847 protein-coding genes, 16 tRNA genes, 1 other RNA gene, 5 pseudogenes and 1 riboswitch (2 of these 870 running past the window's edge) are annotated in these 912,343 nt (G+C 64.4%); of the genes and pseudogenes, 390 read left to right on the top strand and 479 right to left on the bottom strand.

Going from position 1 to position 912,343, the window contains the following annotated elements; translation table 11 throughout:
* The 16 genes from nuoL to gyrA all read left to right on the top strand — a co-directional run.
* Window positions 1-745, top strand: the 3' end of a protein-coding gene (nuoL, locus tag AC0L58_RS08360) for an NADH-quinone oxidoreductase subunit L (protein WP_473688462.1). Its footprint begins 1,343 nt before the window's first position; only the last 745 of its 2,088 coding nucleotides appear in the window; its start codon lies off the left edge, out of view; the stop codon is at window positions 743-745.
* A gap of 14 nt (window positions 746-759) precedes the next feature.
* Window positions 760-2,265: a complex I subunit 4 family protein gene (locus AC0L58_RS08355; RefSeq protein ID WP_473688461.1), complete on the top strand. Its 1,506-nt coding sequence runs from the start codon at window positions 760-762 to the stop codon at window positions 2,263-2,265.
* Between the two features lie 12 nt (window positions 2,266-2,277).
* The gene (gene nuoN / locus AC0L58_RS08350) at window positions 2,278-3,732 is read left to right on the top strand and encodes an NADH-quinone oxidoreductase subunit NuoN (protein WP_473688460.1); all 1,455 of its coding nucleotides are present in this window, start codon (window positions 2,278-2,280) and stop codon (window positions 3,730-3,732) included.
* Window positions 3,733-3,839: 107 nt separating this feature from the next.
* A tRNA-Met gene (locus AC0L58_RS08345) sits at window positions 3,840-3,916 on the top strand.
* Between the two features lie 183 nt (window positions 3,917-4,099).
* A complete protein-coding gene (locus AC0L58_RS08340) occupies window positions 4,100-4,651 on the top strand; it encodes a ribosome maturation factor RimP (RefSeq protein ID WP_473688459.1) in 552 nt (183 codons plus the stop codon).
* 184 nt (window positions 4,652-4,835) lie between these two features.
* Window positions 4,836-6,341, top strand: coding sequence for a transcription termination factor NusA (nusA, locus tag AC0L58_RS08335; RefSeq protein ID WP_473688458.1), 1,506 nt, complete (start codon window positions 4,836-4,838; stop codon window positions 6,339-6,341).
* A 132-nt stretch (window positions 6,342-6,473) separates the two neighbouring features.
* The gene (infB, locus tag AC0L58_RS08330) at window positions 6,474-9,248 is read left to right on the top strand and encodes a translation initiation factor IF-2 (RefSeq protein WP_473688457.1); all 2,775 of its coding nucleotides are present in this window, start codon (window positions 6,474-6,476) and stop codon (window positions 9,246-9,248) included.
* 104 nt (window positions 9,249-9,352) lie between these two features.
* A complete protein-coding gene (gene rbfA, locus AC0L58_RS08325; RefSeq protein WP_473688456.1) occupies window positions 9,353-9,736 on the top strand; it encodes a 30S ribosome-binding factor RbfA in 384 nt (127 codons plus the stop codon).
* Between the two features lie 25 nt (window positions 9,737-9,761).
* Window positions 9,762-10,688 (top strand): tRNA pseudouridine(55) synthase TruB, encoded by a 927-nt coding sequence (gene truB, locus AC0L58_RS08320; RefSeq protein ID WP_473688455.1) that lies wholly within the window; start codon window positions 9,762-9,764, stop codon window positions 10,686-10,688.
* Between the two features lie 166 nt (window positions 10,689-10,854).
* Window positions 10,855-11,124, top strand: a complete 270-nt coding sequence (rpsO, locus tag AC0L58_RS08315; RefSeq protein ID WP_473688454.1) for a 30S ribosomal protein S15 — start codon at window positions 10,855-10,857, stop codon at window positions 11,122-11,124.
* An 83-nt stretch (window positions 11,125-11,207) separates the two neighbouring features.
* Entirely contained in the window at window positions 11,208-13,313 is a 2,106-nt protein-coding gene (gene pnp, locus AC0L58_RS08310; RefSeq protein WP_473688453.1) for a polyribonucleotide nucleotidyltransferase, read from the top strand.
* Between the two features lie 277 nt (window positions 13,314-13,590).
* Window positions 13,591-14,673, top strand: coding sequence for a poly(R)-hydroxyalkanoic acid synthase subunit PhaE (locus AC0L58_RS08305; protein WP_473688452.1), 1,083 nt, complete (start codon window positions 13,591-13,593; stop codon window positions 14,671-14,673).
* A gap of 12 nt (window positions 14,674-14,685) precedes the next feature.
* The gene (locus AC0L58_RS08300) at window positions 14,686-15,753 is read left to right on the top strand and encodes a class III poly(R)-hydroxyalkanoic acid synthase subunit PhaC (RefSeq protein WP_473688451.1); all 1,068 of its coding nucleotides are present in this window, start codon (window positions 14,686-14,688) and stop codon (window positions 15,751-15,753) included.
* Between the two features lie 51 nt (window positions 15,754-15,804).
* The gene (mtnA, locus tag AC0L58_RS08295) at window positions 15,805-16,824 is read left to right on the top strand and encodes an S-methyl-5-thioribose-1-phosphate isomerase (protein WP_473688450.1); all 1,020 of its coding nucleotides are present in this window, start codon (window positions 15,805-15,807) and stop codon (window positions 16,822-16,824) included.
* Entirely contained in the window at window positions 16,818-17,231 is a 414-nt protein-coding gene (locus AC0L58_RS08290) for a GtrA family protein (protein WP_473688449.1), read from the top strand. Before mtnA ends, AC0L58_RS08290 begins: the two co-directional genes overlap by 7 nt.
* A 138-nt stretch (window positions 17,232-17,369) precedes the next feature.
* On the top strand, window positions 17,370-19,994 hold the full coding sequence (gene gyrA, locus AC0L58_RS08285; RefSeq protein WP_473688448.1) for a DNA gyrase subunit A: 2,625 nt from the start codon (window positions 17,370-17,372) through the stop codon (window positions 19,992-19,994).
* A 99-nt stretch (window positions 19,995-20,093) separates the two neighbouring features.
* Here the strand turns inward: gyrA and hflD are convergent, their stop codons facing one another.
* The 3 genes from hflD to AC0L58_RS08270 are packed head-to-tail and all read right to left on the bottom strand — an operon-like array spanning window position 20,094 to window position 22,358.
* Window positions 20,094-20,717: a high frequency lysogenization protein HflD gene (hflD, locus tag AC0L58_RS08280; protein ID WP_473688644.1), complete on the bottom strand. Its 624-nt coding sequence runs from the start codon at window positions 20,715-20,717 to the stop codon at window positions 20,094-20,096.
* A gap of 10 nt (window positions 20,718-20,727) precedes the next feature.
* Window positions 20,728-21,876 carry a tRNA 2-thiouridine(34) synthase MnmA gene (gene mnmA / locus AC0L58_RS08275; RefSeq protein WP_473688447.1) on the bottom strand — a complete coding sequence of 383 codons (1,149 nt, stop codon included), beginning with the start codon at window positions 21,874-21,876 and terminating at the stop codon, window positions 20,728-20,730.
* Entirely contained in the window at window positions 21,873-22,358 is a 486-nt protein-coding gene (locus AC0L58_RS08270; protein ID WP_473688446.1) for an NUDIX hydrolase, read from the bottom strand. Before AC0L58_RS08270 ends, mnmA begins: the two co-directional genes overlap by 4 nt.
* 116 nt (window positions 22,359-22,474) lie before the next feature.
* On the opposite strand from AC0L58_RS08270, the gene clpS reads away from it, so the two are divergent.
* Window positions 22,475-22,801, top strand: coding sequence for an ATP-dependent Clp protease adapter ClpS (gene clpS / locus AC0L58_RS08265; protein WP_473688445.1), 327 nt, complete (start codon window positions 22,475-22,477; stop codon window positions 22,799-22,801).
* Between the two features lie 66 nt (window positions 22,802-22,867).
* Window positions 22,868-25,138, top strand: coding sequence for an ATP-dependent Clp protease ATP-binding subunit ClpA (gene clpA / locus AC0L58_RS08260; protein ID WP_473688444.1), 2,271 nt, complete (start codon window positions 22,868-22,870; stop codon window positions 25,136-25,138).
* A 109-nt stretch (window positions 25,139-25,247) separates the two neighbouring features.
* Here clpA and infA read toward each other — a convergent pair whose 3' ends face one another.
* Both infA and AC0L58_RS08250 read right to left on the bottom strand, forming a co-directional pair.
* Window positions 25,248-25,466, bottom strand: coding sequence for a translation initiation factor IF-1 (infA, locus tag AC0L58_RS08255; protein WP_007081871.1), 219 nt, complete (start codon window positions 25,464-25,466; stop codon window positions 25,248-25,250).
* Window positions 25,467-25,565: 99 nt separating this feature from the next.
* Entirely contained in the window at window positions 25,566-25,841 is a 276-nt protein-coding gene (locus AC0L58_RS08250; RefSeq protein WP_473688443.1) for a polyhydroxyalkanoic acid system family protein, read from the bottom strand.
* An 83-nt stretch (window positions 25,842-25,924) separates the two neighbouring features.
* Here AC0L58_RS08250 and AC0L58_RS08245 point away from each other — a divergent pair, with 83 nt between their 5' ends.
* From AC0L58_RS08245 to AC0L58_RS08200, 10 genes are all read left to right on the top strand, one after another.
* Window positions 25,925-26,692 carry an FHA domain-containing protein gene (locus tag AC0L58_RS08245; protein ID WP_473688642.1) on the top strand — a complete coding sequence of 256 codons (768 nt, stop codon included), beginning with the start codon at window positions 25,925-25,927 and terminating at the stop codon, window positions 26,690-26,692.
* Window positions 26,693-26,773: 81 nt separating this feature from the next.
* Window positions 26,774-27,859, top strand: coding sequence for a 3-phosphoserine/phosphohydroxythreonine transaminase (gene serC, locus AC0L58_RS08240; protein ID WP_473688442.1), 1,086 nt, complete (start codon window positions 26,774-26,776; stop codon window positions 27,857-27,859).
* A 74-nt stretch (window positions 27,860-27,933) separates the two neighbouring features.
* Window positions 27,934-29,022, top strand: coding sequence for a prephenate dehydratase (gene pheA / locus AC0L58_RS08235; RefSeq protein ID WP_473688441.1), 1,089 nt, complete (start codon window positions 27,934-27,936; stop codon window positions 29,020-29,022).
* A complete protein-coding gene (gene aroA / locus AC0L58_RS08230; RefSeq protein ID WP_473688440.1) occupies window positions 29,019-30,329 on the top strand; it encodes a 3-phosphoshikimate 1-carboxyvinyltransferase in 1,311 nt (436 codons plus the stop codon). Before pheA ends, aroA begins: the two co-directional genes overlap by 4 nt.
* Before the next feature lie 64 nt (window positions 30,330-30,393).
* Entirely contained in the window at window positions 30,394-31,173 is a 780-nt protein-coding gene (gene kdsB, locus AC0L58_RS08225; RefSeq protein ID WP_473688439.1) for a 3-deoxy-manno-octulosonate cytidylyltransferase, read from the top strand.
* 47 nt (window positions 31,174-31,220) lie between these two features.
* Window positions 31,221-33,062 carry an excinuclease ABC subunit UvrC gene (gene uvrC / locus AC0L58_RS08220; protein WP_473688438.1) on the top strand — a complete coding sequence of 614 codons (1,842 nt, stop codon included), beginning with the start codon at window positions 31,221-31,223 and terminating at the stop codon, window positions 33,060-33,062.
* Window positions 33,063-33,134: 72 nt separating this feature from the next.
* Entirely contained in the window at window positions 33,135-33,746 is a 612-nt protein-coding gene (gene pgsA / locus AC0L58_RS08215) for a CDP-diacylglycerol--glycerol-3-phosphate 3-phosphatidyltransferase (RefSeq protein WP_473688437.1), read from the top strand.
* Window positions 33,747-33,826: 80 nt separating this feature from the next.
* Window positions 33,827-33,902 (top strand) — tRNA-Gly (locus tag AC0L58_RS08210).
* 140 nt (window positions 33,903-34,042) lie between these two features.
* A tRNA-Gly gene (locus tag AC0L58_RS08205) sits at window positions 34,043-34,118 on the top strand.
* Window positions 34,119-34,232: 114 nt separating this feature from the next.
* Window positions 34,233-34,306 (top strand) — tRNA-Cys (locus AC0L58_RS08200).
* 155 nt (window positions 34,307-34,461) lie between these two features.
* On the opposite strand, the gene AC0L58_RS08195 is transcribed toward AC0L58_RS08200, so the two are convergent.
* From AC0L58_RS08195 to AC0L58_RS08175, 5 genes are all read right to left on the bottom strand, one after another.
* Window positions 34,462-34,548: transfer RNA gene (locus AC0L58_RS08195), tRNA-Leu, on the bottom strand.
* Between the two features lie 55 nt (window positions 34,549-34,603).
* Entirely contained in the window at window positions 34,604-35,836 is a 1,233-nt protein-coding gene (locus tag AC0L58_RS08190) for a TraB/GumN family protein (RefSeq protein ID WP_473688436.1), read from the bottom strand.
* Between the two features lie 71 nt (window positions 35,837-35,907).
* Window positions 35,908-36,798 (bottom strand): carbon-nitrogen hydrolase, encoded by an 891-nt coding sequence (locus AC0L58_RS08185; RefSeq protein WP_473688435.1) that lies wholly within the window; start codon window positions 36,796-36,798, stop codon window positions 35,908-35,910.
* A gap of 50 nt (window positions 36,799-36,848) precedes the next feature.
* Window positions 36,849-37,883 (bottom strand): agmatine deiminase family protein, encoded by a 1,035-nt coding sequence (locus AC0L58_RS08180; protein ID WP_473688434.1) that lies wholly within the window; start codon window positions 37,881-37,883, stop codon window positions 36,849-36,851.
* 107 nt (window positions 37,884-37,990) lie between these two features.
* A complete protein-coding gene (locus tag AC0L58_RS08175; protein WP_473688433.1) occupies window positions 37,991-38,350 on the bottom strand; it encodes a hypothetical protein in 360 nt (119 codons plus the stop codon).
* A gap of 204 nt (window positions 38,351-38,554) precedes the next feature.
* Between AC0L58_RS08175 and abc-f the strand changes: the two genes are divergently transcribed.
* The 6 genes from abc-f (at window position 38,555) to prfB (ending at window position 46,756) form a co-directional block, all read left to right on the top strand.
* A complete protein-coding gene (gene abc-f, locus AC0L58_RS08170; protein ID WP_473688432.1) occupies window positions 38,555-40,498 on the top strand; it encodes a ribosomal protection-like ABC-F family protein in 1,944 nt (647 codons plus the stop codon).
* Window positions 40,495-41,418, top strand: coding sequence for a phosphoglycerate mutase (locus tag AC0L58_RS08165; protein WP_473688431.1), 924 nt, complete (start codon window positions 40,495-40,497; stop codon window positions 41,416-41,418). Before abc-f ends, AC0L58_RS08165 begins: the two co-directional genes overlap by 4 nt.
* Window positions 41,415-43,127 carry a single-stranded-DNA-specific exonuclease RecJ gene (gene recJ, locus AC0L58_RS08160; protein WP_473688430.1) on the top strand — a complete coding sequence of 571 codons (1,713 nt, stop codon included), beginning with the start codon at window positions 41,415-41,417 and terminating at the stop codon, window positions 43,125-43,127. Before AC0L58_RS08165 ends, recJ begins: the two co-directional genes overlap by 4 nt.
* Window positions 43,128-43,194: 67 nt before the next feature.
* Complete coding sequence (locus AC0L58_RS08155; protein ID WP_473688429.1) at window positions 43,195-43,560, top strand: SpoIIAA family protein; 366 nt, start codon at window positions 43,195-43,197, stop codon at window positions 43,558-43,560.
* A 335-nt stretch (window positions 43,561-43,895) separates the two neighbouring features.
* Window positions 43,896-45,563 carry an asparagine synthase B gene (asnB, locus tag AC0L58_RS08150; RefSeq protein WP_473688428.1) on the top strand — a complete coding sequence of 556 codons (1,668 nt, stop codon included), beginning with the start codon at window positions 43,896-43,898 and terminating at the stop codon, window positions 45,561-45,563.
* 67 nt (window positions 45,564-45,630) lie between these two features.
* Window positions 45,631-46,756 (top strand): peptide chain release factor 2 gene (gene prfB / locus AC0L58_RS08145; protein ID WP_473688427.1). Its coding sequence is split into 2 segments (ribosomal slippage): window positions 45,631-45,705 and window positions 45,707-46,756, totalling 1,125 coding nucleotides; the frame shifts between segments, so codons are not numbered across the junction.
* Between the two features lie 51 nt (window positions 46,757-46,807).
* Here the strand turns inward: prfB and AC0L58_RS08140 are convergent.
* On the bottom strand, window positions 46,808-47,596 hold the full coding sequence (locus AC0L58_RS08140) for a hypothetical protein (protein ID WP_473688426.1): 789 nt from the start codon (window positions 47,594-47,596) through the stop codon (window positions 46,808-46,810).
* Window positions 47,597-47,808: 212 nt separating this feature from the next.
* On the opposite strand from AC0L58_RS08140, the gene lysS reads away from it, so the two are divergent.
* The 7 genes from lysS to AC0L58_RS08105 all read left to right on the top strand — a co-directional run bounded on the left by lysS (window position 47,809) and on the right by AC0L58_RS08105 (window position 55,608).
* Complete coding sequence (gene lysS / locus AC0L58_RS08135; protein ID WP_473688425.1) at window positions 47,809-49,365, top strand: lysine--tRNA ligase; 1,557 nt, start codon at window positions 47,809-47,811, stop codon at window positions 49,363-49,365.
* Window positions 49,366-49,367: 2 nt separating this feature from the next.
* A complete protein-coding gene (locus AC0L58_RS08130; RefSeq protein WP_473688424.1) occupies window positions 49,368-49,856 on the top strand; it encodes a PaaI family thioesterase in 489 nt (162 codons plus the stop codon).
* A gap of 52 nt (window positions 49,857-49,908) precedes the next feature.
* Window positions 49,909-50,211, top strand: a complete 303-nt coding sequence (locus tag AC0L58_RS08125; RefSeq protein ID WP_473688423.1) for a YciI family protein — start codon at window positions 49,909-49,911, stop codon at window positions 50,209-50,211.
* Window positions 50,208-50,465 (top strand): BolA family protein, encoded by a 258-nt coding sequence (locus tag AC0L58_RS08120; RefSeq protein ID WP_473688422.1) that lies wholly within the window; start codon window positions 50,208-50,210, stop codon window positions 50,463-50,465. The genes AC0L58_RS08125 and AC0L58_RS08120 overlap by 4 nt, the downstream gene beginning before the upstream one ends.
* A gap of 137 nt (window positions 50,466-50,602) precedes the next feature.
* Entirely contained in the window at window positions 50,603-54,112 is a 3,510-nt protein-coding gene (gene smc / locus AC0L58_RS08115; protein WP_473688421.1) for a chromosome segregation protein SMC, read from the top strand.
* Between the two features lie 11 nt (window positions 54,113-54,123).
* Window positions 54,124-55,083, top strand: a complete 960-nt coding sequence (gene zipA / locus AC0L58_RS08110; protein WP_473688420.1) for a cell division protein ZipA — start codon at window positions 54,124-54,126, stop codon at window positions 55,081-55,083.
* 57 nt (window positions 55,084-55,140) lie between these two features.
* A complete protein-coding gene (locus tag AC0L58_RS08105; RefSeq protein WP_473688419.1) occupies window positions 55,141-55,608 on the top strand; it encodes a hypothetical protein in 468 nt (155 codons plus the stop codon).
* Between the two features lie 90 nt (window positions 55,609-55,698).
* Here AC0L58_RS08105 and AC0L58_RS08100 read toward each other — a convergent pair whose 3' ends face one another.
* The 8 genes from AC0L58_RS08100 to folD all read right to left on the bottom strand — a co-directional run bounded on the left by AC0L58_RS08100 (window position 55,699) and on the right by folD (window position 63,333).
* The gene (locus tag AC0L58_RS08100) at window positions 55,699-55,983 is read right to left on the bottom strand and encodes a HigA family addiction module antitoxin (protein ID WP_473688418.1); all 285 of its coding nucleotides are present in this window, start codon (window positions 55,981-55,983) and stop codon (window positions 55,699-55,701) included.
* A 14-nt stretch (window positions 55,984-55,997) separates the two neighbouring features.
* Entirely contained in the window at window positions 55,998-56,276 is a 279-nt protein-coding gene (locus AC0L58_RS08095) for a type II toxin-antitoxin system RelE/ParE family toxin (RefSeq protein ID WP_473688416.1), read from the bottom strand.
* Between the two features lie 307 nt (window positions 56,277-56,583).
* A complete protein-coding gene (locus tag AC0L58_RS08090; protein WP_473688414.1) occupies window positions 56,584-58,251 on the bottom strand; it encodes an MFS transporter in 1,668 nt (555 codons plus the stop codon).
* Between the two features lie 57 nt (window positions 58,252-58,308).
* Window positions 58,309-58,554 carry a hexameric tyrosine-coordinated heme protein gene (locus tag AC0L58_RS08085; RefSeq protein WP_473688412.1) on the bottom strand — a complete coding sequence of 82 codons (246 nt, stop codon included), beginning with the start codon at window positions 58,552-58,554 and terminating at the stop codon, window positions 58,309-58,311.
* 83 nt (window positions 58,555-58,637) lie between these two features.
* On the bottom strand, window positions 58,638-59,126 hold the full coding sequence (tadA, locus tag AC0L58_RS08080; protein ID WP_473688410.1) for a tRNA adenosine(34) deaminase TadA: 489 nt from the start codon (window positions 59,124-59,126) through the stop codon (window positions 58,638-58,640).
* Window positions 59,127-59,205: 79 nt separating this feature from the next.
* Complete coding sequence (guaA, locus tag AC0L58_RS08075; RefSeq protein ID WP_473688408.1) at window positions 59,206-60,810, bottom strand: glutamine-hydrolyzing GMP synthase; 1,605 nt, start codon at window positions 60,808-60,810, stop codon at window positions 59,206-59,208.
* A 113-nt stretch (window positions 60,811-60,923) separates the two neighbouring features.
* The gene (gene guaB, locus AC0L58_RS08070; RefSeq protein ID WP_473688406.1) at window positions 60,924-62,381 is read right to left on the bottom strand and encodes an IMP dehydrogenase; all 1,458 of its coding nucleotides are present in this window, start codon (window positions 62,379-62,381) and stop codon (window positions 60,924-60,926) included.
* Window positions 62,382-62,463: 82 nt separating this feature from the next.
* Window positions 62,464-63,333 carry a bifunctional methylenetetrahydrofolate dehydrogenase/methenyltetrahydrofolate cyclohydrolase FolD gene (folD, locus tag AC0L58_RS08065; protein ID WP_473688404.1) on the bottom strand — a complete coding sequence of 290 codons (870 nt, stop codon included), beginning with the start codon at window positions 63,331-63,333 and terminating at the stop codon, window positions 62,464-62,466.
* A 68-nt stretch (window positions 63,334-63,401) separates the two neighbouring features.
* Here folD and AC0L58_RS08060 point away from each other — a divergent pair, with 68 nt between their 5' ends.
* The gene (locus AC0L58_RS08060) at window positions 63,402-63,971 is read left to right on the top strand and encodes a GNAT family N-acetyltransferase (protein WP_473688402.1); all 570 of its coding nucleotides are present in this window, start codon (window positions 63,402-63,404) and stop codon (window positions 63,969-63,971) included.
* Between the two features lie 28 nt (window positions 63,972-63,999).
* On the opposite strand, the gene der is transcribed toward AC0L58_RS08060, so the two are convergent.
* The 7 genes from der to ndk all read right to left on the bottom strand — a co-directional run bounded on the left by der (window position 64,000) and on the right by ndk (window position 70,743).
* On the bottom strand, window positions 64,000-65,403 hold the full coding sequence (der, locus tag AC0L58_RS08055) for a ribosome biogenesis GTPase Der (RefSeq protein ID WP_473688400.1): 1,404 nt from the start codon (window positions 65,401-65,403) through the stop codon (window positions 64,000-64,002).
* Window positions 65,404-65,424: 21 nt separating this feature from the next.
* Window positions 65,425-66,621 (bottom strand): outer membrane protein assembly factor BamB, encoded by a 1,197-nt coding sequence (gene bamB / locus AC0L58_RS08050; protein WP_473688398.1) that lies wholly within the window; start codon window positions 66,619-66,621, stop codon window positions 65,425-65,427.
* Window positions 66,618-67,268 (bottom strand): YfgM family protein, encoded by a 651-nt coding sequence (locus AC0L58_RS08045; RefSeq protein ID WP_473688396.1) that lies wholly within the window; start codon window positions 67,266-67,268, stop codon window positions 66,618-66,620. Before AC0L58_RS08045 ends, bamB begins: the two co-directional genes overlap by 4 nt.
* A 146-nt stretch (window positions 67,269-67,414) precedes the next feature.
* On the bottom strand, window positions 67,415-68,410 hold the full coding sequence (locus tag AC0L58_RS08040) for a RodZ domain-containing protein (protein ID WP_473688394.1): 996 nt from the start codon (window positions 68,408-68,410) through the stop codon (window positions 67,415-67,417).
* A complete protein-coding gene (gene pilW / locus AC0L58_RS08035) occupies window positions 68,407-69,195 on the bottom strand; it encodes a type IV pilus biogenesis/stability protein PilW (protein WP_473688392.1) in 789 nt (262 codons plus the stop codon). The genes AC0L58_RS08040 and pilW overlap by 4 nt, the downstream gene beginning before the upstream one ends.
* On the bottom strand, window positions 69,185-70,315 hold the full coding sequence (gene rlmN / locus AC0L58_RS08030) for a dual-specificity RNA methyltransferase RlmN (RefSeq protein ID WP_473688390.1): 1,131 nt from the start codon (window positions 70,313-70,315) through the stop codon (window positions 69,185-69,187). The genes pilW and rlmN overlap by 11 nt, the downstream gene beginning before the upstream one ends.
* A 2-nt stretch (window positions 70,316-70,317) precedes the next feature.
* Window positions 70,318-70,743 (bottom strand): nucleoside-diphosphate kinase, encoded by a 426-nt coding sequence (ndk, locus tag AC0L58_RS08025; protein ID WP_473688388.1) that lies wholly within the window; start codon window positions 70,741-70,743, stop codon window positions 70,318-70,320.
* A 236-nt stretch (window positions 70,744-70,979) separates the two neighbouring features.
* On the opposite strand from ndk, the gene AC0L58_RS08020 reads away from it, so the two are divergent.
* The 3 genes from AC0L58_RS08020 to AC0L58_RS08010 all read left to right on the top strand — a co-directional run bounded on the left by AC0L58_RS08020 (window position 70,980) and on the right by AC0L58_RS08010 (window position 75,415).
* A complete protein-coding gene (locus AC0L58_RS08020) occupies window positions 70,980-71,594 on the top strand; it encodes a TetR/AcrR family transcriptional regulator (RefSeq protein ID WP_473688386.1) in 615 nt (204 codons plus the stop codon).
* Between the two features lie 76 nt (window positions 71,595-71,670).
* Window positions 71,671-74,058, top strand: coding sequence for a 3-hydroxyacyl-CoA dehydrogenase/enoyl-CoA hydratase family protein (locus AC0L58_RS08015; protein ID WP_473688384.1), 2,388 nt, complete (start codon window positions 71,671-71,673; stop codon window positions 74,056-74,058).
* Window positions 74,059-74,209: 151 nt separating this feature from the next.
* Window positions 74,210-75,415, top strand: coding sequence for an acetyl-CoA C-acyltransferase (locus AC0L58_RS08010; RefSeq protein ID WP_473688382.1), 1,206 nt, complete (start codon window positions 74,210-74,212; stop codon window positions 75,413-75,415).
* A gap of 90 nt (window positions 75,416-75,505) precedes the next feature.
* Here AC0L58_RS08010 and AC0L58_RS08005 read toward each other — a convergent pair whose 3' ends face one another.
* Window positions 75,506-75,856 (bottom strand): carboxymuconolactone decarboxylase family protein, encoded by a 351-nt coding sequence (locus AC0L58_RS08005; protein WP_473688380.1) that lies wholly within the window; start codon window positions 75,854-75,856, stop codon window positions 75,506-75,508.
* A gap of 238 nt (window positions 75,857-76,094) precedes the next feature.
* Here AC0L58_RS08005 and AC0L58_RS08000 point away from each other — a divergent pair, with 238 nt between their 5' ends.
* The 6 genes from AC0L58_RS08000 (at window position 76,095) to AC0L58_RS07975 (ending at window position 82,877) form a co-directional block, all read left to right on the top strand.
* Window positions 76,095-77,534: an amidohydrolase gene (locus AC0L58_RS08000; protein ID WP_473688377.1), complete on the top strand. Its 1,440-nt coding sequence runs from the start codon at window positions 76,095-76,097 to the stop codon at window positions 77,532-77,534.
* Window positions 77,531-78,889 carry an amidohydrolase family protein gene (locus AC0L58_RS07995; RefSeq protein ID WP_473688374.1) on the top strand — a complete coding sequence of 453 codons (1,359 nt, stop codon included), beginning with the start codon at window positions 77,531-77,533 and terminating at the stop codon, window positions 78,887-78,889. The genes AC0L58_RS08000 and AC0L58_RS07995 overlap by 4 nt, the downstream gene beginning before the upstream one ends.
* 258 nt (window positions 78,890-79,147) lie before the next feature.
* On the top strand, window positions 79,148-80,023 hold the full coding sequence (locus AC0L58_RS07990; RefSeq protein ID WP_473688372.1) for a formate/nitrite transporter family protein: 876 nt from the start codon (window positions 79,148-79,150) through the stop codon (window positions 80,021-80,023).
* Between the two features lie 112 nt (window positions 80,024-80,135).
* Entirely contained in the window at window positions 80,136-81,002 is an 867-nt protein-coding gene (locus AC0L58_RS07985; RefSeq protein WP_473688370.1) for an aldo/keto reductase, read from the top strand.
* A gap of 147 nt (window positions 81,003-81,149) precedes the next feature.
* Window positions 81,150-81,851, top strand: coding sequence for a pirin family protein (locus AC0L58_RS07980; protein ID WP_473688368.1), 702 nt, complete (start codon window positions 81,150-81,152; stop codon window positions 81,849-81,851).
* Window positions 81,852-81,878: 27 nt separating this feature from the next.
* Window positions 81,879-82,877, top strand: coding sequence for an NAD(P)H-quinone oxidoreductase (locus tag AC0L58_RS07975; protein WP_473688640.1), 999 nt, complete (start codon window positions 81,879-81,881; stop codon window positions 82,875-82,877).
* 206 nt (window positions 82,878-83,083) lie between these two features.
* On the opposite strand, the gene AC0L58_RS07970 is transcribed toward AC0L58_RS07975, so the two are convergent.
* From AC0L58_RS07970 to AC0L58_RS07945, 6 genes are all read right to left on the bottom strand, one after another.
* Window positions 83,084-84,850, bottom strand: a complete 1,767-nt coding sequence (locus AC0L58_RS07970; RefSeq protein ID WP_473688366.1) for a GmrSD restriction endonuclease domain-containing protein — start codon at window positions 84,848-84,850, stop codon at window positions 83,084-83,086.
* Between the two features lie 112 nt (window positions 84,851-84,962).
* Window positions 84,963-87,509 (bottom strand): DEAD/DEAH box helicase family protein, encoded by a 2,547-nt coding sequence (locus tag AC0L58_RS07965; RefSeq protein ID WP_473688364.1) that lies wholly within the window; start codon window positions 87,507-87,509, stop codon window positions 84,963-84,965.
* Window positions 87,506-89,125: an Eco57I restriction-modification methylase domain-containing protein gene (locus tag AC0L58_RS07960; protein ID WP_473688362.1), complete on the bottom strand. Its 1,620-nt coding sequence runs from the start codon at window positions 89,123-89,125 to the stop codon at window positions 87,506-87,508. The genes AC0L58_RS07965 and AC0L58_RS07960 overlap by 4 nt, the downstream gene beginning before the upstream one ends.
* Window positions 89,126-89,127: 2 nt before the next feature.
* On the bottom strand, window positions 89,128-89,826 hold the full coding sequence (locus AC0L58_RS07955) for a hypothetical protein (RefSeq protein WP_473688360.1): 699 nt from the start codon (window positions 89,824-89,826) through the stop codon (window positions 89,128-89,130).
* Between the two features lie 488 nt (window positions 89,827-90,314).
* The gene (locus AC0L58_RS07950) at window positions 90,315-91,145 is read right to left on the bottom strand and encodes an ABC transporter ATP-binding protein (protein ID WP_473688358.1); all 831 of its coding nucleotides are present in this window, start codon (window positions 91,143-91,145) and stop codon (window positions 90,315-90,317) included.
* A gap of 73 nt (window positions 91,146-91,218) precedes the next feature.
* The gene (locus AC0L58_RS07945; protein ID WP_473688356.1) at window positions 91,219-92,352 is read right to left on the bottom strand and encodes a hypothetical protein; all 1,134 of its coding nucleotides are present in this window, start codon (window positions 92,350-92,352) and stop codon (window positions 91,219-91,221) included.
* Window positions 92,353-92,705: 353 nt separating this feature from the next.
* Here AC0L58_RS07945 and AC0L58_RS07940 point away from each other — a divergent pair, with 353 nt between their 5' ends.
* The 5 genes from AC0L58_RS07940 to AC0L58_RS07920 all read left to right on the top strand — a co-directional run bounded on the left by AC0L58_RS07940 (window position 92,706) and on the right by AC0L58_RS07920 (window position 97,609).
* Window positions 92,706-95,129: a DEAD/DEAH box helicase gene (locus AC0L58_RS07940; RefSeq protein ID WP_473688354.1), complete on the top strand. Its 2,424-nt coding sequence runs from the start codon at window positions 92,706-92,708 to the stop codon at window positions 95,127-95,129.
* Entirely contained in the window at window positions 95,126-95,992 is an 867-nt protein-coding gene (locus AC0L58_RS07935) for a ribonuclease H-like domain-containing protein (RefSeq protein WP_473688352.1), read from the top strand. Before AC0L58_RS07940 ends, AC0L58_RS07935 begins: the two co-directional genes overlap by 4 nt.
* Before the next feature lie 85 nt (window positions 95,993-96,077).
* On the top strand, window positions 96,078-96,506 hold the full coding sequence (locus tag AC0L58_RS07930; protein WP_473688350.1) for an Sbal_3080 family lipoprotein: 429 nt from the start codon (window positions 96,078-96,080) through the stop codon (window positions 96,504-96,506).
* Window positions 96,507-96,608: 102 nt separating this feature from the next.
* Complete coding sequence (locus AC0L58_RS07925; protein WP_473688348.1) at window positions 96,609-97,172, top strand: cold shock domain-containing protein; 564 nt, start codon at window positions 96,609-96,611, stop codon at window positions 97,170-97,172.
* A gap of 98 nt (window positions 97,173-97,270) precedes the next feature.
* Window positions 97,271-97,609, top strand: coding sequence for a TfoX/Sxy family protein (locus tag AC0L58_RS07920; protein ID WP_473688346.1), 339 nt, complete (start codon window positions 97,271-97,273; stop codon window positions 97,607-97,609).
* Window positions 97,610-98,662: 1,053 nt separating this feature from the next.
* On the opposite strand, the gene AC0L58_RS07915 is transcribed toward AC0L58_RS07920, so the two are convergent.
* The 7 genes from AC0L58_RS07915 to amaB form a co-directional block, all read right to left on the bottom strand.
* On the bottom strand, window positions 98,663-100,114 hold the full coding sequence (locus tag AC0L58_RS07915; protein WP_473688344.1) for a pyridoxal phosphate-dependent decarboxylase family protein: 1,452 nt from the start codon (window positions 100,112-100,114) through the stop codon (window positions 98,663-98,665).
* 73 nt (window positions 100,115-100,187) lie between these two features.
* Entirely contained in the window at window positions 100,188-100,694 is a 507-nt protein-coding gene (locus tag AC0L58_RS07910) for a redoxin domain-containing protein (RefSeq protein ID WP_473688342.1), read from the bottom strand.
* An 81-nt stretch (window positions 100,695-100,775) separates the two neighbouring features.
* Entirely contained in the window at window positions 100,776-101,804 is a 1,029-nt protein-coding gene (gene murB, locus AC0L58_RS07905; RefSeq protein ID WP_473688638.1) for a UDP-N-acetylmuramate dehydrogenase, read from the bottom strand.
* Window positions 101,805-101,835: 31 nt separating this feature from the next.
* The gene (locus tag AC0L58_RS07900) at window positions 101,836-102,894 is read right to left on the bottom strand and encodes a quinone-dependent dihydroorotate dehydrogenase (protein WP_473688340.1); all 1,059 of its coding nucleotides are present in this window, start codon (window positions 102,892-102,894) and stop codon (window positions 101,836-101,838) included.
* 108 nt (window positions 102,895-103,002) lie between these two features.
* Window positions 103,003-103,779: an SDR family NAD(P)-dependent oxidoreductase gene (locus AC0L58_RS07895; RefSeq protein WP_473688338.1), complete on the bottom strand. Its 777-nt coding sequence runs from the start codon at window positions 103,777-103,779 to the stop codon at window positions 103,003-103,005.
* A gap of 10 nt (window positions 103,780-103,789) precedes the next feature.
* On the bottom strand, window positions 103,790-104,083 hold the full coding sequence (locus tag AC0L58_RS07890; protein WP_473688336.1) for a DUF4190 domain-containing protein: 294 nt from the start codon (window positions 104,081-104,083) through the stop codon (window positions 103,790-103,792).
* Window positions 104,084-104,187: 104 nt separating this feature from the next.
* Window positions 104,188-105,723 (bottom strand): L-piperidine-6-carboxylate dehydrogenase, encoded by a 1,536-nt coding sequence (amaB, locus tag AC0L58_RS07885; protein ID WP_473688334.1) that lies wholly within the window; start codon window positions 105,721-105,723, stop codon window positions 104,188-104,190.
* Window positions 105,724-105,873: 150 nt separating this feature from the next.
* Here amaB and AC0L58_RS07880 point away from each other — a divergent pair.
* Window positions 105,874-105,950, top strand: a tRNA-Arg gene (locus tag AC0L58_RS07880).
* A gap of 62 nt (window positions 105,951-106,012) precedes the next feature.
* Here the strand turns inward: AC0L58_RS07880 and AC0L58_RS07875 are convergent.
* Window positions 106,013-107,572, bottom strand: coding sequence for a protein adenylyltransferase SelO (locus tag AC0L58_RS07875; protein ID WP_473688332.1), 1,560 nt, complete (start codon window positions 107,570-107,572; stop codon window positions 106,013-106,015).
* Window positions 107,573-107,677: 105 nt separating this feature from the next.
* On the opposite strand from AC0L58_RS07875, the gene AC0L58_RS07870 reads away from it, so the two are divergent.
* The gene (locus AC0L58_RS07870; protein WP_473688330.1) at window positions 107,678-108,268 is read left to right on the top strand and encodes a DUF1415 domain-containing protein; all 591 of its coding nucleotides are present in this window, start codon (window positions 107,678-107,680) and stop codon (window positions 108,266-108,268) included.
* Between the two features lie 47 nt (window positions 108,269-108,315).
* Window positions 108,316-108,648, top strand: a complete 333-nt coding sequence (locus AC0L58_RS07865) for a YkgJ family cysteine cluster protein (protein ID WP_473688328.1) — start codon at window positions 108,316-108,318, stop codon at window positions 108,646-108,648.
* Window positions 108,649-108,912: 264 nt separating this feature from the next.
* Here the strand turns inward: AC0L58_RS07865 and AC0L58_RS07860 are convergent, their stop codons facing one another.
* Together AC0L58_RS07860 and AC0L58_RS07855 are read right to left on the bottom strand one after the other, a co-directional pair.
* A complete protein-coding gene (locus AC0L58_RS07860; RefSeq protein ID WP_473688326.1) occupies window positions 108,913-109,644 on the bottom strand; it encodes a pseudouridine synthase in 732 nt (243 codons plus the stop codon).
* Window positions 109,641-110,705 carry a class I SAM-dependent methyltransferase gene (locus tag AC0L58_RS07855; protein ID WP_473688324.1) on the bottom strand — a complete coding sequence of 355 codons (1,065 nt, stop codon included), beginning with the start codon at window positions 110,703-110,705 and terminating at the stop codon, window positions 109,641-109,643. The genes AC0L58_RS07860 and AC0L58_RS07855 overlap by 4 nt, the downstream gene beginning before the upstream one ends.
* 613 nt (window positions 110,706-111,318) lie before the next feature.
* Here AC0L58_RS07855 and AC0L58_RS07850 point away from each other — a divergent pair.
* The gene (locus tag AC0L58_RS07850) at window positions 111,319-111,696 is read left to right on the top strand and encodes a hypothetical protein (RefSeq protein ID WP_473688322.1); all 378 of its coding nucleotides are present in this window, start codon (window positions 111,319-111,321) and stop codon (window positions 111,694-111,696) included.
* Window positions 111,697-111,802: 106 nt separating this feature from the next.
* The gene (locus AC0L58_RS07845) at window positions 111,803-112,165 is read left to right on the top strand and encodes a VOC family protein (protein ID WP_473688320.1); all 363 of its coding nucleotides are present in this window, start codon (window positions 111,803-111,805) and stop codon (window positions 112,163-112,165) included.
* Window positions 112,166-112,250: 85 nt separating this feature from the next.
* Here AC0L58_RS07845 and AC0L58_RS07840 read toward each other — a convergent pair whose 3' ends face one another.
* From AC0L58_RS07840 to AC0L58_RS07825, 4 genes are all read right to left on the bottom strand, one after another.
* Window positions 112,251-113,057, bottom strand: coding sequence for an AcvB/VirJ family lysyl-phosphatidylglycerol hydrolase (locus tag AC0L58_RS07840; protein ID WP_473688318.1), 807 nt, complete (start codon window positions 113,055-113,057; stop codon window positions 112,251-112,253).
* Entirely contained in the window at window positions 113,054-115,663 is a 2,610-nt protein-coding gene (gene mprF, locus AC0L58_RS07835) for a bifunctional lysylphosphatidylglycerol flippase/synthetase MprF (RefSeq protein ID WP_473688316.1), read from the bottom strand. The genes AC0L58_RS07840 and mprF overlap by 4 nt, the downstream gene beginning before the upstream one ends.
* A gap of 16 nt (window positions 115,664-115,679) precedes the next feature.
* The gene (locus AC0L58_RS07830; protein WP_473688314.1) at window positions 115,680-117,683 is read right to left on the bottom strand and encodes an OPT family oligopeptide transporter; all 2,004 of its coding nucleotides are present in this window, start codon (window positions 117,681-117,683) and stop codon (window positions 115,680-115,682) included.
* Window positions 117,684-117,779: 96 nt separating this feature from the next.
* On the bottom strand, window positions 117,780-118,388 hold the full coding sequence (locus AC0L58_RS07825) for a methyltransferase (RefSeq protein ID WP_473688312.1): 609 nt from the start codon (window positions 118,386-118,388) through the stop codon (window positions 117,780-117,782).
* A gap of 132 nt (window positions 118,389-118,520) precedes the next feature.
* Between AC0L58_RS07825 and AC0L58_RS07820 the strand changes: the two genes are divergently transcribed.
* From AC0L58_RS07820 to AC0L58_RS07795, 6 genes are all read left to right on the top strand, one after another.
* Entirely contained in the window at window positions 118,521-118,808 is a 288-nt protein-coding gene (locus AC0L58_RS07820) for a hypothetical protein (RefSeq protein WP_473688310.1), read from the top strand.
* Window positions 118,809-118,915: 107 nt separating this feature from the next.
* Window positions 118,916-120,478, top strand: a complete 1,563-nt coding sequence (locus AC0L58_RS07815) for a DUF1800 domain-containing protein (protein WP_473688308.1) — start codon at window positions 118,916-118,918, stop codon at window positions 120,476-120,478.
* 32 nt (window positions 120,479-120,510) lie between these two features.
* Window positions 120,511-121,713, top strand: coding sequence for a DUF1501 domain-containing protein (locus AC0L58_RS07810; RefSeq protein WP_473688306.1), 1,203 nt, complete (start codon window positions 120,511-120,513; stop codon window positions 121,711-121,713).
* Window positions 121,714-122,010: 297 nt separating this feature from the next.
* Entirely contained in the window at window positions 122,011-122,958 is a 948-nt protein-coding gene (locus tag AC0L58_RS07805) for a peptidylprolyl isomerase (protein WP_473688304.1), read from the top strand.
* Window positions 122,959-123,129: 171 nt separating this feature from the next.
* Window positions 123,130-123,654 carry an FHA domain-containing protein gene (locus tag AC0L58_RS07800; protein WP_473688302.1) on the top strand — a complete coding sequence of 175 codons (525 nt, stop codon included), beginning with the start codon at window positions 123,130-123,132 and terminating at the stop codon, window positions 123,652-123,654.
* A gap of 10 nt (window positions 123,655-123,664) precedes the next feature.
* Complete coding sequence (locus AC0L58_RS07795; protein WP_473688300.1) at window positions 123,665-125,392, top strand: serine/threonine protein kinase; 1,728 nt, start codon at window positions 123,665-123,667, stop codon at window positions 125,390-125,392.
* 36 nt (window positions 125,393-125,428) lie between these two features.
* Here AC0L58_RS07795 and AC0L58_RS07790 read toward each other — a convergent pair whose 3' ends face one another.
* The 5 genes from AC0L58_RS07790 to AC0L58_RS07770 form a co-directional block, all read right to left on the bottom strand.
* Entirely contained in the window at window positions 125,429-126,391 is a 963-nt protein-coding gene (locus AC0L58_RS07790) for a LysM peptidoglycan-binding domain-containing protein (protein ID WP_473688636.1), read from the bottom strand.
* A gap of 5 nt (window positions 126,392-126,396) precedes the next feature.
* Window positions 126,397-127,212 (bottom strand): PP2C family protein-serine/threonine phosphatase, encoded by an 816-nt coding sequence (locus AC0L58_RS07785; protein WP_473688298.1) that lies wholly within the window; start codon window positions 127,210-127,212, stop codon window positions 126,397-126,399.
* A 120-nt stretch (window positions 127,213-127,332) separates the two neighbouring features.
* Complete coding sequence (locus AC0L58_RS07780) at window positions 127,333-128,052, bottom strand: phosphoadenylyl-sulfate reductase (protein ID WP_473688296.1); 720 nt, start codon at window positions 128,050-128,052, stop codon at window positions 127,333-127,335.
* Window positions 128,049-129,734, bottom strand: coding sequence for an assimilatory sulfite reductase (NADPH) hemoprotein subunit (gene cysI / locus AC0L58_RS07775; RefSeq protein ID WP_473688294.1), 1,686 nt, complete (start codon window positions 129,732-129,734; stop codon window positions 128,049-128,051). Before cysI ends, AC0L58_RS07780 begins: the two co-directional genes overlap by 4 nt.
* Window positions 129,735-129,814: 80 nt before the next feature.
* On the bottom strand, window positions 129,815-131,644 hold the full coding sequence (locus tag AC0L58_RS07770) for an assimilatory sulfite reductase (NADPH) flavoprotein subunit (RefSeq protein WP_473688292.1): 1,830 nt from the start codon (window positions 131,642-131,644) through the stop codon (window positions 129,815-129,817).
* 162 nt (window positions 131,645-131,806) lie between these two features.
* Here AC0L58_RS07770 and AC0L58_RS07765 point away from each other — a divergent pair, with 162 nt between their 5' ends.
* The 10 genes from AC0L58_RS07765 to pilH all read left to right on the top strand — a co-directional run bounded on the left by AC0L58_RS07765 (window position 131,807) and on the right by pilH (window position 143,397).
* Window positions 131,807-132,547 (top strand): sulfite exporter TauE/SafE family protein, encoded by a 741-nt coding sequence (locus AC0L58_RS07765; RefSeq protein WP_473688290.1) that lies wholly within the window; start codon window positions 131,807-131,809, stop codon window positions 132,545-132,547.
* 21 nt (window positions 132,548-132,568) lie between these two features.
* Complete coding sequence (locus AC0L58_RS07760; RefSeq protein ID WP_473688288.1) at window positions 132,569-133,765, top strand: JmjC domain-containing protein; 1,197 nt, start codon at window positions 132,569-132,571, stop codon at window positions 133,763-133,765.
* Window positions 133,762-134,715, top strand: coding sequence for a GNAT family N-acetyltransferase (locus AC0L58_RS07755; protein WP_473688286.1), 954 nt, complete (start codon window positions 133,762-133,764; stop codon window positions 134,713-134,715). Before AC0L58_RS07760 ends, AC0L58_RS07755 begins: the two co-directional genes overlap by 4 nt.
* Window positions 134,716-135,019: 304 nt before the next feature.
* Entirely contained in the window at window positions 135,020-137,860 is a 2,841-nt protein-coding gene (locus tag AC0L58_RS07750) for a 2-oxoglutarate dehydrogenase E1 component (protein ID WP_473688284.1), read from the top strand.
* 80 nt (window positions 137,861-137,940) lie between these two features.
* Window positions 137,941-139,182, top strand: coding sequence for a 2-oxoglutarate dehydrogenase complex dihydrolipoyllysine-residue succinyltransferase (gene odhB, locus AC0L58_RS07745; RefSeq protein ID WP_473688282.1), 1,242 nt, complete (start codon window positions 137,941-137,943; stop codon window positions 139,180-139,182).
* 112 nt (window positions 139,183-139,294) lie between these two features.
* A complete protein-coding gene (gene lpdA / locus AC0L58_RS07740; RefSeq protein ID WP_473688280.1) occupies window positions 139,295-140,719 on the top strand; it encodes a dihydrolipoyl dehydrogenase in 1,425 nt (474 codons plus the stop codon).
* 218 nt (window positions 140,720-140,937) lie between these two features.
* Complete coding sequence (locus AC0L58_RS07735; RefSeq protein ID WP_473688278.1) at window positions 140,938-141,534, top strand: LOG family protein; 597 nt, start codon at window positions 140,938-140,940, stop codon at window positions 141,532-141,534.
* Window positions 141,535-141,581: 47 nt separating this feature from the next.
* Window positions 141,582-141,950 carry a hypothetical protein gene (locus AC0L58_RS07730; protein WP_473688276.1) on the top strand — a complete coding sequence of 123 codons (369 nt, stop codon included), beginning with the start codon at window positions 141,582-141,584 and terminating at the stop codon, window positions 141,948-141,950.
* Between the two features lie 4 nt (window positions 141,951-141,954).
* Window positions 141,955-142,962, top strand: coding sequence for a YhdH/YhfP family quinone oxidoreductase (locus AC0L58_RS07725; protein WP_473688274.1), 1,008 nt, complete (start codon window positions 141,955-141,957; stop codon window positions 142,960-142,962).
* Window positions 142,963-143,031: 69 nt separating this feature from the next.
* Window positions 143,032-143,397 (top strand): twitching motility response regulator PilH, encoded by a 366-nt coding sequence (pilH, locus tag AC0L58_RS07720; protein ID WP_449422791.1) that lies wholly within the window; start codon window positions 143,032-143,034, stop codon window positions 143,395-143,397.
* Window positions 143,398-143,471: 74 nt separating this feature from the next.
* Here pilH and AC0L58_RS07715 read toward each other — a convergent pair whose 3' ends face one another.
* From AC0L58_RS07715 to hisS, 3 genes are all read right to left on the bottom strand, one after another.
* Complete coding sequence (locus AC0L58_RS07715) at window positions 143,472-143,870, bottom strand: DUF6165 family protein (protein ID WP_473688272.1); 399 nt, start codon at window positions 143,868-143,870, stop codon at window positions 143,472-143,474.
* Window positions 143,867-145,801, bottom strand: coding sequence for an HAL/PAL/TAL family ammonia-lyase (locus tag AC0L58_RS07710; protein WP_473688270.1), 1,935 nt, complete (start codon window positions 145,799-145,801; stop codon window positions 143,867-143,869). Before AC0L58_RS07710 ends, AC0L58_RS07715 begins: the two co-directional genes overlap by 4 nt.
* Before the next feature lie 96 nt (window positions 145,802-145,897).
* Entirely contained in the window at window positions 145,898-147,277 is a 1,380-nt protein-coding gene (hisS, locus tag AC0L58_RS07705) for a histidine--tRNA ligase (protein WP_473688268.1), read from the bottom strand.
* A 190-nt stretch (window positions 147,278-147,467) separates the two neighbouring features.
* Here hisS and AC0L58_RS07700 point away from each other — a divergent pair.
* Window positions 147,468-147,543 (top strand) — tRNA-Ala (locus AC0L58_RS07700).
* 78 nt (window positions 147,544-147,621) lie between these two features.
* Here the strand turns inward: AC0L58_RS07700 and AC0L58_RS07695 are convergent.
* The gene (locus AC0L58_RS07695; RefSeq protein ID WP_473688266.1) at window positions 147,622-148,596 is read right to left on the bottom strand and encodes an alpha/beta hydrolase; all 975 of its coding nucleotides are present in this window, start codon (window positions 148,594-148,596) and stop codon (window positions 147,622-147,624) included.
* A 395-nt stretch (window positions 148,597-148,991) separates the two neighbouring features.
* Between AC0L58_RS07695 and AC0L58_RS07690 the strand changes: the two genes are divergently transcribed.
* Window positions 148,992-150,287: an MFS transporter gene (locus AC0L58_RS07690; RefSeq protein ID WP_473688264.1), complete on the top strand. Its 1,296-nt coding sequence runs from the start codon at window positions 148,992-148,994 to the stop codon at window positions 150,285-150,287.
* 8 nt (window positions 150,288-150,295) lie between these two features.
* On the opposite strand, the gene AC0L58_RS07685 is transcribed toward AC0L58_RS07690, so the two are convergent.
* Both AC0L58_RS07685 and ssrA read right to left on the bottom strand, forming a co-directional pair.
* Window positions 150,296-150,925: an HD domain-containing protein gene (locus AC0L58_RS07685; protein WP_473688262.1), complete on the bottom strand. Its 630-nt coding sequence runs from the start codon at window positions 150,923-150,925 to the stop codon at window positions 150,296-150,298.
* 155 nt (window positions 150,926-151,080) lie between these two features.
* Window positions 151,081-151,435, bottom strand: a transfer-messenger RNA (tmRNA) gene (gene ssrA, locus AC0L58_RS07680).
* A gap of 247 nt (window positions 151,436-151,682) precedes the next feature.
* Here ssrA and AC0L58_RS07675 point away from each other — a divergent pair.
* Both AC0L58_RS07675 and AC0L58_RS07670 read left to right on the top strand, forming a co-directional pair.
* A complete protein-coding gene (locus AC0L58_RS07675; RefSeq protein ID WP_473688260.1) occupies window positions 151,683-152,006 on the top strand; it encodes a c-type cytochrome in 324 nt (107 codons plus the stop codon).
* An 18-nt stretch (window positions 152,007-152,024) separates the two neighbouring features.
* Window positions 152,025-152,378 (top strand): c-type cytochrome, encoded by a 354-nt coding sequence (locus AC0L58_RS07670; protein ID WP_473688258.1) that lies wholly within the window; start codon window positions 152,025-152,027, stop codon window positions 152,376-152,378.
* 70 nt (window positions 152,379-152,448) lie between these two features.
* Here AC0L58_RS07670 and AC0L58_RS07665 read toward each other — a convergent pair whose 3' ends face one another.
* On the bottom strand, window positions 152,449-153,057 hold the full coding sequence (locus tag AC0L58_RS07665; protein WP_473688256.1) for an NfuA family Fe-S biogenesis protein: 609 nt from the start codon (window positions 153,055-153,057) through the stop codon (window positions 152,449-152,451).
* Between the two features lie 164 nt (window positions 153,058-153,221).
* Here AC0L58_RS07665 and AC0L58_RS07660 point away from each other — a divergent pair, with 164 nt between their 5' ends.
* Complete coding sequence (locus AC0L58_RS07660; protein ID WP_473688254.1) at window positions 153,222-153,563, top strand: 4a-hydroxytetrahydrobiopterin dehydratase; 342 nt, start codon at window positions 153,222-153,224, stop codon at window positions 153,561-153,563.
* On the opposite strand, the gene AC0L58_RS07655 is transcribed toward AC0L58_RS07660, so the two are convergent.
* On the bottom strand, window positions 153,564-154,562 hold the full coding sequence (locus tag AC0L58_RS07655) for an RluA family pseudouridine synthase (RefSeq protein ID WP_473688252.1): 999 nt from the start codon (window positions 154,560-154,562) through the stop codon (window positions 153,564-153,566).
* Between the two features lie 336 nt (window positions 154,563-154,898).
* On the opposite strand from AC0L58_RS07655, the gene AC0L58_RS07650 reads away from it, so the two are divergent.
* Window positions 154,899-158,165 carry an Rne/Rng family ribonuclease gene (locus AC0L58_RS07650; protein WP_473688250.1) on the top strand — a complete coding sequence of 1,089 codons (3,267 nt, stop codon included), beginning with the start codon at window positions 154,899-154,901 and terminating at the stop codon, window positions 158,163-158,165.
* A 74-nt stretch (window positions 158,166-158,239) separates the two neighbouring features.
* Here AC0L58_RS07650 and AC0L58_RS07645 read toward each other — a convergent pair whose 3' ends face one another.
* The 4 genes from AC0L58_RS07645 to tpiA all read right to left on the bottom strand — a co-directional run bounded on the left by AC0L58_RS07645 (window position 158,240) and on the right by tpiA (window position 160,760).
* Window positions 158,240-158,893, bottom strand: a complete 654-nt coding sequence (locus AC0L58_RS07645) for a response regulator (RefSeq protein WP_473688248.1) — start codon at window positions 158,891-158,893, stop codon at window positions 158,240-158,242.
* A gap of 514 nt (window positions 158,894-159,407) precedes the next feature.
* Window positions 159,408-159,492, bottom strand: a tRNA-Leu gene (locus tag AC0L58_RS07640).
* 12 nt (window positions 159,493-159,504) lie between these two features.
* Complete coding sequence (gene secG / locus AC0L58_RS07635) at window positions 159,505-159,969, bottom strand: preprotein translocase subunit SecG (protein WP_473688246.1); 465 nt, start codon at window positions 159,967-159,969, stop codon at window positions 159,505-159,507.
* A 23-nt stretch (window positions 159,970-159,992) separates the two neighbouring features.
* Window positions 159,993-160,760 (bottom strand): triose-phosphate isomerase, encoded by a 768-nt coding sequence (tpiA, locus tag AC0L58_RS07630; protein WP_473688244.1) that lies wholly within the window; start codon window positions 160,758-160,760, stop codon window positions 159,993-159,995.
* Window positions 160,761-160,893: 133 nt separating this feature from the next.
* On the opposite strand from tpiA, the gene AC0L58_RS07625 reads away from it, so the two are divergent.
* A complete protein-coding gene (locus AC0L58_RS07625) occupies window positions 160,894-161,706 on the top strand; it encodes an SDR family NAD(P)-dependent oxidoreductase (protein ID WP_473688242.1) in 813 nt (270 codons plus the stop codon).
* A 56-nt stretch (window positions 161,707-161,762) separates the two neighbouring features.
* On the top strand, window positions 161,763-162,434 hold the full coding sequence (locus tag AC0L58_RS07620; protein ID WP_473688240.1) for a DUF6445 family protein: 672 nt from the start codon (window positions 161,763-161,765) through the stop codon (window positions 162,432-162,434).
* Window positions 162,435-162,479: 45 nt separating this feature from the next.
* Here AC0L58_RS07620 and AC0L58_RS07615 read toward each other — a convergent pair whose 3' ends face one another.
* The 4 genes from AC0L58_RS07615 to orn form a co-directional block, all read right to left on the bottom strand.
* Window positions 162,480-163,412, bottom strand: a complete 933-nt coding sequence (locus tag AC0L58_RS07615; protein WP_473688238.1) for an isopenicillin N synthase family dioxygenase — start codon at window positions 163,410-163,412, stop codon at window positions 162,480-162,482.
* Between the two features lie 100 nt (window positions 163,413-163,512).
* Window positions 163,513-164,865 carry a phosphoglucosamine mutase gene (gene glmM, locus AC0L58_RS07610; RefSeq protein WP_473688236.1) on the bottom strand — a complete coding sequence of 451 codons (1,353 nt, stop codon included), beginning with the start codon at window positions 164,863-164,865 and terminating at the stop codon, window positions 163,513-163,515.
* 51 nt (window positions 164,866-164,916) lie between these two features.
* Window positions 164,917-165,831 (bottom strand): dihydropteroate synthase, encoded by a 915-nt coding sequence (gene folP / locus AC0L58_RS07605; protein WP_473688234.1) that lies wholly within the window; start codon window positions 165,829-165,831, stop codon window positions 164,917-164,919.
* 12 nt (window positions 165,832-165,843) lie between these two features.
* Window positions 165,844-166,428: an oligoribonuclease gene (gene orn, locus AC0L58_RS07600; protein ID WP_473688232.1), complete on the bottom strand. Its 585-nt coding sequence runs from the start codon at window positions 166,426-166,428 to the stop codon at window positions 165,844-165,846.
* A 69-nt stretch (window positions 166,429-166,497) separates the two neighbouring features.
* On the opposite strand from orn, the gene sbcB reads away from it, so the two are divergent.
* A complete protein-coding gene (sbcB, locus tag AC0L58_RS07595; RefSeq protein ID WP_473688230.1) occupies window positions 166,498-167,952 on the top strand; it encodes an exodeoxyribonuclease I in 1,455 nt (484 codons plus the stop codon).
* An 80-nt stretch (window positions 167,953-168,032) separates the two neighbouring features.
* Window positions 168,033-168,719 carry a DUF2461 domain-containing protein gene (locus tag AC0L58_RS07590; RefSeq protein WP_473688228.1) on the top strand — a complete coding sequence of 229 codons (687 nt, stop codon included), beginning with the start codon at window positions 168,033-168,035 and terminating at the stop codon, window positions 168,717-168,719.
* Here AC0L58_RS07590 and AC0L58_RS07585 read toward each other — a convergent pair.
* On the bottom strand, window positions 168,661-170,019 hold the full coding sequence (locus AC0L58_RS07585; RefSeq protein WP_473688226.1) for an MFS transporter: 1,359 nt from the start codon (window positions 170,017-170,019) through the stop codon (window positions 168,661-168,663). The genes AC0L58_RS07590 and AC0L58_RS07585 overlap by 59 nt on opposite strands.
* Window positions 170,020-170,322: 303 nt before the next feature.
* Between AC0L58_RS07585 and AC0L58_RS07580 the strand changes: the two genes are divergently transcribed.
* Window positions 170,323-171,165 (top strand): hypothetical protein, encoded by an 843-nt coding sequence (locus AC0L58_RS07580; RefSeq protein WP_473688634.1) that lies wholly within the window; start codon window positions 170,323-170,325, stop codon window positions 171,163-171,165.
* A gap of 5 nt (window positions 171,166-171,170) precedes the next feature.
* Window positions 171,171-172,448 (top strand): DUF4785 domain-containing protein, encoded by a 1,278-nt coding sequence (locus AC0L58_RS07575; protein ID WP_473688224.1) that lies wholly within the window; start codon window positions 171,171-171,173, stop codon window positions 172,446-172,448.
* Between the two features lie 36 nt (window positions 172,449-172,484).
* On the opposite strand, the gene epmA is transcribed toward AC0L58_RS07575, so the two are convergent.
* The 3 genes from epmA to rnk all read right to left on the bottom strand — a co-directional run bounded on the left by epmA (window position 172,485) and on the right by rnk (window position 176,304).
* Complete coding sequence (epmA, locus tag AC0L58_RS07570; protein ID WP_473688222.1) at window positions 172,485-173,444, bottom strand: EF-P lysine aminoacylase EpmA; 960 nt, start codon at window positions 173,442-173,444, stop codon at window positions 172,485-172,487.
* Window positions 173,441-175,834, bottom strand: a complete 2,394-nt coding sequence (gene ligA, locus AC0L58_RS07565; protein ID WP_473688220.1) for an NAD-dependent DNA ligase LigA — start codon at window positions 175,832-175,834, stop codon at window positions 173,441-173,443. Before ligA ends, epmA begins: the two co-directional genes overlap by 4 nt.
* A 62-nt stretch (window positions 175,835-175,896) precedes the next feature.
* Window positions 175,897-176,304 carry a nucleoside diphosphate kinase regulator gene (rnk, locus tag AC0L58_RS07560; RefSeq protein WP_473688218.1) on the bottom strand — a complete coding sequence of 136 codons (408 nt, stop codon included), beginning with the start codon at window positions 176,302-176,304 and terminating at the stop codon, window positions 175,897-175,899.
* Window positions 176,305-176,675: 371 nt separating this feature from the next.
* Here rnk and nhaD point away from each other — a divergent pair, with 371 nt between their 5' ends.
* The 3 genes from nhaD to AC0L58_RS07545 all read left to right on the top strand — a co-directional run bounded on the left by nhaD (window position 176,676) and on the right by AC0L58_RS07545 (window position 179,826).
* Window positions 176,676-178,070, top strand: a complete 1,395-nt coding sequence (gene nhaD / locus AC0L58_RS07555) for a sodium:proton antiporter NhaD (protein WP_473688216.1) — start codon at window positions 176,676-176,678, stop codon at window positions 178,068-178,070.
* A gap of 45 nt (window positions 178,071-178,115) precedes the next feature.
* The gene (locus tag AC0L58_RS07550) at window positions 178,116-179,327 is read left to right on the top strand and encodes a cation:proton antiporter (protein ID WP_473688214.1); all 1,212 of its coding nucleotides are present in this window, start codon (window positions 178,116-178,118) and stop codon (window positions 179,325-179,327) included.
* Window positions 179,328-179,433: 106 nt separating this feature from the next.
* Window positions 179,434-179,826, top strand: coding sequence for a response regulator (locus AC0L58_RS07545; protein ID WP_473688212.1), 393 nt, complete (start codon window positions 179,434-179,436; stop codon window positions 179,824-179,826).
* 54 nt (window positions 179,827-179,880) lie between these two features.
* Here AC0L58_RS07545 and AC0L58_RS07540 read toward each other — a convergent pair whose 3' ends face one another.
* The 3 genes from AC0L58_RS07540 to AC0L58_RS07530 all read right to left on the bottom strand — a co-directional run bounded on the left by AC0L58_RS07540 (window position 179,881) and on the right by AC0L58_RS07530 (window position 183,346).
* Window positions 179,881-180,765 carry a pilin gene (locus tag AC0L58_RS07540; RefSeq protein WP_473688210.1) on the bottom strand — a complete coding sequence of 295 codons (885 nt, stop codon included), beginning with the start codon at window positions 180,763-180,765 and terminating at the stop codon, window positions 179,881-179,883.
* Between the two features lie 297 nt (window positions 180,766-181,062).
* Entirely contained in the window at window positions 181,063-182,046 is a 984-nt protein-coding gene (locus AC0L58_RS07535) for a malate dehydrogenase (RefSeq protein WP_473688208.1), read from the bottom strand.
* Window positions 182,047-182,146: 100 nt separating this feature from the next.
* Window positions 182,147-183,346 carry an aminotransferase class I/II-fold pyridoxal phosphate-dependent enzyme gene (locus AC0L58_RS07530; protein ID WP_473688206.1) on the bottom strand — a complete coding sequence of 400 codons (1,200 nt, stop codon included), beginning with the start codon at window positions 183,344-183,346 and terminating at the stop codon, window positions 182,147-182,149.
* A gap of 163 nt (window positions 183,347-183,509) precedes the next feature.
* On the opposite strand from AC0L58_RS07530, the gene AC0L58_RS07525 reads away from it, so the two are divergent.
* Window positions 183,510-183,764, top strand: coding sequence for a GlsB/YeaQ/YmgE family stress response membrane protein (locus tag AC0L58_RS07525; protein ID WP_473688204.1), 255 nt, complete (start codon window positions 183,510-183,512; stop codon window positions 183,762-183,764).
* A gap of 150 nt (window positions 183,765-183,914) precedes the next feature.
* On the opposite strand, the gene AC0L58_RS07520 is transcribed toward AC0L58_RS07525, so the two are convergent.
* Window positions 183,915-184,424 (bottom strand): peptidylprolyl isomerase, encoded by a 510-nt coding sequence (locus AC0L58_RS07520; protein ID WP_473688202.1) that lies wholly within the window; start codon window positions 184,422-184,424, stop codon window positions 183,915-183,917.
* Between the two features lie 179 nt (window positions 184,425-184,603).
* Entirely contained in the window at window positions 184,604-186,466 is a 1,863-nt protein-coding gene (locus AC0L58_RS07515) for a 3-hydroxybutyrate oligomer hydrolase family protein (protein ID WP_473688200.1), read from the bottom strand.
* A 131-nt stretch (window positions 186,467-186,597) separates the two neighbouring features.
* Between AC0L58_RS07515 and AC0L58_RS07510 the strand changes: the two genes are divergently transcribed.
* Complete coding sequence (locus tag AC0L58_RS07510; RefSeq protein WP_473688198.1) at window positions 186,598-187,257, top strand: response regulator transcription factor; 660 nt, start codon at window positions 186,598-186,600, stop codon at window positions 187,255-187,257.
* Between the two features lie 15 nt (window positions 187,258-187,272).
* Here the strand turns inward: AC0L58_RS07510 and AC0L58_RS07505 are convergent, their stop codons facing one another.
* The 5 genes from AC0L58_RS07505 to AC0L58_RS07485 form a co-directional block, all read right to left on the bottom strand.
* Window positions 187,273-188,223: a PLP-dependent cysteine synthase family protein gene (locus tag AC0L58_RS07505; RefSeq protein WP_473688196.1), complete on the bottom strand. Its 951-nt coding sequence runs from the start codon at window positions 188,221-188,223 to the stop codon at window positions 187,273-187,275.
* Window position 188,224: 1 nt separating this feature from the next.
* Complete coding sequence (locus tag AC0L58_RS07500) at window positions 188,225-188,566, bottom strand: carboxymuconolactone decarboxylase family protein (protein WP_473688194.1); 342 nt, start codon at window positions 188,564-188,566, stop codon at window positions 188,225-188,227.
* A gap of 619 nt (window positions 188,567-189,185) precedes the next feature.
* On the bottom strand, window positions 189,186-192,506 hold the full coding sequence (locus tag AC0L58_RS07495) for a PAS-domain containing protein (protein WP_473688192.1): 3,321 nt from the start codon (window positions 192,504-192,506) through the stop codon (window positions 189,186-189,188).
* A gap of 244 nt (window positions 192,507-192,750) precedes the next feature.
* Entirely contained in the window at window positions 192,751-193,785 is a 1,035-nt protein-coding gene (locus AC0L58_RS07490) for an extracellular catalytic domain type 2 short-chain-length polyhydroxyalkanoate depolymerase (RefSeq protein WP_473688190.1), read from the bottom strand.
* A 91-nt stretch (window positions 193,786-193,876) separates the two neighbouring features.
* Entirely contained in the window at window positions 193,877-196,117 is a 2,241-nt protein-coding gene (locus tag AC0L58_RS07485) for a TonB-dependent receptor (protein WP_473688188.1), read from the bottom strand.
* A gap of 166 nt (window positions 196,118-196,283) precedes the next feature.
* Here AC0L58_RS07485 and AC0L58_RS07480 point away from each other — a divergent pair, with 166 nt between their 5' ends.
* From AC0L58_RS07480 to typA, 4 genes are all read left to right on the top strand, one after another.
* Window positions 196,284-197,681 carry a GntP family permease gene (locus tag AC0L58_RS07480; RefSeq protein WP_473688186.1) on the top strand — a complete coding sequence of 466 codons (1,398 nt, stop codon included), beginning with the start codon at window positions 196,284-196,286 and terminating at the stop codon, window positions 197,679-197,681.
* A gap of 150 nt (window positions 197,682-197,831) precedes the next feature.
* Window positions 197,832-198,527 (top strand): alpha/beta fold hydrolase, encoded by a 696-nt coding sequence (locus AC0L58_RS07475; protein ID WP_473688184.1) that lies wholly within the window; start codon window positions 197,832-197,834, stop codon window positions 198,525-198,527.
* 126 nt (window positions 198,528-198,653) lie between these two features.
* Window positions 198,654-200,837 (top strand): pilin, encoded by a 2,184-nt coding sequence (locus AC0L58_RS07470; RefSeq protein WP_473688182.1) that lies wholly within the window; start codon window positions 198,654-198,656, stop codon window positions 200,835-200,837.
* 170 nt (window positions 200,838-201,007) lie between these two features.
* A complete protein-coding gene (typA, locus tag AC0L58_RS07465; RefSeq protein WP_473688180.1) occupies window positions 201,008-202,834 on the top strand; it encodes a translational GTPase TypA in 1,827 nt (608 codons plus the stop codon).
* Between the two features lie 132 nt (window positions 202,835-202,966).
* Here typA and AC0L58_RS07460 read toward each other — a convergent pair whose 3' ends face one another.
* Both AC0L58_RS07460 and AC0L58_RS07455 read right to left on the bottom strand, forming a co-directional pair.
* Window positions 202,967-203,860: a DnaJ C-terminal domain-containing protein gene (locus AC0L58_RS07460; protein ID WP_473688178.1), complete on the bottom strand. Its 894-nt coding sequence runs from the start codon at window positions 203,858-203,860 to the stop codon at window positions 202,967-202,969.
* Between the two features lie 90 nt (window positions 203,861-203,950).
* Entirely contained in the window at window positions 203,951-204,403 is a 453-nt protein-coding gene (locus AC0L58_RS07455; RefSeq protein WP_473688176.1) for an Hsp20/alpha crystallin family protein, read from the bottom strand.
* A gap of 133 nt (window positions 204,404-204,536) precedes the next feature.
* Between AC0L58_RS07455 and AC0L58_RS07450 the strand changes: the two genes are divergently transcribed.
* Window positions 204,537-205,019: a redoxin family protein gene (locus AC0L58_RS07450; RefSeq protein ID WP_473688174.1), complete on the top strand. Its 483-nt coding sequence runs from the start codon at window positions 204,537-204,539 to the stop codon at window positions 205,017-205,019.
* 71 nt (window positions 205,020-205,090) lie between these two features.
* On the top strand, window positions 205,091-205,750 hold the full coding sequence (rnt, locus tag AC0L58_RS07445) for a ribonuclease T (RefSeq protein WP_473688172.1): 660 nt from the start codon (window positions 205,091-205,093) through the stop codon (window positions 205,748-205,750).
* Between the two features lie 56 nt (window positions 205,751-205,806).
* Here rnt and AC0L58_RS07440 read toward each other — a convergent pair whose 3' ends face one another.
* The 3 genes from AC0L58_RS07440 to rnr are packed head-to-tail and all read right to left on the bottom strand — an operon-like array spanning window position 205,807 to window position 209,479.
* Window positions 205,807-206,085 (bottom strand): CBU_0592 family membrane protein, encoded by a 279-nt coding sequence (locus AC0L58_RS07440; RefSeq protein WP_473688170.1) that lies wholly within the window; start codon window positions 206,083-206,085, stop codon window positions 205,807-205,809.
* On the bottom strand, window positions 206,082-206,828 hold the full coding sequence (rlmB, locus tag AC0L58_RS07435; RefSeq protein WP_473688168.1) for a 23S rRNA (guanosine(2251)-2'-O)-methyltransferase RlmB: 747 nt from the start codon (window positions 206,826-206,828) through the stop codon (window positions 206,082-206,084). The genes AC0L58_RS07440 and rlmB overlap by 4 nt, the downstream gene beginning before the upstream one ends.
* Window positions 206,825-209,479 carry a ribonuclease R gene (gene rnr / locus AC0L58_RS07430; protein WP_473688166.1) on the bottom strand — a complete coding sequence of 885 codons (2,655 nt, stop codon included), beginning with the start codon at window positions 209,477-209,479 and terminating at the stop codon, window positions 206,825-206,827. The genes rlmB and rnr overlap by 4 nt, the downstream gene beginning before the upstream one ends.
* 131 nt (window positions 209,480-209,610) lie before the next feature.
* Between rnr and AC0L58_RS07425 the strand changes: the two genes are divergently transcribed.
* Window positions 209,611-209,697, top strand: a tRNA-Leu gene (locus AC0L58_RS07425).
* Window positions 209,698-209,823: 126 nt separating this feature from the next.
* On the opposite strand, the gene AC0L58_RS07420 is transcribed toward AC0L58_RS07425, so the two are convergent.
* Complete coding sequence (locus tag AC0L58_RS07420) at window positions 209,824-210,231, bottom strand: VOC family protein (protein WP_473688164.1); 408 nt, start codon at window positions 210,229-210,231, stop codon at window positions 209,824-209,826.
* 204 nt (window positions 210,232-210,435) lie between these two features.
* A riboswitch (glycine riboswitch) is annotated at window positions 210,436-210,546 on the top strand.
* Between the two features lie 50 nt (window positions 210,547-210,596).
* Here AC0L58_RS07420 and gcvP point away from each other — a divergent pair.
* Window positions 210,597-213,497: an aminomethyl-transferring glycine dehydrogenase gene (gene gcvP, locus AC0L58_RS07415; protein WP_473688162.1), complete on the top strand. Its 2,901-nt coding sequence runs from the start codon at window positions 210,597-210,599 to the stop codon at window positions 213,495-213,497.
* A 16-nt stretch (window positions 213,498-213,513) separates the two neighbouring features.
* Here gcvP and AC0L58_RS07410 read toward each other — a convergent pair whose 3' ends face one another.
* Window positions 213,514-214,398 carry a hypothetical protein gene (locus AC0L58_RS07410; protein WP_473688160.1) on the bottom strand — a complete coding sequence of 295 codons (885 nt, stop codon included), beginning with the start codon at window positions 214,396-214,398 and terminating at the stop codon, window positions 213,514-213,516.
* Between the two features lie 455 nt (window positions 214,399-214,853).
* Between AC0L58_RS07410 and AC0L58_RS07405 the strand changes: the two genes are divergently transcribed.
* From AC0L58_RS07405 to AC0L58_RS07390, 4 genes are all read left to right on the top strand, one after another.
* Entirely contained in the window at window positions 214,854-216,413 is a 1,560-nt protein-coding gene (locus AC0L58_RS07405; RefSeq protein WP_473688158.1) for an SDR family NAD(P)-dependent oxidoreductase, read from the top strand.
* Window positions 216,414-216,561: 148 nt separating this feature from the next.
* Complete coding sequence (ada, locus tag AC0L58_RS07400) at window positions 216,562-217,644, top strand: bifunctional DNA-binding transcriptional regulator/O6-methylguanine-DNA methyltransferase Ada (RefSeq protein ID WP_473688156.1); 1,083 nt, start codon at window positions 216,562-216,564, stop codon at window positions 217,642-217,644.
* Window positions 217,645-217,698: 54 nt separating this feature from the next.
* Complete coding sequence (alkB, locus tag AC0L58_RS07395) at window positions 217,699-218,364, top strand: DNA oxidative demethylase AlkB (RefSeq protein WP_473688154.1); 666 nt, start codon at window positions 217,699-217,701, stop codon at window positions 218,362-218,364.
* A 90-nt stretch (window positions 218,365-218,454) separates the two neighbouring features.
* Window positions 218,455-219,396: an MBL fold metallo-hydrolase gene (locus AC0L58_RS07390; RefSeq protein ID WP_473688152.1), complete on the top strand. Its 942-nt coding sequence runs from the start codon at window positions 218,455-218,457 to the stop codon at window positions 219,394-219,396.
* Window positions 219,397-219,414: 18 nt separating this feature from the next.
* Here the strand turns inward: AC0L58_RS07390 and AC0L58_RS07385 are convergent, their stop codons facing one another.
* The 10 genes from AC0L58_RS07385 to cmk form a co-directional block, all read right to left on the bottom strand.
* Window positions 219,415-219,762 carry a tRNA-binding protein gene (locus AC0L58_RS07385; protein ID WP_473688149.1) on the bottom strand — a complete coding sequence of 116 codons (348 nt, stop codon included), beginning with the start codon at window positions 219,760-219,762 and terminating at the stop codon, window positions 219,415-219,417.
* Complete coding sequence (locus AC0L58_RS07380) at window positions 219,759-221,048, bottom strand: NAD(P)/FAD-dependent oxidoreductase (protein WP_473688147.1); 1,290 nt, start codon at window positions 221,046-221,048, stop codon at window positions 219,759-219,761. The genes AC0L58_RS07385 and AC0L58_RS07380 overlap by 4 nt, the downstream gene beginning before the upstream one ends.
* A 113-nt stretch (window positions 221,049-221,161) precedes the next feature.
* Window positions 221,162-222,037 (bottom strand): UTP--glucose-1-phosphate uridylyltransferase GalU, encoded by an 876-nt coding sequence (gene galU, locus AC0L58_RS07375; RefSeq protein WP_473688145.1) that lies wholly within the window; start codon window positions 222,035-222,037, stop codon window positions 221,162-221,164.
* Complete coding sequence (locus AC0L58_RS07370) at window positions 222,034-223,932, bottom strand: polysaccharide biosynthesis protein (protein ID WP_473688143.1); 1,899 nt, start codon at window positions 223,930-223,932, stop codon at window positions 222,034-222,036. Before AC0L58_RS07370 ends, galU begins: the two co-directional genes overlap by 4 nt.
* Window positions 223,919-224,944 (bottom strand): MraY family glycosyltransferase, encoded by a 1,026-nt coding sequence (locus AC0L58_RS07365; RefSeq protein ID WP_473688632.1) that lies wholly within the window; start codon window positions 224,942-224,944, stop codon window positions 223,919-223,921. The genes AC0L58_RS07370 and AC0L58_RS07365 overlap by 14 nt, the downstream gene beginning before the upstream one ends.
* A gap of 7 nt (window positions 224,945-224,951) precedes the next feature.
* Window positions 224,952-226,124 (bottom strand): lipopolysaccharide assembly protein LapB, encoded by a 1,173-nt coding sequence (lapB, locus tag AC0L58_RS07360; RefSeq protein WP_473688141.1) that lies wholly within the window; start codon window positions 226,122-226,124, stop codon window positions 224,952-224,954.
* Window positions 226,121-226,369 carry a LapA family protein gene (locus tag AC0L58_RS07355; protein WP_473688139.1) on the bottom strand — a complete coding sequence of 83 codons (249 nt, stop codon included), beginning with the start codon at window positions 226,367-226,369 and terminating at the stop codon, window positions 226,121-226,123. The genes lapB and AC0L58_RS07355 overlap by 4 nt, the downstream gene beginning before the upstream one ends.
* A 157-nt stretch (window positions 226,370-226,526) precedes the next feature.
* Entirely contained in the window at window positions 226,527-226,826 is a 300-nt protein-coding gene (locus tag AC0L58_RS07350) for an integration host factor subunit beta (RefSeq protein ID WP_473688137.1), read from the bottom strand.
* 71 nt (window positions 226,827-226,897) lie between these two features.
* On the bottom strand, window positions 226,898-228,571 hold the full coding sequence (rpsA, locus tag AC0L58_RS07345; protein WP_473688135.1) for a 30S ribosomal protein S1: 1,674 nt from the start codon (window positions 228,569-228,571) through the stop codon (window positions 226,898-226,900).
* 178 nt (window positions 228,572-228,749) lie between these two features.
* Window positions 228,750-229,430 (bottom strand): (d)CMP kinase, encoded by a 681-nt coding sequence (cmk, locus tag AC0L58_RS07340; protein WP_473688133.1) that lies wholly within the window; start codon window positions 229,428-229,430, stop codon window positions 228,750-228,752.
* Window positions 229,431-229,544: 114 nt separating this feature from the next.
* On the opposite strand from cmk, the gene AC0L58_RS07335 reads away from it, so the two are divergent.
* The 4 genes from AC0L58_RS07335 (at window position 229,545) to ykgO (ending at window position 233,233) form a co-directional block, all read left to right on the top strand.
* The gene (locus AC0L58_RS07335; protein ID WP_473688131.1) at window positions 229,545-229,802 is read left to right on the top strand and encodes an acyl-CoA-binding protein; all 258 of its coding nucleotides are present in this window, start codon (window positions 229,545-229,547) and stop codon (window positions 229,800-229,802) included.
* An 87-nt stretch (window positions 229,803-229,889) separates the two neighbouring features.
* Entirely contained in the window at window positions 229,890-231,908 is a 2,019-nt protein-coding gene (locus tag AC0L58_RS07330) for an oxidoreductase (RefSeq protein ID WP_473688130.1), read from the top strand.
* Window positions 231,909-232,133: 225 nt separating this feature from the next.
* Entirely contained in the window at window positions 232,134-233,045 is a 912-nt protein-coding gene (locus AC0L58_RS07325; RefSeq protein WP_473688128.1) for a LysR substrate-binding domain-containing protein, read from the top strand.
* Between the two features lie 62 nt (window positions 233,046-233,107).
* Window positions 233,108-233,233, top strand: coding sequence for a type B 50S ribosomal protein L36 (gene ykgO, locus AC0L58_RS07320; RefSeq protein WP_007080705.1), 126 nt, complete (start codon window positions 233,108-233,110; stop codon window positions 233,231-233,233).
* Between the two features lie 97 nt (window positions 233,234-233,330).
* Here ykgO and greA read toward each other — a convergent pair whose 3' ends face one another.
* From greA to carA, 3 genes are read right to left on the bottom strand one after another with little or no spacing between them, the layout of a single operon-like run.
* Window positions 233,331-233,807, bottom strand: coding sequence for a transcription elongation factor GreA (greA, locus tag AC0L58_RS07315; protein ID WP_473688125.1), 477 nt, complete (start codon window positions 233,805-233,807; stop codon window positions 233,331-233,333).
* The gene (carB, locus tag AC0L58_RS07310; protein ID WP_473688123.1) at window positions 233,804-237,031 is read right to left on the bottom strand and encodes a carbamoyl-phosphate synthase large subunit; all 3,228 of its coding nucleotides are present in this window, start codon (window positions 237,029-237,031) and stop codon (window positions 233,804-233,806) included. Before carB ends, greA begins: the two co-directional genes overlap by 4 nt.
* A 1-nt stretch (window position 237,032) precedes the next feature.
* Window positions 237,033-238,160 (bottom strand): glutamine-hydrolyzing carbamoyl-phosphate synthase small subunit, encoded by a 1,128-nt coding sequence (gene carA, locus AC0L58_RS07305; RefSeq protein WP_473688121.1) that lies wholly within the window; start codon window positions 238,158-238,160, stop codon window positions 237,033-237,035.
* Between the two features lie 217 nt (window positions 238,161-238,377).
* Between carA and AC0L58_RS07300 the strand changes: the two genes are divergently transcribed.
* Complete coding sequence (locus AC0L58_RS07300) at window positions 238,378-239,073, top strand: 2OG-Fe(II) oxygenase family protein (RefSeq protein WP_473688119.1); 696 nt, start codon at window positions 238,378-238,380, stop codon at window positions 239,071-239,073.
* A 10-nt stretch (window positions 239,074-239,083) separates the two neighbouring features.
* Here the strand turns inward: AC0L58_RS07300 and dapB are convergent, their stop codons facing one another.
* From dapB to hrcA, 5 genes are all read right to left on the bottom strand, one after another.
* On the bottom strand, window positions 239,084-239,884 hold the full coding sequence (dapB, locus tag AC0L58_RS07295; protein WP_473688117.1) for a 4-hydroxy-tetrahydrodipicolinate reductase: 801 nt from the start codon (window positions 239,882-239,884) through the stop codon (window positions 239,084-239,086).
* Between the two features lie 30 nt (window positions 239,885-239,914).
* Entirely contained in the window at window positions 239,915-241,042 is a 1,128-nt protein-coding gene (dnaJ, locus tag AC0L58_RS07290; protein WP_473688116.1) for a molecular chaperone DnaJ, read from the bottom strand.
* Between the two features lie 136 nt (window positions 241,043-241,178).
* The gene (dnaK, locus tag AC0L58_RS07285; protein ID WP_473688114.1) at window positions 241,179-243,101 is read right to left on the bottom strand and encodes a molecular chaperone DnaK; all 1,923 of its coding nucleotides are present in this window, start codon (window positions 243,099-243,101) and stop codon (window positions 241,179-241,181) included.
* Window positions 243,102-243,248: 147 nt separating this feature from the next.
* Entirely contained in the window at window positions 243,249-243,782 is a 534-nt protein-coding gene (gene grpE, locus AC0L58_RS07280) for a nucleotide exchange factor GrpE (RefSeq protein WP_473688112.1), read from the bottom strand.
* A 78-nt stretch (window positions 243,783-243,860) separates the two neighbouring features.
* Entirely contained in the window at window positions 243,861-244,922 is a 1,062-nt protein-coding gene (gene hrcA / locus AC0L58_RS07275; RefSeq protein WP_473688111.1) for a heat-inducible transcriptional repressor HrcA, read from the bottom strand.
* Window positions 244,923-245,123: 201 nt separating this feature from the next.
* On the opposite strand from hrcA, the gene recN reads away from it, so the two are divergent.
* A complete protein-coding gene (gene recN, locus AC0L58_RS07270; protein ID WP_473688109.1) occupies window positions 245,124-246,797 on the top strand; it encodes a DNA repair protein RecN in 1,674 nt (557 codons plus the stop codon).
* A gap of 4 nt (window positions 246,798-246,801) precedes the next feature.
* Here recN and AC0L58_RS07265 read toward each other — a convergent pair whose 3' ends face one another.
* Window positions 246,802-247,437, bottom strand: a complete 636-nt coding sequence (locus AC0L58_RS07265) for a response regulator (RefSeq protein ID WP_473688107.1) — start codon at window positions 247,435-247,437, stop codon at window positions 246,802-246,804.
* Between the two features lie 106 nt (window positions 247,438-247,543).
* Here AC0L58_RS07265 and AC0L58_RS07260 point away from each other — a divergent pair, with 106 nt between their 5' ends.
* Window positions 247,544-249,121, top strand: a complete 1,578-nt coding sequence (locus tag AC0L58_RS07260) for an MASE1 domain-containing sensor histidine kinase (RefSeq protein WP_473688630.1) — start codon at window positions 247,544-247,546, stop codon at window positions 249,119-249,121.
* 298 nt (window positions 249,122-249,419) lie between these two features.
* Here the strand turns inward: AC0L58_RS07260 and fur are convergent, their stop codons facing one another.
* A complete protein-coding gene (fur, locus tag AC0L58_RS07255) occupies window positions 249,420-249,842 on the bottom strand; it encodes a ferric iron uptake transcriptional regulator (RefSeq protein WP_473688105.1) in 423 nt (140 codons plus the stop codon).
* Window positions 249,843-249,918: 76 nt separating this feature from the next.
* Here fur and AC0L58_RS07250 point away from each other — a divergent pair, with 76 nt between their 5' ends.
* Window positions 249,919-250,377, top strand: coding sequence for an outer membrane protein assembly factor BamE (locus tag AC0L58_RS07250; protein WP_473688103.1), 459 nt, complete (start codon window positions 249,919-249,921; stop codon window positions 250,375-250,377).
* A 49-nt stretch (window positions 250,378-250,426) separates the two neighbouring features.
* On the opposite strand, the gene AC0L58_RS07245 is transcribed toward AC0L58_RS07250, so the two are convergent.
* A complete protein-coding gene (locus AC0L58_RS07245; protein WP_473688101.1) occupies window positions 250,427-250,708 on the bottom strand; it encodes an RnfH family protein in 282 nt (93 codons plus the stop codon).
* Entirely contained in the window at window positions 250,701-251,132 is a 432-nt protein-coding gene (locus AC0L58_RS07240) for a type II toxin-antitoxin system RatA family toxin (RefSeq protein WP_473688628.1), read from the bottom strand. Before AC0L58_RS07240 ends, AC0L58_RS07245 begins: the two co-directional genes overlap by 8 nt.
* Before the next feature lie 140 nt (window positions 251,133-251,272).
* On the opposite strand from AC0L58_RS07240, the gene smpB reads away from it, so the two are divergent.
* Complete coding sequence (smpB, locus tag AC0L58_RS07235) at window positions 251,273-251,764, top strand: SsrA-binding protein SmpB (RefSeq protein ID WP_473688099.1); 492 nt, start codon at window positions 251,273-251,275, stop codon at window positions 251,762-251,764.
* A 65-nt stretch (window positions 251,765-251,829) separates the two neighbouring features.
* Here the strand turns inward: smpB and AC0L58_RS07230 are convergent, their stop codons facing one another.
* The 7 genes from AC0L58_RS07230 to AC0L58_RS07200 all read right to left on the bottom strand — a co-directional run bounded on the left by AC0L58_RS07230 (window position 251,830) and on the right by AC0L58_RS07200 (window position 260,391).
* Window positions 251,830-253,122 carry an adenylosuccinate synthase gene (locus tag AC0L58_RS07230; RefSeq protein ID WP_473688626.1) on the bottom strand — a complete coding sequence of 431 codons (1,293 nt, stop codon included), beginning with the start codon at window positions 253,120-253,122 and terminating at the stop codon, window positions 251,830-251,832.
* Window positions 253,123-253,251: 129 nt separating this feature from the next.
* Window positions 253,252-254,121: a protease modulator HflC gene (gene hflC / locus AC0L58_RS07225; protein WP_473688097.1), complete on the bottom strand. Its 870-nt coding sequence runs from the start codon at window positions 254,119-254,121 to the stop codon at window positions 253,252-253,254.
* On the bottom strand, window positions 254,121-255,191 hold the full coding sequence (hflK, locus tag AC0L58_RS07220; protein WP_473688094.1) for an FtsH protease activity modulator HflK: 1,071 nt from the start codon (window positions 255,189-255,191) through the stop codon (window positions 254,121-254,123). Before hflK ends, hflC begins: the two co-directional genes overlap by 1 nt.
* Window positions 255,192-255,360: 169 nt before the next feature.
* Complete coding sequence (gene hflX, locus AC0L58_RS07215; RefSeq protein WP_473688092.1) at window positions 255,361-256,662, bottom strand: ribosome rescue GTPase HflX; 1,302 nt, start codon at window positions 256,660-256,662, stop codon at window positions 255,361-255,363.
* Between the two features lie 57 nt (window positions 256,663-256,719).
* Window positions 256,720-257,004, bottom strand: coding sequence for an RNA chaperone Hfq (gene hfq, locus AC0L58_RS07210; protein WP_473688090.1), 285 nt, complete (start codon window positions 257,002-257,004; stop codon window positions 256,720-256,722).
* 132 nt (window positions 257,005-257,136) lie between these two features.
* Window positions 257,137-258,105 carry a tRNA (adenosine(37)-N6)-dimethylallyltransferase MiaA gene (gene miaA, locus AC0L58_RS07205; RefSeq protein ID WP_473688088.1) on the bottom strand — a complete coding sequence of 323 codons (969 nt, stop codon included), beginning with the start codon at window positions 258,103-258,105 and terminating at the stop codon, window positions 257,137-257,139.
* A 123-nt stretch (window positions 258,106-258,228) separates the two neighbouring features.
* Complete coding sequence (locus AC0L58_RS07200; RefSeq protein WP_473688086.1) at window positions 258,229-260,391, bottom strand: S46 family peptidase; 2,163 nt, start codon at window positions 260,389-260,391, stop codon at window positions 258,229-258,231.
* A gap of 270 nt (window positions 260,392-260,661) precedes the next feature.
* On the opposite strand from AC0L58_RS07200, the gene tdh reads away from it, so the two are divergent.
* Window positions 260,662-261,696: an L-threonine 3-dehydrogenase gene (gene tdh, locus AC0L58_RS07195; protein ID WP_473688084.1), complete on the top strand. Its 1,035-nt coding sequence runs from the start codon at window positions 260,662-260,664 to the stop codon at window positions 261,694-261,696.
* Between the two features lie 108 nt (window positions 261,697-261,804).
* Window positions 261,805-263,004 carry a glycine C-acetyltransferase gene (kbl, locus tag AC0L58_RS07190; RefSeq protein ID WP_473688082.1) on the top strand — a complete coding sequence of 400 codons (1,200 nt, stop codon included), beginning with the start codon at window positions 261,805-261,807 and terminating at the stop codon, window positions 263,002-263,004.
* A 79-nt stretch (window positions 263,005-263,083) separates the two neighbouring features.
* Here kbl and AC0L58_RS07185 read toward each other — a convergent pair whose 3' ends face one another.
* The 3 genes from AC0L58_RS07185 to AC0L58_RS07175 all read right to left on the bottom strand — a co-directional run bounded on the left by AC0L58_RS07185 (window position 263,084) and on the right by AC0L58_RS07175 (window position 266,938).
* Entirely contained in the window at window positions 263,084-263,785 is a 702-nt protein-coding gene (locus tag AC0L58_RS07185) for a pseudouridine synthase (RefSeq protein ID WP_473688080.1), read from the bottom strand.
* A 228-nt stretch (window positions 263,786-264,013) separates the two neighbouring features.
* A complete protein-coding gene (locus AC0L58_RS07180) occupies window positions 264,014-265,165 on the bottom strand; it encodes an OmpA family protein (protein WP_473688078.1) in 1,152 nt (383 codons plus the stop codon).
* A 321-nt stretch (window positions 265,166-265,486) separates the two neighbouring features.
* Window positions 265,487-266,938, bottom strand: coding sequence for a bifunctional 2-methylcitrate dehydratase/aconitate hydratase (locus AC0L58_RS07175; protein ID WP_473688076.1), 1,452 nt, complete (start codon window positions 266,936-266,938; stop codon window positions 265,487-265,489).
* A gap of 271 nt (window positions 266,939-267,209) precedes the next feature.
* Between AC0L58_RS07175 and AC0L58_RS07170 the strand changes: the two genes are divergently transcribed.
* The 3 genes from AC0L58_RS07170 to AC0L58_RS07160 all read left to right on the top strand — a co-directional run bounded on the left by AC0L58_RS07170 (window position 267,210) and on the right by AC0L58_RS07160 (window position 268,785).
* Window positions 267,210-267,890, top strand: coding sequence for a TerC family protein (locus AC0L58_RS07170; RefSeq protein WP_473688074.1), 681 nt, complete (start codon window positions 267,210-267,212; stop codon window positions 267,888-267,890).
* Between the two features lie 65 nt (window positions 267,891-267,955).
* Complete coding sequence (locus tag AC0L58_RS07165) at window positions 267,956-268,555, top strand: hypothetical protein (RefSeq protein ID WP_473688072.1); 600 nt, start codon at window positions 267,956-267,958, stop codon at window positions 268,553-268,555.
* On the top strand, window positions 268,555-268,785 hold the full coding sequence (locus tag AC0L58_RS07160) for a helix-turn-helix domain-containing protein (protein WP_473688070.1): 231 nt from the start codon (window positions 268,555-268,557) through the stop codon (window positions 268,783-268,785). Before AC0L58_RS07165 ends, AC0L58_RS07160 begins: the two co-directional genes overlap by 1 nt.
* 52 nt (window positions 268,786-268,837) lie before the next feature.
* Here the strand turns inward: AC0L58_RS07160 and prpC are convergent, their stop codons facing one another.
* Both prpC and prpB read right to left on the bottom strand, forming a co-directional pair.
* Entirely contained in the window at window positions 268,838-269,989 is a 1,152-nt protein-coding gene (gene prpC / locus AC0L58_RS07155; protein WP_473688068.1) for a bifunctional 2-methylcitrate synthase/citrate synthase, read from the bottom strand.
* A 62-nt stretch (window positions 269,990-270,051) separates the two neighbouring features.
* Window positions 270,052-270,942, bottom strand: a complete 891-nt coding sequence (prpB, locus tag AC0L58_RS07150) for a methylisocitrate lyase (RefSeq protein WP_473688066.1) — start codon at window positions 270,940-270,942, stop codon at window positions 270,052-270,054.
* A gap of 99 nt (window positions 270,943-271,041) precedes the next feature.
* Here prpB and AC0L58_RS07145 point away from each other — a divergent pair, with 99 nt between their 5' ends.
* From AC0L58_RS07145 to AC0L58_RS07130, 4 genes are all read left to right on the top strand, one after another.
* Window positions 271,042-272,358 carry a dicarboxylate/amino acid:cation symporter gene (locus tag AC0L58_RS07145; protein ID WP_473688064.1) on the top strand — a complete coding sequence of 439 codons (1,317 nt, stop codon included), beginning with the start codon at window positions 271,042-271,044 and terminating at the stop codon, window positions 272,356-272,358.
* Between the two features lie 166 nt (window positions 272,359-272,524).
* Window positions 272,525-273,088: an alkyl hydroperoxide reductase subunit C gene (gene ahpC, locus AC0L58_RS07140; protein ID WP_473688062.1), complete on the top strand. Its 564-nt coding sequence runs from the start codon at window positions 272,525-272,527 to the stop codon at window positions 273,086-273,088.
* Between the two features lie 190 nt (window positions 273,089-273,278).
* Window positions 273,279-274,874 carry an alkyl hydroperoxide reductase subunit F gene (gene ahpF / locus AC0L58_RS07135; RefSeq protein ID WP_473688060.1) on the top strand — a complete coding sequence of 532 codons (1,596 nt, stop codon included), beginning with the start codon at window positions 273,279-273,281 and terminating at the stop codon, window positions 274,872-274,874.
* A 102-nt stretch (window positions 274,875-274,976) separates the two neighbouring features.
* A complete protein-coding gene (locus tag AC0L58_RS07130; RefSeq protein WP_473688058.1) occupies window positions 274,977-275,801 on the top strand; it encodes an NAD-dependent protein deacetylase in 825 nt (274 codons plus the stop codon).
* Here the strand turns inward: AC0L58_RS07130 and bla are convergent, their stop codons facing one another.
* A complete protein-coding gene (bla, locus tag AC0L58_RS07125; RefSeq protein WP_473688056.1) occupies window positions 275,802-276,671 on the bottom strand; it encodes a class A beta-lactamase in 870 nt (289 codons plus the stop codon).
* Window positions 276,672-276,888: 217 nt separating this feature from the next.
* On the opposite strand from bla, the gene msrB (AC0L58_RS07120) reads away from it, so the two are divergent.
* Complete coding sequence (msrB, locus tag AC0L58_RS07120) at window positions 276,889-277,353, top strand: peptide-methionine (R)-S-oxide reductase MsrB (RefSeq protein WP_473688054.1); 465 nt, start codon at window positions 276,889-276,891, stop codon at window positions 277,351-277,353.
* Window positions 277,350-277,856 (top strand): peptide-methionine (S)-S-oxide reductase MsrA, encoded by a 507-nt coding sequence (gene msrA / locus AC0L58_RS07115; protein WP_473688052.1) that lies wholly within the window; start codon window positions 277,350-277,352, stop codon window positions 277,854-277,856. The genes msrB (AC0L58_RS07120) and msrA overlap by 4 nt, the downstream gene beginning before the upstream one ends.
* A gap of 73 nt (window positions 277,857-277,929) precedes the next feature.
* Here the strand turns inward: msrA and AC0L58_RS07110 are convergent, their stop codons facing one another.
* Window positions 277,930-278,925 (bottom strand): c-type cytochrome, encoded by a 996-nt coding sequence (locus AC0L58_RS07110; protein ID WP_473688050.1) that lies wholly within the window; start codon window positions 278,923-278,925, stop codon window positions 277,930-277,932.
* 192 nt (window positions 278,926-279,117) lie between these two features.
* Window positions 279,118-279,693 (bottom strand): TMEM175 family protein, encoded by a 576-nt coding sequence (locus tag AC0L58_RS07105; protein ID WP_473688048.1) that lies wholly within the window; start codon window positions 279,691-279,693, stop codon window positions 279,118-279,120.
* A gap of 437 nt (window positions 279,694-280,130) precedes the next feature.
* On the opposite strand from AC0L58_RS07105, the gene AC0L58_RS07100 reads away from it, so the two are divergent.
* Both AC0L58_RS07100 and AC0L58_RS07095 read left to right on the top strand, forming a co-directional pair.
* The gene (locus AC0L58_RS07100; protein WP_473688046.1) at window positions 280,131-281,057 is read left to right on the top strand and encodes an aminotransferase class IV; all 927 of its coding nucleotides are present in this window, start codon (window positions 280,131-280,133) and stop codon (window positions 281,055-281,057) included.
* Window positions 281,054-281,800 carry a sulfotransferase-like domain-containing protein gene (locus AC0L58_RS07095; RefSeq protein WP_473688044.1) on the top strand — a complete coding sequence of 249 codons (747 nt, stop codon included), beginning with the start codon at window positions 281,054-281,056 and terminating at the stop codon, window positions 281,798-281,800. The genes AC0L58_RS07100 and AC0L58_RS07095 overlap by 4 nt, the downstream gene beginning before the upstream one ends.
* Window positions 281,801-281,828: 28 nt before the next feature.
* Here AC0L58_RS07095 and AC0L58_RS07090 read toward each other — a convergent pair whose 3' ends face one another.
* Entirely contained in the window at window positions 281,829-282,845 is a 1,017-nt protein-coding gene (locus tag AC0L58_RS07090; protein ID WP_473688042.1) for a CorA family divalent cation transporter, read from the bottom strand.
* Between the two features lie 133 nt (window positions 282,846-282,978).
* A complete protein-coding gene (locus AC0L58_RS07085) occupies window positions 282,979-284,535 on the bottom strand; it encodes a winged helix-turn-helix domain-containing tetratricopeptide repeat protein (RefSeq protein ID WP_473688040.1) in 1,557 nt (518 codons plus the stop codon).
* Window positions 284,536-284,695: 160 nt separating this feature from the next.
* On the opposite strand from AC0L58_RS07085, the gene AC0L58_RS07080 reads away from it, so the two are divergent.
* The 5 genes from AC0L58_RS07080 to AC0L58_RS07060 all read left to right on the top strand — a co-directional run bounded on the left by AC0L58_RS07080 (window position 284,696) and on the right by AC0L58_RS07060 (window position 288,446).
* Window positions 284,696-284,914 (top strand): tautomerase family protein, encoded by a 219-nt coding sequence (locus AC0L58_RS07080; RefSeq protein WP_473688038.1) that lies wholly within the window; start codon window positions 284,696-284,698, stop codon window positions 284,912-284,914.
* A gap of 13 nt (window positions 284,915-284,927) precedes the next feature.
* Window positions 284,928-285,314, top strand: coding sequence for a cupin domain-containing protein (locus AC0L58_RS07075; RefSeq protein WP_473688036.1), 387 nt, complete (start codon window positions 284,928-284,930; stop codon window positions 285,312-285,314).
* 816 nt (window positions 285,315-286,130) lie between these two features.
* Entirely contained in the window at window positions 286,131-286,346 is a 216-nt protein-coding gene (locus AC0L58_RS07070; protein WP_473688034.1) for a hypothetical protein, read from the top strand.
* Entirely contained in the window at window positions 286,343-287,230 is an 888-nt protein-coding gene (locus AC0L58_RS07065) for a diguanylate cyclase domain-containing protein (RefSeq protein WP_473688032.1), read from the top strand. Before AC0L58_RS07070 ends, AC0L58_RS07065 begins: the two co-directional genes overlap by 4 nt.
* 100 nt (window positions 287,231-287,330) lie before the next feature.
* A complete protein-coding gene (locus tag AC0L58_RS07060) occupies window positions 287,331-288,446 on the top strand; it encodes a DUF1615 domain-containing protein (RefSeq protein WP_473688030.1) in 1,116 nt (371 codons plus the stop codon).
* 375 nt (window positions 288,447-288,821) lie between these two features.
* Here AC0L58_RS07060 and AC0L58_RS07055 read toward each other — a convergent pair whose 3' ends face one another.
* From AC0L58_RS07055 to hutU, 3 genes are all read right to left on the bottom strand, one after another.
* The gene (locus AC0L58_RS07055) at window positions 288,822-289,703 is read right to left on the bottom strand and encodes a pilin (RefSeq protein WP_473688028.1); all 882 of its coding nucleotides are present in this window, start codon (window positions 289,701-289,703) and stop codon (window positions 288,822-288,824) included.
* A 438-nt stretch (window positions 289,704-290,141) separates the two neighbouring features.
* Entirely contained in the window at window positions 290,142-291,062 is a 921-nt protein-coding gene (locus AC0L58_RS07050) for a restriction endonuclease (protein WP_473688025.1), read from the bottom strand.
* A 23-nt stretch (window positions 291,063-291,085) separates the two neighbouring features.
* Window positions 291,086-292,759 carry a urocanate hydratase gene (gene hutU, locus AC0L58_RS07045; RefSeq protein WP_473688624.1) on the bottom strand — a complete coding sequence of 558 codons (1,674 nt, stop codon included), beginning with the start codon at window positions 292,757-292,759 and terminating at the stop codon, window positions 291,086-291,088.
* 178 nt (window positions 292,760-292,937) lie between these two features.
* Here hutU and AC0L58_RS07040 point away from each other — a divergent pair, with 178 nt between their 5' ends.
* From AC0L58_RS07040 to AC0L58_RS07030, 3 genes are all read left to right on the top strand, one after another.
* Window positions 292,938-293,471, top strand: coding sequence for a YybH family protein (locus AC0L58_RS07040; protein WP_473688023.1), 534 nt, complete (start codon window positions 292,938-292,940; stop codon window positions 293,469-293,471).
* Between the two features lie 66 nt (window positions 293,472-293,537).
* Entirely contained in the window at window positions 293,538-295,049 is a 1,512-nt protein-coding gene (locus AC0L58_RS07035; protein ID WP_473688021.1) for a DNA-3-methyladenine glycosylase 2 family protein, read from the top strand.
* The gene (locus AC0L58_RS07030; protein ID WP_473688019.1) at window positions 295,046-295,582 is read left to right on the top strand and encodes a methylated-DNA--[protein]-cysteine S-methyltransferase; all 537 of its coding nucleotides are present in this window, start codon (window positions 295,046-295,048) and stop codon (window positions 295,580-295,582) included. Before AC0L58_RS07035 ends, AC0L58_RS07030 begins: the two co-directional genes overlap by 4 nt.
* A gap of 17 nt (window positions 295,583-295,599) precedes the next feature.
* Here AC0L58_RS07030 and AC0L58_RS07025 read toward each other — a convergent pair whose 3' ends face one another.
* The gene (locus AC0L58_RS07025; protein WP_473688017.1) at window positions 295,600-295,992 is read right to left on the bottom strand and encodes a hypothetical protein; all 393 of its coding nucleotides are present in this window, start codon (window positions 295,990-295,992) and stop codon (window positions 295,600-295,602) included.
* A gap of 57 nt (window positions 295,993-296,049) precedes the next feature.
* Here AC0L58_RS07025 and AC0L58_RS07020 point away from each other — a divergent pair, with 57 nt between their 5' ends.
* Window positions 296,050-297,315 carry an alkaline phosphatase family protein gene (locus AC0L58_RS07020; protein WP_473688015.1) on the top strand — a complete coding sequence of 422 codons (1,266 nt, stop codon included), beginning with the start codon at window positions 296,050-296,052 and terminating at the stop codon, window positions 297,313-297,315.
* A 54-nt stretch (window positions 297,316-297,369) separates the two neighbouring features.
* On the opposite strand, the gene AC0L58_RS07015 is transcribed toward AC0L58_RS07020, so the two are convergent.
* Together AC0L58_RS07015 and AC0L58_RS07010 are read right to left on the bottom strand one after the other, a co-directional pair.
* Window positions 297,370-298,635, bottom strand: coding sequence for an MFS transporter (locus AC0L58_RS07015; RefSeq protein WP_473688013.1), 1,266 nt, complete (start codon window positions 298,633-298,635; stop codon window positions 297,370-297,372).
* Window positions 298,636-298,738: 103 nt separating this feature from the next.
* A complete protein-coding gene (locus tag AC0L58_RS07010; RefSeq protein WP_473688011.1) occupies window positions 298,739-300,112 on the bottom strand; it encodes a formimidoylglutamate deiminase in 1,374 nt (457 codons plus the stop codon).
* A 91-nt stretch (window positions 300,113-300,203) separates the two neighbouring features.
* Here AC0L58_RS07010 and AC0L58_RS07005 point away from each other — a divergent pair, with 91 nt between their 5' ends.
* The 3 genes from AC0L58_RS07005 to hutI are packed head-to-tail and all read left to right on the top strand — an operon-like array spanning window position 300,204 to window position 304,566.
* Window positions 300,204-301,769: a GNAT family N-acetyltransferase gene (locus AC0L58_RS07005; RefSeq protein ID WP_473688009.1), complete on the top strand. Its 1,566-nt coding sequence runs from the start codon at window positions 300,204-300,206 to the stop codon at window positions 301,767-301,769.
* A gap of 33 nt (window positions 301,770-301,802) precedes the next feature.
* The gene (locus AC0L58_RS07000) at window positions 301,803-303,290 is read left to right on the top strand and encodes a chloride channel protein (RefSeq protein WP_473688007.1); all 1,488 of its coding nucleotides are present in this window, start codon (window positions 301,803-301,805) and stop codon (window positions 303,288-303,290) included.
* A gap of 16 nt (window positions 303,291-303,306) precedes the next feature.
* Window positions 303,307-304,566, top strand: a complete 1,260-nt coding sequence (hutI, locus tag AC0L58_RS06995) for an imidazolonepropionase (RefSeq protein ID WP_473688005.1) — start codon at window positions 303,307-303,309, stop codon at window positions 304,564-304,566.
* Here the strand turns inward: hutI and lpxK are convergent.
* The 14 genes from lpxK to AC0L58_RS06925 all read right to left on the bottom strand — a co-directional run bounded on the left by lpxK (window position 304,506) and on the right by AC0L58_RS06925 (window position 317,468).
* Entirely contained in the window at window positions 304,506-305,507 is a 1,002-nt protein-coding gene (gene lpxK / locus AC0L58_RS06990; protein WP_473688003.1) for a tetraacyldisaccharide 4'-kinase, read from the bottom strand. The genes hutI and lpxK overlap by 61 nt on opposite strands.
* Window positions 305,508-305,516: 9 nt before the next feature.
* Window positions 305,517-307,301, bottom strand: a complete 1,785-nt coding sequence (msbA, locus tag AC0L58_RS06985; RefSeq protein WP_473688001.1) for a lipid A export permease/ATP-binding protein MsbA — start codon at window positions 307,299-307,301, stop codon at window positions 305,517-305,519.
* Window positions 307,298-307,729: an ExbD/TolR family protein gene (locus AC0L58_RS06980; RefSeq protein WP_473687999.1), complete on the bottom strand. Its 432-nt coding sequence runs from the start codon at window positions 307,727-307,729 to the stop codon at window positions 307,298-307,300. Before AC0L58_RS06980 ends, msbA begins: the two co-directional genes overlap by 4 nt.
* Window positions 307,730-307,739: 10 nt before the next feature.
* On the bottom strand, window positions 307,740-308,399 hold the full coding sequence (locus AC0L58_RS06975) for a MotA/TolQ/ExbB proton channel family protein (protein ID WP_473687997.1): 660 nt from the start codon (window positions 308,397-308,399) through the stop codon (window positions 307,740-307,742).
* 99 nt (window positions 308,400-308,498) lie between these two features.
* Window positions 308,499-310,811, bottom strand: coding sequence for a DNA internalization-related competence protein ComEC/Rec2 (locus AC0L58_RS06970; RefSeq protein ID WP_473687995.1), 2,313 nt, complete (start codon window positions 310,809-310,811; stop codon window positions 308,499-308,501).
* 112 nt (window positions 310,812-310,923) lie between these two features.
* A complete protein-coding gene (gene lolD / locus AC0L58_RS06965; protein WP_473687993.1) occupies window positions 310,924-311,637 on the bottom strand; it encodes a lipoprotein-releasing ABC transporter ATP-binding protein LolD in 714 nt (237 codons plus the stop codon).
* Window positions 311,630-312,871 carry a lipoprotein-releasing ABC transporter permease subunit gene (locus AC0L58_RS06960; RefSeq protein WP_473687992.1) on the bottom strand — a complete coding sequence of 414 codons (1,242 nt, stop codon included), beginning with the start codon at window positions 312,869-312,871 and terminating at the stop codon, window positions 311,630-311,632. The genes lolD and AC0L58_RS06960 overlap by 8 nt, the downstream gene beginning before the upstream one ends.
* A gap of 96 nt (window positions 312,872-312,967) precedes the next feature.
* Window positions 312,968-313,405, bottom strand: a complete 438-nt coding sequence (locus AC0L58_RS06955) for a protein YgfX (RefSeq protein ID WP_473687990.1) — start codon at window positions 313,403-313,405, stop codon at window positions 312,968-312,970.
* Window positions 313,377-313,559, bottom strand: coding sequence for an FAD assembly factor SdhE (locus tag AC0L58_RS06950; RefSeq protein ID WP_473687988.1), 183 nt, complete (start codon window positions 313,557-313,559; stop codon window positions 313,377-313,379). The genes AC0L58_RS06955 and AC0L58_RS06950 overlap by 29 nt, the downstream gene beginning before the upstream one ends.
* 161 nt (window positions 313,560-313,720) lie before the next feature.
* Window positions 313,721-314,503 carry a succinate dehydrogenase iron-sulfur subunit gene (locus AC0L58_RS06945; protein WP_473687986.1) on the bottom strand — a complete coding sequence of 261 codons (783 nt, stop codon included), beginning with the start codon at window positions 314,501-314,503 and terminating at the stop codon, window positions 313,721-313,723.
* Between the two features lie 53 nt (window positions 314,504-314,556).
* Window positions 314,557-316,344, bottom strand: coding sequence for a succinate dehydrogenase flavoprotein subunit (sdhA, locus tag AC0L58_RS06940; RefSeq protein WP_473687984.1), 1,788 nt, complete (start codon window positions 316,342-316,344; stop codon window positions 314,557-314,559).
* Between the two features lie 24 nt (window positions 316,345-316,368).
* Window positions 316,369-316,773 (bottom strand): succinate dehydrogenase, hydrophobic membrane anchor protein, encoded by a 405-nt coding sequence (gene sdhD, locus AC0L58_RS06935; RefSeq protein ID WP_473687982.1) that lies wholly within the window; start codon window positions 316,771-316,773, stop codon window positions 316,369-316,371.
* Window positions 316,770-317,165, bottom strand: a complete 396-nt coding sequence (gene sdhC, locus AC0L58_RS06930) for a succinate dehydrogenase, cytochrome b556 subunit (protein ID WP_473687980.1) — start codon at window positions 317,163-317,165, stop codon at window positions 316,770-316,772. Before sdhC ends, sdhD begins: the two co-directional genes overlap by 4 nt.
* A 96-nt stretch (window positions 317,166-317,261) precedes the next feature.
* Window positions 317,262-317,468 carry a DUF1674 domain-containing protein gene (locus AC0L58_RS06925; RefSeq protein ID WP_473687978.1) on the bottom strand — a complete coding sequence of 69 codons (207 nt, stop codon included), beginning with the start codon at window positions 317,466-317,468 and terminating at the stop codon, window positions 317,262-317,264.
* A gap of 83 nt (window positions 317,469-317,551) precedes the next feature.
* Here AC0L58_RS06925 and ygfZ point away from each other — a divergent pair, with 83 nt between their 5' ends.
* Together ygfZ and AC0L58_RS06915 are read left to right on the top strand one after the other, a co-directional pair.
* Window positions 317,552-318,355, top strand: a complete 804-nt coding sequence (gene ygfZ, locus AC0L58_RS06920) for a CAF17-like 4Fe-4S cluster assembly/insertion protein YgfZ (RefSeq protein ID WP_473687976.1) — start codon at window positions 317,552-317,554, stop codon at window positions 318,353-318,355.
* A 474-nt stretch (window positions 318,356-318,829) separates the two neighbouring features.
* The gene (locus tag AC0L58_RS06915; RefSeq protein ID WP_473687974.1) at window positions 318,830-319,264 is read left to right on the top strand and encodes a cell wall hydrolase; all 435 of its coding nucleotides are present in this window, start codon (window positions 318,830-318,832) and stop codon (window positions 319,262-319,264) included.
* A 93-nt stretch (window positions 319,265-319,357) separates the two neighbouring features.
* Here the strand turns inward: AC0L58_RS06915 and AC0L58_RS06910 are convergent, their stop codons facing one another.
* Complete coding sequence (locus AC0L58_RS06910) at window positions 319,358-319,843, bottom strand: outer membrane lipoprotein (protein WP_473687972.1); 486 nt, start codon at window positions 319,841-319,843, stop codon at window positions 319,358-319,360.
* A 26-nt stretch (window positions 319,844-319,869) separates the two neighbouring features.
* Entirely contained in the window at window positions 319,870-320,433 is a 564-nt protein-coding gene (locus AC0L58_RS06905; RefSeq protein WP_473687970.1) for a glycine zipper 2TM domain-containing protein, read from the bottom strand.
* Between the two features lie 169 nt (window positions 320,434-320,602).
* Here AC0L58_RS06905 and AC0L58_RS06900 point away from each other — a divergent pair, with 169 nt between their 5' ends.
* The 7 genes from AC0L58_RS06900 to phbB (AC0L58_RS06870) all read left to right on the top strand — a co-directional run bounded on the left by AC0L58_RS06900 (window position 320,603) and on the right by phbB (AC0L58_RS06870) (window position 327,689).
* Window positions 320,603-321,379 (top strand): TatD family hydrolase, encoded by a 777-nt coding sequence (locus AC0L58_RS06900; RefSeq protein ID WP_473687968.1) that lies wholly within the window; start codon window positions 320,603-320,605, stop codon window positions 321,377-321,379.
* Window positions 321,380-321,449: 70 nt separating this feature from the next.
* Window positions 321,450-321,974, top strand: a complete 525-nt coding sequence (locus tag AC0L58_RS06895) for a MarR family winged helix-turn-helix transcriptional regulator (RefSeq protein ID WP_473687967.1) — start codon at window positions 321,450-321,452, stop codon at window positions 321,972-321,974.
* 11 nt (window positions 321,975-321,985) lie between these two features.
* Window positions 321,986-323,470: an efflux transporter outer membrane subunit gene (locus AC0L58_RS06890; RefSeq protein WP_473687965.1), complete on the top strand. Its 1,485-nt coding sequence runs from the start codon at window positions 321,986-321,988 to the stop codon at window positions 323,468-323,470.
* Complete coding sequence (locus AC0L58_RS06885; protein ID WP_473687963.1) at window positions 323,457-324,656, top strand: EmrA/EmrK family multidrug efflux transporter periplasmic adaptor subunit; 1,200 nt, start codon at window positions 323,457-323,459, stop codon at window positions 324,654-324,656. The genes AC0L58_RS06890 and AC0L58_RS06885 overlap by 14 nt, the downstream gene beginning before the upstream one ends.
* A gap of 16 nt (window positions 324,657-324,672) precedes the next feature.
* The gene (locus tag AC0L58_RS06880) at window positions 324,673-326,226 is read left to right on the top strand and encodes a DHA2 family efflux MFS transporter permease subunit (RefSeq protein ID WP_473687961.1); all 1,554 of its coding nucleotides are present in this window, start codon (window positions 324,673-324,675) and stop codon (window positions 326,224-326,226) included.
* Window positions 326,227-326,314: 88 nt separating this feature from the next.
* Window positions 326,315-326,815, top strand: a complete 501-nt coding sequence (gene phaR / locus AC0L58_RS06875) for a polyhydroxyalkanoate synthesis repressor PhaR (RefSeq protein ID WP_473687959.1) — start codon at window positions 326,315-326,317, stop codon at window positions 326,813-326,815.
* Between the two features lie 112 nt (window positions 326,816-326,927).
* Entirely contained in the window at window positions 326,928-327,689 is a 762-nt protein-coding gene (gene phbB / locus AC0L58_RS06870; protein ID WP_473687957.1) for an acetoacetyl-CoA reductase, read from the top strand.
* A 22-nt stretch (window positions 327,690-327,711) separates the two neighbouring features.
* Here the strand turns inward: phbB (AC0L58_RS06870) and AC0L58_RS06865 are convergent, their stop codons facing one another.
* Both AC0L58_RS06865 and AC0L58_RS06860 read right to left on the bottom strand, forming a co-directional pair.
* Window positions 327,712-327,912, bottom strand: a complete 201-nt coding sequence (locus AC0L58_RS06865) for a hypothetical protein (RefSeq protein WP_473687955.1) — start codon at window positions 327,910-327,912, stop codon at window positions 327,712-327,714.
* Entirely contained in the window at window positions 327,905-328,597 is a 693-nt protein-coding gene (locus tag AC0L58_RS06860; RefSeq protein WP_473687953.1) for a hypothetical protein, read from the bottom strand. The genes AC0L58_RS06865 and AC0L58_RS06860 overlap by 8 nt, the downstream gene beginning before the upstream one ends.
* A 229-nt stretch (window positions 328,598-328,826) precedes the next feature.
* On the opposite strand from AC0L58_RS06860, the gene AC0L58_RS06855 reads away from it, so the two are divergent.
* The 15 genes from AC0L58_RS06855 (at window position 328,827) to AC0L58_RS06785 (ending at window position 340,942) form a co-directional block, all read left to right on the top strand.
* Window positions 328,827-330,176 (top strand): peptide MFS transporter, encoded by a 1,350-nt coding sequence (locus tag AC0L58_RS06855; RefSeq protein ID WP_473687952.1) that lies wholly within the window; start codon window positions 328,827-328,829, stop codon window positions 330,174-330,176.
* 112 nt (window positions 330,177-330,288) lie between these two features.
* Complete coding sequence (locus tag AC0L58_RS06850; RefSeq protein WP_473687950.1) at window positions 330,289-331,692, top strand: FAD-dependent oxidoreductase; 1,404 nt, start codon at window positions 330,289-330,291, stop codon at window positions 331,690-331,692.
* A complete protein-coding gene (locus AC0L58_RS06845) occupies window positions 331,685-332,092 on the top strand; it encodes a DUF3293 domain-containing protein (RefSeq protein WP_473687948.1) in 408 nt (135 codons plus the stop codon). Before AC0L58_RS06850 ends, AC0L58_RS06845 begins: the two co-directional genes overlap by 8 nt.
* A gap of 61 nt (window positions 332,093-332,153) precedes the next feature.
* On the top strand, window positions 332,154-332,789 hold the full coding sequence (ccmA, locus tag AC0L58_RS06840; protein WP_473687946.1) for a cytochrome c biogenesis heme-transporting ATPase CcmA: 636 nt from the start codon (window positions 332,154-332,156) through the stop codon (window positions 332,787-332,789).
* Window positions 332,786-333,472, top strand: coding sequence for a heme exporter protein CcmB (gene ccmB / locus AC0L58_RS06835; RefSeq protein ID WP_473687944.1), 687 nt, complete (start codon window positions 332,786-332,788; stop codon window positions 333,470-333,472). Before ccmA ends, ccmB begins: the two co-directional genes overlap by 4 nt.
* A 12-nt stretch (window positions 333,473-333,484) precedes the next feature.
* Window positions 333,485-334,243, top strand: coding sequence for a heme ABC transporter permease (locus AC0L58_RS06830; protein WP_473687942.1), 759 nt, complete (start codon window positions 333,485-333,487; stop codon window positions 334,241-334,243).
* A 5-nt stretch (window positions 334,244-334,248) separates the two neighbouring features.
* Window positions 334,249-334,446, top strand: a complete 198-nt coding sequence (gene ccmD, locus AC0L58_RS06825) for a heme exporter protein CcmD (protein ID WP_473688622.1) — start codon at window positions 334,249-334,251, stop codon at window positions 334,444-334,446.
* Window positions 334,447-334,471: 25 nt separating this feature from the next.
* Entirely contained in the window at window positions 334,472-334,954 is a 483-nt protein-coding gene (gene ccmE, locus AC0L58_RS06820; protein ID WP_473687940.1) for a cytochrome c maturation protein CcmE, read from the top strand.
* Window positions 334,955-335,051: 97 nt separating this feature from the next.
* On the top strand, window positions 335,052-337,019 hold the full coding sequence (locus AC0L58_RS06815) for a heme lyase CcmF/NrfE family subunit (protein ID WP_473687938.1): 1,968 nt from the start codon (window positions 335,052-335,054) through the stop codon (window positions 337,017-337,019).
* Window positions 337,016-337,558, top strand: coding sequence for a DsbE family thiol:disulfide interchange protein (locus AC0L58_RS06810; RefSeq protein WP_473687936.1), 543 nt, complete (start codon window positions 337,016-337,018; stop codon window positions 337,556-337,558). Before AC0L58_RS06815 ends, AC0L58_RS06810 begins: the two co-directional genes overlap by 4 nt.
* On the top strand, window positions 337,558-338,037 hold the full coding sequence (locus tag AC0L58_RS06805; protein WP_473687934.1) for a cytochrome c-type biogenesis protein: 480 nt from the start codon (window positions 337,558-337,560) through the stop codon (window positions 338,035-338,037). The genes AC0L58_RS06810 and AC0L58_RS06805 overlap by 1 nt, the downstream gene beginning before the upstream one ends.
* Window positions 338,034-339,086, top strand: coding sequence for a tetratricopeptide repeat protein (locus AC0L58_RS06800; RefSeq protein ID WP_473687932.1), 1,053 nt, complete (start codon window positions 338,034-338,036; stop codon window positions 339,084-339,086). Before AC0L58_RS06805 ends, AC0L58_RS06800 begins: the two co-directional genes overlap by 4 nt.
* Window positions 339,087-339,088: 2 nt before the next feature.
* Window positions 339,089-340,219: a homoserine O-acetyltransferase MetX gene (gene metX, locus AC0L58_RS06795; RefSeq protein WP_473687930.1), complete on the top strand. Its 1,131-nt coding sequence runs from the start codon at window positions 339,089-339,091 to the stop codon at window positions 340,217-340,219.
* Between the two features lie 28 nt (window positions 340,220-340,247).
* Window positions 340,248-340,829, top strand: a complete 582-nt coding sequence (locus tag AC0L58_RS06790; RefSeq protein WP_473687928.1) for a cysteine dioxygenase family protein — start codon at window positions 340,248-340,250, stop codon at window positions 340,827-340,829.
* Between the two features lie 27 nt (window positions 340,830-340,856).
* A tRNA-Leu gene (locus AC0L58_RS06785) sits at window positions 340,857-340,942 on the top strand.
* Between the two features lie 236 nt (window positions 340,943-341,178).
* Here AC0L58_RS06785 and AC0L58_RS06780 read toward each other — a convergent pair.
* The 6 genes from AC0L58_RS06780 to AC0L58_RS06755 all read right to left on the bottom strand — a co-directional run bounded on the left by AC0L58_RS06780 (window position 341,179) and on the right by AC0L58_RS06755 (window position 353,221).
* Window positions 341,179-344,595: a type I restriction endonuclease subunit R gene (locus AC0L58_RS06780; RefSeq protein WP_473687926.1), complete on the bottom strand. Its 3,417-nt coding sequence runs from the start codon at window positions 344,593-344,595 to the stop codon at window positions 341,179-341,181.
* Window positions 344,592-346,511: an ATP-dependent nuclease gene (locus AC0L58_RS06775; protein ID WP_473687924.1), complete on the bottom strand. Its 1,920-nt coding sequence runs from the start codon at window positions 346,509-346,511 to the stop codon at window positions 344,592-344,594. Before AC0L58_RS06775 ends, AC0L58_RS06780 begins: the two co-directional genes overlap by 4 nt.
* The gene (locus tag AC0L58_RS06770) at window positions 346,508-347,740 is read right to left on the bottom strand and encodes a restriction endonuclease subunit S (protein ID WP_473687922.1); all 1,233 of its coding nucleotides are present in this window, start codon (window positions 347,738-347,740) and stop codon (window positions 346,508-346,510) included. Before AC0L58_RS06770 ends, AC0L58_RS06775 begins: the two co-directional genes overlap by 4 nt.
* The gene (locus tag AC0L58_RS06765; RefSeq protein ID WP_473687920.1) at window positions 347,737-349,851 is read right to left on the bottom strand and encodes a class I SAM-dependent DNA methyltransferase; all 2,115 of its coding nucleotides are present in this window, start codon (window positions 349,849-349,851) and stop codon (window positions 347,737-347,739) included. The genes AC0L58_RS06770 and AC0L58_RS06765 overlap by 4 nt, the downstream gene beginning before the upstream one ends.
* Before the next feature lie 3 nt (window positions 349,852-349,854).
* Window positions 349,855-350,979, bottom strand: coding sequence for a protein adenylyltransferase Fic (fic, locus tag AC0L58_RS06760; protein WP_473687918.1), 1,125 nt, complete (start codon window positions 350,977-350,979; stop codon window positions 349,855-349,857).
* Window positions 350,980-351,283: 304 nt separating this feature from the next.
* Window positions 351,284-353,221, bottom strand: coding sequence for an SUMF1/EgtB/PvdO family nonheme iron enzyme (locus tag AC0L58_RS06755; RefSeq protein WP_473687916.1), 1,938 nt, complete (start codon window positions 353,219-353,221; stop codon window positions 351,284-351,286).
* Window positions 353,222-353,320: 99 nt separating this feature from the next.
* On the opposite strand from AC0L58_RS06755, the gene rnd reads away from it, so the two are divergent.
* Together rnd and AC0L58_RS06745 are read left to right on the top strand one after the other, a co-directional pair.
* A complete protein-coding gene (gene rnd, locus AC0L58_RS06750) occupies window positions 353,321-354,433 on the top strand; it encodes a ribonuclease D (protein ID WP_473687913.1) in 1,113 nt (370 codons plus the stop codon).
* 63 nt (window positions 354,434-354,496) lie between these two features.
* A tRNA-Pro gene (locus AC0L58_RS06745) sits at window positions 354,497-354,573 on the top strand.
* A gap of 150 nt (window positions 354,574-354,723) precedes the next feature.
* Here the strand turns inward: AC0L58_RS06745 and hisIE are convergent.
* From hisIE to trpB, 19 genes are all read right to left on the bottom strand, one after another.
* Window positions 354,724-355,356, bottom strand: a complete 633-nt coding sequence (hisIE, locus tag AC0L58_RS06740) for a bifunctional phosphoribosyl-AMP cyclohydrolase/phosphoribosyl-ATP diphosphatase HisIE (protein WP_473687911.1) — start codon at window positions 355,354-355,356, stop codon at window positions 354,724-354,726.
* A gap of 59 nt (window positions 355,357-355,415) precedes the next feature.
* Window positions 355,416-356,189 carry an imidazole glycerol phosphate synthase subunit HisF gene (gene hisF, locus AC0L58_RS06735; protein ID WP_473687909.1) on the bottom strand — a complete coding sequence of 258 codons (774 nt, stop codon included), beginning with the start codon at window positions 356,187-356,189 and terminating at the stop codon, window positions 355,416-355,418.
* Entirely contained in the window at window positions 356,183-356,911 is a 729-nt protein-coding gene (gene hisA, locus AC0L58_RS06730; protein ID WP_473687907.1) for a 1-(5-phosphoribosyl)-5-[(5-phosphoribosylamino)methylideneamino]imidazole-4-carboxamide isomerase, read from the bottom strand. Before hisA ends, hisF begins: the two co-directional genes overlap by 7 nt.
* On the bottom strand, window positions 356,908-357,498 hold the full coding sequence (gene hisH / locus AC0L58_RS06725; RefSeq protein WP_473687905.1) for an imidazole glycerol phosphate synthase subunit HisH: 591 nt from the start codon (window positions 357,496-357,498) through the stop codon (window positions 356,908-356,910). Before hisH ends, hisA begins: the two co-directional genes overlap by 4 nt.
* Complete coding sequence (gene hisB / locus AC0L58_RS06720; RefSeq protein ID WP_473687903.1) at window positions 357,498-358,562, bottom strand: bifunctional histidinol-phosphatase/imidazoleglycerol-phosphate dehydratase HisB; 1,065 nt, start codon at window positions 358,560-358,562, stop codon at window positions 357,498-357,500. Before hisB ends, hisH begins: the two co-directional genes overlap by 1 nt.
* Window positions 358,559-359,620 carry a histidinol-phosphate transaminase gene (hisC, locus tag AC0L58_RS06715; protein WP_473687901.1) on the bottom strand — a complete coding sequence of 354 codons (1,062 nt, stop codon included), beginning with the start codon at window positions 359,618-359,620 and terminating at the stop codon, window positions 358,559-358,561. Before hisC ends, hisB begins: the two co-directional genes overlap by 4 nt.
* Complete coding sequence (gene hisD / locus AC0L58_RS06710) at window positions 359,617-360,924, bottom strand: histidinol dehydrogenase (RefSeq protein WP_473687899.1); 1,308 nt, start codon at window positions 360,922-360,924, stop codon at window positions 359,617-359,619. Before hisD ends, hisC begins: the two co-directional genes overlap by 4 nt.
* Before the next feature lie 13 nt (window positions 360,925-360,937).
* Complete coding sequence (gene hisG / locus AC0L58_RS06705; RefSeq protein ID WP_473687897.1) at window positions 360,938-361,831, bottom strand: ATP phosphoribosyltransferase; 894 nt, start codon at window positions 361,829-361,831, stop codon at window positions 360,938-360,940.
* Window positions 361,828-362,163, bottom strand: coding sequence for a YerC/YecD family TrpR-related protein (locus tag AC0L58_RS06700; RefSeq protein WP_473687895.1), 336 nt, complete (start codon window positions 362,161-362,163; stop codon window positions 361,828-361,830). The genes hisG and AC0L58_RS06700 overlap by 4 nt, the downstream gene beginning before the upstream one ends.
* Before the next feature lie 210 nt (window positions 362,164-362,373).
* Entirely contained in the window at window positions 362,374-362,532 is a 159-nt protein-coding gene (locus AC0L58_RS06695; protein WP_473687893.1) for a 30S ribosomal protein THX, read from the bottom strand.
* Window positions 362,533-362,596: 64 nt separating this feature from the next.
* A complete protein-coding gene (locus tag AC0L58_RS06690) occupies window positions 362,597-363,559 on the bottom strand; it encodes a cation diffusion facilitator family transporter (protein WP_473687891.1) in 963 nt (320 codons plus the stop codon).
* 88 nt (window positions 363,560-363,647) lie between these two features.
* Window positions 363,648-364,082: a MerC domain-containing protein gene (locus AC0L58_RS06685; protein ID WP_473688620.1), complete on the bottom strand. Its 435-nt coding sequence runs from the start codon at window positions 364,080-364,082 to the stop codon at window positions 363,648-363,650.
* Between the two features lie 96 nt (window positions 364,083-364,178).
* Window positions 364,179-364,667: a transcriptional repressor gene (locus tag AC0L58_RS06680; protein WP_473687889.1), complete on the bottom strand. Its 489-nt coding sequence runs from the start codon at window positions 364,665-364,667 to the stop codon at window positions 364,179-364,181.
* A 132-nt stretch (window positions 364,668-364,799) separates the two neighbouring features.
* On the bottom strand, window positions 364,800-365,078 hold the full coding sequence (locus AC0L58_RS06675; RefSeq protein ID WP_473687887.1) for a hypothetical protein: 279 nt from the start codon (window positions 365,076-365,078) through the stop codon (window positions 364,800-364,802).
* A gap of 23 nt (window positions 365,079-365,101) precedes the next feature.
* Entirely contained in the window at window positions 365,102-366,502 is a 1,401-nt protein-coding gene (gltX, locus tag AC0L58_RS06670; RefSeq protein ID WP_473687885.1) for a glutamate--tRNA ligase, read from the bottom strand.
* 83 nt (window positions 366,503-366,585) lie between these two features.
* Window positions 366,586-367,020, bottom strand: a complete 435-nt coding sequence (locus AC0L58_RS06665; RefSeq protein ID WP_473687883.1) for a DUF4399 domain-containing protein — start codon at window positions 367,018-367,020, stop codon at window positions 366,586-366,588.
* Between the two features lie 406 nt (window positions 367,021-367,426).
* Window positions 367,427-368,296, bottom strand: coding sequence for an acetyl-CoA carboxylase, carboxyltransferase subunit beta (gene accD / locus AC0L58_RS06660; protein ID WP_473687882.1), 870 nt, complete (start codon window positions 368,294-368,296; stop codon window positions 367,427-367,429).
* A gap of 46 nt (window positions 368,297-368,342) precedes the next feature.
* A complete protein-coding gene (gene trpA / locus AC0L58_RS06655) occupies window positions 368,343-369,143 on the bottom strand; it encodes a tryptophan synthase subunit alpha (RefSeq protein ID WP_473687880.1) in 801 nt (266 codons plus the stop codon).
* On the bottom strand, window positions 369,140-370,351 hold the full coding sequence (trpB, locus tag AC0L58_RS06650; RefSeq protein WP_473687878.1) for a tryptophan synthase subunit beta: 1,212 nt from the start codon (window positions 370,349-370,351) through the stop codon (window positions 369,140-369,142). Before trpB ends, trpA begins: the two co-directional genes overlap by 4 nt.
* Before the next feature lie 124 nt (window positions 370,352-370,475).
* Here trpB and AC0L58_RS06645 point away from each other — a divergent pair, with 124 nt between their 5' ends.
* The gene (locus AC0L58_RS06645) at window positions 370,476-371,369 is read left to right on the top strand and encodes a LysR family transcriptional regulator (RefSeq protein WP_473687876.1); all 894 of its coding nucleotides are present in this window, start codon (window positions 370,476-370,478) and stop codon (window positions 371,367-371,369) included.
* An 11-nt stretch (window positions 371,370-371,380) separates the two neighbouring features.
* Here the strand turns inward: AC0L58_RS06645 and AC0L58_RS06640 are convergent, their stop codons facing one another.
* The 8 genes from AC0L58_RS06640 to aroC form a co-directional block, all read right to left on the bottom strand.
* Window positions 371,381-372,385 carry a cupin-like domain-containing protein gene (locus AC0L58_RS06640; RefSeq protein WP_473687874.1) on the bottom strand — a complete coding sequence of 335 codons (1,005 nt, stop codon included), beginning with the start codon at window positions 372,383-372,385 and terminating at the stop codon, window positions 371,381-371,383.
* Window positions 372,386-372,476: 91 nt separating this feature from the next.
* Window positions 372,477-373,109 carry a phosphoribosylanthranilate isomerase gene (locus AC0L58_RS06635; RefSeq protein WP_473687872.1) on the bottom strand — a complete coding sequence of 211 codons (633 nt, stop codon included), beginning with the start codon at window positions 373,107-373,109 and terminating at the stop codon, window positions 372,477-372,479.
* Window positions 373,106-373,888 carry a tRNA pseudouridine(38-40) synthase TruA gene (truA, locus tag AC0L58_RS06630; RefSeq protein ID WP_473687869.1) on the bottom strand — a complete coding sequence of 261 codons (783 nt, stop codon included), beginning with the start codon at window positions 373,886-373,888 and terminating at the stop codon, window positions 373,106-373,108. Before truA ends, AC0L58_RS06635 begins: the two co-directional genes overlap by 4 nt.
* Before the next feature lie 96 nt (window positions 373,889-373,984).
* Complete coding sequence (locus tag AC0L58_RS06625; RefSeq protein ID WP_473687867.1) at window positions 373,985-376,330, bottom strand: motility hub landmark protein FimV; 2,346 nt, start codon at window positions 376,328-376,330, stop codon at window positions 373,985-373,987.
* Between the two features lie 172 nt (window positions 376,331-376,502).
* On the bottom strand, window positions 376,503-376,808 hold the full coding sequence (locus tag AC0L58_RS06620) for a hypothetical protein (protein WP_473687866.1): 306 nt from the start codon (window positions 376,806-376,808) through the stop codon (window positions 376,503-376,505).
* 4 nt (window positions 376,809-376,812) lie between these two features.
* On the bottom strand, window positions 376,813-377,844 hold the full coding sequence (locus tag AC0L58_RS06615; RefSeq protein WP_473687864.1) for an aspartate-semialdehyde dehydrogenase: 1,032 nt from the start codon (window positions 377,842-377,844) through the stop codon (window positions 376,813-376,815).
* Window positions 377,845-377,881: 37 nt separating this feature from the next.
* A complete protein-coding gene (locus AC0L58_RS06610; protein ID WP_473687862.1) occupies window positions 377,882-378,871 on the bottom strand; it encodes a 2-hydroxyacid dehydrogenase in 990 nt (329 codons plus the stop codon).
* Window positions 378,872-378,898: 27 nt separating this feature from the next.
* Window positions 378,899-379,987 carry a chorismate synthase gene (aroC, locus tag AC0L58_RS06605; RefSeq protein ID WP_473687860.1) on the bottom strand — a complete coding sequence of 363 codons (1,089 nt, stop codon included), beginning with the start codon at window positions 379,985-379,987 and terminating at the stop codon, window positions 378,899-378,901.
* A 211-nt stretch (window positions 379,988-380,198) separates the two neighbouring features.
* Here aroC and AC0L58_RS06600 point away from each other — a divergent pair, with 211 nt between their 5' ends.
* Genes AC0L58_RS06600 through AC0L58_RS06590 form a run of 3 tightly spaced genes read left to right on the top strand, consistent with a single transcriptional unit; the run spans window position 380,199 to window position 384,606 of the window.
* Complete coding sequence (locus tag AC0L58_RS06600; protein ID WP_473687858.1) at window positions 380,199-381,986, top strand: type IV secretory system conjugative DNA transfer family protein; 1,788 nt, start codon at window positions 380,199-380,201, stop codon at window positions 381,984-381,986.
* On the top strand, window positions 381,971-382,684 hold the full coding sequence (locus AC0L58_RS06595; protein ID WP_473687856.1) for a hypothetical protein: 714 nt from the start codon (window positions 381,971-381,973) through the stop codon (window positions 382,682-382,684). Before AC0L58_RS06600 ends, AC0L58_RS06595 begins: the two co-directional genes overlap by 16 nt.
* Entirely contained in the window at window positions 382,681-384,606 is a 1,926-nt protein-coding gene (locus AC0L58_RS06590) for a Tle-like phospholipase domain-containing protein (protein WP_473687854.1), read from the top strand. Before AC0L58_RS06595 ends, AC0L58_RS06590 begins: the two co-directional genes overlap by 4 nt.
* Window positions 384,607-384,740: 134 nt before the next feature.
* On the opposite strand, the gene AC0L58_RS06585 is transcribed toward AC0L58_RS06590, so the two are convergent.
* Window positions 384,741-385,283 carry a GNAT family N-acetyltransferase gene (locus tag AC0L58_RS06585; RefSeq protein WP_473687852.1) on the bottom strand — a complete coding sequence of 181 codons (543 nt, stop codon included), beginning with the start codon at window positions 385,281-385,283 and terminating at the stop codon, window positions 384,741-384,743.
* A gap of 3 nt (window positions 385,284-385,286) precedes the next feature.
* Window positions 385,287-386,213, bottom strand: a complete 927-nt coding sequence (gene prmB / locus AC0L58_RS06580; RefSeq protein ID WP_473687850.1) for a 50S ribosomal protein L3 N(5)-glutamine methyltransferase — start codon at window positions 386,211-386,213, stop codon at window positions 385,287-385,289.
* Between the two features lie 150 nt (window positions 386,214-386,363).
* Between prmB and asd the strand changes: the two genes are divergently transcribed.
* Window positions 386,364-387,224, top strand: a complete 861-nt coding sequence (asd, locus tag AC0L58_RS06575) for an archaetidylserine decarboxylase (RefSeq protein ID WP_473687848.1) — start codon at window positions 386,364-386,366, stop codon at window positions 387,222-387,224.
* A gap of 108 nt (window positions 387,225-387,332) precedes the next feature.
* Complete coding sequence (locus AC0L58_RS06570; RefSeq protein ID WP_473687846.1) at window positions 387,333-387,770, top strand: hypothetical protein; 438 nt, start codon at window positions 387,333-387,335, stop codon at window positions 387,768-387,770.
* A 34-nt stretch (window positions 387,771-387,804) separates the two neighbouring features.
* Here AC0L58_RS06570 and AC0L58_RS06565 read toward each other — a convergent pair whose 3' ends face one another.
* Window positions 387,805-389,274, bottom strand: a complete 1,470-nt coding sequence (locus AC0L58_RS06565) for a transglycosylase SLT domain-containing protein (RefSeq protein ID WP_473687844.1) — start codon at window positions 389,272-389,274, stop codon at window positions 387,805-387,807.
* A gap of 127 nt (window positions 389,275-389,401) precedes the next feature.
* Here AC0L58_RS06565 and AC0L58_RS06560 point away from each other — a divergent pair, with 127 nt between their 5' ends.
* The 3 genes from AC0L58_RS06560 to greB are packed head-to-tail and all read left to right on the top strand — an operon-like array spanning window position 389,402 to window position 392,667.
* Window positions 389,402-390,910, top strand: a complete 1,509-nt coding sequence (locus AC0L58_RS06560; protein ID WP_473687842.1) for a helicase HerA-like domain-containing protein — start codon at window positions 389,402-389,404, stop codon at window positions 390,908-390,910.
* Between the two features lie 9 nt (window positions 390,911-390,919).
* A complete protein-coding gene (locus tag AC0L58_RS06555) occupies window positions 390,920-392,170 on the top strand; it encodes a hypothetical protein (RefSeq protein WP_473687840.1) in 1,251 nt (416 codons plus the stop codon).
* Window positions 392,167-392,667: a transcription elongation factor GreB gene (gene greB / locus AC0L58_RS06550; RefSeq protein ID WP_473687838.1), complete on the top strand. Its 501-nt coding sequence runs from the start codon at window positions 392,167-392,169 to the stop codon at window positions 392,665-392,667. The genes AC0L58_RS06555 and greB overlap by 4 nt, the downstream gene beginning before the upstream one ends.
* Here greB and phnD read toward each other — a convergent pair.
* The 3 genes from phnD to rimO all read right to left on the bottom strand — a co-directional run bounded on the left by phnD (window position 392,658) and on the right by rimO (window position 395,994).
* A complete protein-coding gene (phnD, locus tag AC0L58_RS06545; protein WP_473687836.1) occupies window positions 392,658-393,629 on the bottom strand; it encodes a phosphate/phosphite/phosphonate ABC transporter substrate-binding protein in 972 nt (323 codons plus the stop codon). The genes greB and phnD overlap by 10 nt on opposite strands.
* Before the next feature lie 192 nt (window positions 393,630-393,821).
* Window positions 393,822-394,649, bottom strand: coding sequence for a DUF3025 domain-containing protein (locus AC0L58_RS06540; protein WP_473687834.1), 828 nt, complete (start codon window positions 394,647-394,649; stop codon window positions 393,822-393,824).
* 7 nt (window positions 394,650-394,656) lie between these two features.
* Window positions 394,657-395,994 (bottom strand): 30S ribosomal protein S12 methylthiotransferase RimO, encoded by a 1,338-nt coding sequence (gene rimO / locus AC0L58_RS06535; protein WP_473687832.1) that lies wholly within the window; start codon window positions 395,992-395,994, stop codon window positions 394,657-394,659.
* A 217-nt stretch (window positions 395,995-396,211) separates the two neighbouring features.
* Between rimO and AC0L58_RS06530 the strand changes: the two genes are divergently transcribed.
* The 8 genes from AC0L58_RS06530 to pcp are packed head-to-tail and all read left to right on the top strand — an operon-like array spanning window position 396,212 to window position 402,135.
* A complete protein-coding gene (locus AC0L58_RS06530; protein WP_473687830.1) occupies window positions 396,212-396,880 on the top strand; it encodes a dienelactone hydrolase family protein in 669 nt (222 codons plus the stop codon).
* A complete protein-coding gene (locus AC0L58_RS06525; protein ID WP_473687828.1) occupies window positions 396,877-397,299 on the top strand; it encodes an HIT domain-containing protein in 423 nt (140 codons plus the stop codon). The genes AC0L58_RS06530 and AC0L58_RS06525 overlap by 4 nt, the downstream gene beginning before the upstream one ends.
* A gap of 1 nt (window position 397,300) precedes the next feature.
* Window positions 397,301-398,008, top strand: a complete 708-nt coding sequence (pxpB, locus tag AC0L58_RS06520; RefSeq protein WP_473687826.1) for a 5-oxoprolinase subunit PxpB — start codon at window positions 397,301-397,303, stop codon at window positions 398,006-398,008.
* Window positions 398,005-399,003 carry a 5-oxoprolinase subunit C family protein gene (locus tag AC0L58_RS06515; protein WP_473687824.1) on the top strand — a complete coding sequence of 333 codons (999 nt, stop codon included), beginning with the start codon at window positions 398,005-398,007 and terminating at the stop codon, window positions 399,001-399,003. Before pxpB ends, AC0L58_RS06515 begins: the two co-directional genes overlap by 4 nt.
* Window positions 399,000-399,764: a LamB/YcsF family protein gene (locus tag AC0L58_RS06510; RefSeq protein ID WP_473687822.1), complete on the top strand. Its 765-nt coding sequence runs from the start codon at window positions 399,000-399,002 to the stop codon at window positions 399,762-399,764. The genes AC0L58_RS06515 and AC0L58_RS06510 overlap by 4 nt, the downstream gene beginning before the upstream one ends.
* A 31-nt stretch (window positions 399,765-399,795) precedes the next feature.
* Window positions 399,796-400,488: a DUF969 domain-containing protein gene (locus AC0L58_RS06505; RefSeq protein ID WP_473687820.1), complete on the top strand. Its 693-nt coding sequence runs from the start codon at window positions 399,796-399,798 to the stop codon at window positions 400,486-400,488.
* Between the two features lie 2 nt (window positions 400,489-400,490).
* Entirely contained in the window at window positions 400,491-401,459 is a 969-nt protein-coding gene (locus AC0L58_RS06500; protein ID WP_473687818.1) for a 5-oxoproline transporter, DUF979 family subunit, read from the top strand.
* Between the two features lie 19 nt (window positions 401,460-401,478).
* A complete protein-coding gene (gene pcp / locus AC0L58_RS06495) occupies window positions 401,479-402,135 on the top strand; it encodes a pyroglutamyl-peptidase I (RefSeq protein ID WP_473687816.1) in 657 nt (218 codons plus the stop codon).
* 76 nt (window positions 402,136-402,211) lie between these two features.
* On the opposite strand, the gene AC0L58_RS06490 is transcribed toward pcp, so the two are convergent.
* The 3 genes from AC0L58_RS06490 to apbC form a co-directional block, all read right to left on the bottom strand.
* A complete protein-coding gene (locus AC0L58_RS06490) occupies window positions 402,212-402,688 on the bottom strand; it encodes a hypothetical protein (RefSeq protein WP_473687814.1) in 477 nt (158 codons plus the stop codon).
* 102 nt (window positions 402,689-402,790) lie between these two features.
* Window positions 402,791-403,357 (bottom strand): dCTP deaminase, encoded by a 567-nt coding sequence (dcd, locus tag AC0L58_RS06485; protein WP_473687812.1) that lies wholly within the window; start codon window positions 403,355-403,357, stop codon window positions 402,791-402,793.
* A 105-nt stretch (window positions 403,358-403,462) separates the two neighbouring features.
* Window positions 403,463-404,557 carry an iron-sulfur cluster carrier protein ApbC gene (gene apbC, locus AC0L58_RS06480; protein ID WP_473687810.1) on the bottom strand — a complete coding sequence of 365 codons (1,095 nt, stop codon included), beginning with the start codon at window positions 404,555-404,557 and terminating at the stop codon, window positions 403,463-403,465.
* 174 nt (window positions 404,558-404,731) lie between these two features.
* Between apbC and AC0L58_RS06475 the strand changes: the two genes are divergently transcribed.
* Together AC0L58_RS06475 and metG are read left to right on the top strand one after the other, a co-directional pair.
* Window positions 404,732-405,196, top strand: coding sequence for a DUF2147 domain-containing protein (locus AC0L58_RS06475; protein WP_473687808.1), 465 nt, complete (start codon window positions 404,732-404,734; stop codon window positions 405,194-405,196).
* A gap of 130 nt (window positions 405,197-405,326) precedes the next feature.
* The gene (metG, locus tag AC0L58_RS06470; RefSeq protein ID WP_473688618.1) at window positions 405,327-407,426 is read left to right on the top strand and encodes a methionine--tRNA ligase; all 2,100 of its coding nucleotides are present in this window, start codon (window positions 405,327-405,329) and stop codon (window positions 407,424-407,426) included.
* 104 nt (window positions 407,427-407,530) lie between these two features.
* Here the strand turns inward: metG and AC0L58_RS06465 are convergent, their stop codons facing one another.
* Complete coding sequence (locus AC0L58_RS06465) at window positions 407,531-407,833, bottom strand: hypothetical protein (protein WP_473687806.1); 303 nt, start codon at window positions 407,831-407,833, stop codon at window positions 407,531-407,533.
* Window positions 407,834-407,915: 82 nt separating this feature from the next.
* Here AC0L58_RS06465 and rsxB point away from each other — a divergent pair, with 82 nt between their 5' ends.
* The 5 genes and pseudogenes from rsxB to AC0L58_RS06440 all read left to right on the top strand — a co-directional run bounded on the left by rsxB (window position 407,916) and on the right by AC0L58_RS06440 (window position 414,059).
* On the top strand, window positions 407,916-408,533 hold the full coding sequence (gene rsxB / locus AC0L58_RS06460; RefSeq protein ID WP_473687804.1) for an electron transport complex subunit RsxB: 618 nt from the start codon (window positions 407,916-407,918) through the stop codon (window positions 408,531-408,533).
* Window positions 408,530-409,168, top strand: a complete 639-nt coding sequence (nth, locus tag AC0L58_RS06455; protein ID WP_473687801.1) for an endonuclease III — start codon at window positions 408,530-408,532, stop codon at window positions 409,166-409,168. Before rsxB ends, nth begins: the two co-directional genes overlap by 4 nt.
* A 480-nt stretch (window positions 409,169-409,648) precedes the next feature.
* A pseudogene (locus tag AC0L58_RS06450) lies at window positions 409,649-410,075 on the top strand (DUF2231 domain-containing protein).
* Window positions 410,072-411,361 (top strand): annotated as a pseudogene (locus tag AC0L58_RS06445) (PQQ-dependent sugar dehydrogenase). The pseudogenes AC0L58_RS06450 and AC0L58_RS06445 overlap by 4 nt, the downstream one beginning before the upstream one ends.
* Window positions 411,362-411,887: 526 nt before the next feature.
* Window positions 411,888-414,059 carry a TonB-dependent receptor family protein gene (locus tag AC0L58_RS06440; RefSeq protein WP_473687800.1) on the top strand — a complete coding sequence of 724 codons (2,172 nt, stop codon included), beginning with the start codon at window positions 411,888-411,890 and terminating at the stop codon, window positions 414,057-414,059.
* A 437-nt stretch (window positions 414,060-414,496) separates the two neighbouring features.
* On the opposite strand, the gene AC0L58_RS06435 is transcribed toward AC0L58_RS06440, so the two are convergent.
* The gene (locus AC0L58_RS06435) at window positions 414,497-415,021 is read right to left on the bottom strand and encodes a hypothetical protein (protein WP_473687798.1); all 525 of its coding nucleotides are present in this window, start codon (window positions 415,019-415,021) and stop codon (window positions 414,497-414,499) included.
* A gap of 65 nt (window positions 415,022-415,086) precedes the next feature.
* Window positions 415,087-415,572, bottom strand: a complete 486-nt coding sequence (locus AC0L58_RS06430) for a hypothetical protein (RefSeq protein WP_473687796.1) — start codon at window positions 415,570-415,572, stop codon at window positions 415,087-415,089.
* A 95-nt stretch (window positions 415,573-415,667) separates the two neighbouring features.
* Between AC0L58_RS06430 and AC0L58_RS06425 the strand changes: the two genes are divergently transcribed.
* Window positions 415,668-416,807 carry a transposase gene (locus tag AC0L58_RS06425; RefSeq protein WP_473687794.1) on the top strand — a complete coding sequence of 380 codons (1,140 nt, stop codon included), beginning with the start codon at window positions 415,668-415,670 and terminating at the stop codon, window positions 416,805-416,807.
* A gap of 214 nt (window positions 416,808-417,021) precedes the next feature.
* Here the strand turns inward: AC0L58_RS06425 and AC0L58_RS06420 are convergent, their stop codons facing one another.
* The 3 genes from AC0L58_RS06420 to AC0L58_RS06410 form a co-directional block, all read right to left on the bottom strand.
* Window positions 417,022-417,399: a hypothetical protein gene (locus AC0L58_RS06420; protein WP_473687792.1), complete on the bottom strand. Its 378-nt coding sequence runs from the start codon at window positions 417,397-417,399 to the stop codon at window positions 417,022-417,024.
* A 73-nt stretch (window positions 417,400-417,472) separates the two neighbouring features.
* The gene (locus AC0L58_RS06415) at window positions 417,473-417,730 is read right to left on the bottom strand and encodes an Imm32 family immunity protein (protein ID WP_473687790.1); all 258 of its coding nucleotides are present in this window, start codon (window positions 417,728-417,730) and stop codon (window positions 417,473-417,475) included.
* A 260-nt stretch (window positions 417,731-417,990) separates the two neighbouring features.
* Complete coding sequence (locus AC0L58_RS06410) at window positions 417,991-418,872, bottom strand: pseudouridine synthase (RefSeq protein ID WP_473687788.1); 882 nt, start codon at window positions 418,870-418,872, stop codon at window positions 417,991-417,993.
* 64 nt (window positions 418,873-418,936) lie between these two features.
* Here AC0L58_RS06410 and AC0L58_RS06405 point away from each other — a divergent pair, with 64 nt between their 5' ends.
* Complete coding sequence (locus tag AC0L58_RS06405; RefSeq protein ID WP_473687786.1) at window positions 418,937-419,494, top strand: YaeQ family protein; 558 nt, start codon at window positions 418,937-418,939, stop codon at window positions 419,492-419,494.
* 47 nt (window positions 419,495-419,541) lie between these two features.
* On the top strand, window positions 419,542-419,976 hold the full coding sequence (locus AC0L58_RS06400) for an FKBP-type peptidyl-prolyl cis-trans isomerase (protein ID WP_473687784.1): 435 nt from the start codon (window positions 419,542-419,544) through the stop codon (window positions 419,974-419,976).
* A 58-nt stretch (window positions 419,977-420,034) separates the two neighbouring features.
* On the opposite strand, the gene AC0L58_RS06395 is transcribed toward AC0L58_RS06400, so the two are convergent.
* The gene (locus AC0L58_RS06395) at window positions 420,035-420,892 is read right to left on the bottom strand and encodes a PA4780 family RIO1-like protein kinase (RefSeq protein ID WP_473687782.1); all 858 of its coding nucleotides are present in this window, start codon (window positions 420,890-420,892) and stop codon (window positions 420,035-420,037) included.
* A 58-nt stretch (window positions 420,893-420,950) separates the two neighbouring features.
* Entirely contained in the window at window positions 420,951-421,946 is a 996-nt protein-coding gene (locus AC0L58_RS06390; RefSeq protein WP_473687780.1) for an LLM class flavin-dependent oxidoreductase, read from the bottom strand.
* 272 nt (window positions 421,947-422,218) lie between these two features.
* Between AC0L58_RS06390 and AC0L58_RS06385 the strand changes: the two genes are divergently transcribed.
* A complete protein-coding gene (locus AC0L58_RS06385) occupies window positions 422,219-423,229 on the top strand; it encodes an HDOD domain-containing protein (protein ID WP_473687778.1) in 1,011 nt (336 codons plus the stop codon).
* Between the two features lie 324 nt (window positions 423,230-423,553).
* Here AC0L58_RS06385 and AC0L58_RS06380 read toward each other — a convergent pair whose 3' ends face one another.
* From AC0L58_RS06380 to AC0L58_RS06350, 7 genes and pseudogenes are all read right to left on the bottom strand, one after another.
* Window positions 423,554-423,961 carry a hypothetical protein gene (locus AC0L58_RS06380; protein WP_473687776.1) on the bottom strand — a complete coding sequence of 136 codons (408 nt, stop codon included), beginning with the start codon at window positions 423,959-423,961 and terminating at the stop codon, window positions 423,554-423,556.
* A 35-nt stretch (window positions 423,962-423,996) separates the two neighbouring features.
* Entirely contained in the window at window positions 423,997-424,767 is a 771-nt protein-coding gene (locus AC0L58_RS06375) for a LytR/AlgR family response regulator transcription factor (protein ID WP_473687774.1), read from the bottom strand.
* Window positions 424,760-426,007, bottom strand: coding sequence for a histidine kinase (locus AC0L58_RS06370; protein ID WP_473687772.1), 1,248 nt, complete (start codon window positions 426,005-426,007; stop codon window positions 424,760-424,762). The genes AC0L58_RS06375 and AC0L58_RS06370 overlap by 8 nt, the downstream gene beginning before the upstream one ends.
* Window positions 426,008-426,155: 148 nt before the next feature.
* Window positions 426,156-426,644 carry a GNAT family N-acetyltransferase gene (locus AC0L58_RS06365; protein ID WP_473687770.1) on the bottom strand — a complete coding sequence of 163 codons (489 nt, stop codon included), beginning with the start codon at window positions 426,642-426,644 and terminating at the stop codon, window positions 426,156-426,158.
* Window positions 426,644-427,414 carry a dimethylarginine dimethylaminohydrolase family protein gene (locus AC0L58_RS06360; RefSeq protein WP_473687768.1) on the bottom strand — a complete coding sequence of 257 codons (771 nt, stop codon included), beginning with the start codon at window positions 427,412-427,414 and terminating at the stop codon, window positions 426,644-426,646. The genes AC0L58_RS06365 and AC0L58_RS06360 overlap by 1 nt, the downstream gene beginning before the upstream one ends.
* A gap of 29 nt (window positions 427,415-427,443) precedes the next feature.
* Complete coding sequence (locus AC0L58_RS06355; protein WP_473687766.1) at window positions 427,444-427,665, bottom strand: oxidoreductase-like domain-containing protein; 222 nt, start codon at window positions 427,663-427,665, stop codon at window positions 427,444-427,446.
* Between the two features lie 155 nt (window positions 427,666-427,820).
* Window positions 427,821-428,595: pseudogene (locus AC0L58_RS06350) on the bottom strand (class I SAM-dependent methyltransferase).
* Between the two features lie 174 nt (window positions 428,596-428,769).
* Here AC0L58_RS06350 and AC0L58_RS06345 point away from each other — a divergent pair.
* The 3 genes from AC0L58_RS06345 (at window position 428,770) to AC0L58_RS06335 (ending at window position 433,890) form a co-directional block, all read left to right on the top strand.
* Window positions 428,770-430,224, top strand: a complete 1,455-nt coding sequence (locus tag AC0L58_RS06345; RefSeq protein ID WP_473687764.1) for a hypothetical protein — start codon at window positions 428,770-428,772, stop codon at window positions 430,222-430,224.
* A gap of 217 nt (window positions 430,225-430,441) precedes the next feature.
* Window positions 430,442-432,751, top strand: coding sequence for a transferrin receptor-like dimerization domain-containing protein (locus AC0L58_RS06340; RefSeq protein WP_473687762.1), 2,310 nt, complete (start codon window positions 430,442-430,444; stop codon window positions 432,749-432,751).
* A 95-nt stretch (window positions 432,752-432,846) separates the two neighbouring features.
* Window positions 432,847-433,890, top strand: a complete 1,044-nt coding sequence (locus AC0L58_RS06335) for a tellurite resistance/C4-dicarboxylate transporter family protein (RefSeq protein WP_473687760.1) — start codon at window positions 432,847-432,849, stop codon at window positions 433,888-433,890.
* Between the two features lie 83 nt (window positions 433,891-433,973).
* Here the strand turns inward: AC0L58_RS06335 and AC0L58_RS06330 are convergent, their stop codons facing one another.
* The 12 genes from AC0L58_RS06330 to AC0L58_RS06275 all read right to left on the bottom strand — a co-directional run bounded on the left by AC0L58_RS06330 (window position 433,974) and on the right by AC0L58_RS06275 (window position 446,925).
* Window positions 433,974-435,266 carry a glutamate-5-semialdehyde dehydrogenase gene (locus tag AC0L58_RS06330; protein ID WP_473687758.1) on the bottom strand — a complete coding sequence of 431 codons (1,293 nt, stop codon included), beginning with the start codon at window positions 435,264-435,266 and terminating at the stop codon, window positions 433,974-433,976.
* Window positions 435,263-436,426, bottom strand: coding sequence for a glutamate 5-kinase (gene proB / locus AC0L58_RS06325; protein ID WP_473687756.1), 1,164 nt, complete (start codon window positions 436,424-436,426; stop codon window positions 435,263-435,265). The genes AC0L58_RS06330 and proB (AC0L58_RS06325) overlap by 4 nt, the downstream gene beginning before the upstream one ends.
* 121 nt (window positions 436,427-436,547) lie before the next feature.
* Window positions 436,548-437,699, bottom strand: a complete 1,152-nt coding sequence (proB, locus tag AC0L58_RS06320; RefSeq protein ID WP_473687754.1) for a glutamate 5-kinase — start codon at window positions 437,697-437,699, stop codon at window positions 436,548-436,550.
* 12 nt (window positions 437,700-437,711) lie between these two features.
* A complete protein-coding gene (gene argH, locus AC0L58_RS06315; RefSeq protein ID WP_473687752.1) occupies window positions 437,712-439,007 on the bottom strand; it encodes an argininosuccinate lyase in 1,296 nt (431 codons plus the stop codon).
* 93 nt (window positions 439,008-439,100) lie between these two features.
* Window positions 439,101-440,057, bottom strand: coding sequence for an N-acetyl-gamma-glutamyl-phosphate reductase (gene argC, locus AC0L58_RS06310; protein ID WP_473687750.1), 957 nt, complete (start codon window positions 440,055-440,057; stop codon window positions 439,101-439,103).
* Between the two features lie 4 nt (window positions 440,058-440,061).
* Window positions 440,062-441,387, bottom strand: a complete 1,326-nt coding sequence (locus tag AC0L58_RS06305; RefSeq protein ID WP_473687748.1) for an acetylglutamate kinase — start codon at window positions 441,385-441,387, stop codon at window positions 440,062-440,064.
* Between the two features lie 15 nt (window positions 441,388-441,402).
* On the bottom strand, window positions 441,403-442,527 hold the full coding sequence (locus AC0L58_RS06300; protein ID WP_473688616.1) for an acetylornithine deacetylase: 1,125 nt from the start codon (window positions 442,525-442,527) through the stop codon (window positions 441,403-441,405).
* A 38-nt stretch (window positions 442,528-442,565) separates the two neighbouring features.
* The gene (locus AC0L58_RS06295; RefSeq protein WP_473687746.1) at window positions 442,566-443,804 is read right to left on the bottom strand and encodes an argininosuccinate synthase; all 1,239 of its coding nucleotides are present in this window, start codon (window positions 443,802-443,804) and stop codon (window positions 442,566-442,568) included.
* Window positions 443,805-443,870: 66 nt separating this feature from the next.
* The gene (locus AC0L58_RS06290) at window positions 443,871-444,359 is read right to left on the bottom strand and encodes an OsmC family protein (RefSeq protein ID WP_473687744.1); all 489 of its coding nucleotides are present in this window, start codon (window positions 444,357-444,359) and stop codon (window positions 443,871-443,873) included.
* Window positions 444,356-444,976 carry an FMN-binding negative transcriptional regulator gene (locus AC0L58_RS06285; protein ID WP_473687742.1) on the bottom strand — a complete coding sequence of 207 codons (621 nt, stop codon included), beginning with the start codon at window positions 444,974-444,976 and terminating at the stop codon, window positions 444,356-444,358. Before AC0L58_RS06285 ends, AC0L58_RS06290 begins: the two co-directional genes overlap by 4 nt.
* A gap of 8 nt (window positions 444,977-444,984) precedes the next feature.
* Window positions 444,985-445,992 carry an N-acetylornithine carbamoyltransferase gene (locus tag AC0L58_RS06280; protein ID WP_473688614.1) on the bottom strand — a complete coding sequence of 336 codons (1,008 nt, stop codon included), beginning with the start codon at window positions 445,990-445,992 and terminating at the stop codon, window positions 444,985-444,987.
* A gap of 408 nt (window positions 445,993-446,400) precedes the next feature.
* Complete coding sequence (locus AC0L58_RS06275) at window positions 446,401-446,925, bottom strand: glycine zipper 2TM domain-containing protein (RefSeq protein ID WP_473687740.1); 525 nt, start codon at window positions 446,923-446,925, stop codon at window positions 446,401-446,403.
* Between the two features lie 288 nt (window positions 446,926-447,213).
* On the opposite strand from AC0L58_RS06275, the gene cysS reads away from it, so the two are divergent.
* The gene (cysS, locus tag AC0L58_RS06270) at window positions 447,214-448,587 is read left to right on the top strand and encodes a cysteine--tRNA ligase (protein ID WP_473687738.1); all 1,374 of its coding nucleotides are present in this window, start codon (window positions 447,214-447,216) and stop codon (window positions 448,585-448,587) included.
* Window positions 448,588-448,639: 52 nt separating this feature from the next.
* Entirely contained in the window at window positions 448,640-449,068 is a 429-nt protein-coding gene (locus tag AC0L58_RS06265; RefSeq protein ID WP_473687736.1) for a SufE family protein, read from the top strand.
* 92 nt (window positions 449,069-449,160) lie between these two features.
* On the opposite strand, the gene dksA is transcribed toward AC0L58_RS06265, so the two are convergent.
* On the bottom strand, window positions 449,161-449,523 hold the full coding sequence (gene dksA, locus AC0L58_RS06260) for an RNA polymerase-binding protein DksA (protein WP_473688612.1): 363 nt from the start codon (window positions 449,521-449,523) through the stop codon (window positions 449,161-449,163).
* Window positions 449,524-449,725: 202 nt separating this feature from the next.
* Between dksA and yidD the strand changes: the two genes are divergently transcribed.
* Window positions 449,726-450,769 (top strand): membrane protein insertion efficiency factor YidD, encoded by a 1,044-nt coding sequence (yidD, locus tag AC0L58_RS06255; RefSeq protein WP_473687734.1) that lies wholly within the window; start codon window positions 449,726-449,728, stop codon window positions 450,767-450,769.
* 83 nt (window positions 450,770-450,852) lie between these two features.
* Here yidD and folE2 read toward each other — a convergent pair whose 3' ends face one another.
* The 7 genes from folE2 to efp form a co-directional block, all read right to left on the bottom strand.
* Complete coding sequence (folE2, locus tag AC0L58_RS06250; protein WP_473687732.1) at window positions 450,853-451,800, bottom strand: GTP cyclohydrolase FolE2; 948 nt, start codon at window positions 451,798-451,800, stop codon at window positions 450,853-450,855.
* Between the two features lie 110 nt (window positions 451,801-451,910).
* A complete protein-coding gene (locus AC0L58_RS06245) occupies window positions 451,911-452,765 on the bottom strand; it encodes an isoprenoid biosynthesis enzyme family protein (RefSeq protein ID WP_473687730.1) in 855 nt (284 codons plus the stop codon).
* The gene (gene gph / locus AC0L58_RS06240; protein ID WP_473687728.1) at window positions 452,762-453,445 is read right to left on the bottom strand and encodes a phosphoglycolate phosphatase; all 684 of its coding nucleotides are present in this window, start codon (window positions 453,443-453,445) and stop codon (window positions 452,762-452,764) included. The genes AC0L58_RS06245 and gph overlap by 4 nt, the downstream gene beginning before the upstream one ends.
* On the bottom strand, window positions 453,442-454,158 hold the full coding sequence (ubiG, locus tag AC0L58_RS06235; RefSeq protein ID WP_473687726.1) for a bifunctional 2-polyprenyl-6-hydroxyphenol methylase/3-demethylubiquinol 3-O-methyltransferase UbiG: 717 nt from the start codon (window positions 454,156-454,158) through the stop codon (window positions 453,442-453,444). The genes gph and ubiG overlap by 4 nt, the downstream gene beginning before the upstream one ends.
* A 45-nt stretch (window positions 454,159-454,203) precedes the next feature.
* Window positions 454,204-454,458 carry a YciI family protein gene (locus tag AC0L58_RS06230; protein WP_473687724.1) on the bottom strand — a complete coding sequence of 85 codons (255 nt, stop codon included), beginning with the start codon at window positions 454,456-454,458 and terminating at the stop codon, window positions 454,204-454,206.
* A gap of 12 nt (window positions 454,459-454,470) precedes the next feature.
* Complete coding sequence (locus AC0L58_RS06225) at window positions 454,471-455,802, bottom strand: TRZ/ATZ family hydrolase (protein WP_473687722.1); 1,332 nt, start codon at window positions 455,800-455,802, stop codon at window positions 454,471-454,473.
* Between the two features lie 130 nt (window positions 455,803-455,932).
* A complete protein-coding gene (efp, locus tag AC0L58_RS06220; protein ID WP_473688610.1) occupies window positions 455,933-456,511 on the bottom strand; it encodes an elongation factor P in 579 nt (192 codons plus the stop codon).
* 88 nt (window positions 456,512-456,599) lie between these two features.
* Between efp and epmB the strand changes: the two genes are divergently transcribed.
* Both epmB and AC0L58_RS06210 read left to right on the top strand, forming a co-directional pair.
* Window positions 456,600-457,610 carry an EF-P beta-lysylation protein EpmB gene (gene epmB / locus AC0L58_RS06215; protein WP_473687720.1) on the top strand — a complete coding sequence of 337 codons (1,011 nt, stop codon included), beginning with the start codon at window positions 456,600-456,602 and terminating at the stop codon, window positions 457,608-457,610.
* 146 nt (window positions 457,611-457,756) lie between these two features.
* Window positions 457,757-459,799 carry an EAL domain-containing protein gene (locus AC0L58_RS06210; RefSeq protein ID WP_473687718.1) on the top strand — a complete coding sequence of 681 codons (2,043 nt, stop codon included), beginning with the start codon at window positions 457,757-457,759 and terminating at the stop codon, window positions 459,797-459,799.
* A 594-nt stretch (window positions 459,800-460,393) separates the two neighbouring features.
* On the opposite strand, the gene rplS is transcribed toward AC0L58_RS06210, so the two are convergent.
* From rplS to ffh, 5 genes are all read right to left on the bottom strand, one after another.
* A complete protein-coding gene (gene rplS / locus AC0L58_RS06205) occupies window positions 460,394-460,795 on the bottom strand; it encodes a 50S ribosomal protein L19 (protein WP_473687716.1) in 402 nt (133 codons plus the stop codon).
* A 45-nt stretch (window positions 460,796-460,840) separates the two neighbouring features.
* The gene (gene trmD / locus AC0L58_RS06200; protein WP_473687714.1) at window positions 460,841-461,614 is read right to left on the bottom strand and encodes a tRNA (guanosine(37)-N1)-methyltransferase TrmD; all 774 of its coding nucleotides are present in this window, start codon (window positions 461,612-461,614) and stop codon (window positions 460,841-460,843) included.
* 35 nt (window positions 461,615-461,649) lie between these two features.
* Window positions 461,650-462,165: a ribosome maturation factor RimM gene (gene rimM, locus AC0L58_RS06195; RefSeq protein WP_473687712.1), complete on the bottom strand. Its 516-nt coding sequence runs from the start codon at window positions 462,163-462,165 to the stop codon at window positions 461,650-461,652.
* A gap of 2 nt (window positions 462,166-462,167) precedes the next feature.
* Entirely contained in the window at window positions 462,168-462,431 is a 264-nt protein-coding gene (gene rpsP / locus AC0L58_RS06190) for a 30S ribosomal protein S16 (RefSeq protein ID WP_473687710.1), read from the bottom strand.
* A gap of 191 nt (window positions 462,432-462,622) precedes the next feature.
* Window positions 462,623-464,002, bottom strand: coding sequence for a signal recognition particle protein (gene ffh, locus AC0L58_RS06185; protein ID WP_473687709.1), 1,380 nt, complete (start codon window positions 464,000-464,002; stop codon window positions 462,623-462,625).
* 276 nt (window positions 464,003-464,278) lie between these two features.
* Here ffh and AC0L58_RS06180 point away from each other — a divergent pair, with 276 nt between their 5' ends.
* Entirely contained in the window at window positions 464,279-465,079 is an 801-nt protein-coding gene (locus AC0L58_RS06180) for a cytochrome C assembly family protein (protein WP_473687708.1), read from the top strand.
* Window positions 465,080-465,086: 7 nt separating this feature from the next.
* Here the strand turns inward: AC0L58_RS06180 and radA are convergent, their stop codons facing one another.
* From radA to AC0L58_RS06145, 7 genes are all read right to left on the bottom strand, one after another.
* Window positions 465,087-466,472: a DNA repair protein RadA gene (gene radA, locus AC0L58_RS06175; protein ID WP_473687706.1), complete on the bottom strand. Its 1,386-nt coding sequence runs from the start codon at window positions 466,470-466,472 to the stop codon at window positions 465,087-465,089.
* Window positions 466,473-466,553: 81 nt separating this feature from the next.
* A complete protein-coding gene (gene alr, locus AC0L58_RS06170; protein ID WP_473687704.1) occupies window positions 466,554-467,642 on the bottom strand; it encodes an alanine racemase in 1,089 nt (362 codons plus the stop codon).
* A 106-nt stretch (window positions 467,643-467,748) separates the two neighbouring features.
* Window positions 467,749-469,143, bottom strand: a complete 1,395-nt coding sequence (locus AC0L58_RS06165; protein WP_473687702.1) for a replicative DNA helicase — start codon at window positions 469,141-469,143, stop codon at window positions 467,749-467,751.
* 274 nt (window positions 469,144-469,417) lie between these two features.
* Window positions 469,418-469,867, bottom strand: coding sequence for a 50S ribosomal protein L9 (rplI, locus tag AC0L58_RS06160; RefSeq protein ID WP_473687700.1), 450 nt, complete (start codon window positions 469,865-469,867; stop codon window positions 469,418-469,420).
* A 165-nt stretch (window positions 469,868-470,032) separates the two neighbouring features.
* Complete coding sequence (rpsR, locus tag AC0L58_RS06155; RefSeq protein ID WP_007081973.1) at window positions 470,033-470,263, bottom strand: 30S ribosomal protein S18; 231 nt, start codon at window positions 470,261-470,263, stop codon at window positions 470,033-470,035.
* Between the two features lie 15 nt (window positions 470,264-470,278).
* Window positions 470,279-470,725, bottom strand: coding sequence for a 30S ribosomal protein S6 (gene rpsF, locus AC0L58_RS06150; RefSeq protein ID WP_473687697.1), 447 nt, complete (start codon window positions 470,723-470,725; stop codon window positions 470,279-470,281).
* A gap of 172 nt (window positions 470,726-470,897) precedes the next feature.
* Entirely contained in the window at window positions 470,898-471,224 is a 327-nt protein-coding gene (locus tag AC0L58_RS06145; protein ID WP_473687695.1) for a HesB/IscA family protein, read from the bottom strand.
* A 152-nt stretch (window positions 471,225-471,376) separates the two neighbouring features.
* Between AC0L58_RS06145 and asnS the strand changes: the two genes are divergently transcribed.
* From asnS to AC0L58_RS06110, 7 genes are all read left to right on the top strand, one after another.
* On the top strand, window positions 471,377-472,777 hold the full coding sequence (gene asnS / locus AC0L58_RS06140) for an asparagine--tRNA ligase (protein ID WP_473688608.1): 1,401 nt from the start codon (window positions 471,377-471,379) through the stop codon (window positions 472,775-472,777).
* A 16-nt stretch (window positions 472,778-472,793) separates the two neighbouring features.
* Window positions 472,794-473,591, top strand: a complete 798-nt coding sequence (locus AC0L58_RS06135) for a MalM family protein (protein WP_473687693.1) — start codon at window positions 472,794-472,796, stop codon at window positions 473,589-473,591.
* A complete protein-coding gene (locus tag AC0L58_RS06130; RefSeq protein WP_473687691.1) occupies window positions 473,588-473,899 on the top strand; it encodes a hypothetical protein in 312 nt (103 codons plus the stop codon). Before AC0L58_RS06135 ends, AC0L58_RS06130 begins: the two co-directional genes overlap by 4 nt.
* Window positions 473,900-474,007: 108 nt before the next feature.
* Window positions 474,008-474,796 (top strand): SDR family oxidoreductase, encoded by a 789-nt coding sequence (locus AC0L58_RS06125; RefSeq protein ID WP_473687689.1) that lies wholly within the window; start codon window positions 474,008-474,010, stop codon window positions 474,794-474,796.
* A gap of 57 nt (window positions 474,797-474,853) precedes the next feature.
* Complete coding sequence (locus AC0L58_RS06120) at window positions 474,854-476,341, top strand: aldehyde dehydrogenase (protein ID WP_473687687.1); 1,488 nt, start codon at window positions 474,854-474,856, stop codon at window positions 476,339-476,341.
* A gap of 30 nt (window positions 476,342-476,371) precedes the next feature.
* Window positions 476,372-477,037 (top strand): carbonate dehydratase, encoded by a 666-nt coding sequence (gene can, locus AC0L58_RS06115; RefSeq protein WP_473687685.1) that lies wholly within the window; start codon window positions 476,372-476,374, stop codon window positions 477,035-477,037.
* On the top strand, window positions 477,034-477,471 hold the full coding sequence (locus tag AC0L58_RS06110; protein WP_473687683.1) for a RidA family protein: 438 nt from the start codon (window positions 477,034-477,036) through the stop codon (window positions 477,469-477,471). The genes can and AC0L58_RS06110 overlap by 4 nt, the downstream gene beginning before the upstream one ends.
* Before the next feature lie 28 nt (window positions 477,472-477,499).
* On the opposite strand, the gene AC0L58_RS06105 is transcribed toward AC0L58_RS06110, so the two are convergent.
* The 3 genes from AC0L58_RS06105 to AC0L58_RS06095 all read right to left on the bottom strand — a co-directional run bounded on the left by AC0L58_RS06105 (window position 477,500) and on the right by AC0L58_RS06095 (window position 480,049).
* A complete protein-coding gene (locus tag AC0L58_RS06105; protein WP_473687681.1) occupies window positions 477,500-477,724 on the bottom strand; it encodes a hypothetical protein in 225 nt (74 codons plus the stop codon).
* 189 nt (window positions 477,725-477,913) lie between these two features.
* Window positions 477,914-478,693, bottom strand: coding sequence for an N-formylglutamate deformylase (hutG, locus tag AC0L58_RS06100; protein WP_473687679.1), 780 nt, complete (start codon window positions 478,691-478,693; stop codon window positions 477,914-477,916).
* Between the two features lie 96 nt (window positions 478,694-478,789).
* Entirely contained in the window at window positions 478,790-480,049 is a 1,260-nt protein-coding gene (locus tag AC0L58_RS06095) for an NAD(P)/FAD-dependent oxidoreductase (protein WP_473687678.1), read from the bottom strand.
* A 266-nt stretch (window positions 480,050-480,315) separates the two neighbouring features.
* Between AC0L58_RS06095 and AC0L58_RS06090 the strand changes: the two genes are divergently transcribed.
* The 4 genes from AC0L58_RS06090 to AC0L58_RS06075 all read left to right on the top strand — a co-directional run bounded on the left by AC0L58_RS06090 (window position 480,316) and on the right by AC0L58_RS06075 (window position 485,515).
* Complete coding sequence (locus AC0L58_RS06090; RefSeq protein ID WP_473687676.1) at window positions 480,316-480,816, top strand: C40 family peptidase; 501 nt, start codon at window positions 480,316-480,318, stop codon at window positions 480,814-480,816.
* Between the two features lie 316 nt (window positions 480,817-481,132).
* Window positions 481,133-482,326 carry a dsDNA nuclease domain-containing protein gene (locus AC0L58_RS06085; protein WP_473687674.1) on the top strand — a complete coding sequence of 398 codons (1,194 nt, stop codon included), beginning with the start codon at window positions 481,133-481,135 and terminating at the stop codon, window positions 482,324-482,326.
* 68 nt (window positions 482,327-482,394) lie between these two features.
* Window positions 482,395-484,077, top strand: a complete 1,683-nt coding sequence (locus AC0L58_RS06080) for a hypothetical protein (protein ID WP_473687672.1) — start codon at window positions 482,395-482,397, stop codon at window positions 484,075-484,077.
* A 52-nt stretch (window positions 484,078-484,129) separates the two neighbouring features.
* Entirely contained in the window at window positions 484,130-485,515 is a 1,386-nt protein-coding gene (locus AC0L58_RS06075; RefSeq protein WP_473687670.1) for an RES family NAD+ phosphorylase, read from the top strand.
* 155 nt (window positions 485,516-485,670) lie between these two features.
* On the opposite strand, the gene AC0L58_RS06070 is transcribed toward AC0L58_RS06075, so the two are convergent.
* Window positions 485,671-486,156, bottom strand: coding sequence for an FKBP-type peptidyl-prolyl cis-trans isomerase (locus tag AC0L58_RS06070; RefSeq protein WP_473688606.1), 486 nt, complete (start codon window positions 486,154-486,156; stop codon window positions 485,671-485,673).
* Between the two features lie 110 nt (window positions 486,157-486,266).
* Here AC0L58_RS06070 and AC0L58_RS06065 point away from each other — a divergent pair, with 110 nt between their 5' ends.
* Window positions 486,267-486,923: a class I SAM-dependent methyltransferase gene (locus AC0L58_RS06065; protein WP_473687668.1), complete on the top strand. Its 657-nt coding sequence runs from the start codon at window positions 486,267-486,269 to the stop codon at window positions 486,921-486,923.
* A 149-nt stretch (window positions 486,924-487,072) separates the two neighbouring features.
* A complete protein-coding gene (locus AC0L58_RS06060; RefSeq protein WP_473687666.1) occupies window positions 487,073-488,398 on the top strand; it encodes a DEAD/DEAH box helicase in 1,326 nt (441 codons plus the stop codon).
* A 76-nt stretch (window positions 488,399-488,474) separates the two neighbouring features.
* On the opposite strand, the gene AC0L58_RS06055 is transcribed toward AC0L58_RS06060, so the two are convergent.
* Window positions 488,475-488,984, bottom strand: a complete 510-nt coding sequence (locus tag AC0L58_RS06055) for a GNAT family N-acetyltransferase (protein WP_473687664.1) — start codon at window positions 488,982-488,984, stop codon at window positions 488,475-488,477.
* Window positions 488,985-489,016: 32 nt separating this feature from the next.
* Entirely contained in the window at window positions 489,017-489,865 is an 849-nt protein-coding gene (fghA, locus tag AC0L58_RS06050) for an S-formylglutathione hydrolase (RefSeq protein WP_473687662.1), read from the bottom strand.
* Window positions 489,866-490,023: 158 nt separating this feature from the next.
* On the opposite strand from fghA, the gene AC0L58_RS06045 reads away from it, so the two are divergent.
* A complete protein-coding gene (locus AC0L58_RS06045; RefSeq protein ID WP_473687660.1) occupies window positions 490,024-491,886 on the top strand; it encodes a DEAD/DEAH box helicase in 1,863 nt (620 codons plus the stop codon).
* A 37-nt stretch (window positions 491,887-491,923) separates the two neighbouring features.
* Here AC0L58_RS06045 and AC0L58_RS06040 read toward each other — a convergent pair whose 3' ends face one another.
* Window positions 491,924-492,310 carry a YkgJ family cysteine cluster protein gene (locus AC0L58_RS06040; protein WP_473687658.1) on the bottom strand — a complete coding sequence of 129 codons (387 nt, stop codon included), beginning with the start codon at window positions 492,308-492,310 and terminating at the stop codon, window positions 491,924-491,926.
* Window positions 492,311-492,411: 101 nt separating this feature from the next.
* Window positions 492,412-493,275, bottom strand: coding sequence for a KPN_02809 family neutral zinc metallopeptidase (gene ypfJ, locus AC0L58_RS06035; RefSeq protein ID WP_473687656.1), 864 nt, complete (start codon window positions 493,273-493,275; stop codon window positions 492,412-492,414).
* Between the two features lie 120 nt (window positions 493,276-493,395).
* Between ypfJ and AC0L58_RS06030 the strand changes: the two genes are divergently transcribed.
* Complete coding sequence (locus tag AC0L58_RS06030) at window positions 493,396-493,788, top strand: MAPEG family protein (RefSeq protein ID WP_473687654.1); 393 nt, start codon at window positions 493,396-493,398, stop codon at window positions 493,786-493,788.
* Between the two features lie 154 nt (window positions 493,789-493,942).
* Window positions 493,943-494,710, top strand: coding sequence for a lysostaphin resistance A-like protein (locus AC0L58_RS06025; RefSeq protein WP_473687652.1), 768 nt, complete (start codon window positions 493,943-493,945; stop codon window positions 494,708-494,710).
* A 2-nt stretch (window positions 494,711-494,712) separates the two neighbouring features.
* Here the strand turns inward: AC0L58_RS06025 and AC0L58_RS06020 are convergent, their stop codons facing one another.
* Complete coding sequence (locus AC0L58_RS06020; RefSeq protein ID WP_473687650.1) at window positions 494,713-495,291, bottom strand: Maf family protein; 579 nt, start codon at window positions 495,289-495,291, stop codon at window positions 494,713-494,715.
* Between the two features lie 113 nt (window positions 495,292-495,404).
* Here AC0L58_RS06020 and AC0L58_RS06015 point away from each other — a divergent pair, with 113 nt between their 5' ends.
* Window positions 495,405-497,687 (top strand): glycoside hydrolase family 3 N-terminal domain-containing protein, encoded by a 2,283-nt coding sequence (locus AC0L58_RS06015; protein ID WP_473687648.1) that lies wholly within the window; start codon window positions 495,405-495,407, stop codon window positions 497,685-497,687.
* A 176-nt stretch (window positions 497,688-497,863) separates the two neighbouring features.
* Here the strand turns inward: AC0L58_RS06015 and AC0L58_RS06010 are convergent, their stop codons facing one another.
* The 4 genes from AC0L58_RS06010 to AC0L58_RS05995 all read right to left on the bottom strand — a co-directional run bounded on the left by AC0L58_RS06010 (window position 497,864) and on the right by AC0L58_RS05995 (window position 499,969).
* Window positions 497,864-498,325: a GNAT family N-acetyltransferase gene (locus tag AC0L58_RS06010; RefSeq protein WP_473687647.1), complete on the bottom strand. Its 462-nt coding sequence runs from the start codon at window positions 498,323-498,325 to the stop codon at window positions 497,864-497,866.
* Between the two features lie 68 nt (window positions 498,326-498,393).
* Window positions 498,394-498,864, bottom strand: a complete 471-nt coding sequence (gene rlmH / locus AC0L58_RS06005) for a 23S rRNA (pseudouridine(1915)-N(3))-methyltransferase RlmH (protein WP_473687645.1) — start codon at window positions 498,862-498,864, stop codon at window positions 498,394-498,396.
* 134 nt (window positions 498,865-498,998) lie between these two features.
* Window positions 498,999-499,385, bottom strand: coding sequence for a ribosome silencing factor (rsfS, locus tag AC0L58_RS06000; RefSeq protein ID WP_473687643.1), 387 nt, complete (start codon window positions 499,383-499,385; stop codon window positions 498,999-499,001).
* 308 nt (window positions 499,386-499,693) lie between these two features.
* Entirely contained in the window at window positions 499,694-499,969 is a 276-nt protein-coding gene (locus tag AC0L58_RS05995) for a GNAT family N-acetyltransferase (RefSeq protein ID WP_473687641.1), read from the bottom strand.
* 149 nt (window positions 499,970-500,118) lie between these two features.
* Between AC0L58_RS05995 and AC0L58_RS05990 the strand changes: the two genes are divergently transcribed.
* Window positions 500,119-500,541 carry an OsmC family protein gene (locus AC0L58_RS05990; protein WP_473687639.1) on the top strand — a complete coding sequence of 141 codons (423 nt, stop codon included), beginning with the start codon at window positions 500,119-500,121 and terminating at the stop codon, window positions 500,539-500,541.
* Between the two features lie 8 nt (window positions 500,542-500,549).
* On the opposite strand, the gene AC0L58_RS05985 is transcribed toward AC0L58_RS05990, so the two are convergent.
* A complete protein-coding gene (locus tag AC0L58_RS05985) occupies window positions 500,550-501,641 on the bottom strand; it encodes a 3-deoxy-7-phosphoheptulonate synthase (RefSeq protein WP_473687637.1) in 1,092 nt (363 codons plus the stop codon).
* 239 nt (window positions 501,642-501,880) lie between these two features.
* On the opposite strand from AC0L58_RS05985, the gene AC0L58_RS05980 reads away from it, so the two are divergent.
* From AC0L58_RS05980 to AC0L58_RS05965, 4 genes are all read left to right on the top strand, one after another.
* A complete protein-coding gene (locus AC0L58_RS05980; protein WP_473687635.1) occupies window positions 501,881-502,804 on the top strand; it encodes an oxygenase MpaB family protein in 924 nt (307 codons plus the stop codon).
* A 53-nt stretch (window positions 502,805-502,857) separates the two neighbouring features.
* Entirely contained in the window at window positions 502,858-504,729 is a 1,872-nt protein-coding gene (locus tag AC0L58_RS05975) for a 3'-5' exonuclease (RefSeq protein WP_473687633.1), read from the top strand.
* 529 nt (window positions 504,730-505,258) lie between these two features.
* Entirely contained in the window at window positions 505,259-505,735 is a 477-nt protein-coding gene (locus AC0L58_RS05970) for an REP-associated tyrosine transposase (RefSeq protein WP_473687631.1), read from the top strand.
* A gap of 503 nt (window positions 505,736-506,238) precedes the next feature.
* On the top strand, window positions 506,239-506,397 hold the full coding sequence (locus AC0L58_RS05965; RefSeq protein WP_473687629.1) for a hypothetical protein: 159 nt from the start codon (window positions 506,239-506,241) through the stop codon (window positions 506,395-506,397).
* Here the strand turns inward: AC0L58_RS05965 and AC0L58_RS05960 are convergent.
* From AC0L58_RS05960 to AC0L58_RS05950, 3 genes are read right to left on the bottom strand one after another with little or no spacing between them, the layout of a single operon-like run.
* Window positions 506,384-506,956 (bottom strand): relaxation protein, encoded by a 573-nt coding sequence (locus tag AC0L58_RS05960; protein WP_473687627.1) that lies wholly within the window; start codon window positions 506,954-506,956, stop codon window positions 506,384-506,386. The two genes, AC0L58_RS05965 and AC0L58_RS05960, sit on opposite strands and share 14 nt — an antisense overlap.
* Window positions 506,957-506,988: 32 nt before the next feature.
* On the bottom strand, window positions 506,989-508,401 hold the full coding sequence (locus AC0L58_RS05955; protein ID WP_473687625.1) for a T6SS phospholipase effector Tle1-like catalytic domain-containing protein: 1,413 nt from the start codon (window positions 508,399-508,401) through the stop codon (window positions 506,989-506,991).
* Between the two features lie 15 nt (window positions 508,402-508,416).
* Entirely contained in the window at window positions 508,417-508,944 is a 528-nt protein-coding gene (locus AC0L58_RS05950; RefSeq protein WP_473687623.1) for a hypothetical protein, read from the bottom strand.
* Between the two features lie 293 nt (window positions 508,945-509,237).
* Here AC0L58_RS05950 and AC0L58_RS05945 point away from each other — a divergent pair, with 293 nt between their 5' ends.
* The 3 genes from AC0L58_RS05945 to AC0L58_RS05935 are packed head-to-tail and all read left to right on the top strand — an operon-like array spanning window position 509,238 to window position 511,392.
* Window positions 509,238-509,861: a CDP-alcohol phosphatidyltransferase family protein gene (locus AC0L58_RS05945; protein ID WP_473687621.1), complete on the top strand. Its 624-nt coding sequence runs from the start codon at window positions 509,238-509,240 to the stop codon at window positions 509,859-509,861.
* Entirely contained in the window at window positions 509,858-510,457 is a 600-nt protein-coding gene (locus AC0L58_RS05940) for a lysophospholipid acyltransferase family protein (protein ID WP_473687619.1), read from the top strand. The genes AC0L58_RS05945 and AC0L58_RS05940 overlap by 4 nt, the downstream gene beginning before the upstream one ends.
* Window positions 510,454-511,392: a phosphatidate cytidylyltransferase gene (locus AC0L58_RS05935; RefSeq protein WP_473687617.1), complete on the top strand. Its 939-nt coding sequence runs from the start codon at window positions 510,454-510,456 to the stop codon at window positions 511,390-511,392. Before AC0L58_RS05940 ends, AC0L58_RS05935 begins: the two co-directional genes overlap by 4 nt.
* On the opposite strand, the gene nadD is transcribed toward AC0L58_RS05935, so the two are convergent.
* The 8 genes from nadD to AC0L58_RS05895 form a co-directional block, all read right to left on the bottom strand.
* Entirely contained in the window at window positions 511,383-512,021 is a 639-nt protein-coding gene (nadD, locus tag AC0L58_RS05930) for a nicotinate-nucleotide adenylyltransferase (protein ID WP_473687615.1), read from the bottom strand. The two genes, AC0L58_RS05935 and nadD, sit on opposite strands and share 10 nt — an antisense overlap.
* Window positions 512,018-513,028 carry a DNA polymerase III subunit delta gene (holA, locus tag AC0L58_RS05925; RefSeq protein WP_473687613.1) on the bottom strand — a complete coding sequence of 337 codons (1,011 nt, stop codon included), beginning with the start codon at window positions 513,026-513,028 and terminating at the stop codon, window positions 512,018-512,020. Before holA ends, nadD begins: the two co-directional genes overlap by 4 nt.
* Window positions 513,028-513,570, bottom strand: coding sequence for an LPS-assembly lipoprotein LptE (locus AC0L58_RS05920; RefSeq protein ID WP_473687611.1), 543 nt, complete (start codon window positions 513,568-513,570; stop codon window positions 513,028-513,030). The genes holA and AC0L58_RS05920 overlap by 1 nt, the downstream gene beginning before the upstream one ends.
* A 5-nt stretch (window positions 513,571-513,575) precedes the next feature.
* A complete protein-coding gene (leuS, locus tag AC0L58_RS05915; protein ID WP_473687609.1) occupies window positions 513,576-516,503 on the bottom strand; it encodes a leucine--tRNA ligase in 2,928 nt (975 codons plus the stop codon).
* Window positions 516,504-516,619: 116 nt separating this feature from the next.
* On the bottom strand, window positions 516,620-517,225 hold the full coding sequence (locus AC0L58_RS05910) for a PqiC family protein (RefSeq protein WP_473687607.1): 606 nt from the start codon (window positions 517,223-517,225) through the stop codon (window positions 516,620-516,622).
* Window positions 517,222-518,907 (bottom strand): PqiB family protein, encoded by a 1,686-nt coding sequence (locus tag AC0L58_RS05905; protein WP_473687605.1) that lies wholly within the window; start codon window positions 518,905-518,907, stop codon window positions 517,222-517,224. The genes AC0L58_RS05910 and AC0L58_RS05905 overlap by 4 nt, the downstream gene beginning before the upstream one ends.
* A complete protein-coding gene (locus AC0L58_RS05900) occupies window positions 518,900-519,553 on the bottom strand; it encodes a paraquat-inducible protein A (protein ID WP_473687603.1) in 654 nt (217 codons plus the stop codon). Before AC0L58_RS05900 ends, AC0L58_RS05905 begins: the two co-directional genes overlap by 8 nt.
* Complete coding sequence (locus AC0L58_RS05895) at window positions 519,550-520,197, bottom strand: paraquat-inducible protein A (protein ID WP_473687601.1); 648 nt, start codon at window positions 520,195-520,197, stop codon at window positions 519,550-519,552. The genes AC0L58_RS05900 and AC0L58_RS05895 overlap by 4 nt, the downstream gene beginning before the upstream one ends.
* Before the next feature lie 125 nt (window positions 520,198-520,322).
* Here AC0L58_RS05895 and trxA point away from each other — a divergent pair, with 125 nt between their 5' ends.
* Both trxA and AC0L58_RS05885 read left to right on the top strand, forming a co-directional pair.
* The gene (trxA, locus tag AC0L58_RS05890; protein WP_473687599.1) at window positions 520,323-521,192 is read left to right on the top strand and encodes a thioredoxin; all 870 of its coding nucleotides are present in this window, start codon (window positions 520,323-520,325) and stop codon (window positions 521,190-521,192) included.
* A gap of 108 nt (window positions 521,193-521,300) precedes the next feature.
* The gene (locus AC0L58_RS05885; RefSeq protein ID WP_473687597.1) at window positions 521,301-521,753 is read left to right on the top strand and encodes a DUF4442 domain-containing protein; all 453 of its coding nucleotides are present in this window, start codon (window positions 521,301-521,303) and stop codon (window positions 521,751-521,753) included.
* 7 nt (window positions 521,754-521,760) lie between these two features.
* Here the strand turns inward: AC0L58_RS05885 and AC0L58_RS05880 are convergent, their stop codons facing one another.
* The 3 genes from AC0L58_RS05880 to AC0L58_RS05870 all read right to left on the bottom strand — a co-directional run bounded on the left by AC0L58_RS05880 (window position 521,761) and on the right by AC0L58_RS05870 (window position 523,493).
* Window positions 521,761-522,429 (bottom strand): hypothetical protein, encoded by a 669-nt coding sequence (locus AC0L58_RS05880; protein ID WP_473687595.1) that lies wholly within the window; start codon window positions 522,427-522,429, stop codon window positions 521,761-521,763.
* Window positions 522,430-522,431: 2 nt separating this feature from the next.
* A complete protein-coding gene (locus AC0L58_RS05875; RefSeq protein WP_473687593.1) occupies window positions 522,432-522,959 on the bottom strand; it encodes an RNA polymerase sigma factor in 528 nt (175 codons plus the stop codon).
* A 105-nt stretch (window positions 522,960-523,064) separates the two neighbouring features.
* Window positions 523,065-523,493, bottom strand: coding sequence for a MerR family transcriptional regulator (locus AC0L58_RS05870; RefSeq protein WP_473687591.1), 429 nt, complete (start codon window positions 523,491-523,493; stop codon window positions 523,065-523,067).
* Window positions 523,494-523,566: 73 nt separating this feature from the next.
* Here AC0L58_RS05870 and AC0L58_RS05865 point away from each other — a divergent pair, with 73 nt between their 5' ends.
* Together AC0L58_RS05865 and AC0L58_RS05860 are read left to right on the top strand one after the other, a co-directional pair.
* Window positions 523,567-524,397: an oxidoreductase gene (locus AC0L58_RS05865; RefSeq protein ID WP_473687589.1), complete on the top strand. Its 831-nt coding sequence runs from the start codon at window positions 523,567-523,569 to the stop codon at window positions 524,395-524,397.
* A 90-nt stretch (window positions 524,398-524,487) separates the two neighbouring features.
* Window positions 524,488-526,590 carry an alpha/beta hydrolase family protein gene (locus tag AC0L58_RS05860; RefSeq protein WP_473687587.1) on the top strand — a complete coding sequence of 701 codons (2,103 nt, stop codon included), beginning with the start codon at window positions 524,488-524,490 and terminating at the stop codon, window positions 526,588-526,590.
* Between the two features lie 111 nt (window positions 526,591-526,701).
* Here AC0L58_RS05860 and AC0L58_RS05855 read toward each other — a convergent pair whose 3' ends face one another.
* Entirely contained in the window at window positions 526,702-527,805 is a 1,104-nt protein-coding gene (locus tag AC0L58_RS05855; protein WP_473687584.1) for a hypothetical protein, read from the bottom strand.
* A 264-nt stretch (window positions 527,806-528,069) separates the two neighbouring features.
* Between AC0L58_RS05855 and AC0L58_RS05850 the strand changes: the two genes are divergently transcribed.
* Window positions 528,070-530,058, top strand: a complete 1,989-nt coding sequence (locus AC0L58_RS05850; RefSeq protein WP_473687582.1) for an alpha/beta hydrolase family protein — start codon at window positions 528,070-528,072, stop codon at window positions 530,056-530,058.
* Between the two features lie 186 nt (window positions 530,059-530,244).
* Entirely contained in the window at window positions 530,245-532,998 is a 2,754-nt protein-coding gene (locus AC0L58_RS05845; protein ID WP_473687580.1) for a M14 family zinc carboxypeptidase, read from the top strand.
* Window positions 532,999-533,116: 118 nt separating this feature from the next.
* On the opposite strand, the gene AC0L58_RS05840 is transcribed toward AC0L58_RS05845, so the two are convergent.
* From AC0L58_RS05840 to AC0L58_RS05810, 7 genes are all read right to left on the bottom strand, one after another.
* Window positions 533,117-534,790 carry a M28 family metallopeptidase gene (locus tag AC0L58_RS05840; RefSeq protein ID WP_473687578.1) on the bottom strand — a complete coding sequence of 558 codons (1,674 nt, stop codon included), beginning with the start codon at window positions 534,788-534,790 and terminating at the stop codon, window positions 533,117-533,119.
* 149 nt (window positions 534,791-534,939) lie between these two features.
* Window positions 534,940-536,718, bottom strand: a complete 1,779-nt coding sequence (locus AC0L58_RS05835) for a tetratricopeptide repeat-containing diguanylate cyclase (protein WP_473687576.1) — start codon at window positions 536,716-536,718, stop codon at window positions 534,940-534,942.
* Between the two features lie 4 nt (window positions 536,719-536,722).
* Entirely contained in the window at window positions 536,723-537,016 is a 294-nt protein-coding gene (locus AC0L58_RS05830) for a hypothetical protein (RefSeq protein ID WP_473687574.1), read from the bottom strand.
* A gap of 3 nt (window positions 537,017-537,019) precedes the next feature.
* Window positions 537,020-537,580 carry a GNAT family N-acetyltransferase gene (locus AC0L58_RS05825; RefSeq protein WP_473687572.1) on the bottom strand — a complete coding sequence of 187 codons (561 nt, stop codon included), beginning with the start codon at window positions 537,578-537,580 and terminating at the stop codon, window positions 537,020-537,022.
* Entirely contained in the window at window positions 537,564-538,412 is an 849-nt protein-coding gene (locus AC0L58_RS05820) for an SAM-dependent methyltransferase (RefSeq protein ID WP_473687570.1), read from the bottom strand. The genes AC0L58_RS05825 and AC0L58_RS05820 overlap by 17 nt, the downstream gene beginning before the upstream one ends.
* A gap of 67 nt (window positions 538,413-538,479) precedes the next feature.
* A complete protein-coding gene (locus AC0L58_RS05815; protein WP_473687568.1) occupies window positions 538,480-539,253 on the bottom strand; it encodes a slipin family protein in 774 nt (257 codons plus the stop codon).
* Between the two features lie 178 nt (window positions 539,254-539,431).
* Window positions 539,432-540,844, bottom strand: a complete 1,413-nt coding sequence (locus tag AC0L58_RS05810) for an NfeD family protein (RefSeq protein ID WP_473688604.1) — start codon at window positions 540,842-540,844, stop codon at window positions 539,432-539,434.
* Between the two features lie 135 nt (window positions 540,845-540,979).
* Between AC0L58_RS05810 and AC0L58_RS05805 the strand changes: the two genes are divergently transcribed.
* Window positions 540,980-541,429, top strand: a complete 450-nt coding sequence (locus AC0L58_RS05805) for a cupin domain-containing protein (protein WP_473687566.1) — start codon at window positions 540,980-540,982, stop codon at window positions 541,427-541,429.
* A 16-nt stretch (window positions 541,430-541,445) separates the two neighbouring features.
* Here AC0L58_RS05805 and AC0L58_RS05800 read toward each other — a convergent pair whose 3' ends face one another.
* Entirely contained in the window at window positions 541,446-542,276 is an 831-nt protein-coding gene (locus tag AC0L58_RS05800; RefSeq protein WP_473687564.1) for a DUF3014 domain-containing protein, read from the bottom strand.
* Window positions 542,277-542,549: 273 nt separating this feature from the next.
* Between AC0L58_RS05800 and AC0L58_RS05795 the strand changes: the two genes are divergently transcribed.
* Window positions 542,550-543,239, top strand: a complete 690-nt coding sequence (locus AC0L58_RS05795; protein ID WP_473687562.1) for a class I SAM-dependent methyltransferase — start codon at window positions 542,550-542,552, stop codon at window positions 543,237-543,239.
* Between the two features lie 104 nt (window positions 543,240-543,343).
* Here AC0L58_RS05795 and AC0L58_RS05790 read toward each other — a convergent pair whose 3' ends face one another.
* The gene (locus tag AC0L58_RS05790) at window positions 543,344-544,105 is read right to left on the bottom strand and encodes an ABC transporter permease (protein WP_473687560.1); all 762 of its coding nucleotides are present in this window, start codon (window positions 544,103-544,105) and stop codon (window positions 543,344-543,346) included.
* Window positions 544,102-545,028 (bottom strand): ABC transporter ATP-binding protein, encoded by a 927-nt coding sequence (locus tag AC0L58_RS05785; protein ID WP_473687558.1) that lies wholly within the window; start codon window positions 545,026-545,028, stop codon window positions 544,102-544,104. Before AC0L58_RS05785 ends, AC0L58_RS05790 begins: the two co-directional genes overlap by 4 nt.
* 188 nt (window positions 545,029-545,216) lie before the next feature.
* Between AC0L58_RS05785 and AC0L58_RS05780 the strand changes: the two genes are divergently transcribed.
* Complete coding sequence (locus tag AC0L58_RS05780; protein ID WP_473687556.1) at window positions 545,217-545,819, top strand: DsrE family protein; 603 nt, start codon at window positions 545,217-545,219, stop codon at window positions 545,817-545,819.
* Window positions 545,820-545,847: 28 nt separating this feature from the next.
* On the opposite strand, the gene AC0L58_RS05775 is transcribed toward AC0L58_RS05780, so the two are convergent.
* A complete protein-coding gene (locus tag AC0L58_RS05775; RefSeq protein ID WP_473687554.1) occupies window positions 545,848-546,537 on the bottom strand; it encodes a TrmH family RNA methyltransferase in 690 nt (229 codons plus the stop codon).
* Window positions 546,538-546,612: 75 nt separating this feature from the next.
* Here AC0L58_RS05775 and AC0L58_RS05770 point away from each other — a divergent pair, with 75 nt between their 5' ends.
* On the top strand, window positions 546,613-547,410 hold the full coding sequence (locus tag AC0L58_RS05770; RefSeq protein ID WP_473687552.1) for an alpha/beta hydrolase-fold protein: 798 nt from the start codon (window positions 546,613-546,615) through the stop codon (window positions 547,408-547,410).
* 24 nt (window positions 547,411-547,434) lie between these two features.
* Here the strand turns inward: AC0L58_RS05770 and AC0L58_RS05765 are convergent, their stop codons facing one another.
* Window positions 547,435-547,977 carry a PepSY domain-containing protein gene (locus AC0L58_RS05765; protein ID WP_473687550.1) on the bottom strand — a complete coding sequence of 181 codons (543 nt, stop codon included), beginning with the start codon at window positions 547,975-547,977 and terminating at the stop codon, window positions 547,435-547,437.
* A gap of 114 nt (window positions 547,978-548,091) precedes the next feature.
* On the opposite strand from AC0L58_RS05765, the gene AC0L58_RS05760 reads away from it, so the two are divergent.
* Genes AC0L58_RS05760 through AC0L58_RS05745 form a run of 4 tightly spaced genes read left to right on the top strand, consistent with a single transcriptional unit; the run spans window position 548,092 to window position 552,909 of the window.
* Window positions 548,092-549,303, top strand: a complete 1,212-nt coding sequence (locus AC0L58_RS05760) for an HD-GYP domain-containing protein (protein ID WP_473687548.1) — start codon at window positions 548,092-548,094, stop codon at window positions 549,301-549,303.
* A gap of 55 nt (window positions 549,304-549,358) precedes the next feature.
* The gene (locus AC0L58_RS05755) at window positions 549,359-550,600 is read left to right on the top strand and encodes a putative bifunctional diguanylate cyclase/phosphodiesterase (RefSeq protein WP_473687546.1); all 1,242 of its coding nucleotides are present in this window, start codon (window positions 549,359-549,361) and stop codon (window positions 550,598-550,600) included.
* Between the two features lie 48 nt (window positions 550,601-550,648).
* Window positions 550,649-551,422, top strand: a complete 774-nt coding sequence (locus AC0L58_RS05750; protein WP_473687544.1) for an ATP-binding cassette domain-containing protein — start codon at window positions 550,649-550,651, stop codon at window positions 551,420-551,422.
* A complete protein-coding gene (locus tag AC0L58_RS05745) occupies window positions 551,422-552,909 on the top strand; it encodes an ABC transporter permease/substrate-binding protein (protein ID WP_473688602.1) in 1,488 nt (495 codons plus the stop codon). The genes AC0L58_RS05750 and AC0L58_RS05745 overlap by 1 nt, the downstream gene beginning before the upstream one ends.
* A gap of 12 nt (window positions 552,910-552,921) precedes the next feature.
* Here AC0L58_RS05745 and AC0L58_RS05740 read toward each other — a convergent pair whose 3' ends face one another.
* Complete coding sequence (locus AC0L58_RS05740) at window positions 552,922-553,266, bottom strand: zinc ribbon domain-containing protein YjdM (RefSeq protein WP_473687542.1); 345 nt, start codon at window positions 553,264-553,266, stop codon at window positions 552,922-552,924.
* Window positions 553,267-553,397: 131 nt separating this feature from the next.
* Between AC0L58_RS05740 and AC0L58_RS05735 the strand changes: the two genes are divergently transcribed.
* Window positions 553,398-553,928 carry a protein tyrosine phosphatase family protein gene (locus AC0L58_RS05735; RefSeq protein WP_473687540.1) on the top strand — a complete coding sequence of 177 codons (531 nt, stop codon included), beginning with the start codon at window positions 553,398-553,400 and terminating at the stop codon, window positions 553,926-553,928.
* 77 nt (window positions 553,929-554,005) lie between these two features.
* Window positions 554,006-554,944 (top strand): DMT family transporter, encoded by a 939-nt coding sequence (locus AC0L58_RS05730; RefSeq protein WP_473687538.1) that lies wholly within the window; start codon window positions 554,006-554,008, stop codon window positions 554,942-554,944.
* Window positions 554,945-555,048: 104 nt separating this feature from the next.
* On the opposite strand, the gene AC0L58_RS05725 is transcribed toward AC0L58_RS05730, so the two are convergent.
* Together AC0L58_RS05725 and AC0L58_RS05720 are read right to left on the bottom strand one after the other, a co-directional pair.
* Complete coding sequence (locus AC0L58_RS05725) at window positions 555,049-556,632, bottom strand: carbohydrate-binding protein (protein WP_473687536.1); 1,584 nt, start codon at window positions 556,630-556,632, stop codon at window positions 555,049-555,051.
* Between the two features lie 580 nt (window positions 556,633-557,212).
* A complete protein-coding gene (locus tag AC0L58_RS05720; protein ID WP_473687534.1) occupies window positions 557,213-557,884 on the bottom strand; it encodes a 2'-5' RNA ligase family protein in 672 nt (223 codons plus the stop codon).
* 215 nt (window positions 557,885-558,099) lie between these two features.
* On the opposite strand from AC0L58_RS05720, the gene AC0L58_RS05715 reads away from it, so the two are divergent.
* From AC0L58_RS05715 to AC0L58_RS05690, 6 genes are all read left to right on the top strand, one after another.
* Complete coding sequence (locus tag AC0L58_RS05715; protein ID WP_473687532.1) at window positions 558,100-559,146, top strand: hypothetical protein; 1,047 nt, start codon at window positions 558,100-558,102, stop codon at window positions 559,144-559,146.
* A 122-nt stretch (window positions 559,147-559,268) separates the two neighbouring features.
* On the top strand, window positions 559,269-560,693 hold the full coding sequence (locus AC0L58_RS05710; RefSeq protein ID WP_473687530.1) for a circularly permuted type 2 ATP-grasp protein: 1,425 nt from the start codon (window positions 559,269-559,271) through the stop codon (window positions 560,691-560,693).
* Window positions 560,693-561,634, top strand: a complete 942-nt coding sequence (locus AC0L58_RS05705) for an alpha-E domain-containing protein (RefSeq protein WP_473687528.1) — start codon at window positions 560,693-560,695, stop codon at window positions 561,632-561,634. Before AC0L58_RS05710 ends, AC0L58_RS05705 begins: the two co-directional genes overlap by 1 nt.
* Window positions 561,635-561,636: 2 nt before the next feature.
* The gene (locus AC0L58_RS05700) at window positions 561,637-562,449 is read left to right on the top strand and encodes a transglutaminase family protein (protein ID WP_473687526.1); all 813 of its coding nucleotides are present in this window, start codon (window positions 561,637-561,639) and stop codon (window positions 562,447-562,449) included.
* Window positions 562,450-562,484: 35 nt separating this feature from the next.
* Window positions 562,485-563,252, top strand: coding sequence for a proteasome-type protease (locus tag AC0L58_RS05695; RefSeq protein WP_473687524.1), 768 nt, complete (start codon window positions 562,485-562,487; stop codon window positions 563,250-563,252).
* Window positions 563,253-563,383: 131 nt separating this feature from the next.
* Complete coding sequence (locus AC0L58_RS05690; RefSeq protein ID WP_473687522.1) at window positions 563,384-565,465, top strand: putative bifunctional diguanylate cyclase/phosphodiesterase; 2,082 nt, start codon at window positions 563,384-563,386, stop codon at window positions 565,463-565,465.
* 131 nt (window positions 565,466-565,596) lie between these two features.
* Here the strand turns inward: AC0L58_RS05690 and AC0L58_RS05685 are convergent, their stop codons facing one another.
* Window positions 565,597-565,863: a DksA/TraR family C4-type zinc finger protein gene (locus AC0L58_RS05685; RefSeq protein WP_473687520.1), complete on the bottom strand. Its 267-nt coding sequence runs from the start codon at window positions 565,861-565,863 to the stop codon at window positions 565,597-565,599.
* Window positions 565,864-566,164: 301 nt separating this feature from the next.
* Here AC0L58_RS05685 and AC0L58_RS05680 point away from each other — a divergent pair, with 301 nt between their 5' ends.
* From AC0L58_RS05680 to AC0L58_RS05655, 6 genes are all read left to right on the top strand, one after another.
* Window positions 566,165-567,892, top strand: a complete 1,728-nt coding sequence (locus AC0L58_RS05680; RefSeq protein ID WP_473687518.1) for an APC family permease — start codon at window positions 566,165-566,167, stop codon at window positions 567,890-567,892.
* Between the two features lie 104 nt (window positions 567,893-567,996).
* A complete protein-coding gene (locus tag AC0L58_RS05675) occupies window positions 567,997-569,757 on the top strand; it encodes an acyl-CoA dehydrogenase family protein (protein WP_473687516.1) in 1,761 nt (586 codons plus the stop codon).
* Between the two features lie 362 nt (window positions 569,758-570,119).
* The gene (locus AC0L58_RS05670; RefSeq protein WP_473687514.1) at window positions 570,120-570,665 is read left to right on the top strand and encodes a cytochrome oxidase; all 546 of its coding nucleotides are present in this window, start codon (window positions 570,120-570,122) and stop codon (window positions 570,663-570,665) included.
* 2 nt (window positions 570,666-570,667) lie between these two features.
* Window positions 570,668-572,167, top strand: a complete 1,500-nt coding sequence (locus tag AC0L58_RS05665; RefSeq protein WP_473687512.1) for a cbb3-type cytochrome c oxidase subunit I — start codon at window positions 570,668-570,670, stop codon at window positions 572,165-572,167.
* Window positions 572,139-572,756 (top strand): SCO family protein, encoded by a 618-nt coding sequence (locus AC0L58_RS05660; RefSeq protein WP_473687510.1) that lies wholly within the window; start codon window positions 572,139-572,141, stop codon window positions 572,754-572,756. Before AC0L58_RS05665 ends, AC0L58_RS05660 begins: the two co-directional genes overlap by 29 nt.
* Window positions 572,753-573,364: a hypothetical protein gene (locus AC0L58_RS05655; RefSeq protein ID WP_473687508.1), complete on the top strand. Its 612-nt coding sequence runs from the start codon at window positions 572,753-572,755 to the stop codon at window positions 573,362-573,364. The genes AC0L58_RS05660 and AC0L58_RS05655 overlap by 4 nt, the downstream gene beginning before the upstream one ends.
* A 15-nt stretch (window positions 573,365-573,379) precedes the next feature.
* Here the strand turns inward: AC0L58_RS05655 and ubiM are convergent, their stop codons facing one another.
* From ubiM to AC0L58_RS05615, 8 genes are all read right to left on the bottom strand, one after another.
* Window positions 573,380-574,621, bottom strand: coding sequence for a 5-demethoxyubiquinol-8 5-hydroxylase UbiM (gene ubiM / locus AC0L58_RS05650; RefSeq protein WP_473687506.1), 1,242 nt, complete (start codon window positions 574,619-574,621; stop codon window positions 573,380-573,382).
* A 97-nt stretch (window positions 574,622-574,718) separates the two neighbouring features.
* Window positions 574,719-574,958 carry a hypothetical protein gene (locus AC0L58_RS05645; RefSeq protein ID WP_473687504.1) on the bottom strand — a complete coding sequence of 80 codons (240 nt, stop codon included), beginning with the start codon at window positions 574,956-574,958 and terminating at the stop codon, window positions 574,719-574,721.
* A 127-nt stretch (window positions 574,959-575,085) separates the two neighbouring features.
* Window positions 575,086-576,789, bottom strand: a complete 1,704-nt coding sequence (locus AC0L58_RS05640; protein ID WP_473687502.1) for an AsmA family protein — start codon at window positions 576,787-576,789, stop codon at window positions 575,086-575,088.
* Window positions 576,790-576,902: 113 nt separating this feature from the next.
* A complete protein-coding gene (locus tag AC0L58_RS05635) occupies window positions 576,903-577,520 on the bottom strand; it encodes a glutathione S-transferase family protein (protein ID WP_473687500.1) in 618 nt (205 codons plus the stop codon).
* Window positions 577,517-578,419 carry a glutathione-dependent disulfide-bond oxidoreductase gene (gene yghU / locus AC0L58_RS05630; RefSeq protein ID WP_473687498.1) on the bottom strand — a complete coding sequence of 301 codons (903 nt, stop codon included), beginning with the start codon at window positions 578,417-578,419 and terminating at the stop codon, window positions 577,517-577,519. The genes AC0L58_RS05635 and yghU overlap by 4 nt, the downstream gene beginning before the upstream one ends.
* A 210-nt stretch (window positions 578,420-578,629) precedes the next feature.
* Window positions 578,630-580,009 carry a D-serine/D-alanine/glycine transporter gene (cycA, locus tag AC0L58_RS05625; RefSeq protein WP_473687496.1) on the bottom strand — a complete coding sequence of 460 codons (1,380 nt, stop codon included), beginning with the start codon at window positions 580,007-580,009 and terminating at the stop codon, window positions 578,630-578,632.
* Between the two features lie 285 nt (window positions 580,010-580,294).
* On the bottom strand, window positions 580,295-580,696 hold the full coding sequence (locus AC0L58_RS05620; protein ID WP_473687494.1) for a host attachment family protein: 402 nt from the start codon (window positions 580,694-580,696) through the stop codon (window positions 580,295-580,297).
* 177 nt (window positions 580,697-580,873) lie between these two features.
* Window positions 580,874-581,989: a GGDEF domain-containing protein gene (locus tag AC0L58_RS05615; RefSeq protein WP_473687492.1), complete on the bottom strand. Its 1,116-nt coding sequence runs from the start codon at window positions 581,987-581,989 to the stop codon at window positions 580,874-580,876.
* A gap of 148 nt (window positions 581,990-582,137) precedes the next feature.
* Here AC0L58_RS05615 and AC0L58_RS05610 point away from each other — a divergent pair, with 148 nt between their 5' ends.
* Window positions 582,138-582,827 carry a glutathione S-transferase family protein gene (locus AC0L58_RS05610; RefSeq protein ID WP_473687490.1) on the top strand — a complete coding sequence of 230 codons (690 nt, stop codon included), beginning with the start codon at window positions 582,138-582,140 and terminating at the stop codon, window positions 582,825-582,827.
* A 105-nt stretch (window positions 582,828-582,932) separates the two neighbouring features.
* Here the strand turns inward: AC0L58_RS05610 and AC0L58_RS05605 are convergent, their stop codons facing one another.
* The 3 genes from AC0L58_RS05605 to AC0L58_RS05595 all read right to left on the bottom strand — a co-directional run bounded on the left by AC0L58_RS05605 (window position 582,933) and on the right by AC0L58_RS05595 (window position 585,525).
* Window positions 582,933-583,094: a hypothetical protein gene (locus AC0L58_RS05605; protein ID WP_473687488.1), complete on the bottom strand. Its 162-nt coding sequence runs from the start codon at window positions 583,092-583,094 to the stop codon at window positions 582,933-582,935.
* Between the two features lie 149 nt (window positions 583,095-583,243).
* Window positions 583,244-583,939 carry a histidine phosphatase family protein gene (locus AC0L58_RS05600; protein ID WP_473687486.1) on the bottom strand — a complete coding sequence of 232 codons (696 nt, stop codon included), beginning with the start codon at window positions 583,937-583,939 and terminating at the stop codon, window positions 583,244-583,246.
* Between the two features lie 104 nt (window positions 583,940-584,043).
* Window positions 584,044-585,525, bottom strand: a complete 1,482-nt coding sequence (locus tag AC0L58_RS05595) for an amidohydrolase family protein (RefSeq protein ID WP_473687484.1) — start codon at window positions 585,523-585,525, stop codon at window positions 584,044-584,046.
* A 247-nt stretch (window positions 585,526-585,772) separates the two neighbouring features.
* Here AC0L58_RS05595 and AC0L58_RS05590 point away from each other — a divergent pair, with 247 nt between their 5' ends.
* From AC0L58_RS05590 to AC0L58_RS05565, 6 genes are all read left to right on the top strand, one after another.
* A complete protein-coding gene (locus tag AC0L58_RS05590; RefSeq protein WP_473687482.1) occupies window positions 585,773-586,165 on the top strand; it encodes a MarR family winged helix-turn-helix transcriptional regulator in 393 nt (130 codons plus the stop codon).
* 29 nt (window positions 586,166-586,194) lie between these two features.
* Complete coding sequence (locus AC0L58_RS05585; protein WP_473687480.1) at window positions 586,195-586,596, top strand: YciI family protein; 402 nt, start codon at window positions 586,195-586,197, stop codon at window positions 586,594-586,596.
* 33 nt (window positions 586,597-586,629) lie between these two features.
* Entirely contained in the window at window positions 586,630-586,764 is a 135-nt protein-coding gene (locus AC0L58_RS05580; RefSeq protein ID WP_473687478.1) for a zeta toxin family protein, read from the top strand.
* Between the two features lie 170 nt (window positions 586,765-586,934).
* On the top strand, window positions 586,935-587,279 hold the full coding sequence (locus AC0L58_RS05575) for a hypothetical protein (RefSeq protein WP_473687476.1): 345 nt from the start codon (window positions 586,935-586,937) through the stop codon (window positions 587,277-587,279).
* Entirely contained in the window at window positions 587,276-589,486 is a 2,211-nt protein-coding gene (locus AC0L58_RS05570; RefSeq protein WP_473687474.1) for a zeta toxin family protein, read from the top strand. The genes AC0L58_RS05575 and AC0L58_RS05570 overlap by 4 nt, the downstream gene beginning before the upstream one ends.
* 16 nt (window positions 589,487-589,502) lie before the next feature.
* The gene (locus tag AC0L58_RS05565; protein WP_473687472.1) at window positions 589,503-590,066 is read left to right on the top strand and encodes a hypothetical protein; all 564 of its coding nucleotides are present in this window, start codon (window positions 589,503-589,505) and stop codon (window positions 590,064-590,066) included.
* A 320-nt stretch (window positions 590,067-590,386) separates the two neighbouring features.
* Here the strand turns inward: AC0L58_RS05565 and htpG are convergent, their stop codons facing one another.
* Window positions 590,387-592,261 (bottom strand): molecular chaperone HtpG, encoded by a 1,875-nt coding sequence (gene htpG / locus AC0L58_RS05560; RefSeq protein WP_473687470.1) that lies wholly within the window; start codon window positions 592,259-592,261, stop codon window positions 590,387-590,389.
* Between the two features lie 187 nt (window positions 592,262-592,448).
* On the opposite strand from htpG, the gene gluQRS reads away from it, so the two are divergent.
* From gluQRS to AC0L58_RS05540, 4 genes and pseudogenes are all read left to right on the top strand, one after another.
* Window positions 592,449-593,315 carry a tRNA glutamyl-Q(34) synthetase GluQRS gene (gene gluQRS / locus AC0L58_RS05555; protein ID WP_473688600.1) on the top strand — a complete coding sequence of 289 codons (867 nt, stop codon included), beginning with the start codon at window positions 592,449-592,451 and terminating at the stop codon, window positions 593,313-593,315.
* A 110-nt stretch (window positions 593,316-593,425) separates the two neighbouring features.
* Window positions 593,426-594,166 carry an acetoacetyl-CoA reductase gene (gene phbB / locus AC0L58_RS05550; RefSeq protein ID WP_473688598.1) on the top strand — a complete coding sequence of 247 codons (741 nt, stop codon included), beginning with the start codon at window positions 593,426-593,428 and terminating at the stop codon, window positions 594,164-594,166.
* A gap of 51 nt (window positions 594,167-594,217) precedes the next feature.
* Window positions 594,218-595,984 (top strand): annotated as a pseudogene (locus AC0L58_RS05545) (phosphocholine-specific phospholipase C); the annotation flags it as partial.
* A gap of 94 nt (window positions 595,985-596,078) precedes the next feature.
* The gene (locus tag AC0L58_RS05540) at window positions 596,079-596,336 is read left to right on the top strand and encodes a phospholipase domain-containing protein (protein ID WP_473687468.1); all 258 of its coding nucleotides are present in this window, start codon (window positions 596,079-596,081) and stop codon (window positions 596,334-596,336) included.
* Between the two features lie 27 nt (window positions 596,337-596,363).
* Here AC0L58_RS05540 and AC0L58_RS05535 read toward each other — a convergent pair whose 3' ends face one another.
* A complete protein-coding gene (locus AC0L58_RS05535) occupies window positions 596,364-597,158 on the bottom strand; it encodes a tRNA threonylcarbamoyladenosine dehydratase (protein ID WP_473687466.1) in 795 nt (264 codons plus the stop codon).
* A gap of 109 nt (window positions 597,159-597,267) precedes the next feature.
* Between AC0L58_RS05535 and AC0L58_RS05530 the strand changes: the two genes are divergently transcribed.
* Window positions 597,268-597,657, top strand: a complete 390-nt coding sequence (locus tag AC0L58_RS05530; protein ID WP_473687464.1) for a cytochrome c — start codon at window positions 597,268-597,270, stop codon at window positions 597,655-597,657.
* A 17-nt stretch (window positions 597,658-597,674) separates the two neighbouring features.
* Here the strand turns inward: AC0L58_RS05530 and AC0L58_RS05525 are convergent, their stop codons facing one another.
* The 5 genes from AC0L58_RS05525 to AC0L58_RS05505 form a co-directional block, all read right to left on the bottom strand.
* Entirely contained in the window at window positions 597,675-597,977 is a 303-nt protein-coding gene (locus AC0L58_RS05525) for an Mpo1-like protein (protein WP_473687462.1), read from the bottom strand.
* A 132-nt stretch (window positions 597,978-598,109) separates the two neighbouring features.
* Window positions 598,110-598,982, bottom strand: coding sequence for a pirin family protein (locus AC0L58_RS05520; protein WP_473688596.1), 873 nt, complete (start codon window positions 598,980-598,982; stop codon window positions 598,110-598,112).
* A 29-nt stretch (window positions 598,983-599,011) separates the two neighbouring features.
* Window positions 599,012-600,082: an NADH:flavin oxidoreductase/NADH oxidase gene (locus AC0L58_RS05515; RefSeq protein ID WP_473687460.1), complete on the bottom strand. Its 1,071-nt coding sequence runs from the start codon at window positions 600,080-600,082 to the stop codon at window positions 599,012-599,014.
* A 53-nt stretch (window positions 600,083-600,135) separates the two neighbouring features.
* Window positions 600,136-601,056 (bottom strand): alpha/beta hydrolase family protein, encoded by a 921-nt coding sequence (locus AC0L58_RS05510; RefSeq protein ID WP_473687458.1) that lies wholly within the window; start codon window positions 601,054-601,056, stop codon window positions 600,136-600,138.
* A gap of 84 nt (window positions 601,057-601,140) precedes the next feature.
* Window positions 601,141-601,350, bottom strand: coding sequence for a cold-shock protein (locus AC0L58_RS05505; RefSeq protein ID WP_473687456.1), 210 nt, complete (start codon window positions 601,348-601,350; stop codon window positions 601,141-601,143).
* A 465-nt stretch (window positions 601,351-601,815) separates the two neighbouring features.
* Between AC0L58_RS05505 and AC0L58_RS05500 the strand changes: the two genes are divergently transcribed.
* A complete protein-coding gene (locus AC0L58_RS05500) occupies window positions 601,816-602,280 on the top strand; it encodes a hypothetical protein (protein WP_473687454.1) in 465 nt (154 codons plus the stop codon).
* Between the two features lie 3 nt (window positions 602,281-602,283).
* Here AC0L58_RS05500 and AC0L58_RS05495 read toward each other — a convergent pair whose 3' ends face one another.
* The gene (locus AC0L58_RS05495) at window positions 602,284-603,513 is read right to left on the bottom strand and encodes a winged helix-turn-helix domain-containing protein (protein ID WP_473687452.1); all 1,230 of its coding nucleotides are present in this window, start codon (window positions 603,511-603,513) and stop codon (window positions 602,284-602,286) included.
* Window positions 603,514-603,718: 205 nt separating this feature from the next.
* Between AC0L58_RS05495 and AC0L58_RS05490 the strand changes: the two genes are divergently transcribed.
* Together AC0L58_RS05490 and AC0L58_RS05485 are read left to right on the top strand one after the other, a co-directional pair.
* A complete protein-coding gene (locus AC0L58_RS05490) occupies window positions 603,719-604,081 on the top strand; it encodes a hypothetical protein (RefSeq protein ID WP_473687450.1) in 363 nt (120 codons plus the stop codon).
* A 167-nt stretch (window positions 604,082-604,248) separates the two neighbouring features.
* Window positions 604,249-605,334: a phospholipase A gene (locus AC0L58_RS05485; protein WP_473687447.1), complete on the top strand. Its 1,086-nt coding sequence runs from the start codon at window positions 604,249-604,251 to the stop codon at window positions 605,332-605,334.
* 73 nt (window positions 605,335-605,407) lie between these two features.
* On the opposite strand, the gene AC0L58_RS05480 is transcribed toward AC0L58_RS05485, so the two are convergent.
* Complete coding sequence (locus tag AC0L58_RS05480; protein ID WP_473687445.1) at window positions 605,408-605,890, bottom strand: FKBP-type peptidyl-prolyl cis-trans isomerase; 483 nt, start codon at window positions 605,888-605,890, stop codon at window positions 605,408-605,410.
* 115 nt (window positions 605,891-606,005) lie between these two features.
* Here AC0L58_RS05480 and dacB point away from each other — a divergent pair, with 115 nt between their 5' ends.
* Window positions 606,006-607,547: a D-alanyl-D-alanine carboxypeptidase/D-alanyl-D-alanine endopeptidase gene (gene dacB / locus AC0L58_RS05475; RefSeq protein WP_473687443.1), complete on the top strand. Its 1,542-nt coding sequence runs from the start codon at window positions 606,006-606,008 to the stop codon at window positions 607,545-607,547.
* A gap of 241 nt (window positions 607,548-607,788) precedes the next feature.
* On the opposite strand, the gene AC0L58_RS05470 is transcribed toward dacB, so the two are convergent.
* Window positions 607,789-608,277, bottom strand: coding sequence for a glutathione peroxidase (locus AC0L58_RS05470; RefSeq protein ID WP_473687441.1), 489 nt, complete (start codon window positions 608,275-608,277; stop codon window positions 607,789-607,791).
* 134 nt (window positions 608,278-608,411) lie between these two features.
* Here AC0L58_RS05470 and AC0L58_RS05465 point away from each other — a divergent pair, with 134 nt between their 5' ends.
* On the top strand, window positions 608,412-608,645 hold the full coding sequence (locus AC0L58_RS05465) for a hypothetical protein (RefSeq protein ID WP_473687439.1): 234 nt from the start codon (window positions 608,412-608,414) through the stop codon (window positions 608,643-608,645).
* Here AC0L58_RS05465 and pncB read toward each other — a convergent pair.
* Window positions 608,603-609,787 (bottom strand): nicotinate phosphoribosyltransferase, encoded by a 1,185-nt coding sequence (gene pncB, locus AC0L58_RS05460; protein WP_473687437.1) that lies wholly within the window; start codon window positions 609,785-609,787, stop codon window positions 608,603-608,605. The two genes, AC0L58_RS05465 and pncB, sit on opposite strands and share 43 nt — an antisense overlap.
* Before the next feature lie 379 nt (window positions 609,788-610,166).
* On the opposite strand from pncB, the gene AC0L58_RS05455 reads away from it, so the two are divergent.
* Both AC0L58_RS05455 and AC0L58_RS05450 read left to right on the top strand, forming a co-directional pair.
* Entirely contained in the window at window positions 610,167-611,003 is an 837-nt protein-coding gene (locus AC0L58_RS05455; protein ID WP_473687435.1) for a c-type cytochrome, read from the top strand.
* Window positions 611,004-611,051: 48 nt separating this feature from the next.
* Window positions 611,052-612,137 (top strand): cupin domain-containing protein, encoded by a 1,086-nt coding sequence (locus AC0L58_RS05450; protein ID WP_473687433.1) that lies wholly within the window; start codon window positions 611,052-611,054, stop codon window positions 612,135-612,137.
* Window positions 612,138-612,145: 8 nt separating this feature from the next.
* Here AC0L58_RS05450 and AC0L58_RS05445 read toward each other — a convergent pair whose 3' ends face one another.
* From AC0L58_RS05445 to AC0L58_RS05430, 4 genes are all read right to left on the bottom strand, one after another.
* Complete coding sequence (locus tag AC0L58_RS05445; RefSeq protein WP_473687432.1) at window positions 612,146-613,210, bottom strand: aminopeptidase; 1,065 nt, start codon at window positions 613,208-613,210, stop codon at window positions 612,146-612,148.
* A 78-nt stretch (window positions 613,211-613,288) separates the two neighbouring features.
* Window positions 613,289-613,774, bottom strand: a complete 486-nt coding sequence (locus AC0L58_RS05440; protein ID WP_473687430.1) for a hypothetical protein — start codon at window positions 613,772-613,774, stop codon at window positions 613,289-613,291.
* A 129-nt stretch (window positions 613,775-613,903) separates the two neighbouring features.
* Window positions 613,904-614,665, bottom strand: a complete 762-nt coding sequence (locus AC0L58_RS05435) for a histone H1-like repetitive region-containing protein (RefSeq protein ID WP_473688594.1) — start codon at window positions 614,663-614,665, stop codon at window positions 613,904-613,906.
* Window positions 614,666-614,811: 146 nt separating this feature from the next.
* Window positions 614,812-615,417, bottom strand: coding sequence for a rhomboid family intramembrane serine protease (locus tag AC0L58_RS05430; protein ID WP_473687428.1), 606 nt, complete (start codon window positions 615,415-615,417; stop codon window positions 614,812-614,814).
* A 187-nt stretch (window positions 615,418-615,604) separates the two neighbouring features.
* Here AC0L58_RS05430 and AC0L58_RS05425 point away from each other — a divergent pair, with 187 nt between their 5' ends.
* Both AC0L58_RS05425 and AC0L58_RS05420 read left to right on the top strand, forming a co-directional pair.
* On the top strand, window positions 615,605-616,486 hold the full coding sequence (locus AC0L58_RS05425) for a PhzF family phenazine biosynthesis protein (protein ID WP_473687426.1): 882 nt from the start codon (window positions 615,605-615,607) through the stop codon (window positions 616,484-616,486).
* 384 nt (window positions 616,487-616,870) lie between these two features.
* Window positions 616,871-617,686 (top strand): YiiX/YebB-like N1pC/P60 family cysteine hydrolase, encoded by an 816-nt coding sequence (locus tag AC0L58_RS05420; RefSeq protein ID WP_473687424.1) that lies wholly within the window; start codon window positions 616,871-616,873, stop codon window positions 617,684-617,686.
* A 43-nt stretch (window positions 617,687-617,729) separates the two neighbouring features.
* Here AC0L58_RS05420 and AC0L58_RS05415 read toward each other — a convergent pair whose 3' ends face one another.
* Window positions 617,730-618,908: a BaiN/RdsA family NAD(P)/FAD-dependent oxidoreductase gene (locus tag AC0L58_RS05415; RefSeq protein ID WP_473687422.1), complete on the bottom strand. Its 1,179-nt coding sequence runs from the start codon at window positions 618,906-618,908 to the stop codon at window positions 617,730-617,732.
* 105 nt (window positions 618,909-619,013) lie between these two features.
* Between AC0L58_RS05415 and AC0L58_RS05410 the strand changes: the two genes are divergently transcribed.
* Window positions 619,014-619,496: a YajQ family cyclic di-GMP-binding protein gene (locus tag AC0L58_RS05410; RefSeq protein WP_473687420.1), complete on the top strand. Its 483-nt coding sequence runs from the start codon at window positions 619,014-619,016 to the stop codon at window positions 619,494-619,496.
* Window positions 619,497-619,573: 77 nt separating this feature from the next.
* Here AC0L58_RS05410 and AC0L58_RS05405 read toward each other — a convergent pair whose 3' ends face one another.
* From AC0L58_RS05405 to ltrA, 3 genes are all read right to left on the bottom strand, one after another.
* Window positions 619,574-620,242: an NrsF family protein gene (locus AC0L58_RS05405; protein WP_473687418.1), complete on the bottom strand. Its 669-nt coding sequence runs from the start codon at window positions 620,240-620,242 to the stop codon at window positions 619,574-619,576.
* Between the two features lie 4 nt (window positions 620,243-620,246).
* The gene (locus tag AC0L58_RS05400) at window positions 620,247-620,771 is read right to left on the bottom strand and encodes an RNA polymerase sigma factor (RefSeq protein WP_473688592.1); all 525 of its coding nucleotides are present in this window, start codon (window positions 620,769-620,771) and stop codon (window positions 620,247-620,249) included.
* Window positions 620,772-620,982: 211 nt separating this feature from the next.
* A complete protein-coding gene (ltrA, locus tag AC0L58_RS05395; RefSeq protein ID WP_473683945.1) occupies window positions 620,983-622,230 on the bottom strand; it encodes a group II intron reverse transcriptase/maturase in 1,248 nt (415 codons plus the stop codon).
* Window positions 622,231-622,885: 655 nt separating this feature from the next.
* On the opposite strand from ltrA, the gene AC0L58_RS05390 reads away from it, so the two are divergent.
* The 5 genes from AC0L58_RS05390 to AC0L58_RS05370 all read left to right on the top strand — a co-directional run bounded on the left by AC0L58_RS05390 (window position 622,886) and on the right by AC0L58_RS05370 (window position 629,111).
* Window positions 622,886-624,607: a cytochrome c biogenesis protein DipZ gene (locus AC0L58_RS05390; protein ID WP_473687416.1), complete on the top strand. Its 1,722-nt coding sequence runs from the start codon at window positions 622,886-622,888 to the stop codon at window positions 624,605-624,607.
* 39 nt (window positions 624,608-624,646) lie between these two features.
* Window positions 624,647-625,249: a peptide-methionine (R)-S-oxide reductase MsrB gene (gene msrB, locus AC0L58_RS05385; protein WP_473687414.1), complete on the top strand. Its 603-nt coding sequence runs from the start codon at window positions 624,647-624,649 to the stop codon at window positions 625,247-625,249.
* 49 nt (window positions 625,250-625,298) lie between these two features.
* Window positions 625,299-626,873 (top strand): FMN-binding glutamate synthase family protein, encoded by a 1,575-nt coding sequence (locus AC0L58_RS05380; protein WP_473687412.1) that lies wholly within the window; start codon window positions 625,299-625,301, stop codon window positions 626,871-626,873.
* A gap of 153 nt (window positions 626,874-627,026) precedes the next feature.
* Entirely contained in the window at window positions 627,027-627,470 is a 444-nt protein-coding gene (gene trxC, locus AC0L58_RS05375) for a thioredoxin TrxC (RefSeq protein WP_473687410.1), read from the top strand.
* Window positions 627,471-627,605: 135 nt separating this feature from the next.
* Window positions 627,606-629,111, top strand: coding sequence for a S10 family peptidase (locus AC0L58_RS05370; protein WP_473687408.1), 1,506 nt, complete (start codon window positions 627,606-627,608; stop codon window positions 629,109-629,111).
* A 43-nt stretch (window positions 629,112-629,154) separates the two neighbouring features.
* On the opposite strand, the gene egtD is transcribed toward AC0L58_RS05370, so the two are convergent.
* The 5 genes from egtD to AC0L58_RS05345 form a co-directional block, all read right to left on the bottom strand.
* A complete protein-coding gene (gene egtD, locus AC0L58_RS05365; RefSeq protein WP_473687406.1) occupies window positions 629,155-630,144 on the bottom strand; it encodes an L-histidine N(alpha)-methyltransferase in 990 nt (329 codons plus the stop codon).
* Complete coding sequence (gene egtB, locus AC0L58_RS05360) at window positions 630,141-631,391, bottom strand: ergothioneine biosynthesis protein EgtB (RefSeq protein WP_473687404.1); 1,251 nt, start codon at window positions 631,389-631,391, stop codon at window positions 630,141-630,143. Before egtB ends, egtD begins: the two co-directional genes overlap by 4 nt.
* A 204-nt stretch (window positions 631,392-631,595) precedes the next feature.
* A complete protein-coding gene (locus tag AC0L58_RS05355; protein ID WP_473687402.1) occupies window positions 631,596-632,039 on the bottom strand; it encodes a hypothetical protein in 444 nt (147 codons plus the stop codon).
* 62 nt (window positions 632,040-632,101) lie between these two features.
* On the bottom strand, window positions 632,102-634,288 hold the full coding sequence (gene rlmKL, locus AC0L58_RS05350; protein WP_473687400.1) for a bifunctional 23S rRNA (guanine(2069)-N(7))-methyltransferase RlmK/23S rRNA (guanine(2445)-N(2))-methyltransferase RlmL: 2,187 nt from the start codon (window positions 634,286-634,288) through the stop codon (window positions 632,102-632,104).
* A complete protein-coding gene (locus tag AC0L58_RS05345) occupies window positions 634,285-634,812 on the bottom strand; it encodes an alpha/beta family hydrolase (protein ID WP_473687398.1) in 528 nt (175 codons plus the stop codon). Before AC0L58_RS05345 ends, rlmKL begins: the two co-directional genes overlap by 4 nt.
* A 103-nt stretch (window positions 634,813-634,915) precedes the next feature.
* On the opposite strand from AC0L58_RS05345, the gene AC0L58_RS05340 reads away from it, so the two are divergent.
* Genes AC0L58_RS05340 through AC0L58_RS05325 form a run of 4 tightly spaced genes read left to right on the top strand, consistent with a single transcriptional unit; the run spans window position 634,916 to window position 637,604 of the window.
* On the top strand, window positions 634,916-635,476 hold the full coding sequence (locus AC0L58_RS05340) for an N-acetylmuramoyl-L-alanine amidase (protein WP_473687396.1): 561 nt from the start codon (window positions 634,916-634,918) through the stop codon (window positions 635,474-635,476).
* Between the two features lie 55 nt (window positions 635,477-635,531).
* Window positions 635,532-636,407 carry an acyl-CoA thioesterase II gene (tesB, locus tag AC0L58_RS05335; RefSeq protein ID WP_473687394.1) on the top strand — a complete coding sequence of 292 codons (876 nt, stop codon included), beginning with the start codon at window positions 635,532-635,534 and terminating at the stop codon, window positions 636,405-636,407.
* A 41-nt stretch (window positions 636,408-636,448) separates the two neighbouring features.
* Window positions 636,449-636,841, top strand: coding sequence for a hypothetical protein (locus AC0L58_RS05330; protein WP_473687392.1), 393 nt, complete (start codon window positions 636,449-636,451; stop codon window positions 636,839-636,841).
* A 55-nt stretch (window positions 636,842-636,896) separates the two neighbouring features.
* Window positions 636,897-637,604: an arginyltransferase gene (locus tag AC0L58_RS05325; protein ID WP_473687390.1), complete on the top strand. Its 708-nt coding sequence runs from the start codon at window positions 636,897-636,899 to the stop codon at window positions 637,602-637,604.
* A 101-nt stretch (window positions 637,605-637,705) separates the two neighbouring features.
* Here the strand turns inward: AC0L58_RS05325 and AC0L58_RS05320 are convergent, their stop codons facing one another.
* From AC0L58_RS05320 to AC0L58_RS05310, 3 genes are all read right to left on the bottom strand, one after another.
* Complete coding sequence (locus AC0L58_RS05320) at window positions 637,706-639,226, bottom strand: FMN-binding glutamate synthase family protein (RefSeq protein ID WP_473687388.1); 1,521 nt, start codon at window positions 639,224-639,226, stop codon at window positions 637,706-637,708.
* Between the two features lie 69 nt (window positions 639,227-639,295).
* Window positions 639,296-640,477 carry a formate-dependent phosphoribosylglycinamide formyltransferase gene (gene purT / locus AC0L58_RS05315; RefSeq protein WP_473687386.1) on the bottom strand — a complete coding sequence of 394 codons (1,182 nt, stop codon included), beginning with the start codon at window positions 640,475-640,477 and terminating at the stop codon, window positions 639,296-639,298.
* Window positions 640,478-640,591: 114 nt separating this feature from the next.
* Window positions 640,592-640,969, bottom strand: coding sequence for a DUF423 domain-containing protein (locus AC0L58_RS05310; protein WP_473688590.1), 378 nt, complete (start codon window positions 640,967-640,969; stop codon window positions 640,592-640,594).
* Between the two features lie 82 nt (window positions 640,970-641,051).
* Between AC0L58_RS05310 and AC0L58_RS05305 the strand changes: the two genes are divergently transcribed.
* Window positions 641,052-641,666, top strand: a complete 615-nt coding sequence (locus AC0L58_RS05305) for an SCO family protein (protein WP_473687384.1) — start codon at window positions 641,052-641,054, stop codon at window positions 641,664-641,666.
* Window positions 641,663-642,139: a copper chaperone PCu(A)C gene (locus AC0L58_RS05300; RefSeq protein ID WP_473687382.1), complete on the top strand. Its 477-nt coding sequence runs from the start codon at window positions 641,663-641,665 to the stop codon at window positions 642,137-642,139. The genes AC0L58_RS05305 and AC0L58_RS05300 overlap by 4 nt, the downstream gene beginning before the upstream one ends.
* 17 nt (window positions 642,140-642,156) lie before the next feature.
* On the opposite strand, the gene AC0L58_RS05295 is transcribed toward AC0L58_RS05300, so the two are convergent.
* From AC0L58_RS05295 to AC0L58_RS05265, 7 genes are all read right to left on the bottom strand, one after another.
* Window positions 642,157-643,029, bottom strand: a complete 873-nt coding sequence (locus AC0L58_RS05295) for a cytochrome c oxidase assembly protein (protein ID WP_473687380.1) — start codon at window positions 643,027-643,029, stop codon at window positions 642,157-642,159.
* Window positions 643,030-643,150: 121 nt separating this feature from the next.
* Window positions 643,151-645,073 carry a GldG family protein gene (locus AC0L58_RS05290; protein ID WP_473687378.1) on the bottom strand — a complete coding sequence of 641 codons (1,923 nt, stop codon included), beginning with the start codon at window positions 645,071-645,073 and terminating at the stop codon, window positions 643,151-643,153.
* 12 nt (window positions 645,074-645,085) lie between these two features.
* Window positions 645,086-645,820, bottom strand: a complete 735-nt coding sequence (locus AC0L58_RS05285; RefSeq protein ID WP_473687376.1) for an ABC transporter permease subunit — start codon at window positions 645,818-645,820, stop codon at window positions 645,086-645,088.
* A complete protein-coding gene (locus AC0L58_RS05280) occupies window positions 645,817-646,758 on the bottom strand; it encodes an ABC transporter ATP-binding protein (RefSeq protein WP_473687374.1) in 942 nt (313 codons plus the stop codon). Before AC0L58_RS05280 ends, AC0L58_RS05285 begins: the two co-directional genes overlap by 4 nt.
* 189 nt (window positions 646,759-646,947) lie before the next feature.
* Window positions 646,948-648,345, bottom strand: coding sequence for an SRPBCC family protein (locus tag AC0L58_RS05275; RefSeq protein ID WP_473687372.1), 1,398 nt, complete (start codon window positions 648,343-648,345; stop codon window positions 646,948-646,950).
* Window positions 648,346-648,575: 230 nt separating this feature from the next.
* On the bottom strand, window positions 648,576-649,217 hold the full coding sequence (locus AC0L58_RS05270) for a response regulator (RefSeq protein WP_473687370.1): 642 nt from the start codon (window positions 649,215-649,217) through the stop codon (window positions 648,576-648,578).
* 105 nt (window positions 649,218-649,322) lie between these two features.
* Entirely contained in the window at window positions 649,323-650,549 is a 1,227-nt protein-coding gene (locus tag AC0L58_RS05265) for a sensor histidine kinase (protein ID WP_473687368.1), read from the bottom strand.
* A 193-nt stretch (window positions 650,550-650,742) separates the two neighbouring features.
* Here AC0L58_RS05265 and AC0L58_RS05260 point away from each other — a divergent pair, with 193 nt between their 5' ends.
* From AC0L58_RS05260 to AC0L58_RS05240, 5 genes are all read left to right on the top strand, one after another.
* Complete coding sequence (locus AC0L58_RS05260) at window positions 650,743-651,363, top strand: GNAT family N-acetyltransferase (protein ID WP_473687366.1); 621 nt, start codon at window positions 650,743-650,745, stop codon at window positions 651,361-651,363.
* Window positions 651,360-652,133 (top strand): septum site-determining protein MinC, encoded by a 774-nt coding sequence (gene minC, locus AC0L58_RS05255; RefSeq protein WP_473687364.1) that lies wholly within the window; start codon window positions 651,360-651,362, stop codon window positions 652,131-652,133. The genes AC0L58_RS05260 and minC overlap by 4 nt, the downstream gene beginning before the upstream one ends.
* A gap of 51 nt (window positions 652,134-652,184) precedes the next feature.
* On the top strand, window positions 652,185-653,000 hold the full coding sequence (gene minD, locus AC0L58_RS05250; protein WP_473687362.1) for a septum site-determining protein MinD: 816 nt from the start codon (window positions 652,185-652,187) through the stop codon (window positions 652,998-653,000).
* Between the two features lie 5 nt (window positions 653,001-653,005).
* Window positions 653,006-653,296 carry a cell division topological specificity factor MinE gene (gene minE, locus AC0L58_RS05245; RefSeq protein ID WP_473687360.1) on the top strand — a complete coding sequence of 97 codons (291 nt, stop codon included), beginning with the start codon at window positions 653,006-653,008 and terminating at the stop codon, window positions 653,294-653,296.
* 82 nt (window positions 653,297-653,378) lie between these two features.
* The gene (locus tag AC0L58_RS05240; protein ID WP_473687358.1) at window positions 653,379-653,873 is read left to right on the top strand and encodes a hypothetical protein; all 495 of its coding nucleotides are present in this window, start codon (window positions 653,379-653,381) and stop codon (window positions 653,871-653,873) included.
* 12 nt (window positions 653,874-653,885) lie between these two features.
* On the opposite strand, the gene chaB is transcribed toward AC0L58_RS05240, so the two are convergent.
* The 3 genes from chaB to AC0L58_RS05225 all read right to left on the bottom strand — a co-directional run bounded on the left by chaB (window position 653,886) and on the right by AC0L58_RS05225 (window position 655,583).
* A complete protein-coding gene (gene chaB, locus AC0L58_RS05235; protein ID WP_473688588.1) occupies window positions 653,886-654,113 on the bottom strand; it encodes a putative cation transport regulator ChaB in 228 nt (75 codons plus the stop codon).
* Window positions 654,114-654,235: 122 nt separating this feature from the next.
* Window positions 654,236-654,646 (bottom strand): carboxymuconolactone decarboxylase family protein, encoded by a 411-nt coding sequence (locus AC0L58_RS05230; protein ID WP_473688586.1) that lies wholly within the window; start codon window positions 654,644-654,646, stop codon window positions 654,236-654,238.
* A 100-nt stretch (window positions 654,647-654,746) separates the two neighbouring features.
* The gene (locus AC0L58_RS05225) at window positions 654,747-655,583 is read right to left on the bottom strand and encodes an isocitrate lyase/PEP mutase family protein (protein ID WP_473687356.1); all 837 of its coding nucleotides are present in this window, start codon (window positions 655,581-655,583) and stop codon (window positions 654,747-654,749) included.
* Window positions 655,584-655,752: 169 nt separating this feature from the next.
* Between AC0L58_RS05225 and AC0L58_RS05220 the strand changes: the two genes are divergently transcribed.
* Window positions 655,753-656,904, top strand: a complete 1,152-nt coding sequence (locus AC0L58_RS05220; RefSeq protein WP_473687354.1) for a DUF2235 domain-containing protein — start codon at window positions 655,753-655,755, stop codon at window positions 656,902-656,904.
* Window positions 656,905-656,923: 19 nt separating this feature from the next.
* On the opposite strand, the gene AC0L58_RS05215 is transcribed toward AC0L58_RS05220, so the two are convergent.
* A complete protein-coding gene (locus AC0L58_RS05215; protein ID WP_473687352.1) occupies window positions 656,924-658,192 on the bottom strand; it encodes a multidrug effflux MFS transporter in 1,269 nt (422 codons plus the stop codon).
* 357 nt (window positions 658,193-658,549) lie between these two features.
* Between AC0L58_RS05215 and crcB the strand changes: the two genes are divergently transcribed.
* From crcB to AC0L58_RS05175, 8 genes are all read left to right on the top strand, one after another.
* Window positions 658,550-658,936 carry a fluoride efflux transporter CrcB gene (gene crcB, locus AC0L58_RS05210; RefSeq protein WP_473687350.1) on the top strand — a complete coding sequence of 129 codons (387 nt, stop codon included), beginning with the start codon at window positions 658,550-658,552 and terminating at the stop codon, window positions 658,934-658,936.
* A 15-nt stretch (window positions 658,937-658,951) separates the two neighbouring features.
* Entirely contained in the window at window positions 658,952-659,290 is a 339-nt protein-coding gene (locus tag AC0L58_RS05205; protein ID WP_473687348.1) for a DUF190 domain-containing protein, read from the top strand.
* A gap of 34 nt (window positions 659,291-659,324) precedes the next feature.
* Window positions 659,325-660,443 (top strand): cyclopropane fatty acyl phospholipid synthase, encoded by a 1,119-nt coding sequence (gene cfa / locus AC0L58_RS05200; protein WP_473687346.1) that lies wholly within the window; start codon window positions 659,325-659,327, stop codon window positions 660,441-660,443.
* Window positions 660,444-660,567: 124 nt separating this feature from the next.
* The gene (locus AC0L58_RS05195) at window positions 660,568-662,964 is read left to right on the top strand and encodes a winged helix-turn-helix domain-containing protein (RefSeq protein WP_473687344.1); all 2,397 of its coding nucleotides are present in this window, start codon (window positions 660,568-660,570) and stop codon (window positions 662,962-662,964) included.
* A 187-nt stretch (window positions 662,965-663,151) separates the two neighbouring features.
* Window positions 663,152-664,093, top strand: a complete 942-nt coding sequence (locus AC0L58_RS05190; RefSeq protein ID WP_473687342.1) for a hypothetical protein — start codon at window positions 663,152-663,154, stop codon at window positions 664,091-664,093.
* 74 nt (window positions 664,094-664,167) lie between these two features.
* Window positions 664,168-664,563, top strand: a complete 396-nt coding sequence (locus tag AC0L58_RS05185) for a hypothetical protein (protein ID WP_473687340.1) — start codon at window positions 664,168-664,170, stop codon at window positions 664,561-664,563.
* A 33-nt stretch (window positions 664,564-664,596) separates the two neighbouring features.
* Entirely contained in the window at window positions 664,597-670,704 is a 6,108-nt protein-coding gene (locus AC0L58_RS05180) for a VWA domain-containing protein (RefSeq protein WP_473687338.1), read from the top strand.
* A gap of 54 nt (window positions 670,705-670,758) precedes the next feature.
* Window positions 670,759-671,250: a hypothetical protein gene (locus AC0L58_RS05175; protein ID WP_473687336.1), complete on the top strand. Its 492-nt coding sequence runs from the start codon at window positions 670,759-670,761 to the stop codon at window positions 671,248-671,250.
* A gap of 44 nt (window positions 671,251-671,294) precedes the next feature.
* Here the strand turns inward: AC0L58_RS05175 and AC0L58_RS05170 are convergent, their stop codons facing one another.
* The gene (locus AC0L58_RS05170) at window positions 671,295-671,486 is read right to left on the bottom strand and encodes a hypothetical protein (RefSeq protein ID WP_473687334.1); all 192 of its coding nucleotides are present in this window, start codon (window positions 671,484-671,486) and stop codon (window positions 671,295-671,297) included.
* Between the two features lie 41 nt (window positions 671,487-671,527).
* The gene (locus tag AC0L58_RS05165; RefSeq protein WP_473687331.1) at window positions 671,528-672,802 is read right to left on the bottom strand and encodes an MDR family MFS transporter; all 1,275 of its coding nucleotides are present in this window, start codon (window positions 672,800-672,802) and stop codon (window positions 671,528-671,530) included.
* Between the two features lie 203 nt (window positions 672,803-673,005).
* On the opposite strand from AC0L58_RS05165, the gene AC0L58_RS05160 reads away from it, so the two are divergent.
* From AC0L58_RS05160 to AC0L58_RS05140, 5 genes are all read left to right on the top strand, one after another.
* A complete protein-coding gene (locus AC0L58_RS05160) occupies window positions 673,006-673,806 on the top strand; it encodes a hypothetical protein (protein ID WP_473687329.1) in 801 nt (266 codons plus the stop codon).
* 56 nt (window positions 673,807-673,862) lie between these two features.
* On the top strand, window positions 673,863-674,720 hold the full coding sequence (locus tag AC0L58_RS05155) for a TraB/GumN family protein (RefSeq protein ID WP_473687327.1): 858 nt from the start codon (window positions 673,863-673,865) through the stop codon (window positions 674,718-674,720).
* Between the two features lie 151 nt (window positions 674,721-674,871).
* The gene (gene parC, locus AC0L58_RS05150) at window positions 674,872-677,109 is read left to right on the top strand and encodes a DNA topoisomerase IV subunit A (protein ID WP_473687325.1); all 2,238 of its coding nucleotides are present in this window, start codon (window positions 674,872-674,874) and stop codon (window positions 677,107-677,109) included.
* A 137-nt stretch (window positions 677,110-677,246) separates the two neighbouring features.
* Window positions 677,247-677,426: a hypothetical protein gene (locus tag AC0L58_RS05145; RefSeq protein WP_473687323.1), complete on the top strand. Its 180-nt coding sequence runs from the start codon at window positions 677,247-677,249 to the stop codon at window positions 677,424-677,426.
* Window positions 677,427-677,858: 432 nt separating this feature from the next.
* Window positions 677,859-678,293: a hypothetical protein gene (locus tag AC0L58_RS05140; RefSeq protein ID WP_473687321.1), complete on the top strand. Its 435-nt coding sequence runs from the start codon at window positions 677,859-677,861 to the stop codon at window positions 678,291-678,293.
* A 14-nt stretch (window positions 678,294-678,307) separates the two neighbouring features.
* Here the strand turns inward: AC0L58_RS05140 and AC0L58_RS05135 are convergent, their stop codons facing one another.
* The 3 genes from AC0L58_RS05135 to AC0L58_RS05125 are packed head-to-tail and all read right to left on the bottom strand — an operon-like array spanning window position 678,308 to window position 680,684.
* Complete coding sequence (locus AC0L58_RS05135; protein ID WP_473687319.1) at window positions 678,308-679,678, bottom strand: sensor histidine kinase; 1,371 nt, start codon at window positions 679,676-679,678, stop codon at window positions 678,308-678,310.
* Entirely contained in the window at window positions 679,675-680,337 is a 663-nt protein-coding gene (locus tag AC0L58_RS05130) for a response regulator transcription factor (RefSeq protein ID WP_473687317.1), read from the bottom strand. The genes AC0L58_RS05135 and AC0L58_RS05130 overlap by 4 nt, the downstream gene beginning before the upstream one ends.
* Window positions 680,337-680,684 (bottom strand): PepSY domain-containing protein, encoded by a 348-nt coding sequence (locus AC0L58_RS05125; protein WP_473687315.1) that lies wholly within the window; start codon window positions 680,682-680,684, stop codon window positions 680,337-680,339. The genes AC0L58_RS05130 and AC0L58_RS05125 overlap by 1 nt, the downstream gene beginning before the upstream one ends.
* A 109-nt stretch (window positions 680,685-680,793) precedes the next feature.
* On the opposite strand from AC0L58_RS05125, the gene AC0L58_RS05120 reads away from it, so the two are divergent.
* The gene (locus AC0L58_RS05120; protein WP_473687313.1) at window positions 680,794-682,839 is read left to right on the top strand and encodes a TonB-dependent receptor plug domain-containing protein; all 2,046 of its coding nucleotides are present in this window, start codon (window positions 680,794-680,796) and stop codon (window positions 682,837-682,839) included.
* Window positions 682,840-682,980: 141 nt separating this feature from the next.
* Here the strand turns inward: AC0L58_RS05120 and AC0L58_RS05115 are convergent, their stop codons facing one another.
* Window positions 682,981-683,184: a hypothetical protein gene (locus AC0L58_RS05115; protein WP_473687311.1), complete on the bottom strand. Its 204-nt coding sequence runs from the start codon at window positions 683,182-683,184 to the stop codon at window positions 682,981-682,983.
* A gap of 44 nt (window positions 683,185-683,228) precedes the next feature.
* Complete coding sequence (locus AC0L58_RS05110) at window positions 683,229-684,134, bottom strand: LysR family transcriptional regulator (RefSeq protein WP_473687309.1); 906 nt, start codon at window positions 684,132-684,134, stop codon at window positions 683,229-683,231.
* Between the two features lie 134 nt (window positions 684,135-684,268).
* Between AC0L58_RS05110 and AC0L58_RS05105 the strand changes: the two genes are divergently transcribed.
* The 3 genes from AC0L58_RS05105 to AC0L58_RS05095 all read left to right on the top strand — a co-directional run bounded on the left by AC0L58_RS05105 (window position 684,269) and on the right by AC0L58_RS05095 (window position 686,621).
* Complete coding sequence (locus AC0L58_RS05105) at window positions 684,269-684,898, top strand: NADPH-dependent F420 reductase (protein ID WP_473687307.1); 630 nt, start codon at window positions 684,269-684,271, stop codon at window positions 684,896-684,898.
* A 167-nt stretch (window positions 684,899-685,065) separates the two neighbouring features.
* On the top strand, window positions 685,066-685,800 hold the full coding sequence (locus AC0L58_RS05100) for an SDR family NAD(P)-dependent oxidoreductase (protein WP_473687305.1): 735 nt from the start codon (window positions 685,066-685,068) through the stop codon (window positions 685,798-685,800).
* Between the two features lie 65 nt (window positions 685,801-685,865).
* Window positions 685,866-686,621 carry an oxidoreductase gene (locus AC0L58_RS05095; protein WP_473687304.1) on the top strand — a complete coding sequence of 252 codons (756 nt, stop codon included), beginning with the start codon at window positions 685,866-685,868 and terminating at the stop codon, window positions 686,619-686,621.
* Between the two features lie 120 nt (window positions 686,622-686,741).
* On the opposite strand, the gene AC0L58_RS05090 is transcribed toward AC0L58_RS05095, so the two are convergent.
* The 8 genes from AC0L58_RS05090 to AC0L58_RS05055 form a co-directional block, all read right to left on the bottom strand.
* On the bottom strand, window positions 686,742-687,545 hold the full coding sequence (locus tag AC0L58_RS05090) for an inositol monophosphatase family protein (protein WP_473687302.1): 804 nt from the start codon (window positions 687,543-687,545) through the stop codon (window positions 686,742-686,744).
* Window positions 687,546-687,549: 4 nt separating this feature from the next.
* The gene (locus tag AC0L58_RS05085; RefSeq protein WP_473687300.1) at window positions 687,550-688,896 is read right to left on the bottom strand and encodes an MFS transporter; all 1,347 of its coding nucleotides are present in this window, start codon (window positions 688,894-688,896) and stop codon (window positions 687,550-687,552) included.
* Window positions 688,897-688,990: 94 nt separating this feature from the next.
* Window positions 688,991-690,487 (bottom strand): CoA-acylating methylmalonate-semialdehyde dehydrogenase, encoded by a 1,497-nt coding sequence (locus AC0L58_RS05080; RefSeq protein WP_473687298.1) that lies wholly within the window; start codon window positions 690,485-690,487, stop codon window positions 688,991-688,993.
* A gap of 3 nt (window positions 690,488-690,490) precedes the next feature.
* Window positions 690,491-691,312, bottom strand: a complete 822-nt coding sequence (gene iolB / locus AC0L58_RS05075; RefSeq protein ID WP_473687296.1) for a 5-deoxy-glucuronate isomerase — start codon at window positions 691,310-691,312, stop codon at window positions 690,491-690,493.
* On the bottom strand, window positions 691,312-692,202 hold the full coding sequence (gene iolE / locus AC0L58_RS05070; protein WP_473687294.1) for a myo-inosose-2 dehydratase: 891 nt from the start codon (window positions 692,200-692,202) through the stop codon (window positions 691,312-691,314). The genes iolB and iolE overlap by 1 nt, the downstream gene beginning before the upstream one ends.
* Entirely contained in the window at window positions 692,199-694,031 is a 1,833-nt protein-coding gene (gene iolD, locus AC0L58_RS05065; protein ID WP_473687292.1) for a 3D-(3,5/4)-trihydroxycyclohexane-1,2-dione acylhydrolase (decyclizing), read from the bottom strand. The genes iolE and iolD overlap by 4 nt, the downstream gene beginning before the upstream one ends.
* 1 nt (window position 694,032) lies before the next feature.
* A complete protein-coding gene (locus AC0L58_RS05060) occupies window positions 694,033-695,985 on the bottom strand; it encodes a bifunctional 5-dehydro-2-deoxygluconokinase/5-dehydro-2-deoxyphosphogluconate aldolase (protein ID WP_473687290.1) in 1,953 nt (650 codons plus the stop codon).
* A 72-nt stretch (window positions 695,986-696,057) separates the two neighbouring features.
* Complete coding sequence (locus tag AC0L58_RS05055; protein ID WP_473687288.1) at window positions 696,058-696,948, bottom strand: MurR/RpiR family transcriptional regulator; 891 nt, start codon at window positions 696,946-696,948, stop codon at window positions 696,058-696,060.
* Between the two features lie 144 nt (window positions 696,949-697,092).
* Here AC0L58_RS05055 and iolG (AC0L58_RS05050) point away from each other — a divergent pair, with 144 nt between their 5' ends.
* Together iolG (AC0L58_RS05050) and iolG (AC0L58_RS05045) are read left to right on the top strand one after the other, a co-directional pair.
* Complete coding sequence (gene iolG / locus AC0L58_RS05050) at window positions 697,093-698,076, top strand: inositol 2-dehydrogenase (RefSeq protein ID WP_473687286.1); 984 nt, start codon at window positions 697,093-697,095, stop codon at window positions 698,074-698,076.
* A 13-nt stretch (window positions 698,077-698,089) separates the two neighbouring features.
* A complete protein-coding gene (gene iolG, locus AC0L58_RS05045; protein WP_473687284.1) occupies window positions 698,090-699,067 on the top strand; it encodes an inositol 2-dehydrogenase in 978 nt (325 codons plus the stop codon).
* Window positions 699,068-699,230: 163 nt separating this feature from the next.
* Here the strand turns inward: iolG (AC0L58_RS05045) and AC0L58_RS05040 are convergent, their stop codons facing one another.
* Both AC0L58_RS05040 and AC0L58_RS05035 read right to left on the bottom strand, forming a co-directional pair.
* Window positions 699,231-700,562, bottom strand: a complete 1,332-nt coding sequence (locus AC0L58_RS05040) for a histidine-type phosphatase (RefSeq protein ID WP_473687282.1) — start codon at window positions 700,560-700,562, stop codon at window positions 699,231-699,233.
* A 115-nt stretch (window positions 700,563-700,677) separates the two neighbouring features.
* Window positions 700,678-703,134 carry a TonB-dependent receptor plug domain-containing protein gene (locus AC0L58_RS05035; RefSeq protein WP_473687280.1) on the bottom strand — a complete coding sequence of 819 codons (2,457 nt, stop codon included), beginning with the start codon at window positions 703,132-703,134 and terminating at the stop codon, window positions 700,678-700,680.
* 201 nt (window positions 703,135-703,335) lie between these two features.
* On the opposite strand from AC0L58_RS05035, the gene AC0L58_RS05030 reads away from it, so the two are divergent.
* The 3 genes from AC0L58_RS05030 to AC0L58_RS05020 all read left to right on the top strand — a co-directional run bounded on the left by AC0L58_RS05030 (window position 703,336) and on the right by AC0L58_RS05020 (window position 706,574).
* Complete coding sequence (locus tag AC0L58_RS05030; protein ID WP_473687277.1) at window positions 703,336-705,411, top strand: phytase; 2,076 nt, start codon at window positions 703,336-703,338, stop codon at window positions 705,409-705,411.
* 99 nt (window positions 705,412-705,510) lie between these two features.
* Window positions 705,511-705,801, top strand: a complete 291-nt coding sequence (locus AC0L58_RS05025) for a biotin--protein ligase (protein ID WP_473687275.1) — start codon at window positions 705,511-705,513, stop codon at window positions 705,799-705,801.
* Window positions 705,798-706,574, top strand: a complete 777-nt coding sequence (locus AC0L58_RS05020; protein ID WP_473687273.1) for a lipoate--protein ligase family protein — start codon at window positions 705,798-705,800, stop codon at window positions 706,572-706,574. The genes AC0L58_RS05025 and AC0L58_RS05020 overlap by 4 nt, the downstream gene beginning before the upstream one ends.
* A gap of 26 nt (window positions 706,575-706,600) precedes the next feature.
* On the opposite strand, the gene AC0L58_RS05015 is transcribed toward AC0L58_RS05020, so the two are convergent.
* A complete protein-coding gene (locus AC0L58_RS05015; protein ID WP_473687271.1) occupies window positions 706,601-707,089 on the bottom strand; it encodes an NUDIX hydrolase in 489 nt (162 codons plus the stop codon).
* A gap of 115 nt (window positions 707,090-707,204) precedes the next feature.
* Here AC0L58_RS05015 and AC0L58_RS05010 point away from each other — a divergent pair, with 115 nt between their 5' ends.
* Window positions 707,205-708,023 (top strand): phosphodiester glycosidase family protein, encoded by an 819-nt coding sequence (locus AC0L58_RS05010; RefSeq protein ID WP_473687269.1) that lies wholly within the window; start codon window positions 707,205-707,207, stop codon window positions 708,021-708,023.
* A 2-nt stretch (window positions 708,024-708,025) separates the two neighbouring features.
* Complete coding sequence (locus tag AC0L58_RS05005) at window positions 708,026-710,437, top strand: penicillin acylase family protein (RefSeq protein ID WP_473687267.1); 2,412 nt, start codon at window positions 708,026-708,028, stop codon at window positions 710,435-710,437.
* Window positions 710,438-710,494: 57 nt separating this feature from the next.
* Here AC0L58_RS05005 and dapE read toward each other — a convergent pair whose 3' ends face one another.
* From dapE to AC0L58_RS04970, 7 genes are all read right to left on the bottom strand, one after another.
* The gene (dapE, locus tag AC0L58_RS05000; RefSeq protein WP_473687265.1) at window positions 710,495-711,628 is read right to left on the bottom strand and encodes a succinyl-diaminopimelate desuccinylase; all 1,134 of its coding nucleotides are present in this window, start codon (window positions 711,626-711,628) and stop codon (window positions 710,495-710,497) included.
* Between the two features lie 209 nt (window positions 711,629-711,837).
* Complete coding sequence (locus AC0L58_RS04995; protein ID WP_473687263.1) at window positions 711,838-712,899, bottom strand: VIT1/CCC1 transporter family protein; 1,062 nt, start codon at window positions 712,897-712,899, stop codon at window positions 711,838-711,840.
* Between the two features lies 1 nt (window position 712,900).
* A complete protein-coding gene (locus tag AC0L58_RS04990; RefSeq protein WP_473687261.1) occupies window positions 712,901-713,257 on the bottom strand; it encodes a Spx/MgsR family RNA polymerase-binding regulatory protein in 357 nt (118 codons plus the stop codon).
* The gene (gene dapD / locus AC0L58_RS04985) at window positions 713,254-714,081 is read right to left on the bottom strand and encodes a 2,3,4,5-tetrahydropyridine-2,6-dicarboxylate N-succinyltransferase (protein ID WP_473687259.1); all 828 of its coding nucleotides are present in this window, start codon (window positions 714,079-714,081) and stop codon (window positions 713,254-713,256) included. Before dapD ends, AC0L58_RS04990 begins: the two co-directional genes overlap by 4 nt.
* A 145-nt stretch (window positions 714,082-714,226) precedes the next feature.
* The gene (locus tag AC0L58_RS04980) at window positions 714,227-716,827 is read right to left on the bottom strand and encodes a sensor domain-containing protein (RefSeq protein ID WP_473687257.1); all 2,601 of its coding nucleotides are present in this window, start codon (window positions 716,825-716,827) and stop codon (window positions 714,227-714,229) included.
* Between the two features lie 3 nt (window positions 716,828-716,830).
* Window positions 716,831-717,268 (bottom strand): response regulator, encoded by a 438-nt coding sequence (locus AC0L58_RS04975; RefSeq protein ID WP_473687255.1) that lies wholly within the window; start codon window positions 717,266-717,268, stop codon window positions 716,831-716,833.
* On the bottom strand, window positions 717,265-719,226 hold the full coding sequence (locus AC0L58_RS04970) for a sensor histidine kinase (protein ID WP_473687253.1): 1,962 nt from the start codon (window positions 719,224-719,226) through the stop codon (window positions 717,265-717,267). The genes AC0L58_RS04975 and AC0L58_RS04970 overlap by 4 nt, the downstream gene beginning before the upstream one ends.
* A gap of 668 nt (window positions 719,227-719,894) precedes the next feature.
* Here AC0L58_RS04970 and AC0L58_RS04965 point away from each other — a divergent pair.
* Window positions 719,895-720,449 (top strand): NADPH-dependent FMN reductase, encoded by a 555-nt coding sequence (locus tag AC0L58_RS04965; protein WP_473687251.1) that lies wholly within the window; start codon window positions 719,895-719,897, stop codon window positions 720,447-720,449.
* A gap of 153 nt (window positions 720,450-720,602) precedes the next feature.
* On the opposite strand, the gene tldD is transcribed toward AC0L58_RS04965, so the two are convergent.
* The 3 genes from tldD to rng all read right to left on the bottom strand — a co-directional run bounded on the left by tldD (window position 720,603) and on the right by rng (window position 727,633).
* The gene (gene tldD / locus AC0L58_RS04960; RefSeq protein ID WP_473687249.1) at window positions 720,603-722,042 is read right to left on the bottom strand and encodes a metalloprotease TldD; all 1,440 of its coding nucleotides are present in this window, start codon (window positions 722,040-722,042) and stop codon (window positions 720,603-720,605) included.
* Between the two features lie 104 nt (window positions 722,043-722,146).
* On the bottom strand, window positions 722,147-726,124 hold the full coding sequence (locus tag AC0L58_RS04955) for a YhdP family protein (protein WP_473688584.1): 3,978 nt from the start codon (window positions 726,122-726,124) through the stop codon (window positions 722,147-722,149).
* Window positions 726,125-726,154: 30 nt separating this feature from the next.
* The gene (rng, locus tag AC0L58_RS04950; RefSeq protein WP_473687247.1) at window positions 726,155-727,633 is read right to left on the bottom strand and encodes a ribonuclease G; all 1,479 of its coding nucleotides are present in this window, start codon (window positions 727,631-727,633) and stop codon (window positions 726,155-726,157) included.
* A 141-nt stretch (window positions 727,634-727,774) separates the two neighbouring features.
* Here rng and AC0L58_RS04945 point away from each other — a divergent pair, with 141 nt between their 5' ends.
* The gene (locus AC0L58_RS04945) at window positions 727,775-728,467 is read left to right on the top strand and encodes a Dph6-related ATP pyrophosphatase (protein WP_473687245.1); all 693 of its coding nucleotides are present in this window, start codon (window positions 727,775-727,777) and stop codon (window positions 728,465-728,467) included.
* Window positions 728,451-728,996: a mismatch-specific DNA-glycosylase gene (locus AC0L58_RS04940; RefSeq protein ID WP_473687243.1), complete on the top strand. Its 546-nt coding sequence runs from the start codon at window positions 728,451-728,453 to the stop codon at window positions 728,994-728,996. The genes AC0L58_RS04945 and AC0L58_RS04940 overlap by 17 nt, the downstream gene beginning before the upstream one ends.
* Window positions 728,997-729,067: 71 nt before the next feature.
* Here AC0L58_RS04940 and AC0L58_RS04935 read toward each other — a convergent pair whose 3' ends face one another.
* The 48 genes from AC0L58_RS04935 to AC0L58_RS04700 form a co-directional block, all read right to left on the bottom strand.
* On the bottom strand, window positions 729,068-730,357 hold the full coding sequence (locus tag AC0L58_RS04935; RefSeq protein ID WP_473687241.1) for a c-type cytochrome: 1,290 nt from the start codon (window positions 730,355-730,357) through the stop codon (window positions 729,068-729,070).
* On the bottom strand, window positions 730,354-731,103 hold the full coding sequence (locus AC0L58_RS04930; RefSeq protein ID WP_473687239.1) for a c-type cytochrome: 750 nt from the start codon (window positions 731,101-731,103) through the stop codon (window positions 730,354-730,356). The genes AC0L58_RS04935 and AC0L58_RS04930 overlap by 4 nt, the downstream gene beginning before the upstream one ends.
* A gap of 110 nt (window positions 731,104-731,213) precedes the next feature.
* Window positions 731,214-732,596 carry a class II 3-deoxy-7-phosphoheptulonate synthase gene (locus AC0L58_RS04925; RefSeq protein WP_473688582.1) on the bottom strand — a complete coding sequence of 461 codons (1,383 nt, stop codon included), beginning with the start codon at window positions 732,594-732,596 and terminating at the stop codon, window positions 731,214-731,216.
* A 14-nt stretch (window positions 732,597-732,610) separates the two neighbouring features.
* Entirely contained in the window at window positions 732,611-733,114 is a 504-nt protein-coding gene (locus tag AC0L58_RS04920; protein ID WP_473687237.1) for a disulfide bond formation protein B, read from the bottom strand.
* A 187-nt stretch (window positions 733,115-733,301) separates the two neighbouring features.
* The gene (gene rplQ / locus AC0L58_RS04915; protein WP_473687235.1) at window positions 733,302-733,685 is read right to left on the bottom strand and encodes a 50S ribosomal protein L17; all 384 of its coding nucleotides are present in this window, start codon (window positions 733,683-733,685) and stop codon (window positions 733,302-733,304) included.
* A 178-nt stretch (window positions 733,686-733,863) separates the two neighbouring features.
* Window positions 733,864-734,862: a DNA-directed RNA polymerase subunit alpha gene (locus tag AC0L58_RS04910; RefSeq protein ID WP_473687233.1), complete on the bottom strand. Its 999-nt coding sequence runs from the start codon at window positions 734,860-734,862 to the stop codon at window positions 733,864-733,866.
* 15 nt (window positions 734,863-734,877) lie between these two features.
* Window positions 734,878-735,504 (bottom strand): 30S ribosomal protein S4, encoded by a 627-nt coding sequence (rpsD, locus tag AC0L58_RS04905; protein ID WP_473687231.1) that lies wholly within the window; start codon window positions 735,502-735,504, stop codon window positions 734,878-734,880.
* Between the two features lie 74 nt (window positions 735,505-735,578).
* Window positions 735,579-735,965 carry a 30S ribosomal protein S11 gene (gene rpsK, locus AC0L58_RS04900; protein ID WP_007513384.1) on the bottom strand — a complete coding sequence of 129 codons (387 nt, stop codon included), beginning with the start codon at window positions 735,963-735,965 and terminating at the stop codon, window positions 735,579-735,581.
* A gap of 81 nt (window positions 735,966-736,046) precedes the next feature.
* The gene (gene rpsM / locus AC0L58_RS04895; RefSeq protein WP_473687229.1) at window positions 736,047-736,403 is read right to left on the bottom strand and encodes a 30S ribosomal protein S13; all 357 of its coding nucleotides are present in this window, start codon (window positions 736,401-736,403) and stop codon (window positions 736,047-736,049) included.
* Between the two features lie 126 nt (window positions 736,404-736,529).
* Window positions 736,530-737,852, bottom strand: a complete 1,323-nt coding sequence (gene secY, locus AC0L58_RS04890) for a preprotein translocase subunit SecY (RefSeq protein ID WP_473687227.1) — start codon at window positions 737,850-737,852, stop codon at window positions 736,530-736,532.
* Between the two features lie 4 nt (window positions 737,853-737,856).
* Complete coding sequence (gene rplO, locus AC0L58_RS04885) at window positions 737,857-738,294, bottom strand: 50S ribosomal protein L15 (protein ID WP_473688580.1); 438 nt, start codon at window positions 738,292-738,294, stop codon at window positions 737,857-737,859.
* On the bottom strand, window positions 738,294-738,491 hold the full coding sequence (gene rpmD / locus AC0L58_RS04880) for a 50S ribosomal protein L30 (protein ID WP_473687225.1): 198 nt from the start codon (window positions 738,489-738,491) through the stop codon (window positions 738,294-738,296). The genes rplO and rpmD overlap by 1 nt, the downstream gene beginning before the upstream one ends.
* Window positions 738,481-738,993, bottom strand: a complete 513-nt coding sequence (gene rpsE, locus AC0L58_RS04875; RefSeq protein ID WP_473687223.1) for a 30S ribosomal protein S5 — start codon at window positions 738,991-738,993, stop codon at window positions 738,481-738,483. Before rpsE ends, rpmD begins: the two co-directional genes overlap by 11 nt.
* Before the next feature lie 116 nt (window positions 738,994-739,109).
* Window positions 739,110-739,463, bottom strand: a complete 354-nt coding sequence (gene rplR / locus AC0L58_RS04870; protein ID WP_473687221.1) for a 50S ribosomal protein L18 — start codon at window positions 739,461-739,463, stop codon at window positions 739,110-739,112.
* Window positions 739,464-739,565: 102 nt separating this feature from the next.
* Complete coding sequence (gene rplF, locus AC0L58_RS04865; RefSeq protein WP_473687219.1) at window positions 739,566-740,093, bottom strand: 50S ribosomal protein L6; 528 nt, start codon at window positions 740,091-740,093, stop codon at window positions 739,566-739,568.
* An 11-nt stretch (window positions 740,094-740,104) separates the two neighbouring features.
* The gene (gene rpsH, locus AC0L58_RS04860; protein WP_473687217.1) at window positions 740,105-740,500 is read right to left on the bottom strand and encodes a 30S ribosomal protein S8; all 396 of its coding nucleotides are present in this window, start codon (window positions 740,498-740,500) and stop codon (window positions 740,105-740,107) included.
* A 221-nt stretch (window positions 740,501-740,721) separates the two neighbouring features.
* A complete protein-coding gene (gene rpsN / locus AC0L58_RS04855; protein WP_473687215.1) occupies window positions 740,722-741,027 on the bottom strand; it encodes a 30S ribosomal protein S14 in 306 nt (101 codons plus the stop codon).
* A gap of 12 nt (window positions 741,028-741,039) precedes the next feature.
* Window positions 741,040-741,582, bottom strand: coding sequence for a 50S ribosomal protein L5 (gene rplE, locus AC0L58_RS04850; RefSeq protein WP_473688578.1), 543 nt, complete (start codon window positions 741,580-741,582; stop codon window positions 741,040-741,042).
* 9 nt (window positions 741,583-741,591) lie between these two features.
* A complete protein-coding gene (rplX, locus tag AC0L58_RS04845; RefSeq protein WP_473687213.1) occupies window positions 741,592-741,906 on the bottom strand; it encodes a 50S ribosomal protein L24 in 315 nt (104 codons plus the stop codon).
* A 15-nt stretch (window positions 741,907-741,921) separates the two neighbouring features.
* Window positions 741,922-742,290, bottom strand: a complete 369-nt coding sequence (rplN, locus tag AC0L58_RS04840; RefSeq protein WP_473687211.1) for a 50S ribosomal protein L14 — start codon at window positions 742,288-742,290, stop codon at window positions 741,922-741,924.
* 15 nt (window positions 742,291-742,305) lie between these two features.
* Window positions 742,306-742,566 (bottom strand): 30S ribosomal protein S17, encoded by a 261-nt coding sequence (gene rpsQ, locus AC0L58_RS04835; RefSeq protein ID WP_473687209.1) that lies wholly within the window; start codon window positions 742,564-742,566, stop codon window positions 742,306-742,308.
* A 12-nt stretch (window positions 742,567-742,578) separates the two neighbouring features.
* Window positions 742,579-742,764 (bottom strand): 50S ribosomal protein L29, encoded by a 186-nt coding sequence (rpmC, locus tag AC0L58_RS04830; RefSeq protein ID WP_473687207.1) that lies wholly within the window; start codon window positions 742,762-742,764, stop codon window positions 742,579-742,581.
* Entirely contained in the window at window positions 742,764-743,177 is a 414-nt protein-coding gene (gene rplP, locus AC0L58_RS04825; RefSeq protein WP_473687205.1) for a 50S ribosomal protein L16, read from the bottom strand. Before rplP ends, rpmC begins: the two co-directional genes overlap by 1 nt.
* Window positions 743,178-743,188: 11 nt before the next feature.
* Entirely contained in the window at window positions 743,189-743,932 is a 744-nt protein-coding gene (gene rpsC, locus AC0L58_RS04820; protein WP_473687203.1) for a 30S ribosomal protein S3, read from the bottom strand.
* 15 nt (window positions 743,933-743,947) lie between these two features.
* Window positions 743,948-744,283: a 50S ribosomal protein L22 gene (gene rplV / locus AC0L58_RS04815; RefSeq protein ID WP_007082179.1), complete on the bottom strand. Its 336-nt coding sequence runs from the start codon at window positions 744,281-744,283 to the stop codon at window positions 743,948-743,950.
* Window positions 744,283-744,555, bottom strand: coding sequence for a 30S ribosomal protein S19 (rpsS, locus tag AC0L58_RS04810; RefSeq protein ID WP_007082178.1), 273 nt, complete (start codon window positions 744,553-744,555; stop codon window positions 744,283-744,285). The genes rplV and rpsS overlap by 1 nt, the downstream gene beginning before the upstream one ends.
* Before the next feature lie 12 nt (window positions 744,556-744,567).
* Window positions 744,568-745,392: a 50S ribosomal protein L2 gene (rplB, locus tag AC0L58_RS04805; protein WP_473687200.1), complete on the bottom strand. Its 825-nt coding sequence runs from the start codon at window positions 745,390-745,392 to the stop codon at window positions 744,568-744,570.
* A gap of 17 nt (window positions 745,393-745,409) precedes the next feature.
* Window positions 745,410-745,703 (bottom strand): 50S ribosomal protein L23, encoded by a 294-nt coding sequence (gene rplW, locus AC0L58_RS04800; RefSeq protein ID WP_473687198.1) that lies wholly within the window; start codon window positions 745,701-745,703, stop codon window positions 745,410-745,412.
* Complete coding sequence (gene rplD, locus AC0L58_RS04795) at window positions 745,700-746,302, bottom strand: 50S ribosomal protein L4 (RefSeq protein WP_473687196.1); 603 nt, start codon at window positions 746,300-746,302, stop codon at window positions 745,700-745,702. The genes rplW and rplD overlap by 4 nt, the downstream gene beginning before the upstream one ends.
* An 11-nt stretch (window positions 746,303-746,313) precedes the next feature.
* The gene (gene rplC, locus AC0L58_RS04790) at window positions 746,314-746,955 is read right to left on the bottom strand and encodes a 50S ribosomal protein L3 (RefSeq protein ID WP_473687194.1); all 642 of its coding nucleotides are present in this window, start codon (window positions 746,953-746,955) and stop codon (window positions 746,314-746,316) included.
* 20 nt (window positions 746,956-746,975) lie between these two features.
* Window positions 746,976-747,287: a 30S ribosomal protein S10 gene (gene rpsJ, locus AC0L58_RS04785; protein WP_007082173.1), complete on the bottom strand. Its 312-nt coding sequence runs from the start codon at window positions 747,285-747,287 to the stop codon at window positions 746,976-746,978.
* A 486-nt stretch (window positions 747,288-747,773) separates the two neighbouring features.
* Window positions 747,774-748,964, bottom strand: a complete 1,191-nt coding sequence (tuf, locus tag AC0L58_RS04780; RefSeq protein WP_473687174.1) for an elongation factor Tu — start codon at window positions 748,962-748,964, stop codon at window positions 747,774-747,776.
* Window positions 748,965-749,113: 149 nt separating this feature from the next.
* Entirely contained in the window at window positions 749,114-751,243 is a 2,130-nt protein-coding gene (gene fusA / locus AC0L58_RS04775) for an elongation factor G (RefSeq protein ID WP_473687192.1), read from the bottom strand.
* Window positions 751,244-751,438: 195 nt separating this feature from the next.
* A complete protein-coding gene (gene rpsG, locus AC0L58_RS04770; RefSeq protein ID WP_473687190.1) occupies window positions 751,439-751,906 on the bottom strand; it encodes a 30S ribosomal protein S7 in 468 nt (155 codons plus the stop codon).
* 129 nt (window positions 751,907-752,035) lie between these two features.
* The gene (gene rpsL / locus AC0L58_RS04765; protein WP_473687188.1) at window positions 752,036-752,410 is read right to left on the bottom strand and encodes a 30S ribosomal protein S12; all 375 of its coding nucleotides are present in this window, start codon (window positions 752,408-752,410) and stop codon (window positions 752,036-752,038) included.
* Window positions 752,411-752,587: 177 nt separating this feature from the next.
* Complete coding sequence (gene rpoC, locus AC0L58_RS04760; protein ID WP_473687186.1) at window positions 752,588-756,802, bottom strand: DNA-directed RNA polymerase subunit beta'; 4,215 nt, start codon at window positions 756,800-756,802, stop codon at window positions 752,588-752,590.
* A gap of 142 nt (window positions 756,803-756,944) precedes the next feature.
* A complete protein-coding gene (gene rpoB, locus AC0L58_RS04755; protein ID WP_473688576.1) occupies window positions 756,945-761,108 on the bottom strand; it encodes a DNA-directed RNA polymerase subunit beta in 4,164 nt (1,387 codons plus the stop codon).
* 229 nt (window positions 761,109-761,337) lie between these two features.
* Window positions 761,338-761,706, bottom strand: a complete 369-nt coding sequence (gene rplL, locus AC0L58_RS04750; protein ID WP_473687184.1) for a 50S ribosomal protein L7/L12 — start codon at window positions 761,704-761,706, stop codon at window positions 761,338-761,340.
* A 51-nt stretch (window positions 761,707-761,757) separates the two neighbouring features.
* Entirely contained in the window at window positions 761,758-762,291 is a 534-nt protein-coding gene (rplJ, locus tag AC0L58_RS04745) for a 50S ribosomal protein L10 (protein ID WP_473688574.1), read from the bottom strand.
* A 350-nt stretch (window positions 762,292-762,641) separates the two neighbouring features.
* Window positions 762,642-763,349 (bottom strand): 50S ribosomal protein L1, encoded by a 708-nt coding sequence (rplA, locus tag AC0L58_RS04740; protein ID WP_473687182.1) that lies wholly within the window; start codon window positions 763,347-763,349, stop codon window positions 762,642-762,644.
* 4 nt (window positions 763,350-763,353) lie between these two features.
* A complete protein-coding gene (rplK, locus tag AC0L58_RS04735) occupies window positions 763,354-763,782 on the bottom strand; it encodes a 50S ribosomal protein L11 (RefSeq protein ID WP_473687180.1) in 429 nt (142 codons plus the stop codon).
* A 314-nt stretch (window positions 763,783-764,096) separates the two neighbouring features.
* Window positions 764,097-764,657 (bottom strand): transcription termination/antitermination protein NusG, encoded by a 561-nt coding sequence (nusG, locus tag AC0L58_RS04730; protein ID WP_473687178.1) that lies wholly within the window; start codon window positions 764,655-764,657, stop codon window positions 764,097-764,099.
* A 7-nt stretch (window positions 764,658-764,664) separates the two neighbouring features.
* Window positions 764,665-765,060, bottom strand: a complete 396-nt coding sequence (gene secE / locus AC0L58_RS04725; protein ID WP_473687176.1) for a preprotein translocase subunit SecE — start codon at window positions 765,058-765,060, stop codon at window positions 764,665-764,667.
* Window positions 765,061-765,140: 80 nt separating this feature from the next.
* Window positions 765,141-765,216, bottom strand: a tRNA-Trp gene (locus AC0L58_RS04720).
* A gap of 104 nt (window positions 765,217-765,320) precedes the next feature.
* Complete coding sequence (tuf, locus tag AC0L58_RS04715) at window positions 765,321-766,511, bottom strand: elongation factor Tu (RefSeq protein WP_473687174.1); 1,191 nt, start codon at window positions 766,509-766,511, stop codon at window positions 765,321-765,323.
* Between the two features lie 76 nt (window positions 766,512-766,587).
* Window positions 766,588-766,663: transfer RNA gene (locus AC0L58_RS04710), tRNA-Thr, on the bottom strand.
* A gap of 41 nt (window positions 766,664-766,704) precedes the next feature.
* A tRNA-Gly gene (locus tag AC0L58_RS04705) sits at window positions 766,705-766,778 on the bottom strand.
* Between the two features lie 92 nt (window positions 766,779-766,870).
* Window positions 766,871-766,956 (bottom strand) — tRNA-Tyr (locus tag AC0L58_RS04700).
* 605 nt (window positions 766,957-767,561) lie between these two features.
* Between AC0L58_RS04700 and AC0L58_RS04695 the strand changes: the two genes are divergently transcribed.
* On the top strand, window positions 767,562-768,608 hold the full coding sequence (locus tag AC0L58_RS04695; RefSeq protein ID WP_473687172.1) for an acyltransferase family protein: 1,047 nt from the start codon (window positions 767,562-767,564) through the stop codon (window positions 768,606-768,608).
* Window positions 768,609-768,649: 41 nt separating this feature from the next.
* Here the strand turns inward: AC0L58_RS04695 and AC0L58_RS04690 are convergent, their stop codons facing one another.
* The 3 genes and pseudogenes from AC0L58_RS04690 to AC0L58_RS04680 all read right to left on the bottom strand — a co-directional run.
* Window positions 768,650-769,132: an acyl-CoA thioesterase gene (locus tag AC0L58_RS04690; RefSeq protein WP_473687170.1), complete on the bottom strand. Its 483-nt coding sequence runs from the start codon at window positions 769,130-769,132 to the stop codon at window positions 768,650-768,652.
* 109 nt (window positions 769,133-769,241) lie between these two features.
* Window positions 769,242-770,243, bottom strand: coding sequence for an isoaspartyl peptidase/L-asparaginase family protein (locus AC0L58_RS04685; protein ID WP_473688572.1), 1,002 nt, complete (start codon window positions 770,241-770,243; stop codon window positions 769,242-769,244).
* Window positions 770,244-770,690: 447 nt separating this feature from the next.
* Window positions 770,691-770,930: pseudogene (locus AC0L58_RS04680) on the bottom strand (Type 1 glutamine amidotransferase-like domain-containing protein); the annotation flags it as partial.
* 437 nt (window positions 770,931-771,367) lie between these two features.
* Between AC0L58_RS04680 and AC0L58_RS04675 the strand changes: the two are divergent.
* The 3 genes from AC0L58_RS04675 (at window position 771,368) to AC0L58_RS04665 (ending at window position 776,190) form a co-directional block, all read left to right on the top strand.
* Window positions 771,368-771,955 carry an RNA polymerase sigma factor gene (locus AC0L58_RS04675; RefSeq protein WP_473688570.1) on the top strand — a complete coding sequence of 196 codons (588 nt, stop codon included), beginning with the start codon at window positions 771,368-771,370 and terminating at the stop codon, window positions 771,953-771,955.
* A complete protein-coding gene (locus AC0L58_RS04670) occupies window positions 771,933-773,018 on the top strand; it encodes a FecR family protein (RefSeq protein ID WP_473687168.1) in 1,086 nt (361 codons plus the stop codon). The genes AC0L58_RS04675 and AC0L58_RS04670 overlap by 23 nt, the downstream gene beginning before the upstream one ends.
* Before the next feature lie 100 nt (window positions 773,019-773,118).
* Window positions 773,119-776,190, top strand: a complete 3,072-nt coding sequence (locus AC0L58_RS04665; protein ID WP_473687166.1) for a TonB-dependent receptor — start codon at window positions 773,119-773,121, stop codon at window positions 776,188-776,190.
* Window positions 776,191-776,250: 60 nt separating this feature from the next.
* On the opposite strand, the gene ychF is transcribed toward AC0L58_RS04665, so the two are convergent.
* The 8 genes from ychF to AC0L58_RS04625 all read right to left on the bottom strand — a co-directional run bounded on the left by ychF (window position 776,251) and on the right by AC0L58_RS04625 (window position 783,790).
* Complete coding sequence (gene ychF, locus AC0L58_RS04660; protein ID WP_473687164.1) at window positions 776,251-777,339, bottom strand: redox-regulated ATPase YchF; 1,089 nt, start codon at window positions 777,337-777,339, stop codon at window positions 776,251-776,253.
* 77 nt (window positions 777,340-777,416) lie between these two features.
* Window positions 777,417-778,004 (bottom strand): aminoacyl-tRNA hydrolase, encoded by a 588-nt coding sequence (gene pth, locus AC0L58_RS04655; RefSeq protein ID WP_473687162.1) that lies wholly within the window; start codon window positions 778,002-778,004, stop codon window positions 777,417-777,419.
* 54 nt (window positions 778,005-778,058) lie between these two features.
* Window positions 778,059-778,718: a 50S ribosomal protein L25/general stress protein Ctc gene (locus AC0L58_RS04650; protein WP_473687160.1), complete on the bottom strand. Its 660-nt coding sequence runs from the start codon at window positions 778,716-778,718 to the stop codon at window positions 778,059-778,061.
* Between the two features lie 156 nt (window positions 778,719-778,874).
* A complete protein-coding gene (locus AC0L58_RS04645; RefSeq protein WP_473688568.1) occupies window positions 778,875-779,816 on the bottom strand; it encodes a ribose-phosphate diphosphokinase in 942 nt (313 codons plus the stop codon).
* A 53-nt stretch (window positions 779,817-779,869) separates the two neighbouring features.
* Window positions 779,870-779,947: transfer RNA gene (locus tag AC0L58_RS04640), tRNA-Gln, on the bottom strand.
* Between the two features lie 31 nt (window positions 779,948-779,978).
* On the bottom strand, window positions 779,979-781,373 hold the full coding sequence (gene ispE / locus AC0L58_RS04635) for a 4-(cytidine 5'-diphospho)-2-C-methyl-D-erythritol kinase (RefSeq protein ID WP_473687158.1): 1,395 nt from the start codon (window positions 781,371-781,373) through the stop codon (window positions 779,979-779,981).
* 69 nt (window positions 781,374-781,442) lie between these two features.
* On the bottom strand, window positions 781,443-782,048 hold the full coding sequence (gene lolB, locus AC0L58_RS04630; protein WP_473687156.1) for a lipoprotein insertase outer membrane protein LolB: 606 nt from the start codon (window positions 782,046-782,048) through the stop codon (window positions 781,443-781,445).
* Complete coding sequence (locus tag AC0L58_RS04625; RefSeq protein WP_473687154.1) at window positions 782,045-783,790, bottom strand: tetratricopeptide repeat protein; 1,746 nt, start codon at window positions 783,788-783,790, stop codon at window positions 782,045-782,047. The genes lolB and AC0L58_RS04625 overlap by 4 nt, the downstream gene beginning before the upstream one ends.
* Window positions 783,791-783,887: 97 nt before the next feature.
* Here AC0L58_RS04625 and hemA point away from each other — a divergent pair, with 97 nt between their 5' ends.
* Together hemA and prfA are read left to right on the top strand one after the other, a co-directional pair.
* Window positions 783,888-785,159, top strand: coding sequence for a glutamyl-tRNA reductase (hemA, locus tag AC0L58_RS04620; protein ID WP_473687152.1), 1,272 nt, complete (start codon window positions 783,888-783,890; stop codon window positions 785,157-785,159).
* A 91-nt stretch (window positions 785,160-785,250) separates the two neighbouring features.
* Entirely contained in the window at window positions 785,251-786,330 is a 1,080-nt protein-coding gene (prfA, locus tag AC0L58_RS04615) for a peptide chain release factor 1 (protein WP_473687150.1), read from the top strand.
* Window positions 786,331-786,354: 24 nt separating this feature from the next.
* On the opposite strand, the gene AC0L58_RS04610 is transcribed toward prfA, so the two are convergent.
* Genes AC0L58_RS04610 through AC0L58_RS04600 form a run of 3 tightly spaced genes read right to left on the bottom strand, consistent with a single transcriptional unit; the run spans window position 786,355 to window position 788,374 of the window.
* A complete protein-coding gene (locus AC0L58_RS04610; RefSeq protein WP_473687148.1) occupies window positions 786,355-786,621 on the bottom strand; it encodes an acylphosphatase in 267 nt (88 codons plus the stop codon).
* Complete coding sequence (locus AC0L58_RS04605) at window positions 786,621-787,100, bottom strand: TlpA family protein disulfide reductase (protein ID WP_473687146.1); 480 nt, start codon at window positions 787,098-787,100, stop codon at window positions 786,621-786,623. The genes AC0L58_RS04610 and AC0L58_RS04605 overlap by 1 nt, the downstream gene beginning before the upstream one ends.
* Window positions 787,097-788,374 carry a YihY family inner membrane protein gene (locus AC0L58_RS04600; protein WP_473687144.1) on the bottom strand — a complete coding sequence of 426 codons (1,278 nt, stop codon included), beginning with the start codon at window positions 788,372-788,374 and terminating at the stop codon, window positions 787,097-787,099. Before AC0L58_RS04600 ends, AC0L58_RS04605 begins: the two co-directional genes overlap by 4 nt.
* A 96-nt stretch (window positions 788,375-788,470) precedes the next feature.
* Here AC0L58_RS04600 and wrbA point away from each other — a divergent pair, with 96 nt between their 5' ends.
* The 4 genes from wrbA to AC0L58_RS04580 all read left to right on the top strand — a co-directional run bounded on the left by wrbA (window position 788,471) and on the right by AC0L58_RS04580 (window position 792,216).
* Window positions 788,471-789,073, top strand: coding sequence for an NAD(P)H:quinone oxidoreductase (gene wrbA, locus AC0L58_RS04595; protein ID WP_473687142.1), 603 nt, complete (start codon window positions 788,471-788,473; stop codon window positions 789,071-789,073).
* Window positions 789,070-789,435 (top strand): DUF2069 domain-containing protein, encoded by a 366-nt coding sequence (locus AC0L58_RS04590; RefSeq protein ID WP_473687140.1) that lies wholly within the window; start codon window positions 789,070-789,072, stop codon window positions 789,433-789,435. The genes wrbA and AC0L58_RS04590 overlap by 4 nt, the downstream gene beginning before the upstream one ends.
* A 74-nt stretch (window positions 789,436-789,509) precedes the next feature.
* A complete protein-coding gene (locus tag AC0L58_RS04585) occupies window positions 789,510-791,150 on the top strand; it encodes an acyl-CoA dehydrogenase family protein (protein WP_473687138.1) in 1,641 nt (546 codons plus the stop codon).
* Between the two features lie 574 nt (window positions 791,151-791,724).
* Entirely contained in the window at window positions 791,725-792,216 is a 492-nt protein-coding gene (locus AC0L58_RS04580) for an asparaginase domain-containing protein (protein ID WP_473687136.1), read from the top strand.
* Between the two features lie 95 nt (window positions 792,217-792,311).
* Here the strand turns inward: AC0L58_RS04580 and AC0L58_RS04575 are convergent, their stop codons facing one another.
* Window positions 792,312-794,462: a M4 family metallopeptidase gene (locus AC0L58_RS04575; protein ID WP_473687134.1), complete on the bottom strand. Its 2,151-nt coding sequence runs from the start codon at window positions 794,460-794,462 to the stop codon at window positions 792,312-792,314.
* Window positions 794,463-794,969: 507 nt separating this feature from the next.
* Window positions 794,970-795,527: a putative Fe-S cluster assembly protein SufT gene (gene sufT / locus AC0L58_RS04570; RefSeq protein ID WP_473687132.1), complete on the bottom strand. Its 558-nt coding sequence runs from the start codon at window positions 795,525-795,527 to the stop codon at window positions 794,970-794,972.
* A gap of 213 nt (window positions 795,528-795,740) precedes the next feature.
* Here sufT and AC0L58_RS04565 point away from each other — a divergent pair, with 213 nt between their 5' ends.
* The 3 genes from AC0L58_RS04565 to AC0L58_RS04555 all read left to right on the top strand — a co-directional run bounded on the left by AC0L58_RS04565 (window position 795,741) and on the right by AC0L58_RS04555 (window position 799,438).
* Window positions 795,741-796,172: a hypothetical protein gene (locus tag AC0L58_RS04565; RefSeq protein ID WP_473687130.1), complete on the top strand. Its 432-nt coding sequence runs from the start codon at window positions 795,741-795,743 to the stop codon at window positions 796,170-796,172.
* A gap of 168 nt (window positions 796,173-796,340) precedes the next feature.
* Entirely contained in the window at window positions 796,341-797,411 is a 1,071-nt protein-coding gene (locus tag AC0L58_RS04560; RefSeq protein ID WP_473683965.1) for an IS110 family RNA-guided transposase, read from the top strand.
* Between the two features lie 956 nt (window positions 797,412-798,367).
* Window positions 798,368-799,438, top strand: a complete 1,071-nt coding sequence (locus AC0L58_RS04555; protein WP_473683965.1) for an IS110 family RNA-guided transposase — start codon at window positions 798,368-798,370, stop codon at window positions 799,436-799,438.
* Between the two features lie 504 nt (window positions 799,439-799,942).
* Here the strand turns inward: AC0L58_RS04555 and AC0L58_RS04550 are convergent.
* Together AC0L58_RS04550 and AC0L58_RS04545 are read right to left on the bottom strand one after the other, a co-directional pair.
* A complete protein-coding gene (locus AC0L58_RS04550; RefSeq protein WP_473687128.1) occupies window positions 799,943-801,424 on the bottom strand; it encodes an NAD(P)(+) transhydrogenase (Re/Si-specific) subunit beta in 1,482 nt (493 codons plus the stop codon).
* Window positions 801,424-801,729, bottom strand: a complete 306-nt coding sequence (locus AC0L58_RS04545) for an NAD(P) transhydrogenase subunit alpha part 2 (RefSeq protein WP_473687126.1) — start codon at window positions 801,727-801,729, stop codon at window positions 801,424-801,426. The genes AC0L58_RS04550 and AC0L58_RS04545 overlap by 1 nt, the downstream gene beginning before the upstream one ends.
* A gap of 198 nt (window positions 801,730-801,927) precedes the next feature.
* Here AC0L58_RS04545 and AC0L58_RS04540 point away from each other — a divergent pair, with 198 nt between their 5' ends.
* Genes AC0L58_RS04540 through AC0L58_RS04530 form a run of 3 tightly spaced genes read left to right on the top strand, consistent with a single transcriptional unit; the run spans window position 801,928 to window position 803,489 of the window.
* On the top strand, window positions 801,928-802,527 hold the full coding sequence (locus tag AC0L58_RS04540) for an RNA polymerase sigma factor (RefSeq protein WP_473687124.1): 600 nt from the start codon (window positions 801,928-801,930) through the stop codon (window positions 802,525-802,527).
* Window positions 802,524-802,934 (top strand): hypothetical protein, encoded by a 411-nt coding sequence (locus AC0L58_RS04535; protein ID WP_473687122.1) that lies wholly within the window; start codon window positions 802,524-802,526, stop codon window positions 802,932-802,934. Before AC0L58_RS04540 ends, AC0L58_RS04535 begins: the two co-directional genes overlap by 4 nt.
* Before the next feature lie 3 nt (window positions 802,935-802,937).
* Window positions 802,938-803,489, top strand: coding sequence for a DUF3106 domain-containing protein (locus AC0L58_RS04530; protein ID WP_473687120.1), 552 nt, complete (start codon window positions 802,938-802,940; stop codon window positions 803,487-803,489).
* 368 nt (window positions 803,490-803,857) lie between these two features.
* Here the strand turns inward: AC0L58_RS04530 and AC0L58_RS04525 are convergent, their stop codons facing one another.
* Window positions 803,858-804,958 carry an NAD(P) transhydrogenase subunit alpha gene (locus AC0L58_RS04525; RefSeq protein WP_473687118.1) on the bottom strand — a complete coding sequence of 367 codons (1,101 nt, stop codon included), beginning with the start codon at window positions 804,956-804,958 and terminating at the stop codon, window positions 803,858-803,860.
* A gap of 137 nt (window positions 804,959-805,095) precedes the next feature.
* Between AC0L58_RS04525 and cdd the strand changes: the two genes are divergently transcribed.
* The gene (cdd, locus tag AC0L58_RS04520) at window positions 805,096-805,521 is read left to right on the top strand and encodes a cytidine deaminase (protein WP_473687116.1); all 426 of its coding nucleotides are present in this window, start codon (window positions 805,096-805,098) and stop codon (window positions 805,519-805,521) included.
* Window positions 805,522-805,980: 459 nt separating this feature from the next.
* Here cdd and AC0L58_RS04515 read toward each other — a convergent pair whose 3' ends face one another.
* Window positions 805,981-807,051 (bottom strand): IS110 family RNA-guided transposase, encoded by a 1,071-nt coding sequence (locus tag AC0L58_RS04515; RefSeq protein ID WP_473683965.1) that lies wholly within the window; start codon window positions 807,049-807,051, stop codon window positions 805,981-805,983.
* A 281-nt stretch (window positions 807,052-807,332) separates the two neighbouring features.
* Here AC0L58_RS04515 and AC0L58_RS04510 point away from each other — a divergent pair, with 281 nt between their 5' ends.
* From AC0L58_RS04510 to AC0L58_RS04500, 3 genes are all read left to right on the top strand, one after another.
* Window positions 807,333-807,902, top strand: coding sequence for a nitroreductase family protein (locus AC0L58_RS04510; RefSeq protein ID WP_473687114.1), 570 nt, complete (start codon window positions 807,333-807,335; stop codon window positions 807,900-807,902).
* Window positions 807,890-808,804: a 5'-3' exonuclease gene (locus tag AC0L58_RS04505; RefSeq protein ID WP_473687112.1), complete on the top strand. Its 915-nt coding sequence runs from the start codon at window positions 807,890-807,892 to the stop codon at window positions 808,802-808,804. The genes AC0L58_RS04510 and AC0L58_RS04505 overlap by 13 nt, the downstream gene beginning before the upstream one ends.
* 70 nt (window positions 808,805-808,874) lie before the next feature.
* Window positions 808,875-809,441: an NUDIX hydrolase gene (locus AC0L58_RS04500; RefSeq protein WP_473687110.1), complete on the top strand. Its 567-nt coding sequence runs from the start codon at window positions 808,875-808,877 to the stop codon at window positions 809,439-809,441.
* A 42-nt stretch (window positions 809,442-809,483) separates the two neighbouring features.
* Here the strand turns inward: AC0L58_RS04500 and AC0L58_RS04495 are convergent, their stop codons facing one another.
* The 5 genes from AC0L58_RS04495 to rsmD form a co-directional block, all read right to left on the bottom strand.
* On the bottom strand, window positions 809,484-810,539 hold the full coding sequence (locus AC0L58_RS04495; protein ID WP_473687108.1) for a TMEM43 family protein: 1,056 nt from the start codon (window positions 810,537-810,539) through the stop codon (window positions 809,484-809,486).
* Between the two features lie 46 nt (window positions 810,540-810,585).
* Entirely contained in the window at window positions 810,586-810,846 is a 261-nt protein-coding gene (locus AC0L58_RS04490; protein WP_473687106.1) for a YfhL family 4Fe-4S dicluster ferredoxin, read from the bottom strand.
* A 72-nt stretch (window positions 810,847-810,918) separates the two neighbouring features.
* A complete protein-coding gene (locus AC0L58_RS04485) occupies window positions 810,919-811,419 on the bottom strand; it encodes a hypothetical protein (RefSeq protein ID WP_473687104.1) in 501 nt (166 codons plus the stop codon).
* Window positions 811,412-811,951 carry a pantetheine-phosphate adenylyltransferase gene (gene coaD, locus AC0L58_RS04480; protein ID WP_473687102.1) on the bottom strand — a complete coding sequence of 180 codons (540 nt, stop codon included), beginning with the start codon at window positions 811,949-811,951 and terminating at the stop codon, window positions 811,412-811,414. The genes AC0L58_RS04485 and coaD overlap by 8 nt, the downstream gene beginning before the upstream one ends.
* A gap of 46 nt (window positions 811,952-811,997) precedes the next feature.
* Window positions 811,998-812,579, bottom strand: coding sequence for a 16S rRNA (guanine(966)-N(2))-methyltransferase RsmD (rsmD, locus tag AC0L58_RS04475; protein ID WP_473687100.1), 582 nt, complete (start codon window positions 812,577-812,579; stop codon window positions 811,998-812,000).
* Window positions 812,580-812,653: 74 nt separating this feature from the next.
* Here rsmD and ftsY point away from each other — a divergent pair, with 74 nt between their 5' ends.
* The 5 genes from ftsY to AC0L58_RS04450 all read left to right on the top strand — a co-directional run bounded on the left by ftsY (window position 812,654) and on the right by AC0L58_RS04450 (window position 816,831).
* Entirely contained in the window at window positions 812,654-813,784 is a 1,131-nt protein-coding gene (ftsY, locus tag AC0L58_RS04470; protein ID WP_473687098.1) for a signal recognition particle-docking protein FtsY, read from the top strand.
* A 23-nt stretch (window positions 813,785-813,807) separates the two neighbouring features.
* The gene (locus AC0L58_RS04465) at window positions 813,808-814,866 is read left to right on the top strand and encodes an AsmA family protein (protein WP_473687096.1); all 1,059 of its coding nucleotides are present in this window, start codon (window positions 813,808-813,810) and stop codon (window positions 814,864-814,866) included.
* A gap of 24 nt (window positions 814,867-814,890) precedes the next feature.
* A complete protein-coding gene (mutY, locus tag AC0L58_RS04460) occupies window positions 814,891-815,955 on the top strand; it encodes an A/G-specific adenine glycosylase (RefSeq protein WP_473687094.1) in 1,065 nt (354 codons plus the stop codon).
* 175 nt (window positions 815,956-816,130) lie between these two features.
* Window positions 816,131-816,427 carry a type II toxin-antitoxin system MqsR family toxin gene (locus AC0L58_RS04455; RefSeq protein ID WP_473687092.1) on the top strand — a complete coding sequence of 99 codons (297 nt, stop codon included), beginning with the start codon at window positions 816,131-816,133 and terminating at the stop codon, window positions 816,425-816,427.
* A complete protein-coding gene (locus tag AC0L58_RS04450) occupies window positions 816,424-816,831 on the top strand; it encodes a type II toxin-antitoxin system MqsA family antitoxin (RefSeq protein WP_473687090.1) in 408 nt (135 codons plus the stop codon). Before AC0L58_RS04455 ends, AC0L58_RS04450 begins: the two co-directional genes overlap by 4 nt.
* Before the next feature lie 1,399 nt (window positions 816,832-818,230).
* On the opposite strand, the gene AC0L58_RS04445 is transcribed toward AC0L58_RS04450, so the two are convergent.
* The 4 genes from AC0L58_RS04445 to AC0L58_RS04430 all read right to left on the bottom strand — a co-directional run bounded on the left by AC0L58_RS04445 (window position 818,231) and on the right by AC0L58_RS04430 (window position 823,054).
* Window positions 818,231-819,301 (bottom strand): IS110 family RNA-guided transposase, encoded by a 1,071-nt coding sequence (locus AC0L58_RS04445; RefSeq protein WP_473683965.1) that lies wholly within the window; start codon window positions 819,299-819,301, stop codon window positions 818,231-818,233.
* A gap of 787 nt (window positions 819,302-820,088) precedes the next feature.
* Complete coding sequence (locus AC0L58_RS04440; protein ID WP_473687088.1) at window positions 820,089-822,236, bottom strand: dipeptidyl-peptidase 5; 2,148 nt, start codon at window positions 822,234-822,236, stop codon at window positions 820,089-820,091.
* A gap of 192 nt (window positions 822,237-822,428) precedes the next feature.
* Complete coding sequence (locus AC0L58_RS04435) at window positions 822,429-822,770, bottom strand: HVO_A0114 family putative DNA-binding protein (protein WP_473687086.1); 342 nt, start codon at window positions 822,768-822,770, stop codon at window positions 822,429-822,431.
* Entirely contained in the window at window positions 822,767-823,054 is a 288-nt protein-coding gene (locus AC0L58_RS04430; RefSeq protein WP_473687084.1) for a toxin-antitoxin system TumE family protein, read from the bottom strand. The genes AC0L58_RS04435 and AC0L58_RS04430 overlap by 4 nt, the downstream gene beginning before the upstream one ends.
* 352 nt (window positions 823,055-823,406) lie before the next feature.
* On the opposite strand from AC0L58_RS04430, the gene AC0L58_RS04425 reads away from it, so the two are divergent.
* Window positions 823,407-823,847 carry a helix-turn-helix domain-containing protein gene (locus tag AC0L58_RS04425; RefSeq protein ID WP_473687082.1) on the top strand — a complete coding sequence of 147 codons (441 nt, stop codon included), beginning with the start codon at window positions 823,407-823,409 and terminating at the stop codon, window positions 823,845-823,847.
* Window positions 823,840-824,535, top strand: a complete 696-nt coding sequence (locus tag AC0L58_RS04420; protein ID WP_473687080.1) for a nucleotidyl transferase AbiEii/AbiGii toxin family protein — start codon at window positions 823,840-823,842, stop codon at window positions 824,533-824,535. Before AC0L58_RS04425 ends, AC0L58_RS04420 begins: the two co-directional genes overlap by 8 nt.
* 601 nt (window positions 824,536-825,136) lie before the next feature.
* Here the strand turns inward: AC0L58_RS04420 and AC0L58_RS04415 are convergent.
* Together AC0L58_RS04415 and AC0L58_RS04410 are read right to left on the bottom strand one after the other, a co-directional pair.
* Window positions 825,137-825,904, bottom strand: a complete 768-nt coding sequence (locus AC0L58_RS04415) for a polysaccharide deacetylase family protein (RefSeq protein ID WP_473688566.1) — start codon at window positions 825,902-825,904, stop codon at window positions 825,137-825,139.
* Window positions 825,905-826,218: 314 nt separating this feature from the next.
* Window positions 826,219-826,965: a class I SAM-dependent methyltransferase gene (locus AC0L58_RS04410; protein ID WP_473687078.1), complete on the bottom strand. Its 747-nt coding sequence runs from the start codon at window positions 826,963-826,965 to the stop codon at window positions 826,219-826,221.
* Between the two features lie 118 nt (window positions 826,966-827,083).
* Between AC0L58_RS04410 and AC0L58_RS04405 the strand changes: the two genes are divergently transcribed.
* The 15 genes from AC0L58_RS04405 to AC0L58_RS04335 all read left to right on the top strand — a co-directional run bounded on the left by AC0L58_RS04405 (window position 827,084) and on the right by AC0L58_RS04335 (window position 842,811).
* Entirely contained in the window at window positions 827,084-828,436 is a 1,353-nt protein-coding gene (locus tag AC0L58_RS04405; RefSeq protein ID WP_473687076.1) for a hypothetical protein, read from the top strand.
* A 128-nt stretch (window positions 828,437-828,564) separates the two neighbouring features.
* The gene (locus AC0L58_RS04400) at window positions 828,565-829,005 is read left to right on the top strand and encodes a pilin (protein WP_473687074.1); all 441 of its coding nucleotides are present in this window, start codon (window positions 828,565-828,567) and stop codon (window positions 829,003-829,005) included.
* Between the two features lie 339 nt (window positions 829,006-829,344).
* Window positions 829,345-829,791, top strand: coding sequence for a pilin (locus AC0L58_RS04395; RefSeq protein ID WP_473687072.1), 447 nt, complete (start codon window positions 829,345-829,347; stop codon window positions 829,789-829,791).
* A 69-nt stretch (window positions 829,792-829,860) separates the two neighbouring features.
* Window positions 829,861-831,876 (top strand): tetratricopeptide repeat protein, encoded by a 2,016-nt coding sequence (locus AC0L58_RS04390; protein ID WP_473687070.1) that lies wholly within the window; start codon window positions 829,861-829,863, stop codon window positions 831,874-831,876.
* A complete protein-coding gene (locus tag AC0L58_RS04385) occupies window positions 831,876-833,834 on the top strand; it encodes a hypothetical protein (RefSeq protein WP_473687068.1) in 1,959 nt (652 codons plus the stop codon). The genes AC0L58_RS04390 and AC0L58_RS04385 overlap by 1 nt, the downstream gene beginning before the upstream one ends.
* A gap of 117 nt (window positions 833,835-833,951) precedes the next feature.
* Window positions 833,952-834,200: a FitA-like ribbon-helix-helix domain-containing protein gene (locus tag AC0L58_RS04380; RefSeq protein WP_473687066.1), complete on the top strand. Its 249-nt coding sequence runs from the start codon at window positions 833,952-833,954 to the stop codon at window positions 834,198-834,200.
* Window positions 834,197-834,625, top strand: a complete 429-nt coding sequence (locus AC0L58_RS04375; protein ID WP_473687064.1) for a PIN domain-containing protein — start codon at window positions 834,197-834,199, stop codon at window positions 834,623-834,625. Before AC0L58_RS04380 ends, AC0L58_RS04375 begins: the two co-directional genes overlap by 4 nt.
* Before the next feature lie 90 nt (window positions 834,626-834,715).
* Window positions 834,716-835,486, top strand: coding sequence for a glucose-1-phosphate cytidylyltransferase (gene rfbF, locus AC0L58_RS04370; RefSeq protein ID WP_473687061.1), 771 nt, complete (start codon window positions 834,716-834,718; stop codon window positions 835,484-835,486).
* Window positions 835,483-836,559: a CDP-glucose 4,6-dehydratase gene (rfbG, locus tag AC0L58_RS04365; RefSeq protein WP_473687059.1), complete on the top strand. Its 1,077-nt coding sequence runs from the start codon at window positions 835,483-835,485 to the stop codon at window positions 836,557-836,559. Before rfbF ends, rfbG begins: the two co-directional genes overlap by 4 nt.
* Entirely contained in the window at window positions 836,556-837,110 is a 555-nt protein-coding gene (rfbC, locus tag AC0L58_RS04360; protein ID WP_473687057.1) for a dTDP-4-dehydrorhamnose 3,5-epimerase, read from the top strand. The genes rfbG and rfbC overlap by 4 nt, the downstream gene beginning before the upstream one ends.
* The gene (locus AC0L58_RS04355; protein ID WP_473687055.1) at window positions 837,107-838,330 is read left to right on the top strand and encodes a methyltransferase domain-containing protein; all 1,224 of its coding nucleotides are present in this window, start codon (window positions 837,107-837,109) and stop codon (window positions 838,328-838,330) included. The genes rfbC and AC0L58_RS04355 overlap by 4 nt, the downstream gene beginning before the upstream one ends.
* 4 nt (window positions 838,331-838,334) lie before the next feature.
* Window positions 838,335-839,171: an NAD-dependent epimerase/dehydratase family protein gene (locus tag AC0L58_RS04350; RefSeq protein WP_473687053.1), complete on the top strand. Its 837-nt coding sequence runs from the start codon at window positions 838,335-838,337 to the stop codon at window positions 839,169-839,171.
* Window positions 839,172-839,280: 109 nt separating this feature from the next.
* Window positions 839,281-840,084, top strand: a complete 804-nt coding sequence (locus tag AC0L58_RS04345; protein WP_473687051.1) for a cephalosporin hydroxylase family protein — start codon at window positions 839,281-839,283, stop codon at window positions 840,082-840,084.
* A 10-nt stretch (window positions 840,085-840,094) separates the two neighbouring features.
* Window positions 840,095-841,594, top strand: a complete 1,500-nt coding sequence (locus AC0L58_RS04340; protein ID WP_473687049.1) for a lipopolysaccharide biosynthesis protein — start codon at window positions 840,095-840,097, stop codon at window positions 841,592-841,594.
* Between the two features lie 17 nt (window positions 841,595-841,611).
* Entirely contained in the window at window positions 841,612-842,811 is a 1,200-nt protein-coding gene (locus AC0L58_RS04335) for a glycosyltransferase family 2 protein (RefSeq protein ID WP_473687047.1), read from the top strand.
* Here the strand turns inward: AC0L58_RS04335 and AC0L58_RS04330 are convergent.
* From AC0L58_RS04330 to AC0L58_RS04315, 4 genes are read right to left on the bottom strand one after another with little or no spacing between them, the layout of a single operon-like run.
* On the bottom strand, window positions 842,801-843,919 hold the full coding sequence (locus AC0L58_RS04330) for a glycosyltransferase (protein WP_473687045.1): 1,119 nt from the start codon (window positions 843,917-843,919) through the stop codon (window positions 842,801-842,803). The two genes, AC0L58_RS04335 and AC0L58_RS04330, sit on opposite strands and share 11 nt — an antisense overlap.
* Entirely contained in the window at window positions 843,916-844,698 is a 783-nt protein-coding gene (locus AC0L58_RS04325) for a class I SAM-dependent methyltransferase (protein ID WP_473687043.1), read from the bottom strand. Before AC0L58_RS04325 ends, AC0L58_RS04330 begins: the two co-directional genes overlap by 4 nt.
* Entirely contained in the window at window positions 844,691-845,851 is a 1,161-nt protein-coding gene (locus AC0L58_RS04320; protein ID WP_473687041.1) for a glycosyltransferase family 4 protein, read from the bottom strand. The genes AC0L58_RS04325 and AC0L58_RS04320 overlap by 8 nt, the downstream gene beginning before the upstream one ends.
* Window positions 845,844-846,698, bottom strand: a complete 855-nt coding sequence (locus tag AC0L58_RS04315) for a glycosyltransferase family 2 protein (RefSeq protein WP_473687039.1) — start codon at window positions 846,696-846,698, stop codon at window positions 845,844-845,846. Before AC0L58_RS04315 ends, AC0L58_RS04320 begins: the two co-directional genes overlap by 8 nt.
* Window positions 846,699-847,184: 486 nt before the next feature.
* Here AC0L58_RS04315 and pilB point away from each other — a divergent pair, with 486 nt between their 5' ends.
* From pilB to AC0L58_RS04290, 5 genes are all read left to right on the top strand, one after another.
* Complete coding sequence (gene pilB, locus AC0L58_RS04310) at window positions 847,185-848,903, top strand: type IV-A pilus assembly ATPase PilB (protein ID WP_473687037.1); 1,719 nt, start codon at window positions 847,185-847,187, stop codon at window positions 848,901-848,903.
* Between the two features lie 145 nt (window positions 848,904-849,048).
* Window positions 849,049-850,323: a type II secretion system F family protein gene (locus AC0L58_RS04305; RefSeq protein WP_473687035.1), complete on the top strand. Its 1,275-nt coding sequence runs from the start codon at window positions 849,049-849,051 to the stop codon at window positions 850,321-850,323.
* A gap of 142 nt (window positions 850,324-850,465) precedes the next feature.
* On the top strand, window positions 850,466-851,323 hold the full coding sequence (locus AC0L58_RS04300) for a prepilin peptidase (RefSeq protein ID WP_473687033.1): 858 nt from the start codon (window positions 850,466-850,468) through the stop codon (window positions 851,321-851,323).
* A complete protein-coding gene (gene coaE, locus AC0L58_RS04295) occupies window positions 851,320-851,970 on the top strand; it encodes a dephospho-CoA kinase (protein ID WP_473687031.1) in 651 nt (216 codons plus the stop codon). The genes AC0L58_RS04300 and coaE overlap by 4 nt, the downstream gene beginning before the upstream one ends.
* A 96-nt stretch (window positions 851,971-852,066) precedes the next feature.
* On the top strand, window positions 852,067-852,594 hold the full coding sequence (locus tag AC0L58_RS04290) for an REP-associated tyrosine transposase (RefSeq protein WP_473687029.1): 528 nt from the start codon (window positions 852,067-852,069) through the stop codon (window positions 852,592-852,594).
* 716 nt (window positions 852,595-853,310) lie between these two features.
* On the opposite strand, the gene AC0L58_RS04285 is transcribed toward AC0L58_RS04290, so the two are convergent.
* The 8 genes from AC0L58_RS04285 to AC0L58_RS04250 all read right to left on the bottom strand — a co-directional run bounded on the left by AC0L58_RS04285 (window position 853,311) and on the right by AC0L58_RS04250 (window position 859,046).
* The gene (locus tag AC0L58_RS04285; RefSeq protein WP_473687027.1) at window positions 853,311-853,676 is read right to left on the bottom strand and encodes an NUDIX domain-containing protein; all 366 of its coding nucleotides are present in this window, start codon (window positions 853,674-853,676) and stop codon (window positions 853,311-853,313) included.
* Between the two features lie 38 nt (window positions 853,677-853,714).
* Window positions 853,715-854,203, bottom strand: a complete 489-nt coding sequence (locus AC0L58_RS04280; RefSeq protein ID WP_473687025.1) for a dihydrofolate reductase — start codon at window positions 854,201-854,203, stop codon at window positions 853,715-853,717.
* A 174-nt stretch (window positions 854,204-854,377) separates the two neighbouring features.
* Complete coding sequence (locus AC0L58_RS04275) at window positions 854,378-855,172, bottom strand: thymidylate synthase (protein ID WP_473687023.1); 795 nt, start codon at window positions 855,170-855,172, stop codon at window positions 854,378-854,380.
* A gap of 110 nt (window positions 855,173-855,282) precedes the next feature.
* Window positions 855,283-856,170: a prolipoprotein diacylglyceryl transferase gene (gene lgt, locus AC0L58_RS04270; protein ID WP_473687021.1), complete on the bottom strand. Its 888-nt coding sequence runs from the start codon at window positions 856,168-856,170 to the stop codon at window positions 855,283-855,285.
* A gap of 404 nt (window positions 856,171-856,574) precedes the next feature.
* The gene (locus tag AC0L58_RS04265; RefSeq protein ID WP_473687019.1) at window positions 856,575-857,078 is read right to left on the bottom strand and encodes a TPM domain-containing protein; all 504 of its coding nucleotides are present in this window, start codon (window positions 857,076-857,078) and stop codon (window positions 856,575-856,577) included.
* Between the two features lies 1 nt (window position 857,079).
* Window positions 857,080-857,955, bottom strand: coding sequence for a TPM domain-containing protein (locus AC0L58_RS04260; protein ID WP_473688564.1), 876 nt, complete (start codon window positions 857,953-857,955; stop codon window positions 857,080-857,082).
* 4 nt (window positions 857,956-857,959) lie between these two features.
* Entirely contained in the window at window positions 857,960-858,580 is a 621-nt protein-coding gene (locus AC0L58_RS04255; RefSeq protein WP_473687017.1) for a LemA family protein, read from the bottom strand.
* Between the two features lie 94 nt (window positions 858,581-858,674).
* Window positions 858,675-859,046, bottom strand: a complete 372-nt coding sequence (locus AC0L58_RS04250) for a diacylglycerol kinase (RefSeq protein ID WP_473687015.1) — start codon at window positions 859,044-859,046, stop codon at window positions 858,675-858,677.
* A 408-nt stretch (window positions 859,047-859,454) separates the two neighbouring features.
* Here AC0L58_RS04250 and AC0L58_RS04245 point away from each other — a divergent pair, with 408 nt between their 5' ends.
* Genes AC0L58_RS04245 through AC0L58_RS04235 form a run of 3 tightly spaced genes read left to right on the top strand, consistent with a single transcriptional unit; the run spans window position 859,455 to window position 862,986 of the window.
* The gene (locus tag AC0L58_RS04245) at window positions 859,455-860,999 is read left to right on the top strand and encodes a peptide MFS transporter (RefSeq protein WP_473687013.1); all 1,545 of its coding nucleotides are present in this window, start codon (window positions 859,455-859,457) and stop codon (window positions 860,997-860,999) included.
* 56 nt (window positions 861,000-861,055) lie between these two features.
* Window positions 861,056-862,399, top strand: a complete 1,344-nt coding sequence (locus tag AC0L58_RS04240) for an ATP-binding protein (RefSeq protein WP_473687011.1) — start codon at window positions 861,056-861,058, stop codon at window positions 862,397-862,399.
* Window positions 862,399-862,986: a response regulator transcription factor gene (locus tag AC0L58_RS04235; RefSeq protein ID WP_473687009.1), complete on the top strand. Its 588-nt coding sequence runs from the start codon at window positions 862,399-862,401 to the stop codon at window positions 862,984-862,986. The genes AC0L58_RS04240 and AC0L58_RS04235 overlap by 1 nt, the downstream gene beginning before the upstream one ends.
* A 220-nt stretch (window positions 862,987-863,206) precedes the next feature.
* Here AC0L58_RS04235 and AC0L58_RS04230 read toward each other — a convergent pair whose 3' ends face one another.
* From AC0L58_RS04230 to AC0L58_RS04220, 3 genes are read right to left on the bottom strand one after another with little or no spacing between them, the layout of a single operon-like run.
* On the bottom strand, window positions 863,207-864,256 hold the full coding sequence (locus AC0L58_RS04230) for an isoaspartyl peptidase/L-asparaginase family protein (RefSeq protein ID WP_473687007.1): 1,050 nt from the start codon (window positions 864,254-864,256) through the stop codon (window positions 863,207-863,209).
* A 54-nt stretch (window positions 864,257-864,310) separates the two neighbouring features.
* A complete protein-coding gene (locus AC0L58_RS04225; protein ID WP_473687005.1) occupies window positions 864,311-866,062 on the bottom strand; it encodes a M56 family metallopeptidase in 1,752 nt (583 codons plus the stop codon).
* Entirely contained in the window at window positions 866,052-866,420 is a 369-nt protein-coding gene (locus tag AC0L58_RS04220; RefSeq protein WP_473687003.1) for a BlaI/MecI/CopY family transcriptional regulator, read from the bottom strand. The genes AC0L58_RS04225 and AC0L58_RS04220 overlap by 11 nt, the downstream gene beginning before the upstream one ends.
* A gap of 169 nt (window positions 866,421-866,589) precedes the next feature.
* On the opposite strand from AC0L58_RS04220, the gene AC0L58_RS04215 reads away from it, so the two are divergent.
* A complete protein-coding gene (locus AC0L58_RS04215; RefSeq protein WP_473687000.1) occupies window positions 866,590-867,951 on the top strand; it encodes a 3-oxoacid CoA-transferase in 1,362 nt (453 codons plus the stop codon).
* 31 nt (window positions 867,952-867,982) lie between these two features.
* On the opposite strand, the gene AC0L58_RS04210 is transcribed toward AC0L58_RS04215, so the two are convergent.
* The 3 genes from AC0L58_RS04210 to AC0L58_RS04200 all read right to left on the bottom strand — a co-directional run bounded on the left by AC0L58_RS04210 (window position 867,983) and on the right by AC0L58_RS04200 (window position 870,464).
* On the bottom strand, window positions 867,983-868,996 hold the full coding sequence (locus AC0L58_RS04210; protein ID WP_473686998.1) for a sensor histidine kinase: 1,014 nt from the start codon (window positions 868,994-868,996) through the stop codon (window positions 867,983-867,985).
* Between the two features lie 19 nt (window positions 868,997-869,015).
* Complete coding sequence (locus AC0L58_RS04205; protein WP_473686996.1) at window positions 869,016-869,747, bottom strand: response regulator transcription factor; 732 nt, start codon at window positions 869,745-869,747, stop codon at window positions 869,016-869,018.
* A gap of 105 nt (window positions 869,748-869,852) precedes the next feature.
* Window positions 869,853-870,464, bottom strand: a complete 612-nt coding sequence (locus AC0L58_RS04200) for an arylesterase (protein WP_473686994.1) — start codon at window positions 870,462-870,464, stop codon at window positions 869,853-869,855.
* Here AC0L58_RS04200 and AC0L58_RS04195 point away from each other — a divergent pair.
* The 3 genes from AC0L58_RS04195 to AC0L58_RS04185 are packed head-to-tail and all read left to right on the top strand — an operon-like array spanning window position 870,463 to window position 874,811.
* On the top strand, window positions 870,463-871,155 hold the full coding sequence (locus AC0L58_RS04195) for an ABC transporter ATP-binding protein (protein ID WP_473686992.1): 693 nt from the start codon (window positions 870,463-870,465) through the stop codon (window positions 871,153-871,155). The two genes, AC0L58_RS04200 and AC0L58_RS04195, sit on opposite strands and share 2 nt — an antisense overlap.
* The gene (locus AC0L58_RS04190; protein WP_473686990.1) at window positions 871,152-873,635 is read left to right on the top strand and encodes an ABC transporter permease; all 2,484 of its coding nucleotides are present in this window, start codon (window positions 871,152-871,154) and stop codon (window positions 873,633-873,635) included. The genes AC0L58_RS04195 and AC0L58_RS04190 overlap by 4 nt, the downstream gene beginning before the upstream one ends.
* A 48-nt stretch (window positions 873,636-873,683) precedes the next feature.
* Window positions 873,684-874,811 carry an SLC13 family permease gene (locus AC0L58_RS04185; protein WP_473688562.1) on the top strand — a complete coding sequence of 376 codons (1,128 nt, stop codon included), beginning with the start codon at window positions 873,684-873,686 and terminating at the stop codon, window positions 874,809-874,811.
* Between the two features lie 138 nt (window positions 874,812-874,949).
* Here AC0L58_RS04185 and AC0L58_RS04180 read toward each other — a convergent pair whose 3' ends face one another.
* From AC0L58_RS04180 to gspN, 6 genes are all read right to left on the bottom strand, one after another.
* Window positions 874,950-875,720, bottom strand: coding sequence for a DUF4097 family beta strand repeat-containing protein (locus AC0L58_RS04180; protein WP_473686988.1), 771 nt, complete (start codon window positions 875,718-875,720; stop codon window positions 874,950-874,952).
* 91 nt (window positions 875,721-875,811) lie between these two features.
* Window positions 875,812-876,615 (bottom strand): nucleoside triphosphate pyrophosphohydrolase, encoded by an 804-nt coding sequence (mazG, locus tag AC0L58_RS04175; RefSeq protein ID WP_473686986.1) that lies wholly within the window; start codon window positions 876,613-876,615, stop codon window positions 875,812-875,814.
* 169 nt (window positions 876,616-876,784) lie between these two features.
* Complete coding sequence (cysQ, locus tag AC0L58_RS04170) at window positions 876,785-877,597, bottom strand: 3'(2'),5'-bisphosphate nucleotidase CysQ (RefSeq protein WP_473686984.1); 813 nt, start codon at window positions 877,595-877,597, stop codon at window positions 876,785-876,787.
* Window positions 877,594-878,151, bottom strand: a complete 558-nt coding sequence (gene nudE / locus AC0L58_RS04165) for an ADP compounds hydrolase NudE (RefSeq protein WP_473686982.1) — start codon at window positions 878,149-878,151, stop codon at window positions 877,594-877,596. The genes cysQ and nudE overlap by 4 nt, the downstream gene beginning before the upstream one ends.
* 23 nt (window positions 878,152-878,174) lie before the next feature.
* A complete protein-coding gene (locus AC0L58_RS04160; RefSeq protein WP_473686980.1) occupies window positions 878,175-878,951 on the bottom strand; it encodes an inositol monophosphatase family protein in 777 nt (258 codons plus the stop codon).
* Window positions 878,948-879,745, bottom strand: coding sequence for a type II secretion system protein N (gspN, locus tag AC0L58_RS04155; RefSeq protein WP_473686978.1), 798 nt, complete (start codon window positions 879,743-879,745; stop codon window positions 878,948-878,950). Before gspN ends, AC0L58_RS04160 begins: the two co-directional genes overlap by 4 nt.
* Window positions 879,746-879,810: 65 nt before the next feature.
* Between gspN and AC0L58_RS04150 the strand changes: the two genes are divergently transcribed.
* The gene (locus AC0L58_RS04150; protein WP_473686976.1) at window positions 879,811-881,175 is read left to right on the top strand and encodes an adenosylmethionine--8-amino-7-oxononanoate transaminase; all 1,365 of its coding nucleotides are present in this window, start codon (window positions 879,811-879,813) and stop codon (window positions 881,173-881,175) included.
* Between the two features lie 23 nt (window positions 881,176-881,198).
* Here AC0L58_RS04150 and AC0L58_RS04145 read toward each other — a convergent pair whose 3' ends face one another.
* A complete protein-coding gene (locus tag AC0L58_RS04145) occupies window positions 881,199-881,528 on the bottom strand; it encodes a hypothetical protein (RefSeq protein WP_473686974.1) in 330 nt (109 codons plus the stop codon).
* Window positions 881,529-881,695: 167 nt separating this feature from the next.
* On the opposite strand from AC0L58_RS04145, the gene AC0L58_RS04140 reads away from it, so the two are divergent.
* A complete protein-coding gene (locus tag AC0L58_RS04140; RefSeq protein WP_473686972.1) occupies window positions 881,696-882,433 on the top strand; it encodes a 16S rRNA (uracil(1498)-N(3))-methyltransferase in 738 nt (245 codons plus the stop codon).
* Window positions 882,434-882,627: 194 nt separating this feature from the next.
* Here the strand turns inward: AC0L58_RS04140 and AC0L58_RS04135 are convergent, their stop codons facing one another.
* The 7 genes from AC0L58_RS04135 to pilG all read right to left on the bottom strand — a co-directional run bounded on the left by AC0L58_RS04135 (window position 882,628) and on the right by pilG (window position 894,465).
* Window positions 882,628-883,161, bottom strand: a complete 534-nt coding sequence (locus AC0L58_RS04135; protein WP_473686970.1) for a chemotaxis protein CheW — start codon at window positions 883,159-883,161, stop codon at window positions 882,628-882,630.
* Window positions 883,158-884,942 carry a chemotaxis protein CheB gene (locus tag AC0L58_RS04130; RefSeq protein WP_473686968.1) on the bottom strand — a complete coding sequence of 595 codons (1,785 nt, stop codon included), beginning with the start codon at window positions 884,940-884,942 and terminating at the stop codon, window positions 883,158-883,160. The genes AC0L58_RS04135 and AC0L58_RS04130 overlap by 4 nt, the downstream gene beginning before the upstream one ends.
* Window positions 884,935-890,886: a FimL-related protein gene (locus AC0L58_RS04125; RefSeq protein ID WP_473686966.1), complete on the bottom strand. Its 5,952-nt coding sequence runs from the start codon at window positions 890,884-890,886 to the stop codon at window positions 884,935-884,937. The genes AC0L58_RS04130 and AC0L58_RS04125 overlap by 8 nt, the downstream gene beginning before the upstream one ends.
* A gap of 103 nt (window positions 890,887-890,989) precedes the next feature.
* Window positions 890,990-893,020 (bottom strand): methyl-accepting chemotaxis protein, encoded by a 2,031-nt coding sequence (locus tag AC0L58_RS04120; RefSeq protein ID WP_473686964.1) that lies wholly within the window; start codon window positions 893,018-893,020, stop codon window positions 890,990-890,992.
* A gap of 148 nt (window positions 893,021-893,168) precedes the next feature.
* Window positions 893,169-893,708: a chemotaxis protein CheW gene (locus AC0L58_RS04115; protein WP_473686962.1), complete on the bottom strand. Its 540-nt coding sequence runs from the start codon at window positions 893,706-893,708 to the stop codon at window positions 893,169-893,171.
* Window positions 893,705-894,076 (bottom strand): response regulator, encoded by a 372-nt coding sequence (locus AC0L58_RS04110; RefSeq protein ID WP_473686960.1) that lies wholly within the window; start codon window positions 894,074-894,076, stop codon window positions 893,705-893,707. The genes AC0L58_RS04115 and AC0L58_RS04110 overlap by 4 nt, the downstream gene beginning before the upstream one ends.
* A gap of 23 nt (window positions 894,077-894,099) precedes the next feature.
* The gene (gene pilG / locus AC0L58_RS04105; protein ID WP_395121350.1) at window positions 894,100-894,465 is read right to left on the bottom strand and encodes a twitching motility response regulator PilG; all 366 of its coding nucleotides are present in this window, start codon (window positions 894,463-894,465) and stop codon (window positions 894,100-894,102) included.
* 408 nt (window positions 894,466-894,873) lie between these two features.
* Between pilG and gshB the strand changes: the two genes are divergently transcribed.
* From gshB to AC0L58_RS04070, 7 genes are all read left to right on the top strand, one after another.
* Window positions 894,874-895,851, top strand: a complete 978-nt coding sequence (gshB, locus tag AC0L58_RS04100) for a glutathione synthase (protein ID WP_473686958.1) — start codon at window positions 894,874-894,876, stop codon at window positions 895,849-895,851.
* On the top strand, window positions 895,848-896,717 hold the full coding sequence (locus tag AC0L58_RS04095; RefSeq protein WP_473686956.1) for an energy transducer TonB: 870 nt from the start codon (window positions 895,848-895,850) through the stop codon (window positions 896,715-896,717). The genes gshB and AC0L58_RS04095 overlap by 4 nt, the downstream gene beginning before the upstream one ends.
* A 90-nt stretch (window positions 896,718-896,807) precedes the next feature.
* Window positions 896,808-897,377 (top strand): YqgE/AlgH family protein, encoded by a 570-nt coding sequence (locus AC0L58_RS04090; RefSeq protein ID WP_473686954.1) that lies wholly within the window; start codon window positions 896,808-896,810, stop codon window positions 897,375-897,377.
* Complete coding sequence (ruvX, locus tag AC0L58_RS04085) at window positions 897,374-897,823, top strand: Holliday junction resolvase RuvX (RefSeq protein ID WP_473686952.1); 450 nt, start codon at window positions 897,374-897,376, stop codon at window positions 897,821-897,823. The genes AC0L58_RS04090 and ruvX overlap by 4 nt, the downstream gene beginning before the upstream one ends.
* Window positions 897,824-897,856: 33 nt before the next feature.
* Window positions 897,857-898,783 (top strand): aspartate carbamoyltransferase catalytic subunit, encoded by a 927-nt coding sequence (locus AC0L58_RS04080; RefSeq protein ID WP_473686950.1) that lies wholly within the window; start codon window positions 897,857-897,859, stop codon window positions 898,781-898,783.
* A 115-nt stretch (window positions 898,784-898,898) separates the two neighbouring features.
* Window positions 898,899-900,662, top strand: a complete 1,764-nt coding sequence (locus AC0L58_RS04075; RefSeq protein ID WP_473686948.1) for a hypothetical protein — start codon at window positions 898,899-898,901, stop codon at window positions 900,660-900,662.
* Window positions 900,663-900,897: 235 nt separating this feature from the next.
* Window positions 900,898-901,302, top strand: a complete 405-nt coding sequence (locus tag AC0L58_RS04070; RefSeq protein ID WP_473686946.1) for a BON domain-containing protein — start codon at window positions 900,898-900,900, stop codon at window positions 901,300-901,302.
* Window positions 901,303-901,381: 79 nt separating this feature from the next.
* Here the strand turns inward: AC0L58_RS04070 and AC0L58_RS04065 are convergent, their stop codons facing one another.
* Window positions 901,382-902,551, bottom strand: a complete 1,170-nt coding sequence (locus AC0L58_RS04065) for a PilT/PilU family type 4a pilus ATPase (RefSeq protein ID WP_473686944.1) — start codon at window positions 902,549-902,551, stop codon at window positions 901,382-901,384.
* A gap of 110 nt (window positions 902,552-902,661) precedes the next feature.
* On the bottom strand, window positions 902,662-903,699 hold the full coding sequence (locus AC0L58_RS04060) for a type IV pilus twitching motility protein PilT (RefSeq protein WP_473688560.1): 1,038 nt from the start codon (window positions 903,697-903,699) through the stop codon (window positions 902,662-902,664).
* Window positions 903,700-904,063: 364 nt separating this feature from the next.
* Here AC0L58_RS04060 and proC point away from each other — a divergent pair, with 364 nt between their 5' ends.
* From proC to AC0L58_RS04045, 3 genes are all read left to right on the top strand, one after another.
* On the top strand, window positions 904,064-904,888 hold the full coding sequence (proC, locus tag AC0L58_RS04055) for a pyrroline-5-carboxylate reductase (RefSeq protein ID WP_473686942.1): 825 nt from the start codon (window positions 904,064-904,066) through the stop codon (window positions 904,886-904,888).
* Complete coding sequence (locus AC0L58_RS04050; protein WP_473686940.1) at window positions 904,885-905,460, top strand: YggT family protein; 576 nt, start codon at window positions 904,885-904,887, stop codon at window positions 905,458-905,460. The genes proC and AC0L58_RS04050 overlap by 4 nt, the downstream gene beginning before the upstream one ends.
* A 249-nt stretch (window positions 905,461-905,709) precedes the next feature.
* Window positions 905,710-908,634, top strand: a complete 2,925-nt coding sequence (locus tag AC0L58_RS04045; RefSeq protein WP_473686938.1) for a valine--tRNA ligase — start codon at window positions 905,710-905,712, stop codon at window positions 908,632-908,634.
* 466 nt (window positions 908,635-909,100) lie between these two features.
* On the opposite strand, the gene rimI is transcribed toward AC0L58_RS04045, so the two are convergent.
* From rimI to AC0L58_RS04030, 3 genes are read right to left on the bottom strand one after another with little or no spacing between them, the layout of a single operon-like run.
* Window positions 909,101-909,583, bottom strand: coding sequence for a ribosomal protein S18-alanine N-acetyltransferase (gene rimI, locus AC0L58_RS04040; RefSeq protein WP_473686936.1), 483 nt, complete (start codon window positions 909,581-909,583; stop codon window positions 909,101-909,103).
* 3 nt (window positions 909,584-909,586) lie between these two features.
* Window positions 909,587-910,069 (bottom strand): hypothetical protein, encoded by a 483-nt coding sequence (locus AC0L58_RS04035; RefSeq protein ID WP_473686934.1) that lies wholly within the window; start codon window positions 910,067-910,069, stop codon window positions 909,587-909,589.
* Complete coding sequence (locus AC0L58_RS04030) at window positions 910,066-910,848, bottom strand: CDP-alcohol phosphatidyltransferase family protein (protein WP_473686932.1); 783 nt, start codon at window positions 910,846-910,848, stop codon at window positions 910,066-910,068. Before AC0L58_RS04030 ends, AC0L58_RS04035 begins: the two co-directional genes overlap by 4 nt.
* Window positions 910,849-910,959: 111 nt before the next feature.
* Between AC0L58_RS04030 and AC0L58_RS04025 the strand changes: the two genes are divergently transcribed.
* Both AC0L58_RS04025 and AC0L58_RS04020 read left to right on the top strand, forming a co-directional pair.
* Complete coding sequence (locus AC0L58_RS04025) at window positions 910,960-911,385, top strand: DUF4124 domain-containing protein (RefSeq protein ID WP_473686930.1); 426 nt, start codon at window positions 910,960-910,962, stop codon at window positions 911,383-911,385.
* 189 nt (window positions 911,386-911,574) lie between these two features.
* A protein-coding gene (locus tag AC0L58_RS04020; protein WP_473688558.1) for a proline--tRNA ligase crosses the window boundary here: on the top strand, window positions 911,575-912,343 show its beginning. It continues 938 nt past the right edge of the window; the window shows 769 of its 1,707 coding nt (coding positions 1-769); the start codon lies at window positions 911,575-911,577; its stop codon lies beyond the right edge, outside the window.

Here is a 912,343-nt window from a genome sequence, read left to right as displayed (position 1 = left end):
CCAGATGTACCTGACGTTCCACGGCAAGGAGCGGTTCTCGGTGGCAGCCAGCCACGACAACGAGCACGAGGTCGCCTCCAGTGACGTCGTCTATGACGTGCACGTCTCGGCCGACTCGCACGAGGACGAACACCACAGCGGCGGCCAGCCCGGCGTTTTGCATCATGCGCCGAAGGAATCGCCGTGGGTGGTCACGGTGCCGCTGATCCTGTTGGCAATCCCGTCCTTGCTGATCGGGTACGTCACTGTCGCCCCGATGCTTTTCGGCCGGTGGTTCGGCAGTGCAATCCACGTCGACGCCGCCAACGATGTGCTTGCCGAACTGGGGCAGGAGTTCCATGGAGCGGCGGCGATGGCACTGCACGGCTTCACGCAGCTGCCGTTCCTGCTGGTCGTGGTGGCATTCGTCATCTGTACCTACGTCTACGTGTTCAACCCCGCGATGGCCGGTCGCATCAAGAGTGCGCTCAAGCCACTGTGGACCGTGCTCGACCGCAAGTACTGGGCGGACGAAGTGCAGTACGCGCTGTTTGCCCGTGGTGGCGTCAAGATGGGGCGCCTGTTCTGGAAGTTCAGCGACGCCGGTGCCATTGACGGCGTGGCGGTGAACGGGTCGGTACGCATGGTCCATCGTGGCGCGGCGCTGTTGCGGCGGCTGCAGACCGGTTATCTCTACCACTACGCATTCGCGATGATCATTGGCGTGATCGTGCTGTTTGGTGGCTATCGACTGTTCGGGAATTAGGGGAAGCAGGCTCCATGTTCAATCATCTTCTAAGCCTGCTGATCTGGCTGCCCATCATCGGCGCCGTGCCGGTATTGCTGGCTGGCTCGACCCGTCCGATGCTGGCCCGTTGGCTCGCGCTGTTGATCACCATCGTGACGTTTGTCGTCAGCCTTTGGTTGCTGCGATATGACCCGAACGGGCCGGTCCTGCAGCTGGCCGAAACGCACGTGTGGATCGCCACATGGGGTGTGCATTTCACCCTTGCCGTGGACGGCATTGCCGTCGCGCTGATCCTGATGACCACCTTTGTCGGCATCCTGGTCATTGGTGGTGCGTGGAAGGTGATCCAGAACCGCCCGCATCAATACATGGCCTGCATGCTGCTGCTGGAAGGCCTGTTGATCGGCGTGTTCTGCGCCACCGACGCGCTGGTGTTCTACGCCTTCTTCGAGGCCGTGCTGATCCCGATGTACATCCTGATCGGCATGTGGGGCGGCCCGCGGCGCGTGTATGCGACGCTGAAGCTGTTCATCTACACCTTCACCGGCTCGGTCTTCATGCTGATCGCGCTGCTGTATCTCTACCAGAAGGCGCACACCTTCGACCTCGCCACGCTGGCCGCGCTGCCGCTGACGATGAAGGAGCAGACCTGGCTGTTCTTCGGCTTCCTGATTGCATTTGCGATCAAGGTGCCGATGGTGCCGGTGCACACCTGGTTGCCCGATGCCCACGTGGAGGCGCCCACCGGCGGTTCGGTATGGCTGGCGGCGGTGATGCTGAAGATCGGCACCTACGGGATGCTGCGTTTCATCCTGCCGATCACGCCGGACGCCGGCGCGCATTTCGCGTGGATCATCATCGTCCTCAGCCTGGTCGCCATCGTTTACATCGGCTACGTCGCGCTGGTGCAGGAGGACATGAAGAAGCTGGTGGCGTATTCGTCGGTGGCTCACATGGGCTTCGTCACGCTGGGCATCTTCATGGCCTTCATGCTGGTGCGTGATACGGGCAATATCGAGATGGCAAGTCTCGGCATGCAAGGCGCCATGGTGCAGATGATTTCGCACGGCTTCGTGTCCGGCGCGATGTTCACCTGCATCGGCGTGATGTACGACCGTACCCATACGCGCCAGATCAAGGACTACGGCGGCGTCATCAACATGATGCCGTGGTTCGGGTTCTTCTACGTGCTGTTCGCGATGGCGAACTCCGGTCTGCCTGGCACCAGCGGCTTTGTCGGTGAGTTCATGGTCATCCTGGCCAGTTTCAGCGCGAGCCCGTGGATCGCCATTTTCTGTGCGTTCACCTTGATCATTGGCGCCGGCTACACCTTGTGGCTGGTCAAGCGCGTGCTGTGGGGCCCGGTCACCACCGAGCATGTGAAGAAGATGACCCCGCTTGCCGCGCGCGAGACCTGGGTGCTGATCGGATTCGCCGCTGCAGTACTGGCCATCGGCGTATGGCCGCAACCACTGATCCACCTGATGGACAGCTCGGTGGCACACCTGGTGCAGCAACTCGCCGTCCACAAGATTTAAGCAGAAGCGACCATGCCGACTCTCAATGACATCCTGACCCTGCTGCCGGAGCTCTACCTGGTGGCGGCGGTGTGCCTGATCCTGCTGCTGGACGCTTTCATGAAGCCGGAGCAGCGCCCACAGCTGCACTGGATCTCGATCGTGGTATTGCTGGTGGCGATCTACCTCGTCATCGTCGGCCAGCCCGAGCAGACCGTGACGGCCTTCAACGGCATGTTCGTCCGTGACCACGTGGCGGAGATCCTCAAGGTCTTCGCGCTCGGTATCACGGCGACCGTATTCGTGTATGCGCGGCCCTATCTGATCGATCGCAAGCTCTTCGGCGGCGAGTTTTACGCGCTGATGATCTTTGCCGCGCTGGGGGTCATGGTGATGGTATCTGCCGGCAACCTGGTCACGATTTATCTGGGCCTGGCCTTGTTGTCGCTGTCTTCCTATGCACTGGTCGCGCTGAACCGCGACGCCAGGTTGCCGCCGGAGGCGGCGATCAAGTATTTCGTGTTGAGCGCCCTGGCCGCGGGCATGCTGCTGTACGGCATGTCGATGATCTACGGTGCCTCGGGCATGGGGGGCACGCCCACGCTTGACCTCGCGCAGTTGCACAGCGTGATGTCCTATACGACGGCCCCGAATCTGTTGCTGCTCGGCCTGATATTCATGCTGGTCGGCATCGGCTTCGAGCTGGGTGTTGCGCCGTTCCACATGTGGTTGCCCGACGTGTATCACGGTGCGCCGACGCCAGTCACCACCTTCATCGCCGCGGTGTCGAAGCTGGCGGCATTCGGGCTGGCCTGGCGCCTGCTCGAGACCGGCATGGGCGACCTCACCAAGTATTGGCAGCCGATGCTGGCAGCGCTGGCCGCAGCTTCGCTGGTGCTTGGCAACCTGGTCGCCATCGTGCAGACCAACTTCAAGCGGATGATGGCGTATTCGACCATCTCGCACATGGGCTACGTGTTGCTCGGACTCTCGGCCGCCACGCCCGAAGGCTATGCGGCCGCGCTGTTCTACGTGATCTGCTACGCCCTGATGGGCCTGGCTGCTTTCGGCGTGATGCTGGCCTTGACCCGTGCCGGTTTCGAATGCGAGGAAATCTCCGACTTCAAGGGCCTGAACCAGAAGGCCCCCTGGATGGCCTTCCTGATGTTGCTGGCGATGTTTTCGCTGGCCGGCGTGCCGCCGCTGTTCGGCTTCTGGGCGAAGGTGCTGGTGCTCGAGTCGGCCATTCACGCCAACATGTTGTGGCTGGCCATCGTCGGCATCGTGGGCGCCTTCATCGGACTGTATTACTACCTTTACGTGATCAAGGTGATGTACTTCGATGACGCCGAGGAAGGCGCCGTGGTCGAAGTGAAGGCGGACCTGTCGCTGCGGGTGGTGCTGTCGATCAATGCCCTGGCATTGTTGGCGGTTGGCCTTTACTGGGGGCCGCTGCTGGGATGGTGCCAGCGTGCATTCGGCGTCTGACGCGAGCCACGGCAGTCGCTTTGGCTGCATGCGTTCAGGGGCAGGGGTTCAAGGCGCGCCAGTGCTTGCAAGAAACCAGCCATCCCGTTAAACTTCCCGGACTCTGATGCGGGGTGGAGCAGTCTGGCAGCTCGTCGGGCTCATAACCCGAAGGTCGCAGGTTCGAATCCTGCCCCCGCTACCAGATCTTTCTTGATGCAAGAAAGCCTCCTCGTGAGGCTTTTTTGTTGGCCGCAAGGATGCGCGGTGCCGCACTGCATGGCGGTGGTGGCACGCGGAAGGCTGCACGAGGAGGCACATCGGCGAGATAGGGAAATGGGCCGTCGGAGCCCATTTTTTGTTTCCGCGATCCGGTTCAGGTGAGTTGATGGATACACAGGCACTGGCACAACGATTCAGCGAGATACTGGCCGATCTGAGGCTGGAATGTCTTGGCGTGGAGTTCACCCCGTCGCAGGGGCAGAGTACGCTGCGCGTTTACGTGGAGCTGCTGGGCAGGGAAGCGCAGGATTCCGGTGTCGAGGAGGATCGTCGCGAAGTGGGCATCGAGGATTGCGAGAAGGCGAGCCGCGAGTTGTCTGCGTGGCTCGACGTGGAGGATCCGATTCCGGGTCATTACGTGCTTGAAGTGTCCTCGCCGGGTATCGATCGCCCACTGTTCACCGCGGAGCAGTTCGAGAGATCCGTCGGGCAGGAGGTGAAGGTGCTGCTGAAAATGCCGCTGGATGGGCGTCGTCGGCTGCGTGGAAAGCTGGTCTCGGTACGGGACGGACAAATCGCGCTGGAAGGCGAGGGCAAGACCTTCGAGTTCGCGCACGCCATGGTGGAAAGCGCCCGCGTGGTGCCGGATTGGGTGGCGCTGGGTTACGCGCCGCAACCAAAGCCCGGCAGCAAGCACCCCAGCCGGAAGCGTGGCTGACAAATTTGAAGAATCGGCCTTGGATGGCTGACGTTCGACTCACGCGTTCAGGACGGACGCAAGTGACATGAAGACCCCACCAGGGATGGCGGTTTTTTGATCCACGTGTTCAGGGACGGACGCAGAAAACTAACGCACACAGTCAATGTTTTGGACGCCGCCTGGCGCCTATGGAGTTGCTGCAATGAGCAAAGAGCTTTTGCTGGTCGTCGACGCGGTCGCCAATGAGAAGGGCGTGCCGGAGGAAGTGATCTTCGAGGCGATGGAAGCTGCGCTGGCGTCAGCCGCGAAGAAGCGCTATCCGGACGAAGAGCCGGATATTCGCGTGTCCATCAATCACGACACCGGCGAATACGAAACCTATAGGCGCTGGGAAATCATTGCCGATGACGGCGAGATGGAATCGCCGTCATACCAGCTGCGCCTGATGGACGCGCTGGACGAACGCGCGGATGCCCAGGTCGGCGAGTACATCGAGGAGCAGGTCGAGAACGCCGAGTTCGGGCGCATCGCTGCCCAGGCGGCCAAGCAGGTGATCGTGCAGCGCGTGCGTGAAGCAGAGCGCCAGCAGGTGGTGGATGCATTCGCCGACCGCGTTGGCGAACTGGTCACCGGCATCGTCAAACGCGTCGAGCGCGGCAACATCTACCTCGATCTGGGCAGCAACGCCGAGGCCTTCATCCCGCGCGACAAGACCATCCCGCGCGAGTCGGCCCGTGTGGGCGATCGCGTGCGAGGCTATCTCTACGAAGTGAAGTCCGAAGTGCGTGGTCCGCAGTTGTTCGTCTCGCGAGCAGCACCGGAGTTCATGATCGAGTTGTTCAAGCTGGAAGTGCCCGAAGTCGGCCAGGGATTGGTCGAGATCAAGGGATGCGCGCGTGATCCGGGCGATCGCGCCAAGATTGCCGTGCTGGCGCATGACAGCCGCACCGATCCGATCGGTGCCTGCATCGGCATGCGCGGTTCGCGCGTGCAGGCCGTGTCGAACGACCTCAATGGCGAGCGCGTCGACATCATCCTGTGGCACGAGAACCCGGCGCAGTTCGTGATCAACGCGATGGCCCCGGCCGAGGTGCAGTCGATCATCATGGACGAAGAGAAGCATTCGATGGACATCGCGGTGGCCGAGGACAAGCTGTCCCAGGCGATCGGTCGTGGTGGCCAGAACGTGCGTCTGGCGAGCAAGCTGACCGGTTGGCAGCTCAATGTGATGACGCAGGATCAGGTGACCGCCAAAAGCGAAGCGGAGCAGGAAGCGGCTCGCGTGCTGTTCATGGAGAAGCTCGAAGTCGATCAGGAAATCGCGGTGATCCTGGTGCAGGAAGGTTTCTCCAGCATCGAGGAAATCGCCTATGTACCCAGCGCCGAGCTGCTTGCGGTCGAGGGTTTCGACGAGGACATCGTCGAGGAGCTGCGTGCTCGCGCTCGCGATGCCTTGCTGACCGCAGCGCTTGCGGTCGAAGAGGGTGTCGACGAACACCAGCCGTCCGAAGAGTTGCTGGCCCTGGAAGGCATGGATGAAGCCACCGCTTATGCACTGGCCGCACGCGAGGTGAGTACCGTGGATGACCTCGCCGACCTGGCGGTGGATGATCTGATTGATATCGAAGGTATGGACGAAGAGCGGGCCGCAGCGCTCATCATGGCTGCACGTGCGCCGATGATCGCGCGTCTGGAGCAGGGCGGCTAGCCGCGTACACGGCTGCACCCCGGACGGGTGCGCCGGGAGGGCCTGAAATGGCTCTTCACCATGGATGGATGCAGTGGCGGCCATCATGCCGCACGGAATGACAAGCGCGGGAACGGCGGAGTAGAGAACAGAATGTCGGACGTGACGATCAAACAACTCGCCCAGGTATTGGGCATGCCGGTTGACAAGCTGCTGACCCAGCTTGACGAGGCGGGCATGAAATTCTCCGATCAGGAGCAGGTCATCAGCAGTACCGAGAAGGTGAAGCTGCTGGGATTCCTGCGCCGTACGCACGGCAAAAGCGAGGCTGCCACCGAAACGGGCGATGCGGCGCCGCGCCAGATCACCCTCAGGCGTCGCACCGTCGGTGAACTGAAAGTGGCCGGATCGGGTGGTCGCGGTGCGTCGGGCCCGGCCAAGACGGTGAACGTCGAGGTTCGGGCCAAGCGCACCTACGTGAAGCGCAGCGTGATCGCGGAAGAGGCCAGCGCCGAGCCCGAGCGCGAAGAGGCAATGCGCAAGCTGGAGGAGTCCAGGCAGCAGCGTGAACTGGAAGAGCGCGAGCGCCAGGAATCCGAGCAGCGCCGGGAACAGGAAGCGCAGCAGCGCGTGCTCGACGAACAGCAGCGCGAGCATGAGCAGAAGCAGGCCGACGCGGAAGCCGCATCCGAAGCGGACACCAAGGCTGAGGCGGCTGTGGCACCGGAGGAGGCTGCGCCAAGTCCGGAAGCGACTGCAGCCGATGCGGCGGGCGATGAGTCCAACGGCGTCCAGCGCATTGATCAGCGCGAACTGGGCATGATCCTGCCGCGCATCCATGAACCGCGCAAACGCGAGAAGGTGGTCAAGCCTGCCGCCGCGCCCGCGCCGACCCCGGCACCAGCACCAGCGACTACTGCCGGTGAGTCGACCCGGGGCAAGGCGAAGCATTCTCGTGATCGCGCCGATGAAATCGGCAGCAAGCAGGAACGCGAAGGCAACAAGCGTTTCGCCGGTGGCCAGATGCATCTGAGCGAAGCCGACCGCGCGCGCCGTTCGTCAAGCAGCAAGCGCGGCAAGGGTGGTCGCGGTCGCGACATGGTCTCGCGCGGAGGTGGTAGTGCCCCAAGCGGTCCACATGGGTTCTCGCGACCCACCGCGCCGGTGGTGCGTGAGGTTGTGGTCAGCGATACCAATGCCGTCACCGACCTTGCGCAGAAGATGGCGGTCAAGGGCTCGGAGGTGGTCAAGGCGCTGTTCAAGATGGGCGTGATGGCGACCATCAACCAGACCATCGATCACGACACGGCGGTGCTGGTCGTCGAGGAACTGGGGCACACGCCGGTTGCCGATAGCCAGAACAATGCCGAGGAAACGCTGGCCGCGCACACCCAGAGTGTTGAACTGGATGGCGAGAAGGTCGTTCGTCCGCCGGTCGTAACCATCATGGGACATGTCGACCACGGCAAGACATCGCTGCTGGATTACATTCGCCGCACCAAGGTGGCTTCCGGTGAAGCCGGCGGCATCACGCAGCATATTGGCGCGTATCACGTGAAAACGTCGAGGGGCGTGATCACCTTCCTGGATACGCCTGGCCATGCCGCGTTCACCTCGATGCGTGCCCGTGGCGCGCACTCCACGGACATCGTGATCCTGGTGGTGGCTGCCGACGATGGCGTGAAGCCGCAGACGATCGAGGCGGTCAAGCACGCGCGCGCAGCCAACGTGCCGTTGATCGTGGCGGTCAACAAGATGGACAAGGAAGGCGCCAATCCCGACAACGTCAAGCAGGGCCTCGTCGCGCAGGAAGTGGTGCCGGAAGATTGGGGCGGCGACGTGCAGTTCGTGCCGGTATCGGCCAAGACAGGCATGGGTATCGAGGATCTGCTCGATGCGATTTCGCTGCAGGCCGAAGTGATGGAGCTGAAGGCGGTGGCCGACGGCCGCGCCTCCGGCGTGGTGATCGAGTCGAGCCTGGATCGCGGTCGCGGTCCGGTGGCGACCGTGCTGGTGCAGCAGGGCACGCTGAAGAAGGGCGACTTTGTGGTCTGCGGCGTCGAATATGGCCGCATGCGTGCGTTGATCGACCAGAGCGGCAAGCAAGTCGCCGAAGCCGGTCCTTCGATCCCGGTGCAGGTGCTCGGCCTGTCCGGCGTCCCGGAAACCGGCGACGACTTCGTCTGCGTGGAAGACGAGCGGTTGGCACGCGAGGTGGCGCAGGAGCGTGAGCTCAAGCGCCGTGAAACGCGCATGGTCAGCAAGGCCAATCGCCTTGAGGACATCATCGCCAAGATGGGCCAGGGCGAGGAGCAGCAGACGCTCAACATCCTGGTCAAGGGCGATGTGCAGGGCTCGGTCGAGGCCTTGCGCGAATCGCTGACCCAGATCGGCAACGAACGGGTCCGGGTCAACGTGGTGGCCTCCGGCGTGGGCGGCATCACCGAATCCGACGCCACCCTGGCTGCTGCCTCCAAGGCCCTGATCATCGGCTTCAACGTGCGCGCCGATGCATCGGCTCGCAAGGTGATCGAGACCAACGGTCTGGACGTACGCTACTTCTCGATCATCTACGACGTCATCGACCAGGTGACCCAGGCGGCAACGGGCCTGCTCGGCATGGAAGTGCGTGAGGACATCATCGGCATCGCCGAAGTGCGCGAAGTGTTCCGCAGTTCCAAGTTCGGCGCCGTTGCGGGCAGCATGGTCACCGAAGGCCATGTGAAGCGCAGCAAGCCGATCCGCGTGTTGCGCGACAACGTTGTGGTGTTCGAAGGCGAACTGGAATCCCTGCGCCGCTTCAAGGATCTTGTCGACGAGGTACGCAGCGGCATGGAGTGCGGTATTGCGGTGAAGCAGTACAACGACGTCAAGCCGGGCGACCAGATCGAATGCTTCGAGCGCACTGAAGTGGCACGGACGCTGTAAAGGCGAGCAGTGAGAGGAGAGGGGTGAGAAGCGAGAGTAGGAGCTCGCTCCCCCGCGCTCTTCTCTCACTTCTCACTCCTGTTGACTCACTTCTGGTTTTTCACATGCCTTCCCGAGACTTCAAGCGTACCGACCGCATCGGCGCAGAATTGCGTCGTGAGCTCGGCCAGTTGGTGCACGCTGCGGTGCGTGATCACGGCTTGCCGTCGACCAGCGTGTCCGACGTCGAGATCACTCGCGATCTGGACTGGGCGACGGTATGGGTGACCACACTGCTGCCAGAGCAGGGTTTGCCGGCGGTCAAGGCGTTGAATGCCATGAGCCACGAGATCCGCCACGCGCTGGCGCACAGCGGCATGCGCATGCGTCGGGTGCCGGAGCTGAAATTCAAGTACGACGACTCGGTCGACAAGGGCGAACGGATCGAGGCCCTGCTGCGTGAACAGGCGCGCGACCTGAAGCCTGACGACGAGAGCGAACAGGACTGAGCCTCACGAGTCCGTTGCCGAATTGATGAATCGACGACCGCGTTTCCAGCACCGCGACCTGCACGGCATCGTGCTACTCGACAAACCACGAGGCCTGAGTTCGAATCAGGCCCTGCAGGCTGTGCGCCGTTTGTTGCGTGCTTCCAAGGGTGGTCATACCGGGGCACTCGATCCGCTGGCGACGGGCCTGTTGCCGCTGTGTTTCGGCGAAGCGACCAAACTGGCTGGAAGCCTGCTGGGTGCGCGCAAAGCCTATCTTGCCGAATGTCGGCTCGGTATCACCACCGACAGCGCCGACAGCGAGGGTGAGGTGGTCGAGCGGCGTCCGGTGCCACCGTTGGATACCGCCACCATCGAGGCCGTACTGGCCAAGCTGCGTGGGTCCATCCTGCAGGTGCCACCGATGTATTCCGCGTTGAAGCTCGATGGCGAAAGGCTCTATGTGAAGGCGCGCCGGGGTGAATCGGTCGAGCGAGCCCCACGCCGGGTGGAAGTCCATCGACTCGAACTGCTGGCGCGCGACGGCGACACCCTGCAGCTGCTGGTGGAGTGCGGTTCCGGTACTTACGTGCGCTCGCTGGCGGTCGACATCGGCGAGGATCTGGGTTGCGGCGCCCATCTGAGTGCCTTGCGGCGCACCTGGGTGGATCCGTTCCGCGTGCCGCAGATGGTGACCCTGGCCGAACTCGAACAGGCCGCCGCGCAGGGCGACGAGGCCTTGCTGGCACATCTCCTGCCGGTGGCGGCAGGATTGTGCGACTTGCCCAGCCTGAAGCTGGACGAGGCGCAAAGCATGGCCATTTCACGCGGCCAGCCGATCCAGCTCGCTGCGCCGGCTCCGGCGGGGCGATGCGCGGCTTTTGCCAGCGACGGCGCGCTGCTGGCCCTGCTTGAAGTGGACAACGAGGGCCGTGGTCGCGTCCTGCGTGGCTTCAACTTGCCGCCGGACTGACTGATTTGCCCCGAAAAGCCCCTGCGCACTTGTTGTAACACCACTCCCATCAGTAGAATAGACAAGTTATTTCAACGCTTTCACTCAACTAGGCGAAGCTTGCGCTTGCGTCATCGCGATGGCGCAAGCGCAAGCTTCGCATCGCCTTTCAAGGAAACGCATAACCATGTCCCTTACCGCAGAACAGACCAGCAAGATCATTGCTGATTTCGGCCGCGTGCCGAACGACACCGGTTCGACCGAAGTCCAGGTGGCGCTGCTGTCCGCCCGCATCGAGCATCTCACCGGCCACTTCAAGGATCACAAGCAGGATCACCATTCCCGTCGTGGCCTGCTGAAGCTGGTCAACCAGCGCAAGCGCCTGCTCAGTTATCTGAAGGATCGCGATCTTGCGCGTTACCAGACCCTGATCGAACGCCTCGGCCTGCGCCGGTAACTTCGTGCGTTCATGCATGAACGCCAGGATCAAGAAGCGCCCGTCTCCGGGCGCACTTCTCAATCAGATCAGGAATTAAACACGTGGCAAAAGTAACCAAGTCATTCCAGTACGGTAATCACGAAGTCACACTGGAGACGGGCGAAATTGCCCGCCAGGCGTCCGGTGCGGTGTTGGCCAGCATGGGCGGCACCGTGGTGCTGGTCACCGCCGTGGCTGCGACCAAGCAGAAGGAAGGCCAGGATTTCTTCCCGCTCACGGTCGACTATGTCGAGAAATTCTATTCGGCGGGTCGCATTCCCGGTGGCTTCTTCAAGCGTGAAGGACGTCCGACCGAAAAGGAGACGCTGACCTCGCGCCTGATCGATCGCCCTGTTCGCCCGCTGTTCCCGGATGACTTCAAGAACGAAGTGCAGGTGATTGCCCAGGTTGTCTCGCTGAACCCGGAAGTCGATGGCGACATCGTGGCGCTGCTCGGCGCTTCCGCCGCGCTGAGCCTGGCGGGCATCCCGTTCAAGGGTCCGATCGGCGCCGCCCGCGTGGGCTACGCCAATGGCCAGTACCTGCTGAACCCGACTGCCACCGAGCTGAAGACTTCCGATCTGGATCTGGTCGTAGCCGGCACCGCCGGTGCCGTGCTGATGGTGGAATCCGAAGCCAAGCTGCTGTCCGAGGACGTGATGCTTGGCGCGGTGATGTTCGGTCACAAGCAGATGCAGGTCGCGATTCGTGCGATCGCCGAGCTGGCAGCCGAGGCCGGCAAGCCATCCTGGGATTGGCAGGCGCCTGCGCGCGACGAGTCGCTGGTTGCTGCCGTCAAGGGCGCGGTCGGTGACCAGTTGGCGGCGGCGTTCTCGGTGCGCGACAAGCTGGAGCGTCGCGACGCGATCTCCGCGATCAAGGCCGACGTGCTGGCCAGCCTCAAGGCGCAGGCCGAAGAGAAGGGCTGGTCGACTGCCGCGATGGCCAAGGAATTCGAGGAAATCGAATACCACACCATGCGCGACAGCGTGTTGAAGACCAAGGTGCGCATCGACGGGCGCCAGCTCGACGACGTGCGGGCCATCACGGCTCGCGTCGGCGTGCTGCCGCGGACCCACGGTTCCGCCTTGTTCACCCGCGGCGAGACCCAGGCGCTGGTAGTGATCACGCTGGGCACCACGCGTGATGCGCAGATCATCGATGCGCCCGGTGGCGAGTCGAAGGACCCGTTCCTGTTCCATTACAACTTCCCGCCGTTCTCGGTGGGTGAAGCCGGTCGTTTCGGTGCGCCGAAGCGCCGCGAGATCGGCCACGGTCGCCTCGCCAAACGCGGCGTGCAGGCGGTCAAGCCGAGCATCGAGGAGTTCCCGTACGTGGTGCGCGTGGTTTCGGAAATCACCGAATCCAACGGCTCCTCGTCGATGGCGTCGGTGTGCGGTTCGTCGCTGGCGATGATGGATGCCGGTGTGCCGCTGAAGGCGCCGGTGGCCGGTATCGCCATGGGCCTGGTCAAGGAAGGCAATGACTTCGTCGTGTTGTCCGACATCCTGGGTGACGAGGATCACCTCGGCGACATGGATTTCAAGGTGGCCGGCAGCTCCGAGGGCATTTCCGCGCTGCAGATGGACATCAAGATCGACGGCATCACCGAGGAAATCATGAAGGTGGCGTTGGCCCAGGCCAAGCAGGGGCGTCTGCACATCCTCGGCGAGATGGGCAAGGCGCTTGCCGAAGCGCGCTCCGAGATGAGCGAGTTTGCCCCGCGTCTGATCACCATCAAGATCCATCCGGACAAGATCCGCGAAGTGATCGGCAAGGGCGGCGCCACGATTCGCTCGATCACCGAGGAGACCGGTACCACGATCGACATCAGCGACGACGGCACCATCATCGTCGGCTCGGTCAATCGCGAGGCAGGCGAGGCGGCGAAGAAGCGCATCGAGCAGATCGTTTCCGACGTCGAGCCGGGCCGCATCTACGAGGGCAAGGTCGCCAAGCTGATGGACTTCGGTGCATTCGTGACGATCATGCCGGGCAAGGATGGTCTGGTGCACGTGTCGCAGATCTCCGATGAGCGCGTGGAGAAGGTTTCCGACAAGCTCAAGGAAGGCGACATCGTCAAGGTCAAGGTGCTGGAAGTGGACAAGCAGGGCCGCATCCGCCTGTCGATGAAGGCCGTGACCGAAGAAGAGCGCGCCAACAGCTGAGATTCGTCTAGGCAGCAACATCGAAAAGAAGGCCCGGCTCGCGTCGGGCCTTCTTCGTTCCGGAGGCGAAGTTTTTGTGTGGTGGCGATCTGCCCGCGGCTTGTCGGACCCGGGTTGGCTGGTGTGCGAATCCGCCCGTGCAGTCCGGCGATCCACGGGGCCACGGTGGAGCGGCGCATCGTCAGGGAAGCGTGTGCGCACCCAGCCGAATGCTCGTCTCGACCACCCAGGCCTGACAGACTGCTAGGATGGAAGAACCGCTGACGAGGATAAACCGATGGCCGATCCCGCGAATGATTTCATGAAGGACTATCAGGCGCTGGCCCAACAGTCGTGGGATGCCTGGACGCGGCAATTCCAGCCGAAGCACGCAGCGAACCCGTTCGCGCCTCCATCGGCACAAGCCATGGGCGGCGATACGCTGGAACGTACACTGGCCGGCCTCAAAGGCTATTTCGACTGGATGCAGAGTGCGGCAAGCAGTGGCGTGAGCGGCGGGCCATCCAGCGACTGGCAGCAGCAGATGCAGCAGATGTTCGGCGGCTCCAGCCAGCCTTTTGCGCAGGCCTTTGGCGGTATCGACAGCGCCGGCGCCGAAAGCTTCACCCGTCAATGGCAATCCTGGTGGCAGGCGATGCAACGCAGTGGTTTCGGCGAGATGCCTGGCGCAGCCGGCCCGACGCCAGGCTTCGGGCTGGATCGCGAGCAGCAGATGAAACAGCAGGAACTGGGCATGGCCATGCTCGCTTCCATGCAGGCGTCCGCACGCTATCAGGAGCTGATCCAACGCGCCAACACACAAGGTATGCAGCGCCTGCAGGGGAAGTTGGCCGAACACGCCACACCGGGTCGCCAGATCGAATCGCTGAAGGGCCTGTACGACCTGTGGGTGGACGCTTCGGAGGAGGCTTACGCGGAGATCGCGCTGTCGGACGAGTTTCGCGATGCGTATGGCGAGATGGTCAACACCCAGATGCGTGTGCGTCAGCTGCAACAACGACAGACCGAACAGATGTGCCAGCAACTCGGCGTGCCTACGCGCAGCGAGGTCTCAAGCCTGGGGGAGCGTCTGCAGGCGTTGCGCCGCGAGTTCCGGGCCAGCCAGGCCGGTGCGTCCGAAGATCATCCCGACGAAGTCACCGGCCTGCGCCGCGAAGTGGCGGCACTGAAACGGAAGTTCGCCAACGCCAGCGCAGCCAAGCCGACGGCGCGAAAGGCCGCGCCGACCGGGTCTTCGGGGGCGGTGAAGAAAACGGCGGCCAAGAAAAAGACCGCGACCACGACGAAAACAGCGGCCAAGCGCACGCGCAAGCCTGCTGCCGCATCCAGACCCGCAACCAGCCCGCGCAAGCGCAAATAAAGGAGCTTTGCGATGCAAACCCCATTGCACATCGACCCGACCAAGGCCCTGACCGACATGGCGACATTCCAGCGCAAGCTGGCTGCCGGCATGGCCAACCTGCGCGGGATGCGTGAGCCCGAGTATGCCAACACGCCGCGCGAGCTGGTCTACAGCGAGGACAAGCTCAAGGTCTGGCATTTCACCGGGCACGGCAAGACCACGTCCAAGACGCCGCTGCTGATCGTGTATGCGCTGGTCAACACGGTGTGGATGACCGATCTGCAGGCGGACCGCTCGATGGTGCGAAACCTGCTGGAGCAGGGCGAAGACATTTACCTGATTGACTGGGGTTACCCCGACGGCGCCGACCGCTGGCTGACCCTGGATGACTACATCAATGGCTACCTTGATCGCTGCGTCGATGTTGTGCGCAAGCGGCATGATCTGGACGCGATCAACCTGCTCGGCATCTGCCAGGGAGGCGCCTTCTCGCTGTGCTACACCGCGCTGCACCCGGACAAGGTGAAGAATCTGATCACCATGGTCACGCCGGTGGATTACCACACCCCGGACAACATGCTGTCGCACTGGTGCCGCAACATGGATGTCGATCTGTTCGTCGACACCATGGGCAACATCCCTGCCGGCCTGATGAACTACGTCTACCTCACGCTGAAGCCGGTGCGGCTCAATCAGCAGAAGTACATCGGCCTGGTCGATATCCTCGACAATCCGACCGAGCTGGAGAATTTCCTGCGCATGGAACGCTGGATTTTCGATTCTCCGGACCAGGCCGGCGAGGCGTTCCGCCAATTCATCAAGGATTTCTACCAGGGCAACAAGCTGATCAAGCGCACGCTGGAAATCGGCGGCCAGCTTGTGGACCTGGGCATGATCACCCAGCCGGTGCTGAATATCTTTGCCGAACAGGATCACCTGGTGCCCCCGGATGCTTCGCGCGCCCTGGGCAAGCACGTCGGCACGACGGACTACACCCAGCTTGCGTTCAAGGGCGGCCACATCGGCATCTATGTCTCCGGACGCGCGCAACGTGAGGTCCCACCGGCGATCCATCAATGGCTGCGCCAACGCCGCTGAGCCGGCTCGCCTGCCGTGCGCAATACCGGCGCGGCAGGCGATAATGGACGGATGACCACGTCCAACGAAACCCACGACTCCATTCGCGCCGTGCAATGGCAGGGCGATCACCTGCGCCTGCTCGACCAACGCCTGCTGCCGGGCGAGGAAAGCTGGATTGCCTGTCGCGACGCTTCGGAGGTGACGACCGCCATCCGCGACCTGGTTGTCCGCGGTGCACCGGCCATCGGCATCGCCGCAGCCTGGGGTGTGGCCATGGCGGCGCAGCAAGGGGCACCGCTTGAGCCGGTGCTGATGAGCTTGCGCGCGGCGCGTCCTACCGCCGTGAACCTGATGTGGGCGCTGGACCGGATGAACAAGCGCATCGCAGCCGGTGCCGGTGTCGAGGCGCTGTTGCGCGAAGCGCAGGCGATCCAGGACGAGGATCTCGCCGCCAACCGGCACATGGGCGAGCTGGGTGCATCGCTGATCACCCCCGGGTCGGGCGTGCTGACCCATTGCAACACCGGTTCGCTGGCCACCGCCGGTTACGGCACCGCGCTTGGCGTCATTCGCGCAGGCGTCGCCGCGGGCCGGATTGCACGGGTCTACGCCGGTGAAACGCGACCGTGGCAACAAGGCGCGCGCCTGACCATGTGGGAACTGGTGCGCGACGGCATCCCGGCCCAGCTGATCGCCGACTCGGCGGCGGCGCACCTGATGAAATCCGGCGCCGTGCAGTGGGTGATCGTGGGCGCCGACCGGATCGCCGCCAACGGCGATACCGCGAACAAGATCGGCACGTATCAGCTGGCCATCGCCGCGAAGTACCACGGCGTGAAATTCATGGTGGTGGCGCCGTCCTCCACGGTCGACATGGCTACGGGTACGGGCGAGGAAATCGAGATCGAGTTGCGCGACGCCAGCGAGCTGTTGAGCACAGCCGGCCGGCGCACGGTGGTGGAGGGCGCGCAGGCCTGGAACCCGGTATTCGACGTGGCGCCGGCCGAACTGATCGACGCCATCGTCACCGAGCGCGGCGTGATCGAGCGGCCGAACAGCATCTCGATGCAGGCGATGTTCGGGTGGTAAAGCTGCCCCGCGAGGTTGCCCTGTTTGCCGTGGGCGGGCTGGGCGGCCTGGTGATCGATGCCGGCATCGTGCAAATGCTGGTCAGTTTCGGGCACTGGAATCCGTATCTGGCCCGCGTACTGTCGTTTCTGCTGGCAGCCACGTTCACCTGGTGGTGGAATCGCCGTTACACCTTTGCGGCGCGGCACAGTGGTCGCCATGCACACGCTGAATGGCTGCAGTGGATAGCGTTGATGAGCATGGGGGCGGTGGTCAATTACGGTGTTTATGCCTTGCTTTTGCTCAACTTTCCGGACCTGCACCGGTGGCCGGCGCCTGCCGCCGCGGCGGGCTCCGTGGTTGCCGCACTGGTCAATTTTTCGACAGCGCGGCGGGTGCTTTTCAGGCATCCCAAGACGGCATCGTAAGTTATTGATTTACATGCACTAAATCCTGTCGTTTTGCGCCCATTCGTGCTACAATTGACCGGTTGATTTCGGGTCGCTCGCGCATGCGCTTGAGACGCGTCGCCAGCGTCCTTTTTTAGCCCACAGGGAAGCCGCTCAATGGCAGAAACCGCCAAAGAAATCATTCGCGTCAACATCGAAGACGAGATGCGCCAGAGCTACCTCGATTACGCCATGAGCGTGATCGTGGGCCGCGCCCTCCCGGATGTCCGCGATGGCCTGAAACCCGTGCATCGGCGTGTGCTTTTCGCGATGAACGAGTTGAGCAACGCCTGGAACAAGCCATACAAGAAGTCGGCCCGCGTGGTCGGTGACGTGATCGGTAAGTACCACCCGCATGGCGACCAGTCGGTGTATGACGCCATTGTGCGCATGGCGCAGCCATTCTCGCTGCGCTACATGCTGGTCGACGGCCAGGGCAACTTCGGTTCGGTCGATGGCGACAACGCCGCGGCCATGCGTTACACCGAGGTGCGCATGTCGCGCCTCACCCACGAATTGCTGGCCGACATCGACAAGGACACCGTCGACTTCGGCTTCAACTACGACGAAAGCGAGCGCGAGCCGCTGGTACTGCCCTCGCGCGTACCAAACCTGCTGGTGAACGGTTCCGCCGGCATCGCGGTGGGCATGGCGACCAATATCCCGCCGCACAACCTCAACGAGATCATTGCCGCGACGATTGCGTTGATCGACGAGCCGGCGCTCTCGATCGACGAATTGATGCATTACATCCCGGGGCCGGACTTCCCGACCCACGGCATCATCAATGGTTCCTCCGGCATCATCGAGGCCTACCGTACTGGTCGCGGACGTATCCTGGTGCGTGCCAAGGCCGAGATAGAGACCGAGAAGAACGGCCGCGAGACGATCATCATCCATGAGCTGCCGTACCAGGTGAACAAGGCCCGGCTGATCGAGAAGATCGCCGAGCTGGTCAAGGAGAAGAAGCTCGAGGGCATCAGCGAACTGCGCGACGAGTCCGACAAGGACGGCATGCGCGTGGTCATCGAGATCCGCAAGGACGCGATGGGCGACGTGGTGCTGAACAATTTGTTCCAGCAGACCCAGCTGCAGGTCACCTTCGGCATCAACATGGTGGCCCTGCTGGATGGCCAGCCGAAGCTGCTGAACCTGAAGGACATCCTCGAAGCGTTCATCCGACATCGGCGCGAGGTGGTCACCCGCCGCACCATCTTCGAGCTGCGCAAGGCACGTGGCCGCGCGCACATACTCGAAGGTCTCACCGTGGCGCTGGCCAACATCGACGAGATGATCGAGCTGATCAAGACCTCGGCATCGCCGGCCGAGGCGCGCGAGCGCATGCTGGCCCGCAAGTGGCAGCCGGGTGTGGTCGGTGCGCTGCTGTCGGCGACCGGTGCCGATGCGTCGCGACCTGAAGACATGGATCCGCGTGATGGTCTGAAGGCCGACGGCTACCAGTTGTCCGAAGTCCAGGCGCAGGAAATCCTCGCGATGCGACTGCACCGCCTCACCGGCCTGGAGCAGGAGAAGCTTTCCGACGAGTACCGGCAGATCCTGGAAACCATCCGCGGCTTGATCGAGATTCTGGAGAATCCGAACCGCTTGCTGGAAGTGATCCGCGAAGAACTCGAGGCGATCAAGAGCGAATTTGGCGACGCCCGTCGCACCGAGATCCAGCACTCGCAGGAAGATCTCAACATGCTGGACCTGATCGCGCCGGAAGACGTCGTGGTCACCTTGTCGCACACCGGATACATCAAGCGCCAGCCCGCCAGCACCTATCGGGCGCAGCGGCGCGGCGGCAAGGGGCGTTCGGCGTCGGCGCTGAAGGACGAAGACGTCGTCGAGCAGCTGTGGGTGGTCAACACGCATGACACGCTGCTGACCTTCACCAGCACCGGCCGTGTCTACTGGCTCAAGGTGTACCAGATGCCGGAAGCGGGTCCTGGCGCACGCGGCAAGCCGATCATCAACCTGCTGCCGTTGGGCGAGGACGAGAAGGTGCAGGCGGTGTTGCCGATCCGGGAGTACACCGAGGACCGCTTCGTGTTCTTCGCCACCAAGCGCGGCACGGTCAAGAAGACTCCGTTGACCGAGTTCGCCTTCCAGCTGCAGAAGGGCAAGCAGGCGATCAAGCTGCATGACGATGATGCCCTGGTCAATGTGGAAATGACCGACGGCAACAGCGACATCCTGCTGTTCGCCTCCAACGGCAAGGTCAATCGATTCGACGAGAACACCGTGCGCTCGATGGGCCGCACCGCCGCCGGTGTGCGCGGCATGAAACTCCTCAAGGGCGCCGAGGTCGTGTCGCTGATCGTGGCCGCCGAGGGTGACATTCTCACGGCGACGGAACGCGGTTACGGCAAACGCACCGCACTTGTGGAGTTCACCAAGAAGGGACGCGGCACCCAGGGCGTGATCGGTATTCAGTGTTCCGATCGAAATGGGGCGCTGGTCGGGGCGGTACAGGTCACCGAGGCACACGAGCTGATGCTGATTTCCAACCAGGGAACCCTGGTGCGCACCCGCGTGGCGGAGGTTTCACAACTTGGCCGCAACACCCAGGGCGTCACCCTGATCAAGCTGCCTGCCGACGAGGCCCTGGTCAGCGTGATGCGGCTGGAGCCCGAAGAGGACAACGGCGACGAGAGTACGGACGGCGTCTCACCCGAGGGTGACCTGCCACCGGGTGATGCAGACCCGGAGAGCGCAGACTCCCCCGTGCTCGAAGAGTGATGCTCCGCGGTCCGGCGGCCAACCCCCGCCGGACCGAAGCGTAGGGCGGGCTATGCCCGCCGCTCTTGCGTCTCAAGAGCCGCAGGCCGCGAGCCGTCGTCAGCGATTGTCCAACGTCGAGCCCGTCAGCAACCCGCGCGCCAGCATGCTGCATTGGCGCCGGTACAGCAGGAGCTGCCATTGGCGTCCGCCGACCTGCCGCCACAGCACGGCCGAGCGCACGGCAGCCAACAGGTTCGCGCGCACTTTCTCGACGACGGCGGCCTGCTGCAGTTGCTGCGGATTGCCGCTGACCATCACCCGTGGCCGCAACGTCGACAGCGTGGAGGCGTAAAGCTCGGCCAGCCGACCGCTCACCTGCGGCGAATCCTGGCCGAAGTGCTCGACCTGGCGCTGCGCGGCAACGATGCCTTGCTGCAAGGTTTCCAGCAATTCCGGTCGTCCGGAGAGGCTGCGTTCGAGTCGCATCACGGTCACGACCATGCGCGTGATCGACATGTCGCGATCGCTTTCGTCCAGTTGGGCGATCACCTTGCGCAGGCCCAGGCGCAGATTCGATACCCCTTCATAGACCGCCACCACGGACGGAGCATCGATGCGGAAGATGCTGGCCACGCCAGCCTGCATGGCGGCGTCGTCGCAACGGCCGTCGTTGGCCAGCTGCTGCGCCAGCGCGCAGGCCTGGAACATGCCGGCCAGGGCGACCACGCGCTCCTCGTTCATGCCAAAAATTTCAAACACGGGTGTGCAATTCTCTGGTTGTGGGGGTGCCTGCAGGCATGAAGGCCGGCAGCAGGCCACCATAGGCCGCATCCGTGGCCAGGATCACGGCGCCGCCGAGACAGACTTCGCCCGCATAGAAGACCACCGATTGTCCGGGGGTCACGGCGCGTTGGGGGTCGTCAAAGCGTACATCAACGCCGCCGTCGCCGACGGATACTTCGCAGCCCTGGTCGGTCTGACGATAACGGGTGCGTGCGGTACAGCGAAACTGGTCGGCGGGCGGGGCGCCGGCGATCCAGTGCGCGGGCTCGGTTCGCAGGCGGCGGGAGTGCAGCCAGTGGTTCTCGCCGCCCTGGGCAACATACAGGACATTTGCCGGCACATCCTTGCCCACCACGAACCAGGCTTCGCCGCTGGCGCCTTGCCGACCGCCGATGCCCAGTCCGTTGCGCTGGCCCAGGGTGTAATACATCACGCCCTGGTGTTCGCCGATCAAGGTACCGTCGGGTGTGCGCATGTCGCCGGGGCGGGCAGGGATGTACTGCGACAGAAAGCTGCGGAAGTCGCGCTCGCCGATGAAGCAGATGCCGGTGGAATCTTTCTTGGCGTGCGTCGGCAAGGCCGCGCGACGGGCCAGCTCGCGGACCTCGGACTTTTCGATGCAGCCCAGCGGGAACAGCGTGGCCGCCAGCGCCTGCTGCCCCAGCGCATGCAGGAAGTAGCTCTGGTCCTTGTTGGCGTCGCGTGCGCGCAGCAAACGGTACTGGCCGTCGGTCTCGTCGACGCGCGCGTAGTGGCCCGTGGCGATCTTGTCGGCGCCCAGCGCCCTGGCTTCGTCGAGGAAGGTCTTGAACTTGATCTCGCGGTTGCACAGCACGTCGGGGTTGGGCGTACGACCGGCACGGTACTCGGCGAGGAAATGCTCGAACACGCCATCCCAGTATTCCGCCGCGAAATTGCGCGCGTGGAACGGGATCCCGAGCCGGCCGCAGACGGCCACGGCATCCTTGCGGTCGGCATCGCTGGTGCACGGTCCGCTGCGTTCGTCTTCCTCCCAGTTCTGCATGAACAGGCCTTCGACCTGATGGCCCGCCTGCTGCAGCAGCAGCGCGGCGACCGACGAGTCCACACCGCCGGAAATGCCAAGCATCACCTTCATGCCCGCAAGTCCCCGGGCAGGTAGTCCAGGCTGGACAAGGGCAGCCGCTGGCCCGCCAGCCAGGCATCGATGCTCAGCAGCACCAGCGGGCTGCGCAGGCGATCGCCCAGAGAGGCGATTTCGGCGCGAGTCAGCCACAAGGCCCGGTGAATGCCGGTGTCGAGCAGGCGAGCCGGGTCGTGGCTGACCGCCTGCGCCGCGAAGCTGAACCGGATCACCGCGTCGCCATGCTCGGTGCTGCGCCATTGCTGAACGCCGATCAGGTGCTGCAACGCCACCGTCCAACCGGTTTCCTCCAGCGTCTCGCGCACGGCCGCGTCCACGAGGCTTTCGCCATCCTCCAGATGACCTGCCGGCTGGTTGTATGCCAGCCGCCCGGCAACCTCTTCCTCGACCATCAGGTAGCGCTGACCATCCGTCACCACGCACGCCACGGTGACGTGCGGGCGCCAGACTTCACGAGGTTCCGGAGAGGCAATCATGGACGGGACTGGGCTGGAAAAGCGTCCATTGTGCCATTACCTGTTGGGATGAGTGCCGCATCCGGCTGTACCGCTGCAGCGTATACTTCGATCCATAAAAGACGTCTTGCAAAATCATGACCCACGAAAACGAACACGAGCATGACAGCGGCCGAGGGCTGGCGGTGGAAACCGCCAAACCCGAGGTGGCGCGTCCACCCTTGTTCCAGGTGCTGCTGTTGAACGATGATTTCACCCCGATGGACTTCGTGGTGGAGGTGTTGCGGAGTTTCTTCTCACTGGATCAGGAACAGGCGGTCCAGATCATGTTGCACGTGCACACCCGCGGGCGCGGCGTGTGCGGCGTGTTCACGCGGGAAGTGGCAGAAACCAAGGTAACTCACGTCAACGAGTATTCACGTTCGCATCAACACCCTTTGTTGTGCACTATGGAAAAGCTCTGACGGACCCCATTTCTTGCTCATCGCGGCACCAACAGCCGCCCAACACGCCAAGCGGAGACGATCCGAATGTTCAGCAAGGATCTGGAAGTCACCATCGGCCATTGCTACAAACAGGCCCGCGAGCAACGTCACGAGTTCATGACGGTGGAGCACCTGTTGCTGGCGTTGACCGAAAACCAGTCGGCCCTCGGCGCGCTGCGCGCATGCGGGGTCGAACTGCCGCGTCTGTCCGCCGAACTGGCGCGCATCATCAGCGAGACCGTGCCTGTGTTGCCTGCCGGCGACGAACGCGACACGCAGCCGACCCTGGGTTTCCAGCGCGTGCTGCAGCGCGCCGTCTACCACGTGCAGTCTTCCGGCCGGAAGGAAGTCACCGGCGCCAACGTGCTGGTGGCGATCTTCGGCGAAAAGGACTCCCATGCGGTGTTCTTCATGCACCAGCAGGAGATCACCCGGCTCGACGTGGTCAACTACATCTCCCACGGCATCGCCAAGATCGGCGACGAGCCGGCCGCGAGCACATCGGGCAACGAGCATGAAGGCGAGGAAGGCGCCGAGGCCAAGAGCAACCCGCTGCATGAGTTCGCCAGCAACCTCAATGAGCTGGCGCTGGAAGGCAAGATCGACCCGCTGATCGGGCGGGCGGACGAGATCGAACGCACCATCCAGGTGCTGTGCCGCCGGCGCAAGAACAACCCGCTCTATGTCGGCGAAGCCGGCGTGGGCAAGACCGCGCTCGCCGAGGGCCTGGCCAAGCGCATTGTCGATGGCGAGGTACCCGAGGTGCTGGAGAGCGCCACGATCTGGTCGCTGGATCTCGGCGCCCTGGTCGCCGGCACCAAATATCGCGGTGACTTCGAAAAGCGCCTGAAAAGCGTGATCGCGCAACTTAAGAAGCAGCCTGGTGCGATCCTCTTCATCGACGAAATCCACACCATCATCGGCGCGGGTTCGGCCTCGGGTGGCACCATGGATGCCTCGAACCTGATCAAGCCGATGCTGGCGTCGGGCGAGCTGCGCTGCATCGGTTCAACCACGTTCCAGGAATACCGCGGCGTATTCGAGAAGGACCGCGCACTGGCCCGGCGTTTCCAGAAGATCGATGTGGTCGAGCCGACCGTGGCTGACAGCATCGAGATCCTCAAGGGCCTGCGCTCGCGCTTCGAGGAGCATCACCACGTCGAATACACCAACGATGCCCTGAAAGCCGCGGTCGACCTGTCGGTGAAGCACATCCCCGACCGCCTGTTGCCGGACAAGGCAATCGACGTGATCGACGAGGCCGGTGCACGCCAACGGCTGCTGCCGGAAGATGAGCGTACCGGCATGGTCGATGTCGGCGAGGTCGAGTACATCGTGGCCAAGATGGCGCGGATTCCGGCCAAGCAGGTTTCGGCCTCCGACAAGGACGTGCTGCGCAATCTCGAACGCAACCTCAAGATGGTGGTGTTCGGCCAGGATCCGGCGATCGAGGCGCTGGCCGCGTCGATCAAGATGGCCCGTTCGGGCCTGGCCGACCCGTCCAAGCCGATCGGCTGTTTCCTGCTGGCCGGCCCCACCGGCGTGGGCAAGACCGAGGTGACCAGGCAATTGGCCATGCAGCTCGGCATCGAGATGATCCGCTTCGACATGTCCGAATACATGGAAGGGCACTCGGTGTCGCGCCTGGTCGGCGCCCCACCGGGTTACGTCGGTTTCGACCAGGGCGGTCTGCTGACCGAGGCCGTGGTGAAGCATCCGCACGCCGTGTTGCTGCTGGACGAGATCGAGAAGGCGCACCCGGACGTGTTCAACATCCTGTTGCAGGTGATGGACCGTGGCGTGCTCACCGATACCAATGGCCGCGAAGCGAACTTCAAGAACGTGGTGGTGGTGATGACCACCAACGCGGGTGCCGCAATCGCCTCCCGCCGCACCATGGGCTTCGTCGAACAGAAGCACGAATCGGACGCGATGGAGGTCATCCGCCGTATCTTCACGCCAGAGTTCCGCAACCGTCTGGACGCGATCATCCAGTTCGGCGCCCTGGATTTCGAGCACATCCTGCGCGTGGTAGACAAGTTCCTGATCGAACTGGAAAGCCAGTTGACCGAGAAGAAGGTCAACCTGGATGTCGACGCCGATGCTCGTCGCTGGCTGGCCGAGCACGGGTTCGATCCCCAGATGGGCGCACGGCCGATGGCACGCGTGATCCAGGAGAAGGTAAAGCGCGCGCTGGCCGACGAACTGCTGTTCGGCAAGCTGGTCGATGGCGGGGTCGTGCGACTCAGCGTCGTCGACGGCGAATTGAAGGTCGAGTGCAAGGCCGCTGCGAAGCTGCCTGCAATTGTCGAGTGATCGACCGAGGAGTCCCGCAGCGGGATTTCGGGCAAAGCAAAAGCGGCGCATCAGCGCCGCTTTTTGCATGTCCGGTTCGTCACCGCACGAACCCGTCTCACCAATCGCCTTATTTCATGCGGTAGGTGATGCGTCCCTTGCTCAGATCGTACGGGGTCATCTCGATCTTGACCTTGTCGCCGGTGAGAATGCGGATGTAGTGCTTGCGCATGCGACCGGAGATGTGGGCGATAACTACGTGCCCGTTTTCCAGTTGCACGCGAAACATGGTGTTGGGCAAGGTCTCCTGGACCGTGCCTTCCATTTCGATGACGTCGTCTTTGGCCATATGTTCCGGGCTTCACGCGCAGCCGTGATGGCCGCGTAAGCCGACGATTATGCCACGAACAGCGCTATGGTTAAAGAATCATCAAGCCGGGAATGGTGTTCATGCAAAGTGTTCATCCAGCTTGCGCCGGATTTCCTGCTCGATCATGCCCTTCAGCGGCGACAGCAGCATCCCCAGCTGGGCCCGCACCTGGATGGCATCGGCTTCGACCGCGATCGAACCGCTGAGGCCCGGGCGGCTGAAATCCAGGGTGTCTCCCGTCCACCGTCCGGTCATGTCGAACTTTTCCTGCATCCCTGCCGCGACCTGGTCGACCACGGCGCGAGCCTCGCTGATCGACAGTTGGTGCGGGCGGCGGATATCGATACTGGGCATGGGGCGTTTCCGGACCTAAAGATCCCATCTTAATGCCACGCGCTTGCATGGTAGAGTTTCGCGACTTGTCGACCTGGTCAGCCATGCGTATCGAATTTCCCAATGCGGCTCGTGAGGATTTCCATTGGGTACAGGCACGGTTGCGCATCGGCAGTGCCCCCGACAACGATCTGGTGCTGGCCGCCAGCCAGTCCGCTTCCAGACATTTGTGCGTCGAGCAGGACCGCCGGGGCTGGGTGCTGCGGGTGTTGCCGTCGGCGGATCGGGTGTACGTGAACGCCAGGCCCGTACGCGAACGTGCGCTATTGCGTGCCGGCGACGTGGTGAGCGTGGGCGATTGCCGCTTGTTGCTGTGCGACGACGAGAATCCGACCTTGCGCGTGCCACCCAAGGTGCCCGAAGAGGGACGTGGCACGGCAGCCCTGCGGGCGGTCGCCGGGCCACTCTCCGGTCGCGTCCTGCCGCTGCGCGACAGCCTTGAGCTTGGCCCCGAAGGGCATTACCCGTTGGGACTGGTGCAAGGCGAGGTCGTGGGGCTTCGCATAGGCTGGGATGATGGCCTGCTGATGCTCGAAGACACCTGCTGCTCGCCACGGCACCCGGTGCGCGTCAATGGCGTCGTGGTCCGGAAGGCGCCGCTGTTGCCGGGCGACCAGATTGGCGTGGCGACGCATCGCTTCGTGCTCGAAGCCCCCGGGGCCGAAACGGAACCGGAGGCTGCGCTGGACGAGCAGGCAACCGCAGATCTGCCCGAAGCGGCGGCCGGACCCACCGGTGAGGTCTGGTGGCTCATCGTCACCGCCGCGGTGCTGGCGCTTGCGATCGCGCTGGTTTTGCTGATTCGATTCTGAGCTTTTGCTCCCGGCCTGTTGACTGCTGGATGCTGCGCCGCGGCATAATGCCCGAACCAAGTCGACGGGAAGCAAGTCCACGTGAGCACAGTCTGGAACTTCAGCGCCGGTCCGGCCATGTTGCCGCAGGCAGTCCTCGAACGCGCTCGCCAGGAAATGCTGGACTGGGATGGCAGTGGCGCGTCGGTGATGGAGCAATCCCACCGCGGGAAGCGATTCATCGCCATGGCGGCGCAGGCTGGAGCCGACCTGCGCTCCTTGTTGGGCATTCCCGATGACTATGCGGTGTTGTTCCTGCAGGGCGGGGCCACCCAGCATTTCGCGCAGATCCCGATGAACCTGGCGGCCGAGGGAGAAAGCGCTGACTACATCGACAGCGGCCACTGGAGCAGCAAGGCGATCAGCGAGGCGGCGTCGTACGTGCGAGTCAATGTTGCCGCCAGCGCCAAGGCTAACGGCTATCGACGCTTGCCGCCGCGCCAGACCTGGCAGCTGGACCCCGGGGCAGCCTACGTGCACTACACCCCCAACGAGACGATCCACGGCGTGGAATTCCATGACGTGCCCGAGGTGGGCTCGGTACCACTGGTTGCCGACATGTCCTCGAACATTCTGTCTGGCCCGCTGGAGGTCAGTCGTTTCGGGCTGATCTACGCCGGCGCCCAGAAGAACATCGGGCCTTCGGGCCTGGTGGTGATGATCATCCGTCGCGATCTGCTGGCCCGACAAGGGCGGCCGATGGCGCGCATATTCCGCTACGCCGAACACGCCGCTGCCGACTCGATGCTCAATACTCCCAATACCTGGGGCTGGTACCTGGCGGGACTGACGTTTCAGTGGCTGCTGCAGCAGGGAGGGCTGGGCGTGATGGCCGAACGCAACCGGGCCAAGGCCGATCTGCTGTACCGGGCCATCGATGGCTCCGGCGGTTATTACCGCAACCCGATCGAGCCGGCCGATCGTTCGCGCATGAACGTGCCATTCACCCTGCACGACAGTGCTCTGGATGCCGCCTTCCTGCAGGAGTCCGAGGCCGCAGGGCTGATGGCGCTCAAGGGGCACAAGGCCGTCGGCGGCATGCGCGCATCGCTCTACAACGCGGTGCCCGTGGGGGCGGTTCAGGCGTTGACCGCGTTCATGCGTGATTTTGCGCAACGGCATGGTTGAGTGGCGCGACGAAACAAGACTCAGGCAAGATGCTGATACGTGAACGGACATCTTTACATCTAGGCGGCCAAACCATGAGTGACGCGAAACCACCGTTGAGCGAGATGCGCGAGCGCATCGACAGCATCGATCGGCAGATCCAGCAACTGATCTCCGAGCGCGCGAACCATGCCCGGACGGTGGCCACGGTGAAGGGCGTCGGGCTTTCCGCGATCGACTACTACCGCCCGGAGCGCGAAGCGCACGTGCTGCGCATGGTGGTGGACCGCAACCAGGGGCCGTTGTCCGATGCCGAGATGGTGCGCCTGTTCCGCGAGATCATGTCGTCCTGCCTGGCGCAGGAGGACCCGCTGAAGATCGGCTACCTGGGGCCGGAGGGCACCTTCAGCGAACAGGCCGTGCGCAAGCACTTCGGGCACGCCGCCTACGGCTTGCCGCTGGGCAGTATCGAGGAGGTATTCCAGGAGGTTGCCGCCGGGCATGCCGATTTCGGCGTGGTGCCGGTGGAGAACTCGGGACAGGGCATGATCCAGGTGACATTGGACATGTTCCTCACCGCCGATGCCACCATCTGCGGCGAGGTGGAACTGCGCGTGCACCAGTGCCTGCATTCGCTCACTGGCAAGCCGGAAGACGTCAAGCGCGTTTATGCCCACGCCCAGTCCTTGCAGCAGTGCAAGACCTGGCTGCGCATCAACCTGCCCGACGTCGAATGCATTGCGGTCGGCAGCAATGCCGAGGCAGCCCGGCTGGCGCGCCACGCCGATGACGCGGCCGCCATCGCCGGCGAAACGGCCGGCAAGATCTATGGACTCAAGACGGTGGCCGAAGGCATCGAGGATCGGGCCGACAACACGACGCGCTTCCTGGTGATCGGCCGTTCGCTGTTTCCGCCATCGGGCAACGATCGCACCTCGCTGCTGATCACCGTGAACGACAAACCGGGTGCGCTGTACGACGTGCTCAGTCCGTTTGCCAGGCACGGCGTCAGCCTGAACCGGATCGAGTCGCGCCCGGCACACACGGGCAAATGGCAATACGCGTTTTTCATCGACGTTTCCGGGCATATCGATGACGAGGGGCTGCAGGGCGCCGTGCGCGACATCGGCGAATCCGCCGCGACGATACGCGTACTGGGCTCCTATCCGGTGGCGTTGCCTTGAACGCACGGCTGGACTGGAGCAGCCGCGCCGCGGGTCCCTTGCAAGGCAGCGTGCGAGTTCCCGGCGACAAGTCGATATCGCATCGTGCCCTGATGCTGGCTGCCATTGCCGAGGGAAGCTCGCACATCCGTGGCTTCCTCGAAGGCGAGGACACGCGCGCCACGGCAGCCGTACTGGAGCAGCTCGGGGTGCGGATCGACGCGCCATCGGCGGCTGAGCGCATCGTGCACGGGGTCGGTCTGCACGGCTTGCGCGGGTCGGCGCAAGCATTGGACTGTGGCAATGCGGGCACCGGCATGCGTCTGCTGGCCGGTTTGCTGGCCGGGCAGGCGTTCGAGAGCGTACTGGTGGGTGATCCGTCGTTGTCGAAACGTCCGATGCGTCGGGTGACCGATCCGCTGACTCAGATGGGTGCGCGCATCGAAACCCGCGACGGCATGCCGCCGCTCCGGCTCCACGGAGGTTCGATGTTGCGCGGTATCCGCTACGAGCTGCCGATCGCCAGTGCCCAGGTGAAGTCCGCCGTGCTGCTGGCTGGCCTGTATGCCAGCGGTAGCACCGAAGTCATCGAGCCGCATCCGACCCGTGACTACACCGAACGCATGCTGGCGGCCTTCGGTTGGCCGATCGAATTCGAGCCGGGCAGGGCACGCCTCGACGGCGGACATCGTTTGCGTGCCACGGACATCAAGGTGCCGGCGGACTTTTCCTCGGCGGCATTTTTCCTGGTTGCCGCGAGCATCGTGCCGGGCTCGGAGCTGCGCCTGCCGGCGGCAGGTCTCAATCCGAGGCGTACCGGTCTGCTTCAGGCGCTGCGCCTGATGGGCGCGGACATCACGGTAGAGCACCAGCGCGAGGCCGGCGGCGAGCCGGTCGGCGACCTGCTCATTCGTCATGCGCCGCTGCGCGGCATCGAGGTACCCACCGAGCTGGTGCCGGACATGATCGACGAGTTCCCGGTGCTGTTCGTCGCGGCGGCGGTCGCCACCGGCCGCACGGTCATTCGCGGGGCGGCGGAGCTGCGGGTGAAGGAGTCCGATCGCATCGCCACCATGGCGTCTGGCCTGCGAGCGCTGGGCGTGGCAATCGAGGAAACGCCCGATGGCGCGATCATCGACGGTGGCCAGATTGGCGCCGGCACGGTGGAAAGCCTCACCGACCATCGCATCGCCATGAGCTTCGCCGTCGCTGGCCTGCGCGCCACGGGGCCGGTGCGGATCAATGATTGCCGCCACGTTGCCACCTCCTTTCCCGGCTTCCTGGAGCTGGCCAACGGTTGTGGTTTCGCGCTGCGGGACGGGGACTGAACCAGCCGCACCACTCGTTGTATTGTGGCCATTCAAACCCCGCATCCCGTTCAAGGACTGAAAGATGTCGCACGCGGTACCACCATTCATCGTCGCGATTCCCGCCCGGCATGGCTCGACCCGCCTGCCGGGCAAACCCCTGCGCGAAATCGCCGGCGTGCCGATGGTGGTGCGGGTGGCGCAACGTGCCTTGCAGGCGGGTGCCAGCCAGGTCGTGGTGGCCGTGGACGACTCCCGCATTGGTGATGCGCTGGCCGGGCAGGCAGGGGTGGATGTCTGCATGACCCGGCCCGATCACGCCTCGGGCAGCGATCGCCTGGCCGAATGCGCGCGTCACTACGGCTGGCCCGATGACAGCATCGTGGTGAACCTGCAGGGCGACGAACCGTTCGCACCGGCCGCCGGTATCCGGGCGGTGGCGCAAGCGCTGGCCGACGACGCCGCGCCGATGGCCACCCTGGCCACGCCGATCGTCGACGCCGAGGAATTGTTCGATCCCAACGTGGTGAAGCTGGTGCGTGCCGCCAGCGGGCACGCCCTGTACTTCAGCCGCGCCCCGGTGCCGTGGGCGCGCGACGCCTTTGCCATCGACCGGCACGCGCTGCCGTCCGGTATTCCGTTTCTGCGCCACATCGGCATCTACGCGTATCGCGCCGGTTTCCTGGATCGCTACACGAATCTTCCCCGCACGCCGCTGGAGCAGACCGAGTCGCTGGAGCAATTGCGCGTGCTGGAACATGGCCATGCGATCGCGGTGCGCCTGACGCCCGAGCCGTTCCCGCCGGGCATCGATACCGAGGCCGACCTGGAACGCGCCGAACAATGGTTGCGCTTGCACGCCTGAGCCAACATGTCGGGAAGGTCGTTGCCCTTACCCGTTAGAATGCCTCCATGCAGTCCGCGCAATCGCTCCCTTTTGACGGCAAAGCCTTCGTCCGCACACTGACTTCTTCGCCGGGCGTCTATCGTCATTTCGACGCGGCGGGCGAGCTGCTTTATGTCGGCAAGGCCGGCAACCTCAAGAAACGCGTCGGCAGCTACTTCCTGAAGCCGCGGATGGAGCCACGCATCGCGGCCATGGTGGCGCAGATTGCCCGGGTCGAGATCACGGTGACCCGCACCGAAGGCGAGGCGCTGCTGCTGGAATCGCAGCTGATCAAGTCGCTCAAGCCGCGTTACAACATCCTGCTGCGCGACGACAAGAGTTATCCCTACATCTACCTCTCCAGTGGCGAGGACTATCCGCGACTGGCGTTTCATCGCGGTGCCCGCAATCTGCCGGGTCGCTACTTCGGACCGTATCCGAGCACGCACGCCGTGCGCGAAAGCCTCAACCTGATGCAGAAGCTGTTCAAGGTGCGCCAGTGTGAGGACAGCTACTTCCGCAATCGCACGCGCCCGTGCCTGCAATACCAGATCGGCCGCTGCAGTGCGCCATGCGTGGGACTGATCAGCGTCGAGGACTATCGTGAAGACGTGCGCCACGCCGAGATGTTCCTGGAAGGAAGAGCCAACGCCGTGATCGACGAGTTGGCCGACGCGATGGAACAGGCCAGCAAGGCGTTGCAGTTCGAGCGCGCGGCGAAGCTGCGCGACCAGGTCGCCACCCTGCGCCAGTTGCAGGCCCAGCACCACGTGCAGGGCGCCAGCGCCGACATGGACGTGATCGCCTGCTGCATCGAGGCCGGCATGGCTTGCGTCAGCGTGCTGTTCTTCCGCAACGGGATCAGCCTGGGTACGCGCGATTTCTTCCCGCGGCTGCCGTTGGACGCCAGTTCGGCCGACGTGCTGGCGCAGTTCATCGCGCAGTACTACCTGGACCGGCCGGTGCCGCGTGAACTGATCCTGGGTGAGGAACTGGCCGACCAGCAGATCCTCGCCGAGTTGCTCGGCCAGCACGCCGGGCACGCGGTGGAATTGAAATCCAGCGTGCGTGGAGACCGCGCGCAGTTCCTGCAGATGGCCGAGCGCAACGCGCAGGCCTCGCTCACCGCGCGCCTGGCCAGCCGGCAGACTCTTGGCACGCGTTTCGATGATCTGCAGAAGGTGTTGGGGCTGGCGCAGCTGCCCCGACGCATCGAGTGCTTCGACATCAGCCACACGATGGGCGAACTGACGGTCGCCTCGTGCGTCGTGTTCGGGCCGGAGGGACCGGAGAAATCCCACTACCGCCGCTTCAACATCACCGGGATCACGCCGGGTGACGACTACGCGGCGATGCACCAGGCGCTGACCCGGCGCTTCCGCAAACTCGCAGAAGGCGAGGGCGCACGTCCGGATGTCCTGCTGATCGATGGTGGCGCAGGCCAGGTGGCGCAAGCCATGGATGTATTGGCTGAGTTGGCGGTCGAGGGCATCGAGGTGGTCGGGGTGGCCAAGGGACCCGGACGGCGGGCCGGGGAAGAAACCTTGGTGCTGGCGCGACTGGAAGCGGGAAGCACGGGGCGCGAGCTGCACCCCGGTTCATCCTCGCCCGCCCTGCATCTGGTCGCGGCGGTACGGGATGAGGCGCATCGCTTCGCCATCAGTGGTCATCGCAAGCGCCGCGAGAAGGCCCGCGAGCGCAGCGTGCTGGAGGATGTGCCCGGGATTGGCGCGCGCCGTCGCTCGGCCCTGCTCAAGGCGTTCGGCGGCATGCAGGGGGTGGAAGCGGCCGGCGTGGAGGAACTGATGCAGGTGAAGGGTATCGACCGCGAGCTTGCCGAACGGATCTATGCAAGCCTGCATGGCTGAACGTCAACCGAAGGACTGGCGTGGCAGCGACACGACGACGTGCGAAACTGCAACAAATAATCGGGACCCATCATGCGTATCAATTTGCCCACCTGGCTGACTCTTTTTCGCGTTGCTCTGTTGCCCGTGATGGTGGTGGTTTTCTACCTGCCATTTCGCGGTCACAACATTGCCGCCGCCATCGTGTTCATCCTCGCGGCGTTCACCGACTGGCTCGATGGCTTCCTTGCCCGGCGCATGAACCTGACTTCGGCATTCGGCGCGTTTCTCGACCCGGTTGCCGACAAGCTGATGGTGGCAGTGACACTGTTCCTGCTGGTGCAGTCCCATCCCAATACCGGCTGGTCAGGCATCCTGATGGCCGTGACTGCGGCGATCATCGTCGGCCGCGAGATCAGCGTCTCGGCCCTGCGTGAATGGATGGCTGAAATCGGGATGAGCGCGACCGTCAAGGTGGCGATGATCGGCAAACTGAAGACCGTGATGCAGATGGTGGCCCTGGTGGTGTTGATCGTGCAGCACGAGAAGGAAGCAACTGCGCTGCGGCTCTATCACATCGGCGAGGGCCTGCTGGTGATAGCGGGCATTCTGACCATCTGGTCGGGCCTGTATTACCTGCGCGCGGCCTGGCCCATGCTGCGCGGGGACGCGCCACTGAAACCCGAGGCTGGTGCTCAGCCCTGAATTGCCGCAGGATCCGGATGCAGTGGTTGTTGCAACGACTTGACGATCCCGATTCACGTATTAGAATGCGCGGCTCCGATGCGGGAATAGCTCAGTTGGTAGAGCACGACCTTGCCAAGGTCGGGGTCGCGAGTTCGAGTCTCGTTTCCCGCTCCAGAATGCCGAAAGGCCCCGGTTTGTCCGGGGCCTTTTTGTTGGTGCCCCGGTCGGGTTTCGATGCGCCACTCGCGGGCGCAAAAATCCGGACGACGACTATTCACACACAGGGACGTTCTGCTATCATTCACGGCTCCGATGCGGGAATAGCTCAGTTGGTAGAGCACGACCTTGCCAAGGTCGGGGTCGCGAGTTCGAGTCTCGTTTCCCGCTCCAGGTTTCAAGCGACAAGTGGTTTCAAGCTGCAAGCTGGAACAGAGCCTCGGGTCGCCGAGGTTTTGCTTTTTAGAGGCAACCTGCGATCATTCGGGTCGCTCATCACCAAGCAATGGCCAGGTGGCAGAGTGGTCATGCAGCGGACTGCAAATCCGCGTACGCCGGTTCGATTCCGACCTTGGCCTCCATTGCACAAGCGGCTGCAAGTCAGCCAACAGAAACCCGCCACTGGCGGGTTTTTTGTTGGGCTTGAGTGCACCACGGAAAGCTGCCGGGACGGGATGGGGCAAGCACCACTCCGATCTGGCAAATGCCTCTGGTGTGGTGGCAAGTGAGCACTTGCTGGTGCCTGGGGCGGGGGTCGAACCCGCATGGCCTTGCGGCCGAGGGATTTTAAGTCCCTTGCGTATACCAGTTTCGCCACCCAGGCATGGACTCGTTGCGCGCGACGGCTGTCGCCGGCGGCGCGAATGCTAGCACGCGATTCAGATCAGGCTCTTCACGATGTGGATGCCTGCGCTGTATTCGCCGATGAGCGTACCCACGCTGACCAGGATGAAGTTGAGCAGGGTTCGCGCGACGCGATTCTTCCACCAGCCGGTCCAGTGCACGATGTCGTCGCGCAGGCGGTCGAAGTCAGCCACGCGTGGACGACGTACCCAGGCTTCGGCCATCGCGCTGATGCCGCCGGCCGGGATGCCGGGGCGAAAGGGCTTGATCGGTGCGGCGATGAAGGCGGCGGCGATGCTCAGTGGATGGCCGCCTGCAGCCAGCGCACCCAGCGCGGCGAACCCGCCGGTGAGCAGCACCCAGGACATCAGCGCGTGGGCGCCGAGAGCGGGATTGCGATGGAACGCCCAGGCGATGGCCGCAAAGACCAGCAGCACCAGACCCACGGCCAGCCATTTCGGCCAGCGTGCCTTCGGCGGCGTCTGCGCCAGTTCGGCAACCTTCAGTGCGGGATCGTCCTGCTGCTCACGCAGCAGCGTGCACAAACCCTTGAGATGACCCGCGCCGATCACCACCAGCACACGCCGCGGTTCGCTGCTCGCGCTGCGCGAGGCTTCCTCGCGCAGGCGCGCCGTCATGAAGGCGTCGCGCTCGCCGATGAGGCTCTCGTAGAGCGGCTTCGAGCCGCTGGCGAACTCGCTGAAGGCGCTTTCCAGCAGATCACTCTGTTTGAGCTTTTCGACTTCCTCCTGGGCGATGTCCTCCCGATCGAACATGCTGGCCAGCAGCCCGCCGAGCAGACCGAAGCGCTGCCAGAAGCCCACGCTGCGCCAGGCTCGTTTGAGCGTGGTGCCTACTTCACGATCGATCAGCCACACGGGCAGCCCGCGCTCGTCGGCGCCGTCCATCGCGGCCTTCATCTCGGCGCCGGGCTGGATGCCGGACTGATCGGCCAGGCGTTTCTGGAACGTCGACAGCACCAGGCTGGCGGCGACCATGCCGGCCTTGCCCTGGCGGATCACCTGGAACAGGTCCATCTGCTTGAACGCTTCGGGATCACGCATGCCCTGGGCGCGGCTCTCGCACAGCTCCACCGCAACGGCATCGAAATGCTCGTGGGCGAGCAGGGCCTCGACCGCCTCCATGCTGGTGCGGGAGACGTGGGCGGTACCCAGAACCACGTAGTCGACCCCGTCGCGCTGGACGCGCTCGATCGGCTGACCGGCCAGGGCTGGCAGCGGGGTCACTTCGGTTTCGGGAACACTCATGCGGTCGGCGCGCCGGTCAACGGGTGGAATTCATGAATGGGGGCGAGAACGGTCGGGAACAAGCGACTGCCTCAGTCACGGAATCGCTTGAGCAGATCCGCGTAGGCGTCGATGCGCCGGTCGCGCAGGAACGGCCAGATTCGCCGCACGTGCTCGCTGCGGCCCAGATCGACCTCGGCCAGCAGCAATTCACGGCCATCGGTACCGGCGCTGGCCAGGAACTCGCCCTGCGGCCCGGTGACGAAACTCGAGCCCCAGAACTCGATGCCGGCACCCACGCCCGACGGATCGGCCTCGAACCCGGTGCGGTTGCACGAGAGCAGGGGCAGCCCGTTGGCTACGGCATGGCCGCGCTGCACGGTGATCCAGGCGTCGCGCTGACGATCCTTCTCGGCCTGGTCGTCGTTTGGATCCCAGCCGATGGCGGTCGGGTAGAACAGCAGCTCGGCGCCAGCCAGGGCCATCAGCCGAGCCGCTTCCGGGTACCACTGATCCCAGCACACCAGCACGCCAAGTCGTCCCACCGAGGTATCGATGGGTTCGAAGCCCAGGTCGCCGGGGGTGAAGTAGAACTTCTCGTAGAAGGCCGGGTCGTCGGGGATATGCATCTTTCGATACGTCCCCGCGATCGCCGCCGAGCGATCGAAGACCACCGCGGTGTTGTGGTACAGCCCGGCCGCGCGACGTTCGAACAGTGACGCGACAACGACCAGGCGCAACTCCTCGGCCAGTTTGCCGATCCGGTCGGTACCGGAGCCGGGGATGCTCTCGGCCTGGTCGAACACATCCACCGACTCGTGCTGGCAGAAGTACGGGCCGTTGTGCAGTTCCTGCAGCAGCACCAGTTCGGCCCCGGCCTCGGCGGCTTCGCGCAGGCCGGCCTCGATGGCGTCCAGGTTGGCATCGCGGCTGCCGCGATCAGTTTCCTGCAGCAGCGCGACCTTGAGCGTCTTGCGGGTCATCGGCGTGAGTCCTCGGCGATTGCCAGACCGTACAGTTTAGCCGATGCGGTTCAGCCGATTCCGACTGGGAGCTGCATGGTGATGCAGTGCAGGCTGCCGTTCTGCCAGATCAGCGGGCGGCAGGGCACCTGCACGATCTCGCGTCCGGGATGGGCCACGCCGATGATGCTGGCAGCCTCGGCATCGGCCGGGTCGCCGTAGGCAGGCACCAGCGCGGCGCCGTTGACGATCAGGTAGTTGGCGTAAGACGCGGCGAGCCGCCGACCTTCATCGAGGATGGGCCTGGGCCAGGGCAGCGGGTGCAGTCGGTAGGGCTGGCCATCGGAGGTGCGCAGCGCGGCGAGTTCTGCGGCCATGCGCTGCAGCTCGTCGTGATGCGGGTCAGCCGGGTCATCGCAGGCCTGGAACACGATGCCGTTGCCCGGGGCAAACCGCGCCAGCGTGTCGATGTGCGCGTCGGTATCGTCGCCTTCGAGGTAGCCGTGGTCCAGCCACAGGATGCGCGTGGCATGCAGACTGTCGCGCAGGATCGCGTTCATTTCCTCGCGCGACTGGTCGGGATGGCGTTGCGCCAGACAGCGCCAGGTGGTGAGGATGGTCCCGGCACCATCGCTTTCAATGCCGCCACCTTCCAGCGCCCAGTCGATGCGCTTGTGGCGGGCCCGGCCGAAGACGCCCGCTGCGGCCAAGCCTGCCACCAGCGCGTCATCCTGCTCGGCGCCGAACTTGCCGCCCCAGCCGGTGAAGCGGAAGTCGGTGAGCTGGAACGTTCCGTCCGCGGCCTTCAGCGTGACCGGGCCCGAATCGCGCAACCAAGTGTCGTCATAGGGCAGGGTGACGAATCGCACGCGCCCGGGCGCGACGTGTGCTTGTTCAAGCAACCCGGTGACATGGCGCTGCAAGGCGGTGTCCGGCACCACCACAACCAGGTGCTGGAAGCGCGTCACCGCGGCAGCCAGGGCCACGTAGGTGGTTTCCACCGATGCCAGGCGCTCGGCCCAATCGGTATCGGCATGCGGCCACGCGATCAGCACCGCGGCCTGCGGTTCCCATTCTGCGGGCAGCCGCAGCGATTGATCGGACATGGTGCAGCTTCTCACGCGGGGACGGGCTGCCAAGTGTAATGGTCAAACCCTCGGCACACGAAAACGCGGCCCGCGTCGCCACGGGCCGCGTCAGCCTGTCGTCGAAATCAATGGACGGCGGAGGGGTCGGTATTGTTGCCCGCTGGCGTGTTCAATACCGTGTGGATCACGTGGTTATGCTCGAAGTACACGATGAAATTGGCATAGTCCCAGCGATTGATCACCGGATGCTTCGCGCTGTCGCCACCGCGCGGCGCCAGTTTGCGCTGGGGCGCGCCCCAGCTCTTCTCGACCTGGCTCATGGTCAACCCGCGGCGCGGCAGGTTCATCGTCTTTTCCTGCTGCACCCGATGAATCAGCAGGCTGTCGCCATGCGTGGACTGGGCAGCGTTGGCCGCCGGTGATGCTGCAAACCCGGCAGCGATCATCATGGCGACGATCGGCAAAGTGTGTGTGAACTTGACCATGGTTCCCCTCTCCATACACGGCTGTATGCGGCGTCGTTTTACCAGACCCGGCCATGTTACGCCATGTCGGACTGCCTCGATTGCGATGGGTTCGGCATTCGACGCCAGAGCACGCCACCACCATCGATGGATCGAGAATAACCTCATCACCGTTATCATGGGCGGCTGCGGGTGCGGGTCTGCCCGGTTCGGATATGGTTTTTCATGATTTCCTTTCGACATTTTGCGTTGCGCCGAGGCAGCCGCCTGCTGCTTTCCGACATCGATCTCGTCATCCAGAGTGGCTGGCGGCTGGGCGTTACGGGGCGCAATGGCTGCGGCAAGTCCAGCCTGTTTGCCGCGCTGCAGGGGAAACTGGACGGTGATGCTGGCGAGCTGGAGATGTCCGGCAAGTTGCGACTGGCCTCGGTCGCCCAGGAGACGCCGGCCTTGCCCGACGCGGCGATCGACTACGTGCTTGCCGGCGACGAGGAACTGGCGGCCGCCCTCAACGATGAGGCCGACGCTGGCGATCGCGGTGACATGGAGGCGATGGCGAAGGCGCATCAGCGCATCGAGGAGCTGAACGGGTATGACGGCCGTGCCCGCGCCGGCCGTCTGATGCACGGCCTGGGCTTCGCGCCGGAGACGCATGAGCGTGCGGTGCAGGAGTTCTCCGGCGGCTGGCGTGGTCGTCTGAACCTGGCTCGCGCCCTGATGTGCCCCTCCGACCTGCTGCTGCTGGACGAGCCGACCAACCATCTCGACCTCGATGCCGTGCTGTGGCTGGAAGAGTGGTTGCGCCGCTACCAGGGCACCTTGCTGATCATCTCGCACGACCGCGAGTTCCTCGATGGCGTGATCACCCACACTTTGCATCTCGACGACGGCAAGGCCAGGCTGTACACCGGCAACTACAGCGCGTTCGAACGCCTGCGCGCCGAGCAGTTGCGCCAGCAGCAGATTTCGCACGAACGCGAGCAGGCCGAGCGCGCCCATCTGCAATCGTTCATCGACCGCTTCAAGGCCAAGGCGACCAAGGCCAAGCAGGCGCAATCGCGGATGAAGCGGCTGGAAAAGCTGGCCGGCACCGAGGCGGTGCGCGCCGAGCGCCCCTTCAGCTTCCACTTCGCCAAACCCGAGCGCGTACCCGATTCGATGGTGCAGCTCGAAGATGTCACGGCCGGTTACCTGGCCGACCCATCCACGCGCGGTGCCGACGAGGAGATCGCCAACGTCGTCCTTGCGGACGTGCGCTTCTCCATTGAAGCGGGCGAGCGGATCGGGTTGCTCGGCCCGAACGGCGCCGGCAAATCCACTCTGGTCAAAACCCTGGTTGGGGAGCTCGAGCCGTTCAGTGGCGAGCGCAAGGTGCACAAGGATCTGAAAATCGGCTATTTCGCCCAGCACACGGTCGAGAGCCTGCGCGAAGGTGCAAGCGCGCTCGATCATCTGATGGAACGGGCGCCGGGCGCGACGAACCAGGCGATGCGTGATTTCCTGGGCACCTGGAATTTCGCCGGCGACCGTGCATTCGAGTCAGTCGACGGTTTCTCCGGCGGTGAGCGCGCCCGCCTGGCACTGGCGCTGATCGCGTGGGACAAGCCCAACCTGCTGCTGCTCGACGAGCCCACCAACCATCTCGACCTCGACATGCGCGAGGCTCTGGCCGATGCGCTCGCCGACTTTGACGGTGCGCTGGTGCTGGTTTCGCATGATCGCCACCTGCTGGGCTTGGTCTGCGACAGTTTCTGGCGGATCGCCGACAGCGTGGTGGAGAGCTTCGATGGCGACCTGGACGACTATGCACGCTGGCTCAAGAGCCGCGGCAGCGCCAACAAGAAGGCGGCCAAGGCACAGGCCGCGGCACCCGTGACGGTAGTAAGGGAGATTCCGCCCGAGGAGCGTCGGCGCGATGCCGCTGCCCGGCGCGAGCAGGAAAAGACCTCGCGCCAGCGCGTCAAGCGGATCGAGGCGCGTACCGCCGCCATCGATGCCGAGCTGGCCGAGCTCGAGGCGAAACTGGCCGATCCCGCGACCTACAACGGGCCGACCAGCGAAATGATGCGCCTGGGTCAGCGGCAGGCCGAAGTGCGGCAGGAGAAGGAGGCGCTGGAAACCGAATGGCTGGAACTGGTCGAACAACTGGAAGCACAGGCCGCGTCATGACGGCACGCCAGGAAAAGACGCTGCATTTGTGGCTGCCGGCACGACAGGCGTTCGACCCAGGCCACCCACTGCTTGAACGCTTGCGCCGCGCCGATCGCCTGGGCGATGGAGCATCCGGCTTCCTGGAAGGGCTGGGCGAATTCTTCACGGGCGTCGATGCGCAGATGCCAGCCGCGGCGATCACCCGCGAGTTTCTGGTCGGCGACGCCGCCGACACCTGCTGGCTGTCGGCCGACCCGGCCTGGGTGCAGCCGGACATGACCGGCGCGCGCCTGCTCGCATGTGGCCAGCTGCAACTGGACATGGCCGAGGCACAGGCACTGGCCGGACCGTTGCAGCCGGTCTTCGCCGAGGCCGGCATGCAGTTGCTGGTGTCCACGCCGGACCACTGGCACGTGCAGTTGCCGCAAGCCCTGGCGCTACCCAGGTTCGATGCCCCGGAACAAGCCATGGGCGAAGATTTGTCGCAGCACCTGCCGCCGGGCGCGGAAGGCCGCCAGTGGCGCATTCTGCTCAACGATATCCAGGTCCTGCTGCATCAGCACCCGGTGAATGCCCAGCGGCGCGGGCGCGGGCTCGCGCCCGTAAACAGCCTGTGGTTGTGGGGTGGCGGCTGCTTGCCCAAGGCGATACGTGGCAAGCTGGATGGCGTCATCAGCGATGACTTGCTGCTGTGTGCGCTGGCTGCCCGCGCCCATGTCGTGCATCTGCCACGTACGGCCGAAACGGTCTCCAGCTCCGGCCGGGGTTGGCTGGTCGATTTGCAGGACCTGCCAGCCACGGAGATTGCCTCGGCCTGGTGGCCTTCGCTGCAGCCACTGTTCGAGCGCCATCCGTTGCGACTGCACTTCGGCAGCGGTGAGCGCTGGTTTTACCGGCCGTGGCATCGCTGGCGTTTCTGGCGTGGGGCAGGTCGTTGAGCGCATTGCAGCTGCGGCGTCGCGAAGCCGGCGCAGTGCCCAGTGGCTGGCCTGACTCGGTGCATCCGGTATTGCGCCAGGTCTACGCCGCTCGTGGCGTGCTGACGCCGGCGGATGCGGAACACCGGTTGGCGCGGATGCTTTCCCCGTCGGCACTGGGCGGCATCGACGAGGCTGCGACCTTGCTGCTCGAAGCCATCCGCAACGACTGGAGTATCGTGATTGCGGGTGACTATGACTGCGATGGCGCCACCGGCACCGCAGTAGCCGTGCGCGGCCTGCGCCTGCTCGGCGCACAACGGGTGAATTATGCGATACCCAATCGCTTCGTTCATGGCTACGGCCTGAGTCCGGCACTGGTGGCATCACTGCAGCCGGCACCGCAGTTGATCATCACGGTCGACAACGGGGTGGCCAGCCTTGCCGGCGTGGCGGCTGCGAAGGCGCGTGGCATCCGGGTCATCGTCACGGACCACCACCTGCCGGGCGAACAGTTGCCGGACTGCGATGCGATGGTCAATCCGAACCTGGCCGGCGACCCCTTCCCGAGCAAGATGCTGGCCGGCGTCGGCGTGATGTTCTACCTGCTGCTGGCGCTGCGCGCGAAGATGCGCGAGCAGGGCGCCTTTGCCCAAGCCGAGCCTGATTTGTCCTGCCTGCTCGATCTGGTCGCGCTGGGCACGGTGGCCGATCTGGTGCCACTGGATTTCAACAACCGCGTGCTGGTCGAGGCGGGGCTGCAGCGCATCCGCAGCGGCCGGGCCTGCGCCGGCATCACGGCACTGGTGGAGGCGGGCAAGCGCAGCCTGGCCACGCTGTGTTCCAGCGACCTGGGCTTTGCCGTGGGGCCGCGCCTGAATGCGGCGGGCAGGCTGGAGGACATGCGCCTGGGCGTAGAATGCCTGCTCACCGATGACGTGGCACGGGCGCGCGGCCATGCCGAACGGCTCGATGCGATCAACCGCGAACGACGCGAGCTGCAGGCCTCGATGGTGGCCGAAGCCGAAGTGATGGTCGCCGGGCTTGGTCATGTCGAGGCCGTGGGTGTCGCGTTGTACGAACCCTCGTGGCACGCAGGCGTGATCGGCCTGGTCGCCTCCAAACTCAAGGAACGCCTGCATCGCCCGGTGATCGCCTTCGCGCCCGCCAGCGAGGATGATCCCGACCATTTGCGCGGTTCGGCGCGCTCGATTGCGGGGTTTCACATTCGCGACGCGCTGGCGGCGATCGATGCGCGCCAGCCGGGGCTGATCGAGCGCTTCGGCGGCCATGCGATGGCGGCGGGGCTCAGCCTGAGCAAGGCGGACTATCCACGCTTCGCCGCCGCATTCGACGCCATGGCGATGGAACGGATCGCGCCCGAGCAACTGCAGGCACTGCTGTACACCGATGGCGAACTGCCGCCCGGCGCCGCCTCGCTGGATCTGGCTCGCCAGCTGCGCCATGCCGGGCCGTGGGGCCAGGCATTCCCCGAGCCGTTGTTCGACAACTGCTTCGAGTGCGCCAGCTGGAAGGTCATGGGCAGCTGCCACTTGCGCTTGCAGTTGCGCGATGCGCGCGATGGCAGCTTGCATGACGCGGTGATGTTCAACGCCTACCACGGCCAGCCGCCTCCGCCGCGGCTGCGGGCGGCTTACGAGCTGACCGTCAACGACTGGCAGGGGCGCGAAAGCCCGCGCCTGCTGCTGCGGCACATCGAGCCGGCCTGATATCGCCTGCACGCTCTTCACGTCACTTGCTCCAAACTGCGGGCAACGCCACGCATGGAGAACGCCCGTGATTGCCCAGATCGAAGGATTGCCCGCCGGTACGCTCGGCTTCCGTGCCCACGGCCAGGTCACCGCCGAAGACTACGAACGGATCGTGGTGCCGGACGTGGAGGCGGCGTTCGCACTCAATCGCAAGTTGCGGCTGTTGTATGTCACTGCCGATGATTTCACCGGTTTCGACCCGGGTGCGATGTGGAATGACGCCAAGATGGGCGCGCGTCATTTCAGCGGCTGGGATCGCGTGGCGCTGGTCACCGACGTGCCGTGGCTGCGTGGTACTGCGACGGCTTTCAGCTTTGCCATTCCGGCCGAGTTCGGCTTGTTCGAGTCCGCTGATCTGGACAAGGCAATCGACTGGATCAAGGCACCCTGAGGATTTGCGCGCAGCCACCCGAGCGCGCTTATAGCTCGAAATCACTTGCCATCGCCCCGGCAATCTGCTCAAGTGGGGCCATGTATTCCATTGCCACCCAATCGATGAGCCTCAGCGCGCTTTCCGCGTGCGGCTTCGTGTCGGCCGGCAACAACAATAATCGTGCGAACAATAACGCCAACCGTTGGCGGGCCCGCGCGTAGCTTCAAGTCTCCACGAAACAATACGCGAAGAAGGCCCGCCAAGTGCGGGCCTTCTTCGTTTTGGTGTGCGGGCATGGATGCCTGCTTTGCACCGCGATCATGGACGATTTCACAAACGAAAGGCCCAAAACCATGTGTTCGATTTTCGGAATGTTCGACCTGCAGCCGGGAGACGATCTGGCCGCACTGCGCCGGCAGGCACTGGAGCTGTCGCAGCGCCAGCGCCACCGGGGACCCGACTGGAGTGGCGTGTTCGTCGACGCCGGCGTGATCCTGGTGCATGAGCGGCTCGCCATCGTCGATCCCGCCAGCGGCGCACAGCCGCTGCGTTCACGTGACGGCGCGCTGGCGCTCGCCGTGAACGGCGAGATCTACAACCATCGCGAGCTGGCGTCGGAACTGGACTACGACTTCACCACCGGGTCGGACTGCGAGGTGATCAACGCGCTGTACCGCGAACACGGCAGCGGCTTCGTGCCGCAGCTCAGCGGCATCTTCGCGTTCGCGCTGTGGGACGGTGAGGCCGGGCGCTACCTGATCGCGCGCGACCCGATCGGCGTATGTCCGCTGTACTGGGGGCACGACGAGCAGGGACGCCTGTGCGTGGCTTCGGAGATGAAGGCGTTGGTGGGTTGGTGCGCGGACGTCACGCTGTTCCCGCCAGGCCACACCTACGACAGCGCCACCGGCAAGCTGCAGAGCTATTACGCCAAGCCATGGCGTGAGTACGCGGCGACGCGTGGGCGTGCCGTGGCGGCACCGGTCTTGCGCGAGGCCTTCGAGCAGGCGGTGCATCGGCAGTTGATGACCGACGTGCCGTACGGCGTGCTGCTGTCCGGTGGCCTGGACTCCTCCCTGGTCGCCGCCTGCGCCGCGCGGTTCGCGCGGGAACGGGTCGAGGACAACGATCGCAGCGAGGCGTGGTGGCCACGCCTGCATTCGTTCGCCATCGGTCTGGAAGGTTCGCCCGACCTGGCTGCGGCCCAGGTTGCCGCCGAGGCGCTGGGCACCGTGCATCACGGCTTCGTCTACACCTTCTGGGAAGGGCTGGATGCGTTGCCGGAGGTGATCCGCCACATCGAGACTTACGACGTCACCACCATTCGCGCGGCCACGCCGATGTACCTGCTGGCGCGTCGGATCAAGGCGATGGGGGTGAAGATGGTGCTTTCCGGCGAAGGCTCGGACGAGCTGTTCGGCGGCTACCTATATTTCCACAAGGCGCCCTCGGCCGAAGCCTTCCACGCCGAAACCGTGCGCAAGCTCGACGCGCTGCACAGCTATGACTGCCTGCGGGCCAACAAGGCGATGATGGCGTGGGGCGTGGAGGCGCGCGTGCCATTCCTGGACCTGGAATTCATCGATGTGGCGATGGGCATGGATGCCAGCCACAAGATGGCCGGGCAGGGCCGGATCGAGAAGTCCGTGCTGCGCGAGGCGTTTGACGGCGCCTTGCCCGATGCCATTCTGTGGCGGCAGAAAGAGCAGTTCAGCGACGGCGTGGGCTATGGCTGGATCGACGGACTCAAGGCGCACGCCGAGCAGCAGGTCAGCGACCGCGAGTTTGCCGCGGCGGCGGCACGTTTCCCGCTGAACACGCCGGCGACCAAGGAGGCTTACTTCTACCGGCGCATCTTCGAGCAGCATTTTCCCGGCGAAGCATGTGCGGCCACCGTGCCTGGTGGCAAATCCATCGCCTGCTCATCGCCGGCCGCACTTGCCTGGGATCCCGCCTTCGCGCATGCCGCCGACCCCTCGGGTAGGGCGGTGCGTGGGGTGCACAGCGACGCATTGGCTTGACCGGTTTGCTATCCTTGGAGACTTTACCGGGCGTCTTTTGTCGCCTGTCACCTCATTGGCACAACACATGATCGAAACCAATCCGATCCACGCGCAGATCACGGACCTCCGGGACCGGGTCGAGTCGCTTAGGGGGTATCTTTGACTACGCCACCAAGAGCGAACGCCTCGAAGAAGTAACCCGCGAGCTGGAGAATCCCTCCGTCTGGGACGACCCGGCCCGCGCGCAGGAACTGGGCCGCGAGCGCGCCCGGCTCGATACCATCGTCCACGGCATCGACCGCATGACGGCCAGTCTCACCGATGCCGACGAGCTGCTGGAAATGGCGATCGCCGCCGAGGACGACGACACCGCCAACTCGGTGCTGGACGACCTGACCAAGGTCGAGTCCGAAGTCGCCAAACTGGAATTCCAGCGGATGTTCTCCGGCCGGATGGACGCGGCCAACGCCTTCGTGGACATCCAGGCCGGTGCCGGCGGTACCGAAGCGCAAGACTGGGCCGAAATGCTGCTGCGCATGTATCTGCGCTGGTGCGAGAACCGCGGCTGGAAGACCGAGCTGATGGAAGTGTCCGGCGGCGATGTGGCCGGGATCAAGTCCGCCACCTTCCGGGTCGAGGGCGACTATGCCTACGGCTGGCTGAAAACCGAGATCGGGGTGCACCGGCTGGTACGCAAATCGCCGTTCGATTCGGACAACCGTCGCCACACCAGCTTCACCTCGGTGTTCGTGTCGCCGGAAGTCGATGACGACATCGAGATCGACATCAACCCGGCGGACCTGCGCACCGACGTGTACCGCTCCTCCGGCGCGGGTGGCCAGCACGTCAACAAGACCGAGTCGGCGGTGCGCATCACGCATATCCCGACCAACACCGTCGTGGCCTGCCAGACCGGTCGCAGCCAGCACCAGAACCGCGATACCGCGATGAAAATGCTGGCCGCCAAGCTGTACGAACTGGAAGTGCAGAAGCGCAACGTCGAAAAAGATGCGCTGGAAGCGACCAAGTCCGATATCGGCTGGGGCAGCCAGATCCGCAACTACGTACTGGACCAGAGCCGCATCAAGGATTTGCGCACCGGGATCGAACGCACCGACACGCAGAAAGTGCTGGATGGCGACCTGGATGACTTCATCGAAGCCAGCCTGAAATCCGGCCTCGAAGCCGGTTCCAAGCGCAGCGACGCCTGAGAAAAGGCCGGCCCCCGCGGCAACGCAGGGGCCGGCTTCAACAGGTTTTCGTCAAGGTGATGGTGTGGAAAGATCCGGTCGATACGCGTAGATCGTGTAGTCGTGATCCTTGATCGACGACCCGAACTCCTGCATGAGGGCTTTGGCAGCCTCCTCGGATCCGAGCGAGCTGGCCAGGATTTTCATCATCGACGGGTCCGGATCAGCCATGTCGGCATAGCTCTTCATCGGCTCCACGATGTCGACGCCGCCCCTGCCACCGATCATGTCGTCGATCGAGTAGCTGTAGGGCCATTTGGCATCGGTAACGGCTTTCTGGATCTTGTCCATCGTCGCATTGACTACCGCCCGGGTGCCGGGCTTGAACTGGTAGTGGGTGACACCGAAATAGCGGTAATCCTTGCTGGCGATCCAGTGACTGTGCTTGCTGTCTTCCTGCGACAGGTAATGTTCCATGCGTTGCACATAGGGACCGACCTGCTTTTCGAACTGCTCGCCGGCATTTTGCTGCTGTTCCCATGCCGCATTGGTGTCCAGGTCCTTCCAGTGATGATTCTCGGAGCGGACCACGTAGTGGTCGAGGTCCGAGCCGACCACGGGCTGGTAGATCTGCCAGGTGAATTTCTCACCCGCCTGCTTGCGCCAGGCCGCATGCGCCTTGAGGGCGTTCTCGAATTGCTGTGACTGGCCCTGCTTGACCCACATGATCCAGGTGGTTGCGATCGTGTCGGCTTCAGCCTTGGGCGCCGGTTTGTCCGCCGCGGTTGACGAGAGTGCAACAAACATCATGACCAGGCCCAGCATGGCTGCCAGCGCTGAGCGGAAATGGTGAACTTTCATGGTTCCCCTCCAGAGTTTGAGATGCAACAAGTACCCGCGGGGCGCCCCCTCGACACCGTGGGACGGTTAGTTTGCGCCTTTGAAAACGTGATGACCATCACTGTCTAAACAGGGTTGTTGGTGTAGGGCGAGCGCCGCCGATCCGGAATTGGGGCTTTGAGCAGGGCCGCGCCTCGAATACACTGACTGGTCTTGTGCGCATGGATATCCTGATGACGGCAACACACGATTTCGATGAAACGGGGACGGGGCCGGTGGCCGTCGAACAGGCACCTGTCGACGGCGAAAATCGCCTGATTGCCGAGCGTCGCGAAAAGCTCAAACAATTGCGTGCGCAGGGCATCGCCTTTCCCAATGACTTCAAGGTCGACAGTTTTGCGGGCGACTTGCAGGCCGAATTTGCCGACAAGGACACCCACACGGCCGAAGCGATCGAGGCGAGCGCGCGTCGCGTCAGCGTGGCTGGGCGGATCATGCTCAAGCGTGGCCAGGGCAAGGTCAGCTTCGTGCAGATCCAGGACCAGACCGGACGCATCCAGTTGTTCGTGCACCAGGGCACGCTTGGCAAGACCTACGACGCGTTCAAGAGCTGGGACGCAGGTGACATCGTGGGCGCCGAAGGGCTGCTGATGCGCACCAAGACCGGCGAGCTGTCGGTTCGGGTGGACAAGTTGCGCCTGCTGACCAAGAGCCTGCGACCGCTGCCGGACAAGTTCCATGGCCTGGCCGACGTCGAGCAGCGTTACCGGCAGCGCTATGTCGACCTGATCGTGACCGAAGAGGCCCGGCGCACCTTTGTCCAGCGCTCGAAAATCATCGGTTTCATGCGCCAGTGGCTGGAGGCTCCGCCACGACGCTTCATGGAGGTGGAAACACCCATGATGCACGTCATCCCCGGCGGCGCCACGGCGCGGCCGTTCGTCACCCATCACAACGCGTTGGACATGGCGCTGTATCTGCGAGTGGCGCCCGAGCTTTATCTGAAGCGGCTGGTGGTCGGCGGTTTCGATCGCGTGTACGAGATCAACCGCAACTTCCGCAACGAAGGCGTGTCGACCCGGCACAACCCCGAGTTCACCATGCTCGAGCTGTACCAGGCTTACGCCACGTACCACGACATCATGGACCTCACCGAGGCCGTGATCCGCGATACGGCGCTGCACGTGCTCGGCACGACCGAGCTCAGCTGGGAAGACGCCAGCATCGACGTGGGACCGGCATTCCGTCGCTGGCGGATGGAAGATGCCGTGCTGGAGCACAACCCCGAGATCAAGCGCGAGGAGCTGCGTGATCGCGAGGCGATGGCGGCCCATGCAAAGCGTGTCGGCGCGCAGGTCAAGCCCGGCTACGGTTGGGGCAAGCTGTTGCTGGAGATCTTCGAGCACACGGTCGAACACACCCTGATCCAGCCAACCTTCATCACCGATCATCCGGTCGAAGTGTCGCCTCTGGCACGCGAGAGCGACACCGACCCCGGCATCACCGATCGTTTCGAGCTCTTCATCAACGGCAGGGAACTGGCCAACGGTTTCTCCGAGTTGAACGACCCGGAAGACCAAGCCGCGCGCTTCCGCGCCCAGGTCGACGCCAAGGACGCCGGCGACGACGAGGCAATGCACTATGACGCCGACTACGTCCGCGCACTGGAAGTGGGCATGCCGCCCACCGGCGGGCTGGGCATCGGCATTGATCGCCTGGTGATGTTGCTGACCGACTCGGCCTCGATCCGCGACGTCTTGCTGTTCCCGTACATGCGGCCGGAGGCCTGAGCGTGAGCGCGCTCGCCTTGCAGGATCAGGCTGCTCCGGACGGCATCTGCTACGGCTGCGGCAGTGCTCATCCGCATGGCCTGCACATCAAGAGCCACTGGCACGACGATGGCGTGCACGTGGTGTCGACCCATGAGCCCGATGTCGATTTCCATGGCTGGCCGGGCCTGGTCTATGGCGGCCTGATCGCGATGCTGGTGGACTGTCATTCCAACTGGACCGCGATGGCCTACCACTACCGCGCCGAACATCGCGCGCCGGACAGCAAGCCACGCATCGACTGCGTCACCGGCAGCCTCGGCGTCAAGTTCCTGAAACCCACGCCGATGGGCGTGCCGCTCACGCTGAAGGCCCGTGTTGAAGGCGACGTAGGGCGCAAGACCCGGGTGCTGTGCGAGGTCTACGCGGGCGAGTTGCTCACGGCGCTCGGCGATTCGGTCTTCGTGCGTGTGGATACGGCGCAATTGGCCGAGGCAGCGCGGAACGGATGAGGGGTGCGCTGGGTTAAACTTGGCGCTTCCCTTCAAGCGTGGAGCCTGCACCATGTGGTTTGCCATCATTGCAACGGACGTCGCCGATTCGCTGGACAAGCGCAAGGGCGCCCGTCCGGCTCACATCGCGCGACTGCAGGCGTTGCTGGATGAGGGCAGGCTGTTCGTGGCGGGTGCGTTCCCGGCGATCGAGTCGGAAGACCCCGGTCCGGCCGGTTTCAGCGGCAGCTTGATCCTGGCCGAGTTCCCCTCGCAGGCCGAGGCGAAGAAATGGGCCGATGCGGATCCCTACGTGGCGGCCGGCGTCTACGCCGATGTGCAGATCAAGCCGTTCCGCAAGGCCTTGCCGGCGTGAGCCAGGCCACGCTCGAACAGATCCGCCAGCGCCTTACCCAGGCCCTGGCCCCCACCGAACTGGAAATCACCGATGAGGGCCACCGGCACGCCGGCCATGCAGGCGAGGGCAAGGGCCACTTCCACGTGCGCATCGTCAGCGCCGCGTTTGCTGGCCAGTTACCGATCCGCCGTCATCGCATGGTGTATGCGGCAGTCGATGATCTGATGGACAATGGCATCCATGCCTTGTCGATCGATGCGAAAGACAAATAATCAAAACAATCAAATATTTGAATAACCTTGTTCAACAAGAACATCATCAAGAAATGCATTGCGGCACTGTCCTGCCTTTGGCACAGTGCCTTGTCGCCCGGCTGTACGGGCCTTACTGCTGACCCGTTGAAGACCGCATGCGCCTGAGCACCATCAAACTCGCCGGTTTCAAGTCCTTCGTGGACCCGACCACCCTGCACCTGCCCAGCAACATGATCGGTGTGGTGGGCCCGAATGGCTGCGGCAAGTCCAACATCATCGACGCTATCCGTTGGGTGATGGGGGAGAGTGCGGCCAGCCGATTGCGTGGTGATTCGCTTACCGACGTGATCTTCTCCGGCTCCAACACGCGCAAGCCGGTGGGGCAGGCCACGGTCGAGCTGATCTTCGACAACGCCGACGGCTCGGTGCAGGGCGAGTACGGCCAGTACGCCGAGATCTCGGTCAAGCGCCAGGTCACCCGCGACGGCCAGTCTTCCTACTACCTGAACGGCGCACGCTGCCGCCGGCGCGATATCACCGACCTGTTCCTCGGCACCGGTCTGGGCCCGCGCAGCTACTCGATCATCGAGCAGGGGATGATCAGCCAGATCATCGAGGCGCACCCGGAAGAGCTGCGCACGCATCTGGAGGAAGCCGCTGGCATCTCCAAATACAAAGAGCGGCGCAAGGAAACCGAAAGCCGGATCAAGGCCACCCGCGAAAATCTCGACCGCGTGCGTGACGTGCGCGACGAGGTCGACAAGCAGCTGGAACACCTCAATCGCCAGGCCCGCGCGGCCGAGCGCTGGAAGCTCCTGAAGGAAGAGCAAGCACGCAAGGAAGCCGAATTGCGCGCGCTGGAATATCGCGGCCTCAAGGGTCAACACGACGATGAGGGAGCGGAGCTGTCGACCGCCGAAATCGAGATCGAGAAAGGGTTGGCCGGACAGCGCCAGATCGAGGCGCAACTGGAAGCTGTTCGCGAACGCCACACCGAGGCCAATGAACACCTCAATGCCGTGCAGGCCGAGGTCTACAAGGTCGGTGCCGAAATCGCGCGGGTCGAGCAGCAGGTACGACACAACAAGGAAAGCACCGAACGCCTGCAGCGTGTGCATGCCGACAGTGAACGCGAACATGCCGAGCTAGCCGCGCACATCGCCGCCGATCGGGAGCAGGTCGAAAGCTTGCGCCAGGCGCTGGCCGAAGGTGAGCCGCGGCTCGAGACCCTGCAGCAGATGCAGGAGGACACCGCGCAGGCGCAGCGTGATACCGAAGCCAAACTGGCCGACTGGCAGCAGCGTTGGGACAGCCACACCCGCAACGCCGGCGAATCCAACCGCGCCGCCGAGGTCGAACGCACCAAGCTCAATTATCTGGATCGCCAGGGCATCGACCTGGCGAGGCGGCGTGAGGCGCTGGAGGCCGAACAGAAAGCCACCGACGTCACCGCACTGGATGCGGCCGGCGAACAATTGCGCACCGAACACGAAACCCAGCGCGAACGGGTGGAAACCCTCGGCAACCTGCTCGACCAGCACAAGAGCAGCCACGAGAAGGTGCTCGAACAGGAGCGCCAGCTGCAGTCCACGCTGAATGAAGCCCGCTCGCAACTGCAGACGGCGCGCGGTCGACAGGCCTCGCTGGAAGCCCTGCAGCATGCCGCCCTGGGCCAGGATGAAAGTGGCGCCAGCGCATGGCTGGCCCGGCTGGGCCTGGACAACTCGCGCCGGTTGGGCGAGTCACTGCAGGTCGATGCCGGTTGGGAAACCGCAGTGGAAACGGCGCTCAGCGGACTCCTGGACGGCGTGCTGGTGGATGGCTGCCGCTCGCTCGACAGCGAACTTGGAAGCATCGAAGATGCCGACGTGGCCCTGCTGGATTCGGCCGAAGGCAGCGCCGACACGGCCGGCACCCTGGCTGCGCACGTGCGCGGGCCGGCAGCCGCCATCGCCATCCTGAGCCGGGTGCTCGTCGCGGACACGGTGCAGGAAGCCAGTCGACGGGTGGCGTCGTTGGACGCACAGTCAGCCCATCAATCGGTGATCACGCCGTCGGGCGAATGGTTGGGCCGGGGCTGGGCACGCGTGCGCAGGGCCCAGGGCAGTCAGGTCGGCGTGCTGGCGCGTGAGCGCGAATTGCGTCTGCTGGGCGAGCAGATCGCCACGCTGGAGGCCCAGCTGGAGGAATCCGCCGAGCAACTGGAGGCCTTGCGCACCAGCAAGTTCGAGACCGAGCGGGCGCGCGATGATGCCCAGCGCGAGCTGTACAACGCGCACCGTCGCCAGTCCGAGCTGGCCGGCCAGTTGCAGAGCCACCGTGGCAAGCTGGAAACCGCCCGTGCCCGCGCCGAGAAGGTCAACGCCGAGTTGTCCGACCTCGCCCATCAGCTCGATGAACTGCAAGGGCAGACCCGTGAGGCGCGTGCGCGCCTGGACGAATCGGTCGGTCTGATGGGTGACCAGGAAGACCAGCGCCGCGAGCTCGAAAACGAACGGCGAGCCTTGCTTGAGGCGCGCGAAGAGGCCCGCATGAATGCGCGTGAGGCTGCCGATCAGTCCCACTCGCTGGCGCTGTCGCTGGAGTCCAAGCGTTCGTCGCTGGCCTCGCTGGAACAGGCGCTCGGTCGCATGGACAACCAGTTGCGTCAGATCGAGGCGCGTCGTCAGGAAATCAGCGAACAGCTTGCCGCCGGTTCCGACCCGATCGCCGAACTGGAAGCCGAGCGTCAGGCCTATCTCGACCAGCGCTTGCTGGTCGACAAGCAAATGGTCGATGCACGTCGGGTGCTGGAGGATTGCGATCTCGAATTCCGCAAGCTGGAACAGCAGCGGCACCTGGCGGAGCAGGGGCTTGCCACCCTGCGCGAAAGCCTGACCGAAAAACGTCTCGCCGCGCAGGCCTTGCAACTGAGGGCCGAGCAATTGGCTGAAGCGATCCGGGCATCGGGCATGGAGCTGGAGACCCTGCTCGCTGAACTGGACGACGACATCAATGCGGACCAGTGGCGATCACAACTGGCCGAGCTTGGCCAGAAGATCGCGCGACTGGAGCCGGTCAACCTCGCCGCGATCCAGGAGCATGCCGAGCAAAGCGAGCGCAAGACCTACCTCGACAACCAGCTCACCGACCTGGTCGACGCCATGGAGACGCTGGAAGGTGCGATCAAGAAGATCGATCGCGAAACCCGCCAGCGCTTCAAGGAAACCTTCGACAAGGTCAACGCCGGTGTGCAGGAACTCTTTCCGCGCCTGTTCGGCGGCGGCCACGCCTACCTGGACCTGACCGGCGACGACCTGCTCAACACCGGCGTGACCATCATGGCGCGCCCGCCAGGCAAGCGCCCGTCCAATATTTCATTGCTGTCCGGCGGCGAGAAGGCCTTGACCGCGGTGTCGCTGGTGTTCGCCATTTTCGGCCTGAACCCGGCGCCGTTCTGCCTGCTCGACGAGGTCGACGCGCCGCTGGACGAAGCCAACGTGGGTCGTTTCTCCAGCCTGGTGCGCGAAATGAGCGAACACGTGCAATTCATCTTCATCAGCCACAACAAGGCCACCATGGAAGCGGCAACGCAATTGTGCGGCGTGACCATGCGCGAGCCCGGCGTGTCGCGACTGGTGCAGGTGGATCTGGCCGAAGCGGCTAAACTCGCTGGCGCAGCCTGAGGAGACGTTAGATGACCGTGCAACCTGTGCTTGCTCTTGCCTGGAATGCCACGATCGGCATTCCGATGTTGATCGTGGGGCTGATCGTGCTGGCCCTGATCTGGCTGTTCGGCCAGCCCCGGAAAGAGCAGGGCAAGCGACGCAGCGCGAATGAGGGCCACGGTCGCGAGCGACGTGAACCCACGGTTGGCGGTTCCAGCCTCGCCGACCAGCCCTATTTCAGCGACGAGAACCGGGCCGCCGAGCCCGAAGTCGCGTTGCCCGCCCAGGGCGAACTGGATGTGGGTTTGCGGGAGGAACTGGAACGCCTCGGTGCGACGCTCTCCGGGGAACAGGCGGCAGCGCCGAAGCCTCGCCCCGGACTGGTCGGCCACGCCGCATCGATCGTCAATGCCTTGCGCTCTCCATCTCCCGGCGAGACGACCCCATCGCAGCCACCCACCGCCAGCAAGCCGTCGGCTCCGCCCGCTGCGGAGTCCCGACCGGTGCCGCGCTCAGAGCTGGGCCGCCGCCCGGCGCAGCAGCCGGTGGAACGCATCGTGACCTTGTTTGTGGTGGCGCGCGAAGGCATGCACTTCAACGGTTCGGATCTGGTCGTGGCCGCCGAAAAGGCCGGCCTCGAATTTGGTGACATGGGCATTTATCACCGCCTGGTCGATGGCAAGCGCGAGCTGGGGCCCATCTTCAGCGTCGCCAACATGCTCAAACCCGGCAACTTCGATCTGGCCCATCTCGACGCGCTGAAAACCCCCGGGGTCAGTTTCTTCATGACCTTGCCGGCGCCATTGCCCGCGCTTGATGCCTGGGACGCCATGTTGCCGACCGCGCAACGACTGGCCGAGCTGCTGGATGGCCAGGTGCTCGATGAAGAGCGCAACGCGCTGGGGCGGCAGGGCATTGCCCATATCCGTGATCAACTGCGCGGCTGGGACCGTGACCACGAGGGCAAGGAAATCATTTTCGGCCGCTGATCGGCAATTCTTTTCGCGCGTCGGCCGCGCGAACTCGCAACCGGAGACCAGCAATCGATGGCCATACCGTTGTCGTGGAAAGTGGGCGGTAGCGTAGCCGGCCTGATCGTGGCCTTGCTGGCGTGGAACGGCGTTTCCCGATACCTCGCTGCGCGTCACGCCGATGAAATCATCCAGGAGGCCGCAAGATCCGCAGAGATGGAAGCGAAGCAGGCACAGGCGCAAGCGCGCCAGCGCCACGACCAGATAGCGGCCAACCTGCAGCAGCGACGTGAAGACCTGGCCAGCAACTACCGCCAGATAGCCGATGAGGCCCGGCAGTACCAGGCGACCCTGGCCGTACGCGAAGCGCGGGAACGAGAAGAAAAGCTCAGGATCGCGGCCAGCTACTACCTGGACGGCAACCAGAAGTGCGCGGCCGGCATCGTCATCAACCGCCAGGGTTCGAGCTTCACGAAAGCCATCGGCAAGGACGGGCAACCGATCAAGTGCCAGGGCGACAAGGCCTCTGAGCCGCTGCGGTGATGAGGTCTCACGTCCACCCGTAATTGCGCATAATGTATATTATGTCAAATTAAAGATGGTAATCAAACTGGGCACGCTGCCACGAACGCATCACGCCGCGTCCTGCAGAGATTGAACCTTGGGCTGCTTTCGCTGCGCGGCTTGAGCTAGTTCATAGTTGGCCTGCAGCGTCATCCAGAACCGTGCCGTGCTGACGCCTGCCCGCTCCAATCGAAGCGCCAGATCAGGGCTGATGCCGGCCCGGCCGTTGATGACCCGCGACAGTGTCGTGCGTGACATGCCAAGCCGCTGGGCGGCATCAGTGACCTCGATGCCGAGTGGCACCAGCACGTCTTCGCGCAGTAGCGTGCCGGGGTGCGGAGGATTCTTCATCATGGCGGTAACCTCGTTCAATGATAGTCTTGGTAGTCCACCAGCTCGACGTCCGGCCCTGCGAACCGGAACGTAACGCGCCAGTTGCCGTTCACCCACACTGACCAATGATTCTTGAGAGTCCCTTTCAGTGGATGCAGCTTGTAGCCAGGCTGATTCAGCTCGGACGGCGTCGCAGCGGCATCGAGAGCGGCCAAAATGCGACCGAGCTTGGCTGCATGCGCCGCCTGCACGCCACGAGCGGAGCCAGTCCGGTAAAGGGTTTCCAAGCCCTTGTGACGGAAACCTATGATCATGCCGAAGTGTAGCGCGTTGCGATACGCGACACAAGAAAGCGACCATTCCGCATAGCTTCAAACCCCATGAAGATTCAACGCGTTACCGAAAAAGTTGCGGGTTTTTCATTAATCCCTGCCGATTCTCAACCCGAAGACAACTACGGCCAGCAACCGGTACATGCCGCCGGCTACAACAGGCCGACTACGACTGACACCGCGAGCAGAATCCAGCCCAGTACAGCGGAACACCCTGATCCTGCGGGTGGCGATCGAAGCATTTCCGCCATGTCGTCGACGAAGATTCGGCTACACCCCTTTGACAACCCTACGGCAGCCGGGTCGGATCAATCAGCGGCTCGCGCGCTCGTTTGAAGGCCAGCGGCGCGCACTGTCGTTCGATCATGCGTCGGACGACAGGTCCATCGGGTCCGCAGTGGAGAGCCCGAATGCGTGCTGACAGAGCTGCATCGTGGTGCGTCATGCGGCTGTTGTGGCGTACGTAGTCGAGCCACGTCGGCGTTTCGTAACGTTCGATCCAGACCTCGGGATCGGCGAGATCACGCAGCAGCCTCCAGCTTCGCGCCCCGTCGCGGCGCCGTATGCGACGTCGCTCGACCATTGCGCCCAGGAACTCCACGATGTCCGCTTCGCGAATCACGTAGCCGATCGTGACCACGACCGGGCCCGTGCGTGCGTCTACCGGGACGACCGTGCTCGGTTCTTTCCACAGTCGCACCAGATCGAGATTGAGTTCCTTCGTTTGCGCTAGCGGTAGCCATCGCCCCAGCGCCGCGCAAGCGAGCATGGCGGCGGAGCCGATGAGCAGTGCCACGGTGACACTTGCGCTGTCCGCAACTTCGCCCCACAGCCAGCTTCCCGCCGCCAGCCCGCCAAAGGCCGCCATCTGGTAGATCGACAAGGCACGCGCGACGACCCAGCGTGGAGCCGACATCTGTACCGCGACGTTGAACGTGGCAAGCGCCAACAGCCACCCTGCTCCGGCCACCAGCAGCACCGCCATCGTCACCAGCAGGTGCGTGCTCACGCCGGCGATCGCCGCAGCGACAGCGAATCCGATGCTGGTCCAGCGCACGACGGCTTCGGTCGACATCAGCTGGCGCAGCCTCGCACTGAGCACGGCACCAGCCACCGCACCCACGCCGAATGCGCCCAGCAGCAGGCCATAGGTCAGTGGTCCGCCGCCGATCAGGTCTTTGGCAATCAGCGGCATCAACGCCATGAGCGCGCTGGCGGCGATACAGAACACGGCGCTGCGGACCAGGACGGTGCGGATGGCCGGCGAACCCCCGACGAAGCGAACGCCCGCGGCGACCGCGATGCCGAGCGTTTCGCGCGGCAGCGACCGCTCCTGCGGTGTCGGACGCCAACACAGGAGCACGACGATCAGCGCGATGTTGCTGATCGCGCTCACCGCAAACGCGGCGGCGGCACCCGCGGCCGCAACGATGGCACCGCCGATGGCAGGCCCTGCGCTGCGCGCCATGTTGAAGCCCATGCTGTTGAGTGCCACCGCGCCCGGCAACTCTTCGCGCGGCACCATGTCGCCCACGGAAGCCTGCCAAGCCGGCCCATTGAACGCCGTACCGCACCCCATCAGAAACGTGAAAAACAGCAGCAACCACGGCGTGATCAATCCGCTCCAGGCGCAAGCCGCCAGCGTGGCCGATACGACCAGCATGAAGATCTGCGCGCCGAGCATCACCTTGCGGCGATCGAGATTGTCGGCCACTGCCCCGGCGACCAGCGACAGCAAGGTGATCGGCAGGTACACCGATGCCAGCACCAGCGCGACCATTTCGGCAGACGGGGCAAGCGCGATCATCAGCCAGGAAGCGCCCACCGACTGGATGAGCACGCCGAGGTTGCTGACCGTGCTGGCTGCCCAGACACCACGGAACACCGGGTAACGCAACGCCGACAGCGCGGAGGGACGCCGCTGGGCGTGCGTGGAGCCGGATTCGTCTTGGGTCATTCAGGTGGGCGTCTCGGCATGGCTTGCGCTGGTTCCAACGTGGTAACAGGGTTTGCTTCAGTCCTGCTTCTGGCGCCAGTAATTGTTGGCGGCTGCAATCGTGGCAAATTCCATGGCCACCACCTGCCCGATCTGGATGAGCGCATCTGAGCTCTTGGCATAGTCCTCGCGCAACCGGTCACGCACCCCCTCGTCGGGCTGGGTTGCCTTGATCACCAGGCGCGCCATCTTCAAGGCAAGCTGGCGGCCGGCTTCCGGACTGTCGGTAATCAACGAGTTGTCGGGAATCAGGGTGACGTCCATCGAGATGCTCCTGTGCTGCCGTCGGAAAGAACGGCTCCCCATCATAGCCAACGGCGCCGCGCCCCGTTTGCGGCACGCAGCTGTCAGCGCCTGGCGCGGAAAAACTCGCGCAGCAAGCTCGCGGATTCGTCGGCCAGCAGGCCGCCGACAACTTCGATGCGATGATTGTGGCGCCCGTCGACCAGGGTATCGAACACGCTGCCGGCGGCGCCGGTCTTGGGATCGGCGGCGGCATAGACGACGCGGCCGATGCGTGCGTGGATCATCGCCATGGCGCACATCGAGCACGGCTCGAGTGTCACGTAGAGCGTGGCGCCAGTCAGGCGGTGATTGGCCAGCCGCTCGCCGGCGGCGCGCAAGGCCATCACTTCGGCGTGGGCGGTCGGGTCGTGCAAAGTGATGTTGCGGTTCCAGCCGAGGCCGATGATGAGCCCGCCCTGCACCAGCACGGCGCCCACGGGTACCTCGCCCTCAGCATCGCGTGCATGAGCGGCCAATTGCAGGGCGCGTCGCATGTACTCCACATCGCCAGCTGAGAAATCACCTGAAGTTGGCTGAATTTCTTTTGTCATTTCAATGCATTGTGACTACAACGTGAGAAGACCGGCAAGTTGCCGGTCTCCGGGCCATGCACGCAAATGATTGATTCTGCTACTCCCACTCGATCGTGGCGGGCGGCTTGCCGCTGATGTCATAAACCACGCGAGAAATACCGCGCAATTCATTGATAATCCTATTGGAAACCTTGCCGAGAAACTCGTAAGGCAAGTGGGCCCAATGGGCCGTCATGAAGTCGATGGTTTCCACCGCACGCAGCGCGATCACCCACTCGTAGGCCCGCGCGTCGCCCACCACGCCCACCGATTTCACCGGCAGGAATACGGCGAAGGCCTGGCTGGTCTTGTCGTACAGATCGGCTTTGCGCAGCTCGTCGATGAAGATGGCATCGGCGCGCGCCAGCAGCTCGGCATACTCGCGCTTCACTTCGCCAAGAATACGCACGCCCAGGCCAGGTCCGGGGAACGGATGACGGTAGACCATCGCGCGCGGCAGACCGAGTTCCACGCCGATCCGGCGCACCTCGTCCTTGAACAGCTCGCGCAACGGTTCGACCAGCTTCAGCTTCATGTGCGCAGGCAGGCCACCGACGTTGTGGTGACTCTTGATGACGTGCGCCTTGCCGGTCTTGCTGCCGGCCGATTCGATCACGTCGGGGTAGATCGTGCCTTGCGCCAGCCACTTCACCCTGCCCCCGGCGGCAATCAGTTTCTCCGATTCCTCGTCGAAGATATCCACGAACAGGCCGCCGATGATCTTGCGCTTGGCTTCCGGGTCGGCCACTCCTTCGAGTGCGTTGAAGTAGCGATCGGCGGCATCGACGCGGATCACCTTGACCCCCATGTGCTCCGCCATGGTGGCCATCACCTGGTCGCCTTCCTGCCAGCGCAGCAAACCGGTGTCGACGAACACGCAGGTCAGTCGGTCGCCGATGGCCTTGTGCAGCAAGGCAGCGACCACGGATGAGTCGACGCCGCCGGACAGCCCCAACAGGACATGATCTTCGCCAACCTGCTCGCGCACACGAGCGATCTGGTCGTCGATGATGTTGGCCGCGGTCCACAGCGTGGCGCAGTCGCAAATTTCGGTGAGGAAACGCTTCAGCAGCGCACCGCCCTGCTTCGTGTGTGTCACTTCCGGATGGAACTGCACGCCGTACCAGCGCTTTTCGGCGTTTTCCATCACGGCCACGGGGATGCGGTCGGTGCTGCCGGTCACCACGAAGCCCGGCGGCGCCACCGTGACGTGATCGCCATGGCTCATCCAGACATCGAGCTTGTGTGCGCCCGGGTGATCGCTGAGTCCTGCGAACAACTGACTTGGCGCGACCATGTCCACGCAGGCATGACCGAACTCGCGGGCGTCGGCGGCCTCGGTGGCGCCACCCAGTTGCGCCGCAAGCGTCTGCATGCCGTAGCAGATGCCCAGGATCGGCACGCCGGCATCGAATACCTGTTGTGGCGCCGTCGGTGCCCCGACCAGCGTGGTGGATTCCGGGCCACCGGACAGGATGATGCCTTTCGCGCCAAAGCCGGCAATCTCAGCCGGCTCGTGATCCCACGCCCAGATCTCGCAGTACACCCCGAGCTCGCGAATGCGCCGCGCAATCAGCTGTGTGTACTGCGCGCCGAAGTCGAGGATCAGGATCTTGTCGTTGTGAAGCCGGGATTGGGGATCGGGGATTCGGGATTCGGTCATGGCTGTGCTGCACGTAAGGAATGGTGAATCAGGAATCGGACGGGGTCGGCATCCGGTCAAAGCGGCTCGCGACTTTGACCCATCCCGAATCCCCGACCCCCAATCCCGGCACCTCAGGAATTCAGCCGGTAGTTCGGCGCTTCCTTGGTGATCTGGATGTCGTGCGGGTGCGCTTCGGTCACGCCGGCCGAGGTCACCTTCACGAACTGCGCCTGGCGCCGCACGTCCTCGATGGTGGCGGCACCGACGTAACCCATCGAGGCCCGCAGGCCGCCGATCAACTGATGGATGATGTTGCGCAATGGGCCGCGGTACGGCACACGGCCTTCGATGCCCTCGGGGACCAGCTTGTCCGCATCGGCTTCGTCCTGGAAGTAGCGATCCTTCGAGCCCAGCTGCATGGCGCCGATCGAACCCATGCCGCGATAGCTCTTGTACGAGCGCCCCTGGAACAGTTCGATTTCGCCCGGCGACTCCTCGGTACCGGCGAACATCGAGCCGAGCATCACGGTGGAAGCGCCCGCAGCGAGCGCCTTGGCGATGTCGCCCGAATAGCGGATGCCACCGTCGGCAATGAGCGGGATTTCGTCCTTGAGTGCGGTGGCGACCATGTCGATCGCGGTGATCTGCGGCACGCCGACACCGGCGACCACGCGGGTGGTGCAGATCGAGCCCGGGCCGACACCGACCTTGACCGCATCCGCACCGGCGTCGAGCAGGGCACGGGCAGCTTCGCCGGTGACGATGTTGCCGGCAACGACCTGCACCTGGCTGAAATGTTTCTTGACCCAGGCCACGCGATCAATGACGCCTTGCGAATGGCCGTGCGCCGTATCCACCACCAGTACGTCGACCCCGGCGTCGACCAGCGCCGCCACGCGCTGTTCGGTGTCGCCGCCCACGCCGACCGCCGCACCGACCATCAGCGCCTCGTGCTGATCCTTGGCGGCGTGCGGGTTGTCGCGCGCCTTCTGGATGTCCTTGACGGTGATAAGCCCGCGCAGTTGGAATTCGTCGTTGACCACCAGCACCTTCTCGATGCGGTGCTTGTGCAGCAACAGCATCACGTCGTCCTGGTTGGCGCCTTCTTTCACCGTCACCAGTTTGTCCTGACGGGTCATGATGTTGCGCACCGGGTCTTCCGGCTTGCGCTCGAAACGCAGGTCGCGACTGGTGACGATGCCGACCAGGCGATTGCCCTCCACCACCGGCACGCCGGAGATGTTGTGCGCGCGCGTCAGGCGCAGGACTTCGCTGATCGAGGTATCCGGGCCCACCGTGATCGGGCTGCGGATCACGCCGGCTTCGAACTTCTTCACCAGGCGCACTTCGGCGGCCTGCTGTTCGGCCGTCATGTTCTTGTGGATGATGCCGATGCCGCCGTTCTGCGCCATCGTGATGGCGAGGCGTGCTTCGGTCACGGTGTCCATCGCGGCGGACACGATCGGGATATTGAGACGCAGGTTGCGAGTGAATCGCGCAGTGGTATCGACGTCGCGGGGCAACACGATGGAGTGGCCTGGAACGAGGTAGACGTCGTCGTAGGTCAGGGCCTCGGCGAGAATGCGCATGAAAAAAGTCCCGCTGCAAAGAGGGAATTATACGCGCCTTGTCGTGATGCTCGCCAGATGCCCGTCGCGCCGCGCGGGAAATTCACGCGCTGCGCGCTGCTTTCTCGCGTGCCTCAGCGGCTTCCAACGTGTTTTCCATCAACGTGGCGACGGTCATCGGACCCACGCCGCCCGGTACCGGCGTGATCCAGCTCGCCCGCTCGGAGGCGGGCTCGAACTCCACGTCGCCGACCAGGCGGCCATCATCCAATCGGTTGATGCCGACATCGATCACCACCGCGCCGGGCTTGATCCATTCGCCCCGGATCAGCCCCGGTTTGCCGACCGCGACGATGACGATGTCGGCCTGGCGCACGAAACTTTCAAGGTTGCGGGTGAAACGGTGGCACGAGGTGGTGGTGCAACCGGCAATCATCAGCTCCAGCACCAGCGGGCGTCCGACATGGTTGGACACACCCACCACCACGGCGTGCTGCCCACGCACCGGACGATCGGTGTGACCAAGCAGCGTCATCACGCCGCGTGGCGTGCACGGCCGCAGGCCAAACCGGCGCAGCGCCAGTCGGCCCACGTTGATGGCCTGGAATCCGTCCACATCCTTGTCGGGGTCGATGCGGTCGACCAGTGCGTCCTCGTCGATGTGCGCCGGCAGCGGCGACTGCACCAGGATGCCGTGCACGTCCGGATCGGCATTCAGGCGATCGATCAGCGCGAACAGTTCCGCCTGCGTGGTCTCCGCCGGAAGGTCGTGGTCGAATGAGCGAAAGCCGACCTGGTGACAGGCCTTGCGCTTGTTGCGCACGTAGACCGACGAGGCTGCGTCGCTACCGACCAGGACCACCGCCAGGCCGGGCGCCGGCAAGCCCTGCTCTACCCGCGCGGCGACCCGTTGGCCGAGTTGGCCAAGCAGTTCCTGGGCGATGCGTTTGCCGTCGAGTATGCGTGCGCTCATGCTGATGCCTGACTGTGAAGTGGTGCATTATCCGGGCTGGGCCACACGCGCACAAACGGCAGGCGGGCATGGTTGCAAATGAAGCGCTGGACGACGCGATCGAGCTCCACGACGCACGGCTGCGATTGCGGCCCTGGCGCGACGACGATGCCGCGGCCCTGGTCGACGCCGTGCAGGAATCCGTGGACAGCGTCGGGCGCTGGCTGCCTTGGTGTCATGCCGATTATGGTCCCGACGAAGCGACGGCCTGGATAAGCCAATGCCGCTCCGGCTGGCAGTCCGGTGCGCATTTCGCCTTTCCGCTGTTCGACGCGAACACGGGGCACCTGCTGGGCGGCGTGGGCCTCAACCAGGTTGATCAGCTGCATCGCCGGGCCAACCTGGGTTACTGGGTGCGCCAGTCTTTCCAACGGCAGGGTCTGGCGACGTCGGCGGCGCGGCTGGTGGCCCGTTTCGGCTTCGAGCGGCTGGGTCTGATCCGGATCGAGATCGTCGTCTTGCCGGACAACGTGCCGAGTCGCGCGACCGCGACGAGGCTCGGCGCGACCTTCGAATCGATCGCGCGCAATCGGCTGTGGGTCAACGGAAAAGAGCGCGACGCGGCGATTTACGGATTGATTCCGCAAGACCTCGGTTGACCGGGACGTCGGTCAAGACGGTGCCCGGTCAGCGCGTGCGCTTGATCAACTCGCTGCGTCGCCGACGTGCCTTGTGCTGCTGTTCCTTGGTCAGCACCTTCTTGCGCCCGGCGTACGGGTTGTCGCCCTCTCGGAACACGATCCGGATCGGCGTGCCTTCCAGCTTGTAGCGTTTGCGGAAGAAGTTTTCCAGGTAGCGCTGGTAGGCCGGCGCAATGTGCTTGGTACGCGTGCCATGGATCACGATCGTCGGCGGATTGGTGCCGCCCGGGTGCGCGAAACGCAACTTGGGCGCATGACCATGTACCAGCGGCGGCTGGTAGCTTTCGTAGGCCTTTTCCAGCGTCTTGGTGAGGTCCGAGGACACCAGCACCTTGGTCGCCGAGGTATGCGCGCGCACCACCGCCCGCATCAGCTCTCGCAGGCCTGAGCCGTGCAGCGCGGAAATCTGCACCTGCTTGGCCCAGTCGACAAACACCAGCCGGCGATCGAGCGCCCGACGGCATTCGTCGCGCTGGTAGCTATCCATGTCGTCCCACTTGTTGATCGCGATGACCAGCGCCCTGCCCTCGTCCATCGCGTAGCCGATCAGGGTGAGATCCTGGTCGGCGAGGTTTTCGCGGGCATCGATCATCACCACCACCACCTGGGCGGCCGCGATCGACTGCAGCGTCTTGATCACGCTGAATTTTTCGACCGCTTCCTCGACCCGCGCCTTGCGCCTGATGCCGGCGGTGTCGATCAGGGTGTAACGTTTGCCGTCGCGTTCCAGCGGTACGCGAATCGGGTCGCGCGTGGTGCCCGCCACGTTGGACACGATCAGCCGCTCTTCGCCGAGCAGGCGATTGATCAGGGTGGACTTGCCGGCATTGGGGCGCCCGACGATCGCGACGCGGATGCTGCCGTCCTCGCCTTCGGCCTCGACGGCGCTTTCCTCATCGGCCGGCAGCATCGGCAGCGCGACCCGGAGCAGCTCGTCGGTACCGCGATTGTGCGCGGCCGACAACGGCAGCGTCGCACCGATACCGAAGGCGGAGAACTCGGCCAGCACGGCCTGTTCGTCCAGTCCGTCGGTCTTGTTGACCACCGCGATGATCGGCTTGCCGCTGCGACGCAGCTCGCCCAGGATCACGTAGTCCTGCGGCAGCAAGCCGTCGCGGGCGTCGACCACGAAGATCAGGACGTTCGCTTCCTCGATCGCCAGGCGCACCTGCCTGGCGGTGAGCACGTCCATGGCTTCCTCGACGCCCGACAAGCCGCCGGTATCGACCACCACGAACGGCCGCTCGCCACTGCGACAGATGCCGTAGTGACGATCACGGGTGACCCCGGGCATGTCGGCCACGAGTGCGTCGCGACTGCGCGTCAGTACATTGAAAAGTGTCGACTTGCCGACATTCGGACGACCGACCAAGGCGACAACGGGCAGCATGATGGGGACTTCTTCGGGGGATCAGGGCGAGGACAGGCGATAGGCGCCGATATGGCCCTTCACGTCCTCGACGTAAACAATGTCACCGACCACCAGCGGTTGCGCGCGGATCGCCTTCTTGGACAGCCGCTCGCGCGCGGCGAGCGCGCCGTCGCCGGTTTGCAGCCAATGCACGTAGCCTTCCAAGTCGCCAACCACGACGTAGTTGCCCTGCACCGCCGGTCCGGTGAGCCAGCGATGCTCAAGCGCGCTGTTCTTCCACATGTCGGCGCCGCCGCTCTTGTCGAAGGCCCACACCTGCGAGTTGGCGTCGACACCGAAAATGATGTTGTCCTTGATGGCCAGCGAGGTGAAGGTGGAGAATTCACGCGTCCAGATCGGACGGCCGCTGGGGCCATCGATGGCGACAAGCTTGCCGTTGTAGGCCGCACCGAAAAGCGTGCTGCCGTCGAGCAGGATGCTGCCGTCGGCGTCGTCCATGCGATCGATCTCGGTTCGACCCTCGCCACTGGCCATGCGCTGTTCCCACAGCTTGGTGCCGTTGTCCAGACGCAGCGCGACGAGCAGGCCATCATCGCTGCCAAAGAACACCACGCCGTTGGCCACCAGCAGGCCGCCATTACCGCGCAGGCTGAGCAGCGGTACGTTGCCCTGGTCATACACCCACTGGCGCTTGCCGGTCGAGGCATCGAGCGAATACACGCGGCCATCACCGCCGCGTACCACAACCTGGTCGCCCACGATCACCGGCGAGGCAAGCACCTGGGTATTGATATAGGCTTCCCAGCGCGGACTGCCGTCTTTCGCATTCACGCCGTAGACATGGCCATCGAGCGTGCCCACGGCAAGCAGGTCGCCGCTGACTGCCGGACCACCGGCATACATGGCGTCCTTGCGCTTCTTGTCGCCCCAGCCGAACCAGCCATGGGTGCTCGAGCTTTTCGACCACAATTTCTTGCCGCTGGTTGCGTCAATCGCCGCCAGCTTGCCGTCAGTGCTGTCGGCGTAGAGCACGCCGTCGACCACGGTCGGGCGCAGCCGGACACCGCTCTCGCCAGCACCGTCGCCCACACTGGTTTTCCACAGGCGCGTCACCTGCACGGTCGGGGTGAAGTCCTTGGCCAACGGCGTCGGCGGCTGGACGTTTTCCTTCTTGAACGAATGGCAGCCCGCAAGGGTTGCCAACGAAACCAGTGTGATCAACAGAAATCTTTTCATGCACCCTGCTTCCCGGCCACGGCCAGATCATCGATTTTCATCTGCAAGGCGCCGCGTTGCGGCGCATCCTCGCTCAGTACCGACATGGCCGTGTGATAAGCCTTGCGCGCATCGTCCTGGCGTCCAAGCTTGACCAGCACATCACCGCGGAGTTCCTGAGCCAGCCCCTGAAAGCTGTCAGCAGGCATGCGATCCAGTGTGGCCAGCGCGGCCTTGGCCTGCTTGTTTGCCAACTCGACGCGGGCGATCCGCAACATGGTCAATGCCTTCAGCGGCGCCTCTGCGGCGTGACTCTCGGCCCACTGCAGCGAGGCCTCTGCCTTGTCCAGTTGCTTGTCCTGCACCTGCTGCCGCGCGAGATCGCTTACCGCAAACACGGCATACGGCGACTTGGCGTAATCATTCTTCAGCTGCTCCGTGAGCTGCACGGCGACATCCGGCTTGCCGCTCAGCTGGGCCAACTTGGCCTGCTGGTAGAGCTGCGATGCGGCACTCTGGCTGTTGGCCTGGTGCTTCTGCCATTGCTGCCATCCGAAGATGCCGACCAGGCCGATCAGCACGCCGACGACGATCGAGACACCGTTTTCGCGCAGCCACTTCTGGACCAGCTCGCTCTGTTCGTACTTGTCGTATTCTTCAAATGCCATGCAATCACCGTTCAATAAGCCGCGCAGCCACGAGCGCAGTCCAGCGCGATAAACCAAGGGATGGGTGGATCAGGCCCACCTGATAGCCAGGCGGGCAATGCGCAAGCATAACCGAAAAGGCCGCCACGGAGCGGCCGATGATGCGATCAGAGGCTGGCCGCGGAGGCCTTGCCGTCCTGCAGTTGCATGCGGAAATGCGCGACGTTGGCACGCTTGAAATCATCGAGCCCCACTGACTGGCCGTCGATTCTGACCTGGGCGCCGCTGACGTTGCCGATGCGCACATCAAGCGGCTGGTCGCTATGGTAGGTCCTGTGGCTGCCGGCCGGCAGCAGACCATATTCCATCCGCGTGCCGTCGGCCCGGGTCACCTCCACCCAGCTGGGTGCGGTGAGCGTCAGGTTCACGCTGTGGTCACCGCTACCCGATTCGACCGCAGCGGTCGCGGGCTTGGGCAACGCCATGCTTTTTTCGCTGGTCAGGTTTGGAAACGGTGCCATCGACGCCATCAGCGGCTGATCCGCTTCGGCCGCGTTGGTCACGGCAGGCGGCAGGGTCGGCGCTTGACCGGCTTGCTTGTCGCCCTTCGTCGAAGTCGCGGTCCCCGCCACTTCCTGCTGTGCCACGGGTGCGGCATCCAGCGGCGCCAGATGACTGAGGTCGCGATCCAGCGTGCTGCGCACGCCGAACCAGACCGTGGGTACCGCGATCACCAGGGTCAGCACCACATAGGTGGCCGCCGTGGCGTAACGATCCAGCAGGAAACGCGAATGCGAAATGCCACCGCTGGCCACCAGTGGGGCCTCGATCTGCCGGATGCGATCCATCTCGACCTGGACTGAGGCCTCGTTGATGCCCAGGTAACGCCCGTACTTGCTGATGTAGCTGCCCAGGTAGATCTTGGAGTCGATGCCGTCGTGCTGATCCTGCTCCAGCTTCCGCAGCACCCGAGCGGGCAGTCTCAGCGCGCTCGCGCAGCTCTCGAGATCCAGCCCACGCGCTTCACGCGCGGCGCGCAAGCGGCTGCCGAAGCTGGGTTCGTGGCTTTCACGCACCGCTTCGTTCCGCTCGACCGGAGGGTCGGCGAATGCGTCTGCGAGGCTGGGGTTCCGTGCGGGTGTGTCGGACTGGATGGACGTCATGGGCTGCTGGTGGGTTCAAGGGCGCGTGCCTGTTCCGAATCCGGGAACTGGCTGCGCAGTCGCTTGCCGTAATTTCGGGCCCCCTCTGGGTTGCCCATGCTGGATTCGATATCGTGACCGAGCTTGAGCGATGCGGCAGTCGGCGTGCCCAGAGCGTCGAAACGCTGCAGGAATGCCCTTGCACGAAACGCGTCCTTTTTCTCGTAAAGCAGGTTCGCGAGCTGGAAGAGTGCCTCGCCATCCTTGGGATTTCGCGCGATGGCGTCACGAAAATCCGCTTCAGCGCGCGTTTTGTCGCCTGCACGCAGCTGGCAGACGCCGGCATTGGTCAGCGCGACGCCCGGCGTCGCGTAAAACGGATCCGTCACCGCCTTGCGGAAATAGGTCTCGCCCTCGGCATACTTGCCGATCGAACACAGGAACTGACCCAGGTTGTTGTCCCAGGCGCCCTTGGCGGGGTCCAACTCAACCGCCTTGCGGTAGTGTTTCTCCGCCTCGTCGAGCTTGCCGATGCGCTCGTAGATCACGGCGATGACCGTATGTGCCGGCGCATAGTTCGGGTCGAACTGCAGCGCCATCTGCAGCTTGGCCAAGGCCGTCTGCAAGTCGCCCTGGACCAGATAATGCTGTCCCAGTTCGGTGTGGACGCGGGCGGCGTCCTTTGCCTGGTCGGCCTTGGTTTCCTGCGGCAGCGGCTTGCCCAGCGAGCCGCTGTTGGTGTGCGTGGTGATGCAACCAGCCAATGGCAACAACAGGCTCAGGATCAGGACCCGGTCAAATCGCATGTATCGCTCCTTGGTCCTGCCGTTTGCGGATATCGGCGCTGCGTCGGGTGCGGTCGGCAACCTGCCCGGCCAACTGACCGCAGGCCGCGTCGATATCGTCGCCGCGGGTACGCCGCAACATGGTCAGCACGCCCGCGCCGAGCAACTTCGTCTGGAAATCGTGGATGTCCTGCGCGTCGGAGCGCTCGTAGCGCGTGCCGGGGAATGGATTGAACGGGATCAGGTTGACCTTGCAGGTGGGCAGCTTGCGCATCAGCCTGATCAGCTGGCGGGCGTGCTCGGGCTGGTCGTTGACGCCCTTCATCAAGGTGTATTCGAAGGTGATCGAGGTGCGCGGCTTGCGCGCGATCCAGCGCTGGCAGGCAGCCAGCAATTCGGCGATCGGGTAGCGCTTGTTGATCGGCATCAGTTCGGTGCGCAGGTCGTCATTGGCCGCATGCAGCGACACCGCCAACGATACGTCGATGGCATCCGACAGCTGGTCGATCAGCGGCACCATGCCAGCCGTCGACAAGGTGACGCGCTTGGCCGCGAGGCCGAAGCCGAGATCGTCGCGCATCAGCTTCATCGCGCGCACCACGTTCTCGAAGTTTGCCAGTGGCTCGCCCATGCCCATCATCACCACGTTGGTGATGCGGCGGTTTTGATGGGTGACGTTGCCGAGATACTTCGCCGCCACCCACACCTGGCCGATGATCTCGGCGGTGGAAAGGTTGCGGTTGAAGCCCTGCGCGCCGGTGGAACAGAAGCCGCAGTTCAACGCACAACCGATCTGCGATGACACGCACAGTGTGCCGCGGGTCGGCTCGGGGATGTACACCGTCTCGATCGCGTTGCCGCTGTCCATGCCCAGCAGCCATTTGTGGGTGCCGTCAGTGGAAGCCTTGTCCAGCATCGTCTTCGGCGCACCGATGGTGCAAACCTCGGTGAGCTTGGCGCGCAGCGCCTTGCCCACGTCGGTCATGTTCTCGAAGTTGTCTTCCAGGTCGTGGTAGATCCACTTCATCACCTGTTCGGCGCGATACGGCTTCTCGCCGATCTGCGTGAAGAAATCACGCAGACCCTGGCGATCGAAATCGAGCAGGTTGACCTTCTTCGAGCTGGCGACAACTTCGGACATGGTTACCTTGAAACCATATCCGTCGCGGCGAAGAAATAGGCGATCTCGCCCTTGGCGGTGTCGACGGCGTCGGAGCCATGCACGGCATTGGCATCGATCGACTCGGCGAAGTCGGCGCGGATCGTGCCCGGCGCGGCTTCCTTCGGATTGGTCGCACCCATCAGGTCGCGATGCGCGAGCACGGCGTTCTCGCCCTCGAGCACGGTGATCATCACCGGACCGGAGATCATGAACTCGACCAACGCCTTGAAAAACGGGCGCTCGCGATGAACTGCATAGAAGCCTTCGGCCTCCTGTCGCGACAGCTGCTTCATGCGCGCGGCGACGATTTTCAGGCCGGCCTTCTCGAAACGGGCATAGATTTCGCCGATGACGTTCTTGGCGACGGCATCGGGCTTGATAATGGAAAGGGTGCGCTCCAGCGCCATGGGATCTGCTCCGGCAAACGGATTTCAAGGAAAGTGATTGCGCCGGCAACTACCGGCAAAAGCAGCTAAACCTGACAAGGATTGAGGATTTAGCCCACTAAAGTCTGACAGATTCTAGCTCATACGCAAGAACCGCGCAGAGTGCAACAAACGATCGTTTGACGTGCGGGAATCGCTTCACGTATCCTCAAACGATCGTTTGAATTGTCCGATCCACTGCAGGACACCTCCTCCCCGTGAATACGACCAGTTCCACCCGGGACCGCATCCTCGGCGCCGCCGAACAATTGTTCGCCCAACGCGGTTTCGATGGCGCTTCCCTGCGGCAACTGACGGCGGCCGCCGGGGTCAATCTGGCGGCGGTCAATTACCACTTCGGTTCCAAGGAAAAGCTGGTCGAGGAAGTGTTCCGCCGCCGACTGGATGCCCTGAACGCAGGCCGGCTGGCCGCACTGGCGAAGCTCGGCGATGACCATACCGCCACACTCGAGCAAGTGCTGGATGCCTATATCCGACCTGCGCTGGAGCTCTCGCACGAGGGCAACGGCGCGCTGTTCATGCGGGTGCTGGCCCGCGCCTTCGCCGAGCACGACGACACCTTGCGGCGCTTCCTGTCCGACAACTACGGTCACGTGATGCGCCAGTTCACCGCCGAATTCGCCCGCCTGCTGCCGCATCTGGGCAAGGCCGAGCTGTACTGGCGCATCGATCTGGTCACCGGCGCGCTGACCCACGCCATGTCCGGCTTCGGCATGATCCAGCGCAAGGACGATGTCAGCCAGCAGGCCCACCGCGAGCAGACCGTGCAGCACCTGGTCCGCTTCGCGGCCGCCGGGCTCAGCCACCCCTAGATTCTTCTCACTGGCCGGTAACGGCCGACTTGCCACTCTTCATCGAGTCATCACCATCGCACCATCGGAGAAGCCAATGACTGCTGCATCCTCCCCCACCTCCGGCCTGCGCATCCGCAAGGCCGCCGTGCTGGGCGCCGGTGTCATGGGCGCGCAGATTGCCGCCCACCTGACCAACGCCGGCGTCGAGACCGTGTTGTTCGATCTGCCCGCCAAGGAAGGCCCCAAGAGCGGCATCGCGCTGAAGGCCATCGCCAACCTCGCCAAGCTGTCGCCGGCGCCGCTGGCGGACAAGGCGCTCGCTGCCTCGATCATCCCCGCCAATTACGACGAGCACCTGGATCACCTCAAGAATGTGGACCTGGTGATCGAGGCCATCGCCGAGCGGATGGACTGGAAACTCGACCTTTACAAGAAGATCGCCAGCCACCTGTCGAAGACGGCAGTCATCGCTTCCAACACCTCGGGCTTGTCGATCACCAAACTGGCCGAGGCGCTGCCCGAGGAAATGCGCCATCGTTTCTGCGGCGTGCACTTCTTCAATCCGCCGCGCTACATGCATCTGGTCGAGCTGATCCCGACCAGGCTCACCGACAAGAAGGTGCTGGACGGTCTCGAAGCCTTCCTGGTCACCACCGTCGGCAAGGGCGTGGTGATTGCCAAGGACACCCCGAACTTCATCGGCAACCGCATCGGCGTGTTCTCGATGCTGTCGGCGATGTACCACACCGACCAGTTCAAGCTCGGTTTCGACACCGTCGACGCGCTGACCGGTCCGGCGCTGGGTCGCCCCAAGAGCGCCACCTACCGCACCGCCGACGTGGTCGGCCTGGACACCATGGCCCACGTCATCAAGACCATGGCCGACACCCTGCCCGACGATCCGTGGCACAAGTACTTCAAGGCGCCGGTGTGGTTGCAGGGCCTGATCGACAAGGGCGCGCTGGGCCAGAAGACCGGCGGCGGGTTCTACAAGAAGGTCGGCAAGGACATCCAGGTGCTGGACGTGGCCAAGCAGGACTTCCGTCCGTCCGAGCAGAAGCCGTCCGATGAAGTGGCCGCGATCCTGGCGATCAAGGACCCGGCCGAGAAGTTCGGCAAGCTGCGCGCGTCCAGCGACCCGCAGGCGCAGTTCCTGTGGTCCAGCTTCCGCGACCTGTTCCATTACAGCGCCTATCACCTGGCCGACATCGCCGACACCGCGCGTGACGTGGACTTCGCGATCCGCTGGGGCTACGGCTGGAAGCTCGGCCCGTTCGAGACCTGGCAGGCCGCGGGCTGGCAGCAGATCGCCGAATGGATCAACGAAGATATCAAGTCCGGCAAGGCGATGAGCGACGCGCCCCTGCCCGCCTGGGTCACCGATGGTCGCAAGGGAGTGCATCACAAGGACGGCTCCTACTCGGCCAGCGCCAACGCCGACAAGCCGCGTTCGCAGCATCCCGTTTACAAGCGTCAACTGTTCCCCGATCCGATCCTGGGCGAGAAGTTCGATACCGGCACCACGGTGTGGGAGAACGACGGCGTGCGCCTGTGGACGCTGGGCGACGACGGCATCGGCATCCTCTCGTTCAAGACCAAGATGAACACGGTCAACGACCACGTGCTCGACGGCGTGCAACACGCGATCAAGCTGGCCGAGGAAAAACTCAAGGCGGTGGTGATCTGGCAGACCGGCGAGCCGTTCTCCGCCGGCGCGGATCTCAAGGGCGCGCTGGGCCTGCTGAAAGAAGGCAAGTTCGACGATTTCGAGAAGATGGTGACCAACTTCCAGGCCACCAGCATGGCGATCAAGCACTCGCTGGTGCCAGTCGTCTCCGCCGTACGCGGCATGGCCTTCGGCGGTGGCTGCGAGTTCCAGATGCATTCGGCCCGCACCGTCGCGGCGCTGGAAAGCTACATCGGCCTGGTCGAGGCCGGCGTGGGTCTGCTGCCTGCCGGTGGCGGGCTGCATGAACTGGCGATCCGCGCGGCCAAGGCCAACCCGGCCGATCCGTTCGAGGAGCTGAAGAAGGTGTTCGAGACCGTGGCGATGGCCAAGGTCTCGGCCAGCGCATTCGAGGCGAAGAATCTTGGCTTGCTGCGCGACAGCGACGTGGTCGTGTTCAACGCCTACGAGCTGTTGTATGTCGCCAAGCAGGTGGCCAATGCCCTGGCCGAAAGCGGCTACCGCCCACCGCTGCCTGCCAATGCGATCCCGGTCGCCGGTGATGTCGGTACCGCCACCTTCAAGGCCTCGCTGGCCAACCTGCAAGCGGGTTACTTCGCCTCGCCGCACGATGTCGACATCGCCACCCGCATCGCCGACACCCTGTGCGGCGGCGTGATCGAGCGCGGCTCGACCGTCGACGAGGAATGGCTGCTGGCACTGGAACGCAAGCACTTCGTGGAGCTGGCCAGGACCGAGAAAACCCAGGCCCGCATCGCCCACACCATGACCACCGGCAAACCGCTCAGGAACTGACCCGAACCTTCCACGCCGTCATCCCGGCGAAAGCCGGGATCCAGTGCCTCAAGCCGCAAAGCCGAAGACACTGGATGCCAGCCTCCGCTGGCATGACGATCAAAAACCAAAGCCGTCGCTGCTGCATGCGCGACGCAACGGAGCAAGAACCATGACCAAGCAAGTGCAAGACGCCTACATCGTCGCCGCCACCCGCACCCCGGTCGGCAAGGCGCCGCGCGGCGTGTTCCGCCACACCCGTCCGGACGACATGCTCGCCCACGTGATCCGTGCCGTGATGACGCAGTACCCAGGTATCGACCCGCACCGCATCGGCGACGTGGTCATCGGCTGCGCCATGCCCGAGGCCGAGCAAGGCATGAACGTGGCGCGCATCGGCGCGCTGCTGGCCGGCCTGCCCCACACCGTGCCCGGTGTCACCATCAACCGCTTCTGTTCCTCCGGCTTGCAGTCGGTGGCGATGGCGGCCGATCGCATCCGCCTGGGTCTGGACGACCTGATGCTCGCCGGCGGTACCGAGAGCATGAGCATGGTGCCGATGATGGGCCACAAGATCGCGATGAACCCCGCGATCTTCACCGACGAGAACATCGGCATCGCCTACGGCATGGGCATCACCGCCGAGAACGTGGCCAAGCAGTGGAAGGTCAGCCGCGAGCAGCAGGACGCGTTCTCGGTCGAAAGCCATCGTCGCGCCCTGGCTGCCCAGGCTGCCGGTGAATTCAATGACGAGATCACCCCGTTCCAGCTCGACGACCATTACCCGGATCTGGCCAAGCGCAGCATCAAGACCGACAGTCGGGTGATCGACCAGGACGAAGGTCCGCGCGCCGGCACCACGCTCGAGGTGCTGGCCAAGCTGCGCACCGTGTTCCGCAACGGCCAGTTCGGCGGCACCGTCACCGCCGGCAACTCCAGCCAGATGTCCGACGGTGCCGGCGCCGTGATGCTGGCCAGCGAAAAGGCGATCAAGGAATTCAACCTGCAGCCGCTGGCCCGTTTCGTCGGCTTCTCCGTCGCCGGGGTTCCGCCGGAAGTGATGGGGATTGGCCCGAAGGAAGCCATTCCCAAAGCCCTCAAGGACACCGGCATCAAGCAGGATCAGCTGGACTGGATCGAGCTCAACGAAGCCTTCGCCGCGCAGGCGCTGGCCGTGATGGGCGATCTCAAGCTCGATCCCGCCAAGGTCAACCCGCTGGGCGGCGCCATCGCGCTGGGCCATCCGCTCGGAGCCACTGGCGCGGTACGCATTGCCACCTTGGTGCACGGCATGCGCCGACGCAAGCAGAAGTACGGCATGGTCACCATGTGCATCGGCACCGGCATGGGCGCGGCGGGCATTTTCGAAGCGCTGTAAGCAAGCCTTGGCGAGAAACACGAACGGCACCGTTGCGAGACGGTGCCGTTCTTTATTCGTGCGCCTGCGCTGGAGACAGTGCGAATGCCCTCAGCTCTTTCCGCCGAACTCCTCCCATGCGCGCACGGCGTCGGCCGCATACATCAGCGAGGGGCCGCCGCCCATGTAGACCGCCACGGCCAGCGTCTCGGTGAGCTGCTCGTAGCTGGCGCCCATGCGCACCAAAGCCTTCACGTGGAAACCGATGCAACCGTCGCAGCGCCCGGCCACGCCGATCGACAGGGCCATCAGTTCCTTGTCGATGGCCGAAAGCACGCCCGGCTCCATGGCGGCCTTGGACATGGCTGAAAATCCGTCCAGCGTGCCCGGCTGCGCCGCGCGCAGGGTGCCGACGGCCTTGCTGAGGTCCTGGGTGAGTTGCTTGTACGACTTGCTGGACATCGACGTGCTCCGACTGGGGGACACCGCCAGTGTGAGCCGAATCCGGCTGCGCGCAGGCGCGTGCGACAGCGTGTCGCGGCATCCCGCGAGGCGATGCCGGAGGTGCCGCGTCAGCTGACGGGACTTTCCCCACCGTTCGCGTTACGGTTCGCGTCAAGGTTTTTCGAACCGTGGCGACGGATGTGCCGCATGATGCCGACCAGGGCCGGACTGGCATGGTGTCCACTTGGGAGCAAAGATGAAATCGTCACACTTGCGCGCGGCGATGCTCGCGACCTGCATCCTGTTCACCGCCGGCTTCGTTGCGCACGCCGCAGACACGCCACCATCGGAATTTCCGCCGGATGCGTTCCCGTCCACGTACCAGCCCCTGCCCGCGCAGACCACGCTGATCACGCACGCCATGATCTACACCGGTACCGGCGAGCGCATCGACGACGGCTCGATCCTGCTGCGTGACGGCAAGATCGCCGCGATCGGCAAGCAGGTCGAGGCGCCGGCAGGCGCGGTGGTCATCGATGCCAAGGGCAAGTACGTCACGCCCGGCCTGATCGACGTGCATTCGCACCTGGGCGTCTATCCGTCGCCCTCGGTCGCCGTGACCGGCCAGGGCAACGAGATGACGAACCCGAACACGGCGCAGGTGATGGCCGAACATTCGGTCTGGCCGCAGGACCCCGGCTTCAACACGGCCCGCGCCGGTGGCGTGACCACGCTGCAGATTCTCCCCGGCTCGGGCAACCTGATCGGCGGGCGCGGCGTGGTGCTGAAGAACGTGCCGGCAACCACCGTGCAGGCGATGAAGTTCCCGAACGCGCCCTATGGCCTGAAGATGGCCTGCGGCGAAAACCCGATGCGCGTCTACGGCAGCCGGCATCAGTTCCCCTCCACCATCATGGGCAACGTCGCCGGTTACCGGCAGGCGTTTGCCGACGCCCAGGCTTACGACCGCGAATGGAAGGCGTGGCAGGCCAAGGTCAAGGCCAAGGGCGCCGCCGAGGCCGGCTCACCACCAAAGCGCGACCTCGGCAAGGAAACGCTGGCCGAAGTGCTGGACGGCAAGATCCTGATCCAGATGCATTGCTACCGCTCCGACGAGATGGCCGCACTGCTCGATGTCGCCAAGGAGTTCAACTTCAGGATCACCGCGTTCCATCACGCCGTCGAGGCCTACAAGATTCCGAAACTGCTGGCGAAAACCGATACCTGCGCCGCGGTCTGGGCGGACTGGTGGGGCTTCAAGATGGAGGCCTGGGATGGCATTCGCGCCAACCTGGCGATGACCGACGCGGGCGGTGCCTGTGCCTTGATCCATTCCGACGATCCCAACGGCATCCAGCGCCTCAACCAGGAGGTGGCCAAGGCCTGGGCCGCGGGCCGGCAAGCCGGGCTCGGCACCAGCAAGGCGCATGCGGTGATGTGGATGACGCTGAACCCGGCCAGGGCGCTGGGTCTGGCCGACCGCATCGGTTCGCTGGAACCGGGCAAGAATGCCGACGTGGTGCTCTGGAGCGCCGACCCGTTCAGCGTGTACGCGCACACCGAAAAGGTATTCCTCGACGGCGCCGTGGTCTATGACCGCGCCGATCCAGCGCGGCAGTCGAAGTCGGACTTCATGCTCGGCAGCTTGGTGAAGCCGACCGCCACCGACGACCTGGCCGGGGAGGACGCGCCATGAAATACCTGATGATGCTGCTGGCGCTGTCCTGCGTCGCCTGCAGTCCCGCGAAGGACCCGGACAGCCATGCCGACAAGGCTGTCGTCGCCAACCACGCCGACACCGCCAGCACCGCCAGCGGAACCTATGCAATCAGCGGCGGCACGGTCTACACGCTGGGCAAGGCCGGCAAGATCGAGCACGCCACGGTGCTGATCAAGGACGGCCGGATCGCCGCCGTCGGCACCGACGTCGGGATCCCGGCCGATGCCGAGCGCATCGACGCCACCGGCAAGATCGTCACGCCCGGCATCTTCGATCCGCAGAGCCAGTTCGGCGTCGTGGAAGTCGAGGCGGTCGCTGAAACCCGCGATGCCTCGGCCGGCAAATCACGCTTCAGCGCCGCGTTCGACGTCGCCGACGCCATCAACCCGCGCTCCGTGCTGATCCCGGTCAACCGCATTGCCGGGGTCACCCGCGCGATGGTATCGCCGACCGACAGCGACGAGCACATCATCGCCGGTCGTGGCGCCATCATCGACCTGGGCTCCACCGAGGGCTTCATCCACCGCGACCCGGCCGCGATGTTCGCCACGCTCGGCGAATCCGGCGCGAAACTGGCTGGTGGTTCGCGCGCCAGCGCGCTGCTGGCGCTGCGCGAGGCGCTGCAGGACGCCCGCGACTACGCCGCCAACACCAACGCCTACGCCAGCAACAGGCGCCGCCCGTACACGCTTACCCGGCTGGATTTGGAAGCGCTGCGCCCCGTGCTGGACGGCAGCATGCCGCTGGTGATCCACGTCGAGCGCGCCAGCGATATCGAGGCGGCGCTGCGGCTGGCCCGCGACTTCAAGCTGAAACTCGTCGTCTCCGGCGGCGCCGAGGCGTGGATGGTCGCCGATCAACTGGCCAGGGCCAAGGTGCCGGTGCTGCTCAATCCGCTGGAGGACCTGCCCTCCCACTTCGAATCACTGGGTTCCACCCTGGAGAACGCCGCACGGCTGCAACAGGCCGGCGTGCTGATCGCCTTCGCCACCGGCGAAACCCACAACGCCCGCAACGTCACCCAGGCCGCCGGCAACGCCGTCGCCAACGGCCTGCCCTGGCTGGATGCGCTCAAGGCGCTGATGTTGAACCCGGCGCAGATCTACGGCATGGACAAGGACCTGGGCACACTGGAGCCAGGCAAGCTGGCCGACTTGGTGGTCTGGAACGCCGATCCGCTGGAGCTGTCCAGCGCACCGGATCAGGTCTTCATCGCCGGCCGCAAGATTCCGATGGTCAGTCGGCAAACCATGCTGCGCGATCGGTACATGCGGGCGATGCGGGACGAGGCTGCACTGCCGGCGGGATATCTGGTGCCCGCCACCAAGTGACGGCAGGCGCCAGTCGTCTGCTGAAGGGTCAGCACCGGGACGCGCCGTCGCCGGGTCGTCCGCAATGTCCCACCTGGGTGTCGTTGCGCCCGCGGCCGCCTGATCTTCACGCGGGCTTGCGCGCATTCGTTGTCTTGTGGGTACGCGCGCTTCCGCTCGATGTGCGGCAGCGTCCACGGGAGTTCGGATGTCCTCGGTCGTTCGGCCGGTTCTGGTGTCCGGCCCTGCATCGTTCAACAGACAGGTCTCGGATCACAGATGAGCGCGCCGCCCACCAAAACAGCCGACAAAGAGCCCGACGACCGGAATAAAGCCGACGGAGACGACGGTTTTGCCCTTTCGCACGACGAGAAGGTCGAGGTCGAGCGCAAGCGGCCGCCAAGGGTGGCGGTGCTGCACGAGATCATCCGCAGCAATGGCGAGCAGGAACTCAAGCGCAGCGTGAGCGCGCTGGCCTGGTCGTCACTGGCAGCCGGCTTGTCGATGGGCTTCTCGCTGCTGGCACGCGGCGTCTTGCGGCGCTATGTCGGCGACCTGCCCGGCGGCTTTCTGCTTGAATCGCTGGGTTATCCGCTGGGATTCCTTCTCGTGGTGTTGTCGCGCCAGCAACTCTTCACCGAGAACATCATGACCGCCGTGCTGCCGGTGATGACCGAGCCCACGGCCGAGAAATTCCGCTGCTTCATGCGCTTGTGGTCGGTGGTGCTGGTCGGCAACCTGGTCGGCGTCTCGCTGTTCGCGTTCGGGCTGTTGCACCTGGATCAGTTCGACGCCGCCACCGAGAAAGCCTTTGTCGAGGTCGGCGAAGAGTTGATGACCAATTCGGCCTGGCAGATGTTCACCAAGGGCATCCTGGCAGGCTGGCTGATCTCGATGATGGTGTGGATGCTGGCCGCCGCCGAGAATTCGCGCTTCATGATCATCCTCTTCACCACCTATGTCATCGCCATGGGCGACTTTACCCACATCATCGTGGGCTCGGTCGAAGCGATGTATCTGGTATTCGACGGACGCCTGGCCCTGCTCGATTGCATCACGCAGTTCGCCCTGCCGACGCTGGCCGGGAACATTGTCGGTGGGAGCCTGATCTTCGCCTTGATCAGCCACGCGCAGGTGCGCAGCGACGCCGACTGAGCGCGCGCACAACACGGCGCGCATAACACGGTACGCACGAACCGGAGACCTGCCGTGGACACGCACCGCGCTAGGCTCTCGTCTTGATCTCACTACCGCATCAGGATTCTCCATGGCCGACAAACCCGCAGCCGCTTCCGGCACGTTCTCCATTGACGGCGAGCTGACCGTCCATCGCCTTGGCTTTGGCTCCATGCGCGTCACCGGTCGCGGCATCTGGGGCGAACCGGCCGATCGCGCCGAGTGCATCCGCACCCTCCAGCGGCTGCCGGAGCTGGGCGTGGATTTCATCGACACCGCCGACGCCTACGGCCCGGATGTGGCCGAGCCGCTGCTGCGCGAAGCGCTGCATCCGTACGAGAACATGGTGATCGCGACCAAGGGCGGCCTCACCCGTTCCGGGCCGGACCAGTGGATACCGCTGGGTCGGCCGGAATACCTGATCCAGCAGGCGCACAAGAGCCTGCGGCAGTTGGGTGTGGAGCGGATCGACCTGTGGCAACTGCACCGTATCGACGACAAGGTGCCGCGCGACGAACAGTTCTCGGCGATCAAGTCGCTGCTGGATGATCGCCTCATCGCGCACGCCGGCCTCAGCGAAGTCTCGGTGGAGGACATCATCGCCGCGTCCAACCACTTCAAGGTCGCCACCGTGCAGAACCGCTTCAACCTGGTCAACCGCGCCAGCGAAGACGTGCTCGAGTATTGCGAGAAGCACGGCATCGGCTTCATTCCGTGGGCGCCACTGGATTCAGGCCACCTGGTGAAGCCTGGTTCGCTGCTGGAGAAACTGGCGAAGGAACACGATGCCTCGCCCAGCCAGCTTGCCCTGGCCTGGATGCTCAAGCGCAGCCCGGTCATGCTGCCGATTCCCGGCACCTCGAAGGTCGAACACCTGGAACAGAATGTCGCCGCCGCCAGGATCGAACTGACCGACGAACAGTTCAGCGCGCTGGACGCGGCAGGCAAGGCGGCCTAGCGTCTCGTCCGGCAGGTCGCCCCTGCCGGCGCATTCGCCGATTCGCGAACTGACTGTTTCCCTGACGTGCATTCCGTGACGCCAGGCCCGACCTCATCATGTGGTCACGCGCATGTGGCGCACGGAAAACGGAGCGGAGCACAGATCATGATTGAACGCAGAACCTTCGACAGCCTGGGCGGCGCGGACCACGGCTGGCTCAAGGCGAAACACCACTTCTCGTTTGCCGGCTATCACGACCCCAAGCGCATGGGTTGGGGCGCCCTGCGCGTGTGGAACGACGACACCATCGCCGCGGGCACCGGCTTCCCGCCGCATCCGCACGCCGACATGGAGATCATCACCTACGTGCGCGAAGGCGCGATCACCCATCGCGACAACCAGGGCAACGAAGGCCGCACCGAGGCCGGCGACGTGCAGGTGATGAGCGCGGGCAGCGGCATCACCCACTCCGAATACAACATGGAGTCGAACGCCACCCGCATCTTCCAGATCTGGATCATCCCCGACCAGCACGGCCAGCGACCCTCGTGGGGCGCGCGACCGTTCCCGAAGGGCGACCGCTCCGGGCGCTTCGTCACCCTCGCCAGCGGCACCCCCGGCGACGGCGATGCCCTGCCCCTGCGCACCGATGCGCGGGTGTCGGGGGCCACCTTGAAGGCGGGCGAGAGTATCGTCCATGCCCTGGACGCCGGCCGCTACGCCTATCTGGTGCCCTCCACCGGCATTGTCGACATCAACGGCACGCGCATCGAAACACGCGACGGTGCGGCCATCCGCGACGAGCGGGAGCTGCGCATCACCGCCGTCGAAGACGCGGAGCTGGTACTTGTCGACACGCCAGCCTGACCACACCCCGGAGCCCCCATGGCCACCATGCAAGCCATCGAAATCACCGAACCCGGCGCCGCAGACGTCCTGCAACTGACGGAGCGCGCGATCCCCCGGCCGGGTCCGGGCGAGGTGCTGATCAGGGTGGCGGCAGCCGGCGTCAATCGGCCGGACGTATCCCAGCGCCAAGGCAACTACGCCCCGCCACCCGGCGCCTCCGACCTGCCTGGGCTGGAGGTGGCCGGCGAACTGGTCGAGGGCGACATGAGCGGCGACAACCCGTTCGCCCTGGAGCGCGGCGACCCGGTGTGCGCGCTGCTCACCGGCGGCGGCTACGCCGAATACGCCGTGGTGCCGCTGCTGCAATGCCTGCCGATTCCCGGCGACCTGAGCTTGCTGGAGGCGGCCGCGCTACCGGAAAACTACTTCACCGTATGGAGCAACGTGTTCGATCGCGGCCGGCTCGGCACCGGCGCAGGCGGCAAGCCCGAATCGCTGCTGGTCCAGGGCGGCTCCAGCGGCATCGGCGTCACCGCCATCCAGCTGGCGCACGCGCTCGGCCACCGCGTCTTCGCCACTGCCGGCAACGCCGAAAAATGCGCGGCCTGCGAAAAGCTCGGCGCCCACGCCATCAACTACCGCGAGCAGGACTTCGTCGAGGAAGTGAAAAAGCACACCGACGGGCGCGGCGTGGACGTGATCCTGGACATGGTCGCCGGCGATTACATCCCGCGCGAACTGGAGCTCTTGGCCGAAGACGGCCGACTGGTGCTGATCGCCACCCTGGGCGGCAAGCTGGCCGAGATCAATGCCATGCAGATCATGCTGCGCCGACTCACCATCACCGGCTCCACCCTGCGCGCGCGACCGGTCGCGTTCAAGGCCGCATTGGCCAGGCAGCTGCATGAGCGCGTGTGGCCGCTGCTGGAATCAGGCAAGGCCAAACCGGTGATCCATCAGGTATTCCCGGCACGCGAGGCGGCCAAGGCGCATGCGCTGATGGAGAGCAGTGAGCATATCGGGAAGATCATGCTGGAGTGGTAGCTGGGTGGTGCAAACCGATCGAGTGCGCTTTCGGGATTTTCGCAACACATCAGGCGAAACTGCCAGCACGCCGCCCACCTCAAGTCACTTTTATTGTCGCTGATGCCATTTTCTGCTTACTTGGGAAATAGTGTCGGGCTGACAAGGGACAGTATCCACGCGCCGAACGGCGGTTTCCGGTCCTGGGGGTGCTGCACCTTTTCGCATTACAACAACGTCTCAAAACCACGCCGGACGATATCGGCCATCAGCTTGCGCCGCTCCACCAGAAAGTCGGCGTAGCACATCAACTGCCAGTCCACCGGCAGCGCATGCAGCTCATGCATACATTTCCAATCCTCGACGCTAAAACGAGCCTTGATCTTCGGCACATATTCAGTCGGCGGGTCGTCACTGATCTCGATGTTGTCCGGCCATTCCAGCAATGCATAGTTCGCCATCTGGTTGATGATCTTGCGGTCCTCCTCGCCTTCCTTCTGCAGCCACGCCACAGGAAACAGATGGTGCCGTTCCAGCGACTTCTTCTTGGTCTTCAGGGCGGGATCAAGCAGTTCGCTCACCTTTTTGTGCGAGAAAAGTACCGGCGCATTCAGACGGTTTTGTGCGGCAACGTAGGCGAACAACTCCGGATTGCGCGCGGACGAACTGTTCAACGCGGCCGGCAAAGTGATTGCCCAGAAGTCGCGGGTCAGCTGGTTGGTCATCAGCTCATCAAGAATTCCAATGAACTGTCCGGCATAACATACGCCCCGCAGCCGGTTAAGGTCCCCATCCATCACAGACTCCGGCGAGCTGCTGTAGCGACCGGTAAGGCTGGCGAAATAGAACCAGCGCCCGATCACCTTCTGTAGCTGGTGTTCGGGGACTTTGCACTGGGTGCGGCCGATGAGATAGAACGCGTAGGCATACACCAGCGCCATCTGCGAGGAGATCATTTCACGGCTACGGAAGCCGGCACCAATCAGCGCGCTCAGGAACTGATGCCAGCAGGTCAGATCCAGCACCTTCGCCTGCGCCTGCTGCAATACCTGAAACTGAGTGTCCCGGTGAGCAGCAGAGAACTGGCCCGTGTCCAAATCCTTGCCGCGCAGCACCTGGTACACGCTTTTCAGGCGGCCGCGTGAAAAGCCCAACGCGACCGACACACGCAGCAGTTGATCCGGGTCCGGCTCGATGAAATGATTGAACGGCGAAGCATCACTGCCGGCAGCCGGTGGCTGACGTGAAGCGCGACAAAAGTGCTCTAGTGCCGCTCTGCCCTCGTCCCAAAACACCGACAGCAGGGTCAGCAGAAAGTCGGCCTGATTGAGCTTCACACCTTCGCTGTTGATACGCACGAAAATGTCGGCCACCTGCTCCTCGTCTACGCTGGATGCGATCTCCAGTGCAGTGAACGGGTATTTCTGCAGGTCGAACAACCGGTCGAGGCTGTGGCTTATCTGTTCCTCCTCCTCATCGCTCAACGTGGTCTTGGCGCTCAGCCCCTTCAGGAACTCCTTCACCATCTTGAAGCTGGAGCTACCCGACGCCCAAAGGTCGGAAATATTCGCAATCCACTCGGGATCACGCTTGATAGCAGCATCCGCCACGTCAAAGCGACCGTCGCGTGGGCGAAAAGCGATCTCGATGCGCCGCTCGCGGTAGTCATCGTCGAGGACCTGCTTGCCACGGAACACAGCGTACAGCGACGTGAGCCGCTGCTGTCCATCCACGATGAGCCGCGAAGGCGCGGTGTGTACCTTGTTGCCCACACCGATCTGTTTGGCGCCGTTCGTCTGGGCGTTCTCCCAGAACAAAAAATAGCCAACGGGAAAGCCGCGATACATCGAGTCGAAAAGATCCCGTACTTTGGCATTGGACCACACGAATGGCCGCTGGATATCAGGCAGGCCGATGTCACCAACATCCAGGTAATGCAGCAGATTGGAAAGGTCGTAGTCCACCCGTTTGAAGCATGTCTTCATGTCGCTCATACAACCATCTCCCTGATACTTGCCCACACGCCGCGGTCCGAGATCGGAGCAGGCTCAATCGCCCCACACTTCGGATTCGAAAAAATTGGTCGTTGGCGCTTGGCCAGTGCTCTCACGCTGGCGTTTCAGGATCATCTGCAACGTGGCCGGCAACTGTCGTGTCCCAGAGGCCAAACCGTACATCATGGGGCATTGGCTTGACGGCATCGGCATAGTGCAGGCTCGCGTCCTCGAATGCCTTGAATTGGTAGATGGCTGCGTCCATGTGCTGGCGATTGAACAGGCCCAGCTTGCTCAACAGCTGGAAGTCGCTGACAGTGAGGCCAGTGACCCGCTCGAACAATGCGGAATCCAGCGACTCGATGACGTGCTTGAGCGCTTCTTCGCGGAATTCGGTGACATACATGAACACCGGGATCTTGGCGAGAAACTTCTGCAATTTCTCGCGAATCTCCTTGCGCTTCTTGGCTGTCTCTGACTGCTCTTTCCTCTGGCCTTCATCCAGTTGGCCACCCTGTTCTCGCTTCGCTTTCTTGAGGTTCTTGGTGGACGTGATGACCTGTTGGGCGTTCTCCGCCAGCGCACGGAAGTCTTCGATCTGCTCCAATGCCTGCAGCAAGTCTGGGTACTCAAGGATCGCACCCAGCGTGTGTTCGTTGACGTCAACCAGCAACGGCGAATTCCAACGGGCTGCCAGGGCGGAAGCGCCGACGCCAGCAGTGGCCCAGTCCATCACCGCCTGCGCATCCAGCTTGAGCATCTGGCCGCCCTCGAATGCGAAAATCGGCAGATAGTTGATGAGTTGGCCGACTGCCTCCGCTGGCGTGACTTCGCCGGTTCCGCCGAGGCGGACGCCGTACTCGGCGACCAGCGACAGCGCGCGGTTGGGATCAAACTCGAAGACGTAGCAGGTTTCCTTTTTGACCTGCAGATTTCCCTCGGCGTCGCGTTGTGCCCACGGCGACTGCACCCGAAATGCGGCCTGAAAATAGGACTCCGGCGATTTCAGCGAGCGCAGCATGAAGATCGCACCCCACTGGGGTACGGTCACGCCGGTCAACAACTTGCCGCAGGACAACGTGATGGAACCATGGCGCCCTTTCCCGGCAGCCGTGCCGATGGCGACTTCGACGGGCGGCAATGCGGCCGCGCCCTGACCAGCTGCGTTGCCCGCCGCGACGACGATTTCGAAATCGCTGAAAAACTTGTGTTCGTGCAACAGGTCGCGCATCGCGTAACAGGAGGCGACGTCGGCCATGTACCAGACGGTGTTCTTTACTGCATGCTCGAAATCGGGCGACTCGAAGGGAAACGGAGCCTTCTTGCCCGCCGCCAACACCTGCATCTTCATCTGCCCGGCCAGCTTGCCGCGCAGCATCTGCAGAAACTCCGATACTCGTGCCGGAACATCGAAAACACAGGCGCCCGGATCGGTCAGTTTGGCCACCGATTCCACCCGGCTCGCCTTGAAGTACTCGGTGAGGGAAAAGCCATTGAACTCGCCGTCGTCCGCCCACGCCTCCGCCTCCGAGCCCATCCGGTAGGAATACATTTCCATGCGCGGCAGTTCGCGGTAGGGGTTGGGACCGTCGGTCTGGTTCCAGTGTTCTTTTGCGGACTGCTCGTCGATGTACGTCCAGTTGAAGATCTGGTCTTCGGTGAACTCGCCATTGGTGATCGCACGGAACGGCGTGCCGGACAGGTAGAGGTAGTGTCTGGCGCTCAGGCCCAGGTCGTCATCGGTGACCTGTTCGTCCGGCTCTTCCCGCTCAGCCGTATCCGATTCGCTCGGGTCGTAAAGGTCACGGGCCGATTCGCGCCAGGCACCAAAGTGGTACTCGTCAATGACAATGGCGTCCCACTCGATCAAATGGATCGATTCGTTGTGGAACTTGATGTGGCCGTCGGCGGTGCGACCGTTGAGGTCCTGAAACGAGGCGAACCAGACCTGCGGTTCATTGGCGTCGGCCGCCTTGACCCGCTCGGGAATGGCAGTGTCGCGGTCGATGAAACGCCAACCTGCAAAATCGACGTGGTTGAGCAAGTCGTCGCGCCACGCCGCCTGCACGGCGGGCTTGTAAGTCAGCACCAACACCTTATTCCAACCCATCGCGCGGGCGAGCTGGTAACTGGTGAAGGTCTTGCCGAAACGCATTTTGGCGTTCCACAAAAACTTCGGCGCGTGACCATTGGTCGTGCCGCCTACCTCGCCTTTCGCATGACGCCGGAAGTATTCAGCGGTGCGCTCCACCGCTTGCTTCTGTTCCGGCCGCATCCTGAAAGTTTCGGTCCGGGTCGGGTCGAAAGCGGCACCGGTCCTGACCTTGTGGATCGCTGCCTTGACCTCGTCGAGCGTGGCCTCGAACCATTCACCGCCCGGTCGTTTGATGCCAGCGGCGACAAGTGCATGGTGCACGTCGTGATCACTGAACTCGCTGCCATCTTCGCGAGTGGCCGGTTCGTCAAGCAGAATGCTCACGCCTTTCAGATCCGGGTAGGCTGTTCCGAGCTGCTGCCTGATACGTGCCCGCGCGGATCGCTTCGTGGTCTGCCCGACCTTGATCAGGCCCCGTCCCGCAGTCACCGTGTGCCCTATGGTGCGCTGCCAATCCGTATCGTCCTTGCCGATTACGGTGTAGGCGTAGATGCGGTTGGTCACTCGTCCTCCTCCTCGCGCACCGGACCGGGCCGGTACTTTGCGCCGCCGGGGAGGTGGCTGGCCGGAATCGGCGAGTCGAGCGACAGGTTGACGCTGCGCGGCTTGATGGTTTTCTCGATGTAGTCGCGCTCTTCCTGCGTGAGCTTGAAACGGTCGTAAAGATCCTCGTCAGTCCAGCGGCGATTCATGTCAAGCATCGGGACGAAACGGAAGCGGTCGGGCGTTACATGCTGCGTGGTCTTGCGCTGAAGAACCAGGAAGCGCACAAACTTGGTAGCCAAGTAGTACGCGAAGTTCTCGGTTTCAGCGCGAGTATCGAACAGCCCCACAATGAAATAGGTTTGGGTGCAAGCTGAACCGGGGGCGAGCGCAATCGGTTCTCCCAGAACAACGTCTACGATGTCGCCATCGCCATCCACCGGCGTGTCTCCACTGGAGGCCATCGGCAGAATAACCTTCCAGCGACCTATCAATTCGTGATTACGCTGGATTTGGTCAGGGCGGCTGTAGCCCACTTTAGTGGCGTAGATCAGCGGAACTGCCCCAGGAAACGGAATTGACACGCTCCCTGGGTAATTCGACCGCATGGTAAGGCCAAACGGCTTTGTGACTGTACATTGAGACTCAACCCGCGCCTGCACGTCACTGACTTTGCGGATGATGCTTATCGCTCGGTTGTCCCGAACAAGCACCCCATCGCCCGCTCGAAGGTCGCGAAGCATTGTGGATCGGATTACTCCATCCACGCGTGACGAAAACTCGCAGTCGCTTACATGGTTGCGATCCCAAAGGAAGTACGACACTCCACCACGTATCTTGACCCCGGGAAAGCAGTCAAAAATCTTGGGATTGTCGACCAGCACTCGAATGCGTCGGTCAGCGATCATTTTGGCCCTGTATTCGTCGAGTCCCTTGCCGCCACTGAACCAACGCGAAGGGGTAATCATCAGAATGTACCTCGGGTCCAGGTCGATCGCCTTCGTCACGAATTGGTGATAGATCGTCGACGCGGTGGCGCCAAAGCCTTCTGTACCCACCTGATACGGCGGGTTCCCGACAATCACATCGAATTTCATGGCGGACATCTCCTTGGTCGGGTACGTCCCATGGATAAAGGCATAGGCATAATTCTCGCGTCTGTCACCGCGCTCCAGATCTTCCGGTGCACCGCATACGTTGCACCGGCCATGCTTGAACGTGTGCTCGGTAGGTATAAACGCAATATTCCCAGACTCGCTTTCGAAGCGCACAACGCTGTGTTCGCTTGATGCATCACGCGAGCAGTAAACGCTGCGGCGCGCAATCTGCCCGGTCATTTCGGTGACCGAACTGCCATAGAGCATGTGGCGAAAAATGTGCTCGCGGCGCTTTTCAAAATCGGGCTGCCACCCGGCCAGTCCGTCGAGCAGCCGCGCCGCAATTTCGCGCAGGAATACGCCGGATTTGCAGCCCGGATCGAGCCACTTGTAGTCCGGCTTCGACCATACCTCGGCAGGCAGCAGGTCGAGCATGGCGCGGGCAAGCTTGGGCGGCGTCGGCACCTCGTCATTGGACAATTGCGCGAGGCAGTCGAGAATGTCTGGGACGTGATCCTTGTGTCGCACTGTGGTCGGCATGCTCAGCCCCCCTTGCTGATGGCAGTCACCATGGTGGATCGGGTCGGCCCCGGATTGGCCGCGAGCTGGGTGTAATGCACCGGCACCTGATCGAGCTTGGGTTCCGGCTCCGGGTTGAATAGATCGGGCTCACACTTGGCCTGGGCGGAATCGTCGAGCATCGACCAGGTCCGCATGAACACGCCGCCGCGCCCCGGCTGATAGTCGATCACTTCGGTGGTCGCTGCGTCCGCGAGAAAGTCCGCGTGGATTATGTTGCTCTCCACAATGGCACGTGCCGCGGAAGCGAAGCCATCGGAAGGCGCGACAGTATTGGCATCGTTGTTGTAGTGCGAACGCAGCAACTCGATCAATCGCTGCCGGGACTCCTCCACGTTGTCGGCGCAAATATCCACGCCGTAGATGGACGCCAACGCGCGCAACAACCAATGCTCGTAGCGAGGAACCGAGCGGACCCGACTGAAGCGAACGCCGGCGAGCTTGCGCCGCAGGATTTCCTCAAGAAAGTTTCCCGAGCCACACGCGGGTTCGAGAAACTTTACATCGACCTGCCGGGTGGATGCCGCAGGAAACATGTCGGGAATGAGGTCCAGCATGGCGTTGACCTCACGCTCATGGGTATAGACCTCCGCCAAGTCGCGGACGCGTTCGCGCGTCTTGATCTGGCCCCCAGGGTGGCGCCGCGGCACGTACATATCCATCACCTGCGAATCATCCCCCAACGCTCAATCCAGCAATCTTAGCCGCAACCGTCTCACATGCCGCGACCAGGTCCGTCACGATGCGCGCCTCCACATCCAGCACGCCTTCATATTCCGCAACGTTTCGCATGTGGTGGCACTTGTCGAGCACGCGCCACACCTCCGGGCCGAGGCCTAGTGTGTGAGGCTACACCTGGAACACGATGTAGCGATGATTCGCGCGATAGCCCAGACGCCGCGATGCGGCCAGACATAGTGCATCAAAACCGGGGTCAGGTCAGAGTGCACTTTTTTGAGAAAGATGATTCACAAAGTCCACTCTGACCCCTGTTTTGCTCTGGCGGTGCCGGGCTGCAACCGGCAACCCACACGCAGCACGATAGAAACGCTGTTGGCCAAACCCGCATGGTCGTCCATTCCCCCTGATCCTTGCCAGAGCATACCGCCGCGCGGGCTTCATGGCACCGACCGGGCTCGCGCCTGAAGTCTCACGCGGGTGTCGCGGCGTAGTAGTCGCCGTGCCTGCTTACCCGGATGGATGCACCGAAAGCGGCGGAGAGTGCTGCGTCGGTGAGCAGCTCGGCCTTGCGGCCCTGCTGCAGCACCTGCCGATCGCGGAGCAGGATCAGTTGCTCGATCTCGGGCAGGATTTCCTCCACGTGGTGGGTCACCAGCAACAAGGTGGTTCCCTGCCGCGCGATCTGGCGCAGGCTCTCCAGCAGTTGTCGGCGGCTGACCATGTCGAGGCCGGCGCCTGGTTCGTCCATCAGCAGGGCGCGGGGTCGATGCACCAGGGCGCGTGCAATCAACACGCGTTGCGTTTCGCCAGTGGACAACGTGGCCATCGCCCGTCCCACCAGGTGGCTGGCCTCAATGTGCTGCAGGGCTTCCCGCGCGCGCTCACGCATCGCGGCCGTGGGCACTTGCCGGTCGGTGACGCCACGCGTGGCGAAGAAGCCGGACAGCACGGCGTCGAACACTTCCAGCGGCGGATGGCTCGCGTAGTCGCGCTGTACCGAGGGCGAAACAATGCCGAGCAGCCCGCGCAAAGCCTCGACGTGCCAGCGCTCGCGGCCGAAGATGCGCACGCTGCCGCGGCCGTCGGCACGCGCCATCGGATACAGCTCGCGCGCCACCAGTTTCACCAGGCTCGACTTGCCCGAGCCGTTGGGCCCGAGGATCGCCGTGTGCTGACCCGCGGCCACGCGCAGCGTCAGTCCGTCCAGTACGCGCTGGTCGCCGCGCATCACGCTGGCATCGTCGATTTCCAGCAAGGCTGCGTCGGGATCGGGGTGTGAAGTGGGGCTGTCGTCGCTCATGGGTGCCACCTTGCCTGCTCGGCGAGCACGCGGCAATGCGGTGGGCGGCATTATCCGGTCAGCGTCGCCCTGCTCAGCCTGTCTTCCGGGTGCGCGGTGCCCACGGCGCGGCGCGCCAGCAAGCGTAGAAATATTCGCTGAGCTGTTTGTGCACCACATGGATGGGCAGGCTGAAACCATCGCGGAAGGCGTCGTTGCGTCCGTCGACCCATGCACCGAATTTCCATGCGGACACCAGGTCCACCAGGTCGGCCGGTGGATAGGAACGTCGGATCACCAGCGCGTTGCCTTCCACCGTGGTGCCGTTGTCGGGGCTGCCCAGGATGGCCTTGTCATCGAGCTGGAAATACGAGCGCGCATGGCGCGCGGCAATTTGCCGGGCGCGCTCGCTGCCCACTTCATCGAACGCGGTGACCGTGGTCTTTCCGGGCTGGCACTGGATCGTGAGCCGATGGCTTCCGCGCCGGCCGGTCTGTCGAAGTTCCAGGGTGGGGATCGGCGAGGACAACTGCGCCGTGACGGTCAACGGAAGCTTGCCGTTGTTGGCCAGTCCGGTGGCGATAAGTCGGTCCGCCGTGATCCAGGCGATGCCGGATGCGGGGCTGCCCGCCGCCGCGGCAAGCTGGCGGGCGTCGATGCCCATGGCCGTCAGGAACGCGGTTACACGCGACGGGGTGGCGGTCGAGTTGCTGTGGGTGAGCGCATCGTGACTAAAACCCATGCGATCCCTGCCGCTGGGCGCCCATCGATACAGGCCGCCCAACCAGGCATAGACACAGGCGTCGACGCATACGGCGGTTTTGGCGGCCACGCTGGCGTGTTTCGGAAGCCGCGGCGTACCCAGGTGGGTGGCCATGCCCTGCTTGCGGAACAGACGGCCCAGCGCGATGCCCGCCGTCACGTCACCGCCGTCGCTGCTGAGATAGACGTCCGAACCGGGTGGAATGCGCCCGGATTGGACCATCGCCTGCAACCGTTGCGGCGCATGGGCGTCGATCTCGCCGTGCAGGTACACCTGGGGATGCCCGGTCATGGCGAGCGTCATGCGGTCGTTGAATATGCGGATTTTCAGCGGCCCGCGCGACATCGAATGGGCCGCCGCCTGTGCCGGTACGCCGAGCAGACCGAACCCGAGCGCCAGCACCGGAAGGATGCGCGCGGCGGCGCGAGGGCGGCACGCGTGACGGTCGGCTGGGTCGGGATGCACGCAAGGCTCCTGCTGCCAAATCGGCGAGTGTGTCAGTTCAGCGATGTCCGGTAAATGAATGCTTCGGGTGCCGGCGGCAACTGGTCCACATGATCCCGTTTCCCCTTCGTCAGCGCTGGCAGCCCTCCGGTGATGAGCGACGCTGCGGGGACAGGCCGATCCAGACCTTTGCCCGTCTTTCCGGCGAATACTGGAATCCAGCGCCTTCATGCAGTTGCGCAGGCACTGGATCGCGGCGTTCGCCGGACAACGGCTTGTTCGGACCCTGTCTGCCCAGGTTCAGGCGGCCGACGTCTCACGCGGTGAGACGACTTCCCGGCCTAATCGGGCGATACCCCCGTGGATGCCGACCGATGAATGCCCTGCCCGACCGTTACGCCACCGACGAGCTTGTATTGCGCGATCCGGGTGACGGCCGATCACTGGCCCAGCGGCTATCCAAACGCTATGCAGCGCGCATCACCGGAGCATTCGTGGTGCCCGGGCGCGAAGGCGCGTTCGCACCGTTGCCCGAGGACCTGCCCGAGGCGCTGGCCAACGCACTGCGCACGCGCGGCATCGACCAGCTCTACAGCCACCAGGCGCAGGCGTGGCATGCGGCCCGGTCTGGCGCGCACGTGGCTATCGTCACGCCCACCGCGTCGGGCAAGTCGCTGTGCTACACGCTGCCGGTGATCAGCGCGGCCATGCAGAATCGCGCGAAGGCGCTGTATCTGTTTCCGACCAAGGCGCTGGCGCAGGACCAGGTGGCCGAGCTGCTGGAGTTGAACCAGGCCGGCGAGCTGGGCGTGAAGGCGTTCACGTTCGACGGAGACACGCCGGGCGATGCGCGCCAGGCCATCCGTCTGCACGGCGACATCGTGGTCAGCAACCCGGACATGCTGCACCAGGCGATCCTGCCGCATCACACCAAGTGGGCGCAGTTCTTCGAGAACCTGCGCTATGTGGTGATCGACGAGGTGCACACCTATCGCGGCGTGTTCGGCTCGCACGTGGCCAACGTGATCCGTCGGCTGAAGCGCGTGTGCGCGTTCTACGGCGTGACGCCGCAGTTCATCCTGTGCTCGGCGACCATCGGCAACCCGCGCGAACACGCCGAGGCACTGATCGAGGACGTCGTCACCGCGATCACCGAAAGCGGCGCGCCGACCGGCGACAAGCATGTGCTGCTGTGGAACCCGCCGGTGGTCAATCCCGATCTGGGCCTGCGCGCGTCGGCGCGTTCGCAGACCAACCGGATTGCCCGGCTGGCGATCAAGTCGGGCATGAAGACGCTGGTGTTCGCACAGTCGCGCAGCATGGTCGAGGTGCTGACCAAGTACCTGAAGGACGTGTTCGACCACGATCCGCGCAAGCCGCCACGCATCCGCGCCTATCGCGGCGGTTACCTGCCGAAGGAGCGTCGCGCGGCCGAGCGGGCGATGCGTGAAGGCAGCATCGACGGCGTGGTCAGCACATCGGCGCTGGAGCTGGGCGTGGACATCGGCAGCCTCGACGTGGTGGTGCTCAACGGCTACCCCGGTTCGGTCGCCGCCACCTGGCAGCGCTTCGGGCGTGCCGGGCGGCGCCAGCAATCCGCGCTGGGCGTGCTGGTGGCCAGCTCCGATCCGCTCGATCAATACCTGGTGCGCCACCCCGAGTTCTTCCAGGACGCCACGCCGGAACACGCACGCATCCAGCCCGACCAACCGCTGATCCTGCTCGACCACATCCGCTGCGCCGCTTTCGAGCTGCCGTTCGTAGGCGACGAGATGTTCGGCACCGAGGTCGCCACGCCCTGGCTGGACCTGCTGGGCGAGGAAGGCGTACTGCATCGCGAGGGCGATCGCTGGGAATGGATCGCCGACAGTTACCCCGCCATCGCGGTGTCGCTGCGCTCGGTCGCCGATGGCAACTTCGTGGTGGTCGACCGCACCGACGGACGCCAGACCATCATCGCCGAAGTCGATTATTCCGCTGCGGCGGTGACTTTGTATGAAGGCGCGATCCACATGATCCAGTCGCTGCCCTACCAGGTCGAACGGCTGGACTGGGAAGGCCGCAAGGCCTATGTCACGCGCACCCAGGTCGATTACTACACCGACGCGATCGACTACACCAAGCTCAAGGTGCTGGACTGCTTCGACAGCTCGCACGCTGGATGCGGTCACGCCCACCACGGCGAGGTACACGTGGTGCGACGCGTGCCCGGCTACAAGAAGATCCGCTTCTACTCGCACGAAAACATCGGCTACGGCCCGGTCAACCTGCCCGACCAGGAACTCCACACCACGGCGGTGTGGTGGCAATTGCCGCAGGCGGTGCTGGAGGCCGCGTTCGAGCAGCGCCAGCAGGCGCTGGATGGTTTCCTCGGCGCCGCATACGCGTTGCACATCGTGGCCACGGTGGCGGTGATGGCCGAAGCGCGCGACCTGCAGAAATCCGTGGGCAGCGGCGACGGCGCCTGGTTTGTCAGCGCCGACCTCAGCGGCCGCGGCCAACTGCGCGGCAGCGACGGCCAGCCGGCCGCACTGGCACCGGATGCGCCGTTCACACCGACTGTGTATTTGTACGATGCGTTTCCGGGCGGCATCGGTCACAGCGAGCCGCTGTTCCAGCGCCGCGAAGATCTGGTGGCCAAGGCCGTCACCCTGATCGAGCGCTGCGATTGCCGCGCCGGCTGTCCTGCCTGCGTAGGCCCGGTGCTGGCCGCCGACGAACTGGCTGTCGACGACGCGGCCGCGGCCACGCCCAAAGCGCTGGCGCTGCGCGTGCTGGCCTTGCTGGTGGCACTGTGAGCGTGCTCGCCGAGCGGATGCGCAAGCTGCGCGCGGAAGCTGGCCGAGCTTCGGCGACGTTGGCACCTGCCCCGCCGCAACCTCCCCGCGCTACCGCCAGCGCAATCGTTCCCGCACCCCAACGGGTGCTCTCCCCGGAGCTGCGCCGCCTTCTGCAGCGCCACGCGCAACAGAAACGCGGCCCGAGCACGCTGTCGTCCAGTGACCGCGATGTGCCCGGCGTCGAGATCGCGCCGGGCCTGCGCTACACCGAAGAGTTCGCCGACTGGCTCGACCCGCCGGCCATCATCGATGCCGGCTTCGCCCGGATGGAGCCAGTCCATCACCAGCGCCTGCTGCATTTCGACACCGAGACCACCGGCCTGGCCGGCGGCACCGGCACCCGCGCCTTCATGATCGGCGCCGCCGACTGGATCGACCGCCGCTTCCGCATCCGCCAACTCACCCTCACCACGATGGCGGCAGAGACAGCGATGCTGCGCCGGTTCGCCGAATGGTTGAACGAAGACACCGTGCTCGTCAGCTACAACGGCAAATGCTACGACGCGCCGCTGCTGGCCACCCGCTACCGCCTCGCCCGCCTGCCCAATCCGCTGGCTGGCCTGGGTCATCTGGATTTGCTGCATCCGGTACGCCGCCACTGGAAACAGCAATGGCCCAATTGCCGCCTGGCCACCGCCGAACGCCAGTTGCTCGGCGTGGTGCGCGAAGACGACCTGCCCGGCTCCGAAGCCCCCGCGGCATGGCTCACCTACTTGCGCGGTGGCTCGGCCCGGAACCTCCGGCGGGTGGCCGCGCATAACGTGCAGGATCTCAAGAGTCTGGCGGGCGTGCTGCTGAGGATGGCGGCGATGCCACGTTGATGTGTCGGCTTGAGGTGCAAACCACTTCCGTCGCCACTATTATTTTCCGGTCGGCGATCGGATTCGCTGAAAACAGGGGAATAAGATGAAGTACTTGCTTGCAGCAAGCTTGATGCTGGCACTCGCGGCGTGCACCAGTGTGAAAGTGAAACCGGTCGACGCCAGTATTGCCATGAAGCGCGTATGCATTCACACCAATCCTGCCGTGAAGGTCGACGATTTCGTCATGGTGATGCAGGACGGATTTCAGCGCCACGGCATTGCGGCGGAAGTGTACGACGGCAATCCGCCCGCATCCTGCGAATACGTGGTCGACTACACCGCACTTCGGTCGTGGGACTTCAAGCCCTACCTCTCCCACGCCGAAATACGCATTACGGAACACGGCCGGCTGGTAGCGTCTGCCACCTATCACCTCAACGGCAAGGGTGGCTTCGACATGGGCAAGTGGAGAGGCACGAAGGCGAAGATGGATCCGGTCATGGACAAGCTGTTGGCCGGCTTTCATCCATAGACGACGTGCGCGGGGCGGAAGCCTGGCCACCACGCCTGCGCTTCCCATCAACCAGGTTCGCATCGTCATATGCCGCGACATTCAGGAGTCGGAGACCTGTATATGCGAACTCACGGCAAGCTTGTGAACTGGAACGACGAGCGAGGGTTCGGTTTCATCGAACCGTCCTCCGGCACCGAGGAAGTTTTTGTCCACGTCTCCGCCTTTCCGTGTGACAACGTTCGCCCGCGAGTCGGCGAATTCATCTCGTTCGACATCGACCAGCGCGCAGACGGCAAGAAGCAGGCGCTGCGCGTAATGCGACCCGGCACACGGACTCCCGAAGCGAAGCGCTCTGATCCAAAACCAGCCACAGCAGTTGAGCGAGGCCAACTTGTCACCTTGATCAGCGTGTTGCTTGTGGCCGCCCTGGGTTGGTATGCCTATGCCAGGCTGGTGGCTGATCGAATCACACCGCCGGCGCCCGTCGGGCAATCCATCGCTCATCCCACGCGGGCACCGGCCTCACTTGGGTCGCGATGTGATGGACGCACACGATGCTCCCAGATGACGTCGTGCGCCGAGGCGACCTATTTCATCAAACAATGCCCCGGCACAGAAATGGATGGCGACGGCGATGGTGTGCCGTGTGAGAGTCAATGGTGTGGAAGTTCCTGGGCGCACTGAGTGGCAGGTCAAGGGGGATCTGATCGTCATCGCACAGAGTCCAGGTCTGACACGCCCTATTCGTGGAGACACAAACGTTTCGCCAGAGGTAGCAAGCAATGGCAACCGACAAGACTTTCGTGGACTACGTCCTGGAGCAGGCCGACCTTGGCGACGCGCTCACGTACAAGAAGCTGTTTGGCGAGTACGCGCTCCATCACGCGGGCAAGTTGGTCGCTTTTGCCTGCGACAACAGTCTTTTCATCAAGCCCAGTTCGGCCTCCAAGACGCTGGCACCGGATCTTCCGCAGGGCCCGCCGTATCCGGGCGCCAAGGATTATCCGGTTGCCGACGAGCTGCTGGATGAGCCGGACATCTTGAGAGAGCTGTTGCTGGCAACGTCGACAGCGCTGCCCTTGCCGAAGCCGAAAAAGCCGCGCCGCTTGCGAGGGGGATAACCGCGCCATATGCACGGCCGCGACGTGACGTTCGCTTCCCCTGCATAGCGGGGGAAGCTGCCCGGAGGGCTGATGGGGGGCTTTTGCTGTGTCGCATGAAGATCAAGAGCACCCCCATCCGCCTTCGGCACCTTCCCCCGCTACGCAGGGGAAGGAAAGCCACTGCGCCGCGCGCAGGATCGCGACCGTGCCGTCGCTTCCCCTGCACGCGGGGGAAGCTGCCCGAAGGGCTGATGGGGGCTTTCGCTGTGTCGCATGAAGATCAAGAGCGCCCCTTCCGCCTTCGGCACCTTCCCCCGCTACGCAGGAGAAGGAAAGCCACTGCGCCGCACGCATGCTCGCGACCGTGCCTTCGCTTCCCCTGCACAGCGGGGGAAGCTGCCCGGAGGGCTGATGGGGGGCTTTTGCTGTGTCGCATGAAGATCAAGAGCGCCCCCTTCCGCCTTCGGCACCTTCCCCCGCTGCGCGGGGGAAGGAAAGCCACTGCGCCGCGCGCAGGATCGCGACCGTGCCTTCGCTTCCCCTGCATAGCGGGGGAAGCTGCCCGGAGGGCTGATGGGGGGCTTTTGCTGTGCCGCATGAAGATCAAGAGCGCCCCTTCCGCCTTCGGCACCTTCCCCCGCTGCGCAGGGGAAGGAAAGCAAATGCGCCGCACGCATGCTCGCGACCGTGCCTTCGCTTCCCCAGCACAGCGGGGGAAGCTGCCCGAAGGGCTGATGGGGGCTTTCGCTGTGTCGCATGAAGATCAAGAGCGCCCCCTTCCGCCTTCGGCACCTTCCCTCGCTGCGCGGGGGAAGGGAAACCACTGCCCCGCGCGCAGGATCGCGACCGTGCCTTCGCTTCCCTTGCACAGCGGGGGAAGCTGCCTGGAGGGCTGATGGGGGGCTTTTGCTGTGCCGCATGAAGATCAAGAGCGCCCCCTTCCGCCTTCGGCACCTTCCCCCGCTTCGCGGGGGAAGGGAAACCACTGCGCCGCGCGCAGAATCGCGACCGTGCCGTCGCTTCCCCTGCATCGCGGGGGAAGGAAAGCAGGCGCGGAAGTGGCGTCGATGCCTACTTGTTCACAGGGTCGGCGAGTAGCTTCGCGACTTCTTCGGCCAGCTGTTGTACGCAGAGTGCCATCTCGGCGCGCCGGGTCCGGAAGCTCAGCACGCATACGCGTCCGAGGTATCGCTCGCCGACCGTGGCCCCGGTGAGCATGATCTGGCCGCGGGCGGTGATTCGAGCCATCAGCAGGCGGGTGGCGCTGTTCTGTGCCGCGGGTGTGTCCAGTCCCGGACCTTCGAGATGGAAGGCGAACAAGGAAAGTTGTGGCGCGGCGTCCATCACGATGCCTGGAATGCGTGAAATCTGTTCGGCCGCCCAGACGGCCAGCTCGCGCTTTTCGGCCAGCGCGGCGCGATAACGCGCGGCGCCAAAGAACTTCAGGGTGAGCCAGATGCGCAGGCCGGGAAAGCCGCGCGACAGATCCGGGCCGTATTGCGCCGGATCGTAGAACTCGCTCTGGTTGTCGGGCAGGTAGCCGGCGGTCGATGAATGCAAGGCGCGCAGCGCTTCGCCGTCGCGGACCAGCAACGCGCCGGTGCCGTAAGGCATGAACAAACCCTTGTGCGGATCGAGGGTGAGCGAGTCCGCGCGCGGCAAGCCGGCCAGCAGGGGTCGCAGTGCCGGCACCATGTGGAAGAAGCCGCCGTAGGCGCCATCCACGTGGTGCCACAGGCCCTCGCGCGCGGCCAGATCGGACACGGCGTTGATCGGATCGACGGCGCCGGTGTTGGTGGTGCCGGCGGTGGAGAACACCATGAACGGCTTGAGCCCGGCCGCGCGATCCGCCGCGATGGCGCGTTCGAGATCGTCCACACGCATGCGGAAGTCGGTGTCCACGTCGATGACGCGCACGCGATCGTGCGCGATGCCGGCCAGCTTCGCGGCCTTGGCGATGCAGTGGTGCGATTGCGAAGACACGTACAGCGTGCCGGAACGGATGTCGTTGCCCAGCAGCTTTTCGCGGGCGCAGGCGATCGCGTTGAACATGGCCATCGAGCCGCCCGTGGTGAACAGCCCGCGGGCTGTCGCCGGAAACTGCATCCACTCGCGCAACCAGTCCAGCGCATTGGCCTCCAGTTGCACCAGGGCCGGCGCCGCCTGCCAGATGCCGGTGTAGCGATTGGTGGTATTGGCGATCAGATCGGCCAGTGCCGCCGGATAGATGCCGCCGCCCGGGATATAGGCCAGGTAGCCCGGTGCGGGCGTGCCGAACGAGCGCGGAATCCATTCGTTGAACAACGGGTCGAGCAGCGCATCGAGCGCGGCGCCCTGCTCGGGCGCGCTCTCGCGCATCGAGCGACACAGCGTCTCGATGTCGGTGAAGTCACCGCAGATCGGCGCGTCCCGCAGCGCGCTCAGGTGCGCTACCGCTCGCGCGAGCACAGACTCGCCCATCGCCTGCATCTCGCCCGCCGACAACTCAAGGTTCGCCGGGTCATCTTTCGCATTTCCGTTCAAGCCTTTGTCCTCCACAGTCGCCTATGTCGGGTGGCCCTTGAAAGCTCACCCACTTCACTCGCGCTGCTGCGCATCAAACGGGCACGCCGGACTTTGCGTGTTCACCCGACCGATCCGCCTCACTCAGCAAACGACCCACCGCCGCGCCCAGCGCCATATCCTCCAGCACACCGAAGTGCTGTTCGCGCAGTCGCCCTTGCGCATCGATCAGGATCAGCGTCGGCGTGCCCTGCATGGCGTAGGCGCGCATGGTCAGCGGCAGCGGATCGCCCCCGGCATGCTCGTCCACGCCCACCGGGAAGGTGTAGCGGTACTCGTGCAGGAAGGCTTCCAGCGCCAGCGGACCCTGAGCCTCATGGTGTTCGAACACGGTATGCAGGCCGATGACGGCCAGACGTTCGGCGGGAAACATCTGGTGCAGGCGCTTCATCTGCGGCAAGGCCTGCATGGCACAGCCCGGGCACAACATCTGGAATGCATGTGCCACCACGACGCGGCCGCGCAGATCGGTCAAGGCCAGGGGAGCGCTGTTGAACCAACGCAAAATGTGCCACGGCGGGGCGAGGTGTTCGATGGCCACAGCTTCTCTCCGGCGGAACGATCAGGCCAGTCTGTGCGTTCGGCCGGCGAAGTACAAACTCGGCTTCAATGGAACCGGGAATCAGCGCGCGGCGATCACCACCGGCTCCGGCTGTAGCTCCACGCCGAACTTCTCGCTCACGCCGAGCATCACCTTCTGCGCCAGCGCCCACAGCTCCGGTCCGGTGGCCTTGCCGTGGTTGACCAGTACCAGCGCGTGACGATTGGAGATACCCGCATCGCCTTCGCGAAAGCCCTTGAAGCCGGCGGTCTCGATCATCCATGCGGCAGAAATCTTGCTGCGACCATCGGGTTGCGGCCAGACAGGCAGTTCCGGGTACTCGCGCTTCAGGGCATCCAGCTGCGCAGCGTCGATGATCGGATTCTTGAAGAAGCTGCCCGCATTGCCGATCACCGCCGGGTCCGGCAGCTTGCGTGTGCGCAGGCGCACCACCGCCTCGGCCACATGGAATGGCGCCGGCGTATCCACGGACATGCGCTGCAGTTCTTCGGCGATGCCGGCGTAGTCGGTGCGCAGCGGACGGCTGCGCGGCAACACGAAGCGCACCGCGGTAACGAGGTAGCGGCCGGGCTCGTGCTTGAACAGTGAATCGCGATAGGCGAACGCGCAGGCGGCATGATCCAGTGTCACCACGCAACGCTCGCGAAGGTCCCAGGCCTCGACACTCTCGATGAACTCCGCCACCTCGCAGCCGTAGGCGCCGATATTCTGGATCGGCGCGGCACCGACGGTGCCGGGGATCAGGATCAGGTTCTCCAGCCCGGCGAGGCCCTGCCCCAGGGTCCAGCGCACGAAATCGTCCCAGCGCTCGCCCGCGGCCACCGCGATGCGGACATTGTCGCCGTCGCTTTCCACCTGCACGCCGCGGGTCGACATCAGCAGCACGGTGCCATCGAAGTCACCGGTAAAAAGCACGTTGCTGCCCTCGCCCAGCACCAGCAATTTGCCCTGGCGCACTGTGGGGAAATTCAGCAGCTCAGGCAACTTGGTGGCATCGCGGATATCGGCGAGCAAGCTGGCGCGCGCGTCGACGCGCATGGTGTTGAGCCGCGCCAGTGACGCGTTCTCGGCAAGGCTGTAGCCGCCCATGTCGGTTCGTTGCACTGGTGTATCGACGTGATCAACTGACATGGTCGAACTCATCCATGGGCACCGCGCGTTGACGGCGGATCTCGTTGACGCATTCGGCCACCAGGTGCGGGCCACGATAGATCAAGCCGGAATAGACCTGTACCAGCGAAGCACCGGCATCGAGTTTCTCGGTCGCGTCGCTGCCCTCGAGAATGCCGCCCACGCCGATCAGCGGAATGCGTCCCTGCAGTCGCTTGTGCATGCCGGACAGCACGCTGGTGGAACGCTCGAACAGCGGCTTGCCGGATAGGCCGCCGGTCTCGCTACCGCGTGGGTCGTCGGCCACGGTGGAGTGATCGATGGTCGTGTTGCTGCAGATCACGCCGTCGATGCCGGTGCGCAGCAATACCTCGGCAATCGCATCCAGCTCGCCCTCGTCCAGATCCGGCGCGATCTTGAGCAGCATCGGCTTGCGCCGGCCGTGCTGTGAGCCGAGCCGCTCCTGCGCCGCGCGCAGGATCGAGATGAACTTGTGCAGGGTCGCCTCTTCCTGCAGGTCACGCAGGCCCTTGGTATTGGGCGAGGAAATGTTCACCGTGATGTAGCTGGCGTATTCGTAAACCTTGTGCAGGCAGGTTAGGTAGTCGTTGACCGCCTTCTCGTTCGGCGTGTCCTTGTTCTTGCCGATATTAATGCCCAGCACGCCGTGATAGCTGGACTGCTGCACGTTGCGCACCAGCGCGTCGACACCGCCGTTGTTGAAGCCGAGTCGATTGATGATTGCCTCGTGCTGCGGCAAGCGGAACATGCGCGGCTTGGGGTTGCCGGGCTGTGGCAGCGGCGTCACCGTGCCCACCTCGATGAAGCCGAAGCCGAGTGTGTCCAGCGCGTCGAGGTGCTCCGCATTCTTGTCCAGGCCGGCGGCCAGGCCCACCGGATTCGGAAACTGGATACCGAACACTTTGGTCGGCACATCGTCCGGCGGCGTGGCGATGCGGTGCGCGAAACCGCTGCGTTGGGCCACGCCCAGGCTGTAGAGAGTCAGCCGATGCGCTGTCTCCGCATCGAGCTTGAACAGCAGCGGGCGCAGGATGTCGTAAAGAGCCAAGTCGGGTCGCCGGCAGTCGCGAAGTGGTGAAGTTTAACGTGGGCGCGGCGTGCCCGGCGTCGAATGGCTCACGTCGCACCATCCAGCAGGCGCATGGTCCACGCCGGTTCAGCCATTGAGCAACTGGCCACCGTCGACCACCAGGGTCTGCCCGGTAATCCATCCCGCCCATGGCGAGGCCAGGAACAGCGCCGCATGCGCCACTTCCTGCGGCGTGCCGTAGCGACCGAACGGAATCCTCGCCAATACGTCGGCGTAACGCTTCGGGTCGTCCTTCCGGCACTCAGCCCACAAACCACCGGGAAACTCGATCGAACCCGGCGCTATCGCATTCACGCGAATCCGCCGCGCGGCGAGAGCCTGGGCCTGCGATGCGGTGTAGTGGCTCAGCGCCGCTTTCATCGCGCCGTACGACGGGCCACCCGGGCGCGGCCGCAAGGCGGAAATCGAGCTGGTATGCAAAATGACCGGATGCTTCGACTGTGCAAGATGCGGCAGCGCCGCCCGCGACGCGCGCACCGCCGCCATCAGATCCACATTGAACCCGGCCAGCCACGCCTCGTCATCGTCACGAAAGCCATAACCACTGGCATTGTTGACCAGCACGTCGATGCCGCCGAGGGCGTCTGCCGCCGCAGCGACCCAGGCCTTGATCGCTTCGGGATCAGCCAGATCACAGCCTTGCGCATGCGTTGCCACATCGTGCGCCGCCATTTCCAGGCGCGTCTCCTCCAGGGCCGCCGCGCCACGGGCGCAGATCGACACCGCCGCACCGGTCTGCGCAAAACCCAGCGCGATGCTGCGTCCGATGCCCCGACTGCCGCCAGCTACCAGTACCCGATAACCGCGAAAATCCCATGGAATGGTGGCTTGTTCGTCAGGCATCAGGCAGGACTCATGCCCAATGGAAGAACGCCACGCCGAAAGCCAGGAAGGCGATCAGCACGAACAGCGCCAGAATGCACAGGGCAATCTGGGTATATCCCAGCACCAATCCCGCTACGGCCATCCCGTCGCCTTCCGGGCGGCGATCGGGACTGGCGTTGCGGATCTCGCTGCGCGCCATGTGTCCGCAGATGATCGCCACGACAGCACCGATGAAAGGCAGCACAACCCAGCTGAGTATGCCGAACACCAGGCTTACCACTGCCAGCGAACTGGTCGGCGCCGCGGGTCGGTAGGAGGTCATTCGCTCGCTCATCGATTTGCTCGCTCATCACGCCAACATGGCCAGAAAGCGCATCGTAGCGTGATCACCCGCGGACAGCGAACTGCCCGCGGGCGCAGTAACGCTTACAGGTCGAACTTGATGCCCTGGGCCAGCGGCAGCGAATCGGAGTAGTTGATGGTGTTGGTCTGGCGGCGCATGTAGACCTTCCATGCGTCAGAACCGGACTCGCGACCGCCGCCGGTTTCCTTCTCGCCACCGAACGCGCCGCCGATCTCGGCGCCCGAGGTGCCGATATTGACGTTGGAGATGCCGCAGTCGGAGCCGGCGGCGGACAGATACTTCTCCGCGGCCTTCAGGTTCTGCGTGAAGATCGCCGAAGACAGGCCCTGCGGCACGCCATTCTGCAGTTCGATCGCCTCGTCCAGGGTCTTGAACTTCATCACGTAGAGGATCGGTGCGAAGGTCTCGGACTGCACCACCTCGTCGGAGTTTTTCAGGCCGGTGATGATGGTCGGCAGCACGAAGTTGCCCTTGCGATCGGTCAGCGCGGAGCCGCCCGTGGCGACCGTGCCGCCGGAGGCCTTGGCCTTCTCGATCGCGGCGAGGAAGCCCTTCACCGCGTCCTGGCTGTTCAGCGGGCCCATCAGCGTGGTCGATTCATTCGGATCGCCGATCTTGCCTTCGACCTGCTTGTAGGCCTTGACCAGCGTATCCAGCACGTTGTCGTAGATCGACTCGTGCACGAACAGCCGGCGCGTGCTGGTGCAACGCTGGCCGGCGGTACCGACCGAGCCGAACACGATGCCCGGAATGGCCAGCTTCAGGTCGGCCGACTCATCCAGGATGATGGCGTTGTTGCCGCCCAGTTCCAGCAGCGAACGACCCATGCGCTGCGCCACGCGCTCGCCGACCATGCGGCCGACCTTGGTGGAACCGGTGAAGCTGACCAGGCCCACGCGCTTGTCGTCGACAAAGGCCTGCGCCAGGTCGCTGCCCGCGTCGTTGAACAGGAAGAACAGATCCGGGTAACCACCGTCCTTCAATGCCTCGTTGCAGATCTTCATGGTGGCAATCGCGGTCAGCGGCGTCTTTGGCGACGGCTTCCAGATGCAGATGTCGCCGCAAGCGGCGGCCAGCATCGCATTCCATGCCCACACGGCGACCGGAAAGTTGAACGCGCTGATGATGCCGACGATGCCCAGCGGGTGGTACTGCTCGTACATGCGATGGCCTGGGCGCTCCGAATGCATGGTGTAGCCATACAGCATGCGGCTCTGGCCCACGGCGAAGTCGGCGATATCGATCATCTCCTGCACTTCGCCGTCGCCCTCGGGCTTGATCTTGCCCATTTCCAGTGACACCAGCGAACCCAGCGCGTCCTTGTGCTTGCGCAGTGCCTCGCCACACAGGCGCACGGCTTCGCCACGCAGCGGCGCCGGCGTGGTGCGCCATACCTTGAACGCCGCCTGCGCGCGCTTGACGATCACCTCGTAGTCGGCAGCGCTGGACGCATGCACCGTGGCAATCACCTCGCCGGTGGCGGGGTTTGCCGGCTGCAGCGTGCCGGCGTCGGTGGTCTTGGACCACTCGCCCTGACCGAGGTAGGTACCGGAATGTTCAGCTCCGATACCGAGCGACTTGAGGATGGCGTGGGACATAGATGACTCCTGGGATTCGTGGCATCCGTGGACGCCGTGAACTGAAAATGCAATCTGCCATTCTAGCAGGCTGACTCGCTCGCCGCCGAACCGGCCAGCGGCAACGCATGGATCGCGTCGCCGCGGGATCCATGCGAAAATCGCCGCGCCGCCCCTGTAGCTCAGTTGGATAGAGCGGCCCCCTCCTAAGGGGCAGGTCGTACGTTCGAATCGTATCGGGGGCACCAATCGGGGCGAACACGAGGGTCGGTTCTGCCGACCTTCGTGCTTTGGCGCGGTCGAGTCGTACTCAGGAACTGCACGACAGCATCGAGCAACCGGCCTTGTGCCGCGCCCAGTCCGGCCGCTTCCGCGCGAATGCTTCGCGGCCGGGTTGCTCGTCGTACGGGTGACGCATCATCTCAAGCAATTCGTGGATGCCGGAGGTGTCGCCCGCCGTGGCCCGGTCGATCGCCTGTTGCGCCAGATAATTGCGCAACACGTAGAGTGGATTCGCCGCGTGCATGCGTGTGCGACGCTCGGTGGCCGAAAGCGTGTCGTTGCCCAGACGAGCGGCGTAGCGCGTCAGCCATTCCGCCAGCGAAGGTTCGGCCTGGCGTCGTTTCGCCTCGTCGTAGAACGCATCGCCCATCGGCTGCAGGCGTGGCGCCTGCGGATCGACATCAGCCAGCGCGCGAAACCACAGCGTCATGTCGATCTCGGCCGTGGTCATCAGCTCGTGCAGTTGCTGCATCAGCGCCACATCCGTATCACGGCACTCCGCCAAACCCAGTTTGCCCGCGATGTTGGCCCGATCTGCGGCGGCGTACGCCGCGGCGTAGCGATCCAGTCCCGCCTGCAACGGCGCCACATCGTCGAACAGCGGCGCCAAGGCTCCGGCCAGGCGGCTCAGGTTCCACCATGCCACGTTGGGCTGTTGGCCGAAGCGGTAGCGGCGGCGCTGCGCATCGGTGGTGTTCGGAGTCCAGTCCGGGTCGAAATTGTCGATCCAGCCGTACGGGCCATAGTCGATGGTGAGGCCGAGGATCGACATGTTGTCGGTGTTCATCACGCCATGCACGAAGCCCACCCGCATCCAGTGCGCGATCATGACGGCGGTGCGCTCGCACACCTGGGCGAACCATTCGGCGTAAAGCATCTCGCCCTGCCCCGAGAGTTCGGGAAAGTCACGGCGGATGGTGAAGTCGACCAGTTGCCGCAGCAGCGCGACATCGCCTCGCGAAGCGGGCAGCTCGAAGTTGCCGAAGCGGATAAATGACGGTGCGACCCGACAAACGATGGCGCCCGGCTCCGGTGCGGCGTGTCCGTCATAGAACATGTCACGCAGCACGGACTCGCCGGTGCCGACCAGGCTCAAGGCGCGCGTGGTTGGCACACCCAGGTGATGCATCGCCTCGCTGCACAGGAATTCACGCACCGATGATCGCAGCACGGCTCGGCCATCGGCACCGCGCGAGTAAGGCGTCAGACCGGCCCCCTTCAGTTGCAGTTCCCAGCGCTCGCCAGCGGCATTGATCACCTCGCCCAGCGAGATGGCGCGCCCATCACCAAGCTGGCCGGCCCAGTTGCCGAACTGGTGGCCGCCGTAGTTCGCCGCATACGGCTGCATGCCTTCGAGCAAGGCATTGCCGCCAAACACCTGAACGAACTCGGGGGCGGCGATATCGGTTGCGCTGAAACCCAGTCGCGCGGCCATCTCGGTCGAACAGGCCAGCAACTGCGGCGCACTGACCGGTGTCGGTTCAACCAGCGAATACAACGCGCTTTCGACCTGGCGCAAGCGCGCACCCTGCTCCGGATCACCGGGCAGTTCGGTGACAAACGCATTGTCGAAGCGGGGAGTGAACATGAGTGCCAGAATGCCGAAGGGGGCGAACCACCTTACATCTGGCCGCCGTGAATCACGTTCAAGGCCCGCGCTATAGTCCGCACCGCCCCCACAGAGCAATCCGGAATGAGCGACGACGCACAAAGCAACCTCAACAATGACGCCTTGCCCGAGGACGCGCCGTTCATCGCCGAGACCACGCGCTGGCTGGAGCGGGCCGTGATCGGGTTGAACCTGTGCCCGTTTGCCCGTGCGCCGCATGTGCAGGGCAAGCTGCGCATGCGCGTCAGCCATGCCCGCGACTCCGACGCCTTGCTCGATGACTTGTGCGGCGAGCTGCAGACGCTCAACGCCCTGACTCCGGACGAATGCGAGACCGGCCTGCTGATCCATCCTTTCGTGATGACCGATTTCCTCGACTACAACGATTTCCTCGATGTGGCCGACGCCGCGGTGCAAACGCTGGGTCTGGAAGGCGAATGGCAGGTCGCCAGCTTCCATCCGCAATACCAGTTCGCCGACAGCGCCGCCGACGCGATCGAGAACTTCAGCAACCGCTCACCCTTCCCCACCCTGCATCTGCTGCGCGAAACAAGCGTCGAGCGCGCGATGGAACAGATGAGCGATACCGACGCCATCTACCGACGCAATATCGAGACACTCCAAAGGCTTGGTCGGGATGGCTGGCAGGCGCTCTGGACGGACGAGGAAAACTGAACCGGGACCACAACACGGCGTTCAGGGCGCGGCTGTCATGCTGTCGCGTGATCAATATCCCCGACCCCTACGAGCAGGCCGTCGACCCGGGCGTGCAATGCACGACTTGCGAGGCGGTTTGCTGCCGCCTCACCGTGGTGCTGATGCCCGAAGACCGCGTGCCGGCCTGGCTCATCGACCATGACAAGCACGGCCTGGAAATTCTCGCCAAGGGCGAGGATGGCTGGTGCGCCGCGGTAGACCCGAACACGTCCCGCTGCACCATCTATGAAAATCGCCCGGGCATCTGCCGCAAATTCGCCATGGGCAGCCCCAGCTGCCGCGACGAGCGCCGCAAATGGTTCGGCGCACCCATCCCCACCGCCGTCCATCTGCTGTAGGGCGGGCTCGGCCCGCCATTCGTCGTGCCGCGTAACTTCTGTTCCCGTAGGGCGGGCTCCGCCCGCCATTGACCGCGCCGAGAAACCTCCGGCGGGCGTAGCCCGCCCTACGATGCGAAGATCAGTGCCGAGCAATCACCGACACGACGGGCAGCATGCGTGGTTCGGCGCACCCGTCCCCACCGCCGTCCATCTGCTGTAGGGCGGGCTACGCCCGCCGCTCTGCGTCACCCCGTCGCACATTGTTGGCGGGCACAGCCCGCCCTACGGGGCTCTGCGTTCCTGCAGTCCGGGCGGAAGGGCAAAAATCAGGGCGATCTCGTCCGCCCCCAGCATTCGCCATTCGCCCAGCGGCAGGTCACCCAGCGCCAGCCCGCCGACCGAAACCCGTTGCAAGGTTTCGACGTGGTTGCCAGCCGCTGCAAACATCCGGCGCACCTGGTGATAGCGCCCTTCGGTCACCGTAAGCCGGGCATGGCGTGCTCCGAGCAGGTCGAGCCTGGCCGGCGCCAGCGGCTCCTTCTCCGATTCGAGCATCAGCGTGCCGCTGGCGAACAGCGCAGCCTCGTCGCCGCGCAGGTCTTGCGCCAGAGTGGCTTCGTACACCTTGGCGACCTGTGCCTTGGGCGAGATGATCCGGTGCAACAGCGCGCCGTCGTCGGTAAACAGCAACAGACCCGTGGTATCCCGATCCAGCCTCCCTACCGTGGACAGCGCCGGGGAACGCACGCTGTAACGCGGCGGCAGCAGGTCATAAACGATACGGCCGGGATCCTTGCGCGAACAGGTGACGCCCAGCGGCTTGTTCAACATCAGCACCAGCCCCGGTGGCGGGTCCAGCGGCTCGTCGTCGACGCGGATCGTCTCGTGCGGCACCACGTCATCCGCATACAACACCTCGCCCTCCGCGTCGGTGATGCGGCCACTGCGGAACAGCTGCGTCACGTCCTTGCGACTGCCGTAACCGAGGTTGGCGATCAGCTTCACCAGTTTCATGCGCGTACTCCGGTCGCCTCGATCACCTTGAACCCCTCCTGCGTCACCCGTGTACGTACCTCGCCAAAGCGTCGATCGAGCAGCGCCTCGTAAGGCAGGTGCCGGTTGGCCACCAGCAACAAGCGGCCATCCGGCAACAAGGCGTCGGCCGCGCTGGCGATGAACGCGCGGCCCAGCTCCGGCAGGTCGGCACGGCCTTGATGAAACGGCGGATTGCTGACGATCGCGTCGTAGCGCTGCGGCAAGCCGCGTGTCACGTCGTGCCAGTGAACATCCACTGCGATGTCGCGGCCACATTCGCTTTGGGCCCGCGCCAGGTTGATCCGCGCCGGTTCCAGCGCGCGCGACTCGGCCTCATACAAATCCAAGGCCTCGACCCGTGGGCAACGCGCAACGACCTGGCAGGCAAGATAACCGTAACCGGCGCCCAGATCCGCCACCCGCCCGTGCAGATCCTGCGGCAGGTGTTCCGCCAGCAATGCCGAAGCGCGGTCGATGCGATCCCACGCAAACAAGCCCGGCCGGCTGATATAGCCGCCGCTGATTTCACGCGGAGCATCCAGCGCCAACCACGCCGCCAGCAGATCCTGATCCACCGCCTCGGCGCCTGCCCAGAACACCCGGCACTTGTGCTTGGACAAGTGCTGCACGGACCCAGCCAGCTGCGCCAGATCCGCCTCGCCCGATTTCGCACCTTCGTTGTTCGGCATGCTGGCCACCACCGTGCCGCCCGCTGCCACCAGCGTCAGTGCGCGGGCAAACAAGGCGCGCGCCTCGTCCCGTTGACGCGGCGGCAACACCAGCACCAACGGAAAGCGCTCGTCCGCAGCAGGCTCACCCACGCGCAAGCCGTTGCGCGCCAGCTCATCGGCAAAAGGCAGGAAGCTCTGCTCGCACAGCCAGCCCGGCTGCGCCATTTCGCGCAAACGCAGGCCGGCCCGCGCCCGCAGGAACAGCACGCGCCCATCAGCCGGCAAGGCCAACTCCGCAGTCTCGAAGGGCACAAACAAGGCAGCCAGCGCCGAATCCGGCGCCGCCGCGAAAGTCCCGGCAGCCGTCACATCAAATCATCGGTAGCGAAGCAAGGGCCGTAGTGTAGTGGCGCAGCGCACGATGTATTCGCCGACGAAGCATCGCTCTGCGGAAATGGCCTTGTCGTCGGCTGCATGAAGGTCATCTTGTTCAATGTCGGTCGTATCAGCTGAAGTCTGACTTTTCGTTCGAGGCGGAAGGTTTCGTCGTCGCTCGATTCCAACGTTGGGCGTACCATCACCGGATGGTTCCGAGGAAATAGACATGATCAAGCATTTCAACCGAATCAGTCTCGCTGTTGGCGTCCCTGGTCTCCTGATCCAGACTTTGGCGTCCATTCACCATTGGCCCCCAAACCAACAGGTAGTCGGCACCACTTTGGTGTTGCTGGGAACAGGTTTGCTGATCGTGGGGTTGTCGTACTATGCGAAGGCCAAGGGTCACCACCCTGCTTGGGGGTGCTCGGGTTGGTTTCCATCATTGGGGCGATCATTCTGGGTCTCATGCCCGACAACGCAAAAGTGACTACCAAGGCCACCACCTGAACCGACAAGAGAGTTCTCCCGGCTCCGTCGGAGCACAGGTGTCATCCAACACTCCCTGCCCGCTCAACCTCGAACCTCATATCACGCAGCCAGAACCATGCATCGATACGATCCAGAACGTGCACCGAAGCCCCGGGCATGGCTGGCGCTTGACGAGATGGATCGCGTCGATCTGGTGGAAAGGTACCACCGCAAAACTGGCGTGGACTTGCCAGATCTGAATTCACACGCCGCCATCCACGTGGTGGTGGAGAATCAACTGGCGATGGCGCACGATCCGGTCGTCCGGGCGATGAAGAGGCTCATGGCCGGCGGCTTGTCACGCCATGATGCGGTGCACGCCATCGCTTCGGTGCTGGCGGAGCACCTGTTCAACCTGCTCAAGGACGAGGTTCAGTCGACCGAGGCCATGGCCATCTACGACGCGGCCATCGAGCGCCTCACGGTTGAGAGTTGGTACGAAGACTTTCTGTGAGTTCAAGAGCCGCGCGGTGCATTCTTGCGCGGAAACCCGACCCTCGATCAAGCTGCCTCCCCTGCCCGCGTTCTTCATGCCATGCACCCCGGAGGTCACTGCAAACATGTTCAAGAATCTCATCCCGAAAATCTTCTACGAGCATTTGCAGGACGGTCTGAAGTTCTTCGTTGATGGCCTGGGGTTCAAGGTTCTGCACCAGGATGCAAGCCTGGCGGTGATTGCCCGTGATGGCGCCAAGGCCTACATCATGCAGAGCCCGGAATGCGCCGCGCTGGACAGGCCGGAGCTTGCGATCGACACGGACGACGTCGACGCGATCTACAGGGAGTTGTCACAGCGCTGCCCGGAGCTGCTGCATCCGAACTCCAGCAAGGTTTCGCTCAAGCCATGGGGCTCCCGCGAGTTTGCCATGCTGGACAAGACGACCGTCTGCGTCGTGTTCCGGCAGTGGCCAGACGATGACTGAAATACACGTTGCGGCACCGACCGTGCCGAGTTTCCGGTAGCGATCCGGCAGTCAGGCGCATTTCTTGCGATGGGCCGCCATGGGTTCAGTGCCCGGTGGTGACCGAGCTTGCGGCCGCCGGCAGCTCCTGGAGCATCTGCTTTGCCAACGGCTGGTAGCCGCCGTCAAAATGATGACCACCCCGCTTGGCGTGTACGGTGACCCAGGTGGGCAAGCCTGGCTCATCGCAGATGCTGTCGTCGGCATCTTCCAGCCCGAAGTAGCAAACCACGGGTGGCTGGCCATGCAGGGCCTGCAACGGTGGCAACGGATCGAAGTGGCGGATCGGGTTGACGTGCTGCAGTACGGTCTTCAGATGTTCCTTGAACCACCCCTGCTTGATCATGTAGCCCTGCAGTTCGATCTCGAAGGTGCCGTCACGGCTGGGCGAGAGCAGCACCATCTGGGTGATCCGCGCCCGGTTGGCGGGGCTGAGTTTGTCGACGATCGTGGGCAGCACGTCTGCGCCGAAGGAGAAGCCGACCAGCCATACGCGGCGCTTGCCCCATACGCCGAGATATCTGGTCATCAGCGCATCGAGTTCGCGAGCGGTCTGCGCCGGATCGCGTTCGCGCCAGTAATACTTGAACGAATTGATGCCCAGTACCGGAATGCCGCGGTCGATGAACGCGATGCCGAGGCGCCGGTCCAGGTCGGCCCAGCCGCCGTCGCCGGAAACGATGATCGCCATCACGTCACCCTTGCCCGGCGGAGGCGCGATGCTGTGACTGGCCACCGGCCAGACCACGGTGGCCTTGGTCAGACTGATGCGCGACCACGGACTCCATGCCAGCAACACCGCGATCAATCCCGCCACCACGGCAACGAGCAGCACGATCTTCCATCGCTTCATCGACGCACCACTCCGGACAGTCCGCCGGAAATCAGGCTGGCCACGTTGGTCAGGATCACCGGCAAGGCAATGCCGCGCGGCACCGCCATGTAGCGCGGCTCCCACTGCGGATCGAACTTTTCCTTGTAGCGCTGCAGGCCACGGAAGTTGTAGAAGCGCTCGCCGCGCCCGAACACCATGGCGCCGAAGCGATTCCACAGCGGGGCATGACGCCGGCTGTGCAGGCCGGCCAGTGGCGCCATGCCGAGATTGAACCAGCGATAGTTCTCACCTTGCGCCCACAACATCAGCTCGACGAACAGGAAATCCATGAGGCCGGCCGGACTGTCCGGCCGATGCCTCATCAGGTCCACCGAAGCTTCCTCTCGGGTTTCGTTGAGCAACAGGTTGGCAAAAGCCACCGGTTGCTCGCCCTGCCATACCACCGCCATCGGCATGCGGCCGAGGTAGCGCGGATCGAACGCTCCCAGTGAAAAGCGCTTCTCGCGCACGTGCTTGTCGCGCAGCCACGCATCGGACACCGGCTTGAGCCTCGGCAACAATTCCGGCACGGCCTCGATCGGCACGATCTCCAGCCGCAAGCCTTCGCGTTGCAGCTTGTTCACCGTATTGCGCAGCACTTTTTTCGATTTGCCGTCGAGATTGAAGGTGTCCAGACGCACGCGGGCCTCCTCGCCGATCTTCAGCAGGTTCAGGCCCACCTCCAGATACAGATCCACATTCGCCGGACTGACCTGGTAGAACACCGGCCAGCCACCGGCGCGCTCGCACTGCTCGAGAAACGTCCACACCAGTTCGCGTCGAATGTTGTCGTCCGTGCCGACCGGGTCACCCATCGCCACCCAGCTGCGCCCGACCGTATCGAACATCACGAACGCCTGGTGCCCGGCGTCGAACAGCAGGGTCTTGTCACCCATCAAGGCCAGATGGGCCTGCGTCGACGGGAACTGTTTGATCAACGGCAGCGCTTGCGCCAGCTCGGCCTCGGTGGGTGGCTCGCGGCGCAGGTGCTGGGGCCGGATCAGCGCAGCCGCGGCGAACAATACGCCGGCCGCAGCCGCGGCCACCAGCGCCCGCAAGGCGCGCGGCGCACCGCCGTGATGCAGGCTGAATTCCCACCACAGGTCGGCACTGTAGTCGACGTGCTTGTAGCTGAACATCACCAGCCACGTGGCGCAGGCAAGCGTTGCCACGATGGCCACGATCCAGCTCACGCTGAAGCTGGTGCTGAACAGCGAGGCGCGCCGATAGAACAGGCGATGCGCCGGCGCCAGCGCCATCGCCAGCAGCGTCAGCAGGGTGGCCTCCTCGTAATCGATGCCTTTGAGCAGCGAGAACACCGCGCCCGCCAGCAGCAGCACCAGGGTCAGCCAATAGGCCGCGTCCAGCCGCCGCTGCAGGCCGCGCGCCAGGATCAGCAACAGCATGCCGATCACGCTGGCCAGCAGGTGCGAAACCTCCAGCACCGACAGTGGCAACAGCTCGCTCAGCACCGCCATGCGGCCGGGCAGTGCACGCGTCGCACCGGAGAACAGGAGCACGGCACCGGAAACCAGGGTCAGTCCGGCAAAGAAGGACGGCAGCAGGCCGGTGAACCAGGGCGCCCACAAGGATTTCTCGCGCAGCCCGCGTGCCTCGCGCTGCAACACCAGCACCGTCGCCGTGCACAGCGGCAGCAGGTAGTAGATCACCCGGAATGCTGCCAGCGCACCGAGAATCGGCGCGGTCAGTTCCGCATTGCCGGTGGCGCCGAAGCCGGCCAGCATCACCGCCTCGAATACGCCCAGACCACCGGGCACGTGGCTGACCAGTCCGATGATCTGTGCGATCACGAAGATGGCCAGGAAGTGACCGAAGCCGTTGTTGAGTGCGTCGGGCATCAATACGTACAGCACCGCCGCCGCCAGACCCCAGTCCAACGCGCCCACCAGGATTTGCTTCAGCGCAGTCCACGCCGAAGGCATCGGGATCCGCCAGCGCCAGATCCGCAGTGGCCGATGGACCAGCGCACCGAGCAACCACGCCAGCGGCACGGCAACCAGGACCAGGCCCAGCGGCTGGCTCAGCGAGGCAAGTGGCAGCGCCGTCGGCAGCGGTACCGACAACAGAGTGAGGCCGGTGAGTGCCAGCAGGCCCAGCCAGAAGCTGGTGGTGCAGAACAGGACGACCCGGGCGACCTCGCCAGTACCCAGTCCGTTCTGGACATAAAACCGATAGCGGATCGAACCGGAGACCAGCAGCGACATGCCCACCGCATTGCTGAAGGCATAACTGATGAACGAGACCAGGGTGGTTCGCTGCCACGGGAGCGCGCGACCGATCGAGGCCAGCGCAAAACGGTCGTACAGCGTCATCACCGCATAGCCGAGCAAGGTGAACAGCACCGCCAGTGCCACGCGGGCGTGCGACAAGCCCTGCACGTAGCTGCGCACCTGGTGGTAGTTCACTTCCCGCGCCAGCAGGTGCAACGCCCACAAGGCCAGGCACAGCATGCCGATTGACAGCAGCGGGCCGGCCAGCCGACGCAGCGCCGCAACGCCTTGGCTTGGTGCTACAGCCAGTGCATCCGTGGCGGCCGGCACCTGTTCGATTTCAACTTGCTTCACGCGACACCAGACTCCGTCAGGCAGCTCGCCCCATTCGCATGATCCAGCGGTACAGCACGGTGACGCTGGCCGCGAACACCACGCCGCCGATCCAGATCGCGGGAACCTCAAAGTCCTTGCCCACCACGGCGATCGGGTTATTCGTGCCGCTGAATGCCACCACGCCGGCATAAAGCACTGCCAGCAGACTCTCACCGACGATCAGGCCCGAGGCCAGCAGCACGCCCAACTGCCGGGTGGCCTCCGGTTTCGGCTCGCGCTCGGCACGCCGATCGAACCACGCACCGACCAGCGCGCCCACCACCACCATCAACGTGGTCGAGGTCGGCAGGTAAATGCCCAGCCCGACTGCCAATGGCGGCAGCCGTGGCCCGTTCTTCTTCATCAGGCCGAGCACCTCGTCCAGAATGATGATCGCCACGCCGATGCCGGCACCCAGGCCGATCATGTCCCATGGCACGTTGCCGGTGATCACGCCCTGCGCCAGCGCCGAAATCAGGCCAGCCTGCGGGGCGGCCAGTGCACGCGCCGGGTCGGCGCCCGGAGCACCGAGGAAGCCGAAGGTGTGCTGCAGCAGATCCATCACCGGCGGAATCACCACCGCGCCCACCAGCACGCCGATCACCAGCGCCCACTGCTGCAGCGATGGCGTGGCATCGACCAGTTGACCGGTTTTCAGGTCCTGCAGGTTGTTGTTGGCGATCGAGGCGACGGCAAACACGATCGAGGTGAGGAACAGCGCAAATCCGACCAGCGCCTTGTCCGCGCCCGGCGGCAGGAAGGGCTTGACGCCGGCCACCAGCAGCAAGGCCGCGATCACCACCACCAGGATGCCGATGCCCGACAACGGGCTGTTGGACGAGCCGATCAGGCCGGCCATGTAACCGGTCACTGCCGACACGACGAAGCTCAACAAGACCACGAACGCGATGCCACCCAGCACCAGCGTCCAGGTGGCGTCGCCGAGCCCGTTGATCTCGCTGAAATGCCACAACAGGTAACCGATCGGGACCAGGCACAGCAGCGAAATGATGCCGACCAGGCCGATCGGCATGTCGTGCTCGGTGCGTGGCAGCTCATCCAGCGTGCCCGATTTGCGTGCGCGTGACGCTTTCATCGCGCCAGCCAGGCCGCTGATCAGCGGTTTCATCAGCTTGGCCAGGGTCCAGATCGCCGCCACGCCGATCGCTCCGGCGCCGATGAAGCGCACATAGTGACTCCAGCCAGCCTGCGCCACCGTGAAGGCATCACCTGCCGTCCAGTGCAGATGCGTGAAGTACGGTACCGCCCAGGCCCAGCCGATCACCGCGCCGAGCAGCATCGCGATGCCGACCCACAGCCCGACCAGGTGCCCGATCGCGAACAGCGCGAAGGAAAGCCCGAAATCGAAACCGGTGGTGCCGGCCCTGTCGCTGCCGACCCGGAAGTAGTCCGTGACGCTGCTGGCAAAAATACGTGTCTGGACAATCACATAGAAGATGGCCGACACGATCGAGCCCCACAGCACCGCCTTGAGTCCCGCGCCGCCGGTCTCGACGGCCGTGGCACCATCGACGGCAGGCGCTTCGCCGGCGCCCACCTTCAGCACCTCGGCGCAGGCCACGCCTTCCGGATAAGGCAGGTCCGAGTCCGTCACCAGCGCACGCCGCAACGGGATCGTGTACATCACGCCGAGAATGCCGCCGGTGGCGCAGATCGCGGCCGACGTCCAGAACGGAAAACCGGTCCAGAACCCCACGATCACCAGCCCGGGCAACACGAAGATGATCGCTGACAGCGTGCCGGCAGCCGACGCCACCGTCTGCACGATGTTGTTCTCCTGGATCGTGGCGTCGCGCATCGCCTTCAGGATCGCCATCGAGATCACCGCGGCGGGGATCGACGTCGAGAACGTCAGGCCGGCCTTCAACCCGAAATACACATTGGCGGCGGTGAACACGATCGTGATCACGATACCGATGATCACGCCGCGCACGGTCAGTTCGCGGCGCGGCGAGCTGGACAAGACTGGCTGGGTCACTGGACGATCTCCCCCGACGAAAACTGGTGCGCACGATACCGCGGATTGCCTGTCCAGCGATATTCCCGGGCAGCGCGGACGCCGCGCCATACCACGTCACGCGGAGTGACAGGCCCGCTCCAGCGCCGCAACGTGCTGGTTCAGCCGCGGCCCCAGGTAACAGTGCGAGCCGCAAGGCAACAGGCCGACGCGGCCGAATTCACGCAGGTACCACGATGGCGCGCGCGACACGAAACCCTGCCGGTCGCCGGCCACGTCATCGCGACTGGTGAACACTTCCAGGAACGCCAGCCCCTCGAGCATCTCGCCGATGCCTTGCAGGCCGGCGCGGATCTCGGCCGGCTTGAGGTAGTGCAACACGTCGGTGCACACGACCAGATCGAAGCGGTGGTCGAAGCGCAGGTGTTCCAGTTGGCCGAAGCTCGCCAGGCCCACGTTGCGGCTGTGCCCGTAGCGCGCCACGACGTAGTGGCTGGCATCCAGGCCGCGATAATCGACGGCGGGACGCAGCTTGCGCAACGGCGCCCGCCAGCTCGCCTCGCCACAACCGACGTCGAGCACATTGCGCAGTGGTCGCCCGAGGTAATACTCGGTCTGCGCCACCACCATCGCCACCTTGCGCCGCAGCTCGGCCGGCGACCCCACGGCGTGATTCGGGTCGCGGTACCACTTGTCGAAGTAGTTGCGGTCGTAAGTCTTGGGCATCGGTGTTCATGTTCAATTTAGCCAGAAGCCATGTTATCGCGTCGCCGCGATCCGCCGGCATCGCGGCATCACCTTTCGCATGCGTCTTTCTTGTCAGGATCGGTGGGTCTTCCACTGATCAGGATGCTGCATATGGCCATGGTCCGCTTTCGTCTCATCGGTAGCCGCGACGATGCCGACACCGTCATCGCCGGCCTGCACGGCATGGACGGTATCGAGCACATAGAGGAGATCGACGACCTGATGCCCGACATGCGCGACGATTCAAGTTCAAGCGACTCGGTCAGCGACAGTGGGGCGCATGCCTACTGCATCGAGGTCGAAGTGCCCACCGATGGTCGGGCCGACTCGGTGCGAGGCAACGCCGAGGTGCTCGCCCATGCCTGCGAGGCCGGGATCGAGTTCGTCGACGAATTCTGAACCCGTCGCACTGCCCTCTCCGGGCTTGTCATCCGCATGGCCCTTGCCGCGTTGAACTGTCTGCGACGCCGTCGTGAACCACACCCCGACCCGCAAGGACATTGCGCATGCACACCCCATCTGCCTGGCGACACGGGCTGTCGATCACGGCATGCACCTGCCTATGGATGTTGGTGGCGGTCGCGTCGTCAGCCAGCGCCTCGCCCCCAGCCTCCAACGGGTTGAGCCAGACCGATGCCCGGTGGCTGCAACGCGCCGGTTTCGGCCTCGATTCCGCCACGCTGGACAGCTACCGCAAGCTCGGGCGCCAGCGCTGGCTCGAGCAGCAACTGGCGGATCGCCACGACACCCTCCCACCGGCCGTGCACGACCTGATCGCCGGCTCCCCCGCACTCACGACGCCGCCGGAAAAACTTCTTGCCGATGCGATCCAGGCACGGCGCGCGTACAAGTCGATGCCCGATGGCGAAGCCAAGGTCGCGGCAAAAAAAGAGCTGCAGAAGCAACTGCGGGAGCTGGGCCAGCAAGCCCAGCAGGCCGAATTGCTGCATGCCATCTACGGCAGCAACCCGTTGAAGGAGCAGATGGTCTGGTTCTGGCTCAATCATTTCAGTATCTACGCCGCCAAGGGCCGCGTGCGCCTGTTCGCAGCGGACTACGAGGAACACGTGATCCGGCCCCATGCGCTGGGCAAGTTCCGTGACCTGGTGCTGGCCACGTTGAAGAGCCCGGCCATGCTGGAGTTCCTCGACAACGCAAAAAACGTCAAGGGCAAGACCAACGAGAACTACGCGCGTGAGTTGATGGAGCTGCATACACTGGGGGTTGGCTCCGGCTACACCCAGCAGGACGTGCAGCAGTTGATGCTGATCCTGACCGGCGCGGGGATTGCGCCCAAGGCGCAGCGTCGAGCCGGTCGCGCCGGCTTCACCCAGGCAGGCCTCGTGCGCGATGGCCTGTTCGTGTTCAATCCGCGCAAGCACGACTTCAGCGACAAGGTCTTCCTGGGCCAGCAGATCAAGGGCCGTGGTTATGGCGAGATCGAGCAGGCAGTGGACCTGATCAGCCGCCAACCCACTTGTGCCCACTTCGTTTCGCGCGAACTGGCCGAATATTTCGTCGCCGACACGCCACCGCCGGCGCTTGTGGACGCGATGGCGCAGACCTTCCAGCGGACCGATGGCGACATCGCGGCGGTGCTGCGCACGATGTTCGAGTCGCCTGCCCTGCTCGCCGGCAACCCGAAGAAGTTCAAGGACCCCACCCAGTTCCTGGTGTCGGCCATGAAGCTGGCCTACGACGGCCGCCCCGTCAACGACGCGAAACCCCTGGTCAACTGGTTGAACCAGATGGGCGAACCGGTGTTTGGCCGGATCACCCCTGACGGCTGGCCGCTGGATGGCGCCAGTTGGTCCGGCTCCGGCCAGATGGCGGCGCGCTTTGCCGTGGCGCGCGCCATCGGCAGTGGCCGCAACCGCCTGTTCGTGGACGACCCCGGCACGGCGGAGCGCGGCAAGCCCTCCGCTGCGCCGGCCATCGATTCGCCGCTCTACCGCACCGCCATCGAACCCTTCCTGTCCGATGCCACCCTTACCGCGCTGGGCAAGGCCAAGTCGGCGATGGAGTGGAACACCTACCTGCTGTCGTCGCCCGACTTCAATTACCGCTGACCGACAGCACGAGCCAGCCCGCGAGGTATGCCATGAACCGCCGAGAATTCCTGCTTGCCGCCGCCAGCGCCGCCGTGGCGTTGCCGGCGCTGTCCTTCACCGGACGCCTGTTTGCCGCGCCGGCAAACTCCCCGCGTTTTCTGCTGGTATTCCTCCGCGGTGGCTACGATTGCAACAACCTGCTGGTGCCTTGCGCCAGCGATTTCTACTACGAATCCCGCCCCACGCTGGCCATATCCCGCCCCGACGCAGCCAATCCGGACAGCGCGATCCGGCTGGATGCGCATTGGGGGCTCAATCCGGTCGTGCGCGATTCGTTGCTTCCGCTGTGGCAGAACAAGCAGCTTGCCTTCGTGCCATTCGCCGGCACCGACGACTTGTCGCGCAGCCACTTCGAGACGCAGAATAATATCGAGTCCGGCCAGCCCACCGCGCACCGCGCCAGCTTCCGCTCGGGCTTCCTGGCACGCCTGTCCAGCGAGCTCAGCGGGGTGCCGGCGATTGCGTTCACCCGGAACCTGCCACTGAGCTTCCAGGGGGCCGGCAGGGACATCCCCAACATTTCGCTGAAGTCTGACCCGAAAGCACGCTTCAATGCGAAGCAAGCGGCGATCCTGAGCGACATGTACAAGGGCACGCCGCTGGCTGCTGCCACCGCCGACGGCCTGGCCCTGCCGACAACCATTTCAAATGACCTGCGCAACGAGATGATCAAGGCCAGTCGCGGCGCTCCGAGCGCGCGCAGTTTCGCCACCGAAACCCGCCGCATCGCCACGCTCATGCGCGATCAGTACCGGCTCGGTTTCGTCGACGTGGGCGGATGGGATACCCACGTCAACCAGGGCAGCGTCAGCGGTGGACTGGCCAACAACCTGCGCAATCTCGGCGAAGGCTTGGCTGCCTACGCCGAGGCGTTGGGCGACGAATGGAACAACACCACCGTGGTAGTTCTCTCCGAGTTCGGCCGCACCTTCCACGAGAACGGCGACAAGGGCACCGACCATGGGCATGGCACAGTGCACTGGGTGCTCGGCGGCAAGGTCAACGGTGGACGTATCGCCGGCGAGCAGGTCGCCGTGCAACCGTCCAGTCTGCTGCAACACCGCGATTACCCGGTGCTGACCAACTATCGCGATATGCTCGGTGGCCTGTTCGGGCGCATCTGGGGCTTGTCGGCAAGCCGACTGCAGACGGTGTTTCCGCAAGCACGGCCGCGGGATCTGCAGCTGGTTTGAGCCGAGGCGAAGGGAAGTACTTTGCTGTCCGCTGCCATGCTGTGCAGCCTGTTGGCCGTTGGTCAGAGCGCCCCCATCCGCCCCGTCGGGCACCTTCCCCCGCGTCGCGGGGGAAGGAACACCGCAACATGGCTCGTATGGATGTCGCTTCCCCCGCATGGCGGGGGAAGGTGCCCGACAGGGCGGATGGGGGCAGCTCTTCAAGACCGCGCCGGCGGTGCCTGGATGCCGCGGCGCATCGCAGCCGCCTCTGCTACCTTGCGAGTCCTGTCGACCGAACATCCCGGGGAAATGGTCATGCTTCCAACCTACCGCAGCGCTGCCGCACTGCTCGTCTGTCTGCTTGCATGGCCGGCCCTGGCCGGCACGGAAACGCAGGCACCGACGCCAACGCCAGCGCCAACGCGTGCCCAGTTGCTGCAGAAGTCCAGCGCCGCCGAATGGCGCACGCCCGACCCCAACAACTTGCTGGTGATGCAATTGCCGAGCGGACGCGTGCTGATCGAACTGGCACCGGACTTCACCCCGCTGCACGCCGCCAACATCCGCACGCTGGCGCGGCAGCACTATTTCGACGGGCTGGCGATTGTTCGCGTACAGGACAACTTCGTCACCCAATGGGGCGACCCGGCCAGCGACGACAACGGCGACAAGAGGAAGCTGCGTTCGCTGGGCAAGGCGCGCAGCACGCTGCCGCCGGAATACACGCGCCCGATCGATTCCAGGCTTGAATGGACCGCCCTGCCCGATGGCGATGTCTACGCGCCCGAAGTCGGCTTCAGCGAAGGCTTTCCCGTGGCACGCGACCCGGCCAGCGGAGAGGAATGGCTGACCCATTGTTACGGCATGGTGGGTGTGGGCCGCGACTACAGCCCGGAAAGTGGCAGCGGCAGCGAATTGTATGTGGTGATCGGCCAGGCTCCGCGTCGGCTTGATCGCAATCTGGCCATCGCCGGGCGCGTGCTGGAAGGCATGCCGCTGTTGTCCAGTCTGCCGCGTGGTACTGGACCGATGGGCTTCTATGCCAAGCCCGCCGAGCGCACCCCGATCAAGTCCGTACGACTAGCCTCCGAGCTGCCGCCCGCACAGCGCCCCGCCGTGCAGGTGCTGCGCACCGACAGCGCCACCTTCGCGGCCCTGCTGGACGCCCAGCGCCATCGGCACGATGCGTTCTACAAGGTTTCGTCGGGAAAAGTCGGCCTGTGCAGTATCGACGTGCCGATGCGTGATGCAGCATCACCGTAAAGTCCGTCGACAAATTGCCGATCGTCCGGAATCTGGCCAATGGTGTCAGTCGGGATCAGACGAATCCGCCTGTTTGCCGTGTGACTCGGTGCCACCCTTGCGGTTCAGAGCCAACACCTCCCAGGGCTGCATGCGGCTATAGTAAGGCCAGTCTGGTGACAAGGTTTTTCCATGGGAAGCTCAGGCCAAGCACCACCTCGGCCAGCCAAGAGGCAATCATCCGGTCCGCACGGGACGCGTCTGTATTCGACCGAGGCGCTGCGCCAGTACGCCGTCGAAGTGGAGGCTGCCCCCGCCGGACCAGCCAGCGCCAACCGGCCAGTGCTTGAGGGGATCGGGCCGGGGCTTGAGCACCTGCGATTTACGCTGCACGCCGGTCGGCAGACCTTCGGTCGAGGTAGCGAGAATGATCTGATCATCGATGACCCGAGCGTTTCCGCCTCGCACGGTTGGATCATCATCCAGTCGGGGCACTACGTGATCATGAACACGCTGTCCACCAACGGCACCTACGTGAACGACAACCGGATCCATGAGGCCACACTCAAGCACGGTGACCATATCCGGCTGGGACAAGCCGAGTTCCTGTTCCTGACGCGCGAGGACAAGCGACGCTTCGGCTGGCCGCGACGGCTGGCACTGGGGCTGATCCTGATCCTGATCCTGGCTGCACTGCTGGCGTGGCACTTGTTCTGAGCCACCGGGAATGACCGAATCTGAGCTCCCCAAACGGATCGGGCGCTATCGCATCGATGGCGTGCTGGGTGAAGGCGCCATGTCGATCGTTTATGCCGGCTTCGACCCCGATATCCAGCGCGAGGTGGCGATCAAATGCCTGCACCGCGAGGTCGACGCCGACCCGGCCTATCGCCGGCGCTTCGTGACCGAGGCGCGTGCGGCCGGTCACCTCACCCACCCGCACATCCTGACGATTTTCGATGCCGGGGAAAGTGAGGATGGCCACTCGTATATCGCCATGGAACGGCTGTCGGGGGAAACCCTGGCCAGCCGTGTTGCACGCGAAGGATTTCCGTCGACTGGTGTGATCCTCGATCTGGCTGAAAAAGTAGCGGCCGCACTGGACTATGCCCACGCCAAGGGGATTGTCCACCACGACATCAAGCCCGAGAACATCATGCTCGGCAGCGACTGGAGTGTGGTGAAGGTCAGTGACTTCGGTGTCGCCGAGCGAAGCCACGGCAATGCCCCCTCAGCCACACCTCGCGAGGAAGTGGGTGGGACCCTGTCCTACATGGCTCCTGAACGATTATGCGGACAACCCGGCGACACGCGCAGCGACTTCTTCTCGCTGGGCGTCATGCTGTATTGGCTGGTCACCGGCAAGCTGCCTTGGCGCGAAACCGATGATATCCAGCGCCTGATCCGCGAGCGCCGGCGCATACGCCTGCCGGGAGTGCTGCCGCGTGACCCCTCGACCCCGGCCATTCTGGTCGACATCGTGCGGACCCTGTTGGCGCCGGATGCCGCGGAGCGCTATCAACGCGGCGCCGAGATTGTCGAGGACCTCCGCCTGGCAAGACGCGAGCACGAACGCTTGCAGGAGCGCCCACTCGACCGACGCATCATCTCGTTGCGTGTGCGCTGGTCCGGCCTGCTCGGCGCCGTGCTTACCCTGACCTTGCTGCTCGGGCTGGCTGCCATCTACGCCAAGCAGAATGTTGCCGTGACCGGTCTCGCGCTGGACTTCGGCAGCTCGTTGGGCCACATGATTGCCAGCGAATCGGCCGAAGACCTGCTGCTCGGCGATCGGGCCGCCACGCGTGCGCTGGTTCAGGATGTAGCCCGCAACCGGCAGATCAGCTACCTGGCCATTGCCGATCGTCGCGGTGAGGTCATTGCCAGCACCACGGCGGAGCAAGTCGGGCAGACCCTGCCCGCGCTGGCAGGAAAGCACCCACCAGGACACAAGGGTGATTTGCAGAGCTATCGCAGTCGGGTCGCCAGCGACTTGAAAGCTGGCGAAATGCTGCTGTTCGACATGCCCATCCGTTATCAGGCCGCCACCGTGGGCGAGCTGCGCCTGGGGGTCAGCGACGCACCGCTGCTGGCGGCGCAGAAGACGACGTTGTGGGTCATCATTGCCGTGTTGCTGGTGACACTCGTCGCCGTCGTGGGGGCGGCCTACTGGATGTCGCGGCGCGTGATGGCGCTGCTCGATCTGTTGGGCAACGCGATGCTGCAGGTGGCACGTGGCGACTTCCGTTATCGGATCCGCCTCGCCCGCCGTGACGAACTGGGTCGCGTGTTTGCAACCTTCAACCTGATGAATGGTGCGCTGCAATCGAGTCGCACGCGAGTTCGAAAGGGTGATTCCATCGCGCCGTCGGACCGTGCCGACCAGCCCACCGTGATCCTTCCGCGGGGCGATCCTGCCGGTACGCCAAAAAAACCCGGTGACCAAGGCCCTGCCTGATGTCCTGCTGACCCGGCGGGACAGGTTCAGGCGTGCTCAGAGCTGCTTGAGCCGGCGCTTGAGCTCGATCGCGCGGGCCCGATATATCTTGGCCGGCTCGAACTCCGGATCGATCACCAGCACCCGATCCCACAGGACAATCGCCTGATCCAGATGCTGATCGCGATACAGCACGATAGCCTGCTGGTGGTCCTGCGCAACCAAATCCCTGCGCAAGGCTTCGGAAGCAGGGCCACTGGGCTTCAGCTGCGGGTAGAGAGTCAGTGCCTGATCGAGTCGGCTCAGCGCCTGTGCCAGCTGTCCTTGCTGCCTCAGGTCGACGCTTTCCTGCTGCAACCTTGCCGCTTTCACCGCTGACGGGTCGCGCGCGGCGCTCGACGCCTCGACTGGCGGCGACGCGCTGACCGGCGCCGATTGGCTCGCCGAGTCACCGGCAGCGGCACCCCTGTCTGGCGTCGCCATCGGCGCGGAGGCTGGCAGGCGCAGACTCTCGCCAACTTGCAACATCGAAGGATTGGACGATCCGTTGTAGCGGGCCAGCACCAGGAAGCGCGTCGCGTCACCGAGGTAGCGCTGGGCCAAGCTGCTGTAGGAATCGCCCTGTCGCACCACGTAAGGCCTGCTGGCGCGACCAAGCATTTCCACGGGGTCGCCGGTTAGCTGTTTCAGCAAATCCTGCGCGGTTCGATCCCCCGGATGTTGCGCAAGATAGGTACGCAACTCCTTTTCACCTGCGCCATAGCGGCCGCGCTGGAGCTGATCGTTCACTATCGACGCCAGCGGCGAACTGTCGGCCGTACCGGTGGACGCTCGTGCGATCTGGCCGTTTGCCGTGGCAGGCTCGACGAGCACCCGCGACTTGAGCTTGGCAATCGGCGCGCAGGCGACCAGCAGCAGGCAGACCCATGATGAAAGCCCCGCGAGGGCCACCCGTCGCAAACTACCCCCGCCGTCCGACTTTCTTGTTGCCATTTTTCCTGCTCTGTGGAACACGGTCATCAGGCTCACCGCCCAAGCATCCGGGCCAGACGACGCGGCAACCCGGCCGCCCAGCCTGCCTGAAACGAGCCGACCCGAAAAAAAATCAGGCTGACATTGTCACCCGCTTCTCCACCGCGTTCCAGCACCCGTGCCATGGCCTCGCGCAACGCGGACTTCTGGTCGCGCCGTTGCGCAAGCCGCGCCAGTTCTGTCGCGGACAAAAACTCCCACGCGCCGTCGCTGCACAGCACAAACGCCTGTCCCGCACGCAAGACGGCCGCGCCATGATCCACCTTCGGCGGATGCGGGCCACCGAGACCGCGCAGCAACTTGTGCTGGTCCTCGTCATGCGCCGCCTGCCCTGCAGCCAGTTCGCCGCGGCGCACTTTCAACTGGGTCACGCTGTGGTCTTCGGTCTGCCCCAGGCAACGCATCCCCTGGAAGCGATACAGCCGACTGTCACCCACATGCGCCCAGCAAACGCGGTCACCGCGGATCAACAAGGCCACCACGGTCGAATGCGGCTCACCGGCTGCGAGATCCAGACCCCGTCGACGCAACTCGGCGTGCGCCTGCTGACACAGGGTTTCGAGAAAAATCGCACCGGGCTGGTGGCGCCACTCGGCCCGCTGCCACAGCCGCCGGGCGACATGAATGACACCCTCGGAGGCGAGTTCACCGGCGCCATCACCGCCCATGCCATCGGCTACCAGCAGCAATCGCGCATCGGCCTCCGGATCGTGCAGGCAGAGCAGTTGGTCTTGCTGGCTGGGCCGGCCACCTCGGGCACGCGCGGCGGCGACCCGAGGCAGGAAGCAGGTGTCGATGTTCTCGTCCATGCAGTATTTATACGCAGGCAAGCTGCTGGAGCATAGTGCGCGCCAAGGCCTCGTCCGCACACATGGCGACAGTGCGGCAGCATCCGCGCGAACGACGGCAATTCTTGCGCGGCAACGACCTCAATCGAAGGTGTGCAGGCCACACTCGCGCTTGAGGCCGAAAAAACGCGTGTCTTCGGGAGCCATGCCCGGCTCCCAGCGACGGCTGGTATGGCGATCGCCGACCGAGACGTAGCCCTGCTCCCGCAGCGGGTGATACGGCAGGCGATGGCGACTCAGATACTGCCCGATGTCGCGATCGCTCCAGTCGGCCAGCGGATGCAGTTTCCAGCGGCCATGACGGTATTCGAGAATCTCGATGGCGGCGCGGCTGCGTGATTGCTGCCGCCGCAAGCCGGCGATCCAGCTGCCCGCATGCAGCTCGTCCAGCGCCCGCTGCATCGGCTCGACCTTGCGCATCTGGTTGTAATGATCGAGGCCGCTTATCCCCTGCTCCCACAACCGGCCATCGCGCGCCTCCATGCGTGCCGGACTCAGCGGCGACTGGTAGACCTTGAGGTTCAACCCCAACCGGTCGGTGAGTGAGTCGACGAAACGATAGGTCTCGGGAAACAGATAGCCGGTGTCGATCAGCACGACCGGAATCTCCGGCCGCTGTCGCGTGACCAGATGCAGCGACACGGCGGCCTGTACGCCGAAGCTGGAGGTAAGCACGTGCTCGCCCGGCAACTGCTCGAAGGCCCAGGCCACACGCTCTTCGGCGCTGAGCGCGGCCAGCCGCAGATTGAGCTCGGCCAGCTGCGGCGGCTCCGGTGCCGTTGCGGTACGAAGCCGCGTCATGCCAGCACCGTGGCGGGGATCCGCCGCGAAGGTGCCGGCACGAGAATGGCCGCGCGCAACAGAAAGTCACCAAAACCCTCGCCCGCTTCCCGCTCGGCAGCATAGCGGGCGAACAGTGGATCGAGCGTCTCCAGTATGGCTGTCTCGTCGATGTTCTCGCGATGAACCTGGTTCAATCGCTGTCCGCGAAAGTCGGCACCCAGGCGCAGGTCGTAGCGCCCCGGGCCACGACCGACCAGCGCGATCTCGCCCAGGTACGGCCGGGAACAACCGTTCGGGCAACCCGACAGACGCAGCAGGATCGGCGTATCGAGCAGGCCATGGCGATCCAGCAGTGCTTCCAGTTCCGGCAGCAACTGCGGCAGGTAGCGTTCGCTTTCGGCCATCGCCAGGCCGCACGTCGGCAGCGCCACGCAGGCGATCGCATGCTGGCGGATGGCACTGTGTTTGCGGTAGCCGTCCATGCCGTGGCGGGCAACGATCCGGTCGATCAACTCGCGGTCGTCCGGCTCGACGTTGGCGATGATCAGGTTCTGGTTGCAGGTAAGACGGATGTCACCGGTATGTACGCCGGCCAGTTCGCGCATGCCGCTGAGCCAGGTCTGTGCGGGCCGGTCGAGCAGGCGCCCCGATTCCACCTGCAGCGTGAGGTGCCAGCGGCCGGCGTGACCCTGGATCCAGCCGTAACGATCGCCGTTGTGCTCGAAGCGAAACTCGCGTGCCGGTTCCAATGCCGCACCGAGACGGCGCTCGACCTCAGCCCGGAACACATCGAGGCCGCGACGGTCCAGCGTGTACTTCAACCGCGCGTGCTTGCGCTCGTCACGGTCGCCCCAGTCGCGTTGCACCGAAATCACGGCTTCAGCCAGCGCCAGCAGGCGTTCGGGTCGCACGAAACCGATCACGTCGGCCAGCCGTGGGTAGGTCGTCGGGTCGCCATGGCTTGCACCCATGCCGCCACCGATCGCCACGTTGAAGCCGGTCAGTTCGCCACCCTGCACGATCGCAATCAGGCCCAGGTCCTGGGCAAACACGTCGATGTCGTTGAGCGGCGGTATCGCCAGGCCGATCTTGAACTTGCGCGGGAGGTAGGTCGACCCGTACAGCGGCTCATGCTCCGCCTCGCCCGTCAGCTTTTCGCCATCGAGCCAGATCTCGTGATAGGCGCGGGTCTTCGGCTTGAGGTGTTCGGACAGGCGCACCGCCCACGCGTACGCCAGTTCGTGCGCCTCGGATTCGACCGGATTGGTGTTGCACACCACGTTGCGATTGACGTCGCCGCAGGCGGCGATGGTACTGGCCATGGCCGCGTCGATCGCGGCGATCGAGGGCTTCAGATTCCGCTTGATGATGCCGTGCCACTGGAAGGTCTGCCGCGTGGTGATGCGCAGCCCGCTGCTGGCGTATTCGCTGGCGATGGCGTCGAACGCCAGCCACTGCGCAGTCGTCATCACCCCGCCGGGCAGTCGCGCACGCAGCATGAAGGCGTAGGCCGGCTCCAGCTTCTGGCGGCGCCGCTCGTCACGGATGTCGCGGTCGTCCTGCTGGTAGCTGCCGTGGAACTTCAGCAACTTGGTGTCGTCGTCGCTGATCGCGCCGGTGACCGGATCAGCCAGGCCCTCGGCGATGCCCCCGCGAAGGAACCGACTGGCGCTCTTGATGTGTTCGAGATGGGAAGGCATGGGGATTCTTGTCTGGAAGGTGCGGCCACGGACAGCTGCTTTTGGCTCTTGCGTTCACGAGCGAACGCAGACAGTGATGGTCAATAGACGTCGCGCGCATAGCGACCCGTTTGCAGCAATTCGGCCAACCACGCTGTCGCTTCCTCGGCCGACAGCCTGCCGTGGGTGGCGATGATGTCGAGCAGGGCCTCGTGCACGTCGCGCGCCATGCGGGTGGCGTCGCCGCAGACGTAGACGTGGGCGCCCTCGCGCAGCCACGCATACAGTTCGCGACCGTGCTCGCGCAGCCGATGCTGCACGTAGACCTTGGCGTCGGTGTCGCGGGAGAAAGCCACGTCCAGGCGGTCGAGCGCGCCGCTGCGCAAAGCCTCCTGCCACTCGAGTTGATAGAGGAAATCGTGCCGGAACTGGCGGTTGCCGAAGAACAACCAGTTGCGGCCGCTAGCCCCGCTGGCCTGACGCTCCTGCACGAAGGCGCGGAACGGGGCCACACCCGTACCCGGTCCGATCATGATCACGTCGCGACTGCCATCGGCCGGCAACCGGAACCGCTCGTTCGGCTCGATGAAGACCGGTATCCGCGCGTCGTCGCCGGCGGCCGCCAGGAAAGCCGAAGCGGCGCCGAGGTGGGCGCTTCCATACGCGGTGTATTCCACGATCGACACGGTCAGATGCACCTCGTCTGCGCCGACCACCGCGGGGCTGGATGCGATTGAGTAAAGGCGGGGCGTCAACGGGCGCAGTGCCGCCACCAAGGCCGGCGCATCCCAGTGCGCCGGGAAGCGGCGCAGCAGGTCGATCGGCTGGTGGGTGGCCAGCAACTCGGAAAACGCGGCTTGCGCACCGGGCGCCAGAACACGACGCAATGCCTCGTGCCCGCCAGCTTCCGCCTGCGCCAGCACCAGTGGGCGGGTCAGGCGGGTCAGTTCGCGGTCGTGACCGAGCCAGCGGGCCAGTGGCTGGCGGCGGCCGTCATGCTCCACTTCGGCATCGCCATCCAGCTTCAGTTCCGCCAGCCATTGGTCGACCAGCGACGGCGGATTCTGCGGCCACACGCCGACGGCGTCACCCGCTTCGTAGCGCAGCCCGGAGCCTTCCAGCGACAACTCCACATGGCGTACCTCACGCCCGCTTTCTCGCGAAACGATGCGCTGGTTGTCCAGCAACGGCGCCGCAAAGGGATGTTCACGGGCATGCGGCGCCGGTGCCGGCGCCTCATGCACCGCATGCAGCGCGCGGCCCGAAAGTGGCGTGACCGCCGCCGGACCCAACGCCTCGCGGGCTGTCTGCAGCGCACGCGCCGACCAGGCCGACGCCACCGCCTCGAAATCCACATCCGCCTCGCCGAGCTCGACCAGCCGCTTGCCACCCAATTCGGCCAGGCGCGCATCGATCGCGCGGCTCACCGCGCAATACTTCGGGTAGCTCGAATCACCCAGCCCCAGCACGGCGAACTTCAACTCGGGAAGTTTCGGCGCCCGCTTGCCGGCAAGGAACTCGCAAAAGCCGATGGCGTCATCAGGCGGGTCGCCGTCGCCCTGGCTGCTGATCACCACCAGCAAGTGGCGTTCCTGCGCCAGTTCGCGCAATGGATAGGCGCCGGCACGCAACAGTCGCGCCGGCAAGCCCGCTGCTTCGGCGGCGGCGAACAGCCGTTCGGCCAGGCGGCGCGAGTTGCCGGTCTGACTGCCGTGGACAATGGTCAGACGCTCCGCTGATGCACCCGCCGTGGCAGCACCGACCACGGCAAGCTCGGCATGCGCCGGCAAGCGGGAAGCTGCCGCCGCGCTGTAGGCCGCGATCCAGTAAAGGTCTGCCGGGGCCAGCCCCTGGGTGAGCCGGGTCAGCAGGGCAAGCCTGTCCGCATCGAGCGACGGGGCCGGCGGCAGGGATTTGATGACAGCGTTCACAACTTGTCCTTTTGGACGTCTTTACGTCTGAATGGACATCGTATTCGCGTGCCATGGCTGGACAAAAGCATATGTCGGCATGACCTTATGCCGGCGCCTCATTTATGCGCTTTTGCGCCAACCGCCTATACTTCCGCTCCCATTCCCGCGTTGCCGGCCTGCTTGAACGAATTGCTTGTATTCATCGCCGTCGGCGCGCTCGCCCAGCTGGTGGACGGCGCGCTAGGCATGGCCTTCGGCGTCACTTCCTCGGGCTTGCTGCTGGCGCTGGGCATGCCGCCCGTGGCGGCCAGTGCCAGCGTGCACTACGCGGAAACCTTCACCTGCGGCGCCTCCGGCCTCAGCCACTGGTGGGCCGGCAACGTGCGGCGGGCGCTGTTCCTGGCCCTGGTGATTCCCGGCGTGCTGGGCGCACTGATCGGCGTATGGATCGCCGTCCACGTCCCGGCGACCTGGCTGCGAACCCTGCTGGCGCCCTACTTGCTCGGCATGGGTGCCTTCCTGCTGTTTCGCAGCACGCGGCAGGCCGGCCAGCGCGGTGACGTACCCAGGGGCACCCGTGCAACCGGCTTCGTGGCAGGCCTGGTCGACGCGATCAGCGGTGGCGGTTGGAGCGCGATCACGGTGACCATGCTGGTGGCGCGTGGCCTGCCCCCGCGCGCGGTGATCGGCAGCGTGCATCTGGCCAAGAGCGTGGTCAGCGTTGCCGCCAGCGTCAGCTTCCTGGCGACGGTAGGCCTCAGTCATGCCTCGGCCGTGCTGGGCCTGATCATCGGCGGTGCCCTGGCGGCTCCGTTTGGCGCCTTCTTCGTGCGACGGGTGCCTGGGCGCGTGCTCACCGCCCTGGCCGGCTTTGCGGTGCTGGCGCTGGGCGTGTTCAACACGATTCGCCTGTTTGCCTGAGGCGCCCATTACAATTGGCGGATGACTACCATCCAGCCATATCCCGTCGAAGTGCGTGGCCGCGCCGGCCAACCACTGGGCATGAGCCCTGCCCGGTTTCTGCGTGACTACTGGCAGAAGCGTCCGCTGTTGATCCGCAATGCCTTTCCTGACTTCCAGCCACCACTGCAACCCGATGACCTGGCGGGGCTGGCGTGCGAACCCGCGGCGCTGGCCCGCCTGATCGTGCATGACGACAAGCGCGACCGCTGGCACGTCAATTCCGGACCGTTGAACGAGGCCGATTTTGCCAGCACGCCCGACAGCAACTGGACCTTGCTGGTGCAGGATGTCGACAAATGGGATGCCGACGTGGCCGGCCTGCTGCAGCACTTCAGCTTTCTGCCGAGCTGGCGCGTCGACGACGTGATGGTTTCCTATGCCGAGCCTGGCGGCGGCGTCGGCGCCCATGTCGACCAGTACGACGTGTTCCTGCTGCAGGGCCTGGGCCAGCGCCACTGGGCGATCAGCGACGATCCGCTGGCGCCGAAGGCATTCCGCCCCGATATCGAGCTCAAGCAACTGGTGCAGTTCGAGCCCACCCACGAATGGCTGCTCGATCCGGGCGACATGCTCTACCTGCCGCCGGGGGTGCCGCACGACGGCACGGCCTTCGGTGGTCCATGCATGACGTTCTCGGTCGGCATGCGCGCCCCGTCCCAGGCCGAGTTGACCGGCGACCTGGCCGACTACATCGCCGAGCAACTGCCGGAGGAGCTGCGCTATGCCGATCCCGACCTCAAGCCCGCCAAGGCCACCGGTGAAATCGACCGCGCCGTGCTCGATCGGCTGAAGCAGGCCCTGCCGTTCGCCGCGGCATTGCGCGACGACCGGCTGCATGACTGGTTCGGCCGATTCATCACCCGCTATCGCAGCGCCCAGACACCCGCGCCGCTGGGCCGGCCATTGAGCGCCGAGGTGTTGGCGGCGAAACTGGCCGACGGCGGGCAATTGCTGCGCCACCCCTGGTCTCGCCTGGCCTGGAGCCGTACCAGGACCGGCTGCGTACTGTATGCCAGCGGCCAGGCCTATCCGGCCACGCCGGCACTGGCGCAACAGCTGTGCGAGGAGCGGGAACTGACACCGGCTCGCAAGCCGCCGGCAGCCGAGCGCAATCTGCTGCTGGCCCTGGTCAACGACGGCCACCTGCTGCTGCGCAAGGCGCGCAGGCGGCAATGAAACTGCAGAACTTCCACGTCGAGATCGCCGATTGGTCACGTGACGACCAGCGCGAGGCCCTGCTCGACCTGCGCGACAAGGTCTTTATCCAGGAACAGCACGTGCCCGAGCAGCGCGAGCGCGACGGTCTGGATGTCGACTGCTGGCACGTGCTGGCCCGCGACGGAGCTGGCCAGCCGATCGGCTGCGGCCGGCTCGCCCCAACGCGCAAGATCGGCCGCATGGCGGTACTGCCGGAGTGGCGCGGGCAAGGCGTGGGCGTGGCCTTGCTGCGGGAGCTGCTCAGCCGGGCCCGGACGCAGGGCTGGCCCGATGTCGTGCTGGACGCCCAGGTCAGCGCCATCGGCTTCTACGAACGCGCCGGTTTCGTGGCACATGGCGCGGAATTCCAGGACGCCGGCATCACTCACCGGGCCATGCGCCTGATCCTGTCTGCAGAGGAAGGCCGCAAAGAGCCAGCGCTGCGCGATACCGGCGCCCTGCCCGCGGCTACGCGCGATGAAATCGCGGCAGCGCGGTTGCAGCTTCTTGGCGACGCACGTCATCGGCTGGCGATCCGGGTGCCGGTGCTCGGTAGCGAAAGCTACGCCAGCGCGCAGGAGCTGGACGAATTGCGGCGCATCGCCACCTCCGGTCGCAGCGCACTGATCCGCATCCTGTTGCACGATCCTGACGCCGCCCTGCGCAACGACCACCGCCTGATAGCCCTGGCGCAGCGCCTGCCCAGCTCGATCCAGATCCGCATGCCGGTGGACGAGGTCGACCTGACCTGGGCCTCGGCCTGCCTGCTCAATGACGTGGGTGGGTATCTGTTCCTGCCCGACGCCGAACGCGTGCAGGGGCGCGCCGCGCGCAACCACCGCGCCAACGCGGCGCCGCTGCAACAGCATTTTGACGAGGTCTGGGATCGTTCGGAGCGCGCCAGCATGCTGCAGACGCTGGATATCTGACCTCACGACCCGCGCAGAATGAACGGCAGCTGGCCCGCGATCCGCGCCGTGAACAAGCGGCAAGATGCGCCAGCCACACCATCCAACCCACTCCGGACGATGCCACCGGCACCCGGGAAGCCACGTCGCAAGCCGCTTCCCGCCCGGGCATGGGTTGCCGCACTGCGGCAAGCCAAGGGTATAATTCACCGGATTATCCCCAGCCATCCGCATGAGCGGCCATTCGGACCAGAATACCGGCCGGAAGTCGCGACGTTTCGCTCACACGAATGGCTGCAAGCCTCTCTTCCCTGCCGGTGGTGACGTGAGTACAAACCTGATTCGCGAGTTCTTCGATTCTTCCCAACTCGCTGGCGGAAATGCCGATTACGTGGAATCGCTGTACGACGCCTGGTTGGCCGACGCATCGGCCGTTCCATCCGAATGGGCAAGCTATTTCGAGACCTTCAAGGGTCGTGAATCCGGTGACGTGCCCCACGGCGCGGCAATCGCCCGCATCGAGGCCGCCCAGAAGCAGCGTCGAAACGGCGCAACCGGCGCGCCGATGAGTGACGAGTACGCACGCAAGCAAGCCGGTGTGCTGCGCCTGCTCACGGCGTATCGCTCACGCGGTCACCTTGCGGCCGACCTCGATCCACTCGGGCTGGCGGAGAAGATGATGGCGCCCGACCTGGGCTTGTCGTTCCACGGCCTGTCCGACGCCGACCTGGATACCGAGTTCGATACCGGCAACTACGCCGGTGGCGGCAAGCGCCTGAAGCTGCGCGAACTGCTGGCTCGACTGCGCAAGACCTACGCCAGCACGATCGGCGCCGAGTTCATGCACATCAGCAATCACGAGCAGCGCAACTGGATCTACAGCCACCTCGAACAAGCCGCCGGCGAGAGTGGCCTGGACAAGGCCGGCAAGCAGCGCGTGCTCGATGGCCTCACCGCCGCCGAAGGGCTGGAGCGCTATCTGCATACCAAGTACGTCGGCCAGAAGCGTTTCTCGCTGGAAGGCGGCGACAGCCTGATTCCGATGATCGACGACGTGGTCCGCGCCGCCGGCGACAACGGCATCAAGGAAGTCGTGATCGGCATGGCCCATCGCGGCCGCCTCAACGTGCTGGTCAATATCCTGGGCAAGCCGCCGAAGACCTTGTTCGACGAATTCGAGGGCAAATTCGACCATCCCGACGATCCGGGCCACTCCGGCGACGTGAAGTACCACATGGGTTTCTCCGCCGACGTCAAGACGCCCAAGGGCGGCACGCACGTGGCGCTGGCGTTCAACCCGTCGCACCTCGAGATCGTCAACCCGGTGGTCAGTGGGTCGGTGCATGCGCGCCAGACCCGCCGTCGCGACACCATGCACACGCAGTCCATGGCGGTGTTGATCCATGGCGACGCCGCGTTTGCCGGCCAGGGCGTGAACATGGAGTTGTTCAACATGTCGCAGGCGCGCGGTTTCAAGATCGGCGGCAGCCTGCACATCGTGATCAACAACCAGATCGGATTCACCACCTCCAACCCGCAGGACGCACGCTCCACCATGTACTGCACCGATCTGGCCAAGATGGTCAACGCGCCGGTGCTGCACGTGAATGGCGACGATCCGGAAGCGGTCATCCTGGTGACCCGACTGGCCTATGAATTCCGCAAGCAGTTCCGCCGCGACGTGGTGATCGACCTGGTCTGCTACCGCCGCCACGGCCACAACGAGGCCGACGAACCCGCGGCCACCCAGCCGGTGATGTACAAGGTCATCCGCAAGCGCCCGACCACGCGCGATCTGTATCAACAGGAACTGGTGAAGCAAGGCGTGCTGGCCGAGGGCGAGGCCAAGAAGCAGTTCGATGCTTACCGTGACCGCCTGGAAACCGGCACCTCGATGACCGACCTCGATTCGTCTCCGGTCCGTGACAGCCAGGTGGACTGGGCGCGCTTCCTTGGCGGCAAGCTGTCGACGCCCACCAAGACCACGGTGCCGAAGAAGAAGCTGCAGGAGCTGGCCCAGAAGATCCTCACCATTCCGGGCGACCTCACGCTGCAGGCGCGCGTCGCCAAGATCTACGACGACCGTCGCAAGATGGCCAGCGGCGAGCAGCCGGCCGACTGGGGCTTCGCCGAGAACCTGGCATACGCGACCCTGATCGACGCCGGTTACGACATGCGCCTGGTCGGCCAGGATTCGGGCCGCGGCACCTTTTTCCACCGCCATGCCGTGCTGCACGACCAGACCGATGGCCGCACCTGGATGCCGCTGGCCACCGTGCGCGCGGACGCTGACGTGGAAGTGATCGACTCGCTGCTCAGCGAGGAAGCGGTGATGGCATTCGAATATGGCCATTCCACCACCGATCCGGACACGCTCAACATCTGGGAGGCCCAGTTCGGTGATTTCGCCAACGGCGCGCAGGTGGTGATCGACCAGTTCATCAGCTCCGGCGAGTCGAAGTGGAATCGCCTGTGCGGCCTGGTGCTGCTGCTGCCGCATGGCTATGAAGGCCAGGGGCCGGAACATTCCTCCGCTCGTCTCGAGCGCTTCCTGCAACTGTGCGCGATGGACAACATGCAGGTCTGCGTACCGACCACGCCGGCGCAGGATTTCCACATGATTCGCCGGCAGATGTTGCACAAGGTGCGCAAGCCGTTGATCGTGATGACGCCGAAGTCGCTGTTGCGCCACAAGCTGGCCGTGTCGACACTGGATGAGCTGGCCAACGGCGGATTCCAGATGGTGATCGGCGAACATCGCAAGCTGGCGGCGAAGAAGGTCAAGCGCGTCGTGCTGTGTTCGGGCAAGGTCTACTACGACCTGCTCGAAGAGGCCGAGAAGCGCGAGCTGAAGGACGTCGCCCTGGTGCGCGTCGAACAGCTGTACCCGTTCCCACGCTCCGAAGTCAGTGCCGAACTGGACAAGTATCCTTCCGCGAAGGAAGTGATCTGGTGCCAGGAAGAGCCGATGAACCAGGGCGCCTGGTTCCAGATCCGCCACCATCTGCAGGCATGCACCGGCAACCACCACAGCCTGTCGTACGCGGGCCGCGCGCGCTCGCCGGCGCCGGCTGCAGGTCACCACAACGCCCATGTCGCCGAACAGATCGCACTGGTCGAACAGGCGCTGGTAGCGTCGGTCGGCACCGATCATTCCGCGGAATAAGCTTTTTCGAACATGTGGCCAGGATGGCCGCTTCTTGATCTTTGCGCTCAGGGACGAACGCACAAACTCAAAGGCCGATCATGTCCATCGAACTCAAAGTCCCCGTCCTGCCCGAGTCCGTCTCCGACGCCACCATTGCCAGCTGGCACAAGAAAGCCGGCGATGCGGTCAAGCGCGACGAGAATCTTGTCGACCTCGAAACCGACAAGGTGGTGCTTGAAGTGCCCTCGCCGGCCGACGGCGTACTCAAGGAAATCCGCCACGAGGTCGGCGACACGGTGAACAGCGAACAGATCATCGCGATCATCGAGGAAGGCGCCGCCGCGGCCGCCCCGGCCAGCGACGACGGCAAGGGCAAGGACAAGGAGGACAAGAGCGACAAGGGCGGCGCTGACAAGAGCAAGAGCGAAAAGAGCGAGGCGCCGAAGACTTCCGCCAAGGACACCGAGGATCTCTCCCCGGCCGGTCGCCGCGTTGCCACGGAAGAGAATATCGACCCGTCCAAGGTCACCGGCACCGGCCGCGACGGTCGCGTCACCAAGGAAGACCTGGTCAATTACGGCAAGGGCGACAAGACTGCAGCGGTTGCACCCGCCCCGGCCGCCAAGCCCACGCCGGGCTCGCGTCCGGAAGAGCGCGTGCCGATGACCCGCATGCGCGCACGCATCGCCGAGCGCCTGATGGAGTCGAAGAACTCGATCGCCATGCTCACTTCGTTCAACGAGGTCAACCTCGCCGAAGTGGTAAAGATGCGCAAGACGCTGGGCGAAGCCTTCCAGAAGGAACACGACATCAAGCTCGGCTTCATGAGCTTCTTCGTCAAGGCAGCCGCCGAAGCGCTCAAGCGCTACCCGTTCGTCAATGCCTCCGTCGACGGCAATGACGTGATCTATCATGGCTACCAGGACATCTCGATTGCCGTGTCCACCGACAGGGGCCTGGTCACGCCGGTGCTGCGCGACGTGCAGGACATGAGCTTCGCCGACGTCGAAAAAGGCATCGCCGATTACGCCACCAAGGCGCGCACCAACAAGCTCTCCCTGGACGACCTGCAGGGCGGCACGTTCACCATCACCAACGGCGGCACCTTCGGCTCCTTGCTGTCCACCCCGATCGTCAACCCGCCGCAGAGCGCGATCCTGGGCATGCACACGATCAAGGAGCGCGCCATCGTCGAAAACGGCCAGATCATCGCCGCACCGATGATGTACATCGCGCTCAGCTACGACCACCGCATCATCGACGGCAAGGACGCGGTGCTGTTCCTGGTCGACATCAAGAATCAGCTGGAAAATCCGCAAAGAATGCTTCTTGGCCTGTAGGCCACGAAGCATTCGGGAATCGGGAACGGGGAGTCGGGATTGGTTGAAAGCACCACCCGCTCCGCTCTTCCGGTTCCCTCCTCCCCATTCCCGATTCACGTGAGCGAATGAAATGAGCGAAAAATACGATGTCATCGTCATCGGCGCCGGTCCGGCCGGCTATGTGGCTGCGATTCGCGCCGCGCAGCTCGGACTGAAGACCGCGTGCGTCGATGCCTTTGCCGGCAAGGACGGCAAGCAGGCGCTTGGCGGCACCTGCCTCAACGTGGGCTGCATCCCGTCCAAGGCGCTGCTCGATTCCTCGCGCCAGTTCCACAACCTCACCAGCAACTTCGACGTGCACGGTATCAGTGCCGACAACCCGCGCATCGACGTGCCGACCTTTGTCGGCCGCAAGGACAAGATCGTCAAGCAGTTCACCGGCGGTGTCGCGCAGTTGTTCAAGGCGAACAAGGTCACGCCCTACTTCGGCACCGGCAAACTCCTGAAAGGAAACTCGGTGGAGATCACCGGCGCCGACGGCAAGAAGGAGACCATCAGCGCAACCAACGTGATCCTGGCATCGGGCTCGGTGCCGATCGAGTTGCCGTTCGCGAAATTCGACGGCAAGGCGATCGTCGACAACGCCGGCGCGCTGGACTTCACCGAGGTACCTAAGCGCCTTGGCGTGATCGGCGCCGGCGTGATCGGGCTGGAACTGGGCAGCGTGTGGAAGCGCCTGGGCTCGGAAGTGACCATCATCGAGGCCCTGCCCGACTTCCTTGGCGCTGCCGACGCGGATATCGCCAAGGTCGCCCAGCGCGAGTTCAAGAAGCAGGGGCTGGACATCAAGCTCGGCGCCAAGTTGTCCAAGGCCGACGTCAAGAAGGATGGCGTGCACCTAGTCTACAGCGACAAGGACGGCGACCAGAAGCTCGTGGTCGACAAACTGCTGGTCGCTGTCGGCCGCCGCGCCTATACCGCCGGATTGCTCGCCGACGACACCGGTGTGAAGCTGGACGACCGCGGCCGCATCGAGGTCGACGAGCACAACCATACCGGCGTCGACGGCGTCTGGGCGATCGGCGACGCCGTGCGCGGCCCGATGCTGGCGCACAAAGGTTCCGAGGAAGGCGTGGCGGTGGCCGAGTGGATCGCCGGCAAGGCCGGCCACGTCAACTTCGACACGATTCCGTGGGTGATCTACACCGAGCCTGAGATCGCATGGGCTGGCAAGACCGAAAAGCAGCTCAAGGACGAAGGCGTTCCGTACAAGGTCGGCAGCTTCCCGTTCGCGGCCATCGGCCGTGCCGTGGCGATGAACGAAGGCGTGGGCCAAGTGAAGATGATCGCCCATGCCGAAACCGATCGCATCCTGGGCGTGCACATGGTCGGCCCGGGCGTGTCCGAACTGATCGCCGAGTGCGTCGTGGCGATGGAGTTCAAGGGCTCCTCCGAGGATCTAGCGCGCATCGTCCACGCCCACCCGACCCTGTCCGAGGCCGTGCACGAGGCCGCACTGTCGGTCGACAAGCGGGCCATTCACAAGGGCAACTGAGCGTCTTGGCCGATTCACGACGGCCTGCTTGTGGTGACATGGGCAGGCCGTACGTTCTTGAGGAGCGAGGGAAGAGGAGTGAGTAGCGAGAGAAAGCCGGAGCAAACATTCGCAACGCCTGACTCCTCTCGCGTCTCATCACCCGCCATCGCCTCGATCGCTCAAGCCGCCCACGATTCCCTCTCACTTCTCACTCCTCTCCCCTCACTCCTGCCCTTATGACTCAACCGAACGCCATCTGCGTCTACTGCGGTTCCAGCAGCGGCAGACATCCCGAATATGCCGAGCACGCACGAGCCTTCGGCGCGGCAATGGCCCGACGTGGCATCGCCCTGGTTTACGGTGGCGGCAACGTGGGCCTGATGGGCGTCCTCGCGGACGCCGTGCTTGCCGGTGGCGGCCGGGTCATCGGCGTGATCCCGCGACAACTGGTCGAACTCGAGGTGGCCCACCCGGGGCTGAGCGAGTTGGTCGTGGTGGAGACCATGCACCAGCGCAAGACGCGCATGTACGAGCTGGCCGATGCTTTCGTTGCGTTGCCGGGCGGCTTCGGCACGATGGACGAGATGTTCGAAATGCTGACCTGGGCGCAGCTCGGTCTGCATCGGTACCCGTGCGCGTTCCTCAACGTGCGCGGCTACTACCGCGACCTGCGCGCGATGATGGACCACATGGTCGACGAGAACTTCGTGCGCTCGCACCAGCGCGACAGCATCTGGTTCGGTGACGACATGCAGGCGCTGTTCGACTGGATGCAGACCTACGAAGGCAGCTACCAGCCCAAGTGGATCGATCGCGAAAGCGTCAAGGCCTGAGCGACCGAGAAAGACAACCCGCCTCGCCATGGAGGCAGAATCCCTTCATGAACCACAAGTTCGTTGGCATCGCCATGACCACGTTGCTGCTGTTCGGCTGCGCCAGCTCGCCGCCACGACAGAACATCTGCAGCGTGCTCACGCCGGGGATGAGCTACGCTGAGGTACGCCAACTGCTTGGCGAACCCGCCATTGACCGCACGACTTCGGGAACCGCAAGCCAACGCACCGTCACGCACAACGAGGTCACAGCCGACGGTCCGATGGACTACACCGGCGAATCGCACGATCTGTTCGGTGGCAAGCACCGCGAGATCGCGTTGAGCGCAATCTTCAAGGGCGACCACCTGATCCGCGTGAAACATTGCAGCGATTCACTGCACACCACCAGACCGGCCAACGGCAAAGGGGGATGAAATCATGAACCGATCCGCAGACTTCCGCGCCTTCCGCATCCACAACGACGAGGCCGGTTACCGCGCCGGCATCGAAAGCATGCAGGCCGATGCGCTCACGCCGGGCGAAGTGCTGATCAAGGTCGCCTACTCCTCGGTCAACTACAAGGACGCGCTGGCCGGCTCCGGCAAGGGACGCATTCTGCGCCACTATCCGCTCAACGGCGGCATCGACGTCGCCGGTCGCGTGGTGGCTTCCACCGACCCGGGATTCAAGGAAGGCGATGCCGTGCTGTGCACCGGCAGCGGCCTGTCGGAAACGCGCGACGGTGGCTACGCCGAGTACGCGCAGCTGGACGCACGTTGGACGATTCCGCTGCCATCGGGCCTCTCCCTGCGTGAAAGCATGATCCTGGGCACGGCCGGCTTCACCGCCGCGCTGGCCCTGCTGCGCATGCAGGACAACCGGCAGACGCCGGAACTGGGGCCGTTGGCGGTCACCGGCGCCAGTGGCGGCGTGGGCCAGCTCGCCATCGACATTTTCAGCCGCGCCGGCTACACGGTGCATGCGATCAGCGGCAAGAGCGACCATTTCGATTTCCTGCGCGAGCTGGGTGCCAGCGAGTGCATCGATCGCCACCAGCTCGCCTTCAGCGGCAAACCGATGGACTCGGCGCGCTTCGGCGGCGCGCTGGACAACGTAGGCGACGGCATGCTGAGCGGGCTGCTGCCGCTGATCAGCCCCTACGGCAACGTGGCCCTGTGCGGCAACGCCGGCGGCATCGCCTTCGACAGCACCGTCATGCCGTTCATCATCCGCGGCGTGAGCCTGCTTGGCGTGGCCTCGGCCGGCACCGCGCGGGACATACGCGAAGACGTCTGGCGCCACCTCGCCGGCGCCTGGAAGCCACGCTGCCTGGATCGCATCGCGACTGGCGAAATCAGCCTCGATGAATTGCCCGACACCTTCGAGCACATGCTCGCCGGAAAGTCGTTTGGGCGCACCGTGGTGCGCATCGACTCCACGCTTTGACGCTGGCGTGGTTGGAAGTACCATCGTCACGCCTTAGAATCACCGAACCTAGCAGGGAACATTCAACTTATGGCACGCATCCTGATCGTCGACGACTCCCCCTCGCAGTTGTTGGGCATCAAGCGAATCGTCGAGAAACTCGGGCATGAGACGCTCTCTGCCGAGGACGGCGCCGCCGGCGTGGAAGTGGCCAAGGCGGAACTGCCCGACCTGATCCTGATGGACGTGGTGATGCCCAACCTCAACGGCTTCCAGGCGACCCGCACGATCAGCAAGAACGCCGATACCGCGCACATCCCGATCATCCTGGTGACCACCAAGGACCAGGAAACCGACAAGGTCTGGGGCATGCGCCAGGGTGCCAAGGCCTACGTGACCAAGCCGATCAAGGAAGAGGAACTGGTCAAGGCGCTGGACGAATTCCTGCCGGGCTGAGCCTGGCTTCGCAGCGTGATGAAAAACGGCGCCTGAAGGCGCCGTTTTTCTTGCCGCAACGAACGTGACGCACACTACCCTGCGCGATAGTCCTGGTACGATTTTTCCTCGACCAGTTGCGAGCCCAGTTTCAGATTGATCGCGCGCTTGAACGCGGCACGCTCGTCGTTGCGGAAGTACACCGAACGCGCCAGTTCGATGAAATCGTGATCGAACTCCTGCGCGCGCTCCTTCAGCCGGATCCTGTCCTCGATATCCCACAGCAGTTCGTTCACTGCCAGCAGACTGGCACGCTCTTCGCTGATATCGGTTTGCGAGGCCGCATCGTTGGCCCAGGTCGCATTGAGCAGGTCCAGCTCGTTGCGCACGTTCGCCAGCTTGGCTTCATCGTGCATCCGCCGCGACTTGATCTCGAGGATGGTGATCTTGTCGATCAGCTCGCCGTAGGACACCGGGGTCTGGATCAGGCTCATGCTTGGCTCCCATTCAATGGCTTCGAGACAGTTCGAAAAGCGCCCTGCTGCACCAGCGCGCAGGCCTTGGCTACATCGCCATCGAGCGCGCGGTCGCGATGCATGAAGCCGATCTGTTCGCGCAGGATGGCATAGCCCTCGCGCACGCTGGCACCGGCATGGAAATCCCCGGCACCGGCGAGCGCGGCGGCCAGTTGCTTCACTTCGGCAACAAACTGCTCGTGATGCGGCTGGTCTTCACGCGGCGCGTTGGTGATCTTCGCGGCCAACGCCTGCCAACCGCCGCGACTGGCCAGCCGACGTGCGGCATTGAGCATCTCCTGGCGATAATCCAGTGCCTGCGCGGCGGTGTACAGCTCCAACGCCAGCACGTGGCCAAGGTCATCCACCATCTCCAGCACATGGCGCGCCTCGTTGGCGCCCATCGAAACGTGATCCTCGGCATTCGCGCTGGTCGGTACCGAGTACACGCTGGCCGGATGCGCGCGGGTGGCCAGGTCGTTGACCAGCGCGGCTGCGGTGTACTGCACGATCATGAAGCCGGAATCGGTACCGTCCTCGTTGCCGGTCAGGAACGCGGGAAGACCGTCGCTGGTTGCCGCATCGACCAGCTTGTTGAGGCGTCTCTCGGAAATAGAGGCCAGCACCGGCAGCGCCGCCTTCACGTAGCTCATGGCCAGTGCCAGCGGCATGCCGTGGAAGTGGCCGGCGGAAATCACCTGCTCCTCGATGAACTGCGCATCGTCGTGGTCGGGGAAAATCAGCGGATTGTCGGTGACCGAGTTCAGCTCGATGTCGAACACCCGACAGACCTGATGCCACGCATCGCGCACCGCGCCATGCACCTGTGGCATGCAGCGCAGGCTGTAGGCATCCTGCGGCTGGTGCTTCTTGCCGCCCTTGAACGGCAGGAAGCGACTGTAGAACGCCTCGCGACCATGACGCTGGTTGGCGGGCACCCAGTCCCAGCTGATGTCGAAGCTGAGCGACTGGTCATCCGGCTCGCTCCACGCGTCGGCGCTCCACGCCTTGAAGCGCGGCACCAGGTGATAAGGGATATCCAGCAAGGTCGAACCGTCCAGCAGACCGCGCACCCGTGCTGCCGTATCGACCTGACCCGGGTGCGGACGCAAGGCGTGGACCTCGGGCCGCAAGGCCCCGCTACGGCCGGCAAATGCATCCAGGGTCATCGCGGCCGCAAGGTCGGCGGTGTCCAGCAACTGTTCCAGCGTGTCCAGCGCCAGCGCACCGGTCGCCAGCATTTGCGCGGTACCGTTGTTCAGCGCCAGGCCTTCCTTGAACGACAGCCGGATCGGCGTCAGACCGGCGCGTTTCAACGCCTCGGCGCCAGGCATCCGCTCACCCTGATAGAACGCTTCACCGCCGCCCAGCAACACGATGGCCAGATGCGACAGCGGCGCCAGGTCGCCACTGGCGCCGACCGAGCCCTTCTCGGGCACCACCGGCACGACATCGGCGTTGAGCATGGCGGTCAGCGCTTCCAGCGTGCTTGTGCGAATGCCGGAGTGACCGCGCATCAGCGTATTGATGCGGATCACCAGCATCGCCCGCACCACATCCGCGGCAAACGGTTTGCCCACGCAGACCGCGTGGGTAATGATCAGGTTGTGCTGCAGCTCCTCCAGCAAGGTGCCTTCCGGCTGGTGTGGATTGCCCCCCGGCAATTCGTCGCGCAGCCGGTGCGCGCCGAGCAGCTTGTCCGCATTGCTGCCGAAACCGGTGGTGACGCCATAGGTAGGCTCGCCGCAGCTGACCTTGTCGGCGAGAAAGTCGGCCGCGCGCTGCACGCGCTGCAGCCCGGCCGGATCCAGCGAAACCTTGCCGCCGTTGCGCGCCACTTCCACCAGTTGCGCGCGGGTGAGGCTGTTGCCGTCGAGAACTATGGTTTCGCTCACTGCAAGATGCTCCATTTCACTGTCGTTATTCCCGCGCATCGGAATCCAGGGCTTTGGCGCGTGGGTGCAGTCATTCCCGCGCATGCGGGAATGACTGCACACGGATATCGCTCAGCCCATCGCTGCCGCCTGCTCCAGTTCCACCCGCAGGGTCTTGATCAGCTCCTCCCGCGCGACTTCGAACTGATCGGCACGACGCAGATCCTTGACCGTCACCACGCCCTTGGCGATCTCGTTCTCGCCGAGCACGATCACGAAGCGGATGCCGGCACGGTCGGCGTACTTGAACTGCTTGCCCAGCTTGCCGCCTTCGAGCACCACTTCCGTGGCGATGCCGGCACCGCGCAACTCGCTGGCCAGTGCCAGGTAGGTCGGCAGCTGCGCCTCGTCCATCTGGGTCACCAGCACGTCGACCGTGCTGTTCGCCGTGCTGATCAGCCCGGCGTCGCGCAGTTGCCAGTAAAGCCGGGTCAGCCCGATCGAGATGCCTACCCCGGGCAAATGTGACTTGGTGTATTGGCCGGCCAGATTCTCGTAGCGCCCACCGGAACAGATCGAGCCGATCTGCGGATGCTCGTTGAGCGTCGTCTCGTAAACCGTGCCGGTGTAGTAATCGAGACCGCGCGCAATCGACAGGTTCAGTGCGTAATGGGTTTCGGGCACGCCAAAGGCGTGGATCAGACCCAGCACTTCCTTCAACTCGTCGCGGCCCTGCTCCATCGTCGCCGGGCCGGCGCCCAGCGCATCGAGTTTGTTCAACGCGTCCTGCAGCGACGTCGAGCGCACCTGCACGAAGGCCAGGATCTTCGCGGCCACCTCGGCACTGAGCCCGAACGCATCCCCGGTCAGGGTATCGCGCACGTAGTCCGCGCCGCGCTTGTCCAGTTTGTCGACCTCGCGCAGCACCAGCATCTGTTGTTCGCCATCGACGATGCCCAGGCTCTCGAAATAGCCGCGCATCAGCTTGCGGTTGTTGAGCTGGATGGTGAACGGACCGATCGCCAGTTCGCGAAACACGCTGTAGATCACCGCGGGAATCTCGGCGTCGTAGCGCACCGACAGGGAATCCTTGCCGATCACGTCGATGTCGCACTGGTAGAACTCGCGGAAGCGCCCGCGCTGGGCGCGCTCGCCGCGATAGACCTTCTGCATCTGGTAGCGGCGGAACGGAAAGCTCAGCTCGCGCTCGTGCTCGGCCACATAGCGCGCCAAAGGCACGGTAAGGTCGAAGCGCAAGGCCAGTTCCGGCGTACCCTCCTCCGCCTTGCCCAGCGCGCCGGTCGACTGCACGAAATACACCTGGCGCTCGGTCTCGCCGCCCGTCTTGGTCAACAACACGTCGGCGTATTCGATCACCGGCGTTTCCACCGCGAGAAAGCCGAAACGCTCGTAATTGCGGCGGATCACGTCGAGCATGCGCTGGAACGCGATCTGGTCGAGCGGCAGCAGCTCGAGCACGCCGGGCATGGTACGGGCCGGGGTAAGCGCCATGGAATCCTCTGCTCACAATGGGGACATTCCGCCACGCGACAGACCGCACGACGGCAGCCGTCAAGAATAGCAGAGTGGCGCGCCCCGCCCGCAGTCCGTTGCCTGGTCCGCGTGGCCGGAAGGCTGCCGGTTTGCACACGGAAACACTTGGCGAATTGCCCTGCACGCTGCTAACATGCCGCGCTTACGTGGGGCGGTAGCTCAGCTGGGAGAGCGTCGCGTTCGCATCGCGAAGGTCGTGGGTTCGATCCCCATCCGCTCCACCACGAACACTGGAAGCCTCCGGTCACGCCGGGGGCTTTTTTGTCGGTGCTCGCCTCATGGCTGCAAGTCTGTGCGTGCCGTCATTGCCGTTGCGGCAACGCCGCTGCATGTGCATCAAGCCGGCGGGCGACGGCCGGATCGAGACTGGCCATGAATTGTTCGACGGCGTCGGTGTAGGCCGAGGGCAGTCCCAGCTGGGCATTGATCTCGCCGTGGCGCATGTCTTCTTCGAGCACACGCGCGCGTGAACCGAACGATTCGGCCTTGCGTACGAAAGCATGTGCCTGCGGACAGGACTCACGACGCTGACTGGAACACACGGCAAGGAACGGCACGGTGCGACCGTGCAGCTGCTGGTACGGCGATGCTGCCGACCAATCCGACGGCTGCGCACCGAAGGCCTCGTCGTAAAGTCGAAAATGGCGGCCCTGCATGATCTTCACCACGTCGAGGGCGGCGCTGTCCAGCGAGATCGTTCCGAGCCACGGCTGCGCCCCTTGCGCCTGCGCCAGCGCCGGTTCCGCGGTCAGCAGCGCCACCAGATGCGCGCCCGCCGAATGCCCGATCAGGATGAAACGGCTCGGATCACCGCCCCAATCGGAGGCCTTGCGCTGGGCTTGCGCCAGCGCACGCGCCACCTGTCGTGCCTGCTGCAGCGGTGGGGTGTCGGGCAGCATCGGGTAGTCCGTCGAGATCACGATGAAGCCGCGCGGCAGCCAGCGATCGATCTTGTTCTGGACCACGCCGCGGGCATCCTTGTCGCCGCGCCGCCAACCACCGCCATGCACCATGAAGATCACCGGCGCCGCGCTGGCGTGCGCCGGCAGATAGACGTCGAAGCGCTGGTGCGGGTCGTTGCCGTAAGGCACGTCGCGCACCACGCTGCCGCCGGAGGGCAGCGTCACCGGCCCGCGCGACTGGACCATGCTGGGGCGCGCTCGTTGCTGCAATGGCTCGACGTGCGGCGCAGTGGCCTGCGCCGGAGCAAGCCGCGCAAGCAGGACCAAAACTACCAGCGCCGTTGACCGGAACGCGTCGCGAAGGTTGTGTTTCATCATTCTCTCCTGAAATGGAACCCTTTTTTCATGACGTCGTTGACCGGGACCCGGGCACGATACGCTGCGCAATCCCCGCCAAACGCCACGTCCAAGTCACCAACAGCAACGGTTGCTGGCGAGATCAGGTTTACGGCAGATTCCCGGCGCGCCTTCGGTGGGCCGCAGGGATCTGATTGGCCGGTGATCCCGGTTCGCCCGGCCCGGATGCGCCGCGAACGGAGGGAGGTTGACTGCCGGTGTTTGCTATGACGCCGCGATTGCGATTACCGAGCGCAAAGTTCGCCAGACAGCACAATCGGCAGCACATGCGAACGGAAGGCCATTTGTTCTATCGTTGCGACTCCCCTCGGCGCATCGCGCCGCGCCTCGTCCCCAGCACATCCCGGTCCAGCATGCAGACCCGCGTCGAAAGCGCCCCGTTGTCCCCTGCCGCCATTCCCGTCTCGACCGACACGCCGGCCAGCAAATCACCCAACGACGGTACCCAGTTCGCGGTGCTTGGCGGGATCAGCTTTGCGCACATGCTCAACGACATGATCCAGTCGCTGATCCTGGCGATTTATCCCTTGCTGAAAAGCGGCTTCGACCTCAGTTTTGCCCAGGTCGGCCTGATCACGCTGTCGTTCCAGCTCACCGCTTCGATGCTGCAGCCGCTGGTGGGCATGGTGACGGACAAGCGGCCGATGCCGTACTCCCTTCCGGTCGGCATGGGCTTCACCCTGTGCGGCCTGCTGTTGCTGTCGGTTGCGCCGAATTTTCCGGTGCTGTTGCTTGCCGTCGCCCTGGTCGGCACGGGCTCGTCGGTGTTCCACCCCGAATCGTCGAGGGTGGCGCGCATGGCCTCGGGTGGAAGGCATGGCCTGGCGCAATCGCTGTTCCAGGTTGGCGGCAATGCCGGCTCGTCGCTGGGACCGCTGCTGGCCGCGTGGATCATCGTGCCGCACGGGCGTGGCAGCGTGGCGTGGTTCTCGCTGGCTGCCTTGCTGGCCATCGTGGTGCTGCTGCAGGTGGGACGCTGGTACCGCCTGCACCATGTCGCACGCAGCAAATCCCTGCCGCGCCACCTCACCGTTGCATCGCTGTCGCGCAACAAGATCATCGGCGCGCTGATCATTCTCGGCCTGCTGATCTTCTCCAAGTATTTCTACCTGGCCAGTCTCAGCAGCTATTACACCTTCTATCTGATCCACAAGTTCGGAGTATCGGTGCAGAGCGCGCAGGTGCACCTGTTCGTGTTCCTGGCCGCGGTGGCTGCCGGCTCGTTGATCGGCGGTCCGGTCGGCGACCGCATCGGGCGCAAATGGGTGATCTGGGTTTCGATCCTGGGCGTCGCCCCGTTCACCCTGCTGCTGCCCCACGTCAACCTGGCCTGGACCGGCGTCCTGACCGTCGTCATCGGGCTGGTGCTGTCATCGGCATTCTCGGCGATCCTGGTCTACGCCCAGGAACTCATTCCCGGCCGCGTCGGCACGATCTCCGGTCTGTTCTTCGGCTTCGCCTTCGGCATGGGCGGCATCGGCGCGGCCGTGCTCGGCGGCCTGGCCGACACCCACGGCATCGAGTACGTCTACCGGTTGTGCGCGTGGCTGCCGCTGATGGGCGTGATCACGGTGTTCCTGCCGAACCTGGAGCGGCCCACGCGGGCACATCGCGCGCCCCATGCCAGCACCGATCAAGGCTCGGCGTAACCCCGGCCTCAAGCCGCGGAAAGTGCCTTGCGCTCCGCTGCCCCCGCCAGCTCATGCATCCATCCCACGGTGGCGTCGAGCACCTTGGCGATCTTGACTCCGCGTGCCGAGAAAATCTCGGCCAGCGCCTGGTAGTAGCCCAGCGTGCCGTCGCGACCACCGGTGAAACGGTCGAACACGCGGCGGCCCACTTCGGGATCTTCCAGATCCTGCACGATGGCGCGCGCGTTGTGCAGCTTGTCGCAGGCGCTGACAAGCAGGGCCTGCTCGCCGGCCGCTTCCAGATGGGCAAGATAAGCCCGCTTGCGTGCGACCCAGTCGCGGCGTTTGGCGTCGGCATCGGCATGGACGGCCTTGCCCTCCGCCGTGCCATCCGTGCAGTCCTTGACGATGCTGGCCACGGCCACGCCAAACCGTTCGCGGATAACCGCTTCATGCCCCGCGCCGCAATCCTCGATGGTGTCATGCAACAGCCCGGCAATGGCCTGGTCCTCGTCGCCGCCGAATTCGATGACCAGGCTGGCCACCCCGAGCAGATGGTAGATATACGGAATATCCGAGCCCTTGCGCACCTGCGTGGCATGGGCCACACGCGCATAGTCGACGGCGCGGCTGAAACGGTCGGTAAGTACGGTCATCAGTTGTTCCTTGCTGGTTTCCCCATGCCGAGGATGACAGCGCACCGTCGCATAACGCGAGATTCTGCACGGACGCAAGCACCCGTCACGCAATGACGGCGCACACAAAAAACCGGCTTTGCCGGCCGGTCTCTTGTGCTTGCGCGTCGATGGAATGGTGGAGGTGGCGGGAGTCGAACCCGCGTCCGAGGGCGTTCAATGCCCGGATCTACATGCTTAGCTCGCCGTTCGATCTCGTTCCGCGACAAGTACGGTGGGCAAAACGCACCGCGGAACCAGCCTGATTGATCTAGCCTACGACCGCCAGGCGACAGTCTTCAGCGATCTCATGATAATGACCCTACACCGACGAGCATGAGCACAAGTGGGTTCGGGGCTTACGCCTTAAGCGGCGAGAGCGTAGTTGTCGTCGTTGGCAACTATGAGTTTGCTGCTGGATTTACGAGGAAAGCTGCCCCCTCGGCATGCACCAAGTCATCTCACTACCCCCGTCGAAGCCAGGACACCCCCGGGGAAAACGATTTGACCTGATGAGTATATGGGGGCGATGAGCACGACGGCAATCACCACGCCATGTCGCCGCGAGCTGTCGTTCATGTACCGCCGTGCCGCCCGTCCGTGCGAGGAGGCCACCGACGCCATCCACTGCTCAATCGTTGACCACTTCGCAGTCCAGTGTTGTTCAGGCGTGAAGCCAACGTCTATACTTGCCGGGTTGCATTACCTAAGTCGCAGCGTACTGGTGGGAATGATCTCGATGACTCGATTGCACATGCTTGGCCTGATCGCGGCCACTGCTCTTTTCGCTACTGCCAGCGCGCATGCCGAAGGCGACAAGGCCGCGGGGAAAAAGTTGGTTTACACCTGCGCCGGCTGCCATGGCGTACCCGGGTACACGAATGCGTATCCGCAATACCCGGTGCCGAAGATCGCCGGCCAGAACGAGCAGTACATCGTGGCGGCGTTGCACGGCTACAAGAGCGGTGATCGCAAGCATCCGACCATGGACGCGCAGGCGGAAAGCCTGTCCGACACGGATATCCAGAATATCGCCGCCTACCTCTCCAGCCTCGCCAAGTAGTTGCAAAGGAACTTCCGCATGAATCGTGCGCTTACACTGATTTCTTTCGGCGCCGTGCTGGCGTTCGCATCCGCACCGCTGCTGGCCAACGGCAACGCTGCCGCCGGCAAGACCAAGGCTGCCACCTGCTTCGCCTGCCATGGCGCGGACGGCAATTCGACCGACCCGCAATACCCCCGCCTCGCCGGCCAGTACAACCTGTACATGCAGCAGGTGCTGCACGAGTACAAGGACGGCCAGCGCGACAACCCGATCATGAAAGGCATGGTGGCCACGCTGTCCGACCAAGATATCGAAGACATTGCCGCGTATTTTTCCAGCCTGCCGAGCAAGCTCGACACGCTCAAGGGTCACATCGGCGGCGACAAGTAAGCCCGACCGGTCATTTGCACGAGGAGGCCCGCGAAAGCGGGCCTCTTCATTCCACGGTCGCGCCGATCCCTCAGGCGATGGCGGACTTGCCTTCGGCCTTGCTGTAGTAAGGCTTCTCGCCACCGGCATGGTCGGTGGCATCCCGCACCGCAGTCACCTCGGGCACGCGTTCGCGCAAGGTCTTTTCCACGCCTTGCTTCAAGGTCACGTCGACCATGCCGCAACCGTGGCAGCCGCCGCCAAATTGAAGCACCACGGCTCCTTCCGCGTCGATCTCCAGCAAGCTCACCCGACCTCCATGCGAAGCCAGCTTGGGATTGATCTCGGCTTCCAGCACGTAACGCACGCGCTCGATCAAACCGGCGTCCGCGCCGGGCACGTCGCCCTTGATCTTCGGCGCGCGAATATTGAGCTGGCCACCGGTGGCGTTCGGTTCGAAGTCGATGCTGGCCTGGTCCAGCCAGCTGGCGCTGTCGCCATCGACATGGAATTCGAAACCGGCGCACTCGATCGTCCATTCTCCGCCTGCCAGGTCGACCGCCTCACAGAATTCCAGCTCGCAACTGGCCGCTGGCGTGCCCGGCGCGGTCACCCGCAGGCGGATACCGAGACCCTCGATACCTTGCTGGTCAAGCAGGCGCAGAAAGTGTTGCTGCGCCCGTTCGGAAATGTCGATCATGCTTGGCTCCGGTGTTGCTCATGGGGAGGCGATGGATTGCATCGGCTAATCAGCACCATTTTAGTCCTGTTTCGCCACGAATGGTCGGAATCACGATGCTTTGACTTTTTCCGGTGCAGCTTCGACCCTTCGCTTCCTGACAATCGACCCACCTGGAGCACCCGATGAACGTCAACGATCTATCGACCAAGCATTGCCAGCCGCGAAAGGGAAAGGAGCACGCACTTGGCGCCGACGAAGTGGCTGAGTTGCTGAAGCGCCTGCCCGGCTGGCAGGTACGCGACGACGGCAAGGCCATCGTCAAGGATTTCAAGTTCGATGACTTCCACCGCACGCTGGGTTTCATCAATGCGGTGGGTTTCATGGCCAACCACGAGGATCATCATCCCGACCTGGAGGCCGGTTACGGCCATTGCCAGGTGTTGTGGTCGACCCACGACGTGGGTGGGCTCTCGCTGAACGACTTCATTTGCGCAGCGCGGATCGAAGCACTGCTGGCGCGTTGATCAGAAATCAGTGCGCGACTTCTCGCGGGTGTAGACGAGTCGCTTGCCCTTGACCGAGAGCGTGTCGAGAAAATCCTTGAGATCGGTCGGCAGCGGCGCGGAGAAGCTGTACGCCCGCCCGTCCAGGTCAAAGCTCATGTGCGCCGCGTGCAGAAACAAGCGGTGCAGACCCATCTCGCGGTAGCGCTTGTTCATCTCGCGATCGCCGTATTTCGGATCGCCCGCGAGCGGGTGGCCGATATGCGCCGCATGCACGCGGATCTGGTGCGTGCGGCCCGTCCCCAGGGTTGCCTGCATCAGGCGGGCGCTGGGGTATTGCTCCATCTCACGAAAGAACGTCAGCGAGGGTTTGCCGCTGTCGGCTACCCGCACCATCCGCTCGCCACCCTGCATCACGGACTTCAGCAGCGGCGCGTTGACGTCGAACTTGGCCTTGGAGGGATGACCCAGCATCAGGCACAGGTACTGCTTGGTGACTTCGCCGGCGCGGATGGCCGCCTGCAGGCCGGTCAGGCCGGCGCGGGTCCTGGCCAACACCAGCACGCCACTGGTATCACGATCCAGCCGATGCACCAGCTCCAGGTGCTCCTGCGGCCGCGCGGCACGCAGCAGTTCGATCGCGCCGTGGTTGACGCCACTGCCGCCGTGGCTGGCCACGCCGGAAGGCTTGTCGATCACCAGAAAATGCTTGTCCTCGAAAATGACCGAATCGGCCACCTCGGCGACCTGCCCGGCCGCCGGGGCACGTCCTTCGGGCCGTTCAGCCACCCGCACCGGCGGAATACGCAGCGTATCGCCATCAGTGAGACGCGTGTCGGGCTTGGCCCGCTTGCCGTTCACCCGCACCTGACCGGTACGCAACAGGCGGTAGATCATGCTCTTGGGAACGCCCTTGAGCAGGGTCATCAGGGCATTGTCGATGCGCTGGCCATCCCGCTCGGGGCCAATCGCGACTTGACGAACACCGTGAGGTGCGTCGGGGGAAGTTGCCGTCTGCATTGAAAAAAGCCTGCTTAGATAGGATACTCGCCAAGCGCTGGTTTCCACCTGTCTGCCGTATGGACTGCGTGGAGTGCCCGCCCGTGACGTCGGCGAGGATTGCGCCGGTTGCCTCTGGTTGCCGGTCGCGGCTCCCTTTCATCGTAACGGTTTGGGCTGGTGTTTGTCCGATGCCATCGGGTATCGCGGCAGCAGGCGCAGCTGACCGAATCATCCCCGACACCGGCAACGGTGCCGTTTTTTTGCCGCTTTACCGCAGCGGCGCGATCCCCGGCAGGCCGCCATTCAAGGCGCCACCGAGGCTCGCGACGCACGGCCAAGCCGAGGATTACCACCATGAAACGTATGTTGATCAACGCGACTCAGCGTGAAGAGTTGCGTGTGGCCATTGTCGATGGCCAAACCCTGTACGACCTGGACATCGAAATTCCTTCGCGGGAACAGAAAAAGTCCAATATTTACAAGGGCCGAATCACCCGAGTTGAAGCATCACTCGAAGCGTGTTTCGTCGAGTATGGCGCCGAGCGTCACGGCTTCCTGCCGTTGAAGGAAATCTCCCGCGAGTACTTCACGCCGGGCCTCGACCACCACAAATCGGGCATCCGCGAACTGGTCAAGGAAGGCCAGGAAGTGGTCGTGCAGGTCGAGAAGGAAGAGCGTGGCAACAAGGGCGCCGCCCTGACCACCTTCATCAGCCTGGCCGGCCGCTACATGGTGCTGATGCCGAACAACCCGAAAGCCGGCGGTGTCTCGCGCCGGATCGAGGGCGAGGATCGGCAGGCGCTCAAGGAAGCACTCGACCATGTCACCGTACCTGATGAGGTCGGCCTGATCGTGCGCACCGCCGGCCTCGGCCGCGATGCCGAAGAATTGCAGTGGGACCTGGACTACCTGCTGACCCTGTGGAAGTCGATCTCCGAAGCCGCCGGCAAGCAGAAGGCGCCGTTCCTGATCTACCAGGAATCGAAGCTGTTCATCCGTGCCCTGCGCGATTATCTGCGCAGCGACATCGGCGAGATCCTGATCGACGACGAGCCGCTCTACAACGACGCGCGCGAGTTCATGCAGCAGGTCATGCCGAACGCGCTGCGCAAGCTGAAGCTGTACCAGGACGACACCCCGCTGTTCACCCGCTACCAGATCGAAACGCAGATCGAGAGCGCGTTCGACCGCCAGGTGCGCCTGCCCTCCGGCGGCTCGATCGTGATCGACCAGACCGAGGCGCTGACCGCCATCGACGTCAACTCGTCGAAGGCCACCAAGGGCAGCGACATCGAGGAGACCGCGTTCAACACCAACTGCGAGGCGGCCGTGGAAGTGGCGCGCCAGGCGCGCATCCGCGACGCCGGCGGCCTGATCGTGATCGACTTCATCGACATGGACAGCCCGCGCCACCAGCGTGAAGTCGAGGAACGCCTGAAAGACGCGCTGAAACTCGACCGTGCCCGCGTGCAGGTCGGCCGCATCTCGCGCTTCGGCCTGATGGAAATGTCGCGCCAGCGGCTGCGCCCGAGCCTGGGCGAGGCGACCCAGATCACCTGCCCGCGCTGCGAAGGTCACGGCTCCATCCGCAGCGTGGAATCGCTGTCACTGTCGACCCTGCGCCTGATCGAAGAACACGCGATGAAGGACAACACCGGCCAGGTGCTGGTGCAGGCGCCGACCAGCGTGGTCAACTTCCTGCTCAACGAAAAGCGCGCCAGCGTGGTGGAGATCGAACTGCGCCACAAGGTGCACGTGATGATCGTCGCCGACGACAAGCTGCAGACGCCACACATCGAGATCCAGCGCATCCGCGAAGCGGACATGGGCGAGCACAGCAAGCCCAGCTACGAAATGCTGACCGCCGTGCAAACCACCGAACTGCCGAAGATGGGTCAGGCCCTGGGCAGCGGCGAGCAGCCCGCGGTAAGCGGCATCGTTCCGGGTACGCCTGCGCCCGTCCGCGACGAAGTCGCCGCACCCGCTGCCGCGCCGAGCCAACCTGCGCGTCGGCAGACTTCTGCCGCGCCTGCCGCCGCACCGGCAGCAGGCGGGCTGCTTGCCCGACTGTTCGGCTGGTTCCGCACGGCCGAAGCTGCTGCGCCCGAGCCGGGCCGCAGTTCGGCCGCGCGCAAGGACAGCAATACCCGTACGCGCCGTGATGAGCGTGGCACGCGTGCTTCCAGCAACGGCACGCCGGCGCGTCAACCACGACGCGACTCCACCGCGCAGCAGGCGCAGAAGTCCAGCTCGCAGCAGCAGGCACGGAGCAATCGCCAGCGCAACAACGAAAGCTCGTCGCGACAGGCCCCGCAGTCCCAGACGCAGACCGCCCGTGCCGAGCGCCAGCCGAAAGCGACGGCGAACGGCGACAACGCCGCAGCAAGGCCCGAGCGCAAGCCGCAGACCCCGAAGCCCGAGCGGGCGCCACGTGGCGAACGTACCGATCGGGCGACAACCGAGGCACTGGACGACGTCAAGAAGGAAGCCGCCGCGCTCGCCACACCCGTGACGGAATCGACGGACGCAGCCGGCACCGCTGACAAAGGGAACGAAGCAGATGGCGGCCAGTCACGTCGCCGTCGCGGCCGTCGTGGTGGCCGTCGTCGCCGTCGTCACGAAGATGGCACGCCGACCGTCGACACCGAGAAAGCGCAGGCGCTGGACGATGAAGATCGTGACAACAACGCCGACTCGTCGGCGCGCAACAAGCCAGCCAACAGCTCGCCAAGCGACACCGCGAAACCCGCTGCATCGCCTGATCCGCGCGTCGTGAACGAATCCGCGGCGCCGAAGCCTGCGGCAACGGGCAATGCACCCGCAGCGGCAGCACCGGCACCGGTATCGGACAAGCAGCCAGCCGTCGCGTCAAAGCCTGCCGAGAAGCCGGCCCCGATTGAAGTGCCAACCGACAACGCCGCCAGGTCGAGCGGAACTGGTTCGGCACCCGCTCCGGCCAACGCCGCATTCAACCTGCCGACCCTGCCTCCGATCCCGGAGCACAGCCAGCCAGCACAAGCCGGATCGGATCAGCCCAGGTCAACCGACGCGACGCCCCACGTTGAGCCGAAGGCCGCGCCAGCGCCAACAAGCTCGCCGGTGCCCGCAAGTGTCGAGCCAGCGCGGCCACAGGTAGCTCGCCCAGTCGTGCAACCCGAGCCTGCACGCCCGACCACGCCAGCCCCGGTCAGCACGACGGCAGCCGTGCCACCGGCGACGACCCCAACCACGCCAGCGCCACAGCCGAGCCAACAGCAGGGGCGTGCACCTGCGGCCCCGGCACCCGCGCCCAGCCCGGTCATGTCCGCGCCAATCCGGCCGGTAGTACCCACGTCCAACGTCGCGCCGGCGCCGGTTGCCGCCACGCCGGCACCAGAGCGCGCAGCCCCGGTTTCGCCGGCGACGGTCACGCAAACGACGGTCACGCATGCCTCGACACCGGTAAACCATCAGACGGTGACGGTTGCTGCAGCGGCGACGGCGCCGCAGCCGAAACAGGGCGATCTGCTGGCCCAGCCCGCTCCCGTCATCAAAGCGTCGCCGGCAAGTGAGCCCACACGTGAACCTGCGGTCAACGTGCCGGCGAGTGCCGACAAGCCCGATCGTGAGTCTCACGACTGAGGCGGCATGTCATGAAAGAAAAAACCGGACGCTTGTCCGGTTTTTTTTTGCTTCAGGGAACCAGAACGCGGGCGTCAATTGCCCACGTGATGGCTCGGTGCGTCGATCAGACCATGCACGGTCATCAAGTGTGCCAGGCTCAACACGTGATCCACCTGCAGTTTTTCCATCAGCCGCTGCTTGTACGTGGAAACGGTCTTGGGGCTCAAATTGAGTTGCTCGCCGATGATTGTCAGCGGCTTGCCGCGCACCAGCATCATCGCCACTTCCAACTCGCGACTGGAGAGCATGTCGAACGGCGACGCGCTGCCATCGAGCGTGGCAAGCGCGAGCTGCTGCGCGACGGCCGGCGCGAGGTAGCGCCTGCCGCCAGCCACCTGCCGCACCGCCGAGACCAGTTCCTCAGCGCTGCAGCCCTTGGTCAGGTAGCCAAGTGCGCCGGCATCAAGCAGCCGTTTGGGAAAACGTGCGTCGTCAACCACCGTGACAACGACGATGTGGGTGGACAGCTTTGAGCGGCACACGCGCTCGGTGAGCTCGATCCCGCTCATTCCGGGCATATGCACATCCACCAGGGCAATGTCGGGCGACAGCGTGCGAATCAGGCGCAAGCCCTCTTCGGCACTACCCGCTTCTCCACTGATGTTGATGTCCGGCTGCTGCTGCAGGATCATCCGGAAGCCGGTGCGAACCAGCTCATGGTCGTCCACCAGGACAACATTGATCATGTAATTCCTCCTTGACTGGACTGCTTGAAATTAGGCTGCGCGGCCAACCAATGCAAGGGCCACGATCCCCGTTCCCGTAAAGGCCAGACCTGGCCCCGTCTTCCCGCGATGCCCAGGCGATCGGAATCCGGTCGGGACACCTGCCAACCACCGAGCCGCTGCGACCAGGTCGCATCCACCGATGCATATCCCCGAGCAGTGTCACTCCCCGCTGGCGGACGTTCCAACCAGCGGACACCGAGTCCACATCGAATTCACCCCGTTGCGCAGGGGCAACCGCATCGTGCGCGAATCCCCTCCGCCGCCAGCCACTGCCCGCAGGCAGGATGTCACGCACCCGCCAGTCGATCTGTCAGCAAACCCCTACGATGGCTGTACGAAATTCGCCTTATCCCCCCCCAAACTGCGGATTGACCCATGGGCGCGCCCGCCTTGCCGCGTCTGGAACAGAAAAACCGCCAATGGGCGGCTTTTCGTGCTTCGATTCCGGCATGGCATGCCGAAACCTTCAATATGGTGCCCAAGAGGGGACTCGAACCCCTACGACTTGCGTCGCTACCACCTCAAGGTAGTGCGTCTACCAGTTCCGCCACCTGGGCAGGTGTGTTGCTTCAGTGCTTTTTCGTTGCCGGCGGCGTCGCGGCCGGTACGTCACCCTGGCTTGGGGCCGGAGTGCTGTTCGTGGCTGCCGGCACCGCCGCCGGCACAGCCTTGTTGTCGCTGGCTGGCGTGGCCGCGGGTACTTCCGAACCGGTTGCCGCCGCGGGCGTCGCTGGTGCAGGCGCCGGCTGTTCAGTCGCGCCAGCCATCACCCCCAGACCACTCCCAGCGGCCTGCGGAGCACCATGGCCATGCAGGTAGATACCCATGCCGAGGCTGAGCAGGAAGAACAGCCCCGCCAGAACACCGGTCGCGCGGGTCAGGAACGTCGACGAGCCGCGCGCGCCGAAAACCGTCGCCGAAGCGCCGCCACCGAAGCCCGAGCCGGCATCGGCGCCTGCTCCGTTCTGCAGCAGGATCAGCACGATCATCGCCGCAGCGATCAGGATGTAAAACACGCTGAAAATGACGAACATAAGTTTCTTGTGGAGCCTGTTTGCTAGCTGGCCTGGGGCGCCTGGTGTGCAGCGGCGCAGATGGCAAGAAAGTCGGCTGCAGTCAACGAAGCGCCACCGATCAGTCCACCGTCCACGTCCGCCTGCGCGAACAACTCGGCGGCATTCGCCGCCTTGACACTACCGCCGTAAAGCAGTCGGGTCAGACGGGAAAGTGTAGCATCTTCGGTTTCCAGTTGGCTACGAATGAAACCATGGACTTGCTGGACCTGCTCCGGCGAGGCGGTACGGCCGGTGCCGATGGCCCAGACCGGTTCGTAGGCGATGACCGCCGTGTCGAAACTGGCAACTCCGGAGCTCCGCAGCACCGCCTGCAGCTGGCGCGCAATGACCGTTTCGGTCTCCTCGTTCTCGCGCTGCTGCAAGGTCTCGCCCACGCACAGGATCGGTGTGAGTCCGGCAGCACGCGCGGCAGCGAACTTTCGCGCCACCAGTTCGTCGTCCTCATGGTGGTACTGCCGGCGCTCCGAATGCCCGACCAGCACCCAGCCGGCACCGACATCCGCCAACATCGCGCCGGAGACTTCACCGGTATACGCACCCTGCCCTTCGTGCTCGCTGAGGTCCTGCGCACCGATACCCAGACCGCTGTCGCGATGCTGTGACGCCAGCTCGGCGAGATAGGGAAACGGCGGGAACACCGCGACGTCGATCGACGCCGGCTTGGCCGCAGCCACCTCTTTCACGAGGGCGGCGGCCATCGTACGGCTACCGTGCATTTTCCAGTTGCCCGCGACCAGTTTCTTGCGCATGGTGTGCATCCACGACAGTCAAACGCCAAGCTTAGCGAGCGTTCGCGATGGCGGCAAACGTCAGGATGTCGCGCCCGGGTGGCGTGGGCAGCCAGCGTGGTCGAGAATGCAGTTCAACCCGATGGAGCTCCCGATGACGCCTGCACGCCCCCTCAGCCTGATTACCGGCGCCTCATCCGGCATCGGCGCGGAGTTCGCCCGGCAACTCGCCGCCCTGGGGCACGACCTGGTGGTCACCGCACGCCGTGTCGAGCGACTGGATAGCCTGGCGGCCGAACTGCAGACGCAACACGACACACGGGTCACCGTGCTCGCGCACGACCTGGCCGACCCCGCCGCCGTCGCTTGGCTGTGCGATGCCCTGGACCAGCGCGATTTGCAGGTGGACTGGCTGGTCAACAACGCCGGCTACGGCGTGCCCGGCGCATTCGATGCCAACAGCTGGGCCACCCACGCCGACTTTCTGCGCGTTCTGCTGACCGCACCCACCGAACTGGCATGGCGCCTGCTGCCCGGCATGCGCCGACGCGGCCATGGTCGCATCGTCAATATTGCCTCGCTGGCCGGACACGTCCCGGCACCGGCCGGACACACCTTGTATGCCGCAAGCAAGGCGTACCTGATCAAGTTTTCGCAGGCGCTGGCGCTGGAGAACCAGTCGCACGGGATCCACGTGTCGGCATTGTGCCCGGGCTTCACCTGGTCGGAGTTCCATGATGTCACGCGAACACGCGACAAGATGAACAAGTTGCCCGGCTATATGTGGCTGACCGCCGAGGAGGTGGTGCGCCAGGGTATCGATGCCGTCGAGCGCGGCGACGCGGTCTACATCCCGGGCCGGGTGAACCGCTTGATCAAGTCGATGCTGCAACTGATGCCCGATCGCCTGGCCTCGAGACTGTCCGCCCGGCAAGGAACGCGCTACCGGGATTCCGAAGCCCGCTGACCCACGCCATCGCAGCGGTCATTGCAGCCACTTCTCCGACACCAGGTTTCGCACGCATGTCACTGATGCCCACCCAGATGCGTCCCCTGCCTTATCGCAAACCCCAACACGGCCGCGACTACTGGGTGGTGGACGACGCCTTGGCGAACGCGGACGAGGTACGCGCGCGCTGCCTGGCGAGTACCGACTGGGAGATGGGCTACCCGCATACCGGCGAAGTGTGGCCCGGCATGCGCACCACGCCGGCCTTGCTTGATCGGGAGTTGGCGACGCTGGATGCGAAAATCCGCGAACTGACCGGCGCCGCCAGGGTCTGGGTCGAGCAGAGCGAGGCCGGCACCCTCCTGAACCACAACTGCGTGCAGCTGGTTGGTTCGGTCGAAGGCTCGGTGAAACCGCATACCGACTCCTCGCACCTGTGCCGTTACGCCGCCGTGCTGTATCTCAACCCGGACGTGCCCAAGCATTGCGGAACCAGCTTCTTCCGCCAGCGCATGCCGGGTGGCCAGCTCGGCGGCAACATCGTGCTGCCGCCACATCGCAACCTGGCCGAAGCGCTCGGCAACCGCTTCGTGCAGCCGAACTCATTCGTCGTGGATGTGCAGGTGGAACATCGCTACAACCGCCTGCTGGTCTACAAGGCCAACCTCATCCACAGCGCCAGCGCCTACTGGGGACTGGAAACGGCGACCAAACGCATGACCGCCGTCTTTTTCTGGATGGCCTGAAGATCCCCGAACACTGAACACCGAAGGCCGAACACCGCTTCCCACCTAAATCAACTTGATCTCACGCAACCGCTGCAACAAATATTCGTGCGAGCTGATCGAGGTGTCGTAGCGGCGCGGGTTGTCCGGCGTGATGCATGAATCGAGCGGATCGAGCATCACATCCGGATTCGGGTGCAGGAAGAACGGCACCGAATAGCGCGGCTTGCGCGCGTTCTCGTTCGGCGGATTGACCACGCGATGCGAGGTGGAAGGATACACGTGGTTGCTCAGGCGCTGCAGCATGTCGCCGATATTGACCACGATGGCGTCGCCCTCGGTGGTGATCGGCAACCACTCGCCATGGCTGAGCACTTCCAGCCCTTCGGCGCTGGCGCCGACCAGCAGGGTGATGAAGTTGATGTCCTCGTGGGCTCCGGCGCGCACGTTGGGCACGTTCTCGTCGGTGATCGGCGGGTAATGGATCGGCCGCAGGATCGAGTTGCCGACCTCGGTCTTGTCCTCGAAGAAATTTTCCGGCTGCTTGATGTGCAGTGCCAACGCGCGCAGCACGCGCGTGCCCAAGTGATCGAGCGCCTCGTACAGGCCATAGCCGTAACGCTTGAAATCCGGCACCTCGGCCGGCCAGATGTTCGGCGGCATCACGTCGGCGAACTTCGAGTCACGCGGAATCTCGCGCCCGATGTGCCAGAACTCCTTGAGATCGGCGTACTGGCTGTCCTTGGCGGTCTCCACCTTGAACGGCGTGTAACCGCGCGCGCCGCCACTACCAGGGATGTGGTAGTGCATCTTGGTATCCGAAGGCAGCGCGAAGAAGCGCCGGAACACATCGTAGGAACCGTCGATCAGCTCGCGGGGAATGCCGTGGCCGCTGATGCAGCAGAAACCGAATTCACGGTAGGCCGCGCCAATCTCGGCGACAAAGGCATCGCGTTCGGTGTCGTAGCGGCGGATATCGAGGGTGGGAACATGCTTCATGGCTGTGATCCATTCAAGGGGCGTGCGGTCGGGTTCCGCCACCGCAAGGGCGGGGCACGTCGGGCCAATCCATGGCGACCTTGTTGCTGCGGCTACAGGTTCACGAGCGTTCGGCTGCCGATTTTACAGCCCCGGCCAGCTTCTCTGCCAACTGCCGCACTTCCGCGCCGTCGGAGCCTTCAACCGTGACGCGCACCAGCGGCTCGGTGCCGGAAGCACGCAGGACCACGCGACCGCGGCCTTGCAGGGTCTGCTCGACTTCGGCCAGGATCTGGCGTACCTCGTCACTTTGCAGGGCCTCGCGCGCGCCGCAGGCGCGTACGTTGAGCATGATCTGGGGGAGCTTTTTCAATCCCTGGCGCGCCGTGATCAGATCCTCGTTGCTCTCCGCCAGCGCCTCCAGCACGGCCAGCGCAGCGATGATGCCGTCGCCCGTGCTGGCACGATCCAGACACAGGATGTGGCCAGAGGTTTCGCCACCCAGGATACCCTGGTGCTGGCGCAACTGCTGCATCACGTAGCGGTCGCCCACGTTGGCCCGGATCAGGGCTATGTCGAGTTTGGCCAACGCCTGCTGCAAGCCGAAATTGCTCATCAAGGTGCCCACTACCGGCCCGGTCAGCTGGTCACACCCGCGCAGATGTCGCGCCAGGATATAGAGGATGTCGTCGCCGTCGGCCAGATCGCCGTGCCCGTCAACCAGGATCACCCGGTCGCCGTCGCCATCGAACGCGATGCCGAGGTCGGCCGCATGGTCGCGTACCGCCTGCTGCAGCGTCTCGGGATGGGTCGAGCCCACCGCCTGATTGATGTTGAAACCATCCGGCTTGTCGCCGATCGCAACCACCTCGGCGCCCAGTTCGGCGAACACCTTGGGCGCCACCAGATAGGTGGCGCCATGCGCGCAGTCGATGACCAGCTTGCGTCCACGCAGGCTGAAATTCTCGGCTACGGTGGCCTTGCAAAACTCTGCATAGCGCGCGACGGCATCATCGACACGCACCGCCTTGCCAAGTTGCTCGGACGGCACGGTGGCAAAATCGGCATCCAGTTCCCGCTCGATCGCCGTCTCCACCTCGTCGGACAATTTTTCACCCACGGCGGAAAAGAACTTGATGCCGTTGTCGTGGTGCGGGTTGTGCGATGCACTGATCACGATGCCGGCCTGGGCGCGCATCGAGCGGGTCAGGAATGCCACCGCCGGTGTCGGCATCGGGCCGAGCAGGCCGACATCGGCGCCGGCAGCCACCAGTCCGGCCTCCAGCGCAGCCTCGAACATGTAGCCGGAAACACGGGTGTCCTTGCCGATCAGCACCTTCGGACGCTTGCCGCCCTCGCGCGCCAGCACCGCGCCCACGGCGCGTCCCAGCTTCAGCATGAAGTCCGCGCTGATCGGCCATTCGCCGACCAGTCCACGAATGCCATCCGTGCCGAAGTATTTGCGATCACTCATGTTGTCTTCCTGAAAAGCTGGGGATTCCCGTGCGGCCACTCAAAGGATGCCTCAATCATCGTCCGGCCACCGCGGCATCGCGGGTCGATCATCCCGGCGTGGCATCGCGTCGGCCGCGCGTACCGCCTGCCATACGGCCAACGCATCGACCGTGGGCAGCACGTCGTGCACACGTACCACGCGCGCGCCGCGTTGCACCGCGATCAGGGCTGCCGCGGCGGAACCCGCGGCGCGATCGGCGGGCGTGGCGCGCCCGGTCAGCGTGCCGATCATGCGCTTGCGCGACAGGCCGGCGTACACTCCCCCGCCCAGGTTGGCAAAACGCTCCAGGGCACACAGCAAGGCGACGTTGTGCTCCAGCGTCTTGCCGAAGCCGAAGCCGGGGTCGACCAGCACCTTGCGCCGGTCCATGCCGGCCAGCTCGCAGGCGAACAACCGATCAGTGAGAAACCGGTGCACCTCGCCCACGACATCGTCGTAGTGCGGATCGTCCTGCATGCTGCGTGGTTCACCCAGCATGTGCATCAGGCACACCGGCACGCCCAGTTCGGCCGCCGCGTCCATTGCGCCGTCGCGGCGCAACGCATGGACGTCATTGATCATGCCGGCGCCTGCGGCCACGGCGGCGCGCATCACCTCCGGCCTGGAGGTATCGATGGAGATCGGCACGGCAGTGCGGGCAACCAGCTGTTCGATCACCGGCAGCACGCGCCGCAGCTCCTCTTCCACGGACACTTCGTCGGCGCCGGGACGAGTCGATTCGCCGCCGACATCGAGCATGTCGGCGCCCTCCTCGACCATGCGCAGCCCATGCGCCACGGCTTCGTCCACGCTGCCGTGGATGCCCCCGTCGGAAAACGAATCGGGGGTGAGGTTGAGAATGCCGACCACGCGCGGGCGATCCAGCGGCAGCGGTCGGCCTGCGCAATCGAGCACCGGTGCAAACGGATCGTTCGACACGCTCACCTCCCCGTCCGGTTACGCGTCGGGTGACGCATCAGATTCCACCTTGCCGCCAAGCTCGCCCATGTAGCGGCGGTAGTGGCGCAACTCGGCGATGGAGTCGCGAATGTCGGACAGCGCGGTATGCGCCGATTCCTTGCCCACGGCTTTGGCGATTTCCGGCGCCCAGCGTCGCGCCAGTTCCTTCAGCGTGGACACATCGAGATTGCGGTAGTGGAAATACCGCTCCAGCCGCGGCATCTGTCGATGCATGAAGCGGCGATCCTGGCAGATCGAATTGCCGCACATCGGCGACTTGCCGGGCGGCACCCAGGCGCGCAGGAAATCCACCGTGGCCTGCTCGGCCATCTCGTGATCGGTTTCGGAGATCAGCACCTGGCGCCACAGACCGGATTTGTGGTGCTGGTTGGTGTTCCAGCTGTCCATCGATTCCAGCCGGTCGATCTCGTGGCGTATCGCGAATACCGGCCCTTCGGCCAGCACGTTGAGGTTCTTGTCGGTGACGACCGTGGCGATCTCCAGGATCGAGTCGGTGTCGGTGTCGAGGCCGGTCATTTCCAGATCGATCCAGATCAGGTTGTCTTCGTGGGCTTGGCTCATGGAATCTCCTTGTGCCGGGAAGTTTATCAGCCTTGCCCGCGTCCGATGCCCGCGTGCGATCATCCGGGCATGCAGACCCTCTTCTGGCACGACTACGAAACCTCCGGAGCCGATTCGCGACGCGACCGCCCGCTGCAGTTCGCCGGCATCCGCACCAGCATGGAGCTGGAGGTCATCGGCGAACCGGTGATGTTCTACGGCAAACCGTCACGGGAAATGCCGCCCCATCCCGACGCCTGCATGATCACCGGCATCACGCCCCAACAGGCCGAGCGTGAGGGCGTCAGCGAGGCCGAGTTTGCCGCCCGTGTCCACGAACAACTGGCCACGCCCGGCACCTGCGGGGTCGGCTACAACTCGCTGCGCTTCGACGACGAGTTCACCCGGCAGATGCTGTACCGCAACTTTTACGAGCCCTACGGGCGCGAGTGGGAAAATGGCAACTCGCGCTGGGACCTGATCGACCTGGTGCGCATGTGCCAGGCCTTGCGGCCGGAAGGGATTGTGTGGCCGACGCGCGACGACGGTTCGCCCAGCTTCAAACTGGAACACCTGGCCAGCGCCAACGGGCTGAACCAGGAACGCGCTCACGACGCGCTGTCCGACGTCTACGCGCTGATCGACCTGGCCCGTCTGATCCGCGTGCGTCAACCGCGACTGTGGGACTGGTACTACGCACTGCGGCGCAAGCAGAAGGTGTTCGAGCTGCTCGACGTGGTGAACATGACGCCGCTGGTGCATGTTTCCTCACGCTACCCGGCCAGTCGCCATTGCCTCACGCTGATCGCACCGCTGGCGCCCCATCCGGGCCGCAGCGGCGAAATCATCGTGTATGACCTGGCCACCGATCCTGCCCAGTGGCTGGCCCTGGACGAAGACGAGATCGCCGATCGCATTTTCACCCCGCGTGCCGACCTGCCCGAGGGCATCGAGCGTATCCCGCTGCGCACCGTGCGCGCGAACCATGCCCCGGCGCTGGCGCCGCTGTCCGTACTGCGAGGGGTGGATCTGGACCGTCTGCAACTGGATCCGGAGCGCTGCCTGGCGCACCGCGACACCCTGCGCGCGGTCGACGGCATCGCCGAGAAGCTGCGCCGGGTATTCCAGCGGGCTGCCGAATTTCCTCCGCCGGAAGACCCGGAGTTGGCGCTGTACGGCGGCGGCTTTCTTCCCGATACCGATAAGCGCCTGCTTGGTCAGGTTCGCGCCACGCCGCCGCAGGAACTCGCCACACGCGCGTTCCCGTTCCGCGACCCGCGCTATCCGGAGCTGCTGTTCCGCTATCGCGCCCGCAACTGGCCTGAAGCACTGGATCCGGATGAGCAGACCCGATGGGAAGCATTCCGCCGGGACCGCCTGACCCGACACACGGCCTTGACCGGGCTCACGCTCGACGACTATTTCGCCCGGCTGAGCGAACTGCGCCATGCTGCGCCGGCGCAGGACAAGCTGGCCCTGCTCGATCAGCTGCAGGCGTGGGGCGAGGAGCTTGCCGCCAGCATCGATGACATCTCGTCCGCGTAGGGCGGGCTCTGTCCGCCTCCACCGCATGCCAGACCTTCGGCGGGCAGAGCCCGCCCTACCGAATCCGACGACGGACCACCATGCCGCAAACCTACTTCACTCCCGCGACCTTTCGTTTTCTGCGCGCGCTGGGGCGCAACAACCACCGGGAGTGGTTCCACGCACACAAGGACGACTACGAGCGCCATGTGCGCGAACCATTCCTGCAGCTGATCACCGACATGCAGGCGCCACTGGCGAAGATAAGCCCGCACTACCGCGCCGATCCGCGCAAGAGCGGCGGCTCGTTGTACCGCATTTATCGCGACACGCGCTATTCCAACAACAAGCTTCCGTACAAGTCATGGCAGGGTTCGCGCTTCACCCATGAACGACGCCGTGAAATCCAGGCGCCCGGCTTCTATCTGCATATCGAACCGGATGACTGTTTCGCTGGGGGCGGCATGTGGCACCCCGAACCCGGTGCGCTGAAACACATCCGCGAATTCCTGGTCGACAACCCGGCGGCGTGGAAGCGCGCCACCCAGGGCAAGGCCTTCCGCGAACATCTGCAGCTGGGCGGCGAGTCGCTGGTGCGGCCGCCACGCGGCTATGACCCCGCACACGAGTTGATCGAAGATCTCAAACGCAAGGACTTTGTCGCCACCACCCGCTTCGACGAAGCACTGGCTTGTTCCAGCGAACTGCTGCCTCGGACGGTGGCCACATTCAAACGCGTCGCCCCGCTGATCGACTACCTGTGCGCGGCACAGGAGCTGGAGTTCTAGCAGCCTGTCGTCGTTGAGCCGACATCACGGACAGGGCCGCACCGACGCCCACGCACGCCGTCAGTGCCACGTAATGCGCCGGCGCGAGCACGCCCACGCGCTGCACCAGCAAGCCGATCAGCGGCGGCGTCAACCCGCCGAACACGGCATACGCCACGTTGTAGGAGAACGACAGGCCGGAAAAACGCACCGCCGGCGGAAACGCCGTGACCATCAACGCCGGCACCACGCCGACCACCCCGGTGCTGAAGCCGGCCAGCGCATAAAGTGCGACGAAATGCGTGCCGCCTGACCGCACGTCGAGGTAGAGCGCATAACTGGCCAACAGCAGACCGAGCGCACCCACCAGCAGCGTCCGGGCATAGCCGAGCCGGTCCGCCAGCCAGCCATAGCACAGGCAACCCACCGCCAGCGCGAACGCCGCCACGCTGTTGCCGACAAAGGCGCGTGCCGGCGCAACATGGAAGGTCGACTGCGCCAGCGAGGGCGTCATCAGGATCACGACCACGATCGCCGCGGTCAGCATCCAGGTCACCAGCATCGACAGCAGCACACTGGGCAGGTGGTGTACGAACACCTGCTGCAGCGGCAGGCCGCGGGCCAGTTCCTTGCGCGCGTGCATCTCCTCGAACACCGGCGTCTCGCGCAACCAGCGGCGCAACCACACCGCGAGGAAACCGAACACGCCGCCGATCAGGAACGGCAGCCTCCAGCCATAATCCAGCACCTGCGCCGGCGACATGCCGCGATTGATCGCGACCGCCACCAGTGAACCGATCAGGATGCCGACGGTGAGCCCGGAGGTGAGGCTGGCGCAGGCGAAACCGATCCTTTGCGGCGGCACGTGCTCGGCCACGAACACCCACGCACCGGGCACCTCGCCACCCACCGCGATGCCCTGCACCACGCGCAGCAGCAACAGCATCAGCGGCGCCAGCGCTCCGACCTGCGCGTACACCGGCAACAATCCTATGCACAAGGTAGGAAGCGCCATCAGGAACACGCTCAGCAGGAACATCTTCTTGCGTCCCAGCGTGTCGCCGTAATGCGCCATCACGATGCCGCCCAGCGGCCGCGCCAGGTACCCGGCCGCGAAGATGCCGTACACCTGCAACTGCGCCAGCCAGGGCGCCGTCGCCGGTGGAAAGAAAAGGTGGCCCAGCGGGATCGCGAAAAACACGAAAACCACGAAGTCGTAGAACTCCAGTGCGCCGCCCAGCGCCGACAACAGCAACGTTCGCGCATCGCCCCGGCCCAGCCGACCGGCCGCCTGTATGACAGTGACTGAAGACGTGCTCATCGGCTGGTGGGATTGCCCTTTTCGCAAGTGCGCCACGTTAGCAGCGATGACTGTCCGAGACATCCACAGGAAGATTGTGCACTTGCGTCAAGACGCGCACGTATGGCGCTGATAGAGTCCATACCGTGCCGCATGGTTCGGGGGGATCATGCGGCACATCCTGACGATGCCCATCGGCATCACCCGTAGTCGACCGGCCTGCAGCACGGGTGGTTTGGCGTTCCTGTGATCGGGCGAGTCGGCTTCACTCGCAGCAGTTTGCTGCATACGAGGGGAGACACTCACGTGAGACGCACAACATTGATGTTGTCACTTGCCCTGGCCTGCACTGGCGCAGCTGCCACCACCACCGGCGTGGCCCTGGTGCACGGCACCGGCAGCCAGACCGACGCCTACAACGACTACTGGCAGTCAGCCATGGTCGAAGGCATCCGCAACGGCCTCACCGACCGCAACAATCTGCTGGTGGTCAATTGCGACTTCACCCAGTACATGTGGGACACCCGGGCGGCCGGTTGCCTGGCCGGGCAGCTCGACGGATTCATCACCAGCCACCACATCGATCGACTGGTCGTGATCACCCATTCCAACGGCGGCAACGTGATGCGCTGGATCCTGTCCAACCCGACCTGGGATGCGCGCTATCCGAACATCATCAGTCACACCGTCAAGGTTGACGCCATCGCCCCGTCCAGCGCCGGCACGCCGCTGGCCGATGCGGTGATTGCCGGCAACGTGTTCGAGTCCGCGCTGGGCTGGCTGCTCGGCTACAAGAACGACGCGGTGCGCCAGCAGCAGGTCGGATGGATGGCTACTTACAACCAGCAATACCTGCTCGGCACCTCCGGCCGGCCGGCGTTGCCGGTGCCGTTTCGCGACGTGGTCGGCACGGATGTGGTCTCCGGTTTCTGGAAAAGCGAGGCGTACTGCGGTGGTTACTCCCAGAGCGTTGGGCTGGAGATCACCCAGAACTGGCTGAGCAGCTGTTCGGATGGCTTCATCGAATGCTCGAGTGCCAGTGCGGCCGGCACGCTGTGGTTCAAGGACAAGCAGCGCACCAGCCATGGCTATGTGCTCAACCACAACCAGAGCCGGCGGGCCTGCTTCGGCCTTCAGTCCATCCTTGCCAACGACATCAGGGAGTGAATGCCATGAAGCACAAGATACTTGCCAGCGCCTTGCTGGCCATCTTCACCGCGGCTCCCGCCTTAGCCGGCACGCACGCCTTGCTTCCCGCGCAACCCGGGGACCTGGTGCCGACCACCCTGCTTGCGGGCGTCGCCAGCCCGACCAGCCCCACCCTTTCCACCCAACTCACCAGCGCGGCCAAGGCACGCATGCCCCGCATACGCATGGAACGCCGGCCGATCAGCGTGAGCTGGGCGCTGCCGCATGACCAACCGGTGAAGAGTGCGGCAAAGCCCTTCGTGCGCAGCAGCCGCGAATACTGGATGGACGTCTCGGCCACCACCTTGCAACGCGGCATCGAGCTTCCGCTGACCGCTCCCGGCGCGATCATCCGGCTGAGTCCCAGCGACCCGCAGGGCGGCCGGCTGGATGCGAGCAAGGTACAACTGCAGCTGGGTCGACAGTCGCTGAATCTGCAGCAGGCAAGCAGCACGCTGGCCGACGCGCCGTCGTTGCAGGCGGCCGGCATGGATGTGCCGCAAGCCTCGATGATGTTCAAGCTCAAGCCGGAACTGGGCAGCGGCATCGCCACGCTGCAGGCGCCCGCTGCCAGCGGTCGTTACGTGGTTCACGTGTTCGAGCCGGAAAGCCCCTACAGCGTTGCCGCGCACGGTGATCGCAACGAGGTGCTGCTGGGCAACGCCATGCACGTGCGCGTGGCTATGGATGACGCGGGAAAAACCGCACCGCTGGCTGCCGTCGGCGGGTTCCTGCGTGCACCCGACGGCACCACGACCACCCTCACCTACCAGCAGCAACGCGACGGCAGCTTTACCACCGAGGTGCAGCCCCGCAACATTCCGTCCGTGCCCGGCCTGTGGGAAGTGCACAGCTTCACTGCAGGCACCGATACCGCCGGCAACGAAGTGCGCCGCGACACCACGACCGTGTTCGCCGCAGCGGTCCCCACCGCACGTTTCAGCGGGATGGCGAAAACCTCGCGCAGTGCCGATCACGGCATCGACATCACACTGGGCGTGACGGCCGCGAGCACCAGCCGGTTCGCTGCCTCGGCCGTGCTTTACGGTCGTGCCGCGAACGGACGCATGGTGCCGGCGGCGTTCGCGCAATCGGCAGCCGTGTTGCGCAAGGGTGATGGGCAGCTGGTACTGCATTTCGACCGGGACAGCATCAAGGGAGTCGGCGCACCGTTCGAGCTGCACGACCTGCGCCTGCAGGATCAGCCGGCTGTCAGCCTGATCGAGCGGCAGACGTTGGCGCTGCGTTTCGACACCCCGTAGTGCCGGCCGGCGTATGCCATGGACGGCATCCGCCGGTCACGCCTCCGCAAACGGAAACGCCAGTACGTCGGCAATCGCATCGGTGTCGGCAAAGCACATCAGCAGGCGCTCGACACCGAGTGCCACGCCGGCACAATCGGGCAGCACGTCGAGCACGCTCAGCAGGCGCTCGTCGATGACCACCTGCGCCAGCCCGCGCTCGCGACGCATGGCGTTCTCACGCTCGAACCGGGCGCGCTGCTCGGCGGCATCGTTGAGTTCGTGGTAGCCGTTGGCCAGTTCGTACGGCCCCAGGTACAGTTCGAAGCGCTCGGCCAACGGTGGTTCGCCCGGGCGGATCTTCGCCAACGCGCACTGGCTCGCCGGATAGTCGTGGATCACGGTGATGCGATCGCGCGGAAATGCCGGCTGCAGGCGATGGGTGACAAGCAGGTCGAGCCAGTCGTCGCGGCAAAGGCCCGACGGATCGATACCGTACTCATCCAGCGGCGCCCGCAGATGCTCGACCGGGGCATGCATCGGATCGATGTCCAGTTCATCGAGAAACAGCTGCCGGTAGCCCTGGATCACCACCTCGGCCCGCCGCCCCACCATGGCCAGCGCCGCGTCGACCAGACCGATGGTCTCCTGCATCAGCCGCCGATGGTCCCAGCCGACCCGATACCACTCCAGCATGGTGAATTCCGGGTTGTGCCGGCCGCCGGCCTCGCCATTTCGGAACACCCGCCCCAGCTCATAGCAGTCGCCGATCCCAGTGGCGAGCAGACGTTTGAGTGGATACTCCGGCGAGGTACGTAGCCAGCGCTGGCGTGCACCGGCATCGACGTGGCCACTGAAGCAGGTGGTGAAACTGTCGATGTTCGGCTCGGTGTTGCCCGCGGCTGACAGGATCGGGGTTTCCACCTCCAGCACATTGCGTTCGGCGAAGAACGCCCGGATCCGCTGATACAGCCGCGCACGCAGCTGCAACGCCGCAACCAGCGACGACTGGCTCAACGCGATGCTCCGTGTTGGTCCAGCAAGGCGAGCAGGCGTGCTTCGTCCCACACCTCGACGCCCAGTTCGGTAGCCTTGTCCAGCTTGGACCCGGCCTCGGCACCGGCCACCACGAAACTGGTTTTCTTCGACACGGACCCGGAAACCTTGGCGCCCAGTGCCTCCAGCTGCTGCTTCGCCGCATCGCGCCCCAGCGTTTCCAGGGTGCCGGTGAGCACGATGGTCTGCCCCTCAAGCGGCAGGGTGCTCACGGCAGCGGCTACCGGGATCGCATCGAGCAGGCGCCGCATCGCGGCCTCGGCACGATCGAGCCGGGCCGAAGCGGCGCTGTCGTCAAGGAAACTCGCCAGATTGGCTGCCGCCGCCTGGGGCAGACCCGCGACGATCCAGTGCGGCGCACCGGCCGCGCGCAACTGTTGCAAGGTGGGAAAATGTTGGGCCAGCAGGCGGGTACGTTTGGGTCCGAGCTGTCCGATCGGCGCCATGTCGAGCAGGTGCGCCAGATCGAGTTTCTCCCGCAGCTTCGGTGAGGGAGGCGCCTCATCGCCAAAAGTGATGTTCCGGGCCAGCAGATCGTCCACCACCTGCTGGTTGCCCGGTTGTGCAAAGAAGCCTTCGATCGAATCAGCCACTTCGCTGCCGATGTCCGGCAGCAGGCGCAACACCGGCGCCGGTGTGCTGCGCACGAAGTCGAGCCGACCCAGCCAGCTCGCCAGGGTCTTGGCCGTACTTTCGCCGATGTGCATGATGCCCAGCGCGAACAGGAAGCGCGCCAAGGTGGTGTGCTTGCTGGCAGCGATCGCCTCGACCAGGTTCTCGGCCCACCGGGTCGCAACCTTCCCTGCTTTCACGGTTTCCGGGGTGGTTCCGTCACGTTCGTCGGCACGCTGCTTCATGGCGACAAAATCATCGACGGTCAGGCGATACAGGTCGGCAGGCGTCTTTACCATGTCGAACTCGACCAGCGCCTCGGCGAAGCGCTCGCCCAGGCCTTCGATATCCATCGCACGGCGCGAGGCAAAGTGGATCAGCGCCTCCTTGCGTTGCGCCGCGCAGATCAGCCCGCCGGAGCAGCGCCATGCGGCGGCACCCTCCTCTCGCAACAGTGCCGAACCGCACACCGGGCAGTGCGCTGGCATCTGCCACGGTATGGTGCCATCGGGACGTTGCTCCTCGACCACGCGCACCACTTCCGGAATGACGTCACCGGCACGGCGCACGATGACGGTGTCGCCGATTCGCGCATCCAGCCGCGCCACCTGGTCGGCGTTGTGCAAGGTGGCATAGGTGACGGTCACGCCGGCCACTTGCACCGGCTCCATCCGCGCCCGCGGCGTGGCGGCGCCGGTGCGGCCGATCTGCACCTCGATGTCGAGCAACCGGGTGGTCTGCTCCTGCGCCGGGAACTTGTGCGCAATCGCCCAGCGCGGTGCGCGCGAGACGAAACCCATCTCGCGCTGGCCGGCGTAGTCGTCGAGCTTGTAGACCACGCCATCGATGTCATACGGCAAGCTGTCGCGCCTGGCGCCGATGCGATGGAAGTACGCGATCAGGCCGTCGAAACCTTCCGCAACATCCACCTCCGGCGATACCGGAAAACCCCACTCGCGCAGCTGTTGCAAGGTAGCCGAATGGGTCGGCGGCAGTTCACCGCCGTCGACCACGCCAATGGCGTAGGCGAAGAAGCTCAGGCGGCGTTTCGCCGTGATGGCGGGGTCGAGCTGACGCAGCGAACCGGCCGCCCCGTTGCGGGGGTTGGCCAGCGGCTTTTCGTCATGGGCGCGCGCATGCTCGTTGAAGGCTTCGAAGTCCTTGCGCAGCATGATCACCTCGCCGCGCACCTCGAGCACCTCCGGCCAGCCCTTGCCGCGCAACTTCAACGGAATCGCCCGCACCGTGCGCAGATTGGCCGTCACGTCCTCGCCGGTTTCGCCATCGCCGCGGGTGGCTCCCTGCACGAACACACCCTGCTCGTAGCGCAGGCTGATCGCCAGGCCGTCGAGCTTCGGCTCGACCGAGAACACCAGCCGATCGCGCTCCACCGTCTGCGCAATGCGGCGCACGAATTCGGCCACTTCATGAAAGCGCTGGCGGTCGGTGTCGCCTTCCTGCTCAAACGCATTGCCCAGCGACAACATCGGCATGGCGTGCCGAACCTCGGCAAAGCCGCCGCGCGCGCGCGCGCCGACCTTGCGCGTCGGTGAGTCGTCGGAGGCCAGTGCGGGGTACTTCGCCTCCAGCGCCTCCAGCTCCCGCATCAGGCCGTCATAGGCGGCGTCGGTAAGGTCCGGATCGTCGAGTACGTGATAGCGGTAGTTGGCCTGCTCGATCTCGGCCCGCAGCGCAGTGGCGCTGGCCAGGATCTCGGCGGGGACTGTGGGTTCGGCCATGCGGGTCTCCATGCTCCCCGCAGTTTAACGACTGGACCGTCGCACCGTCTTCGACATGCAGCTCAGCGATGCAGATGGCCGGCTGCTTCCGGCTGGTAGGCGATTTCCAGCACCTTCAGGCGACGCTTGCGCCCGTCGGGCATCGGCCAGTTGATCATCTGACCCTGCGCCAGGCCCAGCAGCGCGCTGCCTACCGGCGCCAGGATCGAGACCGTGCCGGATTTGCCGGCAGCATTGGGATAGACCAGGGTCAGCGTCATTTTCTCGCCGTTGTCTTCATCCTCGAAGGTCACGGTGGAATTCATCGTCACGATATTCGCCGGCATGGCCGACGGCTCTACCACGTCGGCACGATCGAGCTCGGCGGACAGCGGCTGCAGCTTGGCCGCTTCGGCCGCCGGCAGGCGCTCCAGCAAGGCTTCGATGCGTTGCAGATCGATGCGCGAAACGGTAATGGCTGACTTGCTCATGACTTTTCCTGATCCAAGCGGCTCCTGCCGCACAAAAACACGCGCCAGAACGAAAGCGTCCCGGCGCGTGAGGTCGGTTATTTGCTGCAGCGCCTGGCATTGCATGGGCGGCAGGTGACACGAGTGTAACTGTGCAAAAACCCGAAGTGAATTACAAGCTGTCACAACAGGTATCTCACCCGGTTACGCCACTCCCCTTTCGATTACAGCACATCCTGACGATTGGCTATCACGGGTTCGCCCATATTCGCTTGGCCAGATGTGCGTGAACGACCCGCATTGAGCCGTGCCGCCATTCTGCGTGGCACCTCAGGCTGTTACTCTAGAGCGCGCGTCATTCGACGTGATCAGTCCCATCTCCAGGAGAATCCATGCGAAGGCTGTTTGCCCTGGCCGCCCTGTTTGCCAGTGTCCCGGCGCACGCTTCCGAAGCCGGCGCGAACGTCAACTTCCACCTGACCATGCACCCGATCGGCTGGCTCGCGCTGGTGCTGTTCGTACTGGCCTACGTCGCGGTGATCCTGGAAGAACGCATCCACGTTGCCAAATCCAAGCCGGTCGTGCTGGCCGCAGCGCTGATCTGGGGCCTGATCGCCTGGCAGACCGGTGGTGCCAGCGGCGCCCAGGAAGCGCGGCATGCGTTCGAGGCGATGTTCCTGGAGTACGCGGAGATCTTCTTCTTTCTGGTCGTGGCGATGACTTATGTCACCGCCGTGGGCGAGCGCGGCGTATTCGACGCGTTGCGCAACCAGCTGACAAAGCGACGCTTGAGCTATCGGACGCTGTTCTGGATCACCGGCATGCTGGCGTTCTTCCTGTCGCCGATGCTGGATAACCTGACCACGGCGCTGGTGATGTCCGCGGTGATTCTCGCCGTGGGCGCCGGCAACGCGCGCTTCACCACGCTCGCCCTGATCAACCTGGTGGTGGCGGCCAATGCGGGCGGCGCCTGGAGTGCCTTCGGCGACATCACCACGCTGATGGTGTGGCAGGCGAACAAGGCCGAATTCTTCGAATTCTTCCACATTTTCGTCCCGTCGCTGGTGAACTGGCTGGTGCCCGCGGTGCTGATGTTCTTTGCCGTGCCCAGCGGCCGTCCGGAACCCTCCGAAACCAGTACCCCGATCAAGCCGGGCGGCATCAGCATCTGCCTCACCTTCGCGCTGACCGTGGCGATCACCGTGGTGGGTCGCCAATGGCTCGGCATGCCGGCCGCCTATGGCATGTTGACCGGCCTGGCCCTGCTCAACCTGCTGGCCACCCGGATCGACTATCGCCAACGCCGCTACGCGCTGGCCCAGGGCATGGAGCCGCAGACCTATTCGATCTTCCGCATCATCGCCAATGCGGAGTGGGACACCTTGCTGTTTTTCTACGGCGTTTTCGCCTGCGTCGGCGGCCTGGCCGCGCTGGGTTATCTGGAACTGGCCTCGACGCACATGTACGGCAACCTGGGCTACACCGCGGCAAACTCGATCATGGGTGTGCTCTCGGCGATCGTGGACAACATTCCGATCATGTTCGCCGTGCTGAAGATGAACCCGCCGATGGATCATGGCCAGTGGCTGCTGATCACGCTCACTGCCGGTGTCGGCGGCAGCCTGCTCTCGGTCGGTTCGGCTGCCGGCGTGGCGCTGATGGGCGCCTCGCGCGGGCAATACACCTTCATGGGACACCTGCGCTGGAGCTGGGCGATCGCACTGGGTTACATCGCCAGCATTGCCGTCCACATGTGGATGAACGCGCATCTGTTCGGCGGCACTTGACCGCCCCGACGTCACCACCTGAGCCACACGGAATCCATCACACCGATGCATCATGCCAGCGACATCCTGCTCACCCTGTTCATCATTTTCATTGCCGCCCAAATCGGTGCGGAAATTGCGCAACGGATCAAGCTGCCTGCGGTAGTCGGCGAGATCGCCGCGGGCTGCGTGGTGGGTCCGTCGATGCTTGGCTGGCTGGCACCCGAGCAGATCCTGCCCGGTACGCCGGTGGATGTGCTGGCCGAGATCGGCGTGGTGCTGTTGCTGTTCGCCGTGGGCCTGGAAACGCGGTTGGAAGACCTGAAAAAGGTAGGCAAGAATGCCTTCCTCGTCGGCGTGCTGGGTGTGATCGTGCCGTTCGTCGCCGGCGCCCTGTGGGCGCATGGGGAGGGCTTTGAATGGATCAAGTCGCTGTTCGTGGCTGCGGCCTTCGTGGCCACCTCGGCGGGCATCACCGCGCGCGTACTGCAGGAGCTGGGCGTGCTGCAGCACACGGAGAGCCGGGTGATCCTGGGTGCCGCGGTGATCGACGACATCCTCGCCATGCTGCTGCTCGGCATCGTTTCCTCATTGCAGGGCGGCGGCTCGCTCAACCTGCAGTCGCTGCTGCTGACCCTCGGCGGCGCAGTGGGTTTCGTGGCACTGATCGGCTGGGGCGGCACCAAGGTGATGCGGCGCCAGTCCGGCTGGCTCGAAGCACCGATCAGCTCGCACTCGGCGTTGACGCTGGTACTGGCGCTCTGTCTGGGACTGGCCTGGCTGTCCACCCGTTTCGGCCTCGCCGCGATCATCGGCGCCTTCCTGGCTGGCATGATCGCCTCGGAGACGCGCCAACGCAGCGAACTCGAACACCAGACATTGCCGCTGCTGGCCTTCATCACCCCGTTCTTCTTCGTGGTGACCGGCGCCAAGATCAACCTGGCCGAACTGGCCAGCGCCCACGCCCTGTGGATGCTGGCGGTGGTGACCGTCATCGCGATCGCCTCCAAGCTGGTCGGTGGCTTTTTCGGGGCCTTGTCGCTGGGTCGGCGCAGCGCCACCATCATCGGTTTCGGCATGGTGCCGCGCGGCGAGGTGGGCGTGGTGATCGCCAGCCTCGGGCTCGCTGCCGGTGTATTCAGCGAGCAGATCTACGCCATCATCGTGGCCATGTCCCTGCTCACTGCCATGGTGACGCCCCCGGTGCTGGCCTGGTTGTTGCAGCGCCAGCGCGACGACTCGATCCGGACGCCAGCAGCGCCTGGCTCTGACGACTGAGCAGGAGGTCGGCCAATCCCGATCCTGCACGCAAGCTTTTTGCGTCCGCCGGCGCTATGCTCGCGAGTGTCAGGGGACCCGGGGGAGCTCCATATGGATGCACGACATGAAGACTGCGCTCATTGTCGATGACGACGCGCTGGTGCTGGAGTCGATCGACCTGCTGCTGTCGCAGGCTGAAGGTTTTCGCACCATCCGCGCACTGGGCGTAAACAGCGCACGAAGCGATCTGCAGCAGGCACGGATCGACGTGCTTGTCGCCGATGTCATCCTCGCCGGCAGCACCACCGGCATCGAGCTGTGCGAATTCGCCATCGAGCGACACCCGATGATCGCAGTGGTCGTGATCACCGCCGACAATGAAGTACAGCGTGGCGATATTCCGGAACGCGGGATCTTCCTGCGCAAGCCCTTCGGCGGGGCACAACTGCTCCAGGCTATTGATGCTGCGCTGGAGCGTGCACGTGACAACGTGCACGGCGATTCGCACGTCGATTGACCGGTGACGGGGAGCCTGGAGCAGGCTCGCCAGTCACCGACCATTCGCCGGCAATCAGTGCTTGTTCTTCTTGCAGGAACCGGGATTGTTGTGATGGCCATGCCCACCTCCGTGCTTGCCTTTTTTCGGCTTGCACTTCGGGTCCGGCTTCGGCACGGGCGGGGTACCGTGGCCGCCACCACCGCCACCCGACGAACCGCCGCCGGAACCGCCGGAGCCACCGCCACCGTTGGATGAGCCGCCACCGGTTGAGCCGCCCGAGCCATTGCCCGCACCGCCCGAACCATTGCCGGAGGACCCACCCGGGCTACCGGCAGGCGGCGTACCACCCGTCGAGCCACCTGCATTGCCACCAGTTGCAGGGGGAGGATTGCCGGCCGAGCCGCCACCATTGGCACCACCCCCCGTTGCCGCACCCGATCCACCGGTGTTGCCGCTCGAACCACCGCCCGCGGCCCCGCCCTGGCCTCCCCCGGCACTACCCGCACCACCTGAAGGCACGCCGGCACCGCCCGCCGGGGAGGCAAGATTTCCGCCGGTCGCCGCCGTGGGCTTGTTGCGGCAGATCGGCGGAACATCCGCGTAGTTGCCCGACACCACGCCGCAATGCCAGCTGACACTTCCGGCAAAGGTCGGCGTGAACTGGATCACGGGGTCGACGTCGGCGCCGGTGTCAGTCGTGGTCGCCACGATCACGCCGTCGGGATGGACAACGATCGAGGCACAATAGTCAGTCGGACTGAAACTGAACGTGGTCGACCGCATCGACACGGCAAGCTTGGCTGGCGCGATCAGATTGATGCACTCGCTGACGCGACTGCGGGTGGCGTAACCGCCGTACGCTGGAATCGCGATGGCCGACAGGATCGCCACGATCGCCACGGCGATCACGACTTCAATCAGGGTCATTCCTCTGGACGAGAACTTCAACTTCATCATGGGTTTCCAGTGGCTCATGGGAGCGGCAAGCGGGCTTGCCGGGGATACTCAAGCAAACTACGTGCCAGCCCCTGAGCACCCGATCCCAACCCATGAAACGCATGCATCCCCACGAAAGTGCCGCTGAGCGGCCACTATTCACGGTGAGCGGCAGGCCTTCCCTCACGCTTCTTGGTCGCCGGCCCTGGTGACAAGTCGTCGACGAAAAAAAAGACGGGCCGATACAGATCGACCCGTCTCTTCAAGTCCCACCGGTTCAAGTCACCCTGATCAGCACAGGGTGATGTCCATTCGACTTCACTTGGTGAACAGATGCTCCACGCCAGCACGCTCCTCGCGAAGCTCCTTGCTGCTGGCATCCATGCGGGCACGCGAAAACTCGTTGATCGCCAGGCCTTGCACAATCTCGTACTTGCCGTTCTTCACGGTAACCGGATAGCCGTAGATGACGCCCGGCGCGATGTCGTAGGAGCCGTCGGACGGAATGCCCATCGAAACCCAGTCGCCCTCGGCGGTGCCCTGTGCCCAGAAGCGCATATGGTCGATGGCGGCGGACGCGGCCGATGCGGCGGACGAGGCACCGCGCGCCTTGATGATCGCTGCGCCACGCTGCTGCACGGTGGGAATGAAGTCGTTCTCGTACCAGGCCTGATCGATCAGCGACATCGCGGCCTTGCCGTTGACCGTGGCGTGATGGATGTCCGGATACTGGGTCGAGCTGTGATTGCCCCAGATCGTCATCTTGCGGATATCGGTAGTGTGGCTGCCGGTCTTCTCGGCCAGCTGGGACAGGGCGCGGTTGTGGTCCAGGCGCACCATGGCGGTGAAGCACTTCGGATCCAGATCCGGCGCGTTCTGCTGGGCGATCAGGGCATTGGTGTTGGCCGGATTGCCGACCACCAGCACCTTCACGTCACGCTTGGCGTGCGCGTTCAGCGCCTTGCCCTGCGGAGCGAAGATCGCGCCGTTGGCCTCCAGCAGGTCCTTGCGCTCCATGCCGGGGCCGCGCGGGCGCGCACCGACCAGCAGAGCGTAGTCCACATCCTTGAAAGCCACGTTGGCGTCGTCCGTGGCCACCACGCCGGCCAGGGTCGGGAAGGCGCAATCATTGAGTTCCATCACCACGCCTTCGAGGGCTGGCAGCGCCGGGGTGATTTCCAGCAGGTGCAGGATCACCGGCTGATCCGGGCCCAGCATGTCGCCGGCGGCGATGCGGAACAGCAAGGCATAGCCGATCTGGCCAGCGGCACCGGTGACGGCAACTCGAACGGGGGCTTTCATGGACTGTGACTCCTTCTTGGGTATTCGGTTTGATGTGGGAGCGCACCGAAGTGCGCGAGCCTTTGATCGCGCACTCCGGTGCGCTCCTGCAGTGTCGTGATCAGCTCAACTCGGCAAAAAACTCCGCGATGCGGTCCAGGCCCGGCTGCAACTGCGCGGTGGGACAGGTGTAGGAAATGCGCATGGCGTGTGGTTCGCCAAAAGCGGAGCCGGGTACGCAGGCGACGCCCTTGGCTTCGAGCAGCGCGGCACAAAACTCGACGTCGTTGCTGATCGCGGTGTTGCCATGGCGTTTGCCGAAGGCCGTGGAAATGTCGGGAAACGCGTAGAACGCACCCTGCGGCCGCGGACACACCACGCCGGGGATCGCGCTCAAGGCAGCGAATACGATGTCGCGCTTGCCGGCAAACTCGATGCATTTTTCCCGCGGTATGTCCTGTGGACCGGAGAACGCGGCTGCCGCGGCGGCCGTGATCACTTCGGGCAGGCTGGTGATGTGATTGGAGTTGAGCGTGGTGACCGCCTTGGCCACCGACTGCGGCCCTGCCAGCAGGCCCACCCGCCAACCGGGCATGCCATAGGTCTTGGAGATGGAATCGACGAAGATGACCCGCTCGCGCAACTCAGGCCGGGCGAACACGAAATTGTGGTAGCCGATTTCGTCGAACACCATCGAGTTGTAGATGTCGTCGGTGATCACCCAGGTGTCCGGATGCTTCACCAGCACCTCGGCCAGTGCGGCGATTTCCTCGGCGGTATAGACCATCCCGGTGGGGTTGGACGGATTGTTGAACAGGAACACCTTGGGCTTGCGCGCCAACGCTGTATCGAGCTGCGCCGGGGTGAGCTTGTAGTTCTGCTCCCGCCCGCAGGGCATCACGTGGACTTTTGCACCAACGATGTCCGCGATGTCGTGGTAGGTGGTCCAGTACGGCGCGGCGAAGCAGATCTCGTCGCCTTCATCCATCAGCGCCTCGGCCAGGTTGTACAGCACCTGCTTGGCGCCGATGCCGATGGAGAGATTCATCCGCGTATAGCCGCTGAAACCAAGCGCCTCGATGTGCGCCAGGAAGGCGTCCAGCAGCGTGTCTGCGCCACGATTGCTGCCGTACTGGCCGGAGTCGTGCGAGAGTGATTCGCGTGCGGCGGCATACACGTGCGAGCCCGGCAGGAAGTTCGGCACGCCGATCGAGAAGCTGATGATGTCGCGACCCGCAGCCTTGAGTTGCCGAGCCTTTTCGGCGATCACCATGATCGCGCTGGGCTTGGCACGACCGACACGTTGGGCGAGCTGGGGCATCTCTTTTCCCGAGGCAGAGGAAGCAAAGGCGCTGATTTTACCACGCAGGCCCGGATGCGCGCCGCCCGCCACGGCCCGATGCGGCGGGCGCTGCCGGAAGAGCGCATGATGGGGTCGTCCGACTGGCGGACGGCACGACCTCACCTGCACGGGAGCGCCGCATATGCATTGGCTTTGGGTATTCGTGATCGGATTGATCGTGGGCGTGGTGGCGAAGCTGTTGATGCCGGGCAAGGACCCGGGTGGCTTCATCATTACCGGTCTGCTGGGCATTGCCGGCTCGCTGCTGGCGACCTGGGCGGGCCAGAACCTGTTCGGCTGGTATCAACAGGGCGAGAGCGCCGGCTTCATCATGTCGGTCATAGGCGCGATCATCCTGCTGCTGATCTATCACCTGATCCGGCGCAAGTCGACCTGATCATCGTGCGGGCCGGGCATGAGCCTGGTTGTGTGCCAGCGTTGCCGGTCAGGGGCTCGACCGGGCATCGGCAGCTGGGCGCCCTCGGCGGAAAACGAAAACGGCCGCGGGACTCATGCCCGCGGCCGCCTCCGGTTCCTGCCGGGGCGATCAGCCGCGCTGGTCGAGCACGGCGTTCCAGTCCTTGATCCGATCGGACTGGGCCGCGAGCAGCGCATCGACGTCGCCCTCCACGCTGACCTTCTCGATCGTGTCACCCTGCTGGATGGTGTTGACCACGTCCATGTCGGCGGCATCGACCACTTCGCCGAACACGCTGTGCTTGTCGTCCAGCCAGGGCGTGGGACCGTGCGTGATGAAGAACTGACTGCCATTGGTACGCGGCCCGGCATTGGCCATCGACAGCACGCCGGGCTTGTCGTGACGCAGCGACGGATTGAACTCGTCCTCGAACTTGTAGCCCGGACCACCCCGGCCACTGCCTTCGGGGCAACCGCCCTGGATCATGAAATCGGCGATCACACGATGAAACGAGAGTCCGTCGTAATAGCCGCGTTTGGCCAGGTTGACGAAATTGGCCACCGTGACCGGCGCCTTGTCTTCGTGCAGGCGCAGGTGGATCGGGCCGCGATTGGTGGTGAAGGTGACATTGATGGTCATGGCGAATCTCTGGGCTTCGAAAGCTGCAGCGTGCCATCTTCACGGCACGCGGATCGTGAAGAATACCGCAGGGTGGGCGTCGACGACACGCCATCGGTGCCAAAGCAGCGCTGAACAAGTCGGTATCCGGTGTGGCCAAGCCACACCATTACGTGGCTACGCTTGCGCTCGATACTTGCTCAGCGTTGTTCCACGCCAAGGCCCAACGTCCCCGGCTCCAATGCGCCCGCACCCCGCGGCTGCGCCGCCGGTGTCGGCACTTCCCGCGGCCACGCGGCGCCTTCATACAGATGCGCCCACAACCGATCCAGTGCCACGTAGCCGTACGGCAACAACGGCACGTGCCGGTCACCGAAGCCGGGCAGCGGCAGGAAGGCGTCGAAGTGCTGCGCGTAAGGCACTCTCCAGTACAGCGGATGACGGCCCTGCCCGCGCAGCCAGGCCACATACGGCTCGGAGGTGAACGCCGTCGGCAACAAACCGTCGCTGGCTCCGTGCACCACCCACAGAGGGAGGTCGACACGCGGCAAGCTGGCCGCCGTTGCGTCGACCGATGCGTGCAGCATTTGCGCATCGTGGTCTTTGCCGGTCCACAGCGCACGCAGGCAGTCTTCGCCACTCAAAGTCGGATCGGGCGAGACGCCGATGCCACCGAACAGGCCCACGCCGTTGCCCGGTGGAATGCCCGAGGCATCGGCCCACCATGCCGCCCTGGCCACTGGATCGGTGACACCCGGCAACCCGCCGGCGCCCGATGCCGCGTAGTGGAAGCCGCATGGCATGTCCAGCGCCCCACGGCGCAGGTACGACGATGCGTAACCGGCGGTAATCACGCGCCACAGATCAAACGCCGTGGTGCTGGCCGCCGTGACCATCGCCTGATCGGTCCAGCCGTGCGCATGCAGGTGTTGGTAGGCCTCGCGGGCCTGCTCCGCCACGGTTCCGCCGCGCAATTTGCCCTGCGCACGCAGGCTGGCGCAGCGCAGTGGCCACGCCGGTGGTGGCTGGCCAGTGGCGCCACGGGCAAACGGCGCACTGGCGAAACGATCGTCAGTCAGCGCGCAGGGCAGCCAGATGGCCGCCTCGGTGGCGTAGTCGTAGAGCGGGCGCCCGCCATCAGCGACGTACACATTCGGCTCAAGCGCCACCACCCCGGCCAGGAAGCCTTCGTCATCCAACCCCGCCGCCTGCAGCACGGCGCCACCGCCGTTCGACAGCCCGGTGGCGATGATCTTCGTGTTCCGCGCGGTGAACGGTGCTTCATCCGGATAGGCCCGATCCAGCATGGCCAGACCGAACTGCGCGGCCTGGATCACGTCCCGGCCCCAATCTGCTTCCGGATTGTCGCCCGAATGCATCTGCTTGACGGCAATCCCGGCGGTCGACGGCGCCGGTGGCGGCTGGAACTCGAGCTCGGCCTCGCCACGCTTTGCCCGGCGCCCATCCAGCGCCACGCCGCTGTTGTCGGCATAGTCGTAGTAGCCCGAACCGGTGCCCTTGTCGGTGTACGCCACCGCGCAACCGCGCGGCAGGCCCCAGGCGCCGGCCAGGGCGATGGCACCATAAATCCCGCGCGAACCGGACGAGGCGGTCACCACCAGGCAACGCTTCTGGTGATCGAAGCCGTCCGGCAACTGCAGCAGCACACGATGCGGTGCGCGGGCACCGGGGAGGTGCGCGAACATCTGGTACTCGCGCCCCGGTACATCCGGCACGCCACCGTAAACCGTTCCGTAGCCGCCCAGTGGGCCAAGGTCGGCAATGCCCTTCCAGCTGGTCTGGATCGCACGTCGACGCAGTTCGGCCGCCGTCGGCTCCAGCGGTTTGACAAATGGCACGGGGGCGCCGGCCAGGCCGGTCAGGCCCAGGCCTGCACTGAGCAAATCGTCCTGGCCCCGATGCTCGGTTATCCGCACCGTGCCGATATCGAGTTCACGCATGGTCGACTCCCTGACTGCCGGCCCACCGGCACAAGCGGACAGCATGACGGAAAGCAGCACAGGCATGCACAGCCAGGTCAACCAGCGGGCGATATCGTTCATGCTGACACCATAACAACTGGACGGCCCGTTGCCATCGTACGAAAGTCCACTCTCGACCAGAAGGCTGCTTGCAGCGAGCCGTTGGCCGCAATGACTCGACGCCGGCGCCCCGGCCCGCTAACTTGCAGCTCATGACGAGCTTGCTGATCGCTGATGACCACCCGCTGTTCCGCGCTGCTTTGCGTCAGGCCGCCGAACACAGCCTGCCTGACTGCAGGGTTCGCGAGGCGGCTGATCTGGAAGCCGTGCTCGTCGCGCTGCGTGCCGAGCCCGAAACCGACCTGGTGCTGCTCGACCTGCACATGCCCGGCAGCCAGGGACTGTCGGGCCTGGCCGCGCTGCGCGGTCAGCATCCGGGCGTGGCGGTGCTGGTGGTATCTGCCCATGACGAACCGCGAGTGGTGCGACGCGTGCTCGATCACGGCGCCGCCGGCTTCATCCCCAAGAGTGCAAGCCCCGCCGAGATCGGCGAGGCGATCCGCCGCGTGCTCGACTGCGGCAGTTCAATTCCGGCCGAACTCGCCGAGGCCGTGGCTGCGCTGCCGGTCGACCCGACCGATACCGATCTGGCCAGTCGCCTTGCCCGTCTCACCGAGCAGCAATCGCGCGTGCTGGGGCTGCTCGCCGAAGGCTTGCTCAACAAGCAGATTGCCGACCGCTTGTCGATCCAGGAACGTACGGTCAAGGCGCATGTCACGGCGATTTTCGAGAAACTCCAGGTTCGCAACCGGACCCAGGCCAGCATGGTGCTGAAGTCGCTGGAACTGGGCGAACCCGGACGCGTCGGCTGACGCGTCAAGGCCCGCTCACGCGAAGTGTGTCGCGTCGACCTCAGTGTTGGAGCGTCGCATGAAGTATTCGTGCAAGTATTTCTCGCCCTCGTCGCAGAACACCGTGACCACGGTTTTCAGCTCCGGGAAGCTGTCCCTGATGCGCTTGGCCGCCAGCATGTGCGCGCCCGAGCTCGGACCGCAGAACAGCCCGTGCTGACGAGCCAGCCGCTTCATCTCGGCCACCGCGTCTTCGCTGGACACCGACAGCACGTCGTTCACCAGGCTGGCATGACGCTGGAAGATGCCCGGCACGAAACCGTCGGAAATGCCCTCGATGGTGTGCGACGCAATTTCGCCGCAAAGAATCGTGCACGATTCTGACGGCTCCATCGCAAACAGCCGCACGTTCGGGTTGACCGCGCGGAACGCCTGCCCCACCCCGATCAGGGTGCCGCCGGTACCCACCCCGAGCACCAACGCATCGGGTACACGACCGTCCGGCAGCTGGGCCAGGATCTCGGGCCCGAGCACCTCCCGGTTCTCCTCCACGTTCCATTCCGACTCGAACTGGCTGGGACAGAAGTGACCGGGTTGCTGGCCCATTTCCTTGGCCCGGGCCAAGGCCTCGTTGACATGGAAATTGCCGCAGAACAGCACCTCGGCGCCGAACGCACGCGAGATCGCCACGCGTTCGCTGGAGAGACCCTCGGGCATCACCACCAGCATGCGATAGCCCTTCACCGCCGCCACCATCGACAAGGCATTGCCGGTGTTGCCGCTGGTTGCCTCCACGATGGTGTCGCCGGGCTTGAGCAGGCCTTCCTGTTCGGCACGTTCGATCATGTACTTGGCGATCCGCGCCTTGATCGAGCCGGACGGATTCAGGAACTCGATCTTGGCGAAGACGCCCTCCAGCTCGATCAACGGCGTATCGCCGATGGCGTCCAGGATGCTGCCGGATACCTTGTCGAATTTCGCAACCATCTCAGCCAGCCTCATGCGCGTGCTGCATCGTGTCCAGCGCCAGCGCCGAGTGTGCGTAGGCGCCGCCCGCGCGCATCTCGGCCGCCACCCAGATCGCCTCCATGATCTGCTGCTCGGTAGCACCCTGCTTGAGCGCTTCGGCAGTGTGGCCCTTGATGCAATACGGGCACTGCGTGACATGGGCGACGGCCACGGCGATCAACTGCTTGGTGCCATTCGGCAGGGCGCCGTCGGCAAACACGGCGGCACTGAACGCCTTGAAAGCTTTCAGCGGTTCCGGCGCCAGTTCGCGCCGCTTGCGTGCCAGCTCGACGGTGGATTGGGGATACATCGAAGTGTCCATGGTCTGATCCTTGGATTGGGCAACGGATGCCCCCAGCGTGCTCGTCGGGGAACTTGCAGGAGTGGCCTGCTTCACGACGTTTCGGCGTGGCGTATCCGCCGGGGGCGTCGAACTTGCCAACCATAACGCGGAGCGGCCCGCGCGGCACTGATACGGATCACGCAATGATCAGCTTTGCGGCTGCCGATCCGGGCAACGCTGAACGAGTCGATATGCAGATTCGTGAAGCCACACGATACGCGGGTTCGCGCAACGCGACACGTGATCAGCGCCGCCATGGCGGCACAGTCGTTTCGGCGCACCGCAGACGGATTGCCGTCGGCAGTCGAAAGCGCCCCCATCCGCCCTGTCGGGCACCTTCCCCTGTAAACGGAGGAAGGGACTTTCATGCGATTGTTGTTGCCGCATACCTTCCCCCGCAACGCGGGGAAGGTGCCCGACAGGGCGGATGGGGGCAACTGTCCAAGGCAAGCTTGGATGAATCGGATGCCTGCATGGTGATCCACATGATGGCGGGCGCTGCGTCGCCGCTACCTGATCGGCGTTGCCCAACTCGAATTCGTCCAATTCGCCCGGAGGGCGGCATCCGGACCAAATCCCACACCTCTTCCACGCACCGCTACCCCTGCTTCGTTTCGCGGGTCAACCGTGTACCGATTCGCTGCAACGTTTGCCGGAGTGCCAGCGGCTTCAGCGGCTTGTACAGCACGCCCACGCCCGCCTCGAGCAGTTGTCTGCGCAGGTCGCCGTCGCGATCGGCAGTAAGCATCACCGTGGGAACGTCGACGTGCAGCTCGGCCAGTTCCTGCCAGACATCCAGTCCGGTCCGACCGTCGTCAAGATGGAAATCCAGGATATTGATATCCGGCCGCCATGGGGCGCACCGCGCCTGCTGCGCATTGCGCGCCGCGTGCACCTGCCAGCCCCATCCGGCGAGCAAGGTGGTCAACGCAGCGAGCGCTGCCGGTTCGTTGTCCAGCACCAGGGCGCGCCCGGATGGCAGTGGCTGCAGTGCGCTCGCCACGGGCGCCTGACGAGGAGTGGCGGCGGTGAGCGGCACATCGAGGTGGAACACACTGCCCTGCCCCGGCCACGAGCGCAGCCCCAGCGGATGTCCGAGCAGATCGGCCATGCGCTGGGCGATCGACAAGCCCAGACCAAGCCCCTGACCGCCCGCGGTACTGCCGCGTCGGAACTCCTGGAAAATCAGCAGCTGCTCTTCCGGCGCGATGCCGGCGCCGGTATCCCACACCTCCAGTCGCAGTTGTTGACCGCGCCGCCGCGCGCCCAGCAAGACGCGGCCATGACTGGCATAACGCAGCGCGTTGGACAGGAAGTTCTGCAGCACGCGTCGCAACAACTGCGGATCGGAATGCACCCATGCCCGGGTGCCCACGACGTCCAGTCGGATATCGCGATCAATCGCCATGGCGCGAAACTCGGCGCTCAAGGGTTCGATCACCTCGGCCAGCGGAAACGCGCGCAGCTGCGGATGCAGGCGACCGCCTTCCAGTCGCGCCACATCGAGCAGCCCGCTGAGCAGGCCCTCGGTTGCCGCGAGCGCCCCGTTGAGATGTTGGGCCGTCTGTTCGTGGTTGCCGGGTTCGGCCAGCGAGTGAGCGAACAACTGGGCCGCATGCAAGGGCTGCATCAGATCATGCGTGACGGCGGTGAGGAATCGACTCTTTGCGTCGTTTGCCGCCTGCGCCTCGGCCGAGACCCGGGCCAGTGCGCGGGTACGCTCGGCGACGCGCAGTTCCAGCGTCTCGTTGACGCGCTTGAGCGCCGTCTCGGCCTGGCGAAATGCAGTGACGTCGGTGAACGTCGCGACGAAGCCGCCGCCAGGCATCGGGTTGCCGCGGATCTCCACGATCGTGCCATCGGGAAAGCTCCGCTCGGACAGGTGGCGGGTACCGGCGCGCATGTGTTCCAGGCGCCGCTGCACCTGGGCCTCCACGGCACCGGGACCCAGCATGCCCGCTTCGAGGTTGTAACGGGTCAGGTCCGCCACCGGACGCCCCACCTGCAACATCCCGGGTGGGTATCTGAACAACTGCGCATACGGCGTATTCCACGCCACCAGATGCAGCTCCGCATCCACCACACAGATGCCCTGGCTCATGTTTTCCAGCGCCGCCTCCAGCACACGCTGGTTGAAGCGCAGATCCTGCGCGGCCTCGCCCACGATGGCGACCACCGTATCCAGATCGTCCTGCCCCTGCCGATGCACCACTTCGAGCAGCAGGCGTGCCGACGCTGCGCCAATTACCGCAGCCAGTTCGTGCTCCACCTGTGCGACGCGCCGGGTCCCGGACGAGCCGCTTGCCGGCGCGCCATCGAACAGATGCTCGACCCGCTCGGGCGGCAGGAATCGGGCTGCCAGCGCGCGCAGTTCGGAAACGCCGACATGGCCCACGCTGACTTCCCGGGTTCCGTGTCCAAAACGCGAACCGGCCAGCGCCAGCATCACGGCCACGTTTGCCGCCAGACTCACCACCACCGCGCGACCAAGGCGGTTCCAGTCGCCCAGCCCGAGCAAGTCATCCGGCGCCAGCCATTGCAAACCGAGCGGACCCTCGTGCAGCCAGGGCAACGACGCCGGCAACAGCGCCGGCAGCACCGCGTAGATCCACACCACGGTGCCCGAAGCGAGGCCCGCCATCACCGCGCGCGGACCCAGCTGCGGCCGGTACATGGCCGCCAACACCGCCGGCAGCAGCCCGGCCAGCGCCGAAAACGAGATCGCACCGATGTCGGCAAGTGCTTCGTTGCGCGCCAGCAGACGACTGTAGGCCCATGCCAGCATGATCACCACCAGGATGGCCATGCGCCGGTGGTTGAGCAGTTCGCCGCGCAGATCGACGTGCTCGTCGCGACCCCAGCCCGCGCGCACCCGCAGAGGCGCGATGAAGTGGTTCACCACCATCAGGCTCAACGCCAGCGTGGCGATCACCACCATGCTGGTGGCGGCGCTCAGTCCGCCCAGGAAAGCCACCAGTGCCAGACCGTGCTCACCCTGTGCCAGCGGCAACGCCAGTACGTACATGTCCGAAGACACGCCGCTCGGCCCCAGCAGCGCATCGCCGAGGCGGGCCAACGGCAGGATCGGCAGCGAAATAAGCAAGAGGTACATCGGGAACAACCAGCGCGCAGTATGCAGGTTGCCGTCGTTGCGACACTCCACGATGCCGGCGTAGAACTGGTGCGGCATGGTGAACATCGCCAGTGCGCCCAGCAGGATCAGCGCGGGAAAACCGCCACTGTCCGGCGGCGCCGGCAGATTCATGGGCAATCCACTCGGCACGGCCGTGAACAACAGGCTCCCGAGCGCCAGCATTGCACCGAGCTTGAACAGCGACTCGAACGCCATCGCCAACACCAGGCCGCGGTTGTGCGCCATGGTCGACGCGCGTCGCGTGCCGAACAGCATCGCGAACAACGCCATCAGCAAGGCCACATACAGCGCGCTGTCCTGCCACGGTTCCGACTCGGCCAGCTGACCCTGGCTGAGAATGCCGTAGCTCATCGCCACCGCCTTCAGTTGCAAGGCGATATACGGCACGATGCCGATCACCACCACCGCCGTCACCAGCGCGGCCAATCCGGAATGTCGGCCCAGCCGCACCGCGATCAGGTCGGCCAGCGATCCCGCGTTGTACTCGCGCACCAGTTGCACCATCCGGCGCAGGAATTTCAGCCCGAACAGATACATAAGGATCGCGCCGACAAACGTCGGCGGCAGCCACCAGCCGGAGCGGCTGGCCTGGGTAACGGTGCCGTAGAACGTCCACGAGGTGCAATGGATGGCCAGCGACAGTGCGTACACGATCGCCCAGCGCTTTTCGAATATGTTGGGTCGCCGCTCGCCCAGCAGCGCGACGCCGAACAGCAGGCCGAGCCAGCACAATGCCGCGATCGCGATGACGCTGGCGCTCAGCATGGCAACCCGAGTGTTGGGGATGAATTATGCGTCCTCTCTTTCGAAAAACAGAGCGGTCGATCGCCTGCGGCGACCGAGTCACTTTCTCTTGGCCACTCAAGAGAAAGTGACTCGCCCTCCGAAGGAGGACGAAAGCTCTTCGCCATTGGTGCGGAATAAGCCTCGCGCACGACCGAAGGAAGTCCCGTGTGGACAGGGTGCGCTCCCGCAGCCAAACAAAGGCGCGAATGGCGACGCCCTGCCATCAATGCCCGATTGGCAGGCCTAGCGTACGCACCGCGTTCACCAGCCAGCGCAACTGCACGCCCTGGCGTGTGTCGTAATCGGCTCCGGAATATCCCCACCAGTCCCAACATGCCTGCGGATTCAAAGGCGCGAAACTTGCGCGAGTCTGAGGATATAGCACCACCACGTCGTAGGCATCGGCCCATCGGTTGAAGCCCGCTTCGCGAACGAAGGCTTCACCCACTCCCTCGGCATTCTGCTTGCAGCCGTGGAAGGCCACCAGCAAGCCACAGGACTTCCCGGCTTCGCATTGCGGCGGCACGTAGAGATAGCCGGTATCGGCTAGAAACGCGTCGTGGCCGTCGGGGCGATACGCATGCTGGTCGAACGCGCGCAGTTCGCCGTGCGCCTGGACCGCTGCGTCGGCACCGGGGCCAAACATCTGCCGGAAAATTTCGCCGGCGGCGTCAAAGCCGCAATGACCGAGATAGGGTGGCACGGACTTGTCACAATCCTCGCCACGGGCAGCCACCGGCAGGTTGTGCGCAAACGCGCGCTCGCCGTCGTCGTGGATCTGCATGCCCTGCAGCGCCGGCGTGGTGTCGCGCAACTTTTCATAGAAGTGCACCGCAGCTTCCGCTACGGCAGGGGCAACCAGCGCGTCATCCTTGCCGTGCAACAGGTAGACACGCGCGTGCGCCAGGTCCTGCAGCGCCCCGAGCCGCCCATCCGCCGACGCCTTCGTGACCTTTGCCACGAGCGCATCGACGTCCGGTGCCGGCGTGCCCTTCATGCAGTTGCCCAGCGCCACGGCCAGCTTGCCGTCCGCACATCCGTAGGGGCCGCCGGCCACCAGGGCCGCATTCGGGAACAGCCCCGGATAGGCCAGTTGTGCCTGGCCCGCCATGTACGCACCGGAGGAAAGGCCGGTGACGGCTACCCGTGAGGGGTCGAGCTTCAGCGCAGGCAGCTTGTCCGATGGTTTGGCGGCGCAGGCGCTGGCACTGACCAGCAACGCCAGGCCGGCCAGACGCATCACGTGTCTCATCGACATGAACATCTCCGGAGGCGGCATCGACGATGCCCTGGCCGGATCGTACGCCGTGAGGGAGCGGCGCAAGATCCGGCTGGTGCAGGCAGCTAATTCAGAACGTGTAGCGTGCGGATAGCGTGACCATTCGCGGCGCACCGTAGAAGCCCGTGATCACGCCCAGCGCAGCGATGTTGTAACCGGTGGTGCGGTACGACTTGTTGGCCAGGTTGGTGCCCTGCAGGCTCAGCGTCCACGGCTGGTTGATCTTCCAGATCACGCCGGCGTTCCACAGCCCGTAGGAGGGTTGGGCGATCAGCGGTGACAGCGTGGTTTCCGGATACACCATGGTCTGGTAGGTGTAGTTGATCCGCGTGGTGAGACTGCCTTCGTTGCCCAAAGGCTGCGAGTTTTCCAGGCTGAGACCGCCGGACCATCGCGGTGCATTGGTGAACTTCTGCTGGTCGGCAATGTTCACGCCGCCGCTCATGAACTTGGTGTACTTCGTATGCAGATAGGCGAACTGTCCGCTGAAAGTCCAGTTTTCGGCAGGTTTCCAGGCGAACTCCTCCTCCAGGCCGTCGATATGGCCCTTGCCGGCGTTGGTGAAGTCACCGAAGAAGCCCTGGCTGCCGTTCGGCAACGTGTACGACGAGAACACCGAGAGCTGGATGTCGGAATACACGTTGCGGTACAGCGCCGTGTTCATCATCAAGGTGTCGTCGAAAAAGGTCATCTTGCTGCCCAGCTCGAAGGACTGCACCTTTTCGTCATTGATCGGTCGACAGGAGCTGGGGATCGCCGCGCAGTTTGCGCGGATGTTGAAGCCCCCCGAGTGGAAGCCTTCGCTGTAGCTCGCGTACAACTTGACCTGATCGTTGACGCTCCAGTCCAGCGAAACTTTGGGCGAGATATTGGTGGTGGTATGCGAGCCGCTGAAATCGGCCAGGGTCAGAACCGGCGTCTGGAATGTCTCGTCCGAGTAGCCCAGGTTCAGGATCTTCGCCGATTTCGTTTCACGACTGAAACGCGCGCCCACGTCGAGACTCCACGACGGGCTGAGATCCCAGGTGAAGTTGCCGTAGGCAGCCGTGCTCTTGGTGCCGATCGACCCGCCGGTGCTGCCGTACTGGGCCAGCCCCAGCGTGCTGTACGGCGGCGAGCCGAGGAAGATGTTGTGAATCTCGCCTTCGGCGGAACCGTTGAAATAGAACAGTCCGAGCACGCCGTGGAGCGCACCGCCTGCGTCGTAGTTGGCCTGGAACTCCTGCGTGAACTGGTGATCCTTGTAGATCGCATTGACATCGACCAGCTTGGGCGGCAACGTGTCGAAATCGATGTTGGTGTCGGTCGAGGAATCGCGATATGCGGTCACCGACTTCAGCGCCCAGTCCGCGCTGGCGATCCAGTTCATGGTCAGCGCGGCGCCCTCGAGCTTGGTGTGGTTGAGCTGCGCGAAGCCGCTGCGCGTGTCGAAATCGCTCTCCAGCGGCGGATAGGTCGGATAGAACTTGTTGGCTACCAGCATCTTGGCGCCACGCGGATTGGAGTTGTCGCGCACGCCGTCGACTTCGAGTTGCACATTGAATTCGTTCGACGGGAAGAACCCCAGCGACAGGCGCCCGGCATTGGTGTTCTTGTTGCCGTTTCGGCTGCCGGTATCGATGTTCTTGCCGAAACCGTCGTTGTGCAAGCTGGCCACCGCAACCCGTCCGCGCCACACGCCGTCGGCGCTGGCGCCACCGATGCCGGCCTTGAAATCCTTCTCGCCGTGCGTGCCGACGGTTGCCGAGACATGACCTTCCGTCTTGGTCGGCAGCGACTTGGAGATGTATTTGATCGCGCCACCGATGGTGTTCTTGCCATACAGGGTGCCTTGCGGACCGCGCAGCACTTCGATCCGCTCGACGTCGAACACATCAAGCATGGCGCCCTGCGGGCGAGCCAGGTAGACATCGTCGATATAGATGCCCACGCCCGGATCGAAACCCCAGGTCGGGTCGGCCTGCCCCACGCCGCGGATATATGCGGTGAGGGTGGTGTTTGAGCCGCGCGCCGCGTAGATCTGCAACGAAGGCACCTTGCCCTGCAGATTGCCGAGATCCTGCACGTTGTCGTTGAACAGCTTTTCCGCGGTGAACGCCGTAACGGCAATCGGCACATCCTGCAGGGTTTCCTGACGCTTGCGCGCCGTGACCACTACCGTGCCCAGTTGCTTCGCATTGGCTGGCTTGGCCGCCACGTCGGTCTTGTCGGCTGTTGTCGTGTCCCCGCCCGCCTGCTGCGCCTGCAGCGGCCCCATCATCGCCAGACCCAACACCAGACCGATCGCCGAACTCAGATGCGTGCGTTTCATGACGTCCCCTTCGCTGTGAATGCATCGCTCGCGCGAATGCTGATGAAAGCAAGCTTAGGCAACCGTGCAGGGGGCGACACTTGTACCTTCGTACAGTGCCGTCGCCGCGACGCCTCCGGGATACTCCAAGCCTGTCGCCATTGACGAGGCTGGGGGAGGAACACGGATGGCATTCTTGATCGTGCTGGCCGCGCTGTGCTTTCTGATGCTGGCCGCTTACCGCGGTCACAGCGTGATCCTGTTCGCGCCCATCGCCGCGCTGGGTGCGGTACTGCTGACCGAGCCGTCGCTGGTGGCACCGATGTTCACCGGTCTTTTCATGGAGAAAATGGTCGGCTTCCTGCGACTGTACTTTCCGGTGTTCATGCTCGGCGCCCTGTTCGGCAAGCTGATCGAGCTTTCCGGGTTCTCCAAATCCATCGTGGCAGCCACCATCAACCTGGTCGGGCGCAGTCGCGCCATCCTGTCGATCGTGGTGGTCTGTGCGCTGCTCACCTACGGCGGCGTCTCGCTGTTCGTGGTGGTGTTCGCGGTGTATCCGTTTGCCGCCGAATTGTTCCGTGCCAGCGACATCCCGAAGCGCCTGATTCCCGGCACCATCGCGCTGGGTGCGTTCACCTTCACCATGGACTCGCTGCCGGGCACGCCGCAGATCCAGAACATCATCCCCACCGCCTTTTTCGGTACCAACACCTGGGCGGCGCCCTGGCTGGGCACGATCGGCGGCGTGTTCATCCTGGTCGTGGGCTTGGCCTATCTCGAGTGGCGTCGTCGCAAGGCCGCTGCCCGAGGCGAAGGTTACGGCACGAAACTGCTCAATGAGCCGGCACCCTTCGAGCACGGCAAACTGGCCCATCCGTTGATCGCACTGTTGCCGCTGGTCCTGGTCGGCATCAGCAACAAGTTGCTTACCGACCTGATCCCTCGCGTCTACGGCGAAACCCAGTCGTTTATTCCCGCCGTCGTCGGCAAGGCAGCGCCGGTGGTCCAGGACGTGTCGAAGATCGCTGCGATCTGGGCCGTGGAAGGCGCATTGTTGCTGGGTATCGTATGCGTGCTGGTGTTTGCCTGGCGCCCGGTACGCGAGCGCTTCGCCGAAGGCAGCAAGCTGGCCGTGAGCGGAGCACTGCTGGCATCGATGAATACTGCGTCCGAGTACGGGTTCGGCGCCGTGATCGCTGCCCTGCCCGGTTTCAAACTGGTCGCCGATGCCTTGCATTCTATTCCCAATCCGTTGATCAACGAGGCAGTCACGGTGACCGCGTTGGCCGGCATTACCGGCTCAGCCTCCGGCGGCATGAGCATCGCGCTGGGCGCGATGGCGGAGACTTTCATTCACAACGCGCAGGCCGCCGGCATTCCGATGGAAGTGCTGCACCGCGTGGCGGCCATGGCTTCGGGCGGCATGGACACCCTGCCGCACAACGGCGCGGTCATCACCCTCCTGGCCGTGACCGGCCTGACCCACCGGCAGGCTTACAAGGACATTTTCGCGATCACCATCATCAAGACCCTGGCGGTCGCCGTGGTGATCGCGACCTATTACCTGACGGGTGTGGTCTAGCAGTTTTACCGACAACGACACGGCGCCAATCCCCCGGTCAGCTCCGCTGACTGACGACGTCGCTCTCGATCCGGGGTTGCCGGCTTCCATGCCCGCAGCCCTCCCTGGTTCCGCGCGCGGAACCGTCGTGAAGCGAAGGAGGTATCAGCGATGTCAATCAAGACCTGGGTTCTTGCCCTGCTCGCCCTGTTTGCTCTAGCCGCATTGCCCGCCCATGCCACCTGCCGTGACAGCGTGGTGCTGGTACACGGCAACACCGGCAGCCCAGCCGATTTCCAGAACACCTACAACCTGCTGCGACAGCGCGGCTGGACTGACGCCCAGATCATCGCACCCAGTTGGGGCAACTCGTATTGTGCCGCTTGCAACGACCACAACGGCAGCGAGGAAACGCCGGTCCGGAACGCGATCAGCGCGGCCATCGCCAGTTCCTGCAATGGCCATATCGATGTGATCGGCCATTCGATGGGCGTGACCCTGGCCATGCGCGAGATCGACAAACTCAAGGTGGCCAGCAAGGTCGACGTGTTCATCGGTATCGCCGGCGCGGTGCACGGGCTGTGGTCGTGCGGCATGTATCCCTGGAACGTGGCGACCAGTACCTGCGGCACCTACGGCTTGTCGGTGGGCAGCCCGTTCCTGCAAAGCATCGCCGGGCATCGATTCGCCACGCACATGTATTCGATGAAGTCGTGGACCGACGAGATCAACTGCTATGCCAGCTGTCTCGTCTATGGCGTGCATACCTCAACCATTCCCGGCGAGGACTACAGCTTCGACTATCCCTACGGCCACTATCAGCTGTTGTGGTACACGGCCACCGACCAGGTGAACCTGTTGCAGTGATTTCCCCAAGGCGGCGCGCCCAGGGATGCCCTGATCATCGGCGCGCCGCCTTTTTTGATAACCTTCGCACTGTCCGCAGCCAGGGCCTACTCGTTGAGTCCGGGGGCGTCACAGGGGAATCATGGAATGAATCTTTCGCGCGTTGTCTTCGCGGCCGCCCTCGTGGCTGCCGTTCCATTGCTGACTTCCTGCCATCGTGACCAGGCTGCTGCCAAGGTCGACGCGAAGGCCGTGCAGCAGGCACAGGACCAACTGGCACAACCGGCCTGGTTGCGCTCGCACCTGCCGGCCCACACCGTGGCCTATCTGCGCATCCCCTCGCCCTGGGGTGTGGTCGGCGGCGTGCCGGATGGGCGCCCGCTCGACGCAGCCACCGCCAGCGCACAGAACCTCAAGGCGGTCGCCGCCATTCGCACTGCCATCGGCAAGGATCCGTTGCTGACCGACAGCGGCATGGCGCCGTACGTGTCGGCCTTGCTGGTGGATATGCGTTCGCCACTGGAGGCGGTGGCCGTGGATCCGATGGGCATGATGTCGCCCAACAGCCAGGTGCTGCTCTCGATGCGAGTAGCCCAGCGCAGCCCTGCCGAGATCAATGCTCGCTTCGCCCAGTTCGCCAGCCCTGCGCTGCAACTGGCGACACCAATGAATGCTACCGGTGACGGCCAGCTTGCCAACGGCAAGCCGCTGCATTTCGATGCGAAGAACCAGCGCCTGTTTGCCCTGGTCGGACGCCAACCAGCCAGTGCGACCCAGCTCGCCGCCCTGCTTGCCGGCATGGACAAGCCGGTGGCGGACGACCCCACCAGCAAGGCGATCGCCGCGCAGGAAGCCCACATCGATCAGTCCGGCGAAGGCCTGTTCGGCTGGGTCAGCGTGCACGGCGTCGGCGGCATGGCCGCCGGCGCGCCAGCGCTGCAGCGGCTGGGCAGCCTGCCCGGCGACCTGGTCAGCAAGGCGGACAGCATCTCGTTCGGCGCCGGCAGCGTCGCCGGCCATGGCCGTTTGCAGATCCGCCTGTATTCACCGCAGGCCCGCCTGCTCGGCTACCTGGCGCCGAAGCAGTTCGATCCCGCGTTCAAGGTCGCTGGCACACCGCTTTGGGTAGCCAACTTCGCCTTGCCCGATCGCGAGCAATGGCAGCAGTTCGAAAACAACCTGTCGCTGGACTTCGGCGCTGAACACGCGGCCTCGTGGCGCAAGGCCATGGCCAAGCTGCAGACCGAAGCCGGCTTCGATCTCGCCGATCTCGGCTCCTGGGTCGGCCCGGAAATGGTCAGCTTCGAGGATGATGCCGGCAGCTACACCGCGCTGCGCCTACGTGATCGCAAGGCGCTGTACGCCCATCTCGAACAACTTGCGAAGCGCCGACACTGGCACTACCGCGTCCGCAAACTGGACGGGGTCGAGATCCACGCGCTCAGCACCGCCACCACGGCACCCAAACCGGCGACCGCGGACAAGTCTGCATCCCTGGCACAGCTGGTTTCGCGTATCGGCACGCATTTCTACTGGATCGAGGATGGCGACTTCCTGATCTTCGGCCGCGTCCCGCAGGCACTGGCCGACCGGGTTGCCGCCCGTCCCGACACCTCGCTGGCACCGTGGATGCAAAGCCGGGGCTATCCCGGCGAACACAGCCTGGCCGGCGTGCTGGCGGTGACCCATCATGCGCAGCGCGACGCCTACTATCACTATCTGCAGATCCTGCAGATCCTCGACGACATCAGCGGCGCCGACACGGATCTGATGGACATGCCGGCCGCTCATACCCTGAACCTGCCGGACCGTGGCGTGGCCGGCGCCAATATCGGCGTCAGCGCGGATGCACTTTCGCTCAGCCTCAACTACGAACAGCAGCCACTCGAGCTGATCGGAGCCAGCAGCAGTGGCAGCGGCACCACCGCCATCGCCGGTGCCGCCATCCTCGCCGCCATCGCGATCCCGGCCTACCAGGATTACATCGTCCGCGCACAGGTCAGCGAGGGCGTGGTGCTAGCCGCCGGCGCGAAGACCGCCATGCTGGAGTACCGGCGCAGCCACGGCCGCTGGCCCGCCAACAACGCTCAGGCAGGCCTGGCCAAGCCGGATGACATCCATGGCGTCTACGTCGACAGCGTGAGCGTGAACGCGGACGGCCTGATCAACGTGCATTTCAGCGCCACGCCACCGCAGAAGGCAAACGCCACGCTGGCCGGCAAGACCCTGAGCCTGCAGGCAACATCGGCAACGGGCGACGTCTGGTCGTGGCCATGCGATTCACCGGATATCAAGGCCAAATACCTGCCCGGCAGCTGCCGACAGCCCTGATCGGCTGCTTGTCGCGCTATTCGCCCGGGACCCGACGAAGGTCCCACGCGAATGCGTGGCTCGTCGCCCCCATCCGCAGACAGGCAAACTGGCGCTCAAACCCGTATAATTGACCGGTTAACCTTCCGATAACCCACGTGGTGGCTGCATGCGCCACCCGAGTGCTTTCCATGTCTATCGAAAATCTGCGCAATATCGCCATCGTCGCCCACGTCGATCACGGCAAGACCACCCTCGTCGACTGCCTGCTCAAGCAATCCGGCACGCTGAATGAGCGCACGGTGCTGGCCGAGCGCGTGATGGATTCGAACGACCAGGAAAAGGAACGCGGCATCACGATCCTGGCCAAGAACACCGCCATCACCTGGCGGGGCAACCGCATCAACATCGTCGACACCCCGGGACATGCCGACTTCGGTGGCGAGGTGGAGCGTGTACTGTCGATGGTCGACTCGGTGCTGATCCTGGTCGACGCGATGGACGGCCCGATGCCGCAGACCCGTTTCGTGACCCAGAAAGCCTTCGCCATGGGGTTCAAGCCGATCGTGGTGATCAACAAGGTCGACCGCCCCGGCGCGCGTCCGGAGTGGGTCGTCGAGCAGGTATGGGATTTGTTTGACCGCCTGGGCGCCACGCCCGAGCAGATGGATTTTCCGATCGTCTACGCCTCGGCACTGAACGGCTATGCCGGCCTCGACGAGAACGTGCGCGAAGGCGACATGACGCCGCTGTACGAGGCGATCATGCAGCACGTGAGCAAGCCGGACGTGGACCCGGACGGCCCGTTCCAGATGCGTATCAGCCAGCTCGACTACAGCAGCTTCGTCGGCGTGATCGGCATCGGCCGCATCCAGCGCGGCACCCTGAAAAAGGGCATGCCGGTCAGCGTGATCGACCGCCACGGCAAGAAGCGCCAGGGCAAGGTGATGCAGGTGCTGGGCTTTCTCGGCCTGGAGCGGATCGAGCAGGAAACCGCCGAGGCCGGCGACATCGTGGCCATTTCCGGCATCGCCGACCTGACCATCTCCGATACCGTCTGCGCGCTGGACACGCCCGAGGCGCTGCCAGCGCTGACGGTGGACGAGCCGACCATCTCGATGACATTCCAGGTCAACAATTCGCCGTTTGCCGGCAACAAGGATTTGTCTGGCGGCAAGTTCCTCACCAGCCGCCAGTTGCGCGAGCGTCTGGAACGCGAGCAGGTGCACAACGTGGCGTTGAAGGTCGAGGAAGGTTCCGACGCCGACAAGTTCCTGGTCTCCGGCCGCGGCGAGCTGCACCTGTCGGTGCTGATCGAGAACATGCGCCGTGAAGGCTATGAACTGGCCGTATCGCGTGCGGAAGTGATCATCAAGGAGATCGACGGCCAGAAGATGGAGCCGATCGAGCAACTGGTGGTCGACGTGGAGGAAGTCCACCAGGGTGCCGTGATGGAGCGGCTCGGCGCGCGCAAGGGCCAGCTCAAGAACATGGAATCCGATGGCAAGGGTCGCGTGCGTCTGGACTACGAGATCCCGGCGCGTGGCCTGATCGGCTTCCAGAACCAGTTCAAGACCCTGACCCAGGGTTCGGGCCTGCTGTTCCACGTGTTCGACCACTACGGCCCGAAGGAAGAAGGCCAGATCGCCAAGCGCCTGAACGGCGTGATGATCGCCAACGCCGGCGGCACCACCCCGGCCTACTCGCTCGGGCCACTGCAGGATCGCGGCAAGCTGTTCGCTGCCGAGGGCGACAATGTGTACGAAGGCCAGCTGGTCGGCATCCACGCCAAGGACAACGACCTCACCGTCAACGTGATCAAGCCCAAGCCGCTGACCAATATGCGCGCCTCCGGCAAGGACGATGCGATCCAGCTGACTCCCGCGATCAAGTTCACGCTGGAACAGGCACTGGACTTCATCGACGACGACGAGCTGGTCGAGATCACCCCGAAGGAAATCCGCCTGCGCAAGAAGCACCTCACCGAGAACGACCGCAAGCGCGCCTCGCGCGGCTGAGTCGCCCCGGAACCCGTCGGACTGGGGCGGTCGAGATCGGCCAACTCAAGTCCGGGGAGCTCCTGGCACCAAACCAATCGGGCAGGAGTCGGCTGAACCGGCTCCTGCCCGATTGGCTTTCCGCCTTGCCGCTCAGTTGCGCGGATTGAAGTCCGCGAAGCTGGTGCGCAGAGCCTCATAGGCCGCACGTTGCGCTTCGTTGTCGGCCGTCGGGGTGCGAATCGACAGCTCCACCAGTTGATCCCCCGGATGGCTGCCAGGCATGCCGCGGCCCTTCAGCCGCAATTTGCGGCCGGATTGCGAACCGGCCGGTATACGCAAGTCGACCGCACCGGCCAAGGTCGGCACCGGCACCGTCGCCCCGAGCGCTGCCTCCCACGGCGCAATCGGGAGCACGTGCACCACGTTGCGGCCATCGAGGCGAAACCGCGCATCGTCGCGGATGCCGATTTCCAGCAGCAGGTCACCCTTGGGACCGCCGGCCATGCCGGGCTGACCCTGTCCGGACAGACGGATCACCTGACCGGGCTGGATACCGGCGGGGATCTTCACCTCCAGTACGCGCTCGCCGCCGGCCGGATCGCGCATGGACAGGCGCGTGCGACCGCCATCGAATGCGGTCTGCAAGTCGATCTGCACGGACGCCTGCACATCCTGCCCGCGCCGCGGGCGCGGCTGGCCACGATGGCCGGCGGCCGCGCCACGGCCAAACAGGCTTTCGAAGAAGTCGCTGAAATCGCCACCGTCGCCACTGAAGCCCTGTTGCTCCTGCCAGCCCGGCGGCGGCCGGAACTGTTCGCCCTGACGATAGCCGCCGGCTCGCAACTGATCGTAGGAACGCCGCTTTTCGGCGTCCTTAAGCACTTCATTGGCTTCGTTGACGGCCTTGAATTTTTCCTCGGCGCCGCCTTCCTTGTTCTTGTCCGGGTGGTATTTGCGTGCCAGCTTGCGATAGGCCGCCTTGATCTCCGCCTCGCTCGCATCCGGCTTGACGCCGAGAATTTCGTAATAGTCTTTGAATTCCACACCCGCTCCCGATCATCGGTGACGCTGGACACAAGGCCGCGCCCCGCCGCGGGACATTATCCACGGCGGGGCGGGCTTTCACACGGTTTCTCAGTTGGCGGTATTGATCGTGATGCGGCGCGGCGTGGTTTCCGGCTTCTTGGGGATCGAGATCTCCAGCACACCATGCTTGCCGTGCGCGCTGATGCCATCCGCATCGGCACTTTCCGGCAACGCAAAGCGGCGATGGAAGGTGCCATACACGCGCTCCTGGCGGGTCAGCTTGCCGCCGGCTTCCTCGCTGTCGACCTTGCGCTCGCCCTTGATGGTGAGAATGCTCTTGTCCATGCTCACCTCGATCTCGGACGGGTCCACGCCCGGCACATCGACCAGGATCATGAAGCGCTTGTCTTCCTCGCGGATATCCACCCGCGGCGCCCACTGGCTGGTTTCCACGGTGGACTGGTCGCTGTCGCCGGCGCCGAAAAACCGGCTCATGACCTGGCGCAAATCATCCGACGGCACGAAGTCACGGTTCCAGATGGATTGACGGCTCATGTTCATTTCACTGCCTCCTCATCAAGTTGTGCGGCACGATTGCCGCCTGCACTGGAAAATAGGTACTTTCGGCGCGGATTCAAGACATCGCGCTCTCGAACGCACTAGCATGGGCGCCCCCTCCCCAAGCGAGTCCCGCATGTCCATCCAGCCAGGCAGCCCCCTTCCCGACGTGGCGATCAAGATCATCGACGGTGACATCCAGCCCGCACGGACCGGCCCCTTGTTTGCCGGCCGCAAGGTGGTGCTGTTCGGCGTGCCCGGTGCCTTCACGCCAACCTGCTCCAACAGCCACCTGCCCGGCTATGTCGCGCACTTCCCCGAGTTCCAGGCACGCGACATTGCGGTGATGTGCCTGGCCGTGAACGACGCCTACGTGATGCAGGCGTGGGCTGCGGCGCAACAGGTCCCTGCCGGACTGCTGATGCTCGCCGACGGCAACGCCAGCTTCACCCGTGCGCTGGGCCTGGAACTTGATGGCAGCGACTACGGCATGGGGCTACGCACGCGTCGCTTCGCCCTGTACGCCGTGGATGGCGTGGTGAGCCAGTTGCATGTCGAGGCGCCCGGTGAGCTGCGCGTCTCCACCGCCGAGGCGATGCTCGCCGCGATCGGCTCGTGAGATTCCCGCGATCGGGCTTGCCCTCGCGCGCCCGCAACAGGATCACCGGCGGCGGCTGATATGCTGCGCCGATGGATATCGTGAACAACAGCTCCGCGGCTCGCATGGCCGAGCGGTTTCGTGGCTTCCTGCCGGTGGTGGTCGACGTGGAAACCGGCGGGTTTGATGCCGAGCACGACGCATTGCTGGAAATCGCCGCGGTGCCGCTATGCATGGACGAGGCCGGCTTTCTTGCGTTGCTGCCGACGGTTTCGACCCATGTCGAGCCGTTTCCCGGTGCCAATCTGGACCCACGTTCGCTGGAAATCACCGGCATCGATCCGGACAACCCGTTGCGCGGCGCGCTGCCGGAACGGCAGGCGCTCGATCACGTGTTCCAGGTGGTGCGCGAGGCAGTCCGCGATGCCGGCTGCCAGCGGGCGATCCTGGTCGGCCACAACGCCGCCTTCGACCTGGGCTTTCTGAATCAGGCCGTGCGTCGCTGCGCGCACAAGCGCAATCCGTTCCACCCGTTCAGCTGCTTCGATACGGTCAGTTTCGCGGGTCTGGCCTATGGCCAGACCGTGCTGAGCAAGGCGGTATTGGCGGCCGGGTTGTCATTCAACAGCAGCGAGGCACACTCGGCCGTGTATGACGCCGAGCGCACCGCCGAGCTGTTCTGCACCGTGGTCAATCGCTGGCGTCAGCTGGAACTGCTGGAACAGGCCCACAGCGGCCTGGCCGCCTCCTGAGGCACGAGGGTTCCTGTATTCGGAAAGTGGTCGGCCGTCGGCGTCCGGCCATGCCGCTATAGCGGTTCGCCCGGAAATGTCGTGCGAGCACGACGTCGACGCCAATTGCGCACTATCCCGAAGATCCCGATGGCGATCCAGGCAACTTCCAACAGGAAGGCAGACAGGTTGAACGCACCAATGACCAGCGACAGCGCCACGCCCAGCGCACCCAGGACGTTCATCAGCTGATACATAAGGCCGTTGCCGCGCAGTCGTTGCGCCTGCAGCAACAGAAACGCCAGCAGGATCAGTGCCACGCCGATGTAACCGGCCCAGTCGTACCAATATGTCATTGTTTCGTGCCTCGCTGCCGCAGCGCCTCGAACAATACGACGCCGGTGGCTACGGAAACGTTCAGACTCTCCATCGGGCCCGGCATCGGGATCTTCGCCACGAAATCGCACAGTTCACGGGTCAGCCGCCGGAGACCCTCGCCTTCGCTGCCCAGCACGATCGCCACCGGCCCCTTGAAGTCGATGCCGTAGACGGTGGTGTCGGTGTCGCCGGCCAGACCGGTGATCCAGACCCCGGCATCCTTCAGCGTACGCAGCGTGCGCGCCAGATTGGTCACCGCGATCAACGGCACCCGATCGGCGCCGCCGGCCGACGCCCGCCGTACCACCGGGGTCAGTCCGACAGCGCGATCCTTGGGCACGATCACCGCCGTGACCTTCGCCGCCGCCGCGCTGCGCAGGCAGGCGCCAAGATTATGCGGATCGGTGACTCCATCGAGCACCAGCACCAGGGCGTCGCTGCCGTCGCGTTCGAGCAAGTCAGGCAGATCGCTCTCGTGCGCGGCAGGAGCCGCTTCATAACGCGCGACCACGCCTTGATGACGCGCTTCAGCGGCATGCTTGTCCAGTTCCTCACGCGGACGGTGCCGCACCGGTATATTCAACTTTTTCGCGCGCTCGGCCAGCTCGAGCACCCGCGTGTTGCGCTGGCCATTCTCCACCAGCACTTCCCGCACGCGCTCGGCATCGTTGCTCAATGCACCTTCGACCGGGTTGATCCCGACGATCCAGCTCTCACTCATGACTTGCCTTTGGGTTTCGGTCGACGCCTGGAACTTTTCTTCGCTGCAGGCGCCGCAGGAGTTGCCGTGCCACGTCCCGCCGAATCCTTCTGGCGCGAGCCACGGGACGCCGATGATTTTGTCGCCTTGTGCGCCGGACGCTGCTCGCCCGCCACTGCACGCGACGACGCATTATCCCCCGCTGACATTTTCCGCGGTTCCGGCGCGGGCGCAGCGGCATCGGCCTCCTTGCGACCGAAGGCGCGGCCGATCGCCTTGCCGGCACGGCCAAACATGCCCGGCGCCTTGGTGGGTGCGGCTGCCTTCTTCGGCAGCGAGTAGCGTTCGCCACTGGCCGCGTAGTCGTAGGCCTTGCCGCTGCCGCCCGGAGGCGTCGCCGGCGTACGCGGTGACACCAGCCGGAAGTCGATCTTGCGATCCTCCAGGCTGGCCCGCAGCACCTGGATGCGCACATGGTCGCCGAGGCGGAACTGCGCACCGGTGCGCTCGCCCTTGAGCAATTTCCGGGTCGCGTCGAAGTGGTAGTAATCGTTGGCCAGCTGGCTGATGTGAACCAGGCCGGATACCTTCGATTCGTCCAGCTCGACGAACAAGCCGAACGAGGTGACGCCGGTAACAACCCCGTCGAACTCGCTGCCGATGTGCTTTTCCATCCAGGCGCACTTGAAGCGCTCGTCGACGTCGCGCTCGGCCTCCTCGGCACGTCGCTCGCGCTGTGAACAATGCACCGCCATCGCCGCCATCTCCGCCGGGGTGTAGGTGTAGTCGGCCGGCTTGCGTCCGCTCAACGCGAAGCGGATCGCGCGATGCACCAGCAGATCGGGATAACGCCGGATCGGCGAAGTGAAGTGCGCGTAGGCCTGCAGGGCCAGGCCGAAGTGGCCGCGGTTGTCGGGCTGGTACGCGGCCATGCTTTGCGAGCGCAACAGCACGTTCTGGATCAGCTCGCGCTCGGGACGATCGTGCACCATGCGCAGGATTTCGGAGAAGTCGGCCGGCGCCACCTCGGCCACTGGCGGCATGCGCAGCTTGAACTCGCGCAGGAACTGCTGCAGGTCCTCGTATTTCTCGGCCGGCGGCGGCTCGTGCGCGCGGAACAGCGCGGGGATCTTCTTCTTTTCCAGGAACAATGCCGCCTGCACGTTGGCGGCGATCATGCATTCCTCGATCAGCTTGTGCGCATCGTTGCGCTCGGTGGCACCCATGGATTCCACGCTGCCACTCTGGTCGAGGCGGAACTTCACTTCCGGCGTCTCGAAGTCGATCGCGCCACGACGTTTGCGCTGGGCCGCCATCGCCTTGTACAGGGCGTGCAGGTTCTCCAGCTGCGGCAGCACGTCGGCGACCTCGTGCCGCGCATCCTCATCACGCAAACCCACCGCCTGCCACACCTTGTCGTAGGTGAGACGCGCATGGGACAGCATCACCGCATCATAAAACTTTGATCGCGTGACGTTGCCTTCGGCATCGATGGTCATGTCGCAGACCATGCACAGGCGATCGACCTTCGGATTCAACGAACAGATGCCGTTGGACAGCGTCTCCGGCAGCATCGGCACCACGAAGCCGGGGAAATAGGTCGAGGTGCTGCGCTCGTAGGCCTCGCGATCCAGCGCCTTGCCGACCTGCACGTAGTGCGATACGTCGGCAATCGCCACGATCAGGCGCCAGCCGCCTCCACGCTTTGGCTCGGCATACACGGCGTCATCGAAATCGCGCGCATCGGCGCCATCGATCGTGACCAGCGGCAGTTTGCGGAGGTCGGTTCGACCCTCGCGCTCGGCGGCCGTCACCTCGCCCTCCACCTGGGCGGCGTCGCGCAACACTTCGGCCGGCCATTCGTGCGGCAGGTCGTGGCTGGCGATCGCCATTTCCACCACCAGCGAGGGCTGCAGGCGTTCGCCCAGCACCGCACGAATCTCGCCCAGCGGCCCGCGATGTGGTGTTGGCGGATCGGTGATCTCGACGACGACGATCTGGCCCGACTTGGCGTCATGCTCCTGGCCCGGCTTGATCATCACGTCCTGGTTCAGGCGGCGATCATCGGGACATACCAGAGTCACTCCGTCCTCGATCACCACGCGACCCACCAGTCGCGGCGAGCGTCGCTCCAGCACTTCGGCAATGGCACCCTGCTTGCGCCCGCGCCGGTCGATGCCGACCACGCTGGCCAGCACGCGGTCGCCATGCAACACGGTGCGCATCTGTTGCGGTGAGAGATACAAGTCATCGCCACCCTCGTCGGGGCGCAGGAAGCCGTAGCCCTCGGCATTGGCAAGCACTCGCCCCGGGATCAGGTCGAGCTTGCGCGTCGGCGCATAGCCGCCGCGCCGTCCCAGCAACAGCTGGGCGTCGCGCACCATCGCCGCAAGCCGCTTGCGCAGCGCTTCGAGATCCGTTTCTTCATCGATGTGCAACGCCTCGGCGATGCGCGCCTCGGTCAACAGCTCGCCACGCTCTTCGAGCAGGGCGAGTATGGCCTCCCTGCTGGGAATCGGGCGGTCGTAGCGTTTCGCCTCGCGCTCGGCATGCGGGTCGCGGCGTTTCGATGCGCTGCCGCCATCGGCCTTGCGCTGGCGGTTTTCGGGCTTTGCCCGACTGGAGGACGACTTCTCGCCCTTGCCGGACTTCGGGGGATTCTTTCTGGTCACTAAATATCCTTGTGGTATCGGCGCCGCGCAGAATGACACGACGCAGCGCATGGTTGTGAAAAGAGTTGACAAGCAGACGGCCGATGCCTACATTACGCGGCTCACGCAGCTCGCAGAGCGGTGTGACACCTGCCCAGGTGGCGGAATTGGTAGACGCACTAGCTTCAGGTGCTAGCGGGGGCAACTCCGTGGAGGTTCGAGTCCTCTTCTGGGCACCAATTGTAAACGAAGGCCGCCTCTCAAGGCGGCTTTCGCTTTTTCCGGGTTCGATTGAAGTCAGGAAGCGAGCTCTAACTGCGCTGGCCAAGGTGCGTGAGGCACCGCCGGCCACCCTGCCCGGCGACTCACGCCATCGCCGGCCCCTTCAGTTCGATCATGTTGCCTTGCGGATCGTACAAATAGATCGACGGCCCCTCGCCACGTGCACCGTAGCGAGAACCCAGCTCACCGATGCGCACACCATGCGCCCTGAGGTGCGCCAGGATCGCCGCCTCGTCATAACCTTCCACGCGCAGGCACAGATGATCCATGTTGTGACCCTCAGCGCTCGGGGCGGCACCGCCATGGCGCCCAAGCCTGCCGTCCACGGCCACCAGATCGATCAGCGATGCTCCGGCGCGCAGCTGAACCAGCCCGATCTCGTCCTGCCGCCGCTCCTCGTGACAGCCCAGCACCTCGCAATAGAAACGCTGCATCGCCTCCATGTCGATGGCGCGCAGCACCACATGGTCGATTTCACCCAGTTGGATCACGGGACCTCCAAAAGCCGGTAACGGGGTGATCTAGCATAGTCCCGGCGGCACCCCAACCACAGCCACCCGGGACCACATTGCCCGCGCAGGCCCTGTATAATCGTGGTGGTAAACGCATGGTGGGAGAAGACGGCGCACCCTTCCCGGGAGTGCCGGCTGCCGAAGACGCAACGCCCGTAATCGCTCAGGCCCCACACCACCACGCGCAAACACTCTGGAGAGAGCGGCTGCCTTCACCGGCGCATGCCGCCGCCGAAGGGGCACGAGACGCTCGCGCGTTTCCAAACTCTCAGGCAAAAGGACAGAGGGGCGCCCACGTGCGGCATGCACGCCCGGCCTTCATCGGCCACTACCGGACGCCCGTCATGAGCCAGAATCCGTCACCCTCCCTGCGCGAACTCGAAAACCACGGTGCGTTCATCGAACGCCACATCGGCCCGAATGACGCCGAGATCGCGCAGATGCTGCGCGTCATCGGCCATGATTCGCTGGAGTCGATGACCGACGCCATCGTGCCGGGCGGCATCAAGTCCGGCGCGCCGCTGGCCCTGCCCCGCGCGATCACCGAAGTCGAAGCACTGGCCCGGATCCGCGCCATCGCGCAGAAGAACCAGGTGTTCCGCAGCTTCATCGGACAGGGCTACTACGGCACCCACACCCCGAACGTCATCCTGCGCAACATCCTGGAGAACCCGGCCTGGTACACGGCGTACACGCCGTATCAGGCCGAGATTTCGCAGGGCCGCATGGAGGCACTGATCAATTTCCAGACCATGTGCGCCGACCTCACCGGCATGGAGATCGCCAACGCCTCGCTGCTGGATGAGGCCACCGCCGCCGCCGAGGCGATGACCCTGGCCAAGCGCTCGTGCAAGTCAAAATCCGACGTGTTCTTCGTTTCGCGTGGCGTGCATCCGCAGACGCTGGAAGTGGTGCGCACCCGTGCCGAACCGCTGGGTATCGAACTGGTGGTTGGCGACGACAGCGAAGCGGCCGGCACCGAAGCCTTCGGCGTGCTGCTGCAATACCCCGACAGCTTCGGCAGCATCAACGACTACCGCGCGGTCGCCGAGGCGGTGCATGCACGCGGCGGCGTGGTCGCCGTGGCCACCGACCTGCTCGCGCTGACCCTGATCGCCGCGCCGGGTGAATGGGGCGCCGATATCGTGGTGGGCAACTCCCAGCGCTTCGGCGTGCCGTTCGGCAACGGCGGCCCGCACGCCGCCTTCATGGCTTGCCGCGATGCCTACAAGCGTTCGATGCCGGGCCGTCTGATCGGTGTATCGATCGACGCCGAAGGCAAGCCCGCCTACCGCCTCACCCTGCAGACCCGCGAGCAGCACATCCGCCGCGAGAAGGCCACCTCGAACATCTGCACCGCCCAGGTACTGCTGGCGGTCATGGCCAGCATGTACGCGGTCTACCACGGCCCCGCAGGCCTGACCCGGATCGCCCGGCGCACGCACCGGCTGGCAACCATCCTTGCGGCGGCCCTGCGCGACAAGGGCGTGGCCGTGGGCAACAACTTCTTCGACACGCTGCACATCACCGGCGTCGATGCCGCGGCGATACATGCCCGTGCCGAGGCGGCGCGTATCAACCTGCGCCGCATCGACGATGGCAGCATCGGCATCAGCTTCGACGAAACCACCACCCGCGAAGACCTGACCCGGCTTGCCGCGCTGTTCGGTATCGAAGGTCTGGACGTGGACGCACTGGACGCGGCCGCGAGCGATGCGGTGCCGGCGGCGCTGCGCCGCCACAGCGAGTTTCTCACCCACCCGGTGTTCAACACGCATCACAGCGAGCACGAACTGCTGCGCTACATGCGCGCGCTGGCCGACAAGGACCTGGCGATGGATCGCACCATGATTCCGCTGGGTTCGTGCACGATGAAGCTCAACGCCACCGCCGAGATGATCCCGGTGACCTGGCCGGAATTCGGCAACATCCATCCGCTGGCGCCAGCGTCGCAGACACTCGGCTACAAGGAACTGATCGACGGCCTGGAGGCGATGCTGGTCGAGTGCACCGGCTACGACTCGGTCAGCCTGCAACCCAACTCGGGCGCGCAGGGCGAGTATGCGGGCCTGCTGGCGATCCGCGCGTACCACCGCTCGCGCAACGAAGCCCATCGCGATGTCTGCCTGATTCCCGAATCTGCCCACGGCACCAATCCCGCCTCGGCCCATCTGTGCGGGATGACCGTGGTGGTGACCAAGTGCGACGCCCACGGCAACGTCGACGTGGAGGACATCCGCCGCGCCGCCGAAAAATATTCCGATCGCCTCGCCGCGCTGATGATCACCTACCCGTCCACGCATGGCGTGTTCGAGGAAGACATCGTGGCGATCTGCGACATCGTGCATGAACATGGGGGTCAGGTTTACACCGATGGCGCCAACATGAATGCGCTGGTCGGCCTGGCCAAGCCCGGCAAGTGGGGCTCGGACGTCTCCCACCTGAACCTGCACAAGACCTTCTGCATTCCGCACGGCGGTGGTGGCCCGGGCGTGGGGCCGTGCGCGGTCAAGGCGCACCTCGCGCCATTCCTGCCGCGTGGGTATGCCGACATTCCGGCCGACGGCGATCAGGATGATCGCAAGTCACCAGTGGGCATGGTTTCGGCCGCCACGTTCGGCTCGGCCAGCATCCTGCCGATCAGCTGGATGTACATCGCGCTGATGGGCCAGCAAGGCTTGCGCAAGGCAACCCAGGTTGCGCTGCTCAATGCCAACTACATCGCCAAGCGACTGGAGCCGCACTACCCCACCCTGTATACCGGTCGCAACGGTCTGGTGGCGCACGAGTGCATTCTTGACCTGCGTGCGCTCAAGGACGCCACCGGTATCGGCGCCGAAGATGTCACCAAGCGGCTGATCGATTTCGGCTTCCATGCCCCCACGCTGAGCTTCCCGGTGGCCGGCACTCTCATGGTCGAACCCACCGAAAGCGAATCGCAGTTCGAACTCGATCGCTTCATCGACGCGATGATCCAGATCCGCAACGAGATCCGCGCGATCGAGGAAGGCAAGCTCGATCGTGAGGACAACCCGCTCAGGAACGCGCCGCACACCGCCACCATGGTGAGCGCCAGCGAGTGGACCCATGCGTACCCTCGCGAGTTGGCGGCATTTCCGCTGGCCAGCCTCAAGCTGCAGAAGTACTGGGCACCGGTCGCCCGTGTCGACAATGTGTATGGCGACAAGAACATCATGTGCTCCTGCATTCCGGTCGACGCCTACAAGGACGAGGTTGAAGCGTAGGACAGCGGCCGCCGGCTCAGCCGGCGGCCGCCAGCCGCGCCTGGCCCGTTGCCTTACCGTCGACGCGACGACTGCATGACCGGAATGATCGGCCAGGCGACAAGGCCAGGCCGATCTGGTGCTCCACACGCATCCTCGCCGCCTTGGCGGCAAACCAGGCCCGGGATCCCATCAGGAGCACACCACCTGCTGCCCCGGCTCGACGGCAGACCTCGATCGATTCGCGCAAATGCGCCACCAGGCCCTGGCTGAAGGCTTCGTTCAAGGCAGCAGCGGCGAAGGGCGGCGCGACATATTCGTCCAGCATGCCGGCCAGCAAAGTGGCCACGCGCAATGCGATCTGGCGATTGGCCCTTGCGACATGAAGCGCCCCCGCCGATGCCTGCCACACGTCATCGATCGCTTCGACCAGGGCATGGAACTCGCTCTGGTTCAGTGGCCGCTGCGCCAACGGCAAGTTGCGCCGACGAATCAGCCATTCCTGGTCCACCGCGGGCAACGCATGGGATCGATGGATGGCGCGGTCAAGCGCCCGGCAACGCGAGAGACCGCCGCGTGTCAGCCGCTCCGCCAGAGCCTCCTGGGTCAGGGGTTGCGCACGCGCCGTGCCATCGTCCTCGTACCAGCGGCGATATTCCAGCGTGGCCGTGGAAAACAGGTCGCGCGGCGGTCGCACCGTCGCGCGCGCTTCGGCAGCGTCATCGAGTGTCGGGGCCAGCGCCCGCAAACCGGCGACTCGCGCGGCAATGACCCGGCCGAGCAGCACTTCCGCCCGAACCAGGTGCACATGATAGGCGGCATGGGGGTCGTGCGACTCCCTCGCCGGCAGGTAGACGAAGCGGATGCGGGCGGCCTCCGGGGCAGCGGTCGGCTTGCCAGCGCCTACGGGCAGTCGGCTCATGCCATGACAGTCCTGCCCGGAAAGCCGGCAACCAATGACCAGTGCCGGGTGCGCCGTGGGCAGCTTGTTCAGGGCGGAGGCAAGGAGTGGATCCAGAAGGGTCGAGTGATCGGCCCTTGAAGTCGTTGTCGAAGGGAATACTGGTGTTCTGGACACGCGCACGAATCGACCTTCTTGCCGAAGAAGCCCACTGCGATGCACCTCCGCCAACACCGCAATGCGCCTGGTTGAACTACTCGTCGCCCGCCTGGACGACCCTGTGCAAAACATCGCACACACGGTTGCCGTGGAGTGTGCCGCAGCACGCAATCCGGAAACGACACGGACAATTGGCGGGGACCCCGATTACCGTATCCGGGGCAAAGCAGGCATCATGGGCGGCTGACCGTCCCTGTCACCCGTGCCGGCCACCGACAACGCGGCACGTCAATGCCTCCAAACACGACTGACCCTTCATGACCACCACCAAACCAACTCCTGGCGACGACCCGGATACCGACCTTCTGACCCGCCTGCGCGCTGCAGCGCAGCTCCTTGAGTCCGTGGCTGACGATCGGCAATTGCTGAACCTGCTGCCAGCCGAAGATCGCCAGCGCCTGCATCAAGCCGTGGCGCGCGTGTATCACCCCGAGCCGGGCACCCGCCGGATCCGTCTGAAGGCCGCCGAGAAGGCGCGGCACGCGGCGAAGATTCAGGCCGAGGACAAGCTGCTCAACCAGACAGGCATCCGCACCCTGCGGCGCCAACCGGTATTCACCACGCCCAACGTGTTTGCGCCCGAGGGGTTCCTGCCGCACGACCTGGCACCGGATGAGGATGCCGCCGAGCCGCGCGAATCGATCAAGCCGAAGCACTGCTACGTGTGCAAGCAGAAGTACGCGAGCATCCATTTCTTCTACGACCAGCTGTGCCCGGAATGCGCCGCGTTCAACTACGCCAAGCGCAGCGAACTGGCCGACTTGCGCGGACGCGTCGCCCTGCTCACCGGTGGCCGCGTGAAGATCGGCTATCAGGCTGGCCTGAAGCTGCTGCGTGCGGGCGCCGAGCTGATCGTCACCACGCGTTTCCCGCGGGATTCCGCGGCCCGATACGCGGCGGAGCCGGACTTCGCGGACTGGGGCGATCGGCTGCAGATTTTCGGACTGGACCTGCGCCATACCCCCAGTGTCGAGGCGTTCTGCCAGGAACTGGTCGCCACCCGCCCGCGGCTGGACTTCATCATCAACAATGCCTGCCAGACCGTGCGACGGCCGCCGGATTTCTACGCGCACATGATGGAAGGCGAAACCGCCGCCGTGCACGATCTGCCCGAGGCCGTGCGCGCATTGATCGGTCATTACGAGGGCCTGCGCGGCTCCAGCATCCTGCCGGAAGCCGGAATCGCACGACCTGATGCAGCCCTGCCGGGCCTGAGTCGTGCCGCCGAGCTGTCGCAACTGCCGCTGCTGCCGGAGGAACTGCTGGCGCAGAGCCACCTGTTTCCCGAAGGCCGGCTCGACCAGGACTTGCAACAGGTCGATTTGCGCGAACGAAACTCATGGCGCCTGTTGATGGCTGAAGTGCCTTCGGTGGAACTGCTCGAAGTACAGCTGGTCAACGCGATCGCGCCGTTCATCATCAACGCACGCCTGAAACCGCTGATGCTGCGCACCAGCGAGCGCGACAAGCACATCGTCAATGTGTCGGCGATGGAAGGCCAGTTCTACCGCAACTTCAAGACCACGCGCCACCCGCACACCAACATGGCCAAGGCCGCACTGAACATGATGACGCGCACCGCGGCCACGGATTACCATAACGACGGCATCCACATGAACAGCGTCGATACCGGCTGGGTCACCGACGAGGACCCGGCCGCGCTGGCCGCGCGCAAGGTGGTCGAGGAACGCTTCCACCCGCCGCTGGACATCGTCGATGGCGCCGCGCGCATCGTCGATCCGATCATCCACGGCATCAATACCGGTCAACATGTGTGGGGGCAGTTCCTGAAGGATTACAAGCCCACTGACTGGTGAAACGCTCGAGTAAAGGTGCCGCGCCTCCTTGCGATCGGCAACCAGCCCGAATTCGAGCGCAAGACCCGGAGTGCGGTGGTCGCAGCCGATCCGTAGATTGAGCCCATGAGCGTGAGCCTGGCGCGATAATCCACGGGAGCGTACCGCCATGAAGACCTTGGACCAACAAACCGGATTTGCCGCAGCAGCCATCCTGGCCGACCCACGCTGGGCCGCGGTGCAGGCGCGCGACAAACTGGCCGACGGCAGGTTCTTCTACTCGGTGCGGACCACGGGCGTGTATTGCCGCCCTTCGTGCGGGGCCCGCCGGGCGCGGCCCGAGAACGTGGCGTTTCACGCCACCGCCGCTGCTGCAGAGCGTGCCGGCTTTCGCCCGTGCAAACGCTGCAAGCCGGATCAGCCGTCGCTGACCGAGCAACACGCGGCCATGGTCACCGCGGCCTGTCGCGCCATCGAGCAGGCCGAGACCACCCCCACGCTGGAACAGCTGGCCAGGCCGAGCGGGCTCAGCCCGTTCCACTTCCACCGCGTGTTCAAAGCGGTCGCCGGGGTGACGCCGAAGCAGTACGCCGCGGCACATCGCAACCGCCGCCTCCGCGACGAACTGGAGCGCGCCGCCACGGTCACGGAAGCGATCTTCGACGCCGGATACAATGCCAGCAGCCGCTTCTATGAAACCGCCGACCAGGTGTTGGGCATGACTCCATCGAGCTATCGTGCGGGCGGTGCGGATAGCGAAATCCGTTTCGCGATTGGTGAGTGTTCGCTGGGCGCGATCCTGGTGGCGCAGAGCGAACGCGGTGTCTGCGCGATCCTGCTCGGAGACGATCCTGACGCCTTGGCGCGTGATCTGCAGGATCGCTTCCCGAAGGCGCGACTGATCGGCGGCGACGGCGCCTTTGAACAACTGGTAGCCCGCGTGATAGGCCTCATCGAGACCCCCGCGATCGGCCTGGAACTGCCGCTGGACGTGCGCGGCACCGCATTTCAGCAACGCGTGTGGCAGGCGTTGCGTGACATCCCCGCCGGCAGCACGGTCAGTTACAGCGAAGTCGCCCGGCGCATCGGCTCGCCCGCAGCTGTACGTGCGGTGGCCGGCGCCTGTGCGGCGAACATGCTGGCCGTGGCAATTCCGTGTCATCGGGTGGTACGCAACGACGGCGAACTGTCCGGCTACCGCTGGGGCGTCGAACGCAAGCGCAAGTTGCTGGAGCGCGAGGCCGGGACATGAGGCTGCGCCCATTCATTCTGCCCAGCAACTCAACGCGTTGATTGGCAACGTCCCATGACCATGCGTGACTTGTTCCCGACATCACATGCCGACACTCGACGGGACGAACCGTTGTGCGATGGCGCGGTAGTGCTGCGCGGTTTCGCGCTCGCCGGCGCGGCGGCCTTGTTGCAGGCGCTCGACACCATTGCTGCAAGGGCACCGTTCCGTCACATGACCACGCCCGGCGGATTTCGCATGTCGGTCGGCATGACCAATGCCGGGCCATTGGGCTGGATCAGTGATCGCCGTGGTTATCGTTACGACCCGATAGATCCGATGAGTGGCGAACCGTGGCCAGCCATGCCTCCGGAATTCCTTCGACTGGCTGTTGCCGCGGCCACGCATGCCGGTTTTGGCGATTTCGTGCCGGACGCCTGCCTGGTCAATCGCTACGCGCCCGGCACGCGGCTGAGCCTGCACCAGGATCGCGATGAACAGGACTATCGTCGGCCGATCGTATCGGTCTCGCTCGGCCTGCCGGCGACCTTTCTTTTCGGGGGACTGCAGCGGTCCGATCGCCCGCAACGTGTGCCGCTGGCACACGGGGATGTGGTGGTATGGGGCGGCCCGGCGCGATTGCGCTTTCACGGCGTATTGCCGCTGAAGCCCGGCCACCACGACCTGCTGGGGGAGTGCCGGATCAACCTCACCTTCCGGCGGGCTGGTCCTGGCCGGTAGCGCGAACACGCTGGCTGATCGGACTGATATCGGATGTCGGCTGGCTGCCAAGTTGCTACCCTCGACAGTCCATCCACCAACGGGGCAGGCATGGCTACTGACCACGGCATCCACACCATCGACACGGGCTTCGTACGGCCCGGCTTTGACGCCGCCTACCTCGTGGTGGAAGGCGGTCGCGGCGCGTTCATCGACTGCGGCACCAATCATTCCGTTCCACGCATGCTGGGCGCCCTCGACGCGGCGGGCCTCACCGCCGCCGACGTGGACTGGCTGATCCTCACCCACGTGCATCTGGACCATGCCGGTGGCGCGGGCGAGCTGATCGCACGCTTGCCGAACGCGCGTCTGCTGGTGCACCCGCGCGGTGCGCGCCACATGATCGACCCCTCGAAGCTGTGGGCCGGAGCCAGCGCCGTTTATGGCGAAGCCGTGATGGAGCGCGAATACGGGCGACTGCGGCCGGTGCCGGCCGAGCGCGTGGTCGAGGCCGAAGATCAGCACGAGATCAATCTCGCCGGCCGGATCCTGCGCGCCCTCGACACACCCGGGCACGCAAAACATCACAACGCAATCTACGACGAACAGGCGAACGTGTGCTTCACCGGCGATGTGTTCGGCCTGTCCTATCGCGAATTCGATACGCGGAACGGCCCATTCATCCTGCCGACCACCTCGCCAGTGCAGTTCGACCCGGATGAGCTGCATGCATCGATCGAGCGCCTGGTCGCACTGAAGCCTGCCGCGATGTATCCCACTCATTTCGGCCGTGTGGAAGACGTCAACCGTCTAGCCGCCGATCTGCACGTGCAGATCGACGCGATGGTGACGCTGGCACTAGACGCACGGGGAGCCGCCGATCGACATGCAACGCTGGTGGAGGGCCTGACCCAGCTGTACGCCGGGCGTGCCCGTGAGCACGGCTGGAAGGGAGGTCGCGACGGGCTGGAGCAACTGCTGCACATGGATATCGAACTCAATGCGCAGGGACTGGAGGTGTGGCTCGATCGTCCGCAACGAGAACCTGCCTGATCGCCGCAAGCGAATCGTTCAGGCCAGGCGCGTGCCGTCGGGAACGGGGCGCTCCAGTGCGGCAAGCACCACGCCATCGTCAGTCGGAAAGCCGGTGAGCAGGAACTGCGACCGAAACGGACCAATCTGCTTCTCGGGAAAATTGATCACGCCCACCACCTGTCGACCGAGCAGATCCTCAGCCTGGTAGAGCGCAGCGATCTGCGCACTAGTCTTCTTTTCCCCGTACGGGCCGAAGTCCACCCATACCTTCCAGGCCGGCTTGCGTGCCTCGGGGAAAGGCTCCACCCGGGTCACCGTCCCGGCCACGATCAGCACCTTCTGAAAATCGGCCCAGCTGATTTGTTCGGTCAACGTTTCGCTCATCCTTCCAACCTCGACTTCAGGCAATCACGACCTTGTTGCCACCAGTAGCTGGCTTGCGCAGCAAGGTAACCAAACGGTCGCCACGTGTTGTCCAGACCATAGTCGGCGAACTGCTTCCAGCTGTCATCGCCCTCGGCCAGCGCAGCGGCCAGCATTTCACCGGCAGCACAGGTAGGCGCCAAGCCATGCCCACCAAACCCCTGTGCCCACCACAGCCCGCCGCCATCGCCCCCGATCTGCGGCATCTGGTGTCGTGCATAGCTCATCAGGCCCGACCACGCATGGTCGACTTTCACACCGGCCAGCTGCGGAAAGACGCGCAGCAGATCCCTGGTCAACAGCCGCTTCACCGAGACAGGTGACCGATTGCATACCGAGATGCGTCCGCCCCACAACAAGCGGGTATCCGGCAGCGCGCGGTAATAGTCGAACGCGAAGCGGCTGTCGTAAATCGCGGCGCGAGTGCGCAGGCAATCATCCAGCCGATCGCCGAGCGGTTCGGTGACCATGACGTAGGTGGCGATCGGCAGGATGGCGCGGTCGATGGCCTTGCGCAGACCGGCCAGATAGCCGCCGCAGGCCAACACCACCTCGTCGGCGAGCACCTCGCCCTGTGCGGTCTGCAAACGCCACTGCAGACCTTCGCGTGCGAGACGGTGGACACCGCTACCCTCGTGAATGCGCACGCCCCGCCCGGCCGCGGCCGCGGCCAGCCCGATCGCGTAGTTGAGCGGATGCAGGTGCAGGGCATCACGCTCGAACAATCCGTCGTGATAGCGCTCGCTGCGAATGCAATGGCGCAGCTCCTCTTCAGGCAGCCATTGCCAGTCCACGCCATATTGTTCGGCCAGCCGTTGCTGGCGCTGCCGCAGCACGGCGGGATCTCGAAACCAGTTGGCCCAGATCACGCCGTCGTCCACCACATCGCAGTCGATGGCATAGTCGCTGACCCGCCGACGAATGCGATCGACTGCTGCGGTAGTGAGTCCGAACAGCGCCGCCGCCCTTTGCTCGCCCAGCTGATCGAGCAGCGCCTGTTCGCCCAGCGAATAGCCGGCGAACACGAAGCCTCCATTGCGACCGGATGCCCCGAAACCGATCTGTTCGCGCTCCAGCAGCACCACATCACGCACGCCACGCTCAGCCAGCCCGAGGGCGGTGTTGAGACCGGCAAAGCCACCGCCGATGATGGCGACGCGCGCGGCGACACGGCCCTGGAGGGGCTGGTAGGCAGCGTACGGCGTGGCCGTGGCGCGGTAGTAGGAAGTGGATACGGACGAGCTCATCTGCCAGATCGACCCATGCCAAAGCCCGGCACCGGGCAAACATGACTTTCCCTGCCTGCGGAACTACAACGCAGGACACGTTGGCCCGGACAATCGTGCTCCGTCACCCCGGTTCAGAGTTGGTCGAGAAACGCGCGCACCGTCGGCGCCAGTTTCGGATCCTGCATCGCCATATGCATGGTTGCGCGCACCAGGCCCGCCTTGTTGCCACAGTCGAACCGGGTCCCCTCGAAGCGGTAAGCAAGCACCTTGCCCTGCTCCTTCAGCATGGCCTCGATCGCGTCGGTAAGCTGGATCTCGCCGCCGGCACCGGGCGTGGTCTGCTCCAGCAACTGGAAGATGCGACCGGGCAACACGTAGCGGCCCACTACCGCCAGGTTCGACGGCGCGTCGGCCGGCTTGGGTTTTTCGACCATGAAGCGGATCGTCGCGCTCCGGTCGTCCAGTGGAGTAGCGTCGACAATGCCATATTTGTCGGTCTCGTCGTGCGGCACTTCCTCGACCGCGATCACGCCGGCCTGCTGCGCATCCGCCAACTCGGCCATCTGCCGCAATGCGCCGCGACCCTTTCCATTCCAGATGAGATCGTCGGGCAGGATCACGCCGAACGGTTCGTCGCCAACCACGGGCTTGGCACAGAGCACCGCGTGCCCCAGACCAAGCGCCTCGGGTTGGGTCACGAAGATGGCCCGCACGTGCCGCGGCAAGGTGCCCTGCACCAGTGCCAGCAGTTCGGCCTTGCCTTTCTCGTGCAACTTCGACTCCAGCTCGTAGGCCTTGTCGAAGTAGTCGGCGATCGCATGCTTGTAGCGATTGGTGACGAAGATCAGCGTATCGGCGCCAGCGTCCACCGCTTCATCGACAGCGTACTGGATCAACGGCTTGTCCAGTACTGGCAGCATTTCCTTGGCAACCACCTTGGTCGCCGGCAGGAAGCGCGTGCCGAGGCCGGCGACGGGGAATACCACTTTGCGCAGGGGCTTGCTCACTCATTGACCTCCGGATTGATACGACGGATCGACACCACGTTGTCCGGCTGCGCCGATTCGCTCCAACGGAACGAGGGCAGCAGACTGGACACGGAGCGGCGAAGCTCTTCCTCATCATAGGCATCGACGGCGCCGACCGTCTTGTTCAGCAGCGCCTGCAAAAGCTCCCATGACACCTCCCGGTGCTGTGCCAGGAAAATTTTCGGGTGGGAGGTGGCTCGATAATTCTCAAGAGGATGAAACAGCTCTTCGAACAGCTTTTCACCCGCGCGCAGGCCCGTATAGACGATCGGAATCTCGCTGCCCGGCTTCTTGCCGGCAAGGCGGATCATCTGTTCGGCAAGATCCCGGATCTTTACCGGTTCACCCATGTCCAGCGCGAAAATCTCGCCACCCTCGCCGATGCTCGCGGTCTGCAGGATCAGCTGGCAGGCCTCGGGAATGGTCATGAAATAGCGCGAAATCTCGGGATGGGTGACGGTCACCGGGCCACCGTCGCGGATCTGACGCCGGAACAGCGGCACCACGGAACCAGCCGAGTCCAGCACGTTGCCGAAACGCACGGTCATGAAGCGCGTGTCGGAATGCGCATCGAGGTTCTGACAGTAGATTTCGGCAACGCGCTTGCAGGCGCCCATCACGCTGGTCGGATTGACCGCCTTGTCAGTCGAAATCAGCACGAAACACGACACGCCGACGGCACGGGCCGCATCGGCCACGGTGCGGGTGCCAAGCACGTTGTTGAGAAACGCCGAACGCAATTGCATCTGCAGCATCGGCACATGCTTGTAGGCTGCCGCGTGAAACACCACTTGCGGTTGCGCCTCGGCAAATACCTTGCGCATGGCCGTCTCGTCGCAACAGTTTGCAAGCACGCCGTCGAGGATCAGATCGGGAAAGTCAGCACGCAATTCCTGGGTGATTCGATACAGGTTGTATTCGCTCACCTCGACCACGGTAAGCGCCTGGGCACCAAGGCGGGCAACCTGCCGGCACAACTCCGAACCAATCGAACCACCGCCACCGGTCACCAGCACGCGCCGACTGCTCAAGGTCTCGCGGATGGCGGTCCAGTCCAGTTCCACCGCGTCACGACCCAGCAGATCCTCGATCGCCACTTCCTTGATCTGGTTCATGTAAGCACGGCCCGCCACCACATCCTCGAGCCGAGGTACCGTCCGGTACGGCAGGTCCGTGATGTCGCACAAGCCCACCACGCGCCGCATTTCGGCCGTGGACGCGCCGGGCAAGGCAATAAGGAGCATGTCCACCGCCGCCTCACGCGCCAGCTGGGGCAATTGATCCAATCGACCCAACACCGGATGGCCATTGATGCTGGCGCCGCGTAGGCTCGGGTTGTCGTCGACGAACCCGACCACGGCATAGCGATTGTCGCGGCGCAGGTCGCGGCAAAGCACCTCGCCAGCCCGGTCGGCACCGACGATCAGTACCCGCTTCGCGGTCTTGCCCTTGAACAGGTCGGCGCGGCTGTCCTTCCAGTAGCGGTAGGCCAGCCGGGGACTGCCCAGCAGCAGGGCAAGAATGCCCGGGTACAGCAACATGACCGAACGTGGAACGCCTTCCAGTCGATCATAGAGAAACAGCGACACGCCGATGGCCAGCGAACCGATGATCGATGCACGCACGATGTTCCACAGATCGGGCAGGCTGGCGAAGCGCCAAACACTCTTGTAGAGGCCGGTCCAGCGGAAGATCAGCCCTTGTACCAGCAACACCAGGGGAAACTCGAGCAGCTGGAAACTGACTACTTCGTCGGGTCGCAGGGCGTAACGCAGCCATTTGGCGATCCACCAGGCGATGGCAGCAATCAGCAGGTCGTGCAACACGACTGCTATCCGCGGATGGATGACTCCGACAAACTTACGAAATGACATGGGGAGCCTTGTTCGCGTTGTGCCGCAACAAGCGACGTTTCAGGTACAGCCACGTGGCTGCAGCAACCGCATAGACGACCATGGTAACGGTCAACGCCACGTGCAGATGACTCCACGCCAACCAGGCCATTGGCGCCGCCACCAGCAGGTTCCAGCCCATATAGACCGAATCCACCCTTGCATGGGTCCGACCGCGCCGCACCAGCCATTGGTAGAGATGCTCGCGGTGAGCCGCGTACCAGCGCCGCCCCAGCCACATCCGCGCCAGCAGGGTAAGACTGGCATCCATCATGAACGCGGAAGACAGGATCAGCGCCGGCCACAACAAGGCATGATCAATCCGCCATAGCATCGCGCCGAACGCAAAGATCAGCAAGCCCACACTACCGCTGCCTACATCGCCCATGAAGATTCGCGCCGGTGGCCGGTTGAAGAGCCAGAAGCCCAGCGCAGACACCGCCAGACACCCGGTCAGCAAGGCCAGCATCGGCTGATGTGCCGCCCAGGCCAACGCAGCCAGGCCGCTACCGACGAAAATCGCCTGCTGCGCCAACAGCCCGTCGATGCCATCCATGAAATTATGCAGGTTGATGCTCCAGGCACCCACGAGCAGCAACAACGGCAGCCACCAGCATGACGTGCCGGCAGCCCCCAGACCTGCCGAGAACAGCGCAACTGCCAGCAACTGCGCGGCAAAACGCGGCAACACCGGCAGCGACCGGTGATCATCCCACCAGCCAGCCAGCGCCACCAGCAGCAGCGCCGCGCACAGGCCAGCCAGCATCGGATGCCCAGACCCGCCCATCGATCCGCCCCAGCCTGCCCCGCCCAAACAGATGAGCATGGCCACGACGATGCCGATGCCGCCACCGCGAGGCGTCGGAATATCGTGCGAGCGGCGCTGCCCAGGCAGATCCAGCATGCCGCGTCGCCGCGCATAGCCGATCGAGGCGCCCACCAGCAATACGGTGATCAAGAAGCTAGTCAGCAACCATCCAATGGTCATCAGGATCGTCATGTCACTCGCCGGCAACTCCGTGTATCGGCCGGATCGTACTCCAGCTCTTGCAGCTGGGGCATTGCCAGTGATGCGCCTTGGCGCCGAAGCCGCAACGGTTGCAACGATACATCGCCTGGCCTTCGAGCAACTTCCGGGTCAGATCGCGCAAGATCAGGAAATTCTCCCGCGCCTCGCCCTCGATCTTGTCCATCGTGGCGTCGAGCAAGGTCATCAAACCGCGTACTGACGGCCGCTGACGCAACTGTGCCGTCAGAAAATCGATGGCGGCGCGCTCGCCGTCGCGTTGCCGATAAATGCGAGCCAGCGCCAGGATCGGCGACACGCCGTGGTAGCGCCCGAGCATGTCGCTCAGGAACGCTTCGGCGCGCGCCATCTGTTGTGACCGGGCATAACTGTCCAGCAGCGGCGGCAGGATGTCAGGGGTGAATGCGCTGTCGGCGTGGATCGCTGCCTCGAACGCATCGATGGCCTCGGCGTGCTGGCCGTCCTCGGCCTGCATGCGCCCGGTAATCATGAACGCGCGCACGCAGTCGGACTGGCACTCGAACGCCTGACGCAGGTAGTCGCGCGCTTCCGCTCGCGCGCCATGCTGGCGTGCACGCTCGGCCAGCTCGCAATAGAACTGGGCGATCATCGGCGCCTCGTCTTCGCCAGTCATCACCTCGAGGCGCCGAGCATGCTCGATGGCCTTGTGCCAATCGCGCTCGTGTTGATAGATCGCGATCAGATGTCGCAGCGCCGAGGGCGCGTGCGAATCCATCGCGACCAGATCGGCGAACAACGCTTCGGCGCGGTCGAGCAGGCCTGAACGCATGTAGTCTTCGCCCAGTTCCAGCAGCGCCACGGTCTTCATCGCCTCGGACAAACCGGGCCGCGACACCAGGTGTTGATGCAAGCGGATCGCCCGGTCCACTTCGCCACGCCGGCGGAACAGGTTGCCCAGTGCCAGGTGCGTCTCGACCGTGTCGCGATTGTATTCGGCCAGTTTCAGGAAGACTTCGATCGCCTTGTCCTGCTCTTCGTTGAGCAGGTAGTTCAGGCCTCGGAAGTAATCCGACGACAGCTCGCTGACTTCAGCGCCGGAACGCCGCGCTCCGATCTGGCGCGAGGCCCACCACCCGAGCACGAACGCCACGGGCAACAACGCAGCCAGCACGTAAAGTGGATTCATGACTTGACCGTCGGCTTCCTGTCCGCGCGGGAAGGCTGGCGCGACTTGCGTGGCCGCGATCCCAGCCATGCGGTCAGCCCGCCAAGCAACCAGCCGACCACCAGTGCTCCCAGCAGCGCCGCACCCTTGGGCAGCTGCAGCTGGGCAAATCCGAAGTCGTAACCGACCATGCCGGCATTGAGCGCTCCCAGCACGATACCGGCGGCAACAAAGATGACCAGGGTGATGATGGCAAGCAATCGCATGATTGAACTCTACCTGATTGATCCTGACTGGCACAGGAGGCACAAGGCCGCTTCCATCGGCAGCCGGACTGCGCTACCCGTGTCAAGCAAACGACAGCCAAAGAAAAGGCAGGACCGACTCACGCCGCCTGCCTCGGGTCTGATCTTGATGGACGCCTCAGTCGGCGTCCTTGCCCAGATCAAGGTTGACGCGTTCGCGCAATTCCTTGCCTGGCTTGAAATGAGGAACGTGTTTGCCCGGCAAGGCCACGGCTTCGCCGGTCTTCGGATTGCGTCCCATCCTGGGCGGCCGGTAGTGCAGCGCGAAGCTGCCGAACCCGCGCACCTCGATGCGCTCGCCCTGGGAGAGGGCCTGGCTCATCTGCTCGATGACGCTCTTGACGGCCATCTCGACATCGGCAAACGCGAGGTGGGTCTGGCGCCGTGCCAGCGCTTCGATCAATTCGGATTTGGTCATGGGCCCCAATGTCCGTGACGTGAAACAGCGGGGCGGCGATTGCCGCCCCGCGTCGTGCTTGCAACTGGCGATCAATCGGCCTTGTTGAACTGTTCCTTCAACAACGCGCCGAGCTTGGTCGTGCCGCTGGCGGCCGAGGAGTAATCCACGGCTGCCTCGGGCGCATCTTCCTCGTCCTTGGCGCGAATCGAGAGCGACAGCTGACGACCCTTGCGATCCATGCCGGTGAACTTCGCTTCCACCGCGTCCCCGACTTTCAGGTGCTGGGTGGCATCGTCGATGCGCTCCTTGGCGATGTCGTTGGCGCGCAGGTAACCCTCGACGCCTTCGCCCAGATCAATCACCGCGCCCTTGGCGTCGACTTCCTTGACGGTACCGTTGACGATCGTGCCACGCGGATTGGCCGCCATGAACTGACCGAACGGGTCCTGTTCCATCTGCTTGATGCCCAGCGAGATACGCTCGCGCTCGGGGTCCACGGCCAGCACCACGGCTTCGATCTCTTCGCCCTTCTTGAAATCGCGAACGAGATCTTCGCCGGACACCTGCCAGGAGATGTCGGACAGGTGCACCAGGCCGTCGATGCCGCCTTCCAGGCCGATGAACACGCCGAAGTCGGTGATCGACTTGATCTGGCCGGAAACCTTGTCGCCCTTCTTGTGCATGGCGGCGAAGGCTTCCCACGGGTTCGAGCGGGTCTGCTTGATGCCCAGCGAGATGCGGCGACGCTCTTCATCCACGTCCAGCACGGTCACTTCGGTCTCGTCGCCGACCTGCACCACCTTGGCCGGGTTGACGTTCTTGTTGGTCCAGTCCATCTCGGACACGTGCACCAGGCCTTCCACGCCCGGCTCGATCTCGACGAAACAGCCGTAATCGGTGACGTTGGAGACCTTGCCGAAGATGCGGCTGCCGACCGGGTAACGACGCGAGATGTTCACCCACGGATCGTCGCCCAGCTGCTTCAGGCCCAGCGAAACGCGGTTGCGCTCCTTGTCGTACTTCAGCACGCGCACGTCCAGCTCGTCGCCGACGTTGACCACTTCGGACGGATGACGCACGCGCTTCCACGCCATGTCGGTGATGTGCAGCAGGCCGTCGATGCCGCCCAGGTCCACGAACGCGCCGTAATCGGTGAGGTTCTTGACCACGCCCTTGATGACGGCACCTTCGACCAGGCGCTCCAGCAGCTTCTCGCGCTCTTCGGAGAACTCGGTCTCGACGACGGCGCGGCGGCTGACCACCACGTTGTTGCGCTTGCGGTCCAGCTTGATGATCTTGAACTCGAGTTCCTTGCCCTCGAGATAGGTCGGCTCGCGCACCGGGCGCACGTCGACCAGCGAGCCCGGCAGGAATGCGCGGACGTCCTTGATGTCGACGGTGAAGCCGCCCTTGACCTTGCCGGAAATCATGCCGGTGATGGTCTCTTCCTTGTCGAACGCCTGCTCCAGGTCGTCCCACACCATCGAGCGCTTGGCTTTCTCGCGCGACAGCTTGGTCTCGCCGAAACCGTCTTCCAGGGCTTCGAGGGCTACCTTCACCTCGTCGCCAACCTGCACTTCCAACTCACCGTCTTCGCCCTTGAACTGGTCAATCGGGACGATGCCTTCGCTCTTCAGGCCTGCGTTGATCACGACAACGTCATTGCGGATTTCCACAACGATGCCGGTAACGATGGCGCCGGGCTTCAGCTTGGCAATGGCCTGCTGGCTCTGTTCAAACAGTTCGGCAAAACTTTCAGTCATGTTGATTCCATAGTGGGAAAAGACCGTATGTCCACTGCGCTCGGATGGGTTGTTGCGCAGGAACTATCCGGTCCACCGGTTGGGGGTGCTTAAGGTGGCTCGCGCAGAGCCGACCGTTGTCACCGTGGGTCAAAACCCCCTGCCACGGCAGGGGCACAAAAGCCGCCGCACCATCCGATCAGGACCGCACGACGGCAAATACTTTCGCGACGACCTCGTCGATAGCCATGCCCGTGGTATCCACGAGGACAGCATCATCGGCAGGCTTGAGTGGCGCGACGGCACGCGATGCATCACGGCTGTCACGCGCCTCAATTTCACGCTGAAGGCCGCCAAGTGTAACGCTGAGTCCCTTTTCCTTCAACTGCTTATAGCGCCTTTTCGCCCGTTCGGCGGCGCTTGCCGTCAGGAATACCTTGTGCGCCGCATCGGGGAAGATGACGGTGCCCATGTCGCGCCCGTCCGCCACCAGCCCGGGCGCTTTGCGAAAGCCCAGTTGCAGCGCCACCAGGGCCTCGCGCACGGTCGGCATCGAGGCGATGGCCGAGGCCGCCGCGCCTGCGGTCTCGGTACGCAACTCGTCGGTAGCGTCGTGGCCGTTGACGATCACCCGGGTCTCACGCCCATCCGTTGCCGCCCGGAACTGGATTTTCGTGTTCTGCGCGCAACGGGTCACCGCCTCCACATCCGACAGGTCCACCCCGCCCATGCCCGCGGCATACCCCACAGCGCGGTACAGCGCGCCCGAATCCAGCAGTCGCCAACCCAGCCGCTCGGCCACCAGGGCGCTGACAGTACCCTTGCCCGATCCCGACGGTCCATCGATGGTGAGTACGGGAACTGGGGCGGCATGGGTCATGACAGCATCCTGGCAACATAAGTAAAAGCGGGCAGTCTAACGCGTTGACCCCGCTGAAATCGCGTGCTATCTAGCCCCTCTGCCCCAGCCTGCAAGCGATGGTCTTCCCAATCCATGAATGATCTTCGCCGCGAGTTCGACCAAGCCGCCCGGGATGTCCAGCGGCTGGCCAAGCGACCAGACAACGACACCCTTCTGAAACTGTACGCGCTGTACAAACAGGCTTGCGAGGGCGATCTGAAACGCGCCGCGCCCGGCTTTTTCGACTTCGTCGGCACGGCCAAACATGAAGCCTGGCTCCAGTTGAACGGTGTTCCGGAAGAGGAAGCCATGCGCCGCTACATCGCGCTGGTGCACCAGTTGCTCGCCTGAAAAGTGTCGCCTCTTCGATACGGCGCTTGCTTTCGGAGGGCGAACACCGGCACATTCATACGATCGTTTGAGCCGCCAGTGGATCGCATGAATTACCCCAACCTGTTTGCCCCGCTCGACCTGGGCCACATCACCCTGCCCAACCGGATCCTGATGGGGTCGATGCATACCGGGCTGGAAGACAAGGCCGGCGACTACGACAAACTGGCCGCGTATTTCGCCGAACGCGCCGGTGGCGGCGTGGGCTTGATGGTCACCGGCGGCATTGCGCCCAGTATCGAAGGCTGGCTGAAACCATTCGGGGGCAGGCTCACCATGCCCTGGCACAAGCCGCGCCATCGCAAACTCACCAGGGCCGTGCACAGCGAGGGCGGGCGCATCTGCATGCAGATTCTGCACGCGGGACGCTACGGCTATCACCCATTGTCGGTGGCACCTTCCAGAATCAAGTCACCGATCACGCCGTTCACCCCCCGCGCGCTTTCTGCGCGAGGGGTGGAGCGAACCATCAACGACTTCGTCCATTGCGCAAGGCTTGCGCAGGACGCACGTTATGACGGCGTCGAAATCATGGGTTCGGAAGGCTATCTGATCAACGAGTTCATCGCCGCGCGCACCAACCAGCGCGACGATCGCTGGGGTGGCGACGCCGCCCGGCGCATGCGCTTTCCGGTGGAGATCGTGCGGCGCACCCGCGAAGCCGTCGGGCGCGATTTCATCATCATCTATCGCCTTTCCATGCTCGACCTGGTGAAAGGCGGCCAGGACTGGCCCGAGGTGGTGGCGCTGGCCAAGGCCATCGAAACCGCCGGCGCCAGCATCATCAATACCGGCATCGGCTGGCATGAAGCACGCATCCCGACCATCGTCACCAGCGTTCCGCGCGCCGGCTTTGCCTGGGTGACCCGAAAGCTCAAGGGCGAAGTGGGTATTCCGCTGGTTGCCACCAACCGGATCAACATGCCCGACGTGGCCGAACACATCCTGGCCGAGGGCGAAGCCGACATGGTGTCGATGGCGCGCCCGTTGCTGGCCGATCCGGCCTGGGCCATCAAGGCGAAAACGGGTCGCAGCGAGCGGATCAATACCTGCATTGCCTGCAATCAGGCCTGCCTCGATCACGTATTCCAGAACCGCCGGGCCAGTTGCCTGGTCAATCCGCGCGCCTGCCATGAGACGGAACTGAAGATCGAACCCGCCGCCGTCCGAAAACGCATCGCCGTGGTCGGCGCCGGACCCGCCGGCATGGCCTGCGCCAGCGCGCTTGGCGAACGTGGACACCAGGTAACCCTGATCGACGGCGCCGACGAGATCGGCGGCCAGTTCAACTATGCCAAGCAGATACCCGGCAAGGAAGAATTCCACGAGACGCTGCGCTACTTCCGGCACCAGTTGGCCGACATGGGCGTCGACGTCCGGCTGGGGGAGACGGCCGACGTGGCTTCGCTGCGAGATGGCGGTTATGACGAGGTCGTGATCGCCACCGGCATCACGCCGCGCCGGGTCACTTTTTCCGGCAGCGATGATCCGCGCGTGCTCGGCTATCTCGACGTGCTGGCACGACACCAACCGGTCGGTGCCAAGGTGGCCATCATCGGTGCCGGCGGCATCGGATTCGATGTCGCCGAATACCTGGTGGAGGCAGCCCCCTCACCCACGACCGAGGTAGACCGCTGGGCCCGCCAATGGGGCGTGGACATGAAGCTGGAACAGCGCAGCGGACTGCAGCTCCCGCGCCCTGAAGCGCCGGAACGACGGGTCTGGTTGCTTCAGCGCAGCGAGGGACGTCTCGGTGCACGACTGAACAAGACCACGGGCTGGGTGCATCGGGCCACCCTGAAAGCCAAGCAGGTCACCATGCTGGGCCAGGTCCGCTATGAACGCTTCGATGATCAGGGCCTGCACGTCAGCGTCGACGGCAAAGCGCAAGTTCTCCCGGTCGACAACGTCGTCGTGTGCGCCGGGCAGGAGTCCAACCGCGAACTGGCCGACGATTTGATCGCGGCCGGCCTGATCGTGCACGTGATCGGCGGCGCCGACGTCGCAGCAGAGCTGGACGCCAAGCGCGCCATCGATCAGGGCACCCGGCTGGCCAGCACGATCTGAGGTGTGCTGGCGATCAACGGCGAAAAAGAAAGCGCCCCGCAGGGGAGACGCATCGACATGGGTTCAGGGGGGGGAGTTGAACCAGATGTCGTATTTAGCGTCGCTGCGGGGCGAGGGCCGCCGCCACTAGGGGGGAGGGGAAGTGGCGGGACGGGTGGCAGTTTATGATCGACGCGATAAAGTATCCAATATATATTTCGCGCCTCATTAATACGATATCGCTATATGTTTGACTTCCGCCAGTTGCGCTATTTCGTGGCCGTCGCCGAGGAGCTCAGCTTCACGCGTGCGGCCCTGCGCCTGCACATTTCCCAGCCGCCGCTGTCCCAGCAGATCCAGTCGCTGGAACAGGATCTGGGTGCCCGCCTGCTGGATCGCAACAAGCGCCACGTCAAACTGACTGAACCGGGCCGGGTCTTTCTGGATCAGGCGCGCCAGATCCTGGCCAAGGCGGACGAGGCACGCAGCCAGGTTGCCGCCGCAGCCGCCGGATACAGCGGCCATTTGCGGCTGGCCTACACGGTTTCCGTCTCGTTTCACCCTACATTGCCGCGAACCTTGCTGCGCTACGGCCAGATTGCGCCCAGGGTCGCCCTGAAGCTGGTCGAGATGTATACCGAACCGCAGTTTGCCGCCCTGCTCGCCGAGGAAGTCGATGCCGGCTTCGTGCGTAGCGAACCGGTGCATGCGCAGGATGTTCGCCGTCTGCGGCTGAGTGTGATCGACCGCGAGCCCCTGCTGCTGGCCATGCCGGCCGGTCATCCCCTGGCGGGACGCAGCAGCATCAGTCTCGCCGAAGTGGCCGGCGACGCATTCGTCGCCCAGCCCCGCGCGCTCGCTGCCACGCTGTACGATCGCTTGGTCACGCTGGCAAACAACGCCGGATTCCAGCCCTCCATCGTGCAACAGGCCCAGCAGATCAACGGTTTGCTGGTCCTGGTCGCCGCTGGCCTGGGGCTCGCCCTGGTGCCGGCGAGCATACGTTCGGTGCACCTGGCTGGTGTCTGTTATGTGCCGCTGGAGGATCCCGATGCCTTCCTGTTGCTGGCGGTTGCTTGTCGGGCCGACGACCAGTCTCCTGCCCTGCAACAATTTCTGGCAACCGTGACGGAAACGTCCATTGCAGCGGGCTTGTGAGCTGCCAATGGAATGGCTATACTTGGGAGCTTGAATTTTTCTTTTAGTGTCAGGAGCTGGCCGTGAAGGTGCTTAACTCTTTGAAGTCCGCCAAGGCGCGGCACCGCGACTGCAAGATCGTGCGTCGTCGCGGCAAGGTGTTCGTGATCTGCAAGAGCAACCCCCGTTTCAAGGCTCGTCAGCGCTGAGTCAAGCGCGGCGATGCCACGAAAAGGGCCGCATCCGCGGCCCTTTTTTGTGGCTGGACATCCAGGCCGCGGCGACTTCACCGCGCCCGGAGCCATCTCATTCGTAGCGGACGTCGATGATTTCGTAATGCTTGACGCCATTGGGCGCAGTGAACTCGAAGCTGTCGCCGGCACTCTTGCCGATCAGTGCACGAGCGATCGGCGACGACACCGCGATCAGTCGCTGCTTGATGTCGGCCTCGAGGTCGCCCACGATCTGGTAGGTCACCGCCGCACCGCTGTCCTCGTCCTCGAGATCGACAGTCGCGCCGAACACGACCTTCTTGCCTGGGTTGAGGCGGGCTATGTCGATGACTTCAGCCGTCGACAGCAAGCCCTCCAGCTGCGCAATCCGTCCCTCCGTGAAGCTCTGCAGCTCACGCGCCGCGTGGTACTCGGCGTTCTCCTTGAGATCGCCGTGCGCGCGCGCTTCGGCAATCGCGGCGATGATGCGCGGGCGATCCGTTGATTTGAGTTTTTCGAGTTCCGCACGCAGGCGTTCGGAGCCGGCTTTGGTGATCGGGGCGCGACTCATGAGCTGAGCTCCTTGTGCAATTCCTGCAGATTGTGTACTTCACCATCGCCGCGGAAGTCCAGCGAATGCACCAGCGCACGGGCGCCGGCCACGGTCGTGGAATAGGTGACGCGATGCTGCAACGCTTCGCGCCGGATCGAGAAGGAATCGGCAATGGCCTGCTTCCCTTCGGTGGTGTTGACGATATAGGCAATTTCGCCGTTCTTGATCGCGTCGACGATGTGCGGGCGCCCTTCGAGCACCTTGTTGATGCGTTCGCAGGGCACGCCGTGCGCGGCCAGGAAACTGGCCGTGCCGGAAGTCGCCACCAGGCTGAAACCCCGCACAATGACCTCCTTGGCCACCGGCAACAGGAGTTCCTTGTCGCCATCCCGCACCGACAGGAACATCTTGCCTCCCGTCGGAGGGTGGATGCCTGCCGCTTCGTGAGCGCGCGCGAATGCCGCACCGAAACTGCGGCCCACGCCCATCACCTCGCCGGTGGAACGCATCTCCGGGCCAAGAATCGGGTCGACGTTCTGGAACTTCAGGAACGGGAAAATCGCCTCTTTCACCGAATAATAGGCCGGAATGACTTCCCGAACCGCGCCCAGGCTGGCGAGGGTCCGCCCGGCCATCACGCGGGCCGCGACCTTCGCCAGCGGCACGCCCGTGGCCTTGGATACGAACGGCACGGTCCGCGAGGCACGCGGATTCACTTCCAGGATGTAGACGGTTTCCCCCTGGATCGCGAACTGCGTGTTCATCAGGCCGACGACTTTCAGTTCCTTCGCCATCGCGGTGACCTGGCGCCGCAATTCATCCTGCACCTCAGCGTTCAGCGAATACGGCGGCAGCGAGCAGGACGAGTCGCCGGAGTGCACGCCGGCCTCCTCGATGTGTTCCATGATGCCGCCCACCAGCACGTTGCCCTCGGCGTCGGCGATCACGTCCACATCCACTTCCACCGCATGATCGAGGAAGCGATCCAGCAGCACGGGCGAATCGTTGGAAACCTTTACCGCATCGCGGATATAGCGCGACAAGTCGGTGTCATCATGTACCACTTCCATCGCGCGACCGCCGAGCACGTAGCTCGGGCGCACCACCAGCGGATAGCCGATCTCGCGCGCCAGCGCCAGCGCCTCGTCGGCATTGCGCGCGGTGCGATTGGGCGGCTGTTTCAGCCCGATCTTTTCGATCATGTGCTGGAAGCGTTCGCGATCCTCGGCCAGATCGATCGAATCCGGGCTGGTGCCAATGATCGGCACGCCGGCCGCCTCCAGCGCACGCGCCAGCTTCAGCGGGGTTTGCCCGCCGTACTGCACGATCACGCCCTTGGGCTTTTCCAGATGCACGATTTCCAGCACGTCTTCCAGCGTCACTGGCTCGAAGTACAGGCGGTCGGAGGTGTCGTAATCAGTCGAGACCGTTTCGGGATTGCAGTTGACCATGATGGTTTCGTAACCATCCTCGCGCAGCGCCAGCGAGGCGTGCACGCAGCAATAGTCGAACTCGATGCCCTGCCCGATCCGGTTCGGGCCGCCGCCTAGCACGATGATCTTCTTGCGGTCGGTCGGGTGCGCCTCGCATTCTTCCTCGTAGGTCGAATACATGTAGGCGGTGCTGGTGGCGAACTCGGCGGCGCAGGAATCCACTCGCTTGTAGACCGGGCGCACGCCCAGCGTGTGGCGCAGATGCCGCACCGAGGCCTCGTCCGTATCCAGCAATTCGGCAATCCGCGCGTCGGCGAAACCGAGCCGCTTCAGCTCACGCACCCGCGGCGCGTCGAGCGCCGTGATGCCCTGCTCGGCAATCTCGGCTTCGGCCAGCACGATGTCCTCGAACGCGGCAAGGAACCAGGGGTCGACCTTGCTCAGGTCGTGCACCTCCTCCAGCGTCAGCCCGGCGCGAAACGCGTCAGCCAGATGGAATACCCGATCCGGGCGCGGTTCACGCAGTTCCCGCTTGAGCGTGGCCAGGCCCGTATCGGAACTGATATCCAGATCGGTCGGGTTGAGCCCGGTCTTGCCGATTTCCAGTCCACGCAGCGCCTTCTGCAGCGCTTCATGGAAGGTACGACCCATCGCCATCACCTCGCCCACCGACTTCATCTGCGTGGTGAGACGGGCGTCGGCGGATGGAAATTTCTCGAACGCGAAGCGCGGAATCTTGGTGACCACGTAGTCGATGGTCGGCTCGAACGAAGCCGGCGTGAGTCCACCGGTGATGTCGTTCTTCAGCTCATCCAGCGTGTAGCCAACCGCCAGTTTCGCCGCGATCTTGGCGATCGGGAAACCGGTGGCTTTGGAGGCCAGCGCCGACGAGCGCGACACGCGTGGATTCATCTCGATGACAACGACGCGACCATCGGCTGGATTGATGCCGAATTGCACGTTTGAACCACCGGTGTCCACGCCGATCTTGCGCAGCACCGCGATCGAGGCGTCGCGCAGGCGCTGGTATTCCTTGTCGGTAAGCGTCTGCGCCGGCGCCACGGTGATCGAGTCGCCGGTATGCACGCCCATCGGGTCGAGGTTCTCGATCGCGCAGACGATGATGCAGTTGTCCGCCGTGTCGCGAACCACTTCCATTTCGAACTCTTTCCAGCCAAGCACCGATTCCTCGACCAGCACCTCGCCCACCGGCGAGAGCTCCAGGCCATGCTTGACGACCTCCTCGAACTCTTCAAGGTTGTACGCGATGCCGCCACCAGTGCCACCCAGCGTGAAGCTGGGCCGGATCACGGTCGGGAAGCCCACCTTGGCCTGGACCTCGAGCGCCCGTTCGAAGGTGCGCACGATTTCGGCCTTGGGGGATTCCAGCCCGATCTCCCCCATCGCCACGCGGAACAATTCGCGGTCCTCGGCCATGCGGATCGCCTCGCGCCGGGCACCGATCAATTCGACGTCATACTTCTCCAGCACACCATGATCAGCCAGTTCGAGAGCGCAGTTGAGGGCCGTCTGGCCACCCATCGTGGGCAACACGGCGTCAGGTCGCTCACGCGCAATGATGCGCTCCACGGTCCGCCAGTTGATCGGCTCGATGTAGACCGCGTCGGCGGTATCCGGGTCGGTCATGATCGTGGCGGGGTTGGAATTCACCAGGATGACCCGGTAGCCCTCTTCCTTGAGCGCCTTGCAGGCCTGTGCGCCGGAATAGTCGAACTCGCAGGCCTGGCCGATCACGATCGGTCCGGCTCCGATGATGAGGATGCTCTTGATATCGGTACGCTTGGGCATCTCAGCGGGACTCCTGCATCAGTTCGGCGAAACGTTGGAACAAATAGCCGACATCGTGCGGACCAGGACTCGCCTCGGGGTGGCCCTGGAAACAGAATGCCGGGCGATCAGTCAGCGCGAAGCCCTGCAACGACCCGTCAAACAGGGACACATGGGTAACACGCACATTCGTCGGCAGGCTGGCAGGGTCAACGGCAAACCCGTGATTCTGCGAGGTGATCAGCACGCGGCCGTCATCCATATCCTTGACCGGATGATTGGCGCCATGGTGGCCAAATTTCATCTTCAGCGTCTCGCCGCCCAGGGCCAGGGCCATCAACTGGTGGCCAAGGCAGATGCCGAACAGGGGAATCTTCGCGTCGAGGAAGGAGCGCACCGCCGCGATGGCGTATTCGCATGCCGCCGGATCACCGGGGCCATTGGACAGGAACACGCCATCCGGTTGCATCGCCAGCACGTCGGCGGCGGGCGTCTGCGGCGGTACCACGGTGACGTCGCAGCCCTGTTCGGCCAGCAGGCGCAGGATATTGAGCTTGGTGCCGAAGTCGTAGGCCACCACCTTGAAACGTATTTCCGGCTGGTTGAAGGCGACGCGATCCAGATCGTAGACACCCTGGTTCCAGGCATACGATTTGGCAGTCCCGACCACCTTGGCCAGATCCATGCCGTCCAGGCCGGGAAAAGCGCGCGCCTTGGCCAGCGCGTCGTCCAGGTCGATCTGCTCCGCCGCCACGATGCAACCGGCCAGCGCGCCCTTTTCGCGCAGAATGCGGGTGAGCCGCCGCGTGTCGATGCCGGCGATCGCCACCGTGCCATGACGCGTGAGGTAATCGGACAGGCTTTCCTTGCTGCGCCAGTTGCTGGCACGGCGCGGCACGTCGCGTACGATCAAACCGGCCGCGTGCACGACGGCGGACTCCACGTCCTCGTCATTGGTGCCGGTATTGCCAACGTGTGGATAGGTCAGGGTGACCAACTGGCGCGCATAGGAGGGATCGGTGAGGATCTCCTGATAGCCGGTCATCGCGGTGTTGAAGACCACCTCACCGATGGTTTCACCGGCGGCGCCAACGGCATGACCATGGAACACGCTGCCATCTTCAAGGGCAAGCAGAGCGGGTAGAGGCATTGCGATATCCGCCTTTTTTGATACAGCAAAGTCCGCAAGCCGCCGTATCGCTGGCTTGTGGTGCTTGGGAGGGAATTAAATCCGGGCGGGTGGAAATGATAGGCCGCGACCGCGTTTCTGTCCACCTTACGCTTACTGAACCGGCGACTTTCCCTGTATCCGGTCCTGGCCTGCCGAGCGTTACACTAGTAGCCTTTTCAACGGAGCTGAAGACCTCATGCGTGCCACCGTTCTGCTCGATCCCGCGCGCCTTGACCGCCCGGATACCACGGTGCTGCACCAACCCTTTCCGTTCATGGTGGCGCACGGCCAGCTGCCGGACGAGATACGCGGCGACCTGGATCGCGACTTTCCGCGTTTCCCCAGCGCGGGCTTCTTTCCCTACGATCCGAGCGACTGCGGGCCCAGCGTAAACACCTTGATTGAAAACATGACATCCCCAGCCTTTGCCCAGGCAATCGGAAAGCGCCTTGGCATCGAGAATCTGGGGCAGTATCCGACCTTGGTGACCTTGTGCCGGCTACTGAACAAGCGACACGGCACCATCCACACCGACAGCAAATCGAAGATTGCCACCGCGCTGCTCTACCTGAATCCGCAGTGGCCCGACACCAGCGATGGCTGCCTGCGCTTCCTGCACCGTATCGACGACATCGACAGCGTGGTGGTGCCGGAGCTGACGCCTCTTTATGGCGAGTTCGCGGTATTCAAACGCTGCGAAAATTCGTTCCACGGCCATTTGCCGTACGAGGGCGAGCGGCGGGTCATCCAGGTCGCATGGCTTACCAGCGAAGAGGAAAAGCTGCGCAAGACCAAGCGCGGGAAGTTCTCGCGGGCATTCAAGAAAGTGTTCGGGAAGCTGGACACCAAACTGGGCGCCGGTCGCGATCGCAGCGCATCACACCCCGACTGACCAATTGGTCTCAGCGGGAGGTGGTGATCACGTCATCAAGCTGCCAGTGACCAGGCTTCTGGTCGGCCAGCCAGTACGCCGCTTGCAGTGCGCCGCGTGCGAACACCGACCGATCGGTCGCACGATGGGTCAGCTCCAGCCGCTCGCCCTGCCCGACCAGCAAGGCGGTATGCTCGCCGACGATATCGCCGCCACGAACCACCGCAAAACCGATGCACCCTTCGCCCCGCGTACCGGTTTGCCCTTCGCGACTGTAAACCGAGGTCGCCTCCAGCGTGGTTTCCCGCGCATCAGCGGCAGCACGACCCAACGCCAGCGCCGTACCCGAGGGAGCGTCCTGCTTGCGGCCGTGGTGAGCCTCGACAATCTCCAGATCCCAGGCCGGCAGCGCCGCTGCCGCTTCCCGCAACAGGCGCGTCAACACTGCCACGCCAAGACTGAAATTGGCGGCACGAAGAATCGCGATATGCTCGCCGGCCGCGGTGAGTCGCCCTTCCAGCGCCGCATCGAGGCCCGTGGTGCCGCTTGCCAGCGCCGTACCATGCGCCAGGCAGTGATCGAGGGCTGCCGCCAGGCCGGTCGGGCCGCTGAAGTCGATGACCACGTCGATGGCCGGCGCAGCATGCCAGTCATGCGCATAACGCAGCGCATCCGTGCTGCCGGGAAACACCGGCTGACCATCTTCCGCCGAACCGGGCGCCACGACCGCATGCCGCAGCACGAAGCGTGGGTCCTCGCCGAGCAACCCCAGCAGCGCACTGCCCATGCGACCAGAGGCACCATTGATGGCGAGGCGGACAGGGCGTGGCATCGATCGTGTGCTCCGGTGGGTGAAATGTTTTTACGCCGTGACCTTTGACCAGAAATCCTTGACGCCATCGACCCAGCCCTTGGCACGCGGCGTGTGCTTGCCCGCGTCACTGCCGGCAAAGGAGGCTTCCAGGGACTCCAGCAACTCGCGCTGCTGCTTGGTCAGGCGTACCGGAGTTTCCACCACCACGCGACAGATCAGGTCACCATGCCGGCTGCTGCGCACCGATTTCACGCCACGTCCGCGCAGCCGGAACTGTGCGCCGGTCTGGGTTTCCGGTGGAATGCTGATTGGTACCTCGCCTTCCAGCGTCGGCACGGGCAGTTCGGCGCCCAGCGCCGCCTGCGAAAAACGGATCGGCAGCTCGCAGTACAGGTCGCTGCCTTCGCGCTGGAAGATCGCATGTTCGCGCACGTGCACTTCCACATACAGGTCACCCGCCGGCGCGCCGGACGGACCAGCCTCGCCCTGCCCGCTCAGGCGGATGCGATCGCCGTTGTCGACGCCTTCGGGGATCTGCACCGACAGCGTGCGCGTTTCCTCGATGCGTCCTTCGCCGTGGCATTTCCTGCACGGCTTCTCGATCGTCTGGCCGGTCCCTCCGCAATGCGGGCAGGCCTGCTGGATCGAAAAAATGCCGTTCTGCATGCGTACCTGGCCGTGGCCGTGACAGGTCGCGCACTTGCTGACCTTGCCGTCCTCCGAACCACTGCCGTTGCAGTGATGGCAGTTGACCTGGGTGGGAATCTCGATCTGTCGGCTGACACCGAACACGGCCTCTTCCAGATCCAGCTCCATGATGTAGCGCAAATCGGCACCGCGACGGGCACGACCGCGACCGCCACCACTCCTGCCGAAAATATCGCCGAAAATATCGCCAAAAATGTCGCCGACATCTCCAAAACCGGCGCCACCGCGACCGCCCATGCCGTGCTCGAACGCCGCGTGGCCATGCTGATCGTACATCGCGCGCTTCGAAGGATCGGACAAAACCTCGTAGGCCTCCTTGGCCTCCTTGAACTTGTCCTGCGCCGCCGGGTCATCCGGACAGCGATCCGGATGGTATTTCATCGCCAGTCGACGAAACGACTTCTTCAGTTCGACCTCGCCGACGCTGCGTTCGACACCCAGCACTTCGTAGTAGTCACGCTTGCTCATCTTGCATCCAGATTGCCTTGTTGCGCCCCTGCCGACCGGCGACAACGAATATCACCTCACCACACAGCCCGCGCCAGGAAATCCCGGCGCGGGCTGGTGAACGTCGACCCTGCCGACAGTGGCTGCCGGTCAATGATTACTTGTCGTCCTTGACCTCGGTGAACTCGGCATCCACCACGTCATCGGGCTGGGCCGAACCACCCGGCGCCGACTGTGCGCCATCTTCCGGCGACGCGCCGCCTTGCCCTTGTGCAGCCGCATACAACGCCTGCGCAACCTGCTCCAGTTTCTCGACCTTGGCCTCGATCGCCGCCTTGTCCTCGCCGTCCTTGACCTTCTCCAGGTCGGACAAGGCGCCTTCGATCGAGCTGAGCTGATCCGCCGGCACATTGCCGCCATGCTCCTTCATGGCACTGCGCGTGGCGTGCACCAGCTGGTCGGCCTTGTTGCGGGTGGCCACCAACTCGTGGAACTTCTTGTCCTCTTCCTTGTTCGCCTCGGCGTCGGCGACCATGCGCTGGATCTCTTCCTCGGACAGGCCCGAACCGGCCTTGATCTCGATCTTCTGTTCCTTGCCGGTCTTCTTGTCCTTGGCCGACACGTGCAGGATGCCGTTGGCGTCGATGTCGAAGGTGACCTCGATCTGCGGCATGCCGCGCGGGGCCGGATCGATACCCTGCAGGTCGAACTTGCCCAGCGACTTGTTGGCGTTGGCGCGCTCGCGCTCGCCCTGCAGCACGTGCACCGTCACCGCGGTCTGGTTGTCGTCGGCGGTGGAGAAGGTCTGCGCGGCCTTGGTCGGCACCGTGGTGTTCTTCTCGATCAGCTTGGTCATCACGCCGCCCATCGTCTCGATGCCGAGCGACAGCGGAGTCACGTCCAGCAGCAGCACGTCCTTGACCGAACCACCCAGCACGCCGCCCTGGATCGCCGCGCCCACGGCAACGGCCTCGTCCGGGTTGACGTCCTTGCGCGGGTCCTTGCCGAAGAAGTCCTTGACCGCTTCCTGCACCTTGGGCATGCGGGTCTGGCCGCCGACCAGGATCACGTCGTTGATGTCGGACACACGCAGGCCGGCATCATTGAGCGCGGTACGACACGGCTCGATGGTGCGCTTGATCAGGTCTTCCACCAGCGCCTCGAGCTTGGCCCGGGTCAGCTTGATGTTGAGGTGTTTCGGACCGGAGGCGTCAGCCGTCACGTACGGCAGGTTCACGTCGGTCTGGTGATTCGAGGACAGTTCGATCTTGGCGCGCTCGGCAGCGTCCTTCAGGCGCTGCAGGGCAAGCGGATCCTTGCGCAGGTCGATGCCCTGCTCTTTCTGGAACTCGTCGACCAGGTAGTCGATGACGCGCATGTCGAAGTCTTCGCCACCGAGGAAGGTGTCGCCATTGGTGGCCAGCACTTCGAACTGCTTCTCGCCGTCGACTTCCGCGATCTCGATGATCGACACGTCGAAGGTGCCGCCACCGAGATCGTAGACCACGATCTTGCGGTCGCCGCCCTTCTTGTCCAGGCCATAGGCCAGCGCGGCCGCGGTGGGCTCGTTGATGATGCGCTTGACTTCCAGGCCCGCGATCTTGCCGGCGTCCTTGGTCGCCTGACGCTGGCTGTCGTTGAAGTAGGCCGGCACCGTGATCACCGCTTCGGTGATGGTCTCGCCAAGATAATCCTCGGCGGTCTTCTTCATCTTCATCAGCACCTTGGCCGAGATCTCCTGCGGCGCCATCTTCTTGCCGTCAGAGGTTTCGACCCACGCATCACCGTTGTCATGCGCAACGATGCCGAACGGCACGATACCCAGGTCCTTCTGTACCTCGGCATCGCTGAACTTGCGACCGATCAGGCGTTTCACTGCGTAGAAAGTATTCTTCGGGTTGGTCACGCCCTGGCGCTTGGCCGAGGCGCCCACCAGCACTTCACCGTCCTTGTTGAAGGCGACGATGGATGGCGTGGTGCGATCGCCCTCCGAGTTCTCGATGACCTTGGCGGTGCTGCCGTCCATCACGGACACGCAGGAATTGGTGGTACCCAGGTCGATGCCGATGATCTTGCCCATGTTCATGCTCCGAATCTATTGGCGGCCCCCGCGGCCGCGATGGTTTCCAGATGGGGTTTTGCTGCGGCGATTCAATGCCGGCGGCGCCCCTGATTTGATTTCTCGATCCGCGTCGACGGGGCGATACGCCCGCCGATGCTGCTGCCTTCAGTCTTTCGCCACGGCAACCAGGGCCGGGCGCAGCAGACGATCGTTCAACACGTAACCTTTCTGCAGCACGCTGACCACCGTGCCCGGCGCCTTGCCGGGCGCATCGACCATGCTCACTGCGTGGTGGCGCTCCGGGTCGAGCGGCTGACCCATCGGGTCGACCTGGGCCATGCCATGGTTTTCCGCCACTTTCAGCAAGGCCTTGAGCGTGAGGGTGAGCCCCTCGCGCATCGAGGCCATGTCGCCGCTCTCGACCGCCAGGCCGCTCTCCAGCCCGTCGTACACCGGCAGCAGTTCGTTCAGCAATTTCTCATTGGCAAATCGCCGCGCCTGCTCCAGGTCGCGATGCAGCCGACGACGCTGGTTCTCGATCTCGGCCTTTTCCCGCAACACGGTTTCGTGCAGTTCGTTGTTGGTCGCCTCCAGTTCGGCCACGCGGGCCTGCAACATGGCGATTTCGCTGGCGGCGGACTCCTCCGGCGCATCATGTTCCTGCGCCTCGTCATGCGGCTGAGCGTCGTTGTTTTGCATGCATCACTCCAAACATAAGTCCACGGCCGGCACGATGGCCCGCCATCCGATTCACGAAAGTCCCACCTCTGCTGCCGGTTATAGGGTCGTCGCGACGCGATTCAAGGCGTCACTCAGCAATCCGGCCGTTGCCTGTACCACCGGAATCACCCGCTCGTAAGCCATCCGGGTCGGCCCGATCACCCCGACGGCACCCAGCACCCGGCCCTGTGCGCCATAACTGGCAGTCACCACGCTGCAGCCATCCAGCGCCGCAAACCCCGACTCCTCGCCGATGAACAGGCGCACACCGGGGGCCTTGGCGCATACCTCCATCAGCTGCAGCAATTCGTTCTTCTGCTGGAACGCGTCGAACAGCTCCCGCAACCGCTGCAGGTCGGCCAGCTCGGAATACGCCATCAGGTTGGTCTGGCCGCTGACCAGCATGTCGGCAGCATTGGCCTGGGGCGCGAAAGAGGCCGTGGCAAGCTCCATGGTGCTGGCCAGCAGCCGATTGAGCTCGCTGCCGGTCTCACGTATTTCCGCCAGCAGATGAGCGCGGATGTCGTCAACGCGCAGGCCGGCGAAGTGGCTGTTGAGGTAGTTTGCGGCCTGCTCCAGATCGCGGGAGGCCAAGGGCTTGGCCAGTTGCACGATGCGGTTCTGCACCTGATTGTCGGTGAACACCAGGATCACCAGCACGCGCGCGTCCGGCAATGCGACAAAGTCGATGTGGCGCAATGGAAAATCGGCCTGGCGTGGCAGCGTGACCACACCGGCAAACCGGGTCATCGCCGACAGCAATGTCGACACGTTGCCGAGCAGATCGCGGGTTGTGGTCGGGCCCGGTGGCAACTCGCTTTGCAGGCGCGCCATTTCCGCCCGTGGCAATGGTTGCAGCTCGATCAGGCTGTCCACGAACAGTCGCAGACCGCGCGGCGTCGGTACCCGGCCCGCCGAGGTATGTGGCGAGGCAACCAGACCGGCATCTTCGAGGTCTGCCATGATGTTGCGGATGGTGGCCGGGCTCACGTCCAACCCGGACGAGCGCGACAGCGTACGCGAGCCGACCGGCTCGCCGTCGACCAGATACTGGGCAATCAGCGTACGCAGCAGGCGTCGCGCGCGGGCATCGAGATCGTGGCCGTGTGGATTGATCATGCTTGTAGCAGTTCCTGAGACACAACAGAAATAAGGTCTGCGCGCGCCGCTTGCAAGCACAAGCGGTGTTTGGCAGCCAGGGCAGTCAGGCCAATGTGCCCCGCTCCGTGATCCGGACGTGGGGCACGGCACCGCCTGCCTCGGACTGCCGGCCCCGGCAGGCTCCCGTTACAATTCATCCACCCCATTGCTGATCTGCCCATGCTTACTTCGCTATTCGTCCGCCATTTTGCTGTAGTCGAGGCCGCCGAGGTGGCTTTCGGTCCAGGCCTGACCGTGGTCAGCGGCGAGACCGGCGCCGGCAAATCACTGCTGGTCGACGCATTGATGCTGCTGGCCGGAGCGCGCGCCGACAGCAGCATGGTACGTGCGGGCAACGACCGCGCCGAACTCGCCGCCGAGTTCGACCTGAGCGACCTGCATGAAGCGCAGGAGTGGTTGCGCCGGGAGGAGCTGGACGACGAAGGCAGCTGCCAGCTACGCCGCGTGCTGCGTGCCGAAGGCAGCTCCAAGGCCTGGATCAACGGCCGACCGGCCAATGCGCGCCAGCTCGGCGAGCTGGCCGCCCTGCTGGTCGAGATCCACGGTCAGCACGAACATCAGGCGCTGCTGTCCCGATCGCATCAGCTGACCTTGCTGGATGCCTACGCCGGCCACGACGAATGGTTGGCGCAAACACGGCTGCAGGCCCGGCAATGGCGTGAACTGGATCAGCGCATCAGCAAGCTCACCGGTGGCGAGAACCGCGAGCAACGCATCGAACTGTTGCGCCACGAGTTGAGCGAACTGGAGAGATGGGCCCTCCCCCCCGCCGAGCTGGCCGAACTCGAGGCCAGCCACAAACGCCTGGCCAACGCCGATCGTCTGGCCGAAGGCAGCGCCGGCATCGTCGAACTGCTGGATGGTGAAGGCGAGTTCGCCCTGCGGCGCAGCGTGGTCCGCGCCCAGGCGGAACTGGGCAAACTCGCAAGCCTGGACGACAAACTGGCCCCCTGGCTGGAGTTGCTCGACAACGCCAGCATCCAGCTGGCCGAAGCTGCCGACGGCCTGGGACGTTATGCCCAGGATGTCGATATCGACCCCGCTCGCTATGCCGATGTCGATCAACACCTGAGCCAGCTTCATGCCCTGTCACGCCGCTATCGGATGCCCGTGGAGGAACTGCACGACAAGCTGGCAGTGCTGCGCGACGAACTCACCGAACTCGAAGGTGCCGGCGATGCCCTGGAGCACCTGGCCCTCCAGCGCGAAAAGCTGCGTGTCGAGTACGCCAGCACGGCGGCCCTGCTGAGCCAATCCCGCACGGAAGCAGCCCGCAGGCTGGGCCAAGAGGTCACTCTGCTGATGGGGGAGCTGGGCATGACCGGCGGTGTGCTGCAGGTCGAGCTGGAACCGGTGGACGGCGACGAGCCGGACGCGCAGGGCCAGGAGCGCTGCGAGTTGCTGGTCAGCGCGAATCCCGGGCAGCCGCCCCGGCCACTGCGCAAGGTCGCGTCGGGCGGCGAGCTGGCCCGCATCAGCCTCGCCATCGAAGTGGCCACCCTCGGCAAGGACTCGATCGGCACCATGATCTTCGACGAGGTCGACAGTGGCATCGGTGGTGCGGTGGCCGAAGTGGTCGGACAGAAATTACGCACCCTGGGCGCCGAACGCCAGGTGCTGTGCGTGACGCATTTGCCACAGGTGGCGGCACAGGGTCACGCCCACCTGCGAGTGAGCAAATTCAGCGAAGGCGGGGCTACCCGCACCCGGATCGATCAGCTCGATGCCGCCGGCCGCCGCGATGAGCTGGCGCGTATGCTGGGCGGCGTGGAAATCACCAAGGAAACACGGGCGCACGCCAAACAGATGCTGCAACGTGCGCAGGTCGACTGACCGGTCAGGCTGACGGCGACAACAGGCCTCGTTCCGTCGCCACCCGGTACAGATCCAGCTCGGACCCGGCGCCCAGCTTGCCCATCAGACTGGCCCGGTGGATGTAGACGGTCTTCTGCCCGATTCCCAGTTCTGCAGCAACCTGCTTCGGTGTGCGTCCGCCGGCGAGCAACAGGAACACCTCGCGCTCGCGCGCCGTCAGGCGGTTGACCGGATCGAGCGCCGCGTTGGGCTGCTCGGCACGGCGCTGGCGCAAGTCCGAGCTGAGGAAACACTCACCCTGCATCACCGCACGCAGCCCCGCCACCAGCTCCTCCGGTGCCACGCCCTTGGTGACATAACCACTGGCGCCCCGACGCAGCGCCTCGGAAACATACGGATCGCCGTCATGCATGCTCAACACCACCACGCGGGTCTGCTCGTGGACGCTGCGCAGATGCTCGATCAGGGGCAGACCGCTGCCATCGGGCAATGACAGATCGAGCGCCACCAGATCAGGACGCCAGTGCCCCACCGCCTCCACCGCATCGTCTGCGCAGCGGCACTCGGCCACCACATCCAGATCCGGTTCCAATTCGATCAGGCGCTTGAAGCCTTCACGAACGATGGCATGGTCATCGACCAAAACGATGCTGTACATCGCCTTACTTTGCCACACGAACGTCGGCCTTGGGCGATTGAAATCCCGCGCGCGACCAAACTCCAGCGCAGATCACCGGCGCAGTCACCGCATGTACCATCGGCGCATGCGCTCGAAGTCTCTCCTGCTACCCAACTCCGGCCCCATCCTCGGCGCCGGCTACCTGGTGCTGTGGTTGTTGCTGCAGACCACCGCCCAACCTTTCTGGATGCTTCCCTACGGCCTGCGATTCGTCGCGCTGCTGCTGGCGCCAACGCGCTACTGGGGCTGGTTGATCGGCGCCGAGCTGCTGGCCGTGGTAACGATCGACCTGGGCCAGGGACTGCCCCTCGGCTGGACCGGTCTTGCGCTGAATGCCTTGCCGGGAATGATCGTGATGGTGGCCTGCATGTGGCTGCTGCGCAGGCTCCATCTGCATCCGAGTCTGCACAGCCCGCAGGAAGTCACCCGGCTGCTGCTGTCCGTGGTGATGGTGGTCACGGCCACCACGGCGGCCGATGCCACCATGCTTGCGTTGACCCAGGCGCCGGAGTCATCGGACCTGATGATCCGCACCGTGGCCGAGGAGCTGCTCAGCCACTATCTGGCGATACTGCTCGTTGCACCCGTGTTGATCATGGTGTTCCGCACCCGGTTGGAGCGGTCGACATGGATCCGGTTGCTGACGGATGGCGTGCTGGTCATGGTGCCATCCATGACGATTCTGCTGATCCTCAGCGAGCGTGCCGCTCCGCAACCGCAGTTTGCCCGCGTGCTGTCGCTGGCCCCCGTGCTGTTCTTCGCGTTCCGCCACGGATGGCGCGGTGCCAGCCTGGCCATGCTTATCACCAGCCTGGGCATGACCCTCGTGGATCGACACCTGGGGCATACGCCATCCACCGCTTCCGCCTACCTGTTCCTCGCCGTGGCCGGCACGGGCGCGCTGATGCTGGGTTCGGCCACTGACGCCTTGCGCAGCAGCAGCGCGCGGGTCGCAGAACAGAATGTCTACCTCGGCGCAGTCAATCGCCGATTGGATCAGTTGGCCCATCAACTGCGCGACGCTGCCCGCGGCAACCTGCAGGCTGAAGAGAGCGAGCGCCGCCATCTGGCGGCCGAACTGCATGACGAACTGGGTCAGAACATCACCGCCATCCAGACCCACGTGAAGCTGGCCCAGGCGCGCCTGCGCGAGGCCGGCATGGAGGACGTCAGCACGTCCATCAACACCATACTCGGACACATGCGACGCGCCTTGCATCGTCTGCTGGATGACCTGCGCCCGGCCGTACTGGACGAGTTCGGCCTGCTGCGCGCACTCGATGAAGGCCCCATTCGCGATCTGCTGACCAGTGCCGGCATGCGCTTCCATACAGAGCTGCGCGGCGACCCCCGGCGCCTTGACGACGACACCCGGACCGCCATCTACCGACTGGTGCAGGAAAGCGCCACCAACACGGTCAAGCATGCGCACGCCAGCGAATTCAGGCTGCGCCTGCGCATCGGCGAACGCAACGGCATTGCGTTGGCCCTGCTCGATATTCGCGACGACGGCACCGGCCTGCCCAACCGGCTTCCGCGCGGTGGGCGCGGGCTGCAGGGCATGCGCGACCGGGTGACTTCACTGGGTGGCCAGTTCCGGCTGCGTCCGGATCATCCGGGCGTACACCTGCGTATCTTGCTGCGCAGCAACAAACAAAACTAGGAATTTTTCTGATACCGGAAACGTGAAGGCATCGTTAGGATATTGTCTATTGATGTGGGGGAGCCGCCATCGCAGGATGGCGGATCAGGGTCACCGTGGGGACGGTGGTTCTGAAAAACGGCAGGATGCCGTTTCGCCGCCACCTGGCGACGGGCCCGGAAACGCGCGAGCAATTGCGCAGGCGGGCCGAGTCGGGTGGCGGAGCAGCCGCAAGGTGGACAGGAGTCCACGTTGCGGCTTTTTTTTGTGTCCGCGATTCCACCGCGAAGCCGTGGCGCCGGGGCGCGGCTGCAGTCGATCAGCCTTTGGTCGGCCTACGCTTGGGGCGCACGTAGAGCACCAGACTGTGGTCCTCGATCACGTAGCCGTGCTTGGCGGCAATTTCATGCTGCAATCGCTCGATTTCCTCGCTGACGAACTCGATGACCTTGCCGCTGTCTACATCAATCATGTGATCGTGGTGCTTGCCACGATCAAGTTCATAGACCGCCTGACCACCCTCGAAATTGTGCTTGACGATGATGCCCGCCGCCTCGAACTGGGTAAGTACCCGATATACCGTCGCCAGCCCGATGTCTTCCTGGTGCGCCAGCAGTTTCTTGTACACATCCTCGGCGGTCAGGTGATGCACACCCTCTTCGTCGAAGATCTGCAGGATGCGCATGCGCGGGTGGGTCACCTTGAGGCCGACGCGGCGCAGCTCTCTGGTTTCCTGTTCCATAACCCATCTCCATACACGGGGATACCGAGGCGGTAGTGTATCATCCGACACCTTTACGACCCTGGACGCAACACGCATGCAAAAGCTGATCACCCTGCTGGTAATCGCCATGCTGGCGCTTTCCATTGCCGGCTGCCATATCGCCTACACGCCGGACGTGCAGCAAGGCAATCTGCTCGACAAGAAGATGGTCGATCAGCTCAAGCCGGGCATGACCAAGCACCAGATCCTGGTCCTGATGGGCACACCGTCCGTCAGCACGCCGTTCGATCACAGTCGCTGGGATTACGTATCCACCCAGTCCCGGCGCGGTGGCCCGGTCAAGGTACGCACGTTCACGCTAACCTTCAACAACGACACACTGGTTCGTACCGAAGGAGATTTTTTCTCGAAGGACGACCAGCAGTTGATCAAGGAAAGCAAGAAATACAACGTCAGTTACCCGGTCAACGAGACGCGCGGGGACAAGAGCGAGTCGCCGAAAGACAAGGACGATGGTGGTTTCGGGCAGGAACCTCCCGGGAGCGGACACTGACTGAGGCAGCAACGCATCCCCTTCGCTTGCGACCGGCGTCGCGCGTGCTTCAACGAGTGCGTCGACGCCGTGCGTCCTTCGGATCCTGCACCAACGCCCGATAGATCTCGACCCGGTCGCCATCACGCAACAGCTGGTTTGCGGTGACCTTGCGGCCGAAGATGCCCAGCCGGGCCGAGTCGATGGCGCCTGCCGACAACACCGGCGCCATCCCGCTGGCCTCTATCGCCTGCATGACCGAGCTGCCCGCAGGCAGGTCGACTCTTCGCCGCTCGACCTGCATGGCTGCATCGACGTGGATCACCTCGACCGCAATGGTGGGCTCAGCCATAAACCCGCTCGGCCTCGCGACAGAAGTCGTCGACCATGCGCCCGGCCAATCCCTGGAAACCCAGTTTCAGGGCGCCGCCTCCGAGTCTTCCCGCATAGTCGAAATCGAGGGCAAACGCGACCTTGCAACCGGCATCACCCAGGGCAATGAAATCCCAGACGCCCTCCAGACTGCGAAACGGGCCTTCGACCAGGTTCATCTGCAAGCGGCGCGGCGGGTCGACCACGTTGCGCGTGGTGAAGCTCTGGCGGAAGCCGGCAAACTTGAGATCCAGGCGCGCGACCAGCGCGTCGTCATGGCGCTCAAGCACGTCGGCTCCCACACACCAGGCGAAGCGCTTTGGGTATGCTTCAACCTCATTGACCAGGTCGAACATTTGCTCAGGCGAATATTTCACCAGTGCGCTGCGACGAATTTCGATCACGGCAACCCTCAATCGCATGGGCATTCATCCTTGAATGCAAAGATCAAAAGGCATCCACGCAAGGATGCACTCTTCACAATCGCCGGCCCTGACGGGCTGGCAGGCCAGGCGGCTGCTCAGTGCCGCGAAGTTTAACGGACATGGCAAAAGCGAAGGACAAAGACAACAAAGGCAGCGGCACCATCGCGCTCAACAAGCGCGCTCGCTTCGAATACCACATCGACCAGCGCTTCGAGGCCGGCGTGGCCCTGCAGGGCTGGGAGCTGAAGGCGCTGCGTGCAGGGCGGATCAACTTCGGCGACAGTTACGCGGTCGTTCTGAAGAACGAAATTTTCCTGATCGGCTGTTCGATACCCCCGCTGATCAGCGCCTCCACCCACGTCATCACCGAGGACCGGCGTACCCGCAAGCTGCTGCTTCATCGCAAGGAGATCGACCAGTTGGTCGGCGCGGTCGAGCGCAAGGGTTACACCCTGGTGCCTACCGCCATGTACTGGAAGGGCAACAAGGTCAAGGTCGAAATCGGCCTGGCCCGCGGCAAGCAGGAGCACGACAAGCGGGACGCCGAAAAACAGCGCGACTGGCAGATCGAGAAGCAGCGCACCATGCGCTCGCACAACCGGGCGTCCTGACTGCCACCCTGGAGTGAAAGGGCCCCGCGCGGAGAAGGCCCTTTCAGCATTTCATCCAGGCACGCTCAGGCGAACGGATCGTCCAGCACGATGGTGTCGTCCCGATCCGCGCCGGTCGCCACCAACGCCAGCCGACAACCCGAGAGTTCCTCCACGGCACGCAGATAGGCACGGGCCGCAGGCGGCAGCTTGGTCCAGTCGCGGATACCGGCGGTGGACTCCTGCCAACCCGGAAATTCGAGGTAGACCGGCTGGCACTCGTCCCAGCCATCCGCGTCCAGCGGCGCCAGCTCGCGGCGCTTGCCACGGTATTCGTAGGCGATGCAGACCTTGATGGTGTCCAGCCCGTCAAGAACGTCAAGCTTGGTGATCGCCAGCCCGTTGATGCCGTTGATCTGGGTGGCGCGCTTGAGCGCCACCAGATCGATCCAGCCGCAGCGACGCGGCCGGCCGGTGCTGGCACCGAACTCGTTGCCCTTCTTGCGCAGCAGCTCACCCATGTCGTCGTGCAGTTCGGTCGGGAACGGGCCGCTGCCCACGCGCGTCGCGTAGGCCTTGCAGATGCCCAGCACGTAATCGATATCCTGCGCACCCACGCCGGTACCAGCCAGCGCGCCACCGATCGTCGTGTTGCTCGAGGTGACGTAGGGATAGGTACCGTGGTCGATGTCGAGCAATGCACCCTGCGCACCTTCGTACAGGATGTTGCCGCCTTCCTTGCGCAGGTCGTGCAGGATGGTGGCGACATCGTCGACCAGCGGTCGGATGTACTCGCCCCAGGCCAGCGCGTCCTTCAGAACCGTGTCGTAGTCGACCGGCTCGGCTTTCAGCCACTGGGTGAGAATGAAGTTGTGGTAGTCGACGGCGGTTTTCAGCAGAGCCGGCAGCTCATGCGGATACATGAGATCGGCCACGCGGATCGAGCGGCGCGCCACCTTGTCCTCATATGCTGGGCCGATGCCGCGCCCGGTGGTGCCGATGGCCTTGCCACCGGCGGCGATTTCGCGCGCTTTGTCGACCGCGATGTGATACGGCATGATCAATGGCGTCGCCGGGCTGATCTTGACCCGTGAGCGCACCTCGACGCCATTGGACTCAAGTTCGGCGATTTCCTTGATCAGCGCCTCCGGCGAAAGCACCACGCCGTTGCCGATCAGGCACAGCGCGTCGTCGCGAAGAATGCCCGAGGGGATCAGGTGCAGTACGGTCTTCTTGCCCTTGATCACCAGCGTATGGCCGGCATTGTGGCCACCCTGGAAACGCGCCACCGCACTGACCCGCTCGGTCAGCAGATCGACGATCTTGCCCTTGCCTTCGTCGCCCCACTGCGCACCCAGAATGACTACCGACTTGCCCATGATCTTCTCGCTCGACATCTGCATTGGTAATGACTCCTGCTGGGAGCCGGGAGACGGGCGCCCCCGATCAGAGGGAGCGCGGCCGTGAATGCTGCTCACTATGGCGGCCCGATTTCCACTACTTCGGACCTATTTTTTCGGCGCAGGATCGCCGAAGTAGTGCAGGAACGGGGAATCCGGCTTGAGTATCAGCACACCCTTGCCGTCTTCCATCGACGCCCGATAGGCGGCCAGGCTGCGGTAGAAGGCGTAGAACTCCGGGTCCTGGTTGTAGGAGTGCGCGTAGATCTGAGCGGCCTTTGCATCGCCCTCGCCTTTCACCTTGGCCGCATCGCGGTTGGCATCCGCCTTCAGCACCTGTGCCTGGCGATCGGCATCGGCCTTGATCTTGGCAGCCGATTCCTGGCCGGTATAGCGAAGCTCGTTGGCCAGCTGCAGTCGTTCCGCGCGCATCCGCTTGTAGACCGACTCACTGACCTCGTTGGGCAAATCGATGCGCTTGATTCGCACGTCGACCACGGCGATGCCCAGGTTCTTGCGCGCCGACGCATCGGTCTGGGCCCGCACACGCTCGGTGATGTCCTTGCGTCCGCCGGAAATCAGGTCGGGCAAGGTGCGCGCGTTGAACTCGAAACGCAATGCGTCTTTCACGATCGGGGTCAGCCGCTGCGCAGCCTGAAGGCGATCGCCGCCAGTAGCGCGGTAATACTTGGCGTTGTCGACAATGCGCCACTTGACGTAAAAGTCGACGTTGACGCTCTTCTTCTCCGAGGTGAAGTAGCGCTCCGGTGGTGCATCCAGCGACAGAATGCGCTTGTCGAAATGAATCACCTGCTGGATCACCGGCAGCTTGAAGTGCAGTCCCGGCTGATAGTCGGTCTGCACGATGCGGCCGAACTGCAGCACCAACGCACTATGGCCTTCACTGACCACGAACATGCTGCTCAAACCGAGCATGATCACCACGAACGCGACAACGGCGGCAACGATCCTCTTCATCATTGCGCTCCCTTGTCATTGGCACTGCTGGCGGACGATGGCGCCGAGACGACGGCGCCCATCTGACCAGAGGACCCCGTGGAGGTGGTCGATCCTTGAGTCGAAGGCAAATTGATGATGTTGCGGCCGCTGGAATCGTCGACCACCTTGGTGTTGTGGGCCATCACCTGCTCCATGGTTTCCAGCCACAACCGCTTGCGCGTCACCGCTGGCGCCGCCTTGTACTGGGCCAGCATCAAGTCGAAGCGCGCCGTGTCGCCCTCTGCACGCGCGATCCGCTCGGCCTGGTAACCAGCAGCCTCGGCCGCGATGCGGGACGCTTCGCCGCGCGCGACCGGAACGACCTTGCTGGAGTACGCCAACGCCGCGTTCTCGATGCTCTGCTTGTCCTCGCGGGCGTTGTTGACGTCGTCGAACGCATCCTTCACCTCATCCGGCGGTGCCACGTTCTGGAAGCTGACTTCAGTCACCCGCAGCCCCGAGTCGTAGCTGTCCATGGTTCTCTGCAGAGCCTCCTGCGCCCTGGTCACCAGGTTGGCGCCAGCGGCGGACAACACCTGATCCATGTCGCTGCCACCGATCACGCCGCGCACGGCGGCTTCGGCCGCGGCACTGATGGTGCCGTCCGGATCGGTCAGCGAAAACAGGTACTTGCGCGAATCGTCCACCTGGTACTGCACGGTGAAGTCGATCGTGATGATGTTCTCGTCACGGGTCAGCATGGCCACCTTGTCGTTGACCGAGCGGATCCGCGTGGCCTCGACCTTGGTGACCGATTCGATCGGCTGCGGCAGCTTCAGGTGAAAGCCGGGTGGCAAGGTTCGCGAATACTGCCCGAAACGCAATACCACGCCTTGCTGGCGCGCGCCGACAATGGTGTAGCTGCTGAACAGCAGGCCGACCACGATCAGGACGAGGATTCCGGTCAGGATGCCGCCTGGCCCCTGGCCAAATTTGCCGCCACGGTTCTTCAGCTTCGCCAGCAGGTCGTCCAACGCCGATTTGCCGGTCGGGCGCTTGCGGTTCCACGGATCATTCTGCCCGCTCTTTCCGGGTTCATTCCATGCCACGAGTCAGTCTCCTTGGAGCCGTCGGGAGGCCGGCAACGACGGCCGGAACTTGCATTGAGCCATCCGGGTGAACCCCGGCCGGCAACGTAACCCGCCACGCAGCATCGCGCAGCGCGCAAACAGGTGGGATTCTATCAGAGTCGACTGGCAACGTCCGGCGGAAACGGCCTCAACCGACCTCATCGAGCAGCCCCCGCAACAGCTGTGCTTCGGCCAGGTTGCCGCCACTGAGTGGAGCGATCACGCTGCGCGGCGCGTCGATATCCAGTTGCCAGCCGTATTCGTCGACCGTCTCGCCAGTGATGGCGCCGGCAGCCTTCAGCCGGGCATGCAGGCGCCCCGCCGACAGCGGCAAACGCAGTGCGGATTGCACCCGTTCTCCGCCCAGCAGCTCGCCCAGCGCCTGCCGCAGCAGGTCGAGACCGGCGCCAGTAGCGGCGGACAGCCACACCCGGAACGGCTTGCCGCTGCCATCCCGCTCGATTCGCGGTTCCGTGCCGGCGAGGTCGATCTTGTTCATCACGTTCAACTGGGGCACGTCGCCGGCATCGATTTCTTCAAGCACCGTGTCGACCACCTGATGCAACCGCTCCCGTTCCTCGTCGGCGGCATCGCTGACGTGCAACAACAGGTCGGCGTCACGCGCCTCGGCCAGGGTGGCGCGGAAGGCGGCCACCAGGTCGTGCGGCAGCTCGCGGATGAAGCCGACCGTATCGGCAATCACGGCCGGGCCGCAGCTGAGGTCATCCAGCTTGCGCACGGTGGGATCGAGCGTGGCAAACAGCTGGTCGGCAGCATAGACGTCACCGGTCGTCAGCGCATTGAACAGCGTCGACTTGCCGGCGTTGGTGTAACCGACCAGGGCCACCCGCGGCACCGTGTTGCGCAGCCGCGCACGGCGCTGCTGGCCGCGCTGGACCTGGACCTTTTCAAGCCGCCGGGTGAGCTGCTTGACGCGCTCGCCCAGCAGTCGACGGTCAGTCTCCAACTGGGTCTCACCCGGGCCACGGTTGCCGATGGCACCACCGCGCTGCGTGTCCAGATGGGTCCAGCCGCGCACCAGGCGGGTGGCCAGATGCTTGAGCTGGGCCAGCTCCACTTCCAGCTTGCCTTCATGCGAGCGGGCACGCTGGGCGAAGATGTCGAGGATCAAGCCGGCACGGTCGACCACACGCACCCCCAGGTGCTTCTCGAGGTTGCGCTCCTGCACCGGAGTCAACAGATGGTCGACCAGCACCAGGTCGGCCTCCAGCGCGCGGGCCGCCTCGGCGACTTCGTTGGCCTTGCCGCTGCCGATGTAATAGCGGGGGTTGGGATCCTCGACGCGGGCGCTGACAGCCCCCAGCACTTCGGCACCGGCCGACTTCACCAGCTCGGTGAACTCCTCGGTCCGTCGCGCCACGTCGCCGGCGCCGCGCGAATGCGGCAGGACCAGGAGCGCGCGATCGCCTTTCTTCTGTCGGTCAAACACGAGTGGACGTGATCCTTCAGGAACAAACCAACGTCATGCGGGCAGACCGTCGCGGAATCAAGCGCTTTCGTGGGCCGCGACAGCGTCGTCCGACTGCTGGTCATGGCTTTCATGGCCGTCGTGGCCATTGCCGATGCGCACGTTGCGGCTCGGCACCACGGTGGAAATGGCGTGCTTGTAGACCATCTGGCTGACCTGGTTGCGCAGCAACACCACAAACTGGTCGAACGACTCCACCGTACCTTGCAACTTGATGCCGTTGACCAGATAGATCGCTACCGGCACGCGCTCACGCCGCAACGCATTCAAGAACGGATCCTGCAACGATTGCCCCTTGGACATTTCTTGTTCTCCCCTTGCCACGAACAGACCGGAGAAAAAACGCCTGCGGCGCCCCGGTCCAACATGACTGGATGTTAACCGCTTTCAAATGCTTGATGAAAGAACATTTTCTCGCCGGACAAGTGCGCTGGGTCACGCTGGGGGCGCCACGTCGACCGATCCATTCAGAAACAGCCGAACGGCGGTGGCGACGTGCTCAACCAAGGCCGGCTGATCGGGCTCGAACATCCGGGCACCATGATCACTGCGCAACCAGGTGATCTGCCGCTTGGCAAGCTGGCGGGTGGCAAAAATGGCGCGCTCGCGAAATTCCCCGGCATCGAGCAGGCCATCCAGGTGCTCCCAGGCCTGCCGGTAACCGACCGCACGGATCGCCGGCAGCTCGGCGTGAAGATCGCCTCGCACTCGAAGCGCACGCACCTCGTCGAGAAAACCTTCGTGCAGCATGGCATCGAACCGTCGCGCGATGCGTTCATGCAGCCGCTGCCGCTCGGCGGGAAGCAGCGCCAGTTTGAGCACTCGCCACGGAAAGCGTCCCGGCGAGCCGCGACGCTGCAATTCGGACAGTGGCCGACCGGTCAACTCGAACACCTCGAGCGCCCGCTGCAGCCGCTGCGTATCATTGCTGGCGATGCGGCCGGCAGCCACCGGATCGATGCGGGCCAGACGCTCATGCATGGCTGACCAACCCACGTGTTGCGCTTCGGCGCCCAGCCGGGCCCGCGTCGCCGGATCCGCTTCGGGCAAGTCGGACAGCCCCTGCTGCAAGGCGCGGAAATAAAGCCCGGTACCGCCGACCAGCAACGGCACCCTGTCCCGCTGGCTGATCTCGCGCATCACCGACCGTGCATCGACCGAAAAATCAGCCGCCGAATACGGCTCGGCCGGATCACGGATATCGACCAGAGCGTGCGGATGGCGCGCCAAGGTCTCCGGGTCCGGCTTCGCCGTGCCGATGTCCATGCCGCGATAGACCAGCGCCGAATCGACGCTGACCAGGTCCAGCGGGAAACGGTCGCTCAGTTCGCACGCCAGCGCCGTCTTGCCCGATGCAGTCGGGCCCATCAGGAAGATGGCGAGCGGGCGGGTATCGATGGGCATCCGCGCAGTGTAACGGCGTACCGATTCGGTTGGAGCGCACCCTGTGCGCGACACCTCTTCATGATCCAGAGCATCGCGCCCAGGGTGCGCACCTGCAAAACACGCGCAGCACAAACTGCCGACTCAGGTGGCCGGCACGCCCATTTCCTTGAGCAGGTTGTCGGCGTGATCGAGGTGGTGCATCACCCACAGCATGTAGCGCACATCGACCTGGATCGAGCGGTTGAGCTCGGGGTTGAACAGCCAGTCGCCACTGACGGATTCCCAGTTGCCGTCAAAGGCGAGACCGACCAGTTGACCGTTGGCATCCATCGCCGGCGAGCCAGAGTTGCCGCCGGTGATGTCCAGGTCGGCCAGGAAATCGACCGGCAGCGTGCCCTGTTTCGGTGAGGCGTAGCCATCGAAGGCGTTCGCCTTGATCGCGGCGATCTCGGCGTCGGGTGCGTTGAATGGCCATACGCCGGTGTTCTTCTCGACAATCCCCTGCACGGTGGTGAACGGTGCGTAGCTCACGCCGTCGCGTGGCGCCACCCCCTGCACGTTGCCGAAGGTGACCCGCAGCGAGCCGTTCGCGTCCGGATAGACCGGCAGCTTCTGCGAATCCTTCCAGGCGATCATCGCCTGCATGTAGCGCGGGCGCAGTTTGCTCAACTCGCCATCCCGCGCGTCAGACTCGTCGCTCAGCTGCTTCAGCTGCGGCTGCACCGCACGGGCCAGCTTGAGCATGCTGTCGCTGCTGGCTTGGATCGCCTTGCTGTCGGCGTTGAACCACTTGAGGCGCTGATCGACCCCATCCAGCTTGCTTCCCGCATACAGGGCGGCCACCTTCGCCTTCAGCTGCGACTCGGTTTTCGCGCCGGCCAGCCAGGCGTCCAGCGCGGGCAAACGCTGCGCCTGCGGCAGCGCCACGTAGCGCGTGAGGCCATAGACCATCAGTTGCTGGTCGACCTTCGGATCGAAGCGCCGATCCATCTGCCTGAGGCCGCCCTCGATGCGTACCCAGTCCCGCTGCTGATAGCCGGCATCGCGATCCAGGTCGGCCTTCGGACGCTCCTTGGCCAGATGGGTCAGGCGCACTGCCGTACTGAACATCGAGGCGCGATTGACCAGGCCGATCGCCAGGTTGCGCTCGCGATTGGCCTCATTGGCGGCAATCTGCTGGCGCAACTTGCCGATGTCGGCCGCCAGCGCAGCGTTCTCGGCACCGCCTTGCTGCTTCAACCATGCTTCCAGACTCGCCTCCTGCGCGCGCTTGACCTTGACCGCGTCGGCACGATGCAGACCTTCCAGCTGACCACCGAAATTCTTCAGGTAGTTGTTCAGGCTGGCGACCATGCTGGCGTACTTCACCGCTACCGCGGGATCGGCCTTGCCCGCGGTGTTGATGATGTTGAGCGTGTCTTCGTAAACCTTGATCTGGGTGGGGTACGTCCAGTCGATCGCGCCCTGCACTTCTTCGGCAAGTCGGTAACGATTGGTACGGCCCGGATAGCCGACCACCATCACGTAATCGCCGTTTTCCACGCCTTTCGGATTGACCTTGAGTACGTGCTTCGGCTGGTACGGGACATTGTCTTTGGAGAATGGCGCCGACTTGCCGTCCTTCGATACATAGGCTCGCAAGTAGCCGAAATCACCGGTGTGGCGCGGCCACATCCAGTTGTCGACATCACCACCAAACTTGCCGATGGAATTGGCCGGCGCATAGACAAGCCGCACGTCCTTGATCTCCAGCTGTTTGATCAAATGGTAGCTGTAGCCACCATGGAACGAGTAGACGTCGCACCGATAGCCGTCGCTCTCGCAGCCCTGCACCTGTTCCTTGATCGCCATCTCGATCGCCTTGTAGCGATCGGCGCCGCTCATCGAGTCATTGAGCTTCGCGGTGATGTCTGGCGTGACGTCGCGGATTTCCTCGGTGACAAAGACCCGCGCAGACGGCCCGGCCGACAGTTCATCAGCCTTGGTCTTCGCCAGAAAGCCCTTTTCGATCAGGTTGTTTTCCGGCGTGGAGTTCAACTGCAAGGCACCGTAGACGCAGTGATGGTTGCTGACCACCAGACCCTCGGGCGAAACAAATGACGCCGTGCAGCCGCCCAGGCTGACGATCGCACCCATCGGATAGGCGGTGAGATCCGTCAACGACTTCGGATCGAGCTTCAGGCCATGCTGCTGCAACGTGGCAGCGATACCCGGGAGCTGGGCGGGCTGCCACATGCCTTCGACGGCATGGGCGGACGAGATGAAACTGACGGATACGGCGGCGGCGAGCAATAAACGACGCAAGATGTTCTCCTGTGGGGCACCCGTCTCACCAGAGCGGGCGGAACGAAAACGCAATAACTTACGACTTATGCCCCACCCGAGCCGCAAAAGGCATATGCCGCAAGTCATGCCCGGACTGGTCGTTCAGGTACGCCATTCTGAGGGCAGTGTCCCACGCCCGCGCAGTCCTGATCAGCGCTGCCAACCGCGCCTTCGCCGGAAAGCTCGCGGTAGCACCCTATAATGGACGTTTCTCCTACCCCGTTCGCGGGGCAACCGATGGACGCTCCCATGCCGCAGACAATGAAAGCCCTGGTCAAGCGCAAGCCCGAAGTGGGCATCTGGATGGAAGAAGTACCGCTACCGCAGGTCGGTCCCAACGAGGTGCTGATCAAGATCGAGAAGACGGCGATCTGCGGCACCGACCTGCACATCTACAAGTGGGACGAGTGGAGCCAGCGCACGATCACTCCCGGCCTCACCATTGGGCATGAATTCGTCGGTCGTGTCGTCGAGATCGGCCCGGGCGTGACCGGCTACAAGGTCGGTGACCGCGTATCCGCCGAAGGCCACATCGTTTGCGGCCATTGTCGCAACTGCCGCGCCGGTCGCCAGCATCTGTGCCCCAATACCGTCGGCATCGGCGTGAACCGCAATGGCGCGTTCGCCGAGTACATGAGCATGCCGGCGTCGAACCTGTGGCCGATCCCCGACCAGATTCCGTCCGAACTGGCGGCATTCTTCGACCCCTACGGCAATGCCGCGCATTGCGCGCTGGAATTCGACCTGATCGGCGAGGACGTGCTGATCACCGGCGCAGGTCCCATCGGCATCATCGCCGCAGGCATCGCCAAGCACGTGGGCGCACGCAACGTGGTGGTCACCGACGTCAACGATTTTCGTCTCAAGCTGGCCGCCGACATGGGCGCCACCCGGGTCGTCAACGTCACCAACCAGTCAATCAAGGACGTGATGAAGGACTTGCACATGGAAGGCTTCGATGTCGGCCTGGAAATGAGCGGCAACCCGCGCGCCTTCAACGACATGCTCGAATGCATGTACCACGGCGGCAAAGTGGCGATGCTCGGCATCATGCCCAGGGGCGCCGGTATCGACTGGGACCGGGTGATCTTCAAGGGTCTCACCCTGCAAGGCATCTACGGCCGGCGCATGTACGAAACCTGGTACAAGATGACCCAGATGGTGCTGACCGGTTTTCCGCTGCAGAAAGTCCTCACCCACCAGATCCATATCGACGACTTCCAGAAGGGCTTTGACCTGATGGATGTCGGCCACTGCGGCAAAGTCGTCTGCAGTTGGCACTGAAGTGCCGGGATTCGGGATTGGGGATCCGGGATTCGAAAGAGCCCGTTTCCATCTAACCACTCCCGAATCCCCATTCCCCATTCCCCATTCCCCAATCCCGGCTTCCCCATGACCTATACCGCCAAAGACCGCTACGCCAGCGAACTGGAGTCCATTCGCGAACAGGGCCTGTTCAAGGCCGAACGCGTGATCACCTCGCCGCAATCGGCCGAGATCGAGCTCGAAGGCGGACGCAAGGTATTGAACTTCTGCGCCAACAATTACCTTGGCCTGGCAGACCATCCGGACGTGATCGCCGCAGCCAAGCAGGCGCTCGACAGCCACGGCTTTGGCATGGCCAGCGTGCGTTTCATCTGCGGTACGCAAGACCTGCACAAGCAGCTGGAGGCGAAGATCGCCGACTTTTTCGGCACGGAGGACACCATCCTCTACGCCGCCTGCTTCGATGCGAACGGTGGCCTGTTCGAACCGCTACTGGGCGAGGAGGACGCGGTGATCTCCGACGCGCTCAACCACGCCTCGATCATCGACGGCATCCGGTTGTGCAAGGCGCAACGTTACCGTTACGCCAACAGCGACATGGCCGACCTGGAGAAGCAGCTGCAGGCAGCCGACGCGGCCGGGGCACGTACCAAGCTGATCACGACCGACGGCACGTTCTCGATGGACGGATTCATCGCGAAGCTGGATGAAATCACTGCGCTGGCAGCGAAGTACGGCGCGCTGGTGCACATCGACGAATGCCATTGCACGGGATTTCTCGGCGACACCGGCCGCGGCGCGGCCGAGGTCCACGGCGTGATGGACAAGATCGATATTTTCACCGGCACCCTGGGCAAGGCACTCGGCGGTGCCCTGGGCGGGTTCACTACCGGCCACAAGGATGTGATCGAACTGCTGCGCCAGCGCTCGCGCCCTTACCTGTTCTCCAATTCGTTGCCGCCACACGTGGTTGCAGCGGCGATCAAGGTATTCGACATGCTGTCCAGCGCCGACGATCTGCGTGAGAAACTCAAGGACAATACGCGCTACTTCCGCCAACAGATGACCGCCGCAGGCTTCGATATCAAGCCAGGCGTGCATCCGATCGTTCCGGTAATGATCCACGACGCGAAACAGGCCCAGGCGATGGCCGCCGAACTGCTGGAAGAAGGCATCTACGTCACCGGGTTCTTCTTCCCGGTGGTACCCAAGGGTCAGGCTCGAATTCGCACCCAGATGAGTGCAGCGCATACCCGTGCACATCTGGACCGGGCCATCGCGGCGTTCACCAAGGTGGGGCGGAAGCTGGGTGTGATTAGGGTCTGAAGGCTGACGGGGAGGGTTGGATTCCGCGGACCGGTGTTCGGTGTTCGGTGTTCGGCGAGCATCGGTTGCCGGCGGAGTGCTACCGACGGGTCGAAGGCGTCGTGAGCGAACGCGCTTCGTCTGCGCTCAACTGTCGCCAGTGACCCTTCGGCAAATCGCCCAGCGGCAGCGGACCGATCGCGACCCGGATCAAGCGTTTCACGTCGAAACCCAGTGCAGCCAACAACCGGCGGATATGTCGGTTGCGCCCTTCGTCCAGCACGATCTCGAGCCACGCGTTCCGATCACCCGCACGCAACAAGGTCGCACGCCGAACCTTGAGCTTCTCACCTGCATCAACAATACCCGACTGCATGGCAGCCAGCATGGCCGCATCCGGCTGTCCGGACACCTGCACATGGTAGGTTTTTTCCAGATGGCTGACGGGATCGGTGATGGCTGCGGCCCAGCCCGTGTCATTGCTGAGCAGCAACAACCCTTCACTCGCCTTGTCCAGCCGACCTACCGGCCCCAGCCATGGCAGCCCGGCCTTGGCTAGCGCCGTGTACACAGTGGCCCGACCCTGTTCATCGGAAGCACTCACCACCAGCCCACGCGGCTTGTTGAAAGCGACATAGACGCTCTCGGCCGACTCCACCGCCTGTCCGTCAACTGCAATCGTCTGCCGGTTGATGAGGGTCGGATGATACGGATCAAGGATTACGCGACCGTCCACGCTTACCCGCCCCGCACGAACCCATTGCTCTGCACGACTGCGCGAACAGACACCAAGTTTCGACATCACGCGAGCCAGACCGTGTCTCGGTGTCTGAACCGAAGACACCGTCGAACGAGGGGGTCGGGGCGGCTGTCGAGGCATTTGCGGCAGGTCGGCGTTTAAGCGGAGTCGAAACGGGGTTTGTGATCGCGCTGGAGAACAGGAGGAATTTACGTCAGTACGCTTTCCATCCGGATAATAAAAAAAGCCCGGCCGAAGCCGGGCTTTTCATACTACTTCAGCAAGGTTCGATTACTGCTTGACCTGCAACTCCGTGCGACGGTTCTGTGCACGACCGGCGTCGGTGTCATTGTCACCGATCGGGTCGTTCTCACCGTGGCCGATCGGGCCTTCCAGGCGGCTGGCGTCGATGCCGTGGCTGGTCAGGTAGTCGTACACGATCTTGGCGCGACGCTCCGACAGCTTCTGGTTGTACGCGTCAGTACCCTTGGAGTCGGTGTAACCGGCAACCGTCACATGCACCTGCGGGTAACGCTGCAGGGTATCGACGGCCTGGTTCAGCACCGAGATGGAATCGGCAGTCGGCTCGGCCAGCGACTTGGAAATGTCGGTTTCGCCAACCTTCGGACGGTCGAACTTGAAGTTCACACCACGCAGATCGATCACGACCTTCTGCGGGCAACCATCCGGCCCGACGATCGTACCGGCAGCCGTAGCCGGGCACTTGTCTTCGCAGTCGTTCACACCGTCATTGTCGCTGTCGAGCGTGGAGCAATCGGGCTGAACCGGAGCCGGGGCGACCGCGACCGGAGCCGGGGCGGCGGCTGGCGCGCCAAAGCGCGACACCACGCTGAAGCCGACAAACCAGTCACCGTAGCTGCTGTTGTTCGGGTTGGTGTCCTTGTCCCACTCGAAACGATAGCCGGCTTCCAGACGAATGTCCGAGCTGTCGCTGACCGTCTTGGACAGACCACCGCCAAGTTCCGCAGCCGGACCCCAGCCATTGTCATTCATGTTCTGATGATGGCTGCCCATCACGCCGACGAGGCCGTAGGGGCGCCATGCGTTCCAGTCACCCGCATAGAAGCGCGCCGCAACGCCGATCGCCGTGCTGGCCCAGGAGTTGGAGCTGTGACCACCGCCGTTGGCGGGACCATTGTCCATTCTCCGCTTGGTGCGATCCGCGAACACATCGAGCGACATGTTCGGCGAAAGGAATCGACCGAAACCCAGACCGTAATAGATCTGGCGGCTGTTGGTGTTGCGCTCGTTGTCGTTGACATAGCCACCCACGGTCGGGGCGATATACCAGCGCCCGTCATAGGACGAAGTCGCCATTCTGCTGGACGAGTCGGCGGGCGCGGCACTGGTGTCTTGCGCATGAACGGCACCCACGCCGCCCAGGGCCAGCGCAATCAGAAAATACAAGCCCTTACGTTTCATCAGGTGTCTCCTCAATTATTAGGATTTCGCGTCCGTTCGACCCCCACCGGAAGTCGCGCGTCAGAACTTCAATTAACAATTACTTCGGCCTTCACCAACCCCAGCCTCTTAGCAAGTTGTGACAGGCCGCACACATTGTAGCAAAAACGTTAAGCCATCAGCACTTTCAACTACCAACCAATAACATTCGGTGATACTCCGTTCAGGTAGGGATCAAGCCGGACTGAAGGGCGTCGCCGAAGGACCGGTGCCCGGAAATCACCCCGTCACCAGCAAATCGAAGGTCAGTCCACCCGCGCCGATCATCCATATTGACCGTGCCTACAATGTGAAGAGCCGCAGAAACTGCTGTAAAGGCATTGCATCCAGACTGGCCGGGTCGCTGGTCGCGTCCATGATCGCCTGGACCTGATGTGCCGGCAGGTGCCCGCGCATCGCCGCCTCGAATTTCTGCAGCAGCACCGGGATGCCCTCGGCGCGCCGCTTGCGGTGACCGATCGGATAATCGATCGACACTTTTTCCGTGCTGCTGCCGTCCTTGAAGAACACCTGCACCGAGTTGCCGATGTAGCGCTTGGCCGGATCGAAGTAATCCCGCGTGAACTGCGGATTTTCGGTCACCGTCATCTTGTCGCGCAGGGCGTCGATGCGCGGGTCGGCGGCCACATCGTCGTTGTAGTCGCTGGCCACCAGCTGGCCGAAGATCAGCGGCACCGCCACCATGTACTGGATGCAGTGGTCGCGATCGGCGTAGTTGGCCAGCGGGCCGGTCTTGTCGATGATGCGGCAACCGGCTTCCTGGGTCTCGATCACGATCTTCTCGATCTGATCGAGCTTGCCGGCGACTTCGCCATGCAACTGCATGGCGCACTCCACCGCCGTCTGCGCGTGGAATTCGGCCGGGTAGCTGATCTTGAACAGCACGTTCTCCATCACGTAACTGCCGAACGGACGCTCGAACTCGAACGGCTTGCCGCCGAATGCCACGTCGTAGAAGCCCCAGGTCTTGGCCGACAGCGCCGACGGGTAGCCAACCACGCCGCGATAGACCGCATTGATCGCGTGGGTGACCGCGCGACGGCAGGCATCGCCGGCAGCCCAGCTCTTGCGCGGGCCGGTGTTCGGCGCGTGGCGATAGGTGCGCAATGCGCCGTTGTCGATCCAGCTGTGCGACACGGCCGAGGTGATCTGCTCCTTGTTGCCGCCGAGCATCGCTGTGGCGACCGCGGTGGAAGCCAGCCGCACCAGGATCACATGATCCTGGCCCACCCGGTTAAAACTGTTGAGCAAGGCGTAGCAGCCCTGGATTTCGTGTGCCTTGATCGCATAGCCCAGCACGTCGCGCACGGTCAGAGGTCGGCCGCCTTCCCGCTCGGCCTGGCGGCTGAGGTAGTCGCCCACGGCCAGGATGCTGCCGAGGTTGTCCGACGGATGGCCCCATTCGGCGGCCAGCCAGGTATCGTTGAAATCCAGCCAGCGGATCTGGGTGCCGATCGCGAACGCCGCCTGCACCGGATCCAGCTCATGGCTGGTACCCGGTACGCGCGCGCCGCCAGGCAGCGTGGCGCCCGGTACCAGCGGCCCCAGATGCTTGACGCATTCGGGGAACTTCATCGCCAGCATCGCGGTGCCCAGGGAGTCGAGCAGCATGTAGCGCGCGGTGTCGTAGGCCTCCTTCGAGTCGATCTGGTAGTCGACCACGTAATCGGCGATGTCGACCAGCGGCTGGTCGGGATCGGGACGGACGGCAGAACGGATGTCGTGCGCACTCATGTTGAATCTCGCGGCGGGGAAAACGGACATTTTAGCCGACTGCCGCCGGGCGTGCCTTGACCGCGAGGGCCCGCCAACCCGACAATCACTGCACCCTCGAAAGGGAGTAGTTCCCGTGGCGCTCCTCGCCACGGTGCAGTGATCGTCAGCACGGGCGACGCCTCGCCCCGGTCACTGCGGCAGCCTTGGTTGCGAGCGAGACTTTTGTGGTGGTCACGGGCCGCGCGCGTCCGTGGCTGCCGCATTGTCTGGACGCGCCAAGGAACGCTGCATGGATCTCTTCCATCCCGATTTCATCTCAGGCCTGCTGGCCATCATCCTCCTTGACCTCGTGCTGGCGGGCGACAACGCCATAGTCATCGCGATGGCGGCCAGCCGTCTGCCGAAGGCACTCCAGAAAAAGGCCATATTCTGGGGTACGTTCGGGGCTATCGCGGTGCGCTTCCTGCTCACCGCCGGTGTGGTGTACCTGCTGAAGCTCCCGGGACTGCTTCTGGCGGGCGGCGTGCTGTTGCTGCCGATTGCCTGGAATTTGCTCCGCCATCGCGCCGAGGACGATCCCGAGATTCGCGTCGCGCATACCTTCTGGCAAGCGCTGCGCACCATCATCGTAGCGGACGCCCTGATGGGCCTGGACAATGTGCTCGCCATTGCAGGCGCTTCCAAGGGCCACCTGGGCCTCGTCATCATCGGCCTGCTTATCACCGTGCCGCTGATCGTATGGGGATCCACCCTGATCCTGAAGCTCATGGAACGGTTCCCGATCATCATCTATATCGGCGCCGCGGCGATCGCCTGGACATCCGCCCGGATGATCTCCAGCGATCATTTACTGCGCCCGTGGTTCGACAGCTATCCATGGGCCGTGTGGGCGCTGGACGCGGCGCTGGTGATCGGTATCTGCGCGCTGGGTTGGTGGGCCGAACAGCGGCAACGAGCAAAGCAGGGCTAAAACTGTTGCGTGATGATTAATTATTGTTTTATGATAATTCATCGTCGCCAACAGGAAACAAGCTCATGCCGATCGACACCGGAAGTCACTCCTTGCGGAGCTTTTTCAGCAAGCAGCGCGGCCCATCTGCCGATAGCACCCTCACCCGTACCCGGCGTCGCGCACGCAACCTGATGTCGCTGGCCAGCCTGCTCGGTTTTTTCGTGGTGATCTGGTGGCTGGTGATTGCCCTGGTTGTCTGGCGCGCCTCCGGCACCCCCTCCAACGATGCTCCGTTGTCGCAACATTTCCTGAAGTACTGGCATTGGGCGGCGGCGAGCAAGCCGATCGATGCGCCCGCACTCGTCTTGGCATGGCTGCTGACGCTGGCCGCCAACCTGGCTCCGATCGTGTGCCTGCGCCGACTTGGTTACGCGTTGTACACACAGCCCCCGCTCAGTTTCCTCGTGGCCCGTCGCTTCCTGTGGCTGGGCCGTGCGCTGGTCGCCAATATCGTGATCGGTTTCGCGGCCGGGCTGATCGCCGCCAGTCAGCTCAAGGGATACGACTTCAGCTTCAGCCTCGGCTTCTGGGGGACCTTCGTCGCCGCCATCCTGGCCTATGTCGTCGCGGACGTGATAGGCGAAGGCGCCCGCGCGGCCGAGGAAAACCGGGAGTTCGTCTGATGCCGATCATCGTGCAGGTAGACGTGATGCTGGCCCGGCGCAAGATGAAGTCCAAGGATCTGGCGGCCACCATAGGGATCACCGAGGCAAATCTGTCACTGCTCAAGCAGGGCAAGGTGAAAGGGGTGCGCTTCGGAACGCTCGAGGCAATCTGCGCCGCGCTGGATTGCCAGCCGGGCGATCTGCTCGAGTATGTCGCGGACGATCAAGCCGATCCCGCCCTGCCCTGAAACGAACAATGGCGCCTAACGGCGCCATTGTTCTCGCTCTATCAGGCAGCTCTCAGCGCTTGTCGATCGGCACGTAGGCCAGATCCTCCGGGCCGGTGTAGTTGGCGCTGGGACGGATGATCTTGCCGTCCTGGCGCTGCTCGATCACGTGCGCGCTCCAGCCGGCGGTGCGCGAGATCACGAAGAGCGGCGTGAACATCGCCGTGGGCACGCCCATCATGTGGTAGGTGCTGGCCGAGAACCAGTCCAGATTGGGGAACATCTTCTTGACCTGGGCCATCACCTGCTCGATCCGCTCCGACACGTCGAACAGGGTCGGGTTGCCGCCGTCGGTGCAGAGTTTGCGCGAGATCTCCTTGATGATCTCGTTGCGCGGGTCGGAGACCGTGTACACCGGATGACCGAAACCGATGATGATCTCCTTGCGCTCCACGCGGGCCCGGATGTCGGCTTCCGCCTCGTCGGCGCTGCGATAGCGCGAGATGATCTCCATCGCCACTTCGTTGGCGCCGCCGTGCTTGGGGCCGCGCAGGGCGCCGATCGCACCGGTGATCGCGGAATACATGTCCGAACCGGTACCGGCGATGACACGCGCGGCAAAAGTCGACGCATTGAATTCGTGCTCGGCGTACAGCACCAGCGACTTATCCAGCGCGTGGGCGTGCAGTTCACTGGGCGGTTGGCCATGCAGCAGGTGCAGGAAATGCGCGGCGATCGAGTCGTCCCTGGTCTCGGTCTCGATGCGCTTGCCGTTGTGGCTGAAGTGATACCAGTACAGCAGCATGGAGCCGAAGCTGGCCATCAGTCGGTCGGCGATTTCCCGCGCTCCGGTGGCGTTATGGTCATCCTTCTCCGGCAGCACGTTACCGAGTACCGAACAACCGGTACGCAGCACGTCCATCGGGTGGGTGGCGGCCGGCAGCAGCTCCATCGCCGCCTTCACCGGCGCCGGCAGGCCGCGCAGCCGCTTGAGCCGGGCCTTGTAGTTCTGCAGTTCGGTCCAGGTCGGCAAGACGCCATGCACCAGCAGGTAGGCCACTTCCTCGAAGCAGCCCTTCGCCGCCAGGTCATGGATGTCGTAACCGCGGTAGTGCAGGTCGTTGCCGCTGCGGCCCACGGTGCACAGCGCGGTGTTGCCGGCGGCCACGCCGGAGAGGGCAACCGATTTCTTGGGTTTGGGCATGGACTTGGTCGTTTCGCTCATCGTGGGAACCTCGATCGAGAAAGATGCGTCGACGGGCCATCCCGTGGACGTAGAAAGGTCAGTCAGCCCGGCTTGCCACCGCCGAACAGGTCGTCAAGTTTGCGCTCGTAGGCGTGGTAGTCGAGATAGTCGTACAACTCCTCGCGCGTCTGCATCGTGGGCACGGCCGCTTGCTGCGTGCCGTCCCGACGCACGGTCTCGTAGAAATTCAGCGCCGCCTTGTTCATGGCGCGATAGGCGCCGCAGCAGTACAGGATGATGTCGACATCGGCACCGGCGAGCTCCTCGCGGGTGAACAACGGAGTCATGCCGAATTCGGTGATGTTGGCCAGGATCGGGACCTTCACCGCCGCCTTGAACTGGCGGTACTGCTCCAGCGTGTAAATGGCCTCAGGGAAGATCATGTCGGCACCGGCCTCGACACACGCGAGCGCGCGCTCGATTGCCGCCTCCAGGCCCTCCACCGCGATCGAATCCGTGCGCGCCATGATCACGAATTGGTCGTCGCTGCGCGCATCCACCGCCGCCTTGACCCGGTCGACCATCTCGTCCTTCGACACGATCGCCTTGCCCGGCCGGTGGCCGCAACGCTTGGCTGCCACCTGGTCCTCGATATGCAGCGCGCCGGCGCCTGCCTTGATCAGCGAGCGCACCGTGCGGGCGATATTGAACGCCCCGCCCCAGCCCGTGTCCACATCGACCAGCAGCGGCAAATCGCAAACGTCGGTGATCCGGCGGATGTCGGTGAGCACGTCCTCCATCGAGCTGATGCCCAGGTCCGGCATGCCCAGCGAGTTGGCCGCCACACCACCACCGGACAGGTAGATCGCCTTGAAACCCGTGCGCTGCGCCATCCGCGCTGCATACGCGGTGATCGTGCCGACCACCTGCAGTGGCTGTTCCTCGGCGACGGCCGCGCGGAAGCGCGCGCCGGGGGATGCTGTCTGTGCCATGACACCTCCGCGTAAAACCGGCATTTTAGCGCATCGCGAAGATCCACCCGACGCGCTTCGGGGGGTGACGAACCGGCAACGGCCACGTACATTCGCCCCATGACCAATTCCAGACCGCTGGCCACACGCATCCTCTGGGGACTCGCCATCGGCGTGGTCGCCGCCTTGATCACCCTCGGCGTCGGCGAAATATTCCCGCCGGTACTGGACGTGATGCGCAAGGTGTCGGTCGCCGTGCTCGACCCCTTCGGGCAGATCTTCCTGCGCATGCTGTTCTTCGTGGTGATCCCGCTGGTATTCGCATCGCTTGCTTCCGGTGTGGCGCAGCTCGGTGACCTGGGCAAGCTGGGGCCGCTGGCCGGACGTACCTTCGGTCTGTTCGTGGCCAACATGCTGATCGCCGTCGCGCTCGGCCTGCTGATGATGAACCTGCTGCAGCCCGGCCATCACTTGGCTGCCGACGCGCAGGCGCTACTGATGCAGGAGTACGGCGGCAGCGCGATGCAGGCCGTCGACACCAAGGCCAGCCAGCCTGGCATGAGCTTTGCGACCGTGGTCGAGATGTTCATGCCGCGCAACCTGTTCGGCGCCTTCGTCGGCAACAGCCGCGGTTCGCTGGGCGATGTGCTGCCTCTGATCCTGTTCGCGATCCTGGTGGGTGCTGCGGCGACCAAGCTGCCTGAAGACAAACGCCTCAAGCTGCAAGGCGCACTGGACATGATCAGCGAGGTCATGACCGGCATCGTCGGCTTTGCGCTGCGACTGGCTCCGTATGCCGTGCCGGCCTTGATCTACAGCGTGATCGTCAAGGTCGGCCTGGACATCCTGTTGACCCTGTCGGTTTTCGTGATCGGTTGCGCGGTAGCGCTGATGCTGCACCTGTTCGGCACGATGTCCGTGTGGCTGCGCTTCCTGGCGCATCGCTCGCCGCTGGCGTTCTTCCGGCAGGTGCGTCCGCTGCTGATCACCGCCTTCTCGACCAGCTCGAGCAGTGCCACCCTGCCCGCCGCACTGGCCACCGCGCATGACGATCTCAAGCTGTCCCCCAGCACCGCCGGCTTCGTGCTGCCGCTGGGCGCCACCATGAACATGAGCGGCACCGCCTTGTTCGAAGGCTGCGTGGTGTTGTTCGTGGCACAGGCCTTCGGCGTCGAGCTCACTCTGGTCCACCAGGCCATCCTGATGCTGCTGGCCGTATTGAGCGCGGTGGCGGTGGCCGGCATTCCCGGCGGCTCGTTGCCGCTGATCGCCGGCCTGCTGGCGACCTTTGGCGTGCCGCCTGAAGGCATCGGCATCATCATCGGGGTCGATCGCATCCTGGACATGTTGCGCACCACGGTGAACGTGGGCAGCGACATCGTCACTGCCGCGGTGGTCGATCATCAGCTGCGCGACCGCCTCGCCGCCTCTCCTTAGGCCCAGATTTGTTCCCGCGGCTTCACGGGGCTTGAAGCCGCCCTGTGTGATCCTACATATGGATAGCCACAGCCAATCGAAGCGATGCCAATAATCAATTGGATATATCGCCCCGAGGGTCGTAGCATGATCCACATTCTTCAACCACCACGGGAAGCAAGCAAAGATGTCCCTGATCAATACCGAAGTGAAACCTTTCAAGGCCCAGGCGTTCAAGAGCGGCAAGTTCATCGAAGTCACCGAGGCCGACTTGAAGGGCAAGTGGTCCGTCGTGTTCTTCTACCCGGCCGACTTCACCTTTGTCTGCCCGACCGAACTTGAAGACCTGGCCGACAACTACGCCGAGTTCAAGAAGATGGGCGTGGAAATCTACAGCGTCTCCACCGACACGCACTTCTCGCACAAGGCGTGGCATGACACGTCCGATGCGATCAAGAAGATCGAATACACCATGATCGGCGATCCGACCCATGCCATCTCGCGCAATTTCGACGTGCTGATCGAAGACGCCGGCATGGCCGACCGCGGCACCTTCGTGATCGATCCGGAAGGCAAGATCCAGATCGTCGAGATCAACGCCGGCGGCATCGGCCGCGATGCCAGCGAGCTGCTGCGCAAGGTCAAGGCCGCCCAGTATGTGGCCGCCCATCCGAATGAAGTGTGCCCGGCGAAGTGGAAGGAGGGCGACAAGACCCTCGCGCCGTCGCTGGATCTGGTCGGCAAGATCTGATTTTCCCCGCGTCACGTTGTATCGAACCCGGGCGCCGCGGCGCCCGGGTTCCACCCAGGATGCTTGTGCCAGCGGCCCGTGCCCGGCCTGTCCTCCCCCCGCAGGCCGCCCTCCCCCCGGCGCCGGCCGCTGTCCCAAGCGTCCCATCCCCGCCTCGTGTTCCCCCGCATCCCCTTTCGGAGTGTTCGCCATGCTCGACGCAACCCTCAAATCGCAGTTGCACTCCTATCTGGAGAAGCTGACCCAGCCGATCGAACTGGTCGCTTCGCTGGACGACAGCGCCAAGTCGCGTGAGTTGGACGAACTGCTGCATGAGATCGCTGCGCTGTCGGACAAGATCAGCCTGCGTCGTGACGACGGCGACGCGCGCAAGCCCTCGTTCGCGATCAACCGCGTCGGCACCGACATCGGCGTGCGTTTCGCCGGCATCCCGTTGGGCCACGAGTTCACCTCGCTGGTGCTGGCCTTGCTGCAGGTCGGCGGCCACCCGTCCAGGGCCGCGGCCGATACCATCGAACAGGTGCGCAAACTCGACGGCGATTTCCGCTTCGAGACCTATTTCTCGCTGTCCTGCCAGAGCTGCCCCGACGTGGTGCAGGCGCTGAACCTGATGAGTGTGCTCAACCCGCGTATCCGGCACGTGGCGATCGACGGCGCGCTGTACCAGGACGAAGTCGAGGCCCGTCAGGTGATGTCGGTGCCGGCCATCTTTCTCAACGGCGAGGCGTTTGACCAAGGCCGTATGACCCTCGAGCAAATCGTCGCGAAACTGGACACTGGCGCAAGCGTCCGCGAAGTCGGGAAGCTCAAGGCCAAGGAGGCGTTCGACGTGCTGGTGGTCGGCGGTGGTCCGGCTGGCGCCGCAGCGGCGATCTATTCCGCGCGCAAGGGTATTCGCACTGGTCTGGCGGCCGAACGATTCGGTGGCCAGGTGCTGGACACGATGGGCATCGAGAACTTCATCTCGGTGACCTATACCGAAGGCCCCAAGTTTGCCGCCGCGTTCGAGCAGCACGTCCGCGAATACGACGTGGATGTGATGAACCTGCAGCGTGCGGAAAAACTGATTCCCGCCAGCGATGCCACGGGCGGTCTGGTCGAGATCCAGCTGGCCAACGGCGCCACGCTGAAGTCGAAGACGGTCGTCCTCTCCACCGGCGCGCGCTGGCGCCAGATGGGCGTGCCCGGCGAGGACGAATACCGCAACAAGGGCGTGGCCTACTGCCCGCATTGCGACGGCCCGCTGTTCAAGGGCAAGCGCGTGGCGGTGATCGGCGGGGGCAACTCCGGCGTCGAGGCGGCAATCGACCTGGCCGGCATCGTGGCCCATGTCACCCTGGTCGAATTCGACAGCAAGCTGCGCGCCGACGAAGTCCTGCAGCGCAAGTTGCGCAGCCTGCCGAATGTCGACGTCATCGTCAGCGCGCACAGCACCGAAGTGCTGGGCGACGGCCAGCGAGTGAACGGTTTGGTCTACAAGGATCGCGTCGATGGCGTGATGCACAGTCTCGAGCTTGACGGCATCTTCGTGCAGATCGGTTTGCTGCCGAACACGGAATGGTTGAAGGGCACGATCGAGCTTTCGCCCCGCGGCGAGATCGTGATTGACGACCGTGGCCAGACCTCGCTGCCGGGCGTGTTTGCCGCCGGCGACGCCACCACCGTGCCGTACAAGCAGATCGTGGTGGCGATGGGTGCCGGTTCCACGGCGGCACTCAGTGCCTTCGATCACATCATCCGCAGCCCGCTGCCGGCGACGGCCACCGTCCAGACTGAGGCTGCCTGATTCGATGACCGCGGCAGCCCTCGGCACACGCCGCGAAGCTGGTTGCCGGTTCGGCTATGCTCGGACGGCCAGCCTCAGGGCACGTCATCCGGCTTGAAAGACATGACCCCGCTGCAGCAGTTCATCGAAACCCATCCGCGCTTGTTCGTGCTCACCGGCGCCGGCGTCAGCACCGACTCCGGCATCCCGGACTATCGGGACCGCGAGGGCCAGTGGAAGCGCGCACCGCCGGTGACGCTTCAGGCCTTCATGCACGAACCAGCTACTCGCCAGCGCTACTGGGCGCGCAGCTTGATCGGGTGGCCGCACTTTGGTCGCGCCCTGCCAAACACCGCGCACCGAGCCCTGGCAAAGCTTGAGCATCGGGAACAGATCGAGCTGCTGGTAACCCAGAACGTCGACCGTCTGCACCAGCGCGCCGGCAGCAAGCGAGTCGTCGACCTGCACGGCCGACTCGATGAAGTGCGCTGCATGGCCTGCGACTGGCGCTTGCCGCGTGATGATTTCCAGCAGCAGCTGGTCGAACGCAATCCGGCCTGGCTGCAGTTCGATGCCGCCATCGCCCCGGACGGCGACGCCGACCTGGAGGACCAGGACTTCGCGCGCTTCGAGATACCGCCGTGTCCGCGTTGCGGCGGCATCGTGAAGCCCGACGTGGTGTTCTTCGGCGAGGGCGTGCCGCGAGACCGGGTCGATGCGGCCACGCAAGCCTGGCACGCGGCCGATGCCGTACTGGTGGTCGGCTCATCGCTGATGGTCTATTCCGGCTACCGCTTCGTGCAGGCAGCGGCGAAAGCCGGCAAGCCGGTGGCGGCGCTGACCCTGGGGCGCACCCGTGCCGATGCGCTGCTCAGCCTCAAGGTCGATGCCTCCTGCAGCGATGCCCTCGCCTTCGTGCTCGCATCCGGGCGCTTGGCCGCGAACTGATCAGATCGTCGCGACGATGCGTCCGACTTCGGCCAACACCTTGCTGCGCTGCTTGCCGTCCAGCGACGAACCGACGTAGTAGGCCGTCACCAGGATCGGGGCACGCCGTGGCGGATGAAAAATCGCCACATCGTTACTCTGGCCGTGGCCGCTGCCCGTCTTGTCGCCTGCCCGCCAGTCGGCGGGCACGCCGGCGCGCAGCCTGTCGAGGCCGGTGGTGCAATCACGCAGCCAACCGGCCAGCCGTTCGCGCGACGCCTCGCTCAACACATGCCCCAGCAGCAATCGCTGCAACGTGTCGAGCATCGCGTTCGGCGTGGTGGTGTCGCGTATGTCGCCGGGACTGGCGTCGTTGAGTTCGGGCTCCATGCGATCAAGTCGTGTCACCGCATCACCCAGGCCGCGCACGAACCGCGTCACTGCCGCCGGCCCGCCCAAGCTGGTCAACAGCAGATTGGCAGCAGTGTTGTCACTCAGCGTGATCGCCGCCATGCACAACGCAGCCACCGTCATGCCTGGCGCGCCGACGTGCTGGCGGGTCACCGGTGCATAGTCAAGCAGAACGTCCGGCCCAAAGACGATGCGCCGATCCAACTGCTCCTTGCCGGCGTCGACCCGCGCCAATACGGCGGCCACCGCCAGCACCTTGAACGTGCTGCACAACAGGAAGCGTTCGTCGCCACGCTGCGCGATACGACGGCCCGAGCCGGTATCGAGCATGGCCACGCCAAGCCGCCCACCATGGCGGCGTTGCAGCGCCGCCAGGCGGGCCGCGGCACCCGGCTCGCCTGCGGCACGCGACACCAGTGGATGCAGGATGAGCGCAGATGCGCCAAACAGGCCATTCTTGAGCAGATCTCGACGATTCACGCAGCTACCTCGATGTCAGTTGTGGGGGAACAGCAAGCTGGATCATGCTGGGCACGGGATCGGGCGATCCACGGCACGATACATGGCCGTTTCATGGCAAGTCTCTGACTGCAGCCTGCGCGCAGGTAACCTTGGGTCGGTCCCAGCGAACCCCATGTATATGTGTTGCCGACAGTGTGTGTGGCGAACACGCCTGACCTTCACCTGCGAGACTGCCATGTCGAACTATTCCAAGACCCCCGAAGCCGTCGCCCGCCTCACGCCCGAGCAATACCGGGTCACCCAGCAGGCCGCCACCGAACGTCCCTTCGACAATCTCTACAACGCCAACAAGGCGCCCGGGCTTTATGTGGACATTGTCTCCGGCGAGCCGCTGTTCACGTCGCTCGACAAGTTCGAGAGCGGCTGCGGCTGGCCCAGTTTCACGCGTCCGCTGCAGAGCGAGCACGTGGTCGAAAAGCGCGACGACAGCCACGGCATGAGCCGCACCGAAGTGCGTTCCCGAGACGGCGACAGCCACCTCGGTCACGTCTTTCCGGACGGCCCTCGCGAGACCGGCGGCCTGCGCTACTGCATCAACTCCGCCTCGCTGCGCTTCATTCCCGTCGACCAGCTCGAAAGCGAGGGTTACGGCGAGTACCGCAAGCTGTTCGATGCCAATCATCGAGAGCCGGTCGCATGAGCAACCCGATCGAACGAGCCGTTCTGGCCGGCGGCTGCTTCTGGGGTATGCAGGAACTGATTCGCCAGCAGCCCGGCGTGCTGTCCACCCGCGTGGGCTACTCCGGCGGCGATGTGCCCAACGCCACCTACCGTCACCATGGCACGCACGCCGAGGCCATCGAGATCACCTTCGACCCGCAGCGGATCAGCTACCGAACCCTGCTGGAGTTTTTTTTCCAGATCCACGATCCGAGCACGCCGAACCGGCAGGGCAATGATCGTGGCCCCAGCTACCGCTCAGCCATTTTCTACACCGGCGAAGAGCAAAAGCGCGTGGCCGAAGACACCATCGCCGACGTGGATGCGTCGGGTCTCTGGCCAGGCAAGGTGGTCACCGAGCTGGCGCCGGCTGGTGATTTCTGGGAGGCAGAGCCGGAGCACCAGGACTACCTGCAGCATTACCCCGGCGGCTATACCTGCCACTTCGTCCGACCGGGCTGGAAGCTGCCGCGCCGCGCCTAGTACATGACCGGTCGGGAGATGCACTGTGTCCTGCTCCCTTTCGCAGGTCGGTTCTCCGGATGACTTCCCGCACTCAGGGCTTGAGTGATGCGGCGTAGGCCGAAACCGAAATCATGTCCTTCAACGTGAGGCGCGAGACCACCTGCTGCATGGGCAGAGTCGCTTCGCTATGTCGGTATCCCAACGCGAATTGCACAAGTTGCCGGGTGAGATAGGTTGGCGAACGACCGGCCAGCGGGGGAATGTCGGCCACTCCGTGAAGATCCGGGCCATGGCATGTCGTGCAACCAGTGGTCTTGCCTGCGCCGGTGGAAGCAAGCAGGCGACCCCGTGCGAGGCTGCCCGGCGGCACGTAGGCGACAAAGCGCGCATGCCCGTCGCCCATTTCCACCAGTTCCGGGTTGATCGGCAGCTCGATGATCCGGTCGCCGATCGGTTCGGACTGTCCACCCTTGTCAGGTAACAGCATCCACGATTCGACGTGCGTTTTCGGCACCCGCGCCGTCTGGACGATCCGGACCCGGCTCGAGGCTAGATGCAGTGCAGAGAAATACGCGGCAGCCTGCTTCAGGTCCGCGTCGTCCACGTGGGTCGCCTCGACATGCATCTCGTCGTTGGCACGCGAACCGTCACGAAATGCACGAAACTGTTCCTGGATGTAGCCGGAGGGCAATCCGGTCAACGTGGCTGTATGGGAAATGCCGGTCCCGGTGGGTCCATGGCACTCCGCGCAGGGCATGGCCTTGTCATCGCCACGGGCCACGATCGCCGGCATCCGCGGATGATCCTGCGGCCACCAGTCCGGCACCTGGGACTGGAGCTGTTTTTGAGTGTAGCTGCGGGCACTACCCGGCACGTGCATCAGCGCCATCGGGTCAACCGGAGGCCGACCTGCCTGCAGGGCCTCTTGTTGGGCGTCGCTCCAGGGAGTTGCCAACCAGTCCATCGCCGCACGCATCTGCGCATGCGAGTCAACCGTCAGGCCAGCGCCTGCCGCCCATGCCGGCAGGCCTGCCAGCGCCACATACAGCCACCACCCAGCCCGCCCCGCCTGAAGACGCACCTTCATGTGGTTGACCCTCGTTGCTTGCAGCCCCTTCCTATCAGGGCCTCCGGCACTGCCGGACGCCCGACCGGCAGCATCCTACGACGGGCGACCTGAAAAAGGAAAAGGTCGCGTCGGCGCGCAACTTTCCGGCACCCGGCGGCTCGCACAAGATTGCCAGGGAAGGTACCAGGGCGGCCACGCCACGCCAGCCAATCAGCGCTCGATGGCTTGCTCGATGCGCCGGTCCGGGATCAACCACAGCATCGCCGTCAGCGCATACAGCAGCTGCGCCGCCCACGGCCGCCAGAAGGCCAGCGCGATGCCCGTCACGTAGAGCACCGGCGAGATCTTGCCCTTCCAGTCCGAACCGATCGCCTGACGAAGCACGGAGCCGGTGCCATCCACCGCGATCAGGCGTTGTTGCAGGATCACATACGCGATCGCCGCCATCAGCAGCACCACCCCGTAAGCCACGGTCGGCGGCATTGCGTGATGACTCTCGCCCATCCAGGCGGTGGTGAATGGAAACAGCGACAGCCAGAACAGCAGGTGCAAGTTGGCCCACAACACGGCGCCGGACACCCGATGGCTGGTCGAAAGCATGTGGTGGTGATTGTTCCAGTAGATGCCCACATAGACGAAGCTGAGCACGTAGCTGAGCATCACCGGCGCCAGCGGCAACAGGTCCTTCATCGAGTGCCCGGTTGGCACTTTCAGTTCCAGCACCATGATGGTGATGATGATCGCGATGACACCATCGCTGAACGCTTCCAGCCTGCCCTTGCCCATTCGACACCTTCTTTCGGATTGATCCGGGAGCAACCACCAGAGCTTGTGCCGTCCTCCAGCCACGCCGTCAGGCACAGCCGCGATCGCGGCGCCCCGATTCTCCCCACACGATCAACTCAGGAAGTTCGCCTGGGTTCGATCAGCGGATGATGGCATCCACGGCCTGTCTCGCCAGAGTTGAAATGAAGCGAAACAGCATGCGTCGACATCGTTCTGCCGCTGCCCCGTTCCCCCGTACCGTACCCACAATTCATCCGGGAAAAAAGAGGTATGTGCGCCAATAACCCGTCCCGCGTGACGTGAGGCTCTCGCGCGCGCAAGCCCTCACCCGTCCCCCGCAGCAGGAGCTCATCCGGCCACATCCATCTTTCCAGATGCGGGAACCCGTCGCGCGCAGGAACGGGTACGCTGGGCACGGTTCCGGCGAGGCAATTCCGATGAGCAAAGGCACGCACGACTACCAGGGCGATCCACGCAACGAAACAATCCTGATCAGCGTCAATGGCGAACTGTTTCCACGCCAAGAAGCACGGGTGTCGGTGTTCGACAGCGGCTTCGTGCTGGGCGATGGCGTATGGGAAGGTCTGCGCCTGCACGAGGGTGGCCTGCCCTTCCTCGACCAGCACCTGGATCGCCTCTACGAGGGCGCACGCGCGATCGACCTCGACATCGGCCTCGATCGCGACCAGCTCACCACACGCATTGTCGACACCTTGCGCGCCAACCACATGCAGTCGGACGTGCACATCCGGCTGATGGTGACCCGCGGCATCAAGGCCACGCCGCACCAGGACCCGCGCTTCGTCATCGGCGAGGCGACCATCGTGATCATCCCGGAGTACAAGCAGCCGCTGCCGGCCACGATCGAGCAAGGCATCCGCCTGTTCACGGTGCACGTGCGTCGCGGAACCCCCGACGTGCAGGACCCCAAGCTCAACAGCCACTCCAAGCTCAATTGCATACTCGCCTGCGTCCAGGCGCAGAAGGCCGGCTACGACGAAGCACTCATGCTCGACCCGCACGGTTTCGTGGCCACCTGCAACTCCACCCACTTCTTCATCGTGCGGCGCGGCGAAGTGTGGACTTCCACCGGCGACTACTGCCTGGGCGGCATCACCCGCGCCAACGTGATCCGGTTGTGCCGCGCCAACGGCATCGCGGTGTTCGAGAAGAACTTCAGCCTCACCGAGGTCTACGGCGCCGACGAGGCTTTCGTCACCGGCACCTTCGCTGGCGTGGTGCCCGCCAACGAAATCGATGGCCGCCGCATGGGTGCCGGCCGGCGCGGCCCCATGGTCGAACGCCTGCAGCAGCTCTACATGGCGCTGGTGCAAACGGAAAGCCGCTCAGGGCCACGCGTATGAACGAGGCACGCGATGCCCTGCGCATTGCCATGTGGTCGGGCCCACGCAATATTTCCACTGCGATGATGCGCGCGTGGGAGAACCGCGCGGACACCGCGGTCATCGACGAACCGTTCTACGCGCACTACCTGCTGGCCACCGGCGTCGATCATCCCGGCCGTGACGAGGTGCTTGCCAGCCAGGAGAACGATGCCGTGGCAGTAGCTGCCATGCTGACCGGTCCAATCCCGGACAACCTGCCGATCTGGTACCAGAAGCACATGACCCAGCACGTGTTGCCGGACATGCCACTGGACTGGCTCGACGGGGTCAGCAACTGTTTCCTGATCCGCCACCCGGCGGCGGTCGTGGCCTCGTTCACCATCCAGCGACCCGATGCCGCCGCTTGGGAACTCGGCTTCGAGCAGCAGGCTCGCCTTTTCGATCATGTCTGCGACCGGCTTGGCGCCGCGCCGCCGGTGATAGACGCCAGCGAGGTACTGAAAAATCCTGCAGGTATTCTGGGTGCCCTGTGTGCGCGGCTGGGCATTGCTTTCAGCCCCGCCATGCTGGCGTGGCCGCGCGGTCCGCGTGCCACTGACGGTGTATGGGCACCGTACTGGTATGCCTCGGTGGAGCGTTCGACCAGCTTCGCGCCGTATCGGGATCACGAGGACCGGCTGAGCAGCTTCCAGCGCAAGCTCGTCGATGAATGCCAACCGCATTACGACCGGCTTTCATCCTTTGGTCTTGCCGCTTGCTGACGACCGGGCGGCGGGCGGGACGAAGCACTCAGTCCCGAGACAACCAGCCACGAATGCCAAACCAGACCAACGGCAAAGCCATGCTGACGAGAAGCGCAGCCAGCGCCATGGGATAGCCCCAGACTTTGTCCAACTCCGGCATGTGCTTGAAATTCATGCCCCAGATGCCGGCCAGGATCACTGGCGGGATCGTCACCACCGACGCCACGGTCAGCAGCTTCATGACCGCGTTCTGATCGGTGTTGATGAAGCCCAGCACGCCATCCTGCAGAAATTGCAGCTTGCCGGTCAGCTGGTCGTCGAACTCGTCCAGCACGTCCAGATCGCTCGCCAGCACTTTCACACAAGCCGTGGATTGGTCATCCATCCAGTCGGGCGCCCGATGCTGCACGAACCCCACGACCCGCCCCAGCCCCAGCAACGAGGTGCGGTATCGCGCCAGCCGCCCTTCCAATTGACCGATGCGAACCAGCTTCTTTCGCAACTCGCGGGTACGTTCGTTGGCTGCAACAAACACGTCATCCGACAAGCGCGCCACATCTCCGGCAATGCGCTGCATCTGATCCGCAACATCATTGGCAATGGCGTCAAGCAAGGTCACCATCAGACGCGGGCCATTGAATGGGTCCGTGCCTTCCCACAATCCGGCAAGGGCCTGGTCGAAGGCCCGTGACGACTGATAGCGAAGCGTCACCAGCTGCTCCTCCATCACCAACACGCCAAGAGGCTCCGACGCGCCATGCGGATGATCCGCATAGAGATGGACATGCAATGACATCACCTGTCCGTCGTCCCAGCGGCCGCTGGAGAGACCGAGGCCATTGATTTCTTCGCGCTCAGGCAACGATGCGCCCGTCAGCGATTCGACAACCGCCTGCTCGGCCGCGTCCGGATCCACCAGATCGAACCACGCCACGCCATCGGGCAGCGGTTCGCCTTCCGTCCAGATACTTGAGGTTTGCTTGTCGTAGCGATGGATCCTGAGCATGTGCATGGCCTTTGCCGGCAAGCGGCATCTGAAAACAGGGGAAAATCGGCAAGGCATGAAAGCAGAGCCGAAGTGCAGCCGGCGTCATCACGGCCCGTCGAAAGCAGCGTTCAATTCTGCGGCGCCAGGCTGCCCGGACGGAGCCAAGGGGACGCCGCCGCGCGAAGGTGGACCCTTGATCAGTTGCGATTCAGAACCCGAAACGCGCAAGCGCCTCGGAGACGCGGGCCCTGGTCGCTGCCGATTGCATCGGAAACGCGCGGAAGAAATCCTCCCTGTCCAGCCTGGGGCTGCGTTCGCGCACGTTGGCAGCCCAGGCCGCGGCACGGATCGCGTCGCCAGCCAATGCATGAGCCGCCACGGCGATCATCGCCAGAAACACATGGGCACCGGGCGAGCATGCCGCGCGCTCGGCCCAGTCGGCAGCTTCCGCGTCCTCGCCCAGCATCATGTGGGTGAAGGCGCGGGTACCCAGCATCGCGTAGTGCAGCGGATCGAGTGGACTCAACCGCATCGCCAGGTCCACGTGGCGGCGAGCCTCCGCGCCACGATGCGCCAGCACTTCCGTCCAGGCCTGGGCATAGATTCCCTGCGCATAATTCGGACTGATGGTGGTGGCGCGTTCAAGCCACGCAAGGCTGCTCTCCAGGTCGCCTTCCAACCAGAAGCTGCGTCCCATCGCGAAGTTCACGAAAGGATCGACCGGATCAAGCTCGAGACCACGAGCCGCGAAGCGCCGCGATAGCGCGATTTCGCCAGCGAGATCATCAGAGTGGTGCATGAAGGCTGTCTGGAAGTGCACGAACGACAGGCCTGCATGGGCGCGCGCGAAACCGGGATCCAGGGCGATCGATCGCTGGAACAACGAATTCGCCACCGCGTTGTCCGCGCGGTTGAACCGGTACATGTGCTGCAGGCCCAGATGGTAGGCCGACCAGGCATCGAGGTTTTCGCTTACCGACAGACGCGCCAATGCCGCCTCGTGCAGCGGAATCCGGATATCCAGCGCCGACAGGGTCTGTGCGCGGATGTCTGCACGCAACCGATGGACATCGTCGATCGCGCCAGCAAAATGCTCGGCCCAGACGACTCCACCGTCGCGGGTATCGATCAGTTCGACCGTCACGGCCAGCGTGCTGCCGGCCATCTCGACGGTGCCCGCAAGGTAATAGCGCACGTTGAGCAGGCGGCCAATCTCACCGGCTTCACCTTGTGACCCGCGCAGTCGAAACGACGACTCGCGGGCAGTGACAAACAACCAGCGCAGGCGCGCCAGTTCGGTGATCAACTCGTGCGGCAGGGCATCGGCGATCGTCGCATACGGCCCGGCGGCACCGAGCAAGCGAAATGGCAACACCGCGATTGACGGCCGCGAACTGCCCGCGACCGGAGGATTGCCTGTCTGCGTGGTGCCCGCGAGTTCCACGGCACCCGATCCGACGACACGCGCCTCCGCCACGAAGCGGAAGCCCTGGCCATGAACGGTCTTGATGAAAGACTGCGTCTTGCCGTCGTCGCCGAGCGCCTGGCGTGCGGACTTGATTCGGCTGGCAATTGCCGCGTCCGAGACCAATCGGCCATCCCACACCTTTTCCAGGATCTCGTCCCGGGAGACCACCCGTTCGCGGCTCTCTATCAGCAAAGCGAGCAAGGCGAACACCTGGGGTTCCACGAGGCGAACTTCGCCACTGGCGCGCAATTCGAACTTCGCCAGATCCAGCTCGAACAAACCGAATTGGTAGATCATGCGCAAGCATAGAACAGCGGCGGCGAAATCTTCCGTGAATCTGCAGCCATTCTCCATGGAATCTGCAAGCATGCGCGCCTGGGGCGTGCTTCACTTGATTCGACGGCGACGGGGCGACCCGGGACTGCCGTTGAACTCGCAAAGGAGTACCGACATGCCCATGGTCACCATCGACGTCATCAAGGACGTCTTCACCCCGAAGCAGAAGCAGGAAATCATCACCCGCGTCACCGATGCCATGGTCGCGGTGGAGGGCGAAAACCTGCGCGGCGCCACCTGGGTCCGCATCAACGAGTTCGCAGGCGGCGACTGGGCCATCGGCGGCAAGCCGCTGCAGGCATCCGACGTACTGGCGCTCGCTGCAGCCAGGACGGCCTAGGAGCCGAATCACGATGCAAATCGCCAAGCAGGACATGCCCGTCAGAATGAAGGCTCCCGGTGCCGTCGCTCGCCAGCAACGGGACTTTGGCGATGCCGCTGGATACGGCACGATCAGCGGTGAGTACTTTTCACTCGCCGCCGGCACCGATATCGCGCCCCTGCTTCATGGACTGAAACATGATCTTTGCCAATGCCCGCATTGGGGCTACGTACTGCAAGGCGAGCTGACAGTCACCTATGCCGGTGGCCGGTCCGAACAACTCGCCAGCGGCGAATTGTTCTACTGGCCACCGGGACACACCGTCAGCGTCAGCCACGACGCCGAGCTCATCATGTTCAGTCCACAGCGCGAGCATGGTGAAGTCATCGAGCACATGCTGAGAACCATGGCCGGCTGATCAATGGATGGCGCCAGCTGACGCAGCTCGACTTCCCGGTTCGAGTCCGCGACCGCCTGGCCTTTGAATCGTCTGTTCCGAAGTTGCCGCGGCTGCATCCCGTATCGAGGCATGCGGGCGGACCTGCGCGTCGTCGAGATCCGATGCAATCCACATGAGCAGATACTCGCTCATGCATCTGATGTGTGTGACGTTGAAGCGAGGACCCGACTTTTCGATGCATTCTCGCGCGAGGTCACTCTCGTCGGCCAGCCAGCAGCTGCTCTGAGCAACATTCGAAAAGGCCTTGCCGCCGCGCCGCCAGACTTGTGGTTGCACATCGCCGCAAACCACTCGTGCCTATTGCTCAACCCCTCCCGAGCGCTCCCGAGACGACAAAAGAAGCTGCGGAGTGTGACCCCCAGCGTCATTATCTGACCTCGCCCTCGTCGATGTGGTGTCAGATCGAAAGATCGTCCGCGAGGCCGGCGGACCCCACGAACGCCACACGAAGGAAATCCGCGCTCACCGGCCGGCCTTTCAAATTGGAACCGGACGCTGAAGACGGCACGGGTGCCACGAGAAGCCGTGCAACTGACGCACTCCTATCCCCCGCGGACATAGCCGCTCCGCACCGCGGCGTGCAATGCGCCGAATTTTCGATCGACGCAAATGCGACGCGCCCGCGCTCTTCGACGCAACGCTTGCGAACCCGCCATCCGCGACCGATCAAGTGCTGGCACGCCGCTTGCTCGTACCCATTCAATGGCACCCGCCAAAGTCGGCATTCGAGTTTCCACGCGAGGGCACGAACGAAACAACAGGAATCGCGAAGTCATGCTGGAACTTGCGCTGAGCACCGCCATTACCACCATCGAGGAGAAAATCGCAATCACGCCTCGACTTGAATCGATCAAGCGATGCCATGTTGCTGCGAATAAAGCCTTCACCCCGACACCAGGCGATTCTGATAGCGTTCGAGAAGCGCCTGGCTCCGATCGCGGTGTCACTGCCAGAGAACGCGACAAAACCACGACTACTGCAAATAAATGACCCCGACGTTACCACCGCTTGCCGACGTGCTCGACCTGATGCCTGATGCAGTCTGCGTCGTTGATGCCGACGGATACTTCTTGTTCGTCAATGCGAGTTTCCAGCGCATCTTCGGCTACACCTCCGAAGAGGTACTTGGCCGGCAAATCTTCACCCTGGTTCACCCCGACGATCGTGCGGCCACTGTCAAACAGGCCGAAGCGGTCATGGCTGGCAAGCTGCAGTTCCATTTCCGCAACCGCTACATCCACAAAGATGGCCACAACGTGGACATCCAATGGTCGGCCCGTTGGCTACCCGAGCATCGCGTGCGCATCGGCGTCGGCCGGGAAGTGACCGAGCTGCGCCGCCTCGAGCGTCAGCTGGAACACCGCGCCAATCACGATTCGTTGACCGGGCTGGCCAACCGCGACCGCCTGCGTGTCGAACTGCAAACCGCGATCGACCGCGCCACCCAGACCGACAGCAGCGTGGCCCTGCTCTATCTGGATCTCGACGGCTTCAAGTTCGTCAACGATCGCGGTGGTCACGATGCTGGCGACCTCCTGTTGCGCGAAGTCGCCGTGCGTCTGCAGCAGGGCATTCGTCTGGGCGACATGGTCGCCCGCGTCGGCGGCGACGAGTTTGTCGCGCTGCTGCCGGGCTGCCGCGACGCCGATGCCGCGCAATGCGTAGCCGATGGATTGCGCGCCCGGCTCGCCAGGCCCTTCAAACTCTCCGACGGCCTGTTTCAGCTGGATGCCAGCATCGGCATTGCCTGCTTTCCCGCCGACGGTACCGACGCCGATACCCTACTGACACGTGCCGACGAGGCCATGTATGTGGTCAAGCGCCAGCGATCGCTGCGCACGGTGGACAAGTCCGGGCAGGATATCGTCGACTGACGCAACCGGTCGCTTCGAACAAGGTTGGTTGCCCCCGCAAGAGATCCGCGAGCAAACCTGGCATCCACCATGACCCCCGGGCGTTCGGTATCCTGCAGGCATGGCGCACCTGGTATCGACACTTGACTCCCGCCTGCGCAGGGCCGCCGCGTGGTGCCTGACCCTGTTGCTCGTCGGGTGCGCCACGGCCCCCGATCAACAGGCGTCCTGGCCATCACCGACGCAAGTGCGAGCGGAGATCGTGCAGCGCTTGCCTGCCGACGCGCCGGATCGCACCGGCTGGGCCAGCGACATCCAGACGGCATTCGCGACGCAGCACATCAACCCGAATCCCGAGAACATCTGCGCCGTGCTGGCGGTGACGGCGCAGGAATCCGGCTTCCAGGCTGACCCGAGCGTCCCCGACCTGCCACGCATTGCGCGCGAGGAGATCCATCGTCGTGCGGCTGCGCATCACATCCCGCAGCTGCTGGTCGATACAGCACTGAAGATCCATTCACCGGACGGCCGTTCGTACAGCGACCGTCTGCAGCACGCGCGCACCGAACGCGAACTGAGCAGCATCTACGAGGACCTGGTCGCCAGCGTGCCCTTGGGCAGGCGTCTGTTCTCGGACTTCAACCCGGTGCAGACCGGTGGCCCGATGCAGGTCAACATCGCGTTTGCCGAAGCACGCGCGGACGACTACCCATACCCCGTCGAAAACAGCATCCGCGACGAGGTGTTCACCCGTCGCGGCGGACTGTACTTCGGCATCATGCACCTGCTTGGCTATCAGACTCCATACACGCGCAAGGTATTCCGTTTCGCTGACTACAACGCCGGCCAGTACGCGAGTCGCAACGCGGCGTTCCAGAACGCCGTGAGCGCTGCCACCGGCATCCCGCTGGCGCTGGACGGGGATCTGCTCAACCCCGGTGCACCGCTGGACCGCCCCGGCGAAACCGAACGTGCCGTGAGGAGCCTGCGCAGCGACCTTGGCATGAACGCTCGCGCCATCCGAAAGGCACTCCAGCGCAGCAACCGCCTGGACTTCGACGACACCGCCCTCTATGCGCGCATCCATGCCCTCGCCGACGCCCGCACGGGCAAGCATCTGCCTCGCGCCATGATCCCCGGCATCCAGCTGGACAGCCCCAAGATCACGCGCAAACTGACCACGGCGTGGTTTGCGAAACGCGTGGATGCGCGTTATCGCCGCTGCATGAAGCGGTGAGTCACACAAGTACGGTGAACACAAGGCCACTCGGCTTCAGCCTGGTTTCGTCGACCAGCAGTCGCGCTGAAAAAACGGCTCAACAACGCGCTTCTCCAGCACACCCAACGGAGCCAGATTCGCGCACCAAACCCGAAGCAGTGAACTAGATCCGAAGGGCACTTGTCTGGCCCCAAGGTCCCGCTGTTCCGTCATTCCTGCGAAAGCAGGAACCCAGTGTCCCCGCCTTCGCCGGACCATCGAAGGCTTCTTGACCCTCGCTTTCACGAGTATCGACAGCGCAAGCAGGTGAAGTTCAAACCTGACTCATGTTTCCAACACCGCTTTCATCGGAAAAGGGACCCTCTGACCGACCCTGACCACTTGGTTCGAAATCTACAGTCCAGACCGGCAACTGTCGGGAAGAAATTTGTCGTCAATATCCGGGGTTGCACACAGCCATGACACCGTGGTTCCGCGCCGCAACGCGATCAGCGTCAAGACGCGACCAGCAAGATGCTCGTCGACTGACGTTTCATCGAACTTCATCAGGACACTACCCTTGGAAATCCCTATCTCACTGAAATACTGGCTGTGGAGCTCCACGGGAGACAACAACCCTGCCGCTTCGTTGTTTTCAGGCAACCCGCCGTGCCCCCGCAGATAGTCTTCAACCACAGATTTCTCGTGGGCAACAGAAGCCAACGCTTCAGTTACCTGCTTTCTTGCAACGCTGACTTGGCGAAGTGAATTCCCGATCCACGCCAGATTCGAAATCACGATCACGCCCCAGACCAGCAGCAGTGCTTGCCACGCCGTCCATCCCTTCGCTGCACCGCCGGGCCGCCACTCACCCGCGCTCACGAACCTGCGCTGGCCTCCGTCCGTTGTGATGGCTCGTTGGCCGCGAGGCGCCACCAACTGCACCAGGAACGCCAGCGTAATGAGCATGAGCAGTACAAAGAAGGTCATGAGCCACGTGACAAGAGCCCAGAACAACAAGGAGCTTTCATCATGCGTGTAACAGATCACACGAGCCGAAAACCGGCCCGCTGCACAAACCCGACCATCCAGGCCACCCGCCACCGCAGATGCATAGAACGCGAAGAAAAGCATCAGCAAAACACCTGCCAGAACGAATTGGCACACCTTGTGGAAAATGACGTTCTCTTGGAAAAAGCGGGCCCACACGAGCCACAGGATCACCCAGAAGGTGAACACGATTGCCGTGGCGTAGAGAAAACCGTTGGTATCCGCGAGACGAACCAGATCTTCCATGTCAAAACTCCATTCCGTGCCAAAACAGGGGTCAGAGTCTGAAGTTTCCCCACGAATCATTCCGCTCAATCAATAACTTACACGCGCCGTGATTGAACGGTGCACGCATGATGCGGTCATTCCTCACAGGTTACGAAGCCAGAGGAGACCACACCATACGTGCCACCGAAGTATTGCAAAAGTGTTTGAGCGGCGCACTCGACTCGATGCACGCAGTGCGCAGCCGTGTGTTGCTGCACGCCGTCGAAGCGACAGCAAAACAGGGGTCAGAGTCGACTTTTGAACAACGGTACCTCCTCAAGCCGCCGCCCGAACAAGGGGACGTCGCGAATTAAGCGCAACGCATTGGCATCGCCGGCCAACGTAGTCGACGAAATTAGTTTGCCACGTCCCCTTTGATCCGTCCCCTTTAGTCCAGAAATGAATTCGCCTCCAAACTCACGCATCGGGATCGAAGTAGTCGCTATCGATGCGTTTGACTGTGTAGGTAGCCTCCTGGCTTACGCCTACGTCGTGGCGGATCATCAACTCGGCTAGCTTTAGGCCATCGATCAACACGATCTTCTTGCTGATTTTGCCAACGTAGTCACGAGCCTCCGCAGTGAAGGCGGAGGTCGTGATAAACACACCCTTGTTGGCACGCTCGCCTTCCAGCGAGCCGGAAAACGCCTGCACCAGAGGGCGACCGACGTTGTCTTTCCAGCGCTTGGCCTGCAGGTAGATCTTGTCCAAGCCAAGCTGGTCCTCGTCAATCACGCCATCAATGCCGCCATCGCCAGACCGCCCGACGGTATGTCCCGCCTCAACACGGGAGCCGCCGTAACCCATTGCTAGCATCAAATCCACGACGATCCGCTCGAAGTATTCGGGGCTAACCTGCTTCACGCGCTCCAGCAATTCGTCGGCGAGGTCTCGCCGCAACTGCGAGTGCATTCGCTCAAGCGTTTCACGCGGCGTCTCGTCTTCTGCCTCAGGCGCACTGCTGTCGGCCGCCGTCTGGGTCGCAGCCGATTTGGATGGGCGAGCCCACTCCGCAAACTCGGGGTAACGCATCAACCATGCGTCGTTGAGGTTTGCCGGATTCTCCTGCAACACCGTCTTTCCGCGCTCGGTGATGCTAACCATCCCCCACTTCGGTGACTCCACCAAACCGGCCTTCTTAAGAAAGGTGCGGGCCCATGCAATGCGGTTGCGATAGGTGTGGTCGGTACCGCTCGGCAGCATTTGGCTCAGATCGCTGTCGCTCAGGCCCGCCTCCGTAGCGAGCGCGTCGTATACCTCGGACATCCGCCGCTTCTGGCCATCGCTCAGCAGCCGTAACAGCGGCAGATACCACCAATCGTATTTGGGCACGGCCATATCTTGCTCCTTGTCCTGAGACCTTACGAGACCATCGGCAACTTCAACCCCTGCTCTGTGGCGCACTCCACCGCAATCCCATACCCCGCATCCGCATGCCGCATCACCCCGGTCCCCGGATCATTCCACAACACCCGCGCAATCCTCTCATCCGCTTCCTTCGTCCCATCACAAACAATCACCAACCCCGAATGCTGCGAATACCCCATCCCCACCCCACCCCCATGATGCAGCGAAACCCACGTCGCCCCACCAGCGACGTTTAGCATCGCGTTGAGCAACGGCCAGTCGGACACCGCATCGGAGCCATCCTTCATCGCCTCGGTCTCGCGATTCGGTGATGCCACCGAGCCGGAATCCAGATGATCTCGCCCGATCACCACCGGCGCCTTCAGCTCACCGTTGCGCACCATTTCGTTGAAGGCCAGCCCCAGCTTGTCGCGCAAGCCCAGCCCGACCCAGCAGATGCGCGAGGGGAGCCCCTGGAAGGCGATGCGCTCTTTCGCCATGTCCAGCCAGTTGTGCAGGTGTTTGTCGTCGGGGATGAGTTCCTTGACCTTGGCGTCGGTCTTGTAGATGTCTTCCGGATCGCCCGACAGCGCGACCCAGCGGAACGGGCCGATGCCGCGGCAGAACAGCGGACGCACGTAGGCAGGCACGAAGCCGGGAAACGCGAACGCGTTTTCACATCCGACGTCTTTGGCCATCTGGCGGATGTTGTTGCCGTAGTCGAAGGTGGGGATGCCTTGCGCGTGGAAGGCGAGCATCGCGTCCACGTGGGTCTTCATGGACAGCTTGGCGGCGCGCGAGGTGCCGAGCGGATCGGCCTTGCGCCGCTCGAACCACTGCTCCACTGTCCAGCCCTGCGGCAGGTAGCCGTTGACCGGGTCGTGCGCGCTGGTCTGGTCCGTGACCGCGTCAGGCTTGACGCCGCGCTTGACCAGCTCGGGCAGGATGTCGGCGGCGTTGCCGAGCAGCGCGATGGATTTCGCTTCGCCGGCCTTCGTGTATTTCACGATCCGCGCTAGCGCGTCATCGAGGTCGCTGGCCTGCTCATCGACGTAGCGGGTCTTCAGGCGGAAGTCGATGCGGCTCTGCTGACATTCGATGTTGAGGCTGCATGCGCCGGCGAGGCTGGCGGCCAGCGGCTGCGCCGCGCCCATGCCACCGAGGCCGGCGGTGAGAATCCAGCGCCCCTTCAAATTCCCGTCGTAATGCTGGCGCCCCATTTCGACGAAGGTTTCGTAGGTGCCCTGGATGATGCCTTGCGAACCGATGTAGATCCACGAGCCGGCGGTCATCTGGCCATACATCATCAAGCCCTTTTTATCGAGCTCGTTGAAGTGTTCCCAGGTCGCCCAGTGCGGCACCAGGTTGGAGTTGGCGATCAGCACGCGTGGCGCGTCGACATGGGTACGGAACACGCCGACCGGCTTACCGGATTGCACCAGCAGGGTCTCGTCGTCGTTGAGTTCGCGCAGCGATTTCAGGATCGCGTCGAAGCATTCCCAATTGCGTGCGGCGCGACCGATGCCGCCGTACACCACCAGCTCGGCCGGGTTCTCCGCCACCTCCGGATCGAGGTTGTTCTGGATCATGCGGAACGGCGCTTCGCTGAGCCAGCTCTTGCAGGTCAGCTCGGTGCCGCGCGGCGCGCGGATGCTGCGGGTGGTGTCGATACGGGTGGGTGCATTCATGGAATAGAAGTCCTGAAAGTGACCTCCCTGAGTATAGCGCCGAGGCGATGGCCACCGGCCTGCATACGGCGAGGTTGATGTGGCCGGCCAGGCCGTTGATTCCGGCAGGACGAAAGACACTGGTGCCGGGAAACGAATCGCCGGATTCTGCGCAAATCCCCACGTGGAGGGTCGGCCCATGGAACACCTCGCCTTGCCTTTGCTGCTCCTTCTCGCGACGGCCACGCCCGGCGTGCCCGCACATCAAGATGCTTCCGCCAAGGCGGTCTGCCAGGTCTGGCAGCGCGAATTGTCGTTCGCGCAAAGCGTGCAACGACACGACCGCAGCGCGTTCGCTGCGCACCTCGTCAAAGATGCCGTGTTTGACGCCAACTCGGCCAAGCCGACGCAGGGGCGCGCGGCGGTCACCCGGGCATGGAGCGGCATCATCGAGGGCGAGACGGTGCGGTTGAGCTGGTATCCCGAACATGTGGTGGTGGCCGCCACCGGTGCCCTGGCCACGTCCAGCGGACCCTACCTGTTGGAGAACCGGGCAGCGACTGCAAAGACGCGCTATGCGATCGGACGATTCGCCACTACCTGGCTGCGCGGCAACGATGGTATCTGGCGGGTGGTCTTCGATGGTGGCGAAGCACCGAGGCCGGCGGACGAGGCAGCAGTGACATCGTTCGAAGCCGGTCGCAAGCTGGACTGCCCGGCCGACGATGCCTGAGCAGCGTCACCCATCGATGTCCGAAAACGGCGAGTCTGGCCAGGAAAGCGGTGCTAGCCTCCACCCATGTCCGAAGCGCCTATCGCCACCCTGCCCGCCCCCACCGTCTGCGAACAGGCACGGCTCAGCCGCGATGCACGCTTCGACGGGCTGTTCTTCACCGCCGTCACCAGCACGCGGATCTACTGCCGCCCGGTCTGCCCGGCGCCGGCACCGAAATCATCCAACCTTCGCTACTTCGCCAGCGCCGCTGCCGCGGAAGCAGCCGGTTTCCGACCGTGCCTGCGTTGCCGGCCCGAGCTGGCGCCGGGGAACGCGGTATGGCATCGCGGTGAACACGTGGTGGCGCGTGCGCTGAAGCTGATCGAAGCCGGGGAACTGGCCGAACAGTCGCTGGAACAGCTGGCCACGCGCGTCGGCTTGGGCGCGCGCCAGCTGCGGCGCCTGTTTGTGGCGCATCTCGGCGCACCGCCGCTGCATGTGCACACCACGCGCCGTCTGCTGTTCGCCAAGCAGCTGCTGGTCGAAACCACGCTGCCCGTGACCGAGGTGGCGCTGGCCGCGGGATTCGCCAGCCTGCGCCGCTTCAACGCCGCGTTCGCGCAGGCAAACCGGATGCCCCCACGCGAGTTGCGCCGGCAACCACGCGCCGCGCTCGGGAACGGCCTGATATTGCGCCTGGGCTATCGCCCACCGTACGACTTCGAGGCGATCCTGACGTTCTTGCGCACGCGCGCCCTGCCAGGCGTCGAGCTGGTCGATGACCACACGTACATGCGCGTGTTCGGCCCGGCCGGTGCAGCAGGATGGTTGCGCCTGAGCGCATGGCCGGGTGGCGAACATGCACTGAAGCTGGAACTGCACGGCGCGCCACCGGCCCAGTTGCTGCCACTGGTCACGCGTCTGCGGCGGATGTTCGACCTGGATGCCGATCCACGCGTGATCGCCGCCACACTCGGCGCCGGCACGATCCTGAAACCCATGCTGCGCAAACACCCCGGCCTGCGCCTGCCCGGTGGCTGGGATGGCTTCGAGATCGCGGTGCGCGCAGTGCTCGGCCAGCAGGTCAGCGTGGCAGCCGCACGCACACTGGCGCTGCGCATCGTGCAGCAATACGGCGCAGCAGTGGACACGCCATTGCCAGAGGGGTTGCAGCGGCTGTTTCCCACGCCGGCGCAACTGGTCAACGCAGACTTGCGGCAACTCGGCGTGACCACCGCGCGCGCCGCCACGATCCGCGGCATCGCGCAGGCGCTGCTGGACGGACGCGCGGACTTTCACCCCGATCAACCGCTGGATGATTTCGTGGCGCGCTGGGTGGCGCTGCCCGGTATCGGCGAATGGACGGCCCATTACATGGCGATGCGCGCCCTGAGCCATCCCGATGCCTTTCCCGCCGCCGACCTGATACTGCGTCGCGCCGCCGCGGGTGACGGACCGGAGCTGAGCACGAAGGCGCTCGCGGCACTGGCCGAAGCGTGGCGGCCGTGGCGCGCCTACGCGGTGATGCATTTGTGGCGTGCCAGTTCCAGCACCCCGGCGAAACCTCGCCGCGACAAGCGAAAGGCAAACGCATGACATCGAACACCATTCACTACGACGAGATGGACAGCCCGGTCGGCACCCTGCGACTGGTGGCTGATGACGCAGGTCTGCGCGAGATCTGGTTCGAGCACGAACGGCATCCGAAACAGGCGGATCCCGGCTGGGTTCGCGCCAAGGCGCCGTTGCGGTTTGCCCGAACCCAACTGGACGAATACTTCGCCGGTGAGCGGCAACACTTCGACCTGCCGCTGCATCCGCTTGGCACGCCGTTCCAGTTGACGGTATGGGAGGAACTGCGGCGCATTCCGTATGGCAAGACGATCAGCTACGGCGAATTGGCACGGCGCATCGGCAAACCGCAGGCGATGCGTGCCGTCGGCGCCGCCAACGGTCGCAATCCGTTGCCGATCGTGGTGCCCTGCCATCGAGTGATCGGCGCGGACGGCAGCCTCACCGGGTTTGGCGGCGGCCTTCCGATCAAACGTTGGCTGCTGACGCTAGAGCATGCCCTGCCCGCAAATGATCTGTTCACCACGCCTGCGGCGCCGCTGCGCGGTGCGAGCTGATCACGCGAAGTCAGTCGTCAACCCCCACTGCGCGATGAGGCCGGCGCATCCTGCGGAATCACCCGTGGCAACGCGTTGACCTGGTCTCTATAGCGATCCACAAGGTCCTGCTGCGCCGCGCGATCCCGATGCTGCTGCGCCTGATCGGCCTGCTGCAGTTGCCGCTGCAGAGCCGCATCTTTCGCGCCAGGCTGCTTGGCCTGGTCGGAAACGGATTGATGCAATTGCTGCTGTAACTGGCTCTTCTGCAGTTGATCCGTCACCTGCTGTTGGCGAACCGCCTGCTGGAACTGCGTGTCCGGTGGGGGCGCAATCGTTTGCCAGGCGCAAGCGAGGCCGACCGGCGCGAGCACAAGTGCGCCGATCAGCAGCGGTTGAACTGTGCGACGGAACAAGAGAATGCGTGCCATGGCGATGACTCTGCGCGATCATGTGAGGATTGTTGAACCCATTCTGAGGCTCGCCACATGAAATTCCTGTTTCGCCTGCTGCTTTGCGCGTTGGCCGCCAGCAGCCTGGGCTGCGCCCACCAGCCCTCGATCAGCGCAGCAAGCGGCACGGCTGGCACAAGTCATCCGACGCCGCTGCTGCTGATCTCGATCGACGGCTATCGCGCCAACTACCTCGACCGCGGCCTCAACCCGACCCTGCAGATGCTGGCGGACAGCGGAGTGCGTGCCCGCTGGATGCAGCCGTCATTCCCCTCGCTGACCTTCCCCAATCACTATGCGATCGTCACCGGACGCTACCCGGACAACAATGGCATCGTCGACAACAAGATGGTCGATCCCAAGCTGGGCAGCTTTTCGCTCAGCGACCGCAAGGCCGTCGGTGACGGACGCTGGTGGGAAGAAGCCGAACCGATCTGGGTCGACGCCGACCGCCATGGCCTGAAGACCGCCACCTTGTTCTGGCCGGGGTCGGAGGCTGCCATTCACGGTTATCGACCTGATCATTGGAAGCTCTACGACGTCAACATGTCGTACGACGCGCGAGTCGACCAGGTGCTGCACTGGCTGGACTTGCCGCCGGGCCAGCGACCCTCCTTCCTGACCCTGTATTTCGAGGGCGTCGATACCGCCGGCCATTACTACGGCCCCGATTCGCCGCAGGTGAATGAGGCCATGCGCGAGGTCGACGCTGCACTGGCCCGCCTGATGGCCGGGCTGCGCCAGCGCGGCCTTTACAACCACCTCAACCTTATCGTGCTGGCCGACCACGGCATGGCAGCCACACCGCTTGACCAGCGCATCCAGCTCGACGACCTGATCGACCCCAGCCGTGCCCACGTCGTGGCAACCGGCCCGCTGGCCAGCCTCAATCCGGACCCCGGCTACGAAGCCGAGGCGGAAGCAGCACTGCTCAAGCCACACCCGCACATGACCTGCTGGAAGAAATCGCAGATCCCCGCCCGATTGCACTACGGAAAGAATCCCCGGGTACCCAAACTGGTCTGTTCGGCCCAGGTCGGCTGGCTGATCGTGAGTCGCCACAAACAGATGTTGCATGGCGAAAAAGCACTGCTGGGAGACCATGGCTTCGACAATGCCGCGCCGGAGATGCGTGCGCTGTTCATCGCACACGGCCCGGTGTTCCGCCAGGGGGCGGTGGTCCCGGCCTTCCCCAACGTCGACGTCTATCCGCTCATGACCCACCTGCTGGGCATCCCCGCCGCGGTCAATGACGGCAGCTACGACGCGGTGAAAGGCATGCTGAAACCGACTTACCGCTGAGCCTCAGCCAACGGGCTTGCTCCGAATCCCGAATGCCCAATCCCCAATCCCGAACTAAGGCATCGCCCCGCGACTCATCGGCGTGGGTGGTGTCGCCACATTGACCAGGGGTGGCAAGCGCACCAGGCGCAGCGCGATCAGCAGTCCCGCCAGCACCAGCACGCCCACGAACAGCGCCACGCCGTTCCAGCCATGTGATGCATAGAACAGGCCGCCGCTGGCGCCAGCGATGCTTGAGCCCATGTAGTAGCAGAACAGGTAGACCGAGGCGGCCTGCGCCTTTGCCGCGCCAGCACGCCGACCGACCCAGCTGCTGACGATGGAATGTCCACCGAAGAAGCCGAAGGTGACCGCCACGATGCCGAGCATGATGAGCCACAGCGGTTGCAGCATGGTGAGCGTCACGCCGACCAGCATCAGTGCCAGCGCCGTCCACAACACCTTGCGTCGTCCCAGCTTGCCAGCCAAGTGCCCCATCCAGGCCGAGCTGAACGTACCCACCAGGTAGATGCCGAAGATCAAGCCGACTACTGCCTGGCTCAGGTTGTACGGCGGCGCCAGCAGGCGATAGCCCAGATAGTTGTAAACCGTGACGAAGGCACCGAGCAGCAGGAAGCCCTCGACGAACAGCCACGGCAGGCCGCGGTCATGGAACATGCCCGAGAAGCGGCCGAGCACCATGCGCCACCGCAGCGGTTGTGCCTCGAAATGCCGCGATGCCGGCAGCGAACGCGAGAAGATCCATGCCGCCAGCAGGCCGATCACGCCAACTACCGCCACGCCCACGCGCCAGTCGAAGAAGTCGGTCAGCACGCCGGTGATCAGACGCCCGCCCATGCCACCGACAGCGCTGCCGCTGATGTACAGCCCCATGCCGAGACCGATTGATTCGACGTGCATCTCCTCACTGAGGTAGGTCATCGCCACCGCCGGCAGCCCGCTCAGGGTCAACCCGAGCAGCGTGCGTACCACCAGCAACGCGCCCCAGCTCGGCATCACCGCCGAAAGCAGCACCAGCACCGCGGAGGAGAGCAGCGAAGCGACCATCACCCGCTTGCGTCCCCACGCATCGGAAAGCGCACCAGCGAACAACATGGCGAATGCCAGCACGCCGGTGGTCAGCGACAACGACAACGCGCTGACCGCCGCGCTCACGCCGTAGTCGTCACTGAACTCCGGCATCAACGGCTGCACGCAGTAGAGCAGGCCGAACGTGGCAAAGCCGGCGGCGAACAGCGCCAGGTTGGTACGCTTGAATGCCGGGGTGCCGTGGTGGATGAAGGCCACGGACGGCGTCGCAGAGTCGTGCAGTTCTGACATGGTCAACTATCCGGCGGTCGGTGCGGCTCTATTCGACCCACCGGAACACATCGAGAATGGCACGCTCACGGCGCACCGACTGGCGACATCCGCGCACGCCGGCTCAACCCTGTGCCGTGACTGCTGTCACGGCCTGTTGATAGCGTGCGGCGATCCGCACTTCGTCGCGATGACGGAAGTCGCGCACCTGCCACCGCCCACCGGTCATCACGTCGCGCACCAGCGGCGTGTTGCCGGCAAACAGGAAGCTGTCCAGCGTGGATTTCTCGGTACGTGCGGCCAGCAGCGGCGAGGTCTCATCCAGCACGATCAGGTCGGCGCGCGCGCCTTCGCGCAGCTCGCCGATCGGCACGCCCGAAGCTTGTGCGCCTCCACGCAGCGCCGCGCTCCACAGCGTTTCGCCGACGCTCTCACCGGGCCGCCGCGCGGCAATGTTGCGGTGGCGCGTCTGCAAGCGCTGGCCGTATTCCAGCCAACGCAATTCCTCCACCGGTGAAACCGAAACATGCGAGTCGGAACCGATACCCAGCGTACCGCCGGCATCCAGGTACGCCGCCAGCGGGAACAGACCGTCGCCGAGATTCGCCTCGGTGGTCGGGCACAGGCCGACCACGGCACCGCTGCCCGCGATCTGCGCTGTTTCCGCCGCGGTCAGATGCGTCGCATGCACCAGGCACCAGCGCGCGTCCACGTCGGCATGATCGAACAGCCATTCCACCGGTCGCGCACCGCGCATGGCCAGGCAATCCTGTACCTCACCGATCTGCTCGGCGATGTGGATGTGAATCGGGCAGTCGCTCGCCAGGCCGCTGGCCAGCACCTCGCGCAGCGCCTTCTCCGGCACCGCGCGCAGGGAATGCAGCGCGATGCCGACGCGCAAGCCGTCGCCCTCGAGCGCCTGCAGCTTCTCCAACAGGCGCAGGTACGCCTCAACATCATGACCGAAGCGTCGCTGTCGCTCGCCCAGCGGGCGGCCGTCGAAGCCACCGCTCATGTACAACACCGGCAACAGGGTCAGGCCGATGCCGGCTTCGCGTGCGGCCTCGACCAGCGCCAGCGACATCGCGTCCGGGGCCGCATACGGTGTGCCATCCGGCTGATGGTGCAGGTAATGGAATTCGCAGACCCGCGTGTAGCCGGCCTTGAGCATTTCGACGTAGAGCTGGACGGCGATGGCCTTGAGCTGGTCCGGGCCGATCGTGGCGGCGAAGCCGTACATGGTTTCGCGCCAGCTCCAGAAGCTGTCTTCCGACTTCCCCCTGCGTTCGGCCAGGCCGGCCATCGCCCGCTGGAACGCGTGCGAGTGCAGGTTCGGCATGCCCGGCAGGACCCAATGCCCGATCGACTCGGCATGTCCGCCGACGTCCTCGGCCAGGTTGCCCGCCTCAGTCACGCCGAATGCCGCCTCAGCCTGCCAGCCACCCGTGCGCCACAATTGATCAGCTTTGTAGTGGGTACCGAGGCTGCGCTCACTCATGGCATGGACTCCGAGGCGACTGAACGCCGCAGTGTAACTGCTCAGCGCACGCCTTCACCCAGCCGCGAGCCCGACTATGCATAATGCCCGCATGACCAGGAAAACCACTGAAAACACCCCTCGCCTGCAACTGCGCCAGGCAAAGTCCACTGATGTCCCGCAACTGGTCGAACTGACCGGGCGGGTCTACGGCCCCGAATGGGGCCACTCGGCGGAAATGCTGCTTTCCCAGCAGACCCATTTTCCGGAAGGCCAGTTCGTGGTCGAGTATGAGGGCCGACTGGTCGGCTATTGCGCCACCTTCCGCATCGACGAAGAGGCCGCGCTGAAGCCGCACACCTGGTCGCAGATTACCGGCGGCGGCATGGGCTCCCGTCACAAGGCCGACGGCACCTGGCTGTACGGCATGGAAGTGGTGGTGCATCCGGACTACCGCGGCATGCGCATTGGCCAGCGGCTGTACCAGGCACGCAAGCGCTTGTGCACCGACCTCAAATTGCGTGGCATCGTGTTCGGCGGTCGCATTCCGGGGCTGGCCAAGAACATGTCGCGCTACGGCAGTGCCGAGGCCTATGTGCAGGCGGTGATCGATGGCAAGCGGCGCGACCTCACACTCAGCTTCCAGCTGCACAACGATTTCGAGATGATCGGCCTGCTGCGCGAATATGTCCCCTCCGACCATGACTCACTCGGCTTCGCCGTGCACCTGGTGTGGCGCAACCCGCGCCTGCTCGACCAGCCGGACATGCCGCCGATCACCTCGCAGCGGCACCTGCCCGATTCGGTACGGGTGGCCTCGGTGCAATATTTCCAGCGTCGCATCCACTCCTTCGAGGAATTCGCCACCCAGGTCGAATACTTCACCGACATCGCCGCCGACTACAACGCGGATTTCGTCACCTTTCCCGAACTGATCACGCTGCAGCTGTTGTCGATCGAGAACACCGAGCTGTCGGCGTTCGACTCGATCCGCAAACTGAGCGAGTACACGCCGCAAGTGAAGGAGCTGTTCACCCGCCTTGCCGTGCACTACAACATCAACATCATTGCCGGCACGCACCCCACCAGGCAGGCCAACGGCGACATCCACAACGTGTGCTACGTGTGCCTGCGCGACGGCTCGCTGCACGAGCGCGAAAAGCTGCACGCGACGCCGAGCGAACGCAACGTGTGGAACATCACCGGTGGCGAGAGCGCCGCCATGGTGCAGACCGACTGCGGCCCGATCGGCGTGATGATCTGCTACGACTCGGAATTTCCCGAGGTGGCGCGGCACCTCACCGACCAGGGTGCACTGATCCTGTTCGTGCCGTTCTGCACCGACGTGCGCGAGGGCTACCTGCGCGTACGCTACTGCTCGCAGGCCCGCGCGATCGAAAACCAGTGCTACGTGGTGCTCTCGGGAAACGTCGGCAACCTGCCCGGGGTCAACAATTTCGACATCCAGTACGGCCAGAGCTGCATCCTCACCCCAAGCGACTTCCCGTTCGCGCGCGATGGCATTGCGGCCGATTCGACACCGAACATCGAGACCGTGCTGTTCGCCGACCTGAGGCTGGAAAGCCTGGCCCGGGCGCGCAATGCTGGTGCAGTGCAGAACCTGAAAGATCGCCGCTTCGATCTCTACGAAACGCGCTGGCGCCCACTCCCGCACTGACGGTAACCGACCAAGGTCTGCGATACTTGCAGGATGACTGAGCCCGCAAAAGCCCCGCCGACCTCATCCAACCCCAGGTTGCAGGCATTGCTCGGTCACGAGTTTTTTGCGCCGCACCAGTGGAAACGCCGACTGGCGCTATGGGTCGGCGCCATTGTCGTGGCGCTGGCAGCGATCCTGTTCGCGAAGGCCAGCACCTGGTCGTATGACCTGTTCCTGATGATGCTCGGTTACGGTGCGTGGATTCCCCTGCTGGTCACGCCGGTGGTGTTCGGACTGCTGGCCTGGGTCACCGAAGGCAAACTTCGCGCCACCCGCGGCAGCGGTATCCCCCAGGTCATCGGCAGCATGCACATCGAGGATGAGGGCTTCCGCCAGCGCATGCTGGCCTTGCCCATCGCCGCGGGAAAGATGGTGCTGACCCTGATCGCCCTGGCGGTAGGCGCCTCGATCGGCCGCGAGGGCCCGACCGTGCATGTTGGCGCCGGTTTGTTCTATTCGTTGGGCCGGCGTTTCGGCTTCACCGACCCCAAGGCTGCCTCGCGCTTCATCCTTGCCGGTGGCGCCTGCGGCATCGCGGCCGCGTTCAACACACCACTGGCTGGCGTGGTATTTGCCATTGAAGAATTGGCCGGCACGTTCGAACACCGTTTCAGCGGCCTGTTGCTTACCGCCGTCATCGTCGGCGGCGTGGTCTCGATGGGCGTACTGGGCAACTATTCCTACTTTGGCGAGGTGCAGGCGAACCTGCCACTGGGCCATGCCTGGCTGGCCGTGCTGCTGACCGGCGTGATCTGCGGCCTGCTCGGCGGGCTGTTCGCGCGCCTGATCCTGCTGAGCCGTCGCGGGCCGCTGGCCTATGTCGGGCGCCTGCGCTCACACGCTCCGGTGCTGTTCGCCACCGGCTGCGGACTGGCGCTGGCGCTGATTGGTTTCTTCTCGCACAACACCGTCTACGGTACCGGTTACGACCAGGCCCGCGCCTTCGTGCAGGAAGCGGCGGTGACACCGGGACAATCTTTCGGCATTGCCAAGCTGCTGGCCAACGTCGTGTCCTACTGGGCCGGCATTCCCGGCGGCATCTTTTCACCCGCGCTCGCCGTTGGCGCGGGCCTGGGCCACAACATCGCCCACTTCCTGCCCAACGTGCCGGCAGCCTCGGTGGTGTTGCTGGGCATGAGTGCCTATCTGGCCGGAGTGACCAGCGCGCCGCTGACTTCGGCCGTGATCGCGATGGAACTGACCGACAACCAGGACATGGTGATCCCGATCATGGCCGCTTGCCTGATTGCGCGCGCGGCATCGTCGCTGTTTTCGCCGACGCCGGTGTACCGCGACTTCGCCGAACGCATGGTGCAGGATTTCGAGCAACAGCAAGCCGCCCGCGCCGAAGCCTCGGAACGGGAACGGGTGGAAGCCGAGGCGCCGACACACGTAGGCAAGACCAGTGCCTTCGACGAACGTGCCGCACCCGAAGACAAGCCCGGCGAAACCCCGCCTGACGACTCGACCACACCCTGAACTGCGGAGCCTGCCCATGACCTCGCCACGCTGGGATCGCTTGTTGTTGAATGCCACCTTGGCTACCTTCGCCGACGACTCGCCCTGTGGCCTGATCGAGCAGGCGGCGATCGCCATGCAGCATGGACGCATCGCCTGGCTGGGGCGCGTGAATGACCTGCCGGATGCGCCGAACGTGCTCGCCGACGAGGTGGAGTCCCTCGATGGCGCGCTGGTGACTCCCGGCCTGATCGACTGCCACACCCACCTGGTATTCGGCGGCGACCGTGCGGACGAGTTCGACCTGCGGCTGAACGGGGCCAGCTACGAGGAGATTGCCCGCGCCGGTGGCGGCATTGTCTCCACCGTCAGGGCGACCCGTGCCGCCAGCGAGGATGTGCTGTACGCCCAGGCGCTGCCGCGCGCGCAGACCCTGCTCGCCGACGGCGTGACCACACTCGAGATCAAGTCCGGCTACGGCCTGGATCTGGACAGTGAGCGGCGCATGTTGCGCGTGGCCCGTCGCCTCGGCCGTGAGCTGGGGATCAGCGTGCGCACCAGCTTTCTCGGCCTGCACGCACTGCCGCCGGAGTTCCACGACCGTCGCGACGACTACGTGGCACTGGTGTGCGACGACATGTTGCCCACACTGGCCGCCGAAGGCCTGGTCGATGCCGTCGACGCGTTCTGCGAGAACATCGGTTTCAGTTCGGCGGAAACCCGCCGACTGTTCGAGCGGGCGCGTGAACTGCGTCTGCCGGTCAAGTTGCATGCCGAACAATTGTCCGACCAGAACGGAGCCGCGCTGGTGGCCGAGTTCGACGGACAATCCGCCGATCATCTCGAATACCTGAGCGAATCCGGCGCCAGGGCCATGGCTGCTGCGGGTACGGTCGCCGTGCTGCTGCCCGGCGCCTACTACACCTTGCGCGAAACAAAGCTGCCGCCGATCGACCTGCTGCGTGAACACAAGGTACCGATGGCGATCGCCACCGACTGCAATCCCGGCACCTCGCCGCTGCTTTCGCTGCGCCTCGCCACCAACATGGCCTGCACCCTGTTCCGCCTGACGCCTGAAGAAGCGCTGCGCGGCGTCACCGTGCATGCGGCACGTGCACTGGGTTTCAATGACCGCGGCACGCTGGCGACCGGACAGCGCGCCGACGTGGTCATCTGGAATGCGCGGCGGCCTGCCGAACTGTGCTACTGGACCGGCGGCAATCTGGCGCGACGCATCTATGTCGGCGGCGAACCCGCGTCCCGCCGCAAGGCAGCAAGACGATCCCCCACCGCCTGATAGAACGCATCGGGCAGCTGCGCCCTGACCGGCACGCGCCACCAGTGCAGTCGCGCAAACCGGCGGCACTTCACTGCGTCCTTGTCGGTCATCAGCACCGGCAAGCCATCGCCAAAGTCCAGGTTCTGCGGTGCAAACAAGTGGTGATCCGGAAACGCGTGTTCGATGACCTTCAGACCAGCCAGGCGCAGGCTGTCGAAAAAGCGATGCGGATTGCCGATGGCTGCCACCGCATGAACATGCCGCCCGTACCAGTCGCTCAGCGCTTCGTACCGATCATCCGCCAGCGCAACCAGTTGGTCACCCTGAAGCTGCATCGGATACTCGCCGCTGGCGGCCACGCCGCCGTTGCACACCCGAAGATCGACCCGTTGCAGGCGGCTCATCGGCTCGCGCAACGGTCCGGCCGGCAACATGCGACGATTGCCGAAGCGCCGTACGCCATCGATCACGCAGATCTCCACATCACGCGCCAAGGCGTAATGCTGCAAACCGTCGTCGGCGATCACCAGATCGCAGCCGGCATCGAGCAGCAGCCGCGCCGCAGCAGGCCGCTCGCGGCCGATCGCCACCGCCACTCCACTGGCGCGAATCAGGCACGGCTCGTCGCCGACCTCGGCCGGGTAAGGCCGGTCGCCCAGCAACATCGGCCCGCGCTGGCTGCCACCATAGCCGCGACTGACCACACCGGGCCGATAACCGCGTGCCCGCAATGCCTCGGCCAGCGCAATCGTCAACGGCGTCTTGCCGGTACCCCCCACGCTGAGGTTGCCGACCACGATGACAGGCACCGGCAGGCGCGTGCTGTGCTTGGCACCGATCCGATAGAGCCAGCCTCGCAGGCGTACCAGGCCGCCGTACAACCCTGCCAGCGGCCAGGTCCACCAGGGCGGCCGGGTATCGCCGTACCAGGCTGATTCGAGCGTATCGATCAGCGCCATGGAGAGTCCTCAGTCGTCGGCCAAGCCGGCCGCGAAATCGTGGAACTGCATGCGATGCAGCGCGGCATACTGTCCGTCCAGCGCGATCAGCTCCGCGTGTGTGCCGCGCTCGACGATACGTCCATGATCCATCACCGCGATCTGGTCTGCGCCCTCGATGGTGGACAGCCGATGCGCGATCACGAGCGTGGTGCGATCCTTCATCAAGCGCTGCAGCGCCTGCTGGATCAATCGTTCCGATTCGGTGTCCAGTGCACTGGTGGCCTCGTCCAGCACCAGGATCGGCGCATTCTTGAGAATCGCACGAGCGATCGCGATGCGCTGGCGCTGACCACCCGACAGCGTGTTGCCGGCCTGCCCCACGCGCGTGTGGATGCCCTGTGGCAAGGCGCTGATGAACTCCATCGCGTTGGCCGCCTCGGCAGCGGCCACGATGTCCGACTCGCTGGCACCGGCAAGCTCGCCGTAGGCGATGTTGTTGGCCACGGTGTCGTCGAACAGCACCACGCTCTGCCCGACCCAGGCGATCTGCCGTCGCAGCGACGCCAGCGTGTAATGCTCGTAGTCCTCGCCGTCCAGCACGACACGGCCGGCGCTGGGTTCGTTGAAGCGCGGCAGCAGGCTGACCAGGCTGCTCTTGCCGCTACCCGAGCGCCCCACCAACGCAGTGACCGTGCCCGGTGCGCAATCGAGATCGACCTCGCGCAGCGCGGCAACATCGTTGCGCGGATAGACCAGACTGACCCCGACGAAGCGGAGTTCACCACGCGTGCGTCCGAGCTCGGCGGTGCCGTGATTCTGCTCCGGCGGAAGATCCATTACCGCGAAAATATCCTCCGCAGCCGACAGACCTCGCTGGATATTCGCCTGCACATTGGTCAACCGTTTCAGCGACGGCAGCATGGTGCCCATCGCGGTAAGCACGGAAAAAAACACGCCGGGGGTAATGTGCGCCAGCACCTGCGGCCGGGTGCCCAGAAACACCAGCGCGGCCAACGCGCTGGCCGCCACCAGTTGCACGGTCGAACTGGATGCGGCGTTGGTGGCCGCGATTTTCAGGTTCAGGCGGCGGGTGTGCCGAGTGATCTCGCCGAACCGCTCCGCCTCGTGGGCCTGGCCGCCATATACGCGCACCTCGCGATGCGCACCCACCGACTCTTCCACGGTGCCGGTGACCGAGCCCATGCTGCCCTGGATGCGTCGGCTGATCTGCCGGTAGCGGCGGGCCACCACGGTGGCCACCAGCGCAATGGCCGGCACCATCACCAACAGCGAAAGCGTGAGGTAGGGGCTGTAGTACAGCATCACGAACAACATCGCGATGACCGTGAAGCCGTCGGTGATCGCGATCTTGGCCGCGCTGCTCGCCGCGGCGGCGACCTGCTCGCTGGTATAGGTGATCCGCGAAACCTGCTGCCCCGACGGCTCGCTGCCGAAATACGGCGCGGGCAGTTTCAAGTAAGCGGAAAAGACTTCCTGCTGCATGGCCTGCACGACATGTCGGCCGATATAGGAGACGCCGTAGTCGCTGACGAAGGTACCCAACGAACGCGCCGAGAAGATCGCGATGATCCAGATCGGCATCCAGAAGATCAGGTACGGATCCTTCTGCGCGAACAAGTTGTCGATCATCGGCTTGATCAGGCCGGTGAACAGCGCCAGGCCGCCGCCGTCGGCCAACATGCCGACAAAGGCGACCAGCCCGATCGCCCAGTAGCTCCGCGTATAGCCGAGCAGGCGCTTGTAGGTCGGCCAGCTTCCGGTATCCGGCGCGTCGGCCTGCTCCGCCTTCATTGCTTGGCGCCCGGCTTGCTCGGCGTGGTCGCAAGAGACAGGTGGGTGAAGCCGAGCTGGCCCAGCGCGTCCATCGCGGTGACCACATTCTGGTTCGGCGTCATCGCGTCGGCGCGAATCGTCACGTTCTGGTCGCGGTTGTCGCCGGCATTGCGCGCGATGGTCTGCTTCAACGGCTCGATGCCCTCGCCCATCACTTCATCGCTGCCCACGTAGAAGCGCCCGTCGCGATCGATCATGATGGTCAGCGCCGGCGCATGCATGTCGCGGTCCGAGGTGCTTGCCTGCGGCAGGGTCACCTTCATCCGCGAATGCTGCACGAAGGTGCTGGTCAGCACGAAGAACATCAGCAGGGTCAGCAGCACGTCGATCAACGGGATCACGTTGATCTCGAAATCGTCCCCACGGCGGTCGTTGCTGATACGCATCGCCCGCGCCTCAGCCCGCGCTCGGCGCGGCCGGAGCCGGGCTGCGACGGGCCCGGGCCGGCGCGGGAGCCGCCAAGGTCAGGTCATCGAGCAGGGCCGTGGCCTGCTTCTCCATCTGCACGCAATAGCCGGCCACGCGCGAACGGAAGTAGCGATGCAGCACATACGCGGGAATCGCCACGGTCAGGCCGGAGGCTGTGCAGATCAGCGCCTCGCCGATGCCGCCCGCCATCTTGGCCGGGTCGCCGATGCCGCCGCCCATCACTTCCATGAACATGCGGATCAGGCCGATCACGGTGCCGAACAGCCCCAGCAGCGGGCCGATCAGGGCGATCGTGCCCAGCGTATTGAGGTAGCGTTCCATCCGGTGCACCACGTGCCGGCCGGTGTCCTCGATGCGCTCCTTGATGATCTCGCGTGGCTGCCGGCGCACCGCCAATGCCGCGGCCAGCAGTTCACCCAGCGGCGAGCCGCTCGACAAGGTTTCCAGGTGTTTCGGGTCAAGCTGGCCCGAACGCGCCCACTGGCGCACCTCGTCGCCCAGGCCCGGCGGCAGCACCGAGCTGCGACGCAAGGTCCAGCAACGCTCCAGCACGATCGCCAACGCGACCGCCGAACAGATCAGGATGGGCACCATCGCCCAGCCGCCCGCCATCAGAATATCCAGCACCTTTCAACCTCGCCGCGCCATGCTCCGGGAAGCGCGCATGATAGCAGCGTCGCCCGCGCGTACTGCGGCAGGCGTGGCAATCCGGCGATCCACACGCGCCTATTCGCGCCAGTAGCGCTGTTGGCGCAAGCGCCAGCCCTGTTCGCGTCGGGGCGGCCCGTCGGCCGGAAAATCCACCGCCATCGCTCCCTGTACTGCGGTATTGAAGAACGGCACGTGAGCCGCGGCGTAGCGTGCCACCACTTCGGGGCGTGGATGACCGAAGCGATTGCGCCAACCCGCCGAAACCAGCGCCAGTGGCGGCTGCAATGCCGCGATGAACTCGGCGCTGGACGAACTCTTGCTGCCATGGTGGGGCACCAGCAGCACCGGCGTCGGACCAGCACCCAATGCGGCCACCACCGCCGGCTCCATGCGGGAGCTGATGTCGCCGGTGAGCAGCAGACGCGCGCCGCGCGTCTCGACCAACAGCACGCAGGAACTGTCGTTGTCGCGACCGCCGCCGCCCGGACCCGGACTCAGTACGCGAAAACGCACGCCATCCCACTGCCAGGCCTGCCCGGCGACACATTGCGTCATGGGCACATGCATGCGTGCCGGCTCACCGGCGAGTCGACGTGCCTTCGGAAAAGCCTCGATCACGGCCTCGGCGCCCCCGGCATGATCGTTGTCGCCGTGGCTGATCATCAACATGTCCAGCCGAGTAATGCCCAGCGCGTGGATTGCCGGCAACACGGCCGCGTCACCCAGGTTGAAACCCGAGGGATAGCGCGCACCGGTGTCGTAGACCAGCGTGTGACCATGCGTGCGCAGCAGCACCGACAAGCCCTGCCCCACATCCAGCACCCACGCCTGGAAGGCCCCTTCGGCCGGCACGATGCGCAGCGGCAGCAACAGCGGCAGGAACAGCAAGGCGCCGAGCCAGCGCAGCGGCACACCGCGCGGCAGGAACATCCAGATGGCTCCAAGCAGCGCCAGCAGCAGGGCCAACGGTTGCACCATCGGCAGATACCAATGGGCGCCAGGCCAGCCTGCCATGCGTTCCAGCAGCCACCATTGCCCGTGCACGATATGCGCCGCCAGCCACAGCACCGGCGCGGCCAGCGGCGGGCACACCGCCAGCAGCAACATGCCGAGCAAGGCGCACGGCACGATCACGAAACTGACCAGCGGCACCGCCACCAGGTTGGACAACGCCCCGACCAGCGAAGCCTGGCCAAAGAACCACAGGGTCAGCGGCAGCAGCGCCACGGTCATCAGCAGTTGCCCGGCTGACAGCTCATGCAGGAACGCACGCCAGCCCCGCCCCCGTGACTGCAGAAACAGGATCAGGAACGCCACGCCCACAAAGGATAGCCAGAACCCTGCCGCCAGCACCGCCAACGGATCGACCAGCAGGATCGCGATCAATGCCAACGCCAGCGAGTGGGCACCGCCGCCACGTCGGCGGCTGCAGCGCGCCAATGCCACCACGGCGATCATCAACAGCGTGCGCACGGTAGGCAGGCCGAAACCTGCCAGCGCACTGTAGACGCCCGCCGCCCACAGGGCGGCCGCAGCCTGTGCCTGCGGGCGCGGCAACCACAGACCAAACCGCGGGAACAACGCGTAAGCCAGCCACGCCAGCCATACGCCAAACACCGCCGCCACACCCACATGGAACCCGGATATCGCGATCAGATGCGACACCCCGTTGGCTCGCGCCACCGCCCAGTCGTCCTGACCGAGCCCGCGCGTATCCCCCACCGAGAACGCACGCAGCAAGGCGGCATCATGCCGATCGGGCACACGCGCCTCGATCGCATCGGCGATCGCCGCGCGCACACCATCGACGCACCAGAACGGCGCAGCCAGGCGGGTATTGTCCTCGTCGTCACGCACGTAACCGGTGGCATGGATGCCGCGCTCCAGTGCTGAACGCTCACTGTCGGCCGCACCAGGATCAAGCAGGCCGCGCGGCCGCTTCAGGCGCAGCAGCAGATGCCAGCGCGTACACGCCTGCAGCGGCGGCGCACCCTGGTACCAGGACACCGTGATACGCCCATGCAGATCCAGCGGCTTGCCATCCAGCGTCGCACGCTCCACCCGCAGGGAGAACCGGCTGGCATCGGTACGCGCCAACGGCAGACCGACCAGGGTGCCCACCACCGCGATGTCGCGCCCTTCCAGCGCGCGCGGCAATCGGGCATCCATCGCCAGTGCGCCGCGCCAAAGCGCCCAACCCACGCCCAGCAGCGTCCAGGCGAGCCAGCGCCAACGCGGCAAGCGCCAGCCCAGAACGGACGCACCGACCAGGACGAGTAGCGCCGACCAGGATGGCGGCAACCAAGGCAGGCCCTGCACCAGCAATACGCCGACCAGCAACGCAATGGCCGCGATGATTGCCGTAGATCCCGCCCTCCCTTGTGCCATGCCGCCGGTCCCGCTCCTTGCTGGATACGGTCGAGCCTAGCGCGGCAGCGAGGTTGGCGTGGATGAAAAACCCGTAGGCGCAAGCCGATACATCGCGCTTGCAGGTACGGTGTCAGCTGGCCGGCGTTTCCTGCAGCACGCCGTTGTGCAACACCAGAGTGCGGTCCATCTTCGCCGCCAGGTGCGGATCGTGGGTGACCAGGATGAAACTGGTGCCGATCTCGCGGTTGAGCTCCAGCATCAGCGCGTAGACCTGGGCAGCATTTGCCTCGTCGAGGTTGCCGGTGGGTTCATCGCCGAGCACACAGGCAGGCCGGGTGACCAGCGCGCGCGCCACGGCACAGCGCTGGCGCTCGCCGCCGGAAAGTTCGGAGGGCTTGTGATGGGTACGCGATCCCAGACCGACCCGCTCCAGCAAGGCCACGGCCTGCTTCTGCGCCTCGTCGATCGCGGTGCCCCGAATCAGCAGCGGCATGCACACGTTTTCCAGCGCCGTGAATTCCGGCAACAGGTGATGGAACTGGTAGATGAAGCCCAACGAACGATTGCGCACGCGACCGCGTTCGGCGTCGGAGAGCTTCGACAGCACGCGACCGTCCACCTCCACCTCGCCGGCGGTGAGCGTATCGAGCCCGCCGATGATGTGCAGCAAGGTGCTCTTGCCCGACCCCGACGCACCGACGATCGCCATCGTCTCGCCGCGGCGCAGCGTGAAGCTCACGTCGCTCAGCACATTGGTGCGCAAACCACCCTCGGCGTAGGTCTTGGCCACGTTGCTTGCACGCAGCACGTTTTCGTTCGACGGCATCGCGATCTTCTCATTCATAGCGCAGCGCCTGCGCCGGCTGCGTACGCGATGCGCGCCACGCGGGATACAGGGTAGCCAGCAGCGAGAACACGAAGGTGAGCAGCGCCACCCAGCCCACGTCATGCCAGTCCAGGCGACTGGGTACCTCACTGATGTAGTAGACATCCGGTGACAGGAAGGTCACATGGAACGTGTGCTCGATCCATTTGATGATGCCGGGCAGCTTCCAGGACAACAGCGAGCCCAGCCCAACGCCGAAACCGATGCCGACAAAGCCCACCAGCAGCCCCTGCACCATGAAGGTGCCCATGATGCTGCGCGGCGTGGCCCCCAGCGTGCGCAGGATCGCGATGTCGGCCTGCTTGTCGGTGACCAGCATCATCAGCATCGAGATCAGGTTGATCACCGCCACCAGCACGATCAGCGACAGGATGATGAACATCACCATCTTCTCCATTGACAGCGCATGGAACAGGTTGGCGTTGTCGTCCATCCAGGTGCGCACGCCGTAGTACTGGCCCAGTTTGTCGGCCAGCTCGCGCGCCACCGGGCGTGCACTGAACAAGTCATCGAGGCGCAGGCGGATGCCGGTCGGCCCGCTGAGGCCATTGAGCTTTTCCGCGTCGTGCATGTTGACCAGGGCCAGCCCGGAGTCGAACTGTTCCATGCCCAGCTGGAACGTGCCGACAACATGAAAACTGCGCATGCGCGGAATACCGCCCATCGGCGTGGCGCGCATCTCCTGCACGGCCATCGTCACCCGGTCGCCCACGCCGACGCCCAGCTGCATGGCCAGATCGTGGCCGAGGATGATGTTCCAGCTGTTCGGAGTCAACTGGTCGAGCTTGCCTTCGACCATGTGCTGCCCGATATCGACCACCTTCGGCTCCTCCGCCGGGTCGATGCCACGCACCCTTGCCCCGGCGGATCGCCGCGCCAGCAACATGGCCTCGCTCTCGACATACGGCGCCGCGCCGAGCACGTGCGGGTTCTCATGCGCGATCTTGAGCGCTTTCGGCACGTCCTTGATGGCGTCGTCGATGCTCACGATGGTTGCTTGCGACACGGCGCCAAGGATGCGCGAACGCATTTGGTAGTCGAAGCCGTTCATCACCGACATCACCGTGATCAGGGCGATCACGCTGATCGCGATGCAGACGATCGAGACGGTGGAGATGAACGAGATGAACTGATTGCGGCGCTTGGCGCGCGTGTAGCGCAGGCCGATGAAAAGTTCGAGCGGTCGAAACATGGGCGATTCGCTTGTGGGGGTCACTGGGCGGGCCGCCCGGTCATCCATTATCAGGTATTCGATGAGACCGCGCTGACGGCGCGAAGTTGCCGGCTCTCAGAACCTCGGCAACGCCTCGCCGGGCGTCAGCGTGGCCAGCCGCATGCGCAGGCGGCGACGAATATCGGCATCGCTGTTGTCCGGTGCCAGCAACAGCGCGTGCACGCCGCGCTCAGCGGTACGCAGACGCAGCAGCACCAAGACGCCAAGCACGCGGAACGAGAGCAGTTCGGCCGGCACGTCCTCGTTGTCGGCCATGTGCAAGGTCCAGTCCAGCTCCGCGCCCCACCCCGCCGCCACGACTGCTGCGGTCCGCAACTGACGGAGTGCGCGCCAGGTCGCCAGCAGGACAGCAACGATCAACGCCAGGCGAACCCACAACGGCAGCGCGCAATACATCACGGCGAGCAAGGCCAGCACCGCGACGAGCAGCATCACGCGCTGCAACCAGCGCGAGGGCGAATAATCAAAGCCGATGGCGGGCGCGGATGTCATCGATGATCGCCTGCCAGTCCGCGCGCCCGGGACGGGCATGACCCATCACCCAGTCCCAGAGTTCCGGATCCTGCACATCGAGCAGTTCGTCGAAAGCTTGTCGCTGGGCTTCGTCGGCGGCATCAAAGCATTCCTCCAACCACCCTCCGAACATCGCGTCCAGTTCACGCGTGCCTCGACGAGCACGCCAGCGCAGGCGGTTCAGAGCGGAGGCTAGGGACTCGGGACTCGGGACTCGGGACAATTCGGCAACATCGACGTTCGCCGCGAGGCTCGGGTGACCAGGCGTAGGCTCCTTCCGAGTCCCGCCTGCACTCATGCGCTACGCCGCTCCACCATCAACTTCTTGATCTCGGCAATCGCCTTGGCCGGGTTCAGTCCCTTCGGGCAGGTGCGCGTGCAGTTCATGATGGTATGGCAGCGATACAGCTTGAACGGGTCTTCCAGGTCATCGAGCCGCTCGCCGGTGGCTTCATCGCGGCTGTCGGCGATCCAGCGATAGGCCTGCAGCAGGATCGCCGGGCCGAGATACTTGTCGCCGTTCCACCAGTAACTCGGGCAACTGGTCGAGCAGCAGGCGCACAGGATGCACTCGTACAGTCCGTCGAGCTTCTTGCGCTCTTCCGGCGACTGCAGCCGTTCATCAGCGGGCGCGGGGCTCTGCGTGCGGATCCAGGGCTTGATCGATGCGTACTGGGCATAGAAATGGGTCAGATCGGGAACCAGATCCTTCACCACCGGCATGTGCGGCAGCGGATAGATCTTCACGTCACCCTTGGTCACGCTGTCGATCGCGCAGATGCAGGCCAGCGTGTTGGTCCCGTCGATGTTCATCGCACAGGAACCGCAAATGCCCTCGCGGCAGGAGCGGCGCAAGGTGAGCGTGGGATCGATCTCGTTCTTGATCTTCAGCAGCGCATCCAGAACCATCGGGCCGCACGCAGCCAGATCGACCTCGTACGTGTCGATGCGCGGATTCTTGTCGTCATCCGGCGACCAGCGGTAGATACGAAACGTCCGCGGCTGCTTCGCGTCCTTGGCCGGGTAATGCTTGCCGGGCTGGATCTTGGAGTTCTTTGGCAGCGTGAATTCACCCATGGCAATGCCCTTCAATATTCTGGAAAACCGGACGTGACATCGGTCGCGCCAACTCAGTAAACACGCTTGGCCAAGGCAACCGATTCCACCTCGTCGGTCAGCGTGTTCAGATGCACGGGACGGTAGTCGAAGCGTGTCTTGCCCGCTGGATCAACCCATACCAGCGTGTGCTTCAACCATTGATCGTCGTCGCGCTCCGGGAAATCTTCGCGTGCATGGGCACCGCGTGATTCCGGGCGCTGCTCGGCCGAGTGCATGGTCGCCACTGCCTGGTCCAGCAGGTTGGCAAGTTCGAGCGTTTCGATCAGGTCGGTGTTCCACACCAGCGAGCGATCGCTGACCTTGACGTCCTTGAACGTATCGAACACTTCGGAAATCTTCTGCTTGCCTTCGGCCAGTGTGTCGCCGGTGCGGAATACCGCGCCATAGCGCTGCATCGTCCGTTGCATGTTGAGGCGGATCGCCGCCGTGGGCGTGTTGCCGTCGGCGTGGCGCAGCTTGTCGAAACGCTCCAGCGCCTTGTCCAGCGCACTGGCCGGCAGATCCTTGTGCGCAGCGCCCGGCTCGATGATCTCGGCGCAGCGATTGGCGACGGCGCGCCCGAACACGACCAGGTCAAGCAGTGAATTGGAACCGAGGCGATTGCCGCCGTGCACGGACACGCAGGCTGCTTCACCGATGGCAAACAGGCCCGGCACGACCACGTCCATGTCGTCGCCGCGCTTCTGCACGACTTCCCCATGGTAGTTGGTGGGAATGCCGCCCATGTTGTAGTGCACGGTCGGCAGTACCGGGATCGGCTGCTTGGTGACGTCCACGCCGGCAAAAATGCGCGCGGACTCGGAGATGCCTGGCAGACGCTCGTGCAGCACCTCGGGCCCCAGGTGCATCAGGTTCAGGAAGATGTGGTCCTTGTGCTCACCGACGCCGCGACCCTCGTTGATCTCCACCGTCATTGCGCGGCTGACCACATCGCGCGAGGCAAGATCCTTAGCATGCGGAGCATAGCGCTCCATGAAGCGCTCACCCTCGGAGTTGGTGAGGAAGCCACCCTCGCCACGCACGCCTTCGGTGATGAGGCAGCCGGCGCCGTAAATGCCGGTGGGGTGGAACTGCACGAACTCCATGTCCTGCAGGGCCAGCCCGGCCCGCAACACCATGCCACCGCCATCGCCGGTGCAGGTATGCGCCGAGGTGGCACTGAGGTAAGCACGACCATAACCGCCCGTTGCAAGTACCACGGCCTGGCCGCGGAAAAAGTGCAAGGTCCCTTCGTTCATGTCCAACGCCAGCACACCGCGGCAGACACCCTCCTCGTCAAACACCAGGTCGATGGCGAAATACTCGACGAAGAACGTGGCGTCATGCGCCAGCGCCTGCTGGTAGAGCGTATGCAGGATCGCGTGGCCGGTGCGGTCGGCGGCAGCACAGGTGCGCTGCGCCGTGCCCTTGCCGTAATGCGTGGTCATGCCGCCGAACGGGCGCTGGTAAATCTTGCCATCATCCGTGCGCGAAAAAGGCACGCCGTAGTGTTCAAGCTCGATCACCGCTTCCGGCGCGTGCTTGCACATGTACTCGATCGCGTCCTGATCGCCCAGCCAGTCGCCGCCCTTGACCGTGTCGTAGAAATGGAAGCGCCAGTTGTCTTCGCTCATATTGCCCAGCGCAGCGGCGATGCCGCCCTGTGCTGCCACGGTATGCGAGCGGGTCGGGAACACCTTGGTGATGCACGCCGCCTTGAGTCCTTTCTCGGCCAGGCCGAAGGTGGCGCGCAGGCCCGCGCCACCGGCGCCGACCACGACCACGTCATAAAGATGTTGCTGAACTTTGTAGCTTTCCATGAAATCGCGGCCTCGCGTCTTGTCTTATGGGGTCAGCGCAATGCGCAGCACGGCGAGCACGCCTGCCAGGGCGCCCAGCACCGCGAGGAACTTGATCGCCACCAGCAGCACGACTTCCTTCCAGCGGGTGTGCACGTAGTCCTCGATCACCACCTGCAGACCAAGCACCGCATGCCAGAACATGGTGAGCACGAACGCGATCAGCAGCAGCGCATTCCATGGCTTGGCCACGGTGGCGCGCGCCGTCGCGTAATCGGCGTGCAACAGGCACAACACGGTGATCACGAACCAGATGCCAAGCAGCACCAGCGCCGCGGCGGTGACCCGCTGGGTCCACCAATGGCTCACGCCGGACTGGGAAGAACCCAGACCGCGTGCAACTTTCATCGGGTTGCGCCGATCCTTCGCCACGGCTTCCTTCCCGCTCATGCCGCACCTCCCGCCATCAGAACATAAGCCCATACCACCACGGTCAGCACGATGCTACCGGCAACCGACAACCAGCTGGAGCGCACAAACTGCGGAATCTCGTAACCGAGACCGGCATCCTGGATCAGGTGACGGATGCCGTTGCACAGGTGGTAGAACAATGCCCAGCTCCAGCCGAGCATCAGGATGATGCCGATCGGGCTGCCGATGAGATGCCTGAAATCGTTGAAGCTGCTTTCGCCGGCGGCCAGTTGCAGCAGACCACAAACCACCAGCAGGCTGCCGACCGCCAATGCGATGCCGGTGGCGCGATGCGTGATGGAGGTCATCATCTGCACCTGCCTCTTGTAGATCTGCAGGTGCGGCGAGAGCGGTCGTTGCGTATTTGCCATGGCGGCTATCCTGAATTGGAATCGCTGGTGTTCGTACATGTGTCCGTGCCGACCCCTGCTATCGCAAACGTCGACATTCAATGAGCCGCGAGGCTTCTAGAAATCGATGCAACGCCCGTTCTTTTCCCAGTCACCATATCGCGTGGGATCCAGCGCCGGACGCTCCGCCGCCACCTCGTCTTTCGATGGTTCGGCAGGAACTGCGGTCACCTCCGGTTCAACGGAAGCAGGCGTGGATTCGACGGAGGTCAAGGTATCGGACATGGCATTTGGTAGCCGATAGAGGTTAATACTTGCGGCCATGCAGCACAACCATGGACAGGCGGCTGCATCCGCTGCTGTCAACCACTTGTGCACACGAAAGAACACCCCAATCTTGGAGCAGCATGCACCAGTCCCCGAACGCTGAAACCCTGCTGCTTGAAGGCCCCGATGCCGGGGCGTTCGCGCACGCCCAATTCAGCAGCGCAGTCGACACACTTGTCGTCGGCCAATGGCAGTTCAGTGCCTGGCTGGACGCCAAAGGCCGCGTGCGCAACTTCTTCCACCTCGCCAGACTCGAGCAGGAGCGCTATCTGCTGTTGCTGCGTGGAGGTGACGCTGCGGCCATGGCCGAAGCACTGCGCCGTTTCGTCTTCCGCTCCAAGCTCGATGTCACGCCACTACCCACGCGTGCACTGACGACCGGCACCGCGCAACCGATGCATGTCGTGACGGAGAACGGCGATGTGTTCTCGCTTGGCTGCGGCAATCACAGCCTCGACATCGCCGCGCAATCGGACTCGGACCATGCGTGGCGGCTGTTGCAACTTCGCAACGGCTGGCCGTGGTTGCCGACATCGGCATTGGATACATTGCTTCCGGCCGCATTGTCGCTGCAACGACTGCATGCGGTAGCGGTCGACAAGGGTTGCTATCCCGGTCAGGAAATCGTTGCCCGCCTGCATTTTCGCGGTGGAAACAAGCAGCACCTGTACCGCGGCACGTTGTCGCAGCTGCTGCCTGCCGGCGAGATGCTGCATATCGATGGGCAAGAAGTCGGCCGCGTGCTGGACGTGGTCGCCAGTGGCGATCACATCGAAGCGCTGGTGATGTTGAGCGAACCCCGGGTATCGCAGGATGCCGTGGAGGTCATGCGCACTTTCGACAACCACACGACCATGCAAATCCAGACATCCTGGCCAGCTTGAGTCCTGCCTGTTGATCCAATTGGTTTGATCGCGGCACTTGTCAACACACCATGAGTAGAAGTTAAACTTCGGTTACACGGCACTTGCCAGTGGTCGATTCCGCCACTAGCATGCCGCCGATCGAATATCGCGACATCCGGAACACGGGGTGTCGATTGACGCGACGAACCGGAAGAATCCGTATCGGCGCGACCCGGCAGCAACAACGTCGGATGAAACATCGCCTCGTCACCAACGAGCGCGAAGCAGCAGGAGCCCATGAAAGCCGACATGGCTTCTCCGCTCCCTGCATCATCTTAGTTCACACCGGCTCCGCACAGCCGCATGAATCGCCACAATCCCGTGGCAAAGCGTCATGACCACAAGTTTCGGTCTTGACGGAAGATCCAGGTGGAACGGCCTGCCCGCCCGTCCACCGCAACGGCGCCCGAAGCTGCAATCTGCTTCGCGCGTACAGCACGTTGGAGGCAGAACATGAAACTTTCCCTGCTGTTGTGGCTGACGACACTGATGCCCCAGCCCGTGGCCGACCAGGCTTGTCTGGCCACGACGGTCTACCTTGAAGCACGCAGCCAGCCCACGATCGGTCAGCTTGCGGTAGCCGAGGTGGCATTGCGCCGTCGAGACCGCGGTCACTACGGCAACACGGTGTGCAAGGTGGTCACCGCACCGCACCAGTTCGCTACAACCACCACGTCCGGCTCGTTCGAGATAAGCAACTTCAACGCGTTCGTCAAGGCATGGGATCTTGCCGGCCGTTCGATCCACAACTGGCAGCTTCCACCCGCCGAGCGTCGCATGGTCGTACCGCACGCGGATCACTTCGCCACCACGACCATCTCGCCATCGTGGTCACACAATCGGCCCAGCGTGACGATAGGAGATCACTCCTTCTACGCCGTGAACTGACCTCCGGCTCCATGGTGCCCGCAGAAAGAAAAAGGCCATCTTTCGATGGCCTTTTCTTTTGGACGTCCAGACGTCCACAACCAAACCATGGCATCAACGCGGATAGACGTGGTCGCCGCGCACCTCGACATAATCACCGCGGCGCAAGCCCGGGTTCTCGCGTTGGGTAACCGTTGCGTATCGACCATCGTCCAGTCGCACCACAATACGCCATGCAGGCACATCGCCGTCATTTCGCTTGCCAACCTGGTTGCCGACGACGCCGCCGGCCACGGCTCCGGCCACGGTGGCCGCCTTGCGGCCGTCACCCTTGCCGACCTGGTTGCCGAGCACGCCGCCAGCCACCGCGCCGATAATGGCGCCCAGCGTTCCGCCGTGGCCGCTGCCGCCCTGGATATAGACCTGCTGCACTTCCTGCACGACGCCGCAAGTATTGCAGCGCACAGGTTGGTTGGAGTAACCCGACGGCTGGCCCCGGTAATAGCCACTATTGCCGTAGGGCTGGGTGGCGCACCCGGCAAGGGCGAGGCCCGCCGTCATTGTCATCGCGAGGGCAATCTTTCCGGTCAATGGGTTCATCGGGTTCTCCTGTGGCTTGAATGGGCTCAGTGAGCGTCGGAAACGGACACCACGCCTTCCTGCACCTCTACGCGATCACCGGGGTCGTGATCCATGCGCACGGTACGTGTAACGCCGTTGTATACGTAGCGAACGTCGTAGCCGACGAGTTTGGTACTCGTGTTGTCGACGGTACTGCACTTGCGCTCGACAGATGTCGTCACCTGCGCCTTCTGGTGGTGCGCCTCGATGCGGTTGCCGGCGTAGCCACCGCCTACCGCACCCGCTACGGTCGCGAGTTTCTTGCCATCGCCGCCGCCAATCTGATTTCCGACCAGACCACCAACTACCGCACCAATCGCCGTACCCGCAATCCGGTGCTTGTCCTTCGGGGGTTCGGTGTGGGTGACGGTCTCATCGTGGCAAACCTGCTTGGGATTGTTGACCGTCTTGCGCACCGGATCGACGCTGACCACCTTGGCATATTTCACGCCGGCATCAGCCGTCCCGTCTGCACTCCCTGCGTCCGCGCTGCGATTGCACGCCGAGACACCCGTCACCAAAGCCGCAGCGATAGCCGTTTTCAGTACATTGGTCATCAATCTGTTCATCACCACGATCTCCTCTGTTTGGATGCAGCGTAATGTCCGGAATGTGCATTGGACGTAATCGTCTGCACCACCATTGAACCGACACGCAACTGAATCGCAGCTAGCTCGACTTCACTACGTTGTTTTCACGAAACTTTCGCGCATTCGGACGCGCCCCATGGAAACCCGCATGCACCATCTCGTCGACAGCCACGTCCATCTCGACCTGCAAGCCTTTGACGTTGATCGCAGCAAGGTCATCAAGCGCGCCCGCGATGCCGGCATCGCGCACATGGTCGTACCGGCGGTCGATGTCGACAGTTGGCCACGCATCTCGAAACTGTCCTCGGGCCAGCCCGACGTCCATCCGGCCTATGGCCTGCACCCAGTTTTCCTGGACCGTCATGAGCCGGCGCACCTCGATCGACTTGAAGCATGGTTGCGCGACAACCCGGCCGTCGCCGTGGGCGAGATCGGATTGGACTTCCACCAGACCGGACTGGATCGCGAGCTGCAACGCTTCTACTTCACCACGCAGTTGCAATTGGCGCAGGAACGGAAACTGCCGGTAATCGTGCACGCGCGGCAGGCACTCGAGGAAGTCAGCCTCACGCTGCGTCAGTGGAAGGGGCTGCGCGGCGTGGTGCACAGCTTTTCGGGAAGCGCGCAACAGGCCAGGCGGCTGTGGGACATCGGCTTCCATCTCGGCATCGGCGGTCCGGTCACGTACGAACGTGCGCAGCGCCTGCGCCGCATCGTGGCCACGATGCCCATCGAGTTCCTGCTGCTGGAAAGCGATGCACCGGACCAACCCGACGCCGCCCATCGCGGCCAGCGCAACGAACCCGCGCGAATCACCGAAGTGCTGCGCTGTGTGGCCACGCTGCGCGGCGAATCCGAAGACCATGTCGCCGAAGCAACCACCCGCAACGCACGGCGCTTGTTCGGCATCGACCGAGATCGTTGACGAGCAGGCACTTGCAGGCATATTTGCACGTCTGATATTTTAATTCACTGGTGAAATATGAATCAGTGAAATGGCCGACTTGGCAAACTGCATCGCGATGATGGACGAGGGGATAGGCCGGGTCGACCAGATCATCCCGCAGCTGCCCGCGCCGGAAGCACGCTTGTGCCGTTTGATGCTGATGCTAGGCAGCACTATCGAACGGGAGCTGGAGTTCAAGCTCAAGCCGAACAAGCTCAACCACAGCGAATTCCTGACCCTGATGATCCTCTACAGCCGTCCGGATGGAAGCTCCACTCCGGGCGAACTTTGCGAGTATGCGACCCAGGGCGCCACCAACATGACGCGCATTGCCAACGCCCTGCTCAAGCGCGGTCTGATCAATCGCAGCGCCAGCCAGGAGGATCGCCGCCGGGTGCTGATCCGAATCACGCCCACCGGCCGGCGATTCGTGCAGAAGATGCTGCCGCCGATGTTCCCGCAGCTGGGTTCCATGTTTTCCGGCTTCAGCGACACCGACAAACGCCAGCTTGACCGGCTGCTGCGCAAACTCGCCGGCAACCTGGACCGCCTGAGCGAACACCGCCTCTCATGAAGGACTCCGAGATGAAGCCTGCCCCGCTACGCGGTCGCGCGCTGTTTGTCGCCGTGACCGCACTGATCCTGGCCGCTTGCGCACACGCGCCCGCCAAACTGGATCGACCCACGGCGCTGCGCGACGACGTGCCACTCGCCGGGCTGCAGGCTCCTGTCCGCGCCGGCTGGCCAGCCGCGCAATGGTGGCGTCAGTATCACGACCCGCAGCTGGATGAGCTGATGGATCGGGCGATGCAGCAGTCACCGGATCTGGCACTGGCCCAGAGTCGCGTGAGCAACGCCGAGCAGTCGGCTAGGCTGGCGGCGGCACAACTGGGGCTGTCCGTGAACGGGAGCGCACAGGTGGCCCGCCAGCGCCTGAGCGATCACGGCCTCATTCCAAGCCAGTTCCTTGGCTTCAGCTGGTACAACCAGGCCGATCTCGGCGCGCAACTGCAGTACGACTTCGACTGGTGGGGCAAGAAGCGCGCCACGATGGAGGCCGCGCTCGATCAGGCGCATGCCGCCGAAGCGCAGCGCAGCGCTGCGGCCCTGGCACTGCAGTACGCCGTGGCTGATACGTACTTCGGTTGGCAGGCTGACCAGGCACGCCTGCAACTCGCCGAGGAGATGGTCACCACCCAGCGGCAATTCGTACACATCGCCGATTTGCGGGCACGGCAAGGCGTCGACTTGCCGGACGAGGCACAGAAGGCGCGCGCGCGCCTCGCCGCGGCACGCGAAATGCGCGTAGCGCTGGACGGCTCGGCAAAGATTCGTCGCGTCTCGCTCGCGTCGCTGCTGGGACTCGCCCCGGATCAGCTACCCGAGCTCAAGCGGCAATCGCTGCCCGCGGTGGACAGCGGCATTCCCGCCAACGCACGCCTGGACCTGATCGCCCGTCGCCCCGACATCGCTGCCAGCCGCTGGCAGGTCGAGGCTGCGCTGCGCAAGACCGACGCCGCGCGCGCGCAGTTCTTTCCGGATTTCAGCATCAGCGCCATGGCCGGTCTGTCCAGCATCGACCTGGACAAGCTGCTCACCACCGGCAGTCGTGTGTTTTCCCTGACCCCCGCCCTGCACCTGCCGATCTTCAACGCCGGCTCGCTCGAGGCGAACTACGGCGTAAGCAAAGCACAACTCGATGCTGCCGTGGCCCAATACAACAGCACCGTGCTGACCGCTGCACGCGAAGTGGCCACTCAGGCCCTGGGGGCACAGCAATTGGCAGCGCGTCGTCACGAGCAACAGGCGCAACTGGACGCCGACCAGCAGCTGCTGGCCAGCGCGCAGGCACGCATGAAACAGGGTGTGCGCGACGCCCGCGAGAGCCTTGCCGCAAGGGCGCAATGGCTGCAGCAACGCGATGCGGCAACTCAGCTGCGCGCGCAGGCGCTCAGCACGGACCTGTCCCTGATCAAGGCTCTGGGCGGTGGCTACCAGGCCACCAAGCAAGCCGACACGAATCCCACTTCACCTGGTACCGCCGGAGCCGCTGACCATGAGCGCCACTGAAACCGACACGTCTTCCGTCGATAACGAAAGCGGCATGGCCGCCAGGGATCCAGCCAAGCGTCGGCGCGCCCTGCTCATCGTCGCCGGCGTTTTCATCCTCGCTGGCGTGGCCTGGTTCCTGCTCTGGCTCTTCGTGTTCTCCACCCGCGTGGTCACCGACAACGCCTATGTCGGCGGCAATCAGGTGGCGATCTCGGCCCAGGTCCCGGGCACGGTGGTGGCGATTCTGGCCGACGACACGCAACGGGTGGAGGCGGGCCAGGTGCTGGTGCGACTGGATCCGACCGACGCCAACGTGCGTCTGGAGCAGGCGCGGAGCGCGCTGGCCCAGGCCGTGCGCGGGGTGCGCCAGCAAACCAGTTCGGCCTCAAGCGCCGATGCGCAGGTAGCGACCGCCCGGCTTGCCCTGCAGAAGAGCGAAGCCGACCTGAAGCGTCGCCTGCCGCTGCTGGCCGCACATGCAGAGTCTCCCGAAATCGTGCAGCACCTGCGCGACGGCGTCGCCCAGGCACGCTCGGCACTGGCGGCCGCCGAAGCCCAGGCGGCCGCGGCACACGCCGCGATCGACGGCACCCAGGTAGGGCGGAATCCGGCCGTGATGCAAGCGCGTGCCAACTTCCGCGCCGCCTGGATCGCCGCGCAGCGCAACGCGATCTACGCACCGGTATCCGGCTATGTCGCCCAGCGCAGCGTGCAACTGGGCAACAGCGTGCAGCCGGGCCAGCAGCTGATGACCGTGGTACCCCTGCACAATCTGTGGATCGACGCCAATTTCAAGGAAAGCCAACTGCGCCACATCCGCATCGGCCAGCCGGCGAAGATCGTGTCGGACGTGTATGGCGACGACGCCGAGTTCCACGGCAAGGTGATCGGCCTGGGCGCGGGCACCGGCAGCGTGTTTTCGCTGCTGCCGGCGCAGAACGCCACCGGCAACTGGATCAAGGTGGTACAGCGCGTGCCGGTACGCATTTCGCTGGACAACAAGGAGCTGGACAAGCATCCGCTGCGGATCGGACTGTCCACCGAGGTCACCGTCGACATCACTGACGACAAGGGCTCGGTACTCGCCGAGGCGCCGGCCCGGCAGCCAGTAGCACGGACTGACGTGTACCAGCAGATGACCGGCAAGGCCGACGCGGAGGCCGAGCAGATCATTCGCGCCAACCTCCCGCAAGACGCCCAGTGAGTCGAGCCTGAAGCCGATGGCCGCCACCCCCGACGACGCCAACCCCCTGAAGCCGCTGCAAGGCGGCGCCCTGGTCCTGCTGACCATCGCGGTGGCTTTCAGCACCTTCATGGAGGTGCTGGACATGACCATCGTCAATGTCTCGGTGCCCCACATCGCCGGCAGCCTCGGCGTGAGCCCCAGCGAAGGCACCTGGACGATCAGTTCGTATGCGCTGGCCAGCGCCATCATGCAGCCACTCACCGGCTGGCTGGCGCGGCGCTTCGGCGAAGTGCGCACGTTCATCACCTCGGTGTCGCTTTTCGTGGTGTTCTCGATGCTGTGCGGCATGGCCACCAGCATGCCCGCCCTGGTGATCTTCCGCCTGTTGCAGGGCGCCGGTTCCGGCCCGATGGTGGCGCTGTCGCTGGCCCTGCTGCTGTCGAGCTACCCCAAGGCGAAACAGGGCATGGCGCTGGCATTGTGGGCGATGACCGTGGTGGTGGCACCGATCTTCGGGCCGATCCTGGGTGGCTGGCTGACCGACAATTTCTCCTGGCCGTGGATCTTCTACATCAACGTGCCGGTGGGCGCGTTGGCTGCGGCCATCACCTGGGTATTGCTGCGCAAGCGCGAGACCAGGACCTACAAGTCGCCGATCGACGTGATCGGCCTGACCTTGCTGGTGATCGGGGTCGGGGCGCTCCAGTTCATGCTCGACAACGGCAATGACAACGACTGGTTTGCCTCGCCAACGATCCTTGCCCTGGGCATCATCGCCCTGGTCTGCCTGACCTTCCTGATCGTGTGGGAACTGCACGCAAAACATCCTGTAGTCGAACTGTCCCTGTTCAAGCGGCGCAATTTCACGGTGGCGGTGGTGGCATTGTCACTGGGCATGATGGCGTTTTTCGGCATCAACGTCGTATTCCCGTTGTGGCTGCAGATCGATCTTGGTTACACCGCCACCTGGGCCGGCCTGGCCAGCGCACCGGTGGGCGTGCTGGCATTCCTGATGGCGCCCGTGATCGGCGCCAACATCCAGCGACTGGAATTGCGTGCGGTGGTGACGTTTGCCTTCATCGTGTTTGCCGGCACCTCATACTGGTTTTCCCTGTTCGACAGTTCGGCGTCGTTCGGCACCCTGATCCTGCCGCGCTTCGTGATGGGTGTCGGCATCGCCTGCTTCTTCATTCCCTTGAACCAGATGTACCTTTCCGGACTGGACGCGGACCAGGTCGCCAGCGCCTCGGGCCTGGCCAACTTCTGCCGCACGCTGGCCTCGAGCATTTCGACCGCGGCCACGGTGACCTTGTGGCAGCACCGCGGCGAGTACCACCATGCGGTGCTGACCGAACACATCACCCCGGCCGCTCCGGCGGCCACCGGCTTTCTGCAGCAATTGCGCCATGGCGGTTTCTCCTCGCAGCAGGGACTGGGGCTGGTCGATCAATTGATCACCCGCGAGGCGCTGACCTTGTCGGTGAACGACGTCTACCTGGTATGCGCCGTGCTGTTCGTCGCGATGATCCCGATGCTGTGGCTGGCGCGGCCGCCATTCGGCAATGCAGGGGGCGCCGTCGGGCACTGAATGACGCAAAATGCTGCACCCTCGCGCTGCAACATGAATGCGGCATGGTGACTGGTGCGGCGCAATATTCTCTGCTAGCTTGTGTCGCATGGCACAAACCAAACGCATCATCAAGAAGTATCCGAACCGTCGTCTGTATGACACGGAAATCTCCAGTTACATCACGCTGGAGGAAGTTCGCCAGTTGGTGCTGGACAACGAGAATTTCGAAGTCCGCGACGCCAAAAGTGGTGAAGACCTGACCCGTTCGGTACTGCTGCAGATCATCTCCGAGCACGAGGACAAGGGGCAGCCGATGCTGTCGCCACAGCTGCTCAGTCAGATCATCCGCTTCTACGGCGATTCGCTGCAGGGCTTCATGGGGCCTTATCTGGAGCGCAGCCTGCAGGTATTCCTCGACCAGCAGACACAGTTCCGCAGCCAGCTCAACAACCTCATGGGGCAAACCCCCTGGAACACGCTGAACGACCTGACCGAGCGCAACATGGCCGCGTTCCAGGCCATGCAGCGCGGCTTGATGGACACCGCCGCCAAGGTCGTGCCGACGCCGCCGCCCGCCGGCAAGCGCGACGGCAAGAAATCCGGCTGAGTTCCGCCCGGCACGGTGACGCCCATCGGGCGTCACGGCAAACCCCCTTCCCGACCACTGCAGCACAACATGTGCTGCCTTGCGGCATGAACCGTCCCGAAGACCGATCTCAATGAACCAGACAAACCCTCAAAAACGCATTGCCATCGTCACCGGCGGCATCGGCGGGCTGGGCACGGCGATCTGCCGGCACTTGGGCCAGGCCGGTCGCCAGGTGATCGCGGTGGATCTTGCCGCGCGCGCCGATCGCATCGAAGCGTTCCGTCACGAGCTTGCCGATCTTGGCGACGCCGTTGCCTTCGAGCCAGCCGACGTCAGTGACTTCGACAGTTGCCAGCAACTTGCGGCGCGCATCGAGAAGCAATACGGCAGCATCGACATCCTGGTCAACGCCGCCGGCATCACCCGCGACGCCAGCCTGCGCAAGATGACGCCGCAGCAATGGCACGAACTGATGCACGTCAATCTCGACGGCGTGTTCAACCTGTGCCGCAACGTGATCGAAGGCATGACCGCGCGCGGTTTCGGTCGCATCGTCAACATCAGCTCGGTGAACGGCCAGACCGGCCAGTTCGGGCAGACCAACTATTCCGCTGCCAAGGCCGGCGTCCATGGCTTCACCATGGCGCTGGCGCGCGAGACCGCGCGCAAGGGCATTACCGTCAACACCGTCTCGCCCGGTTACTGCGACACGCCGATGGTCGCTGCCGTGTCCGAAGAAATCCGTGCGCAGATCATCGCCGGCATCCCGGTCGGCCGGCTGGGCTCACCCGCCGACATCGCCCGGGCCGTCGCCTTCCTCGCCGCCGACGACGCCGGCTACATCACCGGTGCCAACCTGCCGGTGAACGGCGGCTATTTCATGAGCTTCTGAACAGGCCTCGGGAGCATCGGCATCAGCGAGGACGGCCACCGAAAAGTGCGGGGACCAGGATGCCGGCCAGCAGGCCGAAACTGCAGCCCAGGCTGATCGACATCGCCATCTCACCGGTGATCGATCCAATCGCCGCACCGGCGGCGACACCCAGGCTGCCCCCGATGACCAGGTGGCGTTCGTTGCCGTCGCGGCGGGCGGCTTCACGTTTCTTGTCAGACATGTCCGTTTTCCTCCAGCCGGGGCTTGCCGGCGTAAACCTCGAAATCGATGTCCTCGAAACGCACGCTGTGCAGCATGAAGCCGATGAACAAGGCGACGATCATCTGGAAGTACAGGCTCATGGCGGGCGCATCCAGGTCATGCAGGTTGAGCGCGTCGCCGGCACTCTGCCAGATGAAGAACACACTCAAGGCGCAGCTCAGCAGCAATAACGAAGTCAGTTGCGCCCGGATCTGGCGAACGCGATCCTTGCCCGCCTGGTAGGGATTGAGCTTGCGTCCGTACAGTTGGCACAGGCCGACGGCCACCAGCGCAAGGTTGCTCACCACGATGACCAGCGCTTTCTGCACGGCACGGCTGCTCAAGGCCGCACTGAAGTCATGCGCCAGCAACTCGAAGCCGATCACGCCAGCCAACAGTGCCAGCGCCAACGCCAGCAGACCGGGCGACAGATACTCCCGCAGGCGACGTCGCCGCAACTCGGCCTTGCGGGTGGTGTCGGTGTTGGCCTGGCGCATCAATCGGAACTGGCGAAAGCCAAGCAGCTCGATGACCAGTAGCGGCAGGAACTGGATCACGCCATACAAGGCGGGCCAGAATTCCGAAATACGCCCATCATCGGCAAAACTGCCACCATCCACGGCGAACGCGCAATACAACAGCACAAAGCCAAGCGCGAAGACCACCCGGCTACTCCATTGAAACAAGGTCCGACCGGCATCGTAGGATTCGATCGAGCGGGGGTACAGCCTGGGGTAGCGCTCGGGCGGATACTCCGTGCGGAGACGGTCCACGCGGGCGAGGATAATTCTGGGCAGCCAGTACGAACTGGCAAAAATCTGTCCCAGACTCCCGGCCACTGCCCTTTTCCACCCTGCTGGAATCAAGCTAGGCTGCGCCCTTTCGGGGAGGCGCATGGGCAACGACAACAACCGACAGCCGCGCACGTTTTTCGGCCAGCCGATGGCGCTGGCCTACCTCAGCTTCACCGAGGCGTGGGAGCGTTTCTCCTACTACGGCATGACCTCGATCCTGGTGCTGTACATGAGCCAGGCCTTGCTGATGCCGGGTCATGTCGAGGGCATCGTCGGTTTCGCCAGCTTCCGCGCCGGGCTGGAATCGGTGTTCGGACCGATGACCACACTGGCGCTGGCCTCGCAGATCATGGGGCTGTACACCGGCCTGGTGTATTTCACGCCGGTGCTGGGTGGCTGGATCGCGGATCGCCTGATCGGCCGCCGCGTGGCGGTGATGCTCGGCGCGGTGCTGATGAGCGCCGGCCACGTGGCGATGGCGTTCGATGCCTCGTTCCTGCTCGCCTTGCTGCTGCTGATCACCGGCAGCGGCCTGCTCAAGGGGAATATTTCCACCCAGGTCGGCGAGCTTTACGCCGAATCCGACGGCGAGGGGCGCACCCGCGCGTTCGCCATCTTCTCCGTGGGCATCAATGTCGGCGCCGTGCTCGGGCCGTTGCTGGTCGGTCTGCTGGCGCAGCTGTATGGCTGGCACGCGGGCTTCGGCCTGGCCGGCGCGCTGATGCTGATCGGCCTGGCCACCTACATTGCCGGGTTCCGCTACCTGCCACGCGATCGCCTCCGCAGCGAACCCGCACGCGTGAAGGCGCCGCTGGATCGTCGCCAATGGCGCATGGTCGGGGCGCTGGCGGTGGTCTCGGCGATCACCATCTTCCAGAGCATCGCCTATCTCCAGAACACCAACTTGGCGCTGGTCTGGATCAACCGCAGCGTCGATCTGAACCTGCTGGGTTTCCACGTACCGGTGGCCTGGTTCAACTCGATCGATCCGCTGGCCAGCATCCTGGGCGTACCGCTGCTGCTGGCGCTGTGGCGATTCCAGGCGGCACGTGGGCGCGAGCCGGACGACTTCGGCAAGATCGGCACCGGCGCGTTCCTGGCGGCGGCAGCGAACCTGGTGCTGGTGGCCGCATGCATCGCCGGCGCACGCGTCTCGGCGCTGGCGCCACTGCTGTACGACATCATTCTCGGCATCGCCTTCCTGTACTACTGGCCGACCCTGCTCGCGCTGGTGTCACGCGCGGCACCGGCGCGGGTGAAGGCGACGCTGATGGGCGCGGTGTTCCTTACCTTGTTCGTCAGCAACACCATCATCGGTCGGCTCGGCGGCCTGTACGAGCACATGACGCCGGCCGCGTTCTGGGCCATGCACGCCAGCATCGCGGCGGTCGGCGGTGTGCTGGCTTTCGGGCTGCGACGTCCACTGAAGCGGGCACTGGAAATCGACTGAATCCCAGAAGCGAGGGCAAGCTCGCTTCCTCCACACGGCAGGCGCCATCGCCGGGATTGCAGTCTGGCGCCGCTTGCGGAACAGTGGGCGGGTTTTCCAAATGGTTGGCAACATGGCGCAACAACCCATCACCCTCGTCGGCGGCGGCCTGGTCGGCGCACTGCTGGCGGTGCAACTGGCCCGCCGTGGATTCACGGTCGAGATATACGAAAAGCGGCCGGACCCCCGACGCGCCGGATTCCTCGGTGGTCGATCCATCAACCTGGCCCTGGCCGAACGCGGTCTGCAGGCGCTGCGCATGGCCGGACTCGCCGACGAGGTAATCCAGAGTGCTGTGATGATGCGTGGACGCATGGTGCATGATCGCGCCGGCAACAGCGGCCTGCAGCGCTACGGCATCGACGACAGCGAAGTGATCTGGTCGGTCTCGCGCGGCGCGTTGAACATCCTGCTATTGAACGCGGCCGAGAAGGCTGGTGTGCGGCTGCATTTCGGGGAATCGCTGGTTGCCGTGGATTTTGATCGGCAACGCATTCGCGTGGCCGATGCCGAGGGTACCGAACGTGAAGTCCCGGCAGGCCTGCTGATCGGCGCGGACGGCGCCGGCTCCGCGCTGCGCGCCGCGATGAACCAGCATGCGCCGCTGGGCGAGCGGGTCGAACCGCTGGGCCACGGCTACAAGGAACTGGAGATTCCGCCGGCGCATGAACTGGCTGCCGCCCTGCAACAGCTCGGCGGCGGTCGCGACCAGTACGCGCTGGAACCACATGCGCTGCACATCTGGCCGCGCGGCGGTTACATGTGCATAGCCTTGCCGAACACCGAAGGCAGCTTCACCGTGACCTTGTTCCTCCCCGCGCAGGGCGCGGCACCCAGTTTCGCCACCCTGCCCCACTCGGCGGCGGCGGCAGCCTTCTTCAGCGAGCAGTTTCCGGGCCTGCTGTCGCTGCTGCCGCGTTTTGCCGAGGATTTCGACCACAATCCGGTGGGCACCTTGTCCACCCTGTATCTCGACCGCTGGCATCTGGATGGCCGCGCGCTGCTGGTCGGCGACGCCGCGCACGCGATCGTGCCATTCCACGGCCAGGGCATGAATTGCGGCTTCGAGGACACGGTGGTGCTGGCCGACCTGCTCTCGGCCACACCGGACGACAGCGCGGCGGTGTTCGCCGAATTCCAGCGCGTTCGCCAGCCGGATGCCGATGCGATCGCGCAGATGGCGCTGGAGAATTACATCGAAATGCGCGATTCGGTCGCCGACCCGCATTACCTGGCCAAGCGCGAACTCGGCGCCATGCTGGCGGCGCGCATCCCCGGGCATTACATGGCACGCTACCGCCTGGTCACCTTCACCCACGTCCCTTACGCCTACGCGCTGCAACGCGGACGCGCGCAGGACGCCCTGCTGGAGCAGCTGCTGCGCGAAACGCCGCAAGTGGCCGACGTCGATCTCGACGCCGCCGTGCAACGGTTCCAGACCCACCTGCCACCGCTGCCGGAGCTGCGCCATGGATGAATTTCTGCTTGAGGCGTTTCGCGCCACGGCCTACCACGTGTGCGTGGATACCGTGACCTGGGGGATCATCCGCGTCGACCTGCCACTGCCAGCCCAGCTGGTGCCTGCGGTGGGTTCGCGCCCGTGGGCTTTCATCACGGCGTGGAACCCGCAGGCTTCCAAGCGACCCGACGCGGAAAATCTCGCCGCGCAACGCGAGCTGCTGAGTGCCTTGCAGAGCCACGCCGACGTTGCCGTGTATGCGGCCATCGGGGTCGGCGACAGCGGCTGGGCCGAACCCAGCCTGTTCGTGGTCGGCGCCGATACGTCGGTGATGGATGGGTTGGCCGCACAACATCGCCAGCTGGCCTACGTGCACGGCCAGGCCGACGGCGCCGCCGTGCTGCGTGAAGTGAAATAACCCGGCCAGCGGCAGCACGCCGCATGGACAAGCGCCACCGGCATTGCGGACAATCATGGGGATGACCGCCGCCCACGCCGACGTGCCCCTGCTTGAAGCGCGGGCCTTGAGCTTCCATCGCCAGGACGAACCGGTGTTCGCGCCGCTGGATTTCCAGCTGCATGCGGGCGAGCTGGCCTTGGTGGAAGGCGACAACGGCAGTGGCAAGACCACCCTCCTGCGCATGCTGGCCGGCCTGCTGCATGTCGGTGCCGGCAGCTTGCACTGGCGCGGTGCGCCGCTGCAGCGCGACGCCTGCGCCGGCGAGATCCTGTTCCTGGGCCACCAGCTGGGCCTCAAGGCCGACCTCAGTCCGCGCGAGAACTTGCGCGTCGCCGCCGGCCTGCATGGCAGTCGCGAGGATGTGACCGCTGCCGGCGTACTGGCCGGGATCGGCCTGCGTGGCTACGAAGATGAACCGGTGCGCCGGTTGTCGGCGGGGCAGAAGAAACGCGCCGCGCTGGCCCGCCTGCAGCTGTTGCCGGCCACCTTGTGGCTGCTTGACGAGCCCTATGCCAACCTCGATCGGCGCGGCATTGCCCAGGTCAACGCCTTGGTCGAAACACATACCAGCCAAGGCGGCGCGGCCCTGGTCACCAGCCACGGCAGCGTGAGCTTCCACGGCGGCGAGCCGCGCCATATCCGGATGCACGCATGAGCGGGCCGTCACTGTCCGGCGCCTGCCTGGCCGTGTTGCAGCGCGACCTGGTGCTGGCCTGGCGCCGGCGCAGCGACATCGCGATGCCGGTGCTGTACTCGCTGATCGTGACCATGCTGTTCCCGTTCGCGCTGGGGCCGGAAGACACGTTGCTGCAGCGGATCGCCGGCGGCGTGATCCTGGTCACCGTGTTGCTGGCCATGCTGCTGGCGCTGGATGCGATGTTCGCCAGCGATATCGAGGACGGCTCGCTGGAACAGCTGATGCTGGCACCGCAGCCGCTGGCGCTGATGCTGGCCATGAAGATCCTCGCCCACTGGCTCACCACCGCGCTGCCGCTGATCGTGATCGCGCCGCTGCTGGCGGCGATGCTGCACCTGCCCGCCGCGGTGATTCCGGTGCTGCTGCTGGGGTTGCTGCTGGTGACGCCGCTGATCAGCCTGTTCGGCGCGGTACTGGTCGCGCTGACGGCCGGCACCCGCCGCTCTGGTATGCTTCTCGCTTTGATGCTGCTGCCCTTGTGCGTTCCTGCGCTTATTTTTGCCGCCGGCGCGGTGGCAGCCGCCCAGCAGGGCCTGCCCTGGCTTGCACCGATCAGCTGGCTTGCCGCCGTCCTGGTGCTGGCCGTGGTGCTGGCACCACTGGCTTGTGCCGCCGCCCTTCGTATTGCCCTGGATTCGTGATCCCCTACGTTTATGGCTAACTGGATCCCACTCTGGTTGCACCGGCTGAGCTCGCCGCCAACCTTCTACCGTTTCGCCGGCACCCTGCGACCGTGGGCGATGGCACTGGCCATCGTGCTGGGCATCGTCGGCCTGTATGGCGGCCTCGTGCTGGCGCCCGCCGATTACCAGCAGGGTGACGCCTACCGCATCATCTTCATCCATGTGCCCAGCGCCTGGATGAGCATGTTCATCTACGCCGTGATGGGCGTGTCGGCCTTCATCGCGCTAGTGTGGCGGATCAAGCTGGCCGAGGTGGTGGCGATGCAATCGGCGCCGATCGGCGCGGCCTTCACCTTCATCACCCTGGTCACCGGATCGCTGTGGGGCAAGCCGATGTGGGGCACCTGGTGGACCTGGGACGCGCGGCTGACTTCCGAACTGGTGCTGCTGTTCCTGTACCTGGGCGTGCTCGGCCTGTATCACGCGTTCGAAGACCGACGCCAGGGCGCGCGCGCCGCCGGTTTCCTGGCCATCATCGGCATCATCAACGTGCCGATCGTGCACTTCTCGGTCAACTGGTGGAATACCTTGCACCAGGGCAGCACGGTCAACGTCTTCGGTCAATCCAAGATGGCCTGGGACATGCTGTGGCCGCTGCTGACGATGACCCTGGCCACCAAGTTCTATTACGCCGCCAGCCTGTTCCGGCGCGCGCAGACCGACCTGCTGGATCTGGAAAGCGGCAAGGACTGGGTGCGCAAGATCGCCCAGAGCGAGGCTGCACGATGAACGCGCTGCAAACCTTTTTCGCGATGGGTGGCTACGCGGCCTACGTGTGGCCTGCCTACGCGCTGTTCTTCATCGTGCTGCTCGCCGACACCGTGGCTCCCCGCCTGCGCCGTCGTCGCGTCCTTGCTGAACTTCGTGCCCGCCTGGCGCGTCAGAGTGCACGTCAGGAGCGCGATACCTCCCCCATTCCACCCTCCGCCTGATTGTCGGCGGCCGACTGCCATGCCCATGAATCCCACTCGCAAACGCCGGCTCATCATCGTCCTGCTGATTCTCGCCGCCGCCACCGTGGCCACCGTACTGGCCGTGGTCGCGCTGCAGAACAACATGAACTACCTGCTCACCCCGAGCCAGGTGCAATCCGGTCAGGCCAGCGACTACAAGACCTTCCGCCTCGGCGGCATGGTCAAGGCCGGCTCGATCCAGCGCAGCAGCGATTCGCTCAAGGTCACCTTCACCGTGGTCGACGCCGGCGGCGCGATGCCGGTCGAGTACACCGGCATCCTGCCCGACCTGTTCCGCGACAACCAGTCGGTGATCGCCACCGGCCACATGGACGGCGCCCGCTTTGTCGCCACCGAAGTGCTGGCCAAGCATGATGAAACCTACATGCCGAAGGAGCTCAAGGACGCGATGGCCAAGGCGCATGAGAACAAGAAGATCGAGGACTCCGCGAACGGGGCATCGGCCACGGGAGGTCGCAATCCATGAACATGCGTATCGCTGCACACCCGCCTAGCCACGTCTGCGCCTCTGCCACCCGCCCCCGCGAATCCCTGATCCCCAACCCCCAATCCCGGCTCCGCCCATGATCCCCGAACTCGGCCAACTCGCCCTGATCCTTGCCCTGCTGCTGGCGCTGGCGCAGGGTGTGCTGCCGTTGATCGGCGCGTGGCGCGGCAATCGTGCGCTGATGGCGGTTGCCCGTCCGGCGGCCACCGGCCAGGCGGTGTTCGTGGCGTTTGCGTTCGGCATTCTGGTGTGGGCCTTCCTGCACTTCGACTTCTCGGTGCAGTACGTGGCCGACAACTCGAACCTGGAGTTGCCGTGGTACTACCGCATCGCCGCGGTGTGGGGCGCGCACGAGGGCTCGCTGCTGTTGTGGATCCTGATCCTCAACGTGTGGACGGTGGCACTGGTCGCGTTCAGCCAGAAGCTTCCTGAAGTATTCGGCGCGCGCGTGCTGGCCGTGATGGGACTGATCGCGGTGGGTTTTCTCGCCTTCATCGTGTTCACCTCCGATCCGTTCGGCCGACTGCTGCCGATGCCGGGTGACGGCGCCGACCTGAATCCGGTGCTGCAGGACCCGGGCATGGCCTTCCATCCGCCGGTGCTGTACACCGGCTACGTGGGCTTTTCGGTGGCGTTCGCCTTCGCCATCGCCGGCCTGCTCGGCGGCGAGCTGGAGCAGGCCTGGGTGCGCTGGGCGCGGCCCTGGACCAACGTGGCGTGGGCTTTCCTCACCATGGGTATCGTCGCCGGCAGCTGGTGGGCATATGCGGAACTGGGCTGGGGCGGCTGGTGGTTCTGGGATCCGGTGGAAAACGCCAGCTTCATGCCGTGGCTGGTCGGACTGGCCCTGATCCACTCCCAGGCCATTACCGAGAAGCGCGGTTCGCTGCGCGCGTGGACGATTCTGCTGTCGATCTTCGCCTTCTCGCTGAGCCTGCTCGGCACCTTCTTGGTGCGCTCGGGCGTGCTCACCTCGGTGCATGCGTTCGCCTCGGACCCGCGTCGCGGCGTGTTCATCCTGGCCTTCCTCACCATCGTGGTCGGCGGCTCGTTGCTGCTGTATGCGCTGCGCGCACCCAAGGTCGCCGGCGGCAAACCGTTCAAGCTGCTGTCACGCGAGACGGTGCTGCTGATCGGCAACCTGATGTTCGCGGTGGCCGCGGCGATGGTGCTGCTGGGCACGCTGTTCCCGCTGATCGGCGACGCGCTGAACCTGGGCCGGATCTCGGTCGGGCCGCCCTACTTCGGCTTCCTGTTCCCGCTGCTGATGGTGCCGGTGGTGCTGCTGATGCCGTTCGGGCCGTTCCTGCGCTGGGGCAAGGGCGAATCACCGCTGCTCAAGCAGGTGCTGATGCGTGCCGGTATTGCGGCGGCGGCCTGCGCGATCGTGGCGGCGTTCTTCGTCGACGGCAAATTGAAGGCGATCGTCGGTGTGGCTTCGCTGGTGTGGCTCGGCGTCGGTGTGCTGCTGTACGCCTACATGCGCTGGCGCGACATGCCGCGTGGCCGGCGCTACCCGGGTGAGATGGCTGGCATGCTGCTCGCCCATTTCGGCGTGGGCGTGTTCATCGCGGGCGTACTGCTGTCCGAGTCGTTGAGCGTGACCAGCGACGTGCGCATGGCGCCGGGGCAAACCCAGCACATTGGCAGCTACGATTTTCGTTTCGACGGCGTGCATCGCACCACCGGCCCCAACTGGAAGGCCGACCAAGGCGTGATCACGGTCACTCAAGCCGGCAAGCAAGTGGCCGTCCTGCACCCGCAGAAACGCACCTACCCGCGTGGTCAGGTGCAGACCGAGTCGGCGGTCGACGCCGGCATCTTCCGCGACCTGTACGTGGCGCTGGGCGAGCCGATGGATGCCGGCAACATCGAGGGCGCGTGGGCACTGCGGCTTTACTACAAACCCTTCGTCCGCTGGATCTGGGGTGGCGGCCTGCTGATGATGCTGGGTGGTTTCACCTGCGCCGCCGACAAGCGTTTCCGCCTCAAGCGGACCGCTGCCGTGCGCGCTGACCTGCAGCCACAGGAAGCGGGCGCATGAATCGCCTGTTGCCGTTCATCGGTTTCATGCTGCTGGTGGGCCTGTTCGGCTTCGGCATCTGGTGGAACACCAAACATGATCCGAACGCGATCCCCACGCCGCTGCTGAACAAGCCCGCGCCCGCGTTCAACCTGCCCAAGCTCTACGAACCCGAGCAGAAGGTGAGCAAGGCCGACCTGCTGGGCCAGCCCTACCTGCTGAACGTATTCGCCAGCTGGTGCATCGAGTGCGGCGTGGAGCACCCCGTGCTGACGGCCGCTGCGCCGACGCTCGGCGTGAAGCTGATCGGCTACAACTACAAGGATGCGCCGACTGACGCCAAGGCCTGGCTGGCCGCGCACGGCAGCCCTTACGCCCTGCTGATCGCCGACGAATCCGGCCAGACCGCGATCGACTTCGGCGTGTACGGCGCACCGGAGAGCTTCCTGATCGATGCCAGGGGCGTGATCCGCTTCAAGCACATCGGCCCGATCACCCCGGACGTGCTGGCCACCAAGCTGAAGCCGGCGATCGCCGCGATGCTGAAGGAGAAGCCGTGATGCGGGGAATTGCAACGACGCCACCCGCGAGCGGGCTCCTGCGCCTGATCTTCGTGGCGCTGCTGGTATTCGGGGCCTTTGCCCACGCGCAGGCGATCGAGCCGATGCCGTTCACCAGCCACGCGCAGGAGCTTCGCTTCCAGCACCTCACCCGGCAGTTGCGTTGCCCGATGTGCCAGAACGAAACCCTGGCCGATTCCAACGCGCCGATTGCGCGCGACCTGCGCAACCAGATCTTCAAGCTGATGCAGCAAGGCAAGAGCGACGAGGAAATCAAGCAGTATCTGGTCGCGCGCTATTCCGACTACATCCTGTACGACCCACCGCTGAAGCCGGGCACCATGCTGCTCTGGTTCGGCCCGCTGCTGATCCTGCTCGGCGGTGCCGGCGTGGTGCTGGTGGCCATCCGCAAGCGCAAGCGCGAAGGCGTTGAGACAACGACAGTCGGCGACAGCGTCGACAACGGGGAAGATTGGTGAAGATCGCTTTTATCGTGGTCGCCGCGCTGATGGTGGCGCTGGCCCTGGCTGCCTTGCTGGTGCCCCTGGTGCGCGAAGGGCGCCGCACCGGCCACAGCCGAGGCGTGTTCGTGCTCAGCCTGGGTATCGCCCTTGTCCTGCCGTTGGGCGCCGGCGTGCTGTATTTGACGGTAGGTACGCCGGCGGCACTCAACGGCGTGTCTGCACAGCAGCAGGCGCAGATCAGCCTGCCGCAAGCCATTGCCGAACTGCGCAACCATCTGGCGCAACAGCCCGACGACCAGCAGGGCTGGATGCTGCTGGCGCAAACCAGCACGATGCTGCACAAGCCTTCCGATGCGCGTGATGCCTACGAGCACGTGCTGAAACTCGACCCCAACAACGCCGAGGCGATGGTGGGTTGGGCCGAAAGTGATTCGATGCAGCGCGACGACCACATGATCGAAGGCCGCGCCCGCGACCTGCTCCAGCGCGCGGCACGGCTGCACCCGGACAACCAGCGCGCCTTGTGGCTGCTCGGCATCAGCGACTTCCAGCGTGGCGATTACCGCACCGCGGCAGCCACCTGGCGACTGCTGCAACCGCAACTCGAACCAGGCTCCAAGGTCGCCAAATCCGTGGCCGAACAGATTGCGGTGGCCGATGCCCGCGCCGGCGGCGCGCCCGCCAACGCCTCCAGCTCTGCAGCAGCGCCGGCGCCGCAGGGCGCCTCGCTCCAGGTGGAAGTCACCCTGGCCCCCAAGCTCAAGAACCAGTTGGCCAAGCGCGATGTGCTCTATGTCTACGCGCGCGCCCCGGATGGCCCGCCGATGCCGCTGGCCGTGGCCCGGGTCGATCCCGTCGAGCTCCCCGCCACGGTCACCCTGAGTGACGCGATGGCGATGACGCCGGCGCTCAAACTCTCCAGCGTCCCGCAGGTCTTCGTCGGCGCAAGAATCAGCCACGACGGCCAGCCGACGGCCCAGCCCGGCGACCTCGAAGGCGACGCCGGCGTCATTGCGCTCGAGCGCAAGACGCCAGTGAAAATCACCATCGACAAGGTGCATTGACGATGGGCGACGCCCGCCGCTACTTGCCGTTGCCTTCCCCGTTTGCGATGAAACGCGGCGGCGCACTGAACGGCGCCCATGTTGCCTACGAGACCTGGGGCAGCCTGAACGCCGCACGCGACAACGCCGTGCTGGTACTCACGGGCCTGTCACCCAGCGCGCACATGACCTCGTGCGAGGAAGACCCCAGCCCGGGCTGGTGGCAGGAAATGGCCGGCCCCGGCAAGGCGATCGATACGGATCGCTGGTTCGCCATCTGCGTGAATTCGCTGGGCAGCGACAAGGGCTCCACCGGCCCGGCCTCGATCGACCCGGCCACCGGCGAGCCGTACCGGCTGAGCTTTCCGCCACTGGCCCTGGAAGACGTCGCCAACGCAGCCCACGCCGTGGTCGACAGCCTCGGCATCGAGTGCCTGGCCTGCCTCATCGGCTGCTCGATGGGCGGCATGAGCGCACTGGCCTACATGCTGCTGCACCCCGGCAGCGTGCGGGCGCACATCAGCGTGGACACCGCACCGCAGGCGCAACCGTTCGCGATCGCGATCCGGTCGCTGCAACGCGAGGCCATTCGTCTCGACCAGCATTGGAACGAGGGCGTCTACGACGACGAGAACTATCCCGAGATCGGCATGAGCATCGCGCGCAAGCTCGGCGTGATCACCTATCGCTCGGCGATGGAATGGAACGGCCGCTTCGCCCGCATCCGGCTCGATCCGGAACAGCGCGAAGACGAACCGTTCGGCCTGGAGTTCCAGGTCGAGTCCTATCTCGAAGGCCACGCCCGCCGTTTCGTGCGCAATTTCGACCCCAACTGCTACCTGTACCTGTCACGCGCCAGCGACTGGTTCGACATGGCCGAATACGGTCACGGCAACGTGCACGAGGGGCTCAAGCGCATCCAGATCGAACAGGCGATGGTGATCGGCGTCAGTACCGACATCCTGTTTCCCCTGCAGCAGCAGGAACAGATCGCCGAAGGCCTGGAAGCCGCCGGCGCCCGGGTGGAATTCGTGGCACTGGATTCGCCCCAGGGCCACGACGCGTTCCTGGTCGACATCGAGAACTACAGCCCCGCCATCGGCGGCTTCCTGAAACAGGCTGACAGCCGGGTAGGCAACGCGCTGCTAAGCTAGAGCGCTACCCGCACCCACCGAGACCGCCATGCTTACCCTGGATTTCCCCGGCAGCCGCACCCTGATCGACGCGATCGATGCCGCCGTGGTCAAACCCACCACGCACGAGCTCACCGACAGCCTGCGCAACAGCCTGTGCCAGCTGATCCGCGACAAGGCTGTCACCCTGCCCGCCTGCGTGTTCGAAGCCAATCCGGAACACTACGCCCGCCGCGAGCTGTACCGCAGCGAGAAGCATGGCTACTGCGTGGTGGCGATGACGTGGGGCCCCGGCCAGGGCACGCCGATCCACGACCACGACGGCATGTGGTGCGTCGAGGGCGTGTGGAACGGCGCGCTGGAAATCGTGCAATACGAGCTGGTGGAACACCACGAGCGACGCTACTGCTTCCAGCCCGTCGGCTCGATCCAGGCTGGCGCCGGCTCCGCCGGCAGCCTGATCCCGCCGCACGAATACCACAGCATCCGCAACCCCAGCGACAACGCCGTCACCGTCAGCCTGCACATCTACTCCGGCCCGATGATGCGCTGCTCGGTATTCCAGCCGCTGCCCGAAGACCGCTGGTACGACCGCGACGTGCGTCAATTGGGTCTCGACCGCGTCCACTGAACCCGGCATAATGCCCGACTCACACATGCCGGTGTGGCGGAATGGTAGACGCGGCGGACTCAAAATCCGCTTGTGGTGACACAGTGGAGGTTCGAGTCCTCTCACCGGTACCAATGATCAAGGCCGCTTTTGCGGCCTTTGTTTTGTTCCGCAGACTCTGTGTCGCGGCTGAGCCTGCCCCGGGTTCGACCTCGATCCGGCCAGGTTTGCGCGTCGCACATGGGGCGGCGTGCAGCATCCGGGCCAGGTCATGCCGCACGCAATCGCGGCCTCCACTGCATGGCATACGCCACCCGCTGCGCTCCCGCAGGATAGCGCCACACGGGCTACGGCCGGCAAGTCACCCGACTTATGCAGCTGCTCGGGCCGCGTTACCACGCAGCGCCTGCTGCCAGACGTGCTGATAGATGTGATCGGCTGCCGCTTGCTTGTCGGCTTCAGTGAAGGGTGGCGTCGGCAACTCGGTGTAGACCTTGTCGAGGATGAAGGTCTCGACATCCGCCTTGGTCTGCTCTTTCTCCCAGAAATGGTCGAGTTGTCCAAGGCGCTGCCGGATCGCCGCGAGCAGGTCGCGGCTGGCCTGCTTCACGCGCTCGCGGTCCTTCTTGCTCAGGTCGTCGCGCCGGATCAGGTCGAACAGCGCCAGCTCCTCTTCACTCAGTCCTTCGCGCAGGTGGCGGTTCTGCTCTTCGTCCAGGCTGTCGGCCAACTCCATCAGGCGGCGGAAGGTTTCCTCGATGGTGATGCGGTTCTTGTCGTTGTTGTAGTCGGCCACGATGTCTTCGTAGCGCTGCTGGTAGTCCATGCGCGTCGCGTTCTTGCCCAGCATCTGCGCAAGCTTCGCCTCCACGATGTCGCGGATGTCCTTGAGCACCGTGGCCTTGTGCTTCACCTTTTTGGCGAACTCGTCGCGCAGCCTTTCCATGTTGATTCTGGACAGGTCGTAGGTCCGTCCGGCAGCCTGATCGCCACCTGGGGTTTCGGTGCGGATGGCGGCGTTGACGATGCGATGCAGTTCCTTCAGCAGCGCCGTCACGTCGGCAGTGTCGCGGCGTTCGATGAGCTTCTTGTAGATCGCCTCGATGTTGTCGTGGCGCTCGGCATACTGCAGCGCGGTGGGTTCGGTCAGCAGTGCCTTGAAGCGGGTGAACACCTGCCGTGCCAGCACCTCGAAGCGGCGTTTGGCGGTGTCCGAGGTGTAGACGGCTTCCACGGCATCACCGAACAATCCCGTCCGCACAAAACCGGTCGCGCCGGCGAATTGCGCAGGATCGAAGCCGAGGCTGCGCAAGTGCGCTTCGGTGGCTTCCAGCGCCTCGACCAGCGCCTGTACGCGCTCTTCGATCGGCACCACGATGTCATCGTCGCTGTCACCGTCATCACCCAGCGCGTACTGCGCCAGCGCCTCGCGCAGGCTTTTCAGCATGCCGTTGTAATCAACGATCAGGCCGAAGTCCTTGCCGGGATACACGCGGTTGGCGCGGGCGATGGCCTGCATCAGCGTGTGCGCCTTCATCGGCTTGTCGAGGTACAACGTGGAGAGGCACTCCACGTCGAAGCCGGTCAGCCACATCGCGCAGACGATCGCGATGCGGAACGGGTGATCGGGTTTCTTGAAGGCCAGCTCCAGATCGAGGCGCTCGCCGTCCGCCGTCTCGAAGCCCTGCTTCATCCGTGCGCGGTGCGGCACGATGTCGAAGTCCCAACGCTTGAAGTCGGCCACCTCGTTTTGCGCCTCGCTGATGACAATCTCGATCAGCGTGGACTCCATCCACGCGGCCTGTTCGCGCAAGCGATCGGCCTGCGCATCGAGTTGCGCGGCGGCGCCGGCATCGGTCGCAGCCTGCGCCTGCCGCTTGCGCGTCTCGGCCTCGGCGCGGATGGCCTTGGCCTTCGCCTGCCAGCGCGGCGCAATCCGCTGGTACATGCGCGCGCAGGTGATCTTGTCCACGCACACGAACAGCGCCTTGCCCGATTGCCAGCGCGTGGCGCAGTGCTCCACGAAATCGGCAGCGATGCGGTCCAGCCGCTCGTCGGCGGTGATCACCGCGTAGTCCTTGCCCAGCAACTTGTCCAGTTGCGCCTGTTGGTCGGGATCGAGTTCGGCCTCCTCGATCTTCTCGGCCATGCGTGCGTTCAAATCGCCGCAGGCCACGCCTAGCTTTTCGCCGCGGTTTTCGTACACCAGCTTGACGGTGGCGCCGTCCGCTTCCGAGCGCTTGAAGTCGTAGCGCGACACGTAATCGCCAAAGATGCGTCGGGTCAGCTCGTCCTGCTTGAACAGCGGCGTGCCGGTGAAGCCGATGAAGGCCGCGTTGGGCAGCGCCAGGCGCATGTTGCGCGCGAGCCGTCCAGCCTGCGTGCGGTGCGCCTCGTCGGACAGCACGATGATGTCGTCGCGCTCGCTGTAGGGTTCGCCCGGCTTCACGTCCTGATTGAACTTGTGGATCAGGCTGAACACGTACTCGTGGTTCTGCGCCAGGATCGCTTGCAACTCCTTGCCGCTGGCCGCGCGCGGCGTGGTCTTGTCGGCGACGCCGCAACCCGTGAAGGTCTGGTAGAGCTGATCGTCCAGATCGTTGCGGTCGGTCATCAGCAGGAAGGTGAAGTTGCCGGGCAGCTTGCGCCGCACCTTCTCGGTAAAGAACACCATGGAATACGACTTGCCGCTGCCCTGCGTGTGCCAGAACACGCCCAGGCGCCCAAGATCGGGATGCGCGCGCTCGATGATGTCCACCGGGCCTTGCGGAATGTAGCTTCCCGCTTCTTCCGCCGCCTTGGAGTACTTGTCTTGCCTGCGCCTCCTGGGCGCCTTACGCGCCAGCGGCAGTTCGATCACGCGATGGCGCAGCCGTTCGCCGACGGGCAATTCCGCCTTGATCGCCTGCTGCCGCGCCACCGAGGCCACGGCGCGGTTCACGCCCAGCACCTGATGGTTGCGCGCCACGATCTTGCGCGTGGCGCCGGCGCGGCTGTCGTCGAACAGGATGAAGTTCTCGACAAGATCCAACAGCCTGTCGTGCGCCAGCATGCCATTCAGCAAGCGCTCGGCATCCACGCGGCCGGCATCGTCCTCGTCCAGCCGCTTCCACTCGTAGAAGTGTTCCCAGTGGCTGGTGATGGAGCCGTAGCGCGCACGGTCGCCGTTGGACACGATCAGGAAGGCGTTGTGGTGGAAGGCATGGCCGATCACCTGCTCGTCCATGTAGTCGCGCAGGTTGTTGTCGAAGCCGCTGCGGATGTTCTTGTAGACGGCCTTCAGCTCGATGAACACCAGCGGCAGGCCGTTGACGAAACACACCAGATCGGCGCGGCGGTTGTAGTGCGGCGTGCGCAGGCCGGTGAGCTTCAGCTCGCGCACGGCCAGAAAACGATTGCTGCCAGGCGCGTTGTCGAAGTCGATCACGCGCGCGCGGCCGTTTTTCTGGTGGCCACTGGCGTCGCGCCAGGTCACCGGCACGCCATGGCGCAGCAGGCGGTAGAACTCGTGGTTGTGTTGCACCAGCGAGCGGCTGGCGTCGAAGACGGTGAGCTGCCGCAGCGCGGATTCGATGGCGGTGTCCGGCAGTTCGGGATTCAAGTGCACCAGCGCCGCCCGAAGGTCGCGCGTCAGCACGGCTTCGGTGGCGTCCTTGCGGCCCAGCGTGCCGTCCGGCCCGAAGGTTTCGGTATTCCAGGCATAGACGGACTCCCAGCCGAGCCTGGCCAGATGCTCGGCGAAGGTCGCCTGCACCAGCTGGTCCTCGCTGTTGATGCCGGTAATCACCCAATCGCCCTCGCAAAATCGAGAATTGAGCGACAAAGACGATCAAGCGTTGCAGAAACATGGCCGACTTGATAACCGGACGTCAACCAATCCGCAATAAAAAGATCATTCTTCTCCAATCCGCCTTCGTTCCCATATCTTACTCGGGCTGCGTTCAACAACTGATCATAATCGTTGGGTAAATCCTGCTTTACGGAATCCCCCAGATTTGTTGACCAGATCGCATGATTCGCCCCAAACACAGAAACGTCGGGGAACGGCTCGTACTTCTGATCAATCAGTGTAATTAGCGCACGGTTATCCCGTTCATGCTTGCCGCGCTCACCCGCACTCGTCTTATTGCCGTCAGCGTCAAACACGACGAAGAATGGCAGCTCCAGTTCCGCAGCGATCGCCAGTGGTTGAATAAGTTTGTCCTTGCCATTCGCCGGGATCAAGTGGCACCCCAACTGCCTGAATTCAGGCCATCGCCCACAAAGATACAACTGCGTTGTAATGTAGGAAACATCTTCCAGCCCTTCAACGAGGACTGGAACCCGCGCAAAAAACATCTCCGCAATCCCTGGTTGGAGCGCCTGATGGATCTTTGCGATCAGTCCGTTGCTCGGGCGACCCTGGTCTTGGTTCAACGCCTTCCGTATCCGCGCACAAAGCCGTTCGAACGTAAGCGCCGTGACTGTGGATCCCGCATGCGCTGTCTGCCGTTGAACAATCCGCGTGTTCTCAAAACCGTCGCCGCTGACAAACAGTGGTGAGTGCGTGGTGACGAAGATCTGGTTATTCCCTGTGGCAAGCTCACTGAACACGTCTGCAAGATGGCGCGCCTGCGGCGGGTGCTGATACAACTCCGGCTCTTCGCAGCCAAGGATGAGCGTCGGCGCATCTGCCGCCTCGGAGTCAGCAAGCTCCTGCAACAGAGCCAGCAAATAGGAACGCTGCAAGCCGTGGCCCATACGGGCAAGGCTGCCGACAAAGTCGCCTTCACCCGTCTTTATTCCGACCACTGGTTGCTGGACCGTGACCGACTTGTTCGGATCGGCAAGCCATTCCATGCCGAGCCGGACATTCGAGTGCGCCCACGATTCCAGCCGGTGTCGCAGTGACTCGGAGATCTCGGTCAGACTCTGCTGGTTGCTATCCAGCAGGTCCTGATAACGCTTTAACGCATCGGTCTTGAGAGCTTCCAGCTCCGCATCAAAGTTGGTTCTCGCACGTACGGCTCGTGCAATCAGCTTTCCAAATGCCGTGTTTTTTGCCTCAAGCCCTTCTTCTTCCGCATCCTTGACTGCCGGTACATAAACCCACTGTACAAAACGCGCAAGCTTGCCGGTACTGTTGATACCATAGAAATCGTCGGTGCTTGGAATGAGTACGCACTGATCGGCGTGCGTTGCTTCATAATCCCGTAAAGCCTGCGCTTTTTCGTCTTTCGATCGTGGGTTGGGCAGATCCGTGAATTCTGTCCGCAAGCCGTCGTAAATCGAAGTCAGTTCAGCCGCCTTGGCACTCGCCTTCTCCGCCTCGAAGAACGCGCGGAACTTCTCCATGCCAAGCCGTTGTCCATAGTGCTTGACGGTGCCCAACCCTACAGCACTGTCAAAAACTGCTTCCGCCGTTACGACAAGTTCACCCTGGCGAGCGTAGGCGACCAGCTCTTCACTGGCCCGCTGGCCCAGTCCGTCGAAGGTCACCGTAACCCTGATCGGCATCGTCGTGTCTTTTTTGAAGTAATCCTCGTCGATGAGCTTAGTGATGTCTGTGGTTGCCGAGCGATCCTGGAAGAAGACGTTCAACGCCGCGAGTACATTCGACTTCCCTGCGCCATTCGGGCCAACAAAGCAGGAGTATGGATTCACGGTAATAGTTTGATCCTGAAAACTGCGAAAGTTTTCGATTCGAATGCTCTTGATCTTCACACGACGATCCTTCCATTCATGAGACGCGGCAGCAGCAAGTCGCGGGCTTGGGCAAGTTTTTGGTTTTGCTGTTCCAGATTATCAATTTGATCCAATGTGTTCGCGAACTGTTCGGCAAACAATTCGCGCAGCCGTTTCGGTGGTACCGACGCAAGCCAGCTTTCAATGTGCTTCGGCTTCAGATGCAAAACCGTTGCGCCGGTGGCATGCTCCCTGACTTCCGGCGAGAACCGCGAGAACCGAAACATCCCGTAAATCCACGCCGGCTCGTACAGCTCTTTGGGAACGGCCTTCACCAAGTCCATCGAGAAAATCGCGACTTCATCAACCGTCCTGGGTACACGGGCAGCTTGCGCGACGATCATCGCTTCTCGCGTCATGTCAGTGACGGCGATCATGATGTCACCCGGCAATGCTTCGTGATGGTCTTTATGTTCGCCGCGAAAGCACTTGAGCCCTGAGATGCGAAACCCGCCGCCGCGGTCGATGCACTTCAGATTGACGAATGGCTGTCCATCCGTTTCGACAAGCTCCTCGCTGCTGTAGCTCCTGCCACGATGTATCTCCACCAGCTCGCCAACAGGCACGCGTTGCCACCCTTCGGGCAGGCCGTCGACCAACTTGGCGTGTTCGTAGCCGGGGAAGCGGAAGTGGACGAACCACTCGCGGTAGAGCAGCCGCGCCGCATCTTCCAGCAACGCGATCCGCCGCCGGTTGTTTTCCATCAGATCGTCGTAAGCGGAAAGGATGCTTCCAGCGATCTTTTGGCTGTCCAGCGAGGGCAGGTCCGTCATACGCAAACGCCTGATGTCGCGCATATTGACGTGCGTCGCCGTCGCCCCCGTCTCACCAGCGAGCAAAGCGCCTTGCTGCATTGGCGCAAGCAGGTAGTAGCAAAGGAAGTCCGGATCAACCTTCGTTCGATCTGGCCGCAGGTGAACTGTTCTCTGTCCGAGGCACACCGTTTGCCCATCCTTGATTATCGCGACATTTCCGGCAGGAGCTTCCCTTGCCAGAATCAAGTCACCTGCTTGCGGAACAGCCCGTCTGGTCCACTCGTTGTAAGTCTCCTCGGATACGCGATTGACGCCTTCAAGAATGAGCCGGCCCCGCCCAACGTTGGGTGTTCTTATCGAAGGAAACCCCGTGTCCTGCGTCGGAGCAGTGTTGTGCAGGCAGTCCACAATGAACTCGCAAATGTCGTCCAGAGTTTGCGGCGCCGCACTCACAACGCCAACTCCTCAAAGTTCTTCGCAATCGTCGCCGCGAGCTTCGCCGCTTCCTCGTTCAAATCCTTCAGGTCGATGTGGATGGCGCGCAGGGTTTCCTCGAAGTCGAAATCCTCATCAATCTCTTCCGGCGCCACGCCGACGTAGCGGCCGGGCGTGAGGCTGCCGTCTTGCGCGGCGACTTCCGCGCGGCTGACGCGCTTGACCAGGCCGGGCACGTCCACGAGTTCGGCATCCGGGAAGCGCTCCTGCAGCCAGTCGGCCTGCTTCACGAAATAGCGGGTCAGGCGCAGGGCCTCCAAGGCGTCCACGCGCGCGGCGTCCAGCGCCTTCTTGCCCTTGTTGATGGCGGGGTTGTCCCAGTTCTCCGCATCCTTGGCAACGAGTTCCTTCACCGCCGTGTCGGCCGCGCGGGCGGCGAGCTTGGCTGCAAGGTCGATTTGTTTGGTGAGGTCGCGGCAACGCGTGGCCACGTGGTGCAGCGCTTCGCGGGCCTTGTGCAGCTTGGCGTTGTCGGGCTTGGCGTCGGGTTTCCACGCCTTGGCGCGGGACTGGACTGCATCCGTCAGTGCTTGCGCATCGGCGACCAAGGTGCCGCGGGTGGTGGTGAGTTCGTCCCACGCGGCGTTGAAGCTCTCGGCCTGCTTGTTCTTGCGCTGTGCCTTGGCGAAGGGCTGCATGCGCTGCATCTGCGCGTCCAGTTCTTCACGGAACGCTGCGAGCGGCGCGCGCACGGCCTGCCCGTGATCAAGCGCGCTTTGCAGGTAGCGTTGCACCAGGGCGAGAAAGCGTTCGCGCTGGCCGCGATACAGCCAGACGATGGCGGCGATGTTCTGCTGCTGCTCGGGACTGAAATCGACGATGGCGCGGGTGACCTTGTGGTAGATGCCGCGCGCGTCGAGCATCAGGATGGCGTCACGGCGCTTTTTGTCGCGCTCCTTGGCGCGGTCGAAAAACCACAGCTGGCACGGCACGGTGCGGGTGTAGAAGAAGTTGCCGCGGATGTCGATCATCACGTCCATGGCGCCGGTGTCCACCAGCCGTTGCCGCACGGCGGCTTCGTCGCGCCCGGCGCTGGAGGCCTGCGAGGACATCACCACGCCGGCGCGGCCGTTGGCGTTCAAGTAGCTGTAGAAGTAGCTCAGCCACAGGTAGTTGGCGTTGGAAACCTTCTTGCCCTTGTTGACGCCCGGCAGGCCAAACGGCAGGCGCGGGTCGCCCTTGATCTTGTCGGCGTCCACCTCATCCACGTTGAACGGCGGGTTGGCCATGACGAAATCGCACTTGCCCACCAGCTCGTGCGGATCCTTGTAATAGGTGATGGCGTCGTTGCCGGCGCGGATGGAACCTTGCAGACCGTGCACGGCCAGGTTGATCTGCGCCAGCTTCGCCGTGGTTTCGTTCTTCTCGTGGCCGTAGAAGGTGACACGGGCCATGGGGTCGGCGCCTTCGGCCTCGATGAAATGGCTGGATTGCACGAACATGCCGCCCGAGCCGCAGGCGGGGTCGAAGACGATGCCATGGTCGGGTTCGATGACGTTGACGATGGTCTGCACGATGGAGGGCGGGGTGAAGAACTCGCCGTTGTCGTGCGCGCCCTGCTTGGAGAACTCGGCCAGGAAGTATTCGTAGATGCGGCCGAACACGTCGCCGCCCGCCGTGCGCAGGGCTTCGGTGTCGAACTTGCGCATCATGGATTCGAGCAGGTCGTCGTCGAATTTCTCGTATTCCTTCGGCAACTGGCCGGCGAGCGGCGGGAAGCGCGCTTCCACCGCTTCCATGGCGGCGACAAGCGCGTGGCCCAGACTGCCGTCCTTGGGTTGTTCCAGGATCACGTCGTAGCGCGCGGCCTTGGGCAGGTTCATGGCGCGGCGCTGGGTGAAATCGGCATCGCGCAACGGGCGCTTGGGCATGCTGCCGCCCGCCTGATCGGCGGCGATGGCCTTGCGCGCGGCGTAGTAGCGGTTGCTGGCGTGGCGCAGGAACAGCAAGCCCAGGATGGGCATGAAGTATTCGTTGGAGGCCAGCCCCGAGTTGGCGCGCAGCTGGTCGGCCAGCTTCCACAGGTCGGCGCCGAATTGGTCGAGGTGGGCGAAGTGATCGGCGGTCATGGATCAGTCTTTCCGGCTTGCGGTGTTGCCGTAGGGCAGCACGGGATGGTCGTCGCTGGTGAGCAGGCGGACGAAATTGGGATGCAGGAACAGCTTTTCGCGCCCGACCTTGACCTCGACCAGCATGCCCAGATCGGCCAGCTGCTTGAGGTAGACGGAGGCGGTCTGGCGCTTGGCGATGTCGCCGTCCACCAGGTTCTGGATGCGGCAGTACGGCTGCACGAACAAGGCATCGACCAGCTCGCGGCTGTAGATTTTCGGCGCGTGCGTGCGCACGAAGTCCGTGGCCTGCGCGTGCAGGGCTTGGATGGCGCGGATCTTGTCGCCGGTCCAGCGCGCGGTCTGGGCGACCGCATCGAGCATGAAGGCGATCCAGTCCTGCCACGCGCCGTCGCGCGTGACGGCAAGCAGCAGGCGGTAGTAGTCGATGCGATGGCGCAGGATGTGGCGGGACAGGTACAGCACGGGCTGATCCAGCAAGCCCTGTTCCACCAGCAGCAGCAGGTTGAGCACGCGGCCGGTGCGGCCGTTGCCGTCGAGGAACGGATGGATGGCTTCGAACTGGTAATGCGCGACGGCCATGCGAATCAGCGGATCGATGTCCGTGGCGTCGTGGATGAAACGCTCCCAGTTGGCCAGCTTGCCGCGCAGCAGCGCCTCGCCCTGGGGCGGGGTGTAGACGACTTCGCCGGTGGCGGCATTCTTGAGTGCGGTACCGGGGACGCGGCGGACATCCATGTCGCGGTTCTTCAAGCGGCTGCACACGCGCACGGCGGTGCCGGTGCCGAGCGGGCGCTCGGCCAGCGATTCGAATCCCTCGCGCAGGGCGGCGCGGTAGTTCAGCGCCTCCTTGGTGGCCGGGTCGGCAGCCTGCTCGTCCTGGGCGAAGCGGAACAAGGCATCGCTGGTGGTGACGATGTTCTCGATCTCGCTGCTGGCCTGGGCTTCCAGCAACGGGATGGTGTTGATGAGGACGGCCTGGTTGGGGATGGCGGCGCCGACGCTCTTGAGCTCGGCCAAGGCGGCGCGGGCCTCGATGCAGGCCTTGAGCAGGGGCCGGGACTCGATGTCGGCGGCCGGCGGCAGGGCCAGCAGGTCATCATAGGGTCGCTGGGGATCAAAGGGCATGTCGGTGGTTCCCGGGGTCATCGACACGTCTTGACGACATGTCGAAGGCGTCGACATTAGCTCACAACACGTTCGAAAACAAACAATTCATCGACATGTTTGGCCGAAATGTCGATGAATTGGCTTGTTCGGTTGCAAAGCAGCCTGGGCGGGAGAACACCATGACGGCGCTCAGACTCGCGATCAGAGCAGCGCAGCTGGCTCGATGGTGCGTTCGACCTTGATTGCCGGCGCTATTGGCGCCGCACGGTCATCTGTCGAAAGCGCAGCGGGCCTCGTCACAAGCCAGATCCGCTTTTCCGGCCTACAACTCCCGCACCACGCGGAACCCCACGCGCCCACTGCGTATGTCGCTGGCCGCCCCCTGCCTGAAGGCGGAGATCACCTGGGCCGGGGAGCTGCCCCATGAGCCGCCGCGCAGCACGTGGGCACTGCAACCGGGGTTGATCCAGGCGCTGCCGTCGTCGGGGGCGCGGATGTAGTTGTCGTGCCAGCAGTCGGCCACCCATTCGGATACGTTGCCGTTGATGTCGTACAAGCCGAACGGGTTCGGCGCGAAGCTCATCACGGGTGCCGGTCCCCAGTAGCCGTCGCGGTAGCCGCGAAATGCGTTGCTCCAGTGGCGGCCGCTGCGCGAGCGGTCGCCGGAGCCGGTCAGGTTCCCTACCTTGTGATCGGGCGTGCCATCGCCCCACCAGTAGGGCGTGGTGGTGCCGCCGCGCAGCGCGTATTCGAACTCGGCCTCGCTGGGCAGCCGGTAGCGTTTGCCGGTGCGCTCGCTCAGCCATGCCGCATAGGCCACTGCGTCGTTCCAGGAAACGTTCACTACCGGCAGGTTGTCTGCCGCCTTGCGGCCGGAATAGTCATCCTGCCAGTCGGCCTTGGGGTCATCACGCAGCGCGCCGCTGCGTTCGTCGTAGACGCTGGCGCCACCGAGTTTGATCGAATCGGGAACATAGCCGCTGGCACGCACGAATTCGCGGAACTCGCCCACCGTGATCTCGGTGCGCGCCATGGCGAAACCCTTGCTCAGCGTGACTTGGTGCTGCGGGTGCTGGGCGTCTGTACCATCCTTGTTGTTCGGCGCCGCCCCCATCAGGAAGCTGCCGGTAGGGATCACCACCATCGCTGGCGTCTTGCCCGGCAGGTCGACATAGCGATCGGTGAACACCTGGCCCGGCTTGTAGTTGGCATAAAGGCGCGCATTGGTCAGCCGCTCATCCATGTCTGCCAGATCGGGCAGGTCGGCGTCGACGGCGCGCGCCTGCGCCGTCAGTCTGGTGGCGAGTTCGAGATTGCCGGCATCCAGCGCCAATCGGGCCTGTGCCAGCACGCTGCTGGCGCGTTGCTTGCGCAGGTTTTCGATGCGCAGCTGTACGTCGTGCATCTGCTGCGAGCCGGGCCGGATGGCCTGGGCTTGCGCAAGTTGCTGCTCGGCCCCGGCAAAATCATTCTGCGCCACCGCGGCCAGCGCCCGATCCAGTACGGCGCGCTGGACCTGGAAGATACCCTGCTCCGCCACCGCATTTTGCGGATCGAGCTGCTGGACCTGACGATACAAGTCCAGTGCACTGCCGCCCGCGGGCTGATCGGCCTTGCCCTGCTGCAGCAATACCGCCGCCTTGGCCAGCATCGGACGCACCGTGGCCAGCGTTTTCAGGTTGGCTTCCAGCTGGGCCACTTCCTCGTCCGCGTTCGGTACCGCGCGCAACGCATTGAGCAGGTCTTCCGCGGCGTCGACGTCGCCCACTGCGATGTCCTGGTCGATCTGGGCAACCAGCCGCGCGCGCACGTCGAACAAGCCTTGCACCGCGCGGCGGCTGTCCGGCTTCTCTTTCAGTGCCTGCGCGAACAGGGCGGCCGCGCTGTTCGGGTCGCCCGCCAGCTGCCCCGCGTGCAGTGCCTTCACGGCACGTTCCAGCAAGGCCTTGACCTCGGGAGTCTCGTCGGTTTTCTGTTCGGGCAAGTTGGCGTTCTTGCGGTTGCGCGCCACGATCACCGCCGTCGGCGCCAGGGTCAACGGCGGCCCGGCATTGATTTCGTTGGCCGCCGCCACCCGTTGCGGCGGCAGGCCGCCATTCATCAACACGCCGCCCAGCGACATCGAACGTTGCGGCGTCTGTCCGGGTTCAACGTGGAACAGATGCGGGAAAAAGTGGTAGGTCAGTGCGAATCCCAGCACGAGCACGCCCAGCGCCCCACCGAGAAAGCGCTGACGGCGCAGGCTTGCGTTGCTTGGCATGGATGGGCGTCCTTGGTGCGGCCTGTTATCGTGCTTGGCTCACCATAGGCACAAACTGCCGGCAGGGCAATCCGTGCCGGCCACCTTGAAGGACTCCCGATGTCGTTGCCCGAAACCGCTGCAGCCGAATGGATCGACCAGGCCGAAAGCCTGCAGGCCTGGCTGGCAGCACTCCCTGCCGACGCGGCGGTCGGCCTGGACACCGAATTCATGCGCCGCAATACCTTCTATCCGCAGCTGGCCCTGCTCCAACTCGGCTGGAACGGTCGCCACGCGCTGATCGACCCGCTGGCTTTCGATATCGGCGAGGCACTGCAGCCGTTGCTCGGTTGCGGCCCGGCAGTCACCGTGATGCACAGCGCCAGCGAGGACCTGGAGACCCTCGCGCCGCTGCTGCCGGACGGCCCGCATGTCCTGTTCGACACCCAGATCGCCGCGGCCTTTGTCGGCATGGGCCTGGGCATCAGCTATCGCGCCCTGGTGGCCGAGCTGACCGGCGTCGAGCTGGACAAGGGCGAGACCCGCTCGGACTGGATGCGCCGGCCGCTGACCGCTTCCCAGTGCAGTTACGCCGCCCTCGACGTGGTGTACCTGAAAACCATCCATGAGCAGCTCAACGAGCGTCTGCAAAAACGCGGACGCAGCGACTGGCACGCCGAAGACTGCGAACGCCTGAAACAGCGCACGCATCGCGAAGGAGACTCGCAGCCGCAGCGTACCCTGCGTGCCGCCGCCGACTGGGCCCCGGCCACGCAAGCCCTGCTGCGCCGCCTGCTGTTGTGGCGCGACCGCAGCGCACGCCAGCTCGATGTGCCACGCCCATGGCTGCTCGACGACACCCTGGCGCTCAATCTCGCGCAACAACCCCCCGGCACCCTGGCCGACCTGGAGCAACGCGCGCGTGGCCAGCGCGCCTTGCGCTCGGCGCAGCGCCGCGAATTGTTCGAGCTGGTTGCCCCGGCCGTCGACGCCGCCGAAATCGACGCCACCGCCAGCATCCCCGGTCACCCCCAGGGTCACGCCAAGCAGGCACTTGGCGCCATGAAACAGCTGATCGACAGCCTTGCCACGGAACTGGATCTTCCCGCCGGCCTGCTGTGCCCGCGCAAGGTCCTGGAGGAATACGTCGTGACCGCCGAGTGGCCGGAATTTCTCGAGGGCTGGCGCCGCGAGGTGCTCCACGACCGGCTCGCCAGCCTGCTCCCCGGGTGACCTCGCCGGGCCAACTGCCTGTTGCCAAGTTTCCCTCTGGCTACTAAGATACGCGGCTTCCCACGGGGTGTAGCTCAGCCTGGTAGAGCGCTACGTTCGGGACGTAGAAGTCGCAGGTTCGAATCCTGTCTCCCCGACCAAGAACAACGATCAAGGCCGCTTTCGAGCGGCTTTTTTTGTTGGCGCGAAAATGGGCAGGCCCGAAGGGGAGCCCGCACGGCAGCAATGGGACTGCCCGCGGCAAGAAGGCATGGTCCCTGCGCAGGGATATGCGATCAGGCGTGCCTCAATCAGCGTTTCTGGCGATGCCGCTCATCCAGCACCCTCGCCACATCCACCAACGATAGGTTTCTTGCCCGCAATGCCACGGTGAGATGGAACACCAGATCCGCTGCCTCACCCAGCAACTCGCCATCTTCCTGCACCACCGCGGCCAGCGCCGTCTCCACACCCTCCTCGCCCACTTTCTGCGCGATGCGGCGGATGCCGCCGTCGAACAACTTGGTGGTGTAGCTCCCTTCGGGACGCTCGGCGTGGCGTTTGGCGACCAGCGCGTCGAGTTCGGCGAGAAAGCCCAGTGGCGGATGTACTTCGGCGCTTTCGCCGAAGCAGCTTGAGGTGCCGGTGTGGCAGGTGGGGCCGTGAGGATCGGCCTGGATCAGCAGGGTGTCGGCGTCGCAGTCGAGGCGGATCGACTTCAGCGCCAGCACATGGCCCGAACTTTCGCCCTTGGTCCACAGGCGCTGCTTGCTGCGGCTGTAGAAGGTGACCTGGCCGCTGGCCTGGGTTTGCGCCAGGGCCTCGACGCTCATGTAGCCCAGCATCAGCACTTCGCCGGTGAGCCAGTGCTGCACGATGGCAGGAAGCAGGCCGTTGCCTTTGGACCAGTCCAGGCGGCTGAGGTCGGTGTTTGGTTGACTCATGTGGTTGTCCTCATGCATGGCGCCGGGGCGGTGACCTGGTAGCTTCGATGCGTGCGTGGTCAGGTCAGGCGCACGGCAACGCCCTGCTCCCGCAGGTATTGCTTGAGCGCGGGAATGGCGATGGCACCGGAGTGGAATACGCTGGCGGCCAGTGCGCCGTCAACGTCGGCATCGAGGAATACCTCGCGAAAATGCTCGATGGCGCCGGCGCCGCCGGAGGCGATCAACGGTACCTGGCAGATCGCGCGCGCGGCGGCAAGCTGTTCGAGATCGTAGCCACTACGCACGCCATCACTGCCCATGCAGTTGAGCACGATCTCACCTGCACCGCGTTGCTGCACCTCGACGATCCAGTCGATGGTCTGCCGGGCCAGCGCCCGGGTCTTGTCGGGGTTGCCGGTGTACTGACGCACGCGCCAGTGGCCGTCCTCGTCGCGCAACGAGTCGATGCCGACCACCACGCATTGCACGCCGAAGGCCGCGGCGAGTTCGTCGATCAACGCGGGGCGCTCCAGGGCGGGCGAGTTCACCGAGATCTTGTCGGCACCGGCATGCAGTACGGCGCGTGCCTCGTCGACCGAACGGATGCCGCCGGCGACGCAGAACGGGATGTCGATCACGCGGGCGACCTGCTCCACCCAGGCGCGATCCACGCTGCGTCCTTCGGGGCTGGCGGTGATGTCGTAGAACACCAGCTCATCGGCGCCTTCGTCACGGTAGCGCAGGGCCAAGTCGACGATTTCGCCCATGACCACGTGGTCGCGGAAGCGCACGCCCTTGACCACCTGGCCGTCGCGCACATCGAGGCAGGGAATGAGGCGGCGACTCAGCATGCCAACGCCGCCTCGACGCTGAAGCGCCCCTCCAGCAGGGCGCGTCCCAGGATCACGCCCTGCGCGCCGGCTTCGCCCGCCGCCCGGATGTCGTCGAGCGAACGCACGCCGCCGGACGCCTGCACGGCCAGTGCCGGCACGCTGGCCGCAAGGTGCCGGTACAAATCGAGATTGAACCCCGCGAGCATGCCGTCGCGATCAATGTCGGTACACAGCAGATGACGCGCGCCGTGCTCGGCGTACCACGGCGCCAATTCGTCAAGCGTGCGCACTTCGACTTCGGTCCAGCCCGCACTGGGCAGCGCCCAGCGCCCGTCGATGCGGCGCGTATCGAGCGCCACGGTCAGACGTTCGGCGCCGTACTTCGTCAACCAGTCGGCAACCTGTTGGGGATCGCGGATGGCCACGCTGCCCAGCACCACGCGTTGCACGCCGGCGTCGAACAGGCGCTGCAGATCAGCCTCTTCGCGCACGCCGCCACCGGCCTGGATCGCCATGCCGTCGGCAGCGATCGCCTCGATCACCGCGAGGTTGTCGAGACTGCCCGAGCGCGCACCGTCCAGATCGACCAGATGCAGCCAGCGCGCGCCGGCTGCGGCGTAGCGAGCGGCCAGTTCACGCGGGTCGGCCGCATAGGTCGTCTGCTGCCCGTAGTCGCCCTGTTTCAGGCGCACCACCTGGCCGCCACGAAGGTCGATCGCGGGAATCACTGCAAAGGTCATAGGTCGAGAAAATTCCGCAGGAGCTTGGCACCGACCGCAGCCGAGCGTTCGGGATGGAATTGCATGCCGTAGTAGTTGTCGCGGCCGATCACGGCGGAAAATGGCTGGCCATGATCACTGCTGGCGAGCGTCCATTCACCCACCGGCACCGCGTAGCTGTGCACGAAGTAGGCCTGCTCTTCGTCACCCAACCCCGCCAGCAGCGGATGCGCATGCTGGACGCCGAGATGGTTCCAGCCCATATGCGGCACGCGCAGGCCGGGAGTCTCGGCGAAACGGCGCACCGGTGCGGGAATCAGGCCCAGGCACTCGGTATCCCCCTCCTCCGAATGCGCGCACAGCAGTTGCATGCCGAGGCAAACCCCCAGCACGGGTTGCCGCAACGAGCGCAACAACTCGACCAGGGACAATTCCTGCAGTCGCGCCATGCCCGGCCCGGCTGCACCGACGCCCGGCAGGATCACCTTGTCGGCCGCGCGAATGGTTGCCGCGTCCGCGGTCAATGCCGCGTCCACGCCAAGCCGCTGCAAGGCAAAGCGCACGGAACCGATATTGGTGCCACCGGCATCGACCAGCACGACGCTCATTACAGGGTGCCCTTGGTGCTGGGCAACTCGCTGCCCTCGCGGCGGATCGCCTGGCGCAGGGTACGGGCGACGACCTTGAAGCAGGCTTCGACCATGTGATGGGCGTTGTCGCCCTGCACGGACAGGTGCAGGTTGGCGCCCAGGGATTCGCACAGCGAGCGGAAGAAGTGCGGCACCAGTTCGGTCGGCACTTCACCCACGCGTTCGCGCGGGAAGCTGCCCTCGAACACGAAGTACGGGCGACCGGACAGATCCAGTGCGGCACTGGCCTGCGCTTCATCCATCGGCAAGGTGAAGCCGTAGCGACCGATGCCACGTTTGTCGCCCAGCGCCTGTTTCAACGCCTGACCCAGAGCCAGCGCGCAATCCTCGATGGTGTGGTGCTCGTCGATATGGGTATCGCCCTCGCACTTGAGGTCCAGCGCGAAACCGCCGTGCTTGCCGATCTGTTCCAGCATGTGGTCGAAGAAGCCCAGTCCGGTATGCGCCCTGGGCTCGGCTACGCGGTCGAGATCAAGGTGGACCGTGATGCGCGTTTCCCTGGTGTTGCGAATCACGCTGGCGGTACGCGGCGCATCGAGCAATTCGTGCGCCAGCATGTCCCAGCTTGCGCCTTGCGGCCCCACGCGGCAGCCACGCACACCCAGGTTGGCGGCGAACTGCAGATCAGTGTCGCGGTCGCCCACCATCGCCGAGGCGGCGCGGCTCCAGCCATCATCGGCCAGGTAGTGCCGCACCAGGCCGATGCCGGGCTTGCGCGTGTCCAGGCCTTCGTGCGGAAAACTGCGGTCGACCAGCACCTCGCCAAAGCGGATGCCTTGCGAGGCGAGAATGTCGAGCAGCAGCTGATGCGGGCCGGTGAAATCCGCCTCGGGAAAGCTGTCGGTGCCCAGGCCATCCTGGTTGGTCACCATCACCAGTTCGTAGCCAGCTGCCACGAAACGCTGCAAGGCGGCGATCACGCCGGGGAGCAAGGCGAGCTTGTCGAAACGATCGATCTGCTGGTCGGCCGGCTCCTCGATCAGGCAACCATCGCGATCGACGAAAAGTATCTTGCGGCTCATGGAGTGGATTCCTGCAGGGCGGCGAGCATCCGGTCGTTCTCGGCCGGCGTGCCGATGGTGATGCGCAGGGCATCGCCCAGCTTCGGGTAGCGCCGGATGTCACGCACCACGACGCCGGCAGCAAGCAGCCGTTGATACGCTTCGCCGGCATTGGCGAAACGCACGGCGAGAAAATTCGCCTGCGACGGCAACACCGCGCGCACGCACGCGAGCTTGGCCAGGCTGCCGCGCACGCGCTCGTGTTCGTTGCGGATCGTCGCCACGTGCTCGCGCGCCTGCGTCTGCCCTTCGTCCGAGAATGCGGCCATCGCCGCCGCCACGCACGGCAGCGGGATCGGATAAGGCGGCATGATCCGGCGCAGCAACGCAATCACTTCGGGGTTGGCCAGCAAACTGCCGATGCGGGCGCCGGCGAGAGCCCACGCCTTGGACAAGGTGCGCAGCACGGCCAGATATTCGTAGCGGTCGATCAGATCCGCCACGCTGCGCTCGTAGGCGAATTCGATGTAGGCCTCGTCCACCACCAGCAAGGCGCGGCCATCGATCGCCTGCAACAGGCGCTCGAGATCTTCGCGCGGCACGCATTGGCCGCTGGGGTTGTTCGGTGTGCACACGAAAACCAGTTTGACCGCCGGCGTCATGGCGGCGAGCACCGCGTCCACGTCCAGCGTGAAATCATCGGCCAGCGGCACCTCGATCACCGCGGCGTGCTGGACGCGGGCGCAGACGCTGTACATGCCGAAGGTCGGCGGCTGGATCAGGATCGCATCCTCGCCGGCGCGGCAGAACGCGCGAACCAGCAGGTCGATGGCCTCGTCACTGCCGCGGCCGAGCAGCAGTTGCTCGTGGCGCACGCCGTACAGCCCGGCCAAGGTCGCGACCAGCTCGGCGGGTTGCGGTTCCGGGTAGCGATTGCAACCCAGACCGTCATCGCCCAGCGGCGCCCACGCCGATTCGTTGGCGTTGAGGAAAACCTCGCCGCCACGGGCTTCCATGCGCGCCGAGGAATACGGCTGCATCGCGCGGATCTCCGGCCGCGCCAGGTCGAGCACGCTCATGGCATCGTCTCCAGCACGGCAAGGCGCAAGGTCACCGCACGCCGATGGGCCTCCAGTTGTTCGGCCGCCGCCAGCGTCGCCGTGCACGGGCCGATGTGGCGCAGGCCGTCGGCGGAAACTTCCTGCACGCTGATCTGCTTCTGGAAGCTGGCCACCGAGACACCGCTGTAACTGCGCGCATAACCGTAGGTTGGCAACACGTGATTGCTGCCGCTGCAGTAATCGCCCACCGACTCCGGCGTCCACTGACCGAGGAAAATCGAGCCTGCGCTGTCGATACCACCCAGCAGGTCGCGCGGTGCGGCGACCTGCAGGATCAGGTGCTCGGGCGCGTAGCGATTGCTCACCTCGACCGCCTGCGCCAGCGACTCCACCGCGATCAGGCGGCTCTGCACCAGTGCGCGCATGGCGATCGCGTTGCGCGGCAGCGCGGCACACTGCTGCTCGACCTCACCTGCCACCTGCTCCAGCAGTTCGCGGGAGGGACTGAGCAGGATCACCTGCGAATCCGGCCCATGCTCAGCCTGCGACAGCAGATCGGCGGCAACGAACACCGGATTGGCCTCGGCATCGGCGATCACCAGCACTTCGGAGGGGCCGGCCGGCATGTCGATCGCGGCGCCTTCCGGGTCGGACGAGACTTGCAGCTTGGCTTCGGTGACCCAGGCATTGCCCGGGCCGAACAGCTTGTCGCACTTCGGCACGCTGTCGGTGCCATAAGCCATCGCGGCGATCGCCTGCGCGCCGCCAAGCTTGAACACCTTGTGCACCCCCGTGAGCCGCGCAGCATACAGCACGGCCTCGTCGCAGCGGCCATCGGCACGCGCGGGCGAGCACAGCACCACCTCGCGGCAACCAGCAATCCGTGCCGGAATACCAAGCATCAATGCGGTTGACGGCAATGGCGCGCTGCCGGCCGGCACATACAGCCCGACCCGGCTGATCGGCCGCGACATGCGTTCCACCCGCACGCCGGGCGCGGTCTCCACCGCGACGGGCTGCATGACGGCCGCGCGATGGAACAGTTCGATGCGTGAAGACGCTTCGCGGATCGCGGCCTTCAGCGCGGGATCGAGCGCTGCCTCGGCCGCGGCGAACTCGGCCTCGTCCACCGCGATGGCATCCAGCGTGCAGCGATCGTATTTCGCGCTGAGCTCGCGCAGCGCCGCGTCTCCACCTTCGCGCACGTTGGCGATGATCTGCGCCACGCCCTGCCGCAGGTCGTCAGCGCGCAATTGCGCGGGCCGGGCCAGCGCCTCGCGACGTGCCGCCTCATCCACCGTATTCCAATCCAGACGCTTCATGCGAGTCTGCTCTTCATGCCAGCATTTTCTCCACCGGCAACACGAACATCTCGCGTGCACCGGCTTTCTTGATCTCTTCCAGCTGCCGCCAGCTCACCTCGCCGGCGCACAGCGCCTGCAACATCAGTTGATCCGGCTGCCCGGCCACCGGCAGCAGGGTCGGCTGCGGGCCGCCCGGCAACAACCGGGTCACCGCCTCCAGCGTTTGCCGGGAGGTCTGCAACAGCAGCAGTCGCGACTCGCGCACCTGGATCACGCCGTCCAGCCGTTTCAGCAGCAGTTCCAGCATGTCGCCCCGCTCGTCCACCGGCAACGTCAACGGGCCGGCCAGCACCGCTTCGCTCTCCAGCAGCACGTCGGTCTCGCGCAGCTGGTTGGCGACCAGCGTGCCTCCGCTTTGCACCAGGTCGCAGATCGCGTCGGCGGTGCCCAGCTTGGGGGCGATCTCGACCGAGCCGGCCAGCGTCACCACGCCGGCATCGATGTGGCGCTCACGCAGCCATTGTCCGAGCAGGCCCGGATACGACGTGGCGATATGCCGGCCAGCCAGATCCTTCGGTTCGCTGTAATCCATCTCCTGCGGCACCGCGATCGACAACCGGCAGCGACCGAAGCCCAGCGGCCGCAATTCGTCGAGCGGCTCGCTGTCACGTCCGGCCGTGAGCTGGAACTCGCCCAGTACATTGCGCCCGACAATGCCGAGGTCACACACGCCCTGCGCGATCAGGCCCGGGATATCGTCGTCGCGCACCAGCAGCAGGTCGACCGGCTCGCCCTCACCAAAACAGAACAGCTTGTCGCGGCTTTGCCGGAAGGTGAGCCCGCAACGGCTCAGCAGATCCAGCGCCGGCTCGGTGAGCCGGCCGGATTTCTGCATCGCGATACGCAAGCGGTCGCGTGGTTTCATGCTTTCTTCCTTGCTGTCTGTGCCTGTCGCCGCGCCGCCCGCGCCGCCGCGGCGAGATAGCCGCCGCTGCCCTGGTTGAGGTAGCGCGCGACCCGCCCCACGGTGGTGATGCTGACCGCGGTGCGTTCGTGAATCTGCCGATACGGCATGCCTTCGAGCAGGTAAGGCACCACCCGCCAGCGGTCGACCAGCACCTCCAGTTCGGCCGGGGTACACAGGTCGCGCAGGAACGCCGCCATCTCGTCGGTGTTCTTCAACGACAGCAGTGCCTGGTAGAGGCTCAGCTCGGCGGACTCGGCAGGTGTCTCGGGATCGAGTGATCGACGCTTCATAATGTACTAATGCATTAATACAAGGTTGCGCAGCTTACACGACATGCGGCATGGCAGCAATAGTTATCTGCGCACAAAACCGTCCATCCCCGACGTGCTGGAAAATGCATCGCGCATTGATCCACAGGCTGCGCGTCTGGCTGGCAGCCGCCCAAAAGAAAACCCCCGCCGAAGCGGGGGTTTTCTGGATGCGTGGAAGCGCGAGTCAGCTCAGGCCGACTTCTTCTTCGTCGCAGCCTTCTTCGTCGCCGGCTTGGTCACCGTCGGCTTCGCGCCCACCACAGCCGGGGCTGCAGTATGCGCACGCGAATTGCCGTAACTGCTGCGGTTGATCTTGCCGCGACGGGTCTTGCGATCGCCCTTGCCCATGGAAATACCTGATTTGTCTGATGAACGGCCTTGCATCATAGCAGTGCTGGCGAAAACGCCATAGTCAGGCCGGCCCGTGCCCGGAGCAGCCTGGCGTCTCATCGGGACACGCGCCCGGGTCGATCTGCACGGTGACGTGCTCGACCCCGAAGCGCTCCCGCAACATCCGCCGGATGGCCTGCAGCGCCCTCGCGGCGTGGGCCTGTTCGTCCAGTTCGGCATGCAGCGTCGCCATGCGCGAACCCGACGCCAGTTGCCACACGTGCACGTGATGGATGCTGAGGATGGCCGGGTCGGCTCCGCGCAGCGACTGTTCAACCACGGCACCATCCACGCCTTCCGGCACGCCCTCCAGCAAGATGTGCGCAGAGCGCCGCAGCAGTCGCCAGGCATTGCCGAGGATCAACAGCGACACCAACAGCGACAGCACCGGATCCGCCCACAGCCACCCGAACCAGCGGATCGCCAGCGCGGCGAGCACCGCCGCCAGCGAGCCCAGCAGGTCGCCCAGCACATGCAGGCTGGCACCAGCCATGTTGACGTCGTCATGCGCGTGGCCATGCAGCGTGCGCAGCACCAGCGCGTTGACCAGCAGACCCGCGACAGCCACCACCAGCATCACGCCGGACAGGATCGGCCCGGGATGCAGCAACCGTGTGACCGCCTCGTAGATGATCCAGCCAACCAGCACGAACTGGCTCAAGGCGTTGACGAAGCCGACCAGCACTTCCATCCGCCCGTAGCCGTAGCTGCGCCGTGCATCCGCCGGCCTGGCCGCCATGGCCGCGCCGACCACGGCGAGCAGCAGGGCCAGCGCGTCGATCATCATGTGGCCGGCGTCGGCCAGCAAGGCCAGTGAGCCGGACCAGATGCCGCCGATGGCCTCGGCGACCATCATCAGCACGGTCAGTACGAACGCCACCACCAGCTTGCGTCGACGGGCGGCGGAGTCCGCGCGAACAGGTCCGTGTTCGTGGTCGTGGTCGTGGTCGTGCTCATGCTGATGGTGGGCGTGCTCGTGGCTCATGCACACATGCTAGAAACCGGCACGGTCGTTACACAATCACCACGACGGCACCAGCGCCAGTACCAACGGTCCGCCGCGTGAGCCTTGCTCAATGAGCACACTGCGGACCATGCACGTGATCAGCGGCCAGCTGACGATCCCGACGCAGGTTGACGAAATGGGCAGCAGCCAGCAACAAGCCGCCGCAAGTCACCAGCACGCTGTGCAGGACGATGGAATAGCTCTCGGCGAACGTGACGCCAATCAGCAGCAAGGCCAGTCCGGGCGTGGCCAGCAGCAAGGGCAATGGCTGCTGGTGGCGACGAAAGCCGCGAACCAGCGCGACCATGGCCAACGCGCAAGCGAACATCACGAAACCACGCTCGAAGCGATGGTCAGCCAGGAACTCAAGTCCCACCAGTGGCAGAACCGCCAGCACGAAGGGCAACAAGGCACAGTGGATCGCACACAGGAACGAGGCGGCTGCACCGATGCGATCCGCCACTTGCCACCAATGTGATTTGTCTGACTGCCCGGAGTCCATCTCTGCGCCTGGCGTCGCCGCAGCGGCGATCCTCATGTTCTGGCCTGACATGTTACATTATAACAATCCAGACCGCCACACATGGAACTGCCTGCTTCAGCCCTTGCGACAGCTCTTGCAGACACCGTGAACCTCGAGCGTCTGCGCCTGCGGCCGGAAGCCCAGCGCACGGGCCTGCGCCTCGATCAGCTCGGCCACCCGCTCATCGCAGACTTCCTGCGCACTGTCACAGGTGTCGCAAATCAGGAACGGCACCTGGTGTGCCTCGGCCGGGTGATGACAGGAAACGAAGGCGTTGATCGACTCCAGCTTGTGGATGAAGCCGTTTTCCAGCAGGAAGTCGAGCGCCCGGTACACGGTCGGCGGCGCGGCGTTGCCATGCTGCTCACGCAACTGGTCGAGCAGATCGTAGGCCTTGACCGGCTTGCCCGCGGTCGCGACGAGTTGCAGCACTTCCTTGCGCAGCGGCGTCAGGCGCAGGCCACGCTCCTTGCTGGCATGTTCCACCGCGCGCACGAAGCCTTTCGCATCATGATGATGATGCGAATGGTGCGTATGCAGGTTGTCGGTGCCATCGTGGCTCAAGACGCTTTCCTCACGTTGAAATTCCGTCGGGACTCGGGAGTTGGCGAGGCCCGGTTTCCGACAGCGTGCCTATCCGGTGGATCCGGGTGCGTGCCGGCAACTCCCCGGATCATACATCGCTCGATGTGGACCTCAGCGTGAAAGCGGCGGCGGCTTCACCGGCCGCGTGCGACGGGGCTTGCACAGGATCACGATCCATCCGATCGGCCCAAGCACCCATGCCCACACAACAGCCTCCACCAGCCGGCCGCGCCACCAGCCAAGCAACAGGCCGACGGCGACGAACCCCAGGTTCCACCAGAACATGGCGGCCCAGGGCACCATATGCAACAGGTTGAAAAAGACGTGCCAGAACGCTCCCGGGGCATCGAGATCGACACCCTGGGTCGCCCTGGCAAGCAGTTCATCCATGGGTGGCGCTACTTCACGACCGCTCAGCCGCCGGCAAGGGCCAGCGCCGCGTCGACGCGGCGGAGCGCCTCGTCGCGTCCGGCCAGGTAGATCGTGTCCTCGATGGATGGCGAGACCTGGGTACCGGTCATCGCCACCCGCAGCGGCTGGGCGATCTTGCCCATGCCCAGCTCCAGCTTGGACGCCACTTGCTCGATGACCTGATGGATCGGCGCCGGCTGCCACTCGCACTCGGCCAACAGGGATCTCGCCGCCTCCAGCACCTGGGACGCATTGGGGTTCTTCAAATGCTTGGCCACCGCCTTGTCATCCCACTCCAGGATCGGGCCGTACCAGATCTTCGCACGCTCGGCCATTTCCTTCAGCGTATGCACGCGCTCGCGCAGCGCCACGATCACGTCGACCGGCGCCGGACCCTTGCCCACGTCGATACCCGCCCGCTGCAGGTGCCATTCGAACTCGGGCACCAGCGACTCGGGCGCGTCGGTCTTCAGATAGTGCTGGTTGAGCCAGGCCAGTTTTTCGGTATCGAAACGGGACGGGGCCTTGTTGCCATCGGCGATGTCGAACAGCGCAATCATCTCCTCGCGCGAAAAAATCTCCTGATCCCCGTGCGACCAGCCCAGTCGCACCAGGTAATTCAGGATGGCGTGCGGCAGGAAACCGTCTGACCGGTATTCCATCACGCTGACCGCGCTGGTGCGCTTGGAGAGCTTCTTGCCCTCCTTGTCCAGGATCATCGGCAGGTGCGCGAATTCCGGCACTTTCGCGCCCAGCGCTTGGTAGATATTGATCTGCCGCGGCGTGTTGTTGACGTGGTCGTCGCCGCGGATCACTTCGGTGATACCCATGTCGATGTCGTCGACCACCACCGCGAAGTTGTAGGTCGGCCAGCCATCGGAGCGGAAGATCACCAGGTCGTCCAGCTCGCTGTTGGCGATCTCGATACGACCCTTGACCTTGTCCTCGAACACCACCGAACCTTCCAGCGGGTTGCGAAAGCGGATCACGCGGTTGGGGTCGTCCCGACAGGGCTCATTGCGGTCGCGGTAGTAGTCGTTGTAGCGCGGCTTGCCACCGGCGGCCATCGCCGCGGCGCGCATCGCCTCGATTTCCTCCTTGCTCTCGTAGGCGTAATAGGCCTTGCCGGCGGCCACCAGCTCATCGGCCACCTGCTTGTAACGGTCGAGCCGCCGGGTCTGATAGAACGGGCCTTCGTCCGCGTCGAGACCGAGCCAGTGCATCGCGTCCAGGATGGCCTGCACCGCCGCATCGGTGGAACGCTCGCGATCGGTGTCCTCGATGCGCAGGATGAACTGGCCTCCGCGACGGCGCGACTCCAGCCAGCAATACAACGCGGTGCGCGCGCCGCCGATGTGCAGGAAGCCGGTGGGGCTGGGGGCGAAGCGGGTACGTACAGTCATCGGAATGTCGGCAACGAGTAGGCGAAGCTGACGATTTTAGCCGATCTGCCGCATGCCACCCTGCACCATTGCGCCCACCTCGCTTATTTCACGTGGATGGTGATCTTCTTCGACACCAGCGGCGGGTCGAACGGCACGTGGTTCTGGTCGCCGAGTTCCAGTTGCAGTGTATGCGTGCCCGGGGTGAGCTTCAGCGTGGTCTGGGTCTGGCCGCCGCCGAAGTGGATGTGGTGGGCATCCGCCGGAATCGGCTGACCCGCGGGAGGCATTTCCTTCACGTCGACCAGCAGGTGATGATGGCCGGTGTTGTCCTTGGCGACGCCGGCCGGCGCAACGCCCATGCCATCGAGACCGAAGCGCACGGTGACCTCCCGGCCGACGGTGGCACCGTCGCTGGGCGAGATGATGTAGACCTTGGCGCCGGCAGGTGCGTGGGTGATCGGCAGGCCGGGGGCATCGGCAGCCATCGCCGTGCAGCTCAGGCCGGTCAGTGCGAGCGCGAGAAGCATGCGTTTCATCTTCAGTCTCCAACCAGGGAAGCAAGGGCCCAGTGTAAGCGCTGAACGGCGCGATTCCTGAATCGGGTGTTCCATGACGCCCCTGCCGCACTCACGCACCGATTCCGATGCCACCCGACAACTGCGCAAGATGCAGCCACGCCGTCATGAGTTCGTTTGCGCTCAGGCAGATAGCTGAACTTGTCCACAGGCTTTACCGGCGACGCTCCACAACTGCTGTGGAGAACTTGCACGTGGCTGCACAAAATATCGCCAAAGCGTGGCAAGTGCCCGCCAGCCAACGGGGAACGGCGGTTGTCCACAGGCTTGTACAGGAGCCACCCACAATCGCTGTGGAAAACTCCAGCGCGGATACGACGATGCCGCCCGAAGGCGGCATCGCTGGTGGCGTACGCAAGATCCGGAATCAAGCCGCGCGATCTGACCGGGTGAGGAGGCCGAACAGGTCGGCCAGCTTGTCGCGCATCTCGCGCCGGTCGACGATCATGTCGATCGCACCATGGTCGAGCAGGAATTCCGAACGCTGGAAGCCCTCGGGTAGCGTCTCGCGCACGGTCTGCTCGATCACGCGGGCGCCGGCGAACCCGATCAGCGCCTTGGGTTCGCCAATGTTGATGTCACCCAGCATGCCGAGACTGGCCGAGACGCCGCCGGTGGTCGGATTGGTCAGCACGCTGATGTACGGCACGCCGGCATCGCGCAGGCGCGCCAGCGCGGCCGATACCTTGGCCATCTGCATCAAGGAGAACAGCGCCTCCTGCATGCGCATGCCGCCGCTGGCGGCAAAGCACACGAAGGCACTGCGATCGGCCAACGCGCGCTCGGCGGCACGCGCAAACTTCTCGCCACCGACCGAGCCCATCGAGCCGCCCATGTAGGCAAAATCGAACGCCACGGCCATGAGCGGCCGGCCCTTGAGCTTGCCGCTCATCGCCAGCAGGGAGTCTTTCTCGCCGAACTTTTTCTGGGCGGCACTGATGCGATCACGATACTTCTTGGAGTCCCGGAATTTCAGCGGATCGGTGGGTTCCATGCTGGCCCACTGCTCTTGCATCGACCCCTCGTCGAACAAGGCGGCCAGGCGCATCCGCGCACTGATGTAATGATGGTGGTCGCATTTCGGGCAGACCATCAGGTTGCGTTCGAGCTCCGGCTTGTACAGCACGGTGCCGCAACCGCCGCACTTCTCCCACACGCCTTCAGGCACCGAACCCTTGCCGCCATTGGCTGGCAGGGTGCGGGTACGCGGGTTCATGATTTTCTGCAGCCAATTCATTGCAACACCTCAACGTTTTCTGACCTGAAACGGTCAGACGACCGTTTCAGCGTGCATCCAGCGCAGTGCGGATCGGGTGCAGGAACTCCCGTGCCCGACTGGCAATTTCCACCGCGTCCGTGGCACCCGACAACCGGTCGACCAACGCACTGCCGATCACCACCGCATCGGCAAACTCGCCGATCGCCACCGCGCTCGCCGCATCGCGGATACCAAAACCGACCGCCACCGGCGCCCTGGCGCGGGAGCGGACCTCGGCAACACGCGAGGCAATGTCGCTGGTACTCAGCTGCCCTGCCCCGGTAATGCCGGCGAACGACACATAATACAGGAAGCCCTCGGCCGAACCGCACAAGGCGGTCATCCGGTCAGGCGCGGTGGTGGGCGCCGCCAGCAGGATCTGCTGCAGTCCGGCGTCGCGCAGCGGTTGCAACACGGCCGATTCCTCCAACGGGCAATCCACCAGCAATACACCGTCGACACCCGCCGCCACGGCTTCCTCGGCAAACTTCGCGTAGCCATGGATCTCGACCGGGTTCAGGTAACCCATCAGCACGATCGGCGTATCCGCATCGCGCTGACGGAACTCAGCCACCCAACCGAGCACTTCCCCGAGGCCGACGCCTTGGTTGATCGCCCGCTCACTGGCGTGCTGGATCACCGGGCCGTCCGCCATCGGGTCGGAAAAGGGCACGCCCAGCTCGATCAGGTCGGCACCGCCCTCGACCAGCGCATGCATCATCGACACCATGTGCGCGGGCGAAGGATCACCTGCCGTGACGAATGGAATCAGGCCGGTGCGGCCAGCGGCTTTCAGCGCGGCAAAGCGACGGTCGATGCGGCTCATACCTCGACTCCTTCACGCGCCGCGATCGTGTGCACGTCCTTGTCGCCACGGCCGGACAGGTTGCACAGGACCATGCCGTCCCTGGGCAGCTCGCGCGCCAGCTTCATCGCCTGGGCCACGGCATGGCTGGATTCGAGCGCGGCGAGAATGCCCTCGGTGCGCGCCAGCAGATGGAACGCCTCCAGCGCCTCGTCGTCGGTGACGCCGACATATTCGGCGCGGCCGGCGTCCTTCAGGAACGCGTGCTCAGGCCCCACGCCGGGATAGTCCAGGCCGGCGGAAACCGAATGGGTTTCGGTGATCTGGCCATGGTCGTCGCACAATACATAGGTGCGATTGCCATGCAGCACACCCGGTCGCCCTGCCGCCAGCGAGGCCGCGTGGTGACCGGTGGCGATGCCCTCGCCGGCCGCTTCGGCGCCAACGATGCGCACGTCCGCATCGTTGAGGAAGGCGTGGAACAGGCCGATCGCGTTGGAGCCGCCGCCGACGCACGCGGTCAGCACATCCGGCAGGCGCCCGTACTGTTCCAGCACCTGCGCGCGCGCCTCGCGCCCCACGATCGCGTTGAAGTCCCGCACCATCTTCGGATACGGATGCGGGCCAGCCACGGTGCCGATGATGTAGAAGGTGTCAGCCACGTTGGTGACCCAGTCGCGCATGGCTTCGTTCAGCGCGTCCTTCAGCGTCCTCGAGCCCGAGGTCACCGGGACCACCTCGGCCCCGAGCAGCTTCATCCGGTAGACGTTGATCTTCTGCCGCTCGATATCCACCGCGCCCATGTAGACCACGCAGCGCATGCCGAAACGCGCCGCCACGGTGGCGGTCGCGACGCCGTGCTGACCCGCGCCGGTTTCCGCGATGACGCGCGGCTTGCCCATGTGCCGCGCCACCAGCGCCTGCCCGATGGTGTTGTTGATCTTGTGCGCACCAGTGTGGTTCAGGTCCTCGCGCTTGAGCAGGATGCGCGCGCCGCCGACGTGCTGTGACAGGCGTTCGGCGTGATAGACCGGGCTGGGTCGGCCGACGTAGTGCTGCAGGTCGCGGTCCAGCTCGGCGATGAAGCCGGGATCGGCACTCAGACGCTCGTAGGCCTCGCGCAACTCGGCCAGGGGCGCCATCAGGGTTTCGGCCACATAGCTGCCGCCGTAGTCACCAAACCGTCCCTGGGCGTCGGGCCAGCGCTGATAGTCCTGGATCGTGGGCATGCGAATTCCTGTGCGAAAAACTGAAAGCCAGCTTGAAAGGCGATTGCGATCATCCGAGGATATCCCAGCCATCGGCGACAAAAAAAGCGATAAGATCGCCATAACCTGTCAGGAATACTCACAAGTGCCGGATCGCGGTCTGCCACCACTCAATGCCCTGCGCGCGTTCGATGCCGTAGCGCGTCTGCGCAGCGTCACTGCCGCCGCGAGCGAATTGCATGTAACGCATGGTGCGGTGAGCCGACAGTTGCGGCTGCTGGACGAAGCCCTGGGGCGGCCGCTGTTCACGCGCCAGGGGCGTGGCCTCGTGCTTACCGACGCCGGCAACCAGCTGCACGAGAGTGCGGGCGGCGTGTTTCAGCAACTGCGCGAGAGCTGGGCCGGCCTGCGTCAACAAGCGACCCAGGCGCCGTTCGTGCTGGGTTGTTCCAGCAGCCTGCTGGCGCGCTGGGTGATTCCGCGACTGGACCGACTCGGCCAGGACCTGCCCGGCCTGCCGCTGCATCTTTCGGCACAGGAATCCGCACCCCCGGCCGAGCTCGACCGGCTGGACGCGCTGTTGCTGCTGGCGGCACCGCCGTGGCCGATCCGCTGGCAGGTCGAGGTGCTGGCGCCGGAACAGATCGGCCCCGTGGTCAGCCCGGCTTACGCCGGCTGGCCCCGGTTGCGGGGGCAATCCGCCGATCGCCTGCTCGACGAACCGCTGCTGCACACCACCTCGCGCCCGCAGGCATGGCCGGACTGGTTTGAGAGCATGCAACTGACGACGCCTCGGTCACCGCCGGGCCAAGGCTTTCCGCACCTGTACCATCTCCTGGAAGCGGCCATCGCCGGGCTGGGCGTGGCGATCGCGCCCGCGCCGCTGGTGGCCGACGATCTGGCCAGTGGTCGCCTGCTGGCGCCTTGGGGTTTCCGACCGACCACGGCAAAATGGATTCTCGCCAGCACGCGGCGATCGCCCGATCACCGCACCACGATGCTCGCCGACTGGCTGCGCGAGGAACTGGCCGGGGGCTGAGCCAGCCCACGTCACAGATTGCGCCGGATCATTCCCTTGAGCTTTTCCACCAGCTCGGGCGTGAGTGGTCCGAGGATGCCGCGCGCCGACGCGGGGATATGCGCGGCGGGATCTTCCTCTCCAAACACGTAGTGATCGAGCAGGCCGCGCCAGGCCGCACGCTCAGCCGGGCCCAGCGACTTGAAAGCAAGTATGCAGTGCAGCAGGCCATCCAGCGCACTCGACGTGGCCCGGCCGCCGTCGATGCCGGCGGTCCACCAGTAGTTCACCAGTGCATTGATCTGCTGCAGCGAAGCCACGTGGTGCCACCACATCGGCGGGATATAGATCGCGTCGCCCGGCATGAGCTCGGCCACCTGGGCGTGCATCATCGCGTCACGCAGGCGCGGAAAGCGCGGGTCATCGAGCTGATCGAGCCGGGCCATGCTGATCGCCGTGCCGGTCGGCGCAAAGTCCAGCGGCCCCACATACAGATTGCCCACCTGATCGCTGGGAAACAGGGTGAAGCGTCGGCTGCCGCAGACCACGCAGGCGATGTTGTGGTACTCGTCGAAATGCGCCGGTGTGGTGACGCGATTGCCGATCCACAGTCGCGGCGCCACATCCGGGCCCAGCAACGGCATGGCGTGCCGCTCGAGAAAACCCGGCAGGCAGGCGGAGATCAGCGCGCTCTGCAACGCCAGACCGGGCGGATCAGGCTGCCGACTGTACAGGGCCAGGCGCTGCAGCACCTGGGTGATGGATACCTGGAAGTGCTCGTAATTGAAGTGCTCGCAGTCGGCGTCATAACCGATCACACCGTGCTCGCACGGCGGCAGCCGCAGCACATTCACGTCCGTGCCATTGTCCCAGGCCGCCAGTTGCTGCGCGAAGGCAGACTCCGAACCGGTCGCCAGTTGCACCAGGGGCCACTCGCGACACAAGCCACGCAGGATCAGCGGACGATCGTGCGCCGTGATCTCGCCCAGCGATGGCGCAGCCCCGGCGGCGCGATACTCCTCGATGGCAGTGGGCATGCAGGTCTTCCGATGGCGACGCTTCAGTCAGCATGCATGCTATCGCGACCACCCCGTACCGTCATCGGCAGCGTGGCAACCTGCACCTCACTCAGCCACCAACCTCCGCGTCTGCCTCACGCACCGCCTGCACGAAGGCGGCCAGACGTGCGGCATCCTTGATCCCCGGCGCCGCTTCGACGCCGCTGGCCACATCCACCGCCCACGGGCGCAGGCGCCGCACCGCATCGCCCACGTTGCCGGCATGCAAGCCGCCGGCCAGAACCCATGGTTGATCATGCTTCCCGGATAGCAGTGACCAGTCGAATACCTTGCCGCCACCACCAATTTCTCCCAGCCCATGTCCATCGAGCAACAAACCGGCCGCACTCGGAAAATCGTGCAGGCGCGCCAGTGCCAACGTACCCGCTCCCATTGGTACCGCCTTCAGGAAAGGGCGACCGAACTGCGCACACCAGGCATCGATTTCCCCACCATGAAACTGCAGCAGGTCGGGTTGCACCTGCTGAATCACGTCGTCGACCTGCCGCGCATCGTCATCCATGAACAAGGCCACTGTGGTCACAAAAGGCGGCAGCGAATCGACAATGGCGCGCGCCTGATTCGGCGTCACCTGGCGCCGGCTACGCGCAGTAAACACCAGACCGATGGCATCGACGCCCAAGCTGGCGGCCAACGCCGCGTCCTCGACACGGGTCATGCCGCAACACTTGATACGGGTCATGCCAATACCCCAGGCTGGCTGACTTCATCGGGCAACCCCCAGTGGCGCTCATAGCGCGGCCCGATGAAAGTCAACCCTGAAGCGAGCGCCGTAGGGCCTGCCACCTGCCGATTGCGGCCCGCCAGCAACTGCCCCATCCACTCGACCGGCTGCTCGCCGCGACCGATCAGCAGCAACGAACCGACGATGTTGCGCACCATGTGGTGAAGAAAGGCGTTCGCCTCGATCTCGACCAGAACCTGTTCACCCTCGCGTCGCACGCTGGCCTTCAGAACGGAGCGCCGCGGATGCGCCGCTTGGCACGACAAGGCCCGGAACGCGCTGAAGTCGTGCTCGCCAAGCAGCGCCTGCACGGCGGCATGCATGCGATCGGTGTCCAGCGGCAGGCGCTCCCACGTGACATAGCGAGCGTCCAGCGCGGCCCGCACCGGCCGATTGAGGATGCGATAACTGTAGCGTCGGCTGCGCGCCGCGAAACGGGCATGAAAGCTGTCCGGCACCAGCTGCGCCCACAGCACGGCCACGCTGGCCGGCAGGTTGGAGCACGATCCCAGCACCCAGCCACGCATCTCGCGCCGCGCCTCGGTGTCGAAGTGCACCACCTGGCAACGACCATGCACACCGGCATCGGTACGCCCAGCGCAGCTGATCTGCACCGGGTGCGCCGCGACGCTCGACAGCGCGCTCTCGACCGCCGCCTGCACACTCGGCCCTTCGGTCAGCCGCTGCCAACCGAAGAACTCGGTGCCGTCATATTCGATGCCGAGGGCGATGCGCATGAGCTGAAGGATATGTCCCGAAACAACGTGGGAGATTACAACGACAACGGGCCGGCAAGGCCGGCCCGTTGGATCACGCAAATCCGGGCTGGGTGATCAGCTCAACCCGTCAAGCAACCGGCGAGCCGTATCGCGCTGCATCTGGCTGCCTTCCTTGAGCACTTCTCCCAGCATGGCGCGAGCGCCATCGGCATCGCCCATGTCCAGGTAGGCGCGCGCCAGATCGAGCTTGGTATCGACCGGATCGTCACTGAATTCGATGGGGTCGTGTGATTCCGGCGGCAGGTCCTCGTGCTCGGACGCGTCCCAGGCAGCCGGTTCCGCCTGCGGCTCGGTGTACTCGGCATGCGGCCTGACCACCGTTTCGTCATCCGCCGGCGTCGACGACGGCGCGTCCGACCCGGTCGCCGAAGGATGCGTCAGGTCGAAGTTGAAGTTGTATTCGCTGACCCGCTTCGGCTCCGTCGGCAGTGACGGCGGCAACGTGGAATCGACCGTCGGGGCGTCGCTTTCGTCCTCGTAGTCATCGATGTCGAAACTCTGGCCTGTCTCGGACCCGGACGCAGGCGCTTCTTCGTGATGATCGAACAACGGATGCTCCGGCGCGAGATCCTCGCCCATGTGCACCACATCCTGCCATTCATCCTGCTCCGGATCGGTGATGTGCGCATGCATCGCTTCGGCGGCCGCCTCGAAGCGCTCGACGTCGCGCCGCGAGTAGTACAGGGTGACCAGTTCCAGGTGCAGGTAGATATCGTCGGGGTGCTCGGCCAACTGGTCGAGCAGTTGCTCCTGGTCGGTGTCCTCGTCGTCAAGCAGGCCGGCATCGGACGGCGCGGTATTGCCGAAACGATCCGCCAGCGAAGAACCGGCCTTGGCCGCTGCCGGCTTCCGTCGCCGGCCGAGCAAGGCCAGCAAAAGCAGCAGCACGATGGCTGCCGCTCCCGCAGCCCAGGCCCAGGTCTGCATGTACCACGGCGCTTCGGCCACCTTCACCGGAGCAGGCGCGGGCTTGTTTGCCGGCTTGGTTTCCTCCGGCTTGGCTGCCGGCGGCGCAACCGCCTGCTGCGCCGGCGCCACCGAGCTGGCGGCGGCCAACGCCGCACTACCGGCCGGGGCCATTGACGAACCCGAGGCCGCGACGGAGGCCGCCGTGGCCATCGCCGAGGTTGCCGCGGTCGTTGGCGCCGTTTCGGCTTCGGCGCTGGAACCAGCAGTGGCGACCGCCGGTTCCATCTCGACAGGTGCCGCGGGCTCCGCGCCGGCCGTCTTGGCCGGCGGCTCCGCCGCTGGTGCACCGGCGGCCTTGCGCGCAGCGGCAAGCTTGGCCTGCAGCTCGGCAATCTCGCTGTTCTTCAGCGACAGCAGATGCTCGTTCTTGCTGTTGATCTCGTTGAGATCCTTGAGCCGCGCCTTCAGGTCGTTGCCTTGCTGTTGCAGGCTGGCCACGTTTTCCCGGGCGCGCAGCAGATCATCACGCAAGCTGGCGGCGGACTTGTCGCTACCGCCCGATGCCTGGCTGCTGGTGCCGCCACCGACTTTTGGCGGAACCAGGGCGAGCCGGTCCTCATTGCCGGCGCTCGAGGTGTCGGATGTACCGGACGAAGTCCCGCGCGTTGCCGCGTCCGCCACCAGCGCCGGCTTGCCCGGCATGCCGGCGCGCCAATCGCTGTTCTGACGGCGCACCTCGGCGGCGGCAGCCGCCAGCGTCATGGCCTGGGCCTCGGCCGAGGTAGGCACGCGCAATACCGCGCCGCTCTTCAGCGCGTTGATGTTGTCCTTGTAGAAGGCATCGGGGTTGGCCTGTTGCAAGGCCAGCATCATCTGCTGCGCATCCACCCCTGCCGGCGACACGCTGCGCGCGATGCCGGAGAGAGTCTGGCCGCTCTGAACCGGACCATAGCGGCCATTGGTGACGGCCGCTGGCGCCGGCGCGGGAGCGGGTGCGGGAGCTGCGGCAGGAGCCGCCCGGGTCACCACCGGCGCTTTCGCGGGCTCGGGCTTGCTCGGAGCGGCCGGCCTCGCCACGGTGGCTACCGGCGTGGACGCGCCCGGCGGATCAAGCAGGATGGCGTACTCCCGCACACTCTTGCCGCCCTTGCCGTCCACCTGGATCAACAGGTCGAGGAACGGATCATCCACCGGCACACTGCTGGTGATGCGGATCACCGGATGTGCGCCACCGGCATTGGCCACGCTGAAATGCAGCGGAATCCTGGTACGGCCACCGACGATGCCGGCGCGCTCGAATTGCTCGCTGGAGGCAAGCTGCACGGTCAGGCCTTTCAATTCACCCGGATTGTCCGGGTGCAGCGGGATTTCCGCCAACAGCGGCTGCCCCAGCGCCGACTTGACCTGAACCTGGCCCAGATCCAGCGCCATGAGCTGGCTGCTGCCCAGCGCCAACGCCACCAGCATCGACAATTTCAACGAACGATTCATGCATGCTCCCCCGAACGATCCTTGGCGCAACTCTTCTTGAAAGATGCCGCCACCTCGGCGGCGGCTGCGTCATTAGTGCCGCCACTTTAGTTATATGCAGACCAATCAACAATAGCTGTGGCGAATACTTGCGACACATTGCTGCAGCGCGTTCTTGCCTGGAGCGCGGAATTCACGGGTGCCCAACCGCCGGCTCGGGCTGCAGTTGTGACAGTTTCCGGCGCAGTTCGGCGATCTGCTGATCCTGCTCCCGCAGCCGCTGGCTGGCACGATCACTGTCCGACTCCTGCCTGGCAACCTCACGCTCGAGGCGCCGCACCTCGATCTGGTCATGTTGCATCCGCTGCTGGATTTTCGGCACCGCTGACACCGCCGCAGACGGGTTGCGTGCCGGTGTCGCAGCCGCTGACGGCGGCGAGGCCCACGCTGGGAACGTCAGAACAAATCCAATGAAAGCAATTGGTTGCAATATGCTCATGGCTCTAGAGATAGTCCTCGATCAGGAGTTCAGCTATCTGTACCGCATTCAGGGCGGCGCCCTTGCGAATGTTGTCCGACACCACCCACATGTCCAGCCCCCGGTCATGCGAGATGTCCTCACGGATGCGGCCGACGAAGACGCCGTCCGCGCCAGCACCCTCGCCTACCGGCGTAGGATAGCCACCCGGTTTGCGCTCATCCACCAGCACCACCCCGGCGGCCTGTCCGAGCAGCTCGCGGACCTCGTCCACGGTGATCTTGTCGCTGGTTTCGATATGCAAAGCCTCGGAGTGACCATAGAAAACCGGCACGCGCACCGCGGTCGGGTTTACCTGGATCGAATCGTCCTCCAGGATCTTGCGGGTCTCCCATACCAGCTTCATCTCTTCCTTGGTGTAGCCATTGGGCTGGAAGTCGTCGATCTGCGGGATCACATTGAACGCGATCTGGGCCGGGAATTTCTTGCCCGGGTCGACGCTTTGGAAGTTCAGCAGCGCCGCGGTCTGCCTGCCCAGCTCCTCCATCCCGCTGCGGCCGGCGCCCGAGACGGACTGATAGGTCGCCACGTTGATCCGTTCGATCTGCGCGGCACGGTGGATCGGGGCCAGGGCCACCAGCATCTGCATGGTCGAGCAATTCGGGTTCGCGATGATGCCGTGATTGGTGTACTGAGCGATCGCATGCGGGTTGACCTCGCTGATCACCAGCGGAATGTCGTCCTGGTAGCGGAACTCCGAGGTGTTGTCGATCACCACGGCCCCGGCTGCCGCCGCGCGCGGCGCATGTTCGCGACTGACCGAACCGCCGGCGGAAAAGAACGCGATGTCCACGCCGTCGAAATCATAGGTATCCAGCAACTGGACGGTGATCTCCTTGCCGTCGAACTTCACCTTGCCGCCGGCCGAGCGCTCGCTGGCCAGCGGCACCAGCTCGCTGACCGGAAAATTGCGCTCGGTGAGGATCGCCAGCACGGTCTCGCCGACCGCGCCGGTGGCACCGACCATGGCGACCTTGTAACTGCTCTTCTGACTCATGGGTTGTTCGCTCTGGATGGAAGGGGCAACGTGCCGCTCACAGCACGTTCGGGTTGAGAATATTGGGCGGCCGCCCGGCCTGCGGGCCGTGGCCGAACAGTGCCAGCACATTGTCGACCGCAACCGCAGTCATGGCGCGGCGGGTTTCGGTCGTGGCGCTGGCGATATGCGGGCTGAGCAATACGTTGTCGAGTGCAAGCAGCTCCGGATGTACCTCGGGCTCGCCTTCGAACACGTCCAGTGCCGCGCCAGCCAGGCGTCGCTCGCGCAGGGCCGTGGCCAGCGCGGCATCGTCGACGATGCCGCCGCGGGCGATATTGACCAGCATGGCGGTGGCCTTCATCTGACTCAGCTCGGACGCGCCGATGGCATGGCGCGTCTGTGCCGTCAGCGGCACGGCGAGCACCAGGAAATCCGATTCCGCCAGCAACTGCTGTTTGGTGACCAGGCGAGCGTTGCAGGCCCGCTCGTCCGCCTCGGGCAGCGGCGAGCGATTGTGGTAGATCACCGGCATGCCGAAGCCGATCGCCCGCCGCGCGATCGCCTGGCCAATGCGCCCCATGCCGAGGATGCCCAGCGTGCGTCCGCGCACATCGGTGCCCAGCCACGCCTTGAACTCGGTGGCATGCCAATGTCCGGCACGCAACCAGCGTTCGGCGGCCGACATGCGCCGCGCCGCGCCAAGCAGCATGGCCCAGGTGAAATCGGCCACGCTCTCGTTGAGCACGTCGGCGGTGTTGGAAACCGCGATGCCCGCCGCACTCATGGCATCCAGGTCGATGTTGTCGTAACCCACCGCGAGATTGGCCACGATGCGCAGGTGCCGGGCGTCGGCGATCTCGGCCGCGCCGATACGATCCTTGAGCCCGACGATGACCGCATCCTGCCCGGCCAGTCGCTGCGCCAGCTCGGACGCACTCAGCTTTCGCTCGCGATCCTCGACGCTGACCTCGAAATGCGGCTCCAGCCGGGCGATGACTCCGGGGAAAGTGGGGCGGGAAACCCAGACGCGTGGCTTGTCGGACATCGAGCGGGTTCCGGCTGAAGTGAAACGTCAGGCGATGCGGGGTGCTACCGGCCCCACGTCGCCACACTGCGACCGGTGGCGCAATGCATGATCCATCAGCACCAGCGCCACCATCGCCTCGGCGATTGGCGTGGCACGAATGCCGACGCAAGGATCGTGTCGTCCCTTGGTGACCACGTCCACCGGTTCACCGGCCAGGTTCACGCTGCGGCCGGGAATCAGGATGCTGGACGTGGGCTTCAGCACGATCGACGCGACAACCGGCTGACCGCTGCTGATGCCCCCGAGGATACCGCCCGCATGATTGGACGTAAAGCCGTCCAAATGCATTTCGTCACGGTGCTCGCTGCCACGCTGGGAAACGGCCGCGAAACCATCCCCGATCTCCACCCCCTTGACCGCATTGATCGACATCAATGCGCTGGCCAGGTCACCGTCGAGCTTGCCGTAGATCGGCTCACCCCAACCCGGCGGTACGCCGTCGGCCACCACGTTGACGCGCGCTCCGATCGAATCACCGGCCTTGCGCAGCCTGTTGATGTAATCCTCCAGCGCGGGCACCTGTGCCGCATGCGGCCAGAAGAACGGGTTTTCCTCCACCGCCGACCAGTCGAAGTCGTCGGGCGCCATGTCACCAATCTGCGCCAGATAGCCACGCACGTGTACGCCGTGCCGCTCGGCCAGCCACTTCTTGGCCAGCACGCCGGCCGCTACCCGCATGGTGGTTTCGCGCGCGGACGAGCGCCCACCGCCGCGCGGATCGCGGATACCGTACTTTTGCCAATAGGTGTAGTCGGCGTGGCCGGGGCGGAAGGTCGAGACGATGTCGCCATAATCCTTGCTGCGCTGGTCGGTGTTGCGGATCAACAGCGCAATCGGCGTGCCCGTGGTCTTGCCCTCGTACACGCCGGAAAGGATTTCCACGTCGTCCGCTTCATGCCGTTGCGAGGTGTAGCGGCTGCGTCCCGTGGCGCGACGCTCCAGGTCATGACGGAATTCTTCCGGGTTGATCGCGAGGCCGGGCGGACAACCATCGATCACGCAACCGATGGCCGGCCCGTGGCTTTCGCCAAACGTGGTGACAGTAAGGAGCTTGCCGAAGGAGTTGCTGGACACGGTGATCTAAGTCCCACAGGAGAATCCGCTACAGCTTAACCGCAAGGCCGGGCAATCAGGCATGCCAGGCACGACCCGGACAATCATTTCGTAGCAGCATGTCCCTGCCTTGTGAACACGCAGGGCAACTGCGCAAAACGTGACCGTTCGGATTGACACGGTTGCAGCGGTTGTCCCAGCATTCCTCGCTCTACGCATGGAGACCAAAGGAATGGGCAAGCGGAGTCTGGGTTTGGTGTTGCTGATGGCCGCGGTAATCGGCGGCTGGTTTCTCTCCAACTTTCTGGTGCTGCGGTTTCTGGGGCTGCGCGACGCGCCCCTGGCCTGGAATACCTGGTGGCAGTATGCGCGAGTGATGGACCTGCCCCGATGGGCCCCTTTCGCCACCACGATCAAGCTCAGCGCCCTCGCCGGTTTCGGCCTGCCCCTGCTGGCGTGGATCGGATTGGCAATTCCGTTGTTCAAGGCACGGCGCGAAACCCTGCACGGCGATGCCCGCTTCGCCACCCTGCACGACCTCAGGAAAGCCGGGCTGCTCAAGCAGACTCCGCAGAGCATCCTGATCGGCACGTACAAGGGGCATTATCTGTGGCTGGGTGGTGCCCAGCACGTCATCACCATCAGCCCGACCCGTTCGGGCAAGACCACCAGCATCGCCATTCCGGTACTGCTCTCGTATCAGCAATCCATGGTGGTGCTCGATCTCAAGGGCGAGCTGTTCAAGGCCACCAGCGGCTGGCGTCAGGCGCAGGGTCACGCCATACGTGTCTGGGCACCCTACGACGAGGCGGGCAATACCCATCGCTTCAACCCCATGACTCCACTGGCGGGAATGGACCCGGGCAAACGCATCGGCGAGATCCAGACCATCGCGGCCATCCTGTATCCGGACGAAGCCGGCAAGGACCCGTTCTGGACCTCGCAGAGTCGCGCCGCATTCACCGCCTTTGCGTCCTTCATGTTCGAGCAGTGGGATAACGGGTGCCGACGCGGCCACCAGGACATGGATCCGAATACGCACGAAGGTTTCCCCAGCCTGGAGCGCATCCTGCGCCTCTCCAGCGGCACGGCCGGCCGGGGCATCAAGGAAACCCTGCAAGTCTTCCTCAAAGATCCGGGCTACGCCTTCATCAGCCCACAGACGCGCACCGTCTTCGGCAACCTCGCCGGGCTGGCCGAGCAGACCTTCTCCTCGGTGATCGCCACCATGCAGGCGCCGCTGCAGCAATTCCTCAGCCCGATCCTGGCCGCGGCCACCAACGCCACCGACTTCGACGTCACCCGCCTGCGCAAGCGTCCCACCACGCTGTACGTGATTATCCCCACCAACAAGCTGGACGAAAGCAGCAAGCTGCTGAACATCTTCTTCAGCACGGTGATCGGCAACAACCTCACCCGGCAGCTCGGCGAGGAGCCCGACCTGAAATACCAGATGCTGATGCTGATGGACGAATTCACCGCAATGGGCCGCGTCGACGTGTGGGCCAAGCGCATCTCGATTTCGGCCAGCTATGGCGTGCGCGACCTGTGCATCGTGCAGAGTCGCGCACAGCTGCGCTCGGCCTACGGCGACGACGACGCGCAGAACTTCATCACCAACCACGGCGCGCAGGTCGTGTTCGCCCCGCGCGAGCAGAGCGACGCCAACGAATACAGCGAAATGCTCGGCTACAAGACCGTGCGCAAGCAGCACCGCAGCACCAGCCGCGGCCGCGGCACGAACCAGGTCTCGATCAACTACACCGAAGAGAAGCGCGCGCTGTTCCTGCCGCAGGAGATCAAGGAATTGCCCGCCGATGACGAGCTGATCTTCTACGAAGGCTGCAAACCGATCCGGGCGAAGAAAAACTGGTACTTCAGGGATCGTCAGCTCAAGGCGCGGGCGAACATGCCACCAGTGAAGATCAAGACGGTGGTGAAGCAGCCAGCGCAGACGACAAATACACGGAACATCGTCCGACCGGAAAGTGCGCAGGAAGCCCAATGGCTGGCGAACTGATGCCTGTGGCCATGACGCTCCGAAGACCTTCGCCGGATTTCTCCATCGTTGCACGCTCACCGGGAACCTGGACTCGCCGCATGACCCTCCGACACCTCGCCGCCACCTCACTCCTCGCCCTGGCCTTGACCACAGGATGCTCGCCCATGCCCCACGGTGACCCCAACAATCCGCAGAAGAATCCCCACCCGGTGCAGCGCTACGAGGTTATCGCCACGGCCGACGCGCCGGGATCGTGGGATTCGGTGAAAGGCAGAGTTTTTTTCGATGTCACTAACGAAAATTGCACGCCGGAAGACAAGTTTCTTGGGGTGCACGAATTCCCCAGGGACGTGACGCGCTATGTCGACATGACCCGCATCGATCAAAAGACGTGGAAAGGCTATTTCTACCGGGACTACATGCAAGATGAGAACTACTACGAGTTGGGCCCGTGCCACTGGGATGCCACTGGTGTTGCGGTCGACTACGTCGCGGGAGGGGTAACTTTTACCTCGAGTCTTGCGCTGGGCAGCTTTCCACCGGAGGGGGCACAAGCAACCTATTTCAGAAAGATCGACGTCAAGAAAAGCGAAGAGGGTAATCCTGATCTCGTGCGATACGGCCCAGCGCAACTGAGTTCTTCTGACCCTGAAGTAATCCGCCAACCTGATGCCCATTTCCCGATCACGGTAACGATCAAGGAAGTCACGCCATGAATTCTGCCCTCCAGACGTCGGCCGACGCCGCCCTGGATGCGTACAGGAATCGCAGCGAGGATATTGGAAAACGTGTGTTCTTGAACGATCACGAATATACGGTGTTCGCGTACAAGGAGGATCCCACCAATGGCTTCCACGCCACGGCCTACAAAGAAGTCGCCCCGCCCCACAACATCATCATCGCCTATCGCGGCACCGACCCGGACTACAAGCACCACACTCGTACCACGGCGCAGGACGCCTACATCGATTTCATGATGGTGAAGGACAAGGTCAATCTGCAGGAGGGCGCTGCACGTGCCTTTACCCAAGAAGTCATCAACAAGGCGCAAGCGCAAGGCATCTCCAAAGACCAGATCACCGTGGCCGGCCACTCTCTCGGTGGCACGTTGGCAGAGATCGAGGCCCTGGAGTTCGGCTTGTATGGCGTGACGTTCAATGCCTACGGTGCCGTGGACCTGGGCTACGGTGTACCCGAGGGTGGCACGCAAGTGACCAACTACGTGATGGCCGGTGACGTGGTGAGCGCTGCCAGTCGCCACTATGGGCAGACGATTGCGCTGGCTACGGAAGACGACATCGCCAGCCTGCGCGCCGGTCGCTATCTGGACGCGCCACCGGGTGCGCCCGCACCCAATCCGCTGCTCGCGATGCGCCTGGGCGACCATGGTGGCGGGCATTTCACCGGCCCCGACAGCGTGCTGAAGCCTGAGAATCTGGCGCAAGTGCGGCAAAACTATGCTGAACACAAGGCAGCTTTCGACCACCTCCGCAGCGACATTCACGCCGATCGTGCCGAACTGGCCGTGGCCTTGAGCAACCCCGACAGTCGCAATCTGGCAACCACCTGGGCCAACCTGCCGCCGCAGATGCAACAACAGCTGGCCGAGTATCACGCGCACCTGGTGGATCGCTCAGTTCAGTCCGCGGTCGAACACAACCGAGCTGTACAGGGCGTCGAGTGGGGGCTGCACGAGTCCGCCGCCGCGTTCCAGAGCGGAGGCGAGTACGCGCAGCAGGCGGCCGAGCAGACGGCGCAGCGCTTGCATGCCGCCGGGCAGACCATGCAGCGCCAGACCGACGATGTGGCGCGTGGCGCGACAGCGTTCATGCCGGTGGCTCCGCTGGCCGCTACCGGTCTCGCCCTGGGGGCGGAGGTCGCCGGCCATGTCGGTCGAGCCGAGGCCGACGGTTATGCGACGGCCAGCCGACTGACCGGACAGGCTGTGCATGCCGGCAGCCAGTTTGTCGCCGGTCAGTACGAGCTGACCAGGCACACCGTTGAAACAGGCGTCCATCTCACCGCGGAGGTGGCCACGGAAGTGGCGCACACGCAGGAATCGGCGTTCGTGAAGGGATTCGATCTCGCTCTGGATACATCGCGGCGCGCAAGCCAGGCCTACGATGCCGCGCGTCAGACCGTATCGCGTGGCATCCATGCCGCCGAGCAGGCGGCGGGTCAAGCCTATGACACGCTGCGGAATCCGGAGCAGTGGTTTCATCACGACGCACCGTCGATTCCGGTATCGAATGCCCGGAGCCACGCGGCTGCATCCGCCGACCCGGGTGATGCGCGCAACGACCCACGCCATCCTGCCAACCCGCACCACGAGCTTTACCAGCACCTGAAAGCGCGCGTTCCGGACGCCAGTGAAAAGCGCCTGCTGCAGTTCACCGGTGCCTGCCACGCGCAAGGCATCGGGGAGAACAATCTCGGTGAAATTGTCTTCGATCGACAGCGTGGACAGATGACGTTCCACCCGTTGTCTGCAGGCCCGTTGGCGACCGTGGATCTGCGGCACCCGTCACCCGAGCCGGCGCAATCGATCCAGGAGCTGCAGCAGATTGATCAGATGCATGTGCAGATGCAAACCCTGATGCATGCACAGACGAGCCGGCAACAAGCGCCGCTGCAGTGAGATCGTGCTCCGCAGGTGCCGCGCACCCCCAGAAAAAATGGGCTGACGCATACCCATGTCGACTGATGTCCAATCCTGAGGTTTGAGCATCCCGGCGTGCACGACACGCAGCTATTGAACGACCCGGGTGTTGCTCAGCGATCGGCCGGGAGATGGCGCCACTCCCGCTCAAGCATGGCGAAAATCACGTCATCGGCCCACTCGCCCTTGAACCACAGGCTTTCGCGGTGATGCGCTTCCTGGCGCATGCCGAGCGCGCGCAGCATGGCCATGCTGGCGAGATTGCGCGGATCGACCGACGCATGGACGCGATGGCGGCCGAGTTCGCCGAACACGAACGCGAACACGGCGCGCACCGCTTCGCTGGCGTAACCGTGACCCTGGTGCGCCGGCATGATGCTGACCCCGAACTCCACCGAGCCTTGCGGATCTTCAGGCAGGCACAGGCCCAAGTCACCGATCAGCTCGCCGCTCTCGCGCAGGCGGATCGCGCGCTGGAACCATCCGTGCGACGGCTGCAACGGCTGCGCATCGATGAACTGGTGCACCTCGGCGAGGTTGGCCGGGCACCAACCCTGGTAGAGCGCCACCGCGGGATCGCCGCGACAGGCAAACAGGCTCGCCGCGTCGGTCGCTCGCAACCTGTCGACTCGCAACCGGGCCGAGACGAGTTCCACGGCTCAGCCAGGGCGCCGGGCGGCGGCTGCAGCCCTGATTGCGTCGGCATGCTCCACCAGGTCGCGACGCTCCAGCGCAAACACGCCCATCTGGCCGACCTTGAACTCGATCCAGACAAAGGGCACTTCCGGCAACAGCGCGGCAAGCGCGTGTTCGCTCTCACCCACCTCGACGATCAGCAAACCGTCGTCGGTGAGATGGTCGGCGGCCTCGTCGAGCATGCGCAGGCACAAGTCCAGGCCATCCACTCCGGAGGTCAGGCCAAGTTTCGGCTCGTGCGCATATTCGCCCGGCAGCGCGGCATATTCGTCCTCGGTGACATACGGCGGGTTGGAGACGATCAGGTCGTAGCGCCGGTCCTTCACGCCCTCGAACAGGTCGGAGCGGATCGCCTCGACGCGAGCCTCGACGTGCTGGAACACGATGTTCTCGCGCGCCAGCGACAGCGCCTCGTCGCTGATGTCGACAATATCGACGTGCCAGTCCGGATTGTATTCGGCCATGGCAATGCCGATGCAGCCCGAACCGGTGCACAGGTCCAGCGCGCGCTCAATGCGGCGCTCGTCCAGCCATGGCGCAAAGCCCGATTCGATCAGTTCCGCGATCGGCGAGCGCGGCACCAGGGCGCGACGATCACTCTTGAACTTCAGTCCCGCAAACCAGGTTTCGCCGACGAGGTAAGCCACCGGCAAGCGCTCGCTGACCCGACGCTCGATCAACGCCAGAACGTTCTCGCGCTCGGCCGTGGTGAGCCGGCCCGCGCCGTACGCCGGCGGGATATCCGGCGGCAGGTGCAGACTGGCCAGCACCAGATGGGTGGCTTCGTCGATCGGGTTGTCGTGGCTGTGGCCGAACGTCAGCCCGGCCGCGGAAAAGCGGCTGGCGCCGTATCGGATGAAGTCGATGATGGTGGCAAGCTCGGCAGTCACGGCAACACCCGAAACAGGAAAGTCGGCAAGTATAGCTTCCGCCGGATAACCGGGAATCGAGCACGGGCAAAATGGAAACTAGCTTCCAGCAAGCCGCCCTTCTCCCACTTCTCACTCCTCTTCCCTCACTCCTCTCCCTATACTGGCCGGATGACTTTCAAAGTACTCCTGCAATACATCGTCCCGCACCGCGCCCTGTCCCGAGTCGTCTACTGGGCCACGCGCTGGACCTTCGTGCCGTGGAAAAACTGGCTGATCGGCACCATCGTGCGCAACTACGACGTGGACATGGGCGAAGCAGCCCAGCCCGACCCGCTGGCGTACCAGCACTTCAATGCGTTCTTTACGCGCAAGCTGCGCGCCGACGCCCGCCGCGCTGATCCCGATCCGGCCGCCGTGTTGTGCCCTGCCGACGGGTGCGTCAGCCAGGCCGGCACCATCGTCGAGGGCCGGATCTTTCAGGCCAAAGGGCAGGAATACACCGCCGCCGAGCTGCTTGGCGGCGACGAGACGGCCGCGGCACCGTATCGCAACGGCTCTTTTGCCACCATTTATCTGTCGCCCCGTGACTACCATCGCGTGCACATGCCACTGCAGGGAACCCTGCGCGAGACGGTGCATGTCCCCGGCCGCATCTTCAGCGTGGCGCCATTCGCGGTGGAAGCGATTCCGCGGCTGTTCGCCCGCAACGAGCGACTGGTCTGCCATTTCGACGGCGAACACGGTCCGTTCGTGGTGGTGATGGTCGGCGCGATCCTGGTTTCGTCGGTAGCCACGGTCTGGGACGGCCTGGTGATCCCGCCGTACGCCTCGTCAGTCCGGCGCAAGTCGTTCGCCGGTCAGGGCATCACGCTGGAACGATTCGCGGAAATGGCACGCTTCAACATGGGCTCCACCGTGATCGTGCTGTTGCCGGCCGGCAGCGCCAGCCTGGATCCCCTGCAAGCCCAGCAAGCGGTGCGCGTCGGCCAGCGACTTGGCCTGGAGCGAGGCGCCGGCACCGCAAACTGACGCAACGCGTCATTTTGTGACGTTCTACGCGCAATTTCCCGGGTGCTTTGCTACGATCGGGCGGCAGAGCAGCAACCGCTGCCGCCCAATTCAGCGCCGAGGGGACTCATGCAGATACTCACTCCATTGTTCGTGGCCATGCGCGCTCGGCAGTTGGGCCGCCAGTTCCGCGACATCGAACGCAGTATTCGGGCGCTGCCCAAGCGCAACTGCGACCGGCTGAGCATGCTCACCTTGCGCGAGATCGGTCAGGCCTCACGTGGCGACTTTCCGCATCTGTACGGCACCCCGCCCGAATCGCGTTACCTGCCCTGGGGCCAGGGCACCGACATCGGCTACGAGCGCGCCCGGTCAAACAACGCCGAAGTCGCGCTGCGTGGAATCGCGCTGTGGTTGGCGGTGGCCTATCACGAGACCAAGAACGCCACTCATCCCGGCTTGCAGATGCAGCACCGCCGCCTGTTGCAGCTGTTGCGCGAGCTGAAGGAAGTCCAATCCAGCAAGGGCAGCCTGGAGAGCTGGATGCAGGAAAGCGCGGTCGCCTGAAGGCTCCGCGTCAGCGGCACGCACCTGTCCCGGCTCAACGGCAGGCTGGCACCTTCAAGGACTGGCCCGCGCGGATGCGGTGGTGCTTGAGGTGATTCATCTCGGAAATTTCCTGCACACTCGAGCAATGCAACTTGCGCACGATGCTGATCAGCGTGTCGCCACGACGCACGCGATAGGTAGTTGTCGTGGGCGTTGCCCGCTTCGCATCGGGCACCACCGGCACGGTGGCCTGGTGCAGGTCGGCGGCAAGAATCGGCCACGGACCATCGACGCAACGTGAGGCGTAGGCTCGTTCCAGCTCCTTCGGCACCTGCAGCTGGGTTCCCACCGGCTGAGTCGCGTCGTGGGCAAGCCGGGGATTCAGATTGCGCAATGTGCGGAACCAGCCGTCACTCATGCCGTCGGCCGAACCCAGGCATACGGTGAGTTCATCAATGGAAGCCGGGCGTTTCAGAGTGATCTTCCCCGGTGTGCCGTCGATCTTGGGAAAGCGCAGGTTGTAGCTGTCCGGATGCAGGAACAGCCAGGCTGCGGCCAGTACCGCAGGCACGTAATCCCGCGTCTCGGCCGACATCTGGTCGTAGATGCGCGGGTCGTAGAAGCTCACCGAAGGATCGTCGCCCACCGCGCGCCGCATGCGGCCCTCGCCGCCGTTGTAGGCGCCGATGACAAGTTCCAGATTGTCGTTGAAGATGCGTAGTTGTTCGTTGATGTATTCGGCGTTCGCCCGTGCCGATGCGGCGGGATCGAAACGGGTATCAAAACCGTTTTCCACGCCCAGACCGAAACGCATCCCGGTGGCATACATGAACTGCAACGGGCCGGACGCGCCGGAACGCGAGACCGCATGAACCTTGCCGTTGGACTCCTGCGCCAGCATGCCGAACAGCAAGGCTTCGGGCAGACCTGCCTTCTTGTAGGCCGGCCACATCTCGTGGCGCAGGTACTGGTAGTTGACCCAGGCGTTCATAAGGTACTGACGCCGCTGCGTCAACCACGTCTCCAGCGCCGCCTTCACCGGGCCGTTCATCGCGATCATCTGCGACAGTTGCTGCCCATGAAGCAAGGTCACGCTGCGTTGCGCCTGCGGCAGGTTGGCCGCGCCCTCATGGCTTCCCGCAAGCGCGGCCTGGGTCGAATCGACATCCCCAGCCAGGTCCTGATCGTCGCTGAAATCGCCATCCTTCAACCGCAACAGGTGGTCGAACACGGAAAAGAATCGCTGCGGATCGCAGCCGGCGGTATTTCCGCACTTCGCCGAAGCCTGCTTGAGCTTGTCAAGCGATGTCCTCAGCGTGAGCTCCGAAGCCTCCAGGTCGCCAGCACGCGACTGCTGCAGCGCCGTCTCATAGCCCTTGCTTGCCTGATCCAGCTGGCTGTACAGCGAATCCACCTCGGCGGACGGCTTGGCGCCGCCATTGCTGGCGCAAGCACCGAGCAGACTGCATGCCAGCACGAAAGCCACCAGACGCACCGGGCGAAACCTGAAACTCAACGACATGGGGAACGGCGCCTGCAAAAGTGACCACGATAGCGGGCCGGCTGCCCCGACTCAATGCACCCCGTCACAGCCATGACAAGCCGGCCCGGTTGGCTACAATCGAACGACCTGCAACGGAAGGACCGCCATGACCGACATCCTGATCGGCCGCAACGACAGCACCAGCGTGAGCCTCGACCCGCATTACGGCAACCGCCACGGCATGATTGCAGGAGCCACCGGCACCGGAAAATCCGTGTCCCTGATGGTACTGGCCGAGGGATTTTCGCGATTGGGCGTGCCCTGCTTTTTGGCCGACGCCAAGGGCGACCTGGCCGGCCTGGCAATGGCTGCCGGCGAACCGGGGGACAAGCTCAATGCGCGGCTGGCCAAGCTCCAGCTCACCGACTGGAAGGCGCAGGCAAACCCGGTGGTGTTCTGGGACATCTACGGCAAGCTCGGCCATCCCGTGCGCGCCACCATCAGCGAAATGGGACCCACCCTGCTCGGCCGCGTGCTGGAATTGAACGACACCCAGGAGGGTGTGCTGGAAGTCGTTTTCAAGGTGGCCGACGACCAGGGCTGGCTGCTGCTCGACCTGGCCGACCTGCGCGCGCTGCTGACGTTTGCAGCCGACAATGCCAGGGACATCTCCACCCGCTATGGCCTGATCAGCAAACAGAGCATCGGCGCCATCCAGCGCGCCCTGCTCCGCCTCGAGGGCGATGGCGCCGAGCAGTTCTTCGGTGAACCGGCGCTGGAACTGGCCGACCTGATGCGTCAGGACATGAGCGGTCGCGGCATCATCAATGTACTTGCCGCCGACCAGCTGATCATGAAGCCGCGGCTGTATTCCACCTTCCTGCTGTGGCTGCTGTCCGAGTTGTTCGAGCAACTCCCCGAAGTGGGCGACCTCGATCAGCCGAAGATGGTGTTCTTCTTCGACGAGGCGCACCTGTTGTTCGACGACGCTTCGCCCGCCCTGCTGCAGCGCGTGGAACAGGTGGTGCGGCTGATCCGCTCCAAGGGCGTGGGCGTGTATTTCTGCTCGCAAAACCCCGACGATGTACCGGGCGTGATCCTCGGCCAGCTCGGCAACCGTATCCAGCACGCGCTGCGCGCCTTCACGCCACGCGACCAGAAAGCGGTGAAGGCCGCGGCGCAGACCTTCGTCGCCAATCCCAAACTCGATGTCACCGAAGCCATTACCAAACTCGCCGTCGGCGAGGCGCTGGCCTCCACCCTGGCCAAGGGCGGCGTACCCACGCCGGTGGAGCAGGTACTGGTGACCACACCCGGCTGCCGCATCGGCGCGATCACCGACGCGGAGCGCTCCACCATTCGCCAGCGCTCGCCGGTGGGAGCGAAATACGACACGGCGATCAATCGCGAATCCGCCTCGGAAATGCTGGCCAAACGCGCCGAGGACAAGGCCGCCGACGCCACCCAGGTCGCCGCCGATGCGCCCACGAACAACTCCCCCACGACGGCGGGTCCGGGCTGGAGCGGTGCGATCCACGATGCCCTGTTCGGCACCAAGCGTCGGCAAGGCATGATCGAGGCGATGGGCAAGCAGATGGCGCGTACCGCCGGCAGCCAGCTGGGCCGGCAGATCCTGCGCGGCGTGCTGGGCGGCATCTTCGGCGGCAAGCGCTGAGAGGTCGCCATGTCGCGTATCGAAGTCGTCGACGCCGGCACACCGTTCGGCGAGCGCCTGGTCAGCGGCTTCGGCTATCCGCTGCGTGGCGCGGGGCTTGCCACCTGCACCGTGCTCGCGCTTATTCACTATGTCGGGCTGCTGCCTTCGTACATCGGTGCAATCGGCAGCACGCTGGTGTGGGCGGCCACCTGGCGCTACGCCGCCGATTGCCTGCTGCACACCGCCAACGGTTACGCCGACCCACCCGAGGTGGGCCTGGACAGCAACAGCACGGCTGGCTGGGGACTGACTGCGATCCATCTGCTGGTGGTGGCGCTGTGCGTGCTCGCCATCGTGTTCTGGCCCTACCTGTTCTGGCCGGTGCTGATCGTGGCGATCCTGGTGCTGCCAGCGATCGACATGTCGCTGGCCTTCGACGCCAACATGGCATTGGCGCTCAATCCGCTCACCTGGGTTCGCATCGCGCACGGCTTTGGCCTGGTCTATCTGGTGCCGGTAGCCATCAACCTGCTGCTGGGCATCACCATCGTGCTGGCCTCGCTGAGCAGTGCCTTGCTGCCGCGCATCTTCGCGCTGCCGTTGTTCGGTTTCGCCTACAGCTGGCTGATCGTGCTGGCGTTCCACTTGATGGGCGTACTGATCCACCAAAGGCACGAGCAGTTCGGCATGGATCCCGAAGCGCCGCGGCTGGCCCGGGCCGGCGGTCAGGACGACGACGACAGGCTGCTGCAGGAAGTCGAGGCGCTGGCACCGCACGATGTGCAAGCCGCCACTGGCCTGCTGGTCGAACGACTGCGCACACGCAGCGCACCGGCTCCCATCCACCTCGCCTATCGGAAACTGTTGAAACAGCAGCAGTTTCACGATGCGCTGCTGGTGCACGGACAGATCTGGATCGCGGCGCTGATTGCGCAGGGGGAATCCCGCAGGGCGCTCGGCGTGCTGCAGGAATGCCTCGGCATGGACGCAGGCTTCATCCCGGACGATCCGCACACCTGCGGCGAACTGGCTGACTTGTCCGCGCGCCTGGGTATCAGCCGGATCGCGGTGACGCTCTGCCGTGGTTACCTGCAGCACTGGCCCAGGGATGTGCAGGCGCCCCACTACGGGCTGCTTGCATCGCGCCTGCTCGCCGAACACGCCGAACAGCAAGCCGAGGCCATGCAACTGCTCGATCAGCTTGCGTCGGCATGGCCCGAACACCCCATGCGCGCCGAGATCGAACAGCAACGACAGCGTCTGGCCGACCTCGCATGAGTCGCTGGCGTCCACCCTCGCCCGGCTCCACCGCCATCATCAGTCGTGAGGGCTTCGAGCGGCTCAAGGCGGAACTGGAACATCTGTGGCACAACGTCCGTCCGGACGTGGTCAAGGCGATCACCGCCGCCGCGGCCGAAGGTGACCGTTCGGAAAACGCCGAATACATCTATCGCAAGAAGCAGCTGGCCGAGATAGATCGTCGCGTACGTTACCTGAGCAAGCGGATTCCCTCGCTGAAAGTGGCCGAAGGTGCGCCCGGAAACCGAGAACAGGTGTTCTTCGGCGCCACCATCGAACTGGAGAATGTCGATAGCGGCGAAACGCTCCGCTATCGCATCGTCGGCCCCGACGAGACCGACGCGAAACAGGGCTGGATCAGCATCGACTCGCCGATCGCGCGAGCCGTGCTCAAGAAGCGCGTCGACGACGAGTTCGTTGCCGAATTGCCGGGTGGCGCAGCTACTTTTGCCGTTGTCGCCGTGGACTACGGCTGAATCAGCAGGCGCGTGTCGCGCTGATAATCGCGTTCGATCTGATCCAGTCGCGCTTGCCGTGCCTCGGGGCTGACCCACTGGCCGTGCTCGGCCTGTGCGCGCAGCAGGGCATATTGCATGTCGACGAAAGGCTGCAACACCCGGCTGGTTTCCGGCACGAAACCGCCGAGGTCGGGAATGCGCGCAAGCTGACTGCGCTCACGCTCTCCTTCAGCGCCCGGAGCGCTGCCATACGCCAACAGGAATGCCTTCAGGCGGTCACCCAACGCGGCGGGCACACCTTCGCGCAGCACCAGCACGCCTGACGGGATCAGGCGCGAACGCCAGATCACCTTGAGTTGCGCCGCCTCACGGGGGAAGTTGCGCCGAAACAGATCCATGTCGGGGTTGTTGCTGCTGGCGACGTCCACTTCGCGATTGACCACGGCAAGCAGATTGCCCTGGTGGTCTCCGACCTCCACCCTGCCGAAGTAGGTGTCGGAATTGAGTCCTCGCGGAGCAAACACCCAGGCTTCCGGGGCGGTGTAGCCGGTGACCGACAAGGGTTCACTGCGCGCATAGCTCCAGCGGCCGGGCGCTCCCAGCAGATCGTCCAGGGAGTTGATCGGGCTGTCCGCCCGCACCACCAGCATCGCAACATTGCCGCGCGCGCCGTCGCTGCGCAGGAATTGCGCGAACACCTGCATGTGCTGGTGCGTCACCGCCTCGACCGCCAGCTTCCCGGAAAGAAAGGCAATGTCCACGCGCTGCGCGCCAATGGCTCCGGAAAGACTGGCGTAACTGCCCACCGACACCGTGGTCACCGGGTGGCCAAGTTGCTTGCGCAAGTCATCCAGCAACGGTCGCCACTGCTCCAGTGACTCGGCCGCGCTACCGATCGGCAGGATGCCGAAGCGGATCGGCACCACCGGATCAGACGGGCTTTCCGCCGCGCAAACCGAATTGGCGGCAAGAGCGGCCATGGCCAGCAACCAGCATTTCAGTCCGACGTGCCGGGAACCATGCCAGCCCGACCACGATTGCCACCAGTGTCTTGCCATACCCAATGCACTTGCCCCTGCTTTTGCCGCTGTGCTCTGTATAGTCGTGATCGTCGAGCAGGGCAAGGTGTGGGGTTTTCGAAGTGTTCGGTGTTCAGTGATTGGGTGATGCGGCTATGGCTGGGCTTGGCGGGGGAGGAGGATGCTGGGCGGGGGGTATTTTCGGCCGGCGCGTTTTGGCTGATAGCAAACCGTCGTTTGATGAAATTTCTCTTCCTCGTTGTCGCCGTGCCACCCCGGCAGGCCGGACAGGGGCAACGGGCGCAGTTCGAGCGGGTCGTTGAGCAACTTGCCGCCCGCAATCGCTTCGGCGCAGCGGGCACGGGTTTCATCGAGGCTGGCATCGGCTGACTGGAATACCAAGGCCTTGGCGACCAGCAGCTTGCCCGGATTCAGGGCCAGCTCGTACAAGGCGTGCCCGAACAGCTCCAGCTGTATCGTGCCGTCCAGCCAGGCTTGCCGCCGGCGCCAGAACAGGCCGTGCCAGTCGTGTGCATCCCACAACGCCAGCAGCGCGGGATCACCCAAGCGCACGATGACCCCACCTTCGTCGAACTGGGTCAGCGCATATTGCGCACGGGATCGGATTTTCAGACCCATGTGCGCGATCTCGGCAACCTGGCGCCGGTTCAGGGCCTGCTTGAGCGCCGGCTGGCGCAACCAGATCAGGGCGTTCATCAGATCGTGCCAATTGCCCTCGCGCGTGGCGATCTCGCCGCGTTCGGCAATGCGCTGTTCGTAGTGCAGGCCGTCGGCCAGCAGCGCCGGCGTCTGCGCCACAAAGCGATAGGCGACGTAGCGAGGCACGCAGGCGTTGAGCTGTTCGATCGACGGCCACGCATCACCTTCCAGCCATGCCGCGTGGTCGCGCCACGCCAGCAAAGGCATGCGCTCGAAAACACCGGGATCAACTCTGCCACGTGCAGGCGCGACGTAGCGCACGACCGAATCAGATGACCGCAAGCGTCGGATGGGCGAGTCGCGCGTGCAAGTCGTGCTCGCCCGCACCTTCGACAACCACCTCGACGAACTGGCCCGGCTTCAGCTTTTGCCCGTCGGCAATCAGCACGGTGCCGTCGATTTCCGGCGCATCCGCGGCGGAGCGTGCAATCGCGCCCTCGTCACCCGCCTCGTCCACCAGCACCTTGATGGTGCGACCCACCTTGCCCTGCAGCTTGGCGGCGGAGATCTCCGCCTGCACCGCCATGAACTGCTCCAGGCGGTCTTCCTTCAACTCTTCGGGGACCGGATCGGGCAGTTCGTTGGCTTTCGCGCCGTCGACGGGCGAATAGGCGAACGCACCGACGCGATCGAGTTTCGCCTCGCGCAGGAAATCGAGCAGCTCCTCGAACTCGGCGTCGGTCTCACCGGGAAAGCCCACGATGAAGGTGCTGCGGATGGTGAGTTCCGGCACGGCCTTGCGCCAGTTGTTGATGCGCTCCAGCGTCTTGTCGATATTGCCGGGGCGCTTCATCAATTTCAGGATGCGCGGGCTGGCGTGCTGAAACGGGATGTCCAGGTAGGGCAACAGCTTGCCCGCAGCCATCAACGGCATCAGCTCGTCCACATGCGGGTACGGGTAGACGTAATGCAGTCGCGTCCACACGCCGAGCTCGGACAGGCCCTCGCACAATTCGGTCATGCGCGTGCGATACGACTTGCCATGCCACTGGCGCTCGGCGTACTTCAGGTCGACGCCGTAGGCGCTGGTGTCCTGGGAGATCACCAGCAACTCCCTGACCCCGCCCTTGACCAGCCGCTCGGCCTCCAGCAGGACCTCATCCACCGGGCGCGATGCCAGGTTGCCGCGCATGGACGGGATGATGCAGAAGCTGCAGCGGTGATTGCAGCCTTCGGAAATCTTCAGGTAGGCATAGTGCTTCGGCGTGAGCTTCACGCCGGTGTCCGGCACGATGTCGATGAACTTGTTGCGCTTGGGCGGCAGCGCCGTGTGCACTGCGCTCATGACGCTGGCGTAGTCCTGCGGGCCGCTGATCGACAGCACGTCCGGATAGGCCTCACGGATCAGCCCGTCGCGCTTGCCCAGGCAGCCGGTGACAATCACCTTGCCGTTCTCGTTCAGCGCGGTACCGATCGCATCGAGCGACTCCTGCACCGCCGCGTCGATGAAACCGCAGGTATTCACCACCACGGCATCAGCCGCGCCATAGGTGGGCACGATTTCGTAACCCTCGACTTTGAGCTGGGTGAGGATGCGCTCGGAATCCACCAAGGCCTTGGGGCAGCCGAGGCTGACGAAACCTATCTTGTGGGCGGGGGTAGACATGGGGCGCATTACCAGTGGAAGGTGGGCAAACGCTTGATTGTAAGGGATCGGAGCGCGCGGAGCAGGAATTCCCTGGCTCATCACGCACGCTGGCACGCCTTTCGACAACGCCAGGCGCCAGACACCCCAGTCGAATCCCTTTTCCCGGAGCCAGTTCCCTGTTCCGCACTCCCCTCACTGCCTAGAATGGTCATTCCCCCACCGCCGGAGTCTCGCCATGGGCCAAGCCATCACGATCCCCACCAACGGCACCCAATGCATCGGTGCCTACATGGCCGAACCCGGCAGCAAACCCAAGGGCGGGCTGGTGGTGATCCAGGAAATCTACGGCCTCAACGCACACATGCGCAGCATGGTCGATCGCTTTGCCGAACTGGGTTACACCGCCATCGCCCCCGCTTTCTTCGACCATCTGGAGACTGGCGTGGAACTGGACTACGACCGCGCAGGGACCAACAAGGGCAAGCAACTGGTCACCGAGCTGGGACTGGAACGCGCCGTCCAGGACGTGGCCAGCGCCGCGGAAGCGATCGCTTCGGCGGGCCGGATCGGCACGGTCGGCTATTGCTGGGGTGGCACAGTCGCGCTGCTGGCCGCGCTGCGGCTGGGACTGCCGTCCGTGAGCTACTACGGCGCACGCAACCTGCCGTTCCTGCATGAAGTACCGAAGGCTCCGGTGATGTTCCATTTTGGCGAGAAGGATCCGCACATCACCCCCGAGATGGTGGAGAAGCACCGGGTGGCCATGCCGCAGATGGAGGTTTACACCTATCCCGCCGACCATGCCTTCAACCGCGACGGCAGCGCGCCTTACCACGAGGCCAGCGCGAAGCTGGCGCTGCAACGAACGCTGGCGTTCTTCGAAAAGAACCTGGGTGATTCATGAGTTGCGGCGCATTCGCACTCGATCCCCGGCTTGGCGCGGATACGCGCCTGGTCGCCTCGTTGCCATTGTGCGACGTTCGCTTGATGAACGATGCGCGCTACGCATGGCTGGTGCTGGTCCCACGACGCGGCGACCTCATCGAGATTGCCGACCTGAACGACGCGGATCAGGCCGCGCTGTGGCAGGAAGTGAATCTCGCCACCCGCGCACTGCGTGTGATCGCACCCTGCGACAAGCTCAATCTGGGCGCGCTGGGCAATATCGTCAAACAGCTGCACGTGCACTTGGTCGCGCGCTGCGAAGGTGATCCTGCCTGGCCTGGCCCGGTCTGGGGCCATGGCAAGGCGCAGCGCTACGAGGAAGTCGCGCTGCACGAGCGGCTTGCCGCACTGCGCGATGCACTCGAGGCACCGGGCTAGCGTGGATTCCGCGCCGATCCAGTTTGAGCCGCTTGCCGAGGACGCCTTGCTGCTGCGTTTCGGCGAGCGCATCGACGCCGTGCTCAATGCACGCGTACATGCCGCCGTCACGGCCTTGCAGCATGCGTTGCCGCAACTGGAATGCGTGCCGGCTTACGCCAGTGTGCTGCTGCGCTTCGATCCGTTGTTCTGGCGCAACCACGGTCCATCCCCGCATCAGGCACTGGAACAAGAGGTTCGCGCGGCGATCGACAAAAGTGAAACCTCGACCCGCACTTCGCGCGAACGGGAAATCCCGGTGTGCTACGGACGCCGCCATGGAGCGGACCTGGCCGAGGTAGCCGAACACCTCGGCCTGTCGACCGACGAGGTGATCGCGCGTCATGTGGCCGCCGACTATCGTGTCGCGATGCTCGGTTTCGCCCCCGGCTTTCCTTATCTGCTGGGACTCGATCCGGCGCTGGCGATGCCGCGCCGAAGTGATCCACGCCAGCGCATACCGGCCGGCAGCGTGGCGATCGGCGGCGCGCAGACCGGTATCTATCCGGCACCGTTGCCTGGCGGTTGGCATCTGATCGGACGTACGCCGCTGCGGCTGTTCGATGTCGCCGCGACGTCGCCGTCGCTGCTTGCCGCAGGGGATCACGTACGCTTCCGCGCGATCGATCCGGATGAGTTCGAACAGCTCGAAGCGGAACAGAACCGGTGAGCGTGAGCGTGCTCAAACCCGGCCTGCTCAGTACCCTCCAGGATGGTGGCCGCCCCGGTTACGCCTCCATCGGCGTCGGTCGTGCGGGCGCGATGGACACGCCGGCATGGCGGCTGGCCAATGCGTTGGTAGGCAATCGCGGTGATGAAGCCGCACTCGAATGCACCCTGCTCGGCCCGACCCTGCGCTTTGACCAAGCCGCCTGGATTGCACTGACCGGCGCACCGATTCAGGCTCGCATCGGCGCATTCGACGTGCCGCCCTGGACGGCCTGTCGCGTGCCTGCGGGAAGCGTGCTGCAGCTGGGCGGCATGGCCAGCGGCTGCCGCAGCTATCTCGCCGTGCGCGGCGGTTTCGACGTGACCCCGGTACTGGGCAGCCGCAGCAGCGACCTGCACGCAAGGCTCGGCCACGCCGCGGGGCGCGCGCTGCAGGCTGGCGACATGCTGCCGGTCGGCCGCGCCAGCCAGCCGCACGCGCAAGTCGCCACCGATGCCGCCCACGCGCTGCCGTGGGGACTGGACCCGCAACCGTGGTTCGACTTCGCCTCTTCGCCGATAGCGCTGCTGCACGGCAGCCATTGGGCGCAGCTGGACCGGGCCTCGCAAGAGCGCGTGTATGGTTCGCGCTTCCGCGTCGGCAAGGACAGCAACCGCACCGCCAGCCGTCTGGATGGCCAGACCTTGCAATTGCGCGCAGCGCTGGAACTGATCTCCGAAGCCGCCCTGCCCGGCACCGTGCAATTGCCGCCTTCCGGCCAGCCGATCGTGCTGATGGCCGAGGCGCCAGTTACCGGCGGATATCCGCGCATCGGCCAGGTTGCCGCGGTCGACCTTGCGCGACTGGCACAGCGCCGACCCGGGGATGCCGTATGCTTTCGGCATGACACGCTCGAACACGCGATGGCCCGCTTGGCCGAGCGCGAGCAAGCGCTCGACGCCCTGCTGGAGCATGTCGCGAAACGACTGCAACAAGACGGATTCCCCCGCGCATGAAACAGATCGACCTCAACTGTGATCTTGGCGAATCGTTCGGCGCCTGGCGCATGGGCGAGGACGCGGCCTTGCTGGACGTGGTCAGCTCGGCCAACATCGCCTGCGGATTCCATGCCGGCGATCCGGTGATCATGCAGCGGACGGTGGAGCTGGCCGCCGCACGCGGCGTGGCGCTGGGCGCCCATGTCTCGCTGCCCGACCTGCAAGGCTTCGGCCGGCGCGAGATGAAGGTGAGTGCCGCCGAGGTGTACGCGATGACGCTGTACCAACTCGGTGCCTTGCATGCTTTCGCCCAGGCTGCCGGCACGCGGCTGGCCCACGTCAAGCCGCATGGCGCGCTCTACAACATGGCGGCACGCGACCGCGCACTGGCCGACGCGATCGCCGCTGCCGTGCACGCCTTCGACGCACAGCTGATCCTGTTCGGGCTTGCCGGCTCGGCGCTGGTCCAGGCCGGCCAGGCGCTGGGCTTGCCGGTGGCGGCCGAAGCCTTCGCCGATCGCCGCTATTGCGCCGATGGCTCGCTGCAACCACGGGGCGAGGCAGGCGCCGTGATCGCCGATCCGGCTGCCGCGACCCGTCAGGCCCTGGCCATCGCCCGCGATGGAATGGTGACCGCCACGGACGATTCGCACATAGCCCTTCATGCCGACACTTTGTGCCTGCATGGCGATGGCGCGGACGCCGTGGCACTGGCACGCCAGCTGCGCGCCGCCCTCGAAGCGGCCCACGTCCGCATCGCCGCGCCGGGCGCCGCATGAGCCTGTTCTCCCTCACGTACGCGGGGCGCACATGAACTACTGGCCCCTGCTCGGCATTGCCGTGATCGTGATCGGCTTCGCGCTGCGCTTCAACGCGGTACCGGTGGTGGTTGCCGCCGCGGTGGTCAGCGGCCTGCTGTCGGGCATGTCGATACCGGATCTGCTCGCCCTGCTCGGCCACAGCTTCGTGTCGGAACGCGTGCTGATGCTGTTCGTGTTGACCCTGCCCGCGATCGGCCTGCTCGAACACGCCGGCCTGCGCGAACATGCCCAGCGCTGGATGGCACGATTGCAACGCCTGACCCTGGCGCGACTGTTGATCGGTTACCTGCTGGGGCGGCAGTTGCTCGCCACCCTGGGACTGACCAGCGTGGCCGGTGCCGCGCAGACCGTGCGCCCGCTGCTGGCACCGATGGGCGAGGCAGCCGCTGAAAAGATCCTGCCAGAGCTCGACCAGGACGACCGCGAGGAGCTGCGCGCGGTGGCCGCCGCCACCGACAACATCGGCCGATTCTTCGGCGAAGACGTGTTCGTCGCCATGGGCGGGGTGCTGCTGATCCAGGGCTTCTATACCCAGCATGGCATCGAGCTGAGTCCGCTGGCCATCGCGCTGTGGGCACTGCCGACCGCGGTGGCGGCCTTCATTATCCAGTCGACGCGTATCTGGCTGTACCAGCGCCGCCTGCAACGCCGCGCCGTCGCGCTTCAGGCACGGGACAGCTGAGCATGCTGCGGATCGAACACGCCTACTGGTTGATCGCCGCGTTCCTGCTCTACAGCGGCTGGCGCAATTTGCGCGCCGGACATCGGTGGCATGCCGCGTTCTGGATCGTGCTGGGACTGCTGTTCGGCACCGGCGATCTTGTCCTGGCGCAGTCAGCGGCGGGACATGCACTCCCTGCACAAGTTGCCGGTGTCGGCGTGATCGCACTCGCCCTGCTCGCACCGCGACTGAAGCGCAAGACGCACCCGGAAAGCCGCAGTGCCGAACAGCGCCTGCAATCGGCAATCCAGCTCGGTCACCGGCTGCTCGTGCCGGCCCTGCTGATCCCGCTGGTCACCCTGCTGGTGGCGCTGTTCGGTGGCTACCTGGTAATCGGCGAGCATGCCTTGTTCGCCGCGCGACAGATGACCCTGACCGGCCTGGCACTGGCCTGTGTAGTGGCACTGTTTGCCGCGTCGCGGGTAGCCCACACGCCCATGCTCGAAGGCGTCGCCGAGGGCCGGCGCCTGCTCGACGCGATCGGCTGGGCGGCCCTGCTGCCCTTGCTGCTGGCAGCGCTTGGCGTGGTGTTCACCGAAAGCGGCGTGGGCAACGCGATCGCGGCGATCGCCACCGATTTCCTGCCCACCGGCAACGCCACCGCGGCGCTGCTGGCGTTTGCGCTGGGCATGGTGCTGTTCACCGTGATCATGGGCAATGCGTTCGCCGCCTTCCCGGTGATGATGGCCGGCATCGGCCTGCCCCTGCTGATCCACCAGCATGGCGCGCACCCGGCCATCCTCGGCTCGATGGGCATGTTGTGCGGCTACTGCGGTACCCTGCTGACGCCGATGGCCGCCGATTTCAACCTGGTGCCCGCGGCATTGCTGGAACTGCGCAACCCGTACGGGGTGATCAAGGCGCAGGTATGGAGCGCCGTGTGGATCTTCCTCAGCACCTTCCTGATGATGTGGCTGCTGGTATTCCGATGAGTCGTCACGCGAGGCGCCCATGACCAAGAGCTTGCCACGCATCCTGCTGACCGGCTTCGACCCGTTCGGCGGTGAAACCATCAACCCCTCGTGGGAAGCCGTGCGCGCCCTGCACGGGCGACGGATAGGTGGACATGTGGTGGTGGCCCGTCAATTGCCGACCGAGTTCGACGCATCGCTGCGCCTGCTCAAGGCCGCCATGCGCGAAGTGAAACCGGCGTTGATGCTGGGCGTGGGCCAGGCCGGCGGTCGTGCACAGTTGTCACTGGAGCGGGTGGCGATCAACCTGCAGGACGCACGCATACCGGACAATGCCGGCGCGCAGCCGATCGACGAACCGGTGATCGAGGGTGCCCCCGCCGCCTACTTCAGCACGCTGCCGCTGAAGACGATGCGGGCCGCCCTGCGCGAGGCCGGTGTGCCGGCGGAAATCTCGCACAGCGCCGGCACCTATGTTTGCAATCACATCGCCTACGCGATGCTGCATCTGAGCGCGACAAGACGCGGCCTGCGCGCCGGTTTCATCCACATCCCGTACCTGCCATCCCAGGCCGCAGGGCTGCGAGGGGTCGCCAGCATGGCGCAAGCCGAGGTGGAGCAAGGGCTGCTGATCGCACTGCGCGCGGCCACCGCGGCGAGCCGCGACCGCAAGCTCGTCGGTGGCAGCCTCGACTGAATCCGCCAAAAACCAGCAAGCCCGCGAGTCGCCTCACGGGCTTGCCGATTTCGCATGTGGCGTGGCCTGGCCCTGATCAGCCACCGCCGCCGTGATCGACCGGCGGGGGTGCCGCTGCTGGCGCGCGCTGCTTGTGATCCTCAAGCTGGCGCGCCTTGGTGTTGACCGGGCTGATCTGGGTCAGCTGGCCCTTGTGGTCGAAAAAGTAGGCAAGAAACCCATAGTCGATCGACATGCGCGCCAGGTACTGCAGGTGCTTCTTGCTGACCTTGGCATCATCGCTGTCGATCAACAGCACTTTCGCGGGCAACTTCCCCTGGTCGCGCAGATAGGCGAAATGGCTGCCGGCATCCGTCGCGGACAGCACCGCGCCATCGATCAGGAACTGGCCATCCTTGTACGCCTGCATCGTCACGCCGAACTCGCCCTTCATGGACGCCGCAAGATGTTGCTCCTGCTTGGCCTGACCGCGGTGACAGCCAGCCAGCAGCAGGACGCTGCCCAACATGATCGCGGCCGTGATGCGGGCCAGCAAGGTGGACGTTCGGCTCATGCGGATCTCCTGGAAAGGCAGTGGTGCAACTCAAGCGGAAGGATTCTAGCAGCCTGCGGGCCCAAGGTTCGTCGAAACGCAGCGCCGTTCAGGTAGACGTGGTCAGGTTCGCGGCAGGGTCACGCCCTGCTGTCCCTGATACTTGCCGCCGCGATCCTTGTAGCTGGTTTCGCACTCCTCGTCCGATTCGAGGAACAGCATCTGCGCCACACCCTCGTTGGCGTAGATCTTCGCGGGCAGCGGCGTGGTGTTGGAAAACTCCAGCGTCACGTGACCTTCCCACTCCGGCTCCAGCGGCGTCACGTTGACGATGATGCCGCAGCGCGCATAGGTGCTCTTGCCCAGGCAGATCGTGAGCACCTTGCGCGGGATACGGAAGAACTCGACCGTGCGCGCCAGTGCAAACGAATTGGGCGGGATGATGCACACATCCGCCTCGACGTCGACGAAGCTGGACGGGTCGAACGCCTTCGGGTCGACGATCGTGGAATTGATATTGGTGAATACCTTGAACTCGCGCGCGCAGCGCACGTCGTAGCCGTAGCTCGAGGTGCCATAGGACACCAGCCGTTCGCCGTCGCGCAGCTTGACCTGGCCGGCCTCGAATGGCTCGATCATGCCCTGCTCCTGCGCCATGCGGCGGATCCACTTGTCGGATTTGATGCTCACGCTGACCCCGGTTCGGTAACCGCCCTGCAAGCGGGCGCAAAACGACAAAAGTACACGCTCAGCCCCCCATCACGCCAGCACAAGGCCGAAAATCGAACACCCCGATCACCCCGCCGGCACCCCCTGCACCACGATCTTCCCCAACCCCAGCGACTTGTTGCGCGGCTGGCGCGACAGCCGGCCGGCCGCATTGCGGGCGATTTCGCGATAGCGGGCGGCGATGTCCGAATCAGGCATCGCCACCACCGACGGGTTGCCGCCATCGGCCTGTTCGCGGATACGGATGTCCAGCGGCAACGACCCCAGATAGGCCACACCGTACTGCGCCGCCATGCGCTCGCCGCCGCCTTCGCCAAAGATGTGTTCCTCCTGGCCGCAGTTCGAGCAGACGTGGGTGGCCATGTTCTCCACCACCCCGAGCACCGGCACCTCGACCTTCTCGAACATCTTCAGCGCCTTGCGGGCATCCAGCAGGGCAATGTCCTGGGGTGTGGTGACGATCACCGCACCGGCCACCGGCACCTTTTGCGAGAGGGTGAGCTGGATGTCGCCGGTGCCCGGCGGCAGGTCGACGATGAGATAGTCCAGCTGCTCCCAGCGGGTGTCGGTGAGCAGTTGCATCATCGCCTGGGTGACCATCGGGCCACGCCAGATCATCGGCGTGTCGGCCTCGACCAGGAAACCGATCGACATCACCGGCATGCCGTGGGCCTGCATCGGAATGATGCTCTTGCCGTCCGGCGAGGAGGGTTTGCCGCTGACGCCGAGCATGGTCGGCTGGCTGGGACCGTAGATGTCCGCGTCCAGCACACCGACCTTCGACCCTTCTGCCTGCAGGGCCAGGGCCAGGTTCGCCGACACCGTCGACTTGCCCACGCCGCCCTTGCCGGAAGCGACCACGATGATGTTCTTCACGCTTGGCAACGGCCCCAGCGTGCCCTGCACCTTGTGCACATGGACCCGACTGGTGATCGAGACCGTGGCAGCATCGATCGCCGGATCTGCCTGCAGCGCCTCGCGCACGCGGGCGCTGATCGCGTCGATCGCGCCAGCGGCCGGATAACCCAGTTGCAGGTCGACCGACACCCGCGCGCCGTCCACCCCGACCGCCCTGGTGGCCTGATCCAGCGTGGCGCCTGAGTGGGGATCAGTCAGCCCGCCAAGGATCTGGCGGACCAGCGCTTCGTTCGCCTGTGTCATGTCGACTCGGTAGTAATGAAAGAGAACCATTATGCCAGCGCACCCATTTCGCCAGACTGACCCAGATCAGCGCTCCTGGCTGAACGGTTCGACCAGCTTTCCGCAATGCAGCTTGACGGCCCGGTTGAAGCTCGCCAGTCTCACTTCCATACGCTTTCGTACGGGAGGATCACCATGAAGCTTGCGTTCCGTTTTGCCATCGCCACCAGTCTGCTGTTCGCTGCCGGTGCCGCCATCGCGGCCACCGACACCCCCGTCGGCACCTGGAAGACCATCGACGACGACACCCACCAGGCCAAATCCATCGTGGAGATCACCGAGAACAACGGCGAGCTGCAAGCGCACATCGTCAAGCTGCTCAACCGCAGTCCGGAAGACATTGCGCGTGACGGCGAGGTTGCGGTCTGCAAGGAATGCGACGGCGAACGCAAGAACAAGCCGATCGAAGGCATGAACATCATGTGGGGCGTGCACAAGAATGGCGATGTCTGGGACGGCGGCCATATCCTCGATCCCAAGAGCGGCAAGGTCTACAAGGTCAAACTGTCGATGCTCGACGGTGGCCAGAAACTCAAGGTGCGCGGCTTCATCGGCTTCTCGTGGATCGGTCGCTCGCAGGAGTGGGAACGCCAGCCCTGATCACCCGGGCATGAGCGGACGAAAAAGCGCGCTTCGGCGCGCTTTTTCTTTGGGGCGGCGGCGCATGTGCGTACCGACCGGTTTGGACGTCCATGCCATAATGCGCAGTCATCCCAAAGTCGTGCACCCCATGTCCCGTCGCCTGCTCGTCACCCACGCCCTGCCCTACGCCAACGGCCCGCTGCACCTGGGCCACATGCTGGGCTACATCCAGACCGATATCTGGGTGCGTGCGCAGCGGATGATGGGCAACGAAGTGCATTTCGTGGCCGCAGACGACGCCCACGGCACGCCGATCATGCTGGCCGCCGAAAAGGCCGGCATGACGCCGGAGGCTTATATCGCGCAGATCCGCGCCGGGCACGAGGCCGATTTCAGCGACTTCCATTTCAGCTTCGACCACTACCACACCACGCATTCGGACGAGAACCGCGAGCTGGCCTCGCTGATCTATACCCGGTTGCGCGACGGCGGCTACATTGCAAAACGCACGATCAAGCAATTGTTCGATCCGGACAAGCAGATGTTCCTGCCGGATCGCTACATCAAGGGGATCTGCCCGAACTGCGGCACAGCGGACCAGTACGGCGACAACTGCGAACACTGTGGCGCGACCTACGCGCCGACCGACCTGATCAATCCGTACTCGGTGATGTCCGGCGCCGCGCCCGAGCTGCGCGATTCCGAGCACTATTTCTTCGAGCTGTCCAAGTTCGAGCCGTTGCTGCGCGACTGGTTCGCCGGCAAATTCACCGGGGGCAAGCCGGTGGCCAACAGCGGCGTGGCGGCCAAGCTGCGCGAATGGCTGGACGGCGGCCTGAAGGATTGGGACATCTCGCGCGATGCGCCCTATTTCGGGTTTCCGATCCCCGACGCGCCGGGCAAGTTCTTCTACGTGTGGCTGGACGCGCCGGTGGGTTACCTGGCCAGCTTCAAGGCGCTGTGCGACAAGAGCGGGCTGAAATTCGACGATTTCCTCGGTGCCGACAGCAGCGCCGAAATGCACCACTTCATCGGCAAGGACATCATCAATTTCCACGGCCTGTTCTGGCCGGCGATGCTGCATGGCGCCGGTTTCCGCACGCCCACCGCGCTGCATGTCAACGGCTACCTGACGGTCAACGGCGCCAAGATGTCGAAGTCGCGCGGCACCTTCATCCAGGCGCGCACCTACCTCGACGCCGGCATCCACCCGGAGTTCCTGCGCTACTACTTCGCCACCATGCTCAACGACGCGCCGGTGGACGTGGACCTCGACCTCAAGGCCTTCGAGGAACGCATCAACTCGCACCTGATCGGCAAGTGGGTGAACATCGCCAGCCGCACCGCCGGCTTCATGCACAAGCATTTCGACGGCAAGCTGGCCGATCACTTCGAGGCCGAGGAAGCCGCGCTGTGGCAGACGCTGCTGTCGCACTACGACGGTGTCGACCAGCTCTACGAAACCGGTGAGTTCGCCGAAGTGACCCGTCGTTTCGTCACCATCGCCGACCTGGTCAACGGTTATATCGCGGCCAAGGCACCGTGGGTGATCGCCCGCGATGAAAACCGCCGCGACGAACTGCAACAAGTCTGCACGCTGGCCTTGCACGGCTTCCGCCTGCTGTCTGGCCTGCTCAAACCCGTCCTGCCGGCCACCGTCGCCGCCGCCGAACAGTTCCTCGCCGCGCCGATCGCCAGTTTCGAGGATGCCCGCCGCGAGCTGCATGGCCACACCGTCAACGAGTTCGAACCGCTGCTGGCACGCATCGACCCCAAGCGCATCGCGGCCATGGTCGAGGCCTCGAAAGAATCACTCGGCGACTCGCCCGAAGCACCCAAAAGCCCGAAGAAGAAATCCATGACCGAGAACACCAAGGCCAGCGCGCCACCCGCCAAAACCGCAGACACGACTTCCGCCACCATCACCATCGACGAGTTCAGCCGGCTCGATCTGCGCATCGGCAAGGTCACCGTCTGCGAATTCGTCGAAGGCTCGGACAAGCTGCTGCGCTTCGAACTGGACGGCGGTGAGCTCGGCACGAAACAGATCTTCTCCGGCATCCGCGCGGCCTACGGCGAACCCGAACAGCTGGTCGGCCGCAACGTGGTGTTCATCGCCAACCTGGCGCCGCGCAAAATGCGCTTCGGCCTGTCCGAAGGCATGATCCTGTCCGCCGGCGACGGCGGCAGCGACCTGTTCCTGCTCGGCGCGGACCAAGGCGCCAACCCAGGCGCCCCCGTCCGCTGAGGGATCCTCCGCTGATCCTGCCCGTAGGGCGGGCTCTGCCCGCCGCTTCCGGGCGAAGGTCCGGCGGGCAGAGCCCGCCCTACGTCTTGCGCTGTTCGGGGTGATCAGCGCTCGCGATCACGCGTATAGGTCACGAACACACCCACAAGATCACCGTTCTCGACGTAGTTCTGCATGTCCACGAAGTGATAGCCGCGGGCGGCGAAATCCGCGTGCGACTTGGTCAACTGGTTGGCCAGGTGCTTCTTGCGGAAGCCGAAGGTGGCGTCGACGAACACGGTGACGGTTTCGGGTGACGATCCGGTTGCCGTTTCGGCGCGCACCGGGCCAGCATGCGTCAACATGACCGAACCGGCTCCGCCGAGCACGGCAGCCAGCAACAAGGACGCGAGGTAGGATGGTTTCATGCAGCTCTCCTGAAGGTCATCCACGACGGATGCTCGATTGCGGGACAATGAGCGGCGATTATCGTTTGTTTGAGCCGTATGCATGAGTGATCCCATCGACACCCTGGTCGACCGCATCGACGCTGTGCTGCCGCAAACCCAATGCGAGCAATGCGGCTACCACGGCTGCCGACCGTACGCGGAAGCGATCGCGCGCGGCGAAGCACGGATCAACCAGTGCCCGCCCGGTGGTGCGGCGGGTATCGAAAAGCTGGCCGCACTGCTGCAACAACCCGCGTTGCCGCTGAATCCCGACCACGGGGTCGAGAAGCCGCGCATGCTCGCGCGCATCGTCGAGGCAGACTGCATCGGCTGCACCAAATGCATCCAGGCCTGTCCCGTCGACGCCATCGTCGGCGCCTCCAAACTGATGCACAGCGTGCTCGCCGACGACTGCACCGGCTGCGAACTGTGCGTGGCCGCCTGCCCGGTCGACTGCATCGAACTGGTGCCGATGCCGGTTGAGCAGATCGACGAAGTTCATGCCGACGCCGCCCGTAGCCACTTCCAGCGCCGCGAGGCACGCCTGGCACGCGACCGCGCCGAGCGCGCAGCCGAACTGGCCGCACGCAAGGCCGCCGTCGACGGCGCAACGCAACGCAATCCGGTGCTGGAAGCGCTGGCCCGCGCGAAGGCAAAAAAACAGGGAAAAACTCCATGAAGCGCGCCGATGTCATCGACATGTTCACCCGCTTGCGCGAACTCGATCCGCACCCCACCACCGAACTGCTCTACACCACGCCGTTCGAGCTGCTGGTGGCGGTGGTGCTGTCCGCGCAAGCCACCGATGTCGGCGTGAACAAGGCCACCCGCAAGCTGTATCCGGTGGCCAACACGCCGCAAGCGATCTTCGATCTGGGCGAAGACGGGCTCAAGCGCTACATCAGCACCATCGGCCTGTTCAATGCGAAGGCAAAGAACGTGATCGCCCTGTGCCGAATCCTGCTCGACCAGCACGACGGCGAAGTCCCCCGCAGCCGCGAGGCACTGGAAGCCTTGCCCGGCGTGGGCCGCAAGACCGCGAACGTGGTGCTCAACACCGCCTTCGGCGAGCCGACCATCGCCGTCGACACGCACATCTTCCGCGTCGCCAACCGCACCGGCCTGGCGCCGGGCAAGGACGTGCGCGCGGTGGAGGACAAACTGCTCAAGGTGATCCCCGCCGAATTCCGGCAGGACTCCCATCACTGGCTGATCCTGCATGGTCGCTACGTGTGCAAGGCGCGCAAGCCGGATTGCCCGCACTGCGTGATCCGCGATTTGTGCCGCTACAAATTCAAGACCCCCGACGCGTGAATCGCCGCGGCTTCTACCGAGGCTGTGTGGTCCAAAACGGCTCACCGCTGTCGCGGCCTGACTGTCGAGTTGCCGGCAGCCCGTTGCCTCGTCTCGCCAAGTTGCTGTCACGCGCCGGTTGGCTCGTCTCATTGCCCCACCAAGACGCGTTCGATGTTCTCTCAAGAATTGGAGATTCCCGCGCGATTTGCCGTGGCATGCATCGACCGTGACTAGACTCGGATCACGCGACCTTGACCTGGATAGGCCGAGTCTCACGGAAGGCGCTGAAGCAAGGCAGCATTGCGTCAACCCGTGCGGAGCCTGCATGAAGTGCAGCGGCAACCACTCCCGATAGAACGCCGATCAGGATTACCAGATCGCGAATGGTCAACGATCCAGGACAGAACATGCAACCGGGCAGCTGCTGAACGATGTACCCGGTCGCGTGGTCGCCCGAAATTCCCAATCGAACGCATCACCCATCAGGAGTCAGCTGCCATGACTGTGATTGTCGAGCGAGTGCCCCAACGGGCCATCCATCCATTTCACGCGTTCATGCTTGCCGGAGCCGTACCGCTGTTTCTCGGCGCGTTGTCGAGCGACATCGCGTATGCCCGCAGCTTTCAGATCCAGTGGAGCAACTTCGCGTCCTGGCTCATCGCCGGGGCGCTTGTTTTCGCTGGGCTTGCGCTGCTGTGGGCGGTAATCGATCTTTTTCGCGCCAGTCGGCGTGGCACATCCGGGGTCACCTATTTCGCGCTGCTGCTGGCCACCTGGGTGCTGGGCTTCATCAACGCGCTGGTACACGCCAAGGATGCCTGCCATCATGCCGGACAGCCTCATCCTGTCGGTGATCGTCGCCGTGCTGGCGTGTGCGGCGTCCTGGGTCGGTCTTTCCACGGTTCGTGCGGGAGGCGCAGCATGAAACGCCTGATGATCGCCGTTGCCGTGGCGGCCCTGCTGGGCGCATGCGGTGACAACAACCCGAATGAAGCCCAGTACTACGGTGCCGAGCCGACGCTGCCGCCCCCGCAGCGCGGGTTGCTTCCGAGCATGACGATCGCCAAGCCGGCACTATGGGGCGAGCAGAGGCCGACGGTGCCGCAGGGCTACACGATTACTGCCATCGCCACCGACCTGAATATTCCGCGTCAGACGCTGGTGCTTCCCAACGGCGACATTCTGGTCGCCGAAGGCCGCGGTGGCGGGGCAGCGCCGTTGAAGCCGAAAGACGTGATCGCCGGCCGCATCAAGGCCTAAGGCAACACGTCGGTAAAGAGAGGCAACCGCTTGACGTTGCTGCGCGACACCGCCGGTGACGGCAGCTACAAGGAGCGGACCGTATTCGCCGAGGGTCTCAACGCGCCCTACGGCCTCGCCCTGGTTGATGGCAAGCTCTATGTCGCCAACCAGGATGCGCTGGTGCGTTTCGATTACCAGGATGGCCAGACCAAGGCCAGCGGGCCGCCGGTCAAGATCACCGACCTGCCGTCGGCCGTCAACCACCACTGGACCAAGGCATTGGCCGCGAGTCCGGATGGCCGCTTCCTGTATGTCGGCATCGGCTCCAACAGCAACATCACCGAACGCGGAATGGACGCCGAGGTCGACCGCGCCATGGTATGGCAGGTGGATGCCCACACCGGCGCACACAAGCCTTACGCGACCGGTTTGCGCAATCCCACGGCGCTTGCCATCCAGCCGGAGACGGGCGCGTTGTGGGCGGTGGTGAACGAGCGCGATGAACTCGGTCCGGACGTGCCACCCGACTATCTCACCTCGGTTCGCGAAGGTGGGTTCTACGGCTGGCCTTACAGCTACTGGGGCAAGAACGTCGACACGCGCGTGCGGCCGCAAAACCCGGCCAAGGTGGCTTCCGCGCTCACCCCGGATTACAGCCTCGGCGCGCACGTGGCCGCGCTGGGTCTGGATTTTTCCACGCCGGCGATGGGTGCCACTTTCGCGGATGGCGCATTCGTCGGTGAGCATGGAAGCTGGAACCGCAAGAACCCGGTCGGCTACAAGGTGATCTTCGTGCCGTTCCGCAATGGTCGCCCCGACGGTCCACCGGTTGATTTTGCCACCGGCTTTCACGGGGCCGACGGCAAGACCCGTGGCCGGCCGGTCGGCGTGACTGTGGATCCGCGCGGCGCCCTGATCGTGGCCGACGACCTGTCGAACACCGTCTGGCGCATCAGTCCGCGCCGCTGATCTTCACGGCCACATGGGTGGGCCATTGACCCGAGCTCGCCACGGAAGGCGTGGCGCGCACGAATCGCGGTCGGGCCCGGCACTCCGCGCAAGGTACCCCGCTGAAATTCTGCAGGCAGCCATGGCAACACCCGTGGAATCAACCGACCATCTGACCGGCCCCGGCGAGCATGGGCTCGCCATCGAGGATCATCCTGGATAGCCGCAGACGATTGCCGCGCGCCGTCACACGTTGGCGCCTGCCATCGAATTCCAAGCGAACGGATCGAGCCGCCTCATGCTACGACCCAGAGTCTCCCATTTGCTCCTGACCCATGGCTCTACGCCCACCATGCGGACTGACACGCAATCCACTCCAACCATGGCCCTCAGTCTCAGGAGGATGCATGCTCACCCGTCATGACTGCATGAGTTCCACCGACCACGGAGACGCTCATGCCCGCTTCCGGCACCGACCGCGACGCTCGGTATGCGCAGACCCGGTTTGGCGACTCGGTCACCGTCCCTGGGTTGATCCCGCAAGCTGATGACATCCACTGACGTTGTGACAAGGCATTCGCATCGCCTGCTTCGGCACGCCTGGCCATTTGCGGCGCTGCTGGCTGCGCTGCAGATCCCGTTCGCGGCGGCAACAACACCCACGCCTCCACATAGGGTCACGACCTTGCCATCGGTATCGGTCACGGCCACCCGCACGCAGCAGGACCCTTTCCAGATCCCGGCCTCCATTGATGTGGTGGTCGCGCCGCCCAGCGGCAGTCTGGACGTCAACCTGTCGGAGCTGTTGCGGGGCATCCCCGGAATCCTTGCGCGTGATCGTCAGAACTACGCCCAGGACGAACAGATCTCCATCCGCGGCTTCGGTTCACGCTCGACCTTCGGCATCCGCGGCGTACGCCTGTACACCGACGGCATCCCCGCAACCATGCCCGATGGTCAGGGCCAGGTCTCGCACTTCAACCTGGATTCGGCCGAACGCGTCGAAGTGCTGCGCGGACCGTTCTCGGCACTGTACGGCAACGCCGCCGGCGGCGTGGTGCAGTTGTTCACCGCGGACGGCAGCGATCCCGCGCAGGTACGCCTTGGCGTCGCCGGTGGCAGTGACGGGCTGCTGCGCAGCGAGATCAACGCGCGCGGCATCAGCGGCTCGCTCGACTACAACCTCGACTTCACCCACTTCCAGACTGACGGGTACCGCGACCACAGCCGTGCACAAACCGCGTCCGGCAACGCCAAAATTGCCTGGCAACTCGACCACGACCGCCGACTGACTCTCGTCGTCAATACCTACCACGTGCCCGGAGCGCAGGACCCGCAAGGTCTGACCCCGGCACAATATCGCCAGAATCCGCGTCAGAGTTCGACGCCATCGACCCTCTACGACACGCGCAAGAGCGTCGCCCAGCAGCAGGGCGGACTGATCTACGAAGACACACTGAGCACACATGGCACGCTGCGCCTGATGGGCTATTACGGTGAGCGCAGCATCGAACAGTTTCTGTCCGTACCCATCGCGGCCCAGCTCAGCCCACTCTCCCAGGGCGGCGTAATCGCACTGGACAATGCGTATGGCGGCGTCGATGCACGCTGGACCTGGTCCGGCACGCTGGCCGGACGACCCTTTGAACTCGTGATCGGCGCCAACTATGACAATCAGCAACAGCATCGCACCGCCTACGAGAACTTCATCGACGACACACTCGGCGTCAAGGGACGACTGCGCCGCGACGAGGAGGATCGCGTCTACAACCTGGACCAATTCGCGCAGGCGACCTGGCGGGTGAGCGAAAACTGGACGCTTATGGGTGGCGTGCGTCACAGCCGCGTGCAGTTTCACTCCACGGACCGCTACGTCACCGCCATCAACCCGGACGACAGCGGCGCAGCCAGCTACACCGCGGCCACCCCCGTCGCCGGCGCGATGTACCAGGTGTCGCCACAGGCACACCTTTACGCGGCGTGGGGACGCGGCTTCGAGACGCCAACGTTCTCCGAGCTTGGCTATCGCAACGACGGCCTGACCGGACTGGCGCTGTATCTGCAACCGGCCCGCACGCACAGCATCGAGATGGGATTGAAGCTCAAGCCGACGACCTCCAGCCAGCTGCACATGGCCGTGTTCCGCGCCGACAGCCGCGACGAGCTCGCCGTGGCCAGCAGTTTCGGAGGGCGCACCACGTACCAGAATATTCCCGACGCACGGCGCCAGGGCGCCGAGCTGTCCTTCCATAGCCAGCTCACCGAACTATGGCGTGTCGACGCTGCCTACACCTGGCTGGACGCGACCTTCCGGTCGGCCTACCGGACCTGCGTCGGCGCCGGCTGCGTCATCACCAACACCTCTGTGGCAGCCGGCACACGCATCCCGGGTGTGCCGCGATCCCATGTTTACGCCGCCTTGCATCGCGGCGCAGACACAGGCTGGCAGCTCAATCTCGACAGCCGCTACCTGGGTGCCGTGCCCAGCAACGATCTCGACAGCGTGCGCGCGCCCTCCTACGCCGTGTTCGGCCTGGGTGGCGGCTATATCACCCGACACGGCCTGTGGCGCGTTCATCTCTTCGCACGCGTCGACAATGTGCTGGAACGACGCTACGTCGGCTCCGTCATCGTCAACGATGGCAACGGCCGCTACTTCGAGCCCGGCCCAGGGCGAACCGTGCTGTTTGGCTTCGATGTGCGCTGGCAGGACAAGTAGTCCCGCGACGGGAGAACCGGAGCAGCTAACCGCGCCACCTCAATCCGCCCCTTCCCCATTGATCGCCAGCACCACGTGGTCAGCGCCGTGTGCCGCCATGCGCGTGATTGGTTATTGGATCGGCTCTTGCAACCACCGGCGACCACACCAGGCGCTCGGCATGAAGACACCCGCCGAGGCGTATGCTTTTGCGGCCTGACCTGTGCAGGAACCGCTGGGTGACTACAGAAATGCAGTCTGGCAACGTTCGACCCCGCAAAGCACTGACACGTCACACGCACAATCAGGACAACACCAACACCGGCAGTGGCCCGACAGCCCAGGGCAAATGCGCCATGCGCCCGGGGTTGACGGAAAGTCTCCTGAGGAGATGGTAGGCGACTCGCCCAATGGACATCGTAAGACCTTCTTGAGCTCTTGACCGGTACGCAGTTGAGTCAGTCCGCGATGCACCCGCGAAGGACAAATATTTCATTTTCGCCTTTCTTTCCAGCGTAGATGCGTGTGAGAGTTATATCTGGGGTTCGTTCGTGAACAATCGTGACCTTTTCGACCAGGTCTCCACCCGGTGCGACCAACGCCACGTTTCCATGCTCGAAGAGATCTACCAGCATTGATTCTATGAAATTCATATTGAACCAATCTGAGAAGTTATAGCGAAAAAGATCGCGATCTTCACGCAATGGCATGTCGGCGCGGATGGACTTAACCAATGCTCTTGCAGTAGCAGCGGAATCGGGTATGGACAGCTTGTTGAGGAAGGCAGTCATCGAAGCTTGGCTAACAAACACAACATGGTAAAGATCGATTCGGTAGTAGAAAGCCGGCCCTGTTGGTTTGCTCTGAAGACGCACAACGACGGATTTGACGCTCGGCTTCTCTCCTGGGCTACCGCAGACGTCTGCAGCAAAGGCTGACCAAGAAGTCAGGACGAGAAGCAACACGACAAGTATACGTTTCATAGGCGCCTAACGCTGGAATTGAGCGGCGTGCGGATTTTCGTCCGCCTCGGACGTTTTGTTAGGCACTACGAGTACACCAAAGTGCCGGCTGGAAGTTTGATGCCGCACAGTGGCGCATACGCCACACCATTGCCGTAAACAAGGTACTTGCCGTCTGCTGCTGCACGGGCGAGCTTACGAAGCTTTGCGACCAGTGCCAGCGCCCGAGAACGGAAAAGCAGTGGCTCAACGGGTACGGAAAGTGCCCCCTGATATGCCTGATGCGTGCCGAGGAATGGTCTCCAAGAGCCAGGCTGAGACTGAAGATTTTGCTCAAGAGCGTCGAGGGATTGTAAGCACGCAACCAAATCGCCCTCCTTCAAAGCGAACATGACGTTGATGGAGCCAATGCCAATGCCGGCATCTCGTCGGGCGTACTTTTCAAAGGGGGGAAACAATAGAAGGAAGTAGCCTAACGAGTGAAAATTGTCCGTGCGAAATCTCATCTGGCCACGTTCGAGTGGCCAGACGCGCTCCTGACACTTTGGGCTGAGTCCGACGACATGATGCATGGGGCTATTGCTGCCTAACGTAGCTGTAGAAAAACCCCCTCGCAGCCTATCATTCGTCATGCCCGCAAAAAAGTGGGAAACGAGACGAGGCGACGATGGCGCGATACCGGCACTACGACCCCGATCAGATCAAGATGATCCCTGTGTGTTACGGGCGGCAGCTGCTGCCTGGCACCTTCGAACACGCGCTGAGCTACCTGATCGACAACGAGATGGATCTCGGACGCTTTGCCGACCGTTTCAAGAACGACGAGACCGGCGCGCCAGCCTACGATCCGGCGGTACTGCTCAAGATCGTGTTGTTCGCCTATTCGCGCGGCATCACCTCCTCGCGCACGATGGCGCGGGCGTGCACGGAGAACGTGCTGTTCATCGCTCTGGCGTGCGATCAGCAGCCCCACTTCACTACCCTGGCGCACTTCGTGGCGACACTGGGCAAGGAAGTCGAGGCGGTGTTTCGTGATGTGCTGATGGTCTGCAACGCGCAGGGTTTGATCGGCAAGAACATGTTTGCCATCGACGGCTGCAAGCTCCCCTCAAACGCGTCCAAGGAATGGAGTGGCACGAGCGCGGATTTCGAGCGCAAGGCCGCGAAGATGGAGCGCGCCGTCGCTCATCTGGTCAAGACCCATGCCGAGCAGGATGCCAGCGAGGCGCTCGATCCCAACGAGGACAACCAGCGCCGACACGAAGAACGCACCATCGCCACCTTGCGCAAGAATGCCGGCAAGCTGCGTTCTGCGCTGGCCACCACGAGCGAGCGCCTGGGCGCCAAAGGCAAGCCGATCAAGCGCAACCTGACCGACGCCGAGAGCGCCACGCTCAAGAGCGGTCACGGTGTCGTGCAAGGCTACATCGGCGTTGCCGCCGTCGATGGCGAGCATCAGGTCAAAGGCACGCCGGCCACCTGCGAAGCGTGTCCGCTACGCCGCAAGTGCCTGCGCAAACCCGATGTCACTGCCGTGCGCCAGGTGGCCTTCTTCGAAGGCTCGGTCGCGAGCAAACTGCCAAACCCGCATTGCCGCGCGATGCGCGAAAGGATCGATAGCCCCGAGGGTCGCGCGATCTATGCCCACCGCATGGGATTGATCGAGCCGGTGTTCGGTCACATCCAGCAACGCGGCCTGCGTCGCTTCACACTGCGTGGTCGAGCCAAGGTCGACACACAGTGGAAGCTGTACTGCATCGTCCACAACGTGGCGAAGCTGCAGATGTACGGCAAGATAGCCGCGTAGGCCAGCGAGCTGGGCCAAAACGCACGTGACGAGGACGTTTGGCCGGCCAAAATTTCGCCGATTGTCGACAACCGGGACGCGAGGGAAGTTCTTCACGAGCATCAAACAAAAATCCGCCGGGTGGCGGACTCGTTTCGTAGATCCGAAATGGGTTTTTCTACAGCTTCAACGCTGGAGTTAAGCGGCGGCGAAGCCGTCCGCCTTGAACGAACTGTTAGCCACTACCTGCTGACGGAAGCATAGTAGCTAGGCAAGTAAGCGCAGCTGCGGCAATGGCCTTGACGGTAACGCCAGTGGTCATGCAGCGCCAGCAGTCGAAGCGTCCCCGCTGTGTTGCAAAGTCGAGTGCGCTGCTGAGTAGATGAAAGCCAAGGGCAAGCCATGCCCACAATGGCGTTGCGGACGGCTTGAACCACGGGCAAAGGCCGCATAACACCAGACAAAAGCACATCGCATAGATCAAGTACTTTTTTACGTCACCTACCAACGGATTTCGATCTTGATAGATCATGTCTGCTTGGGTTTCAGGGTCGGCCATGATGGCGCCACCGAAATAGCCGACGATGCCGTGAGCAACGGCAATCACTTTCATGTAAAGGAGCGCATTTTCCATTGGCTAACGCTGGAATTGAGCGGCGGCGCAGCCGTCCGCCTCGAATGATTGGTTAGGGCGCGGCCCGACCGTAGATGATGAGATGGTTGATGAGAGCATGACTCTCTTTGCCACCCTGCAAATGGCCGGAAAGTTCTTTGCCACCCCAAGCTTCCGACATGAAATGATCGTGCGCATGGCCAGCGCCCTCCGCCGTGGCAGCGATCGACTCAATGTGCCGAGCGAGAAAGCGTAGACCTGCCGGCGATCCATGGATGAAAACCTGCTCAGATGCTTCGTCGATTTCAACCGAGAGTAGATGGTTGGTCATGTAAGCCCTAACGCTAAGTCGACCCAAGAGTTTGGGTGTTGCACCGAGTATGCAACGTCGATCCTGACCGGACAAGAGAGGAATTCTTGCAACAGATCAGGCTCTTGCATGGCAGCACTATCGTCGGCGTAGGCGCAAGCTGCCGGCGTTATCGGACACTTTTGAGGGTGTATGAGTTACGCAGACGGAAGTGAGGGTGTAACGGAGGCGAAAACGCCGCGGTTGCTGCATCTGGCAGGTGCGCGGTTACGCCTGAAGCATTACAGCGCAAGCCGACTAGCGAAGCAGCGCCCCTCCCCCGACAACGGATCAACAAACCCCATCCCTCGCGCCAACAACTTCAACGGCCGCCCATAGTCATCCGGTGCGACCTCACCCAACCCGGGATAAAAAGTGTCGTGCAGGATCGGCGCACCCAGCGCCGCCATGTGCACCCGCAACTGATGCTTGCGCCCGGTCACCGGATACAGCGCATAGCGCCAGTGCGCGGCGCCCCGCTCCATCACCTCGATGCGAGTCTCGCTGTTGGGCTCACCATCGACCTCGCACATGCGAAAAAACGGCTCGCCGCGCACGATCCGGGTCCGCCGCCACAACGGAAACTCCAGCTCCGGCAGTGGCGCCGCCAAGGCCTCGTAGCACTTGTCGATCCGGCGCTCGCGAAACAGCGCCTGATAGGCGGAGCGGCTGGCAGGATTGGCGGAAAACAGCACCAGCCCCGCGGTAGCCCGATCGATACGGTGCAGCGGCACGAGCTGCGGATTGTCGAGCCGTCGGACCAATCGCCGCAGCAGGGTCTGTTCGACGAAGCTGCCGGCGGGGATCACCGGGAGGAAGTGGGGCTTGTCGACCACGACCAGATGCTCATCCACGTGCAGCACGTTCTCGGTGAAGGGAATCAGCGCCTCGTCCATCACCTCGCGGTAGTAGTGGATTCGCAGGCCGGAGCTGTAAGGCGAGTCGACGGCAATCGCCACACCCTCCCCGTCCAGCACGCGCCCGCGCGCAATCCGGTCCAGCCATTGCGCGCGACTGATCGCGGGAAAACGGGCGCACAAGGCATCGAGCACGCTCGACCACTCGCCCACCGGCAGATGCACGGTGCTGGCCTGGCTGGCGCGACGGAAGGGTGGAGTCGGCATGGGCCTGCCAGTCTAGCGGCCCTGAGCGCGTACAATGTGCGGTTACCGTCCCTCGGCACCGCGCATGGCTCTCAACTCCACCATTTACAAAGTCGAACTGCAGATCAGCGACATGGACCGGCATTACTACGCCACCCATGCGTTGACCCTGGCGCGGCATCCGTCGGAAACCGAAGAGCGCCTGATGGTGCGTCTGCTGGCCTTCGCCTTGTATGCGGACGACCGCCTGGAATTCGGCAAGGGCCTCAGCGACGAGGAGCAGCCGGCGCTGTGGCGCAAGGCGTACACCGAGGAGATCGAGCTGTGGATCGACGTCGGCCAGCCCGACGAGACACGCATCCGCAAGGCCTGCGGTCGCTCACGCCAGGTCGTGGTGATCAATTACGGTGGCCATGCCGCCGAACTGTGGTGGGACAAGGTCGGCTCCGTGCTGGGGCGCCACAAGAACCTCACGGTGCTGGACATTCCCGTGCCCACGATCGCCGGGCTGGTCGACCTGCTGCAGCGTGGCATGCGCTTGCAGGCCCTGATCCAGGACGGCCAGCTGCAACTGATGAACGACGCCGATGCGGTGGCGGTCGACCCGGTCGTGCGCATGGCGCCACCTGAAACCGTCAACTGATCGCCGCATCACCCATCCTTTTCATCCCTGTCTACCGGAGTCATTCCATGCGCTGGTTGCTGTCCCTGCTCGCCCTGATCATGCTCGCTGCCTGCACCGCCACCCCGCCGGCCCAGGCCAACGGGAGTGTCGACAAACTCACCACCATCGACACCAAGGTCGGCACCGGTCCCGAGGCCAAGGCCGGCATGAAGGTCACCGTCCAGTACACAGGCTGGCTGTATGACGCCAGCGCCAAGGACAAGCACGGCACCAAGTTCGACAGCTCCTACGACAGCGGCATGCCGTTCTCCTTCGAGCTCGGTGCAGACAAGGTCATCGAGGGCTGGGACCAGGGTGTGGCCGGCATGCGCGTGGGCGGCAAGCGCACGCTGCTGATTCCTGCGGCGCTGGGCTACGGTGCGCGCGGTGCCGGTGGCGACATCCCGCCGAATGCGTCGCTGGTGTTTGATGTGGAGTTGCTGGACGTCAGCGCACCGTGACGTAGAAGGCGGCGGGCAGAGCCCGCCCTGCGCGCGGCGCGGCCCGGCGGCTTTTCGCTCAATCTTCCTGCGCGGCCGCTTCCCGCCCCTGCTGGCGAATGATCGCCTCCTCGCGCGCATCGATGATCGACTGCATCACGCTGTCCACGTCGGCGACGCGTTCGTCGAACTCGAACTGGCCGGTGAGCTCGCTGTCGGGGTGCAATTCGCCCAGCTCGTACAGCGCCCACATCTCCTCGCCATAGTGGGTGTCGAGCAGCTCGGGCGCGAAGCGCGACAGGCTGATGGTGATGTTGCCCACGTCACGACGCAGCATGGTGCGTGCGTTGTTGTTGCCCGACGCGCTGACCACCTGCGGCAGATCGATGATGACCGGGCCATCCGGCCCGACCAGCACGTTGTATTCGGACAGGTCGCCGTGGATCAGGCCCACGCACAGCATGCGCGCCACCTCCTGCATCAGGAAGCGGTGGTACTCGCGCGCTTCATCCGCCGACAACTCGACATCACCCAGGCGCGGCGCGGAATAGCCATCGGCATCGGTGACCAGTTCCATTACCAGCACGCCGTTGAAAAAGCCGTGCGGCTGCGGCACCCGCACACCGGCGGCAGCGAGCTGGTACAGCGCGTCGACCTCGGCGTTCTTCCAGGCCTCCTCGGCTTCGCGGCGACCGAATTTGGTCGCCTTGCCCATCGCGCGCGCCTGACGACTGCCGCGCACCTTGCGCCCTTCCTGGTACTGCACGCGTGCCTGGAAGCTGCGCTGCGCCATGTCCTTGTAGACCTTGGCGCACCGGATGTCGTCGCCGCAGCGCACGACGTAGACAGAGGCTTCCTTGCCGCTTTTCAGCGGCCTGATCACCTGATCGATGACGCCATCGTCGATCAGTTCCTGCAGTCCCTTCGGCGTTTTCATGGATGGCGTGGCTTCAACATGCGAAACAACGCCCATTATGGCCGATCGGTGCCCCCATTCAGACCCCCTGCAACGAATCGCGCGCCGCTGCGGCGAGCTCGAACGAGCGCCGCCGCGCCGCATGGTCGAAGACGTTGGCAGTGAGCATCAGTTCATCCGGGCGGTGCCGGGCGATGAACGCGGCAAGGCCGCTTTTCACGGTGTCCGAGCCACCCACTACCGCGCAGGCAAGCGCGCGCTCGACCATCTGCTTTTCCGGCGGCGTCCAGTACGCTTCGATATCGTCGATCGGCGGCGGGATGAGCCCCGGCCGACCACGGCGCAGGTTGATGAAGCTCTGCTGCTGGGTGGTGAAGGCCCGGCGGGCTTCGGCATCGCTGTCGGCAGCGACCACGTTGATGCCGAGCATCGCGTACGGCTGCTGCAATCGCTCCGAAGGCACAAAATCACGCCGATACAGCGCCAGCGCCTCGTCCATCGCGTCGGGGGCAAAGTGCGAGGCGAACGCAAACGGCAGCCCGAGCCGGGCCGACAGCCGGGCACTGAACAGGCTGGAGCCGAGCAGCCACACCGGTACCTCGACCCCGGCGCCTGGCACGGCACGCACCGGCTGGGCCGGCTGCGCCGGCTCGAAATAACCCAGCAATTCGACCACATCCTGCGGAAACGCATCGGCGCTGTCGAAATAGCGGCGCAATGCGCGGGCCGTGGCCTGGTCGGTACCCGGCGCGCGGCCCAGGCCAAGATCGATCCGCCCCGGATGCAGCGACGCCAGCGTGCCGAATGCCTCGGCCACCTGCAGCGGCGCATGGTTGGGCAGCATGATGCCGCCTGCGCCCACGCGGATGGTCGAGGTACCGCCAGCCACATGGCCGATGAGCACGGCCGTGGCCGCACTGGCGATACCGGGCATGTTGTGGTGCTCGGCCAGCCAGTAGCGCCGATAGCCTAGCCGCTCGCCCCACTGCGCCAGGTCCAGCGTGTTGTGAAACGCCTGGCGGGCATCGCTACCCTCGGTGACGGGCGCCAGGTCGAGGATGGAGAACGGAATCATTGCGCAATCCCTCGGAACGGACTCGATGATCTGGGGGCAGCGCGCCGGATTGCCAGCGTTGGCTCGGCGCCATGACCGGGGATGTCATCGCCGGCCGGCATGGCGCCACGCTTTCAGTCGGGTGGTGGCGGCCACGGCGCCGGCGCCAACTCAACTTTTGCGGTGCGCGGTCGATAGGATGGTCTAACAGCAGAATTCCAGGCGCTGAAAGAGGGCACCCGCTGATGTGGGCAGGCATGTGGCGGCGCGTTTTTCCGCGCCAAAAGGTGGCAGTGAGGCGTACTCCCCCGGTGTCGGGAGTAGCGACTGCACGTGCCGCCGCGCCCGCACCCGCGCCCACTCCGGCACCCGAGGCCGCTCCCGCCCCTTGCCTGGAACTGATCAGCGAGGACTTCCACCGACTTGTGCTGGGTCTGCCGCCGGGCCAGGCCAGTGAGCCGTCCGCGATCGAGCAGGCCATGCTCAGGCGGCTGGATCTGCTCAGCGCGCGCTTCGACCTGCGCAGTCTGCCGCGCTTGCCCACGGTACTGCCGCAGCTGCTGCGCACGCTGAGAAGCGACGAGGCCGCTGGCGGCGAACTGGCCAAACTGGTCGGCCGCGATCCGCTGATGGTGGGCGAAGTCATGCGCGCCACCAGCACCGTGTTCTACCGCTCGGCGCAGCCGATCAGCAGTCTGCAGCAGGCCGTGGTGCTGCTCGGCCAGGAAGGCTTGCGCCGTGTGATCACCCAGCACGTGATGAAGCCGATCCTGCAGTCCAACGCGGGAACCATGGGCCACGCCGCGGGCGATCGCCTGTGGGGTCACGCGGAACGCTGCGCCCACGTGTGCGCGTGGCTGGGCCGCTACACCGGTTGCGATTCGTTCGAGGCCTATCTGGCCGGCATCGTCCGCCATGCGGGTACGGGTGCCATGGTGCGCCTGCTGGATCAACTGCTTGCGGGACAGACCGCGCCCCCGCTCTCGCCCAGCTTCGTCCAGAGCTGTGCAAGGCTTGCCAACCGCCTTTCCCTGCAAGCGGCCAAGCAGTGGGAACTGCCGGCACGCGTACTGCAGGCGATGACCGATTGCCAGAATCCGGTCACCCCGACCTCATCGGCGCTGGGCCGGGCATTGTCGATGGCGGACAGCATCGCCAGCGCGCGCATGCTGGTCGAAAACGACTGGCCCGATGCGGCGACGGACCTCAGCCACTGCTGGCCCGACATCATGGCGCCGGCGCAGATCGCTCGCGCCCAACGCGACCTCGAACAGTATCTGGCGCGCGAATCCCTCACGTCCTGACGGAAAGTCGCCGACGCGATCCCTGCCGTTCAGCGGCGGCCCTCCCCGCCGGCACCGGAACCGCCTAGACTGGTCTGCAGCAGACCCCGACACCCGCGTCGGGTCACGGAGAGCAGACATGAGCAAGGGCATGGATTCGAAGAAGAGCCAGAAGAAGCAGCCGACCAAGACGCTGAAGGAAAAGCGTGCCGCCAAGCAGGAAAAGAAGAAGGACAAGTGACCACGCGCGATTGATGGCCACCTCAGGCGGTAGCTGTCGGTGCCCCGGAAACAAGCTGACCGGGCGCTCCGTATGGAAGCCCGTCGCCAACGCCCGGGGCGGATTTACCAGTTGAGCGCCAGTGGATCCACCGCCGGCAGCGTTTCGCATTCATTGCGGGCGGTCTTGGTGTCCTGGCCGACGCACAAGGTGAAATACGCCGGCAGCCCGGTGATCTCCCTGCTCGCTCCCGTCGCCAGGGCGAACTGTCGGGCCGGGTCGGGTGTGCATGACGAAGCGGTCATGGCACGCCGCCGCGGCGTGCGGCAATCGCTCACCAACAGGCGGTAATGACAGCTGCCACTGACGCTGCGGATGCAGGTGATGTCGGCCACGTCCGCGATCGTCGTGGTCCTGCTGTACAGCACCTCGACGCCGTTCACGACCGAGTGGCTGACATGGGTGTGGCTGCCCACGCCATCGAAGCCGAGCAACGCCAGCACGAAATAGATCAAGGCGATGAGGTAATGCATGGTTCACCTTCCTGTCGTCCAGACTTGAAGCGTGGTTACATGTTGCGGAACAGCGTCATGAACGGCTGGCTCACGCTCAGCGTCTCCGGTCGCCCGCGCAGTCGCACGATGCCCTTGCCGGTGTCGTCGCGGGTGACTCCCGCGACGGCCTTCATGTTGACTACGGTGCCGCGATGGATCTGCTTGAACACCGTCGGGTCGAGCACGTCGAGCAACTCGCGGATCGGCGTGCGCAACAGCGCCTCGCCCTCGGCCGTGACCACCGTGGTGTATTTGTTGTCGGCGCGAAAATAGGCGACGTCGTCGAGCAGGACGAGACGGGTCTCGCGGCCGGCACTGGCCGTGATCCAGCTCAGTGGTGGCTCCCGCTGCGGCGACCACGGCTTGGTGCCGAGTTGCCGGACCAGCTCCGCCAGCGTTTCGGCGCCAGTCTGCCCGCTCGCGATGCGGTCCTGCACCCGCTGCACGGTTGCCGCCAGCCGATCGGCTGCGATGGGTTTCAACAGGTAATCGATCGCGCCGCGCTCGAACGCGTCGACGGCATATTGATCGTAGGCGGTGACGAACACCACCTGGGTGGCGGGACAGGCTTCGGCCGCGGCCGTGGCGACCTCCAGACCGGTCAGGCCGGGCATGCGAATGTCGAGAAAGGCCACCTCGGGTCGATGCTCGACGATCGCCTCCAGCGCGCTGGCGCCGTCCTCGCACTCGGCGACGACCTGCAGTTGCGGCCACGCCTTGTCCAGGGCGGAGCGCAGCGACTGGCGCAGCAACGCCTCATCTTCGGCAATGATGCCCTTAGCCATGGGACGACTCCTCGCTGTATTGGTTTGGCACGTTGATGGTGGCCGCGACACCCTGCGGGAAATTCGCCGCGATCACCAGGCTGGCCTGCCCTGCATAGATCAGCTTCAGTCGCTCGCGGGCGTTCTTCAGACCAATCCCGGTACCGCTGCCCTGCGGGTCGAAACCCTTGCCGTCATCGGCCACGGTCACCGCCACCCGTGCATCCTGGCGCCGCGCGAAGATCCATACCGTGCCCTCGCCCGGCCGCGGCTCCAGGCCGTGCTTGATCGCGTTTTCCACCAGCGTCTGCAGCAGCATTGGCGGCAGCGGCGTGGCGAGCAGCTCGTCCGGCACATCGATCTGCAGGTTGAGGCGCGTGCCCATGCGGATCTTCAGGATCTCGAGATAGGCGCGTGACCGCTCCAGCTCTTCGCCCAGCGTGGACAAGGTCCGATCGGTACGCGGCAGCGAATGGCGCAGGTAGGCGATCAGGTGCCCGAGCATCGCATCCGCGCCGGCCGGATCGCTGCGCACCAGCACCTGCGCGCTGGCCAGCGTGTTGTACAGAAAGTGTGGCTCCACCTGCGCCTGCAGCAGGCTGAGTTTGGCGATGGCCAGTTCCTTTTCCGTCGCCGTCTGCGCCGCGGCAGCCTGCTCGCCACGACGGCGCGAGGACACGCCCTGGGTGACCGCACGGGCGATGGCCTGGAGGTTCTCCAGATTGACGCCGTCGTCGACCTGCAGCCAGTCACTCCATGGCGCGCTCTGTGGCTCGCAGACCAGGCTGAAGCTGCTGCTGCCATCGCCACGATTGACCGTGGCCAGGATCCGGTTGCGCTGGCTTACGATCCAGCGCATCGGGTTGTAGCGCCCGAGCTGGACCAGATCGTACGGATCGGCGTAACGGGCGGTGGCCCGAATCTGCAGATGGCTGCGCGTGCTGTCGACGTGTTCGACGCCCGGCAGCTCGCGGATGGCGGCATCCAGCAGGTCGAACGCCTCCTCGGCCTCGAACGGCACTTCGATCTGCCGGCGCTGCCGGCTGGCCAGCGCGGCCGAACTCAATTTGCCGGCGATCATGCGTACCCGCACCAGGTGCGAGTGGGCGCGGATCACCACGAAGACGATCGCCACCAACCCGAGCAGTTGCGCCAGGTTGCCGAGCGGCGACCAGATCCAGTCGAGCAACAGGGACACCATCAGCACCAGCAGGTACCAGACGATGATGAGTCGGGCGTAGAAGAACAGGGTTCTGATCACGACGGCAGTTCCGTTGACTGGGGAGCGGGGTCGAGAATAGTGGCCAGTGCACGGGAAATCCGCCGCTGTGCGACGAAACCCCGCTGGGGCCGACAGAACCCCGCGGCAGCGACGCGAAGCCTCGTGCCGGTCGCATCACGCGAGGCCTTCAACCCATCTCGGGACACTCCAGCCGCATGGGCTGGACGACCAGCCCGGTGTCGCTCACCTTCAACGGGCCGCTGCATGCAAATCCGAAATGGCGGTACACCGGCACCGCCATCGCCGACGAGTTCAGGGTGAAGCAACGGGTGCCCGCGCGCCGCTGTGCATCGCGCAACGTGCGTTGCCACAACTGTCGCGCGATACCGCGTCCATGCCAGCGCGTGCTCACGAAAAACTGGAACAGGTGCGAGTCGTCGCGCATCGCCGCCACCCCGAGCACGCGCCCGTCGTCGAGACAGGCCAGATGAAAGCGCTGTCCGGCAATGATCTTGCGGCGAATCACCGCTGCCCACATGCCATCGAGCAAGGGGCCCGCCGCGCTCGCCGGCTGGTCGGGCAGAATCCAGCGACGCGTCACCCGTCGCGCCAGCTCGCCGATGGCCCGCGCATCCTGCGGGCGCCCCAGGCGATAGCGGATGGGCGGTGGGTGCATCACGCCGCGGAACGGAACACCAGGCTGCAGCAGGTCACGGCGCCTTCGGCCTTCTGCAGTTCGGACACGTCGACGACGGTCACGTTGAAGCCGGCATCCCGCAGGCGCTGCCGCGTGCGCGGAAAGCTTGCCGGCATGATCAGCGCGTCGCCGATGCGCAATACATTGGCCGCATGCGGCTCGGTCGGGTCGACCTCGATAATGCGGAAGTCCGCGAACTGCGAGCGCTCCACCCAGGCGGGCTGCAACAGCAAGGTGTCGTCGGACAGCGCCGTGACGGCCGATTTCAAATGCAGGCAGTCACGCGTGGGTACACCCTGGACCGCGTAGCCATGCGCCATCAGCAACTCGCGCAATTGCGCGATGCCGTCCGGATTGCTCCGGGCGGAGTTGCCCACATGAATTGAGCGACCGACCCGCAACACATCGCCACCATCCAGCGTGGCCGGCGCCTCGATGGCGCGCAGCGGCCGGTGGTGGCGCAGCACATCGGCCACGCTGGCCACTTCAGGGCGTCGCGACGGCGCACCCGGCCGGGTCAGCACGGCGACCTCGTCCAGCACGATCGCCACATCCTCGACAAACACCGAGTCCGGCAGCTCGCCCTCCTCCGGCAGGTTGTGCACGCTGCAACCGAGGGACTCCAGTGCGCGCAGATAGTCGTGGTGTTGCAGGCGCGCACGCGCCACGTCGATCGGCTCGCGCGGAATGTGCGACAACTCGCAGCGACCAAGCGAGGAGCTGACGGTGCGGGTCACGGCATGCCACATGCGAAATTCCTGTTGGTCTGGCGACGTGCCTACGGCGGCGGATGACGGGCTCGCCATGCCTCCAGCGCGCGCTGGTAGCGTTCGAGCGCATCATCGTGCACATCGTACACACAACGCACGCAGCCCTCGCCGCAGCAATCGGCGGCATCCGGTTCGGGCGGACGCCGTGGCATGGGGTCAGCCGGATCGTCGTCCGGCGGGTTGTGCTGTTCGGAGATCACGTCATCGTTTCCGGCGGGGTGACAGCTCATGCGGCGGCGCCGAAATGTCGCCATGGATTCGCACCCGACGCATGGGAAGCAACGGGCCAGTGCTTGTCACAACCCAGCCTCTCCGGTAACCGGTGGCGCCGTCAACCTCAGGCGGGCCCGATGGCGCCGCCGGTTCCGCCCGACGTCGACACCCTCTATTTCAGCGGCTTGCGGAAGCGATAGACGAACTGGTCGGTATGGCCGCGTATCGACTTGTCGAACACCGTGGCGGTGTGCGGATCAGCCGGGTTGCGCAGCACGTTGCTCTCTGCGTCGAAGACGAAGCCGGCCGCCTCCACCTCACGCTTCACCACCGCCGGATCGATCCGGTGCAAGGTGTTGGTGTCCTTCAGCCCCGAGCCGGCAGGCGCGACATGGTCGATCACCACGAACAGCCCGCCCGGCTTGAGCGCGTCGTAGACCTGCTTGTCGAACTTGGCCATGTCGACCGGACCCATGAAGGGATCGTGGTAGTCGTGGTAGTTCTGCGAGGTGAACACCGAGATCCACCGGCTCGGGCACGCTCAACTGCGCCGCCGGCTGTTGCAGCAGGCTCACGTTGGCGTAGTGCGGCGTGGTCACCAGTTGCTTCCAGGTGGCCAGGCTCCTGGCGGAGAATTTCGCCATTTCGTCGGGCCAGACCGTGTAGACGTGCCCGGTTGGTCCCACGATGGCGCTGAACACGCGCGTCCAGTAGCCACTGCCCGGCACCAGCTCGAGCACCTTCTGGCCGGGCTTGACCTCGGCAAACGTCATCACCAGCGCGACCTTGCGCCGTGAATCCTCGTGCTGGTCGGCCTGCCGCGCCGGGTCGTCGACACCCCTCTGCACGGCTGCGGTGATCGCTCCGCTGTGCAGGTTGGCTACTTGCGCCGGCACCGTGGTGGGAAGCGCAAGGACGAGCAACGCGGCAAGCAGGGTCAGGCGCATGTCATTCTCCGATGGCGGGCGGGAGTCATGGATTTTGCTCCTCTTTCGCGAAGAAGGCAGCATGCCGTTCGGCCCAGGCAGCGTGCATCACGGGGCGTAAGCTGCACGTGCAGCAAATGTCTTGCTGCGGTAAAACATGGCAGGCATCCCTCGCTTGCCCCACCGGAGAGTTCCGTGCGCCCCATCTCGATCCTGACCATCGTCGGCTGCATCTTCCTGATCTGCTGGTGTACGTCTGGCCACGCTCAATCGATATCCCAGGCGCAATGGCAAGCCCAACAGATCGCGGCGTCGCAGAAGTCGGAAACGATCATGCGCGAAGCGAACAAGCACAAGAGCCTGCTCGCTCAGTACGAGGCGATGCTGTACCCGTATGTCACCACGCCGGATCCGGCCTTTCACGTCATCTTCGGGCAGTACCTGAGCTGGTACCAGACCTTCGTCGGGGACTATCCCGATGCCGCGGTCAGCTTCTCGATCAAGCAGGCGGCACTACCGGACGACCGCCCTTCGCCACTGGGCAACCCCGACTACACGGCTCGTCCCGCCCTGGAGGTGATTCCCGAACTGGCAAGAAACCACCGCATCGTCCTCTTCAACGAAGCGCACAACGTCGCACTCACGCGCACCTTGACCGTGCAGCTTCTGAGCAAACTGCGTGCAGAAGGTTTTGGCTACTTTGCGGCCGAAACCCTTTACCAGACCGACACCGGGCTGCAGACCCGCGGCTATCCCGTGGCGGCCAGCGGCTTCTATACCAAGGAGCCGATCTGCGCCGAGATGGTTCGCACCGCCTTGAAACTGGGTTTCAAGGTGATCGCCTATGAAACCATGACCGATGCCGGCGGCAATCTGCGGGAGACCGAGCAGGCAAGGAATCTGTACGACAAGGTCTTCAAACACGATCCCCACGCCAGGCTGGTGGTGGATGCCGGCTACGCCCACATCCAGGAGTCAGGCGTCTACCTGGGTGGCAAGTCGATGGCCCAGCATCTGCGCAAGCTGACCGGCCTCGACCCGCTGACCGTGGAACAGACCATGCTGTACCCCCATCCTGCGGCCGACGGCGACCATCCATACTACGGCCCCATCATGGAAGCACTGAAGCCCGCCGAGCCGATCGTGTTCGTCAACAAGGCCGGCGAGCCCTGGTCGTTGCGACCGGGTTACGACGTCAGCGTGTTTTTTCCGCCGCAAAAGATGCGTCGCGGCCGTCCCACCTGGCTGAGTCTTGGCGGCTTGCGCCGGCCGTATTACGTTACCGCCGACCGCTGCAACCACACCCTGCCCTGCCTGGTCGAAGCGCGCTATGCCGACGAAGGGGCCGACGCGATACCTGCCGACCGCCTGATTCTGTCGCAGTTGCCCTTGAACGCGACGGTCAGTGACCGTGTCAGCGACGGCTTGCGCGTTCCCGTCAGTGAGCTTTACCTGCGTCCGGGCAAATACCGCCTGACCTACTCCGATGCCGGCGCGCGTGAGTTGTATGGCAAGGACATCACGGTTTCCGACGGTGCGGATCGCAGCAATCGTCGGAAAGTCGACCCGCGCTCCGGCATGGTCCACTGCGCACCTGCCGGTGCACTGCCGTCCAACCTCCAATCCAAGACTGAGGCATGCACGCCGTAAGCAATTTCATGGCAACGACAGGAACACCCGGCAAGGCGCACGGCATCTCCGGATGGCGCGCGACTGCAGGGGTCTGCCAATGTGCTCGTGAGTCGCACGGCAGGCGAATGCCGGCACATCGGCGTATAAACGCACAGGGTGACATCGCCTGAATTCCCAATCGGCCCGCCAGGTTTCACGGCGTCGTGGCCGATCAATCCATGAGGAGTAGCAACCGATGACTCGACGGAACCTGCGCTCACTGCTTGTCCTGACTGGCGCACTTGCCACCTTCGCGGTGGCCGCGGCGACCGACCAAGGCAACCAGGCCGATGCTCCCATGCTCGGCTTTGCGCCAGACAACGCCAGCGCCCAGCAAAGCCTGGAGCAGCGCTTCGACGCCCAGCTCGATCCTGCGGACCAGCGGCGCTGGATGAAGCAGATGGCGTCCGAGCCGAACCAGGTCGGTTCGCCGCATGACAAAGCGAATGCCGAGTTCATGCTGAAGAAGTTCCGCGAGTGGGGCTGGGACGCACATATCGAGACATTCAGCGTGTTGTATCCCACGCCGAAGAAGGTGGCGCTGGAACTGCTTGGGCCGCACCCGTTCACCGCCGCGCTGCACGAGCCGCCGATCCCCGGCGACGCCACCTCCGGCCTGCCCGGCGCACTGCCGCCGTACAACGTCTACGGCGGCGATGGCGATGTCACCGCCGAGCTGGTGTACGTCAACCAGGGCATGCCGGACGACTACAAGGAACTGGCCCGCCGTGGCATCGATGTGCGCGGCAAGATCGTGATCACCCGCTACGGCGGCGGCTGGCGCGGACTGAAGCCGAAGCTTGCGCAGCAACATGGCGCGATCGGCTGCCTGATCTACTCCGACCCGCACGACGATGGCTATGCGCAAGGTGATGACTACCCCAAGGGCGGCTGGCGCCCGCCCGAAGGCGTGCAGCGCGGCTCGGTGGCCGACATGCAGCAGTATCCCGGCGACCCGCTCACCCCCGGCATCGGCTCCACGCCCGGCGCCAAGCGGCTGGCGATCAAGGATGCGAAGACCCTGCTGAAGATTCCGGTGCTGCCGATCTCCTACGCCGACGCGACCCCGCTGCTGCGTTCGCTGACCGGCCCGGTGGCGCCTGCCAACTGGCGAGGCTCGCTGCCACTGACCTACCACGTGGGCCCGAGCACGGCCAAGGTACACATGACCGTGCTGTCCGACTGGAGCCGCAAGGCGGTCTATGACGTGATCGCGATGATCAAGGGCAAGACGGCGCCGGATCAGTGGGTTGTCCGCGGCAATCATCATGACGGCTGGGTCTTCGGTGCGTGGGACCCACTGGCCGGCAACGTGGCGATGCTGGCCGAAGCCAAGGCCATCGGCGCCCTCGTCAAGCAGGGCTGGCGGCCGCAACGCACCCTGGTCTATGCCAGCTGGGACGGCGAGGAACCCGGCCTGCTCGGCTCCACCGAATGGGCTGAAACGCATGCCAAGGAACTGCAGGCCAAGGCCGTGCTCTACGTCAATTCGGACACCAACGGACGCGGCTTTCTCGGCGTCGGCGGCAGTCACTCGCTGCAACACCTGGTCAACCAGGTTGCCGACGGCGTGGCCGATCCGGAAACCCACGCCAGCGTCGGTGAACGGCTGCGTGCGCACCTGATGATCGAGGGCAGCAGCCCAAACGCGAAGCCGGAGGCCAAGCTGGCCGCGAAGCTGGCTGCCAAGGGTGGCGACCTGCCGATCGAGGCACTGGGCTCGGGTTCGGACTACAGCGCCTTCCTGGAGCACCTCGGCATCACCACCCTCGACCTCGGCTTCGGCGGCGAGGATGACAACGCGGGCATCTATCACTCCCGCTACGACTCATTCGACCACTACACGCGCTTTGGCGACCCCTCGTTCGAATACGGCGTCGCCCTGTCCAAGGTGGCCGGACACATCGTGCTGCGCATGGCCGACGCCAATCTTTTGCCACTGCGTTTCGGGGATTTCAGCAGCACGCTGGACCGCTACGTCGGCGAACTGCACAAGCTGGTGGATACCACGCGCAAGGCTACCGCCCAGCAACATCGGTTGCTGGACATGCACGCGTATGCATTGAACGCCGATCCGACCCGGCCGCTGGCGGCGCCGGAACGCGAATCCGACGTGCCCGCGATCGACCTCGCCCCGCTGGACAAGGCTGCCGCCGCACTGAAGCAGAGCGCGCAGGCCTTCCAGTCCGCCTATGCGCGGCGTGCCGCAGCCGGCTTCAAGCTGCCCGCCGCGCAGCAGGAAAAGATCAACCGGCAGATGGGCAGGATGGAACAGGCCCTCACCGATGCCGCCGGGCTGCCCGGGCGGCCCTGGTTCAAGCACTTCATCTATGCCCCCGGCATGCTCACCGGCTACGGCGTCAAGACCGTTCCCGGCGTGCGCGAGGCAATCGAGGCCCGACGCTGGGATGAAGCCAATCGCTATGCGGTGATCACCGCGCGGGTGCTGGACGGCTATCGGGCAAAACTGGATCAGCTGACCGCGATGCTGAATCACGCCAGCTGACGGCGGAAAGGCGCGCGGAAGCCGCGTGTCGGACGACCCATGGACGGGTCACTCGCGGATCGAACGCGCAGGCACCTGCCCGTCGACACAAGACCATGACGCAGACAAACTCCACTCCATCGCGTGTGCGCAAGCTGCACCCGGGCTGTTTCGCGTTGGTGATGGCGACCGGCATCGTCTCCATCGACGTCAACCAACATGGCATGCCGATGCTGGCGCAGGTGTTGTTCGCCCTCAACCTGGTGGCTTTCGCGCTGCTGGTGTTGTTGACGGCGCAGCGATTGGTGCTTGTCACGCAGGAGGTACGGGACGATTTTACCAACCCGGCGCGGGGCGCGGCCTTCCTCACCTTCACTGCGGCCAGTTGCGTCTTGGCCAGCCAATGCCTGCTGGTCGTGTCCTGGCCGGGCTGCGCCGCCGCGCTGACCGTGGTCGGTGCGGTCAGCTGGACCTGCCTGCTTTATCTGCTGCTGCTCGCCGTGATCACCGGCCAACGCAAGCCCGGCTTTCGTCGCAGCATCAATGGCGGCTGGCTGGTGGCGGTGGTCTCGACCCAATCCCTGGCGGTGGCGCTCACCTTGCTGGTGGCGCACGGTGGCGCCGCACCGGCGCTCGGCTGGCTGTTCGCCGCGCTCTGCCTGTACCTGGTCGGCGCGGCGCTGTACCTGATCCTGATCACCCTGATCTTCTACCGGCTGCTGTTCCTGCCGCTGGCGGCAAGCGGCTTCACGCCACCGTACTGGATCAACATGGGCGCCCTGGCGATCACCACCCTCGCCGGCAGCCTGCTCGTGTTGCATGCGCCGGCCCAACTGCCGCTGGGCGATCTGGTGCCGTTCGTGAAGGGCTTCACTTTGTTTTTCTGGGCGACGGCCACGTGGTGGATTCCGCTGCTGGCGATCCTCGAACTGTGGCGCCACGGCTTGCGCCATGTTCGCCTGCGCTACGAGGTCGACGACTGGGACATCGTGTTTCCGCTGGGCATGTACACGGTCGGCACCCACGCGTTGGCGCAGGCGCTGCATCTCGATTTGCTGCAGCCCGTATCGGAGGTCGGCGTTTACATCAGCCTGCTCGCCTGGGTGCTGGTGGCGGCCGGCGCGTTGCGGCACTGGCGACGCGCCCTGGTCAGAACCTGATCAGGCACGAGCGCCACGCGTACCGCAACCCGGACGGTGGTTGAGGTACGCGCGATGAGTATCCCGCGGGCAGACGCCTGGCATCAGGCGCCGGCTTGCGCCTCGCCTGCAGACGCGCGACTTTCGGCGTGGCGCACCTGTCCCGCGCCGCGCAGCACGAAGCGTTCGATGGTCAGCGCTTCGGCACCCATCGGCCCGTACGAATGCAGGCGCGTGGTGGAGATGCCGATCTCGGCACCCAGGCCAAGCTCGCCACCGTCGCTGAAGCGCGAGGAAGTGTTCACCATCACCACGGCCGAGCGCAGGGCATGCACGAAGCGCTCGGCAACGGCCTGGTCTTCCGTGACGATCACCTCGGTGTGGTCGGAGCCAAAGCGGCGAATATGCGCGATTGCCTCGTCCGCGCTGTCCACCATGCCGACCGTCAGCTTGAGGCTGAGGAACTCGGTGGCGAAATCGTCGTCGCTGGCCGGCTCCATGTCCGGGCACAGCACGCGCGTGCGTTCGTCGCCGAGCAGTTCGACGCCGCGCTCGCGCAACGCCGTGGCTGCGCGCGGCAGGAACACCGCGGCCACGTCGGCATGTACCAGCAACGTCTCCAGCGAATTGCAGGCGGAGGGCCGCGAGACCTTGCCATCGATCAGGATATCCAGCGCCTCGTCCAGATCGGCATCGGCGTCGACGTAGAGATGGCATACGCCCTTGTAGTGCTTGATCACCGGCACGCGCGCGTTCTCGGTGACAAAGCGAATCAGGCCCTCGCCACCACGCGGGATGATCAGGTCGACGATGTCGGACAACTGCATCAACTCGAGCATCGCCTCGCGACTGAGGTCATCCAGCAGCATCAACGCATGTTCGGACAGGCCGGCATCGCGCAAGGCGCCGCGCAGGCAGGCGGCGATCGCCTGGTTGGAACGCACCGCCTCCGAGCCTCCGCGCAGGATCACCCCGTTGCCGGCCTTGAGGCACAGCGCGGCGGCATCGGCGGTCACGTTGGGACGTGCTTCGTAAATCATCGCGATCACGCCCAGCGGCACGCGCACGCGCTCGATCGTGAAACCCTTGTCCGAACGCTCGCTGCGCGTGACCTGACCGACCGGGTCGGGCAGCTCGGCCACCTGGCGCAGGGCCTCGGCAATGCCGCGCACACGTCCCTCGTCGAGCGCGAGGCGATCGAGCATGGCTTCGCCGATGCCTTTTTCGCGCGCCGCCTTCATGTCTTCGGCATTGGCCGACAGAATCGTCGCGGCCTGCGCCTCGAGCGCATCGGCCATCGAGCGCAGCAAGCGGTTCTTGGCGTCGGTGGAAAGTTCGGCAACCTGCACGGCGGCCTGCTGGCAAAGAAGCGCGGAATCGCGCACGGATCCATTCATGACGTCACTCCCAAATCGGTGGTGATGACCAGATCATCGCGGTGCACGATGCTCTCGCCGTAGCTGTAGCCCAGCTTCTGCCGGATGTCGCGGGTATGGCTGCGGGCCAATTGATTGATCTCCGCCGCGCCGTACTGGGTGATGCCGCGGGCGACGACATAGGGCTCGCCGTCCGGGCTGTCGCCCACGATCTCGACCATGTCGCCACGATGGAATTCACCCACGGCATCGATCACGCCTTTGGGCAGCAGGGACGCACCGCCTTCGCTGAGCGCCTTCGCTGCGCCGGTGTCGACGTGAATGCAACCGGGTACCGCAGGCACATGCAGCAGCCAGTACTTGCGCGCCTGCAGGCGGGTGGCACTGGTACGCAGCAAGGTGCCGTGCAGCAGGTCGCGCGACAGCAGGTTGACCACCTCGCCGTCGCGGCCATTGAACAAGATGGTCTGGATACCGGCGGCCGCGGCCTTCTCGGCTGCTTCCAGCTTGGTGCGCATGCCGCCGGTACCCACATTGCTGCCGGCGGCGCCGGCCATGCCCATGATCTCGGCAGTGAGCTCATGCACTTCGTCGATCGGCTTGGCGTCGGGGTCGCTGCGGGGATCGGCGGTGTACAGGCCGTCGATGTCGGTGGCGATCAACAGCATGTCGGCATCGATCAGCGCGGCGACAATGGCGGCGAGATTGTCGTTGTCGCCCAGGGTGAGCTCGTCCACCGCGACGGTGTCGTTTTCATTCACGACAGGCATCACGTTGTAGGCAAGCAGTTCGCTCAGCGTGGCGCGGGCGTTGAGATAGCGACGCCGGTTGCGCAGATCGTCATGGGTGAGCAGCACTTGCGCCAGCGGGCGATCGAACAATCGTTGCCACAGCGCCACCGTCTGGGTCTGCCCCAGTGCGGCCATCGCCTGGCGCGCGGCACTGCTGGTGTCTTCGGGAAGATGCTGCAACAACAGACGTCCCGCTGCCACGGCGCCGGATGACACCAGCACCACTTCGCGACCGGAGGCGTGACACGAAGCGATGAACTGCGCCAGGCCCAGCGCGTAGCGGGTACTGAGGCCGCCGCTGTCGGCAGCGAGCAGGCTGCTGCCGACCTTGAGTACGGCTCTGCGCCATGGCGGCACGGTTTGCTGGCGAAACTTTCTTAACTGGGTCATCGTCCTCGGAACAGGTCTGCGTCGGAAACTTATCCTTCGAAACATGGGGGCGATCGATACGATTGCAAGCCCGGCCATCGCGGCGGTGGTTCTCGTCGCCTGCACAGCAGGTACGCCGACCTCAGGTGGTGAACGCAGGCAGCTGATCAGGAAGGTTCGCCAGGTCGTCGCGATGCACCACCTCGGCGCCGTGACTGTAACCGAGCAACATCTCTATTTCACGGCTGTGCCGTCCAGCCAGGCGACGCACTTCGGCGGCCGCATACTGGCTCAGCCCGCGCGCCACCCTGTGCTGCCGGGCATCGATGATATCCACCAGATCACCACGCTGGAACTCGCCATCGGTCGCCACGATGCCACCCGGCAGCAGTGAGGCACGACCTCGACCGAGCGCCTGCGCCGCACCCGCGTCGACATGAATCCGGCCACCACTCGCCGGCGCATGCAGCAGCCAGTATTTGCGTGCCTGCATGCGTCCGTGCGGAGCGCAGACCAGGGTGCCGCGCAATTGTCCCTGCGCCAGCGCCTGCACCGTGGCGGCATCACGGCCGTCGAACAGCGCGGTCGGAATGCCCGCCGAGCCCGCCTTTTCGGCTGCCTCCAGCTTGGTGCGCATGCCGCCGGTGCCGACCGCGCTGCCGCTGCCACCGGCCATCGCCATCACCGCCGGCGATATCGATTCGACGCGGGCGATCGGCGTGGCGGCGGGATCGCGCCTGGGATCAGCGTTGTACAGGGCATCGACGTCGGAAGCGATCAGCAACAAGTCGGCATCCACCAGCGCCGCGACGATGGCCGCCAGATTGTCGTTGTCGCCGAGCTTGAGCTCGTCCACCGCCACGGTGTCGTTCTCGTTCACGACCGGCAGGGCGTCCAGCGCCAGCAGACCGTGCAGGGTTGCCCGCGCATTGAGGTAACGACGACGATTGCGCAAGTCATCATGGCTCAGCAATACCTGCGCCACCGGCCGCGGCGACAGCGATTGCCACAAGCCGATCATCGGCGCCTGGCCCAGCGCGGCCATCGCCTGGCGTGCGGCAAGATCGCGACCACGGGCTTCGTTTGTGCGCAACAGCGCCCGCCCGGCCGCGACGGCGCCGGAGGACACCAGCACCACTTGCCGGCCTGCCGCGTGGCTGCTGGCGATGAAGTCAGCCAGCGCCGCGGCAAAGCGCGGCGTGAGCCCACCGCCATCGGCCGCCAGCAGGTTGCTGCCGACCTTGAGCACGGCGCGTCGCCAGGATGGCAAGGGCTGGATCGGTAGCTCGCTCATGCCGCATCCTCGTCAGTGGTCGAGCTGATCCAGCCGTGTCTTGAGTTCGTCCAGGCGCAAGTCGTTGCCGGCGCCCGGCGACGTCCGCGCAGCCAGGCTGCCCTCCGGTGTGCGGCCCTGGCCCGCGGATGCGGCGGTTTCCGCTGCGGCGCGATAGGCGTCGCGAAAAGGCACGCCGGCCGCGGCCTGTTCGATCGCCACGTCAGTGGCATACATCGCCGGCTCGATCGCGGCGCGCATCACCGACTCGTTCCATTGCAATCGCGCCAGCAGATCGGGGACCAGCTCCAGCGCGCCCAGACCGTGGCGCACGCCATGGAACAACGAGCCCTTGGAGAACTGCAGATCGCGTTGGTAACCGGACGGCAGCGACAGCAGTTGCTCGATCTCGGTACGCGCCGCCGCAACACTGGCATAGCTGGCGCGCAGCAGTTCGATTACGTCAGGGTTGCGCTTGTTCGGCATGATCGAGCTGCCGGTGGTGTACTCGTCCGGCAGTTGCACGAAGTTGAACTCGGCGGTGGTGAACAGCGACAAGTCCCACGCCATCCGGCGCAGATCAAGCAATGCCCCCGCAATCGCCTCCAGTACCGCCATCTCGAACTTGCCGCGTGAGAGCTGCGCGTAGATCGGGCTGACCTGCATCCGCGCAAAGCCGAGCGCGCGCGTGGTGTGGTCGCGATCCAGCTTGAGGTTCACGCCGTAGCCGGCGGCGGTACCGAGAGGGTTGGCGTCGACCAGGTCCAGCGTCTGTCGCGCACGCAGCGCGTTGTCGACAAAGCCCTCGGCGAAGCCGGCAAACCACATCGCGGTGGAGGAAACCACGGCGCGCTGCAGGTGGGTGTAGCCCGGCATGGGCAGGGCCGGCTGCGCGGCGCGTTCGATGCAGACCTCGGCGATCGCGCGGCAATGGGTCTGCAGCGCCAGCAGCTTGTCTTTCAGCCACAGCCGGGTGGCCACCAGGATCTGGTCGTTGCGGCTGCGCCCGGTGTGCACGCGCCGGCCGGCATCTCCGAGCCGTTCGGTGAGCCGCGCCTCGATCGCCGAATGGCCATCCTCGAAGCGCTCGTCCAGCACGAATGCACCGCTTTCGAAATCCGCGACCAACGCGTCCAGTTCCCGCTTCAGTGCCGCGGCATCTTCGGCACCGACCACACCAATGTTCGCCAGGCCCTCGACATGCGCCTTGCTCGCCGTGATGTCGTGAAGAAAGAACTCGCGATCCAGCAACACGTCGTCACCGGCGAGGAACCGCATGATCTTCGCATCGATCTGGATACCGGATTTTTGCCAGAGAGGTTGGGTCATGGTTCGGGTCCTGATTGGATCGGGTAGGAGCGCACCCTGGGCCTGAAAGCTCCTTCGTCACGTCACGACGAGCGTCGCGCACAGGGTGCGCTCCTACAACGATGGAATGGCGGTGTATTCGTCCACGCCGATCGCGCGGTTGATGTTCTGCATGGCTTGGGTGGCGGCGCCCTTGAGCAGGTTGTCCAGCGTGGCCACGATCACCACGCGCCTGCCGTCGGCGGCCATGGCAAAGCCGCCGATTTCGGCTTGATGATGGTGTGCGATCCGGCTCACCCAGGGCGCCTCGTCGGAAACATGCACCAGCCTCTCGCCCTCGTAGGCCGCACGAAAGCGCTGCAGCACATCCTCGCGCTTCAACGGACGCGCGAGGTACAGGTTGCTGGTGACGGTAAGCCCGCGAAAATGCGGGGCCACGTGCGGCATGAACTCCACGGGGATGCCGAGCCGGAACGAGGCTTCCTTCTCGTGCATGTGGCCGGTGAGCGCATACGGCATGAGGTTGTCGCGCAATTTGTCCGGGTCATTCTTGTCCGATGGCGTCGTGCCGGCGCCGGAGTAGCCGGACACACCAAAGCACACCGGCGGCGCGGCCAGCAGGTCCTTCAGCGGCGCGACAGAAAGCTGCATCGCCGTGGCATAACAGCCGGGATTGCTGATGCGGCGTTCGCCACGCCAATGCTCGCGTGTAAGCTCAGGCAGCCCGTAGTACCAGCTCTTGTCGAAGCGATAATCGGCGGACAAATCCACAATCAACGGGTCCACGCCGGCTTTGTCGAAAGCCTCCACGCAAGCCGCAGCCTTGCCGTTGGGGAGCGCAAGGATCACCACGTCGGCGCCCAGCCTGGGCAGGTCTTCAAGGGCGGGCGCGCTGTAACAGAGATCGCCCCGGTATTCGGCCACGTGGGCGTCGACACGCTGGCCATCCAGCTCGCGCGAGGAGACGAACGACAGCTCCAGCGCCGGATGCGCCGCGATCATGCGGATCAGCTCCGTGCCGGTGTGGCCTCGCGCGCCGACGATGCCGATGCGCTTTGCATTGATGCTCATTGCTTCAGTCCCTCAAGGTCGGCTGACGTTGGGCGCAGTGCACCACGCAGCGGGAAATCGTGTCCATGTCCTCGATGCCGTACCAGAACACCTTCCAGCGCGGCTGCTTGAGGCAACCATCCGATTCCGCGTAGTAGAACGGATTGATCGCATTGCCGTGGCGCGAACGCCAAAACAGGCGCGGGTTCTCCTCGCGCATCACCTGCCATACGGCACGCCCCAGGCCTTCGCCCTGGGTATCGTCGAGCACGGCGAACTTGTCCAGGTAGGCGAGACCCTCCTCCATGGTGAGAATCATCGCCGCGCGATAGTTCTCGCTGACATAGACGCGGGACGGCACCGTACGTTCGAAGTAATCCGGCGTCAGGCTGCGACCGAAACTCGACTCGATCAGCCCGCGCATGCGTACCAGGTCGATGCCGGCCCACGAGTCGAAGCGCAATACTTTCTCGCCACGCCGAACCAGGGTGCCCGAGCCCTTGTGGGTGAACAACTCCTTGGCCAACTCAGACGGACGGGTGATCGACACCGACGAGGTCAGCGGCAGGTCCGCCAGCAGTTCGGCGATCTGCCGGATCTTCAGCCGCATGCCGCCATTGAGCCACGGCTGCTCCATCAGGTGCTCGAATTCGGTGCTGAGATTGATCGAATCGATCAGCTTGCCGCTGTCGTCGAGCAGGCCGCCGGTGCCGGTCAGGAACACGATCTTGTAGGGTTGCAGCACGCGCACCAGTTCGTTGGCCGCGACGTCGGCATTGATGTTGAGGATCTGCCCTTCCTCGGTCTCGCCCAGACTCGCAATCACCGGGATCGAGTTGGCGTGCAGGCTGGCATCGATCGGCGCCAACTGGATGCTGCGCACCTTGCCGACCAGGCCGTAGGTGTCCCGATCAAGGTAGTCGGCGGTGAACACGCCGCCGCCTACCGAGGTGGCGCGGGTCTCCATCGACTGCAGCGCTTCGACCAGCTTCAGATTCTGTTGCTGGAACACGCGGCGCACGATGCCGAGCGCCTTTGCCGAGGTCACGCGCAGGCCATCGACGGTCTGCTTTTCGATCCCTGCAGCCGCCAGTTCCTCGTCAAGCTGCGGACCGGCACCATGCAGCACGATCGGGGTCAGCCCCACCTGCTGCAGGAAGGTAAGCGATGAAGCCAGATCGACCAGATCGTCGCGCAGCACGGCACCACCGACCTTGACCACGGCGAAGCGCTTGGCGTCGACCGCGGAGAAGCGTTTGAGGTACTGCTGGACTTCCTTCGCGCTGCCCATGCTCGAAAGCAGGCGCACGATGGTCTGCCGCGTATTGTTGTGATGCTTGTGCGTTTCCATGTTCATTCCTGGCGTTCATCCCTGGACGCGAGAGTCGGAAGCCGGCCGTCCCTGGCCGGACTCTTCAATGATTCGATAGACCGTTTGTGCATAGCGCTCGAGCTGATCCAGCGCCACCCACTCGTCGGCACTGTGCGCCTGGGCAATATCGCCGGGGCCATAGACGAAAGCCGTATAGCCGGCGGCAGAGAACAGCGCCGCCTCGGTCCAGAAGTCCACCGCATTGCCCACGGGTATTCCCAGTTCGTCGGCGAGATCGCGAGCCGCCAGCCGGTTCGCTTCGGCGTTCGCCGTGTCGCCTGCCGGCAGGGACGGCCCGCGGAACGTTTCGGCAAACTCTGCCGGCTCGGGTTCGACCAGGCCACGGAACTGCGCCAACAGCTGATCCGGATTCATCGTCGGCAGCGGCCGCATGCCGAAGCGAACCTCCGCGCTGGGCGCAATCATGTTCGCCTTGATGCCACCTTCGACGCGGCCGATATTGAAACGCAAGCCGGTCAGGCCGCCGAAACGTTCATGCGACTGCGCTGCCACGAATTCCAGCGCCGCGTTGCCCCAGCGCATCGCCTGATGCAGGGCGCTGTCACTCGGCTTCTGTTCGCCCGAGGCATGCCCCGCCTGGCCGGCAAACCGCATCAGCACCGACTGGATGCCGCGATGCGCCAGCACCGCTTCGCCGTTGGTGGGCTCCGCCACGATGACCGCATCGTAGCTGCGCGGTTCGCGCAGAAAGCCGGCAATGCAACGCGCATCGTTGGCTTCCTCGTCGGTGGAGAACAACAAGGCGAGCGGTCCGTTGCTGGCGTTGGCCACCGCCAGCAACGCCGCGGCCGCGCCCTTGATATCGCAAGCACCCAGGCCGATGGCATGATCGGACGTCAGCCGCAACACATGCGGATCAGCCGTCCACGCCGGCGAATCCGGCACCGTGTCCAGATGCACGTTGAACAAGTACTTCGGCTCGCCGCGCACCGCATGCAGCGCCACCGCACCGGCGCCGAAATCCGTCACCGACACCTCAAAGCCCGTCAACTGCACACGCAGATAGTCGAAGATGCCGCCGGTATCGATCGCCCGCGGCGGATTGCGCGTGTCGAAGCCGACCAGCGCGCGCAGATGCTGCAAAGTTGCGGTGAGCAGCGCCGACGAATCCCCAATCCCGAATCCCGAATCCTGATTCACGACCGGTTGACCTCCGCCCACAACGTGGAGCTCATGCCGAACAGCTTGATGAAGCCCTCGGCCTCCTCCACACCCCAGTCCGCCGACTGGGCATACGTGGCGCCCTTCGCGTTGAGGATGTGCTTCGACTCCACCGCCACCGCGCCGACGCTGCCACCGTTCGTCTGCAGCGTCACCGTACCGTTGACGGTGGCCTGGCTGGAGGCGAGAAACGCTTCGAGATCGGTCTTCAGCGGGTCGTGGAAGAAACCCTCGTAAACCAACTCCACCCACTTGCGCGCCACCTCGGGCTTGAAACGGTTCTGCTGCTTGCTGAGCACGGCTTCCTCCAGCGCGCGGTGCGCGACCAGCAGCGCCGTCAGACCTGGCGCCTCATAGACGATGCGGCCCTTCAGGCCGATCGTGGTATCGCCGGTGTACAGGCCGCGACCGACGCCGTACTGCGCGAACATGCCGTTCAACTTCGCCAGCATGTCGTGCCCGGCGATCGCCTTGCCATCCAGGGTCACCGCCTCGCCATCGACGAAACCGATCTTCACCTCAAGCGGTTTGGACGGCCATTCGGCGCGCGGCTTGCACCAGCCCACGGCGCCTTCGCCGGGAGCTTGCCACCGGTCGATCTCCCCACCGGACATGGTCAGACCGAGCAGGTTCTCGTTGATGGTGTAGGCCTGCTGTTTGGCCCGCACGCCGAAGCCGCGTTCCTCCAGGTACTTCTGCTCGTAGGCGCGGGTCTGCGTGTGCTCCTTCTGGATCTCGCGGATCGGCGCCAGAATCTGGTATTCACCCAGCGCCTTCACCGCCAGGTCGAAGCGCACCTGATCGTTGCCCATGCCGGTGCAACCGTGCGCAATCGCGCGGGTACCCAATTCGGCGGCACGCTTCAGCGCAGCCTCCACGATCAGGTAGCGGTCCGACACCAGCAGCGGGTATTGGCCCTGATAACCCTCACCCGCCCACACGAACGGCTTGACGAAACCGTTCCAGATCGCCGGGCCGCCGTCGATCGTGACGTGGCTGGCCACGCCCAGTTCCTGCGCCCGGTTCTCGATGAATGCACGCTCCTCGGCGTCAACACCGCCAGTGTCGGCAAACACCGTGTGCACGGCCCAGCCACGCTCCTGCAACCAGGGCACGCAGAAGCTGGTGTCGAGTCCGCCCGAGAACGCGAGGACGATGTCTTTGGAACCGGGAATGGGAAATGGGGAATGGGGAATGGCTGGAGTGTCGGTCATGTCGAGTTCCGGTTCTTGAATGATTTGAGTACTGGCGAGGCCGCGAAGTAGCGCTTGAACGATTCGCTATTCCCGATTCCCGATTCCCGGCTCCACCACCAGGCGCGGCTCGCAGCGCACCGGGAAGTTCACGGAATTGGCGATGAAACAGGCGTGGTGCGCAGCTTCATGGGCCGCCGCGGCCTTGCCCGTATCGCTGCCGGCGGTGATCGTCACCACGGGATGCAACACCACCTCGACGAAACGTCCGCCGTCGCCATCGGTGGCCATGCGACCTTCGGCGGCATCGGTGTAGGCGGTCACCACCACGCCAGCCACGGTCGCCATGTGCAGGTAGGAAAGCATGTGGCAGGCCGACAGCGCGCTGACCAGCAGGTCTTCGGGGTTGTGCCTGGAAGCGTCGCCGCGAAACGTCGGGTCGGCCGAACCCTGCAGCGGTGGTTTGCCATCGATGCGGATCACGTGGTCGCGGCCGTAGTTGCGATAGCCGTCCGTACCGCTGCCGCGGTTGCCAGTCCATTCCACATCCACGCGATAGTCATGCTGCAGGGTCATGCTTGCGGCTCCTGTGCGGCCATCAGTTCGGCCAGTTCGGCATCGCCGTCACCGTCGCGCTGGCGCAGCCCCTCGATGACGCCGGCACGATTTCGTGCCGGATGGTTCTGGCTCAATTTGAACTTGCCTTCGATCCGGCCGATCGCGACTTCGAGACCCACGATGGCGCGCAGCGATTTCTCGATGTGATCCTCCGGCGCATCCGCGATTTTCCACGGCTGCGGCTGGCTGGCTTCGTGGCGATCGGTCAACCGTTCGAGAAGACGGCGCAGCCAGCTGGCGTCGTCGACCACCCGCAAGCGCCCGTGCACGTGTACCACGGCGTAGTTCCAAGTCGGCACCTCACGACCCGTCTCGTGCTTGCTGGGGTACCAGTTCGGACTGATGTAGCCGTCCGGACCGCGAAAAATCAGCAACACCTCGACCCCATCCATGCGCGTGAGCTCGTTGCCGCGTGCGACATGGCCGTGCAACCTGCCATCGACAAGTTCGAAAGGCAGGTGATTGGCGACCAGTCCGTCAGCCGTATTCGCGACCACGGTGGCGAAGGGACAAGCCCGGATCAGACCGTCCAGAATGTCCGCACGCGTTTCCTCGAAGTGCCTGGGTGTGTACATGGTGTCTCTCAAGCCCGATCGATCAACGATGTCATCACCGCCTTCTGCACATGCAGCCGGTTCTCGGCTTCATCGATGGCGATGCATGCCGGTGAATCCATCACGGCATCGGTGGCCTTGATGTTCCGGCGCAGCGGCAGGCAGTGGCTGAACAGGCCATGGTTGGTCAGCGCCATCTTCGCCTCGTCGACGATGAAGTGCTTGTTCGCCTCGCGCACGGGCTTCTCCTGCTCCCAGCGGCCGAAGAACGGCAGCGCACCCCAGCTCTTGGCGTAAACCACGTCGGCGCCGCGATAGGCTTCCTCGATATCGTGGCTGACCTTGAGCGAACCGCCATTCTGCGCGGCATTCTCACGACCGAACTCCATGTAGCGTTCGTCCAGTACATAGTCGGGCGTGGGACACAGCAAGGTCACGTCCATGCCCATCTTGGTCGCGATCAGCAGCGCGGAATTCGCCACTGCGGTGTTCAGCGGCTTGGGATGATAGGTCCAGGTCAGCACGTATTTCCTGTTCTGCAGGTCGCCCAGGTGCTCCTTCAGCGCCAGCACGTGGGCCAGTTCCTGGCAAGGATGGGTGATAGTTTCCATGTTGATCACCGGCACCGTGGCGTACTGCGCGAATGCCTTGATCACCTTGTCCTGCCGGTCCACCGCCCAGTCCTGGAACTTGGGAAAGGCCCGCACCGCGATCAGGTCGACATAGCGCGACAGCACGCGCGCCACTTCGGCGATGTGCTCCTCGGTGTCGCCATCCATCACGCTGCCCACCTCAAACTCGATCGGCCACGCGTCCTTGCCCGGCGACAGCACCACCGCGTGGCCACCGAGCTGGAACGTTCCGAGCTCGAAACTGGTCCGTGTGCGCATCGAGGGATTGAAGAACAATAGCGCCACCGACTTGCCGGCCAGTTGCTGGCCCCGCGGCGAGCGCTTGAACTCGGCGGCCTGCTCGAGCAGGGCATCGATCTCGGCGCGGCTGTAATCCTGGGTGGTGATGAAATGTCGTGATGGCATCATTTTCTCCAATCCTCAAACACAAAAAACCCGGCGCGATGGCCGGGTCTTGTCGTCGATACACATGAAAAGCGTGCGACAGCCTACCCGGCCGGATGACGAATCATCGGTCGGCGCGCACGCGACGTCATGCCAGCGGCCGCACGGGCGCTGGTGAGTACGGTGGCGGTATAGACGGCTGAAGACATGCGGATTCCAGGTGGCTGGCGATCATCATGGCGAGATTTTCGCTGCCATGCAACAAAAATTTGAATCGACAGGCCGGGCGGATGCTGGGGTCTGTTGCTCGAGTGGGGAATATGGCCGGATGCGCACTGCAACCGACGACTTGCCGCTCCCGCAGAGGGTGGCCGCTGGAAATGCAATCGCCGCCTCGCGGCGGCGATCGTTCAGCGCTCAGATCACGACTCAGTCCACCGGCGTAACCGACACCCGCACCCGCAGGCGTTCGCCGGGATCGTAGTCCAGTCGCGACATGTAGACCTCGCCGCGGTAGCGGTATTCGACGTCGTAGCCGATGATCCGCCGCTGCTCGGTGACCCGGTTGACCTCGCGGCATTGCGTCTGGGTGGTTTCGTAGTCGCGACCACGACTGGCCCGATTGCCGATCGCACCGCCGGCCACGGCGCCGGCGACGGTAGCCGCCTTGCGTCCGTCACCCTTGCCCACGGTGTTGCCCAGCACCCCGCCAATCACCGCGCCGAGGACCGTGCCTGCCGTGTTGTTGCCGCCTTCATGCCGCACCACCCGCTGGTCATAGCACTCTTGCTGCGGCACATTGGTACGGGTAACGCCCTGCACCGGATCGGCGCGCAACACATCGGCCCAGCCATAGTGGGCACTGCCGTCGTTATTGGGATAGGAGGCGTTCTGCGCGTGTGCGCCCACCGCCATCATGGCCAGCGCCAGTGCAGAAACCCATAACTTGACCATGACCAGCTCCTGTACCCATTGCCATTCAACGCGCCGCGCGCGTACTGGCAGCATTCCAGCAAATTCACACTGAATACACGCTTAGGCATGCCCCGGCCGTTCAGGTATGGCGTGACCTGCACGCTGGCCTGTTCAGGCCAGCCTGGCCGCGCAAGCCGGACATGGAGCGGATTGCGGTGCAAGGAACGACGGCCCCGTGCCGGCCCGGCAAGGCGATCGCCGCCACGGCTTGTTAAGATGCGCCGCCGGCCTTGCCGGGCCTGCCAGCACCCTTCGCGGATTTCATCGATGCCGATTTCGCTCTACAACAGCCTGACCCGCCGTACCGAACGATTCGTACCGCTCGACCCCGAGCGCGTGACGATGTATCTGTGCGGCCCCACCGTGTACAACTTCGTGCATATCGGCAACGCGCGCGGCCCGGTGGTGTTCGACGTGCTGGCGCGATTGCTGCGCCGGCACTACCCGCAGGTGGTCTACGCGCGCAACATCACCGACGTGGAAGACAAGATCAACGCCGCCGCGCTCAGCGAAGGCGTGCCGATCTCGATCATCACCGAGCGCTACGCGAAGGCGTACCACCAGGACATGGACGGGCTGGGCATCGCACCACCGGATATCGAACCCTACGCCACCGCGCATATCGGCGAGATCATTGCGATGAATGAAGCGCTGATCGCCGACGGCCACGCGTATGCGGCCGAGGGGCATGTGCTGTTCGACGTGGCGTCGTACCCGGAGTACGGCGCGCTTTCCGGGCGCGACACCGAGGAGTTGATCGCCGGCGCACGCGTCGAGGTCGCGCCCTACAAGAAGAATCCCGCCGACTTCGTGTTGTGGAAGCCCTCCCCGCCCGAACTGGCTGGCTGGGACAGCCCGTGGGGCCGCGGTCGTCCGGGTTGGCATATCGAGTGCTCGGCGATGTGCGCCGCGCAACTGGGCGAGACGATCGACATCCACGCCGGCGGCGTCGACCTGCTGTTTCCGCATCACGAGAACGAGATCGCCCAATCCACCTGCGCCCATGGCGGCAAGCCGTTCGCACGCTGGTGGATGCACAACGGCATGCTCACCTTCGACGGTCGCAAGATGTCCAAGTCGCTGGGCAACGTGCTGCTGGTGCACGAGCTGCTGAAGATGCACCCGGCCGAAGCATTGCGCCTGCGCCTGCTCAGCGGCCACTACCGGCAACCGCTGGACTGGTCCGAAGCCACCATCCAGCAGGCGATCAGTACGCTGGATGGCTGGTACCGCGTGCTGCGCGACCTGGCCGCGATCGAGATCCCCGCGAACGAATTGCCGGTACCGGACCGCGTCGAGGCCGCCCTGTGCGACGACCTCAACACGCCCCAGGCGCTGGCCGAGCTCGCCGTGCTTGCCGATGCGGCGCGCCAGTCGGGCACGCCCGCAGCCAAGGCCGCGCTGCTCGGCGGCGGCGCCCTGCTCGGCCTGCTGCAGCAGGACCCGGAGGCGTGGTTCAAACGTGGCGGCGAGCAGGCCGTCGATGCCGTCCGGATCGAGGCCTTGCTGGAGGAACGACGCAGCGCACGCGCCGCGCGCGATTTCAAGCGTGCCGACGCGATCCGCGACGAGTTGGCCGGCATGAACATCGCGATCGAGGACGGTGCGCAAGGCACACGCTGGAGCGTAGTGAAGCAGTGAGCCATCGATCCGGGGTTTCACCAGCGGGCCTGCCCTGCGCGATAATGCCCGGATGAACGACATGGCCAACCCCAGCGCCGAGCACGCCCAGCAGGAAATTGCCGAGGAGTTTTCGCTCTTCGGCGACTGGTCCGAGCGTTACCAATACCTCATCGACCTCGGCAAACAACTTCCGCCGTTTCCCGAAGCATGCAAGACCGATTCCTATCGTGTGCATGGGTGCCAGTCGATGGTGTGGCTGGTGCCCAGTGGCGACGCCGAGAAAATGCACTTCGAGGCAACCAGCGACTCGGCCATCGTCTCCGGCCTGCTCGCACTGCTGCTGCGGGTGTACTCCGATCGTCCCGCCAGCGAGATCGTTGCCACCGAACCCAGGTTCATCAGCGCCATCGGCCTGGCCAAGCACCTGTCCCCCACCCGCTCCAATGGCCTGGCGGCGACCCTGGCCAAACTGAAAGGCTATGCCGCAGCGCTAGCCTGAGCTGCAGCCTGCCCTGCAACACCCGGGAAACCAAACGCAAAACCCCGCGCGAAGGCGGGGTTTTGCGGATTCAGCCTCGATGCTCCGAAGCGTCAGTCGCCCATCTGCTTCTGCAGATGCTCACGGCGCTCCTGCGCATCCAGCGAGAGCGTGGCGATCGGCCGCGCATCGAGCCGGTCGACGCCAATTTCCTCGTCGGTCTCTTCGCAGAAGCCGTAGCTCCCTTCCTCGATGCGGCGCAGGGCCTTGTCGATCTTGGAGATCAGCTTGCGGTAGCGATCACGGGTACGCAGCTCAAGCGAATTTTCCGTCTCGCGGGTGGCCCGCTCGGCCTCATCGCCGACGTCCCGCACTTCCTCGCGCAGGTTGTCCATGGTCTGGCGCGATTCTTCCACCAACTGGTCACGCCAGGTGCGCAGCTTGTTGCGGAAGTAGGCCAGGTGCCGCGGACTCATGTACTCCTCGTCACTGGAGGGGCGGTAGTCCTTGGGCAAATCGATGGTGCTGGTGGAGGGTAATGCGTAGCGCCCGTCTTCACGGGTGACGCCATTATCAAGTTGTTTTGTTGCCAGTTTATTCATTGGGGACGACGAATTCTTCGATTTCTTGTGGGAGGAAGCAGAACGCCCGGCTGGGGGGGCCGCCTTGGGCGTCACCATGGCTGTAGCGCTCGCCACTTTGCCCTTGAAGAGCCTGCTCGTGGACGACGCAGATGACTTGCTCGCCGCTGCCACCGGCTCCGGCCGGGCAGCGTGCTTCGCCGGAGCCTTGCGCGGTGACGCGACCGGCGTGGCTGGTTTCTTGCCGGCGGCCTTGCCGGAAGGCTTGGCTACCGATTTGTTCGCTGCGCCGGTTTTTGGTGCAGGCTTCTTGGCGACGGCCTTGCCCGGAGCAGGCTTCTTCGCAACAACCTTCGCGACGGGAGCCTTCTTGGCTGGTGCTTTCTTGACCGGGGCCTTCTTGACTGGCGCCTTCTTGACTGGCGCCTTCTTGACCGGCGCCTTCTTGACCGGCACCTTCTTGACTGGCGCCTTCTTGACTGGAGCCTTTTTGGCCGGCGCCTTCTTGGCCGCAGCCTTTTTCGCCGGCACCGCCTTCTTCGCGGAAGTCTTGCTGGCCGCCGGCTTTGGTGCAGCCTTCTTCACGGCAGCCCGCGCCACCGGCTTGGTGGATGACTTGGCGGATGACTTGCTGGCGCTCTTCACGATTCGCTCCTTGCCTGTGGCGGCCTTCGCCTTGCCAGCAGCGGCCTTGGTCGACGTCTTGCCTTTGTGCGCCTTGGTGGCGGTCGAGCTCGCTTTGGTTTTCGCCATATCCCTTCACCTTGGTTGGCCGTGGCGGCCGGGTGTTATAGCCGATGTGCCCCACACCGGCAAGCCTGTTTCTGGAATACTTGTACCACTACACGCTGCACGCCGTTCCGGCAATGTGAACATCCTGACCCGATTGATACTGTGGTTGCTTCGTTTGTACAAGCGTTGGCTGAGCCCTCTGCTTGGCGCGCGCTGCCGCTTCCACCCCACCTGCTCCGATTATGCACGGATTGCGGTAACGCGTTTCGGGCCAGGACGCGGCAGCCTGCTGGCCGCCTGGCGACTGCTGCGCTGCCAGCCACTGTGCGACGGTGGCGAAGACCCGGTGCCCGAACACTTTCGTTTCCGGCGCTGCCGCGATCACCAGGAATCCCACGATTCCCACTGATCGTGGTCGCGAGCGGAACGAGTCCCGCTGTATCCGCAAATTCTGTACCCGCCCGCACACTGCGGCAACAGACCACAGGCGCGCTAGCCCACCGAACCGTAACCGCCCTCCACGCCCTTGCTGGCGTAGGCCACCGCGTCATGCGGGTGGAGGCTCTCCTGATGCTCGACGCGCACGTGGAAGTCGCCCAGACGATCGTCGACATCAAGCGCTTTCTGGATGCGTCGTGCCGCATCCTCACAAAACATCAGGTTGCCGCCGTTGGCCAAGGCGAAGGCCTGCTCATCCTCGCGCTTGACCGCGGTCTGCACTGGCGTGCCCAAGGCCTGCTCGACCCGATCGATCAGCCCGATCAGATGGAAGCCGACGCCAGCCACGGGACGCACGCGCAGACGCGCCACGCTGCGCTGCGCATGGGCGGTGGCAACAATGCCCTTCTCACTGCCCAGCCAGGCCAGCACGGCCGCATGCTGCAGCGGCTGACCGGGCTCGAAATCGTGCGTGAACTGGTCCTGGATCAGCTGCCGGGACAGCGCCGCCGATGCCGGACAGGTCGAGGAATAAACCACCTCGGTACCGAACTCCAGCAAGAACTCGTCGCCGACCAGGCTGGCCTCGACGCACACCGGATACGCGCGCCAGCCACTGTTGGCGCTCTTCAGCGCCGGGCGGCGCACCAGGTGTTCGAAATGAATGCTGAGACAGGCGCGATCGGACAGATCCGCGTGCGAATCAAGAAAGCCGCGCAGCAGCGCCTTCAGCGTGTCGGCGCCGAGGACCTGCGTGCTCAGTGCCTGTTCCACCTGCAGGTACAGGCGCGACATGTGGATACCGCGCTTGTCCGGCCGCTTCAGGTTGACGAAGGCACCGACCCTGGCACTGGCACGCTGTGCCTGTCCGTCGCCCGCATCGAACAGCACCGGAACCTGGATGTCGGCCATGCCGACCCAATCCAGCGCGCCCGCAAGATGGGGCTGTGCATGGACGGCGACGTCGGGCAGCAGGCGGGCGGTGTTTTCCTGATTCGGCATGGTGGGGGTCCTGACCTCGGCGAAGCATCTCGCCGCAAAGCTGACAATCTTGGGGCATACGGCCCCGGGCACAATAGTGGCATGGTGGAAACGCTGTGTATCGGGCCAACTCAACGGCACTGACGCTGCCAGGCTCGAGCGGCCTGCCAGGCCTGCAGCGCGGTGGACAAACGGGTTCGCGGCTGACCCGCCTGCAGCGTGGCCAGCGCGTCGGCGGAGCGCGCGGCACGGCGCGCCAGCTTGCTGGCGTGAGACGACTCCAGCGCACGAAACACGCTGAGCGGACCCGGCAGGGCAGTCGAGCCACGCCAACTGGCCAGCAAATCCCCGAGCTGCGCCTTGACTGCCTGTTGTCGCTGCGCACTGGTTTTGCGCAGCTGCGTGCGATCCAGGCCGTGTCGCGCCAGCCGCGCCATCGGCAATGCCAACCGATCGCAGTCCGCGTCGGAATCCAATCGCAGTAGCACATGGAGCAAGTGATTCAGCACCGCGACCTGAGCGGCGCGCGTGGGCGAAGCATCGGCGCCGTACCACCAGGACGTCTCCAGCGCCGCCAGCGCTCCATGCAACGGCATCGCGGCCTGGATCTGGCCGGAATAGTCGGCGGCCGTGCCCTGCTCCAGCTGCTCCATCGCCGCGCGCACGGGCGCCAGCCACAGTTCGCTGGTGATGGCATGGGCGCGCTCATCATCAAACAGCACCTGGGTCAGCGGATGACGACCGCCACTGGCCGCAGCGCCCGCCAGCTCTTCGGCCCACCACCCAAGCTTGGCGGCGGCCACCTGTGGCTCGCGTATGCCGTAGGCGGCGCCGAGCAGTTCCTGTTCCAGCGCAGCCAGCGCGACATGGCCGGGATAGCGCCGGCCATCGACAAAGGCAAGCGCGACGCGTTGCTGCGGTTGTACCGCCAACCACTTGTCGATGAATCCCTGCAGCACTGCACTCTGTTCGACCAGCTCGATCATGCGACGCTCGACTCCAGCTGCAACAGCGCGGCCAGCTCGGCGGGATGATCCACCACGGCGTCGGCACCCCAGGCATGTGGGTCGCCGCCGTCCAGATAGCCCCAGGTCACCGCCACCGTGAACAGGCCCGCTGCCGCGCCGGCCTGAATGTCGCGACGATCGTCGCCGACAAACAGGCATGCCGCCGGTGCAACCCCGGCGCGGGCGCAAGCCAGCAGGACCGGCGCCGGATCGGGCTTCTTCACCGCCAAGGTGTCGCCGGAAACCACCGCACTGGCGCGCTCCGCCCAACCGATGCGGCCGACCAGTTCGTCGGTGAGAAAGGCGGCCTTGTTGGTGACGATGCCCCAGCGCAAACCGCGACTCTCCAGCCGCGCGAGCAGATCATCCACGCCGTCGAACGCGCTGGTCTGCCGGGCCATGACCTGCTGGTACAGCTCCAGGTAACGGGGCACCAATGCTTCCACCGCCGCTTCGCCACGTGCCGCGAAAGCACACCGGAGCACGGCGCGGGCACCACGCGACACCACCTGGCGCACCGGTGCGTACGGTGGCGGCTCGATACCTTCCTCGACGCATTGCGCCTGCAGCGCGGCGTACAAATCCGGCGCACTGTCCAGCAGGGTTCCGTCGAGATCGAACAGCACGCCGGCGACCGTCTGCGGCAAGCGCTTGCTCATGCCGGCTTTTGCGCGCTGAGCACGTAGTTGACGGCGGTGATCGGGGTAAGCCACGCCTTGCGACTGAGCGGGTTGTAGGCCATGCCCTGGACGTCCTCCAGCTCCAGTCCCGCATGGCGCAGCAGCCGCGCCAGCTCGGAAGGCTTGAGGAACTGCGCGTAGTGGTGCGTGCCGCGGGGCAGCATCTTCATCACGTACTCGGCCCCGATGATCGCCGCGCCGAACGCCGCCGGGGTGCGATTGATGGTGGACAGGAACAGGCGGCCACCGGGCTTCAGCATCGCTGCCAGGTCGTTGATCAGCGCGGCGGGATCAGGCACGTGTTCGATCAGTTCCATGCAGCAAACGGCGTCGAAACTGGCCGGCTCGGAGGCGGCAAGGTCGGCCGAGGATTGCACCCGGTAATCGACGTCCAGGTTCGACTCGTGCAGGTGCAGCTTGGCGACCCCGATCACCTTCTCGCCAAGATCGATCGCGGTAACCTGCGCACCGGCACGCGCCAGCGTCTCGCTCAGCAGCCCGCCGCCGCAACCGACATCGGCGACGCGCGAGCCACGCAGATCCGTGCGGGCCGCGATGTAGTCCGCGCGTACCGGGTTGAGGTCGTGCAGCGGGCGTGATTCGCCATCGGGATCCCACCAGCGTGCTGCCAGGGTATCGAAGCGGGCGATCTCCTCCGGGCTCACGTTGGGAACGGGCTGCGCTGCTTGCATGGTGGAATCCTCGTATTGCGCCACACTGGTGGCTCGCCGGGCAGTTTACTTGGCCCGCCATTCGTACACGGTGAGCTGCCAGCCGCCACTGAGGTGGGCCGGGTCGTTGTGCGCGACGGTGGTCGCCTCCGCCAGGTCGGCGGCGTGCAGCAGATAGGCACCGCCGGACTGGTCGCCGAATGGGCCGGCCAACTCCAGCCGGCCCTGCTCGCGCAGGCCATCCAGATAGTGCAAATGACGGGGCACCACGGCCGGATCGAACGCGGGGCGACGCATCGCCAGGATCAAATAACGATTCATGGCCAGGCTTCTTCAGATGGCGGCGATGCGTTCGCGCCAGGCGCGCGTGCGCTGCAGGATCGCCGTGGTGTCCATGTCGGGCAACTGGCGCGCGGCGAGCTTGCGGCGTCCCGCAATCCAGACATCGGTCACCTGCTGGCGGTTGCAGGCATAGACGAGCTGCGAAGCGACGTGGAACAGCGGCTGCGTCTCCAGGTCACTGAGCCGCACCGCGGCCAGATCGGCCTGCTTGCCGACCTCGATCGAGCCGATCTTCGCCTCCAGACCCATCGCCTTCGCGCCGTTGAGCGTGGCCGCGCGCAGAGCGAAAGCCGCATCGAAGGCCGCGGCATCCCTGGCCACCGCCTTGGCCAGCTGCGCGGCCGTGCGCATCTCGCCGAACATGTCCAGGTCATTGTTGGAAGCGCAGCCATCCGTGCCGATCGCCAGGTTGACCCCGGCTCGCCGGAACTGCTCGGCCGGGCAGAAGCCGGAGGCCAGCTTGAGGTTGGACTCCGGGCAATGCACCACCGAGACGCCAGCGCTGGCACAGGCGGCGATCTCGCCCTCCGTGGCCTGGGTCATGTGCACGGCAATCAGGCGATCGTTGACCAGACCCAGCTTCTGCAGGCGCTGGAACGGGCGCAGCCCGCTCTTCTTCTTCTCGTCCTCGATCTCCTGGACGGTCTCGTGCGTGTGCAGGTGCACCGGGATGTCGAGTTGATCGGACTGCACACGGATGCGCTCGAAGCTTTCGTCCGACACGGTATAGGGCGCATGCGGCGCGAACGCGGTGCTGACCAGCGGATCACCGATGAAGCTGTCGTGCACCTCGGCCGCACGCTCGAAATATTCGTCCTGACTCTTCGCCCAGGCGGTGGGAAATTCGATCACCGGCAACCCGACCACGGCGCGGAAACCCAGCTTGCGATAGGTGGCACCGATCACGTCCGGGAAGAAGTAGTTCTCGTTCGCACAGGTAGTCCCGCCGCGCAGCATCTCCGCCACGGCCAACTCCACGCCGTCGCGCACGAATTCCGGCCCGATCACCTTCGCTTCCGCCGGCCAGATGTGTTCCTGCAACCACACCATCAGCGGCAGGTCGTCGGCCAGGCCGCGGAGCAGCGTCATCGGATTGTGCGTGTGGCTGTTGACCAGGCCGGGAATCAGGGCATGCTCGCCCAGCTCGACGCGCTCACGCGGCGCATAGGCGGCACGCGCGTCGGCGATCGGCAGGACCGCCACGATCACGTCCCCATCCACCACCACCGCGTGCTGCTCCAGCACCACGGCATCGGGTTCGACCGGCACCACCCAGCGCGCTTCGATGACCAGATCAACGGGCTGCGGGGCGGAATGGCTCATGCTTCACCTTTCATTGCGGGGATGGATATGACCAGGGGCGGCACCTTGCGGTCGCCGCCCCTTTCGAGCTCTGGTCCCGGCGGAACCGGAGAGAGCGGGCGAAGGCGCGCACGGATCGCGCGCCAGTGGGTCACTTCACTCGGCTGTCGTACTCGCCGGTGCGGGTGTCAACCTTGATGATTTCGTCCTGATTGACGAACAGCGGCACGCGCACCACGGCGCCGGTCTCCAGCGTGGCGGGCTTGCCGCCACCGCCCGAGGTGTCGCCACGGACGCCCGGATCGGTCTCGACGATCTTCAGTTCGACGAACTTCGGCGGCTGCACGGCAACGATGGCGCCGTTGAACAACGTCACCACGCATTCCTCCTCACCCTTCAGCCACTTCCAGGCATCGCCCATCGCGGCGAGGGAGGCGGGCACCATCTCGAAGGTCTCCATGTTCATGAAGTTCCAGACGCGGTCCTTGCCGATGCCGTCGATGAAGGACAGCTGCATGTCGGTATCGGTCGCGTCGGCTTCCTCGAACGAGTCGCTGGACTTCAGCGTCTGCTCGGTGGTGCGGCCATCCTTCAGGTTGCGGATGCGGATGCGGGTGAAGGCCTGGCCTTTGCCCGGCTTGATGAAATCCGCCTCGGTGATGATCCAGGGATCGCCGTTGTGAAGGATCTTCTTGCCCGTTTTGACGTCATTGAGGCCAAGGGTCGCCATGCGCTGTCTGCTCCAAAGGTAAAACCGCCTTGCAGGGCGGCTAAAATGGGTATCTTTTACGGGCCAAACGGCCCGCCCAAGGCCCGCCATGATAACCGCAAGCCCCAGCGCACGCCTATCTTCGCCTGCAACCGACTGGCGCGAACTGTGGCGCAACGCCATCACCGACCCCGTCGAACTGCTCCGGATGGTGGGTCTGGGCGAGCGCAGCGACCTGCTGCCAGCGGACGACGCCGGCTTTGCGCTACGAGTCCCACGCGGCTTCGTGGCCCGGATGCGCCACGGGGACGCGCGCGACCCCCTGCTGCTGCAGGTGCTGCCGCAGCGCGCCGAACACGACCAGGTCGAGGGCTACAGCATTGACGCGGTGGGCGACATGGCATCGAAGGCGGGGCATGGCCTGCTGCACAAGTACGATGGGCGTGCCTTGTTGATTGCCAGCGGCAGTTGCGCGATCAACTGTCGCTATTGCTTCCGCCGCCACTTCCCCTACAACGAGGAGATCGCTGCGGCGTCCCGGTGGCGCGAGGCTCTGGCCCAAGTGCGCGCCGACCCGTCGATTCGCGAGCTGATCCTGTCCGGCGGCGACCCGCTGGCACTGGCAACGCACAAGCTGGAGGAACTCACCCAGGGCCTGGCCGACTTGCCGCAGGTGATCCGGCTGCGCATCCACACACGCCTGCCGGTGGTCCTGCCCGAGCGGATCGATGACCACTTCATCGCCTGGCTGGAGGCGCTGCCGCTGCAGAAGGTGGTCGTCCTGCACGCCAACCACGCCAACGAGTTCGACGCCGGGGTGGACCAGGCCTGTGCCAGACTGCGCGGTGCCGGCGCCAGCCTGCTGAACCAGTCGGTGCTGCTGCGTGACGTCAATGACGACGCCGCGACGCTGGCCGCGCTGTCCGAGCGGATGTTCGCCGCCGGCGTGCTGCCGTATTACCTGCACCAACTGGACCGGGTGCAAGGTGCCGCCCATTTCGAAGTCAGCGACGACCTGGCCCTGGGCCTGCTGCAGCAATTGCGCACACGTTTGCCCGGATACCTCGTCCCCCGCCTGGTGCGCGAAGTGGCGGGCGATTCCGCCAAACGGCCGCTGTAACCTGTCATGCCGAACCGGCCAAAGTCTGCTGCAAACCCCGTTCCCGCTGGCGGCCGACCGCGGAATCCGTTACAAACACTCATTGACAGCGATCTGGCGGGCTATCAGGCAGCACCCTCATCGAACCACGGACCACGCCCCACTCCATGAAAAAAGACTTCGTCATAAAGATCCTGTTCGTCGAGAACTCGCTCGAAGAGGCCGAACAGATCATCAGCCTGTTGCGCAACAGCGGCATTGCCGTCAGGCCGGCGCGCGCCACCAACGTCGAGCAGCTGCAGGCAGCGGTGAACGAGCTGGAGCCGGACGTGGTGATGTTCGACCCGGCGGTGACTGACGTCACCCTGGATGAAACCATGGGCGTGCTGGAGGCCTACGGACGCGATTTCGCACTGGTCGGCCTGGTTGCCAACATGGACAACGAACTGGTGGCCAACCTTTTCGTGCACGGTGCTCGCGGGGTTGCCTCAAGGAGCCATCCGAAGCAGTTGATTGCGGTCCTCAAGCGCGAATTCGAATCGCTGCATACGCGCCGTCAGGTTCGCTGGCTGCACACCGCGCTGCGCGAAACCGAGCGACGCTGCGATGCCCTGCTCGACTCCTCCACCGACGCCATCGCCTATGTCCACGAAGGCATGCATGTCCGCGCCAACCAGGCCTATCTCGATACCTTCGGCTACGAAAGTTTCGATGATCTGCTTGGTTTGCCCCTGCTCGACATGATCGACGCGGCGAACGCCGACGAAATGAAGGCCCTGCTGCGCGGACAGGCTCACCAGGGCAAGTTCCCGGCCCAGCTCACCTTGCGCGCACGACGCGCCGATGACAGCCGCTTCGACGCCACCGTGGAGTTCGCGCCGGCCACATTCGAGGGCGAGCGCTGCCTGCAGATCGTGTTCCGTCGACAGATGGTCGACCCGGCCATACTGGAGCAGTTGCAGCGCGATGCCGTCACCGGTCTCTACAACCGCCAGCACATGCTGGTCTGCATCGACGACGCCGTGACCGCGGCCGCCAAGGGCAAGAAGGGGCAATCGCTGCTGTTGATCGAGCCGGACAACTGGACCTCGCTGGTCAACGGCATTGGCCTGGGCAAGGCCGACGAGCTCCTGGCGGGCTTCGCCGACCGCATCCGCATGCTGCTTGGCGCCGACGACATCGCCGGCATGCTCGCCGAGCACACGCTGGGCGTGGTGCTCGACTCGCGTTCGGACGAGGCGATCCGGGACTGGATTGCCAAACTGCAACACAGCGTCAGCAGCGAGATCTTCGACGCCGGCACGCGCTCGATCACGGTCACCGCGAGCGTCGGCGGCAGCCTGTTGGGCGAAAAGAACGCCAACAGCGAGCTGCTGCTCAACCAGGCGAACCACGCCCTGCGCACTGCCCAGAACCTGGGCGGCAGCCAGGTCGAAATTCACGACCCGGCTGCCCGCGAGAAAGCCGACGAGGAGCGTGAACACTATTGGCTCGATCTGCTGCAACAGGCGCTGGCAAACAATGGCCTGGTGCTGTATCACCAGCAGACGATCAGCCTGCAGGATGTCGATGGCGAGTTCTCGGAAATCCTGCTGCGCATGAATGGACCGCAAGGCGAGGTCTTGCCCGGGTTCTTCATGCCGATCGCCGAGAAGCACAACCTCACCGGCGCCATCGACCGCTGGGTGCTCGCCGAAACCATCCGCGTGCTGCAGGCACGCGAATCGCAGGCTCTGCCCACCACGTTTTTCGTCAAGCTCACTGCCGCCTCGTTGCAGGACGAGACGCTGCTGCCGTGGCTGGAAGAGCGCCTCGGTGCCGCCAAGCTCAAGCACAGCCACCTGGTGCTGGAGATGACCGAGAGCAAGGTGATGACCTTGTTGCGGCCGGCGCAGGAGTTCGTCAACGGCTGGAAGAAGCTGGGCGGCAGCTTTGCATTGGAGCAGTTCGGTTCGGGCCTGAACTCGTTCCAGCTGCTCAATCACATCGACGCGGACTACCTGAAGATCGACCGCAGCCACATGGCCGATTTGCCGCAGCACCCTGACAGCCAGAAAAAGATCACCGAAATCTGCCAGCAGGCGCACAGCCTCAAGCGCATGACCATTGCCGAATGGGTCGAGGACGCCACCAGCACGTCGCTGCTGTTCTCCTGCGGCGTGGATTTCGTGCAGGGCAACTTCCTGCAGGTGCCGCAGCGGTTGGAGTAACAGCAAAGCCGGGGCGTCTCTCATGTTTTCGTACGGCGGGCTCCGCCCGCCGCCTTTGGCCGCGCCCCGAAAGGCAACGGCGGGCAGAGCCCGCCCTACGGCATGCCCGCCGAGTGGATCGGGAACCCCACCAGCACGTCGCTGCTGTTCTCCTGCGGCGTGGATTTCGCGCAGGGCAACTTCCTGCAGGTGCCGCAGCGGTTGGAGTAACAGCAAAGCCGGGGCGTCTCTCATGTTTTCGTACGGCGGGCTCCGCCCGCCGCCTTTGGCCGCGCCCCGAAAGGCAACGGCGGGCAGAGCCCGCCCTACGGCATGCCCGCCGAGTGGATCGGGAACCCCACCAGCACGTCGCTGCTGTTCTCCTGCGGCGTGGATTTCGCGCAGGGCAACTCCCTGCAGGTGCCGCAGCGGCTGGAGTAACAGCAAAGCCGGGGCGTCTCTCATGTTTTCGTACGGCGGGCTCCGCCCGCCGCCTTGGGTCGCGCCTCGACAGGCAACGGCGGGCAGAGCCCGCCCTACGGCTTGCCACAAGCAAGAACCCCCGCGGATCGCTCCGCAGGGGTTCTTGTGCAGCCCATTGCTGGCGCGAGTGGTTTACTCGGCAGCGGCGGCGGCAGCAGCCTTGGCATTGGCCTTGGCGGCGGCAGCGGCGGCGATGTCTTCCTTGATGCGGGCAGCCTTGCCTTCCAGGCCACGCAGGTAGTACAGCTTGGCGCCGCGCACCTTGCCCCGGCGCTTCACCGTCACCGAGTCGATCTGCTGGCTGTGCGCCTGGAACACGCGCTCCACGCCGGTGCCGTGCGAAATCTTGCGCACGGTGAAGGCCGAATGCAGACCGCGGCTGCGCTTGGCGATGACGATGCCCTCGAACGCCTGCACGCGCTCGCGGTTACCTTCCTTCACCTTGACGTTCACGACCACGGTGTCGCCGGGACCGAAGTCCGGCAGCTGGCGGGTGATCTGCTCGGATTCGAACTGTTCAATGATCTTGTTCATGGCGCACCTGTCGGTTCACTTAAAGCGATATCAAAACTGCGGTCGTCATTCGGCCGCATCCTCGTGCCGTGCCTGATGCTGCGAAGCATGCTCACGGCGGAATTCTTCCAGCAACGCACGGGATTCAGCATCCAGTGCACGCTGTGACAACAAGTCCGGCCGTCGCAACCAGGTTCGTCCCAGTGCTTGCTTGAGGCGCCAGCGGGCGATTGCCGCATGGTCACCGGACAGCAACACCTCCGGCACATCACCCAGCGCATCACGCACCGGTTTCGCATAATGCGGACAATCGAGCAGCCCATCCGAAAATGAATCCTGCTCGGCCGACGCCGCGTCATTCAACGCGCCATCCTGCAAACGTCCCACCGCGTCGATGATCACCGCCGCGGCGAGTTCACCGCCGGACAGCACATAATCGCCGATGGAAAGCTCCTCGTCGACCTCGTGCGCCAGCAGACGCTCGTCCACTCCCTCGTAACGTCCGCAAAGCAGGCCGATGCGCGGCAGTTTCGCCAGCGCCTCCACCCTGCCCTGCGTCAGCCGCGCTCCCTGCGGACTGAGATAAATCAGGTGCACCGGTTCCGGTGCTGCCTCGCGCATGGCCGCCAGGGTCGTGCGCAAGGGCTCGATCATCATCACCATGCCCGGACCGCCGCCATACGAGCTGCTGTCCACGCTGCGATGCCTGTCGGTGGCGTAGTCGCGCGGGTTCCAGGCTTCCACCTGCAACAACTCGCGTTGCTGCGCGCGTCCCACCACACCAACCGCGGCACACTGGCGCACGAAGTCGGGAAACAGGCTGACGACGTCGATGCGCATGATCCGCGTTCCTCAAGTCCCGCTGCCCGGCGACGTCAGAATTCAGGATCCCAGTCCACCACGATGCGCCCTGCAGACAAATCCACCGAACGCACATACGAACCCTGGACGAAAGGGATCAGCCGCTCGCGCGCGCCATCCCTCACCACCACGACATCGTTGGCACCGGTGGCGAACAGGTGACTGACCCGCCCCAGCTTCACGTCCTGCGTGGTGACCACCTCGAGTCCTTCGAGATCGACCCAGTAATACTCATCCTTCGCGGGGGCGGGCAACTGCTCACGGGCGACGTAGATGTCGGTACCGATCAGCCTGGCTGCCTGTTCCCGGTCGTCCACCCCGGGCAATTGGGCCACCATGCCCTTGCCCTGTGCGCGACCCTTCACTCCCGTGATCTCCCTTTCACCATCTGGCGCTTCACCGAGCAGCCACGGCTGGTAATCGAAGATCCGCATGCGCGGCTCGGCCCAGGATTCGATCTTGAGCCAACCCTGCACACCATACAGCCCGACGATGCGCCCGATCAGGACGCGCCGACCGGCTGTCGTCATGCTCAGGCTGCCGGCTGCTGCTGCAGCTTGCCGGCTTCCTTGACCAGGGCGGCGACCTTGTCGCTCATCTGCGCACCCTTGCCAACCCACTCCTGCACGCGAGCAACGTTCAGCTCGAGACGCTTGTCCTTGCCCGACGCAACCGGGTTGTAATAGCCGACGCTCTCGATGTTGCGGCCGTCGCGCTTGCTGCGCTGATCGGTCACAACGACGTGGTAGAACGGACGGCCCTTTGCGCCACCGCGCGAAAGACGAATCTTGACCATGGTAGAACTCCGAAAATGCCGAATCAGCGGCAGGCGCACGAGAGTCGTGCGCGGTAAACGGGGCATTTTAGCGGGTTTTCGGGAAAATGGAAGGGCTGGAGAGCAGGAGCGCGCGAAGAAGAGTGCGGAGTGAGAGAGGCCGTTTTCGCATTCTCTCTCTTCTCACTCCTCTCCCCTCACTTCTCGCTCTTTCACCGCATCGGCGGCAACCCGCCCATCCCGCCCATGCCCTTCATCGCACCGCGCATCTGGCGCATCAGGCCCTTGCTGCCGCCCTTGCCCAGTTTGGACATCATCTTTTCCATCTGCATGTACTGCTTCAGCACGCGGTTGACGTCGGCCGGCTGGGTGCCGGAGCCGCGGGCCACGCGGGCGCGGCGCGAACCGTTGAGCAGGTTCGGATGGCGGCGCTCTTTCTTGGTCATCGAGTTGATGATCGCGATCATCTTGCTCATTTCACCATCATTGACCTTGGATTTGACGCTGTCAGGCAGGCTGGACACGCCCGGCAACTTGTCCATCAGGCCAGCCAGGCCACCCATGTTGCCCATCTGTTCCAGCTGGTCCTTCATGTCGTTCAGGTCGAAGCGCTTGCCCTTCATCACCTTCTGGGCCAGCTTCTGCGCCTTGTCCTGATCGACCTTGCGCTCGACCTCCTCCACCAGCGACAGCACGTCGCCCATGCCGAGGATGCGCTGCGCGAGGCGATCGGGATGGAACGGCTCCAGCGCGTCGCTCTTCTCGCCCGCGCCGAGGAACTTGATCGGCTTGCCGGTCACGTAACGTACTGACAAGGCGGCGCCGCCACGGGCGTCACCATCGGTCTTGGTCAGCACCACGCCAGTCAGCGGCAGCGCCTCATCGAACGCCTTGGCCGTGTTGGCGGCATCCTGACCGGTCATGGAATCGACCACGAACAGGGTCTCGATTGGCGTGATCGCGGCGTGCAGAGCCTTGATCTCGGCCATCATCGCCTCATCCACGTGCAAGCGGCCGGCGGTGTCGACCAGCAGCACGTCGACGACTTCCCGTTTCGCCGCTGCGACCGCATCCTTCGCGATCCGCACGGGATCCTGGCCGGCCTCGGACGGGAAGAACTTCACGCCGACCTGTTCGGCCAGCGTGCGCAACTGCTCGATCGCGGCCGGACGATAGACGTCGCAGCTGACCACCATCACCTTCTTTTTCTTGCGCTCGGTCAGCAGCCGCGCCAGCTTGGCGACCGTGGTGGTCTTGCCGGCGCCCTGCAGGCCAGCCATCAGCACCACCGCAGGCGGCTGCTGGGCCAGGTTGAGCTCGGTGTTGGCCACGCCCATCACCATGGTCAGCTCATCGCTGACCACCTTCACCAGCGCCTGGCCGGGTGACAGGCTCTTGGCGACTTCCTGACCGACCGCCCGCACCTTGATCCGCTGGATCAAAGCCTGCACCACCGGCAGGGCGACGTCGGCCTCGAGCAGCGCGATGCGCACCTCGCGCAATGCTTCGCGGATGTTTTCATCGGTCAAGCGGCCACGACCGCGCAGGCGATTGACCGTGGTGGAAAGGCGTTGGCTGAGCGATTCAAACATGGGTTGGCACGCAGTTTTCTGGAGCCTGCAAGTATAGCGGACGCCTCTGGCGAGCAGAAAATCGTTCCGATCTGCAGGTACGGGCCAGCGGGATCGACATCGGCATGGACAGATCGTTGGCGATATCCGCCGCGTCGCAGTCAGGCAAGCCCGCCCAGCAGGATAGCGGCACCGATCCATACGCACCACTTCGCAGCATCCGCGCTGGGGAACCGTGAGCCGCCACTCCTCCTCCAACATTCACCTGTCCGCGGCGCTGTGCCACACTTCCGGGTCATGTCGCTGACCATTCCTTCCATTCTGGCGATCGTGCTCTACGTTGCGGCCGCCACCTTGCTGGCCGCACCGCTGGCCGGTTGCCCACGTACGCCGCGACGACTCGGCCTGGCTACCGCAACCGTGGCGGTGCTGCTGCAGGCCGCTGTCCTGCTGGGTGCGCACGGCGGGAGACTGGACCTGCACTTTTTTGCGGCACTGTCTCTGGTCGCCTGCGTGGTCGCCGCGCTGACCCTGCTGGTGAACCTGTCGCGGCCCGTCGCCGGGCTCGGCGTGTTCGTGTTTCCGCTGGCGGCACTGTTGCTGGGTCTGGATGTGTTCCTGGCACCGCCGACGACGCCCAAGCCGATCGACTGGCAGATCCAGTTGCACGTGGCCATCGCGTTGCTCGCCTACAGCCTGCTTTCGATTGCCGCGGTGCTGGCGCTCCTGCTGGCCGTGCAGGAACGCGCCTTGCGCTCACGTCGGCCGGGATTGCTGGTGCGCGCGCTGCCGCCGCTGACCCAGACCGAAGCCCTGCTGTTCCGCCTGATCGGCGCCGGCTTCGCGCTGCTCACCCTGACCCTGCTGAGCGGCCTGTTGTTCATCGACAACATCCGCGCCCAACATCTGGTGCATACCACCGTGCTCAGCGTGGTGGCATGGCTGATATTCGGTGCGCTGCTGTGGGGCCGCTGGCGACACGGCTGGCGCGGGCGCAGCGCGGTCAACCTCACCCTGTTGGGGATGGCCGTGCTGGGACTGGCCTTCTTCGGCTCCAAGTTCGTGCTGGAAGTGATCCTGCAGCGCCCGATGGGTTGAGCACGGCTCAATGACAGGCGTCGATCGCCTCGCCCAGGCGCTCCACCCCGACTACCTCCATCTCGCCAACCTTGCCCTTCTTGGGTGCGTTTGCCTTAGGCACGATGGCGCGGCGGAAACCATGATGGGCCGCCTCCTTGAGCCGTTCCTCGCCATTGGGTACCGGACGGATCTCGCCGGACAGGCCAACTTCGCCGAAGGTAACCATGTGTTCGGGCAGCGGCCGGTCACGCAGGCTGGACAGCACCGCCAGCAGGACCGGCAGATCGGCGGCGGTTTCCTGCACGCGGATGCCGCCGACCACGTTGACGAACACGTCCTGGTCGTAAGCCGCCACGCCGCCGTGCCGATGCAGTACGGCCAGCAGCATCGCCAGCCGGTTCTGCTCCAGGCCCAGGGTGACCCGGCGCGGGTTGCCCAGCGAGGATTGATCGACCAGCGCCTGCACCTCGACCAGCAGCGGGCGGGTGCCCTCGCGGGTCACCATCACCGCACTACCCGAGGTCGGCCCGGTGTGGTTGGACAGGAAGATCGCCGAGGGATTGGGCACCTCGCGCAAACCCTTGTCCGACATGGCGAACACGCCGAGCTCGTTGACCGCGCCGAAGCGGTTCTTGAACGCGCGCAGCACGCGGAAGCGACTGCCGGACTCGCCTTCGAAATAGAGTACGGCGTCGACCATGTGCTCGAGCACCCGCGGGCCGGCGATACCGCCCTCCTTGGTGACATGGCCGACCAGGAACACGGCGGTGCCGGTCTCCTTGGCGAAGCGGGTCAGTTTGGCCGCCGACTCGCGCACCTGCGACACCGAACCGGGTGCCGCGCTCAGCAACTCGGTCCAGATCGTCTGTATCGAGTCGATCACCAGTACCTTCGGGCGCGCCGCCATGGCCTGTTCGAGGATGCGCTCGATGCAAGTCTCCGCCAGCGCCTGCAACGGCTCCAGCGCAAGCCCGAGGCGCTGCCCGCGCGCAGCGACCTGCGCCAGCGATTCCTCGCCGGTGACATAGACACTGGGCAGATGCAGGCCCAGGGTGCCAAGCACCTGCAGCAGCAGGGTCGACTTGCCGATGCCCGGATCGCCACCGATCAGCACCACCGAACCCTGCACCAGCCCCCCACCCAAGACGCGGTCTAGCTCGCCGATGCCGGTCAGCGTGCGCGCCTCGGTGGTCAGCATGACTTCCGTCAGCGGCGTGATCTTCGGCGCGCCGGCGGCGGCGCCGGCGTAGCTGGAACGCTGCGCACCCACCGACGCCTTGCCCGAGGTGGCTGGCTCCAGCACGATGGCGCTGAGCGTGTTCCACGCCCCGCATTCGATGCACTGGCCTTGCCACTTGTTGTGCTCTGCGCCGCAGTCGGTGCAGACGTAGGCAGTCTTGGCTTTGGCCATGGAGCGATCCGGATCAATGAAAGGGATGGAAGATCGAGCTTAGCCTGCAGCGGTCGCAAACCGCGAGACGCAAGATCGCGCTCAGCTGTCATCTTCCACGAACAGCACGCGACGGGTCATGCCGCAGGTGAGGTCGTAGGAGATCGTGCCGGCCTGCGCCGCCACGACTTCCACCGGCAATCCGGGCCCCCACAGCGTCACCCGGTCTCCGATGGCCGCGTCGGGGGCATGACGCAGGTCAAGCGTGACCAGATCCATCGATACGCGTCCGATCAAGGGTACACGCCGCTCACCGACCAGCACCGGCGTGCCGGCGATGGCACTGCGTGGGTACCCATCGCCGTAGCCCACGGCCGCGACACCGACTGGCATGTCCTCGGGACAGGTCCAGGTGCCGTTGTAGCCGATGCGCTCGCCCTTGCCGATCCGGTTGATGGCGATCAATCGCGTGCTCAAGGTCATCGCCGGACGGAAGCCGAAATCGGCGCCGCTCTTGCCGTCCACCACGGAAAGGCCGTAGAGCAGACCGCCCGTGCGCACCCAGTCACCACGCGCATCCGGCCAGCCGAGTACGGCAGCGGAGTTGGACAGCGACCGCGGCCCGCTGAACTGCCTGGTGACCTCGGTAAAACGCGCGATCTGCGCCGGTGTCTGCGTGCCGTCGAAAACTTCGGAATCGGAGAAGTGGGTGAGCAGGCCGATCTCGGGATCGATACCCGCCATCGCCGCAAGTTGCGCATGCACGGCAGCGACACGTTCGGGGGCAAACCCGAGCCGATGCATGCCGCTGTCGATCTTCAGCCAGACGCGCAGGCGCCCACGCGCCGGCGAAGCCTCGGCCAGCCACTGCAGTTGCGATTCGTGATGGATCGTGGCGTCGAGCTGCAGGCGCTGCATCTCGGCGATGTCGCCGGCATTGTCGGGCCCGGACAACACCACGATGCGCTGCCGATGCCCCGCCGCGCGCAAGCGCAAGCCATCGCCGAGCGCCGCAACCGCGAATGCGTCAGCCTCGCTGCCGAGCGCGCGCGCCACCCGCTCCAGTCCATGCCCGTAGGCATCGGCCTTGACCACCGCCATCACCATCGCCGGCGCCGCCAGCGCTTTCAGCCGCGCCAGGTTGTGGCGCAGCGCGGCGAGGTGGATGGTGGCGACGGTGGTGCGGCTCATGACTGCAGGGAATCGGGAATGGGGAATCGGAATGGGTCAAGGGCAGAAGCACCTCGAGCGTGCGAGCCCGAACGATTCTCCATTCCCCATTCCCGATTCCCTGCCCTCAATCAAACCCTCCCACGAACGAATCCGGCGCGTAGTTCACGAACTTGGTGTAGTGGCCGATGAAGGTGAGCTTGCAGGTGTCGGTGGGGCCGTTGCGCTGCTTGCCGATGATGATTTCGGCAATGCCCTTGTCGGGCGATTCCTTGTTGTAGTACTCGTCGCGGTAGATGAACATGATCACGTCGGCGTCCTGCTCGATGGCGCCGGATTCGCGCAGGTCGGACATCATCGGGCGCTTGTCGGCGCGCTGTTCCAGCGAGCGGTTCAACTGCGACAGGGCAATCACGGGCACGTTCAACTCCTTGGCCAGGCCCTTGAGTGAACGCGAGATTTCTGAAATTTCGGTGGCGCGATTCTCCTTGTTGCCGGGCACCTGCATCAGCTGCAGGTAATCGATCACGATCAGACCGATCCCGCCATGCTCGCGATGCAGGCGCCGCGCGCGCGAGCGCATTTCCACCGGCGACAGGCTGGGCGTGTCGTCGATGAAGATCTTGGCTTCCGACAGCAGCGCGATCGCGTTGGAGACACGCGGCCAGTCCTCCTCTTCCAGCGTGCCGTTGCGCAGATGCTGCTGATGGATGCGTCCGACCGACGAAATCAGGCGAAATGCCAGCTGCGAGGAGGACATCTCCATCGAGAACACCACCACGGCCTTCTTGCTGCCCAGCGCGGCGGCCTCGGCGATGTTCAACGCGAATGCCGTCTTGCCCATCGAGGGACGCGCCGCCACGATGACCAGATCCGACGGCTGCAGGCCGGAGGTGAGTTCATCCAGGTCGGTGAATCCGGTGCTGACGCCGGTGAGCTGGCCGCGGTTCTGGTAACGCTCGGTGAGCAGCTTGAAGGCATCCTTCACCGCCTCGCGCATCGAGACGGAATCCTTCTTGCCGCGCGCACCCGACTCCGCGATGTGGAACACGCGTTGCTCGGCGCTTTCCAGCACCTCATGCACGCTCTTGCCTTCGGGCCGATAGCCGTCCTCGGTGATCGACGTGCCGGCATCGATCAACTGGCGCAGCACCGACTTCTCGCGCACGATCTCGGCGTAGGCCGCAATGTTGGCGGCACTGGGCGTGCTGTTGGCCAGCTCGATCAGGTAACCGGCGCCGCCGACCATTTCGGCCAGGCCATTGCTCTCGAACCAGTCACCCAGGGTCACCGCATCGCACGGCATGCCCTTGTTGGCCAGTTCGTTGATCGCGCGCCAGATCAGGCGATGATCCTTGCGGTAGAAGTCGTCCTCGGCCAGCCGGTCGGCGACGTTGTCCAGGGCCGCCGGCGCCAGCATCAGCCCGCCCAGCACCGCCTGCTCCGCGTCGATGGAATGCGGCGGCACGCGCAGCGCCTCGATCGCCGACGAAGGGGGTTTGCGTTCGGGCACAAAGGACATCGACTTACCTCACACGGAATCGGGCAGCATGCCCACAGCCATCGGGCTGCTGCACTGACCCGTGATCATACGCGGGACCATCTCATCCTCCGAGACAACAAGTCTGTGGATAAGCTGTGGGTTGGTGGGGATAAGGTGGAAAACCCGTGTTCGGTTTTCAGTTTTCGGTGTTCGGGGCTTTCGCTCTCCCGACTCCCCACTCCCGGCCCCAAAAACAAACGGGCGCCCTGGGGCGCCCGGATGCTTTCCCGATATCGGGAGATTGCTTGCCTGCTCAGTTGTCGCTGACCACGATCACCTTGACGCTGGAGTGGACGTCGGCATGCAGGTGCAAGGCCACTTCGTACTCGCCGGTGTTGCGCAGCGGGCCTTCGCCCAGGATCACTTCGCCCTTGTGGACTTCGTGGCCCTTGGCAGTCAAAGCCTCGGCGATGTCGCGCGGACCGACCGAGCCGAACAACTTGCCTTCGGCACTGGCGTGGGCGGCGATCTCCACCGATACGTCGGCGAGCTTGGCCTTGCGGGCCTCGGCGTCCGCCAACACGGTGTTGGCCTTGGCTTCGTATTCGGCGCGACGCTTCTCGAACGCTTCCAGATTGGCTGCGTTGGCGCGCACGGCCTTGCCCTGCGGCAAGAGGAAGTTGCGACCGTAACCTGGCTTCACGACGACCTTGTCGCCGAGGTTGCCCAGGTTGCGGACTTTCTGCAGAAGAATGAGTTCCATGATGATTCCTGTTCGTTAGCACCGGTGTGGCCCGGCGCAGCCAGAGGACGGTTGTCCGAAGGGCGGGGATTCGGGATTGGGGATTCGAGATTCGGAAGGGCGCGATGCGGCGCACTGCCGCTTCTACCCAATCCCGAATCTCAAATCCCGAATCCCGGACGTCAATCAGACGTCGTGGTTGTCGGTGTACGGCAGCAGCGACAGGAAGCGGGCGCGCTTGATCGCGGTGGCCAGCTGACGCTGGTAGCGCGCCTTGGTGCCGGTGATGCGGCTGGGGACGATCTTGCCGTTCTCGGTGACGTACTGACGCAGGGTGTTGAGATCCTTGTAGTCGATCTCCTTCACGTCTTCGGCAGTGAAGCGGCAGAACTTGCGGCGGCGGAAAAATTTGGACATGGTCTTGGGTTCCTATCAGTCGTCGCTGTCGCGATCGTTGTCGCTGTCGCTATCGCTGTCGTCACGGCTGCTACGGCCGCGGCCATCGCCATCGCTGTCGTCGTCACGGCGACGGGTGGATTTCGCGTCGTCCTTTTCCTTCGACTTCAGGATGAAGGACGGCTCGGTGTCAGCCTCGTCGCGGCGGATCACCATGTGGCGCAGCACGGCGTCGTTGAAGCGGAAGCCTGACTCGAGCTCGTTGAGCGCGTTCTGGCCCACTTCGATATTGAGCAGCACGTAGTGCGCCTTGGCCAGGTTCACGATCGGATAGGCCAGCTGACGACGGCCCCAGTCTTCCAGGCGATGGATCTTGCCGCCATCGGCCTCGATCAGCGACTTGTAACGCTCGAGCATGGCAGGAACCTGCTCGCTCTGGTCCGGATGGACCATGAACACAACTTCGTAATGACGCAGGGTCATTGTGGGTGGACTCCTTGTGGATGCGGCCTTGCGGCCTGGCAGCCTCCCGCTGGTGCGGTGAGGCAAGTGTCCTGCCGGCACCCTCTCAGGTACGGACAGAAGCGGAATTGTACGACGGCTTGCGATCGCCACGCAAGTCATTGAAAACCCAGTACCTGATGATCCGAACGGCTCAGCTGACGGTAAAGCTCTCGCCGCAGCCGCATTCCCCCGTGGCATTGGGGTTGTGGAACACGAAGCTGGCGTTGAGGCCCTGGCGCTGGAAGTCGATCACGGTGCCATCAACCATGGCCAGGCTCTTGTCGTTGACGATCAGGGGAACGCCGTCCACTTCCACCAGCCGATCGTCGTCGCCCATCGTTTCGGCCAGGTCCACGACGTAGGCAAAACCGGAGCAACCGGTGCGCTTCACTCCGAAGCGCACGCCTGCCGCCGCTGGCGTGGAAGCCAGGAAATGGCGCATGCGTTCGTTCGCGGCGGGGGTGATGCTGATGGTCATGACGGCAGATCCGGTCTCGATGGCGTGACGCGAGGTGTCGCGGTGCAGGCAATGGCTACATTATCATGCGCGTTTGGCATGGCGCGCCGCAGCGTGCCGGTGCCGGCAACCCGTCACGCCGATATGCGGCGAACCAGCAGGAGTTTCAATCCATGGCCGTGGTCAGTGTGAAGCAGGCTTTATCCGGTGCCATCGAAGCCGGCGACACGGTGACCGTGCGCGGCTGGGTGCGCACGCGGCGTGATTCCAAGGCCGGCCTGTCCTTCGTCAATGTCACCGACGGCTCCTGTTTCGACCCGATCCAGGCCGTCGCACCGGCCACGCTGGCCAATTACGAGAGCGAGGTGAAGCACCTCACCGCCGGCGCCGGCCTGATCGTCAGCGGCACCCTGGTGCCGTCGCAGGGCAAGGGCCAGGCGTTCGAGATCCAGGCTTCCGAAATCATCGTCACCGGCATGGTCGACGATCCGGAAACCTATCCGATCCAGCCCAAGCAGCACTCGATGGAGTTCCTGCGCGAGGTCGCCCATCTGCGCCCGCGCACCAACCTGTTCGGCGCGGTGACCCGCGTGCGCCACACCATGATGACGGCGATCCATCGCCATCTCACCGAGCAGGGCTTCTTCTGGATCAACACGCCGATCATCACCACCTCGGACGCCGAGGGCGCCGGTGACATGTTCCGGCTGTCCACGCTGGACCTGGCCAACCTGCCGCGCGACGCCCACGGCAAGATCGACTTCCGCAAGGATTTCTTCGGCCGCGAGGCATTTCTCACCGTATCGGGCCAGCTCAACGTCGAGGCCTATTGCCTGGCGATGAGCAAGGTCTACACCTTTGGCCCGACCTTCCGCGCCGAGAACTCCAACACGGCGCGCCACCTGGCCGAGTTCTGGATGGTCGAGCCGGAGATCGCCTTCGCCGACCTCACCGCCAACGCCGATTGCGCCGAAGTCTTCCTGAAGGCGATCTTCAAGGCGGTGCTGGACGAGCGTGCCGACGACATGGCGTTCTTCGCCCAGCGCGTGCAGAGCGACGCGATCACGCGCATGGAAGCCTTCATCGCCAAGCCGTTCGAGCGCATCGATTACACCGACGCCATCGAGATCCTGAAGAAGTCGGGCCAGAAGTTCGAATTCCCGGTCGCCTGGGGCATCGACCTGCAGACCGAGCATGAGCGCTACCTGGCCGAGAAACATGTCGGCCGTCCGGTAGTCGTCATGAACTATCCCGAGGCGATCAAGGCGTTCTACATGCGCCTGAACGACGACGAAAAGACGGTGGCGGCGATGGACGTGCTGGCGCCGGGCATCGGCGAGATCATCGGCGGCAGCCAGCGTGAGGAACGGCTGGACTACCTTGATCGCCGCATGGTCCAGTTCGGTCTCGATCCAGCCAACTACGGTTGGTACCGCGACCTGCGCCGCTATGGCACAGTGCCCCATGCCGGCTTCGGCCTCGGCTTCGAACGGCTGCTGGTCTATATCTGCGGCCTGTCCAACATCCGCGACGCCATCCCCTATCCCCGTGCCGCAGGCACCGCCGAGTTCTGAGTATCCACCCAAGCTCATGCCGTACCGTCTTCTCGCCATCACTGCCGTCTTTGCCGCTGCCACCGCGTTGACCGGTTGCCACGCCGCCAAGGCGCTGCTGCCGCCAAACCTGCGCCCACCGTCGGAGGACACCGGCGATCCGCTGGTACTTGCCCAGCAACAACTGCAACTGGCCACGCCTTGCTGCAGCAGTTTCGCCGACTTTTCCTACCGCAACCTGTTGCCATGGCAGCCCCAGAAATTCGTCCTGGGCAGCGCCAGCATGGTGGCCAACCTCAACGGCACCAAGAGCTATTTCCTGGCGTTTCGCCTGCCGACGGACGTGAAGCTGCCGTACCGGGTTGCGGTGAAATCGGAATTGAACGGCCGCTGGTTGCACAACAGCTACCTGTTTGCGCCGACCATCGTGCTGCTGGATGACGGTTTCCAGGCGATCCGGTCCGAGGACATTCAATTGTGTGAGCACATGGGCTGGAGCGACGAAACTACCGGCGCCTTCGGCAGTTTCAAGGTCGAAAGCAAGCAGGCCCGCTACCTGCTGGTGTACAGCTCGAGCGATCAGCAGTCGGGCAAGACCTACTGGGAGCAGTCGCCGGCATCGTTCTCGACCACCACCGCCGCGACCCTGAAGATGAGTTCCACCGGCAGCTTCAGCATTCCGCACGGACCCGATGGCTCGCTGTGGATCGGCCTGATGAACTCGGCCTACAAGAAAGCCGTCGACAGCGCCGTGTGTGGCAAGGCGCCCAACGGGGACGGCCTGCTGAACAATCTGCCACTGCCCTGGGGCGGCAAGCGCGGTGGTTCGTCGTGATCCTGCTGTACCTGGTCCTGCTGCTCGCGGGTGTCGGCCTGTTCGCGATGTCCCTCGTGGCTCCCTTCCGACTCGCCACGCTACTGCGGGAACGCTACCCGCAGCATTGGCAGGTGATCGCCGAAGCTGACCACGCCGCACCGTCGAGATGGCGCCGCTGGTTCCTCATGCAACACGTGCTTCGCTCGCCTGCGCTACCGGCGCTGGGCGATCCGGTCATCAACCGCTGGCGCCACCTGTGGCGATACGGCCCCTGGCTGGGTTGGTTATGCTGGTTGGGCGCGCTGGCGATGCGACTGTTTCCCTGACCGGATGCAGGAGCTCGCCGTCCCGTGCTCCGCCAGGTGCCGGGCGCGATACCTGCCCGAACCCGGCGGTGCTGCTGCAGCCCGCCAACATCAACCGGAGCCAACCACATGCAACTGGATCTGAGTGGACGTCATGCGCTGGTCTGCGGCGCGTCGCAGGGCATCGGCCGCGCCTGCGCGATCGAACTGGCCTTGCTGGGCGCCAATGTCACCGTACTGGCGCGGCGCGGAGACGTGCTCGCCGAACTGGTCGAGAGCCTGCCGCGCATCCACGACGCCCAGCAACATGGCTTCATCGTGGCGGACGCCGGGGACACCGACGCCTTGCGTGCCCAAGTCGAGAACCTGGTTGCCGAAGCGCCACTGCACATCCTGATCAACAACAGCGGCGGCCCGCCTCCGGGCAGCATCGTCGAAGCCACGCCGCCGGATTTCCTCGATGCCCTGCGCAAGCACCTGCTGGCCAACCATGTGCTGGTGCAGGCCGTGCTGCCCGGCATGCGCGACGCTGGCTGGGGTCGCATCGTCAACATCATCTCCACCTCGGTCAAGGAGCCGATCCCGGGTATCGGCGTCTCCAATACCACGCGCGGCGCCGTGGCCAGCTGGGCCAAGACCCTGTCGACGGAACTGGCGCCGCTGGGCATCACGGTCAACAACGTGCTGCCAGGCTCCACCCAGACGCCGCGCATCGAGCAGATCGTGGCGGCACGCGCGAAGAAATCCGCTCGCGACGAACAGCAGGTGCAGCAGGAAATGACGGCCGAAATCCCGATGGGGCGCTTTGCCGATCCCTCCGAGACCGCCGCCGCGGTGGCCTTCCTCGCCTCGCCGGCCGCCGGCTACATCACCGGCGTCAGCCTGCCGGTAGACGGAGGTCGCATGCGCTCGTTGTAAGCGCGCATACGCCAGCGTCCGGTGCAATTGCCGGCCGCTGGATTTAAGATGGTACGGATGCCTATCCTGCGCCTTGCCAATCTGATCGACGGCCGCCTGCAGGCGCCCATCCACGACCGCTGGCTGGATGTACCCGAACCCGCTACCGCCATCGTGTTTGCCCGCTGCCCGGATTCCGACGCGGCTGATGTCTCCGCGGCAGTGGACGCGGCCACACGTGCAGTCCCCGGCTGGGCGGGCACTCCGATCGAGCAGCGCGCCCGCTTGCTTGAGAAACTTGCTGCGCTGATCGAGGCACGAGTCGACGAATTCGCTGCGCTGGAATCGCGCGACAGCGGCAAGCCGCTGAGCCTGGCGCGCCGGCTGGACATTCCGCGCGCGGTGAGCAACCTGCGCTATTTCGCCGCCGCGATCATCAGCTGGGGCAGCGAATCCCACGCGATGGAAGCCGGCGCCGGCGGTACCGCCGCCATCAACTACACCCTGCGCCAGCCGCTGGGCGCGGTCGGCTGCATCAGTCCGTGGAACCTGCCGCTATATCTCTTCAGCTGGAAAATCGCGCCGGCACTCGCCGCCGGCAACACGGTGGTGGCGAAGCCCTCCGAGGTGACGCCCTGCACCGCCGCGCTGCTGGGCGAGCTCAGCATCGAAGCCGGCTTCCCGCCGGGCGTACTGAACATCGTGCAGGGGCGCGGCCCTGCCGTGGGCCAGGCGATCGTGGAGCACCCCGCGATCAAGGCGATCTCGTTCACCGGCAGCACCGCCACCGGCGCGCACATCGCCAGCACCGCCGCCCCCCTGTTCAAGAAAGTCTCGCTGGAAATGGGTGGCAAGAATCCGGCCATCGTGTTCGCCGACGCCGATCTGTCCGACGCCAACCTCGATACCATCGTGCGCTCGGGTTTCGCCAACCAGGGCGAGATCTGCCTGTGCGGTTCGCGCCTGCTGGTACAGCGCTCGATCTACGCCAGCTTCCGCGAGCGGTATCTGGCCCGCGTGCAGGCCCTGCGCGTGGGCGATCCCGACGACGCGGACAATGATCTCGGCGCGATGGTTTCGCAGGCGCACTACGACAAGGTGCTCGGCTGCATCGAACAGGCGCGCAGCGAAGGCGGTCGCATCCTGTGCGGTGGCGAAGCGATCCGACCCGCCGGCCGCTGCAGCAATGGCTGGTTCATCGCACCCACCGTCATCGAAGGACTCGCCGCGGACGCGGTCACCAACCAGCAGGAAATTTTCGGCCCGGTAGTCAGCCTGATCCCGTTCGAAGACGAAGCCGAAGCGCTCGCAATCGCCAACGACAGCCGATACGGACTGGCCGCGTCGTTGTGGACGCAGGATCTTTCCCGTGCCCACCGGCTTGCCGGCCAGCTCGAGTTCGGCATCGTGTGGATCAATTGCTGGCTGCTGCGCGACCTGCGCACGCCCTTCGGTGGCGTCAAGCAATCCGGTATCGGCCGCGAGGGTGGCAGCGACGCGCTGGATTTCTTCACCGAACCCAAAAACATCTGCATTGCCTGGCGCGTGTCGCCCGGACAAAGCTGAGACACGCACACCCGCACTTCTGGAGCCCCGATGAATTCACTGAAAGACCTGCTTGCCAACAACCGCCGCTGGGCCGACCAGGTCACCGTGCAGGACCCCGCCTTTTTCGAGCAGCTGTCGCAACAGCAGGCTCCGCAATACCTGTGGATCGGCTGCTCGGATTCGCGCGTACCGGCCACGCAGATCGTCGACCTGCCGCCGGGCGAGATCTTCGTGCACCGCAACGTGGCCAACGTGGTGGTGCATACGGATCTCAACGCGCTCAGCACCATCCAGTTCGCGGTGGACGTGCTCAAGGTCAAGCACATCCTGGTGGTAGGCCACTACGGTTGTGGCGGCGTTGGCGCCGTGCTCAAGGAAAGCCGTCTTGGCCTGATCGACAACTGGCTCCGGCACATCACCGACATCGCCCTGAAGCACGCCGACAAGCTGGATCCCGCGCAGTCGTTCGCCCTGCGCCATGCGCACTTGTGCGAACTCAACGCGTTGGAGCAGGCGCTCAACGTATGCCATACCACGGTGGTGCGCGAGGCGTGGGAACGCGGCCAGCCGCTGGCCGTGCATGCGTGGATCTACGGCCTGAACGACGGCCACATCCACGATCTGGGACTCGACGTGCGTGGTCGCGAACAGTTGCCCGAAGCCTATGAAAACGCGGTGGTGCAACTGACCCGCCGCTGGACCGGCGAGGCATGAGCGAAGGCATCCGCACCGATGCCGCGCCGGCACCGGTCGGCGCCTACCCGCATGCGCGCCGCGTCGGCGACCTGCTGTTCCTGTCCGGCGTCGGCCCACGCCAGCCCGGCGGCAATGCGATCCCGGGCAACCTGCACGACGCCGATGGCCGACTGACCGCCTACGACATCGAGGCGCAATGTCGGCAAGTGTTCGCCAACGTCCGTGCCGTACTGGAAGCCAGCGGCGCAGACTGGACCGATCTGGTCGATGTCACCGTGTTTCTCACCGACATGCAGCGCGATTTCGCCACCTACAACCGCATCTATGCGGAGTGCTTCGCGGGCGTCGACGCCTGCCGCACCACGGTTGGCATCAGCAGCCTGCCGACACCGATCGCGATCGAGCTCAAGTGTGTTGCCGCGCTGCCGGCAAAAGAGAACCCGCCGGCCTGAGCCGGCGGGTTTCCCGATTGCGACGCGATCAACCGCCGGCTTTTGGCGCGGGCGCCGCGGCCTTGGCCGCCTTGTGATGCTTGTGGTGTTTGTGATGTGACGCGTGATGGGTTGCGGTCTTGGCAGTCTTCGCTGCCGGAGCAGCCTGCGCGGTCGGCGCCGGAGCCTGCGGGGCCGCCGCCTGCGCCAGCACGGAACCGGAGAGCGCGATACCCGCCACCAGCAGGGAAGCAATCAGAAGTTTGCGCATCATGATGTCGAACCTCGAACGAGATAGGTGCCGTGGACCCGGCCGGAACCCGGCAACGCGGGCGGCACGGCGAGGAGACAATGCGACGCCAACGGAATACCGACGCTGAACACATCACGTGATTTCCTGCGCGCGGCAGCGGTCACGTATTGACTTTGTTTTCGCTTTCCGCGAAACGGCAAATTCTTGCGTTCATTCGAGGCAGATGCGCAGCAACCGGTCGATCTGCGCCTGTACCTCAGGTGCCCTTGCCTCGTCGTATTCGAAGCTCGCCTCGTCCATGTAGTTGAGTTGCGCCAACTCCAGTTGCACCGCCTGCACGCCGGCATCGGGACGACCATAGTGACGCGTGATGTAGCCACCCTTGAAGCGGCCGTTCACGGCCACGGCAAAGCGCGATTGCGATTCCAGACAGGCCTGCAGCCGTGCCTGCAGCGGCGCACCGCAACTCGTGCCGGTCGCCGTGCCCAGGTTGAAATCCGGCAGCTTGCCGTCGAACAACATCGGCACCCGGCTACGGATCGAGTGACCTTCCCACAACACCGCGCGACCATGCTCGGCACACAACCGCGCAAGTTCCTGCGACAAGGCGTCATGGTAGGGCTGCCAATAGCCGGTTATCCGTTGTTCAATTTCCGCGGCGTCCGGCGCGCCGCCATCCAGGTACAACGGCTCGCCATCGAAACCCACGGTCGGCACCAGCCCCGTCTCGCGCTGGCCCGGATACAACGCATGACCATCCGCCGGCCGATTGAGATCCACCACGTAACGCGACGCCCGCGGCTTCAGCACGCTGGCGCCCAGGGCCTCGGCCAGTGGTTCGTACAACCGCGCCACATGCCAGTCCGTATCCGGCGAACGTCGCGCCGCCGGATGCATCCGCGCGGCAATCTCATCGGGAATGAAGCTGCCATCATGCGGCAGACTGATCAACAGCGGCACGCGACCGCGATGCAGGGTAAAGATAGTCATGCGGGCATTGTACGCGGCGCGAGAACGGGAAACGGACGGAGCCTGACGACAACCAACCGAACACCGAACACCGAACACTGAACACCGAACACCGCCCTACACCCCAAACCTCCCCGGCGCATACACCGTCGCATCAATCTCCGCCGGCATCCCTCCCAACATCGACGCAATCAACTCGCCGGTGGCCGCCGCCATGCTTACCCCGAGCATGCCGTGCGCGGTCGCCAGCCACAGATTGCTCCAGCGCTTGCTCGCACCGATGATCGGCACCTCATCGACGCTCATCGGCCGCCAGCCCCACCACTGTTCCAGCAGCTCGGTCCCTTCCGGCTCGCGCAGATTGGCGGCGGCCCCGCGACGCAACGCATCCAGCCGCGTGTGATTCAGCCCTTCACGGTAACCGGAGAACTCCATCGTGCTGCCCAGCCGGTAACCGTCGCTCCAGCTAGTGACGCAAACCGAAGGTTCGCGCAAGGTCAACGCATGCCGTGGCGCCAGCGCAGGTCGGCGGTAGGTGAGCGAATAACCCTTGCCGGGTTGCATCGGCAAACGCAGGTCGAGCTGCTTCGCCAGCAGCGGTGACCACGCGCCGAGTGCCATCACGATACGCTCGGCGCGGAACGTGCCACGACTGCTTTTTACGCCCCTGATTCGCGCGCCTTCCGTATCGAATCCTTCGATGCATGCCCCGCTCTCGATCACGCCACCGAGTTCCACCACGCGCCGGGCCAGTTCAGCCACGTAGCGATCCGGCCGCAATGACGCATCGCCCGGATGCATCAATCCGCCGACCACGCCGGGCTTCAGTGCAGGCTCCATCGCCTCGACCTGTTCGCCAGAAAGCGGCTGCGTTTCGATACCGAGCTTCTCCAGCAACGGCGTGTGTTCCTTCTCGTCGAGCTTCTGCAGCCTCGTCGTGCGATAGACATACAACGTGCCTTGCTCGCTGAACTCGCACGCGAGTTTTTCATCGCGCACCAGCTCGCCAAGCAACTGCCGCGAGCGCTGCAGGATCGCCAGCCGCGCCTGCGTCGCCGCATGAAAATCGCGCCAGTTGCAACGCCGCGCAAAACCCAGCAACCAGCGCAGCCGCGGGCCGTCCATTCGCGGATTGAGATACAGCGGCGCGTCGGCATGGAAGATCGAACGCAGCGCGACCCCGACCATCCCGGGCATCGCCAGCGGCAGCGCGTGACTGGGCGTGATCGTGCCGCAATTTCCATGCGAGCTGCCGCAACCGGGCGTGCCCTGCTCCAGCACGCGCACGCTGGCGCCAGCCTTCAGCAGGTACAGCGCGCAAGCGAGCCCGATCACGCCACCGCCGAGGATCAACACGTCGTCTTGGTTGTCATGCATGGCTCGCATTCTATCGAGCATGGTGTGGACGCGGTGCCCTGGCGCTTGCGCATTTCTGCCCTGCCGTTGTTCGCGCCTTCTCCGTCACCAGTGGTCCCCCTCCGCCATCGCCCACACCCAATTCGTCCAGTTTCTGAGAACTTTCCACCAACCTGTTGATTTGATAACCTCGGCGCGACTCAGGCCGAGGTTGGATCATGCACTTGGAGCGCTCGCTGCGAGCCACACCCCTCTCGCCACGTGTACTGCGATGGTTGTCTCTTGGCATGCTGCTGCTCCTGCTCACCGCCTGCGCCAGCAGTCCGCATCGACGTGAGTCCACCTACAAGGGGTCGCATTCCGCCCTCGCCGACCTGCCGGCCAAGGCACCCTCGGCGGCCAGCGCCGGTGAAGCCAACGACATCCTGTTTCGTGCAATCGGCCTGGTCGGCACGCCCTACCACTGGGGCGGCAACACACCCGCGGGTGGTTTCGATTGCAGCGGCCTGGTCGACTACATCTACCGCACGGCGGCCGGCATCAAACTGCCGCGCACTTCGCACGAGATGGCATCAATGGATGCGCGCAAGGTACGCCGGATGACCCAGCTGGCCAGCGGTGACCTGGTGTTTTTCGATATTGACGGCAGCATCAGCCACGTTGGCGTGTATGTCGGCAAGGGCCGCTTCGTGCATGCGCCGAACAGCGGCGGTACGGTGCGGCTAGACGATATCGACGGACCGTATTGGGGGGAGCATTTTGCGTTTGGGCGGCGGGTGTTGGATTGAGAGATTGAGGGCGGATTCCGGAGGGCATTGTGTTCGGTGTTCGGTGTTCGGACACGCGCAGATACAACACGCACGTTTGTGTTGGAGGGGCGGATGTCGACCCGAAGCTGTCATTAATGAGAAGAATTTCGCTTCGGGAAAAATTCGCTAAACACATTCATACTCAATGAGATAAGTGATCCAAAACCGGAGTTTTTTGGTAAATGCCTCAAGTACACGATAGGGGATCCTCCGAGCCGCACTTTTGCTTTAAGTGTCCTGGGGCTTCCTCCCACGACGGGATGCGGTACGCTCGCGGTGGGGGAAGGAAAACCGTATGACAGAACTTTTGGGGGACGAAGGAGTCAAACCGGATGCTCTCGAGCTGCTGCTTCGGGACAGGCCGACCGATGAGAAGACGGGCGTCAATGCCACTCTCGGGTTTACCTACCAACAGTGGTGGGGCGCTTTGGCAGTAGCAGAACTGCTCGCAAACGATGAAGACTTCGCAGTCGGCATGGAAGTCAAAGAAGACGTAGCGCTTCTGGACTCTGCCGACTCGCCCACAGCGGTCGAGTTTTGCCAGATAAAGAAGAACGAGCAGACAGGTGGGTGGAAGCTAAAAGACCTCCGAACGGCAGGCCGACAACGCAGGGACAAGACGCGCGATGCGTCGCCTCTGGCGAAGCTTTACAAACGCAGGACTGACTTCTCTGGCCACCCCACTAGGCTCCGGTTTGTCTCGAATGTCGGAGTGAAGGTCTCGCTCGAAGAAGCAGAAAATGTTTTTGTCAATCAGTGCCAATTGTCCGACTTAGCGGCAAGCCAGCAAAAAGAGCTTCGGGAACACTTAGGGAGGCAGTTGGGCATTGCAGCGGAAGACCTCGACCTGAGCAACTTTGCAATTCATCGCAGCGATCTACCATTAGGGCAGCAACACTTCTTCCTTGCTGGAAAGCTTGCGGAACTCAGCGAAAGTGGGAAGCTTCCGTTCGATTTGAAACGGCCGACAGTCGCGGCGCGCGTCTTGGCATCAATAATGCAATCGAAGGCTTCGAACACCGGGTACGCTTCGAACTTCACCGAGTTAAAGAAGAGGCTTCTCTCGCGAAGCGAAGCCGTGCAAATCCTCGCAAGCGTTGCCGCAGCAAAGCCTCAGATCGGCGAAGTCTTGGATGGAGCCATCGCCCGGCTTCACGCCGAAACGCACCCCTTCCAATCGGTCAAAGCTATCCAAGTCGAGCGCGTGACTGTGCTCGCCCATGCCGTGGATCGAACAAACAATCAGCTAAAGCAGTGCGTCTCAGTGCTTGCGACACACATCAACGACGTTTTGGCTGCGGCGGATGGCGTCAAGCTGGGGGAACTCATGGACAAGTTGGTGGAAGCAGGCCTCGCCGCAAACGCTTCCGTATTCGTCGGCCTCAAGCCTGGATACATAAACGCGGTTGCCTTATTGGTGCTAAACGATGGAATCGAAATCGACGTACTCCATGTTGCGGCTCATCCGGAATCTGAGGCTCAAGCATGAGCCGGAAAGTCACCTTCAAGACGCTCTTTCTGATATCGCAGAGAGACGCAAGCGCTCGGAAGCTGGACTTGGCCAAGCAGACTCTCCTTCTCGGCTCGAACGGGACGGGGAAATCGAGAATCACTAAGAACCTGTTCTGGGTCTTTGGCTGCAATCCGCCCAAGCGCAACGTCGGCAACTGGGACGCTGAAACTATCGGGGCGCTTGAGTTCTTGTTTGAAGGAAAGGATTACTTCGTTTTGCGCCAGGGGAACCGCTTGGGGCTATTCCTCGATGGGCGGCTGCTTTTTGGCACTCAGAAGATGAGCGATTGGACCCGACATATCGCCCGGATATTTGGCTACCGCCTCCAGCTTCCCCGGCATAAGGGCGAGCGCTTCGATCAAGCAGGGATGGAATACCTGACACTCCCGTTTTATATGGACCAGGACGGCAGTTGGGGTGCTAGTTGGGACACATATGAAGACCTCGGTCAATTCAAAGCTTGGAAGAAGCCTACATTCGAGTCCTTCATCGGACTCAAGCCCAACGCCTACTTCGAAGCGAAGCAGAAGCAAGATGAGCTATCAGTCGTCTTAAATGAGAAGCGCAGGGAGTTGGATGCTCAAGCCGCAGCCTTTCGGCGCGTCGAGGAAATTCTCCCAGAAGACGTACCAACTCTAGACCCTCAGGCTTTCCGTAGCGAACTGGCAGATCTTGGCAGGAAGGCAACTGACGCCTACAACCTCCAGATAAAGACGCGCGCGAAGCTGCTCATGGTGATGAACACGCGTGAGCAGATGCGGGCAGAATTGCAACTAGCTGGAGCGGCCCACAAAGAATTGAGCGCAGACATTGTCTATTTGTCCGACCTTCCATCCGGCCCTATCGAGTGTCCCACGTGTGGCGTCCAACATGAAAACTCATTCCATGCACGCCTCACACTCTCCCAAGATGCGGACACGATGGCCGCTCTCGTCGCGGAGCTCCACGCCCGCTCAAACGAGCAGAGGTCCGAAGAGGAAAGCATCCGATCACAACTTTCGGAAATCACTAGAGCCATCGCCGAGTTTGATCGCACGGCGCAAGAGCGCAAGGCGGACCTCGCATTGAGCGAACTACTCGTCGCGCAAAGTCGGCGCACCTTGGACGAGGCATTCCACCGCGTATCGCTGGAAATCAAAGTCAGCCTGACGGACCTTGAGGCTCAAGAGCGGGAGCTAAAGGCCCGTGCTAAACAGTTCCTCGATAGGCATCGCATCAAGACTGTGCAGGAATACTTCTCGAACGCCGTTGCCATGTTCTCACAATCGCTCAATGTTCCAAGCGACGAGCAGGTGTCCAAGGTTGTACCTGGGAATCGTGCTGAGGCTGGAGGCAGTTCTGCGCCACGCTCCATGCTGGCCGTCCATCTCGGGCTCTTGAGCACAAACGCTGAGTATGGGGATTGCCCCCTGTTTCCGTTTGTCATGGATACCCCACAACAGTCCGGGCAAGACGAAAAGAATCTCCGGAAGATGATCGAAGTTGCCGGACGTGCTGCCAGCGCAAGCCATCAGGTGGTCTTGGCAATCGAAACACTTCCGGCTGACCTCGACATTTCCAGCTTTGAGGTTGTTCCATTTGAGAAGAGCCACGGCGCTCTATCGAAGGAGCAATTCCCCGCCGTCGCGGAGGTCATTCGCGGACCTCTCAAATTGCTTAATGAAGCACTGGTATTTGGGGAAAGCTCCAGGAAGCAAAGTGGCCGGACTCGCGCCCAGGACTTCTAAGATCCACCCGGGGCAATCCTTAGGACAACAGAAGTTAGACAGGGGCTGGAAGGTGTCGGAACTCAATCGCATTTGCGCTGCTTGCATCAGGGAGCCTCGTCTCGCCTCCATCGTTGATTCTATTGGCACTCGTGCCGAATGCGCCTACTGCGAAAGGACTGGGCCGACGGTTGTCCTCGAAGAGCTGGTGGATCGCTGTGAGCACGTAATCGAAACCTATTACGAGCCGACCAGCTTGGAGGATTCCGTCGTCCTTTACGACAGAACCCCAGCGGGTGACAGCCTCAGGTCTGTTCTAGAGGATCTCCTCGGGGCAGACGAAGGCGTGCTCGATGACCTCACCGAATCACTTACCGATCGATGGTTTGATTGGAGCTCGCATGAGCACCGGTACGGCGATGATCCGTACTTCGCCGAAACGTCGCGACTCCCATCTACCTTGGGTGTTGAATGGCGAAAGATGGAAGCGAGCCTCCGCAGTGAGGCACGCATCGTCAATCCGAGGGTTATTTCAATCCTTGAGAGGATTTTCGGGCCGCTCCTGGACTACCGGACGGCCAGCGGAAATGGGGTCATCTTGGACGCCGGGCCTGGTACCGGATTGCCGAAGCTCTATCGGGCGCGCGTGTTCCAAACATTCGAAGAGCTGGAGAGTGCGCTTTCTCATCCCGCTAGAGCTGCAGGACCACCTCCCTCTGATGTTGCGCGTGCCGGACGAATGAACGCGCGCGGTGTGTCTGTGTTTTATGGAGCGAGCATTCCAGAGATTGCTGTATCGGAGGTGCGGCCTCCCGTTGGAAGCCATGTGCTGGTCGGTACTTTCAACTTTACTCGCCAGCTGAAAGTCTTGGACTTGGATAAGCTGGCGGAACTGGTCTTGCATCCCGGCACGAGCTTTTTTGACCCGAGTACCGAGGAAATTGTTAGCAGCAACAACTTCCTGCGCACTCTTTCGAGTCGCATGATCATGCCTGTGATGCCGGAGCACGAAGACAACGGTTACCTGACTACACAAGCAATCGCTGACTTCTTAGCCACCCATCCCAACCTTAACCTGGACGGCATTGTCTTTCGCTCCGTTCAGTATCAAGGACCGGGAGCACAGCAGGGGCGGAATGTGGTGCTGTTCAACAAGGCGTCAAGAGTTGCTTTCTCGGGCGAGAAGGAGTGCCCCACGAGTCATGTTCAACTATCCGAAACGGATGAGGATGGCGACCATTGGAATCCTGAGATCAACGTGGTGCATCCAGATGATCGCTCCCAAGTGCCCCATTGGTTCGCCGATCCGGACGAGCGCGCGACGACGTTGGAGATTGATCTTGATGAACTTGAGATTCAGGAAATTGAAGGGGTCCACTTCACCACCGCGAAAACACACGTGACGAAGTACGATGTGCCGAGGCGCGATAGGCCCCCTAGGCGGAGGTCGCCGTTCTAGCGAGCGCGCACCCCGTATAAATCGTGGTGTGTACGTGGCTTGATCTACGGCCCAAACGAGTACCGTCTTGGCCGATAGCCGCCTCCTGACACCGAATCAGAAACGAAAAAGCGGCGCCGGTGGCGCCGCTTTTGTTCGACCCGCAGAGTCGCCCCTCAGTGTTCCGCACTGCCCGGCGGATGGGCGTGCCCGTGCTGGAGTTCTTCTTCGGTGGCTTCGCGCACTTCGCCGATGGCCACGTCGAAATGCAGGTCCTTGCCGGCCATCGGGTGGTTCACGTCGACGTCGATCGTGGTCATGCCGACTTTGTGCACGGTGACGGCGCGCTGACCACCCTCTTTCAGTTGCAGCACGGTGACCATGCCGGGCTTGAGCCGGTTGGCCTGCGGGAAGTATTTCTTCGACATGCGCTGGATCTGGCCCTCCTGACGCTCGCCATAGCCGTCTGCGGCGGCGATGTCCACGGAGAGCTCTTCACCGGCCTCGTGGCCTTCCAGCGCGGTCTCCAGACCCGGAATGAGCTGGCCGTGACCGAGCAGAACCCACAGTGGTTCGTCGCGGTCGCGCGAGCTTTCCAGCTGCTCGCCTGCCACGGTCAGCGTGTAGTGAAGCGAAACCACCTTGTCCTTGCCAGCTTTCATCATGGATCTCTTGAGGGTCTGCAAACCGGCGATTCTATCAGGTGTGGATGCGGCCACGATGAGCTCCGCTCAACTGCTAGGCTGGTACCTTGCCGACAGACGGGACGTGGATGGACCGCGACGCACGCCAGCGCATTGCCAGCTACTACGACGGTCACATGCGGCGCTGGTATGTGCGTGGCAAGCTGGCCAGCGACCCGGTGTACGCGGCCAGCGCCGACGTGTTTGCCGGCAACGGGCTGCCGCTGCTCGACATCGGCTGCGGGATGGGCTTGCTCGGGCAATACCTCCATGCATGCGGGCACCGTGCAGCCTATCTCGGCGTGGATCACGACGAACGCAAGATTGCCGCCGGTCGCCGCGCCGCCCGACGGGCGGGGCTGGCCGAAGCGGTCGAACTGCGCTGCGTGGATGCGCACGAGCTGCCACCGATGCGGGGGCATGTGGCGCTGCTCGACGTGCTGCACTACCTGCCCGCACCCGCCCAAGTCACGCTGTTGCAGCAGGCGATCCGGCATCTGGCGCCGCATGGCCGACTGGTGATCCGCAACGTGTTGCGGGAGGCCAACTGGCGCTTCCATGCCACCCGGCTGGAGGAATTCTTCCTGCGGGCTTCGGGCTGGATACCCGGCGGCGCACAGCACTATCCGGATGCCGACGAAGTGCGCCAGCCGCTGGAAGCCGCCGGCCTGGTGGTGCGCATCGCCCCACTGCGTGGGCGTACGCCGTTCAACAGCTACCTGGTGGTGGCGCAACACGGGGCCTGAGCCGGCGTCGTCTGCATCGTGCATTGCACCATCAGTTCGGATATACTGCGCGGCGCGGCCGACCATCCTGGCCGCTGCGGCACACCGCCGCCCCCTTCCCCTTGATTCGCAACACGGTATGAACACTCCGGGTTGCACAGGAGTGTTACATGTCTTTTGATTCGCTGGGCCTTGCGCCCGCGTTGTTGCGTGCGCTCGCCGATTACGGCTACACGAAACCCACCCCGATCCAGGCTGCGGCGATTCCGCCCGCACTGGAAGGCCACGACCTGCTCGCGGCCGCGCAAACCGGCACCGGCAAGACCGCCGCGTTCGCGCTGCCGCTGCTGCAGAAGCTCTCCACCAGCGGCGAGACGATGACGCGCCGCCCGCGTGCGCTGATCCTCACCCCGACCCGCGAGCTGGCCGCGCAGATCCAGGACAACATGCGCAGCTACAGCAAGCACATGCGCGTCAGCAGCACGACCATTTTCGGCGGCGTCAGCATGGGCCCGCAGATCAACGTGCTGCGTCGCGGCGTGGACATCGTGGTGGCGACCCCCGGCCGCCTGATCGATCACATGCAGCAGCGCACGCTGGATCTGTCCGCGGTGGAAACGCTGGTGCTGGACGAAGCCGACCGCATGCTGGACATGGGCTTTCTGCCCGCGCTGAAGCGCATCCTGCAGTCGCTGCCGAAGAAGCGCCAGACCATGCTGTTCTCGGCCACGTTCCCGCCGGCGATCAAGACGCTGGCGATGGAGTTCATGCACAACGCCCGCGAGATCTCGGTCTCCGCGCCGAACACGGTGACCACCCTGGTCAGCCATCAGGTGCACCCGGTCGACGCGTCGCGCAAGCGCGACCTGCTGCTGCATGTGCTGTCGCAGGACAGCCGCCGCCAGACGCTGGTGTTCAGTCGCACCAAGCACGGCGCCGACAAGCTGGTGACCTTCCTCAACGCCTCGGGCCTGCGCAGCGCCGCAATCCATGGCAACAAGAGCCAGAACGCCCGTACCCGCGCGCTCAGCGATTTCAAGAGTGGCCGCGTCACCGTGATGGTGGCCACCGACATCGCCGCCCGCGGCATCGACATCGAGCAGTTGCCGATCGTGATCAACTACGACCTGCCCTCGGTGGCCGAGGACTACGTGCACCGCATCGGCCGCACCGGCCGCGCAGGCCTGGAAGGCCTGGCACTGTCCCTGGTCAGCCATGACGAAAGCGGTCTGCTGCATGACATTCGCAAGCTGCTGAAGCAGGACATCGCGATCAACCCGGTGGCCGGCTTCGAGCCCTCCGCGCCGCTGCGTCTGGACGCCGGTGCCCCGCGCCCGAAGCAGGGTGGCGGTGGCCAGCGCCAGTCGCGCGCGCCGCGCCAGGGCAAGCCCGCCGGTTCGGCTCGGCCGAACGGCTACGCGCCGCAAGGCCGCGGCGACCACGCCGCCGGCAACCAGCGCCGCCGCACGAATCGTCGGCCGGCCGCCAAGGCCTGAGCAGAACCACCACAAGCGACAACGAAAATGGCGGCCTTCGGGCCGCCATTTTCGTGTGACATATCCCGCAGCCGGTTCAGCGGATCTTCGCCGTGAGCACGTGGTCTTCCCATTGCCCGGCGATCTTCAGATAGGCGCGTGCATAACCTTCGCGCTCGAAGCCGAGCCGGGCCAGCAGTCGCGCGCTGCGCTCATTCCGCGGCAGATAATTCGCCATCACCCGATGCAGGTCCAGCTCGCCAAATGCCCAGGCAAGGGTGGCTTCAAGCGCTTCGTGCATCAAGCCGCGGCCTTGCCAGCGGCTGCCGATGCCGTAGCCGAGCAGGCAGGCCTGGAACGGCCCACGCATCACGTTGGACAGGGTCATGCTGCCCAGGATCTCCTGCTCCGCGGGATCGAACAGTGCCAGCGCATAGCCGCGATCCAGTTCGGCGACCTCGCGTGCGTCGCGCACTGCCCGCGCACACTGCTCCAGCGTGTAATAGTCGGCCGAACGCAGCGGCTCCCACGACGCCAGGTGTTCGCGATTTTCCAGGCGGAACTTCAGCAACTTCGACGCATCGGCCGGCTCTGGCAGTCGGATCACGCCATGCGCCGTTTGCAGTCGGGGCCCCTCTCTCACAGCAACCCCAGCGCCTCGGCATGATAATGGAGATGGTCATCGATGAAGCTGGAGATGAACCAGTAGCTGTGGTCATAACCGGCATGCCGGCGCAGCAGCAACGACTGCCCCGCCTCCGCACAGGCCTGGTCGAACAATTCCGGTTTCAGCTGTTTGTCCAGAAATGGATCGGCCTCACCCTGGTCGATCAGGATGGTGCCCGGGAAAGTCTGGCGCCGCACCAATTCGCAGGCGTCGTACTCAGCCCAGGCATTGGTATCTTCGCCCAGATACCGCGGCAACGCCTTGTGTCCCCATGGCACCCGGCTGGGCGCCACGATCGGCGCGAAGGCCGATACCGAGCGATACCTGGTCGGCTGCTTCAGCGCGAGGGTCAGGGCGCCATGTCCGCCCATCGAATGACCGCACAGTGCGCTGCGGGAGATGTCCACCGGGAAGTGTTCCGCCAGCAACGCCGGCAGCTCGTCGGCCACGTAGGTGTACATGTTGAAACGTGACGACCATGGCGGCTGCGTGGCGTCCAGGTAGAAACCCGCCCCCTCACCGAATTCCCAGTCGCCGGTGGCGCCGTCAAAGCCGGTGTCGCGCGGACTGGTATCGGGCATCACCAACACCAGCCCCAACTTGGCCGCCAGCCGTTGCGCACCGGCCTTGATCGTGGCGGTTTCCTCGGTGCAGGTCAGGCCGGCGAGAAAGTACAGCACGGGACAGGCCTGCTTCGCTGCCTGCGGCGGCTGGTACAGCGCAAAGCGCATGGGCCCACCGCAGGCTTGCGAGGTGTGCTGGTAAAAGCCCTGTACCCCGCCGTGCAGGCGCTGTTCGGAAATCGTCTCAAGCGTAGCCATCCTCAACCGCCTCCAGGCCGTGCATCCAGCCCCGAGCATAGCGGTGCGAGTGTGTACGCGACATTCAGCAAATGGTCCCACGCCGACCCGCCCGGACTGGTAGAATGCGCCCCTTGCGCGCCGCATTCCCGGCGCTGCCATGGTTTCGAGGTTCCCCCATGTCTTCCCCCGCTTCCGACCACGCCCCGGCTTCGCCCGGTTTTGGCGCACTCGCGCTGCATCCCGACGTTCTGCGCGTGCTGGCTGATGTCGGCTACGAATCGCCGTCACCGATCCAGGCCGCCACCATCCCGCCGCTGCTGGAAGGCCGCGACGTGCTGGGCCAGGCGCAGACCGGCACGGGCAAGACGGCCGCATTCGCCCTGCCGATCCTGTCGCGGATCAGCCCGCGCGCCGGCAAGCCGCAGGCACTGGTGCTGGCGCCCACGCGCGAACTGGCCATCCAGGTGGCCGAGGCGTTCCAGCGTTACGCCGCGCACATCCCCGGTTTCCAGGTACTGCCGATCTACGGCGGCCAGAGCTACGGCCCGCAATTGCACTCGCTCAAGCGCGGCGTGCACGTGGTGGTGGGCACGCCCGGTCGGGTGATCGATCACCTGGACAAGCACACCCTGGACCTGTCCGAGCTGAAGTATCTGGTGCTCGACGAAGCCGACGAAATGCTGCGCATGGGTTTCATCGACGATGTCGAGAAAGTGCTGCACGCGACCCCGCCCGAGCGCCAGGTGGCGTTGTTTTCGGCGACCATGCCGACGCAGATCCGCAAGATCGCGCAGCGGCACCTGAAAGACCCGGTCGAGGTCACGATCAAGTCGTCGGCATCCACCACGCCGAACATCCACCAGCGCTACTGGTTCGTCAGCGGCATGCACAAGCTGGACGCGCTGACGCGCATCCTCGAAGCCGAGCCATTCGACGCGATGATCATCTTCGCGCGCACCAAGCAGGCCACCGAAGAGCTGGCCGGCAAGTTGCAGGCACGCGGCCTGGCAGCGGCGGCCATCAACGGCGACATCGTGCAGGCGCAACGCGAGCGGGTGATCCAGCAACTCAAGGACGGCAAGCTCGACATCCTGGTGGCCACCGATGTGGCCGCGCGCGGCCTCGACGTGGAGCGGATCAGCCACGTGTTCAATTACGACATCCCGTACGACACCGAAAGCTACGTGCATCGCATCGGCCGCACCGGCCGCGCCGGTCGCAACGGCGAGGCGATCCTGTTCGTGAGCCCGCGCGAGCGCGGCATGCTGCATGCGATCGAGCGCGCCACCCGGCAGCCGATCGAGCAGATGCAGCTGCCCTCGGTCGAGGTCGTCAACGACGTGCGCATCGGCAAGTTCAAGCAGCGCATCACCGACATGCTGGCGCAGGGCGAGCTGGGCCAGTTCCAGCAACTGATCGAGCAGTACGAACAGGAGCACAACGTGCCGGCGATCGAGATCGCCGCCGCGCTGGCGCGGATCGCACAGGGCGACCAGCCGTTGCTGCTGTCACCTCCGCCCAAGCGCGAGAAGTACGAGCCGGCATCGCGCGAGCGCAAACCGCGCGAGCAGGACAACGGCGCCCGCCCGCCGCGCGAACACAAGCCGCGCACGCATGAGCCGCGCACGCATGAGCGTGCCGCGCCGCCGCGCGAATTCGGTACGCGCCCGGTGCGCGCCCACGCCACCGAGCAAGGCAAGCGCACCTACCGCGTCGAGGTGGGCCACGAGCATGGCGTGAAGCCGGGCAACATCATCGGCGCGATCGCCAACGAGGCCGGGCTGGACAGCCAGTACATCGGCCGCCTCAGCATCCGCGACCACTACAGCCTGATCGACCTGCCCGACGGCATGCCCAAGGAAGTGTTCGAGCACCTGAAAAAAGTGTGGGTCGTGCAGCAGCAGTTGCGGATCCACGAATGGGACGGCACCGACACCGGCACTAGCGCGCGGCCGGCGCACAAGCCCGGGGGCTACATGAAGCCTGTTGGCGGATCCAAGCCCCGACCCGGCGGCGGCAAGCCACCGCGACACAAGTAGGTCCAGCCAAGCAACGGGCGCGGCCGGACGGTCGCGCTCAGGCAATCTGCGGCAACGGCGGGTCGCCGGCATCGAATGGATCGAGCCAGTCCTCCGGCTGCAGCACCGGCAGCCCGTGCGCTAGCCGCGCCTTGTCGCACTGGGGGCTTGCCGCACCGGATTCCCACGAAGGCTGGACCTCGCGGCACACCGACGGTCGCCGCGGATAGATGCCGCAATGCGCGGCTTCGCCGACGACGCCCTGCAGGGCCGTGCAACGTGGCTGCGCCACGTTGGTGCCGCGCATCGCCAGGCGGTGGTGATCAAGTTTCTCGGTGAGTTCCGGTGGAACGGTTCCGCCCAGGAAAGCCTCGGCCTCGGACCAGTGGAACGCGACACGATAGTGCGCGCAACACGCACCGCAACGCAGGCAGGGATGAAGCATCGGATGACGCCAGAGCGCACCCCGAGGCGCGCAGCACGCGAAGTCTAGAGTGTGTCGGGCCGGCCAGGGATGGAACCCTGGCCGGCCTGTTCAACCACCGCTCAGAGTTGACCGGCGAACGTGTTGCATTGGTCCATCTCGCCGCTGTTGAAACCGGTCTTGAACCACTTCACGCGTTGCGCCGAGGTGCCATGGGTGAAGGTGTCCGGGCGTACCCGTCCCTGCGACTGTTGCTGCAAGGTGTCGTCGCCGATGTTGCTGGCCGCGTTCAGCGCTTCTTCGATATCTCCGGGTTGCAGCCAGTTCAACTCGCGCTGGCTGTGGTTGGCCCACACGCCGGCATAGCAATCGGCCTGCAGCTCCTGCCGCACCGAGAGTCCGTTGGCGCCGTCCATCGGCTGGCCCTGGCGCTGCAACTGCCGCACCCGATCGAACACACCAGTGAGCTTCTGCACGTGGTGGCCGATCTCATGCGCGATCACATAGGCCCGCGCAAAATCGCCCGAGGAATGCAGCTGATCCTGCAATTGCTGGAAGAACGCCAGATCCAGATACACCTTCTGGTCGGACGGGCAGTAGAACGGCCCCACCGCGCTGCTGGCACCGCCGCACCCGGTACTCACGCCGCCGCTGAACAGATGCAGTTTCGGGTCGACGTAGGTCATCCCCTTCGCCTGGAATATGTCGCCCCAGGTCACCTCGGTCGAACGCAGAATGGCGCTGACAAACGCCTTCTGCTGGGGATCGACCTGGGCCGGCACTCCGCTCTGCGTCGGCGCGCCGGTTTGCACGCTGCCCTGATCCAGCAGCGCCAGCGGGTTCTTGAAGAACACCCAACCCAGGATCGCCAGCACGATCAGGCCACCCAGTCCCATCCGGCCACCGCCCCCGCCGCCAAAGCGCCGGCCACCACGTCCGCTGTCGACTTCGACGTTGCTGCTGCTGCCACCCTTTCTCCAATCCATGATGCCCTCGCGCGCTGCGCACCGTGCTGCGGTGCCGTCGTACGACGATAGCCGCTTGGCCGCGATCACGCTACGCGCCGGTTGCAGCTAGAGTACGAACTCTTTGATCGAGGACCCGCCATGACCCAGCTACCCGCCCTGGTTACTCTGCTCACCGTATTGTTGTTGTTCGGTACCGTCGTCATGGTTGGCCGGGCTCGGGGCAAATACGAGATCAAGGCGCCGGCGGTGACTGGGCATCCGGCGTTTGAACGCGCCTATCGGGTACAGATGAATACCCTGGAGCAAACCGTACTGTTCCTGCCCACGCTGTGGCTGGCCGCGAACTACGGCTTCAGCGGCTGGGCCGGTATCGTCGGGTTGGTCTGGCTGGTAGGCCGCGTGTGGTATGCCGCCGCCTACCTGGGTGATGCCGGCAAACGCGGCCCCGGCTTCGGGCTCGGCATGCTTGCCTGGTTGGTGCTGGCGCTGATGGCCTGCATCGGCGTGATCCGCGCCATGGCCGTGGGTTGATCCTCGCACCAGACTGTTCATCCAGAGAATGCCGATCCGGACCGAAGGTCTCCGGCATGTTCTTTCGCACCACCCGTTCGCCATGGATATTCTGACCATCGACTCCGTGACCGCTCCATCCTGTACCAGACTGCCACCGGAACTACCGCGACCCATGCCTGCCCCGGGCATCTGGATGGCGCTGGGCTGGATCGCGCTCTACTTCGTGCTGCAAGCCATTGGCGGCAGCGTCGTTGCGGTGATTCTCGCCGTCGCCACCGGCCAGCTCCACTCATGGCAGGAGTTGCTGGATCTGCCCGGCGTCATCCATCGCACCCTGCAACAACCCGGCATGCAGGCGCTGCTGGTGATGATCGTGCTCGGCCTGGCCGCGGTCTCGATCATGCTGCTGATTCGGCGACGCTGGCCGCACCTGTGGCCGCTGGCGCATCCGCCCGGCTTCGGCTTCGTTCGCCCGCAACAGGCTCGCTTCCTGCTGCTGGCGGTGCTCATCGGCTTGGCTGCGCCGATTGTCGGTGGATGGCTGACCCAATGGCTGGCACAAGGCCATCCGGTCACCCAGAATATCCGGCAACTGGGCGAAAGCACGCCCCTGGCCTGGCGCGTCCCGCTGGTGCTGCTGGTGGTGAGCCTGGGCCCGCTGGTGGAAGAACTGCTGTTTCGTGGCGTGCTGTTGTCTGCGCTGCTGCAGCGCTGGGGCCGCATTGCCGCGATCGGGCTCAGCTCGCTGGCCTTTGCACTGGCCCATCTGCCCGGCCTGGGCTGGAAAATATATGCCCTGCCCGCTCTGTTGTTGCTGGCGCTGGCTCTGGCCTGGCTGCGACTGCGCTCGGGTTCGATCTGGCCCAGCGTGGTCGGCCACGGCGCCAACAATCTGCTGGCGGTGGCCGCCTGGTTCGTGGTGGCTCACCCGGGCGGATGAGGTCACCCGCTGACGGCACCGAATTCGCGCAGCAGCCGCGACGTCTCGAACAGTGGCAGGCCCATCACGCCGGAATAGCTGCCTTGCAAATACTCGACCAGCGCCGCACCACGCCCCTGGATCGCATAACCACCAGCCTTGCCGAATGACTCGCCGGTAGCCGCGTACGCGGCGATGGTCGCCTCATCGAGCGAGGCGAAGCGGACCTGCGACACGCACACATCGCTCGATTCGCGCGCGTCCGACACCAGCCACACGGCCGAGATGACCTCGTGCGTGCGCCCGGAGAGGCGACGCAACATCGCCATCGCATCGTCCGCATCACGCGGCTTGCCGAACACCTCGTCGGCCAGCACCACCTCGGTGTCCGAGCCCAGTACCACGGCATCGCCTCGCGCATCACCGGTCAGCGACATCAGGCCCGCGCGCGCCTTGTCGTGGGCCACGCGGCTGACGTAATCACGCGGCGGCTCGGCGGCATGCCGCTGTTCAACCACCTCGACCTCGATGATCGAGAAATCCACACCGATCTGCTGCAACAACTGCCGGCGGCGAGGCGATTTTGACGCGAGATGGAGCATGCGGGTTTCCGGATCACGTGGGCGACAACACAGCATAGCGGCAGCCCCGCCTGCACGCAGATGCGCCGGATCGATAGAATGACTTCTTGCCTCTCACGGCAGGAGAAATCGCCATGCACCATCGCCGCGGCTCGTGCTTGCTGTTGCTGTTTGCGGCAATGCTCTCCTCCGTCGCCATCGCCGGCACGAAGTCGGCAGAATCGGGAGCGCCCGCGGGCATGCACGCCTTCGTCGACCACTTGCTGGCGCGCATGACGCTGGAGGAAAAGGTAGGCCAGCTGAGCATCGCCGGTGCCGATCGCAAGGACCTCGACCAACTGGTGCGCGAAGGCCATCTGGGCGGCACCAACGGCGTACTGCCGGGACAGGATGTGCTGGCCCACACCCGCCGCATGCAGCAACTGGCGATGCAGTCGCGACTGCAGATCCCGCTGTGGTTCATGGGCGACGTGAACCACGGATTCCGCACCATCTTCCCCGTCCCGTTGGCGCTGGCTGCATCCTGGGATACCGCCCTGGTCGAGCGCGTGCACCGCGCCGCCGCCACCGAAGCCACCGCGGCCGGCGTGGACTGGACCTTCAGCCCGATGGTCGACATCAGCCGCGACCCACGCTGGGGCCGCGTGGTGGAAGGTGCCGGCGAAGACCCGTATCTGGGCGCCGCGATGGCGCGCGCGCAGGTGCGCGGCTTCCAGGGCAACGACCTCGCCGCACCCGACACCATGCTGGCCACCGCCAAGCACTTCGTCGGTTACGGCGCGGTGGAAGGCGGACGCGACTACAACGCCACCTACCTGCCGCAAGGCCTGCTGCACGACGTCTACCTGCCGCCGTTCCAGGCGCTGGTCGATGATGGCGTCGGTGCCGTGATGCCGGCGCTGACCACGCTCAACGACATTCCCAGCACCGCCGACCGTGCGCTGCTGACTGGCCTGCTGCGCCATCGCTGGGGCTTCGAAGGTGTGATCGTCTCCGACTTCGACGCCGTACCGGAGCTACAGCAACACGGCATCGCCGCCACGCCCGCCGAGGCCGCGCGACTGGCGCTGGCCGCCGGCATCGACATCGACCTGCACAGCGGCACCTACCTCGACCAGCTGCCTGCGCTGGTGCGCAGCGGCCAGGTGCCGATGCGTGAAATCGACGCTGCCGTGCGCCGCGTGCTGGTGGCCAAGTACCGACTGGGCCTGTTCCAGGACCCGTTCCGCTATGGCGACGCAAAACGGATGCAGCAGGTCACCCTCTCGCCAGCGCATCGCGCCTTGGCGCGTCAGGCCGCGATCGAGTCGATGGTGTTGCTGAAAAACGAGCGGCACACGCTGCCACTTTCCACCGGCCGCCGCATTGCGGTGATCGGCCCGCTGGCCGATGCACGTCGCGCCATGCTGGGACAGATGAGTGCCGAGGGGGAACCGGAAGACGTGGTGCCGATACTCGACGGTATCCGCAACGCCGCCGGTGCCGCTGCCGCGGTGACGTATGCGCGCGGCGTCGAGGTCACCGGAGATGATGTTTCCGGCATCGCGCCAGCCGTGAAAGCCGCCGCGGACGCCGACGTTGTCGTGCTGATCGTCGGCGAGGACGAGACCCTGTTCGGCGAAGGCAACAGCCGCTCGCAGCTGGGCCTGCCCGGACACCAGCTCGACCTGGCCAAGGCGATCGTGGCCACCGGCAAACCGGTGGTGGTGGTGCTGATCAATGGTCGCCCGCTGACCATCCCGTGGCTGCACGATCATGCGAGCGCCATCCTGGAAGCGTGGGTCCCCGGCGACGAAGCCGGCCCCGCCGTCGCCGACCTGCTGTTCGGCAAGGCCAACCCCTCGGGCAAACTGCCGATGACCTTTCCGCGCGACGTCGGCCAGATCCCGCTCTACTACGCCCATCTGGAAACAGGACGAGCCTGGGATCCGTCCACCCCGGTAAGCCGGCACTACACCACGCATTACACGGACGTGCCGAACACGCCGCTTTACCCGTTCGGCTACGGTCTCAGCTACACCACCTTCAGCTACGGCCCGGTGAGCCTGGACAGCAACCACCTGGACCCAGGCGGCACCCTGCACGCCAGCGTGCGCGTGACCAACAGCGGCCCGCGCCGCGGCAGCGAAGTCGTGCAGTTGTACGTGCACGACAAGGTCGCCAGCGTCAGCCCACCCGTCCGATCGCTCAAGGGCTTTCAGCGCATCACCCTGGCCCCCGGCGCCTCCACCGAAGTGCGCTTCGCGCTCCGGCCCGCCGACCTCGCGTTCTATCGCGCCAGCGGGAGCATCGGCATCGAGGCAGGCAGTTACGACGTCTACGTCGGCGGCGACTCGACCGCGACGAACTCGGCGACGTTCGAGCTGCTCGACAACTCTGCAACCAAGCGCCTGCACTCCCAGCCTGAGCAAGACTGAGCGGCACTTGGTCGCCGCGCAACGCAAGCGTCAAACGCTTGTGTTGCGTTCTGACTCGCCCCGGGGGTCCGACGAGGCGGTTCCGATGGATCACTGAAGGCCGCCCCAAAAATATTCGCTCGCAACGTGCAGAGTCGGGACAAAAGCAACCATCGCGCCCGCACCACCGGAACCCGTCAAAGCTGCTCCTGCAATACCAACCCGTACTCACAGAAGCCCTGCTCACGCTGCCAGCCAACCGACTCGTACAGCGCCTGCGCGGGCAGATTGTCGAGTGCCGTCGACAACGACAGGCTGGCGGCGCCGAGGTTGCGCGCGTGATCGGCGGCGGCGATAAGCAGCGCTCTCGCCACGCCCTGCCTGCGCGCGACTTGCGCTACAAACAGGTCGTTGAGCAGGTAGGTACGCACCGCGCGCACTGACGAGAACAGGGGATAGAGCTGGGTGAAGCCCAGGCCCACATGCTTCTCGTCGGCAGCGAGCAGGATCTGTGAATCGCGCAGCGTCAATCGTTCGGCCAGAAATCTGCGCGCACGCTCCGGACTGGCAGCCTGCCGGTAAAACTGGCGATAGCCATCGAACAGTGGCACCAGGGTATCGAGGTCGGCGGGGCCGGCGAGGCGGATTTGGCAGGTCATGGCGCGAACGGGTAGCGGGGAACGGACGAAGCATAATCGCTCGGCCACTGTGCTCGTCGTCATGCCCCTCAGGCGCGGTGGTAGGGATGCCCGGCGATGATCGTGGTGGCGCGATACAACTGCTCGGCCAGCACCAGCCGCACCAGCATGTGCGGCAGGGTCAGCGGGCCCAGTGACCAGCGCTGGTCGGCGCGTGCCAGCACCTCGGGGGCGTGACCATCGGGGCCACCGATCAGGAAGGCGACATCTCGGCCGCCCATGCGCCACTTTTCCAGTTGGGCGGCCAGCTCCTCGCTGGACCAGGTCTTGCCGCGGCCGTCCAGCGCGACCACGTGGCAGTCCGTGGGCAAGGCGGCGAGGATCGCGATGCCTTCATCATGCATCGCCCGCGCATCATCGCGGCCCTTGCCGCGGTTGCCCGGTTTCAATTCGAACAGTTCCAGCGGCAGCTCGTGCGAGAGTCGCTTCCGGTACTCCGCAAAGCCCCTGGCCACCCAGTCGGGCATGCGTTCGCCGACGGCGATCAGGCGTGCGCGCATGCTTGCCGCTCCAATGAAAATCCGCGCCTCTTGCACTCACCACGACAAGAGCCGGCGGGCAGAGCCCGCCCTACGGCGCCTTCGATCCTGCATGTGATCAACCGGGGCGTCCTGCGCAGGGAGACGGAAGCATGTCAGCCAGCTTCGGCTGCATCCATTTCGTGGCCATGGTCCCCGACCGTCCACAGCCGTTCCAGGCCGTAGAACTCGCGGATACGCGGCAGCATCACGTGAACGATCACGTCGCCCAGATCCACCAGCACCCACTCGCCTTCCTGTTCGCCTTCCACGCCCAGTGGCATCACGCCGGCTTTCTTGGCGTATTTGCCGACTTCGTCGGCGAGGGATTTGACATGGCGCGCCGAGGTGCCGGAGGCGATGACCAGCAGGTCGGCGATGGAGGTTTTGCCGCGGACGTCGATTTCGCGGACGTCCTTGGCTTTCAGTTCTTCCAGCGCGTCGATGACCGACTTGCGCAGGGTTGCCGTGGTGACGGTCTTGTTGCTACGGGCAGTACTCAAGAGGATGGGCCTCGATACAGGATCGCAGCGCAAAATGGCGCGGTCGCAGTATAACCGCCCTTTCAAAAGGCTACGTCAACGTAGTCGACCGGGGTTGGGCTGCCGGGCAAGACGATGAATGCTGGCCTTGGGACGAATGGCACTGACTCAAGCTCGTCATCCTCGCGAAAGCGAGGATCCAGCAGCCTTTGATCGTTCGCCGAAACCGGAAGGCACCGGGTTCCCGCGTTCGCAGGAACGACGGAATGGCAAGGCTTTGGGCTTGTGTAAGTGCCATTCGGCCTTGGGCCCACTTCAAACGGTACGGTTCAGGCAAGGAGGTCCGTGTACTGGGGGTGGCGTTTCATCCACGCCGCCGCATACGAACAGGCCGGCACGACCTGCCAACCGTTGTCTCGCGCCGTTTCCAGCGCCTGCTGCACCAGCGCACCGGCAATCCCGCGGCCGCCGACTGCAGGGGGTACTTCGGTGTGGGTGATCGTCATCACGGACCCGACGAGCTGGTATTCAAGCAGGCAATCGACTCCGTCGACGCGTGTGACAAATCGTCCGGCTGCCGGATCATGCTGGATGGAAGGTGACATGAGGATGCTGCCCGTGTGCGAAAGCCCAAGCATATAGGAGCAGCTCGAGCTAACCGGGCGTGAAGACCCACGCCGCCAAAATTCGCGCGGACTGCATGCCGCACCTGTCATCGTGGTATCTGTTCATCGAACCCACGCAGGAGTCTGCCATGAAGAAGTCCGCTTTCGCCCATTGGTCCGGTGGTATCAAGGACGGCCAGGGCACGATCTCGACCGAAACCGGCGTGCTGCGCGAGGCGCCGTATGGTTTCAAGTCCCGCTTCGAGGATGGACCCGGTACCAATCCGGAGGAACTGATCGGGGCCGCCCATGCGGGCTGCTATTCGATGGCATTGTCACTGGGCCTTGGGGAGGCCGGACTCACCGCCGACAGCATCGACACCAAGGCAGTGGTGAGCCTGGACAAGGACGGCGATGGCTTCACGATCAGCGCCGTACACCTGACCTGCGAGGCCAGGGTTCCGAAGGCCGACAAGGCCACGTTCGACCGCATTGCGGAGGCAACCAAGCAAGGCTGCCCCGTTTCCAAGGTGCTGAAGGCCAGGATCACGCTGGACGCCAAGCTGCTTTGAATGTCGACTCAGGCCGCGGCGACGTCGTCCAGTGATGTCGCCGTGGCTTCGTTCCGGCGTCGCCGGCGCACCGCCAGCGCCAGCTCGACCAGGACCTGCTTCGACGCATCCCAGTCCAGGCAGCCGTCGGTGATGCTCTGGCCGTAGCGCAGCGGCTGGTCGGGTCGCAGTTCCTGCCGGCCGCCTACCAGGTGACTCTCCACCATCACGCCAAGAATATTGCGGGCACCGCCGGCCACGCGCGCGGCGATGTCGTGGACCACGGCGGGCTGGTTCTCGGGCTGCTTGCCGCTGTTGGCGTGACTGGCGTCGATCATCACCCGCGCTGGCAGGCCATGCCGGTCGATCGCGGCACAGGCGGCGGCAACGCTGGCGCTGTCGTAGTTTGGTGCCTTGCCGCCACGCAGAATCACGTGGCAGTCGCCATTGCCACGGGTGGTCGCCACGGCGGCCCGACCTTCCTTGGTGACGGCCATGAAATGATGCGGTTGCGCCGCCGCCTGCACGGCATCCACCGCGATCTTCACGTTGCCGTCCGTGCCGTTCTTGAAGCCGATCGGGCACGACAGGCCGGACGCCAGTTCGCGGTGCACCTGGCTCTCGGTGGTGCGCGCCCCGATCGCACCCCAGGCAACCAGGTCGGCGATGTATTGCGGCGTGATCATGTCGAGGAACTCGCAACCGGCCGGCACGCCCAGCGCATTGATGTCACGCAGCAGCGTGCGCGCCATGCGCAATCCCTTGTCGATGTGGAAACTGCCATCGAGATCGGGGTCGTTGATCAGCCCTTTCCAACCCACGGTGGTGCGCGGCTTCTCGAAATAAACGCGCATCACGATCTCCAGCGCATCACCCAGCTCCTGGCGCAACGGGGCAAGTCGGCCGGCGTATTCCAGCGCGGCGCGCGTGTCGTGGATCGAGCAGGGCCCGATGACCACCACCAGGCGATCGTCGCGGCCGGCGATGATCGCATGCAGCGCCTGGCGTGACGCGTCGACGGTAGCCGCCGCCTCCTCGGAAACCACGCAATCGCGCATGACTTCAGCCGGTGTGCTGAGCGGGGTGATGGCGCTGATGCGCAGGTCGTCGGTGGGGTGCATGGTGGCGGCTCTCCTGGTGGGTTCCCGGATGGCGGCCAACAAAAAACCGCCAGGGATGCTGGCGGTTCGGTGAGGTTGTTCGATCAGTTCAAAACGATCGCGCCCGCGCCGCCGCCATTGGCTTCGGATAGCCGTAAAACCAGAAAAACAGGCGGGAGGTGGCGGAGTGCATGTCGCCATTGATAACACAATGGACGTCCAAATCAAACCACGAGTGTTCCGGACGATAGACTGGGCGCATGTCCTCGCCTCTCGAATTGCTGACCCGCCCCGCCCGCGAACCGATCCGCCGCTGGGTGCTGAGCGCCTTTCCGCGCCCCGAAACCGGCACTGTCGACTACGACCATCCACAGGGCGACCCCGGCTTGTTCGGCCCGGACAGCGCCACCTGGCGGGTGCATTCGGACTTTCCCGGCATGCTGGCCGGCGGACTGGCCGCCCTGACCCTGCAGACGCTGCACCCGCTGGCGCTGGCCGGCGTATGGGACCACTCCAATTTTCGCGGCGACCTGCTGGGCCGGCTGCGTCGCACCACCGCTTTCGTGGGGGGCACCACCTACGCACCACGCGCCCAGGCCGAGGCGCTGATCGCCCACGTAAGGCAGATCCACGACCACATCGTCGGGCATGGCGAAGACGGCCGGCCGTACTCGGCCAACGACCCCCATCTGCTTACCTGGGTGCACGTGAGCGAAGCGTATTGCTTCCTGCAGGGTTACCGCCGTTACAGCCACATCGCCCTGCCGTGGGGTGCCGCCGATCGCTACTACGACGAAGTGCGGCGGATCGCCGAATCGCTGGGTGCCCGCGACGTGCCCGCTTCCGAAAGTGAGGTTCTGGATTACTTCCGCCAGATCCAGCCGGAGCTGGCCTGCACCCAGCGCTCGCGGGTGGTGCTGGGCCTGCTGGCGCAGGTGCGTCTGCCGGTGCCGGCAGCGAGTCTGTCGCGGGACATGTTCCTGCTCGCGGGCAACGCCTTGTTGCCGGACTGGGCCAGCTCCATGCTCGGCCGCACGCCACGGCAACAACGCCAGGCACGCTTCGCCGCCCACGCATTGTGGTCGATCGCGCCGGTGTTCCGCGCCGCGCTGCGCGACGGCATAGCCAGCCGCGCCTGCCGACGCATGGGTGTGCCGCCGGAGCAGTTGCAGCGCTGGCATTGACAGTCCCGCCGCATCGGCTAACGTCGTCCGGCGAGCATCAATCAGGGATTCCCGTGGCGACACTCATTCCCACCCGCAACAGCTGCCTGCCGCGCATGACCGGGGGCGAGAAGCGTGTCTCCGAGCGGCTGGAACAGAAGCTCGAGGATGATTACCTGTTGTGGTACGACGTGCCGATCGGGGTGCGCCAGCGGCATCCGGATTTCGTGGTGTTCCACCCCCGTCGCGGCCTGCTCGTGCTGGAAGTGAAGGACTGGAAGGCCGATACCATCCGCCATGCCGACAGCACCCAGTTCACCCTGGTGACCGAGCGCGGCCTGGTGAAGGAACACAGCCCGCTGCTGCAGGCGCGCGCCTATGCGCTGGAAATTGGCGTGGTGCTGGAGCGCGACCCGGCGCTGCGCCATCCCGAAGGCTCCCGTTACGCCGGCAAACTGATCATGCCGTGGGGCTGGGGCGTGGTACTGGCAAACATCACCCGCAAGCAGTTCGACGAAGGCGCGCTGGGTGAGGTGCTGCCCGAGCATCTGGTGATCTGCCGCGACGAACTGTACGAGACCGTCGACGCCGAAGCGTTCCAGGAACGCCTGTGGGCCATGTTCCCGCAGGTCTACCCGGTGGCGCTCACCCTGCCGCAGATCGATCGCGTGCGCTGGCACCTGTTCCCCGAATTGCGGGTCGAAGCGGGCAGCGGCCAGTTCGGCCTGTTCGGTCCGACCGACGACGCGGTGCGGCCGCTGGAAATTCCCGATCTGGTCAAGGTGATGGATGCGCAGCAGGAGCAGCTGGCGCGTTCGATCGGCGGCGAGCACCGGATCATCCACGGCGTGGCCGGCTCGGGCAAGACCATGATCCTGGGCTTCCGCGCCATGCAGCTGGCGCGCGAGATGGGCAAACCCATCCTGGTGCTCTGCTACAACAAGACCCTGGCGGCACGACTGGAACAGCTGATCGGCGAGCGCGGCCTGAGCGAGAAAGTGCAGGTCTACAACTTCCACAAATGGTGCCGCAAGATGCTGGTGGCCTACCACGTGGATCTGCCCGCCCAGGGCAGCGAGGACTTCTTCGGCCAGATGGTGCAGAAGGTGATCGACGGCGTCGACCACGGCCAGATCCCGCGCTTCCAGTACGGCGCCGTGCTGGTCGACGAAGGCCACGACTTCGAGCCGGACTGGTACAAGCTGATCGTTCAGATGATCGACCCGGTCACCAACTCGCTGCTGGTGCTGTACGACGACGCACAGAACATCTACGGCGACACAAATCGCCGCAAGATCAGCTGGAAGAGCTTGGGCGTGCAGGCGCAGGGACGCACCACCATCCTCAAGCTCAACTACCGCAATACGCTGGAAATCCTCTCCGTGGCACGCGTGTTCGCGCAGGACCTGCTGCAGTCACGCAGCGACGACGACGATGGCGTGCCGCTGATCGCGCCGGAGAGCGCCGGCCGCCGCGGCGCCGTACCCGAACTGGTCCGCACCGACACGGCGCGCGCCCAGCTCGACGTGCTGGTGGCGCGCCTGCGCGACGAACATGCCCACGGCCGCCCCTACTCCGACATGGCCGTGCTCTACCGCAACCAGTGGGAGGGCGAAAAACTGCACGAAATCCTGCAGCGTCTCGACATTCCCAGCCGGCTTGCCGACAAGACCGGCAAGCAGACCCTGTTCGTGGTCGAGGACAGCGTGAAACTGGTCACCATGCATTCCAGCAAGGGGCTGGAATTCCCGTTCGTGATCATCCCCGGCCTGGGCTCGCTGCCCAAGGAAGGCCAGAGCGAAGCCGACGAGGCCCGCCTGCTCTACGTGGCCATGACCCGCGCCACCGAACACCTGCTGCTGATCCACCACGACGACTCGGTGTTCTCCAAACGCATCCGCGACTCGATCAACCAGGTGCAGGGGCAGTTGAACGATCGGCAATGACCTGACTGATCCCTGGTTGGTGCCTCCGCATGTAATACATCCCGCACCCAGCGACGTGCTCTTGTAGGAGCGCACCTTGTGCGCGACGCTCTTCGATCCGTGACGAAGGGCAGTCGCACACAAGGTGCGCTCCTACAGTCCACGTGCATGCAATACATCCCGCGCCCGACGTCGCGCTCTTGTAGGAGCGCACCTTGTGCGCGACGCTCTTCGTTCCGTGACGAAAGGCAGTCGCGCACAAGGTGCGCTCCTACAGCCCACGTGCATGCAATACATCCCGCGCCCAACGTCGTGCTCTTGTAGGAGCGCACCCTGTGCGCGACGCTCTTCGTTCCGTGACGAAAGGCAGTCGCGCACAAGGTGCGCTCCTACAGCCCACGTGCATGCAATACATCCCGCGCCCAACGTCGTGCTCTTGTAGGAGCGCACCCTGTGCGCGACGCTCTTCGATCCGTGACGAAAAGCAGTCGCGCACAGGGTGCGCTCCTACACGAACCGGGGTAATTCGCTGCTGGTAGCCCACCCGCACATGCGCGACAAAGCGTGGATGGAAGAAACGGCAGGCCACGAAGCACTCCGCAAAGGCCGGGTCTCGCTACCCGGGCAGGTTTATTTGCTGACCACAATCACCGAAAACCGCATTTGCCATTTCGCGGAGATGGAACTCGCCCGCGCGGCATGCCGCGTGATGCTGGAACGTCGTGCCTGGGGGGACGCAAATGCGCTGTGCTGGGTCCTCATGCCCGATCACTGGCACGGGCTGATCGAGCTGGGCGATCACGACGATCTGTCGCTGGTCATGAACCGGCTCAAATCACTCATCAGCAAGGCGCTGCATTCACGGACGCAAACGCCCTTCCGATGGGCTCGCGGCTTCCACGACCGCGCCCTGCGTCGCGACGAAGACCTGCTCACCGCTGCACGATACATCATCGCCAACCCGGTACGCGCCGGTCTCGTTACGGACGTCAAAGACTACCCATACTGGAACTCCACGTGCATGTAATACATCCCGTGCCCAGCGACGTGCTCTTGTAGGAGCGCACCCTGTGCGCGACGCTCTTCGTTCCGTGACGAATGGCAGTCGCGCACAAGGTGCGCTCCTACAGTCCACGTGCATGCAATACATCCGGCGCCCAACGTCGTGCTCTTGTAGGAGCGCACCCTGTGCGCGACGATCTTCGTTGCGTGACGAAAAGCGGTCGCGCACAAGGTGCGCTCCTACAGCCCACGTGCATGTAACACATCCCGTGCCCAGCGACGTGCTCTTGTAGGAGCGCACCCTGTGCGCGACGCTCTTCGTTGCGTGACGAAAGGCAGCCGCGCACAGGGTGCGCTCCTACACGCTGAATGAGAGTGCATGGCGGGCGTCACGCCACCTGTTAGCGGCCATTGCCGATCGAGGAGCAACGCAACCCAGGTTACGAGATATGAAAATCGACACCTCCCCAGACCGCCACGTCCATGAACAGTCCTGACGAAACGCAGACTCAACGCGCGGCAGCGGCAATGCTTGAACTGCTTGCGCTCGGCGAGGCTGAAATCCATCCTGGTTCCCTGCTGCCACAGGACCAGGTGATCTCTCGCGTGCACAACCGCTTGCTCAGCCGGCTGGAAGCTCATGGACCGGACTCGACCCGGCAGTCACCGAACGTCAGCGCGGTCTGACTGAAAGGTACTGCCGATGCTCGCCATAGCGCGTGCCGCGCGTATCCACGTTCGCGCACAGATTGCCCTTGCCGCACAAGGTGACATCGGCGCCGTTGTAGGCTTTCAGCAACTCGGCGGAAAGCTGGTTGTCGCGGATGACCCGGGTGTAGTGCAGCGACAGCCATGCACCACCGGCAAGCAACAGCGTCAGCGTCAACACAACTGCGCCCATGGTCTTCCAGATCAACTGGCGGTGCAGCCGTTGCAGGCGGCTCATCTGTTCTGCCAACGCTTGCGAAGTCCTCTCGACATGCTGCCCCGCCGCGTCCAGGCGTTTCCGGTAGGCACCCATTGATTGTCCCAGGCAATCACGCACCACCGACACCATGCCGGCGGGCAGCGTCTGCAACATATCGTCGGCAGATGTCTTGACCATCGCGGGAAATTGTTGAGTCAACCCTTCCAGCGCGTCACTCAGGGCTTGCAAGCGCGAGCTGATGGCGGCACCCCGGCGCTCGTACTGCACCATCAGGGTCGCGGTCTTGTCGATCAATGCGGTCAATTGCTCCTGTTGCACGGCGTTACTCCTGCGGTCCCGATTGATCGTGTTCACTGCTGCATGACTGGCCCCTGAGAGGGTTGCAGCAACGGCGGCGCAGTCATCCCCTGCCGTTGCGCTGCCTGCTGCTCCAGCCAGTCAGCCTGCACGTCGGCACGTTCGAGCATGTTGCGACCTGCATGGCCATGCGCCAGTGATTGATTCTCCAGGCTGAAGGCCGTCCAGTCGTTGGCCTGTCCCGCCGCAAGCAGACGATCGAGCCGCATGGACAAGTCGCTGACCGGAGCCACGCTTCTCGGCTCGGGTTTCACCGTTTGCGCGCCGGCCATCACCTTCTGCCGCTCGAACTGTCGATTGAGTTGCTCATCGCGCGGCTCGGCATTGCAAGGGTCCGTCACCTGCCCGACCTCACGCTTTGGCACCAACAGTTCGTTGTAGCCATCCGGACCGAGTCGATCAACCTTGCGACCGAGTCGATAGATCAACATGCCATCCTCCGAGCGATGCACCACGTTCAGGCGCGGGTCGTCCGGCACGCTCTGCAATTTGAGGAACGGCCGGTCGCTCAAGGCATTGAGGTAGTCGATCATCAAGTTCTCACTGCGAATGGCCAGGCCGTCGCGGTGATAGCTGCCACCTATATCCGAGTGCACCCCAGCCACCTCCACGCCAAGGAAGCGGCCGTCCGCTGTCATGCCCGGATCGATGATGCGATCAGACTTGAACAAACTGCGCCGCTCGTCCGTGGAAATGATCTGGAATCCGGAAATCACCGAGGGCGGCAGGCGGCGATCATGATCGCGCACTGGCTCGCCGGTACCCACCGCGTCGAACAGACCCACGACCTGCGCTACCTGCCCAGGTTCGACCAGCGGAGGCTTGGTGTATTCGACGTGGGTGATCTGGCCATGCCGGTCACGCGTATAGACGGCCCCTGAAGGGTCCTGGATGCCGCGCTCATGCACCAGGCGCGCGAAACCTGCAGCCTCTTCCGAGCCCCGACTGAATCCAATGTCGGCCAGGCGGATTACGGCTTCGGGATCTTCCTTCTTCCATGCCCAAGACTTGTCGATGAACAACTTGTACATCTGTTCAATGCGCTCATCGTAAGTATTGCCGTTGATACCATCCAGTGTGCGACTGAGAAAATGATCCTGTGTACCGGGACCGGGAACGTAACCGGCCGCAATCTGATCGTTTCCAGCATCGTTTATCTGCTTGTCGATCTTGGCGACGTTCGTTGCATGCTGCGGGTCCTTGAACACATCGTTGCCCGTGCCGTCGAACGCAGCGAAAAACATATGCTCGTGTGGATTGTCGGCATGCACCAGCACCGGCGCGTCAAATTGTGACAATGCCTTCGCTGCGCCAACGTAACTCTGCAGTCGCCGTGCATCCGCCTCGTAGTACGGCACGCCGTCACTGCGGATGCCGTCCATGTCCAATTGGTCTTCGTGGCTCATTCCATTGCTCCACTATCAATAAGCATGCGTCCAAACCAGAAACAGGTCATCACGCCCGTAGCTGTACTTGTTGCCCGGCATCTGCTCTGTGCGGGTCGGCACAAGCATTTTCATGTATACGTTGATGACATGGTCGTCAACTTCCAAAAAAATGTTGGGGTCTCCGGCCACCGGACCATGAAAAAAATTCGCCATGTCAGCCTTGGGCACTTTGTGCCAGATCAACTCGTCCTGGAAGATTTCCGCAATATCAACCTTGGCCTCGTGTTGCAAACCGTCCAACGATCTCCACCGCACATCTGCAGGTGGGGGAAAGTTATCGATGCCAATCTCGACGGAATTCCAAATCTTGCCTCGATCTTCGGGCGAAGGCGCAGGGGGTGTAATGTCGTCGGGTGCAACTCCCACCTGATTGCGCCCGTTGTAGATTACGTCGCACCCAATCGTGTTGTAGCAATGGGCCGCGAAGTTGTGCTTCGCAAACCGCAACGGCACCGCCAGCGTTTCTGGAGGCGGTTGGATTTTCAGGGGCTGGGTATTCATGGCGGGGTGGCATCCTGTCGTCAGTGCAGCGGCGATCACTATCAAGGGAAATACGCGGTGGCGTATGGGCTTCCGTCGGCGCATGGGGCTCTCCTGCCTCAATCTGCAACGCCGTCGAATTTACGATCCCGAGGCGCGAGGCGCAATGCGCCAGTCGACGAATTCGCGACGTCGTAAGCCTTCACAGTTTTCCCCCACAACGTGACGAGGCTTGCACCCACGGCGTCGCCGATTGATACACTGCAAACTCGGTTCGCGCGATGGGCGCGATCAGGGGTGAGTACGGGGGCAGCATGGCGGGAAACGATCGGCGGCCGATTGCGGCGCGTAGCAGTACGTGGGCGAAACGGATGACGGCAGCGCTGGTTCGCACATCGATCACGCCGAACCAGATTTCCTGTGCCAGCGTGTTTTTTGCCCTGCTGGGTGCCGGGGCGCTGCTGATGCTTGCCGACCCTTTCGGCAAGCTGTTGTGCGCTGCGTGTATCGTGCTGCGCCTGCTTTGCAACATGCTCGACGGCATGGTCGCGGTCGAGGGCGGCAAGGGCTCACCAGCTGGCGCGCTGTTCAACGAAATACCTGACCGGCTGGCCGATTCACTGTTTCTGGTCGCGCTCGGCTATGCCGCTGGCCTGCCCTGGCTGGGCTGGCTGTGCGCGCTGCTGGCGGCACTCACTGCCTATGTCAGGGTACTGGGTGGTTCGCTGGGGCAACCCCAGGATTTTCGCGGACCAATGGCCAAGCCGCACCGCATGTGGCTGCTGGTGGCGGCACTGCTGCTCGCAGCCGCCCTTCCAGCGTGGCGTCATGAACTTCTGGTCAGCGCCGCCATCCTGATTGCCGCGGGCTCGATGCTTACCTGCATCACTCGCAGCCGCGCGATTGCGCTGCGACTGCGTGCCGACAGCGCCGCATGATCACCTCGCATATCCTGGTCGGACTGGTGCGCATGCTGGTAGGAGCGCATTCGCGCTGGATCGGCTGCGAACCGACGTCCGCGCAACGGATCTACTTTGCCAACCATGCCAGCCACCTTGACACGCTGGCGCTGTGGTCGGCGTTGCCACCCAGACTTCGCGCGACCACGCGGCCAGTCGCGGCGCGTGACTATTGGGGCCACGGCGGCGTTCGCGGATTCATTGCCGACCACGGCTTCCATGCCGTGTACATCGAGCGCGATCGCACTCGCTGCGAGGGCGATCCGTTGCAACCGTTGCGCGACGCATTGGACGAAGGCGAATCACTGATCATTTTCCCCGAAGGCACGCGCAGCCAGCAGCCGCTGCCGCAACCGTTCAAGGCCGGCCTGTTCCATCTGGCCAGCGATTATCCGCAGGCGGAACTCATACCGGTTTACCTGGACACGCTGCACCGAAGCATGCCCAAGGGCAGCCTGCTGCCGGTGCCGCTGACCTGCGTGGTGCGTTTCGGCGAGGTGCTGCGATTGCAGGCGAATGAAGGCAAGGACGATTTTCTCGAACGCGCCCGCGCGGCGGTGGTGGCACTGGCATGACGGCACAGGAAAAATTCTGGTGGGTGATGGGGGGCATCCTGGCCCTGTTGCTGTTGGCCAGCACGATCGGCTGGTGGCTGGGGCAGCGGGCGCCGCAGGACAGGCGCGAGGTGATCGACAATCTCAACGCGCGCATTCGCGCGTGGTGGTGGATGGCGGCGCTTCTGTGCGCCTGTTTCCTGCTGGGAAAGATCACGACCCTGGTGTTCTTCGCACTGGCCTCGTTCTTCGCGCTGCGCGAATTCGCCACGCTCACGCCGACCCGCCGCGGCGATCACCTGCCGCTGGTGCTGTGCTTCTACATCGCCATTCCGCTGCAGTACTCGCTGATCGGCATCGACTGGTACGGGCTGTTCTCGATCTGCATTCCTGTCTACGGCTTCCTGCTGTTGCCGGCGATCACGGCACTCGGCGGTGACACCGAGAACTTCCTCGAACGCACGACCAAGATCCAGTGGGGCTTGATGCTCACGGTCTACTGCGTGAGCTACGCGCCGGCCGTGTTGTTGCTGCACATCCCGGGCTACCACGGGCAAAGCCTGTTGCTGATGCTCTACCTGTTGCTGGTGGTGCAGATCAGTGACGTGCTGCAATACGTGTTCGGCAAGCTGTTCGGCAAGCACAAGCTGGCGCCGCGGGTGAGTCCGTCCAAGACGGTAGAGGGCCTGGTCGGCGGAGGACTTTCAGCTACCGCGATCGGCGCGTGCCTGTGGTGGATCACGCCATTCTCGTTCTGGGGTTCGGCCGGCATGTCACTGGTGATCGTGCTGGCCGGCTTCCTCGGCGGGCTGGCCTTGTCTGCAGTCAAGCGCAGCATCGGTGCCAAGGATTGGGGCAGCATGATCGAAGGCCATGGCGGCATCCTTGATCGGCTCGACTCGGTGACTTTCGCCGCGCCGATCTTCTTCCATATCGTGCGCTACGCCTACATCTGACCCTGGCGATACGGCGCAAGCAGGCTCGGCGGGTCGAACAGTCCGGACGGCAACTGGTAGCGCGGCTCACGGCCGGCGGCGAGCAATTGGCGAATGCGCGTGGCGGAAATCTCCAGCGGCGTGACCGACAACGCCAGCAGATGACCCGCTGGTGCGGACAGGGCGGCGGAGTCGCCCACCCAGCGACCACTGCTCGTCCGCTGCAACGCATCCGGCAGCGGCGCCTGCTCACCCGGACGGCTGAGCACGCCGATGTGCGCCAGGTCGAACAGGCGTTGCCAGCCGTGCCAGTCCGGCAGCCCGGCAAAGGCGTCGGCGCCGAGCAGCAGCACCAGCGGGCGGTCGCCATGTTCGGCCCGCAGTTCGACCAGGGTATCGACTGTGTAGGACGGGCCGCTGCGGGTCAGCTCGCGCCCATCCGCGATCAGGCGTGACTGGTCACGCAATGCCACCTGCAACATCGCCAGCCGTTGCTGCGCACTGGCCACGGGTGGCGGACGATGCGGCGGCATGCCCGAAGGCATCATCAGGACGTCGGCATCGAGCAGCTCGGATGCTTCCCATGCCACGCACAGATGACCGAGGTGGATCGGATCGAATGTGCCGCCGAAAATCGCCAGCGGTTTCACGCCAGCGCCCGGGCGGCACGCGGTTCGGCGATGGCGGCGATCAGGCGTTCGGCCTCCAGCCATGCGTCGCCGTGCTCGCGCCCTTTCGCCATGCGATCGATCCGCGCGGCGCGCGCCAGGCATTGCAGCCAGTGGTCACGCGGCGCACGACGCAGTGCCTGGCGAAACATCTGCTCGCGCGACTGCCACAGTCGCTCGACCTTGGCTTGCGCGGCAAAATTCTGCGCGTTGGCCAGGCGCAGGGCCAACTGCAGCTGGTTGACCAGCCAGCCCATCAGGGCAATCAACTCGTCACCCTCGGATCGCAGGCCGGCGAGCACCCGCAATGCACGCGCACCGTCACCCGCAAACGCGGCATCGGTGAGCTTGAATACGTCGTAACGGGCGCTGTCGGCAACCAGGCTTTCCATCTCGGCGGCATCGATCCGGCCTTCGCCGTGCAGCACCGCGAGTTTGTCGATCTCCTGCGCGGCTGCCAGCAAGTTGCCTTCGACCCGCTCAGCCAAAAGTGCCACCGCGTCCGCCGTGGCGCTCAGCCCGCGTGAAGCCAACCGCGCACCGATCCACGCGCTCCATTCGCTTGGCCTGGGTGCATTGAGCACCACCATCGTGCCGCTGGCGTCCAGCTTTTTTGACCAGGCACCCTCGTGCTTGTTGCTCCACTGCAAGGCGGTGATCAGCAGGGTGACATCGGGCGGCGGATCGGCGCAGAACGCATTGATCGCCTTGGCGCCCTCGGTACCCGGCCGGCCGGTGGGCAAGCGCAGGTCAATCAAGCGGCGGCTGGCGAACAATGACATGCTGGCACCGGCGCGCGCGACGTCGTTCCAGTCGAAATGCGCGCCGGCTTCGAGCACCTCGCGTTCGCCGTAACCAAGCTTCCTGGCTTGTGCGCGCAAGGCATCGGCCGCTTCCAGCACCAGCAACTCGTCGCCGGCCAGCAGGTACACCGAATCGAGCCGGTCCGCCGCCAGCGCTTTCGACCATTGGCCCTGGCTCAGCGGCATCAGTCGCTGCCGGTTGCCGACGGTGGCGCAGCTTGCCTGCCCGCAGCCTGCAGGCGGAACATGATGGCCTGCACCATGTCATTGTCGAGGCTCTTCTGGATCTGTTCGACCTGCGACGCATTGCCCACCGTGTTGCTTGCGTCGTAGCTGTACTCGCGCGACATGTTGATGCTCTGCATCGGCACCAGCGTCTGCCCGTCGGAGCCGGTGACGCCGAAGCGCACCGTGTAGTGGATGGCGTACTCGCTGATCCGCGCATAGCCGCCCGAGGTCAGCGTGTCGGTGTTGAATGCGGCGGTCGGCACCCTGAGCTCGGCAATACCCGAACCGGCGTTGTCCTCGACAGTGACACCGGCGCTCTCCAGCGCGCGCGCAAGCTCGCGCTGGAAGTTGCTGCTGCCGCTGACCGTGAGGTGGACCCGCTGCATCGACGCCGGCAGCGCGGCATTCTGGCGCAGATGAAAGCCGCAGGCTCCCAGCGCAAGCGTGACGAGCAGCAACAGCAAAATCTGGAGCGGACGGCGCAGCTTGAAGGAGCTCATGGATTTCATCCCGCGACGATGTTGACGATTTTGCCTGGCACCACGATGACCTTGCGCACCGTCATGCCTTCGAGGAAATGCACCACCTGGGGTTGCGCGCGGGCCATCGCCTCCGCCTCCTCCTTCGACGCACTGACCGGCAACTCGATGGTGGCGCGCAACTTGCCGTTCACCTGCACGGCCAGAGTCACCGCATCACGCACCAGTGCGGCCTGGTCCACGATCGGCCACGGCTGATCCTCCAGCACACCCTCGGCATGGCCCAGCACTTGCCACAGGGCATGACAGACATGCGGCACCACCGGGTTCAGCAGCAGCACCATCGCTTCCAGCGCCTCGTGGCGTACCGCGCGGCCCTGCTCGCTCTGGTCATTGAACTTGCCCAGCGCATTGAGCAGTTCCATCAGTGCGGCGATGGCCGTGTTGAACGCGTGGCGCCGACCGAAATCGTCGCTGACCTTCTGGATGGTTTCGTGCAGTTGGCGGCGCAGCGCTTTCTGGGCGGGATCGAGGGTGGCGGGATCGATGGTGGCCTCCGGTGAAGAGCGCCCCCATCCGCCTGCGGCACCTTCCCCCGCTTGCGGGGGAAGGGAAGTGGATGTGCCCCCCGCTTGCGGGGGAAGGGAAGTGGATGTGCCCCCCGCTTGCGGGGGAAGGGAAGTGGAGCGGTCTGCGACCACCGCCTTGATCATGGGATGGTCGGGATTCGCGACATGCGTGGTGACCTCACGCCACAAGCGCTTCAGGAAACGCGCCATGCCTTCGACGCCAGCCTCGCTCCATTCCAGCGACTGATCCGGCGGCGCGGCGAACATCGAGAACAGGCGCACGGTGTCCGCACCGTACTTGTCGACCATGATCTGCGGGTCGATGCCGTTGTTCTTCGATTTGGACATCTTTTCGGTGCCGCCGATATGCACCGGCTGGCCGTCGGCCTTCAGTGCGGCACCGACCACCCTGCCCTTGTCGTCGCGCTGCACCTCGATCGCGGCGGGATTGATCCAGTCCTTCGAGCCGTCGGCGTTGTCGCGGTAGAACGTGTCGGCGATTACCATGCCCTGGCAGAGCAGGTTTTGCGCCGGCTCATCCGAATGCACCATGCCGGCGTCACGCAGCAGCTTGTGATAGAACCGGAAGTACAGCAGGTGCATGATCGCGTGCTCGATGCCGCCGATGTACTGGTCGACCGGCAGCCAGTAGTTCGCGCGCTCATCGACCTGCGCATCGGCACCGGGGCTGGTGTAACGCGCGTAGTACCAGCTGGACTCCATGAAGGTGTCGAAGGTGTCGGTCTCGCGCTCGGCCGGGCCGCCACACTGCGGGCAGGTGCACTTGCGCCATTCCGGATCGGCCTTGATCGGCGACTGTACGCCGCTGAAGGCCACGTCTTCGGGCAGGACCACCGGCAACTGCTCTTCCGGTACCGGCACCGCGTCGCACTGCGGGCAATAGATCACCGGAATCGGACAGCCCCAGTAGCGCTGGCGACTCACGCCCCAGTCGCGCAAGCGGAAATTGACCCGACGCTGACCGCGGCCCTCTGCCTCGAAACGAGTAGCCAACGCGTCCAGCGCCTGCTGGAAATCGAGCCCGTCGTACTCGCCCGAGTTGACCAGGATGCCGCGCTCGGTGAAGGCGCATTGCTCAAGCACCCGCTCTTCAAAATCCTCGATCACCTGGACGGCGGACTTGATGTCGTAGGCATCGGTCTGGTGCCCTTCCAGCGCCGCGCGCATCGGGTCGGCACCCACGCCACGGGACAGGTCGTGGCCGATCTCGCGCAAGGCATCGACCACGCTGCGATCCACCACCACCATCTTGATCGGCAGGCTGTAGTGCTTGGCAAATTCCCAATCACGCTGATCGTGGCCCGGCACGGCCATCACGGCACCGGTGCCATAGTTCATCAGCACGAAGTTGGCCACGTAGACCGGCAGCGCTTCACCGGTGATCGGGTGGACGCCGCGCAACCCGGTGTCCATGCCGCGCTTTTCCTGTGTCTCCAGTTCCGCTTCGGAAACACCACCGCGGCGCAGTTCCTCGATGAAGTTCTGCAGCAACGGGCGCGATTGGGCCGCATAGCGGGCCAGCGGATGTTCGGCCGCGATCGACAGGAACGTCACGCCCATCAAGGTATCCGGACGGGTGGTGAAAACCGTGATCGGTTCGACCGGCGCGCCGTCATCGTTGACGTCGAAACGGATCTCCAGGCCTTCGCTGCGGCCCAGCCAGTTCCGCTGCATGATCTTTACCGCATCGGGCCAGCCCGGCAGCGTGTCCAGGCCGTCCAGCAGTTCCTGGGCGTAGTCGGTGATCTTCAGGAACCACTGCGGAATCTCGCGCTTTTCCACCACCGCACCGGAGCGCCAGCCCTTGCCGTCGACCACCTGCTCGTTGGCCAGCACGGTCTGGTCGACCGGGTCCCAGTTCACCACCGCGTTCTTGCGGTAGGCCATGCCTTTTTTCAGCAGGCGGGTGAACATCAGCTGTTCCCAGCGGTAATACTCCGGCCGACAGGTGGCGAACTCGCGGCTCCAGTCAATCGCATAACCCAGCGACTTGAGCTGGTCGCGCATGTGCTCGATGTTGGCGTAGGTCCATTTCGCCGGCGCGGTGTGATTCTTGATCGCCGCGTTCTCCGCCGGCAGGCCGAACGCATCCCAGCCCATCGGCTGCAGCACGTTCTTGCCGTTCATGCGTTGGTAACGGCTGATCACGTCGCCGATGGTGTAGTTGCGCACGTGCCCCATGTGCAGCGCGCCCGACGGGTACGGCAGCATCGACAGGCAATAGAACTTCGGCCGCCCGGGGTCCTCGCTCACCTCGTACGCGCGCTGCGCCGTCCAGTAGTCCTGCGCGGCCGCTTCGACCACCTGCGGGCGGTAGGCGTTTTCGTCGGATTCGGGGGTGGTCGGGGCTTGATTGTCCTGCATGATTCCGGTGGCCATGATGCGGTGGGTGCCGCGCAATGGAAGCCCGCGGCAGTGAACGGGTCAGACTAGCCCAGCGCGGCCCGGTCGCCAAGCTGTTCGCGCCGCGGGGGCGCGGATCAACCTTCCGGGCAACTGGCGCCCTGCCCGGCAGCAAGCGCGCGGCCGACCGTGGCAATCTGCGCCGCCAGCTCGCCCAGCGCCTGTTGATGGCCCTGCACCAGGGCATCGTAGCCAGGCCCGACCGACTCGCGAATATGGCTGGTGCAGGCCAGCGACCGCTGCTTCCCCTGATCCTGCCAGCGCACGCTCCAGACACCCGCGATCAGGGCGTAGCTGCCCGGCTGCGAATCGAAGCGTCGCAGGTCCAGCCGGATCTGCAACACGGGCTTGCCACCCGAGGACATGCCACCAATGTCTCGACCAGGCAGCTCGCGCGCCAGGTCCGCCGCCAGCGCACCGTGCACTTCGTCGCCCAGCGGTGCGATCCAGCGTTCGCTTTGCAGCAGGGATACGCTTTGCCCGCCCTCGCGTACCACCAGCTGCGGCTGGTCGACCTGTGGCGGCACGCTCACCGGCAATACCTCGAACGCCAGTGATGCCGCCGGGTTCGACGAGCCAGTCACCGCCGAGGGCAGCAAGGTGTAGTAATGCATGGGCGCCGATGCGCAGGCGGCCAGCATGAGGATGGCGGCGGCCAGCAGCGGCCTGGCTTGACGGATCATGGCTTGCTCCCGGATTCGGGCTGGTTCGGTGGCGGCTGCGGCGTGGGTGGCGGATCGGCTCGACGCCCGCGCAACAAGGCTTCCGGGTGACCGCCCAGGTAGTCGCTGAGCACGCGCAGCGAACGCGCCATGCGTTGCACCTGCTCCAGCGTGGCACCCAGGTTGCGCTGCAGCGGCGAATCGCTCGAAAGCGCGTCGTTTGCCGTGCCCAGGGTCTGTTGCACGCCATGCAAGGTGTCCTTGAAGGCTGGCAGGGTCTGCCCGTTGACCTGTTTCAAGGTGGTATTGAGTCCGACCAAGGTCTCATCCAGATGCTTGCCGATGCTGTCGAAAGGCACCTTGTTCATCTTGTCGACGATGTCGGCCAGTTGCTCCTGCAGCTTGTCGAAGCTGCCTGGCGCGGTAGGTATGGTCAGCGGCTTGGCGTTCGGATCGAACGACACCTTGCTCGCATGCGGCACGAAGTCCAGCGCCACGTACAATTGCCCGGTAAGCAGGTTGCCGGTGCGCGCCTGCGCGCGCAGGCCCTGAGCGATCAGGCGCCCCATCATGCGCGACAGGTCCGGGCTCTCGCCGCGTGCCTTGGCCATGGCCTCGAGCTTTTCGTAGGCGCTACCCAGTCGCTGCGGGTAAACCACGGCCCCCACCAGTACCGGGAACTTCTGCGTCTTCTCGTCGTAGTCCAGCCGTACGGAGACCACCTTGCCGATGTTGATGCCAAGGAATTCCACCGGCGCGTCCACGGCCAACCCGCGCACTGATTGATCGAAACGCATGCGAATGTAGTGCGGATCGCCATCCGGCGGCGCCATCGCGGTATCCCGGTCGCCAAACAATTTGAAGGTGGCGTCTTCCGGCGCCCGCGTACTGTCGTGCGGCCCCGGCGGATCCTGGAACGCCACACCACCGGCGAGTACGGCCGCCAGCGACTGCGTATTGACCTTCAATCCGTTTGCACCCACGGACAGATCCACGCCACTGGCATTCCAGAAGCGGCTGGACTTGGTCACGAAGCGGTCGTTCGGCCCGTCGACGAAGATGTGGACCGAGACTCCCTTGCCATCCTTGTCCAGCGCATAAGACGCCACGCGGCCGACCTGGATGCGCCGGTAATAGACCGGCGAACCGACATCCAGCGAGCCAAGATCGTCGGAGTGCAGCACAAAACTGCGCCCGAGCGCTCCATGGTTGACGGCAGGCGGTGTCTCGAGCCCGGTGAAATCATCCTGGGGCTGTTTCGACTCACCGACATCGGCACCGATGAACGCACCGGAGAACAGCGTATCGATGCCGGACACGCCGCCCAGGCCAATGCGCGGCCGCACCACCCAGTAGCGCGTGCCCTTGGTGGCGAAGCCCTTCGCGCTCTTCTCCAGTGCCACCGCCACCAGCACATGGCTGCGATCGGCACTGAGGTGGATCTTCTTGACCCGCCCGATCACCACGTTCTTGTACTTCACGGGCGTCTTGCCGGCATCCAGACCCTCCGCGCTCTGGAAGCTGATGGTGATCTCCGGGCCGGCCTGCATCCAGTTGTGAATGACCAGGGAAAGACCCACCAGCGCCGCCAGCACCGGCACCAGCCAGATCAGCGACTCCTTGAACCGGCGCTGCTGCACTACCGGCCGCGGCAACTCGTCACGGGGCAGTCGGTTCTGTTCGACGTCGTTGTCTTCAGTCATCGGTGTTCCTGCCATCCCAGATCAATCGCGGATCGAAACTTATCGAGGCAAGCATGGTGAGTACCACGGTAAGTCCGAAAAAAATCACGCCGGGCAACGGCTCGACCCGGCTCAATACACTGAAACGCACCAGCGCCGTCAACAGCGCCACCACGAACACATCCAGCATCGACCAGTAGCCGATGAACTCGACCAGCCGATACAGCTTCGCACGCTGGGGACGCGCCCAGTCACTGCCCCGATGGCTGCTTACCAGCAGCATGCCGAGCGCGAGGAACTTCAGCATGGGCACGACGATGCTTGCCAGGAACACGATCACCGCCAGGTCCACCGAACCGTTGGTCCACAACTCGACCACCCCGCTGATGATGGTGTTGTCGTCGACGTCGCCCAGGCTGGCGGTGCGCATGATCGGCAGCACGTTTGCCGGAATGTAAAGGATGAAGCCGGCGATCAGCAGCGCCCAGGTGCGGGTGTAGCTGTTGGTCTTGCGTCGACGCAAGGTCGTGCCGCAACGCGGGCAAGCCATCGCATCGTCCACGTTGTCACCGTCGAGTCGCTCGTCGCCTTCGACGTTGCGGCAAACCAGGCCACACACCCGGCACCCGATCACGCCCAGGTCGACGGCACGCGGCAGACTGCTCATTCGCCCGGCTCCGGTGTGAGCTCCCACAGCTGGCGCATGTCGACCCCGGCGAAAATGGTGATCAGCAAGGTCAATGCGCCGTAGGCGTAGATCCCCGGATCGGCGACCACCTCGAAGTAGGTGTGCGCCTTGACGATGGCCACCAGCGCGCCCAGCACGAATACCTCGCTCATCGTCCAGGGGCCGATCCGATGCAGGGTCACCATCAACGGCGCAAAACCCGGAGCGCGCCGGCCGACGCGGGCAAACCACAACAGCCAGCCCATCACCAGCATCTTGGCCATCGGAAAAAAGAACAGGGTGGCGGCGGCGAGGATCGATACCACCTGGGCACCCTGCTGCCACATGGTGTCGATCATGCCCCACAGCGTGGTGGCGCTGTATTGACCGTTCAGGCCCAGGGTGAATATCGGCCAGATATTTGCCTGCACGAACACGATCATCGCGGTCAGGATCAGCGCCAGCAGTGCGTTCACGGTCAGGACGCGATGGCGATCGAGCTCGGCGCCGCAGCGCGCGCATCGCGCCACTTCGCCGCGATCGAGCGGACGCCGCCGGTAGACCGTATCGCAATGTTCGCAGATGACCAGCGCCTCGGACTGGCGCGTGTTCAATCGGCGGGTTGCATGTTCCAGGGAAGCCATCGGTGGATTCTCGCAAATCTGCCGTCAATGCGCTGGCGTTCCGCCCGACTCACCCGACGCCGCCTGCTTGATATGCTGGCCTTCGCCCTGATCTGAACCACATATCCCTGCCGCCGGAGCCTTTCGTGACCGATATCGCCAGCACCTCCCATGTCTTCGACATCGACCAGCAGACCTTTGAAACCGAGGTGCTGCAGGCCTCGATGGAAACGCCGATCCTGGTGGATTTCTGGGCAACCTGGTGCGAGCCGTGCAAATCGCTGGGACCGATCCTGGAAAAATTGGCCAACGAGTTCAACGGCAGCTTCCGCCTGGGCAAGGTCGATGTCGATGCCCAGCAGGAACTGGCGGGGATGTTCGGTATCAAGAGTATCCCGACCGTGATGCTGGTGAAGGAAGGTCAGGTCATCGACGGTTTTGCCGGTGCCTTGCCGGAAGGGCAATTGCGCGAGTTCCTGACCAGGCATGTGCAACCGCTGGATGACGACCGGTCGCAAGCCGAAGATGAGGAAATCGTCGAGGAAGCTCCCGAGGCGGCGATCAACCGCCTGCAACAGGCGATTGCCACCGAGCCGGCCAAAGCCGAGCTGAAGCTGGACCTGGCGCTGGCCCTGATGCATGCCGGTCAGAGCGAGGCGGCGCAGGCCCAGCTGGATGCCCTGCCCGCGAACCTGGCCACCGACGCGAGGGCGCAGCGCCTGCGCAGCGAGCTGGATCTCGCCCGCGCGGCAAAGGATGCGCCGGAGGCAGCTGCGTTGAAGCAGCGCATCGAAGCCAATCCCGAGGATTGGTCGGCGCGCGACCAGTTGGGCGTTCGCCTGCTGCTGGAAGGTGACGCCGAAGCCGGTCTGGAGCAGTTCCTCATCATTTTGCAGAAGGCTCGCGACTGGAACGACGGTCAGGCCAAGAAGCGCCTGCTGGCCGCGTTTGCCACGCTGGATGATGGGGAGTTGGTGGGGAGGTATCGGCGGCGGATGGCGTCGTTGTTGTTTTAGGGTGGTATTCGGTTTTCGGTGTTCGGTTTTCAGTAAGGGCAAAGTTCCATACGGTTGCGTACAGTCTGTTAGGATGACGTGAGTTTCACCATTCGAACGGTCCTTTCAATGCGCGCCAGCACTTTTCGTCGCCTGCTCAATTTTTGGCCGCCCTTCCTGATCAATGCAATCCGCGTGCAGTCGCTCAGTGACGATTACACCGAGGCGAAGGTGGTGCTGCGCTTGCGCCCGTGGAACCGCAACTACGTGAAAAGCCAGTTCGGCGGCAATCTGTTCGCGATGGTCGACCCGTTCTGGATGCTGCTGGTGATGCATCAGCTGGGCAAGGACTACTACGTGTGGGACAAGGCCGGTGCGATCGATTTCGTGGCGCCCGGTTACGAGGACGTGTACGCGCACTTCAAGCTGGAGACGGGCGTGGTTGACGAGCTGCGCGCCGCAGCCGCCGGCGGCGGGAAGGTGCTGCACTGGTTCGAGACCGAGGTGGTCACCGGCTCCGGCAAGGTCATTGCGGTCGTGCGCAAGCAGATCTACGTGCGATTGAAACCCAGGGCGCGCTGATCCGACCCTACCCGCGCTCGAAACCGGCAAGGGCGTCCAGCTGCCGTGAAGCACGCAACAGGCTGCGACCGCTCATGTCGTCCACCAGCCGTCGCAATGTCGGCGACTTGATCGGCCGCCCGGCCAGACGGCGGGACAGCCACAGGCATCCGCCCATGCCGACCACGCCCACCCCGATCGTCGCCCAGTACCAGGTCGGCGCCGCCACCACGTACAGGTCCACGCCGTACAGCCAGACCATGCCGACTGTCGTCACCGGCAACCACAGGAACCACCACGGCAGGCCCAGCAGCAGCTGGCTGTAGAAGCGGAAGCGCCGCAGTTGCGCCAATCGCCGCTGCAGCACGAGCACCGGCGCATCGAACAGATAGATGCGGCTGAGCAGGAACAATTGGGTGGCTGCCGACCAGATCGCGGCAATGCCGTAAGCGTGCAACACCAAGCCGATCACCAGCAGGTGCGTCGTCTGCCGGTGTTCCACCCAGAACGAGGCCACCCACGCCACGAAGAGCACCCAGATGGCGATCTCGACCCCCTGCATCAGCATGCTCCAGCGCATCGAGGCGCGAGCCTTGCCCAGGCCCCGATCGTGGAAGTCCTGACGCAACAACGCCTCCAGCGCGCCCTGGCGCAGATCCATGCGCGCCCATGCCTGTTTCATCTCATCAAGTTCCATGGTCATGCTCCCGTGCTTGACGCGCTGGCCATCTGCCCGCGCAGCTTCTGTTTGATGCGACTGATCTTGGTCGCCACATTGGTTTCGCTGAGGCCGAGGATGTCCGCCATCTCGGCGTAATTGCGGTCTTCCAGATACAGCAGGATCAGCGCGCGATTGAGCGGATCGAGCTGGCCGATGAATGCGTACAGCGCGGTCAGCCGCTCGTCCGGTTCGACACTCGCCCCTGCCTCACCGACGGTTTCCAGGTGGTGCGGCTGCAGCGGCTCCCATCGGTCGTATTCGGACCAGCGCTGCCGACGCGCCTGTGAAATCGCCACGTTGAGCGCGATCCGGTACAGCCAGGTCGAGAACTTCGCTTTCCGCTCGTCATAGCGCGCGAACGAGCGCCACAACTGCATGCTGATCTCCTGCACCAGATCCTCGCGATCGGCGGCCGTACGGCTGTACAGGCCAGCTACCTTGAACACGACGCCACGATGCTCGTGCAGCAGAGCTTCAAAACGATGTTGATGTGGCCTGTCTGTCATCCGGTCGATCTTCCCGAGGTTCCATCCATGATTCGCCGGAACACGGAAAAAATCACACCCAGGCGGAGACACCCTCGATGCGCTGGCATTGATCGCCGCGGCGCATCAGCTCTTGCGTGTGCCAGTGGAAGGGCAATGACCGCCCAGGGCACCCGTGCCGAAGGCCGGCTCGGCACCCTGCTCGCCACCCTCCAGCCAGGCGATCTTGGCCTGCAGGTATTCCCTCATCGCATGGATCCGCCCGGCCTTCTCCTCGATCGCCTGCAGCTGACCGCGCATCACCGCCAGCTTGCGCCCGGTATCCATCGCGCCGGCCTCGTATTCGCGATTGAGCGCAACAATCTGCTTGAGCGTGAAGCCCAGTTGCTGCGCCGTGCGGATCAGCGCCGCACGTTCCACGTCGGCTTCGACAAAGCGCTGATAACGGTTGCTGCCGCCCACACCCACCTGGGGGACGAGCAGGCCCAGCTTCACGTACAGGCGCACGGCATCACGACTCAGTGCGCTCTGGCGACAGAACTCGGCGATCAGCATGATCGGATCTCTTGACAAGGGGCATTACACCCTAGTTTAAGCTGCCCCCGACCAAATCCCAAGGATGCTCCGCATGACCAGCAAGATTGCTCTCATCACCGGCGCCTCGTCCGGTATCGGCGAGGCGACCGCACGTCGACTGCTCGCCAACGGCTACATCGTGTACGCCGCGGCACGGCGGCTGGAACGCATGCAGGCGTTGGCCGATGCGGGCGCGCGGCTGCTTTCCCTCGATCTCACCCGGGACGCTTCCATCGTCGCCGCCGTCGACGCCATCCGCGCAGCCGACGGGCGGCTCGACGTGCTCATCAACAATGCCGGCTACGGCTCCTACGGCGCGTTGGAGGATGTGCCGCTGAAGGAAGGGCGCAGGCAGTTCGAGGTCAACCTGTTCGGCCTGGCCCGATTGATCCAGCTCGCCACGCCGATGATGCGCGCGCAAGGCAGCGGCACCATCGTCAACATCACCTCGATCGGCGGCAAGATGCACGAGCCGCTGGGCAGCTGGTACCACGCCACCAAGTTCGCGGTGGAAGGTTTGAGTGACTGCCTGCGCATGGAACTGGCACCGTTCGGCATCGACGTGGTGGTGATCGAGCCGGGGGCGATTCGCACCGAGTGGAGCGGCATTGCACAGCAGAGCCTGCTGCAGTATTCCGGCCACACCGCCTACGCTGCGCAGGCAACGGCCCACGCACGCATGCTGGCCGCCAGTGACAGCTCGAAGATGAGCTCAACGCCCGACGTGGTCGCCCGCACGATTGCCCGCGCCCTGCGCGCACGCCGACCGCGCACACGCTATGCCACGGGCGGCGGCGCACGCACCATCCTGTTCCTGCGCTGGATCCTCGGCGACCGCGCATTCGACGCCGTGATGCGGATGGCGGAGAAGGGACTGGCCTGAGCGCAAGCCGATCGCGAATCGAGCCTCGCAAGCAACATCCTTGTCGGCACGCGAACTTCCTGGAAGCTGTTCAGGCTAGACGGAGAAATGGTGGGCGCGTCCCGCTTCGCCGGCATGCGGCTGCCGCAGACGTCGTCCGAATGCTATAAGACCCCCGAGGATGCGGACGCGCATGAGGCGCTTCCGGCAAGATGCCACAGGGGAAAACACATGTTGGACTTTCGACGCGCGCTTGTTGCGGGCCTGCTGTTGTTGCTGACCGCTTCGTTACACGCGCAGACGGTGTCATTTGCCGATCTGGCGCGCCACTTCCAGTACCGGGACGTGAAAATCTCGCCCGATGGCGAGTACCTCGCCGCCACCGCGCTGGTTCGCGGGCATGCCGGCCTGGCCCTGATGAATCTCGCAGACCACAAGGTACGGCTGGTGCGCCCACGCAATGGGGACGAGATCATCGACTTCTGGTGGGCATCGCCTACGCGGGTGGTGTATGCGGTGGGAACGCGCCTGGGCGGTTACGACAGACCGCTGCCCACCGGCGAACTCTACGCGGTCAATGCCGACGGCAGTGATTCGGCGATGCTGTACGGCTTCCGCAAGGGTGGCACACACATCGGCTCGCTGACCCGCCAGGCGGTCAGTACTCGGGGCACTGCCGATTTCCTCGCGTCGATTCCCGGCGATCCGGACCACATACTCGTGTCCACCAGCCTGTGGGAAGGCGGCGGCAAGAAGGGAGCCGTGGTCACCGCCTACCGCATGGATGTGCACACGGGCATGTTGCGGGCACCACTCCTGGCGCCGGTACGCGACGCCTACTTCCTGGCTGACCACCAGGGTCGCATCCGCTTTGCCTGGGCCGAGGATGCCCACGGCGGTATCCAGGTTTTCCAGCGGGCCGCGGACAGTGATGACTGGAAGCCGATGCCGGAACTGAGCAAGGGCCGCTCGACGCCACTGGCGTTCAGTGCGGACGACTCGACGGCGTATTTTGCCTGTCCCGGCGAGTCGGCCGGCTTCGCCATCTGCCGCTGGACGGAGTCTGATCCGGCCCTGCAGGAAGTCTGGAGCAATCCGGGCATCGAAGCAGACGGACTCATGCACGGCCTGGCCGAAGACGACATTGCCGGGGTCACGTTCATGGACGGCCGCGCCAGCGTAGTGCCGTTCGACATGGAGTCCGCTGCCGCAAAATCACTGGTCGCGCTGATGAAATTGTTCCCGGGCGAAAGCGTGCAATTCGTTTCCGGCACCCGCGATGGCCATCTGAGCGTGGTGCTGGTGGAGGCCGACGCCGACCCCGGCACCTTCTACCTGTTCGACTCCAGAAGCAGCAAGCTGACCCGGCTGCTGCAACGGGCGCCGTGGATCCTTCCGGAACGGATGGCGCGCAAACAACCCTTCGAGTTTGCCGCGCGCGATGGCATGAAGCTGCAAGGCTACGTGAGCTATCCGCCGGGCCACGTCAACGGGAAAAACCTGCCGACCGTGATGGTGGTGCATGGTGGACCGTTCGGCGTGCGCGATCGCTGGGACTACGACCCTGACGTGCAGGCGCTGGCCACCCACGGCTACGCGGTGGTGCAGGTCAACTTCCGCGGATCCGGCGGTTACGGCTACGACTTCGTCAAGGCCGGCTGGCGCGAATGGGGTGGCAAGATGCAGGACGACGTCACCGATGCCACCCACTGGGCGGTGGCCCAGGGCATCGCTGATCCGAAGCGCCTGTGCATCTATGGCGCCAGCTACGGCGGTTATGCGGCGCTTGAGGGCGCGGTGAAGGAGCCGGACCTGTACCGGTGCGCGATCGGCTACGTCGGCGTTTACGACCTGCCTCTGATTTTCCGCAATGACGATGTTCGCCATTCGACCAAGAGCGAAAACTACTTCATGCGGCAGATGGGCGACGACATGACCGAGCTCGCCGCCCGTTCCCCGATCAATCAGCTGGACGCGCTCAAGGCCCGCGTCATGCTGGTCGTGGGCGGCAAGGATGAAACGGTGCCGCCTGTCCAGGGCATCAACATGCACAAGGCCATGCTGAAGCGCGGGATGGATCATGCATGGCTGGAGAAACCTGGCGAAATGCACGGCTTTTACGACGAAGCCAATATCACCGAGCTCTACACGAAGCTGATCCAGTTCGTCTCCTCGAACATCGGCCCCGGGGTCACGGACTCGAACCCCCAGTAACTCGACAGCGCCACGTCCGCGAAGGAGGAGCGGCCCGATACGCCTGCCCGACAGGGTCCGACAAGCGGGGCGACGCCCTGGTCGCCCCGCTGACGGCAACTTCCGTCTTTCTCAACCGTGACTGGCGGAATTCGTGTAGACGTCGACCGACTGCCCGGGTCGCTTCAGCGAGGCATCGGCGTCATGTGGCGCCAGAGAAATCATGCGGCCATCCCGGACATACTCGATCTGCCGCGTGTCGCTGCTGAACACCGTCCGCGGTTGCTCCAGCTGCCCCGCCACCGCCTGGCTGTTGGCCAGATCGAGCTGCAACATGTGGGCGATCTCGGTACCGCTGTCACGCATCGCCAACTTCAATGCCTCTCCGTGGTTGTTCGCCCACGTCTCCGCCAGACGTTGTGCCCGCGTATCCGCATCCCAGTGGGCAGCCTCGGCCGCGGCTACGCGCCGGCGATGCTCCACCTGCTCACGATTGATCTTGTCGCGCAGATGGGCAACTTCCGGGTCACGTCGCTTGATTTCGGCATTCGCCGTGGCAATGTCCGCGTCGACATTCAGCGCGGCATAGCGAGCCTGCTCCTGTGCCAGCATGCGCTTGCCGTCCCCGGCGGTCTTGGCGACCACGGTCTTACGTGCCGACTGGTATACCAGCACGTTGTGATAGATCGGCTTGCCCTGCGTCCCGCCAACACCTTCGATCGATACATCGGCAATCACTTGCAGTGCGGAGAAGTCCGGCGTCATCGCATAGGTGGTATGCACCACCAGATGCGGTGACGCTTGGGCCGTCGCGCTCGCTCCCTTCGCAAAGCTGCTGAAAGTCGTGGGCTGCGCAGACAGCGCCTGTTGCAATGAATCACTCAGTGCAGACCTGGCGTCGAAACCTTGCAGCACCGCCCGCAACGGTTGGACATGCCGCTCGGCAAAGCGCCTTGCCTCGGCCTTCATCTCGGAATTGATGATCAGGGAGCCCAGTGCACCGCCGCCGGCAGCCGCCAGGATCGGCACCCCCGCGCCAGCCACCACATTGACGTATGCCGCAGAGAACGTGTCTTGCGCCGCAAGACTGTCCTGGTCAATCACCTCGACCACCGGCAACGGCCCCAGTGCCTGCAACTGTGCTGCACTCGGACGGACCATCTGCGATTGCGGCGCACAGCCGCACACACCCACCACCATTGCCACGGCAACGGCAAAGCCGATCTTTGGATTCACATGGTTCCCCTGTTGGTCTCGGACATCAGCTCGCTGACCCGTCAGAGCGGCGCAGCCAACCGAGGCTGAACTCTAGTCCTGTCCCTTGCAGCACGACAAGCTCACGCCGCGAGGCGATGTCGCAGAATTTTGCGACCCGCATGCTTAAATCCGTCCGCAGCCTTTCCGAAGCTGCCCCAAACGCGAAGCAAGTGCTATAAAAGCGCGAGGGGACGCGGTAGCGCACAAGACGCTGCCGCAAAAACACATCACAGGGGAATCAAGATGGTCCACTTGCGACGCGCCATGGTTGCCGCTTTGCTGTTGCTCTTGACCGCCGTCGTGCACGCACAGGCGGTGTCATTCGCCGACCTGGCGCGACACGACGAGTACAAGAGCGTGAAGATCTCGCCGGACGGCAAATACCTGGCCACCATTGCCGTGGTCAAGGGGCAGACGGTATTGGCCCTGATCCATCTGTCCGATCACAAGGGTCACGTGATCAACCCGCGACAAGGGGATGACGTCACGGATTTCTGGTGGGCGTCGCCGACGCGCGTGCTGTACACGGTGGGCGAGCACGTGGGCGGATACGACACTCCGCTCTCGACCGGCGAACTGTTTGCCGTGAATGCGGATGGCGGCGGAGCGGAAATTCTGTATGGCTATCGCAAGGGTGGCATGAGTACCGGTTCGCACACCCAGAAAGCCACGACCGACTATGGCAGCGCAGAGTTCATCTCCACCATTGAAGATGATCCCCACCATGTGCTGGTGGCCATCAGCTCGTGGGAAGGCGCCGGCCGCGAGCTGGCCCTGCCGGTGGCATACCGCATGGACGTGCGCAACGGAACCAAGGCCAAGCTGATCGTCGCGCCGATGCGCGGCGCGACCTTCCTCGCAGACCATCACGGGCACATCCGCTTCGCCTACGGCACCGACAACGACGACCGCGTCCAGGTCTACCTGCACCCGCTGGACGGCGACGGCTGGCAGCTGATGCCGGAGGAGAGCAAGAACCGCGAGGTGCCCCTGGCCTTCAATCGTGACGACAGCGCGGTGTACTTCAACTGCCCTGCCACTGGCGGCTTCGGCGTGTGTCGCTGGGACCCCGCGACGCAGAAGATGGCGCAGGCATGGAGCAACCCGACCGTTGAAATGGACGGTCTGCTGCAAGGCATGGCTCGCCACAGCATTCTCGGGGTGGGATTCATGGACGGCCGCACCGGCACCGCACTGTTCAACGGCACCTCGACCGACGCGCAAACATTGCTGGCCTTGATGAAGCGGTATCCGGGCGAAAGCGTGCGGTTCGTCTCCGGCACCAGCGATGGCAGCCAGAGCGTGGTACTGGTCGAATCCGACGCCAATCCCGGCACTTTTCTGCTCTATGACGCGAAGAAGCACACCCTGACGCCACTGCTGTCGCGCGCATCGTGGATCCATCCGCAGCTGATGGCGCTGAAGCAGCCCTTTGATTTCACTGCCCGCGACGGCATGAAGCTGCACGGCTATGTGAGCTACCCGCCAGGCCTGGAAGATGCGAAGAACCTGCCGACCGTCGTGTTGGTGCACGGTGGCCCGTTCGGCGTACGCGACCGTTGGGACTACGATTCCGACGTGCAGGCATTGGCCACGCGCGGGTATGCCGTGGTGCAGGTGAACTTCCGCGGCTCCGGCGGCTACGGCTACGACTACGAGAAGGCCGGCTGGCGTCAATGGGGCGGCACCATGCAGGATGACGTCACCGATGCCACCAAGTGGGCGATCGCCCAGGGCATCGCCAATGCGCAGCGGATCTGCATCTTCGGTGCAAGCTACGGCGGCTACGCCGCCCTGGAAGGCGCGGTGAAGGAGCCCGATCTGTACAAGTGCGCGATCGGTTACGTCGGCGTCTACGACCTGCCGCTGATGTACCAGCGTGGCGACACTCATCAGTCAAGCTTCGGCGAGGCCTTTCTCAAGCAGCAGGTCGGCGACAACCCGACCGTGCTGGCCCAGCGCTCTCCGATCAACCACATCGACGCGCTGAAAGCTCGGGTCATGCTGATCGTGGGCGGCAAGGACGTGCGCGTGCCGCCGATCCAGGGACTCAGCATGCACCAGGCACTGGCCAAGCACGGGATTGCGCATGAGTGGGTGTTCAAGCCGGACGAGATGCACGGATTCTACGACGAGGCAAATCGCACCGAGCTCTACGGCAAACTGCTGCAGTTCATTGCGGCGAGTATCGGGCCGGGTGCGACAGCGCCCGGTACCGCAGCGACAAAGTAGCCGGGATCCGGTCTGGAAGCGTTTCGCCACGGATGACCGCCGGCCGGCCGACGGGCATGGGTTGGTTGCGTGGGGGCCACGCGGTGGCCAGCACATCACGGCCCGACACATGACCCACGCAAAGGCGCTGCCAATCTGGCAAAGTGTGGTGATCCGTCGCCACACCATCCCGGGGGACTCATGACCATGCATGCACGTCGTCGGCTTTCGCTGGCCGCGCTGCTGGCGCTGACCAGCTTCTGCGCGGCTGCCGCCACCCATCCGAACGGCTCGATCACCCATGCGCGCGACCCGGCCCAGCCGATCGATCAGGCGTACACGGCACAGATCCTGAAAGACACCACCGACCCGTCGTTCAACTCGCCACTGACCGACTACCTGCCCGCATCGACCACGGTACCCACGCCGCTGAAGGTGCTTGGCCATATCGCTGGCGCACCGAACTACCTGCCCTATTCGGCCGATGTCTACCGCTACTTCCGTGCGCTAGCGGCGGCGAGCCCGCGGGTAAAGGTGTTCAGCATCGGCAAGACCGAGGAGGGCCGCGAGATGATCGCGGTGGCGGTCGCCGACGAGAATCTGCTGGCCGACCTCGACGCGAACAAGGCTCGGCTGGCCAAGCTGGCCGACCCGCGCAGCATCGGCATGGACGACGCCACCGCCGACGAGCTGATCGCGAAATCCACCCCCGTCTACTACATCACCGGCACCATCCACTCCACCGAAACGGGCGCACCGACGGCACTGATGGAACTCGCCTACCGCCTGGCGGTGGACAACGCGCCCTATATCCAGCACATCCGCTCGCACGTGATCACCCTGATCACCCCGATCGTCGAGGTCGACGGCCGCGATCGGCAAGTGGATCGCTACAACTGGCACCTGGCGCATCCGGGCGAGAATTACCCGCGCCTGCTGTACTGGGGCCACTACGTCGCGCACGACAACAACCGCGACGCGATGGCGATGACGCTGAACCTCACCCGCAACGTCGCCGACACCTTCATCGGCTGGCATGCGCAGGTGCTCCACGATCTGCACGAGTCGGTGCCGTTCCTGTACGACAACACCGTCGGCGACGGACCGTACAACGCCTGGATCGATCCGATCCTCACCGGCGAGTGGCAGCAGCTGGGCTGGAACAACGTGCAGCAGATGACGAAGTTCGGCATGCCCGGCGTGTTCACCCACGGCGACTTCGACACCTGGAGCCCGGGCTACCTGATGTTCATCGCGGCCATGCACAACGGCATCAGCCGGCTCTACGAAACCTTCGGCAACGACGGCGCGGACACCGTCAAGCGCATCCTCGACCCCAGCGAATACCAGCGCACCTGGTACAAGCCCAATCCGCCGCTGCCGGTGGTGACCTGGTCGCAGCGCAACAACAACAACTACCAGCAGACCGGCTTGCTCACCGCGCTGGATTATTTTTCCAACCATGGCCAGCTGTTCCTGAAAAACTTCTACCTCAAGAGCAAGCGTTCGATCGAGAAGCCCCAGCAGGCGGGTCCGGCAGCGTATGTATTCCCGGCCAATGACCCGCGCAGTGGCTCGCAGGCACAGCTGCTGCGCATCATGCAGCGCCAGCACGTCGAGATCAGCCGCAGCACGGCCCCGATCACGGTGAAGCTGCCGTCGGCCAAAAACGATGACGGCGAGGCGAAAGCGCCCACTTCGCGCACCTTCCCCGCCGGCAGTTACATCGTGCGCATGGACCAGCCCTATTCGCGCATCGCCGATACCTTGCTCGATCGCCAGTACTGGTCACCGGACGACCCGCAGAAGCATCCCTACGACGACACCGCGTGGTCGATGGGCGACCTGTTCGACGTCGACGTGGTGCGGGTCACCGACGACAGCATCCTGCAGGCGCCGATGAGCAAGCTGGACGGCGCGGTGAAGGTTCCCTCTGGCCTGGCCGCCATCGACGTGGCTCCGGGCAAACTGCCGCGCGTCGCCGTGATGCACACCTGGCTGAGCACCCAGACCGAAGGCTGGTGGCGCATGGCGCTGGACCAGCTGGGCGTGAAGTACGACTACATCAGCACCCAGGACGTGGCCAGGCTCGGCGACTTGCGTGCGAAGTACGACGTGATCCTGTTCGCGCCGATCGGCGGCGTCGGCACGCAACGGATCGTCGACGGCATGCCGATGTGGGGCAACCCGATGCCGTGGAAAACGACCAGATTGACGCCGAACATCGGCCACATCGACAGCACCGACGATGTCCGTCCCGGCCTGGGCGAAAGCGGCGTGGCCAACCTCAAGCGCTTCGTGCGCGACGGCGGCCTGCTGATCACCGCCGAGGACACCGCCCAGTTCGCCATCGACGTAGGCCTGGCCCCCGGCGTGTTCGTCACCCCCACCGACAAGCTCAGGGTGGTGGGCAGCGTGCTGCAGGCGAAGTTCGTCGATCGCGCCAGCCCGATCGCGGCCAGTTACCGCGGCGACGACCTCGCCCTGTACAGCGCCGAAGGACAGTCGTTCAAGGTGTCCAACCTGCTCACCGGCGACCACGGACTGCCCACCGCCAAGGACTTCCAGCGTCCCACCGGCCGTGGCGGCCCGCACGACACGGATACGCCCGAGGGCCGACGCTTCGTGCAGCCACCGGCGCTACCCGACGCCAAGCCCTGGCAAGCCACGCCGCTCAACACCGAGCAGACACGCAACAATCCCTGGGTGATCCCCGTCGACCAGCGTCCGCAGGTGATCCTGCGCTTCGCCGCCGCGGACAAACTTCTGATCGCTGGCCTGCTCGAGGGCGGCAGCGAAATGGCCGAACGCGCCGCCGTGGTCGACGCCCGCTATGGCAAGGGCCACGTGTTGCTGTTCGCCAGCAACCCGATGTGGCGTGGCGAGACCATCGGCAGCTATCCGCTGGTGCTCGACGCGATCAAGCATTTCGACAAGCTGGATGCGCCGCGCAAACCATGATTGGACGAGGAGCGGAGCGGCGGGCGGAGCCCGCCCTACCAACGCGTAGGGCGGGCTCCGCCCGCCGGCTCCTGTCACGAAGCGCCGCGGCCCCCGAGCCGATGCGCCGCCGCCAAGCCTACTTGGCCGGTGGCGCCATCATCGCCTCGCGCTTCGCCTTGAACGGACTGTCGGCGTACCAGGCCGGCCACACGCCAGCGTGGCTCAGGTGTTGGCCCAGCTCGTACAGCGCCTGCGTGTCTTCCAGGATGCCGGAGTAGTCCCAGTCCGGATTGAACACGTCTTTGGGCGTGTGATAGCGGTGTGCGGTGTAATCCTCGGCCGCCTTCTGACCGGCCGCCTTGCCGCCGTCGATCAGGTCCAGCCCGGAGCTGGCCAGCATGGCCGGCACGCCGGCGCGAGCGAAGTTGAAATGATCAGAGCGGAAATAGAAACCGTTCTCCGGCGTCGTCTCCGGCGAGATCACCCGGCCCTGGCTCTTCAACACATCCGCCAGCATGTCCTCCAGTTGTGACTGGCCCTTGCCGATCACGGTCATGTCGTGCGCGCGGCCGATGATCGGCAGCGCATCCACGGCGAGATCGGCGACGGTCTTGTTCAGCGGGAACACCGGCTGCGCCGCGTAGTACTGCGAGCCGAGCAGACCGGACTCCTCCAGCGTGGGCATGAAGAACAGCACGCTGCGCTCCGGCGCGGTCTTTTGGTGTGCGAACGCATCGGCGATCTCCAGGAGCATGCTCAGGCCGGTGCCGTTGTCGATCGCACCGCTGTACACCTTGTGCCCCGGGAGCGAAGGGTCGGTACCCAGATGATCCCAGTGCGCGGTGTAGATCACCACCTCGTCGGGCTTGGTGCTGCCCGGGATCATCGCCAGCACGTTCTTCGATTCGAAATGGCCGATCTTGTTCTTCAGGCTGATCGAGGCAGTCGCCTTGAGCGGCACCGGTTTGAAGCCCGGTTTGGCCGCCGCGGCGGCAAGCTGGTCGAAGTCCATGCCGGCCTCGGCAAACAGACGTGTGGCCGCGGCATGGGTGAGCCAGCCGGCCACCGGTAGCCGGGGCGCGGGATCGACGCTGGGCGGCAGGCTCAGTTGCGGACCGCGGTTGCCGTTCTGCAACACGCTGAACGGATAACCCGCCGCCTCGTCGCTGGTGTGCACGATGAAACAGGCGGCGGCGCCCTGCCTGGCCGCTTCTGCGTACTTGTAGGTCCAGCGCCCGTAGTAGGTCATGGCGCGGCCATTGAACAGCTTCGGATCACTCGTGGCGAAGCCCGGATCGTTGACCAGCACGATCACGGTCTTGCCCTTCACGTCCACGCCCCGGTAGTCGTTCCAGTGCCAGTTCGGCGCATCCGCGCCGTAACCGAGGAAGACGATCGGCGAGTTCTTCAGATCGACCTCCGGTTTCGACTGCAAGGTCTGCACCACCATGTCGGTCTGGTTGGCGAAGCTGGCCTGCTTGTCCCCGGCCACCACATTCAGCTTGACCTTGTCGTTCAACAGCAAGGTGCTGTCGGCCGGCACGGTCTGGAACCAGGAACCATGGTTACCCGGCTGCAGGCCCATCCGCTTGAACTCGGCCACCAGAAAATCGAGGGTGCGCTGCGCGCCCACCGTGCCCGGCTTGCGACCGCCGAACGCGTCCGAGGCAAGGGTCTTGTTGGTGCGGGCGAAATCCGCCGCGTTGATCGAGGGGGCCAGCGTCACCTGCGCCGCCGCTGGCGCGGGCGCCGCTGCGGCATGCAGTGGCAACATGGCCAAGCCCAGCGCGGCCAGTAGCACGGAATTCATCGCACGCATCGGTATGCTCCCCATCGGCGTAGTCAGCCACCTTTGTAACGCGCCCGTGGCTGACTGTCCATGCGGCCAACTCTCGCACGCCACGACGCGGCGTCAGATCACACGCTGCGCCCACACGTACACACTCCGCGGGCGTTGCCCTAAACGAGGCTCATCTGCGCCTGTCGGTTGTCAGACAGGTTGATCCGGTTGCGTCCATCGCGCTTGGCCTGATAGAGCGCGTCATCGGCATCGCTCATCAATTTGCGCAGCTCATAGCCTGAATTGGCTGCGGACGAAACACCGAAGCTGGCCGAAATCGTCAGGCCGGGGACACCCTCGCCCAACGATACCGAAGCGACGGATGCGCGCATCAGCTCGACTCTGGCCGTGACCTGATCCAGCGTGCATTCGGGCAACAGCATGCCGAACTCCTCACCGCCAAGCCGGCCGAACAGGTCGGTGGAGCGCAGATGAGCCTGGCAGGCTGCGACCGCGCGCTTCAGCACCCGGTCGCCCACCGCATGACCATAGGTGTCGTTGACCACCTTGAAGTGATCCAGATCGATCAACACCAGGCAGGCGTCGCGCGCCGACTTGCGGCAGTACTGCAACTGCCGCTCCGCCTCACTGACAAAATGCTGCCGGTTGAAGATGCCGGTGAGCCCGTCGCGCTGCGCCAATTTCATGAAACGCAACTGCGAGCGTTTTATCCGGTAGGCAATGAAGCCGATGAAGGCCAGCAACGACACCAGCAGGATGATCCACAAGCGGCTGGCCTCCATCGCCTTCTTCCCCAGCGCCTGCTGCAACTGCAGGATCCTGTTCTGCTTGGACAGCGTGTCGACCTGGAGCTTTTTCGCCAGCACTTGCTGTTTGACGGTCTGGTAGGCCAGTGCCTTGGCGCTGAATACGGTCAGATAGCCCTTGTCGGCGGCCATGTATTTCTCATGCCAGACAAGAGCCGAAGGGATGTCGCCCTGCCGCTTGTCCAGCTCGTATAGAACCTCGTAGGCCGTTGCAAGAGGCTCCGTATTTTCATTCTTGATGCTGTTGTCGATGGCACCATGGGCAAACGTACGCGCCGACGCAAGGTTCCCCGCCAGCCAGAACGCATGAGCAAGTGAAGCGTCAATGAGAGAAATCAGGGGCGGGTATTTGGTCTTCTTTACCTCGGCATACCCTTCCTGCAAAAGCTTTATCGCATCCTTCGGCCTGCCTTCCCGCAAATCGAGGTTGGCGCCGTAGTTGCGAATGAGATTCCCGAAGATGGGTTCAGCCGCCTTGCCACATTCCTCGATCCCATCGCGAAGACGATCGTCACTGGAGTGCAGCTCGCCACTCTTGAAAAGCGCCTCGATGATGAAATACTTGCCTCTGCATGCACCCGAACCGGTCGGATTTTCAGCAAGCAGCTTCTTGGCGTAGGTCAAAGCCAGGTCGTACTGTCCCGCCTCGGAATAGAGCTGGGAGGCCACACTCAATCCCGTGAACCGGACGCCTTTGTCGGTTGTCGTGTTGAGCTGATCAACAAGAGGGTCCAGCCGCGCGAAAGCATCCTCGTACCGAGTTGCAATGCCGAGAATATTGACGGTGGTAAAACCGGCACGAAGACGCAGGGCGGGGTTGCCGGATCGGGCAATTATCTGGTCAAGCAGGGCGATCGATTTCTTGTAGTCGCCTTTATAGGCGATTTGCCATGCCTTGAGATAATCGAGATACAGCTGGTCTTCCGGAGCAAGCTTTACTGTCCCGCTGCTCAACTGGCGCAGCACACCAGCAAACTCCACGGGATCCGATGTCTTGATGAGGTCGGCCCGCTTGAGCAGCTCGTCGGCGGTGGCAGAAGGCACGTTGGCACTGGCCGTGCCTCCCAGCACAGCCGCCAGCAGTACGATTCCGGTAAAAATGACCCGAAGCCGTGTGCCCAGACCATCCATTTTTCTAGTCTGCCGTTGCCATCAAGCGAGCTGCGGACCCGGAAGGAATCTCATCGTCATCCCGGGATGGCGCCTCCTCCGTATCATCGTCCTCTTCTTCCGCAGGACACAGCGCCAAACAAACGTTTCCGCCCTCCAGCAATTGCTCGAGACGCCGCTGATCCTTGGCCAGGATCGCAGCCCTGATCTCCGGATCAACTTGTGCTTGCGTCAATGCAAGCTCCATATCGGCCACAGATGCGTGACGAAGTCGTGCATCCTGTCCCAGCCTTTCGATCAGATCGATCACATTGGACATCGATTACTCCTCAAGGATATTGATAGATTCCATAGGTCGCCAGGACGCTCTGTCCACTGACCAGCGACGTTCCTGCGTGGATTCATTCCCCCACAACTTTTCATCGCATGCGCTGAACCCGACGGACAGAACCAGTCGCTGTGCCGCCAGGTTTTTGCTTGAGAATCGCGACCATACTTCGTCCACGCTCGTCATCGTGAAAACCCGATCCACCAGCGCCGCCAACCCCTCCCGCGCGATCCCCCGCGACCGTGACTGTCCGGTCAATACTAAGCCAACTTCCTGCCGAATGGCATTCAGGTGAAACTCGGGCAATCCGCAGATGCCGAGGGGGCGCTCGGATACCTTGTCCAGAATGACCAGATAGACGCAACCGGGTGGTTTCTGCCTCATCCTGGCGAGAATGCCGGCAAATGCGCGCGAGGCTCTTGCTGCAGTCATCGCCGGACCTATGAACCGCATGATGTCCGGATCGGTATAAAGCCCGCAAAACAGGGCCTCATCCTCTTGTGTGAGCAAACGGAGTCGCAACCGGCGCGTCTCCTGCTCAAAGCGGGTCGCCATGACCGTGCTCATCCCGGCGTGAACTCGCAGCCTGGGACACGGTTAGGTCCAGCGAGTCCAGCCGCGCCCTCATCGCATGATCCACCAGCATGGCCCGCGCCGGCGGAATCACCACGGTATCGGCCATGTCGACGTCAGCCCGAGGCAGATCGCGCAGGGGCAGTCGTTCGATTCGGGCCGACTGGATTGGCAGGGTCGGCGTGCGATAGATGATGATCTCGTGGTCAAGCGGGTAATCACGCGCCAATACTTCGACCAGCAACTCACGATACGCGGGGCCGGTCGAGAACCGCGCCAGCGATTGGTCCCCTACCAGACCGACCTGCCACAGCACCAGATACGCCGTCGGATCGATCCGGCGCTGGTAGAACAGCAGTTGGCTGGCCTCATAATGTTGGCATCCGACCCGGCCGGGGTCGATGCCCAGATCGGCATACAGGCAGTCCTCGGCGGAGATGCCCGGCTCCATGTGCGCGGCGTAGCCTTCGCTGCGGGCGACCTCGATCGCCTTGTGCGGCGCCCAGGCAAACACGCCGGGATGACCGTAGAACACCCCGCACACCTTCTTCCCCGCGCGCACCCCGGTGAGCATGGCCTCGACCATCTGCCGATAGGTCTGCATGCGTGACTTGCCCTCGTGGTAGTACGGCTGCAGGCTGCGCACGTCAGGGTGCATGCGCTGCAGCCACAATTCCACGACGCCATCGGAGAGGCCGGCAAACACCACGTCGGCCTGCTCGATATGGCTGCGCGCCAGCGGCCCGAGGTGTGAGCCCAGTGTCATGCCCAGGCCAACGCAAACCAGGCTTCCGGGCAACTGACGATCATCCATGCAAACCGCTCCCCTGAACTATGAACTGGAGCGGATTATGGCAGTTGTCCGGCGTGGCACCGGCGGCTCAGGACGCGCCGGGAGCCGACTTCGACGGCAAGGCCTCAAGCAGCGGCTTGATCAGATCCAGCGGCAACGGGAACACGATGGTCGAGGACTTGCCGTTGTTGGACATGTCGGCCAGTGTCTGCAGGTAGCGCAACTGCAGCGCCTGCGGCTGCTGCGCCAGCATCGCGGCGGCATCGCGCAGCTTCTCGGCGGCTTGCAGCTCACCTTCGGCGTGGATCACCTTGGCCCGCCGTTCACGCTCGGCCTCGGCCTGGCGGGCGATCGCGCGCACCATGGTGTCGTTCAGATCGACATCCTTGATCTCGACGTTGGCGATCTTGATGCCCCATGGGTCCGTGGCCTCGTCCAGCGTGGTCTGCAGCGTGTGGTTGATCGAGTCGCGCTGGGACAGGATCTCGTCCAGCTCGTGCTGGCCCAGCACCGAACGCAGGCGTGTCTGCGCCAGCTGGCTGGTCGCTTGCAGGAAGTTTTCCACTTCCAGCACCGACTTGTCCGAATCGACCACCCGGAAATAGACCACCGCATTCACGCGAACCGAAACGTTGTCGCGCGAGATCACATCCTGCGGAGGCACGTCCATCACGGTGACGCGCAGGTCGACCCGGATCATGTTCTGCACCACCGGGATCAGCAGCACCAGGCCTGGCCCCTTGGTGCTGGTGTAGCGGCCAAGGGTAAGCACCACGCCGCGCTGGTACTCCGGCAGGATCTTGATCGCGGAGAACAGCAGCAACGCGCCGAGAATGATCAGTACACCAACAAATCCGAACATGGTTGTCTCCGTCATGACAAGTGATTGAAGAAAGCCTTCCTGCGATCTTTCAATGAAACGGGTCCGGCATTTGTCCGCACCCGGCTAGATCTTCATCAGACGCATGCCGTGCCTGATTCGCGACAGGGCATCCCTGATTCCCACCACAGCAGGGCAAGGTTCTCAACGCCCTGCCCCATCAAACGTCCGCTTTGGCCTGCACCGGCTCGACCCGCAGCAGCAGTCCCTGCCGCGACACCACGCGCACCCTGGCGCCGACAGGCAGCGCGGCAGTGCTGTGCACGCGCCAGCGCTCGCCCTGCAACATCATCCAGCCCTCGCCGTTCTCGTCGATTGCCTCCAGCAAGCGGCCGGTATCGGCAACCATCGCGCCGTCGCCGGTGAACAGGCTGGCCCGGCGCGCGTGGAACACCAACCATACGATGATGCCCAGCAAGGCCGCGAAGCTCACCGCGATACCGGCGATCACGCCAAGGTTGACTGCATAGCCGGGCACACCTGTTTTCATCAGCATCACCGATCCGATCACGAACGATACCAAGCCACCCACGCCGAAGGCGCCTACCGTGGGATTGACCGCCTCGGCCACCAGCAGGCCGATGCCCAGTGCCATCAACGCCAGTCCGGCGTAGTTCACGGGCAGCAGTTGCAATGCATACAACCCGACCAGCAGGCTGATCGCGCCCACAATGCCCGGCAACATCGCGCCGGGATGCATGGCTTCCAGGGCCAGGCCGAAAATGCCGCCGAGCAGCAGCAGATAGGCAATCGTCGGATTGGTGATGATGGCCAGGAAGCGGGTCCTTGCGCCCGGCGCGTAGTCACGAACCGAGGCGCCCTTGAGCTGCAGCGTGACAGTGCGTTCGCCAAGCTTCACCTTGCGTCCGTCGGCCTTGGCCAGCAGGTCGCTCATGTCGCTGGCCACGAAGTCGATCACGTGCTGCTGCGCAGCTTCGCTCGCCGTCAGCGTGGCCGCACCGCGCACCGCCTGTTCGGCCCATTCCGCATTGCGCCCGCGCAGCTGCGCCAGCGAGCGTATGTAGGCGATCGCATCGTTCAACGCCTTGTTCGATTCGGCGCCACCGGCGGCCTGGTCCGGCTTGGCCGGCGCCGTGGAACCGGCCTTGGCCGGCGGCTCGTCGGCCTTCGGCAGCGGCATCGGCGTGGCGCCGCCGAGCGACACCGGCGTGGCCGCGCCCAGGTGGGTGGCCGGTGCCATCGCGGCGATCTGCCCGGCGTAGAGAATGTAAGTGCCGGCCGAGGCGGCGCGGGCGCCGCCCGGCGCGACGTAGACCAGCACCGGCACGGGACTGGCCAGCATGCGCGAGATGATCTGGCGCATCGACTCAGACAGGCCGCCCGGGGTGTCCAGCTGCAACACGATCGCCGTCGCGCCGTCGGTCACCGCGCGTTGCGAGGCATCGTCGAAATACTCGGCGGCGGCCGGCCCGATCGGGCCATCCAGGGTGATCCGGGCCACCTCGGCCGAATTCGCCGCCGGTGCGCCGACAGGCGCCGTGTCGGCATTCGCCGCCAGCAACGGCAGCATGCAGCAGAACATCACTCCGAACAGCCAACTGCCACGCAGCATGATTCCAGCCTCCACCACGTTCGCGACGTTGGCCCACTGTAGCCTGTCCCGCATGCAGAAACTGGTAAATTGCGCGAACCAGCTGAACCAATGGCTGCAGACACGACAAGACACGGCCGGAACGCGGAGAATCAAATGGCCCGGATCGACATTTCGCAGGTACCCGAGCGCAAGGGATCGGGTTATCCAGCACCGTTTGCAGCAGCCGCCGGCGCTCGCATCAAGCAGGCCCTGGGCGACGCCGGTGGTCTCACCGACTTCGGCGTCAACCTCACCCAGCTGCCGCCCGGCGGCTGGTCAAGCCAACGGCACTGGCATACCCACGAAGATGAATTCGTCTATGTGCTGTCCGGCGAGCTGGTACTGGTGACTGACGCCGGCGAACTGCCCCTGATGGCCAATGATTGTGCGGCGTTCCCCAAGAATCACGCTGACGGCCACCACCTGATCAATCGCAGCAACCAGGTGGCCGTTTATCTGGAGATCGGAACGCGCAGCAAGAACGATCGCTGCCACTATCCCGACGTCGACCTGCACTGGGACGGCGCCGTGTATTCACACAAGGACGGCTCGCCGTATCCGTGATACGGGTGAAGCCATCTTAGTGGCTGCCCGCGCTTGCGGGGCGCACCACGGTGGTCGGCACGGCCGGTTGCAGATGCTGACCGATCAGCAGGCTGCGGATGGCTCGCAGCTTGTCCTTGATTTTCGCCTCATTGGCCGAGCCCGTGCGCAGCAGCAGGCGCTGTCCGGACGATAGCGCCTCCAGGTTCGGATCGGCGTAGACGTAATAGCCCTTGTCGGAGCGCTGCAGCGCAGGCGGCTGGCTCGGTTCCGGTGCGGCCAGCAGATTGTCGATCACCGCGATCAGGCGATCGTTGAAATAGCCTTTCGGATAACCAAGCTGCTGATAGGCCTGCTGGAACAGCGGATAGGCGTGCACATACCAGCTGACCAACGCCTGCGGATCAACCTGCTCCACGATGGTCATGTACGGAACGTAGCGGGCGGCATTGGTCTCGGCGATGACTGTCTTGCCGTCGACTTCCAGGGTGACGAAGTCACCCTTTGGCGTGCGGGCCGGCAACATGTAGCCGCCAAGGCTGCGACCGGGCATCGCGTCGATACTCGCCACGATGCGTGCGATCAACTGCGGTCGCACCAGCAGCGAAGCCAGTTCGCTGTTGCCCGCCAATCGCTGCAGCGCAGCTGTCACGTCGGCGTCGCTTTCGTCCAACGCAGGCAACGCTGCCGTGGATGCCGCGGCCGGAGCCGTCTGTGCCTGCGCAATCGGATGCTGGATTGGTGCGGTCGCGGGAACGGTTGCACCGGGCGCCGCGGTGACGGGTGGAGGCGCTATCGATCGATCCTCATGCATGGCCTTGTATGCGAGAAACCCGCCTGCCACGACCACCACCAATACCACCACCATTGCAGCGACCCAGCTAGCTGTTGATGCCTGCCTGCCCATGATCTTCCCCGTAGTTGCGTCTCGATGCCCTTTTGACTCGCTCAAGCAAAAAACGTTCATCAAGCACCCTGTCATTCAGCTTGATCCGCGGCAACGCTTTCTTCGCACGCGGGCGGATAAGATGATCACGTTCCGGATTCAACTCGTTGTCTCATCGGCGCCCAACGCCAAGCTCCCATTCATGCACGACCCGCCGGCCCACCTGTCGGTGGTCTGCCCTGCCAGGGAGCGCCCATGCCCGGCTATCAAACCCGCGAACTCGTGGTACGCCTCGGCAGCCGGGATTTCCACATCCGGGCACTGAGCGACCTGCAGCAGTTTGCCGACCCGCTGCTGCTGGCCGAAGGGATCGGCATCTCGTCCGCGCAGTGGAGCCTGTTTGGCCAGGTCTGGCCGGCTGGACGCGTGCTGGCGGAGGCGATGTGCAGTCACGACGTCACCGGCAAGCGCATCCTGGAGCTCGGCTGCGGGCTGGGCCTGTCCAGCCTGGTCCTGCAGCAGCGCCGAGCCGACATCACCTCCAGCGACCACCATCCGCTGGCGGCCCTGTTCCTGCGCCACAACGCCGCGCAGAACCATTTGCCGGCCATCGCCTACCGCGACCTGCGCTGGGAAGTACCCGACACGACCTTGGGCCGTTTTGACCTGATCATCGGCAGCGACATCCTCTACGAAACCGGACACGCCAGCCTGCTGGCGGCGATCGTGCAGCGACATGCGCAGCCCGACGCCGAGGTGCTGATCACCGACCCCGGTCGCGGCAACAGTGCTCCATTCACCCGTGCGCTGGCCGGCCAGGGTTTCACCGTGATCGAATTGCGCAGCCGCTTCAACGAGACCGACGTCGAACCATTCCGTGGCCGCCTGCTCAGCTACCGGCGTGGTGACGTGATGGCCAACGGAGTGACGGCAACCGTTCAATAGGCGATTCGGCGGGCAGAGCCCGCCCTACGATTCCCGCGCGTACGTGACGATTCCTGCACGCAGGTGCGGTTCGCGCGCGTAGGGCGGGCTCCGCCCGCCGGCTCTCAGGCTTTCAACCGATACCCGCTGTGAAGAATCCACCACACCAGCCCCAGACAGACACCCAGGAACACCAGGGTCATGCCAAGGCTGATCTCGATGCTGACATCGGAAACCCCATAGAAACTCCAGCGAAACCCGCTGATCAGGTACACCACCGGATTGAACAGGGTGACCTTCTGCCAGAACGGCGACAGCATGTGGATCGAATAGAAGCTGCCGCCGAGAAAGGTCAGCGGCGTCACGATCAGCAGCGGCACCAGTTGCAGCTTTTCGAAGTTGTCCGCCCAGATGCCTATGATGAAACCGAACAGGCTGAAGGTCACCGCGGTAAGCACCAGAAAGGCCACCATCCACAAGGGATGTTCGATCTGGAAGTCGACGAACAGCCGCGCCGTGACCAGGATGATCGCGCCCAGGATGATCGACTTGCTCGCCGCCGCACCGACGTAACCGGCCACGATCTCGAAGGGCGACACCGGTGCCGACAGGATCTCGTAGATCGTGCCGACGAACTTCGGAAAATAAATGCCGAATGAGGCGTTGGAAATGCTCTGCGTCAGCAGCGACAACATCACCAGCCCCGGCACGATGAAGGCGCCATAGCTGACCCCGTCGATGCCGTTCATGTGCGAGCCGATCGCCGCGCCGAACACCACGAAATACAGCGAGGTGGAGATCACCGGCGAAACGATGCTCTGCAACAGGGTACGCCGCGTGCGCGCCATCTCGAAGCCGTAGATCGCCCGGATACCGTGGATGTTCATGCGCGCTCCCTGACCAGGTCGACGAAGATGTCCTCCAGCGAACTCTGGCTGGTCTTGAGATCCTTGAAGTTGATGCCGAGCTCGGCCAGCCGTCGCAGCAGGGTGTCGATGCCGGTGTGCTCGTCCTGTGCATCAAAGCTGTAGACCAGCTGCTGGCCATCGTCCGAAAGTTCCAGCGCATAATCGTCAAGCGCGGCCGGAATGGTCTGCAGCACGTCCTGCAGCTGCAGGGTCAGCTGCTTGCGGCCGAGCTTGTTCATCAGCTCCGCCTTCTCCTCGACCAGGATCAGCTCACCCTTGTTGATCACGCCGATGCGATCGGCCATCTCCTCGGCCTCGTCGATGTAGTGCGTGGTGAGAATGATGGTGACGCCGCTGGCGCGCAGCGCGCGCACCATCGCCCACATGTCCCGACGCAACTCCACGTCGACGCCGGCCGTGGGTTCGTCCAGGAACAGGATCTGCGGCTCGTGCGACAACGCCTTGGCGATCATCACCCGGCGCTTCATGCCGCCGGACAGGGTGATCATCTTGTTGTCTTTCTTGTCCCACAGCGAGAGGTCCCGCAGCACCTTCTCGATATGTGCGGGGTTGGCCGCCCGCCCGAACAGGCCACGGCTGAAGCTCACCGTGTTCCATACCGTCTCGAACGAATCGGTGGTCAGCTCCTGCGGTACCAGGCCGATCTTCATGCGTGCGGCGCGGTAGTCGCGCACCACGTCATGGCCATCGGCAATCACCCTGCCCCCGGTCGGATTGACGATGCCGCAGACAATGCTGATCAGGGTGGTCTTGCCGGCACCGTTGGGGCCCAGCAACGCGAAGATTTCGCCTTTGCGAATCTCCAGGTCGATCGGTTTCAGCGCCTGGAAGCCGGAGGCATAGGTCTTGCTGAGTTGTTCGACGGAAATGATGGGCGGCACGCAGCCTCCGCAATGGTGGTTCGATGGACGGCTGATGGTATGCCGGCACGCCCGGCGCTACCAGCATGCGAAGCGAAGATGCTGACAAACCGGACCGCCACCGCGGCCGGTGCCAAGACACGGGACAGGCGGCAACGCGCAGGAGTATCGTCCTCAAGCCGCGCCCGGCGGTATGCGAGGGGATGCCGATGATCAGGAAGTTTCCGTACGCCCGTTTTTTTGCCTGCCCGCTATTTGTCTTGCTGATGCTGCCGCTGCCAGCCCTTGCCACAAGCTCCAGCACCCATCCCGCCGCTGCCGCCTCGGCACCGGAAACCACCTGGGTGTATCCGGTGATCAAGGGCTTCGGCCGGGTGCATCCCAGGCCCGACGCCGCCGTGCAACCCGATCCTGCGGCCGACTACAAGGTGATCGTGGACGTGATCCACGGCGACAAGGATCATCACAAGGTGTACGGCTCGCTGCAGCGACTGGCGCGCACCGTGAACCTGATGGGTTTCGCCAGGGTGCCGCCCTCGCATGTGCATGTCGTGGCGGTGCTGAACGGCGAAGCCAGCTACGCGGCGGCCAGCAACGCCGAATACCGCAAGCTGTTCAAGACCGACAATCCCAACCTGCCGATCCTGCACGCACTGAAGCAGGCTGGCGTCACCCTGCTCGTGTGCAGCCAGGCACTGGCGGAAAACGGACTCAGCGATCAGGACATTGGCCCGGATGTCACGGTGTCGCTGTCGGCATTGAGCGATTTCGTGGTCTATGGCCAGCGCGGCTACAGCTACATGCAGCTGTAGGACGACCAGTCGGCGGCGCGCGCACGAATCAGGTGCGGAACGCCTTGCTGATCTCGAACGTGGCGATGGCACAGGCAGTCGCCACGTTCATCGACGAATTGAGCCCGATCATCGGGATATGCACCGCTTGCTCGGAAAGATCCAGCAAGGCCTGACACACGCCGGTGTTTTCCGACCCCAGCACCAGGCAGATCCGGTCCGACGCCTGTACCACCAGCTTGCGCACATCGATGCTGGCGCTGGTCAGTTCCAGGCTTATGATGCGATACCCGCTGGCCTTGAGCTCGTGCAGGACCGGTATGGGATCCGGCGCATGGCTGAAAGGCACATGTTTTTCTGCCGCGCGCGAAGTCCTTCTCAATTTGCTGTTGGGTGGCACTGCCGACCTGCCGGTGAGGTGGATTTTTTCCACGCCCAGCGCGTCCGCAATCCGGAACAGGCTGCCCACGTTCATCGGCAGATCGAGATCGTGCGCCAGATAACACAGCGAAACCGCGCTCTGCGCGGGTCGATGATGTGAGTGGTCCAGCTGGATGTTCTGCACGGTCAGTCCCGGTGGCGCGATGACGATTATGCGGCAGGCGCCCGGATCGGCACAGCTGCGCCGGAGCCACACTGAACCGGTCGACCGCCGTACCGTCACGCCATCTGGCCACGCGGCGGCGCTTGCGGGCCATACTTCGTCGACCGGCTGTGCGCCGTACCGATAGACAAGCATGCCAACCGCCAGGCAGAGCGCCGGACAAGTCAGCGCAGTCGATACTCGATCGGCATTGCCCTAAGCTCCATCGTCATGAACGCCATACTCAAGCATCCCGTCGTGACCGGTTGGCGGCACTGCTGGCAAGGCAGCCTGTTAATGCTTGCCGTTGCGCTGCTTGGCGCCTGTGCTGCCGGCGGCGATGTGACGCGACCGATCCCGACGCAACTGATTCGTGCGCCGCAGGCGGCGCATCGCGTGGTGGTGATGCTGCCCGGACGCGGCGACGATCTTGCCGGTTTGCAGAAGCAAGACGTGGCGCAGCTGATCCAGCAAGCGTGGCCTGATGCGGATGTGGTACTCACCGGGCTCACGATGCCCTGGTATCGCGCCGGACTGGCGACGAGCCGCCTGCACGATGAAGTCATCGCACCGCTGCAGTCACAAGGCCATCGCCAGATATGGCTGGCCGGCATCTCGCTCGGCGGATTCGGCAGCCTGCTCTACGATCGCGCCTATCCTGGCCAGGTCGATGGCATGTTGTTGCTGTCACCTTATCTGGGCGATACGGCGATCCAGCGCGAGATCCGCGACGCTGGCGGGCTGGCGACCTGGCAGGCCGGGCCGTCGCAAGCGATCGGACCGGACACGTTCCAGCACGAGCTGTGGCGCTATCTGCAGCACTGGTCGACCCGTCCGGCACGCACCCGGACGGTGTGGCTGGCCTACGGCGCCAGCGAGCGCTTCCGCGACGCGATCGAACTGATGAGCCCGTACTTGCCGACCGGGCATGTATTCATGCTGCCCGGTCGCCATGACTGGACGCTGTGGAAGCCGGCCCTGCGCAAACTGATGATGGCGGCATCAGCAGGTGACGTTCCCCCGCGTTGACCACCAGCCCGCCACAACTTACGCTCACAGCAGCAACAACAGGATCGGGGCCACGATGCCTCCGACCAGGACGCCGCCAAACACCCCCGGCCTGCGGCTGAAACGCCAGGCCATCCAGAGTCCGCTCAGCACCGACACCAACAAGCCCAGCGCGACCACCGCGAAGAATATCTTCATCGGCAACAGGTTCTTCCCTGGCCTTTTGTCGCTTTCAGTTCGTTGCATGACGGACGAAGCTGCAGCCGCTGATGGCTGCGACGCTGCAGTCGCCGTCGGTGGCTGGCGGTGCTTCTTCGGCGAGACCACGAGGGTCTGCTTCTTGTGCAGTTGCGCCATGCTGACCAGCCACGTGGGCGGGGTGTAGCTGCTGCCGCGACTGGTCTCGTGCAGGCTGAACGTTTGCAGGCCACCCGTCACCGCGAAAAACAGCAGCGTCGGAGCCGTGAACACGCCAAGGTAAAGGTGGAAGGTCCGGATGATCTTGAGGAGGCGGTGGCCCAGCAACATGGCATCGACATCGTGCGGAAAAGGTGGCACAGGGTAACCGCGTCCGCTTGCTGCAGTCATCCGATGGCGCCGTGATCCGAACTGCTGCTACGCTCATCCGCGGTGCCAGCCAACTGCCGTCGGAATGCGACGGCAATCCAGCGCTGGCCCATGGTTCAAGGTTGGAGCGAGAGCGTGCCTTTTGAAATCGAAGAGCGCCGCATTGATGTGGCCGAGCTGCAGCTCGGCATGTTCGTGTGCCGACTCGACCGGCCTTGGGAAGATACGCCATTCCTGTTGCAGGGCGTCGCGCTGACCCGGCTGGAGGATATCGAGACCCTGCAGCGTCTGTGCCGCGAGGTCTACATCGACACCCGGCGTGCGGTTCCGCCGGATACGCCGCCAGCACTCACCCGTACCGACGTATCGCGCTATCGCTTCAGCAGCAGTACGAGATATGCCGATCTTGCGCCGGTCGAGGAGGAGGCTCCCCGGGCGCGTGCCGCGCTCGACAATGCCTCGCGCATTGTGGATGGCCTGTTCGAGGACATCACCAGCGGCCGCGAGCTGTCGGTCGAACACGTCGAGCAGGCCGTGCGTCCGCTGGTGGACACCGTGCTGCGCAGCGCCGATGCGTTTTTCCTGGTCGAGGGGCTGCGCCGCAGCGACAGCTACTCCTACAGCCACGCGATCAGCTGCAGCGGATTGGCCGCGGCTTTCGGGCGGCACATGGGCTTCGACGAGGAGACGATTTTCAGCCTGGCCGCCGGCGGCCTGCTGATGGACGTGGGCAAGACCCGCCTGCCCGAGGACCTGCTGCAGTACCAGGGCTCGCTGGCACCAAGCGAAGTCGACGTGATCCGTTCGCATGTCGATCATGGCCTGACCCTGCTGGACGATGCAGGCATCGCCAACCTGGATGTGCTCGACATCGTGCGCACCCATCACGAACGGCATGACGGCAGTGGCTATCCCGAGGGCCTGTCCGGCCACACGATTCCGATCACCGGACGCATGCTCGGCATCATCGACAGCTACGACGCGATGTCCAGCGCGCGCCCCTACCGCGCCGCGATCTCGCGCCACCAGGCGCTGCAGCAGATCTATGCCGCGCGCAACCGGTTGTACCAGGCCGAGATGGTCGAGCAGTTCCAGGTCTGCCTGGGCGTGTACCCTACCGGTTCGCTGGTCGAGTTGAGCACTGGCGAGATCGCGATCGTGATGGCGCAGAACCAGATCCGCCGGCTGCGCCCGCGGGTGGCCATCCTGAGCGCGCCGAACAAGCAGCCGCTGAGCGATTTCCGGCCAGTCGATCTGATGAAGCTGGGCGACAAGGACAATATCGACATCGTGCGCGGCCTGGCTGTCGGCGATTATGGTATCGATGCGAACCAGTTCTTCCTGTAATGATGATGTTCGTGCGCCCCGATCCACTCCGCTGCCAGGGACCTGCCGTCGGCACATGTTGAACCGCCAACAAATCTTCAGTGAGATCGAGGCGCACATCCAGGCGAATGCCGGTGAGCGTTTCGCGATACTCGTATTGCGCGTACTGGGGCTGCGCGAAATCAATCTGCGCTTCGGTTACGCCCAGGGCGAACAAGCCGAGGACACCGCGCAAGCGCTGATCCAGCACTCGCTGCGCCCGGTCGATCGCGTTTTCCGTGCCGGTGACGACAGCTTCGTGGTGCTGCTGCCAGCCATGCTCAGTCACAACCATGCATTGCTGGCAAGCGCACGCCTGACCCAGGCGTTCGAGCAGCCGCTGACCGGCACGATCTCGCCCTGGCTGGTGCGACCGGTCATGGGCGTGGCGCTGTATCCCGAGCACGGCCCGAGCGCCGATCGTTTGTGTCGTCGTGCCAGCATGGCGCTGGACGAGGCACAGCGACGCGGCGAGCTCTGCGTGATCTACGAACCGCACGACACGCAGATCGAGATCTTCTACGACGAATTGCGCGAGGCGCTGGACGCCAACCGCCTGCAGGTATTCTTCCAGCCGATCTGGGACCTGCAGGAAAACCGCATCGCCGGCGCCGAGTCGCTGGCCCGCTGGAGCAGTCCGAATCACGGCGAGGTTTCGCCAGCCAACTTCGTCCCGTTTTCCGAACAGAGTGACCTGATATCGGTACTCACCCGCTGGAGCGTCAACACCACGCTGCGTCATGTCGCCAGCCTGCCGCCCCGGCAGAAGCTGGGCTTCGCCATCAACTTCTCGCCGCGCGTGCTGTCGCGTGCAGGCGTGGTCGAGCAGTTGATCGGCGCGCTGGAGATCTGGGGCGTGCCGCCGACCTCGGTGATCGTGGAGATCACCGAAACCACCCTGGTCAACGATCTCGAAGTCAGCGTGCAAGTGCTGCGACGTCTGCGCGACCAGGGCATCCGCATCGCGATCGACGATTTCGGCACCGGCTACTCCTCGATTGCCTACCTCAGGCAGTTCCCGGCCACGGAGCTGAAGATCGACCAGTCGCTGGTTGCCGGCATGCGCCGCGAAGTGCACACCGCCAAACTTGTGAGCGCCATCATCAACATGGCCCATCACATGGACTTGTCGACCACCGCGGAGGGCATCGAGGACGCCGCCACCAGGACGATGCTGACCGACATGGGCTGCGATTTCGGCCAGGGCTTTCACCTGGGTCGGCCCGAGCCGGCGGCGGACTTCATCGCGCGATTCGCCGATGAGGGAGACTCGCCGTGACGCCGGAGCGCTTGCGGTGGCGTCCCGATCCCAACGGAACCGGAGCCGATGTCCGCCGGGCAGCCCGCTGAAACGGCGGGCATCCGCTTCAGCATCGAGCAGGCCGACAAACGCTACGGACAGGTGGTCGCGCTCGAGCGGATCGACCTGGAGTTCGCCGCAGGCAGCACCACCGCGCTGATCGGCAGCAGCGGTTCGGGCAAGTCCACGATACTGCGTCTGCTGCTGGGCCTGGAGTGGTCCGACCACGGCTGCGTGCGGATAGATGGCCGCGTGCTTGAGGTCGCCGACGTGCTCGCCTTGCGACGACGCGTCGGCTACGTGATCCAGGAGGGCGGCCTGTTCCCCCATCTCACCGCGCTGGGCAACCTGACCCTGTTGCCGCGGCACCTGGGCTGGAGCGCCGACCGCATCCGCGAGCGCGTGAATTCGTTGGCGGCGCTGACCCATCTGCCGTCCGGCGCGCTCGACCGCTATCCGGCCGAACTGTCCGGCGGCCAGCGCCAGCGGGTCGCACTGATGCGCGGGTTGATGGCCGACCCCGACGCGTTGCTGCTGGATGAACCGCTGGGTGCACTCGATCCGATCGTGCGGCATGAGCTGCAGGACGAACTGAAACACCTTTTCGACCGGCTCGGCAAGACCGTGATCGTGGTCACCCACGACCTGACCGAAGCCGCCTGGTTCGCCGACCGCCTGGTGTTGCTGCGCGAAGGCGCCGTGGTACAGGACGGGACATTCGAGGATCTGCGCGATCGCCCGGCCAGCGAGTTCGTTCGCCAGTTCGTGCAGGCACAGCGCCATCTGCCGGAGCGCTCGTGATGCGGAATATAGGCGCCATGTTCCTGCTCGCCGCGTTGTGCACGTGGCCGGCGCTGGCGACCGCGCAGCCGATGCGCATCGGCTCCAAACAGTTCACCGAGTCGGTGATCCTGGGTGAAGTCGCGCGGCTCAGTGCGCGCGATGCCGGTGTGGATGCAGTGCACCGGCGCGAGCTTGGCGGCACCAGCATCCTGTGGAAGGCCTTGCAGCAAGGCGATATCGACGTATACCCGGAATACACCGGCACCTTGACCCAGGAGCTGCTCAAGGGCGTACCGGCCGACGCCGACATCGCCGCCCTGCGCGCCAAGCTGAAACCGCTGGGCATCGGCATCACCGATGCGCTCGGCTTCGACAACACCTATGCCATCGGCATGCGCGACAAGGAAGCAGCACGGCTGGGCATCAGGCGAATTTCCGATCTGCGCGATCACCCGAAACTCCGTTTCGGTTTCTCGAACGAATTCATGGATCGCGGCGATGGCTGGCCCGGCCTGCGCAGCGCCTACGCATTGCCGCAGGGCGACGTGCGCGGCCTGGATCACGCCTTGTCCTATCGGGCCCTGGCCAGCGGCGCAGTGGACGCGATCGACCTGTACAGCACCGACGCCGAGATCCCCTACTACCACCTGCGCACGCTGGTCGATGACCGTCACTACTTTCCGCGCTACGAGGCGGTCTACCTGTATCGATTGTCACTGAAGCAAAGCGCACCGGCCTTCCTGTCCGCACTGCAGAAGCTCGCCGGCCGCATCGACGAAGACACGATGCGCCGCATGAACGCGGCGGTGAAACTCCACGGCCGCAGCGACACCGATGTTGCCGCCGACTTCCTCGGCACGCATGTCGAAGCGGGCCGGCACGGCCTGTGGCAACGCCTGCGTCAGCGCAGCGTGGAGCACATCGAACTGGTGGCGATTTCGCTGGGATTGGCGCTGCTGCTGGCGATCCCGCTGGGCATCCTGGCCGCGCGCCTGCGCCGGCTGGGGCAACTGGTGATCGGCGCCACCGGCATCCTGCAGACGGTACCGTCGCTGGCCATGTTCGTGTTCATGATCCCCTTGCTCGGCATCGGCCGCTGGCCCGCGATCGCCGCCCTGTTCCTGTACAGCCTGCTGCCGATCGTGCGCAACACGCACGCCGGCCTGGTCGGCATCGCACCCGAGTTGCGCGAGTCGGCCGCCGCGCTGGGACTGCCACGTCATGTGCGCCTGTGGAGGATCGAGCTGCCGCTGGCCACGCGCTCGATCCTGGCCGGCATCAAGATCGCCGCCGTGATCAACGTGGGCACCGCCACCCTCGCCGCGCTGATCGGTGCCGGTGGTTACGGCCAGCCGATCCTGACCGGCATTCGGCTGGACGACATCGACTTGATCCTGCAGGGTGCGATACCTGCAGCGATTCTGGCCCTGCTGGTGCAAGGGATGTTCGAACTCGTCGAGCGGGCGCTTACCCCGCGCGGCCTGCGCCTGCAGCCACGTCAGTAGGCCGGTGCCGAATCAGGCCTTCTTCAGGAAACACGCCTTCAAGACCAGGCCCTTGATCTTGTCCGAGTGGCCTTCGATGTGTTCGACGTCGTCCTCGACCAGGTGAATGTTGCGAATGATCGTTCCCTGCTTCAACGGGATCGAGGAGCCCTTCACCTTCAGGTCCTTGATCACCGTGACCGAGTCGCCATTGCTCAGTACATTGCCGTTGACGTCACGCACCAGCGGCGCGGCCTCGGCGTGGGATTCGCCCATGGCCATCGGCCACTCATGACCACAGTCCGCGCAGACGTAGTTGTCGCCATCGGGATAGGTGTTCTCCATCGCGCATAGCGGACAAGAGGGAACATCAGACATGGGTCGAACCCTCAAACAGGCCATGGTAGCCATGCAGTATAGCGGCGCGGCCGCGACCGGCCTTCGGGCTTGCCGCGATCGCTGCGCTCGACTCCGCTATCCTGTCTCAAGTCCGCTGCGAGATAAGCGCCATGTTCCGATCCCTGATGTTCTCCCTGGCACTGGTCGCCACCCCGCTCGCCACGTCTGCCGCCACGCCAGCCGACGTCGCCCTGGCCGACTTGCCGAACGTTTCGTTTCCGGCGCCGCACCGGGTGGCGTCAGGCGGATTGCAGTCCACCGACATGGCCGCGCTGAAACACGCCGGCATCGAACAGGTCATCAACCTGAGGCTCGATGCCGAAACACCGGATTTCGACGAAGCCGCCGCCATGCGGGACGCCGGCATTGCCTACCACCACCTGCCGATTGCCGGCGCCAGCGCGCTGACTCGTGAAAACGTCCTGAAATTCGACAAATTACTGAACGATGCGAAAGGCCAGCCCACCTTGGTCCACTGCGCCAGCAGCAACCGCGTCGGCGCAATGATCGCCCTGCGCGCCTTCCTCGTTGATGGCCGGTCGAGCGAGGCCGCCATGGCCGAAGGTCGCCGTTGGGGCTTGAAGAGCCTGGAACCGGCCGTGCGCCAGCGTCTGCAAACCTGGTCCGGCGACGTACCATAACCCGCTGCACCGATCAGGCACCAAGCTACCGGGACGGTCATCCGGGATACCATGCGCCACCTCCCACGTTTCTCGGCATGGCACTGAATCCAACGCCCTCAACGCTGCCACTCACCTCGCCGCTGCCGCTGCGGGCCGTGCTGCTGATGCTGGCCAGCGCCAGCCTGTTTGCGCTGATGGCGGTGGTGATCCGCCTTGCCTCCGCACAGCTGCACCCGTTTCAGATCACGTTCTTCCGCAGCGCGTTCGGCGCGCTGTTCGCACTACCGTTGCTGTATGCACACGGATGGACCTTGCTGCGTACGCCGAGGCTGGGCTTCTACGTGGTGCGCTGCGTTCTGGGCATGGGCAGCATGCTGGCCGGCTTCTGGGCGATCGTGAACCTGCCGCTGGCCGAAGCGGTGGCGTTGTCGTACTCGTCACCGCTGTTTGTCACCATCGGCGCGGTGCTGTTCCTGGGTGAGATCGTGCGCCGCCGACGCTGGAGTGCCGTGTTGATTGGCTTCATCGGCGTGCTGGTAATCGTGCGCCCGGGCAGCGCCGCGTTCACCGCCGCCAGTCTGGTCGCGCTGTTCGCCGCATGCATGTCCGGTGCGGTCACGATCAGCATCAAGTCGCTGACCGGCAGCGAGCCGGCCGACCGCATCGTGCTGCTGACCAGCCTGCTGTGGGTGCCACTCTCGCTGCCCGCGGCACTGACCGTGTGGCAGTGGCCGCACCCGGACATCTGGCCGTGGCTGGTGCTTTCCGGCGCACTCGGCACCGGCGGACACTATTGCTGGACGCGCGCCTTGCGCATGGCCGACGCCTCGCTGCTGGCCCCTTTCAGTTACCTGCAACTGCTGATCGTGGCCGGACTGGCATGGTGGATCTTTGGCGAGCAAGTGACCCGCTACACCGTGGCAGGCGCCGCCATCATCATCGGCGCCAGCCTGTACATAGCCCAGCGCGAGCACAGCCTGGCCAGGCAGCAGCGCCGGGCACTGCCTGCCGCACGCGCCGAACCACCGATCTGATCGCACCGGGCATGGACACCGCCCGGCATCGATCGATGCCGGGCGGGCAAGCCACGCGCATGGCCATCCATGCGCAACGGGTCAGCCGGAAATCATCCAGTCTCTCAGCGGCCGAGATCCTGCAGGAAGCGGTCGGTGTACTGCAGCGGGGTGCTGCCGCTGACCGAGTTGCAGATCGGCGAGGCATGGTCGTTGTTTCCGGCGCACGGCGTATCCCGGTCCAGCGACCAGTAGTGCAAACCCGCCAGGCCCTGACTCACGGCATAGTAGGTGACGGTGTCGACATCAGCCGTGGTGAACACTTCGCTGCTCACGTCGTTCACGCCAATCATCGGGGTGAGTTCGATGTGGTCAGCCGGGATGCCGTAGGTGTGCTCCAGGTTGACCACCGCCTGGATCGCCGACTGCCCCATGTCGCACTTGCCGTTGGATACCACGCAGACGCCGGGACTGGCACCGCCGAAATCCATCACCATCAGGTTGATCGTGTAGTTCGGCAGGTTGGCCGCCTGGACGGCCCGTACCACCATGTCACCCACGCCGTTCAAGCCACCGTAACTGCCATCCGACGACGCCAGCGTGGCCAGCGTGAACGAGAAGCGCAGGTCGGGATACAAGGTGTGCGCATAGGCAGCGTTCGATACCAGGCTGTTGATCTGCGCCTGGGTCTGGCCACCTTCGATGTCGAAATCCACGCCGACCATGTGGGGTGACATGTAGCGAGCCAGGAACTGGGCCATGCCCGATGGCGTGGAACAGGTGAAGGAACCAGCCTGCCCGCCGGTCGAAACCACGTAATCCACGCCCGCGTCGACCAGCGGCTGGATGTTCGCGCTGGCAAAGTTCGCCGCAGGAATGCCGCCCCAGCTCTCGCTGCCGCACTCGCCGGAGGCGAACGCCAAGGTGATGGCTCCCAGATTCGGTAGCTGGGTGGCCACCAGGCTACCGGCACCGACCACCGGAATCGGGGTGCCGGTCACGGCGGTCCGCATGGTGTTGGTGTTCCAGTTCAGATTGATCGTGACGTCCTTGTACGGACTGAACAGCAAGCCGCTGGCCGAGCCCGAACCGCCACCCGTGCCACCGCCACTGCCACCGCCGGTACCACCGCCCGTATCGCCGCCACCTCCGTCGCCCGTGCCAGTACACGATCCGACGACAGTCCAGGGTTGGCCGGAACCGGTCGCTCCGCTGTGCGTGGCCGGATCATCCCCTTGCGTCCACCAGTTCGCCGAGTAGTTCACGCCATCCTCGCTGACCAGATCGCCACCGTTGTACGCCGTGGCCGCACTCCACCCTGCGTCGCAATCGCCCGAGCCTGAACTGCCAGAGCCACCCGAGCCGCCCGAACTCCCGGAACCACCGGAGCCACCGGAGCCGGACGAGCCTCCGCAGACACCTTGCGCTGTCCACGGCTGGCCGCTGCCGGTGGGCCCACTGGCCGTGGCTGGATCGTTGCCTTGCGTCCACCAGTTCGCCAGAAAGTTCGTGCCGTTCTCGCTGGCCACGTCACCGCCGCTGTATGCGGTCGTCGCATCCCACGCCGCGGCACAGGCCGGTACGGACTGGGCGAACGCGGACTGTGTCGGCACTGCGGCAAGCACAGCCACCGACAAGCCGGTGCCCATGGCGCTGCCAAGCGCACTCAAGGCCAAGCCTGACCACAAAGCAGATCGTTTCACATGCATGAGATGTCTCCTGTAATGAATTGCATCGCTACGGGTGGGTTCTCAAGGCGAGTGCATGTCTGCATTCCTGCAGCATCCGGGTGGGGATCCCGTCACCTTGCGCGTCCGTGCCGGGTACTGCTTGTTATGACTACTATCACTCCGTATTAGACTCGAATGACAACGTTGTCTATAGGAAATTTTCCAAAGCGTGACTGTCGGCGCAAAAGGCGACACGTATCGGCACATGCCGCTACCCGCGACATTGACCGGCAAATTTACGGGAATTTTTCCATCATGTGGCTGGAAGCCGAGACCATGGCAGCGCAGCAAGGGAAGCGCGATGACAGCTCACACGCAGCCGCATGCGGCGACTCCACGCTCATGTCAGCGCATGTCGAGGCATGGAATGACAACGGTGTCTACCATGACCACCAAGTGACTCCGCAAAGCGATCTCATAAGCGTAGCCACACGCGGGAATCTCTCGCGCAGTCTCCCGAGGACATGAATTGCAGCAATGACCAGGGAACGTCGATTCCGGGCAGCCGCCGGATTACCGAAGACGCTGATGGGTTGGCGCCCGCCCAGGCCCGACCGAATCAGTAGTCGTCAGGCAAATCAGGCAAATCAGGAAGATTGGCCAACTCGGCCAGCATATCGATCGGCTCCGGCTCCGGCGCGCTGGCGAGTGGCCAGCGGCCAATCACTTCGTGCTGGGAGTGACCGAAAAAACTGCGCAGCAGCAGGAACTCACCCACATGCCACTGGATCGGCGTGATCGACTCTTCGATTGCGTCGATCGCTGGCCCAAACTGCAGCGCCACATGTGGCAAGTAGCTGGAGACACCACCGACGTGCAGACCGACCTGGCGTTGCGCCTCGGCGATGGCCTTGCGCAACGCCAGGACGGATCGGCTCGAGACCGAGTCTGCGCAAAGTACAAACGGAAACTGCCCGCCCGTGACGATGCAACGCATGGCGGTATCGAGCGTGACTACGAATCCGGCAGACTCTACTGCCGCACCGGCGGCCAACAAGGCCTGTTCCAGTGGTTGCCGCAGCAACTCGGTTCGCCCCATCGGACACAGCAGCAGGTGCAGGCTTTCGACCGGCACCGGAATGCCGCTGATCCGCTGCGCCTTGCGGAATCGCGCAGCCGCGTGGGCGATCGCGGATCGTGCCTGATCGTCCGGTCGCACAGCAAAAAAATAGTCGATGCCGGCGGGCAGTTCAGTGGGGGGCAACGGGGTCGGAATGGCCTGTACCTCCACGGCAATCGCATTGGCGACGGTTGACCTGGGAGCCTGACGGGAATTCGGCGGTACAGACGAATTCGCGGACCGGCCAGCTCAAGTCCCACAAGCTCCCAGGCAAAGATACTACCTCCGCGGGACGGATGGCTGTGACGCCCGTCGCTTGGCGGCGTCGGCGGCTGACGTCAGTGAGGGCAACGGCAATCCGCGCGTTGACAGGCGGCCTGAACAGGTTGTACTCATTGGAATTATCACGGGAATGGAGTCACGCGATGCATCAATCATGGACGTGCCGGTTCGCCGCCCTGTTTGGCCTGATGATGTTCAGCTCGGGCGCCCTCATGGCCCGCGAAGCAGCCCAGGCCGATGCCAGGGCTGCTGCCCATGCCGCCTGGATGGATGAGGGCGTCACGACCCTGTCCGCCATGCCGGACACCGATGCCCTGGTGACCGCCGGCGTACTCGCGGGACAGTTGCCGAATGCCCAGGCCCGCTCTCTGGACCTGCTGGATCGGGCAGTGGCCTCCGCGCCGCAGGCCACCGACATCGGCCTGCTCGACATCACCGCCTGCGCGGCGCAACCAGGCTGCGATGCGCTGAAGCGCGAGGCGCGCATGCGTCACATCGCTCCGCACAACGGCATGTTCTGGATCGTTGCGCTGCACGATGCATCAACCCGCGCCGACCAGGCACGCATTGACGCCGTGTTGGCCCGGATGGCGCAAAGCACCAGTTTCGACATGCACTTCACGTCGATGGGTCGACGCCTGCTCGCCGGCTTGAAGCGCATGCCACCTGCTCCCGACATGCGTGGCACACCGCACGACGTGGCGCGGTTGGTGCAGGCCGGAAATCTCGTCACTGCCTTCGCGATGCCCCCGATGCAGGATCTGGTCGAGGCGTGCAAACCCGTCGCGCCAACTTCCGCAGTGCGCCGCAAGGCTTGCCGCGCCATCGCCACCTCGCTGCGTCACGGCGATTCGCTGGTCACCAACATGATCGGCTTGCGACTGCAGGAATGGACCGCTGCCAATGACGCGGACCGCAACGATGCAATTGCGCAGCGCCGCCTGCTGCAGTGGAAGATGCATCAGTTGCGTGCCGTGAACATGCACTCCGCGATGCCGCCAGCCCGGCAGGCCCGCCTCATGCTGGCGCACGAGAATGAAGCGGAAGGCTTCGACGCGGTACTGCATGCGGCGGGCTATCCGCTCGATCCCCCGGCAAACTGGCAACCGCAGCAACCGGCGTCCGCATCGGTCACGCCAACTCTTCCCTGACAGGCCGCTCCACACTCTCCCGATGGCGCCCCACCGTCGCCGGCGCGCGCCTCCACACTCCCTTCCGACTTGACATTCACGGCGTGGACCGCCACGGTCAAAGGCCGGCTCGGGAGTGGCAGATGCCGTCAATTGCAAGCATTTTCGATGAGATGGGCTGGCCTGAGCCGGTTCGGCCACCCTATGCCCTGATCGATTCGTGGCTGAAATCCACTCCCGCCGACCAGTTGGCATTGAAGCGTCGCGAAGCCGAGGTTCTGTTCCGCCGTATCGGCATCACCTTTGCCGTGTATACCGAGGGCGGTGATGCGGAGCGCCTGATTCCGTTCGACCTGATCCCGCGCGTGCTGGCACAAGCCGAATGGCAGCGCCTGCGACGCGGGCTGGAGCAGCGCGCGAAGGCGCTCAATGCGTTCCTGCACGACGTGTACCACGATCGCGAAATCATCCGCGCCGGCCGTGTGCCCGAGCGACTGGTCCTGCACAACAGCGAGTTCCGTCCTGAAATGGCCGGACTCGATCTGCCCGGGCAGATGTACGCGCATATCGCCGGCATCGACATGGTGCGTACCGGACCGGACGAGTACTACGTGCTGGAAGACAACTGCCGCACGCCGTCTGGCGTGTCGTACATGCTGGAAAACCGCGAGGTAATGCTGCGCCTGTTCCCCGACCTGTTCCGTCACAACCAGGTCGCGCCGGTCGCGCACTATCCCGACCAGCTGCTGGCCACGCTGCGCTCGCTGGCGCCGCCGAACTGCCCCGGTGAACCGACCATCGTGCTGCTCACCCCGGGCATCCACAACAGTGCCTATTACGAGCACGCCTTCCTCGCCGACGAGATGGGCATCGACCTGGTCGAGGGCGCCGACCTGCTGGTCAGCAAGGATGTCTGCTATCAGCGCACCACCGCGGGGCTGGAACGGGTCGACGTGATCTACCGCCGCGTCGACGACGACTACATCGATCCACTGGTGTTCCGCCCCGACTCGATGCTCGGCGCGCCCGGCCTGCACTTCGCCAATCGCGCCGGCAACCTGACCCTGACCAACGCGGTGGGTGCCGGTATCGCCGACGACAAGGCGGTGTACATCCACGTGCCGGAAATGGTGCGCTTCTACCTGGGCGAGGAACCGCTGCTCAACAACGTGCCCACCCACGACTGCAGCAAACCCGATGACTTGCGCTACGTGCTCGATCACCTTGACCAGCTGGTGGTGAAGGCGGTGCACGGCTCCGGCGGCTACGGCATGCTGGTCGGGCCGCACGCCAGCAAGGCCGAGCTGGACAACTTCCGCGCGCTGCTGAAAACGCGGCCAAACGACTACATCGCACAACCCACCCTGGCGCTGTCCACCGTGCCCACCTTCGTCGATGCCGGCGTGGCGCCGCGACACGTCGACCTGCGCCCCTTCGTGCTGTGTGGCGCCGACGAAATACGGATCGTGCCGGGCGGACTGACCCGCGTGGCCCTGAAAGAGGGTTCGCTGGTGGTCAACTCGTCGCAGGGCGGTGGCACCAAGGACACCTGGGTACTGGAAAGCTGATGCTCGCACGCACTGCCGACAATCTGTTCTGGCTGGCGCGCTATCTGGAGCGCGCGGATTATCTGGCGCGCCTGCTGCAGGTCGCCGGCCACATGAGCGCGGTGCGCGTGGACAGCCAACCGAACAACGAATGGGAGTCGGCGATCGTCGCCGCCGGTTGCCGCGAGGATTATTTCGCACGCCACGAGGAGGCCGACGAGGCCAGCGTCATCCGCTTCCTCGCGTTCGACCGGGAGAACGCCTCCTCCATCGTCAACTGCATCGAAACCGCGCGGCGCAATGCGCGCGCCGTACGCACCTCGCTGACTGCCGACATGTGGGAGGCGGTGAACGCCAGCTGGCAGGAGCTGTCGAGCTATCGCGCCGAGTCGATGGACGCCGATCGGCTTGCCGATTTCCTCGACTGGGTGAAGGCGCGCGTGAGCCTGTTCCACGGCGTGACCTCGAACAACATGCTGCGCCGTGACAGCTTCCACTTCACCCGCACCGGCCAGTTCCTCGAACGCGCGGACAACACCGCGCGCCTGCTCGACGTGAAGTACCACGTGCGCCTGCCGCGGGTCAGCGATGTCGGCGGCGTGGTCGACTACTACCAGTGGCTGGCGATCCTGCGCGTGGTCAGCGCGCGGCGCGCTTACCGCGTGCTGTTCAAGGGACTGGTCGAGCCGGCGCGGGTGGCCGAACTGTTGATCACCAGCAGCGTGTTTCCGCGCTCGCTGACGTTCTGCTACCAGCAGATCACCCAGCACCTGGACGAAATCGTGGGCCAGGATCCGCAACTGGTTGCCGAAGCCAAGCGCCAGGCCAACGCGCTGTATGCCGACCTGCGTTACGCCAGCGTCGACACCATCATCGAACAGGGGCTGCACGAATATCTCACCCGACTGATCGAGCGCACCGCCGAGCTGGGCGCGCAGATCGCCAGGGGACATCTGTTTTAGCCATGCAACTGCATATCGTCCACGACACCACGTATCGCTACGACCAGGCCGCCAGCCTGATCATCCAGGCGCTGCGCATGTGGCCGGCGCCCAGCGCCGGACAAACCGTGAAAGCGTGGCGCGTGTCGGTCGACGGCAAGCCACTGAAGCCGACCTGCAACGACGGCTTCGGCAACCCGGTGGCGACCCACACGATCGACCGCAACGTGGAATCGGTGCAGCTGTCGGTGCGCGGCGAGGTGGAGACCATCGAGCGCCACGGCGTGCACGGGCACCCGCAGGAGTCGCTGCCGCCCGTGTTCTACCTCGCTGCGACGCCGCTGACCGAAGGCAACGACGAAATCATCCGGATGGCAGCGGCTGTCGACGAAGGCGCTGACCCGATCGAGCGATTGCACCGCTTGTGCAACAGCGTGCGCGACCACGTCGACTACCTGCCCTACCAGACCGATGCCGAAACCACCGCGGCCGCCGCCTTCTCCGCCGGTGCCGGCGTATGCCAGGACCACGCCCACGTGTTGATCGCGGCAGCCCGCTCGCTGGGATTCCCGGCCCGCTACGTGAGCGGCTACCTGTGCCCGATCGCCGATAGCGCGGCCGCCAGCCATGCCTGGACCGAGATTTTCGTCGACGCGCTGGGCTGGGTCGGGTTCGACGCGGCCAACCGCCAGTCGCCGGACGAACGTTATGTGCGGATAGGCTGCGGCCGCGACTATCGCGACGCCGCGCCGGTACGCGGCGTGCGCCTGGGTGGCCTGGCCGAGACGCTGGAAGTGGCGGTATCCATCGCCGAGTCGCGACAAAAGGCACAATAGGCGCCCATCCGCACCTGCCATCCAAGGAGTAGCGCGTGACCTATTGTGTAGGCCTGTTTCTCGACGAAGGCCTGGTGATGCTGGCCGACACCCGCACCAATGCGGGGCTGGACAACATTTCCTGTTTCGCCAAGCTGCAGCAGTTCCATCGCCCCGGCGAACGCATGATAGCGACCATGACCGCGGGCAACCTGGCGGTGTCGCAAGCGGTGATCAACCTGATCCAGGAAGGCCTGCCGCACCCGGACACCGGCGCGCTGCAGACGATCTTCGACGTGCCGACCATGTTCGGCGCCGCCGCCCTGGTCAGCCAGGCCGTACGTCAGGTGTACGACGTCCACGGCAAGGCGATGAAGGAACAGGACGTGCCGTTCGACGTCTCGATCCTGCTCGGTGGCCAGATCGCCAACCGCACCATGCGCCTGTTCCAGGTCTATGCCGCCGGCAACTTCATCGAAGCCACCGGCGACACGCCCTTTCTGCAGGTCGGCGAGCACAAATACGGCAAGCCGATCCTCGATCGCGCGGTAACCTCCGCCACCTCGTTGACCGACGGCCTGAAGCTGGCGCTGATCTCGATGGATTCCACCCTGCGCTCCAACCTCAGCGTCGGCATGCCGCTGGATGTGCTGACTTATCGCAACAACAGCATCGACGGGGTCGAGAGCCACCGCATCGAGGAAGGCGACAGCTACTTCCAGATGATCCGCGAACGCTGGTCGGCAGCCTTGTCGGAGGCCCATCGGAACATCCCCTCGCCCGACTGGCTGGGCCACGCCCCACCCGTCGCAACCCGGCGCTGAGCAAACGCCCCGCTCAGGCACGCCTGCAAGCTGTGAGAATCCGGAGACCACATCCGGTGCTGTCGCTGGGGTAACATCGTGCTTGATGGTCACCAAGGGGGTGATCGCCGGTCGGCGTGCATGACCCACCCATGACTCTGTACGTGTCCAGTCTGCTCGTCGCCTGCGGCATCTGCCTGTTCGCGGGTATTCATGCCGTACTGGCAGGGACGGCGGGAAGGCGCGAGCCGGTGATCCAGGCATTCGGCTGCCTGAGTCTGCTGTTGGCCGGCTACCTGCTGGTGACCGCGGCCATTTTCCAGACCGACGCCCTGCCCACCGCACGCTCGCTGATCCGCTGGCAGCTGGCCATTGCCTGCCTGGTCTTTCCCACCGCCGTGTGGTTTCTGGGTCTGTACACCAGATTGCGCCACTGGCGACGCTGGCTCGGCCTCGCATGCGCCGTGTTTGGTGTACTGCTCGTCATCAACATGTTCTCGCCCAACAGCGTGATCTATTCGGACATCGTCAAGAACGGCCCGATCAGGCTTCCGTGGGGCGAGCAGGTCAACGACTACTTCGGCCGCAAGGCGCCACTGTTCGGCATCTATTTCATGGCCAAGGATCTGGTTTTTGTGTGGTCCATCGGCGCCTGCATTGCGCTGTGGCGGAAGCACAACGCGCGCGCCTGGCCGCTGGCGTTGTTCCTGCTTATCCAGAGTGCCGCCGCCATCCACGCGGAGATCGTCAGTCGTGCCGACCTCCGAACGGTAACCTACGAGCCACTTGCCTTTCTTTCGCTGGTGCTGCTGATGGGCGATCACCTGCGCCGGGAACTGCAGCAAAGTGCCGCCGTGCTGGCCCGCAATCTCGATGAGCTGCGCGCCGAAACGGAGCGCCGGCGACAGGTGGAATCCAGCCTGCGCCGGCTCGCCTACCACGATACGGTGACCGAGCTGCCGAACCGGCTGGCGCTGCGCGAGCACGTGCAGAGCGCGCTGGCAGAGGCACAGACCGCCGACAGCGCACTGATCTTGTTGGATCTTGATCATTTCAGAACCATCAACGAGACGCTCGGCCATGACATCGGCGACAAACTGCTCAACGCGGTGGCAGCGCGCCTGGTATCAACCGTGCCGCCGGACAGTCTGGTTGCCCGCCACGGCGGCGATGAGTTCGCACTCTACGTGAAGCTTCCGATCGACTCGCCGCCGCCGGCGGCCGCCCGCGAAATCGTACGTACGCTGACCGCACGGCTCACGGCACCGTTCAACATCGACGCGCATGACCTGGCCATCGGCGTGAGCGCCGGCATTGCGCTGCTGCCAGGCATGGCCAACGATGTCGATACCGCGCTGCGCCAGGTCGCCGTGGCGTTGCACCAGGCCAAGGCCGCAGGCCGCAATACCACCGTGGTGTTCGAGCAACTGATGCAGATACAGGCCGATCGGCGTCTGTTGCTGGAAAAAGGATTGCGACTGGCGCTGGAGCGGGACGAATTCGAGTTGCATTACCAGCCTCAGCTGGACGCAGGTGGGCACTTCGTTGCCGCCGAGGCGCTGTTGCGCTGGCGCCACCCGCAACATGGCCTGATCTCACCAGCCGAGTTCATTCCGATCGCCGAGGAGACCGGGCTGATTCATGCCATTGGACGCTTCGTGCTGCACCGCGCCTGCACCGAACGCGAGAGCTGGCCGGAGTCCGTCGCCAGCGCACGCGTATCGATCAACGTCAGCCCCTGGCAGCTGTTCGCCCAGGACTTCGTGCGCACCGTGCACGAAACCGTCAAGGCCACCCACACCCGGCCAACGCAGATCACTATCGAGATCACCGAAAGCGCACTGTTGCACGACCCGGACGATCTCGCGCACAAGATGCGTGAACTGGCGAGCGTGGGCTTTCGCTTTGCACTCGATGATTTCGGCTCGGGCTACGCCTCACTGGGACATCTGAAGAAGTTGCCACTGCACGAGCTGAAGATCGACCAGGTTTTCGTCGAAACCTTGCAGCTCGGTGTGCCCGATCCCTTCATCAAGGCGATCATTGCGGTCGCGCATGAGCAGCAGTTGTTCGTGGTCGCCGAAGGCGTGGAAACGGAGCAGCAACGCGAGGTGCTGGCACAACTCGACTGCGATGCCATCCAGGGCTACCTGGTGTGCCGCCCGATCCCCGCGAGCGAGTTCCTCCGCTGGCTTGAACAGCATGCAGCGGCGCCGGACGCCGCCACCGCCTGACCGGCCGGCGGGCAGAGCCCGCCTACGGCACCTGGTAGGGCGGGCTCTGCCCGCCGGGTCGTCCGCATCAATGCAGAAGGTCATCAACGGACGACGCAAGGGTCACGCCTGATCTTTGCTCCAGCCGCATCTCAGCGCAGCTGGCTGTCCTTGCTGCCGCGACGGTTGTACAGACCGGCGCTGCGTGCCTGCGCATCCTCGGCTTCCTGACAGGCGACGCACAAGCGCACGCCGGGCACGGCCTGGCGCCGCGCCTCAGGAATCGGCGCATCGCATTCCTCGCAATGGGTCAGACCCGGGCCACGACGCAACTGTCGGCGCGCGCGCTGCACGCCATCATTGACCGTGGCATCAATCTGATCCTGTACGGCGCCGTCGCCGGCCCAGCCGGTTGCCATCGGGAATCTCCACAACTGTCCATACCCGAAAGATACCCCCGATACGGGCCCAGGCCCAGCCGCGGACTTGCAACCATTCAGGCGGGAGCGATGGCATCAAGCACGTGTCCGTCGCCCCGTCACGATCCACGCCGGTCACACGAAGTGATCGTCACGCGGACCGCGCGCTCGCTTTGGCGGACTTGTGCATGATGGCCGAGGCTGTGACTATCGGACGCAAACTCCATCGCGCCCGTCTGAGCCGTTCGACTGTCATGCCGTTTCCGGGCGCATTCCCTCCGCCCCGACACAGGAAGCGATCATGGAGAATCACGACGCCCCCGTTCACCGCACGGCCAGCGACGACAAACGCCTGAAGCGCGACATCGGCACGATCGGCCTGCTGTTCACGGCGGTCGGTTCGATCATCGGCTCCGGCTGGCTGTTCGGTGCGCTGAGCGCGGCGCAGATCGCCGGCCCGGCCTCGATCATCGCCTGGGGTCTGGGCGGCATCATGGTCATCCTGATCGGGCTCTGCTACGCCGAACTGAGCACGATGTTCCCGGTATCTGGCGGCGTGGTGCGCTTCCCGCACTACGCGTTCGGTTCGTTCGCCAGTTACACGCTTGGCTGGATCACCTGGCTGGCGGTGGCCTCGACCACCTCGATCGAGGTGCTGGCCGCCCTGCAATACTCCACCAATTACGTGCCCTGGCTGCAACGACTGGAAGATGGCGTGCCGGTGCTCACCCTGCCGGGACTGGCGGTGGCGATCGGGATGCTTGCGCTGTTCAGCCTGATCAACGTGATCGGCATCCGCTGGTTCGCGCGGCTCAACAATGCGCTGGTGTGGTGGAAGCTGTTCATCATCGTGCTGGTGATCGTGGCGTTTCTGCTGACCGCTTTTCACGGACGCAATTTCACCCATGCCGGTGCGGGCGGCTTCATGCCGTTCGGCTGGGCCGGCGTGTTCTCGTCCATCGCCACCGCCGGCATCGTGTTTTCCTATCTCGGCTTTCGCCAGGGTGTGGAACTGGCAGGCGAAACCAGCAAGCCGCAGCGTAACGTGCCGCTGGCCATCATCGGCTCGATCCTGATCACCGGGGTGATCTACGTCGCGCTGCAGGTCGCCTTCATCGGCGCGCTGCCGACCGAGGCGTTGACCCATGGCTGGGCCAACATTGGCACCAGTTTCGACGCGGGTCTCAGCGACATCGCCGCCACCTTCGGGCCGCTGGCTGCGCTGGCCGGCGTGATGGGACTGACCTGGCTGGCCGTGTTGCTGTACATCGATGCGGTGATCTCGCCGGCGGACACCGGCTTGATCTACACCACGGTGACCTCGCGCATCTCCTACGCGATGGGCCGCAACGGCAATGCGCCGCGCAGCCTGGCCAAGGTCAATCAGCGCGGTGTGCCGTGGGTCAGCGTGATCGTGACCTTCATTGCCGGCACGATTTTTTTCCTGCCGTTCCCGGGCTGGCAGAAGCTGGTCGGCTTCGTCACCTCGGCCACCGTGCTGTCGTTCGGCTCCGGTCCGCTGGCGCTGATTGCGATGCGCAAGCAATTGCCGCGACAGGCACGACCGTTCCGCCTGCCGGCAGGCAACCTGGTGGCCTACCTGGGCTTTTTGTCATCGAACCTGATCGTGTACTGGTCCGGCTGGGAGACCACCTGGAAACTGCTGGTCGCCGTGGTCATCGGCTACGTCATCCTGCTGCTGCACGAGCTGCGTTACCGCGCCACCACGCCACGGCTGGAATTCCGATCCGGCCTGTGGGTGCCGGTGTGGCTGTGCGGGCTGGCGGTGATCAGCTGGCTGGGCGAATACCCGGCGCTGGCCAAGGGTGCCGGCAACGTGGGCCTGCTCGGCTTTGGCTGGGCCATCCTGGTGCTGGCGGTGTTCTCGGGCCTGATTCTGTGGATGGCTACTGCGCTGTGCCTGCCGCCGGGACGGATGGAACACCATCTGGCCGACCCGGCCAATGGCACGCCGGCCGAGCGGAAAGTCGATCCATCGGGCGACGGAAACACCACGCAACCTGCCTGAATACCCGAACGCGCAGGGTGCACCGCGCCCTGCGTCGATTCGCAGCAGGGCAGGTTCCCGGCGTAGTGCCAGAATGGAACCCTGACCCCACCAGGAGCCGCACCATGCCCTCGCAACCCCACCGCGGCAATGTGCTGCCCAGCGACGAAAGCGTGGCCAAACAGCTTTTTCTCGGCAATATCCTGGAGGAGAACCTGTTCCCGTATCCGGAGATTCTTGCCCGCGACAAGGAATTGCTGGGCGCGATGACCGACGCGATCGACCAGTTCCTCGACGACAAGGCGGCCGACCTCAAGCAATACGACCGAGCCGGCGAGCAGCCTGTCGAGTTCATCCAGGCCTTGCGCGAGATGGGCCTGTTCGGTCTGATCATCCCCGAGGAATTCGGCGGCCTGGAGCTGTCCAACGGAGCCTATGCCCGCGTGCTCGGCCAGACCAGCAGCCACGACAGTTCGGTCTCGCTGACGATCGGCGCGCACAGCTCGATCGGCATGAAGGGCCTGCTGCTGTTCGGCACCGACGAACAAAAGCAGCGCTACCTGCCCAGGCTGGCCAGCGGCGAGTTGATCGCCGCTTTCTGCCTCACCGAGTCCGGCGCCGGCTCCGATGCCGCCTCGATCCGGACCCGGGCCGTGCGCAACGACGACGGCAGCTGGACGCTCTCCGGCGAAAAGATCTGGATCACCAACGGCGGCATCGCCGACTTCTACACCGTGTTCGCGCGCACCGACACATCCGAAGGCAAGATCACTGCCTTCATCGTCGAAGCGGCATGGCCCGGCGTGAGTCACGGCCCGCACGAAGACAAGATGGGGATTCGCGCGTCGAGCACCACCACCGTCGCGTTCGCCGACGTGCAGGTGCCGCCGCAAAACGTACTCGGCCCGGTCGGCAAGGGCTTCAAGGTGGCGATGAGCATCCTGAACAGCGGTCGCACCGGACTGGGTGGCGGCGCGGTGGGCGGCATGCGCTCGCTGATCCGACTGGCCTGCGCGCAGGCGAAGGAACGCAAGCAGTTCGGTCAGCCGATCGCGGAGTTCGGGCTGGTGCGCGAGAAGATCGCGCAGATGACGGTGGATTGCTTCGCCGCCGAAAGCGCCGTGTGGATGGTGGCGTACCTGATCGACAGCGGCGGCAGCGACTATTCGGTCGAGGCGGCGATGAGCAAGGTGTTCGCCAGCGAGGCGGTGCAGCGCGCATCGTATGAGGCACTGCAGATCGCCGCCGGCAACGGTTTCATGCGCGAGTTCCCGTACGAGCAGATCACCCGTGACACGCGCATCCTTTCGATCTTCGAGGGCACCAACGAGATCCTGCACTTGTACATCGCGCTTTCCGGGCTGAAGGGTGTGGGCGCGGGGCTGAGCGAGTTGAAATCGGCTGTGGGCGAAATCTTCAACGATCCGATCAAGGGCTTCGGTGTACTGGGCAGCTACACCGGCCGACGTGTGCGCGAAGCCACGGGGTACGGCATCGACCGCATTGCGCACGGGCTTTCGCCGCGGCTGCGCACGGTTGCCGGCATGTACGAAAAGTACACGGTGGAACTGTCCAAATCCTCCGACCAGTTGCTGCGCCGGTACGGCAAAAAAGCCACCGACATGCAACACGCACAGAAGCGTCTGGCCAGTATCGCGATCGATCTCTTCGTCGGCCTGTGCGTGCTCTCGCGCGCGGACAGTCTCGAGAAAAATTCACACCCCGCAGCCGCCGAGGCGGCCAACATTGCGGAAGTATTCGCCAGGCAGGCACGCCGACGGATGGCTCGCAACGTGCGCGGACTGGATCGAAACGAGGACGCCGCGATCGAGCAACTGGCCGGCGCGGTGCTGGCCCACGACGGTTACATGTGGGACGTGATCTAGGCATGCCCTGATCTATTCAACACAGCCGGTGACGCCTGCGTTGAATGGATCAGGGCATCCCTGGCAGCGCTGGCCGCAGAAACCTTGGAGAGCGCGATGATGCCTTCGCCATGGCGTGCGTCCACCGGGGTCTGCACCTCGTCCTGTCATGCAAGCCCGAGGAGAGGCGCCGCCCACGGATAAAGGCATCATCGCAGGCCGAAGGTTTCTGCGGCCCACGCTCCTTCGTCTGCACGAAACATGCCCCCAGGTCGGGGGCGCGTTTGCGGCACAGCTTCTCCGCGACCATGCTCGGAACTCCGTTTGACTCCCCGAACCGGCTGGGCCATAGTCCAGCCAGTCTTGACTGGACGGGGCCTGTCATGATCCTTCAGAACGTCATCTGGACCATCGCGCTGGTTGGCATGGGTTTGGTCGCGCTGGGTTTCATCCACGTAATCCGCCAGGCTGGCAAGCCCGCCGACGATGCCGCGACACGCAAGGCCGCGCACACGTCCAACGTACTGAGACGATGGCTGTTCGGCGCGCTGCTGATCATCTTCGTGGGTGCTACCTACGGCACCCTCCGCCACTTCCCGATACCGCTGCAGAACGCGCCGCTGGACGCCCACCAGGTGGTGGATGTGGTCGGCCGGCAATGGTCATGGCAGATCACGCCAAACACCGTGCACGCTGGCAGCCCGGTGGAATTCCGGGTGACCAGCCATGACGTGAATCACGGATTCGCGATCTACGCGCCTGATGGGCGCATCGCGACCCAGACCCAGGCGATGCCCGGTTTCACCAACAAGCTGGTGTACACGTTCACGCAACCGGGTACCTACAAGGTCATGTGCCTGGAGTATTGCGGCATCGGCCACGCGCCGATGACATCCGAGATCGAGGTAGTCGCGGCGAGCGGAGACTGATCATGGCTGCATTGACGATGTATCCGGACAACGAGCGTCTCGAAGGCGGTAACCGGGTTGCCTTCAATCTCTACATCATCTCGGCCGTGGCGTTGTTCGTGCTGATGATGCTGCTTGGCCTGACCATGCGCATGGGACAGGCGACCTGGCTGTCGGTACCGCCCGATCTGTTCTATCGCATCCTGTCGATGCATGGCGCCGGCATGGTCGGCACTGCTGCCCTGGCGACCACCGCGGTGATGTGGTTCTTCCTGCGCAAGTACGTCCGGCTGCACCTGTGGGCGTTCGTTGCCAACTACATACTGTTCCTGCTCGGTGCGCTGTGCATCATCTTCGCGATCTTCGTCGACGGCTACGCTGCGCTGTGGACATTCCTGTATCCGCTGCCGGTGCACGGCATGGGGCTGTGGAGTCCCAACGCCGCAGCACTGTTCATGCTCGGCTATCTGCTGATCGGCGTGGGCATGCTGGTGTTCTATCTCGACGCCGCCGCCGCCATCATCAAGGTGCACGGCAACCTCGGGCGCGCGCTCGGACTGCAGTGGTTGTTCCGCGGCACGATCGACCCGGATCACCCGAAGACCGTGGTGGCCAGCACCATGGTGATCATCGCCAACGTGCTGGGCATCCTGGCCGGCGCGGTGGTGCTGGTGATGGGCCTGGTCAATATCTATTACCCCGAGATGGCGCTGAACGCGTTGGTGGCCAAGAACCTGATCTACTGGTTCGGCCACATGTACATCAACGCCACGATCTACATGGGCGTGATCGCGGTATACGAATTGTTGGCGCGATACTCGGGCAAGCCGTATCCGATCTCGCGACCGTTCATCTGGTCGTGGGCGGTCAGCACCGTGTTCGTGATCATCGTGTTTCCGCACCACCTGCTGATGGACTTCGCCGAACCGCGCTGGATGTTGATCATGGGACAGGTGGTGTCGTATGGCGCGGGATTTCCGGTGTTCCTGGTCACCATGTACGGCGCGCTGACCAACATCTATCGCTCCAACATGCGCTGGACGATGCCCTCGCGGCTGCTGATCCTGTCGCTGTTCGGCTGGGCGGCAGGCATCGTGCCGGCCATCCTCGACGGCACCATCCGCATCAACCATGTGATGCACAACACGCAGTGGGTGCCCGGTCACTTCCACTTCTATCTGCTGCTCGGGGTGCTGCCGATGGCGCTGGCGCTGATGTTCCATGTGATCGGCCAGCGTGCGGATGCGCCGCCGAACACGGCTGCGGACCGGCTTGGCTTTCCGGTCTACCTGATTGGCGGCCTGATCTTCGTGTTGGCCTTCCTTGACGCCGGACATCTCAGCGTGGCGCGACGGATGGCAACGCACCTGCCGGAGTGGACCGGCACCGACAAGGTGGGCTCGATCGGCGCGATCCTGGTGGTGCTGGGCATGCTCTACTTCGCGATCCGCATCACGGTGGGCCTGCTGAAAGCACCAGCGCGCGGGAAAGCCGATGGCGCTACTGCGAACACTGCTGATTAGCCTTGTCTTGCTGGCGGCGGGCCTGGGGGTACTGGCCGCCGCCACGCATGGGTTTCGCGCCTATACCACCGAGACCGCCCGCCGTATCGACGTGAGCAAGCATCCGCGACCGGTTCCGCCGCTGCCGTTGCAGACTGCCGACGAGACACACACCAGTTTCGCCGAATTGCGCGGGCGCTGGCTGCTGGTCGATTTCATCTACACGCGTTGCATGACTTACTGCTCGGTCCAGGGCAGCGAGTTCGCGCGCCTGCAACGCCAACTGGCCGACCCGATCGCCGCGGGCAAGGTCAGCTTGCTGAGCGTCAGCTTCGATCCGGCACACGACGATCCCGCCGCGCTTGCCGGTTACCAGCGCCGGCACGGTGACCAGGGCGCAGGCTGGATCGCGGCGCGTCCGGTCGATCAAGCGGATCTCACGGCACTGATGCGCGTCTTCGGCGTGGTCGCCGTGCCGGACGGGCTGGACGGCTTCGTGCACAACGCGGCGATCGCGGTGGTCGATCCGCAGGGCCGCATCGTCGCGATCCTGGACTGGAACGATTTCCGCGCCGCCGCCAGTTACGTTACCCGGCGGTTGACGCCATGAAACAGCTGTCCACCGGCAGACTCTGCCTGGCCGGTGCCATGCTGTGGGCGGTGCTCGTCGTTCCGCCCGTGCGCCACGCGCTCGAAGCGACGATGATCCTGCAGATGCTGGTACAGATTCCGCTGCTGGCAGTGGCTGGCTGGGGGCTGGCGCGGGGCGCGCCGGGCTGGCTGGAGCGGTCCGTATCGGCATGGAATCATCGCGGCATCAGCGGATTGCTGCTGGCCTCGCTGACCGGCATGGTGTGGATGCTGCCACTGGCGATGGACGCCGCGCTGGACGATCCCCGGATCACCCTGGCGAAGTTCCTCAGTGTGCCGCTGCTGATCGGCGCACCGATCGCACTGAGCTGGCCGCGTGCAGGTTTCGTGGTGCGCGGCGTGGTCCTGCTCGAACTGATTGCCACCATGCTGCGACTCGGTTGGCTGTACGTGATATCACCCGAGCGCCTGTGCAGCAATTATCTGCTGGACGACCAGCAGCGACTCGGCAAGATCCTCCTCGTGGCTGGATTCGCGATCCTGCTGATGCTCATCTGGAAGCTGATGTGGGGGCATGTCGACAGTGGCCGCGGGGAGCACGAGGATTCCCCGATCGAACACGACTGACCGGGTACGCCTGCCTCATGGACTGCGTGCCTGCAACCGCGCCCGCTGCGCGCGCAGCAAGCGCAGCGGCGCCGGCACGCGCGCACCGTCGGTGGTGAGCCCCGACATCACCATTCGCCTGAATGGCCCAAGCCGCGCACCTGCGCCCAGCGCAAGCTTGCGGACCACCCGGGCCGGGCGGCTGTCGTCGGTGTACAGGCCAGCCAGCATCTGCGTGGCCAGGTACAGCGGTCGGGTAGCCAGACGGTGTTGCCGCTCGTAGCGCTTCAATGCGAGTGGACTGCAGATCGACTGCCCCGCCGCCAGCGCCATGCGCAGTTCGCGCGCCAGCGTGTCCTGCCCGAGCAGGCCGAAATTGAAGCCGTGCGCGGTAACCGGATGCATGCCCACGGCAGCATCGCCGATCAGCGCAAAGCGTTCGGCCACGAAGCGTTTCGCGTACACCCCGACCAGCGGATAGGCGCAACGTGGGCCGGCCACCCGCATCGCGCCCAGGCGCTGCTGGAAGCGTGCAGCCATCGCCACCTCCAGCGCCGCATCGTCCAGTGCCAGCAGGGCCTGCATCTGTTGCGGCGGCAGGGTCAGCACCACCGAGGAAGTATGCGGATCGTGCAACGGCAACAGTGCCAGGGTCTGGCCGATGCCAAACCATTCCCACGCCACCTGCTCGTGCGACACGTCGTGTTGCATGCGCAGCACCAGCATGGTCTTGCCGAAATCATGCATCGAGGCGCCGATGCCCATGGCCCGACGACTCTCCGAGAAACGACTGTCGGCCGCGACCACCAGCTGCGCGCGCAAGGTGTCGCCATTGTCGAGTGTCACCTCCGCCCCATCGCTGCCGGTGCGAACCGCACCGACTCGTGCGCCGGTGATGCGCTCGACTTCGGGCAACTCCATCACCTCGGCATACGCGGCCCGGCGGATCGCGTGGTTGGACAGCAGCCAGCCCAATTGCGACTTGCCCGCCTCGTCGTGACGAAACATCAGGCCGTCACGGTCGTTGCCGTCGATCACCATGGCATCGCGCAGGGTGCCGATTTCGCCCTCGCGCAGACGCGCCCACAGGCCCAGCTCGCCCATCAGCCGCCGCGAGTGATGGGTGATCGCAATTTCGCGCCCGTCATCCGCCGGCGCGATCAGCGCCGCTTCCTGCTGCCGTTCGACCAATGCCATGCGCAAGCCGGTGCCGGCCAGCGAACGGGCGAAACACAGGCCGGCCGGGCCGGCGCCGATGATCACGATATCGAATGACATATGCAGCACGCTCCGCGACAGGTGGCCTGCAAGGTAACGGCGGACGTGCCCGCCTGCGCTGATTTCGGTCAAGCAAAGTGACGCCGCAGGACAATGGTCAGCCGCTGCAGCCGCCGCAGCAGATCGATGGCAACTGCACGATCTGTTCGGCAGTCACCGGCCAGCCGGTCCGACGCAAGACATCAACCAGATCTTCCGCGGTGGCAGAGGCAGATACCCGCATCACCAGGCCACTCATGTCCAGATCGACCACGGCGGTCGGATCCACGTCAAACAACGCGTCCTGCACGACGCCGGGCTCGGGAGATGCATCGACGATGGCAATATGGAATTCCACGGGATTTCCTGGCTACAGCGATACCGCCAAGGCACCGCGCCGTGGCATTTTCGAGGAAGCTCCCCCCGGCCACCTTGATCCCGGTCAAGTCCGGCCAGGACCGGTTGCCGCAGTCATCGGCAGGTTCCTAGTGCTGCTTGCCGGAATCCAGTGCGCCGCGCAGCAAGCTGTCGAGCAGCTCCTTCTTGTCGGACTTCGCGGGCGGCGTTGCCGCGGGCTTCTGCGCCGGGCCGTCGTTCAATGCGCCGCCGATTCCCGACTTGAGCAGGCCAGCCACGGCGCCGGGGTCCAGTTGGAAGCTCGGTTCGCTGGCAGTGCCGCCCACGCGCACGCCGATACCTTGCCCGGACGCTCCGCCGAGGACTCCGCCAAGCAGGCGCCCCGCCTTGGAGTTACCCAACAACCCGCTGCCCTGCCCGCCGCCGGCGATCGCCTGATCGAGCTTGACCAGCATGCGGAAATCGAGCTTGCCACTGGCGGCCATGCTGCCCTTGCCGGCAAGGCTGCCCAGATCGACGATCTCGGCGTTGGCCGGATCGGCGGTAATCCCTGACGGCGCGATCTTCAGTGTCGCCGCGGCATGCCGGATCACGGTGTCTTGCGGCGCCTTGATGCCGGCCAACGCCAGGGCACCGCCCAGCTTCGCGCCGAGGCTGTAGCCCGCCAGCCGCGAGTTGTCCAGCGACACCGGGCCACTGATCACCAGGGCGTCGAGCGGCCCTTGCGCGTGCAGGTCAAGGCCAAGGCTGCCGCCGCTGAGGCGCGAGTCCCTGGGCAGCACCACGCCGAACACCGGCAACAGCGGCTGCAGGTCGTCGACCGGCAACTGCTTGCCACGAAGGCGCAAATCCAGCCGCATGACCTCGGCCCGATTGTCGAAGCTGCCGCTGATGGCCAGTCGTGCCGCCCCGCTGCCCAGAGTGCTGTTCTCGATCCGGCCGCGGCTGCTGTCGAGCTGGTAGCTGGCCTGGTAATCGACCTGCAGCGGCTGTGGCGAAGGTGAACCGGCGGCCATCAACTTCAGTTGACGGGCATCGATGCGGCCGCGGGACTTCACCACACCATCGGCGGAGACAATCCGGGTGTCGATATCGAGCACGCCGCCGATACCGTCCCCATGACTCACCAGCCCGGCCCCGACCATGTCCAGATCATGCATCACCAGGTGCGCATCGACCGGCGTCAGCACCGCATTGCCCGCATGCCACGGGCCGAGCTTGCCATCCAGTTTCAGGGTGCCGCCACCGGCCATGTCGGCGCTCATCGAAAACGGGAACGCCGCGCCCAGGCCAACCTGGTCCGCGCTCAGCGCCACCTGCCGGTAGCTGCGCACGTCGCCCGTCGATCGTTGCAGATCGATGCGGCCATGCTTGATGCGCAGCTTGTCGACGCTGAACGCCAGCGGTTCGTCTGGCGATGCGGCTGACGGCGTCGCCGTCGTGGTTTCGCCAAAGCTGGCGAAGTTCCAGCGACCGGCCCGGTTCTGGACCAGGCGCACGCTGGGCTGGTCCAGCGTCAGCGACGTGATGTGCAGTTGCCGATGCAGCAACAGCGGCCACAACTGCACGCCCAGTTGCAGCGACTGCGCGCTGACGAAGGCCTGTCCGCCGAACGCCGGATCGTCGCCGATGCGGATGTCATCGGCATCCAGCGAACCCGACCATACCGACACATGCAACTTGCCCAGTGTCACCTCGCGCCCCAGCGCCTGGCTCAGCGTGGCCTGGATTTGCGGGCGGAAATGGTTGGCATCCAGCAGCAACAACGCACCCACGCCGGCGACAAGCAGCACAACTACAACGACGAGAATTGCAATCAGTACGCGTTTCATCGGCACAACCCACACGCCAGTGGTCGTCGCTCGATACTAGCCCACTGCGTCAGGCGAAGCGCGCTCCAAACGCTACGGCATGATTCGCGGTGAGCACCAAATCTGCGGCGGGATCAGACACCCGCCGCAGCTGCCGGGCGCTGGCACATGGCATCAGCCCAGCGGGTCACGTGGACCAGGCTCTCGGCCGGCCGGAACTTGATCAATCTCGCGAAATCGAGCCCGCTGAAGGCGACGATATCGGCGATGGTCAGCCGCTCACCGGCAATGAAACGGCTATCGCCGAGCTGGCGATCGAACAGCGGGAGCGCCCGTTCGGCCGCGCCGCGAAAGTAAGCGGCGACGTCGGGCACCTGCCGCTCCAGCGCGGCCAGCGCCGGATGACCATGTCGCACGGCCATCATCAGCGGAGTGGCGAGCAGCATTTCCGCGCGACGCGTCCACATTTCGATGACTGCCGTTTCCTGCGCATCGCGGCCGAACAGATTGGGCTCGGGATAGCGACTCTCCAGGTAACGGCAGATGGCGACGGATTCGGTGATCGTGCTGCCATCGTCCAGCTCAAGCGCCGGCACATGCGGCAGACCGGCATGCGCACGGTAATCGGCGCTGCGGTGTTCGCCCTTGAAAATATCGACCGGCACGATCTCGATATCCGCAATGCCCTTCTCGGCCATGCACCAGCGCACGCGGCGGGGATTGGGTGCGCGCTGGCTGTCGAACAGTCTCATCGGGATTCTCCGCCGGTTTCGGTTGCGCCATGGACTTGCAGCTTGTCCTGAGTTCGGGTCTCGAAATCGCTGGCAGCGTGCCGCTCGCGCAACTGTCCGGACAACTCGCCAAAGACACTGTTGACCATGCGCCCACGCCGCACCGCCGGTCGCTCGGCGATAGCGGCAGCCCAGCGTTGCACATGGGTGTATGTCTGCACCTGCAGAAACTCGCCGGCGTCGTAGAGCCGGCCTTCCGCCAGCAAGCCATACCATGGCCATACCGCGATGTCGGCAATCGAATAGTCGGCCCCGGCCAGATAGCGGTGTTCGGAAAGATGGCGATCAAGCACGTCGAGCTGGCGCTTCACCTCCATCGCATAGCGGTCGATGGCGTACTCGATCTTTTCCGGCGCATACGCGTAGAAATGACCGAAGCCGCCGCCCAGGAAGGGTGCACTGCCCACCTGCCAGAACAGCCACGACAGGCATTCGGCACGGGTCGCGCGATCAACAGGAAGCAAGGCGTCGAACTTTTCCGCCAGGTACAGCAGGATCGCGCCCGACTCGAACACGCGTACCGGCTGTGCGCCGCCACGATCCATCAACGCGGGAATCTTGGAGTTCGGATTGACCGCGACGAAGCCGCTGCCGAACTGGTCACCCTCGTCGATGCGGATCAGCCACGCGTCGTACTCCGCGCCGGCATGTCCCAGTGCAAGCAACTCCTCCAGCATCACCGTCACCTTCACCCCGTTGGGCGTGCCCAGCGAATAAAGCCGCAGCGGATGACGGCCCACCGGCAGTGCCTTGTGGTGGGTGGCTCCGGCAACGGGTCGGTTGATCCTGGCGAAACGCCCGCCGCTCTCCTTGTCCCATTGCCATATCTTCGGCGGTTCATAGGAGGCAGACTCGGTCACTGGCGTACTCCGCAAAAGACAGCCAGGCCCGGAAATTCTTCAAATCACCGAGCCATCGAAATATCGGGAATTCCCGGATATCCGATGAACGATCCTACCAGAGCAATTGATGCGCAAACCTTCAGCGCATCCGCCTGCAACAGGACCGGCTTTCGCGCCAGGGCCGTGGCGGCAGTGATCACGCGCCGTGCAATCACGGCGACGATTCGCTCAACCCCGACGCAGCCGGCGCGCCTTCGATGCATAGCCGACCGCGAGCAGCACGAACCACACGGGGCTGGCGATCAACGCCTCGCGCGTATCGGGTTGCAGGCTCAGCAGCACCAATACGAATACGAAGAAGGCGAGACACACCCAGCACATCACCACGCCGCCAGGCATCTTGTAGGTGGACGCTTCATGCAGCTGCGGGCGCTTGCGCCGGTACGCGATATAGGCGAACAGGATCAGCGACCACACGAACATGAACAGCACCGCGGACAAGGTGGTAATCAGGGTGAACGCGGTGATCAGATCGGGGATCAGATAAATCAGCGCCGCGCCCATGAGCAGGCAGAAACAGGAAAACAGCAAGCCGATCGACGGCACCGCCGCCCGCGACAAACGGGAAAACGTCTTCGGCGCGTGCTTCTCCTCCGCCAGGCCATAGAGCATGCGGCTGGTGGAAAAAATGCCGCTGTTGGCCGAGGAGGTCGCCGAGGTCAGCACCACGAAGTTGATCAGGCTGGCCGCCGCCGGAATGCCGGCCAGCACGAACAGTTCCACGAACGGGCTCTTGCCCGCCTCCACCAACCGCCACGGCGTCACCATCATGATCGCCACCAGCGCCAGCACGTAGAAGATGATGATGCGGATGGGGATCGAGTTGATCGCCTTGGGCAGGTTGCGCCTCGGATCGGCCGTCTCGGCGGCCGTGGTGCCGACCAGCTCGATGCCGACGAAGGCGAACACGGCAATCTGGAAGCCGGCAAAGAATCCGCTCAAACCTTTCGGAAAGAAACCACCGTCGTTCCACAAGTTGGTGATCGACGCCTGGTGTCCCGTCGGCGAGGTGAACCCCCAGGCGACCAGCGCGAAGCCGGTGACGATCAACGCGCAGATCGCGATGATCTTGATCAGCGCAAACCAGAACTCCATCTCGCCGAACAGCCTCACCGTGACCAGGTTCAGGCTGAGCAGGAGCAGCACGCACAGCACGGCGGGAATCCACGGCGCCAGACCGGGAACCCAGAACTGGGTATAGGCCGCGATCGCGATCACGTCGGCAATCGCGGTGATGATCCAGCAGAACCAATACGTCCAGCCGCAGAAGAATCCGGCCCACGGCCCGAGCAGGTCGGTCGAGAAATCGATGAACGACTTGTACTCGAGGTTGGACAGCAGCAGCTCGCCCATCGCCCGCATCACGAAGAACAGCATCACGCCGATGATCAGGTAGACCAGCAGGATCGACGGCCCGGCCAGGCTGATCGTCTTGCCCGAGCCCATGAACAGACCGGTGCCGATCGCGCCACCGATGGCGATCAGTTGCAAGTGTCGGTTGGAAAGGCTGCGTCGCAGGTGGTCGGGCTGGTCCAGCGATGCGGTCATGCGGCGCGCCTTGGCGGTAGGGATGCGCCAAGATACCGAAAACGCCGCGCTACAGCCATGCGCCCGGCATGGCGAGAACCGGTGTCGCCGACATTTCCCGCCGACGCCGCATCCCGGCCACCTCCCGCCAGACCCGTGCTGGCCCGAACGACGGGTACCAGCGCCCGCGCGCCACGATCATTCCGCACAGCATCGGCGAAAGGTTTGGTGTGCTCCACGCACCAACTTCAACGCGTCGGCGCATCATTGACCACCGCCACGCCGGTCGCATGCAGCATCGGCAAATCACGCCGGCTGCAGTGCATCCTGGATGTCTTCCACCGGCGCATTGGTGAAAGTCTTGGCGACTTCCATGACGATCCGCCGCTGCGCTTCCTTGTGCAGTTGTGGCCGGATCTGGCCCAAGGTCTGCGGATCGGCCATGAGCACGAGGTGTTCGTATTCGCTCTTCAACGCCGCCGCATTGAGTTGCTGCGCCAGTTGCTTGGCGAATGTCGCCTCATCCGTGGCCTGCTGGTCCGATTCGGGCGGTCGGCGACCGGCGGGTCCCTCGTCCAGCAAGTCCCGGGGTTTCAGCAGTTTCACCTGCTTCAGTGACACCTTGGTGGCGCTGCCCACATTGTGGAAGAGCCGCGCCTCGGCGCCATCGGCAACCATGATCCAAGTTCCAGTGGGAATTTTGTGCATGCAGGATCTCCTTGCGGGAATGCGTCACGGCCTGGCGCACTCCGCGGACGTGCGGGCGGCGGGCCAACTTCGTGTAGCCGACCACGCAGCGGGACAACGCGATGTGAAGAGGATTGGCTTGCCTCCTGCATAGGCCCGTGCTTCGCACCCGCAACGCCTCCGACGGAGGATGCAAAGCTATTCCGATACCTCGCAGACCTGTACCACCACGCGATTGCGTCCAGCGGCCTTGGCCGCATACAGCGCACGATCGGCCGCCAAAACCAGCGACCGCGACGAGCACTTCCTGTTTGGAGTCACCGCGCTGACACCGATACTGATGGTGACATGCGGGGCAACCAGAGACGCCGCGTGCTCGATCGACAGCGCCTGAACGCGGGCACACAACTGTTCGGCGAGACGCTGCGCATCGGTCAGCTCCGCACCGGGCAGCAGCAACACGAATTCCTCGCCACCGTACCGCGCCACCAGCGCCCCCGCCGCATCACCCACCTCGGCACACAGGCCGGCCAACGTACGCAGACAGTCGTCACCCAGCACGTGCCCGCACGCGTCATTGAGCGCCTTGAAGCAGTCCACGTCCGCCAGCAGCAGGGCCAGCGGCCGACCCTCGCTCTCGCCGCGCTGCCAAAGTTGCTCCAATTGCCGGTCGAAGCAGCGGCGGTTGGCTATACCGGTAAGGCCGTCACTCATCGACAGCCGCTCCAGCTTGCGGTTGGCCAACTCAAGTTCGGCCACCACGCGCGCCAGATGCACCGCGCCGGCTATCTGCAGCGCGATCGCATCAAAGGTGGCGCACACCTCGCACGTGAAGAAATCCCTTGCCGTGCTCTCCAGATTCAGTACCCCGTGCAACCTCGCCTGATGCAGGATCGGCACCAGGTATTCGGCCTTCACTGCACGATTGCCGGGGATGTAATCAGGGTCGACGGCGACATCCTCGATCAGCACCGCGGTCCTGGACTGTACGCAACGACCTGCGGCGCCAAGCTCCACCGGCCAGGGCAGATCGGCAGGGAGCTCGAGGTCGAGCGTGCCCGACCAGACCTCCTGCACGAAATGGGTGCAGCGGTCATTGAGCAGGATGATGCTGGCAATGGCCACCGGCAGACGCTGCGCCACGCAATCGACGATGCGCTGAAGCATCGACTCCAGCGTGTCGCCCTGCAAGGCCTCCATCGACACCTGGGCCAGGATCTCGGTGAGCATCGTGCGCCGTGCCGACGCGCCGCGCTCATCCCACCGCCCGATGTCGGCGCCAGCCTGCTCCCCGTTGGTGCTGGTCTGCGTCATCGAGGTCAGTGGACTCCACAGAGGCCGTGCCGTCAACGGGGCCTGACCTTCCCCGGGCGCCCATGTCGATTTCGACACGGCCGGTTCGTCGCAGAATGGAGCCGACCGCACCCGTCAGCGCCCGCATCGCCAACCGCCGAGGATCACCATGCCAAGCAGACCACGCCCCACACCGGCCGCCGAGCCACTCCTGTACGCCCACCCGTTTTCCTCCTACTGCCAGAAGGTGCTGGTGGTGCTGTACGAGAATCACACGCGGTTCCAGTGGCGCCTGCTGTCGCCCGAACATCCGCAAGTGATGCACGAATGGGCCTCGTTGTGGCCGCTCAAGCGCATGCCGGTGCTGGTCGATGCCGGCCGCACCGTGGTCGAGGCCAGCATCATCATCGAGTATCTCGGCATGACGTATCCGGGCCCGACGCCGCTGCTGCCCGTCGATGCCCGTGCCGCGCTCGAAGTGCGCACGCTGGACCGCTTTTTCGACAATTACATCTCCACACCGCAACAGCAGATCGTGTTCGACAGCCTGCGACCGGAGGACCAGCGTGACTCGTACGGCGTCGGACAGGCGCGCGCCATGCTCGACAAGGCCTATGCATGGCTCGACCAATGGCTGGACGGCCGCACCTGGGCGGCAGCCGGGCAGTTCAGCCTGGCCGACTGCGCTGCGGCGCCGTTCCTGTTCTATGCCGACTGGACGCACCGGATCGATCCGGCATTCAGCCGGGTGATCGCGTATCGCCAACGTCTGCTGGCGCGACCGTCGTTCGCCCGAGCCGTGGAGGGGGCACGTCCCTACCGCAACCTGTTCCCGCTTGGGGCGCCCGATCGCGATTGATCAACTGCCATCCTGGAACTCACCAATGGATCCGGCCCCGGCCGCCGACGCGCCCTGCCGCCTTGCGCGCACTCGTGGGCGGCAACCGGCATGGCGCACAGCGCATCAAATGATGTGGAAAATCCAGTGCAAGGTGATCCCGACCAGCACCTCGGAAATCACGAACACGCAGAAGTAGACCACGAACCGCGTGGCCGGCTTCTCGTTCCAGTACCGATTCTTCTCGCGAAGCGCACGATCCGCCGCACGTCGTTCTTCGATATCCATGCTGTCTGCAGACGAGACGTCACCGTGGCTTGCGAGGTGGCCAGTCGTACCCATGGGCTGCTTCTCCGCGAAAGCTGTCATGACATGAATACAGCAACCGACCGGTGCGCACAAATGGCGAACCAGGCACCGTCGCCTGGGGCGGTGAACTATGGCGTAGCCGGAATCGCCAGGCTGCGTTCGGGATCGCCGGTGGCGCCGGTGCGCAGATTCGGCGGAATGTGCCCGACATCACCCACGGAAATCACCTTGAACTTGCCGTCCGCCTCGACCCGGATGCGGGTGATGCTGGCGTTGCCCACCGACATCTCCAGCCACGCCTGCGGATCCACGCCCAAGGCACGAACCACCACGTTGCGGATCACGTTGCCGTGGCAGACCATCAGGTCGGTTTCGTCATGACCGCTGGCAGGCTTGAAGTAGCGCGCGAACAGCCGGTCGAACTGCGCCTTGCAGGCTGCCAGTTCCGCCGGCTTTTCGCCCGCAATGACCTTGGTACGCCAGGTCGGCGGCGTGCATTCGGCCAGATCATCCACCACCTCGAAATGCCGCCCCGGAAAGTCGCCCACGATGACCGCCGCCGTGTCGCGTGCACGCTGCACCGGGCTCACATACATGTTGTCGAAGCGGGTCGGAAAGCCGGCCAAGCGCGCCCCCGCCAGATGCGCCTGCGCCACGCCAATCGGCGCCAGATGCGGCCCCAGCCTCTTGTCGGCATGCGCGTCAGGCAGGTAGTAACCGTGTCGCACCAGCACGATGGTGCGTGCTGCGGGTGTCGCCACCTCGAAAGCCCGCAGCGGTGCGATCAGCAACAGGCAGCACAGCAGTGGCAGCAGTCTTTTCACGACGAGTCCTCTTGAAGATTGCCCTGTGGGCAGTGGCATGTGGAAAGCACGATCGCTTCGCAGGCTCGAGACCGCACTCCCGGCACACGGCCGTGCACGGGCGGTCAACGCAAGCCCACGGTTCCGTTCGCTGCCTTGATCAGTTTCGCGGGGTCGTAGGCCACCCCGTCCTTGAACACGAGCACCACGTTCTCGATGTCGCTGATGTTCTTCGCCGGGTTGCCCTTGACCAGCACCAGGTCGGCAGCCTTGCCCCTGTCGATCGAACCGATCTCCTTGTCCACGCCCATGAAGCGAGCACCGTTAAACGTCGCAATCCGGATCGCCTGCACCGGCGTGAAGCCCGCTTCCACCAGCAGCTCGACTTCGCGCTGGTCGCCATAACCGGCGATCACCCCGCCATAGCCGGTTGGATCGAGACCGGCCAGCAGCGTACCGCCCGCCTTCACGAAGGCGCGCTCGAAAACCATCTCCAACTGGAATGCCTGCGGCCACGGCGAGCCCTTCATCGCCGCCACGCGCTCACGCGTTTTCAGATACTCGGCACGGGTCTGCGGCAGCATCGCAGCGAGCACCCGCGCATCCTGCGGCGCCCGGCCGGGCACGAAGGTCTCGAACACCGGCAGCGTGGACGTCACCGCGACGTGCTTCGCCACCAGATGCCTGACAAGCGCTCTGATTTCCGGGCCATCGACGCTCATCGTCGCCAGATGCGCAATCGCCGCCTTGGTGTCGGGACACACATCGGGCTGCTTGCCTGCCGTGAACTCGGTGTCCACCAACAGCCCGTGCTCGAGATCGTCGATACCCAGGTCCGCCGCTTCGGTGAAGCCGATCGAGCACAGGTGACCTGTCACCTTGACGCTTCGGGCATGCGCCGCCGCGATCGCCGCCGCCAGTTCGGCGCGGGTGATGTGCATGTAGGCCTTGAACGACGTGGCGCCCTCGTCGATCCAGTAATTCACCGTGTTGCGCGCATCATCCGTATCGACCAGCTCGTGCATCTGCGGCGTGAAGCTGCCCTTGCCTTCAAGATACGGCCCGGTAGTGTGCATTTTCGGCCCGGCAATCTGGCCGGCATCGATCGCTTTTTTCAGCTCCAGATCGGTATACGGCTCGGTGCTGCCGGTGGTGCGGATCGTGGTGACCCCGCCGGCCAGATACAGCTTGGGGAAGCTCGAGGCCTGCTCCGGATAGATTGCCTCCTTTGCAGCCGGATTCACCTTCGGCGCGGGGTAGAACATGTGGTCGTGCATGCCGACCAGGCCGGGGATCAGTGTCTGCCCACGCCCGTCGATCTGGGTCACTCCTGCAGGCAGCTTCACGTGGCGTCCCAGCGCCGCGATACGCCCGTCGCGCAGCAGCACGGTCTGGTTTTCCTTCGCCTTCGTGCCATGACCGTCGATCACGCGGACATGGGTGATGGCCAGCAGTGGCTGCGCGTGCACCACGTAGGCCTGAACCTGTGTCGACAATACCGGCATCGCCGCACGCGCGGGCGTCGGCAGGCTCGCGCCCATGCCGGCACAGATCATCGCGACAAGCAGCGCTCCCCGCGCACCACAGCCACTCGACAAGTCTTGCATGACGACTCCCCCGGACATGATCGGCGTGAACCCCTGTCCACGGCCATCGGCAGTTTCACACGTCTGACAGGGATCGGGCGACTCGGGCTGCAGTTTGATCCTGCATGGCTTGGCAAATCCATTTAGTATTGTATATTGACTATCAATTCAACGGACTAAAATCACCATGCCTCGCGAAAACCCCTGGTACGCACAAGTCACCACGCCCGCCCTGCTCCGCCACGCGCGAACCACCTATGGCGCAGCCATGCGTCGCGCGCTGGCCGAGGCCGGTTACGACGACATCCCGAAAAATGGTCTTTACCTAATTGGTGGCATGGCGTTTCACGAAGGCAATGTGCCGCTGGGAAACCTGGTCAGGGATCTGCGGGTCTCCAAGCAGGTCGCGGGCCAACTCGTCGATACCCTGGTGACGCGTGGCTATCTGCGACGCGCGATGGACGAACAGGATCGGCGCAAGCTGACCATCACGTTGACCGACCGCGGCCGCGCCGCAGCGGTCGCGCAAACTGAGGCCCGAAAGGAAATCGACGCCGAACTGATTGCACGCGTCGGTGCGAGAAACGTGGACATCGCCCGCAGGGCGCTCGCCGCGCTGGTGGAAATCGGTCGACGGCATGAAGCCGATCACCACGACTGATCCGGGCTTTTGCCGCCCGGGCGGCACCCATGCGCTGCAATGTCCGGCATTTCTTCATACGCGACGACCACGACCAGACGCCTGCGATGGCGGCTGGCCACAGGCCACTACTCCAGTCCACGCAAGACCTTCGCATGAACGACTACCTCTTCCTGACCCACCGATTGCCGCAGGGATCGAGCGCGCCATCGGGCGCGTGGGCACCTTATCTCGACCGGCTCCGCCGCACCGGCCATTTCAGCGGTGGCAGCGCCATCGGCGGCGGGCTGAGCGTGTCGCGTTCCGGTGTCACATCCGACACGACGTCCCACCTCACCGGCTACATCCGGATCAGCGCCCACTCCATCGAGGACGCATGCAAACTTCTTGAAGGGCATCCGGTAATCGATGCCGGCGGCACGATCGAGGTGCGCGAGCTGCCGCGGGATTGAGCGCATTGGGGACGCATCTTCCCTTCTCGTGTATTGAGCCACGGGCAGTGGACATCGGACCTGATCAAGGAGCTGCAGGCGAAGGGTTACGAGGTCGAAGTGCGTGTGGTCGCCGCGCACAAGCTGGAGAGCGAACTCGGCGTTCGCCACGGCTACTTGCTTCGTTGAAGTTTCGCGGGCCGTCATCCCGAGCGCATTGCTGGCGACCAAGAGCTGGGTATACCGGACTGGCCAAACCCATGCGCAAGCGTCCGTATCGCGGCATGCGATTTCCAACCCGACGTCGGTATCGACCTGTACTAGGATTGTCCTGATCCATCGAGCCAAGGAATGCCTCCATGCCAACTCTCCCTCCTCCGCCGGTGCCGCAACAGCTGCGCGAGATGCTCAAGGACTATCCGGAGCACATCGACAGATTGCAGCAATCCCTCAACCGATTTGTGGCGAACCCAAGACACGGAATCGGCCTGTTCGAGCAGGCCATCTGGGTGCTCGAAGGGGAGCTTGGAGCTTTCATGTCCGAGGCGCGCGCGGAAATCAAGGCCGCCGAAGCTGCCGGCGATGCGCAGGCGATCGCCAGGGCCAAAGAAAAAAGGTCCGCCATGGGATCTGCCCGACTGGATATGGGAGGACTGAATGACCTTTGGGCCTACCTAGAGTCTCACGAGGAGGCCTTCCGATGAGTGGGTCCTTGGACGACCTCGATCCGGCAACACATACGCACATCTTTGCCGAGGAGATCGTTCCCGATAGCAGATTGATGCTAAGGGCTACTCATGTGCATCCGAAGGCCATCCTCTTGGGAGGTCAACCCGGCGCTGGGAAAGGTGGCTTGGTTCGTGCCGCGTGGAATGAGCTGGAAAGAGACGCTATCGTCATCGACCCCGATGCGTTGCGTGATTTCCACCCGGATATCGAGAAATTCCAATCCACCAACCCTTACACATGGTCGGGGCGCACCCAAGCCGATGCCGGTCAATGGGCCGACGAACTGCGTGATGCCGCCGTCGCCCAGAAGAAGAACTTCATCTTCGACAGCACGCTGAGCAACGGGCAGTGGACGTCGGACCTGATCAAGGAACTGCAGGCGAACGGTTACGAGGTCGAAGTGCGTGTGGTGGCAGCACACAAGCTGGAGAGCGAACTTGGCGTTGATGCGCGCTTCTCGGGAAGTTTGGACGCTCGGGGTTACGGCCGCTACGTCCCGGCAGAAGCGCGCGAAGCGATCTACTCCAAGGTACCCGCCAGCCTGGACACGATCCGTGCCAGGACGGACGCGCCGATCCGCATCTTCGATCGCGAAGGCAAGGAACTGTACGACAGTCGCCACGATGTGCGACTGCCCGGACCGGCGCTGGAAGAAGCTCGTGAGGCGCGGTTGAGGGATCCCGGGGTCACGCGCGATCTCAGCCGGGGTTGGCGTGAGCAACTGCACTGGCACGAAACCCTGCCCGGGACGGTCGCCGACAATGCCAGGGTTGCGCCAGACACCGCACAGAGTCTGCTGGTGGAACGCAGCGCATTGAACATCGTGGAAAGCGTGCAGCATGATGCAGCGCAGGCGAGCCATCTCGACTCTGTGTTGCGCGTACGTCCCATGATGATCAAGGGCGCTGTCATGGCTGGCGAAGCGACTGTTGTCTACGAGGGTATCAGCGCCCTGCGGCGCAGCGATCAGTTGCTCGACCAGGGCAATCGCGTCGGCGCGCAATCCGAAGTGCTCCACTTCGGCGGTAGAACCCTGGGGATGTTCGGCGGCGCCGCGCTCGGTGCCGAACTCGGCGCGGCGGGCGGTTGGGAAACCGGGCCCGGTGCGCTGATCACCACCACCGCGGGCGGCATCGCGGGCGCGGTGGCCGGAGACAAGATCGTCACGGCGGTGGACAACTATCGCATCTATTCGCAGGAGGACAAGGACGGCCACACCTGGCACATGGACCCGCAGCAACCGGCGAAGGGTTGGACGCGGACGATCGAATCCACGCACGCCGACGTCGATCCCGGCGACTATCAGCTGCGGCCCTTCGCCCATCGAAGCCAGACTGTCACCGCCGATCCCGCGCTGGCCGACCGGCTCAACTACCAGGCCTCAAGCGTGGCCGTGGACATGGCGCTGGCGCATGCACCCTTGCCGCAGGATCCGTATGCGTTGCCCGCCAGCAGTCATGATGCGCCGAGCATTCGCGACAGCCCGTGGGTGCGGGATGCGCAGACGCATGCGTGGTCGCGCACGGTCGTTACCGGCGTGCTGGAACACGGCATGCTCAACCAGCACATCGAGCCTGCCAGCCCGCAACGCACCGCCGAGCTCGACCGCGCCGCCGAGGCGGTGCTGGCGCATAACGCCACGCAGACGCCGCACGCCATCGCGGCTCGCTACCAGGCGGCCTACGCGCAGTTCGGCTGGGATCGCTTCGGGCCGCCGCCGGAGTCCGTGACTCATCGTCTGAAGCAGTCACCGGATCATCAGCAGGGCCCCGACGGCAACGATTACACACGCGACGCCAACGGGCAGTGGACGACATCGCATTGGTACGGCGAGCGGACCGCGGAAGGCAACCTGAAAGATGAACTGGACGATGCCCGGCGACGACAGTCCGATGCCGGATCGATCGCCGCGCCTGCGCAGGCCGACACGGCGCGCAAGGCGGCCGAACCGGTCACCCGGCACAGCTCCGATCGCGAGATGTTCGATGCCCTGTGCACTGCCGCCCAGAACAAGGATGTCGACACGATGCGCACCGTGGGTCAGGCCTATCTGCAATCGGATCGGGGGCAAGCGTGGCTGGCGGAGGGACACCAACTGAACCAGCAGCAGGCGATGGCGCAGCAGCAAGCGACGCTGCATGCGCAACAACAGCCCCAGGCGCCGCAGGGGCCGGTGAGATAACGACGAGGATGGAACCTTGAACGCAGACAAGAACGAGCTTCACCCCGATGACCTTCGCGCGCTGGCGCTGCAGTTGGCGGCGTTCACCGGGCAGCTTGAGCAGCGTGGTGCTGAGGTGATTCAGCAAGCCCACGAGGCGGCGCAGCATCTCGCCAGAACGGCGACGACCGCCGCCGCTGCATCCGAGCGCATCACCGCCGCGGCGATCGAACAGTTCAGGCAGGCCTCCGCGGATGCGGTCGCCGATGGCATGCGCAGGCCGATGGAACAAGCCGGCCGCACGATGCAAAGCGGCACACGGAACATCCAGGCCGCTACCGACGCGCTGGATGCGAACGTGCGCGCCGTCGGCAAAGCCCTGAAGGCAAGCGCCTGGAAAGCATTCATCGCCAGTGCGCTGGCCTCCGCGGCGGTGATTGCAGCGGCGGTCTATATGAGCATCGGCGCCCGTCGGGATATCGCCCGCGCCGCGTGGATCGAGTCGATCAACGCGGCCATTGCCAACGGCCGGCTGGCGCCATGTCATGACGGCGGGCTGTGCGTCCGCACGGGCAGGAAGTGGGTTCGCATCGACCAGTGATGCGATCGCCTGCACCGATCACAATGCGGTGAGGTTGGCGCAGGCCGCCGCCAGCCATTTGCTGTCGTGCGCGGCTCCAGTCAGCAAGCTCCATCTCATGCAGCGCCTGATCGAATTGATGACCTGCCTCGCGCCTCGCCGACACGGGAAAACGCGCAGGTGATCGAGCCGGCTTCCGCGCGGACGGACTGGCTGCGGAGCGAACAGGCCGCAGTTGCGCAAAAATCGCCTGAACCAGACAAGCCGGTGATGTGGCATCCCGCGCAAGAAAGGCCCGGCGAACTCGCCGGGCTTTTCTTCGCTGGATGAAACGCCGAAGCTCAGGAACCCAGCAACACCCGGTTCATCCGCTGCACGAACGCTGCGGGGTCCGGCAGCTGTGCGCCGGCGGAAATCTCCGCCTGGTCCAGCAGCAGCGTGGCGAGATCCCTGGCCTTGGCATCGTCCGCCTCGCTCTCGATCCGCTTGACCAGGGCGTGCGCCGGGTTGATTTCCAGCGTGGGCTTGGACTCGGGCATGTCCTGGCCGGCTTCGCGCAGCAGACGGGCCAGGTGCGGGGCCATTTCGTAATCGCTGAGCGCGAGGCACGACGGCGAATCGGTGAGGCGCGCTGACACCTTCACATCGTCCACGCGATCGCCCAGCAACTCCTTCAGCTTTTTCAGCAGCGGCTCGGCTTCCCTGGTCGCTTCTTCCTGCTTCTTCTTGTCGGCCTCGTCCAGCGGCACCTCGCCCTTGGCCACGTTCTTGAGCTTCTTGCCTTCGTATTCACTCAAGGATCCGATCATCCATTCGTCGATGCGATCGGACATCAGCAGCACTTCGATGTCCTTGGCCTTGAACGCCTCCAGTTGCGGGCTGCCGGCGGCGGCCTTGTAGCTGTCGGCGGTGATGTACCAGATCGCGTCCTGGCCAACGGCCATGCGACCGATGTAATCGTCCAGCGACACGTTCTGCGCGGTGCCTTCGCCCTTGGTGCTGGCGAAGCGCAACAACCTGGCGATGCGTTCGCGATTGTTGGCATCCTCGCTGATGCCTTCCTTGAGGGTGTTGCCGAAGGCCTTGTAGAAGGTGGCGAACTTTTCCGGCTCGTCCTTGGCCAGCTTCTCGATCAGGTCGAGCACGCGCTTGACGCAGGCAGCCTTGATGCGGTCGACCTGGCGGTTGTGCTGCAGGATTTCGCGGCTGACGTTGAGCGGCAGGTCGTCGGCGTCGACCACGCCGCGCACGAAGCGCAGGTAGTTGGGCAGCAGTTCCTCGGCCGCGTCCATGATGAAGACGCGCTTGATGTAGAGCTTGAGCCCCTTGCGCTCGTCGCGCCCGCCCATCATCAGGTCGAACGGCGGCTGCGACGGCAGGTACAGCAGGGTAGTGAAGCTCTGGCTGCCTTCGACGCGATTGTGCGTCCACGCCAGCGCATCGTTGAAGTCGTGCCCGAGCGACTTGTAGAAGCTCTGGTAGTCCTCGTCGGAAATCTCGCCCTTGGGCTTGGCCCACAGTGCAGAGGCGGCGTTGGTGCTCTCGAACTCGTCGGTTGGCTTGCCGTCCTTTTCCACTGGCATGCGGATCGGGAAGGCCACGTGATCGGAATACTTGCGGATCAGCGACTTCAGCTGCCAGCCCTTGAGGAACTCGTCCTCGTCGGCCTTCAGGTGCAGGGTCACCGAGGTACCGCGCTTGGCCACGTCGACCTGCTCCAGCAGGTACTCACCCTTGCCGTCGCTTTCCCATTTCACACCCTCGCCTTCCGGCGCATCGGCGCGGCGGGTGACCACGGTGACCTTGTCGGCAACCACGAACGCGGAATAGAAACCCACGCCGAACTGGCCGATCAGGCGCGCGTCGGCCTGCTGGTCGCCGGACATCGCTTCGAGGAAGCGCCGGGTGCCGGAACTGGCGATGGTGCCGATGTTGGCCACCACCTCGTCGCGGTTCATGCCGATGCCGTTGTCATGCACGGTGATGGTGCGGGCTTCCTCATCCCAGCTCACGTCGATGTGCAGCTCGGTGTCGCCGGCCGACAACTCCGGCTTGGCGATCGATTCGAAGCGCAGCTTGTCGCAGGCATCGGAGGCGTTGGAGATCAGCTCGCGCAAGAAGATCTCCTTGTGCGAGTACAGCGAGTGGGTGACCAGGTGCAGGACCTGGGCAACTTCGGCTTCGAACTTGCGGGTTTCGGCGACGGGCGCGTTCATCGGCGGATCAACTCCATAGGGTGCAGTGATGTTTGGGTCATCGTTCCCCTCGACCAGCCACCGGCGAACCGGCGCCGGACAACTCCCGGGCAGCCGCAACGGCTGAGCGCGGGAACGCGACAACTGGCTCCAAGATTCGGGCGGCCTGCCGCGGTTTCAAGAGCATTCGACCGATAAAATGCCCCGCATGACCTATTGCGGCCGCTTCGCTCCCTCGCCTACCGGGCAACTGCATTTCGGCTCGCTGGTGGCCGCCGTGGGCAGCTGGCTGTGCGCCCGCCACGCCGGTGGCCAGTGGCTGGTGCGGATGGAGGATATCGACCCGCCGCGCGAGGTGGCCGGTGCCGCGGCCGCCATCCTCGCGGCGCTGCCGGCATTTGGCCTGGAGGCCGACGCGCCCGCGTTGTTCCAGTCGCAGCGGACGGCAGCCTACGACACGGCTTTCGAGCAATTGCGCGGTGCCGATCTGGTGTTCCCCTGCACGTGCAGCCGCAGCCAGCTGGCGACCAGCGGCGGCATCCACCGCGACGGCCGATGCGTCACCGACCATCAATCCGACCGGGTTCCCGCCTGGCGGCTGCGCGTGCCGGATATCGAGGTGGCATTCGACGACGCCCTGCTGGGGCCGCAGCGCGAGCGCCTGCGTGAGGTCGTCGGAGATTTCGTGATACGCCGGGCGGATGGCTGCTACTCCTATCAGCTGGCCTGCGTCGTGGACGATGCCTTCCAGGGCATCACGGAGGTGGTGCGCGGACAGGATCTGCTCGAATCCACTGCGCGGCAGATCTTTCTGCAGTGTTGCCTGGGCTTGCCCACGCCCGCCTATCGCCACCTGCCGCTGGTGCTGGATGCCGACGGGAAAAAGTTGTCCAAGTCCGCCCGCGCGTGGCCGGTGGACCCGGGCGAGCCAACGCTTGCCTTGCGTCGGGCACTGGCCTTCCTGGGTCGGCCGCTGCCGGACATGCCCACCGATGTGGCTGGCTTGCTGGCGCATGCGTTGACCGATTTCGAACCGGCACTTTTGCCGCATTGCAGCGGTCGTTCTGTCGCCTGAACCGCTATAACTGATCGGACACACCCATCCCGCATTGTCAGGTTCAACAATGGCGCGCGAGGATGGCGCGAACCCGCAGTCTCGGCTTGAGCAAACAGGAGATCGACGACATGACCCAGCGTACGGCATTGGTTACGGGCGGCACCGGCGGTATCGGCAGCGCCATCATTCGCTATCTGGCGAAACAGGGTCACAAGGTTGCCACCAACTATCGCGACGAGGCGAAGACCGAGGCATGGCGTGCCGCGATGAAGAACGAAGGCATCGAAGTGTGCACCGTGCGTGGCGACGTTTCCGACCCCGAAGCCTGCGCGGCGATGGTGCGCGCCATTGAGGAAAAATGCGGCCCGGTGGAAATCCTGGTCAACAACGCCGGCATCACCCGCGACACCACCTTCCACAAGATGAATTACCAGCAGTGGACGGATGTGATCAACACCAACCTCAACTCCTGCTTCAACGTCACCCGCGCTGTGATTGAAGGCATGCGTGCGCGCAAGTGGGGCCGCATCGTGCAGATCAGCTCGATCAACGGCCAGAAGGGCCAGTACGGCCAGGCCAACTACGCCGCCGCCAAGGCCGGCATGCACGGCTTCACCATCTCGCTGGCGCAGGAAAATGCCAAGTTCGGCATCACCGTCAACACCGTCTCGCCCGGCTACGTTGCCACCGACATGGTGATGGCCGTACCCGAAGACGTGCGCGAGAAGATCGCCGCCCAGATCCCGCTCGGTCGCCTCGGCAAGCCGGAGGAGATCGCCCATGCCGTGGCCTTCCTCACCGGCGAGGAAACCGGCTGGATGACCGGCGCCAACTTGGCGATCAATGGTGGACAGTACATGGGGTGGTAGCCCCGCAGTGGCGCTCTGCTTCGTGGGCACAGCCGCTGTCGGAGGCCGGGCATGATCGATCGCGATCGCCGCAGGTTTCTCGGGATGGCGGTCTCGTCAGCCGCTTTCGCCGCCTCCTGCGTGGCACCGCCCAGCATTCGGCGAGCATTGGCCCTGCCAGCCGCCGGGCGCAGCGGAAACATCGGCGACGTCCGCCACGTCGTTCTTCTCATGCAGGAGAACCGTTCGTTCGACCACTACTTCGGCACTCTGAGGGGGGTACGTGGGTTTGGCGATCGCCATCCGGTGCCGCTAGCATCGGGACTGCCGATCTGGCAACAAAGCGACGGCAGCCGACGCATCCCGCCGTTTCATCTCGATGCGCAGACTACCAGCGCGCTTCGCACGGCGAGCACGCCGCATACGTTCGCCGATGCTCAGGCAGCCTGGAACCAGGGACGATATGGCCATTGGCCCTTGATCAAGACGGCTCTTGCCATGGGTCACTACGAGCGCGATGACATCCCGTTCCAGTTCGCCCTAGCCGATGCATTCACTCTGTGCGACGCGTATCATTGTTCGCTAGCTACCGGCACCGACCCCAATCGGATCATGTTCATTTCCGGCTCCAATCATGATCCGGAGCGACGTCGGCGTGGGCAGAACTGTGACGACAGCCAGGCCGAAGTGAACAATCTCCGGTGCGAAGTCAGCGGCACATGGCCGATTCCCGGCTACGTGTACCAGGGCAGCGCTTTCGCATGGCCGACTATTCCGGAGGTGTTGCAGGCCGCCGGGATCGGCTGGCGCATCTACCAGGACCCGAACGACAACTGGTCCGGTCTGATGCACGGCGGACTCGCATTCGAAAGTTTCCGCCATGCACCGCCGGGATCGCCGATTCATGACGAGGGCATGACCCACTGGTCGCTGGAAAACTTCGCCGAAGACGCCGGGCGGGGGACGTTGCCGCAGGTTTCCTGGATTCTGCCGCCCCGACGCTGGTCCGAGCATCCCAGCGGATCGAGTCCGCCCGAAGGGGCGGAGTTCACCTCGCGCGTGCTCGACGCATTGACGGCGAACCCGCGCACTTGGGGACAGAGCGCCCTGTTCGTCGTCTTCGACGAGAACGACGGCTTTTTCGATCACGCGCCACCACCGGCGCCGCCGTCTTTCCTGCCCGGCGGCGGCCAAGCCGGGAAGTCGACGATCCCGGTGGAAGGGCTCTATTTCAACGACCCGGATCAACGCTATGTGCATCCTGATGACCCCTATCGCAGCCCGCTGCGCCCTTGGGGATTGGGACCCCGGGTTCCGCTCTATGTCGTGTCGCCCTGGAGCCGAGGCGGATGGGTCAATTCGCAAATCTTCGATCACACCTCCATCGGCCGATTCATCGAAAAGCGATTCGGCATCGTCATTCCATCCATCAGTTCATGGCATCGCGCGGTCTGCGGCGACCTGACCACGGCTTTCGACTTCGCCGGGAACGACGCTGGCAAGCCTTCCGCCGTACCACGCGCCAGCGAGTCAGCCGAACGCCTCCAGGCCGCCACCGGCAAACCTGCGCCCAGACCGCCGGGCGATCCGGAACCACTTTGGCAGGAACGCGGCGTACGCCCGTCGCGGGCGTTGCCATACCGGCTGTCCGTCGACGACATGGTCGATGTGGCAAATGGCACTATTGCCCTGACGTTCCGAAACACCGGGCGCGCCGGCGCCGTCTTCCATGTCTATGACCGCCTTCATCTCGACCGCATACCTCGACGCTATACAGTCGAAGCGGGCCGCAGCCTCGGCGACGCCTGGTTGACTGACGACGACTCGGGACACTACGACTTGTGGATCCTGAGGACCCAACGGATTCCTGCGCGAGTTCACCGGAGTGATATCGCCAGCCGGTGCCGCGGTTTCGGCGACGCTCGCGCACGACATGCGCCGACACTCAGTGCGCCTGACCATCCGCAACAGCGCATCGCGCGCTGCGGTAATGTCGATCGACTCGGAGACGTACGCGCCGAAGGGCAAATGGTCGTTCGAGGTTGCTTCGCGCGCGCAAGTCGTCCGAAGTCACTCATTGCGCCTCAGTAGCGACTGGTACGACCTGACTGTGAGCACCGCCGGCTTTCGGCGGCGTTTCGCCGGTCGGATGGAAACGGGCCGGCACGGCTGGAGCGACCCTGCCATGTAGCCCCAAGTGACTTCGCGCGCCAAAGCTTCAAGTTCTTTCGAACAACTTCTCCAGCACCTTGCCCACCGCCGCGAAGGCAAACGTGCCTGTCACGTGGGTGGCCGCGCCCAGGCCACCCCCGCAGGCCAGGTTCATCGCATCGCCGCCCGGCGGGCGAGTCCCGCAGACGCTGCCGTCCGGTTGCGGGTATTGCACGTTCTGCAGCGAATAGACGGCCGAGACGCCGAAATAGCGATCCGGATTGCGCGGAAAGTTGAAATCGGTGCGGAGCTTTTTGCGGATCAGGCTGAACATCGCGTCGTGCTCGGTGCGCGACAGGTCGCGCACGCGGATCTGGGTGGGATCGGTGCGGCCACCGGCCGAGCCGACGCTGACGATCGGCAGCTTGCGTCGGCGGCACCAGGCGATGGTTTCCAGCTTCACCCGGAAGGCGTCGCAGGCATCGAGTACCACGTCATAGCCGCGATCAAGCAACTCGTCCAGTGTCGACGGCGTCAGGAAGCGCTCGATGCCTTCCAGCCGGATTGCCGGGTTGATCGCGTGCACCCGCGCGGCCATCACGCCTACCTTGGACTTGCCGTATTCGCCATCGAGTGCGTGCAACTGGCGATTGGTATTGGACACACACACCTCGTCGGCGTCGATCAGGGTGAGCCGGCCCACACCGCTGCGCGCCAGCGCCTCGGCCGCCCACGAACCCACGCCGCCAACGCCGATCACGCACACGTGCTTCTGCGCCAGCGTGCCCACGCTGCCACTTCCATACAGGCGTTCGACGCCGGCAAAGCGCTCGGCGTGGCTGGTTGCTTCCGAAGGGGTCACGACGCGTCCTGATTCAAGTCAATTTGTGCATTTTATCGCGCCCGCTTGGATTCCCGGCAGGCCAACAGGCTATGCTTTGTGTTCACCCACCCGAGACGGAGTCGAACCGATGCGTGTTGCCCTGATGATCCTGCTCGGCCTGGTGATCGGCATCATCGGTACCGTCAACGTGATGAACGTGCTGAGCGAGCGCAACCCGATGCCTTCGGCGGTGATGCATACCTTGAAGTACCACATGGGCGAACTGGGCAGCGCGATCAAGGCCAAGCAGTGCGATGCGGCGAAAATCCAGCACCATCTGGCCCGCCTCGAGTCCACCGCCACCGACATCAGCCCGGTGTTCGGCACCGAGGTGCAGGACTTCACCGACCACGCGCACCAGCTGCAGGATCGATTGCAGCAGGCGGTGCATGCCGCCCCGACCACTTGCGCCGCGCTCGCCGCGGCGCTCAAGCCGGTTGGCGAAAGCTGCAAGAGCTGCCACGACAAGTACCGCTGACCCAGCCCGCGGCAGGGTCAGAAGCGGATCTTGCCGGTCAGCATCTGTCCGTACATCACCCAATCACCCATCAAGCTGTACAGCGGATGCTTGAAAGTGGCCGGGCGATTTTTCTCGAACACGTAGTGGCCGACCCAGGCAAAGCCGTAGCCCACCACCGGTATGAGCCAGAGCCAGCGCAGCTGGCCGCTCCACAGTGCCAGTACCAGCACCGCGATCACCAACGTGCTGCCGATGAAATGCATGCGGCGGCAGGTGCGATTGCCGTGTTCGCCAAGATAGAACGGATAGAACTCGGCAAAACTGGCGTAGCTGGACATGGCGGTGCTCCGCAACGGGATTACCCGATTCTGCCCGATTTTGCGTAGGGCGGGCTCGGCCCGCCGCTTTCGGGGATCACCAGCGAGAGCCGGCGGGCAGAGCCCGCCCTACCGCGGCTGGTCCAACCAGGCTCAGTCGGGCAGCGGTATGAAATCTTCTTCGTCGCCGGGGACCTTGGGGAAACGCCCTTCGCGCCAGTCGGCCTTGGCCTGCTCGATACGCTCCTTCGAACTGGCCACGAAGTTCCACCACAGGTGACGCTCGCCATCCAGCGGCGCGCCGCCGAACAGGATCAACCGGCTGGCTTCGCGTGCGCGCAGGACCGGAGCCGACGGGCCGGTCTGCACGGCCATGCGGGGTGACACCACATCCAGCTCACCCCAGGCGACCGCGCCTTCGGCCACGAAAACCCCGCGTTCCACATGTTCCGCCGGCATGGCCAGCTCAGCACCCGCCGCCAGATTCACCTCCAGCAGAAACATCGGCGCGAACACTTTCACCGGCGATTCCTGGCCATACGCGCTGCCTGCGATCAGCACGGCCTCCACGCCCGGCCACTGCAGCCGGGGCAAGGCTCCGCGCTCGTGATGGTGGAACTCGGGCGCAAGCTCGGCATCGACCTGCGGCAGCGCCACCCAGATCTGGACGCCGTGCAGCAACTGCCCGTTGCGGCGCTCATCCGGCGGCGTGCGCTCCGAATGCGCGATGCCGCGCCCGGCGGTCATCCAGTTCACCTCACCGGGGCGGATATCGGCCTGGCTGCCCAGACTGTCGCGATGGCGGATCGCCCCGTCGAACAACCAGGTCACCGTGGCCAGGCCGATATGCGGGTGTGGCCGCACATCCATGCCCTTGCCTGCTTCAAACGTCGCAGGCCCCATGTGATCAAAAAACACCAGCGGGCCCACGTGACGCGCCTGCAGCACGGGTAGCAGCCGACGCACGGTGAAACCGTCGCCGAGATCATGCAGCCTGCCTTCAATCAGAACCGGATCGGCTTCCATCATGGTCTCCATTGCGGCACCGGGCACGTTCACCAGGCGCGTTGATATTGCACCGGCGCGTCGATCTGCGCACCCAGAATCTCCGCGGCTCGGCGTGGAAAGTAAGGGTCGCGCAGGCTCTCACGGGCGATCAGCACGGCATCGGCCTCGTCCCTGGCGATGATCGCCGCAGCCTGTTCTGCCTCGGTGATCAGACCCACCGCACCGGTGGCGATGTCGGCTTCCCGCCTTATCTGTGCCGCGAACGGCACCTGATAGCCGGGCCGAAGCGGAATCTTCACGCCAGGCAGCAGGCCGCCGCTGGACACGTCGATCAAGTCCACGCCCAGCGGCTTGACCATGCTCGCCAACTGCACGCTCTGCGCGATGTCCCAGCCGGACGGACCGTTGTCCGGGGCCCAGTCGGTGGCCGATATGCGCAGCCACAGCGGCAGTGCATCCGGCCACACCTCGCGCACCGCGGCGATGACCTCGCAGGTGAGTCGGCTGCGATTTTCGAAACTTCCGCCGTAGCGATCGTCGCGATGATTGCTCAACGGCGACAGGAACTGGTGCAGCAGATAGCCATGCGCGGCGTGCAACTCGATCAGCTCGAAGCCTGCTTCCAGCGCACGGCGCGCGGCATCGCGGAAGTCTGCAATCACGGCCTGGATACCCGACTCGTCAAGCGCCTGCGGCATGTTCCAGCCCGCATCGAACGGCAGCGCCGAAGGCGCCACCACAGTCCAGTCACCCTGCCCCGCCGGCACCGGTCCACGACCGTCCCAGGGACGCAACGTGCTTGCCTTGCGTCCGGCGTGCGCCAGTTGCACGCCGGCGACCGAGCCTTGCGCCTTGATGAACCGGGCAATCGGCCGCCATGCCTCGACCTGCGCCTGATTCCACAACCCGGTGTCCTGCGGCGAGATACGACCGACCGCCGATACCGCGGTAGCCTCGGCAATGACCGCGCCGGCGCCACCCACCGCACGGCTGCCCAGATGCACCAGATGCCAGTCACTCGGCACGCCGTCGACGGCCGAGTATTCGCACATCGGCGACACCAGCAGACGATTGCGCAAGGTGATGCTGCGCTGGATCAAGGGATCAAACAGGTTCATCGGCAACTCCGGGCGGGATCAGTCCATCGAGATGCAGCCCCGACGCAGGGGAATCAAGCACCGCGGCGGGCGCCGACCGCGTCCTGCGCGGCAAGCCAATGGGCCATGCGCATGGCCAGCGGTTCAGGCGACTTCATCCAATCGAAATGGTCTGCCGGCCGGCCATCCAGATCCCGCGACGTGATCACCTCGATGGTCCGTGGCGCGGGACCGAGCTTGTCCAACAGCCACTGCAGTGACGCGGCAGGGCCCAGCCAGTCGTCGTGCAATCGCATGGCCAGCACCGGCAGACGCAGCTCGCCCAGGGCCTGCTCCAGGTCGCGATCCACGCCTTTGGCGCGGTACTGCCCCGACCGCCCACTGCGCGTCCAGTCGGCGATCACCCCGCGCGCCTCGTTGCCGCCAAACCCGAGCCGGCGTCCGGGCAGATAGCCGCACGCATTCGCCAGCACCGGTGCCAGCCACATGCACAACCCGACCAGCCAGCCATGCCGGAAGGTGCGCCAGTAGGGTGCGCCGCTGGCTACCAGCACCAGACTGTCGAATTCGCCGGGGTGCAGGCCCGCAAACAGCAGACCAAGCTGCCCACCGAGGCTATGTCCTCCCACGCTGCAGCTGGCCTGCGGCCAGCGCTGGCGCAAGGTGGCCAGGCCGGCGGCCAGATCCTGCTGCAGCAGTTCGCGATAACCCCAATCGGCATGCCGGCTGGCGCGCCGGTTACTGGAACCGATGCCCCGCCATTCGTGCAACACCACACCCACGCCGCGCGCCGCCAGCGCCTGGGCCAAGGGCAGATACTGCCGCGCCGGCATGCCCATCGCCGGCAACCAGTACAACAGGCGGCGCGACGAGTCCGGCACCACGCACAGCAATTCGAAATCCGCGCCGTCGGACGTGGACAAGGCGAGGGTCAGCGCTTCACGGCCAATCAGGGGGTCCGGTCCGGAGGGTGCAGCCGATGATGGATCAGTCATGCGCCGAGCCTAACCGGTGGCTGCAACAACTCAAAAAAAGGGCCGGCAAATGCCGGCCCTTTGCTGATCCCGGAACAGGCGGGATCACTCAGGCGTGACGTCTTCGGCCTGAAGGCCCTTCTGACCGTCCACCACCTTGAAACTCACTTTCTGCCCTTCCTGCAGGCTCTTGAAACCCGAACCCGTGATCGCGCGAAAGTGCACGAACACGTCAGGGCCACTCTCGCGGCTGATAAACCCGAAGCCCTTGGCGTCGTTGAACCACTTGACTGTACCTGTTTCACGATCCGACATGACTCACACTCCGATCCAATCCAGACTCTATAGACAATCCGGCCCTGACGGGCCGACGGTTTACTGAGTATGCCGAGGTCGGGTGCAACGGACGGATTCAGGAAATCCCCAGTGGACACACACGTAGCCGAGCAGACGCAGCGGCCCAAGCATAACGGATTTTTCAAACTGTGGTGATTTGTCAAGTGATTTGTCACATCGATTATCAAAGGGGGGCAAAGGTGGTGTCGGGACTTCCTTTCAATGAGTCCGATCCGAGCTCGCCGGCGGTTTATCCACCTGCGTCCTGCAGCGCACCAAAACAGCTGGAAGTGAACTGCTTGTCGCGACAAGTCGACGGCCGCGCGCAACAATGGGCGAAATTCAGACTTTCTTTACCTGGCAACCTGTTAAGTTAAGTCAAGAAACCCCATTACCGGCGACCACCATCGCGCCGGCCATCCAACCTTTCCAGGAGAGCCGATAATGCCCACCTCACCCCGCTTGGCTCTGGTCGCGACCATAATCGCCGGTGTGCTGCTGGCAGGCTGCGCCCGCCAACCGACCACTCGCCCCGAAGCCCCCTCGACCCGCGCTTCCACGCGCGCCCCCACGCCAACTGCGCCAAAGACCACCAGCACCAGCACCAGCACCAGCACCAGCACCAGCAAGGCCAGCGACGAAGACCAGTCGGACCGTACCGGCATTCCTGCCTGCGACGACTATCTTTCCAGCTATCTCGCCTGCCACCGAGCCGCACAAATCTTCGCACCCGACCAACTGCAAGATCGCTACGAGGCCATGCGCTCCAGCCTTCTGCGCGACTCGAGGAATCCGGATATTCGTCCGCAACTGGCCGAACGCTGCAATTCGCTGGCACGCAGCCTGCGCCAGGCACTGCACGGAAAGTCATGCGCAACCGGCCCGGCCCCCGCCGCCAGCTCGCCGTAGCGTTCAGGCGAGCCGGCGCAATTCGGCACGCAGCGGCCTGGCCAGGGTCGGGGGTTGCGTCCTGATCAACCGGACTTCCGGCGTATCGTGCCAGCGCGCCGTGTCGGCGATCGCTCCCGCCAGCGCGCTCAACAGCCGCGGCTCGATCGCCACGCCGGGCTCGAGATGGAGTGACTTGACCTCGAACACGCCGTGCGCACGGTGCGCCTTGGCATCCAGTCGTCCGACCAGGCGACCACGATGCAGGATCGGCAGCACGAAATAGCCGTAGCGACGGCGTGCCGCCGGTGTGTAGCACTCGATCCTGTATTCGAAATCGAACATCGCCTGCAGTCGGACCCGATCCCACACCAGCGGATCAAACGGTGACAACAGCGCGGTGTGGGTGGCGCGCAGGCGCCCCGCCTGCGCCCGTTGCAGCAGGTCGGCATGGTCGCGGTGAACATAGCCCTGACCATCCCAGCCCTGCACCGACACGGCCAGCAACTCGCCAGTGGCCAGCAGCGGCGCCAGCTCCCGCTCGGTGACCCTGGGCTTCAAGCGGAAGTAGTCGGCAATCCAGGCGGCTGGTGTCACGCCAAGCGCACGCACACTGTCGAGGATGAAGCGCTGGCGCAGCTCGGCCGCGGACAATGCCGCCACTGCCGGATCGGGCGGCGGATCGAGCCGTGCCAGCACGCGTTCGGCCAGATCATAGACGCGCTGGAACCGATCACGCCGCAGCACCATCAGCTCGCCCAGCGCAAACCAGGCTTCCAGCCAGCGCTTCTCCGGCTTCCACGCCCACCAGCCCGATTCACCGCCGCTGCCAGACCGGGTGAAGTCCGCTGCGAGCACCGGGCCGGACGAACGAACGTGCTCCAGCAAACCATCCATGCCTGCGCGCTGCTCGCGGTACATGCGTGCCGCATGCCGATGCGCCCAGTGACGATCCCGCTGCCCGCACCATGCCCGATGCCACGCCAGTTCACTGGCGCTGACGAAGCACGCCTCGTGCGCCCAGCACTCGGCCAGGCGTCCCTGTGCGAGGGCCTCGTCCAGCCACGCCATCGGATAGTCGCCGAGCCGCGCATGCAGCACCAGGTACGGGCTGCGCGCCACGACGTGGATAGTGTCGATCTGCAGCAGCTGCATGCGCTTGACCGCTGCCACCACATCGTCACGCCGGGCGCGCCGCCGTGGGGCCTGCAGCAGACCTTGCGCGGCCAGTTGCAACAGACGCGCCTGCTGCATGCGCAAAAACGGCCGTGTAGCTGAAGCCCCGCTCAATGGCATCCCGTCTTCACGCATTCGCAACCTTGATCATGAGCTGGCCTATACACATCGGCTGCTAGCCTGCTTAGAGATGATTTCGGCAACCGGCCCGGGCGCAGGAGGCCGTGGATCCGCTGCAGGCACCGGGCAGTTCGAACATACATTCTGGCATGGAGTAACCATCATGAAACTACGCACTCCCTTGTTCTCAGGCCTGGTCGCCAGCGCCCTGCTGTTCGGCGCCGGCGCGCTGGCACAGGACGCACCGGCTCCGGCAAGTTCGGCCGCGACGAGCAGCCCCGACACCAGCTCGGCCACGTTTCAGACACCGCAGGGCCTGGTCGTCATCAACAGCTCGCCGGCACCGGCGCCAACCTTCGGCCCGGCTCCCGATTTCGACCAGTTGTCGGGCGGCAGCAAGGGCATTACCGCCGAACAGGCGGCTTCCTATCCGCCGCTGGCAAACGACTTTCTCAATGCCGACAGCAACAAGGACGGCAAGGTCAGCAAGTCCGAATACGCTCGTTGGGTGAAACAGCTCCATTGACGGGTACCGTGGGGAGAGGGCCATGCCGGCCACGGCATGGCCCTTTCGGTGTGGCGGGCGAGGCGGGCGTGAAGCTTGTGTTCACGCCTTTTCGATAAACTCGCCGCCATGCCCAAACCGACCCTGCTGCCACCGCGAGCCGGCTGCCCCATACCCTGGACGTTCTCATGAGATTTCACCTGGTTGCCGCCTTGGCGGCACTGGCATCGTGTGCGACCGCCACCACCGCACAAGCTCAGAACCCCGACCCCACCGACATTCGTGGCTGCACCGCGATCGAAAGCGACGCGCAGCGACTGATCTGCTACGACCACGTCACCGGTCGGGTGAATCTTCCCGCTGCGCAGAAACGCGAGGTCGAAGCGGCGCCGGCCACCGGCCTTTTCAGCCATGATCGCTCTGCCGCTTCGATCACGGGCAACAACGAGGTAGCCACCCCGCTGTCGCTGCTGGACAGTCGCTGGGAGCTCTCGCCGGAAAGCAAGCTGGGCACCTTCAATATCCGCGGCTACAAGCCCGTCTACGTGCTTCCGGCCTTCGCCAGCAGCAACCAGAACGAGCGGCCACATAGCCCCAATCCCGACAATACGGTGGGTCAGAGCGAGCATCTGCAGAATGTCGAGCTGAAGTTCCAGCTCAGTCTCAAGACCAAGATCTGGCAAGGCCTGTTCGGCGACGCAGGCGACCTGTGGCTGGGCTATACGCAATCGTCCCGCTGGCAGCTCTACAACACCGATCAGTCCCGCCCGTTTCGCGAAACCGACTATGAGCCCGAGGTGATGCTGGTTTTCGATACCCACTACAACGTGCTGGGCTGGGATGGCCGGTTGCTGGGCATCGGTGTGGATCACCAGTCCAACGGCCGCGGCAACCCGCTGTCACGCGGCTGGAACCGGATCATTGCCAATGTCGGTTTCGAGCGCGAGGGCTGGACGGTCATGTTCCGGCCGTGGTGGCGCATACCCGAGCCCAGGGCCAACGACGACAACCCCGACATCAGCGACTACGCGGGCCGGGGCGAGATCGAAATCGTGCACGAGTGGCAGGGTCAGGAGCTCGGCCTGGTCCTGCGCGACTCGTTTCGCGGCGGTAGCAGACAGCACGGTTCGGCCCGACTCAGTTGGAGCTTCCCGATTGCCGGCAACCTGCGCGGCTACGCGGAACTGTTCAAGGGCTACGGCGAAAGCCTGATCGACTACAACCACAACGCCACCTATGTCGGCGTGGGTGTGTCCCTGCTCGACTGGTATTGAGCGGTAGCCGCCGACAAAGCAGGCCCGGCGAGTCTCCTCGCCGGGCCTGCTTGATGGCGGCTTTGACTGACGATCAGTGCTGGTAGCCACCGGCGCCGTGCACATGACCGTGTTCCAGCTCTTCCGCGCTGGCTTCGCGCACATCGGTGACCTCGATGGCGAAGTGCAGGGTCTTGCCGGCCAGCGGATGGTTGCCGTCGATGAATACCTTGCCGTCCTCGACCTTGGTCACGGTCACGTTGATTTCGCCCTGCGGGCCGCGACCCTGAAACTGCATGCCGGGCTGGATGTCATCCACGCCTTGGAACGCTTCACGCGGAACTTCCTGCATCAACTCGGCATGGTGCACACCATAGCCTTCCTCCGGCCTCACCTCGGCGGTGAACTTGTCTCCCACCGAGCGGCCTTCCATCTGCTTCTCGAGGCCAGGCACGATCTGGCCACTGCCATGCAGGTAGGTCAACGGATCGCGACCTTCGGAACTGTCGATGACCTGGTTCTGGTCGTCGGTCAGCGTGTAATGGAAGGCGGCAACGGAGTTTGGTGCAATCTGCATATCTGTCCTCGCAAAGGCGTTCGTATCGACCGACCATGTCGGCACAAGGGTGCAAGACTATCAGAACGATGCTGGCGGTCCTGCACGAACTGGCACGATTGGCGATACTGTCCCGATGTCAGGATTACCGCATTACCTCGCCCGTCCCTCTTTCCTGCTGGGCCTGATGGTCGCCAGCCTGCTGGCGTGGCCAGCCGGTGCCGCCACCCCATCAACACCGAAAACCAGCGCCGTTTCAGGACTCGCCGCACGTATCGATGCCTTGATAACGCAACCGCGTTTCGCACACGCCAGCTGGGGCATTGCGGTGGTATCGCTGGACAGCGGCCGCACGCTGTACGAGCACCGCTCCGATCGGCTGGCTCACCCCGCCTCCACCGCCAAATTGTTCACTGCCGCAGCCAGTCTTGCCACGCTGGGCCCGGCCTACCGCTTTTCCACGCGAGTCCTTTCCCGCGGCGCCATTCGCAACGGCCGGCTGGACGGCCAGCTGATTCTTTACGGCACGGGCGACCCGACCCTGGGTACTGGCGACAGCAGCGACTGGGCGGAGCAACTGGCGTCCCAACTCTACGCACGCGGAGTTCGCCAAGTGCACGGCGATCTGATCGCGGACGACAGCCACTTCACCGGCCCTCCGTTCGGCACCGGTTGGGAAGCGGGTGACCTGCAAAGCTGGTTCGCGGTGCCATCGTCCGCATTGAGCGTCGACGAGAACATCGTCAAGGTCACGGTGACACCGGGTGCCTCGCCAGGCGCGCAGGCGAGTGTCCGGCTGGCACCGGCCGGCGGAATCCCCAGGCTGGCGGGTTCGATCGAGACCACGCCATCGCCCTCGACCAGCAACGTGAATCTCTATCGCGCACCAGGCAGCGACACCCTGTACGCGTTCGGCAGCATTCCAACGCGCGCAGCGCCTGCACACTTCCGCCTCGCCATGGTCGACCCTGCGCATCAGGCGGCCCGCCAACTGCGCGTGGCACTCGCCAGCCGCGGCATCAACATCAGTGGCAAGACCGAAGTGCTGCATTGGCCGCTGGATGACAGCGCGCTGCTGACCGGCACACAGATCCTGGCCCAGGTACATTCGCCGACCGTTCTGGAGATCCTGCACCGCGGACTGAAGCGCTCGCAGAACCTCTATCTGCAAAACCTGCTGCTTGCCTTGGGCGCTCAAGCACAGGCGAACGCCACACAACAGCCAACCACGTTCCGCGACAGCCAGACATGGGGCCTTCGCGCATTGCGGGATTTGCTGCCGCAAATGGGCATAGCTCCGGAAACATGTCTGATCACCGAAGGCAGCGGTCTCTCGCGACACAACCTGGTGACGCCGAACGCGCTTGTGCACCTGCTCGTCTACCTGGCCAAACAGCCATACGCCAGCCAATTGCGCGACGCGCTTCCTTTGGCGGGCGTGGACGGCAGTCTGATCTACCGCATGCGCAAGACGGTCGCTGCGGGCAACATGCACGCAAAAACAGGCAGCATGTCCCACGTGCACAGCCTGGCCGGCTACGTCACCACGGCGGCCGGAGACCACCTCGCATTTGCCATCATGCTGGACAACTACCAACCACCGGTCGGCGCGCCACCAGCCAAGCGTGACGTGGATGCGATTGCGGTGCTACTGGCAGCCCACGCGGGCAGTCATTGAGGCAACGCGCGCGCCGCCTGTCAAAGCGCCCCCATCCGCCCTGCCGGGCACCTTCTCCCGTAAACGGGGGAAGGCAAATCTGTGGAGCTCTGCAGCACGCTTGCACGAAACAGTCCTTCCTCCGCAACGCGGGGGAAGGTGCCCGGCAGGGCGGATGGGGGCGCCCTCCAAGACCACGCTGACTACGTCAAGTGATCCGACCATTGCCCCGAGACAGCTTGCTGCACCGCGCCGGCCACGATCAGGCGCTCAGCATCTCCAGCGTCTCCTCGGCAATTTTCTGCGGAGTGTCGGTGGAGGCATAACGCTTCACCACCTGACCGTCGGTGTTGACCAGGAACTTGGTGAAGTTCCACTTGATCGACTCGCTGCCGAGAACACCCTTGCCCTCGCTCTTCAGCCACTTGTACAACGGGTCGGCGTCGTCGCCGTTCACCTTGATCTTGGCAAACATCGGAAAGGTCACGTCGTATTGGGTCTGACAGAAATTCTTGATCTCGGCCTCGTCGCCCGGTTCCTGATGGCCGAACTGGTCGCACGGAAAACCCAGCACCACCAGCCCCTGGTCGCGCTGGTCCTGCCACAGCGTCTCCAGCCCGTGGTATTGCGGGGTGAATCCGCACTTGGAGGCGACGTTGACGATCAACAGGGTCTTGCCGCGCCATTCGCTCAGCGAGCGAGGTTTGCCATCGATGTCGTTGACGGTGAAATCGTAGACGCTGGTGGTCATGACGGTGCTCCGGTGACAAGGCTCAATCAGGCAGCGTACGCCATCCATGCCGACTTTGCCCGGAGCCGGCACTTTCCGGCATATCCATATGCAGCGCGCTCCTTTGTGGATCACCGTTTGGATGGCTAATTTTGGTGGCCATCCATACGGTCCGGGACAACGCCTTGCTACACGTGATCGCGGTCATTCTCTCGTTGCTGCTGCTCGCCGGGGCCTTCGGCAGCGACCTGGATTCCAGTGACAACACGCCAGGCACCCACGCAGAAAAGAACGGGGGCGCCGCGGACAGCGTCGCCTCGACGAATTTCCCCGGCGGCGCCGGCGATCAGCCCTGCGAGGCGGGAATCTCGAACACCTGCCGCAAGTAGGCCACGTAGGCCGGGTCCTCGCACATGTTCTTGCCCGGCGAGTCACTCAGCTTGGCCACGGGCTGGCCGTTGCAGCGGATCATCTTGATCACGATATTGAGCGGTGCGGGACCGACATCGTTGGTGAGATTGGTGCCCACGCCAAAGGCCAGCGCGCAGCGCCCGCGGAAATGCGCATACAGCTGCATCACGCGTGGAATGTCCAGGCCGTCGCTGAAAACCAGCACCTTGTTGCGCGGATCGACGCGGTTGGCGCGGTAATGCGCAAGCACCTTCTCGCCCCAGGCGAACGGATCGCCGGAGTCGTGGCGCGTTCCGTCGAACAACTTGCAGAAGTACATGTCGAAATCGCGCAGGAAGGCATCCAGCCCGTACACGTCGGACAAGGCGATGCCCAGATCGCCACGGTATTCGCGCGCCCACGCCTCCAGCGCGGCCACCTGCGAATCGCGCAGCCGCGGCCCCAGCGCCTGATGGGCCTGCAGGTATTCATGCGCCAGCGTACCCAGCGGGGTCAGACCCAGCTTGCGGGCCAGCCACACGTTGCTGGTGCCGGCAAGCTGCGCATCAAGCCCGTCACGCAACGTGGCGACCACTTCCTCCTGCCACAGCCGCGAATAGCGCCTGCGGGTGCCGTAATCGGCGATCCGACACTCGGCGTAGTCGGGCGTATCGCGCAGCATCGCGATTTTCTCGCGCAGGCGACGACGCCCCTCGGCCAGATCCAGCCCCGCGCTGGTGCGGCGGAAGTACACCTCGTTGATGATCGCCAGCAGCGGCACCTCGAACATGATCGTGTGCAGCCAGGGGCCACGGATGTGGATGTCGATCTCGCCGGGCGCATCGGATGAGGGCTCGATCGAGACATATTTTTCGTTGAGCTGGAACAGGGCCAGGAAATCAACGAAGTCGCTCTTGATGAAACGCCAGTCTCGCAGGTAGTCCAGTTCATCGGCGCGAAAGCGCAGCTGGCACAAGGCGGCCAGCTCGGCACGGATTTCGTCGATGCACGAGACCAGGTCGATGCCCGGAGTCCGGCATTTGAAGCGATATTCCACCTGGGCAGCCGGATACTGGTGCAACACCACCTGCATCATCGAAAACTTGTACAGGTCGGTGTCGAGAAGCGAGTCGATGATCATCAATGGCCCAGGCGGTGGCGGAAGTCGCTGCTTGCCCATTATCCATGCCGCACCGTGTGCGCGTTGACGTCAACCGGACACGGCGCAAAAAAAACCCCAACGGCCAGGGGAGGACCGATGGGGTTTGTCAGGCGGCCTCCAGGGGAGGTAAGGCCGGCCCCTCAGCAACGCGGTGAACTGCGCCACTTCTTGTCGCCATCACGGCGATACGTGAGCTTAGTGTGTCCCCGTCCATGTGAGTTCAATGTGCAGGCCGGATCGCGTTCAGCCTGGCGACAGGGAGCGAACCCGGCAGCCTTGTCAATCAGCATGATCATCGGCATGGGCTGGCCTACACTTGGGTCCCTCGCTGCAAGAATCTCCCTGCCCGGAGTATCCGATGAAGCTGATCACCGGCGGCCTGATCGCGTTGACCCTGTTGGTGACGGGGATGCGCGTGCCCGTGCGGGCTGGCGAGCTCGGCATCGACCTGGGACACGGCGCCGTTCACTGGTCGACCGCCGCGCTGCTGGCGCGGCAGGACCTTCAATCCATCAGCATTCCGGCGGACGTGGCATTCAACCGCCCGATGCAGTATCAGGCAGTGCCGCTGGCCGACCTGCTTCGGGGCATCACCGCGGCGGACCACCTGCAGTTTGTCGGCGCCGACGGCTTCGCCGCCGAAATTCCTGCCGCCCTGATCCTGAACCAGCGTGGCAGCAAGGCCTGGCTGGCGATCGAGGAGACCCGCCATCCCTGGCCCGAACTGCCCGGCCAGCATGGCGGCGCCGGACCATTCTACGTCGTATGGACGAAGCCGCAGGCGGCCCGGGTCGGTCCGGAGCAATGGCCGTACCAGCTGGCCACGATCCGCAAACTGGACAGTATCGCGGCGCGCTTCCCGGCTATCCTGCCCGATCCGGCGCTGCCCGCTGACAGCCCCGTACGACGCGGTCTTGCCGTGTTCCAGCACAGCTGTTTCGCCTGTCACACGCTGAACGGTGTCGGCGATGCCAAGCTCGGCCCGGACCTGAACATCCCGCACAACCCCACCGAATATCTGCGTGCCGACCTGCTGCGCGCGTACATCCGCAATCCGCAATCGCTGCGCCGATGGCCGCAGGCAAGGATGCCTGGCTTCGGCCTCCAGACGCTGTCCGACGCCGACCTCGACGCCCTGCTGGCCTATCTGCGACACATGGCCCAACGCAAGATCGACCCGCCCGCCCCGCACTGAGACGGACCAAGACCGTTGAAACAGCAAGATCCGACGGAGACTCCCGGCATGCCTGACCAGGCGCCGTACCGCGGCATCGAACGGGCCCAGTGCGTGTTGCCGGCGGGAGACCTCGCCGAAACCATGCGGTTCTTTACCGAGACCCTGGGTTTTCGGCTGGACAGCATCATGCCGGCCGACGACCCGCGCAGTGCCCGACTCAGCGGTCACGGCATGCACTTGTTGCTGGAAGCGACCCATCGGGGTGATGCCGGGGTGCTTCGGCTCGGCACCACCGGCGATACCGACGGCAAGCCGATCATCGCGCCAAACGGCACGCGCATCGAGTTCGAGCCGACGGCGCCTCCACTGCAGCTGCCGCCGCTTCAGTCACGGCTGTGCATCGTTCGCGACGACGGCACCAGCGGCGCGTGGAAAACCGGGCGCGCCGGCATGCAGTATCGCGACCTCATCCCCGATCGCCAGGGCGGCCGGTTCATCGCCTCGCACATCCGCATTCCGCGCGGCGGACCGGTCGGCGACAATGTGCACCACCACGCCATCCAGCTGCAATTGATCTACTGTCGGCGCGGCTGGGTCCGGCTGGTCTACGAGGATCAGGGCCAGCCCTTCGTCATGCGCGCAGGCGATTGCGTGTTGCAGCCACCGCATATCCGGCATCGGGTACTGGAATCGTCCGATGGCCTGGAGGTTGTGGAGATCAGCAGCCCGGCGGAACACATGACCTACCTTGATCACGAGATGCCGCTGCCCACCGGTCGCCACCTGCCGCGACGCGATTACGCCGGCCAGCGCTTCGTGTTCGATCAAGCCGACAAGGCGTGCTGGAGCCACCAGGCCAGCACCGGCTGGGCCTACCGTGACCTTGGCGTGCATGCCGCGACGGACGGGATGGCCGACGCGCGAGTGGTGCAGCGAGCGCCAAGCGCTGAACCGTCTCCCCTGATCACACGCCAGGACAAGGATTTCGCTTTCGCCTTTGTCCTGGAGGGCAGCATGAGCCTGCAAGTGGATGCGCTGCCGCCGGAGGCGCTCACCGCAGGCGATGCCTTCGTGATCCCGCGCGGCATGCAACAGACCTTCGTCGACTGCTCTGCGGACTGGGCATTGCTGCAGGTCTCCGCCTCAGGTTGAGGCGAAGGCTACTTGTTGCCGACGGCGCTTGCAGCGGCGCCCGCATCCGGTTCGGATGGCAGCAAGGCCTGCAATTTCACGTCACGTTGTGCTTTCGGCTCCTTCGCCAGGCTACGCACCTCGGCATAAAACGCGGGCCAGCTGCCTTCCGCATGCTGGAAGAGCACCGCGAAGGCCGGCGTCCACTGATCGTACAGGCCGAACGGCAACAGCCGCGCGTTGTTGATTGGCCGCGCCACCCAGGCATCGTAGCGGTGGTCTTCGGGCCAGGCCTGCCGCTGCCAGAGTTTGTAGCGGGTTCGGAACGCGGCAATTTCGCGCTGCTTGCCGGCGGCCATCGCGGCGTCATCGATGCCGCTGGCGTACAAGGTCTTGAGGCGATCGCGCAGATCCAGCACCAGCCGGGAAAAGCCGTCAGCCATCGCCTTTTGGTGCCCACTTCGCGCCGGCAGGCCACGCGAGGCACGCCAGGCACGCAGGCCCTGCTCCTGCACGAAGGTGGCAAAGGATTCATTGAAGGCGGCGTCGCTCTTCACGTAGATCAGCTGGTGGGCCAGCTCGTGAAAAATGGTGCGGGCCAGCTCATCGTCATCCCAGCGCAGCATGCTGGAAAGAACCGGGTCCGCGAACCATCCCAGGGTCGAATACGCGGGCACGCCGCCGATCCACACGTCATCGCCATCTGCACGCTTGCGCGCCGCATCAGCCTTCGCCGCCGCCTCGCTGAACCAGCCACGGTAGGCCACGCAACCGGCAATCGGGAAACACTGCGGCACGGCTTGTACGGAGTAGCGAGGTGCAGCAAACACGTTCCACACCACGTAGGGGCGATCCAGCTGGACGTAGCTGGTGTAGCTGCGGTTGTCTGGCAGGCCCAACTGCTGCGAGGCGAATCGACGTGCCTGCAGGGTCAGCTGCAGGCGCGCCGCCAGTTGCGGGTCGAGATGCGGATCGCGCAGCAACTGGTCGATCGGGCGGCGATGCACGATCAACTCGCCCTGCCCGCGCACAGCCTGTGCGTAATAGCGGATGCTGCCGCAGGCCGACAGCAGCAAGCTGGCCGCCGTGATCATGAGCAGGCCCGGAAGTGATCGGCGCGACGGAGTCCCACGAATCAAGCTGCCCCCCGAAACCGGCTGCAGCGAGCCGGCTTACTGCCGGCTGGGCGCGCGTTCGCCCCTGCTACGCAACACATTGTTCCTGCGTGTATCCGGGCGCGGGGACGTCTGCTGCCGAGGCGTGGATGCACGAGGACGCGGGTGGGAGTCGCGCGGACGGCTCGTGTTTGCGTCGCCGCGATAACCATGGTCACGGCCACGATGATGGCCGCGGCGGTCGTGATCCCGGTAGCCGCGGTAATTCCTGCCGCCGTACCAGAACCGACTGACGCCGATCGACACGCCGGGCGCATAGCAGCAGCCGTAACCGTAGGAACCCCCGTAATACCCGGGATAATAGCCACCGTAGTAGCTGCCGTAATAGCTCGGCGCGGCCTGGTAGGTGGTACTACCTTGCCCGTAGTACGCATCTCCGCCCACTGTGGAACTGCGCACATAGCTGTAGCCCGGATCGTAATAGCAACCCGCCAACGCCGATGTGGCGAGAATCAGAACCATGCTGGCCAACAGGCGTTTCATGCGCCGTCTCCGCTGCGACTGGTGACTTGATCATGCACCAACGTGCTTGAACCCGTACTGAGTCAACAGGCATGGCTGGCCAGGAAGACCACCAGCCATGCCCAAGGCGGAGCTCCACCGTCGCAGGAGTCAGCCCTTGCGCTTGCTCTGCTCATTGCGCTGGGGCGCTGGCACAAAGGCATCCCCACCGCCCCCGGAACCGGCCACCGGCGGATGCAGTTCGGCTCCACTCGGCGTGGGCCTGGATGGGTTGGCACCGGGCCAGGTCGGCCCTTGCTGCACGCGTTCGTGCTTGGCATCAAGCAACGCCTGGATATGGGCGACCGCCTCTTCCGGACTGATGTGCCGGACCGGCTTCTGTGTCGCAGCGCTGCGCTTGCGCGCGGCGGCCTTCTTCGGTGCGGGTTTCGCGCTGGCCTTGCTTGCCGCGGGCCGGGCTGCCGATTTTCCAGACGTGGCCTTCTTTGGTGCCGCTTTGCTGAGTGCGGCCTTGCGGGCGACCGGCTTTTTGCCGGCAGGCTTCTTTGTCGCAACGCGCTTGGTTGCGCTCTTCTTTGCTGCCGTCTTCTTCACTGCTGGCTTTTTCGTTGCGGCCTTTTTCGCCGCCGCCTTCTTTACGGCGCTCTTTCTTGCCACCTTCTTGCCGGGCGCGGCCTTCCTGGTCGCAGTTTTCCTGGTCGTGGCCTTTTTTGCTGTGGTCTTTTTTGCCGAGCTCTTCTTCGCAGCGCCTTTCTTCGCCGCTGTCTTGCTGGTCGCCGGTTTCTTCGCTGCCGACTTGCCTGGCGAAGGCTTTGAAGAACTGCTGGCCGATGCCTTCTTCTTCTTCGTCGCCGTCTTCTCGGCGGGCGTCTTCTTTGCCGCGGACTTCTTCGCTGCCGACTTGCGTGTCATAGCCATGCGTTCGTTCTCCTGCGGTGACCGGTGAAAACCGGCCCCAGTATGCGCGTCTTGGACGCACAGGGCATTATGCAGTGCACGAACCGTTCATCCGTCGACAGGGCGGCCGGCGGATTTCGTGATGATTTGTTGCGGCAAGATCAGAAGGCCGGATGCAACAGCGCATCGACAAAATGCGGCAGCACCCGATGATTGATCAAAATGGTGAACAGCACACCGTAAGCCGCGCCCCACAGGTGCGCGCTGTGATTGACATTGCCCTGTCCACGCCGATCCATGTAGATCGAGTAAGCCGTGTACAGCACCGCATACACGATCGCAGGCATCGGGATCACCAGCACGATGATCAGCTGCCATGGCGCGATCAGGATGTAGGAAAACAGCACGGCCGAAACCGCACCGGAGGCACCCAGGCTGCGGTAGTCGGGGTTGTGGCGGTTTTTTAGGTAGGTCGGCAGGATCGAGACCACCAGGCCCCCGATGTAGAACAACGCAAAGCCGAGCGAACCGAGCATGCCGGTGTAGAACGGCTCCATCGCCCGCCCGAAGAAGAACAGGGTGAACATGTTGAAAAGCAGGTGGCCGAAATCCGCGTGCACCACGCCGTAAGTCACCAGCCGGTAGTACTCGCGCTGGCGGGTGATCGCCGGAGGCCACAGGATCAGGTCGTTCATCAAGCGGCTGTTGCTGAACGCCATGAACGACACGATGGCGGTAAGGGCAATGATGACCAGGGTGATCAGCATGAGGGTTCCGTAGCGCGCGGGCAAAAGTCGGCATCTTGGCGCGTCGAACCAGGCTTGTCGACCTGCGCTCCGGTGCGTGGTTTATGCCGGAAGGCATGGTTGATATCGCGAATGATCAGTGTCGCAACCGCGGCGGCACCTATATCATCCGCTGCTTTGCGCCGCCATCTGCGGACCGGTGATTTGCATGAGCCAGCTTCGTTACCTGCACCTGGACGTGTTCGCGGCCACCGCCGGAGGCGGCAACCATCTGGGCGTGGTGATCGGCGCGGATCGCTGGGACAGCGCAGCGATGCAACGCTTCGCACGCTGGACTGCGCTGGTCGAAACCACCTACTTGCTGCCGCCCACTGATCCGCAAGCCAGCTATCGCGTGCGGATATTCACGCCGCACAAGGAGATTCCCTTTGCCGGGCATCCCAGCATCGGCAGCGCCCACGCCGCCCTTGAATGCGGATTGGCCCGGCCTCTCGACGGACTGCTGTGGCAGGAATGCGATGCCGGTGTACTGCCGATCCGGGTCGAGGGCAACGGCGTCGATCGCGAACTGCTGCTGAAATCTCCCGGCGAGCGCGTATTGCGTACCGGCCGCGATGCGCACCCGTTGCTGGCGGCAGCACTCGCCGGTATCGAGTGCGGTTCGTTGCCGCCGGCCCTGGTGGACGGGGGAAGGCGCTGGTGGCTGGCCGAGCTGGCGAACGAGGCCAGCCTGCGCGCGTGGCAACCCGACCACGCCGCGATTCTCGCATTGGCGAAGGCGAGCGACAGCATGGGCCTGTGTGCATTTGCGCGCGCGGCACAGGGTGAGCGGCAACTGGTAGTGCGCGCCTTTCCGGCCGGTGTCGGCATCGTCGAGGACCCCGCCTCGGGCGCGGCCAACGGGCTGATCGCCGCATATATCGCCCACGCCGAGCCGCACGGCCCGCTGGCACACGGCTACCAGGTCAGCCAGGGCCGCGAAATCGGCCACGATGCGCAACTGATCGTGCACATCGAACGTGACTCGATCTGGGTCGGCGGCCGCAGCCACACCGTGGTCGATGGCTGCCTGGCGTGGTCGGCCGGTTGAGCCAACGCTGATCAAACATCCACTGCACGGAACGGCGAAATTCCGGAAAGTTTGACCTTGCGCGGATTCGATCTGGTTCAGCGTTGTTCTGGAGAGCGCCCCCATCCGCCCTGTCGGGCACCTTCCCCCGTAAACGGAGGAAGGAAGAGCCGCGAATGCATCGCGGCACGGTCGCGCGCCCCCGCCCTTCCCCCGCAACGCGGGGGAAGGTGCCCGACAGGGCGGATGGGGGCACGCTTTTGCTGTCGATCCGCATGCCGTGCATCGATCACGCGCCGAACGCAGGCACCATCACGCAGCCATGGGGTTTCACGACACGTGATACCGACTTGTTCAGCGTTGCCTTAAGCTCGTCACTTCCTTGAGCGGCGGGAGCGCACCACCGTGTTCCACCCGATGCACTGGCTTGGGCAAGCCCTGGCCCGATACCTGTCGAAGCCGCGTGCCTCAGGCATGCATTTCGGCACCTCGCGCTTCGATCTGCTGGAGGCCTCGCTGCGGCCGGCTGATGTGTTGCTGGTCGAGGGCAGCAGCCGCATCAGCAGTGCGATCAAGTACATCACCCAGTCGAGCTGGTCGCACGCGGCACTGTACGTGGGCGACCGACTGCGCGACCAGCATCCGGAACTCGGCGCCCATGCCCTGATCGAGGCCGACGTGGTCGAGGGCGTGCGCGCCCTGCCACTGGAAGCGTACCGCGGGTCACACACGCGGATCTGCCGCCCCGTCGGGCTCGGTGCCGACGATATCGAACGCGTGATCGCACACGCCGCACGGCGAGTTGGCCAGCGTTACGACATGCGCAACGTGATCGACCTCATGCGCTACCTGGTGCCTTCGCCGCCGGTCCCCGGCCGCTGGCGCCGACGCCTGCTTGCGCTGGGCAGCGGCGAGCCGACCCAGGCGATTTGTTCGTCATTGATCGCCGCCGCATTCCAGAGCGTGCGTTATCCGATCCTGCCGATACTCGATCGCGACTACCGCAAACTGCAGGGCACCAACGCGGCACGCCGGGAGATCCTGCATATTCGCAGTTCCAAGCTGTTCACCCCGCGCGATTTCGACATCTCGCCGTATTTCCACATCATCAAGCCCATGATCGAGCATGGTTTCGATCCGCACCATTTGCACTGGGCTGCGTCGGTATCCGCCGAAGCTCGCCAATCACCCGCACCCAGGACATTGCAGCCGCCACTTTAGAGCACTCGCGACCATGCTGGGTCAAGGCAGAGTCGACAACACGTCAAGCCACCTCGCCCGCTGCTCGTCCCGAAGCCCACGCCCACTGGAAGTTGTAACCACCGAGCCAGCCGGTGACATCGACCACCTCACCAATGAAGTACAGACCCGGCACGAGTTTCGATTGCATGGTGCTGGATGAGAGTCCATCGGTATCGACGCCGCCCAGGGTGACCTCGGCCGTGCGGTATCCCTCAGTGCCACTGGCCGTGATCGGCCAGGACTTGAGCTGGCTGCCGATCTGGCCGAGTTCGGCTTCGCGGTACTGGCGCATGGGTCGATTGTCGAACCAGTGCTCGCACAGGCGCTGCGCCAGCCGCTTGGGCAACGCCTCGCCGAGGACGGTCTTCAGCTCGGCGAGCGGGCGCGCGGCACGCTGCTCGATCAACCAGTCGCCCACCTCCGCTTCGGGCAGCAGGTCGACGCGCAGATCATCGCCGGGCTGCCAATAGGAGGAAATCTGCAGAATGGCCGGGCCGCTCAGTCCGCGATGGGTGAACAGCAAGCCGGCACGGAAGCTCTGCTTGCCTACCCGGGTCTCCGACAGTGGCAGCGCCACACCGGCCAGATCCTGATAGTGCTCCTGGTGCTTGCCGCTGAGTGTCAGCGGCACCAGTCCGGCACGGGTCGGCAATACGGCATGGCCGAACTGGCGCGCCAGCTCGTAGCCGAAGCCGCTGGCGCCCATGCTGGGAATCGAAAGACCGCCACTGGCCACCACCAGCGACTGCGCGTGCACCTCGCCGCGCGCGCTGTGCACGCTGAAGCCTTCCGCTGTCTTGCGCACGCGCTGCACTCCGCAACTCGCTTCCACCGTGACAGCGGCGGCCGCGCATTCGTCCAGCAGCATGCGCACGATCTGCTTGGAAGAGTCATCGCAAAACAGCTGGCCCAGCTCCTTCTCGTGCCAGGCAATGCGGTGCTTGTCGACCAGCGCGATGAAGTCCCAGGGCGTGTAGCGCGCCAGTGCGGATTTCGCGAAGTGGGGATTGGCCGACAGATACTGCGCAGGCATGACGCCGAGGTTGGTGAAATTGCAGCGCCCACCGCCCGACATCAGGATCTTCTTGCCTACCTTGTTGGCATGATCGACCACCAGCACGCGGCGGCCACGCTGGCCGGCGGTGATCGCGCACATCAGGCCCGCGGCACCGGCGCCAATGATCAACACATCCACTTTCATTCAGGCATCGCCGGGTTCGTCTCGCTGCATGGGAGCACACGGCATTATCCATCAGCCACGCGCCGCATCGCTTACACTGGTGCGCCGCCCTGCTCGAGCACTGCCATGCCTTCCTTTGACGTGATCTCCGAAGTCGACAAGCACGAACTGACCAACGCGGTCGACCAGGCCAATCGCGAGCTGTCCAACCGCTTCGATTTCAAGGGCCAGGATGCCTCCTGGACGCTGGACGATTTCGTGATCACGCAGATCGCACCCAGCGAGTTCCAGCTGCAGCAAATGCTCGACATCCTGCGCGGGCGCCTGGTGGCGCGCAAGATCGACATCCGCGCGCTGGACGTGGGCGATCCGGAAACCAACCTCGGCGGCTCACGTCAGAAGATCACCGTGAAGCAGGGCATCGAGCAGCCCGTGGCGAAGAAGCTGGTGGCCACGCTCAAGGCAGCCAAGCTCAAGGTCGAGGCCCAGATCAACGGCGACAAGTTGCGCGTCACCGGCAAGAAACGCGACGACTTGCAGGAGGCGATGGCCCTGCTGCGCAAGGCCGAAGTCGAGCTGCCACTGCAATTCGACAACTTCCGCGACTGAACCCGCACCCGTAGGGCGGGCTCTGCCCGCCGGCTCTCGATGTCGCGACGGCAAACGCGCAGCGGGCAGAGCCCGCCCTACGGCGAACGATCCGGCGCTTTCGAAAGCAATCGCCCTCCCATGGCTGCGTTCACGGCCACCACGATCGCCACGGCGGCGGCATGGGTCAGCAGGTCGGTCGCCGCCGAATCATAGGGATGAAAAATTTCCAGCAGGCTGGCCGAGGCCGCCGCGCTGGCCAGGCCAATCATCACCGCGGTCAATACCGGACGCAGCGGGCAGGCACGGCGCAGCATCACGATCAGCAGGGCCGAGAGCGGTACCGAGAAGCTGATGATGAACACCAGGCAATCGGTGGACTGATGCAGGGTCGCAATGCTGGTATCCGGTGCCAGCCAAGTCCGCAGGCAACCCAGCCCGCTCGCACCGATCCACAGCAGCGCACCCGGCAGGGGCAACCACGCCCACGCCGCACGCCGCCCCGGCACGCCCAGCGAAAACGCCGCCCAGGCCGCGCTGATCGCCGTGGCCACCGCGCCCAGCGCAGCCCAGGCCAGATCCGGGGCGCCACCCAGACGCTGCAGCATCCTGGCGTCGCCGTAATACATCAACAGCGCCACGGCGGTCGCCGCCACCACCAGCAGCCAACCGGCAGCACGCAGCCAGGGCGGCAACAACCGCCGCACCGGCGCCAGCTCGGTGCCGAGACGGTCGATCAGTGCCTCATGCGACGGCAGCTCGGACATGACCTCAGGGCTCTCCATGGAAACGCTCGCGCAGCGCCTTCAGCGCGCGATGCAGGTTCACTTTCAGCGCACCGGTATTGCGCCCGGTCAGCTCGGCCGCTTCGCTCAGCGAGCGCTCGCGCAAACCGAGCTGCTCGATCGCCTGGCGCTGGCCGGGCGGCAGCGTCTCGATCGCATCACGCAGCTGCCGCGCACGCTCCTGGCTTTCGCTGGCTGCACTGGCATCGTCGGCATCCGCATGATTGTCGACGGCGACTTCGTCGCGCAATTCGCGGCGATCGCGACGACCGTGGCTGCGCAGCGCATCGATCGCACGCCGGCTCGCAATCGCCGTCAGCCAGGCATCGTAGGATCGGGTCGGATCGTAGGTGTGCCGTACGCGATGCACCGTCAACAGGGTTTCCTGCACCACATCGTCGAGATGATCGAAGGCCACGCCCCGGCGACTCGCGGTAGCCCGAATCAGGGGGATCGAGTCGGCCAGCAGCTTCTCGTAGGCGCGGCGGTCGCCTGCCTGCGCCGCAGCCATCCATGCCGCGCGACGCTGGTCGGGCGAGTCACTCGGGTTGGCGGCGGCGGATTCGGTTGGCACGGTGCGAGGCAGACTGACCCGTTGGGAACGTCCACTATCTACACTCATGAAGCCCGTGGCGGTCAAGGTTTGGGTGAGTAGGCCGGGGCATTGCAGCCCCAGCCTCTCGCAGAACCGGACGTGACACTCTCGCGTCATCCGGCTCCCATCATCCAGCCGCAGGATAGATTCCCTTCTCCCAATGCACGAAGGCACGGGGCGAGGCGACTGCCAACTTGCCAAGTGCACGAATGGCCCGCGTTTTATGACGGGCCAGCTTCTTGTACTTGCGCCTCAGCCACCGGGTCAAGTAGGCGTTCACGTGCTTCCACACGACGTCCATCGCAGAACCGCGGAACCGCCCGTAGTAGTTCATCCAGCCCCGAAGGATTGGATTGAACATGCGGGACAGATCGCCCACCTCACGGTCGCACATGAGCTGAAGGTGCCAGCTTCGGATGGTCTGCCGCATGGCGCGCAACGCGTCACGGCTGACCGCAGGCGAGAAGTTCACATAAATTCGGCCGTACTTGTCCACCGCCTTGCGCGGCTGGAAGGTGTAGCCGAGGAACGTGAACTTCACGACCGGGTAGTCCGCTGGACGGTTGACGTCGCGGCAGTAGACGATCCGTGTCTTGTCCGGATGCAGCTCCAACCCACAGGCCTTGAACCGCGCGGCGATCCGACGCAGGACATACTCTGCCTGCGCCTGGCTCTGGCAGTGGATGACCCCGTCATCGGCGTAGCGGCAAAACCGCACACTGCGCAGATGCTCGGCCACCCAGCGGTCAAACGCGTAATGCAAGAACAGGTTGGCCAGCAGTGGGCTCACGACACCCCCTTGCGGGGTACCCTGCGTCCGTTCCACCTGCCGTCCGTCCGCCATCACCATCGGTACCGTGAGCCAACGCTCGATGTACAGCAGTACCCATGGAATCCGGCAATGCTTACGCACCGCCCGCATCAGCAATGCATGGTCAATATTGTCGAACAATCCCTTGATGTCGAACTCGATCACCCAGTCGTAATCCCAGCACCGACGCCGTACACGGGCCACCGCATCGAGCGCCGAGCGCCCGGGTCGGTAGCCGTACGAGTCGGGATGGAACACGGGCTCAAGCACCGGTTCCAAGACCATCTTGACCACGGTCTGCGCCACCCGGTCGGCCACGGTGGGCACGCCGAGCATCCGCATACCGCCTGACTTCTTCGGAATCGCCACGCCCTTTACCGGCGGCGGGAAATAGCTGCCGGAGCAGAGCCGGTTCCAAAGCACGTACAGGTTGTTGCCGAGACGCTGTTCGAACCGTTCGATCGATTCCTGATCGACCCCGGATGAACCGCCATTGGCTTTCACACGCTTGTACGCTTCCCAGACCAACTGCTTGGGAATCGCAAACGGCTTGCTCACGCCCATGGGCTCCTCCTGCTCACGCAGTTGACCCATGAACGTGCGCGGATGACGCGGCCCCTTCGCTCCATCGCGATTACCGCGACTTCATCACTACTACGGACCGCTCCGCCCCTTGGTGACGCATCGGTACTATCGGCCTCGCCTTGCGGGCTTGTGCCTTTCCCTTGCCATCGCCACCGAAGGTTCCCGCAGTTCAACGCAAGAGCCTGAACCCGACTCACGCAGCCTCTACGCCGGACACCGCCTGGCCCATAAGCAGGCACCTGCCAGACTGATCCCGGAGCAACATCACTCCCCGGTTTCGATGTCATCTGATCACTTTCGACGCTTGAACGGCTGTTCACGGTTGTTCGTCTTTCGGGTTCATACCTGACGCCTCACGGACGCCTTTTCCGCAACGCTCACGACCGGGACTTTTGATCCAAGCCGCTTGCGGTGGTTTGCCACCTGCTCCTGCAAGCCGATGGCGAGGGACCTACCCTCATCTCTCACGCCGCTTGCTGCGGCACACCGACATCTCTGATCCAGCAACTGCATTGCGCGGGGACTGTCCTGGGGTGTTCGTTGCATCTGTGGCGCCGGTTACGTCGTACAACATGATGTAACCGGTGAAACACCAACGGCGAATAGCCACCAACTTCCCTCGGACGACAAATCCATGCTCGTGCTGATCCTCGCCTACCTCGGCGGCGTGCTGACCATTCTCAGCCCCTGCATCCTGCCGGTGCTGCCGTTCCTGTTTGCACGCTCGGACAAGCCGTTCATGCGCAACGGCCTGCCGATGCTGCTGGGCATGGCCATCACCTTTGCCGCCGTGGCCACGTTGGCAGCCGTGGGTGGCGGCTGGGCCGTGCACGCCAACCAGTACGGCCGCTACGTGGCGATGGTGGTGTTGGCCGTGCTCGGCCTGACCCTGCTGTCGACGCGCCTGGCCGAGTGGATCAGCCGACCGTTCGTGGCACTGGGCAATCGCCTGTCGAGCCGTTCTGAGCGCGATGGCGACTCGATCTGGGGCGCGGCGGGTCTCGGCGTGGCCACCGGCCTGCTGTGGGCCCCTTGCGCCGGCCCAATCCTGGGTCTTCTGCTGACCGCGGCAGCACTGAATGGCGCCAGCGTGCAGACCACCTTGTTGCTGCTCACCTACGCGGCGGGTGCCGCCACCTCGTTGGCCGTCGCGCTACTGATCGGCGGCAAGGTCTTCGCCTTGATGAAACGTTCGCTCGGGGCTGGCGAGTGGGTGCGCCGTACGCTCGGCGTGCTGGTGCTGTGCGGCGTGGCCGCCATCGCGCTGGGTCTGGATACCGGCCTGCTGACCCGCGTGTCGCTGGCCAGCACCAGCGGCATCGAACAGAAGCTGATCAACGTCGTGCGCCCGGCGCCGGCTCCTCAGGCGGTGCTGAAGGCGGGCGACCCGCTGCCGGTCGAGGGCGGATTTCCCTCGCTGGCGGGCGCCACCGGCTGGCTCAACAGCAAGCCGCTGACGGTGCAGTCGTTGCGCGGCAAGGTCGTGCTGGTCGACTTCTGGACCTACTCCTGCATCAACTGCATTCGCACCCTGCCCTACGTGCGCGGCTGGTACGACAAGTACAAGGATCACGGCCTGGTGATCATCGGCGTGCATTCGCCGGAGTTCGCATTCGAGAAAAACCCGGACAACGTCGCCAAGGCCGTGAAGGAACTGGGCGTCGACTACCCGGTGGCGCTGGACAACGACTACGCGATCTGGCGCGGCTTCCACAATCAGTACTGGCCGGCGCACTACTTCATCGACGCACGCGGACAGATCCGAAGCCATCATTTCGGCGAAGGCAACTATCACGAAAGCGAGGACGTGATCCGGCGATTGCTTACCGATGCCGGCCAGAAAAACCTGCCAGGCGGCTACGTCAACGACGACCATCACGGCGTGGAAGCGGCTGCATCCGGTGACCCCACGCGTTCCCCGGAAACCTACGTGGGCTATGCACGGGCGATGAACTTCGCCGGTGGCAATATGGCCCACGACGACCCGTGGGACTACCACGCACCGAAGGCCTACGCTACCAATCAGTGGGCGCTGGACGGTCGCTGGACGGTGCACGACGAGTACGCGCAACTGGATCGTGCCGGCGGCAGCATCGCGTACCGCTTCCGCGGCCGCGACCTGCACCTGGTGCTCGGTCCGGGCAGCGACGGCAAGCCGGTGCGCTTCCGCGTCACCATCGACGGCAAGCCGCCCGGCGCCGACCACGGCATGGATACCGATGCGGCGGGCAACGGCAGCGTCGACGGCCAACGCCTGTATCAACTGGTGCGCCAGGCCAACGGCACCGGCGAACGACTGTTCGAGATCACCTTCCTCGACCCGGGTGTGCGGGCCTATGCCTTCACCTTCGGCTGATTTCCACTTCCTGATTTCCACTCGCCCAAGGAGGTCGCCATGTCACGTCTTCAAGAAACCCTCGCGATGGACCGCCGCAATTTTCTGCGCGCCACGCTGGCCGGCGGCGCGGTGCTGCTGACCGGTGCAGGCCTGATGGGACCGCGCCTGTACGCGGCCTCCCAGGTGCCGGTCGGCAAACCCGGCAACGTGCTGCTGCAGATCTTCGGCGACGATGGCCGCGACCAGGGCGTACGCGAGGTCCCCCGGCTGGTGCTTACCGATGCACAATGGAAACAGCGCCTATCCGCCGCTGCCTACGAGGTCATGCGTCGCAATGGCACCGAACGGGCATTCAGCGGCAATCACACCAAACCTGCCGTGGCCGGCCTGTTCCGCTGCGTCGCCTGTGCCACCGCGCTGTACGACGCGGCGACCGAATTCCATTCCGGCACCGGCTGGCCCAGCTTCTGGCAGCCGATCGCCCGGCGCAACGTGATCGAGCAGACCGACCGCATGTTCGGCATGCGTCGCACGGCGATCAGCTGTGCCGGCTGCGACAGCCATCTCGGCCACGTGTTCGATGATGGCCCGCGACCCACCGGCCTGCGCTACTGCATGAACTCGGTGGCGCTGCGCTTCGTGCCTTGCACGACCGGCTGAATCGGCGCCTTTCATTTGCGCTCGACATGGTCTGTTGCAGCATGTGCGGATGTGGCGCATCACCTTCTACCTGTTGGCAATCATCGCCTTGGCGATCATCGCGGCGATCACTCCGGTCCATCCGCAGGCGCTGTACGCGCTGATCGTGGTGCTGCCGTTGATCGCGCTGGGTATCTACGACATCGGCTCGTCGCAGAACGTGCTGGCGAACTATCCGGTGATCGGCCATCTGCGCTACATCATGGAATTCATCAGCCCGGAAATCCGCCAGTACTTTCTGGAGGACGACGAAAGCGGGCGTCCCTTCAGCCGCCAGCAACGCGATTTGATCAAGGCGCGCGGGCGCGGCGACAGCGGCACGCATCCGTTCGGTACCGAATTCGACATCGAGAAATCCGGCTACGACTTCGCCTTGCATTCCATCGCAGTCAAGCAGGTACCAAAGCTGGCCGAGCGCGTGCAGGTGGGCGGCCCGCTGTGCAGCCGGCCCTACGACAGTTCACGCCTGAACATTTCGGCGATGAGCTTCGGCGCACTGAGCAGCCATGCCGTGCTGGCCATGAACAAGGGTGCGGCACTGGGTGGTTTCGCGCAGGACACCGGCGAAGGCGGCCTCACCCCGTACCACCTCGAGCACGGCGCCGACGTGATCTGGGAAATCGGCTCGGGCTACTTCGGCTGCCGCACGAAAGACGGCCGCTTTGACGACGAGGATTTCCGCGACAAGGCATCCAACCCGTTGGTGAAGATGATCGAGATCAAGATCTCGCAGGGCGCCAAACCCAGTCACGGCGGCCTGTTGCCTGGCGCCAAGGTCAATGCCGAAATCGCGCGCATCCGCGAAGTGCCCGAAGGCGAGGATTGCCTGTCGCCTGCATCGCATCCCGAATTCGATACGCCACGAGGCCTGCTCGACTTCGTGGCGCGATTGCGCCGACTGTGCGACGGCAAGCCGGTCGGCTTCAAGCTGTGCATCGGCCGTCGCAGCGAATTCCTTGGCATCTGCAAGGCCATGCTGGTCAGCGGCATCCTGCCCGATTTCATCACCGTCGATGGCGCCGAGGGCGGCACCGGCGCGGCACCCATCGAATTGTCCGACCGCATCGGGTTGAGCATCAACGAGGCGCTGCCGTTCGTGCACAGCGCACTGGTCGGTTGCGATCTGCGCAAACACATCCGGGTGATCGCCAGTGGCAAGGTCGCCACCGGTTTCGACATGGTGCACAAGATCGCCATCGGCGCCGACATCTGCAACGTGGCCCGACCGATGATGTTCGCCGTCGGGTGCATCCAGGCTCTGCGTTGCCACACCAACACCTGTCCCAGCGGTGTGGCAACCCAGGACCCGCGCCGCGCCCGCGCACTCAAGGTCGACGAACGCGCCGAACACGTGAAGAACTATCACCGCGCCACCATCGACAGCTTCATCGAACTCACCGGGGCGCTTGGGGCCTCACACCCCGACCAGTTGACCCCCGCGCACATCATGCACCGCATGCCGAACGAGCATGCTCGCAGCTACGCGGAGTTCTACGCCTACCTGGAACCCGGCGCGCTGCTGACCGACGCGGTACCGCAAGCGTTCGCCCGCGATTGGGCAGATGCCAGCGCAGAGCAGTTCTGAGCCAGTGGCGGTGCGCATGCCTTGGATTGGGCATCGTTTGTCGCCATCTTGCTTGATACAGAAGGGCCGGCGGGCAGAGCCCGCCCTACGTTCCCGGCTCCGTAGGGCGGGCTCTGCCCGCCGGCTCTTGCCGATCCAACGCCGGAGCCTGCCATGAGCACACCACTGGTCATCCCCTGCCCGCACTGCAATGCGCTCAACCGGGTACCCGCCGATCGCGTCGAAGAGAAACCCAGCTGCGGTCGATGCAGGACTGCCCTGTTCGACGGACATCCGGTGGAACTCACCAGCGCAAACTTCGACTCGATCACCGCCCGCGGCGACCTGCCCGTGCTGGTGGATTTCTGGGCGCCGTGGTGTGGCCCGTGCGTCGGCTTCGCACCGGTATTCGTGCAGGCTGCGTCGAGACTCGAACCACGCCTGCGCCTGGCCAAGCTCGACACCGAGGCGCAGCCGCAGGTCGCCGCGCGATTCCATATCCGCAGCATTCCTACCTTGATCATGTTCCGGCACGGCCGTGAACTGGCGCGCCAGTCCGGTGGGCTCAATGCCAGCCAGTTGCAGCAGTTCATCGAAGGCGCGCTTGCCAAGGGCTGAGCCGCGGCAAGCCGATACCCGATCCTTCGCACCTGCCGACCCGGCCACCAGGGCGTGACCACCCATGCCTTTCTGCACACTCCGCGCACGGTAATCTCCGGTTAAGCTCGGGGCTTTCGTCCGCGAGGAAAGCCCGTGCGCAAGTCCCTGCCATCTGTCCTGCTGACCGCCCTGGTGCTGGCCGGCTTCACCGCCGCCCCCGCGCTCGCGGCAGACACACACAAACCGGCTACGTCGGAAACCGCCGGCAGCGATGGTTTCCAGCTGCCGCCATTGCCTGCCGATGCGCATGTGACGCAGACCACCCGGGTCGACGGCAAGACGCTCAAGTACACGGTCACCGTAGGCTCGCTGCCGGTGCGCGACGAGAAGGGCAAGAAGACCGGCGAGGTGGTGTTCACCGCTTATACCATTCCCGGCAAGGACCGACCGGTGACATTCGCGCTCAATGGCGGCCCGGGCGCGTCCTCGGTCTACCTCAACCTCGGCGCGATCGGCCCGAAGAAAGTGGCTTTCGGCGACGAGGGTGACAGCCCGTCAGCGCCGCCGGTCCTGCACGACAACCCCGGCACCTGGCTGGGCTTTACCGACCTGGTCTTCATCGATCCGATCGGTACCGGCTACAGCCGCGCGCTGGTCGACGACAAGCAGGCCACCAAGGACTTCTACAGCACCGATGTCGACATCAAGTACTTGTCGCGGATCATGTACGACTGGCTGGTGAAGAACGGTCGCATGGACTCGCGCAAGTACTATGTCGGCGAGAGCTATGGCGGCTTTCGCGGCCCGCGCATCACGGCCTACATGCAAACCCAGCTCGGCGTGGCGATGAGCGGGGTGACCCTGATTTCGCCGTATCTCGATCCCGGCGCATGGAGTGACGACACCGTCTCGCCGCTGCCATGGATGACCACCCTGCCCTCGATTGCCGCTGCGCACCTCGAACGCGAGGGCAAGCTGAGTGCCGCCGCGATGGCGCCGATCATCGCCTACACCCGCGGAGAGTACGCGACCACGCTGATGAAGGGCCGCTCCGACCCGGCCGCGACCGAGGCCATGATCAAGAAGGTCACCGAGCTGACCGGGCTGGACCCGGTGTTCGTGAAGCGCTCGGGCGGCCGCATCGAGACCCAGGCCTACCTGCGCGAGGTCTACCGCGCCGAAGGGAAACTGGGCAGCCGCTACGATTCCAACGTCACCGCATGGGACCCGTTCCCGTACGCGCCGCATCAGGAAACCGGCGATCCGATCCTGAACAGCATCATCGCGCCGACGACCACCGCCATGGTCCACTTCGTGACCCAGACCGTGGGCTGGAAGGCGCAGGGCCGTTACAACGCGCTCAGCTACGAGGTCAATCGCCTGTGGCACCAGGATGATGATGCGCGCGACGGCTCGGTCAACCAGCTGCGCCAGGCGGTCGCCAACGACTCGCAGCTGCGCGTGCTTATCGCCCACGGCTGGGACGATCTGTCCTGCCCGTTCATGGTCTCGGTGCTTGCAGTGGACCAGATGCCGGCGATGGGCGACCCGACCCGGGTGCAGGTCAAGGAATACCCCGGCGGGCACATGTTCTACTCGCGCCCCGACAGCCAGGCCCTGCTCACGGCCGACGTCAAGAAGCTCTACGGCGTCAACTGATCCCGGCGACCCAGGGGTCGGCAGCGATGCCGACCACTGTTGCTCAATCCACCACGGCGCGGCTGCGCACCAGGTATTGCACGCTGAAGTTCTGCGCCGGATCGATCCAGACCCGCATCACCGCCAATCCGGCCCTTTCGGCCAATCCAGCAAAATCCTCCAGCGAATACTTGCAGCTGTACTCGACCTGGATTGCCTCGTTGTTGCGAAACCTCACCTTGCTGCGACCGATTTCCACCTGCTGCTCGCGACGACTGACGATCTGCGTCTCGACGCGTCCGGCCATCGGGTTGTAGCGTGCGCGGTGCGCAAACGCGGCAAGGTCGAAGTCGCTGCCGATTTCCCGGTTCAGCCGCGCCAGCATGTTGAGCGTGAACTCTGCGGTGACACCGGCACGGTCGTTGTAGGCTGCCTCGATCACGGCCGGGTCCTTCTTCAGGTCCACACCAACCAGGATGCCGCCCGCATCACCCATTTCGTTGCGCATCTTGCGCAACAGCAGCGCAGCCTCACGCGCCTCGAAATTGCCGATGGTTGACCCCGGGAAATACAGCACCGTGCGTCGCGGCGCACGTGGTGGAATCGGCAGGCGCAGCGGCTTGGTGAAATCCGCGCACAAGGGCTGCACCGGCACCTGCGGAAACTCGCTGGTCAGGCGTCGCACGCTCTCGCGCAAGGGTTCGGGCGAGATCTCCACCGGGACGTAGCAAACCGTGCGATCAAGGTGCTGCAGCAACATCCGTGTTTTCAGGCCGCTGCCACTGCCATATTCGACCAGTCGCACCTCCGTGCCGAGAGTGTCGGCAATACTGCCGGCATGCTCGCCCATCAAGGCGACTTCGCTGCGCGTGAGGTAATACTCCGGCTGCTCGCAGATCTGCTCGAACAGCGCGGAACCACGCTCGTCGTAGAACAGCCACGATGGCAGGCGCTTCGGCTTCAATGCCAGTCCATGCTCGGCTACCGCCAGTATGTCGTTCAGTGGAGGGCGACGCTCGTCGTCGCCGACACTGCAGGGTTGTACGCTGCTCATCGATCCTGTCCCAGTCGAAGCCCGGCGAACTGCCAGCGGGCGTGAGGTGGAAAAAAGTTGCGGTAGGTGGCTCGCAGATGCGTGCGTGGTGTCGCGCAGGAACCTCCTCGCAACACCCATTGGCCACACATGAATTTGCCGTTGTACTCGCCCAGCGCGCCGGGCAGCGGGCGGAAGCCCGGATAACTCACGTAGGGTGACGAGGTCCACTCCCACACGTCGCCGTACAACTGCAGCAGGCCGTCGCGGTCGCTTGCTGCCAGCGGCTGGTAGCGCCCTTCATCCTGCAAGTTGCCGGTGACGACCACATGCTCGGCCGCCGACTCCCACTCGAATTCGGTCGGCAACCGACCGCCGGCCCAGCGCGCAAAGGCGTCAGCCTCGAAGTAGCTCAAATGGCACACCGGCTCGTGCGGGTCGAGCGCGCGCAAGCCCGCAAGCGTGAACTCGCTGGCCAGGTCGTCCTGCCAATAGATCGGGTGCTGCCAGCCTTCACGCTGCACGGTGGCCCAGCCATCCGACAGCCAGAGCCCCGGCTCGCGATAGCCACCCTCACGCACGAAAGCCAGGTATTCGGCGTTGCTCACCAGCCGGTTGGCCAGGGCGTGCGGATGCAGCAATGCGCGATGCCACGGTGTCTCATTGTCGTACGCGAAGTTTTCGCCGCGATGACCGACTTCCACGATCCCTTCGCGGCCTTCGACGAAACGCAGCGGCACGGCCTTCGATGCTTCCGGCAACGCAATCGGCGCCCGATAAGCCGGCTTCAGCGGATTGCACCAGAATGCATGCTTGATATCGGTCAGCAACAGCTCCTGATGCTGCTGCTCGTGCTGCAGACCCAGCTCGACCAGGCCGGCCAGTTCCGGAGCGTCATCCCGATCGAGCAAGGCCTCGACGGCATCGTCGATACGCTTGCGGTAGTCACGTACCTCATCCAGCGACGGTCGCGACAACAGGCCACGCTGCGGCCGCGCGTGCATCGGGCCGACCGACTGGTAGTAGGAGTTGAACAGGTAGTTCCAGGCCGGATTGGGCGTGGTCCATGCCGGATCGCGGGCCAGCACGAACTGTTCGAAGAACCACGTGGTGTGCGCCAGGTGCCACTTCGTCGGGCTGGCGTCAGGCATGGACTGCAGCAACATGTCCTCGGCGCCGAGGCCGGCACACAGCTTCAATGTCTGCGCGCGCACCTGACGAAACCGCATGCCGATAGTGGCGCGCGCCGTGGGATGCCGATCCGTCATGCCCGCTGCGCCACCTTGGCGTCAGACCTGGCAGAAATGGGGAGCGTCGGACGGGGGGCTGGGCAGAAATGCATGCCGACAAGGATGCCGTGCCGATTGTTCACTTCTTGTGATCGGCGGCCGGATCCGCGCCATTCGCAGCCTCCCGCAAAGCAGCGAGCCCGGCCGGGGCCGGGCTCGCTGCCTGCTGCTCATGTGACGAGTTCAATCGTCGTCGTCATCGTGATCGTAACCGTCGTCGCGGATGTAGCGGGTGCCATAGGCATCGTCATAAACCACGGTACGCGTGCGCACCACGCGACGGGTCACCACGGGCGGCGCTTGCTCGTAAATCACACTAGGCGGCGGGCCGTACACCACCGGACGCTCGTAGTAGACCGGCGCCGGCCGCATGGCATCCGCAACCAGGCCCACCACGGCGCCGGTGACGATCGCTCCGGCAATCCAGCGGCCGCCATGCCGGTAGCCACCATGGCGGTAATGGCCGCCGTAATAGCCGTGGCTGTAGCCGCCATGGTGATAGCCACCGTGATAACCGTGGCCACCCCAGCCGCGCGCCGAGGCACTCAGCGGCATCGCTACCGCAGCCGCCATCGCCAGCCCGATCGCCACGAACTTGCCGGTACCAAGCAAACCCTGTCTGGTCATGATTGTTCTCCGTTGCACGACGCCGATACTCGGCTCGGCACCCTTAATATGAACTGAAAGGTTCACTTTTTGATGCGGGCGCTGTCCCACGGGTTGATGCCCGGGTCGGGCCGACGCCGACGCAGCAACCAGCAACCGTGAATATCCGCACGCCGGGCGAAATCGAAGGGAATGCTGTGCGCGGTCCAGTCCTCGATCTCGAAGCGCTGTTCCAACTCCTCCCGATCGAGCTTGAAGCGACGGAAATTGTTCGAGAACACGATCACGCCGTCGCGCGTGAGGCGCTCGTTGCAGGCGTCCAGCAACTTGACGTGATCGCGCTGCACATCGAAATCCTCGGCGCGCTTGGAGTTGGAGAAGGTCGGTGGATCGACGAAGATCAGGCCGTAATGAGCACGGTCGCGCTGCAGAAACTCCATGGCGTCGACCTGCATCAGGCGATGACTGGAGCCGCTGAAGCCGTTGAGCACCAGGTTGCGTGACGCCCATTCGAGATAGGTGGCGGACAAGTCCACGCTGGTGGTTTCCAGCGCGCCGCCGGCCGCCGCGTGCACGCTGGCGGTGGCGGTGTAGGCAAACAGGTTGAGGAAGCACTTGTCCCTGGCCAGTTCGCGCAGCTTGGCGCGCACCAGGCGATGGTCGAGGAACAGGCCGGTGTCGAGATAGTCGGTGAGATTGACCAGAAACTTCAGGCCATCCTCCTCGACCTCGATGAACTCGTTGCGCTGATCGAGCTGGCCATACTTCGAGCCACCCTTGCCGCGCTCGCGGGTCTTCAGCGCGATGCGCTCGCGCGGCACGCCGAGCACCTCTCCGGCAACCCGCGCAACCTCCCGCATGCGCAATCGCGCCACGTCGGCGGGCACGTCCGCCGGCGCGCGGTACTCCTGGATGTGCAAATGGTCGTCGCCATGCGTGTCGCCATAGATGTCGATCGCGGCGGCATACTCCGGCAGATCCTGATCGTAGGCACGCCAGCAGTGGATGCCCTCGCGAGCCAGCCGCTTGCGCAAATGCCTGACATTCTTCTCCAGGCGGTTCTTCAGCATCTGCGCACCGTCGGACAACGGCTTGGGCTCGCGCGGTTTCGTGTCGCGCTGTTTCAGGTCGAACGTCAGCAGCACCGTTTCCAGCGCGCCGTTGTACAACGCATAGCGCTTGTCCGCGTGCAGTTGCATCGCGCGGCCCAGTTCCAGGTCACCCGCCAGCACCGCGCCACGCCAGCCGGTGAAATGCGCACGCATGGTGTCGCCCAGTGCGCGGTACAGACGCGGCATGTCGGCACGTTCACCCAGGCGCTCGCCGTACGGCGGGTTGGTGATGATCAGGCCGTAGTCGACGCCGGCAGGGGCGGTGGCGTGGGTCACATCCTGCTTGTCCAGGGTGATGAAACCGGCCACATCGGCCTCCTGCGCGTTTCGTTTCGCCGTCTGCACCATGCGCGGATCGATATCACTGCCGAAGAACACGCTGCGCAAACCGCGCAAACCGACTTCCGCACGCTGCGTGGCCTCGTCCAGCAAGCCGCGCCACAGCGCGATATCGTGCTGCTGCCAGCCCAGGAAGCCGAAGTATTCACGGCGCAGGCCGGGCGCGACATCGGCGGCCATCAGGGCGGCTTCGATCAGCAGCGTGCCGGAGCCGCACATCGGATCGACCAGCGCCCCTCCGGCGGCGTACACCTCCGGCCAGCGCGCACGCAGCAGCATCGCGGCGGCGAGGTTTTCCTTCAGCGGCGCCTCGCCCTGCACCTCGCGCCAGCCGCGCCGATGCAGCGGCGTGCCAGCCAGGTCCAGCGACACCGTGGCGCGATCACGGCGCAGGCGCACGTTGATGCGGATGTCCGGCTCGTCGGTGTCGATGCCGGGCCGACTGCCGTCGCGCTGACGGAACTGGTCGACCACGGCGTCCTTCACGCGCAAGCCCACGAACTGGCTGTGGGTGAGCTTGCTCATCGCGGTGCCCGCGTCCACGGCGAACGTCCCGTGGGCGGCGAGATGAGTGCTCCAGTCGATCTCCTGCACGCCGCGATAAAGCGCATCGTCGTCGGCCGCGTCGAACTCGGCCAGCGGCAGCAGGATGCGACTGGCCAGGCGCGACCACAGGCAGGCGCGGTAGGCGGTTTCCAGTGTGCCCGAGAAATGCGCGCCGGCGAGCGCCTCACGCACATCAGTGCCCCCAATCACGCTCAATTCATCGCGCAGCAGATATTCCAAGCCTTTCGGACAGGTCGCGAAATAGTGATTCATGCCACATCCGCCAATTGATCAAGCAGGTGCAGAAACTGCGCCGCAATCATGTCCATGCTGGCACCCAGGCGATGGTCGTCATCGAGCACCAGCAGCGGCAGGCGCCGCTTGGCGGCAAAGCGCTGCACACCCGCCAAGGGGCAGACATCGTCGCTCCACCCATGCACCAGCAAGGTCGGCCCTTCCGTGCGCAGATCGAACTTGCGCGCATAGCCGGGAATCTCGCTCGGGGTCGCCAGCAGCAGCAGGCCAGCCACCGGTACGTCAAGCGAGACCAGTCCGGAGACGAAGGCACCCATGCTGGAGCCAACCAGCAGCGGCGGCGCATCCAGCGCCTCGACGGTGGCACGCAGCCGGGCGATCCTGGGCGCCACCGAATCGGCATGCCCGCGGGCGTCGGCGGCGCGGTAATCGGGGCGCTGCGTACTCCAGCCCAGGGATTCGGCGAGCATGGCCAGCATGCTGACCTTGGTCGCGTCCGGGCTGGAACCCGAGCCGTGCGAAAGTATGATCTGGCGACGCATGGCAGTTCCCTGAACACGCAACAAAGGCAAGCGCGCATGGTAACAGGCGCCGTTTGCATCCGACCCCGCAACCCTGTCCAACCAACCTCCGCGAGACACCTCCATGACCGTGACGATCCACGACGATCCGCTGCCCTATGCCGACACGCTTCCCGAGCGCACCGCCGACGAGGTCGTGCAGGTGGTGATTCATTGCACCGAACTGCCCGACCTGGCCACGGCGCGCGAGTATGGCGAGCGAGTGATGCACGCCAGCGGCACCGGCAACAGTGGTCACTTCTACATCGATCGTGACGGCGCGATCCATCGTTACGTTCCGGGCACGCGCATCGCCAACCATGTGCGCGGTCACAATCCGTACTCGATCGGCATCGAACTGGTGAATCTGGGCCGCTATCCGGACTGGCAGGACACACGCCACCAGGACATGACCGAGCCCTATCCCGACGTGCAGATCGACGCCTTGCGCCGTTTGCTGGCGCATTTGCGCGAGCAGTTTCCCAACCTGCGCGAGATTGCCGGCCACGAGGAACTCGATACCGACATGGTTCCGGCCAGCGATGCACCGGACAAACAGGTGCGCCGCAAGCTCGATCCCGGCCCCATGTTCCCGTGGGATGAGGTGCTGCGCGACAGCGGACTCGTACGGCACGATGCAGGCTAGAAACCTGCCACAACGCTTATAATCTGCGATTCCGTCTTGATCGCGAGCGTTTTCCATGCCCCCCAACCACGTCACTGAACTGGTCGAACTGCTGCAGCTCGAACGGCTGGAGGACAACCTGTTCCGCGGCCAGAGTCGTGACATCGGCACCCGTTTTGTATTTGGCGGACAGGTGCTGGGGCAGGCGCTGGCGGCGGCGCAGGAGACGGTCGACCCGACGCGCGAGGCGCATTCGTTGCATGCGTATTTTCTCCGTGCCGGCGATATCGAGGCGCCCATCGTCTACAACGTGGAGCGCACGCGCGATGGCGGTTCGTTTTCGTCGCGCCGGGTAGTGGCGATCCAGCATGGACAGCCGATTCTGAACGGCTCCATTTCCTTCCAGCAGCCCGAGCAAGGTGTCGAACACCAGACCTCGATGCCGGAAGTGCCCGCACCGGACGATCTGGAGCCGATGCGTCACCTGCCCCCGGATGAACTGGAGCGGCTGCCGGTGAAGCTGCAGCGTTGGCTGGGTATCGATGGGCCGCTTGAGTTCCGTCAGGTGTGGCCGCGTGACGAACTGCATCCGGTCAAGCGACCGCCGATCCAGCACATCTGGTTCCGGCTGACCTCGCCGATTGGCGATTCCGCCATCCTCCATCGCGCGCTGCTTGCCTATGCGTCCGACTTCCATCTTGTCGGCACCGCGACGCTGCCGCACGGCATTTCCTACATGACCCGGAACGTGCAGATGGCCAGCCTCGACCACGCACTGTGGTTCCATCGCCCGTTCCGCGTCGACGAGTGGCTGCTGTATTCGTTCGACAGCCCCACTGCCCAGGGCGGGCGCGGACTCGCGCGCGGGCAGATCTTCAGCCAGGACGGGCGGCTGGTCGCATCCACCGCGCAGGAAGGGCTGATCCGCGTACGCAACGGCTCCGCCGCGTGATCATGAACGCCCGTTCAAAGGCGTTCGCGTAAACTGTCCCCATGCGTCAGATCTACACCTCGCCCCGCCAGCAAAACATCGATTCCGTGGTCGCCCTGATGGCCGAACACGGCATTCAGGCGACCGTGTCCAATCGCTCGAACTACGACCGGCCGACGTGGCAACGGCACAGCTACGCGCCGCGTCGCCAGGACCGCAGCCAGTGGCCACAGGTGTGGATCACCCATGCCGATGACTACAGCAAGGCACGCAAGCTGCTGATCGATCTGGGCATCGACCCGGTCATCCGCCACGGCGAGGAGCTGGCGGCCGCGCGCAACCCGTCACCCATCGACCGCCGCACGCGAATCGCCACGCGGATACGAAGAGTCCTGCTACTCACCGTGTTGGTGGTTTTTGCGGTGCAGATGCTGCGCTATCTCGGGGTGTTCTGAACGGACCACTTGCACCTGCTGGAATGGTGCGACTGTGCCGGCATAGAATCGGATCATGCGCCGCTCCGATCCCGTACGCCTGTTCCAGACTCTGCCGCATACCTGCGGCTATTACCCTGAGCGTACCGCGCAGAACCTGGTGCTCGATCCGGCGGCACCGCGCCTGGATCAGCTTTACGGCCCGGCACTGGAGCGTGGCTTTCGCCGCGCAGGCGGGCATCTGTATTTTCCGCATTGCCCGCAATGCCACGCGTGCACGCCATGCCGCATCGACGTGGAGCATTTCCAGCCTGATCGCGCACAAAAGCGCTGCCTGAAGCGTAACGCCGACGTGGTCATCCGCGAATGCATGCCCGGCTACAACCGCGAACGCCACGCCTTGTACGAACGCTACCTGCGCAGCCGGCACCCCGGTGGCGGCATGGACGACGCCGATGCCAGCGACTTCCGCCGCTTCCTCACCGCGCCATGGAGTCCCACCCTGTTCCTGGAGCTGCGACACGGCGAGCACCTGCTCGCGGTAGCGGTGACCGATGTCTGCGTGACAGGTATTTCAGCCGTCTACACGTTCTATGATCCCGACCAAACCACACGCAGCCTGGGGACCCTCGCGATCCTGCAACAGATCGCGCTGGCCCGCCGCCGCGGCGTGCCATGGCTTTATCTCGGTTTCTGGATCGACGGTCATCCGAAGATGGATTACAAGCGGCGGTTCAAACCGCTGCAACTGCGCACGGCCAGCGGCTGGCACGAAATGCCGTAGGGCGGCCGGGCACGGCCTGCCACTTCGCTGGCGCCGGAGGAGTGAGTGAAGAGGAGCGAGAAGTGAGAGAAAGCGGCACGATACGGACTGCCGGCTTTCTCTCACTTCTCACTTCTCACTTCTCGCCTCTCCGGATACGGGTGGAGCTTTTCCAGCGACACCGACAGACCGTCATCACCGACCACGCGGCAATGCGAACGATCCAGCTGGCGCGGATCGTCGACGCCGCAACTGTGCGCGATGATACCAACCTCGTGCATCACGTTCTTCGCGTAGTGGTACACCTTCTCGCTCTTGTCGGTGACCACCAGGCCACGCTGAAGCTTGGGGTTCTGCGTGGTGATGCCGGTGGGACAGGTGTTGCGGTTGCACTGCAGTGACTGGATGCAGCCCAGCGACAGCATGAATCCGCGTGCCGAATTGACGAAGTCCGCGCCGATCGACATCACGCGTGCCACGTCATACGCCGTGATGCACTTGCCCGAGCAGATGACCTTGATGCGCTGACGCTGCCCACGCCGGATCAACGTGTCGATCAATTCGGGCAGCGCCTCGTGCAGCGGCAGGCCGACGCCTTCCATCAGCGTCTGTGGCGCGGCACCGGTGCCGCCTTCGGAACCGTCGACGATGATGAAATCGGGCGCGCTCTCGATGCCGCGGCGGTCAACCTCGTCGCACAGCTCCTCGATCCATGCCATGCCACCGAACACCGCCTTGAAGCCGGTCGGCTTGCCGGTCAGTTCGCGGATGTGCTCGATCGCGTCCATCAGTTGCGACACGTTGGCGATGTCCAGATGGCGGTTCGGGCTTTGCGAATCCTCGCCGACGGGAATGCCGCGAATCGCCGCGATCTCCTCGGTGACCTTGGCCGCCGGCAACAAGCCACCCATGCCCGGCTTGGCGCCTTGGCCGAGCTTGATACTGACCATCTTGACCTGCTTGTGCGCGCAGATCGCCTGCAACTTGCCGTCGTCCAGCTTGCCATCCGGCGTGCGCACGCCGTACTTGGCGGTACCGATCTCGAACACGATGTCGCAACCGCCTTCCAGGTGGTAGGGCGCCAGGCCGCCCTCGCCGGTATCCATCCAGATGCCGGCCTTGGCTGCACCGATCGACAACGCACGCACCGCCGGCGCCGACAACGCGCCAAAGCTCATCGCCGAGATGTTGAAGAACGCCGCGTGATCGTAGGGTTCGCGCGCATACGGCCCGATCCGCACCGGCTTCGGATCCACGTGATGGTTGCCCAGCGAGGGAAACGGTGCGTTGACAAAGAACGGCACACCTTCGGCACGCAGGTCGCGGGTCGAGCCAAACGCGTTGGTGTTCTCCGCGTTCTTCGCGGCACGATAAACCCACACCCGCTGCGCACGATTGAACGGCAGCTCCTCGCGATCACTCGAAAACAGGTACTGGCGGAAGAACTCGCCCAGGTGCAGGAACCAGTAACGAAAGTGTCCGATCACCGGGAAGTTGCGAAGCACCGCATTGGAGGTCTGGTTGCGGTCGACCACCCAGGTCACGGCCAGTACCAGCAGCGCCAGTATGAACAGCAACAACGCCACCAGGGCGATGGTTTCCACCAGCACGACCAGCCAATGCGAAAATCCCGTCGATTCCATCCCGTCGTCCCCTTGTCGTCACACGCGATTACGCAAGCGTAGCGCATCGACCGCGGTCATTCGCCGCCGTTACAACTCGATGCGCAGTTGCTCCTTCGCCCGCACCGCCTTGGCCACCGCCGCTTCCAGCGTATCCGCACGCGCCAGTGTCACCGCCATGCGCCGACGACCGCTGACCGTGGGTTTGCCGAACAACCGCAGCTGCGTGTCCGGCTCGGCCAGTGCTTCGGCCACGTTGCGATAACGCGGCGCGGCACCGTCGCCTTCGACCAGCACTGCGCACGAGGCCGACGGTCCGTACTGGTGGATCACCGGAATCGGCAGGCCCAGGATGGCGCGCGCATGAAGCGCGAACTCGGACAGCTCCTGCGAAATCAGGGTGACCAGGCCGGTGTCGTGCGGGCGCGGGCTTACCTCGGAAAAAATCACCTGGTCGCCGCGCACGAAAAACTCCACGCCGAACACGCCCCAACCACCGAGTGCGGCCGTGATCGCCGCAGCCTGGCGCTGTGCCTCGGCCAGCGCCGCGTCGCTCATCGGCTGCGGCTGCCACGACTCGCGGTAATCGCCATCTTCCTGACGATGACCGATCGGCGCGCAAAAGCTCACTCCACCGACGTGGCGCACGGTGAGCATGGTGATCTCGTAATCGAAGGCGACGAAACCCTCGACTATCACCCTTCCCTTGCCGGCGCGCCCACCGGATTGCGCGTAGTCCCATGCCTGCTGCAGCTCGCCGCCATCGCGTACCACGCTCTGGCCCTTGCCGGAGGAGCTCATCACCGGCTTGATCACGAACGGATAGCCGATGGCCTCGGCGGCCTCGCGATACTCCGCTTCGTCGCCGCAGAATCGGTACGGTGAAGTCGGCAAACCCAGATCCTCGGCGGCCAACCGACGGATGCCCTCACGATCCATCGTCAGCCATGCCGCGCGGGCAGTCGGAATCACCCGCTGCCCGTTCTTTTCCAGTTCCAGCAAGGTCGGGGTGTGGATTGCCTCGATCTCGGGCACCACCAGATCGGGCCTTTCCAGCTCGATGACTGCACGCAGCGCCTTGCCATCCAGCATGTCGACCAAATGGCTGCGATGAGCCACCTGCATCGCCGGTGCGTTGGCGTAGCGGTCGACCGCAATCACCTCGACCGCAAAGCGCTGCAGCTCGATGGCCACCTCCTTGCCCAACTCGCCTGCGCCCAGCAACAACACGCGCAGGGCGTGTTCGGAACAGGGGGTACCGATTGGCTTCATCGCTGCGCTCCCTATGAAAACGTGCATTGTACGTATCCGGCCTCGCGCCGGTCCGCGCCGGGACCTCGCGGGAAACCGACGCGCGGGCCGCTTGGTCCGCGCAGCGATGCTGTATCAGTCTCCCGACTTCGGCAGGGACCAGCCCAGGGCCACCCAGCCGACGACGAAGGCCACGCCGCCGAACGGCGTGATGATGCCGGTCCAGCGCGGCGCACCCAGGGCCAGTGCATACAGGCTGCCGCTGAACAGCACGATGCCGAGCACGAAGGCGCCGATGGCCCACTTCCGGCCGCGCCCGCGACCCAGCCCCACCGCCAGCACCAGGGCCAGCGCATGCCAGACGTGATAGTCCACGGCGGTATGCCGCAGCTCGTGCTGTCGGGCGTCGAGCACATCACGCAGCGCATGCGCACCAAACGCGCCGAGCAGGACCGCGCTGGCGCCGGCGACAGCCACCAGCAACGCGATTCGGGTAGTGACAGGTTGTCGCAGCATGAACGGAATTCCCGGATCTGGAGCCTCATCCGGCAAGCGCTGGCGTATGCTTGAACAGATGAAGTTCAGGGATTTTCGCATGAAGTTGCCCTCGTTTCGCCCGCTCGCCCTGCCGCTGTTGGTGGTTCTCGGCCTGTTGCTCGCCGGCTGCCACGGTGCCACGCCGCTGCCGTTGCGACTGACCAACCTCACCGGCCACATGCCGCAGCTGAAATTCACGCTGACCAATGACGAAGGCAAGACCGTCTCCGCGGAGGACTACCGGGGCAAGGTCGTGCTGCTGTATTTCGGCTACACCCATTGCCCGGACGTGTGTCCGCTGACCATGGCCCATCTGCACGTGGTGATGCAGCGCCTGGGCAAGCTTGCCGATGGCGCGCGCATCCTGTTCGTCAGCGTGGACCCTGCCCGCGACACGCCCGCCGTACTGCACAGCTATGTCAGGGCATTCGATGCACGCGCCACCGGCCTCACCGGCAAGCCACGGGACATCGAGGCGCTGGTGAAGCGGTACCGTTCCGCGTTCACCCGCGAGCCTGCGAGCAAGGACGGCAGCTACGAAGTCAGTCACAGTTCGGCGATCTACGTGTTCGACCGCGATGGCAATCCGCGCGTGCTGTTCACGCCAGCCAGCAAACAGGACGATCTGGTGCACGACCTGCACCTCCTGCTCAACAGTGGAGACCCGACATGAAACACGCCCCCTTGTTCGCGCTGCTCGCCGGCCTGGCACTCGCGCCTGCGGTGCACGCCACGGCCGCCGATCACGTGCGCGCCACGCATGCCTGGATCCGCGTGCTGCCCGGCAGCCTGCCGGCTGGTGCCTACGTGACCCTGGAAAACACCGGCGACCAGCCGGTCGCCCTGACTGGCGCCAGCAGCACGGCGTATGCGCAGGTGATGCTGCACCACAGCTCGACCGAGGGTGGCGTCAGTCGCATGACCATGGTGGATTCACTGCCGGTGCCCGCACACGGCACGGCGGCCCTGGCCCCCGCCGGTTACCACCTGATGCTGATGCAGCCGGTGGCGACGGTGAAGCCGGGCACCACGGTACGTCTGTTGCTGAAGTTCAGCGACGGCAGCACCCTGCCCACCGACTTCATGGCACGCCCGGCCAATGCGCTGGACGACGGCAGCAGCCACGCGGACCACACCTCGCACTGATTGCCAATGCCCGACGCTCAGTCGGGCAGGCTGCCGGCGATCGCCGCCGGTGGTCGCAGCGGCAGTGATCGACGCGGCAAGCGCCCGTTGCGCGACAGCCGCAGCCACAGACGCAGGGCCATCAGGCCGCCGACCGATTCGATCAGGGCTGCCGGCACCCAGGTGATCAGTCCGCCGATCATCTGGCCGGTCAACACGTTGAAGGTGAACGCTCGTCCGCAAATCTCGAAGATCGGGTACAGATCGGTGCGCGAGAACGTGACGATGGCGCCGGCCAGGATTTGCGGCGTCATGGTGATCGCCGGTGACAACACCCGCATGCCCGCCACCATCCGGCCGGGCGGATGCGGCCGGTGATCCAGCACCAGCGACCAGTACGCGAAGCCACTGATCAGCATTGTCCAGTTCATGAAGCGATAGACGCGCCAATCCAGCATCGCCAGCGTCTGCAGGTCCGGGATCAGCCAGATCAGCACGAACACGACGAACAGCACGGTGGCGATGGTCGGGTTCATCAGCACCCCCATCACCACCCGCCATGGCCAGGATCGCTGCAAAGGTCGCAACAGACGCACCCGCCACGCCAGCGGAAGGCCGGCGCGCAGCGCGCTCACCGGATACGCGGTGACGATCAGCAGCGGCGCCAGGTGATGCAGCAACAACTGCTGCAGGCGATGCATGAAGAACTCATGCTCGGCGTAGTAGTCGAGATAGGTGTGCAGCGACAGGTAGATGATCGCCATGCCGGTCCAGAACGCCAACTGGCGACCGAAGCCCACGCGCAGGCGCCGGCTGCCGCGCCAGTACAGCACGCATGCCAGCAGGAACGTGGCCAGAAACACCCACGAGAATTCCCACGGCACCACCCATTTCAACAGCGTTGCAATCACAATCAGGCTACCGCCACATCCATTCGCGCCGGCAACGGCCGGCAACCACCGCCCAGCATAATGCGATGTACGCGTGGTGTCTGCCTCGACGGCCGGGCCGGCTTGCGACAGATTGCCGCTTTCAGCGCCGGCGCCGGCTGTGTCGGGTGCGGCGCCAGCCGTACAGCAAGCCTATCAGTACCACCAGCCCCGGCACCAATACGATGTTGATCACCTTCAGGCGCAGACCCAGCGCGTCGATCTCGGCATTGAGCTGGTGCTGCACGTCGCGCAGCTCCTTGTTGATCGCCAACTGACGCTGGCGGAACTGCTCGATCTCGCGACGTTGCTCGGGCGTGATCGTGCTGGGATGGGTACCCTTGGCCGGCTGCAATTCGTCCAGCCGATGCCGGGTGTCGGCCAATTCCTTCTCCAGCTCCTGCTCTTTTTGCAGGAACTTCTGGTCCGCCACGTTGCGCAGCGCCTGCACCCGCGTGAACGGGCGCTGCGAGGTGGAACGGGCGCGGATCGACAGCAGCGCGGACGACCCGTTGAGGTTGTCGACAAGGTTGGTGATGAAGTCGCCGTTGTTGGCGAAGATCCGGATCATCGTCTGGCCCAGTATGGTCTGCGGCTCCACCCACAAGCGGTCGCTGAGCAGGTCGGTGTCGGCCACCAGGACGATCTCGGCGTTTGGCGCCGACTCACCGCGATAACCCGGCTTGCCGGCGTCCCCGGGAAACGCACTGACAAAGGTGCCATGCAGCCGCGCCGCCACCACATAGTGTGCGTTGTCCGCCTTGTAGTCCTGCAACAACCGGGTCGGGTCGCTGCTGGCGTCCATCACCTCCTGCGTGGGCACCAACTCGGCATCGGCGCTGCTTTGCAACAGCGGAATCAAGCGGGTGCGTGCGGTTGGCGTGAGGTCGAAATGGCCAGCCGTGGAGACGTTGATCCGCTTCAGACTGGCGGTGACCGGATCGTTGCGATTGAGCTCCTGCTCGCCAAACCAGAGCATCGCGGGGTGATTGAGGCTGTTGCCAGCCAACTCGATCTGCAGGCTGCGACTGCGGTCGAGCACGATCCGGGCTGGGTCGTAACTGACTCCCCATGCCGCAAACAGGCGCGGCAGATTCGACGCGTGCGCCGGCAATCCGCTGGTATCCGGCCGCAGCGGACTGCTATCGAGCTCGGCGTCGGGATCGACAAAGACCACCAGATGGCCGCCATGCATGACATATTGGTCAATCGCATATTGCGCGGCGGCCGGCAGGTCTTTCGGGTGGATCAGCAGCAGCACCTTGAGCTTGCTGTCGACCTGCTTCAAGGTGCCGGCATCCAGCATCTGCACCTTGAACAGCTGTGCCAGCTGCTGCATCACCGCCCAGGGCTGTTCGTCCAGTGCCGGCGCACCCTCCACCGGCAATGAGCTGATCACACCGATCGACGGCTTTTCGGCCTGGTTCAGTTCGTACAGCAGCTTGGCGATGTCGTATTCGAGAAAGGCCTCGCGCGAAGGGTCGAAGAAGGCGATCGACAAGGTCTTCTCGGGCGCACGTTCCTCTTCGTCTTCGCCCTCCGCGCCCTTCGGCATGGCGCTGCCGGCCAGTCCGAAAAACACACGCTCGCCGTTGCTGCCACCGTTGGCGGCGATCAGGCCGGCTCCCTCGGCGCTCGCCTCGTCGTCCGAATAAGGCACCGGATCAATGACGCGCAAGCGGATGCGCCCGTGCGAACGCGCTACCATCTCCTGCAACATCTCGCCTACGCGCTGCTCGTAGCTGCGCAACTGCGGCAGATCGCGGGTGGCGTGCTGGGAAAAATACAGGGTCAGGCGCAGCGGCCGTTGCAGGTTGTCGACGATCTGCAACGTGCCCGGCGTGAGGGTGTAGAGCTTGTCGGCGGTGAGATCGATCCGGGTCGGATGCAGCCAGCGACTGGTGGTCACGATCAGCGGGACGAATACCAGCACCAGCACGACCAATCCGGCGTACAGCGCGCCACGTCGGGTGAGTTGCAATGGCCGGGTAAACGACCGGGGCAGATGCCATCGGGGAAGGCGCATGCGTACCATCGCTCAGCGCGTCCGCTTCAGATCAAGCAGCAGCACGCCGGCAACCAGCCAGCCCAGCGTGCTGAGCAGGAAGTACACCAGGTCGCGCAGATCCAGCACGCCCCGCGAGATCGCCTCGAAATGGCGCAGCATCGACAGGTGCGCCACCGCATTGACCAGGCGACGAGGCAGCGCCCCCTGGAAAAAGTCCAGCACCTGCGGCTGCCCCGCCAGAATCAGCAGCACGCATACCAACGCAGTGAGGATGAAAGCCACCACCTGGTTGCGGGTCAGCGCCGACAGACACGCGCCGATGGCAATGAAGGTACCAGCCATCAACCAGCTCCCCACGTAACCGGCCAGAATCACGCCGTTGTCCGGCGTGCCCAGGTAGTTGACGGTGATCCAGATCGGAAAGGTCAACACCAGCGCCAGCCCGATGAACAGCCATGCGGCGAGGAACTTGCCGAGCATGGCCTGCCACAGGCTCAGTGGAAGCGTCAGCAACAGTTCCAGCGTGCCGCCCTTGGTCTCCTCGGCCCACATGCGCATGGTGATCGCCGGCACCAGGATCAGGTACAGCCACGGATGCATCCCGAAGAACGGCTGCAAGTCGGCCAGGCCGCGCTCGTAGAAGTCGCCAACGTAGAACGTGAGGATGCCGGCCAGCACCAGGAAGATCACCAGAAACACATAGGCCACCGGCGTCACGAAATAGCTGCGCAACTCGCGCCGCATCACTGCGCTGACCGGGCTCATGCGCTTGCTCCGGCTTGATTGCTTTCGCTGGTGATCTGCCGGAAAACCTCGTCCAGGCGGCCGCGTTCGAGCTGGATCTCCGAAACCTCCAGTCCTTGTTCGCGAAGCAGGACTTCCACCGGCTCCAGAATCCGCTCGCCGGGCTTCGGGAATACGGTGACGCGTCCGTCCAGCGGATCGACCTCGATCGCCGCCACCTGTGGCAACCGACCCAGCATTTCCTGCGACATGCCGCTGCCTGGCGCGCTGAACGACACTGCCCCGTGATAGCGCGAGCGGGCCTCCAGCTCGGCCGGGGTGGCATCCGCCATCAGCTTGCCGCGGGCGATGATCACCACCCGGTTGCACAAGGCGTGCACCTCTTCAAGCAGATGCGTGGAAATCAGGATGGTGCGGTCGCGGGCCATCACGTCAATCAACTGCCGCACCGCGTGTTTCTGGTTCGGATCCAGACCGTCAGTAGGCTCGTCCAGCATCAGCACCGGCGGATCATGCAGGATCGCCTGGGCCAGCCCGACGCGCCGGCGCAAACCCTTGGACAGTGTGTCGATGCCCAGCCCCAACACGTCTTCCAGTTGCAGCTGCTGCACCACTTCGTGAAAACGACGGTAACCGGTTTCGTCCTTCAGGCCACGTATGCGCACGATGAAATTGAGAAACTCGCGTACCGTCATCTCGTCGTAGCTTGGCGCACCCTCGGGCAGGTAGCCCAGCGCACGCTTGGCCTGCAACGGCTCGCGCATCACATCGTGACCGCACACCCACGCCCGGCCCGAGGTCGGCACCAGGAACCCGGCGATCATGCGCATCGCAGTGGATTTGCCCGCGCCATTGGGGCCGAGCAGACCAAGCACCTGACCTGGCTCGACACGGATGCTCAACGCATCGACTGCGGTGAGGTTGCCATAGCATCGGGTGAGCTGTTCGGTTTCGATCATGTCCGCTGGCAGGTCGTTGCACGACGTTCGGCAAGTATGCCGGATGCCGCATCGGCGCCGCGCTCTTCGCGGAATGTACCGCAAGACCCGGCGGTCCTCACGGCAGCGCGCCCCGCCGGTCGGACTCCCTCAAACAAAAAGGCCCTCCCGTCACGGGAGGGCCTTGGTCATGCCGCACTCTCCGACACTCTATTCCGCAGTACCGGATTCCGCAGGAGCGGCAGCGCTGCCGGCCGGGGCCACGCTGCCGGCAGGAGCCGGTGCGGAGCTCGCGCTGGCCGGCGCATTGCCCGAATCGTCGGTCGCAGGCTGTACACCGGCTTCCTGCTCCGGCGTCTGTGCCGGCGCTTCGATCAGCGGCAGCGACACCTGATGGACGGCATAGGACGTGATGCCACCGCTGGCGTCATTCACCTGCGGCGTCGTCACGATGTCATACGGCGGGCTCACGGTGCTGTCGAACTTGTAGCCGTGCGTCTGCGCATAGGCAGTCAGCATCTTCACGGTCTGCGGCACGCCGTTGAAGGTACCGTCCCAGGTGCCTTGCAGAGTAGGACCACCGAACGCCATCATGCCGCGCACGTCGCCCTCGACCACCAGTCGACCGGAACTGTCACGGCTTCCCGGGGCAGGTCCGGCAGCCTTGGGCGCATCCGCGGCGGTGCTGGCCTCGGCCGGCTCGGCCGGCTGGGCTGCACCGGCAAGTGCCGGCGCGGTGGGCGGCGTGAGCTGCTGTGCCTGTCCATCGATGGTAAGCGTGCTCGAATCAATCGGCAGCGCCACATCGAAGTCGAAATCAGGATCACCGTAGTTGGTGATGAACAGGATCGACGGGCCCGTGACATTGACCCCCAGCTTCTTGGCCTGTGCCTTCAGCTCGGTGTTCGCCTGGGCCATGACGTCGTCCAGCACCTCGGTACCACCCTTGCTGCGATCGATGTGGCGGGTGACGAACAGCACGGGAGTCGGCTGCGACTGCGCAATCTTTGGCGCCAGGTCGCTGTAGTCGACGTTGGCGACGCCTGCCAGCACGTTCTGCAGGTCATTCAAGCTGAACTGGATGAACGAATCGGGATCACCATGGATATAGAGGTTGGCGAACCGGTTGACCAGGTTCCAGCCGTACTTGACGTCGTAGGACCAGGTGACCTGGGTCAGGCGGCCGTGCCCCTGACGTTCCAATTCGAGAGTGAAATGCTTGTCGAGGCCGCGCCAGCTGTTGTCCAGATTCCAGACGATGGTCGCGTTCTGGGTGTTGCTGTCGATCTGGTCGAATTCCGGCGTGGCGCTGGCGATGGTCAGGCCGCCATCACCAATTTTGGAATCGCCGCTGGTCCAGCTGACTTCCGCACCCGGTCCATAGGCCTTGCCGGAGAACTTGAACTGCACATCGGGATCCATCGAACGGAGCGCAGCGTAATCCGGGAACCGCCGGAAATTGTTGAGAATGTCGTACACCGGCCGCAAATCCTTGCCGATGACCAGCTGGCGTTCGACATGACCGCTGCTGGGCATGACCACCGCTGCCAGGACACCAAGCACCGCAACGATGACCAGGGCAACCAGAAATTCAAAGAAACGCATCATTCCAGAGTTCTCCGAAGCGTTTTTACGCCAAACCTGAGGATATGTTCCCCCGCCGCCGCATTGAGCCACCCGCAGGGGCAACAGAAGGGGTCGGCACAAAAAAGGCCGAAGACACGGATGTTACTTGCTCGCGCGCTGGAACGCTATCGGCGCCGGGCACCCGCCACGCATCCCGGGGACGATGATCCCGACTGCCTGTACGTAGGCTCCCCGATGCCTCCACGCCGGTGTCACACGATGCCGAGTTCCAACGCCTTCAGGACCGCGCGCGTGCGATCGCGCACGCCCAGCTTGGACAAGATGTTGGACACGTGGTTCTTGACCGTGCCCTCGGCCACCTTGAGCGAATTGGCGATCTCCTTGTTGCTGTACCCGCCCGACAACAGACGCAGGATCTCGGTCTCACGCTCCGTGAGCGGGTCAGGCTGTTCCAGACTGGTGAACTGGTTCTGCATCCGCGCCACCCCGGCCATCAGGCGCTGGGTGACCATCGGCGCGACCAGCGAGCCACCGCCGGCCACGGTGCGTACGGCTTCGACCAGTTGTTCCAGCGAAACATCCTTGAGCAGATAGCCGCGTGCGCCTGCCTTGAGTCCTTGCAGCACCAGCTGATCGTCATCGAAGGTGGTCAGGATGATCGTCGGCGGCAGCTCGTTGCGTGCCGACAAGGCCTGCAGCACCTCCAGCCCGCTCATGTTTGGCATGCGCAGGTCCAGCAGCATCACGTCCGGCTGGATCCGGGGCACTTCCAGCACGGCCTGCGCGCCGTCGGCGCATTCGGCCACCACACGGATATCTTCGGCCAGGTCCAGCAGCGAGCGAACACCTTGCCGCACCAGGTTCTGGTCGTCGACGAGACAAACGGAAATCATCGCGAATCCTCGGTCATGGGAATCAGACGGGGGCAGCGTGGAAACCGGCGGCATTCACCGTCCGGCGCATGGCGCATTCTTGCACGCCAGTCCCATCCACAAACATTACGACACATTCAAGGCGGGCGGCTCAAACCGCGACGGCGTGTGCGCCAGCGCCGGCTGTTCACCCAACGGCAAGCGCACGGTCAGTGCAAAGCCCCGGGTAAGCCCCGTGTCCAGCGTCACGCTGCCGCCGAACTCGGCCAGCCGCTCGCGCATGCCGGACAGCCCGTTGCCCTCTTCCAGCTGGTCGACGCCGCGACCGTCGTCGCGGGCGTGCAGGCCCAACTGCCCGGCCTCGGCATAGGCAAAATTGAGCCACAGGTTGCGCGCGCCGGCGTGGCGCGCCGTATTGGTGATGATCTCCTGGGCGCAACGCAGCAGCACCTGGGCGCGCTGCGGGTCTTCCACGCTGAAACGCGGCGGCATCACCACGTGCACGTTCAGTCCGGGTACCCCGTCGGTGAGGCTGCGCAAGGCCTGGGTCAGGTCGATCGAGTCGTCCTGGCGCAGCTCGCTTACCACCTCGCGCACATCCGCCAGCAACACCCTGGCGGTGCTCTGTGCCTTGCGCACGTGTGCACTTGCCGCCTCGTTGGTGAGGTGGCTGGCCACTTCCAGGTTCAGGCTGAGCGCGGTGAGGTGATGGCCTATCAGGTCGTGCAGATCGCGGGCGATGCGCATGCGCTCGGCGATCCGGCTGGATTCGGCCAGCAGGGCGCGGGTGGCGCGCAACTCGGAATTGAGCCTGCGCTGCGCCTCGCGCTGCTCGGCCTGCTGGCTGGCCACCATCGAGATGGTGAAGGCAAGCACCGAAAGGCCTTCGAACAGGAAGGTCTGCAGAATCGCCAGCTGCACGCTGTAGTCGGGAAAATTGCTGAAAACCATGACCAAGCCAAGGTTCTGCAGCACGATGCACAGAACGCCCACCCAGGTCGGCAGCACCCAGGGCAACACCATGGCGATCACCACCATCAGCATCGCGGACAGGCCACTGTGGCTGTACCAGCCCACGGCCATCGCCGCGACCGTCATCACCGCCAGTCCGATCAGCTTCAGCAGCAGGTGCCGGCGTGACCCCAGGTTGCCGGTGATCAGCCAGTACACCAGTCCGAACACCAGATAGCTCAACGTCCACAACAGCAACGCAAAATCGGGGCTGTGCAGCTGCTTCAGCTGAGCCACGCGCTCGGTGGCCCAGTTCGTCACCAGCGGCGCACCCATCGACAGATAGGTGAACAGGCCGGCGTAGCGAAGCAGACGGATATGGTTGAGATAGGGCCAGCGCATGGCTCGCATCATTGGCTGTGGCGACCTCTCGCGCAATGCGCGAGAAGTCATGGCTGCCGCCTGATCGGGGCGGGTTTACGAAGGTTTTACATGTGACGCGACTGATGTCAGGGCCACGGTCACATGGCATAATGCGCCATTGCGAGATCGACGCGTCGACCTCAGTCCTGAACTTACCATTGCGGAGCAACGAATGGCCCTTGCCATCCGCGACGTGCGCGAGCACGAGCTGGATGCCGTGCTGGCGCTGAACAACGCCGCCGGTCGCTCCATCCTCGCCCTCGACCCCGAGCAATTGCGCTATTTCTTCGAGCATGCCGACTATTTCCGCATCGCCGAAATCGACGGCCACCTGGCTGGCTTCCTGATCGCCCTGCGCGACGGCCACGATTACGACAGCCCGAACTATCGCTGGTTTGCCGGGCAGTACCCGCAGTTCGTCTACATCGACCGCATCGTGATCGCCAACGCCTACCGCCGCCATGGCCTCGGGCGCATCTTCTACTGCGACGTGCACAGCTACGCCGAAGTACGCGTTCCCCTGCTTACCTGCGAGGTGTTCCTGGAGCCACGCGACGACGTGGTGGTGCTGTTCCACGGCACCTACGGCTTCCAGGAGGTCGACCAGCAGAAGATGGGCGAGAACGGTCCGCAAGTCAGTCTGCTGGCCAAGGACCTGCCCAGTTACGGTTTCGTGCGCGACACCTGGCTCGATCACGGCGGCCTGCCCGACGTGCCGTGGCTGGCCGAGCGCGCGCGACTGGCCGACGCCGACGCCGGCCAGCGCCGGGTCGCCGGGGAACGTCGCCCATGAATGGACGGGTGGAGTCTGCCGACGCCTGCGATTTGCGGTTCGGCCAGGTGGGTATTGCCTGCGTACGGGTGCGCCGGGTCGATGCCGCGGCATTGTGCGAGGAACTGGAACGGCGCGTGCGCGCGGCACCGCAGATGTTCGCCCGCGCCGCGGTGGTGCTGGACCTGAGCCATCTGCTTGATCTGCCCGATGACGGCGCCGTCGATGCGCTGCTCGAAGCGGTGCGCAGCGCCGGCATGCTGCCGGTCGGCCTGGCTTATGGCACCAGTGCGACCGAAGCGCTGGCCAAGCGCATGGGTCTGCCGTTGATCGCGAAGTTCCGCGCCGCCTACGAGCCGGCGACGGCTCCTGCGGCGGCGACCGCTGCTCCGGCGCCTGCCGCATCGCCGCAGCCCGAGCCACAACGCGAGCAGATCTTGTCCGCCCCCGCGGCGGACAGCCCGCAGGGGGCCTTGCAGCACGCCGGGACCGTACGCTCCGGCCAGCAGGTTTACGCGCGCGATCGCGACCTGATCGTCATCGGGGCCGTGGCCAACGGCGCCGAAGTGATCGCCGATGGCAACATCCACATCTACGGTGGCCTGCGCGGGCGTGCCATGGCTGGCGCACAGGGTGACGAGAAGGCACGTATCTTCGTCTCCGACTTCCGCGCCGAACTGGTGGCGATTGCCGGTCAGTACCGCGTGTTCGAGCAGATCCCTGCCGAACTCGAAGGTCAATCCGTGCAATGCTGGCTGGAAGGTGAAAAGCTCTTGATCGCCAAGCTGTGATCATCCACAACACGTCATGTACAACAAGAACAATCACGCGGAGATGGGCCCTTGACTGCTGAGATTATCGTTGTGACTTCCGGCAAAGGCGGCGTCGGCAAGACGACGACCAGTGCCTCGCTCGCCACCGGCCTGGCCATGGCCGGCAAAAAAACCGCGGTGATCGACTTCGACGTCGGCCTGCGCAACCTCGACCTCATCATGGGCTGCGAGCGGCGCGTGGTGTACGACTTCGTCAACGTGGTCAACGGCGAGGCCACGCTGAAACAGTCGCTGATCAAGGACAAGCGCTACGACAACCTGTTCGTGCTCGCGGCAAGCCAGACGCGCGACAAGGACGCGCTGACCCAGGAAGGCGTCGAAAAGGTCCTCGACGGCCTGTCCGAAATGGATTTCGACTACATCGTTTGCGACTCCCCGGCCGGCATCGAGAAGGGAGCTCACCTGGCGATGTATTTCGCCGACCATGCGGTGGTGGTGGTCAACCCGGAAGTCTCCTCGGTGCGCGATTCCGACCGCATCCTGGGCCTGCTCGCCAGCAAGACCCGGCGCGCGGAAAAGGGCGAGGGTCCGGTCACCCAGCACCTGCTGCTGACCCGTTACAACCCGGCGCGTGTCGCGATCGGCGAAATGCTCAGCGTCAAGGACGTCGAGGAAATCCTCGGCATCGAGGTGGTCGGCGTGATCCCGGAATCGGAGAACGTCCTGACGGCCTCCAACAATGGCATCCCGGTCATCGTCGACGCCGACTCACATGCCGGCCAGGCCTATGGCGACACCGTGGCCCGCATCCTTGGCGAAGAGCGTCCACTGCGCTTCGTCGAAGTGCCGAAGAAGGGCTTTCTCCAGCGCGTGTTCGGAGGTTGATCACGATGGGTATTCTCGATTTTCTCAAGCGCAAGCCCGAAGCCACCGCCAGCGTGGCGCGCGAGCGCCTGCGCATCATCGTCGCGCAGGAGCGCTCCACCCGGGGCGCACCCGACTACTTGCCGATGATGCGCAACGAACTGCTCGAAGTGATCAAGAAATACGTCCACGTCGACCTTGAGGCGATCAACATCAATTTCGAACGCGACAGCGGCCACGAGATCCTCGAACTCTCGGTCACCCTGCCTGAAGGCGAGGGCAAACAGGCCGCCAAGGGCGAGGCCAAGACCGGCTGAGCAGCCCCGTCGGCTTTCCCGCCGGGCGGCAACCAGCCGCCCGGCCCATTCGTCGCCGCAACCACCCTCGCGCTACACACCCATGCATCCCGACAGTCACCCTTCCGCCAGCGATCCGGCCAGTACCGTGATGCGCGTGGGCCAGATCGGATTCGACGCCCCGGCGGCGCTGCTCGGCCGCTTCGGCCTGCAACTTGAGCGCGTGGCGACGGGCATGCCGATTCCCGGCAGCTTCTGGGGCGATGACGAGGCCGGCATCATCGGCACCACCGTTTACGCGCGCGACGACACCCCGGTCCATTCGCTGCTGCACGAAGCCGGGCACCTGATCGTGTTGCCACCAGAACGACGATCTGCGGTGCATACGGATGCCACCGATTCGATCGAAGAAGAGGACGCCACCTGTTATCTGCAAATCGTGCTCGCCGACGAACTGGCCGGCGTCGGGCGCGCACGCCTGATGGCGGACATGGACGCCTGGGGTTACTCGTTCCGGCTTGGCTCGACCCGCGCATGGTTCGAACAGGACGCAGACAACGCTCGTACTTTCCTGCAGGAGCGGGGCCTGCCCGGTTGAGCGCCGCAGCGATCATTTCGCGTGCCAGTCGCCGTCGTCACCCTTCTCGTATTTTTTCTTCACGGCAGCCCACGCAACTTTGTGCGCGGCCTCTTCGCGAGATTCGTCGCCGCGCCGCTCGTTCTTGTCGGCGTACTCATCCCAGGCGCTGTTGAACGCCCCCTTGTAGATTTCCTGCGCGTTTTTGGGCACATGATCGCGCACGGAATCAGGCAACTCGCTGATGTTTCGGTAAGGCATGACGACTCTCCACGGTGGCCGGACCTTCAGCTTGACCTTCGCGTCATCCACGATTCGTCAAGACGGTGTCGGCGCGGCGCGAAACGTGCGACGACAGCACGCAGCGACCAGCATCGGCGCCCTCAATCGGAAGAGCCGCGTTCGTAACTTCCCACATCGGCCCGAAACCCGATGGCGAGGCGATTCCAGCTGTTGATCGTGATGATGGCCATGCTGAGATCGACGAGCTCCTTGTCGTTGAACTGGCCATGCACCTCGTCGTACAACGCATCCGGCAGATCGTTCGTGGCAACCAGGGTAACCGCCTCGGCCCAGGCCAGCGCAGCGCGTTCCCGCGGGGAATAGAACGGTGCCTCGCGCCACGCCGCCAGCACGTGCAGGCGCTGCTCGGTTTCACCGGCGGCGCGTGCGTCCTTGCTGTGCATGTCCAGGCAGTACGCACAGCCATTGATCTGCGATACGCGCATCTTCACCAGCTCCAGCAGCGAATGCTCCAGCCCCGATCCGCGCACATGCGCTTCCATGCCCAGCATGGCCTTGAAGGCGGCGGGCGACGCTGTCCTGTAATCGACACGATGACTCACGGTGACTCCTCCTGTATTTCATGACACATGATCCGATGGCGCGCGAGGCTCACGGCTCGAACAGCCGCTGCGCATCGGCGTAGGTGAAATCTGCTGCCAGGCCCTCGAAGTTGCCGCTCGCCAGCATGTTGTCCACGGCGTGATCGACGGCAGCAAACGCCAGCAAGGGCAATCGTGTGGCCGTGGTGACCCTGGCGACGCCGAGCCGGGCCAGTTCGGCCAGACCGGGCATGCCCACGCCAGCCACCACGTTGACCGGCGCGTCGATCGCCCGTACCAGCGCGGCCAGCGTGTCCGGGGCGCCCAGCCCGATCGGGTACATGCAATCGGCACCCGCGGCCAGATACGCCTTTGCACGGTCGATGGCATCGCGCAGGCGGGCCGAAGGTTCAACATCGTCGTGCTGCATCCACAGATCGACCCGGGCATTGATCACGATCGGCACGCCGCTCGCATCGGCCGCGGCTCGCGCCGCGCGCACGCGCGCCGAAGCATCAGCCGTATCGCGCAACGGGCCGTGCCCGGGCATCCCATCCTCGATATTGATGCCCACCGCCCCGGCCGCGATCACCGCCTGCACGGTGGCGGCGACATCTGCCGGCCTCTCGCCGTAGCCGGTCTCGATATCGACAGTCACCGGCACGTCGACCACGCGGGTGACGCGCGCGACCGCCGCCAACACCTCAGCCAGCGGAGCACGCTCTCCATCGGCGTAACCAAGCGACCAGGCAACCCCGGCACTGGTGGTCGCAATCGCCGCGAACCCTCGCTGCACAAGCAATCGCGCGCTCGCCGCGTCCCAGCAATTGGGCAGAAGCAATATCTTCTGGCGATCGTGCATGCGGCGGAACGCCAGTGCCCGATCGATCTGTGTCTGTGGTGTCATCGGAAAGCCCGCTGCATCAATGTCCTTGAATCAGCTGCACAGATTACGCCACTGCCTGGACAGACGCAGAACAGGTCAATGTCCCCCACCCGAATGGCACTGGATTGCCGTGCCGCCAGTGTCTAGAGTCGTTCGGGACTACTCCGTGCGCCACGTGATGGAGAACACCATGGCGATCCGCAGGCTAGTGCTCTTGTTCGACGGCACCTGGAACAAGCCAGAGTCGAATACCAATGTGGAACGACTGCGCCGACTGATCGCTCCGGTCGACGCACGCGGCAATGCGCAGCTGGTCAACTACATTCCAGGCGTGGGCGTGAAGCGCGGACTCACCCATCTGCTGGGCGGCGCTTTCGGCTTCGGCCTTTCGCGGAACGTATGCGAAGGCTATCGCTGGCTATGCGATACGTGGCAACCCGGTGACCAGATCTACCTGTTCGGCTTCAGCCGCGGCGCCTACACCGCGCGCAGTCTCGGCGGCCTCATCCGCAAATGCGGCCTGCTCAAGCGCGCCCCGGGTGGCAGCGTGAACAAGTCCGCAGTAAGCCATGCCTACGATTTCTACCGCGACATCGGCACCAAACCGGACGATCCCGCCGCGGTCGCCTACCGCGTCGATCATTCGATCGAGGTCGACATCCAGTTCATCGGCGTGTGGGACACGGTCGGCTCGCTGGGCATACCCGATACGGCCTCCTGGTTCCCGTTCGCCCGCGCGCGCTACCAGTTCCACGACACCGAGCTCAGCAAGATCGTCAAGTACGCCTACCAGGCGCTGGCGCTGGATGAACATCGTGGCGACTTCAAGCCCGCCGTATGGACACGCAATCCGTACACGGTGAAGACAGGCGAATCGCTGACCACGAAGAAGCAGGAACAGATCGAGATCGAGCAACGCTGGTTCATTGGTTCGCACGCCGACGTCGGCGGCGGCTATCGCTGCGACGGCGCGGGGCGCCGCCCCGATCCGCTGCCCGACCTGACCCTGGCCTGGCTGCAACGCAAGGCGATCGACACCGGCCTCGGCTGCAGTGAACTGCTGATACCAGCCAGCGACGCCTGCCTGGGCGTGCCGCGCGACTCGTACAAGGAATTCATGCACGGCCTGTACAAGGAATTCCAGCCGCCGTTCGATCGCACCCTGGCCGGCGGCGTCAATGAAAAGGTGGACGAATCAGTGTGGCGCCGCTGGCTTGCCGACCCAACCTACCGCTCACCCAGCCTGGTTCGCGCACTCGCCAATGCAACCGTGCTGATGTCGGTGGAAGGAGCCACCGGCATACACGCCGGTCCTCCCGACTCGCACCCCGCACGCAAATGACCGCGCCGATCCCATTGGTTCAGCGCGGCTCGACAATCTCCGCCTGAATCACGGTACCGGGGTCGGTGTTGCGCAGGCCCTGATCCAGCGAGCGCCTGGTCAAGGTCTGATAGCGCCACCATGCCAGCACGCCTGTACCGGTAAGCGCCGAAGCGCCCAGCGCCAGGCCAAACATGGTGGTCGACAGCAGCGGTGACAGGACCCCGGCCACGACGCTGCACAGCAACAGGCTGGCGAAAGCCTGCACCGAGGAAATCCCGCCCCGCTGGCGAGGGAAGCGATCCAGCAGCAACAGGGTCAGGGTCGGGAATGCCAACTGCACGCCCACCGCATGCAGGATCAAGGGCAACATCGACCATGGCAATCGGGGTGCCGGGAATACCAGGGCCAGCGTGAGGTGCGCCGCACACGCCAGCGCCATCACCGCATAACCAAGGCTCACGGTCAGGCGCACGCTGGCGCGCTCGGCCATCCGGCCCGACAGCCACGCACCACCCATCAGTCCGATGACCACGGGGATGAACAGCCACGGAAAGCCCTGGGCCGACAATTGCAACAGCTCGCGCACGATCCGCGGCGCCGACGAGATGTACAGAAACAGGCCCGCAAAATTGACCGAGCTGGACACCAGCAGCGGCCAGAACACCCGCTCCCGGCCGAACGACGCGTAACTGGCAAGCAGATCGCGCGGCGCAAACCGGGTTCGCTGTTCGCGCGGATGGGTCTCATCCAGCAACAGCCACAACGCCAGCGACAACACGGCCGTGAAACCGGTCAGCACCCAGAAGATGCCATGCCAACCACCCAGCGGCAGCAGCAGCGCACCCACCATCGGCGCGATCACCGGCGCCACGCCGAAAATCATCATCACCTGCGACATCAGCCGCTGCGCGGCAGGTCCTTCCAGGCTGTCGCGAATCAGCGCCCTGCCCACCACCAGCCCGGCCCCGGCACAGGCGCCCTGCAGACCACGGCAGACCAGCAGCATCGTGTACGAGGTGGACAGCGCCGCGCCCACCGAAGCCATCGCGTAAAGCAGCAAGCCGGCGATCATCACCGGCTTGCGTCCGATCGCATCGGAGATCGCGCCATGAAACAGGCTCATCGCGGCGTAGGTGATCAGGTACACGCTGATCAATTGCTGCAGCGCCGCGTCGGCCACTCCGAAACGCCCACCGATGGCAGGGAACGACGGAAACACGGCATCGATCGAGAACGGGCCGATCATCGACAGCGCGGCGAGCAGCCAGGGCAGGCTGCGTCGTACGGTGCGCTGAGCGTGATTCATGGCGAAGGCAGGTGCATGGGTGGTCGGGCAGTATAGGGCCGCGCTTGACGCACAGGCCTGCCAATCGACTACGATGCGCCCAGGAGCCTGTCGACTTTTACTCGGTCGGTCTGCGAACTCATCTGTGCGGTTCATATTTCCTCGCACAGCTGAAACCTCGCCGCAACCGGCAGAGCCCGGCAGGCCCCTAGAGGGAGATGGCATGCCTCCCGTTCCGGAGCCGATATGCTGCGGACCGAACCGCTTCTCGTGTGATCCACGTTGAGGTTGATGATGCCTGCATCGCCGGTTTCCGGCGGCGCAGGCCTGCCTGCCGCCGTGGCAACCGAACACTTTTCATTCAATGGAGAAGCGCTCGTGAGTGTCAGTGGATTTGTCGCGATCGGCCTGGGCGGTGCCGTCGGTTGCTGGTGTCGCTGGGGGCTGGGCGTTCTGTTCAACCCGCTGTTCCCCACCCTGCCGCTGGGCACGCTGGCGGCCAACCTCACCGGCGGGCTGCTGATGGGAGTCGCCATTGGCCTGTTCCGAAACTTCCAGGCGGTGTCGCCGGAACTGCAGTTGTTCGTCATGACCGGCTTGCTCGGCGGCCTGACCACCTTCTCCACGTTTTCGGGCGAGGCCACCACCTTGCTGCTGCGCCAGCAATACCTGTGGTTCAGCGGACACGTGCTCGCGCATCTGGTCGGCTCGCTGAGCATGACCGTGCTCGGCCTCACCCTTGTCCGCAGCCTGCTGCGTCATTGATCGAAGGGAAAGCACATGAACCAGGAAACCGTTCAACAAGGCGTGCACCTGACCTTCTATTGCCACTCGCGTACCCGGCACGATGGCCTGCTGTTGTCCGAGTGGCTGCTGGAGCAGGCAAAGAATCACCATCTCGGCGGCGGCTCGGTGTTTCGCGCCATCGCCGGCTTCGGACGGCATGGCGTGCTGCACGAGGAACAGTTCTTCGAACTGGCCGACGACCTGCCGATCAAGATCGAGTTCCTGCTGCTGGAAGACGAGGCCGAAACGCTGCTGCAGCTGGTGCGCGACGCCAACGTCGACGCCACGTATGCACACTATCCCGCAAGCTTCGCCGTGCTCGGCCGGCACTGACCGGCACGAAGTTCACCAACACATGAGGCAAGGCATGAGCCAGGACGACCTGAAGGATCGCGCCAGCGCGCTGCTGGAGCAGGCCGGCATCCACATTGACGGCAGCGCCCCGATCGACCTCCGGGTACACGACGAGCGACTCTACGCGAGAGTGTTCGCACACGGGTCGCTCGGACTGGGCGAAGCCTACATGGACGGCTGGTGGGATGCCGACGACCTGCCCGGCCTGTGCACCCGTCTGCTCACCGCAGGACTGGACCAGGAACTGAAAACGCTTGACACCCTGCTTGCCCACCTCAAGGCACGTTTCCTCAACCTGCAGCGCGGCGAGCGTGCCTTCGAGATCGGCAAGGCCCACTACGACCTCGGCAACGATCTGTTCCGCGCCATGCTGGGCAAGCGCCTGGTGTATTCCTGCGGCTACTGGGCCAAGGCCGACAACTTGGACGATGCCCAGGCGGCCAAGCTCGACCTGGTCTGCCGCAAGCTGCAGCTGAAAACCGGCCAGCGCGTACTGGACATTGGTTGCGGCTGGGGCGAGGCGCTGAAATTCGCGGCCGAGCGTTACGGCGTGGAAGGCGTCGGCATCACCGTATCGCAGGAACAGGCCGAGTACGCGCGCGCGCTGTGCGCCGGCCTGCCGATCGAGATCCGCCTGCAGGACTACCGCGAACTCAACGAGCACTTCGACGCCGTGTTCTCCATCGGCATGTTCGAACACGTCGGCGGCAAAAACTACCGCAGCTATTTCGAGACCGTGCGCCGCTGTCTGAAAGACGACGGCCTGTCCGTGCTGCACTGCATCGGCAGCAACAGCGCGCCGGCGCAGACCGATCCGTGGATCGAAAAATACATCTTCCCCAATTCCATGATTCCCGCGGCAAGCCAGGTCACCGCCACGTTGGAAGACCTGTTCGTGGTCGAGGACTGGCACAACTTCGGCGCCGACTACGACCGCACGCTGATGGCCTGGCGCGAAAACGTCGAAGCCGCATGGGCCAGCCTGCCCGACACTTACGACGAACGCTTCCGCCGCATGTGGCGCTACTACCTGGCGGTATCCGCTGGCGTATTCCGCAGCCGTCGCGACCAGCTGTGGCAACTGGTGCTCAGCCCGCACGGCGTGCCGGGCGGCTATCGAGCGCCGCGCTGACCGGCTGCGCACGCGTCACCACGTTGACGGCGGTCGCGTCAAACCCTGGCGAGTTTGTGATAAATATCGGGCCAGCGCCGCGGCTTGATCTGTCGCGCATATCCGAGGGGATCGAGTGGAGGCCATGCTGGACAAGGCGAATGCGCGCGTCTATCGCTGCGGGGTGCACACCATCTCCCCCGCGACCCGGCGCCTGCATCTTGGTGAGCGCGAGGTCGATATCGAAGCCAAGGTTTTCGACCTGATCCTGCTGTTGATCGAGAACCGCGAAAGGGCACTGGCCAAGCAGGAAATCGTTACCGCCCTGTGGGGCCACCGGCCGATCACCGACGCGGCCCTGAGTCAGCTCGTGCACAAGGCGCGGCGTGCCCTCGACGACGACGGCGAGCGTCAGGCCGTGATCCGCACGGTGTATGGGCGCGGGCTGCAGTGGGTAGCGCCAGTCGATGTCGTGGCCTCGACCAGTATGTCGACACCGGCTCATGGCGTGAGCGACAAGGCGCCAGCTGGTTTGATCGAACCGGCTTCCGCGCGCTTTCGCGGGCGGTGGGCAAGGCGCTGGCCAGGGATGCTGGCGGCACTGCTCGTCCTCGGAGCCTTGTCGGTCTGGTTCATCCCGCGCGGCATGGCACCACCGGCAAAGCCACCACTGCGCATGGCGTTGTTACCGATCAACAACGCCACCGGCGACCCCACGCTGGACTGGACGGAACACGGTCTGCCCGGCTTGATCGCCAGTCTGTTGGGCAACCACCGCGACCTCCACGTGGTCGACCCGCTGCAGGTGGCACGGGTATGGGGCTTCACGCCGCCCCAAGGCAGCAGTCGCGCCGCGCACACCCGCTACGTTACCGACGCCAATGTGCTGGTGGCCGGCAAACTCACCCGGATCGAAGGCAAACTCTATCAATTGGCTCTGCATGTCGATACGGGAAAGCCGGGCAATGTGTCCGACCTGGTCATCACCGGCAGCGATCCGGGCACGGTGGGTCTGGCCGCCGTGCCGCGCCTGCGTCATGCGTTGCATCTGGACGGACCGGGCAAATCGCCGTTCGGCGAGGCGCCGAAGGATGCCTATCTGGCGGAGACGTTCGCACGCGGTCTCGATCTGGCGATGCATGGCGACTGGTTGGTCGCGCGCCCCTACCTCGCGGTGGTTGCCAAACAACAGCCCGAGCTGCTCGCCGCACGTTTCCTGCTCGCCCGGGCACAAGGCAACACCGACCAGCTGCCTGAATCCGACGATGGATACGCTGCACTGCTGAGCGAGGCCGAACGCGCCGGCCAGGTCGACATGGCGGCGCGCGTGCTGGCCGACCAGGTCGCCCAAGCCATCAACCGGCACCAGGACAGCAAGGCGCTGGCGCTGGCCACGCGAGCGCTGGCGGCGGCAAAGCAGGTTCGCGATCCGGAGATCTCCGCGCGCGTCTTGCTAACTGCAGCCAGGACCCAGGCGCGTCGAAAGCACCTGGATACAGCATTGCAGCAATACGCTCAGGCGCGCGAGCTGATCGAGAAAACGCCGATCCGGTCGTTGCAGCCCCTGCTGCACAACACCATGGTTTTCATCGCCAATGCGAGGAACGATCCCGCCGCTGCCATTGCCGCCGCGCGTGCCGAACTGGATGCGGACGAGGCGCTGGGCAATGAGCGCAGCAGCAATATCGCCAGATTCAATCTGGCCTACGCCCTGTCCATCGACAAGCAGCCACTGGCGGCCCTTCCACTGCTGGTGCGCACCTGGAACTGGAGCGCCCAGCATCACGATGACGCGTTGCAGGCCACCGCGGGCAATTTGATGAGCGGCCTGCTGTACGACCTGGGCGTGTATGAAGAAATCCGTCCGGTCGTCAACACCACGGCACGGATCGCCGCCATCGAGGGCAACGACTACATACAAGCCCAGGTACTGGGCTTGCGGGCAGGCGGCGAATACTTTCTCGGCAACCAAGCCGCGGCCCTGGCGGATTGCCGCAAGGCGAGCTCCCTGATTGATCCGTTGCAGGACCCTTCCACCGCCGTCGAGAAACTGATGATCGAGGCCTTCGTGGCCATCGCCGCCGACCCCTCTTCCGTCGCGTCCCTTCGACGCCGCGTGGACGGCATCGTCGCCCACGTTTCCGATCCGGCCGACGTGCGCTCGATGCAATATCTGGTACACGCCCTCGCCGCTGCCAGCGTGGGCGACCGCAAGGGAGCACGTGAGGCGCTGAAGAACGCCGCAAGCGCGCCGCAGGCATCGCGCGATCTGGTGCGCCAATTCGCACTGCAGATCGCGCTGGTAACCCACGATGATGCGATTGCCCGAAGCCAGCTTGATGATTTCGATCCTGCCCAGGCCGATGTGACCGCCGACACGCTGCGACTCTATGCTGCCTGGGCAGCACGCAACGGCGACAAGATCAACGAGCAGCGCGCCAGGGACCAGTTGGACAGCATGCGGCAAGCGCCGATCAGCGTGTTGGCGAAAGCCCATTTTGACTCGACCGCCTCCAGCGACGAGATCGGCGCTCGCCTTTGAACCGCTGACCCGACCACCCCATCGACTTCCATGTGGAGTCGCCAAGTTATTGATTGCAATCAAAGATAAGAGTTCGTAACAACCTCTTGACGCGAGCATCAAGCGCGCTCGAAGCACCTGCGCTGGAGTGGGTTCACCGCATCACGCCGACGGATGCGGCCCCATCTTCCACATGCAGGTATCGCTCATGATGCATAGCCCACTGCCCCGCAATCCGCATCCTGTGTCACAGGGTCGCTCCCATCTGGCCATCGTGCTCGCCACGCTCATGGGCGTGGCCGCCTCTCCGGTGGCAACTGCCGGCAGTCCGTTCGAATACCAGAAGGTCGGCGCCACGCTTACCTACTCCATCGAGATCACTGCGCAAGCCCATGACAGCAGCGCGGGCGGCAAGGAATGGTTCAAGGCTGACGAGAACCGGTATTTGCAAGGAACGCTGCACCTGGCGGGTCAACAAACCCAGGTGGCACATTTGGACAACGCCAAAGCCATGTTGGCTCGCGTCATCCCGGCGCGACAGGCGTTGGCCGCTGACGTGCCTAACATCCAGCGCATTGCCGCAGAATGCGGTGACGACGACGGGTGCATGACCTCGCGCATGACCGCATTGGTCAGCGGCATGTCGTCGGCGAAGCGCGGTGCGCTGGTCGGTGCCACCAAGGGGCCCGCCGCGAAAACGAGTCAGCATGACAGCGGCGTGTGGGGGCTGGACGGCCACACGTCATGTTCGATCGAGGCCACATCCCACGGTGCATCCAGCTACCGCTCACTGGACGTCGGCGAGGGATACTCCGAATACGTCACCGGTTCCGAAACGCGCAAGGGGCAAAGCCGGAATGACTGTCGGCACAAGCCGATTCCGGACGCACACGCGAAATGGGACGGTGACACCAAACTGCTGGATCTCACCCTTCCGGGCCTGACCTTCACCGAGCAGTGGAGCAGCGCCGACGGCAAGAGTGGCTCGCGGCAAATTGCCATAGACGACGTCGTCGTCGAGGGCTTGCGCTGGTCCGGCAAGGGCCCGCAGAAGGGCCAGCAAGTACGCCACATCACCACCAGCGCCGGAGGCCACAGCGTGCCCGCCACGATGACGATCCGCTGGACCTTTGCACCGGACCGATCCTGAGCCTTTCACGCCCGCTTCTCGCCGGACCACACGCGCATCGCGGTACCCGCCATGCGCTCCAACCATGGACACCCTTGAACATGCACGTATACCGCCTGGCCTTGCCTCTTATCATCCTGCTCACCCTCGTGCCCTTCGCGCCAGCCCAGGCCTCGCCCGACGCTTGTGCGAGCCGAGCCGACACCATGCTCCAAGCCATGGGCCGCAAGGATTACGCGGCGGCCAGCCGCGAGATGGGCGCACAACTGCAAGCCGCCCCGCAACAAAAGATGCTGATCTCGATTTGGGAGGCGCTGATCCGCGACAACCTGGGTCCGTACCGCTCCCACGGCACGGCGGAAACCGTGGACAGCAACAAAGACAGCACGACGATCAAAGTGCCGCTTCAGTTTGATCACAACACTCTCGTCGCCACCATCACCTGCAATCACAAGGAGGGTGGCGCGGTCGATGAATTCGTACTGTTCTAACACCCGGCCGTCAGGTACCAGGAAGGCAACACGATGAAAACCGCCCTGCGCGCCAGGCTGCTCGTCCTTCTCGTCGGGGTGGCCGTACTCACGACCGGCGCCCTGTTGTGGCGCAGTCACGGATCGACAACGGTCAGCCAACGATCCACCGTGCCCGCGGGTACGACCGCGCTTGCCGATACGCGCGATCCGGCCGTGGCAGCGACGGCAGCCACGGCGGCTCCTCCGCGCAAGATCTATCCGGTCGGCACCTGGACAACGGCGGTGCCGTTCATCAATCCGTTTGGTGCCCAGAAGGCGTACGGCTCGATCGAGCTCACTCGCAATGGCCAGCTGGATCTTCGTTACATCGACAAGACCAACATGGAAACCGTCCGCTCCAGCAGCGGCGAACTGTGGCAGATGCAGGTCGACTGGCATGACGACAATGCCAGCGCCTTCGACGATCTCTCCCGCTATGTGGCCGACCTGGGCGGCGAATCCTGGCCGGCCGATCGCGACAGTCTGGCGCTGCATGCGCGCGATGGCGACGGCAATGACTGGTGGGGCCTGGCCTCGCCCCACGGTGGCGGCTATCGGCTGACCCTGTGCAAGGAACTGCGACTACGCGCCGACAAGCCGCTCACCTTCCACACCGCCGACTTCAAGGACGGCGTGATCCATTTCACCACAACCAACCCGCGGCACGTCTTCCAGAGCCTCAGGCTGAACATGGAATCCGGCCAGACCACGCTGTTCGGCAGCAACACCTACCTGCAGGGACATTACCGGCGCGATCTCGCGTACCAGCACACGCTGTACGCCTACAAGACCCACGACTACGCGCTCGACGACCTGCCGCAGGACAGCAGCCTGCCGATCCAGTGGAAGCTGACCTGGAGCGGCAAGACCGATCCGAAGTCGCTGACGGTGACCCTGGAGGAAGGCGAGGACATGCTGCCGGTCCACGACGGCGAGCGGCTGGGCGCGCTCAGGGTACGCGGTGCCACGCTGGGCCAGGTGTGGGTCAGCGCACCCGACGGCATCTCGATCAGCCATCCCGAACTGGATCGCAGCGGCGAACGCACACCCGAAGGCGACACGCTGTTCTGGCTGCCGTCGGGCTACTGGAACATCAAACTGGTGCCCAACACCAACAAGGCGGCCTCCGACACCCTGGCCACCCGACTGGTGCCGGTCAGCGCGGGCGAGATGACGGTGCTCGATGTCGGCTCGCTGATTGATCGCGCGTATCGCGATCCGTCGGTGGAGCATGCCGGCGGCCTTGGCAGCGCATTGCATATCCTGGGTGCCAACACGCAAGGCGATCAGGCCACGGTGGACTTTCTACTGGAAAACGGCGCCGGCGCGAAGCTGCTGCCGACGACGGGGAACACGCAGATCGTCGAAGGTGGCAAGCCCACGAAGATCCTGTCGATCGAACGCCTGAAGACTCCGCCCAGCCTGGTGCTGGTGCTCGACTCCTCCGGCTCGATGCGCCGTTCGATGACCCGCGTACTCGCCTCCGCCCGCAGCTTCATCGAGGGCCTGCCGGACAACACGCGGGTGCAACTGGTCGATTTCGATTCGCAGGTACGCCCGTTCACGGGCACCAGCAAGGCCGAGGCGCTGCGCGATCTTGGCAAGATCAGCGCCGGCGGCTCGACCGCACTGTACGACGCGGTGCTGGCAGGGTTGAAGCAGCTCGACGGCGAACAGCGCCCGACCCTGGTGGTCTTCACCGACGGCGTCGACAGCCGCGAAGACCATTCCGGCAAAGGCAGCAGCGCGACCAGGTTGCAGGTGGCCCAGGCTGTGGCCGACTCGCACGTGCCGCTGTTCACCATCGGCTTCGGCCGCGGTCATGACGGCGCCACGCTGAAGGAACTGGCGGGGATGTCCGAAGGCACTTATTACTCCGCCGACGACACCACCGCGCTGGAGCACGTGTTCGCCTCGATCAACGACCGGCTCGGCAACCGGTTCGCGGCGACCTACGAGCGCCCGCGCGAAGCGGCCCCCTCGAACCTGCCGGTGATCACCCTGGCCACCGACATCAGTCAGTCGATGGACACGGCACCCACCGGCGCGGACTGCGACTACTGCAATTACCGCATCGACAAGATGAAGAATCTCTACCACGAGTTCATCAAGCAGATGCCGGCGAACAGTCTCACCCAGCTGATCAGCTTTTCCGGCGAGGTCAACGTCAGCCAGGTGTTCACCCAGCGCAAGTCCGACCTGCTGCAGGCACTGGGCAGCCTGGAGGTGCGGCCGGGCACCGACATTTTCGGTTCGGTCAGGCAGGCATACCTGTCGCTGAAGGGAGTGCCGGCGGAAAAGCGCGTCATCGTCTACCTGACCGACGCGGCGCTGGATGTGGACAAGGGCGACAAGCCGGCGTTCGAGAAGCTGCTGCAAGGCATCAAGGCAGACGGCATCCAGGTGTTGTGGGTCGGCATGGGCACAGCCGATGCCGAAGGCGCGTTCAAATGGGCGGCCGACACTTCCGGTGGCAAGTACGTGATCTCGGAAGACCCGGCGGTGCTTTCGCAGGCGCTGCAGGAGGTGCTGGCCAACGCGAAGGCGCGACCCGCCGGCAAGGCGGCAATCACCGTCAGTGTCAGCGGCCCTGCCGCGAACGGCAGCACGCGCACCGACGCCGACAGCAGCCTGCTCGAGTTTCCCGTGCTGCGCAGTGCCGCCGAGCATGTCGCCTTCGACACGATCAGCTACCGCACCGGCCTGCCCGCTCCGCAGTACGGCGACGCCGCCGCGGCGCTGGTCTATGGCCGCGACCTGCCCAGCCAGGACGTGACCATCACCAAACGCTTGCCGCTCGACGTCACTGGCAAGAACGCGGCGATGGCATGGCACGTACGCGAGATGTACTTGATGAAGCGCTTCCACGGCATCGACGCGCCCGGCGGGCAGGTCTTCATGGCGCTGGACATGACCATGAAAAACATCCAGTCCGAAGGTGCGCCCGACCTGATCCCCGACTTCGCCTCGCACTTTTTCGTCGGCCTCAATCAGGCTGGCGCGTGGCCCGCCTCGCCGGCGACCTGGCTGGCGCAGGCCCCGCTGGCCGCGCCCGGCGACAACAGCATCCGGATCGAACCGGACGAAACCGTCCACGGCGCGCTGCTTTTTCTGGTGCCCGACCAGACGATCAGCCAGCTGTCTGCCGATTTCTATGACACCAACAACGGCCACATCACCCTGCCGCTGGTCGGTCCGGCCACGCCGCGCCAGGTCGCACTCACCGCACTGCCCAAGGGCGTGAACGGCAAACTGTCGGACACGTTCACGATGGCGCTCACCGCCAGCCAGGACATGGACCGGATCGAGGACGTGGCCGCCGGCGCGGACAGCGAGTTCAAGGTGCTCGAGGCACGCCTGGATTCGAAACGGCAGGCCGACCTGCGACTGACGCCGTGGCAGCGCTTCTACCTCAGCGCCGACACGCCCGCCGGCCCGTTCATGCTGCCGGTCAACAACGCCACGTCGCGACTGCCGTTCGGTTTCCTGTGGCCGGTGACGCTGGCGCCCGGCTCGTCCAACCAGGTGCGCTTCGCCTTCCAGTTGCCGACCGCACTGAAGGACGCGCCGATGCAGCTGTACGCCGACCTGTCCGGCGGCGCCGCGGTGCTGCCAGTGAACGGCACGATGTCGCCTTCAGCGAGTACCACCGCAAGCTACCAGGGCACCGGCATGAGCCTGACCGTGAATGCCCTGGCCAGGGCGGCGGCGCCGCACTGGCCCTACGGCAACTACGTGGTCGCCGACGTCACCGTCGACAACAGCCAGGCCGGCACCGGTCTGTCCGGCCTGCGCGAAGCGTTCCATCTGGTGCCCGACGGCGCACCGCCGGCAGACGGACCGACAGCGCTGCCCCCTGACACCCTCACCGACCGGCTGTTGCTGGGCATCGACAAGGATTGGCAAGTGTTCGACGGCACGCGCCGGCGCGGCCTGCTGGTGTTCTCGCTTCCGCGCAGTTGGGACAAACGCACGTTCACCCTGCAATCGGAATTCTTCCCCGACCTGAAACTGCCGCTGGCCAAGGCCGCCTACGCACAGGGCGCACTGCTCGCCGATCGGGTGGATCCACCCGCCGATCAGCGCTTCGACCGGCAACTGGCGTTGGCGCTGAAGGGCACCATCGCCAACTACCGCGCCCAACTCGCCGCACATCAACCCGCACCCACAGCCGCACCTGGTGGCCCGGCACAGGATGTCCCGGTCCCCGCGCCGGCCATCGCCGGCGCCACACGGCTGGCCTCCGTCACCAGCATGGCCGACATGCAGGCGCTGCTGCAGGGACTGCGCTGGCTGCCCTCCCCGGACGACTACTGGCATTACCGCAACGCGCCCGAGTCGGTATTGACGCAAGGTTGGGGCAATGAAGGCGATCTGGCCCAGCTGGCCAGCGGACTGCTCGCGCGGCTCGGCTACGCGCCGTCACTGCGCGCGGTGACCTTGACCGACGCAGGCCGCAAGGCGCTCGCGACCCTGGGCCATGTCGACGAAGCAAAGGAACGCTACCTGCCCGCCTGGGCTTACACGGACGCACAAGGCCAACCGAAACTGTACGTCGTGCCGTTCATGAAAGACCTGTCCGAACTGGGCGGACTGGCGTTCCTGTCAGCCGATCAGGAAGACCGCACAATGACGGCAAAGGAAGCGCAGATCCGGGTGTTTTTCCAGCTGCGCCCGCGCGACACCCGCGGACTCAACGCCATGGCCGGAACCATGGCCGACGCGCTGACCGGCGGCAGTACTAGCGCACCCACGGCGAAGGAAACCCGCGTATTGCGCACCACACTGCCACTGGACGATCTGGGGCGCAGCCCGGTCGACATTCGCGTCGGCGCGCAGCAAGGCCGCTACACCGCGGTGCTCGAGAACCAGATCCTCCAGGTACCGGGCGACGACTACGTCGATCCAGCCAAGTACACGGTGACCGGTGCACGCATCGAAGTGGCGCTGCCCGAACGCACTCTGACCCACACGTTGACCCTGAAAAAAGGCGAGGACATCACTGGCGTGTTCTTCACGCTTGCCGTCAACCTGCCCGACCTGCCGCCCGAAGCTGCGGCCCAACTGCAGAAAGCCGCCGACGGCATCTATCTCGCGGTCGCCAAACCTACCGTGCACTCGGCGCTCGACTGGTACACCCGCAGCATCGTTTACCGCTTCGTCGCCAATCAGACCCGCTACGAAAACCAGCTCGCCAGCGACCTGGCCGTGACCACGGGCCGCACGAATCGCGAACGCACACTGCTGGTCACGGTACGCCGCGCCAGCGAACCCTCGCGGTTGCGCACCAGCATGGACCTGATGCAGTCGGCCAACGAACTGCACAGCGGCGCGGCCGAGGCCGTGCACGCATTCAACCTGATGAGCGGCATGTTCGCCTCGCATCTGGAAGGCGCGGTGTTGCCCGCCGACAAGGCCGACTTCATGGAGGCGTGGAATCGCAGTCCCGACGACACCCAATTGATCCTCAGCCTGGCCGAAAACCGAAGCCAGGATATCGAATACTTGCGCGCGCACGGCATGCCCGATTCGTTGATCACACGCATAAAGGCATCGAAAGCTGCATTGCTGATTCCCAGCAAGCCGACGCGCCTGTACGGCGAGGAACGCTGGGCGTGGCTGGAAGTCGATCCGGGCACCTACGAAACCATTGCGCTCATGGACACCGGCGAACATGGCAGCTTTGCCGACTACGTGATGGCGATGCAACCGATTGCTCCTACCAGCGGCGACTATCTGCAGTTCATGGTCGGCGGCTTCGTGGGGGTCGACACGGCAGTCTGGAGCGTCAGCAGTTTCTCGCTTGAAACCTCGGACTATGCCCAGGTACTCGCTGCCGCAGAGGACTACACCGCACAGATTGGAAAAGTGTTGTCCGGCGTGAAAAAGCTGGACAGCCTGACTGTCGCGTCGATCGACTTTCGCGCTGTCAAATTGTCGGCAAAGGTGAGCGCACCCAATGTGTTCGCCAAGACATTCGAGGATGCCCTGACCAGTCCGAAGCTGAAGATCGAGTTCAAGCAAAACCTGCTTACCTTCACCAACGGGTTCAAGGCCGGCGCCGCCTATTATTTCAAGCGTGCCCGGCCGCCCAAGCCGTCACCACCAAAAAAGCATTGAAGACGAGTACTTCACTGCACCATCACCACTGCGCTCATCCAGGGAAACTGACCCATGTCGCCACTGAACACCGCATCCCGCTGCCTGCAGCTTTGCAGCCTCATCCTTTCATGTGCAATTGCCGTCCTGCCAACGCCTGCAATCGCAGGCGAGCAAAACCCGCAAGCCACTGCCGCCGTTCGCGCGGTGAATCTCGATGCCGACCTGCTCAAGCGGGTCAGCGCGGCCGCTCTCGAAGCCACCGCGGCGCTGCGCGACAAAGACAGCGTGATGAGCCTGACCGATGACCAGGATCAGCCGCGCACCGTCGAGGCACTTGTCGCCGAAGTCGATGCCAGCCCGGAAACACAGGCCGCCCTGGCGCGCCAGCGCCTTTCGTCACGCCAGTTCGTGCTGACCACGCTGGCCCTGATCAATGGTTATTCCGCGGCCGTGGGCATGGGCGCGACGCACACGTTCGATGAGCACATCGGCGCCACCCTCGAGCAGGCGCGCTTTTGCCAGCAGCACATGGCGCAGATCAAGACGATGTTGGGGGCCGACTGATCCAGCGCCGTGATGGCGCCCGATGCAAATCCTCACGTGTGCGCTCAGCTCGCCGCGACCTCTTCCGCCTGGGCAAAATGGCGCGGCGTCACCAGCACGGCAGCCAGCGTGCACAAGGCAACGATCACCATGGCCAAGTAAATATCATGCGTGGCCACGTACATCGCGTGGCGCAGGTAGCCCTCGGCGGCGCCGTGCAATTGACCACCGTGCAACGCACCGATCACCGCATCCACGTGTTGCGGCAGATGAGCGCTCAGTGTCGCAGGCGCCCGGCTCAGTTCGGCAGCGATGGCGCTGTTGAAGATCGCCCCAACAGCGCCGCGCCCAGGCTCTGACCGAGGTAACGCGAGAAGATGTTGGCACCGGTGACCACGCCGCGCTCGCGCCAGGTGACGGTCGATTGCACCCCCACCAGCAGCGGCGTCGACAGCAGGCCGAAGCCGGCGCCAAGCGCGACCTGGTCGAGCACCACCAGCCACACCGGCCCGGGATATGGCAGCATCAGGAATCCGGCGGCGGCAATCACCACCAGCACCGCGCCGCCGAGCGCGGTGTCGCGAAAGCCGATGCGCAGATACAGATGCCCCGACAGCGACGAGGCCAGCGGCCAGCCAATGCTGATCGCGGCCAATACGAATCCCGCCGCAATGGCGCCCAAACCAAGGACCGACTGGGCAAAGGTTGGCAGGTAGGTATTCGGCCCCATCATCACCAGCCCCATGCCGACCATCGCGAGGTTGGTCCCCGCCAGCACCCGATGACGCCAGAGCCACCCCGGCATGATCGGTTCTGCCGCCCGTCGTTCGACCAGGACCGCTACGGCGATTAGTAGCGCGGTGACCGCAAATACGCTGAGGCTGGGCGTTGACAGCCACGGCCACGCCTGGCCGCCTTGCAGCAATCCGAACACCAGAGCGCCGCCCGCGGCCAGGACCAGCCCGGCACCGGCATAGTCGATGCGATGGCGCCGGTGTGACGGCTGCTCCTGCAGGAAGCGGCCAATCAGGACCAGCGACACCGCGCCGATCGGCAGGTTGATCAGGAAGATCCAGCGCCAGGATGCATATTCGGCAAACGCGCCGCCCAGGGTCGGGCCGACCACCGCCGCCACGCCCCATACGCTGGACAGCCAACCCTGGATCCGCGCGCGCTCGCGCACCGAATACAAGTCGCCGGCCAGCGTGTTCACCGTGGCCATGATCGACCCGGCGCCCAGCCCCTCCAGGCCGCGGAATGCGATCAGCGAGACCATGTCCCACGCCAGCGCCGAGGCGACCGAGCCGGCCAGGAAGACCAGCGTGCCGACCAGCAGGATCGGCTTGCGCCCGAACGTGTCCGCCAGCTTGCCGTAGATCGGTATGGTCACCGTCTGCGCCAGCAGGTAGATCGAGATCACCCAGGTGAACAGCGCAAAACCACCGAGGTCGCCGACGATCTGCGGGATCGCGGTCGAGACGATGGTGGTGTCCATCGCCGCCAGCATCATGGTCATCATCAGGGCTGCCAGGATCCAGCCACGCTGCGCGATGTCGGGCGCGTTATCGGACATGTGAAAGAGAGCTGGTTCGCACCCGCCCAAAGCTACACCATGCCCTGCCGCGCATCCTGATCGCGACGATCGGACAATCCGTGCTGCCGAGGTTCTGCTCCGCGATTGCGAATCCCGCAGCGCTGAGGCTCATAATCCGCCTGAGGCCTGTCGGCCTTCGGTCCAGGCGTCCGCGCCGGGCGACCGCAACGCTGGAGATTGCAATGGAAGAACGGGTCTGCGTATTCGATGATGTGTATACGGAAAGCTCGGCCCGTGCGTTCGCCGACAAGGAAAAACTGCAGGCCTTCGGCATGCTCGCGCGGATGAAGGTGTGGGATCGACCGAAAGAGGCGGACATCTCGCTGCATTCCACCGAGAAGCGTTACGAGCCGTTCTGGCACATCAAGGCCGTCCGTACCACGCGTTACGACAAGAAGACGACCTATTCGATCCCGCTGGGAAATACGCATATCCAGAGCGTGAGCCTGCTGAACCGGGAATGCGTGCCGGACGCCAACCACGTCTTGAAGCTGACGGGCGTGGAACATTGCCGCAGCGTGCTGGCCTTGGCGGAATACTTCGATGGCATGGCGCGCGAACACCTTGCGCGTGAGCTGGCCGATTACGTGAGCCACTATGTGCACGACGTGGTGCAAGCCAGCAGCGAACCGCACTTCATCGTGCCCTCGGTAACCGCCCAGTTCCTCGTGCAGGAAATGAAATCGCGCCTGATGAAGCCTCTGGCCGCGGACGAAATCCACGAAGACGTGCTGGAAGTCGAATCGATGACCTTGTACTACCGGCCAATCTACGCGTTCGACTTCCTCTGGAAGGACAAGCATGGCGTCATCGAAATCGATGGACTGAATGGCCGCGTCAATCGCGAAGGTCGCATGTTGTCGAACATGATGCGTTCACTCGGCTCGCGCGACACGCTGTTCGACCTGGGCGTGGAGATCGCCAGCAGCCTGGTACCCGGCGGCGGCGTGTTGCTGCGCATGGTCGATAAGCTGGCCAAATAAGTGCCGCGCGACCTTGCCCATTGATCCGGCGGGTGGCTTGGCCCGACACTGCACCCATGAAACTTCGCCTGCTGCTGCTTGTCGCCTTGTTCTTCCCCCTGCTCGCGTCGGCTCGTCCTGCGCTGTGGGTGGCGAAAGACGCCGACACCACGATTTACCTGTTCGGCACCGTCCACCTGCTCCCGGCCGATACCGACTGGCATTACCCGGGCCTGGACAAGGCCCTGGCCGCCAGCCAGACGCTGTATATCGAGCTGACCGATGACGATCAGGCCACCGTCGCAGCGCTGGTCCTGCGCCATGGGATAGACCCCACGCACCCGCTGAGTGGCCTGCTGGAGCCGGCCGAACTGCAGAAGCTCGAGGCAGCGGCGACACAGGCCGGGGTACCCGGTGGCATGCAGGCGCTGAACATGATGCGGCCCTGGCTTGCCGCCTTGACCCTGGCGGCGGCTCCCCTGCTGAAAGCCGGGCTCGATCCGCAGCACGGTGTCGACAAGCAGCTCAAGGTGCAGATGCTGGCTGCAGGCAAGCCGGTGCTTGGGCTGGAAACGGCCGAGCAGCAAATCCGCCTGCTGGCCGACATGCCCGAATCAACCCAGATCGCCTTCCTGCGCTCGACCCTCAGGGACATCGACAAGGGCCCGGCTCAACTGACCGAACTGATCGATGCCTGGAAGACAGGCGATATCGCGCGGATCGCGCGGATCGAAGACGACGACATGCGTCAGCAAAGCCCGGAACTCTACCAGCGCCTGCTGGTACAACGAAACCAGGCCTGGGCCGCAAAAGTCGCCAGCCTGCTCAAGCAACCCGGCACCGTCTTCATCGCCGTCGGCGCGGCCCACCTGGCCGGCCCGGACAGCGTGCAGGCCCAGCTCGACAAGATGGCGATCGAGGCCACACGCCTGTAGGAGCGCAGCGAAGTGCTCGATGCTTTTGCTCTGAATGACCCAACAGCAAGAGCCGTCGCGCACTTCGGTGCGCTCCTACAAGAAGCTTCCGGTTTCTGGCACCATCGACCGGTTATCTGCGCGTTGCGCGCCACACATCAGACCCCACTGAATGAACCTGCAAGCCAATTACGAACAGATCCCGCTCAAGGAATACGCCGAGCGGGCCTATCTCGATTACTCGATGTACGTGGTGCTGGACCGCGCCCTGCCCTTCGTCGGCGACGGGCTGAAACCGGTGCAGCGCCGCATCATCTATGCGATGAGCGAGCTGGGCCTGAACGCCACCGCCAAGCCGAAGAAATCCGCGCGCACCATCGGTGACGTGATCGGCAAGTTCCATCCGCATGGCGACAGCTCCAGCTACGAAGCGATGGTGCTGATGGCGCAGCCGTTCTCGTATCGCTATCCGCTGGTCAATGGCCAGGGCAACTTCGGCTCGCCGGACGACCCCAAGAGCTTCGCGGCGATGCGCTACACCGAGTCCAGGCTCAGCCCGATCGCCGAAGCCCTGCTGGGCGAACTGAGCCAGGGCACGGTCGACTGGGTGCCGAACTTCGACGGCACGCTGGAAGAACCCAGCTGGCTGCCTGCGCGTGTGCCACATGTGCTGCTGAACGGCTCGATGGGCATCGCGGTGGGCATGGCCACCGACATTCCGCCGCACAACCTGCGCGAAATGGTCACCGCCTGCATCCGGCTGCTGGACGAACCGAAATCCACGGTCGCCGAACTGTGCGAACACGTGCCCGGCCCGGACTATCCGACCGAAGCGGAGATCATCACCCCACGCGCCGACCTGCTGGCGATCTATCAGACCGGGGGCGGTTCGGTGCGCGCCCGCGCCGTCTACCAGCGCGAGGAAGGCAACATCGTGATCACCGCGCTGCCGCACCAGGTCAGCCCGTCGAAGATCCTCGAGCAGATCGCCGCGCAGATGCGTGCCAAGAAACTGCCGATGATCGAGGACCTGCGCGACGAGTCCGATCATGAAAATCCCACTCGGCTGGTGATCGTGCCGCGCTCCAGTCGCGTCGATGCCGACGAGACCATGCAGCATCTGTTCGCCACCACCGATCTGGAAAAGAGCTTCCGCGTCAACCTCAACATGATCGGTCTGGACGGCCGTCCGCAGGTCAAGGACCTCAAGCGCATCCTCACCGAATGGCTGAGCTTCCGCACCACCACGGTGACGCGCCGGCTGAACAACCGTCTGGCCAAGGTCGAACGCCGGCTGCACCTGCTCGAAGGCCTGCGCATCGCGTATCTGAACCTCGACGAGGTGATTCGCATCGTGCGTACCGAGGACGAGCCCAGGGCGGTGCTGATGGCCCGCTTCAAGCTCAGCGAGGAGCAGACCGACTACATCCTCGAAACCCGTCTGCGCCAACTGGCCCGCCTGGAGGAGATGAAAATCTCCGCCGAAGCCGACCAGCTCGAAGAGGAGCGTGCGCGCATCAACGTATTGCTGAAATCACCCGCCAAGCTGAAGGGTTTGATCAAGGACGAGCTTCGCGCCGACGCTGAAAAATTCGGCGACGCGCGCCGCTCGCCGCTGGTCGAACGCGAAGTGGCGCATGCGCTGGACGAAAGCGCGCTGGTGGCCAGCGAGCCCGTCACCGTGGTGCTCTCGCAAAAAGGCTGGGCGCGCGCCGCCAAGGGCCACGACATCGACGCCGAAGGCCTGAACTATCGGGAGGGCGACAGCCTGCTCGCCACGGTCAAGGCGCGCACCACCCAACAGGTGGTCTTCATCGACTCGACCGGTCGCGCCTACTCGACCCTCGCCCACACCCTGCCCTCGGCCCGCGGCAACGGCGAACCGCTCACCGGCCGCTTCAGCCCGGCCTCGGGCGCCAGCTTCGACGCGGTGATTGCCGGCGACAACGACACCCGCCTGATCCTGGCCAGCGACTTCGGCTACGGCTTTGTCACCCGCTTCGAGGCGCTCACCGGGCGGCAGAAGGCCGGCAAGCAGATCATCAGCCTTACCGACAAGGCCAGGGTGCTGGCGCCGCAGATCAGCGCCGATCCCGCGCGTGACCGCATCGTGGTGGTCACTACCGAAGGCCACCTGCTGATGTTCTCGGTCGCCGAACTGCCGGAACTGGACAAGGGCAAAGGCAACAAGCTGATCGAGATTCCGAAGAAGCAGCTGTCCGAGGGCGAACGCGTGGCCGGCGTTGCCGTGGTCAGCGAAGGCAAGGGCGAAGTCACCATGTACGCCGGCGCCCGCAAACTTACCCTGAGATGGCCGGATCTGGTCGAATACGGCGGCAACCGCGCCAGCCGCGGCGGCCTGCTGCCGCGCGGACTGCGCCGAGTCGAGCGAATCGAAACCACCGGCTGAACCACCGATCGCGTAGGGCGGGCTCTGCCCGCCACCCCCGCGTCGCCTCGATCCCGTAGGGCGGGCTCCGCCCGCCGCCCTTTGCCGCACTGCCTCGTCGAAAGGCCGGCGGGCAGAGCCCGCCCTACGAAACTGGCATGCCTGGGAACTTGGTGGCCGGCGTTGCCGTGGTCAGCGAAGGCAACGGCGAAGTCACCATGTACGCCGGCGCTCGCAAACTCACAAGCCGCGCCGGGCTGCTGCCGCGTGGACCGCGGCGAGTCGAGCGGATCGAAACCTCCTCCCGCCACCCCTCCCTCGCCACCTCGATCCCGTAGGGCGGGCTCTGCCCGCCGCCCTTTGCCGCACTGCCTCGTCGAAAAGCCGGCGGGCAGAGCCCGCCCTACGAAACTGGCATGCCTGGGAACTTGGTGGCCGGCGTTGCCGTGGTCAGCGAAGGCAAGGGCGAAGTCACCATGTACGCCGGCGCTCGCAAACTCACAAGCCGCGCCGGGCTGCTGCCGCGTGGACCGCGGCGAGTCCAGCGGATCGAAACCCTCCGCCCGCCGCCCCTCCCTCGCCGCCTCGACCCCGTAGAGCGGGCTCTGCCCGCCGTCCTTTGCCGCACTGCCTCGTCGAAAGGCCGACGGGCAGAGCCCGCCCTACGAAACTGGCATGTCTTGGAACTTGTCGGCGTGGCACCTTTCCAACAAGGATGTACGCGCCAACGCGGTATGGTGCGTTGAATGTGTGGCAACCCAGGAGTGCGCATGAACATCCCACGGTTTTTTCCCGCCATGTTGGCCACCCTGATGGTCACATCGGCATGGGCGCAAAGCGCAAGCAAGCCACTCAACCTGAAGCTGCCGCCCAGTGACCTGCCCGCTGCAAGCAGCAGCGCTGCCGTGGCCGCCAGTCCGTCCAGCAGCGCGCCCGGCGTGTACTACGGCGACACCAGTGGCCGCATGGGCAATACCGAAGTCGCCAGTGACGCCCGGCCTCCGTGTGATGATTCGACCTACAACCAGCCGCAAGTGCATGGCAGCGTCGGCGTGGGCGTGATGAGCGGTCGCCACGTGAACGGCAATTACCAGACCGGCACGGTCAGCGTCAGCAAGGCGTTCGGAAGCTGCGACGACCCCAGCGGGGTCGTCAATTTCTCCATCAGCAGCGGCACCGGTCGCTTCCACGATCGGGGGCACTGACCCGTCGCTCGGGTTCAGGCGTCGTGGTTGCCTGATGTCACCGTTCCGGGCCCCCAGCAGAAGTCGACCCTCAATCCGCCCAGCGCAGATCGCGCCATGGCGATCGTGCCGCCAGTGGCTTCAACCAGTTCGCGCGCAATCGCCAGGCCCAGCCCGCTACCTTGGTTCGCCTCGTCCAGACGGCCACCGCGCATCAGGGCCTCGCGAGTCTGTTCCGCCGCGATACCCGGGCCATCGTCCTCGATGCTGACGCTGGCCCACTCCGGTCCCGCCTGTGCACTGACCCTCACCTGTCGACGCGCATAACGCACCGCGTTCTCCAGCACCGCGCCGAGAATCTCCGAGAGATCCGTCGGCTGCACTGCCAGATGCAGGCTGGCCGGAATATCGATAGAGAACGCCAGTTCGCCACCGCGATCAGTCTGCTCGAGCACGGTCAGCAGACCTTCGACGGTGTCACGCACGGCGGCGTTGCCGCCGCGCTGGCGTCGGATCACCGCGACTCGCGCACGCGCCAATTCGGCCTCCACCGTGCGCCGGATCGCCGCAATGGACCTGTCCAGGCCATCCGCCGCCTGCGATGCACCGGCTTCACGCGCGCGCCGACTCTGCGCCACCATCGCCGACAGCGGTGTCTTCAGGCTGTGTGCAAGGTCGGCCGCACGTTGCCGGGCCACGCCGAGGTCGCGCTCACGCGCATCTGCCAGCGCATTGATCGAGTCGACCAACGGCTGCACTTCGCGCAGGCGCGATTCCGGCAACCGGCTGCTCGCGTTGGCGCGCAACACCGCCAGATCACTGCGCACTCGGCCCAGCGGACGCAATCCCAGTCGCACCTGCAACCAGGCCGCGGCAGACAGCGCCAGCCACAGCACCGCCAGAAACGCTGCCAACTCGCGAGCGAACTCCGCGCGCGCCGATACCAGGGGCGCACTATCCAGTGCCAGCTGGACCAGCACCGGCGGACCGGCGTCAGTGAGTTCGACGCGTCGTTCGAGGATCGAGACACGCTGACCGTATGGCCCCTCGGCATGCTGCATCTGCCAGTCGGTGGCGGAAAGGTCAGCAGGGCGGCGCAGATCGGCGTCCCACAACGAACGCGAGCGCAGCGTGCTGTGCGCGCTCGACACCTCCCAGTAATAGCCACCGGCCGGAGTTTCCAGGCGCGAATCCACGGGTGGTCGCTCGACCTGCAATGCGCCATCCGGCTCGATCACCAGCCCGGCGACCAGACGCAGGCCATCACGCGTCATCTCCGCCTGCAGGCGACGTTCCAGGTGACGTTCGAACAGCAGCGTCATGAACAACCAGGCCACCACCAACGCCAACAGGATGGCGGCCACCGCACCGACCAGCAGACGCCAGTGCAGCGAGCGGGTGATCACGATGTGGTTTCCAGCAGATAGCCGAAGCCACGTCGGGTCACGATCAGTTCGCTACCGAACTTGCGCCGCAAACGCGCCACGATCGCCTCGATCGCATTGGTGTCGCTATCCTCCGCCGCGCCATAGAGATGCTCGGCCAGCTCGCCAGCCGACACGGCGCGGGCGTCCTGATGCGACAGGTAATCGAGCAGGCGGAATTCCAGCGGTGACAAGCGCGCAGGCGCACCATCGAAGGTCGCACTCATGCGCGTGGTATCGAGCCGCAGTCGGCCGATCGTGACGATGCTGGACAGCCGCCCTGCGCCGCGCCGGATCAGGCCGCGCACGCGCGCAATCAATTCGCCCATCTCGAAAGGCTTGGCCAGGTAATCATCGGCACCGGCTTCGATACCCTCGACCTTCTCGGTCCAGTCGCCGCGGGCAGACACCACGATCACCGGGAACGCACGACCCGCCGCGCGCCAGCGCCGCAGCACCGACAATCCGTCCAGTCGCGGCAAGCCCAGATCCAGCACGGCCGCGTCGTAATCCTCGACATCGCCGCGATACCAGGCGCTTTCACCATCGCCGGCAAGGTCGACCGCAAAACCGGCCGCTTCGAGCGCACGCGCGATATCGGCCTGAATGTCGGGATCGTCCTCGACGACGAGACAACGCATCAGTCGTCCTTCACCTTGCGGATGACGCCGCTGCCGGCGTTCAATTTCACCTTGCGCACGCGACCACTTGCGGTGAGCACCTTCACTTCGTACTCCCAGCCATGCTTGCCATTGTCGAGCTCGACCTCGATCACGTCACCGGGTTCGCGCTGCTGCACGATCTGCAGGATCCGGCTGAGCGGCAAGATTTCGCCACGCTGCAGCAAGGCGCGCGCCTCGACATGATCGTCATGGTCGTGATGATCGGCCAGCGCCACCGGGGAAAGGGCCAGCGCCGACAACAGAAGCAACGCCATGGCCAGCGAGCACGGAATGGCGAGTCGACGCAGTGAGCGATTGTTTTTCATGGGCCGATCCTGCAACAGCCGTCCTGACAACAAGCTGACACGCAACGTACGACGCGTGTCAGCCACGCAGGCACAGACTGCGGGAAACACCTGTGGAATCGAAGTCTCCATGTCCTACGGCACGCGTGCAAGTCTGCCCATCTCCGTTGTCCTCCTCGTATTGCTGCTGTCGACTCCGTCCGCGCATGCCCGTGAGCCCGGCGCGGCAACGCAAGAGATCAGCACCTATCCCGCCAGCGAGTTCCGGGACAGCGCGCCCGCCAACGCCTACGACATGCTGTTGCGCGTGCCCGGTTTCGTGATCGTCGATGCCGACGCGGATGTGCGCGGATACGCGGGCGCGCGCGGCAACGTGCTGATCGATGGCGCCCGCCCGACCAGCAAACACGAGGACGCCAAGACCCTGCTCAAGCGCATCCCGGCGGCATTGGTCGAGCGCATCGAACTGATCCGCGGTGGCGTCTCGGGCATCGACATGGCCGGCTATGCGGTGCTCGCCAATATCGTGCGCCGGCACGAGGCCACCAGCGCGGGTGCGCTCGAAGGGGGATGGATGGCATCCACGGACGGCTGGTCGTCGCCGCAGGCAAAGCTCGAATACAGTCGTCGTCGCGACTCCCATGCCTTCGAGCTGGCCGCGAGCATCTCGCCAGAGCTGGACGACGACAGCGGCCGCGGCACGATCTACCACATCGGCCCCGACGGTGCCTTGCAATCGCGGGAACGACTGGACCGGCGCGTCGTGGACAAGCAGAGCGAGCTCACCGGCAACTGGCGCCGTCCGCTGGCCGGCGGGCAGCTCACGCTCACCGCCGCCATGCGTGGCGAACGCGAACGCACCAACACCGATCTCGCCGGTGACGACGGCGACGAAGTCGTGCGCGAGAATGAAGACACCCGGCAAGCCGAAGTCGGCGCGCGTTATGTGCGCGACCTGGGCGACCGCACGAAACTGGAAATGATGGCAACCCAGCACCTGGGCTGGCTGGATGACCTGGAACACTCGCGCGACGACGACGGGGACGAGACCTTCGACCAGCGCACGCGCACCGGCGAAAGTATCGGTCGCCTCGACCTGACCCACGCCTGGTCCGACACGCTGTCGCTCACCGGATCGCTGGAAGGTGCGTTCAATTTCCTTCAGAGCGCCGCCCACCTGCAGAGCAACGGCAACGCCGCCACCCTGCCCGGCTCGAATGTGCGCGTCGAGGAAAAGCGCGTGGAGATGGCGCTTGGCGCGACCTGGAAGCCCTGGCAGCGCTGGGTGCTCGATGCCGGTTTGCGCGTGGAGAAATCCGCCATCGAACAGACAGGCGACAGTCCGCTCACCCGTCGCTTCATTTATCCCAAGCCGCGCGCGGCGCTGCAATGGGATGTTGATTCGCGCGACCAGTTGCGCCTGTCGCTGTCGCGCGAAGTGGGCCAGCTCGACTTCTCCGATTTCGTCGCTTCCGCCTCGCTGGAGAACAACCAGGTCAGCGCCGGCAACGCTGAACTCGAGCCGGACAAGACCTGGCGCATGACGGCGGCATGGGAACACCAGTTCCTGACTGACGCCGCGTTCACCGTCAGCTGGACCCACGACCGCATCAGCGATGCGGTCGACCGCGTGCTGGTGATTACTCCGGACGATGTGTTCGACGCACCGGGCAACATCGGAAACGGTCGTCGCGATACGCTGGCGCTCGAACTGTCGTTGCCGCTGGACGACATCGGTTTCAGCGGTGCGAGGCTCACCTCCTCGATGCTGTGGCGACGCAGCCGGGTGACCGACCCGGTCACCGGCCAGTCCCGCCCCATCTCGGGCGAGAAGCCGGTCGAAGGTCAAATCGCACTGACCCAGGATCTCCCAGCCTGGAACCTGCACTGGGGCATCGCACTCGACCACATCGCCGAGCGCAAGACCAAGATCCGCTACGACGAGGTCAAGCGCGAATCGGAAGCCATGGGCTGGACCGTATTCGTCGAACACAACCTCGACCCGCACTGGCGCCTGCGCGCGGAAGTGACCGATCTGTTCGGTCGCGACTTCATCGAAACGCGCCGAAAATACGATGGTCCGCGTTCAGCAGCGACGCTCGATGAAGTAGAGCGCCGTCGTCGCCGCACCCCCGGCGTCGTCAGCGTGACCTTGCGCAGGAGTTTTGGTGGGTGAGGCAATCCCGGCAGCAAGAACTGCGAGAGCATCGTGTTCCTCACCCTACGTGGGCGCGCCTGTCGCAATCGGGCAAGATGTACCGCCATCCGACGGCGGCGGGCGGAGCCCGCCCTACATGGCGATCGGGCGTGGGCCCGCTCACGCGTCGCTTAGTGCGTGGTTGAGCCTTTCGATCAGGAAAATTGTCCCTGACACGATTGTTCCGCCGCGGGTGATCTCGTTCTCCAGGTAGTGCGAGGCTTCGCGGAAGCCGTGCCTGCAACACGGGTCCTGCACCGCCACGCCGGCTTCCGCGTCACGCAGGAGGCCGATGAGATGCTCTCCGAATATGCGCTTCTTCACGTCCAACCTCCTTCAGTTGAGGGATTCGACTCCAAACGGGTTTGCTACTCAAAACTGGGAGGACGTCGCCCAAGCAGCCCGACCAGCCGCGCCTCACACGCTGAAAGATCGCACCCCCGCCGCTGCGAGACCATGAATGTGAGCGGCCCCATGTGCCAGGCGCGGCGCTCCAGTTCGACGAGTTCTCCGCTTGCCAGATCCTCGCTGACGAGGTGCCGTGGCAAGTGCCCCCAGCCGAGACCGGCCTTGAGCAGGTCGCGTTTGGCGCCGAGGTCGTTGACCAGCCACTGGCGCTTGCCGGCGACGCCCTGCTGGCTTTTTTCTGCGCCGGGCTGGTTGTCGGTGACGACGATCTGGGTGTGGCGGCCGAACTCGTCCACGGGGATGGGTTTGGCGGTCGAAGCGAGCGAATGGGATGGCGCGCATACCGTCACCATTTCCTCCTCGCGCAACCAATGGCGTTCGATGGCGTCCGGGTTCACCTCCGGCACGTTTTCGATCGTGACGGCCAGGGCACATACTCTTTCGAGCACCAGGTGCTCGCCGCCCTGCATGGTGGTGATGCGCAGGTTGATCGCGGCGGTCGGAAACTCTTCCTGCAGTGTCCGCAAACCGTTGATCAGGTGGGTGCGCGGGAAGTAGGCATCGACCGCCACCGACACCTGCGGCACGCCGGCCTTGGCGATCGCGCCGGCGCGGTTCTTCATTTCTTCGGTGCGCGAGATCACCGCCCGTGCGTCCGGCAGCAGGCTGCGGCCTGCTGCGGTGAGCTGCGCCTTGCGCGTGTTGCGCTCGAACAACTCGACATCGAACGCACTTTCCAGCGACTTGATCGCGTGGCTGATGGCCGACTGCGCGCGCGCGAGTTTCCGCGCCGCACCCGAGAAGCTCCCCTGATCACACACCGCAACGAACGCACGCAGCTGGTTGATGGTGACGTTGTCGAGCACGAGTTATCCAAAAACTAGATCGTATCAAGCGATTTTTCGTCAATTGTGTTGATGCGTCAAGCGACCCAGATTGTTGGAGCAACCGGCCCGAACGGGCCGGCGCACCCCATCCCATACTGAAAAGGACCATCTTCATGAGCTACGCCATCATTGGTTTCGGTGCCATCGGCCAGGCCCTGGCCCACGCTTTCGCCCGCAACAACATCGAAGTCTCCGTCGCCAGTCGGCGACCGCCCGAAGCGCTGTTGCCGCGAGCCCAGGCGATCGGGCCCACGGTTATCCCCACGACGCTGCGGGAAGCTCTCAAGGCGGACGTGATTTTCCTGGCCGTTCTCTTCGAGGGGCATCGCGAGGTCGCCAAGGCTCTTCCGGATTGGCGGGGCAAAACGATCATCGACGCGATGAACACGAATGACCCCGTCGAAACGCTCGACGGGCTCCCCTCTTCCGCCTTCGTCGCCAAGTCGTTCCCGGGTGCCAGGTTGGTCAAGGGCTTCAATCACTTGCCGTCGCGCACGCTGGCCACCGACCCAGAGGTCCAGGGCCGCCATCGGGTCGTGTTCCTGGCGAGCGACAACGAGGCGGCCACCGCGGAAGTGGCGGACCTTGCCAAGCGACTCGGGTTCGCCCCCGTCAACCTCGGCAAGTTCGATGAGGGCGGCACGCTGGTGCAGGCACGCGGCCGCGTCTGGGGCCCGCTGATTTTCCAGGACCTGTTCAAGAACGAGTCCGAGCGACCGGCGACCGCCGGCGCCGCATCGTAATCATTCCAACCAATGGACCTCCGGTAAGCCTCAAGCCTCCGTCATTCCAGCGAAAGCTGGAATCCAGCGACTCGGCCTCGCTGAACAGCCAAGACGCTGGATCCGAGCTTTCGCTGGGATGACGAGTTTGAAGCAGGGTTATCGAGGTTCCGCAGAGGATTCATGACATGAGCAAGTTGAATGGAAAGACCGCCGTGGTCACCGGCGGCGCCACCGGCATCGGCCGCGCGGCGGCAAAGCGCTTCATCGAGGAAGGCGCCTTCGTCTTCATCTTCGGCCGCCGGCAGGAAGCGCTCGACGCCGCGCTGGCCGAGCTCGGCCCCAACGCCCGCGCGGTGCAGGGCTCGGTTTCCGACGAGGCCGATCTTGACCGCCTTTACGCGGCGGTGAAGGCGGAGCGCGGCACTCTCGACACCGTGTTCGCCAACGCGGGGACGGGCAGCCTGCTTCCGCTGGGCCAGATCACCGCCGAGCACATCGACGACACCTTCGACACCAATGTGAAGGGCACGATCTTCACGGTGCAGAAAGCACTGCCGCTGATGGGCCAGGGCGGTTCGATCATCCTCACCGGATCGAGCGCCGGCACCACGGGCGCCCCGGCATTCGGCGTTTACAGCGCGAGCAAGGCGGCCGTGCGCAACCTCGCCCGGACTTGGGCGCAGGACCTCAAAGGTACCGGCATCCGGGTCAACGTGCTGTCGCCTGGACCGACGGCGACCGAACTGGCGAAGGCCGCGGTGGGCGAGGAAGGCATGAAGACGTTCGCCTCGATGAATCCGCTGCAACGCATGGCCGAACCGGCGGAGATCGGCGCGGCGGCGGCTTTCCTCGCGTCGTCGGACAGCAGTTTCATGACCGCCAGCGAGCTGGCCGTCGACGGCGGACTGGCCCAAATCTGACCAGCCGCTCCCTTCAGTCGCATGACTGCTCGGGACACATCAACTTTCTACAAAAGGAATATCCCATGTCGAACAAACCCGAACTCTCGAACGAACTCAGCGGCCGCCGTGCGCTGGTCACCGGCGGCACGCGCGGCATCGGCGCGGCCGTCGCGCAGCGCCTGCTCGATGCCGGCGCCAAGGTCGTAGTCGCTGCGCGCAAGCCTGACGACGACATGCCCGCCGGAGCCATCTTCGTCACCGGCGACGTCGCCACGAGCGAAGGTGTGAAGGCCATCGCGACACAGGCGCTGGCGGCGCTCGGCGGCCTCGACATCCTGGTGAACAACGCGGGCGGTGCGCGCGCGTTCCTGGAAGGGGCCTCGACGATTCCCGACGAGGCGTGGCACGACAGCTTCGCTCTCAACCTCTTCGCCGCAATCCGCCTCACCAACGCGGTCCTCCCCGCGCTGCGGAACTCCGAGGCCGCAGCCGTCGTGAACATATCTTCGGCGGCGGCGACGATACCGTTCGGCCCCTTCGCGCACTACGGCGCCGCCAAGGCGGCCCTCGAGTACTACTCACGCACGCTCGCTCTCGAAGTCGCGCCGGGCATCCGCGTGAACGTCATATCGCCCGGCGTCATCGCAACACCAGGTTCCGACGAGTTCGCCCGGACCACGCCGGGATTCTCCACCGAGGCCTGGCTTCAGCATCTGCCGATGGGCCGCATCGGCGCCACCGAGGACATTGCCGAGGTCGTCGCGCTGCTCGTGTCGGATCGGGGCAAGTTCCTGACCGGGGCGAACTACCGCGTCGATGGTGGCATGACGGCGCGCTGACGCATCCAACATGGCGCATGGCCAATGAATGGGAGCGTGGGCGTCAGTCGAGGCTACGAAGGACTGGTCAGGTTCGAGGGCGGCGGGCGGAGCCCGCCCTACAAGGGCGCGTTGAGCTGCTTACCCGTCGCTCAGGGCGCGGTTGAGCCGTTCGATCAGCGCGTCCTGGATGGCGCCGTTGGAAACGCAGACGTTGCCGCCATGGATATCCACCGTCCCACCGCTCACCGACGTCGCCACTCCACCGGCCTCGCGCACCAGGATGATTCCCGGTGCCATGTCCCACGCGTTGAGCGAGCGTTCCCAGTACGCGTCCCAGCGGCCGGCGGCGACGTAGGCCATGTCGACCGAGCAGGCGCCGGTGCGGCGGATGCCCGCGACCTCGTTGGACAACAGCGCCATCTCGCGGGCGAACACGGGGTGATCCGGCTTGCCGGCGAAGGGAATGCCGCAGCCGAGCACGCTGTCGACCAGGCGATGACGGGTGGAAACGTGGATACGCTGGCCATTGAGCCAACTGCCCTCGCCTTCCGCCGCGACGTACATCTCCTTCAACGCCGGCAGCCAGGTGACACCGGCAACCACCGCGCCCTCGCGCGCCAGCGCGATGTTGACGCCCCACAGCGGCGTGCCGAACAGGAAGTTGGTGGTGCCATCCAGCGGATCGACGATCCAGCTCTGCGCATCGTCGCTGCCACCGCTCGCGCCGCTTTCCTCGCCGAGGAAACCAAACGATGGCTGTGCTTTTCCCAGGATCTCGCGCGTGGTGCGCTCGGCTTCCTCGTCGGCAATCGACACCAGGTCGGCCGGCCCGGACTTGGTGCGTGTCACCAGCTCGCCGAGCTGACCGAAGCGCTGCAGCAGGCCGTCTCCGGCCACTTGCGCCGCCTTGATCATGGCCTTCAGTTCAGTCGAAGCGTGCATGGGTTCAGTCTCTGCGTCGTGTACGCCACAGGCTCAACGCCAGCAGCATGGAAAGAATGGATGAGCCGACCCAGAACGCGATCGCCGGACCGAAATTGTAGTGACGCACGCCATCGACGATCGTCATGCCATGCTGGATCAAGGTACCGGAAACCTGTTCCTGGATCCCCGCGCCGATATAGCTGCAGATGCCGATCACCCCCATCACCGCGCCAGCCACGCGCTTGGGCGCGATGTCCACCGCAAACAGGCCACCCAGCGACGTGACCAGGCCGGTCAGCCCCATGCCGAACAACACCATCGCAATGATCAGCGAGTACAGATGGTTCGGCCCGTAGAAGAACAGGAACAGGCCGGCCAGCTCCAGCAACGCGAAGATCAGGTTCACTGGCGGGCGATGCGCGTCGAACAATTTGTCGGAAATGAAGCCGAACGCGACCGCACCGGCCATGCCCGCCAGCGTGCTGATCATCAACAAGGTGCCGGCCATGGTCAGCGAATAGCCGTGCACTTCCTGCAGGTAGAGCACGCCCCACGAATTGATCGCGTAGCGAGTGACGTAGGTCGTGGCCGACGCCAGGCACAGCACCCAGATCGCCGGGATCTTCAGGATCGACAACTGGAGTTTGAGCACCGAAGTGATCTTCGGCTTGGCCGCCTCACCGAAGTTGTCGTGCTTCCACTCGTTGACCGGCGGCAGCCCCAGCGTGGACGGACGATCCTGCAGCAGCAGGTAGGCGCTGATCGCGGTGGCCACGCCGATCATGCCCGGCCCCCAGAAGCCGAAGCGCCAGCCGAACGTGGCCACGGTGGCACCCACGACGAGGAAGGTCAGGCCCTCGCCGATCGAGTGGGCGGTGCTCCAGATCCCGTACGTGCGCCCGCGCTCGCGGTTGGAGAACCATGCCGTCATCGCCACCACGCCCCCGGGGGCGCCGAAACTCTGGAACCAGCCGTTCAACCCCCACAGGATCACCGCCAGCCACACCGTGGTGACGAAACCCATCGCCAGATTGCACAGCGCGGTGGTGAGAAAGGCGAACGCGAGGAAGCGCTTCATGTTCGCGTGGTCGGCGAGGAAGCCGTTGGTCAGCTTGCCGATCGCATAGGTGTAGAACAGCGCCGATCCGATCAGGCCGAGTTCGGCCGGCGTGTAGATGCCGGCATCGATGATCGGTTTCTTGACCACGCCCAGCGCCAGCCGGCAGGTGTAGATCAGGCCATAACCCAGGGTGATCGCCAGCATCACGCGCAGGCGATGTTTGCGGTACTGCCGGTCGATGACGTCCTTGTCGGCGAGCTCGGGCTGGTCTGCGCCGGTTGCGAAATAAGCCAGCCATCCACCCGCCATGACGATTCCCCCTCGATGGACCCACGCCGGTGCGCGGTCTCGTTATGGCCAGCCTATTTCATTTTCACCAAAATTGGAAGATTAATTCCACTTTCTACAGAGTTGGAATAACGAAACTCTGTTCGATCGCCTCGCCTCCCCGGGGCCAGCGCTGCGTGACGGTCTTGGTGCGGGTGTAAAAGCGCACGCCGTCCATGCCATATTGATTGAGGTCGGCGAAACCCGAGCGCTTCCAGCCACCGAAGCTGTGGTACGCCACCGGCACCGGGATCGGCACGTTGATGCCGACCATGCCCACCTCGACCCGATCGGCAAATTCGCGCGCGGCGTCGCCGCTGCGGGTGAAAATGCTGACGCCGTTGCCGTAGGGATGCTCCGATGGCAGCGCCAGTGCCTCCTCGAAACTGCGCGCGCGCACGATCTGCAGCACCGGGCCGAAGATCTCGTCCTGGTAGCTCTTCATGCCGGCGGTGACGTGATCGAACAGCGTCGGTGCGAGGAAGAAACCCTTCTCATGGCCGGGGACGGAGAGCCCGCGTCCATCGATCACCAGCTCCGCGCCCTCGTCCACGCCAAGCTGGATGTAGGACTCGATACGTGCCTTGTGCGCTGCCGACACCACCGGCCCGTAATGCGCGTTGGCGTCGCTGGACACACCGACCTGCAACGCGGCGATCGCCGGCAGCAGTTTCGCGCGCAACGCCTCCGCGGTGGCTTCGCCCACCGGCACCACGACCGGCAATGCCATGCAACGCTCACCGGCCGAGCCATAGGCTGCGCCCATCAGGTCGGCCACGACCTGGTCGAGGTCGGCATCCGGCATCACGATGCCGTGGTTCTTGGCGCCGCCCATGCACTGCACGCGCTTGCCGTGCTTCGCGCCATTGGCATACACCGATTGCGCCACGTCCGACGAACCGACGAAGCTCACCGCCTTGATCCGGGGATGCTCCACGATCGCGTCGACGATCTCCTTGTCGCCATGCAGCACGTTGAGGATGCCCGGCGGCAGGCCGGCCTCGATCATCAGTTCAGCCAGCCGCACCGGCACTGAGGGGTCACGCTCGGACGGCTTGAGGATGAACGCGTTGCCGCTGGCGATCGCCGGACCGAACATCCACATCGGAATCATCGCCGGAAAATTGAACGGGGTGATGCCAGCCACCACGCCAAGCGGCTGCAATGCCGAATAGACGTCGATACGGGGACCGGCGCCCTGGGTGTATTCACCCTTCAGCAGATGCGGAATGCCGCAGGCGAACTCGATCACCTCCAGCCCGCGCAGCACGTCGCCGTGCGCGTCGGAGACCACCTTGCCGTGTTCGCTGGCCAGCAGCTCGGCCAGTTCGTTCTTGTGCACGTTGAGCAGGCGCACGAATTCCATCATCACCCGCGCCCGCCGCTGCGGATTCACCGCGGCCCAGCCCGGCTGTGCCGCGGCAGCACTCTGCACCGCGCGCTCCAGTTCGGCGGCGTTGGCCAGCGACACTTTTGCCTGCACCTGGCCGCTGTTGGGGTCGAACACGTCGCCGTGGCGACCGGAAGTACCCACCACGGTCTGACCGTCGATGAAATGTTCAATACTGCGCATGGCTCACTCCTTGGATGAGGTGTTGCGTCGGGCGATCCAGTCGTGTGCCGGGTCGTTGCGGAAAATCCACTGGCGGTGCGGTCCCGCCATCACGTTGAGGTAGTACAGGTCGTAGCCGTGCGACGTGCCCACCGGGTGGTAGCCGCGTGGCACCATCACCACGTCACCGTCCTCGACACACACGGTTTCGTCGAGCGAGCGGTCGTCGGTGTAGACCCGCTGAAACGCGAAGCCCTGAGGCGGGTTCAAGCGGTGGTAATAGGTTTCCTCCAGCGCGGTTTCTGCACCCGCCTCGGCGGTGTCGTGCTTGTGCGGCGGATAGCTGGACCAATGCCCGCCCGGCGTGATCACCTCGACCACCAGCAAACTGTCGGCCGGCTCGGTCTGCGGCAGGATGTTGCGCACGTAGCGGGTATTGGTGCCATCGCCGCGCACCTCGCGGCTCATCGCCGACTCGGCGATCAGCCGCGGATACCCTTCGCCCGATCCGGGAGCCGTGCAAACGGCCAGCTCGACCGGCCCGCTTGCGATCACTTCATAGTTCACGCCGGCAGGCACGTACACGGCGCCGGGAGCACGGTCCTCGAACGGACTGCTGCGACCACCGACATGCATGAAGTGCTGCCCACCCGCGTCGATATCGGCCATGCCCGCGACCACTACCAGGCAGACTTCACGCCCCGCCTCGCCGCCGGCGAGGCGCTGGCCGGGAGCGAGCTTCACCACCTTGAACCCGACATGCTTCCAGCCTGCGCTGGCGGGGGTCACCTCGAGCACGACGCCGGCGGCATCGGGATCACCTGGACGAATGCGCAGATCAGCCATCAGCGCAACCCAGCCTCGGCGGCACGCTGCTTGAGCGTGGCCAGGCCGAGCTTCGCGTAGATGCGTGGGTTGGCCAACGCCGGGTCCTGTTCCGCCTCGATCACGATCCAGCCGCTGTAGTGGATACCAGCCAAAGCAGTCATCAGCTTCGCGTAATCCAGGCCGCCGTCACCCGGCACCGTGAACATGCCCGCGAGCACACCATCGAGGAAGCTGGAGCCTGCACCGTGCACCTCCTTGAACACGTTCCAGCGCACGTCCTTGCAATGGACGTGCGCCACGCGCTCGGGATGATCGGCAATCAACTGCAAGGCGTCGATGCCACCGAGCGCAGCATGACCGGTATCCAGGGTCAGTCCCACCGATGACCCGGTGTGTGCGAGAAACGCATCGAGATCGACGGCACGCTCGACTACCGTACCCAGGTGATGGTGGTAGGCAAAACGCAATCCCTGCGCCTGGATGTAGTCGGCCACCGCAGTCAGACGCTCGCCAAACACACCCCAGCCATCGGCATCCAGCTGCGGCGTGGCGCGCATGGCCGTGCCGCGCTGGCCGTGGATAGCATTGCTGGTTTCGGCAAACACGAACACGGTGCTGCCCATCGCCTTGAGCAGGTTCAGGTGTGGCTGCAAGGCCAGGATCTCGTCCTGCGCCGATTGCGCCAGCAGCGATCCGCTGTACCAGCCGCCGATCAAATCCAGTCCGTGGCGTTCCAGCAGCGGCTTCAACTGGGACGCGTGGCGCGGGAATTTCCCGCCCAGCTCGACGCCCTCGAAACCCAGCTCCTGGATGTCCGCGAGAATGCTTTCCAAGGGCGTGTCGCCGCCCAGTTCGGGCATGTCGTCGTTGGCCCAGGCAATCGGGCTGACGCCGAAACGGATGCTCATGACAAATCCTTCTTCTGACGTATGCCCTCGTCGTAGGCGCGACGCGCAGCCTCGACCTCGGGGCGTTCGGAAACTTGCGGTACCGCCACGTCCCACCACCAGCCGCCGGCTTCGGTGGTTTTCAGCGGATCGGTATCGATCACCACCACGTAGCTGCGAGTCGCCGCACGCGCTCGCGCGATCGCCGATTCCAGCTCACCCAACGTGGCAACATGTTCGGACAGCGCGCCGAGGCTGGCGGCGTGCGCGGCAAAGTCGATCTGTGGCAGCGTCTCGTGCGTGGTGTCGGCCAGCAAATTGTTGAAACCGGCGCCACCGGTGGCGTGCTGCAGGCGGTTGATGCAGCCGTAGCCATGGTTGTCCAGCACCACCACGATCAACTTCCGGCCCAGCATCACCGAACTGGCCAGCTCGGAGTTCAGCATCAGGTAGCTGCCGTCGCCGACCATCACAACCACCTCGCGATCGGGCGCCGCCATCTTCACACCGAGACCGCCGGCGATCTCGTAGCCCATGCACGAGTAGCCGTACTCGACGTGATAACCGCCAGCACGCGTGGCCCGCCACAACTTGTGCAGTTCACCCGGCAATCCACCGGCGGCGCACACCACGATCGCGTCGTCGGAAACACCGCGTTGCACCACGCCGATCACCTGCGCGTCGCTGGGCAGCGTCTGGCTGGGCGCGCCAGCAGTAACGGCGTCGACCGCGGCATGCCACGCATCCACTTCCTGCGCGGCACGCGCCGGTGCATGCCAGTCATCCAGCGCCGTGGCCAGTGATTGCAGTACCTTGCGCGCATCGCCAACCACCGCCGTCGCATCGTGTTTATGTGCGTCAAACGGCTGCACGTTTATCTGGATCTTGCAGGCGTGCGTGAACAGGCTGCGCGAACCGGTGGTGAAATCTGCCAGTCGGGTGCCGATACCCACCACCAGATCTGCACGGGCCGCTGCAGCGTTCGCCGCGCTGGAACCGGTGACGCCGATCGAACCCAGTGCAGCGGGATGATTCCACGGCAACGCGCCCTTGCCTGCCTGGGTCTCGGCCACGGCCAGGCCAGTGGCCTCCACCAGCGCCGCCAGCGTCTGCTCGGCTTCGCTGTAAAGCACACCACCGCCGGCGATCAGCAACGGGTGCTTCGCCGCCTTGAGTGCGTCGACCAGCGCCTGCAGTTCCTCCTCACTGGCGTCCTGGCGTCGCTCGCGCCAGAACCGACGATTGAAAAAGGCTTCGGGATAATCGAAAGCTTCCGCCTGCACGTCCTGGCAGAACGCGATCGTCGCCGGACCGCAGCTGGCCGGATCGAGCATGGTGGCCAGCGCCTTCGGCAGCGCGTCCATGATCTGTTCGGGCCGCATGATGCGATCGAAATAGCGCGACACCGGGCGGAAGCAGTCGTTGGCCGAAACGGTGCCGTCGCTGAAGCTCTCCACCTGCTGCAGCACCGGGTCCGGCTGGCGGCTGGCAAACACGTCGCCGGGCAACAGCAGCACCGGCAGGCGATTGACGTGGGCCAGCGCCGCGGCGGTGACCATGTTGGTGGCGCCGGGGCCGATCGAGGTGGTGCAGACCATCGCGCGGCGCCGGCGCATCTGTTTCGCGTAGGCGATCGCCGCGTGCGCCATGCCCTGCTCGTTGTGCGCGCGCCAGGTGGGGAACGTGTCGCGCGCCGCATGCAGCGCCTCGCCCAGACCCGCCACGTTGCCATGCCCGAAGATCGCCCAGGCACCGGCAAAATACGGCAGCTCGCGCCCGTCGACGGTCACATGTTGCGCGGCGAGCCAGCGGATCGTGGCCTGGGCCGCGGTGAGTCGCACGCTCGTCATCTCACACTGCCTCCTTCCGTGCGCCCGATGCCGCGGTCCGCGCGGCGTGCCACGCATCGACCAGCACCCCGAAGCGGGCGGACAGGTCGGCGATGGCCGCCTCGTCATCGAAGCTGCCGTCCAGCCAGCGCGCGGCGGCGTCGGCGAAGATCGTGCGGCCCACGGCAAAGCCCTTGACGATCGGGCTGGCCGCGGCGATGCGGAACGAATCGACCAGTTGATCGCTGGGCGCCTGCAGGCCGAGCAGCAGCACGCCACGGCAGGCCGCATCGTTGTCGCGGATGACGCGCTCGATGTTCTCCCATGTGGCGATGTCGGCGGCGGGCTCCAGCTTCCACCAGTCAGGTTTCATGCCCCGATCATAGAGGCGCTGGATCGCGCGTGCCGCCGTGTGCTGGTCGATCGCCCCGTGGCGCGACGCAATCACTTCCACCAGCAGTTCATGCCGGGTCTTGCGACAGGCATCCTGCAGCCGCAGCAGCTGCCGCTCCTGCTGTTCGCGCAGGTCCTGCGGATCGTCCGGGTGATAGAACACCAGGCATTTGACGACGTGGTTGTACGGCCAGGTGAGCAGTTCGGTGGCCACGTCGGCGGAGCTTTCGAACACCAGCGGGCGCGAGCCGGGCAGCTCGATCGGACGGCCGATCCAGTATGGCCGATCGGCCGCGGCCTCCAGCGCGCGCATGCCGTAGCGGCCATCCAGCAACACGCCAAAAAGGTCGCCATCGCCGGCCAGCCGGTCGATCGCCTGCAGCACCAATGCCTTGAACGCGGGGATGCGCGCCGGATCGGCGCCGGTCTCGCGGCACAAATCCTCGAACTGGCTGCGATGATCCACCGCCAGCACGGTCAGGTCCTCGTGCACGCGGTTGCGCGTGGTCGCCCAGTGGACCTGTTCCAACGCGGCATCGTCGCGCAGGCGAAAGGGGCGTTCGCTGCCGTCGAGAAACAGCTGCAACTCTTTCCAGGTCGGCATGGCCGGCGCGCAGCCATGACGCGAGACCACCAGCGCACCGCAGGCATTGGCGTATTCGCAACAGGTCGCCAGCGGCTCGTCACGCAACCAGCCACGCAGGAAACCGGCCATGAACGCATCACCGGCACCGAGCACGTTGAACACCTCGATCCGGAAACCGCGGCCGACCACGCCGTCGTCCAGGCTGTCCGGAATCGCCGCGGGAAACGCCGAACACCCCGACGCGCCGCGCTTGCACACAAGCAACGCGGCGCTGCGCGTCCGGATCGCACGCAGCGCCTGGATCGTGTCGGTGGAACCGCCGAGGATGTGGATCTCCTCCTCGGTGCCCACGATCAGATCGCACAGCGGCAGTACCTGCTGCAGGCGCGCGGTCACGCCGGCATCGGCGACGAAGCGGTTCTCGCCCCGGTCCTTGCCGGTCAGTCCCCACAGCACCGGTCGGTAATCGATGTCGAAGACCACTTTCCCGCCCGTCGCGCGCGCCAGCTCGCACGCATGCACGGAAGCCTCGAACACATGGGGCTGCGAAAGATGGGTGCCGTTGATCAGCACCGCGCGCGTCGACTGCACCAGTTCCATGTCGATGTCCGCCACGACGAGCGCCATGTCGGCGCAGTTCTCGCGGTAGAAGATCAGCGGGAAGGTGTCCGGATCGCGGATGCCCAGGAACACCAGCGCGGTCAGGCGTTCACGATCGGTGACCACGCCATCGGCGCGCACGCCCTCGCGCACCAGCTGCTCGCGGATGAAACGGCCGAAATGGTCGTCACCCACGCGGGTGATCAAGGCGCTGCGCAAACCCAGTCGCGCGGCACCGATTGCCGTGTTGGTCGGGCTGCCGCCGATGTACTTGGCGAACGAGGTCATGTCCTCGAGGCGACCGCCGGTCTGCTCGCCATACAGGTCGATGCTGGATCGCCCGACGGTCACAAGGTCAAGCTGGCGCTCCACCCCTTCCATATGCACTTCTCTCACGGATACCCGCCGCCCACCGCGCCGGATGCACGTAATATATATTCTATTTTTATAGAAAAAGCAACATACGTTTCATTTTTTGCCGCGTCTGGAAGAAGCCAGCCGCGAACTGTTCCGCTGCGGCGTGTTGCTGGCAAACGCATACGAAATCACCAGCGCCTGAGCCAGGCACATGGAGGCGGACAGCGAACGGAACTTGCGGATCTCCGCTTCGCGCACTTGCAGCACAACAGTGGCCGGCTTGGCTACCGGGCTGACCAGGCTGTCGCTGATCGAAAGCACCCGGCAATGATTGGTGGCAGCCGCGTCGATCAACTGCACCGCCTCTTCCGCATATGGGTGATAGCTCACCGCGATCAGCAGGTCATGCTTGGTGATCGCATGGATCTGCTGTCGCGTCATGCCGCCGATGCTGTCGATGAATACGGTCTTCTTGTCCACCTGGTGCAGCGAATAGGCGAGGTAGGCCGCCACCGGGAACGAGCGCCGGAAGCCGGCCACGTAGACTGTCTCGGCCTCCTCGATCAGCTTCACCGCCGCGGCAAGGTCCTTGCGCCCCACCCCGTCGGGAAGGTTCTGCAGTGCCAGCACGTTGCCTTCGACGAACTCGGTCAGCACCTGCACCGGGTCGCCGACCGACTTGCCATTCACGTTCTGGCTGAACTGGCGCACGCGCTCGCCGTAACCGAGCGCGGCGTTGCCTGACAACAGTCCATCGCGGAACAAGCGCTGCATCTGGCTGGCGCCATCGAAACCGAATGACTTGGCGAAACGCACGATCGCCGACGGCTGCACGGCGCAGCGCTCGGCCAGCACCGCCAGCGTCTCCAGCGCCACCGCATTCGGTTCGTCGAGCACGTAACGGGCGATCTGCTGCAGGCGTTTGCTGAGCGAGTCGTAGCGGTCGAGGATGGCGGAGCGAAGTTCGTCGGCGCTGGTGGGCGGCACGTCCATTTCGACCATGGGGCTTTCCTTCGTGTTGGCCGCGTCCGTACATCGGCGACGGCATCTGCTGAAACATGGAGTAACTTGGCGGAAATTCTATTACACTCGAAAACAGAATATCAGTTCCATTTTCTGTGGCAACTCACCCCGGGGAGTCTACTCTTGGACAGAATCGACGTTGTCTTGATCGGCGCGGGCCGGATGGGCCAGGTGCACGGGCCCAATGCGGCCGGTCACCCGGGCCTGCGCCTGAAATACGTGGTCGATCCCCGCCCGGGCGCGGAGCAGTTTGCCGCCGCCCATGGCGCGGCGATGGCCACGCTGGAGCAGGCGCTGGCCGACCCGACGATCGGTGGCGTGCTGATCTGCAGCACCACCGACCAGCATCTGGGTCACGCGCTGGCGGCGGTCGGCGCCGGCAAGGCGGTGTTCTGCGAAAAGCCGATCGACCTCGACCTGGAAAAAGTGCGCGCGGCGCGATCGCAGTTCGAAGGCGCGCGTTTCCTGCTCGGTTTCAATCGCCGCTTCGATCCGCAGTTCGCGCAGCTCAAGCAACAACTGGATGCCGGCGTGGTCGGCCGGCTGGAAAGCCTGCACCTGGTCAACCACGATCCGGCGGCGCCCCCGCCGGGCTTCATTCCCACCAGCGGCGGCCTGTTCAAGGATTTCACCATCCATGACCTGGACATGGCGCGATGGCTGATGGACGAGGAGCCGGTCGAGATCTACGCCAGCGCCAGCTGCCTGGTCGATCCGGAAATCGGTCGCCAGGGCGACGTCGATACCGCGCGGTGCGTGCTGAAGACCGCCAGCGGGCGGCTTTGCGTCATCTCCAACACCCGTCGCAGCGGCTACGGCTACGACCAGCGCATCGAGGCATTCGGCTCGGCCGGCATGATTCGCGCCGGCAACGTGACGCAGGACACCGTGCACTCGCTGACCGAAGACGGCAGCCATGGCGCGCCGATCATGCCCGCGTTCGCCGAGCGCTACCGCGAGGCCTATCGCGCGCAGATCGACCACTTCGCCGACGTGGTGCACGGCCGCGCGCCATCGCGCACCACATACGACGACGGCATCGCCGCCCTGGTCCTGGCCGAGGCTTGCGCGTGGTCCGCGCAGCACGACCAGGCCTTCAAACTCTGAGCGAGACAGGATCATGCACAAAGTCATCCTCATCGGCGCCGGTCGCATCGGCCATATTCATGCCCGCAATGCCGCGCTGCACCCGCGCATCGAACTGGCCGGGGTGGTCGACGCCGTCGACGCCTCGGCACAGGCGCTCGCCAGGGAATGGAACAGTCAGGTAGTCACCCTGGATGCCGCCCTGGCCGACCCGACCATTCGTGGCGTGATCATCGCCAGCTCCACCGACACCCATCTGGATTACAGCCTTCGCGCAGCTGCCGCGGGCATGACAGTCTTCTGCGAGAAGCCGATCGACCAGGACCTCGGGCGCGCGCGCGGCGCCGCTACCGCGTTGAGCGGTGCCAACATGATGCTCGCTTTCAATCGTCGCTTCGATCCGAACTTCCAGGCGTTGAAAGCGCGCTTGGACAGTGGCGCCATCGGCCGGATCGAGAGTCTGCAGATCACCTCGAACGATCCATCGCCACCGCCCCCGTCCTACGTCGCCGTCTCCGGCGGTCTGTTCAAGGACATGGCCATCCACGATTTCGACATGGCTCGCTGGCTGCTGGGCGAGGAGCCGGTGCAGGTCTACGCCACGGGCAGTTGCCTGGTCGATCCCGAGATCGGCAAGCTCGGCGACGTGGACACCGCACGTACCGTGCTGCGCACCGCGTCGGGCAAACTTTGCGTGATCTCCAACAGCCGCCGCAGCGGCTTCGGCTACGACCAGCGCATCGAGGCTTTCGCCTCCAGCGGCATGGTGCGCGCGGACAATGTGCTGGAGAGCACCACCGAAGTCTGGAGCGAGGCCGGCATGGCCAGCGACCGCCTGCAAAACTTCTTCCTCGACCGCTACGCCGAAGCCTACCGCCGCGAGATGGACCACTTCGCCGACATGCTGGATGGGCAGCGCGCCTCGGTGGGTTACGCCGATGGCGTGGCCGCGTTGGCGCTGGCCGAGGCGGCTGCCGAATCGATGAAGGCGGGCGCGCCGGTCAGGCTTTGAGCAGGCGCCAAGGGAGTGAATGTTCCCTTCTCCCTTTGGGAGAAGGTGCCCAAAGGGCAGATGAGGGTGCGCCACGAAGCATGTAGTTACGTCCTGCGCCGAACCCTCTCCCCAACCCCTCTCCCGAAGGGAGAGGGGCTTCAAAAGCCCGGCTTCCGAACGATCAATGCGCCGCGGGAGTACGCAACGGCTCGACCAGCTTCCCGCTCACGATGCGCTCGAAGTCCGCCATCGGGCAGCGCTCGGCGCAGCCGGGGATCGGCAGGTACTCGTAGGACGGCGCGTTGGCCATGTCGAGTTCCTGCAACTCGCGCACCTGGTCCATCGTCTGCGACCGATAGAAGGCCCGCACGAACTGCGCGCCCGACGGATCGGCCAGCACCTCGAAGCCCAGCGCGCCAGCCGGCGGCGGATCGTCACGCGGATAGCCCGGCACCTGCCAGTGAAGGTCCAGCATGCCGCCGAGGTCGGCGATGTTGGTGTCGTGGCCGACCAGCACCGTCAGCTTCGGCCCGTGCTCCGCCGCGGCCAGCATCCGCGCTGCCAGCGGCGAGGCTGCCCGTACCGCGATGTACGGCGTACGGCCCTGGTAATGGAACTTCAGCGCGTGGAACTGCAACAGGGTGCCGATCTGCTCGCGGGTGAGATTGCCCCACGCCACGTCCTTCATCGGCATGCCTTCCAGGTACTCCAGCAGGAAGGTCTGGCTGGCGGTGGAGGCGATCCCGAACGGCGCGCCCACGTGCGGCCGGTCACCGTCTTCAGGCTCCAGCCCTGCCGGCATCTTCGAAATGTCGCAGGCCGTGTCCGGGGTGCAGCCCATCGCCTGGTTGAGCAGGGCAAACAGTGGCGCATGGGCCTGTACTTCCGCCGCCATGCCGCCGGCAGGCATCATCGCCTCCACCGCTTGCCGGGCCTTGTGCGCGTCCATCGCCACGGCCCCGGCTTCAAGCGGATGGAACTCGACGTCATCTTTCTTGCTGGCAGGGAACGTTACCGTGATGCCGCAATCGGCTGCCATGCCTTCCACCAGCGCACGCGCGGTGTCCTGGGTACGAGATTTCGAACTCGCCGCGACCACGATCTCGCCTTTGGCCGGGCATCCAGTCGCGGGCAACAGCCCACGCGACGCCCAGTTGGCGCGGTCCCACTGGCCAAGCAGGCGCACCGCGTCGTAACCGTGCGGAGTGAGCTCGCCGAAATCGACGCTCCACTTCGGCCACGGCTGCGGATGGGTGCCGTCAGGTGTGACCTGCGGTTTGGTCGGTGGCCGCACGCCGTGGCGCATCAGCATCACCACGCGCTGCAGCTTCAGGTCGCTGTCCGGCGCTGCATGGGACGCCGTCGAGGCCATTGCCTCGGTGGACGCCGGAGCAGGTGCCGGCGCAGCCGCGTCCGGCGCCTGCGCGCAGCCCCCCAGCCCGGCCAGCAACAGCGAGGCCGCCAGCAGGCGCTGGGATGGAACAACGAAATGGATGAAACGTTTCAGCTGCATGTTCTTTGCTCCTGGCAAAACGAACCTTGCCAATGCGTTCAAAAAAACGGCGACCCCGGGGTGGAGGATCGCCGCCAATTGCCGTGGGGACGGAATCCAAGAGCCCGCCAGGCTCTTAAAAGACCGCGCGCAAGGTCAACGACCAGCGCGGCGACGAACACTCGCGTTCGAGTTCCATGAAGTCCACGTTGTACGCCCGGTTGTTGGCCATCATCTGGGCCGCATCATCGCCGGCAAAGTCCTGCTCCAGCTGCTGGCTGCAGGAATCGAGCAAATTGTTGCCGGTCAGACGCAGCACGAATGCCTTGCCCAGACGTTTCTCGAGGAAGACTTCCAGGTTGCCGCCGTAGATCGTGCTCTGCATTTCGCCGGGCGAGTTGTGTTGATACGCGGGACCCTGCTTCTGGTAGCTGGCGCCGAAGCTGGCCTTCCACGCCGGAATATCCTGCGTCACGCCCACGTTGTAGACGAATGAAGGCTGGTCGTCGATGGTGGTGTCCCGGTCGGTGATCGGGTTCAGGCGTTTGGAGAACAACCGGGTGTAGTTGCCGAAGATGCCGGTGTTCGGCATGCCCAGCGCGCTCAGCGGCATCGACATGTCGAACTCGACGCCCCGCACCTTGGCGCTGCCGAGATTCTGGAACGTGTAAAGGCCACCGGGATAGTCGTCCGGATCCTGGCCCGCATCGCTAACCGGTCGCGCGGTTCTGACCATGCCGATCAGGTCGGAAATATTGCGCTGGAACAGGTTCACGCCCACCACGCCGTTGCGGCCGATGCTGCGCTCGTAGCCCAGGTCGAAGCCGAGCGAGCGCTCCATTTTCAGATCCGGATTGCCGATCGTCACGTCGTAGTCGCCGGGCGATTCCAGCGTGACCGACGGCACCAGCTGGTCGATGCTGGGACGGCGCACGGTGCGTGCCACGCTGAAACGCAGCTGGTCCGCATCGTCGAACTTCCAGCGCAGGTGCGCCGAGGGATTGAGCATGAACTCGTGGCTGTCCGCGTGACCGACGGTTCGGTCGGTGACGGCGCCGTTGACGGTGTCGGTGGTCACATAATCCTGGCTGCTGCGCGTTTTTTCGCCACGAACGCCGGTGGTTATCGTGAACCGGTCGGTCAGGTCCCAGTCGACCAGCGCATAGGTATCGAAGCGGTCTTCCTTGTAATCGAAGGTCCCGTCGGTACCTTTCTGCTTGGACTTGCTCAGCCCCGAGAGCTCCGACGCGGTGAAGCTGCGGTCCTTGTTCTTGAGCTGCATGCCGACCTTGAGTTGCGCCTTCACGATACCCAGCGACTGGGCCACGCCGGGCATGCGCCGCGTCACCGAAGCATCCGCCTGCCAGTTCTTGTCGTTGGCCTCGGTACCCTTGATCTTGTCCTTGGTGTCCGGCGTGTCCTTGAAGTAATGCTTGATCTCGCTGCCCTTGGTCACGTTGCGGGCGATATAGGCCTCGAAATCGGTCTGGTCGTTGAACGAGGTCTGGAACAGCGTGGAAAGTCCATAGCTGTCTTCGTCGATCGGAGTGGACTCGAACTTCAATTCCGGATTGGCCAGATCGAGGCCGCCGACGCTGCCGTCGCCCTCGTAGGTCCGGGTGTTCTCGTATTCGTCACGACGCGTGCTCAGGGCGAAGGCCTCGAATCGCAAGCTGGACACGTCGGACAGGCGCCAGGTCAGGTCGCCATTGAAAGACAGGTCCTTCGACTCGCGGGTATCGCCCTGCTCCTCGCGCGAAACGGCCCTGGACTTCGAGATGTCGTCCCAGCTCTGCAGGCTGTGGCCGTTGCCATGGGCCGCCACCTCGTCGGCGAAACCGACGGTGTTGCCGTCGACCACTTCCTGGATCGCGTGCTTCTCGTTGAAGCGTTTCTGCGCGTCCACCGTGAGCGAGTAGAACACCGTGTCGGCTTCATTGCGGCCAGACCAGGAAACGGCGGCATTCGGACGGAATCGACCGGTTTTCTTGTCCCACGTTTCGCCGACGCGGACGATGACGCCCGGCGGCAGGGTGGCACCGTCCTTGAGGATGATGTTGATGGTCCCGCCGACGCCCTGGCTGTCGAAGTCGGCTGATGGCGAACGGACGATCTCGATGCGATCGATGATTTCGGCCGGGATGCGGTCCACCGCCACCGAGCGATCGTTGCCGATGCCGGGCACCGCGCGCCCGTTCACCAGGATCTGCGTGTAGCCATTGCCCAGGCCGCGCATTTCCGGTGCCACCGATTCGCCGACGTCGCCGACAAAGGCCACGCCCGGAACCCGGCGCAATTGGTCGCCGACCGACACCGGCTCGAATTTGGCGAAGAATTGCTGGTCGTATACCAGCACCGGCGCCGGCACATCGATGTGGCTGCGATAGCCGATGTTGCCGGTAACCACCAGGGCTTGCAGGTTGACGGCCTTCTTCTTGCCATCCGCCGAGGCGGCCGATGAATCCGTGTTGCTGACCTGGTTGCCGGTGGCCGACTGGGCAGCATCCTGTGAAAAAGCAAGGCTTGGCGCGACCAGAGCGCAGCCGCTCAACAGTAGTGCAGCCTGCAACGCATTTCGACGAAAAGTGTGCATGGATCATCTACCCCCGAAGACGTGAACCACCTTCGACTACGCCCCCGCGGCGAAGTGCTGGCAACCCGAGAATACGAACAAACATTCCAAAATGCAACACATTTAGAATGTTTCGTGCAAAATGAATTCACCTGCCGTATGGTGACCCCATTGCAGCCCACTGCCAGGCCGGCCCGGCCGCCCGACCGAGGAGAAAGAAAGATGAAACCACGATCTCTTTGCGCACTCGTGACATCGCTTGCCCTGCTTTCGGCACTAGCCGGCTGCACCACGGCAGCGCAAGAAGGATCCGCCACCACGCCGGTGGCCGTGCGCGCAAGCGTGCAGACCCAGGCCACGCAAAGCGGCAAGACCGACTTCGGCGTGCTGGTGGCAACCGCGGGACCCTCGGCGCCCGGTCATCTGGTGGCCACCGCGGCGCTGGGCGGGCTGGAGGTCTACAGCCTCGGCGGTAAGCGCCAGTCCAGCGTGGCCGCCGGCGAAGTGGCCGGCCTCGACGTCAGCTACGGCTTTTCCCTCGCCGGCAAGCCGTCCACGGTGCTCGCCACCGTGGACGCCACCAGCAACAGCCTGCGGCTGTTCACGATGGATGGCGACAAACCGGTCGAAGCCGGCGCCCGCGCCATCCCGCTCGGTTTTGCGGTCGAGGGCGTGTGCCTGTTCCGCTACCGGCTGGACGGCGCACTGTATGTCGTCGCAGTCGGCGACGGCGGCGAGGTCGATCAGCAGATGATCTTCGCCACGGCCGACGGCAAGCTGGACGCACGCCAGGTACGCCGGGTCAACCTGCCGTCGAAACTGAAACAGTGCACCGCCGACAGCGACGGCAACCTCTACGTGGCCGAGCAGGAGGTGGGCATCTGGCATCTCGACGGTGATCCCGAAGCCGACCTGTCGGCCACCCTCGTCGACGCGCCGAGGTTGGGCCATCTGGGCAAGAAGGTCGAGGGCGTGGCCTTGTACGACGGCGGCAAGGGCAGCCAGTGGCTGCTGGCCTCGGACACGTCCAAGGGTCGCATCAACGTCTACGACCGCGCCGATCACGACGCCTGGCTCGGCAGCTTCAGCGTCACCAGCGCCGACCTGGGCAAGGCCGTCGACGAACCCGGCCCGCTGTTTGCCACCAGCGCCGCGGTGGGCAGCAAGTTCCCGCATGGCGTGTTGTTGATCAGCGATGAGGACGGTGGCGCGAACCAGCAGGTCGTGTCGATGGCCGACGTCGCCCGCACGCTGGGTTTGCGTGCCGGCACGCCGCGGGACCCCTTCGCGCGGGAACCGGCCTCGCTGCCGACGGTCACTGCCCTGGTGGAAACCGCGCCAGTGGATCATCCGGGCGACGCGGCGGACGACCCGGCGATCTGGGCGCACCCCACCGCCCCGGCGAAGAGTCTGATCATCGCCACCGACAAGAAGGCCGGCATGGCCGTCTACGACATGCAGGGCAAGCTGCTGCAGTTCCGCGCCGACGGCAAGATGAACAACACCGACCTGCGCGATGATTTTCCACTGGACGGGAAGAAAGTCACCCTCGTCACCGCCAGCGATCGCACCCACAAATCGGTGGCGATCTACCGGCTGGATCCGGACAGGCGCGAACTGGTCGACGTTGCCGATGGCCTGCAAGCCACCGGCCTGGACGATCCCTACGGCCTGTGCATGTATCGCAGCCCCACCAGCCACAAGACCTACGTGTTCATCAACACCGGCAGCGGCCTGATGCGCCAGTGGGAGTTGCTCGACGCGGGCAACGGCCGCGTGCGCATCAAGCAGGTGCGCGAGTTCCACCTGGCCAGCCAGGCCGAAGGTTGCGTTGCCGACGATGTCGCCGGCGTCCTTTATGTGGGAGAGGAAGATGTTGCCCTGTGGAAGATGAACGCGGAGCCGGATGGCGGCGACAGCATGACCGCGATCGACCGCGTCGCCGACAACCAGGCGATCAAGGACGACCTGGAGGGCATGGGCATCTATGACCTCGGCGATGGTCGCGGCTACGTCGTGGTTTCCAGCCAGGGCAACAACACCTATGCGGTCTATCGTCGCGGCGGCGACCACGCCTACCTGGGCTCGTTTGCGGTCGTGGCGGACGGTGCCCGCGGGATCGACGGCATTTCCGAGACCGATGGCCTGGACATCACCAGCAGCAATCTCGGCCCGGGCTTCGAACACGGCGCCATGGTGGCCCAGGACGGCCGCAATGTCCTGCCGGCGCAGAACCAGAACTACAAGTACGTGCCGTGGGAATCGATCGCCCGCGCCCTGAAACTGGAAATGCGCTAAAACCTCGCCGGGGCGGCGGCGCGACGTCGCCGCCTTTGGCATCCTTGGCGCCGGCAAGGCACACTGCGCATCTGGTCACACGATGCGCGGGACGTAGACATGCACGGCGAGTACAAGATGCCAGGGGGAAAACTGGTGGTCATCGACCTGCAGGTACACGACGGCCGACTGGTCGAAGTCCAGCTGAGCGGCGACTTCTTCCTCGAACCGGACGGCGCGCTCGATACGATCAACCATGCGCTCACCGGACAGCCGGCGGATGCCGGCGAGGCCGAGATGGCGGCTTCGATTCAGGCCGCGCTGGGCGCCGGCGTGATGATGTACGGCATTTCACCCGAGGCGATCGCGGTGGCCGTGCACCGCGCCCTGCACATGGATTCCGCAGCATGATGCGCAGCGAATGGCGCGACCACGACTGGCAACTGGTCCACGCCGGGCCACAGTCGCCGAGCCTGCACATGGCACTGGACGACGTGCTGGTGCACGAGGTGGGCGCGGGGCTTCGCCCGCCCACCCTGCGCATCTGGGAATGGGCCTCATCGGCGGTGGTGATCGGCCGCTTCCAGTCGTTGCGCAACGAGGTGGACATGGAAGCCGCGCAGCGGCACGGCGTCGAGGTGGTACGGCGGGTGTCCGGTGGCGGCGCGATGTTCATCGAGCCGGGCAACACGATCACCTACTCGATCTACGCACCAATGTCGCTGATCAAGGGCCTGTCGTTCCAGCAGGCCTATGCGCTGATGGATGAATGGGTGATCGAGGCGCTGGGTACGTTGGGCATCAAGGCGTGGTACCAGCCGCTCAACGACATTACCTCCGAAGGCGGCAAGATCGCCGGCGCGGCACAGGCGCACCGTGGCGGCGCCGTGCTGCACCACGTCACCATGGCTTACGACATCGATGCGCGGAAGATGCTCGAGGTGCTGCGCATCGGCCGCGAGAAACTCTCCGACAAGGGCACCACCAGCGCCGCCAAGCGCGTCGACCCGCTGCGCAGCCAGACCGGGCTGCCGCGCGAGGCCGTGATCGAACGCATGGTCGCCACGTTTCGTCGCCTGCACGGGCTCACCAGCGATGTGCTGCGTGCCGGGGAGCTGGCCCGCGCCGAGGTGCTGGCGCGCGAGCGATTCTCCAGCCAGGCCTGGCTGGCGGACGTACCGTAGTTGCAGGAGCGCACCTCACTGCTCCCCTACAAACGCGAGTACGACCACGACTGCATGCGGCCATCCTTGTATGGCATCACGCCGTGGAATGGTCGCGGGTCGTCGTCGAACACCAGCGGCAGGAAGTGGCGGTCGCCCTCCCACATCGGGAGCTCCATCAACCGATCCAGCGCCACCCACTCCAGCGTGCCTTCGGGATTGGTGTCGCACGGTGTGCCGCTGTAGCTGTCGATCACGAAAATGAAACCCAGCCAGTCCTCGCCCTGTTTGCCGAAGCCGGGCCAGTTCAAGGTGCCGCGCAGTTGCATCGAGTCGCAGGTGATGCCTGCCTCTTCCCGGATTTCGCGCCGCATGCAGGTGGCAATATCCTCGCCCGCTTCCATCTTGCCGCCGAGGCCGTTGTACTTGCCCAGGTGCTGGTCGTCCGGCCGCGCGTTGCGATGGATCATCAGCACCTGGGTGCGATCCGGCGACAGTACATAGCCCAGGGTGGCGACGATCGGTGTGTAGGGCATCACGGGCTCGCGGCAAAGCGCCAAGTCTAGCGGCAGCGACGGATCGACGCCTGGCATGTGACGACGGGCACGCATCCGACTTGCGTCGGCAACGCATGGCGGCGACCATCGACACATGTCTTTCTTCGTTTCGCACCCGTACTCGTGCGCGCCCCAGCCCCTGCTGGTGCGCTGGTTGATTCTTGCCATCCTGTTGTCGTGCCTGTCTGCCTGCACCGGCAAGGCACGGGCACTGGACTACAGCGAACTGGCGTTCGAGGGGCAAAACTATCGTGTCGTGCACATCGATCTCAAGCACGAACAGCTCGGGCTGTACTGGCGCAATCCGCAAGACGGCCAGGCCTTCGGCAGCATCGAACACCTGCGCGAATGGGGCCAGGCACACGGCCGGCAACTGCTGTTTGCCGCCAATGCCGGCATCTATGATCGCAAGTTTGCTCCGCTCGGCCTGCACGTGGAGAACGGCAAGACCCTGGTACCGTTGAACCTGGCACACGGCGATCCGGCGGCAGGCAATTTTTCGCTGTTGCCCAACGGGGTATTTGCCATCTATCCGGATGGCCATGCCGCGGTGCGCACCAGCACCGATTTCAAGGCCGACGGCAAGGCGGCGCAACTGGCCACCCAGTCCGGTCCGATGCTGCTGATCGACGGCGAACTCAACAGGCAGTTCGTCGATGATTCCTCCAGCCTGAAATGGCGCAGCGGGGTGTGCGCCAGCTCGCCCTACCAGGTGGTCTTTGCGATCAGCGAAGCGCCGGTGAATTTCCATACCTTCGGCCGTCTGTTCCGCGACAAGCTCGGTTGCCGCGACGCGCTGTATCTGGACGGCAGCATCTCGCAGTTCTATGTGGACGGCGAAGGCTACGTCGGCGCGCCCGCCTTCATGGTCAAGCCCTATGCCGGCATCTTTGCCGTGTTTGCCAAGCATTGAGCATGTCGACACGTCGTTGGCGCATCCTTCGTGCCGTTCTGCTGAGCTTGCTGGCGCTGCTGCTGGTCGCCTTTTGCACGGGGTGGTGGCTGCTTGCCGGCAGTCGCGCCCGGCTCGACGGCCAGCGCGAACTGACCGGCATCGAAGCGAAGGTCACCATCCACCGCGACGCGCTGGGCACGGTCACCATCGAGGGCGGCAACCGTGCCGCCATCAGCTACGCGATGGGCTACGTGCACGCACAGGAGCGTTTTTTCGGGATGGACCTGATGCGACGCATGAGCGCAGGCGAGCTGTCGGCCCTGGTCGGGCCGGCCGCCTTGCCTGTCGATCTCAATCACCGTCGCCACCGCCTGCGCGCGGTCGCCGACGCTGCCTACGCGCAATTGCCGCCAGCACAAAAGGAGATACTCGATCGCTACAGTGCGGGCGTCAACGCCGGCCTGGCCGACCTGCGAACCAAGCCCTGGGAGTACGTCCTGCTCGGCACCAAGCCGCAAGCCTGGCGGCCGCAGGACTGCATCCTGGTGATCGCGTCGATGTATCTGGACCTCAACAGCGACGGTCGCAATCAACGTGAACTGCGCATGGCGCAGATGCGTTCGGTATTGCCCGGCCCACTGGTGGACTTCCTGCTCGCAGCCGATCCCGACTGGGAAGCGCCGATCAGCGGCAGGCTGTCACATTCGCCGGTGATTCCCGGCGCCGATCTGTTCGACCTGCGCCAACTGCCGGCGCCAGCGACCTCGACCGCGCTGACCGATGTACTTGCGCCTGCGCTGGATGCCCCGCGCCCTGGCAGCAACAATTTTGCGGTGGCCAGCACGCTGACCCTGAACGGTTCGGCGATGTTGGCGAACGACATGCACCTGGGCCTGCGCGTGCCGAACATCTGGTTCCGGACCCGACTGCGCTATCCCGATCCGGGCGCGCCCGATGGCCAGCGCGACATCAACGGCGTCAGCCTGCCCGGCACGCCGGCGATGATCATCGGTTCCAACGGCCAGGTCGCATGGGGCTTCACCAACAGCTACGGCGACTGGGCCGACTGGGTGCGGGTGCAGCGCGATCCAGCCGACCCCAGCCGCTACAAGGTGCCCGACGGTTGGGCGACGCTCGAAACCCACGAGGAACACATCAAGGTCAAGGGAGCAGCGGACACCATCCTCAAGGTAGAGGACACCCGCTGGGGGCCGATCATGGCCAGGGACACCGACGGCACGCCGCTGGCACTGGCATGGATCGCCCACTATCCGCGCGCCTACAACCTCGACCTGATGCAGATGGAGCATGTACCGGACGTGGCCAGCGCCCTGCTGCTGGCGCCGCAACTGGGCATGCCTGCGCAGAACATGCTGGTCGCCGACAGCGCCGGCCAGATTGGCTGGACCGTGGCGGGCAACAGCATCCCGCTGCGAGCCGGGATCGATCCGTTGCTGCCTTCGGCTTGGTCGACGCCCGGTACCGGCTGGATCGGCTGGGCTTCGCCGTCGCAGTATCCACGCATCGAGCATCCCGCCGGCGGCAGGCTGTGGACGGCCAACAACCGCACGGTCGGCGGCACCGAGCTGGCCTTGCTCGGCAACGGCGGCCATGACCTCGGCGCACGTGCCCGGCAGATCCGCGACGACTTGCACGCACGCGCCAGTTTCACCCCCGCCGACCTGCTCGACATCCAGCTCGACGACCGCGCGGTGTTCCTCGGCCGCTGGCAACAGTTGCTGCAGCGGACTCTGGCCGACAGCAAGGACCCGGCTCTGCAGCAGCTGCGCCACCTCACCCATGCCTGGCGCGGACGGGCCGCCGTCGACAGCGTCGACTACCGCCTGGTACGCGATTTCCGCAACGAGGTCAGCATGGCCGTGCTGGCCCCGTTTGCCGCGCGGGTCAAACAGCAGTATCCCGACTTCAGCTGGCCCGGCCAGAACAGCGCGGAAGCAGCGGTCTGGATGCTGGTGCGTCAGCAACCGGCATGGCTGCTCGATCCGAAATACCCCGACTGGCACGCCCTGCTCGTCGATGCCGCCCGTCAGGTGACGCGCAAGCTCGGCCAGCAGCCCGGCGGCCTGGCGGCGCGCCACTGGGGCGAGTTGAACCGCAGCGACATCAAGCACCCGCTGTCAACCGCGCTGCCCGCCTGGCTGGCCCGCTTCATCGACATGCCCGATCAGCCGTTGCCCGGCGACAACAACATGCCGCGCGTTGCGGCGCCCGGCTTCGGCGCCTCCGAACGCATGGACGTGTCGCCGGGGCACGAAGCGCAGGGCATCCTGGAAATGCCCGGTGGCCAGAGCGACAACCCGCTGTCGCCCTTCTTCGGCGCCGGCCATGAAGCCTGGGTTCAGGGCCGCCCCACCCCGCTGCTGCCGGGCAAGACCTTGCACACGCTGACACTGGAGCCGACAAGGCGTTGACCGACCGTCATCGCGATCCGGGGCAGGCACATCCCCAGTGCAGCTATCGACGGGCTCCTAGGCCAACAACCGCTCACAGATCGCACGATACAGCTGCGGCAATTGCTCAAGCTCTTCCAGCGCCACGCATTCATCGACCTTGTGGATGGTGGCATTGACCGGCCCAAGTTCCACCACCTCGACGCCGAGCGGCGCAATGAAGCGGCCGTCCGAGGTGCCGCCGCCGGTACTCTGCTCCGGCTCGATGCCGCAGAGTTCACGGCAAACCGCCACCACGGTTTCGCGCAAGCGGCCACCGGGCGGGGTGAGGAACGGCTCGCCCGACAGATTCCACGCCATCATGTAGTCGAGCCCATGTTGTTGCAGGATCGCTTCGCTGCGTGCGCGCAACGCGTCAGCAGTGCTGGCGGTGCTGTAGCGAAAATTCATCAGTGCGGTCAGCGCGCCGGGAATGACGTTGCTGGCGCCGGTGCCGGCGTTGAGATTGGAAACCTGGAACGAGGTGGGCGGGAAGTCGGCGTTGCCTTCGTCCCATTGTTCGGCGGCAAGCGCGGCCAGTGCCGGGGCAAATTCGTGGATCGGATTGAGCGCCTGGTCGGGATAGGCCACATGCCCCTGCACGCCGCGCACGGTCAGCGTGGCGGAAAGCGATCCACGCCGTCCGACGCGGATCAAGTCACCAAGCTTCTGCTTCGCCGATGGCTCGCCCACCACGCACCAGTCGAGCCGCTCGCCGCTGTCGCGAAAGTGCTCGGCGACCTTACGCACGCCATCGAGATTGGTCGGACCTTCCTCGTCGCTGGTCAACAGCAGCCCCACGCGGCCGGCGTGATCTGGTCGCGCTGCCACGAACTGTTCCAGCGCCACCACCATCGCCGCTACCGAGCCCTTCATGTCGGCCGCGCCGCGGCCGTATAGACGGCCATCTCGAACGGTCGGTTCGAACGGCGGACTTTGCCAGTCCGACTCCGGCCCACTGGGCACCACGTCGACATGGCCCAGGAATACCAGGGTCGGGCCACCCGACCCATGCGTGGCCCACAGATTGTCCACCTCGCCGTAGCGCAGATGTTCCACCAGGAATCCTGCGCGCTCCAGCCGCGCGCCGATCAAGCTCAGGCAGCCGGCGGCCTCCGGTGTCACCGAACGGCGGCGAATCAGGTCACAGGCGAGATCGAATACGTCGGACATGGACACTCACGCAACACACGATGGGCAACACGCGCAGCATACAAGCCAGGAGCCTGTCGGGCTTGGGTGGTCGAGAAGAGAATTCGGCTGCGTGAGGAAAAATTCCTGACGATTCGCCGGTCCGTAGTGGTCTTGTGGGCCAAGATTCGGCGGGGATATGGCCCGCGCAGGCGGATTTGCAGACCGGCCAACCCATGCCCGACGGGCTCCTAGCTGAGCACGACGCCGAGCAAATGACCCACACCGTAAGTCAGCGCCGCCGCTGCCGTGGTGATACCGAACTGGCGCGCCACCGAAAACAGCATGCTGCGACCGGTGAACAGCGAAGTGCCGATGCCGATCAAGACCAGGCCAGCCGCGGTGGAACACACGCTGGCCAGCAACACCGCTTGTCCACCCAGCACCAGATAGGGCGCCACCGGAAAGAATGCGCCGCAGGCAAACAGGCAGAAGGAGGAAATCGCCGCGCCCCAGGCCGAACCGCCCAGCTCGCCCGGATCCACACCGAGGTCTTCGCGCACCAGCATGTCGAGCGCGGCCCGCGGTGTCTCCGCGATGTGCCCCGCCAGATGCTCGGCGGCCGCCGACTCCACGCCCTTGTCACGGTAGATGCCGGCGATGTGCGCCAGGCCGTCCTCGGGCGCCACCGCCAGACGCTCGGCCCGCTCGGTGATCTGCGCCTGGTAGAACTCGCGCGAACTGTTCACCGACAGCCACTCGCCCAGTGCCATCGAACAGGCGCCGGCCACCAGGCCGGCCAGACCGGCAAGCAGCACGGCGCGATCACCCGTGGCGGCACCAGCCATGCCCATCACCAGGCTGACGTTGGATACCAGCCCGTCATTGGCGCCGAGTACCGCCGCGCGCAAGGTGTTGCCGCTCTGGGTGCGGTGCCGATGGCGGGGCGCGCCTGTGCCTTCCTGCGCGATGAAATGATCACGGTGGCGGCTGCGATCGACCGGCGTCACCTCATGATCGGCGTGCTCCAGCCGTACCACGGTCGGCATCACGAACTCGGTACCGAAGTGCCGCGCAAGCCAGCTCAGCGCGCGCACGCGCAGACCAATGCTGGCCGCCGGCACGGACTCACCAAGTTCGCGCAGATGCGACTCCCAGAACTGCGCGTTGGCACGCTCGCCCGCGGCGATACGCTGATAGGCGCGGCTTAGCCGCGAGTCGGTCGCCAGTTCGGCCAGCCGTGCGTACAACGCCGCATTGTCGCGCTCGATCCTGAGGTTGTTGCGGAAGCGCCGCGCCTGGTGGCTGGCCATGTCAACGTCCGAACAGCTTCTTGAAGGCGTTGTCGGAAAAACCCACGCTGACCGAGCCATCGGCCTGCACCAGGACCGGCCGACGGATCAACGCCGGATACTCCTTCAGCAACAGCGTCCATTCCGGATCGCTGCCCGGGTTCTTGCGCTGCGGCAGCAGATTGCGCCAGGTCGTGGAGGACTTGTTCACCAACTTCTCCCAGCCGCCAAGCTGCGCTGCCCACGCTTTCAGGATCGCGGCAGGAACCGGGTTGGCGCGGTAATCGACGAAGTCGTGCGCGACGTCGAAGCGGACCATCCAGTTGCGCGCCTTGCGGCAGGTATCGCAGGTTGACAATCCATACAGCACGGGATTCATTCGCCACTCCGCAGCAGGTCGTTGATGCTGGTCTTGCTGCGCGTTTGCGCATCGACCTGCTTGACGATGATCGCCGCGTACAGGCTGTGACTGCCGTCCTTGGCCGGCAAGCTGCCGGCCACCACCACGCTGCCTGCCGGCACACGGCCATAGCTCACTTCGCCCGTGGCGCGGTTGTAGATGCGGGTGGACTGGCCCAGGAACACGCCCATGCCGATCACGCTGCCACGCTCCACCACCACGCCCTCGACCACTTCCGAACGCGCACCGATGAAGCAATTGTCCTCGATGATGGTGGGGTTGGCCTGCAATGGCTCCAGTACACCGCCGATACCGACGCCGCCGGACAGATGCACGCCCGCGCCGATCTGCGCACAGGAGCCCACCGTGGCCCAGGTATCGACCATGCTGCCGGCACCGACGAAGGCGCCGATGTTCACGTAGCAGGGCATCAGCACCGCGTCCTTCGCCACGTGCGCGCCCCGGCGCACCAGCGCGCCGGGCACCACGCGTGCACCCAGTTGCTGCAGTTCGTCATCGTTGCCGTGGGCGAAGCGCAGCGGCACCTTGTCGAACGCCTGCGCCGCACCGCCATCGACCACCCGGTTGGCGCTGATGCGGAAATACAGCAGCACGGCCTTCTTGATCCACTGGTTCACGCGCCAGCCACCTGCGCCATCCGGTTCGGCGACCCGGCGCTCGCCGGATTCCAGCAGCTCGATGACCTGCTCGATCGCCGGACGCAAGTGCGTCTCGACCTCGGCTTGCTGCAGCGCGTTGCGGCGATCGAACGCATCGTCGATCAAGGATTCAATGGATTGCATGGACACGAACCAACTCCGGAGCGATTGAAGAGTCGGCAGGATGCTGCGCGGACTTCCCGCCGCACCACGCCACCTGGCTGCCAAGGGTACACGCAGCCACAGGCGGACGTCGCACCTGGACGCCCAAAGACTGTCCGACAGGCTCCTAGAAGAAGCGCGTGACGAACAGCTCCTCCGGCACCGGCTCTCCCAGCAGGTAGCCCTGCAATTCGTCGCAGCACAGCTGGCGCAACACCTCTGCCTGGGCCTCCGTTTCCACACCCTCGGCCACCACGAGCAAGGACAAGGACTTGGCCAGGGTGATGATGTTGGTGACCAGACCCCTTGTTTCCGGGCTGTCCACCAACTGCGCCACGAAGGACTGGTCGACCTTGAGAATATCCACCGGCAGCCGGACCAGGTAGTTCAACGAAGAGTAGCCGGTACCGAAGTCGTCGATGGCGACGCGACAACCCAGCCTGCGCATACTCTCCAGCAGGCGAATGCTCTGCTCGACATCGTCCATCAGCAGGCTTTCGGTAACCTCCACATCCAGCAGTTGATCCGAAAAATGGGGTTCGAGCAGGGTGCGCGACTCGTCGAGGAAACTGGCATCACGAAGTTCGCGCGCGGAGACGTTCACTGCGACCCTGAAGTCGGGATGCCCCTTCGCCCGCCACGCGAGCGCCGTCTCCAACGCGGTCCGCATGACCCATCGACCTGCCTGCACGATCAGCCCGGTGTCTTCGAGAATCGGAATGAACTCTTTCGGGGAAATCATTCCGCGCCGCGGGTGCCGCCATCGAAGCAAGGCCTCCGCGCCGACGAGTCGCGTGCCATCGACGGCGAATTTCGGTTGATAGAAGAGCTCCATTTCATTGTGTTCCAGGGCCAGCCGCAGATCACGTTCCAGCTCAACGCGGCGCGACAGTTGTTCGCGCAAATCGTCGGTGAACACCGCACAACGGATCCTTCGCTTCGACGCTTCGCTCAATGCGGCGGTAGCGTTGCGTTCGAGCGCCTGGCCATCGGCGCCGTGCGCATCGCCGAAGGCGACGCCGCCGAGAAAGCTGATGTGTATCTGCTCGCCGGCCATGTCGTACGGTGCGTGGTCCATGCCCAGCAGCAGCTGCTCCAGCCACTCCATCTCCCCGTCGCAACCACCCTGCTTGGGCTGCGCTAGCATGAACACCTCTTCTCCCACGTGCGCCAGCAACACGCCGGGCTTGGCGGTGTCCTGCAGCCGCTGCGCCACGGCCCTCAGGAGTTGATCTCCGAAGTCGCGACCGCGTGAATCGATGATCCGGCCGAAGTTCGCCACGCTGATCACGGCCACGGTCATTTCCCTCCGCAGCAGCTGCTCGGCCAGCTGCCGTTGAAAGGCCGCGCGGTTGAACAGGCCGGTCACGGGATGGTGATAGGCCATGTATTCGAGGCGTTCGCCCTTGGCGAGAAAGTCGATGGCGTAATCAACTTCGCTCACGAGGCGGTTCAACAATTCGATTTCCTCCAGGTTGAACTCGTGTGGCGAGGGCGAATACAGCTCCAGCACACCCCACGGCGGAGTTCCCATCGGCAGAACGATCTGCGCCGCGATTCCCGTCGCCGCCACTTCGCTGCGAATATGGGCCGAAACATGTTGGACCTCATCGAAACCACGCACCACGACGATTCGCGCTTCCCTCAACGCACGCAAGCCCGGCCACAGACCATCGCCAGGCTGCCCCTCGGCACTCCTGCTGGCGCACGCCTCGATCAGTCGTATCGTGGGGGGCGGGCCGAAACTGGCTGCGGTTTCAAGCCCGGTCTCACCGGATGGAACGCCGATACGCGCCGCCACGAATTGGCCATGCCGCACGGCCACCTCGCAAACCTGCGCCAGCAGCGTGTCGCGATTGTCGGCGCGCAACACGACGTTGCCCATGGCGCTGAGTACGGCGTGAATGCGTGCCAGCTGCTGGATTCGGGCTTCCTGCTGCAAACGTTCGGTGATGTCCTGGTCGACACCGCGGTACCCGAGGATTTCACCATTACCACCCAGGCGCGGAATGGCGGTGCTCTCCAACACGCGGACACTGCCGTCACGATGCCGCCAGCGCAAGCGCCAGTCGTGCCAGCCGCGACGGGCAACGAACAACTCCCGTACTCGCGCGGCCGCCACTTCCCGATCTTCGGGATGCATCAGCTCGTACGCAGGAACGCCGATCAGCTCCTGCGGGCTGTAACCGAGGATCCGGGAAATCGCGCCATTGCTGTAGGTAAGCGCGCCCCGGGTGTCGTGCTCCCAGATCCAGTCACGACTGCTCTCGACGATGGTGCGGAACCGTTCCTCGCTGTTGCGCAATTCGTTCTCGACGCGAACGCGCTCGGCACGATGGCGCGAGGATTCGAGCGCCCGCTCCACCGCCGACGGCAATCGAAGCAGGTTGTCCTTGAGCACGTAGTCCGATGCTCCGCGCTGCAGCGCATCGATTGCCAGCTCCTCGCCGATGGTGCCGGAGACAAACAGGAACGGCACGTGTGGCGCCATCTCGCTGGCGATCTGCAGCGCTTCCTTGCCGCTGAAGCCCGGCATGGCAAAGTCGCTCAGGATCACTTCGGGTGAAAACTCGACCAGAGCCTGCCGAAGCATGTGTTCGCCCGCAACGGCCAGATGCGTGATCGGCCGCGGAAAGTTCCGCATGGCACGAACCACCAGCTCCACATCCGCGGCGCTGTCCTCGACCAACAGCAACTTCAGTGATGTCCGTGCGTCTGGATCGTCCATGGGTCACCCGATCGATTCGTTCGCCATCATCCAATACAAGCCGACCTGGACCACTCTTTCGGCAAATTCGCCGAAGTCCACCGGCTTGACCACGTAACTGTTCACGCCCAGTGCGTAGCTCGCAAGCACGTCGCCCTCCTCACGCGAGGAAGTCATCATCACGACGGGCACCGACTTTGTACGGTCATCCTCACGCATGCACGCCAGGACCTGGAGGCCGTCCATGCGCGGCATTTTCAGGTCCAGCAGCACCAGCTTCGGCATGCCCGGCTCGCGGCCGGCATATTTGCCCTCGCCAAGCAGGTATTCAACCGCCTCGACCCCGTCGCGAACCCACTCGACGCTGTTTGCCACGCCGCCCCGCTTCAGCGTTCTCAACGTCATTTCGGCATCCGCCACGGAATCTTCGACGAGAAGAATGTCCACCCGCTGTTGACTCATCCCATGTCCCTCCCAGGCTGTTCGCCGACGATCGGCAATTCAAACGTGAATGTGGCACCCTCGCCCAGCTCGCCTTCCGCCCACACCTTGCCGCCGTGGCGCGACACGATCCGCTGCACGATCGCAAGACCGACGCCGGTACCCTCGAAGTCGTCCTGCAAGTGGAGGCGCTGGAAAACCTGGAACAGCTTGCCGATGTAGCGCATGTCGAAACCGACGCCGTTGTCGCGCACCTGATAGCGAACGCTGGCGCCATCGCTCCGGCCAGTGACCTCGATCCGCGCATCGACGCCGCGCTTTCCGCTGTACTTGATGGCATTGGCTAGCAAGTTGGTCCACACCTGTTTCAGCAGGGCCGGATCGGCCTGCACGGTCGGCAGCGACTGCACCGAAATCGTGGCAGCGACGGAAATGCCGGAGCTCACTTCGCTCAAGGCACTGTCGACCAGGGCGTTCATGTCGATCGGGACGCGGGTCAACGGCTGGCGACTCAGTCGCGAAAAGGCCAGCAGGTCGTCGATGAGGCGGCCCATGCGCCTTGCACTCGCTCCGATTTCGTCCAGGTAGCGCCGCAGCTCGCCATCCAGCCGGTCCCCGCCATCTTCCTCGAGCATGCGCGCATAGCCGTCGATATGGCGCAGCGGCGCACGCAGATCATGCGATACCGAATAGGCAAAGGACTCCAGCTCGCGATTGCTGCGCGCCAGCTCCTCGGCGCCTTGTCGCAAGGTCTCGGCCGCCTGCAGGCGTTCGGTGGCATCACGGGCGACGCTGAACATGAGGTCGTCCGATCGCGACCAAGCCGCCGACCAGTCGATCGAGACCGCGCTGCCATCCTTGCGGATGAAACGGTTGGTGAACCCTGCCGCAGGTTCCCCGGACATCACGCGGGCGACCACCGCCGCCGTCCGCTCCTGGTCTTCCGCGTGCACCAGGTCCGTGTAGGAGCGTCCGATCAGTTCGGCCGGCGCGTAACCCCACTGATTCTGTGCGGCCGAACTCACCTTGAGGAAACGGCCCTCCTTGTCCACGGCACAAAGTACATCGAGCGAGTTGTCCATGATCAACTGGTTGAGCGCCATCGCCTGAACGCGCTTCTGCTCGCTGACGTCGCGCTCCTGTTCCAGTCGCTGCATGGCCCGGGCACTCCACCACACCAGCAGGGTGAAAATGATGATGTTGGCCTGGGTGAACAGCGCCACGCCCAGTTCCGTGCTGCACCAGCCACGGCGCTCGCTCTCGAGTCGCAACCAGCCCAGGGTAAAGAGCATCAACAGGCTCGCCGGCAGCAGGCGTCGCAGCAGCAACCCACCAAAACCGGCGCTGGTCGCCAGCGCCATGAAACCGACCGAGGGGCGCGCGCACAGCACGGCCATCGCCAGCATGAAGCCCAGGATCGCCGTGCGCGGCACCATCGGATGGCTTTGGTGAACGGTGTACAGCTCGTTCACGCCATAGGCGTAGCCGAACAAGGCCGTCAATGCGATCAAGGCCGCCAATATGGCGGTGATTTCGGCGGGTCGGCTGGCACGGCCGATGGTGGTATTCAGGGTCAGCAGCGAGATGCCGAGCAGGCAGAAAACCAGGGCGCTGTTGGCGCCCATCGGCGCCTCGCGGGCGTATTCGCCGACGGCGGTAAGGCGCGGTTCAATGATCGCCAGCACGCCGATGAGGAGGACCGCCACACTCAGGAGCAGCGCCAGATAGTGCAGCAGACCATGCGCAACGATCCGGACAGGAGGTGTTCGTCGCAACCACAGTGCCATGCCGGCAACCAACATGCCCCACTCGGCGGCGCGGCCAGGTACCGAAGTCACGGGAAGGTCGCCGTCAAGAATCCAGACACGGTGAGGCCACACCACGAGCCCCAGCACGCTGACCGCCATGGCCAGCACTGCCGCCAGGGCAGTGAATGTAGTGCAGCGCCGGTGCAGTCCGTGCAGTTCGTTCACCATCATGGCTTGGTCGCTACCGACCACTCGGTGCGCGAAACGAGCCTGATGCCCGGCATCATGGCGAGCATCGGCTCGCCGTGGCACAACATGACAGTCGACATGCGATCCACTCGCCTCCCCGTGAGCTCCCACCCCGCGCATCCACGCTAGCTCGATTGCACCATACTTTGATCCGCTTGTCAGGGAGGACCGACCCACAGCCAGCCGTTCGCTGAAACCTTGCCCAGGCAAATGCACGGACACCGACCACAGCCGGAGATCTCTATCGCCGACACCGTGCACAACATGCGATGCGTCCAGCCTGACCATTGCCTCGATGCGAATGCCGCCAGACAGGCCGCCGGCGATGACCAAACGCACGCGCATCGCTTGCTTGCCGATGGGGTGGTCCGCCAGCCGGGTCAGCCATCTGCCACGGGACGCGGCCCTCGTCGGGACACACAGGCGATAACCATCTCGATGGTGCGCGCACGACAGGTTTGAATGCTTGGGGCTATCCCTCATCGCATCGTTGCGGAGGTTTGCGCAGAGTACCGTCAAGCCACGCCTCTCTGCAGAACGCTGGAAGTCCACGGGGACCGTGCGTGCTGAACCCGCGCCCGAGGCTGCGAGGTTCATCCAGGTTTTACAGGGGCTCGCGCATACTTCCGGCTCCTGTCGAGGAGTCGCACATGAGCCAGATCAAGATCGCCACCTTCGTGGGCAGCCTGCGTGCTGATTCGTTCAACCGCAGGCTGGCTCGCTCCGTGCAGAAACTTGCTCCTGCCGAATTTGCCTTCACGCACATCCAGATCGACGACTTGCCGCTTTATTCGCAGGACTTCGATGAGGCCTACCCCGCCAATGCCGCGCAATTGAAGAAGGAGGTCGAAGCGGCCGACGGACTGCTGTTCGTCACACCCGAATACAACCGTTCGATCCCGGGCGTACTGAAAAATGCGATCGATATCGCCTCGCGTCCGTGGGGCACCAATTCGTTCGCCGGCAAACCCGGCGCCGTCATTGGCACCTCCATCGGATCGACCGGTACCGCCATGGCGCAGCAGCATTTGCGCAATGTGCTGGCCTATTTGGACGTGCCGCTGCTCGCGCAACCGGAGGTCTTCATCCATTTCAAGGACGAGCTGATCGCCGACGACGGCACCATCGCCAGCGAAGGTACCCGGAAGTTCCTGCAGGGCTTTGTCGACAAGTACACGGCGTGGGTGAAGCAATTTGCCGGCTGAAGCGTCCCTGGCGCCTCGCGAAGCAGGCGTCTCGCGGCGATCGCAGCGGCGGGATCTGGATGCAGACTTTGAGGTTCTTCGCTTGAACGGTGCCGCACAAGAGCCTCGCGCTGGCGGCAAATCGCGAAACCAGGCGTGCGCCGCACAGGGCGGTTACGAGGCCGTCCCGCCCACCGTCATCGAGTCAATCTTCAGGGTCGGCTGACCCACGCCCACCGGCACACTCTGCCCGTCCTTGCCGCAGACGCCCACCCCCTCATCCAGCGCCAGGTCGTTGCCGATCATGGACACGCGGGTCAGCACCTCGGGACCGCTTCCGATCAGGGTCGCGCCCTTCACCGGGCGGGTGATCTTTCCGTCCTCGATCAGATAGGCCTCGGAGGCGGAGAAGGTGAACTTGCCGTTGGTGATGTCGACCTGGCCACCGCCGAAGTTCGGCGCGTACAGCCCCTTCTTCACCGAGCGGATGATCTCGGCCGGATCGTGCTGGCCGCCACGCATGTAGGTGTTGGTCATGCGCGGCATCGGCAGGGTCGTGAAGGATTCGCGGCGACCATTGCCGGTCGGCGCCATGCCCATCAGGCGGGCATTGAGCTTGTCCTGCATGTAGCCCTTGAGGATGCCGTCCTCGATCAGCGTGGTGCACTCGGTCGGCGTGCCTTCGTCGTCGATGCTGAGCGAACCGCGGCGCCCGGCCAGGGTGCCGTCGTCGACGATGGTGACGCCCTTCGCCGCCACGCGCTGACCGATGCGGCCGGAGAAAGCCGAACTGCCCTTGCGGTTGAAGTCGCCTTCCAGGCCGTGGCCGATCGCCTCGTGCAGCAGCACGCCGGGCCAGCCGGGACCGAGCACCACGGTCATCTGCCCGGCGGGTGCGTCGACCGAATCCAGGTTCACCAGCGCCTGGCGCACGGCCTCGTCGGCAAAGCCGAGCGCGCGGCCGTTGTCGATCAGCTCGCGATAGCCGTAACGCCCGCCGCCGCCGGAATAGCCTTGTTCGCGGCGACCATTGGCTTCTGCGATCACCTGCACGTTGATCCGCACCAGCGGGCGCACGTCGGCAGCGAGGGTGCCGTCGGAGGCGGCGATCAGGATGGTGTCCATCGTCGCGGCAAGGCTCACGATGACCTGCTTGATGCGCGGATCGCGCGCGCGCGCATACGCATCGACTTCGCGCAGCAAGGCAATCTTGTCGGGATTGGGCAAGCTCTCGACCGGGTCGATCGACGGATACAGCGCGCGGGTGTTGTGCAATGCCAGTGGCTTGCCGCTGCCGTTTCCGTCATGGGCGATCGCGCGCGCGGCCTTCGAGGCTTCCAGCAGCTGCGGCAGCACGATTTCGTCGGAATAGGCGAAGCCGGTTTTTTCGGCGGACATCGCGCGTACGCCCACGCCCTGCTCGATCGAATGACTGCCATCCTTGACGATCCCTTCCTCCAGCGTCCACGACTCGCTGCGCGAATGCTGGAAGTACAAATCGGCTGCGTCGATCGACGGGCCCATCAATTGGGCGAACACGCGATCAAGATCACCGGTGGCGATGCCGCCGGGGGACAACAGCTTGCTTTCGGCAAGGGAAATCAGGGAATCCATGGGCTCGGCTTGTCTGCATTCAATCGGTAACTGTCCCACATGGGGCTGCGGCCAGCCACTTTAAAGCCGCGCGCGGCTGCCGGCAGCGGACCAGGAGCACGCGATCAAGGCTGGGTGGAACTCGTGGCCGGCGGCAAAGTGCTGGTTGATATCGCTGGCGAGCTGGTTGCCGGAGCCGGCACGGTGCCCGGCACTGCCGGCACGCTCAGCGGCGCGCTGAGCAGCGGTGGCACCGGAGGTGGCACCTCGCCGTGCTTCTCGATCAGGGTCATCTTCGGGTCATCCCAACTGCCGCTGATCCGGTAGCGGGCGCTGGCCGCCTTGTTCAGACCCTTGCCGAGCAGGCCTTGCACCGCGAAACCGGCCGCCGCGCCGATCGGGCCACCGACGACGGCACCGACGACCGGCAGGCTGTTGCCCACGTGCGGCACCACCAGCATCTGCTGGTCGTAGTCCCTGGCACGAAGACCGGTGCGGCCCGTGATGTTGATGTTGGCCGAGGGCCCCTCGATCGCCAAGTTGCTGGTGGTGGCATTGCCGTTGGCCAGCTGAAAATCACCGGTGATCGAATCGAAGGCCAGCCCCTTGCCAAAGACATCGCCGAAATCCAGCGTCAGCCGGCGCGGCAGGTCGGCCAGCGACACCAGTCCGAGCAGCCGACCCACGCCGGGCGAACTGGCCTCGGGGATGCGACCATCGTTGACCTGGATTTTCAGCGTGCCATCCATGGTGGCCAGCGACAGCGCGCTGGGACTGCCCGGCCAGCTGGCGTCGAGCTGGTCGCGCGTCTTGCCGCCATGAACCAGCCCGTTGTAGCCGAACGCCCCCAGCATCGCCCCCAGGTCCTCGGCGGCGAAGTTGATGCGCATGTGCGTGCGGCTGTCGGTGGCGGTGCCATTCCAGTCGCCGCTGGCGGTGATCTGCACCCGTTTCGACAGCGCCCGCAGCTGTTCGATGTGCATGCCCTTCGCCGTCGGCCATGTTTCCAGCCGCGCCTCGCCAAGCCGGGCTTCGCCCAGGCGCAGGTCGCCTACCCACAGGTGAAGCGGCGGCAGCGCCGCGGGATTGATGCCGGTGTTGGCGGGATCGGCAGCAGTCGCGGCAGGCTTGTCCGCGGCCTCGGTCGCCGTGCCGGCGGCGCGCGCCGTGTCGGAACTTGCGCCGGAAGCGGAATCGTCGTCCGGGGAGTCCTTGGGCCAGTACAAGTGGTGCATGCGTGCGGTGACGCCCCGTTTGTCCAGCGCCTCGGTCGGCACCTTGACGTTGCCGGCCATCGCCGGCCCATCCACGTCCACGTTCAGGACGCCCGGTTGCGGGGTGGCGCGCAACCGCAGCGATCCCAGCGACCGACCGAACCAGATGGCGTGATCGGTGTCGACATCCAGGCTTTCCAGTCCGGGGCCGTCGCTGCCCGTGCCCCCCGCCACGCGCTGAACCCAGCCGGTGACATCGAGCAAGGTGGCGTGGCCGCGGATGCGCAGATCGCGTGCCGGCAGGGTCTGCGGCATCTGGTCACCAAAGCTCAGCGTGCCCGCCAGCGGCTGGCCCGTAGCGTCGGGCAGCCGGAGGTGGCCACGGACGAGCTGACCCAAACCCAGCTGCAGGTCGCTCCCCTCGACCGGCAAGCTCATGCTCAGGTGCAGCGGAAGGCTGCCCGTTGCCGGCTTGTCCAACGGCGCCGGCAGCTGCAGGGCAATGCCGTTGAGCAACGAATCGACGCTCAGTGTCTGCGCCAACGCATCGGTTCCAGGCTGGTATGCGAGAGTAAAACCGATGGTGAAAGCACTGCGTCCCTGCGCGAGCTGATCCAGCCATTCCAGCGTGGGATAGTCCTGCACCAGTTCCGCCAACTGGAAATTCCCCTGCAAGGTGGCCGCAACGACGGTCGCCGGGTCGGCGTTGGCGCCGGCAATGGCCAGTTGCAGGCGCGACGGCTGGTCGTGAAACACCGTATCCAGCGGACCTGCCTGCAGGCCATGAAGAGTGAACGTCAATGGCCCGTTGAGCTTTTCCAGCTTGAGTTTCCAGTCAGGCGCCGTGAGCGTCGCATCACGCAACCGGGCAGCGCCATCGAGGCGCGCATCCTCGACCTTGCCCAACGGCAGGCTCAGGTGGAAATCGAATGTTCCCTGCCCGCCCAGCTTGAGCTTGGCCAGCGTGTCGGCCGCGTGACTGGCCACCGGACTCTTGCGGGAAAATTCCAGCAGGCTCGCGCCGCTGCCGCTGCCCTTCACGTTGAGATCCAGCAGGCCTTCGCCGAAGTCGGGGATCAGCGCCACTGCACGCTCGGTCTTCACCCCCAGCGAATGGCCCGCGCCGGCTTCGACCAGCATGCCGTTGTTGACGAAGCTGGCCACCGCATCGATACCCTCGGCGCGCGGCCAGTCCTGCCCATAGTCGAGGGTCAGGTCATGGATGACCGCACGCGCCTCGAAGCGCCCTTCGTTGTGATGGAACGGCCAGTCCGCCAGGTCGCCATGCACCAGCACTGCAGCCTGTTCGAGCTGGCCGGAGACCAGCGCCCGATCCAGCCACGCCACGGTGTCTGGCGGCATCACGTTGACGGGCCAGAACAGCTTCGCCGCCGTCACATCCGCGTGATCCACCGTGGCATACAGGTCAAGGCTAGGCGCGCCGCCAGCCTCCGGCATCACTGCCTCCCCGCGCACGCTGCCCGCATAGCCGGCGCCGACAAAGTCGAGGGTGTCGGCGCCCATGTGCCAACCACCGTCCGTGGGCCAGAACGCCAGCGTCCCGGCCAGTTTCGACAACGCGAACGGCTGGCGGAACACGTGCGGGAATGTCACTGCCGTGGCCTGCGCCGGCAATTCCAGTGAAAACGCTTCGCCATCGCCACGCAGTTCGCCGTGCAGGTGGCTCACCCCGGGCAATTTCTCGACCGGATCGATGCCCAGCCCGTCGAACTCGACCGCCAGCCGCTGCAGGCCGCTGGCGCGCGTCCAGTGCAATGCGACCTTGCCCAGTTCACCATGCGGATTCCCGGTGCCCAGCCACTGTGCCAGCGACGGCGTCAGGTCCGGCGTCAAGGCCAGCCACGGCAGCAGCGGCGCCAGTTGCAGCTTGCTCGCGGCAGCGTCCAGGCGAAGCTCGGGCGTGCCGGGATGATCCAGATTCAGCACCGCCGCGCTGCCGTCGTCCCCGGCCCAACGCAGCTGATAACCGTCGCCGGCGCTGCGGATACCTGCCAGGCCGTGCAGCGACGCCACCCTGGCCGTGCCACCCGTCGGCCCGCTGATCGAGAGCGTGTCCAGGTCGGCACGCAGCACGCTGCTGTAGAGCTCTCCGTGGCGCCAGTCGAGCCATGCGCTCAACTGTCCGGCGCCGTGGTCGACGGTGTAGCCAGCCATGTCGATGCCGTCGAGCAAGGGCTGCAACTGGGCCGCGTCGGTGCTGATCCACAACCTGCCGTCACGGCCATCCTGACTGAAGCGGCCTACCGCACGCACGCTGGCCCCGCCCACTCCCTCCCGGCGCAAGCTGCCGCCGAAGCGGATCCAGTCACCCTGATGGCTCACGCGCAGCTGACGGGAGAGCACGGTGTAGTGCTTGCCCAGCGTCGCGTCGGTGACCACCACGCGCAAGTCGTCGAGCCAGAGATCCAGCGACAGATGACCCAGCGACAGCGGCTGGCGATCCGCATGGCTAGCCGCGTTGAAGCCGTTGAGGTGCCAACCGGAAGCATCGTGCAGCAGATCCAGTTCCACGCCGCGTGCATAGACGTTGAGCAAATGTCGCGAGGGGAGCAGCCAGCCGCCCAGGTCCAGCCTGACCCGGGACTCCGGAAGATGCAGCACGTCGCCGGTTTCGCCAGCCGCCGGACCCACCTTCACGCTGTGCATCACGAACTCCGGACCGGATGCGGTCCAGCGCCCTTCCATCGACGCGAAGCTGACAGGGCGATGCAGCCGCTGGCTGAGCTGCCCGGCCACCCATGCCGGATGCCGCGCCAACAGCGGCAGCAGAAGTTGCGCCAGCGCGGCCAGCACGGCAAACAGGATCACCAAGACGCCCGCCGTCCATCCCAGGCCGCGGGCACAGCCGTGCAATCGGCGCCGCCACACTACGTTCACGCGCGTCGAACCGGGGCGGACTTACAACAAGACAACATCGAACTGTTCCTGCGAATAATGCTCTTCCGCCTGGAAGCGTATGCTCTTGGAGATGAACTCTTCCAGTTCGGCGACCGCCGCGGATTCTTCTTCGAGGATGCGGTCCACCACCTGCTGGCTGGCCATGACCAGCAGCTTTTCCGCATCGAACTGGCGTACGGCCCGGGTGATCTCGCGAAAAATCTCGTAGGTCACCGTTTCGGCAGTTTTCAGCACGCCGCGCCCTTCGCAGGCGGGACACGGTTCGCACAACTGGCGCGCCAGGCTTTCGGTCGTGCGCTTGCGGGTCATCTCGACCAGGCCCAGCGCCGACATCGGATACACGGTGGTCTTGGCGTGGTCGCGGGCCAGGCCCTTGCCAAGCATGCGCAGGACCTGGCGCTTGTGCTCCTCGTCGACCATGTCGATGAAGTCGATGATGATGATGCCACCCAGGTTGCGCAGACGCAGTTGGCGCGCCGCGGCCTGCGCTGCCTCCAGATTGGTGCGGTAGACCGTCTCCTCCAGGTTGCGCGTGCCGAGATAGGCGCCGGTATTGACGTCGATGGTGGTCATCGCCTCGGTCTGGTCGACGATCAGGTAGCCACCGGATTTGAGGGGCACGTCCTTTCTCAGCGCACGCTGCATTTCGTCCTCGACGCCATACAGGTCGAAGATCGGCCGCTCGCCATCGTAGTGTTCGATGCGATCGTCCAGTTGCGGCATGAACTTGTGCACGAACCGGGTCACCCGCTCGAAGGTTTCGCGCGAATCCACCCGAACTTTCTCGATATCGTCGTTGAGCATGTCGCGCAGGCTGCGCAGCGGCAGCGACAACTCCTCGTACACGCGCTCGCCCACGCGCGCCTTGGCGATGTTTTCCTGCACCACCCGCCACACCTTGCCGAGGTAGGTCACGTCGAATGCCAGCGATTCGGCACTCTGCCCCTCGGCATTGGTGCGCACGATATAGCCGAGCGGGGACTCGCCAATCAGCGGGCCGAGCACATCGCGCAATCGCTGGCGCTCCTCCTCGTCCTCGATCCGGGCCGAGATACCCAGGGTTTGCGCATACGGCAGCAGCACCAGATAACGCGAGGGAATGGACAGGTGTGCCGAGAGCCGGGCACCCTTGGTGCTTATCGGGTCCTTGACCACCTGCACCACGATCTCCTGGCCTTCGTGCACCAGTTCACTGATCGAGGGAACGTGGCCATTGCCGGCGGGCTCCTCGCCGTCGGCCACCGGAATCATCGGGCGCACGATGTCCGAGGCATGCAGGAACGCCGCGCGCTCCAGTCCGATCTCGACGAACACCGCCTGCATGCCCGGCATGACCCGCTGTACGCGACCCTTGTAGATATTGCCGACATAACCTCGCCGGGAGGCCCGCTCGACGTGCACCTCCTGCAACATGCCGTTCTCGACCACCCCGACCCGCGTTTCGCGCGGCGTCACGTTGATCAGGATTTCTTCACTCACTGCATACTCCCCGGATAGATGATCTTTATAGCGGGGCAACCACAGACTGTCGATGAACCAGAACGCGACAACGGCAAATCACGCCCCACGAATGCGACAGACAACGCAGAATTGAATGGACACCCCCCAGGAGTTGAACCCATGACCACCCCCATCCTGCTGGCCTGGAGCGGCGGCAAGGACTGCCTGCTGGCCTTGCAGCGCCTGCTGGCCGACCCGCAATGGCGGGTGGTCGGCCTGCTGACCACGGTCAACCGCAACTACCAGCGCGTGGCCATGCACGGCACGCCGCGCGAGGTGCTGCTGGCGCAGGCCGACGCGCTTGAGCTTCCGCTGGTCGAAGTGATGCTGGACTGGCCCGGCAGCAACGAGGCCTACGAGCAGGCCCACGCGCAGGCACTGGTCGAGGCGCGCATGCGCTGGCCGGGTATCCGGCATTGCGCGTTCGGCGACCTGTTCCTGGAGGATGTCCGCGATTATCGCGTGCGCCAGCTTGGCCGCGAGAACTGGCGCGCCGTGTTCCCGTTGTGGGGGGAGGACACCGGCGCCTTGTCGCGGCGCTTCATCAGCGAAGGCCATCGCGCCGTGCTGTGCTGCGTGGATACCCAGCAGCTCGATGCCGACTACTGCGGCCGCGCCTACGATGCGGCCCTGCTCGATGCGCTGCCGGCTGGCGTCGACCCCTGCGGCGAGCATGGCGAATTCCACACGCTCAGCTACGCCGGCCCGCTGTTCCGCCGGCCGCTGAAGCTGCGTCGGGGCGAATCGGTGCTGCGCGACGATCGCTTCCGGTTCACCGACTTCCTGCTGGACCAAGATGCCCCGGCGCGCTGAAGGCCACATCCTGCCAGACCTGCTGCAGCCGGGCCTGGCCCTGGTTTTCTGCGGCACGGCGGCGGGTCGGCGCTCGGCCGCCGAACACGCCTACTACGCCCATCCCGGCAATCTGTTCTGGCGGGCGCTGTTCGAGGCCGGTCTCACGCCACGGCTGCTGGCGCCGGCTGAATTCCCCCGCTTGCCCGACTACGGCATGGGGCTTACCGACCTGGCCAAGTGCCACTCGGGCAACGACAACCAGTTGCCTCGCGATGCATTCGACGCACCGGCGCTGCGCGCCAAGATCGAGCGTCACGCACCGGGTCTGCTCGCCTTCACCAGCAAGAACGCAGCCCGTGCCGCGCTCGGCCACAGCGCCGACTACGGCCTGCAGAATGAGCTGATCGGCAGCACGCGCCTGTTCGTGCTGCCGTCACCCTCGGGTCAGGCACGCGGGCACTGGCGCATCGATCCGTGGCTGGCCCTGGGCGAGCTGTACCGCACCCTCCGCGCAGACCGGCAGGGCGGGCTCCGCCCGCCGCTCTAGCCGCAGGACGAGGCCGCCTAACCGAAAACCGGCAATTGGCGTTCGCCCAACTCCACGCCCCCGGTGTGGGCTCACTCGATCGGCGTGTGGCGCAACTGACGCACCTGGCGGGCACGTACCACGGAGCCATGATTGCCCCAGCTGCGGCGGATGTAGCTGACCACGGCCGCCACGTCCTGATCGCTCAGCGTCTGGGCATACGGCGGCATCGAGTAAGGCCGCTGATTGGCCGCTGTGACAGGTGCAAAACCACCGAGCAGCACCATCCGGGTGGCGTTGATGCCGGTCGGTTCCGTCACCGAGGAATTGCCGCCCAGCGGGGGATAGACGCCGGCCACGCCCGCACCGTGATCACCATGGCAATCCGCGCAATGCCGCCCATAGATCTTGTTGCCCTGCTCGATCAGCGCGCCGGCATCGGGCGGTGTGGCGGGCGACGCAGGCGCCGGTCGCGCCGGCAGAGACTGCAGGTAAGTGGCGATCGCGTGCAGGTCGGTGTCGGTCATGTACTGGGTGCTGCCCGACACCACCGCCGCCATCGGACCGAAGGCCGCGCCGCGAGCTGACTGGCCAGTCTTCAGCAGGTCCACGATGTCCTGCGCGCTCCAGCCTTCCAGCCCGCCGTTGCTGGCGCTGCTCAAGTCTGGCGCATACCAGTTCTGCATCGGGATCTGCCCGCCAGCCAGTTGCGTGGTGCGCGGCGTGCCGCCCAACGAGTCGCGCGTGGCATGGCATTCGTTGCAATGCCCCAGGCCCTGGACCAGGTACGCGCCGCGATTCCACGCCGCCGATCTTGCCGTGTCGGGCTTGAATTCGCCCTGGCGGAAATACAGCGCCCGCCATGCCTTCAGGCTGTTGCGCACGCTGTAGGGGAAGGCCAGTGACGGTGCGCGATCGGATTGACTGGCAGGTTCCAGCGTTTGCAGCCAGGCGAAGATCGCCAGCGCATCGGCACGGCTTACCTTGGTATACGAGGTATAGGAAAACGCCGGATACAGCAGCTCGCCATGGCGACCCTTGCCGGCATGCAGCGCCTGCCAGAAATCCTCGAAGCTCCAGTCACCCAGGCCGGTCTGCTGGTCCGGCGTGATGTTCGGTACCGGGATATCACCGAACGGCGTGGCCAGCACCCGGCCGCCGGCATAACGCCGGCCGCCTTGCGCGGTGTGACAGCCGGCGCAATCGCCGACGATGGCCAGGTACTTGCCCTTGGCGATGAGCGCCGGATCGGCCAACGTGGCCGCGGCGACCTTGCTGGCGGATCGCGGAACGGGCTGGTGACCACCGCCGAACCAGAACCAGGCGAAGGCCAGTATCAGCAAGGCCACGATCAACAGCAGCAACCAACGCAGCCACCTCATGGCCTGTCCCCGGTCGCCCCCAACACGCCGCAGGCGAGCGGCGGCGTTACCGAGCCCGGGGGTTCCGGATGGATGTCGGCCGGCAATTCGCGGCTGGCCAATGCCGCGGCGACGGCCGTGATGTCCGACGGACCGAGCCGACTCGCCACGGTTGCCATGCAGTCAGGCGCCACCGTCGAGCGGGTATGCGTACGCCAGGACCCCAGCTGCGCGCTGATGTAGTCATACGGCAAGCCGATCAGCCCGGGCGTGGATGGTTCCACCCCCGTCAGCTGGCGTCCGTGACAACTGCTGCACGGCGGAATCTTGCGTGTGGGGTCTCCCTTCTCGATCAGCTCATTGCCACGCTGCAGCGTGGCCGCCGATAGGAATGGCACCGGCGAACGCCGGTAAGGCACCTGTTGCGCGGCGAAGTATTCGGCGATCTCGCGCATGTACGCCGGGGGGAGCTGGCGGACGGTGTATTCCATCGGCGAGTACTTGCGCAAGCCGTTCTGGAAATCCTGCAGCTGGCGCGCCAGATAGGCTGCCGGCTTGCCAGCCAGGCGCGGAAAGTAACCGCTACCGGGAGAACCCTGGCCATGCTCGCCATGACAGCTGGTGCAGGCGGCGATGCGCTGCTGCAGGGTGTCGGGAATGGTGCGCGTATCGGCGGCGCGACTGACAGCACCGTACGACACGGCAAGCATGAGCAGGACGACACCCCCGAACGGCCTGGCAACAAATCGGCGGACGTTCGTATTCATCCGCCCATTGTACGCGCGACCGATGTCCGCTTTCGCGTGCCAACCATCCCATGCCATCGCTCAACCGCGCCGAATGTCGACTCCGATCGGCGCACTGAAGCCAGCGCCGATCAGGCTCGACTGCCCACCGACTTGCGCACGATCAGCATCGCCAATTCCAGCGACTGTTCGTAATTCAGGCGCGGATCCACCATCGACTTGTACGCGCGATCCAGATCGGTCTCGCACAGGCCACGTGCGCCGCCGGTGCACTCGGTGACATCCTCGCCAGTCAATTCCAGATGCACACCACCGAGCCGGGTGCCGACGGCGGCGTGGATGTCAAAGGCCTGATCCAGCTCGCCGTGGATGTTGTCGAATCGTCGCGTCTTGTACCCGTTCGAGGTGCTTTCGGTGTTGCCGTGCATCGGGTCGGCCACCCACAGCACACGACGCCCTTCGCGTTTGACCGCCTCCAGCAACGGCGGCAGGGCGGTGGCGATCCTGGCGCTGCCCATGCGATGCACCAGGGTCAACCGGCCCGGCTCCTCGTCCGGGTTCAGCACGTCGATCAAGGGCAGCAATTGATCCGGCGTCACCGTAGGCCCGACCTTCACGGCAATCGGATTGCGGATGCCGCGGAAATACTCGACATGCGCACCATCCAGCGCAGCCGTGCGCATGCCGATCCACGGGAAATGCGTGGAAAGGTTGAACCAGCCCGGGTTGCGCGGCACCTCGCGCGTCAACGCCTGCTCGTAGTGCAGCAGCAGTGCTTCGTGCGAGGTGAAAAAATCCACTTTCGAGAAACCGGCAATGGGGCCGGCCAGGGTCTCCATGAAGCGCAGGGAATTCCCGATCGCCGAAACCATCTGCCGATACTCCGCGGCCAGCGGCGAATGGTCGACCCAGGCCAGGTCCCAGTATTCGGGATGGCGCAAATCGGCAAAACCGCCGTCGATCAGCGCGCGCACGAAATTCATGGTGAGCGCGGAATGCGCATGCGCCCGGATCATCCGTTGTGGATCGGGCCGCCGCGCCACCGGCGTGAACTCCGGCCCGTTGACCAGGTCTCCGCGGAAACTCGGCAGGCTGGTTCCGTCGCGAGTCTCGATGTCGGCCGACCGCGGCTTGGCGTATTGCCCGGCGAACCGGCCAACGCGCAGCACCGGCTTCTTCAAGCCGTGCACCAGCACCAGGCTCATCTGCAACAGCACTTTCAGCCGGTTGGAGATTATCGGGCTGGTGCAATCGGAGAAGCTCTCGGCGCAATCGCCGCCCTGCAACAGGAAGCGCGTGCCGTCCTGCGCCTCGGCGATGGCCTCCTTCAGGGCAAGCACCTCCCACGAGGTCACCAGCGGCGGCAGTCGGGCCAGTTGCGCGCTGGCGCTGGCCAGTTCGTCCGCATCGTCGTAGCTGGGTTGCTGCAAGGCCTGGCGCTGTTGCCATGAGGCTGGCGTCCACGGAACAGCCCCAGCCGAAACCGGCTTGTCGATAGCCGGTCCGGTCTTCAAGGTGTCGGCATGGCTCACTTGCGCACCGCCCTGCGCCGAACCGCCAGCACCGTCAGCGCCGCCAGCACGATGAACCACAGCAGGCTCCAGGCCGGCATCGGCAAACCGAGAATCGGTTCCACCGTGGCGCATTCACCGGAGCCGGTGAACACCAGCCTGAAGGCCTTGGCAAAGGGAAAGGCACTGAACATGTAGTCGAGCGGAGGCCCACAGGAGGGCACCTGGTCAGGCGGCAGCGACTGGATCCACAAATGTCGCGCCGCCACCACCGTGCCGAACGCCGCGCCGAGCCAGGCGCCGGCAGCATAGATCCAGCGCGCGCCACCACGCGGTGCGTGCAAGGCGCCGACCAGAAAGAACACGCCCATGACGATGAAGCCGATGCGCTGGAAGATGCACAGCGGGCATGGATACATTTGCCAGACGTATTCGGCAAAGAGTGCGAAACCGAGCAGCCCGGCACAGACCAGGAAGCCGACCAGAAAGCAGATGCGGTAGGACCAGCGAAGTGGATTCATGATGCTTTGTTGCGTTGCGGAATCACGACATTACCCGTTCGTGGCGACGCTGTCAGCAAGGCCATGCGATCGCGCGACAAACACGCTCCTGGTGGGGTCCCCCAGACGCAGAAAACCCGGCGGGTTGCCCGGCCGGGTTTCGTGTCTACGGGTGCGCGTCGCTCTGGACCGACTGCCGCCAATCGGCTTACTCGGCGTCGACAGCCTCGACCTGCGGACGACCGACCAGCTCTACGTAGGCCATGGGCGCGTTGTCACCCGGGCGGAAGCCGCACTTCAGGATCCGCAGATAGCCACCGGGACGCTCCTTGTAACGCGGCCCCAGCTCGACGAACAGCTTGCCCACCGCCTCCTTGTCGCGCAGGCGCGAGAAAGCGAGGCGACGGTTTGCGACGCCATCGGTCTTGGCCAGCGTGATCAGCGGCTCCGCCACGCGGCGAAGCTCTTTCGCCTTGGGCAGGGTCGTGCGGATCAGCTCATGCTTGAGCAACGAAGCGGACATGTTGCGGAACATCGCTTCGCGATGGCTGCTGGTCCGATTGAATTTGCGTCCGGATTTTTGGTGGCGCATGGTGAAGTTCTCTATGTCTGTTGTTATGAAAAATCGGCACCTGTGTCCGGTTTTCCGCGGTTACCCGCTTTTTTTTCGGGATTCGAGATTCGTGATTGGGGATTCGGCAAGGTCCGCCCTCGCGTGCTTGATGCTTTGACGAATCCCGAATCCCTGCGCTCCAAATCCCGCCTTTCAATCAACCCAGCTGCATGCCGTGCGACAGACCCGGCGGCGGCCAATTCTCGAGCTTCGTGCCGAGGGCCAGACCGCGCCCGCCCAGCACATCCTTGATTTCGGTCAGCGACTTCTTGCCCAGGTTCGGAGTCTTCAAAAGCTCCACCTCGGTCTTCTGCACCAGGTCGCCGATGTAGTAGATGCTCTCGGCCTTGAGGCAGTTGGCCGAACGCACGGTGAGTTCCAGATCGTCGATCGGACGCAGCAGCAACGGCTCGAAACCGCTCTTTTCTGCCGTGTCGGTCGCACTCTCGCGACGCGAGAAATCACCAAACACCGACAGCTGGTCGTTGATGATCTCGGCGGCCTTGCGGACGGCGTCCTCGGCATCGATCGTGCCGTTGGTCTCGATGTCCAGCACCAGCTTGTCGAGGTTGGTGCGCTGTTCCACGCGGGCAGCGTCCACTTCATAGGCAACACGCAGAACCGGCGCGAACGACGCATCCAGCTGCAGGCGACCGATCGGACGCGCTTCATCGTCCGGGTGCTGGCGCGCACTGGCCGGCTGGTAGCCGACGCCGCGACGCACCTTCAGACGCATGTTGAGCGCAATGTCCTTGGTCAGGTGGCACAACACGTGCTCGGGGTTGACGATCTCCACCGAGTGGTCGACCACGATATCACCCGCGGTGACGACGCCCTTGCCCTTCTTGGAAAGGGTCAGGGTGACTTCATCGCCGGTATGCTGTCGAATCGCCACATCCTTGAGGTTGAGCAGGACTTCGATCACGTCCTCCTGCAGGCCTTCCAGGGTGGTGTATTCGTGCAGCACGCCATCGATTTCAACCTCGACGATGGCGCTGCCGGGAATCGAGGAGAGCAGCACGCGGCGCAGCGCGTTGCCCAGGGTGTGACCAAAGCCACGCTCGAGCGGCTCGACCACGACTTTGGCACGGTTGGAGCCGAGCTGTTCGACGCTGAGACCACGCGGCCGCAGCACGCTTGTTGACGAAACTGCCATGAGAGCTCCGGTTGATTACTTCGAGTAAAGCTCGATGATCAGAGCTTCGTTGATGTCGGACGGCAGGTCACCGCGATCCGGCACAGATTTGAATGTGCCTTCGAACTTCTTGGCGTCGACTTCGACCCAGATCGGACGCAGGTCCATCGTGTCGAACACGGTCGCCGCTTCCTGCACGCGCAACTGGCTGCGTGCCTTTTCGGTCAGAGCGATCATGTCACCCGGGCGCACCTGATAAGAAGGAATGTTCACCTTCTTGCCGTTGACCAGAATCGCCTTGTGCGCCACCAGCTGACGGGCCTGGGCGCGGGTAACCGCAAAGCCCATGCGGAAGACGACGTTGTCCAGGCGGCTTTCCAGCAGGCGCAACAGGTTTTCACCCGTATTGCCCTTCAGGGTGGTCGCCTTGGTGTAGTAGTTGCTGAACTGGCGCTCAAGCACGCCATAGATGCGCTTGACCTTCTGCTTCTCACGCAGCTGCACGGCGTAGTCCGACAGGCGCATGCGCTTGTTGGCGCCATGCTGGCCGGGCTTGTTCTCCAGCTTGCACTTGGAATCCAGCGCACGCGCCGGGCTCTTCAGGCTGAGATCTGCACCTTCGCGACGGGCGAGTTTGCAAGTAGCTCCACGATAACGTGCCATGTTTTCTTCTCTTTGAATAAGTCCGGCCACGGATGGCCGGTTTTGATTCTCGCGGTCATGGGTGACCGCAAAAATTAAACCCGACGCTTCTTGGGGGGACGGCAACCGTTGTGCGGAATCGGCGTGACGTCGATGATGTTGAGCACCTTGTAGCCCAACGCGTTCAGCGAACGCACCGCCGACTCGCGACCCGGACCAGGGCCCTTGATCCGCACTTCCACCGTCTTCACGCCGTAGTCGCCTGCGGCACGACCGGCTTTCTCGGCGGCCACCTGGGCTGCGAACGGGGTCGACTTGCGCGAACCGCGGAAACCCGCGCCGCCTGCAGTCGCCCACGACAACGCATTGCCCTGGCGATCGGTGATGGTGACGATGGTGTTGTTGAAGGAGGCCTGCACGTGGGCCACGGCATCCGTGACAACGCGCTTGATCTTCTTCTTGGTTTTGACCGGCTTAGCCATGATTTCTCTTTTCGATGAGTGCGGCCCCGGGAGGCCGCTTCTTGATCTCGGCGATCAGGGAAAGATCGCGAAAATGCAAAATTACTTCTTGATGGCGCGACGCGGGCCCTTGCGGGTGCGTGCATTGGTGCGCGTGCGTTGGCCCCGAACCGGCAAGCCACGACGATGGCGCAGGCCGCGATAGCAACCCAGGTCCATCAGGCGCTTGATCGCCATGCCTACTTCACGACGCAAATCACCCTCGACGGTGTACTTGCCGATTTCGAGACGGATTTTCTCCACCTCGCCTTCACTGAGGGACTTGATCTGGGTGGTCGGAACCACGCCAGCATCCGCGCAGACCTGACGGGCCCGGCTGCGGCCGATACCGAAAATGCTCTGCAGACCAACCCAGACATGCTTCTGGACCGGCAAATTGACACCCGCGATGCGCGCCATGATGTACTCTCTCCGATGTGTTTCTCGCGCGGTAAACGCGCAATTTTAACCTGAATTACCCGAACTGGAAAGCCCTGCGACGCCGAGACGTCGCCACTCCCAGACTTTGAACATCCTTTCGCTGCATCAACTACGGCGAAGATTGCTTTTCTTTAGCAGACTCTCGTACTGGTGACTGACCAGATGCGCCTGGATCTGCGCCGTGAAGTCCATCACCACCACCACCACGATCAGCAACGACGTGCCACCGAAATAGAACGGCACATGCCAGGCCTGCTGCATGAACGATGGCACCAGGCAGACCATCACCAGGTAGATCGCGCCTACGGCAGTAAGACGAGTCATTACCGCGTCGATGTAGCTGGCCGTCGCCTTGCCCGGGCGAATACCCGGAATCAGCGCACCTGAACGCTTCAGGTTGTCGGCCGTTTCATCGGCGTTGAACACGATGGCGGTGTAGAAGAACGCAAACCCGATCACCATCACCGAAAACAGAATTTCATACAGCGGATTGCCGGGGCTCAACGACTGGGTCAGATCCTGCACCCAGCGCGACTGATGACCGGTGCTGAACCAGCTGACCGCCGTCGCCGGGAACATCAGCAGACTGGAGGCGAAGATCGGCGGGATCACGCCCGACATGTTGATCTTCAGCGGCAGGTTCGAGCTCTGGTTCTGGTAGGCCTTCTGCCCTCCCGAACGCCTCGCGTAGTTCACGGTGATGCGCCGCTGCGCACGCTCCACGAACACCACGAATGCGGTCACTGCCAGCACCAGGCCAAACACCATCAACAGCATGATCAGCGACAACTCACCATTGTTGGCCATGCCCAGCGTGTGCACCACCGCGCCAGGCAAGCCCGCCACGATACCCGCGAAGATCAGCAGCGAAATGCCATTGCCGATACCACGCTCGGTCATCTGCTCGCCGAGCCACATCAGGAACATGGTGCCCGCGGTGAGGCCCACCACCGAGGAGAATACGAAGCCGAATCCTGGCGTGTACACCACCGGCGCACCGCCAGCGGCAACCTGCCCCTGCAACGCCACCGCGATGCCGAACGACTGGAACGCCGCCAGCAGCACCGTCGCGTAGCGGGTATACATGGTCATCTTGCGCTTGCCAGCCTCGCCTTCCTTGCGCAGGGCCTGCAGGCTTGGCACCACCGAGCCCATCATCTGGAACACGATGGATGCCGAGATGTACGGAATCACGCCCAGCGCGAATACCGAGAAGCGTTCCAGCGCACCACCCGAGAACATGTTGAACATGTCCATCAGCCCGTTGCCATTGACCAGATTGGTCATGGCTTCGGGATTGACGCCCGGGACCGGTATGAACGAGCCGAGACGAAACACCATCAAGGCACCGACCACGAAGAGGATGCGCTGACGAAGCTCGGTCAGCTTGCCCAGTTTGCCCAGCGCATTGCCTTTGGCTGCTGCCACCCGATTACTCCAAGCTACCGCCGGCCGCCTCGATGGCAGCCCTGGCGCCGGCCGTAGCCAACAGACCCGACAGCTTCACCGCGCGACCGATTTCGCCCTTCAGGACGACCTTGACCTTCTTGGCGCGGCTGTCGATCAGGCCTGCCTGATGCAGCGCAACAACGTCGATCACGTCACCCTTGAGGTTGGCCAGCTGATACAGGAACACTTCCTGGCTCTGGGCCTTCATCTTCGAACGGAAGCCGACCTTGGGCAGGCGACGGTTCAGCGGCATCTGGCCGCCCTCGAAACCGAACTTGTGCGTACCGCCGGCACGGGCATGCTGACCCTTGTGGCCGCGGCCGGCAGTCTTGCCCATGCCCGAACCGATACCGCGACCCACGCGCAGGCGCGTCTTGTGCGAACCGGCAGCCGGCTTGATGTCATTCAGACGCATGATGATTACTCCTCGACCCGGACAAGGTAGTAGACCGTATTGATCAGGCCACGCACTTGCGGGCTGTCCTTCAATTCGCGGACATCGTTGATTTTGCCCAGACCCAGCGCCTTCACGCTGAGCCGGTGGCGCGCCTGCACGCCGCGCAGGCCCTTGACCAGGCGCACACGCACGGTGGCTGCGGATTCTTTCTTACTGGCCATTGCCGAGCACCTCTTCCACGGTCTTGCCACGCTTGGCGGCGATCTTCTTGGGCGAGGCAACCGCCTGCAGACCCTTGATGGTGGCACGCACCAGATTGATCGGGTTGCGCGAACCGACTGCCTTGGCCAGCACGTTCTTCACACCCACCACTTCCAGCACGGCACGCATGGCGCCGCCGGCAATCACGCCGGTACCTTCGGAAGCTGGCTGCATGTAGACGCGGGCGGCGCCATGGTTGGCCTTGATGGCGTACCACAACGTGCCGTTGTTCAGCTCGACATCCACCATTTGGCGGCGGGCACGCTCCATCGCCTTGGAGATGGCGACCGGCACTTCACGCGCCTTGCCATAGCCGAAGCCGACCTTGCCCTCGCCGTCACCGACCACGGTCAGCGCGGTGAAACTCATCTGGCGGCCACCCTTGACGGTCTTGGCCACCCGGTTGACGGCAATCAGCTTCTCGAGCAGGCCGTCTGAATTTTCGCGATCGTTAGAAGACATGTTCTATTCCATGTGCCCAGCGAACCGGGACTTTGCTTGCGGCTTGGCCGCTTGGAGTTGTAGGTGTCGCATCGGGCGGCTGTGCCGCCCATCGGCCAGAATCGACCGATCCTGCATCAGAACTTCAGACCCGCTTCACGAGCCGCCTCGGCCAGGGCCTTGATGCGACCGTGGTAGCGGAAACCGGAGCGATCGAACGCTACCGACTCAATCCCTGCTGCCATCGCACGCTCGGCCACGGCCTTGCCCACTGCCGATGCGGCGGCGAGGTTCTTGGTGCCCTTCAGGCCTTCGGCCACGGACTTCTGCACGGTGGAGGCCGCCGCCACCACGTTCCGGCCGGAAGCGTCGAATACCTGCGCATACAGGTGCTGACCGGTGCGATGCACCGACAACCGTGCCACCGCCAGCTTGCGGATGTGGCTGCGCGTGGACTTGGCGCGACGCAGGCGATTTTCGTTCTTGTTCATCAATAGTTCCTCGGAAAGCGGATCGACTTGGAGCTGCTGTTGTCTGCTTCTTTTTGAGAGTCTGGCCAGCGATGGCCAGTCCGTCGTGCAGTGACAGCGCCTTTAAGCCTTCTTGGCTTCCTTCATCGTGATCTTCTCGCCGGCATAACGCACACCCTTGCCCTTGTAGGGTTCCGGTGGGCGGAAACCGCGAATCTTGGCAGCAACCTGCCCTACGACCTGCTTGTCGACGCCCTTGATGACCACCTCGGTCTGCGTCGGGGTCTCGATGCTGATGCCCTCGGGCGCGTCGAACACCACCGGATGGGAAAAGCCCAGGCTGAGGTTCAACGACTTGCCCTGCATCGAGGCACGGTAGCCGACGCCAACCAGCTCGAGCTTGCGCTCGTAGCCGGTGGAGACACCGGTGACCATGTTGGAGAGCAGCGCACGCGCGGTACCGCCGAACATGTCGTCAGCGCCATCCTCAAGACTGATGGTCGCAACACCGTTGTCCACGGCAATGCTGACGCCCGGCAGGTGGTGCACGGACAGCGTACCCTTCGGACCCTTGACGGAGATGGCGTCGCTGGCGACGTTCATCTCGACGCCCTTGGGCAGGGAAATGGGTTGTTTGGCAACTCGTGACATCGTCAGACTCCTTATGCCACTTGGCCGATGACTTCGCCGCCCAGACCCTTGGCACGGGCTTGGGCGTCGGTCAGCAGACCAGCGGAAGTCGAGATGATCGAAATACCAAGGCCACCCAGCACCTTGGGCAGCTCGTCCTTGCCGCGATACACGCGCAGGCCGGAACGGCTGACGCGGCCAATACGCTCGATCGCGGGCTGGCCATCAAAGTACTTGAGCTTGATCTCGAGCACCGGCTTGCCTCCCTCGGAGGAAGCCATGGCGTCGAGAATGTAGCCCTCGTTCTTGAGAAGGTTGGCAATCGCCACCTTGAGTTTCGACGACGGCATACGCACGGTCGGCTTGCCCATGGCCTGGGCATTGCGAACGCGCGTGAACAGATCGGCGATGGGATCAGTCATGCTCATGAAAACATCCTTCAGAGTGCACCGATATCCGAGAAAACCGGAAATCAATCAAATTGTGAGCCAACATCACGTTGGCCTGCTTTGCGCAGACCGCCGACTATATCAGCTATTTCCCGCTTTTTCGAGTCTCGATGCGATAGTCGCATCAGCGGCACCGGACATGGGCCGCCGGATGAACCGGCACGGCGCACGACGCGCCCCACCGATCCGTATTTCTGGAATTACCAGCTTGCCTTGCGCAGACCCGGCACGTCGCCGCGCATGGTCGCTTCACGCAGCTTGTTGCGGCCCAGGCCAAACTTGGCGTAGACGGCACGCGGACGACCGGTCAGCGCGCAGCGCGTGGTCAAACGCACGGGGCTGGCGTCGCGCGGCAACTTCTGCAAGCTCGCCTGCGCTGCCATCTTCTCGTCATAGGAGGCCGTCGTGCTGAGCACGATCGCCTTCAGTTCGGCACGCTTGGTCGCGTACTTCTGGATGAGTTTCGCCCGCTTGATATCGCGGTTCACCATTGATTTCTTGGCCATGGATCTCGCCTATCAGTTGCGGAAGGGGAAGCTGAAGGCCGACAACAAGGCTTTCGCTTCTTCATCGGTCTTGGCGGTGGTCGTGATGGAGATATCCATGCCGCGCAGCGCATCCACCTGATCGAAATCGATCTCGGGGAAGATGATCTGCTCCTTCACGCCGAAATTGTAGTTGCCACGGCCGTCGAAAGCCTTGGCAGACACGCCACGGAAATCGCGCACGCGCGGCAGCGAGATGTTGATCAGGCGATCAAGGAACTCCCACATCTGGGCACGGCGCAAGGTCACCTTGCAACCGATTGGCCAGCCGTCACGGATCTTGAACGAGGCCACGGAGACACGTGCCTTGGTCGTGATCGGCTTCTGGCCCGCGATCTTGGCCATGTCGGCCACCGCGTTCTCGAGCACCTTCTTGTTGCCCGCGGCTTCGCCGACACCCATGTTGAGGGTGATCTTGGTGATACGGGGAACCTGCATCACGTTCTTGTAGCCGAACTGCTCGGTGAGCTTGGCGACTACCTGGTCTTTGTAGAATTTTTCGAGGCGGATCATGATCGTGATTCCTTACGCGTCCACGACCTCGCCATTCGAACGGAACACGCGGACCTTGCGCCCATCTTCGAGCGTTTTGGAACCGACGCGATCACCCTTGTTCGTGGCGGGGTTGAACAGCTGTACATTGGAGAGATGGATCGAGGCCTCACGCTCGACGATGCCGCCAGCCTGGTTGGCCTGCGGATTCGGCTTGGTGTGACGCTTGACCAGGTTCACGTTGGAGACGAACACGCGATCGCCTGCAACACGCAGCACGTCACCGCGCTGACCCTTGTTCTTGCCGGTGATCACGAGGACCTGATCACCCTTGCGGATACGATTCATTGTCTTGACTCCGCTTCAGAGCACTTCGGGCGCGAGCGAGACGATCTTCATGAACTTCTCGTTGCGCAGCTCGCGGGTAACCGGCCCGAAGATACGGGTACCGATCGGCTCGAGCTTGTTGTTGAGGAGCACCGCTGCATTGCCGTCGAAACGGATCAGCGAGCCATCGGAACGGCGCACGCCCTTGGCGGTACGAACCACCACGGCGTTGTAGACCTCGCCCTTCTTCACCTTGCCACGGGGAATGGCATCTTTCACGGTGACCTTGATCACGTCACCGATCGAGGCATAACGGCGCTTGGAACCGCCGAGCACCTTGATGCACATCACTTCCTTGGCACCGCTGTTGTCCGCTGCGGAAAGCGTGCTTTGCATCTGGATCATGGCTGCACCCTCCCTTTAGACGTTGGCGCGCGTGATGATTTCAACCACGCGGTGATGTTTGGTCTTGGACAACGGACGGCATTCGGCGATGCGCACGAGGTCACCCTCGTTGGCACCCATGTCGTCCTGCGCATGCAACTTGGTGGAACGACGGATGATCTTGCCCAGCAGCCAATGCTGTTCCTGGCGCTCGACCAGCACGGTCACCGTCTTGTCCATCTTGTTGCTGGTAACGCGACCCTCGAGGGTGCGTGCCTTCTTCTGATTTTCGCTCATGTCGGCCGTCCCTTACTTCTTGCTGCCGAGCACGAATTTCGTGCGGGCGATGTCACGCCGAACGCGGCGAAGCTGGTGCGGCTGGGTGAGCTGGCCGGAACCCTTTTGCATGCGCAGGTTGAACTGCTCCTTGCGCAGGTCCAGCAGATTCTGCTGCAGCTCTTCGGCCGACTGGTTCTTGATATCTTTGGTGGCCATCACATCACCGCCCTGGTCACGAACTGGGTCTGCACCGACAACTTGGCGGCGGCCAGGCGGAACGCCTCGCGTGCCGTCGTCTCGTCGACGCCCTCGATTTCATAGAGCATGCGGCCGGGCTGGATCGGCGCGACCCAGAACTCGACACTGCCCTTGCCCGCGCCCATGCGGACTTCGATCGGCTTCTTGGTGATCGGCTTGTCGGGGAACACGCGGATCCACAACTTGCCGCCACGCTTCACGAAGCGGGTGATGCAACGACGGGCCGCCTCGATCTGGCGCGCGGTCAGCGCGCCATGTGTGGTTGCCTTCAGGCCGAACTCGCCAAAGCTGACGAGATTGGAGCACTGGGCCAGACCATCGTTACGGCCTTTGAACTGCTTGCGGTATTTGGTTCGCTTGGGTTGCAACATGGCAACTCTCCTTACTTCGCAGACCGCTCGCGGCGGCCGTCACCGGCCTCGCGACGCGAATCATTACGACGACCTTCGCCACGCGGCTTCGGTGACTCGTCTTTCGACTCCTCGTTGACAGCAGCCAGGTCGAAGATTTCACCCTTGTAGACCCACACCTTGATGCCAATGATGCCGTAGGTGGTCTTCGCCTCGGCGGTACCGTAGTCGATGTCGGCACGCAACGTGTGCAGCGGTACGCGACCCTCGCGGCTCCACTCGGAACGCGCGATCTCGGCGCCGTTCAGACGACCGGACACGTTGATCTTGATGCCCAGCGCGCCCAGACGCATGGCGTTGCCGACCGAACGCTTCATCGCGCGGCGGAACATGATGCGGCGCTCCAGCTGCTGCGCGATCGACTCGGCCACCAGCTGCGCGTCCAGCTCGGGCTTGCGCACTTCATTGACATTGATGTGCGTGGGAACGCCCATCATGTCGCTGACTTCCTTGCGCAGCTTCTCGATATCCTCGCCCTTCTTGCCGATCACCACGCCCGGGCGGGCGGTGTGGATCGTCACGCGTGCGGTCTTGGCCGGACGCTCGATCTGGATTTTCGAGATGCCGGCGGCGGCCAGCTTCTTCTTCAGCATCTCGCGGACCTTGATGTCGGCCACGAGGTACTTGGCGTAATCGCCCTTGTTGGCGAACCACTTCGCGTTCCAGTCCTTGGCAATGCCGAGGCGGATACCGGTGGGATGAACTTTATGACCCATCGTCTATATCCTCAGTCAGTTGCCGACAACCACAGTGATGTGGCTGGTGCGTTTCAGGATGCGCGAACCGCGGCCCTTGGCCCGGGCATACATGCGCTTCATCGCCGGACCTTCGTCGACGAAGATGCTGGAAACCTTCAGCTCGTCAACGTCGGCACCGAGGTTGTTCTCGGCGTTGGCGACGGCCGACAGCAGCACCTTGCGAACCAGGTGTGCGGCCTTCTTGTTGGTATAGGTGAGCACGTCGCTGGCCCGGCCCACGGGAAGCCCGCGGACGAGATCAGCCACCAGGCGTGCCTTTTGCGCCGAAATGCGGGCGCCGCGCAGGATCGCTTTGGCTTCAGTGCTCATCACTTGCCCTTCTTGTCGCCGACATGGCCTTTGAACGTGCGGGTCACCGCGAACTCGCCGAGCTTGTGCCCGACCATGTTCTCGTTGATCAGGACAGGCACGTGCTGGCGACCGTTATGGATGGCGATGGTCAAGCCGACCATTTCCGGCAGGATCATCGAGCGGCGCGACCAGGTCTTGATCGGACGCTTGTTGTTGGCGGAAACCGCAGCTTCCACCTTCTTGACGAGGTGAAGGTCGACGAACGGACCTTTCTTCAAAGAGCGAGGCATGTCGGCTTCCTGTTACTTGGTACGACGACGCACGATGAACTGCTGCGTGCGCTTGTTGTTACGGGTCTTGTAACCCTTGGCCGGCGTGCCCCACGGGCTGACCGGATGACGACCACCGGAGGTCTTGCCTTCACCACCACCATGCGGATGGTCGACCGGGTTCATCACCACACCGCGAACGGTCGGGCGAATACCCATCCAGCGCTTGGCGCCGGCCTTGCCGAGCTTCTTCAGGCTGTGCTCGCCATTGCCCACTTCACCGATGGTGGCGCGGCAATCGACCGAGACGCGGCGCATCTCGCCGGAGCGCAGACGCAGCGTGGCGTAACCGGACTCGCGAGCCACCAGCTGCACCGAGGCGCCCGCGCTGCGGGCGATCTGCGCGCCCTTGCCGGGACGCAGCTCGACGCAGTGGATCGTGCTGCCCATCGGGATGTTGCGCAGCTGCAGGCAGTTTCCGGCCTTGATCGGCGCCTCGCGGCCCGAGACCAGGCGATCGTCCACCTGCACGCCCTTCGGCGCGATGATGTAACGACGTTCGCCGTCGGCATAGCACAACAGGGCGATGTGCGCGGTGCGGTTCGGATCGTATTCGATACGCTCGACACGGGCGGCAATGCCTTCCTTGTCGCGCTTGAAGTCGATGATGCGATAGTGCTGCTTGTGACCGCCGCCGCGATGACGCGTGGTGATGCGGCCGTGATGGTTGCGACCGCCAGTGCGGGACTGCGCTTCGGTCAACGGTGCGTACGGCGCGCCCTTGTGCAGGCCTTCCGTGCGTACGCTGACTGCGTCGCGACGACCTGGCGAGGTCGGCTTGTGGTTGATTAGTGCCATTTCACAGAACTCCTGGCTCAGGCCTTGGCGGACACGTCGATGGACTGGCCATCGGCAAGACGCACGTAGGCCTTGCGCTTGCCCTGGCGGCTGCCAGCGCGGAAACGGAAGGACTTGACCTTGCCCTTGGTGTTGACGAGGTTGACCTGCTCGACCTTGACGTCGAACAAACCTTCCACGGCAGCACGGACATCGGCCTTGGTCGCGGTGGGGGCGACCAGGAATACGTACTGATTGTGCTCGGCCAGACGCGCCGACTTCTCGGAAATATGCGGCGCGCGCAGCGTGTCGAGAATGCGTTCGTTGTTCATGCCAGCCACTCCTCGATCTTCTTCACCGCATCGACCGTGACCACGACGTGATCGGAACCGACGAGGCTGACGGGGTTCAGACCCATCACGTCCAGCACGTGGATATAGGGAATATTCCGGGCGGCCAGGAACACCGACTCGGACGCATCCTCGGACACCAGCAGCACGCGACCGGAAACCTCCAGCTCGGCCAGCTTGGCGACCATCGCCTTGGTCTTCGGAGTATCCACACCGAAGCTGTCGACGACCTTCAAGCGCCCCTGCCGAACCAGCTCGGAAAAAATCGAGCGGATTGCGACACGATAGGCCTTGCGGTTGACCTTCTGCTCGTAGCTGCGCGGCTTGGCAGCGAAAGTGCGACCGCCACCGACAAAAATCGGAGCACGGTAATCACCGTGGCGGGCGCCACCGCCCTTCTGCTTCTTGAACTTCTTGGTCGTACCGGACATCTCGCCGCGGGACAGCTGCGACTGGGTACCGGCGCGGCCGGCCGCCTGGTAGGCGATCACGACCTGATGGACCAGGGCCTTCTTGTACTCACCGCCGAACACGTCGTCCGATACGTTGAGTGGCTTGGCGCCAATGACATTGAGTTCCATGGCGTCTCTCCTCAGCTCTTCGTCGTCGGGCGGATGATGACGTCGCCACCGGTGGCACCGGGGACCGCACCCTTCACCGCGATCAGGTGACGCTCGGCGTCGACCTTGACCACTTCCAGACCCTGCTGCGTGCGATTGACCGCACCCATGTGGCCGGCCATCTTCTTGCCGGGGAACACGCGGCCCGGCGTCTGACGCTGACCGATGGAGCCCGGCGCGCGATGCGACAGCGAGTTACCGTGGGTGGCGTCACCCATCTTGAAGTTCCAGCGCTTGATCGTGCCCTGGAAACCCTTGCCCTTCGACACGCCAGCCACGTCGACAATCTGTCCGGCGGTGAACACGTCGTCGGCCTTGATTTCGGCGCCCACTTCGTACTTGGCCAGATCCTCGGCAGCCACGCGGAACTCCCACAGGCCGCGACCCGGTTCAACCTTGGCCTTCGCGTAATGACCCTTCAGCGGCTGCGTCAGCAGGTTCGCGCGCTTGCTGCCCGCGGAAACCTGGACGGCGCTGTAGCCATCGTTGTCGTCCGTCTTCACCTGGGTCACGCGATTCGGCGTCGCTTCAATCAGCGTCACCGGAATCGAGCTGCCATCTTCAGTGAAGAGCCGGCTCATGCCGCATTTGCGGCCAACCAATCCGATACTCATCTTCGTATCCTGTCTGTCGCTCAACCGAGCTTGATCTGAACATCGACGCCAGCGGCGAGATCGAGCTTCATGAGCGCGTCCACGGTCTTGTCGTTCGGGTCGACGATGTCGAGTACACGCTTGTGCGTACGGGTCTCGTACTGGTCGCGTGCATCCTTGTCGACGTGCGGCGACGTCAGAATGGTGTAACGCTCGATCTTGGTCGGGAGCGGAATCGGACCGAGTACCGTGGCACCCGTGCGCTTTGCCGTCTCGACGATCTCGCTGGCCGAGCGGTCGATCAGTCGGTGATCGTATGCCTTCAGCCGAATGCGAATCTTCTGGTTCGCCATAACCGTGTCCTGTTGTCGAAAGAACGTAATGTGAAACGAAGCGGCTTCTCACCGCCTCGCACTACCTGTTGTCGCCATACCCGGAGCCGTCAAGAATCCACGGCCCGTAGTGAAAAGCCCAGGCGAGCATGTTTCGGCTCGTCTGGACTGAAATCCCTGTCACGCAGAAAACGCAATCAGCAGGGCGCACCCTGTGACGACGTTGACTTGCGAGGACCGCTCCGCGGTCAGCGAACTCGAAGCACTTCCTGCGCCTCATTTCGCGGTAGGTCGACCCCGGCCAGAGCCAGGACCAACAAGTGAGCTGCGAAGTATACCGGTAAAAATCAGCTTGGGGAAGTAGTTCGGTAACCGAACTGCCGCCAAATCTCCGAATACCTCACCAATGCCGGAGTTGGGAATGGAGAATCGGGAATGGTGCCGACCAAAAGCGCATGACGCTGCGTCTTTACGACTCCCGATTCCCGATTCCCGATTTCCGGCTTGTTACTTGATGACCTTGGCCACCACGCCGGCGCCGACGGTGCGGCCGCCTTCGCGGATGGCGAAACGCAGGCCTTCGTCCATCGCGATCGGATGGATCAGGCTCACCGCCATCTTCACGTTGTCGCCCGGCATCACCATTTCCACGCCTTCCGGCAGGGTCACCGCACCGGTCACGTCGGTGGTGCGGAAGTAGAACTGCGGACGATAGCCCTTGAAGAACGGCGTATGACGGCCACCCTCGTCCTTCGACAGCACATACACCTCGGCCTCGAAGTCGGTGTGCGGGGTGATCGTGCCCGGCTTGGCCAGCACCTGGCCGCGCTCCACGTCGTCACGCTTCAGGCCGCGCAGCAGCAGACCGGCGTTGTCGCCCGCCTGACCCTGGTCCAGCAGCTTGCGGAACATCTCCACGCCGGTGACCGTGGTCTTCTGCGTGTCGCGGATGCCGATCACTTCGATTTCGTCGCCGACCTTGATGATGCCGCGCTCGATACGACCGGTCACCACCGTGCCGCGGCCCGAGATCGAGAACACGTCTTCCACCGGCATCAGGAACGGCTTGTCCACGGTGCGCACCGGCTCCGGGATGTACGTGTCCAGCGCTTCCACCAGCTTGATGATCGACGGCACGCCGATCTCGCTCTGGTCGCCTTCCAGCGCCTTCAGCGCCGAACCGTGCACGATCGGGGTGTCGTCGCCCGGGAAGTCGTACTTCGACAGCAGTTCACGCACTTCCATCTCGACCAGCTCGAGCAGCTCGGCGTCGTCCACCATGTCCGCCTTGTTCAGGTAGACCACGATGTACGGCACGCCGACCTGACGGCTCAGCAGGATGTGCTCGCGCGTCTGCGGCATCGGGCCGTCCGCGGCCGAGCACACCAGGATCGCGCCGTCCATCTGCGCCGCGCCGGTGATCATGTTCTTCACATAGTCGGCATGGCCCGGGCAGTCGACGTGCGCGTAGTGACGCGTCGGCGACTCGTATTCGACGTGCGAGGTCGAGATCGTGATACCGCGCGCCTTCTCTTCCGGCGCACGATCGATCGCGCTGTAGTCCTTGAACTCACCGCCAAAACGCTCTGCACCCACCTTCGTCAGCGCGGCCGTCAGCGTCGTCTTGCCGTGATCCACGTGACCAATCGTGCCGACGTTGACGTGCGGCTTGGTGCGTTCGAATTTACCCTTTGCCATGACTTGATACCTCTAGATATAACCAATCGTCAGCGCGGCGTCGGCCGCTGGTTTGAATGTTCGCGATCGCCTTGATCGCACTGTACTTGTCGGAAAAGCGTGACTACCGCAGCCCTTTCCATTTCGCATCCCTGGGGATCGCGAACAGATCAGGCCTTTTTCATGACCTGCTCGGCGATGTTGTTCGGCGCCTCGGCGTAGTGATCGAACTCCATCGTGAACGTGGCACGCCCCTGGGTCAGCGAGCGGATCGTGGTGGCATAGCCGAACATTTCACCCAGCGGGACCATCGCATCGATGGTCTTGCCCGACGGCGTATCGTCCTGACCCTGCAGCAGGCCGCGACGACGACTCATGTCGCCCATCACGTCACCCACATACTCTTCGGGTGTCACCACCTCGATCTTCATGATCGGCTCGAGCAGCACCGGGTCCGCCTTGTTGAAGCCCTGCTTGAACGCCATCGAGGCAGCGAGCTTGAACGCCATTTCGGACGAGTCGACGTCGTGGTACGAACCGAACACCAGTTTCACCTTGACGCCCACGACCGGGAAACCGGCCAGCGGACCGCTGGTGATGGTCTCGCGCAAGCCCTTTTCGACGGAAGGAATGAATTCCTTCGGAATCACGCCGCCGGTGATGTCGTTGATGAACAGGAAGTCGTCCTTGATCAGGGCAGCGATCTTCTCGTCGGCACGATCCTCGGCCGTGATCGGAGAAAGCTCGATCACGACATGACCGTACTGTCCCTTGCCGCCAGACTGCTTGGCATGCTTGTAATCAGACTTCACGTCATTCGCGCGAATCGTCTCGCGATAAGCCACCTGCGGCTTGCCGACATTCGCCTCGACATTGAATTCGCGGCGCATGCGGTCGACCAGGATGTCCAGGTGCAACTCGCCCATGCCGGAAATGATGGTCTGGCCGGACTCCTCGTCGGTACGCACGCGGAACGACGGATCCTCTGCAGCCAGACGGCCCAGCGCGATACCCATCTTCTCCTGGTCCGACTTGGTCTTCGGCTCCACCGCCATCGAGATCACCGGCTCGGGGAAAACCATCCGCTCCAGCGTGATGATGTGGTCCTGCGCGCACAGCGTGTCGCCAGTGGTCACGTCCTTCAGGCCGACCGCCGCAGCGATGTCGCCGGCGCGCACTTCCTTCAGTTCGTGGCGCTCGTTCGCATGCATCTGCAGGATACGGCCAATGCGCTCCTTCTTGCTCTTAACCGGGTTGTACACGGCATCACCCGAGTTCAGCGTACCCGAGTAGACCCGGAAGAACGTCAGCGAACCCACGAACGGATCGGTCATGATCTTGAACGCCAGCGCCGAGAACGGCGCGGCATCCTGGGCCGGGCGAGTGGCCGCCTGCTCGTTTTCGTCGATGCCACTCACCGGCGGGCGATCGGCCGGCGACGGCAGCAACTCCACCACGCCGTCGAGCATGGCCTGGACGCCCTTGTTCTTGAACGCGGTACCGCAGAACACAGGAATGATCTCGTTGGCCAGCGTGCGCTGCCGCAACCCGGCGATGATCTCTTCCGTGCTCAACTCGCCGCCTTCGAGATACTTGTTCATCAGCTCTTCGGTGGCTTCCGCAGCGGACTCCACCATGAAGGCGCGCGCCTCGACCGCCTGGTCGACCAGCTCAGCCGGAATATCCTTGAGCTCGAACTTCATGCCCTGGGTTTCCATGTCCCAGCTGATGGCCTTCATCCGCAGCAAGTCGATCACGCCATCGAAGTTGTCTTCCGCACCGATCGGCACCTGCATCGGCACCGGATGCGCGCCGAGGCGGCTCTTGAGCTGGCTGACCACCTTGTCGAAGTTCGCGCCAGTGCGGTCCATCTTGTTGACGAAGGCCAGGCGCGGCACCTTGTACTTGTTGGCCTGGCGCCAGACCGTCTCCGACTGCGGCTGCACGCCACCGACCGCGCAGAGCACGAACACGGCGCCGTCGAGCACGCGCAGCGAACGCTCCACTTCGATCGTGAAGTCGACGTGTCCGGGAGTATCGATGATGTTGAAGCGATGCTGCGACATGGAGCCATCCATGCCCTTCCAGAACGCCGTGGTCGCAGCCGAGGTGATCGTGATGCCACGCTCCTGCTCCTGCTCCATCCAGTCCATCGTGGCGGCACCATCATGCACTTCGCCAATCTTGTGGCTGACGCCGGTGTAAAACAGGATGCGCTCGGTGGTGGTGGTCTTGCCGGCATCGATGTGGGCCATGATGCCGAAGTTGCGATAGCGCTCGAGAGGAGTGGTGCGTGCCATGGGTGTTTACCTTTGCCGGGCTGCCTGCCCTGTTTCAGCGCAGCCGTCCGGGCCGCGGATCCTGTTGGGACGTCAGACACGAATGCCTGACTTGTTGTTCAACGTCGCTGGGGGCGCCTGAACCAAGAACAGTCCGGCGTCAGCACGGACCGATGGCGCACCGTCACCATGGACGGCACGCACGACGACACGTGCTTACCAGCGATAGTGCGAGAAGGCCTTGTTGGCTTCGGCCATGCGATGCGTTTCCTCACGCTTCTTGGCAGCACCACCGCGGCTTTCGGAAGCCTCCAGCAGTTCGGCGGCCAGCTTGCGTGGCATCGATGTCTCGCCACGCTTGCGGGCGGCATCGATGACCCAGCGCATCGCCAGCGCCATGCGGCGGCCCGGACGAACCTCGACTGGAACCTGGTAGGTGGCACCACCCACGCGACGGGACTTCACCTCGACCGCCGGAGCAATGTTGTTCAGTGCCTTCTCGACCAGAACCACCGGCTCGGCATTCTTTTCGCCGATGTGCTGCAGCGCACCGTAGACGATGCTCTCGGCCACGGACTTCTTGCCGCTCTTCATCACCATGTTGATGAAGCGGGCGATCAGCTGGCTGCCATGCTTGGGGTCTGGCAAGACCAGACGGGCGGGATGTGAACCTTTACGCGACATGTTTTTTGTCCGTTGTTTTTTGCGGACATCCCTGTCCGCACGAAAGGCAGCCATCGTGGCCGCCACATGAATTCGCGGAGTCCCTATCCGCCTGGAATGCGACCTTCCTGGCCGCCCATTTTAAATAAGTTACTTCTTCGGACGCTTGGCGCCGTACTTCGAACGCGACTGGCGACGCTTGGTCACGCCGGCGCAATCGAGGCTGCCGCGCACGGTGTGGTAACGCACGCCGGGGAGATCCTTGACGCGACCGCCGCGGATCAGCACCACCGAGTGCTCCTGCAGGTTGTGGCCTTCACCACCGATGTAGCTGATGACCTCGAAACCGTTGGTCAGGCGCACCTTGGCGACCTTGCGCAGGGCCGAGTTCGGCTTCTTCGGGGTGGTGGTGTACACACGGGTGCAAACACCGCGACGCTGGGGGCTGCCCTCAAGCGCCGGCGAACCGCTTTGGTAGGTCTTTGGGCTGCGCGATTTGCGCACCAACTGATTGACTGTCGTCATGCGTAGCTGTTCCTGAAAACATAAAGGCAGCCCGATCAAGCTCGGTCTGCCAAGAAGCGGGAATTTAACATGAGCAGCCCGCCATAGGCAAGCTAGAACTCCGCCGTCCATGACCCGAACACGAGGTGCGTCCATGCACCTCTTTTCGTATGTCAGCGAATACAACCCGGAACGGGCTTATTCGACACCATCATCAGCGCCTACCGTTACCTCGGCAACCGAAGCTGCGGGGGTGGATCCGGAAAGCGTTTCCAGCTCGGTATCGGTCAAACCGCCCTGGCGACGACGCGATGCGTGGTATGCCAAGCCTGTACCGGCGGGAATCAGACGGCCGACGATAACATTTTCCTTCAGGCCACGCAAGGTATCGCGGGTGCCACGAACCGCCGCCTCGGTAAGCACGCGGGTGGTTTCCTGGAACGAAGCCGCCGAGATGAACGACTCGGTGGCCAGCGATGCCTTGGTGATGCCCAGCAGGATCGACTGGTACTCGGCCGGACGCTCGCCCTTGGCTTCCGCACGGTCGTTCTCGCCATTGATCCGCACGCGCTCGATCTGCTCGCCGCGCAGGTAATGGCTGTCGCCCGGCTCGACGATCTCGACCTTGCGCAGCATCTGGCGAATGATCGCCTCGATGTGCTTGTCGTTGATCTTCACGCCCTGCAGGCGATAGACGTCCTGGATCTCCTTGACCAGGTAGGAAGCCAGCGGCTCCACGCCCAGCAGGCGCAGGATGTCATGCGGACTCGGCTCGCCGTCGACCACGGTTTCGCCCTTCTCCACATGCTCGCCCTCGAACACGATGACCTGACGCCACTTCGGAATCAGCTCCTCGTGCTCGTTGCCATCGACGTCCTTGATGATCAGGCGCTGCTTGCCCTTGGTGTCCTTGCCGAAGCTGACGATACCCGAACGCTCGGCAAGGATCGCCGGCTCCTTCGGCTTGCGCGCCTCGAACAGATCGGCCACGCGCGGCAGACCACCGGTGATGTCGCGAGTCTTCGACGATTCCTGCGGGATACGGGCAACCACATCGCCCACGCCCACTTCGGCGCCATTCTGGATCGACACGATGGCACCGGCCGGCAGGAAGTACTGGGCAGCGATATCGGTACCCGGCAGTTTCAGTTCGCGGCCCTTGGCGTCTTCCAGACGCACGATCGGGCGCAGATCCTTCGCTTGCGTACCACGACGCTTCGGATCGGTGACCACCGCCGACTCCAGGCCGGTCAGCTCGTCGGTCTGACTCTGCACGGTGACGCCATCGAGGAAGTCGATGAAGCGCACCACGCCGGCCACCTCGGTGACGATCGGATGGGTATGCGGGTCCCAGTTCGCCACGGTCTGGCCCGGCTTCACCGCCGCGCCGTCCTTGACCGCGATCGAGGCGCCGTACGGCACCTTGTAGCGCTCGCGCTCGCGACCGCTGGCGTCGATCACGCTGAGTTCGCCCGAGCGTGACACCGCCACCAGGTGGCCCGACTTGTGCTGCACCGACTTCAGGTTGTTGTACTTCAGCGAACCAGTCGTCTTCACCGTCACGTTGTCCACCGCAGCGGCACGCGACGCGGCACCACCGATATGGAAGGTGCGCATGGTCAGCTGGGTACCCGGCTCACCGATCGACTGCGCAGCCACCACGCCCACGGCCTCGCCCATGTTGACCAGGTGGCCACGGGCCAGATCGCGGCCGTAGCAGAGCTTGCACACGCCATGCTCGGCTTCGCAGGTGATCGGCGAACGCACCTTGATCAACTGCACACCGGCCTTGTCCAGCTTTTCGACCAGCGCCTCGTTGAGCAGAGTGTCGCGAACCACGATCGGTTCATCGTCATCACCGGGGGCGTATACGTCCTCGACCACCACGCGACCCAGCACGCGCTCGCGCAACGGCTCGACCACGTCACCACCCTCGACGATCGGCTGCATGGTGATGCCGCTCTCGGTGCCGCAATCATCCATGGTCACGACCACGTCCTGCGCCACGTCGACGAGACGACGGGTCAGGTAACCGGAGTTGGCGGTCTTCAATGCCGTATCGGCCAGGCCCTTTCGAGCACCGTGGGTCGAGTTGAAGTACTGCAGCACGTTCAGGCCTTCGCGGAAGTTGGCCTTGATCGGGGTCTCGATGATCGAGCCGTCCGGACGGGCCATCAGGCCGCGCATGCCGGCCAGCTGACGAATCTGCGCCACGGAACCACGCGCGCCGGAGTCCGCCATGATGTACAGCGAATTCATCGACTTCTGGCTGACCATCTTGCCGTCGGCATCTTTGACCTGCTCGGTGCCGATGCCGTCGATCATGGCCTTGGCGACCAGCTCGCTGGTGCGCGACCAGATATCGACGACCTTGTTGTAACGCTCGCCGGCGGTCACCAGGCCCGACTGGTATTGCTGCTGGATCTCGACGACTTCCTTCTCGGCGTCGTCCAGGATCGGCTTCTTCTCGGCCGGGATCAGCATGTCGTCGATACCGATCGAGATACCGGAACGGGTCGCGTAGCGGTAGCCGGTGTACATCAGCTGATCGGCAAACACGACCGTGTCCTTCAGACCCAGCAGGCGATAGCTGGAGTTGATCAGGCGCGAGATGTTCTTCTTGGTCAGCTCGGTATTGGCCAGTTCGAACGGCAGGCCCTCCGGCAGGATCTCGGCCAGCAGCGCGCGACCCACCGTCGTGTCGACAATCTTGGTCTCGTGGGTGCGGCTACCGTCTTCGGCAATGTGCACCAGCTTCAGGCGCACCTTGACCTTGGCGTGCAACTCCACCACGCGGTTGTCGTAGGCACGACGTGCTTCGCCAATGCCGGAGAACACCATGCCGGAGCCCTTGGCGTTGATCAGCTCGCGGGTCAGGTAATACAGGCCCAGCACCACGTCCTGGGTCGGCACGATGATCGGCTCGCCGTTGGCAGGCGACAGGATGTTGTTGGTCGACATCATCAAGGTGCGCGCTTCCAGCTGCGCCTCGATCGACAGCGGCACATGGACGGCCATCTGGTCGCCGTCGAAGTCGGCGTTGAACGCGGTACACACCAGCGGATGCAGCTGGATGGCCTTGCCTTCGATCAGCTTCGGCTCGAACGCCTGGATACCCAGACGATGCAGGGTCGGCGCACGGTTGAGCATCACCGGATGTTCGCGGATCACCTCTTCCAGGATGTCCCAGACCTGGGCTTCCTCGCGCTCGACCAGCTTCTTCGCCGCCTTGATGGTGGTGGCTTCGCCACGCGCCTGCAGCTTGGCGAAGATGAACGGCTTGAACAGCTCCAGCGCCATCTTCTTGGGCAGACCGCACTGGTGCAGGCGCAGGGTCGGACCGACCACGATCACCGAACGACCGGAGTAGTCGACGCGCTTGCCCAGCAGGTTCTGGCGGAAGCGGCCCTGCTTGCCCTTGATCATGTCGGCGAGCGACTTCAGCGCACGCTTGTTGGTGCCGGTGATGGCGCGGCCGCGACGGCCGTTGTCCAGCAGCGCATCGACCGACTCCTGCAGCATGCGCTTCTCGTTGCGCACGATGATGTCCGGCGCATTGAGCTCGAGCAGGCGCTTGAGGCGGTTGTTGCGGTTGATGACGCGACGGTACAGATCGTTCAGATCGGAGGTGGCGAAACGGCCACCATCCAGCGGCACCAGCGGACGCAGGTCCGGCGGCAGCACTGGCAGCACGGTCAGCACCATCCATTCCGGCTTGTTGCCGGATTCGATGAACGCTTCGATCAGCTTGACCCGCTTGGTCAGACGCTTGAGCTTGGTTTCCGAGCCGGTCGAGCCGATTTCTTCCTTCAGGCGAATCACTTCACCCGGCAGGTCGATCGCACGCAACAGGTGGAACACGGCCTCGGCGCCCATGCGGGCATCGAACTCGTCGCCGTGCTCTTCGGTGGCTTCCAGGTACTGGTCTTCGCTGAGCAGCTGGCCGCGCTCCAGCGCGGTCATGCCCGGATCGATCACCACGAAGGCCTCGAAGTACAGGATGCGCTCGATGTCGCGAAGGGTCATGTCCAGCATCAGGCCAATGCGCGAGGGCAGCGACTTGAGGAACCAGATGTGCGCGGTCGGGCTGGCCAGCTCGATGTGGCCCATGCGCTCGCGGCGCACCTTGGCCAGCGTCACTTCCGTGCCGCACTTCTCGCACACGACGCCGCGGTGCTTCATGCGCTTGTACTTGCCGCACAGGCACTCGTAGTCCTTCACCGGTCCGAAGATCGCGGCGCAGAACAGACCGTCACGCTCGGGCTTGAAGGTGCGGTAGTTGATCGTCTCCGGCTTCTTCACTTCGCCGAACGACCACGAGCGGATCAGCTCCGGCGAGGCCAGCGCGATCTTGATCGCGTCGAAGTCCGGCGTGGCGCGTTGCTGATTGAAAAGATTGAGAAGGTCTTTCATTTGAATCTCCGGTCGGAGCAAATTCTTGGGTCGAGGTCCACGATTCGAGCAAAATCAATTTGCGGGATCCGGGATGGGAGGTCGGGGGCGCAAAGCTCTTGGCTCTTGCGAATCCCGAATCCCGATTCCCGAATCCCGTAACTCACTTGACCTCTTCCAGGTCGATGTTGATGGCGAGCGAGCGGATTTCCTTCACCAGCACATTGAAGGACTCCGGCATGCCCGCCGACATCTCGTGGTTGCCGTCGACGATGTTCTTGTACATCTGGTTGCGGCCCTGCACGTCATCGGACTTCACCGTCAGCATTTCCTGCAGGGTGTAGGCCGCGCCGTAGGCTTCCAGCGCCCAGACTTCCATTTCGCCGAAGCGCTGGCCGCCGAACTGCGCCTTGCCGCCCAATGGCTGCTGGGTGACCAGCGAGTACGGACCGGTGGAGCGCGCATGCATCTTGTCGTCGACCAGATGGTTGAGCTTCAGGTAATGCATGTAGCCCACGGTGACCGGACGATCGAATGCCTCGCCGGTGCGGCCGTCGTACAGCGTGGTCTGGCCCGACTCCGGCAGATCCGCCAGCTTCAGCATCGCCTTGATCTCGGTCTCCTCGGCACCGTCGAACACCGGCGTCGCCATCGGCACGCCTTCCTGCAGGTTGGTGGCGAGCGCAAGGATCTCCTTGTCGGTGAGTGACTTCAGGTCGACGTGCTGCACGGCACCGGCCACGTGCGTGTTGTAGATCTGGTCGAGGAACTTGCGGATCTCGACCACCTTCTCCTGCGCTTCGAGCATCTTCTGGATCTTCTTGCCCAGGCCCTTGGCGGCCCAGCCCAGATGGACTTCCAGGATCTGCCCGATGTTCATGCGCGAAGGCACGCCCAGCGGGTTCAGCACGATATCGACCGGCACACCGTCGGCGGAATACGGCATGTCTTCCACCGGCACCACGTTCGACACCACGCCCTTGTTGCCGTGGCGGCCAGCCATCTTGTCACCGGGCTGGATGCGGCGCTTCACGGCCAGGAACACCTTGACCATCTTCAGCACGCCCGGAGCGAGGTCGTCGCCCTGGGTGATCTTGGCCTGCTTCTCCTTGAAGCGCTTGTCGAACTCTTCCTTGTGGCGCTTGATCTGGTCGGCAGCGCGCTCGAGGAACTCGGTGACGTCCTCGTCCTTCACGTTGACCTTGAACCAGTCGTCCTTCTTCAGGCCATCCAGGTAGGCATCGGTGATCTCGGCGCCACGCTTCAACCCACCCGGACCGCTCTGGGCGGTCTTGCCGACCAACTGGATGCGCATGCGGCTGTAGATCGCGCCTTCGAGGATGCGGAACTGGTCATCCAGATCCTTCCGGACCCGCTTGACCTCGGTCTCCTCGATCTGGCGCGCACGCTTGTCCTTCTCGATGCCGTCGCGGGTGAACACCTGCACGTCGATGACGGTGCCGTCCATGCCCGGCGGCACGCGCAGCGAGCTGTCCTTCACGTCGGACGCCTTCTCGCCGAAGATCGCGCGCAGCAGCTTCTCTTCCGGCGTCAGCTGGCTCTCGCCCTTGGGCGTGACCTTGCCGACCATGATGTCGCCGGCCTTCACTTCCGCACCGATGTAGACGATGCCGGATTCGTCCAGGCGCGCCAGCGCCTGTTCGCCCACGTTCGGGATGTCGGCGGTGATTTCCTCGGCGCCCAGCTTGGTGTCGCGCGCGATGCACGACAGCTCCTCGATGTGGATCGAGGTGTAGCGATCTTCCTGCACAACCCGCTCGGAGAGCAGGATCGAGTCTTCGAAGTTGTAGCCGTTCCACGGCATGAACGCGATCAGCATGTTCTGGCCGAGCGCGAGCTCGCCCAGGTCGGTCGACGAACCGTCGGCCAGCGTGTCGCCTTTCTCCACCACATCACCGACGTTCACCAGCGGACGCTGGTTGAGGTTGGTGTTCTGGTTGGAACGGGTGTACTTGGTCAGCGTGTAGATGTCGACGCCAGCGTCGTTGTCACCGACCTCGTCCTCGTTCACACGCACCACGATACGCGCCGCATCGACCTGCTCGATCTCGCCGCCACGCTTGGCACTGACGATGACACCGGAGTCACGCGCCACTGCGCGCTCGATGCCGGTGCCCACCAGCGGAGTCTGCGAACGCAGGGTCGGCACGGCCTGACGCTGCATGTTCGCGCCCATCAGTGCGCGGTTCGCATCATCGTGCTCGAGGAACGGCACCAGCGCCGCCGCGACCGACACGGTCTGCATCGGCGAGACGTCCATGTAGTCCACTTCGGACGCCGGGCGCAGCTCGGATTCGCCGCGGAAACGGCAGGACACGAAGTCCTCCAGGAACGCGCCGTGCTTGTCCAGCGGCGAGTTCGCCTGGGCGATCACGTGATCGCCTTCCTCGATCGCCGACAGGTAATCGACCTTGTCGGTCACCTTGCTGTTGGCCACCTTGCGATATGGCGTCTCCAGGAAGCCATACGAGTTGGTGCGCGCATACACGGCGAGCGAGTTGATCAGGCCGATGTTCGGACCTTCCGGCGTTTCGATGGTGCAGACGCGACCGTAATGGGTCGGATGCACGTCGCGCACCTCGAAGCCGGCACGCTCGCGGGTCAAGCCACCTGGCCCAAGTGCCGACACGCGGCGCTTGTGGGTCACTTCCGACAGCGGATTGTTCTGATCCATGAACTGGGACAGCTGCGAGGAGCCGAAGAACTCCTTCACCGCCGCCGCCACCGGCTTGGCGTTGATCAGATCCTGCGGGGTCAGGCCATCGGCCTCGGCCAGCGACAGACGCTCGCGCACCGCACGCTCCACGCGCACCAGACCGATGCGGAAGGTGTTTTCGGCCATTTCACCGACCGAGCGAACGCGACGGTTGCCCAGGTGATCGATGTCGTCGACGGTGCCATGACCGTTCTTGATGTCGATCAGCACCTTCAGCACGTCGAGGATGTCGGAAGTCTCGCCCTGCTCCTGGACCAGGAGCTGCGAAGCCTCTTCCTTGCGCTCGGAGAAATACTTGTGGTCATACAGCACGCCCGGACCGAGAATTTCCTTGCGGCCCACGCGTCGGTTGAACTTCATCCGACCCACGGCCGACAGGTCGTAGCGATCGAAGGTGAAGAACAGGTTGAAGAACAGGTTCTGCGCCGCATCCTTGGTCGGCGGCTCGCCCGGGCGCATCATGCGATAGATTTCAACCAGCGCCTCCAGCGGCGTCTTGGTGTTGTCGATGCGCAGGGTGTGCGAAATGTACGCGCCGCGGTCCAGATCGTTGACGTACAGCGTCGGCAGAGTCTCGATACCGGCCTTGCGGAACGCTTCCATCTGCTCTTCGGTGATCTCGTCGTTGGCCGAGGCCAGCAGTTCACCGGTGCCCGGGTCGACGATGTCGGTCGCCAGGATGCGGCCGATCGGGTAATCGTCCGGCACTTCCAGCGCGCTGATGTCCTCGGCCGCAAGCTGGCGCACATGGCGCGCGGTGATGCGCTTGCCAGCCTCGACCAGCACCTTGCCGCCGATCGCCAGATCAAAGCTCAGCGTTTCGCCGCGCAGGCGCTCGGCCACCAGCTCCAGCGTGGTGCCACCCTTCTTGCCCAGGTGGAACACGTTGTGCTCGAAGAAGATCGCCAGCATTTCCTCGTCGGTGTAGCCCAGCGCACGCAGCAGCACGGTCACCGGCAGTTTGCGGCGACGGTCGATGCGGGTGTAGAGCGCGTCCTTCGGGTCGAACTCGAAGTCCAGCCAGGAACCGCGGTAAGGAATCACGCGGGCGGAGAACAGCAGTTTGCCGGAGCTGTGCGTCTTGCCGCGGTCGTGGTCGAAAAACACGCCCGGCGAACGGTGCAGCTGCGACACGATCACGCGCTCGGTGCCGTTGACGATGAAGGTGCCGGTGTCGGTCATGAGCGGAATCTCGCCCATGTAGACCTCCTGCTCCTTGATGTACTTGACCACCTTCTTCGATGCCGGGCTGTCCTTGTCATAGATGACCAGGCGCACGGTCGTACGCAGCGGCGCACCGTAGGTCATGCCGCGACTGCGGCACTCGCGTTCGTCGAACGCCGGCTCGCCGAGGCGATAATCGACATATTCCAGTGCAGCATTGCCCGAGTAGCTGGAGATCGGGAACACCGACTTCAACGCGGCATGCAGGCCTTTCTCGGCGCGCTGTTTGGGCGCGACATGCTCCTGCAGGAACTCCCGATAGGAGTCGGTCTGGATGGTCAGCAGGTTCGGCACGTCCAGGACGGGCGGACGCTTGCCAAAGTCCTTGCGGATGCGTTTCTTCTCGGTAAACGAGTAGGCCATGATCGGTAGCGCCTCGGTTCGCAGTGACGCCGGTGGTGCACACACCGGCTAAATGGAAAGAAATCTGGGAGTCGGGAATCGAGAATCGGGAATCGTCGAAAACGGCGCCGGGGCGCTGTCACTGCAATTCCCGATTCTCCATTCCCCATTCACGTACAACGGGCAAAGCCCGGGAGCTTTCGCTCCCAGGCTTGCTTGACATCAGGTCGAAGCGGCGGCGTACAAACGCCGATTACTTCAATTCGACAGTGGCGCCGGCAGCCTCGAGTTCCTTCTTGAACTTCTCGGCATCTTCCTTCGTCACGCCTTCCTTCAGGACGCCACCAGCCTCGGTGAGATCCTTGGCTTCCTTCAGGCCCAGGCCGGTGATGGCGCGGACGGCCTTGATCACGTCGACCTTCTTGGCGCCGCAGTTCTTCAGCACGACGTCAAACTCGGTCTGCGCCTCGGCAGCCGGAGCAGCAGCGGCCGGGCCGGCAACGGCAACCGGGGCAGCGGCGGTCACGCCAAACTTCTCTTCGATGGCCTTCACCAGGTCCATCACTTCCATCAGCGACTTCGAGGCGACGGATTCAACGATCTGTTCGTTGGTCAGGGACATTGCATTTACCTCTGGATGTAATTCGGTTCGGTTTGTTTAAGACGAAAGCAATCAGGCAGGTTCGGCTTCAGCCGGGGCTTCCGCGGCGACTTCGCCACCACCCTGCTGATCGGCCACCGCCTTGATGACACGCGCAAACATGGCGGCCGGCTCGGCCAGCACGCGGGCCAGCATCGACAGTGCCTGTTCGCGGGTCGGCAGCGCCGCCAGCACGTCGACATGCGACGCCGGCAACAACTTGCCTTCCACCGAGACGATTTTTGCCTGCAGTTTGTCGTTGCTCTTGGCAAATTCCTTGATCAGACGCCCGGCAGCGCCGGGTTCTTCCGTCGAGAATGCGTACAGCAGCGGACCGACGAGGGCGTCCTTGACGACCTCGAACTCGGTGCCCGCCACAGCGCGCGACGCCAGCGTGTTCTTGACAACTCGCAAGTACACACCGGATTCGCGAGCCTGCTTGCGCATCGCGGTCATCTGTTCGACCGTGGTGCCCGCATACTCGGCAGCGACCAGGGAGTGAGCCTTCGCGGCGACTTCTGCCAGTTCTGCGACTACTTCTTGCTTCTGAGACAGATTGAGAGCCATTGCACTCCTCCAAATGAACTCCGCTTGCGGCTCCTGCCGCTTGCGGTCCTGGGCGACGCCTTCCGTGACGTCGGGGGCACGTCGTGCCCCGGGTGTTGGCCTTTCCAGAACAAATCGAACCATTCCAGTCGGGGCAGCACCATCTACGCTGGCCGGATACCGGAGCATCCGATTAAGCGACCTCGTTGGCGACGCGGCGATTCCCTGCCAATACTTCAAGCTCCCTGCCCGTCGTCATCGCGCGCTGGTCACGCCCGCGGTCTTTGACAGCCATCCCGACCTGAAACGCGGGCCGGGACTGCCCTCAAAAACTGCCCGCCCCGGCATGACGCCGAGACGGGGCTTGAGTCTTACTTGGCGGCGATGGTCAGCGACGAGGTATCGACGGCAACGCCGACGCCCATCGTGCTGGACAAAGCTACTTTCTGCAGAAACTGACCCTTCGCCGAGGCCGGCTTGGCCTTGAGCAGGTCGGCAATCAGCGTATTGAGGTTTTCCGCCAGTTGGGAGGCCTCGAAGCTGGCCTTGCCGATGGTGGCGTGGATGATGCCCGCCTTGTCGTTGCGGAACTTCACCTGACCGGCCTTGGCATTGGTCACCGCGGTGGCGACGTCGGCCGTGACCGAGCCGTCCTTCGGGTTCGGCATCAGGCCGCGCGGGCCCAGCAGCTGGCCGAGCTTGCCCACCACGCGCATCGCGTCCGGCGTGGCGATCACGCGACCGAAATCCAGATCGCCGCCCTGCATGCGCTCGGCCAGGTCATCCATGCCGACGGCGTCGGCACCAGCAGCCTTGGCTGCCTCGGCCTTCTCGCCCGGCGGACAGAACACCGCAACCTTGACCGTCTTGCCGGTGCCATGCGGCAGCAGCGACGAGCCACGCACGCCCTGGTCGGACTTCTTCGCGTCGATGCCCAGACGCACGGCCACGTCCACCGACTCGGGGAACTTCGCCTTGGCGTTGTCCTTGACGATCTTGAGGGCTTCCTCCAGGCCGTAGAACTTGCCCGGTTCAACGGCAGCCTGGGCCGCCTTCATGCGCTTCGTGATCTTTGCCATGTTCTCAGCCCTCCACCGTCAAACCCATGCTGCGGGCGCTACCGGCAATGGTGCGCACCGCGGCGTCCAGATCGGCAGCCGTCAGATCCGGCTCCTTCTGCTTGGCGATATCTTCCAGCTGCTTGCGGGTGACCTTGCCGACCTTGTCGGTATTGGGCTTGGACGAACCCTTGCTGGTGCCGGTAGCCTTCTTCAGCAGAATGGTGGCGGGCGGCGTCTTGGTGATGAAGGTGAAACTGCGATCGGAATACGCGGTGATGATGGTCGGAATCGGCAGGCCCGGCTCCAGCTTCTGCGTGGCGGCATTGAACGCCTTGCAGAACTCCATGATGTTCAGACCGCGCTGACCGAGCGCCGGACCAACCGGCGGCGACGGGTTGGCCTGACCAGCCTTGACCTGCAGTTTGATGTAACCGACAACTTTCTTTGCCATGGGGATTTTCCTCGCGAGTGCAGGCGCCTTGCGGCTCCTCGCTGTTCACCGGTCCGTGGATGGAAGGAAGGATCAGCTTCGTGCCGATCCTGAAACGCGGACACGCCGGATCATGGAAAGATCCAGCGTGAACCGCGCAGTGTAGAGATTGATCTGGTTTTTAGCAAGTGCCGTGCCAGTAATGGCATCGATGCAAAATCACAATGCAGGGTGGTTGGCCTGGTGGGCCGAGCCCCCTCTCCAACCCTCCCCCGCGAGCGGGGGAGAGGGCGAAGGTGCCGAGCGGGAGTGGCCCGATCGAACCCTCCGTCAACTCAGGCTTTTTCGACCTGACCGAACTCCAGTTCTACGGGGGTGGAGCGACCGAAGATCAGCACCGCCACGCGCAAGCGACTCTTCTCGTAATTGACTTCCTCGACCACGCCGTTGAAATCGTTGAACGGGCCTTCGGTGACACGCACCATCTCGCCTGGCTCGAACAGCACCTTGGGCTTGGGCTTTTCCACGCCCTCGCGGACGCGGCTGAGAATGGCCTCCGCTTCGCTGTCCTTGATCGGCAGCGGCTTGTCGGCGGTGCCGCCGATGAACCCCATCACCTTCGGGGTTTCCTTGATCAGATGCCAGCACTCATCGTCGATGCGCGGCGCCTTGCCCTCGGTATTGGCCTCGATCTGTACCAGCACGTAACCGGGGAAGAACTTGCGATCGCTGCGGCGCTTCTGGCCACCGCGCATCTCGATCACTTCCTCGGTCGGGACCAGCACTTCGCCGAATTTTTCTTCCATCTCGGCGCGCTTGATGCGCTCCTCGAGAGAACGCTTCACCTGATTCTCGAAGCCCGAGTAGGCGTGCACCACATACCAACGCTTGCTCATGCTCACCTCAACCACCCAGCTTCAACAGCCAGTCGAGTATGACCGACTTCAGGATCAAGTCGATCAAACCCAGCAGTAACGACAGAATGATCACCACCAGGATGATCACGCCGGTCGTCTTGATTGTCTCGTCACGCGTGGGCCAGACCACCTTGCGCATCTCGAACTGCGACTCGGCCAGGAAGTTCCTGACCCGGCGTCCGAGGGCAGTGAAAGCAGCAATGGCCAGCGCCACCACCAATGCCACCACCACACCCAGGAGGCGCATCGAAGCGGGAATGGTTCCATCCCGGCCGAACCAGGAGTACGCAAAGATGCCCGCCGCCAGCACCAGCAAAGCCAGTGTCAGCTTGCCGATGTCGCCAGCGTTGGTGCCCTTGGGCTGTTCTGCCTTGGTATTCATGCGCGGTATTCGGGTGTCAGCAGCATGCCGTACCTTGCGGCCGACCCTGCCATCGTCACCCGTATGGATCCTCGGGGAAGTGGCACGCCAGGAGGGACTTGAACCCCCAACCTGCGGTTTTGGAGACCGCTGCTCTGCCAATTGAGCTACTGGCGTAGGAAACGAAAATTGGGAATGGAGAACCGGGAATGGTAACCGATCAGAGCATACAGCGCTCTGCCCTAACCATTTCCGATTCCCGATTCCCGATTTCCGGCTTGTTACTTGATGACCTTGGCCACCACGCCGGCGCCGACGGTGCGGCCGCCTTCGCGGATGGCGAAACGCAGGCCTTCGTCCATCGCGATCGGATGGATCAGGCTCACCGCCATCTTCACGTTGTCGCCCGGCATCACCATTTCCACGCCTTCCGGCAGGGTCACCGCACCGGTCACGTCGGTGGTGCGGAAGTAGAACTGCGGACGATAGCCCTTGAAGAACGGCGTATGACGGCCACCCTCGTCCTTCGACAGCACATACACCTCGGCCTCGAAGTCGGTGTGCGGGGTGATCGTGCCCGGCTTGGCCAGCACCTGGCCGCGCTCCACGTCGTCACGCTTCAGGCCGCGCAGCAGCAGACCGGCGTTGTCGCCCGCCTGACCCTGGTCCAGCAGCTTGCGGAACATCTCCACGCCGGTGACCGTGGTCTTCTGCGTGTCGCGGATGCCGATCACTTCGATTTCGTCGCCGACCTTGATGATGCCGCGCTCGATACGACCGGTCACCACCGTGCCGCGGCCCGAGATCGAGAACACGTCTTCCACCGGCATCAGGAACGGCTTGTCCACGGTGCGCACCGGCTCCGGGATGTACGTGTCCAGCGCTTCCACCAGCTTGATGATCGACGGCACGCCGATCTCGCTCTGGTCGCCTTCCAGCGCCTTCAGCGCCGAACCGTGCACGATCGGGGTGTCGTCGCCCGGGAAGTCGTACTTCGACAGCAGTTCGCGCACTTCCATCTCGACCAGCTCGAGCAGCTCGGCGTCGTCCACCATGTCCGCCTTGTTCAGGTAGACCACGATGTACGGCACGCCGACCTGACGGCTCAGCAGGATGTGCTCGCGCGTCTGCGGCATCGGGCCGTCCGCGGCCGAGCACACCAGGATCGCGCCGTCCATCTGCGCCGCGCCGGTGATCATGTTCTTCACATAGTCGGCATGGCCCGGGCAGTCGACGTGCGCGTAGTGACGCGTCGGCGACTCGTATTCGACGTGCGAGGTCGAGATCGTGATACCGCGCGCCTTCTCTTCCGGCGCACGATCGATCGCGCTGTAGTCCTTGAACTCACCGCCAAAACGCTCTGCACCCACCTTCGTCAGCGCGGCCGTCAGCGTCGTCTTGCCGTGATCCACGTGACCAATCGTGCCGACGTTGACGTGCGGCTTGGTGCGTTCGAATTTACCCTTTGCCATGCGCGTTAAACCCCGATGGAGTCAATCAATTAAAGGAAACTTCCCGTTGCCGGGCCGGCCATGACGGCCGAATGGATGGTGCTCATGACAGGAATCGAACCTGTGACCTCTTCCTTACCAAGGAAGTGCTCTACCGACTGAGCTACATGAGCGGAAACTGGTGGATCAACAGCAGCTGACACTTGCAGCGCAATGGAGCGGAAGGCGGGAATCGAACCCGCGTAATCAGTTTGGAAAACTGATGTTCTACCATTGAACTACTCCCGCTTGTGAGGAGCTATTGCGTTCGCGCCACTTTCGCGTCGCGGGTGTTGCTTCGGTGTTGCCTTGTTGCTTGAAACGCTTGTTGCTTGAAACGATGGTGGAGGGAGGTGGATTCGAACCACCGAAGGCGTAAGCCAGCAGATTTACAGTCTGCCCCCGTTGGCCGCTTGGGTATCCCTCCGAATTTTCTCAAAATCTGCGTGTTGCCTGATACCTGCGCCCGGGAGGTGGATGACTCCGGGCATCCTGCCCTTCGCCCCTTCGGGGCCAGCCCTGCGGGCTGTTCAAATTCGTTCCAGACGAATTTGTCGAACCACCGAAGGCGTAAGCCAGCAGATTTACAGTCTGCCCCCGTTGGCCGCTTGGGTATCCCTCCGAATTTTTCAGACTGCGTCGCTGTTTCGTGACCTCCAAACTGGCAGGTGCGCGAGACCTTGCTTCGGACTTCCGTGAAACTTGTTGGTGTACCTCCGCCGCGGGGATATTCCTGCAGCAAAGAACGCGTATTTTCACTGTCGGGTGGCACTACTGTCAACACCTGAGACGCACGGAACAGCACGCTTCGCACTGAAAGTCATGTGCGACCCGAGCGTGCACGCCGCTGGCGAGACTACCCGGTGATCATTGTGATCCGGTGAAGCGTCCGGCTGAACGCGCGTTGTCCGCCAGAAATCGAGGTGGCACACCGCGATGCCACGCACGATAACGAAAGATCAATAGTCCGCCCACACCATTTCGACAAGTGATCGGCTGTCCTGCCCCGTCATTGACTTCACGGAGCCACGCTTGCCGACGTCTTGCAACAACGCGCCCTACTCCTCACCAGGGCCGGAGGCGGGTCCGGCGCAACAGTCGCGCGACCCCTGGCTGGACAATGCCCGTTTCGGCCTCATTTCCCTCGTGGTGTTCGGACACCTGCTGGAACCGCTGCTCGCAAGACATCCCGGCCTCGCCGCCGCTTACCGTGCCATCTACGCGTTCCACATGCCTGCGTTCGCCTTCCTCTCCGGCGCGGTGGCCAGCGCGCGCATGGATCGTCGACTGGTCAAGAGCGTACTGTTCCGATTGTTGCTGCCCTATCTGATATTCCAAGGGCTGTATGGGCTTGCCTCCGAATGGCGGGGTTGGCCCGATGACGGTCCACATGGCATCACCACCCCGTACTGGCTGCTGTGGTACTTGCTCAGCCTGGCCTGCTGGCGATTATCGCTTCCCTTGTTCGCCCGATTGCGTGGCCGTATCTGGGTCGCCGTGGCCATCGCACTGGCCGCGGGTTGCAGCTCGCACATTGGCTACTATCTGTCCCTGTCGCGCACCCTGGTGTTCCTTCCCATATTTCTGCTTGGCTGGCAGCAGGCGCACCGCTGGCGGCAGTCCGCCGACGTTCGGGGCGCGCGCTGGCTGGCACTGGCGATTCTGCTTGCGCTGCTCTGCGCCGGCTACATCAGCCAACTCGACCCGCGCTGGCTGTATGGAAGCTATGACTACGCGGCCCTTGGCGCCTCGTCGCTGCACGGGGCCGCGCTGCGACTCCTGCTGATTGCGTGCTCGATGGCCGGCACCTGGGCCTTCCTGACACTGGTTCCACGCCGCCGGATGACCTGGTCCACGTTAGGCGCGCGTAGCCTGGGGGCCTATCTGCTGCAAGGGTTCCTGATCAACCTGGCGATCGGTGCGGGCGCGTTCGCCGTGCTTCGCCAAATGCCACGCCCGACGCTGGCGCCACTGCTGCTGGCCGGTGCCGCCGCGATGGCTGCCGTGCTGTCGACCCGACAGGTGCACCGCATGCTGGCGCCCATTACCGCGCCGCGCTGGCTGGAACGTCGACTCTGACGCCCGCCTGCCTCCAGAACTTGCGAAGCGGCGGTTCAGGTTCACGGCTTCGCCGAAACCAGCACCTCGTTCTCCATTTCCCTGGAAAGGTTCACCAATCGGTGCGCCAGAGCCTGCAGGCGGCGATCCTCCTCGTCCCGTGGCTGCCACGCCGGCACCGGCGTCGGCTTGCCGTCGGGGGCGTCCAGCGCCACGAATACCATCACGCAACTGGTCGCGAGGCGTTCTTCGCCCTTGCGCAGATTGCGCGCCATGACGTCCACCGCCAGGTGGATGCTGCTGGTGCCGGTATGGATCACGCGCGCCCGCACCGTCACCAAGTCGCCGATCAGGATCGGCGCCACGAACTGGATGCCACTGACCGAGGCGGTAACGCAGTAAGCGCCACTCCAGCCCACCGCACAGGCGTAGCCGGCCTGATCGATCCATTTCATCGCCATGCCACCGTGCACCTTGCCGCCGAAGTTCACGTCAGTGGGCTGGGCCAGAAAGCGGAAGGTTACTTCGTGTTGTTGTCCGGGCATGAATCGGATCCATTGGCGCAAGGCTGGAGCCACGATTATGCCCGGGCCGACCGATCCTGTTCGTCCATCGGGTCCCGCGATACGCCTGAAAACACTGGTTGTACGGTCTTCAAGGCGTCTCCAGCGGATCGTCGCTGTAGATCGCCACATGCGGCACACCGTCCGCGCCGATCCAGCCGCGGTACATGCCCAGGGTGTTGAACGGCATCGCCACGCTGCCATCGGCGCCGAGGATGATCGCGCCGCCGTCGCCGCCAAGCTGCGGGATCTCGTCATTGATGACCGCTTGTCCGGCCTGCTGCGCGGTTTCCTTCAGCATGGCCATGCGCAGGCAGATCTCGCGGGCGGCCGAAACTCGGATGTAGTACTCGCCCCAGCCGGTACCGGACACCGCGCAGGCCACGTTGGCATAGGTACCCGCACCGATGATCGGCGAATCGCCGACGCGGCCGTAGCGCTTATCGGTCATGCCGCCGGTCGAGGTCGCCGCGGCCAGCCGCCCCTCGCTGTCCCGCGCCAGCGCACCGACCGTGCCGAAGTGCTTCAACCCTGCCAGCCGCGCGCCCAGCTTCTCGCCGGCGGCGTCTTCCGTGCGCGCTTTCTGCAACTCCTCCCAGCGCTTGTCCGTGCGGAAATACCGCGGATCGACCAGCTTGAAACCCTGTTCGACGGCAAAGGTCTCGGCGCCATCGCCGACCATCATCACGTGCGGCGAATGCTCCATCACCGCGCGCGCCAGCAGCACCGGATTGCGCACGCGATGCACCTCGGCCACGGCGCCGGCGGCCAGCGTCGAGCCGTCCATGATCGAGGCGTCCAGCTCGTTCTTGCCGTCATGGGTGAACACCGCGCCGCGGCCGGCGTTGAACAGTGGATCGTCCTCCAGCACGGTGATCGCGGCGGTGACCGCATCCAGCGCCGGCTTGCCCGCCTTGAGTTCAGCGTAGCCATGGCGCAGCGCCAGTTCGAGCGCGGCGCGCGCCTGTGCTTCGATCTGTGGCGTCATGCCGGCCCGCTCCACCCCGGCGCCACCATGAATCACCAGCAGCGGCTTCACCTCGCCGTGCAGATCCAGCTGGCCGTCGCGCACGTCGGCAACGGTCTCGAACACCGGATGCTGCACGCCGAAGTTGCGCATATCGATCCGGCTTTGCGTACCGATCCCGGTCACCCGGACCCCGCGATAGTCCAACGCCTTGCCAGGCTTGATTCGCGACGGCAGCCCGTTCGGACGGACCAGCCAGGCGAAGCCGTTGTTCAAGGTGAACAGGCGGCCCTGGCCGTTGCCGTCAACGCACAGGGCCGCATCCTGATCCACGCCCAGGCCAACCACGTCGGGATGGCCCTGTTGCCGCAGCCGGGCGACAAATGCAATCAGCCGGCCGAGTCGTCCGCGCGCATGGAAATGGGTGTCGGTGATCACGTGCTGCAGATTCGGCATGTGCAGAAAGCCGTCAACCAGGGTGACCGCCTTGCCCAGAGGATCAGCCAGGGCATCCTTCGACACGATGCTGCCCCCGTCCAGCGCGCCGTAGGCAAAGCCGCCGAGGATCGCCAGCCCCGCACTGGTCCCGCCGATCGGCTTGCCTTGAGCCACGTGCTGGTCGAGCAGCGTGTTCAACGGCGTGCCTTTCCAGAACCGCACGTAATTGGCCTGATCGCCGCCGGCAATGAAAATGCCGTCGGCGCGACGCACGATCTCCAGCACCCGTGGATCGCTGGCGGCCGCACGGCTATGGAACACCAGCGTCTGCACCGAGGCCACGCCGCCGACGTCGTCGTAGAGTTCCTTCTGCATGTCGTCCGCGCCGGACGCACGCAGGATCAGAAAGTGCCCGTGCCCGCCCCTGGCGGCAAACCAGGCAAACGCCTGATGTGGCCATTCACCACCGCCCATCAGCATCAGCGCCGGCTCGGTGTCGCCCGGACGCGCCGTGCCGGGGTCGCCGATCTGGTAGTACTCGTAGCCAACCCGCGCGCTGCCCGCATCCGACGACTTTGCCGTGGCGCTGCTGGCGCCAAACACCAGGGTACAGGCCAGCATGCGGAGCACCTGCCGCAGATTGCTGCGGCATGGCTTGAAGAGATTCATCGGTCGATACCCCCGGTGGTTGTGGCATGGGCACCCGCCGAATGGCGGCCGCACAGTCATTGTTCGGGACGAACCGGCAGCACTTATCCCCCACCCGGATGCGAGCTGTGCTTCCAACCCGGATTGGCGCTAAGGTCACCGTCGTGGACGACTCCCTCGACAGCTGGTTTGCCCGCGAAATCCTCGTGCACGAAGGTGCGCTGGTGCGCTATCTGCTGCGCAGCTGGTTTCGGCGCGAGGAAATCCACGACCTGCGTCAGGAAGTCTACGTGCGCGTCTACGAGGCAGCGGCAAAGGCACGGCCGACGATGCCGAAGTCGTTCATGTTCACCACCGCCCGCCACCTGATGACCGATCGGCTGCGCCGCGAGCGCGTCGTTTCGATCGAGGCCGTGGGTGATATCGACGCGCTGAACGTCTTGATAGACGAGGACACGCCGGACCGACGCCTGGGCGCGCATCAGGAACTGAAGCGGCTCACCGAAGCTTTCGACCGCCTGCCCGATCGCTGCCGCGAAGTAGTCTGGCTGCGTCGAGTCGAGGAGCTGTCGCAAAAGGAAGTCGCTGCACGCATGGGCATCAGCGAAAAAACAGTCGAGAAACAGATCGCCAAGGGCGCGCGCCTGATCGCGAAATATTTTTACGGCGAAGCACACACGTATCGAAACGACCAGGGAGGCCTGCGGGACACCGCATTCGGGAACGGACATGGCCAGCAGCAGGGAGATTGAACAGACCGCCGCGACCTGGCTTGCCAGGCGCGATGGTGCCGATTGGACCGACCGCGACCAGCAACGGCTGGACGCGTGGCTGGGCGCATCCGTGGCACATCGCGTTGCGTTCATCCGGCTCGAAGCCGCCTGGCAGCAAAGTGGCCGCTTGAAGGCGCTTGGCGCAGGCCAGCATGCCAGCGGGACGCCTGTTCGTGGCAGTTGGACCCCGCCCCGATCCGGCAGCGTCGACGCGGCAGTGCGAATGCCTCGTCACGCACCTTCGGTCAGCTTCGCCAGGCGCTCGCGCCGGCACGTCAGCGACAGCCACCGCACGTCGTCGCGACGGACCTTCCCGGGACTGGCCGTCGCCGCTCTCCTGGCACTGACGGTGACCCTGGCAATGGGCTGGCATCACTACACCGCGGTAGAACAGGCATCCTATCGCACCGCTATCGGCGACCTGCAGGAAGTGCCGCTGACTGACGGCTCCACGGCCACCTTGAGCAGCAACAGCAGCATGGTGGTGACCATCTCCCGCAATGAACGCCATGTCGACCTGCAACAGGGCGAGGTGTTCTTCGTGGTGGCCAAGGATTCCGCCCGACCGTTTGTGGTCAGTGCTGGAGGGCGTCAGGTAACTGCTGTCGGCACCCGCTTCTCGGTCCGTCGCGACGCGGCCGACCTGCGGGTGGTGGTTACCCAGGGCCTGGTGCGGCTGGAATCGAATCCGCGCCCCGGGCAACCTGGCCACTCCACCACCCTGCTGCCGGCCGGGAGCGTGGCGTTGGCCAGCGACAGCGGCGTGGTGGTGCACTTCGGATCGATCGAGCAGGCCAGGGAGCATCTGAACTGGCGTAACGGCTTCGTCAGCTTTCACGACACGCCGCTGGCCATGGCCGTCGCAGAATTCAATCGCTACAACACGGGCAAGATCGTGATCGGCGACGCGCAGGTCGGCGCCATGCGCGTGGGCGGCAATTTCCGCTGGTCCAACACCGATGCGTTCGTGAGGCTGCTGGTTCAGGGTTTCCCGATCAAGGCAAACCGGACCGGCGACACTGTCGTGCTGACGCGGCGCTGATTCAGGCGGATTGAATTCCGAACGGGGGGATTTGTCGTTCTGGTTCGTCTCGACAGGAACGGGGCGCATATCGTGTGCGCCTGCAAGGGGAGAGGAAACCATGACCCGTTCGCTACGACGCGCGCTGTTGATCCTGGCTTGTTCAGTCCCGGCCATGGCAGTCGCACAAGCGCCATCAGCCCGCCAGATAGATATCCCCGCCGGCGACCTGGTCACCGCGCTGGACGCCCTGGCGAATCAGTCAGGCGCTCAGTTCATTTATCAGGCCGATCAGCTCCGCGGAGTGCGTACGCCTGGCGTACACGGCGTGATGTCGACCGACGACGCACTCGGACGGCTGCTTGCGGGCAGTGGTTTCAGGGTGCATCGCGATGACTCCGGCGCGGTCGTCATCGTCAAGGCAACTAACCCCCCGCCTGGACCGGTCGCGCCTGCCGGCAACCGCAGCTCGTCGGCCGCCGACCCGCAGGAGGCCACCAAGCTGGAAGAAGTCCAGGTGACCGGCTCGCGCATCCCGCGCGCGCAGATCGAAGGGCCCGCTCCGGTCACCGTGATCACCGCGAACGAAATCAAGTCCAGCGGTTTCGCCAGCGTGCCGGACGTGATGCGCGCGATCACCCAGAACAGCGGCGAGACGCAGAGCCAGCAATCGGCCAGCGGCGCCGACTTTTCGCCCGGCGCCGAAGAAGTGGACCTGCGCGGCCTCGGCCCCAATCACACCCTGGTGCTGGTCAACGGTCGCCGCATCGCCGACTTCCCGCTGCCGTTCAAGGGCCGCAGCAACTTCACCGATATCTCCAACATCCCGATCGGCATGATCGACCGCATCGAGGTGCTCACCGGCAGCGCCTCGGCGGTATACGGCTCCGATGCGATTTCCGGCGTGGTCAATTTCATCCTCAAGCAGCATGCCGACGGCACCACCATCGACCTGCGGTATGGCGACACCACCCGCGGCGGCGGCGCGTCGACCAAGCTGAACTTCTCCACCGGCTTTTCCCACAACGACTTCAACCTGGTATTCGGCGCCGAGCTGCTTGACCAGAAGCCGCTGTGGGCCTACCAGCGCAAGATCCAGGACTCCACCGCCGATGCGCCCACCGCTCGTTCGCAGGTGCCGCGGCGGGCCTTCCTCAACTACGACGAAAACGTCGATTACATCGATCCGGGTCAGGCCACCTGTGATGCCTTGGCGTATCTCAATGGCGGCACGACCGTCTATGCCAACCGGCCCCGCTACGGATATTTCTGCGGCAGCGCCGAATCGATCGGCTACGGCACCATCCTCAGTCAGCGGCGCGGCATCAACACCTATACGTCGGCCAACCTGAAGATCAACGACACCCTGTCGTGGTTCGGCGACATGCAGCTGGGTTACAGCAAGGTCGAACTGTTCCGCGATGTCGAGCAATGGAACTACCAGCAAGCTGACGGCAACGAGGACGGCTATTTCTACAACGCGCACAGCGGCATGATCGAGAACTGGTACCGCCAGTTTTCCCCGGAAGAGATGGGCGGCCTCGGCCGCGGGATGATCGAGAACACGCAGAAGACCTTCAGCCTGACCACCGGATTCAAGGGCACGTTCGGACAGGCCTGGGACTACGAGGCCTCGCTGAGCCACTCGCAATACAAGGCGCTGATCAGTTGGCCGCAGACGATCGCGGCGAAGGCCAATGATCTTTATCTCGGTCCGCAACTGGGTGTCGATCCCGGCAGCGGCCTGCCGATTTTCGATGCCGATCCGGTCCGCCTGTACACGCCGCTTACCCGCAGCGAGTACGACTCGATCACCGCGCGTACCAACTATCACCCGGAATCGCGCAGCGACACGCTGGCATTCACGCTGACCAATACCGAACTGTTCACCTTGCCGGCCGGGCCGGCCGGTTTTGCCGGCGTGGTCGAATACGGCAACCAGGCCTACGACCTCAAACCCGACCCGCTGGCCACCCAGTATTACTACTACAGCTGGAAGGATTCGGCGGGTCGCGGCAAGCGCAATCGCTGGGCAACCGCCGGCGAGCTGCGGTTGCCCTTGCTGGACTCGCTCAACCTCAGCCTGGCCGGGCGCTACGACCAGTATCGATTTGCCGACCACCAGACCGGCAAGCTGACCTACAGCACCGGTCTGGAGTGGCGCCCGATCGACACCTTGCTGCTGCGCGGCTCCTACGGCACTGCGTTCCGCGCGCCGGACCTGCATTACGTCTTCGCCGGCATCGGCAACGATGAAACCTCGGGCAACGACTACTACCGCTGCCGCACCGAAGAGCCCAACGAAGACATCACCGACTGTTCGTACTCCGACGAAGGCCTGATCCGCACCCGTCAGGGCAACCGCGACCTGGACTCGGAAACCAGCACCTCGTGGACCGCTGGCTTCGTCTGGTCGCCGGCCCCGAACCTGGACTTGTCGGTCGACTACTTCAACATCCGCATGCGCAACCAGGTGCAGGATCTCAGCACCGACCGCATCCTGCAGCTGGAAGCGAATTGCAGGATCGGTACCGACGTCAATGGCAACCCGGTCGATCCGAATTCGCCCAGCTGCATCGACGCCATCGCGCGGGTCAATCGCTACCCGACAGACAGCACGGTGGACCCGGGCGGCCTGTACGGAATCTTCGTCAATCCGATCAACGTGGCCAACGAGCGCACCAGCGGCATCGATGTCAGCGCGCACTACAAGCTGGAAACCGCGATCGGCACGTTCAGCCTTGCCGGCAACTACACCTGGACGCGCAACCACTTGTTCCAGCAGTACCCCGGTGACCCCACCGTGGACGAACTGGCGGTCAACAGCGGCTTCGACATCCCGCGGGAAAAGACCAGCGCCAGCGTGTCGTGGGAGCGCGAGGCATGGTCAGCCACCCTCTTCGGCACCCGCCTGGGTCGCCTGCCGAACTCGTGGTCGTACGACCAAGTCGTCGACACCTCGGCCGGCGATCCCGCCTGGGTCCACGCCACCTACCGCTACAACGCCACGCTGCAATACAAGTTCAACGACCATGCCCGGTTGTCGCTGGCGGTGGACAACCTTTTCGACAAGATGCCACCACGCGACCCGACCTACACTTCGTATCCGTACTACGACATCTCGTGGTTCGATGCAGCCGGACGCAGCTACTTCGTGCAATTCACCTACAAGCTCGGTGGCAGCCCGCTGTAAGCATGCCGGATGCGACGCCCTTCGCCGTCAACGGACGAAGGGTCGCGTGTCCATCGACTGCTACACATTGAACAGGAAGTGCAGCACGTCGCCGTCCTTGACGACATATTCCTTGCCTTCCTTGCGCAGACGGCCCGCCGCGGCGGCGCCGGCTTCGCCCTTGTACTGGATGAAGTCGTCGTAGCCAACCGTTTCGGCGCGGATGAAGCCGCGTTCGAAGTCGGTATGGATCACGCCGGCCGCCTGCGGCGCGGTAGCCCCGCGCTTCACCTGCCAGGCGCGCACCTCCTTCACGCCGGCGGTGAAATAAGTCTGCAAATCGAGCAGCTTGTAGCCGGCGCGGATCACGCGGTTCAGACCGGGCTCGTCCAGGCCCATGTCCTTCAGGAACTCGTCGCGGTCGGCATCGTCCAGCTGCGCCAGCTCTTCCTCGATCGAGGCGCACACCGGCACCACCTCGGCGCCCTCGGTGGCCGCGCGGGCGCGCACGGCATCCAGCAGCGGGTTGTTCTCGAACCCGTCATCCGGCACGTTGGCGATGTACATCAGCGGCTTCAGGGTAAGCAGGAACAGGTCGCGCACCAGCGCCCTCTCCTCTTCGTCCAGGCCGAGGCTGCGCGCCGACCTGCCTTCGTTGAGGCCGGCGGCAAGCTTCTGCAGCACCGGCTTCTTCGCTATCGCTTCCTTGTCGTTGGCCTTGGCTGCACGCTCGGCGCGGTTCAGCGCCTTGTCCACCGACTCCAGATCGGCCAGCGCCAGCTCAGTGTCGATCGTCTCGATGTCGGCAATCGGATCGACCTTGCCGGCGACATGGATCACGTCGCCCTCGAAACAGCGCACCACGTGGGCGATCGCGTCGACCTCACGGATGTGCGCCAGGAACTTGTTGCCCAAGCCCTCGCCTTTCGATGCACCTGCGACCAGACCGGCGATATCCACGAATTCCACGGCAGTGGGGATCACCTTCTGCGGATTGACGATCGCCGCCAGCGCATTCAGGCGCGGATCGGGCACCGGCACCACGCCCACATTCGGCTCGATCGTGCAGAACGGAAAATTCGCCGCCGCGATGCCGGCCTTGGTCAGCGCATTGAACAGGGTGGACTTGCCGACATTGGGCAAACCGACGATGCCGCATTTGATGCCCATGGTTTCAGATCCGGGAATGGGGATTGGGGAATGGAGAATGGGGAAAACAACGCGGTATCGGAATCGTCACCGATTCCCTATTCCCGATTCTCCGCCGTATGTAACTGCTGCATCGCCTTCTCGAACTGGCCATCCACCGCCAGCGGCAGCACGTCCAGTGCGCGGCCGATGCCGTCGACGATTGCGTCCTCGTCCTGCGCGGATGGTCGGCCCAACACCCACGGGGTGACCCGGTCGCGATGACCGGGATGGCCGATGCCTACGCGCAGGCGATGAAACTTGCCGTGGCCCAGGTGACCCACGATGTCGCGCAGGCCGTTCTGGCCTCCGTGGCCACCGTCGAACTTCAGGCGCACGGTTCCCGGTGGCAGGTCCAGGTCATCATGTGCGACCAGGCACTGTTCCGGTTCGATCTTGTAGTAGCGCAGCGCCGAAACCAGCGCGATGCCACTCTTGTTCATGAAGGTGGCCGGCTTGAGCAACCAGACCGGCTCGCCGCCGATGCGCACGCGACAACTCTCGCCATGCAGCTTGCCATCGAAGGCAAAACGCTCGCCCTGACCGCTGGCCAGGGCATCCACTAGCCAGAACCCGGCATTGTGCCGGGTTCTGAGGTATTCGGCACCGGGGTTGCCCAGTCCGACGATGAGTCGCAAACCAGCCATGCGGACAAGCAGCAGGGACGACCCGCGCCCGTCGTGGACGCGGGTCGTCGCGGCTTACTTCTTGTCTTCCTTCGCGGCCGGCGCCGCTGCTGCCGGGGCAGCCTCTTCTTCCGCCGGAGTCTCTTCGACTTCTTCCTGCACGGTGTTGGCCGTAACCACCGGGATGTCGTGGCCTTCGCCCAGGTGCAGCGCGACGACTTCCACGTTCGGCGGCAGCTTCAGCTCCGACAGGTGGATGATGTCGCCCGGCTTCAGGTCGGTCAGATCGAGCTCGATGGCTTCGGGCAGATCCTTGGGCAGGCAGGAGATCTCGACTTCAGTCAGGTTCTGCGACACAACCACACCGGAAGTCTTGGCGGCCGGCGACTTCTCCTTGTTCAGGAAGTGCAGCGGCACGCTGACGCGGATGGTCTCGTTCTCGTTGATGCGCAGGAAATCCATGTGCATCATCAGCTGCTTGAACGGATGCTTCTGCCAGTCACGCACCAGCACCTTCTGCACCGCGCCATCGACATTGAGGTTGATGATGGAGGAGAAGAACGATTCGTTCTTGGCCGCGAGCAGGATGGTGTTGTGCTCGATCTGGATGCTTTCCGGGGCCTTGCCCGCGCCGTAGACAACGGCCGGCACGAAGCTCGCACGACGCAGGCGGCGGCTCGCACCTTTCCCCTCGTCCTTGCGGCTCTGCGCCTTGATTTCGACATTCTTGGACATTTCGTTTCACTACCTTGGTGGGTGTTTGCCGCCTCGCGGCGGCTTGGGTAACTTCCCCGCGACCAGGGAAGTTGTGTTGTAACGGGATTCGGGATTGGGGATTCACCTGTACCGATGCCGGCGCATTTGCAAATCCCCAAACCCCAATCCCGGCACTCAATCTACATACAGCGAACTCACCGACTCGCCAAAGGCGATGCGGCGAATGGTTTCCGCCAGCAACTCGGCGACCGAGAGCTGGCGAATCCTGGCGCAGGCCAGTGCTTCGGGACGCAGCGGCAGGGTATTGGTGACTACCAGCTGGTCGAGCTGGGAGCCTTCGATATTGCTGATCGCCGCGCCCGACAACACCGGATGCACGCAGTAGGCGACCACCTTGCGGGCGCCACGCTCCTTCAGTGCCGCGGCGGCCGCACACAAGGTGCCGGCGGTATCGACGATATCGTCGACCATCACGCAGGTCTTGCCCTCGACGTCACCGATGATGTTCATCACGGTGGACACGTTGGCACGCGGACGGCGCTTGTCGATGATCGCCAGCTCGGCATCATCCAGCCGCTTTGCAATCGCGCGTGCACGCACCACACCGCCAACGTCGGGGCTGACCACGATCAGGTCTTCCATGCTGTAACTGCGCCAGATGTCGGCCAGCAGCACCGGCGAGGCATACACATTGTCGACCGGAATATCGAAAAAGCCCTGGATCTGGTCGGCATGCAGATCCACCGTCAGCACCCGATCCACCCCTGCGGCGCCAATCATGCTGGCGGCCAGCTTGGCCGTGATCGGCACCCGCGCCGAGCGCGGCCGGCGATCCTGCCGGGCGTAGCCGAAGTACGGGATCACGGCAGTGACGCTGGCCACCGAAGCGCGCTTGAGCGCATCGGTCAACGCCAGCAGCTCGAACAGGTTGACCGCGCTCGGTGCGCCGGTCGGCTGGATCACGAACACTTCCTGCCGGCGAACGTTTTCCTCGATCTCGATCTGCACCTCGCCGTCGCTGAACGTACCGACCAGGGCCTTGCCCAGCGGCACGCTCAGGCGGTGGCCAACATCTTCGGCCAGCGCACGATGGGCGTTACCGGTAAACAGCATCATCGGTGCAGGCGTATCCACTAGAACTACCTCAGAAACTCAGCCAGCTGAATCAATGGCTGGGGCGGCAGGATTCGAACCTGCGTATGCGGGAATCAAAATCCCGTGCCTTAACCGGACTTGGCGACGCCCCAGTATTTGTGTATTCGGTGACGCTTGTATCGCTCAACTTCCACGCTGTCGCGCCAGCGCGTCGTGCAACGGTGACACATCCACGCCGCTGGCCACATAGGCGTCGAATGCCGCCGGGCAACGATCCGCCACGGCGTGCGCCCGCGCCAGCGATCGCAGCTCCAGAAACACGCAACCACCGCTGCCGGACAGTCGCGCCTCGCCGAAACGGCCCAGCCAGTCCAGCGCATCGGCCACCCGCGGGTAGCGCGCGCGCACCACCGGCTGGAAGGCATTCTCGGCTGTTTCGCCCGAAGCAAAGGACGAAATTGTCGCCCGCTGGGCATTTCGTGTCAATTCAGACGCTTGAAAAAGTGCCCCGGTCGGCACCGATTCCCGCGGATCGAGCACCACGTAGCGCCGCGGCGGCAGCCGCATCGGGCTGAGCCGCTCGCCAACACCTTCGGCCCAGGCGGAGCGCCCGCGCACGAAGACCGGCACGTCGGCGCCCAGCTGGCGCCCCAGCCCGGCCAGGGTGTCCTCATCCAGGTCGAGGCGCCACAGCCAGTTGAGCGCCACCAGCACCGTGGCCGCATCGGAACTGCCACCCCCCAGCCCGCCGCCCATCGGGATGCGCTTGGTGACCTCGATATCCGCGCCCGCCTCGCAGCCGGTGTGCTGCTGCAACAGCCGGGCTGCCCGCACGACCAGATCTTCCTGCTCGGTCACGCCGTCTGCGCCGCGAAATCGCCGGACTTCGCCGCCTGCACGTACGCGCAGGCGAACCTCGTCACCCCAGTCCAGCAGGCGAAACACGGTCTGCAGTTCGTGATAGCCATCATCGCGGCGCCCGAGGATGCGCAGGAACAGATTCAGCTTGGCCGGTGCCGGCCAGCTGGTCCATTCGTCGCGTGCCGGGGGCACCAAGGTCCGACTCATGAACACGCGCAGCTGATCGGGAAAGCCATGTTCGCGATCACGTTGCCGCGCATGGGCGAACGCCGGATCGTTCTTGTTGACCGTGACAAAACCGTGCCGCGCGTAGAACGGGGCATTCCAGGGCACATCGGCCAGCGTCCCCAGGTCCACGCGGCGATAGCCCGACTCGCGCGCCCAGGCGCAAGCGTGCTCCAGCAAGGCTGCGCCGATGCCGCGTTGGCCATGCGCGGGCAACACGTCGATCTCGGCGATGCCGATGGCGTCGCCGCCAAGCTCGACATCCAGCCAGATGAAACCCACCGGTTCACCGGAGCCGTCCTCATCCGATACTTCCCGGGCGACCCAGACCAGGCCACGGTCGATCGCCTGCCGCAACAGGTCCGGCGGCATCGACACGGCGGCATAACAGGGCCATGCCGGATGTCCGCGAAAGAGCTGCACCGCCTCGCGTTCGATAGCGTGCAGGGCGTCGACATGGCTGGGCCGGGCGCTTTCAATCTTGATGGGCATGATCAGGGCGAACTCTGCGCGCGGGCGGCGCCGCCAACGGGGCGCCAAGCCTAACCCAAGCGCGCCGGCTTACTGAAACTGCCAGGATTCGATCGACAGGCGCACCTTGTACGGTGGCTTCGCCGCGTACACCTTGGTGGGCAGCGGCGGCTGGCGGTCCTCGTCCCAGGCGCGGTAGTCGACCGACCAGCCATCTTGCTGCAGCAGCGAGGGCAGCCGGTTGTTGCCGAATCTGAGCACGGCCGGCCCGCCATCGGCACGCAAACCCAGCACCCACGCGCGCAGATCACCCAACGGAACCTCCCAGCCCAGCGCCTTGCGCATCAGCGCCTCCGCATCGGGCCCGCGCAGCGGCCCCCCATCCAGACCTTCGAGCAAGGCTCCGTCCGGGCCGCCGCTGAGACGGAAACTCTTGCCGGTGATCGGGGCGCGCAACACGAAGTCGTAGTGGTCGCCGTTCTGGGTCCAGCTGAAGCTGCCGCTGCCGCCATCATGTCCGTCGGACACGCCGAGCCGGCCCTGCAGCGCCCAGTGATCCGCCCCGGAAAGTGCCTGTTCTCGCGCCCGTTGCGCATCGAGCAGCGCGGCATCGCCCTTCATGCGTACTGCCGGCACGCACGCGGCCAGCAGCAATGGCAACGCCACGGCGAGAAGTCGCCAGGATCTGTTGTTCATGGGCGAAGCCGCTTCAGCGTGTCCTGCAGGCTGACGCTGTGCGGGTCGAGCTTGCGCACTTCATCGAAAATCCTCTGCGCATCCTGCACCCGACCCTGCTTCCACAGCACCTCACCCAGGTGGACACCGACATCCGCATCCTTGCGCGCGAGCCAGGCGGTCTTCAGCGTTTGCGCGGCCTGATCCAGATGGCCAAGCCGATACTGCAGCCAGCCCCAGGAATCCGCGATCGCCGGATCATGGGGTTTCGCGGCCCGGGCCGCCTGCAACAATTTCTTCGCCTCGGGCAGGTCACGGTTGGCGTCGGCCAGGGTGTAGCCAAGCGCGTTGCTCGCATCGATATCCCCCGGCTTGATCTTCAGCAGGTGCTGGAAATCCTTCACCGCCGCGTCGATCCGGCCTGCCTCGGCATAGGCCAGGCCGCGGCCGTAGAGCAGCCCCGGATCGTCAGGCATGACCTGCAACGCGCGACTGAACGCGGTTTCGGCCTTGGCGTAGTTCTTTTCACGCAGATACAGCTCGGCATCGGCCTGCCATGCCTGACGCAGTTGCGCGGGTTGGTCGAGAGAGTCGATCTGCAGCTGCTCCAGCAACTGATGTGCTTCCTTGCGCTTGCCCTGGGCATGCAGGATCAAGGCCGAGCGCAGGTCAGCATCGAAAGCGTGTGGATCCGCGTCCCCGACCTGCCGGTACCAGTCCAATGCCTGCTCCCCGAGCTGCTGCATCTCGGCCAGCTGACCCAGCAGATAAGTGCTGTGCTCCCGCACCTGCGACGGCGCCTTTTGCAACTCGCGATACAACGCCGCCAACGTCTTCATGTCCTTGTGCCGAGCCGCCAACGCAGCACGCATCGCGTAGGTGTCCGGATCCTGGGAGCCATGCGCGAGCAGCCGCAAGGCGGCTTCGTCATCTCCCGACTCACTGAGCATGCTGGCGTAGGCCAACCGCAAATGGGTGTTTTTCGGAGCCTTGGCCAGCGCCTTGCGCAACAAGGTCTGCGCGCCCGGACGATCGCCATCCTTGAATTTCATCTGGGCTGCCCAGGCATAGGTCTCCGCACTCTGGAAACGCTGCACCGCGGCTTCGGCAATCTGCATGGCATAGGCGTGGCGACCCAGTTTGTCGCCCAGCTCGCTCATCGCCAGCCAGGCCTGCGGGTCCGCCGGCAGGCGCTGCGGCGTGGCCAATGCCTCCAGCAGGCGCGCCGCCTGGGCCTGGTCACGCGCCCCCAGCAGCACGCGACCGAACTGCCTCCATGCGTCCTTGTCGCCCGTGCCGATGAGACGCTCCAACTGGCGCCTGGCCTCGTCCGTGTTGCCCTGGTCGAGGGCCAGTTCGGCCCGTGCCCGAGCGATTTCGGCCGGTTTCGCGCCCAGCTTCTGCCAGCGATCCAGCGCTCGTTTGGCGGCATCGTTGTTGTGAACCGCAATCGCCAGTCCGGCGGCCCGCTCGGCGACCTTCGGATCCAGGCTCAGCGCCATTGCCTTGTCGTAATGGGCGGATGCGCCTTCCAGGTCGGTGCGCCCGAGCGCCATTTCGCCGGCAAGCAACTGCGCCAGCAAGTCGTGTTCGGCATCCGGTGTCGCGACCGTCATCCGGGCGAGCGGTTGCGCCGTGACTGGTGCCGCTGGGCGCGACGGTACTGCGGCGCAAGCGCTCATCACGAGCACCAGCGCCGCCAGTGCCGTAAAATGCCGCAGTTGCTTGAACTTGAGCGACCCGCTCCGCACACTGTTCTTCATCTATCTGCCTGTTGCGACCGTATCAGTGAATACCGGAACCTCGGGTCAAGCTTAGCCCACGCTCCCAACCTTCTGTCTCCGAGATTTTACCTGCCTCATGCCGCTGATTGCCCTCGGGTTAAATCACCTCACCGCGCCAGTGAGCCTGCGCGAACAGGTGGCGTTCGACGAGGACGCCACGGGCAGCGCATTGCTTGAGCTCGCCCGCGAGCCGGGGATCGAGGAGGCGATGATCCTCTCCACCTGCAACCGCACCGAACTCTACGTGGCGGTGGCGGATGGCGCAGACGACATCCCGAAAGCCTGGTTGAGCCGTCACCATCATCTGACTCCGGGCAAGCTGGATGAGTTCCTGTACCGCCACGACGAGCGCGACGCCGTGCGCCACATGTTCCGCGTGGCCACCGGACTCGATTCGATGGTGCTGGGCGAGCCGCAGATCCTGGGCCAGGTCAAGAATGCCTATCAGAAGGCACGTCAGGCTCATGCACTGAAGGCACCGATGGATCGCCTGCTGCAGCACACCTTCGCCGTGGCCAAGCGCGTGCGCACGGACACCCGCATCGGCGCGCACACGGTGTCGGTAGCATTCACCGCCGTGCGCCTGGCCGAACAGGTCTTCACTGACCTGGAACAGGCCTGCGTGCTGCTGATCGGCGCCGGCGACACCATCGAGCTGGCCGCGCGACACCTGGCCGAGAAGCGTGCGCGCCGGTTGATCGTGGCCAATCGCACGCTGGAAAGCGCGCAGGAACTGGCCGCCCGCTACGGTGGTTATGCCGTCGCCCTGGCCGACCTGCCGCAACACCTGGCCGAAGCGGACATCGTGATTTCGTCCACCGCCGCGCGCCAGCCGGTTGTCACCCGCAAGATGGTCGAGGCAGCCATCGCGACGCGTCGGCGCAAGCCGATGTTCATGGTCGACATCGCAGTACCACGCGATATCGAGGAAAGCGTCCGCGAGCTGTCCGACGTGTACCTCTACGGCATCGATGATCTGCGCCAGGTAATCGATGACAACCGCCGCTCACGCGAGGCCGCGGCCCGCGAAGCCGACGCCATCATCGATCTGCAGGTCGAGCGCTACATGGCCTGGCGCCGCGCCTTGACCGTGAAGAATCCGGCGCTGGACATGCGCCACCATGCGGAAATCTACCGCGACGAAGTGCTGGACAAGGCGCGTGCCATGGTCGCCCACGGCAAGTCGCCCGACGAGGCACTGGCCTTCCTCGCCCACACGCTGACCAACAAGTTGCTGCATCACCCCAGCGCACGCTTGCGCGAAGCCGCGCTCAGCGGTGACCTGGATCTGTTGCATGCCGCCGGCCGGCTGTACGGGCTCGACCAGGAACGCGATGACGCCTTGTAGGAGCGCACCCTGTGCGCGAACCACACCGCGACAATCCGACCACTGATCGCGCACAGGGTGCGCTCCTACACGAAAGCTGACCCATCCACGCATGACCCCATCGATTCGCCGAAAACTCGAAGCACTCGCCGAGCGCCACCAGGAGATCGGCCTGCTGCTGTCGCAGCCCGAGGTGCTGGCCGACAACTCGCGCTTTCGCCAGCTGTCGCAGGAGTATGCCCAGCTCGAACCGGTCGCCGCGTCGCTGCGCGAGCATGCCCAGGCCGAGCACGAGTTGGCGGAGTCGCGCGCGATGCTGGATGACCCCGAACTTCGCGACATGGCCATCGACGATGTGGCGCGGCTGGAGCAGCGCCTGCAGGATCTCGATGGCGAACTGCAGCTGTTGCTGCTGCCCAAGGATCCTCGCGACGAAGCCAACCTGTATCTGGAAGTACGCGCCGGCACCGGTGGCGATGAAGCGGCGCTCTTTGCAGGCGACCTGTTCCGCATGTACCTGCGCTACGCGGAAAGCCGCCGTTGGCACGTCGAGGTGCTCAGCGAGCACGCCGGGGAACATGGTGGCTACAAGGAGATCGTGGCGCGCATCGAAGGCAAGGGTGCCTATTCGCAGTTGAAATTCGAATCCGGCACGCACCGCGTGCAGCGCGTACCGGAAACCGAGTCGCAGGGCCGTATCCATACCTCGGCCGCCACCGTGGCGATCCTGCCCGAGCTGGACGAGATCGACGAGATCGAGATCAACCCGGCCGACCTCAAGGTGGACACCTTCCGCGCCTCAGGCGCCGGTGGCCAGCACGTCAACAAGACCGACTCGGCGATCCGCATCACCCACTTGCCGTCCGGTACCGTGGTGGAATGCCAGGACGAACGCAGCCAGCACAAGAATCGCGCCCGCGCGATGAGCCTGCTGAAGGCGCGCCTGCTCGACGAGGCCCAGGGCAAGCAGGCCGCCGCGCAGGCACAGGAACGGCGGCTGCAGGTGGGTTCGGGCGACCGCAGCCAGCGCATCCGCACCTACAACTACCCGCAAGGCCGGATCACCGACCACCGCGTCAACCTCACCCTGTACCGCCTGCCCGAGACGATGCAGGGCGACCTGCGCGAGCTGATCGACACCCTGACCCGCGAACATCAGGCTGACCAGTTGCAGGCTCTGGGCAACGGCTGAACCTGACGCCGGGCACGCTGCAATTCACCCGGTGATGAAGCCGAACAGATCCTGCTCGGCCAGATTCTCGCGAAACACCTGCTCCACGCTGGCCGCCGGGGGCCCGTGCTGCAGCCACTGCTCCAGTTCGTCGACCGCTTGCGCCGGTCCGCTGGCCAGCACCTCCACACGCCCGTCATCGAGGTTCTTCGCGTGCCCGGTCAGGCCCAGGCCCAACGCATGCTGGCGGGTACTGGCGCGAAAGAACACGCCCTGCACCCGACCACTGACGATGAAGCGGGCCGTCGGCATCAATCCACTCCGATCCACTGCTTGAGCATGGCCTCGGTCACCGGCCCGACCCGGTGCTGCACGACCTTGCCACTGGGATCGATCAGGTAGGTCGTGGGCAAGCCGCGCGGCTCGTCAAAATCCTTCAAGGGCTTTTCCAGCGTGACCTGGGCAATCGGATACACCACCGGATGCTTGGCGAGGAAGGCCTTGATATCGGCCGGATCGCTGTCCTCGTAGGCCAGGCCAATGGCATCGACGTCCTTGTGACTGGCGACGAAATGGGAGATGTCGGGCATTTCCTTGATGCACGGCACGCACCACGTCGCCCAGTAATTGACGATCACCCAGTGCCCGCGATGCGCCGCCAGGTCGAAGCTGCTGCCATCCAGCGTCGTCAGCTGCAGGGTCGGTTGGCTCGGCATCGCCGCCCGGGTCGGCGCAGCGAAAGCGAGCGCGAGGATCGCGACAACCGCGAGGCGGGACAAGAACAAGGTCATGCGGGAAGTTCCTCGGTATCGGCCGCCGGATCGGCGGCGGGGGGATAGATCTGGTCGAGTCGGGTACCCAGTTTCGCCTGCAGCACGGTCGCCAGCTCATCCAGCATGACCAGCAATTCCGGCGAGAGTTCGATACCCAGCGCAGCAGCCTCCTCGACCGGATGCAACGGCAAACGGTGATGGGTGCAACGATACAGGCGCAGCAGATCGGTGCTGTCCAGGCTGCGACTGAGCAACCAGCCACCGGACTCGCCGCGCTGGATCAGGTCGGCCTGCTGCATATCGTCGAAGTAACCGTTGACGGCCCCGGCGGTCAGATAAGGCGCGCGCACCCTCACCACCGCCACATCCACGCATTCCCCCTTGCGCTGCGCGTCCACGAACAGCCGCAGCACGACCAGCAGACCGAGGAACTCGGCGCCCGCAGGCAGGGTTTCCGACGGCGGCTGATACTCGTAGGCGGACAGCGAGGCGGCAATCGAGGCAGCCAGGATCACGATCACCCACGACAGGTAGATCCACAGCAGGAAGATGGGAATGATCGCCAGCTTGCCGTAGATCTGCTGGTAGTTGTTCGCATGGCCCACGAATTGCGCAAAACCCCAGCGCGCGATCTCGAACAACACGGCGCCCAGCAAGGCGCCGATCGCCGCATCGCGGCGCGACACCCGCGTGTTCGGGATCACCGCATACATCAGCCACAAGGTGCAAAACGTCACCAGGAACGGCAGTGTCGCCAGCAGGCTGCTGCCAATGGTGTGGATCCGGTCGGAGGTGACGCTGAGAAACGGCATGGCGGTGACATACGACGTGGCCGCGATACCACCACCGACCAGGATCGGCCCCAGCGTCAGCGCCGCCCAGTACAACAACAGGCGCGAGGTCCAGCGTCGCGCCTGGTGCACGCGCCAGATCCGGTTCAGCCGATCCTCGATGCTGATCATCATCGACAACGCGCTGAACAGCATCACCAGAATGCTGATGCCGGTCAGCCCCTTGGCGTTGTCGGCGAAGCTCTGCAGTGCCTCCTGCACCTTGACGCCCGCCGCCGGGACGAAGTTCACGAACACGAAATCGATCAGTGTGTCGCGGGCGCCCGCAAACACGGGAAACACCGCAAACATGGCCAAAACCGCGATGGTGAGCGGCACCAGCGACACCAGCGTGGTGTACGACAGCGCACCAGCCGTCTCGAAGCACTTGTCATCGATGAAGCGCTGCCACACGAAGCGGCGAAAGTAATGTATGCGATCGGGATCGAATCGGCGTGCCATTGGCATCCTCTGTCAGCGGCGGCGGGCCGCGACCAATATCGAACGGTACACTAGCGTATTGGCCGTGACGGCCTCAATTACCTGAGTCGACGCCGCATGAATCAAGAAGTCCTGGTGCTGTACTACAGCCGCAATGGCCACACCGCCCAGCTCGCGCGCCTGATTGCGCGCGGCATCGAGGAAGTGGAAGGCATGCGGGCACGCCTGCGCCAGGTTCCGCCGGTGGCACCGGTCACCGAGGTGGCGCAACCGCCGGAGCCAGCGGACGGCGCGCCCTACGTGGTGAAGCAGGACCTGCTCGACTGTGTCGCCCTGGCGATGGGCAGCCCGACCCGCTTCGGCAACATGGCCGCTCCGCTGAAACATTTCGTCGATTCCACCGCCGCCGAATGGGCCAGCGGCACCCTGGCCGGCAAGCCGGCGGCCCTGTTCACCTCCACCAGCACCATGCACGGTGGCCAGGAGTCGACGCTGCTCAGCATGGCCTTGCCGCTGCTGCATCACGGCATGCTGCTGGTCGGCGTGCCGTTCACCGAGCCCCGGCTGACCAGCACCCTGAGCGGCGGCACCCCCTATGGCGCCAGTCACGTCTCCGGCGCCAAGGGCGACAACCCGATCAGCGAGGATGAGCGCGAACTGGCCCGCGCGCTGGGGCGACGTCTGGCCGACGTCGCACGCCGGCTGGGTGACAAGGCGTGAATGGGGCGACCCGCGCGCCGATCCTGCCGGTCTACCGAATCGGCCTCATCGCCTGGGCATTGCTGCTGTTGTTGCAGCTGCTCTGGCATGGCTGGCTGTTTCCACCGCAGCAGCTGCCGCGATGGGTGGTGCTCGCGTTCACCGTCGTGCCACTGCTGCTGCCACTGTTCGCCCTCGGCAACGTCCGCCGCGCATTGCTGTGGGTCGGTATCCTGAGCCTGTTCTACTTCTGCCACGGCGTGGCCGAAGCGTGGAGCACGCCTGACGAACGGATTCTGGCCGTGGCGGAAATCGTCCTGACCGTCGGCTTGATCGGCGTGCTGGGCGCCGGCGTGAGACGACGGGCCACCGCACCGCGCTGAGGCTGCTGCGGAGAAGCCCGCTGCAGTTTGCGCGCTTATACTCAAGGTCTGACCACAGCCGCGCGGAGTCCGCCATGTCCTTCCTGCAGGAAGCCCCGCAACTCGCCCACCCCTGTCGCAGCGACCGCCTGTTGTTGAGCCTGCTCGATCGCACGCTGCCCGCGGAGCGCCGCGCCGCACTGGATGCCGATCTCGACGCCTTGGGCGATTACGCGGTGATGGCATGGCAACGCGCCACGGCCAGCACGCGACGCAAGCCGGTGCTGACCCGCTGGGGCGCCTGGGGAGAGCGCATCGACCGGATCGAACTGACCACCGCATGGCAGGAAGGTCCGCAGCTCACCACCCGCCATGGCGTACTCGCCGCCGGTCATGCCAACCACGCGCATGCACGCCTGGAAGAGTTCACCCGCGTCTACCTCTACCATGTGGCCAGCGAGTTCTACACCTGTCCGCTGGCGATGACCGACGGCGCCGCCACGGCGATCAAGGCCTCCGGCAACACCGACCTGATCAAGCGGGTGCTGCCGCATTTCCTGAGTCGCGACGCCTCTGACTTCTGGCTCAGCGGCCAGTGGATGACCGAAACCACGGGCGGCTCCGACGTGGGCAACACGGAAACCGTGGCACGCCAGGATGCCAACGGCCAATGGCGACTGCATGGTCGCAAATGGTTCAGCTCGGCGGTCGTCGGCGAAGCCGCGCTGGCCCTGGCCAGACCCGAAGGCGCGGGCACCGGCACCAGTGCACTGGCGCTGTTCTACGTCGAGACGATGGACGGCGAGCGACGCAAACCGGAACTCGTCATCGACCGGCTCAAGGACAAACTCGGCACGCAGGAGCTGCCCACTGCGGAAATCCATCTCGACGGACTGCCCGCGTGGCCGTTGGGCGAGTTGGCCAACGGTGTACGCCAGGTGGCGCCGATGCTCAACATCACCCGCACCTGGAACGCGATCGGCGCGGTGGCCAGCATGGCGCGGGCCATCAACCTGGCGCGCGACTTCGCCACACGCCGGCAGGCGTTCGGCCGCCCGCTGATCGAGCAACCGCTGCACGCACACACCCTGGCCGACATGCAGGCGCAATTCGAGGCGGCCTTTGCACTGGCCTTCGAGGTGGCCCACCTGCTTGGTCGCGTCGAGCAAGGTGAAACGTCGCCCGAGGAAGCCGCCGTATTGCGACTGCTCACCCCGCTCGCCAAGCTGTGGACCGGCAAACTGGCGGTGAAAATCTGTTCCGAAGCGCTGGAATGCTTCGGTGGCGCCGGCTACATCGAAGACACCGGCCTGCCGCAGCTGCTGCGCGACGCGCAGGTCTACGCGATATGGGAAGGCACCACCAACGTGCTCTCGCTGGACAGCCTGCGCGCACTGGGCGGCAACAGCCTCGACGCGCTGCGCAACACCGTCGCCCGCTGGCTGGAAGGCAACGACGACATGCACGCAGCCACCACCATCAAGCAGACCCTCGACGCTTGCGCGCGCTGGCTCGATCAGCACGGAGGCGAACGCGACGCGCTGGAAGCCGGCGCGCGCGGTCTGGCCTTCACGCTCGCACGCTGCGCCGCCGCAAGCCTGCTGGCGCGGCAAGCCACCTGGTCAAAGAATCACGGTGATCGACGCCCCGCCGCCGCGCTGCAACGATTCGTCAACCGCGGACTCGATCGACTCGTTGCACCAGACCACCACAACACCAGCCTGCTGCTGAGTTGACCCCACGCCCGACCACCGCCGTAGGGCGGCCTCCGCCCGCCAGCTCTTCCATACCTCGCAACGAGACCCGCCCGGAGCGGCGGGCATACCCCGCCCAACGTGGAATTCCGCGTTTCACCCGAACGCCACCCGAAACATCGACCACACCGTAGGGCGGGCTCCGCCCGCCAGCTCTTCCATACCTCGCAACGAGACCCGCCCGGAGCGGCGGGCATAGCCCGCCCAACGTGGAATTCCGCGTCTCACCAGAACGCCACCGGAAGCATCGACCACCACCGTAGGGCGGGCTCCGCCCGCCAGCTCTTGAAGACCTCGCAACGAGCCCCGCCCGGAGCGGCGGGCATAGCCCGCCCAACGTGGAATTCTGCGTCTCACCAGAACGCCACCGGAAGCATCGACCACCACCGTAGGGCGGGCTCCGCCCGCCAGCTCTTCCATACCTCGCAACAAGCCCAGCCCGGAGCGGCGGGCATAGCCCGCCCTACGTGGAATTCCGCGTTTAGCCAGAAGGCCTCGTGAGCACGGGTGCAAGCGCACGGGCTAAAATGCGCGGATCACCCCACCGGCCTTCGACATGCATCATCTGACCATCGTCACCACGGGCGGCACCATCGACAAGATCTACTTCGACGACAAGTCGGACTTCAAGATCGGTGCACCGCAGATCGGCGAAATCCTGGGCCAGCTTGGCGTGGCATTCCAGTTCGACGTGATTCCGATCCTGCGCAAGGACAGTCTGCACATGGGTCCTGACGACCGTGCGCTGGTGCGCTCGACGATCGAAGCCCAGCCCCATCGCCACGTGCTGGTGACCCATGGCACCGACAGCATGGTGGATACCGCGCGGGAGCTGGCCAACATCAAGGGCAAGGTCATCGTGTTGACCGGCGCGCTGAACCCGGCCCGCTTCCAGGGTTCGGATGCGGTGTTCAACATTGGTTGCGCGGTGGCCGCCGTGCAGACGCTGCCCGATGGCGTGTACATCACCATGAACGGACGCGTATGGGATCCGGCCAAGGTGCGCAAGAACCGCGACGCCAACCGCTTCGAGGAAATCACTGGCTGACCGGAAAAAAGCAGGCCCGGTCGATTCGACCGGGCCCGCCATGCCGCTACTGCTCCTTGAGTGAAGCGACGGGCCATCCGTGGCCCACCAGGGGGTTACCAGCTGGCCTTCAGCGTCACGCCCGAATATGCGCGGTAGCCGTTGAGCATGATGTAGTACGTACCCGACTCGTTGCTGCCCGAGCAGGTTTCGTTGTTGCCGGCCTTGTACGGCCTGCAGTCGTAGCTGGTGGTCGTGGGCACGGAACCTTGCTTGACATACAGGTCCATGTCACCGGTGCCGCCCGACGTGGCGATGGTGAGCGCGCTGCCCGCCGGCACGGTCACCGTGAAGTACGTCTTCGAATTGCGCGCCCCTGAAATGCCGGTCACCGGCACGCCGTTCTGCAGGCCATCCGAACCACCGCCACCGCCACCACCGGTGGAGTACGAGGCCTTGACGGTCACGCCGGAGTACGACGAGTAGCCGTGTACCTTGATGTAGTACTTGCCCGCCGCCGGCGAAGCCACGCTGCAGCTTTCCGAATTGCCGCTCTTCCACGGACGGCAGTCGTAGCTGCTGGTGCTCGGGGCGCTGCCGAACTTGGTGTACAGATCGGCATCGCCGCTACCGCCGGAGATCGACATCACCAGGTTGCTGGCGCCAGCCGGCACGTTGATGAAGTAGTCGTTGTCGGCGCCTGTGGCACCCGACACGCCGCCTACACCGACGTTGTTCTGCAATTCGGTGGTGCCGCCACCGCCGCCACCGCCACCGGTACCCGGACAAGTCACGCCGACACCGTTGAATGCGGCAATCACGTCGTTCTTGTCGTAGCCCAGATCGGTCGCCGCCGACTCCACGCCACAGGCACCGGAGTTGAACGTGGAGGTCGCCGTCCAGTACACCTTGTTCGCCAACGCATACACCTGGAACGCCTTCTTCACATTCCAGCCACTGGTCTTGGCCAGCAGGCAGAACGACTTGTTGTAGACACCGCTGGAGTAGTGCACATCGAGGCCGGAGTTGTAGTTGGCCGCATTGTCGATCGAGCCGCCATCCTGCGGTGGATTGCACATGTAGCGCAGCGCCCCGCTGCTTTTCATGATGTCGGCGCCCACCAGGAAGTCGGCGGAGCCACGATCGAAATATTCCGCAGCCTCACCGGCGATATCCGAATAAGCCTCGTTCATGCCGCCGGACTGGCCGTTGTATTCCAGGCCGGAGTTCTGCTCGGTGTAGCCGTGGCTGATCTCGTGGCTGGTCACATCCAGCGACACCAGCGGATAAAAGGTGCTCGCACCGTCGCCGAAGTACATCGCCGAACCATCCCAGAACGCGTTTTCGTAGTTGGATTTGTAGTGCACCTTCATCAACAACTGGATGTTCAGTGGCGGCGCGCCGGTGTAGGACTGGTACATGTCATGAACCACACCACCAAAATGATGTGCATCGTTGACCGGTGAGTAGGCGCCATTGATCGCATCGGTATTGCTGGTCGGACAGGTGAAGCTGACCAGCGAGCCACCGGTGCTGGCGTGATTGAGGTTGTAAGTCTTCACGTCGGCGTTCTGCAAAGTGCAGGTGCTGCCGGACTGGGTCACATCGAGCGAGGCATAGTCGGTTCCGTAATTGTACTTGCCGGTTTTCTGATTGCCGCCCGGGCCGTTGGCCGAGGCATCGGTCAGGCCGTTCCAGCTGCGGATCACTTCGCCGGTGTTGGCATCGATGATCGCGGTCGGACGGCTCGGGTTGTCGCCACTGACGAAGTAGGAAACGCGGTACACCAGTCGCGGGGCGCTGCCTTCCTGCGGATACACGAACAGGTCGGCCTTCTCGTTTTCAAGCTTGGCACCACCTACCAGCATGGTGTGCGCATGCGCGCGCAGCGCGCTGATGGCGCGACCCTTGTTGAGCCGGGGCTGCACCGAGATCAGTTGCTGCTGCGACTGCTGCATCAGCTGGCCGGTGGCGCGCAACGCGTTGCCCTGCGCATCCTGCACGACGGCGATGCTGCGGCCATACACTGGCACGCCCCGATACATCTGCTGCTGACGCACGACGTGATGGCCTGTGTTCAAGGCCACCGCGCTGCGCGGCGCCAAGGTCATGTCCTGGCCGAGATTGAGCTGGGCAGCCAAGGTATTGGCCGGCACCGCACCCAGATTCTGCGCATGCAGAGTCTGGGTATTGGCGGCCGTGGCAGCCGTGGCGGTCGCCATGCCGATGGCAGCCACCAGCAGTTTCAGACGGAAATGATTGGGCATGAATAAAATTCCTCGACAAAATTTGGGGACAAACGGGCCCGATGCGGCCGCAAAGACCCCATGCAAGAATTTCCGTGCAAGGCACGGCGCGATATTCGTCAGTTGTCCGGCGATCCCCAACTACGTCCACAGGCGGCTGCCTCCCCCCTGCCTTTCCATGCAGGGACAGCACGCGGACGCGTAACTGCAAAACGGCCATCACGCCGCCAAAGGATCATTCGCCAGCCTCCCAGATGGCGAACCCCGTGGACGTTATTACTTGCGGATGATTCTGACAATCTGACTTTTTCCTACGCGACGTGAACTCGTTCACGCTCGTGCCGACCGGATCAAGCTTGCGCGGCATGGCCCGGAAAGCTCCGTACCGCGGGCATTCGGCGACCAGACGCGGGCAATCGGACACGCCAGGCCGGCTCGCCGGCGCAACGGCAAGCCACCTGATAACCCAGTGGGGGAACGCAAGATTTTTCGCCGCCGCCCGGTCGCTCTGGCAGCAGCCTCGGGGATTCAGAGCATGCCGGTTTCGAGCTTGGCCGCGTCGGACATCATCGAATGGTTCCACGGCGGATCAAACACCAGGTCCACCTCGGCCTCGCTGATCGTGGGGATCATCTCCAGCTTGGTGCGCGCATCATCGACCAGGATGTCGCCCATGCCGCAACCGGGCGCCGTCAGCGTGAGCTTCACGTACACCTTGCGTTCGCCGGTATCGGCGTGCTCCATGCTCAGGTCGTAGACCAGCCCAAGCTCGACCACGTTGACCGGAATCTCCGGGTCGAACACGGTCCGCAACTGGTCCCACGCCAACTTCTCGACATCGGCATCGGTGGCGTTGGGTGGCACCTCAATCGGCTCCGGTGGCTCCTTGCCCAGCGCATCGGCATCGTCACCGGCCACGCGGAACAGGTTGCCTTCCACATACACGGTGAAACTGCCGCCCAGTGCCTGGGTGATGTAACCGATCTGGCCGGCCGGCAGCGTCACCACGTCGCCCTGGGGCACCATCACGGCGTTGCAATCACGCACCAGGGTCACCGGTTCACTGCTCAGACTGAAACCACTCATGCCAACGCCAATCCCGTATCTGCAGGCACGACAGTGCGCCGTACCAGAATGACCATTATGCCGCCCGCGAGGCGCAGGCGCTTGTTCCAGATCAGGCCGGTGCCATTGAATTCAAGAGTCGATCACACCAACCGGGCCGCCAGCGCACGTTATGATGGGCGCTTTGCCGCCGGACAAACCGATGCCTTTCTTTCGTGCACGCTGGCGCCGCCGATGAGCATTCGCAGCGTGTTGCTGTTCCTGTTCGCGGCATTCAGCGCCGTCATGCTGGGACTCGCCGCAGGTGCCGTGTGGATGGTACTGGCCTTGTACCTGCGCCATCCGCTGCCGTGGTTGGCGGTGCCGATCGGGGCCATGTTGGGGGGGACTGTGCGCGGTTGCGTGCAGCGCGCCGGTATCGGCGCCATGCTGCTGGCCGTCGGTGCCACGGCACTGGCGGCGATCTACGTGAACATGCTGATCGCTGGCGTGCGAATCGCCGGCAACATGGGCCTTGGCATCATCGACGCGCTGCGCACTGCGGGCATTGGCATGTTGTGGGCGCTGGCGCGCATGGGCCTGGCCCCGGCGGACATCGTCTGGACCGTGCTTGCAATGCTGCTGGCCGGCTGGCTGGCATATGGCCGACGCAAACACCGGATCTGAGCTGCACGGTGACACGGCGGCTTCAGCCGCCGACCCCGCTCCCGCACTCGCCCACCGCAATCCGCCGGCTCTCACGTAATCGCATGGACTCGCCCCCGCGCATTCAGGCATCGCGGTGCCAGTGGTGGTGAGCTAGTGCTCCCAACACAACCGCGCGAGGGCGAGGCCATGAACAAGATTACTGCGATAGCCATCGATTTGGCCAAGAATGTGTTTCAGGTGGCGGGTGAAAACGCGCACGGTGAGGTGGTGCTGTCTGAACGCGTGAAGTCGCGCTTGGCGCTGCACAAGTTCATCCAGACGCTCGAACCACCGCTGACGGTGGCCATTGAGACGGGACCGGGTGCGCAAGCGTGGGCGCGGGAGATCCAGGCGCGCGGCGTCGAGGTGAAGATCCTGCCGGCGCAGCACACCGCCGCCCACCGCAGCGGCAACAAGAACGACGCCAACGATGCCCTGTCGATTCTTCGTGCCCTGCACGACGTGAGCGTGCATCCGGTGCCGGTCAAGACCCAGGAGCAGTTGGCCCTGCAGGCTCTGCACCGCGCCCGGCGCGGCTGGCGGCGGCGCATGACGGCGATCAGCAACCAGGTGCGCGGGCTGTTGCTGGAACAAGGCGTGGTCATGGCGCGCGGTAATCTGGCGCTGGTGCGCAAGGTCGACAGCACGCTGGAAGATGCCACCTTGCCGATCCCCGATCGTCTGCGTGCCCTGGTCGCCGAGCTGATGGGGGAATGGCGCGCACTGGGTGAGCGGATGGCGGCCACCGATGGCGAACTGGCTGTCTTGAGCCGCACCGAACCGCTGGCCCGGCACCTGTGCCAGGCGCGCGGCATCGGCCCCGTCATCTCCACCGCCCTGTCCTGCAAGGCGCTCAATCCGGACCGGTTCGCCAACGGCCGCCAGTTTTCGGCCTACTTCGGTATCACGCCCAGCCAGCACAGCAGCGGCAACACCGTTCGGCTGGGCCGCATGAGCCGGCGTGGTGACGCTTATCTGCGTAGTGCCCTGATCGAAGGCGCGCACGCGGTGATCCGGCAAATCCGTCCCGATGCCACCGACCCCTACAGTCGCCGCATCCAGCGCTGGGTCCAGCGCTGTGGCCGAAAGGGCGCGGCGGTGCGGCTGGCCAATCACAATCTGCGTGTGGTGTGGTTGCTGCTCAAGCACCCCGACATGCGCTTTTGCAGTGATCCTGCCCAGCGCGACACCGAAGCGCGGGAGGCGGCCATGCACTGAAAGGGCGCCCCATCACGGCCTGCCCGAGGAGCCGGTCTTGGGCGGCGCCCGTCCATGGCTTCGCAAGCGCTGACGCGCCATGGACTGCCGCCGCCCAAGACCCTCGGGGTCGGCATGCCGTGATGCGGCGTCGCACGCTGCCCTCCCGGCGCAACTCGCCTTCCCGTATGTCGTTTTGTCCCTTTGCGCGCTACCGCTGCTGCCCAGCTCGAATCATCCGGTCAGACCATCGTGGCACCAGGCCTTCCGCCCTACCGGCTCTTGCAGCCTCTTCGTAATCGGCCTTTCCACGAGCTCATCCGATGCCGGCCTGTGGTCTATCGACCACCTTCGTCAAGGCCTCATACATAAATGCAGCCAGTGCTTTCCTGCTCACGCAGCGGTTGACACCAGGGGCGAGTCCATACATAGGGCGGGCTCTGCCCGCCGGCTGTTGGTACGCGGGGTCCTCGAAGCGGCGGGCGGAGCCCGCCCTACGCGCTTTCGGTCGCAGACAGCGTAGCTGCAGCCATCGACCTCGCTCACGAACTCGTCCACCGCAACCTGCCGGCTCTCACGTAGGGCGGGCTCTGCCCGCCGGCTGTTGATACGCGGGGTCCTCGAAGCGGCGGGCAGAGCCCGCCCTACGCGTGGCTGCCCGCAGACGCGGCGACTTCAGCCGTCGACTGCTTTCACCTCGTTCACCAACTCGCCCACCGCAACCCGCCGGCTCTCACGTAGGGCGGGCTCTGCCCGCCGGCTGTGGCGCGGGATCCTCGAAGCGGCGGGCGGAGCCCGCCCTACGCGCTTTCGGTCGCAGACAGCGTAGCTGCAGCCATCGACCTCGCTCACCAACTCGCCCACCGCAACCTGCCGGCTCTCACGTAATCGCATGGACTCGCCCCCGCGCATTCAGGCATCGCGGTGCCAGTGGTGGTGAGCTAGTGCTCCCAACACAACCGCGCGAGGGCGAGGCCATGAACAAGATTACTGCGATAGCCATCGATTTGGCCAAGAATGTGTTTCAGGTGGCGGGTGAAAACGCGCACGGTGAGGTGGTGCTGTCTGAACGCGTGAAGTCGCGCTTGGCGCTGCACAAGTTCATCCAGACGCTCGAACCACCGCTGACGGTGGCCATTGAGACGGGACCGGGTGCGCAAGCGTGGGCGCGGGAGATCCAGGCGCGCGGCGTCGAGGTGAAGATCCTGCCGGCGCAGCACACCGCCGCCCACCGCAGCGGCAACAAGAACGACGCCAACGATGCCCTGTCGATTCTTCGTGCCCTGCACGACGTGAGCGTGCATCCGGTGCCGGTCAAGACCCAGGAGCAGTTGGCCCTGCAGGCTCTGCACCGCGCCCGGCGCGGCTGGCGGCGGCGCATGACGGCGATCAGCAACCAGGTGCGCGGGCTGTTGCTGGAACAAGGCGTGGTCATGGCGCGCGGTAATCTGGCGCTGGTGCGCAAGGTCGACAGCACGCTGGAAGATGCCACCTTGCCGATCCCCGATCGTCTGCGTGCCCTGGTCGCCGAGCTGATGGGGGAATGGCGCGCACTGGGTGAGCGGATGGCGGCCACCGATGGCGAACTGGCTGTCTTGAGCCGCACCGAACCGCTGGCCCGGCACCTGTGCCAGGCGCGCGGCATCGGCCCCGTCATCTCCACCGCCCTGTCCTGCAAGGCGCTCAATCCGGACCGGTTCGCCAACGGCCGCCAGTTTTCGGCCTACTTCGGTATCACGCCCAGCCAGCACAGCAGCGGCAACACCGTTCGGCTGGGCCGCATGAGCCGGCGTGGTGACGCTTATCTGCGTAGTGCCCTGATCGAAGGCGCGCACGCGGTGATCCGGCAAATCCGTCCCGATGCCACCGACCCCTACAGTCGCCGCATCCAGCGCTGGGTCCAGCGCTGTGGCCGAAAGGGCGCGGCGGTGCGGCTGGCCAATCACAATCTGCGTGTGGTGTGGTTGCTGCTCAAGCACCCCGACATGCGCTTTTGCAGTGATCCTGCCCAGCGCGACACCGAAGCGCGGGAGGCGGCCATGCACTGAAAGGGCGCCCCATCACGGCCTGCCCGAGGAGCCGGTCTTGGGCGGCGCCCGTCCATGGCTTCGCAAGCGCTGACGCGCCATGGACTGCCGCCGCCCAAGACCCTCGGGGTCGGCATGCCGTGATGCGGCGTCGCACGCTGCCCTCCCGGCGCAACTCGCCTTCCCGTATGTCGTTTTGTCCCTTTGCGCGCTACCGCTGCTGCCCAGCTCGAATCATCCGGTCAGACCATCGTGGCACCAGGCCTTCCGCCCTACCGGCTCTTGCAGCCTCTTCGTAATCGGCCTTTCCACGAGCTCATCCGATGCCGGCCTGTGGTCTATCGACCACCTTCGTCAAGGCCTCATACATAAATGCAGCCAGTGCTTTCCTGCTCACGCAGCGGTTGACACCAGGGGCGAGTCCATACATAGGGCGGGCTCTGCCCGCCGGCTGTTGGTGCGCGGGGTCCTCGAAGCGGCGGGCGGAGCCCGCCCTACGCGTGGCTGCCCGCATACGCGGCGACTTCAGCCGTCGACTGCTTTCACCTCGTTCACCAACTCGCCCACCGCTGCCTGTCCGTCGCCGTACAGCATGCGGGTGTTGTCGGCGTAGAACAGCGCGTTCTCGATGCCGGCAAAACCGGTGCCCTTGCCGCGCTTGATCACGATGACCTGCTTTGAATTGATCACGTCCAGCACGGGCATGCCATAGATCGGCGACGCGGGGTCGGTCTTGGCCACCGGATTGACCACGTCGTTGGCGCCGATCACCAACGCCACGTCGGTGTTGGCAAATTCCGGATTGATGTCATCCATGTCGGCGATCAGGTCGTACGGCACGCCAGCCTCGGCCAGCAGCACATTCATGTGGCCCGGCATGCGACCGGCCACCGGATGAATGGCGAACTTCACCTTGACCCCGCGCTTGATCAGCAACTGCGCGAACTCCCACACCTTGTGCTGTGCCTGCGCCACCGCCAGGCCATAACCCGGCACGATCACCACGCGTTCGGCATAGGCCATCATCACCGCAGCGTCCGCGGCATCGACCGGCTTCTGCGAGCCCTCGATCGCCTGCGCTTCCGCACCGGACGCACCAAAGCTGCCGAACAGCACGTTGCCGATCGAGCGGTTCATCGCCTTGGCCATCAACTGGGTCAGCAACGTACCGGCCGCGCCGACCACCATGCCGGCGATGATCATCGCCTCGTTGCCCAGCACGAAACCCTCGAACGACACGGCCAGACCGGTGAACGCGTTGTACAGCGAGATCACCACCGGCATGTCGGCGCCGCCGATCGGCAGCGTCATCATCAGGCCGAACAGCAACGCCAACGCGAAGAATGCGACGAGCAGCCCCGTGCTGGGATGGCCCGTGGCAATCAGCAAGCCGGCGACCACGGCCGCCGCCAGCAGCAACAGGTTCACCCCGCGCTGACCGGGGAATACGAAGCGCTTGTCCAGCCAGCCTTGCAGCTTGGCAAACGCGATCAGCGAGCCGGAAAAACTCACCGCGCCGATCAGCGCACCGAGCAGACCGAGTGCCAGCTCAACCGGCGACAGCAGGCTCAGGCTCTCGGGAATGCGCGAAGCCGCGTTGATCGCCCAGCTCTCCGGTCGCAGCGGCGAGGTGTCCGGCATGCCGGCCGGGTGCAGCAGGGCAAAGTTGCGCACGTAGGCAATCAATTCGACCGCACCGATGGCCGCCGCCGCGCCGCCACCCATGCCGTTGTACAGCGCCACCATCTGCGGCATCGCGGTCATCGCTACCCGCTTGCCGGTCCACCAGGCGGCCGCCACGCCGATAACGACCGCGGCGATGATCAAGGGCAGGTTGTGCATGTCCCGCACGAAGAACGTGGCCAGCACCGCCAACACCATGCCGTAGCCGGCCAGGACGATGCCGCCGCGCGCGGTGCGCGGCGAACTCATCCGTTTCAGGCCCACGATGAACAGCAAGGCGGCGATGAAATAGCAGGCCTTGATCACGGTCGGTAGCCAGGCCATCACTTGCCCTCCTTGCCGGTGTCAGGCTTGCTGGATTTGAACATCTCCAGCATCCGCTCCGTCACCACATAACCGCCGGCGGCGTTGCCTGCGCCCAGCAGCACGCCGATGAACCCGACGGTGATCTCGAAGGTGGTCTGCGCATGACCTAGCGCGATCATGGCCCCCACCAGCACAATGCCGTGCACGAAGTTGGAGCCGGACATCAAGGGTGTGTGCAGAATCACCGGCACCCGCGCGATGATTTCATAGCCGGTAAAGGCAGCCAGCATGAAGATGTAAAGCGCCAGGAAACCGTCGATCATGACCTTACCCCACGAAGATGCACCCGAAGCCGCATCATACGGGAACCTCGGCGCCCGTCGAGGCTCCCTCGCGGATCCATGCGTCGGGCGCTCAAACGTCGGCTTGCGGTCAACCCTTGGGTGTCTGCCGCGTTGAACACGGTAGATCCATCGATGGAGCCCGAGAATGAGCCAGGCGGCTACGCAACGGCGGCGGCCATGAGCACGTTGGCCGGCTCGCTGGAAGCGGACATGCTGGCGCGGGACGATGCGTGCGAGGTCAGTGAGACGCCCGCCACGCTGGATGCGTTCCTGGCGCAGGTCGAGCGGCGCGCATTCCGCATGGCCGAACTGCAACTGCGTCAGCGCGAAGACGCGCTGGATGCGGTGCAAGACGCCATGCTGCGGCTGGTGCGGCACTACCGTGACAAGCCCGCCAACGAGTGGGCGCCGTTGTTCTGGGGCATCCTGCGGCGGCGCATCGTGGACTTGCAGCGGCGGCGCAAGGTGCGCTCGATCATGGTCGGCTGGTTTGGCGGCGGTCGCGACGGCGAAGACAACGAGATGCCCGCGTGGGAACCGCCGGATCCGGGCCAGGGTCCACTCGGTCGTCTGCACGATGTCGAATCGTACGCAGCCATGGCGGCAGCGGTACGACGGTTGCCGGCTCGGCAGCGCGAGGCGTTTGTCCTGCGCATGCTGGAAGGCCTGAACGTGGCCGAGACCGCCAGCGCCATGGGCTGCGCTGAAGGCAGTGTAAAAACCCATCTGTCGCGCGCCATGCATCAGCTGCGCGACCAACTGGAGGACTGGCGATGAACTCGTCCGAAACCAATCAACACAAGAGCCGGGAGCACGAATCATTCGAACAGCGCGCGCACGAACTGTGGCGCGAGGCCGCCCGGCATGTCGATCCCGCCACCGCGGCGCGCCTGCGCGCTGCCCGCCGCGAGGCACTGCAGGAAGTACGGGGCGCGCGCCCACATGCCGCGCGCTGGCTGATTCCCACCGGCGCCGTCGCCGCCATCGCACTGGCCGCCATGCTGGTATGGCAACCGCTGCCGCGCATATCGTCCCCCACGCAGAACCAGCAAGTTGTCAGCGCGACGACGGAGCTGGACAACGAACTGCCGCCTGACGCCGAACAGGTCGACCCGGCCCTTTACCAGAACCTCGATTTCTACGCCTGGCTGGCTGCCAAAGACCGCCAACCGACCGCCCATTGAGCCATGATCAAGCATCTGCAACTGATCCTGTCCCTGTTGCTCACCGCCCTGCTCGCCAGCGCGGTCACGCCCTTGCGCGCGCAGACCGACACAGCACCAGCCACGCGCAGCAATGCAGCGGAGTCGACAGCACGCCCTTGGGCAAGCCTGGACCCCGCCCAACGCGACGTGCTGGCGCCACTGCAGCACGAATGGGACAAGATGCCGCCACGCAAGCAGGCAGCCCTGCTGCAGAAGGCACAACACTGGACCACCCTGCCTCCGGCCCGGCGTCAGGAAGTTCGCGAACGGATCGCGCGCTGGCAACAGATGAGCCCTGCGCAACGCCGCCAGGCGCACATCAACGAACGCATGTTCCGCAGCATGACGCCCGCCCAGCGCCAGCGCCTGCATCGGAGTTTTCAACTCTTCCAGCAGATGGAGCCATCGCAACGCCAGCAACTGATACAGCAGTGGCAGGCACTGCCGCCTGCGCAGCGCCAGCGCTGGAACCGCCAGCACGGTGAAAACACGCCAAAACAGCCGCGATCGAACAGTTCCGAGCGGCGGCACTGAATCTTCACCATCCCGGCAGCGATCAACACGCAGCGGCGACAAACCCGTGCAGGCCGGGGATCCGGGCAATCACATGCAGCGACTCAGCCGCTGCACGGCGGGCGGAGCCCGCCCTACGTGTCCGCACCGATCACGACATTGCTCCGGCAATCCACCACCGTAGGACCGGCTCTGCCCGCCGCTCCACCACGCCTCGACACCGATCACGTCGTCACCCCGGCGACCCACCGCCGTAGGGCGGGCTCTGCCCGCCGCCCCATCACGCCTCGACACCGACCACGTGGTCACCCCGGCGACCCACCGCCGTAGGGCGGGCTCTGCCCGCCGCCCCACGCCACGGGACAATCCCATTGCGGCGACCTGACGTCTCAACCCTGGAAGCGCGTCTCTCCGGCATGGGTCAGGCAGCTCTTGGCAACAAGCTCGTCGTCGAAATCCGGCTTCAGCTCGCCCTCGTGCACCAGCAACTCGACGAAGTTGAACACGTTGCGCGCGTACATCTCCGACGCATGCAGCGGCGCACCTGCGGGCAAGTTGAGCGGGCCCAGAATCACCACGCCACCGTGCTCGACCCGCTCACCGGGCCGGGTCAACTCGCAATTGCCACCGCTCTCGGCCGCCAGATCCACGATCAACGCGCCCGACTTCATGCCTTCCACCATCGCCGCGGTGAGAATCTTCGGCGCAGGCCGCCCGGGCACCGCGGCGGTGCTGACCACCACATCGAACGACTTCAGATGATTCGCCAAGGCCTCCTGCTGGGCCGCGCGCTCCTCCGCCGACAGTTCGCGCGCGTAGCCGCCGCTGCCTGCGGCGCTCACCCCGAGTTCCAGGAACTTCGCGCCCAGCGACTCAACCTGCTCGCGGGTCTCCGGACGCACGTCATAGCCTTCGATCTGCGCGCCAAGACGGCGTGCCGTGGCAATCGCCTGCAGCCCGGCCACGCCGGCACCGATCACCAGCACCTTCGACGGTCGGATCGTGCCCGCGGCAGTCGTGAGCATGGGAAAGAACTTGGGTGACGCCTCGGCCGCAATCAGCATCGCCCGATAGCCCGCCACGGCAGCTTGCGAGCTGAGCACATCCATCGCCTGGGCGCGGGTGGTGCGCGGCAGCAGCTCCAGCGAAAACGCGCTGAGCTTGCGCGCAGCAAGCGTTGCGATGCGCTCGGCGGCGCCGTACGGGCGCAGCTGGCCCACCACCACACTGCCCTGGCGCATGCCGGCAAACGCCGCATCGGCCGGTGGCAACACGCAAGCCAGCACATCGGCCTGGGCCAGCACACCGGCGCTGTCGGCGAAATCCACCTCGGCATAGGCGCTGTCGGGAAAGCCGGCGGCCCGCCCGGCATCGTGCTCCAGCAGCACCCGCATCCCCTTGCCGCGCAGCTTCTTCGCCATTTCCGGCGTGATCGCCACGCGTCGTTCGCCGGCAGCGGTTTCGCACAAGGCGGCAATGGTCACAGGCATGGCGCGATCCCTTTGGAGTGGTTCGGACATCTTAGCGGCAGTTGGCCGCGTCGGCTTTGATCCCTCCCGTTCTGCAAGAGTATGCTGACCCGCCGGCCCGCTGCATGAAACTGTCGGGGTCATCGCCGGAGATCACGATGCCCGCAAGCACCACTGCACTGGACGACCTGCTGGACCTGGCGCGCCAAGCGCGTGAACAGGCTTACGCACCCTATTCCCGCTTCCTTGTCGGCGCCGCCGTGCTCACCCGCGATGGCCGCCGCTTTGGCGGCTGCAACGTGGAGAACGCCGCCTACGGCTTGTGCAACTGCGCCGAGCGCACCGCCCTGTTCAGCGCGATCGCCGCCGGTTGCCAACCTGGTGATTTCGTCGCGCTGGCGGTGACCGCCGACACCCCGCAACCGGTCGCCCCCTGTGGCGCCTGTCGCCAGGTGATGGCCGAACTGTGCGATGCCGCGATGCCGGTGCTGCTGGCCAACCTGCATGGCGAGTCGGAGGAAACCACCGTCGGGCAGTTGTTGCCCGGTTCTTTCAAGCTGCCGCCGGCGAATTTGGGCTCCTGATCGAGGCTGGATGGGAAGCCGCGGCAAGGGCGGCGGGCAGAGCCCGCCCTATGTATGGACTCGCCCCTGGTGTCAACCGCTGCGTGAGCAGGAAAGCACTGGCTGCATTTATGTATGAGGCCTTGACGAAGGTGGTCGATAGACCACAGGCCGGCATCGGATGAGCTCGTGGAAAGGCCGATTACGAAGAGGCTGCAAGAGCCGGTAGGGCGGAAGGCCTGGTGCCACGATGGTCTGACCGGATGATTCGAGCTGGGCAGCAGCGGTAGCGCGCAAAGGGACAAAACGACATACGGGAAGGCGAGTTGCGCCGGGAGGGCAGCGTGCGACGCCGCATCACGGCATGCCGACCCCGAGGGTCTTGGGCGGCGGCAGTCCATGGCGCGTCAGCGCTTGCGAAGCCATGGACGGGCGCCGCCCAAGACCGGCTCCTCGGGCAGGCCGTGATGGGGCGCCCTTTCAGTGCATGGCCGCCTCCCGCGCTTCGGTGTCGCGCTGGGCAGGATCACTGCAAAAGCGCATGTCGGGGTGCTTGAGCAGCAACCACACCACACGCAGATTGTGATTGGCCAGCCGCACCGCCGCGCCCTTTCGGCCACAGCGCTGGACCCAGCGCTGGATGCGGCGACTGTAGGGGTCGGTGGCATCGGGACGGATTTGCCGGATCACCGCGTGCGCGCCTTCGATCAGGGCACTACGCAGATAAGCGTCACCACGCCGGCTCATGCGGCCCAGCCGAACGGTGTTGCCGCTGCTGTGCTGGCTGGGCGTGATACCGAAGTAGGCCGAAAACTGGCGGCCGTTGGCGAACCGGTCCGGATTGAGCGCCTTGCAGGACAGGGCGGTGGAGATGACGGGGCCGATGCCGCGCGCCTGGCACAGGTGCCGGGCCAGCGGTTCGGTGCGGCTCAAGACAGCCAGTTCGCCATCGGTGGCCGCCATCCGCTCACCCAGTGCGCGCCATTCCCCCATCAGCTCGGCGACCAGGGCACGCAGACGATCGGGGATCGGCAAGGTGGCATCTTCCAGCGTGCTGTCGACCTTGCGCACCAGCGCCAGATTACCGCGCGCCATGACCACGCCTTGTTCCAGCAACAGCCCGCGCACCTGGTTGCTGATCGCCGTCATGCGCCGCCGCCAGCCGCGCCGGGCGCGGTGCAGAGCCTGCAGGGCCAACTGCTCCTGGGTCTTGACCGGCACCGGATGCACGCTCACGTCGTGCAGGGCACGAAGAATCGACAGGGCATCGTTGGCGTCGTTCTTGTTGCCGCTGCGGTGGGCGGCGGTGTGCTGCGCCGGCAGGATCTTCACCTCGACGCCGCGCGCCTGGATCTCCCGCGCCCACGCTTGCGCACCCGGTCCCGTCTCAATGGCCACCGTCAGCGGTGGTTCGAGCGTCTGGATGAACTTGTGCAGCGCCAAGCGCGACTTCACGCGTTCAGACAGCACCACCTCACCGTGCGCGTTTTCACCCGCCACCTGAAACACATTCTTGGCCAAATCGATGGCTATCGCAGTAATCTTGTTCATGGCCTCGCCCTCGCGCGGTTGTGTTGGGAGCACTAGCTCACCACCACTGGCACCGCGATGCCTGAATGCGCGGGGGCGAGTCCATGCGATTACGGGGATGGATGGAACACCGCGGCAAGAGCCGGCGGGCAGAGCCCGCCCTACGGTGCGGTCGTTGCGGCGCGGCCGTTGTGGGGCGGGCTCTGCCCGCCGGCTGCTTCAACCAGGCAGCGGCAAACGCAAGTTCGCGTGCTGGCGACCTCCCCGCTAGCATGGGCATTCCCGATCCGACGAGTCGATTCATGCCCGACGCCCTTGACCTGCTCCAGCAACGTCGCTCCGTTCCCTCGCGCCAGCTTGGCGAGCCCGCACCCGATGAAAATGAACTGCAGGCGCTGCTGGAAGCGGCGATCCGGGTGCCTGATCATGGCAAGCTGGTGCCGTTCCGGCTGATTCGCCTGCAGGGCGACGCCAAGCTCACGTTCGGCGAGAAGCTGGCAGCCCTGCGCACGCAGAGCCATCCCGAAATATCGGAAGCCAAGCTCGAAAAGGAACGCCGGCGCTACACCTTCGCGCCGCTGGTGATTGCCGTCATCGTGCGCGTCGCTGCGGACAGCAAGGTACCCGAAATCGAGCAGAGGCTCTCCGCCGGCTGCGTGGCCCACAACCTGCTGCTGGGCGCCCATGCGCTGGGCTATGGCGCCCAGTGGCTGACCGGCTGGGCCGCGTATGACCCCGACGTTGCCGCCGTGCTGGGACTGGCCGCGAACGAGCACGTGATCGGCTTCGTGCACATGGGCACGCCGCAAATCGAGATACCGGATCGCGACCGGCCGGCGCTGGCCGACCTGATCGAGACGTGGGCGCCGTGACGGGGGCCACTCATGGACGTCCAGCCGTCCATCTGGTCGACGGCAGCCTGTATGTCTTCCGCGCCTGGCATTCGATGCCCAACGAGTTCTTTGACGCCGACGGGCAGCCGGTCAACGCGGTGCATGGCTACACCCGCTTCCTGTGCGAACTGCTTGAGCGCGCCCAGCCCGAACATATCGCGGTGGCTTTCGACGCGTCACTGACCAGCTCGTTCCGCAATACGATCTACCCGCACTACAAGGCCAATCGCGAGCTGCCACCGCCGGATCTGGAGCGGCAGTTCGTACAGTGCCGCGCGATCACCGAAGCGCTCGGCGTGCACTTGATGATCGACCACAGCTACGAGGCAGACGACCTGATCGGCAGCACCGTGTGGAACCTGCGCGCGCTCGGCTGGCGCAGCGTGATCGTGTCGGCGGACAAGGATTTCGGCCAGTTGCTGGGCGAGCATGACGAGCAATGGGACTACGCCCGCGGCCTGCGCTGGGGTCCGGCCGGCGTGCATGACAAGCTTGGCGTGCATCCGCACCAGGTCGCTGACTACCTCGCCTTGTGCGGTGACTCGGTCGACAACATTCCCGGCGTCCCCGGCATCGGCGCCAAGACGGCTGCGGCACTGCTCAGTCATTTCGGCAGCCTCGACAGCCTGCTCGAACGCATCGACGAAGTGGCCTTTTTGCGCATTCGCGGCGCGGCCAGCTGTGCCGCGAAACTCCGCGAACACGCCGAGCAGGCCCGCATGTGTCGACGCTTGACCCGCATCGCGCTGGACGCACCCGGCGCCAGCCGCATCGAAATGCTTGAACGTCAGCATCGTCAGGTGGAGCAGATCACCCCCTTGTGCGAACAGCTGCGCCTGGGCGCATTCACGCGCAGTCGGCTGCACGCCTTGCTGCGCTGAGTCGCGGCGGTTGTCCCGTCGTGCCCGACCCGTCAACATGCGCCCCAGCCTTCCACATTCGCGACTGTCCATGAACGATTCCTCCGACCGCATACCCGCCGATGCCAGCGCACCAGTCGAAACCTTGTGCGAGGGACGTTGGCTCAGCCTGAGAAAACGCGGCCGCTGGGAATACGCCGAGCGCAACAATCCCGCCGGCGCGGTGATCATCCTGGCGGTGACGCCGGACGACAAGGTGCTGTTTGTCGAGCAGTACCGCGTGTCGATCCTGCAGAACACCATCGAGATGCCAGCCGGGCTGGTCGGCGACCTGGCCGACCAACTGGACGAAAGCGCCCTGGTGGCGGCGCAACGCGAACTGGAAGAGGAAACCGGCTACCGGTGCCAACACGTCGAGTTCGTTCACCGCGGTCCCTCATCGTCCGGCATGAGCACCGAGATGATCACGTTCGCGCGCGCCTGGGATCTGGAAAAGGTCGGCCCCGGCGGCGGCGATCAAACCGAGAACATCGTGGTGCATGAAGTACCCCGTACCGAGGCCGGCGCGTGGCTGTTCGCCCGTGCGGGCGAAGGTTATTCGATCGATCCGAAATTGTTTGCGGGGTTGTGGTTCATCGAACACGCGAACGCGCGTTAGGAGCAAGAGCCGGCGGGCAGAGCCCGCCCTACTCTGCCCGGATCAGTACCTGCCGCTGGAACCCGCGCTGCGTCGCAAACACCAGACCGCCAGCGCCACGCCAACCAGGGTCACGACCACCCAGCCGCCGAGCACGGCGGCGTCACCGCCGCCCAGCCACATGACACTGGCCACGCTGCCCACCCCCACGCTCCCCAGGCTCAGTGCCAGCAGGGGATCGGCCCGGCGGCGCTTGGTCGCGAGCATCACCAGCGCCCCCAGTGCCGCCAGCAGCACCGACACGAAGCGCCACGTCATCACGAACTCCGGGGGTATCGGCAGGTCGGGAAACAGATCGAGCAACGGCACGTCGCCGATCTGTACCTGGTAGCCCTTGCCGTCGGCGGCGTCTGTCGCCGCTTCGAGCTGGGCACCGTCCAGCCGCGCCACGATGGTGACCTGCTGCAACGGCACCACATCCCAACTCACCCGCAGATCGCCCAGCCGGGAATCACCCGGATGCGCGCTGGTGACGAGATAGTCCTGAAGGCGGCTGAAACTTGCGGCGAGGTTGTCGGGCAGCGCGGCGGCATCGGGCGTGATTTTTCCTGACCCGGGCAAGGCATGAACCAAGGTCGGACTCAGCGTGAAGCCACCCATCTGCACCAGCCCGGCATCGAATTGCTTGCCGCTGATCGGGAAGTTGCCCGGATTGGCGTGTCCGTGGGTATCACGGAAATGGCTGGAGTCCACGGGGTGGTCGACCCAGTCCAGTTCGTAGTGCACGCGGCCGCTGATGTTGATCTCGCGCCACTGGAACATCTCCACCCGTCGCAGCAATACCGGCGTGTCCGCGCTCTGGTTGAACTGTGGGTCGTGCGGTGCTTCCACCACTTTGGGGGTACCGACCAGCCGCGCCATGTAGCCATGCTGGCCAGCCTGCGGCACTGCATCCGCGCCCAATTCGATCACTTCGCCGCCATGCACGCTGGCCGCCTCGCGATAGCTGATCAGGCTGCTGGCGTTATGTGCCTCCAGCCCGATACCGGCGATCACCAGCAACGCGCCAACCATGTTCAGCACCAGTGAACGCCACGACATGCCCCTGTGCAGGTCCATCAGGCGACCCTCGCCCGGGGCGCCAGGTCGGGCAAGCGTGGCCCCGTCATGCCGCCGCGTCCTTGCTCATCAGGTGGCGGTATTTCAACTCAAGCTGTTCGGTCGACTCGACATGGTCAGGGTCGCTGATGATGCATTCCACCGGACACACGACCACGCACTGCGGCTCGTCGTGATGGCCCACGCACTCCGTGCACAGGTCGGGATTTATCTCGTAGTACTCCTCGCCCAGCGAGATCGCCTGGTTCGGGCATGCCGGTTCGCAGACGTCGCAGTTGACGCAGGTATCGAGGATTTTCAAGGACATATCAAAAGACCGACGAATTGAAGAGCAGTGAGCCAGGCCTCCGCTCACTGCACTCCAATCGTTCCTGCTCTTCTACATCTGGACGAAACGGAAGGTTGCGCCGGTCGGCTTGAGGGCTTCCTCGACCTTCGATTCATCGGCCTTGTCGCCGATGAACACCACGATCACGTCCTTGAATGAACCCGGATTGGCGTTCTTGAACGCGTCGACCACGAATTCGGAGGTGGCGGCCGAGCTCGGGCCGCCGAATGCCAGCAGGTTGCCCGGCAGCACGCCGCGCGCCACGGTGTCTTCCACGCCCTGCAACTGACGTGCGTTCTGCGCCTGCTGGTCTTCGGTCAGGCCCGGCGTCACCAGGTAGGCATAGGGCTGGGGTGCCTTCATGCCCTGCAAATTGGCCTGCACGAGCTGGCCCAGGTACGCGTTCCAGGCCTTGGTGTCGTTCAGGTCGGTCGGCTTGGGTGCCTTCTGCACCTGCTCCTGTGCCTGCTGGTCGTCGCCCTTCTTGCTGCAGGCGTTGAGGCCCAGGCAAGCGGTCAGTGCGACAACCGCAATGAGAATGAGTTTACGCATGGTCATCACCTTCTGCTTCGGGTTGCTGGTTGGATTGATTGAGCGACTTCTGCCAGCGCTGGCGCATGGCCTGCTGCACGGCCGGATGCACGAAGCCGGAAATGTCCCCGCCCAGGCGCCCGATCTCGCGCACCAGAGACGATGAGATGAAACTGTATTCTTCGGCCGGCGTCAGGAACAAGGTCTCGGCCTGCGGAATCAGGTGTCGATTCATGCTGGCCAGCTGGAACTCATACTCGAAGTCCGACACGGCCCGCAGCCCGCGCAGGATCACGCCGGCACCGACCTGCTCGGTGAAGGTGGCCAGCAGGCAATCAAAGCCGCGCACCTCCACATTGGGCAGGTCGGCCAGCGCCAGGCGCGCCAGCGCAATGCGTTCGCCGATGCTGAAATTGGGCCCCTTGCTGGAACTGTCCGCCACCGCCACGATCACCCGGTCGAACAGGGGTGCCGCACGCGTCACCAGGTCGGTATGGCCGTTGGTGATCGGATCGAAAGTACCTGGATAAATCGCCAGGCGTGGATTGCCCAAGGTTTTCTTCACGGATAGATAAGGACTGGCCACAACAGAATTGACTCTAGCTTAACGGAAGCGAACGCCGATAGAGCGCAAAACGCACCTCACCGGCACGACCTTCGCGATACAGCCTCCAATTTGGCGGGAGATCCGGCACCTCCGCACGGGAAGATTCCACGTAAATCAATGCGTTCGGGGCAAGCCAACCGCCCGCCTCCAGCTGCCGTGCCAGCTCCGCCCACAGTCCCAGCGCGAACGGCGGGTCGAGAAAGACCAGATCGAAAGCTTGCGCGGCACCGCGCAGGAAGGTGCCCGCATCGAGCGTCGAGACCGGGTTGTCGTCGATCCTGAGTCGTGTGAGGTTTTCGCGCAGCGCCTGCGCCGCGCGCGTATCGCGCTCCACGAACTGCACACTGGCCGCACCTCGCGACCAGGCCTCGATGCCAAGCGCGCCGGTACCGGCGCAAAGGTCCAGGCAACGCGCGCCCTCGATCACCGGGGCGAGCCAGTTGAACAAGGTTTCGCGCACCCGTTCGGGTGTCGGGCGCAGGCCCGGCAGGTCCGGCACCTGCAGGCGTGAATTGCGCAGGCTGCCGCCGATGATGCGGATCCGGCCGGGGCCGGTCTTGCGGGCGCCGCTCATGCTTTCGCGCCCTCAGCGGGCAGTACAGGTTGGAGTGTTAGCATGCCGCCCATTGTCTTTGAATCGCCCCCGCCATGCGCAAATTCTGGAAGAAAAAGTCCCAAGACAAGGAAGCCCGGCCACCTGCGGCGGAGCCTCCGATCGAGGCAGGCCTGCCTGAAAGTGACCAGCCCACGCTGCACGAGGCGCTGGCTGAAATCCCGGCACCCGCCGACACCCTGCCGGAAACCGAGCGCTTCGCATTACCACCGGAAGAGCCGCCTTCGGCGCCCCCCGCCAAACGCGGCTGGCGCGAACGCCTGGCCGGCAGCAGCCTGTCGCGCAGCCTTGGTTCGCTGTTCGTGCGCAACCCCAGGCTCGACGACGACCTGCTCGACGAACTCGAAACCAGCCTGATCACCGCCGATGTCGGCATCGAAGCCAGCACCGAGCTGGTCGAGAACCTGCGCAAGCGCATGCACAAGCGCGAGTTTGCCGACGCCGCGGCGCTGCTGGCGGCACTGCGCCAGGCCCTGGTCGCCCTGCTCAAGCCGGTCGAACAACCGCTGCGCGTCGATGGCAAAAAGCCGTTCGTGACCCTGGTGGTAGGCATCAACGGTGCCGGCAAGACCACCACCATCGGCAAGCTGGCCCGTCGCTGGCGCGACGAGAAGCGCGCGGTAATGCTGGCGGCCGGCGACACCTTCCGTGCCGCCGCGGTCGAGCAGCTCAAGACCTGGGGCGAGCGCAACCAGGTGCCGGTGGTGTCGCAAGGCCAGGATGCAGACGCCGCCAGCGTGATCTTCGACGCGCTGCAGGCAGCGCGTTCGCGCGGAACCGACGTGCTGATCGCCGACACCGCCGGCCGCCTGCATACCCAGGGCGGCCTGATGGATGAACTGGGCAAGATCGCCCGCGTGCTGAAGAAACTGGACGCCGAGGCGCCACACGAGGTGCTGATGGTGATCGACGGCACCACCGGACAGAATGCCGTCAACCAGGTTCGCCAGTTCCGCCAGATCGTCGGCGTCACCGGCCTGGTGGTGACCAAGCTCGACGGGACCGCCAAGGGTGGCGTGGTGTTTGCGCTGGCACGCGAGTTCGGCTTGCCGATCCGTTTCATCGGACTGGGCGAAAGCGCCACCGACCTGCGTACGTTCGAGGCCGAGGCGTTTGTCGACGGCCTGCTTCCGGACAGTCTTGGCCAGGGTCAGGGCCATGACTGACGCCGGCTGGCCGGGCTGAGCCGATGTCGCGCCGAACGCGTCTGATCCTGCTGGTGCTCGGCGGTGGCGTCGCCGCCGCCGCGCTCACGCTGATCATTGCGGTCTATATCCTGCTGCAACCCGATCGCTTCACCGCCATGCTGCAGGACCAGGCACGCGCCGCCGGGCTGGATCTGCGCCTGTCCAGCCCCGCCAGCCCCAGCCTGTTCCCGCGACCGGCACTGGAGTTGCGCGGCATCACGCTCAGCGCCGAAGCTGGCAGCACGCCAATCCTGCTGGCCGCGCGCGGTCGCCTGGCGCTGCCATGGCACACGCTTTTCGGTGGCCCCACCGTGATCTCGCAGCTGCAGATCGACTCCCCGCGGGTCGACCTGGATGCATTGCAGGCGTGGATGGCCGCCTTGCCGACGCAGGCAGAAAACAAACCACTCAACATCCCGCGCATCGACACCGGCGTGGAGATCACCCATGGCAGCCTGGTTCGAGGCAACGAAGTACTGCTGGACAACCTCTCGCTGCGCGCCGGCAACCTGGTTTCCGGACAGCCATTTCCGCTCAGGATGACCGCCACCGTGGGCGGCGATCCGTGGCAACTGCGCCTGTCGGCGACGCCACGCATCGAAGGCAACACGCTGCAGCTGGACAACATCAACCTGCATCTGTCGCAAGCCAGTGCGGTCACCCTCGCCCTCAACGGCCGCGCCCACTGGAACGGCGCCGCCGACGCGGTCGCCAGCCTTGCCGGCAAGCTCGATCGCGCCGATGCCGGGCAGTACGACATCTCCCTGGTGCTTACCCCGGCCAATCAGAACAACCCCCTGCTGCTGGCGCTGAAGCTCGACGGTCCCGACAACCACGCCGACCTGCGCCTGCCGCCCTTGGCGCTGGCGCAATGGTGGAGCCAGCTGAACAACCCGGACGGTCCGCAACTGGCCGTGCCACCGGGCAGCGGCCACGCCGAGTTCGGCACCATCGACACCGGCAACGTGCATATCGAAGGACTCAGCATGCAGGCCGGCGACAACGTGCCGGCGCCAGCCGCCAGCAGCCCGGCACCGGCCAGTGCCGGGGCAAGCAAATAGCCTTGCCGGCATGAGCACCCATCCATGAGCGCCAGCCTGTCCAGCCGGCTGTTGCGCTGGTTCGACCGGCACGGCCGCAAGGATCTGCCGTGGCAACTCGAAACCGGCACCGGCGGCCGCGACGCCTACCGCGTATGGCTGTCCGAGGTGATGCTGCAGCAGACCCAGGTCGCCACCGTCGTCGGCTACTTCGAGCGTTTCACAAGCGCGCTGCCGACCCTGCGTGATCTCGCCGAAGCCGACGAAGACACCGTGCTGGCACTGTGGTCAGGCCTGGGGTACTACCGTCGCGCCCGCTTCCTGCATCACGCCGCACGGATTTGCATGGCGCAGCACGGCGGCCAGCTGCCACGCGACTTCACCGCACTGAAAGCCCTCCCCGGCATCGGTCGCTCCACCGCCGGCGCCATCCTGGCGCAGGCGCATGGCCTGCGCTTCCCGATCCTCGACGGCAACGTCAAGCGCGTGCTGACCCGCTACCACGGCATTCATGGCGATCCCGCCGAAAGCGCCGTGGAAAAACAACTGTGGTTGCACGCCGAAACACACACCCCGAAACGCCGCGTCGCCGACTACACCCAGGCGATCATGGACCTGGGCGCCACCGTCTGCGTGCGCTCACGCCCGCACTGCGAGGTCTGCCCGCTGGCCGAGGATTGCGTGGCGTTTCGCGACGGCCTCACCGCGCAACTCCCCACACGCAAGGCAGGGAAATCCATCCCCACCCGCACCACGGTGATGCTGGTATTGCGCGACAAACAGGACCGAATCCTGCTGGAGCGACGTGGTGCGCAGGGCGTGTGGTCAGGACTGTGGAGCCTGCCCGAGGCGATCGACCCGGACAGCGCCTGGCGACTCGCGCAAAAGCATGCGCGGGTCGACGACGCGCAAGCGCTCACCCCGTTCACCCACGTGTTCAGCCATTACCGGTTGAACATCGAACCGCTGCTGTTCGACGACGCGTCATCCCACCCAGGCGTCGCCGACAACCCGCACCTGCGCTGGTGCAGCGTGAGCGAAATCGCCACGCTCGGGTTGCCGGCACCGGTGCGCAAGCTGCTGGGGAAAGTCACCGCGCGCGAAGCGTGAAACGCTGCCGCACGAACCCGCTGCAGGAGCGCACCCTGTGCGCGATGCACTTCCTGCACGAGACCGGGAAGCATCGCGCACAGGGCGCGCTCCTGGATGACAAAGCAGGGCATAACGGGGCGACTCTCTTGCTAACCTACTTGCCAAATTTAACCTGACAGGTTAATTTGCCTTCATGGAGAAAAAGACGCCTCACTGCAAGCTGGCTGTCGTCAAGACACTGCTTGCTGCCGGGAAGGTACGCACTACTTACACAGCCCTGACCAACGGTGCCGGCCTGGGTTTCGACTTCGCGGCAATGGTCGGCGTAGTCGCGACACTGACACCCTCCGACTTCTACAAGAGCATGACCTCCCATGCGGATCATCGCATTTGGCAGGATGTGTACCGACCCAGGACAACTGCCGAAGACATCTATCTCAAACTGACCGTCATGGATGACGTACTCATTGTTTCCTTCAAAGAGTCATGACCATGAAGTGCCCATCCTGCGCAGCAGCGAAGCTTGTACATGACACCCGCGACATGCCCTATACCTACAAAGGTGAGTCGACCGTCATCCGGAACGTCACCGGCAACTTCTGCCCGAAATGCGGGGAAACCATTCTCGATGCCGCCGAGTCGGCGCGTACCAGCTCGGCGATGCTGGCATTCAACAAGCAGGTGAACGCGTCAATCGTCGATCCCAACTTCATCGCCGACGTCCGCAAGAAACTGGCCCTGGACCAACGCGAAGCCGCCGAAATATTCGGGGGCGGCGTCAATGCATTCTCCCGCTACGAGAACGGCAAGACCAAGCCGCCGCTGGCGCTGGTGAAATTGTTCAAGGTGCTGGATCGTCACCCCGACCTGTTGAACGAGATCAGGACGACATGATTTCACCGGCGCCGGCGCGACGCGCGATCTGCGCACGAAGCTTCCTCGCTTCGGCATCCGTTTCTTGATCAGACCGCGATTGAACACCGCGGCAACAACCGGCGGGCAGAGCCCGCCCTACCACCGCCGCGTAGCAAGGACCCCGCCAGCCGTCGCTGCACCGTAGGGCGGGCTCCGCCCGCCGGCTTTTCGATTGATCTACCGCCGCGATGCCGCAGCGCATTGAATGCCCCCAAACCATCGAAGTCCTTCCCCCGCGCAGCGGGGGAAGGTGCCGAAGGCGGATGGGGGCGCTCTTGACCTTCGCCATACCTGGCCAAAAACCACCCCCATCAGCCCTCTGGGCAGCTTCCCCCGCTGCGCGGGGGAAGCGAGTTGCGCGCCCGGGCTTGCTACTTCGTCGCCGCCTCAGGCGCACCCTTCGCCGTCCATTTTTTCAGCCACGCATTCACCGTGTCGTGCCACTGCACGCTGTTGTGCGGCTTGGGAAGCTAGCACCGCAAGTTGCGATTCCGTTGTGTTGACGTGGGAGAGCCGGCGGGCAGAGCCCGCCCTACGACCGCCGCGTAGCGCGCCCCCCGCCAGCCATCGCTGCACCGTAGGGCGGGCTCCGCCCGCCGGCTCTTCGATTGATCCACCGCCGCGATGCCGCAGCGCATTGAATGCGCCCAAACCATCGAAGTCCTTCCCCCGCGCAGCGGGGGAAGGTGCCGAAGGCGGATGGGGGCGCTCTTGACCTTGCCATACCTGGCCAAAAACCACCCCCATCAGCCCTCTGGGCAGCTTCCCCCGCTGCGCGGGGGAAGCGAGTTGCGCGCCCGGGTTTCTTACTTCGTCGTCGCCTCAGGCGCACCCTTCGCCGTCCATTTCTTCAGCCACGCATTCACCGTGTCGTGCCAATGCACGCTGTTGTGCAGCTTGGGAAGCTAGCACCGCAAGTTGCGATACCGTTGTGTTGATGTGGGAGAGCCGGCGGGCAGAGCCCGCCCTATGTATGGACTCGCCCCTGGTGTCAACCGCTGCGTGAGCAGGAAAGCACTGGCTGCATTTATGTATGAGGCCTTGACGAAGGTGGTCGATAGACCACAGGCCGGCATCGGATGAGCTCGTGGAAAGGCCGATTACGAAGAGGCTGCAAGAGCCGGTAGGGCGGAAGGCCTGGTGCCACGATGGTCTGACCGGATGATTCGAGCTGGGCAGCAGCGGTAGCGCGCAAAGGGACAAAACGACATACGGGAAGGCGAGTTGCGCCGGGAGGGCAGCGTGCGACGCCGCATCACGGCATGCCGACCCCGAGGGTCTTGGGCGGCGGCAGTCCATGGCGCGTCAGCGCTTGCGAAGCCATGGACGGGCGCCGCCCAAGACCGGCTCCTCGGGCAGGCCGTGATGGGGCGCCCTTTCAGTGCATGGCCGCCTCCCGCGCTTCGGTGTCGCGCTGGGCAGGATCACTGCAAAAGCGCATGTCGGGGTGCTTGAGCAGCAACCACACCACACGCAGATTGTGATTGGCCAGCCGCACCGCCGCGCCCTTTCGGCCACAGCGCTGGACCCAGCGCTGGATGCGGCGACTGTAGGGGTCGGTGGCATCGGGACGGATTTGCCGGATCACCGCGTGCGCGCCTTCGATCAGGGCACTACGCAGATAAGCGTCACCACGCCGGCTCATGCGGCCCAGCCGAACGGTGTTGCCGCTGCTGTGCTGGCTGGGCGTGATACCGAAGTAGGCCGAAAACTGGCGGCCGTTGGCGAACCGGTCCGGATTGAGCGCCTTGCAGGACAGGGCGGTGGAGATGACGGGGCCGATGCCGCGCGCCTGGCACAGGTGCCGGGCCAGCGGTTCGGTGCGGCTCAAGACAGCCAGTTCGCCATCGGTGGCCGCCATCCGCTCACCCAGTGCGCGCCATTCCCCCATCAGCTCGGCGACCAGGGCACGCAGACGATCGGGGATCGGCAAGGTGGCATCTTCCAGCGTGCTGTCGACCTTGCGCACCAGCGCCAGATTACCGCGCGCCATGACCACGCCTTGTTCCAGCAACAGCCCGCGCACCTGGTTGCTGATCGCCGTCATGCGCCGCCGCCAGCCGCGCCGGGCGCGGTGCAGAGCCTGCAGGGCCAACTGCTCCTGGGTCTTGACCGGCACCGGATGCACGCTCACGTCGTGCAGGGCACGAAGAATCGACAGGGCATCGTTGGCGTCGTTCTTGTTGCCGCTGCGGTGGGCGGCGGTGTGCTGCGCCGGCAGGATCTTCACCTCGACGCCGCGCGCCTGGATCTCCCGCGCCCACGCTTGCGCACCCGGTCCCGTCTCAATGGCCACCGTCAGCGGTGGTTCGAGCGTCTGGATGAACTTGTGCAGCGCCAAGCGCGACTTCACGCGTTCAGACAGCACCACCTCACCGTGCGCGTTTTCACCCGCCACCTGAAACACATTCTTGGCCAAATCGATGGCTATCGCAGTAATCTTGTTCATGGCCTCGCCCTCGCGCGGTTGTGTTGGGAGCACTAGCTCACCACCACTGGCACCGCGATGCCTGAATGCGCGGGGGCGAGTCCATGCGATTACCAACGCCGCGTAGCACGCCCCCCGCCAGCCATCGCTACACCGTAGGGCGGGCTCCGCCCGCCGGCTTTTCGATTGATCCACCGCCGCGATGCCGCAGCGCATTGAATGCGCCCAAACCATCGGAGTCCTTCCCCCGCGCAGCGGGGGAAGGTGCCGAAGGCGGATGGGGGCGCTCTTGACCTCCGCCATACCTGGCCAAAACCACCCCCATCAGCCCTCTGGGCAGCTTCCCTCGCTGCGCGGGGGAAGCGAGTTGCGCGCCCGGGCTTGCTACTTCGTCGCCGCCTCAGGCGCACCCTTCGCCGTCCATTTCTTCAGCCACGCATTCACCGTGTCGTGCCACCGCACGCTGTTGTGCGGCTTGGGAAGCTAGCACCGCAAGTTGCGATTCCGTTGTGTTCACGTGGGAGAGCCGGCGGGCAGAGCCCGCCCTACCACCGCCGCGTAGCACGGACCCCGCCAGCCGTCGCTGCACCGTAGGGCGGGCTCCGCCCGCCGGCTCTTCGATTGATCCACCGCAGCGCATTGAATGCGCCCAAACCATCGAAATCCTTCCCCCGCGCAGCGGGGGAAGGTGCCGAAGGCGGATGGGGGCGCTCTTGACCTTGCCATACCTGGCCAAAAACCACCCCCATCAGCCCTCTGGGCAGCTTCCCCCGCTGCGCGGGGGAAGCGAGTTGCGCGCCCGGGCTTGCTACTTCGTCGCCGCCTCAGGCGCACCCTTCGCCGTCCATTTCTTCAGCCACGCATTCACCGTGTCGTGCCACTGCACGCTGTTGTGCGGCTTCAGCACCCAGTGGTTCTCGTCGGGGAAGGTCAGGAACTCGCTGGGGATACCCTGGCGCTGCAGCGCGGTGAATGCGCCCAGGCCCTGCGTGATCGGGATGCGGAAATCATCGGCGCTGTGCACCACCAGCATCGGCACGCGCCAATCCTTGACGTGGTTGATCGGGTTGAACTTCTCGTAGTTCTGCGGCACGTCGTACTGCGTGCCGCCGTTCTCCCGCTCCTCGAACCACAACTCTTCGGTGGCGTAGTACATCATGCGCGCGTCGAACACGCCGTCGTGGTCCACCATGCATTTCCATGGCTGGTTCCACACGCCGGCCATCCAGTACACCATGTAGCCGCCGTAGCTGGCACCCAGCGCACAGGCGCGGTCGCCATCGAGGAACTTATATTTGCCCAGCGCAGCCTTCCAGCCCAGCTTCAGGTCCTCCAGCGGCTTGCCGCCCCAGTCGCCGGAGATCGAGTCGGTGAACTTCTGGCCGTAACCGGTGGAACCGTGGAAGTTGATGGTGACCACGGCAAAACCCTGGCCGGCATAGGTCTGCGGGTTCCAGCGGTAGCTCCAGCTGTTGGTCATCGCACCCTGCGGACCACCATGGATGATGAAGGCAACGGGATACGTCTTGCCCTTCTGGTAACCGACCGGCTTGACCACGTAACCCTGCACGGTTTCGTCGTTCCAACCCGGGAACTGGAAGAACTCGAAGTCGCCAACCCTGGCCTGCTCAAGGTCCTGGGCATTGAAGTGGGTCACCTGCTTCAGGCCGTCCCCCTCGGCGCTACCGCGGGTCGCATCAAGCGTGTAAAGGTCCGAAGGCCGCTTCAGATCATTGCGCGCAAGCAACAGCTTGCCGGCAGCGGCTGAATAGCCCGCCACGGCGCCCTTGCCCGAGAGGCTGCGCACCTGCCCGTTGGCAGGGTCGATCGCGAACAACGGATGCTGTCCCTCGTCGTCCGCCGTGGCGTACAAGGTCTTGCCATCGGCGGAAATCGAAAGGCCGCCGGGCGAGCGATCCCAGCGCGGATCCACCTCGTGGATCGCCCCGGTGGCCAGGTCCATCGCCTTGATCGCGAAACGATCCGCCTCGAAGCCGGGGGTCTTCATCGCCAGGTAATAAAGCGTCTTGCCATCGGGCGAAGGCACCGGGTAGGCGTCCCAGGCCTTGTTTTCGGCCGTGAGGTTGGTCGGCTTGGCCGAGCCATCCACCGGCACGCGATAGATATCGAAATTGGTCGACCACGGTTCGGTGGTGCCGGCAATGCGCACGTCGAAATACACGCTCTTGCCATCCGGTGCGAAGGCGAACTCGCTGTCATCACCAAACGGTTTGCTCGGCACGTCGCCATCGATGCCGCGGCTCAGCAAGGTCGGCTCGGCGGGTAGTTGGCCATCCGCCCCAAACGTGCCCACAAACAGCTGGTTGCGGCGCCCATCCTCCCAGGTATCCCAATGCCGCACGAACAACTTCTTGTAGAGCGTGCCGCTGGCCTTGTCGTCCTTGCGCGCCTGCAGGCGCTGCTCGGTACACGCCAGCGTCGTGCAATCGGTGAATACCGCGTAGGAGAGCAACACCTGCTTACCATCCGGCGACAATTTGAAGCCGCCCAGATCCAGCGGCGCATGGGTCACCTGCACTGCCGCCGCGTGCGCGGCGAGATTCAGGCCATCCTTGCCGCCCAGATCAATCCGCCACAGCTGCGCCACATCCTTCGCCGTCGCCATGAAATACAGGCTGTGCCCATCCGCCGACCAGCGCGCCGACGAGCCCTTGTCCACCACCTTCACCGGCCTGGCACCCTTGCTCGCCAAGTCCAGCACATAGATCGCGTGGACACCCTTGTTCGCCGCGTAATCCGTGCTGCGCACGCCAAACGCCGCATAGCGCCCATCCGGCGAAAGCTGCGGATCGCCGACCCGATCCATCATCACCAGGTCACGCACATTGAACGCGTGCGGCCCCTGCGCCTTGACGAAACTGGTGTCGACGACGTCACCCGCCAGCGCCGGCGACGCAATCAGGGCAAGCAGCAAGGCAGCAATCAGCGGTTTCATGGGAATTCCTGAAGTTCGGGTCGAAACGCTGACGGTACGAGGCTGCCTCGCAACAGGCAAGGCCTCCGGTCAGAACAGCCGGCGGGCAGAGCCCGCCCTAGAACCGCCGCGCCACAGCCGCCGCGCCGTAGGGCGGGCTCTGCCCGCCAGCTCTTGCCAATCACCAGACAGTGAACTCTACCGCCCGGGCTTCTACGCTGCTTTGCGCAGAGTGAAAACTACATGCACGGCGTCGTAGGGGAACGCTACCCCAGCACCGGATCGCTCAAGTACGCCAGCATGGACCAGGGCAGTCACGTCGCCATGGACAGCTTTGACATCGCGGCCGACACGGCGGGCCACCTCGCGGATCGCCAGCTCGCCTTGACCCGTCATGGCATGCAGAATTTCCCATCGTTTGACGGTCAGCACCTTCCAGAGCAGCTCAATTGACGTAAACGAAATAAACGTGCCCTGCGCCTCGCCCTGGAAAGCGTCAGCCATGCGCCGCTTGCTTGCCTCAATGGAAGAAACACTGAGTGTCACGGTTTTCATTGCGCTGCTCTCCACGTTTCAACGTCGTTCCAGAAATCGGTTTGCAGCCTGGCCAGATCGATGAAGCGATAGTTCACCTCGCCATCAGCCACATGCTTGTGATCGCCTTTGCCAGCCTCGTTGTCGTATCGCAGCACGCAGGCACCTTCAGCAATCAGCGCCAAACTGCATTTGTAATCGTGATCACTGCCGGGCACTGGCCTGGACACGTGCCAGATGACAACCTCGATGAACGCTGTTTTCGACAGACTCTGGCGCTCGCGGAGCAGCAGCTTGGCTTTCATGTTGGAGAACACGTCAACTCCCATGAAGTGTTGTCAATCACACCAACACCGAGCGATGCCAGTCGTTACCCGGCATTCAATTGCGAACTGATCAAGCAACAGCGTCTCGCCAAAGAGAGTCGCGTCCCGAAAGACCTGCAGAAGCGCGTCCGAGGGGCGATGCTCTTGCGATTCCCGGATCTCCCGTAGCTGCCCTTCAACTCCAGATTTCCGCAAGAATGATCCTTCCGTTCCCCATCGATCCATCCCCGGGTTTCTCCCCGCACATGCCAAGGCGATGCCGCCGTCAGCCACCCCACGGTCGTCCAATCGGGAACGCACCGCCTTTGCACCAGGAGATTCAACCCACCAAATGTCGTATATTCATGACATGCCCAAGGACGCACCATTCACCAGACTCGCCCGCCAACTTGGCGCGACCTTGCGCGCCCAGCGCAAGCAGCAAGGCCTGACGCAAGTCGAACTGGCTCTTCGCGCCGGCATCGGTCGGCAAAAGCTGATCGAGGTCGAACAGGGCAAGCCGGGGGTGGCTCTGGCGGCTTATATGGCAACGATGGACGCACTCGACCTGATGCCGGCGGTGAAGCCGGCCGAAGTGCGGATCGCGGAGTATCCCCAGCTCACACAGTTGACCTGGAACCGCCCTGGCGTCGACACCATTGCCGAACGCGATGCACTGGCACTCTACGAGCGTCATTGGGATCGGGTCGATGCCGACCGGATGCCCCCTCACGAACATGCATTTCTTCGCCATCTGGTGGAAAAATACGGGCACGGAGTTCTGCATGTTTGAGCGCCCGCACCACCAGAAAATCGCCAAACTCTTGCGCATGCTGGACGGCGATCTGCTCACGCAGGCGAATTGCTACTTCGGCGGGGGCACTGCCATCGCGCTCAAGCTGGGCGAATACCGTGAATCCGTCGACATCGACTTCCTGTGTTCAGACATGGCCGGCTACCGGTTGCTGCGCAACACGATTACGCCACCCACGCTTGGTGGCTTGCTGCGCTCACCAGTCGAGCATCTCCGCGACGTCCGCACACAGCGCGACAAGATATCAACCGTGCTGGAAGTCGAAAAGATCCCCATCAGGGTCGAATTCGTGCTGGAGGGCCGTATCGACATTGGCGGAGCGTTCGACCCCGACCTCGCCGTGCCCGTGCTCGATCGCAACGACATGTATGCCGAGAAGCTGCTCGCCAACACCGACCGCGGGATGGATCGCTCACAAATGAGCCGCGATCTGATCGACCTGGCCATGATGATCAAGAGCTGGGGCCCGATACCGCCCACCGCGCTTGAAAAAGCGGAAGGCGCCTACGGCCAGTCCGTGCGCACACACTTCAGCCGCTGCCTGGCACTGCTCCACGACATCAACTATCGCAACACATGCCTGCAGGCGATGGCGATGGATACCGACCTGGGCGCCACCATCGTCACCACCCTCGACCAGGAACGCGCGCGCCTCGGTATTGCGTAGACACCCAGCCGCTCCGTGGCCCGTCGGCCGTTGCCGCACCGTAATCACATGGCCTCGCCCTCGCGTGGTTGTATTGGGAGCACCAGCTCACCACCACTGGCACCGCGGTGCCTGAATGCGCGGGAGCGAGGCCATGTGATTACGACGATCGCCACAGCCGCCGCGCGTCGCCGCAACAACCACCGCGTAGGGCGGGCTCTGCCCGCCGGCCTCCCCTCAACCAACCAATGAATCCCGCATCTAAAACCCACGTCGCCCGGCAACCACTCACCCGCCACCGTCGCCGCGCCGAACCACCGCCAGCAATGAAACACCCACCGGCAAATCAAACCCATCCAGCAAATGCCGCTCGCTGCGAAATATGGAGAACAGCGTGCGATTGACGAAGGCCGGGAGAACCACCGTGCCTGAGGAGCGACTCGACGGCTGGAGCAGATTCTTCGACCGCGCCAGCACCAAGCAAGGCAAACCCAGCCTTATGCTGCCTACCTAGGCTGCAAGTAGGGAAGCGTTCGACCTCACACCGGCAATCAAATCAGCTGAGCTGCAATGTATGAGGAATCCCCCAAGCTGGGCCGACTGTCTCAAGAATGGCCATCGCTCAAACACCCAGCGGCAGTTGCGATGATGGCAGCTCATTTGGTGGTATCGCTGGCTTGACTGAATCTGGATCGCCCTCGGCTTCTGGAATCACAAACCGAAATCCACGCTGCTGTAGTTTGGTCAACAATTCGTCTAGTGCTTCCGCCGTCGTCGGGCGACTGTGCATCAGCAAGATCGAGCCGTGCGACGCTTCGTCCAGTGAAAGCTTCACAATCTCAGCGGGACTCCTCAACCAACTATCGCCACTGTTCGCATCCCATAAGACCTGCCGCATGCCCGCCGCAAGTATTGCGTGCAAGACAGCAGGTGATGTCTGTCCCCACGGGGGTCTGAACAAGAGCGGCCGCACGCCCGCAACTGAATGAATTCGGTCGCTGCATCCTTCAACTTGGTGAATCAATGCATCATGACGCAACTTTGGCAGGTGCAGATGATCGTAGCTGTGGTTTCCGAGGATGCTGCCCGCTCCAACTATGGCTCGTGGCACATCAATGGTCTGGTCGGTGATGTGGCGGCACACTTCAAAAAAGACTGCATGCGCGCGGTGCTTCACCAGAATTTGCAGAATGCGCCCATCGACACCTTCGCCATACGGCCCATCATCGAAGGTAAGCATCACGTACTTTCGATGCCCTATGCGATCACTCACACGGCGCCACAACGGATAGTCGATGGGAGCGAGTCCACCGCCGCCCACCACGAAAGTGAAGCGCGGTGGCGGCAACCGGCCGCCCACCCATCCCAGCAGCGCCGTCCCAGGTACCATGAAAGCAAACAAAACCAGCAGAACTCTCCATATGCCGCGAGGGTTGCGACGCTGTTTTCGCAGTACCCTCTCAATTCCTGAATGCACCTTGCACCTCGCTGCGCTACCTCGCGAACGCTGGTTGCCCAACGTGCCCACATCCGCGTGAGAAGGGCTGAGTGCCCTTGTTGGCTGCCGAGCATGCCACACACCCGCACGGTGCTGCGGATGCATTCGCAGCCGTCGAGCCGGGCAACCACCGCAATTGCGCGAATCTGTACGTGAACTCGCGCGACCGGGTTCTACCCCGAAAGGTGGGCCTCAGGAGAATCTGCTCACTCGCCCCCATCGCCCCGCCGCACAACCGCCAGCAGCGACACGCCCGCAGGCAGATTGAACCGTTCCAGCAGCAGTCGCTCGCTGCGAAAAATCCGCAACAGGGTGCGATTGACGAATGCGGGAGGCACCCCCGCACCTGACGAGCGGGCAGCTGGCATCAACCGATCCTTGAAGCGCGACAGAGTCGCCAGCGGCAGCAACCACATGTTGAAGTACGACACCCGCTCTACCTGCAGCCCCGCATCGACCAGCGCTTTGCGCAAATTCTTGGCGGTATAGCGCCGCTTGTGGTGAAGGAACTCGTCGTGCGCACTCCACATCCACTGGTACGCCGGTACAGTGATCAACATGCGCCCGTCAGGTGCGAGAAGAGTTCGCAGGGCCACCAACGTCTCGACATCACGCTCGACATGCTCCAGCACGTCGAACATGCCAATCAGGTCAAAGGTTTCTTCCTTGAACGGAACGTCGTCCGGAAAGCAGCCTCGCCGAAGATCGATTCGGCTCCCGGCCCTTTCCATCGCGATCCGGCACGCGACCTCATCCATCTCGATCGCGCTTACCTGTCCATGCGCCGACAGCATCGCCAGATTTCCACCCGTGCCAGACCCGGCTTCCAGAATTCGCGCCGAAACCGGCAAACCAAGCCTTCCGATAATGCTGCTGAGGATCTCGCGTCGGGCGGCGAACCACCAGTGCACGGATTCGGTGTCTGCCATCTCAAGGTAGGCTTCGGGGTTCATGAGCGCTTTGCCAGTGATCAAGTCCGCACAATACCCGAAGCCGCACCGCTGATTCGCCTGCTCAGCCGCGTCGGGCATACTGCGTGCTCAAATGGAACCCGACGGGCACCGCATGCACATGACTGATTCGGCCAATCACGCTCGCGGACACTGGTGGATTGCCATGTTGTGCGTGGGGTTGTTTGCATTCGGCTTCCGCTACTACTACGTAGTCCATGCCGAGATCTATCAACCGGTCAACGACCCCCACGTTCGCGGCGACGCGGTCGATTACTACAACTACGCGCGAAACTTGAGCGAGCACGGGGTGTTCTCCAAAGCACGCCCAGGCACGAGTCCCATCGTTGGCGACAGTTATCGTGACCCTGGCTACCCGATCTTCCTGGCCGCCTGGATGAAGGCTTTCGGTCAGTGGAGCGGCTGGTACTCCGCTGTATTGCTTTCGCAGGCCTTACTCGGGGCACTGACTGTCGTACTCATGATGTGGCTGGGCCGGGCGTGGATGCCTCTGCCTTGGCTGACAGTGGCGGGGCTGTTGATGGCCGTCTGGCCACACAGCGTGGTCATGTGCAGTTATCTGTTGACCGAAACTCTAGTCGGCTTCCTGCTGGCGCTCGGTCTGCTGCTTTTGCGTATTGCGCTGGACAAGCGAAGCCTCGGCTGGTCCGCTGCAGGCGGCCTCACACTCTCGGTGGGCGCGTTGACCAACGCCGTTCTGCTGCCGCTGGCGCCACTGCTGGCGGTATACCTTGTGTTGAGACGCAGGATCACTGCGCGCATGTTTGCGGCTCTGCTGATCGGGGGGCTCGCCCTGACCGTGCCTTGGGGCATTCGCAACGGCTTGATTCCACCTGGACCGTCATCCTCACAGGGCCGGGCCCTGGAGAATCTGGTGCAGGGTTCGTGGCCGAGCTTCCAGGACGCTTACGCCGCAGCCATGAAACATGACCCCACCGGTGAATTCATTCTGCGGGTGGTCGAGGACGAAACAAAGCTGCTGCAGAACGACCACGTTGCCGGCCTTGAGCGTATCGGACGGCGCATGCAACGCGATCCGTGGCAATACGTCAGGTGGTATCTGGGCAAACCGGCCCTTTTCTGGGGCTGGAACATCCGTATTGGACAGGGTGACGTCTATGTCTATGCCACCCGCCAGTCGCCGTTCGAAAGTAATCTTCTGTACGAGGCAGCCAAGGCTGTCAGCCGCACCCTCAATCCTCTTCTGCTGATACTTGTATTGGCCGGAGGGCTTGTCGCCACGTTCACCCGGCGCTGGAACCAACATGGCGTCGCCACGGTGGCAGTCACCGCGCTGTTTGCTACCGCCGTCTACTGCACTTTGCAGGCGGAGCCGCGCTACTCCATCCCGTTTCGTGGATTGGAGATCATGCTGGCGATGTTCGCGGTCCAACGCCTTTACTTGTGGATGAAGAACCTCAAACGACCGCCTGCCAGCTCTTCCCTGTCGTGAGAAGCGCCAATCGGCGCTCGTCAAGCCGACTTGGGTACCCGTAGCGGAAGTGTGATGCGGCGCACAAGGGGGCTATTCCTTCGGTACAAATCGTGCTTGCCGCCAACGAACTTCAGGGGGAATCCACCATGTCACGCCAGCGCATCTCTGCAGGTTTCACGTTGATCGAACTGATGATTGTCGTGGCAATCATCGCCATCCTTGCCGCTATTGCCATTCCCGCCTATCAGGACTACCTCGTTCGGGCGCAGGTATCCGAAGGCATGGTGCTGGCTAGCGGAGCCAAGGCCGCAGAATGGGATTTTGTCTCCAACACCGGACGAATGCCCACGAACAACAAATCAGCAGGGCTGGCGACAAGCGCTTCGATCACCGGCACTTATGTTTCGGGGCTGGACTTGGCGCCCGCAGGAAAGATCACCATATCGTTCAATACTCCGAAGGCAAACGTGGCGATCAAGTCAAGCAACTTGGTATTGTCGGCCCTCACTCACGCCGGGAGCATCACCTGGTCGTGCACCGGGGGCACGGTGCCCAGCAAGTATCTTCCATCGTCCTGCCGCCAGTGACGCCTGCTTTTCGGAAGAGCGAATCAACACAAACTGACAAAACGCGTCACTAGTTGCCCCACCACGCCATCCTCCCAGCTGGCATGGCGGCAATAGCCGCAACAGCACAATCCCAGATACGCGGATGCTTGCAGCCTTTCGTGACGAAAGGCACAATCCCGAAGCCCGCGATATGCGGGAATACACCAGCGGAAGCTGTGGCACATAACGTGCTTCACTTTCCGCGAGCTTCCTGGTCGTTCCTGACCACGAGTAAGGGGTCCGATCCTGCCTAGGGGGATCCAGGACTGGGGCTCAGGGGGCATCAACGGTTAGCTAACCATCCAAAGAGGAACCACCATGAAGAATATGCAGAAAGGCTTTACCCTGATCGAACTGATGATCGTGGTTGCGATCATCGCGATCCTCGCCGCCATCGCCATCCCGGCCTACCAGGACTACCTGGTGCGTGCGCAGGTGTCTGAAGGCGCCACCCTGATGGACGGCGGCAAGACGGCCGTCGCGGAGTTCTACAGCAACTATGGTCGGCTCCCGGGATTTAACACTTCGGCAGGTCTGGCCACCGACACCTCCATCCAAGGTAGCTACGTCAGCAAAGTGGACGTCACCTCTGCTGGCATCCTGACTGCCACCTATTCCAAATCCACCCCGCAGAAAGCCAACACTGCCATCGACGCCAAGGTGCTTTCGCTCTCGCCCATCACCACCGGCGGCAGCATGAAGTGGTCCTGCACCAACGCCTTGACCACCGTGCCGAGCAAGTACCTGCCGTCGTCCTGCCGTTAATAGCTGGCGATCGCTTTAGTGTCCTGAAGGGCCGCCTCGTGCGGCCCTTCTTCATTTGACGGACTGCCCATGCGCGCGCGCCTGACCACGTTGCCCATCCTGTTGATTATGGCATTACTGGCCTGCGTCGCTTGGTGGGCTTACGCACCCGGTTTGCATGGCGCCTTCCTGTTCGACGACTTCGGGAATCTGCCAGCGCTGGGCGCCAGCGGCCCAATCGACAATTGGGCCACCTTCTTGCGCTACATCACCTCCGGCATCGCTGACCCCACCGGACGACCGCTGACCCTGCTGACCTTTTTGATCGATGCGCGAAACTGGCCAGCCGATCCGTATCCGTTCAAGCGCACCAACCTGATTCTTCACCTCCTCAACGGCGCCCTGCTGTACGCGTTGCTGACCCGACTCGGCCAATTTCTCGGCGTCGTTCCTCGACGCTACCGCATGGCCTCGCTGTTCGGCGTCGCAGTGTGGTTGCTGCATCCGCTGCTGGTCTCCACCACCCTTTACATTGTGCAGCGTGAGGCCATGCTTCCGGCAACGTGCGTTATCGCCGGCCTGCTGGTCTGGTTGCATGGGCGGAATCAATTGCTGAGCGGCAATATCCGCGGTGGATTGTTGTGGAGTGTCCTGGGCCTGGGTGGCTTCACGCTGCTGGGGGTATTGGCCAAGGCAAATGGTGCGCTGCTGCCCTTCTATGCGTTGTTGATTGAATTCATCGTGCTGTCGCCACGGCGTCCGCTGCCCGCAGGCAGCACCTTGCGCGCGCACCGCATCTGCCTGCTGCTCTTTGCCATCGTGCCCGCGCTGGCGATCATCGCTTATCTGGTCTGGATCGGCGCGAGCGGAGTGCTCTCCGGTGGTCCTGCACTACGTCCGTGGACATATGCCCAGCGACTGCTCACCGAACCGCGCGTGTTGATCGCTTATCTGCAATTGTTATGGCTGCCGCGGCCGTTTTCCAGCGGATTGTTCAACGATCAGTACACGGCCTCGACATCACTGTGGCACCCTGCCAGCACCTTTCCTGCCATCCTCGTCTTGCTGGCTCTGCTGGTCGGTGCGTGGTCGGTGCGTCGGCGCCATCCCGCACTGGCGCTGGCGGTGCTGTTCTATTTCGCCGGCCAACTGCTGGAATCCACCTCGATTCCGCTGGAGCTTTATTTCGAGCACCGCAACTACGTCCCGGCGATGCTGATGTTCTGGCCTCTCGGCCTGTGGCTGGCTGACGCACGCTCCCTGAAAATCCCCAAACGGATCCTGCTGATCGCCTTGCCGCTTGGCTTGGCATGGATGACTCATGCTCGCTCCGAGGTCTGGGGCAACGTGCATCAGCAGGCCTTGATCTGGGCGGGAATCAATCCCCAATCCGCCCGCGCGCAAACAAATGCAGCGCAAATCGAGATGCAGAACGGTCATCCGCGCGAGGCCATCCGTCGACTCGAAAGCCTACTTGCTGCCCAGCCGGATCAGGTGCAGCTCACCTTCAACCTGATTGGCGCGCGCTGCATGACCGGAGGCATCGATCCCGACGACCTGGCCGCCGCACGGACTGCCATGCGCACCACCAGGAACGTAGGCGCGCTGATCGCGCACTGGTTTGACCGCACGCTGCCTGTGGCAAGCTCTGGTAGTTGTCCGGGCCTGACCCTTTCGGCACTGGGCAATCTGGTCGATGCGGGCCTGCAGAATCCTTCGCTGGGTGCCGCCGGGCCACTTCAGGACCTGACCTATTTGCGTGGTCGCATCGCGCTTGCCGAGCATCGGCCCGACGCTGCACTGGCGGATTTCCGCCGTGCGCTCGACTTGCAAGTGCGACCCGGCATGGCACTGGAAGCAGCAGCCACATTGGGTGCGACCGGCTATCCCGCGCAGGGCCTGCAGTTGCTCGATCATTATCAGCAGGTGCAAGAATTGGCGGTACCACCGGGCTTTGGCATGCCCATGATCCACGCATGGATACTGGCGTACCAAGACTACTGGCCACACGAGCTCGCTAGGCTGCGACTTCAGCTGAGTATCGACGCGAAGGCGTCCAGCACCAATACTGCACATCCCAACTTCGAGCCGAGTAGCAGCCACTGATGCGCCAACTCTCCCGACGCCCGAGCTTACCGTGGTGGATTCTGGTCACCGCATTCGCAGCTACTCTCGCGGTCTACTGGCCCGGCTTGTCTGGCGGATTCCTGTTCGACGACTACCCCAATATCGTCGATAACCACGGCGTGCAACCGCATGACGCCAGCTTTTCGTCGCTGGTTGGCGCTGCACTTTCCTCACCTGCCAGCGAATTCAAGCGACCGCTGGCCTCGTTGAGTTTTGCGGTCAATTATCTCGCAACCGGCCTCGATCCGTACTGGATGAAGCTGACCAATCTGGTCATCCACTTGTTGAACGGATTGCTGGTGTTTTTGTTGACCCGAGCATTGCTGCGAAGCGTTCCCGGCGACGCGAAACAACGTGTCGGGGTGACTTCTGCATTGGTCGCCGCCTGCTGGATGCTGCTGCCAATCAACCTCACCGGTGTGCTCTACGTCGTGCAGCGCATGGAGAGCCTGGCCAACCTGTTCGTCTTGCTCGGCCTGCTTGGCTACGTCGCCGCGCGCCGGCGCATGCTGAGCGAGGCGCCCCAAGATGCAGAGGACGGTGGGCCGCGCCACCGAGGCATGTCGCCCGGCACCCGAAGCTGCCTGCTATGCGTCACCAGCATCGTGGCATGCACCGGCGTGGGCGTACTGGCCAAGGAAACTGCGGTGATGCTGCCGCTGTATGCCATGCTCATCGAGTGGTTGATCTTCGGTTTCCGCAAGCGGGGTGGCCAAAGGGACTTTCGACTGATCGGCCTGTTCGTGGTGGTTCTTTGGTTGCCGATGGTCCTGGGCGTAGCGTGGTTGCTGCCGCAAGTCTTGAACCCCGGCAACTGGTCGACTCGCGACTTCGACCTGCGCACGCGCCTGCTCAGCGAAGCACGCATCGTGGTGGACTACATCCGCTGGACCTTGCTGCCTACACCGGATGCGTTGTCTTTCTATCACGACGATTTCCGTGTCTCCACCGGCTTGCTGACTCCATGGACCACGCTGGCGTGCATCGCCTTGCTCGGCATGCTGGCCGCGCTGATGCTGTGGCTGCGCAACCGGGCTCCGTTGATAGCCTTGGGCATCGCCTTGTTCCTCGGCTGCCAGTTGCTCACCGGCACCATCCTGCCGCTGGAGCTGATCTACGAACACCGCAACTACTTCGCCAGCTTCGGTCTGCTACTGGCCGTCGTGCCATTGCTGGCCGCGCCACGACGTGAAGTTTTTGCGCTCCCACGTCACGTGTTGCTGGGTGCGCTTCTGGTCTGCTGGACTGCACTCACCGCACTTACCGCTTACGCCTGGGGCAACCCGCTGCGCTTGGCAGAAGATCTGGCCAGCCGTGCGCCACAATCGCCACGCGCAGAGTACGAGCTGGGCCGCACCTACATTGTCTATTCGCACTACGACCCGAATTCTCCGTTCACCCAACTGGCGTATGCACCGCTGGAAAAAGCTGCCGCCCTGCCCGATGCCTCGATCCTGCCCGAACAGGCACTGATCTTCATGAATTCACGCATGCACCTGCCACTGAAGGATGCGTGGTGGGACAGCATGGTCACGAAGCTCCAGGCGCGCCGTCCGGGTGTCCAGGATGAAAGTTCGCTCGCGGCTTTGACCCAGTGCGCGCGCGAACACAGGTGCGACCTACCGAAGCAGCGCATGATCCAGGCCTTTCTCGCTGCGCTCGCACACCCGGAGCCCAGCGCACGACTGCTGGCGACCTACGCCGACTATGCCTGGAACGTGCTGGACGACCATACGCTCGGATTGCACATGATCCAGGGAGCCGTGAGCGCCAAACCCAATGAGCCAGCCTATCGAATCACATTGGTCCGAATGTTGGCAGCGCAAGGTAGCAAGGCGGAGGCTCACGCAGCGCTCGAACGCCTGCAAGGACTGAATATCGGTGGCAGCCTAGACGCCAGCTTGAAACAGTTACGCGCGCTGCCTGGAATGCAGTAGAAAATCCACAAATCAGCAAAAGCCAAGCGCGTGCACTACACCGGCAGTGGCTTGGCTGGTCTGGACACCATCGCAGTCAATGACTACGATGCAGTCATTGACTAATCGAGACTTGTGATGGCCACGATGACGATCCGCAATCTCGATGACGGATTGAAACAGCGGCTGCGCGTACGGGCCGCATGTCACGGGCGCTCCATGGAGGAAGAGGCACGTGACATCCTCCGCACCTCGCTGTCCACCGAGGGCCCCCATCGTGAGTCCCTGATCAAGTCCATCCGCGCAAAAATCGATCCTTTGGGCGGTATTGATCTGCGATCACCGGCACGTGAAGCGATTCGGTTGCCGCCCGGTCATAATTTATGATCGTGCTGGATACCAATGTGCTCTCGGAAATCCTATGCCCCATACCAGACGCGAGCGTGCTGGCATGGCTGGAGTCGCAGCCGACGTCTGCGCTATTTACCACCACGATTACACGCGGCGAAATCCTCTGCGGCTTCCACCTGTTGTCACAAGGTCGACGCCTCGACAATTTGCAAAGTGTCGTTCGGGCCATCTTCGACGAAGATTTTTCCGGCCGCACTCTTGCTTTTGATAGTGCGGCCGCAGATGAATATGCCAACATCGCCACAGAGCGCAAGGCCAGAGGCCAACCGATCAGCCAGTTCGATGCCATGATTGCTGCCATCACGCGCGCGCATGGCGCCACGCTGGCTACGCGAAATATCCGCGACTTCATCAATGATGGCATAGAACTCGTCGATCCCTGGAACGTGGCGATTTCGTAAACCTGTCGCATGGCATAGCTTTGTTGCACCATATCGGAGGCCGTCACTCCTCCGCTTTTGACCAAGGGTCATCAGTTAATCTAGGTTTCTATGAAAGCAGTCATCCTTGCGGGCGGTCTCGGCACACGAATCAGCGAAGAAACCATCGTGCGCCCCAAGCCGATGATCGAAATCGGCGGTAAGCCGGTGCTCTGGCATATTCTGAAGATCTATGCGCAATACGGCATCAACGATTTCATCATTTGCCTGGGCTACAAGGGCTACATGGTGAAGGAGTATTTCGCGAATTACTTCCTGCATACTTCAGATGTCACCTTCGATCTGGTCCATAACCGTATGGAGGTCCACCAACAGCACGCCGAGCCATGGCGCGTCACCTTAGTGGACACCGGCGACCAGACCCAAACCGGAGGTCGCCTGAAGCGCGTCGTAAACTATCTAGATGGCGAAACGTTCTGCTTCACGTACGGCGACGGTCTCGCCGACATCAACATCAAGGCTCAACTGGCTTTTCACAAGACGCGTGCCGGACTCGCAACGATGTGCGCGGTGCAACCGCCGGGCCGATTTGGCGCCATTGACATCGTAGACAACCGGATTACTCGCTTCGAGGAAAAGCCCTCCGGCGATGGCTCCTGGATCAACGGGGGCTTTTTCATCCTCGAGCACGCTGTGCTCAACTACATCAAGGGCGACGCCACCATCTGGGAGCGCGATCCGCTGGAGGCACTGGCCCGGGATGGGCAGATTTCCGCTTATACGCACCCCGGATTCTGGCAGCCCATGGACACGCTCCGCGACAAGCTCAAGCTCGAAGAACTTTGGCAAAGCGGGCGCGCACCATGGAAGGTCTGGCCTTGAACGAGCTGTTTGGAGGGTCATATGCCGGTCGCCGAGTGCTGGTCACCGGACACACGGGCTTCAAGGGCTCGTGGCTCTGCTTATGGCTGAGCGCGCTGGGTGCAAAGGTCACCGGACTGGCGCTGGCGCCCGATACCGAACCGGCGCACTGGGAGCTGCTTGGACTGGACGATGTGCAGGACCTGCGGGTGGATGTGCGTGATGCTGTCCGCGTGCGACAGACGCTTGAACACGCCACCCCGGAGCTCATCTTCCATCTGGCAGCACAGCCGCTGGTTCGGCGCAGCTATCACGAGCCGGTCACCACCTTCGACACGAACGTGCTGGGTGTAGTGCATCTGCTGGAGGCGGTACGTGTCACACCCTCAGTGCGCGCGCTCGTCAACGTCACCACCGACAAGGTTTACCTGGAACAGCCCACAGTCGCCGGCTATAGCGAAGGTCACCCGCTGGGGGGGCATGATCCCTACAGCACTTCCAAGGCCTGCGCAGAAATGGTAACGGAATGCTATCGGAAGAGCTTTTTCGGCGACGGCGGACCTCGCGTGGCGACGGCCCGTGCTGGCAATGTCATCGGTGGCGGCGATTGGTCGAAGGATCGGCTCGTTCCCGATCTTGTGCGTGCCGCCTCAAGTGGTTCCACCTTACAGATCCGCCATCCCGAGGCCGTTCGTCCTTGGCAGCACGTGCTGGAACCGCTGGCGGGCTATCTGCGGCTGGGTGAACTCCTGCTCGCCGGCGACCCCGTCGAGGGGCCGTGGAACTTCGGGCCGGCAGCCGACACCACGTTGCCAGTCCAGGCACTCGTATCCATGATGCGAGCGCATTGGCCACAACTGCATAGTGAACCGCACCCCGGCCCGCATCCGCACGAGGCTGCGATCCTACGCTTGGATGCCTCCAGAGCGGCGCAGCAGCTGGGCTGGCGTCCGGTGTGGAATGCGCAGACCACGCTGCATTCGACCACCCAGTGGTATCGCGACTACTACGAGCGTGGTCAACTGAACAGTCGTCTCGATCTGAAAGCCTACGTCAATGCGGCTCGCCTGGCCGGCATGGAATGGGCCGCATGAACTTTCATGCCACACCGTTGACCGATCTCACCGTGATCGAAACTACGCCAATCAAGGACGAACGTGGCCAGTTCTCGCGCGTATTTTGCGCTTCCGAATGTTCGGTGCTGCGGCGCGACCTGCATTGGGTCCAGATCAACGTGTCTCGTACCTATGATAAGGGCACCGTGCGCGGCATGCACTTTCAGTATCCACCGGCAACCGAAGCCAAGCTGATTCGCTGCCTGCGCGGTCGCGTGTTCGATGTGGCGGTCGATGTGCGGGCAGACTCACCCACCTTCCTGCGCTGGCACGGCATCGAACTGGACGGCAATGGAACGACCCAATTCTTCATACCGGAGGGTTTCGCTCACGGCTTCCAAGCACTCACTGACGACGCACAATTACTGTACCTGCACAGCGCCGCCTGGAACCGTGAAAAGGAAGGCGGGCTGCGACACGATGATCCCGCCCTTGCCATTGACTGGCCGTTGCCCGTGGCACGGGTCTCCGATAAGGACCGGGACTTGCCGCTGGTGAGAGAAAGCAGGTTCGCAGGAATCAATTTATGAAATGTCGCCATTGCGCCGCCACGCTGCACGATGTCTTTCTTGACCTCGGCAGCGCACCACCCTCCAATGCGTTCCTCAACGCAGATGCGCTAAGTGCGCCGGAAACTTGGTTTCCGCTGAAATTGTTCACCTGCGGCAACTGCCACCTGGTGCAAGTCGACGAAGTGCAATCGCATGCCGAGCTATTTGCACCAGACTATGCTTACTATTCGTCGTTCGCGCGCTCTTGGCTCGCCCATGCGGAGCGCTTCGTTGAGCGCGCCACGGCTCGGCTCAAGTTGGATCGCCACAGTTTGGTTGTGGAGATCGCGTCCAACGACGGCTATCTGCTGCAATACGTGGCGGCGCGCGGCATTCCCTGCATCGGCATTGAGCCGGCTAGCGGCACCGCAAGGGTGGCACGGCAGAAGGGGATCGAGACTCTTGAGTGCTTCTTTGGTCGCGAGTTTGCCGCGGAATTCGTACGCGATCGCCGGGCGGCCGACCTCATCGTAGCCAACAATGTGCTGGCCCACGTGCCGGATATCAACGATTTTGCGGCCGGCCTGGCGCTAGCACTGAGCTCCGAGGGCACGATCACGGTGGAGTTTCCGCACCTCATGGAATTGGTCGCCAAGCGTCAGTTCGATACGATCTACCATGAGCACTTCTCCTACTACTCGCTCCACACGGCGCGTCGGATCTTCGCGGCGCACGGGCTGAAAATCTGGGATGTAGAGCAGTTGCCCACGCATGGCGGCTCACTGCGTTTGTGGGCCGCACACGCGCACAGCCACCACGCTGAATCACCTGCCGTTTCCACGCTCTTAAAAGTTGAGAAGGCGGCTGGCATGCTGGATCGCGCCTACTATCAAGGATTCCAAGCGCAGGCAGATGCGGTCAAGAACGATTGCCTGACCTTCCTCCTGGAGCAACAACGTGCCGGATGCATGGTCGTCGGCTACGGCGCAGCCGCCAAGGGCAACACTTTGTTGAACTACGCCGGCGTGAGACCCGATCTTCTTCGCTACGTGGTCGACGCCTCGCCGCACAAGCAAGGCCACTGGCTGCCGGGGTCGCGAATACCGGTAGTCGCCGAGTCGCACCTGCGCGAAGATCAGCCTGACTTCGTACTTATCCTGCCATGGAACCTGCGCGAGGAAATCACAACCCAACTCGGTTACATCCGGGAGTGGGATGGCCAGTTTGTCACCTGTGTTCCTGATCTGAGGGTGGAGTAGGACAATGCGGGTTGCCATAACTGGTGCTAGTGGCTTCGTCGGTCGACACGTATTGCGTGAATTGCAATCGCGTGACGTGGACATAGTTGCCATCACTCGGTCATCGACCCGTCAGATTGTCGAACACCCAAGAACAGACGAAGTGGTGATGAATATTACCGATGATCTACCCAACGCCTTTAAAGCGCTGGGAGAACCGAACGTCCTGATTCATTTGGCTTGGGACGGACTGCCCAACTACCAGTCTGCCGAACATGTCGAAATTGAGCTTCCCAACCAACAGCGTTTTCTAGACGCTTGCCTGACCGCTGGCCTCAGTCGACTGGTAGTGACGGGCACTTGCTTCGAATACGGCATGACCGAAGGGCGAATTTCTGAGGAAATTCAGGCGGCGCCGACCACCCAATACGGCGTTGCAAAGGACCTGTTACGAAGACACTTGGAAAAATTCAAGACGATCCACCCTTTTCAACTTGCATGGTTACGTCTTTTCTATTTGTATGGCCCAGGCCAGTCGAAAACTTCGCTGTACTCTTTATTGATGGCGGCCATACGACGTCACGATAAAGCGTTCGACATGTCTGGCGGCGAACAAGTACGTGACTTCATGTCGATCCAAGACGCGGCCAGAGACATTGTCAATATCTCACTCCTGTCCATAGACGCGGGTGTCGTCAATGTATGCAGCGGCGTGCCCGTCACCGTGCGCGAACTCACCCAGCGTTGGATCCACGAAATGAATTCCAGCATTTCTATGAACCTAGGTCGGATTCCCTACTCTGAAATCGAACCAATGTCGTTTTGGGGTGATCGTTCAAAGCTGGACCTCCTTACTTCCTGAGATCCGAATGGGATGACCACGAACGCTGGAACGGACCCTTTTTGATGGCGATTCCAAGATGAAATTCGGGAATTTTTGGATGATTCAAATTACTCACCGGTGAAACATGATGAACGACTTTGAAGATGAAGTACGCCAGCGTATTCAAAAAAACGGCGAGAATAGTGACTTTATTTCGGCTGCCAAAGCATTCATGCAAGCGTCCACATTGCCGAAATACTCATACAATTTTTCAGCGCTTGGTCGCCCCATCATCCAGTACCCGCAGGACATCGTAGCAATGCAGGAGCTGGTCTGGCGCGTAAAGCCGGATCTCATCATCGAGACAGGCATTGCCCACGGTGGATCGCTAATCCTCAACGCCTCGACACTGGCGTTGCTCGACTACTGCGAGGCGGTCGAGTACGGACGGGTGCTCGATCCGAAGGCCACCCGCCGCCGCGTGCTGGGAATCGACATCGATATACGCGCGCACAATCGCGCCGCCATCGAGGCCCATCCCCTATCGCACCGGATCGACATGATCCAGGGCTCCTCGACCGCAGCCGAGGTAGTTGCGCAGGTGCATCTGATCGCGCAGGCGCATCAGCGAATACTGGTAGTTCTCGACTCTAATCATACTCACGATCACGTGCTGTCCGAACTTGAGGCATATGCGCCACTGACGTCTGCGGGCAGCTACTGCATCGTGTTCGATACCGTAGTCGAAGACCTGTCCGATGGCACGTATCCCGACCGTCCTTGGGGAAAGGGCAACAACCCTAAAACCGCAGTGTGGGAATACCTGCGCCGTCTGAAGGACGAGGCCTGCGTGGCTGCCGATGGCGCACGGCTGGCGTTTGAGATCGACAGCTCACTGGAAAGAAAATTGCTGGTCACAGTAGCGCCGGACGGCTACCTGCGGCGCGTCTAGCTACTCGCCCGTGCCTGCACTACGCACAAGTATTCTGGCCAACTATGCGGGCCAGTTCTGGATGACAGCGATGGGGGTGGCGTTCCTGCCGCTGTACATCCGCATCTTGGGCATGGAGGCGTTCGGAATGGTCGGTTTGATGCTCAGTTTCCAGTCGATCCTGCAACTGTTCGACTTCGGCATCGGCGGCGCGACCAACCGCGAACTTTCCCGCCGCGCAAACGACCCCACGTTAACCAATGGCACACGCGACCTAGTGCGTACATCGGAGATTGTTATCTGGCTGCTGACACTGGCAGCAGCTCTGCTCGTCTGGGCCAGCAGTGGACTGATGGCCGATCATTGGCTGCACCTACGCACGATGGGACGGGAGGAAGCCGCCTGCGCCATTGCAATCATGGGGGTCGCCATCGCTCTGCTTTGGCCCAGTACGTTCTACGCCAATTGCCTCTCCGGTCTGGAACAGCAGCCAACGTTGAATCTCATCAATGCGACATTTGCCACATTGCGATATGCCGGCTCGTTGCCTGTGCTGTTGTGGGTCTCACCGTCCATCGAGGCATTCCTCTGTTGGTACGCCATCGTGGGCGCAGGGCAGTCACTGGCAATGGGACTAGCCGTGTGGCGCGCACTTCCGCCAGGCGATCGCCGTGCACGCTGGGCGCCGGATGATCTACGCAGGAATCGTCGCTTCGCTGCAGGCCTGTTCGCAATCGGCATCCTGGCCCTGGGCGTGAGCCAACTTGATCGGCTGACCCTAGCGAGCCTGCGTCCGCTGGAAGAGATGGGCTACTACACCTTGGCCCTGAGCGTGGCGTCCGGCCTGGGGCGGATGGTACAACCAATGTTCAATGCGCTCTATCCACGCTTCAGTCGATTGGTCGCGCACCACGACGAGGCGATGCTGCGCGAGCTGTATCACCTCAGCAGTCAATACCTAGCTGTGGTGATTGGCGCCGTCGCGACGGTGCTAATCACGTTTTCACACGAGGTGCTGTTCTTATGGACAGGCGACGCCAGTTTGGCCAACAAGATCGAACTCCCCCTCTCGATTCTGGTGTTCGGCTATGCACTCAATGGGCTGATGAACATTCCTTATGCCGTTCAACTCGCGCACGGCTGGACGCGCCTGGCCATGGGCCTGAACGCAGCATCGCTCCTGCTCGGCATTCCATTTTGCCTATGGGCAGTGCATGAACACGGCACAGTCGGCGCAGCACTATTGTGGCTCCTTGCAAACCTGGTTTCCGTACTGGTTGGCATACCGCTGATGCACCGCCGACTGCTGCGTGGCGAAATGGCGAAATGGTACGTGCGAGACAACCTTCCGCCAATGCTCGCAGGCCTGACAGCAGCACTAGCTCTTAAAGCCGCGCTTCCACCAATCTCGCATTCCATTGAAGGCTTGTTCTGGCTGATAATCGCCAGCGGTCTAGTATTGACGGCAAGTGCCTTGGCATCCCGCGCCGTACGCAGAATGATACATGCCAAGTTACAACCTACCCATTGATCGTCATCTGTCCAATCATGACCAATCCTAAGATAACCGTTATCATCCCCACCCGAGAACGTTGCGACGTGCTGGAGTCTTCCCTGCGAACCGCTACAACGCAGGACTACAACAACCTGGAAATCATCGTCAGCGACAACTTCAGCGAGGACGGTACTGCCGATACGGTACGCCGAGCCAATGACAGCCGTATTCGTTATCTGAACACAGGCAAGCGTCTGAACATGTCGCACAACTGGGAGTTTGCCCTGTCACACGTCGATGACGGGTGGGTTACGTTTATGGGAGATGACGATGGCCTGATGCCGGGATCCCTACAGACCCTCGCCGACATAATCCAAGCCACGAATGCTAAGGTCATTCGATCAAATTTCTGCACTTACGACTGGCCAGGCGTTTTGGGGCGCACGCGTGGCCAACTCGTCGTCCCCCTGACTTCGGGGATGGAAACGCGCAAGAGCAGCCTTTGGCTAGCCAATGCGTTGCACGGACGAGCCAGATACAGCGAGCTACCAATGATCTACAACGGCGGGTTTATCCACATATCCGTCCTGAAACGGATCAAGAAACTTCTGGGCTCGTTTTTCTCATCGGCCAATCCAGATGTTTACACTGCGATTGCGATAGCCCGGATCACGGATGACTACCTCTACGTCCGAGAACCCCTTGCCATCAGCGGTATCTCCAAACACAGTAATGGCCATTCCGCTTTCTCGACAAGCAAAGAACGCAGCCATCAGCCGTACAAGCAATTTCTCGATGAAGGGAATATTCCTTTCCACCATGAACTCCCCCTTACGGCAAACGGGGGCTTTCCTCTATCACTGCAGGCCTGCGTTTACGAGGCCTATCTCCAATCCCAAACGCTTGGCAATCCAGTCAATGGCGCCAACCACGCTCAGCAGCTTGCTGTGATCCTGGCGACATCCGGCAAGCATCGAAGCTCTATTGAGGCGTGGGGAAAGAATTTTGCTGAAATGCACGGACTGGATTACTCACACGCCCAACGAGCTGCAGCACCAAAGCGTATTTATTTACAATCGCATGCGGTAGCCGCGAAATTGCGGAGGGCGCTGAATTCAGTAATCACCGAAAGGCTATTAATCAGAAATGTCCATGAGGCAAGCATTGCCGCGTCGGTGATTCGGTCATCTCCTGGGCGGAGCGACAGCTTGCGTTTTCTGTCTGACCGCCTACTGACGTTGTTCAATCGTTAGGCGGTCGGCTAGGGGCTTCAGCGCTGGCATCAAGCTCAAGTTGCCCGACGAGGCGCCGCGCTATGGATTCCCAAAGGAATCCATCTGGCATAGAGACAAGGCGTCCATTCTCGAGCTGTAGCGTGATTGCACGAGCGAGATCACCTGGAGCTCCAGGGCACGCCATATATGATCCTAGCGTTGCCGCCTGTTCCGGGAAATTCATGCTGAAGTTTGGCGTATCCGTCACCGCGAGCGGCCGCTGCACGGCAATGTATTCCGTAATCTTGCACGATGATGCCATGTCAAGGTAATCGGAATGACGATACGGCAAGGCCAGTACATTGCAGCACGCCATCGCGGCGGGCACCTGATTGTACGGAAGGTTCCCAAGATAGCGGATCCACGGTTCATCCCAACTTTTTTGTCCGTAGCGCTGCCCCGCAAGTATCAACCCGATATTCAGACCACTTTGACGCAACACTGTCACCGCAGCCACAAGATCCTCTACGCCGCGATCTGGCGTCATACTGCCGAAGTAACCCACGCAAACGCTATCGGCAGGGATGCTGAATGATGCACGACTTGTAAACATGTCTCGTGGGTGGAAATGTGCCAGGTCGATGCCATTGGGAACAAAAAAGTCATGTTTCGCATCCGTGCCAATCTGCTTCATGAGCACCTGACTCGCAAACAATCTCGCATCCGCATTCCGCAAGAGAAATCGAAACGGATCGAATCCAGGCAGTCGCATATATCCTGCAAACTCGTCGTATTTGTCATAGACATCGAATACGAACCGCGAGCGCATGCGCCGAGCGATCCGATATCCCATCATGCCGATGTAACAGTCGCCACTAGCCACAATTGCATCAACATTGCGACCGGGAGCGCGCAATTCCCGTATCCACTGACGTAACACAGCGAGGTTCTTCACTGGAGTGGAGACTACATCGAGTTCGCCGCATTTTTCCGACACCGATTCGCTAGTGTGATAGTCCACCAACCACAATTTCGTTGGAACTCCTGACTGCGCCCAATGCGACGGCATTTGCCATATGCGACCGTAGCGATCGCGCAGAGCATCTCGATTCGTGTAAAAGCGTTTGCCAAGAAAGAGCACGCTCATGCGGTTCGGCGCTCAATGCGATATATCAATGTGGGTATGATGCGCCGCAGCGGCCTCAGGCAAGCATCCGGCGTTGTACGCAGTATTCGAGCACTGGGCGAATCGGGGCACTCAATATCGAAGGTTGCTCGCACGGCTTCTACGCAAAGATTGTGATGATAAAAGTTTGCGGCATCTAGCATTCGCTCCAACTGTGCCATTTCCAGCGGCTCGCAGTCGTAAACCGCGCCCTTATTCGTTGCCCTCAGGTACGGCGTACGCAAGCCGTGAGGCAACCAGCTCAGAAACGCGAGCCTATAATGCGGTTCCACCAGCATCCAACGATTGGGCACAGCGAGATAACCCACGCCATCCAGGCGCAGCACACGGTGCAGCTCGGCCAGATGCGCATGTTGTGCCCGCTCGTCGCCGACATGCTCGATGACATGGTTGGTAAGCACTACGTCGAACGATTCATCCGCGAATGGCAACTGCGTGTCAGATACCTGATGGTAACGATAGCCTTCTGTCACCAAGCGGTTGTCGTGGACGTCCACCGCGTCCACATCGCAGTGCAGTGTCGGATGGGTCCCGAAATAGTGCGCGATGCCGCCGGAGCCCGTGCCGACTTCCAGCAGGCGCATGGGTTGGGGCCGATTCGCGAGATCCAGCAGGCGTTCGATCTTAAGGCCTTTGAAACGCCTGGATGGAAGATCCATCACGACATGTGGCTGGCGTTCCGTTGAAGTCTCGGAAGCTCTCTTTTCGGAGAACGGACGCTTCGACGGCATGTCAGACATGGGGTGAATCCAGCAGATTGCGCAAGCGCTCAGCGAAGACCGGCCACACCTTCCCCACAGCAAACTCGCGACACGCTGCAATGGTCGCACTTTCGCGCGCGTGGGTTAGTTGTTCAACCGCGGCCTCGGCCAGTGCGACATAGTTGCCGGGTTCGACCAGGGTGCCGGTTTGCCCGTCGAGCACCGCATCGGGAACGCCACCTACCGCAAAGGCAACTGTCGGCAATCCATGGGCAGCGGACTCCAGTGCCACCATACCAAAACCCTCGACATCGCCAGGCAGCTCAAGCACGGGGAAGATATGCAAGTCGGCGGCTTGATAGGCGGCACTGAGGACAGAGTCATCGCAGCGCCCCAGGAAAAGCAAATTTTGTTCCATACGTACCGATCTGGCTGCCGACAGGATGCGCTCACGCTCGGATCCAGGGCGCGCGTGCAGTGCATCGCTGGCTTCATCACCAATTACGACCAACAGCACGTCGGGATAGCGGGCGGCAATCGCCGGTAATGCCGCCGCGACGAACTCGACCAGACCTTTGCGCTGGGTCAACCGACCAACGGAAAGCAGCAGCGGTCGTTCGGCATGACCGTGCGTCGCGCGGAAATCGCGAGCGGCGTCGGCATCCAGTAGCGGAAGATCAGTGCCTGGATGCAATACATGCGTTAGACGGTGGTGCACGCCGCGACCACGCGCCAGACTGGCAGTGTTGGCGCTATTCACCAGCGCGAGGTCACAACGCCGGATAAAGGGTAGCCACAACCACTGATAGACGCGGCTGGGCGCCACGATATCGAGTCCATGCAGATAGACCGCGACCCTGCCTCCCGCACAGCGCGCTGCCAACCATGCGATCGGCGCAGTGAGACCGCTCCCGGCAATGACCCATTCGGGCTTGCGCCGCCATGCAAGGCGTGTCGCATGCCATAGCGTCGCGATAAGAAAAAAGGGCAACGGCTTCACCCTGCTCTGCCGCACTTCCGTTTGTGGTGAAACGTACTCGGAGCACCCTGCAGGCCCGCATATTGCGGTACGCCAAGTCGATTGCAGCGCGCCAAGCAAGTGCTGGTTGACCTTTTCCATGCCGCCCAGCAGCGGCGGAAAGTTGCGCGTGACCAGCAGCGCCAGGGGACTCGAAGCCTTCCTGTCAGACATCGCGTCGATACATCAGCCCGGTGATCTGCTCGGACACCAGCCCGATCAGGAACACGATGACGGCCGCGCTCCACATCAGCATGCTGCCATTGGTGAGTCGGCCGTAGTGGGTAAACGTCCACGCATAGTTCGCACACCCCAGCAAGAAAAACACCGCACTGGCCGGTACGAACAGCTTGAGCGGCGAGTACAGCGTGGCGATCTTGAAGATGATCAGCAGAAAACGGATGCCGTCGCGCAGGGGCCTGATGTGGCTGGTGCCGATGCGCTGGGCGGCCTTGATCGGGATGTAGGCCACGGCATAGGCGCTGCGGAAGAACGCCATGGTGCTGGTGGTGGGGTAGCTGAAGCCGTTCGGCAGCAGGTGCAGGAATTCGCGGAATTTGTCGGCACGGACCGCACGGAAACCGGAGGTGAGGTCGAGGATGGGGTGGCCGGTCATCTTGGTGGCCAGCCAGTTGTACAAGGTGTTGGCCAGCCCGCGGCCCACGCCGGCCTGGCTGCCCCAGTCGCGGGCTCCGACGACCATGTCGTAGCCGCGATTCAATTGATCGAGCAGGCGTTTGACGTCGGCCGAATCGTGCTGGCCGTCGCCGTCCATGAATACCAGGATATCGCCGCTGGCGGCGCGGGTTCCACGCTTGATGGCGGCGCCATTGCCCATCGAGTACGGCGAGCTGAGACAGGTGACTTGGTTGCTTTTGCAGACGCTGCGGGTGTCGTCGGTGGAGCCGTCGTCGACCACGATGATCTCGGCGTCGGGATGGGCTGCGCGTAACGCCGGCAGCAGCGCGGTGAGCGCGGGCGCCTCGTTCTTGGCAGGCAGGATGATGCTGAGCTGGTTCAAAAGCGGGCTCCCCGGTGAAGCTGTCTCGTGATCTGGTGTTGTGTCGAATATCGTGGCAAGGGCGGTTGGCGGAGCCCGCCCCGCGGTGAGGGGCGGACGGGCATCGGCCGCTGGGTCTTCCGGGTCAATTCGGGATGCAATCAAGAGATGACTTTGAAAGGGCGATCATAGCGTGAAGGTTTGACGGGCGCCGCGATGCGGCACCGCCGGCTCGGACAATCAGGGGTCGTCATGCCCGCCAGTCACTCCGTGCCGCCGGGCGGGCTCTGCCCGCCGGCTTCCGTGCGGCTGCCGACCCGAGCCCACGAATGGCTCGATCCATGCATGGTCTGCCCGGAGTGTCGGCTTTCCGTCGGGGAGTCCGGCACAGGAATCGCAACTTGTGCGCCGCATCACCTTGCCGCCCTGTATCGGGCAATCAATGGGTGACCTGAGCGTCAGACTGCGGTAGATTCAACCACATACAGGGTATGGGTCACGTAAGTTATGTCATCTCAATTGCAACCGTCGCTCGCGGGCCTTTCAGGCATGGCGCGCCGCCTGGTGTCCGAGGGGCTGATACCGGAGGATGACGTCCGCAAGGCGATGGTCGACAGTGCCCAGAAGAAAGTGTCGCTGGGCGCCTGGCTGCTCGAACACCACCTGGTCGACAACGCGCAGCTGACCCGGGTTGTCTCGATCGAGTTCGGCATGCCGATGATGGACGTGTCGTCGCTGAACCCCTCCACCATGCCGCTGGATCTGATCAGCGAGGCATTGATCACCAAGCACCAGGCGCTGCCGTTGTTCCGTCGCGGCAAACGGCTGTTCGTCGGCATCGCCGATCCGACGCAGTCGCACGCGCTGGACGAGATCCGCTTCCATTCGAGCTGCATGGTGGAGGCGATTCTGGTCGAGCCCGCCTCGTTGCAGCGGATGATCGAGGGCATGTTGAACAACATGCGCGACACCATGCCGGACATGGATGGTGATTTCGACGAGCTGGACATCGAAGTTGGCGAAGACGAGGTCGAATCCACCGGCATCGACGCCAATGCCGCCGACGATGCGCCCGTGGTGAAGTTCGTCAACAAGATCCTGGTCGACGCGATCCGCCGCGGCGCCTCGGATATCCATTTCGAGCCGTTCGAAACCCAATACCGGGTGCGCCTGCGCATCGACGGCATGCTCAAGGCGGTAGCCAGCCCGCCCATGAAGATGGCCAACCGCATTTCCTCGCGCCTGAAGGTGATGGCGCAGCTGGACATCGCCGAGAAGCGCGTGCCGCAGGACGGCCGCATCAAGCTCAACCTGTCCAAGACCCGCGCGATCGACTTCCGCGTGAGCTCGCTGCCGACCCTGTTCGGTGAAAAGATCGTGCTGCGTATCCTCGATGGCTCGGCGGCCAAGATCGGCATCGAGAAGCTCGGCTACGAACCCGACCAGCAGAAGCTCTACATCGAAGCGATCCACAGGCCGTACGGCATGGTGCTGGTCACCGGCCCCACCGGCTCGGGCAAGACGGTGTCGCTGTATACCGGCCTGAACATGCTCAACACCAGCGAGCGCAACATCTCGACGGTGGAGGACCCGGTCGAAATCCGGGTCGAGGGCATCAACCAGGTGCAGCAGAACGTGAAGCGCGGCATGACCTTCGCCAGCGCGTTGCGCTCGTTCCTGCGCCAGGATCCGGACGTGATCATGGTCGGCGAAATTCGCGACCTGGAAACCGCCGAGATCGCGGTCAAGGCGGCCCAGACCGGCCACATGGTGCTTTCCACCCTGCACACCAACGACGCGCCGCAGACCATCGCGCGCCTGATGAACATGGGCATCGCGCCGTACAACATCATTTCCTCGGTCACCTTGATCATCGCCCAGCGACTGGCCCGGCGCCTGCACGACTGCAAGAAGCCGATGGACGTGCCGCCCAAGGTCTTGCTGGATGCCGGTTTTACCCAGGAGGAAATCGACGCCGGCCTGACCATCTACGAGGCGGTGGGCTGCGATGGCTGCACCGAGGGCTACAAAGGCCGCGTAGGTGTTTACCAGGTGATGCCGATGCTGGAGGATATCCAGAAGATCATCCTGCAGGGCGGCAATGCGATGCAGATCGCCGAGGTGGCCAGGGCTGCCGGCGTCAACGATCTGCGCGCCTCGGCTCTGCTCAAGGTCAAGGCGGGGTTGACCAGCCTGATCGAAATGGACCGGGTCACGACCGAATGATTGGGCAAACCGCGACCCGTTCGACGTCGAACTTGCGGCTGGTGGCACGGTTTGCAGCGGCAAAAATGACATAAGCTGTACCAATACCTGAGTCAACCGGTCGTTTTGGCCGGTTTGGGGATCGAACTACCGGGGGAAGATGCGCATGGCTACGGCTACCGCAAAAGCAAATGCAGACAGGACGCGTGCACTCGGTGCCCAGCGCGCCGAAGTCAGCCGGCTGACCACCTACGACTGGGTGGCGCTGGACAAACGCGGCAAGCGCATGAAGGGCGAGATGCCCGCGAAGAACGCCTCGCTGGTCAAGGCCGAGCTGCGTCGCCAGGGGATGAACCCGCAAACCGTGCGGGAGAAGGCCAAGCCGCTGTTCGGCTCCACCGGCAGCACGATCAAGCCGGGTGACGTGGCGATCTTCAGCCGCCAGATCGCCACCATGATGGCGTCGGGCGTGCCGATGGTGCAGTCATTCGACATCATCGCCGACGGCCAGAAGAACGTCCGCTTCAAGAACGTGTTGCTCGACGTCAAGCAGAACATCGAAGGCGGCGCCTCGCTGCACGAGGCGCTGGGGCGCTACCCGGTGCAGTTCGACGAGCTGTACTGCAACCTGGTGCATGCGGGTGAGACCTCCGGTGTGCTCGATACCGTGCTGGACACGGTCGCCACCTACAAGGAACGCACCGAGGCGCTGAAGAAGAAGATCAAGAAGGCCCTGTTCTACCCGATGATGGTGCTGGCGGTGGTGTTCATCGTCATCCTGATCATGCTGCTGTTCGTGGTGCCGGTGTTCGCCAAGACCTTCCAGGACGCCGGCGCCCAGCTGCCGGCCCCGACCCAGTTCCTGGTCGATGCTTCGGAGTTCATGCAGAGCTACTGGTTCATCGTGGTCGGGATCGTTGTCGGCGGCATTGCCGCCATCGTGATCGGCAAGAAACGCTCGCCGAAGTTCGCGCATTTCCTGGATCGCGTGGCGCTGAAACTGCCGGTGATGGGCGACATCGTGCGCAACACCGCAATCGCCCGCTTTGCCCGCACGCTGGGCGTGACCTTCCGCGCCGGTGTGCCGCTGGTGGAAGCCCTGGATGCCGTGGCCGGCGCCACCGGCAGCATCGTCTACGGCGATGCCGTGCGGCAGATGCGCGACGACATTTCAGTGGGCCACCAGTTGCAGCTGGCGATGAAGCAGACCGGCCTGTTCCCCAACATGGTGGTGCAGATGACCGGCATCGGCGAGGAATCCGGTGCGCTGGACAGCATGCTGTTCAAGGTGGCCGAGTTTTATGAAGAAGAGGTCAGCAACGCGGTCGATACCCTGTCGACCCTGCTCGAACCGATCATCATGGTGGTGCTGGGCACCCTGGTCGGCGGCATCGTGATTGCGCTGTACCTGCCGATCTTCAAGCTCGCCGGCACATTCTGACGCAAGCACGGCGGGCAGAGCCCGCCCTACGGCACCCTCGTAGGGCGGGCTCTGCCCGCCGTTTTCGTTTGTGGGGTCGGGCGCTGCACCGTACCCTTGCACCCTGCCCCGCCTCGGGGCCATGAACGCACAAGGCTGACGCATGCCCGAACTTCCACTACCCGTATGGATCACTCTCGCCGCCGTGCTCGGCCTGCTGGTGGGCAGTTTCCTCAATGTGGTGATCTTGCGTCTGCCCGAGCGCATGTCGGCTGGCTGGCGCCGGGAAGCACGCGACGTGCTGGAGATCGAGGCCGACGAGGAACCGTTGCCACCCGGCATCGTGCGCGAGCCTTCACACTGCCCGCATTGCAAGCACCCGTTGTCGGCGGCGGACAACATCCCCTTGTTCGGCTGGCTGCTTCTGCGCGGGCGCTGCCGCTACTGCAAGACGAGGATTTCCGTGCAGTACCCGCTGGTGGAATTGCTCAGTGGCGTCTTGAGCGCGGTGGTGGTGTGGAAATTCGGGCCGACCTGGATCGCCCTGGCGGGGCTGGTGTTCACCTGGATCCTGATTGCCGCGGCCGGGATCGACTTTCGTACCCAACTTCTGCCAGACCAGCTGACCTTGCCGCTGCTGTGGCTGGGGTTGTTGCTTTCGCTGCTGCCGATGTTCGTGAGTGCCTCCTCGGCCATCATCGGCGCCGCAATCGGCTACCTGTTCCTGTGGAGCGTGTACTGGGGCTTCAAACTGCTTACCGGCAAGGAAGGCATGGGTTACGGCGATTTCAAGCTGTTGGCGGCGCTCGGCGCATGGATGGGGCCGGTGGCGCTGTTGCCGATGATCCTGCTGTCGTCGGTGATCGGCGCGCTGATTGGCGGAAGCATGATCGCGCTACGCAAGCACGAGCGTGATATTCCGATGCCGTTCGGGCCCTTCATCGCCGCGGCCGGCTGGGTGTGGTTCATCGCCGGGCCCAGCTTGCTGAAGGGCTATATGCAGTTCACCGGCTTGCGATGAGCGAGCGCACGCCCTCCTTCGTGGTGGCACTGACTGGCGGTGTCGCAGCCGGCAAGAGCGCGGTGACGCGACGCTTCGAGGCGCTCGGCGTGCCCGTGCACGATGCCGACGTGGCCGCTCGTGCGGTGGTCGCGCGAGGGTCCGATGGTCTGGCCAAAGTGGCTGCCGCGTTCGGGGCCGACGCACTCGACCAGGCCGGCGAGCTGGATCGCGCGGCGATGCGCAGACGGGTGTTCGCCGACCCGGTGGCGCGCAGCAAGCTGGAAGCAATCATCCACCCGCGCATACGGGCGTGGCTACGCGAGCGCGTGGCGACAGAGCGCGCGCCTTATTGCTTGCTGGCAGTCCCGCTGCTGGCCGAGAACATCGCCCAATACCGCTGGCCCGACCGCGTGCTGGTGATCGACGTACCCGAAGCCGTGCAGCTGGCTCGCCTGATCGCCCGCGATGATATCGACGAAGCGCTTGCCCGGCGCATGATCAGCCAGCAAGCCAGTCGCGCCGAACGGCTCGCTTTGGCCGACGACGTGATCGACAACAGCGGCGACGAAAGTGCGCTGGATGACGCGGTGGCGTCGCTGCATGAACGCTATCTTGCGCTCGCGAGGCAAGCGGCGGGCATAGCCCGCCCTACACCAGCGCCGTAGAGCGGGCTATGCCCGCCGCTCATCGCCGCAATTCCCGACAACATTCATGGTCATGCGCCGATAATGCACGCCGCGTCGGCCGGCTAGCTTGGGTGTATGCCCAATTATCGACGAGCCCGACGCGAGGGATCCACCTGGTTCTTCACCGTGGTCACCGCGCAACGACGACGTATTCTGGCGACCGCGCATGCCGTATCTGCCTTGCGCCAAAGCGTGGCCGCGGCGCGTCACCAAAAGCCGTTCCACATCGATGCCTGGGTGGTCCTGCCAGACCACATGCACGCCATCTGGACCCTGCCGCCGGGCGACCGGGATTTTTCCAGCCGCTGGGGCTTGATCAAAGCCGGCTACTCCAGAAACTCGGGGCTACCGCACACATCAGCCACGCGCCTCGACAGCGGCCTTTGGCAACCCCGATTCTGGGAACACCGGATTCGCAATGCACGGGATTACGCTGCCCACATGGACTACGCGCACTACAACCCGGTCAGGCACGGATACGTGACCCGGGTACAGGATTGGCCTTACTCCAGCTTCCACCGTGCGGTGCGCGAAGGTCTTTATCCGCTCGATTGGGTAACCACCGAACCGCGATTCGCCGAGCCTGCAGATTTCGGCGAATAGGCAGCGACACCGCTCCAGCCTATGTTGAACGTGCCGTAGGGCGGGCTCTGCCCGCCGTTCTCGCGCGCGACGAAAGGCCGGCGGGCGGAGCCCGCCCTACGCGGTTCGGCGCGGGATTACAGGGTGCGGTGACGACGGGGCGGTTCCACGGCATCAGCAATTCCCGTCGCTCCCGCGGCACCGTAGGGCGGGCTCTGCCCGCCGTTCTCGCGCGTGACGAAAAGCCGGCGGGCCGAGCCCGCCCTACGCGGTTCGACGCGGGATTACGGAGTGCGGTGACGACGGGTGGTTCGACGGCATCAGCAATTCCCGTCACTCCCGCTTCACCGTAGGGCGGGCTCTGCCCGCCGCTCTCGCGCGCAACGAAAAGCCGGCGGGCGGAGCCCGCCCTACGCGGTTCGACGCGGGATTACGGAGTGCGGTGACGACGGGTGGTTCGACGGCATCAGCAATTCCCGTCACTCCCGCTTCACCGTAGGGCGGGCTCTGCCCGCCGCTCTCGCGCGCAACGAAAAGCCGGCGGGCGGAGCCCGCCCTACGCGGTTCGACGCGGGATTACGGAGCGCGGTGAAGACGGAGTGGTTCGACGGCATCAGCAATTCCCGTCACTCCCGCTTCACCGTAGGGCGGGCTCTGCCCGCCGTTCTCGCGCGTGACGAAAGGCCGGCGGGCGGAGCCCGCCCTACGCGATTCGGCGTGGGTGCGGTGACGCGGGGTCACAGCAATGCCGTCAGGATCACTCGGTCCGCGGGTGCCAGGGTCGCGGGATCGATCTTTGTCGGCGCCAGCCACTTCAGCGGCTGGCCTTCGAGCGATGTCGGTTCGCCGCGCCACGAGAGTACGCGCCAGGCGTCGAGCAGCAGTTCGCGCTGGTCGTAGCACCACGGTACGTGGATCAGGGGCTCTGCACCCTGCACCTGAATGCCCAGCTCCTCTTGCAACTCCCGCACCAGCGCGGCGAGGGGTGTTTCGCCGGCTTCGAGCTTGCCACCGGGAAATTCCCAGAACCCTTCGAGATGCTTGCCCGCGGGACGTTGCGCCAGCAGCACGCAGCCGTTGCGATCCAGCAGCAGGCCCGCCATCACATGCATGACCGTTGGCGGCGCCGCGAAAGAAGACATCAGGCGCTGCGCAGGTACTCGACCATGTCGAAATCGTAGGCGTGGTCGGCGTCGGCCTTGTGGTGCACGCGCGAGACTTCGGTCCATTCGCTGAAGTGCACGCCGGGGAAGAAGGTGTCGGCACCATCGATGGCGGCGCTGACCCAGGTCAGGTACATGCGGCGCGCCCGTGACAAGGCTTCGGCGAACACCATGCCGCCGCCGATCACCATCAGGCCGGTATTGCTGCAGCGGGCCTGCGCCTCTTCGATCGAGCGCACGGTGATCTGGCCGGGGAATGGTGCTTCGTGTCGCCGCGACAGCACGAGGTTGACCCGATCCGGCAGGGCGCGGCCAATCGACACGGCGGTGTTGTAGCCCATCAGCACGTTCTTGCCCGTGGTCAGCTGCTTGAACCAGCGCAGGTCATCGGGCAGATGCCAAGGCAGCTCGCCCTTGCGGCCGATGGCAAAGTTTTCATCAAGTGCGGCAATCAGCGAGACAGCCATGGCAAATCCTTCGAAACGAGTTCAATAAAAGGTACGCCGCCCTGGCGCCACCGGATGCATGGAATCTTAGCAGCCTGCACGCAGGCTGGCGGTAGCAGCGGCCGGGATGCACCGGTCGGGTAGCGAGTTCCAGGTCGGTGCGGCAACCAGGCGCTCGCGCACTTCGGCGCGCTCCTACACGGCAACGGGGGCCTTGATCGCGGGGTGGGATTCGTAGCCCTCGATTGCCACGTCCTCGTAGCGGAAGTCGAAGACCGAGCGCACCTCGGGATTGAGCTGCAACCGCGGCAACGGCAGCGGCTCGCGACTCAGCTGCAGGCGTGCCTGCTCGAGATGGTTGTTGTAAAGATGCGCGTCGCCCAGGGTATGCACGAAATCGCCCACGCTGAGCCCGCAGACCTGCGCGATCATGTGGGTGAGCAGGGCGTAGCTGGCGATGTTGAAGGGTACGCCGAGGAAAATGTCACCCGAACGCTGGTAGAGCTGGCAGCTCAGTTTTCCGTCCGCGACATAGAACTGGAACATCGTATGGCATGGCAACAGTGCCATCTTCGGCAGCTCGCCCACATTCCAGGCGCTGACGATCAGTCGCCGCGAATCGGGGTTGCGCCGGATCTCGTCGACGACCCAGGCGATCTGGTCGATCACGCTGCCGTCCGCGGCGCGCCAGGCGCGCCATTGTTCGCCATAGACCGGGCCAAGGTCGCCATCGGCGTCGGCCCACTCGTCCCAGATGCGCACGCCGTGTTCTTTCAGGTAACCGATATTGGTGTCGCCGCGCAGGAACCAGATCAGCTCGTGCACGATCGACTTCAGGTGCAGCTTCTTGGTGGTGACCAGCGGGAAACCTTGCGACAGATCGAAACGCATCTGCCAGCCGAACACGCTGCGCGTGCCGGTGCCGGTGCGATCGGACTTTTCGGTGCCGTGGTCGAGAACGTGGCGGAGCAGATCGAGATATGGACGCATGGGTCAAGGATAACCGCAGCAGGTGCCGCATGGCAGCAGATCACGCGGCAGGGCGGGCTCTGCCCGCCATGCGCTCCATTCGGATCAAGAGCCGGCGGGCAGAGCCCGCCCTACGGCGCGTGTGTGGCCAGCGGCAAGGTGGGGGCGCGGCGCGACATCGCGATCAGCACCAGCCCGATCACGATCAGGGGTACGGATTGCATCTGCCCCATCGTCACCCACGAGGTGCCGAACAAATAGCCCAGCTGGGCATCTGGCACGCGCACGAATTCCACCGCGAAACGGAACACGCCGTACAGCAAGGCGAACAGGCCGGAAATCAGGTAACGCGGGCGCGGCTTCATCGACACCAGCCACAGCACCACGAACATCACCACACCCTCCAGCGCCAACTCGTACAACTGCGACGGGTGGCGCGGCAAGCCGCCGAACTGTTGCAGCGAAGGCAACCAGGCGGGATGTACCGATGCCCAGCTGACATCCTCCGCCTGCGCACCGGGGAAGATCATCGCCCATGACACGTGGCTGGGCTTGCCCCACAACTCGCCATTGATGAAATTGCCGAGACGGCCCAGCCCCAGCCCGATCGGGACCAGCGGCGCCACGAAATCCACCGTGTCGAAGAAATGCAGGGCCTGCCGCCTCGACCACCACCAGCCTGCCACCAGTACGCCGAGCAGGCCGCCGTGGAAGCTCATGCCGCCGTCCCACACCTTGAACAGTGCCAGCGGGTTGGTCCAGATCCAGCTCAGGCCGCCTTCGTAATAGAACAGCATGTACCAGACGCGCCCACCGACGATCACGCCCAGCATGCCGTAGAACAGCAGGTCGCCCAACGCATCCCGGGTGACCGGCAAACGGCCGCGCCGCCGCCGGTACTCGCCGAGCACCGCGACAAAGAAGAAACCCAGCAGGTACATCAGACCGTACCAGTGCACCTGTATCGGGCCGAGGTGGAAAGCGACCGGGTCGAAATGGGCAACGAAAGGTTGTGACATGCGGACGGTACTGAAGAGGCAAAGGACAAGTGTAACGGCAGCCAACCGGTTGGGGTCTCGAATGAGGCTGTTTTGCTCGTCGTCCCGGCAAAAGATGCAGGTGTGACGGAGCCTATTTGATGGCCTTCCCGGCAACGCCTGTCCCGCACTGTTGGCGTGAAGAGCTGCCCCCATCCGCCCTGTCGGGCACCTTCCCCCGCTTTGTGGGGGAAGGGGTATGCCTGCCTTTCGGTATGGCTTGCATGAACGTCGTTCCTTCCTCCGTTTACGGGGACAAGGCGGCAGGACTGCCGCCTTGAGCAGCTGCGCTGCCCGCAGGGCGAGCGCCATCGATGGCGCGAGTTCAAGGTGCCCGACAGGGCGGATGGGGGCGCTTTGACATCATTGACTTGTTCGGCGTCGCCTCAAAGCAGCACCGGTCGATCCGGCAACTCGTCGGGATTGGCCTTGTCATTGCCGGGGAAGTGTTTCAGCAGCAGGGCGTGCGTGGCAGCAATGCCTTCCAGGCTGCCCTCGCGCCATTCACCACGGGCATAACGATCGCGCATGCTCGCGCAGATCGCCTCCCATTCCGCGGGTGCCACCCGTGCGGCGATGCCGCGATCGGCGACGATCTCGATGCGATGCTCGGCCAGCAGGACGTAGAGCAGCACGCCACTGTTGTGCTCGGTATCCCACACACGCAGCTCGCTGAATGCCTGGCGCGCACGCGTGCCGACATCGAGCCCGCCCAGCACGGCCAGCGGATCGAGTCGCGATTCGATCGCCATGCACACCTCACCCTTGTGGGCGCGTTCGCCCGCCGCGATCGCCGCGGTGATCTCGTCCAGCAAGGCGGCAGGAAAGCGTCGTCGAAGCTGGAACCAGCCCTCGAACAGGTTTGCCATCACTCGCTGCATGCGCGCCATTTCACCAGCTCCCCGAGGCACCGCCGCCGCCGAAGCTGCCGCCGCCTCCACTGAAACCGCCGCCGCCGAAACCGCCGCCGCTGCTGCCACCAAACCCGCCACCGCCACCAAAGCCGCCGAAACCACCCCAACCACCGCCGCCGGCCGAGCGCCCGCCACCGGAGGGCAGCAACATCACCAGACCACCCACCACGGCGCCCAGCACGCCGGCCCCGACGGAAACCAGCAACCACAGCAATCCGCCGATGATGGCGCCGCCCAGCGGCGCCCGCACCAGCGCATGCGTCCGGCCGAGCACGCCGCGCAGGAACACCGCGGCGAACAACGCGATCATCAACATGCCCTGCAGACCCGGGCCATGATGCTCGCGTGGTGCTCCCTCCACCGGCGGCGGCAACGGCTCGCCGTCGATCAGCTGGGTCAGGGCGCCGACGGCGTCGTTGATGCCGCCGAAATAGTCACCTGTGCGGAACTTCGGGGCGATGTATTCGCGAATGATGCGCGCGTTGGCGGCGTCGGGGATCGCACCTTCCAGGCCGTAACCCACTTCGATGCGCACGTGCCGGTCGTTCTTGGCGATCAGCAGCAGCACGCCGTCATCGGTGCCCTTGCGGCCGATCTTGTTGGCTTCGGCGACCGCCAGCGAGTATGCCTCGATCGGCTGGTCGCCAGTGCTGCCGACCATCAGCACCACCAGCTGCGCACCTTTGGTCTTCTCCAGCGCCACCAGTTGCGCATCGAGCTGATCGACCTGGGCTGCCGTCAGCGTGTGGGTGAGGTCGGTGACATGCCGCGCCAGTTTCGGCACGGAGGCCGCGGCATGGAGCGCGGCCGGCAGCCACAGCAACAACGCCAGCAGCGGCAGCAGGCGGCGAATCACCTCAGTGTGCCGAGGTCGCCGGTGCCGGGGTGTTGGTGCCGAAATCCACGGTCGGCGCGGTGGAGATCGCTTTCTCGTTGTCGACGCTGAAATTCGGCTTGACCTTGTAGCCGAACATCTTGGCGGTCATGTTGTTCGGGAAAGTGCGGATCATCGAGTTGTACTGCTGCACCGCCTGCACGTAGCGGTTGCGCGCCACGGTGACGCGGTTCTCGGTGCCCTCCAGCTGCGCCTGCAGGTTCTGGAACAGACCATCCGCCTTCAACTGCGGATAGTTTTCGCTGACCACCATCAGCCGCGACAGCGCGCTGCCCAGCTCGCCCTGGGCGGCTTGGAACTGCTTCAGCTTCTGCGGATCGTTGATGGTGTCGGCGTTGACCTGCAGGCTGCCCACCTTGGCGCGCGCGTTGGTCACCTCGACGAAGACCTTCTCCTCGTGCTGGGCGTAGCCCTTGACCGTATTGACCAGGTTCGGCACCAGGTCGGCGCGGCGCTGGTACTGGTTCAGCACCTCGGACCAGGACGCCTTGACGGCCTCATCCTGGCGCTGGATGGCGTTGTAGCCGCACCCGGAGAGCAACCCGACGAGCAGCAGAACAACCAGCGTACGCGAGATCTTCATGGGGTAGCTCCTGTGCGGACAGACCTGCATTGCAGCATCCGGCCCGCGGCAACGCAATCATTAAGCGAATGGCTGCGAAAGTGCGGCCGTATTCCTAGAGCCAGCGCGGCAGCAAGATCAAACCCCAGCTCACGGCAACCAGCACCAGCAGCACGAACACCGCTGCCGAACCCATATCCTTGGCGCGACCGGCCAGTTCGTGGAATTCCGGGCTGACCTTGTCCACCACGGCCTCGATCGCGGAGTTGAGCAGCTCGGCCGATATCACCAGCAACGGGACCAGGATCAGCGCGAACTTCTCCAACCCGCCCTGCCCCAACCAGAGCCCGATCGGCACCAGCACGATCACCAGACACGCCTCCAGCCGGAACGACGCCTCGTGCCGCCAGGCGGCGTGAAGACCCTTCATCGACCAGCGAAACGCATTCCACAACTGCTTCGGACCACGAAAACCCTCGGCTGGCATGGCTTGTGTCCCCTCAGGCTGTCGCCGGTGACGGCGATCCGGTGTGGGGGTGGGTTTGGCTGGATGGCGACAGCATGGCGGAGAGCATTCCGGTTTCCGCGCGAAAAGTGCGCGCGTCATGATGCCACAAGGCGGGCTGCCGACGGCTGGCGATGCGTGGCAGTCCGAGTGGCGTGGCGTGCGCCGCGGCAGGAGCCGGCGGGCAGAGCCCGCCCTACGGCGCGACACCTGGTAGGGCGGGATCTGCCCGCCATCGCCAAGCATGGGCAGCGGCTTTTGTCATGTCGCAGTGCAACTAGGCGCGACATGGCGATAGGTTACCCTTGCCCGGTTGTGATCCGTTCAGGATCTCGCTCCGCCGGCCCGTGTCAGCACGGCGCCATGGTTTGAACACCGCACGGAAAACATATGGCAATCCAGAATCCACCTGTGTCCCAGACACGCTCTTTCTTTACCGTATTCATGATCGAGCTGTGGGAGCGCTTCGGCTACTACGGCATGCAGGCGCTCATCATCTATTACATGGTGCAGCGGCTGGGCTTTGCCGATGAACGGGCGAACCTTACCTGGAGCGCCGCCGCCGCCCTGATCTACGTGGCACCGGCGATCGGCGGCTGGATTGGCGACAAGATCCTGGGCACGCGACGCACCATGTTGCTTGGCGCTGGAATCCTCTCGCTCGGCTACGCCCTGATGACGGTGCCCACCGAGAACACGTGGGCGTTGTTTGGCGCGCTGGGCGTGATCGTGGTCGGCAACGGTTTGTTCAAGGCGAACGCAGGCAACCTGGTCCGCAAGATCTACGAGGGCGACGATTCGCGCATCGACAGCGCGTTCACCATTTACTACATGGCAGTGAACATCGGCTCGACCGCCTCGATGCTGCTCACGCCGTGGATCAAGGATTACGTCAACGAAACCTGGGGCCACGAACTGGGCTGGCATGCGGCGTTCGGCGTGTGCTGCATCGGTCTGATCGTGGGGCTGGTCAACTACATGCTGATGCGCGCATCAATGCGCCACATCGGCTCCGCTCCGGACGCCCTGCCGGTCAACAAGGGCCGGCTGCTCGCCGTACTCGGTTGCGGCGTGCTGGCGGTGGGCGGATCGGCGGCGGTGCTGCAATACGAAGATCTGGCGCGTGCGTTCGTGATCATCGCCGGCATCGTGGTGCTGGGCATTTTCATCTACCTCATCAAGGCCAGCGAAAAAGGCGAGCGCGCTGGGCTGATCGCCGCGCTGGTGCTGACCATCCAGACCATCTTCTTCTTCATTTTCTATCAGCAGATGTCGACCTCGCTGAACCTGTTTGCCTTGCGTAACGTGGACCCGAGCTTCGACGTGTTCGGTGTGCATCTGTGGGACTGGAAGCCGGCGCAGTTCCAATCGTTCAATCCGATCTGGATCATGATCCTGAGCCCGGTCCTGGCGATTCTCTACACGCAAGCTGGCAAGAACGGCAAGGATTTCTCGATTGCCACCAAGTTCGCACTTGGCTTCGCCGCCGTGGCTCTTGGCTTTTTCATCTACAGCGCTGCCGCGCACTTCACCACTCAGCCCGGCAAAACCACGTCGTGGATCATGGTCTGGGGCTACGGCTCCTCCTCGCTGGGCGAGCTGCTGGTAAGCGGCCTGGGACTGGCAATGATCGCCCGTTACGTGCCCGCACGCATGGGCGGTTTCATGATGGGTGCCTATTTCGTGGCTTCGGGTATTTCGCAGTACCTGGGCGGAATCGTCGCCAACTACGCCAGCGTGCCGCAGGACGTCACCGATCCGATCCAGACCATGCCGATCTACACCAACCTGTTCTTCTGGCTGGGCGTGGCTGGTGTCATCTGCACCCTCATCGCACTCGCCGTGTTGCCGCTGATGAGGAAGCTGTCCCGCGAGCACCATTTGCACAACGGTGCCGCCGACGTTCCGCTGCCGACGATCGGTTCGGAACAGTAAACCAAGCCTGATCCGCACGGCCCGCGTGAACGCGGGCCGTGCGTTGCCGAACCATCATGCCCCACCGTCGCAACAAACCACGCTCCCGCATCGGCCCGTTCGCGCTCACCCGCACACTGGCCTGGCTAAGGTTGTGCGCGATTGGCGGCCAAAGTGCGGCCGTGCTGGTCTGCGCGTGGTGGATGCATCTTCCGATTCCGCTATTGCCGCTGCTGCTGGGCATCGGCCTGCTTGCGGTGTTCGCGGTCTTCGCCGCGTGGCGGCTGGGCCAGCCGTGGCCAGTGCGCGAGTGGGAAACCATCGGGCACATCACGGTCGACACCCTGGTGCTTGGCTATTTGCTGTATTTCACCGGCGGTGCCAGCAATCCGTTCATCACCTTGTTGCTGGTACCGATCGCGCTCAGCGCCGCGGCACTGACTGTGCGCGCCGTGCTGGCGGTATCCATGCTGGCCGCGCTGGCTTACCTGCTGCTGTTGCTGTGGTATGTGCCGCTGCCGATGCCGTCCAGCGGCGACGACGGGTTTGCGCTGCATGTGGGCGGCATGGCCGTGAACTTCGTGATCACCGCGCTGCTGCTGGGATTCTTCATCAACCGGCTGGCGCATGCGGTGCGTCTGCAGCAGTTGGAGGTGCAGCGGGTGCGCGAACGGGCCCTGCGTGACGAAGGCATTCTGGCGATCGCCACCCAGGCAGCTGGCGCCGCGCACGAACTCAACACGCCGCTGTCGACCATGCGCACGCTGTTGCCCGAAATTCGCCGCGAACATGCCGAGGATACCGGTCTCGCGGAAGACCTGGAGCTGCTTGAAGGTCAGGTGGATCGCTGCCGCACCATCCTGCGCGAGATGGTCACCTTCGGCAAGGCGCAACTGTCGCAGGAGCGGGAACGCATCAGCGTGGCCCGTTTCATCCACGGTTGCCTGGAGCGGTTCCAGCTGCTGCGCCCGGAGGCCGAGCTGACACTGACGCTCGACGAGGCCGTGGCAAGCATGGAGCTGCGTACGCCGCCAGGCCTGCGCCACGCACTGATCAACCTGCTCAACAACGCGGCGGATGCCTCGGCCGCGAACCAGTCCCATGCGGTGGCCTTGCGGATATCCTGCGACGACAACTGGCTTCAGCTGAGCGTGTTCGACCACGGCACCGGCTTCGACGACACCGATGAGCTGACGTTGATCGGCTTCTCGCGCAAGCAGACCGGCCTGGGCATTGGTCTGACCCTGGCCGAAGCCACCGCCGAGCGGTTGAGTGGCGAGCTGGTGGCACGCAATGCCGAGCATGGCGCCGAAGTGTGCCTGCGCCTGCCGCTGGCGGTCGTCGCGGAAACATCCGGGCGTGCAAGCAAGGGCGCTTCCGGCAAGAATAGAGAACTGATCCAGCCGAAGGAAACACCGTAATGACCGAGCTGCCCCAGGTCGATCCCGCGCGCCCCCTGCTGTTGGTCGACGACGATGCCACCTTCCTGCGCGTACTGGCGCGCGCGCTCGGCTCGCGCGGCTTCGAGGTCATCACCGCCAGCAATTTCGACGAAGCCCGAGCCCTGACCCGCCGGCATCGTCCACGCTACTGCGTGCTCGACCTGAAGCTGGGCGAGGAGAACGGGCTGCGCCTGATCCCCGAGTTGCACACGCTGGTGCCGGACATGCGCGTGCTGCTGCTTACCGGTTATGCGTCGATCGCCACCGCGGTGGAGGCGATCAAGCGTGGCGCCCACGATTACCTGGCCAAGCCAGTCGATGCCGACGCCGTGGTGCGCGCCTTGCTGGATGGCGACAACAACGGGCCGGATGAAGACGACCTGCCGGACGCCCCCGAACAGCCACTGGCTTTGCGCCGGCTGGAATGGGAGCACATCCAGCGGGTGCTGACCGAGTGCGACGGCAACATCTCCGAAACCGCACGTCGGCTAGGCATGCATCGCCGCACCCTGCAGCGCAAGTTGAGCAAGCACCCGGTGCGCGAACGCCCCGACCGCGACGATTGAGCCCAGCGATCCAGCAGACACGTCGCCCTACGCAGGGCGGGCTCCGCCCGCCGGCTCACCATGCTGCGCCCGAAACGGCGGGCAAAGCCCGCCCTACATCACGAGGTACGGAACCCGCTGAGACCACACCGACGCGTCGCCCCGCGTAGGGCGGGCTCCGCCCGCCGGCTCTCGTGCGACGGACGGCGGGCAGAGCCCGTCCTACGTCACGCGTGCGGGGCTACTCGGCGCTGTCGGACGACGCGGGCTCCGGGATTTCCGCGGTGCCGTCGTCTTCATCGCCGTAGATCGCCACGTGCGGCGTGCCGTCGGCGCCGATCCAGCCGCGATACATGCCGTCGGTATTGAACGGGATCGAGATCTGGCCTTGCGCGTCGAGCGCGATGGCGCCGCCGTTGCCGCCCATCGACGGAATCTCCTGGTTGATCACCACTGCGGCGGCGCGCTTGAGCGGCACGCGCATCTGGGTCACTTTCATGCAGATCTCGTGGGCCGCCACCGTGCGCTGGTAGTACTCGCCCCAGCCGGTGCCGGAAACGGCGCAGCCCGCGTTCGCGTAAGTTCCGGCGCCAATGATCGGTGAATCCCCGATGCGCCCCCAGCGCTTGTCGTTCATGCCGCCGGTCGAGGTGCCGGCGGCGAGGTGGCCCTGGGCGTCCAGCGCCACCGCGCCGACCGTGCCGAAATGCCTGGCCGTCTCCTCGTCCGCATGCGGCTGCTTCGCCGCGTCCTCCTTCAATGCCCGCTGCAATTGCTGCCAGCGTTCCTCGGTCCGGAACCAGGACGAATCCACCAGGCGGATGCCCTGTTCCTTGGCAAACTCTTCCGCACCGCTACCGGAAAGCATCACGTACGGCGTCTTCTCCATCACCGCACGTGCCAGCAGGATCGGATTCTTCACATGCTCCACTCCGGCGACCGAGCCCGCTTCCAACGTGTTGCCATCCATGATGGCCGCATCCAGCGCATTCTTGCCGTCGTGCGTGAACACCGCGCCTTTGCCGGCATTGAAGTGGGGATCGTCCTCCAGTACGACGAGCGCGGTGGTGACCGCATCCACGGCCGACTTGCCTGCAGTGAGCTCGGCATATCCACGTTGCAGCGCCAGCGTCATCGCGGCACGGATTGCCTTTTCCTTCGCCGGGGTCATGTCGTGCCGAATGACGCCGGCTCCGCCGTGGATAACCAGCACGGGCGAGACTTCGGCGTGACAACCGGCAGCGATGCTCAGCGCAACTGCGGCGGTGGCGAGGGAACGTCGACAAGACATTGCGGCGACACTCTTCAGGGCTATGCCGCCAGTATATCGAGCGGATGTGAAGGCTCAGGCAGTCGCTGGCCTGCTTGTCATTTCCGCGGTGCGCGCGGGACATCCCTCCAACGGCGTCAGGTCGATGGAGTAGTGCGAATGGCCATCAGCGCCCGGGCCGCCGGCGTGCAGCAGTTCGTTGGGCCGACCCAGCAATCGGGATTTGGCCAGGGTTGCACCTGATTCATCCGCAACCTTCAGTTCGATACCCAGCTTGCCACCGGCGACCGGCGATACCTGGGTGGAGATGTTCATGGCATGGCTCTTCACGGAGGCTGGCTGGCCCACGCCCGTACACACCGCCAGATTCACGCGCCTGTCATGCGCGGCCCCGGCTTCCTCTCTGCCCAGATTGATCGAGAGGTTGAGCTGATACTCGGGGTCACCGACCCTGGCATGGTCGGGCGCCGCAACGGCGCCACTCACGCCGGTCCCGGCCGCACATCCCGGCAAGGGCGTCAGGACAAACTTGATGGTGTTGTCTTCACGCCCGGCCTGATCCTGGCCCTGAACGACCTGACCGAACTGCACCGTTGCTGATATCCCCGGCAAGGTGCGTACAACCGGTTTGGCCGACTGGATGTGCACGTTGCCAGCGCCACGATCGAATCGCGTATCCACCTGCGCACGGATCTCCAACTGGCCATTCGCCACCGGCGCGATGGCAAACCGACCCTGCCACGAAAACTTGTCTGCCGGCTTGCCTGTTCCGTTCGCCATCACGTACTGATTCGGTGTCACGCAGTAGCTGAAGTGCGATGCATGGTCCCCGCCGCCCATGACGGCGTCGATGGTCAAGGTGTAGTGCTCGGCCGGAGCCGCCGCGGGAGGTGCGCGGGGTGCCGGGGTGGTGGCGTACACCGCGCTGACCACGCTGGCAGCAATCGTGACCAGGACGACACCGCCCGTCCGGCGGCGCGTAACGTCGGGTTGCTTGAGTTTCAACATGGCGATTCGCTCCGTGACGGGATGACGCGGTGACCAGGGGCAACCGACCGGCAACGCCATCTCCGCCGACTGGGTTTTCAGCATCGCCTGGGCGTAGCTGCGCCGCTTCGCGCCGTGCTCATGCAACACGGCAGCATCGCAGGCCAGCTCCTGATCGTGACGCAGCGCGAACAGCGCCCACCACGCCAGTGGGTGAAACCAGAACACGGCGGCGAAGATGCGGCCGAGCAGGCACCACCAGCCATCGTGACGACGTGCATGCATGGTTTCGTGAGCAAGAATGAGAACCTGCTCCACATCGCTGTAGCGTTGTTCGAAATCGGCCGGCAAGATGATTCGGCTGCGCCACGCTCCGACCAGTGCCGGCCCGATGTCCGCCGTGGCTGCGCGCAGCACCGGGCGAGCCGAAGCCAACCCGTCCACCACTCGCGCGTCGTGCAGCCGCCTGCGGTATCGCAGCTGCGCACGCATGGCCAACAGCAGGCTGACAGCGCTACCCGCCAGCCACAGGATCAGCGCGAGTAAGCGCCAGTCGACGGAATGCGCCGACGCGATTTGGGTGTGCGGCATGAGCGCCGCCGGGGTGACCGTGGATATCATGGTCGAAAACACCGTGACCGGCGCGGCCACTGCATGCGGCAACTGACTTGACAGCATCGCCAGCGGCGGCAGCAGCCACCATTGAAATGCACGCTCGGCGCCGAACAGATGCCGGCATGGCTTGCGCAACGCCGCCACCAGCAACACGGCGGCGGTAAAGGCGAGCAGCAGCAGCCAGCCGCGCCCAAACCAGTCAATCGCGGCGAGTTCACTGCTCATCGTCGAGTTCCTTCAGCAGTTTGCGCAGCTCGGCGATGTCCTTCTTCGACAACTTGCGCTGCTCGGAAAAGTGCGCCACCAGCGGCGCCACACGGCCGCCGAAAAGGCGGTCGAGCAGGCCCTTGCTCTCCTGCGACACGTATTGCTCGCGCGCCAGCAACGGCGTGTAGAGATAGCGGCGGCCATCACGCTCCGCATGCACGGCTTTCTTGCGCAGCAAGCGATTGAGCAGGGATTTCACCGTGCCCTCCTGCCAGCCTTGCGCCGGACCGACCTCGGCCAGGATCTCCTCGGCGGTGCGCGGAGCCTCGCGCCACAGCACATCCATCACCACCGCTTCGGCTTCGCTGATCGCCATGAGTCACCGTTTACACGTGTAAGTGGATTTATGTTTACACCTGTAAATGATTGCGTCAAGCGAGCAAGCGAGAGACCTTGACCCGTCATGCGACCTTCGTACGAGGCCAGCCGGTGGCAATCCGGCGTATCCTTGGGGACTGATTCTCCTTGAGCAGGAAGGCATCGCAATGAACAAGGTTTACCCGAGCGCCACCAAAGCCCTTGATGGCCTGTTGTTCGACGACATGACGATTGCTGCCGGTGGTTTCGGTCTGTGCGGCATTCCCGAGAACCTGATCGACGCGCTGATCAAGGCCGGCACCAAGGATCTGACCATCGTGGGCAACAACGCCGGCGTGGACGATTTCGGCATGGGCCCGCTGCTGAAGACGCACCAGGTCAAGCGCGTTTACGCCTCCTACGTGGGCGAGAACAAGGAGTTTGAGCGGCAGACGCTGGCCGGCGAACTGGAATTGCACCTGACTCCGCAGGGCACGCTGGCCGAGAAGCTGCGCGCGGGCGGCGCCGGCATTCCGGGCTTCTACACGCGCACCGGTTTCGGCACCAAGCTGGCCGAGGGCAAGGAAACCAAGCGCTTCGGCGACAAGGAGTACGTACTGGAGGAGGCGATCACCGCCGACCTGTCGATCGTGAAGGCGTGGAAGGGCGATGCGCACGGCAACCTGGTGTTCCGCGAGACCGCGCGCAACTTCAATCCGATGATCGCCACCTGCGGCAAGGTTTGCGTGGCCGAGGTGGAGCACCTGGTGCCGGTGGGCGAGCTGGATCCGAACAACATCCACGTGCCGGGCATCTATGTCGACCGCATCGTGCAGGGCGAGAAATACGAGAAGCGGATCGAGTTCCGCACCATCGCCGGTGTGGTGGCCGGCAAGGAGAACCCGACCCGCACGGCCATGGCCAAACGCGCCGCGAAGGAGCTGGAAGATGGCTTCTACGTGAACCTGGGCATCGGCATTCCGACCATGGTCGCCAACCATATTCCGGAGGGCGTCAGCGTGACCTTGCAGTCGGAGAATGGCCTGCTCGGCATCGGTCCGTTCCCGACCGAGGAACAGCTCGATCCCGACCTGATCAACGCCGGCAAGCAGACCATCACCACCCTGCCCGGCTCCAGTTTCTTCTCGAGCGCCGATTCATTCGCGATGATCCGCGGCGGTCATATCGACCTGTCGATCCTGGGCGGCCTGGAAGTGTCGGCCAAGGGCGACCTCGCGAACTGGATGGTGCCGGGCAAGATGGTCAAGGGGCCGGGCGGCGCGATGGACCTGGTCAGCGGCGTCAAGCGCGTGGTGGTGCTGATGGAGCACACGGCGAAGGACGGCAGCCCGAAGATCAAGACCGAATGCGACCTGCCGCTGACCGGCAAGCAGGTGGTGGACCTGATCATCACCGACCTGTGCGTGTTCTCGGTGGAGAAAGGCAAGGGCCTGACCCTGATCGAACTAAACGACGGCGTGACGCTGGACGATGTAAAGGCCAAGACTGGCTGTGCGTTCGTCGTGGATGCATCGCTGAAAGCGGGCTGATTCGGCGGCAGGAGCGCAGTTCAGTGCGCTCCTACAGCTTCGAATCCGTCTCCGGATCGGCCGGCAGTGCATCGGGGAAGTGGATGCACGCGACATTTTCCCGGTCGAGCCGGCTCTGCAGTTCCAGCGGCCAGCCGAAGCGGTCGCTGATCTGCCGCGCGATCGCAAGCTCGAACCCGTGCCGATCCGCGCGCTGGGTATCGACATTCCCGGCGACGTCGGTCGGATCAAGCCAATTGCTTACGCAAACCACACCCGGTTCCACGCGAACCACCACGCTGCCGCGCTCGGCCTGTTGACAGGCATTGCGCAGCAATTGCCAGCACAGCACGGAGAACACCTGCGGCGAGCCTTCCAGCGCAAAGCGTGCCGAGTGCTCGAGCCGCAGCTCGACCGAGCGGCGACCCAGGAGCTCGCGCGCCGCATCCAGCTCCCGCTCCAACACCTCGTTCACCACGAAACGTTCCTTGTCCGTCGGGGTGTCGGCGTCCCGCGCCAGCACCAGCAGGGCCTCCACCAGCATCTCCAATTCGCGTGAAGCACGGTGGATGCGACGCACCGACCGTGCCCCGAAATCGCTCAGGCCGGGCTCGTCGGCCAGCATGTCGCCGGACATCTTGATCACGGTGAGCGGGCTGCGCAGTTCGTGGCTGGCATCGCGGGTGAAGTTGCGTTCGCGCTGGCCGTAACCGGCGATGCGGCTCGCAAAGCCGTGCAAGCCCCGGGCGAGCGATGCCACGTCAGCGTCGGTGCGTCGGGGCAAATGATTCGGTTGAAAGGCGTCGGGATCCGGCTTGGCGTAATCCCACCCATCGATCAGCCTGGCCAATGCCCGGATCGGGCCCCACTCGTGCTGGGTGGCCAGACACGCGAGCACCGTGGTGATCAGGATCAGCACGATCACGGCCGGCCACGGCGCGACATCGAAAATGCCCATGGCACAAACGATCAACACCGCCACGAATTGCAGTCCGAACACCCATGCAATGCGCCGCTTGAATGCTCCCACGCGGAATGTGGTGGCGCTGGTCGCCCTGCTGTTCATCACCTTCGCCGTTTCAGTGTCAGGCGGTCTGGGTCGTTGACGCCATTTCCGATTCGAGATCCGCCAAACGGTAACCCGCCGAATGGATCGTGTGTAGCAGAGGCCGTGCGAAGGGTTTGTCGATGACCCGACGCAGATTGTAAAGATGCGAGCGCAAGGTATCGGAATCGGGCAGCGTATCGCCCCAGATCTCGCGCTCGATATCGCGCCGGCTGACCACCCGCGGCGACTCGCGCATCAGGATCGCCAACAGCTTGAGCCCGATCGGCGAAACCACCAGTTCCTCGCCGGCACGGGTCAGGCGCAAGGTGGCGGTATCCAGCGTCATGTCGCCGACGGTCAGCACCTCGGTCGACACCTGACGACGGTCACGACGGATCAGCGCACGCAGGCGGGCTTCCAGTTCGCGTACCTCGAACGGCTTCACCAGATAGTCGTCGGCGCCTGCTTCGAGACCGGTCAGCTTGTCTTCGAGGGTGTCACGCGCGGTCAGCATCAGCACCGGGGTGGACTTTTTTGCCTCCTTGCGCAGCTTGCGACAGACCTCCAGGCCGTCCAGCCCGGGCAACATCAGATCCAGCACGATCACGTCGTAACTGTTGGCCACAGCCAGATGCAGCCCGCTGACGCCGTCGGCCGCATAGTCCACCGAGTAGCCACGCCGCTCGAGAAATTCGCCCACCATCTCGGCGATCTGGCGATTGTCTTCCACCAGCAGGATCAAGCCTGCCTGTTCCTCATGCATGGTCATATCGTCCTCGCTGCCGTTCGACTTCACATTTGTGAAGGTATACACGGCGACGGGGTGATGCCGATGTGAAACCGGCATGGGAAATTCAGCTTCTGTTCGAGTTTTCTACCGCAGCAGCGTGCGCAATTTCTCCCACACATTGTCCAGAACGGCAGGCTCGGCGGCGGCGACGGGGTGCAGGCCGTCTGCCTGCATTTGAGCCGGATCCAGCGCGACGCCTTCCAGCAGGAACGGCACCAGGGCAACGTGTTTCTCGCGTGCCAGCCCGGCGTAGATGGCACGCAGGCCGTCGCGATATCGCGGCCCGTAATTGACCGGCAGCTCGATGCCCAGCAGCAACACCTTGACCTTGTGCTGTTGTGCCTGCTCGATCATCGCCGCCAGATTGTCGTGCAGCGCCGACAAGGGCAGCCCGCGCAGGCCGTCGTTCGCCCCCAGCTCGATCACGAGCACCGCGGGATGGTATTTCTGCAGCAGCGCCGGCAGCCGGTTGCGCCCGCTCAACGAGGTCTCGCCGCTGATGCTGGCATTGACCGCGGTCCATTTCGGCACCATCTTGGAAAGACGCGCGTCCAGCAGGTGCACCCAGCCGGCCTCGACCGGGATGTTGTGCGCGGCAGATAGCGAATCACCCATGACCAGCACGGTTTTCGGCGCAGCCGCATGAGCGGCGCCGATGCCACACAGAAAAACCAGCAACCACAGGCATCGACGCATGAATGATTCTTCCGGTCCGCTCCTCCAAGCCTGCGATGTTAGCAAGTCCGTGCGCGGCCCCGAGGGCAGGCTGGATATCCTGACCGGGATTGACCTGCGCATCATGGCCGGCGAGAGCTTCGCGATCGTCGGCGCCTCCGGCTCGGGCAAGACCACCCTGCTCGGCCTGCTGGCCGGGCTGGATACGCCCGATGCGGGCGAAATCACGCTGGACGGCCATGCGTTGCATCGGCTTGACGAGGAAGCCCGCGCCGACCTGCGCCGGCGCCTGGTCGGCTTCGTGTTCCAGTCGTTCCACCTGCTGCCCGCGCTCACCGCCGAGGAAAACGTGATGCTGCCGCTGGAACTCGAGGGCAGCCGCGATGCGCGAACTCGCGCCCGCCAGGCGCTCGACGCGGTGGGGCTGTCGCCGCGACGGCGCCATTATCCGGCCCAGCTCTCCGGTGGCGAGCAGCAACGCGTGGCGATCGCGCGCGCGTTCGTGCACGGGCCACGCGTATTGTTCGCCGACGAACCGACCGGCAACCTCGACCAGCGCACCGGCCACCACGTCTGCGACCTGCTGTTTGCCCTCAATCGCGACCATCACACCACCCTGGTGCTGGTTACCCACGACGCCGCGCTGGCGGCACGCTGCCAGCGCGGGATCGAACTGGACGAAGGGCGCGTCGTGCCGGGCGCACACGCATGAACATGCTGCGGCTCGCTCTGCGCAACCTGCGCCGCGAATGGCACCTGCCCGAGCTGCGCACGCTGGCAGCCTCGCTGGTACTGGCCGTGGTGGCGCTGGGCGTGGTGGCCACGCTCGCCACGCGGATCGAGCGCGGCATGCTCGCCAGCGCGGCCGAGCTGATCGGTGGCGATATCGGCATTGGCGCCCCGCAGGCTCTGCCCGAGAGCTTTGCCGCCAAGGCGGCGCAGGATGGTTTGACGCTTGCCCGCACGGCGGGCTTTCCCAGCGTGGCGTTCGCCAACCAGCAAACGCAGTTGCTCGATGTGGACGCCGCCGATGCGCACTACCCGCTGCGCGGCACGCTGGAGCTGGTCGACGCCGCAGGTCACCACTACACGGGGCATGCGCCGGCGCCTGGTGGCGTCTATCTCGATCATCGTGCCCTGGTCGCTCTGGGGCTGAAAGTCGGCGACCCGTTGCAGCTGGGCGGACGCGAGCTGAACATTGCCGCCGAGCTGGTGCGCCAGCCCGATGGCGGCCAGCTGCTGGCGCTGGCACCACGCGCGATGATGAGCCTGGATGACGCGAAGGCGGCCGGTCTTCTGGCCGCGGGCAGCCGCGCGCGACATCGTCTGCTGCTGGCGGGTACGCCGGCAGATGTGCAGCGCTGGCGGGACTGGGCGCAGACCACCAAGCTGCCGCCGGGCGCGCAACTGATCACGCCGGAGCAGACCCAGGAACGCATGCGCAGCGCGTTCGACCGCGCCGGCGCCTTCCTGCGCCTGACCGCCTTGCTGTCTGCCCTGCTGGCAGGCATCGCGATCGCGTTGTCCGCGCAGCGCTACGCGCGACGCAAGACCAACGAAGTGGCCTTGCTGCGCGCTCTGGGCACCCCGCGACGACGCGTGCTGGGCCTGCTGCTGGGCACGCTGGGTGCATTGGCGGTACCGGCCACGGCACTCGGCGTGCTGCTGGCGCTCGGCCTGACGCAGCTGGCGTGGCTACTGGCCAGCCAACTGTTCGGCAACGTGCCCACCTCGCTGCCGTTGGCACCCGCGTTTGCCGCTGCCGCGATGGGCATCGCCGTGCTGGTTGGCTTCGCCCTGCCGCCACTGGCGCGACTGGCCGAAGTGCCGCCGGTGGCGGTGTTCCGCCAGAGCATGACCCGGCGCGCGCGCCGCTTCGACTTCCTGTACCTGATTCCCCTGCTGGTGGCGCTGGGCCTGATCTGGAGCCAGAGCAGCTCGTTCAAGCTCGCCGGCATCCTGGCCGCCAGCCTGTTTGGCGTGGCGGCGATCGCGGCATTGCTGGCGATGCTGCTGTTGTGGCTGGCGCGGCGCGTGGCGCCCGGCGCGCACCCTGCGTTGCGGCTGGGACTGGCTGCGCTGGCACGGCGACGGCTGCTGAGCGTGATCCAGGCCACCTCGCTGAGCCTTGGGCTATGTGCCCTGCTGTTGCTGGCGGTGGTGGCGCCGTCACTGCTGCAGGGCTGGCGCCAGGAATTGCCGGCCGATACACCGAACTGGTTCGCGCTGAACCTGCAGGAAAACCAGCGCGCCGGGTTCACGCAGGCGCTGCAGCGCGTGGGCGCAGACCAGCTCAACATGCTGCCGCTGGCGGTGGGCAAGCTCACCGCCATCAACGGCAAGCCGGTCGACCAGCTCCATTTCGACGACGCTCGCGCCAAAGAATGGGCCGACCGACAGCTGCGCCTGTCCTGGGCCGGCGCGCTGCCACCGGCCAACGAGGTGATCGCGGGCCGCTGGTCCGGTGCCGCGCCGACGCAGGCGGAAGTGTCGATCGACACGATGTGGCGCGACATGTTTGCACTGAAGCTGGGCGATACGCTGAGCTTCCAGGTCGGCGAGCGCACCATCCAGGCCACCGTCGGCAGCGTGCGCAAGGTCGACTGGAGCTCGTTCCGGGTCAACTTTTTCCTGCTGCTCGATCCGGCGCACGCGAGCGAACTTCCACACACCTGGCTGGCCAGTTTCCATCTGTCCGGCAGCCATGCCGATGCGTTGGCGCAACTCTCACGCGACTACAGCAACCTCAGCCTGATCGATGTCGACTCGCTGCTCGATCGCGTGCGCGAGATCGTGGACCGGGTCGGCAACGCCGTCCGCTGGATTCTCGGTTTCAGCCTGCTGGCCGGAGCGCTGGTGCTGGCCGCCTCGCTCGCCGCCAGCGCGGCCGAACGCCGGCACGAAGCAGCGCTGTTGCGCACGCTGGGCGCGCGCCGTGCGCAGTTGCGGGTGGCGGCCGCGTGCGAGTTTGCCTTGCTCGGCCTGGTCGCCGGCCTCACCGCCGCGCTCGGCGCCGCCGGTGCCGGCTTGTGGCTGGGCCATGCGGTATTCCACATCGAGGGTTTCGTGCCGCCGCCGTGGCCGCTGGCAGGCAGCGCACTCGCAGCGGCACTGGTGGTGATGCTGCTGGGCCTGGCCGGAACGCGCAAGGTGATCCACACGCCGCCGATGCGCCTGTTGCGGGAAAGTTGACGAGCCGGCCGTTATTCTCGCACGGACATCCACGGAACCCGCACCTTGATTCCCTTCGCCCACGTCGACTGGCGCGCACGCCTGAAGGCCGAATGGCTGCTGCTGGCGTTTGCCGCGCTCGCGATCGGGCTGGCCGTGCTGGACCCGCAACCGCCGGCCCACTACCGGCGCTGGCTGCAACTGCCCACCCTGGCCGGCCTGCTGGGGTTGCTGATCGCGATCCAGGGCATCCGCGACAGCGGCCTGGTGCAACACCTCGCGACCGCGCTGGCGTCGCGGATGCATTCGCTGCGCACGCTGGGACTGCTGCTGGTGGTCTCCAGCGCACTGCTGTCGATGCTGTTGACCAACGACGTGAGCCTGTTCCTGATCGTACCGCTGACCGTGGCGCTGGGCAGCATTTCCAACCTGCCGCTGCTGCGCATGGTGGTGCTGGAGGCGCTGGCGGTGAACGCCGGCTCCACCCTGAGTCCGATCGGCAACCCGCAGAATCTCCTGCTGTGGCAGGTGGCGCACGTATCGTTCATCGACTTCGTCGCATACATGTTGCCGGCCGCGGCGGTGATGCTGACCCTGCTGCTGGTGCTGAGCTGGTGCTGGCTGCCGTCGACGCGCGTCGATCTCGACACCAGCCGGATCGATGCGGGAGACGCCTCGCCCGCGCTGGCCGCACTCTCGTGCCTCGCCCTGATTGGCATGGTGCTGCTGATGGAATACGGCCATGCCGAATCCGGCGCACTGCTGATGCTGCTGGCGTTCGGCCTGCTGCGCTGGCGCACCGTCGCCCGCATCGACTGGCTGCTGCTGGCCACCTTCGCCGCCATTTTCCTGGGGCTCGGCCATCTCGCCGACCTGCCATGGATTCAGCAGGCATTGGGAAGGCTCGACTTCAGCCGACCACTGACGCTCTACCTCAGTGGCATCGCCGCCTCCCAGCTGATCAGCAACGTGCCCGCCACCGTGCTGTTGCTGGAGCGCGCGCCCGATCCGCTTGCACTGGCCGTGGCCGTGAACGTGGGCGGCTTCGGCGTGGCGATCGGCTCGATGGCAAACCTGATCGCGCTGCGGCTGGCCAGACAGCCGCACGGACTACGGCAGTTCCACCGAGTCTCGATACCCTTCCTGCTGGTATGCGCACCGCTCGTTTATCTCGCCTGGCACTCCATGGAACTGTAGGAGCGCACCCTGTGCGCGAATGCTCTTCGTGACGTGACGGAAAAGCTCGCGCACAGGGTGCGCTCCTACAAGAAGATGCGCGCCAAACAGTCACCGACTCGATACCGAACACTGAAAACCGAACGGCGAACACCCTCATCAATCATTGTCACGCGGCACACTGACCTTGCCCTTCACCCCCGAATGGTTCACGTCGCCACTCCCCTTGGCACCCAGCGTGAAGTCACCCGCCACGTCGCTCACGGTCAAATCGCCCGACCCCAGCGTGCCGGCGCTGACGCTGCCGCCGACCCGGCGCAAGGTGACATCGCCGGAACCGATGCTGCCGACCTTGGCATCACCCTTCACGTCCGAAACCTTGAGGTCGCCCGAACCCACCGAGCCCGCATCCAGACTGCCGACATCGGTGGCGTCGACATCACCCGAACCGACGCTGGTGGAGAATTTTCCCGCCACCTGCCGCACATGCAGGTCGCCGGAACCCACGATGGTCTGCAGCTGCTGCACGCCACGCACGTCGGCATCGCCGGAGCCCACGGTGACACTCACCGGCATAGTGGCAGGCAAGTTCACGGTGGCTTCGAGGTTGGCGTAGGAACTGCCAAACAGCCTGAACGAAAAGTGCTGCTTCCCGCCGATATCGAGCCGCAACTGGTCGCCGTCACGCTGCTGGGTGATCTGCAACTGCTCCAGTGCCGACTTGTCCGAGGCACAGGCACGCCCGGTGAGGCTCAACCCCTGGCTGCTGTCGCTGCCAACGAGATGCAGGTCCTGGCTGTGCACGGCGATCTGCACCGACTTCACGCCGGCCAGGTCGAGCTGCAGGTTGCGGGGAGCCTCGAACTTGCAAGGCGAGGCGAAGGCAGTGAGTGGGGCGAGCAATAGAGCGGCAAGAACGAGACGACGCATGGAAAGGCTCCAATAGACGGGGTTTCGGCTGGGATGCAGCCGGCGGGCAAAAGGTTGCAAGCTCTTCGCAAATTCGCTCGGCCGGGACAAGTCAGCCCGATGATTCCTTCGCCTTGGCGCGCTGCCACAACGCTTCCTGTGCGGCGAGGTCGCTCTCGGCGAAGTTGCCGCCATCACTTGCAGCCAACTCCTCCATCGCGCGGAAGCGCCGTTCGAACTTGGCATTGGCATGGCGCAGGGCGCGCGAAAAATCGACACCGGCATGGCGTGCCAGGTTCACCGCCACGAACAGCACGTCGCCGATCTCGTCCTCCAGCCGCGCCGGATCGGCGCCCTGCTCGAGCTCGGCACGCACTTCGGCGACTTCCTCGATCAGCTTGTCCAGCACCGGCTGCGGACCCGGCCAGGTAAATCCGACCGTCGCCGCACGCTGCTGCAGCTTCATCGCCCGCTTCCATTCCGGCAGCCCGCTGGAAATGCCGGCAAGCACGCTGGCGTCGCTCACCTCGTCCTTTCTTGCGCGCTCGGCGGTCTTGATCGCCTCCCACGCCCGCGTCTGCTCGGCCACGTCGGCATAGCGCACGTCCCCGAACACATGCGGATGTCGCCGCCGCATCTTGCTGCTGATCGCGTGCACCACGTCGGCAAATTCGAACCGTCCCGCCTCCTCGGCCATGCGCGCGTGGAAGACCACCTGCAGCAGCAAGTCGCCGAGCTCATCACGCAAGTCGTCGAAATCGCCACGATCAATCGCATCGACGACCTCGTAGGCCTCCTCGATCGTATACGCCGCGATCGAGGCGAAATCCTGCTGCACATCCCACGGACAACCGCGCTCCGGATCGCGCAGACGCGCCATGATGGCAAGGAGGTCGTCGAGGCTGTGTCGGGGCATGAGGCTAGAAGTGAGTGGGGAGGAGTGAGGAGTGAGAGGAGAGGAGTGAGGAGTGAGAGGAGGCGAACGTGAGCGCGAGGCGAAAGTGAGCGGAGAGGAATGAGAAGTGAAAGGACGCGAGGAGTGTATGTCGCTCTCTCACTCCTCACTCCTCACTCCTCACTCCTCACTACACTTCCAACGCCTGCAGTCGCGCGGCCCAGTCAATCGTGCCGTCGCCGATCGCCACAAACTCCGGATTCAACAACGACTCCCCGCGGTTGTAACGGAACGGCTGCCCCTGCAAATCCAGCACCGCCCCGCCCGCCTCGTCGAGCACGCATTGTGCCGCTGCCGTATCCCACTCGCTGGTGAGGCCGCGGCGCAGGTAGATGTCCGCTTCGCCGCGGGCGATCAGGCAGAACTTCAGCGACGAGCCCAGCGCGAGCATCTGGTAGTCGCCGCCGACCAGTTGCTCCAGCGTGGTGCGCTGCGAGCCGCCGTGCGAACGACTGCCAGCCACGGTCGCCGGCTGCGTCAGCGGCCGCGTGCGAAGATGCTGCCACTCGCCGCCGGCCTCTCGCTGCAACCAGGCACCCTTGCCCAGTTCGGCGACGTAGAGATCACCCGTGACCGGCGCCAGCACCACCCCGAGCACGGAACGGCGCTGATCGATCAAGGCGATGTTGACGGTGAACTCGTCGTTGCGCTTGACGAACTCGCGGGTGCCGTCGAGCGGGTCGACCAGCCAGTAGCGCGACCAGTGCTGACGCTCCGCCCACGGCAAAGCCTTGGCTTCCTCGGACAGGATCGGCAAGCGTGTTTCAAGCTGGCCCAAGCCGGCCACGATGACCCGCTGGGCAGCCAGGTCGGCGGCGGTCAGTGGCGAAGCATCGGCCTTGGTCTGCACGGCAAAATCGCCGTGGTAGATCTTCAGGATGGCGTCGCCTGCGGCGCGCGCGATCTCGCCGATGCGGCGGGAGAATTCCGGTGGCGCGTTCATGATCGCTGGAACCGCCCGGCGAGATACTCGCGGGCCATGAACAGCGCGGCGATCGAGCGCCCGTCGGTGACGTCGTCGCGACCGAGCAGCGTATGCAGCTCGGCCATCTTCCACGGCACCACCTCGAGTTCCTCCGGCTCATCGCCGGGCAATTTTTCCGGGTAGAGATCCTGCGCCAGCACCACATGCGCCATGTGCGTCATGTAAGCCGGCGACAGCGACAGGTTGTGCAGGATCTTGAGCTTGCGCGCGCCATAACCGATCTCTTCCTTGAGTTCGCGCTCGGCGCCTTGTTCCGCCGTTTCGTCCTGATCCAGCCGCCCCTTGGGCAGCCCCAGTTCGTAACGACCCACGCCGCCGCCGTATTCGCGCACCAGCAGCACGGTTTCGTCATCGAGCATCGGCACCATGATCACCGCGCCGAGGCCGCTGCCTTTCAGCCGCTCGTAGGTGCGCCGCGCGCCATTGGAAAACTCGAGGTCGATCTGTTCGACCCCAAGGAAACGGCTTTGGGTGACGTCCCGCTTGGCGTGGATGGTAGGCAGTTTGGGCATCCACACATTCTAACCCGTGCCGACTACCCTCGCAGGCGCGGCAGGGCCTGAGCGTGGATCGCGGGTGTGCCGGCCAGCACACCGCGCGTGTCCAGCGTCAATGCCGAGCCGTCGAGGTCGGTGAACACGCCGCCCGCCTCGCGCACGATCACCGCCAACGCGGCGATGTCGAGAATGTTCACGTCCGACTCGATCACCAGATCGAGACTGCCGCGCGCCAGCAGGTGGTAGTGGCAGAAGTCGCCGTAGCCACGAATCCGATTGCTGTCCTGGATCAGCACACCCAGCGCGTGCCAGCGCGCATCGCCAGTGAGAGTCTTGATGTTGCCAATGGAGAGCGAAGCCTGCTCGATCGCACTCGTGGCAGCGACCTGCACACGCTCGCCGTCGAGCCACGCGCCGCCGCCCAGGCTGGCCCACATCGTCTCGCCGTATACGGGGGCGCTGGACACGCCGAGCACGAGATCGTCGCCGTCCATCAGCGCGATCTGGGTGGAGAAGAACGGCGTGCGGCGCACGAAGCTCTTGGTGCCGTCGAGCGGGTCGACCAGCCACATCAGGCCGCCGCGTTCGCCGTCCAGACCGAACTCCTCGCCGTAGATCGATGCCTGCGGAAGCGCTGCCTGCAGGATCTGCCTGATCGCCTGCTCGGCCTCGCGGTCGGCTACGGTCACCGGCGTGGCATCAGCCTTCAATTCCACCTCGACGCCACGATGCCAATAGTGCTTGATCACCTCGGCCGCAGCTGCCGCGGCCTCGCGTGCCGCGGCCAGCGCCGAAGCGGCGATGTCAGGATTCATGGTGATGTGTCGCCCCTGTCAGTCATTGGTGCCTTGCCAGCCAGGCCACCGCTTTCCCGAATATGCACACTGCCGTCCTGCGATACCGGCCCGAACCGGGTCAGCCAGCGTTGCAACGCAGGATCAGTCTGTCGGGCGCGCAGTGTGGTGTCCAGTCTCCAGCCGAGCGGGCTCAGTTGCAGCTCACCGTCGGCTTTCAACGGCCCGTTGCCTGTATCGTGCCATTGCGTGGTGATCACCCCACCTTGCGCATGCGCCTCGAATCGCATGTCGCCCAGGGCCACGACATCTTCTCCGGCTTGCACCGCCGCGTGCTGCCACAGACCATCCGCCTGCAATTGCAGCGGCCAACCGCCTTGCAGCACCACGTTGTCGACAGTCACCTGCAACGTGCCCCGCGGCCGCCCCCAGGGTGAAGGGGGATAGGTGTCGAGCAGGGCCAGATCGGCATGCAAACGCAGATTGTCGGCGGCCATGCGGTTGTCCGACAAGCGCCGCACGTCACCCGAAAGCCCTAGCTGGGGCCCGTCGAATGCAGCATGCAGACGCACCTCGCCCAACAGCGCGCGTCGGGACAATTGCCATTGCAGCTGCCCGAGGCTTTGTCCGTCGATACCGATGACCTTGCCTGCTCCACCATTCCATACCGAACCATGTACCTGTCGCAGCTGCAACCCGTGCAATTGCGGCTCGATCCACGGCATCGCCCAGCGCGCCGGCAGAAACCACAACAGCGCCAGGATCAGCACGGCCAGCAGGACCAGCGCAACCAAAATATTTCGCAAATATCTCAAGCGTCGATTCCCGAAAATCCAGGTGCCGACTTGAGCGCGCGCGGCACAACGTCGATCATAGCCGGATGAATATCCCCGAAAACAGCAATGCCACGCTCGCCGAGCGTGATCTGAAACATGTCTGGCATCCGTGCACGCAGATGCACGATCACGAAAGCATCCCGATGGTGCCGATCGTGGGCGGCGACGGCGCGTGGCTGGTCGACGCCGATGGCCGGCGCTATCTCGACGGCGTAAGTTCCTGGTGGGTCAATCTGTTCGGCCATGCCAACCCGCGCATTGCCGCCGCGCTGGCCGATCAGGCCACCACCCTGGAACACGTGATCTTCGCCGGCTTCACGCATGAGCCGGCGCTCAAGCTTGCCGAGGAACTGGTACGCATCACGCCGCCCGGACTGAATCGCGTGTTCTACGCCGACAACGGCTCCTCGGCGATCGAGGTGGCACTGAAGATGAGCTTCCACTACTGGCTCAACCAGGGCCACGGCGAGAAGACACGCTTCATCGCGTTGACCGGCAGCTACCACGGCGAGACGCTGGGGGCGCTGTCCATCAGCGACGTGGCGCTGTACCGCAAGACCTACGCCCCGCTGCTGCTGACGCCCTTGCTGACACCATCACCGGACAGCTACGAAGGCGAACCGGGCGAAACCCCGCCGCAGATCGCGGCGCGCCGCCTGCTGGAATTGCGCAGCCTGCTGGAACGGCACGCGCACGAGACCTGCGCCGTCATCGTCGAGCCACTGGTGCAGTGTGCCGGCGGCATGCGCATGTACCACCCGGATTATCTTGCTGGCCTGCGTGCGCTGTGCGACGAGTTCTCGGTGCACTTCATCGCCGACGAGATCGCGGTCGGCTTCGGCCGCACCGGCACCCTGTTCGCCTGCGAGCAAGCCGGCGTCTCGCCGGATTTCATGTGCCTGTCGAAAGGACTCACTGCCGGCTTCATGGCCTTGTCGGCCGTGCTCACGACGGACGTGGTGTATGCCGCGTTCTACGCCGAGTACAACGCCGGCAAGGCCTTCCTGCACTCGCACAGCTACACGGGCAACCCGCTGGCCTGCCGGGTGGCGCTGGAAACGCTGGCGATCTTCCGTGATGAACCGGTGCTGGAACGCAATCGAAAGCTGGCTGCCCATCTCTCAGGCCGACTCGCACCGTTGCGCGATCACCCCCATGTGGCCGACGTGCGCCAGACCGGCATGATCGCCGCGGTCGAACTGGTCGCCGACAAGAAGAGCCGGCGCCCCTACCCGGCCGCCGAACGCCGCGGCATGCGCATCTACCTGCACGGCCTGAAGCATGGCGTGTTGCTGCGACCGCTGGGCAGCGTGGTGTACTTCATGCCGCCGTACGTGGTCACCGAACAGGAGCTGGACTTGTTGGTCGACACCGCCGTGCAGGGCATCGCACTCGCGGTGGCGGACTGAAACGCGACTGACGGAAGACGGTCTCAGTGCCCAATGCGAATGCTGGGATCGAGCATTTGCAGCGCAGCGGCAGTATCCATCGCGCCGGTGCGTTGCAGGTCTTCGGAGCTGTAGCTGCTGCCGGCAACCGGCAAACACCTGCCTGGCTTGGCGTGAATCAGGCTGCCGGTGTGCCGCAGGCACATGCGATCACCGGGCTTGATAGCCGACCGGTTGGCCTTGGCCTGCTCCTGGTTCGACTGGCTGGATTGGGTTTGGGCATGGCTTGAAGTCGGCGGACTCCAGGCCATCGCGCTGGATCCGAAGCCGAAAGCGGCGATCAAGCCGGCCGCGAAAAGGGTTCCACGGGACATGGGGAAACCTCGTAATTGCAGCAGGAGGTACGCTCCATCCTGCACCGATGGCGCGTGTCCGGCAAACTTCCCGCCCAAACGGCTTCGTCCGCGTTCAGGTTGCGCGGTACCTGGGACTCCTTCCCGAGCGGCTCCGCTATGCTTGGCTTTTTTGCAAGTTCGACCGCATGCGCACCATCCGACTTCATGCCGACATGCCCCTGGCTGCCGGCGCCGAACTGACGCTGCCGGCGCAGCCGAGCGAACACGCTGCCCGCGTGCTGCGACTGACCATGGGCGATCCCTTGACCTTGTTCAACGGCGACGGCTACGACTACCAGACCACCATCAGCGCCATCGACAAGCGCACCGTCACGGTTCGCATCACGTCATGCCAGGCACTGCAGAATGAGTCGCCCCTGCCGTTGGTACTCGCCCAGGGCGTCGCACGCGGCGACAAGATGGACCTGATCGTGCAGAAGGCCACCGAGCTGGGGGCCATCGGTATCGTGCCGTTGCTGACCGAGCGCTCCGAGGTCCGACTGGATGGCCCACGCGCGCTGAAGCGGGTGGCTCATTGGCGGTCGGTGGCCACCAGCGCCTGCGAGCAAAGCGGGCGCGCACGCATTCCCAAAATCCAGCCCATCCAGCCGATTGCTGATTGGCTGGCCAAGCTTCCGGACAATGGTGCACTGCGCCTGGCATTGATGCCGCAGGCGGAGGACACGCTTGGTGAACTGCACTTCGCCGACGCTGGCGGCCTGTTGGTCATCGGCCCTGAAGGCGGTCTGGGCGAAACAGATATCCGCGCGCTGCAGCAACACGGATTCCGGGGCCTGCGTCTGGGGCCGCGCATCCTGCGCACGGAGACCGCAGGGCTGGCAGCGCTTGCTGCCATCCAGGCCTGCCACGGCGACCTGCAGTAGGCAGTCCCACCAGCCCTGCCTTGTTCAGTCCATGCCAAGAGCAGGCCACACCGCGGGCCCCGCAACGACGACGCCCGGGACTGCTTGCCGTGTCCTGAAACGCTCGCCGGGGCTCTTGGCCACTCCACGACATATGGCATCGGGGACGTGCGCCGGGGAGTTGTCATGCGCATTCCCGACTGGTCCGCTGCAGATCAGGCCTCACCGTCCGCCGAGTCGGAAAGCTCCGTCCACGGATCGGCCGCCTCGTCCTCCGGCTCGACGGCATCGAGCAGGTCGAGCAGGCTTGCCTCGATCCATTCCAGGTCGGGAATCATCGCCACGTCGTCGCGCACCAGCACGTGCGCACGCACGCCGGGCGGCAAGTCCTTGCCATCATGGGTCGGAATGATCAGTTCGGCGTTCAATGTGGTCAGGCGCGGGAAGCCCTGGGTCAGCACGGCGATGAAAGGCAGCTTCGGATCACCGCCCAATGCCTTGAGTACGGCGACACGCACGGTCAACTCGGCGTCGCCCTCCGCGGTTCCGGCCAGGCGCGTGAACGAGACCAGCGGTACGCGCCAGCCACGCCAGGCGATGCGTCCGAGCAGCCAGGACGGGGCGCCGTCGACCGGCTCGGGTGTGCTTTGCGTGATCACCTCGGCAATCGTGGCATTGGGCAGCAACAGACGCAGGTCGCCAACCGGCACCAGCACGCAGCGGATTTCACGCGGCAACGGATCACTCATGGAAACACCTCGATCAGGTGCGCCGCCAGTTCGGACGGCGTACCGGAATAACTGACCAGTCGTTCGGCAAAGATTCCGCTGACCATGTCAGCAAAATGCTCCCCGGACGACGACTCTACCCAGACCTGGCCTCCACGATCATGGATCGCCTGCGACCCTGCCACGGCATCATTGCCGCGGCCGGCGAACACGATCGCCAGGGCATCGCGGCCAAACACATTGGCGGCCATGCTCAGAGTGGAGTCGATGGACGGCTCCTGCGAGCCATTCTCGTCTTGCGCCTGCAATTCGACGTTGCCGTCACGGCGCAGGCGTATCTGCTGTCCTGCTGGAACCATCAACACCTCGCCAGGCTTGGCGCGACGCGCCGCATCAGCCAGTTGTACCGGCAAGGCGCACTGGCTGGCGAAGGTCTGGACCAGGGTCTCATCCGATTGCTTGCCCAGATGCTGGGTGAGCACGAAGGTCAGGCGCGAGCTGGCCGGCAGCGCGGCCAGGAAAGTTCCGAGGGACTCGACGGCATCGACACCCGCTCCCAGCAGCACGACCCGACTCAAGGCGGAGCCCAGATCGTCGAGCAGCATTTCGTGGTCCGGGACGAAGGCCTGGGGCGCAACCGACTCCTCCAGCGAGACCAGCTCCAGGCTCATCGTGGGCTCGACATCGGGCGAAACGGCTTCGACATCCGGTGCCAGATAATCGGCCGCACTGACCTTCTCGATGCCGAATGCCGCGGCATCCGGCCTGTCTTCGGACTCTGCCTGTGCATCATCGTCGACCAGCGCCCAGCCATCGGGCGCGCTCACCGCGGCAGGCGCCGGGGCCGGAATCGGCTCGGCTGCTGCGGCCGGCTTGGTTGCCAACCATGCCTCGGTCGGTTGCGACAGTTCCATGCCATCGTCGCCGGAAGCCAGGTCTGGCGCGTCGGACGGAGCGACAGACTCCGACTCCGACGTGGTTTCGGTTACATCTTGATCATCGTGTTCCGGCACGCCGAAATTGCCGTCGAAGAGAGCTGGTGGCTCCTCGTCGCCGGTGAACCGCAGGCCCGGTCCAGCCGACTCCTCGTCGTCCTCGCCAGGCAGATCGCCAGAGGCCAGCAGCGCCTCCAGTTCGGCTGCCAGGTCTTCGGAGGATTCGGCGGACTCGTCTTCGGCCTGTGCCGGAGCATCGTCGGCGGGCAACGTGAAATCCTCGACCTCGCCCATGTCCAGACCGGCTGCCGACTCCGTCGCCAACGATTCCAGCGAGTCCGGGATGCTTTCGGGTTCCGAGGCGGGCGGCAATTCCACGTCGGCCTGCAGCGGCAGCGCTTCCTCTTCGGGAGCGTCCTCGAGGACCAGTTGGGAGCCAGTCTCGGCCTCGACGGGCACTGCCACAGGCGGCGCCGGCACCACCTCGGGCGGCTGGACCTCACGCGCGTCGGCAGGACGCGGCGGGTCGACATCGCCTTCGGCGAGTACCTTCACCGCCAGATGACGAGCCCAGCGGGCACGATCCCAACCATCCAGACTGCGGCTGGCCTGGGCGTCGTTGAACACGACCCGCGGCCGGTCGCCGTCGATCACCTCATACAGGCGATCGAGCGCATCGTCGGCGCCGTCATCCAGATTGACGACCAGCACATCGGCGCCCACCTGCTCCAGCAACTCGCGGCTGATGCTGGACACACCACCTTCGTGGACGATTTGCGCGCCGCGTTCATGCAGTGCGTCGCGCAGGTGTCCGCCAAGCTCGGTGTCGTCGAACAGCAACGCAACCGCTGGTGGCGTGTCAGTCATTGACCCGCTCCATGGCGCGCTGTTCCAGCACTTCGCTCATCTGCAGCAGCAACTCGGCCTCCTGGTAGGGCTTGCCGACGTACCGATCCACACCGATGTCGAATGCCCGCTGGCGATGCTTGTCGCCGGTACGCGAGGTGATCATGATGATCGGCACGTCACGCAGCCGCGGATCGGCCTTCATGTGGGTGGCCAACTCGTAACCGTCCATGCGCGGCATCTCGATGTCGAGCAGCATCAGGTCGGGCACGCGTTCATGCAGCTTCTCCAGCGCATCGACACCGTCCTTGGCGGTGCTGACCTCGTACTCGTGACGCTCCAGTACGCGACTGGTGACCTTGCGCATGGTGATCGAGTCATCGACCACCATCACCAACGGTCGTACCTGCACCTCTTCGACGACCGGCGCCTGGACCGCGCTGAGTCCCTCGGCCAGACGCTGTTCGCGACGGATCATGCCGTGGCGAACCAGTGGTGCCAGATCCAGAATGATCAGCACCGAACCGTCGCCCATGATCGTGGCGCCGAGCAGACCGGGTACCGAACTGATCTGCGGGCCGACCGACTTCACCACGATTTCGCGCGAGCCCAACACGGCGTCGATGCGAATCGCTGCACGCAGGTCGCCGGCGCGGGTCAGCAGCAGCGGCTGCTGTTCGTCCTCGGTGGGCAGGCCGGGCGGCAAGCCGAGCAGCTCGGCCAGATCGTGGATTCCGTAGGCCTCGTTGCCATAGGTGAACGTGGGTTCGTCCCCGGTCAGCATCGTCGCCAGATCCTCCGGATCGACGCGCGCCACGCCTTGCACCGAGGTCATCGGGATCGCGAAGGTGGCTTCGCCGATGCGCACCAGGATCGCCTGGGTCACCGCGAGGGTGAACGGCAGGCGCAGCACGAAGGTGGTGCCCTGGCCTTCTTCGGACTCGATCGAGAGCGAACCACCGAGCTGCTTGATCTCGTTTGCCACCACGTCCATGCCGACGCCACGACCAGCCAGCTGGGTGACCGTGCTGGCGGTGGAGAAGCCGGGCTGGGTGATCAGCGACAGCAACTGGTTGTCGCTGGGCCGGGTTTCGGCGCGAAGCAGGCCACGCTCGATGCCACGCTTGCGAATGGCCTCGCGATTAAGGCCACGACCGTCATCGCTGACCCTGATCACGACCTCGGTCGCCTCGCGCGCCACCTTGATATGGACCGAACCCTCGACCGGCTTGCCAGCCTTGCGGCGCTCCGCCGGGCTCTCGATGCCATGCGCGATCGCGTTGCGCAGCATGTGTTCGAACGGCGCCTTGATGCGGTCGAGCAGGTTGCGATCCATTTCGCCGTGCGCGCCGTCCACGTACAGCTGCGCGCGCTTGTCCTGCTCCTGCGCCGCCTGGCGCAGGGTACGGCGCAAGTTCGGCACCATCGTGTCGAACGGCAACATGCGGGTGCGCAGCAAGCCGTCCTGAAGCTCGGTGCTGACCCGTGATTGCTGGATCAGCAAGGTTTCGGCCTGGCGCGTCAGCTCGTCCAGCATGTTCTGGATCGACACCAGATCGGATACCGACTCGGCCAGCGCACGCGAATACTGCTGCAGTTGCGAGTAACGATCCAGCTCGAGCGGATCGAACACGGTCAGGCCGGCCTCGCGATGCTCGCGTTGGAAGCGCGCGATGATCTGCGCTTCGGTCTCGATCTCCAGCATGCGCAGCTGGCTGCGCAGGCGGGCCACGGTCTGCTCCAGCTCGACCAAGTTGAAGCGATACCCGGCAACCTGCTGTTCGAGGCGCGAACGATAGATCGCCACTTCGCCGGCGTGGCTGACCAGGTTGTCGAGCAGGTCGGCGCGGACACGAATCTGCTCCTGCGAGGAGTGGACCTCGTGCTCCAGCTCCGGCAACAACTCCGGCAGATCGGTCTCCTTGCTGGCGGCGGCAGTCGCTGGCCGCGGCGCATCCTCAATTGGCGTGGGCGAGGCAATCGCCGCCAATACCTCGTCATCGGCCAGCACTTTCTCGCCTGCCAGGGTCAGCAGGTGATCAATGGTGTCTTGCGGGTATTCGGGCATCTGGCCCTGCGACACCCGCTGCACCAACGCATGCAACTGGTCGAAGCTTGCCTCCAGGGCGTTGATCAGGCCCGGGGCCTTGCTGCTGTCGCGGATCGGCTTCTCGAGCAGGGTCTCGATCGCGTGTGACAGATCACCCACCGACATCAGGCCGGCGATTCGGGCACCACCCTTCAGGGTATGCAAGTCGCGCTGCAACTCGCCCACACAGGACAACTCGCCCGGATCGGCGTGCCATTGCGCCAGCACACCGTCGGCGTGATCGAGAATCTCGCGCGCCTCATCGATGAACACCTCCAGCAGATCCGCATCGATCTCGCCACCATCGGGCAAGGTGAAGGGGGTCTCCGGCGTACGCGCTTGCTTGGTGTTCTCCGCTGCAGCTTGCTCGGCCGCAGCTTGCTCGGCTGCGGCCTGCTCGGCTGCGGCCTGCTCGGCTGCGGCTTGCTCGGCTGCGGCTTGCTCGGCTGCGGCCTGCTCGGCTGCGGCCTGCTCGGCGGCGGCTTGCTCGGCGGCGGCTTGCTCGGCTGCTGCCTGCTCGGCTGCTGCTTGCTCGGCTGCTGCTTGCTCGGCTGCTGCTTGCTCGGCTGCTGCTTGCTCGGCTGCGGCCTGCTCGGCTGCTGCTTGCTCGGCGGCGGCCTGCTCGGCGGCCGCTTGCTCATTGGCGGCATCAAGTTCGAATGCATTCAACGCCGCAGCCATCTCGGCCGCCACGTCATCATGCGACTGGCCGACGGTGGGGTCATGCTCGCCGGCTGCTTCGGAATCGCTCAAAAGCGCCGCAGCGTCCATCGCCTCCTCGTCAATACCGGCTCCCGCTGTCGCCGCGGAGTCGGCAAGGTCGCCTTCGTCGTCCCGTGGCTCGAATACCACGTGTGGAACCTGTGACTCCGGATAGTTGTCGCGCATCGCGATGATCTGCGCGGTAAGCACGTTGACGTTCGGCAGCTTCGGATCGGCGGCGTCGAACTGACCCATGACCTGGTCGACCACGTCAGCCGCCTGGCCAAGCAGGCGCACGCCTTCCGCCGAGAGTGGCTGACCGGAGGCACGCAGGCGCTTGAACAAACCCTCCAGTGGAGACAACAACTCGGTCAGCAGCGGGACGTCAACCATCGCAATGGCGCCGTGCAGGGTATGCACCGCACGCAACAGTTCCTCGGTCACCGGAAGCTCGCCGTCGGTACGCTGGATGGCAGCACGTATGGTCTGCAGGTACTGCGCCACTTCGCTGCGCAGGATTTCCAGCAACACCGGATCCACCGGCGGCATCACCGGCATGCTCATCAGCGATTCGGCGGTGACCGGCTCCGGTTCCGGCGAAGCGGCGGCGGTTGCGACGACGTCGGCGTCGGTCAAGCCGGCCTTCGGTACATTGTCGGCTTCGACCTGGGCGCGTGGCACACGCCGGATGACGGTACGCGTTACCGTCTCGGTGGCGCGTGGTGCATGGTCGGCAAGACTTGCCTGACGACCCGCGGCCAATTGATCGGCCGTCTGCATGATGGCGCTGAGCGGCGCGTCCGGCGCGCCCTCGCCCTTGAGCGCGGCGAGGAACTGGGGCAAGGCCTCGATGGCGTGGTGAGTGAGGTCCTGCACGTTCTGGGTCGGCTCGATGGTGTTGTCGAGCACGCGATTGAGCATGTCCTCAACTTTCCACGCGAACTCACCCAGTACGCCGGCGCCAACCAGACGACCGGAACCCTTCAAGGTGTGGAACGAACGACGAATACTGACCAGCGCCGGGGTCTGCGTCGGATCGGCCAGCCACTCCTTCTCGGCCGCATTGAGGTTGTCGATTTCCTCCTGCATTTCCTCGAGGAAGATCTCGCGGATGTCGTCGTCGATGCCTTCGGCATTGGCATTGAAGCCGGTGTCCGCCGCCAGTGGATCGGCGACCGGCAACTGCTCGACCACCTCTTCCTCGACCTCGACCCAGTCCTCGTCCGACTGGGCATCTGTGGCACCTTCGGACAGATGCGACCCGGTATCGGCCAGGCGCATGCCGGCGATGTCATGCTCCGCCTCGGCTGGCGCTTGCGCATCACCGATGAACAGGTTTCCAAGGTCCTGGCCAGGCAGCAGGCTGACGGACTCGGACAGCTCGGGATGCTCGTCGTGCCCGGTGCCGGCGTCAGCATCGACGACGACGGCATCAACCACAGCCGGGGCGGGCTCCGCGCGCATGGACGGTACCGGCCAGTAGCCGAGTTGGCCCAGGCTATGCTCGGCGACATCCAGAATGTGTTCCAGGCCACCGCGATGCTCGCGCGCAGCCTCCAGGTAGTACTCCAGCGCGGCCAGCGCATCGGCCAGATGGTCCATCTGCGCCCCACTGGGCACACGATGATCGCGCAGCAGCTCGTAGTCGATGAAGCGGCCCACGCCTTGCGCCAGTTCTGCCGGGCGCGGCGACGACAGCATGCGCATGGCACCGCCAACCTCGTCCATCAGCTGCGGGGCGCCGGCGAGGCGATCGTGCTCCCAGCCGGATTCCACGAACGCCACGATGGCGTCCTTGACGCCACCGGTATTGCCGATGGCCTCCTGCATCAAGGTCGCGACCACGCCGAGCGCCTCGCTGCGCGGCAGGCCATGCATGGTGTCGGCGCCGGGCGCTTCGTCCTCGGAGCCCAGACTCTCTATGTGGTCATCCAGCGAAGCTTCGACATAGAGCAGCGCGCCGGCCACGTCGAGCAACGCTTCCTCGTCGGCCGGGCGCAGGCGGTTCGCGATCTCGTCGAGCACGCGCCGCTGCTCGTTGACCACCCGGCGCGGAATCGCCAGCGCCAGCATGCCCAGGGTGTCTCCCACCCGTTCGAGCACCTCGCCTTGCGTCGCAAGTTGTGCCGGGTCGGCATCTTGCTGTCGCAGGAAAAGGTCGAGTGCTTCCTTGACGCGCAGCAGGTCGTCTTTCAGTGCCCGCGACACCGAATCGAGCAGGGCCCGGTTGTGCCCCGCCATCGAACCACGTGCGTGTTCCAGTTCACCCGCATTGGGCAGCAGGCTGTCCAAGCCGTAGGTGGCCCGCAGCTGCTCCATGTGGGGGCTGCGCTGCTTGGCCTGGGCCACGATATAAAGCAGCTTGCACGCGACCTCGTCGGCATCGCCGGAGCGCAGGCTGTTTTCCCCGTGTTCGATGAGCAAGCGGATGTTGCGGTCCACCTTGCCGATCAACTGGCGCACTTCGGCGGCCTGCCCCTTGAGCATGCCCTGCTCCAGCCCCTCCAGCACGCCAGCGGCAATCCACCACAGACGGCGACCGTGCACGTGGTGGCAACGTGCCGTGATAGCCAGCAGGGTCTTGCGCATGCCGATCAGCTGCTGGGCAGCATCCTGCCCACGGAACCAGGCCAGCAACTGATGCTGGAAGCGCAAGCGCAGGCCAGGCAGCTCGCCGCGATGCGACGCGGCATAGGCCTCGCTCATGGCCGCAGGCGCCTGCTCGGGCAGGAAGGCGTCCAGGTTGGGGTGGAACATGGCCGACTCGGGCAGCTCTTCCTGACCGCGCGTGCCGCGCAAGTCATTCAGCAACGGCAGCAGAACCACCGGCACATCACGATGACCGCTGGAGAGCCGCTCCAGATAGTCGGGCAATTGCATCAGACCGCGCATCAGCGCGGCGTAGGCTTCCTCGCGTTGGGTAACCTGGTCGTCCAGCAGGGCACTGGCCAGACTTTCCATCTCCGCGGTGACCATGGCTGCGCCGTACAGCTCGACCATCTTCAGCGTGCCGTGCACCTGATGCAGATGATCCGCACAAGTACGCATGAAATCGCGCTTGTCCGGATTGTCGACGTAGGACTCCAGTGCCTCGCGCGCAACCGACAGGGTGTCGTCGAGTTCCGGCTTGACCCACTGCAGCGTGGTGAAATCGATGTGGTCTTGAAGTCTCATGCGCCTCTCTCAGCGATTTCGCCATGCAGGCATTGCGAAACCAGCGAGACTGCCCCCCGTTTTGTGCGTGTATTCATTCGGCTGGTGCCTGTTCCGACCGATATCATCCCGGCAACTTGAAGTGAGCCACCGACCGCCGCAGATCGCTTGCCAACTGCGCCAGCGTACCGATCGAGTCGGCCGTCTGGCTGGCGCCTTGCGAGGTCTGCGAAGTAATTTCCTGGATCGCGTTCATCGACACTGAAATGTCGGTTGCTGCGGCGGACTGTTCGCGCGCTGCAGACGAAATGTTCTGAATCAGGGCGGACAAGTCATGCGAAACGCGCTCGATATCGCCCAGCGCGCTACCCGCATCCTCGGCCAGACGCGCACCGGCGACCACCTCGGCGGTCGTCTGTTCCATCGAGTTCACCGCCTCGTTGGTGTCGGACTGAATCGTCTGCACCAGGGTCTCGATACGTTTGGTGGCACTGGTGGATCGCTCTGCCAGTCGCTGCACTTCGTCCGCCACCACCGCGAAGCCGCGGCCCGCCTCACCCGCCGATGCCGCCTGGATCGCGGCGTTCAAGGCCAGGATGTTGGTCTGCTCGGCAATGTCGTTGATCAGTTCGACGATGGAGCCGATCTCCTGCGAGGATTCGCCCAGGCGCTTGATGCGCTTGGAGGTTTCCTGGATCTGGTCACGAATCGAGTCCATGCCCGAGATCGTTTCACGCACCACTTCCGCGCCGCGCGAGGCGATCTTCACCGAGCGCTCGGCCACGTCGGCCGATTCGGCGGAATCCTTCGACACCACGTCCATCGAGCTCACGATCTGATTGATCGCGGAGGTTGCCGAGCTGATCTGCTGCGCCTGCTGCTCCGCCGCGTCGGCCAGGTGGCGCGCGGTGGTCTGCGTTTCCTGGGCCGACGAGGACACCTGCTCGGAGGTCTCGTTGATGGTGGTCACCAGGGTTCGCAGCTCGTCGATGGCGTAGTTCACCGAGTCCGCGATCGCGCCGGTGATGTCTTCCGACACCGTGGTCTTGACCGTCAGGTCGCCTTCGGCCAGCGAGCCCATCTCGTCCAGCAGGCGCATGATGGCCTCCTGGTTGCGCTGGTTCAGCTCGGTACTCTGGGCAAACCGCTTGCGCTGGTCGGTGACCAGGGCGATAACCAGCAGCAGGGCGAACGCGACCGCCGCGATAGCGCCGAACAGGCCCCACCACACGTTCGGGAACAAGCGTCGCAAGGGCAGCTTGCCGATCTGGTCGGACAAATCGTTTGCGCGGAGCAGCACCGTCTGCGAATCCAGTGAGGCCTGGTTGCCGGCGCGCTTCACGTCGGCGATATTCCCGGCCGCGGCAACCAGCTTGGCCACCGGGTCGGCCAGCTTGTCCCACTCCGACTGCATGTCGGCCAGGATCTTGCGCGCATTCGAGTCGTTGATCGGTCGCACGCCGCTGTCCGGATTGCCCTCGATCAGGCCCTTCAGCACGCTGCCGTAAAGCTGCGCATCACGCGACAGACCATCGGCGGCCGACTGCGCGTTGTCGCCACCCTGCAGGACTTCCTGCACGCGGCGGATGATTCGGTCAGCCGACAGCATCTGGCGCGAGGTGCCGAGCATCTGCTCGGAACTGCCGTTGCGCTGCTGCAGGATGTTGACCACCTGTTCCATGCTGGAGTTGAGCAAGGGCATCTGCTGCGACAGCGTGGCCGCGCGCTGGCCGGAGTCCAGCACCACGGCCTTGTTCGACAGGATCTTGCTGATATCGGAATCGAGTTTGGTCCACGAGGCGTCAAGCGCGCTGACAGCGCGGCCTGCCGGCGTGGCATTGTTGTCCGCGTAGGGTTCCATGCCACTGGTCGGATCGCCCTTGTTCAGCCGTTTCACGGCCGAGTCGATGGCGTTGCGCGTGGCTTCGAGCTCCTTGAAGGAGTCGGTATTGCCGTCAGCGGATTCCAGCGCGAATTTCGCCGTCTGCTGCGACAACACCTGGATTTGCGTAGTCAACGCGATCGCCTGGCGATCCTCGCCGTTCTTCTGGTTGAGCATGAAGAAGTCAACTGCCGCGAAGCCAATCGCAATCAGCAGCAGGACAATGAGTGCGGTATATCCGCGTTCCCGGCTGACGCCCCCTGTAGTGCTCATGTTCACCTCATCGGTCTAACTGATTTGTGCCGCTGATACTTTGCCGGTGCCGCATCGCCCGAGGCGCATGCCAGCCAAGGCTTGTCTCCCCACTTGCCCGGCCCGGGAGCCGACGCCGGCCCCTCCACGGGCTGGCGTCATCCTGCCGTCAGGCCGCGGCCTGCCGAAAATCAGGGGCGCGCACCAGCCGGTTCATGCTGAAAATGGCCATCTGCTGCTCGCCCACCCGACTGTCCACGAATCGGGCCAGCCGGGGGTCGTCCTCTTCCTGCGCCTGCTGACGCTGCTCCGCGTCGACCGTGCGCTGGCCGAATACTTCATCCACCAGCAAGGCCACGTTGCCGGTTCCCTGACGCACCACCAGCAGACGGCTGCGGTCGGAGTTCTGCGCCCGTTCGCCGAACAGGAAACGGGCGATATCGACCACCGGCACGAGGTTGCCGCGAACGTTGGCCACGCCCAGCAACCAGGCCTGGGTACCCGGCACCGGGGTGAGCACCGGCACCGCCAGCAGCTCGCTGATTTCGTCGATGCCGCTGACCAGCATCCGCGAACCGACGCGGAAACCGATACCACGCCACAACCCGGGTGCTTCGAACCGATCCTGGGTGTCGGAGGCATGCGCCAGCGACAACTGCTCGTAACGGGCGAGGATCTCGAACGGGGTGCGGTTGACGGAGTCGTTCATGTTGCGCTCGACAGCAAGTCATTGATGCAGGCCAGCAGTTCCTTTTCGTTCACCGGTTTGGTGATGAACGCACGAGCTCCCTGACGCATGCCCCAGACGCGGTCGGTTTCCATCGATTTGGTGGTGATCATCACCACCGGCACATGCTGGGTCTTCGGATCACGAGTGAGCGTGCGCGTGGCCTGGAACCCGTTCATGCCCGGCATGATCACGTCCATGATGACCAGGTCCGGCGGGTTGGCCCGCACTTGTTCAATGCCTTCCTCGGCCGCGCTCACGGCAGCCACCTGGTGGCCGGCCCGTTCGAGCAGCGTGGTGAACACGCGCACGTCGGTGGGCGAATCGTCGATGATGAGAATGTTGGCCACAGCTCCCCCTTCCAAATCTGCGATCAGTGGCTTGCCGCGGTACTGACATGACGATGGATCGCGCCGAGCAACTCGTCGCGCGTGAATGGCTTGGTCAGGTACTGCTCGGCGCCCACGATGCGGCCGCGTGCCTTGTCGAACAGACCATCCTTCGAGCTGAGCATGATCACCGGCGTGGCGCGGAATTCCGGATTGTTCTTGATCAACGCACAGGTCTGATAGCCGTCGAGTCGGGGCATCATGATGTCGACGAAGATGATCGCCGGCTTCTGGTCGGAGATCTTGGCCAGCGCCTCGAAACCATCGACTGCAGTCAGCACCTCGCAGCCCTCTTTCTTCAGCAGGGTCTCCGCGGTACGCCGAATGGTCTTGGAATCATCGATCACCATGACCTTGAGACCCGCCAAATCAGTAGCAGTTGCGTTCAAATTCACTTACTCCCCCCTGCGGCTCGCCACGAGCTCAGGACAAGCACCATGGCATGCAACGGTTATGCCTAATGGTACACATGTGGAAATTTCATTGATCAATCCATTGGAAACCCGCGTTGCGGCGGCATCTCCGAAGCCTTGCTGTTTACTGCCTGCCCGGCAAAACTGTCAAGCAATAATCACACGCAGCGTCCCTCGTTCGCACAAGTTGACCCAAATTGGCACCATCCGATCAACAGTGACACCCCAACCTGCAACCTGCCGTCACCAGACAGCTGCACAGGCGAGGCGCCGTTAGTATAGCCACCTGCCGGGCCCCACCTGCGGGTGCCAACGCACAAACCTGGCAACTCAGGAGAAAACGCGATGACTCTTTCGGTCGCCGTGCTGATGGATCCCATCGGCGAAATCAAGGTGGCAAAGGACACCAGCCTGGCCATGCTGCTGGAAGCCGGGCGACGTGGCCATGCGCTGCACTATTTCGAACAGGGCGACCTGGCGTTGCGTGATGGCGTGCCGTGGGCGCGCCTGGCCACGCTGGCCGTGCGCGACAATCCAGGCGACTGGTACACGCTGGGCGAGCCGCAGTGGCGCGACCTGCGCGAGCTCGACGTGGTGCTGATGCGCAAGGACCCGCCGGTCGATGCGCAGTTCATCTACGACACCATGGTGCTGGAAACTGCCCAGCGTGCCGGGGTCATGGTGGTCAACGACCCGCAGGCCTTGCGTGACTGCAACGAAAAACTGTTCGCGCTGGCCTTTCCGCAATGCATCGCACCCACCCTCGTCGCGCGCGAACCCGCCGAACTGCGTCGGTTTGCCGCCGAGCATGGCGAGATCGTGCTGAAGCCGCTCGATGGCATGGGCGGCCGAGGCATCTTTCGCGTCCGCCATGACGACAGCAACCTCAACTCGATGATGGAAACCCTGCTCGGGGGTGACAGCCACGGCAACGAGCGACAGATGGTGATTGCCCAGAAGTACATCCCCGAGATCAGCGCCGGCGACAAGCGCATCCTCGTGATCGAGGGCGAACCGGTGCCCTATGCACTGGCGCGCATCCCGCAAGGCAACGAATTCCGCGGCAATCTGGCCGCTGGCGGTCGTGGCGAGGGTGTGCCGCTATCGGAGCGCGATCGCTGGATCGTGGCGCAAGTGGCCCCGGAATTGCGTCGACGCGGGCTGCTGTTCGTCGGCCTGGACGTCATTGGCGACTACCTGACCGAGATCAACGTCACATCCCCGACCTGCGTGCGCGAACTGGACAGCCAGTTCGGGCTTAATATTGCAGGCCAGCTGTTCGACGCCATCGAACGGCATACCCGTGGAAACCGTACTGCGTGAGTGCCACTGCAACCGTCAACAGCCGCCCCGATCCGATCGGCGCCACCATGCTTTTCTCGCTGCTCCTGCACGGCGTGCTGCTGCTGGGCATCACCTTCCATTTCGCCCGACCGACCCCGAACCTGCCGACGCTGGATGTGGCGCTGGTCAACGTCGCCAACCAGGAGACGCCGGACAAGGCGGACTTCCTGGCCCAGGCCAACAACCGGGGCGGTGGCCAGGGCGATCATGCCGCGCGTCCGTCGCAGGTGTTTTCCGGCGCGCTGCCGCGCCCCGATCCCGGCGTCGCGGCTCGGCCGATGGTGGACACCACGCCGACGCCGCGCACCGCGACGCCAACCCGGATGGTCACCACCACCGGCCGAAGCGACTTCAGCGCCAGCAGCGACCCGACGCAGACCGAGGTCGATCCGCAGCACGCGACGCCCACGGCGGCCGAGCTGCAGCGTCAGCAGACCATCGCCCAGCTGGCAGCCGAGTTGCGCCGCAAGAAGGTGGACTACGCCAAGCGACCGAAAGTCAAATACCTCACCGCGAATACGCGCGAATACGCCTATGCTGCCTACATGCGCGGCTGGTCCGACCGGGTCGAGCGGGTCGGCAACCTGAACTATCCCGAGGAGGCGCGCCGGCGCGGCCTGCACGGCAACGTGCTGCTCACCGTGGTGCTCAACCTCGATGGCAGCATCAAGAGCATCGACGTGATCCAGAGCTCGGGGTTCCAGATCCTGGATGCCGCCGCCGAACGCATCGTGCGCCTGGCCGCACCCTTCCCGCCGGCACCACGCAGCGGCGAGCATATCGACGAGCTCAACATCACCCGCACCTGGCAATTCCAGCCCAACAACGTGTTGCAGACGCGTTGAGGATGCCCTGACCTGTTCAGCACGGGCGGCGAACGGATCAGTGCGCCGTGGAAACCAGCGCTCGCGCGCAGCTGCGACTACAATAAGCGCATGGCTGCCATGCAACCCCAGACACTCACCGGACATTTCCTGATCGCGATGCCCGGTCTGGCCGACCCGCCGTTCTCGCGCGGCGTCGCCTTGCTGTGCCAGCATGATGAAGACGGTGCGGTGGGCCTGCTGGTGAACCAGCTGTCCGAGTACCGTTTCGGCGACGTGCTGGCCCAGATGAAACTCGAATGCGAGGACGGCGAGCTGGCCGATGCGCCGGTGCTGATCGGCGGCCCGGTACAGCAGGAACGCGGCTTCGTGCTGCACCGCGAACCCGGTGACTGGGATTCCAGCTTCCGCATCAACGCCGATTGGTCGGTGACCACCTCGCGCGACATCCTGGTGGCGATGGCCGCGGGGGAAGGTCCACGCCAGGCGATCATGGTGCTCGGCTACGCCGGCTGGGACGCCGGCCAGCTCGAACAGGAGTTGATGGCCAACGCCTGGCTGACCACCGAGGCCTGCAGCCGGGTGGTTTTCGATACCCCGCTGGAAGAACGCTGGAGCGCCGCCGCCGGCCTCGTCGGAGTCGACCCGCGCCAGTTGTCCGGCTACGCGGGCCACGCATGAGCTGTGTGTTCGGATTCGATGTCGGCAGCCGCCTGACCGGTGTCGCCATCGGCAACCGCTTCACCGCCACCGCCCGCGCGCTGACCACTCTCCCGATCCACGACGATCAGCCTGACTGGAACCAGCTCGACGCACTGCGTCGTGAATGGCAGCCTGACGTGCTCGTGGTTGGCCTGCCGCTGACCCTCGAGGGCACCGAGCAGCCAGCCAGTCGGCGCGCGCGCGCGTTTGCGGCCCAGTTGCAGCAGCGCTACAGGCTGCCGGTCGAGCTGGTCGACGAGCGCCACAGCTCGCAGGAAGCCGCGCAACGATTCGCCGCCGGCCGCGCCGCCGGACTCAAACGCCGCCGTGACGCGGCCAGCATCGATGCCGAGGCCGCCGCCGTCATCCTCGAACGCTGGCTGGCCGAGGCCGCTACGTCCGGACAATCTGCAAGCCCGATTTAGAACGCACCACCCTCCACCCAGCGAATCCACACCATGAGCCCTCGCCTGCGCCACCTGACCACCCTGGAAAACCTGCCGCGCGAAACCATCGTGCGCCTGCTCGACCGTGCCGAGGCGCTGCGCGATGCCTGCGCCCACGGTACGCGCAAGCTGGACGTCCTGGCCGGGCGCACGGTGCTCAACCTGTTCTTCGAGCCATCCACGCGCACCCGCACCTCGTTCGAACTGGCCGCCCGCCGACTGGGCGCGGATGTGATCAACTTCGACATCGGCTTGTCCTCGACCAGCAAGGGCGAGGAGTTGTTCGACACCTTGCACACGCTTGAAGCGATGCATCTTGACGCGATCATCGTGCGCCACAAGCAGTCAGGCACCCCCGACGAGCTGGTCCGCCACGCCATGAGCGGCGTGTCGGTGATCAACGCTGGCGACGGCAACCATGCCCATCCCACCCAGGGCCTGCTCGATGCGCTGACCATCCGCCAGCACCGCTCGGATTTCGAAAACCTGCGTGTGGTGATCTGCGGCGACATCAAGCATTCACGCGTGGCCCGTTCCGACATCAACGCTTTCACCGCATTGGGCGTCAAGGAAATACGCCTGTGCGCGCCGGACGAGCTGATGCCCGACGTCGACGAGGTGCCCGAGGGCCAGCGCTACGACGATTTCGACGAGGCCATCGAAGGTGCCGATGCGGTATTGATGCTGCGCCTGCAGAAGGAACGCATGGCCGCGATCGAGCTGCCGGACGAAGCGGCGTACTTCGCGTACTACGGGCTGGACCAGCGACGGCTGGAACGGGCGGCCAAGGGCTGCCTGGTCATGCATCCGGGGCCGATCAACCGCGGCATCGAGATCGCCTCGGATGTGGCCGATGGCGCCCAGTCGCGCATCCTCGAACAGGTCGGCAACGGCGTTTTCGTGCGCATGGCCGTGTTGAACGAAGTGCTGGCACGCTGAATCCCGTCGCATCCGGCCCCCGGCAAGGCCGGGTCCTGCCACCCGATCGCCCCGGCAGCACCCCGGCCAAGCAGGCATAATGACCGGCGAAGCACTCACCACACCGGGGATCACCATGCGATCGACTACGCGCTATCTCGCGATGGGCCTGGCCAGCGTCATGCTGGCGGCCTGCTCGCACAAGGACAAGGATGCACCGCTGGCCTTCGTACCGGCCGACACGCCTTACGTCGTGGCCAATCTGGACATCATGGACGACAGCACCCGCAAGGCGCTGCTCGCCGAGGCGGATGCCCAGCTGCCGTCCCAACTGGCCCAGATCGACGCCGCCGCCGACCGCCTCGCGGAAAAGGACCCTGACGGCGCACGCCTGCTGCGTGCGTTGCGCGCCGAATTCAACGGCAAGACGGTGGAAGGTTTCGCCAAGTCCACCGGACTGGATCTGAAGGGCTATTCCGCGTTTTACGGCCTGGGTCTGGCGCCGGTCATGCGTTTCCAGCTGAGCGATCCGGCAGCTTTCGAGGCCTTCATTGGCCGGCTCGAAACCGCCTACGGCAAGAAGCTTGCAGTCGCCACCGAAGGCAAGCAGACCTATCGCAAATACGTTTCCGCCGAGTCGGGTACCGAGCTGATTCTGGCCACGGTCGACAAGCAGGGCGTTGCGGCACTGCTGCCCGCCAACCCGCCACAGGCCCTGCTGCGTGAAGCGCTTGGCCTGGATCGTCCGCAGAAAAGCATGCAGGACGATGGTCGCCTGGCCGACCTGGCCAAGGCCAAGGGCTACAAGAAATGGTTGGTCGGCGAGCTGGACCTGACCCGCGCGCTGCCGCTGGCGCTCGGCGGCAAGGATGCACTGGCCGAGTCAGTCCGCAAGGCACATGCCGAAGCCGAATCGGCCAAGACCGGCGAACCGGTGGCAAACCAGTTGCAGACCTCGCCGGCCTGCAGCACCGAAGCCGCGCGCATCGCCGCGCGGATGCCTTCGATCAGCTTCGGCTATACCAAACTCGATGCCAAGCACCAGGATGCCCGCATCGACATCGCACTGGCGGACGATATCAGCAAGACCTTCAGCGAACTCAAGGTCGATCTTCCCGGCCTCGGCAGCGCCGGTACCGCACCGTTCGACCTGAGTCTGGCGCTGCCGGTTTCCGATCTGCGTACGTTCTGGCTGGCCCAGGCCGACGCGGTGGCGGCCAAGCCGTTCACCTGCCCCGCGCTGACCGATCTCAACGAGGGTTTTGCCAAACTCGGTCCGGCCATGCAGAAGGCGGCCATACCGCCGTTCGGCGACCTGCTGGGTGTACGCATCGCGCTGGATACACTCACGCCCAATCCCAACTCGAGCCTGCCGACCTTCAGCGGCCGCCTGGTGCTGGCCACCAGCAATCCCTCCGGCCTGCTCGCCATGGGCCAGATGATGGTGCCGGCACTGGCCCAGTTGAAGCCCACCAATGACGGCAAGCCGGTGGCACTGCCTCCGCAGATGGCGGGCATGCTCGGACAGCCGGCCTGGGTGGCGATGGGCGACAAGGCGCTGGCGCTCGGCGTGGGCGCGGGCGAGGACGCCAAGCTCGCCGACACGCTCAAGGAACCCGGCGGCGACGCCGGCCAGATGAGCCGGATGCATCTCAACGGGGCAATGTACCTGTCCTGGGTCCAGCTGATGCAGGACAAGGTCGACGCTCTCGCCGCCGCGGCCGATGCGATGGACAAGGACAGCGACTCGTCCAAGGACAAGGCCGACGACGCCGTCGCCCGCTCCAAGGCCCAGTTCGCTGCCATGAAGCACCAGGCCGAGCGCATCGACACGATGGACATGGAAATGCATGTCGACATCCATGGCATGGTGATCAGCAGCCAGACGGCACTGAAGTAAGCCGTTTCGCCCGACATGAAAACCGGGGTGCTGCGGCGCCCCGGTTTTTTCATGTCCGAAAGCCTTCCCAACCCTGGGCTGACACATCCTTCGCAAAACCTGTCGAGCGCTGAATCGGCCTGAAGTTTGCGCACGCGAGCTTCACGCAGCAGCTGTTGCCATGGCACCACGGACACCGGATACAGCGGCGCCCGACTGTCCCAGACAGCCCCTTTCCCCTCATGAGGAGATTGCCATGAACAACAAATCCATGATCCGTCGCAGCATGATCGCCGCCGGCATGATGCTCGCCCTTGCCGCCGTGCCGTTCACTCAGGCCGTGGCGTCACCACAGAGTGAGTCCATGCAGAAATCAGCGGACAACCAGACCGTACCGGACAAGGCAGCCGATGCCTGGATCACTACCAAGGTGAAAACCGAATTCGGTACCACCAAGGGCATCCACGCTACCGATATTTCGGTCGAGACTCACGATGGCGTGGTGAGCCTGAGCGGCACGGTCGGTAGCAACCACGAAAAAATGCGCGCGATCAGCGTCGCCAACAAGGTCAAAGGCGTGAAGAGCGTCAATGCAGCCGGCCTGAACGTCAGCGCGACGAACTCGCGCATGAAGACGCCGGACGACATGGGTGGCCACTGACCCGATACAGGCGCCCCCGACTGCATGAAGGAAAAAGGAGCCGATCGGCTCCTTTTTCCTTTCATCGGGCAGGCCTTGCTCAGCGGTTCAGCAAGTTGCTGCCGCCAAAATTCTGGTTATCCGAACTCTCCTCGAGCTCGACCCCATCGAGTCCCTGCGACAAGGTATGGGCGTCGCCGCCCTGGGCCAGCTTGATGCGCAGGCGTACCTCGTTGGAACTGTCGGCGTAGCGCAAGGCGTCCTCGTAGCTGATCTCGCCGGCGTGGTACAGCTCGACCAGGGCCTGATCGAAGGTCTTCATGCCCAGCAACGTGGATTCCTTCATCAGCTCCTTCAGCTTGTGGATCTCGCCCTGGCGGATGTAGTCCTGCGCCAATGGCGTGCCCAGCAGCACTTCCACCGCCACCCGGCGCGCCTTGCCATCGGGCGTCGGTATCAGCATCTGCGCCACGATGCCCTTCAGATTCAGCGACAAATCCATCAGCAACTGCTGACGACGATCTTCCGGGAAGAAGTGCAGGATGCGGTCCATGGCCTGGTTCGCATTGTTCGCGTGCAAGGTGCACAGCACCAGGTGACCGGTTTCGGCGAAGGCGATCGCGTGATCCATGCCCTCGCGAGTACGGATTTCGCCGATCATGATCACGTCCGGCGCCTGACGCAGCGTGTTCTTCAGGGCGTTGTCCCAGCTGTCGGTGTCGATGCCGACCTCGCGCTGGGTGATGATGCAGCCTTCGTGCTTGTGCACGTATTCGATCGGGTCCTCGATGGTGATGATGTGGCCGGTCGAGTTCAGGTTGCGGTAGCCGACCATGGCCGCCAGCGAGGTCGATTTGCCCGAGCCGGTGGCGCCGACGAAGATGATGATGCCGCGCTTGGTCATCGCCAGTTGCTTGATCACCGGCGGCAGGTTCAGCTCTTCGGTGGTGGGGATTTTCGACTCGATCCGGCGCAGCACCATGCCCACACAGTTGCGCTGGTAGAAGCACGACACGCGGAAGCGGCCGACGCCTTGCGCCGAGATCGCGAACTGGCATTCGTGGGTCTTCTCGAACTCCTCGCGCTGGCCCGGCGTCATCACGTTGAGCACCATGTCGCGCGCCTGCTGCACGCTGAGCGGACTCTGCGTGATCGGCACGATCCGGCCCTGCACCTTCATCGATGGCGCCACGCCCGCCGTGATGAAGAGATCCGATGCCTTCTTGTGCACCATCAGTTTCAGGAACGAGGTGAAATCGAAGTCGCTCATGGCTTTACCTCAGGGATTCGATATTTGGGATTCGGGATTCGTCGAAAGGACCGCCGTGGGGAACCGGACCGGCTTTGGCGCTCGCCAATCCCGAATCCCGAATCCCGGTCTCACCGGAAGCTCTCTTTGTTCTTGGCGTAGCCCTGCGCCTGCTGACGGGTAACCACGCCGCGCTTGACCAGATCCAGCAGGCACTGGTCCAGGGTCTGCATGCCGAATTGCTGGCCGGTCTGGATCGAGGAATACATCTGCGCCACCTTGTCCTCGCGAATCAGGTTGCGGATCGCCGGGATGCCGACCATGATTTCGTGCGCCGCGATACGGCCGCCGCCGACCTTCTTCAGCAGCGATTGCGAGATGACCGCGCGCAGGCTTTCGGACAGCATCGAGCGCACCATCGGCTTTTCTCCGGCGGGGAACACGTCGATGATGCGGTCGATCGTCTTGGCCGCCGAGCTGGTATGCACGGTGGCGAACACCAGGTGGCCGGTTTCGGCCGCGGTCAGCGCCAGCCGGATCGTCTCCAGATCGCGCAACTCGCCGACCAGGATGTAGTCCGGATCCTCGCGCAGCGCCGAGCGCAACGCTTCGTTGAAGCCGTGCGTGTCGCGGTGCACCTCACGCTGGTTGACCAGGCACTTCTGCGAGGTGTGCACGAACTCGATCGGGTCCTCGATCGTGAGCATGTGGCCGTATTCGTTCTTGTTGATGTGGTCGACCATCGCCGCCAGCGTGGTCGACTTGCCCGAGCCGGTGGGGCCGGTGACCAGGATCAGGCCCTGCGGCTGCTCGATCAGCTCCTTGAAGATGCGCGGGCAGCCCAGGTCTTCCAGGGTCAGCACTTCGGAGGGAATGGTGCGGAATACCGCGCCGGCGCCACGGTTCTGGGTGAACGCGTTGACGCGGAAGCGTGCGAGGCCGGGAATCTCGAACGAAAAGTCCGTTTCGAAGAACTCCTCGTAATCGCGCCGCTGCTTGTCCGACATGATGTCGTAGATCAGCGAATGCACCTGTTTGTGCTCGAGTGCCGGAATGTTGATGCGGCGGACATCGCCGTCAACGCGGATCATCGGCGGCAGCCCGGCGGACAGATGCAGGTCCGAGGCCTTGTTCTTCACCGAGAAGGCAAGCAGTTCGGCAATATCCATGAATGTGGTTCCCCTCAACCGATCGTACTGGATGGCATGAATTCTGGTGCCGCATCCGGGGGTCGCGTCCATCGGGTGGCATCCGGCGCGCGACCGACGCCCATTGCCCTTCCCGACAAGCCACTTCAATCCCCCTGCAGCTGGGTCGATACTACTCGGGCAAGTAGCTGTGCGGCCAGTCTTTCCCTCCCATCATGCCGAATCTTTCGGTCCGGTTTGTGCGCCCGGTCGAAAATCAACTCGCCCGTGCCATCAGCCCGCCGTCGGACGCTGCGGGCGGACCACGCGATCCGACGGCCTTGTCTGCGTCATGACGCCGGCTCCGGTAAGGTAGGCGGCTGGCACCAACTTCAAGGAGTCCTGCATGACACGAGTAGCCTTCATCGGCGGCGGCAACATGGCGCGCAGCCTGATCGGCGGCCTGCTGAAGACAGGCATCGCCCCCGCCACCATCGGCGTCGCCGAGCCCCGGGCCGAAGGGCGCCAGGCACTGGGGCGCGACTTCGGCGTGGCGTGCTACGCCGAGAACAAGCTGGCCGCAGCCGAAGCCGAGGTCATCGTGCTGGCAGTCAAGCCGCAGGTGATGCCGGCCATTCACGCCGAGCTGCAGGACACCCTGCAACGCAACCGACCGTTGTTGATCTCGATCGCGGCCGGCGTGCGGCTGGACCAACTGGAACGCTGGTTCGGCAGCACCCTGCCGATCGTGCGCTGCATGCCCAATACGCCAGCGCTGATTGGCAGTGGCGCGACCGGGCTGTGCGCGAACAGCCGGGTCAGCCCGGCGCAGAAGGCGCAGGCCCAGCACATTCTCGACGCCGCCGGCCTCACTCGCTGGATCGACGACGAGGCGCTGATGGACACCGTCACGGCAATCTCGGGTTCGGCACCGGCGTATTTCTTCGCCTTGGTGGAGGCGCTGGAGGAGGCTGGCGTGGCGCAAGGCCTGCCGCGCGACACGGCCCGTGCGCTGGCGGGGCAGACCTGTTTCGGGGCCGGCCGCATGCTGACCGAGGGCGGCGAAGATCCGGCGGAACTGCGCCGACGCGTCACCTCACCGAACGGCACCACCCAGGCGGCGCTGGAAAGCTTCACCGCCGACGGCCTGCCGCGCATCGTGGCCCGCGCTGTCGCTGCGGCAACCCGGCGCGGCGGCGAGCTCGCCGATGAGCTGGACAAGCTGCCGTGAGCTACCTGCTGAACGCGCTTGCCATGCTGTTCGGGCTGGCGTTCGACGCCGTGGTCGTCCTGTTGTTGCTGCGCGTGCTGGCCGAAGCCTGCCGCGCAGATTTCAACAATCCGCTCAGCCAGTTCATCTATCGCACCACCAACCCGGTGCTGTCGCCGATCCGGCGTTTCCTGCCGAATTGGCGCCGGATCAATCTGGCCGGCGTGCTGTTGGCCTGGCTGGCGATGCTGCTCAAGCGCCTGATGTTGTTCGGCCTGGTCGGCGTCATGCCGAACCTTTCCGGCCTGCTGGTGCTGTCGCTGGCCAACCTGATCGACTTCACCCTGCTGTTCTACATCGTGGTGATCTTCGGCTGGTCGCTGCTGAGCATGTTTGCGGTGGATCGACGCCAGCCGGTGCTGCGGCTGGCCGGCAGCATTGTCGCCCCGTTGCTGCGCCCGCTGGAGGGCAAACTGGTCTTCGGCCAGATCGACTTCGCGCCGATGGCGGTGATGATCGTGCTGTTGCTGGCGCGCATCCTGATCGCCGCGCCGTTGCTGGATCTGGGTGCGAAGCTGGCCCTGGGGGTCTGAGCGAGCGTCCAATGACGCGGAAGAGCCGGCGGGCGGGGCCCGCCCTACGTGAGTGGCCTGGCGGGCCATGGTTGTAGGGCGGGCTCTGCCCGCCGGCTCTTTCGCATCGGGCCAAAACCCGGTCAATCGACCGACCCCCGGGCAACGCTGGCACCCCGCCAACTTTGGCTGACCCCCTCTGCCCCCTTACAATGACCGCTTTACTCCACGACAAAGCGCGCGGCCACGCGCGCCAGCGAGCGCATCCCGATGGAAAAGAGTTTCGAACCGGCCAAGATCGAGTCCAGGTGGTATGCGCATTGGGAGGCCAGCGGCGCTTTCAGGCCGCCGGGCCAGGGCGAGCCTTATTGCATCCTGCTGCCGCCGCCGAACGTCACCGGCACCTTGCACATGGGCCATGCCTTCCAGCAGACGGTGATGGACATGCTGGTGCGCTACCAGCGGATGCGCGGCTTGAACACGCTGTGGCAGATAGGCACGGATCACGCCGGCATCGCCACCCAGAAAATCGTGGAGAACCAGCTCGCGATCGAGGAAAAGACCCGGCACGACCTGGGCCGCGACGCCTTCGTCGAGCGCGTGTGGAAATGGAAGGAGGAATCGGGCTCCACCATCACCAACCAGATGCGCCGCATCGGTACCGCCGCGGACTGGACGCGCGAACGCTTCACCATGGACGAAGGCCTTTCCGCCGCCGTGCGCAAGGTGTTCATCGAGTGGTTCCGCGCGGGCCTGATCTATCGCGGCAACCGGCTGGTGAACTGGGATCCGGTGCTGGGCACCGCGGTTTCCGACCTTGAAGTGAACAGCGTCGAACGCGACGGCCACATGTGGTCGATCCGCTACCCCGTCACCGGCAGCGACGAAAGCCTGGTGGTGGCCACCACGCGTCCGGAGACCATGCTCGGCGACGTCGCCGTGGCAGTGCACCCGGAGGATGAGCGCTACGCGCACCTGGTCGGCAAGACGCTGACCTTGCCGCTGTCGGGCCGGCAGATCCCGGTGATCGCGGACGATTACGTCGACCGGGAGTTCGGCACCGGCTGCGTGAAGATCACCCCGGCGCACGACTTCAACGACTATGCCATCGGCATGCGGCACAAGCTGCCGCTGATCACGATCTTCACGCTGGAGGCCAAGGTCAACGGCGAAGCACCGGAAAAATACCGTGGCCTCGATCGCTATGACGCGCGCAAGGCCGTGCTGGCCGATCTGGAGACCGCCGACCTGCTGGTCGAAACCAGGGCGCACAAGTTGCAGGTCCCGGTAAGCCAGCGATCGGACGCGGTGATCGAGCCGATGCTGACCGACCAGTGGTTTGTCGACCTGACCTCCGAGGTGCAGGCCGATGGCCGACCCGGCGGCCGCAAGGCGATCACCGAGCCGGCCTTGCAGGCCGTGCGTTCGGGCGAAATCAAGTTCGTGCCGGAAAACTGGGCCACGACATACACCCAGTGGCTGGACAACATCCAGGACTGGTGCATCAGCCGCCAGCTGTGGTGGGGGCATCGCGTCCCGGCCTGGTACGACGAGGCCGGCCACATCTTCGTGGGCGAGGACGAGGCCGACGCACGCGCACACGCCGGCATCGAACCGGTCGGCGCGCTGCGCCAGGACGAAGACGTCCTGGACACGTGGTTCAGCTCGGCGCTGTGGCCTTTTTCCACGCTGGGCTGGCCGGGCGAGGGCCCGGTGAAAAACGAGCGTGGCGAGATCGTGGCGAACTGGGCGCAGGACAAGATCTTCCTGCCCAGCGCCGTGCTGGTGACCGGCTTCGACATCATCTTCTTCTGGGTCGCGCGCATGGTGATGGCGACCAAATACTTCATCGGCGAGATCCCGTTCCGCGAGGTCTACATCAATGCCATCGTGCGTGATGCGGAAGGCCAGAAAATGTCCAAGTCCAAGGGCAACACGCTGGACCCGCTGGACCTGATCGACGGCATTGCACTCGAACCGCTGGTGGAAAAGTCGACCCGGTCGCTGCTGCTTCCCCAGGTGCGCGCCAAGGTCGAAAAGCGCATCCGCAAGGATTATCCCGACGGCATCCCCTCGATCGGCACCGACGCCCTGCGCTTCACCTTCGCCGCATTGGCCAGCTACAGCCGCACCATCAACTTCGACATCAAGCGCGCCGAAGGCTACAAGGCATTCTGCAACAAGCTGTGGAATGCGGCGCGCTTCGTGTTGATGAATCTCGACGCAGGCTCCCTTCCCCCGCAAGCGGGGGAAGGTGCCCGAAGGGCGGATGGGGGCACGCCTGGGGAAGTGCACGCCCAGCCAGCTACCGAGGCGGAGCGCTGGATTCTCACGCGGTTGAAGCAGACGCTGGGCGAGGTGGAGCAGCACTTCACCACCTACCGCTTCGATCATCTGGCTCAGGCGCTCTACGAGTTCGTTTGGAACGAGTACTGCGACTGGTTCCTGGAGCTTTCCAAACCGGCACTCAGTGGTGATGACGCCGCTGCGGCTGCATCGACACGCCAAACCTTGCTGGTGGTGCTGGAGAGCGTGCTGCGTGCGCTGCACCCGGTGATCCCGTTCATCACCGAGGAAATCTGGCAAGAGTTGCCCGTGCGCTCCTCCCTGAGCGCAAAGAACAAACCGGCATCCATGCCGGACTCTTCAAAAAAGCAGCTCATCCTCGACTGCGCCTATCCGCGCGCGGACGACTATGACGCGGACGAGAAGGCGACCGCTGAAATCGAGTGGTTCAAAAGCGTGCTTTCCGGCATCCGTCGCATCCGCTCGGAAATGAACATCTCGCCGGGCAAGACCATTCCGCTGCTGCTCGCCGACGGCGATGCCGGCGATCGCGCGCGAGCCAGCAAGTTCGCCTCGCAAATCGCCTTCCTCGCACGCACCGAGGCGCCGCAGTGGATCGAACCCGGAGCCGATGAACCCGCCGCTGCCGCCGCCGTGGTCGGCACGCTGCGCGTGCTGATTCCGATGGCCGGCCTGATCGATCTGGGCGCGGAAAGGGCGCGCCTGACCAAGGAGATCGGGCGGATCGAAGTCGAGATCAAAAAGTGCGAAGGGAAACTGGGCAACGCCAACTTCGTGGCCAATGCCCCCGCCGAAGTGGTCGCCCAGGAACGTCAGCGCATCGCCGACTGGAACGCCACCCTGGCCGCCCTGCGCGAGCAAGCCGCCAAACTGCAAGACCACGCGTAGGGCGGGCTCTGCCTGCCGGCTCTCGGTTGTCGTGCCGGAAAAGCAGGCGGGCGGAGCCCGCCCTACGGGTGCGGAAACAGGCGATCGCGCCGCGCGCGCCCGCCCAGCCGCGTCAGCGCATCGCCGACCGGAACACCACCCTGGCCAGCCTGCCCGAACAGACAGCCAAACCGCGTAGGGCGGGCTCTGCCCGCCGGCTCTCGGTTGTCGTGCCGGAAAAGCAGGCGGGCGGAGCCCGCCCTACGGGTCGGAAGCAGGCGGTCGCACCGCGGGCGCTCGCCCAACAGCGTCAGCGCATCGCCGACCGGAACACCACCCTGACCACCCTGCGCGAACAGGCAACCAAATCGCGTAGGGCGGGTTCTGCCCGCCGGCTCTCGGTTGTCGTGCCGGAAAAGCAGGCGGGCGGAGCCCGCCCTACGGGTGCGGAAGCACCCAATCGCGCGGAATGCGGCCACGCGGTCGCTTATTTGTCCGGAGTGCCCGCCACACCCTCAAGCACCATCACGATCGCGTCTTCGCGCCCTTCCCGCGCCGGGTAGTAACGCGGGCGCAGCCCGATCTGCCTGAAACCCACCGACTCATACAGCACTTTCGCCAGCGGATTCGACGGACGCACCTCGAGGAACACCCGCTCGGCACGGTCCCATTTCGCGATATCAAGCAAACGCGCCAGCAGATGTCGACCCAGGCCGCGTCCGCGATAGTCCGGTGCGATGCACAGGTTCAGCAGGTGCGCCTCGCCCGCGCCGGTGGACAGGATGCCGTAGCCGGCAATCGAGTCGTCCACGCTCAACACCCAGCACGAATGGCCGGCCTTGATGCAGTCACTGAAGATGCCCGGCGACCAGGGAAACTCGTAGGAAAGCTTTTCCAGCGCACTTACCGTCGCGAGGTCGTCCAGCCGCATGCCACGTACCTGGATCGACGGTTTGATCACCGCGGCCATGCTTCAGGCCTCTGCCGTGGTCAGGGCACGGCGCAGGCTGCGCAGCGCGCTCCACAAGCGCCGTTTTGCGGCGGCGCTGCCCAGCACCGCGTCCGGCTCGTCCGCCAGCACGATAAGTGCGCGGTTCATCACGGCCACCGGCAGGACACGCCCCAGCGCATGTGCCTGTTCTTCGCCGAATACCAGATAGGCACGCGCTGCGGGAATGTCGGCCGCCAGCTGGCCCCCTTGCACGCGCACACGAGCAGCACGCGCAAGCCACGCACCCGCGGCGCTCAGCGCGCGCCCCAGCAGGTCCAGTTCGCGCGTACTGCAGTGTTCGGGCAGAACCACCACGCAGACCGCATCTGCACCTTGCGGCTCCGGTTCCAGTGCCGGCACTGGTGCAGCCGGCGCCACGCGACGTACCCAGGGCGTCAGCCCCAGTGCCTGCAACACGCGAACCCGATGGGCAGGACTCGCGACCACACGCAAACCCGCGCTCATGTCGCCTCACGCCGCCCACGGCGTCGATGCGCGAGTCGTGCCCAGATCGTCCAGATCGGCCCGGACAACATGTACAGGCTGAAGCTCACCAGCAACACGCGAGCCGGCGCCAGATACAGCAAGGCCAGCAGCAACACGGCTACCACCATCCACGCGAACGGCACGCTGCCACGGTCTCCCATCGGCAGCGACTTGAAACTGAAATAGCGAAAGCGGCTGACCATCAGCAAACCGGTGACCACCACGATCGCGGCGCTGGCAAAGCAGAGCTCGCTGCCGGTCCAGCCGGACTTCTCCATGGTCCACACGAACGACATGTTCACGGCCGCCGCCGCGGGACTGGCCAGACCCTGGAAATAGCGTTTGTCGGCCACTCCGGCCTGCGTATTGAAACGCGCCAGCCGTAGCGCCGCACAGGCCGCATAGATGAACGCACAGGCCCAGCCAAGCTTGCCCCAGAGAGGTCCGACCTCGCTCAGCGTCGACAGTGACCACGTGTACATCACCAGCGCGGGCGCCAGGCCGAAGCTGACCAGATCCGAAAGCGAGTCATACTGCACGCCAAACTCGCTCTGGGTGCCGGTCATGCGCGCCACCCGGCCATCCATGCCATCCAGGATCGCAGCGAAAAACACCGCGATGGCCGCGTCGATGAAATGACCGCCGATCCCGGAGATAATGGCGTAGAAACCGGCAAACATGGCCGCCGTGGTAAACAGGTTCGGCAGCAGGTAAATGCCTCGATGTCGAGGTGGGCGGACGGGCATGGATTCGTTCATGAACCAGGATCGTGACGGAGTGCGCGTAGTGTAAACCATCGTCTGCTTGAGTCCTGGCCGCGGGAGTGTTAACAAGAGACGCCTACTTTTCCCTGATTTGGAGAATCACCCATGCACCGTCTGCTGATTGCCGTGGCACTGTTGCTGCTGGCCCCGTTGGCCACTGCCCAGGTCTACAAATGGACCGATGCCAGCGGCACCGTGCATTACTCCGAAGCGCCACCGGCACAGGGCACCAAGTACAGCAAGGTCACCACGACCGGCACGGTGGAGCCGCTGTCCAAACCCGCCTCCCGCGCGAATCCGGAAGACAGCAATGAAGGCAGCCGCGAGCCCACGCCCAAGACCGTCGCCGATACGCCGGAGAACCGCAAATCGCTTTGCGCCTCGCTGAAATCCAACCTCGCCACACTGCAAGGCAGTGGCCCGGTGGTGATGGAGAAGGATGGCAAGACCAATGCGCTGAATGCGGAGCAACGCAAGCAGCAGATCGATACCGCCCAGGCCCAGTACAACCAGTATTGCCAAGGCACCTGATCGCCCCCGGGGACGCCCCGATCACTTCAGCACGGGCGGCCGGCCCGCCTTCGCCGGTGCGCCGCCAGCGGCGCGCGGACAACGCCGGTGTTGCCTACCTCCAATCGGCCAGAGCCTCCTGCTGCACTCCGGCGGCCGTGGCAGACCGCTACAATAGACGCTTTAACTCAATACGCCGGAATTGCACGCATGCGCCTCAGCCAATTTCACCTGGCCACCGTCAAGGAAGTGCCCGCCGACGCCGAAATCGCCAGCCATCGTCTGATGCTGCGCGCCGGCATGATCCGCCGGTTGGCTTCGGGCCTGTACACCTGGAGTCCGCTCGGCCTGCGCGTGCTGCGCAAGGTCGAGCGTATCGTGCGCGAGGAGATGGATCGCGCCGGTGCGATCGAGCTGCTGATGCCGTCGATCCAGCCGCGGGAGCTGTGGCAGGAAACCGGTCGCTGGGAGAAATTCGGCGGCCAGTTGCTGAAGATCAAGGATCGCAAGCAGCAGGAGTTCTGCTACGGCCCGACGCACGAAGAGGTGATTACCGATTTCGCCCGCAACGAGCTGAAAAGCTACAAGCAGCTGCCGGTCAACTTCTACCAGATCCAGACCAAGTTCCGCGACGAGATCCGCCCGCGGTTCGGCGTGATGCGCGCACGCGAATTCCTGATGAAGGACGCTTATTCGTTTCACCTGTCGCAGGAATCGCTCGCCGAAACCTATGCCGCGATGTACCAGGCTTATGTGCGCATTTTCACCCGGCTTGGCCTGACCTTCCGCGCGGTGCAGGCCGACACCGGTGCCATTGGCGGCAACGCCAGCCATGAATTCCAGGTGCTGGCGGATTCGGGCGAGGACGCCATTGCCTTTTCCGATGGCTCCGACTACGCCGCAAACATCGAGAAAGCCGAGGCACTGGCACCGAGCAACGCGCGCCCCGCCCCCTCCGCCGACCTGCAGCGCGTCGATA

The organism is Rhodanobacter sp. G2-10 (assembly GCF_055809185.1).
This window is presented reverse-complemented; position numbering and strand designations above follow the sequence as displayed.

Excerpts from the sequence above, each read along its gene's own strand:
- AC0L58_RS08355 (WP_473688461.1), top strand. The coding sequence starts at position 760 with ATGTTCAATCATCTTCTAAGCCTGCTGATCTGGCTGCCCATCATCGGC.
- nuoN (WP_473688460.1), top strand. The coding sequence starts at position 2,278 with ATGCCGACTCTCAATGACATCCTGACCCTGCTGCCGGAGCTCTACCTG.
- AC0L58_RS08340 (WP_473688459.1), top strand. The coding sequence starts at position 4,100 with ATGGATACACAGGCACTGGCACAACGATTCAGCGAGATACTGGCCGAT.
- nusA (WP_473688458.1), top strand. The coding sequence starts at position 4,836 with ATGAGCAAAGAGCTTTTGCTGGTCGTCGACGCGGTCGCCAATGAGAAG.
- infB (WP_473688457.1), top strand. The coding sequence starts at position 6,474 with ATGTCGGACGTGACGATCAAACAACTCGCCCAGGTATTGGGCATGCCG.
- rbfA (WP_473688456.1), top strand. The coding sequence starts at position 9,353 with ATGCCTTCCCGAGACTTCAAGCGTACCGACCGCATCGGCGCAGAATTG.
- truB (WP_473688455.1), top strand. The coding sequence starts at position 9,762 with ATGAATCGACGACCGCGTTTCCAGCACCGCGACCTGCACGGCATCGTG.
- rpsO (WP_473688454.1), top strand. The coding sequence starts at position 10,855 with ATGTCCCTTACCGCAGAACAGACCAGCAAGATCATTGCTGATTTCGGC.
- AC0L58_RS08305 (WP_473688452.1), top strand. The coding sequence starts at position 13,591 with ATGGCCGATCCCGCGAATGATTTCATGAAGGACTATCAGGCGCTGGCC.
- AC0L58_RS08300 (WP_473688451.1), top strand. The coding sequence starts at position 14,686 with ATGCAAACCCCATTGCACATCGACCCGACCAAGGCCCTGACCGACATG.
- mtnA (WP_473688450.1), top strand. The coding sequence starts at position 15,805 with ATGACCACGTCCAACGAAACCCACGACTCCATTCGCGCCGTGCAATGG.
- gyrA (WP_473688448.1), top strand. The coding sequence starts at position 17,370 with ATGGCAGAAACCGCCAAAGAAATCATTCGCGTCAACATCGAAGACGAG.
- hflD (WP_473688644.1), bottom strand. The coding sequence starts at position 20,717 with ATGAACGAGGAGCGCGTGGTCGCCCTGGCCGGCATGTTCCAGGCCTGC.
- mnmA (WP_473688447.1), bottom strand. The coding sequence starts at position 21,876 with ATGAAGGTGATGCTTGGCATTTCCGGCGGTGTGGACTCGTCGGTCGCC.
- AC0L58_RS08270 (WP_473688446.1), bottom strand. The coding sequence starts at position 22,358 with ATGATTGCCTCTCCGGAACCTCGTGAAGTCTGGCGCCCGCACGTCACC.
- clpS (WP_473688445.1), top strand. The coding sequence starts at position 22,475 with ATGACCCACGAAAACGAACACGAGCATGACAGCGGCCGAGGGCTGGCG.
- clpA (WP_473688444.1), top strand. The coding sequence starts at position 22,868 with ATGTTCAGCAAGGATCTGGAAGTCACCATCGGCCATTGCTACAAACAG.
- infA (WP_007081871.1), bottom strand. The coding sequence starts at position 25,466 with ATGGCCAAAGACGACGTCATCGAAATGGAAGGCACGGTCCAGGAGACC.
- AC0L58_RS08250 (WP_473688443.1), bottom strand. The coding sequence starts at position 25,841 with ATGCCCAGTATCGATATCCGCCGCCCGCACCAACTGTCGATCAGCGAG.
- AC0L58_RS08245 (WP_473688642.1), top strand. The coding sequence starts at position 25,925 with ATGCGTATCGAATTTCCCAATGCGGCTCGTGAGGATTTCCATTGGGTA.
- pheA (WP_473688441.1), top strand. The coding sequence starts at position 27,934 with ATGAGTGACGCGAAACCACCGTTGAGCGAGATGCGCGAGCGCATCGAC.
- kdsB (WP_473688439.1), top strand. The coding sequence starts at position 30,394 with ATGTCGCACGCGGTACCACCATTCATCGTCGCGATTCCCGCCCGGCAT.
- uvrC (WP_473688438.1), top strand. The coding sequence starts at position 31,221 with ATGCAGTCCGCGCAATCGCTCCCTTTTGACGGCAAAGCCTTCGTCCGC.
- pgsA (WP_473688437.1), top strand. The coding sequence starts at position 33,135 with ATGCGTATCAATTTGCCCACCTGGCTGACTCTTTTTCGCGTTGCTCTG.
- AC0L58_RS08190 (WP_473688436.1), bottom strand. The coding sequence starts at position 35,836 with ATGAGTGTTCCCGAAACCGAAGTGACCCCGCTGCCAGCCCTGGCCGGT.
- AC0L58_RS08185 (WP_473688435.1), bottom strand. The coding sequence starts at position 36,798 with ATGACCCGCAAGACGCTCAAGGTCGCGCTGCTGCAGGAAACTGATCGC.
- AC0L58_RS08180 (WP_473688434.1), bottom strand. The coding sequence starts at position 37,883 with ATGTCCGATCAATCGCTGCGGCTGCCCGCAGAATGGGAACCGCAGGCC.
- AC0L58_RS08175 (WP_473688433.1), bottom strand. The coding sequence starts at position 38,350 with ATGGTCAAGTTCACACACACTTTGCCGATCGTCGCCATGATGATCGCT.
- abc-f (WP_473688432.1), top strand. The coding sequence starts at position 38,555 with ATGATTTCCTTTCGACATTTTGCGTTGCGCCGAGGCAGCCGCCTGCTG.
- AC0L58_RS08165 (WP_473688431.1), top strand. The coding sequence starts at position 40,495 with ATGACGGCACGCCAGGAAAAGACGCTGCATTTGTGGCTGCCGGCACGA.
- asnB (WP_473688428.1), top strand. The coding sequence starts at position 43,896 with ATGTGTTCGATTTTCGGAATGTTCGACCTGCAGCCGGGAGACGATCTG.
- AC0L58_RS08140 (WP_473688426.1), bottom strand. The coding sequence starts at position 47,596 with ATGAAAGTTCACCATTTCCGCTCAGCGCTGGCAGCCATGCTGGGCCTG.
- lysS (WP_473688425.1), top strand. The coding sequence starts at position 47,809 with ATGACGGCAACACACGATTTCGATGAAACGGGGACGGGGCCGGTGGCC.
- AC0L58_RS08125 (WP_473688423.1), top strand. The coding sequence starts at position 49,909 with ATGTGGTTTGCCATCATTGCAACGGACGTCGCCGATTCGCTGGACAAG.
- smc (WP_473688421.1), top strand. The coding sequence starts at position 50,603 with ATGCGCCTGAGCACCATCAAACTCGCCGGTTTCAAGTCCTTCGTGGAC.
- zipA (WP_473688420.1), top strand. The coding sequence starts at position 54,124 with ATGACCGTGCAACCTGTGCTTGCTCTTGCCTGGAATGCCACGATCGGC.
- AC0L58_RS08105 (WP_473688419.1), top strand. The coding sequence starts at position 55,141 with ATGGCCATACCGTTGTCGTGGAAAGTGGGCGGTAGCGTAGCCGGCCTG.
- AC0L58_RS08100 (WP_473688418.1), bottom strand. The coding sequence starts at position 55,983 with ATGATGAAGAATCCTCCGCACCCCGGCACGCTACTGCGCGAAGACGTG.
- AC0L58_RS08095 (WP_473688416.1), bottom strand. The coding sequence starts at position 56,276 with ATGATCATAGGTTTCCGTCACAAGGGCTTGGAAACCCTTTACCGGACT.
- AC0L58_RS08090 (WP_473688414.1), bottom strand. The coding sequence starts at position 58,251 with ATGACCCAAGACGAATCCGGCTCCACGCACGCCCAGCGGCGTCCCTCC.
- AC0L58_RS08085 (WP_473688412.1), bottom strand. The coding sequence starts at position 58,554 with ATGGACGTCACCCTGATTCCCGACAACTCGTTGATTACCGACAGTCCG.
- tadA (WP_473688410.1), bottom strand. The coding sequence starts at position 59,126 with ATGACAAAAGAAATTCAGCCAACTTCAGGTGATTTCTCAGCTGGCGAT.
- guaA (WP_473688408.1), bottom strand. The coding sequence starts at position 60,810 with ATGACCGAATCCCGAATCCCCGATCCCCAATCCCGGCTTCACAACGAC.
- guaB (WP_473688406.1), bottom strand. The coding sequence starts at position 62,381 with ATGCGCATTCTCGCCGAGGCCCTGACCTACGACGACGTCTACCTCGTT.
- folD (WP_473688404.1), bottom strand. The coding sequence starts at position 63,333 with ATGAGCGCACGCATACTCGACGGCAAACGCATCGCCCAGGAACTGCTT.
- AC0L58_RS08060 (WP_473688402.1), top strand. The coding sequence starts at position 63,402 with ATGGTTGCAAATGAAGCGCTGGACGACGCGATCGAGCTCCACGACGCA.
- der (WP_473688400.1), bottom strand. The coding sequence starts at position 65,403 with ATGCTGCCCGTTGTCGCCTTGGTCGGTCGTCCGAATGTCGGCAAGTCG.
- bamB (WP_473688398.1), bottom strand. The coding sequence starts at position 66,621 with ATGAAAAGATTTCTGTTGATCACACTGGTTTCGTTGGCAACCCTTGCG.
- AC0L58_RS08045 (WP_473688396.1), bottom strand. The coding sequence starts at position 67,268 with ATGGCATTTGAAGAATACGACAAGTACGAACAGAGCGAGCTGGTCCAG.
- AC0L58_RS08040 (WP_473688394.1), bottom strand. The coding sequence starts at position 68,410 with ATGACGTCCATCCAGTCCGACACACCCGCACGGAACCCCAGCCTCGCA.
- pilW (WP_473688392.1), bottom strand. The coding sequence starts at position 69,195 with ATGCGATTTGACCGGGTCCTGATCCTGAGCCTGTTGTTGCCATTGGCT.
- rlmN (WP_473688390.1), bottom strand. The coding sequence starts at position 70,315 with ATGTCCGAAGTTGTCGCCAGCTCGAAGAAGGTCAACCTGCTCGATTTC.
- ndk (WP_473688388.1), bottom strand. The coding sequence starts at position 70,743 with ATGGCGCTGGAGCGCACCCTTTCCATTATCAAGCCCGATGCCGTCGCC.
- AC0L58_RS08015 (WP_473688384.1), top strand. The coding sequence starts at position 71,671 with ATGACTGCTGCATCCTCCCCCACCTCCGGCCTGCGCATCCGCAAGGCC.
- AC0L58_RS08010 (WP_473688382.1), top strand. The coding sequence starts at position 74,210 with ATGACCAAGCAAGTGCAAGACGCCTACATCGTCGCCGCCACCCGCACC.
- AC0L58_RS08005 (WP_473688380.1), bottom strand. The coding sequence starts at position 75,856 with ATGTCCAGCAAGTCGTACAAGCAACTCACCCAGGACCTCAGCAAGGCC.
- AC0L58_RS08000 (WP_473688377.1), top strand. The coding sequence starts at position 76,095 with ATGAAATCGTCACACTTGCGCGCGGCGATGCTCGCGACCTGCATCCTG.
- AC0L58_RS07995 (WP_473688374.1), top strand. The coding sequence starts at position 77,531 with ATGAAATACCTGATGATGCTGCTGGCGCTGTCCTGCGTCGCCTGCAGT.
- AC0L58_RS07990 (WP_473688372.1), top strand. The coding sequence starts at position 79,148 with ATGAGCGCGCCGCCCACCAAAACAGCCGACAAAGAGCCCGACGACCGG.
- AC0L58_RS07985 (WP_473688370.1), top strand. The coding sequence starts at position 80,136 with ATGGCCGACAAACCCGCAGCCGCTTCCGGCACGTTCTCCATTGACGGC.
- AC0L58_RS07980 (WP_473688368.1), top strand. The coding sequence starts at position 81,150 with ATGATTGAACGCAGAACCTTCGACAGCCTGGGCGGCGCGGACCACGGC.
- AC0L58_RS07975 (WP_473688640.1), top strand. The coding sequence starts at position 81,879 with ATGCAAGCCATCGAAATCACCGAACCCGGCGCCGCAGACGTCCTGCAA.
- AC0L58_RS07970 (WP_473688366.1), bottom strand. The coding sequence starts at position 84,850 with ATGAGCGACATGAAGACATGCTTCAAACGGGTGGACTACGACCTTTCC.
- AC0L58_RS07960 (WP_473688362.1), bottom strand. The coding sequence starts at position 89,125 with ATGCCGACCACAGTGCGACACAAGGATCACGTCCCAGACATTCTCGAC.
- AC0L58_RS07955 (WP_473688360.1), bottom strand. The coding sequence starts at position 89,826 with ATGGATATGTACGTGCCGCGGCGCCACCCTGGGGGCCAGATCAAGACG.
- AC0L58_RS07950 (WP_473688358.1), bottom strand. The coding sequence starts at position 91,145 with ATGAGCGACGACAGCCCCACTTCACACCCCGATCCCGACGCAGCCTTG.
- AC0L58_RS07940 (WP_473688354.1), top strand. The coding sequence starts at position 92,706 with ATGAATGCCCTGCCCGACCGTTACGCCACCGACGAGCTTGTATTGCGC.
- AC0L58_RS07930 (WP_473688350.1), top strand. The coding sequence starts at position 96,078 with ATGAAGTACTTGCTTGCAGCAAGCTTGATGCTGGCACTCGCGGCGTGC.
- AC0L58_RS07925 (WP_473688348.1), top strand. The coding sequence starts at position 96,609 with ATGCGAACTCACGGCAAGCTTGTGAACTGGAACGACGAGCGAGGGTTC.
- AC0L58_RS07920 (WP_473688346.1), top strand. The coding sequence starts at position 97,271 with ATGGCAACCGACAAGACTTTCGTGGACTACGTCCTGGAGCAGGCCGAC.
- murB (WP_473688638.1), bottom strand. The coding sequence starts at position 101,804 with ATGGGCGGCTACAGCCTTGCCGAGAACGCGTCACTGGCGCGGCTCAAC.
- AC0L58_RS07895 (WP_473688338.1), bottom strand. The coding sequence starts at position 103,779 with ATGCCTGACGAACAAGCCACCATTCCATGGGATTTTCGCGGTTATCGG.
- AC0L58_RS07890 (WP_473688336.1), bottom strand. The coding sequence starts at position 104,083 with ATGACCTCCTACCGACCCGCGGCGCCGACCAGTTCGCTGGCAGTGGTA.
- amaB (WP_473688334.1), bottom strand. The coding sequence starts at position 105,723 with ATGTCCCACGCCATCCTCAAGTCGCTCGGTATCGGAGCTGAACATTCC.
- AC0L58_RS07875 (WP_473688332.1), bottom strand. The coding sequence starts at position 107,572 with ATGTTCACTCCCCGCTTCGACAATGCGTTTGTCACCGAACTGCCCGGT.
- AC0L58_RS07870 (WP_473688330.1), top strand. The coding sequence starts at position 107,678 with ATGAGCGACGACGCACAAAGCAACCTCAACAATGACGCCTTGCCCGAG.
- AC0L58_RS07860 (WP_473688326.1), bottom strand. The coding sequence starts at position 109,644 with ATGAAACTGGTGAAGCTGATCGCCAACCTCGGTTACGGCAGTCGCAAG.
- AC0L58_RS07850 (WP_473688322.1), top strand. The coding sequence starts at position 111,319 with ATGCATCGATACGATCCAGAACGTGCACCGAAGCCCCGGGCATGGCTG.
- AC0L58_RS07845 (WP_473688320.1), top strand. The coding sequence starts at position 111,803 with ATGTTCAAGAATCTCATCCCGAAAATCTTCTACGAGCATTTGCAGGAC.
- AC0L58_RS07840 (WP_473688318.1), bottom strand. The coding sequence starts at position 113,057 with ATGAAGCGATGGAAGATCGTGCTGCTCGTTGCCGTGGTGGCGGGATTG.
- AC0L58_RS07825 (WP_473688312.1), bottom strand. The coding sequence starts at position 118,388 with ATGCCCAAGACTTACGACCGCAACTACTTCGACAAGTGGTACCGCGAC.
- AC0L58_RS07820 (WP_473688310.1), top strand. The coding sequence starts at position 118,521 with ATGGCCATGGTCCGCTTTCGTCTCATCGGTAGCCGCGACGATGCCGAC.
- AC0L58_RS07815 (WP_473688308.1), top strand. The coding sequence starts at position 118,916 with ATGCACACCCCATCTGCCTGGCGACACGGGCTGTCGATCACGGCATGC.
- AC0L58_RS07810 (WP_473688306.1), top strand. The coding sequence starts at position 120,511 with ATGAACCGCCGAGAATTCCTGCTTGCCGCCGCCAGCGCCGCCGTGGCG.
- AC0L58_RS07805 (WP_473688304.1), top strand. The coding sequence starts at position 122,011 with ATGCTTCCAACCTACCGCAGCGCTGCCGCACTGCTCGTCTGTCTGCTT.
- AC0L58_RS07800 (WP_473688302.1), top strand. The coding sequence starts at position 123,130 with ATGGGAAGCTCAGGCCAAGCACCACCTCGGCCAGCCAAGAGGCAATCA.
- AC0L58_RS07795 (WP_473688300.1), top strand. The coding sequence starts at position 123,665 with ATGACCGAATCTGAGCTCCCCAAACGGATCGGGCGCTATCGCATCGAT.
- AC0L58_RS07790 (WP_473688636.1), bottom strand. The coding sequence starts at position 126,391 with ATGACCGTGTTCCACAGAGCAGGAAAAATGGCAACAAGAAAGTCGGAC.
- AC0L58_RS07785 (WP_473688298.1), bottom strand. The coding sequence starts at position 127,212 with ATGGACGAGAACATCGACACCTGCTTCCTGCCTCGGGTCGCCGCCGCG.
- AC0L58_RS07780 (WP_473688296.1), bottom strand. The coding sequence starts at position 128,052 with ATGACGCGGCTTCGTACCGCAACGGCACCGGAGCCGCCGCAGCTGGCC.
- cysI (WP_473688294.1), bottom strand. The coding sequence starts at position 129,734 with ATGCCTTCCCATCTCGAACACATCAAGAGCGCCAGTCGGTTCCTTCGC.
- AC0L58_RS07760 (WP_473688288.1), top strand. The coding sequence starts at position 132,569 with ATGACTACCATCCAGCCATATCCCGTCGAAGTGCGTGGCCGCGCCGGC.
- AC0L58_RS07755 (WP_473688286.1), top strand. The coding sequence starts at position 133,762 with ATGAAACTGCAGAACTTCCACGTCGAGATCGCCGATTGGTCACGTGAC.
- odhB (WP_473688282.1), top strand. The coding sequence starts at position 137,941 with ATGTCCATCGAACTCAAAGTCCCCGTCCTGCCCGAGTCCGTCTCCGAC.
- lpdA (WP_473688280.1), top strand. The coding sequence starts at position 139,295 with ATGAGCGAAAAATACGATGTCATCGTCATCGGCGCCGGTCCGGCCGGC.
- AC0L58_RS07735 (WP_473688278.1), top strand. The coding sequence starts at position 140,938 with ATGACTCAACCGAACGCCATCTGCGTCTACTGCGGTTCCAGCAGCGGC.
- AC0L58_RS07730 (WP_473688276.1), top strand. The coding sequence starts at position 141,582 with ATGAACCACAAGTTCGTTGGCATCGCCATGACCACGTTGCTGCTGTTC.
- AC0L58_RS07725 (WP_473688274.1), top strand. The coding sequence starts at position 141,955 with ATGAACCGATCCGCAGACTTCCGCGCCTTCCGCATCCACAACGACGAG.
- pilH (WP_449422791.1), top strand. The coding sequence starts at position 143,032 with ATGGCACGCATCCTGATCGTCGACGACTCCCCCTCGCAGTTGTTGGGC.
- AC0L58_RS07715 (WP_473688272.1), bottom strand. The coding sequence starts at position 143,870 with ATGAGCCTGATCCAGACCCCGGTGTCCTACGGCGAGCTGATCGACAAG.
- AC0L58_RS07710 (WP_473688270.1), bottom strand. The coding sequence starts at position 145,801 with ATGGAGCATCTTGCAGTGAGCGAAACCATAGTTCTCGACGGCAACAGC.
- hisS (WP_473688268.1), bottom strand. The coding sequence starts at position 147,277 with ATGGCGCTTACCCCGGCCCGTACCATGCCCGGCGTGCTCGAGCTGCTG.
- AC0L58_RS07695 (WP_473688266.1), bottom strand. The coding sequence starts at position 148,596 with ATGAAACACAACCTTCGCGACGCGTTCCGGTCAACGGCGCTGGTAGTT.
- AC0L58_RS07690 (WP_473688264.1), top strand. The coding sequence starts at position 148,992 with ATGCAGACCCGCGTCGAAAGCGCCCCGTTGTCCCCTGCCGCCATTCCC.
- AC0L58_RS07685 (WP_473688262.1), bottom strand. The coding sequence starts at position 150,925 with ATGACCGTACTTACCGACCGTTTCAGCCGCGCCGTCGACTATGCGCGT.
- AC0L58_RS07675 (WP_473688260.1), top strand. The coding sequence starts at position 151,683 with ATGACTCGATTGCACATGCTTGGCCTGATCGCGGCCACTGCTCTTTTC.
- AC0L58_RS07670 (WP_473688258.1), top strand. The coding sequence starts at position 152,025 with ATGAATCGTGCGCTTACACTGATTTCTTTCGGCGCCGTGCTGGCGTTC.
- AC0L58_RS07665 (WP_473688256.1), bottom strand. The coding sequence starts at position 153,057 with ATGATCGACATTTCCGAACGGGCGCAGCAACACTTTCTGCGCCTGCTT.
- AC0L58_RS07660 (WP_473688254.1), top strand. The coding sequence starts at position 153,222 with ATGAACGTCAACGATCTATCGACCAAGCATTGCCAGCCGCGAAAGGGA.
- AC0L58_RS07655 (WP_473688252.1), bottom strand. The coding sequence starts at position 154,562 with ATGCAGACGGCAACTTCCCCCGACGCACCTCACGGTGTTCGTCAAGTC.
- AC0L58_RS07650 (WP_473688250.1), top strand. The coding sequence starts at position 154,899 with ATGAAACGTATGTTGATCAACGCGACTCAGCGTGAAGAGTTGCGTGTG.
- AC0L58_RS07645 (WP_473688248.1), bottom strand. The coding sequence starts at position 158,893 with ATGATCAATGTTGTCCTGGTGGACGACCATGAGCTGGTTCGCACCGGC.
- secG (WP_473688246.1), bottom strand. The coding sequence starts at position 159,969 with ATGTTCGTCATTTTCAGCGTGTTTTACATCCTGATCGCTGCGGCGATG.
- tpiA (WP_473688244.1), bottom strand. The coding sequence starts at position 160,760 with ATGCGCAAGAAACTGGTCGCGGGCAACTGGAAAATGCACGGTAGCCGT.
- AC0L58_RS07625 (WP_473688242.1), top strand. The coding sequence starts at position 160,894 with ATGACGCCTGCACGCCCCCTCAGCCTGATTACCGGCGCCTCATCCGGC.
- AC0L58_RS07620 (WP_473688240.1), top strand. The coding sequence starts at position 161,763 with ATGTCACTGATGCCCACCCAGATGCGTCCCCTGCCTTATCGCAAACCC.
- AC0L58_RS07615 (WP_473688238.1), bottom strand. The coding sequence starts at position 163,412 with ATGAAGCATGTTCCCACCCTCGATATCCGCCGCTACGACACCGAACGC.
- glmM (WP_473688236.1), bottom strand. The coding sequence starts at position 164,865 with ATGAGTGATCGCAAATACTTCGGCACGGATGGCATTCGTGGACTGGTC.
- orn (WP_473688232.1), bottom strand. The coding sequence starts at position 166,428 with ATGAGCCAAGCCCACGAAGACAACCTGATCTGGATCGATCTGGAAATG.
- sbcB (WP_473688230.1), top strand. The coding sequence starts at position 166,498 with ATGCAGACCCTCTTCTGGCACGACTACGAAACCTCCGGAGCCGATTCG.
- AC0L58_RS07590 (WP_473688228.1), top strand. The coding sequence starts at position 168,033 with ATGCCGCAAACCTACTTCACTCCCGCGACCTTTCGTTTTCTGCGCGCG.
- AC0L58_RS07585 (WP_473688226.1), bottom strand. The coding sequence starts at position 170,019 with ATGAGCACGTCTTCAGTCACTGTCATACAGGCGGCCGGTCGGCTGGGC.
- AC0L58_RS07580 (WP_473688634.1), top strand. The coding sequence starts at position 170,323 with ATGTTGTCACTTGCCCTGGCCTGCACTGGCGCAGCTGCCACCACCACC.
- AC0L58_RS07575 (WP_473688224.1), top strand. The coding sequence starts at position 171,171 with ATGAAGCACAAGATACTTGCCAGCGCCTTGCTGGCCATCTTCACCGCG.
- ligA (WP_473688220.1), bottom strand. The coding sequence starts at position 175,834 with ATGGCCGAACCCACAGTCCCCGCCGAGATCCTGGCCAGCGCCACTGCG.
- rnk (WP_473688218.1), bottom strand. The coding sequence starts at position 176,304 with ATGAGCAAGTCAGCCATTACCGTTTCGCGCATCGATCTGCAACGCATC.
- nhaD (WP_473688216.1), top strand. The coding sequence starts at position 176,676 with ATGCGAAGGCTGTTTGCCCTGGCCGCCCTGTTTGCCAGTGTCCCGGCG.
- AC0L58_RS07550 (WP_473688214.1), top strand. The coding sequence starts at position 178,116 with ATGCATCATGCCAGCGACATCCTGCTCACCCTGTTCATCATTTTCATT.
- AC0L58_RS07545 (WP_473688212.1), top strand. The coding sequence starts at position 179,434 with ATGAAGACTGCGCTCATTGTCGATGACGACGCGCTGGTGCTGGAGTCG.
- AC0L58_RS07540 (WP_473688210.1), bottom strand. The coding sequence starts at position 180,765 with ATGATGAAGTTGAAGTTCTCGTCCAGAGGAATGACCCTGATTGAAGTC.
- AC0L58_RS07535 (WP_473688208.1), bottom strand. The coding sequence starts at position 182,046 with ATGAAAGCCCCCGTTCGAGTTGCCGTCACCGGTGCCGCTGGCCAGATC.
- AC0L58_RS07530 (WP_473688206.1), bottom strand. The coding sequence starts at position 183,346 with ATGCCCCAGCTCGCCCAACGTGTCGGTCGTGCCAAGCCCAGCGCGATC.
- AC0L58_RS07525 (WP_473688204.1), top strand. The coding sequence starts at position 183,510 with ATGCATTGGCTTTGGGTATTCGTGATCGGATTGATCGTGGGCGTGGTG.
- AC0L58_RS07520 (WP_473688202.1), bottom strand. The coding sequence starts at position 184,424 with ATGACCATCAATGTCACCTTCACCACCAATCGCGGCCCGATCCACCTG.
- AC0L58_RS07515 (WP_473688200.1), bottom strand. The coding sequence starts at position 186,466 with ATGAACGATATCGCCCGCTGGTTGACCTGGCTGTGCATGCCTGTGCTG.
- AC0L58_RS07510 (WP_473688198.1), top strand. The coding sequence starts at position 186,598 with ATGACGAGCTTGCTGATCGCTGATGACCACCCGCTGTTCCGCGCTGCT.
- AC0L58_RS07505 (WP_473688196.1), bottom strand. The coding sequence starts at position 188,223 with ATGGTTGCGAAATTCGACAAGGTATCCGGCAGCATCCTGGACGCCATC.
- AC0L58_RS07500 (WP_473688194.1), bottom strand. The coding sequence starts at position 188,566 with ATGGACACTTCGATGTATCCCCAATCCACCGTCGAGCTGGCACGCAAG.
- AC0L58_RS07495 (WP_473688192.1), bottom strand. The coding sequence starts at position 192,506 with ATGCTGAGCGCCAGCGTCATCGCGATCGCGGCATTGTGCTGGCTCGGC.
- AC0L58_RS07490 (WP_473688190.1), bottom strand. The coding sequence starts at position 193,785 with ATGTCGATGAGACACGTGATGCGTCTGGCCGGCCTGGCGTTGCTGGTC.
- AC0L58_RS07485 (WP_473688188.1), bottom strand. The coding sequence starts at position 196,117 with ATGAAACGCACGCATCTGAGTTCGGCGATCGGTCTGGTGTTGGGTCTG.
- AC0L58_RS07480 (WP_473688186.1), top strand. The coding sequence starts at position 196,284 with ATGGCATTCTTGATCGTGCTGGCCGCGCTGTGCTTTCTGATGCTGGCC.
- AC0L58_RS07475 (WP_473688184.1), top strand. The coding sequence starts at position 197,832 with ATGTCAATCAAGACCTGGGTTCTTGCCCTGCTCGCCCTGTTTGCTCTA.
- AC0L58_RS07470 (WP_473688182.1), top strand. The coding sequence starts at position 198,654 with ATGAATCTTTCGCGCGTTGTCTTCGCGGCCGCCCTCGTGGCTGCCGTT.
- typA (WP_473688180.1), top strand. The coding sequence starts at position 201,008 with ATGTCTATCGAAAATCTGCGCAATATCGCCATCGTCGCCCACGTCGAT.
- AC0L58_RS07455 (WP_473688176.1), bottom strand. The coding sequence starts at position 204,403 with ATGAACATGAGCCGTCAATCCATCTGGAACCGTGACTTCGTGCCGTCG.
- AC0L58_RS07450 (WP_473688174.1), top strand. The coding sequence starts at position 204,537 with ATGTCCATCCAGCCAGGCAGCCCCCTTCCCGACGTGGCGATCAAGATC.
- rnt (WP_473688172.1), top strand. The coding sequence starts at position 205,091 with ATGGATATCGTGAACAACAGCTCCGCGGCTCGCATGGCCGAGCGGTTT.
- AC0L58_RS07440 (WP_473688170.1), bottom strand. The coding sequence starts at position 206,085 with ATGACATATTGGTACGACTGGGCCGGTTACATCGGCGTGGCACTGATC.
- rlmB (WP_473688168.1), bottom strand. The coding sequence starts at position 206,828 with ATGAGTGAGAGCTGGATCGTCGGGATCAACCCGGTCGAAGGTGCATTG.
- gcvP (WP_473688162.1), top strand. The coding sequence starts at position 210,597 with ATGAGCCAGAATCCGTCACCCTCCCTGCGCGAACTCGAAAACCACGGT.
- AC0L58_RS07410 (WP_473688160.1), bottom strand. The coding sequence starts at position 214,398 with ATGAGCCGACTGCCCGTAGGCGCTGGCAAGCCGACCGCTGCCCCGGAG.
- AC0L58_RS07405 (WP_473688158.1), top strand. The coding sequence starts at position 214,854 with ATGACCACCACCAAACCAACTCCTGGCGACGACCCGGATACCGACCTT.
- ada (WP_473688156.1), top strand. The coding sequence starts at position 216,562 with ATGAAGACCTTGGACCAACAAACCGGATTTGCCGCAGCAGCCATCCTG.
- alkB (WP_473688154.1), top strand. The coding sequence starts at position 217,699 with ATGACCATGCGTGACTTGTTCCCGACATCACATGCCGACACTCGACGG.
- AC0L58_RS07390 (WP_473688152.1), top strand. The coding sequence starts at position 218,455 with ATGGCTACTGACCACGGCATCCACACCATCGACACGGGCTTCGTACGG.
- AC0L58_RS07385 (WP_473688149.1), bottom strand. The coding sequence starts at position 219,762 with ATGAGCGAAACGTTGACCGAACAAATCAGCTGGGCCGATTTTCAGAAG.
- AC0L58_RS07380 (WP_473688147.1), bottom strand. The coding sequence starts at position 221,048 with ATGAGCTCGTCCGTATCCACTTCCTACTACCGCGCCACGGCCACGCCG.
- AC0L58_RS07370 (WP_473688143.1), bottom strand. The coding sequence starts at position 223,932 with ATGTCATTTCGTAAGTTTGTCGGAGTCATCCATCCGCGGATAGCAGTC.
- lapB (WP_473688141.1), bottom strand. The coding sequence starts at position 226,124 with ATGAATCCACTTTACGTGCTGGCTGCGTTGTTGCCCGTGGCGTTCGTG.
- AC0L58_RS07355 (WP_473688139.1), bottom strand. The coding sequence starts at position 226,369 with ATGCGATTGCTTGCCATCATCACCCTGGTCATCTTTGTTGCCGCCGGT.
- AC0L58_RS07350 (WP_473688137.1), bottom strand. The coding sequence starts at position 226,826 with ATGACCAAATCCGAATTGATCGAAGCGCTGGCACGGCGCCAGACCCAC.
- rpsA (WP_473688135.1), bottom strand. The coding sequence starts at position 228,571 with ATGACTGAAAGTTTTGCCGAACTGTTTGAACAGAGCCAGCAGGCCATT.
- cmk (WP_473688133.1), bottom strand. The coding sequence starts at position 229,430 with ATGACCCATGCCGCCCCAGTTCCCGTACTCACCATCGATGGACCGTCG.
- AC0L58_RS07335 (WP_473688131.1), top strand. The coding sequence starts at position 229,545 with ATGAATGATCTTCGCCGCGAGTTCGACCAAGCCGCCCGGGATGTCCAG.
- AC0L58_RS07330 (WP_473688130.1), top strand. The coding sequence starts at position 229,890 with ATGAATTACCCCAACCTGTTTGCCCCGCTCGACCTGGGCCACATCACC.
- AC0L58_RS07325 (WP_473688128.1), top strand. The coding sequence starts at position 232,134 with ATGTTTGACTTCCGCCAGTTGCGCTATTTCGTGGCCGTCGCCGAGGAG.
- greA (WP_473688125.1), bottom strand. The coding sequence starts at position 233,807 with ATGAGTCGCGCCCCGATCACCAAAGCCGGCTCCGAACGCCTGCGTGCG.
- carB (WP_473688123.1), bottom strand. The coding sequence starts at position 237,031 with ATGCCCAAGCGTACCGATATCAAGAGCATCCTCATCATCGGAGCCGGA.
- carA (WP_473688121.1), bottom strand. The coding sequence starts at position 238,160 with ATGCCTCTACCCGCTCTGCTTGCCCTTGAAGATGGCAGCGTGTTCCAT.
- AC0L58_RS07300 (WP_473688119.1), top strand. The coding sequence starts at position 238,378 with ATGCGTGCCACCGTTCTGCTCGATCCCGCGCGCCTTGACCGCCCGGAT.
- dapB (WP_473688117.1), bottom strand. The coding sequence starts at position 239,884 with ATGCCACGCCCTGTCCGCCTCGCCATCAATGGTGCCTCTGGTCGCATG.
- dnaJ (WP_473688116.1), bottom strand. The coding sequence starts at position 241,042 with ATGAGCAAGCGTGACTACTACGAAGTGCTGGGTGTCGAACGCAGCGTC.
- dnaK (WP_473688114.1), bottom strand. The coding sequence starts at position 243,101 with ATGGGCAAGATCATCGGCATCGACCTGGGTACCACCAATTCCTGCGTG.
- grpE (WP_473688112.1), bottom strand. The coding sequence starts at position 243,782 with ATGCAAAACAACGACGCTCAGCCGCATGACGAGGCGCAGGAACATGAT.
- hrcA (WP_473688111.1), bottom strand. The coding sequence starts at position 244,922 with ATGATCAATCCACACGGCCACGATCTCGATGCCCGCGCGCGACGCCTG.
- recN (WP_473688109.1), top strand. The coding sequence starts at position 245,124 with ATGCTTACTTCGCTATTCGTCCGCCATTTTGCTGTAGTCGAGGCCGCC.
- AC0L58_RS07265 (WP_473688107.1), bottom strand. The coding sequence starts at position 247,437 with ATGTACAGCATCGTTTTGGTCGATGACCATGCCATCGTTCGTGAAGGC.
- AC0L58_RS07260 (WP_473688630.1), top strand. The coding sequence starts at position 247,544 with ATGCGCTCGAAGTCTCTCCTGCTACCCAACTCCGGCCCCATCCTCGGC.
- fur (WP_473688105.1), bottom strand. The coding sequence starts at position 249,842 with ATGGAACAGGAAACCAGAGAGCTGCGCCGCGTCGGCCTCAAGGTGACC.
- AC0L58_RS07250 (WP_473688103.1), top strand. The coding sequence starts at position 249,919 with ATGCAAAAGCTGATCACCCTGCTGGTAATCGCCATGCTGGCGCTTTCC.
- AC0L58_RS07245 (WP_473688101.1), bottom strand. The coding sequence starts at position 250,708 with ATGGCTGAGCCCACCATTGCGGTCGAGGTGATCCACGTCGATGCAGCC.
- smpB (WP_473688099.1), top strand. The coding sequence starts at position 251,273 with ATGGCAAAAGCGAAGGACAAAGACAACAAAGGCAGCGGCACCATCGCG.
- AC0L58_RS07230 (WP_473688626.1), bottom strand. The coding sequence starts at position 253,122 with ATGGGCAAGTCGGTAGTCATTCTGGGTGCGCAGTGGGGCGACGAAGGC.
- hflC (WP_473688097.1), bottom strand. The coding sequence starts at position 254,121 with ATGAAGAGGATCGTTGCCGCCGTTGTCGCGTTCGTGGTGATCATGCTC.
- hfq (WP_473688090.1), bottom strand. The coding sequence starts at position 257,004 with ATGTCCAAGGGGCAATCGTTGCAGGATCCGTTCTTGAATGCGTTGCGG.
- miaA (WP_473688088.1), bottom strand. The coding sequence starts at position 258,105 with ATGCCCATCGATACCCGCCCGCTCGCCATCTTCCTGATGGGCCCGACT.
- tdh (WP_473688084.1), top strand. The coding sequence starts at position 260,662 with ATGCCGCAGACAATGAAAGCCCTGGTCAAGCGCAAGCCCGAAGTGGGC.
- kbl (WP_473688082.1), top strand. The coding sequence starts at position 261,805 with ATGACCTATACCGCCAAAGACCGCTACGCCAGCGAACTGGAGTCCATT.
- AC0L58_RS07185 (WP_473688080.1), bottom strand. The coding sequence starts at position 263,785 with ATGTCGAAACTTGGTGTCTGTTCGCGCAGTCGTGCAGAGCAATGGGTT.
- AC0L58_RS07180 (WP_473688078.1), bottom strand. The coding sequence starts at position 265,165 with ATGAAACGTAAGGGCTTGTATTTTCTGATTGCGCTGGCCCTGGGCGGC.
- AC0L58_RS07175 (WP_473688076.1), bottom strand. The coding sequence starts at position 266,938 with ATGAGTGCGCACGACATCCGTTCTGCCGTCCGTCCCGATCCCGACCAG.
- AC0L58_RS07170 (WP_473688074.1), top strand. The coding sequence starts at position 267,210 with ATGGATCTCTTCCATCCCGATTTCATCTCAGGCCTGCTGGCCATCATC.
- AC0L58_RS07165 (WP_473688072.1), top strand. The coding sequence starts at position 267,956 with ATGCCGATCGACACCGGAAGTCACTCCTTGCGGAGCTTTTTCAGCAAG.
- AC0L58_RS07160 (WP_473688070.1), top strand. The coding sequence starts at position 268,555 with ATGCCGATCATCGTGCAGGTAGACGTGATGCTGGCCCGGCGCAAGATG.
- prpC (WP_473688068.1), bottom strand. The coding sequence starts at position 269,989 with ATGAGCGAAACGACCAAGTCCATGCCCAAACCCAAGAAATCGGTTGCC.
- prpB (WP_473688066.1), bottom strand. The coding sequence starts at position 270,942 with ATGGCACAGACAGCATCCCCCGGCGCGCGCTTCCGCGCGGCCGTCGCC.
- AC0L58_RS07145 (WP_473688064.1), top strand. The coding sequence starts at position 271,042 with ATGACCAATTCCAGACCGCTGGCCACACGCATCCTCTGGGGACTCGCC.
- ahpC (WP_473688062.1), top strand. The coding sequence starts at position 272,525 with ATGTCCCTGATCAATACCGAAGTGAAACCTTTCAAGGCCCAGGCGTTC.
- ahpF (WP_473688060.1), top strand. The coding sequence starts at position 273,279 with ATGCTCGACGCAACCCTCAAATCGCAGTTGCACTCCTATCTGGAGAAG.
- AC0L58_RS07130 (WP_473688058.1), top strand. The coding sequence starts at position 274,977 with ATGACCCCGCTGCAGCAGTTCATCGAAACCCATCCGCGCTTGTTCGTG.
- msrB (WP_473688054.1), top strand. The coding sequence starts at position 276,889 with ATGTCGAACTATTCCAAGACCCCCGAAGCCGTCGCCCGCCTCACGCCC.
- msrA (WP_473688052.1), top strand. The coding sequence starts at position 277,350 with ATGAGCAACCCGATCGAACGAGCCGTTCTGGCCGGCGGCTGCTTCTGG.
- AC0L58_RS07110 (WP_473688050.1), bottom strand. The coding sequence starts at position 278,925 with ATGAAGGTGCGTCTTCAGGCGGGGCGGGCTGGGTGGTGGCTGTATGTG.
- AC0L58_RS07105 (WP_473688048.1), bottom strand. The coding sequence starts at position 279,693 with ATGGGCAAGGGCAGGCTGGAAGCGTTCAGCGATGGTGTCATCGCGATC.
- AC0L58_RS07100 (WP_473688046.1), top strand. The coding sequence starts at position 280,131 with ATGAGCAAAGGCACGCACGACTACCAGGGCGATCCACGCAACGAAACA.
- AC0L58_RS07095 (WP_473688044.1), top strand. The coding sequence starts at position 281,054 with ATGAACGAGGCACGCGATGCCCTGCGCATTGCCATGTGGTCGGGCCCA.
- AC0L58_RS07090 (WP_473688042.1), bottom strand. The coding sequence starts at position 282,845 with ATGCCTTGCCGATTTTCCCCTGTTTTCAGATGCCGCTTGCCGGCAAAG.
- AC0L58_RS07085 (WP_473688040.1), bottom strand. The coding sequence starts at position 284,535 with ATGATCTACCAATTCGGTTTGTTCGAGCTGGATCTGGCGAAGTTCGAA.
- AC0L58_RS07080 (WP_473688038.1), top strand. The coding sequence starts at position 284,696 with ATGGTCACCATCGACGTCATCAAGGACGTCTTCACCCCGAAGCAGAAG.
- AC0L58_RS07075 (WP_473688036.1), top strand. The coding sequence starts at position 284,928 with ATGCAAATCGCCAAGCAGGACATGCCCGTCAGAATGAAGGCTCCCGGT.
- AC0L58_RS07070 (WP_473688034.1), top strand. The coding sequence starts at position 286,131 with ATGCTGGAACTTGCGCTGAGCACCGCCATTACCACCATCGAGGAGAAA.
- AC0L58_RS07065 (WP_473688032.1), top strand. The coding sequence starts at position 286,343 with ATGACCCCGACGTTACCACCGCTTGCCGACGTGCTCGACCTGATGCCT.
- AC0L58_RS07060 (WP_473688030.1), top strand. The coding sequence starts at position 287,331 with ATGGCGCACCTGGTATCGACACTTGACTCCCGCCTGCGCAGGGCCGCC.
- AC0L58_RS07055 (WP_473688028.1), bottom strand. The coding sequence starts at position 289,703 with ATGGAAGATCTGGTTCGTCTCGCGGATACCAACGGTTTTCTCTACGCC.
- AC0L58_RS07050 (WP_473688025.1), bottom strand. The coding sequence starts at position 291,062 with ATGGCCGTGCCCAAATACGATTGGTGGTATCTGCCGCTGTTACGGCTG.
- hutU (WP_473688624.1), bottom strand. The coding sequence starts at position 292,759 with ATGAATGCACCCACCCGTATCGACACCACCCGCAGCATCCGCGCGCCG.
- AC0L58_RS07040 (WP_473688023.1), top strand. The coding sequence starts at position 292,938 with ATGGAACACCTCGCCTTGCCTTTGCTGCTCCTTCTCGCGACGGCCACG.
- AC0L58_RS07035 (WP_473688021.1), top strand. The coding sequence starts at position 293,538 with ATGTCCGAAGCGCCTATCGCCACCCTGCCCGCCCCCACCGTCTGCGAA.
- AC0L58_RS07030 (WP_473688019.1), top strand. The coding sequence starts at position 295,046 with ATGACATCGAACACCATTCACTACGACGAGATGGACAGCCCGGTCGGC.
- AC0L58_RS07025 (WP_473688017.1), bottom strand. The coding sequence starts at position 295,992 with ATGGCACGCATTCTCTTGTTCCGTCGCACAGTTCAACCGCTGCTGATC.
- AC0L58_RS07020 (WP_473688015.1), top strand. The coding sequence starts at position 296,050 with ATGAAATTCCTGTTTCGCCTGCTGCTTTGCGCGTTGGCCGCCAGCAGC.
- AC0L58_RS07015 (WP_473688013.1), bottom strand. The coding sequence starts at position 298,635 with ATGTCAGAACTGCACGACTCTGCGACGCCGTCCGTGGCCTTCATCCAC.
- AC0L58_RS07010 (WP_473688011.1), bottom strand. The coding sequence starts at position 300,112 with ATGAGTGAGCGCAGCCTCGGTACCCACTACAAAGCTGATCAATTGTGG.
- AC0L58_RS07005 (WP_473688009.1), top strand. The coding sequence starts at position 300,204 with ATGACCAGGAAAACCACTGAAAACACCCCTCGCCTGCAACTGCGCCAG.
- AC0L58_RS07000 (WP_473688007.1), top strand. The coding sequence starts at position 301,803 with ATGACTGAGCCCGCAAAAGCCCCGCCGACCTCATCCAACCCCAGGTTG.
- hutI (WP_473688005.1), top strand. The coding sequence starts at position 303,307 with ATGACCTCGCCACGCTGGGATCGCTTGTTGTTGAATGCCACCTTGGCT.
- lpxK (WP_473688003.1), bottom strand. The coding sequence starts at position 305,507 with ATGGCGCTGATCGATACGCTCGAATCAGCCTGGTACGGCGATACCCGG.
- msbA (WP_473688001.1), bottom strand. The coding sequence starts at position 307,301 with ATGAAGGCGGAGCAGGCCGACGCGCCGGATACCGGAAGCTGGCCGACC.
- AC0L58_RS06980 (WP_473687999.1), bottom strand. The coding sequence starts at position 307,729 with ATGCGTATCAGCAACGACCGCCGTGGGGACGATTTCGAGATCAACGTG.
- AC0L58_RS06970 (WP_473687995.1), bottom strand. The coding sequence starts at position 310,811 with ATGGCACAAGGGAGGGCGGGATCTACGGCAATCATCGCGGCCATTGCG.
- lolD (WP_473687993.1), bottom strand. The coding sequence starts at position 311,637 with ATGAATGAGAAGATCGCGATGCCGTCGAACGAAAACGTGCTGCGTGCA.
- AC0L58_RS06960 (WP_473687992.1), bottom strand. The coding sequence starts at position 312,871 with ATGTTTCGACCGCTCGAACTTTTCATCGGCCTGCGCTACACGCGCGCC.
- AC0L58_RS06955 (WP_473687990.1), bottom strand. The coding sequence starts at position 313,405 with ATGACATCCGCGCCCGCCATCGGCTTTGATTATTCGCCCTCGCGCTGG.
- AC0L58_RS06950 (WP_473687988.1), bottom strand. The coding sequence starts at position 313,559 with ATGTTCGGAGGGTGGTTGGAGGAATGCTTTGATGCCGCCGACGAAGCC.
- AC0L58_RS06945 (WP_473687986.1), bottom strand. The coding sequence starts at position 314,503 with ATGGGTGAATTCACGCTGCCAAAGAACTCCAAGATCCAGCCCGGCAAG.
- sdhA (WP_473687984.1), bottom strand. The coding sequence starts at position 316,344 with ATGGAAAGCTACAAAGTTCAGCAACATCTTTATGACGTGGTCGTGGTC.
- sdhD (WP_473687982.1), bottom strand. The coding sequence starts at position 316,773 with ATGAGCGGGAAGGAAGCCGTGGCGAAGGATCGGCGCAACCCGATGAAA.
- sdhC (WP_473687980.1), bottom strand. The coding sequence starts at position 317,165 with ATGGCAAATACGCAACGACCGCTCTCGCCGCACCTGCAGATCTACAAG.
- AC0L58_RS06925 (WP_473687978.1), bottom strand. The coding sequence starts at position 317,468 with ATGGCCGCAAGTATTAACCTCTATCGGCTACCAAATGCCATGTCCGAT.
- ygfZ (WP_473687976.1), top strand. The coding sequence starts at position 317,552 with ATGCACCAGTCCCCGAACGCTGAAACCCTGCTGCTTGAAGGCCCCGAT.
- AC0L58_RS06915 (WP_473687974.1), top strand. The coding sequence starts at position 318,830 with ATGAAACTTTCCCTGCTGTTGTGGCTGACGACACTGATGCCCCAGCCC.
- AC0L58_RS06910 (WP_473687972.1), bottom strand. The coding sequence starts at position 319,843 with ATGAACCCATTGACCGGAAAGATTGCCCTCGCGATGACAATGACGGCG.
- AC0L58_RS06905 (WP_473687970.1), bottom strand. The coding sequence starts at position 320,433 with ATGAACAGATTGATGACCAATGTACTGAAAACGGCTATCGCTGCGGCT.
- AC0L58_RS06900 (WP_473687968.1), top strand. The coding sequence starts at position 320,603 with ATGCACCATCTCGTCGACAGCCACGTCCATCTCGACCTGCAAGCCTTT.
- AC0L58_RS06895 (WP_473687967.1), top strand. The coding sequence starts at position 321,450 with ATGGCCGACTTGGCAAACTGCATCGCGATGATGGACGAGGGGATAGGC.
- AC0L58_RS06890 (WP_473687965.1), top strand. The coding sequence starts at position 321,986 with ATGAAGCCTGCCCCGCTACGCGGTCGCGCGCTGTTTGTCGCCGTGACC.
- AC0L58_RS06885 (WP_473687963.1), top strand. The coding sequence starts at position 323,457 with ATGAGCGCCACTGAAACCGACACGTCTTCCGTCGATAACGAAAGCGGC.
- AC0L58_RS06880 (WP_473687961.1), top strand. The coding sequence starts at position 324,673 with ATGGCCGCCACCCCCGACGACGCCAACCCCCTGAAGCCGCTGCAAGGC.
- phaR (WP_473687959.1), top strand. The coding sequence starts at position 326,315 with ATGGCACAAACCAAACGCATCATCAAGAAGTATCCGAACCGTCGTCTG.
- phbB (WP_473687957.1), top strand. The coding sequence starts at position 326,928 with ATGAACCAGACAAACCCTCAAAAACGCATTGCCATCGTCACCGGCGGC.
- AC0L58_RS06865 (WP_473687955.1), bottom strand. The coding sequence starts at position 327,912 with ATGTCTGACAAGAAACGTGAAGCCGCCCGCCGCGACGGCAACGAACGC.
- AC0L58_RS06855 (WP_473687952.1), top strand. The coding sequence starts at position 328,827 with ATGGGCAACGACAACAACCGACAGCCGCGCACGTTTTTCGGCCAGCCG.
- AC0L58_RS06850 (WP_473687950.1), top strand. The coding sequence starts at position 330,289 with ATGGCGCAACAACCCATCACCCTCGTCGGCGGCGGCCTGGTCGGCGCA.
- AC0L58_RS06845 (WP_473687948.1), top strand. The coding sequence starts at position 331,685 with ATGGATGAATTTCTGCTTGAGGCGTTTCGCGCCACGGCCTACCACGTG.
- ccmA (WP_473687946.1), top strand. The coding sequence starts at position 332,154 with ATGACCGCCGCCCACGCCGACGTGCCCCTGCTTGAAGCGCGGGCCTTG.
- ccmB (WP_473687944.1), top strand. The coding sequence starts at position 332,786 with ATGAGCGGGCCGTCACTGTCCGGCGCCTGCCTGGCCGTGTTGCAGCGC.
- AC0L58_RS06830 (WP_473687942.1), top strand. The coding sequence starts at position 333,485 with ATGGCTAACTGGATCCCACTCTGGTTGCACCGGCTGAGCTCGCCGCCA.
- ccmE (WP_473687940.1), top strand. The coding sequence starts at position 334,472 with ATGAATCCCACTCGCAAACGCCGGCTCATCATCGTCCTGCTGATTCTC.
- AC0L58_RS06815 (WP_473687938.1), top strand. The coding sequence starts at position 335,052 with ATGATCCCCGAACTCGGCCAACTCGCCCTGATCCTTGCCCTGCTGCTG.
- AC0L58_RS06810 (WP_473687936.1), top strand. The coding sequence starts at position 337,016 with ATGAATCGCCTGTTGCCGTTCATCGGTTTCATGCTGCTGGTGGGCCTG.
- AC0L58_RS06805 (WP_473687934.1), top strand. The coding sequence starts at position 337,558 with ATGCGGGGAATTGCAACGACGCCACCCGCGAGCGGGCTCCTGCGCCTG.
- metX (WP_473687930.1), top strand. The coding sequence starts at position 339,089 with ATGGGCGACGCCCGCCGCTACTTGCCGTTGCCTTCCCCGTTTGCGATG.
- AC0L58_RS06790 (WP_473687928.1), top strand. The coding sequence starts at position 340,248 with ATGCTTACCCTGGATTTCCCCGGCAGCCGCACCCTGATCGACGCGATC.
- AC0L58_RS06765 (WP_473687920.1), bottom strand. The coding sequence starts at position 349,851 with ATGACCGCCGATCACTTCGCCCACCTCGACCAATTCGGCGCCGACCTG.
- fic (WP_473687918.1), bottom strand. The coding sequence starts at position 350,979 with ATGCCCTTTGATCCCCAGCGACCCTATGATGACCTGCTGGCCCTGCCG.
- AC0L58_RS06755 (WP_473687916.1), bottom strand. The coding sequence starts at position 353,221 with ATGCCAAGCAACGCAAGCCTGCGCCGTCAGCGCTTTCTCGGTGGGGCG.
- rnd (WP_473687913.1), top strand. The coding sequence starts at position 353,321 with ATGTCGTTGCCCGAAACCGCTGCAGCCGAATGGATCGACCAGGCCGAA.
- hisIE (WP_473687911.1), bottom strand. The coding sequence starts at position 355,356 with ATGAGTCAACCAAACACCGACCTCAGCCGCCTGGACTGGTCCAAAGGC.
- hisF (WP_473687909.1), bottom strand. The coding sequence starts at position 356,189 with ATGCTGAGTCGCCGCCTCATTCCCTGCCTCGATGTGCGCGACGGCCAG.
- hisA (WP_473687907.1), bottom strand. The coding sequence starts at position 356,911 with ATGACCTTTGCAGTGATTCCCGCGATCGACCTTCGTGGCGGCCAGGTG.
- hisH (WP_473687905.1), bottom strand. The coding sequence starts at position 357,498 with ATGAGCGTCGTGCTGGTCGATGCCGGTGGCACCAATATCGGTTCCGTG.
- hisB (WP_473687903.1), bottom strand. The coding sequence starts at position 358,562 with ATGAGCCGCAAGATACTTTTCGTCGATCGCGATGGTTGCCTGATCGAG.
- hisC (WP_473687901.1), bottom strand. The coding sequence starts at position 359,620 with ATGAGCGTGCTCGACCTGGCGCGGCCGGAGATCCGCGCGATGCAGCCG.
- hisD (WP_473687899.1), bottom strand. The coding sequence starts at position 360,924 with ATGAAGCGTCTGGATTGGAATACGGTGGATGAGGCGGCACGTCGCGAG.
- hisG (WP_473687897.1), bottom strand. The coding sequence starts at position 361,831 with ATGAAACCACGCGACCGCTTGCGTATCGCGATGCAGAAATCCGGCCGG.
- AC0L58_RS06700 (WP_473687895.1), bottom strand. The coding sequence starts at position 362,163 with ATGAAGCGTCGATCACTCGATCCCGAGACACCTGCCGAGTCCGCCGAG.
- AC0L58_RS06695 (WP_473687893.1), bottom strand. The coding sequence starts at position 362,532 with ATGGGCAAGGGCGATCGCAAGACCCGTCGCGGCAAGATCAACCGCAGC.
- AC0L58_RS06690 (WP_473687891.1), bottom strand. The coding sequence starts at position 363,559 with ATGAGCCACGAGCACGCCCACCATCAGCATGAGCACGACCACGACCAC.
- AC0L58_RS06685 (WP_473688620.1), bottom strand. The coding sequence starts at position 364,082 with ATGGACTCCGGGCAGTCAGACAAATCACATTGGTGGCAAGTGGCGGAT.
- AC0L58_RS06675 (WP_473687887.1), bottom strand. The coding sequence starts at position 365,078 with ATGGATGAACTGCTTGCCAGGGCGACCCAGGGTGTCGATCTCGATGCC.
- gltX (WP_473687885.1), bottom strand. The coding sequence starts at position 366,502 with ATGACTGTACGTACCCGCTTCGCCCCCAGCCCCACCGGCTTCCTGCAC.
- AC0L58_RS06665 (WP_473687883.1), bottom strand. The coding sequence starts at position 367,020 with ATGAAACGCATGCTTCTCGCGCTCGCACTGACCGGCCTGAGCTGCACG.
- accD (WP_473687882.1), bottom strand. The coding sequence starts at position 368,296 with ATGAATTGGCTGCAGAAAATCATGAACCCGCGTACCCGCACCCTGCCA.
- trpA (WP_473687880.1), bottom strand. The coding sequence starts at position 369,143 with ATGAGCCGCATCGACCGTCGCTTTGCCGCGCTGAAAGCCGCTGGCCGC.
- trpB (WP_473687878.1), bottom strand. The coding sequence starts at position 370,351 with ATGCCCACGATCCAGGACTATCAGCGCTGGCCCGACGCCCAGGGACGG.
- AC0L58_RS06640 (WP_473687874.1), bottom strand. The coding sequence starts at position 372,385 with ATGCCCACTGCCATCGAGGAGTATCGCGCCGCCGGGGCTGCGCCATCG.
- AC0L58_RS06635 (WP_473687872.1), bottom strand. The coding sequence starts at position 373,109 with ATGACCCGTATCAAGTGTTGCGGCATGACCCGTGTCGAGGACGCGGCG.
- truA (WP_473687869.1), bottom strand. The coding sequence starts at position 373,888 with ATGCGCATCGCCCTCGGCATCGAATATGACGGCACCGAGTTCTTCGGT.
- AC0L58_RS06625 (WP_473687867.1), bottom strand. The coding sequence starts at position 376,330 with ATGAATCGTTCGTTGAAATTGTCGATGCTGGTGGCGTTGGCGCTGGGC.
- AC0L58_RS06620 (WP_473687866.1), bottom strand. The coding sequence starts at position 376,808 with ATGAGCATATTGCAACCAATTGCTTTCATTGGATTTGTTCTGACGTTC.
- AC0L58_RS06615 (WP_473687864.1), bottom strand. The coding sequence starts at position 377,844 with ATGAGTCAGAAGAGCAGTTACAAGGTCGCCATGGTCGGTGCCACCGGC.
- AC0L58_RS06610 (WP_473687862.1), bottom strand. The coding sequence starts at position 378,871 with ATGTCCGACAAGCCACGCGTCTGGGTTTCCCGCCCCACTTTCCCCGGA.
- AC0L58_RS06600 (WP_473687858.1), top strand. The coding sequence starts at position 380,199 with ATGGGCAAGCGGAGTCTGGGTTTGGTGTTGCTGATGGCCGCGGTAATC.
- AC0L58_RS06595 (WP_473687856.1), top strand. The coding sequence starts at position 381,971 with ATGGCTGGCGAACTGATGCCTGTGGCCATGACGCTCCGAAGACCTTCG.
- AC0L58_RS06590 (WP_473687854.1), top strand. The coding sequence starts at position 382,681 with ATGAATTCTGCCCTCCAGACGTCGGCCGACGCCGCCCTGGATGCGTAC.
- asd (WP_473687848.1), top strand. The coding sequence starts at position 386,364 with ATGACTTTCAAAGTACTCCTGCAATACATCGTCCCGCACCGCGCCCTG.
- AC0L58_RS06570 (WP_473687846.1), top strand. The coding sequence starts at position 387,333 with ATGCAGATACTCACTCCATTGTTCGTGGCCATGCGCGCTCGGCAGTTG.
- AC0L58_RS06565 (WP_473687844.1), bottom strand. The coding sequence starts at position 389,274 with ATGTCGTTGAGTTTCAGGTTTCGCCCGGTGCGTCTGGTGGCTTTCGTG.
- AC0L58_RS06560 (WP_473687842.1), top strand. The coding sequence starts at position 389,402 with ATGACCGACATCCTGATCGGCCGCAACGACAGCACCAGCGTGAGCCTC.
- AC0L58_RS06555 (WP_473687840.1), top strand. The coding sequence starts at position 390,920 with ATGTCGCGTATCGAAGTCGTCGACGCCGGCACACCGTTCGGCGAGCGC.
- greB (WP_473687838.1), top strand. The coding sequence starts at position 392,167 with ATGAGTCGCTGGCGTCCACCCTCGCCCGGCTCCACCGCCATCATCAGT.
- phnD (WP_473687836.1), bottom strand. The coding sequence starts at position 393,629 with ATGGCCGCTCTTGCCGCCAATTCGGTTTGCGCGGCGGAAAGCCCGTCT.
- rimO (WP_473687832.1), bottom strand. The coding sequence starts at position 395,994 with ATGTCTACCCCCGCCCACAAGATAGGTTTCGTCAGCCTCGGCTGCCCC.
- AC0L58_RS06530 (WP_473687830.1), top strand. The coding sequence starts at position 396,212 with ATGGGCCAAGCCATCACGATCCCCACCAACGGCACCCAATGCATCGGT.
- AC0L58_RS06525 (WP_473687828.1), top strand. The coding sequence starts at position 396,877 with ATGAGTTGCGGCGCATTCGCACTCGATCCCCGGCTTGGCGCGGATACG.
- AC0L58_RS06510 (WP_473687822.1), top strand. The coding sequence starts at position 399,000 with ATGAAACAGATCGACCTCAACTGTGATCTTGGCGAATCGTTCGGCGCC.
- AC0L58_RS06505 (WP_473687820.1), top strand. The coding sequence starts at position 399,796 with ATGAACTACTGGCCCCTGCTCGGCATTGCCGTGATCGTGATCGGCTTC.
- AC0L58_RS06500 (WP_473687818.1), top strand. The coding sequence starts at position 400,491 with ATGCTGCGGATCGAACACGCCTACTGGTTGATCGCCGCGTTCCTGCTC.
- pcp (WP_473687816.1), top strand. The coding sequence starts at position 401,479 with ATGACCAAGAGCTTGCCACGCATCCTGCTGACCGGCTTCGACCCGTTC.
- AC0L58_RS06490 (WP_473687814.1), bottom strand. The coding sequence starts at position 402,688 with ATGAGCCGAACGTCCACCTTGCTGGCCCGCATCACGGCCGCGATCATG.
- apbC (WP_473687810.1), bottom strand. The coding sequence starts at position 404,557 with ATGACACAGGCGAACGAAGCGCTGGTCCGCCAGATCCTTGGCGGGCTG.
- AC0L58_RS06475 (WP_473687808.1), top strand. The coding sequence starts at position 404,732 with ATGAAGCTTGCGTTCCGTTTTGCCATCGCCACCAGTCTGCTGTTCGCT.
- metG (WP_473688618.1), top strand. The coding sequence starts at position 405,327 with ATGTCCCGTCGCCTGCTCGTCACCCACGCCCTGCCCTACGCCAACGGC.
- AC0L58_RS06465 (WP_473687806.1), bottom strand. The coding sequence starts at position 407,833 with ATGAAACCATCCTACCTCGCGTCCTTGTTGCTGGCTGCCGTGCTCGGC.
- rsxB (WP_473687804.1), top strand. The coding sequence starts at position 407,916 with ATGAGTGATCCCATCGACACCCTGGTCGACCGCATCGACGCTGTGCTG.
- nth (WP_473687801.1), top strand. The coding sequence starts at position 408,530 with ATGAAGCGCGCCGATGTCATCGACATGTTCACCCGCTTGCGCGAACTC.
- AC0L58_RS06440 (WP_473687800.1), top strand. The coding sequence starts at position 411,888 with ATGACATCCACTGACGTTGTGACAAGGCATTCGCATCGCCTGCTTCGG.
- AC0L58_RS06435 (WP_473687798.1), bottom strand. The coding sequence starts at position 415,021 with ATGAAACGTATACTTGTCGTGTTGCTTCTCGTCCTGACTTCTTGGTCA.
- AC0L58_RS06430 (WP_473687796.1), bottom strand. The coding sequence starts at position 415,572 with ATGCATCATGTCGTCGGACTCAGCCCAAAGTGTCAGGAGCGCGTCTGG.
- AC0L58_RS06425 (WP_473687794.1), top strand. The coding sequence starts at position 415,668 with ATGGCGCGATACCGGCACTACGACCCCGATCAGATCAAGATGATCCCT.
- AC0L58_RS06420 (WP_473687792.1), bottom strand. The coding sequence starts at position 417,399 with ATGAAAGTGATTGCCGTTGCTCACGGCATCGTCGGCTATTTCGGTGGC.
- AC0L58_RS06415 (WP_473687790.1), bottom strand. The coding sequence starts at position 417,730 with ATGACCAACCATCTACTCTCGGTTGAAATCGACGAAGCATCTGAGCAG.
- AC0L58_RS06410 (WP_473687788.1), bottom strand. The coding sequence starts at position 418,872 with ATGCCGACTCCACCCTTCCGTCGCGCCAGCCAGGCCAGCACCGTGCAT.
- AC0L58_RS06405 (WP_473687786.1), top strand. The coding sequence starts at position 418,937 with ATGGCTCTCAACTCCACCATTTACAAAGTCGAACTGCAGATCAGCGAC.
- AC0L58_RS06400 (WP_473687784.1), top strand. The coding sequence starts at position 419,542 with ATGCGCTGGTTGCTGTCCCTGCTCGCCCTGATCATGCTCGCTGCCTGC.
- AC0L58_RS06395 (WP_473687782.1), bottom strand. The coding sequence starts at position 420,892 with ATGAAAACGCCGAAGGGACTGCAGGAACTGATCGACGATGGCGTCATC.
- AC0L58_RS06390 (WP_473687780.1), bottom strand. The coding sequence starts at position 421,946 with ATGATTCCGTTCTCCATCCTCGACCTGGCGCCCGTCACCGAGGGTAGC.
- AC0L58_RS06380 (WP_473687776.1), bottom strand. The coding sequence starts at position 423,961 with ATGCATTACCTCATCGCCTTGATCTATTTCGTGCTGGCGTTGCTCGGC.
- AC0L58_RS06375 (WP_473687774.1), bottom strand. The coding sequence starts at position 424,767 with ATGGCTAAGGGCATCATTGCCGAAGATGAGGCGTTGCTGCGCCAGTCG.
- AC0L58_RS06365 (WP_473687770.1), bottom strand. The coding sequence starts at position 426,644 with ATGCACCCACCGCCCATCCGCTATCGCCTGGGGCGCCCGCAGGATGCG.
- AC0L58_RS06360 (WP_473687768.1), bottom strand. The coding sequence starts at position 427,414 with ATGTGGCATGCCGTGACCCGCACCGTCAGCTCCTCGCTTGGTCGCTGC.
- AC0L58_RS06355 (WP_473687766.1), bottom strand. The coding sequence starts at position 427,665 with ATGAGCTGTCACCCCGCCGGAAACGATGACGTGATCTCCGAACAGCAC.
- AC0L58_RS06340 (WP_473687762.1), top strand. The coding sequence starts at position 430,442 with ATGACTCGACGGAACCTGCGCTCACTGCTTGTCCTGACTGGCGCACTT.
- AC0L58_RS06335 (WP_473687760.1), top strand. The coding sequence starts at position 432,847 with ATGACGCAGACAAACTCCACTCCATCGCGTGTGCGCAAGCTGCACCCG.
- AC0L58_RS06330 (WP_473687758.1), bottom strand. The coding sequence starts at position 435,266 with ATGAATGGATCCGTGCGCGATTCCGCGCTTCTTTGCCAGCAGGCCGCC.
- proB (WP_473687756.1), bottom strand. The coding sequence starts at position 436,426 with ATGACCCAGTTAAGAAAGTTTCGCCAGCAAACCGTGCCGCCATGGCGC.
- proB (WP_473687754.1), bottom strand. The coding sequence starts at position 437,699 with ATGAGCGAGCTACCGATCCAGCCCTTGCCATCCTGGCGACGCGCCGTG.
- argH (WP_473687752.1), bottom strand. The coding sequence starts at position 439,007 with ATGACCCAACCTCTCTGGCAAAAATCCGGTATCCAGATCGATGCGAAG.
- argC (WP_473687750.1), bottom strand. The coding sequence starts at position 440,057 with ATGAGCATCAATGCAAAGCGCATCGGCATCGTCGGCGCGCGAGGCCAC.
- AC0L58_RS06305 (WP_473687748.1), bottom strand. The coding sequence starts at position 441,387 with ATGGAAACGCACAAGCATCACAACAATACGCGGCAGACCATCGTGCGC.
- AC0L58_RS06295 (WP_473687746.1), bottom strand. The coding sequence starts at position 443,804 with ATGACCGACACTCCAGCCATTCCCCATTCCCCATTTCCCATTCCCGGT.
- AC0L58_RS06290 (WP_473687744.1), bottom strand. The coding sequence starts at position 444,359 with ATGACCCTGCAGCATGACTATCGCGTGGATGTGGAATGGACTGGCAAC.
- AC0L58_RS06285 (WP_473687742.1), bottom strand. The coding sequence starts at position 444,976 with ATGTACACACCCAGGCACTTCGAGGAAACGCGTGCGGACATTCTGGAC.
- AC0L58_RS06280 (WP_473688614.1), bottom strand. The coding sequence starts at position 445,992 with ATGCCATCACGACATTTCATCACCACCCAGGATTACAGCCGCGCCGAG.
- AC0L58_RS06275 (WP_473687740.1), bottom strand. The coding sequence starts at position 446,925 with ATGGTCAAGTTATGGGTTTCTGCACTGGCGCTGGCCATGATGGCGGTG.
- cysS (WP_473687738.1), top strand. The coding sequence starts at position 447,214 with ATGCCGATTTCGCTCTACAACAGCCTGACCCGCCGTACCGAACGATTC.
- AC0L58_RS06265 (WP_473687736.1), top strand. The coding sequence starts at position 448,640 with ATGAACGACATGGCCAACCCCAGCGCCGAGCACGCCCAGCAGGAAATT.
- dksA (WP_473688612.1), bottom strand. The coding sequence starts at position 449,523 with ATGAGTCCGCGGCACCTGGCCTACTTCCGCAACAAGCTGCGCACCTGG.
- yidD (WP_473687734.1), top strand. The coding sequence starts at position 449,726 with ATGGCTGTAGCGCTCGCCACTTTGCCCTTGAAGAGCCTGCTCGTGGAC.
- folE2 (WP_473687732.1), bottom strand. The coding sequence starts at position 451,800 with ATGCCGAATCAGGAAAACACCGCCCGCCTGCTGCCCGACGTCGCCGTC.
- AC0L58_RS06245 (WP_473687730.1), bottom strand. The coding sequence starts at position 452,765 with ATGATCGAGCTGGTCGAACAGAGTGCAGTGCTGCAGGGATTCATCGAC.
- gph (WP_473687728.1), bottom strand. The coding sequence starts at position 453,445 with ATGAGCAAGCGCTTGCCGCAGACGGTCGCCGGCGTGCTGTTCGATCTC.
- ubiG (WP_473687726.1), bottom strand. The coding sequence starts at position 454,158 with ATGCAAGCAGCGCAGCCCGTTCCCAACGTGAGCCCGGAGGAGATCGCC.
- AC0L58_RS06230 (WP_473687724.1), bottom strand. The coding sequence starts at position 454,458 with ATGAATCGTTATTTGATCCTGGCGATGCGTCGCCCCGCGTTCGATCCG.
- AC0L58_RS06225 (WP_473687722.1), bottom strand. The coding sequence starts at position 455,802 with ATGAGCCATTCCGCCCCGCAGCCCGTTGATCTGGTCATCGAAGCGCGC.
- efp (WP_473688610.1), bottom strand. The coding sequence starts at position 456,511 with ATGGCGACCCTTGGCCTCAATGACGTCAAAACGGGCAAGAAGATCCTT.
- epmB (WP_473687720.1), top strand. The coding sequence starts at position 456,600 with ATGATAACCGCAAGCCCCAGCGCACGCCTATCTTCGCCTGCAACCGAC.
- AC0L58_RS06210 (WP_473687718.1), top strand. The coding sequence starts at position 457,757 with ATGAAAAAAGACTTCGTCATAAAGATCCTGTTCGTCGAGAACTCGCTC.
- rplS (WP_473687716.1), bottom strand. The coding sequence starts at position 460,795 with ATGAACAAGATCATTGAACAGTTCGAATCCGAGCAGATCACCCGCCAG.
- trmD (WP_473687714.1), bottom strand. The coding sequence starts at position 461,614 with ATGCGCATCGACGTCGTCAGCCTGTTTCCCGACTTCGTGCGCCAGTGT.
- rimM (WP_473687712.1), bottom strand. The coding sequence starts at position 462,165 with ATGACGACAGCCGGTCGGCGCGTCCTGATCGGGCGCATCGTCGGGCTG.
- rpsP (WP_473687710.1), bottom strand. The coding sequence starts at position 462,431 with ATGGTCAAGATTCGTCTTTCGCGCGGTGGCGCAAAGGGCCGTCCGTTC.
- ffh (WP_473687709.1), bottom strand. The coding sequence starts at position 464,002 with ATGTTTGAATCGCTCAGCCAACGCCTTTCCACCACGGTCAATCGCCTG.
- AC0L58_RS06180 (WP_473687708.1), top strand. The coding sequence starts at position 464,279 with ATGTCGCTGACCATTCCTTCCATTCTGGCGATCGTGCTCTACGTTGCG.
- radA (WP_473687706.1), bottom strand. The coding sequence starts at position 466,472 with ATGGCCAAAGCCAAGACTGCCTACGTCTGCACCGACTGCGGCGCAGAG.
- alr (WP_473687704.1), bottom strand. The coding sequence starts at position 467,642 with ATGAGCCGCACCACCGTCGCCACCATCCACCTCGCCGCGCTGCGCCAC.
- AC0L58_RS06165 (WP_473687702.1), bottom strand. The coding sequence starts at position 469,143 with ATGTCCTTTGTGCCCGAACGCAAACCCCCTTCGTCGGCGATCGAGGCG.
- rplI (WP_473687700.1), bottom strand. The coding sequence starts at position 469,867 with ATGGAACTCATTCTTCTGCAGAAAGTCCGCAACCTGGGCAACCTCGGC.
- rpsR (WP_007081973.1), bottom strand. The coding sequence starts at position 470,263 with ATGTCCAAATTTTTCCGCCGCCGCAAGTTCTGCCGCTTCACTGCCGAA.
- rpsF (WP_473687697.1), bottom strand. The coding sequence starts at position 470,725 with ATGACCCTGCGTCATTACGAAGTTGTGTTCATGGTCCATCCGGACCAG.
- AC0L58_RS06145 (WP_473687695.1), bottom strand. The coding sequence starts at position 471,224 with ATGACCATCAGCATCACCCCCGCCGCGAACGAACGCATGCGCCATTTC.
- asnS (WP_473688608.1), top strand. The coding sequence starts at position 471,377 with ATGGCCGTGGTCAGTGTGAAGCAGGCTTTATCCGGTGCCATCGAAGCC.
- AC0L58_RS06135 (WP_473687693.1), top strand. The coding sequence starts at position 472,794 with ATGCCGTACCGTCTTCTCGCCATCACTGCCGTCTTTGCCGCTGCCACC.
- AC0L58_RS06125 (WP_473687689.1), top strand. The coding sequence starts at position 474,008 with ATGCAACTGGATCTGAGTGGACGTCATGCGCTGGTCTGCGGCGCGTCG.
- AC0L58_RS06120 (WP_473687687.1), top strand. The coding sequence starts at position 474,854 with ATGCCTATCCTGCGCCTTGCCAATCTGATCGACGGCCGCCTGCAGGCG.
- can (WP_473687685.1), top strand. The coding sequence starts at position 476,372 with ATGAATTCACTGAAAGACCTGCTTGCCAACAACCGCCGCTGGGCCGAC.
- AC0L58_RS06110 (WP_473687683.1), top strand. The coding sequence starts at position 477,034 with ATGAGCGAAGGCATCCGCACCGATGCCGCGCCGGCACCGGTCGGCGCC.
- AC0L58_RS06105 (WP_473687681.1), bottom strand. The coding sequence starts at position 477,724 with ATGATGCGCAAACTTCTGATTGCTTCCCTGCTGGTGGCGGGTATCGCG.
- hutG (WP_473687679.1), bottom strand. The coding sequence starts at position 478,693 with ATGACTATCTTTACCCTGCATCGCGGTCGCGTGCCGCTGTTGATCAGT.
- AC0L58_RS06095 (WP_473687678.1), bottom strand. The coding sequence starts at position 480,049 with ATGCATGACAACCAAGACGACGTGTTGATCCTCGGCGGTGGCGTGATC.
- AC0L58_RS06090 (WP_473687676.1), top strand. The coding sequence starts at position 480,316 with ATGCTGCTGCTCCTGCTCACCGCCTGCGCCAGCAGTCCGCATCGACGT.
- AC0L58_RS06085 (WP_473687674.1), top strand. The coding sequence starts at position 481,133 with ATGACAGAACTTTTGGGGGACGAAGGAGTCAAACCGGATGCTCTCGAG.
- AC0L58_RS06070 (WP_473688606.1), bottom strand. The coding sequence starts at position 486,156 with ATGAAAGCTGGCAAGGACAAGGTGGTTTCGCTTCACTACACGCTGACC.
- AC0L58_RS06065 (WP_473687668.1), top strand. The coding sequence starts at position 486,267 with ATGGACCGCGACGCACGCCAGCGCATTGCCAGCTACTACGACGGTCAC.
- AC0L58_RS06060 (WP_473687666.1), top strand. The coding sequence starts at position 487,073 with ATGTCTTTTGATTCGCTGGGCCTTGCGCCCGCGTTGTTGCGTGCGCTC.
- fghA (WP_473687662.1), bottom strand. The coding sequence starts at position 489,865 with ATGGCTACGCTTGAGACGATTTCCGAACAGCGCCTGCACGGCGGGGTA.
- AC0L58_RS06045 (WP_473687660.1), top strand. The coding sequence starts at position 490,024 with ATGTCTTCCCCCGCTTCCGACCACGCCCCGGCTTCGCCCGGTTTTGGC.
- AC0L58_RS06040 (WP_473687658.1), bottom strand. The coding sequence starts at position 492,310 with ATGCTTCATCCCTGCCTGCGTTGCGGTGCGTGTTGCGCGCACTATCGT.
- ypfJ (WP_473687656.1), bottom strand. The coding sequence starts at position 493,275 with ATGGATTGGAGAAAGGGTGGCAGCAGCAGCAACGTCGAAGTCGACAGC.
- AC0L58_RS06030 (WP_473687654.1), top strand. The coding sequence starts at position 493,396 with ATGACCCAGCTACCCGCCCTGGTTACTCTGCTCACCGTATTGTTGTTG.
- AC0L58_RS06025 (WP_473687652.1), top strand. The coding sequence starts at position 493,943 with ATGCCTGCCCCGGGCATCTGGATGGCGCTGGGCTGGATCGCGCTCTAC.
- AC0L58_RS06020 (WP_473687650.1), bottom strand. The coding sequence starts at position 495,291 with ATGCTCCATCTCGCGTCAAAATCGCCTCGCCGCCGGCAGTTGTTGCAG.
- AC0L58_RS06015 (WP_473687648.1), top strand. The coding sequence starts at position 495,405 with ATGCACCATCGCCGCGGCTCGTGCTTGCTGTTGCTGTTTGCGGCAATG.
- AC0L58_RS06010 (WP_473687647.1), bottom strand. The coding sequence starts at position 498,325 with ATGACCTGCCAAATCCGCCTCGCCGGCCCCGCCGACCTCGATACCCTG.
- rlmH (WP_473687645.1), bottom strand. The coding sequence starts at position 498,864 with ATGCGCGCACGCCTGATCGCCGTCGGCGAACGCATGCCCGACTGGGTG.
- AC0L58_RS05995 (WP_473687641.1), bottom strand. The coding sequence starts at position 499,969 with ATGTCACCTTCCATCCAGCATGATCCGGCAGCCGGACGATTTGTCACA.
- AC0L58_RS05990 (WP_473687639.1), top strand. The coding sequence starts at position 500,119 with ATGAAGAAGTCCGCTTTCGCCCATTGGTCCGGTGGTATCAAGGACGGC.
- AC0L58_RS05985 (WP_473687637.1), bottom strand. The coding sequence starts at position 501,641 with ATGCACCCCACCGACGACCTGCGCATCAGCGCCATCACCCCGCTCAGC.
- AC0L58_RS05980 (WP_473687635.1), top strand. The coding sequence starts at position 501,881 with ATGTCCTCGCCTCTCGAATTGCTGACCCGCCCCGCCCGCGAACCGATC.
- AC0L58_RS05970 (WP_473687631.1), top strand. The coding sequence starts at position 505,259 with ATGCGCGACAAAGCGTGGATGGAAGAAACGGCAGGCCACGAAGCACTC.
- AC0L58_RS05965 (WP_473687629.1), top strand. The coding sequence starts at position 506,239 with ATGCTTGAACTGCTTGCGCTCGGCGAGGCTGAAATCCATCCTGGTTCC.
- AC0L58_RS05955 (WP_473687625.1), bottom strand. The coding sequence starts at position 508,401 with ATGAGCCACGAAGACCAATTGGACATGGACGGCATCCGCAGTGACGGC.
- AC0L58_RS05950 (WP_473687623.1), bottom strand. The coding sequence starts at position 508,944 with ATGAATACCCAGCCCCTGAAAATCCAACCGCCTCCAGAAACGCTGGCG.
- AC0L58_RS05945 (WP_473687621.1), top strand. The coding sequence starts at position 509,238 with ATGGCGGGAAACGATCGGCGGCCGATTGCGGCGCGTAGCAGTACGTGG.
- AC0L58_RS05940 (WP_473687619.1), top strand. The coding sequence starts at position 509,858 with ATGATCACCTCGCATATCCTGGTCGGACTGGTGCGCATGCTGGTAGGA.
- AC0L58_RS05935 (WP_473687617.1), top strand. The coding sequence starts at position 510,454 with ATGACGGCACAGGAAAAATTCTGGTGGGTGATGGGGGGCATCCTGGCC.
- holA (WP_473687613.1), bottom strand. The coding sequence starts at position 513,028 with ATGCCGCTGAGCCAGGGCCAATGGTCGAAAGCGCTGGCGGCGGACCGG.
- AC0L58_RS05920 (WP_473687611.1), bottom strand. The coding sequence starts at position 513,570 with ATGAGCTCCTTCAAGCTGCGCCGTCCGCTCCAGATTTTGCTGTTGCTG.
- leuS (WP_473687609.1), bottom strand. The coding sequence starts at position 516,503 with ATGCAGGACAATCAAGCCCCGACCACCCCCGAATCCGACGAAAACGCC.
- AC0L58_RS05910 (WP_473687607.1), bottom strand. The coding sequence starts at position 517,225 with ATGATCCGTCAAGCCAGGCCGCTGCTGGCCGCCGCCATCCTCATGCTG.
- AC0L58_RS05905 (WP_473687605.1), bottom strand. The coding sequence starts at position 518,907 with ATGACTGAAGACAACGACGTCGAACAGAACCGACTGCCCCGTGACGAG.
- AC0L58_RS05900 (WP_473687603.1), bottom strand. The coding sequence starts at position 519,553 with ATGAGCAGTCTGCCGCGTGCCGTCGACCTGGGCGTGATCGGGTGCCGG.
- AC0L58_RS05895 (WP_473687601.1), bottom strand. The coding sequence starts at position 520,197 with ATGGCTTCCCTGGAACATGCAACCCGCCGATTGAACACGCGCCAGTCC.
- AC0L58_RS05885 (WP_473687597.1), top strand. The coding sequence starts at position 521,301 with ATGCGCGCCAGCACTTTTCGTCGCCTGCTCAATTTTTGGCCGCCCTTC.
- AC0L58_RS05880 (WP_473687595.1), bottom strand. The coding sequence starts at position 522,429 with ATGGAACTTGATGAGATGAAACAGGCATGGGCGCGCATGGATCTGCGC.
- AC0L58_RS05875 (WP_473687593.1), bottom strand. The coding sequence starts at position 522,959 with ATGACAGACAGGCCACATCAACATCGTTTTGAAGCTCTGCTGCACGAG.
- AC0L58_RS05870 (WP_473687591.1), bottom strand. The coding sequence starts at position 523,493 with ATGCTGATCGCCGAGTTCTGTCGCCAGAGCGCACTGAGTCGTGATGCC.
- AC0L58_RS05865 (WP_473687589.1), top strand. The coding sequence starts at position 523,567 with ATGACCAGCAAGATTGCTCTCATCACCGGCGCCTCGTCCGGTATCGGC.
- AC0L58_RS05850 (WP_473687582.1), top strand. The coding sequence starts at position 528,070 with ATGGTCCACTTGCGACGCGCCATGGTTGCCGCTTTGCTGTTGCTCTTG.
- AC0L58_RS05845 (WP_473687580.1), top strand. The coding sequence starts at position 530,245 with ATGCATGCACGTCGTCGGCTTTCGCTGGCCGCGCTGCTGGCGCTGACC.
- AC0L58_RS05840 (WP_473687578.1), bottom strand. The coding sequence starts at position 534,790 with ATGAATTCCGTGCTACTGGCCGCGCTGGGCTTGGCCATGTTGCCACTG.
- AC0L58_RS05835 (WP_473687576.1), bottom strand. The coding sequence starts at position 536,718 with ATGGATGGTCTGGGCACACGGCTTCGGGTCATTTTTACCGGAATCGTA.
- AC0L58_RS05830 (WP_473687574.1), bottom strand. The coding sequence starts at position 537,016 with ATGTCCAATGTGATCGATCTGATCGAAAGGCTGGGACAGGATGCACGA.
- AC0L58_RS05825 (WP_473687572.1), bottom strand. The coding sequence starts at position 537,580 with ATGGCGACCCGCTTTGAGCAGGAGACGCGCCGGTTGCGACTCCGTTTG.
- AC0L58_RS05820 (WP_473687570.1), bottom strand. The coding sequence starts at position 538,412 with ATGGATGATCGTCAGTTGCCCGGAAGCCTGGTTTGCGTTGGCCTGGGC.
- AC0L58_RS05815 (WP_473687568.1), bottom strand. The coding sequence starts at position 539,253 with ATGTTCGGATTTGTTGGTGTACTGATCATTCTCGGCGCGTTGCTGCTG.
- AC0L58_RS05810 (WP_473688604.1), bottom strand. The coding sequence starts at position 540,844 with ATGCTGCGTGGCAGTTGGCTGTTCGGAGTGATGTTCTGCTGCATGCTG.
- AC0L58_RS05805 (WP_473687566.1), top strand. The coding sequence starts at position 540,980 with ATGGCCCGGATCGACATTTCGCAGGTACCCGAGCGCAAGGGATCGGGT.
- AC0L58_RS05800 (WP_473687564.1), bottom strand. The coding sequence starts at position 542,276 with ATGGTGGTGGTATTGGTGGTGGTCGTGGCAGGCGGGTTTCTCGCATAC.
- AC0L58_RS05795 (WP_473687562.1), top strand. The coding sequence starts at position 542,550 with ATGCCCGGCTATCAAACCCGCGAACTCGTGGTACGCCTCGGCAGCCGG.
- AC0L58_RS05790 (WP_473687560.1), bottom strand. The coding sequence starts at position 544,105 with ATGAACATCCACGGTATCCGGGCGATCTACGGCTTCGAGATGGCGCGC.
- AC0L58_RS05780 (WP_473687556.1), top strand. The coding sequence starts at position 545,217 with ATGATCAGGAAGTTTCCGTACGCCCGTTTTTTTGCCTGCCCGCTATTT.
- AC0L58_RS05775 (WP_473687554.1), bottom strand. The coding sequence starts at position 546,537 with ATGCTTGTCTATCGGTACGGCGCACAGCCGGTCGACGAAGTATGGCCC.
- AC0L58_RS05770 (WP_473687552.1), top strand. The coding sequence starts at position 546,613 with ATGAACGCCATACTCAAGCATCCCGTCGTGACCGGTTGGCGGCACTGC.
- AC0L58_RS05765 (WP_473687550.1), bottom strand. The coding sequence starts at position 547,977 with ATGACTGCAGCAAGCGGACGCGGTTACCCTGTGCCACCTTTTCCGCAC.
- AC0L58_RS05755 (WP_473687546.1), top strand. The coding sequence starts at position 549,359 with ATGTTGAACCGCCAACAAATCTTCAGTGAGATCGAGGCGCACATCCAG.
- AC0L58_RS05750 (WP_473687544.1), top strand. The coding sequence starts at position 550,649 with ATGTCCGCCGGGCAGCCCGCTGAAACGGCGGGCATCCGCTTCAGCATC.
- AC0L58_RS05745 (WP_473688602.1), top strand. The coding sequence starts at position 551,422 with ATGCGGAATATAGGCGCCATGTTCCTGCTCGCCGCGTTGTGCACGTGG.
- AC0L58_RS05740 (WP_473687542.1), bottom strand. The coding sequence starts at position 553,266 with ATGTCTGATGTTCCCTCTTGTCCGCTATGCGCGATGGAGAACACCTAT.
- AC0L58_RS05735 (WP_473687540.1), top strand. The coding sequence starts at position 553,398 with ATGTTCCGATCCCTGATGTTCTCCCTGGCACTGGTCGCCACCCCGCTC.
- AC0L58_RS05730 (WP_473687538.1), top strand. The coding sequence starts at position 554,006 with ATGGCACTGAATCCAACGCCCTCAACGCTGCCACTCACCTCGCCGCTG.
- AC0L58_RS05725 (WP_473687536.1), bottom strand. The coding sequence starts at position 556,632 with ATGCATGTGAAACGATCTGCTTTGTGGTCAGGCTTGGCCTTGAGTGCG.
- AC0L58_RS05710 (WP_473687530.1), top strand. The coding sequence starts at position 559,269 with ATGCCGTCAATTGCAAGCATTTTCGATGAGATGGGCTGGCCTGAGCCG.
- AC0L58_RS05705 (WP_473687528.1), top strand. The coding sequence starts at position 560,693 with ATGCTCGCACGCACTGCCGACAATCTGTTCTGGCTGGCGCGCTATCTG.
- AC0L58_RS05700 (WP_473687526.1), top strand. The coding sequence starts at position 561,637 with ATGCAACTGCATATCGTCCACGACACCACGTATCGCTACGACCAGGCC.
- AC0L58_RS05690 (WP_473687522.1), top strand. The coding sequence starts at position 563,384 with ATGACTCTGTACGTGTCCAGTCTGCTCGTCGCCTGCGGCATCTGCCTG.
- AC0L58_RS05685 (WP_473687520.1), bottom strand. The coding sequence starts at position 565,863 with ATGGCAACCGGCTGGGCCGGCGACGGCGCCGTACAGGATCAGATTGAT.
- AC0L58_RS05680 (WP_473687518.1), top strand. The coding sequence starts at position 566,165 with ATGGAGAATCACGACGCCCCCGTTCACCGCACGGCCAGCGACGACAAA.
- AC0L58_RS05675 (WP_473687516.1), top strand. The coding sequence starts at position 567,997 with ATGCCCTCGCAACCCCACCGCGGCAATGTGCTGCCCAGCGACGAAAGC.
- AC0L58_RS05670 (WP_473687514.1), top strand. The coding sequence starts at position 570,120 with ATGATCCTTCAGAACGTCATCTGGACCATCGCGCTGGTTGGCATGGGT.
- AC0L58_RS05665 (WP_473687512.1), top strand. The coding sequence starts at position 570,668 with ATGGCTGCATTGACGATGTATCCGGACAACGAGCGTCTCGAAGGCGGT.
- AC0L58_RS05660 (WP_473687510.1), top strand. The coding sequence starts at position 572,139 with ATGGCGCTACTGCGAACACTGCTGATTAGCCTTGTCTTGCTGGCGGCG.
- AC0L58_RS05655 (WP_473687508.1), top strand. The coding sequence starts at position 572,753 with ATGAAACAGCTGTCCACCGGCAGACTCTGCCTGGCCGGTGCCATGCTG.
- ubiM (WP_473687506.1), bottom strand. The coding sequence starts at position 574,621 with ATGTCATTCGATATCGTGATCATCGGCGCCGGCCCGGCCGGCCTGTGT.
- AC0L58_RS05640 (WP_473687502.1), bottom strand. The coding sequence starts at position 576,789 with ATGAAACGCGTACTGATTGCAATTCTCGTCGTTGTAGTTGTGCTGCTT.
- AC0L58_RS05635 (WP_473687500.1), bottom strand. The coding sequence starts at position 577,520 with ATGAGACTGTTCGACAGCCAGCGCGCACCCAATCCCCGCCGCGTGCGC.
- cycA (WP_473687496.1), bottom strand. The coding sequence starts at position 580,009 with ATGACCGCATCGCTGGACCAGCCCGACCACCTGCGACGCAGCCTTTCC.
- AC0L58_RS05620 (WP_473687494.1), bottom strand. The coding sequence starts at position 580,696 with ATGCACAAAATTCCCACTGGAACTTGGATCATGGTTGCCGATGGCGCC.
- AC0L58_RS05615 (WP_473687492.1), bottom strand. The coding sequence starts at position 581,989 with ATGACGCAGACCAGCACCAACGGGGAGCAGGCTGGCGCCGACATCGGG.
- AC0L58_RS05610 (WP_473687490.1), top strand. The coding sequence starts at position 582,138 with ATGCCAAGCAGACCACGCCCCACACCGGCCGCCGAGCCACTCCTGTAC.
- AC0L58_RS05605 (WP_473687488.1), bottom strand. The coding sequence starts at position 583,094 with ATGGATATCGAAGAACGACGTGCGGCGGATCGTGCGCTTCGCGAGAAG.
- AC0L58_RS05595 (WP_473687484.1), bottom strand. The coding sequence starts at position 585,525 with ATGCAAGACTTGTCGAGTGGCTGTGGTGCGCGGGGAGCGCTGCTTGTC.
- AC0L58_RS05590 (WP_473687482.1), top strand. The coding sequence starts at position 585,773 with ATGCGTCGCGCGCTGGCCGAGGCCGGTTACGACGACATCCCGAAAAAT.
- AC0L58_RS05585 (WP_473687480.1), top strand. The coding sequence starts at position 586,195 with ATGCGCTGCAATGTCCGGCATTTCTTCATACGCGACGACCACGACCAG.
- AC0L58_RS05575 (WP_473687476.1), top strand. The coding sequence starts at position 586,935 with ATGCCAACTCTCCCTCCTCCGCCGGTGCCGCAACAGCTGCGCGAGATG.
- AC0L58_RS05570 (WP_473687474.1), top strand. The coding sequence starts at position 587,276 with ATGAGTGGGTCCTTGGACGACCTCGATCCGGCAACACATACGCACATC.
- htpG (WP_473687470.1), bottom strand. The coding sequence starts at position 592,261 with ATGAACGCGCCCGTCGCCGAAACCCGCAAGTTCGAAGCCGAAGTTGCC.
- gluQRS (WP_473688600.1), top strand. The coding sequence starts at position 592,449 with ATGACCTATTGCGGCCGCTTCGCTCCCTCGCCTACCGGGCAACTGCAT.
- phbB (WP_473688598.1), top strand. The coding sequence starts at position 593,426 with ATGACCCAGCGTACGGCATTGGTTACGGGCGGCACCGGCGGTATCGGC.
- AC0L58_RS05540 (WP_473687468.1), top strand. The coding sequence starts at position 596,079 with ATGCGCCGACACTCAGTGCGCCTGACCATCCGCAACAGCGCATCGCGC.
- AC0L58_RS05530 (WP_473687464.1), top strand. The coding sequence starts at position 597,268 with ATGCGTGTTGCCCTGATGATCCTGCTCGGCCTGGTGATCGGCATCATC.
- AC0L58_RS05525 (WP_473687462.1), bottom strand. The coding sequence starts at position 597,977 with ATGTCCAGCTACGCCAGTTTTGCCGAGTTCTATCCGTTCTATCTTGGC.
- AC0L58_RS05520 (WP_473688596.1), bottom strand. The coding sequence starts at position 598,982 with ATGGAAGCCGATCCGGTTCTGATTGAAGGCAGGCTGCATGATCTCGGC.
- AC0L58_RS05515 (WP_473687460.1), bottom strand. The coding sequence starts at position 600,082 with ATGAACCTGTTTGATCCCTTGATCCAGCGCAGCATCACCTTGCGCAAT.
- AC0L58_RS05510 (WP_473687458.1), bottom strand. The coding sequence starts at position 601,056 with ATGACTGATCCATCATCGGCTGCACCCTCCGGACCGGACCCCCTGATT.
- AC0L58_RS05505 (WP_473687456.1), bottom strand. The coding sequence starts at position 601,350 with ATGTCGGATCGTGAAACAGGTACAGTCAAGTGGTTCAACGACGCCAAG.
- AC0L58_RS05500 (WP_473687454.1), top strand. The coding sequence starts at position 601,816 with ATGCCCACCTCACCCCGCTTGGCTCTGGTCGCGACCATAATCGCCGGT.
- AC0L58_RS05495 (WP_473687452.1), bottom strand. The coding sequence starts at position 603,513 with ATGCAGCAGGCGCGTCTGTTGCAACTGGCCGCGCAAGGTCTGCTGCAG.
- AC0L58_RS05490 (WP_473687450.1), top strand. The coding sequence starts at position 603,719 with ATGAAACTACGCACTCCCTTGTTCTCAGGCCTGGTCGCCAGCGCCCTG.
- AC0L58_RS05485 (WP_473687447.1), top strand. The coding sequence starts at position 604,249 with ATGAGATTTCACCTGGTTGCCGCCTTGGCGGCACTGGCATCGTGTGCG.
- AC0L58_RS05480 (WP_473687445.1), bottom strand. The coding sequence starts at position 605,890 with ATGCAGATTGCACCAAACTCCGTTGCCGCCTTCCATTACACGCTGACC.
- dacB (WP_473687443.1), top strand. The coding sequence starts at position 606,006 with ATGTCAGGATTACCGCATTACCTCGCCCGTCCCTCTTTCCTGCTGGGC.
- AC0L58_RS05470 (WP_473687441.1), bottom strand. The coding sequence starts at position 608,277 with ATGACCACCAGCGTCTACGATTTCACCGTCAACGACATCGATGGCAAA.
- pncB (WP_473687437.1), bottom strand. The coding sequence starts at position 609,787 with ATGATCATCGACTCGCTTCTCGACACCGACCTGTACAAGTTTTCGATG.
- AC0L58_RS05455 (WP_473687435.1), top strand. The coding sequence starts at position 610,167 with ATGAAGCTGATCACCGGCGGCCTGATCGCGTTGACCCTGTTGGTGACG.
- AC0L58_RS05450 (WP_473687433.1), top strand. The coding sequence starts at position 611,052 with ATGCCTGACCAGGCGCCGTACCGCGGCATCGAACGGGCCCAGTGCGTG.
- AC0L58_RS05445 (WP_473687432.1), bottom strand. The coding sequence starts at position 613,210 with ATGATCACGGCGGCCAGCTTGCTGCTGTCGGCCTGCGGCAGCATCCGC.
- AC0L58_RS05440 (WP_473687430.1), bottom strand. The coding sequence starts at position 613,774 with ATGAAACGCCTGTTGGCCAGCATGGTTCTGATTCTCGCCACATCGGCG.
- AC0L58_RS05435 (WP_473688594.1), bottom strand. The coding sequence starts at position 614,665 with ATGACACGCAAGTCGGCAGCGAAGAAGTCCGCGGCAAAGAAGACGCCC.
- AC0L58_RS05430 (WP_473687428.1), bottom strand. The coding sequence starts at position 615,417 with ATGCTGATCACCCTGGTCATCATTGCCCTTACCGCCATCGTGTCGTTC.
- AC0L58_RS05425 (WP_473687426.1), top strand. The coding sequence starts at position 615,605 with ATGAGCCAGCTTCGTTACCTGCACCTGGACGTGTTCGCGGCCACCGCC.
- AC0L58_RS05415 (WP_473687422.1), bottom strand. The coding sequence starts at position 618,908 with ATGAAAGTGGATGTGTTGATCATTGGCGCCGGTGCCGCGGGCCTGATG.
- AC0L58_RS05410 (WP_473687420.1), top strand. The coding sequence starts at position 619,014 with ATGCCTTCCTTTGACGTGATCTCCGAAGTCGACAAGCACGAACTGACC.
- AC0L58_RS05405 (WP_473687418.1), bottom strand. The coding sequence starts at position 620,242 with ATGTCCGAGCTGCCGTCGCATGAGGCACTGATCGACCGTCTCGGCACC.
- AC0L58_RS05400 (WP_473688592.1), bottom strand. The coding sequence starts at position 620,771 with ATGGCTGCGGCGCAGGCAGGCGACCGCCGCGCCTACGAGAAGCTGCTG.
- ltrA (WP_473683945.1), bottom strand. The coding sequence starts at position 622,230 with ATGGGCGTGAGCAAGCCGTTTGCGATTCCCAAGCAGTTGGTCTGGGAA.
- AC0L58_RS05390 (WP_473687416.1), top strand. The coding sequence starts at position 622,886 with ATGCTCGTGCTGATCCTCGCCTACCTCGGCGGCGTGCTGACCATTCTC.
- msrB (WP_473687414.1), top strand. The coding sequence starts at position 624,647 with ATGTCACGTCTTCAAGAAACCCTCGCGATGGACCGCCGCAATTTTCTG.
- AC0L58_RS05380 (WP_473687412.1), top strand. The coding sequence starts at position 625,299 with ATGTGGCGCATCACCTTCTACCTGTTGGCAATCATCGCCTTGGCGATC.
- trxC (WP_473687410.1), top strand. The coding sequence starts at position 627,027 with ATGAGCACACCACTGGTCATCCCCTGCCCGCACTGCAATGCGCTCAAC.
- egtD (WP_473687406.1), bottom strand. The coding sequence starts at position 630,144 with ATGAGCAGCGTACAACCCTGCAGTGTCGGCGACGACGAGCGTCGCCCT.
- egtB (WP_473687404.1), bottom strand. The coding sequence starts at position 631,391 with ATGACGGATCGGCATCCCACGGCGCGCGCCACTATCGGCATGCGGTTT.
- AC0L58_RS05355 (WP_473687402.1), bottom strand. The coding sequence starts at position 632,039 with ATGACCAGACAGGGTTTGCTTGGTACCGGCAAGTTCGTGGCGATCGGG.
- rlmKL (WP_473687400.1), bottom strand. The coding sequence starts at position 634,288 with ATGAATCACTATTTCGCGACCTGTCCGAAAGGCTTGGAATATCTGCTG.
- AC0L58_RS05345 (WP_473687398.1), bottom strand. The coding sequence starts at position 634,812 with ATGCGTCGCCAGATCATACTTTCGCACGGCTCGGGTTCCAGCCCGGAC.
- AC0L58_RS05340 (WP_473687396.1), top strand. The coding sequence starts at position 634,916 with ATGACCGTGACGATCCACGACGATCCGCTGCCCTATGCCGACACGCTT.
- tesB (WP_473687394.1), top strand. The coding sequence starts at position 635,532 with ATGCCCCCCAACCACGTCACTGAACTGGTCGAACTGCTGCAGCTCGAA.
- AC0L58_RS05330 (WP_473687392.1), top strand. The coding sequence starts at position 636,449 with ATGCGTCAGATCTACACCTCGCCCCGCCAGCAAAACATCGATTCCGTG.
- AC0L58_RS05325 (WP_473687390.1), top strand. The coding sequence starts at position 636,897 with ATGCGCCGCTCCGATCCCGTACGCCTGTTCCAGACTCTGCCGCATACC.
- AC0L58_RS05320 (WP_473687388.1), bottom strand. The coding sequence starts at position 639,226 with ATGGAATCGACGGGATTTTCGCATTGGCTGGTCGTGCTGGTGGAAACC.
- purT (WP_473687386.1), bottom strand. The coding sequence starts at position 640,477 with ATGAAGCCAATCGGTACCCCCTGTTCCGAACACGCCCTGCGCGTGTTG.
- AC0L58_RS05305 (WP_473687384.1), top strand. The coding sequence starts at position 641,052 with ATGAAGTTGCCCTCGTTTCGCCCGCTCGCCCTGCCGCTGTTGGTGGTT.
- AC0L58_RS05300 (WP_473687382.1), top strand. The coding sequence starts at position 641,663 with ATGAAACACGCCCCCTTGTTCGCGCTGCTCGCCGGCCTGGCACTCGCG.
- AC0L58_RS05290 (WP_473687378.1), bottom strand. The coding sequence starts at position 645,073 with ATGCGCCTTCCCCGATGGCATCTGCCCCGGTCGTTTACCCGGCCATTG.
- AC0L58_RS05285 (WP_473687376.1), bottom strand. The coding sequence starts at position 645,820 with ATGAGCCCGGTCAGCGCAGTGATGCGGCGCGAGTTGCGCAGCTATTTC.
- AC0L58_RS05280 (WP_473687374.1), bottom strand. The coding sequence starts at position 646,758 with ATGATCGAAACCGAACAGCTCACCCGATGCTATGGCAACCTCACCGCA.
- AC0L58_RS05275 (WP_473687372.1), bottom strand. The coding sequence starts at position 648,345 with ATGATGCGTTTCTTTGAATTTCTGGTTGCCCTGGTCATCGTTGCGGTG.
- AC0L58_RS05270 (WP_473687370.1), bottom strand. The coding sequence starts at position 649,217 with ATGATTTCCGTTTGTCTCGTCGACGACCAGAACCTGGTGCGGCAAGGT.
- AC0L58_RS05265 (WP_473687368.1), bottom strand. The coding sequence starts at position 650,549 with ATGCGCTGGCCCTATCTCAACCATATCCGTCTGCTTCGCTACGCCGGC.
- AC0L58_RS05260 (WP_473687366.1), top strand. The coding sequence starts at position 650,743 with ATGGCCCTTGCCATCCGCGACGTGCGCGAGCACGAGCTGGATGCCGTG.
- minC (WP_473687364.1), top strand. The coding sequence starts at position 651,360 with ATGAATGGACGGGTGGAGTCTGCCGACGCCTGCGATTTGCGGTTCGGC.
- minE (WP_473687360.1), top strand. The coding sequence starts at position 653,006 with ATGGGTATTCTCGATTTTCTCAAGCGCAAGCCCGAAGCCACCGCCAGC.
- AC0L58_RS05240 (WP_473687358.1), top strand. The coding sequence starts at position 653,379 with ATGCATCCCGACAGTCACCCTTCCGCCAGCGATCCGGCCAGTACCGTG.
- chaB (WP_473688588.1), bottom strand. The coding sequence starts at position 654,113 with ATGCCTTACCGAAACATCAGCGAGTTGCCTGATTCCGTGCGCGATCAT.
- AC0L58_RS05230 (WP_473688586.1), bottom strand. The coding sequence starts at position 654,646 with ATGCTGGGCATGGAAGCGCATGTGCGCGGATCGGGGCTGGAGCATTCG.
- AC0L58_RS05225 (WP_473687356.1), bottom strand. The coding sequence starts at position 655,583 with ATGACACCACAGACACAGATCGATCGGGCACTGGCGTTCCGCCGCATG.
- AC0L58_RS05220 (WP_473687354.1), top strand. The coding sequence starts at position 655,753 with ATGGCGATCCGCAGGCTAGTGCTCTTGTTCGACGGCACCTGGAACAAG.
- AC0L58_RS05215 (WP_473687352.1), bottom strand. The coding sequence starts at position 658,192 with ATGAATCACGCTCAGCGCACCGTACGACGCAGCCTGCCCTGGCTGCTC.
- AC0L58_RS05205 (WP_473687348.1), top strand. The coding sequence starts at position 658,952 with ATGAACCAGGAAACCGTTCAACAAGGCGTGCACCTGACCTTCTATTGC.
- cfa (WP_473687346.1), top strand. The coding sequence starts at position 659,325 with ATGAGCCAGGACGACCTGAAGGATCGCGCCAGCGCGCTGCTGGAGCAG.
- AC0L58_RS05195 (WP_473687344.1), top strand. The coding sequence starts at position 660,568 with ATGCTGGACAAGGCGAATGCGCGCGTCTATCGCTGCGGGGTGCACACC.
- AC0L58_RS05190 (WP_473687342.1), top strand. The coding sequence starts at position 663,152 with ATGATGCATAGCCCACTGCCCCGCAATCCGCATCCTGTGTCACAGGGT.
- AC0L58_RS05180 (WP_473687338.1), top strand. The coding sequence starts at position 664,597 with ATGAAAACCGCCCTGCGCGCCAGGCTGCTCGTCCTTCTCGTCGGGGTG.
- AC0L58_RS05175 (WP_473687336.1), top strand. The coding sequence starts at position 670,759 with ATGTCGCCACTGAACACCGCATCCCGCTGCCTGCAGCTTTGCAGCCTC.
- AC0L58_RS05165 (WP_473687331.1), bottom strand. The coding sequence starts at position 672,802 with ATGTCCGATAACGCGCCCGACATCGCGCAGCGTGGCTGGATCCTGGCA.
- AC0L58_RS05160 (WP_473687329.1), top strand. The coding sequence starts at position 673,006 with ATGGAAGAACGGGTCTGCGTATTCGATGATGTGTATACGGAAAGCTCG.
- AC0L58_RS05155 (WP_473687327.1), top strand. The coding sequence starts at position 673,863 with ATGAAACTTCGCCTGCTGCTGCTTGTCGCCTTGTTCTTCCCCCTGCTC.
- parC (WP_473687325.1), top strand. The coding sequence starts at position 674,872 with ATGAACCTGCAAGCCAATTACGAACAGATCCCGCTCAAGGAATACGCC.
- AC0L58_RS05145 (WP_473687323.1), top strand. The coding sequence starts at position 677,247 with ATGCCTGGGAACTTGGTGGCCGGCGTTGCCGTGGTCAGCGAAGGCAAC.
- AC0L58_RS05140 (WP_473687321.1), top strand. The coding sequence starts at position 677,859 with ATGAACATCCCACGGTTTTTTCCCGCCATGTTGGCCACCCTGATGGTC.
- AC0L58_RS05130 (WP_473687317.1), bottom strand. The coding sequence starts at position 680,337 with ATGCGTTGTCTCGTCGTCGAGGACGATCCCGACATTCAGGCCGATATC.
- AC0L58_RS05125 (WP_473687315.1), bottom strand. The coding sequence starts at position 680,684 with ATGAAAAACAATCGCTCACTGCGTCGACTCGCCATTCCGTGCTCGCTG.
- AC0L58_RS05120 (WP_473687313.1), top strand. The coding sequence starts at position 680,794 with ATGTCCTACGGCACGCGTGCAAGTCTGCCCATCTCCGTTGTCCTCCTC.
- AC0L58_RS05105 (WP_473687307.1), top strand. The coding sequence starts at position 684,269 with ATGAGCTACGCCATCATTGGTTTCGGTGCCATCGGCCAGGCCCTGGCC.
- AC0L58_RS05100 (WP_473687305.1), top strand. The coding sequence starts at position 685,066 with ATGAGCAAGTTGAATGGAAAGACCGCCGTGGTCACCGGCGGCGCCACC.
- AC0L58_RS05095 (WP_473687304.1), top strand. The coding sequence starts at position 685,866 with ATGTCGAACAAACCCGAACTCTCGAACGAACTCAGCGGCCGCCGTGCG.
- AC0L58_RS05090 (WP_473687302.1), bottom strand. The coding sequence starts at position 687,545 with ATGCACGCTTCGACTGAACTGAAGGCCATGATCAAGGCGGCGCAAGTG.
- AC0L58_RS05085 (WP_473687300.1), bottom strand. The coding sequence starts at position 688,896 with ATGGCGGGTGGATGGCTGGCTTATTTCGCAACCGGCGCAGACCAGCCC.
- AC0L58_RS05080 (WP_473687298.1), bottom strand. The coding sequence starts at position 690,487 with ATGCGCAGTATTGAACATTTCATCGACGGTCAGACCGTGGTGGGTACT.
- iolB (WP_473687296.1), bottom strand. The coding sequence starts at position 691,312 with ATGGCTGATCTGCGCATTCGTCCAGGTGATCCCGATGCCGCCGGCGTC.
- iolE (WP_473687294.1), bottom strand. The coding sequence starts at position 692,202 with ATGAGCATCCGTTTCGGCGTCAGCCCGATTGCCTGGGCCAACGACGAC.
- iolD (WP_473687292.1), bottom strand. The coding sequence starts at position 694,031 with ATGACGAGCGTGCGACTCACCGCGGCCCAGGCCACGATCCGCTGGCTC.
- AC0L58_RS05055 (WP_473687288.1), bottom strand. The coding sequence starts at position 696,948 with ATGGTCGAAATGGACGTGCCGCCCACCAGCGCCGACGAACTTCGCTCC.
- iolG (WP_473687284.1), top strand. The coding sequence starts at position 698,090 with ATGCACAAAGTCATCCTCATCGGCGCCGGTCGCATCGGCCATATTCAT.
- AC0L58_RS05040 (WP_473687282.1), bottom strand. The coding sequence starts at position 700,562 with ATGCAGCTGAAACGTTTCATCCATTTCGTTGTTCCATCCCAGCGCCTG.
- AC0L58_RS05035 (WP_473687280.1), bottom strand. The coding sequence starts at position 703,134 with ATGCACACTTTTCGTCGAAATGCGTTGCAGGCTGCACTACTGTTGAGC.
- AC0L58_RS05030 (WP_473687277.1), top strand. The coding sequence starts at position 703,336 with ATGAAACCACGATCTCTTTGCGCACTCGTGACATCGCTTGCCCTGCTT.
- AC0L58_RS05025 (WP_473687275.1), top strand. The coding sequence starts at position 705,511 with ATGCACGGCGAGTACAAGATGCCAGGGGGAAAACTGGTGGTCATCGAC.
- AC0L58_RS05020 (WP_473687273.1), top strand. The coding sequence starts at position 705,798 with ATGATGCGCAGCGAATGGCGCGACCACGACTGGCAACTGGTCCACGCC.
- AC0L58_RS05015 (WP_473687271.1), bottom strand. The coding sequence starts at position 707,089 with ATGCCCTACACACCGATCGTCGCCACCCTGGGCTATGTACTGTCGCCG.
- AC0L58_RS05010 (WP_473687269.1), top strand. The coding sequence starts at position 707,205 with ATGTCTTTCTTCGTTTCGCACCCGTACTCGTGCGCGCCCCAGCCCCTG.
- AC0L58_RS05005 (WP_473687267.1), top strand. The coding sequence starts at position 708,026 with ATGTCGACACGTCGTTGGCGCATCCTTCGTGCCGTTCTGCTGAGCTTG.
- dapE (WP_473687265.1), bottom strand. The coding sequence starts at position 711,628 with ATGTCCGACGTATTCGATCTCGCCTGTGACCTGATTCGCCGCCGTTCG.
- AC0L58_RS04995 (WP_473687263.1), bottom strand. The coding sequence starts at position 712,899 with ATGGCCAGCCACCAGGCGCGGCGCTTCCGCAACAACCTCAGGATCGAG.
- AC0L58_RS04990 (WP_473687261.1), bottom strand. The coding sequence starts at position 713,257 with ATGAATCCCGTGCTGTATGGATTGTCAACCTGCGATACCTGCCGCAAG.
- dapD (WP_473687259.1), bottom strand. The coding sequence starts at position 714,081 with ATGCAATCCATTGAATCCTTGATCGACGATGCGTTCGATCGCCGCAAC.
- AC0L58_RS04980 (WP_473687257.1), bottom strand. The coding sequence starts at position 716,827 with ATGGACGATCCAGACGCACGGACATCACTGAAGTTGCTGTTGGTCGAG.
- AC0L58_RS04975 (WP_473687255.1), bottom strand. The coding sequence starts at position 717,268 with ATGAGTCAACAGCGGGTGGACATTCTTCTCGTCGAAGATTCCGTGGCG.
- AC0L58_RS04970 (WP_473687253.1), bottom strand. The coding sequence starts at position 719,226 with ATGATGGTGAACGAACTGCACGGACTGCACCGGCGCTGCACTACATTC.
- AC0L58_RS04965 (WP_473687251.1), top strand. The coding sequence starts at position 719,895 with ATGAGCCAGATCAAGATCGCCACCTTCGTGGGCAGCCTGCGTGCTGAT.
- tldD (WP_473687249.1), bottom strand. The coding sequence starts at position 722,042 with ATGGATTCCCTGATTTCCCTTGCCGAAAGCAAGCTGTTGTCCCCCGGC.
- AC0L58_RS04945 (WP_473687245.1), top strand. The coding sequence starts at position 727,775 with ATGACCACCCCCATCCTGCTGGCCTGGAGCGGCGGCAAGGACTGCCTG.
- AC0L58_RS04940 (WP_473687243.1), top strand. The coding sequence starts at position 728,451 with ATGCCCCGGCGCGCTGAAGGCCACATCCTGCCAGACCTGCTGCAGCCG.
- AC0L58_RS04935 (WP_473687241.1), bottom strand. The coding sequence starts at position 730,357 with ATGAGGTGGCTGCGTTGGTTGCTGCTGTTGATCGTGGCCTTGCTGATA.
- AC0L58_RS04930 (WP_473687239.1), bottom strand. The coding sequence starts at position 731,103 with ATGAATACGAACGTCCGCCGATTTGTTGCCAGGCCGTTCGGGGGTGTC.
- AC0L58_RS04920 (WP_473687237.1), bottom strand. The coding sequence starts at position 733,114 with ATGAATCCACTTCGCTGGTCCTACCGCATCTGCTTTCTGGTCGGCTTC.
- rplQ (WP_473687235.1), bottom strand. The coding sequence starts at position 733,685 with ATGCGCCACCAAAAATCCGGACGCAAATTCAATCGGACCAGCAGCCAT.
- AC0L58_RS04910 (WP_473687233.1), bottom strand. The coding sequence starts at position 734,862 with ATGGCAGTTTCGTCAACAAGCGTGCTGCGGCCGCGTGGTCTCAGCGTC.
- rpsD (WP_473687231.1), bottom strand. The coding sequence starts at position 735,504 with ATGGCACGTTATCGTGGAGCTACTTGCAAACTCGCCCGTCGCGAAGGT.
- rpsK (WP_007513384.1), bottom strand. The coding sequence starts at position 735,965 with ATGGCTAAGCCGGTCAAAACCAAGAAGAAGATCAAGCGCGTTGTCACG.
- rpsM (WP_473687229.1), bottom strand. The coding sequence starts at position 736,403 with ATGGCGCGCATCGCGGGTGTCAATTTGCCGGTCCAGAAGCATGTCTGG.
- rpmD (WP_473687225.1), bottom strand. The coding sequence starts at position 738,491 with ATGGCCAGTAAGAAAGAATCCGCAGCCACCGTGCGTGTGCGCCTGGTC.
- rpsE (WP_473687223.1), bottom strand. The coding sequence starts at position 738,993 with ATGTCTTCTAACGATCGCGAAAATTCAGACGGCCTGCTCGAGAAGCTG.
- rplR (WP_473687221.1), bottom strand. The coding sequence starts at position 739,463 with ATGAACAAGAACGAAAATCGCCTGCGTCGCGCCAAGTCCACGCGCAGC.
- rplF (WP_473687219.1), bottom strand. The coding sequence starts at position 740,093 with ATGTCACGAGTTGCCAAACAACCCATTTCCCTGCCCAAGGGCGTCGAG.
- rpsH (WP_473687217.1), bottom strand. The coding sequence starts at position 740,500 with ATGAGCATGACTGATCCCATCGCCGATCTGTTCACGCGCGTTCGCAAT.
- rpsN (WP_473687215.1), bottom strand. The coding sequence starts at position 741,027 with ATGGCCAAGAAATCAATGGTGAACCGCGATATCAAGCGGGCGAAACTC.
- rplX (WP_473687213.1), bottom strand. The coding sequence starts at position 741,906 with ATGAATCGTATCCGCAAGGGTGATCAGGTCCTCGTGATCACCGGCAAG.
- rplN (WP_473687211.1), bottom strand. The coding sequence starts at position 742,290 with ATGATCCAGATGCAAAGCACGCTTTCCGCAGCGGACAACAGCGGTGCC.
- rpsQ (WP_473687209.1), bottom strand. The coding sequence starts at position 742,566 with ATGAGCGAAAATCAGAAGAAGGCACGCACCCTCGAGGGTCGCGTTACC.
- rpmC (WP_473687207.1), bottom strand. The coding sequence starts at position 742,764 with ATGGCCACCAAAGATATCAAGAACCAGTCGGCCGAAGAGCTGCAGCAG.
- rplP (WP_473687205.1), bottom strand. The coding sequence starts at position 743,177 with ATGTTGCAACCCAAGCGAACCAAATACCGCAAGCAGTTCAAAGGCCGT.
- rpsC (WP_473687203.1), bottom strand. The coding sequence starts at position 743,932 with ATGGGTCATAAAGTTCATCCCACCGGTATCCGCCTCGGCATTGCCAAG.
- rplV (WP_007082179.1), bottom strand. The coding sequence starts at position 744,283 with ATGAGCACTGAAGCCAAAGCGATCCTGCGCGGCGCCCGCATTTCGGCG.
- rpsS (WP_007082178.1), bottom strand. The coding sequence starts at position 744,555 with ATGCCTCGCTCTTTGAAGAAAGGTCCGTTCGTCGACCTTCACCTCGTC.
- rplB (WP_473687200.1), bottom strand. The coding sequence starts at position 745,392 with ATGGCACTAATCAACCACAAGCCGACCTCGCCAGGTCGTCGCGACGCA.
- rplW (WP_473687198.1), bottom strand. The coding sequence starts at position 745,703 with ATGAACAACGAACGCATTCTCGACACGCTGCGCGCGCCGCATATTTCC.
- rplD (WP_473687196.1), bottom strand. The coding sequence starts at position 746,302 with ATGGAACTCAATGTCATTGGCGCCAAGCCACTCAACGTATCGGACGAC.
- rplC (WP_473687194.1), bottom strand. The coding sequence starts at position 746,955 with ATGAGTATCGGATTGGTTGGCCGCAAATGCGGCATGAGCCGGCTCTTC.
- rpsJ (WP_007082173.1), bottom strand. The coding sequence starts at position 747,287 with ATGGCGAACCAGAAGATTCGCATTCGGCTGAAGGCATACGATCACCGA.
- tuf (WP_473687174.1), bottom strand. The coding sequence starts at position 748,964 with ATGGCAAAGGGTAAATTCGAACGCACCAAGCCGCACGTCAACGTCGGC.
- fusA (WP_473687192.1), bottom strand. The coding sequence starts at position 751,243 with ATGGCACGCACCACTCCTCTCGAGCGCTATCGCAACTTCGGCATCATG.
- rpsG (WP_473687190.1), bottom strand. The coding sequence starts at position 751,906 with ATGTCGCGTAAAGGTTCACATCCCGCCCGTCTGGTCTTGCCAGACCCC.
- rpsL (WP_473687188.1), bottom strand. The coding sequence starts at position 752,410 with ATGACGACAGTCAATCAGTTGGTGCGCAAATCGCGCAGCCCAAAGACC.
- rpoC (WP_473687186.1), bottom strand. The coding sequence starts at position 756,802 with ATGAAAGACCTTCTCAATCTTTTCAATCAGCAACGCGCCACGCCGGAC.
- rplL (WP_473687184.1), bottom strand. The coding sequence starts at position 761,706 with ATGTCCCTGACCAACGAACAGATCGTTGAATCCGTCGCCTCGAAGTCG.
- rplJ (WP_473688574.1), bottom strand. The coding sequence starts at position 762,291 with ATGGCTCTCAATCTGTCTCAGAAGCAAGAAGTAGTCGCAGAACTGGCA.
- rplA (WP_473687182.1), bottom strand. The coding sequence starts at position 763,349 with ATGGCAAAGATCACGAAGCGCATGAAGGCGGCCCAGGCTGCCGTTGAA.
- rplK (WP_473687180.1), bottom strand. The coding sequence starts at position 763,782 with ATGGCAAAGAAAGTTGTCGGTTACATCAAACTGCAGGTCAAGGCTGGT.
- nusG (WP_473687178.1), bottom strand. The coding sequence starts at position 764,657 with ATGAGCAAGCGTTGGTATGTGGTGCACGCCTACTCGGGCTTCGAGAAT.
- secE (WP_473687176.1), bottom strand. The coding sequence starts at position 765,060 with ATGAATACCAAGGCAGAACAGCCCAAGGGCACCAACGCTGGCGACATC.
- tuf (WP_473687174.1), bottom strand. The coding sequence starts at position 766,511 with ATGGCAAAGGGTAAATTCGAACGCACCAAGCCGCACGTCAACGTCGGC.
- AC0L58_RS04690 (WP_473687170.1), bottom strand. The coding sequence starts at position 769,132 with ATGCCCGGACAACAACACGAAGTAACCTTCCGCTTTCTGGCCCAGCCC.
- AC0L58_RS04670 (WP_473687168.1), top strand. The coding sequence starts at position 771,933 with ATGGCCAGCAGCAGGGAGATTGAACAGACCGCCGCGACCTGGCTTGCC.
- AC0L58_RS04665 (WP_473687166.1), top strand. The coding sequence starts at position 773,119 with ATGACCCGTTCGCTACGACGCGCGCTGTTGATCCTGGCTTGTTCAGTC.
- ychF (WP_473687164.1), bottom strand. The coding sequence starts at position 777,339 with ATGGGCATCAAATGCGGCATCGTCGGTTTGCCCAATGTCGGCAAGTCC.
- pth (WP_473687162.1), bottom strand. The coding sequence starts at position 778,004 with ATGGCTGGTTTGCGACTCATCGTCGGACTGGGCAACCCCGGTGCCGAA.
- AC0L58_RS04650 (WP_473687160.1), bottom strand. The coding sequence starts at position 778,718 with ATGTCCAAGAATGTCGAAATCAAGGCGCAGAGCCGCAAGGACGAGGGG.
- AC0L58_RS04645 (WP_473688568.1), bottom strand. The coding sequence starts at position 779,816 with ATGATGCTGTTTACCGGTAACGCCCATCGTGCGCTGGCCGAAGATGTT.
- ispE (WP_473687158.1), bottom strand. The coding sequence starts at position 781,373 with ATGCCCATCAAGATTGAAAGCGCCCGGCCCAGCCATGTCGACGCCCTG.
- lolB (WP_473687156.1), bottom strand. The coding sequence starts at position 782,048 with ATGAACAACAGATCCTGGCGACTTCTCGCCGTGGCGTTGCCATTGCTG.
- AC0L58_RS04625 (WP_473687154.1), bottom strand. The coding sequence starts at position 783,790 with ATGAAGAACAGTGTGCGGAGCGGGTCGCTCAAGTTCAAGCAACTGCGG.
- hemA (WP_473687152.1), top strand. The coding sequence starts at position 783,888 with ATGCCGCTGATTGCCCTCGGGTTAAATCACCTCACCGCGCCAGTGAGC.
- prfA (WP_473687150.1), top strand. The coding sequence starts at position 785,251 with ATGACCCCATCGATTCGCCGAAAACTCGAAGCACTCGCCGAGCGCCAC.
- AC0L58_RS04610 (WP_473687148.1), bottom strand. The coding sequence starts at position 786,621 with ATGCCGACGGCCCGCTTCATCGTCAGTGGTCGGGTGCAGGGCGTGTTC.
- AC0L58_RS04605 (WP_473687146.1), bottom strand. The coding sequence starts at position 787,100 with ATGACCTTGTTCTTGTCCCGCCTCGCGGTTGTCGCGATCCTCGCGCTC.
- AC0L58_RS04600 (WP_473687144.1), bottom strand. The coding sequence starts at position 788,374 with ATGGCACGCCGATTCGATCCCGATCGCATACATTACTTTCGCCGCTTC.
- wrbA (WP_473687142.1), top strand. The coding sequence starts at position 788,471 with ATGAATCAAGAAGTCCTGGTGCTGTACTACAGCCGCAATGGCCACACC.
- AC0L58_RS04585 (WP_473687138.1), top strand. The coding sequence starts at position 789,510 with ATGTCCTTCCTGCAGGAAGCCCCGCAACTCGCCCACCCCTGTCGCAGC.
- AC0L58_RS04580 (WP_473687136.1), top strand. The coding sequence starts at position 791,725 with ATGCATCATCTGACCATCGTCACCACGGGCGGCACCATCGACAAGATC.
- AC0L58_RS04575 (WP_473687134.1), bottom strand. The coding sequence starts at position 794,462 with ATGCCCAATCATTTCCGTCTGAAACTGCTGGTGGCTGCCATCGGCATG.
- sufT (WP_473687132.1), bottom strand. The coding sequence starts at position 795,527 with ATGAGTGGTTTCAGTCTGAGCAGTGAACCGGTGACCCTGGTGCGTGAT.
- AC0L58_RS04565 (WP_473687130.1), top strand. The coding sequence starts at position 795,741 with ATGAGCATTCGCAGCGTGTTGCTGTTCCTGTTCGCGGCATTCAGCGCC.
- AC0L58_RS04560 (WP_473683965.1), top strand. The coding sequence starts at position 796,341 with ATGAACAAGATTACTGCGATAGCCATCGATTTGGCCAAGAATGTGTTT.
- AC0L58_RS04555 (WP_473683965.1), top strand. The coding sequence starts at position 798,368 with ATGAACAAGATTACTGCGATAGCCATCGATTTGGCCAAGAATGTGTTT.
- AC0L58_RS04550 (WP_473687128.1), bottom strand. The coding sequence starts at position 801,424 with ATGGCCTGGCTACCGACCGTGATCAAGGCCTGCTATTTCATCGCCGCC.
- AC0L58_RS04545 (WP_473687126.1), bottom strand. The coding sequence starts at position 801,729 with ATGATCGACGGTTTCCTGGCGCTTTACATCTTCATGCTGGCTGCCTTT.
- AC0L58_RS04540 (WP_473687124.1), top strand. The coding sequence starts at position 801,928 with ATGAGCACGTTGGCCGGCTCGCTGGAAGCGGACATGCTGGCGCGGGAC.
- AC0L58_RS04535 (WP_473687122.1), top strand. The coding sequence starts at position 802,524 with ATGAACTCGTCCGAAACCAATCAACACAAGAGCCGGGAGCACGAATCA.
- AC0L58_RS04530 (WP_473687120.1), top strand. The coding sequence starts at position 802,938 with ATGATCAAGCATCTGCAACTGATCCTGTCCCTGTTGCTCACCGCCCTG.
- AC0L58_RS04525 (WP_473687118.1), bottom strand. The coding sequence starts at position 804,958 with ATGCCTGTGACCATTGCCGCCTTGTGCGAAACCGCTGCCGGCGAACGA.
- cdd (WP_473687116.1), top strand. The coding sequence starts at position 805,096 with ATGCCCGCAAGCACCACTGCACTGGACGACCTGCTGGACCTGGCGCGC.
- AC0L58_RS04515 (WP_473683965.1), bottom strand. The coding sequence starts at position 807,051 with ATGAACAAGATTACTGCGATAGCCATCGATTTGGCCAAGAATGTGTTT.
- AC0L58_RS04510 (WP_473687114.1), top strand. The coding sequence starts at position 807,333 with ATGCCCGACGCCCTTGACCTGCTCCAGCAACGTCGCTCCGTTCCCTCG.
- AC0L58_RS04500 (WP_473687110.1), top strand. The coding sequence starts at position 808,875 with ATGAACGATTCCTCCGACCGCATACCCGCCGATGCCAGCGCACCAGTC.
- AC0L58_RS04495 (WP_473687108.1), bottom strand. The coding sequence starts at position 810,539 with ATGGACCTGCACAGGGGCATGTCGTGGCGTTCACTGGTGCTGAACATG.
- AC0L58_RS04490 (WP_473687106.1), bottom strand. The coding sequence starts at position 810,846 with ATGTCCTTGAAAATCCTCGATACCTGCGTCAACTGCGACGTCTGCGAA.
- AC0L58_RS04485 (WP_473687104.1), bottom strand. The coding sequence starts at position 811,419 with ATGCGTAAACTCATTCTCATTGCGGTTGTCGCACTGACCGCTTGCCTG.
- rsmD (WP_473687100.1), bottom strand. The coding sequence starts at position 812,579 with ATGAGCGGCGCCCGCAAGACCGGCCCCGGCCGGATCCGCATCATCGGC.
- ftsY (WP_473687098.1), top strand. The coding sequence starts at position 812,654 with ATGCGCAAATTCTGGAAGAAAAAGTCCCAAGACAAGGAAGCCCGGCCA.
- AC0L58_RS04465 (WP_473687096.1), top strand. The coding sequence starts at position 813,808 with ATGTCGCGCCGAACGCGTCTGATCCTGCTGGTGCTCGGCGGTGGCGTC.
- mutY (WP_473687094.1), top strand. The coding sequence starts at position 814,891 with ATGAGCGCCAGCCTGTCCAGCCGGCTGTTGCGCTGGTTCGACCGGCAC.
- AC0L58_RS04455 (WP_473687092.1), top strand. The coding sequence starts at position 816,131 with ATGGAGAAAAAGACGCCTCACTGCAAGCTGGCTGTCGTCAAGACACTG.
- AC0L58_RS04450 (WP_473687090.1), top strand. The coding sequence starts at position 816,424 with ATGACCATGAAGTGCCCATCCTGCGCAGCAGCGAAGCTTGTACATGAC.
- AC0L58_RS04445 (WP_473683965.1), bottom strand. The coding sequence starts at position 819,301 with ATGAACAAGATTACTGCGATAGCCATCGATTTGGCCAAGAATGTGTTT.
- AC0L58_RS04440 (WP_473687088.1), bottom strand. The coding sequence starts at position 822,236 with ATGAAACCGCTGATTGCTGCCTTGCTGCTTGCCCTGATTGCGTCGCCG.
- AC0L58_RS04435 (WP_473687086.1), bottom strand. The coding sequence starts at position 822,770 with ATGAAAACCGTGACACTCAGTGTTTCTTCCATTGAGGCAAGCAAGCGG.
- AC0L58_RS04430 (WP_473687084.1), bottom strand. The coding sequence starts at position 823,054 with ATGAAAGCCAAGCTGCTGCTCCGCGAGCGCCAGAGTCTGTCGAAAACA.
- AC0L58_RS04425 (WP_473687082.1), top strand. The coding sequence starts at position 823,407 with ATGTCGTATATTCATGACATGCCCAAGGACGCACCATTCACCAGACTC.
- AC0L58_RS04420 (WP_473687080.1), top strand. The coding sequence starts at position 823,840 with ATGTTTGAGCGCCCGCACCACCAGAAAATCGCCAAACTCTTGCGCATG.
- AC0L58_RS04415 (WP_473688566.1), bottom strand. The coding sequence starts at position 825,904 with ATGGTACCTGGGACGGCGCTGCTGGGATGGGTGGGCGGCCGGTTGCCG.
- AC0L58_RS04410 (WP_473687078.1), bottom strand. The coding sequence starts at position 826,965 with ATGAACCCCGAAGCCTACCTTGAGATGGCAGACACCGAATCCGTGCAC.
- AC0L58_RS04405 (WP_473687076.1), top strand. The coding sequence starts at position 827,084 with ATGACTGATTCGGCCAATCACGCTCGCGGACACTGGTGGATTGCCATG.
- AC0L58_RS04400 (WP_473687074.1), top strand. The coding sequence starts at position 828,565 with ATGTCACGCCAGCGCATCTCTGCAGGTTTCACGTTGATCGAACTGATG.
- AC0L58_RS04395 (WP_473687072.1), top strand. The coding sequence starts at position 829,345 with ATGAAGAATATGCAGAAAGGCTTTACCCTGATCGAACTGATGATCGTG.
- AC0L58_RS04390 (WP_473687070.1), top strand. The coding sequence starts at position 829,861 with ATGCGCGCGCGCCTGACCACGTTGCCCATCCTGTTGATTATGGCATTA.
- AC0L58_RS04385 (WP_473687068.1), top strand. The coding sequence starts at position 831,876 with ATGCGCCAACTCTCCCGACGCCCGAGCTTACCGTGGTGGATTCTGGTC.
- AC0L58_RS04380 (WP_473687066.1), top strand. The coding sequence starts at position 833,952 with ATGGCCACGATGACGATCCGCAATCTCGATGACGGATTGAAACAGCGG.
- AC0L58_RS04375 (WP_473687064.1), top strand. The coding sequence starts at position 834,197 with ATGATCGTGCTGGATACCAATGTGCTCTCGGAAATCCTATGCCCCATA.
- rfbF (WP_473687061.1), top strand. The coding sequence starts at position 834,716 with ATGAAAGCAGTCATCCTTGCGGGCGGTCTCGGCACACGAATCAGCGAA.
- rfbC (WP_473687057.1), top strand. The coding sequence starts at position 836,556 with ATGAACTTTCATGCCACACCGTTGACCGATCTCACCGTGATCGAAACT.
- AC0L58_RS04355 (WP_473687055.1), top strand. The coding sequence starts at position 837,107 with ATGAAATGTCGCCATTGCGCCGCCACGCTGCACGATGTCTTTCTTGAC.
- AC0L58_RS04350 (WP_473687053.1), top strand. The coding sequence starts at position 838,335 with ATGCGGGTTGCCATAACTGGTGCTAGTGGCTTCGTCGGTCGACACGTA.
- AC0L58_RS04345 (WP_473687051.1), top strand. The coding sequence starts at position 839,281 with ATGAACGACTTTGAAGATGAAGTACGCCAGCGTATTCAAAAAAACGGC.
- AC0L58_RS04335 (WP_473687047.1), top strand. The coding sequence starts at position 841,612 with ATGACCAATCCTAAGATAACCGTTATCATCCCCACCCGAGAACGTTGC.
- AC0L58_RS04330 (WP_473687045.1), bottom strand. The coding sequence starts at position 843,919 with ATGAGCGTGCTCTTTCTTGGCAAACGCTTTTACACGAATCGAGATGCT.
- AC0L58_RS04325 (WP_473687043.1), bottom strand. The coding sequence starts at position 844,698 with ATGTCTGACATGCCGTCGAAGCGTCCGTTCTCCGAAAAGAGAGCTTCC.
- AC0L58_RS04320 (WP_473687041.1), bottom strand. The coding sequence starts at position 845,851 with ATGTCTGACAGGAAGGCTTCGAGTCCCCTGGCGCTGCTGGTCACGCGC.
- pilB (WP_473687037.1), top strand. The coding sequence starts at position 847,185 with ATGTCATCTCAATTGCAACCGTCGCTCGCGGGCCTTTCAGGCATGGCG.
- AC0L58_RS04305 (WP_473687035.1), top strand. The coding sequence starts at position 849,049 with ATGGCTACGGCTACCGCAAAAGCAAATGCAGACAGGACGCGTGCACTC.
- AC0L58_RS04300 (WP_473687033.1), top strand. The coding sequence starts at position 850,466 with ATGCCCGAACTTCCACTACCCGTATGGATCACTCTCGCCGCCGTGCTC.
- coaE (WP_473687031.1), top strand. The coding sequence starts at position 851,320 with ATGAGCGAGCGCACGCCCTCCTTCGTGGTGGCACTGACTGGCGGTGTC.
- AC0L58_RS04290 (WP_473687029.1), top strand. The coding sequence starts at position 852,067 with ATGCCCAATTATCGACGAGCCCGACGCGAGGGATCCACCTGGTTCTTC.
- AC0L58_RS04285 (WP_473687027.1), bottom strand. The coding sequence starts at position 853,676 with ATGGCGGGCCTGCTGCTGGATCGCAACGGCTGCGTGCTGCTGGCGCAA.
- AC0L58_RS04280 (WP_473687025.1), bottom strand. The coding sequence starts at position 854,203 with ATGGCTGTCTCGCTGATTGCCGCACTTGATGAAAACTTTGCCATCGGC.
- AC0L58_RS04275 (WP_473687023.1), bottom strand. The coding sequence starts at position 855,172 with ATGCGTCCATATCTCGATCTGCTCCGCCACGTTCTCGACCACGGCACC.
- lgt (WP_473687021.1), bottom strand. The coding sequence starts at position 856,170 with ATGTCACAACCTTTCGTTGCCCATTTCGACCCGGTCGCTTTCCACCTC.
- AC0L58_RS04265 (WP_473687019.1), bottom strand. The coding sequence starts at position 857,078 with ATGGCGCGCATGCAGCGAGTGATGGCAAACCTGTTCGAGGGCTGGTTC.
- AC0L58_RS04255 (WP_473687017.1), bottom strand. The coding sequence starts at position 858,580 with ATGAAGATCTCGCGTACGCTGGTTGTTCTGCTGCTCGTCGGGTTGCTC.
- AC0L58_RS04250 (WP_473687015.1), bottom strand. The coding sequence starts at position 859,046 with ATGCCAGCCGAGGGTTTTCGTGGTCCGAAGCAGTTGTGGAATGCGTTT.
- AC0L58_RS04245 (WP_473687013.1), top strand. The coding sequence starts at position 859,455 with ATGGCAATCCAGAATCCACCTGTGTCCCAGACACGCTCTTTCTTTACC.
- AC0L58_RS04240 (WP_473687011.1), top strand. The coding sequence starts at position 861,056 with ATGCCCCACCGTCGCAACAAACCACGCTCCCGCATCGGCCCGTTCGCG.
- AC0L58_RS04235 (WP_473687009.1), top strand. The coding sequence starts at position 862,399 with ATGACCGAGCTGCCCCAGGTCGATCCCGCGCGCCCCCTGCTGTTGGTC.
- AC0L58_RS04230 (WP_473687007.1), bottom strand. The coding sequence starts at position 864,256 with ATGTCTTGTCGACGTTCCCTCGCCACCGCCGCAGTTGCGCTGAGCATC.
- AC0L58_RS04225 (WP_473687005.1), bottom strand. The coding sequence starts at position 866,062 with ATGAGCAGTGAACTCGCCGCGATTGACTGGTTTGGGCGCGGCTGGCTG.
- AC0L58_RS04220 (WP_473687003.1), bottom strand. The coding sequence starts at position 866,420 with ATGGCGATCAGCGAAGCCGAAGCGGTGGTGATGGATGTGCTGTGGCGC.
- AC0L58_RS04215 (WP_473687000.1), top strand. The coding sequence starts at position 866,590 with ATGAACAAGGTTTACCCGAGCGCCACCAAAGCCCTTGATGGCCTGTTG.
- AC0L58_RS04210 (WP_473686998.1), bottom strand. The coding sequence starts at position 868,996 with ATGAACAGCAGGGCGACCAGCGCCACCACATTCCGCGTGGGAGCATTC.
- AC0L58_RS04205 (WP_473686996.1), bottom strand. The coding sequence starts at position 869,747 with ATGACCATGCATGAGGAACAGGCAGGCTTGATCCTGCTGGTGGAAGAC.
- AC0L58_RS04195 (WP_473686992.1), top strand. The coding sequence starts at position 870,463 with ATGAATGATTCTTCCGGTCCGCTCCTCCAAGCCTGCGATGTTAGCAAG.
- AC0L58_RS04200 (WP_473686994.1), bottom strand. The coding sequence starts at position 870,464 with ATGCGTCGATGCCTGTGGTTGCTGGTTTTTCTGTGTGGCATCGGCGCC.
- AC0L58_RS04190 (WP_473686990.1), top strand. The coding sequence starts at position 871,152 with ATGAACATGCTGCGGCTCGCTCTGCGCAACCTGCGCCGCGAATGGCAC.
- AC0L58_RS04180 (WP_473686988.1), bottom strand. The coding sequence starts at position 875,720 with ATGCGTCGTCTCGTTCTTGCCGCTCTATTGCTCGCCCCACTCACTGCC.
- mazG (WP_473686986.1), bottom strand. The coding sequence starts at position 876,615 with ATGCCCCGACACAGCCTCGACGACCTCCTTGCCATCATGGCGCGTCTG.
- cysQ (WP_473686984.1), bottom strand. The coding sequence starts at position 877,597 with ATGAACGCGCCACCGGAATTCTCCCGCCGCATCGGCGAGATCGCGCGC.
- nudE (WP_473686982.1), bottom strand. The coding sequence starts at position 878,151 with ATGCCCAAACTGCCTACCATCCACGCCAAGCGGGACGTCACCCAAAGC.
- AC0L58_RS04160 (WP_473686980.1), bottom strand. The coding sequence starts at position 878,951 with ATGAATCCTGACATCGCCGCTTCGGCGCTGGCCGCGGCACGCGAGGCC.
- AC0L58_RS04150 (WP_473686976.1), top strand. The coding sequence starts at position 879,811 with ATGAATATCCCCGAAAACAGCAATGCCACGCTCGCCGAGCGTGATCTG.
- AC0L58_RS04145 (WP_473686974.1), bottom strand. The coding sequence starts at position 881,528 with ATGTCCCGTGGAACCCTTTTCGCGGCCGGCTTGATCGCCGCTTTCGGC.
- AC0L58_RS04140 (WP_473686972.1), top strand. The coding sequence starts at position 881,696 with ATGCGCACCATCCGACTTCATGCCGACATGCCCCTGGCTGCCGGCGCC.
- AC0L58_RS04135 (WP_473686970.1), bottom strand. The coding sequence starts at position 883,161 with ATGAGTGATCCGTTGCCGCGTGAAATCCGCTGCGTGCTGGTGCCGGTT.
- AC0L58_RS04130 (WP_473686968.1), bottom strand. The coding sequence starts at position 884,942 with ATGACTGACACGCCACCAGCGGTTGCGTTGCTGTTCGACGACACCGAG.
- AC0L58_RS04125 (WP_473686966.1), bottom strand. The coding sequence starts at position 890,886 with ATGAGACTTCAAGACCACATCGATTTCACCACGCTGCAGTGGGTCAAG.
- AC0L58_RS04120 (WP_473686964.1), bottom strand. The coding sequence starts at position 893,020 with ATGAGCACTACAGGGGGCGTCAGCCGGGAACGCGGATATACCGCACTC.
- AC0L58_RS04115 (WP_473686962.1), bottom strand. The coding sequence starts at position 893,708 with ATGAACGACTCCGTCAACCGCACCCCGTTCGAGATCCTCGCCCGTTAC.
- pilG (WP_395121350.1), bottom strand. The coding sequence starts at position 894,465 with ATGGTGATCGATGATTCCAAGACCATTCGGCGTACCGCGGAGACCCTG.
- gshB (WP_473686958.1), top strand. The coding sequence starts at position 894,874 with ATGACTCTTTCGGTCGCCGTGCTGATGGATCCCATCGGCGAAATCAAG.
- AC0L58_RS04090 (WP_473686954.1), top strand. The coding sequence starts at position 896,808 with ATGGCTGCCATGCAACCCCAGACACTCACCGGACATTTCCTGATCGCG.
- ruvX (WP_473686952.1), top strand. The coding sequence starts at position 897,374 with ATGAGCTGTGTGTTCGGATTCGATGTCGGCAGCCGCCTGACCGGTGTC.
- AC0L58_RS04080 (WP_473686950.1), top strand. The coding sequence starts at position 897,857 with ATGAGCCCTCGCCTGCGCCACCTGACCACCCTGGAAAACCTGCCGCGC.
- AC0L58_RS04075 (WP_473686948.1), top strand. The coding sequence starts at position 898,899 with ATGCGATCGACTACGCGCTATCTCGCGATGGGCCTGGCCAGCGTCATG.
- AC0L58_RS04070 (WP_473686946.1), top strand. The coding sequence starts at position 900,898 with ATGAACAACAAATCCATGATCCGTCGCAGCATGATCGCCGCCGGCATG.
- AC0L58_RS04065 (WP_473686944.1), bottom strand. The coding sequence starts at position 902,551 with ATGAGCGACTTCGATTTCACCTCGTTCCTGAAACTGATGGTGCACAAG.
- AC0L58_RS04060 (WP_473688560.1), bottom strand. The coding sequence starts at position 903,699 with ATGGATATTGCCGAACTGCTTGCCTTCTCGGTGAAGAACAAGGCCTCG.
- proC (WP_473686942.1), top strand. The coding sequence starts at position 904,064 with ATGACACGAGTAGCCTTCATCGGCGGCGGCAACATGGCGCGCAGCCTG.
- AC0L58_RS04045 (WP_473686938.1), top strand. The coding sequence starts at position 905,710 with ATGGAAAAGAGTTTCGAACCGGCCAAGATCGAGTCCAGGTGGTATGCG.
- rimI (WP_473686936.1), bottom strand. The coding sequence starts at position 909,583 with ATGGCCGCGGTGATCAAACCGTCGATCCAGGTACGTGGCATGCGGCTG.
- AC0L58_RS04035 (WP_473686934.1), bottom strand. The coding sequence starts at position 910,069 with ATGAGCGCGGGTTTGCGTGTGGTCGCGAGTCCTGCCCATCGGGTTCGC.
- AC0L58_RS04030 (WP_473686932.1), bottom strand. The coding sequence starts at position 910,848 with ATGAACGAATCCATGCCCGTCCGCCCACCTCGACATCGAGGCATTTAC.
- AC0L58_RS04025 (WP_473686930.1), top strand. The coding sequence starts at position 910,960 with ATGCACCGTCTGCTGATTGCCGTGGCACTGTTGCTGCTGGCCCCGTTG.